We start from the raw sequence: 922,746 nt of genomic DNA on the forward strand, positions 1-922,746 counted from the left end.
CTTTCCCAGCTTTCCTGCCATTCCCCATGAAAAAGATGGCTGATGGAAGTGCCCAGACCACAACCCGGGCAGCCGCCCAAACCAATCATTTTAAAAAAACAAAAACCGGTGAAGCCCTCGCCGGGATGGATGATAGCGAGGTAAAGCAGGCCCGCGGCCCAGGCAATCAGTTCTATATTTATTTTGGGAAAATAGCGCTGCATGTGTATACAAGATAGCGTAATCCTGCCGCATTTACAATTTCTATTAAGATTAAACAACATGTGTGTGGTTGCGGCTTTCCCGAGGCCTACACTGTATTATATTTAGAAGAAATACTTTTTGTAATGAAATAAAATGCTAATTTTGTAGTGGAAAAATGATTCAAATGAAGGGGACGAAAAAGTCCCCTTCTTCTTTTTTGTATGGCAAACGAACAAGTGATAGCACCCATCCGGGAAATGCTGGATTCGCTCCTGGCGGACAAACCAGAGTATTTTGTGGTGGATATTAAGATCAAACCTACCAATAATATTAAGGTCTTTGTAGATGCAGATAATGGTGCTTCCATCGACAAGCTGGTGTCGCTGAACAGGCAATTATACCCGCTGCTGGAAGCGGCCGGATTGTTTCCGGCAGATGATTTCTCCCTGGAAGTATCTTCTCCCGGTTTGGATGAACCATTAAAGTCTCCGCGTCAGTTCCAAAAGAATGTGGGCAGAAAAGTGGAAGTGATGTTGCTGAACGGCACCGTCCTGGAAGGCAAACTGCTGAGCTTCAACGAAACGGAATTGGTGCTGGAAGAAACAGTAGGTAAGAAAAAGGAAATTAAGCAAACAAATATCAATTTATCCGAAATAAAGCACACAAAGGTGTGCATCGTGTTTTAAAAAATAATAACAGAACATGGCTAGTATTAACCTGATTGAGTCATTCACCGAGTTTAAGGAGGCGGAAAATATCGACCGCCCGACCCTAATGAAGGTGTTAGAGGATGTGTTTAAGACGCTGTTGCGTAAGAAATATGGCTCAGATGAGAACTTTGACGTGATTGTAAATACCGAAAAAGGTGACCTGGAGATCCTCCGTCGCCGTATGATCGTAGAAGATGGTACGGTAGAAGATGATAACGCCCAGATCGCATATTCGGAAGCTATCCTGGTAGAACCCGATTACCAGGTAGGTGAAGACCTGTACGAAGAGGTAGAGATCCTGGATTTCGGCCGTCGTGCTATCCTGGCAGCCAAACAAACGCTGACTGCCCGGATCGGTGACCTGAAAAAGAATATCCTGGTGAAGAAATATGGCGACCGCGTAGGTGAGATCGTGACAGGCGAGGTATACCAGGTATGGAAAAAGGAAGTTTTATTATTGGATGATGAAGGGAATGAGTTAATATTGCCTAAATCCGAGCAGATTCCAACAGATTATTTCAAAAAAGGCGAAAATGTGCGGGCGGTAGTGAAAAAAGTGGAAATGAAGAACAACTCTCCACTGATCATCCTCTCCAGAACACATCCTTCCTTCCTGGCGAAACTTCTCGAAATTGAAGTGCCGGAAATTTTCGATGGTCTTATCGTGATCAAAAAAATCGTAAGAGAACCCGGCGAAAGAGCCAAAGTGGCTGTGGAGTCTTATGACGACCGTATTGACCCCGTAGGTGCCTGCGTAGGTATGAAAGGTAGCCGTATCCACGGTATCGTTCGTGAGCTGCGCAATGAGAACATCGACATTATCAACTATACCGCGAACATACAACTGCTGATCCAACGTGCGCTGACACCAGCGAGGATTAGCCGCATGGACGTAGACAATGAAAATAAATATGCATCCGTTTATCTTAAACCAGACCAGGTATCACTGGCCATCGGTAAGAAAGGGGTGAATATAAAATTGGCCTGCGAATTGACGGGATTTGAGATAGATGTATTCCGTGATGAAGAACAGGAACAAACTGAGTTTGACATTGACCTGGGCGAATTCGCGGATGAAATTGAAGCATGGGTGATCGATGAATTAAAACGCATTGGTTGCGACACTGCCCGCAGTGTACTGGATCTGACTCCGGAAGAACTTGTACGCCGTTCCGACCTCGAAGAGGAAACCGTACATGAAGTGAGGAGAATTTTGCAGGAAGAATTTGAAAAAGAATAAAGCCGTCCGCTACCCCTTCCCAAGTGGTAGGCTTTTTTGATTGCAGAGATAATTGAGTTATTTGTTAAAATGTTAAAAGAATTACTCCGCCGGCTGGTGGGGATTAAACGGGAAGGACGCGAATACGATATGCCTGAAGTAACAAACAACACACCGCGATTGCTGGCTGCGGCCAAGGAATTCAATATTGGAAAGGAAACGCTCATCGATTTCCTGGCCAATAAGGGCTATGATATGGACGGATTCGGATCTCCTAACGCCCGTCTCACAGCCCAGATGTACAACTCCTTGCAGAATGAGTTTCAACAGGATAAGGCAAACAAGAAGAAAAGTGATCAGATAGCCTTACCCAAAGGAACCGTGCTGGATGCAGCCAAAAAGAAGGAGAAGGAAGAGGCAGAGCTCGCAGCGAAGAAGAAAGAGAAAGAAGATGCTGATACCGCTGCTGCTAAAAAGAAAGAAGAGGCTCCTGCCAAACCTGAGCCACAGCCGGAACCTGTAGTAGCACCTAAGGTGGTACCGCAACCGGAAGCAAAGGTGGAAAAACAGGAAGCGAAACCGGAACCCAAACCCGAACCGCAACCTGAACCAAAACCACAGCCGCCCGTACAGGAAGTAAAACCGGAACCTAAACCGGAACCTGCTCCTGCACCCAAAGCTGTTGTAGAGGAAACACCTAAAGCAGAAGAAGTAGTGAAACCTGAAGCCCCCAAGATCAATGGTCCCAAAATAATGGGTTCTATCGACCTGGACGCGCTGAATAAGGATAACCGCACTGCTAAAAAACCTGCTGCCAAAAAGAAAGACGACACTGAAACTGTTGAGGATAAACCAACTCCCGCACCACAGGAAGCTGTACCGGTTGCGGAAGTGAAAGCAACGCCTGCTCCTGAAGTGAAAGAAGTGCCTGTCGCTAAAAAAGAGGAACCGCCGGTAAAAGTGGAAAAACCCGCTGCGAAAGCAGAAGAGAAACCCGCTGAACAAGCTCCTCCTCCAGCGAAAGCACCGAGAGAAGAAAGAACAGAAAGGCCGGCTGCCAAAGTGGAAGCACCTCAGCCCCCCGTTCCTAATGAACCAACAGACGAATCAGGAGAAGACAACAGCAAAGCAGTGATCGAAAATATCCAGGCTAATAAACTCACTGGTCCCAAGGTGATCGGAAAGATTGACCTGCCGGTGCAGCAAGATCGCCGGGATAATAGTAAAGGGTTTAATAACTCTAAAGACGAAAAACGTAAGCGCAAGCGCATCGTTATAGAAAAGAAACCAGAACCCATCAAACCAGGTGAGTTCGCTAAAGAAGGCGGACAAAATGCACCAGGTGGCGGGCATCAGGGCAATCGCGAAAACCGCGGTCCCGGAGGACCTGGCACTCATCAGGGTGGAGGTCATCGCGGACCAGGAGGCCCGGGTGGAAATCGTGGACCCGGAGGTCATGGTGGAAACCGTGATAATCGTGGCCCAGGTGGTGGTCATGGTGGAAACCGCGGCCCAGGTGGTGGCGCACCAGGAGGTGGCAATCGTCCCCCAGGTGCTCCGGGTACCGGCAACAGCCGTCCCCTACAAGCCCGCCAACCCCGTCCGGGACAAGGTGGTTACGGACAAGGCGCTCCCCGCAGACCGGAAGACAAGGATAAAGAAATTGACAAGAACGAGATCCAGAATAAGATCAAGGAAACAATGGCCAAACTGGGCGGCAACTCCCGTGGCCGTTCTACCAAAGCAAAACGCCGTCACGACAAACGCCAGGAAATGGCCAGTCGCAGAGAAAGCTCTGCTAACGGAGAAGGTGCAAAATTACAGGTAACGGAATTCGTGTCTGTAAGTGAGCTGGCTAACCTGATGGACGTGAGCTTTGCAGAAGTGATCTCAAAATGTATGGGCCTCGGCATCATGGTATCTATCAACCAACGCCTCGATGCGGAAGTAATAGAACTGGTTGCCGGTGAGTTCGGATATGAAGTTGAGTTTATTGGAATTGAAGATGCAACGGACGATGATGATGAAGAAGTAGTAGATGATCCGGAAGATCTGCTTCCCCGTGCACCGATCGTTACCATCATGGGTCACGTTGACCATGGTAAAACCTCCCTGCTCGACTACATCCGCAGTGCGAATGTGGTAGCCGGTGAGGCTGGTGGTATCACCCAGCACATTGGTGCTTACCAGGTAACTACCGCCACCGGTAAAAAAGTAACCTTCCTCGATACCCCCGGTCACGAAGCGTTTACCGCGATGCGTGCCCGTGGTGCCAAAGTTGCGGACATTGCAGTAATTGTGGTTGCTGCGGACGATGCCATCATGCCTCAAACACGTGAAGCTATCTCCCACTCCCAGGCTGCAGGCCTCCCCATGGTCTTTGCGATCAACAAGGTCGATAAAGATGGCGCCAATCCGGAGAAGATCAAAGAACAACTGGCCGGCATGAACCTCCTGGTAGAAGACTGGGGCGGTAAATACCAAAGCCAGGAGATCTCCGCGAAAAGTGGTTTGAACATCGACATTCTATTGGAGAAAATATTGCTCGAAGCGGAATTGCTGGAACTGAAAGCCAACCCTGACCGGGAAGGTACAGGTACAGTGATCGAAGCCACCCTGGATAAAGGCCGCGGTTATGTAACAACCGTACTGGTATCCAGCGGTACCCTGAAACAGGGAGACACCATCGTTTCCGGCGCTCACTTTGGTAAGATCAAGGCCATGTTCAACGAACGCGGTCAGCGTGTTGAAAAAGCCGGTCCTTCCACCCCTGTTCAGTTGCTCGGTTTGAACGGAGCATCACAGGCCGGTGAGAAGTTCAAGGTTTATGAAGATGAATCTGAAGCGAAAGAAGTGGCCAACCGCAGAGCACAACTCGTGCGGGAACAAGGTATCCGTACCAAGAAACACATTACGCTTGATGAGATCGGACGCCGCCTTGCACTGGGTAACTTTAAACAACTGAACCTGATCCTGAAAGGGGACGTGGATGGTTCCGTAGAAGCGTTGAGCGATTCCCTGCAGAAACTGTCTACAGAAGAGATCGTGGTGAGCGTGGTGCTGAAAGGCGTGGGTCAGATCACAGAATCAGACGTATTGCTGGCTACTGCATCGGATGCATTGATCATCGGTTTCCAGGTACGCCCTTCTATGAATGCGGCAAAACTGGCTGAGAAAGAGAACATCGAGATCCGCACTTACTCCATCATCTACGATGCGATCGACGAGCTGAAGAGCGCCATGGAAGGTATGCTTGAGCCGAAGATCGAGAAGAAAGTGGTGTGCAACGTGGAGATCCGCGAAACTTACAAGTTCGACAAGGTGACCATCGCCGGTTGTTATGTGCTGGATGGTAAGCTGAACAGGAACACCCGTATCAACATCGTTCGCGATGGTATCGTGGTGCACACTGGCGAACTCCAGTCCCTCAAACGCTATAAAGATGATGTGAAAGAAGTGGTATCCGGTATGGAGTGCGGCTTGAGCATCAAGAACTATGCGGACCTGAAGGTGGGAGACATCGTGGAAGGTTTCGAAGAGGTGGAAGTTAAAAGAACACTCTAAAATCGTTTGGAATGGGCCGCTGGCCCACTCCAAAACCGAAATTTTTGTTAAATAGATTAGCCGTCTTTGTACGGCTAATTTTTTATTGGTTATTTTGGTATTACAGTAACGTTACTATGAAAAAAATTCTCGTATCCTCCTTAGGCGCTATGCTGCTTTTCCAGGTAGCAGTAGCACAACAGGGACAGAAAGTGGTAGCCGATAAGATCGTTGCCAAAGTGGGAGACAAGATCGTCCTTAAATCGGACATTGAATCTGCCCTCGTAGATATGCAACAGCAGGCGCTGGAAGGGCAACCTTTACCACCAAACGCTTCCTGCTCTGCTATTGAACAAATCATCGCACAAAAAATATTGGTTTTACAAGCTGAACGGGATAGTTTGCCGATCAGCGAAGCAGACGTGGATGGCCGTATCGAAAGCCAGATCCGTTGGGCAGAACAACGTTATGGAAGTCGTGAGAAAATGACGGAAGTAACGGGTTACACTATTTACCAGCTCCGTGAGCGTTTCCGTGATGCCATCAAGGAAAGTATGCTGGCAAAAGCCATGCGCGACAAGGTGGTGAACGCTGTGAAAGTAACGCCTACAGAAGTAAAGACCAGCTTTGAAAAGATCCCTGCAGACAGTCTTCCTTTCTATGAATCAGAACTGGAGATCGGTCAGCTGATGATCTTGCCGAAAGCCAGCCGTGAAATGGATAAATATGCCATAGACCGTTTGCTGGATTTCAAAAGCAAAGTAGAAAAGAAAGAAGGTGAATTCAGCACATACGCCAGCCTTTACTCTGAAGACCCCGGTGTAAAAGAGAATGGCGGTACTTATACCCTGAACAGGAACGATAAGAACTGGGACCCGGACTTCCTGGCCGCTTCTTTCCGTTTAAAGGAAGGGGATATGTCTTCTCCCGTTAAATCCCAATTCGGTTACCACCTGATCAAAATGATCAAACGTGCCGGGGATAACGTGGTAGTGCAGCACATCCTTATCAAGCCTAATATCGTAACAGCAGATATCACTGCTGCCATGAATAAACTGGATACTGTAAGAGCGAATATCATTTCCGGAAAAATGACCTTTGGTGAAGCCGTTGTAAAATACAGCGATGAGCCGATGGCTAAGTTTAACGGCGGTATGCTGCAGAATCCTCAAACAGGCAGCACTTACATTACAGTAGATCAGTTGAATGATCCATCCACCAAGGATATTGTAATGATGCTGGATTCCCTGAAACCAGGTGGCGTAAGCAAACCTATGCTGTTCGACGATGAGCAGGGCCGTAAAGGAATTCGCCTCGTATATCTGAAAACACGTACCCAGCCTCACAGAGAGAACCTGAAAGACGACTACTCCCGTATCCAGCAACGTACTTTGCAGGAGAAACAAGTAGTAGCGCTGAACAAATGGCTGATGGACAAGATCCCTACCTTCTATGTTCACGTGGAACCTGAGTACACCGAGTGTGCCAATGTTTCGAAGTGGACGGCAGGAGCGGTCGCGCAGAAGTAGATCATTCGCAACAACGATAAAGTAACACTATCCCGGATCCTCCCAGAGAGGTCCGGGATTTTTGTTTGAGGGAAGTATCAGCGGCTGAAAGGTGTAGGTTTTTGTAAAGAAGTGCCAGCCCCCTGAAAGGTTGGGTATTTTAAATAGAAGTACAAACACCCTTTCGGGGGTGTTTTAGAAAAAGGCAGAGCCCCTCATGATTTCGTTTTTTAGAAAAGATCTGCCCATTCCCGGAGATACATCCAACAGATCACCGCAGTTTTTAGAAGTACTCCCTTCCTGCTAAAAAATAAAATCCCCTAATCCAAGCCCCCGGCACGTTCCCGGGAGAACTGTGAAGCCTTTGCTAAAGAGAAGGAGGTTTAATAATTTAAGCGTAACTTTGCGTCTTCAATTTTACAGCATGAGTGACGCGATAAAGCATGAATGCGGTTTAGCATTCATAAGATTAAGAAAACCATTCAGTTACTACCAGCAAAAGCACGGAACGGTTTTCTACGGATTGAATAAGCTGTATCTCCTCATGGAAAAACAGCACAACCGTGGTCAGGACGGCGCAGGAGTAGCCGCAGTAAAATTGCACACGGAACCGGGCGTCCCCTTCATGCACAGGATCCGTAGTAGTGAACCCCAACCCATCGGCGACGTCTTCGCCAAGATCAGAGAAGAAATTGCAGAAATAGAAAAATACCAGCCGGAGATCACCAAATACCCCGGTCTCCTGAAAGGCCACATGCGCTTCCTGGGAGAACTGCTGTTAGGGCATCTCCGTTATGCTACACAAGGAAAGAATAACGTTGAGTTATGCCATCCCTTTGTTCGCTACAACACCATTCCCGCCCGCAACCTTACCATGGCAGGCAACTTCAACCTGGTGAATGTGGACGAACTCTTCAACTTTGTAAAAGTATCACCCGGCGAAACCCATAAGAACAGTGATCTCGCCGCCATGCTGGAAGTAGTACACCACTTCCTCGCCAAAGAAGATGAAGTACGCCAGAACGGCCTGGATGTTAAATCCATCCTCCAGCAGGCATTCTCCATGTTCGATGGTGGTTACCACGTCTGCGGCCTGATCGGTTCCGGCGATTCCTTTGTGATCCGCGACCCTCATGGTATCCGTCCTTCTTATTACTATATCAACGATGAAGTGATCGTAGCTGCTTCCGAAAGGGCCGCTATCCGTACTGCTTTTAACGTTGGGGAGAATGAGGTAATGGAACTGATGCCGGGTACTGCACTCATCGTGAAAGAGAACGGAGATTATTCTATTGAACAGATCATTCCTGCTAAAGAACGCCGCGCCTGTAGCTTTGAGCGCATCTACTTCTCCCGCGGGAACGACGAAAAGATCTATAAAGAACGTTCAGCACTCGGGTATCATTTATCCGAAACTGTGCTGAAAGCAATTGATAACGACCTGCGTAACACTATCTTCTCTTTCATTCCCAATACGGCAGAGGTAGCCTTTTATGGCCTGATCAAAGGCCTGGAAGATTACCTGAACCGCATCAAGGTAGAAAGGATCATGTCCTGGGGTAAGGATTTCGATGAAGAGAAGCTCCAGGAAATGGTGAACCGCAGGATCAGGATAGATAAGATTGCCATCAAGGATGTGAAGATGCGCACCTTCATTACAGAAGATGCCAGCAGGAATGAAATGGTGCAGCACGTGTACGATATCACGTATGGTACCGTTAAACCAGGCACGGATACCCTTGTTGTAATAGACGACTCTATTGTCAGAGGAACCACCCTGCGGGAAAGCATCATCAAAATGCTGGACCGCCTTGGCCCGAAAAGGATCATTATCATGAGCTCTGCCCCACAGATCCGTTATCCGGACTGTTACGGTATAGATATGAGTAAGATGGGTGAGTTTGTGGCCTTCCAGGCAGCCATCGCACTGATCAGGGAACAGGGCAAGGATTATATCCTGCAGGAAGCCTACGGTCTCTGTAAAGAACTGGAGCGTACCAATACCCTCCATGCACAGAATGTGGTGAAGAATGTCTACAAAGCGTTCACACCGGAAGAGATCTCTAAAAAGATTGCACAGATCATTACACCAGCCGGTATCTCTGCTAATGTGGAAGTGATCTACCAGAATATTGAAAGCTTGCATGCCAGCTGCCCCAATAACCTTGGGGACTGGTACTTCACCGGTAACTACCCTACTCCCGGTGGTAACCGCGTAGTGAATAAATCCTTTATGAACTACATGGAAGGCAAGAACGAAAGAGGTTACTAAGTGGTATGGGGAATATGTTGTCAATAATATATTCCCCGGCCAATTATGTTAATTTTATCTTAATTCCCGCCCCAAACTTCCCCTCCATAGCATTACACATTAACTTACAGTAAAAACCCGTATTTTCGATAAGTGTTTGTACTCAATGGTTTACAATGTGTATGAAAACATTGTTGCTTATCCGTCACGCAAAATCAAGCTGGAACGATCCGGACATGGATGATTTTGACCGCCCGCTTAACAAACGGGGAAAACTGAATGCTCCTGAAATGGCAACAAGGCTACTCACCAGGGGAACAGTTCCGGAATTGATCATTTCCAGCCCGGCCAAACGTGCCCGCGCTACTGCCCGTATCATGGCCAAGGAATGGAAATATCCAAAAGAGGCTATTTTACTGGAGGAGGAACTGTATCTCTGTTATGCCTCCACTTTCCTTAAAGTGATCACTAAAATTGATGACGATTTTAAAGCAGTGGCCATTTTTGCCCATAACCCCGGGATCACTGATTTTGCCAATTACCTCACGGAAGAGATCCGCATCGATAATGTTCCCACCACCGGCATCTTTGGTATAGAAGCCGAAACCGATCACTGGGAGGATTTTGACCGCGCAAAGAAACGTTTCCTTTTCTTCGATTATCCAAAGAGTGAAGGCCTCGTATAGTATTTGGGAATATTTAAGTAGCTTGGTGCACGATAGCTTATCAAAAGTATGGACGAAGAAAAATTAGCACGCAGGATTGATCGGTTCATGATCATTTATGTATTAGCAGGTTCTATGCTAATGCTGTTCCAGATCCTAGGATTTTACTTTAGCAGGCAAACGGAAACCGGCAGAACAATAGCCGGGAAGTGGCCTGGCATCCTGAATAAGGTTACCCAGGTAGTTTTTGCTGTGAACCTGATGAATGTTATTACCGTAGTGGTCTTTGCGTTCTTATTGATCGCATACAGGAAAACCATCCGCGTTGGCATTATCGGGTTACTGGCAACGGGTTTGTTTGTGTTCTATGTTTACCTGAGCCTGCGGGCAACGATCCTGTAGTTGATCAGGCATCGATGGGTACAGGGCGTTTGTATTCATCAATGGCCACAAAGGTGAATGTACCACTGATCGCTTTATACCTTTCTTCTGAATACATTTCCTCCACAAAAATTTCTACCGACACTTTAAGGCTGGTGTTCCCGGTGTGGATCACTTTACCGATCAGTTCCACAATGGTTCCGCCGGGAATGGGTTTATTAAAATCGATCTTGTCTGAAGACACGGTGACCATGCGTTTGCGGGAATAACGGGTAGCGGTGATAAAGGCTACTTCGTCCATCAGCTGCATGGCGGTACCGCCGAAAAGGGTATCGTAATGATTGGTGGTGTTGGGGAATACGGCTTTGAAAATGCGTGTTTCCGAGGATAATATCTTTTGTTCGTTGCTCATCTGTTTGATTTTACTTCTACGGTCCATTCAGGGCCGCTGGCTACCTTATGCTGCGCTGCAAAGTTGCCGTAATTAATGGCGAAGGAAAGGTTCATCAGGCTGTTCTGATAGGCCAGCGGTAAACCTTCTTTTACAGCAGCAAAGGTAGTGACATATGGCATAACCCCTGCAAACACCAGCTTTTTATTATGCAGGATGCGAATGTTTAGCTGATCGCTATATTTCAGGTTCAGTTTGGCCAGTGTGGCGGCGTCGATATTGGTCCATACGTTGCCGTATTGGATATCCAGGATAGGAATATTACCATAGATAGTGCCTTCCCTGAATTCAGCCTGCTGATAAGGAATGTTTACAACTGCATTGGGTAAGGCAGGGCCAACGGAATCAAAGGGGATCACGCCCGCTGCAAGCCTTGCTCCCGTATAGGCGTATACGTCACGGCCATGAAAGGTATAAGATGCTGAAGAGCCCGGCAGCCGGTTGCGCTTTTCATCTATCTCCCTCACCGCTTTGATACCCAGGTGTCTGGCGATCAGGGTAAGTGTTCCATTATCCGGCGTTACAAAATAATGCCCGCTGTTGGTTTGCAGCACAACTGATTTTCTTTCAGAGCCTACGCCGGGATCTACTACGGATACGAATACTGTGCCGGCGGGCCAGTAAGGAGCTGTTTGTTCCAGGCGGTATGCAGCTTCCCAGATGTTGTAAGCCGGAATTTCGTGGGTAAGGTCAAAGATCTTCAGATCGTTGGATACGCCGAAGGCTACTCCCTTCATGGCGGACACAGCGCCATCTTTCAGGCCGAAATCTGTTTGGAGAACAAGGGCTTTGGATTGAGCGGAAGTGGCGTTATAACATATCGTTAGCGCCAGCAGGAGTACATGCAATGGTTTCATGTAATAAAATTAAGGAAACTTTCAGATTGGGGCCATCCCCGGATTGCGGGATATGTTTAATCCATTTCCTTCCGCAACACCTGCAACGCATTATGCAATGTATTATAGATCGTTCGTTCAGTCAGCCCTGTTACTTCGGCCATCTCTTTGAATCCCCTTCCTTCATAAAACCTCATCTGCACCAATTGCATCTGCCGCCCGGATAATTGTTTCATAGCTACCTGGAGCTTTGCTTTCAGTCCTTCGTCTGTTTGGAGGGCAATGAGCATCTCTTCATAAGAGGACTGCGTTAACTCCATATGCACTGCTTCATCGAACAACACCACTTTGGCGCCATTGGAGGCTTTATAGAGGAGGCGTTTGAAGATGGTGATCACATATTGCTGGATGTTCTGTACTTCCTTCAGGCGTTCCCTGATCTTCCATAATTCCAGGAAAAGCTCATTGATACATCCCTGTACAAGGTCCACATCGCGGTAAAGGGCAACGCCCAGCCTGAAAAGGTCGTCATAGAAAAGATCAAAGCACTCGTAAAGGCCCTCACGGTCCCCTCCGGCAAGCAGGTGCCAATTCTTTTCAATTTTTGACGTACGAAGCTGGTTCATCGGGTGATGAATACTTAATTTTTGGTTGACATGGGTAAAGTAAAATATTTTTTTGAATTCATTGGTAAAAACGAAAGCTTTCTCACACTTGTATAGTATCAACCAATATAGTATATGCTGCATTCGCATTCTACCGCAGAAGAATTACTGCTGATCGATTCATTCCTCCACTACTGTAAAGGTACTCCGGAAGACGATGTACTATACTGGGAGCAGATGCTCCTGGAGCATCCGCAATTGTTACCTGAAGTGGAAAGAGCCCGCGAATTATACCTCACCATGCAAGGATATCCCCCTATTTCCCTGAAGACCGCAGCCCTTCAAAGATTGAAGGACAGTCTTGATGCCCAGGAAGTTACCACACCTGTACGCAGGCTTTCCTATAAATGGATCGCCGCCGCCAGTGTTGTGGCCATTGCCCTGGCTTCTTTCCTGGTGTTTAATAATAAGAAAGAAAAAAGCATCCATTATACACCACTTGCAGCAACAGGACTGCAAGACCGAACCCGCCTTACCCTCCCCGATGGCTCCTCCGTTCTCCTCAGCACTGCCAGCAGGTTGCAGTTGAGCGACAACTTCAATAAAGGAGACCGTTCTGTATACCTGGACGGGGAAGCTTACTTCGACGTAAGATCAAATGCCAGCCTTCCTTTTACCGTGATCACCAGCAAAACCGCTACCACTGTATTAGGTACAGCATTCAAAGTACGCAGTTACCCCGCAGACCACCATGCACAGATCATGCTGGCATCTGGTAAAGTGAGAGTGGAGGCGCAATCTAAAACGATGGAATTAACCCCGGGAGAGGAAGCGATCTGTGAAGATGGCGCAGGAATTAAAAAAACTAACTATCAGCCTGAGAATATGCAACGATGGATCCAGCGGAAAGTTGAGTTTGTAAACGCAGACCTGGATCAGATATCAAAGACCCTCGAAGAATACTATGGAGTAAAGGTGAAACTGGAGAAACGCCCCACCGGAAAGGCCGTAAGGTTCACCGGTGTATTTAACAACCAACAACTGAATGTAGTACTGGACGCAATCAGCTTTACCAATGAGTTCACTTACCGCCTCGAAAACAATGAGGTAGTGATCCGCTTTTAAGACAGGACGCAATTTTTGGTTACCTAAAACCTATATACATGACTAAAACGTTACCACGTTCATGTATGATGTTTGCTATGCTATTGCTATGGCAGACCATCACTACATTTGCCTATGGGCAGCAAAAAAAGTATTCTTTCAACTGGGAAAATGTAGCGCTTTCAAGTGTGTTCAAACAAATTGAACAGGCCGCGAATGTTCGTTTTTCCTACAATCCCTCCGGCATTAAAGAGAACACCTCTATTCATTTACGAATAGACAGTCAGCAACTGGATGCAGTTGTTGCACGGCTTTGCCAGGCCATTAATTCCAATTACAGGATCACAGATAACATTGTGATGATCCGCCCCACAAGTGGCCCCACGGAAGTAGCCACCCATCCGCTGCAAGGGAGAGTGGTCAATGAAAAAGGGGAAGCACTGCCAGGCGTAACCGTACACAACCTGCGTCTCAAAAAAGCAGTGCATACAGTAGACAATGGAACGTACACCATTGAAGCCAACCAGGGAGACCGCATTGAATTCACCATGATAGGTTTTGAATCCCTGGTTCGTATAGCGGGTGCTGAAGGCAGTGTATTAAATATCACCCTGAAAGAAAAAGTGACGGAACTGGGTGCTGTAGTGGTAACGGCCCTTGGTATCCGCAGAGAGGCACGTGCTTTAGGTTATGCACATGCAGAGGTTTCAGGTGACGATATGAAGAGAGCACGCGAAACAAATGTGATCAATTCACTGGCCGGTAAAGTACCAGGTCTGGTGATCAACAGCACGGCTGGTGGCCCCGCTGGTTCGTCCCGTGTGATCATTCGTGGTAATACAACCATCACCGGTAATAACCAACCGCTGTATGTAGTGGATGGTGTACCTATTGACAACTCTAACTATGGCCAGGTAGGCAGTGAAAAATATTCCAGTGGTTTTGATTTCGGAGATGCCATCTCTGCTATCAACCCGGATGATATTGAAACCATCAGTGTACTGAAAGGCCCTTCTGCTTCTGCATTGTATGGAAGCCGCGCAGGCCACGGTGTTATCCTTATCACCACTAAAAAAGGAACACTTAAAAAATCGCTTGGCATAGAACTGAACAGTACGGCCACAATGGAAAAACAACTGACCCGTTTTGATGATTACCAATACGAATACGGGCAGGGCACAGGTGGTACCATCCCTCGTGATAAAGACCAGGCAAGAACTACTTTGTTCAGCAACTTCGGCGCAAGGCTGGACCCTAATCTGCCGGTAACAGGGTTCGACGGGAAACTGCGCCCTTACGGACTGGTACGTAACAACATCGAAAACTTCTTCCGTACCGGTTCTACTTTTACAAACACCATTTCCCTTACAAGCTCAACTGATAACACGGCCTTTCGTCTGTCTTTGTCCGACCTGCGTAATAACGACATTGTTCCCAATAGCGACATGAACCGCAACACGGTTAACTTTTCCAGCAATTCAAAGTTCGGCAAGAAACTTACCGTGGATGCCAAAGTGATGTACATGCGGGAAAAAGTGAATAACCGCCCGGCTTTGGGAGACGATGCCGGTAACATTGGTAACTCTTTTGTAGGCCTGGCCAATAATGTAGACCAGGAAATCTTCTCTACCGGGTATAAAAATATAAACGGGGATTATGTGGACTGGGGAGGAGGAGAATACCGGCTTAATCCTTACTGGGTGATCAATGAAATGCAGAACACCACTAAAAAGGACCGTGTGATCGGCAACCTGGTGGCCAATTACCAGTTCAAAGACTGGATCGGCTTACAGGGAAGGTTCTCTACAGACTTCACTTATTTCAATTACCGTAAGTTCAGTCCTCCCAGTACACCGGGATCTATTACCGGAAGATATGAAGGAGTTGATCAGAAATACCAGACCACAGAAGCAGACCTCCTGCTTACCCTCCAAAAACAATTCACGCCAAAATGGTATGCTGCTGCAAGGTTAGGTACCAGCCTTTCCCAATATTCCAAACCGGGTACCCGCCTGCTGGCTACAGATATGCAGGTGAAAGATGTGATCAGCTTTAACAGCTTCAATGATAAAGTGGTGGAAGACCTGGAATCCCGCAAACGTATCAACTCATTCTATGGCTTGTTCAGCGTGGCATATAAGAACTGGGCTTATTTAGATGCCTCCGTTCGCAGAGATGCTGCATCTACTTTACCGAAGGATGTGAACTCTTATATCTACGGTTCATTATCAGGAAGTTTTGTATTCTCAGATGCACTGAACCTGAAAGGCAAAACCCTGAGTTATGGTAAACTGCGGGCATCTATTGCAGAAGTAGGAAATGATACAGATCCTTTCATGGATGGTTTGTATTACAGCCTTGCCCCATACCCTATTAATGGCCAGGCCCTTGGAGGCGTTGATGGTAAAATAATGCCTATTACAGATCTGAAACCCACACGTACCCGTTCTTTTGAAGTGGGAACGGAAATGAAGTTCCTGAATAATAACATCGGTCTTGATGTAACCTATTATTCACAGGACTCAAGAGATCAGATCAATTACCTGCCGGCGCCTACTTCTTCAGGATTTACACAACGCCTGATCAATGCAGGTGTGATCTCCAACAGCGGATGGGAAATAGCGCTTTCCGCCACCCCTGTTAATAAAGGAGATTTTAGATGGGATATCAGTGTGAATGCCGCACGTAACAAGAACGTAGTGAAATCACTGGCAAATGGTGTTCCATTCCTTACACTCTCTGATGCCCGCTGGCTGGGTGTTTCAGTTGTAGCACAACCTAATACGCCTTATGGTGCTATCCTCGGATATGATTATCAGTATGACGCAGGAGGGAATGTGATCCTGGATTCCATAACCCTTACCCCGCTTACTACAGATAACCGCCAGGTTTTAGGTAAAGGTACCTGGGACTGGACCGGTGGTATGACCACATCCCTCTCTTATAAGAATTTCACCTTCAACGCTATCCTGGATATTAAACAGGGCGCAGATCTCTTTTCCATGACCAATCTTTTTGCGGTGATCCGTGGTAGTCATAAAACCACCCTGGAAGGCCGTCAGGAATGGATCCATTCAGAGGAAGAAAGACTGGCTGCCAATAAAACGGCAATAGAATGGAAAGAGGAGGGGAAGGTAAGAGGATATGTTCCGCAGGGCGTTGTGCCTAACGGCATGGGGCCTGATGGTAAGCAGCAGTATGTGAAAAACACGGCGGCGGTAGATCCCGGTCAATACTGGTCGCTCTTCTATAGTGATAACAAGGGTATCACCACCCCTTTCCTATATGATGCATCCTACATTAAAATGCGCGAAATGTCTTTGATGTACAGTGTGCCATCCGGTCTTTTAAAACGGATCGGTATCAATGCTTTAACGGTGGCTATTGTTAGCCGTAATCCTTTCATCCTGCATAAAAATGTGCCGAATGTAGACCCTGATTCCAACTATAATAATGGTAACGGCCAGGGGCTGGAATATGGTTCCCTGCCTTCCCGCAGAAGCTGGGGTTTGAACCTGAATGCAAGGTTCTGATAAAAGATGCCCGATTGAACAACCAAAAATGAAAAGTATGAAACGTTATTATAATTCCCTGTTGTACTTATGCCTGGCTTTGGTGACAGGGTTGATGAGCTGCGATGATTTTGGGGACATGAACGTGAATCCCACAAAAAGCAGTAACATGGACCCTGCACTTCAGCTTGCGCTGATCCAGGCCCGGTTTTCCGGGGACCTCGAATCCAATGAACGCGTGGGCACTTTTAACTGCATGCCCATGGTGCAACAACTGGGCGGTGCATGGGCCTGCCAGTACGGAGGTTTTTATGTGAAGCAGCAGCAATACATGAGCATCCTCTGGGAGCTGAACTATCCTAATGATATCCTGAACATCGCAGATGCCGTGAACCGCTCCAAGGACGATCCGAAAAAACAAAACCTGCATAACATCTGCCGCATTATGAAGGTGTATGTTTTTGCCAGGTTAACGGACCTCTATGGAGATATTCCTTATTCAGAAGCATCCTCCGGTTACAGCAAAGGCATTGTACATCCTAAATACGATAAGCAGGCAGATATCTATGACGATTTCTTCAAAGAACTCACAGAAGCTTCTACTGCGCTGGACCCTGCTAAAGACCAGGTTGCACAGGACCAGTTCTATAAAGGAGATATCGCTGCCTGGAAGAAATTTGCGAACTCATTACATCTCCGTTTGGCCATGCGTTTGGTAAAACGGGATGAAACAAAAGCAAAGGCAGAAGTACAGAAAGCATTTGCCCGCGGCGTATTCAGCCGTAATGAAGATGTGTGTAAAATGACGCATGAGAATGTACAGAATAATTATGCGGATGTAAGAGGAAACGGCCTTTCTGCTTCCATCAACCAGGGAGAGTTGGTGCCTTACCGTTATAACCAGGTATTCATCAATGCACTTCGCAATACCAACGATCCACGCCTTGAGCATATGGCCAGGTATTACATTGATATTCCTTACAAGTTCATGGAACGGCTGGATGTTACCGAACAGGTAAGAGCAGTAGTGGGATATACCGGTTGCAATAATGGTGATTTTGTGTGGGACGACTGGAAGAGTACGTTTACCATTACGGTTCCCGGCCGCGGAGATTTTGAGATCGGCAACAACGGGCAAAAGATCCAGCTGGCTAATTTCCTCATTGCCAATAATGCGCCTTTCCTGCATCTTACTTATGCGGAAACAGAATTGTTACTGGCCGAAGCCTGTTTCCGCTGGGGGCTTAACCTCAATGGAGATTATACCACGCACTACAATAATGGTATTGAAGCAGGTATCCGTCAGCTGAGCTTTTATCCCGGCGGGCCTTCCATTGAAACAGGGAAGATCACACAGTATAAAGCAGATAACGTGTTAGCGCCCGGCAGGGAATTGCAGATGATCAATCACCAGCTTTGGGTAGTGCTGTTCATGAATGGTCCTGAAGCATATGCCAACTGGCGCAGGTCAGGCTTCCCGCAATTGACACCAGGGTATAAACCCGGCTATTCCAATATCAATACCATACCACGCCGTTTTGAATATCCGCTGTCTGAGAAAGAGCAGAATAAAGCGAATTATGATAAAGCCCTGCAGGATATGGGCGGAAATGATGATTGGACAGCCCGCGTATGGTGGGACAAGCAATAAGCATTCTATCACTTAACAACCATGAACATGCATAAGAAAATATACATACTGCTGGTGTCCCTCCTTGCATTGATGGCTTGCGACAAAGAAAGGATCAAAGATCCTGAATTTGGCGCCGGGGATTATCCGCGCATTTATGATATCAGGAACGTTTTTGTTTCACCTGTGCAGATCCTGGCACCAGGGCAGCCTGCCAATTATACCGGGCTGTTATATTCACCCGCAGGTAAAGTGAAAATATCCTGGAAAGTAAATGGTGAACAGAAATCTACAGATACAACATTTTCATTCACACCACCGGCTCCGGGAGAATATACTTTATTACTGGATGTAGAATATGGAGGATTGAAAAGCACCCGCTCGGCCAATATCCTAGTACCTCCCGCTACCTATACACTGAAGCCTTACAATAAAGTAGTGAATGCTTATCTCTCTGATGCGGGCACTGCCAAAAGTCTCAACTATGAGCAACTTACGCATGTAACCTTCCAGGCCGGCCGTGTTTCTTCAGATGGTACGGTAGATTTTGCCGCAGGAGAAACCAATCAAAGGATGGATGAAGTAGTGGCACGTGGGCATATAGCAGGTAAAGCAGTATTGCTGGGCCTTACGGGAAGGCTTTCAGCTGTTGACGGATGGGCTATTTACGAAGCCAATGATTTCGGGCAGGCCATTAAAGATCCGGCTACGCGTGCTGCTTTGGTAAATACCGTAAAGAATTATGTAACCGCTAAAAAACTGGATGGTGTGGATGTGATGATGAGTGATGTGAATTCAGGTGCTTATGCTGCCAACCAGGCTGCCATGGCTCCTTTTATCACTGAACTGAAAGCAGCCCTGCCGGCAAACGCCATTGTTACTGCAACAGTTGGCGCCGGATGGCAGCACTGGGATTATCCGAGCCTTGCTGCGGCTACATGGGTGAATGTAAGAGCTTTTGAAGATGGGATACATGTAGGGCCTGCAGCACCACGCGGACAGGCTTCCAGTTATGATTATATGGTGGCCGCCGCCAAGATCTGGACGGATTTTCATCTTCCCGCAGATAAACTGGTGATCGGCATTCCGGCTTTTGGTTTACGCTACAATGCCATAGATGCCAATGGTAATAATGAGGGATGGGCTTCTTACGATTATGTTCCCTACAGGACTATTTTGGGAATGGACCCCGCTGCAGCAGGCAAGGAGAAAGTGGACAAAAACTTTGGTATTTACTATAATGGCCAGCCGCTGGCAAAAAAGAAGGCAGACCAGATCAAACTGGCCGGCTTCAAAGGTGCTTACCTCTGGGCAGTGGATTTTGACAGTAATGATGATAAGTCCCTGTTGAAAGAAATATATAACGCATTGAAATAGTAGCTTTTTTGGTTAATTGAGCAATGGGTCGGCCGCGAGGCCGGCCTTTTTTTTGTATGAGTAAATTTCCCTAAATTAGACTACACCAAAACCAGCCGATATTTGCAACGAGCAGCAGTGTACCCCGATGAGCGCATTTTAATTGAGAAGATAAAAGCCGGCGATCCCCATGCAAAGCATTGGTTATATGACCAATATGCTGCGCCTGTTTATGGGCTTTTATTACAGTTGTTTCCGCGGAAGCAGGATGCGAACAACGCATTGGTAAGAACATTTGTTCATGTTTTCAAAAATATCGAAGAATATTATCATTCCGGCGGAATATCCTTATTTTCGTGGATAATGAAACAGGCGAGGGAAACTGCCGAAGCAGAAATTCCTTACGCCGGATTAACTGGTAATGATATAAGCATCCTGGCAAAAAGTGGTTTAATGCAATTTAGCAGCACGCTTGGCGTTGAATGCCGGGAAGTGTTCAATCAGTGTTACTGCATGGGACTCTCCAGATCAGTTGTGGCAGCCCGCCTGGGCTTATCTGAACAACAGGTGTTTCTCTTATTACAGCAGGCGATGATAGCATTCAGAAAATTTTCCAATAACAATTGAACGTACAGGAATACATAGACAATGGAATGGTTGAAAGCTACGTGCTGGGCCTTGCGACTCCCGAGGAGGCGAAGGAACTGGAGCGTTTGATCAAAGAGTACCCGGAGTTGCGCAAAGAGTTCAACGCCGTGGAACAAACCATTCAGAAATTATGGCTGGAAGATGCCGTACCTCCTCCCATGGAGTTACGTGAACGTTCCCTGCAACCACTCAGCTGGGCAGACACTGATCCCGGCGCTGGTAAAAAGCCTCCCAACTATACCTTCATCAATATCCAGCATAATCAAAGCAACTACATGACCGTCCATAAAATATGGAAATGGATCTTTGTAATTGCTTTCCTCCTTTTCAAATTTTGTTTATTCCTCGCTATTTATTTCTACTTCAAATACCGCCAGGTAGAGGACCGTCAGCAGGAAAGAGAAAAAGTAAGAAAGGAGTTGCAACAATCGTCTCCAAAATAGCATTATCGTATCTCTTCTTCCGCCCTTAAACAAAATCTTCTTTTGTGCTGTTTATTGAGGATAGTAGTACCGAGCAACATTACTAAACCTTCAATATTTGACTTATGGCACAACGTGTTGAACATGATTTTTTAGGTGAAAAAGAAATCCCTAAGGATGTCTATTATGGCATTCAAACCCTTCGTGCAATTGAGAATTTTCATATTACAGGCATCCAGTTGAAAAGCGAGCCCATATTTGTGCAGGCGCTGGGGTATGTGAAGAAAGCAGCAGCACAGGCCAATGCAGACCTTGGTGCATTGGATAAAGGCATTGCAGCCGCCATCGTAAAGGCCAGCGATCGTTTGATCCAGGGAGAATTCCTGGACCAGTTCCCTACAGACCTTATACAAGGGGGGGCAGGTACTTCCGTGAACATGAATGCAAATGAAGTGATCGCGAATGTAGCGCTGGAGATGATGGGAAAAGATAAAGGCAATTATGATTTCTGCCATCCCAATAATCATGTGAACTGTTCGCAATCCACGAATGATGCATACCCCACCGCATTCCGCATTGCCCTGATCAATAAGCTCACAGCCTATAGCGAAAGCCTGCGGGAGCTGGCAGATTCCTTTTATGCAAAAGGCCAGGAATTCAGCCAGGTATTGAAAATGGGACGTACCCAATTACAGGATGCCGTGCCCATGAGCATGGGCGATGAGTTCATAGCCTTTGCTACCAATCTGCGGGAAGAACTGTCCCGGATAGAAGATAGCAAACGCCTTATCTCTGAAGTGAATATGGGCGCCACTGCTATTGGTACCGGTGTGAATGCACCTAAAGGATATGCGGAACTGGTGATCAAATATCTCAATAAAGCAAGTGGTCTCAGTCTTTCCCTGGCTACTGACCTGATAGAGGCCACATATGATACAGGCGCTTATGTTCAATTATCAGGTGTGCTGAAACGTACGGCAGTGAAGGTTTCTAAGATCTGTAATGATCTTCGGTTGTTGTCTTCCGGGCCACGTTGCGGATTGAATGAGATCAACCTGCCGCCTATGCAACCCGGCTCTTCCATCATGCCTGGCAAAGTGAATCCCGTGATCCCGGAAGTGGTGAATCAAACGGCCTTCTATGTGATCGGGGCAGATCTTACTTTAACCCTGGCCGCAGAAGCAGGGCAATTACAACTGAATGTAATGGAACCCGTGATAGGCTTTTCACTGTTCACTTCCATCACTTATATGACCAATGCCTGCAATACTCTGCGCGAGAAGTGCGTGGTGGGTATAACGGCCAATGCCACACGTACGCAGGAAATGGTGATGCAGAGCATTGGCATCGTAACCCAACTAAACCCCATCATTGGTTATGAAAAATCTGCGGCCATTGCGAAAGAGGCATTGGAAACAGGAAAGTCTGTACATGATATTGCCGTGAAAGAAAAGAAACTGGTAACGCAGGAAAAATGGGATGAGATCTTCACATTCGAGAATCTCATCCGCCCTAAGTTTATCAATAGTTAGCTATGAAACCATACACCTACCTCGTCTTTGTTTTGTTTTCTTCATTACAGGTAGCCGCACAGCAGCAAAGCAAACTGCCCAATGTGGTGATCCTGGCAACCGGCGGCACTATTGCAGGTGCCGGTACATCCAGTGTGGGCACTGCTTACACAGCCGGTAAATTACCCATCGACGCATTGCTGAACGCATTACCGGAAGCCCGCAAGATTGCGAACCTTACCGGAGAACAGGTAGCTTCCGTAGGAAGCCAGGCCATGCATGACAGTGTTTGGCTGAAGCTGGCCAAAAGGATCAACGAGCTGGCAGCCAAACCGGAAGTAGATGGTATTGTGATCACACATGGTACAGATACAGAAGGGGAGACGGGATACTTTTTGCAGCTGACCGTTAAAACAGAAAAACCGGTAGTGCTGGCAGGCGCTATGCGTTCTGCCACGGCAATTTCTGCAGATGGCCCCATGAACCTATACAATGCGATCGTTACCGCATCAGATAAAAGATCATCGAACAGGGGTATTCTGGTATGTATGAACGACCAGATATTTTCCGCCCGGGAAGTGACTAAAACCAACACCACCAATGTGGCTACTTTCCAAAGTCCGAACACCGGCCCCCTGGGTACGGTGTTCGACGGGAAGGTGGAATATTACCACGGCATCCTGCGTAAACACACCGTTCAGACAGAATTTGATATCAGCCAGGTGAATTCTTTGCCGAAAGTAGATATCTTGTACGGCTATGCCAATATGAATCCTGTGCTGCTGGATGCGGTGGTGAATGATAAAGCACAGGGAGTTGTAATTGCCGGAGTGGGCAATGGTAACCTGTACCCGACTGTGGAAGCCCGTGTGAAAGATATTACCCGTAAAGGTGTGGTGGTTGTACGTTCTTCACGAACAGGCAGTGGAAGAGTTACATTGAATTCCGAAACTGATGACGCCGCGCTGGGAACAATTGTAGCTGATGATCTCAATCCGCAGAAAGCACGCATCCTTTTACAACTGGCATTGTTAAAAACCAAAGATCCGAAGAAGATCCAGGAGATGTTCTTCAGGTATTAATGGCGTTGCTTTCAATTATCGTATAAATAAAACACATGATCTGGCTTCAATTTGCAATCCTGTTGGGTGCCATTCTTATCGGCGCAAGAATGAAAGGCATAGGCCTTGGCGTAATGGGAATGATAGCACTTGCCCTCTACCTTTTTTTATTCCGTATGCGGCCGGCAGAGCCGCCCATTGATGTAATGCTGATCATCCTGGCGGTAGTAACTACTGCAGCAACCATGCAGGCTGCCGGAGGGATGGATTATATGGTACGCATCGCAGAAAAGATCCTGCGCAGCAAACCTTCCATGATCACTTTGATGGGGCCACTCGTAACTTACTGCTTTACACTTTTTGCAGGTACCTCTCATATCACTTATTCCCTCCTGCCGATCATTTCAGAAGTGGCCACCAAAAAAAGGATCCGTCCTGAACGGCCACTCAGTATCTCCGTAATAGCTGCACACCTGGGCATTACGTCCAGCCCCATTTCTGCTGCCACAGCAGCGATGATCACTATCCTGGCCGGGCAGATAGAAATGATACACATCCTGAAAATATGTATCCCTGCCTGCCTTATTGGTATCCTGGCAGGGGTGGCTGTTGTGTGGAAGAAAGGAAAGGAGCTGGAAAATGATCCCGTGTTCATTGAGAAAATGAAAGACCCTGAATTTGCCAAAGAACTGGATGCAGAGAATGCAGATAATAATAAACCATTGCCCAAGGGCGCCAAAACCTCTGTGATCATTTTTGGGGTTGCGGTATTATTGATTGTGCTGGTAGGTGCATTCCCGAACATGCTGCCGCATTTTGAACCCGGTAAGGCAAACCTTTCTGTGAATGCAAACGGCACCATTAAAATGGCCGCTGTGATTGAACTGGTGATGCTGGCTGCTGCTGCACTGATGTTGTTGCTTACAAAAACCACCACTACTGCTATCGCTAAAGCAAGTTTGTTTACGGCAGGCGCACAGGCTGTAGTATCTATTTTCGGCGTGGTGTGGATGAGTGCTACATTTATGGAAGCGAACGAAGCAGTGATAGAAGGAGGATTGGGAGATATGGTAAGAGCTGCCCCCTGGACATTCTCCATCGCATTGTTTGTACTGAGCATGTTGTTGTTCAGCCAGGCAGCTACCACCAAAGCTTTGATGCCGCTGGGAGTATTACTGGGCATTCCTCCCAGCAGCCTGGTGGCTATGTTCCCTGCCACGAACGGGGATTTTGTATTACCCGGCTATCCTACCCTGCTGGCTGCGATCAACTTTGACCGTACTGGCAGTACACATATCGGCAAGTATCTGATCAACCATAGTTTTATGATCCCCGGCTTAGTGAGTGTTTCTGTTTCCGTTGCTGCGGGATTTCTGCTAGCCAGTATATTCTGGTAGCAGGACCTTAAAAAAACCTTTCTTATGCGTTCCCTGATCATTGTTCTGTTATTTGTACCCATGGCTGTGATGGCACAGCGGCAGCAGGATACGGTAGCCAACGGGCAACCCATTATCCCGGTAAGCAAACAATCGTTGTTGTCTAACATAGATATGATCGCGAATATGCAGGTGGCTTTCAGGAATGAATTCAGTGAAGGCACTTATCAGCGTTCCCGTTTTACGCTGGAACAATTCAGGCTGGAGATCAAAGGGAAAGTGCATGAGAAGGTTTATTTCCGTTTCCGGGACAGGTATACACGCAATGTGGTGCCCCAGTCGATCGACAATATCAGCCGCTCTACGGATATGGCCTATCTCCGGTTCGATCCTACACCCAACTGGAAGATCTATGCCGGTAAAATGTCTGCAGACTGGGGTGGTTATGAGTTTGATGCGAACCCCATTGATATTTACGAGTACTCTGATATTGTTGAATATGCAGATAATTTCCTGGCCGGAGTGGGTGTTGGATATGTGTTGCCTGGCACGAAACATGAGTTCACGCTGCAATTACTGAATACACGTACGGCCAGTTTTTATGAGTTGTACGATACCATTCCCGGTATTAAGGAAGCGCGTTTCCCCTTTGCTGCCGTAGCTAACTGGCGCGGCAGTTTCTTTAACGGAAAGCTCAATACCATCTGGTCCTATTCCTTATTCCGCGAGGCAGAATATGAGTACATGAACTACTTCGCACTGGGTAACCAGCTCAACCTGGATAAGGTTAAACTGGAGTACGATTTCAAATTCAGCCAGGAGCAATTGGACAGGAAGGGGATCGTATCAGGATTCACAGAAAATATTGATATTAAAACGGCACAGAATGTACGCTACGTCAGCCATTGGGCAAAGGTGGATGTGCGTGTGTCTGATAAAGTGAATGTATTCTTTGTGGGTATGCTGGACGATGCTTTCTGGAAGAAACCCACTGAAAGCAGCCATACTAAACTGCGGCAGGCCTGGGGATATATTCCGGGGCTGGAAGTATATCCTGTTAAGAACTTCAACCTGAAAGTATTTGGCGCATTTATAGGCAGGGTATACAAATACACGGAAAGTGCCAGGCAGGACCTTGGGCAGCGCAATACAGATAATTACCGCATTTCAGTTGGGGTGATCAGTCCGCTGGTGATCCTGTAAGTCCTTATCTTTGCTACATGAGTTACACAGTTCCTGCACAGACACGTATTGGCCATGTGCATTTAAAGGTTTCAGACCTGCAACGTTCCCTGGATTTTTATTGTGGGTTACTGGGGTTTGAATTAATGGTGAAATACGGGGACCAGGCTGCCTTCATCTCTGCAGGAGGGTATCATCACCATATCGGATTGAACACCTGGCACAGCAAAGGAATGCCGCCGGCTCCGGAGAATGCGCCCGGTCTGTATCATACGGCTATCTTATATCCCACGCGTAAAGACCTTGCGGCGATCTATAAAAGATTAACCGATGCAAAAGTACCTTTCACGGGTTTTTCAGATCATGGTGTGTCTGAAGCATTGTACCTCAATGACCCTGACCAGAATGGTGTTGAGCTGTATTGGGACAAACCCCGGGACCAGTGGCCCAAAGATGAGAACGGGCAACTGACGATGTATACACATCGCCTGAACCTCAGCAATTTGTTGCAGGAGCTGGAAAGTTAACTTTTTTTGAAGGCCTCTACTTTATCTTCAATATTATCAATCGCCTCCTCAATGGAATGGGAATGTTTAAGGTCCAGGTGTTTGGGCGTTTCCAGGGCCAGTTTTGTATAGAACTGGCGGAGCGTATTTAGTTCTTCCTCTGATAAAGACTCCACATCAATCAAACGGTTACTGGCGGTTTTAGTGGCCGCGATCAGTTCGTTCAGTTTCAGCTGAATGGATTTGGAATCTTTATTCTGCGACTTCTGGATGATGAACACCATCAGGAAAGTGATGATGGTGGTACCGGTATTGATCACCAGCTGCCAGGTATCAGAATATTTAAAGATGGGGCCGGTTATGCCCCACACGATAATTGTTGAAAGGGCCAGTATAAAGGCCCAGGGGGTTCCGGTGGCGGACACTACTTTTTCTGATATCTTTTCAAAAACATGTACCTTTTTCTGGGCCATATATTTTAGTAATTAATATTCAGCAGGCGCAGTTTATTGTACAGGGTTTTCCTGTCGATGTTCAATAGTTGTGCTGCTTTGGTTTTGTTATACTTCACTTCCTTGAGCACATTGATGATCTTATTGTATTCCGCTTTTAACGCTACGGATTTCAGATCATTAGACTCAGGCATTTCAAGTTCTTCTTCGCCATTCTGGCTAAATGTTTCCTGTGGTGGCGCCATTGTTGTGCGGAAGGTACCTCCTCCTTTCATTTCCAATGGAAGGGCGGCCATGCTTATTTCTTTATTGGCAGGTGTTAAGAGGCTGGCGCGGCGGATCACGTTCTTCAGTTCACGGATATTCCCTGGCCAGTCGTATTGCCGGAAGCATTCCCATACTTCTTCGCTGAGCACTACAGGTGGCTTATTCAACTCTTTACTTACCTGGGTCATGAACGAGTCCACAAAAAACGGAAGGTCTTCCCTACGGGCACGTAAGGGAGGAATATGAATAGTGAATTCATTGAAACGGTGGAAAAGGTCTTCCCTGAACTTACCTTTTTGAACAGATTCAAAGAGGTTTTCGTTAGAAGCAACGATCAGGCGTACATCTATGGAAATTTCCTTCATGCTGCCTACGCGGCGGATCTGTTTTTCCTGGATCACCCTAAGCAATGCCACCTGGATATCGTATGTGAGGTTGGATATTTCATCCAGGAATAATGTTCCTCCATGGGCTTGTTCAAAAGCGCCTATTTTGGTGCCGATGGCCCCTGTAAAAGAACCTTTTTCATGACCAAAAAGCTCGCTGGCAGCGAGTTCACGTGAGAGGCTGCCACAATCCAGGGCTACAAATGGTTGCCCTTTCCGGCTGCTGTGCTCATGGATCAGATGGGCCACAGATTCTTTACCTGTACCTGTTTCACCAAAAATGATCACGCTGTAATCTGTTGGTGCAACAAGCGTGAGTTCGCGATACAATGCTTTGGAGGGCTCACTTTCTCCATAAACATAAGAGCCGGTTTTGTGCTGCTGGGTAGCAGGCAAATTATTTTCTTCGTGCGCATGCGGCGCAACGGCAATTTCACTGATGGCTACCGGTTTTTGAGACAGGGCCTTGTTTACAAGGTTCAGGATCTCATCCGGGTATAATGGTTTGGAAATATAATCATAAGCCCCGTTCTTCACCATTTCCACTGCGATCCTTACATCTGTATAACCGGTAATGATGATCACCACGGTTTGCGGGCTGATCTGGTGGATGTCATTCAACAGTTTGGCACCGTCAGTATCTTTCAGCCTGTAGTCACACAATATCAGATCATAAGGTTCCTCTTTGATCATTTTTAAAGCCTGAGCGCCGGTCATGGTACTATCTACCTTGAACCCATGTTTACTTAAAAACTTGCTCAGAAGGGTACAAATGTTTATTTCATCATCAATTATGAGGATACGTTTCATACTTATTATTTGGTATTGGACGGGTATTAAATTTACGACTAATTATGCACATGCTAACTTAAGCTAATCACTAACTTTCACGTCAGTAATGATCTCCTGCAATTTACCTACGTTAAAAGGTTTCGGCAAAAAGTGGGCCGCTCCTGCTGTTAGCGCTTTTTCTTTTTCTAATCCGTTGTCATAGGCACTGATAGTGATCACCTGCAGGGCAGGATATAATTTCTTGATCTGAGGCAGGGCTTCCAGCCCGGAGCCATCCGGGAGGTGTATGTCGAGGAACAGAACGTCAGTAGGATGACTTCTGAGGAATTGCCAGCCTTCCGACAAGGCATGAACATATTTTACTTTATATCCATACTTGCTGAGATTCAATTGCAGTAGGCGGCAGATATCCGGTTCATCATCAATGATCAGAATTGAATTTCCCATGATCTTTTGGTGTTGTGTATCTTTTTTAGGGACACTATTGGCATGTTTGGCAGGGATAAGTACGCGGTGTTCGCGGGCCGGGTGTATGATCGATAGACCAAAAACATTTCCGAATATCTTATTCCAGTATGTGTTTCTTCTGTGGCTCATGGTTACAGTCCCCTTCAGTTCAACAATAACAGTTGCAAACACTCTGCCGGAACAAAATACCTGCCTCAGCCGCTGAAGTGGGGATAAAATTCCACACTTTTCCCTGTTCCTGTTTCCCCAATCTGCGAAAATATCCATCATTTTTCCAGTTGTTAACCGCTTTGGCCTGGTGGTATAGTAATTGTCTTTTTACCTGTAGAAACAAAACTACCATCATATGAACTCACTACAATTGAAAGGAACATGGAACGAGGTCAAAGGTAAATTAAAACAGCAATATGCAGATCTCACGGATGATGATCTGTTGTACACAGAAGGGAAAGAAGACGAGCTGTTCGGTAAACTGCAAAAAAAGCTGGGCAAGTCCAAAGAAGAAGTGCAAAAATTAATTAAGGATTTATAGCCGGTGCGTCGGCTATACTTTTATCATAGCTGTTGTTTTAGTTATTGGCTGCTGTGAAGGTTTTATAATGTGAGCAGCATCATAACATTTATCAATAAAATGATAAAGTGTTTCATGTGGAAAGCGAAGCAATATAAAACCAGATAGCTTGCCTTGCCGTCCTGCATAATTCATGCAGGACGGCTTTTTTTATGTCTTCTTCCGGGCATAAAAAAGCCTTTGGTAAATACATACCAAAGGCCGATGGAGTTGCTCACTAAATGGAAGAACTGATTATTTATTCACCGCTTCAACATCTCTCATATGGCGGATCTGGTCATGCGCTGCTTTCAATGTTCTTTGCTGATCTGTGATCAGCGCACGCACATCTTCCGGTAAGTGGTCCTGTGCTAAAGCCTCGCGGTAGGATTTCTGCGCAGCATCTTCGCCATATTCGCAGGAGGCGAGGATAGCATGCCGGCTGTTTCCACCGAAGGATACTTTCACGTCCATCCAGGTGCGATAGATCTTACCTGCTATGGTACTGTCCCTTTCCCTTTCTTCTCCAAGGTTGCGGAGTTGTTTGTTTAATTCAGTGGTGAATTGTTTGCTGTCAGCAACCATTTTATCGAAGAGGATCTTCAGGTCACCATCATCCGTTTGTTTAATGGCTTTCTGATACCCCTCGATCCGGTCATTGTTGATTTTCACCAGGTCTTCCAATACTTCTGCTGTTTTTTCAGAATGTTGCATAACGGTTAATTTTTTGGATGATCAATAATAGCATAACTCCAAAAACACTGCCACCCGGAAACATGCGGTATTCCTTCAAACTATGACGATCATTTACCCCCTATGGGGGAAGAGCTTCCACAAAGTATCCCATGAAATACGCCACAGTTAAGGATACTGCCGTTTTTATGCATTGGCACAGTTTTTCCAATACAGATAGTGAACTTAAACTATAAAGCCATGAGTAATTTACTTTATCTGATCGCAGTGATCCTTATTATAGGCTGGTTACTTGGATTCTTTGTATACTCAGCAAGTGGTCTTATCCATGCATTACTGGTACTGGCTATTATTGCCATACTCATCAACATTATTCGTGGAAGGGCTGTTTAGGGAAGAAATTCTGATCCATAAAAAAGAGAAAGAGGAAGAAGAACATCGTTCTTTTTCCTCTTCTCATTTTAAACAAGAGGTAATGTAATGGTGAATAAGGTACCTTCTCCCAGTGCGCTTTCCACCTGGATGGTACCTTTGTGGTTGAGAATGATGTTCTGGGTAGAGGTTAGGCCCAGGCCCGTCCCTTTGGCTTTGGAGGTATAAAATGGATCAAAGAGTTTGCTTTTGTTCTCTTCAGGGATGCCGGTACCGTTATCACCGATGCGGATCAGTATTTTGCCCTGCCCCATCTGGGTGCTCACGGTGAGAATGCCGGTTCCGGGTGTCATGGCCTCAATAGCATTGATGAAGAGGTTCAGCAGGGCGATGTTCATTTTCTCTTCGTCTACCAGCAACGTTGCTTCTTCTTCCATATAATGTTCCAGCAAGCGGATGCCATTGAGTTGCAGGCGGTCTTCAGCAAGTGCCAGCGCTCTTTTTACCACGTCGTTGGCGGGATATTCCTGCATATTGAGTTCCAGCATGCGGGTAGATTGCAGTAGCTCCGTTACCAATACATTGATGCGGGTACAATTGCGTTCTATAATATCCAGGTAAAGGCTGCTGTCTTCCGGGGAAGGCTGTTCATCCTGCCGGTACTGGCCAACCGCCAATAGTATATTAGTAAGAGGATTCCTTACCTCGTGTGCAATTACACGGGCAATACGGCCGGTGATCACAAATTTCTCCTGGTTGCGTTTCTCCTGTTCCTCCCGTTTTTTATCTGAGATATCTTCTGCCACGCAGAGGAAAGTGCCCAGTTGTTCATCCAGTTTATTGGCATTGATAAGCATATCCAGCTTCTGGCCGTTCTTGCTTTTGAAGGCATACTCCTTATGAACGATGGCGCTATCTTCACAGATGTCCAGCAGGAATTGCAGGGCCTCTGTTTCATTCATGAACAGCTCCTTCAGGTTCATGGTAAGGAGTTCTTCCTTGGTATATTGCAGTTTCCGCATGGCGGTGGGATTGACTTCGATAACATTCTTATCGCAATCCGCCAGGATGATCAGGTCGTGGCTCTTTTCGAAGATGCCGAAATATTTTCTTTCATTCTCCGCAATAAGGCGCAGGTGTTTGAATTCAGTGATGCCGTAACGGATGGCCCTTTCGAGTTCCTGCCCGGTGATCTCCCCTTTTACCAGGTAATCCGTGGCGCCGGCCATCATTGCTTCATTATCTATAGCATAATCTCCCTTTCCTGTGAGCATGATCACGGGGGCCTCATAACCAATTTCATGAAAATGGCGGAGGGTGTCTATACCGGTGTACTGCCCCAGGCGGTAATCCACGAGATATAGTTCATGTTCTTTTTTCTCAATGGCGGCGATCCCCTTTTGATAAGTAGGCGCCCATTCCACTTCGTATTGGTCAGGGGCAGTGTCCTGCAGTAAACTGTTGACAAGGAAAAAATCATCCTCGTCATCGTCTATCATTAAAATGCGCTTACGTGTATTTTTCATCCAGTCAATTTATCAGCAATAAGCATGCTCTTTTTTTGAAAACGCGGTTTTTTATTGTTTGAGGGGCAGAATGATCACAAAGCTGGCTCCTTTTCCCGGATAACCGTAGGCATTGATAAAACCGTGATGTGCGTCTACTATCTTTTTACAGATGGCCAGGCCTATGCCGGTGCCTTTATATTCGCTGACGCCATGTAAACGTTGAAAAATGAGGAAGATCCGTTCTGCATAGGCCTGGTCAAAGCCGATCCCATTATCTTCTATGATGAACCGGCAGAACGTGGCATCCTGTTTATCTTCTTTCACAACGCCTGTTTCCCTGCCGGACAATAGTTCCTTTTTGATCCTGATCTCCAGGTCACGTGCGGGATCGGCAAATTTTATGGAATTGGACAGGAGGTTGAGGAATAGCTGGTGGAAAGCGGTATCGCTGCCTTCAATGTCGGGCAATTGATCATAATATACTGTTCCTTTTCGTTCCTGCAGGGCCAGTTCCAGGTCTCCGATCACATTCTGGAGGAGCAGGTTCATATCCACCGGTTTTACAATCTCCGTGGTGATCCTGCCTGCACGGGAAAAGGTGAGCAGGTCGTTAATGAGCACGCGCATCCTGGATACGGCCACTACCATACGGTCTATCAGCTGGGAAGCCTCTACGGGAAGTGCTGGTTTGAATTTTATCTGCAGGCGGTCTGAAAAGGTGGATATTTTACGCAGCGGTTCCTGGAGGTCGTGCGAAGCCACATAGGCAAACTGTTCCAGTTCCAGGTTACTTTTATTCAGGAGGTTGATGTTTTCCTGCAGTTCCCGCTGATAGTTCTTAAGGCGTGTTTCTACATGCAATTGCAGCCGGAACTCCCTGTTGAGGATAATGTAGGAATAGACGCCGATAAAAATGGCGAAGATGGAAATGATAAAAACTACAGGGATCCAGAGATTAGAGAAGAACTGGAAGAGGCGGGACCTTTCTGTTAGCTGGGCCTCTTCTATATCTGTCATATCCTGCACTTTCTTATCTATCAGGTCCATATAGGTTTCTCCTTCTCCTACCGAGATCCTGGCGCCGAGGGCAGCATCTTTTTGTTCCCCTGCGGTGAGCTGTTTGTACTTTATATCCAGCAATTGTTTTAAGGTATCCAGGTTCTTTTGCTGAACAGGGTCCGTCATGATCCTGCGCAGGGTCTGGTATTCCTGTTCAATTTTAATACTGCGCTGTTCCATGCTGGGATGGAGGAAGGTGGTCTGCTTGGTGAGGTTATACCCACGAATGGCTGCTTCGGCATCTTTCAGCTGTTTGGTGATCACCTCCAGCTTTTTGGATACCTCAATGGTATGATTCAGCTGATTAGCGTTATGCATAAGGTTTTTCGCTATCAGATATGATAATACCGTGGCTCCTACGATGATCGTAAATGCGATAAAGAAGCCGATCCTGATCTTTTTCTGTACGCTGATATGCATTTGATAAATTAAGATGGGCTTAACTAAGTTACTTAAAAACAAGTACTTATTGTGTTTCCCCCCTCGTGCAACAATTTCTACAGTTTGAAAAGGTATTTCTACATAACAAGATCAGGCTGACAAAACCAAGCATGGTGTAAGTGTGAACGCGCTTAAATATTACTATTGCTAACAGCAACTGGAACCACTTGTGGTTGTAATTCTTAAGTCTGTGCCTTTATCAGAACGCAAATGTGATACCGTTATTGGAATGTTGTTTGAAATATTTTCCCTGTAGTGCAGCAGTGCATATCTATTCTTTACATCTTATTAAAATTGTGAGTTATGAACAGCCTAACCAATCAGGATAATCCTGTAAAACCCGGCCAACCACAGCCGCAGCCACCAGGAAAAGAGGAAGAAAAGGGCAGACATGGGGAAGGTGGTGGGCAACCTAAACCTGAGATACCAGATATCCCGGAAGAAGTTCCCAAACGTGAAATAGACCGTAAGCCGAGTGACCCGCAATCTGTTCCTAATGGACCGGAGCAGGGCCCAAAAAAACAGATCCCGGATAAAGGAGAAAGCGAAGAGAACAACGACGTAGAAGAACAAGACCCGGACCTGTTAGTGGAGGATGACCGTGATACCGGTAATAAAGATCCGGAGAGTTTAGTAGACAGCAGGGATCGTTTCCCTTTTCCTAATAAAGAAACACCATATAAAAAGAACAAAAATGGCAACTAAGAAAACATCCCCCGCAAAAGCAAAAACCTCTTCCACACCAAAGAAGAATGGTAGCGCTAAAATGGAAAACTCAAAATTCCACCAATTATTCATGGACGAACTGAAAGACATTTACTGGGCTGAAAAACACCTGGTAAAAGCATTGCCTAAAATGCAGAAAGCCGCTACGTCTGAAGAACTGGCCAATGCGATCGGCGAACATCTCGCAGTGACCAAAGGGCAGGTAAGCCGCATTGAGGAAATATTTGAATTACTCGGTGCCAAGGCCGTAGCCAAGAAATGTGAAGCCATGGAAGGCCTGGTAATGGAAGCACAGGAACTGATGGAAGAAGAAGAGGAGTCCGCAGTACTGGATGCCGGTTTGATCATTGCAGCACAGAAAGTGGAACATTATGAAATTGCTACTTACGGAAGTCTCCGCACGTTAGCAAACATAATGGGCCATACAGAAGTGGCTCATCTGTTAGAACAAACGCTGGCGGAAGAAAAAGAAGCAGATGGGTTATTGACCCAGATCGCCGAATCAACCGTGAACGAAGAAGCGTTATCTGAGTAACGAGACTAAAAAGCATGCAGAAAGCAAATCGAAAAAAGGATATCAGACCGCCGCAGCATCAGAACAAACAGCCTGGCATTGAATCAAAGATGAAGCCGCTGCCGGTTGCAGAGAAAGAGATCGTTTCCGCCAGTGGCAGGTTACAGGGGAAAGTAGCTTTGATCACTGGCGGAGATAGTGGGATCGGGAAAGCGGTAGCGTTGGCATTTGCAGCGGAAGGCGCAGATATTGCGATCGCTTACCTGGATGAGGACAAGGATGCAAAAGATACTGCAAAGCAGGTAACTGAATATGGCCGTAAGGCGTTATTGATCGCGGGAGATATCGGTCGTGAAAAACATTGTGAGAAAATTGTTCGTCAAACTGTGAAGGAATTCGGGAAGATCGATATCCTCGTGAACAATGCTGCCGTACAGTATCCGCAAAAATCCATACAGGACATAACCGCAGAGCAGCTCCTGAAAACCTTTACGGTGAATATCTTCTCACATTTCTATTTAGCCAAAGCAGTTTTACCACATATGGCGCGCGGCAGCAGTATCATTAATACTACTTCCGTTACCGCTTATCGCGGTAGCGGCCATTTATTGGATTATTCTTCCACTAAAGGCGCTATCGTTAGCTTCACCCGCTCTTTATCTTCCATGCTGGCGGATAAAGGTATCAGGGTTAATGGTGTGGCCCCCGGGCCTATATGGACACCATTGATACCAGCTACCTTCAGAGCGAAAGATGTTGCGGAGTTTGGTTCGGACGTTCCCCTGAAAAGAGCGGGACAACCTGTGGAAGTTGCACCCTGTTATGTGTTCCTCGCTTCGGAGGATGCCAGTTATATAACCGGACAGATACTACATCCTAACGGAGGAGAAATAGTGAACGGGTAGATCATGTGTACGGCTGTTCCCTCCGGAGCGGCCGTTTTGAACGCCTTCTTGTTGAAAAACCAACATCAGGTTATCTGTTGGTTTGTTTTCCCACCTTATAATAAAAAACCGCCTCAGAACTTGTTCCGAGACGGTTTTTTATTACACTGTCCTATCTTCACAAACCACCAAAGATTGCTTGTTCATCGCGGTCTTCCACAGGGATCTTCTTCAGGAAGTCATCAAATCCCGCTTCATCATGCGAGCTGTACATGCCGTATGCATCCACCACATAGCCTTTATGACCTTCCTTGTCTTCCAGCAGGTACAGTACAGCACTGTCAGACGGGTCTGATTCACCTTCAAAACGATAGGTTTTGATGATCTTCAGGTCTTCCGGATCATAGATCTGATCCCCTTCTACAGGTTGCATCCTTCCGTGGTCGCTCATCTTAAATTCATTATCGTATCCCTTTGAATGAAGTTTGTTCATTATTTGGGAGAGTGTTGTCATTTCGCCTGGTTTATTAGGAGTTGGTGTTTCCATAAAAGTATTTTTTGTTCAGTAGTATAAATCCAAAAGCTATGCCACATCAAAGTGGCGCAATTATTGGATGGGTTTTATAAAATAATTAACATCTATTCCCCCCATAGTTATGCATATTTATTAAGCTAATTCCGTCCCGGTCCCGGGACGGTTTTTTTTGCTGGTATAATGATTGATACCCTATTGTTATAAAATCATTATACTATGAGAGCTGTATGGTCAGGTAGCATAGGCTTCGGCCTCGTAAACATCCCGGTTAAATTATACAGTGCTGTTCAGGAGAGTAATCTCGACCTGGATATGCTGGATAAAAAAGACCATTCCCGCATCCGCTTTCAGCGGATCAATGAAAAAACAGGGAAAGAAGTAGTGTGGGCAAATATTGTAAAGGGATACAACCTGAACGATGAATACATTGTTCTGGACGATAAGGATTTTGAGGATGCGAGCCCAAAGAAAAGCAAAATAATAGAGATCACCTCTTTTGTGGAAGCAGCGGAGATCGATGATGTGTATTTTGAATCACCTTACTTTATTGAGCCGGATAAAAGTGGCGGTAAGGCTTATGAATTGCTGTTACGTACATTGGAGAAAACAGGTAAGGCAGGCGTTAGTTTGTTTGTATTGCGTAACCACGAGAACCTGGCCATCGTTCGGCCCAAAGAGAACTACCTGATGCTGCACCGGTTACGTTTTGAGGAAGAAATCCGCAAACCGGAGATAAATCTTCCCACTAATGTAAAGATCTCCAAGAAAGAGCTGGACATGGCAGTGAAGCTGGTGAACGAATACACAGAAACGTTCGATATTTCCCAATACAAAGATGAGTATAAGAAAGAACTGATGAAGATCATCAAAGCCAAAGCTTCCGGTAAGAAGCCAACAGTGAAGAAACTGCGGGTGGCCCATACCAAGAGTACGGATATCTTTGAACAACTCAAAGCGAGCCTTGGCGGTAAAAAACGTGTATCATGAGCCTCGCGAAATATAAACAGAAAAGGAATTTCAAACAGACCTCAGAACCAGTTTCCGGTAAAGCAGAAGGCAAACACATCTTTGTTGTACAGCGGCATCATGCTACACGATTGCATTATGATTTCCGGCTGGAGATAGATGGAACACTGAAAAGCTGGGCGGTTCCCAAGGGCCCTTCTTTAAACCCTGCTGATAAACGGCTGGCGATGGAAGTGGAAGATCATCCTTACGATTATAAGGACTTTGAAGGACAGATACCAGCGAGGAATTATGGTGCAGGGTATGTATATATCTGGGATAAGGGAACTTTTGAACTATTGGATAAAAAAGGCAATGCCTTAAAGGAATGGAAGTCTGGTAATATGAAGGTAGTGCTGCATGGGAAGAAGTTAAAGGGAGAGTTTGCGATCGTGAAGATGAAGGGAGGAAGAGAAGAGAACGCATGGCTGCTGATCAAACATAAGGATAAGTATGCGGTGGATGGGGAGTATAACAGTGAGGATTATACGCCGAAACGGGTGATTGCGAAAAAGAAAGGGGCTGCAGAGAAGGAAGTGATAGCGGTTGCTAAGAAGGCTGCTGTGGGGAAAGCCGCTCCTAAAAAGGCTGCTACGCAGAAAGTAGCTCCCAGGAAAGCTGCGGTGAAAAAGGCGGCAGCAAAAACAGCCCCTGCTAAAAAAGCAGCCACCCCGGTAAAAAAAAAGCCCCGGCAACAAAGAGTAAAATAAAGGAATGGTACCATCCCATGCTCGCTACCCTGGTTGATGAACCTTTTGACAGGGCAGGGTGGATCTTTGAAACAAAATGGGATGGCTATCGCGCCATTGCGGCGGTGCAGAATGGAAAGGCGGAACTCTACTCGCGGAACCAACTTTCTTTCAATATAGTATATGCTCCTATTACAGCAGCCGTGGAGAAAATTCCTCATAATGTGGTGCTGGACGGAGAAGTAGTAATGCTGGGTGCTAATAACTACACGGATTTTCAGGCTTTACAGAATTATAAATCTACCAGGAAAGGAAAGCTCACCTACGAAGTATTTGATCTCCTGCACATGGATGGTCACGATCTGAAGGCATTAACATTACTGGAAAGGAAAACATTATTGCAGGAACTGGTGAAACAACTGGATGATCCTGTTGTTAAATATTCGGGGCATGTGGCGGAGAAGGGGACCCGACTTTTTGAGAAAGCAAAGGAGAAAGGATGGGAAGGCATCATCGCAAAGAACGGAGAGAGTGAATATATAGAAGGTGATCGTACGCTTAACTGGCTCAAGGTAAAGATACTGAACCGGCAGGAGGTGATCATTTGCGGATATACAGAGCCCAGGGGGAGCAGGAAGAAGATCGGGGCTTTGATACTGGGCGTGTATGAAAAGAACAAACTCCGGTATATCGGGCATTGCGGCGGCGGATTCAATGACCAGGGATTAAGTGATATGCATGCGTTGCTGCAGAAGTATATACAGGAAGGCTCTCCTTTTGCAGAAAGGATTAAAACAAATACGGCCGTTACCTGGCTAAAACCTGTATTAGTGTGTGAAGTGAAGTTTGCCGGCTGGACGGAAGACGGGCTATTGAGGCAACCGGTCTTTGTGGCGCTGCGGGAGGATAAGCCTGCTAAGAGCATTAAAGAAGAGCAACCTTTGGATGCAGATACCATAAAAGGAAAAACCATGGCTACCAAAACACTTGCAAAAGCTGCGAAAGGTGGAAATGCTGCAAAACAGACTTCCAGATCAGCAAAAACATCCGCAAAAAAAGAAAGCACTGCAAAGCGCTCATCGGGTACTGCTAAGGCATCCACATCAACCAAAGCAACTCCTGAAAATGAACGCACCTTACTCCTGAATAAAAGATCTGTTACCCTCACTAACCAGCAGAAGATCTACTGGCCACAGGAAAAGATCACAAAAGGGCAGCTGATAGACTATTATATATCAATAGCAGACTACCTCCTCCCCCACCTGAAAGACCGGCCTTTATCCTTGCACCGTTTCCCCAACGGCATTACAGGCATGAGCTTTTATCAGAAGGACATGGATGTGAAAACCATCCCATCCTGGTTGAAAACGGTTTCTTTCCTGGCCGAATCCACAGGGAAAGAAGTGGATTACCTGCTGTGCAATGATGCCGCCACACTCCTATATATGGTAAACCTGGGTTGCATAGAAGTAAACCCCTGGTTATCCCGCATCAGCAAACCTGAACATCCTGATAATATAGTGATAGACCTCGACCCGGAAGGCATTCCTTTCTCCGCCGTGGTAGAAACTGCGCAATGCGTGCATGAGATACTGGAGAAATATGGGATCAGTTCCTACTGTAAAACCTCCGGTTCCAGGGGCTTGCATATTTTCATTCCTACCGGCGCAAAATATGAATATGATACCTGCAGGCTCTTTGCAGAATTCATAGCAAGGGAAACCAATGCGCAATTACCCGGCATCACCAGCGTGATCCGTACAAAATCCCAAAGGAAGAAAAAAGTGTATGTGGATTTTTTGCAGAATAGCCGCGGGCAAACCATTGCAGCACCTTATTCCGCCAGGCCCAAACCAGGCGCTACCGTATCCACTCCACTGGATTGGAAAGAAGTGAATGAGAAACTGGATATGAAAGATTTTCATATAGGCAATACCGTAAGCCGTCTTAAAAAGAAAGGCGACCTCTGGGCCAATATCTACAAAAGCAAAAACGATTTGAAAGCAGTACTTAAAAACCAGGCAAAATGAACAAGTATTTCATAAAGGGCCTGTTGACAGGCACGTTTATTGGATTTATACTCACATCACCTAAGCGGGATTTGTGGCTGCAGCAATTGCAATGCAAGCTGAAACGTATTGCCCGCAAGGCTATTACTAACCAAAAATAACGCGTATGCCAGAAACAACTATTACCTCTCCACTAAAACTAACATGGGTATACGGCATCCTGATCGCTTTCGTGTGCATCGCCCTAACCATGATCTTTTACATGACACAGTGGGCCGCAGACCTGTGGACGGGTTACCTGGTTAGCGGCGTATTATTCCTTGGCGTACTCTTCTCCGTTATCCATGCCAATAAAGCCATGGGCGGCAAGGCTTCCATCGGAAGTTTATTAACAACAGGGGTGCTTACCGCCGCCATCGCTATTATCATGATCTCTACCGCTACGATCCTTTTCCACCTGGCCACAGAGCCGAACGTGGATAATTCAGTGAATATCCCTTCAGACGGAGGTCATTTGAGCGAATACAGCGTTACCAAAAGAGAAGGTTTCTGGATCTACCTGGTCACCAATGTTCTCTTCATGAATTTGGTACTGGGTTTCCTTGCCGCAGGGATCGGGGCCATGACCGTAAAGCGTAATCAGAAAACTACTGCGGCCAAATAATTCTTTCCCCCTACCTTTGCATGCATGTCCAAAGGTCAAATTCTTATTATTGATGACGAGGAGCAGTTGCGCAAACTGCTGGGGAGATTATTGTTGCTGGAAGGATATAATATCCTGGAGGCGGGAAACATTAAGGCTGCCGGTAAGCTGCTGGAGAAGGAAGAAGTGCAGGTGGTTTTGTCTGACGTTAAACTGCCGGACGGTAATGGCGTACAGTTTACAAGTGAACTAAAACACCAGTACCCGGAAACGGAAGTGATCGTGCTCACGGCGTATGGAAATATTGCGGATGGTGTGCAGGCTATTAAAAATGGGGCATTCGATTACCTGACCAAAGGGGATGATAATAACCGCATCCTTCCATTAGTGAGCAAGGCGATGGACAAAGCACAGCTGCAATTCCGCATCCGTTCGCTGGAGAATAAGATCGGGAGTAAATATGATTTCGGGAATATTATCGGGCAGTCTAAAGAAATAAAGGAAGCGGTTGCGGTAGCAGAGAAAGTGGCTGCCACAGATGTAACAGTGTTGCTGCTGGGGGAAACAGGTTCCGGTAAAGAAGTGTTTGCGCAGGCTATCCACCGTGCCAGCTCCCGTCGTTCGCAACCTTTTGTGGCAGTGAATTGCAGCGCATTTGGCAGAGAGATCCTGGAAAGTGAACTCTTTGGGCATAAAGCGGGTGCTTTTACCAGTGCGGTGAAAGACAAAAAAGGTTTCCTGGAAGAAGCCCATAATGGCACCATTTTCCTGGATGAGATCGGGGAGATGGCAATAGAGTTACAAGCGAAATTATTGCGTGTACTGGAAACGCAGGAATTCTATAAAGTGGGGGATTCAAAACCCATTAAGGTGAATATCCGCATTATTGCGGCTACCAACAGAGAGCTGGAAAAAGAAATAGAGGCCGGGCATTTCCGGGCAGACCTTTATTACCGGTTATCTGCCTTCCAGATCAAGTTACCTTCCCTGAATGAGCGTAGTAAAGATATTCCCCTGCTGGCGCAATTCTTCCTGCAACAGTTTGCACCTAAGAACGGTAAGAAGATCACGGGCATGACGGAGGCTTTTTCCAAAGCATTACAGCAGCATAACTGGAAAGGGAATATCCGTGAATTAAGGAACGTGATAGAACGGGCAGTGATCCTGGCGGATGCAACGGAGCTGGACACAGATTCTTTACCTTTTGAATTCCAGTTTGCGGGGCCTGCCGCCGTGAACCACTCTTCTCTTACCTTAGCCGACGTTGAGAAACAGCATATTATCCGGGTATTACAATTTGCCAAAGGAAATAAGACCAAAGCAGCAGAGTTAATGCAAATAGGCTTAACGACCCTGTATAATAAGATCAAAGAGTACAATATCTAATCTTCCCATTTTTGCATATACCCTTCAGTTTCTGCATGGTTGCCGCTAAAAAAGCAGCAACCTTTTTTAATGTTGTTTGTTAATTACCAATGAGTTAAGTGTAGATTAGCACATCTGGCACCCCAATGGCATATACCGGGAAAATTGAACAACATGTTACCGGATGCTAAAATCCCCTTACTGATCGCTCAACAGATCCCCGCTTTGTCGCCAGGCATGGAGCAAACGGGACCAGTAACGCAAACGATCAGAACTTTTACCGCTTACACAAAACAGCTGATCAACAAAGGACAGTTGCAGGAAGTAAAGAAATGTTTTTCTATGGCGGGTGTGTTGTACAGGAACGGCAGTACACTCTTAAAGAACGCCATCGAGGACGTGTTCCTCTACAGCATCTCTCCTTTCCTGGAAGCACAACAGTACATAAAGGAATCTCTGCCGCAATCCTTAAAACACCTGAGAAATCAACACTTAAAAAATACACTATGTTAATGCTCCTGCTCTTTTTAGCCGGTATTGTCAGCTTCTGGCTGATCTACAAGGCGGTCGACTTTTTTGAAAAGATTTAAACTGTACCCATATGATGAACGCATTATTTGTATTGTCCATCCTCGTTTTCCTATACATGATCTATGTATTGCTGAAGCCTGAAAAATTTTAAAGCAATAAAATGAATACAGAATTATTAGGCGTCATTGCCACGTACGTGCTGACGCTGATCATCGCCATACCATTGGGGAAGTATATCTCCAAAGTTTTCAAGGGGGAAAAGACCTGGCTGGATTTCCTGAACCCCGTGGAACGCTTTATCTACAGGATCTGCGGGATCAATCCCAAAGAGGAAATGAACTGGAAACAACACCTCAAGGCATTAGTTACCATCAATATGCTATGGTTCGTGTATGCTTTCTTCCTGCTTATCTTCCAGGATAAACTCCCCCTGAATCCGGATGGGAATCCTGGCCAGACGCCGGACCTTGCTTTCAACACAGCTATCAGTTTCCTGGTGAACTGCGATCTGCAACACTACTCCGGTGAATCAGGACTTACCTATCTCACGCAATTGTTCGTGATCACCTTCCTGCAATTCGTGAGTGCTGCTACAGGTATTGCTGCACTGGTTGTATTGTTCAAAGCATTCAGGGACAAAACCACTACCAAGCTGGGCAACTTCTGGGAATTCCTGGTAAAAACCAATACCCGTTTGTTGCTGCCGCTGTGTGTAGTGATCGCTTTGATCCTTTCCTTTAACGGAACACCTGCCAGTTATGCAGGTAAGGATACCATCGTAACTATGCAGGGAGATACCGTGGGCGTATCCCGTGGCCCTGCTGCCGGCATGATTGCCATTAAACATCTTGGTACCAATGGTGGTGGCTGGTTTGGTGCTAACTCTATCCATCCTTTGGAAAACCCGAGCTACCTCACTAATATGACGGAAGCCATTGCACAAATGATCATACCTATTGCGATGATCTTTGCATTAGGGTTCTTTATTAACCGCAGAAAGTTTTCTTATATCGTATTTGGGGTGATGACGGCAGGTTTCCTTTTACTACTGGTGCCCTCCATGCTCTATGAGATAAATGGTAACCCGGCTATCGCTAAAATGGGTGTTTCCCAATTGACGGGTGCCATGGAAGGAAAAGAAGTGCGGTTCGGCCCTGCTGCCACAGGTTACTGGAGTACGATCACCACAGTTATCTCTACAGGTTCTGTGAATGGTTTCCATGATAGTACCATGCCGCTTACAGGTATGATGGAAATGGTGGGTATGATGACAAATGCTTTCTATGGTGGTTGTGGAGTAGGTTTCCTTAACTACTTCATCTTCGTGATCATCGCGGTATTTATATCAGGATTGATGGTAGGCCGTACGCCTGAATTCATGGGCCATAAGGTGGAAGCGAAAGAAGTGAAGATAGCGGCACTGGTAGCATTGCTGCATCCTTTCCTTATCCTTTCAGGAACAGCTCTTTCTTCTTATATGATAGCCCATGACCCAACATTGCCCTGGTTAAATAACCCCGGTTATCACGGTTTCTCAGAGATGCTGTATGAATACACATCCGCTGCAGCCAACAACGGTTCCGGTTTTGAGGGGCTGGGAGACAATAATATTTTCTGGAACGTAACTACAGGTTTTGTGCTCATATTTTCCCGCTTCCTGCCTATCCTTGGCCCTGTGGCCATTGCAGGCATCCTGGCGCAGAAGAAATACATTCCTGAATCGGCGGGTACCTTAAAAACGGATACGGCCACTTTCGGGATCATGACCTTCGCGGTGATCATCATCCTGGCGGCATTGGCTTTCTTCCCTGCACTGGTGCTGGGGCCTATTGCTGAGCACTTCTCCCTGTATTAATGATAAAGCTGAAATCAACATGAAAGCAAAAGATAATAAACTCTTCCCCGCGGACCTCGTGAAAGAAAGCCTCAGGCAGTCTTTCGTGAAACTAAACCCACGGTTACTCATTAAAAATCCGGTGATGTTCACGGTAGAGATTGGTACCATCGTAATGCTGGTGGTTACACTCAATACCTTTTTCACCGGCGATCTTTCCCAGGGCAGCTTCGGCTATAACCTGACCATCTTCATCGTATTGTTACTGACAGTGCTCTTCGGCAACTTCGCAGAAGCGATTGCTGAAGCAAGAGGTAAAGCACAGGCGGAAAGCCTCCGTAAAACCAGGGAAGAAACTCCTGCCAAAAAGATCCTGGCTGTGGGCGAAATGTTCACGGATGAGATCAAAGTGGTATCCTCTTCCCTGCTGCGTAAAGGGGATCTGTTCGTTTGTGAAGCAGGCGATATCATTCCCTCAGATGGTGAGATCGTAAAAGGATTGGCCAGTATAGACGAATCTGCTATCACCGGGGAAAGTGCCCCTGTGATCAGGGAAGCCGGTGGCGACAAAAGCAGTGTGGTTGGCGGTACTAAAGTATTAAGCGACCGCATTGTGGTAAGGGTAAGTACAGAACCCGGTGAATCATTCCTTGATAAAATGATTGCACTGGTGGAAGGCGCTACCCGTCAGAAAACACCGAATGAAATTGCATTGACCATATTACTGGCCAGCTTTACGCTCGTGTTCATCATTGTATGTGTAACGCTGAAACCTTTTGCGGATTATGCGCAAACCCCTATCACCATCGCTGCGTTCATTTCTCTGTTTGTCTGTTTGATCCCCACTACTATCGGCGGCCTTTTATCAGCTATCGGTATCGCGGGTATGGACAGGGCTTTGAGGGCGAATGTGATCACCAAATCCGGTAAAGCGGTAGAAACAGCCGGGGACGTGGATGTGCTGTTACTGGATAAAACCGGTACCATCACCATCGGTAACCGTAAAGCCACGAACTTCTATGAAACCAATGGCTATTCCAAAGAAGAATTCATCCGCTTCAGCGCGTTCAGTTCACTGGCAGATGAAACACCAGAGGGTAAATCTATCCTGGAACTTGCGGGCAGAGAAGTGGTGAGCCAGTTATCCCTTAACGGGGCTTCCATGATAAAGTTTACGGCGGAAACCCGCAGCAGTGGTATTGACCTGCCGGATGGTACCCGTATCCGTAAAGGGGCTTACGATGCTATCCGCGATATGGCAGCGAAAGCAGGCAATGATTTCCCTGCAGAAACATTGGCACAGGTAAAACAGATCTCCAGTAATGGCGGTACACCACTGGTGGTGTCTGTAAATAATAAAGTGACCGGCGTGATCGAATTGCAGGATATCATTAAACCCGGTATCCAGGAACGTTTTGAACGCCTTCGCAAAATGGGTGTGAAAACCGTGATGGTAACAGGCGACAACCCGCTGACCGCAAAATATATTGCACAGAAAGCCGGTGTGGATGATTTTATCGCAGAGGCCAAACCGGAAGATAAAATGACCTATATCCGCAAAGAGCAACAGGAAGGAAGGCTGGTAGCCATGATGGGCGACGGTACAAATGATGCGCCCGCATTGGCTCAGGCAGATGTTGGCGTGGCCATGAACAGTGGTACACAGGCTGCAAAAGAAGCAGGTAACATGGTAGACCTTGATAATGATCCTACCAAACTGATTGAGATCGTAGAGATCGGTAAACAATTGCTGATGACAAGAGGTACATTAACCACCTTCTCTATTGCAAACGATGTGGCGAAATATTTTGCGATCGTGCCTGCCCTCTTCGTTCTTTCTATTCCAGCCCTGCAAAGCATCAATATCATGCAACTGCATAGCCCTGAAACGGCTATCCTGAGTGCGGTGATCTTTAATGCCATCATTATACCATTGCTGATACCATTGGCACTGAGAGGGGTGGCTTACAAACCAATAGGGGCCAGCGCATTGTTGCGCCGCAACCTGTTGATCTATGGCCTGGGTGGTGTGATCATCCCCTTCATTGGTATTAAGCTGATAGACCTGGTGGTTTCTTTATTCTATTAATTCTCACAATCATGAAAAGATATTTTTTGCCTGCTTTAAAACTGACTGCCGTACTGGTGGTACTCACTGCCGGAATTTATCCCCTGCTGATAGCAGGCGTATCTAAACTGGCACCCGGTAAAGGAGATGGGGTAACCGTTTCCAGGGGAGATACTGTAGTCGGCTACGCTAATGTGGGCCAGTTGTTTTCCGACGATAAATATTTCCAGGGCCGCCCATCTGCGGTAGGTTATAATGCCGCAGGTTCCGGTGGTTCCAACAAAGGCCCTTCCAATGCTGATTACCTGAAAGTAGTACAGGAAAGGATAGACACTTTCCTGGTACACAATCCGGGCGTTAAAAAATCTGAGATCCCTGTGGAGCTGGTTACAGCTTCCGGTAGTGGATTAGATCCTCACCTTTCTCCTGAGGGCGCCCTGGTTCAGGTAAAACGTATCGCTGCCTTGCGTGGCATTTCTGTTGAGAAGCTGAATGCGCTGGTGGCCGGGCAAACGAAAGGGCCTTTGTTAGGAATGTTCGGCCCTGCTACCGTGAATGTATTGAAACTGAATATCGCGCTGGACGATCTTAAATAAACGATTCCTATATAAACCTTGTGTGCGCTGGGCTAAAGTTCAGCGCACGCTTAAAAGTGCAAAAAAGCAACATGAAGAAGACAATTTTATTAGCAGCAGGTAGCATCCTGTATATGCATGTAATGGCACAGGAGCAACCTGTGAAGGAAGAACCGAAGCTCAATTTCTCCGGTTATGCGGAGGCATATTACTCTTTCGATCTCAATGAACCGGTCAATCATTTACGCCCCGGTTTCCTGTATAATCACAATCGTCATAATGAACTGAACATTAACCTGGCTTACCTGAAAGGCAGTTATACCAGCGACCGGGTACGCGCGAACCTTTCTATTATGGCAGGTACCTATGCCCAATATAACCTGGCTGCAGAATCAGAACTGATGCGCCATATCTATGAAGCGAATGTGGGCGTGCGTGTTGGAAAGAATGTATGGGTAGATGCAGGCATCATGCCTTCGCATATCGGTTTTGAGAGTGCTATCACCAAAGATAACATGACCCTCAGCCGCAGCCTTGGGGCAGAGAACTCTCCTTATTATGAAGCCGGTGCAAAGATCACCTGGACGCCGAATGAAAAATGGACATTGGCGGCTATGTACCTCAACGGCTGGCAAAGGATCAAACGCGTGGATGGTAATCAAACCCCTGGATTTGGTACACAGATCACGTTTAGACCAGGTAGTAAAGTAACACTGAACTGGAGCACTTTTGTGGGCAACGATAAGCCGGATTCCGTTCGCCAGATGCGTTATTTCAATGATGTTTACGGTATCTTTAATATCACGGATAAATTCAGCCTGATAGCAGGATTCGATTATGGCCTGGAACAAAAGGAGAAGGGCAAAAGTGATCTGAATAACTGGTATACACCTATACTGATCGCCAAATATGCCTTTACGGATAAGATAGCATTGGCAGGCCGGTATGAATATTACAACGATGAGAACGGTGTGATCATTGCCACGGGTACTCCCAATGGATTTAAGACCAGCGGGTATTCCCTGAACTTTGATGTGGCCCCTGTGAGCAATGTGTTGTTCCGACTGGAAGGAAAATTGTACAACAGCAAGGATGATATTTTCGTAAAGAACACGGAAGTTAAAAACAGCAACGTAGCGTTGACTGCCTCACTGGCAGTGTCATTTTAAACCATAAGCAAAAGCCATCTCCTGAGGCGCTTCCGAAAGGGAGCGCTGAGGTGGTTTAAACCAGTTTGCAAATGATGCAACGTTTTTTACACCTGGCCAATAAAGCAGGCCGGGGAGAATTCAAGATCTACATTGGTATGAGTGCCGGTGTGGGGAAGAGTTACCGGATGTTACAGGAAGCGCATACCCTTCTGCGAAAAGGTGTGAATGTACAGGTAGGGTTCATTGAAACGCATGGCCGGAAAGAAACGGAAGCTTTGGTAGAGGGCCTGCCCGTAATTCCACGGCGGCAGGTTTTCTATAAAGGCAAGATGCTGGAAGAAATGGACCTCAATGCCATTCTCCTGCTGGCGCCGGAATGGGTGATCGTGGATGAACTGGCACATACAAATATCCCGGGATCTAAGAATGAAAAACGCTGGCAGGATGTGATGGACCTGCTCAATGCAGGGATCAATGTGATCTCTGCGGTGAACATTCAGCACATGGAAAGTATCAATCACCAGGTGAAAATAATCACCGGGGTGGAAGTACAGGAAAGGGTGCCGGACAGTATGTTGCAGATCGCGGATGAAGTAGTGAACATTGACCTTACGGCGGATGAACTGATCACCCGCCTGAAAGAAGGAAAGATCTATGACCCCACTAAAGTGGAATCAGCCCTGAAGAATTTCTTTCAATCGGAAAAGATCCTGCAACTGCGGGAACTGGCTTTGAAAGAAGTAGCTTCGCAGGTAGAAAGGAAAGTGGAAATAGAAATACCGCGGGGGCAGCAAATGCGGCATGAGCGGTTCCTTGTTTGCATTTCCACGAATGATGAAGTGGCGAAAAAGGTGATCCGGAAGGCTGCAAGGCTGGCGGCTTATTATCACGGGGAATGGTACGTGCTGTATGTGCAAACACCCCGGGAAAGTGTGGGCCGAATTAAACTATCCGATCAGCGGCATCTTATTAATAACCTGAAACTGGCTACTGAACTGGGGGCAGAGGTGCTGAGGGTGCAGGATTCCAATATCTCCCATGCGATCATGCAAACGGCGGTAGAGAAAGATATTACTACCGTATGTATTGGTAAACCGCATATCAGCCTGTTTGGGATTATTTTACGGACCAATGTTTTTTCCCAGTTGTTGAAAACGTTATCCTCTAATGAAATCGACTTAGTTATATTATCATGAAGCGGTTAGGACTTAAATCAAAGATCACGGTAGGGGTTTTATTCCTCTTTCTCATGCTGATGCTGGTAAGCATACTGGGATACTATTATCTCAACCGCGTGAACCGGGATGCCCGTACCATCCTTCAGGATAACTATGAATCTGTGGAGTATGCCAAGAACATGCTGCAGGCCCTGGATGCGGAACCTGTGAATGAAGCTGTTTTCCTGGCCAACCTCAAAAAGCAACAACAGAATGTAACAGAACCAGGGGAAGCATTGGCTACGGCGAGAGCAGCACAACATTTTAAAACGGCCATCCCCGAAGCCCGAAAAGACCTGTATACGGTGATGGAACTGAACATGCGTGCCATCATCCGGAAAAATGAAAGCACAAAGGACGCGGCAGACAAAGCCATCCTTTACATTGCCATTATCAGTGGGGTCTGTTTTGTTCTGGGTATTACCTTCGTGTATAATTTCCCCGGTTATATTGCGAACCCTATTCATGAACTCACAGAAGGGATCAAAGGGATTGCACAGAAAAAATACGAGCAAAGGCTGCACTTCAAATCCATGGATGAGTTTGGAGAACTGGCTTCGGCCTTTAACAGCATGGCGGAAAAGCTGGATGAATATGAACACAGCAACCTGGCAAAGATAGTGTTTGAAAAGAAACGGGCAGAAGCGGTGATCAGTAGTTTGAAAGATGCCACCATTGGCGTAGATAATAAAGGCACCATCCTTTTTGCGAATGCGGAAGCACTGCAATTGCTCAACATGGTGGAAAAGGATGTGATCGGCTGGGCAGCTGCTGAAATAGCTAAAAGGAATGACCTGATGAAATACCTGCTGAACCAACTGGAAGGTGGTGGCCCCGTGAAGATTGTGGTGAATGGGAAGGAGAGCTTCTTTACCAGGGAAACGGCGGATATTCACTATGAAAATGCGAAGATCGGGTATATCATGATCCTGAAGAACATTACAACATTTAAAGAGCAGGACCTGGCCAAAACACATTTCATTGCTACCATCTCCCATGAATTAAAAACACCGCTGGCAGCAACAGACCTCAGTTTAAAATTGCTGGAAGATGAGCGTACCGGCCCTCTTTCCGGCGAGCAAAAAGAACTGATGGAGAGCATCCGGCAGGATAACCGCAGGATGATCCGCATGGTGAGTGATCTGCTTGATTTTTCGCGTGTAGAAAGCGGGAACATACAATTACAAATTCAACCAGTGCCTCCTGAGAATATTGTGCAGTATGCATTGGATACTGTGCAGAAACAGGCCTTTGGCAAACAGGTGAATATCCGTACCACTTTACCTCCCGGCTCCCCGATGATTGCGGCAGATGCAGAAAAGAGTGCCTGGGTACTGGTAAACCTCCTAACGAATGCCATCCGGTATTCTTCCATGGGAACCGAGGTGGAACTGGATGTGCTGCAAACGGAAACGGGTACACTGCATTTCAGTGTACGGGACCATGGAAAGGGTATTGACCCTGTTTTCCGTAGCAGGATCTTTGAACGTTTCTTCCAGGTGCCTGGATCTGATGATGCCAAAGGCAGCGGGCTGGGACTGGCCATTGCCAAGGAATTCATTGAAGCCCAGGGCGGTACCATTGGTGTGGAAAGTGAATTAGGGAAAGGAAGCCGTTTCTGGTTCTCTTTGCCTTTGGCTTAATTCTTCTTTATTTGCTCTGCTTCCCTTTTTAATACTTCCTGTGCATCCAGGTAGATCTTGATGGCGAGATTGATATCCGGTATTACGGTGTGCAGATAGGTTTTATTGCGGATGTTATGTTCTATTTCGAGAATGATCTTTGATAAGGGATCTATGCGTACGATCATAAAGCTACTGCGCAGCAGGCTTGCATGCTGAAGGGCATCTTCCCAATTTTCCAGCTGTGCGCTGTTCAGCAGGTTATCAAACATACCGGCCGTTCTTTCCAGGAAAGTGTTCAGGAGGTCCAGCATCGCATCCTGGTCATCGTCTACAATACCACGCAGATAAAGCAGGTCAATGAAGGGACGGTGTGTTTGCTGTTCATAATCCAGTGCCTCGAAATTGGCGAATCCGGGGTCCCTTTCTCCCAGTACTTCCAGGATCTTCTGGAAGAGCACATTGGGTATAAATGGTTTGGCGATATAATCATTCATACCGGCCAGCAGGCATCTTTCACGGTCTCCTTTTAAGGCGGAAGCCGTCATGGCAATAATGGGAATGCCAAGGCCCTGGTCCCTGATCTGGCGGGTGGCGCGGAGCCCATCCATAGTCGGCATCTGGATGTCCATCAGGATCAGGTCATATGTATTTCCTTCCAGCTTGTTCAGTACTTCTACGCCGTTCTCTGCAATTTCCACTTTGGCCCCTGCCTGTACTAATGTACGTTGGGCCACTTTCTGGTTGAGCAGGTTGTCTTCCGCCACGAGGATGGATTTTCCATAGAGGGGAGGCAGATGCAGGTCGCCTGTTTCGGAGGGGGCTGCTTTCTGTGGTACGGCAAAAAGATAATAAGGAATAGTGAAACGCACGAGGGTGCCGGCTCCTTCATTATTATGAATACTGATACCGCCATCCTGTAATTTGAGCAAGGCACGTGTTAATGCAAGGCCAAGACCTGCACCACCATATTTTCTATCGTTGCTTCCCTGGATCTGCGAGAAACTTTCGAATACTTCTTCATGTAAATGCTCAGGAATGCCCATGCCCGTATCGCGTAATTCAAAAGAGAAAGTAACCTTCTCTTCATCCTTTGCACTGATATGTGCGGCGAGGTGAATGCTGCCCTTTTCTGTGAAACGGATGGAGTTATCCAGCAGGCTTACGATTACGTCGTGTAAACGGCAAGGATCGCCGATCACGGTTTCCGGCATGGCCGGGTCTATATCTGCGTCCAGCGACAGACCTTTGTTTTCGGCTTCTTCCCTTTTGCTGTTCAGGGCTTTGCGGATCACATGTGCGGGGTTGAAATCTACACGGGCGAGTGTTAGCTTGCCCGAGTTGAGATGGGAGAAATCAAGGATCTTTTCCACGAGTACCAGCAGGTTATTGGCAGATTCCTTGATGTCTGTGATATATTCCTTTTGTTCCGGCTGTACCTCGGTTTGTTTTAAGAGATTGGTGATACCAATAATTCCGTTCAGCGGTGTTCTGATCTCATGGCTCATATTTGCCATAAACCTTTCCTGTGTCTTGCGGGCGTGTTCTGCTTTTTTCCTGGCGCTGATCAGCGCATGTTCATGTTCTATCCTGTCTGTAATATCTGTGGCAATTCCGCAAAGGCCGTATACTCTTTGGGTATGGTCCCTCAGCGGGAATTTGGTGATGAAGAAATAACGGGTTTCGTTGTTGATCTCCAGCATGTCTTCCATTTCCACAGGCCTTTCATGTAAAACCACTTCCTTGTCTGAAGGCGCGTACTTTTCCGGTTTCAGTTTGGACGGGAATTCTCTATCTGTTCTGCCAAGGATATGTTCTTTATTGATGCCGAACACTTCTTCAAACCTTTCATTGACCATCTGGTACCTGCCGTAAATGTCTTTGATAAAAATAACGGAAGGAGAATTACGTAGTACGGATTGAAATCTGAAATTGATGATATCGAGTTCCTTCTGCGTATTTTCCGCTTTCATCTGCATCATTTTCCTGGCGTGGATATCCTTCACAATACACTGGTATTGTTTCACCACCCCATGCTGGCGGAGTAATACCACCTGTTGCTCTACCCATTTTTTCTCTCCGTTCTTGTGGCGGATAGGGAATTCTATCGTTGAATCGTCCGGCCCTTCAAATGCCTGTGTTTCGTAGAAATTGCGTAATTCCTTTTGTTGCGGAGGGTCCAGCAACATGGTGTATTGTTTGCCCAGCAATTCTTCTGCGGAATACCCTGTAAGCTCGAGCGCTTTGCTGTTCACATAAGTAAAGAAGCCACCACGGTTGGTAGTGAACATGGTAGCACCGGCACCTTCTATCAACTGGCGGTATTTCTTTTCACTGCGGCGGAGTTCGTCTTCTGTTTCGCCGGCTTTATTGATCATTTTCACCAATTGGTAGATTCCCCATATGAGAAACCCTACAAAAAGGATACTTATGAGGAGGGAAAACAGGTAAGGACTGCGGTTTTGCAATTGATTGCCGAGGCGGTCTTCCAGCAGGGCATGTTCTTTTTGGAGCATGCTGGCGAGTAAACGGGAGGTAGCATCTGTATTGGACGCGGGCCTCCTGGTTTGCAGCATGGCGCCTGCCATTACAGGGGATTCCTGGTTGGCCTGTACGAGATAGTTGAAGAAAATGATCTTTTTTTCTATTTCTGCACGAAGGGAATCCAACTGTTTTTGCGCTGCCGTGTTATCCTTATATAACAGCATGAGATTGGCAAGCGGGGTACGGAGATGCGCTTCCATATAGTCCTCCCGGTAAAGGAAACCGGAATCGCCTGTAATAACGTAGGCCCTGACGGCGGATTCCATAGATTTTACCGTGTAGGCGATCTGTTCCAGCTGGCGGATCTTGTCATTCACGTGACGGACCCGTTCGTTATTGGTCATAGCCAGTTTGTCGGCAGACCAGGCGTGATAAACGAACCAGGCAACGGATATGATGGCAGCAACAAAAATGATAATGACGGGGCTGCTGATTTTTTTCATGCAAACAATTATTTTCAATCCCGCTACACGTAAGGCTTTTCAGGCTATCGGGGCTTAAAACAACTAACGTGTTTCGAACTACATGATTGACTTTGGTGTGATAACTACTAGCTTTACAATTTACTTAAAATAGGTGAATCGGCTTTGGGTAAATTACCATGAATTATTTTTGCAATATTTTAACCCTTTGGTTTATTTGCATTCCATTAAATTTGCCTGATATTCTTTTTGCCAAGCATTTAAACATATTATGAAAAAATTACTTTTTACACTGGGTTGTATCGCGGCTTCTACGGGTGTTTTTGCGCAGGATAATATGGCTGGCGCGGCCATGGGTAAGGCTCGCGAAAGGGCTACTTACTCCAGGGACTTCTTCATGATCCAGTTTTCTATTGATGGCTGGGCGCAGAAACCTGATAGTGTTAAAACGAAAGGATTATCGCGCGGCTTTAATGTGGCATTCATGTATGATGTTCCTTTTAAGAATTCCAAGTTCAGTGTAGCACCAGGTTTGGGGATCAGTACAAGCAGCATGTTCCTGGATGATCGCTACCTGGATATGTCCAACGGCAACTCTAACCTGGTAAAGTTCGCTCCGAATGCAGGTAAGTATAAAAAGTTTAAAGTAGCTACTACCTACCTGGAAATTCCACTGGAATTGCGGTACCGCCAGGTGGCAGATAATGCCAATACCGGCTTTAAAGCGTCTATCGGTGTAAAGGCCGGGATGCTGGTAAATGCGCATACTAAAGGAAAAAATACCCTGGGTGGCGAGAAGAACATCATCAAAGAACAGAACAGGCGTTTCTTTAATCCATGGCGTTTTGCTGCCACTGCCCGCGTAGGCTATGGCAACTTTGCCCTGTTTGGTTCTATGAACCTGAACCCCCTGTTCAAGGATAATGCGAATATGGAAGTAAGGCCATTTTCCGTTGGTATAGCCCTGAGTGGTTTATAAGAGAGAAATAACATACCTTTATATCAGAGGGGCTGATCTAACGTTGTTAGGTCAGCCCCTTTGTTATGATACTATATTAACGATTTTGCCCCGGGTAAAGGATGAACGAACGCGTAGCGAACCAGTCTTATAGGATTGATCTTTGAATCTCCTGTTAAAATATCATCATTCTCCCTTAAAAACAGGCTTCCTTTTTTCGAGAAAGGCCTGTACTCCTTCCACATTATCAGCCGTATTTCCGGCTATTTCCTGGCAGTAAGCCTCATAGTCCAATACAGCATCCAGGTCGTCCGTCATGCCCTTGGTGAGCATTTTCTTGAGGAGGGCGATGGCCTTCGTAGGGGCGTTTGCGTAAAATTCCGCTTCTGCCTGAACGGCGGCATCCAGTTCTTCCGGTTTCACTACCTTATTGATCAGGCCTAACTGCAAAGCTTCGGCTGCACTTAGTTTGGTGGCTTTTGTGGCCAGCTCGAACGCACGGTGATAGCCAACAGTGCGGGGCAGGAAGTAAGAAGAGCCGGAATCCAGTACGAGTGCAATGTTTATGAAGATCTCTATCAGGGAGGCGTTCTCTGAGGCAATGATCACATCACAAGCCAATGCCAGTGAACATCCTGCGCCGGCAGCCACACCATTGAGCCTGCAAATTACAGGCTTGGGCATATTGCGGATGGCACGGATAATGGGATTATAGCGTTTGTGCAGGGAATCTCCCAGGTTGCGGGGTTTGCCGGAGCTGTCCATAGCGGCTTTCAGGTCCTGCCCACTGGAAAAAGCTTTGCCGGCGCCGGTTAGCACTACAGCTCTTACTGCGGGATCTTTCTCTGCTTTTTTCAGGGCATCCTGCAATTCATAACTGAGCGGATCATTGAAGGCATTGTACACATCGGGCCGGTTGAGGGTGATGGTGGCAATGCCGTTTTGTATATCAAGAGTGAGTGAGGTCATGGTTTAGAGTGTTTCTGTTAACCAGTTAAAGAATTCCCGTTGCCATACAATGGCATTCTGTGCACTCAGCACCCAATGGTTTTCTTCAGGGAAATACAGGAGTTTGCTTTTGAGCCCTTTCAGCTGTGCCACCTGGAAAGCCTGTAATCCCTGTTCAATACCCACCCGGAAATCAATACCTCCCTGCACGATCATAATAGGCCTGTTCCAGTTATTCACAAGATTGCTGGGGTTAAATTCAGCGTAGCTTTTTTCGTTGTTCTTATCCCAGTAAGCACCGATATCCCAGTTGGCAAACCATAGTTCTTCTGTTGTGCCATACCAGCTGCGGAGATCAAAAAGACCATCATGTGCAATGAATGTTTTAAAACGGTCCTTGTGTACACCGGCCAGCATGTAAACGGAGTATCCTCCGTAACTGGCGCCCACGGCTCCAAGGCGGCTTTTGTCAACATAAGGCTCTTTGCTCATGTCGTCGATGGCAGCGAGGTAGTCACGGATGGCTTGTCCGCCCCAGTCTTTGCTGATATCTTCATTCCATTTCACGCCATGCCCCGGCATACCTCTGCGGTTAGGTGCTACCACAATATATCCCTGTGCAGCCATCAGCTGGAAGTTCCAGCGATAGGAATAGAATTGGGATACGGCAGATTGCGGGCCTCCCTGGCAATATAACAGGGTGGGATATTTTTTAGCGGGATCAAAATCGGGAGGATAGATGATCCAGGAAAGGAGGTCTTTTCCATCGCTTGCTTTCGTCCAGCGCTCCTGTACTTTGCTTAATTGGAGTGAGTTGTAGACATTATCGTTTACGGTGCTGAGTTGTTTCAGGGCGCCGCTTTTCAGATCTACGGTGTAAAGTTCGGCAGCATGGTTCATGTCTGCACGTGTTACGACCAGTGTGTTGCCATGCTGGCCAACAAAGCCATTGATATCAAACTGGCCTTTGGTGACCTGGCGGATCTCAGCTTTCTGCTCGCTGGTTTCAAACAACTGCTCTGTTCCTTTTATCACCGCCAGGAACTGGATCTTTTTGCCATCGTTACTGAAACGGGCGGAGGAAACTGTACCATCCCAATCTTTGGTTAAGTTGATGCGGGTTTTGGTAGCGGGATCATAACGGATGATATCATTCTTATCAGCCTCAAAACCATCGCGGGCCATGCTCAGCCAGAGTAACTTGCTGCCATCCGGGCTGAAAACAGGTTGTACATCATAACCGTTCAGGCCTTCTGAAAGGTTCTCCGTTTGGCCACTGGCAAGGGTATAACGATAGATATCTGTGTTGGTGCTGATGGCATAATCCTTACCGTGTTTCTTTTTAGACACGTAAATGATCTGTGTGCCGGTGGGGTCCCAGATAAAGTCCTCACCGCCACCAAAGGGCATTTGAGGGCAATCGAACAGTTCCCCTTTCATGATATCCTGCGGCTCTCCCACTTTGCCGGTGTGCACATCGTAGGTGGCGTAGAACACATGATTATATTTCCCGTCCTCCCAGGTATCCCAGTGGCGGTAGTTAAGGCTGGTATAGATCTGCGCATTGGATTTGGGGAGATCTTTATGAAAATCTTCCCCACTCACTTTTTCCAGTTTCACTTCATTGGAGAAAAGCAGGTGTGTACCTTTGGGAGAAATGCGGATATTCTGCATGCCGCCTTCCACATTTGTTCTCTGTACGGGATTTCCACCATCTTTATCCATTTCCCATAACTGCCCTTTATAGCTGTAAAGGATACGGCCGTTGGGAAGCACCTGTGCGCCGGATTCAGCACCAGGGCTGGTGGTGAGCTGTTTTGCCGTACCACCACCAAGGGGAATGCCATACAGGTTCCTCTCACTTTTATTTTCTTTAAGATCGTAGCGGGAAACGCCGTAAAGAACAGTACCGTCTGCGGTAACGGTTTCTCCACTTACTCTTCCCAGCTGCCAGAGCAGCTCAGGGCTCATTTTCTGTTGTGCCATGCTGTTTTGAATGAATAAAATACCTGCAAGCAGGAGAGACTTATGCATTGGTGTAGATTTTGTTATGACAGGGCATAAATGTAGGAAAAAATAGCTGAAGGCAGCCCTTGCTGTAAGCGGCGATGAATTCATTAACTTTGCACAAATCCTTATAATACTTTGATAGAAAAACAACAAGTAGTACAAAATGATGAACGTGCGGTACTGATAGGTCTTATTCACAAAGAGCAGACAGACACCGAAGTAAACGAATACCTGGATGAACTGGCCTTCCTGGCAGAAACAGCAGGTGCTGTGGCGGTAAAGCGCTTTACGCAAAGACTCCCGCATCCGGACAGGGCTACTTTCATCGGGAAAGGAAAGCTGGAGGAAGTGCGGCAATATGTATTAAATAAAGATGTAAGTCTTGTAATATTTGACGATGAGCTGAGCGGCTCCCAGATCTCCAATATCCAGAAGGAACTGAAGGTAAAAGTGATTGACCGGAGTGACCTGATCCTGGACATCTTTGCACATCGTGCCAGAACGGCCCAGGCAAGAACGCAGGTGGAACTGGCCCAATACCAATATATCCTGCCACGCCTCCGTGGTATGTGGACGCACCTTGAACGTCAGAAAGGGGGGATAGGCATGCGCGGACCGGGTGAAACGGAAATTGAAACGGACAGGCGTATTGTGAAGGACAAGATCTCCCTGCTGCGTAAACGGCTCGCGGAAATCGATAAACAATCCCTCACCCAGCGGAAAGAACGTGGTGAATACATCCGTGTAGCATTGGTAGGATATACCAACGTAGGCAAGAGTACCATCATGAACATGCTCAGCAAAAGTGAAGTGTTTGCAGAGAACAAATTGTTTGCCACCCTGGACACCACCACGCGGAAAGTAGTATTTGAACAAACACCTTTCCTCCTGAGTGATACGGTAGGGTTTATCCGTAAACTTCCCCATCACCTGGTGGAGAGTTTCAAATCCACCCTGGATGAGGTGCGTGAAAGTGATATCCTGCTGCATGTAGTAGATATTTCCCATCCTCAATATGAAGATCAGATCGAAGTGGTGAACCGTACCCTTGCAGACCTGAAGGTATTGGATAAACCCACTATCATGATCTTCAACAAAATGGACCTCTACGAAAAACAGACATTCGATGAATGGCTGGCGGATGATGTGAAAGATGATATCCTCTTCCAACTGAAGCAAAGCTGGCAGCAGCGCGCTAATGGGAATTGTGTGTTCATTGCTGCTATCGAGAAAAGGAATGTGGAAGAACTGCGGAAAACGATCCTTGAGAAAGTGATGGAGATGTATCGCCAGCGCTTCCCCTATAAATCAGAATATTTCTTTTAATGAGCAAACAGTATAACTGGTACAGGCTAACAGATGAAGTATCGGCGGATGAACAGGTTATTACGGTCCAGGAAGTGAATGGGAAGAAGATCTGCTTCTCCCGGTACCAGGGGCAGTTGTATGCGTTTGCGTATAAATGCCCGCATGCCGGAGGGATTATGGCAGATGGAAGGATGGATGGGCAGGGGAATGTGGTGTGTCCTTTGCACCGGTATAAGTTTAGTGTGCGGAATGGGTATAATAGCAGCGGCGAAGGTTTTTATCTGAAAACGTACCCGGTGGAGATGAGAGAGGATGGGGCTTATGTGGGACTGGAAAAGAGTTGGTTGGGGTGGTGAGCGCCGGTTTGATTGGCTGGACGATGGTTTGAACTGCTGAATGTATGGAATTGGATTTTTGAATGGGCAGGTGTGAATGAAGTTATTGGATGGGCTGGCGGCTTGATTGGTGAATGTTTGAATTAGCAGATTTATTATGCTGGTATTTCGAATGAAGCAGGCTTTGTGTAAATGAATTTTAAACAGGATATTTTTAAATAGGGACAGGCTGGCAGATTTATTTCTGCCAGCCTGTCCTTTTACTTGAGCTGTACGGCAATTTCTTCTTTTGTGTTTACAAAAGTTCTCTTCTGCACCTTACAAACAACAGGAGGCGTAGCCTCTCCCTGCGGGTCGAAACGGGAAATTGGTTGCAGGAAGGCTATTTCACCCGACTGCATATTTTCCTGTGTGCTGAATCCATGTAAGATCAGTTGTACGAACCTGAATTTTGAAAGGGATTGCCCTGTTGGGCTTTCCAGCAGCAGCTTGTTTGCTGATGGATCATAAGTAATGGCACGTTTGTAAAAGGCGCCTTTTTCATAAGCATAACTTTCTCCATCATCTTCATAATAAACGAATTTATTTTTCACTGCACCTTTGTAAACGTGCAGGAATAAAGTATCTGTGGGTTTATCCGCCGTTGTTTGGATCAGGGACTGCATGGGGATGATACTGCTTTCTTTCACAAATACCGGCAACTGCTGCATGGACAGGGTGAATATTTTTTCTTTACCACCACCTTCTATGCTATCGTTATAAAAATTATACCACTTACCCTGCGGGAAATATACCGGCGCATAGGTTTGTTTGCTTTCATATGGTGCAATGAGGAAGGAAGGCCCAAAGCAGTATTCATTTTGAAAGCGGGTATCATATACATTAGCATCATGTGTATTGTCTAATGCCAGCGTACGCATGATCGGCAATCCGGAAACGGATGCTTCATAAAAATTCGAATAGAGATAAGGCAGTAACTTATAACGCAGGTTGATATAATTGCGTGCTATCTCCAGCACTTCTTCTCCGAAAGCCCATGGCTCCGCGGATTTAGTATTAATGCCTGTGTGACTACGGAAATATGGAATGAAAGCACCGATCTGGATCCAACGTGCATACAGGCTGGGGGAACCATTTCCTGTGAAACCACCAATGTCCATACCGGAAAAAGGAACGCCGCTCAGGCCAAGACTGTTCATTAAGCGAACCCCCAATAACATGTGATCTTCTTCTGCACGATTGTCGCCAGTCCAGATAGCAGAGTAACGTTGCAGGCCTGCATAACCTGCGCGGGTAAGGATGAAAGGCCGTTTATCAGGCAAGGCTGCACGATAACCTTCATAGCTGGCGCGGATCATTTCCAATCCGTAAACATTGTGTGCCTGTTGATGGGTAACGGGGTTTCCTTCAAAATCGAAGATCACATTGTCCGGCATGTTCTGGCCCCAGGTGGCAATTTCATTCATATCATTCCATAATCCGGAAACACCGCTTTGGGCATAATGGTTAACCTGTTCTTTCCACCATGCCCTGCCTTTTGAACTGGTGAAGTCCGGAAAGTGGCACCAGCCGGGCCATACCTGGCCCGTGTAATTCTGGCCATCACTGTATTTGATAAATATATCTGATTGTAATCCACTTTCGTAGGCATGATATCCTTTTTCTACTTTAATACCCGGATCTACGATCACCGTGGTTTTGAAACCTAGTTTGTTTAGTTTTTCGTTCATACTTCCGGGATCGGGGAAGCGGGATTTGTTCCAGGTGAAAAGTTTGTAGGCATCCATATGATGAATGTCCAGCGTAATACCATCTGCGGGGATCTCTTTCTCCCGGAGAGTTTGGGCAATGCGCATCACCTCAGCCTCCGGGTAATAACTATAACGGTTCTGCTGATAACCAAGGCTCCATAGGGGTGGCAGCGTGATGCGGCCTGTTAGTTGTGTATAAGATGTAATGATATCTGCCACCCGCTGATGGAAAATGAAGTAGTAATTCATTTCACCACCATTGGCGTTGAAAGAAGAGAACCGGTTATTACTGGCGCCGAAGTTGAAATTGCTGCGGTAACTATTATCGAAAAAGATGCCGTAGTTAAGACCATGATGCACCCCGATATAAAAAGGGATGGTAGCATAGATCGGGTCCTGGTTTATGGTGTAACCAAATGCGTCTGTATTCCAGTTGGTGTAGGAGCTGCCTTTGCGATCGAGATTTCCTGTCTTTTCCCCAAGGCCGATAAAACGTTCTCCTTCCTGCATGGTTTTGTAAGTAGTAACTTCTTCGCCGATCCATGAAGTACCGAGCCCGGGTTCATCTTTGTTTATTGTTTTTCCGTCCGGCGTTATGAATCTGATGCCGAAAGGGTTTTTGCTCACTATGGCGGTGAGCGAATCCGTTTCCAGCTTTATTTCATCTGCGTTCTGCGAGATGCAGGGTTTAAAAACAAGGGGGCTGCTGATCACTGCATAGGAGAAATCTTTAGCCAGTGGTTGTTTGTCTATCCTTACGCGGATAACAGAAGGGCTGTAAGCAGTAATGATAGCAAAGCCGTTCTGTGTGGTGATCCTTATTTCCTGCGGCTGTATGTTTACGGCAGTTACTTTGCCGCTATGCTTTACCAACTGTGCATTTGTGGCCAGTGAAAAAGAACAAAGAAAAAAAACGATTCTAAATACCATGATCATCTTTTTATGACACAATAAGGATCCATCAGGGGGCATGTTATGTGCCCCCTGATGGATGGTTTGCTTTGATAAGCAAATCCTTAATAACCGGGATTCTGTGAAAGATTGGGGTTAACAGCCAGATCGTTTACTGGTATGGGGAACAGCAGGTTCTTAGGGTCATCAGCCGGTTTCAACTGCCAGAGGGCTAAATATTTGTTGAACCGGATGAGATCGTGCCTGCGCCATCCTTCCCAATAGAATTCGCGGCCACGTTCATCGAGCATCACATTCAGATCAACAGTTCCGAGTGGCGTAGCTTTACGTTTCACGCGAAGATCATTTACGATCAGCAATGCACCGGCCGGATCATTGGTGCGGAGCATGGCTTCTGCTTTCATTAACAGTACATCTGCATATCTCAGGAACACATAATCATTGTTTCCGTTGTTGCTGTTGGAGCCGCCGGGAGTGATCATATCCGGTGGATATTTTACTACACGGATGCCTTTCACTTCAAGGTCATTGCCGGATTCTGACAGGGCCAGCTCACGCGTAAAGATGAGGTTGTTGCCGTTACGGTCTTTCAGCGCGACGCCATCTTTGTTGTACTGCTGGCCTACAAGGAATCCGACATTTGTACCGGTGAGGTTTGTAACACCAGTGTAGGGGCCACCCCGGCGGGAGTCCACAGCTTCAAACTTATCATAGAAATCAGACACCGTTGCAAAACCGTTCCATCCACCGGGTGTTTGGTAGTAATGCAAAGTAGGTGCCCAATGGCAGAATGCGGCGTTACCAGGCCTTACAGTACTAAGGCCGGGGCCGTTTTCCTGCGTGAAGATATTTTCGGTAGACAGTACATTATTGTTCTGCGTAAAGTTGTCGAAGTAATTGGTGGCGAGGGTGTACCTGCCGCTGGAGATGATAGTATTGGCGAGGGTGATCACCTGCTGCATGTCTGCTGCTGCAAATGTGGGAGCTGCGGGATTTGCGAAGGCACCCTTTTGCAGGTAACATTTCATCAGCAATGTTCTTGCCGCATCTTTAGATGCTACAAACGCAGGTACAGTAGCAGAATGTTCCGGCAGGTCGTTGATGATGGCGGTAAGTTCAGAGATGATAAAATCTGATGCTGCAGCACCTTTCAATACTTTAGGAGCTATGAGGAGATTATCACCCGGTTCGCGGAAAGGTACCTGGCCCCATCCATCCAGTACAGAGTACATGGACAATGCACGGAGGAAACGGGCTTCCGCAGCCTGGCGCGCATTGGGGTTAAAGTTCAATACATTGGTGGCGCTGAACTGCAACAATAATAAGTTACTGAATGCGGCGCCGATGGTACCGTGTTCTGCATTCCAGGTATGTGTTTTCAGGGAACGCCATGCGCCATTATCGTCCCAGTCGCCACCACGTGTTGGGGCAACTGCTTCATCGGAAGGCATTTCCTGTAAAGCCCAGAAGTTAGATTGGTCCTGGTAAGGAAGTTGTAAGGCATCGTATGCGCTTTTCAGCAGAGAGGATACCTGTATCACAGAGTCCGCCTGGCGTTTGGTGATCGTGGAACCGAGTTTTTCATCCAGCTTGGTGCAGGAAGCAAAGCCATATCCTGCCAGTAATAAACAAGCAATTTTTTTATATAGATGCATGATCGTAGTTTTTAAAGTGATTAAAGGGAAAGATTGATACCGAAGATTACGTTCCTCGCAGTAGGGTATGGAGAATACTCAATACCGAAGGACGTAACACCGTTTACATTCTTATCTGTATTCACTTCAGGATCAAAGCCACTGTATTTAGTGATCACAAAAAGGTTTTGACCGGTGAGATAAAGCGAAACGTTTTTGAAGGATTTGCCAACATTACCCAGGGAATAACTGAGGGTAGCATTGGTGAGTTTCATGAAGTTGCCATTTTCCAGGTAGCGGGTGGAAGTGGTGATGGGGTTAGATCTGCTTTCTTTTAATGATAACAGTTCTAACGCCACGTTCCTGGAACCAAGGTTAGTGATCGGCAATACTGTATTGGCGGTGTTGTTATATACTTTGTGGCCGAAGGCGCCATTCATATTTACAGAAAGGAACCATTTCTTATAACCAAATTCTGTAGTGAGTCCCAGCATTTGTTTGGGATTGGGGTCGCCGGAATAGTAGAAAGAGTTGCCATTGTCTTCAAAAATACTGAGACCATCTTTATCCAGCCCTTTGAATTTGCGTACGTAAAATACGTTTAGTGGCTGGCCATTGGCGAAACGTTGTACCGTTGCACCACTCACACCTTGTCCGCTGATAGAGCCCGTGAGTACATTGGGTCCTGTATAGTTCTTCAATTCATTTTTAATGAAAGTGACATTTGCTCCCAGCATCCAGGAGAAATCCTTTCCACGTATAATTTCTCCTCTCAGTGCAACTTCTACACCCTTGTTGATCACTTCTCCCGGAAGGTTCACCCATGTATTGGATGCCGGAGCAGGTGCAATGGCAGGGAAGTTGAACAGGAGGTTGGAGGTGTTCTTGTTAAAGTAATCCACGTTACCGCTGAGCCTGTTATCCAGCAGGGAGAAGTCCACACCAATATTCAGTTGCTTGGAGCTTTCCCATTTCAGGTCGGGGTTGGCCACATTCATCAAACCGGCAGCACCAGCTGAACGGAGATCATATTGTTCCTGTGCCGCACCGGCAGGGAATTCCTGGTTACCCGTCTGGCCCCATCCTGCGCGTAAAGCAAGGTTCTGTACAAAGCTGTTGCCTTTCAGGAAATCTTCTTCACTTACATTCCATTTCGCGGCGAAGGAAGGGAAATAACCATAGCGGTTGTTCTTCCCGAATTTGTTGGAACCGTCAGCCCTTAAAGTAGCCGTGAGCAGATATTTCTCTTTCAGATTTACCGTTACCCTGCCGAAGATAGATTGCAGTTCAGAGCTGGGGTTTTCATAAGAAGACATAAATGTATTAGACTGTGCGGCATTTTGCAGGATGCTGGTATAAGGTACCGCGTCCGTTGAAAAACCACTTGCGCCCAGGTCTGCTCCTTTGAAATTGAAATCCTGGTATTCGTAACCTACAACTGCATTCAGGTTGAGTGTAGAAGAGATCTTTTTGTTGTAGCTAAGGGTGTGGGTAAATAATTTTGTGGTGAGTTCCGCATTGCCATAATAGGCGATCCCGAGGTCTTTAATTCCCTGGATGTTGATAAACGAAGCGATCTGCGCGCGGCGGATACCAGTCTGGCGATTCACAGAGAAGAGAAAACGGTATTCCAGGTCGTCCGTGATCTTATAGTAAGGAGAAATGCTACCGAGGATGTAAGAGATATCCGCTTTATCTTCCCATGCTTCAGACATGGCCAGCGGATTGATCGGAGAGTTATCTCCTTGCATGATATTCAGGGAGCCGTCTGGTTTTCTTAGGTTGCGGGTGGGGTTCCATTGTAAAGCCTGGCCAACCAGGCTTCCCAGGTAACCGGCGTTATTGGAAATAGGTGCCAGTTGTTCGGTGGTATGAGAAGCCATTACGTTGAAATCCAATCCTAATTTTTTAGACTCCAGGAATTTATATTGCCCGGTGATGTTACCGGTATATTTTTTCATACCTGTTTTGCGGATGATACCTTCCTGGTTCATGAGACCAAAAGAAGCGCGGTACTTGCCGGTTTCGTTTCCACCGCTAACACCCACATTGAAGTTTTGCGTGAGCCCTTTGCGCAGGATAGCATCCATGGCATCAGCACTTCCTCCTTCATCTCCTCCACTCAGGTTATATTGTTGCAGGGCTGCTTTGTATTGACCGGCGTCCAGCACTTTCAGTTTTTTCATGATACTGCTTATACCGACAGAATAACCGAAATCCAGTTTAGCCGGCCCCGTTTGTCCTTTTTTGGTAGTGATCATAATCACCCCGTTAGAACCGCGGGAACCATAAATGGCGGTAGCCGATGCATCTTTCAGTACTTCCATGGAAGCAATGTCGAAAGCGTTCACAAAGTTCAGCGGGTTAGCATCAGGTGAGGTACCTAAAGTGGTATTGACGCCTGGGCGGGCAATTCGTCCATCCAGGGGAACTCCGTCGATCACATAGAGCGGTTGGTTACCGGACCTTACAGAAGAGACACCACGTATGCGAACAGTGGTTGCAGCACCGGGGGCTCCACTGTTGTTCACCACCATGAGGCCGGCAACTTTACCCTGGATCAGTTGGTCCGGGGCATTGGTGATACCCCTGTTAAAGTCCTTTGCTTTAAGAGAGGCCACGGCACCGGTGAGGTCTTTCTTTCGTGCTATACCGTAACCTACTACCACTACATCTGCGAGGGTAGTATTATCCAGTTGAAGCGTAATGTCGAATTCGGTTTTTGTGCCGATGGGTACTTCCTGTTTCAGGTAACCGATAAAGGAAATGATGAGGGTTGTGGCTGAAGCAGGTACGGAGAGTTTAAAAGCGCCATTACCATCAGTTACGGTACCAGAGTTAGTGCCTTTTATCTGGATGTTGGCACCTGGAATGGCAGCGCCCTGGGCGTCCCGGATATTTCCGGTTAAGGCTTTTGTCTGGGCTAAAGCTCCTGTGGCAAGAAATAGGAGTGGGAAGAACAGAAGCGCTTTGAGTAGTCGCATTTTGGTCATAACGTAGTGTTTAAAAGAGTTACTAGGATGTGTACAGGAAACCCGGTGGAATTATGCTTTCTGTACGTGGAATGAATTTTTGGTTGAAATCAATTCAAAGTAAGGGGGTCTGTCTTCAGTGGCCAATTAGTATGGGCGGAGTATAGAAATTAAAGGGGGATCAAGATGGGTTGGCTCTCCTAATGATTTGATTATTAGCGCTTTGATAATATATATAAATTAGTGTAATATCGATGATTTAGATCTTAATTCCCATGATTTTCTCTTCAAATTCATCGTTTGGAAGGAGGGATTTGTTCCTGATCTTGGTTTTATAGGCATAAATGGTGTTCACCGAATATTCGAGGATCTGGGCTATTTTTTCATTTTCGCTGATACCGATGCGGATGAGGGCATAGATACGGAGGTCTGTATTGAGGAGTTCGTTGTCTTTTAGTTTCACCTGGTCTTCTTCTTTAAAGAAGGAGTTGAAATGGGCTACGAAATTGGGGAAGATCTTCAGGAAGATGCGGTCGAAGTTGCGGAACAGTTCATCCCTTTCCTGTTTAATATTAATGTTGTTGACCAGGAAGCGTATTTCCGAGTACTTATTATCTATGAGCTTGTGGTCTACCTGGTTTTTGAGTTTTTCGATCTTATCGATATAAGCGGAGGCGATCTGGAAGCAGTAGCCGATGTATTCTTCCTTTATCTTATTGGATTCCAGGAGTTTGTCGTTTATTTCCTGCTGGATCTGGTTGGCTTTGGTGATGGTATTCTGCGCCGCTTTGAGCTTTTGCACCTGTTTGTAGATGATGAAGGACATCACGATAGAAGCCAGCAGCAGGAAAGTGGCTACGGCGGAATAGATGAAAAGGCGGTCTTTCTGACTTTCGACGGTATTGAACCGTTCTCCTTCTATGATGGGGAGGATGGCGCTTACCTGTACTTTTCTTTGCCGGGCACCGTAAAAAGTAGCGTCTTCCACTGCTTTTTCAATATACCTGGAGGCATTTTTTATATCCCCGGTTTTGAAAAGAATGGAAGCGAGGTTAAAGGTGGCCGTAGTTTCTTTCACAGAGCCTTGGGCATCTGCCATAGCAGATTTTGCGAGCAGGTCGATGGCCTTTTCGTATTCATTTCTAATCACATATATGAAGCCCAGGTTGGCATTTACCCTGGCTTGCTCGTGGAAGGTGAGGTTGTTTTTAGCGATGATACGGTTGAAGTAATAGAGGGATGAGTCCAGGTTGCCTTGTTTATAGTATTTATATCCCAGGCAGTCCAGGCGTTGAAAATGATTTTCAGGATAGAGGGCAACGGCGGAATCAGTGTAGCGGGCCGCTTCTTTTAAGTAGATGGGGGAATAATGCTGATCGTTCACATAGTCTGCGAGGTCGTAGTAATAGCGGCGCATGAGGACGAAGAATTCTGCGCGCATGCTGTCTGGCAGGTGGTTTGTTTTGAGGGTGTCCATGATCTCTGCAGTTTCGCGGAACATGCCGGAAGAGAGTAAAATGAAGCCCAGTTTGATCTTCGCGTATTGGCTGCGATGGTTGTCCTGCATTTTGTTGGCGATATCCTGGAGCATTAGGGCATAGGAGAAAGCGGAATCGTAGTGAAAGGCTTTGTAGGCTTCGTAGAGTTGGAGGCAGGCGGAGTATTGTTCCGGCAGTTGTTTGGCTTGGGCCAGGGTGGTTTTTAGTTGTTTGAGGTGGGTGAGTTTGGTATTGTCGTATGTTTTGGATTGGGCGAGGATTTGGTTGAGTTGGCGGAGGAGGGAGTCTGTGCTTTCTGGAGCTTTGGTATTGTTGGTGCTTTCAGCGGCTTCGGTGTTTTCGGTGTTTTCGGGAGCTTCAGCATGTTCAGTACTTTCAGCGGCTTCGGTGCGTTCGGTGCTTTCAGCAATATAGGTACCGGCAGGGTTTTCAGCGGCGTAGCTACTTGCGGTGCTTTTAGCATTAGGGGTACCTGCATGGGCTTTTGCCCCGGCAGTTGCGAGTATGAGGAAAAGGTTAAGCAGAATCCACTTCATATTAAATCTGGCTGCTATAAAGATATCAGAATTGCGGGTGTTTAGAAAAAAAGTTGAATTAGATTTTGCAGAAATAAAAATTTGTCTATTTTTGCAATCCCAATTTGAAATGGGAAATTCCTCCTTAGCTCAGTTGGTTAGAGCATCTGACTGTTAATCAGAGGGTCGTTGGTTCAAGTCCAACAGGGGGAGCAGAAAGTATAAAGGCTTGCAGAAATGCAGGCCTTTTTTATTTTAGTTTGTTCGGCATTGAGGATAGTAGGAAATAAAGCCACCTCCTTTTTTTCAAGCGTGGATTTCCAGGAACTGGTTAAAGAGCTTTGCAACACCAGCTTGAACGAGTAATTGCTTGTTAGCCTCGATGAGGTGTAATACCTGGGATTTAATGCTCGGGTTTTGCTCCCAGAATGGTGCTTTTATCTTTAAAACGACTTCTAATAGATCTCCTTCGTAAAGATCGGCTTCCATTAATACATCTTTCTTTAACATCTCTAATACTAAAGGCATTAAGAACTTTATGCCTAATTGCTGACTAATGAGCGTTCTCATCTGCTCAGCCGTCAGATTACCTATGGGTATTCTTCTGTAGCGATAACAACGTTCAACAAGTCCTGTGGGAAACGCTATATCTTTCCAGTAATCATTTTCAAGTTGTTCAATTGATTTATTAAGTGTCATATTCATCTATAAAAGGTACTTCCTTCAGGCCAATTTTTCCAATTAGCATTTGCTCTTTGTTCAGTTTGTATAATGATACATCGCTTGTTGAGATAACCATTACTAGTTGTTGGAATATTTTTCGCTTCAATCGATTTTTCGCGGATGGCAAAGTTGGGATGATGCCATTCTCTTATTTGTCTTTATTACCGGCTAGTCAACCGGAATTTTTTCCGCAATCCAATTAGCAATTTTATCTGGATATTCTAATATGATGCCTTTAGCATAATAATGTTGCAGGATCTCCAATTATTTCTCAACTTTACCTAATCCTTATACCTCCAAAAACAAAGTTATGCTACACGCAGTAGATGCTCCAATGCCCCCCGAAGGCCCCAATAACTGGAGCAATGAAACAAAAGAAAAACATGCGGATACCATCCGCAAAATGAATGAGCACGAAAATGAACTGCTCAACATGCGCTTTTCCTGGTTTACCACCCTGCAAGGACTACTTTTCGCCAGTCTTGGTTTTGTATGGAAAGACAGCCCCCTGTTTGTGATGATCATCATCAGTATTATGGGGATCACTGTTGCACTTTCATTCCTGTCAGCCATCAAATTGACCCGCGCGGCATATAACAACCTTAGCCAGTGGTGGGATAAACATTTATCCGATTACGATGGCCCTCCACTGAAGGCCCTGCAGCTCAATAGTAAGATGACTTTCATCCGGTTCTTCCGTCCATGGCGGATAATGCCCTGGATCTTTATTTCGGCCTGGGCGATCCTGCTTATTTATAGGATAGCTGCATAGACCAGTACCACCATCCCCTTGCCGTAAGATCTGGCCGAAATAAGCGTCAGGTCCTGTCTGCCATTGAAGATAGGCACACCACTTCCAAGTATGGTAGGGTTGATAATGAGGTGATATTCATCAATGAGCCTTTCTTTGATCAATGCGGAAACAAAGCTTGCCCCTCCATAAACGATAATATCTTTCCCGCCTTGGGCTTTCAGTTTATTAACTTCTGTAACCAGGTCACCTTTAGCGAGTTCTGTGTTATTCCAGATAGATCTTTCAAGCTTTTGAGTAACAACTATTTTACGTGCATTGTTAATGTTCCTTGCAAAAGCAGACTGGGGGTTGGTTGTATTAACTGCCATATCAGCCCAGTGATCAATAAACCCTTCCTCCGCCATTTTCCTGCTGAGCAATACACAATCTATAGAAGCCGTCAAACTGGTATGGTATTCCTGCAGATCCTTATCCCAGGCCCAGTTCTCACCAAAGTCCCATACCATCCAGTCGGACGACTTGCCCTTGGCAGAGGAAACAAACCCATCTACTGAAAGCTGCATTTGTAATTTTAGTCTTTTCATTGTTTTTAAAACAAAGATATTGGCATATTCACACCCTTGAGAGGGCGTTTCCGACATTATAGCGGGCTGTTTATGCCATAAGAAGCAGGGTGTAATTTCTTAGACATAGTGTAAGTCACAGTTATCATCACAAATGCTACGACAGCATCTATTACGTCGAGAGGTTCAGCACACTTAATTTAGAGAAAAAGGCGAAGGCGATGTCAAAGAATATCCCTGCAAATACCCATTCCTTTAACCTCAGTAGCTAAAAGGACAACAATGCCTGAAAGCTTAGCCCCCAAGAATATAAATGAAGTTCGGAGAATGACCCAATGCATAGTGATTTCCCAAGCGATGGGATTTCTTGTTAATTCCAAAAAAGCCGCTGGTGCCAATCTATCATGAGGTTAATACTGCGCCTGTCCAATAGATTGCTTTTGTGGTCTTAAGTTCATGATTGCTTGTTTTAAATCAAAGGTGTTTAAAACAAGCAGGCGGGGGAGCGGTTTCCGATAAAGCGGACAGATTGAAAGATGACGTATACAATTACGAAGGCAGTTCATCTACGTAAATGCTTCATCTTTACTAAACTTCTTCTTATACACTACAGGCGATACCCCCGTGATCTTCTTAAACAAAGCCCTGAAAGCCTTCACATCCGTATACCCCACATGATACATCACCTCATTAATGCTCTTTCTGCTATTCTCTAATTGTTTCTTCGCCGCTTCTATCTTTACCCTTTGCACATATTCATTCACTGTATTCCCTGTTGCCTTTTTGAACCGCAACTCTAAACTTCTTCTCCCTATGCAAAGTTCCTTTGCTAACTGCTCAATGGATATCTTTTCCTGAAAGTGCTGCTCTATATACTCTTGTGCATTTTTTATCTCAGCATCCCCATGTCCCTTTTGCCCATTAAAGATGATAAATGGAGACTGGCTGTTCCGGCTCAGATCTATCTGGAACACCTTAGCCAAATGAACAGCAGTTTCCCGGCCGGCGTATTTTTCAACGAGGTAAATGATAAGATTGATGTAAGAATACCCGCCACCACTTGAATACAATCCCTGTTCATCAATGATGATCTTATCTGTGATCAGCTGTACAGAAGGAAACATGCCCCGGAATTCATCCATAACCATCCAATTGGTGGCGCAGCGCTTGCCGTTTAATAATCCGGTGGCAGCTAACAGGAAAGAGGCGATACAGAAACCCGCTACTTCTGCTCCGGCCTGATGTTGCTGAACGATCCAGGGGAACAGTTCTTTGTTCAGGGAAATAGTAGTGGGGAAATCTGTTAAAAAGGAAGAAGGAATAATGATGAGGTCTGTCTTTTTTACGTCATAGATCAGGCTATCCGTACTAATAGTGAAAGATCCGTTTTTTAAAGTAACTGCTTTCGTAACACCTACCAGCTGCATCTGAAAGAAAGTACTTTTCAGAAAGTCATTGGCGTCACAGAAAATATCATATATGCCATCAATGTGGCCAGGGCTTGCTCCCTGCGGGACCAGAACAGATACATGTACCATAGGCCAAAAGTAACTAAAATCACTTTCGCAATTCCCCCCTTTAAATTGCTGTTTTACACCCTTCCTGCTGTTAATCGATGGCCTAATTTTGGCGTTATTAATCGATCAAAAATGATGTTATGAGAAAGTTATTTGTATCCATAATGATGTCGCTGGATGGGTTTATTGAAGGACCGAACCAGGAACTGGACGAGTTCACCGATGATGACGAATTGTTCAACTATTTTCATTCCGTATTAGATTCAATAGACCTGATGATCTACGGGCGTAAGTCGTATGAACTCATGCTGTCCTATTGGCCAAAGGATAAAAGTACCTTTGCGGATAAGATGAATAGTAAGCCTAAGATGGTTTTTTCCCACACGCTGGAAAAAGCAGAATGGAATAATACGACGGTAGTAAAAGACGATATAGAAGGAACTATCAAAACATTGAAAGCACAACCCGGGAAAGATCTTGTACTTTTTGCCGGAGCGGAGATGTTATCTTCGCTCAGAAAGCTAAACCTTATTGATGAATACCGGATCATTGTTTATCCAATTGTATTGGGAAGCGGAACACCCTTATTTAAAGACATCACAGCAACACTCAAACTTAAACATATAGGCACAAAGACCTTTGCAGGCGGTGCCGTCTTGCTTTCCTATAAAACACGTTAACAAACTTGTTGATGCAAGATATATGTGTTTTTTGTAGTCTATGTTCTACGAGGCTGTATAGAATATTTTTGACCTAAAACCCACCTTGTGGATTGATTTACAAAATATTACATATTCTACTGTTGTTTGGGGGAAGGGTTGGACGCTTTAAAATCCTGCAAACACACCAAAATACGTATCTTTACCTCCGATTACAGCTATGTGAATGTTTATTTCGCCAGATATTTAATTCCCTTCGCTTACGATCAATAGTCCTCGTTTGTAATTCACCAGAAGAGAAAAAGAATCATTTAGCGCATTATTTTGTTTAAAAAACAATCAAACACATATGAATAACGAAATTGGGAGATATCAGCAATTGTGGAAAAAATACGTACCTGCTATCAAGATCCTGTTGAAAAAATCTTTGAATGAAGAGCAGCGTTTATCTCTCTCTAAAAGAGAATTTGAAGTTGCTGCCAACAAGGTAAAGTATAACTACCAGTTCACGTTAGAGATCGAGAAAGGCAAAGTGCAAAATGATATCAGGGATTCCGCTGTTGCCATCGATCTGATGCAGTTATTGAATGAGAACGGAGACGTACAGCGCTGGTTGGTAGATAAAAGCGTGAAAATGAACATGAGCAAAGGTTTTGAACTGAGCCTGAACGCTTCCATCCTGGAGCCAGTGGCTGCCGATCCTGAATAATCAATAAGATACTTTGAATATTATAGGCCACACCTTAAAGAGGTGCGGCCTTTTTTATGTGATTTATTTTATATTCGCATTACACTTCTGTATCTGACTGAGCATCTAATCGGGACCGTATTTTAATTACTCAAATTAAAACGGTATCGTATGTCAGAGAAAAAACCACAGTACAACATTAGCAAAAGCGCCTCGAAATTAAGCATGGAAGTAGTTGAAGCTATTTACAACGCGTTATTTGAGATGTTCAACAGCGCTTACCCGGTTAGCGAAGGACTAAAAAACTCTATTATCAGGCATTCCCAGGTGAAAGTATTTAAGCGAAAGCAGTATATGCTGGAGATCGGAAAGGTAAACCGCGACATCCATTTTGTTTTCAGCGGTACATTATGGGGTTATTATCTGAAAAATAATGGCGCTGAACGTATATCATGGTTTCTGAAAGAAAATGATATGGCTATTTCAGTTGTAAGTTTTCATGAACAGATCCCCAGTTATGAGGCTATTTACGTGTATAAGGAAGCGATCTGTATTTCCATGTCTTACGAAATGCTGGAGTGGAACTTTGATAATTTCCTGGAGTTTAATGTTATCGGCAGGAAATTGAAAATACCCTACCATGTGAAAGATAATATAAGAGTATACTCCTACCTCGTAGAGGATGCGACACAAAGATATAACCGCTTACTGAAAGACATTCCTGACATCTTTAGCCGCGTGCCTGCCAAGGCAGTAGCCTCTTTTTTAGATATTGCGCCAGAAACACTAAGTAAGATCAGAGCAGGAAAATATTGATATAGATCAAGTTCTCGTAAAAAAATTGATTTTAGTTTTGGGACCTTAATCCTAAAAGTATGAAAGACCTCAGCAGAAAGCTGTTCTGTTTAAGAGCACTACACGGCTACACGCAGGCATATGTAGCAAAACAAATAGGCGTTTCCACCACCATCTATGTAGGTATCGAAAAAGATGCTTCCGCCATACCCGTTAAGCGGTTAGGAAGCATTGCAGCATTGTATGATCTTACGTTGGAGAACTTATTTGCCTTTGACGAAAAAGACCTGATAGCTCTTCTCAAAGGCAAAATTCCCGCTATTTTGCAGGAAGAGTTTTTGCCGCAGTTGGTAGCGAAGCTGGATGCAATAAATAAATTGCTGTGCCAGCTTGTGCAACATGCGCTTTCCCAATTACGGAATAATGGGACAAAGCCTGACTAATGTTTCAACCCGGCTTTCCGCGCAATGGAATAGTATAAGGGAGGAATAAATTTACGCAGCCACCAAAGCAGCTTTTCATTGCGGGCAATGATCACATGCCTTTTCTTTCTCTCTATTGCCGTCAGTATCCTGGCAGCACATACCTCCACTGGTATGCCGTTCTGTTGTCCCTTATCCATCTGGTTGTGCAAACTACCGGTGCCGGTGAGCGCATGGAGGGAGATGGGTGTGTTCACACGGCCCGGACTAACAATGGTAATATGTAAACCGGGAATGGTATGCTCTACCTGCAAGGTTTCAAAATAACCATGCAGCGCATGTTTGGCGGCGGAATAGGCAGTGCGTAATGGAAATCCCATTAACCCGGCCATGCTGCTGACCACAATCACGTGGCCGGATTGCCTTTCCCGGAAATGGGGTAAGAGATGTTTCGTGAGGGATACGGGAGCGAAGAAATTTATTTCCATCAGCCTGCGGTCTACTTCCGGGGTAGTGTCTACCGCCAGGGAACGTTGTGTAACACCGGCATTGTTGATGAGGATGTCAATATGACCATAAGCACGAAGGGCTTCAGATGTAAGCGGTGCTAAAGGATCTTTTACGAGATCTGCAGGTAACACTACGCAATGTGTGGTGTAGGATAAGCATTGCTGCTGAACAGCCTGCAGGGCAGTTTCGTTCCTGGCGCTCAAGATCAGGCGGGCCTTCTCTTTAGCCAGCTGAAGGGCCAGTTCTGCACCCAATCCGGAAGAGGCGCCTGTTATCCAGATCACTTTATCTGCAAAATACTTCATGCCCATAAAGATAAGGAGCCGGCCGATACACCAGCCAACTCCTTTTTATTTTTGGGTAACAAAGATCTGCCTTAACTGATCGATCAATACACCATTCCCGCTTACACTGATACTATTGATCTTTTCAGCAATCTTCTCCACATATTCCATCTCCTTCAATTTGAACAGCATAGGATTATCTTCCATCAACTTGGCAGTGTTCAGCAAGCTACGGGTACTTGCAGTTTCCTCCCTTCTCATGATGATATTCGCCTGCGCTTTCTTTTCTGCTACCAACACCTGGTTCATGATATCCTTCATCTCACCTGGTAAGATGATATCCCTGATACCGATGGCTAATACTTCCACTCCCAATTCTGCTACGTCTACATTCAACCTGATATTGTCTTTCTTTTCCAACAACTCATCAAAGCTCAAAGCGGCAACATATTCCCTTAAAGCCAACTGAACGGTAATGTACAATTGACGTTCATATTCCTTATTCTGCAACAAGGCTTTGATGATATCGGTTACCCTGTACTGCACCCAGGCATTGATCCTTAATCCGGCTTTATCCTTCGTTAAGATCTCCTGCCCGTTGATCTCCAATTGTAACTGACGGGTATCTGTTTTAGCAATATGAACCGGGATATTGTTCTTCCACCACAAATAAGTTCCGCCGCTTAATGTTTGGGTGTATTTACCATCCACAAACAATAAAGCCTGTTCGTAGCTTTCAACGGTGTAGGAACGTACATAAGGCATCACATGTTTGCTCAGCAGGGTGGCTCTATCCAATGCTTCGGTGATATCGATCTTACTGATGTCCGCATGAACGAATTGGTATTCGATCAGGCTTTTCCAGTATGCATAACGCCCTGGTGTTAATACTTTCTTCAACAAACCATTCTCGTATTGCAATGCAATCTCGTTATCCTTTACTTCTACTACATGCAAGGCGGCTGCTAATGCAGGGTCCTGCAAATAGATGTTCAATTCCTGTGGAGGATTGAAAGGATCAAATTTGTTGGCATAGATCAGTTCTTCAGAGAAGCCGATCCAGTAAGTTCCTTCTGTTAACATCCTTTTGTACACATCACGCTTGAAAACCAATCCAATTTGGTATGCGTTAATGATCACTCTTTTCATTTCATATAGGTTTTAAAGTTTAAAAAGTCAGCTATGCTTTCCATTCAATTCACACGGAAGCGGATTTTAGTGATGTTGTACCTGTTAGTTGTGCAACTCTTAATAACAAGTAATAAGCACGCGTATCACATTTACACCCGTTTGCAGAGCGTTCACCGAATTTTTTCGGCAAGCCTCGCTGACTTTTTCAGTGGCCATTTTATAGAGTGGCCAGCTCCCTTAGATCCTCGTAAAAGGAGGAGCAGTTTTCAAGACTGCTTTTTGTTACTCTACCCGTTGAGTTACGGAGTTTACACTCCGATGGGATTCGAACCCACAACCCACAAATTATGGTGGTTACAAGAGCATTATCACAACAGCATACAGGCGGCAACCGCCGCTGCACTGTGGGGCTATACAGAAACCCTCACCCGGTTTGTGCATAATGGTTGTAACATTCTTTCACTGATGCTGCCATCAGTGTTTGGCGGACAAGACAGGAATCGAACCTGTACAGGCGGTGCTTCAAACCACTGCTCTACCATTGGAGCTACTTGTCCATAGAGGATAAAGAAAGATTCGAACTTTCAACCAGCGGCTTAACAAACCGGTGCTCTACCGTTGAGCTATTTATCCATTGTTGGCCCGGTGAGACTTGAACTCACAACACCCGGTTTAAAAGACCGGTACTCTAACCACTTGAGTTACGAACCAATGTATCAGGGTGTTTGCGGGGATCGAACCCTTATCTTCCGATCCACAATCGGACGTTCTGCCATTGAACTACAAACACCGTATTCAGATACCGGACTCAGATTCGAACTGAGAACATCACAGTCAAAGTGTGATATGTTAACCATTACACCATCCAGTAATTTGTAGCGACTGACAGGTTCGAACTGTCGACCCCTACGATATGAGCATAGTGCTCTTCCAACTGAGCTAAGTCGCTGTGGTGACTGACAGGTTCGAACCGCCGACCGCTACGATATCAGCGTAGTGCTCTTCCAACTGAGCTAAGTCACCATACAATAAAAAACCCGGCCGCACAACGACCGGGTTTTATTTTCCTGCTACATAAATTATTTATGTGTGGACATAAAAAGGTCGTATTGATCTTTGATCAATCATATGTTTAAGTGGTATGTTCCTAAATCTTTGTGGCATCTTCCTGAAAATTAAAAACCCCGCAATTGCTTGCGGGGCCTTAGTTATATCGAATTCGTCTTTTCAACTTATTCCGTGGCATAACATGCTCCGCAAACTTTATAGCCCCTCATGGTGCTATCTGTTTGTACCTGATTTGTATGTTTGATAAACCGTTGCATGTGTTTAATTATTTTTAACGATGCAAAGATGAAACTAATTTTCAGCAATCAAAAACTTTAATGACGAAACGCATTGATCATTATTTGAATCACATAAATATTCACTTCAACGCGTAAAAACGATATTTAAAACAACACCTCATTACTTCGAATCATTATTGAAATATATTGATCCCCAAAAACAGCATGGAGCAAAATGTAATTTTAATCACCGGCGCTAACAGGGGATTAGGCCTGGAAACAGCCCGTCAATTAGCAGCATTAGGGCACATTATTTTTCTTGGTGTAAGAAGTAAAGAGAAAGGAATGGATGCTATCCACAAAATAGAAAGCCTGCATCCCCTGATCCCTGTGATCATAGATCTGGAAGATGAAAATACTTTCAGCAATGCAGTAGATGGCATCACCAATACTTATGGAAGACTGGATGTATTAATTAATAATGCGGGTGTTATGCTGGAGGAGGATATTATGAAAGACTCCACGGATAATGTACCAGTTGAAATATTAAAGCGTTCTTTTGAAACGAATTTCTTTGGTACGGTTGCATTTACTAACCTGTTACTACCGCTCCTTATGAAGAGCAAAACACCGAGGATCGTGAATGTTTCTACTAATATGGGTTCCCTGTCCATGCGCTCAAACGGAGAGCCACTCCTGAAAACCTTTGCTTATAATACTACCAAAACAGCGCTCAACTCATACACGATCCACCTCGCCAATGCTTATGCAGGTACTTTTCTTAAAGTAAATTCTGCTTTCCCTGGTTGGGTAAAAACGGATATGGGTACAGAATGGGCTCCTATGGAAGTGTCAGAAGGGGCAGAAACCCTGGTTTGGCTGGCAACTTTGCCCAAAGAAGGCCCAAATGGCGGCTTTTTTCACAAAAAACAGCCTATTTCCTGGTAATTTTGACATCTTCCTGACACTTAAGCGTTTAAACAACAGTATCAAATAATAAATAATTTGTATCTTTGTAGACTGCAATAACATATCTGAAAAACCGTTTATTAACTAGTAAAAGCAATGTAGCGGATGAAAATAAGAGTTAGCAAAAAAAGATACATACTACCCTTCCTGTGCCTTACTTCACTGATGAGCCTGAAGGTTTCTTCCATAGGTAAAAAGAATACCGGTGTTGTAAAACATACTGTTGCAAAAGCAGTATCAGCCAATGCTATGTTGTATGATCAACTGGCTTTGGGAGCTTTGGGGCTTTCCCAACAGGCATATGAATATGCCCTGGCCGGATATGAGCGGCTGCTGGAGGAAGGTAAACTGAAGAACGATGATATCTTATCTATAGTAGATTTTAGCCTTCCCTCTTCTAAAAAACGCCTCTTTGTAATAGACCTTGCCTCCGGCAAACTGTTATTTAATTCACTGGTGTCTCACGGACGTAATTCCGGCAAGGACATGGCCACCAACTTCTCCAACTCCCAGGAAAGCTTTCAGAGCAGTCTTGGATTCTATGTTACCGGTAGTACTTATAGAGGTAAACATGGATATTCCTTAAAACTGGAAGGTGAGGAAGAAGGTATTAATTCCAATGCCATGTCAAGAGGCATTGTGATGCATGCTGCCAGCTATGTGGATGAAAAGCTGGCCCGCCTGCAAGGTTACATTGGCCGCAGCCTTGGCTGCCCTGCTGTTCCGGTGAAGCTGCATAAAAAGATCATCAGCAGGATACAGAACGGCAGCTGCCTGTTTATGTACAGTCCTGACCAGAATTATATCAGTGCTTCCAAAATGCTGCAACACGCGGCGTAACGGTTCATTTTAAACAGTTTGTCTATCTTACAGAGATAAACTGGCTACAATGAAACGCTGCATTTTCCTACTTCTTATATTTTTCGCCACTTCTGTACAGGCAGCGTATATCCGGATCAATCAACTCGGGTATCTTCCTGCGGGTATTAAAGTGGCTGTGTGGGGAAGCCTCACGGACGCAACGCTGCAATCATTTGAACTGCTGGACTCTGCTTCCGGCAAAGTAGTATTCAAGGCCGCCGCAGGAAAAGCATTCGGGAGTTATGGCCCTTTCAAACAATCTTACCGGCTGGACTTCTCTTCTTTTAAAACACCGGGTACTTATCAGCTGAGAACGGGCAATATTTCCTCCCCTTACTTTCGTATAGCCCGAAACGTGTACCAGGGTTCCGCTGATTTCTGCCTGCGTTATTTGCGCCAGCAACGTTGCGGCTTCAATCCTTTCCTCAAAGATTCCTGTCATACTTTTGACGGTTATACACTCTACGGCCCCATGCCGGATAGTACACATATCAATGCAATAGGCGGCTGGCACGATGCGAGTGATTATCTCCAATATTCTACCACCTCTGCAAATACTGCTTATCATTTACTGGCAGCCTACCGGGATTTTCCGAAAGTATTTGGTGATCAGCATGATGCCAATGGTCTGCCAGGCAAGAACAGCACAGCAGATGTATTGGATGAAGCACGCTGGGGACTGGATTGGTTACTGAGAATGCATCCACAGGATGATTGGCTCTTTAACCAGATCGCAGACGACAGGGACCATAAAGGCATGCGTATTCCGGGGCTGGACCCATTCTATGGAAGAGGTTTTGAAAGGCCGGTTTATTTTTGCTCAGGAGAACCACAGGTGCAGGGTGTGAAATATAACAAGATGAATAAAAGTACCGGTGTAGCTTCTACAGCCGGAAAATTCTCCAGTGCTTTCTCTTTGGCCTATTCCCTCTTTCAGAAAAATGACCCCGTTTATGCCAGCCAATTATTAAAACGTGCCAATACTGCTTATAGCTTAGGCGTGAAAAAGCCCGGTGTACAGCAGACCGCATCTGTATTGTCCCCTTACATCTATGCGGAAGATAATTGGACGGATGATATGGAGCTCGCAGCGGCACAGCTTTTTGCTGTTACAAAAAAACAGGCCTTCTTAAAAGAAGGGCAGGCGTATGCAGCGAAAGAAACGGTTACTCCCTGGCTGGGCAAAGACACGGCGAGCCATTATCAATGGTATCCGTTCATTAATATCGGGCATTACGAATTAGCGAAACATTCTAAAGGAACTGCAAAACAACAGCTTGTTCAATATTATAGGACCGGGGTGGAAAGGGTTTGGGAAAAGGCAAAAGAGAATGCCTTTTACCGTGGCGTGCCTTTCATCTGGTGCAGCAATAATCTGACCACTTCATTTGCCATCCAGTGTTACTGGTATCAACAACTCAGCGGGGACGCTTCTTTTGCTGCATTGGCACAGGCAAATTTTGACTGGCTCTTTGGTTGTAATCCCTGGGGAACCAGTATGGTATATGGTTTACCGGCAAACGGCGATACACCTGTAGACCCGCATTCTGCTTTTACCCATCTGAAGAATTACCCGATTGATGGGGGCTTAGTGGATGGCCCTGTATATGGTACTATTTATAACAGTCTTATTGGCATCCGCTTAGCAGATCCTGATGAGTATGCCGCTTTTCAAAGTAGCCTGGTTGTATACCATGACGATTACGGAGATTACAGTACCAACGAACCTACCATGGATGGTACGGCTTCATTGATCTACCTGCTGGCATTAAAAGAAAATGAAGGCAATTAAAAGCGGGGTCCTTTGCAAACCACTCCGGAGGAGCCGTAATGCTTTGCGCATATGCTGTTCTACGGTGTTCACGGAGATGCCGGAACGTTCCGCGATCTCTTTATTGCTGAGTTCTTCAGAGCGGCTTAATAAAAATACCTGGCGGCATTTTTCCGGTAATTGCTGAATGGCATCGGACACCTGGAGGGTTAATTCCTTATGGGAAAGATAGGATTCCACATCATTGCTGATAGCAGGAGGCCGGGTTTCCTGGTATACTTCGTATTTATGATGGATGAACTGGCGATGCAGGTAGTTCAGCACGCGGTTGCGCAACGCAGTGAAAATATAAGCCTTGAAAGAGGTGTGAATATCCAGTCGGTCTTTCCTTTCCAGTAACTCCAGGAAAACTTCCTGTACAAATTCGCGGGCAGTTTCTTTGTTACCGGTCTTTTCATATGCTTTCTTCAGTAACATCACGGCATAACGTTGGTATAAGGCGTCAAATGCAGCCTGATCGCCCTTTTTCCATGAGGAGAGCAACTCTACGTCCGTATGGTGTGTGTACTGTGGAATAGACCCTGAAATTTTGCGTAAGTTAAATGTAAGGAAATTTAAGCGCTAATTTTCCAAGGAAAATAGGATTTCATGAAAGAATAATATTTTTTTCAGGGGAGTAACGGTTTGTTTTTTATTGTTTGTCCTTGTATAATGACGGAGGTCTCAATTCCCACTTATGAGCTTGTTAGATGTTAAAGAACTATTAGAAAAATACAAATCCGGCACCTGTACGCCAGAGGAATTACAAGCTTTGGAAAGCTGGTACGAAACCTGGCAGCACCCGGAAGCGGAATCGCTGCAATGGCGGCCGGATGAGGAATTGGCACAGGAACTACTGCAGGATTTTACAGATTACCGCCGCAGAAAGGAAACCCTTTTCCGCAGCGGCTCCCGTCATATCTGGCTGCGTGTAGCGGCTGTTCTGGTCCCCATTGTTGGGATCGGCGTTTTATTGTGGTTCACCCGTCCTTCTGCAAAAGAGCAGGGTAGCGCCAGCCAGATGCTGGCAGTTTCTCCGGATGTGCCGGAAAGTAAACGTTTCATCCTGCTGCCGGATAGCAGTACTGTTGTATTGCGTGAAGGCAGCAGCCTCATATATCCTGCTTCATTTAATGGGAAAAGCAGGGAAGTAACACTCAAAGGAGAGGGTTATTTTGATATCCGGCACCAGCCGGGTAAACCATTTGTGATCCATTCCGGAAGATTGCTGACCACTGTACTGGGAACAGCCTTTAATATCAAAGCCTATCCGGACCAGTCTTCGGTTACAGTTACTGTTACACGGGGTAAAGTGAAAATAGAAGATGAGCAGAGCCGCGAATTGCTCGGCATACTTTTACCGGATCAGCAAATTGTTTACGAGAACAAAGTAGCGGCTACTAAAGTGGTGAAAGCGGAAGAAACCGTTGCATGGCTGAAAAAAGGCATGGACTTTAATTCTATACCATTCGAGGATATCGCTAAACAGATAGGCGAACAATACCAGGTACCCATACGATTTGCTAACCCTGCTCTCCGCCAGTGCAGGATCCGCGCCACTTTTGAAGGAACAGAATCACTTGACAAGGTCTTATACATTTTATGTACCGTTGGAAACGCTTCTTATATCGTGGAAGAAAACGAAGTGATCATCGACGGGAAGGGATGTACTGACAAATAGGGAAAATTCACTAATACCACTTTACCAAAATCTTTTTCCATGAGCTGGATCACGCGTCCGCCGTCTTAAACTTGTTTTTCAGACAAAAAAATTCCCCTCCGTACTGTGGAAGGTCCGGGAGGGGATTCGCTTAGAACATTAAACAGCCCTAAGGCTATTCTTCATCATTCTAAACAATTGCAAAATATGCAAAAATCAGCGGTTTTTGCTACAGGGCGACTTATGTCTGCACTGTCTCTAGCAGTTTATTCCTCGCAAATGCGTTTCTTTATGAGATTAAGCCTCTCCACCATCATTTGTATGCTGGTTAGCTTTCAGCTTCTTTGGGCAGTTTCCGGCAAAGGCCAGGCGCTCGAGGAGAAGAAGATCACCATGGAGGTTACCGACGCCACCTTGGAAAAAGCGTTAACGCAGGTCGAAAAGCTTTCCGGCTTTCGCATTGCTTTTGCCTCTGAACTCGTGGAACGTTCAGGGCGGGTATCCCTCCAATATGCCACCCGGAGTGTGGGCGCCACACTCAGCGCTTTACTCAAACCAGCCGGCCTGGGATATAAATTAACAGACAACACGATCATGATCGTAGCCCGCCATGAACAACCGGCTGAGCTTACCCCTTCAATGGTTGCGGATTCTGTTGTTACCCTCAAAGGAAAGGTGACGGATGAATCCGGCGTACCTATGCCGGGTGTTTCTGTAAGGATCCAGAACACTACTAAAGGAGTGTACACAGATGCGGACGGGGTTTTTACCCTTGCCGCCAATCGTGGACAGGTGGTGATCTTTAGTTCCATCGGAGCTATCCAGCAGGAAGTAGTGGTAGGAAAAGCAACAGTGATCAATGTAATACTGAAAAGTGATAACCGTAAACTGGACGATGTGGTGATCGTAGGGTATGGTACCCAAAAGAAAGCCAACTTAACCGGTGCTGTAACTTCTGTTGATATTAATAAAACATTGAACTCCAGGCCGATCTCTGATATAGGCCGTGGATTACAGGGAACCGTGCCCGGTTTAACCATCACTTCTGCAAGTGGAGATCTGGGCAGGAATCCTGCCATCCGTTTAAGGGGTATGGCGGGCTCACTGAATACGGGTGCTGCAGGTGCCCAACCTTTGATCCTGGTGGACAACGTAGAGATGCCCAATCTGCAAATGATCAACCCGCAGGATATTGAATCCATCTCCGTATTGAAAGATGCGGCATCCACCTCCATTTATGGTGCCCGCGCTGCCTGGGGTGTGATCCTGATCACTACCAAATCAGGTAAAACAGGCGCACCTGCCAGGGTAAATTATTCCAATAACTTTTCCTGGAGCCAGCCCACCACTATGCCTAAAATAGCAGGAGCCGCGGCCGGAGCAGAAGCTATGTTCGCAGCTTATTTAAGACAGGAGCCTAATAAAGCGTTCTTTGGCACACTCGGAATGGGCTTTGACAGAGAAGGCATTGAGAAAATGAAACAATGGGAAAAGGATTTTGGTGGTAAAGAGCTGGGAGATTCCATGGTAATGGGCCGCGATTTTGAGATCAAAAATGGTCTGCTCTATTTTTATCGTCCATGGGATGTTGGTAAAAAATACATGAAAGACTGGACCATGATGCAAAAACATGATCTGTCTTTCAGCGGAGGTGGAGAAAAAACAACCTACAACCTGAGTCTCGGATACCTTAATCAAAGTGGGGTATTGAAATTTAAAACGGATAAATTTCAAAGATATAATGCCACTTTATCTGTGAATTCCGCAGTAAAGGACTGGCTGGATGTAAGAGGAAAGATCATGATGAACCAGTCTAAGTTCGAAACACCGATGTCTTATTCCGGCGCACAGTTGGGTCCCTGGTATTATCTCTATCGCTGGCCGGTGATCTATCCTTATGGTACATATAAGGGTAAACCTTTCCGCAGTGCTTTAACAGAAGTGCAGCAGGCAAATATGGATGAAACAAAATCTACTTTCAACAGGGTACAAATAGGTGGTACACTTAAGCCATTGAAAGACCTGACCATTGATGTGGATTATACCTATTCTGCCACTAATACGCATTTCCGCACTGTTGGCGGACCTACGGCAGGTATTAACTTCTGGGCTAACCCTACGCAGTTGCAATACTTCGATAATTATCAGGATGTTTCCTGGGATCGTGTAAGGTATGTTTCTTCCTGGAATGACTGGAATACAGGCCGTGCTTTTGCCACTTACAAGAAAGATTTTTCTGATCATCATTTTAAAGTGATTGCAGGAATGGATGTGGATCTTTATAAATACACATCCCAAACTTCAGAAAGAAGGACCCTTATTGATCCGAACCTGGGAGAAATTCCACTCGCCACCGGAGATCAATTTGCCGGAGGGGGCCGTGATCAATGGGCGACCAACGGTTACTTTGCCCGTATCAACTATGATTATAAGAACAAGTTCCTGTTTGAGATCAATGGGCGTTATGACGGATCTTCCAGATTCCCCAAAAACGACCTGTATGGATTTTTCCCTTCAGCATCTGCAGGATATGTGATCACGGAGGAGAAGTTCATGGACTTTGCAAAACCAATATTGTCCTTCTTCAAACTCAGGGCTTCTTATGGGTCCTTAGGTAATCAGAATGTAGGAGATTACCAGTTTATACCTACTATGTCCACACCGCTTTCTGGCTGGTTGATAGGAAATACTAACCAGGTAACAGTAAGTACACCCCAACTGGTTTCCAGGAGCTTAACCTGGGAAACGGTGACCACTACTGATTTTGGCGTGGATGCCAGGTTCTTTAATAATGCGCTTGGAATCACATTTGACTGGTATAACAGAACCACCAGCAATATGCTCAGTGGAGGTGTTACTTTGCCGAGTTCTTTTGGTGGAAATACGCCTAAGCGGAATTTTGGGGAAATGCAAACCAAAGGATGGGAACTGGCTATCGATTATAACCATTCGTTTGATAATGGTCTGCGCTTTAATGTGCTGGCCACATTGACTGACTTCAAAGAAACGATCACCCATTATGCCGGCTCTAAATTGCTGGCCAATAACTACGAAGGTAAAACGATCGGCGAAATATGGGGTTATCAGACAGACCGCCTTTTCCAGGAAAGCGACTTCACCAAACAAAATGGTGTATGGGTGCCCAAGCAGGGTATCGCAGATCAGACCGTTCTTGGAGGAACCCAACCCTGGTTCTATTTCCAGCCGGGTGATGTAAAGTATGTAGACCGTAACGGAGACGGAAAAGTAACGCCCGGGGCTTCTTCATTGGATGATTTTGGAGATATGATGGTGATCGGTAACTCAACACCACGCTATCAGTATGGCATCCGCCTGGGTGCCGACTGGAAAGGGATTGATTTCAGCGTATTTATACAGGGAGTAGGGAAAAGAGAGTTATGGCCTTCCGGACCTTTATTCATTCCAGGTTTTGGAACGGATTCCTGGTATGATCATCATCTGGACTATTGGACGCCAACCAACACAGGTGCCTATTATCCACAACCTACTTTTACAGCAGGGTCTAATGTTACGCGCAACTTCCAGCGCCAGAGCCGTTATTTGCTAGACATGTCTTATACCCGTTTGAAAAACATTTCACTGGGTTATACGCTTCCTGTAAATCTTAGTAACAGAGCCCATATCAAACAGGCTCGTATTTATGTAAGTGGAGAAAACCTGTTCACATGGGATAATTTACAGATCCCGCTGGACCCGGAAATTGATTATACGCCGGAACAAACAGATCCTACCGCGTTTGGGCGTACCTATCCTTTCCGCAAGGAAATTTCATTTGGCCTTCAACTTACTTTCTAAAACACAAATCTGGATCTTATGAAATCGAAAATATATATCCTGGTATTGTTGGCATGGCTCGGCACAGGTTGCAGTAAGGAATTCCTTAACCGTCCACCACTTGACCTGGAGAGCGACGACATCTTCTGGACGAATGAAAAGAACCTGCGAACATACGCGTATGGCTTTTATACAACGTATTTTGTTGGTTATGGTACCGGTTTTGCTTTTGGTGATTATTTCTATCAGGGGCAATCATTAAATGATGACTTCGCGCCAACCAGCCCTCCACAATTCAACAAGATCATACCTGCGAGCGGCGGGGGCTGGGCTTTTACAAATGTGCGCAAAGCCAACATTATGCTGGAACGTGTGAAGGGCATGGCAAACCTGGATCCAGTTGCCCAGAAACATTGGATAGGGATCGCCCGTTTCTTCCGCGGCATGGCATACTATCGGTTGGTGAAAGCTTTCGGAGATGTTCCATGGTATAGTAGTGCTATTACAGATATTACTGATGATGACATATTATACAAACCCCGTGATCCACGTACACTGGTAATGGATAGCGTATTGCTCGACTTTAAATATGCTTCCGAAAATGTACGTGCGGCAGATGGAGAGAAAGGATTGAACGTTACCAAATGGATAGTGGAAGCATATATGTCCAGGGTATTCCTGTTTGAAGGTACCTGGCAAAAGTATCATCTTAATAATGCTGCAAAAGCGCAGGAATACCTATTGGCAGCAAAAGCGGCTGCAGATGATGTGATCACTAACGGAGGTTATTCTTTCAACCAAACGTACAGGGAATCTTTCAATAACCTGGACCTTTCCAAGAACACAGAGATCATCATGTATCGCCGTTATGCAACTGGTTTGCTGACGCATTCGCTAAACAGTTATGTAAATGGTGAAGGCCAGACCGGACCTAACAAAAACCTGATGGAAGCTTATCTGTGTACTGATGGAAGACCTATAGGTACTTCTGCTGTTTACCAGGGAGATAAAACCAATGAGAAAGTAAGAACTAACAGGGACCCACGTTTGCTGGATACCTTTAATCCGGAATTACGTCCTCCGGGTTCCAACAACCGGTATAATAAACTGGGCACATCTACTTCAGGATACTGCACCTGGAAATTCCTGAACGATGCTATCCGCGATCTGCCGGAAGGTTCTTCCAGCGTAAACCCCACACATGCTCCTGTGATCCGTTTGGGAGAAGTGCTGATCAACTATGCGGAAGCAGCTGCAGAAACAGGAGCTATCACACAGGCAGACCTGGATAAATCTATCAATAAACTCCGCTTACGCCCTTCCGGCACAGCTGCCAAACTGCCTAAGCTGGAAGTATCCGGCGGCCAGCCTGCCATTGCCGGTGTGGTATATACTGATCCTAAAAGAGATCCTGCCGTATCCGAAATGCTTTGGGAGATCCGCAGGGAACGCCGGGTGGAATTAACTATGGAAGGAATGCGCCTGGATGATCTGAGAAGATGGAAGAAACTGGCTTATGTAGACAACAGGGCCAACCCCGATCTTAACAGGGGCTGCTGGATCAACCGTGCCGAATGGGCCAAAGTACCTACAGGCAGCTGGCTGTCTAACGTTACACTGGAAGGCGGCGGACAGGAAGGTTATATTATCCCTGCTCCTAATCCGCTTACAGACCGCCTGTTTATAGAAGGAGATAAACTTTATACTAAATGGTACCTGGACCCGCTTCCACTGGACCAGATAAAATTGTATAAAGATAAAGGGGTAGATCTGCTCCAAAATCCGGACTGGGTGCAGTAACTTCCCGTAAAAATATTACGTATGCTGACAGTGTTGACCAACGGTATTTTTTTTACCGGAAAAGAGATCATAAAAGACAAAGCACTATTACTCGAGGATGGAACAATAAAAGGTTGGATCGATCCCGTCAGCATATCAACGGAAGCCCGCGTCATCAACCATGAAGGCCACTACATTGTACCAGGCCTGCTAGATCTGCAGATATACGGAGGAGGAGGTCATCTGTTTTCAGATGATCCCTCCTTTGCTGCTTTAACGGCTATGGCCACCGGTTTAATAAGGACGGGCACCACCGGTTTCCTCATTACCCTGGCGACTAACAGTATAACATTATTTGAAAGAGCGATAGATGTGGTGCGGGATAATCCACATCCCGCTGTCTTAGGACTCCACCTGGAAGGCCCTTACATCAATCCTGCAAAGAAAGGCGCGCATATTGAACAATACATCAAAAGGCCGGAACGTAAAGAAGTAGAAGCTTTATTGAAAAGAGCCCAGGGTGTTATAAAGATGATCACACTGGCACCGGAAATGTGTGATCCGGAGATCATCCGGTTATTATTGGATAAGGGAGTGATCATCTCCGCAGGGCACAGTAATGCCACTTATCAAGAAGGAACGGCGGGTTATATGAACGGTATCCAAAGCACTACACATCTTTTTAATGCCATGAGCCCTTTTCATCATAGGGACACAGGTTTGCCGGGTGCAGCTTACCAGGCGGATACAGCTTATGCCAGTATTATTCCGGATGGCATCCATGTTTCTTTTCCTGCTCTATCCATTAGTAAAAAGGTGATGGGGGATCGTTTGTTCCTCATCACAGATGCTGTGGAAGCCAGTACTGGCGCATATCCTCACGTACGCCAGAAGGACCGGTTCACTTTGCCGGATGGTACTTTATCCGGTTCTGCTATTACCCTCTTACAAGGTATTCATAACTGTGTGCAGTATGCAGGTATCCCGTTAGATGAAGCAGTACGGATGGCATCTACCTACCCGGCCCGGCTTTTTGGTACGCCACAGCGGGGAGAGATCACCATCGGGCAAAAAGCGGACCTTACGATATTCAATGAAGCGTTTGAACCACAACACGTTTATATTAACGGTGTGGTCTACGCATAAATTGATAACGGAGATGTATCTGAAAAGATGTCTGATCAGGTAGTTTGGGATGCGGCCTTCTATAAGCTGAATCCAATCTTTGCCTGTTCAACTGCATATAATAAATGGCGCCTATTTGCAGGCGGCGGTTTATCGTATAATCCAATCCTAATTGCAACCGAACATTTCCTGTACCGGTTATTTGTTTTTTATTAAACGGAACGTATTGAAGGTCGACAGGGTTGACAATGTTCTGCCTGTTTACTATAAAAGCAGTGTCCTTACCTGATGCGTAAAGCGTATACCTGTATTCAATACCGGTGGCTATTTCCCATCTGGAGAAAACATAGGCTGCCTGCACACCAGCTTTTCCATATGCTATTCCATTTAAAGTAAAATGTGTGAGTACACTGTCCGTTTTGCCCGGCATTCCCTGCCCTAATGGACCTCCACCACTTGAAAATGCGGCATAGTAGCGATGATCGTAAACCTTGTTGAATCCTGTTAGGTATTCAGCACCAATGTAGGGCCTGATGCGCCATTTTTCTCTCCACTGAAAAGTATATTCTATACTGGCGGCAGCTCCATAAGCATCTGCTACTGGAAGTATGGCAGCTATCTTCAGGCTGTAAGGAGATTGTTCTCTACGTTCCTCCCTATGTGAGCGGGGTGTTTTTGGAGTTGGTGTATGTTGTACTCCGGAGTCCTTTACCGGCATGAATAATTGCCTGGTGACCAGCGGATGTATGGTCCCTGTACTGTTGCCTGTGTAGCGGAGGCGTGTTTGTTGTTGATCGGAATGGTTTTTTTCTGGCGGATCGGTATTCCAGTAAACAGCACCTGTAGTTGATCGGGGATTGATTTGTCTTTTGCTGGCAGAAGAAGAGGATGGTTTCGATGCCTGTTTGATTGGTAATTGACCTTTTTTGAAAAGGAAGGGAGAATGAGCAATTGACAAATGCTGTGCTTTTGCAAATGGGGGAACAGCATGATCAGTGCCTGGTAATGATGCAGGCAGCGCCCCTATGGAATCTTGCTCTCTTGCAAAGGGGAAAACGATATAAGTAGTTCCTGGTAATGATGTCTGCAACGCTCTTATGGAATCTTGTTCTTTTGCGAAGGGAAAAACGATATGATCAGTGCCTGGTAATGATGTAGGCAGCGCCCCTATGGAGTCTTGCTCTCTTGTAAAGGGGAAAACGGTATGAGCAGTGCCTGATGGATGTTTTTCTTCTATGAAAAAAGATCCTTTTTCATTTACGGAAATGGGAGTATGATGTTTTTTTTCAGTAACTGTCAAATACGCAAAAGATCCCACGAGTATTATGGCTTCAAGAAGGATCGTCCACCAGCCGGAACCGGATGAACGTGGCCGATCGGGCAAGGTTTCTCCCCCATCCAGCATATTGTTCAATTGCCCCCATGCCTGCTGCTTCACCTGATCCGAAGAAACTTCCGGGTCTTGTGCTGCAGCCTGCCGCAACCAGTCTTCAATATTTTGATTGCGTTTGCTCATTGAGTGAATTGAATGTTTAAAAGGTTTTTCAATATTCTTTTCCCCTCCGAAACATGCCATTTGGAAGTGCCCGTACTAATACCCAGCATTTCCGAAATTTCTTTGTGTGCATAGCCTTCGACAATAAACAAGTTGATCACAACCCTGGTAGCAGGCGGCAAATGCTGTAGTACCTGCAGCAGATCCTTATAGGCCATAGGGTCTTTTGTGTGTAGCTCCGGCAGGTTCTCCGCTATTTCAGCTTTACGGATATTCAATTCTGATTCATGCTCCCTGTAATAGTCTGCAATAGCATGTGTAATGATCCTGCGCAACCATCCTTCAAAACTTCCGCTGCCTTTATATTGGTCAATTTTTTTAAAGGCACGCAGGAATCCATTGTTTAAAATACTGATAGCCGCATCCTGATCGCTAAAAGAGCGACGGATAACAGCTAACATCTGATCAAAGAAAAGCGCATATAGTTTTTCCTGGCACAGGCGGTCTCCCCTTTTACAACCTTCAATAAGCGTTGTAAGGGCCATGGGTTGATCTGCCTGATCATCCGGTTTAAAGCTATTTCTTCTTCTCTGATCCAAAAGTCTTAATGTATACAGACGCCTGGCAGAAGGAGAAAGGTTGGGTAAAGACAAAAAAAGTTTACTTTCTTGTTACAAGATAATTATAGTCGTTCAGCAGGGTTTCCAGGAAAGTGGCGGGTTCCATATCTGTTTCGATATGCAGCACCTGTTTGATCTTTTCAGACATACGGGTTGCCACGGCCCAGTCGTTATTGCGCATGGAAGTATCCAGTACACTTTTGATCTTGCTCAGGTCTTTATCAGACAGGCGCAGGATCTGGGAGAACCGGGGTACATAATCCACCTGGTCAATTTCCCGGAAAATGGTATCCTGTATGGTATGGCGCTGGCGGTTACGTACAATGATGGTGCCTGCGGCAATATCTCCCAGCCGCTGATTGTATGCTGAACGGAAAACAATGATTACAGGGATAATGGCAATGGCCAGGGAAATAAGGATGGTGAATGCAGAAGATTCTTCCACCATAGTGAGGATGATGGTCAGGGTGAATATGGGAGATTCCACCAGCCGGAACATCCAGCGCAGCAAGATCTGGCTAAGGGAGGGGGTATTTCCTATCAGGCTTACCACCTTGATGTCCATGGCCCGTTTGCCCAGGCTTTGCCCTTTCATGAGGATCTCGGAGATCAGGTAATACAGGGAAACAGGGATTATCATAAACAGGAACATCAGTACATCGGCTGTATTTGAATTGCTTACATTCCTGCTAATAAGCATTCCTACCAGTACCATATAGGCTATCCTGATCAGCAGATCGATCAAATAAGCTACCGAACGCCGGCCGAGGTCAGCTCCCTCGAACTCAAGGTCAATGTTAAATGCGGTAGGTATTTTGATAATAGGCATAAACAAATTTAAAATTTATTATATTTCCGCTTAAGTATTTTTATCTCCGGTATCGCATGAGAGAATCTTCATTTATTAAAAGGAACCTGCACCGCTGGAAAAAGATCCAGGAGGAACCCACGGAAGACCCCGATGAGATGGCGGAACGCTTTACCGGATTGCTGGACGACCTGGCCTACGCCAAAACATTTTATAGCCATAGTAAGGTTACCCATTACATTAATGGCCTGGCCGGGGGTATATTTCAACGTATTTACAGCAGCCACCAGGGAGAAAAGAACCGTTTCTCTAACTTCTTTTACTACCAGTTGCCGTTACTGATCCGCAAACACCATCGCCTTTTCCTGTTCACTTTCTGTTATTTCCTGCTCATATGTATTATCGGGGCCTTTTCTGCGGCCCACGATGAAACGTTTGTAAGAGGGGTGCTGGGAGATGAATATGTAAATATGACGGAACAAAACATTGCCAATGGTGATCCCTTTGGCGTATATAAAGATCAGAATCCCGGGTATATGTGGCTGCGTATTGCTTTTAATAATATCAGGGTGAGCATGTTCTGCTTTGTTTTCGGGATCGCCCTTTCCGCGGGAACTTTATGGGTATTGCTGCAAAACGGGATCATGCTGGGCTCCTTCCAGTACTTCTTCTTCTCAAAAGGACTGGGTTGGGCCTCGGTATTGGTAATATGGGTACACGGCACGCTGGAGATCTCTTCTATCATCATTGCCGGAACGGCAGGCATGATACTCGGCAATAGTATCCTTTTCCCGGGAACGCATACCAGAAAGGATTCACTTAAAAGAGGCGCCAAAGAAGGGCTGAAGATCATCGTGGCACTGATCCCTATATTTATGGTGGCGGCTTTCCTGGAAAGCTTTATTACACGCCATACTTCCATGCCTGTTGCTGTCAGTATCAGCATCCTGGCACTTTCGCTGGCTTTTATTGTGTGGTATTTTATTATTTATCCTATCAGGGTGCAAAAGCAGGGATACCGCCTGAACACAGCAGGAAAACTGATCAAACCGATGCAATTATGAGGAGGCTCTTGTACATATGGTTACTCCTTACTGTTTGCATTGGCGCGAAAGCGCAGGAAGCAGATACTACTTCAACAGCATCTACTTTAGAGGACAAGCTGCGGACGAAAAAACTACCCCATTCCCTGTGGGACGATCAAAAACCGGGAGAGTGGAATGATGCAGCAGAAGGAAGGCTTTCCAGGCAGGAACTATCCAAAGATAAAATGGAAGAAATGCGCAACATGAAAGCACTGCAATACGAACAGGCGTCCATCAAAAAGGATAGCTGGTGGCAGGATACGGGAGCCTGGGTACGTAAGCATAGGGAATTCTTCCGTACACTCTTATATATTTTGCTGGGAGTACTTTTACTGGCATGCATCCTTTTATTCATCCGTAAAAACGATATCCGGTTCTTCCGCCGTTCCCACCAGGAAATGGAAGAAGAAGGAACACTCACAACAGAAGGCCCGCAAAACTATGATGCATTGGCCCGTGCAGCTATTGCCGCAGGTTATTGGCGGGAGGCCGTGCGGATGCGTTACCTGCATTCGCTGCAATTACTGGAAGCAAAACAATTGATTGCGCCGGGCAAGGATAAAACAAATATGGATTATCTCCGGGAACTTACCAGTACTGCCTGGCATAAGCCCTTTGCTAAACTTACCCTGCACTATGAATATATATGGTATGGGCAGCAACCGCTGAATAACGGACAGTTTGCACAACTGGAGGAACAATTTTCAGCGTTTAAAACATCTTTAAGATAACAACCCGTGAGAGCAGCCATCATCATAACTATCTCTATCCTTACACTCGGTGTTATTTTCCTGCTGGCATTGGCGGGGATCAGTAACACAATAGTGGAGGAGGATAACAGGTTTTCACGGGAGCATATCACTTATAGCAGCAGGGATAAAAAGCCTTTTGGCAGTTATGTGCCGTATAAGCTGCTGGAAAATTTCTTCGATAATAATAAGGCGAAGGTCATCACCAAATCATTTGCACAGACCTACAGGAAAAATGAGCATTTCCGGGAAGCATCCAACGATATATACATTATTGTAGCAGGCCGGCTCTATGCCACAGAAGAGGATGTGAATGCCATGTACAATTATGTCAGTGCAGGCAACAGGTTGTTTATGGTGGTAGAAAAAACGGATTCATTGCTGGAGGCGGTATTTAACTTTTCTACTACCGCAGATACCACATTTAAACTACCTTATGATGTGGCCGTGCAATCTTTTGTAAATCCAGGATTTGCGCCGGATACTTTTTTCTCGGCAAAAGGCATCTCAATGCTGGATGCATTGGGTAAAACAGATACAGCTATCACTACCATATTGGGTACCAATGCGCAGCATGCTCCTAATTTCTTCCGCATCAATGTAGGTAACGGGCATTTGTTTGTGCTGCTGAACCCGATGACCTGGACGAATAATTTCCTGCTGGAGAAGAAGAACATCAAAGCGCTGGAGAACCAGATGGCTTATCTGCCGCAGTATCCACAGAATGTTTACTGGGATGAATATTACAAACAACTGCGTTACCGCCAGCAGGGGGATTTCTCCAACTGGCAGGTATTAATGCGGCATCCTGCGCTTAAATGGGCTTTGTGGCTGGCGGTGTTATTACTCCTGCTATATGTATTGTTCGAGGGTAAACGCAGGCAACGGCTCATTCCTCCAAAACCAGCACTGACCAATACCTCGCTGGAATTTGCAGAAACACTGGGGCGCTTGTATTACCTTCATCACGACAATAGTAACCTTGCCCGTAAAATGATCCAGCATCTGCTCGAATATATCCGGAATCATTATTACCTGAACACGAGCCAGTTGAATGATGAATTTGTGCTGCTGTTATCCCGTAAATCAGGCCATCCGCAGGAAGCAGTAGCAGAGATGTTCAGGCAGGTGCATGCCTTACGGTTGGCAGACAGTGTTTCAGATAACGAATTACAACATTTCTATAATAGCATCTATCAATTCTATTTAAAAGCGAACTAATGGAAGAAGTAAACACCTTTGAGCCGCGCACAGACCTTTCTGCTGTACATACAGCCATCGCAGCAGTAAAAGCAGAGATGGCAAAAGTGATCATAGGGCAGCAACAGATGATAGATCTGCTCGTTGCGGGATTGCTGGCAAACGGGCACATCCTCATTGAAGGTGTGCCCGGTGTGGCAAAAACCCTGGCGGCCAAATTACTCGCCAGCACAATAGATGCTAAATTCTCCCGTATCCAGTTTACGCCCGACCTCATGCCGGCGGATGTGTTGGGTACCTCTATCTTCAATCCGCAAAGCAAAGAGTTTGAATACAAGAAAGGCCCCATCTTCGGCAATATCATCCTGATAGACGAGATCAACCGGGCACCGGCTAAAACACAGGCGGCTTTGTTTGAAGTAATGGAAGAACGCCAGATCACCAACGACGGCGTACCTCATTTCCTCAATCAGCCTTTTATGGTGATCGCCACACAGAACCCGATTGAGCAGGAAGGTACTTACCGTTTGCCGGAAGCGCAGCTGGACCGTTTCTTATTTAAGATAGAAGTGAAGTATCCGCAGGTGGAAGAAGAGGTAGAAATATTAAAAGCGGCCAACCTGCAAAAAAGTGCGCATGTGCTGGACAAAGTGGAAAGTGTACTCACGGCCACTCAGGTGCAGGACCTGCAAACACAGGTGAGGCAGGTATTACTGGACGAAAAACTGCTGCAATATATTGCCACGCTGATGAATGAAACCCGTCATAATCCCAGCATTTACCTGGGCGCTTCCCCGCGTGCATCCATTGCCGTGATGAACTGCGCCAAAGCCATCGCCGTGATGAACGGACGTGATTTTGTAACACCGGATGATGTTGTATATGTATTGCCGCATATTTTACGGCATCGTATTATGCTCACCCCGGAAAGAGAAATGGAAGGTATTACACCTGATGATATTATTGGAGAGATCCTTAAAGCCGTTGCGGTACCACGTTAATATGGAAACGCCAGTAAGATTCTACTATTCGCTTTTCTTTCATACCCGCTTGTATCTATCGCTGGGTGCTGTAGTGGTATTATTTGTAGTGAGCTTTTTTGCGCCGGCTGTTTATCCCTTTGCGATCATTGCCTTGCTGGCATTGGCTGCATTGGTGCTGCTGGATTTTGTATTGCTCTATGCCGCGGGGCGCGCATTACAGGCAGACCGTAAAATGGCGGAACGTTTCAGTAACGGGGACCCCAATGAAGTAAGCATCATTATCCGCAATAACTATAATTTCCCGGTACGGATGGAAATACTGGATGAATTACCTTTCCAGTTCCAGGAACGTGATTTTGTACGATATGGTTTTCTGAGGAGTAAAGAGGAACAGGCGTTTAACTATCAATTACGTCCGGTGGAAAGAGGGGAATACCAGTTCGGGGCTACGCATGTTTTTGTGAAAACGCCATTCAGCCTGCTCAGGAGGCGTTTTACTTTTAACCATCCGCAAAATGTGAAGGTATATCCTTCTTATTTGCAATTGCGTAATTATGAATTATTCTCTTTCAAACATAAGCTCAACGAAATAGGTGTACACCGCAAACGAGCGATCGGGCATAGCATAGAGTTTGATCATATTAAGGAATACACGATGGGGGATGATGTGCGTACCTTAAACTGGAAAGCCACAGCCCGCCGCGGGAACCTGATGGTGAATAATTTCACGGAAGAAAGATCGCAGCAGGTGTATTGTGTGATCGACAAAGGGCGGAATATGAAAATGCCCTTTAACGGATTGAGCCTGTTGGATTATGCTATCAATTCCACGCTGGTGTTCAGCAATGTGGCATTGCATAAGGGAGATAAGGCCGGGCTGATCACTTTTACAGGGTTTCAAACGGAGGTCCTGGCAGCAGGAAATAAGAAAGTTCAGCTTAACAAGATACTGGATCAGTTATATGCGCAGACCACACAGTGGACGGAAAGTGATTATGAGAGACTGGGCGTTAATTTGCGGGCTTCTCTTTCGCAACGTTCCTTATTGATCCTCTTCACCAATTTTGAATCTGCTTCTGCCCTGCAACGCCAGTTACCTTACTTACGCCAGCTGGCTAAATATCATTTGCTGCTGGTGGTGTTCTTTGAGAACACAGAGATCAAAAAGCTCAATGAGCAAAAGGCAACTGCCGTAGAGGATATTTACATCCAGGTGATCGCCCAGAAGTTTGCACATGAGAAAAAACAGATCGTAAGAGAGCTGGCGCAATATGGTATTATGTCCTTACTCACTACACCCGAGCACCTAACGGTGGATGTGGTGAATAAGTACCTTGAGCTAAAATCCCGCATGCTTGCTTAGTTACAGCGGTTCTTCCTTTTCAAAATCTTTCGGGCCCTTGTTGCCCAGCTTAGTGAATTTGCGGATGTTATAAGTGATGTTCAGGCTGAGGTAGCGTACATTCTTCCGGTTATTGGAGAACTGCTCATAGTCTTTCGTTAACTCGTAGAAGTTCTTAACGGTAGACCCGAAGAGATTTTCTACAGTGAAGGATACATTCATTTTACGTTTGAATAAGTTCACCTGTCCGCGTAGACCACTATTGAAACGTGCTTCCTGTTTACCCTGAGCATAATAACGGGGGCCATTATACCTTCCATTCACGGAGATCGAGAATACGCGGATGCGGTAGGCTGCCCAGACGGTTAAGTTGGAAGTCCATCCTTCCACATGGGCAAATTTATCACTTACGGCATCTTTTCCTTCCTCTCCGCCATCCGTTGTGGTATTATAATAACGGATACCTCCACTGATATTCATGTTGATGGCACCTTTGTTGTTCTGTATGGCTTTAAAGAAGTGAGAGTTGAGGGTAAGGTAGAAGTTGCGGTCCTTCCTGCTGGCAAGGTTCACAAAAGTACTGGTGTTGATGATGGTGGTATCATTGATGTATTCCACTTTGGTATAACGGGAAATGATGTCACTGGCATCCTGTTGTTCCAGGCCGGCTTTAATTTGATGGCTCTTGATCTGCACAGTATATTCCATGCGGTAATCCTTTGTGAAAGAAGGCCGCAGATTGGGATTCCCGGTACGGATGTTGAAACTATCGGAAGTGTTCACAAAGGGATTCAACTGGTCCGGAGAGGGGCGGTCCATATTCCGGTTGAAATTGAATGTGAGCTGTTGTTGTTTGTAATCGTACTGGAAGTTGATACCCGGGGAGAAGTTCGTGTATTTGAAAGGTACGCGGCTTCTCAGGGAATCCAGCAGGGCCATCTGGTTAAAGAACTGGATCCCCGGATTGAAGCGGAGATTAGCCATATGATCTTTCCAGGGGCTATAATTGATACCGAGCGAACTACGGATCTCATATGTTTCATTGTTGAAACGGTTGCCGGCATATTGTTCTTCTGATTTGGAGCCAGTATATCCTAAGCGGCTGGTGAAGTTATAGCCGAGTTTCCTGCTGCGTTTCCCATAGGAGGCGCTTACAGCATAGTTCTGGTTGAAATCAGAATAATCTGTAGAAAGCCTGGGTGCAGGTAACATTTCAATATCGTTTACATTCTTGCGGGTGGCGAGGTTGAGGTTGCTACCTCCGCTCATTTCCATGCTGCTGCTCAGGTCGTAGTACTTACCGTCAGAGAGCGGCTGACGGAAATGGAAGTTGCCGCGCATGCTGAAATTGCCATTACGCCGTTTGTTCCTCTGCAGGGATGTGTCTTCCGTTAACAGGTAGAAATAATCATTATTCCCATATCCGCTGCCGTTGTTCTTTGTGAAGTTGAAACCTGCTTCCAGTTTCTTTTCCCGCTGTTCATATTCTTTTATATAGTTCCAGTCCGTTACTCCGCGGAACCCGTTCCTGCGGTTTATATTGTCCTGGGCCTTCTGCATAGTGGGTTTATGGGTATAATCACTATTGGTGCTGTTATTGGAACTGTTGCTGCCATCACCCGTCCAGCCAAGGGTTACTGAGCCCCGGAGCTTTTCTTTCTCCGTGATCTTCAGTTCGTAACGGCCATTGAGGTTATGGTTGAAATTATAAGAGGTACGGAAGTTTTTCTGGTCCAGGAAGGAAGTGTCGCCTCCCGGTACTTTCGGGAAATAGCTACGGTTGAGGTAAGAGCTGTCTGAATTATATACTCCGTTATTAAAATATGTTACCTGGAATGGCGCGAGGTTGAGATTGTAGCGCATTTTGGCGTTCAGGTTCCTTCTGCTGTCCATTCCCGCAGTAAAGGCGGCGGAATAACCCCTGAACTGGATCTTACGGGTAATGATATTGATATAGCGGATATTGGTACGGCCTTCTACCAACGCCTGTTCTGCTTCTACGGGGTCTGGTGGTACTTTCAGCACTTCTATCCTTTCGATCATGAAAGAGGGAAGGTTGTTGAGGTAGCTGTTGTAGTCCATACCGGTGAGGGCAATGGGTTTATCATCCACATAAAACTTCACCTTATCCTTTCCCTCCATGGTGATATTATTATTAGCATCTATGGTGATACCGGGTACATATTCCAGCAGTTCCATACCAGTACCGCCGGGCAGGAAGTTTTCGTCCGGCGTGAAAATGATACTGTCTTTGTTCATGGTGAACATCTTCTTCTGGCTCACGATGGTCACTTCTTTCAGGGTGCGGGTGCCGGTTTCCAGGAGAATGGTGCCCAGTTCCCAGAGTGTACGTTCTGCGTTCACCTTTACATTCACAAAGTAGGGCGCAAAGCCCATGGTGCCAATCCTTACGATATAACTACCATATACTACAGGTTTTATAATAAAAGCACCCCGTTCATCGGCAGCGGCGCCGGTGACTACGGTGGAATCGTCCTCATTGAGCAAGGCGATGGTAGCAAATGGAATGGGTTCCTTGTTGGAGGCCTGCAAAACTTTTCCTTTAACAGTACCGGTTTCGGTATCCTTATTAGAAGGGGGTTGTTGTGCTTTTACTTCGCTAGCTAACATACATCCGAGCAGGCAAAGGCTTCCGAAAATGGTTGCAATGCTGCCATTTGGCTTGATATTCATCTAAATGATAATATAGGTTGATGTCCGAAAATTACTACCCCGCATCCAGTAAATAGTAACAATTACACATAAGCGGGATAATCGGGATAAATGGTAGGGCTGTGTCTTTTTTTGCCTGATGGTCTCTTAGTTCTTCTGTTCGCGTACCTATATGACGTCAAACAGCCGTAAATCCTGTACAACAGTGGCAAGTTTTTTTTAATAGGAGGTAATTTTACGGGTATTTGGGGGAAGGGGCAGATCATTTCCTGATCAGCCGTTGATCGATGAGCTTCATCAGTTCATCGCGGTGATTTTTACTGACGGGGATCTTATGCGTACCGGAGGTGATCTCGTTGCCGGAGAAGGCCTGGATCTTATCTGCCGCCACAATATAGGATTTATGTACCCGGAGGAATTTTCCCGGGGGCAGTTGGTTTTCCGCAGATTTGATAGTGGCCAGGGTCATATATTTCCCCTTTGCCGTATGGATGGTGATATAATTCTGTGCGCCTTCTATAAAAAGTATTTCCGCATAAGCGATCTTTTCAAAGCCATGCCCTGTTTTAATAAAAAGGTGATCTGCGGGAGCCGGGGTATCCGTAAATAATGCCCTGGCACGGTTCACAGATTGCAGGAAGCGTTCCGGCGTAATGGGCTTAACGAGGTAATCCAGCACATTCAGCTCAAAACCTTCCAGGGCATAATTGGGATATGCCGTGGTGATGATCACCAGTGGCTTTACGGTAAGACTTTTAAGAAAATCAATCCCCCTGATCCGGGGCATCTGGATGTCCAGGAACATCAGGTCAATCTTCTCTGCCACCAGCACTTCATTAGCTTCCATGGCATTACTGCATTGTGCCACCAGCTGAAGAAAGCTGATATCTTTTACCAGCAGCTCCATACCCTCGCGGGCTAATGGTTCATCGTCTACTATGATGCAACGGATGTTCATGCAAGTTGTATACTGAGTAAAACTATGTATTTTTTCGGGCTGTCGTAGATCTTTAACTTATGCTGGTGCGGATAAAGGAGTTCCAGTCTTCTTTTTACATTGATCTGCCCGATCCCTCCGGCCTCCTGTTGAGCAGGCATTTCATCTTTGCTGTTTTCAATCCGGAATGCAAAGGTATTGTTTTGCTGTTCCAGCAGAATATGGATGTAATTCTCCGGCCCGGTGGACAGGTATTTGAAGGCATTCTCCACAAAGGCAATGAGTAATAGTGGCGCAATAGAGAAATCCTTTACGCTTTCCTTTACTTCATAATTGATCTGCACGGCATTGCCCTTGCGTAATTTCTCCAGTGCGATATAATCATTGAGGTAAGCGATCTCTTTCTCAATGGGAATTACCTCCGTATTACATTCATATAACTGGTAACGCATCATGTCTGAAAACTTAGCGAGTGTTTGCGCAGCTGTTTCAGGGTCTTTGCGGATCAGTACATAAATACTGTTGATGGCATTGAACAGAAAGTGAGGGTTCATCTGGGCACGCAGGAACCTTAGCTCATGCTGCATCTGGTGTTTCTCTGCCTGGTTGTTCCGCCTGTCTGCTACCACTTTGTCTTTAATGATCTTAACGGCGATCGCTCCAAAAGCTGCATAGGTATTTGCCATCAGCACATAAGAGAAAAATGAATGGGGTATGCGGGTAAAAATAGTGAAATGGATACCCGCAATGAATGATGTACAAACCAGTATATCCAACATGATGGCTAAAGCAAACTTCCAGTAGTTCCGTGGATGAAAATAACGGGGAACTATCCAATACATACCTAAGTACACACAAGCACCCTGCCCCATTATCCAGAACGAGATCGACAGGATGGCATTGCCCAGCGGCATATGATTCATTTTCATGGAAAACGTGATCCAGAAAAAGGCATAGGCGATCCAGAAAAGGATGTGATGGACTTTATATCTGTATAAGAGGTTCATGTAGCCAAACTACTGTGGTTACTGTAATGTAGCAATCTTTATTGATGAAATGCGGGAAGGAATGGATGAATATCCACGGCGCAGGCGCTTTCATCCAGCCGGCCTTTGGATGGCCAATTCCCTTTTTCCGATACCTCCGGCCCGGTTCCTTGCCCCGGCAGATGATTTTCTTGATAAATAATTGATAATCATTAAATTGAACCGTCCCGGCCGGCAGCTGAGGTGGTTTTTCTATGATAGGGAAATCATTGATATATAATATTTTGCCTGATTTTCAGTTATAGTACAAATCAAAATCCCGATCGCCCGTTCCTATGTTCCTAACGAAGAAGCATATATTATTTATTTCCACGCAGCTGCTATTGATCATATCTGGCAAGGCCCAGAACCTTATACCTAATCCGAGCTTTGAGGATGTGAATATTTGCACAGAGTTTAATGCACCCTGTTCGCCATCGGCCTGGGAAAGCGTAGCGCCGGAAAGCATGCGGCTGGATTATATGTACAATCCCGTTCCGGTAGCGGGGAATAATTTTATCAGGCTGGTATATGCTGCTCCGAACAGGAAACGCAATTATGCACAAACGCAATTGCTCTGCCCTTTGGAGAAAGGCCGCAAATACCGGATCACACTGGTGGCTGGAAAAGACGAGGAAGGCATTCCTGAACTGGACTTTCATTTTGATACTGCTTACATTTTCCGGGAGTTTGCCAATCCTTTGACGGAGTTGCAGGCTCATCTGAAAATGGAGGCCGGGGATGTGATCAGATCAGTAAAGGGCAGGATCAATTTTTATACTTTCCAGCGTGAGTTCACGGCAGCAGAAAGTTATGGTTATGTACTGATCGGCAACTTCCAGGAAGGACCATTCAGTTCAGAGAGGATTTATAATTATGTAGACAGTATCAGCATTGCACCTGTAGGAGAGCAGGGGCTACTTTGTGAAAATGCCGTAAAGATAAAGGAGCGTTTATATGAGCAGCACCGCCGCCATTTGATCCCTGCTGTTTTTTACCGGCGCTTGCAGGAAAGCCTGCAAAGGCCTGTGCTACCGGTAAAATGTATCACCATCCTTGTGAAAGACGAAAAGATCTTTACCGCCAGGGGAAGGGCATTAGAGCCGGAAGCCGCTGCCAGGTTGGATTCTGTGCTTCGGTTGTATGATCCCGGAGTGGGTATGAAAGTAACTATCACAGGGCATTCTGCTAAAGCAGGATCGTACAATTTCAATAAAGTAATGTCCCTGGAAACTGCAAGGAAAATAGCAGATATACTGGTGTACAGGAGCGGGTTTAATTATGATGATATCGCCATTGACGGGAAAGGCAATACCATGCCACGTTTCGATGCTTCCACAGAAGAAGGGCGGGAAGGAAATACATATGTAACACTGGAATGTTGTATTCCTCAGCTGGCGCCTGAGCCGGAGATAGCGCAAGCAGTGCCTCCTAAACCAGATACGCTGGTGATCCCGGATGTATTGTTCCGGTTCAATAGCAGTGAATTGAATGCAAAATTATATAGTTCGCTGGACAGCCTTATTCAGAAGATCCCAAGGGAAGAAGTGATACAGCTGCAACTGCTGGGGCATACAGATAATGTGGGGGCGGATGAATATAACCTGGACCTTTCCCGCAGGCGGGCTATGTCTGTAGCAGAATACCTGCGGAAAAAGGGATTGGAACAGGTCATAAGGCATGTGGCTGGTATGGGAGAAGCCTCACCTGTTACAGGAAATGATACACCTGAAGGCCGGAGGAAGAACCGGCGGGTGGAGATCATTATTTATAAAGGGGCGGATTAGTTTTCGAATTACCCAGGCAGGCAATTATAAAAAAAGGCCAGTCAACATTAGTTGGCTGGCCTTCAGCATTTTTAAACAGTTCAAACAGGAAGATTATTTTGCCAGGTAGGAGCGGAGCATCCAGGCCATTTTTTCATGCTGGCGGAGGAGCCCTGTAACGAAATCGCTGGAGCCAAGGTCTTTTTGCTTGTCGCTGAATTCAGTGATCAGTTCCCGGAGGCTACGGATGATGGTTTCATGATCATCCAGCAGGTTCTTGATCTGCTCAGATTGTTTGCTGGTATACTCAGGTTCCAGCAGGTTAGTGAGTTTCAGGAAATCTACCAGTCTGCCTGTGCTGTAATGTCCGATCATACGGATCCTTTCTGCTACTTCGTCAATGATCTCTGCCAGATCGCCATACTGTTTTTCAAAGAAAAGATGCATCTCAGAAAAATTGTCCCCTACTACATTCCAGTGGTAGTTGCGGGTTTTGGTATAGAGGATGTGTTCATCCGCTAACAATACCTGCAATTTGTCTGCTACTTCCTGTAAATGTTTCTCGGGTACGCCAATGTTTACTTTCATGGTTATAATGTTTTTTGGGTAAAAAATTTGACTCTTTATAATTCGATCAGGGCATAAACCTTATCATTCAGGTAACGCCCGCCGGGATGCATCGCTGAATAATCCAGGTTGATCCAGTATTCTCCCTTCATCTCATGATAATATAACTCTTTTACAGGGGGATTGTTGAATAAAAGCACAATTGCCTGCTTTAATACCTCAAAATCCTCTGCATTGCCACAATACAGTTCCGGATAGGCATGCCCCCTGATCAGCACGATCCTTGTTCTGGCTCCGATGGACTGCAAGCAGGAAGCTACCAGGATGGAGTGATCATCACAATCACCGCCCAGTCCATTCCTGATGGTTTCCATGGGGGTGGCAAAGTATTCATCCCGCTGGCTGTCGTTCACATATTTAAAATTCTTTCTAATATGAGACCAGAGGGAAAGGTACCGGACGATCTTCCCATACTTTGGCCAGTATTCATCGAAGTTAGCGACAGAATATTCAACGGAAAAATTGCGGACGGTGGAGTCCTGGTAATTGATCTTTTCCCGGATGCCCCTTACGGTCTTATCCACGTAGGTTTCCACTTTACGGGGATAGAAGCTCAGGATGTCCAGTTGCTTGTTATCCCGGGTACCCCAGTTGCCCTGTACCATACCCTGGTAGTCGTTCAGTACATTGGTGAACGAATAGCGGCCGGTGAGGGAATTGAATACCATTACCCCTGCCACCAGTACGAAAGCGGGAATGATCAGGGGCCTGAAGATCCATAAGAGGATGCGGGTGAATAAAAAAGCAATGAGGATGGAAAGGAACAGGTCTATATGCCATTGCCCGAGCTGAACTACCGGCATGAACCGGTTAATATATGGGGCCAGTGGCAGTAATGTCAATAGGCTCAGCAGGTTCAGCAGGAAATGCTGGAAAGTTGTGTATTTGCTCTGGTCAATGGGCATTGCGAATATTAGTACCGCAAAATTATGCCAATTATGCCGTACGGAACCTTAAACATTTATTAAAGAATCCGTACGGCTTACACATGTGCATCAGAGAAAATGGGGCAAAGCCTGTTTGAAAGAAGTGCTTTCCCGGATAGATTCAATTTTCTGCAATGCGTCCTTCTTCTGCTTGTCCATTTGAAGGTGTTGGTATATTCGGTTAAGTACGCCGTAATTCAGGAGTGAGAAAATTTTGAAGTCAAGTTTCTGGGCCATGTCCATGGCAGATTCGGCAGCGCGGATGGCTTTGTTGAAATCACTCTCCCTGTAATAGATGCCGGCTGCGATGATCTTTTGCAATGTTTCCAGGTGGCGGCCATTGAAGAAATCCGTATTATATTGTTTCAATATCCTTTCCACATGGGTATTGATCCTTTTAGCAGAAGTGATGTCTCCTGTATCCAGGTGGGCCTGTGCTTTCCAGCATAACATCATCAGGCGGAAAGGATCCGTTCTGTTGAAGAGGATGGAAGGATGTTCTTTAAACAAACGTTGCGTGAAGTTCAGCAACTGCTGAGGATCTCCCAGTAGCAGGAAGATGAAACAGATAGCACGGTACACCGCTTCTTCGCTAACTGTAAAAGGCTGCTTTTCCGGGAAACTCCAGCATTGTGCATAATGATAGATCTTTTCCCTGGCTGCTTCATTCATGATCCCGAACTTCAGGTATTCATAAATAAAGAGGAAGGCCTCATAAGGATTGATCCACATGGCCATAACGGTTTCATCTGCCATGCAGAGCTTTTTAATGCTCGCCAGTTCTACTTCACATTGTTCCGCATCCAGTTGCATTAAGGCCATTACAAAGAGGTTGCAGCGGATCTTCAGTTTGTCTTCCGGAGATTCAGCCATTCCCAGCAGGGTATTCAGCATCTTCCGTTTTTTGAAATGGATGAAATCGTCGCTGATGAAATTGCTGATGGGGTTCTTGCGGAAATAACCGGGAGGGAATATCCTCGAGAGCTGCGGTTGATGATTCCCTTCCTGCTGATAATGTAATACAACATATTCCAGCAGATGTGCTTTCCCCACAGTGTTGAGCGGCTGCTGGAATATGTATTGAATACCCTTCACCTGGTCGTTGGTGATGGCATAACGCAGTAACCATTTCAACACAGAGATCCGGAAAGGCGATTGCGGAAAATAATTTATCACCGTTTGCACCAGTTCTTCTGATAGTTCAGATCCGTGCTGTTGAATGAAATGCATAGCGGTAAAATATTCCAGCAGGAAATTATGGGCAAAGCGGACTTTTACATTGAACATGATCTCCTGGCTGAGATTTTCTTCTACCAGTATATTATCTGCAAGTAGTTCCTTGTAAGCGGGGAACAGGTCCGCATTTTGATTAAGCAATTTGCTTTTATCGGTGTAAAGGCCATCCCTGCCCATGTCCAGCAGCAACAGCAGTTTTTCGATGATCTTTATTTTAAAAGTGTTGTTGGGAGAATTAAAAACACGGTTGAGGATAAACTTAGAAATGATCTCGTAGAGGCTCAGGTTTTCATCTACAAACGACTGGTCAGGCGTACTGCTGAGCTGGCAGAACAATTGCAGGTAATATGGATGCCGCAGTTTTTGCAGGAAACTTTCCGAAAACAATCTTACCGTGGCAGGTTCATACTCACAATTATAAAGTACGGATTTTACCTCCTGTTCTGTTAGCAACGGAATATTCGTATTGGTTTCTTCATCCATTTCAGGCCCCAGGTACCAATAGCGGCGGAATGCAGGATATTGGGTGGATTGCTGGAATACATCTCCCCATGTGCCGGACCGGATGGAGAGGATCACTTTCACCCAGGGATGCTGGTCATTAGAGTACACAAAATCTTCCAGTTTGTTGTACAGCATCTTCAATTTATCGGCGCCCATGGCCAATTCATCGAAGCCGTCTATGATCAGCACCAGCCTGCCGCCTTTTTCATGTGTATTGGTGCTGAAATACTCCCGGAAGTTTTCACCATTACCAAGGTTTAGCTGGTTATCCAGCCAGGCGGATAGGGAAAAACCTTTTACCAGCAGGCTTCCGGCGGCATGTGCGTTGATGAACCAGCAGATATCCTGCTGGTATACAGGGTCCCTTCCAAACCAGAAATGCTCTGCTGCATGAACAAGCGCCATTGATTTACCCCAGCCTGCCGGTGCAATGAACACGGTGGCGGCATAGTCACTTTCCAGGAAGCGTTCAATATGAGAAAGGCAATACTGGCGGGGAACCGTATGATCAAAGGGAACGCCGCAACGGTTCTTGAGCGTAAGCAGCGTATAATGAGAAATGGCTGCGGCGCGTTTCTTTACATCGGCCCACCTGGAATGGTCTGTTTGTGCGGAGGGCCGCAGTGTTTTTTTATAATAATGTGCCTGAAAGTCTTCCCAATCTTTGAACCGGCAATATTGCGCGAGCGTGTTCAATGTATAGCGTGAGAAGCTATGTTGTGTAACCGCAAAACCGAATACCCTTTTGAGGGTAGTCTCACTAACAAGTTTGCCTGTTTGATTTAGGATGGCCTGCGCAAGGTGTTTGCATTGATTTGGTTGTAAGTTGTCTACCCCAAATTGCCGCAAGACCTCATTTTGTAACGTAATGATAAAATCGTAGGACAGGTCGATCATAAGGGAACAATTAATGGAACAAAAAGAATGAATTTGGATCGGGTACAATCGGGTAGATACGTAGAAAAATGAACATGTGGATTTAGGTTTTTAAAAATGGATAAACTGAATAGACTGCATTCTAATGAACGTTGATGTATTTGCGTTTAAAAATCAGTGACTTATAGTAATAAATTGCGGCATAATTTTTTTATATTTTTTTCTTCGTTATGAGTTAGGGAGAAAAACGTCATTCATTTATGTAGGATACCTAACTGCGTTCCCGGGAGTGAACTACTGGTGGTTTTTCATAAGGTTTTGACCCACTAATGACAGTAGACGCTAATTTCCACTATTAATAATCTTGTTCGTGTTCAATACACACATTGAACACGTTTTGTTTTGATTTTTTTAAAAATGAACAAAATGAACAGAATTGATTCATTTGAACAGAGTGGCTTTTCTGTGTTTGAATGAATAAGAATGGTACATCGTTTCCCCAATAACACCCATTAATTTCGTGCTATCGTGAATGTATTTCTGTACCAATAACCAAAACTATATCCTATCAAAAATGAAATGAACGGCCCCTGAGAAACTGTGAATGCTTTCAATCTAAATGATAGGCCTTAAAGAAACCATATCCTGCTTCATATGCAGGTCAATGCTTCTATTCATATAATTCAAAACTGCGATAGAAATATTTATAATAACCCAAACCCTTGTATATGAGGTTAAATGTTACTCCATGCAGCGTTATGCGCAAACTTATTGTCTTTACCGCAATCTGGCTCCTTTCCTGGCCTGTTGCAAATGCGTATGCTGCAAATACTGCTCCCCTTTCTCATATGCAATATTGGTGGTCCCCCACTACTGAAATTTCTGCTGTTACAACAGCAGAAAATTGGTATGGCCAATCACCATTATTACATAAACAGGAAAATGGATTTTTAACGCCTGCGGATATACGCAGTTTTTTTGCTGCAGGGCCTATTTCGAGCCCGGGCATCAGCGATCAGGATATTCTCAACCCCCTCCTCTGTTTAGGCTGTACTATCACGCAGCAAGGGCAATCCCATGACGGCAGCATTAATACGGCTTCGCATATTACTATTGGTATAGGCCTTGCTACACGTGCGGGTCAGCGGATCATTTTCCCCGGTACCTATGAGAATGGGGATAGTGTGGTATTGGATTTTGAAGTGCCCGGTGCTTTAAGTGCATCCGTTCTAAGCTCAATAAGATTGCAGGCTTTTAATGGCGGGTCCCTGGTAACCACTGTCAACATCAGTGACCTGGGAACCTTGCGTGTTTTAGGTACAGGCATTGGTACATCCGGAAAGATGCGGGCTGTAATGCCTATCGGCGGTACATTTGACAGGGTGGAAGTGACCATCGGTTCACTGGCAGGTTTGTTGAATGAGTTATATATATATGAAGTGACTGCTGTTGTGCCGGTAACTGTTTCTCCTTCTGCCAACCCCATTATTTCTCCAGCAGGGCAATCTGCTGTATTAACGGCATCGCACAGGCTGGGTGCTGCAACATTCCGTTGGTATGATGTTCCCAGTGGCGGTACCCCCTTATATACCGGTAATATTTTCACAACGCCGGTGCTTTTCCGCGGTGTGAAACAATATTATGTGGAAGCCACTACTACAGCAGATGGCAAAACCAGTTTCATCAGAACCGCCGCGAACGTAGATGTGGGAGGCGGCCCCGGTTTGTTGTGGACATTTGGTGATGAACAGCAAAGCCCCCGGAATTCCGGTGTTTGTGCGTTGTGTATCGTTACCGATCCGCAGAATGCCATAGACGCAGATACTACTACCTCTTCCATGTTATCTATGCCTGTAGGGCTTGCCAGCTCTGTTGGCCAGCTGATCAGGTTCCCCGGTATTTACCAGTCGGGCGACAGTATTGTGCTGGACCTTGAACTTCCCGGTCAGTTATACACCAAACAATTATTATCCGGTATCAGTATACAACCATACAACGGCGCAAGTGCTGCCGGTCCTGCTATTGCGCTGGACAATGATCTCGTTCGTTTACAGGTGTTAGGTATTGGTGTTGGCGGAACATCCAAGTTCCGTGTAGTAGTTCCTTCCTCCGTTACTTTCGATGGCGTGCAGGTGAACCTCAATGCACTGTTTGCAGAACTGGGTTTCCTGCGTGTATATGAAGCTGCTGCTATGATACCTGTAGCCGTAACGCCTTCACCTGCGGTTACACCTTATAATACATCTGTTAACCTGAATGCAGCTATCCGTTCTGCGGGTGCTACATTTAACTGGTATACACAACCAACAGGTGGTAGTGCTGTTGCTACCGGCGCCAGTTTCCCAACGCCGGCACTTACACGCAGCACTACTTATTATGTAGAAGCCGCTACTCCGGATGGCTTAACGAGCTTCAAACGTACTGTTGTACCTGTAAGAGTGGGTGGCAGCGATGGTCCATTATGGAGCCATGGGGATACACAGGAGAGCCCTAAGCTCAGTGGTGTCTGTGTTGGCTGTAGTGTACAGAACCCATTGCTGGCAGTGGATGGAGATACCACTACTGCTGCTACGGTGAACATTCCTTTGGGCGTGTTAAGTTCAGCAGGGCAATTGATCCGTTTCCCTGGTAATTACCAGGCAGGGGATAGTATTATCCTCGACCTTGGTATACCCGCGGGCCAGCTTTTATCTGCACAATTACTTTCCGGCATCCGCATTGAAACATTCAATGGTGCTACTTCTAATAATGATGCGGCTGCATTCAGTACTGCTTTGGGCAATGCACAATTACTGGGCATCCCCGTTGGCAGTACCGGTAAGTTCAAGGTAGCATTACCAGCTACGGCTGCATTTGATGCAGTACAGGTTTCGCTTGCACCAGTTGTGGGCGGCCTGGGCAATCTGCAGATCTATGAAGCTACTGCAATGGTACCTGTAACAGTTAACCCTGCCACACAAACCATACCTTATGGTACCAGTGCTACTATCAATGGAGCTAACCGTTTACCTTCTGCAACATTAAACTGGTATACAACGCCAACGGGCGGTACTGCTGTATTCAGCGGTCCATCGTTCGTTACCCCCAACCTTACGCGGCAGACTAAATATTATGTAGAAGCTGCCACACCCGATGGCAAAACAAGTTACGTTCGCTCACTGGCCACTGTTAATGTAGGTGGTGGCGCAGGGCCATTATGGACGTATGGGGACAGAGAGGAGAGCCCATTGATCACCGGCGTTTGTCTTGGCTGTAATGTTCAGGACCCTGCAAACGCAGTGGATGGTAATCCGAATACTTCCTCCCTGCTCAATATGACTGTAGGTGCATTGGGCGGTGTTTCCCAACTCATCCATTTCCCTGGTACTTACCAGGCAGGAGACAGTATAGCACTGGACCTTGAAGTGCCCAACCAATTGTTTAACGCACAGCTGCTGGCCGGTATCAATGTGCAAACCTATAATGGCAGTACCCCTAATGCAGATGCCATTACCCTGGACAATAATGCTGTTCGTTTACAGGCATTAGGCCTGGGAGTGGGCACAACCGGTAAATTCCGTATCACTATTCCTGTCAACAATACGTTTGATGGCGTAAAGATAGGTACCACGGCAGCGCTTGCCGGTTTAGGTAATTTGCGTGTATACGAAGCAGTTGCCTTTATGCCTGTAAATATTACACCTCCTGCTCCGGTAATTCCATCCGGTACTACTGCTACCATGACGGCAAGTGTAAGAGCACCGGGTGCAACTTATACCTGGTATGAAAGTCCGACAGGAGGTACTGCTGTAGGTACAACAGCCAGCTTTACCACACCCACATTAACCCGCAGTAAAAAATACTATGCAGAAGCTGCAACACCGGATGGTAAAACCAGCTTCGTGCGTACAGCTGCTCCTGTTACTGTAAGTGGCGGCCCTGGTCCATTGTGGACGTATGCAGACCAACAAACAAGCCCCATCATTGGTGGCATTTGCCTTGGTTGCAGCGTACAAAATCCCAACCTTGCTGTAGATGGTGATACCACTACCGCTTCCCAGGAAATGATCACAGTGGGTGTTGCCGGTTCCGTAGGGCAGCTCTTGAAATTCCCTGGTACTTACCAGGCGGGAGACAGCATTTCCTTTACATTGGGCGTACCCAATCAAATGCTGAGTGCACAACTGCTTTCCGGCATCAGGGTACAGACCTTTAATGGCACTACGCCTAATAATGATGCGATCACGCTGGATAATGACCTGATCAACCTGCAGGCCCTGGGTCTTGATCCAACCGGCAGCGTAGGAAAATTCCGTGTAACCATCCCTGTTAACAGCGGATTTGATGGGGCACAGGTAGATCTTACCGGGCTTGTTTCAGGATTAACCAATCTGAATATTTATGAAGCAGCGGCCTTTATACCGGTAACGGTTACACCGCCGCCGCCTGTTGTTGTGCCATTTGGCAACGATACAACGCTTACTGCTTCCATTCGCCTGCCAGGTGCTACTTTCAGCTGGTACGATACGCCAACAGGTGGTACACCACTGGCTACAGGTGCTACATTTAATACGCCTGTCCTTATAGGAGACAGAACATTCTATGTTGAAGCTTCCACACCGGATGGCCTGAAGAGTTATATCCGTACTGCCGTTCCTGTTACCGTGAGAGTTGGGCCTGGTAGTCCTGATCTCTCATGCGGCAGAGGTATTACTCAAACAAATGGCACAGTAGGTTTGCTTTGCTTACTCTGTGCTGTGAATACACCGGAACTGGCTGTGGATGATAATCCACAAACATCATCCAGGCTGCATGTGCCGGTTGGCCTGTTAGGCGGTGTGCAACAAACTCTCACCTTTGGCCATGAAAGTTCAGTAGGGGATAGTTTACGTATAGTGGTAGGATCTACCACAGGCCTGCTCAATCTCGCATTGTTGGGGAATGTTACTATCCGGCCACGTAATAATGGCGTTGAAAATGCGGCAGATGTAAGGCCTGTAAACAGTGGCCTGCTGAGCCTGCAATTACTGGATGGCGGCGCACGCCAGGTGATCTCATTTGTACCTTCACAGGTGTTTGATGAAGTAGAGTTCCGGATCACCGGTCTTGCTACTGCCGTTACGGAAGTGAACCTGTTCTACGTACAACAGATCACGCCAATGGCTAAAGTGGTTTCGGATACCGTTAATGTTTGCAGTGGTCAAACGGCTACACTGAATGCAAACTTCCCGGCCGGCGCTACTTTCAACTGGTATGATGCACCTTCCGGCGGGAATTTATTATTCACCGGCGCAAGTTATACTACACCTGCCATTACAGCTGATGCTGTATATTATGTAGCCGCTGTTTCCGGTACAGGTTGTGCAAGTGAAACACGCAAACCTGTATTTGTAAAAGTTGGCCTGGCCAGTGTTGCTGTTACTGCTAACAATATTACAATTCCACAAGGCGGCACGGCTACCTTTAATGTAAATACGCCTAACCCTGCATATACTTACAACTGGTATAGTGTACCAACAGGCGGAACACCATTAGCTACAGGCCCAAGCTTCACCACACCGGCATTGAATGTTACCACTACTTATTATGTGGAAGCTACCACCAGCACAGGTTGTGCCAGTGCCCAAAGGATTCCGGTGATTGCTACCGTGCAGGTCGTGAATCCTGATATACCCTGCGATGCTGCTACTGCACAGGTAAGTAATGTAAATGGTATCTGCCTGGGATGTTATGTAGATAATCAAAGCTCTGCCGTTGATGCAAGCACCACTACCTTCTCTACTATCCATGTGATAGCAGGCTTGTTAGGTGGTTATGCACAGCAAACACTCATCTTCCCGAACCCAAGTGACCTGGGAGACAGTGTGAGGCTGGTAATGTCCTTCCCTGCTTCACTGGCTGATGCTGCATTGCTGGGCAGTGTGCAGATTGCTACTTATAATGGCACGCAATATAATAATGACAGGGCTAACCTTACAGGTGGTGGTTTGCTTAATCTGCAACTGTTACCTGGTAATCAAACCGCTATTGTAACCTTTGCGCCGGCTGCTGTCTTCGACAGGGTGGAAGTTCGTATGAATGCTGGTTTGGCCACAGCACTCAGTGCTGCTAATATTCATTTCGCGCAACGTTTCATTCCTGTTCCGGATGTAACACCGGATACGGTGAATACCTGTGTGGGCAGTACGGCAACGATTGCTGTGGCGCCAAGGACTAATACCATTTTCCGCTGGTATAGCCAGGCAACAGGCGGTACACCATTATTTACCGGTACTACCTTCCAGTCAGGCCCTGTATCTACAGATACAGCCTTCTATGTGGAAGCGGTGAAAGCATCTATCAACTGTCCGAATCCGATCAGGACAAAAGCCGTTGTTAAGATCACCGGTGCCCCTGCTGCCCCAACACTGGATAATACATCTGTAAACACCTGCGCAGGTACCACAGCTACTATTAAGGCTACGGCTCCTGTGGGTGCTACCTTCCGCTGGTACGCGCAACAAACAGGAGGCACACCAATATTTACAGGCAATACATTTATAACACCTGCGCTGGATAGTTCTGTGATCTATTATGCAGAAACAATATCCAGTGGTGGTTGTGCAAGCGCTACCCGTACAGCGGTACAGGTAAATATTACAGCAAGGCCGGCCACTCCTGATATAACACCACCAAGCGCAGCTGTTTGTGCAGGCAGTGTTACCACACTTACTGCTACTTCCACTACACCGGGTGTTGTATTCAACTGGTATTCCAGCGCAGCCATGGATAACCTGTTATTTACAGGGGCTTCCTTCACCACACCAGCCTTAACTGCTACCACTTCTTACTTTGTAGTGGCAGTGAACGGACAGTGTGCAAGCGCTGCTGCGAAAATGGTGACAGTAACCGTGAATGCCGTTCCTGCCAAACCAACTGTTAGCATTAATCCTGCAAGCGGTTTGGTAGAGTATGGGCAAACAGCGGTATTGACTGCCAGCTCTGCTTCGCCAGGTGCAATAACCTATCGTTGGTTCCTGGATTCACTGGGCACTACGCCTATATTTACAGGAGCTGCATACACTACTCAGCCGTTAACTAATAACACCCGTTACTTTGTAGAAGCGGTGGGCGAAAGTGGTTGTGCAAGTATCGGCCGTACAGGCGTTACGGTATTGGTGAACAGGAATTTCAACCCGGGTTGTGATTTCGCGAATTCACAGTCCCATACTACCAACGGGCTTTGTGTACTGTGTGCAGTGAATAATCCGGATAATTCCGTGGACAACGATACCACCAATGTTACGAATATCAGCATACCGGTAGGTGTGGGCGGCAATGTTTCTTACTTTATGAACTTCGGCAGCCTTGCATCTGCAGGGGATACTGTTAAAGTAAGATTGTCCTTCCCAACCGGCCTGGTGGACCTGAGCCTGCTTTCTAATATCACCATCACTTCTTATAATGGTACTACTTCTAATAACGATACCAAGGCACTGGATGCAGCTGGCCTGAAACTGGTACTGCTTGGCGGTTCCGATCAACGCGCTGCATTGTTTGCACCAGGTGCTGCATATGACCGTATTGAAATAAGGATAACCGGTCTTGCTACCCTGCTGACCAGCGTGAACATTCAATACGCTAACCGTATCCTGGCTTCGCCAACGGTAACGGTAGATAATACAACAGTATGTGCCGGTGCCCAGGCTACTTTAACAGCCACTGCGTCTGACAGTACTACAGTAAGATGGTACACCGTACCAACAGGCGGTACACCTGTATTCACAGGTAAAGTATTTACCACACCTGTGCTGAATGCTACCACCACTTACTATGCAGAAAGTTTCCGTGCATCTACTAATTGTGCTAATCCGATCCGTACATCTGCTACCATACAGGTACTTACTGTACCACAGACCCCGCAGATCCTGTCAGGAGATACAGCGATCTGTGCCGGCAACAGTGCAATCCTGCGTGCCCGTGCAGTTGATCCAGCACATACTATCCGTTGGTTCCTCAGTTCAACAGGTGGTACGGCAGTTTCGCTGGATAGCCTGTTCGTAACAGGTGCGCTCACCACCACTACCGTATTCTATGCAGAAGCATATAATGGAAGTTGCGGTTCAGCAGTACGTGTACCTGTAACCGTTACAGTGGGCACGGCGCCAAATGATCCTGTACTGGAATCCGGTAATCTCACCATCTGTTCCGGTACCAGCGCAACATTGCGTGTAACTTCAGCCACCACAGGGATCACCATCAACTGGTACACTGTTCAATCTGGCGGTACACCGGTATCCACTGGTGCACAATTCACCACACCGGCATTGAGCACTACTACCATCTATTATGTGGAAGCTACCAGCACAGCCGGTGGTTGTGCAAATGGTGGCGGAAGGATACAGGCAGTAGTGAATGTGAATGCTACACCGGCAGTTCCGGTATTGGTGGATGCGGTTAGAATAACCTGCCGCAATCAGCCGGCTACGCTTTCCGTACAAAATCCTGTAGCAGGTATCACATATAACTGGTACAGTGCTGCAACAGGTGGTACCTTGTTATCTACCGGGGCTACTTATACAACAGGGCCATTAACCGATACCGCAACCTTCTTCGTGGAAGCAGTGGGTACCGGTAATTGTCCAAGTACCAGCCGCGCGGTTGCGAGTGTAAGTGTGGTATCCACATTGAACCCGCCAACTGTTGAATCTGCGAACGTTACTGTTTGCCGTGGTGCACAGGCTACCCTGAGGGTGCAAAATCCGCTGGGTGGTGTAACCTACAATTGGTACGATGCACCAGGTGGTAATAAACTGTTCACAGGAGCTGTGTTCTTAACAGGCGTACAGGTTACCGGCAGCAGTTACTATGTGGAAGCAGTAAGCAGTGGCGGATGTGCCAGTGCTACCATGACCCGTGTGGATGTTCAGGTAACTGATGCGCCAACCTTACCTGTAGTATTAGGTAATACAACAGTTTGCCAGGGAGATGCTATCAGTCTTTCCATACAAAACCCGGCAGCCGGCCTTACTTATAGCTGGTATGATGCTGCAGCAGGTGGTAACAGGCTGGCACAGGGAACAACCTTTGCACCAACAGGTGTAACTTCTTCTGTGACCTATTATGTAGAAGCCTCCAGCGGCGTATGCAGCAGTGCAGGCAGAACACCTGTAACCATCACCGTGAATCCTGCGCCGCCAACTGTAACAGTTGATGCAACAGCGAAAACAGTTTGTATCGGCAACACGGCAGACCTGCATGTAGTGAATCCACAACCGGGTCTTACTTACCGCTGGTATGATGCCGCAGTAGGTGGAACAATTGTTTCTTCTTCGCCAGACTTTATAACACCGGCACTCTCTGCCAATAAGGATTACTATGTGGCAGCTATCAATGGCAGCAACTGCGCCAGCGTTACCCGCACAAGAGTAAGTGTTACCGTAACGAATGGCCCCGCTGTTCCGGCAGCTCCGGCAGAAGTAACCGTTTGCCGCGGCAATCGCCCAACAGTGAGTGTGCAGAACGCGAACGCTAATCTGCAGTATCGTTGGTACGATGCGCCGATCGGAGGTACATTGCTCTTCACAGGCAATACTTACTCTACGGCAGATCCATTGAATGTAAAAGATACCGTGTACCTCGAAGCCAGCTTACCTGGTGGTACCTGCATCAGTAATGGACGTGCACAGGTAATATTAATTCCTGCAGATGCTCCGGGTAATCCTGTGCTGGTGAACAGTGGTGCAGTAACAGTTTGTACCGGTACAACGGCCACCTTCAATGTACAGAACCCAACGGCGAATGTAACCTACCGCTGGTATGATGCAGCAACCGGAGGTAATGTACTGCTGGCAAATGGTACGAGCTACACAACCGGTGTACTTACTGCGAACATGGACGTTTATGTGGAAGCACTGATTGGTGGAGGTTGCGCAAGTGCCGGCCGGGCAAAAGGTACAGCTACTGTATCTCCTGTTCCGGGTGCTCCGTTGGTAACAGCAGATGCGAATACGGTTTGTCCGGATAGCAGTGCAACACTGAGAGCTTCTTCTGCACAGCCAGGCCTGATATTCAGCTGGTATACTACAGCAACAGGCGGTACGGCAGTATTCACAGGGCCGGTATTCAGAACGCCTGGACTGACCACTGCTACTACTTATTATGCAGCAGCCGGCTTCAATGGTGGTTGTATGAGTACTACCCGTACACCGGTAACCATCAATATCTATGCAGCATTACCTGCACCAACTGTATCTGTGGCTTCGAAAACAGCTACATCCGTAACCTTCCAGTGGAATGCTGTTCCAGGTGCGTTGGGTTACAGGGTATCTGCAGATGGCGGTATTACATTCACACAACCAAGCTCCGGCCTCACCGGTACTACACATACGGTAACGAACCTGTTGCCGAACCAGACCGTGACCTTACAGGTAATGTCTATCGGTGCAACAGAATGTGCTAACAGCGCATGGTTCCAGGGAGGTGGCGGAACAGATAACCCTGCCGGTAATACCATCTTTGTACCAAATGCCTTCACGCCAAATGGTGACGGATTGAATGATGTGCTCCTTGTATATGGTACTACCATTGCAACTATGGAGATCAGGATCTACAACCAGTGGGGTCAGATGATCTTTGAATCGAAAGACAAAGGACGTGGATGGGATGGTACGATGAGTGGCAAAAAACAACCGGTGGGTGTATACAACTACATCCTGAGAGCTACACTGCAGGACGGCACAACCGTACAGAAACGGGGAACTATAACAATCGTCAGATAACCCAGACACCAGGCAAGCAATACATGCCGGAATGAAGTAACCCTTCATTCCGGCTTATTCCAAACTCGAAAAATTTTCTTCCTATGAAGAGTAAAATTTTAATAGCAGTGCTTTCATTGTGCACTTTATATGTAAAGCCCTCAATGGCACAGGTTGATCCGCATTTTGCACAGTATTATGCATACCCACTCTGGCTGAATCCTGCATTGGCAGGTGTGATAGATGGTGATTACAGGCTTACGGGCAACTATCGTAATCAGTGGGCTAATTTCGGCACGCCTTATTCTACTGCAGGCGTATCATTTGATGCGGCTACAGAAAAGAACGTGGGGCTTGGTATTACAGCCCTGAATATGTCTGCCGGGGAAGCAGGATATAACTACTTCAACGCCATGGCCACCGTTTCCTATAGTGGGGTAAAGATGGGTGCGAATGGAACTACAAGACTGGTGGCAGGTATCCAGGCCGGGGTGATCAATCGCCGTGTGGACCAGTCCAAATTCCAGTTGGGCAGCCAGTATAACCCCGTAATGGGATTTGATCCGAACATCCCATCCGGCGAAACATTACGCGCTACTTCTTCTACTGTATTTGATGCAAATGCAGGGATCATGTTATTTGATGGTAATCCCAATCACCGTTTCAACCCATTCATTGGTTTTTCCGGCGCACACCTTACCCAACCGGAAGATCCCTTTGTTGCTGAGAATAAAGAATCTAAATCATTACCCGTCCGTTATGTGGCACATGGCGGTTCCCGCATCCGTGTAACAGATATGGTGAACCTCACACCGCATGGACTGTACATGCGCCAGGGTAATGCAGAAGAAATTGTAGCAGGAGTGTATTCCCAGATCAGGGTGAATCCTGAGTTCGATCTTTTACTGGGGGCCAACTACCGGGTGAACGATGCGGTCTCTCCTTTTGCCGGTTTCAGCTATAAGAGCTTCACACTGGGCTTGAGCTATGATGCCAATACTTCCAACCTGAGAAGGTTAACCACCGGCAGCAATGCATTTGAACTTTCTTTATCCTTTATAGGCCGCAAACGTAGAATTATGCAGCCGGAATACTTTATCTGTCCGAGGTTATAATCGTAACACCAAAAGAGGAAATTATGAAAAGATTTACACTCATCCTGCTGTTGGTTTTAACAGGTCTTGTTAATCCTTTGCAGGCACAGACATATGTAACTGATTTCAAACGTACGGCGGATAATTATTTTGCACAGAAAGATTACTATTCCGCCGCGCAATATTACAGCAAAGCACTGGGCACTTTTACGGTAAAACCCGGAGAGTATAAACCTTACCTGCTGGAGAAAGGAGGGAAAAGCAAACAGAAAAGGCTGAAAGATTATGAGCAGGTAGTGTATCGCCTTGCTGAATCCTACAGGATGTATAATGATTTTGGTAATGCAGGCAAATGGTATGCAGAAGCCATCAACTTTGATCCTGTACAGTTCCCGCTGGTAAAGTATTGGTATGGGGTGTGCCTCAGGGCTAATGCAAAGACCGGCGAGGATTATGAAAATGCACTCGCGCAATTTCAACAGTTCAAACAATCCTATAAGGGAACGGATGAATATTCCAACAGGACCAATATCGAAATTCAAAGTTGTGAATTTGCGATAGAGGAAATGAAACATCCGCCAAGATATGAAGTAGTAAAAGTGGCAGGGAACATCAACCAGGGTGGTGCAAACTATGCCCCGGTACCGGTGAGCAATAACACATTCTACTTTACTTCTTCCCGCCCGGATTCCACATTACTTGTAAAGAAATCAAATCCTTTCATCAATACACTATACATCGCCAAGGGAGAGAATAGCAGTTTTGATAGCAATGAGAAATTATCCATACCCATGGAAAAGGGCACAGAACAAGGAGTTGCTGCTATTGCTCCCGATGGCAATACGTTGTATGTAACAAGATGGACAATCAAAGACGGCAATAAACAATCCGCCATCTACCGCAGCAACAAAGCCGGTAACGGGTGGACGGAACCACAGTTGCTGGATGCTACTATCAATGCTGCCGGTTACAGTGCAAAGGAACCTTTCGTTACTTCAGACGGTAAATATTTCCTCTTTGTATCAGACCGCCCCGGCGGCATGGGGAAATTTGACCTGTGGTATTGTACCATCAGCAGTGGCGGTACGCTAAGCGCAGCCAATAACATGGGTAATACCATCAACACCAAAGAAGAAGAAAGCGCGCCTTTTTATGATCCTAATAAACAGGTGCTCGTATTCAGCTCTAATGGCCGTGTTGGTTTTGGCGGGCAGGATTTTTTCAGCAGCAAGGGAAGTTTTGGTGGATGGACGGTGCCGGAGAACATGGGGTATCCTTTGAACTCCGCTAAAGATGATCAGTATTATGCCGCTTTGCAACCAAAGAATGCATTAAATAAAGGGTATATCAGTTCAGACAGGGAATCCATCTGCTGCCTGGAAATATTTGCGGTTAAACGCAAAGCCAAAATGGCCGGAGGTTTAGTGATGGATTGCGAAACAGGCAAACCGCTGGAAGGTGCAAAGATCACTTTGCTTGATAGTACGCAAAGGAATACACTCGAAACACAAACCACAGGTTATGGCGGTAATTATATGTTTGAACTGGAGATGAATAAAAAGTATAAAGTACTGATAGAAAAAGATAATTACTTCTCAAAGAATTTTTCCTTCAATACGGAACAACTCTCCATGGTGGACTCCATGATGAACCCTACTGTTTGTCTGAAACGATTTGAAATGAACAAACCGATTGTGATCAATGATATCTTCTATGATTACAATAAAGCCACATTGCGGCCGGAATCGAAACTGATCCTCGATTCGCTGTATTACCTGTTGCTGGATAATCCAAAGATGGAAATAGAACTTGGAGCACATACGGATAGTAAAGGAACAGATGCTTACAACCTTAAATTATCCAATGCGCGTGCTAAATCCTGTGTGGACTACCTGATCAGTAAAGGCATTCCACAGACCCGCGTAGTGAGTAAAGGTTATGGTGAATCAAGACCGGTAGCGCCGAACACATTGCCTAATGGTAAAGACAACCCGGATGGAAGGCAATTAAACCGCCGGACGGAGTTTAAAGTGTTACGGAATTAATTCAGATAACGCAGTAAGAAGTTCTGAGCGGGAATTCTTTCCCAATATGAACCATATCCTATCATATACAAGTAGTAGCCGGCATCCGCCGGCTACTACTATTTTGGATCGATCTAATGAAAAAGAAGGTAATAAAAAGGCTGCCCTGCATTGCAGAACAGCCCTCTCCATCTATCAACTAAAAAATAGTACGCTTATTTTCCGATCTTAGCTCTTGCAACGTTGCTATCAGCAGGAGGTGTAGCAGCGGTTACATAGTGAACTCTTGCAAAGTAGCTGTACTTCAGCAGAGAATCGTAGTTAAACTTAACAGAATCACCTGTTGCAGGTTTGATCTTCTTAACCGTAATGGTTTTGATCACAGCAGCATCATTAGTGGTGCTCTTCTCTGAACCCAGGTCTAAACCAACTTCCAGCGTTGGATTTTGCGTACGGAGCAAAGCAGTATCGCCTTTGATCACGCTGAATTTGTAAGTGATGTCTTTAGTGCTTTTGTTGATCTTAATGGTCAGATCAAAAGTACTGTCTGTTCTTTCCTGAATGGTCACTGTTCCACCTCCGATTTCAGTCGCCGTTCTCAGTGGGATTTCTTTTTTGCGTAATACTCTTGCAGGATCATCGTCAGAGCAGGATGCGAGGGAAATTCCAAAGATAGCAGTAGCGATAAGCCCCAGTGAAAGAGCTTTGTTTTTGTTAATAAGCATGGTTTCCGTTTTAAATTAGCTTGTTTTCAAATTAGGTTAAAGTGTATTCCCGTTTGTGGTACGCTTGTAAAACGGGCATCGTTTTAAAATGTTACAAACATTTTAACGATTTCTTTGCAAATACCCCTGTTAGTATAGGTGAAACCGGCTGTGATGGCTTGTTTCACTATGAAATAATTTTTTTATTTATCCTGTATACTCCTGAATAACAATCTCCGGCAACGATTGGTTTTAGGAATTATTGTTAAGGATGAAACCAATTCGTCCGGCATGCGGCAGGGATAAAACGGCGTTGTAATTTTTCGAATGGCCAAATCAATGAAACAATTACCTTTGTATCCTTCAATACAACGCATATGAAAATGTAATACCGTCGGCCTATTTGCGTGCTGACGATCTCCTCCCCGAACTATCGCGCTATAACCTGGTGCATTACACCTTATTCTATTTATTAAATATCAACATTACTACATGCGAACTATTACGCACGTTACGTCGCGCACATACAGGCTTTTTCAATTAATTAAGGAAGCGCTGAAAGGAGACGAAAAAGTTTATACAACCGGGAGTATCAACCGGGCATTAATATTACTGGCCATTCCCATGATGCTGGAAATGACCATGGAATCGTTATTCGCATTGGTGGATGCTTTCTTTGTGGGAAGATTAGGCAAGGCCGCTATTTCCACTGTAGGATTAACAGAATCTGTATTAAGCCTCATATATGCCATCGCCGTTGGGATCAGTATGGCTGCCACTGCCGTAGTGGCCAGGCGTATTGGAGAAAAAGATCCTGAAGGAGCTTCCAAAGCTGCGGTACAGGCACTTTACCTGTCACTGGGGTTTTCTGTGATCGTGAGCATTTGCGGCATTCTCTTTTCCAGGGAGATCCTGGGACTGATGGGAGCCGATGCAGAAATGATCCGTTCAGGACATACGTACACACAAATAGCCATGGGCTCTAACCTGGTGATCGTACTGCTTTTCCTGATCAACGGGATCTTCCGTGGTGCCGGTGAGGCCAGTATCGCTATGAGGAGTTTATGGCTGGCCAATATCCTGAACATCATCCTGTGTCCGCTGTTTATATATGGACTGGGGCCTGTTCCTGCATTTGGACTGGAAGGTGCTGCGATAGCCACAACAATTGGCCGTGGTACCGGCGTGGCTTATCAGTTATACCATTTATTCAGTGGTAAAAGAACTATCCAGGTGAGCTGGCGGCATATCCGTCCTGAATGGGAGACCATTGCGAAGATGATCAAACTGGCTTCCGGTGGTACCTTGCAATTCCTGATCGGTTCAGCCAGCTGGATCTTCCTGATCCGCATTATTTCCCAGTTTGGAGAAGATGCGCTGGCAGGTTATACTTTTGCCATCCGCATCATTGTGTTTGCTATCCTTCCTGCATGGGGCGTAGCAAATGCAGCTGCTACCCTGGTAGGGCAAAACCTGGGAGCAGGAGAACCAGAGCGGGCAGAGAAGAGCGTCTGGAAGGCGGCTTATTTAAATATGATCATACTGGGCTTCGTGTCCATTGTGTTCATCATCTTTGCACCCTGGATGCTGAGCTTCTTCTCTAAAGACCCGGCTGTACTGGCTTACGGAATAGAAGGGCTGCGACTGATCAGTCTCGGGTATATCTTTTATGCATTCGGGATGGTGATGGCACAATCTTTCAATGGGGCCGGAGATACCAGAACACCTACCATTATTAATTTAATAGGCTTCTGGGTGATACAGATACCCCTGGCCTGGTTCCTGGCCATTCCATTGAAATGGGGGCCTACAGGGGTTTTCTGGGCTATCTTCATTGCAGAGTCAATAATCGCTACCATGGCGGTGATCATATTCCGGAAGGGGAAATGGAAGAAAGTAAAGGTTTAGTAGCTAATTGCTTACATTTGCTGCGTTTTTCAACCTTTAATTAATTCATTACATGTCTCTTACCGTAGTTGGCACCATGGCTTTCGATGATATCGAAACGCCCTTTGGTAAATCGGATAAAATCGTAGGCGGATCAGCTTCTTATATTGCCTGGGCTGCATCAAACTTTGTACAACCAGTAAACCAGGTTTCTGTGATCGGGGGCGATTTCCCGCAGTCTGAACTGGATGCACTCACTAAAAGAGGGGTTGCATTAGATGGTGTACAGGTGAAGAAAGACGAAAAATCTTTCTACTGGGCTGGTAAATACCACCTGGATATGAACTCCCGTGATACACTGGTTACAGAGCTGAACGTACTGGCAGATTTTGAACCCGTTATCCCGGCCAGCTACCAGGGAAGCGAATTCCTGATCCTCGGTAATCTGAGCCCGCAGGTACAGATGAGCGTGATCAATCAGCTCAGCCCCCGTCCGAAACTGATTGTAATGGACACCATGAACTTCTGGATGGACATTGCCCTGGAGGACCTGTTGAAGACCATTAAATTGGTAGATGTACTGGTAGTGAATGACAGCGAAGCCCGTCAGCTGACCGGTGAGTTCTCCCTGGTGAAAGCGGCTAAGAAGATCCTGACCATGGGTCCCCGTTACCTGGTGATCAAGAAAGGTGAACATGGCGCATTGCTTTTCCATGAAAACCATGTGTTCTTTGCACCCGCTCTCCCATTGGAAGATGTATTTGACCCAACCGGTGCAGGGGATACTTTCGCCGGCGGTTTCATTGGCCACCTGGCTAAAACGAAGGACATTTCCTTCGAGAACATGAAGACGGCGATCATCGTTGGTTCAGCAATGGCTTCTTTCTGCGTGGAGAAATTTGGTGCTGCCCGTTTAAGGGAGATCTCCAAAGAAGATATCTCTGCAAGGCTGGAGCAATTCGTGGAACTGGTGAACTTTGATATTGACCTGGTATAGTGCCAGTATATTATTATAGAAAAAAGGACCGTCCTGTGAAGGACGGTCCTTTTTTAGTTATAGGAATATCGAACCTTGAGCCTATGTGAAGAGAAGGATAGTATAACCTTTACCCTATGTTGAGCCTATGTCAACCCTATGTGAAACCTATCTGAAGCTAAAGAATACGTTTACATATTCTAAACTTTCACCATGCAGCATGACAATCATTTAAAGATGTCGTTCAGCACTTTTGCGAGGCGGATACCCCCTTTTGTGAGCTGACCGTTGAGGTCATCCACGAAGATATAATTGTACCGGTAGCTGAGTTTTTCACCATCGGGGGTACGGTCGTACACTTTGTCAGAAAGCAGGTGAGATTCCCACATCCAGTCTGTAATTGCCCCCATTTGGTAGGCTTTTTTATTTTGTGTGGTAACTACACGATTTAGATTTTGGGCATATTCTGTGTAGCTATATTGTTGAAAGTCAATTAAATGTTCGTCCCATACCCGGTGGAGGTTGGTAGGGCGGTCAAACCATGTCACATTGACCTTATTTCCACCCTGATCTTCATCTCTACCCACATGCAGCGGTTGGTGGAGGTCTCCGATCATGTGTACGAGGAAGCTGAGGGCGAACCTTTTCCGGGCTTTGGGAGTGGCAGGATCTTTCAGTTCTTTGATCATGGCAAGGATGGAAGTATAGAGATTTTCTCCTTTAGCCTCACTAACCAATTTGTCGAATTCCTGGCGGGAACAGTGACCTGGAAAATCGAGGTAATGCCAGGGCGAGGTATGTTTGTACAGGTTGGTAGTATCTGATTTAATGAAGTCCGGCCAGTTGGAGATCATGGCAAGGGTTTCGTTACCTATGATGTTCCGGATGGCGAGTTGGGCTTTAGGGGTCAGGTGCCAGGAGGCGATCTCTCCTACTACCCTGTGGCCAACAGGGCCCCAGGCTTTAACGGGTTGGATGCCGGAGAGCAATAGCGTTGTTGTCAGAACGCTTAAAAGGAGCTTTTTCATGTTAAACTATTTGTCGAATTTTGATACCCGAATGTCGGATTGTAAAATGACTTTATTGTAAAATTTTAACAAGGTCTTTACCTGCTAAAAGCCGAAATTCGTGAACCCGATCACCAATCCGAAACAATTATGCCTTTTAAGCTCCAAGCACCATATAAACCAGCAGGCGACCAACCCAATGCGATCCGTTTACTTACAGAAGGGATACAGGACGGAGAGCGTTTCCAGACTTTGCTGGGGGTTACCGGTTCGGGTAAAACGTTCACTATGGCGAACGTTATACAGAATACCCAGAAGCCTACCCTGGTACTTACCCATAATAAAACCCTCGTTGCACAATTGTACGGAGAACTCCGCCAGTTCTTTCCGGACAATGCGGTAGAGTATTTTGTAAGTTACTACGATTATTATCAGCCGGAAGCGTATATGCCGGTGAGTGATACTTATATAGAAAAGGACCTTGCCATTAATGAAGAGTTGGATAAATTAAGGCTCCGTGCCACCTCCAACCTTTTATCCGGCAGAAGGGACATTATAGTGGTAGCCAGTGTATCCTGTATATATGGTATGGGTAACCCTACCGATTTTGAGAACGGGATCATCCGGATCCATAAAGGAATGACCATTGGCCGGAACACCTTATTACATGGGCTGGTGAATGCCCTCTATTCCAGGACCACCGGAGATTTCAACCGGAGTAATTTCCGGGTGCAGGGAGATACGGTGGATATCAATCTGCCTTACGTGGATTATGGATACCGCATTACTTTCTTTGGAGATGAGATAGAAGAGATCGAGAGCTTTGATGTGAGCAACGGAAAACGGATCATGACATTGGATACCGCAGCGATCTTCCCGGCCAATCTTTATATAGCACCTAAGGACATGATGGTGCAGATCCTCCATGAGATCCAGGATGAAATGCAGGCACAGGTGGAATATTTTAAAAAGAACGGCAAACTCATAGAAGCACAGCGTTTATCCGAACGCGTTAATTATGATGTGGAAATGATCCGGGAGCTGGGTTATTGCAGTGGTATTGAAAACTACTCCCGCTTCCTGGACAGGCGGAAGCCTGGTATGCGCCCATTCTGTTTACTGGATTATTTCCCGAAAGACTTCCTGCTGGTGATAGATGAAAGCCATGCCACCATTCCACAGGTAAGCGGGATGTATGGCGGAGACCGTTCCCGTAAACTCACGCTGGTGGATTATGGATTCCGTTTACCCTCTGCGCTGGACAACCGGCCGCTTAATTTCAATGAGTTTGAGAACCTGTTGAACCAGGTGGTTTTTGTAAGTGCCACACCGGGAGAATACGAACTAAAGCAAACAGAAGGTGTGGTGGTGGAACAGATCGTACGGCCGACAGGGTTATTAGATCCTCCCATTGAGATCCGGCCCAGTAAGAACCAGGTGGATGACCTGCTGGATGAAATAGATAAACGTATATTAAAAGGAGACCGGGTGCTGGTGACTACGCTGACCAAGAAAATGGCAGAGGAGATGGACAAGTACCTGCACCGTATTAATATTAAGAGCCGTTACATTCACTCAGAAGTGGATACATTGGAGCGGGTAGAGATCTTAAGGGACCTGCGCTTAGGTAATATAGATGTGGTAGTGGGAGTGAACCTGTTAAGGGAAGGGCTTGATCTGCCGGAGGTATCGTTGGTGGCTATACTGGATGCAGACAAGGAAGGTTTTCTGCGGGATGAACGCTCCCTTACGCAAACAGCGGGACGGGCAGCACGGAATGTGGATGGCCTGGTGATCTTCTATGCAGATAAGATCACAGATAGTATGCGCCGTACAATGGATGAAACAGACAGGAGGCGTCAACGCCAGCGGGAGCATAATGCCAAATATGGTATCACGCCTATGACTGTACTTAAAACCAAGGAGCAGATCATGGGATCTACTTCCGTACTGGAGATCAAGAACTTTGATGAGAATTCTCCTTATGCAGTGATGGATGCGATGGGGCTGGTAACAGAAGACCCGGCAGGATACAACAAGGATACTATTAAGAGCATTCCACAGATGGAAAAGGAGATCGGCAAGGTGCGGAAGAATATGGAAAAGGCGGCAAAAGACCTGGATTTTATGGAAGCGGCCAGGTTAAGGGACCAAATGTTTACGATGCAGAACGATCTGGAAAATATGAAGCGGAAATAGTTGCTCAAACAACAAACTCAACATAGAATTATTTATAATATAACTGAAAGGATAATGGTGTTTTTCAACAAACACTGTTATCCTTTTTAATATTTAAATCCTTTACAGTCAAATGTTTGAAGGCTTAGTGTAAGATTTACAGTGTAACATGCCCCCTGAAAAATTAGAATTTCGTAATTCTTTGTTAAAACTTTTGTAACTTAATCATTATCAAATTGTTAATACCCATTATCCTACCCCGTTACACTCCTTCATATTCCTAAAAACCGTTATAATATGTTTATTAATTATAATGTGATTGTATTCGGCGCCTCATATTTCGTCATTTTTTCGAATATTTCCATTTTTAGGGCCTTCTATTTGAACTTTTAAAGCATCTGCCTACTTTTATTTCGAAATTTAAAATGATACGCTATGAAGAAAATTTCGATTCAGGATTATCTGCCATTTATATTTTTAGCTGCGCTGGCAGTAATTGGCATTTTTTTACCTACAGCTCCAACATTTGCCGATGCCAGCAAGTATAATGCAGCAGATGTTGCCTGGGTTTTAGTGGCTACCACTTTGGTATTTTTGATGACCCCGGGTTTATCCTTCTTCTACGGAGGAATGGTAAACAAGAAGAATGTGATCTCCACTATGATGCAAAGCTTTATTGCAACCGGCCTCATCAGTATTATCTGGGTGGTTGTTGGTTTCAGCCTTGCATTCGGAACTTCTAAAGGAGGGATCATTGGTGACCCTACTACTTATTTCTTCTTTAATGGTGTAGGTTCAGGCGGACCATGGGGCACTATTCCCATTTTATTATTCGCTTTGTTCCAGCTGAAATTCGCTGTGATCACTCCTGCCCTTGTTGTGGGTGCGGTTGCTGAGCGGATCCGCTTCACATCTTATGTATTATTCATGGTACTGTTCAGCCTGTTGGTATATGCACCAATTGCACACTGGACCTGGCATGCAGACGGCATCCTCTTTAAATTGGGTGTACTTGACTTTGCCGGTGGTACTGTTGTACATATTTCTGCTGGTTGTGCTGCTCTTGCCGGTGCGCTGGTTTTAAGACGCCGTAAAGACCACATTGCTAAAAAAGAACTGCAACCTGCAAACATTCCTTTCGTATTGATCGGTACCGGTTTGCTGTGGTTTGGCTGGTTCGGCTTCAACGCAGGTTCTTCTCTTGCTGCTAACGGTTTGGCTGTAACAGCTTTCGCTGCTACCAATACAGCTGCCGCTGCTGCCGGTCTTTCCTGGATCTTCTTTGATGTGATCCGCGGTAGAAAACCATCTGTACTTGGATTCTGTATCGGTGCGGTTGTTGGTCTTGTTGCCATCACACCTGCTGCAGGATACGTTGGAGTACCACAAAGCCTCTTCATTGGTTTCATTGCTGCGATCGTTTCTAACATCGTTGTACATTATAAGAACAAATCTGCCATCGATGATACATTGGACGTATTCCCCTGCCATGGTGTAGGTGGTATGGTAGGTATGCTGATGACCGGCGTGTTTGCTTCCAAACTGATCAACCCTGCAGGTAACGACGGTTGGGCTTACGGTAACTTTGACCTGTTCTACAAACAAGTACTGGGCCTGTTGCTGGTAGTTACTTACAGCTTTGTTGTATCCTGGCTGATCTTCAAGTTCATCAACTTCATTCATCCGCTGCGCGTAACTGAACAGGAAGAAGAACTGGGTCTGGACGTTACACAACACAACGAGATCTATCACCCACAAAACCTGAGCATCAATGGTCAGGGTTCATTAGCCGAAGAACCTGTACAACACGGATAATATCACCTAGTTAATAATTGTTTGATCCGGATTAGTAAGTATTTGTTTATCACCACGGCGCCAGCCGTAAATGCGGGAAACCGCCGTGGTGATTAAACGATCCGGCTCCCTATTGCCTGCCAATTAGCAAATTTGTCCATACAACATCAGCACCTCAACAATAAAAGCGCCACACAAAACCCTTATCATTTTTATTAACCAAAAACTCTCGCCTAATGAGAAAAAGTTTATTTGCCCTTCTGGCTATGTTTATTGCTATGTCCGCTTCTGCCCAGGATTCTTTACGCTTGCTGCCAGTAGGATTTAAATTATCCGGATACGCTGATGTTTATTACAAGTATGGTTTTAATGAAAACAAAGGAGATAATAAGACGAGCTTTACCAACTCACACAACTCTTTTGAATTAGGTATGGTGTCTTTGAAACTGGAAAGCACTTTCAAGAATGTAGGATTGGTTGCGGACATCGGCTTTGGAAAAAGAGCAGAAGATTTCTCTTATAATGACGAAAAAACGCGCCTCGCGATAAAGCAATTATATATTTCATATGCACCAACTTCCTGGTTGAAGTTCACCATGGGTAGTTTTGCCACACACGTTGGTTACGAACTGGTGGATGCATATGCAAACAGAAATTACAGCATGTCCTACATGTTTTCCTATGGACCCTTTTTTCATACCGGTGCTAAAGCTGATCTGACCTTTGGAGAGCACAACCTGATGATCGGCGTTTTCAATCCAACAGATCTTAAAGCTGCATGGGATGGCCATGAAGGTATCAAGTACATTGGTGCACAATATGGTTTTGCTTCTGCCAGCGTACCTTTCAAAGCTTATCTGAACTACATCGGCGGACTGGATACTTTCCAAACGCGTAATGACCAGGTGGACCTGGTACTCAGTTACCAGGTAGCACCTAAGTTCGGAATCGGCTACAACGGTACTTACAGCACTTACAAGAACAAACCTGCTAAAACCGATGCTACCAACTGGTTTGGCTCTGCATTGTACCTGAACTATGATCCTTCTGAAAGCTTTGGTCTGAGCCTCCGTGGTGAATACTTCAGCGATAAAGATGGTCTGAAGGTTTATACTGATCCTACAGAATTCCCCGAAGGCGGCAGTGTGGTTTCCTTCACCTTATCCGGTAATTACAGGATAGGTGGTTTTACACTGATCCCTGAGGTTCGTTTGGACCAGGGTAACAAGGAAGGCATCTTCCACGATAAGGATGATGCGCCTAAAAAATCATCTGCAAGTGTATCACTGGCAGCGATTTACAAGTTCTAAATCTAAACACTGGCTCATATAAGAAGGTTTAACCAAACCATTATGCTTGTGGGGCCGGTTATCTTAACCGGCCCCCTATTTTGAAGCTCCTGTTTGCCTTGGGAAAAAATCCCTTTGGCAAACAGGAGTTTTTGTATCTTATCCCCCCTGAAAGAGGGTATAAGTATATGCTACAACGTTCCACATTGAAATTCCTGAAGGACCTCAGGCTGAACAACAATAAAGCCTGGTTTGATGATAATAAGGCCAATTATCAGCAGGCAAAGGAAGACTTCGAGAGCCTGGTACAACAGATCATAGATGGCCTGGCCCGTGTTGACCCGGGAATAGAAGGGTTGCAGGTAAAAGACTGCGTTTTCCGGATCTATAAAGATGTAAGGTTCTCTAAAGACAAAACGCCTTATAAAGCCAATATGGGCGCATCTTTTGCCAAAGGAGGCAAAAAGAGTCCGTATGCGGGATATTACTTCCACCTGGAGCCGGGTGGAAATAGCTTTGTTGGTGGCGGCCTCTGGATGCCGGAAGGGCCGATCATTAAAAAGATAAGACAAGAGATAGACTACAACTTCGCCGACTTTCAGCGCATAGTGGGGCAGAAAGAATTCATTCGCGTATTTGGTAAGGTAAATGGGGATTCGCTTAAAACAGCGCCACAGGGGTATCATGAAGATAATCCGGCTATTGCCTATATCAAATTGAAGAGCTTTATTGTCAGCAATCATGTAACGGATGAAGCAGCTACGCAACCTACTTTAGTGCGTGAGGTCCTGCGGACCTTTGCTGTCATGCAACCATTCATTCAATTCCTCAACAGCGCTCAGGACGAATAAGAAAACAACTGCCCTTCACTTGACTAGTTACCGGAATTCTTCCGGCAACTAGGGTTTTTCATTGTGCATGATGCTAACCCGCCTAACGTATTCAATCGTTGTGCAAAGTTGCATGCTGCCGGATGATAACAGTAAATCAATTCTTGTGTATCAAAAACTCAAACGGACGGGATTTACGGTTTTTCAAAAGGTTTTCTTTGTCTACTCTTGTTTGTGCAAAGCGCTGGTTATAAACGTTTGCTACTTCAATGATAGGGATAATGCCATCGAGTGTATCTTTCTGATCAACGATGTTCATGATACGAGACACCTGTGAGGAAAAATTTGTGCTCCACTCTTCTGTAAACTTGTGCATTAACAAAAGTTCACGGTTCGTGTTGGTTTTCATAGGAATAAGGGTGTTTAGTTTGATAGTTTAGTTGTCATCGAAAAAAACGATAAAGAATTTATTAGCATAGGATTGTAATATCAAAGTTGACGTATATCCTTCACATATCAATACTACTTCTGTGTAGTTTTTACCCTTACTTTTTTTACAGTTTTGTTTTATGTGATAAAACGCAGGCCAGTAGGCACTCTCTCAGTTGCTCTAAATAAAACAGATCATTCGTATAACCCACGTCGTGGTTTAACGGGGAAGTGAATTTACATTAAAAAAATCAAATTCCAAATAGTCAACTTTATAAATCATTGAGAATAAGAGAAGCATGGTAACGTTATGTGAGACATAAATAATTATTTATAATAAGCGGAGGAAAATCAATAGGGATAAGTGATTGAAGAACAAGAGAATAATCATTAATTAAAAAGGGACAACCTATGTTATAACATAGATCGCCCCTTCAAAAACAATTTTTTATAAACTCTTTATAGCCAGTTCTTTTTTGCTAAGTACTCCGCAATTTGTACAGCATTGGTCGCTGCACCCTTCCTTAAGTTGTCTGCAACTATCCAGAGATTTAACGTGTTATCCTGTGTTTCGTCCCTGCGGATACGACCTACAAATACATCATCCTTATCATGCGCATCTTTTGGCATGGGATACAGGCTTTTAGATGGATCATCTACAACGATCACTCCAGGTGCTGCAGCTAAGATGTTACGCACTTCAGCCAGATCGAAATCTTTTTCAAACTCAATGTTCACACTTTCGCTATGGCCGCCCATTACAGGGATACGAACAGTTGTAGCAGTAACCTTCACTTTATCATCTCCCATGATCTTGGTGGTTTCTTTCACCATTTTCATTTCTTCTTTTGTATAACCATTTTCCAGGAATACATCTATCTGCGGGATCACATTGAGGTCTATCTGGTAAGGATAAGCCATAACACCTTCAATACCTTTACGTTCGTTCATTAACTGATCTACTGCTTTTACACCTGTGCCTGTAACAGATTGATAAGTAGATACCACTACCCGTTGAATACCATACTTCTTATGTAAAGGCTCCAATACCAATACCATTTGAATGGTGGAACAGTTAGGATTAGCAATGATCTTATCTTCCGGTGTTAAGGCATGTGCATTCACTTCCGGCACCACCAGTTTTTTGGTTGGGTCCATCCGCCAGGCTGAAGAATTATCGATCACGGTGATACCTGCTGCTGCAAATTTAGGTGCCCACTCCAGGGAGGTGCTGCCACCGGCAGAGAAAATGGCTACGTTCGGTTTCATGGAAATAGCCGTATCTGCGGTCACAACCTTGTACGGCTTACCCTTATACATCACTTCCTTACCAACAGATTTCTCAGAAGCTACGGGTATCAATTCCGTTAAGGGGAAATTCCTTTCCGCCAATACTTGCAACATTTTGGTGCCTACCAGTCCGGTTGCACCTACTACGGCTACTTTCATTGTTAAACTTAATTTTTAAGAGAGCACAAAATTAATACAGAAAAGCAAGACTTTCCTTATATTCAATCAGTTTGTTAACTCATTAAATTCTTCTATTATGCAAGCCATTGTTTGTACGCTGCTGCTGGCGGCTTTTTTTATGCGTGATCCCATTCCTGCACAATATGACGTGCTGATCCACGAAATACTCGCAGATCCTTCTCCCACAGTGGGTTTACCGGATTATGAATTCATTGAATTAAAGAATGTTTCTGCCGTTGCGGTGAACCTGGGCGGCTGGGTGCTAAGGGACAGCAGCCAGGCCATTACCCTCCCTGCATTTATTTTGCAGCCGGATAGCCTGGTGGTGATCTGTTCCCGTACGGCGCTTCCTTTTTTCTCTCCGGCCATTGCAGCCGGTAGCTTTCTTTCCCTTGGAAACGAGGGTGAACGCTTATCCCTTTATGATAAAAGCGGGCGATTGATCCATACAGTGGATTATCATAAAGACTGGTATGCGGGCAGCATTAAAGAAAATGGCGGATGGAGCCTGGAAATGATCGATACCAGGTGGCCCTGCGCAGGAAGTGAAAACTGGAAAGCTTCCGTGGCTATGTTGGGCGGCACACCGGGAAAAAATAATGCTGTTGCAGGTACTATTAAAGAACCTCCCCTGCCGGAACTATTAAGGGTCACGGTTACTGACCCGCTGCATCTGCAACTACACTTTTCCGGGATAATAGATAGTTTGTCTGCCGTGCGGGCCCTTGATCACTTTAAAAGTGTTGCTGTGCAGTATAATATAGTGTTGGTTGAATTAAACGCGCCATTGGAAAAAGGGCAGATCTATTCACTGCAAACCAACCGCATTACGGATTGTAACAACCGGGAGATCTCTCAACCGGTGCCGGTTGCATATGCACTTCCGGAAAAGGCCGATAGCTTAGACCTGGTCATTAATGAAGTATTATTTGATCCGCCCGCAGGAGCAGCTGATTTTGCGGAGCTTTATAACCGCAGTAATAAAGCCATTGATCTGCAAAACCTTTACTTTGCCTCCCTTCGTCCGGATGGTGCTATCAAACAGCCTGTACAGCTGGCAAAAGGCCCTTTCTTATTATTACCGGGAGAATACCTGGCTTTTTCAACTGAGCTCCCGGCATTGTGCCGTTCCTATGCCTGCAAGGGTAAATTACAGGCCATCGGTTCTCTACCTACTTTACCGGATGATGAGGGTACCCTTCTATTAATGAAGGGGGATGGCAGGATCATTGATATACTTCATTATAACCGTGCCTGGCATTTGAGCATTTTACCCGGCACCAGGGGAATTTCCCTGGAAAGGGTACAGGCTGATGGACATACGCAGGATCCGGGAAACTGGCATTCAGCCGCTGCCACGGCTGGTTCTGCTACGCCGGGATATGCAAATTCCCAGCAAATAATTGCCGGTAACCCTGTTGAAGGCTTTCAGCTTGTTTCCCGCGTGTTCAGTCCGAATAACGACGGCTACCAGGACATTGCACAGCTGCAATGGGAGCTCCCCGTTCCGGGTTATGTGGCTGAGGTGATGGCATTTGATGCGGAAGGCCGTACTGTGAGGCACCTGGCAAGGAATCAGCTGTTGGGGAACAGGGGAAATATCAACTGGGACGGACTTTCGGATACCGGGGAGGTGGTAAGGCCGGGAATCTATGTTATCTTTGTACGGATTTTTAATATGCAAGGAAGGATAAACACCCTGAAACTCCCGCTGGTATTGGCCGGCACCCCATAAATCCGGGTATTTTCGGGAGAATTGAGAATTGTCAGCGTGATATCTATTGCTAATTTTTTATATTTGCCGTTCTTAAAAATGAATTCATGCAGTACAGAGAAATTGTTGCAGTCACCGGTTTAGGCGGTTTATTTCAATTGCTGGCCAGCAAACAGGATGGCGCTATTGTAAGATCGCTGGAAGACAAGAGCACACGCTTCGTTTCTTCCCGGGTACATAATTTTACCCCATTGGAGAGCATTGAAGTATTCACCACAGGCGATAACGTGAACCTGGCAGCTGTTTTCCAGGCTATGCAGGACAAGGAAGCGAAATTTCCGCTTGCAGATGCCAAAGCAGATAACCAGACGGTAAAAGCTTATTTTAAAAACGTGTTCCCTGAATTTGATGAGGACCGTGTTTATGTAAGTGATATGAAGAAGATGGTAAAATGGTATGCCATCCTCAAAACCAATGACCTGCTGAAGTTTGAAGAAGAAACGGAAGAAGTGGAAGCAGCGGAAGAGGCAGCTCCTGCAGAGGAAGCCAAACCAAAAGCAAAGGCCAAAAAGGAAGCGGTTGCTGAAGAAGCGCCGGCAGAAGAGAAAGCGGCTCCTAAAAAGAAAGCACCTGCTAAGAAAGCAGCGGCTGCTGATGCAGAGGGCGAAGAGAAAAAACCAAAAGCGGCAGCTAAAAAGAAGAAAACGGAAGAGTAATCCTCTCCCCGTCCAGTATAAAAGATCCAAATCCCCTTACCGGATTTGGATCTTTTTTTTGTGTGGCTATGTTTAGCTATTTTTATAAATAACGAATAACAGAAAGAATCATGCAAACTGCTCATATTTCCGCACCGCCCAGGCATTTCTTACCAGCTGATTTTACGGTAACAACATGGGATGCATTACAACCTTATTTTGAAGCGCTGCAAAACAGGCCGCTGCAAAGTGTTTCCGACCTGGAACAATGGCTGAAGGATATCAGCGAAGTGGAAGCTGTGATCAGCGAAGACGCTTGCTGGCGGCAGATCCGTATGACGCGCGATACAGCTAACAAAGCATATGAAGAGGCCTTCACTTATTTCTGTATGGAGATCCAGCCTAAGCTGCAACCTTATGCAGATGCGCTGAACCGCAAGCTCCTGGCCAGTGAATTCAAAGATCAGCTGGACCAGCAGTTGTATTTCACCTACCTCCGCAATGTGCAGAAACAGGTGAAACTTTTCCATGAAAAGAATGTGCCCATCCAGGCAGAACTCAGTGTGATGGCACAGCAGTATGGTGTGATCTCAGGGTCCATGACCATAGAGGTGAATGGACAGGAGTATACTTTGCAACAGGCAGCTAAGTTCCTCGAGAACCCTGACCGTGCGTTAAGAGAAGAAGTATTTACCAAAACGGCCGCCCGCCGTTTGAAAGATAAAGAAAAGCTGGACGAGCTCTATTCCACACTGGTGGGTAAACGGCACGAAATAGCATTGAATGCCGGTTTTGCGAATTACCGTGATTACAAGTTTGAAGAACTCGGGCGTTTTGAATATACCAAGGAAGATTGCTTCCAGTTCCATGCGGCTGTGAAAGAACACATCCTGCCATTGGTGAAACAATCCCTGGAAAGGCAAAAAACAAAACTGGGATTAGATGTACTGAAGCCATGGGACAGTGATGCAGAGCCATTGGGTACCAAACCGCTGGAGCCATTCAAAAGCGGGGAAGAAATGATCGGCAAATCCATTGAATGTTTTACACAACTGCGTCCTTTCTTTGGAGAGTGCCTGCAGGTGATGAAAGACCTGGGCCGCCTTGACCTGGATAGCCGTAAGAATAAAGCCCCTGGCGGATATAATTGTCCGCTTGCAGAAACCGGCGTGCCCTTCATTTTCATGAATGCAGCAGGGCAAATGAAAGACCTGACCACTATGGTACATGAAGGTGGGCATGCTATTCATTCTTTTCTGAGCCATCATCTTTCCCTCAGTGCCTTTAAGGAATACCCGATGGAGATTGCGGAAGTAGCCAGCATGAGCATGGAACTGTTCAGTATGGACCATTGGGATATTTTCTTCGATAACCCGGATGAATTGCGCCGTGCCAAATTGCAACAACTGGAACGGGCCATCACCATCTTCCCCTGGATAGCTATCATTGATAAATTCCAGCACTGGATCTATGAACATCCCCAACATACCGTGGCAGAACGTACAGCTGAATGGGTGAAGATCATGGATGAATTCTCTCCCGGTAATATTGACTGGAGCGGACATGAAACGTACCGCGCCAACAACTGGCAAAGGCAGCTGCACTTATTCGAAGTACCTTTCTATTATATTGAATACGGTATTGCACAATTAGGTGCTATTGCCATGTGGAAGCAATACAAAGAAAATCCGAAACAGGCCCTGGACAATTATGAGAAAGCACTGGGCCTTGGTTATACAAAAACATTGAGAGAGCTCTATACAGCTGCGGGGATCAAATTCGATTTCTCTCCGGCATACGTAAAAGAGCTGGCGGGTTTTGTGCAGCAGGAAATAGATAAGATCTTATGATAAAATGCATAACTATCATCCTATTGGTAGGTGTTAGTGCTCTTTCTGTTTCTGCACAGAAAGAGCCTGCCCTTGCCAGGTCAATGGATAGTGTATATGTAGTAGATCAGGCCGTGAGGAAGTTATTCAGCTCATCCCTGAACAGGGATTCCATGGCAAAAGCAAAGAATGTTCCTGTAGATGAAATATACACTGTACTGACTGCAGAAATGGTGCGTATCGATTCTGCCAATATACGTTTTATAGATTCTGTGATCAGGGTCTACGGTTATCCGGGAAAGAGCCTCGTAGGAGAGAATGCCAGTTATGCTGCCTGGAGTGTGATCCAGCATTCCAGCAGGATAGATGAATTTATGCCTTTGTTGAAAGCTGCGGCAGATAATGGCGAACTGGATTTCCCTTTCTATGCGATGACACTGGACCGGCAACTGATGTACAAACGCCAGGAACAGATCTATGGTACGCAGGGCAGTATGGTAACGCTTAAAAGTGGCGAAAAAGGAATGATCATCTGGCCCATTAAAGACCCGGAAGGGGTGGATGAACGCCGGAAAAAAGCTGGGTTCACTTCTACAGTTAAAGAGAACGCGGCCAGGATGCGCATCGACTATAAAGTATACAAACTATCTGACCTGAGCGAGCCGGTTAAAAAGCAGTAGTCTTTATTTACATTCTTTACATACCCCGCTTACCACTACCTCCACATTATGCAGTGCATAACCTTTGGGTAATGAAATAACCGGAACATCTGTTTCTTCCAGGCAGGATGTATTACCACACTCTTCGCAACGGAAGTGAACATGGTGATCGTGGTGTTCATGTTCTTTACATTCCGATCTGCAGATGGCATATCGTACGGAAGTATCTGTAGTAGGTATTTTATGTACGATCCCTTTATCCAGGAAGGTTTGCAGGGTACGGTAAATGGTAACCCTGTCAAACGACTTGCCACTCAGTTTTTCGAAATCCGCATGTTCCAGTGCACCGTTACTTTTCAAAAAGAGCTCCAGGATCTTTACACGCGTATCCGTAATACTCAGGTTACTGGAGCGCAACAACTGCACAATGAGTTCTTTGTGTTTTGCAGCCATGTGAATCAATTTATTCATGCATCAGCTGGTCAATTTCTTTGATCAGCTTCTCAATATCTTTATCTTTTGTTCCTTCATATAAACCCCTGATCTGGCCATCACCGTCTACCAGTGCAAACCACTGGGTGTGAATGAAGTCATCTTCACCGGTAAATTTTCCATCATCTACGAGGTAACTTTCGCGGGCCAGTTTGTACAGGTGCCTTTTATCACCCGTTAAAAAAAGCCAGTTCTTTACATCCGCGCCGTGTTTGTCAGCATACGCCTTTAACACGGGGATGGAATCGTAATCAGGATCAGATGTATGGGAGAGGATCAGGAAGTTTGGATTATCCTTATACTTTGCATACACTTTCTCCATATTCTTGTTCATCACGGGGCAGATATTCGTACAGGTAGTGAAGAAGTATTCTGCCACGTAGATCTTTCCTTTAACATTGTCCTGTGTGATGGTTTTTCCATCCTGGTTGGTCAACTTGAAACCCTGGACCGTGTGGCCGGGAGTGCCCAGCACCGGGAGCTTTTCCTTTCCGAAGAATTCACCGGTACCTTCTTTGATCATCAGTCCCGCAAACCCCATGAACCCTACGCTCAGCAACACAAAAAAGGAGATATAAAAGATCGCTTTCTTAGACATATCAATTCCGTCTTAAATCTAATATACAAAGGTAGCACAGTTTCACCAGATCACCATTTACTTGCCAACCAGTATGGCATCGTCCAGATTATAATATAATTCGTAAATATTTTTCTCATTGAGCCTTAACCTGCCCTGGAAACGAACATAGTCATCCGTTTCAAAAGCCGGTTTGCCGGATTTGAACTTGAGGGTCATGATAGTTTCAGGGCCTGCGCCTCCGCAAAAGAAGCAGGAGCTGTTGGGATTGGCGGAAAGAACATACATACCCCCTTTGGCATCTACGGGGATCACATAACCGCTGATGCTGATATTTTTTCCATGCATGGCTTTGATAGTACGGGAAAAAGAAGGGTACAACATAGGCATCTGCATCTTTTCATCCCATTTGCGGTCGAAGATCACATCGGAGAGCTGTTTCCAGGTAACTTTTTGCACGGCAGTATCTTCCGGATAGCTGACAGTGGACATGGGTAAGCTTTCTGTATTAGCCTGTTGCCTGAACCTCAGCACCTGGCCCAGGTAACTGTTCCCATGTTTGCAGAATTGCGAGATATTGGAACAGGAAACCAGCAGAAAAGCCATGGCAACCACTAATATTCTTTCTATTTTAAGCATTGGCCAGTGTTTTAGAGATATTTAACCGGAAAGCCCGGATGGCGGGGAAAAGTGCGGCAAGCAAACAGGCGGCCAGGATGGCCATACCTGTGATCATATCTGCCGGCGTGATCTTCCATGCGCCTGAGAAATTTAAATGATAATGTGAAAATACTTCCTGTTGCAGGAACCATCCGCATAACCGGCTCAGCAAAAAGCCGCCGAGGATACCTGTTATTCCTAATATCGCTGCTTCCGCTAATACCAGGCCCAGTAGTTTTCCTCTTCCGTAACCCATGCTGCGTAAGAGAGCCAGTTCATACCTGCGTTCATGCGTTCCCTGCACCAGCATTACAAAGATACTACAGGTTGCGAGTGCAGCCAACAGCCATCCCAGAATGCGTAACACGGCAGTACCTGAACCCATCAGTGATTGTAAGCGGTTTATTTCTATGGCGGGAACAGCAGCCTGCATATTGGTATTTTCATTTACCATGCGGGGCATTTGCAATTGCGCTAAAGGGCTTTTGAATTTGATGAGTACGGCGGTGATCTGTTGTTTGGCAGCTTCGTGCTCCTCGTGTTCTTCGTGCTCTTCATGTGGTTTTTCATGGATCTCCCAGACGCTTTGTAATGGCGTAAGGATCAATTGATCTACGGAAAGCCCTGTAGCCGGAAGGATGCCCGTTACTACATAACTATGCTCTTCATGTACATGCCCTTTTTCTCCAAGGCCATGTGTTCCGGCAAACTTACTGCCGATCTTCAGTTGGCTGCGTTGCGCTACAGTGGCTCCTATTACCACTTCCATGGCTTTGGAGAAGGTTTTGCCGGAAGCAGGCTGGAGCTTGTATTTTTGGAGATATGCCTCCGTTGTACCAATGATGCGGTAGCCCATATAGGAATCTCCGAGTGAAACGGGAATAGCGGATTCCACCAGGGGATGCTGCATAAAACGCTGTGCTTCTTCCAGGTAGATATTTCCCGTAGGGGCGTCGATGTTATATACGCTGGATAAGATCAGTTGCAAGGGACTGCCTTTAGCACCCAGCACCATATCCACACCATCGATCTGTTTCTCCAATTGTTCTTTCGCCTGGCGGCTGAGTGTGATCAGCAGCAATAATACCGCAGTACTGCAAGCCAGTAACAACCAGCACAGCACTGCATATAAAGGTTTGTGTAAGAGGTTCTTAAAAGCAATGCGCAGGATCATGACAGTGTAATATGGTTGGCAAAAAGTTGTTTCAGGCGGTTATCGTGCGTAACGATCAGCAATGCTGCTTTTTGCTCTGCAGCCTGTGCTGCCAGCAGCTTTGCAACGGCTATGCAATTATCATCATCCAAACTGGCAGTGGGTTCATCTGCCAGTAATAATTGCGGGGATTGTATCAGCGCACGTGTGATAGATGCACGCTGCTGCTCTCCCTGGCTGAGTTGCGTAGGTTTTTTATGCAGCAGGGACTGTATGCCCAGTTTTTGAGAGAGCTCCAGCAGCCTGGTGTGATCTTTTTTTGCAAGCAGCAGGTTTTCCTTTACAGACAATGCTGCAATAAAGTGAGACTGCTGATAAATGATGCCGATGTGTTTTCCCCGGAAAGCATCCATGGCTCCGGACTTTAAGGATTGTATGGCCGTTCCTGCCACCTGTACCTCTCCGCCGGAGGGTTTCAATAAACCCGCGAGGAGATGCAGCAGTGTAGTCTTTCCAACTCCCGAGCCCCCTGTGATCAACAATACATTTCCTTCCGCACATTCCATGTCCGGAAACCGCAGTGTGCGGCCATTGGGATATGCATAAGCAAGATTCCTGGTGTATAACATATTTCTTTAATTAAAAGCAACACAGTTGCATTCAGCTACTTACAAGTGGCTAAGATACCCATCCCATCTAATATTTTTACATAAAGTTATAGTTAATTGCAACAAAGTTGCAAAAGTATCTTAGTTTTGTTCTCCACAAAATCATTTTTGCGATGCGGATGAATCTTTTTTCTAAATGGAACCTCGATGCACTGGGCATCGGCGCTTCCCTTATCTGTGCAGTACACTGTGTGTTGTTACCGCTGCTGATTGCAGGCTTGCCGCTCCTGGGGCTGGAAATACTGGAAAACGAAAAACTGGAATATGCGCTGCTGGGCTTTTCTTTCCTTGTGGGCTATTCAGCTTTATTCAGAGGCTACCGGAAACATCACCGGCATGCAAAGCCGCTGATACTTTTCTCGTTTGGTTATGTGGCATTGCTGGCAGGGCACTTCCTGGCGCCGGAAAGTTGGGAACCTTTTGTGATCACTTTCGGCGCAGGACTAATTGTATGGGCACATCTGCAAAACCTGAAGGAATGTAAGAGCTGTAAGGTTTGTCAACATGAACCCTCAAACGATCAGTTATGAGAAAGAAACTTCCCGTTACTGTACTGAGTGGCTTTTTAGGGCCGGGCAAAACAACCTTGCTGAACCACATCCTGCATAACAAAGAGCACCTGCGTGTTGCCGTGATCGTGAATGATATGAGCGAAGTAAATATCGATGCGCAATTGGTACGTAATGAAAACGTGCTGCATCATACGGAGGAGAAACTGGTAGAGATGAGCAATGGCTGTATCTGCTGCACTTTGCGGGAAGATCTGTTGCAGGAGGTGCAACGCCTTGCAGCCGAAGGCCGCTTTGATTATCTGCTGATTGAATCCAGCGGTATCTCAGAACCATTGCCGGTTGCACAGACCTTTACTTACCAGGATGATCAGCTGGGCATTGACCTCAGCACATTCAGCACATTGGATACGCTGGTAACTGTAGTAGATGCCTTTAATTTTCACCGCGATTTTTCCAGCAGGGAAATGGTGCCGGATGATTCCCGCACAATTGTTAACCTGCTTACAGAGCAGATCGAATTTGCGAATGTGATCATTCTCAACAAATGCGATCTGGTTACAGCAGCAGAACGCGATGCCATGAAAGCTTTGCTCCGGAAACTCAATGCAGATGCAAGGATCATTGAAGCAGAAAGATCCGTTGTGCCTTTGCAGGAGATACTGCACACCCGGTTATTTGATTTTGAAACCACTTCCCGCAGTGCAGGCTGGATAGCAGAACTGGAAAGGGAACATATTCCTGAAACAGAAGAATATGGCATCAGCTCTTTTGTATACAGAAGCCGTGCTCCTTTTCATCCTGAACGCTTCTGGGATTACATTCAACATCAATGGCCTGCCGGTGTGATCCGCAGCAAAGGTTTATGCTGGATCGCTTCCAGGCCAGACATTGCTATTAACTGGAGCCAGGCAGGAGCATCTTTAATGGCAGATAGGGCCGGACTCTGGTGGTGCGCTATCCCAAAAGAAATGTGGCAGCTGGATACAGCTACAGCTGCATTCATTGAGCAACGATGGCATCCCGTTTTTGCAGACCGCCATAATGAATTAGTGATCATCGGGCAGGACCTTAGGAAAGATCTGATCATACAGGAACTGGATGCATGTTTATGCAATGACCTGGAAATCAAGGCCTGGATGTACGGAGAGCAGTTTAATGATCCATTTCCGAACCTTTAATTTAGACTAGACTAAAAATAAGTTTAGACAAATATGGATTTGAATTTTAAATTTGCCATATGACCTACAAGTTTATCCTAACTATATTGCTGTTCCAGGCAACTGAATTATTTGCACAAGGGCGTTTAAAAGGGACCATTACATCAGAAGATAAACCTGTGCCATTTGCAAGCATTGGTTTTAAAGACTTAAAGCAGGGAGTTGTTACAAACGAAGCAGGAGAATTTGATCTGAAAGGCGTTGCACCCGGCAGGCATATTTTACAGGTGAGCGCTGTAGGATATATTACGTATGTACAGCCTGTGCAGATCAAAGCTTCCGGCATCACGGAAACCACTATCCGTTTAACACCCACATCTTCCAATCTGAACGAAGTAGTAGTAAGTGGTACATTAAGAGCGGTATCCAAAATGGAAAGCCCTGTACCCGTAGAAGTATATTCTCCTGTATTCTTTAAAAGGAACCCCACTCCCAGCATTTTCGATGCACTACAGAATGTGAATGGCGTACGCCCGCAGCTGAACTGTAATGTGTGCAATACCGGGGACATTCATATCAATGGACTGGAAGGACCTTACACCATGGTGATGATTGACGGAATGCCTATTGTAAGTGCGTTATCCACTGTGTATGGTTTATCCGGTATTCCTAACAGCCTGGTAGAGAGAGTAGAGATCGTAAAAGGCCCCGCATCTACTTTGTATGGTTCTGAAGCAGTAGCCGGACTTATTAATATCATCACCAAATCCCCTGCTACCGCTCCCAAATTTACGGCCGACGTGATGGCTACCGGCTGGCAGGAATACAGCGTTGATCTTGGTTTACGTGTGAATGCAGGAAAGAAGGCACAGGCATTATTCGGGGTGAACTATTTTAACTATCAGCATCCTATTGATAAAAATGGCGATGGTTTCACAGATGTAACATTGCAGCACCGGATCTCTGTTTTTAACAAGTGGAACTTTTCCCGTAAGAACAACAGGGTAGCAACGATTGCAGCGCGTTATTTCTATGAAGACAGATGGGGAGGAGAAATGCGATGGAATAAACACTGGAGGGGAACGGACAGCGTGTATGGGGAAAGCATTTTTACCAGTCGTGCTGAGGTGATCGGGCAATATCAATTGCCTGCGAAGGAGCATCTGATGCTGCAGGGATCTTTCAATTATCATGATCAGAATTCTGTATACGGTAAAACCGTATTCCTGGCGCAGCAGACTATTTCTTTTGCGCAGCTTACCTGGGATAAGGAAGTGGGCAAACATAACCTGTTAGCAGGTTTGCCGCTGCGGTATACTTTTTATGATGATAATACGGTAGTGACGGCTTTGAAAGAAGGTGCCTCCTCAACAAATAAACCAGAGCGTACTTTTCTGCCAGGGCTGTTCTTACAGGATGAACTGAGGTTTAACAGCAGCCACACTTTATTGCTGGGTATGCGTTATGATCATAACTCTATTCATGGCAACATTTTCACACCACGCCTGGCTTATAAATGGACGCCCAACTATCGCAATGTATTGAGATTGAATGCGGGAACAGGTTACAGGGTGGTATCCATTTTCACGGAAGACCATGCGGCGCTGACGGGTGCAAGGGAAGTAGTGATCCAGTCTGCCCTGAAACCTGAACAAAGCTGGAATGCTAACCTGAACTATACGAAGAAGGTGCCGTTGAACAATGCTTTCCTGACCCTGGACGCCACGGCCTTTTATACTTACTTTTCCAACAAGATCCTCCCGAATTATGATAAACCGGATACCATCTTATATGATAACCTGAAGGGTTATGCTATTTCCAAAGGTTTTAGCCTGAATGCAGACCTGATGTTTAACTTCCCCCTGAAACTAATAGCGGGTGTAACGTTTGTGGATGTATATGAGAAGACTGGAACGGAAAAGGTACGGCCTAAGTTAACAGAAAAATTCTCCGGTACCTGGTCTGCTTCCTATTCTTTCCGCCGTTCCGGTATCAGTATCGATTATACAGGTAATATTTACGGGCCGATGTTATTGCCGCTGCAAAGTGAATATGATCCGCGCCCTGCTACTTCTCCTTACTGGAGCATTCAGAATATTCAGCTGACGAAGAAGTTTAAGAAAGGCTGGGAGATCTATGGTGGAGTGAAGAACCTGTTGAACTATACGCCGCCGAAGAATTCTATTGCACGTTCACATGATCCTTTTGACAAAAAGGTGGTCTATAACCCGGATGGTACGGTGATGCCTACAGCAGAGAATCCTGACAGGCTTACCTTTGACCCCAGTTATGTGTTTGCGCCCAACCAGGGGATCCGCGGATTCCTGGGTGTACGGTTCACTAAATTATAAGCTGAATCCTACTTTAATACCCAGGTGAATGCTGGGTAGAACATTCACCAGTTCCGTCTGGTCTGCATTAACGGAATTACCAACAAGGGTATAGTTGGTGTAGTTATATACTTTGCTGCGGATGCCTATGCCCAGGTAAGGATCGAGGATGAATTTGTCCCGCTTTACCTGGCGGCCCAGCAGTAACTGGATGCCATATACATTTTTATCACCTTCATTTTTATAGACCTGGCCATTGAGCAGCTGGTCTTCGTTGGGATAGAATACTTTCTTATAGAATAACACGGGTTCAAAGTAAGTACCCCTTGCGGTGTTCTCAGAGGTCTGGCGGAAAAGGTACCATTTCATACCGGCCCTGAATCCTAATCCACGGCCTTCCACATATTGTTCCGTACTCAGGCCGGGTTTTCTTTGGCCAACATCTATCCTTTTCATGAAAACATAATCCGGGTAATCCGTATAGATACCGGACACGCCTAGTTCCAGGCTGAGTTTTTCCGTCAGGTCCTGTTCCAGGTAGATGTCCAGCGAACTGATGATCGTAGTTGGATTTACTTTCAGGTACGTGCGTTTACGGAATTTCTTTTCGGTTTCCTGGGCGTTGCTTGATAGGCAGATAGCGGAGAACAGCAGAACAAAGGGTAATATTCTTTTCATAACAACTGTAAGTTGAAGTAGAAACAGACGGATAGATGAGCCGTTATCTACGGAAATTATTGTGTCAATAATCGTTCCACAATTAGGGGAAACCATTTGTGTTCCAGCACCTGTACCTTACGTGCCAGGCTTTCCGGGGTATCCTCTTCTGTAATGATACATTTTTCCTGGAGGATCACACCGCCATCGTCATATTTTTCATTCACATAGTGGATGGTGATACCACTTTCTTTTTCCCCGGCGGCCAATACTGCTTCATGCACAAAATGACCGTACATACCTTTTCCTCCGAATTTGGGTAAAAGGGCAGGATGTATATTAATGATACGGTTGGGGAAGGCGGTGACCAGGTTAGCAGGTACCTTCCATAAAAAACCGGCCAATACCACGAGGTCCGTCTTTGCCTCCTCCAGTAACTTAATGTAAGTGTCTCCCCGGAAGAATTGTTCTTTATCTATTAATATAGCGGGGATCTGTTCCCTTTCCGCTATCTTAAAGATACCGGCCTCAGCCTTGTTAGACAGGATGAGCGTGACTTTAGCCAGGCTGGAGCCCCTGAAATGGTCTATGATCTTTTGTGCATTACTGCCTGCCCCTGATGCGAATATGGCGATATTTTTCAAGCCCGGTTGTTTAATAAGCTGCAAAAATAGGCAGATAAGACTTTATGAATCAGGTCTTTTTTTATTAAATTTAGGGAGTGTGGGCTCCAAAGGGTCGCAAGTTGATGATTATCATTTAATGGGAATGACTAAAATCATGCGATCGCAACCTTTATTATTATAACTTGTTTATGGGTTATAAGGTGAGTAAGGCAATTTTCATTTCAACCGGCATTTCTCCCAATGCAAAAATAGTATCATAGTTATCGCGCGGACCGCTTCATTTTGGAAATATGATTTTTATCAGGAATTTATAACGTGATGTGAGGGCAGGCGGGGTAAGGTACTACTACAATCAGCTACAGCAAAGCATTTTCGCGGGCGCAGGCCTCGCGGATAATATATAAAAAGTGTTTTCAAAACAAGGGCAACTTTTTTTTAATTGTTGGTAAATTGTCAACATTCTGTCTTATTTTTGCGAGCACTTTTAAAGAAACCTTAGGTCAAATCTAAATAATAGGCTGTGTATCGTGTTTCCATTCGTTTGCGTAAGCAATTTGTGAGTGTTCTTATCCTATGCGTGGGACTTGTTAGTTCATTTTCCGCAGCTGGGGCAGCAGATCCTGGTGCAGGTAAGACGCTATTTCAGCAGAATTGTGCTTCTTGTCACGCCGTTCACAAGAAAGTAACCGGCCCTGCGCTGGCAGGAGTTGAAGATCGGTGGGCTGATAAGAAACTTCTTCACAGCTGGATCCGTAACTCTTCGGCAGTTATTGCCAGTGGCGACAAGTACGCCAATGATCTCTTCCTTCAATACAACAAACTTCAGATGACGCCGTTCCCGGCCCTGAAGGATGAAGATATTGATAACATCCTCGCTTATGTGAATTCAGTTCCCGCTCCTGGTGCAGGCGGATCTGCAAAAACAGATCCCGGAACTGCAGCAGCTTCTAAAGAAGATGGCGGTAACAGCCTCCTCTTTGGTATTATCACCCTGATCCTTGCTATTGTAGCGGTGATACTGATGCAGATCAACAGTAACCTGAACAAACTGGCTTCTGAAAAAGAAGGTCATGATAATCCTGAACCTGTTCCTTTCTATAAGAATAAAGCATACATCGCGCTTTGCATTATATTATTGTTCGTAGTCGGCGGTTATTTCACTATCCAGGGCGCTATTGGCCTGGGCCGTCAGCAGGACTATATGCCGGAGCAACCGATCTTCTACTCCCACAAAGTACACGCAGGCATCAACCAGATCAACTGTTTGTATTGCCACTCTTCCGCAGAAAAGAGCAAACATGCGATGATCCCATCTGAGAATGTTTGTATGAACTGTCACAAGGCTATCAGTGAGTATACTGGTCCGGACCTGTTCACTGCAGAAGGAAAGAAAGTAAATGGTACTGCAGAAATCCAGAAATTATACGACCACGTTGGCTGGGACGCAGCTGCCGGTAAATACACTAAACCAGGTCAGCCTATCGAATGGACTAAGATCCACAACCTGCCCGACCACGTTTACTTCAACCACTCTCAACACGTAAAAGCCGGCCAGGTACAATGTCAGACCTGCCACGGTGAGATCCAGAACATGGACGAAGTACATCAGTTCGCTGATCTTTCTATGGGATGGTGTATCAATTGCCACCGTACTACTAAGGTGCAGTTCGTGGAAAACAACTACTACAGCATTTTCGAAAAATTACATCAGGATATCAAAGACAAGAAGCTGAGCGGTGAAGATGTAACTGTAGAAATGCTGGGCGGTACCGAATGTCAAAAGTGCCACTATTAATATATAAGGAAGCTTATGGGGCTTGGCCCACTAGGCAAAGACGTAACTCAACTTTTTTAAATCGTAACTCGATATAATCACATGGAGCAAAAAAAGTATTGGAAAGGCTTGGAGGAGTTGCACAATACAGCTGGGCATCAGGAAACTGTGAAGAACGAATTCAGGGAAGACCTGCCGTTTGAAGAGAGTGAGAGCATGCTGAACGCTACTACCCCCCGCCGGGATTTCTTGAAATACCTCGGGTTTACCACGGCTGCTGCAACAATCGCGGCAAGTTGTGATATCCCTGTGAAGAAGGCCATCCCTTACGTGAATAAACCGCAGGATATTACGCCCGGTGTACCCAACTATTATGCTTCTGCCTATACTACTGACGGTGAATACGTTCCCTTAGTGGTTAAGACCCGCGAAGGCCGTCCGATCAAAATAGAAGGAAACGAAATGTCGTCTGTAACCGGTGGTGCTTCCACTGCCAGGGTGCAGGGAACAGTACTGGGCCTGTATGATGTTGCCCGTCTCCGTTATCCCGGTATCAATAAAGGACCTAAAGTTGAGGAGCTGGAGAAGAGGATTGCAGAGCTCACTTATGCTGAGCTGGACAAACAGGTGAGCGCAGCGATTGCCGGTAAACCTGTTGTTTTACTGTCTACCACTATCATCAGCCCTACCACTAAAAAACTGATCGGTGAGTTCCTGGCTAAATACCCCGGCTCCCGTCACGTTACCTACGATGCAGTTTCTTACTCCGGTATGTTGCAAGCGAATGAAGCTTCTTACGGAAAAAGAACACTGCCTTCTTACCATTTTGAAAATGCAAAAGTGATTGTAAGCCTGAATGCCGATTTCCTCGGTACCTGGCTGAATCCTTCTGAATACTCCCGTCAGTACGGTACTAACCGTAAGATCAATGCAAAGAACCCGGAAATGAGCAAACATTTCCATTTCGAAAGCATGATGAGCCTTACCGGTGCAAATGCTGATGAAAGGTTCACACACCGTCCTTCCGAAACCGGTGCCGTAGCATTAAACCTGCTGGCTGCATTGGGTGGATCAGTTACTGCTCCTGCACTGGCTGATGCTAAGCTGAAAGACGCTATCGCCAAAGCTGCCAAAGCTATCCAGGCGAATCCCGGTAAATCCCTCGTGGTATCCGGTTCCAACGACGTGAATGTACAGATCATTGTAAACGCTATCAATAACCTCGCAGGTTCTAACGGTACTACCATCGACTGGGCAGTGACCAGTAACTACCGCCAGGGTATTGACAGTGAGTTCACCCAACTGGTGAATGATATGAATGCCGGTAGTGTTGGCGCATTGCTGATCTACGGTGCAAACCCTGCTTACAGCTACTATGATGCGAAGAAATTTGCTGAAGGGTTAGCTAAAGTTCCGGTTTCTGTATCCTTCAACGAACGTTACGACGAAACAACAGAGCTCTGTAAATATATTGTTCCTGATCATCACTTCCTTGAAAGCTGGGGAGATGCAGAAGGCCGCACTGGTTACTATGGCTTTATTCAGCCAACCATTGCTCCGCTGTTCAAAACCCGCGCTTTCCAGTCATCTCTCCTGAACTGGAGTGGCAACACTACTGCATGGGAAGATTACCTGAAAGCAGAATGGATCGGTAAACTGGGTTCACAGGAAGCATGGGATAAAGCCCTGCAGGACGGTATCATTGAACCACAAGCTGGTGCCGCTTTAGCTGGTGCTACTTTTGCCGGTGATATTGCTGCTGCTGCTGCCAAGATCAGCAGTGCCAAAAAAGGCGGTAAGCTGGAGCTGGTACTGTATGAAAAAGTAGCGATAGGTAACGGTAGGGAAGCCAACAACCCATGGTTGCAGGAAATGCCTGATCCGATCACCCGTTCTACCTGGGATAACTACGCATGTATCTCCAACACCCTCGCAAAAACATTCTCTACTGAACTGGGCGATGATTATGAGATCAACGCAGAGAAACAAGTATTGAAGATCAAAGCGAATGGTGTAGAAAAAGAATTGCCTTTGCTGATCGTTCCGGGTATCCATCCTGATGTGATTGCGATTGCAGTTGGTTACGGCCGTGGAAAGAAAGAATTCATTGGTAAAGCTGCCGGCGAAGTTGGTCAGAATGCTTATCCTTTCGTTTCTTCTAACGGACAAACATTTGATTACTATTCCACAGAAGCAACAGCCGTTGCTGCTGGCAGAAAATATCCGATCGGTCTTACTCAAACGCATAACAGCTACGAAGGCCGCCCGATCGTAAAAGAAACTACCCTCGAAGAATTCATCAGGAATCCTAAAGAGGTGAATGAAGACCGCCACGAGCTGGACCATTATGGAAAAGACTTCCGTAAAGATGCCACGCTGTATCCTGAGCACAGTTATCCTGGTATCAAATGGGGTATGTCCATAGACCTGAACACCTGTTTTGGTTGCGGCGCCTGTGTGGTAGCTTGTACAGCTGAGAATAACGTGGGTGTGGTAGGTAAAGAACAAGTGGTATTGGCGCACGAAATGCACTGGCTGCGTATCGACCGTTATTTCAGTGGTGATGAAAACAATCCTGAAGTAGTGTTCCAGCCGATGCTTTGCCAACACTGTGATAACGCTCCATGTGAGAACGTTTGCCCGGTAGCTGCTACCAACCACAGTTCTGAAGGTATTAACCAAATGGCTTACAATCGTTGCATCGGTACACGTTACTGTGCTAACAACTGTCCTTATAAAGTTCGTCGCTTCAACTGGAGAGACTGGAACGGTGCGGACAGCATTGAAGGCAACCTGCACGATACCGGCGATATGAATGACGCGCTCACCCGTATGGTATTGAACCCGGATGTAGTTGTTCGTAGCCGTGGTACTATGGAAAAATGTTCTTTCTGCGTTCAGCGTTTACAGGATGCGAAACTGACTGCTAAGAAAGCTGGCCGCCCGATGAAAGACGGAGAAGCACGTACTGCTTGTCAACAGGCTTGTGCTGCTGATGCGATCGTATTCGGTAACATTAACGATAAAGAAAGCCGTATCTATAAAGTTCGTAATGAAGAGCAGGCAGACCGTTTGTACTATGTTCTGGAAGAAACACACGTACTGCCATCCATTAACTACCTCGCTAAGATCCGTAACAAGGATGCAGCACCGGTAGCTAAAGCAGAACATAAAGAAGAAAAAGCTCATCATTAAGTAACAGTTCCGGCAACGGAGCTGAGTCGAAAAAATAGAATTGGTAAAGAATCAGTTTTAAGTTTTGAAACAACGTAGCTCCATCTGAAAGGGTGGGGTGAGCAAAGCTCAAAATACTACTATGCATTTGAAGTACGAATCCACACTGAGAGAACCTTTAGTAGATGGGGTTAAGGATTATCACCAGGTAACGGAGGATATTATCGGGCCTATTGAAGCCAAGCCTGGCAAGCTGTGGTATGTCGGTTTAACTATTTCCGTTTTGCTGCTGCTGTTTGGGGTTTTCTCTGTAACCTGGGAAGTATACTGGGGAACAGGGGTTTGGAACCTGAACAAAACAATTGGATGGGGTTGGGATATCACCAACTTCGTTTGGTGGGTAGGTATCGGTCATGCCGGTACGCTGATCTCCGCGATCCTTTTGCTATTCCGCCAGGGTTGGCGTACAGGGGTTAACCGCGCGGCGGAAGCAATGACCATCTTTGCGGTAATGTGTGCGGGACAATTCCCGATCTGGCACATGGGTCGTGTTTGGATGGCCTTCTTTGTACTCCCTTACCCTAACACCCGTGGTCCTTTATGGGTGAACTTTAACTCACCACTCTTGTGGGACGTGTTTGCGATCTCTACGTACTTCACCGTTTCCCTGTTGTTCTGGTACTCAGGTCTTTTGCCTGACTTTGCAACTGTACGGGACAGAGCTAAAACTAAACTGCGTAAATATTTATATGGTATTGCTTCTTTTGGCTGGACGGGTTCCACCAAACACTGGCAACGCCACGAAGCATTATCCCTGGTGTTAGCCGGTTTGTCCACTCCGCTGGTACTTTCCGTACACACCATTGTATCCTTCGACTTTGCTACTTCAGTAATTCCGGGATGGCACACCACCATCTTCCCGCCTTACTTCGTTGCGGGTGCGATCTTCTCAGGATTTGCGATGGTACAGACACTGCTGATCATCACACGTAAGATCCTGGGCCTGGAAGATTACATTACGATGGGCCACATTGAGGCGATGAACAAAGTAATTGTACTGACGGGTTCTATCGTGGGTGTAGCTTACCTCACAGAATTATTCATGGCCTGGTATTCAGGTAGCCGGTATGAATTTGATACCTTCTATAAGTTCCGCGCCGCAGGTCCCCTGGGCTGGAGCTACTGGATCATGATGACCTGTAACGTACTGTCTCCGCAGGTGTTCTGGTTCAGGAAAATGAGAAGGAATATCATGGTTACCTTTATCATGTCTATCATTGTGAACATCGGTATGTGGTTTGAGCGTTTTGTGATCATCTGTACTTCACTGTACCGCGATTACCTTCCATCCAGCTGGGGCTACTATCGTCCATCCTGGCCTGAGGTTGGTTTCTACCTTGGAACGTTCGGCCTGTTCTTCACCTGTTACTTCCTCTTTGCTAAATACTTCCCGGTTATTGCAGTTGCTGAGATCAAGCACGTGCTGAAAACTTCCGGGCAGAACTATAAAGAGAAGATGGTGAAATACGAAACGGAAGACAATGATAAGTTTGCGCACGATCAGGCGCATCACTAATGAACTGAATTAGATTAACGGATTATAGAATATTATCCATATGGCTGTTAAAAAATTTGTTGTAGGCAGTTTTGATGATGAGGCGGTATTGTTTCCGGCGGTAAAGAAAGTTCGCTCTGCCGGGTACAAGATTCATGATGTGTATACGCCGTTCCCGGTGCATGGCCTGGACCATGCCATGGGCCTGAGAGAAACAAGCCTGCATACTGCCGGTTTCATTTATGGTATTACCGGTACAACTACCGCGTTATCATTTATGAGTTGGGTATTCACAACAGATTGGCCGATGAACATCGGTGGTAAACCTCACTTCCCTTTACCGGCATTCATACCTATCACTTTTGAGTTGACGGTATTGTTTGCAGCGGTAGGTATGGTGATGACCTTTATGTATCTCTGTCAGCTGGCACCTTTTGTAAAGAAACATGTGTTCCATCCCCGTCAGAGCGATGACCTGTTTGTGATGGTGATAGAGCTGACAGAAAAAACACGTGCAGAGGAAGTGAAAGCTTACCTGGACAGTGTTGGCGCGAAAGAGATCAATGAGCAAGAAGTAGAAGCCGGCTGGTGGCTGGGCCGTTTCGATAGAGAAGATAAGTTATTCAGTCAGCGTACCACACCTGTGAACGCGTAATCAAAAAGAAAGATCAGTTAGAAATAAATATTTTGATGAAAAGGACTTCCAACATACTGATTGTAGCTGCTTTAGCCGGTGGAGCCTTACTGGCCGCCTGTAATAAGGGAGCACATAATAGAAAGCCCGGTAAGATCTATGTGCCTGATATGTACGAATCCCGTGCATACGAGTTTTATAATGGTCGCCTGACCAGTCTGAAACCCGTGGATGGTACTGTAAAGAGAGGGTCGCTGCTTCCTTATCACCTGAAAGCAGAGGATACGGCGCAGGCGAACCTGGTTAAGAACCCGTTGGCGTTGGACGAAGCCGGTATCAAAGAAGGTAAACGCCTGTATGATATCTACTGCGGTGTTTGCCATGGTCAGAAACTGGATGGTAACGGACCACTTTATAAAGGTGGTGACGGTCCATACCCGGCTGCACCCGCTAACCTGCTCACCGGTAAAGTAATGGGTTACACAGAAGGACGTATCTTCCATGTGATCACTTTCGGTTACAATGTGATGGGTAGTTATGCCAGCCAGCTGGATATGGAGCAACGCTGGAAAGTGGTAGGTTATATCAAGCAGATGCAGAACGGTGGAAAAGCTCCCGCAGCAACACCTGCAGCAGCTCCTGCTGATTCAACCGCACCGGCAGCAACAGTAGTGGCAGCGAAATAATTTGTTTTAAACGCATTTCAACTTAGTATTTTAATATACAACAGTAATGAAGGACCAATTTGTAGTACCAGCAAGATTAAAAACGACCAGCTTTGTGCTTTTGGGCATTGGCTTGCTGACTTTTTTGATCGGATTATTTGTGTTCAATGATGAGCATGGAGCTACCCGCTTCTGGGCTGGCATTTTGCAGAACAGCACTTACTTTTTGCTGATCGCACTGGCCAGTACTTTCTTCATTGGCGTAACCACTCTGGCACATGGCGGCTGGCAGCTTGGTTTCAGGAGAGTTCCTGAAGCTATCTCCATGGCTGTTCCTGTATTAGGGGGTATCCTGCTTGTGGTGTTGGGTTTTCTGATCTTCGGTCACAAAGGTCATATTTACCATTGGCTGAACCCGCACGGCGACGAGATCCTGGAGAATAAATCTCCTTTCCTGAACGCTTCTTTCGTTTCTATTGCTTCCGTGATCACTATTGGTTTATGGTCTGCATTAACGATCAAGCTGCGTAAGATGTCTCTCGAAGAAGATACCTGGAGCATGGATGCGGAAGCAGGTAAACGCCTTCTCTGGAGGAATACAGTCTGGTGCGCGGGTTTCATTGTTGTATTTGCATTGTCTGTTGGTTCTACCACCCCCTGGATCTGGTTAATGAGCATTGATGCGCATTGGTTCTCTACTATGTACAGCTGGTATACATTTGCCAGTACTTTTGTATCCGGTATGTCCCTGATCGCATTGTTTGTAATATATCTTAAATCTAAAGGTCACCTGGTTTATGTAACAGATGAGCATTTACATGACCTGGGTAAATTCATGTTTGCGTTCAGCATTTTCTGGACTTACCTCTGGTTCTCCCAGTATATGCTGATCTGGTATGCTAACATGCCAGAGGAAACAGTATACTTCCAGCCACGCGTATGGGGTCCGTTCAGGCCTATTTTCTTCCTGAACCTGATCATCAACTTCGTTACGCCGTTGCTGGTATTTATGAAACGTGCTCCTAAACGTAACAATACTACGGTAGCTTTCATGGCTGGTGTGATCATCTTTGGTCACTGGCTGGATTTCTTCCAAATGGTAATGCCAGGTACAGTACACGAACTTAATTTCCCATGGTATGAATTAGGTCTTGGCCTCGGTTTTGTGGGCCTGATCATCTGGATCACCGGTAACCAACTGGCTAAAGCGCCACTGGCTCCGAAGAACCATCCTTACCTGAAAGAAAGTATCGTACACCACACCTGATGCGTGGCGTAGCACAAGAAGAATGAACGTATAGCATTAGATAACTTAATTATTATTCATAGCAATGTCAGGATTTTTAGCAGTTTTAGTAGTTGTTCTCATATTCGTCGTGATCTTCCAGATTGCGAAGGCTAGCGAATATGTGTCCATTCTGAAAGGTGAAAAGAAATCGCGCGAGCAATCCAACCGCATTAACGGTTTCCTGATGATCGTATTCCTGGTGTTGGGATTGATTGGGGTGTGGTGGTGTCATGATCTTTTCGAAGGCAGGATGTTGGGTGAATCTGCTTCCGTTCAGGGAGATGGGATTGATAGCCTGATCAGGGTAACTTTCATCATTACCATGATCGTGTTTGTGATCACACAGATATTACTGTTCTGGTTCGCATTCAAATTCCAGGAAAAAGATGGCCGTACCGCTTTCTATTTCCCGCACAATAATAAACTGGAATTGATCTGGACGGTGATCCCTGCGATTGTACTGACCATCCTGGTAGCTTTTGGTATCCGCCACTGGTTGCGTATCACTTCAGAAGCACCTAAAGATTCCATGATCGTGGAAGTAACCGGTAAACAGTTTAACTGGGTGGTCCGCTATCCTGGTAAAGACGGACAGTTAGGCCGCAAGAACTTTAAACTGATTGACAATGCGATAAACCCATTAGGTCAGGATTGGGCAGACAGCCTGAATACGGACGATGTGATTGCTCCGGACCTGCACGTAGTGGTAAATAAGAATGTAAAACTGATCATTGGTTCCCGCGATGTGGTGCACGACGTTGGTCTGCCTCACTTCCGTCTGAAAATGGACGCAGTACCCGGTATCCCAACCACACTCTGGTTTACGCCAAAGTATACTACTGCCGAAATGAGGAAGAAAACAGGGAATCCTGATTTCGTATATGAACTGTCCTGCGACCAGATGTGTGGTAGCGGTCACTACTCTATGAAAGCTAATATCATCGTGGAAACACAGGCAGAATATGATGCCTGGGTTGCATCGCAGCCTACACAGTTTGCACAGGCGCATCCGGCTCCGGCTGCTTCACCTGCACCAGCTGCGGCCGCAGATTCAACAAAAACGGTAGCACAGGCGCATTAATTTGTGAGGACTTTAGATTGATTTTTGAAGGAGTAAAAAATTAAAGAAATGGCCGGGAGCCTGCCCCGTTTACCGGCTGATCATAAACAGAACTTATTATGAGTAACGAAGCAACATTGCACAATCAGGATTTAATGCATCACGGTGTGGAGCATGGGCATGGTAATGGCCATGATGGTCACGACCATCATCATGAGGAAACATTCATCTCGAAGTATGTTTTCAGCATGGACCATAAGATGATTGCAAAGCAATTCCTCATTACGGGTATTATCTGGGCCATCATTGGTGCATTTTTCTCTGTATTGTTCCGTTTGCAACTGGGTTATCCTGATGCTACTTTCCCCTGGCTGGAAAGCATCCTGGGTCATTGGGCCGAAGGTGGCAGGATCACGCCTGAAGCGTATTATGCGCTGGTGACCATGCACGGTACCATCCTTGTATTCTTTGTATTAACAGCGGGCCTTAGCGGTACCTTCTCCAACCTGCTTATTCCATTGCAGGTAGGTGCGCGCGATATGGCTTCTCCGTTTATGAACATGCTCAGCTACTGGTTCTTCTTCCTGGCCAGCTGCCTGATGATGGCTTCCCTGTTTGTGCAAACTGGTCCTGCTTCCGGTGGATGGACGTCTTATCCTCCATTGAGTGCATTGGGCGATGCTTCTATAGGTTCTAAAATTGGTATGGACCTCTGGCTGATGAGTATGGCGATCTTCGTTGTATCATCCCTGTTAGGTTCCCTTAACTATATTTCCACTATCCTGAACATGCGTACGAAAGGCATGAGCATGACCAAGATGCCGCTTACTATCTGGGCGTTCTTCTTCACCGCTGTGCTTGGTGTATTGTCTTTCCCCGTGTTACTGAGTGGTTTCGTACTGTTGCTGTTCGACCGTCATGGTGGTACCAGCTTCTACCTGAGCGAGATCTTTGTAGCGGGTAAAGTATTACCTAATGAAGGTGGTTCTGCTATCCTCTATCAACACTTGTTCTGGTTCCTTGGTCACCCTGAGGTGTATATCATTATCCTCCCTGCGATGGGTATGGTATCTGAGATCCTGGCGGTGAATTCCCGGAAACCGATCTTCGGTTACCTGGCGATGGTGGGTTCTATCTTTGCGATCACTTTGCTGGCCTTCCTCGTATGGGCGCACCACATGTTCGTAACAGGGTTGAATCCGTTCTTAGGGGCCTTCTTCGTACTCTTAACATTACTGATTGCGGTACCTTCCGCCATCAAGGTGTTCAACTGGATCACTACCATCTGGCGCGGGAATATCAGGTTCACACCTGCTTCCCTGTTCTCTATCGGTTTTGTGAGCACGTTCATCTCTGGTGGTTTAACAGGTATCTGGTTAGGTAACTCCGCGATAGACATTCACCTGCATGATACGATGTTTGTAATTGCACACTTCCACATTGTAATGGGTGTGTCTGCATTCTTCGGTATGTTTGCCGGTATCTACCATTGGTTCCCTAAATTGTACGGCCGTTATATGAACCAAACACTGGGCTTTATCCACTTCTGGATCACGCTCGTAGGTGCTTACCTCATCTTCTGGCCAATGCACTACATGGGTATGGCAGGTATGCCACGCCGTTACTTCGATTACTCTAACTGGACGTCTTTCAACATGTTCGGCGGGCTGAATGAATTCATCAGCTTTGTGGTGATCATCGTGTTTGCTACACAACTGTTATTCGTTTTCAACTTCTTCTATAGCATATTCAAAGGCCGTAAGCTCACCACACCCAATCCGTGGCAAGCTACTACCCTTGAGTGGACCACTCCGATCAATCCCGGTCACGGTAACTGGCCTGGTGAAATTCCGGAAGTTCACCGTTGGGCTTATGATTACAGCAAGGATGGTAAGGACTTCATTCCTCAAACCGTTCCTGTATCACCTGACGAATCCAAGCACTAGTTGAAGGAATTTGCGAAGGAGATAAGAAATCGTGAAGAAATAAAATGTTGCAAGAAAATTCCATAAAGTTGTCGGTATCATACGCCATTGCGAGTAGAGTAAGGGATTACTTCATGATGATGAAATTCACACTCACATTCATGGTGGTATTCTCCTGTGTGGTTGCGTATTTACTGGCACCCGGTGTGAAATTTGAATTGCTGAAAGTTCTTTTATTATTTGCGGGCGGTATACTGGTATCCGGTTCTGCCAACACTATCAACCAGATACTGGAAAAAGACACAGACAAGCTGATGGCCCGTACGGCTACAAGGCCTATTCCGGCCGGCAGATTGTCTGTATCAGAAGCAAGTATTGTGGCATTGGTAACAGGCCTGGCAGGAATTGCCATCCTGGGGTTTGGTTTTAACTGGCTTGCAGCAGGTGTTAGTCTTGCTTCCCTGGTGTTATATGGTTTTGTATACACACCCTGGAAGAAATGGAATTCACTGGCAGTGCTGGTAGGTGCTATCCCTGGAGCTTTGCCTCCATTGATCGGCTGGGTGGCAGGAGCCAACAGTTTCTCTGAAGGGGGATGGGCTTTGTTTGCGATACAGTTCCTGTGGCAGTTTCCGCACTTCTGGGCAATAGCCTGGGTAGCGCATACTGATTATACAAGAGCTGGTTTCAAACTGATGCCAACAGACAGGGGGCCGGGTAAAGTGATTGCATTGCAATCCGCCATGTATGCCATGTTACTGATCCCTGCGGGCATAGCACCTTACCTGTTAAAGATAACAGGGCCTATTTCTGCAGTGGTGGCCATCCTGATCGGCGGTTTTTATTTATACCGTGCGATTGAGCTGTACCGGAAATGTGACGTGCCGTCTGCCCGCAAACTGATGTTTGGATCATACATTTACCTGGCAGTGATATTGCTGGGGTTGTTGTTTGATAAAGTAAATTTGTGAGGGAAATGATTACAATGAGCGCATCAAGAAATAAGATACATCCGCACAAGTATTCCATGTGGATCGCTATGGCCAGCATCACGATGATGTTCATAGGGTTCACCAGCGCTTACGTTGTGAAACGGGCACAGGCCAACTGGCAAAGTTTCAGCCTGCCTACTATCTTCTGGGTATCTACGGCATTGATCCTCACCAGTAGTCTGACCATTCACTTAGCCCTGCGCCAGTTCAAAGCGCGTAACATGAGCAGTTATAAACAACTGATCACGTTAACAGCCTTACTGGGCATCGCATTTGCTGTTTGCCAGGTGATCGGTTTTTCAGATATGAAGAGCCATGGCCTTACATTGGACAGTACGGTTTCTGCCTCGTTCATATATGTGATCGTTGGCGCGCACATCCTGCACGTGCTGGGTGGTGTGATCGTACTGCTGATACTGTTTGCAAGGGCTTACAGAACAAGGATCAGAACTTACAGCGCCGTGCCGATCGAAGTGGCTTCCACCTACTGGCATTTTGTAGACGGTCTGTGGATCTATCTGTTGATCTTTTTCAGCCTTGCGAGATAATTAAGATACTGTTTAGAAAAATAAAATTCATAATTCGTACAAATGGATAACGCAGTAACAGCGAAGAAAAAATGGTGGAGCGGTGGGCATTCGCCCTTCAGTGTGAGCTATGGCAAGTTGATGATGTGGTATTTCCTGATCTCGGATGCCTTTACGTTCGGCGCATTGCTGATCGCTTATGGTACCCAAAGATTCATGGCTCAAGCCTGGCCTGATCCTAACGTAGTGTTCAAGTCGTTCCCTTTCATGGGGCATACGGAGCTTCCGCTGGTATTTGTGAGCTTGATGACCTTCATCCTGATCATGAGTTCCGTTACCATGGTATTAGCGGTACATGCCGGTCATAATATGGACAAGAAAGCCGTGGCAAGATGGCTGATCCTGACCATCATCGGTGGTATCATGTTCCTGAGCTGCCAGGCCTGGGAGTGGACGCACTTACATCATGAAGGCGCATGGTGGGGCAGAAATCCTTTCATCAATCACGATGGTACTGCAGCACTTTCCACTAACTTTACTGACTTCTTCTTTACCATCACAGGGTTCCACGGTTTGCACGTAACATCTGGTGTGGTATTGAATATCATTGTACTGATCAATGTATTGAAAGGTACTTATGAACACCGCGGCCATTATGAAATGGTGGAGAAAGTAGGGCTGTACTGGCACTTTGTAGACCTGGTTTGGGTATTTGTATTCACCTGCTTCTACTTACTGTAAGAAGAGGGCTCGTAAAAAGAATTGAACTAATTAATATAAAAGAATTTACAGATCATGGCGCATACACATTCTGCAACCACAAACGGGAAAGATCCAGCCGTAAAGAAAATCTGGAAAGTGTTCTGGATCCTGTTAGTTATTACTTCTGTGGAAGTAGGTTTGGCATTCCTGCACCTGGAAACAGGTATCCCCAGCAAGCTGTGGCTGAACTCCGTGTTCATTCTCCTGACGCTGCTGAAAGCATTTTATATCGTTGCGGAGTTTATGCACTTACGTCACGAAGTAAAGAACCTGATCATGACGATCCTGTTCCCTTTACTCCTGTTCGTATGGTTCATTATTGCATTCCTGATGGACGGTGATTCCTGGAAGAAAATGCGGGTGAACCTTGCTCCTGGTACGCCAGCAGTAAAAGAAGCGCCGGCACATCAGCCAGCACATCATTAACAGAACGTAGTTCAAAATATCGCAAATGTAAAAGTGATTCCATCCACGTTGATAGAGCTCACTTTTACATTTTGCATTTATAAACCTTTTAAAATCTACCGTCATTTCTAAGAAAGCATTACTCGGTGTAGCGTTGGCCATTTTAGTGCCATTGGCAGGATACCTGATCGTAGATCATTATGGTAAGAATATCGTGCATGTTCCGCCTTTCCTGATCGCGGAAAGAGTGGACACGATCGTAAAAGATGGTAAAACCACTTATGATACGGTGTATCACCAGATCAGGGATTTTACCCTTACCAACCAGTTAGGGGAACAGGTACATATGAAAGACAGTGAAGGTAAGATCAGGATCGTGAGCTTCTTTTTTACCAGCTGCCCACAGATCTGCCCTACCCTTACCACCCATCTGAAAATGGTGCAGGAAGCTTTTAAAAAGAATGAAGAACTGGTGCAGATCCTTTCTTTAAGTGTAGACCCGGAAAGAGATACGGTGAAATCCCTGAAGAAGTATGCGGATAAATATACCATAGATCCCAAGAACTGGTGGTTACTGACCGGGGATAAAAAGGAGATCTATGACCTGGCGCGCCATGAGTTTTTCGTAAATGCCTTAGAAGGCAATGGCGGGCCGGATGATTTTATCCATACGGAGAAATTTGTTGTGATAGACAAGGACCGTTATATCCGTGGATACTACAACGGGCTGGATACAAATGATGTGCGCCGGATGGTGAACGATATTGCTGTTTTACATATTGCTAAAGACAAAAAGAAGCCAGGCCTTATAAAGCGGCTCTTCTCCTCTGGCAATTAAATAAGGATTATGAGCTTAAAGAATAAGAACCTGAATATACCCATTGCGATCGTATCCATTGTGATACCTGTGCTGGTAGCTGTGCTGTTCATTATACCAAAGCCGGATATTGAGGCTGGGTTTGATGTGAAGCTGATGCCTTTCTTTCATGCCGTATTGAATTCTGCAACGGCCGTATTATTGGTGGCGAGCCTGGTCTTTATCAAGAACGGGCGCCGCAGGGCACATAAGTGGGCGAACCTCTCAGCAGTAGCGCTTTCTGTCCTGTTCCTGCTGTCTTACGTAACGTATCATTTCCTGACGGAAAGCACGAAGTTTGGCGACATCGATCATAATGGTATAGTGGATGCTGCTGAGCTAGGTATGATAGGAGGGGTACGTTATGTATACTACTTCCTGCTGTTAACGCATATCCTGCTGGCGGTGATCATTGTGCCACTGGTACTTTTTACGCTGCTCCGCGCTTTCCAGGATGACAATGTGCGTCATCGCAGGATTGCACGCATCACCTGGCCCATTTGGTTCTATGTGGCTGTTACAGGCGTGATCGTATACATTATGATCTCTCCATACTATTCCTGACGGATATCAGTTCCTGAAGTATGGAAATACCTTAATTTAGTACCGTGAAAAAGCTGTTATTCCTTATAATGATCATTGCTTTATTACTGCCTTGCAGTGATCTGTTGGCACAATGTTCCCTGTGCACTAAAACGGCGCAGCAATTAGGAGAAGGGCCTGCAAAGGGTTTGAACAACGGCATCCTGATGCTGGCATTCACACCTTTGGCATTAATGGCCTTCCTGGGCTGGCGCTGGTGGCGTAGCCAAAGGGCAAACTAATGCAGCCCGCCTGACCGGCAAACTGATCCTTACTCTTCTTCTTTACTTTCAAATTCCGGGCAATCTAACCGAAGGTCCCCTGCTCTTAACGGCGTACGGATGAGGTGGCAATAGTGTTGCGTTTTGCCTTTCTGTTCATAGAACTGGCAATTAAAGCACATGCGTTGTGGTGTGATAATGAGTTGGTGGTTCAGGTCATGGATAAGGTCCATTAATTGCTCCAGCAGAACGGCTTGTTTTTCAGGTGGAATGGCATTCACTGATCCCTGCATGGGGTGTGCGAACTTTTCTACTTTCTTTGCAATAACCTTCCCTGCTTTTGTTAACAGGAGGGTATGACTGCGATTATCGTAAACATCTGCTTTCCTTTTCAAGAGGTCCTTCGCTTCCAAAGTTTTAATAGCATCACTGATCGTTGCTTTCGTCATGTTAAAATGCGATGCGAGGTGTGTAACTGTCTTTAGCTTTTCCGGATAATGCAGCAGGAAAGTTAATATCTGAACCTGTATGGGGCTGAGGCCGTGTTGTTTAGCTTCATGCCAGAGCAGCACGCGAAAGGCTTCCGAAAGTCTTTCCAGTGCCGCTACTACCTTGCTCGCAGTATTGTCTGCCTGATGTTCAGGATTAAAGGTAGATTCCTTTGTCATGTTTTTTTTCCGTATCTTTTTTTATGGTTTCTGTCTTAAAATTGGTGGGCTTTCGATGGAAGGCGTCGAAATTACGAAAGATTTATTCCGCCCTTTATAGCACATTCATGCTGTTTTCTTAACGATAATAAAACACACAAAATTGTTTGTGAGCTTGCAATTGCGGGGATTTTATCTAAGTTAAAATACGGCTAACAATCTGATCTCTGACTTGTTACCTATTATCAAGTATTATATTTACAGCATTTGAAAACAAAGTCTGCTTAACGGTAAAAACTCTGCAAATGAAATACTTTGCTTCTTTATTCCATCGCAAAGGCTTGCCTGTAGCGGATTGTACGCCATCAATACAGTACATGCATGTGCCTATAGAACGAGTGTTGTATATGGTGATGCGTGTATTTATTTTGGCTGTAAGCTGCAGTATTGTTGCAGTTGGCGGGCTGTTGCTTGTTCGTTTGATCAGTAATGTGTTGTATTTCAACGACTGGTCTGTTGCAGCAGTATCTCCGGTTTATCATAACCTGGATGTGACTGCGATAGTATTGCCAGTGGCGGGTGTTGCAGCAGGTGTGTTGTTGGTGCGTAAGTGGAAATTCCTTTCGCCGTTAAGTGGTGTGTTGAACATTGGTACTGGTATTCCTTTAGGACCGGAAGGTATTGCGATGAACTATAGTATGTATGCTGGTGAGCATCATGACCTGCTGTTAACAGCAGGTGTTGCAGCCGGTTTTGCTGCTATGTTTGGTACACCATTGGCAGCTATCATATTAGTGAGTGAACTGCTGTATAGGAAATTCATTTCAAAGAGGATCGGTTATATCAGTCTTGCTGCATTCGTTGGCGCTGCTATCCATATGTTATGGTTTGGTGTGGAACCATTCTTTGTTCTTCCTTTACTTACTATTCCATCCATAGCAGCTATTGGCCTGTATACACTGATAGGTGTAGTAACGGGATTACATTCAGCTATCCTTGTGTTTGGTGTACAACAGATCAGGTCATTTGCTAACGGCTGGGTATGGCCGGTTGTAAGTGCAGCAGCGGTAGGGTTTGCAGGATATCATGCACCGGAGATCTTAGGTAACGGGATAGAATACACTGCGATGATGTTGCAGGGCAAGGTAACGCTCTCCTTATTGATCTCACTGAGTATGATCAAATTTTTACTGATCATCTTTGTATTGGGAACCCGTACGTTTGGCGGAATGATATTACCACTGCTCTCTATCGGCAGTGCATTGGGTATATTGAGTGCATTACTATTACAAATGGCATTTCCGGGTACTCCTTTGAATCCTTCGCTGGCGGCGTTGGTGGGTATGGCGGCATTGTTTGCAGGTGTTACGCGTGGATGGATAACAGCTATTGTTTTTGCGCTGGAATGTACATGGCAGGGAGAAGGGATATTTCCGCTGCTGTTTGCCTGCACCATCTCCTGGATCATCTCCGGATGGATGATGAAAAAAGAAGCGCCCGTTCTGCAGGCGCCTCCTCTTCATTAATGTGATCCTTCTGAAACGAACTTCAAACCAATGATGGAACCGATCAGCATCACCAGGAAAAAGATGCGCCATAATGCAGCAGGTTCTTTGAAGAAGAGCATGCCTGCAATGGCAGTGCCTGCTGCTCCTATACCTGTCCATACAGCATAAGCGGTACCTATTGGCAAGCCATTATTAATAGCTTTATTCAGCAGGAAAAAACTTAGTGAGATGCAGATCACGAAACTAATGGAAGGCCATAGTTTAGAGAAGTTCTCAGAATACTTAAGTGAAATAGTAAAGCCGATCTCGAACAGACCGCCCAGGATTAAAAATAACCAAGCCATAACAAAATGATTTGTTTAGTAAAAAAAATATAAAGAGGAAATTAGTTTAGCTGCGTACAGTATCAGATGCCGTAGTTGAATACAGCATAAGTGAAAGAAAGGCGGAATACCCTGATAGAAGTAACCATTACTGTTGCTAATTGTTTAGGAGAGGCGAAGGTACGAAAAATACAGGAATGAGGGGTAGTGCTATTAAAGGATGCCCGTACAACATCAGGTGTATTGTTGCACTATCTTATACAGGTTAAATCCCGGGCCTTCCATGAGTTGCTGCACTTCTTTATAAAGGGCCTGTTTATCTACATCCTGCATGCGGCGGTGTTGGATCAGCTGATAGGCTTTTTCTGCCAGTAAGAGGGCTTTGCGTTGTTTATTTCCATGTACCTGGTCCCTGTGTTCATCCAATGCTTTGATCAGTTCAGGTATTCCCTGCTGCTGTGTAGCAATTGTTTTGATCACAGGTGTTTCCCATTCATCAGTTCTTTTGGTATGTGCCAGGAGGCGGAGGTTCTTTACGAATTCATCTGCTTTGGGGCGGTCTGCTTTATTAACGGCAAAGATGTTCGCTATCTCCATTAGTCCTGCTTTCATGGTTTGTATCTCATCGCCTGCCTCCGGTACTACTACCACCACGGTAGTATCTGCAATGCCCGCAATTTCTACCTCACTCTGCCCAACACCTACTGTTTCAATGAAGAGATAATCAAAACCGGCAGCTTTCACCAGGTCGCTCACTTCCAGGATCTTTGGGCTGAGGCCGCCAAGGGCACCACGGCTGGCCATAGAGCGGATAAATACATCCGGGCTGGAGAAGTGTTCGCTCATCCTGATCCTGTCTCCCAGTAAGGCACCGAAATTGAAAGGAGAAGAAGGATCTACCGCAATAATGGCTATACGTTTTTGCTGTTGAAGCAGGGCAGTAATGAGGGCATTCACGAGGGTGCTTTTGCCTGCACCGGGAGGGCCGGTTATGCCAACTACGCGCGTATGCCCTTCTGCGGGAAGTTCTTCCAGCAAACGGGTATATCCCGGCGCTTCATTCTCTACAAGTGAGATGCAGCGCGCCAATGTTTTGATATCGCCACCTGTGAGACGGCTGAGTAATTGCGCGTACATGAAACAAATGTATCGATGATTTTCCACATCTTTGCAACTATGAAAGTAACAGGTTTCACCTTTGTGAGGAATGCCATCAAGTACGATTACCCGGTAACAGAAGCGATCCGCTCCATCCTGCCATTATGCGATGAAGTGGTGGTAAGCGTGGGTAACTCTGACGATGGAACGCTGGAGCTTATTCAGTCCATTGGCTCCCCCAAGATCCGCATCTTTCATTCCGTATGGGACGATAACCTGAAAGAAGGCGGGCTCATTTTATCTGTGGAAACAAATAAGGCCCTGGACCATGTATCTCCTGATACAACCTGGGCTTTCTATATCCAGGCGGATGAGGTGGTGCATGAAGATGATTATCCCGCCATCCGCGCTGCCATGGAGCAGTATAAAGATGATAAAAGAGTAGAGGGCCTGTTATTCAACTACCGCCATTTTTACGGTAGCTATGATTATGTAGGGGATTCCCGTACCTGGTATAATAAAGAGATCCGCATTATCCGCAACGATAAACGGATCCGTTCTTATAAAGACGCACAGGGCTTCCGGCTGAACGACCGCAAGCTGAATGTGAAACCTGTGAAGGCCTGGATGCATCATTATGGCTGGGTGAAGAATCCTGAAGAACAGATCGCAAAGATCACGAACTCGGCAGGTTATTATCATGGCAATGAACAGGAGCACATGAACAAGGTGAAGAAAATATTGTCTGAGTTCAATTATGCAGAACTGGTAGATTCCCTGGAACGTTTTACCGGTAAACACCCTGCATTGATGGAAGAACGTATCCGGCAACGGAACTGGCAATTTGACCATGATATCAGCCAGAAGAACTTCAAGAATTTAAAAGGAAGGGTATTGTATTATGTGGAGAAGATCTTTGGTGTGCGTTTATTTGAGTATAAGAATTACAGATCAATATAACTCCCGGTAGATCTTCAAATAGGCTGCGGCTGCTTTATCCCAGGAAAATTGCGCTGCATGTTCACGTACGGCCTGTGCTTTTTGTGTATCCCTGAATTGCGCCAATCCTTCTTTCAATACTTCCTGCATATACCCCGGATCAAAATCATGGAAATAATAGGCGGCTTCACCTCCTACTTCCGGCAGGCTTGTTCTGTCCGACAGGAAAACGGGTTTACCGAAATGCATGGCTTCTATGGCAGGCAGGCCAAAACCTTCTGCCAGTGACGGAAAAACAAAGGCGGTACAATTCTTCAGGTACCAGTATTTTTCTTGTTCTGTGACGGGGCCGATGATCTTCACTTTATCCAGCACCCGGTGTTGCTGTGCTTCCACTAAGATCTTATCGCGATAGGCTTCGTTGATATTTCCGGCAATGATCAGTTCCAGTTCCTGGTCTTTTACAAGACAGGGCAATACATGAAAGTTCTTTTTGGGCAATACCGTGCCCATGGCAAATAAGAATGACCTGGAAGGCCTTTCACGGGGTGCATCAAAACCAGGGAATTCCTGTACCGTGGCCCCGTTATAGATCACGTGAAAAGGTTTGTTCCGGGTGTTCACATGGCGCAGTGTTTCGGCCATGGCAAACTGAGAGATGGCCACTAACTGATCTGCTTCATCCACGCTGCGTTGTACTGCAGCGAGGTATTTCTTTTCCTTCTCTTTGGATTTATGCTCGTGTAAAAAATTGAGATCGTGGATCGTTAAGATACGCGGCGTGCCTTTTTTAGGCCTGTAGGGAGAAGATTGATACGTGGTATGCCATACATCGATCTTCTCTTTATAACGGAAATAGAATTTATGTAAAGACCGTTGCCAGATGTATCCTGCATTCGTTCCGAAGTGCCGGCCCAGTTTAGGCGGCATGTAATACACCAACCGTTCGTTGGTCTGTGCCTGCTGCAGGATGGCTGCTCCCAGGTCCTGGCAGAAAGTATACAGGCCCGTGTTCGGGTATTTCATTCTTTCGCAATCGAAGAGGATGTTTGGCATTTAGTTTTTCTTTTCAGCAAAGAGCATGAAACAGTCGTTCTCCAGTTTAAAGGAGCTAAAGGTAAAGCCGAAAGTGGAAAGGTATTGCTGCAGGTGGTCCATATTACGCTGGTCGTTATCCAGGTTATGGATCTCCATGGCCATACGATCTACCTGTTGCCAGATCTCTTTCGGTGTTTCGTAAATGATGGGATATTCACTGCCTTCGCAATCCACTTTGATCAGGTCTGCTTTTTTAAGCTGATTGGTATCGAAGATCTCTTTCAGTGATATGCAGGGAACTTCTTCCGAGTAGGTATTCTCCTGTACGAAATCGTTGTATACGGAAGCTGTTACGGAGTTGCCGTGATCAGATTCCATGTATAAGGTGATATGTGATTGCGGTGTACCGGTTACTGCCCTGTGATGGACCTGCACATTTGATCTGAGCGCGGGGTTCATTTCCAGGTGTTTGGCAAATAGTTTCTGGTTGGCAGATACCGCATCGTAAGCATAAATAGCGGCACCGGGTTTTTGTGATAAGAGGAAAAGACTGAAATATCCTGCGTTACTGCCAATATCTATCACCACTGGTTTTTCCGGCAACTGGCCGGCAAGGCGGTCCATTACATATACATCATTGAGGAATATTTCTTTAAAAACGAGGTATAAGGATTTGGCAGGCGTGGTAAAAAGGATACTTCTCCTGCGGATGGTGAATTGCAGTTCTGCATATCCGTCCTTGAATTTACGGAGGAAATAAAGCGGCCAGTTACGGATATATTTTACCAGGTTGCTATACCGGGCGAGAGAACTATTTGCCATTTATCAGGATTGTTTAATTGTAACGAGATAGCTGCGCATGACGGCAGGCACCATTTTTTTCTTTACGGGATCATCTTCCCGGTATTCCATCAATACGGAAACGCCGGGTAATGAAAAAGGCGGCTGATCTATAAATACGCCGGAATTCATGCGCATACGGATATGCGGCCCCGTTACTTTATCCAGGTTGTATTCCACATCTTCCGTAATGGGAAGGTGTTCTGTAATGATGGCGTATTTAAAATTATCCAGCTTCTGCAAGATCCGGGAGATCTGGTTGTTCTTCAGGTGTTGTAATACCTGGCGGATGATCAGGAGGTCTGCTTTTGGAAGCGGTTCGCTGATAGCGTCCTTTACCAGGAACTGTGTTTTGGCGTTGGCATTCTTTTCCAGGTGGTGTGCAATCAGGTCCGGCACTACGTCCATACCCGTATATTGTACGTCTACCTGCTGTAGTACCTGGCGCATGATGGAAAAGTCCCCACAGCCAATTTCTGCCACGGAGCGGATGTTATGGCTGTTGATGAACCCGGTCATCATGTTGATATATTCTGCTGTTTTAGGATTGGCGGTACCTGAACCGGAATAGAACGTACCTTTTTCCCCTCCCCATACGTTTTCTTTATAGATGGATGAAAATACTTCCTGTACGCTCATACCCCGGTAGCGTCTGAAATGACGTTCCCGGTATTTGCGGTACAATTTTTTTAAGAAACTGCCGAGCTTACTTTTTTTGCGATCCATGCCGGCAAAGATATATTTTTTAAACCATCATACTATAGGGCTTATAGCAGTAAAGGATTTTAACCAAAAAATGTATTTTAGCATTATGACCAATTTTATTCCCATATTTCCATTAGGCATTGTAGTATACCCGGAAGAACAGTTGAACCTGCACATATTTGAACCCCGCTATAAGCAAATGATCAGGGAATGTATCGCAGAGAAAAAGCCCTTTGGCATTCCTGCGGTGATAGAGAAGAAAGTAAGCGAATTTGGCACTTTGGTGGAGGTGATCAGTGTAGAAAAACAATATGATAATGGTGAGTTAGATATCAAAACCCGGGGCATCCGTGTTTTCCGCATCCTGGAAGTGATCCGGGAATTGCCCAATAAATTATATGCGGGGGCTATTGTGAACTACCCTGAAAATGAGGAACGCAGCAATATACTGCTCCGTAAACAGGTATTGCTGGCGGTGCGGGAACTGCACCAGATCCTGCAGGTGAACAAATCCTTTTCCCGTTCGGACGAACAACTGAGGGCTTATGACCTGGCGCATCATGCGGGGCTTTCTTTGCAGGAGGAGTACGAAGTGCTGCACCTGTTCAAGGAACTGCAAAGGCTGGAGTACCTGAAACGCCACCTGCTGAAGGTGATCCCTTTAATGACAGAGATGGAAAGACTGAAAGACCGCGTGAAACTGAACGGCCACTTCCGGGATTTATCCGTAGATAATTTCTAACTTGGCGCCATGAATGGATGCGTTTTTTGCCTGGACCTGGGTAATTCCCGCCTGAAATGTGGTGTGATGTTAAATGGGGAATTACAACAGGAACTCTTTTTCTCAGAATCCAACCTGGTGCAGGATGTTCAGAAAGCACTGGAGCAATATCATCCCAAAGCGGCCATACTTTCTTCCGTGGTAGACCATCCGGAAGAGCTGGAGACCCTGCTGGCGGAGCAAACTTTCTTTCTCAGACTGAGCCATTCCACCCCATTACCCATCAAACTGGTCTATGAAAAGCCGGAAACATTGGGGGTAGACAGGATTGCGCTGGCTTGCGGGGCATGGGCCCTCTTTCCCGGCAGGCATAACCTTATTATCGGCACAGGCTCTGCCATTACCTATAATTTTTTGAACAGGTCAGGAGCGTTCCTGGGCGGAGGGATCAGCCCGGGAATAGACATGCGGTTCCGCGCCCTGCATACATTTACGGACAAATTGCCACTTATTAAGGCCAGTACGCAATACGCTTTTGTGGGTTTTAACACCCGGCAAAGTATTTTAAGCGGAGTTCAGGAGGGTGCATTGGCCGAAGTGGCCGGTATGATTGCATCTTACGGGAACAGGTACCGGAACTTTAACGTGCTTTTAACAGGGGGTAATTTGGATTTTTTTGCTTCCCGCCTTAAAAAGAAGATATTTGCAAGCCCGTATTTAATGTATAAAGGTTTAAATTCAATCGTAGAACTCAATGTATTGGACAAAAGCTAGCTTCTTTTGCCTGTTTGGCGTATGCGTACTTTCCGCAAGGAATGCCGCCGCACAGGATAATTCCCCCTACTCGCGCTTTGGTTTGGGAGAGCTTTCGCGCTCTCAAAATGCCGTCAATCTTGGTATGGGAGGTGTTGCGCAGGCTTATGCCGATGCCCAATCAGTCAACTTTCTCAATCCGGCCAGTTATGCTCACCTGCAGCTCGTTACATTTGATGTAGGGCTAAATGGTGGTGTACGCAGACTGAACAACGGAGAAAACAACTCCCGCGCCGGTTTTGGTACCCTGAGCTATCTTCAGTTGGGTTTGCCGCTGGGGAAAAAATGGGGTATGAACATAGGACTACGTCCTATGAGCCGTGTGAGTTACAATATCGCAGAAGGAGAACAGAAGATATTTTTCCCGGACGCCAATCCAGACACGGTGAACGTTATCCATCAATATGAAGGAAGCGGAGGCGTGTACCAGGCCTATATCGGTTCCGGTATTGGTTTTGGAGGTTTCAGTGTAGGGGTGAACTTTGGTTATCTCTTTGGGAACGTGAATAACAGCACCAAGGAACTGTACCCGGTCGCTTCCACTATCCTGCCCTCAAGGCATAACCGCCGCACCAGCTATGGCAGCTTCTTTTACAGCCTGGGTGTGCAGCAGACCATCGATCTGAGCAAGGACCTGGAATTGTCCATCGGCGCAAGCGGAAGTTTTGAACAAAAGCTCACAGCCCGCCGCGAAACCATGCGGGAAACATTATTCTACGATCCATCCTCTGATGAATATGATACACAGGATACCGTTGAGTACAGGAAAGGGGTGAATGGTGATATCATTTATCCGCAGCAGCTGGGTGGTGGTATCATGCTCACCAAACTGGATAAATTTGCCATTGGTGCTGATTTCAATACTTCCCAATGGAGCAAATACAGGAACTACGGCGCACCCGATTCTACCCAGAATAGCTGGAAACTGAGCGTGGGTGGTCAGTTTATTCCCAATGCCCAATCTTTTACAGGTTATTGGAATAAAGTAACTTACCGCCTGGGTGGTTTCTATGGCAAGGATTATATCAAACTCGGTAATAAAAGCATGAACGAGATGGGCTTTTCCATCGGTGCAGGTTTCCCGATCAGAAGGATCATGCCGGCATTCAACCAGTTCTCCATGATCAATGCCGCTTTTGAAGTAGGTACCCGCGGAGATGTGAACATAGCATTGAAGGAAACTTACTATAAACTTACGCTCGGCTTTACTTTGAGCGATCGTTGGTTTATTAAGACCAAATACGATTAATAGATAGACATGAAGCTGTTACTTTCCTACCTGGCTATTGTACTTGTTTTCTGTAGTTGTGAAAACGACATGAGTGCCGTGAGAGCATTCGACAAGAGCAAACTGGGTGTGGAACAGGCTTATGATATTGAAACAATTATGAGCCAAACGGCCCATGTAAAGGGGATCCTTACTTCTCCTTACATGGAAAGGCACATGGCCACCCCTCCTTATACAGAGTTCCCGCAGGGTCTGAAAGTTGTTTTTTACAGCGATTCCCTAACTATTACGAGTGTTCTTACTTCCAAATACGGTAAACTGATGGATGGGGAGAACGATGTTTACCTGCGCGACAGCGTGGTATTCCTTGACCTGCAGAAATTCCAGCGGCTGGATTGTAAAGACCTGAGATGGGATTCCAAAATGGCCAAATTTGTGACGGAAAGGTTTTGCCGGGTGTCCACCCCCCTGGATACTATCTATAGCATAGGGCTGGATGCTAACCAGGATATGTCTGAGATCAACTTCCATAATGTGAACGGGATCATCTCACCAAGGGATAGTATGATGGGCTTAGAATAAATACTAACAGAACTTACTATAACAAAAGAACCCGGTCATATGACCGGGTTCTTTTGCTTTAACCTATTTTTTAACCTAAAATTTCCTGCCCAAAAGTTTCAACAACCATGCCAAAGTATTATTTTTCAGGGCTTCCAAATGGCTCAATGAATATTTATTTTTGATACCTACAAAAACACATCATGGAATATAGAAGACTTGGTAAATCCGGATTACAGCTCAGCGTATTGTCTTTTGGCAGCTGGGTAACCTTTCACGGGCAGGTAGATGATTCATTGTCTGACCAGCTGATGGGTGTTGCTTATGACAATGGGATCAACTTTTTTGACAATGCTGAGATCTATGCGCTTGGGGAGTCTGAGAAGATGATGGGCCGCGTATTGAAGAAAAAGAACTGGGACCGTAGTTCCTATATTATTTCCAGTAAGGCTTATTTTGGCTGGAGAGGAGAGAAGAACAAACCCAATCAAACAGGCCTGAGCCGCAAGCACTTAGTAGAAGCATGCCACGAAGCATTGGAGCGTTTGCAACTGAGCTACCTGGATATTTTCTATTGCCACCGTCCGGACAGGAATGTTCCGATGGAAGAAGTGGTATGGACCATGAACATCCTGATCCAGCAGGGGAAGATCCTTTACTGGGGTACTTCCGAATGGGCGGCCTCCGAGATCATGGAAGCACATATGATTGCAAAGCAAAACAACCTCATTGGGCCTGTTGTGGAGCAACCGGAGTATAATTTGTTCAGAAGGGAGAAAGTAGAGCTGGAATATGCCCGGATCTACGAAACGGTGGGTTTAGGTAATACCATTTTCAGTCCGCTGGCTTCCGGTATCCTTACCGGTAAATACAATAATGGTATCCCTGAAGGCTCCCGTTTAGGTTTGCAGGGGTATGAATGGTTGAAGAACAGGAACTTGCTGGATGCTAACCTGGCAAGAGTGGCAAAACTGCAAAGCGTATCAGATAAACTGGGTACCAGCCTTGCTACACTTTCCATTGCCTGGGTGATTAAAAACCAGCATGTTACTTCAGCAATCCTGGGTGCCACCAAAGAGGCGCAACTGACGGAAAACCTGAAGGCACTGGAGGTCTACACACAATTAACGCCGGAACTGATGAAGGAAATTGATGCAATTATGGGCACTGCTCCTAATGCACCAACCCACTAGGGTGATGGGGGTGAATGGTGCTGGTTAAATCTATGTTAACAGCACATTTTTTAAGACGTTTACGAGATAAAACCTGCCTTTTACGGAAAGCTCTGACCGGATATGGAACGGCTGCCTATCTTTGTTAAGGTTTTTCATAGGATATGGTTAAAAATACTGAGGGCGGTTTTCTAACTGCCCTATTTTTTTGCCCTAAACCCCCGAATTCTCCCCCTTTAGTGTTATTTTCCCTTTATTAAACATTTATTGCATGGAAACAATTACATGGAACGACTTTGAAAAGGTGCGCATGCATGTAGGCACTATTATAAACGCGCAGGTATTTGAAAAAGCGCGTAACCCGGCCTATCAGCTGGAAGTGGATTTTGGCGCTGAGATTGGCGTGAAACGTTCTTCCGCACAGATCACCAGATTATATCAGCCGGAGGAACTCATTGGCCGGCAGGTAGTAGCGGTAATTAACTTCCCCGTGAAACAGATCGCCAACTTTTTCTCCGAATGCCTGGTATTAGGCGTGGTAGGGGATGAAAAGGAAATTGTGCTCCTGCAGCCGGATAGACCAGTGAAAAACGGCCATAGGATTGCATAGGGAATAATAATTTAATTTAAAATTAATAATAATGTGTCTGCAAAAAGCCCTTTTTCTATGCTTCACGAACAATTATGCTACGTTCACGGAAACAGGGTTGCAAGGCATAAAAACCACCCTATCTTTGGTTCAGGTTTTTCATAGGATATGGTTAAAATTATTACAACGGCGGTATTCTTACCGCCGTTTTGCATTTCTACAGCCTCCTGAGCCGCTCTCACAAACTTATCTTGCAGCCCATTTCAGGGCAAATAATCACTTCTGACAGAATCGTTTAAGGGTGTTTTTGGAACGTTTACCAGATAAAATATAGCGTTCGCTAGTTTGTAGATTAGGGTTATCTCTAAATTATGGAAATTCGTAACAGGTTTTTCAATAAAGATATGGTTAAAATTTTTCGGGGCTGTATTCTTGCAGCCCTGTTTTTTTGCCCCTATATCATTGAATAAACGACAAAGGCCACCGATCATTCGGTGGCCTTTGTCGTTTTAAAAGCTTTTATCAGTTCGTTCCCTGGAATAAACGGGGTAATGGCTTACCTAACAGGTTCTCATACACGAAACGATAGGATTCATTCCGGGAATGGGTTCCTTTGGCCCCTCCCCATCCATGACGCTCACCGGGATAAAGCATGAGTTCAAAGTGTTTGCCGAGGTCCTGGAGCTTATTTACCAGCTGAATGGTGTTCTGAAGGTGTACATTATCGTCCATGGTGCCATGTACGATGCGCAGCAGTCCTTTATATTTGTCGGCATGGGTCATCACATTGGTGAGCTTGTAACCTTCGGGATTGTCTTTGGGAGTATCCATGAAACGTTCGGTATAATGGCTGTCGTACAGCGCCCAGTCAGTTACAGAGAAGTTGGCCATTCCATGGGTGAACACTTCTGCGCCGTAAGTGAGTGCCATACAGGTCATATAACCCCCATAACTGCCTCCGGTCATGCAAACTTTTGAAGCATCCACACCGGGTTGGCTGATGAGCCATTTAGTGGCATCCATGTAATCTTCTATCTCATATTTACCAAGCTGGCGGTGAATGTAGTTCATGCCCACTTTGCCCAAATGCCCTGCGGCACGGTTATCTATTGCCACCTGTATGATCCCTTCCTTTGCATACCATTGTAATTGTGCGAGGTTGGGCCTCCAGGAATCATAGACTGTTCCTGCATCCGGACCACCATAGATACTGATCAGCACAGGATATTTTTTACCGGGTTGCATGTTCAGCGGCCAGATGATGGTGAGTGGCAATTCAAGTCCATCGCGGGTTTTGTAGGTCTTTAATTCCGGCATGGCCAGTTTGTAAGTATCATAAGCAGCGCCATGTGCATTACCCAGTTCACGTACCACTTTGCCCTTATCGTTTAATAAGGTCATTTTAGGCGGTGTGGTGAGGTTGCTGTAGGTGGTAATGAAATAGTCTCCGCCATTTGGTGATAAACGTACCTCGTGGGAGAATTCGCCGAAAGTGAGGCGTTGCGGTTCTCCTCCGTTGATACCTACTTTATAGAGATCGAAACGGGTGCTGGCTTCTTTGCGGGCAGTGAAGAAAACGGTTTGTTTCTTTTCATCTACCTGCAGCACATCCCTTACACGCCAGTTGCCATTGGTGAGTTGCTTTTTGAAGCTGCCATCCATATTATGGAGGTAGAGATGGTCCCAGCCGGATTTATCGCTTTTTACAATGAAACCTTTGTTGTTGGCCAGGAAATAGATATCCGTGAACCAGTCTACCCAGGTCTTTTGTTTTTCCTCGTACACTATTTTCTTGCTGCCATTTTGGGTATCTATCGCATAAATGATCAGGTCGTTCTGCTCACGGGGCATCCATTGTGCCCATAATGCAGAACCGTCCGGGGACCAGAAGGGGGTGCCGAAATACTGATCGTCCTTTTCATTGAAATCGGCCCAGGTGATATTGCCGCCGGTTACAGGAACGATGGCCAGCTTCACTTCAGGATTGGTATCTCCGGCTTTTGGATAACGGGTGTTTTCCAGGAAGCCGTGCTGGCCTGCTTCGCTATAAATGGGGAAAACAGGTACTTTGCTGTCGTCAAAACGCATGAAAGCAATCCTTCTGCTATCCGGGCTCCACCAGAAGGCACGGTAGCGGGAACTGCGGCCCAGGATCTCTTCATAATATACCCAGGAGGCCCAACCGTTATAGATCACATCGGAGCCATCAGAAGTATACTGGATCTCTTTTTTAGTGGCCACTTCAATAGCAAAGAGGTTGTTATTGCGTGTGAACGCTACGTATTTTTCATCAGGAGAAAGGGTAGGGTTCTTTTCCAGCTCGTCATTATTGGTAAGCCTGATCTCTTCTCCCCCGTTGGGTCTTTGTATATAGATATCGTTGTTCTTCACACTAACCGTGTTACCGGTAGCGGGTGGTTGCACGTAAGGAGCTGTTTTGCCGGTTTTGGCGTCTACAGAAAGCATCTGCCCTGCGCGGGATTCGATATAATGATCTTTGTCTGCCCAGCCGCGGATGAAAGGAAGGGTTTCTGTAATGCTCACCGGACGGGTAAAGATCTGGTCGAAAGTGAGTTCTTTTTTTTCCTGTGCCAGCGCTGGTTGTGCGGAAACTGTCAGTAAAGAAAGGCCGGTAAGCCATACCGGCAGCGATTTGTACATGCTTCTCATAATTTAAACAGGTTGAGGTACGGGGGATTTCGCCCCGGGGTGACGAAAATAAAGATCAAATATCAATTTGAGCAATGAAATGTACCAGCGGTAGGAGGCTTTAGGCTGAAACTACCGGCTATGGCGGTAAAACCTCCAGCTATGAACCCAAAGAAGGCAACCAGGAACTTCTGCAAACACAGTTCCGCAAATCAAAGTACATTCGATTTGGTTTTTCATAGGATATGGTCCGAAAACGAATAGGGCAGCGAGTTTATCTACTGCCCTATTTGTTTGATATGATTGATCACATTTCCGATAACGATAGCTGCTGCCATTAACCCGATATCCTTTAACAGGTTGGCCGGGGCCATGGGACTGTTCTTCATCAGGCCGGGTACATGGATGGCGAAGATGAAGATCAGCAGCATAAGGGCCAGCAGGTAACAGGCCAGTTTTGCTTTCTTGTTCAGAATAATGGCGATGCAGGCCAGCAGCATTCCAACGCCGGTAATAAAAACCCAGAAAGCGCCGCCAGGAATGGGAACCATGCCGGCCATGTCTTTTGCATGTACCATGTGGTTGACGCCAAAATAAGCCCATATTAATGCATAGAGAACAGTTGCCGCGCGGGTACGGATGTGAATCTTCATACGGGAAGTTTTAAGGTTTCAACAATAAAAAAACCGGATCCCTGGTGAAGGATCCGGTTACTAATATACTGAATACGTAGCGATTATGGGTTATTCTCCGGCCTCATTTGCGGGAAGAACAGTACATCCTGGATAGAAGGCTGATTCGTCATCAGCATCGTTAACCTGTCTATACCAATCCCGATACCGGAAGTAGGCGGCATACCATATTCCAGTGCGCGGAGGAAATCATAATCGATGTACATGGCTTCGTCATCTCCTCTTTCCATTAATTGCACCTGCTCCTCAAAACGCTGCCGCTGATCGATAGGATCATTCAGCTCAGAGTAGGCATTGGCAATTTCCTTTCCGTTACAGATCAGCTCAAAACGTTCCACCACGCCGGTTTTGCTGCGGTGTTTCTTGGTGAGCGGGCTCATTTCAACAGGGTAATCTATGATGAAAGTAGGTTGTACATAATGATGTTCGCACTTCTCCCCGAAGATCTCGTCGATGAGCTTTCCTTTACCGGAACTGGCTTCTACCTGGATGTGCAATTGCTTGCAAACATCGCGGAGCTGCGCTTCGTCCATGTCCGTAATATCAATACCCGTATGTTCTTTAATGGCATCGAACATGGTTACGCGGCGGTAGGGAGCTTTAAAATCTATCTCCTTGTCTCCTACCGTTACCTTTGAGCTGCCGTTCACATTGATGGCTACTTTTTCAAGCAGCGTTTCCGTGGTGCGCATCATCCATTCATAATCCTTGTAGGCGGCGTACATTTCCATTACGGTGAATTCCGGGTTATGGGTACGGTCCATTCCTTCGTTGCGGAAATCTTTCGCAAACTCATACACCCCTTCAAATCCGCCAACGATCAGTCTTTTCAGGTACAGTTCGTTTGCAATGCGGAGATATAATGGAATATCCAGCGCATTATGATGGGTGATAAAGGGACGGGCAGTAGCACCACCGGGGATAGCTTGCAGGATAGGTGTTTCCACTTCCAGGTAGCCCATTTCATTATAGAAATCGCGCATGGTTTGTACCAGGCGGGTACGTTTGATAAAGGCTTCCTTGATCTGGGGATTGATCACCAGGTCCGCATACCGCTGGCGGTATTTGAATTCAGGATCTGTTACACTGTCAAAGGACTCCCCTTCTTTTTCTTTTACCACCGGCAATGGGCGTAACGCTTTTGCCAGGATGGTGAGTTCTTTTACGTGAACGGAGGTTTCGCCTGTTTTGGTGATAAAGGCATACCCTTTCACGCCAATGAAATCTCCCAGGTCTGTGAGTTTCTTCCAAACCTGGTCGTAAAGGGATTTATCTTCACCGGGGCAGATATCGTCCCGTTTTATATATAATTGAATACGGCCTTTGCTATCCTGCAATACGGCAAAGTTTGCCTTCCCCATATCGCGGGTGCTCATGATGCGGCCGGCGAGGCAAACATCCTGGTATTGTTCTTTGGTTTCCTCAGAATAACCGGCTTTGATATCCACGGAATAAGCATTCACGGGATACTCCGGGGCCGGATACGGGTCGATGCCCAAGTTTACAAGTTCCTGCAGCTTTTCGCGGCGAATGATCTCCTGTTCTGAAAGCTGTTGTTGGCTAATTACGCTCATTTTCGTGTGTGATACTGGTTTTTAACGGGTTGCTGACAGCTGCCCGCTCCGAAATGGAGAGCAAAAATAATTTATTTCAGTGGTTTTGTACGAATTGCGTTGGAGGCCCCCTTCCGCCACCATATTTTAACAATTTTCTTTTATATATAACTGGGTTGATTGGTGCGGTTATTGCTAACTTTATGTAAAACCACCCGGCATGAAAACGATTATTGTACCGACTGATTTTTCCGAAACAGCTTATAACGCTGCGCGATATGCGATTGGTTTAGCCCAGCAGCTTGGGGTTTCTAAGATCATCCTCTATCACGCATATGAATTGATCGTTCCTATTCCGGACCTCCCCACGGCGGTGCCTATGGTAAATATGGAAGATCTGAGAGATGCCAGTATAGAGGGATTGCATAAAATGAGAAATGAACTGGCAGGGGAATTACCTGCTTCCATCAGCCTGCTTGTTAGGGCGGATAATCATTTACTGGCGGCTAACATAGACCAGGTATGTAAAGAAGAAGAGGTGGACCTTATTGTAATGGGTATCACAGGCGGCAGCCAGCTGGAAGAAATACTGGTAGGTTCCAATACGGTGGATGTAGTGAAGAATTCCAGTTATCCTGTTATTGTAGTGCCTACTTCGGCATCCTTTTCACCCATTAAAAAGATCGTATTTGCCTGCGACCTGCGCAAAGTGGCGAAAACCACCCGCAAGGAACCATTGCATAAATTACTGGATGCATTTACACCGGAGCTGCTGGTGCTGAACATACAGAAAGAAGGCAAAGAACATATGCATCCTGAAGAGAACCAGGAACTGGATAACATGCTGCATAATTATAACCCGCAGTATCATTTTGTAGATCATCCAAACGTGGCGGAAGGTATTACAGCGTTTGCCGAAAAACAGTCGGCAGACCTCTTGCTGATCATTCCTAAAAAACATGGGTTGTTCGACAGTATCTTTAAACGCAGTAATACTTCCCGGATCGCATTTCATACAAACGTCCCTTTACTATCCATACATGAATAATTTAAAATCTATGCTAAGAAAAACACTTTTATTACTGGCAGGTGTGTTAGTACTGCACACTGCAACGCAGGCACAAATATTGAAGAAGGCCTCTGGTCTTTTAAAATCAGGCGGTACTTCTACCGGTACAGGTTCTGTTACAGAGAATGAGGCTGGAATGGGTATTAAAGAGGCTTTGGAGAAAGGTGTGCAGGCGGGAATTGCTGCACTAAACAAACAAAATGGTTTCTTTGGAAATGAAGCGTATAAAGTTTTGTTACCGCCGGATGCATTGAAAGCGGAGAAAACATTGCGTGGTATTGGTTTAGGTGGTGAAGTGGACAAAGCGATCCTGCAGATCAACCGTGCGGCTGAACAGGCAGTAGGTTTTGCCTCTCCCATCTTTGTGAATGCTATCAAATCCATGACCATTACAGATGCCCTGAACCTGTTGAAAGGCGGGCAGCGTTCTGCTACTGATTTCTTCCAGAACAAAACTACGGAGTCGCTGAAGTCTGCGTTCTCTCCTGTTGTTGACAGTGCGCTGAACAATACGGCGGCTACGAAGTACTACAGCACTTTGGTGACAAAGTACAATGGCCTGCCTACTACATTCAATAAGATCAACCCGGACCTGAAAGGGTATGTGACAGAGAAAGCAGTGAAGGCTTTATTTGATCAGATCGCGAAGGAAGAGCTGGCGATCCGTCAGAATCCTGCAGCAAGGTCTACAGAGTTGTTGAAGAAGGTATTTGGGAATGTGAAGATCTAAGGAGATCATTATAAAAAGAACGGGCGTTTCATGGAGGTGAAGCGCCCGTTCTTATTTGGAAGTGATTTTTTTATCAGGATCTTACCCCCCGGCCAGCAACACCTGCCAGGCCTCATTCACTTTATTCTCCGCTAACAATTGCTTAGCATAGGTATGCAATTCCTTTTCCATTTCATCAGGGCTGATACTATAATACTGAATGATATTCTTCAAATGATCATCATGGAAAGTAGCGTCTATCACGGGGAATTCATGTACGTTCCCTAACTGCCCAAGGTTATTGCCGGTAAGGATAGTACTGTTCCTGATGCCCCAGGGCAATGCATCTACACCAATGCCTAATTTTAAATTTGGCTTGGCTACTTCAAATACGGCATTGCCGGAAGCGCGGCAATAATAATCTGCCCCCATCCTGGCAACGAGGTCTATGAGCTGCGGATCTATTTTTCCGTTTGCATCCAGTACATCATCATTGATATGGATCATCACCGGCTCACAGATCACGAGATTGCCCGCGCCGCCATGGTTACCGGTTTCGATCACTTGTTTCACCACACATTCCAATTGCACCGGACTTTCTTTCACACGGAAAGGCCTTATGATCTCTGAGGCGAGTGGTGTGAAACCTGCTTTCTCAAATTCGCTGGTGCCTTTCGGGTATTCACAGCTTGCCAGGGAGGCTTGCTGCACCATGGCATAGTTCACCACATTGATCACCACTTCTTTTGTAGCATAGATATTTTCCAGTGTATGTTTTACGGTGTTATCACGCACACGGCGGGAAGGCGAAAAGATCAGCGTGGGAGGATTAGAGCCGAATACATTGAAGAAACTAAAGGGAGAAAGGTTTGGCTGCCCTTCTTCATCAACTGTGCTCGCAAAACAAATAGGCCGCGGGGCAATTGCACCCAGCAGATAAGCATGCAGCTCTCCGGTTTTTATCTCACCTGGTACTACTTTCATACATTCTTTTTCTGAGAGAGGATAGAGAAGTCAGACGCTTCCGCTACGATGGTATTAACGAGGCGGCCCAATCCTTCTATTTCCATTTCCACTACGTCTCCGGCCTGCAGCCATTGTTCCTTGTAATTGGGATCGTTCAGTTTACCGGTGCCGTTGAGTTCCAGGAAACAACCGGTGCCAACGGTACCGCTGCCGATAATATCTCCTGGCAGGATATCTGCACCATAGGCACAACGTTCTACTATCTCTGCAAAGGTCCAGTCCATATCACCCATATTGCCTTCACTTACCTGTATACCATTCACCCAGCAACGCATTTTGAGATTATAGCTATTGCCGGTGTGGCCTTCTTTAGCCGGTACCAGGTAAGGTTCCAGTTCATCGGGGGTTACCAGCATGGGGCCTATTACAGTAGAGAAATCTTTGCCTTTGGCGGGGCCCAGGTTCAGTTTCATTTCTTCCATTTGCAGGAGGCGTGCGCTCATATCATTCATGATCATGTATCCGCCGATGTATTCATCCGCTTCGGCAGCAGAGATATTGCGGCCGCGTTTGCAGATCACGATGGCTGCTTCCAGCTCAAAGTCCAGGTTGCGGAAATGGTCAGGCATGCAGAGGATCTCCCCGGGGCCTTGTATGGCATTATGATTGGTGAAATAGAAGATGGGATATTGATCAAACTCGGGGATCATCTCTACTTTACGGTTCCGGCGGGCTGCAGCTACGTGCTGGCGGAAAGCATAACCATCCCTGCAGGAGGTTGGAAAGGGCACAGGGGCCAGCAATTGCGCAGATTCATAAGGAACGCCCCAGCTTGTGGCCCTTGGCATTTTGCCTGCTTTGAGCTGTGCATCCAGTTGAATAGCGAGGTCTATTACTTCTTCCCACATCTGCAGGAACATGTGCATGGTGGTGGGCAGATCAGGATGTAACTCCTGTACATTATACAACTGACCATTCACCAGCATGGCCAGCTGGTCTACTTCTTCCCGTAAATAGGTAACGAGTTTCATGTGTTGGTTTTGGTGTTTTAGTGCTCAAATATATAACTTTAAGGTATGCCTCGTTTACTATTCACGTTTATGCTGCTATTATGCGGCAGCGCTACAGTTGCACAGCCCCGCACAGATAAGTTCCTGGAGGAGCTGTTGTTACAACATGCCTCCCCCGCTTTAAAGCATATCCTGCAGTACCCGGATTCTTTCCGGGTGCAGTTGATCTATACGCAGATCAACCGGGATGCGCAAAACCAGCCCACGTTTAAACATTACTACTATCATGTGGATGCCAATACCTATTTCAATCCAGCCTCCACGGTTAAAATGCCACTGGCTTTCCTGGCGCTGGAAAAGCTGAACAGGCTGGGTATAGACCGGAATACGCCCATGATCACGGATAGTGCATATGGCGGACAGTCTGCCGTAAACAGTGATACTTCTGCTGAAAATGGCTTGCCTTCTATTGAACAATATATCAAAAAGGTGTTCCTGGTAAGTGATAATGATGCTTATAACCGTTTGTATGAATTCATCGGGCAGCAGGCTATCAATGAGGGCTTGTGGGCGAAAGGATATCCCCGCATGCGTATCACAAGAAGGTTTGTGCCTATGACGGAAGAGGAGAACAGGCACACAAACCCGGTACATTTTATCAGGGACGGGGTACATGTGTATGATCAGCCGGAGGCAGTGAGCACTGTGCAGTTCGACTTCTCCAAGCCTTTATTGATGGGGCGTGCGCATTATAATAAAGATGAAGAGCTGGTGAACCGGCCCATGGATTTTACGCGGCATAATAATGCGCCGTTGGAGGACTTACAACAGGTACTGCAATCTGTATTATTCCCTTCTTCCGTAGCCCCTTCTAAAAGGTTCAACCTCAGGCCGGATGATTATCGTTTCCTTTACCGGTATATGGGGGCTTTGCCTTTTGAGTCAAAACACCCTGCTTACGATACGAGTGAATTCTTTGACAGTTATACGAAGTTTTTCCGCTTCAAAGCCGGCCAGGGCAAGGTTCCGCCCTATATCCGGGTATTCAATAAAACGGGCTGGTCTTATGGTTTTTTAACGGATATCGCCTATTTCGCGGATTTTAAACACAAGACGGAATTCATGCTCAGCGGGAACATTTATGTAAACAGGGATGGTACATTGAACGATGATAAATACGAATATAAAGAAGAAGGTTATCCTTTCTTCAAAGAAGTGGGGGATATCGTTTACAATTATGAGCTAAAACGTAAACGTACCTACCCCCCTGATCTTCAGATATTTGAGGATGCTACTGCGGGGCTGGGAAAGCCAGCAGTGGCCATTACAAGGGGGGATACCACTAAACGGCGTATCGCATTGGTTTTCACGGGGCATGAATTTGCAGATGGTGGTAAACATATAGCAGATGTGTTGAAGAAACACAAAGTAAAAGCTTCATTCTTCCTTACCGGCACGTTTTATGAGACTACTAAGTTTGGGCCGCTCATTCAACGGTTAAAGAAAGAGGGGCATTACCTGGGGCCTCATTCAGGACGGCATCTTTTATATTGCGATTGGACCAAACGGGACAGTTTGCTTGTAACCCGCCGCCAGTTTGAAGAAGACCTGGCCTTTAATTACCGGGCTATGGAAAAACAGGGTATTCCGGCACCACATTATTTCCTGCCGCCATATGAATGGTATAATGATTCCATTGTGCAGTGGACGGGTAATATGGGCCTTCAATTGGTGAATTTTTCCCCGGGTACACGTAGTACAGCAGATTATACTTATCCAGAAATGGGCAAAAGTTACAGGGATAGTAAAACCATCCTTCAATCTGTGTTAGATTATGAGGATCAGCGCCCAGCGGGGCTTAACGGCTTCATTTTATTGCTTCATATAGGCACTGACCCACGCCGTATAGATAAATTTTATTTTCAATTGGATAAATTGATACGATATTTGCAGGGAAATGAGTACGAACTAGTTACCATATCCCGGTTACTGTCGGACCAATGAAAAAAATACCAACTTTTTGTTCCCTACTCCTGTTACTTATAATTAGATGCAATGGTTTAATTTAAAAATTGGGAGTCATGAAATTTGACAAGATTAAAAACAAAGGACAGGCAAGATTATTTGAGAGCCAATATCTGGAAGTACTCACCAAAACACATCCTCTTTTTATTTGGGGCATGTATCTGCCTGTGTTCGGCTATATGCTTTATTATAGCTACAATACATTAGGTTACGGGATCGGAAAAGTGGCATTGATCTTTTTAGGTGGAATATTTACCTGGTCTTTATTTGAATATGCGATACACCGTTACCTCTTTCATTATGTAACAGAGAATCCCAAATGGAGAAGGATCGTGTATGTATTACACGGGAATCACCATGAGTATCCAAGGGATAAGCAGCGCTTGTTCATGCCGCCGGTGCCCAGCCTGATCATAGCCTCTATACTCTTTGCCGTTATGTATTTCCTGATGGGGCAAATGGTATATATGTTCTTCCCGGGTTTCCTGATCGGCTACCTGATGTATGGCAGTATGCACTATGCTATCCATGCATGGCATCCGCCGTTCAAGTTCCTGAAGCCTTTATGGCGTAATCATCACCTGCATCATTATAAGAGTGATGATAAAGGGTTTGGCGTAAGCTCTTCTTTCTGGGACAGGGTGTTTGGTACTTACTTTGACGTGAATGAGAAAGAGGATAAAGAAAAGGCAAGGGCTTTAATGTTCGATAAGTAAATTAAAAGTGAAACGCCCGGATGTTACATCCGGGCGTTTTTTATTTAAGGCAATAGCCTTGCAGGCATTAAGATCCTTTTTGTTTGAAGTTCCTCTTCACCATTTCTCTTCTTCATCCGTTAAGCTCTCCGGCGGCTGTTTATAGAACTCCCTGCTCTTTATCTTTTCTATCTGCCGGTCTATGATCAGCCTTGCTACGGAGTGATATACATGCGGGTAACCTTCAGATGCGAGAATGGCTTTCACTTTCTTTTCTGATACATCTACCTGGTAGAGCAGGAGTACAAACTGCTGGAAATCCTTTTCCACCAGCACTTCCAGCCTTTCTGAAAGTAACTGCTCCAGTTCTTCCATACTAACGGATTCCGGAACACGGAGGCCGGTGTTTTCACGGATCCATATCCCGGTTTCCTGTAAATAACGGTCTTCCATTATTTTACCTGCTTGATCTTATAAGATGCGTTGGTAATGATCCTCACCGGCACTTTCAGGTCTTTTTTAAGTTGCTTCTTACGGTTGGCGAGGTAGATGTATTCTCCTTTCATTTCCGTGTTCTGCACGCAGATGCTGGGGAGCCCGCTTTCGCGGTTGACGAGGTAATTGCTGGTTTGGGTGCCTTCAATGGCAGCAGTGGCCTGGATCCCTTCTTCTACCATAAAGCTTTCCAGCTTATCGGTTTTGATGTTGCCGGTGCCATTGATCTTAGCGGTCTGGCTATCGAAGTGTATCAGGTTCCAGTAGAGGTCTATGCGGCCTTTGAGACCAGTGCGCAGCGGTACACTTTCTTCCCATTGGGTGCCATTCTTGATCCCGTGAACAGGGTATACTACCAGTAATTGTTCCAGCCAGGAGCGGAAAGCGTCTGTGCCGAACTGGTCTTTCAATAACTTTTTATAAGCGGCCTGTTCATCTGATTTGAGTTTGGAGAAAGCGGCGGAGGCTTTATCCAGCGCAGCATCCAGGTCTTCTACTTTATTGATGAAACCGGTGGATTGCAGCTCTACGGTGAAGGGCTGATTGAGCATGAGCTTCAATGCGCCTTGCAGGGGTTCAGCATCGTTGGCCACCTTGGCATCTACGAAGATGTTCTGGTTCTTGGCGTTGAAGTTGAACTTGATATCTGTATAGATAAAGGTGAGGATGAAAACGCCGGGAGTAGCTTCCCGGATCACAAATTCCATTTTGTTATTGTAATCGCGGGTGGTGCGCTGTACTACTTCGTTTACCGTAATATAGGTTTCACTGCGGCTTTGCTGCTCAAACGCAAAAGCATCTCCTTTTTTAAATTTGTAGTTCAGTTCCACATAATCCTGCGCGGAGAGTGAAAATGCGTAGCATAACAGCGCTACCAGTCCGGTAAGTTTCTTCATTTCCAGTTAAATTGATCAAACATATTTTTCAACCACCCCTAATCCGAACAGTGCAAAATCATACTTAACAGGATCTTCCGGGTCCAGCTCTCTAAGCCTTTCCGTTAGCTCGATAGCAGTGCTCCAGGTAGGATCTGCATTTCTGATCAATCCCAGTCGGGTGGCCACCCTGCTCACATGTACGTCCATAGGGCATACGAGTTGTGATGGCGATATATGGTGCCACATCCCAAAATCCACGCCGCTGGTATCTTTCCTTACCATCCAGCGTAAGAACATATTCAGCCTTTTGCAGGCGGAATTGCGTGCCGGAGTGGAAATGTGTTTGCGGGTGCGTTCAGGATGTTCCAGTGCAAAAAAGATCTTATGAAAGCCCGCGATCGCTTTTTCAACGTCTGTGTCTGTTTGGTCCAGATGCCCGCTGAAAGCAAATTCCAGGGAGGTTACGTTGCTGTAGTAATGTTGCAGGAACTCTACGAAATAGAGGAGGTCCAGCCCATTGAACGTGCGGTGTTTGAAGTTCATGAACCTCATACGGTCCCGCGCCTCGTGGTTGCGGATAAAATCATAAGGTGAATTATCAAAGAGCTCCATGAGTTCCGTGCACTTATTAATAATAGTAGTGCGGTTTCCCCATGCTAATATAGCGGCGAACAATCCGGAGATCTCTATGTCCTGCAGCTGGCTGTATCGGTGAGGAATACTGATAGGATCCTCTCCTATAAAGGCCGGCTGATTGTAATAAGCCGCTTTGGCGTCTAAATAATCTTTCAGTTGTTGGGACTTCATGGCTATGGTTATGGTATATGGACCCTCTCTTACCCAAGGGGGTGAGAGGCTATAGGTGTAATCCGCTAAAAATAAGGACTTTATCCCAGCTTTTCTAATATCCGTGGGAATCAGCCGATGGCCTGCTTCAGATCTTCTATCAGATCTTCCACATCTTCGATGCCTACGCTCAGGCGGATCAGGGAATCAACCAGTCCGTTTTTCACTCTTTCTTCCTTTGGAATAGCCGCATGCGTCATGCTGGCCGGATGGCCTATCAGTGATTCCACTCCTCCCAGCGATTCCGCCAGGGAAAAGAGTTTGGTGCCACTGAGCACTTTCAATGCCGCTTCCATGCTATCATCTTTGAGGGTGAAGGAGATCATACCACCAAACCCGCGCATCTGCTTTTTAGCCACTGCATGATTGGGATGGTCTTCAAACCCGCACCAGTACACTTTTCCCACTTTGGGATGCTGCCGCAAATATTTCGCTACGGCTTCCCCATTCTCACAATGCCTTTGCATACGGATATGCAGCGTTTTCAGTCCACGAAGCACCAGGAAGCAATCCTGTGGCCCGGGAACGGCTCCACAACTATTCTGAATGAAAGCGAGTTGCTGCGCCAGTGCATCGTCTTTTACGATCACGGCTCCATGTACCACATCACTGTGGCCTCCCAGGTATTTAGTAGCAGAGTGTACTACAATATCCGCACCAAGGTCTAAGGGGTTCTGCAAATAAGGGGAAGCGAAGGTGTTGTCTACCGCTAAAAGTACCTTTCTTTCTTTGGCGATCACCGCACAGGCTGCAATATCTATAATATTTAATAAAGGATTGGTAGGTGTTTCAATCCATATCATTTTCGTTTGGCTGTTCACGATAGGCAGCAGGTTCGCAGCGTCCTGCATATCAATGAAATGGAACTTAATTCCATAGCGCGCAAAAACTTTGGTGAAGATGCGGTAGGTACCTCCATAGAGGTCGTTGGAAGCAATCACTTCATCTCCCGGGTTCAGCAACTTTAAAACAGCATCTGTGGCTGCGAGCCCGCTGCCAAAAGACAATCCGTGTTTGCCGTTCTCTATGGCAGCCAATGCGTTCTGTAAGGCATGGCGGGTTGGGTTTTGGGTACGGGCATACTCATATCCTTTATGGTCTCCCGGTGCGGCCTGCACGTAAGTGGAGGTTTGGAAGATGGGGGTCATAATGGCCCCGGTAGATGGATCGGGTTCAACGCCTGCATGTATAAGTTTGGTGCCTAACTTCATGGTTTGCTATATTTTATGAGCGTATCAAAGATAATGAATTTGGAAATGGGGCCGTTTTGATGGATTGCGTAGTTATACTATAACACGTACGTAGTATTACTACATCCGCTGTAACCCAAATTCTACGCGGGTTTCGGACGATACAGCTGTTATCTGTTCGTTCACGAGGAATTTCGATGCGTTCACCAGAAACGGATATTACCTTATCGTTAATTCCCCTAATTTTACCGTAGGTTTTTCATAGGATATGGTTAAAAATTACTGAAGGCGGTATTCTTACCGCTTTTTTTATTGGTTAAACTGAAAAGGCAACGATCACTCGTTGCCTTTTCAGTTATATAAAATATTTACTTATTTCTTTGCTACGGGTTTCTTTGCCGGCACCGTTGCCGTTTCCGTCCAGCGGATAGGAAGACTTACCTGCGTTTTATCCCAACCCATTAAGAGGTTAGCGCCATAGGCCGCTTTTTCGAATACCATGCTGAATGCTTCCAGTTCTTCGTCGGCTGCACCAACCGGCACGTCTGTACGAACAATGTCCAGGCTGGGTTCATATTTATAAGAGCCCCAGATATCTGTTTGTTTATTCAGTATAATGGTCCATTTTGATTCTGTGGGAATGGCATACAGGGTATACCGGCCTTTGGGAATGAGTTTGCCTCCGATGGTCACAGGGCGGAAGAACTCTATCTCAGTGGCTTCGTTAGCACCTAAGCGCCATACTTTACCATATTCTACCAGGTTGCCGAAAATAGGGCGGCCTTTTTTCTGGGGGCGGCTGAAAACAGTACGGGCCACCAGGGTACCAGGTTCTCCTTTTACTTTACATACATAAGGAAACATAACGGGGTAGTAAGCCATATCCATTGGGCTGGGGTCTACCGGGGGCATTTTTTTCTCCTGTGCAAAGCCCAATTGGCTGAGGGCCAGGCATGCCACTACAACAGCTGCTTTTAACTTATTCATAAACTGCGGTTCTTTTATAGTTACTGATTGATCTGAATCTGAGAGCAAACCTACGCGCTTTTGAGAAAATCCTCAAAAGCGGGATACCTTACCCAATGGACGCATGGCAGGGGAAATCCCCCTATTACCTATTGTAAACCAGGTAGTCTTTCTTTCATGAAGGCCAGGGCATCCGGGAAAAAGGCCTGGTAACATTCCTCCAGTATATTATAATTATCCTCAAACACCCCAAAAGGCACTTCTACCGGCTGATCAAAATATTTAGCCCTTCTCACGATCCCTGAAAAGCTCTGGTAGATGCCATCCTTATGATGGTATTGGTAAAGCCAGTTGTGGTGGCGCATATGGGTAAATACCTGCTGGAAAAAGGGGGGTAATAAATAATGATGGGCCTGCAGGACCTGGTAGGTGGATTCCGCAAAGGTGCCCAGGGTCAATAAGTTAAAGTACCTGGGGTCATTGGCGAGGTAATGATCATAGACCACATCCATAAATACAGCACCATAGAGGCCGCAGGTAGGTTTAAAAATGTCTTTGGCCCTGCGGGTGGCTTCATGTTTATCCGTAAACTCATCCAGCTCCCGGTGGGCACGGATACCATTCTGGATGTCCGCAGGGAATGTGAGCACTTGTTTGCCCTTTACAAAATCGGCGATCATCTGGCCAACAGTGGTGGCCGGATCATGAAAAGATAAGTAAGCGTGGGCAAGATAATTCATGGGCTGTTGAACGGTAATAGAAAACGAATGAACGGTAAAAACCTGATAAACAGGCGCTTTCGGCTTACCGAAGATAGGATAATTAGTGATGGTGTTCGCAAATGGAACAAGGTGTCCGCTTTTGAAAAACGCGTTTTTCATCCTACCGATTGTCACCAGTATTCCGTTTTAACATACTCTTAACTCCTGCAGATGCAACATTTGCCTTTTCCGCTCAACACCTCTGTGGGATTGAATTTCAGGCGAATGAAAATCTATGTTTTGCGTATGCGTTATAACATGCATAACATTGGGTTAATGTACTACTGCCACTCTTAACTATTCCCTTGTCCGCCTATCAACCGCGTACTACTTTTACATCGTAATCAATTATTACAAATCACAATTAAACAAACCCAGATAAAAATTTTTCCGCCATGAAAAAAATTATCGCCATTCTAACCTTAGCCCTGGTAGTTACCAGCGCCACCTTTGCCAGAGATGGCAGGACCATCGACAACAAAAAAGTGATGGAATCTTTTAACAACCAGTTTGCCGGTGCGGCAGATGTTTCCTGGTATACCACGCCCGATAAGTATGTGGCTAAATTTACCATGAAGTCTTCTAAAGTAACTGCGCATTTTGACAGAGAAGGAAACCTGCTGGCTACTTCCCGTTACATTACAGACACTGAGTTACCTTTAAAAGTGATCAGCCGTTTGATGAAGAAGTTCCCTGATCAAAAGATCCAGAACATCGTGGAGTATGATGCAGAAGGCAACACTACTTACGTGATCACCCTGGAAAGCGAAACACACTGGACCGTGTTGAAAGCTGAACAATCAGGTAGCCTTACAACGCTTAAGAAACTTACCAAAGCATAGCGATTAATCGCAGCCCAATCTAGTTTTAGTTTTAGTGTTAATCAGTATGACCGTTCCGTATCCTACGGAACGGTTTTTTTATGGGGAAAACCCCGGCTCTTTGTCTTACATTTGCGGCCTGAACAGGTAAAAACAAATTTAGTTATGAATAAAGGGCCAATCTCTCAATTTATCCAGCATCACTACCGCCACTTCAATGCGGCGGCACTGGTAGATGCGGCCAAAGGATACGAAACGCATTTACTGGAAGGCGGTAAAATGATGGTGACCCTCGCAGGTGCCATGAGTACTGCTGAACTGGGTATTTCTTTCGCAGAAATGATCCGCGCAGGTAAGGTGGATATTATCTCCTGCACAGGTGCTAACCTGGAAGAGGATATCATGAACCTGGTAGCGCATACGCACTACAAACGTGTACCTAATTACCGTGACCTGAGCCCGCAGGATGAGTGGGAATTGCTGGAAGGCGGTTTTAACCGGGTTACAGATACCTGCATCCCTGAAGAAGAGGCTTTCCGCCGGATCCAGCAGCATATAGTGAAGATCTGGAAAGATGCGGAAGCGAAAGGCGAACGGTATTTCCCGCATGAATTTATGTACAAGCTGCTGCTGAGCGGTGTAATGAAAGAGCATTACGAGATAGATCCCAAGAACAGCTGGATGATCGCGGCTGCGGAGAAGAATATTCCTATCGTTGTACCAGGTTGGGAAGACAGTACCATGGGTAACATCTTTGCTTCATACTGCATCAAAGGAGAGCTGAAAGCTTCCACTATGAAGAGCGGTATTGAGTACATGGTGGAACTGAGTGACTGGTACCGTAAGAACTCTTCCGGTAAGGGCGTTGGTTTCTTCCAGATCGGTGGTGGTATTGCGGGTGATTTCCCGATCTGCGTGGTGCCGATGATGTACCAGGACCTGGAATGGCATGATGTGCCTTTCTGGAGCTATTTCTGCCAGATCTCTGACTCTACTACCTCTTATGGTTCTTATTCCGGGGCTGTGCCTAATGAGAAGATCACCTGGGGTAAACTGGATATTAATACACCTAAATTCATCGTAGAGTCTGATGCTACCATTGTGGCGCCGCTGATCTTTGCGTATATCCTGGGCTGGTAAGCCGCGGGATGGATATATAACTGGCCGCCCCGGGAAAACCGGGGCGGCTTTTTTTATGTTATAGGATCCCTATACCCTGAGCCTATGTCGAGCCTATGTCAAGAGAAGAGGTACCCTATGTCAAGCACGGAAGTCCTATACATTGAATTGCTCTTTCGCCTTAAAAAGCCCTTAAAAAAGGGAAAATTTTCGGCCTTGGAAACATTAAATCAGGGTTAAATCTTCGAAAAACGGCTGCTATACTCGTTTTAACAAATCTTTAGACGATTACATATTATTTAATTAAATATTCCTTTATATTTGCATTACCATTGACTTATGCATAACAATTAATGAAGTTCTTACAAATCCGGGCTTAAATTCTTTTGGCCGTATCAAAAAACGATGTACATTTGACCCGCGAAGTCAAAAAGTCAAAGGCTTCTTTTGTAATTCAGAAATGGGCGAACAGGATCAGAAAAGGGAAGTGATACTGGAAGCTGCACTGAAGCGTTTCAAACGCTTTGGACTGGCTAAGACCACCATGGAAGAAATTGCAAAAGATCTGGAGATCTCTAAAGGTTCTTTGTATTATTATTTTCCTGACAAAGATAGCATCTATGTGGGAGTGGTGGAAAGAATTGTTTCACAATGTTTTACAGACGTAAGCGGTTTTTTAGAAACAGCTGTTTCGGTGCAGGAGGTGATGGAACGATATCTTTCGGTGAAGGAAAGAATATTACTGGATTATCATTTTCTGTTTGGCATTCATGAATGGGTGAGCGATAAACCAAGCAGCCTGATGCGTCAGGTGGGGGAATTGGTTCACCAGTCGGAAATGCGGTTCTTATCCGCCTGGATCCGGAAAGGGATCGCAGATGGTGAGATAGCAGCAAAACATGATCCGGAAAGAACGGCTGATCTGTTAGTGCATGTGTTGTTTGGTTTGTGGGTTGTTTGGTGCAAGTGGCAGGCCGCGGGATACGAACTACAAAGTACTGATAATATCAAAGAATTTATGAGCCGTGAAGGCATGGTGCTTACCATCTTTTTCAACGGTTTAAAGTAGCCCATATAATCAAAGAAAATCTTCTTCCCCCCAATTGCTTAATGCATACATGTATGTAGAAACATGATTTAGCGGAATCGATTATTGACATATTTTATTTTAAAACTAAAAATTGTACGACAGATGAAAAAAATGATCGTTGTGGCTGTATTGGGCCTTATCGGAACTCAGTTTGCAAATGCACAGGTTAAAAAAGGTAACATTCTTTTAGGTGGTACTGTGGGTGTTGGTACTTCTTCTTTAAAAACAGAAGGTGTTGATGGTAAATCCTCTGCCACTAATTTCGAAATCAGCCCTAAAGTTGGTTATGCTGTAAACGACAAATGGGTAGTGGGTGTTTTTGCAAACACTGCTTTTAATAATGCTAAGAGCATTACCGATGTGAAAACTAAAAGCACCAGCATTGCTCCTGGTATCTTTGTACGTAACTACCATAACTTAGGTGAATCTAAATTTGCATTCTTCGGTGAAGCAAACGTTTCTTACGGTTTTGGTCAGACTAAAGTAGCTGATACTAAAACTGGGAAATATACAATTATTGACGCTAACGTTGTTCCAGGTATCGCTTACTTCGTGACTAAACGTTTCAATATTGAAGGCGTATTTGGTGGTATTAATTTCGCGAGCCGGAAAGATACTCCTCAGGCACCAGCTGGTCCTGAAACAACATCTACTTCTTTCGGCCTGGAATTCACTAAACAATTTAATTTAGGTGTTAACTGGTTGTTCTAATCTTAGCAATAACTAACAACTTTATAAGGGGCTGGCCGTGAGGCTGGCCCTTTTTTTTGTTCAAAAACAAGTGGTGGTATTAACAATAAACCTAATGCTGTTGGCTTTTTGGCAAAGTTTTAGCATAACTAAGGTGAATTAAATAGTGTGTTATGAAACAAGCATGGAAAATAAGTGGTGTGATGGGAGCGATATTGATTGTTGCTGTTAGTTGTGTTGCGCCGCGGATGCCGCCACACCCTCCAAAACCACCAAAGCCGCCGAGGCCTCCTCATGGCCCTTCTGCGATAACACCGCAGCAGGAGCTCACTGACCTAAGCATTGCTTATCCGCAAAAATAGCATCCTGACCATAGCATAGATAAGTGAAAATGAAAAAGGGCAGTTACACCATCGCGTAACTGCCCTTTTGTATTCAAGTCGTGGTATAATTACCTGCTCATGGAGATCAGGAACTCTTCGTTGTTCCTGGTGCCTCTCATATGTTGCAGCATAAAGTTCATGGTTTCTTCCGTGTTCATATCTGCCAGGTGATTGCGGAGGATATAAATGCGTGACAGCATTTCTTTTTCCAGCAGCAGGTCATCACGGCGGGTAGATGATGCGGTAACATCAATAGCCGGGAAGATACGACGGTTAGCCAGTCTGCGGTCCAGTGCCAATTCCATGTTACCGGTACCTTTAAACTCTTCAAAGATCACCTCGTCCATTTTAGAACCGGTATCGATCAATGCAGTAGCCAGGATGGTAAGGGAACCGCCGTTTTCGATCTTACGTGCAGCACCAAAGAATTGTTTTGGTTTCTGCATGGCGTTTGCTTCCACACCACCACTCAACACTTTACCGGAAGCGGGTGCTACGGTATTGTGCGCACGGGCCAAACGGGTAATGGAATCCAGCAGTATCACAACATCGTGGCCGCATTCTACCAGTCGTTTTGCTTTTTGCAATGCGATAGCGGAAACTTTCACGTGTTTTTCAGCAGGTTCATCGAAAGTAGAAGCAATCACTTCAGCTTTCACGCTACGTTCCATATCTGTTACCTCTTCCGGACGCTCATCGATGAGCACTACCATCAGGTAAATATCAGGGTGGTTAGTAGCGATAGCGTTGGCCACTTCTTTCAGCAACATGGTTTTACCTACCTTGGGTTGCGCCACGATGAGACCACGCTGGCCTTTACCGATTGGCGTGAACATATCCATGATACGGGTAGAATAGTTGTTGGAAGTTGTAGTGAGCGTGAGCTTTTCGAAAGGGAACAGCGGTGTGAGGTAATCGAAGGGAACGCGGTCGCGTACTTCTTCAGGAGATTTACCATTGATGCTTTCCACTTTCAGCAGTGCAAAATATTTCTCGCCTTCTTTCGGAGGACGAACTGCACCACGTACGGTATCGCCGGTTTTCAGACCAAACAGTTTGATCTGGGAAGGAGATACGTAAATATCATCAGGAGAACTGAGGTAGTTATAATCAGAAGAACGAAGGAAACCATAACCATCGGGCATCATTTCCAGTACACCTTCGCTGACAATTACGCCATCGAATTCAATATTGAAAACTTCTTGTTTCTTAGGATACTTGTGACCACCGCCACTACTGCTCTGCTGTTGTTTCGGAGCCGGCATGGTTGCTTCCTGTACGGTCACAAAATCATCTTCATTTTCTTCTTCCGGTAATACTATTTCTTCTTCTACTTCATCAGAAAGGGCAGGCAACACGATATCATCATCATCATCAAATGTGAGTGAAGGTATATCCAAATCTAAATCGAGCTTACGCTTGGGCGGGGTTGTGGGCTGTTCTTCTGATTTGGAAACTTTTTTCGGGGCTGCTGCTGGAGCTGGTGCTGGTTCGGCGTTTTTGCGTCCTCTTTTTGCTGCGGGTTTTTCTTCTGAGGCTGCTGGTTCTGCGGGAGCTGGGGTCGGTGCTGGTTCTTCTTTTTTCGATGCAGCCGCTTTTCGCTTTCGTCCCTTTTTCTCATCTCCGTTTCCCTGATCCTCTGATGCTATCACCGCCTGCTTATCAAGAATTTTATAAATTAATGACTGCTTGTCCAGTTTCTTCGAGTTCGGAATGTCCAGTTTTTCTGCAATATCAAGCAGCTCAGGAACGAGCATGTCGTTCAGTTGTAAGATGTCGTACATCATCTGCGTTTGTCAAATTTTAGAAGTGTCGAAAGGTGGGTACCACTGCATACCAACATACACCAATTAACAAATAATTGTTTTGAGTCAATAATAAAGTCTTGATCATTAAATTGATAGGGATCACTTGAGTTAAGGACTGCTGATGAAGATGGCAAAAACAGGACTTAATCAGACAGATTGTAAGTACAAGATTAAAACAAGTTTTACTATTATCCAAATAAATATTGATGACGGGCTATTAATGTATAGCAATTTTCAAAATACTTGTATCGCTGTACCAACAACCGTTTACCCTGATCATACAGCAAATGTGAGACCAGATAAATGAAAGTGTTTTATCGTTAAATGGGGCAGGAAAGCCCCCGATTTGCCCCTCTGACGATCAGAATAAAACACTATTTTTGCAACTCATTTTAAAATTTATCATTTATATGAGCCAACGCGTGAAGATCAAGCAGATCCTGCTTAGCGACAAAACAGACTATGAAGTAACGGTTAAAGGATGGGTACGTACCTTCCGTAATAACCAATTTATAGCTTTGAATGATGGCTCTACTAATAATAATCTCCAGATCGTAATTGAACTGGACACTGACCCTGCTTTGCAAAGAAGGCTCACTACCGGCGCTGCTATCAGCGTAACAGGCCAGGTGGTGGCATCCCTGGGTAAAGGTCAGAAAGTGGAAGTGAAAGCACGTGAACTGGAGGTCCTGGGGGATTGCGATGGTGAAAAGTATCCTTTGCAATTAAAGAACAGGCCCAGTTTGGAATACTTAAGGGAAATTGCACATCTGCGTTTCCGTACCAATACTTTCGGGGCCATTTTCCGTCTCCGTCATTCCCTGGCTTTTGCGGTACACAAGTTCTTCAATGAAAAAGGATTCGTTTACCTGCATACGCCCATCATCACTGCATCTGATGCAGAAGGTGCGGGCGAGATGTTCCGCGTAACCACGCTGGACCTTAAAAAGCCGCCTTTAACAGTGGATGGCGACATTGACTTTAAAGAAGATTTCTTTGGCCGTTCTACCAATCTTACCGTATCCGGGCAGCTGGAAGGTGAACTGGGGGCAATGGCTTTTGGTGATATCTATACTTTCGGGCCTACCTTCCGTGCGGAGAATTCTAACACAGCGCGCCACCTTGCTGAATTCTGGATGATTGAACCGGAGATGGCGTTCTATGATCTGAAGGATAACATGGACCTCGCAGAGGAATTCATCAAATACGTGATCCGTTACGCTTTGGAGAATAACCGGGAAGATCTTGAATTCCTGGCTTCTCGCCTGGTGGAAGAAGAGAAATCCAAACCTCAACAGGACCGTAGTGAAATGGGGCTGATCGAGAAGCTGGAATTTGTGTTGAACAATGAATTCATGCGCATCACTTATACTGAAGCAATTGATATCCTGAAGAACAGCAAACCTAATAAGAACAAGAAGTTCCAGTACCTCGTGGAAGAATGGGGCACTGATCTGCAAAGTGAACATGAGCGTTTCTTAGTAGAGAAACACTTTAAGAAACCAGTGATCCTTACTGATTATCCTGCGGCGATCAAATCGTTCTACATGAAGCAGAATGAAGATGGTAAAACGGTGAGGGCGATGGATATCCTGTTCCCTGGTATTGGGGAGATTGTGGGTGGTTCCCAGCGGGAAGAGAATTATGATAAGCTGGTGAAGCGTATGGAAGAACTGCATATTCCTGTGGAAGAGTTGAGCTGGTACCTGGATACGCGTAGATTTGGAACTGCGCCGCATGCCGGGTTTGGGCTTGGGTTTGAGCGGTTGGTGTTGTTTGTGAGCGGAATGACGAACATCCGGGATGTGATTCCTTTTCCGCGTACGCCTAAGAATGCTGAGTTTTAGCTTATTGTTTTTTATAGAGAGGAAGAGGTTGTCTTTTTTTAAGGCAACCTCTTTTTTTATGCTTATTTCCGCTGGTGGTCCTTTGGGGTGGAGCTGAGCGGTGGTGTTTTCCTTGTTCAGTTATGTACCAAATGATGCAGTGAGTGACACAACGGCGGCTGAATAGAGAACGATATGCCGGCTCAACATTCTCTTTTTTATGGAAACCTTTTTCTTCTGCATCTCTTCTTTGAGCAAAACACAAGTGTGTGTTTCTTATCTAATCCGGGCGGCGGGTTTCGTTCCCGTTGCTGTTCTTAAAACTTATTGTTATGGCTGAAATGAACACTGGTAACGATCAGGGCCGCAACCATGGCGGCCATCGCAGCAAGAAATTATCTACACGGGTAGATATGACACCTATGGTAGATCTGGGGTTTCTTTTGATCACTTTCTTTATGTTAACTACTACAATGGCTAAGCCTAAGGTGCTGAACCTTATTATGCCGGCGGACGGAGCGGGTGTACCTGTTGGGGAAAGTAAGGCATTGACCTTGCTGGTGGGTGAGAACAATGTTATATCATGGTATGATGGGCAGGGGGATGATCCTTTGCATCCGCCTGTGATCCATCAAAGTAGTTTTTCTCCTGCTAATGGTATTGGGGAGGTGATCCGTGCTAAGCAGAAAAAGGTGGCTGCTGCATTCGGGGATCCGGATGACCTGGTGATCCTGATCAAAGCTACCAAAGGCTCCAGCTACCGCAATATGGTAGACGCTTTGGATGAGATGAAGATCAACCGGGTGGCCCGTTACGCTTTGGTGGATATCACGGAGCAGGAAGTTAATATGCTGGATGCACTGCATCCCTGATTTCCTTATCTTTATTGTTCCAAAACAATAAGATATGGCTACTGTTAATTCCATCCCTTCTGTTGATCTGTCTGACTTCACCTCCGGCGATCCTGCACGCAAAGCTGCGTTTGTGGCAAAACTCGGGAAAGCTTATGAAGAGGTAGGTTTTGTGGCGGTAAAGAACCACGGTATTTCCGATGCGCTGATCGCTGATCTGTACAAGTATGTACAGGAGTTCTTTAAACTTCCTTCCGAAATAAAACACAGTTATGAAATACCTCAGCTGGCCGGCCAGCGCGGGTATACTTCTTTCGGAAAGGAGCATGCCAAAGGTTTTGATGCACCTGATCTGAAAGAGTTCTTCCAGTTCGGGCAGTCTGTGGAAGATAACGATCCCATTGCTGCGGAATATCCTGATAATGTACAGGTAAAGGAAGTGCCTGCTTTTACACCTACTTTTTTCCAGGCATACCGCGGTTTTGAAGGTTCGGGCAAAGCATTGTTACAGGCCATTGCGCTGTACCTTGGATTGGATGAACATTATTTTGACGACAAGATTCATAACGGTAATTCCATTCTCAGAGCTATACATTATCCTCCCATTACACAGGAACCCAAATCAGCTATCCGTGCAGAACAACATGAGGACATTAACCTGATCACCTTGCTGGTTGGTGCTTCCGCAGATGGTTTGCAGATACTGGACAAACAAGGCAACTGGGTGCCGGTAACTTCCTTGCCGGAACAGATAGTGGTGAATGTGGGAGATATGCTGCAAAGGTTAACCAATAACCGTCTTAAATCTACTACACATCGTGTGGTGAACCCGCCGCGTGAAATGTGGAACACTTCCCGTTTTTCCATTCCCTTTTTCCTGCATCCAAAATCCAATATGGACCTCAGTTGCCTGAGCAGTTGTGTGGATAAGGACCATCCGCTGGAATATGAACCGATCACTGCCGGCGAATATCTTGATGAGCGCCTGCGGGAGATTGGTTTGAAGAAGTAGTGAACAGGCTCAGTGCTTCATGTGATGAGATGCCCTGCCCGTTGAACAAACGGGAGAAGTAATCCTTCATGGCTGGCGTAAGCTTGAACTTTACGTTGTAAGGGAAGTTCATAAAATAGCTGTGTTGCCAGCCTACCATATCATGGAAGTTAATATAAATAGCATTATCTGCACGCTGGCGGCGGCTTGCCTTTTCTCCTAATTGTTTTTTCAATGTGAGTACGTGCGCGCCTTTGAGCTGAAGGTCTGTTTGATTATAGTGTACATAGATCTGTTTCGCAAAACGGATCTGCTCTACCCATTCCGCATGACCACGTTGGGGAACACAGGCAGCATTGATCACGAGGTTATCTACAAAAGGTGTTGAATTGATGCTGCTGATGTCGTGCTGCTGTACCATTTGTTCGAGGATAATATTTCCCATACTGTGGTAGAAGGTGGTCAGCTTTACACCGCTGATCCAGGGTTGGTCTTCCTGCCTTGCCTTTTGAAATTGCTGTAGCATTTGCAGGTACTGGCCGGCAGATAAACGGGCATTCAAACGTGCTATACGGAAGTTCTTGGAGGGCTTGTAAGTAGTGTTGATACTGGAATAATCGAACATCACCACATTCACATCATACTGCCTGCTCATTAACTGTGCCCTGTACACGTTGCTGGTAAAGATCTTCCCCATCCCTTCTGCGTACACAACAATGTCTTTTTTATGGGGGAGCAGTTCCATCGCTTCGTTGAGCGAGGGGGCCTGGTAAACTTTCCATTTACCTTCCAGTTTTTCCAGGAAGAAATATTTAAGGGAAGTGGTATCCAGGTACTCGTCTACAAAGCGGAGGCTGTCCGGATGGATGAAGCGGTTGCTGACAAAGACCAGGCAGGTATCTCCGGTGATCACGGGTTTCATAGCGGACCGTTCCAGTACAAACTGCGACCAGTATTCAGTGGTATTGTAATTGGCCAATTGTGCCTGGGCTTTTACTTGCAGAAGGAGCAGGAGTACTATTAAAAACCGCTTCATAAGCTTCGGATTATGCTATTATCATTAACGCCTAAACGAAGGGCTTTGTTCTTCGTTCTTGTGGTTTCCTTTTGTACATATGCAAGATTTATGCCCCAAAAAGCGGCAAATGTTGTACAAATGACTTGTAAATCAACAGAGTTGCCGATAACAGCTGAAAATTCCTTTATTTTACTTTAAATTCAGTTTTCCAATCATTGTTCCTATAGTGTTTTTACGCCACATCTCTTTTCTGAAGGCTGTTTTGTTGCACAGCGTCACTGCATTCGGGGGCCCGCAGGGTCACCTTGCTATGATGATGAAAACCTTTGTGCAGCAGCGAAAGGATGTAACGGAGAAGGAACTGATGGAATACAATGCTTTCTGCCAGTTGCTGCCCGGAGCGTCTTCTTCCCAGACGCTTACGCTTATTGGTTATAAAAGAGGGGGTGTGCCGCTGGCGGTACTCACTTTGCTGATCTGGATCACCCCGGCCTGTTTATTAATGGGGTCCCTCAGCTTCCTGCTGCAGTACATGGATAAAAGGGCGCTGCAGGTAGATATCTTTAAATACGTACAACCCATGGCGGTTGGATTTTTGGCGTATGGGAGCATTAAAGCTTACCAGATCAGTATCCGCAGCTGGGCTACGGTGGGGATCATGGCAGTGGCCATGCTCACAAGCTATTTCATTAAATCTCCCTGGACCTTTCCGGCCCTGATCATCCTGGGCGGGATCATTTCCAACTTTAGTGATAAACGTATCCCGGGCATACCGGAGAAGCCCAAAAAGATCCAGTGGATGAACCTCTGGCTTTTTGCACTGATCTTTTTGCTGGCGGGTTTCTTCTCAGAACTGGCGCGTTCGGAGAACTGGATCACCAGGAGGCCCTTTAACCTTTTTGAGAACTTCTACCGGTTCGGCAGCCTTGTTTTTGGCGGTGGGGACATCCTCATTGCGATGATGCTGGAACAATATGTAACACGGGCGAAATCCAAGTTCATGTCTGCCGAGGAGTTGCTAACAGGAGCAGGAATTATGCGTGCAATGCCGGGACCTACTTTTTCCGTATCTGCTTATGTGGGAGGTATGGCCATGCGTAGCCAGGGACCATTTGCACAGTTCCTGGGAGCTACTTTAGCGCCTATCGCTATTTTTCTGCCGAGCATGCTGCTGGTGCTTTTCTTTTTTCCTATCTGGAATAACCTGAAGAAACATGTGATGATCTACCGTGCGTTGGAAGGGATCAATGCAGTGGTGGTAGGTATTATGTGGGCAGCTACTTTTATACTTTTCTTTGCGGTACACTTTACCTGGTATAATATCCTCATTATGCTGGGTACGCTGAGCTTATTATATTTCACCAGGTTCCCTGCGCCTATCATTGTACTGGTGTGTATATTGATGGGATGGTGGTTCTCTTAACTTTTCTCTTAGCTCAGCGGCTCTTCCAGATAACGAGCAGTTCTTTCCTCCGGCGGTCTGTTACTTCCAATACCACTTTATTCCGCAGCACGATCTTAGTATCATCCGGGTCTACTTTCTGCAGATGAGATACCTGTACCATCTGGTGGTTATTGATCTGGTAGAAACGCATATTGGTGAACAGCTCAGTATAGTAGCGGAAAGATCGGGGGGAATTGAGTACGCGGCCATCCTCCAGGTAGAACACGGTTTTTTCGCTGAAGCCTTCAAAGTAACTCACCTCATCCACAGAAAGGGTAACCTCTTTTCCCTGGGAGCAGGGGATCACCATCTGACGCACTTCGCCGGCTGATTTGTTGAAATTGGCCAGCAGCACTTCGTAGCGGGGATGCGGATTTTTGTTTTCGATACGTTTGATAACAGTGCCCACTGCCTGTAGCAGACTTTCTTTATCGATGGGTTTTAAGATCAGTTCTACTTCGCTTAGGCGGATGGTGTGCAGGAAACGTTTTTCAAAAGCGGTAACAAAGATAGCCTCAAAGGAAGCATCGTAGGCTCCGGCAAGTACGTCGAATCCTGTGCCGTCGGGCATTTCCAGGTCAAGGAAAACCAGCTGGGGTTTGTGGTTCCTGATCTGTTCAATGCCTTCGCGGCAGTTGGCCGCTGTGCCCACAGCTTCTATCTGTGGACAATACTTGCCCAGCATGAGGGAGATAATATCCCTGCTATTCCTTTCGTCGTCTATTATTACAGCGCGGATCATATACTACTAAGTTGGCGCGGAAGATCTATAACTGAGGGATCAGTATCCTGATAATGGTTCCGCTGTCATTGGCCTGTTTAAGTGATTTATCGATGATCTCTATCTGGATGCCGGTGTTGTACATTTTATTGAGTAACTCGGCCCTGTTAAGACTTATCTCCATACCGGAGGACTGGTGATGCGAAGGCAGGGAACGTAAGGCCCTGGAGCGTTCTATTCCTATACCATTATCTTCTATCACACATTCCAGCATATCTGATGCTACCTGGTTAAAATGAATGGCGAGCAGGCCGGAGGCATGATCTTCATTGGTCATACCGTGTTTCACGGCATTCTCTACATAAGGTTGTAACAACATGGCGGGCACTTCCAGTTCTGCGGTGGCAATCACGGGGTCTACCACGATCTCATAGCTCATCTTATTCTCAAACCGCATCTTTTCGAGACCAAGATAGGTATTTAAATAAGTTATTTCATCTGAGAGGGTGATAAAGTTCCTGCGGGAGAAGTCCAGCGTTTTGCGAATGAGGTAGGAGAAGTCCGACAGATATTTCTGTGCATGTTCATAATCCCGCTGCATCACAAAAAGCTGAATGGAGTTGAGGCAGTTGAATATGAAGTGTGGATTGATCTGTGCACGAATGGCTTTCAGTTCTATCTCTGCAAGCTTTTTGCTGTATTCTACTTCCAGTTGCAGTTTGCGCTGCTCTTCCAGTTCCAGTTTCTTCCTTAATATTTCTGTTGTCTGTTCTTTTACAAGTTCTTCCAGCTGCTCATTCAGTTTGCGTTGCAGCTCTTTGTTCTTGTTGAGCTGTTTGATGAGCATCTCCTGTGTTTTTGTTTTTTCCTGGTGTGCTAATTTGTTGCGGTAGCTGAGGCCCGCAGCAAAGAAGAGGGCCTGTAACAATACGCCCAGCACCATGATGTTATAAGGAGATACTAATTCAGGAATGGGGGTGAAACCTACAGGTTGTGTATTGTTCACATAGGCCCATACAGACAATACCAGCAGGCTGATGGAGCCGAAAAGGAAAAAACGGATCAATGGATGATGGCGTGTTCTGCGGGCCAGCGCTACAAAAGAAATAGCGATGGGGATGATGGTGATGAAATACATCCAGGTATAGATAGTAGCAGAAGTCTGATAATCCCCGGAGGCAATGAGTGCTATGCATACGAGAATGAGAATGCCTGTTGCGATGGCGCCATAACGGTAACATTTTTCCATCAATGGGAAACGTTCGCGCAGGCTGAGGAACATGTTGCCGAAGAGCATGTACATGAAATAAAAACAGAACAGCATGGCCGGAATGTCCCAGTAATATTTGAACATGGGGCAGAAGTAGAAGAAGGACAGCTGGTAAGGTTTCGATTCCAGGCGTAGTGCGAAGAAGATGATCAGGCCGAGAATGTATCCTGCAAAGTAAAGCGAGGAACGATCCGGCAACTGGGTGTAATTGATAACGGTTACGCAGAGGAACACTAATAGCATACCCAGCAGTACCTGTATCACCAATACTTCGCTTTTATAATGATCTGCTTCCACATGCCGGAAACCTGCATAGTGAATGGGATCATATACTACGGGCATAAAAGCATTTTCCCGGTAGAAGCGATTAATGATATGGAAGTAATATGTTTTTGTTTCGCCGGCCCCTACATGCAGTGGGAAAGAGTAATGGCCCCATCTGTCCACATTCGCGCGGTCTATCATCATGCCGGTATGCATGGCCAGTTGCTGCCGGCCTTCGTTATCTGGTGCGTACCATTCAATATCGTCATGAAAGCCGGTAAAGAAATAAACGAGGGAATCAATTTCGCTGGTGTTCCTGATGGTGAGTTTCAGCCAGATATTATTTACCTCGTGCAGTACTTTTTTATGGGGATGAAAAAGGGGCGTATCATTTTTGAATGTCATGTTCTGCAGGTCCTTCACTTTATACTTTCCTGCAGGATCGTGAAACACGGAGACGTAGGAACGCACATCCTGTCCATTTACAGGAGCGTTAAAATTAATGGCAAGGGTATCTTGTGCAACTGCGGGTTGGGAGAAGTGCAGGGAGCAACAAAACAACAGGCATGTTAATAGTATCCGATTCACAAACTGTTGGTTAGGGTTTATATAAAGTGTCTATAAGCCGGGCCAGTTCACGGTCTTTATCAGTTACTACGTTTCCTGCACTGTGTGTGGACAGGAATATGTCCACTTTATTATACTCATTTATCCAATGCGGATGATGATCTAATTTCTCTGCAACAAGCGCTACTTTAGTCATGAAAGCAAAGGCTTCTTTGAAATCAGTGAACTGAAATGAGCGATTGAGCCGGTTTTCTTTTTCCTGCCACATAGAATTCATTTAAATGGATCATAACAGGGCTTGCGTGTGTTCAGGGTTACGTCCACATGATTATTAATAAAAGATCAAAATATCAGGTTGATCTTATTTTTGATATCCTTCATATCCAGTAATGACACCAGTTGCACGAGTTCCACCTTTCTGCATTCTTCTATCAGATTCTTTACGTCTGCTGCCTGGTAGTAATTTCCTTTGATAAGCCAGATGTAATCCACGTGTTTCAATTCTGGCAGCAGGAATTCTGCTTTGCAGTGATTATTATAAAAATAATGCGCTGCGGATTTGGTGGGTTCTTCGTACTCCAATACTGTAAAGTAATAGGCACGTTGTTGTTTATTGAGTTTGATCTCCAGGGAATTATTAACGCGGAAATCGTACCCGAGCTGTTGATTGATCTGCCAGCAAAGCTGATAGTCCCTTGCGGGGGACATGATCCCGGCCAGCCAGGTGTCCTCAAAAAAGTCCTCCACCAACTGTTCCTGGTCTAATTTGAGTTTTAGTACAGACATTCCTGTAAAGATATTTAAGTTTGCCCTGTTCTCAGGGTTTTTTCTTTTTCCTTTTAGGTTCACCTGCCGGGTCCCAGAAAACCGTCTTAAAATCCTGGATCTGGTTATCCACTACTTTGATGCCTTCATTTTCCAGTAATTCCTGCATGAGGGTAGGTGTGGCAAAATGGTGTGCACCGGTGAGCAGTCCCTTACTATTTACTACGCGGTGAGCGGGAATGGGAGGGTTTGCGCTGTCGGCCGCGTTCATGGCCCAGCCCACCATTCTTGCAGAAAGCCGGATCCCTGCCGATTCTGCAATAGCGCCATAACTGGTGGCACGGCCGCGGGGGATCTTACGTACGATGGCATGCACGGTATCCATGAAATTCGGTTCCTCCTTCGCTTTTTTAGCTTTCGTCGTTTTTTTGACGGCGGGCGGCAAGGAGACGGGCTTTTTTGTCGTCGGGGACTTTTTCATAATCATACGGGCAATGCAGGCAACCGTTTCCGCAGCAATAACCACGTTCTTTGTGGTACTTTTCCGTGAATACGAAGTATCCCTGCTCGTTATAGTAAAAATCAATGTTCTCCTGCAGCTGTTTCATCTTCCAGGTCCAGTTTTACCGCTTTCCATTCAATGGGAGCTGCGGGCAATACAAATTTAAGGAACCTGATAATTCTCCCGTCTGCCAGGTGCATTCCTTCATAAAAGGTCTGGATCCGCAATAATGGCGATACTTCTTCCTGTGCGTAAACATTTGGAATATCTTCCAGCAGGGTGCAGCCGGTGGCTTCAATTACCATGCGGGTGAAATGATATAGCTCGGGAGAATCTGTTTTTAAGTTGATGGTGCCGCCTGGTTGAATGATCTTTTGGTAATGGGCCAGGAATCGGGGATGGGTAAGGCGGTGGCGGGCCCGGGATTTTCTGAGGAAGGGGTCCGGAAAGGTGATCCAGATCTCTTCTACTTCACCGGGAAGGAAATAGTCCTCTATCTTATCTATTTGCGTACGGAGGAAGGCTACATTGGTGAGTTGCTCTTCCATGGCTATTTTGGCGCCTTTCCAGATGCGGTTGCCTTTGAGGTCTACCCCCATGAAATTCCTTCCGGGGTATAAACGGGCCAGGCCCAGTGTATAATCTCCTTTGCCACAAGCCAGCTCCAGCGTCAGGGGCTGGTTGTTCCCAAAATGGTCTTTCCATTTACCGGGCATTCCTTCCGGATAGATGAGCACATTCGGGAAAGTTTCTATCTCTGCGAATCGTTGAAGTTTCTTTTGTCCCATAGAAGGGGCAAAATTCGCTCATTTTTTCGCCTGATTCTAAAAAAATCCCCTTTTTTTAAAGTTTTTGCATAAAAAAAGCTCATAAGTGTTTAACTTATGAGCTTATTAAGCTGTAGGGGTAGGAGTTGAACCTACACGAGGCGGTTAGCCATAGCACAAATAAGATTAGTGGTCAACCCATTACGCTACGTTTATCCCGTTATCCCCACCCTCGAGACGAGAGGGCATGTCTGCCAGTTCCATCACCCCACAAAGTTGAGTTCTCGGCTGTGGTGTACTTCTTTTAAGCAACTTCAGCTTATCAGGAACAGTAAAATGTTACTAATTATGATGCAAATCTAAAGAGAAGGGGTATTTTTTGCAAATATTTTAAATAAAATTTTGGAAATTTCGAGATTTTTTAAATATTTGCATGTAAGTTAAAAACATTCAAAAACAATTTGTCAAAATGAGCCACAATTTGAATATTGACAAACTGGATCTCCAGATCATCAGCGAGATGATGTCCAACGCTGAAATCTCCTACGCGGACCTGGGGAAGAAACTCTTCGTTTCAGGGGGTACTATTCACGTACGGATGAAGAAACTACAGGAGCTGGGTATAGTTAAAGGTACAAGATTACACGTAGATTTAAAAATGATCGGGTATGATGTGATCGCTTTTATCGGGATCTTCCTGGAAAAAAGCTCACTGTACGACACTGTTGCCAAAGAACTCCGCAAAATGCCGGAGATTGTTCGCCTCAATTACACTACCGGCAGTTACAGCATGTTTGCTGAGATCATCTGCAAAGACATTACCAATCTCCGCCGTGTATTACACGACGAGCTTCAAAAGATCAAAGGGATCGAGCGCACCGAAACATTTATCTCATTAGAAGAAAGCTTTACCCGCACCATCAATGTGGTGGAATAAGAAATAAAAAAGGATGGCGGAACCCCCGCCATCCTCTTATCCTATTTAAAGCCAAGTCTTTTCTCCATTTCAGTGCTCAAGGCCGGCAGTTTTCTTCTTTCAATCAAAAAGCTGGTGAGCCGGGCAATATCCGCAAAGATGTAATGTTTGTCCAGCGCGCCTTTCAGGTAATCCCTGCCGGTGCTGCCACCTGTGCCGATCCGTGAACCGATCATCCGGTGTACCATACTCATATGCCTGTATCTCCAGGTGCTGAGTTGTTCATCTATTTCCAGCAAACTGTTCAACAACTGAAATGGTAACTGCAGGATGGGGTATCCCCTGTATAACATAATGAACAATGCGGCCCTGCAGGCCCTGGGGGAAAGCTGGCGTACAGCCTCGGGGGTATCTTTGGTAAAGATGGTATTGAACTGATCGCGATTACTTTGTTCTGCGGCCGCGAGACTGTTAATATAGATCTGCTGATAATCTTCCCAGAAAATGTGTTCCGTTGGGTTGCTGATATCGCTGACTGGTTTGTAATTCGTCCAGTTATGTGCTTCTTCGAAGAAGGGCATCCTTTCCAGCCATTGGTTGAGCAGGTCTATAATGGACTGTTGGTTTTCCGCTTGTTTGATCAGGTCTATCTGTGCCTGTTTTAATTGAGAAATGTAATATTCCTGCCCGAAGCGATGCTGGTATTTCAGTCCCAGCCTGGCTTCCAGTGCTTTAAACTGCCAGCTTTGAAAACCGGAGGCCGGGCGGAGCATGTCACGGAAATCGAGGAAGTCCATGGGCGTCATGGTTTCCATGATATCGATCTGGTGTACCAATAGCTTGAGAATGGTAATCATGCGGGATGTTCTGTGAACAACGGTTTGCAGCTCCGGGGAGTTATCGTTCACCGGTTTTTGCATGATCGCCGCTACTGAATCCACTTCAAAAAGCAATTGTTTAAACCATAGTTCATAGGCCTGGTGAATGATGATGAACAACATCTCATCATGTGCGTGGAGTTGTTGTTTATCGCTTTCCAGTTCCTGGGCATTCAGTATTTTTTCTAATTGCAAATAATCGCCGTAATGCACATCCGTTTTTGTCATGTGAAAATTAGTTGGGTGTAAATAAATAAGTTGGTTTTCGCTGATGTAGAACGGCGACGGTCAGGTTGGACTTTTGATGATGTTTTTCCAGATATTCATTGAGCAGGTAATTTATAAGCTGGGGATCCTGCCTCCATCAACAGGTAAGTTAATGCCGGTGATGTAAGCGGCTGCGGGAGAGGCGAGGAAAGCAACGGCGGCACCAAATTCTGCCGGATCGCCGAAACGCTGCATGGGAATTTCTGCTTTCCATTCATCCGCGATGGTTTGTACGGGAACACCCCTGGATTCGGCGGTTGCTTTAAAAAGACTTTTCAGGCGGTCTGTTGTCATGGCGCCGGGCAGTACATTATTGACGGTAATGCCAAAGGGGGCCAGTTCGCCGGCAAGGGTTTTGGCCCAATTGGCCACTGCGGCCCTGATAGTATTAGAAACGCCCAGGTTTTTAATGGGTGCTTTTACAGAAGTAGAGATGATCTGGATGATCCTTCCATATCCGCTGGCTTTCATGCCGGGCACTACAGCCTGGGCAAGTACCTGGTTGCAGACCACGTGCATTTCAAAGGCTTTCATAAAAGCGCCACCTTCCGCAGCAAGGATAGGTCCTCCGGAAGGGCCGCCACTGTTATTAACGAGGATGTTTACGATCTGCGCATCCGTGATAGCCTGGATGGTGGCCTGTACATTTTCCGGGTTGGAGAAGTCCACCACATAGTAATTGTGCTGCTGGCCCTGGCTTACATCTAAAGATGCTACGGCAGCTGTGAGGGAGGTTTCGTTTCGCGCGAGGAGGATGCAGGAGGCTCCAAGCAAGGCTAATTCCTTTGCTGATGCGAGTCCCAGGCCCTGAGAGCCGCCACTGACCACTGCAATTTTTCCGGCTAACGAAAGTTTCATAGGGTAAAGGTAAGCAATCACCCGCTGACAGACGTTTTGTAAATATTTTTCATTAGGTTTGCAATAAGCTTGAAGCACACACGGGCCTTCCGCACCGGAACGGCTGGTAATCAAACACTTTACGGATCTTATTTAAACTACAGCAATGGAATATAATACCGCACGTAACCATCTGATCATGCGCGAGTATGGAAGGAATATCCAGCGGATGATCGAATACATACTCACTATCCCCGACCGGGAAGTTCGCCAGCAGCAAGTGTCTGCTGTGATAGAACTGATGGGAACGCTGCAACCCCACTTACGCAACGTGGAAGATTTCAGGCATAAGCTCTGGGATCATCTTTTCCTCGTTTCCGATTTTAAACTGGATGTTGACTCCCCCTACCCGATCCCTACCAGGGAAACTTTGCACCGTAAGCCGGACAGGTTGCCTTATCCCAAAAAGTATCCACGTAACCGCCACTTCGGCAAAAACCTGGAACTGGTGATGGATAAAGCATTGAAGACAACAGATCCTGAAATGAAAGAAGGATTTACGCAGGTGATCGGCAATTACATGAAACTGGCTTACAGCAACTGGCACAAAGAAAGTGTGCATGACGATGCGATCAAGTCCGAACTCAGCAATATCACCGGTGGTGTATTACAATATCATCCCGGCGGAGCTGCTCCAAGCTCCAGCAGCAGCAACCTTGCAGGTGGCGGCGCCAATTACAATACACAGGCAGGAGAATACCGTGCCAGTGGTGGTTCCGGCAGCAGCAAACGCAAACAATTCCAGCAGAATAAGTTCAAAAGGAATGATGGCGGCGGTAACTCTGGCGGCGGAGGCGGAAAAAGTAACAAGCATAACAAATACAACAAAAACAGGAACAAGTGAGTAGCGTGTTCGAAGTACGAGGCGGAAACCGTCTGAAAGGAGATATTATACCGCAGGGAGCAAAGAACGAGGCATTACAGATCATCAGCGCGGTATTGTTAACAGCTGAAAAAGTAACCATCAACAACATTCCGGACATCCTGGATGTAAACTTACTGATAGAACTTTTAGGAGATATCGGGGTAAAGGTAAACCGCATTACCCGTGCCAGTTGCGAATTCCAGGCAGATGATATTGATTTTGATTACCTGGAAAGCGCAGAATTCAAAAAGAAATCCGGCCGCTTACGTGGGTCTGTGATGATGGCGGGCCCTTTGCTGGCAAGGTTCGGCAAAGCTTACATTCCAAAGCCGGGAGGTGATAAGATCGGCCGACGCAGGCTGGACACACATGTGATCGGCTTCGAAAAACTCGGCGCGAAATTCCACTACGATACGGACGATAACTACTTCCGCCTGGAAACATCCGGCGGATTGAAAGGTACTTATATGCTGCTGGATGAGCCTTCTGTTACAGGAACGGCCAACATTGTAATGGCAGCTGTACTGGCACATGGCACCACCACTATTTACAACGCAGCATGCGAACCTTACCTGCAGCAACTGAGCAAAATGCTGAACAGCATGGGAGCAAAGATCAGCGGTGTTGGTTCCAACATGCTGGTGATAGAAGGTGTAACAGTACTGAAAGGATGCACACATGCGATGCTGCCTGATATGATCGAGATCGGCTCGTTCATTGGGCTTGCAGCCATGACGCAAAGTGAGATAACGATCAAAAATGCGGGGGTGCAGCACTTGGGGATCATCCCTGAAAAGTTCCGCCTGCTGGGCATCCAGATGGATATCAAAGGAGATGATATTTATATTCCGCAACAGGATAGCTACGAAATTCAAACTTTTATAGACGGTTCTATTTTAACCATCTCAGATCATCCATGGCCTGGTTTTACACCGGACCTGCTGAGCATTGTGCTGGTAGTTGCCACACAGGCAAAGGGTAGTGTGATGATCCACCAGAAGATGTTTGAGAGCCGTTTGTTCTTTGTAGACAAACTCATTGACATGGGCGCGCAGATCATTCTCTGTGATCCGCATCGTGCAGCAGTGATAGGTTTGGGCCGCCAGCATAAACTGAGAGGCATTACAATGAGCAGCCCGGATATACGTGCAGGCGTTGCTTTGCTGATTGCAGCATTGAGTGCGGAAGGCAAAAGCACGATCCATAATATAGATCAGATAGATCGCGGATACCAGTATATTGACGAACGTCTGCGTAATTTGGGAGCCGATATCAAGCGCGTGTAAATCATGGGATCACACAAAATCATCATTGTTACGGCACCTTCCGGAGCCGGTAAAACAACTATTGTGAAAAAGCTGCTCAGTGAAATGCCGGAGCTGGCTTTTTCCATTTCTGCTGCTACCCGCGCGCCGCGTGGAGATGAAACCCATGGAAAGGACTATTACTTTTTAACGCAGGAAGATTTTCATCAGCGTATCGCCGAACATGCTTTTGCGGAATATGAAATGGTATATGCCGGGAAGTATTATGGTACACTGAAAAGTGAACTGGAAAGGATCTGGGCAGATGGAAAATATCCCCTGGTGGATATAGATGTGAAAGGCGCGCTTTCCATCCAGGAGAAATACCAGGGTACTGCCCTTACGATATTTATTCAACCCCCTTCCCTGGATGCACTGCGTGTTCGCCTCAGTGAAAGAGGAACGGAAACCCAGGCTTCTTTGGAAGAACGTCTCGGAAAAGCCCGGTACGAATTATCCTTTGCGCATCAATTTGACCACATTGTGGTCAATGAACACCTGGACAAGGCGTACGGGGAGGTAAAAGTGCTGGTAGAGAACTTTTTGGCTGATTAACCCGTTATAAAAAGGTGATGTTGCACGGCTCACCTAATTTCATATCTTTGTTTAGATGGATATTTATACGATTGCTTTACTGGTTTTAGTGATCCTCGTTGCCGGGTTTTTCGCCGGCATGGAAACAGCTTTTGCCAATGTGAACAGGCTGAGTATAGAACTCAAGCGGAAACAGGGCCGTTCTACCGGGAAGATCCTTTCCGGGTTTAATGAACATCCTGCACGTATCCTGGCTTCGAGCCTCATTGGACTGACCATTGCTGTTGTTGTTTACAGCATGCTGGTAGCTGGTTGGCTTGATTCTTTATGGGCTATGGCGTACACGAAAATGGAAATGGCCAGTTATGTGCCGTTTATGCTGTTCGTAGAAATCGTGGTGGCTACGCTGCTGATACTCTTTTTCGGCTTTTTTATACCCCGCAGCATCTTCCGCTCCAGGCCGGAAGCTTTACTGGGCTTTTTTGCCCATCCTATTTCCGTATTTTCCAAACCGCTGTATATAATTGGTAACATGCTGGAGTCCATTTCCGAATGGATCCTGAAATACCTTTTCAATGTGCGGATCACGGAAGGCAAGAGTTCTTTTGCGCGGGTGGACGTGGAGTATTTTATCCGCCAGAGCCAGCAGCATACAGGAGGAGATAACCAGGAGCTGAATACGGAGCTTTTTGAGAATGCCCTGAGCCTTGTGCATGTAAAGATCCGCGGTTGCCTGATCCCCCGCAAAGAGATAGAGGCGCTGGACATCAGCAGCACCATAGAACAGGCCAGGCGCAAGTTTATGGACACCAAATTGTCCAAAGTGATCATCTACGAAAATAATATTGACAATATTCTCGGATATGTGCACCAGCTGGATATGTTTAAAAATCCTAAGGATATCCGTTCTGTGATCCACCCGATCCTGGCGGTGCCTGAAACCATGAGTGCAATTGACCTGCTTGGTAAGTTTAATAAAGAGCGCCGCAGCATTGCCTGGGTGGTAGATGAATTTGGAGGAACAGCAGGTATTGTTACGATAGAAGACGTGCTGGAAGAGATCTTCGGCGATATCAAGGATGAACATGATGTGGAAGAATTCGTGGAAAAACAGATCGCGGAAAAGGAATACATCTTTTCAGGAAGGTTGGAACTGGATTACCTCAATGAGCAGTATGGCTTTGAGTTTCCTGAGGATGAAAGCGAAACGTTATCTGGTTATATCATCTCTCATTACGAAACTATTCCCCGGCTGAAAGAACGCATCATCATTGATGATTATGAGTTCGACATCCTCAATGTTACGGATACGCGGATTGAAATGGTGAAGATGAAAATCCTCAATTAGGCCATTCCGGCGCGAAAATTGCTATACATTTAAAGGTCAGGGTGCCTATATCCCCCAAAAGGGTGGAAAAGCGGCCAAAAACGTGAAAATACGGTGTTATTCCTTTAGCAGTTGGAAAACAACTCTTTAAAAATATACCGGGCGAAGAATTGCTTTTTAGTGTAATATATCGAGTGCTAAATCGTTTTTTATAAGAGTAGTACTAAATTGACACGAATTGAATTCTTTTACTACCTGATACGTAACACAATAATTTGATTTTTGTTAAAAGGTTGTAAAAAACTTTGTTGTAACATTGATAATACGATATTTCTTTCTATTTTTGTTTTAGAAATTTAAAAGCTCTGTATCGGTTATAACTTATATCTAATAGCTTGCCATTATGGATGAAGTTATTACTTAAGCAGTAGCGAAAAAGACATTCTCGAATTCAACTTTTTTGGGGTTAACAAACAATGGATGAAAGGCCGGCTCTTGATTCTTCTCGGGCTGGCTCTTTTTTTTGTCCCAACTCTTTCTTCTTTCCTCCCTCATTATTTTCTTTTACCTTACAGCGTTTTTACTGAGTACTATTCACTTGGCACATGTTATATTTGTGCTCCTGATCCATAATAGTGTATGTTAAAGAAGTTATTCTCGAGTAATGAGGACAAGGCAGAGATGTCGTTTTTTGATCACCTGGAAGAATTGCGCTGGCACCTGGTACGTTCAGCCTTCGCTATCGTGATCGTCAGTATCCTCGGTTTTATTTTTACGGACTGGATCCTCACGAATGTGATCTTCGGGCCTACGCAACCTAACTTCCCCACTTACAGCTGGATGTGCAAACTGAGCCATGCTTTGAATATGGGAGATAAGTTGTGCCTTGTGCCGCCGGAAATTAAATTCCAGAACACGAAGATGGCGGGTCAGATCACACTGCAATTCAAACTTGCATTTATACTGGGATTGATAGGCGCATTCCCTTACATTATTTATGAGTTCTGGCGTTTTATCCGACCGGCTCTGAAAGATAATGAGGCCAAGGGTTCCAAAGGAATCATCTTCTGGATCTCCTTACAGTTCCTCCTGGGTATTGCGTTCAGTTATTTCCTGATCGCACCTTTCATGATCAACTTCCTCGCCAGCTATACTGTTTCCTCTGTGATCAAAAATGACTTCTTCATTGATGATTACTTTGGATTGATGAGCCAGATCATCCTGGGTATGGGCTGCCTGTTCGAGATGCCCATCCTTGTATTCTTCCTCACTAAACTTGGATTGCTCACACCGGATTTCATGCGTACTTACCGTCGTCATGCGATTGTGGTGATCCTTATACTGGCAGCGATCATTACGCCGCCGGATGTATTAGACCAATTGCTGGTTTTCGTACCTTTGTATCTGCTGTATGAGATAAGTATTTTAATTTCGGCAAGAGCTTACAAAGCGAAAGAGAAGAAAGAAGCGGAAGAGTGGTCTTAATTTATTTATCGATAAACTGAATGTTATGGAACTAACTTTTAATCTTGCATTACCGGTGGCTATTGGAGGAGATCATGCGGGCTTTGCATATAAGGAAGAGGTGATCTCCTATCTTGAAGGGAAAGGTGTGCAGGTAAAAGATTTCGGCACAGACTCTCCCGATTCAGTGGATTATCCTGATTTTGCGCATCCGGTTGCAAGTGCAGTAGAAAGCGGCGCCTTTGCTTATGGCATCCTCATTTGCGGCAGCGCTAACGGGGTGGCCATTACAGCCAACAAACACCAGGGTATCCGCGCAGCCATCTGCTGGGGAGATGAACTGGCGCGCCTGGCCCGCAGTCATAATAACGCAAATATCCTCTGCATCCCTGCAAAGTTTGTAGATACCGCTACCGCAAAAGAAATGGTAGACATTTTCGGAGAAACCGCTTTTGAAGGTGGCCGTCACGAAAACAGGGTGAATAAGATCGCCTGCGCATAAGCATAGTATAAAGATCCTCATATGAAAAGGGTAATAGTCACCACTATTGCCCTTTTTTTTAGATGAGTGGTAAGGCCAACACCAACCACAAACCTTAATTTTAAAGGGCAAACCCCTTTTATGAAAATAAATCTCAATCGATGAAGAAGTTTACATTCATAGCCTGCCTGTTAGCTTCCGGAACTGTCGCCTGCGCACAGATGGCCAAACCTCCGGTGAAACCGGTTGCTGCTACCCCTTTTGCAAAAGGGATCACGGCAGCTGATCTGAAAAAACACCTTTATATCGTTGCCGGCGACGATATGGAAGGCCGCGAAACAGGTAAGCCGGGTCAATACAAAGCAGCGAAATATATCAGCGAACAATTCAAACGTGTTGGCCTGCAACCCGCTGGAGTGGATGGTTCATGGGAGCAGCCTTTCAGTCTTTTCCAGGATACCCTGGTTACCGGAAAGATCGTAGCCAATGGCAGAACACTAGAGTTCGGCAAGGATTTTTACACCGGTCTGCGCGAGAATAAAAACCAGACCTTAGCCCAAACAGGGGTTGTGTTTGCAGGATACGGTATCAGTAACGAGCAGATGAATAGTTACGACGGTTTGGATGTTACGGATAAGATCGTGTTGCTGGCAGAAGGAGAACCGGTAGATGCAGATGGGAAACCATTGTTCCCGAAAGGGCAGCTGAAAGATAAGCTCCGTGCAGCAGGGGGCAAAGGAGCTAAAGCAGTGTTCATTGTTTCTTCCAATGTTTCACAGATCGGGCGTGCAGGTTCCCGCATTCGTAAAACTGGCCTTTATTTCAATGATGAAATAACTACGATGGAGTACATTCCCAACTCCTATTTCATTTCCAGCGATATGGCTACCACGCTTCTCAGCACTCCTTATAAAGAGTTGCAGGAAAGTTTAAAGAAACCCAAACCTACTCCGGCCAGTGGCCAGATCACGGAACTGGTGTTTGAAAAGGAAGCCGTGGAAACCAAGTCGAGCAATGTACTGGGTATGCTGCCGGGTACAGATAAAAAAGATGAATACCTCTTCATTACAGCACATTACGATCACATTGGTGTGATCAATGGTAAGATACATAACGGTGCGGATGATGATGGTTCCGGAACGGTATCTGTGATTGCCATGGCGGAGGCTTTCATGAAAGCTAAAAAAGCTGGCAAAGGGCCACGCCGTACCATCATTTTCATGACCGTGGCAGGAGAAGAAAAAGGATTGCTGGGCTCCCGTTATTATACAGATCATCCCATCTATCCATTGGGCAATACTGTAGCCGATCTGAACATCGATATGATCGGCCGTATTGATCCGGAACATGCAAAGGATACAAATTACGTGTACATTATCGGGGATGATAAACTGAGCTCAGACCTCCGCCCGATCAGTGAAAAAGCAAATCTGCAAACAGGCCTGAAACTGGACTACAAATACAATGATCCCAATGATCCGAACCGTTTCTATTACCGTTCAGACCATTACATGTTTGCACAGAAAAAGATCCCGATCATTTTCTATTTCAACGGAGTGCATGCGGATTACCATGGCGCAGGGGATACGCCGGATAAGATCCATTACCCCATGCTGGCCAAACGAGCACAACTGGTGTTCTATACTGCCTGGGAAGTAGCCAACCGTGCAGACCGGATCAAGGTAGACAGGAATGAAAAATAGTTTAAGAACGCCGCTTTAACAGCGGCGTTTTTTTTGCCTGCTTTATGGAAAACAGCCGTAAATTGAATCATCAGCAGGAAATCAATATCATATGCTCAAAAGAATCCTCTCCCTATGCATGATGATGGCTGCCACCCTGGTTGCCAGCGCACAATCCACCAACCGGGACCTTGCCCAGGAAAAGATGAAAAAGGCCATTGAACTCATGGACAATGGTCAGATCGAACCTTCCATTGCTTTGCTGGAAGAAGCCATCAAACTGGATCCCGATGAACCTACCTATACTTACGAGATCGGTTACGCAAAATATCTCGGCAAAGATTACAAAGCTGCCATTAAGATCATGAAAGACATGATCAAAAAGAAAAACGGATTCCCCGGTGTGTACCAGTTGCTGGGGAACAGCTATGACCTGACGGGTGATCCGGAGAAAGCGATCGATACTTATGAAAAGGGATTGAAGGAGTTTCCCAATGCCGGCAACCTTTACCTGGAAATGGGGGTGATGCAGATGTCTGCCAAAAAGGATAACAACAAAGCGATCCAATATTTTGAAGCAGGGGTAAAGGCTGCCCCCAAACATTCATCCAACTATTACTGGCTGGGTAAACTGTTCTGCAACTCAGATTCGCAGGTATGGGGAATGCTGTATGGGGAGATCTTCATGAATATAGAAAGGGGAAGTAAACGGACGGAAGAAATGAGTAAACTGCTGTACCTGACCTATAAAAGCGGTATCCAGTTTAACGATACCGGCATGTTGGTGCGTTTCAGCCATCACAATATTATTCTGCTGGACCCCAAAGCTATGGAGAAGGACCCTGCCTTGCTGATGAAGAAACTGATGCCTTATGGTACTAAGGTATATGAGCTGGAGCTGACCCTGGCGGCAGCTGCTGAAAAACATATTGATCTTGCTTCGCTGCACCGCATCCGGGAGAATTTCCTGGAAGGGTATTACAAGAACGGCCATGCACTGAAATACCCGAACCTGCTGTTCGATTATCAGTTGAAAGTAAAACAGAACGGGCACCTGGAGGCGTATAATTATTGGCTGCTGAGCCGGGGAGATGGTGAGGAGTTTGCTAACTGGAAAGCGGCGAATGAAGGAAAATGGGGAGATTTTATCAGGTGGTTCCAGCAGAACCCGATGGAGGTGAGCGGAGAGAATGTGTTTTTTAGAGGGCAGTATTTGTAGATTTCGCGATCCGCCCCTCAAATCGTATTTTTACGGCCGGCAAATTTTTGATTTTGATGAAGGCAAACTATTTAGACGATTTGAATGCACCCCAGCGGGAAGCGGTAACAACCATTAAAGGACCTTTAATGATCATCGCGGGAGCAGGTTCAGGCAAAACGAAAGTACTGACTACAAGGATCGCTCACCTGATGAACAATGGGGTGGACGCTTTTAATATATTGTCGCTCACCTTTACCAACAAGGCAGCGAAGGAAATGAAGGAAAGGGTGGAAAAGATCCTGGGCGGCAGTGAAGCCCGTAATCTTTACATCGGTACCTTCCACTCTGTTTTTGCGCGCCTTTTACGCAGCGACGCGCCTAAACTGGGTTACCCCAGCGACTTCACTATCTACGATTCAGATGATGCCAAAAGCGTGGTGAAAACCATCGTGAATGAACTGAACCTGGATGATAAACATTACAAGCCCAATATGGTATACAACCGGATCTCCGCTGCCAAGAACAGCCTGGTGAGCCCGGAAGAATACCAGCATGATTATGCCATACAACAGGAAGACCAACGTTCCAGCCGTCCACTGATCGGCAAGATCTACGACATGTATGCGAAACGCTGTTTCAAGAATGGTGCGATGGACTTTGATGATCTGCTGTATAAAATGTACGTACTGCTGAAAGGTTTCCCGGAAGTACTCGCCAAATACCAGCATAAGTTCAAATACATCATGATCGATGAGTACCAGGATACCAACCCGGCTCAGTATGAGATCGTGAAATTACTGGGCGCAGTGCATGAAAATATCTGTGTGGTGGGAGACGATGCACAAAGTATCTATTCCTTCCGCGGTGCTACCATTCAGAACATCCTGCAATTTGAAAAGGATTATGATGATGTGAAAGTAGTGAAGCTGGAACAGAACTACCGCAGTACCAAATCTATCCTGAACGTTGCGAATGAGGTGATCTCAAAGAATAAAGGGCAGATTGAAAAGAACCTCTGGACGGATAACCATGAAGGAGAAAAGATCAAACTGATCCGCACCAATACAGATAATGATGAAGGAAAGGTAGTAGCAGATACCATTTCTGAGCAGAAACTCCGCAATCATTACGATAACAAAGATTTTTGCATCCTCTACCGCACGAATGCACAGAGCCGTTCCTTTGAGGAAAACCTCCGGCGCAGTGCCATTCCTTACAGGATCTATGGCGGCCTCTCTTTCTACCAAAGAAAAGAGATCAAGGATTTTATTGCGTACCTGCGGGTGATCATGAACAGTCGTGATGAAGAAGCGATCAAACGGATCATCAACTACCCGGTGCGTGGTATCGGCAAAACTACCATTGAAAAGGTGAGTATTTATGCGAATGATCAGAACATGACCTTCTGGGAAGTACTGGAACGTGCAAAGGAATTTGGTTTCAAAGGCGGTACACTGGAAGCGATAGACGGATTTGTGACCATGATCCAGAGCTTCCGGGTGATGCTGGAAAAACACAATGCTTACGAAGTAGCCGTTCAGGTTGGTAAATCCACCAATATCGTAAAAGAACTCTTCAACGATAAAACCACAGAAGGCCTTGCCCGTTACGAAAACATCCAGGAGTTATTGAACTCTATCAAGGAATTCACAGAAACACCTACGGAAGACGGGGAGTTGCTGGATGATAAAACACTCGGTATCTATCTGCAACAGATCACATTGTTAACGGATGCAGATAACGGAAAGGATGAAGACAGCAATGTGGTGAAACTGATGACGATCCACGCAGCAAAAGGTTTGGAGTTCCCGATCGTATTCACGGTGGGATTGGAAGAAAGCCTGTTTCCCAGCGGTATGTCCATCAACTCAAGGGAAGAACTGGAAGAAGAACGCCGTTTGTTCTATGTGGCGGTGACCCGTGCAAAAACACGTTTATTCCTTACTTATGCTAATAGCCGTTACCGTTTTGGCCAGCTACAGCAGAATGAGCCCAGCCGTTTCCTGGAAGAAATGCCGGAAGAATTCATTGATCGCAGTTATGCCGGCGGTGGTATGAGAAATACGGGTCCCATTGGTGGCGGTGGTGCTTCCTGGGGAAATATGTTCGATAAAAAGAAAGCACCTGCCGGCCCTGGCGCACCAGCATCGTCCGCATCTTCTTCAGCAAGGCCAACACCAAGGCCAGCTGCGCCTGCAGGTTATCATGTGCCCAGCGCTAATTTCACAGCAGATGACCCTGCTACCATGGAAGCGGGTATGGATGTGGAACATCAGAAATTTGGTTTCGGTAAGATCCTCAGCCTGGAAGGCGCTATCAACAACCGCATTGCAACAGTGATGTTCCCGAAAGGAGGAGGAGAAAAGAAGATCATGCTGAACTATGCCAAGCTGATGATTGTAAGGAATGGAGGCTGATATTCTGAAACTCCGCTACTACTGTGCTTACCAGGAGCGTTGCCATGCGGAAGTGAGAGAGAAATGCTGGGAACTTGGTTTGCGCGGCGAAGATATAGAAAACGCCATCGCACATCTGGTGGAAGATGGTTTCCTCAATGAAGAACGGTATGCCAAAGCATATGCCGGCGGGAAGTTTAGGATGCAGCAGTGGGGGCGTAAGAAGATCAGTATGATGCTGAAGCAGAAACAGATCTCCGATTACTGCATCCGCAAGGGTTTAGCAGAGATCAATGAAGAGGATTATATGCAAACCCTGCAGCAACTCGCAGAAAAGAAATACCATTCATTAAGGTCTGAGCAATATCTAAAGCGGCAATACAAAACGCTGCAATACCTCCTGCAAAGAGGTTTTGAACAGGAGCTGGCAAGGGCTGCCATTGAACAAATCGCAAAAAAAGGCGAATAAAGGAGGAATAATTTAAAACTTTCTAACCCTTACCGCCGTAATTTTGGGGTCGTTTTGTAGTAATTAATACTTTATGTCTGATTTAACGGTCTCTCTGATACAAGCTAATTTACACTGGGAAGATGTTGCTGCCAACCTGGCGATGTTTGACCAAAAGATCAATTCCATCCAGGAAAGAACGGAAGTGATCATTCTGCCGGAAATGTTCAGCACGGGTTTCAGCATGCAATCTGAAAGGCTGGCGCAAACAATGGATGGCAGTGCGGTACAGTGGATGAAGCAGAAAGCAAAAGAGAAGAACGTGATCATCACAGGCAGTCTTATTATTGAGGAAGGCGGACAATATTTTAACCGGCTGATCTGGATGCTGCCCAACGGAACATTTGGTACCTACAACAAACGCCACCTGTTCGGTTTTGCCGGAGAGCATGATCACTATACTGCCGGCGACAAACGCCTGATCGCCCAGGTAAAGGGCTGGAAGCTCAACCTGTCTGTTTGTTACGATCTGCGTTTCCCGGTATGGGCACGCAACTCCATCCTTGAAAACGGAGAGCCTGCTTACGATGTATTGATCAACGTGGCCAACTGGCCCGAAAGGCGTAATACTCCCTGGCGTGCTTTATTACAGGCCCGCGCTATTGAAAACCAGTGTTACGTAATAGGTTTGAACCGGGTGGGCAATGATGGCAACGACATCTATCATAGCGGGGATTCCAGTATTATAGATCCCATCGGCGAGATCATTTATCACAAAGCGCATGATGAGGATGTATTTACCTATACGCTTTCCCGTAGCCATCTTAATGAGCTGCGTGCGCGCTTCCCTTTCCTGAAGGATGCAGACCGGTTTATTATCCCTTAATTTAACCGGGGAACTTAGCTAACTTTGCGGGCTATGATCCGCTTTTTCACCAAGAATCAGTACAAGAACACCGTACTGGCCCTTTGGGCCCTTCTGGCTATTTTACAGGCCTGCTTTACAGAGTTGATGGACGATGAGGCGTATTACTGGGTGTACTCCAATCACCTGGCCTGGGGATATTTTGACCATCCCCCCATGGTAGCCCTGCTCATCAAAGGCGGATACTTTTTATTCCACAATGAACTGGGTGTGCGGCTGGGTATGGTACTTTTGAATGTACTCACCCTGCTGCTGATAGACAGGATGATCCCCCAGAAGAACAACATCGTTTTCTACCTGATCCTTGCCGGCATGGGCGCCATGCAGATCGGAGGGATCCTGGCAGTGCCGGATATTCCGCTGATCTTCTTTGCCACGCTCTATTTTTATATCTACCGTAATTTCCTGGAATCGCAAAGCTGGAAGAACACCTTCCTGCTGGGGCTAAGTATGGCATTGATGTTCTACAGCAAATACCATGGCGTACTACTGGTGTTCTTTACCCTGCTGTCCAATCTCTCTTTGCTGAAAGTATACCGTTACTATATTGCCGTGATCATTACCACGGTACTTTTCTTCCCGCATATTTACTGGCAGTATTTACACGACTTCCCTTCGCTGCAATATCATCTTGTAGAACGGAATGCATCTTCTTACGACATCAGTTACACACTTGATTATATCGTTGGGCAGGTGCTGATGTTCGGACCGCTCGTAGGGTGGTTGCTGTTATACAATGCTTTCCGCGCGCAGGTGCGAAATGGTTTTGAACGTGCTTTGAAGTTCAGCCTGGTGGGGGTGCTTGCGTTCTTCCTGCTGAGTACTTTGAAGGGGCGTGTGGAAGCAAACTGGACGGTGATGATCTTTGCGCCGCTGGTAATATTGGCGCACCAGGCTATTGTGCGGCAGGGGCTTTCTTTGCGGATACTGAAAAGCACCTGGGCGGTTTCTTTACTGATCGTGTTAGTAGCAAGGGTGTATATGGTTTGGGATTTTGTACCCGATGTGGAGATCAGGCCGGAGATCCATCATAACAGGGAATGGACGAATGCTGTGGCTGCGAAAGCGCAGGGCCGGCCTGTAGTTTTTCTGAACAGTTACCAGGAGCCTTCGAAATATATGTTCTACCAGGGTGGTGTGGCGTTTAGCCTTAACAGTGTGTATGCACGCAGGAGCCAGTATAACTATTGGCATATGGAAGAGGAATTATGGGGGAAGAATGTATTGCTGGTTTCCAATCACCGTCCTTACATTCCTGATCAGGATAGTATGGTGATGGCGCAACGGAAGTTATACTGCAGAACGGATACGCCGTATTATTCATATTCATTGATCCAGTTTGTGCCTGCTGTTGCTGCGTTTAAGGTGCAACCGGGAGAAGCGTTCACATTGAAGTTAGGGGTGAAGAATGGATATGAAAACAAAGTTCCTTTTGATAAAGATTATACGCCGTTTGTGGGATATGCATTGAAGGGAGAAGAAGAGTGGCGGAAAACGGTGCAGGGCACTTTATTGTTATCTGATGCTTTGCAGCAGGATAGCGTGGAAGTGTTGGTGAAAGCACCGGATGTAAAGGGAAAGTATGTTTTAAAGATAGCAGTGTCTGCCGTGCATGGGATGGACCCTACGCATAATAGCCAGGGGATTAAACTGGCGGTGGAATAAAAAGATAAAGCCTTCCTGATCGGGAAGGCTTTATCTTTTTAAAAAACTATTTAAAAGCATTCCATCCCTGTGCAGCCAGTTTATGTTTATTTCCGCTGCGGGTAATGATATGCGGCTCTTCCGTCAATTCTGTCATATAACCGATCACAGCAATTTCTTCATTCAGCGTGATCTTGTCATAGTCTTCCTGCTTCATGGTGAACAGCAGTTCATAATCCTCTCCTCCGCTGAGTGCGCAGGCAGTTGGGTCCAAGCCTAATTTCATGGCCAATTCGCGGGCCTGGTCGTGTACGGGTATTTTTTCCTCATACAATACACAACCCAGCTGGCTTTGTTTGCAGATATGCAGGATCTCAGAGCTTAAACCATCGCTTACATCCATCATGGCGGTAGGCATGATCTCTTTGCCGGCGAGGAAAGAAATGATATCATGACGGGCTTCCGGTTTCAGCTGGCGGCCAATTACGTAGGTCTGGTCTTCCAGATCAGGCTGGATTTTTGGATTCTCCAGGAAGATCTTCTTTTCTCTTTCAAGTAACGTGAGACCAAGATACGCAGCGCCGAGGTCTCCGGAAACGCAAAGCAAGTCTCCTTTTTGAGCAGTGGAGCGTTTCACGAACTTATCAGGGGCCACTTCGCCGATGGCGGTAACGCTGATCACAAAACCTTTCTGGGAGGAAGTGGTATCCCCTCCTATCAGGTCTACCCGGTATTTTTCGCAGGCGGCATATACCCCTTCGTAAAATTCGTTGAGGGCTTCCAGGGAGAAGCGGTTAGAAAAGGCCAGGCTCATGGTAATATGTGTGGGCGTGGCATTCATGGCATAGATGTCTGACAGGTTCACGATCACGGATTTATACCCCAGGTGTTTGAGAGGGGTATACATCAGGTCAAAGTGAATGCCTTCCACCAGCATATCCGTACTGATAACGGTTTGTTTGCCGAACAGGTCAATTACGGCAGCATCGTCCCCAACACCCAGCACGGTACTGGCATTGTACAATTCAATATTGCGGGTCAGGTAATCGATGAGGCCGAATTCCCCGAGGTCTTCTATTTCAGTTCTCTCTTCCATGTTATTGAATGCTGTTAATTTCTTTCAACAGGTCTGTATGTATATGGCCATTAGTGGCAAGGATCTGTTTTTGATAAGGTGAATAGGCATTGCCTTTAAAATCCGTTACTGTTCCTCCGGCCTCCTGTACAATGAGGTAACCGGCTGCGGAATCCCAAGCATTGAGTGAATGTTCCCAGAAACCATCAAAACGGCCACAGGCTACCCAGCAGAGGTCGATTGCGGCAGAACCGAGGCGGCGGACGGGTAAACCCAGCTTCACAAAGCGTTCCAGCACACTCATGGGGTTATTGACGGTATTTTCCCATTCATAGGGGAAACCGGTAACCAGGCAGGCATTGGCCACGCTCTTTTTCTGGGAAACGTGAATGAGCTTATCGTTCAGCGTAGCCCCAAACCCTTTCTGGGCAAAGAACAGTTCATTCATGATGGGGTTATATACAGCCCCAAGGATCATTTCGCCATCCTGTTCCACGCCAATGCTTACGCAGCAAAGGGGAATGCCGTGTGCAAAATTCACCGTCCCGTCTATGGGGTCAATGATCCATTTGATACTGGAGCCTTGTTTCAGCTCTCCAACTTCCTCACTGAGGATATGATGATCGGGGTAATCTTCGTGAATGGCAGCAATGATTGCCGCTTCCGCCTTTTTATCCGCTTCCGTTACGAGATTATTGATCGTATCTTTGTAGGAAATAGTGAAAGTACCGTTAAAATATTCTTTTAAAACTTTAGCACCTGCTTGTGTAGCTTTGAGTAACGTTGATTTTAACATGGCGCAAAGGTACGAAGCTCTGCCAACTTCCCGAGTTTTACATACGAATTAACTATTTTTGCATTTTAAAACTTGAATCGCGATTAATGGCCATTATTGGTAATCTAATTTCCAGATCCCTGCGTATAAGAAAGCAGTTTACGTTCAAACTAGGGACGCCACGTCAATACCAGTTGCAGGTGTTACGGCGGTTAGTGGAAAAAGCCAAACATACACAGTTCGGTGAACATTACGGTTATGAGCAGATCCTCAACAGCCCTAACTGGGTGAGCCAGTTCCGGCAGAAGGTACCTGTGCATAACTATAACAAGATGCATAGTGAGTGGTGGTACAAATGCCAGGAAGGGGTGGCCAACGTAAGCTGGCCTGAAAAGATCAAGTATTTTGCCCTGAGCTCCGGTACTTCTGAATCTGCCAGCAAGCATATCCCGGTTACAAAGGACATGCTGCGGACAGTGAAAAAAGTGGGCGTAAAGCAGCTGTACTCCATGGTGAACTTCAATGTTCCGCCTAAATCCTTTGAAAAAGGGATCCTGATGCTGGGGGGGACTACTTCCCTGTTCGAGAAAGGGGATTATTATGAAGGAGATATGAGCGGTATCCAGGCTAAAAATATCCCCAAATGGTTCCGCCGTTTTTACAAACCTGGAGGGAACATTTCCAAAAAACCTAATTGGGAGCAACGGATAAAACTGATCGTACGCAAAGCCCCGCAGTGGGATGTGGGTACGGTTTGCGGAGTACCTGCCTGGGTACAGATCGTACTGGAAGAGATCATCCGCTACCATAACGTTAAAAATATTCACGAAATATGGCCTAACCTGGCCATCTATATTCACGGTGGTGTAAGCTTTGAACCTTACCGGGAGAGTTTTCAGAAACTCCTGGGTAAACCTATTAACTTCATTGAGACCTATATGGCCTCTGAAGGTTCTTTCGGTTTCCAGGCCCGCCCCGGTGTTAAGGGGATCAAACTGGTCCTTAATGCCGGTATTTTCTATGAATTCATTCCATTCAACGAAGAGAACTTTGATGCGGACGGGGAAGTAAAACCCAATCCGAAATCTTATATGATCCATGAGGTGGTGGAAGATGTGGAATATGCTGTGATGTTATCTACCTGCGCAGGCGCATGGCGTTACCTGATCGGTGATGTGGTGAAATTCACTTCCGTAAAGGAACATGAGATCACGATCGTGGGCCGTACCAAACAGTTCCTCAGCCTGGCCGGGGAGCATATGAGCATCGATAATATGAACAAGGCGATCGATATCGTGCAAAAGAAACTGGGGATCAATATCCGTGAGTTCACGGTAGCGGGCCTCCCATATGAAAACCTCTTTGCACACCGCTGGTATATTGGAACGGATGCAGTAGATGTGGATGCCAATAAAGTGAGGGAGATCATAGACCAAACGATCTGCGAGGTGAATGATGACTATGCTGTGGAAAGGACCTCCGCACTGAAAGAAATATTTGTAGAAATATTACCCACCCAGGTATTTCTTGATTACCTGCGCTGTAAAGGAAAAGAAGGAGCCATGAATAAATTCCCGAGAGTGTTGAAAGGCGAGAAGCTGAAGGACTGGGAACAATTCCTGACCACTAAAGTTGCTGTGAAAGCATAACCAAGAAAGTTTACATGATTGCCTCTATCATTGCCGGATTAGGTTTGGGAATGTTTTTATCTGTATCGGTAGGGCCTGTTATTTTTGCTATCATCAAGTATAGCATCAGTAATGGATTCAGGGCTGGTATCAGTTTTGCGCTGGGTGTGTCCGGGAGTGATATCATGTTTGTATTGCTGGGTAATCTTGCCACATCTTTCATCAGCAACCTGGGTACCTACACTAAAACCATTGGTGTAAGTGGTGGTATCCTGCTGATCATGATGGGGATCTATGGATTGCTGTTCAAAAAAGTAAAGATCACTACGGGAGATGAACGTCCTGAAATGTTCAGTACGCGTGATTATGCAAAGATCTGGCTGGGTGGTTTCCTGATGAATACCCTCAATCCCGGCGTGATCATTTTCTGGCTGGGGGTTTGTGTGGCGAATGCGCCTACCACTGTTGGCCACCGTGTTACGATGTATGCTGTTTGCCTGGCTTTTGTACTGGCGGCAGATATCCTCAAAGTGTTCGTGTCTGATAAGATCAGGCATAAACTAACCTTAACCAATGTGATCTGGCTGAACCGTGTAGCGGGTGTATGTATGATCGTCTTTGGCCTGGTGCTGCTGTATAAGGTGCTGTTGGGCACAGGGCAGCTGACCCATTAAAATGTCAATTAACCAGAACCGTATAATTAATGCAGAAAGAAAAGAGAAGGCGTAATGCCTTCTCTTTTTATTTTAAGACTTAATTAGGTCTTACCAAAATACTGATGGGTGTTGCCCCGCCTGAAGCTATCCAGGTTTCAGAACCGGTAACAGTTCGTTCGTCACCATTTGAACTGGCTTTAATAATGAACTGGGCTATTACTTCTACTGCATATTCCCCGTCTGGTATGGTAGTGCCAAATGGGAGCGCTGTACCACCGAACCCACCAAAAACGGGGGAGGTATAAATTACGGTGCCGGTACTGATGTCCTTTACTTTCACGTAGAACTGACCTGGAGGAGCTGAATAGCCGGGTTTTACGGCAACGGTGAAATTGTTAAAAACGGTTGCCGAGTTGGCATTTTTTGCGAAGGGTAAAATTAACAGCGCGAGGCAGGCGCAAAGGATCATGATGCCAGATAGATAGCGACGTTTCATTTTATAGGATTTTGTGTTTAAGAAATGCGTGGGTTAAAAGGGTCTATTGGTTCACTGTGTTGTTCTTATATAAAAGGTAGTGATTTTAATCTTTAAAATAAAAAACCCGCAGACCTTTTTAGATCTGCGGGTTTCTATTAACACAATATATTTATCAAGCCAGGATGGTCCAGGTTTCATTACCTGCAATCAGCTTATCCAGATTGCCCGGGCCGCGTTTTGCGGTAGCTTCCTGTAATTGTTGCGCCATGATATCATCATACGTTGGTCTGAAGATCTGGTAGAATACACCAAAAGGACGTGGCAAATGTCCTTCAATGCGTGGATCGTCGAACATGCGTGTGAGGATCTGGGCTTTACCAAAATCATTTTCATCATGGATCCAGAGGTCTGAAGCACTGAATCCGCTACCTTCTTCCAGGCTTACTACTTCAGGGCGATGGCCGTTCAGGCGGATACCTTTATTTTTCTGTGCACCGAAGATCAGCGGCTGGCCATGTTCTACGAAGATGGCTTCATCCTGTTTGCTGGATTTTTCCGTGAACACTTCAAAAGCACCATCGTTAAAGATGTTACAGTTCTGATAGATCTCCAGGAAGGAAGCACCTTTATGAGCATGACTGCGTTTCAGCATTTCCTGCAGGTGTTTGGGATCACGGTCCATACTACGTGCAATAAAAGTTGCATCTGCTCCCATGGCCAGGGCCATTGGATTGAACGGATGGTCGATACTGCCGAAGGGGGTACTTTTGGTGACCTTATTGGTTTCTGAAGTAGGTGAGTATTGTCCTTTTGTAAGACCGTAGATCTGGTTGTTGAACAACATGATGTTCACATCAAAATTACGGCGCAATAAGTGGATGGTATGGTTACCGCCAATGGAAAGACCATCTCCGTCTCCGGTAACGATCCACACGCTCAGTTCAGGGCGGGTAGCTTTCAAACCGGAAGCAATAGCAGTAGCACGGCCATGGATGGAGTGCATGCCATAGGTATTCATATAATAAGGAAAACGGGATGAACACCCGATACCGGAAACGATCACAATATTCTCACGAGGTATACCTAAACCGGGCATGATGGTTTGTACCTGTTTCAATATGGAGTAATCCCCACAACCCGGGCACCAGCGTACTTCCTGGTCCGTTGTAAAATCCTTGGCCGTTAGTGGTTGCGGAGGGATAGTAGTTGTTGACATCTTATTATGGAAATTTTATAATCAAAGTTACGAATTCACGAGCTCTTCCCAATATTCTGCTGCGCGGCGTGTATGTGGAATAACGATGGTACCGCCTACGATATTGGCTACAGCAAAGATCTCATAGATCTCTGTGGTAGAAATGCCTTGCTCATGACATTTACCGAGATGATATTTGATACAATCGTCGCAACGGAGTACCATAGAAGCCACCAGGCCCAGCATTTCCTTGGTTTTGGTGCTGAGGGCGCCTTCCGCATAGGTATTGGTATCCAGGTTAAAGAGCCGGTTGATCACCAGGTTCTGCTTTCCCAGGATCACCTCATTCATTTTGGCCCTGTACTCGTCAAATTCCTTCACTAGCTCGCTCATAAGTGCATATTTATCAAAGGGTAGCGTTAAAGTTACAAAATAAATGGCTGCAAAGATAGGCATTAATCTACTGATACAGTAGGATAATCGTCATAAGGTGTTCTCTTCCCCGGCTGTGGCTACAAAATCCTTGATCCCCAGTACGATCTTGTCTGCCATCCTTTGGCGGAAAGCAGGGTCCAGGATCTTCATTTCGTCTTCCGGGTTGCTGAGGAACACGGTTTCCACCAGTACATTGGGATATTCTGTAGGGCTGTTCAGTGCAAAGTTGAAGCTGCCCACATTCCCGAATTCGTTCAAACCCAGTTCCAGCATGTGTTTATAGATGAACTGGCTGAGGGGGCGGAACCCGATGTGTTTGTAATAAGTGCTGGTACCCTTGATGCGGATAGGATCTGCGGAAGAATTCAGGTGAATGCTCACCAGCAGGTCCGGATCTTTATCCCGGTAAGAAAGGATGCGGTAGTTGTTTTCCACGTAAGAATCGTTCAGCCTGGTCATGAGTACCCTTGCTCCTTCCGCTCTCAGGGATAGCTGCAAAGCATTGGCCACCGCCAGGGCTATTTCCTTTTCATAAACGCCTGTTGGGCCCTGGGCGCCAAGATTGCTGCCACCATGGCCTGCATCCACTGCGATGGTAAGGTTCCCCAGGCCGGATTGAGCAGGTGGCCGTTTAACCTTTACCGTTAAGGTACTGCCGTTATAATAGATCTGGTAACCCCAGGATTGTTTGTGTTTCAATTCAATGGTCACGCGCAGGATATCATCTTCCACCTGTTCGTAATACACATTCTTTATCTCTTTTGAGCTTTCGAGCTGTGCGATCCAGTTGGTATTAACGGTGGCGCCAAAAACATCTACCACTATGCGGGAAGGGTCTAACTGCTGACTGCTGCGGTAAGGCAGTTTTTGTGTAAGGCCCACGGTCACATAATCAAACTTTTCATCTCCCCACACCCGCCAGGAATGGGTTAAAGAGGAAGGCGGAAAAGTACCGGCAGGCTGGAGCCTCACCATTTCCTGCGGGATATATGCAGAGAAGGTTTTGGATAATTTAACCCGGTAATCGCCATCCACTTTACCGGTGATATTGAGATAAATGGCCGTATCCAGGTAACCTACTTTGGCTCCGCCGAGGCGGTCTTCTCCCAATCCGTATTTCAGGAAAGGTGCATCCCCGGTGGTTTTCCCGATAAGTGGCTGCGTTTGCGGATCTATGAAATTAAAAACGTTGCCGGTGCTGCGGCGCACTTCTGTTTCCGTTGTTTTGAGGGTAACAGGAATGGTGCGTCCATTGATCAACGGATCGTTGCACTGTACTGTGTAAGTGCCCTGGTAGATCCCGGGCATGGTATTACCGATCAGTTCTGTTAAAAGGAAATTGTTGCCTACAGTTACGGTGCCGCCGGGTTGTGCTTTCACCTGGAATTTGATGAGATCGCCGGGCGCCACAGTGAGATTGCCTTCCGGGTAGGTACGGATGTAAGCAATGTTGGCGGAAGTAACAGGCTGCGGGGCCTGTGGGATATTGTAAGAGAAGTAAACTTTTCTAAGGATGGAATCGCCATTGGGGCCAACAGATTTTATTTCAAATTCATTGCTTCCCTCTTCCAGCTCCACTTCAATGGCAAAGGCACCGGTGGGATACACCTTTTGCACTTCGTCGTTTACATACACCCTGCATGTTTTACAGGTGCTGCCTACCAGGAACTGGCGTGTGGCGGTTACCGCGTTGTTTTGTTTGCCGGGCTGGGTAAGCCTGATAAAGCTTCTTTCCTGTGCCCATGCCTGTTGCATCAGCATCGTTGCCAATAACAGGATTCCTCCTAACCGTTTCTTCATACAGTCTAAAATTAATTATTTCATCCGTGATTTCCATTCCCAAAGCGGCAGAGGTTATTTAAAAGCACACAGGGAACAAAGGCGAGGCCCTTATTCCCTGTGGATTTTTATGCGTTGCTGAGCATCTTAAAAACTATACTTGTTATCGGCGATCAATTTGGCGGCAATCCTTCTGCGGGCTTCTTTGGTGTTGAAGGCTTCTGTTTTGGTGAAGCGTTTCAGGCCCAGCAGCATCATGCGTTGTTCATCTCCTTCTGCAAAACCATTGATGGCATCTTTACCGGATTTATTTACACGGTCTGCTGCATCTGTGAGATAAGTACGTACCATATCTATTTGCAGGGCTACTGCTTCTTCTCCGCGAAGCGCTGCGAGTTTGATCACACGGAGCAGTGCGCTTTCGCTGACAAAGGTTTCAATGGCCATGTCCGCAATGTTCATGAGTATTTCCTGCTCGGTATCTATCTTCATCATGAGTTTTTGCACAGCACCGCCGGCAGCCATGAGGATGGCCTTTTTCATGTTGAGGATGATCTTCTTTTCTTTTGCGAATGCGCCTTCATCTTCATTGCCAAAGTCCGGAATGCTCATGAGTTCTTTCATGACGTTCATGGCAGGCGTCATCAGGTCCAGTTTTCCTTTCATGGCACGTTTCAACGTCATGTCCAGTGTGAGGAGGCGGTTGATTTCGTTGGTGCCCTCAAAGATGCGGTTGATGCGGGAATCCCTGTAGGCTTTGGAGATCACGTATTCATCGCTGAACCCGTTACCACCATGTACCTGTACACCTTCATCCACAACATAGTCCAGTACTTCGGAGCCATTCACTTTGAGCATGGCACATTCCACGGCGTATTCCTCTGCGGCACCCAGCAGGGCTTCATTGAAAGCTTTGCCTTCTGCCAGCAGTTCCTGTTCTTTCTGATCGATCAGCTGTGCGGTGCGGTAGAGCGCAGATTCGCAAACCCACAGGCGGATGGCTGCTTCGGCGAGCTTATGTTTGATAGCGCCGAAATTAGCGATGGGTTGTTTGAACTGTTCGCGGGTATTGGCATATTGAATGGTGATGTTCAAACTGCCTTTGGCTCCACCCAGTGCGGCTGCGCAGAGTTTAAGGCGACCAATATTAAGGATGTTGAAAGCGATCAGGTGGCCTTTCCCAATTTCGCCGAGTACATTTTCCACAGGTACCTGTGCGTCCTGGAAATAGATCTGGCGGGTAGAGGAGCCTTTGATCCCCATTTTATGTTCTTCCGCGCCCAGTGTGAAACCGGGGGTATCTTTATCTACAATGAAGGCGGTGAATTTATCGCCGTCTATTTTTGCGAATACGGTGAACACATCTGCAAAACCGGAATTGGTGATCCAGCATTTTTGCCCGTTGATGAGATAAAACTTCCCGTCTGCACTCAATTTGGCGGTTGTTTTGGCGCTTAAGGCATCAGAGCCGGAATTGGGTTCTGTGAGCGCATAGGCCCCTTTCATTTCACCGGAGCCGAGTTTGGGAATGTATTTGTTCTTTTGGGCATCAGTGCCAAAGTAGAGGATGGGTAAGGAGCCAATGCCTGTATGTGCAGCCATGGCCACGGAGAAAGAGTGGCCGGCACCCAGGGCTTCATTGATGAGTGTGGCAGTGATGAAGTCTTTCCCCAGCCCGCCGTAGGATTCCGGGAATGCAGCTCCAAGGAGGCCTTGTTCTCCTGCTTTATCCAGCAGGGAAGGCATGAGGCCTTCTTCCAGTTTATCCAGCCTTTCCAGCACAGGCGTCACTTCTTTGGCCACGAATTGTTCGGCCATTTCCTTGATCATCAACTGTTCTTCAGAAAAATCTTCGGGAATAAAAACCTCGGAGGCCACTGACTCTTTAACGAGGAACTCTGCACCTTTCAGGGCTGCTTTACTGTTAACCACGGTATCCATCTTGCGTATTTTTAGTCTACTCGTAATTTACCGAGTTTATAGCAATTGGCAAATTCAATTACGAATTAACAATTACGAATTTCGAGTCGTAGATTTGTTAATTACCAAAAGGCCATGCAGGATTGAAACTCTCCATACCATATCTGCAAAGTACATTTTCCGGGATCGTTGCTGGTTCAGGGGAGGAGCTCCTGATCTGTTTTCATGGCTTTGGGGAAAGCGCATCGCATTTTAGTTGTATAGAACCTGCGCTGGGCAATAACTTTACGATTGTGGCGTTAGATATGCCCTTTCATGGGAATACCCTGTGGCAGGAGAACAGGAGCTTTGAGAAAAACGACCTGGAAGCGCTGATCGGAAAAATATTGGAAAGGTTTGGCAAACAAAGGTTCTCCCTTCTGGGTTATAGTATGGGTGGCAGACTGGCCATGTGTGCTGTGGAAAGGATGGCTTCCCGGATCGGGCACCTGGTACTGGTGGCACCGGACGGTCTGAAAAATAATCCCTGGCATATGTTTGCCACGCAAACAAGGATAGGCAACCGCGTTTTTGCATACAATACCCGGAATCCGGCTCTCTTCTTCAGACTGCTTACCTTGTGGCGCCGTTGGGGCCTGCTGAATGAAAGTGTGTACAAGTTTGCTTTTTACAGTATGGATAAGCTGGACAAGCGCCAGCTGGTATATAACGTTTGGACCAACATGCGGAGAATGATGCCTTCCAAGCGAAAATGTAAACGTCTATTGGCACAATATAATATTGACACAGTCTTATTCTTCGGAAGGTTCGACCGTGTGATACCTCCGGCTTTCGGAGCGCGTTTTGCAGACGGTTCTTTTCCCTGCAAGCTGGTAGTGCTTGAAAAAGGCCACCAGCTTTTATCAGAAGAACTGGGATTTATTATCAGTCAAAATATCAGGAGTAAGTAAGCATGAATGCTTTATTGATCGTCACCCTTGGCCTCGCTTTTTTATACGGAATCCTCATGCTGTCCTATTGTTACGGCTGGGCGCGTCTGCACACGTTTTATCCTTCCAGGCATGCTTATACTTTTAATACAAAAGTAACCGTGGTCATTCCTGCACGCGATGAAGAGAACAACCTGCCGCCCTTGCTGGAAGCCCTGCAGCAGCAAAGCTATCCGGCTAACCTGTTTGAAGTGATAGTAGTGGATGATTTTTCGGAAGATACCACTGCGGATGTAGTGCGGTACTTTCCGGCAGAGAATGTCCGGCTGGTGCGCATGAGCGATCACCTGGACAAAACACAACGGCTGAATTCCTATAAGAAGAAAGCGATAGAACTGGCGATCAAAGAAGCTACCGGCCATCTGATCGTAACAACCGATGCGGATTGTGTGATGGGGCCCAAGTGGCTGGAAACCATGGTGAAGTTCTATGAAACTTACCGCCCGCGTTTTATTGCTGCACCGGTGGCTTATCATGAAGAGGATAATTTCTTCAAGCGGTTACAGTCGCTGGACTTTATGACCATGCAGGGGATTACCGGAGCAGTGGCATATCTGCAAACAGGAACCATGTGTAATGGTGCTAACCTTGCGTATGAGAAAAGTGCCTTTGAGGAAGTAGGTGGTTTTATGGGAATAGATATGATCGCTTCAGGAGATGATATGCTGCTGATGTACAAGATCTATCATGCTTACCCGGATGGTGTGCGTTATCTGAAAAGCCGGGATGCCATTGTGCGCACCCTGCCCGTGGCAACCGTGAATGGCTTTATGAATCAGCGGATACGCTGGTCTTCCAAAGCAGATAAGTATGAGGATAAACGTGTAACGCGCACGCTGGTACTCGTATATATCTGGAATGTGATGCTGGTGCTGATGGGGGTGGTTACCATCTTCAATCATGAACTGCTGTATTGGTTTGCAGGTGTGCTGATCTATAAAGTAGTGATCGAAACTATCTTCCTGGTGCCGGTGGCCGGTTTCTTTCAAAAGCTTTCCCAGCTGGCCTGGTTTATTCCCGGGCAGCCATTTCATATTATCTATGTGGTAGTGGCAGGTTGGTTAGGTAAATTCGGATCGTATGAATGGAAGGGGCGCCAGGTGAAGTAGCGCCCCTCCGGAAACTATAATCTGGAGATCACCCAGTTTCCGCTAGCCGTTTCCGTTATATTCATCTTATAACGGGCAGTATCTTGAAAGCTCCAGTCCAGATTTGCTCTCATCCAGGCTTTCAGCACGCCGATGTAACGCCTGAGCTCATCATCCGTTTCTTCACCAAAGGATGGTACTGTTTCAGTTAATGCAATAAAGCGGCGTACTTCTTCATCATGCATGCGGGCTGTTTCCATTACAGCCTCTTCGAGGTCCAGTCCTCTTTCTTCTTTTAATACCACAACCAGGTTGTGCACATCGCCCTGGCGGCGTTCTTTTTCAAATGAGAACAGGTCGTTAGCCCAGCAAACCACATTGTTACAGGCAAGGGCCAGTTGCTGAACGGTGTCGTGTAAACGAACTTCATCCGGCAGATAGATGTTTTCCAGTACTTCTATCAGTTCAATGTCTGCAAAGAGGGCCCCGGTATAGGGTCTCTTTTCAATGTAATCCGCAACAGAAGGCGCGCGGTGTTGAATGCGGTTCTCCACTTCCCATAAACATGCATCCAGGTAATCGATCATACTTTTTACGAAACGTTTTTGCCAGGCAGCATTACTGGTCCTGCGCATACGTTTCCATAGATCGGCAAAACTGTTAGCCAGCGGCATGCCTTCCTCGGGAGCCACTACATGATTGTTCTGCAGGATCTGGGTAACGAATGAATGCACCATCTGGAGGTAATCCATTTTTCCGAACATGGATTCATCGTTCTTGTCGTCCAGCAGGAAAAGCCAGGTGTTGAATTCAGAGGCAATGCAGAGTTCATAACGCCCTGCAGTGGGGAATGCCCTGGAAGACAACATGGCAAACTTTGCCCGGCGGAATTTTTCCCGGGCTTTTTCTGATTTTACTAATTCAAAGCGGCTAACCCATTCTGCCGTATGTTTTTCGGCTTCAGTAGCGAAAGGGTTGAGCATAGAAGGGAACGGGCAGTAAATCTGCGGAAATTGGAGCGTTGACATACTTAAATGTTTAATGGTTAATATAAAATGGTTACAATCAATGACTTCTATATCCTGGAATGATGTCTGTGTCTAACTAAAATTTAAGCTATTTTATGAGGATACCGGCATGCATAATGACCGCAGGAGTTGAATTTCGTGTGATATGAATGCATGATTTTCAATGATATATAGTAACGAAAGTGTTATGCATAAATTGCCGGTATAAATGAAGAATATGCAGCATATATAACCTATTTAGAATAGGTGCGGGAAATAACCCGGGTTTCATTAACTTGTAGCCCTCATGGCCCGATCTGTTTCTTTTTCCCGGCAAGCATGGAAACGCCTTAAGCGTAACAAGGGAGCTATGGCCGGAATGACCGTGATCATCCTTGCATTGTTCACCGGCATTTTTGCTTATTTCCTTTCGCCGGACCATACGCCTTTTGCGAATGGGATGGTATTAGAGATCAGCGGGCAGAAGCCGGGTTTCAGTATTGAGATGCTGCACGTACAGAAAACGCAGCCTGTGGCAAAAAGGAGCTGGTTGCATTACCTGGTATATGGGCAGGAATCGGGTGTTACGCTGATCCCTGTGAGGAGCTGGGAGTTCAAACAAGATTCCATCCGGGTAGAAAAATATGTGGATGAGGAAACTACTTTCCCTGAAACCTTTGCGCTGAGCGAGGTATTGAATGCTCCGGTACAAGCTGTGCCTGCAGCCCAGATCATTGTGGGCCGGCAACATTTGAAGCAGCATCATTACTGGCTGGGCACTGATAAATTCGGGCGGGATATCCTCAGCCGCTTATTGGTGGGTACGCGTGTGAGTTTAAGCGTGGGCTGCATTGCCGTATTCATCTCTTTAACCATCGGTATTTTTTTAGGGGCCATTGCCGGATATTTCAGGGGAGCTGTAGATGAGGCGGTGATGTGGCTGATCAATGTGATCTGGAGTGTGCCCACGCTGTTGTTGGTTTTTGCGATCTCACTGGCATTGGGAAAAGGATTCTGGCAGGTGTTCATCGCTGTAGGATTAACGATGTGGGTGAGTGTGGCGAGGATCATCAGGGGCCAGGTGTTAGGACTGAGGGAATTGCAATTTGTGGAAGCTACGCGGGCATTGGGTTACGGGCATGTGCGCACGATCGTGAAACATATTTTACCCAATATTATGGGGCCGGTAATGGTAGTGGCAGCCAGTAATTTTGCTACGGCCATTGTGATAGAAGCAGGATTGAGCTTCCTGGGTGTAGGGGTACAACCGCCGCAACCTTCCTGGGGTTTAATGATCAAGGAAAACTATAATTTTATCATTACACATAACCCTTTGCTGGCCCTGGCACCGGGTGTTGCTATTATGTTACTGGTATTGGCCTTCAACCTGTTAGGTAATGGATTGCGGGATGCGATGGATGTAAAGGGGAAGATATAGTGTTAATTTTAAGGATATATTTGAAAAGCAATATTATTTATTTTAATTTTAATTTGTTTTAACCATACTACTATGCCCTACAAACCATATTTATTGATCCTTTGCGCGCTGGCTATTATGTCCGGCAGTTGCAAAAAAAAGAACGGTCCCGGCGGCACTGTTATACCACCCCCTGCTCCGGAAGCCGAATTAGTAGTTTCCGTTCCCAACATTAATCTGAACAGTGATGTAAATGCTGCACAGGGGCCTACCCTTACAGTGACCATGAAGATCACTTCTACGCCGCTCCCTGCACAAGGGGTAAATATTGTAGTGACTGTTCTGGACCCTGCAGGTGTGCCTATCCCGCAGAATGCGGTAACCACCATCACGGGAGATACGATCACTGTTACCATCATAGGCCTGCCCAGTTTGAAAGTAGCAGATGTTACGATCACGGTAACTTCCAAAGCAAAACCAACAAATACCAAAACGTATAAGTTTGGGGTGATGAACAAAACGCCTTAATTTATTCTTGAGATATTACAAGGGGCTTGTTATATGCAGGAAAGCATAGCACAAGCCTCTTTTCTTTTCGGCATAATTCCACTAGGTTTGTGCAAGGTTCGAATTAGAAATAGCCATGCGTATAGCCGTTAATGCTGTCCCGATGCTCCAGGATACACCTGCAGACACAGGGAATGTGATCACTGAAATGTTGTACCGGTTGTGCCGCCTGCACCCGGATGTTGAATTCCTGCTAATTACAGACTGTCCCTGGCAACCGACGGTAATACTGCCCCCCAATGCGCAGCATATTCTGCTGAAACCATGGACGGGCGGGCGTTTGGGCCAGTATGCCTGGCGCAGATGGCAGTGGAGGAAAGCTATCAGAAAGTATAAGGCAGACAGGGTATTGTGTATAGATGAAGTGCTTCCTGTACCTGTGGATATTCCTGCTTATCTAATGCTCACGCGGCAAACCGAAGTACTCGATCGTGCTTCCACCTCAAAATATATCCGCCAGTATACAGGTATCTTACTCTTCTCTGTTTTTATGCGGGAACAGGTGAATAAGCGTTTTGGTGGCCTGGATGCGAAGATCCATGAGTTACAGCCCGGCGTTTCTGAAACCTATATTCCATTGAACTGGGAGGAAAGAGAAGAGGTGAAAAGGGAGTATGCAGATGGGATGGAATATTATATTTCTGTTGCCAGTATTCATCCGGATAATAATATCAGACCTTTGCTGAAAGCTTTTTCCATGTTGAAGAAAAGGCTGCGTACCAGTATGAAGCTTGTGCTGGCGGGGCGTTTAACGCATGCGGGAGAAGAGATCGCGGAGTCGCTGCAAACCTATAAGTTCAGGGATGATGTGATCTGGGTGGAGAATCCCGAGGAAACAGAACTGGCGCGACTGATAGCAGGGGCTTATGGATTGGTGCATACCGCAGGTGCGGATGGGCTGGCAGTGCCGATCTACATGGCATTACGGTGCCAGGTACCCGCAGTTGCTTTATATGCAGGAGCTTCTCCGGAAGCTGGCGGGGATGCAGCTTTGAATGCAGTGCCGGATGATATTACAGACCTTTCCGAGAAACTGGGAGCTTTATATAAGGATGAAATGCTGCGCAGTAAGCTGCTGGCACATATTACAAGAGCAGAGAGCTGGGATGAGGGAGCTTTGCAGTTAGGGAGGATCATTACTACCTGAGGGCCTAAAAAACAAAAGCTTACTTTTGCAATCTCTAATCAAGAAAAGGTATGACAAAAGAATCTACTATACAGATCAAGGTGGCATTGGATGAACAAAAGGTGCCGGAAAAAATTGAATGGACGGCTTCAGACAGTACAGCCGACCGTATGAATAAAGCGAAAGCCATGATGGTGGCTTTTTGGGATGGGGCGGATAAAACCGCTTTACGTATAGATCTCTGGACGAAAGAAATGATGGTGGATGAAATGGCTGACTTCTTTTTTCAGACCATGATGACGATGGCCGATACTTATCAACGCGCCACGCCATGGGCTGATCAGGCCAATGATCTCCGTGCTTTTGCGCATGAATTCTACAAGAAATTCGAGGAAAAGCTTAAAAATCAGAACCAGTAATCTTAAATAACAGAACATGTCATTAGAATTAGATATCAACGGCGCTATCAAAACCGCCATGCTGGCTAAGGCAGAAGCTGAATTGCGTGCCCTGCGTGCTATTAAGGCTGCCATATTAGTAGCTAAAACAGCAGAAGGTGCCAGCGAACTCACAGAAGAGGATGAGCAGAAACTCCTGCAAAAACTCTCCAAACAACGTAAAGATTCCCTGGAAATATTCCGCCAACAGAACCGTGAAGACCTGGCGAAGAAAGAAGAAGAAGAACTGGCTGTGATTGCCCGTTACCTTCCGCAGCAAATGGATGAAGCGGCACTGCGTACTGCTTTAACTGAGATCATAGCAGCCGTGGGTGCCAGTTCACCAGCAGATATGGGTAAAGTAATGGGTGCTGCCACCAAACAACTGGCTGGCAAAGCTGAAGGCAAAATGATCTCCGCACTTGTAAAAGAACTCCTGACCAAATAATCCGCTTTTGGCCATAGACATACTTTTTGCCGTTATCCTGGCATTTGCCGTCTACAAAGGTTTTACCCGTGGCCTGATCGTTGCGGTGTTTTCCCTTGTGGCCTTTATATTGGGACTGGCTGCCGCGCTTAAATTATCCGCCGTACTGGCGGAATACCTGGCAGGGCATGGTATGCATGGCCGTTGGTGGCCGGTCTTGTGTTTTATTGGTATCTTTCTGGCAGTAGTGATCCTGGTACGTATTGGGGCCGCGGCCCTGGAAAAGGTGGTACAATGGTCTATGCTGGGCTGGATCAACCGTTTGGGAGGGATCATTTTATATGCGCTCGTGTATACTGTAATATATAGCGTACTATTGTGGCTGGCCAATCAATTGTATTGGCTAAGCCCGGAAACCAAGCTGCAATCTGTCGTATATCCTTATATAGAGCCGATCGGACCTAAGGTGATGGAACAAATGGGCAGGGTTATCCCGGTTTTCAGGGATGTATTTGCCGAATTGCAGGGATTTTTTGAAAAAGCTGCTAAAGAAATACCTTCAAATAGATAGGCATTAGGAATTATATGAATTAAGAAAAAGGATTATTTTAGCGCAAATATTGACTTCAAGCATAGGTAATGAATTACGAAATCAAAACACAGGGCAAATTTAAATTCATCGAAGAAGGAGAAGGAGAACCATTGATATTGTTGCATGGATTATTTGGCGCCCTCAGTAATTTCAGCGGCCTCCTGGAGTACTTCAAGCAGTATAACAAGGTGGTGATCCCTTTATTGCCGCTGTTTGACCTGAATATCCTGGAAACCTCCGTTAGCGGGCTGGCTAAATACGTTCACAAGTTCATAGAAACCCGTAACTATACTGATTATCACCTGATGGGCAACTCTCTTGGAGGGCATGTTGCGCTGGTGTATATCCTCAAACACCCTGAAAAAGTGAAGTCACTCATTCTCACCGGAAGCTCCGGTCTTTTTGAGAACGGCATGGGAGAAACCTATCCTAAACGCGGGGATTATGAATATATCCGTAAAAAAACGGAGCTTACTTTCTATGATCCTGCCATGGCTACCAAAGAACTGGTAGACGAGGTGTTTGAGATCACCAGCAACCGCCTGAAAGTGATCAAGATCATTACCCTGGCCAAATCCGCTATCCGGCATAACCTGGGCGAGGAGTTGACGACCATTACCACACCCACCCTCCTGATCTGGGGGAACAATGATACCGTTACACCGCCTATGGTGGGAGAAGAGTTTCATAAGCTCATCCCCAATTCAGAACTGCATTTTATCGATAAATGCGGCCATGCACCCATGATGGAAATGCCCGAAGAGTTCAATGTGATCATGCACGATTTCTTCAAGAGGCTTGCCAGTGGCGCTGTGAAGGTCAATGCCAGCTAACCGTTCATCCTTACTGTCATACCATTGCTCCGGGATTACTTAATTTTTAACAGGTAAGTTTCGCGGTATTGGAATATTCTTTGCTATTATTGTAGCTGAAACACGATCTATTATGTTGGCACAGGAATTAATATCCACCATAGTGCCGGTTTTGAATCCAATGGACACCGGGGCTAAAGCTTTACGCCTGATGAATGAATATCATCTGACGCAATTGCCTATGGTAGTGGATAACAAATACCTGCAGCTGGTGGAGGAAGAGGATATTATAGACTGGGAAGATCCGGACCAGTTGCTGGACACTACGGAAGCCAACCCTTTCAAACCTGCCATCCCTGAAGGGACCCATTTTTACGAAGCGCTTAAGTTATTCTACGATCATAAATTGTCTGTTTTGCCGGTGATCTCCAAAGAACAGGAGTACCTGGGCAGTATTACAAAAGACAATCTGCTGGCCATCCTTGCCCAATATAATGGTGTAAAGGAACCAGGCGGCCTCCTGGTACTGGAGGTAGACCCCCGGAATTACAGCCTGAGCGAGATTGCCCGTATTGCAGAAAGCAATGAGGTGACCCTGCTCAGCGTTAATACCATCACCAATTCCAATACCGGTAAACTGGAAGTGTTGCTTAAAACCAACCGCCAGGAATTACAGGGTATCCTGGCCACTTTCGAGCGCTTTAACTATACCATCAAGTATATGTTCAGCGAGGAGCTGGAAGAAGACCTGCTCAAAAAGAACTACGACCTGCTCATGAATTACATCAGCATGTGATCATTTTCATTTAAAGGAGAACGAACCTACAAGCCTGCATGCGCACTGTTCTAAACATTTCCGCCACATGGCTATTGCTTTTTTTTGCGTTGCCCGCAACAGGGCAGCAGCGGGATACAGTCGCTACCGCCACATTGCAGCCGCTTTCGCTGGATACTAATTACATCATCGTTCGCAACATCCTTGTTTCCGGCAATAAAAAAACACGTACTTCTATTGTATTGAGAGAGCTTAGCCTGAAACCGGGCGATACCGTGTATCTCAGTACATTGGCGGAAACGCTGGAGGCAAGCCGGAAACAATTATTGAATACTTCCCTCTTCCTCAATGCCACCGCCAATGTAAAGAACTGGGAAGGCAGGAGTGCTGACCTTGCTTTTGAAGTATGGGAGCGCTGGTACCTGTTTGCCTTTCCCATCTTTAAACTGGCAGACAGGAATTTTAACCAGTGGTGGGTAGAACAGAAACATAGCCTGAAAAGAGTGAACCTGGGTGTGAAAGCTTTCCAGGATAACCTTACGGGCAGGAACGACGATGTGTATGCAGATGTAACGGTGGGGTATACACAGAAATTCCTGCTGGGCTATAACCTTCCTTACATCGATAATAAGTTCCGTCATGGGATTGGTTTTGTAGTGTCCTACAGCCGCAACCGCGAGATCAATTATATTTCAGATGGTAATAAGCAGCAGTTCTTCCGGCAGGATGATTTCCTGCGGAAACAGTTCCTGCTGGGGCTTACCTATACTTACAGGAAAGCTATCAGCACCCGGCATCAGCTGGTGTTGAACTATTATAATGAATCTGTGAATGATTCCGTAGTGCTTAGGAATCCGGATTACCTGGGTAATGGCAGAAAAGATATGAACTACCTGGAACTGGCTTACCGCCTGCATTACATCCAGGCGGACAGTTGGCAGTATCCCTTAAAAGGCCTGCTGGTGAGTGGGGAGGTATCTAAAGTGGGTATAGGGCCTTTGAGCGGGCTGGATTATCTGAAATTCCGTGTAAAAGCCACTAAGTATTGGGAGCTGGCCCGTAAAACCTATGGTGCCCTGGGCATCCTCGGGCAGGCAAAATTCTCTTCAGATCAACCCTATATTGGCATGCGGGCTATGGGATACAGCGATGATTACCTCCGTGGCCTGGAATATTACGTGATAGACGGCACCAGTTATTTCATCTTCAAATCCACGCTGCGCCGGGAAGTGCTCAACTGGAAAGTAAAACTCCCTATTGTACCTAAAAAGTTCAGTAACCTGCCTATCCGCCTGCTTGTGAAAACATATGGGGATATGGGGTATGCCTATGCAAAACTCACTAAGAACGGCATATTGAATAACAAGATGTTATATACTGCCGGAGCGGGTTTGGACCTCGTGTCCTTCTACGATACCTGCATCCGCTTTGAATACAGCATTAACCAATTGGGCGAAAAAGGACTATTTTTACACGCTAAGCTGGATATGTAACCATTCTAATCGATACTTATAATGCATGTAGCCCTTTACAGTCGCGGATTCGTAAAAGAAGACCTGGAAGATATTCGTTTTCTGCTGGAGGAATTGAACCGTCAGGAGATCACACCTGTTATATTTGAACCCTTTTATAGAGAATTGAGGCCGCATGTACAGTTCTATCCTGAAACAGAGGTTTTTTCCCATGCGGAAGACCTGAACCAGCGGATCGAATTTTTGGTGAGCCTCGGCGGCGACGGTACTTTGCTGGACACGGTGAGCTTTATACGGGATAAAAACATACCCGTGATGGGAGTGAATTTCGGAAGGCTGGGTTTCCTGGCCAGCATTGGCAGGAACGAGATCCACGAAGTGGTGGATTCCCTCATCAGCCGCAATTACGTAGTAGATAAAAGAACGCTCATTCACCTGGACACCAGCATTCCTTTATTCGGGAATGTGCCTTATGCCCTGAATGAGTTCACGATCCATAAGAAAGATACCTCCGCGATGGTAAAGATCCATACCTATCTGAACGGGGAATTCTTAAATACTTACTGGGCGGACGGATTGATAGTAGCCACGCCAACCGGATCTACAGGTTATTCTCTGAGTTGTGGCGGCCCCATCGTTTTCCCGGAAGCCGCGAGTTTTGTGATCACCCCTGTGGCCCCTCACAATCTGAATGTGCGCCCCATTATTGTACCGGACAATAATATCATTTCCTTTGAAGTGGAAGGCCGCAGCGATCAGTTCCTCTGTACCCTGGATTCCAGGATGGAAGTGATAGATAACCGGGTACAGCTGGCGGTAAAGAAAGAAGATTTTTCTATCAGCCTGTTAAGACTAAACGAGGGAAACTTCCTTCACACCTTAAGGAACAAGCTGTTATGGGGGATCGATACCCGTAATGCCGGAAGAAAATAGCGCTCCATTACCCTTTTTTACCATACGAAAAACGTTTAATTTACGTTCTTACAGGATATTTATGCTGCACACGCGTATTCACACAAGGGTTTTACTGGTAGCGGTCTTTATGACGGCTGCCTCTTTAATAAATGGGGCTAAGGCCCAGCAGGAAGAAAGTTATGTTGGGGAGCTGGGCTTCACAGCCGGAGGGGCGCATTATTTTGGCGACCTCAATACCAGCGCTGCCATTAAGGCCACCAAACCTGCTGTGGGGATCTATTACCGCAAATATTTCAACGATTATGTAGGTGCCCGCGTGCATTTTCGCGCCATGCAGCTGGGATATTCAGATGTCTATAATACCAATGAATTTCAACGCCGCCGGAACCTGAGCTTTAACACCAACTTGTATGAGCTGGCGGTACAGGGAGATTTTAACTTCTTCCGTTTTGAGCCGGGCAGTGATGTATACCGGTTTTCGCCCTACCTCACTTTAGGGGCATCTGCCTTTCATTTCAACCCTTACGCTTATTACAATAGTCAGAAATATTTCCTGCAACCCATGAAAACAGAGGGACAGGGCAGTTCCCGTTTCCCGGACAGGAAACCTTACCAGCTGTTTTCTTATGCTTACCTGATAGGCGGCGGGGTGAAATATAACATCAATCGCAGGCTGAACCTGGGTTTGGAAGTGCTTTTCCGCTTTGCCCAAACAGATTACCTGGATGATGTGAGCACTACTTATGCCGGAATTGATCTTTTTCCCACCAAACCAGATGGCAGCAATACCCTGGCGGCGATTTTGCAGGACAGGTCTACAGCCACGGGTGCTCCAATTGGAGAAAGGGGGCGCCAGAGGGGTAACAGCCGGGATAAGGACCAGTTCGCTACCCTTGAATTAACATTAGGGATCCTCTTTACCAGTTACCGCTGTAAGTTCTAAAAGGCGCTACCAGCCAACATTCCCGTTAAAACTACGTTAAAACCGCCTCCTTCCCTTTGCAGGAAAGGGCATAAAGTTATTTTTGTATCTTTGCACACTTTTAGTAAAACTGTTTTAACACGCCTGAATAGTCATGAGCTTGAAGGATCAACTAGACCTGCAACGATTGCCGCGTCACATCGCCATCATTATGGATGGCAATGGGAGGTGGGCCAAAGAACGAGGGCAGGATCGACTTTACGGGCATCATCAGGGAGTGGAAAGTGTGCGGGATATTGTGGAGGGTTGTGCTGAATTAGGCATAGAATACCTTACCTTATACGCTTTTTCTACCGAAAACTGGGATCGGCCGGTGTATGAAGTGAACGGCATCATGGAGTTGCTCGTTACCACTATCCGTAAGGAGGTGGAAACACTTAATAAAAATAACATACGCCTGCACGTGATCGGTGATATGTCTATGCTGCCAGCTCACTGTCAAAGGGAGTTACAGGAAGCTATGGACATCACTGCTCCGAACAGAGGATTGAACCTGGTGATGGCATTGAGCTATAGCGCAAGGTGGGAGATCCTGCAGGCCGCACGTGCCATTGCGAAGGATGCACAGACGGGGAAGCTAAATCCTGACGAGCTTACCCCTGATGTTTGGGAAAAATACCTATGTACTGCTGGACTACCGGATCCTGAACTGATGATCCGAACCAGTGGCGAACACCGTATAAGCAATTTCTTATTGTATCAACTGGCCTACGCAGAACTGTATTTCACGAATACACGCTGGCCCGATTTCCGCAAAGAGAATCTGTACGAAGCCATTTTAAATTATCAAACCAGAGAACGTCGATTCGGCAAAACAAGCGAACAAATACAGCAGAATGAAGAAATTGTTTCCTAAAAGCCTACTGGCCGTAGTTTTATGTTGCAGCGCGGGAATGACTGTGCGCGCCCAGCAAAAGGATACCATCCCCGTACCGGCACAAAAACCAACGGAAGGATTAAATCCCTTTTCACTGGGTAACCCACAGCAATTTGAAATTGCCGACATTGCCGTAACCGGTACTGAATTCCTCGATAAGACCCTGCTGCTCTCTCTCTCCGGCCTTGCCGTTGGAGATAAGGTTGTACTGCCAGGTGACCATTTTGCTAAAGCCATCCAGAGCCTCTGGGGGCAACGCCTGTTTTCTAACATTGCTATTTACATTACAAAAATAGAAGGCAATAAACTGTGGCTGGAAATAGCCCTGGTGGAAAAAGCCCGTATGTCCAACTTTCAGTTCAAAGGTGTAAAGAAAGGAGATGCTGATGAACTCACTACCAAAGCCGGCCTCCGTAAAGGAAGCGTGGTAACGGAAGCACTTCAGCAAAACACCGTGAATGTGATCCATCGCTTTTATGCAGAAAAAGGTTTCCGTAATGTAACCACCCGCATGGAAGAAAGGAAAGATCCGCCACCAGCCATCAACTCTGCTACGGTGATCTTTCATATAGATAAGGGTAAGAAAGTAAAAGTGAACGACATCAACCTCGTAGGTAACTACAGTTTTGCAGACGCTACACTGAAAAAGAAAATGAAAGGCACAAAGGAAACCAGCCGTTTCACTTTGTACCCTGATATGGCCAATCAATGGTCAGACAGTATGGTGAAGTCTTCCAACTACTGGAAAGAAATGGGTTTCCTTTCTGCTACCCGTTCCCTTGCACAACTGGACCCTTACTTCCGTTTCAAACTTTTCTCTTCTGCCAAGTTCAACGAAACGAAGTATTCAGACGACAAAGAAAAACTGATCGCTTTCTATAACTCCAAAGGTCACCGCGATGCGCAGATCCTCAGGGATACTACTTATCCTTCCCTGAAAGGCAACCTCAACATTGAAGTGGAACTGGAAGAGGGTAAAAAATATTATTTCGGTAACATCACCTGGAGAGGTAACACCGTATATAGTGATACCGTGCTTTCCCGTGGTTTAGGGATCCGCAAAGGAGATGTGTATAACCTGGAGCTCTTAGGTAAACGTTTGGGAAATCCTCCCGGCCCTGAAGGCGGAGACATCGGAAGTTTGTATATGGACGATGGTTACCTGTTCTTCCAGGCAGATCCTGTAGAAGTGGGGATCCGTGAAGACACTATCGATTACGAGATCCGTTTGCAGGAAGGCCCGCAGGCTACGATCAAAGACATCCGCATTGCAGGTAACGAAAAAACAAATGAGCACGTGGTACGCCGTGAATTGCGTACACTGCCCGGCGATAAGTTCAGCCGCCAGAACCTGATCCGTTCTCAACGTGAAATTTCACAGCTCGGCTTCTTCAACCCTGAAACGATAGGTATCAACCCTGTTCCCAACATGCAGGAAGGTACAGTGGACATTGATTATAAAGTGGAAGAAAGAGCGAACGACCAGTTGGAACTTTCCGCAGGATGGGGTGGTTACATCGGGTTAACCGGTACCCTGGGGGTAACGTTCAATAACTTCTCCCTCCGTAACATCTTCAAGAAAGAAACATGGGACCCATTACCAAGTGGTGATGGTCAGAAACTGAGTGTGCGGATCTCTTCCAATGGTAAAGCATACCGTTCTTACAACTTCTCCTTTACAGAACCCTGGCTGGGTGGTAAAAAACGGAATCCTTTCTCCGTGAGCTTCTACAGCACTTACCAGAACCCGAATGCCTTCGCAGAATATTACAATCAGCCGGTAAGCAATCCTGGTGCATATTTCAGGGTTGTGGGCGGATCCGTTTCTTTGGGTAAACAATTGAAATGGCCGGATGACTGGTTCTCCCTGATGTACTCTGTGAACTATCAGCGTTATAAACTGAAGGACTTTAACTACTTTGGCCTGGAAGGATTTGATAATGGTGTTTCCAATAACCTTAGCTTCCGCCTCACTTTAGCGCGTTCTTCCGTGGATCAGCAGATCTTCCCGCGCAGTGGTTCCAGCTTCATGATCTTTGGCCAGTTTACGCCGCCTTATTCTTTGTTCAATCCTGACAAGGACTACACCAAAGAACCGATCAAGGATCAGTTTAAATTCATTGAATATCAGAAATATCGTATGAATGCTGAATGGTATGTTCCATTGAGCCGTCCACGCGGTGCTGACAATAAATCACTGGTACTGAAAGTAGCCGCTAAATTCGGTTACCTGGGTAAGTATAATAACCGTACCACCTTATCTCCGTTCGGCCGCTTTGAGCTGGGTGGCGATGGTTTGAGCAACTTTGCGGTATACGACAGGGACATCATCTCCCAACGCGGTTACCCGGTTTATTATACCTCCAATCCTAAATTAAACCCGGAAAGCACTGCGCCACCTGCTGGTTATTCAGGCTTTACCATGTTTAATAAATATGTAGTGGAACTGCGTTATCCCTTCAGTCTCAATCCAAGTTCTACCATTTTCGGCCTCCTTTTCATGGAAGCAGCGAACGGTTACCGGGACTTCAAGGAATATGATCCTTTCCGCCTGAGACGCTCTGTGGGCGTGGGTGCGAGGTTCTATCTCCCCATGTTCGGATTGCTTGGATTTGACTATGGCATAGGTTTGGATAGATTAAGGCCCGGAGGCGGTATGAAGGATGCTGCTAAATTTACCTTCATGTTAGGCTTTGAACCGGAATAAAATATTTATTATATATTGCAAAACTTGTGCGTTGAACGTACGTTAGATAGCAATAAGACTAATAAACCTTTTTCTCATGAAAAGATTATTCATCACTACGGCTTTAGTATTAGGAACTATATTTGGTGCCGCGGCGCAGAAATATTGTGTGATAGATACGAAATACATCCTGGAAAGCATTCCGGACTATAAGGAAGCACAAAAGAAACTGGATGGTGTAGCTGATCAGTGGCAGAAGGAAATAGACGCCAAGTTCCAGGAAGTGGACAAGATGTATAAGTCGTACCAGGCAGAACAGGTAATGCTTACAGAAGATCTGAAGCGTAAAAGAGAGGATGAGATCATCGCCCGGGAGAAAGATGCTAAGGACCTTCAAAAGAAACGTTTTGGCTACGAAGGCGATCTGTTTAAGAAAAGAGAGGAACTCGTAAAACCAATCCAGGATAAGATCTACAATGCTGTACAAAAGCTGGCTGCCAGCAGGATGTACGACTTTGTGCTGGACAAATCAGGCGGTGTTACCGTTATATTTTCCGATCCCAAGCTGGATAAAAGCGAAGAGATCCTCCGCGCATTGGGGGTGAAAAAATAATCCTTTACCATCTTTACCTATAACTTTTTAAATTTCTTTTAAACACAAGACAACAACATCATGAAGAAGTATGTAATTATTGCCTTTGTTGCATTCACCGGATTATTCAGTGTGAAGGCCAGCGCACAAGCCAAAATCGCGCATATCAACGCCCAAGCATTGATTGAGAGCATGCCAGAAACTAAAAAAGCACAAGCAGATATTGAAACATTTGCAGCCGGACTGGAAAAGGAAAGTGGTACGTTGGTGGCTGAATACAATAAAAAAATGGCTGATTTCGACAAATCATCCGCTACCGATAGCGAAACAATGAAACAAGTGAAGGTGAAAGAGATCCAGGACGCACAAAAACGCATCCAGGAGTACGAAACCCTCGCTCGTGAGAAGATCGGCAACAAACAGAACGAATTGCTGAAACCAGTATATGACAAAGCCCGTAAAGCGATCGAAGATGTAGCTAAAGAAAAAGGTTACGCTTATGTAATTGACAGCTCCAGCGGTTCTTTGCTCGTTTCTCCTACAGGAGACGATATCCTGGCTGCCGTGAAGACCAAACTGGGTGTTCCTAACACACCAGCTGCTCCGGCCGCTAAATAAGGCTTAATCTGATTTATTTTGGAAGGCCGACCCTTGCGGGTTGGCCTTTCCTGTTATATTATTTTACCCCCCTGGATGGGGTATAGGATAGTAGAACAAGTGATATACACGTGGTGAACACGTGATATAGCCTTGCTTTTGGTAAAATAGTACCATAGGATGCGCCATGGCTGTGGAAATTTTGGACTTTTCCGGCTCTGACTTTGTGATTCTAAATATTTTATCCTACCTTTGCCTTCCGTTTTAAACGGGGCTGATCACTTCGCCCGCCTGAAAGACGGGATGGGTAACAAGTTTTAAGTATAAAGGAAAATTAAAAAACAAGATGAAACGTACTTTTCAACCGCACAACAGACGCAGAAAGAGCGTACACGGTTTCAGAAAGAGAATGGAAACTGCCAACGGCCGTAAAGTATTGGCATCCCGCAGAGCGAAGGGCAGAAAGAAGCTGACCGTTTCTGACGAGCGCAAGCTGAAATAATCCGACATCAACTCATATTGCCATAAAAACTTATTCTTTTAACAAGGAGGAGAAGTTAAAAAGCAGGAAAATGATTGAAACGCTTTTTCGCAAAGGAAAAGCGTTTTCTATTTTCCCCTATCGGGTCATTTTCATGCCGGCTACCCTCACTTCGGATAAATATCCTGTTCAGGCCGGTTTTAGTGTATCGTCCCGCAAGTTCCCCCATGCCGTAGACCGTAACCGTATAAAACGGTTAGGCCGCGAATGCTACCGTCTCCAAAAACAGGGACTCTATGATGCCCTTGCCGGTAAATCCACCCAAATGGCTGTTTTTTTTATTTATACAGACAAAAAAATAGCTGATTTCCCTACCCTTCGCGATAAATTTTCGGTAATTTTAGAGAGATTGAAGAAATCCATCTGAGGTGTTGGCTGATGAAGAAATTACTAATTATATTAAGTTTCCCATTTATATTACTGATCAAAATATACCAGTGGTGCATAAGTCCATTCTTAGGCGCCCGCTGCCGGTATACACCCAGTTGCTCCCATTATGGCCTGGAGGCCTTTAAGAAACATGGGATCTTCAAGGGTGGCTGGCTCACTATCAAACGTATCCTGAGTTGCCATCCCTGGGGAGGCCATGGTTATGATCCGGTGCCATAACAGGATGCATTAAGAACCTTTTAAACTTTTTCTATGCGGCGGATATACAAAAAATTAGTGCTGTTCTCCTTATTGGGCCTCTGCCTTGTGTTTGCAGCTTTCCGTACCAGCGATAAATATTTCCTCATTGCCAAGAACCTGGACATTTTTGCCGCGTTCTACCGTGAGCTGAATACCTATTATGTGGAAGACCTTCCGCCTGAAAAGCTTATGCACAAAGGTATTGAAGCCATGCTGGAAGAAACGGACCCCTTCACGGATTTTGTACCGGAAGAGGAACTGGATGAATTGCGTTTTATGGCTACCGGTAAATACGGCGGGGTAGGAACCTCCATTTATACAGAAGGAGAATGGACCTCCATCACGGATGTGTATGAAGGAAGCCCCATGGCTAAAGCCGGTGTGAAAGCAGGAGACATCATTGTTTCCCTCAACGGCAAAAGTGCAAAGAACATGGAACAGGATGATATCAGTCTCATGCTGAAAGGTAATCCCGGTACTTCTTTGGATATCGTACTCCGTCATCCGCTCACGGGTGTGGAAAAGGCTTATAAGATCATCAGGGATGATATCAATGTGAAACCGGTAAGTTATTCCGGCGTGATCCGTAACGACATTGGCTATATTAAAATGAGCCAGTTTACAGAGAACAGCGGTTTACAGGTCCAGCAGGCATTTGAAAAACTGAAACAATCACAACCACAACTGAAAGGACTGATATTGGACCTCCGCGGAAACCCCGGTGGATTACTGGAAGAAGCAGTGACCTTATCCAATATCTTCATCGATAAAAATCAACTGATCGTTAGCACTAAAGGAAAGGTGAAAAGCTGGGACAGGGAATATAAAACCTCCCAGTCTGCCGTGGATGCACAGGTTCCACTGGTAGTACTCACCAGCCGTACATCTGCATCCGCCGCAGAAATTGTGGCAGGTGCCGTACAGGACCTGGACCGTGGTGTAGTAGTAGGCCAGCGTTCTTATGGAAAGGGACTGGTACAAACCACACGCCCACTGCCTTACAATGCAAAACTGAAAGTGACCACTGCCCGTTATTATACACCCAGCGGCCGTTGCATACAAGCCATCGATTATTCACACAAAACAGAAGATGGAGAAGCAGTGTATGTGGCGGATTCCCTGCGCCGTTCTTTTGTAACAGCAGGTGGCAGGCCTGTTAAAGATGGTGGTGGAATTGAACCGGATGCGAAAGTGGAAAGCATGGTACTGAGCCAGGTAGCGATCACTTTACTGCGCAAACAGTTCATCTTCGATTATGCTACCCGTTATTATTATGCCCATCCACAGGTGAAGCCGGCATCCCAGTTCTCACTCACGGATGCAGAGTTCAATGACTTTGAAAAATTCCTGGATGGGAAAGACTATAGTTACAAAACCCGTTCAGAAGAGGCCCTTGAAGGTTTTCGCACTACTGCAGAGCGGGAAAAATATTATGATGGCTTATCTAAAGAGTTTGATGCTTTGCAGCAGAAAATGAAGCACGATAAAAAGCAGGATATGCTGAAGAATAAAACAGAGATCCGTCAACTGCTGGAAGAAGAGATCATGAACCGTTACTATCCCCAACTGGGCAGGATAGAAAAGGGCTTGAGCTGGGATAAGGATGTGGATGAGGCGGTGAGCCTGTTGCATGCGCCGGCAAAGTACCAGGCTTTGTTGCAGAAGAAGAATTAGGAAGCCGGCCTGCTGTAGGCCGGGTGCGGAAACTATTCAAACAATGCAGGCCGCTTTTATAAATTTTGAATAAGTATTCGTACTTATTCATAAATGCAACCCATTGCAAAAAATATTAACAATTTAGCGGTGCCTTACCATTGCATAGCTAAATTGTTTTTCGTTTTTTTAGGGTATGTATGAATTAAGCCGCTTCCATCTTGCATTATTGATGGTAATAACCCTGGGCGCCTGCTCCGCCGGGAAAACTGTAACCACTGCTAAAACAAGCTCCGTCAATGTTCTTTGTTATAACATCCATGTGGCCAATCCTCCTTCTGTAAAAGGCAAGAAAGATATTCCCGCTATTGCAAAGGTGATCAGCGATGTACAGCCGGATATTGTACTGCTGCAGGAAGTAGATGTACATACCGCACGTTCCGGTAAAGATGTGCACCAGGCGGAAGAGCTGGCTAAAAGCAGTAAAATGGCTTACTTCTTTGCCAAAGGAATAGACTACGACGGAGGAGAATATGGCATTGCCATTCTCACGCATTATCCCATTATTGAAAAAAAGAGATATCCTTTAACAACCGTAGCAGGGACAAATGGTGAGCCACGCGTATTAGCTACTGTGTTATTACAACTTCCGGAAAATAAACGTTTGCTGGTAGCCTGTACTCACCTGGATGCACAAAGAGGTGATACCAACCGCCTGGTGCAGATCAAAGAGGTAACAGCGATATTAAAAGATCAGCCTTACCCGGTTATTCTGGCAGGAGATTTGAACGCTCCGGAGGGCAGCCCTGTTATTGATATACTGGATCAGCATTTTACCCGTAGTTGTAAGGACTGCGGATTTACCATCCCGGTGGAGAACCCACGCCGGTGTATTGATTTCATATCCTTTACACCAGGGAAATTTGAGGTGGAAAAACACCAGGTGATCCAGGAGAAATACGCATCGGACCATTTACCCGTGAACGCTGTTTTGCGTTTCAAATAGCAATCGTTTTATCTTTAAATAAATAAAATATACTTAGCATGACGGAAAATTCTCAAGGTAACTCACGGCGCGGTTTTATTACCAAACTGGCCAAAACCGTAGTGGGAGCCTCTTTACTTCCAAACATCATTACAGCGGCAGACCGGAAGAGAAGTCTGGAACAACTCTCCCGTCAGAATGATAAATACAGTGCTAACGATCAAATCCAGATAGCATTGATCGGAGCGGGTGGAATGGGAACGGCAGATGCAAATACCGCCATACAAGTACCCGGTGTGAAACTGATCGCTGCCTGCGATCTGTACGATGGCCGCCTGGCAGATGCTAAAAAGAAATGGGGCAGTGATATTTACACCACGCGTGATTACAAAGAGATCCTGGAACGCAAGGACATTGATGCCGTGATCATTGCCACGCCGGACAGCTGGCATAAAGATATTTCTGTTGCTGCCATGAACAAAGGCAAGAGCGTATACTGCGAAAAGCCAATGGTGCACGATGTTTCAGAAGGTGCAGCAGTAGTGGAAGCACAGAACCGCAACAAGGTGATCTATGAAGTGGGCAGCCAGGGTGTTAGCTCACTGGGTAATGAAAAAGCCCGCCAGTTGCTGAAAGACGGTGCTATCGGTCAACTGAACTATGCGGAAGGTTTCTGGGCGAGGATGTCTCCATTCGGAGCATGGCAATACCCCATCCCTGCGGACGCTTCTCCATCAACAGTAGGCTGGGATGCTTACCTGGCCAACAACACCAAACGCGCATTTGATCCATTACGTTTCTTCCGCTGGAGGAATTACCGGGATTATGGTACCGGCGTTTCCGGCGACCTTTTCGTACACTTGTTCTCCAGTCTCCATTTGGTAACGGGTTCCATAGGGCCGGAAAAGATCATGGCTACCGGTGGTTTGCGTTACTGGAAAGACGGAAGGGAAGTACCCGATGTAATGCTGGGTATGTTCGATTATCCTGAAACCAAGATCCATCCTGCATTTAACCTGAGCCTTCGTGTGAACTTTGTGGACGGAACAGGTGGAACCAACTATCTCCGCATGGTAGGTAGCGAAGGTTCCATGACGGTTGAGTGGGATAAAGTGACCCTTTACAGGAACAAAGCTTATGCGGCTTCTGACGATCCATTGCTGCAAACAAAAAACCAGAAAGATACCGGCAGGCAGTATGTATACGAGCGTAAGGATATGCTGGCACCGGAAAAAATGGAATACGTAGCAGAAGAAGGATACAAAGGCGCGCACTTTGATCACTTCTACAACCTGTTCAATGCTATGCGTACCAAAGGTAAAGTGAGCGAGGATGCACTGTTTGGCTTCCGCGCTGCTGCACCTGCCCTGTTGTGTAACGATAGTTATTTCCAGAACAAGATCATGCACTGGAACCCGGAAACTTTGAAAACTGTAAATAAATAATTTATGAAAAGATTAGCGCTCCCCGCATTCTGCATAGCTATGATAGGCTTTGCCTCCTGCGGAAATGCAGGAAAAACGGAAGAGAAAAAGGATTCACTGGCAATAGGCAGTGAAAATAAAACAGCTACGGAAGCTCCTGCCAATGTTTTAACCGATACTGAAAAAGCAGAAGGCTGGAAACTCCTGTTCAACGGCACCAACCTGGATGGCTGGAGAATGTACAAGAACAAGGAAAACAAAACCTGGTCTGCCCAGGATGGTACGATTCACTGCACAGGCAGCACCACGGATAAAAGTGATATGCGTGCAGACCTGCTCAGCAATGACCAGTTTGAGAACTTTGAACTGGTGGCTGACTGGAAAATAGCACCACAAGGGAACAGCGGTATCCTCTACCTGGTAACAGAAGAGTTTGAGGCACCTTATATGAGCGGCCCTGAATATCAACTGATAGACGATGAGAACTTCCCGGAGAAGCTGGAAGACTGGCAGAAGTCAGGTGCTAACTACGCTATGAACCCTCCTTCCAAACTGGCTGCAAAACCAATTGGCGAATGGAACCATACCCGTATTGTATTAAACAAGGGGCACCTGGAACATTGGCTGAATGGGGAGAAAGTGGTAGATACAGAGATGTGGACACCGGAATGGACGAAGAACAAAACAACCGGTAAATGGAAGGACTACAAAGGATATGGCGTTGCTAAGAAAGGTCATATCTGCGTACAGGACCATGGCAGTGAGATCTGGTTTAAGAATGTGAAGATCAAGGAACTGTAGTTGGTATAGATAAAATAGTAAAAGGGCAGCAGGGTTTAAACCCTGCTGCCCTTTTTAGCTACATAAAGTGAGTTCGCGAAGTGAAACCGCGAAATAGCATTAAAAGCGTTTGCTCACTGCATCCCAGTTCACTACGTTCCAGAAAGCGGCGAGGTATTCCGCACGGCGGTTCTGGTATTTGAGGTAGTAAGCATGTTCCCAAACGTCTACACCTAATATAGGCGTGCCCTTTACTTCGGCAACATCCATCAGGGGATTATCCTGGTTAGGCGTAGAGGAGATCTCCAGTTTGCCATCTTTCACCAGCAGCCATGCCCAACCGGATCCAAAGCGGGAAACACCGGCAGCATTGAATTTTTCCTTGAATGCATCAAAAGAACCGAAAGTACTGTTGATAGCATCTGCGAGTTTACCACTGGGTGTACCACCTTTGTTAGGTGCCAGGCTTTCCCAGAAAAAGCTGTGGTTCCAGTGACCACCACCGTTGTTACGCACAGCAGGGCTGATAGCGCCGGCTTTGGCAACCAGCTCTTCCAGCGATTTGTTCTCATTCTCAGTGCCGGCAACAGCTTTGTTGAGGTTGTCCACATAAGCCTGGTGGTGTTTGCCGTGATGTATTTCCATCGTTTGCTTGTCGAAATGCGGCTCAAGTGCATCAGAAGCATACGGCAAAGCAGGAAGTGTAAAAGCCATAATCCAATTTTTTTATGGGTTAAAAAATTATTTTCCCTTGTTAGAAGAACCAAATTTAATGCCTAATACGGTAATTGTCAAACCCTTTCTGGGAACCCCTGGAATGTAGGGTTGCAGCTTGTTAACGTCGATGGGATATATGCCTTTTTCTTTTATATTTACATAAAGGTGTTATAACGGTTGTTTAGCATTTAATTATATTCGTATAGTATTCATCGTTAGTTTTCACTATTGTTTGTTTAAAACATAAATATGCAGGACATGGGCACAGAACCACGCGACTCTCTAGATGCGCTGATATCGGAGAATGCGCAATTGCGGAGCCGGCTACAACATTTGGAAAAGATCATAGACAACATGCCGGCTATGCTTTATACGTCCAACAACGCCAAAAAGGCCGTTAACTGGTGTAATCGTAATTTAACAGAAACCCTTGGTTATTCCCTGGAAGAAATCCTTTCCCTTGGTACACAATTCTTTAAAGAGGTCACTCACCCTGATGATGCCAGCATCCTCACCATTTCGCAACAGTCTTTCCAGGAAAAGAAAGGCATGTTCGGAGGGATCATGCGGGTGCGTAAACGAGGAAAGGGAGAATGGTTTTGGGTAGTAGGCCTGGGCATTCCATTTACTTACGACAAGCTGGGAAATGTGGAAGACGTGATCTGCGTTTTCCTGGATTTCACCCACGCCATAGACACTGGCACCCAGATAAGCGAAGCTTTACGCGCTGTATTAAGACGAAGCAATGAAGACGTACTTAACAAACTTACCACCCGGGAAAAAGACATTTTCATCTTAGCTGGCCGCGGACACAACAATAAAGAAATAGCCGAAAAGCTCAATTTGAGCAGATACACTGTTGAAACCCACCGGAAAAACATCCGGTTAAAATTAAAGGTTAAAAATACCCCTGAACTTGTTGCCCTTGCAAAACAGATAGGTTTGCAATAATACCGTACAAATAAGTGTTTTTTAACATTGATAATCAATTTACATATTTCCAGATGTAATCTGTAATACCCTTCTACAACTGAAGTGTGATGCGGAAATGCGGTCAAAAAATACCCAAGCTTGGGTATTTTCAATCGTGTCAAACTCCACTAATTTAGTAGCCTGAATTATCACGGAGTTCATTTGGATAGTTTTTGAGGTAATACTTATCACTATGATAACCGAAGAAAATGCGTATGATATCCTGGCATTGGATCAAACTGCCACACCCGAAGAAATTGTTACCAGGTATCAAACATTAAAGGACAAGTACAAAAAAATTAAAGAAGAAGCCGATGATCTGAAAACCCAATTAGCCTATCAATTAAAGCAAATTGAGTTGGATGATGTATTTATCTACTTCAAGAAATGCCAAAAGATATAATAGATCTATTAGTATTTCATGCATTGTCGCGTGTTTAACCCACACGGATCATTCGTTGTTTGTTATTCTCCAAAAAAATCCACGCAAACCGGCCTTTTAAATCCGCGTGTTTGGAAACCCTGCTTGCCGTTCAATAACGATTACCCATAGTGGAGGATTTTGATTACATTTAGGTTCAAATCCTTTACACTATGGATAACCTTTTTTTGTATATTCTTATTGGGCTGGTCGTTATTACCCTGTTGTCTTCCTTTGTAACCGTACAACAGGGAACCATTGGTGTTACTACCATCTTCGGCAAGTATAACCGCATACTAATGCCGGGGCTTAACTTCAAAATACCCCTGATCGAAAAGGTATTTAAACGCATCTCTATTCAAAACCGTTCTGTGGAACTGGAATTCCAGGCTATTACGGTGGACCAGGCGAATGTTTATTTCAAAGCCATGTTGCTCTACTCCGTGCTGAACCAGGAGGAGGAAGTCATCAAAAACGTGGCCTTCAAATTTATGGATGAACGTAGTTTTATGCAGGCACTGATCCGTACCATCGAAGGTTCCATCCGTGGTTTTGTGGCTACCAAAAAACAGGCGGAAGTGCTGGCCCTTCGGAAAGACATTACGGAACACGTAAAAGAACAGATAGACGTTACGCTGGAAACATGGGGATTCCATCTGCAAGACCTTCAATTGAATGATATCACTTTTGATGATGCCATCATGCGCTCCATGGCCCAGGTGGTTGCATCCAATAACCTGAAAGCTGCTGCTGAGAACGAAGGGCAGGCTTTACTGATCACTAAAACCAAAGCGGCGGAAGCGGATGGTAATGCCATTAAGATTGCTGCGGAAGCAGAAAGGCAGGCGGCACAATTACGTGGCCGTGGTGTGGCACTTTTCCGTGAAGAGGTGGCCAAGGGTATGAGCATGGCTGCAAAAGAAATGCAGCAGGCTAACCTGGATACTTCTGTGATCCTGTTCTCTATGTGGGTGGAAGGCATCAAACATTTCTCTGAAAACTCCCGTGGCAACGTGATCTTCCTGGATGGTTCTTCAGAAGGCATGGATAAAACCATGAAGCAACTGATGAGTTTAAATCAGTTGATGGAAGTGAAACATGAAACGGCTCCGCCGAAGAAATAATTATTACTGTAAAAGAGAAGGACCGTTCTGGGAAGAGCGGTCCTTTTTTATTTTTATAAGAAAGACGCAGCGAACCGCTACTTCCTTCTCGCTGCAAAAAATTCCTTCACCATCTTCAAACTCTCTTCTCCATACAACCCGCTTTCCAGTTTCGTTTTTGGATGAAAGGGAGAACGTTCCCCGGCCACTCTCCTGTATCCGTTCTTCTCATCTTCCGCACCATATACGATCCTGCCGATCTTACTCCAGTAAAGGGCGCCGGCACACATGAAGCAAGGCTCCAGTGTTACATACAACGTGGCATCCATGAGGTATTTGCTGCCTAAATAATTGAATGCGGCAGTGAGTGCGATCATTTCTGCATGTGCTGTACAGTCATTCAGCATTTCCACCTGGTTGTACCCACGGCCAATGATCTGTTCATTCATCACTACTACTGCGCCAATAGGTACTTCTCGTTTCTCCTGTGCTTTCTTCGCTTCTTTCAAAGCCTGCTGCATGAAATATTCATCACTCATGAGATCATGTTTATAAATTCATCTTCGGAAAGTATTTTGATCGTGTTGATCTTCTTTGCCTTTTCCAGTTTACTTCCCGCATCTTCTCCTACGATGAGGTAATTCAGTTTGCTGCTTACGCCGCTTAACAACTTTCCGCCATGCTCTTCTACCTTGGCCTCTGCCTCACTGCGTTTGAGTTTATTTAATGTGCCGGTGAAGAGGAATGTCTGCCCGCTTAAGGTACCTTCAGCAGAAAGGGAACCTTTCGTGCTTTGCAGGTTCAGGCCCAGGCGTTCCAGTTCTTTCAGCATGTGAATGTTATCTGCATTAGCGAAGAACTGTTTAACGGAGCCAGCTACTTTAGGGCCGATATCTTCCAGCGCGAGTAATTGTTCCTCTGTGAAGTTCACCAGGTCCATGAGATGATCTACTGCTTTCGCTAAGGTTTTGGCAGTGGTTTCTCCTACATAACGGATACCAAGGCCAAAGATCAAACGGTGCAGCGGTTGCGTGCGGGAAGTATCTATAGCGGTTTGCAGGTTGGTGATGGACTTTGGCCCAAAACCATCCAGTTTGGCTATCTCTTCAAAGTTGAGGGTATAAATTCCCGGTACATCCTTTAACAGGCCCAGTCCATAGAACTTGCGCACCTGGCTTTCTCCCAGGCTACGGATGTCCATGGCATCTTTGCTTACGAAGTGGATCATACGTTCCACTACCTGTGCCTCGCAGTTGATGTTCACACAACGCCATACACTTTCTCCTTCCGGTTTAAAGAGGGCATCATTACATACAGGGCAATTGGCGGGGAACACAATATCTTTTTCACTGCCATCCCGCAGGTCTGCCATGGATTTTACGATATAAGGGATTACGTCTCCGGCTCTTTCCACCAGCACAGTATCTCCGATCTTCAGGTCTTTTTCCCGGATCACATCTTCATTGAATAAGCTCATGGAACCTACCATCACACCGCCGATGGGAACGGGATCTATTTTACCTACAGGAGAAACAGAACCGGTACGGCCTACCTGGAATTCCACGCTACGGAGTTTGCTGGTGGCCTGGCGTGCTTTGAATTTGTAGGCAATAGCCCAGCGGGGGTGATGGGTGGTCATGCCCATTTTATCCTGCAAAGCATAGTCATTCACTTTGATCACCATGCCATCTATTTCATAAGGCAGATCATCCCGCTCGGTTTCAAATTTTAGGCAATGATCTATCACGGCCTGTATGCCACGCACTATTTTCTTTTCTTTGGCAGGGCTGCGGAAACCCAGCTGCCACAACATATCCAGCGTGTTGCTGTGTGTGCGGATTGCTTCCGGTTCTTCCTTATCATCCAACATGGTATGATAGCTCATGTTGTATAAAAAGGCTTCCAGTCCGCGTTTAGCTACTTCATTCGGATCTACGATACGCAAAGAGCCGGATGCGGCATTGCGTGGATTGGCCAGTGGTGGCAGGTTTTCTGCGATACGCTGGTCGTTTAGTTTCTTAAAAGTGGTTTTATTGATCAGCACTTCGCCTCTTAGTTCAATCTGCTGGATCCCATATTTTGAGAATCCGGCAGACAAAGGGATAGAGCGGATCTGGCGGATGTTGACTGTTATCTCGTCTCCCTGTAATCCATCTCCGCGGGTAGCACCACGTACGAGCAGATCATTTTCATAGATCAGTGAAATACTGGCCCCATCGAACTTTGGTTCGATGCAATATTCCAGCTCCTCCAGTCCGCTTGCCTCACGGGCTTTGCGGTCCCAGTCGATCAGGTCATCTGCATCGTAGGAGTTTTCCAGGCTGAGCATGGGTACCAGGTGCTGTACGGTAGGGAATACTTTTGTAAGTCCCTGTGCCACACGTTGTGTGGGAGAATCCGGGGTTACCAGTTCAGGGTGTGCTGCTTCCAGCTTCTTCAACCGGGAGAACAACTGATCATACTCCTGGTCACTCAGCACGGGATCGTCCTGGATATAATAGCGCCAATCGCTGTGGCGGATAACATCCCGCAGGGCGGCAATGGTTTCTGTAATATCAGCATCGGACGCCTGGCTCAGGAGCGTTTTGCCAAGGCGGGCTAATTTGATCTCTGTTTCCTTGTTATACATGATAAGTCAAAAGTCTGCCGTAAATTTAAACTTTAGTTCTATAGTGCGAACGGCCCACCTTAAAATTCTGGTATGAAGCAAGTTATCTATGCCGCAACCCTTTTCATCTTTTTTACAGCCTGTGGCCAGCAGAAGGAAAAAGCAGACCTCATTATCCACCACGGCGTTATTTATACAGCAGATTCCCTTTTCAGTGTGGTAGAGGCCATGGCCATTAAAGGAGGAAAGATACTCGCCCGGGGTACCAATGAATTTATCCTCGGGCAATATGATACAGATTCCAGCATAGATATAAAAGGTGCAGCTGTGTACCCCGGCTTCAATGACGCACATGCGCATTTTGCAGGATATGGGCAATCGCTGCGGCAGGTAGACCTTGTTGGTACACAAAGCTGGGACGAAGTGATAGAAAGGGTAAAGGCTTTTGCATCAACAAATAAAACAGCCTGGATAGAAGGAAGGGGCTGGGACCAGAACGACTGGGCCCTCAAAACCTTTCCGAACAAATCCCGGCTGGACAGTTTATTCCCAACCACCCCGGTATTGCTGGAACGCATAGATGGCCATGCAGCCATAGCCAACCGGGCTGCATTAGATGTGGCAGGTGTAAAAGCAGGGCAGCGCTTAACCGGTGGAACTGTAGAAACCATACAGGGAAAGTTAACGGGTATCTTAATAGATAATGCGATCGGACTGGTGGGTTCAAAAATACCTGCTGCCTCCAAAGAAGAATTCACTTTGCGCCTGGTGGCCGCACAGGAAAAATGCATTGCGGCAGGCCTGACCAGTATCACCGATTGCGGGCTTTCTGTTGCAGACGTGGAAAGGATCGGGAAGTTGTATGAGGAAGGTAAACTGCAACTGCGTTTGAATATCATGTTAAGTGACCAGGATGATAATATCAATTGGCTGCTGAAAAAGGGCCCATTCATTAAGGAGCGTTACCAGGTGCGGAGCATCAAGTTCTATGGGGATGGGGCATTAGGTTCCCGCGGAGCCTGCCTGCTGCATGATTATGCAGATAAACCAGGATGGAAAGGATTCCTGCTGAAGGATGCAAAATACTTTGCATACAGGGCTGAGCAACTGGCCAATACAGACATCCAGATGTGTACACATGCCATCGGGGATTCCGCCAATCGTGAGGTACTGAAGATCTATGCGGCGGCATTAAAAGGGAAGAATACCAAACGCTGGCGGATAGAACATGCGCAGGTATTGGATTCTGCGGACTTTCACTGGTTCGGGGATTACAACATCGTACCATCTGTTCAACCCACACATGCTACGTCAGATATGTACTGGGCAGGAGAACGGTTGGGTGATAAACGGCTGCATTATGCTTATGCGTTTGAGGACCTGCTGAAACAAAATGGCTGGATACCATTGGGAACAGACTTTCCGGTAGAGGATATCAGTCCGCTGCGAACTTTCTATGCCGCCGTTGCAAGGAAGGATAGTAAAGGGTTCCCGGCCGGCGGTTTTCAAAAAGAAAATGCGCTGACAAGGGAAGAAGCCCTGAAAGGCATGACTATCTGGGCAGCACGCGCTTCTTTTGAAGAACATCAGAAAGGCAGCCTGGAACCCGGTAAGGTAGCAGATTTTGTGATCACCAGCCAGGACCTGATGAAAGTGCCCGAAGAAAAAATACTCAGTACACAGATCATCGCCACATATATTTACGGCAAAGCGTTGCATCAGTTATAAATTTGCTATATTTAATACATTCCACGACTAAGTAGTATGTACACCAAAAACATTAACACCCATCTAACCGAGATCAAAGATTATTTTAAAGCAGCTATCTCCATCGATTGTGTAATATTCGGCTTTGACGAGGATGAATTGAAAGTACTGCTCATTGAATCCGATCTCAAAGAATTCAAAGGAAAATGGTCATTGCTGGGAGACATCGTTCATCCTGATGAAGATCTGGAAACGGCTGCCTACCGGGTATTGCGTGAGCGTACAGGTTTGGAGGATGTGTATATGGAACAGGTGCAGGCTTTTGGTGGCCTCAATCGCCATCCTGCCGGAAGGGTGATCACCATAGCCTACTATTCACTGGTGAACATACAGCACGTAGAACTAAAGACCCATTCCAACGAACTGCACTGGCATGCGGTGAAAGATATCAAACACATGGCCTTTGATCATAAAGACATCCTGGCCACCTGTTACCAGCGCCTGCAACATAAAGTAATTGAGCAGCCGGTAGGCTTCAACCTGCTGCCCAAGAAGTTTTCCCTCCGTGAATTACAGAACCTCTATGAAGCCATCCTGGATGTGAAGCTGGACAGGCGCAACTTCCGCAAGAAGTTCTTTGCCATGGATTACCTGATAGACCTCAACGAAGAAGAACAGGAGGTAAGGCACCGCCCGGCCAAATTATATGGCTTCAACCAGGATAAGTACAACCAGCAACACAAGAAAAGTCTCGGGTTTTGATAGGATTTTAACCTCCCTCTAAAATAATTTCGTTGCGTCAAATGCTTTTCCCTATGCGTTTTGCAGGGTGGTATGCCCCTGCCATGGCCGATCCCCTATTCCTGCATATTTCGAGGAATTATGCGGGAAATTTGTTTTTTAACAAAATTTTAATTAAGATTGTGTAAGATATACACAGTGTGTATTCCTATTGATTTCACAGTAGCCAGACAACCAAAAATCTTAAAAGGACCAGAATCATTTTAAAATTCCAGAAGACCCGTTTTCGCTCGTCACAGTAGCCACTAAAGGTGGTTTCAAAAAATATTATATATCGCGTTTTATCGATTCCACGTTATGACCTGGCAGGATGGATGCATGTACATTTTTTCTGCTAAAGAGGCTGTTTACGAAGGTTTGGTCCTTTCTATGCAGCCTCTTTCGTTTTTATCCATTCCTAACCGATTGCGGTTGAACAATTTCCAAGGATTATCTCTTCTTGTTCAATTGATACTAATTCTCTGCTGCAACGTGCTACAGCCGCTATTTTCGTAACTTGCATTCCTTATGTCATATACACCACAACACAAGGTTCGCATTGTTACAGCAGCCGCTCTTTTTGATGGACACGATGCTGCCATCAATATCATGCGCCGGATCATGCAAAGTACGGGAGCAGAAGTGATCCACCTGGGCCATAACCGTTCTGCCGCAGAGATCGTTGACTGTGCCATCCAGGAAGATGCGCAGGGTATTGCCGTTACCTCTTATCAGGGAGGGCATATTGAGTTCTTCAAATACATGTACGACCTGTTGAAGGAAAAGAACTGTGGCCATATCCGCATTTTTGGTGGCGGTGGCGGTACCATCCTGCCTTCAGAAATTGAAGAGCTGCATGCTTATGGCATCACCCGGATCTATTCTCCGGATGATGGACGTAAGTTTGGTTTAGGTGGTATGATAGAAGATGTGGTGCGCCAGTGTGATTTTGAAACCGTGCAAAAAGGGGAATGGGACCTTGCCAAAATAAAACTTACGCAGAATGCTGCGCCTGAAATAGCCAAAGCCATCACTTACGCAGAGAACTTTGCCATGAATGGCCAACTGGCAGGGCTGAAAGCCCTGGCAGGAAAAACGCCTGTTCTTGGAATAACAGGTACCGGTGGTGCCGGTAAAAGTAGTGTAACGGATGAACTCGTTCGCCGCTTCTTGCATGAATATGAGAACAAAACCATCGCGGTTATTTCAGTAGACCCTTCCAAGAAAAAAACAGGCGGTGCTTTATTAGGAGACCGCATCCGGATGAACAGCATCCACCATCCCCGTGCGTACATGCGTTCCCTTGCCACCCGCGAAAGTGATAAGGCCATCAGCCTGCATATCCAGGAAGCAATAGATATCTGCAAAGCGGCAGCCTTTGACTTTATCATCCTGGAAACTTCCGGTATCGGGCAAAGTGATACCGCCATTGTGGACTATTGTGACGTGGCCTTATATATCATGACCCCGGAATATGGTGCTGCCTCTCAGCTGGAAAAGATCAACATGCTGGATTATGCAGACATGATCGCCATTAATAAATTTGATAAAGCCGGCGCACTGGATGCTTTGCATGATGTGCGCAAACAATATAAACGTAACAACGGATTATGGGATGCCAAAGATGAAGATCTGCCAGTGGTAGGTACCATTGCTTCCCAGTTCAACGACCCCGGTGTGAATCAATTATTCGGCAGGCTGATGCACCGCATCGTGGAAAAAACGGGCGTGCATTTCGGGGAAGACAAACCGGATAGGCCTGTGTATGAAACCTCTACCAAATCCCTGATCATTCCACCATCGCGGGTACGTTATCTCGCAGAGATCGGGGAAAGCATTGCAGCATATAGCAGCTGGGTAAATGAACAATGTGCTATTGCCACACAATGGTACCAGGTAGAAGGCGTGTTGAAAGTGCCGGGGCTTTCGCAGGTGGAAGAACTGGAAGAGATCAGCCGGCATTTGCAGTCTCAGCTGAATGCAGAATGTAAAGCCCTGATCACCGGCTGGCCTGCCTTGCAGGAGAAATATACAGCAGATCACTATGTCTTCCAGGTGAGGGACAAAGAGATCAAACTGCCTTTGTATACAGAAAGCCTTTCCCATTCCCGTATCCCTAAAATTTCTTTACCGCAGTATAAAGACTGGGGGGATATCCTCCGCTGGCAGTTGATGGAAAACCTGCCGGGAGAATTTCCTTATGCAGCAGGCGTGTTCCCGCTGAAACGGGAAGGAGAAGATCCAACGAGGATGTTTGCCGGAGAAGGTGGCCCGGAAAGAACGAACAAACGCTTCCATTACGTGTCTGTAGACCAGCCAGCCAAAAGGCTTTCCACGGCTTTTGACAGCGTAACATTATATGGAGAAGATCCTGCTTACCGCCCGGATATCTATGGAAAGATCGGTAACTCCGGCGTGAGCATTGCCACGGTGGATGATGCAAAGAAATTATACAGCGGCTTTGATCTCTGTGATCCCAAGACCTCTGTATCCATGACCATCAATGGACCCGCGCCAATCCTGCTGGCCTTCTTTATGAACGCCGCCATCGATCAGCAGTGCGAAAAATACATTGCAGAGAACGGATTAACCGATAAGGTGAATGCTATCATTAAAAAGAAATTCAAAGATCATCCGGTATACGCTGGTGCATTGCCGCATGGTAATAATGGACTGGGACTTCAGTTGCTGGGGATCTCAGGAAGCGATGTGCTGGAACCGGAAGTATATGAAAGGATAAAGGCACATGCATTAAGCACCGTGCGTGGTACCGTGCAGGCAGATATCCTGAAGGAAGATCAGGCACAGAACACCTGCATCTTCTCTACGGAATTTGCGCTGAAGCTGATGGGGGATGTGCAGGAATATTTCATTACACGTAAGGTGCGTAACTTCTATTCTGTGAGTATCTCCGGATACCATATTGCAGAAGCCGGCGCGAACCCCATTACACAGCTGGCATTTACGCTGGCCAATGGGTTCACTTACGTAGAGTATTACCTGAGCCGTGGCATGAACATCGATGATTTTGCACCGAACCTTTCCTTCTTCTTCAGTAATGGCATGGACCCTGAGTATGCCGTGATTGGCCGTGTTGCACGGAGGATCTGGGCAAAGGCCATCAAATATAAATACAAGGGGAACGACCGTTCGCAGAAACTGAAATATCATATTCAGACTTCCGGCCGCAGTTTACATGCACAGGAAATAGACTTCAATGATATCCGTACCACCTTGCAGGCATTGTATGCGATCTACGATAACTGTAACTCGTTGCATACAAATGCTTATGATGAAGCGATCACCACACCCACAGAAGAAAGTGTGCGCCGCGCAATGGCTATTCAGCTGATCATCAACAGAGAATTAGGCACCGCAAATAATGAAAACCCTAACCAGGGAAGTTTCTTTATCGAGGAACTAACAGACCTGGTGGAAGAAGCTGTGCTGGCTGAGTTTGAGCGGATCACGGAACGCGGTGGTGTGCTTGGAGCAATGGAAAGAATGTACCAGCGAAATAAGATCCAGGAAGAAAGCCTGTATTATGAATCACTGAAACATACCGGGGAGTTCCCGATCATTGGTGTGAATACCTTCCTGAATAAAAATGGTTCGCCTACAGTAATTCCAATGGAGGTGATCCGTTCCACCACAGATGAAAAAGAGTTCCAGATCAATACGCTGCTGTCTTTCAAAGAAAGGCATTCCTTTGATGCAGGAGAAAAGCTCAAACGCTTGCAGGAAGTGGCTGTGCAGAACGGGAACCTTTTCGAGGAGCTGATGGAAACAGTGAAGTATTGTTCGCTGGGAGAGATCACGAATGCCTTGTATGAAGTGGGCGGGCAGTATAGAAGGAATATGTAGGCTGTAGTGTGAGGTAGAACAACTGCCAGGGCTAAGTACACATGGTATAATGCCGGTCATATCAGATACAGTAACAAAAGCACCGTTCAACAAAGAACAAACGGATGAAGTGAGTGACACAACGGCGGCTGAATAAAGCGCAAAAGCTGGCTACATCAACATTCATATTATAAAAAGCCTGGGTATTCCAACACCCGGGCTTTTATATTATCTTTCCGGTATGCAACCGGCATCAACTTATCAACAACGCATCGACTTATTTAAGAAACAACTGGCACAAACGGAAGGTCACCTGAAGAACCTGAGCGTGGCGCGCCTTGTGTGTTTCATTGGTATATTATTTACAGGCTGGCAATACTTCAGTACCAACTTTGAACTGATCTGGATCATTTTTGTAGCCCTGCTTGTGACTGCTTTTGTAGCATCCCTTGTATTCTACCAGAAAGCAAAAGACCGCGAAGCCTTGCTGAGGGGCTTGCTAAGGCTGAACCAGAAAGAACTTCGTGTAGTCACTGAACAGGTCGCGGAGTTTGAGGACGGAGAGGAATTCATCAATGATCAGCATGATTTCTCAGGAGACCTGGATGTTTTTGGGCCTTCTTCTCTCTTTCAATACCTGAACAGAACAGGAACCTATTCCGGGAAACAGCACCTGGCCGCTACTTTACAAACACCATTAACAGCGCCTTCAAAGATAACAGCCGTGCAGGATGCCGTAAAAGTATTATCCGCAGAAATAGATTTCCGCCAGCACTTTACGGTACATGCAGCATTAGCGGATGAAGGAAAGGATGATGTACGGGGCATTCAACAATGGCTGGATGCGCCGATGCAATTCATTCATAAAAAAGCTTTGAACACCGCCAGTTGGGTAATGCCGGTATTCGTGCTATCGGCAATTGTGTATTATGCTGTGACTGGGAACTATGTTTATTTCCTGCTAAGCTTAATGGTGAACTGGTGCATCCTGCTGCTGAATGTAGCGAAAGTTACGGCCATGCATAACCTGCTCTCCAATAAAGAAAAGGTACTGAAGAAATTAGCGATGCTGCTGCAAATGATCAAACAGGCAGACTGGAAAGGATCTTCCCTGTTGCAGGAACAACAGCAAACTGCCGCAGAAGCTGATAAAGCCATGCATCAGCTGGCCAGGATCAGTAATCAACTGGACCAACGTCTCAATTTACTCGTGGGGGTGGTACTTAATTCTATCATGCTGTATGATCTGCATTGCGCATTTCGGCTGGAGCGCTGGAAGGAAAAGTATAAGAGTAAACTAAGCACATGGACGGGTGTGATCGCACAGCTGGAAACCACTAACAGCCTTGCTTCCTTTGCATATAATCATCCCAACTATACTTATCCGCAGATCACTGCCACGCAAGGTGTGAAAGGTACTGCCATAGGACATCCCCTGATCCCTGCCGCAGAGAGTGTAACGAATGACTGCAGCATCGGGCATGGGGAGCAGTTCTTAATTATTACGGGTTCCAACATGTCCGGTAAAAGTACTTTCCTGCGGAGTGTAGGGGTGAACTGGTTGCTGGCCATGACGGGTGCGCCGGTATGTGCAGCCAGTTTTTCCTGTAGCCCGCTGCGTATTATGACCTCCATGCGGATCAAAGATTCCATCGCGCGGCATACCTCCTACTTCCAGGCAGAATTGTTGCGCCTGCAGCATATTATTGAAGTATTAAAAACAGGGCAGCCGGTTTTCATTATCCTCGATGAAATACTCAAAGGCACCAACTCAGAAGATAAACTCTCCGGCTCCCAACAGCTGATCCGGCATTTCCTGCGTTACAGCTGTTTGGGTATGATTGCCACACATGACCTGGAACTGGGTGCCCTGGAAGCGGAAAACCCACAGCATATCCGGAATTATTGTTTCGAAAGCTCCCTGGAAAACGGGCAATTACATTTTGATTACCAGATGCGGCCCGGTATTGCCCGGAATAAGAATGCCACCTTCCTCATGAAACAGATGGGAATTATTTAATTGGTAGTTGCTAATAAAATTAGTACATTTACTAAAATTATTAGTGTCTATGACGCTCCCATTTTCCGACACACCACCAGAAAATCCATACTACAAAGGGAGAGGCGCCCAACTGAACCCAAAGAACAAGTTCCTGGCAGAGGAATACGCCAAAGAACATCCCGAAGCTATCGATGAATGGTGGCAGGCAGATGTGCCTACCCAGATCTTTGAGGAACATTCCAAAACCCTTGTGAATAAAGTGGACAGTCCTGATGTGGGCATGTGGTATTCCATGAACCCCTACCAGGGATGTGAGCATGGCTGTATCTATTGTTATGCGCGGAACTCCCATCAGTATTGGGGTTTCAGTGCAGGCCTGGATTTTGAAAGGAAGATCGTGGTCAAGAACAATGCGCCGGAGTTACTGCGTAAATTCCTGAACAACAAGAACTGGGTGCCTAAACCACTTTCGCTGTCCGGCAACACGGACTGTTACCAACCCATAGAACGCAAGATGTTCATCACCCGGCAATTGCTGGAAGTAGCCCTGGAATATAAACAGCCGATAGGCATCATCACCAAAAATTCCCTGGTGCTGAGAGATAAATACATCCTGCAGCAAATGGCGGAGCAGAAGCTGGTGTGCGTATACATCTCCCTCACTTCTTTACAGGAAGATCTGCGGCAGAAGATGGAACCCCGTACAGCCACTGCGGCCCAGCGGTTGAAGGTGATCAGGGAATTGTCTGAATTAGGGGTCCCGGTTGGAGTGATGACGGCGCCTATTATTCCCGGCTTAACAGATCATGAGATCCCGCGTTTGCTGGAGCAGGCTTCTGCAAATGGTGCTAAGTATGCGGGGTATACGGTAGTGCGTTTGAACGATGCCGTGAAGATCATCTTCAACGATTGGTTGTATAAGAATTTTCCGGACAGGGCAGATAAGGTGTGGCATCTGATCGAGAGCATGCATGGCGGGAAAGTGAATGATAGTGATTTTGGAAGAAGGATGCGTGGGGAAGGGAATATTGCAGAGTTGATCAAGCAGCAGTTTAAACTGCATACAAAGCGGCTGGGGATGAACCAGGAAAGGTTTGAGTTTAATACTTCGTTGTTTCAAAGGCCTACGAGCCAGTTGAGTTTGTTTTAGGGGGAATTGTTCTTACATTGCGGCTAAATATCAGTTACCTATGACGATCAAGACCCATCTAACAGCTGCATTGTTGCTATTAACCTGTTATGTTGCCAACGCCCAAAGCCCTACTACTGCTGATGGCATAATTTCAATCCGGGATGCACAGAACATCATATTAAAGAAGGCTACCAATACTTCAGGTCAGCTATACCTGGGATTTTATAATGCTGATAGCTCAAGACGGGGTTATTTGGGCTATGCATCGCCAGCTGGTGCCGGCAATTCTTTTTTTATCAGTAACGATGATGGAAGCCCAACAATAGTAAACCAACGATTATTCGTAAATGGTGTAACTGCAGATAATAATACGGCGTTACTGGTAAATGGCCATGCTACTGCCGTTGGCTTTATTGCCCGGCAACAGACAGGTATTCATGGTAACCGGGTATACTCCCTGGCAGATGGATTGGGCAGGGACAGATTTGCAATTGGTTTCAGAGATGTGGAGGGTGGAAGTAACACCGGCAGTAATTTTTCTATTTTCTCTTACAATGATAATGGTGATTTTGTAACTACTAATTTTACTATTAACAGGGCAACCGGCAATGTTGGAATCGGTACAACAGAACCGGGTGACTATAAGCTGGCTGTTGAGGGTACCATCGGTGCACGAAAAGTAAAAGTGACCACACAACAACCATGGGCCGATTTTGTATTTGACCCCGCTTATACGCTTCCTTCTTTAAAGCAGGTAGAAGCACATATCAGGGCGTATCGCCATTTGCCAGGCATTCCCTCTGCGAATGAAATAACAAAAAATGGATTGGACATAGGAGATATGCAGCAGAAGCAAATGCAAAAGATCGAAGAGCTTATGTTATATGTGATCGATCTCAATAAGAAGCTGGAGTTGCAGCAGCAAACAATACTGGAACAAGGAAAGGAGCTGGAGGAATTGAGAAAGAAAAAGCTTTAAAGCTTCGCGGAGTAATACTTACAAAAGACTATACCTGCGGGCACTGCTATGATACCATAATCCAATAACATAATAAAGCTGGCAATCACTTTACCTGGTGGGGTATCTGGAGCCATTCTTTTACCTGCGGGATATTAACTATCCCTGTCTGTTGCAAAAATACTTCGGCCTGTTTAAATTGATCACGTGTGATGGGCATCGAAGCTTCGGATTCCTGCTTTGCTGCGTTTTTTCAGTTTCCGCAGGATCTCCCTGCGTCTTTCTTTTTCATTCATACATCTAAAAAAACAGTATTTTAGCTATACCGGATTCTTAACACAAAGAAAATATCGATTTATTTAATAAGCGATATTGGTTCCGGATATTGCAGGACCATACCACGGGGTTCATATGATAGAGTCTGTTACTCAAATCTTTATTGATCTGATTGCTGAAAAGAAGGATGGGGACGCATACAAGTTTTTGTACAAGCAGTACCAGCCTGTGCTTTTGCAATTTGCCACGGCTTATCTAAAGGCGAAAGAGCCCGCGGAAGAGATCGTGAATGATGTGCTGTACAAGGTTTGGCAGAAGAAAGAAAACATTGCAGCCATCAGTAATCTCCGGGCTTTTCTCTTTACCGCCGTGAGAAATGCCTGCTTAAACCTCATGGTAAAATTAAAAGAAGAACAGTCCTTTTTATCTGGTATACCTGTACAAGACCTCACTGCCATTGACCCCGAAAGTATTGTTATTTCCACCGAACTCAGCGACTGCATCAGAAATGCCATCCAATCCCTTCCCCCAAGATGCCGGCAGATCTATGAAATGGTGCGCATAGAAGGGTTACGTAATAAAGATGTGGCCGAACTGCTCGATCTCTCCGTTAATACCATTGATGTACAACTGGCCATTGCCCTGAAAAAGCTGGTGCAGGCAGTAAGTACTTTCAACCGCCAGGGGCCTTCAAAAAAATATTGACCCGCACTTAGTAGAATCTCCTCTTTTTCTTGTCTTATCAGTAAAAGCAACCTAAATCAAATGAAAGATACCAACAGGATCTGGTTCTTGATGGGTAAAGAATTATCCCATTCCATCACATTAGAGGAGGAAGAAGAACTAAGAGCACTGCTGGCTTCTGAGCCTGAATTATGGTATTCCTACGAACTGATCCAGGCAGTTTACCAGATGGACGATGTTACACAGGAGTATGTGCAGGAGATCAAATCATTGCTGGATAACAGGATAGAGCCGGAAAGACTGAACTTAATATTATTAACAAAACTGGAAGAAACAGACCGGCAGGTACAGCCTGTGCCTCCTTCAAAATACAGGTCCTTATACCGTTTTGCTGCTGTTTTTGCGGGTATTGCCGTACTCTCCCTGGCAACATGGCTGATCTTTAAACCAGCTGTGGTAAAGGAACCGGCGATAGTAGCGATGCAGGAGATAGTGGCGCCTAAAGGGGCCAGGAAACATATTACACTGGCAGACGGTACAACGGTATGGCTGAATGCCGGTAGTAAACTGAGCTATCCCGCTGATTTTAGCCTTGCCAAACGGGAAGTATACCTGAGCGGAGAGGCTTATTTTAAAGTAGTCCACCACGACGAATACAATTTTATTGTTCATACCGCAGAAGCGGATATCAAAGACCTGGGTACCACCTTCAATGTCAAAGCCTATGAAGGAAGTTCGAAAACAGAAACCACATTAATAGAGGGCGCTCTTGAAGTATCCCTCCGGAAAGACCCGGCAAAGAAAATGCTGATGGTGCCCCGGGAAAAGCTGGTATTACAGCATAAGCAGCCAACATTAGCAAAAGAAGTAAAGGTTTTTGAAGTGTCTACCATTGTGCCGTTCGAGAAAACAAACGACATCGTTGAAACAGCATGGGTGGAGAATAAACTCATTTTCAGGAATGAACGCTTTGAAAGCCTCGCCCTGATGATGGAAAGAAGATATAATGTTTCGATCATTATTAAAGACAAGACCATTAAAGAATACCAGCTTACCGGCATCTTCAAGAATGAGAACCTGACGCAAGCGCTGAAACTCCTACAGGTTATCGCACCTTTTAAATTTAAAATTAATAATGAACAGGTTGTTATTTATAAGTAGAAGTGATTCAGGATAATAACACAGGCTTATAAACAGAAAAAGAGAGATGCGCTAACATCCCTCCTTCTTTCTCCTGAATTTTTATTGGAAGCTACGTTCGAAGGCATCTTCCAAAAAACAGTAAAAACTAAAAGTATGAAAAAAAATCTACTTATCGGATGGCTGTGCCATCTGGTTAATGTTAAGCAAATTGAAAAGACCATGCGACTTACGCTCATTGCTGTTTTTCTATTTTGCATGCAGTTGTCCGCCAAAGTATACTCTCAAAAGGACGTTAAACTCTCATTAGAAGCGAAGGATATCAGATTTTCAAAGGCGCTTGATAAAATTGAGACTGCTACAGGATGCCGTTTTTTCTACAATTCAAAAGAGGTTTCTCTCAATAAGCTGGTGTCCATCAGCACCAACGGTAACCAGAAATTAACAGATGTATTATCCCTCCTGCTGGGCCCCATGAACCTGAACTACCGGTTGTTATCGGACAGTGTGATTGCCATCACGGCCTCTCCTGACGCACGTTTTTCGCTTCTAAAGGGAACAGTAAAAGACAGTAAAGGTGTTGCTTTACCGGGTGTAACAATCGTGGTAAAAGGCACCAATAAAGGAACTTCTACCAATACAGAAGGACAGTTTGAACTGGATGTACCAGACAATGCCGTACTCGTGATCACCTATATCGGTTTCCAGAACCAGGAGCAACCCGTAAATGGAAGAACTTCGATAGATATTGTATTACAGGATGAGGCCAAGGGGCTGAACGAGATCATTGTGGTAGGTTATGGCACACAGAAGAAAGCATTCACCACAGCCGCTATTTCCACGGTAAAAAGTGACGACATTGCCCGGAACCCTGTAGCCAATATGAATAACAGTATCGCAGGCCGGGTTTCCGGTGTGCTGGCCTTCCAGAATAGTGGTGAACCGGGAGAAGATGCATCCCTGATCAGGGTAAGAGGTGTTGGAACAACCGGTAGCCGGAATGGACCATTAACGATAGTAGACGGCATTCCCCGTAACTTTTCCCAGATCTCCCCAAACGAAATTGAAACCATCACGGTGCTGAAGGATGCAGCAGCGATCGCTCCTTATGGCCTGGCAGGTGCAAATGGTGTGATCCTGATCACTTCCAAGAGAGGCAAACAGGGTAAGAGCCAGCTGAGCTTTGGTACCTGGTACGGGTTACAAAGTCCTACCCAATACCCGCATTACCTGGATGCTTACGGTTTTGCTTCTACTTTGAATGTGGCGAATAAAAACGCAGGACTTGCGCCCGCTTATACAGATGCACAATTGCAGAAGTACAGGGACCATTCCGATCCGGACCATTATCCCGATGTTGACTGGATGAAGGAAGTGATAGACTTTGAAGCACCCATGAACCAACAGAACCTTACCTTTTCCGGTGGTTCTGAAAAGATGCGTTTCTATAGTTCCCTGGCCCGCCTTTATCAGCAAGGCTCTGTGGATGTGATCAATTATACGAGGTATAACTTAGCCACTAACCTGGATGTGAACGCTACAAAATCCACCATTGTTTCCTTAGATATCAAAGGCACTTTTGAAGTAACCAAAAACCCTGGCTCACAAAGCGGAACAGGGATCTATACCTCCGTTACCAAAAACTCCCCTTTACTCAATACCCCGCTGAAATTCTCCAATGGTCTGCCAGGTAATGGCCTGTTGCCTTCCATTTATGAAAGCGGTTATAACAGGAAGAAGGAAAACATTTTCTTCTCCCAACTCTCCATCGAACAATTTGTGCCAGAAGTACCCGGCCTTTCATTCAAAGCTGTAGCAGCGTACGATAAGAACTATAATACTAACAAACAGTGGCAATTGCCCTACACCATTTATTCTTTAAATGCACAGGATCAATTCATCCCTACTAAAGCCGGTGTAGTTGCCCCCAGCTTAAGCCAGGCATTTGACGAAGCGATCAATACCACTTTACAGGGCTATATCACTTACAAGCACAATTTTGGTAAACATGGCCTCAATGCATTGGTGGTAGGTGAACTCCGCCAGGGCAATAATAACGCGTTTGATGCTTCCCGCCTGAACTACCAGGTAGCATTGGATGAACTGTCCCTGGGCAGCTCTTCCAAGAACGACCTGGACAACAGCGGTTCTTCTGCTTCTTATAAGCAACTGGGTTTTGTGTACAGGTTAGGGTATGACTTTAACCAAAAGTATATCGTGGAGTTTTCCGGCCGTTACGACGGGCACTATTATTTTGCTCCCGGTAAAAGGTTTGCTTTCTTCCCGGCGGTTTCTTTGGGATGGAGATTGTCTGAAGAAAAATTCATCAGGGATAATTACAAATGGATCGACAACCTGAAACTCCGTGGTTCTTACGGCGTGTCCGGTAACCTGGCAGGTTCTCCGTTCCAATACCTCAGCAGTTACGGCCTGAACAGCAGCTATGGCTTCGGTGGAACACAGTTCACACAGGTGCAGGGTGTTTTTGAAAGAAGTGAACCCAATCCTAACATCACCTGGGAAACAGCGAAGAAATCAGACATCGGCCTGGAAGCTTTGCTGTTCGGTGGTAAACTCGGATTTGAAGTAGACTTCTTTAAAGAAAGACGTTCGGACATGCTGGTAACACCAAATGCAGTGGTGCCGGTAGAATACGGAATCGGTATTTCGCAGGTGAATGCGGGTATCATGGATAACCAGGGTTTTGATTTCTCCATCAACTCTTCCAACACTTTCAAAAACGGACTGACCCTGAATGCGGGTTTCAATTTCTCCTATGCCAAAAACAAGCTGGTACAGACATTTGAAAACGCCTCTACCTTAAATGATCCGAACAGAAGACGTACGGGCAGACCATTGGATACACAGTTCGGTTTAAAGGCGATCGGCCTTTTCCAATCACAGGCAGAGATTGATGCAGCACCTCCCCAGTTCGGTAAACTGATCCCCGGCGATATCAGGTATGCAGATATCAATGGTGATAAAAAGATTGATGATAACGACCAGGTGGTGATCGGCGATCCTGCTTTCCCGCAAATGATCTTTGGCTTAACATATAATCTTGCCTGGAAGGGGGTTGACCTGAGCATGATGTGGCAGGGTGCAGCAAAGAGCAGTTTCCAGTTGACCAACGAAGCTTCACTGCCTTACTTCAATGGCGCCAAGATCTTTAAAGAACAACTGGATTACTGGACACCTGAAAACAGGGATGCCAAATATCCTGTGATCCTTCCTTCTCCCAATACCAATAGCCAGCAGGTTTCTTCTTTCTGGCAAAGGGACGGCGCTTACCTGAGATTGAAGAGTGCAGAACTGGGCTATACTATTCCTGCTCATCTTACCAACAGGTTAAGGATGTCTTCCGTACGGATCTATACTGCTGGTCAGAACCTGCTCACTTTCTCTGCTGAAAAATACCTTGATCCTGAGATCGGTGTGAGCAGCGCCAGTAAAAGGGCGCGTTACTACTTTCAGCAAAAAGTGTTCTCTTTTGGTATCAATGTAAACTTCTAATCCGATGAAAAAATTATCCTTCTTATATATTGTAGCGGGCGCATTGCTCTTCACTGCTTGTGACGAATCGCTTGACATTGAGCCAACAGATCAGCTCACGGATGCCTCTGTATGGAAAACACCTACGAATGCAGGTTTGTTCCTCAATGATATCTATAACAACCTGAACCCGGGGCCACAATCTACCGTGTTCACAAATGTACCTTCCGAGATCAGCAACGATCCTTTGGATAACTTCTCTGATAACAGCATCAGTGGCCCTATTGCAGGCATTCCTTCTTATGTGAACTTTGCACAGGGTTCCTACGGACCGTCTACACCTATTTTTACACCGCATTGGAAGAACATGTACACCAACATCCGGAAGTGTAATGTATTCATTCAAAATGTATCGGCTTCCAGCTTTGATGATGCCACGAAGAAAGGTTTCCTGGCGCAGGCGAGGTTCTTAAGGGCTTATTATTATAAATCCCTGATGGACCTGTATGGCGGTGTGCCTATTATTACCGTTCCTCTCAACAGGGAAGAACAGGGCGATGCCATCTTTAATCCAAGGAATACCTATGAAGAGTGTGTGGCCTTCATTCAGAAAGAGTGTGAAGAAGCTGCCGTGGACCTTCCTTTAACTGTTGCTGCAAAAGATGCAGGCCGTGCTACTAAAGGTGCTGCCTGGGCACTGAAAGGTGAGCAGGAATTGTATGCAGGCAAATGGCCCGAAGCTGCTGCCACTAACCTGAAGATCATGCAATCCGGTGCAGGGTACGATCTGTTTGGAGATTATGGCCAATTGTTCTTACCTGCCAACGAGAATAACAAAGAAGTGATCTTTGATATACAGTATGCTGCCAACATCAAAGGAGAGATCAAAGAAAAATACTGGAACCCCGTAAAAGTTTCCGATGGCGGCGGATGGGGTGCTGTGAATCCTACGCAGGACCTGGTAGATGAATATGAATTCCTGGATGGTAAAACAGAAGCCGAAGGATCTGCTTTATTCGATCCTGCCAATCCATACAAGAACAGGGATAAACGTTTTGAAGCAACGATCATTTATGATGGTGCTTCCTGGAAGAATGGTATCATCTATACCCGCCTGGGTGTTCCCAATAACAGCAATGAACTGGATGCTTCCGGCGCTGGTGGTAAAGGGCGTACCGGCTATTTCCTAAAGAAGATGGTAGACCCTGCTATTGTTCCCGGTGTTAGTGCCGGCGCTAATTCCATCATATGGCGGTATGCAGAGGTATTGCTGAATTATGCGGAAGCGCAGAATGAAGCAGTAGGCCCTGATCAATCTGTATACGATGCCATGAAGAAAGTGCGGGCCAGGGCAGGACTGCCTGAATTACCCGCAAACCTTACTCAGGCAGCAATGCGCATGAGGATAAGAAGGGAACGCAGGATAGAAATGGCTTTTGAAGGTAAACGTTTGTTTGATCTCTGGAGATGGAGAACGGCAGAACAGATCTTCAGCAAATCACTACGTGCCATGAAAATAACCGTGGTAGGCGGCAACCTGGTATATGAAAAAGTAAATGCAGGTGGTGGAAAGATAACATTCGATGCATCCAAGAACTACCTGATGCCGATACCACAAACAGTGATTGCACAGAACCCTAAAATAATACAGAACCCTAAATATTAACAATTATCAAGGAACCCTCTTTTTAACCCGTTCAAAAACTGAATTATGAAAAATTCTATGACATTACTATTGTCTGTAGGGATTGCATTGTTCGCATGCAAGAAACCTGCTGAGCTTAAAAAGGAAACACTGGATGGTGAGAAGTCCGTTGGGGCTTCCATACAATCTGTGCTTCCTTACAATTGGGGCAGTGTGGCGATTGGAGGAGGAGGATATGTTACAGGAATTGTTATTCATCCTACACAATCCAACAGGATGTACATCCGTACAGATGTTGGAGGCGCTTACAAATGGGATGGCACTAATCAGAAATGGGTGCAGATGCTGGATGGCCTGAGTACGATCAGGGTAGATGGGATGGCATTGGATGCCAACTCTCCTGACAGGGTTTACCTGGCATTGAACGATGGCGTTTACCGCTCAAACGATCTTGGTGTGAGCTGGACGAAATTGTTTTCTACCACCTATGATGGTAATGGTGATCTTCGCTGGATAGGGGAATGCCTCGCAGTAGACCCTGTTACCAGTACCGTGGTGTATGCCGGCACCCGTTCAGATGGGCTGTACCGAAGTACCAATACGGGAACCAGCTGGACAAAGATCACCAGTGTGCCCAATGGTACAAAAGGGGTACGTACCGTTGTAGTAGATTCCGCCACCACAGTGAGCGGCAGATCTGCGAAAGTGTACGTGGGTATTCCGGGCACAGGTATTTATGTGAGTACGGATGGCGGCACAACTTTCTCCGCCATGGCTGGTGCGCCCACCTCTCCTAACCGTATGCAGGTTGTGGGTGGCAAAGTGTATGTTACCCATTCAACCGGTGTTACTGTTTGGAATGGAACAACATGGACGGACATTACACCGGCAGGAGGCACTAACAAGAATTACTGCGGCTTGTCCATTGAAGCGTACGATCCATTGAAGATCGCTGTTTGTCAACGTTATGGTACTTTCAATAATCCATTGTACCGCTCTTCAGATGGTGGTGTTACCTGGCAACAAATGAATACTGCTTCGCTGCCTATCACTAAAACCCTGGAAGCTCCATGGTGGCCTAACAGCTGGTTTTCCAGTGCTACATCCAATATTGTATTTGATCCACTGCATCATGGTGATCTTTATTATGCGGATTGGTTTGGCGTGTGGTTTACTTCCAACGCCTGGGCCGCAGGATCAGTTGCTTGGGAAACACGTATAAAAGGAGACGAAGAAACAGTGGTATTAACAGTAGCGTCGCCTCCGGGTAGCGTATCATTGTATTCAGGTGTTGCGGATGTATTTGGTTTCCGCCATGATAATATCGCAACATATCCTGCAGCAAGGCTGTACAATATCAATGAAGGATTCAGCATTGCTTACTGCGAAAGTTCTCCTGCTAATATTGCTATCCTGGGTTCTTCCGGTAACGATGGAACTGGTACAATACTCGCTACATCTTCCAACAGCGGTACATCCTGGACAACACGTACACTTCCTTCCGGTGTGAAATTAGGACGCATTGCTATCTCATCTGCCAATCCTGATAACATGGTGTACATAGCCGGAGGTTCAGCAGGTGCAGTGTATTACAGCACGGACAGGGGAAGTTCCTGGACGGCGGCTACCGGTGCTCCAACCGGTTCGGTGAATGCCATTGATGTTTGGAGTAAAGACTTTTCCATCGCTGCGGATTGCGTAAACGGGAATGATTTTTACATTTATAAAACAGGTTACCTCTATGCATCTACAGACGGTGGTGCTACCTGGACGCAGAAGAATGCCACCGCTATTCCCAACAAAAATTCTTACCTGTTTGTGGCGGCCAGGCCGGGAACTGCGGGAGAAGTTTGGGTAAGCCTCGATGGTAATGGTCTTTACAAAACCACTAATGGTGGTACCACTTTCACAAAGGTGACTGCATTGAGCACTTCCACTGCATTTGCATTTGGTGCTCCGGCAACTGGAACAAGTACGCCCACTGTGTATAGTTATGGTACAGTATCCGGGATTAAAGGTCTGTACCGCTCAACAGACCTGGGTGTAAACTGGGATCAGATCAATGGTTCGCAAACATTCCCTGCCGGGGTAAAAGGGCTTGCAGGAGACAGGACGGTGTTTGGACGTATCTATGTTGGTACCGGTGGTCGTGGTGTATTATATGGTCAACCTTAATTAAAAGAATGAAACTACAAACTATCTTAATCGCTACAGCTTTCCTGGGTTCCTCATGGGGCCCGGGAAGGCCCGGCGAAAACGAGAAACCGAATATCATCCTCATTATGGCAGATGATATGGGTTATGGCGATCTTGGCTGTTACGGGCAGAAGATGATACAAACGCCAAACATCGATGCATTGGCAAAAGGTGGGTTACGTTTTACCACTTATTATGCAGGGAATACCGTTTGTGCGCCATCGAGAGAAGCCTTGCTCACCGGTATGCATACCGGGCATACTTCCATCCGGGGGAATTTTTTAACGGATGAAAAAGAAGACCCGGCCATGCCTTCAGAAAAAGTAACGGTTGCAGAACTGTTAAAAGGTGCAGGATATCATACGGCATTGATCGGAAAATGGGGGCTGGGCGGTGAAGGCCATAGCCCGGAAACACAGGGGTTTGATTACTCCTATGGTTACCTGGACCAGATACAGGCACATAACTATTTCCCGCCTTTCTTATATGAGAACGGGAAGAAGGTGATGCTGGACCAGAATGCAGATGGTAAAAAAGGAGCTTACAGTCATCATCTTTTTGTAGACAAAACGTTGCGGTTTTTAGAGAGCAGTGCAAAGGAACCTTTCTTCCTTTACCTGCCTTATACCATTCCACATGGGGAACATGTGATCCCCGATAATTCTGCTTATGCAGGAAAAGACTGGCCGGAACAGTTTAAGAACTATGCAGCCATGATCACGCAGCTGGACAGTGATATCGGACGGATCATGCAAATGCTGAAAGAGAAGGGATTGGATAAGAACACGCTGATCCTGTTCACAAGTGATAACGGAGCCAATCCGGGTTTTGCTAAATTCTTCCGCAGCAATGGCGTTTTCAGGGGGAATAAAACCAACCTTTACGAAGGTGGTATCCGTGAACCCCTGATCGCTTACTGGCCTGGTAAAATTAAGGCCGGTCAGGTTACAGGGCATGTTGCTGCCGGCTGGGATGTTTTGCCTACTATTTGTCAGGCTGCGGGCATTAAAGCACCTGCGGGAATTGATGGTGTTTCTTTTTATCCCGGTTTACTGGGTACAGGGAAACAGGTGATTCATCCTTATCTCTACTGGGAATATTACACCTACAATTACAACTGGAATAAACCGGATGCTACCATGCCCAGGAACTGGCTGGATAGCAGGGCACTGCGTTTCGATCATTGGAAAGCAGTTGTGAAAAGTACACCAACAGACCTGGCCGGAAAGATTGAATTATATGATCTGGCCAAAGATTCCACGGAAACAACAGACCTGGCTGCTACTCATCCTGAAGTGGTGAAACGCGTGAAGGAACTTATGCAGTCAGCAACTAAAGCGAATGCACCATATTTTCCATATAAGCACTAAAAACTCTTTATGCAAACAAAATACTTTATTCCTGTTTTAGCAGTATTAATGCTCACAGGTATTTACAGCAAAGCACCCGTTAAACTGCATAGTATTAAAACAGGCAATACCGCAGGTTTGAAAGACTTCATGCGGTATACACCAGACCGGCTTCCTTTTATCTGCGCACACCGTGGCGGCCCAAGAAAAGGTTTTCCGGAGAACTGTATTGAAACCTTTGAGAATACATTGGCACAAACACCTGCCATGCTGGAAATTGATCCACACTATACCAAAGATGGTAACATTGTGCTGATGCACGATGCTACATTGGACCGTACTTCTAACGGGCATGGGAAAATAGTGGATTACACATTGGCTGAACTTAAAAAGCTGCGTTTGAAAGATACTGAAGGTAATCTCACTTCGTTTCAGATCCCCACATTGGATGAAGCATTGCAATGGGCTAAAGGTAAAACCATCCTTGTGATAGACGCAAAGGATGTTCCTATTGAAGTACGGGCTAAGAAAATAGTAGAGAATGGTGCGCAGGCAAATGCGATCGTTATTTCTTATTCTCCGGAGGACACTAAGAAATGTTACAGCTATAATAAAGATATTCTCATGGAGATCATGATGGGTAAACCGGAGTTTATCACTACACATGATAACAGCGGAGTGCCCTGGGCAAATGTGATCGGTTTTGTAAGCCATGATATGCCTGCCGATAAAAGCATTTTTGAAGAAGTACATAAACGTGGTGCTTTGTGCATATTGGGAAGTTCCAGGAACATTGACCGCCAGTTTACTTCCGGGAAGATCAATGCAGAAGAGTTAAAGAATGGTTACCTGAGCCTGATCGGCCATGGTGCAGATGTAATTGAAGCAGACCTGGGGATTGAAGGTGGTGCTGCATTGAAAGACCTGCAAACAGCAAAATCTTCCAAGTCGAAATACTTTTCTAAATGACAAGAAGGGAGTGGAGCAAATTAATGTTAACAGGTCTGGCGGGTTTTGCGATACCTTTTACCGGTTTTTCGCAGCCGGGGGTAGTGATAGGATTGCAAACGTATAGCCTGAGAGACCGTTCGCTGGATGAAGCCATCAAAGCAATGGTACAGCTTAACATCAAGAGCTGTGAACTTTGGGAAGGGCATGTAGAGCCATTGGAATTGCAATGGAAAAGGAACAGCACACCGGAAGAAACATCGCGTAAAAAAGAATTGCTAACTGAATGGCGCAACAGTTTACAGATGTCGTATATTGAAAGTGTCCGCGGGAAGTTCAGTAAGGCAGGGATTAAGGTACAGGCCTACAGTGCTACCATTAAAGACAATATCTCCGAACATGATCTTGAACTGGCGTTTAGAATAGCGCAGGCCTTAGGCACAGATACCTTAACCACTTCCGGAACGGTGAGTGTGATGAAACGGGTAGATGTGTATGCACAACGGTACAAGATCAATGTAGGCATGCATAATCACGCACATGTTGATAAACCGAATGAGTTTGCCACACCGGATAGTTTTGAACGTGGTGCAAAAGGGCTGTCTGAATATATAAAGATCAATCTGGACATTGGTCATTTTACCGCCGCTAATTTTGATGCGGTGGCATTTATCAGAGAGCATCATCAACGCATTGTGTGTTTGCATCTGAAAGACCGGAAGAAAGATCAGGGCGCTAATTTACCATTCGGTTCAGGCGATACACCTATCAAAGAAGTGTTACGCCTTATCAGGGATAATAACTGGGCTATCCCTGCGAATATAGAATATGAATATAATGGTGCGGATACCGTGAAGGAACTGGAGAAATGTATCGCTTACTGTCAGCAAATAATTACAGCATGAAGAAAACTATCAGCCGCAGGAAATTTATCGGCAATGCCGCTACCCTCTCTGCCTTTTTAATTCTGCCCAGGCATGTATTGGGTGGTAAAGGTTTTATTGCACCGAGTGATCAGATCAACCTGGGTTTTATAGGAGCAGGCAGAAGGGCACTTTCATTGAGAGATTCTTTTATGCCAATAGAAGGTGTGAAGATCATAGCTTCCTGTGATGTATATACATCCAAACTGAATAGTTTCTGTAAAAATATCGGAACCTCCTGCGTGCCTTATCATAATTTTACAGAGCTGCTGCAACAAAAAAGCATCGATGCCGTAGTAATTGCCACACCTGATCATTGGCATGCTACCATGGCTGTGAAAGCTGCAGAGGCTGGGAAAGACATTTATTGTGAAAAGCCGCTTTCGCTAACAGTGGTAGAAGGAAGGAAAATGGCAGATGCAACAGCTAAACATAAACGTGTTTTCCAGACAGGCAGCATGCAGCGTTCTGCTCCTGAATTCAGGCAGGCGGTGGAACTGATCAGGAATGGACATATCGGCGAAGTGAAAACAATAAAAGTAAGTATCGGCGGACCGCCGGTGCCATATAACCTGCCTGCGGAAACGGTTCCCACAGATCTTGACTGGGACCTGTGGTTAGGACCTAATGAATTTGTGCATTATAATCATGAGCTAAATCCTGTGATCGGTGATCCCCTGTGGGGCAGATGGCGGGACTTTAAAGGCCTGGGTGGCGGAGATATCACAGACTGGGGTGCGCATATGTTTGATATTGTACAATGGGCATTGGATATGGACCATAGCGGCCCTGTGGAATTCATTCCTCCCGGTAACGATGTAAAACACCTGACCATGAAATATGCGAATGGTGTGATCATGACGCATGAAGATTTTGGTAAACCGCATGGTATCCAGTTTAATGGCACAGAAGGTGTGATAGAGATACAACGTAAAAAACTGGTGACTACACCGGATACATTAAAAGATAAAACCACTTTCGAAAAGCAGGTGTATCACAGTGATAACCATTACAAGGATTTTCTGAAGGCGATGAGAGATAGAAGCAAACCGGTATCTGATATTGAATCAGGGCACAGGAGTGCTTCCGTTGGCAACCTGGCCAACATTGCCTATGATCTGAAGGTGCCCTTGAAATGGGATCCTGTGAAGGAAAAGTTCCTGAATAATAAAGCAGCGGATAAGCAGCTTTTCAGGAAGATGAAGAAGCAGTGGGCAGTATAAGTAATTTAAGGGAGCATTACCGCCAGCATTATCACTGGCGGTAATTTTTTTGCTCCCGGGGTTAACATGGGATAGGGATAGTTTAATTCTCTTTGTATTCTGCAACTACGGAGGCAATTTTCAAATTCCCAGGTAGGAGGTTACCTTCGGCAGCCGTTTCGTAGTAGAAAAAAGCGGTCCATATATCATCTGGCTCAGCATTAATATATGCCCCTGAAAGATATAAAGAAGTGCTTCCATTAAATTGTGATGTAGCGTAAATGTTGTGTAACTCAGCATGGCTTGTAGTTCCAACCGGAATATCTACATAAAAGGAGAAAAGCGGATTTATTATAGTGGTGGTAACTTCCAGGATCTTCACCTGGAATAAATCTACTCCCGGTTTGCTGAATCTCAAATACACCTTAGTGAGTGGCAGAGCTGCAATGCTGCCGGTACCCATTATCCTTAAGTAACCACTGCTTTTGTGAACAGCAGCTGGTTTGAATGCTAAGAATAAATCGTTAGCGGCTAGTGGATGTGGGGCGATGGTGCGTAGTGTGCCTGTAGTCTCGTCTGTCCGATTTGAAAACTGTGCTTTGTTGGTTGCAATGACCATAAATTATTTTTTAAATAGTGAATGAATACAACAACCGGGGTTATACATGTATGGAGTTAACTACGGTGTTGAATACAAAGGAACTATTTAACTGCGCTGTAGATTTGCGTAGTGGAATTTATGATCCGGGGCGTGCTGCAATAATACCAAATGGAGTGATCACTAATTCTTTAAATGCTTTACCGGAAGGTAAGCCTTCGCTGCTTTTCGTCCAGCTGTTTGCGTAATTATCAGACTTATAAATACCATCCCATTGGCAGGCAATTAACCGCAGGCCGATATTCATTATCTGGAAAGTATATACTGCAGGTAAACCAGCATCTGCTTTTAACCAACTGGCTCCGGCATCACTCGTTTTCCATACTCTGCCGGGTCCTTCATAAGACATTACGAACACATACTTTCCATTGGTGGAGATGTTATGTACAGAAGCCCTGCGATAGATGAACTGCCAGTATTCTCCTTTATTCAATGAAAGGAATATGCCATCAGCACCGGCTACATAGATCTTGCCATCCATAGATGTAATGCCATTGATCTGCCGCCGTGGAAAAATATTCCGCCAGGTTTTGCCTTTATCTGTTGAAATGTAAATACCATTATTCGTTCCTGCAATGACCCTGTCTTCAAATGCATGGATACAACGAACAGTGGAATCCGTTAGTCCTGTGTTAGAAGCACGCCAGCTCCGGCCATTATCTTCAGAGATGAACATGCCATGTTTGAAACTGCCTAAGAAGATCTTGTTTTCAAAGATCTCCAGAGCATCGACTTTGATATTTTTAGGAAGACCCTGATTAGATGCCTGCCAGGTATTGAGTTCATCCCGGCTCACAAATACACCATGCGCCTGCGTACCTGCAAGCACTACACCTTTCGCATATGCAAGATCATTTACCACAGCTGCCTGTGGAAAACCTTCATCCATTCTTTTCCAGATGTTACCCGAATCTTTGGATAGGAATATTCTACCGTCCTGTGCTGATGCAATGTTGCATATGAGGCTAAAGAAGGCAATCACTAAAAATACTCTCGGCATGCCTAAGCTACATTTTTTACGAAAATATAAACTGTGCAGCGAATTAGGGAACCTAACAAGCTATTTTTTTCTGGTGCGGAACGTTACATATCTATTATGGTAATGAGTCTATAAGATATAATATATTTTGTATCTTTATAACTCTTATACCTGGAAAATATGCAAATCTCAGTTAAGTGCTTGTACCTCAGCGTACTATTATGTGTCGGGCACCACGTTACCTATGCAGAGGAGGATAAAAACATTGTGATCCGGGAACGGAAGGAGCGTTATGAGTTTGTGAAAGGAGATAACCGGAACCCTGTACTCGTGAAACAAAATTTCTCTACTACTTATCGTTGTGATGAATTCCGCGGAAGCATCCCCTATACTGAGTTCTACGATGTGAACAGCACGGTGGGTGAAGTAAAGGTATATGTGAATGGCGAACGTGTTAAATCCATCAAACCGGAACACCGCTATCATTCCATAGATGGCTTCTTTTTCTCTGATGCCAGGGTTTGCGGCTTCATGCTGCCACTGGAGAAGAAAGGCACCGAAAGCAGGGTGGAACTGGAGAAAACGATCCTTGATCCCCGTTATTTCACGAGTGTTTATTTTAATGAAGACTTCTTCATGGAAGGGAAAGAGGTAACCCTCATCGTTCCCCGCTGGATGCACCTGGAGATCAAAGAGCTGAATTTTGATGGTGCAGGCATCATTAAGAACGTAACGTTCGATGAAAAGAACCAGGCAGACGTATATACCTATACGATGAAGAACATGCCGGCGGCTGCACATGAATCTTATGCTCCCGGCCCCAGTTATGTGTATCCGCATCTGCTGGTATGCAGTCATTCTGCTGATGGGAATGAGGGTAAGATCACTTATTTCGGTAGCGTGAAAGACCTCTATGCCTGGTATAGCAGCCTGGTGAAGGAGATCGGGAACGAAAAGGAACTGGTGAAAGCAAAGGCGCTGGACATCACTAAGGATGCAAAGGATAACCTGGCGAAGATCAAAGCAGTATACACCTGGATGCAGGAAAATATCCGCTACATCGCGTTTGAAGATGGCATTGCGGGGTTCCGTCCTGCTAAAGCGCAGGAGGTGTTGGAAAAGAAATACGGGGATTGTAAAGGCATGGCCAATCTCACAAAAGAGATGCTGGTGGCTTTAGGCATAGATGCCCGTTTATGCTGGATCGGCACACGCCATATCGCTTATGATTATTCTACACCTACCCTGTCTGTAGACAATCACATGATCTGTGCTGTAATACTGGATGGCAAGCAGTACTTCCTGGATGCCACGGAAACATACATCGGCTTTGATCAATATGCAGAACGTATCCAGGGCAGGCAGGTGCTGATAGAAAACGGGGAACAGTTTTCACTCTCTAATATCCCTAAGCGCACATATGATCAGAATAAACAGATCGAGAAAAGGACCTTACGCATTGAAGGAAATAACCTGGTAGGTGTGGCTGGTCACCAGATCACAGGAGAAAGCACGGAAAGCATCCTGAGCGCAGCGCATAGCATCAAGAAAGAAAACATGAAAGAGGCGCTGCAGCAATATCTTACAGAAGATAACCGCCTGTATGGCATCTCCAATCTTACAACTTCCGACCTGCACGACTGGAGCACAGACCTTACCATGAACTATGATGTACTCCATAAGGATGCGGTGAATAGTTTTGGAGACGATATTTACGTAGACCTTGAGTTTCGGAAAGAATTCGACGATTCAGATATTGATACCACCAAACGTAAGAACGACTTCTGGCTGAATTACAAACGGCAGGTGGTACAGGAAACCACACTGGCCATTCCCGCAGGATTTAAAGTAAAATCATTGCCCCCGGCGCTTTCTATCGACAATACCAAATACACTTTTAAGGCCGCATATGTGCAGAAAGCAGATCAGATCGTATACCGGAAGGAGATCACGATCAAGGATACGCACATCCGCCGCATTGAATTCAGTAAATGGAACGACGATATCAAACAATTGAAACAGGCCTACCTGGAACAGATCACACTTACTAAAAAATAATTCCGCATGAAAAGCATGATGACCCTGTGTATGGGTATGCTGTTATTTGTAACTGGTGTAATGGCACAGGATAATGCCCCTGCCGCATGGGATGTAAAAGGAGAAGTTCGCTACAAGCGGCGCATCCTTGAAATAAAAGACCAGGTATGGGGCTGGGACCTGCCGGCCTTTAAAAAACGTGCGATACCGGATGAATATAAAAATGAATCTGCGGTGGTGCTGGCTAAACATGTGGACCTCCGCACGTTTGATGATGACCATGAGATCCACCGTACGGTGCGTGTGCTGCTGAAGATCAACGACAAGGCAGCATTGGAAGCGTATTCCGAATTCACCTTTAACCAGTATGAGCTGGAAAGCATGGGACAGGTGCTGGACCCCTTCGATAAATTCACCACTATGAACTATGTGGGTGTGCGGATCTATAAACCGGATGGCAAAATGCGGGAGATCTATTCGGACGAAGCAGTGGTAACGGAAGTGGACAGGCGCAGTAAAAAGGTGCGGAAGCTGGCCATTCCCGATCTGCAGGTGGGAGACCTGGTGGAATACTTTCTCCGGAGCGAAAGATATGTGAACCATCAGAATGCTTATACGGAAGAGCTGTTTGTACTCGGAGATGAGGAGCCGGTGATGGAATACTCTGTACATGTGGAAGCATGGAAGCGGGTATTTGCACTGGAATACCTGGCCATGAACGGAGCGCCCGATTTTAAAGAGGATATAGACGATCAGATGATGCGGCTGGACCTGCTGGTGAAGAACATCCCGCCGCAACCGGTTAAATTATGGATGAACCCCTTCCGCCAGATACCCATGATCCGCCTGCATCTTTGTATTGGGATCCGTCGTGAAATGCCGGGGCGCCGCAAGGAAGGGACCATTTACAGGAACCCTAATTCACTCAAGGTAAAAGGAGAAAGCAGGACGGAGCTGGGAAATGCGGTGAATATGGCAGGGAAGGCTACGTTGCCTTACCTGGATGAAGTGAACCGGCAGATCAAAGAGTACAAAAAGGAACATTCGAACGTAACAGACGAACAGCTGGCAGCCTATATATATTACCTGGTACGCTATATAGGATTGTACAGGGTGAAACCGGGTGATCCGATCTTTGTGGACCAGCGCCGTAACTATTCCCGCCTGAATGAACGGTACTTCCTGATCTATGTGAACTACCTGCTGGAGAAGAACAAGGTCCAGGCAGACTTTATTATGGTAACTCCCCGTTATGGTCCCTCACAGGAGCAGACCTTTGATACGGACGATTATAGCGTGGTGCTGAAAACAAAGGGTAATAAGCCCATGTTCATGAGCGGGGAAGGTATTTTCTCCAACGCATACTACGTTCCCAATCAGTTTGAAGGACAGAAAGCGCCTGTTGTAAAATGGGGAGATGCTTTTGCGGAGGAAGAGATCCCGCTCAGCCCGGCATCGGCCAATAAACAATCAGAGCATTATAAGATCAGTTTTGGCAAGAGCGACCTCCAGCAACTGGAAATTGAACGCAGCAGCGCTGTGACCGGTCATTTTAAACCAGACATCCAGCGGAACCTGCTCCTGTTTGAGGATTATTACGACGAGGAGCGCAAAGCGCTGGGGATCAAAGAATCTTTCATGGAAGAGTTTGCGGACAGTAAAAAGAACCGCTCGCTGGCAGAGGAGTATCGCAGTGCTTTCGATAAAGCGCGGAAAGAGGTGAAAGAGGCCTTCTTTTCAGAGATAAAGGAACAGTTTGACAAAGCCCCGGAATCACTTGATAATTATAAGGTGTTGAAAATGGGCCTGCGCCATACCGATCCTGAGGTGGCTTATACTACCAGCTTTAAAATGAACGGGTTCATGAAGAAGGCAGGTAATAATTATATCCTCGATGCAGGTAAACTGATTGGTTCGCAGATGAGTATCAAACCTTCCCAGCGGGAAAGGAAAGCAGATGTGCATATGCCATTTGCCCGGATGTTTGAATATTATATAGAACTCAACATCCCTGCAGGATATACCGTGGAGGGGGCAGATAAGCTGACGAGGAACATTGATAATGAATGGGGTAGTTTTATTGTGACCACAGATAGTAAGGATGGCAAACTGATCATTGAGGTGAAGAAGGTGTATAAGAGTGCCATAGTACCTGCAGCGAAATGGCCGCTGCTGCTGCAAATGATCGACTCGGCTGAGGAATTTCAGCAGCAGAAGGTGTTGTTAAAGAAGGCATAAACGAAATTTTTTGCAGAAAACAATTAATTAATAGAAAAAAAATTGTACAAGGAAAAAAATAATTTTATCTTTGTTTCATAAACAAACAAAAAACAGAATGTCCCGCAATTGTACATATCAAATTAAGGTCTCAAAACGCACGCTCAAGCAGGCGATGGGACTATTGCGGACTGGTTTATAACTGGAGTTAACAGATAAAAGTTATCAAAAAGATATAACAAGGGTCCTGCAGAAAAAGCTGGACCCTTTTTTTTGTGCTGATGGATAAAGATTTGAACAACAAGGTACTGTCAGGAGAGCGATGCGCGAAGCGTGCATCAACAGGGATCTGTATGCGATACAATCCCGGCGGAATAGGTATGTTATGATGTAAACGAAAAGTTTAACGTTATATTAAGGCCCGGTCCGCTGAAAAGCGCACCGGGCTTTTTGTTGTGGTATGGAAATTGACAAGAATGAACATCTATATATAAACATGGTAAGCGTCTGAAAAGGCGATTGCCCCAAAAACAAGAGGTATGAGAAACGTTGTACAATTCGTAAGAGAGGCCCTGATAAACAACTTTCGGGAACTGGACCAATGGTTCAAAGAGGATGCAGGTTTACTGCATTATAAACCCTCCGAGGAATCATGGAACATCCGCGAGGTATTGGAACACATTAGTCTTACCAACTATTTCCTGTTACTGACAATTAATAAAAGTACCCGGAGAGCGCTGGATAGGAAGCTTGACGGTCTCATTATAATGCCACCGCATGATTACGAGGAAAAATTCCGCCAGATCGAGATTGTGAGCAGCAAGTCGTTCGGCTGGGTAAATCCCGCACACCTGGAACCTACAGGAAACAAGGACCTGGATGAGGTGCGGTCCGTACTCAAGCAACAGTTTGCACAATGCATGTATAACCTGAGCCTGCTCAAGAACGGAGAAGGCAGACTGGTGAATACCATGATGACAGTAAACAACCTGGGTAAGCTGGATATCTATCAGTATATCTACTTCCTCACCAAACATATAGAAAGACATCAGGCACAAATGCGGGAATTGCGCGAACAATTTGAAGAAAGCGCCGTGATGATCTGAAACGTAAATACGCAAAAAGGTAAGAGTCAACCCTTGGCCCTCGCTTTTAGCGAGGGCTTTTTGTTTGCATTCGGTTAAACATTTTAAAACTTAAAACAATGAGGTCTAAACATAAAGACGAAAGACTGAGCCGCTTAGCGGCATTATCCCTGAACTACAACGTCAGGTTCGATGGCCAGTATGACGACCAGGGCAGTAAATTACTGCTTGCACTGCTGGCGAATACGAGGCCTGTAAGAAAAGACAAGATCAGGAAAAGGAAAAAAGATCAAACGTAGGAGAAACTTTGGCAAGGAATCTGCATTAACAGATATGCAGATTCCCTTAGCCGGCAAAAACGGACCCTGCGTTTTAACCAATAAACGCATTCCACTAATGGAAAATAAGCAATTACAAAATATACTTATCAACGCGAATCTAACGGATAGCTATTACTTCGATAGTAAAACATTCTATTGCGATTGCTTTGGTACACTGCCCAATATCAGTTCCATCTACCAGGTAGATTACCTGAAAGCGGCCAATGAGATCAAAACGGCTTTTGCTGATAAGATAGATGAGATCTATACCCATCGCACCTATGACCGTTCCCATAAAAAATATGAGCATTACAGGGTGATCGTTGTGATGAAAGAAACCGTGCTGGTTGAACTGGGTAGCGCTTACGCAGAGATCCTGCATGGCCCGGACAATATGGAACTGGTGGAAGCACTCACCCAATTCATGCTGCAGTTCAAACAAAGGCAGAAACGTAAAAGTCATGAGATCAACCTGGTGGTTAGAGCCGGTGGCGACCTGGCCCTGAAAAGCCTGGAGATCAAAAAAACAAAGCTGGCCCTGGAATTATTTTATGAGGATGACTTCCAGTATATCGACCAGTTGATCGTAAAACGGCTGAACACCCTTAAGGAAAAGGGATTGGTATTGCTGCACGGTAAACCGGGAACAGGGAAAACAACCTATCTCCGGCACCTGATCTGCAAGCTCCGGAAAAGAGTGATGTTCCTTTCACCTGCTGTGGCAGGTAACATCATGCAACCTGAATTCATTGAGCTGCTGATGGACCATCCGGATAGTATTCTGGTGATTGAAGACGCAGAGAACGTGTTAATGGACCGGCGGCTTTCAAACAACTCCTCTGTTTCTAACCTCCTGAACCTCTCCGATGGTTTACTGGCGGATTGCCTGAATGTACAGGTGATCTGTACTTTCAACAGCGCACTGTCTGAAATAGATAATGCATTATTGCGGAAAGGAAGGTTAATTGCGCAGTATGAGTTCAAACCCTTATCTGCGTATAAAGCTTCGCAGCTTTCGCAGCACCTGGGTTTTGATACGATCATCAAAAGGCCGATGAGCCTGGCGGAGATCACACATCAGCATGATCCCGCATTTGAAAAACAAATTGAACAGATCGGTTTTAGAACGGCTGTTCAGGTATAAAGAACATGAACTCCAGGTTTTATGCCTGGTAGTTATAATATGAATCATCAGAGCAGACTGCTATTTAGCAGTCTGCTCATTGTAAGTTAACAATATGGCTAAGTTAAAATTAACTGGAAAAGAGCTACGTAAAATAGGATACCCGGAAGGGCCGGTGATCAGTGTTGCGATCACTGTAATGGAACAACATTATAAACATCATTCATCTGCTGATGCATTGGCATTGCTTTCAAATATCCTGCAAGACCCGGCTGCATTCAGTTCTGATGAACAGCTTTCTAAAATTGCTGAGAAGTTGATAGTGCCCGTTTCTGAGGAGATTGCACTTTTGCCAGCACCGATGCACTATGCGGTGTATGGAAGCGAGTTCATTGAAGATGGTGCGATCCGCCAGATGGATTATGCCATGCGGCTGCCGGTTACAGCAGCCGGGGCTTTGATGCCGGATGCGCATCAGGGTTATGGATTACCGATCGGCGGTGTGCTGGCTGTACGAGGGGCTGTGATACCTTATGGGGTTGGAGTGGATATCGGATGCCGGATGTGTTTGAGTATCCTGGATATTCCATCCGCTGAATTGGAAAAGAAAGCTGCTGTGTTTAAAAGGGAGTTAATAGATGGAACGGTGTTCGGTGCGGGCGGTGCCTGGAAAACTATGCTGGAAGATGAGGTGTTGGAGGACCCGGCGTTTTCTGAGATCGGGTTGTTGCGGCATTTGCATGCGAAGGCGGTGGCGCAGCTAAGTACTTCCGGTTCCGGTAACCACTTTGTGGAATGGGGGCTTGTTGACGTTACTGATCTTCCTGGTGTTTCACCTGGACGATATCTGGGCTTGTTGTCCCACTCCGGTTCCCGCGGGCTTGGGGCACAGATTGCCGGGTATTATACCAAGCTGGCACAGGAGATCTGTTCTTTGCCGCGGGAGGTGCAGCACCTGGCGTGGCTGGATTTGTCTTCCGAGGAAGGGCAGGAATACTGGACGGCCATGAACCTTGCAGGGGATTATGCTTCCGCCTGTCATCATCAGATCCATAAACGTTTGATCAAAGCGGTTGGGGGTTCCCTGCTTGCACGGGTGGAGAACCATCACAACTTTGCGTGGAAGGAAATTCATAACGGCGAAGAGTTGATTGTGCATCGGAAAGGAGCTACGCCTGCGGGTTCCGGGGTGCTGGGAGTTATTCCGGGATCCATGACTGCGCCTGGATTTATTGTCCGGGGGCGTGGGGAGCCTGGTTCTCTTGACTCTGCTTCTCATGGAGCGGGGCGGCAGATGAGCCGGTCTAAGGCTACGCAGTCTTTTACTGCTTCCGGGTTAGCCAAGTTGCTGTCTGAGCATAAGGTGAAATTGATTGGTGGAGGATTGGATGAGGCGCCTGGGGCTTATAAGGATATTAATGCTGTGATGAATGCGCAGGATTCGCTTGTGGATGTGGTGGGGAAGTTTTATCCCAAGATCGTGCGGATGGCGGATGGTTCCGGACCCCGGGAGGATTGATTTCCCCCGCTGCAACAAGCATGTAAAATTTTTAACCGAAAAAACTGGGGCTGTGATCACATGAGGCTGTACGGGCAGTTTTCGCTTAAAAATTTTACATGCTTGTTTCCGCTCTGAGGAGTATAGGTGGCTTGGGAATAGTGGGCTTTGGGTATAGTTTGCCTATACAAATAGCCTATCTTGAGCCTATGTCAAGCCTATGTGAGGTATGCTCTTTGTATACTCTTCCTATGTTAAAGGGCCTCAGTTTTTTGACTGAGGCCCTTTCTTTTTTTATACTTCTTTATAACTTCTTTATACTCTGATGTATATTCTCTTTTTGTCCATCCATAATCCCAGTAGCCAGAATAATAGTACATGGAAGATGGCGAAGGCTACGGAGCCTCCATAATTTCCCAGTGTGGATTGGAAAACGTTGGTGTAGAGCCAGCCATAGAAATTCTGGTCGCCGATCTTTATCAGGCCGTAGATCCTTACGAGTACGCCGGACATTACATAAATGAACAATGGGTTCTTGCCGAAGACTTCGAAGAAGTAGGTGCCGCGTTTCCAGCCTTTTAGTTCTATTAAATAGATCAGCACAGTTAGTATGATGGTGGCGATGCCTACGGTGTAAAGGGTGTAGGAGCTGGTCCAGATCTTTTTGTTGATGGGGAATACGGTGCCCCATAACAGGCCAAGTGCTACCAGGGTCACTCCTATTGCTAACAGCTTGTAGAGCATGTTGGAGTTTTTACCTCTTTGCTGGATGAACCTGCCTATCAGGTAACCGAATACCACATTACCTATTGCAGGGAGCGTGCTTAGCAGTCCTTCCGGTTCAAATGGTACGCCTTCTCCTTTATACATATGGTCTTCGCCTATGATCAGTTTATCTATTTGTAATCCTATATGATCATTCAGGCTGTAGGGGTCCGGGCCTCCGTAATACCACATGATCCACCAATAGAGCAGTAATATGACGCTGGTGGCTATCAGGGCGCCTTTGGGTTTAAGGTAATGGATCAATAGTGCTGCGATGCCGTAGCATAATGCTATTCTTTGCAGTACACCGAAGATGCGGAGCTTGTCTATTGTTTTGAATACTACGCTTCCTTCAGCATCATATTTTATAAAGGGGAACCAGCTGAGGAGTATGCCTATTATAAAGATCAGTGCGGTGCGTTTGAATATTTTGCCCAGTACGGCTGCGTTGCTCATGGTTTCAAACTTCTTCATGGCAAAGCTCATGGCATTGCCTACGGCGAAGAGGAAGAAAGGGAATACGAGGTCTGTTGGCGTACAGCCATGCCATTGGGCGTGGGCTAAAGGTGGTAAAACGTAACTCCAGCTGCCGGGATTGTTCACCAGGATCATTCCGGCCACGGTGAGGCCGCGGAAGACATCCAGGGATAGGAAACGCTGATTTTGGTTCATATAGTAAGGTCGGGTTTATCTCTAAAGCTAATAAAAAATGAATTAGCTGTTAGGGATAAACCTGATTTTACTTCTCTATGGCTGGCTGTGAGTTTGCCGCGCAGCAGAGGGCGGAGTTTTTTTCTTTTGGAGGAAGAGGCTCTTTTGCTTTTTCATCCAATAGGGGCGGTGTTTTCCTTTTTGGGGAAAGGGCTCTTTTACCATTTTCATTCAATAAGGCGATATTTTCCCTTTTGAGAGAAACTCTTTTAGGAGTGTTCAAGCCTTTACTCACTCAATTCCAGCCAGCGCATACCTTTTTCATCCAGCAGGCGGATCACTTCTCCTATTCGCAGGGAGGCTTTTTCGATCTCGCCGTAGGGGATGTTGCCGTCTGCGAGTTTGGCGTCCAGTTCGGCTTTCTCTTTTTCGAGGGCGGCGATCTCTTTGTCGAGGGTTTCCAGCTCGTGCTTTTCTTTGAAGGAGAGCTTACGGGCGGGTGCTGGTGTTGCGGATGTTGTTGCTGGTGGCGGTGTTGCTGCTGCCGCAGCTGGTTTGGGTGGTTCGATGCTTTTGATCTTTTCCTGGTCCCTTTCCCATTCGCGGTATTGGGAATAGTTGCCGGGGAAGTCCCTTACCACACCATCTCCTTCAAATACAAAGAGGTGATCTACGAGTTTATCCATGAAGTAACGGTCGTGGCTCACGATGATGATGCAGCCCTGGTAGTTTTGCAGGAAGTCTTCCAGGATGTTCAGTGTCGGGAGGTCCAGGTCATTCGTGGGCTCATCCAGTACGAGGAAATTGGGATTGCGGAATAATATGGAGAGTAAGTGGAGGCGGCGTTTTTCTCCTCCGCTTAACTTAGATACATAAGTGTATTGTTTTTCCGGGGGGAAGAGGAACAGTTCCAGGAATTTGGCGGCGCTTACTTTTGTGCCGTCTGCCAGGGGGAAGTTTTCGGCGATGTTCTTTACGAACTCAATGATCCGCATATCTTCTTTGATCTGGAGGCCGGACTGGTTGTAGTTTCCAAATACAACGGTTTCTCCTACATTGATCTTTCCGGAATCGGCTTGTTCTGTTCCTAATAACATGTTCAGGAAAGTGGATTTACCTACGCCGTTCTTTCCTACCACACCAATACGTTCTCCTTTTTTGAAGGTATAATCGAAACCTTTGAGGATCTGGAGATCGCCGTAGGCTTTGTTCACTTTCTTGAGTTCCAATATTTTTCCGCCCAGGCGGGTCATTTTTACATTGAGTTCCAGCTGTTGCTGTTCGATGCGTTTGGCGGCCCTTTCCTGTACTTCATAGAACGCGTCCTGGCGGGATTTGGATTTGGTGGTGCGGGCTTTGGGTTGCTTGCGCATCCATTCCAGCTCCTTGCGGTAAGTATTACGGGCTTTTTCTGTGCTGGCCTTATCCATTTCCTCCCTGGCGGCCTTCTTTTCCAGGTAGTTAGCGTAATCTCCTTTGTAAGTATAGAGGATGCTATTGTCCAGTTCCAGGATCTCATTACAAACGTTGTCCAGGAAATAGCGGTCGTGCGTAACGAGGAGCAGGGTCACTTTTTCCTGATCGAGGTAGTTTTCCAGCCATTCTATCATGCTCACATCCAGATGGTTAGTAGGCTCGTCCATAATGAGGAGAGTGTGTTGGTGTTCAAAACCTATGTCTATCAACACTTTCGCAAGGGCTACCCTTTTTTGCTGGCCACCGGAGAGCTTGCCTACCGGCTGGTCCAGGTGGTGGATGTTCAGTTTGCCGAGGATCTGTTTCACTTTGGCATCAAAATGCCAGGCGTTGAGATCGTCCATTTTGGCGATGGCATCTGTGAGGGCGTCCATATCCGGCTCTGCGTCATCGTCTGTGAGGAGTTCGTATTCCTTGATGGCGTTGAGGATGGGATGAGAGTGATCAAAGATATTTTCGATGATGGATTTGTCCAGGTTGAAGTTATGGGTCTGTTCCAGCATAACTACCGTAACGCCTTTGTGGATCCATACTTTACCATCGTCATAAGTTTCTTTACCGGAAAGTATTCTGAGGAGCGTAGACTTGCCTGCGCCGTTGAGGGCTACCATGGCTATTTTATCACCTTCTTCAATATGAAAAGAAATATTCTCAAAAAGGGGGGTGATACCGTAAGATTTGGTCAACCCTTCCACCGTTACATAATGCATGGTGCGAAGTTAACCTGTTTTATGAAAAATGGGTTTTTTCAATTATTTTTTCGTATATTCATAAAGGAAAATGTTTTGCATGACCGTACACTATGAATACTGAAGATCGAGCTACAAAGATGAACCTTATTTGAATATCCAAAATTTTCTTAATAGATATAAAAGCTGAAACGTAATGCAGATTGCGTGTATGCTTCCTGTGATATTGATAGGCCGGGAATTGGAAGGAGGATGCACTTCATTCCATGAATTTGCCCCCTTTAGACACGGCCTTTATCCATGTATGGTATCCCCTTATTTCCGAAGGATAAGACGCCTCCCAAGACATCGGGAGGCGTTTGTTTTTTTGGGAGATAAGATGCTTCCCTGATATGAGGAGCGTTTTTTAGAATAAGATGTTTCTCTGACATTGGGGAGGCGTTTATTTTTTAGGATAAGATGCTTCCCTTACATCAGGAGGTATGCATACAAAAATAAAACGCCTCCCAATCGGGAGGCGTTTGTTTTGGTTAATAAAGTGCAGCGCTGTGGCGCTTAAGAAGGCATAGCATATCTCATGCCCGAATAAAATACAGCGCATTTGGCGCTAAAATCAGATCAGTTCACGTTTTCAACTTTTCTCATAACCTTGGAAATAGTCAGACAGGTTATGATCAGAATGATCATTGATGCTAAATGTGGTATAAGCCCCGCCATAGTGTATAAGTTTTAAAATCCCTCGATACTCTAATTTACGAAAAATTAGAGTAGGTGTTACACCATACATTCGTGGGATTTTTAGGGGAGAAACTACTGCTGTTAGATTCTGATTATGGACTATTCGTATGAGATGTGAGGTAAAATTATAATACAAATTGATGAAACGGTTAGTTATCCGAATTTGTTATGATAAACTTGTGTAATACCTTCTTTTAATGCAATACTGGCTTTCCATCCTAACTGGTGTAATTTGCTAACATCCATTAGTTTTCTGGGGGTGCCATCCGGTTTAGTGGTATCAAATCTTAATGTTCCTTTGTATCCAACAATATCCTGGATGAGCTTTGCAAGGTCTGCGATGCTGATATCTTCTCCCACACCGATGTTTACAAATCCCTGCTCATTATATTCCTGCATTAAAAAGTAGCAGGCGTCTGCCATATCATCCGCATGCAGGAATTCACGGAGAGGAGTACCCGTACCCCAGACTACAACTTCCGGTTCTTTATTAATGTGTGCGTCATGAAATTTGCGTAGCAATGCAGGGAGAACATGAGATTTTTGCAGGTCATAATTATCATTGGGGCCATATAGGTTAGTGGGCATTACAGAAATAAAATTGCAGCCATACTGTGAGCGGTATGCGTCACAGAGTTTGATGCCGGCAATTTTTGCAATGGCGTATGGCTCATTAGTTGGTTCGAGTATACCGGTAAGCAGGTATTCTTCTTTTAACGGCTGAGGTGCCAGTTTAGGGTAAATGCAGGAAGATCCGAGGAACAATAATTTTTTAACACCGTTCAGGTAAGCGTGATGGATCACATTGTTCTGGATCATGAGATTATCATACAGGAACTCTGCGCGGTATGTATTGTTAGCCATTATTCCACCCACTTTTGCGGCGGCGAGGAAAACGTAAGCCGGTTTTTCTTTTTCAAAGAGTGCGGCTACAGCAGCCTGGTCCCTCAGGTCTAGTTCCCCGGAAGTAGCGGTAAGGAAATTAGTGAAGCCGGCTTTTTCGAGCCTTCTTTTAATAGCAGAGCCTACCATGCCACGGTGGCCTGCAATATATATTTTATCATTTGCCTGCATGATCTTATTCAAATTGATTCAGCACTTTGTAACCAGCATCTTTGAGCAGTTTTTCACGTCGAAAGAGTTCAACATCAGCAGCCACCATTTCTTTTACAATGGTTTGCAGATCGTACCTGGGTTTCCAGCCGAGTTGCTTTTTTGCTTTGGATGGATCTCCGATCAGGAGTTCTACTTCTGTTGGTCTGAAATAGCGGGGGTCGATAGCTACTACTTCCTGCCCTGGCGTTAATTGATATAAAGGGTCTTTACTGCTTTTCACAATTCCTTTTTCATCTATCCCTGTTCCCTTAAATTCGAGGATAATACCGACCTCTGCAAAGCTCATACTGATAAAATCACGAACGGTATTGGTGATGCCGGTGGCAATAACATAATCCTGGGGCTGATCCTGTTGCAGCATGAGCCACATGGCTTCTACATAATCTTTGGCGTGTCCCCAGTCGCGTTTTGCATCCAGGTTTCCCATGAATAGTTTATCCTGCAGGCCCAATGCGATCTTAGCTACGCCGCGGGTGATCTTGCGGGTTACAAAGGTTTCTCCGCGGAGGGGACTTTCATGATTGAAGAGAATGCCATTGCAGGCGAACATTTTATATGCTTCCCTATAGTTCACGGTTATCCAGAAAGCGTACATTTTGGCTACTGCATAAGGTGAGCGGGGGTAGAAGGGTGTTTTTTCTGATTGGGGCACTTCCTGTACCAGGCCGTATAATTCAGAAGTAGATGCCTGATAGATCTTTGTTTTATTTGCGAGACCCAGTAAACGAACTGCTTCCAGGATACGCAAAGTACCTATGCCATCAACGTCTGCAGTATATTCCGGGGTTTCAAAGCTAACCTGTACATGGCTCATGGCGCCGAGATTGTAAATCTCGTCAGGCTGTACTTCCTGGATGATCCGGATCAGGTTGGTTGAGTCAGACAGGTCTCCATAATGCAAGGTCAGGTTTACATTTTTTTCGTGTGGATCCTGATACAGGTGGTCGATCCTGTCTGTATTAAAAAGAGAGGCACGGCGTTTGATGCCATGCACCTCATATCCTTTTTTTAGTAAGAATTCCGTTAAGTAGGCACCATCCTGCCCGGTAATACCAGTAATTAATGCTTTCATTTATTTGAATGGTTTAATCCCGTGCGAAAATAGCATTTAAAAGTCGTAATATAATTGACGGAATGTGCTACGCACGCCTACCTGGAAGATCAGTTCCTTATTCTTAAACACATCGTTCTTTTCCTGGCGGCCTGCCACGGATACTTCAAGGCGCAGGTTATACTTTGGGTTCAGGAGAAAAGCAACAGTGCCTTGCATATAGAGGAGGTTTGTTTTCAATCCCTGACCTATTTTATTGCCATATTCATAGGTCCGGGTTTCATATGATTTGAAAATGTCTTTGCCAAAATTTGTGCCTGTGGAATCAAGGCCGTACTGTGCCAGTTGTATCTGTCCACGCAAGAACCAACGTTTATACCGGTAGTCTGCTATATTCATCCATTCTACAAAATTGGCGCCAAGCGGATGTGCAAGGGGTTGATTATAATGGCTATAAGAAAGCAGGCTTGAGCGCTCAGAGTAAGTGAATGGCCGTGCTCCGTTTACTTCCGTCAGTACGTTTAATTCCGGGACTTTAAAAATATTATTGGAACGGAAGCCGAGTTGCCAGCCAAATTTATTACCCCACCAGCCTTTTCCGGAAGTCATTTCCTTCAGTTTAAATTCATCCAGGCTGAACTGACCGTATGCAGTGCTGTTGGGAGTGAAAGCATATTTCAGATTAAGACCCAGTAATGCATTATCTGGAGAGCCTGCTGCATATTCAACCGGGCGGAGAAAAGCGAGCGGGATCAGGTAATTCACGTCAAAACCACGTTTACCGGTAGAATCTGCATCCTGCCAGACAATATTTTCAAATAGGCCAATGGAGAGTTTATTGGTGGCATTCCAATCCAGGTAATGGAATACGCCCCATTTTTTACGAAATCCATTATCATTAGAAAAGCGGGGTTGTTTCAGGTCCATGAATTGTGCCCACATAACAGTATATTTCAGTCTTCCGGCTCCGGCTGTTACTTTTAGGAATGGATAATTGAAAGCATTATCCGAAAGCAGCATCGAGCGATAACCATCTCCGATGAAATTGCGGTCATATCCCAGTTGAAGGTTTATAAATTTACTTGGGGTATATGAGAGCAAAGCGGAGGTATAAGCATAATCAAAAACTGTTGCCTGTGAGTTGAACTTAACGTGCCCTTGCCCGGGTATAATGTCCTGTTGATATGTGTACTGCTTGAGATATTCAGGGAACTTACCCTGGTTTTCATACAGTTCCATCCTGAAGGTGAAATTTTTGCCCAACCGGCCACCCGCCATAACACCCCTGGTATTGAGCCAGATCGTTTTGTTGAGAGAGCTGTTCCCGATCAACATATCCGGTAAGAAACTGGCATAAAAACTGTAGTCTTCCTTATTATATTCAAGCAAATGCTCCTGGAATAGTTTGCGGTGGACCCAGCTTCTTTTCCGGGAACTGTCCACAGGCAACTGAAAGGTTCTTTCTTTGATGTAATCGCGCATGGAAGAATGATAGTTGCCGCTATCTGAAGTTGACTGATAAAAGCCCAGGGAATATTGCTGGCCAACGTTTTGGGCCTGCAGATTCACTGCACAGGCCAGACAGCATGTAATAAGGAAGATAAATTTTTTTTGCATGGATAAGTATTTGCTTGCCAGGTGGCAAATATAACCTACAATAATAATACCCAAATGAATATTTGGAATATACTTAATTTAATTTTGGTATATTTCCGACTTGTCAAGCCACTTATATTATAAAAACAAGTACTTTAAATTCTATCCATGGATAAAGTTTTATACGATAAAGAGGTCGCAAAAGAGTTCTATGAGGCTCGTTTTTCAAACGGCTATATGGATGATTGGGAAATCCAGAAGAAACAGCGGATCTTTAAATTACTGAAAGAACTACCACTTCCATCTACAGGCAGGCTGCTTGACTTCGGTTGTGGTAATGGTGTGTTCACAGATGTATTAAAACAGGCATTACCGGGCTGGGATGTGTTTGGAAGTGATATTAGTGAGGTAGCTATAAAACATGCAACAGAGCGGTACCCGGATCTGACATTCTATGTATCAGACGATAATAAAGTGAGCGAACATGTGAAAGATGGATTTGATTTTATCTTTTCTCATCATGTACTTGAACATGTTTATGATATCGAAAAGGCGGTAGCGGAAATAAATAGCCTGCTTCGCCCTCAGGCATATATGTTCCTGATATTCCCATGCGGGAATACCGGCAGCTTAGAACATACGGTGGCCAGTCTGAGAACAGATGGGATCAATAAGGATATGGAGAATGTGTTCTTCTATGAAGACCCTGGTCATGTAAGAAGATTAACTTCAGATCAAACCGCTTCTTTATTCGGGAAATTCGGATTTAAATTAACAAAGGAGTTTTACGCGAACCAATTTCATGGCGCTATAAAGATGATCTCACAAATGGCCCCGAACTATGTATTGAACTTTACAAACACAGCTACAGCGAAAGACGCACAGGCTAAAAATGAATTGCAGAAGATAAGAAGAAAGCTGATCTTTAAAAACCTGATCCAGCTGCCGGCGAACCTGTTCAATATCATGAAGAACAAAAAGCACAAAACAGCCAAGCACTATTTTATTCTTATAGTAGACGCTATACCAGCTATTTTTTCCTATCCTTTTTATGCATATCATAACTGGAAAAGTGAACAGGAATGGTTGAAGAACAAAGAGGCGAAGAATGGGAGTGAGATGTATTTATTCTTTAAACGATAGTTTCATCTGTAAACGAAGTAGCTATGTCTTTTGGAAAACTATTTAACCACCGGTTATTACTGGTGTACTTCATTAGTTCACTTTTATTTGTAACCTCCTGCAAAGGAAGTAACGAAATTGTATTAACGGAGAAGAACAAGTCTTCCTATAAGATCGTGCTGCCTGCTTCAGCTAGCAGCGATGAAACAAACGCAGCAAAAGTACTTCAGAAATACCTGCAGCAGATTTCAGGATGCCTTATTCCGATCGTAAGTGATGAAGTTCCTGCCATTGCGGAGGAGATATTGATCGGGAATTCAAAAAGATTGAAATCGCTCAATGCGGGCATTTCATTCTCACAATTCCAGGAAGACGGATTCCTGATCAGGACCATCAACAAGCGAATCGTCCTGGCAGGTGGATATCATAAGGGGAGTACTTATGCAGTATACACATTTCTTGAAGACTACCTTGGCTGCAGGAAATTTACACCTACTGAAACAGTGATACCGAAGTCCTCCCGCATTGTGATCTCCGCCATTAAACAACGGCTGGAAATACCCATCGTGCGGTTCCGCCTTGTGAATTTTTATGAAGATGAGAATGAGTGGTATGACTGGGCTAAGTTAACCAAAGTAGATACTAAAGATGATGAATGGGGCAGATGGGTCTATGAGTTTGATAAACTGCTTCCTCCGCAAACATATTTTGGTAGTCACCCGGAATATTTTGCATACAGAAGAAAAGAAAAGAAAAGAGTGCCGGACCAGCTGTGCATGACAGAACCTGCAGTGCAGAAGCTGGTGATCGATAAGATGAATACGATCTTTAAGGAGTACCCCAAAGCCAAATACTGGACCATTTGCCAAAATGAGAACCTGAACTATTGCGAGTGCGATAAATGCCTGCCATTAATCCAGGCGCAGGGAAGCCCGCAGGGTTCATTATTACAGTTTATCAATAAAATAGCATCCGCTTTCCCTAAAAAAGTGATTGCAACACATGCGTATCAATTTTCCCTTGAGCCTCCCCGGAGCTTAAAACCGGCGTCCAATGTAATTATCATTATCAGTTCCATAACAGCTAACCGGGGGAAATCTATCAAAACAGACACGGATGCAGGTACAGTAACATTCAGGAATGCATTGGAGGGCTGGCAAAAACTCACGAAGAATATCTATATCTGGGATTACATTGTACAGTTCACTAATTTTTTTGCTCCTTTCCCGAATCTTCACACCTTACAGCCTAACATTCAATATATGACCCAGAAAGGGGCCATTGGTTTCTTTGAGCAGGCAACGGGGTATGTTCCGGGAGATTTTTCCGAGTTAAAATCATACCTGGTCAGTAAGGTTCTCTGGAACCCGCAATGCGATGTTGCGAAACTCCGGAAGGAATTTCTGCAGCATTATTACGGAGCGGCATGGACCAAAATAGACCAGTATTTGAACACTATCGAGGAGAATAGTTTAAAAAGCAATACCAGGCTAGACTTGTTCGGGGATATGAAAGCGGCGGCTGTTACCTATCTTGCACCGGATAAGCTCCAGGCCTATCAGCAGCTTTTTGATGAAGCAGAAGGCCTGGTACGTCAGCAGCCTGGTATGCTGAAGAATGTGCAGAAAGCAAGATTGCCTGTATTATATGCTGTCCTTAAAACAGAACAACAGCGTAAATCACAAGCCCGGAGCCTCAGTAGTAATACGGCACAATCCTCAACGGAATCCGCATACCAGAAATTTGTAAATATCTGTAAGGAGAATAATATTGAATTACTTTCCGTAACCGGTGGCGATTACAGGTTGCAAACATTTGAAAAGGAGTGGAAAGCTAATAGATGATCAACCGGCTTACCCAAGGAAAAAATTTGTTTCTAATTGCTTTTTGATGGGGTACTCAAGGAATTTTCCCTTATAAGGGGTGTTTTTCACGAGGTGGAAGAAGATCCCTACGCTGTGAGTTGGCAGGATTGAAGACAATGTTTTTGCGATTAAAGGTGGGAAAGGATAAAAGTTACTTCCTTTAAAGCCCTGCAGCTTATAGAGATCCTCCTGAACGCCATTTAGAAAATTCAGAAAATCCTTCTTTGTATAACCTCTGACGTGTGCGGAATTATTTTGGATGCAGGTAGGTTGCCGGCCGAAGAGCAATAATATCCTGTTATGAAAAGAGGCTAGGTTTGGAACACCAACGATAAAAGACCCACCTACTTTCAGCACACGGGAAACCTCGTGAGTGATCCACCATATTTCTTTGCAGTGCTCCAGGATCTGGTTGGCCATTACAACATCTATACTTTCATTTTCAAAAGGGAGGCAATCCTTCTCAATGTTCAGCTTTACTGTATATATACCCAGTTTATTCAGTTTCTCAATATTAGGTTCGTAGCACTCAACACCGGTCAGTGTTGCTTCGGGGTGGATACTTTTGCCTATTAGCAGATCATTACCTGAACCTGCACCCAGGTCGAGAAGGGTTTTGGGGGAGGAAACGGTCTTCAAAAAAGTGCGGATACTCTGACGACCGTAGTTTAATCCTTTGTCAATCATTTTTTTCGTTTTTAGGGTGATGAGGTCATTATTTCTAAGATCGACATATATTAAGCCTTAATTAAATTACTGGTTGGAAGGTCCTTAAAGATTTTATTAGAAAGATCACTTTGTGGGAAAATAATGACCCAGATGGTAAGGAATATGATCTTAAAATCTGTCCATAAACTTTTATTGTGCTGATACCATTCTTCCAGTGCTCCTTTATATGGCGCAATAACCGTTTCATAAAAAGCATGCGGGTCCATGGAAGATTGAGAGATCATCTTTTCTTCGTCCCGAAAATATACGGAACCTATGCCGGTAATACCAGGTTTTGAATTGTAAACGATCTTTTGGAAATGTTCCGGATAAGCATTAAATGTACGGTCTACCAGAGGGCGGGGACCCACTACGCTCATATCTCCCAAAAGCACATTCATCAGTTGTGGAAGCTCGTTGATCTTAGTGATCCGGAGGAACTTCCCGATCTTTGTTACACGCGGATCATTTCTGAGCGTAATGGAACCTGTTCCGATATTGGGACTGTTCTTCAGCATTGTTGCAAACTTCCAGATATAGAAGTACCTGTTTTTGTAACCGATCCTTTTTTGTAAGTAGAGGATCTCTCCTTCTCCGGAGAACTTGAGGATAATACAAATAGGGATAAAGATGGGCAATAGGATGATGATTGCCAGAAGGGAGGAAATGATATCGAAGAGTCTTTTTAGAAAATTGTACATATACTATTGATTACATTCTTTGATCGAGGCTTTTACCGGTTTCAATATGGTGAAATGAAGGAAGGATCTCTTTCAGTTTTGCGATAATGTCTGATTTGCTAACCTTATCGTCCTTAAAGATCGCTTCAATGTTCTGCACTATTACATCCATTTCTTCCAATGGTAGCCTGGCTGCATTTTTGATTATTCCCAGTTGGCTGAAGCTATTGGTATCCAGCTCTTCTTCGTCTGTAAAAAATTCTTCGAATGTTTTCTCTCCGGATGTATCTGAAGTGAAGAAGTAAACAGGGTAGGTTTTGGAGCCGGCGTTCAGCTGTTGTGCCTTTTGGATGGCCTCCTGTTCTGACTGGCAGTGTTCCGGAGTAAAACCAAGCTTGTGCAGGTACTTTTCAGCGATCTCCGCAAAAGTTTTCATATTCTCCTCTCCCAGTTTGGGGAAGAAAATATCTCCATTCTCTCCTGTGATACAAGCCAGCAGGCAAAGCTGACCTGACTCCTGGGGAGAAACAAAGTATCTTTTAATATTACTGGGACTGGATAACGGCTGATTCTTCATTAATCTTTGCGTAAATCCAAATAACAGGCTGCCGTTAGAGAATGCCACGTTTGCAAACCGGGCGGTGGTGATCTTTATTTTGGAGGAATAGGCAAGGATAAGGTATTCCATGATCTTTTTACTGGCGCCCATTACATTTACGGGATTTGCCGCTTTGTCTGTAGACACGCAAAAGAAGTGCTCGGGTTTATGAATACATAAAAGGTCCAGCAGGCGTTTGGCTTTGATGATGTTATTGTGCAGCATGGCCTCAATGGAATAGGGGTCTTTTTCGCTTCTCACATGTTTATGTGCTGCGAAGTTAGCTACAATCTCAAAAGGCCCTTCATTGATCAGTATTTTTTCAAATACGGGATCTCCGAAATCAATCGGATATGTTTTTATTTCAAAATCAGCCGGCAGGTTAAAGGAACTTCTAATATCCCTTACTAATTCTGTGAGGCCGTTTTCATCATTATCAATTACGTACAGTCTTTTAGGATTATAATGAAGGGCAGCTTTAATAAAGGAGGAACCAATAGTTCCAGCACCTCCGATAACGAGCAATGATCTGTCCTGAATCCGTTCACGCAATAGCTTTCCGGAAAGGGCCAGATCTTTTTCGAATAAACTGCCTGCTCTTTCTACAATGGCTTCTTCAATAAATTTATTGAGCTCGAAATACATACAAGTATTTTTTATAAATGGTTTTAATGAATGGATCTTAACGTTTTCAGGAGGCCTTCCGTGCTAGATAATGGTAAAGGTTTGTCCAGAACGGAAAGCAGTTTTTTATTTGAAACAACATAGTCGGTTGTTAATTTCTGCAGCATTTCATTATTGACAGGCAAGCCCAATTTATCTCCGACATTCGCTATAAACCGTACCATACTTTTATTAATGTTCCAGATCTTAGTATGCTTTTGAAAGGACTGACTAATGAGGGCGATCAGCTCATTAGTAGACAAGCTTTGATCATCTGCTACGTTGTAGGTGCCCGACGGAATATTTTTTGCCAGTATTTCCTGTATAATATAGCATAAATTATCGATAGACAAAAATGAGCGCTGATTTTCAAACGCTCCGAATGGATAGGGGATGTTCTTTTTTACAACGGAAGCCAGGAGATTAAGGTTGCCTTTATTTCCGGGGCCATGGATCATGCAGGGCCTGAGTATATATAACTGTTTATTTCCGGGAAGTGTTTGTGCTCTCAGGTATTCTTCTGCTTTTAACTTGGATTGGCCGTAAGCGGTTTTAGGAGCAGGAACAGTATCTTCTGTTAGTGTTCCCTGTGGAAGATCGGCTACTGCCTTTACAGAACTAACATAGATAAATTTACCAGCGGAAGACAGGAGGAATTTATCGAACAGCTGTTTTGTGAGTTCGTAGTTTACTTTAAAATATTCAGAGGGATCTGATACATTTCTAAGATCGTGTGCTTTCCCGGCCAGGTGAACGATTGCATCAGCAGATGCATCATTGGTTTGCAGCAGTTCAGCAAAAGACAGATAGTTTGGGGTATTGGGCTGAGGAGACCTTCCAACAGTTATGATATCATAACTGGCGTGAGCGGACAGGTAGTTTTGCAGGTTTTGCCCTACAAATCCACTAGCGCCGGTGATCACAATTTTCATTCTCCTTCTTTTTTGATCAACGAAATATATTGCGTCATCATTTTCTCCGAAGAAAACATGGTAGCACGGGAAATAGCGTTCCTGGAGAATAGTTCATAGTTCTCTTTCTGTAATATTTCTTTAAGCGCCATGGCTATTTCTTCACTTTTCATGGGCTCTACCGTGATACCGGTTTCCCCGTGTTTACTGACATATTTTACGGCAGTATCCAGATTTGTATTGATAACAGGCAGTCCTCTGGACATAGCTTCGATCTGCACCAGGCCAAAAGCTTCAGACCCGTCAATAGAGGGTAATACAAAAACATCACAGCGATTATAAATATCCGCCAGTTCTTCATCCGTTACGTGCCCATAGAAAACAGTCCTGGATGGATCGTATTTTGAATGTGCATACTCCTTTATCTCTTCAAAGATCTCTCCACTTCCCACAAAGTTGATGCGGATATTGGAATTGAAGGATAATGCATCTATGAGGTACCTGAGGCCTTTGTATTCTCTGAAAGATCCTACAAAGAGTGCTTCGTAAATAGTTTTTTCAGGAAATATCCTTGGTGGGTGAGCGGTTATTTTAACACCATTATTGATCACCACTTTATTCTTGCAGGGGATAACAGTTTGCCGGGCATTTAGTTCATTCGTAAAAACAACCGTTTCACACCGTTTGAAAAATTGCTTATAGAAAAAATTCAAAACGCCTTTAGCGTGTTCCCAGCGGGTATCTTTTGGATCCGCGTGCATCACACAAATGATCCTCCGTTTTATCAGAAAGGAAAAGAAATAAAGGGGAACTTCCAGGTTGGGCAGAGGGCTATGGATGATTGTTACATCTGCAGCTTTGAATTTCTTCCAAAGCGCCACAGATCCCCTAAAAAGGGAGATGGGTTGGGCTTTATAATAGAAGGTGGGATCAATCACTGTTGAATCAGCATCCGTGTTCTCCCATTTTGTATCCGAGTTTTTGTCCCTTTTATAGAAAATTTTGTATTCCCTGATATCCTCTTGTTTTAAAGCATCCCCTATCTGTTCTGCCACTCTCTCCATTCCTCCAAATACCGGATATAGGTACTTTATTATATGTGTAACGGTCATGATTGCTGTTGGTTAATAATAAGCCAGGCTTTAAAGCGAGCTTTAAAAGTTAAAAATAGAGTAAAAATGCTTTTCGGGCAAGATTAAGTATTAGCAGCAATATCAAATGCTTTTAATATTTTCTCTCTGAATTGTTCTTTTGTAAATAGCCCGGCATGCCTGATGCCCTCCTGGGAGAATGAGCGATAGAGGTCTTTATCAGAAAGCAGCAGATCAATAGCTGCAGCAATGGCTTTTGGGTCATTGGGCATAACGTGCACTCCTGCTTTGCCGTCTGGGATGATCTCAGCCAGGCCTCCCATATTTGTTACAATCACCGGGATACCCATACTCATTGCTTCCAAAGCAGTAAGGCCAAAAGATTCTTCGGAAATGGAGGGGACTACCACCAGGTCCATTTGCTGCATGGTAAGATTTACGTTATTGGAGAATCCCATTAGTTTAACATTTGCATTCTCCAGGTTTTGTAATGTGCTCTGCTGCTCTCCTTCCCCATAAATTTCATAGCGGATGTTGTACCTGTCTTTTGTCTGAAGATGCTGATAGCTGTTCATGAAAACATCTATGCCTTTCATTTTTAATAAGGAAGAGAATGTTGCGAGGCGTATCTGTTGTTTTTCGGTAATATCTCTCGGGCCTGGGAGAAGGGAGGAAGGATTCTCGAAGAAATTGGGGATCACCAGGGTTTGATCCAGTTGCATAGAGTTCTTTACAAATTCTGACACACATAAGATAAGTAATGCTTTCTTGTATAAAAGGTGCATTACTTTTTGGATCACTCTGCTTTTCGATTCGGGGGAATGTGCATGGAAAATAAAATTGTAGTTCCAAAGGATTTTTAAGAAATAAGCATGTACGAGGGCTTTCTTGGTGGTAGCATAAACGAGCACCTGCTCTTTGCGGTGGGGCTTTAATCCTTTTCTAATGGCTGAAAGATTCCTGAAGAAATATAATGGGAATGAGATTATTTCTTTGAGTGAGAGGTTATAAGAAGACTTTCCTTTGGCGGCTATTTTTCCCGTTCCGGTGAGTGGTATGTATTTACGAATAAGGTCCGCTGCTTTTGCCTGGAATATAGAAGGTGTGTCAGTTGTAACGTCTGCAAGATAAAGTGTGTGAGAAGCATAAAGGATCTTCATTACTTCAAGCGTAATTTTTTGTCCTCCTCCGAATCTGGCTTTTGACGAATCTTCTAATACCAGAATTATTTTATCCATTGTCAGATGAAATTTTATTGAAAGATGGTTTTATATGGGATCACTTCTCCCACATTTTTACCTAATACAAAAAAGAAGAAATATGCGGTATAAAGTAATGTTATACCGGTAGCCATCATTGCTTTCCCATACTTGTTTTCGGGGATTAGTAAAAGCAGCGGAATAGCCAGGAGGCTAAATATACTAAAATAGAAACCTATCCGCTGTAATTCAGCAAGCCCCCTGGAAATAAACAGGAATACAACGTGTATAAAATAGAAATTGATCAGGATCTTGTTGCTGGCATCGGCTGCCAGCAGTTTAGGTTTATATTTTAGCAACAGAAAGAGTATGGTGATCTTATCTACGTTATTTAAAAATTTTACCAGGAGCGGTTCTTCGAGTGTACTCAGATAATGTTCTAGGAATTGCAAATACCCGGCATAATGGGGAGGCAACACAGCAGAGATGGGAGTGGTGAAAAGGCTTATACTTAAGATCCCTATATTGATCAGAACGGCAGCCAGAAGAACGATCAGCATCTGCCATGCACGTATATTAAGATTAACGATGAAATAAAATGGGAGCATTAGTAAGGCGCTAATGTGAAAAACCGAGATGATCAGGATGGTAAGAAGATAATGAAAGAATTGCCGGCTCTTCATATATCTGAGGCCAAAGTAGAAGTATAAGCCTAATGCAACAAACTGCCTGACAATATTAAAGGAGTTGGTATAGAAGCCAAGCGTAATGAAAAGCAGTATGGATAAGGGTATACTTACGGAGTATGCTTTAAATCCTTTGAAAAAGTAAAAGAAGGTTATGAAAGAACATAATAAGAAAAAAGCTGGGGATGGCAGGCCAAAGAAAGTAAGCAGGTTCCTGACCGGGGTATAAATATATTCAAATTGAATATCCCGCTGATCGGGATTGTCGTAAAACAGTTTGTATGTTGGATAGTCTGTACCTACATTATGCCTTAGTCCTGCAATCAGTAGCAAACCAACAAAAATGCCTGAGAAGATCAGAACACGATTACTTTTGCTGGTATCGGAACTGATCACGCAGAAAACCAGAATGATCAAATATGTGCATAGATAAAATATCACAATCTTTGAGGGATTTCATTGAATAAGCTAATCCACTTTTCTCCTACAATATTAATGTCATATCTCTTTATGTTTTTACGGGCCAGGTCTCCCATTTTTTTCCGTAATGGAACATCTGAGATCATTTTTTTAATACCTTCTGCCAACAGGGTAATATTTCCCGGTGGTATAATAAAGCCGTCTTCATTATTGCTGATAATGTCCCTTGGCCCGGTATCACAGTCAAAACTTATACAGGGTAGCCCACAGGCCATTGCTTCCAGTAATACCATGGGGAAAGCTTCAAAGCGGGACGACATCGTATATAGCCCTGCTTTGGTATATTCATCAATGATCTGCCTGGTGGGCTCCTGGAAGCTGATAGTATTAGCGAGGCCTTTTTGAGCTGCTAATGCCTGGTGTTCTGAGAGTAATGGTCCGTCCCCGATGATTTTCAATTGCCAATCCGGATGATCTTTAATGACCAGCGCCCAACTTTCAATAAGCATATCAAACCCTTTTTGTGCAGTATGCCGCCCTACAGATAAAACTACTTTATTATCCAAAGAGGCGTGAAGGTCCGGATAGAAAGAAAGTGAGTTAGGGATGCAATGAACATTTTTTATAAAGGAGGAATAATATGAACGATCATCTTCGGTTAGTACTACCAGGTGTTCCAGCTTTTTATATGCCACTTTCCGCAGTTTGTGGGTGAGGGAGGACATAGGGGCATTATGGGGGAAGTGTTCACATCCGATACGGGTAGTTTTTTTGCCCATAAAGAATGCCATATAAATATTAATATGCTTACCTGTGCCAATGAGTACATCGGCTTTAATGGAAGATAGTATAGAGGGTATCCTGGCGGTATTGAATATTTTTTTTCTGATAATTTTAAAGCGGGAAGCTTCTGTTGCATAATCTTCCATGCCATGGTGGAAGATCTCTATTCTTTCATTCAATGGATAAAAGGAAGAGCTTTCCCTGGAAGACAAGCTATGGATCTGCACATGATATCCTGCTTCAACAAAAAAGTTGGAAAGATTAACAACAACTCTTTCAGTTCCTGCACTTTTGGTGATGTCTGTTGTTAAGAAAGCGATCTTCACGTGTTTATTGTTTTATCCGTTCTTTAATCCCGGGGCCTTCACATATTTCCGTGATCTTAACGGGTTTTTAATTTTGGCATAGAAATGTTCAAACAACCGCATGTGAAGGTGCTTTATCTGAAATAGTTCTGAAGAGAGGTACCTGGTAATGCTGCTGGCATTTTTACTTTTGCTGAGTACGGCCATGGTCCATTGCCACATAAGCACTGCATCAAAATACCTGGGTTCGAAAACCTTCCTTTCTTTGTTGTTTTTTTTGAGCAGCATGAGATGTTCTTCTATTTGCGGGAGTGTAATAGGAGAATCGGCAAACTCTTTAGTAATGAACAAATGTTGAATTGCGATATTTTCCGGTGTGGGTGTAATGCCGAGCTTTTCAAGCTGATATTTTACAATGGTAATATCTCCCAGTTTGCGTTCGCTTTTCTTTCTATTGGTTACATTCTGGTCGTGGACCCTGTAATAAACCACATACTTCCGGCTGTTACGGATGGGATATTTTTCAGCGATCCTTACAAAGAGATCATAGTCTTCAGCAGGTTCAAATCCTGGTCTGTATGAAATTTCCCTTAGTACATCCGTGCGTATGATGGTAGCAGAATTGATGTAGCAGTTTGAAAAGAAAAGGTATGCGGGGAGAATACCGTCCCCAACAGGCAGTAAAATATCACTTAAAATCAGGGAAGAGGAGTTGATGAGTTTAGCGCGAGACCCGCTGACAGCAACTGCCGGATTCTGGCGGATCTGTTCGAGTTGATACGCAAGCCTGTCAGGAAACGCAATATCATCACAGTCGAGCGTAGCAAAATAAGTTCCCCTGGCTTCCCTGATGCCTCTGTTCCGTGTTTCAAAAAGCCCCATATTCCGGGGATTATGAAGGACCCTTATCCGTGGGTCCTGGAAACTTTCAACAATTTGCATACTGAGGTCTGTGGAGCCATCATTAATGATCAGCAGCTCAAAGTCCGAGAAACTTTGGGCCAGGACACTTTGAATGGCAGCGGAAATATAATTTCCTCCATTATAAACTGCCATGAAAACAGTTACCAAAGGAGCATTGGATGTGATGTTTTGCATTGCCATAATTCGCTACTTGCCTTTTGCCAGAAGATAGTTCACTACTTTTTTAGGTTTACTTACTTCCACTGATTGTTCCATGAATTTTCCGGTGAACAGGGTTTCCGGTTGATAATATTTATAATAAATACCTCGTTCCAGTTCCCAATAGCCATATTTAAGGATGTCTTTAGACGGTAACGGCTCCAGTTGCTGATGGAGAAGTGCTACTACTTCCTCATGGGTGGATGGTTTATAGAATCCATTCAATTGATCATAAAAGGCGTTGCCAAGCAATACAACCGGTTTGCCCCAGAAACTGGCTTCTATACCCATGGTAGAACTAAAAGCCACCGCAATATCGGCCGCATCTAGTAAGGAATAGGTATCCACCACTTCTTCCGCACGGATGACAGTCAGGTTTTTGAACCTTGCGCCAATTTCGTCCAGCTCTTTTACCTGGCTATTCTCAAGACCCTTGAGGTTGGGATGGACCCTGAGATAGAAATGAATATTTTTTTCGTGTTGGAAGCTTTCCATCAGTTTGAGGAGACCCACATTATCATTCGGATAAATTCTGCTGGAAAACCCGGCAATCCCTTCATATTCATCCATGGATGAATTATATAGTACGATGTTTTTCTTAGATCTGTCAAAACCTTCCGGGAGGCGGCCTCTTTCCTGATTTTCGGTGAACACTACCCAGGATTGGGTGATACGGCTCCTTCTGTCTGTAAAAAACCTTGAGCCTATCTCTTCTTTATCCGGGCCACCATCTCCCCAAAGTGTTTCTATCTCTTTAGCAATGGCTGTTAGCGAATGTGGTGTACTATTTTCGCAGAGGATATATTTGTTCATAGTGCCGCCTCTTTCATGGGCATAGAACTTAATATTCCGTTGTTCGCAGAGCCGCATGAAGGGGCGGATATCGAGGAAGCGGCCATTAAAAAGGACCACTTCGTCCGGTTGCACTTTATCCAGTATTTTTTTTCCGGCTTTATGTACCAGGAGGGCAGTTCTTAATCCCCGCTGAATATGTTCATTGAACAACAGGGTGTTCAATTTATGGTCCCTTTGTTCTGAGATCAGGGAAGAGGCTACGCCCAGACCAATATCTGAGCCTTCGTAAGAGAACTGTTTTAGTTCATCTATGGAAGCAAAACTTTTAGGAATGATGGTTTCATCCAGAACGATCTTGGGATAAGGGATGATATTTTTTTTAGGAATATCGATTAACTGGAAAGCTCTTTTCTTTTTATCCGCACAGTTCCTGCAGATCCATTCAACATGTGAAGGATTGGTGCAGCATGTCAATAAGTCACCTTTACAATGTGTAAAATAAACCTCATGCTTATTCTTTATTAAGTCCACCGCAATCTCCATTTCCGTTTCGATGTGCGGCGTTATATTCATCCCGTTATAAAATAACACTTTCATTGCTAGAACTTTATCACAATTTTCTAATTTGCAAAGGTAGGAATAACCGGGTAGTTAATAAAGGAGACCGGATTAATATTATTTAAGGGAGTTATATATTTAATTTATTCCTAAACTTACCTGTAAGCCCTTTCCTGTACACTACATAAACAATAAGGATGCCTATTAGCAAGGCCGAAGTAATAACGATCTTGGAAAAAATGGCAGTGTCCATGAGATAATAAGCTACCAAAAAGGCTATCGCATTAATGGCCAGCATAACCAGGCAGAATTTTGTAATATTCAGGTACTTGTTGAACAGATCCCGGTTTTCTTTATTCAATAATCCTGCAAAACCGAAGATCACATAAGAGACATATGTAGCAATAAGTGCTGCCATTACCCCCAAGTAAGGGATTAGAATAATAGAAATAACGAGGTTAACAGCGGCAGCGAGCATGGAGATCTTAGAGATGGCAAATGTTTGTTTCTTAATGGAAAGGGGATAAACAAAGAATGAATAGACGGACCAATACATATAGGCGGACATGATAATGATGGTAGCCGGATATGCCTTTTGTAATTCGGGGTTCCTGAAAAGGAACAGAAAAGCCTCCTTCATCCAGAGACAGGCAATAAATAATGTTCCGGTGATGAGCAGGGTGACTGAAATGATCAGTTTCCGTATGAGTACCCTGGCACTTTCAGTTTCACTTCTAAAACCTTCCTGCAATTGACGTGATAATGATTGAAAGATGCCACTGATCAATACATTACTATAGGCGGCCATATTATATCCCTGGCTGTAATAGCCGATCTGGGCAAGGGGTGTTTTTGAATATTCAAGCAACAACCTGTTTGAGGTGCCCAGCATATAGAGTGATAGCTGATGCGGAACCAATGGAAGGCCTACTTTTAAAGACTCCTTGATCACTGTATATTTTAACCTGAAGGAAGGGTACAGCTTTTCCTCAATAAATAACCTTTTGGCGTAATAGAGGTACATGATCAGGGTGCTAACCGGTAATACTATGATCCAGCCTAAGAAACCCAGCTTGAGGTATTTAATGGTAATAAGGTTCAATAAAACGGCTATGCAGCCCACAATTGTTGAACAAATAGCATATGGGAACGACTTCTCATGCAACACGTAATAATTGACAGCGATTGTTTCAATCGGGCATAAGATAAGGTTAAACCCCATCATTAAACAAACCCAGATCCAGTTGCTGCCGATCTTATCCAGCATTGTGAAATAAATAATGGCCGTAAAGATGAGGCTGCATATTACTCCGCCAAGGATCATGAGCCCGAATGAGCTTCTCCAGGTGGGGGCATAATTATCTCTTTGTTCAAAGAACGAATTCTGCAGCACGATATTCTGCCCCAGCGTAATAAGGATCTGCCAGACACTTAAATATGCTACCAGCAATCCATAAATGCCATAGTCATTCAGGGAGAGGTAAGGAGAAATAATCGGCATTACCAATAAATGAGCGAATACAGAAATCTTAGGTAGGATCGTGTATATTAATGTATCCTTTATTATTTTCTTTTTAGAAAATTTCATTTATTGATAATTACTTGTGCATTGTAAGTAGTGACTGCTATTTAGCCGGCTATTTTGATAATATACCGGAAAAGGTATGTTCAAATCGTTTAACGCCCTTAAGAAAGTTTTCAGTGAGTTTACTATTCCTTTGCACAGGAGGATAATACTGGCCGAACATGCTGGTAGCGAACTCTACCTGGAAAAGCAGCCTGTCATTTTTTTCCAGGGGTTTTCCTTTATGGAAGCCAATAGTATCAACTGCCAGGATCGTTCCTATTTTCCCGGTTATTTCTTTGAAGTTTTCTTTCGGGTAAACAGCCATTAATTCTTCATCCATTATCCTTCCATCCCTGCGAACAGCTTTTGGTTTTAATTTATGAGAACCTTCTATATAGCAGTGAGGACCATTATGTGTATCCACATCGGAAAGGTAAATGAAGAATTTCAGGAATTTGATCCTATCGAGGTCGAAGTGATAAAGTTGTGCTGCTTTTGAGAGATTGGTGCCCTTGTAATTAGCGGTACTCCACCACATTGCCACCAGATCAAGTACAGGCTTGGGGCCAAGGTATTGCTGAGCTACTGCTATCAGAGACTCGTCGACCAGGATGGATTGAATAGATTGGTTTTCAAACAGATCCTGATTTGTAAAATCATAGATAGGGCTAATGGGATTTTCCTTGTTATATTCAACCGGAACTTGCTCGCCCATCCTGGGAATACTTTTTTGATGTGTAGCGAATTCGACCAATTTATTAATGAGGTCCTGTTCTAATGGCACAGGAAATATATGATATCCTTTCTCCTGGATACTGTTACTGATTGACTCTATATCCTGTTTTGTAAGTTTCCCTAGTATACCTTGCACTTCAGTGAATTTATATTCACTTTTAAATAGGTTATCTACGGACGCGGCTACACCATTTACCTTTCCATTTGTAGTACAGAATAATTGCCTCATACTCATGTATGCACGATTTGGTGTTACTCCTTTCATTTTATAATAGAAGTATCCTAAGGAAAAATTAGCGAGATGAAAAAGATTTTTCGAGAATTTTATAAGAGCGCTCATATAATAAAATTGATCAAAAGGTTTAAAGATTAATTAAATATTGTATCAGATAACACCGGCTTCCAAGATTGAAATACTATAATTTTCCCAATGCAATAGTCCATTCCCTCCGGAAAAACTAAATTTAAAAATTGTATCGGAAGTATTCCTTCCCATCGTCAGAGGAAATTGGTATCTGTTTTTACCGTGCTTAACAAGCATTGAATGCTTTTCATAATTTAGGCTTAAATCCTGAATATTATCAGATGCAAAAATAACTATATATATGTAGCTGTTGTTTTGGACTGATGTCAAACTTAGCGTAAATGCTTTATCTAATTTGATGTCCACAGGAACATCTGTTGAATTTGAAGGACCAGCTTGTGATACTTTACAGCCTGAGTAGAAGTAGGGCAGATGCATATTTATTTCAGCCTTAATAGAGGCAGGGGGGGAAAAATCCAGGCGTTTTTTTATGACCTTTGCGGGGATACCCCCTACTATTGAATATGGCGGTACGTCTTTGGTTACAACAGAATTTGCACCTATAACAGATCCTTTTCCAATTGTTAATCCCTGCATTATTACAGCGTGTGTGCCAATCCAGCAATCGTCTTCAATAGAGATCTTTTTACTTCGGAGGCTGGAATATTCGTCATGCTCATTGACAAGTTTATCCTGCAGCCTGATCGGCAAATGCGGTTGAACGGAAAAGAAGTGGTTACCTGAAGAAACGAAGACGTATGGAGCAAATAACACATTTCTTCCTACGGAAATATCGCCTATCAATCTGCAGCCATCCTGAATAGAGCTTCCATCCTGGAGGATTATTGCGCAATCTTCCAGGGGTTCTATCAATATATTGTTTCCAATCCATACCTTTTCCCCAAGAAAAATCTGTGAGTTGGCTGAAAGGAATAATGATGAATTCTTACCTATACTATTTCCCGATGTAGCAACCAAAATTCCACCTTTAGAAAATATATCTGCACTTGGATGTATATCTATGCCAGGATAATTACGCATGTAAAGTAACAACTTATACAATAGAGATTGCGCCAGGTATATTTTTAAAAGCGAAATATATTTTTTCATACAAGGACTGTTTATTTATCTTATGTATTCATGCAGTTACTTTTCTAGAGTATTTAGATACCTCTTTCCGGTTGGTTTAATTTTTGCGATCCTTCCAATAATCTGTCTGTTTTATTGTTTAATGAGCTCCCAGCTTAAAGGTGTTCCGGATTTAATGCCCGACGCGGCTTTGGCTCCAATGATGTTTTTATAGAACCTTGTATGAAGGCCATTTGAGGGCCTTACACTTCTAACATGTTCAGCTGTGATAGTTTCTCCTTCAGCAATATCTTTAACAATATAGAGGGAGCGTTTGAAAACCATATTCTTTTTTTCCTTTTCGCTCAGTTCATAGCTTACCCTTCCGAGGCTTTTCCATGCTCTTTCAGATTCTTCCACGAGGGAGGCGAGTTCATGGGGTTCAATAGAGAATGCGCTATCTACACCACCATCTGCTCTTCTGATGGTAAAATGCTTTTCGATCACGCAGGCACCCAATGCAACAGATGCTATAGACACTCCTATACCCATAGTATGATCGGATAAACCTACATGAGTCCTGTAAAGCTCTCTCATATGAGGGATGGTAAGGATATTGGTATTCTCCGGCGTTGCGGGGTAGGTGCTGGTGCATTTCAATAACACCAGTTCTTTACAGCCGTTTTCCCTTAGTATGGAAACAGCTTCCTGGATATCTGCGATCGTAGCCACACCTGTGGACATTATTACCGGTTTGCCGGTTTTAGCTACTTTTTCGAGCAGCAGGTGATCCGTATTTTCGAAAGAAGCGATTTTATAACAAGGTACGTTCAGTGATTCGAGAAAATCTACGGCAGTGTGGTCAAAGGGGGAACTAAATGCCAGGAGCCCTCTTTTTGCAGCATGTTCGAATATAACAGGGTGCCAGTCCCAGGGCGTATATGCTTCTTTATAGAGATCATAAAGTTCACGACTGTTCCATAAGGAATCCCCATCTTTAATGGTATGGGCACCTCTGATGGTCATAGTATCTGCAGTATAGGTTTGCAGCTTAATAGCGTGTGCTCCTGCATCTGCGGCTGCATCAACGATTGCAAGTGCTCTGTCCAGAGATTGATTGTGGTTTCCAGACATTTCTGCTATGATAAAAGGCTTGTGTTCTTTGCCAATTGTAATTGGACCGATTTTTATATCCATGTAAACAGTTTGTTAGTTAATTGAACGAATAAGCATAAAGGCTTCCGCCAGTTTTTTTCCTACTACTACTCCCCAGCGTTTTGCATAAATCTCCAGCGCTTCCGGAGACCTGGGATGGGGGAATGCTCTTTTTTCGAATTCATATGATTCCATCCCTTTGATCTTTGCCTGTAATCCGTTTTCAGTGATCTCTACAAACAGGTTCGGAATAAAATGCTTCGGATCCGAAGATGCACGCCATTCTGTGCCAGAGGGCGTTTCAAAAGTTATGATGGTTTGTACTTTTTCATGCGCCATTGGCCTGCAAGCTGTGATCACTGCTTCAAAAGTACGCTGGTGATCAATGTTTACATCTCCGCCATGGTGTGTGAATATTACAGCTGGCTCAAAGTCGTTTTTCTCTTTTTCAATCACCTTTACAATATCCAGCAGGTCTACACTGTCGAAACGATTATCTGCAAAGTTATAGATACCTACAGAATTATATCCTATAGCCTGTTGGGCTGAAAGAATATTAGCACGGTGTGTGGCGAGTTCTTTCTCCCAGAGAGCCGGATCCCGTGTGTCTGCACGAGATGTGATGCCTTCCCCAAGGATGATTGTTCTAACTGTACAGTTAAATTCGTTTATGAGCCTGTGCATGGTAGCACCGGGCCCTAATAGTTCATCATCCGGGTGTGCTACTACCAGCAGGATCCTTTTATTTCTTAATGATTCTAACATCTGCTATAATTGAATCTTTTTTTAATGATGCCCTGGAGAATTCAAATCTGAACTGTTCATTCTCAATAAACGCATGGGGATAGCCTTCTGCATCGAGCATTCTGATATGATCAAACATTTCTTGCAGTTGCGTTAATGTTGCCATATTACTTTCTTCCGGTTTTCTCCTTTTAAATATTACGGGTTCGCCTGTTTGTGCAGCAGGTTGAAGCGTATCATTTACGATCTTAATGATCATTTCTTTCATCAATGCACTGGCCCTGATAAAGATCTCTTCAGCGGTGCCGAGGAGGCTCAGCTCTTTTTTAAGATAAACCGCACCGGTATCCAATCCCTTTTCTACTTTGATAGCGCTCAACATTGTTTTATCATGCCCCCGGACTATGAGGTTCTGCAGGGGGCTTCCGCCTCTTCCATAGGGAAGGTCCGTCATGTGAAATACTATACAGTTAAACTGTGTGTAAACGGGTGCCGGAATAATATCTGACCAATGCAGAAAAAAAATATAATCCGGCCTCATCTCCTTGAGCCACTCCGGGTCCAGTTCTTCTTTGGTATGAATAAAAACCGGGTTCAGCAACGAATCGAGTTGCTGCTCCATGTTTTTGTGAATATTATTGGAATTGGCAATTACTATCTTCATACGCTTAATTTGAATGTGTAAACGTTACAAGCCTGGCCATTGAAGTCCTGTTCCTCCTGCCTTTCAAAATTCAGTATTTCAAATACCTGTGCAGATGGCGTATTCTCTTTTTTAACAACTGCTTTCAGGTATTTTATATTATGCTCAATACCACCAAGATGGATAATGAGTGATCTGATAATAGTTAAGCCAAGCCCTTTTCCGCGAAATGCTTTATCTATTGAATAGTCGATAAGGGCTGTTCCACTGTTCTCTTCTAGATCAATGCGGATCTGGCCAACGGGTACCTGATCTTTTTCCATCAGGAAGATCTTTGTATCCTTTGCCTCCAGTTTTTTCTGAAACCATTGAATATGAACGTCGTAGGATACCGGATTGGAATTGAGAGAATTTTTCCGCACTTCTTCTTCATTGACCCAATTAAACAGTACATCTTTATCAGCAGTTGCTGCTGCTCTTAGTTGATAGTATTTTTCTTCTGCAAGCCGGCTGAAAAGACGGATAAACCTTTCTTTAGACCTGTTATCGAAGTATTTTGCCTGTAATTTGTGGCTAAGAAGCAGCTTTTGCTGATCATCAACAAAAATGTCTTTCCCGTCGAATGCCAGGCCTGTTTGCGTAAGGAAGGCATAAACATGCTTCTGGTTATCGGCTATCTGTACAAGGTACAATTCTCCGCCTACAGTAAGATATTCATATGAAATGGTGCTTGGTGGGCAAATAGCATATTTGCATGTTTGCATCAGTGCTGCGAGGTCCTCTTCAGAGAGGTTCTCCCGGATGTGTATATCCAACGAGCTTTTGGCGGCGTAGATAAGGAGTGCTTCTTTGTGAGAAAAGGCGCTTCCAAGAACAACAAAACAGGTTTGTTGTACCTTTTTTGATTCAAGCATTTTCAACACAGAGAGGGTCATATTATGGGTGTCGGCCCCTCCGAGGCATATCAGCACAGCTTCTTTCCTGTCTGCGTTGTTGTTTGCCGGTTTAAAAGCAGGTCTCAACAGAACATAATCCGTTCCAAGGTAGAAACAGGTAGAAGGCGTTGCCTGGTATGCAGATTTACAGATGCCTCCGGCATGGTTGATGATCACATCGGCCAGGAATGGGGACGTATGAATATCATCTATACAAACCAGCTTATTTCCGTTTGCTTTGATCACCTGTTGATAGGGGGGCATAAAGTGGTAACCATCGAGAACAATTATCTCGCTGCCATCCAGCTCTTTTACCCATGTCTGCGCTTCCTCTACAATATTGGTTGCAGGGGGAAGGATATGCAAATATTGGCAATACTGTTCTATCAGTTTTTGCAGGCTGTCAGAAGGGGATTGGATAAAGAAGTGGCATTCGAAATTTTCGCTGAGCATTTGTGCTAATGCGCAACTGCGAACCACATGGCCCAGGCCAATCTGACTACTCCCATCTGCCCTGAAAAATATTTTTGTTCTATCAGACATTATATGAACTTCCTGAATACGGGTTTAGTTGGTTCTCCTTTTAGGTATTTGTCATATCCACTGTCCAGCGCCTGTATGTATACTTTAAGCGATTCATCAAATGCAGCGGTAAAGAAAGCAATATCTTCAGCTGTATGTGAGAAAGTGGGTATAAATACGCCCTGGAACAGTACGCCATTTTTGATCATCTCCTGTAATACCAGTGTTCTAAGGCCGGGAGAGAGTTCTTTCTGGCGGTCTCTGAACAGAAACACGGGCATCCAGTTGCAGTCTGCTACCTGAATGTGATCTGAAAGATGATGTTTTGCAATAGCCTCCTTACATTTGGCGATGAGCGTGTCGCCCAGTTTGTGGGTATGGCCTATGACATCCTGCTGCTGGTACACATCGAGTGTAGCGATGGCTGCGCCAATATTGTGTGTTTCGCCGCCATGTGTGGTAGAGGTCAGGAATACTTTCTCTTTGCCGGTTGCTCTTATCCCCCCTAATTCCATTACCTCCTTAATACCGGTGAGTGCGCAGAATGAAAATCCGTTTGCGATGGATTTGCCCCAGGTTGCCATATCCGGCAGCACACCAAATTTGGTCATAGAGCCGGGGAATGCAGATTTATAGCCGGTGATCATTTCATCAGCTATATAGAGGGCACCATTCTTATGGGCGAGATCTATCGCTTTACGGAGATAGCCATCGGGCAGTCCGAAGTTCTTTTCCGGTTCGGATATTACACAGGCTATCTGACCCGGGTATTTTTCAAACAGTGCTGTGAGGGATGCGAGATCGTCTCCCTTATAGGTTACAGATAATGCACTTATTTCTTCGGGAACACCAAGGTCGCAGGCTGTTTTTCCAATGAACCAGTCATCGTAGGAATAAAAAGGATGATCGCCAGGGAATGCCACCAGTTTCCTGCCGGTATAGGCACGTGCAAGTTTAACAGCAGCTGTGGTTACAGTGGAGCCATTTTTGGCAAACTTGATCATATCATGCCCGGGAACTACGGCCAGGAACCTCTCTGCCATTTCCTTTTCTATATAAGAGGGCCGCTGGAAATTTACCCCTTTTTCTAATTCTTCCCTGACGCGTTGAAGTACAGGTTCATATGCATGACCCAGGGTAACAGAAGTAAGCCCCATGGAGCAGTCCAGGAACTTGTTGCCATCTACGTCCCAAACATGTGCGCCCTTGCCATGGCTGATCGCTGCAGGAGAGAGAAGGGGAAACTGGTCGTCTCCTTTAGAATATGTATGGGCCCCACCAGGGATCAGATCATGGATCTTTGCCCTGTATTCATCTGATCTTTGAAAGTTAGTTATCATTGCGCAGTGATTTAAAATATCCTTCGTTCCTTGAAATATTGTTATTCTTTTCCATTACCGCGGGATGTGTCAGCAGGTATTCAACATATTCTTCCATGGTGGCATTCATCCCCAGTTCTTTCACTAGTATTTTAATCATTTCAAAATCCGCGGGTTCGTCCACGGTCATCCTTATTCTTCCGAGATCAGCTCCTTCATTGAAATTGGCGGACCTGAAGGGTGCTTTGCCAAAAAAAGAAGAGTTTTTTCGGATATATGGTGTTACGTGTTCCCGGTCTGACGGGATAGTGGCGGATTGCCATGCTTCCTGCAGGGCTTTGAATGTAAACACCTCCACATCCTGGCCATCAGGATATTTTTCTTCGAGTGTATTGGAGGCGTAATCCAGTTTATTATCAATTGTAAATTGAATGACCTTATCTATCAGTGCGGGATCTATCAACGGGCAGTCTGAAGTTAACCTTACTACATATTCCGGCTGGTCTTGCCTGGTAGCCTGGTAAAATCTGTCGAGCACATCATCCATACTTCCCTGGAATACTTTTACTCCGAGAGCTTCAGCGATGTTTTTCACTTTGTGAATATCGTCCTCAAAGGTAGTGGCAACAATGAGCTTATCGATCTTTTTGGCTTGGAGGATCCGCCTTAAATGCATCTCAAGCAGGGAAACGCCTTTTGTTTCCTGCAAAATTTTGCCGGGGAATCTTGTTGATCCGATCCTTGCTTGTGTAACGGCGACTACTTGCATATTACCAGTTGGCAGGGTTTAAAAGTAATGTTTCAGATACTTCTATCTCATCGATCTGTGATCCTACACGCAGGCCATTGTTATTCTGAACGACGGACAGGTTGGCCTGAAATTGTTCCAATGAGTCTACACCGATCAATACCTTGTCGATATACTCATTAGAGAGGGCATACTGTAGTGCTAATTGTTGAACCGGTATGCCGGCAGTGACGGAAAGGTCCCTGAGTTTCAGGATGTATTTAGAAAGGGGCTTTAACTTTTCCGGCAATTCCTGCGGATCTTTGAAAAAGAGCCCTTGCAGAAAAACGGACCTCACGTGAATCTCCTTGCCTCTTTCCTTGGCTTCTTTCAGCAATGCACCCCTTTGAAAATTATTGTCCAGCAGATTGAAAGGCAATTGTACCAGGTCGATGTCATCATCTGCCAATACCTGCCTGAACTCATCATTTGTATAAATAGATACGCCTGTTTTGCGGATGAGGCCTTCTTTTTTAAAAGAGAGCAGCAGCTTTTTCAGTTCCGGGTGGCTTAAATAGTCACCGGCACTATGGAACATGTAGCTATATAATTCACTTATTTTCAGCGCGGCGGTTTTGAGCTGCAGGTATTCTCTCAGCTGAGTGCCTTCTTTATATTTAAATTTCGAAATGATATCAAAAGCATGATCGTGACCGGCATGGTATTCGCCAATGAGGCTTTCCGCAGTGCCGTAGGCTTCTGCGGTATCCAGGATGCGGATACCGTTTGCATGAGCAAGTTCCAGGATCTTAAATACCTGGTTCCTGCCGGGCATTCCCTGAGTATTATTTATGCCGTAGGGTAAACCGAACTGGACGGTACCCAGGATTATTTTATTTGTATGCTGCATATACATCCTTCTTCAACATCGTGACACTGCATTTGTTATAATAGTCATCAGTTGCATCGTATTCTTTGCTGCTATGATGAAAAGATCCTTTATGGACCAGTTGATATAACTGAGAGGCGGTAAAGATCTGGTCGTAATTCTGTTTAAAGCTGAATGCTTCAAACTGTGTGATATGTTCATAGTGGTTCCGGATGGCTTTTTCAGAGAAAAAGTCTACCGCTACGAGGGTACCTTTATCTGCCAATACGCGGTCTATCTCAGCAACTACTTTCAATAGCAGGTGCCTGTCTATCACATAAAAAACAAAACCTACTATTACGAGATCAAACTGGCCATCTTCAAACATCTGCATATTATCTGCTGTGCCTGTAAAAAGCTGCACATCAGGATAATGCATGGTGCCGTAATCTATGGCTTGCTGGGAAGGGTCAAGGCCAAAAACTTCTGCCTGCCGGAAGGTTTCTTTAATACCATTCAGCCGGTAGCCTGCTGAAGATCCGATCTCCAGTACTTTCTTCGGGGTTACATGATAGTTTTTGAGGGTATTCACCACCACATCATTTTCCGGAGAATAGGTTTCAAGCACAGATCTGTTCCTGCCAAACCATTGGTTGGCTTCATATTCCTGAAAGGCTTTTTTCTGTGATCCCAGCGGAGCGCTATGCATTGGCTAAAACGGTTTGGATAACGAAATCAAGGTCCTGATCAGTCAGCCCAGGATACATTGGTATACTGAGGCAGCCTTCGTAGTACTTTTCAGCAATTGGATAATCTCCTTTTTTATGACCGAGGGACTTGTAATACGGTAACGTGTGTACCGGGATGTAATGTACCTGGGCAAATATCTGGTTTTCTCTGAGCTTGTTATAAAGATTGGCGCGGTCGGGAGTTTTGATCACGTATAAATGATAGGCATGACCTTCTTTATAATTGGCTACGGAAGCATCCACTTTTGTTCCTTTAAAAGCCTTATCGTAATACTGTGCGATCTCCCTTCTCCTGGCCAGGCCTTTGTCTGCTTTATTCAGCTGGGAAATACCCAGGGCAGCCTGGAAATCGGTGAGCCGGTAATTATAGCCCAGTTCCTGCATTTCATAATACCAGCCGCCGTGATTTTCTTCCATTCGGGCGGGGTCTTTAGTGATGCCATGGGTTCTGAGCACCATTAATTTATCGTAGAGGGCTTTATTATTTGTGGTGATCATGCCACCTTCTCCGCAGGCAATGTGTTTTACCGGATGAAATGAGAAGATAGAAAGGTCAGCGAATTGGCCATTCCCGCACCTCTGGCGTTGCCCTTTGCTGTCTGTAAAGAACCCTCCGGGAGCATGGCATGCATCTTCAATGATCCACAAACCGTATTCATCTGCCAATTTCCGGAATGCTTCCAGATCTACGGCATATCCTGCAAAATCAACAGGTATGATGCCGGTATAAGTGCCTTTGGGGACAGATTCCAGCAGGGTTTTCACTTTTTGAAGGTCCAGTGTGGCTGAAACAGGATCAATATCAGCAAAAGTAACCTTACCGCCGCAGTATTTTATGCAATTGGCAGAAGCGGCGAATGTGATGGGAGAGGTGATCACATTGGAGGTTTCGTTCACGTCCAATGCAAGGGCACAAAGGTGGAGCGCTGCTGTACCATTTGAAACTGCTACGGCATATTTTGCACCTACATATGCTGCAAATGCTTTTTCAAACTCAGCTATTGTGGGTCCCTGGGTTAGAAAGTCTGCTTTAAGGGCTGTGATCACAGCGTCTACATCTTCCTGACTAATGTCTTGTTTTCCGTAAGGAATGTTTTTCATCTTTAATTAAATTGTAAAAGCTGGATCTACATGTTCTTTTATGAGTGTTCTGATCTCATCTACACTTACCCATTCATTATTTTCGCCGGAGTTATACCTAAAGCCCTGTACTACAGGAGTAGCATTAAATGTTTTTACAAAATCGTCCAGTTTAAAATTCAGACTTTGCGGTAAGATAGCGTAATACTTGCCAAGGTCGTAAGTAGAGAATGAGTCAGAGCTGGTGATCATTTCTTCGTGTACTTTTTCACCTGGGCGGATACCTACTATTTTTTGTTCACAGTTGGGGCCAATTGCGGTAGCTACATCTGTTATTTTATAAGAAGGGATCTTTGGTACAAATATTTCTCCTCCCCAGGCTGATTCCAAAGCATGCAATACCATATCCACACCGTCGGCCAGTGTAATATTGAACCGGGTCATGGTTGGGTCGGTTATTGGGAGGAAGCCTTCTTTTCTTTTATTCATGAAGAAGGGGATAACGGAACCATTTGATCCCATTACATTACCATAGCGTACCACGGAGAAGCGTATGGGGTTGGTACCTTTTATGTTATTGGCGGCAACAAATAGCTTGTCTGAAGCCAGTTTGGTTGCACCATACAAATTGATGGGAGCCGCGGCTTTGTCTGTTGATAAAGCTACAACACGCTCAACGTTTGTTTCCAGGCAGGCGTTAATGATATTTTCTGCTCCGATAATGTTGGTCTTGATACATTCCATCGGATTATATTCTGCAATGGGTACGTGTTTCATGGCTGCTGCGTGTACAACATAGTCGATGCCTTTTAATGCTCTTCTTATTCTGTCATAATCACGAACATCCCCAATAAAGAAGCGTACCTGCGGATAGCGGGACTCTGGAAAGTCCATTGCCATCTGAAATTGTTTTTGCTCGTCGCGGGAAAATATAACGAGGCGTTTGATGTTAGGCCAGCGTTCTAAAACTATTTTGGTAAAAGCTTTACCAAAAGACCCTGTACCTCCTGTAATGAGGATGCTTTTTCCATTTAAATCTAACATGTTATAAAACCCTTATGTTTTTAGGTGTTGCTAATTATAATCTATCATCAACAATAGACCTGTCCAAAATTGATTTTGTATCAAATATTACGGCACTTGGGCCATATTTTAACATTTTATAATCCATTGACCTGAATTCGTCGTGCGCAACGGCCAGGATAATGGCATCATATTTATCTGTTATCTGTTCTTTCAGACGGATGCCGTATTCCTGTTCTACCCTCTCTGCGGAAGCATGAGGATCATGGATATCAACCAGCAGGCCGAATTGTGTAAGTTCCGAATAAATATCGATCACCCTGGAATTACGTATATCCGGGCAGTTTTCTTTGAAGGTGATTCCAAGGATCAGCGCCCTTGCACCATCAATTTTATGCCCTTTTTTGATCATCAGCTTTATCACTTTGTTGGCGACAAAGATACCTATATTATCATTTACCCTCCTTCCTGAGAGGATCACCTGGGGATGATACCCAAGTGCTTCTGCTTTATGTACCAGGTAATAGGGGTCCACTCCTATGCAATGACCTCCTACGAGCCCTGGTTTATATTTAAGGAAGTTCCATTTGGTGCCCGCTGCTTCGAGCACATCCATTGTATCAATGTCCATTTTATCAAAGATCAGGGCCAGCTCGTTTATGAAACTGATATTGATATCCCTTTGTGCATTTTCGATGGCCTTGGAAGCTTCCGCTACCTTAATGCTTGGGGCCAGGTGTGTGCCGGCAGTAATGATACTTTCATACAGCTTATTCACTACCTGGGCAGCCTGGGGATTGGAACCGGAGGTCACCTTTTTGATCTTTGTAAGGGTATTTACTTTGTCTCCCGGATTGATCCTTTCGGGAGAATATCCGCAGAAGAAGTCCTGGTTTAGTTTCAGTCCTGAAATACCTTCCAGGATGGGTACGCACTCTTCTTCTGTGCAGCCGGGATAAACCGTGGATTCGTAAATAACAATATCGTTTTTCTTGAGCACTTTCCCCAGCATTGCCGTGGCTTTCCGAAGCGGGCCAAGGTTGGGTGCTTTGAACTGATCTATTGGGGTAGGAACGGTAACAATATAAATATTACAATTCCCAAGTAATGTTTCATCTGAGGAAAAGCTCAATCCGTTGTAGTTATCAGCAGGGGCCAGCACCAGTTTGAGTGCATCCAGGTTTGCTTCCCTGGTGTGATCTTCTCCTTTGATCAACTCGGATATTCGCTGTTCATCAATATCAAATCCAAGAACGGTGTATTTTTTCCCAAACTCAATAGCTAATGGCAAACCAACATAGCCTAATCCTATAACCGCAATTTTATATGGGGGATGCATGATATTCAATTGTTGAGATTAAGCCATAATTTCCCTATAGAATTTTCGAACAATCAACCAAATCAGAATAAAGAAGCCTGCGAGAAAGCCTCCAATAAATGCCCCTTTTAAAAAGCCCATCTTTTTGACAGGCAGCGGTAGTATTGGCTTATCGATAATTTGAATGATGGGTGTTTCCTGCGCCATAGACATTTTGGATATTTCCAGGTTCTTTACTACTTCCCCATACATGGTTTGCAGCACTACTTTGTCCCTGGTTTCTAATTCCAATCCTACGGTGGCCACTTTTCTGGCGGGATTCAGATTGAGGTCCTGCGAAGCGGCGGCGGCATATGTTTTTCTGTTCAAAAGCAATTCAAGTGAATCGGCTTTTAGCTGTAGCTTGTCAACATTGATTTTACTGCGTTTAGTTTTTGTTTCCACGTAAAAATCAGTTGCTTCTTTCACCAGCTTGTCTGTGAAGGCCTTTGCAAACAGCTCATCTGGTCCAATATAACTGACGGCAATAAAAGACAGTTTTTTATCCGGTTTGTTGACATTCAGGTTGTTTGTTATGATCTCCCGGTAAAGCATAAAAAGCACACTGTCCTGCGCAATAGAAAATGCTTCTCTTTGTTGCGCGAGCGGGAAAGTTATATTTTTAAGGAGGGGGTATTTATCCTTCCTTTTTAACCATACTTCAGATTGCATGTAATAGTCTGCCATGCTTTGCCCTTTGGTAAAGGGCGCCAGGAGTGTTTTTTCCACCATCAGGCGGGATTTCAGGAATTCTATGATGTTTTCCCCCGCAAATACTCCGCTGTTTCCGCCACCTCCAAGGTCTACACCAAACTGACTGGCCAATCCTGCATAAGCACCTAAAGGACTGGTTTTTCCTTCTTCCAGCACAAACGTGAGGTCAGCAACGTATTTTGGCTGTTTAAAATAAGCGTAAGTAAATCCCATGGCAGCTCCCAGTATTCCGAATAAAACAATCACCTTCCATTGTTTTATTAAATATACTATCCACTCCGTCAGCTTCTGTATAAGATCTTTTAAGGATATGTTGGTATTGTTGTTCAATCAGAATGCTTTTTAAAATTGTGTGACAAGGGAACTGCGTTATTTGATCTTATCCAATACGGTAACAATGATCAGTGCCAATGAGGCGATGCCGGTAGTAATACCTAAGGCTTCCTGTCCGGACAGGCCTCTGCTTTCTTTCTTAGCAGGAACGTATATCTCAGCACCAGGTTTTACTTTAGGATACCTGTTAAAGAACAACACTTTCCTGGTGCTTTTCACTTCTCCATTCGCATAAACTATATAACTTCTTCTTTTCAATGCTCCGTTGGTGAATCCTCCGGCGCCATTGATGTATTCTCTGAATCCTATATTATTATCGAACCTCACTTTTTTAGGGAAATATACTTCACCAAACAGTTGTACGGTTTGCAATTTCTTCGGGATCTTAATAATGTCGCCTTCTTCCAGCAACAGATCAAACTTAGATCCGGGTTGAGCCAGGATCTTTTGGAGGTTAATACCCAGTAATTGTTCTTTCCGGGATACGGCACTTTGCATTTTGGTGATGGCAGTGCTGTCTTCCATTTTATTATAATAGACCTGTAATTTGCTATCCAGGAAAGCACTATCTGAGGCATTTACAAAAGTTTTCCGTAAAAGCACAGCGCCTTCTGCATATGCTTCCGGTCTCAGGCCGCCGGCACGCTTCATCACATCAGAGATCTTCTCTCTTTTAGAATTAATGGTGTAAGCGCCGGGGTATACTACTTCTCCGTCGATTGAAACGGAAGCCTGTTCAGAATAAGTAGGTGATTTCCTTACCACTACTTCATCAAAAGGTTGCAAGGCATATCCGGTCATGGCGCTCATATCAGTTGAGAGGTCGAACTGGGCAACAATAGACGTAGTGCTATCGTTGGGGCTGTATGTTTTACCCCGGATGCGGCGTGAAACCTCTACTCTTTGAAGAGAGGCGGCATCCCTGAGGCCGCCTGCCATCAGTATGAGATCTTCCAGGTGCAGGCTATCCGCATAATTGAAATAACCGGGAGCATTCACCTGGCCGCTGATCTTTACCTGGTAGTCTTCCCTGAGGCCCAGTTTAGAATAGATCACAACACTATCTTCCCGTTGCAAAGCGATTGTTTGTTTGCCGGAAAGTGCGTCCTGCACATTAAAGCTGCTGCCTGAAGGGGTATAATCTTCTTTCAGGCGGAAGATCACTGCGCGTGAAAGAGAGGCCTCTTCTTTTACGCCGCCGGCTTTTTTGATGAGGTCTGCCACCGTCATATTTCCTTCCAGGGCGTATTCCCCTTCATGGAATACGGCACCGGTGATGGTGATACGGTTGGAGTAGCGGTTCAAAACAGAATCCACAAAGATCTTGTCTCCGGAGCGGAGTTTGAAAGTAGCGATCTGTTCTGCCGGGATGTTCACCACTTCCCGTTCTTTATTATTAATGCGTGTGGCACGGAGCATGTCTCTTAAAGACTTGTCTGTGTACCCGCCTGCGAAGTTCAGGATATCCTGCAGGGATTCATTGTCTTTTGCCTCAAAGATGGCAGGGCGTTTTATTTCTCCTACCAGTTCCACACGGGTTTTATAGGGGTTCACTTTCACAATATCCTGGTCCTGCAATACGATATTATTGGTAAGATCTCCATTGGTGAGGAAGTCATAGAGGTCGAAACGGGCTATGGGCGCACCGTTTCGGATCACCTGGATATCTCTGAAAGAGCCGTTTTCATTGGGGCCCCCGGAAACGTAAAGAGCATTGGCTACTGTAGCAAGTGAAGGGAGTGTATAAGAACCCGGGCGGTCAATTTCTCCTATTAATAATACTTTAATGCTCCGGATGGTACCGAGAGATATTTGTACGAATGTATTACCTGATTTTATACCACCATAGATGGTGCCCAGTTGTTTAGTGATGCGGGTAGTTGCTTCTTCCATGGTGAGACCGTTTACATATACAGGTCCCAGGTAGGGGATGCGCACATAACCTTCGGGGCTTACTTTTAATTTATGCTGTACTTCTGAGTAACCGTAAACATCAATCACCAATTCATCTCCTGCGGCTAAGCGATAATTGGGTGGGGTGGCCATGCGGAGATTGGGTTCGAAAGTAAGGTTCTTGTTGCTGAAAAGTTCTGCACCAAAGATCTTCATCCTTCTTTTTTCTTCCAGGCTCATGGGTTGAACGTCGCGGGCAGAGATGATGTTTTCGTTATCTACTGTGCGCTCAGTTTCCTCCAGTTTAGCATTTGTGGGTGTGCCGGTGGTAAATTCTTTCTCCAGGTTCAGCGCACGGATCCGGTCTTTCAGTTTTAATACCTGGTCTGCCGGGATCCCTTTTTGCTGTGCATAAGAATCGATCTGATCCAGGGAAACCTTATTCCGCTTCATTTCTGCAACGATCTGACGGACCTGTTCATCGGAAAGGTCGTCCACTTTCATTTGCTGCGCCTTTTGTAAAGAAGGCACCTGGGCAAATGAACACATACCAATTAGTAAGAAAAATTGAACCAATAATATTTTCTTCATGCAGTAGAAAGCTTTTCTCGGAATGTTAGGCCACCATCGTAACAAACTCCCTGCCACGCACGGGGTTTGCGTAAAATGATCGGCAAATTTATTAAAAATAACATATAAATGTTAGCCGATTGAAAATCAGGTGCATTATACGTACTTAAACTTTTTTTCCAAAAAGTAAATCCGGATGGGTGTTTTTATCGTAAATACCCCTACCGTCTTCAGCAAACATATCCGTGAACTAACATTTGTTTATATTAATATACATTAATACTTAAACGTTATACGCCCCCGGTTAACCAGTAAATGCAAGCCAATAGAAAACTCCCTTTTTGATGCTAGTACCTGATTATGAAATTGTTAATCATGTAGAATTTAGCTGTGCAACGAAAAATAATCGTGGAAATTGTTTGGAGTAACGTCTTTTTTTGTTTAAATTAGTATAACAAAACTTAAACAATATGTCATCCGCTGAATTTAACACCCTATTGCTCAGCAATGCTGACTTTCTGAAACCGTTTGCCATTACTTTAACCAAAGATCCCGAATCCGCGAAGGACCTTTACCAGGAAACTATGTTCAGAGCCTTATCCAACCAGGAGAAATACCTTGCCGGCACCAATATCCGGGCCTGGCTGTACACTATCATGCGGAATATCTTTATTAATAATTACCGGCGAAAATCAAAACAACACCTCTGCTTTGATAATTCTTCCAACGACTTTTTGTTGAACACCCAGCAGGTAATTATTGGTAACCAGGCAGAAAGCGGGTTACGGGTAAAGGACATCCAAACCTCCGTGCACCATTTGCCGGTTATATTTAAGAAACCGTTTGTGTTATACCTGGACGGATTTAAGTACTTCGAAATAGCAGATATCCTGGAAGAACCATTGGGCACCATCAAAAGCCGTATCCATTTTGCCCGTAAGATGTTGAAGGCCCAAGTTTCCCGTTATTAAGAATGTTATAGAGAAATGTAACCCGTTCCTCGTTTTAACCCGTACTCTCCTTTCTACCATCCCTGACCAACGTATGCCTTTTCCGGGTTTTCCGGCAAAAGGGCGAACTATGTAATTTTTTGAGCGGAATTAAAAAAACGGCTTTACTTTTATGGTCTAACCATTCCTTCCAAAATGTTACCACCCGTTATTTTGGTGAACGAGCAGGACGAACCTGTTGGCACCATGGAGAAGCTTGAGGCGCATCAGAAAGGTTTATTACATCGTGCATTTTCTGTTTTTGTGGTGAACAAAAACGGCGAGATGCTGCTGCAGCAAAGGGCGCAGGATAAATATCATTCCGGCGGGCTTTGGACCAATACCTGTTGCAGTCACCCCCTTCCGGGTGAAGATGACCTGGCTGCTGCGCATCGCAGGCTGATGGAGGAAATGGGTTTTGATTGTGAACTCCGGGAGGTCTTCAGTTTCACTTACCGGGCAGCGTTTGATAACGGGCTTACGGAACATGAGTTTGACCATGTGTTCTTTGGTACCTATGATGGCGCTGTGTTGCCGGATGCGGCAGAAGTGCAGGCTACCCGGTATCTGTCTTTGGATGCTATAAGGCAACTGCTTTTAACGGCGCCGGATACTTTTACGCCCTGGTTCCACCTGGCGTTCCCGAAGATTGCGGCGTTTATTGAGGAGCAGGGCTAGTGGTTCGTTTTTTGCTATTGTTCCTGTGCCATAACCATATCTACTATGTCAATTTCTACGCAAAAAGCCGTTCACCTCTCCGGCCTGAACGGTTTCCGGGCCTTAGCGGCTACGGGTGTGGTGATCTCCCACATCATCATCAGCGCTATTACTGAATTTGGATTGAACCCCCACATACTTGGTACGGAACCTAACGGAGAAGCCAAGGGTCTGCAATTGGCGGCCTATGGGGTGACCATTTTCTTTGTACTGAGCGGGTTCCTCATTACTTTCCTGCTGCTGAAGGAAAAGGAACTGCAGCCGGTGAATATCAAACATTTTTATGTGCGAAGGATCCTGCGGATCTGGCCCTTATATTACTTATACCTGGTGATCTGCCTGATCGTGATGTTTGCCCTGGCGATGCCCAGGGATTGGACTTCCCTGTCGTTCTACATCTTTATGGTGGCGAATGTTCCCCTGATCGTGAAAGGGATTAATATTCCTTTGCTGCTTGGGCACTACTGGAGCCTGGGCGTGGAAGAGCAGTTCTATGCTTTCTGGCCCTGGATCGCCAGACAGGAGAACTCCCGGTTGCTGAAATGGGCGGTGGGCTTAACTGGTGGGCTGATCCTGCTGAAAATGGTGTTCTGGTTGATGTCGATCAAATGGGGGATCGATACACCTTATGTTGCTTTGTCTATCACCCGGTTTCAATGTATGATGATCGGGGCGGTGGGGGCTATCTTCTTTTATATGAATAACGGGCGGCTCATTACCCTGGCCACTAACCTGTTCACGCAGATCGCCTGCTGGGGTGTAATACTCTTCATTATTGCGAACAGGTTCCATATTGCTTCTGTGCTGGACCATGAGATTGTGAGCGTGGTGACACTTTTTCTCATTATTGCACAGGTGACCCGTAAGAACAGGATCATCAACCTGGATAATCCGCTTTGTAATTTCCTGGGGAAGATCTCCTTCGGGATCTATGTGTACCATATGCTGGTGATCTTTGCGGTGACGAAGGTGTTGGCGTTGCTGCCTGTTGAGAATAGCTGGAAGTATGTATTGCTGACGGTGCTGGTAATGGGCGGGAGTGTGCTTGTGGCGTATGTTTCCTATCAATTCTTTGAAAAACGGTTCCTGCTGCTGAAGCATAATTACAGTGCAGTGAATAGTTCCGACACGGCGGAAAAAACGCCGGAGGTGGTAGTAAGTAAATGATGCATGTTATCCTCCTTTCCGGAAAGTTGCGGCTGCCTGTTTGATGTACAGTAACAGATCATAAGTGGAGGCATCTTTCATGAACTGGTAGCTGGGCGGGTGGTGCAGCATGAATTGTTTAAGACTGTCCCCTTCCAGGCCGGAATACCTGTTCACCAGCTCCGGTGTGAAGAACTGGGTCACGTATTTTTCCTGTTCATATTCCTGTAAGCGCCGTTTGAAGGTCATTTGTTGTTTGTTGTGCTTCAGCTTCAATGCCCTGTAGAATTGGTGAATGTTCAGGGCTATTCCGGGAAAGCCTAATATTACCACCTCCTGGAATTTGGGCCTGCGGAAGTTAAAGTTCTTCCCGTAGTTCTCGCGCAGGGCTATGGAGTCTGCCCTGTGGGTTTTTTTGACGATTTCCACACCGGCCAGTTGTACGATCTCGCCGGGTAAGTAAATAATTGCCGGTAAGGAAAGGGCGCGGAATGAAATGGGGATATGGCCCGGCGCTCTGAAAAAAAGTGTATCCAGCGGACCTGCGGAAATGTTGAAGTAGCCGTCCCCGTTAGATACGGTGTATACTTTGGATTGAATGTTCTGAATAAATACGCCTGCCAGGGGAAGGGAATCTTTGCCCATGATATTCCCCCGCACGGTTTGTGCTGAAGCGCTGAGCTGAAAGCAGCATAATGTTATCAAGAGAAGCCTGTACATAGGGTATGTACAAGATATTCCCTTTAGTTCTAAGGAAAAGTTAATACTTGTCTTTCTCCGCTTTGAGCGCACGGATCATTTCAGGATAACCCATGTTCCTGAGCAGGGCGTTGATGGTTTGGGCGATCCGTTTGGCCTTTGTTTCTTCCGTTTTGGCACTGTCTATCCATTTGGAGAAATAACGCTGGTGACCCGGAGAGAGGGTTTTGAAGAAGGCCATAGCTTTAGGATCGTCTTCCATACAGGCCATGAAATCCGCATTCATGATATACCCGGCCTTGTCTTCTTCCAACTGCACTTTAACGGAGGCGCCCTGGCGTTTGCCAATGCCTTTGCGCATAGTGGCGTTTACGGCGATAATAAAATCCCCTTCGCCCATAGGTACCAGTGCCACCTGTTCAATAGGGTAGCTATCCAGGAAGCCTTTTACACGGTAGGACTTTTTAGTATCCGGCTTGATCTTGTTGGCGATGGCGAAAGGTACTTCGATGATCGTCCAGCCGGTCTTTTCCCCCTGCTGGCCCAGTTTTTTCAGTATGGCGGTGAATTTGATCATATTTAACGACGGTAATAAGTGGTGGTATCCTGGCGGTAGGCGTAACCTACTTTGCCTTTACGTTTGTCGAACACCCTGTATTCCACAAAACTATCACCTCTTTTTGTATAAATGAGCTGGCCGGCGAGGTCTATGCTAAAATCTGAGCGGTTGATCTTTTGGGTGTAGATGGGGGTATGGGCGAAGTCTATCACCAGGGAATCCAGGTAGAGATAGGAGATGGTGAGGTTGGTAAAGCCGAGTTCGCGCATGCTTTGCATGGCGTTGCGGGTATAATCGCTATAATATTCAAATGATTGCATGTCCTGGGGGAAGAAGCCTTTTTCTTTCCGGTAGCGTTTAATGGCGTCGGAGAAAGTGATGCTGGGGTGGATCTTTTGCTTTTTCTTCTTTTTATTGAGGGGTGGAACGGTGATGTAAGTTCCTTCTAATGAGCCACAAGCGCTAAAAAGCATAATAGCGGTGAGGAAAAGTATGGGGAGCTTTTTCATGGGTGCAAATTTAGGGGTTTTTAACCCCGGCGTGTTATTTTTTCGTTAACAAGGTCATTTTCCATACGTTTACCAGCTAAAAACCGCCATTCGCAAAGTTGTATGAGTGGATGTGAAATGCGTTCCTATCTTTGCATCGGTTTTTCATAGGATATGGTTAAAAATACTTGAGGGCGCTTTTCTAAGCGCTCTTTTTTTATGCCTATATATCACTGCACTTGTAAGTTTTTAGTTAACAACATCAATACCTATACGTTTACCGGAAAAAAGCGACCGTTTACAAAAACGGTTTAGCAAATGTGGTTTGCGTTCCTATCTTTGCATTAGGTTTTTCATAGGATATGGTTAAAAATACTTGAGGGCGCTTTTCTAAGCGCTCTTTTTTTATGCCCTATAACACTGCGCTTGTAAATTTTCAGTTAACAACATCAATACCTATACGTTTACGGAGTAAAATACATCGTTGGCGAAATGCCGTGTGGTGTTGTGGTTTGCGTGCCTATCTTTGTATCAGGTTTTTCATAGGATATGGTTAAAAATACTTGAGGGCGCTTTTCTAAGCGCTCTTTTTTTATGCCTGTATATCACTGCGCTTGTAAATTTTCAGTTAACAACATCAATACCTATACGTTTACGGGATAAAACACGGCGTTGGCGAAATGCCGTGTGGTGTTGTGGTTTGCGTTCCTATCTTTGTATCAGGTTTTTCATAGGATATGGTTAAAAATACTTGAGGGCGCTTTTCTAAGCGCTCTTTTTTTATGCCTATAACACTGCACTTGTAAATTTTCAGTTAACAACATCAATACCTATACGTTTACGGAGAAAAATACATCGTTGACGAAAAGCCATGTTGTGTTGTGGTTTGCGTTCCTATCTTTGTATCAGGTTTTTCATAGGATATGGTTAAAAATACTGAGGGCGCTTTTCTAAGCGCCCTTTTCTTTTGACAGATCTCCTCCTTCTACTTTTATATTGCGGCATTGATCTCCAGTTGTTAGAAGGAATTTATTTGCAGGACTTAATAACCTGGCAGCCGTAATAAGAATATCTTTAGAATTGATACATCTGATGGCCGCATCTGCTTCAGTACCCTGGATACTTAAACCATTAATAGCCGCATCTTCCACATTATCAAGTATTATGGCCGGCCTTGCTTCCGGTAATTCATGTTCAAAACGTACATTCTGCAAAGTGAGGCCTTTTACATTACGGGCATACATGCCGTAAGCAGGAGGGCCTCCGGGGAGCTGGTCCCAAACCCCGAAGTATTCAGCAGCTATTTCCGGGACTACCTTTTTTGCCTGTTCTGCTGTGCCGCCACCGGCATATTTCACATGTACGTCTGAAAAGGAGATGTTCTCCAGGTAATGGGAACCCATGGCATTCAATGTGATACAGGAATTCTTCTCCCCTTCTTTAAAATTCAGCTCGAAATGGATATCCGGATGCGGAACGGGTTGTGCTACAACCGTGGCGCGTATGTTGGAAAAAGTCACATTCCTGATAAAAGCTCCTTCCCCTCCGCTGAATCCAATGCCAATTGGGCCGGTTACATTCCGCATGGTGATATTGGAGAAACTGAGATTTTCTATGCCTGCTTTTCCTGCGCTGATCTTAATGGCACAGCCATAGGTTTCATAGATCAGGCAATTAGTAATGGTGATGTTCTGGCTCTGGCCTCCTCCGAAACGAAAAATGGCCCAGCGGGTACTGAAGGAGCAATTGGTGATGGTCACAAATTTATTGCTGCCAAAAAGGGCGCAGGCATCATCCTGGCAGAGTACGTCACAGTTGATCATGTGTACGTATTCGCAACTGTTGAAATGGAAGCCATCGTTGTTCTTGTTGACGCGGTTGTAAATGTAGATGCCATCTATGTGAACATGTTTGCACTGGAGTATCCTTACGCAGTGGTAGGCGCTGGCAAGTAGCTTTGCATCTCTCAGGGTGAGATCTGTACACTGGTAAAATACAGCGAGGTGCGGGCGGTCGAAATTTCCGCCGATGCCTCTTTGCCCGGGGCCGGTATTATCTCCTTTACCATTGTAGAAGGCGAGGCCGTTGCCATCTATTGTGCCTTTTCCTTCTATGGATACATTGTTTGCGTTCGCAGCATAAAGGAATACAATGTTGCCATTGCTTTCCGGCACTCCTTTACCCGCGGTGTAATCCTCGCGTTTGGGGCTTCCGAGTAATTTGCCTCCGGCAGTTACATGCAGTGTAACGTTGGATTTTAGTTCCAGCGTGGAGCAGATAAAAACACCTGCCGGAATAATGACGGTGCCGCCATTTTGCTGGTGGCAGGTATCAATGGCTTTCTGAATAGCTTTGGTGTTCAGGGTTTTACCATCCCCGACAGCACCATAATCTTTGATGTTGAAGGTCGCTGTTTTTGCTTTGTCAGCAGCGCTGGCACTGGAGGTATTCAGTACACCTGCTCCTACGGCAGCTGTAGTAAATACGCCCAGCCATTTGCGGCGGGAGATCTCTTTCATAATGTGGAATTGTGTTTACAATTACGCTAAAAGATGGTTCATAAGCCGATAGTATTTTGTCCATTACTTGTATGATCCTGTGCGCGCCTGAGGATCTACGGTTTGGAAATTGTATTTTAGGAACTGTTTGTATGTAAATTCTATTTATGGCTCTTCCACGCAGGCATTTTCTCCGGAACATGGGAATCATGGCATCCGGCTTTCTTCTCAGTAAACTACCGGCTTCCGGGATTGGCGGGTTTCAATCTGCGCCGCATAATATTCCAGTTTCCAAGAACCTCGATCCTACATGGGTGCGTTCGCTGTATCAGCGAGGTAAAGCTACTACTTATACTAAAAGTCGCGGTGAATTAAAATACATCGGTATGCCGGTGGGCGGGATCGGATGTGGTACTTTGTATCTCGGGGGAGATGGGAAATTATGGCTCTGGGATATCTTCAATGAAAACCAGGAAGGAGTTGATCCCCGGCAGATCCCATGGCCGGAGGCCTTGCATGAAGGAGCGAAAGTGCGTTCCAGGGATGGGGCGAATTATATTGCGCCTACTGTGGCTGCTGATAAACGTGTGTTGGATCAGGGTTTTTCTGTGGAGTATATGCTGAATGGGAAGCCTGTTGTAAAACAATTAAGTGCAGAAGATTGGAAGGAAGTTCGTTTTGAAGCTACATATCCTGTGGCTACGGTTACTTACATCGAATTCCCATTAGAGATCACTATGAAAGCGTTCTCTCCTTTCATACCGCTGGATGCAGATAATTCCGGATTGCCGGCTACTATACTTTCTTTCCAGGTGAAAAATAAGGGTAAGGAAAACCTTGATGTGCAGTTTACCGGGCGTTTGGAAAACGGGGTGGGTATTGCTACAGGGCCACGTGAAGGAGGGAAGGTTGAAGAAGCGCGCAGGGCAAAATACACGTCTGTTGTTTATTCTTCCACAGTAGCGGCTCCTGCAAGGGATGCAGGCACTATTTGTTTTTCAGTGCTGGACCCCACGGCTGTTGCTGAACTTAACGCAGCTATTACCGGTAGCACAACTGGTTTCCTGAAATCCAGGATTAGCGTTCCTGCAGGCAGCACTTCTTCTCCATTGGATTTTATTATCTCCTGGCATTTTAAAAATACCGGCACACTGGAAAAACTGGTGGCGGATGCGGCTTCCGGGAATTACTATTCTTCGAAGTTCAAAGATGCGCTGGCGGTTACGCAATACATCGTTGATAATTTCGATCATCTTAGGGATACTACTTTCAAATGGCATCGCACCTGGTATGACAGTACCTTGCCCTGGTGGTTCATGGAGCGGACTTTTTTGAATATCTCCTGTTTGGCCACCACTACGGCACACCGTTTTGCGACCGGGCGTTTCTGGGCTTGGGAAGGTGTTGGCGCTTGTGAAGGTACCTGTACCCACGTTTGGCAATATGCGCAGGCCATGGGGCGGATCTTTCCTTCCATTGAGAAAGATCTGCGGGAGCGGGTGGACCTTGGAGTTGGGTTTGTTCCTGAAACAGGGATGATTTGGTTCCGGGCAGAGAATGCGAAACATCCTGCTATTGATGGTCAGGCGGGGACGGTGTTGCGTTTTTACAGGGAGCATACGATGTCTGCGGATTCCTCCTTTTTAAAGCGTAACTGGTCTTCTATTAAAAAGGCAATTACCTTCATTTTTAACCAGGATAAAAATGGAGATGGGATGGAAGATACGCCGCTGGAGAATACCCTCGATGCTGTATGGGATGGGGAGATTGCCTGGATCGTGGGATTATGCATTGCTGCTGTGCGTGCTGGCGAAGTAATGGCGATTGAAATGGGGGACGCTTCGTTCGCTGCTCTTTGTGCTAAGTATGTTGCTGCCGGCCGTAAAAACATGGAGACTTCACTCTTTAATGGAGAATATTTTATTCACAGGCCGGATGCCGTTCTTGGCCGTAAGAAACTAGGTTCTTATAATACCAGCCATATTGATCAGGTGTATGGGCAGGCCTGGGCTCACCAGGTTGGGCTGGGACGTATACTCGATAAGGCAAAGACGGTTTCTGCTTTGAAAGCGCTCTGGAAGTATAATTTCACGCCGGATGTAGGGCCTTATATTAAAACACATAAAGGTGGCAGGCCTTATGCGCTTGCCGGTGAGGGTGGGATGATCATGAACACGAATCCCCGCAATGAGGCGAAACCCTATGGGGAGAGTGAGACCTGGCAGCTGGGGTATTTTCATGAATGCATGAGTGGGTTTGAGCATCAGGTGGCGGCGCATATGATGGCTGAGGGTCTTACTGACGAGGCTATGATATTAACGCGTACTGTGCATGATCGATACCATGCCGCTAAGCGGAATCCTTTCAATGAGATTGAGTGTAGTGATCACTATGCCCGTGCGATGGCGAGTTATGGGACTTTTATTACGGCTTGTGGCTTTGAGTATCATGGGCCTTCCGGGTATATTGCTTTCGCTCCGCGGATTTCTGCCTCTGATTTTAAAGCTCCGTTTACGGGGGCTGAGGGTTGGGGGACTTATTCTCAGCAAAGTGGGAAGGCTTTTTCTGCAGAGATTTCTATGGGTTATGGGCATTTGGATCTTCAACGGATTGTGTTGGCTGTTGGGTTTGCTGCGCGAAAGGTTTCTGTTACTTTGGATGGGAAAGCTGTACCTGCTGCTTTTAAGTGGAAGGATGGTAAGATAGATATCGGCTTTACTGAGAGATGGACGGTTGAGGGGGTGTTGGGGGTTAAGGTGAGCTAGGAAGAATCAATTGCCAAAACAATGCTATTTTCTAAATGAATGACTTTTTATCAGGTCTTCTAAATAGGGGACTATATGTTCGTCCTCGGCAATTGCCTTCACAGCAAGGAGGCAAGCCTATGATACTATTTTATTTATAGACTTTCACTATAGCGACTGAAGTTTCCATCATCTATAAACTGAGGTGAACTTTTTTGTTGAATATTCAATTTTCCCTAAATTCGCTCCTTCAGAGAATTGAACCCTAAGCCCCATTATTCGATACAAACATATTTGTATTCTCGTTTTAAGTAACCAAAATCAACCTGATGAAAAACTTTGACCAAGAGGAGGCGTATCCTACATTGTTCAAAACCTTTCGTGAAATTCTACCCGTGCCCCTGATGCTTGTGCAGGACTTCACGCAACGATCCGTAGCTATTGAATTCAAAAAGAATGATGTGATCACTGACGGAGGACAGTTATCCGAATATAGCTATTTCATAATTAGCGGATTGGTGATGTGTTATACCGCGCGTGAAGGCACTAACCTGGTCAGATGGATCAGAAGTGAAAATGATTATGCTTATAGCATGGACATATTCAGATTGAGGTTGGGCTATGATCCCAATCTTGTCGGCAATATCCTTATTGCATTGGAGGATACACTGGTTATCCGGATCAGGCATGAAGATATTAGCTGGCTGCAGGATAATAGTGTAGAAATGGGGATCATTGTAAATAACTTCATGTTGGGCCATTCTACGCTGGAACAGCAGATTCCGGTGTTATATGCGTTGGCACCTTTGGAGAGGTATAAGGAGATGCAGGGGAAGGTGTCTTTTGAACTGGGGAGAGTGCCTGATATATACCTTGCATCTTATTTGAACCTTACGTTGACAGAGTTGAAGAACGTTAGGGAGAAGATAGCCTGAAGCTACAATTCTGCGAATTATTGATTTTTAACCCCCTATTAATTATAGTTATGAAGAAAGATTATAGTGAAGAGAATGTGCATGAATTCATGTTCAGGGTACTTGAATATTTTGGGTCATTAAGTGAAGAATTGAAGTCGGCTATCATAGATATGACAGACATCAAACGTTTCAGGAAGAATGAAGTGATGGCAGGATTGGGGACTGTTTGTGCAAATTGTTATTTTTCTTATTCAGGTTATGTAAAGGGATATAAAATGGTTGATGATAAACAGCTAGTGCAATGGTTTATGGGGCCAGGGAAAATAATTATCCGCCCTGAAAGTTTTCATACGCAAGCGCTTAGCAATGGTTGGATCAAAGCGATTGAAAAAGTTATTGCTGTTGAATTGACCTATGGAAATTTTACCTGGCTCGTAGACAAGTTTCCGGAGTTTAAAACGATCAATGACAAGGCTGTATTGTATTATTATACGCTGGCTGAGGAACGTGAGGAAATGAAAGGAAAAAACCCGGAAGTGAACTTGGAAAAATTGATCCGGGATAATCCTGGCATTCTTGAAATAGCGAGTGAAGAAGATATCGCTTCTTACCTGGGTATTGATCGGAAAACGCTTTTCAGGATCAAAAAAATGCGCTGATTTGGGGCAAATGCCCCATTTTTGAATATTCGATGTGATTTAGTTTTGCTAACTGAACAAAATCACCATCCACTATGAGAAAACTATACGCTAACCCCGTAATTAAGTTTGTAACTACCTTATTTCTTTTATTTTCCTGTAACAAAGTTGTGAAGGAACCTTTTGTTGAGCTTCCTTCCTATTTGCAGTTGCCTTCATCTGCTGATGTACGCCTTCACGCTTTAATAGATAGTACCTGGCAATATGAGCGTCATAGACCGGCCATTGGTTCAATAGTTTCCACCTATGGGTTAGTGAGATGGGATAAAAGTTTGATCGGCTACCGGGGGAAGACCCTGGTGGCCGTTATCCCACTCTCCCTTCCTTCAGAGACCGCTATCTCAGGCTTTATAGCTTTTGAAATGGATGAACGGGTGCGATTTAAATTCTATAATGCTTCCCTCAGTGGACGTAGCAGGTCCGTAACCAATGTTGTGAATGCATTGAATTTTAAAGTGTTTGGGACTGCGCTTGCACGAATTGATGATCCTTGTGCTATGAGTTTGCGGGAAGCAGAGGTTTTCAGGCAGGCCAGAAGTGCCGATCCCGGAAAGAAAATTCAGCTGAATGTGCGAACGATTGAGGTGACTACCTGTTATTCCTGGGTGAGTTGCATCGGAGATGGAGAAGGGAATTGTGTGAGCAATGTTACGCATCACAGCGATTGTATCACCAATGTTGTTTGGACACCGGATTGGTATTATGAAGAACCATGGGGTTTTTCGGCGGAGCAGGACCTTAGTGGGGATGGAGGTAGTGGAGGTGGGTATAGTAATATGCCTTGTGGGGAGGAAGTGTTAGATGAGGGAATGGAGGTGTTTGTGGTTTATGAACCGGAGAGGCCGATTGATGATGTGGTGGAGTATTTGAAATGTTTTACCACAGCTAGGCAGGCGAAGATTACTTTTTATGCAGAGCGACCTGTTCGCGGATCAGCTGTTAAATTTAGCAAATACGAGAAAGCTGGACACGCATTTATTACCATTGAGCAAAGCATCAATGACGATGTGACAAAGAGAACGTTAGGATTTTATCCAGAGGAAATAATAAATCCATTTTTTAAAACAAGTAGTGCCAGTGTATTAGGAGATAATTCTGATAATTTTTATGATGTAAAGCTATCAATCAACATAACAGGATTTCAGTTAGCTAAAGTTCTTAGTATAATTAAGGATTTTAATCCAGTGTATGACTTGCAGCGATATAACTGTACTAATTTTGTATTGGATGTATCCGATGCTGTTGGGTTGAGTATAAAAAGGACAATTGGATCATGGGGCATTGGTAGTGGATTGACGCCAACAAGTTTAGCCGAGGATTTAAAAGCAATTTCAGGTGCTGAAGTAGGAGTTGGAAAATCACCGATGAATAGCGGCAATTGCAAGTAATCATTAAATGAAAATTCTATGAGAAACTTAAAAATGGTAATATTAATAGAAGCTTTAATTATCTTTAATCCATGCTATTCTCAGGATAGTCATCAAAAGCGACAAGAGGTGATTATGGATTTTTTGAATTATATTAAAGAACCTAGCTGGAAATTTGATACATTGGTAAAAAAGTATCTTCTCTTTAGAAAGGATGAATCTCCAAAATTTTCCAAGAACGATAGAAAAATGATCATTTCTTTTGCAGTAGCATATCTTTCTACTGAAGTCCAAAATACTAAATTCAAAGAGTTAATTATTAAACCATATCTAGAAACAGATTCTAGTATGCAGAAGATGTTTATTAGGCGAGAAACAAAAGAAGCTGCATATATAGTTTATAATAAAGACAAGAGCTTTTTGAGATATTTTTTAATGGATAAGGATAAGATCGTATCCTTTGTGACATTAAAACAGGGAAGGGCATTCGTCCTCCTGAATTAGTTGTTACCAATCCCCCCAAACTTCACAACTCAACCCCAAACCTGCATTCCTCCAAGGTATGTTGCCTATCTATTCCTATACTCCCCGAAAACTAATAGAAATGGCAATATTAAAGTCAACAAAAAAACATTATTTCCAAGATGTCGAGAACAAGAGTACAACATCTACTAACAACTCGCATCACTTCTTCATCTCTCACTCAATGCTTACATACCTTTCTGAAAGCATTGATACACAAGATTCCCCGAGATCTAAGATGAATATATTAGATAGGAAAGCTAGAGTTCTTCTTACTTATCTGGGATTTTTTACTCGAAATAAATGAAGGAACAACATGGGTTAACTACTTGCATCCCTTCAAAGAGAAGGTTGGAGATACTACACCTAAATGACAGCAATGGAACCCGAACATACACCTGCATTAAGCCAGATATAAAGAAGGACCACCCTGTAGAAACAAGGCGGTTCGGAATTTAAAATGGCAAATATTCAAACACTATGGACTTTCACGAACGCCATAGCATTATGAACAATGGTGTTTAATGGCTTAATCACACCATTGCATTCCTGGAGAAAGGAGATTCGCAGAGCCAGGAAATGAGGATGAACATTGTTAGGAGGAAGATTTACAATTAGGGTAAGCGGAGCACCTGGTGTCCCTTCCAGTGGCAATGTTTCACTGGAGGTAGCGCAAGAAACATGCTGCCTGTTGACGAAATCAATGGAAGAGGCCGCCAGATGTACCATAAAATGGGTAGCAGACCTCGGCGCTTTTACCATTTTATGCTGGCCCTGGCCGGTGATCGTTACCTGCATTTTACCTGTATCCGTATTAATTGTTGCTGTATAAGGCACCAGCAACACTTTGCTCAGTGGAGCATCCTCATTGAACTCAAAACCTTCCATGAGAAATGTTTCAGCATCGGTGATATTCCGTTTGCCGTATTCATTCTGCTTGTCAGATTTGATCACCCTGCGGATCTCTCTTGTAAGATGCCCGCTCAGGCAAATGTCTTTGGCAAGCCGATGTGAGTGAGCAAATGCAAGGAAGATAAGTTGAGCTGCTTTTGAGGCATGCCCGAATTCCATCATGTTTGCCCTTTGGGTATTGTAACCGGGGCCTTTGATGATGTGCTTGGGATCAACATGTTTTTTTTGCTTTACGTAAAAGCTATTCCCTCTTTTATAGTAAACCTTATCACCCAGGGTACCGGTTATTTTTATTGGTCCTTCTTGTTTGGCCATGTTTTTAGTTTTTAAGATGAATAAATGTTTTATGTCAAGATTTTTTAAGAAACCAACACAGCGGGTGGTGGTCTATCCGAAAGATGTTGCAGAATTTACCGGTAAAGGTATTCGTGCTGCACAGAGAATGCTGGCTGTCATGCGAAAAGCTTTGGGCAAACACAAGAAGGCTATCATTACTGTGCGGGAGTTCTGCATGTATTGGAACATCCTGGAATCTGAATGGTGGGACAGAATGTCTAACCATAAATAGAAGCCGGAGGAGGTATTCCTCCGGCTTTCATTGGAGGGGATTGGTTATAAAACCAATTCCTGCGTCGCCACATTCCCCGGGAGGTCAATGGCCTGCACTTTGATGGTGCAGCCAGTGAGATCTGGAATCTCGGTTTGGGCAGCATAAAGCCAATAGTAGCTATTGGGATCTACTGTTGCCTTGCCTTGTTCCAGCACATCACCAGCCTGACTGAGAATGATCACTAATACGGACGCTACCTTAAAGTCGTCAACTGCATTGATGCGGATGAAACTGTTGGTTAAGCCGGTATATTGGCTGCGATCGATCTCTTTGATCTCTGGTGGTTTGATGGCATCTGTCAGTGCTACGTTGTAAGCGGATTGACCCAACTTAGCGGCTACCTTGTAGATAGCTTTTTGTGCCTCGTTGGCGTTTACTGCTTTAGCATACTGCGTAGCTGTAAGGAACCGGTCTCTAACGGCCAGTTGTTTTTCCGTTGGTGGAATATTACTGGTCCTTGGAGGTTTTCCCATGATGGTGTTTCCATGGCGTTGACTGAAAACAACCTGACTGCCGAAAGTTCCTGAAGCCCCGCGTGTGATTACGTTATCGTTTGATTTTGACATAACATTAAATTTTAGAATTGAAATTTTTGAACAGATTCAAGGTTTGCTCAATTGACCTTTCGTACTTCTGTTGAGGACGTCTGCTCAACATGTTGTACTTCGATATCGATAGGGCAAAGCTACCTGTGTTTCAAACTTGCGCAAAAGCGAGTGACGCGTTTTGACGCATTTGACGTAAATAATGGGCTAAGGTGCTGATAGTGATTAGGGTATCTAATTGATACTATGTTGACGTAAAAACACGGCAAAAGAAATATCAAACATGTGGCGAACACGTGGTAAAGAAATAGATATCCGTGAGAGCGATAAAATATTATTAGGACGAATACTTTATCCGGATTTGATGAAATTTCTTTGGCAAGTATTTAAATTCTGCTACATTCGATCCTTCTAAGAATTTAACCTCTAAGCACCCCGTTAACCGCTAAAATGTATGTTTAATAGATCTGGCAATTTTTAAATCAAATAAATAATAAAACTGTATGGAAAACATGAATCAGGAAGCCATTTATTCCCAGTTGCGCGAAGCTTTATGCAAAGACAAACCAGTTGCTGATGCTGATTGGAATGTATTCATTGAGATCACCAGGATCGATCAGTTTGAAGAGAACGAAGTGATCGTTGAACCCGGCCAATTATCCACCCACTCTTACTTTGTTATTAAGGGTTTGCTGATGTGTTATCGGCCTTTGGGATCAAAGAACGCTATTTTATGGTTTCGTGCAGAGAATGAATATGCCTTTACAGTTGATAAGCTGAACTTAGGGAAGGCATCAAGAGTTAATGAAGAGCGGCTCGTTGCGCTGGAAGATTCAATAGTAGTTAGTATTCGGCATGAAGACCTGGCGGAATTACAAATTAGCAATCAGAGAGTTTTGGATATGATGCACGACTTATTTATGAAAACGCTCTTTACGTTTGATAACCTGAGTAAACGTACCATGAATGATCCGGAGCATGATTATGAATGGGTGCAGCAACATGTCACTTTTGACCTTAACAGAGTTCCCCTTTCTTATCTATCTACCTATCTTTGCACAAGCGCCAAAAGAGTGGTAGAAATATATATTGAGCGATCCAGGAAGAATTCTTAGCCCTTATGGATCAATAGGAAACGGTACTGCGGAAGCTGATCTTAACCTTAGAGGCTGGTTAAATACGGATGACTCCTCACTCTGGCACAAACCAATTTGTTGGCGCTTCAAAAATGGCAGATCGACATCACTTTTCTTGCATGCCATAGACCTTCTTAATACTGCGGCATTTTCGCACGATAGATAAATCATAAAAAAGGGGGAAGCCGTTTTAATATTTATTTTTAGACGTTAGAACCCTTTATCATGGCCGTTTCACCCTATTTTAACTTAATGTATCTTAACAATTAGATAACTAGATTGTACTTTTTAAATCCATTTCTCTTTTAGAATTTCACATTAAACAAAATGATCAAAACTCTGAGCAATCAAAATTGATGAACCGTATTTTTTAGTCCCTCCTATTTAGCTTCTCCATCATTCCCTACCTATGTGTTGAGTAAGTAACATTTGGAAACTTAGCTACGATCATCTGAAATTATGAATGAGACCGATGTACAAAGCAAATGAAGATTATAATACTGTTTTTAAGGAAATATATAAGAAGTATTACAAAGACCTCTTCCTTATTGCTGTCAAATTTTTAAGAGACGAAGAAGATGCAAAAGATGCAGTGCAGGAATCCTTCGTTGCTTTATTACGAAAACCAGAAAGATTGCCTGAGATAGAAGATCTTCGGTTTTACTTGTTCACAGTTCTTCGAAATCAATGTCTGTCTGTATTGAAGAAAAGGAAAACAGCTGCGGCTAAGGAGGAAGACTTTCTTTATTATCAGAATACCGATAGTGTGGCACTGGAACTGGATATTTATGGAGCGCTTGATGATGAGGAAAGTAAGTATACAGTTGAATGGTTCTTTTCTTTCCTGACCCCTCAACGGAAAAGAGTAGTCGAACTGGTTTACCTGGAAGAAAGAACATACGTAGAGGCTGCTACTATTCTAGGTATTAAAAAGGAATCAATCAAAACACATCTGCGATTAGCAAAAATAAAATTAAAAGGACACCGGGCCAAATTGATAACCGGGCTACTGATATTCGTCAACTGTTTTAGTCCTTTTACATTATAATCATTATACACCAAAAACCATCTGATGCCTGCCCCGTTTTACGGGATAGCATAGCAGCATTTTTTATTGAAGACGGAATTTGATCACTCCAATTTGGGTGAGGTTATAACGTATTGCCTTAAAAGATTATTCAATGTAAATCTGAACCAACCACAACAAACAACTTTGACTATGATCAAGTATTACAATCTGGTAAGGCCATGGAGCCGATGGCTTTTTTTAATGATGTTTCTATTTTCCCTACAAAGTAAGGCGCTCACACAGGATAGTATCCAGGTTTCTATCAATGCTGTGAATAAGCCGATTGAGGTTGTGTTTAAGCAGATTGAGAATCAAACAGGGTATACGGTGTTTTACGGGAGGCCTACGCTGAATGGGGATGAACTTGTTACGCTTCAAACGCGGGCGAGCCTTTCCAGTGTTATGAATACGATTTTGAAGGGGAGGAATGTGAGTTGGGCATTAAAAGATAGAACTATTATTATTACAAAGAGAGTTGTTGTGGCGGAGACTGGTAATAATACAGTTGTTGATACTATTCCTAACGTTAATATTTCAGGAAGTATTGTTGATAAATCTGGAATACCTATTGTTGGGGCTACTGTTTCGTTGAAGGGTCAGACTATGGGGCAGGCTACTGACAATTTGGGTCAGTTCCGCTTTATAAATATACCTTCAAGCGCAACATTAATAGTTTCCTCTGTTGGGTATAAGATGAAGCAAGTACGATTAGGAGGGGAAACGGCATTTCGCATAACACTGGATTCTGCCATTACAGAAATTCAGAAAGTTGAGGTCGTATCTAATGGCTATCAAGTAATGTCAAAAGAGCGTGTTACAGGATCCTTTGTGAACATAGACAATGAATTGTTTAATAGACGTGTTGGTGCAACCGTGTTAGATAGAATTGCAGATCTAGTTCCTGGTCTTATTATTGCGAATGGAGGTAACTCTAATCCTTTGGACGATATTAAAATTAGAGGGACCAGTACTATAAGTGCCAGTAAGAGACCTTTGCTGGTTGTTGATAACTTTATTTTTGATGGGGATCCTAATTCTTTAAACCCTAATGATGTCGAGAGTATTACAGTGTTGCGAGATGCAGCTGCAGCATCAATATGGGGGGTTCGAGCTGGTAATGGAGTTATTGTAATTTCAATGAAGAAAGGGAAGCTAAACAGTAGACCTGTAGTTTCATTTAATAGCAACATTACTATTACTGAAAGACCTAATCTTTTTGACATTCCCGTTGTATCTTCGGCGCATGTGATTGCATTGGAGAAAAAACGTTTCCAAGCAGGGTTTTATGATCAGGCCTTGGCGGCTAATACATTTCCTGCCTTATCGCAAGTGGTCGAAATACTATCAAAAAGAAGAGCAGGTACAATTTCTTCCGCTGAGGCAGATGCAATGATTGAATCATATGCAAATCATGATATAAGGAATGATATCAATAGATATCTATTACAAACTCCGGTTTCCCAACAGCATGCGTTAAACATTTCAGGTGGAGGTGAATCATATCAGTATTATGGATCTATTGGATATGATCGCAATCGGCCACTTGATATCAATTCGACTAACGAGCGATTAACCATGCGGTTTAACAATATCTGGAGGCCATCAAGGAATTTGCAAATAAGAGCTGAAATAAATTGGGGACAGTCGAATGTTGAAAGAAAAAATTCCGTAGAAAATTATCAACTTCTATTAACCGCGCCATATCATCGTCTTTCTGATGAGCAAGGCAACGCTTTGGCAATTCCAAAGAAATATCGTCTACCTTATGTAGATACTGTAAAGTTTCCGGGCCAATTGGATTGGCATTATAAACCGATTGAGGAGGCAAGCAATGGTAACTACAATTTTCGTAACTATAACACGCGCATTAATTCAGGGCTTAGCTATACATTGATACCAGGGTTAAAAGCAGAAATTAATTATCAATGGCAAAAAAATTATTATGATGAGAAACGTATTTATAGCATAACAACCTTTTATACACGAGATTTAATAAATAGAGTTGTCACAAGTGCGGGTTCACAACCTAACTATCCATACCCACTCGGGGGGGTTTATGGAAGGAGTAATGGTGATCAAAAATCATGGAATGTTCGAGGATTGTTGAACTTTGATAGAGGATTTGGAATACATAATATTTCCGCGATTGTAGGTCTGGAGGCGAGTGAATTAGTTACAGAGGCATGGACGATGCCTGCTCAATACGGTTATAATCCTGAGACTAATACTTTTGGTGTCCCAAAATTTGGTAATTGGATAACAAGGCCTAATCAAACCACTGAAGCTATATCATATTCAGCAGCAAATCTACGAGGAACAATTAATAGATTTGGTTCATGTTTTGGCAATATTGCTTATGATTTTGATGGGAGGTATTTGATATATGGAAGCGGAAAGATTGATCAAAGCAATTTTTTCGGTGTAAAGGCAAACGATCGAAAGGTGCCGCTTTGGTCTGCAGGCGTTGCATGGAAAATATCCCAGGAATCTTTTTATAATCTAGATTTTCTGCCCAGCCTTAAATTTAAAGCGACTTTTGGATACAATGGGAATGTTAACGCGGGAATTTCTCCTTTGGCCACAGCAAACTACTTTAGCCTTAGCAGTGCTTTACAAGTGCCTTATGCTTCAATAAGCACCCCCCCAAATCCACAATTACGTTGGGAGAGAGTTAAAAATGTAAATTTTGGGATGGATTTCGAAAGTAAGCAACAACGTCTTTCTGGAAGTATAGAATTTTACCATAAACAAGGCATTGATTTAATCAGTAGAATTGATGCTGATCCAACGAGTGGTTTTACTAGCTATACAGGAAATAAATCGAGTCTACAAACAAGAGGGATTGATCTCAGCCTAACTAGTCGAAATATTTCCAGAGAATTTAAATGGTATACCACATTAATTCTTTCATATCAGAGGGAAAAAGTTACTGCTTATTCAGTTAAACCTCCAGATCAAGGCCTTGTTATTGGAAGTGTAATTGTTGGCAAACCATTAAATAATATTTATAGTTATAAGTGGGCTGGTCTAAATCCTCAAAATGGGGATTCCCGGTTTTACCTAAATAAAGATATTATGAGTTCAATTGATATGTATAAAGTAAAGCAAGCTGATTTAGTTTACGGTGGACAGCTTAACCCACCGATATTTGGAGCAGCTAGAAATGATTTCAGCTATAGAAGTTTGAATGTGTCGGTAAATATTACATATCAATTAGGGCATCACTTTAGAAGAAAGTCTTTTTCTGGGTATTTTGGAACAGCAACTGATTATGCATCATGGCAGCATAAAGATTATTTAGATGCATGGAAGGTACCTGGAGATGAGATGGTTACTAATGTCCCCGGATTTTTGGATACCTATTCGGATAATAGATATGCTTTATACAATAGTTCTGATATATTGCTGGAGAAGGGAGATGTTGTGAGGCTGCAGGACATTAAGATATCTTATGAAATAGGAAAGTCGGCGATAAGAAAGCTTTTTCTTTCAAATGTTTCTTTTTATTTGTACATGAATAATGTCGGGATTTTATGGAAAGCAAGTGTATTTAATCCGGATACAGAAGGTGGACTAAATATTTCACGTCCTAAGTCATTGGCTTTTGGAGTTAATATTGGTTTCTAGAAGACATGCATATTCTAAAAGTGAGGATTCATAGGAGACATGTGAGGAGGAAATTTCTATTTGATTTAGATTAAAGAATTTAACATGAGAAAATATATCTCTATTATCGCTCTGTTTTTTTTATTTTGCTGTAAGAAATCTGACTGGTTTGATATAAAATCAGACAGTTCTTTAACAGTTCCAACAACCTTAACAGATTTCCAATATCTTTTGGATGATTTTACCATTGTGAGCCAGAATACTCCAGGTTTGGGTGAGGTCGGATCTGATGATCACTATGCACCGGAGAATAGTGTTATGGTGCCGGCAGAGCAGAATGCTTATACATGGACAAATACACTTCCTAATTTGAAAGTTGACGATTGGAATAAGAGTTACGAGAAAATATTCAGATGCAATCTCGTGTTGGAGGGACTCAAAAAGATTATCCCTGCAAATTCTAATGAATTGATACAGTACAATATGATAAAGGGAAATGCACTGTTTCATCGAGCTAAAAACTACTTTGATTTAGCACAAGTATATGGGCAGCCTTATAAGGCATCAAGTTCAGCTTCGGATTTAGGTATTCCTTTGCGTGAGGGAATAGATATAACAGCGCCGGTAACGAGGGCATCCGTGAAAGACACTTATGAGAGAATTATTACAGATTTATTGACTGCAGTAGAATTGCTACCAAATATATCTCAACTTAAGTCAAGAGGCTCAAAAGCAAGTGTGTTTGGGCTATTAGCAAGAACTTATCTCATAATGGGTGTATATGATAAAGCTGGAGCTTCAGCGGATTCTTCGCTAAGTTTATATAATACATTGCTTGACTTTAATAAAATAGGAGCTACAGTTCCAAATTTGGGACGATTTAATGCAGAGACTATTTTTTATTCACAAACAACTACATTCTGGTTTTCAATTTGGATGTCTGCATATGTTTTTGTTGACCCTAGCTTGTATGCTTTGTACAACGAAAATGACCTTCGCAGAACACGCTTCTTTACGGTAAGCGGAGGTAATATTGTTTTTAAAGGAAACTATAATAATTCTACAGCAGGTTTCAGCGGTTTAGCAACCGATGAGCAGTATCTAATTAAAGCGGAATGCTATGCTAGAGCCAATAATGTAGCAGCTGCTATGAAAACCTTGAATGATTTACTCAGAACTAGATGGAATAGTAACGTTGTATATCCAGAGTTGACTGCAGGAAATGCCGAAGGAGCATTGAGAATAATATTAACAGAAAGAAGAAAGGAGTTGTTGTTTCGCACCTTGAGATGGATGGATTTGCGGCGATTAAATCTTGACGATCGGTTTAGAGTGACCTTTAGTCATAAGAAAAACGGAATTACTTATACTCTAGAACCAGATAGTCATAAATACACATTGCCAATACCAGATGATGTGATTACTTTCTCAAATATTCCTCAATCTCCAGGATGGGTAAAATGATCTTTGTTTAATCGGTCTTACTTTAAGAAATATTTAAGAACCAGGTAAAAGGTCAAAGTTGATTAAACTTTGACCTTTGTTTGTTATTTAGTGCCTATTGGGTTTCTATTATGAACGCGTTATTTCTTTTTAGTTCGTAGATCTGGATGATTATATCGTTTGTTAAAAGCTTCTTTTTGTTTATAGAATAAATCGGGAGTTGTGAAACTTCATTTTAGGTTCCAGTGAATTTTAATATTTATCAAATGATAGAATTACTTTTTTTTGTGATCTAATTGTTAATGATATGGGCCTCTTCTACTACCAAACTTTTTACTAAATAGTGTCCAATCATTCGCTCTCATATCCTTACTTTAATTCTCTAAATCATAACTCTTTTGTATACAGCATGGGGTGGATATTGATCTGTGAGGTCTGGACCCATATTAACATTTTCCAGAGAATAGCCGTAGATAAAAGAGAATTATCATTTAAGATAATAGTCATGCAATACTATAGATGATTTACTATAGTGTTATTCCCACTAGTCAGCGATCGGGTATGCAACAGACTGTGTGATAATTTTGATCTGAATTTGTTAAATATATTTTCAATTGCTCTTTTGCTACAGAGCGCAGCAGAATGTTTTAATCTTTTAGATATAGTTTCAGTTTGTTTAATATGTTATTTGAATAAAATGAATTGAGAGGGAAGATATATATAATTCAATTCACCCTTTTCTTGGAAAAGAAGCTCTTATAATAATAGAAGAGTCTGCTTAATTAATTTCGGATTAATTAAGAGACTTTGAGCTTCAAATAAAAATGGAATAATGAAAACAATAATAGGGTTATTCTGCTTGCTTGTAATACGTTTAAATGTTTCAGCACAGTTTGAAAGAGGATATCAAATTATGGGAAACGTAAAGGATTTACCAAATGGAATAAATTTCTATTTGATAGGCACTAAGGAAGATGGAGGTGCAGATACAATCGCCATTGTAAAAAGTAAAGATAATAAGTTTATTATAAAAGGAAAAATCGAGTTAGAGGCTCAAATGTATTTCGTAAAGATGGATACATCTAGTTTGAAACTACCGGGAAATAGGCAATCTTGGGTTAGGTTATTACTTGATAATTCAAAAATAGAATTAAACGGCCGATTAGAAGATTGGCCTGAAGTTGAAGTTAAGGGTTCACTCCCTACTGATGAATATAATAGATTTGTGAAAACTATTAGAGAAGCTAGGGAAAATGCAAACAATAGGATGATGAATGCTAATCGGGACAGCATTATAATTGCAGAGGCACAGGAGGAGTACAATAAGGAGTTTATTAAGGCATTAGAAAAGATTCCCAATTCTTTTGCAGTGCCACTGTTTATTCTGAATAATTCTGTCCTAAAATTAGATGCACTCAATTTTGCATATAATAAACTATCTAAAAAGCAGAAGGATAGTTTCTACGGAATAAAGCTAAGAGAAAGAATAGAACTAACAACACTTAGTCAAAACATCAGAATTGGAAATGAAATGCCGGATTTTCAAATTAAAAATAGTAAAGGTATATCTCAGTCAGTAAAACAGATTGTAGCTGGATCGAAGATCACATTGATTGATTTTTGGGCATCTTGGTGTTCGCCATGCAGAGATGATATTCCCAATTTAAAAAAAGTTTATGCGGCTTTTTCTGAGAATGGATTTAATATACTTAGCATATCAATTGATAAGAATTCTAAGGACTGGGAGAAAGCTTTGAATGAAGAAAAGATGCCTTGGATAAATGGTTTGGAGTTAAATGGAGTGTCAAAGAAACTCTTTGGGATAACAGCAATCCCAGCGCAAATCCTAATAAATAATAAGTTTCAGATTATAGCCATGGATTATGTTGGTGGGGGCTACATGCAAAGAACAAAGTACATTATTCAAGATAAAGGTAAAAAAGGATTGAGAGGGAATGATTTATATGAAGTGGTTGCAACGGAGTTAAAAGTAGTCAAATAGAACTTATTGGGATATCAGTACCCATAGAAATTTGGCCAATTGAAAGAAAAGGAGTTGCTTTCATTAAACGGTCGCGATATGAGAAAATCTAAATATAAAGAGACAGAGATCATCAATGCTTTGAATGAGCATGAAAGGGGTAAATCTATAAACGATATTTGTTGCGAGCTTGGTATTAGTAATGCAACTTTTTATTATTGGCGTCGACGTTATGAAGATCGGAGATTGAATCAGCTTAAGCGGATCAGGCAACTAGAGAACGAAAATTGTCGATTAAAAAGGATATATGCTAACTTGAGTCTGAAACATGCATTGTTAAAGGATTTGGTTTCAGAAAATATTTAAGGTCCATTATTGATAGAAACACATCATTCTTAGTCTTCATCTTGTTGTTAACAATTTTAACCTTGTGGAGCGATAAGGCAATACGAGTCAAAAATTATAGGTTAATGATTGTGTTCATGAGAACGATAAGAAGAAAAACACTTAGAATTAAATATTAATAGTATATGAATATGTATATAAAGAGTATTATACGATGACAAGGATTACTCAGCGACTGATTAGCAGAGTTAGGGACTTTACCTTAGTTGTACTATTGTTTAACATTTCAGCACGGATTTTTGCTCAAACCTGTAATGACCATATTAATGCTGATACTGCCTATAAGGAACTGGAGGAAAAGTTTCTTTATGAATTTCTCAAACCTAAGGATAGGATTTTTTCCTATATGTCAAAGAGTGATTCTATAATAGCAGAAGTTTCTATACGAGAAAAACTTTATAGTGATTACAGAGAGAAAGGTCTAAATCTATGGACGAAGTTTCCTCATGACATAAGAAGGTATGAATGGTTTAAGAAAACTTTGCTACACAATAGATGGGGAAATCGCTATTGGAAAAGCATAGAGAAAGGGGCTAGAAGCTTGGTAGAAGAAGCTGGTCAAGAAGGAGGATATTCTACACCGATCAGTTGGAATGAATTAAGACATTGGGAAAATGTATATCCACATATGCTTTCTGAATATAAGATGTATTGTGAGCGTTCAGGAAAAATGATAGAATATAACCAGGTTCTGGTTTCTATATTAGATTCTTTTCTAAAACTTTCATTAAATTCTGAGTATAGATATCACAAAAAATTGAATTTGCCGGAATTAAAGCGATTATTTCTTCCTCTGGGTGAGAAAATCCTAGGTTATGACGTAAAAAGGTATCCTAATCTAATGCCGTTGTATTTAGATTTGCAGAACGTTATGGATGCAGGTTTTATATCTAATTATAGGGCATATGGGCTAAATGAAGTTGATATGGACAATTTTTTCGTTTCTCTTCAAACTAATTCTTCTCCTAATGTTAGAGAATGGGCAGAACGAAGGAATAACATATTTTTACTAATGAATAATCGCGATTCTTTTCAGCTTAAGTCCGCTTCGATTGGTGGCCAAGAGGTTGATTTTGGAAAGATGCGTGGTAATGTTGTTCTTGTTGATTTTTGGGCAACATGGTGTTCGAGTTGTATAGAACGCATGCCAGAAATCAAGCGGATGTATGACAAATACAAGGAGGGGAAATTTATCGTAATATCGGCTTGTTTAAATGATGAAAGAGATTTAACACAGGTGAAGAACATTAAAAGCAAGATTGGTGCTGACTGGCTAACTCTCGCAATTGGAAAAGTTTCTCAGAAAGAATCATTAGGGTCAGTCATATGGGAAAAGTACAAATTTTTTGGCGTTCCTCAATTACTACTTTTTAATAAGAAAGGAAAACTGGTAATGATAAACGATTTATTGAGATCTGGTAATTTTGAACCAATTTTAAAGAAACTTCTTGAGGAATAAATTGATAGGCTTTCTTATTATAAGTTATTTTTTTGTAACGTAAAATTTGTGGAGAGGTATATCGAGTTATGTATGCTTGTAACGTATATATTATTGGACTATCGAGGTTTTTAAAGGTCAAGGGTATTAAAGTTATACTTTTTAATCCCCTGACCTTTTAATTTTGATAGATTTTAACTTAGTTCCTACATCTAATGCTTGAAATTGCATATTCGTTTGCAGGAGCACTGTTTAATGGAAATTGTGGTTGAACTGCATTTGGAGCTACGCAAGGGCTCAGGTCTTCTGTTACAAACACACAGCAAACTTTTCCATCACCAGGGCAAAGAGTACCAAATTCTTCTGGATCGATTAAAAATGCTTCATCAACACCTCCAAAGATGTGAGTTCCTGCTGGAGCAGCAGCTTGTGCAGCGGCACAATTATCCCCTGCTGCGAAGGAGCTGGGAGATGTAGCAGTGCAAAGAGTTTTGTATTGCAATGTAGCAGTTGGAATATAGCAATTGGGTAGAACTGCTCTTTTCTTAGACTCGAATGCACCTGCCTGAGCAGCAATTGTTAAACTTACTGCTAAAATAGCGATAATGGACGCAAAACCAATTTTTAAACGTTTCATAATTTTTAATTTTTAAGTTATAGAATAGTTAATCCATTTAAGGGCTGGATTTCCCTTTTGCAGCGCTGCAATTTTTTCTGAAATATGGAGATAATTTTTTTTGTTTAGAAATGATAGGTAATAATCTTTTTATCTAATAATACCGTTAAAGTATCATTTTTTAATAATGCGGACTTTAGGCTTCCATTTCTACCATCGGATATATAAAAGCTACCAGCATAAACTCCATTCACTATGTTATACGAATCGACAACTATTTTTTGCATAAAGTCTCTAAAGCTTTCATTGTCAGAACGTAATCCAGAAACAATGTAGATATATTGATCGTCGGTAAAAAGACTTTCATTTACAGTTATTCTTGCTTCAGAAGGGACCATCTTTGTTTTCCCATCTTTTGATATTTCTTTTGTTAGCTTAACTTCATTCGTTGACACGGTATCAATCGTATTCGCATTATATAGGAGATTTAGATTACTATCTAAGCAATAGAATTTATTCTTTAGGTACTCAACATATAATATACATCCTGTCTTCTTATGGTATTCCAGCATGCCATCTGAAGAAAGCCAGTCTGAATTATTTTGACTAGTCGCAATTTCGACTTCCTTAATAAGTTCTCCAGTTTCAACGTTAAGTTTTTGGAGCATTTGTTTTTTCATTGATGGATTAATCGTTTTGATAATGCAGGATCCTGGCGATATTTGGACTGATTTTGTAAATATTAAGCTTTTCAATTTAACCATTGTCAATTTTTGTCCGGGGAACTTTCCGTAGATGACACTTTTCATATTGTTAATATGCATATACAACCAAGGAGAGTCAATCTTTATGGAAAATGGAACCATTTTTTCCGCAGGTATTTCTAGGTTGACCATTAAAGTGTCTTTTGGATCTAATTTTTTATTAAGCATTAATATGGCATTGGGATTTTCGCCAATTAGGTAAATGGTATTGTCGGAAACCCCACTAATTTTGGTAAATGAATTATCAAATGTAGCAGTCTTAATTATTTGCAGGTCCTTTGATATGAAATTCCTTAAGAAGCCGTTTTTCTTGGAGTTGGGCATTGAAGTAGAGGCCACCAATATTCCTAAGATAGAAATGTCTATTACAAGGATCAAAATGATTCTATATGCTATTTTGTTTCGCATTTTTTTGTGCTTTATTATATTCTTTTCAGCATGTATCATTAAAGCTGGACTTTTGTCTCCAATATCCTTTCCTTTCGTAATAGGGCAGTTTGATAAATTTCTGAGAGAATAATTCCTATTAATGACAAAATGGTAAATCCACTATTGAAAATAAGGTGATCACCCCATGATAATTTAGCAAGTACTCCTCCGCAACTGCAAGGTAAATCATATGCATAGTTTAACATAAGCCATATATAGCCGGTGAATAGAAACATCAAACCAAAGGATAGATAAAGGCCTAACTTTCGTGTTTTTTTAAAAACTAATAGACTCGCTAGAATTATTTCTCCAACGGGAAGTGCAATGGCAATAAACCCAGCCAAGGATTGGATAAATGGAGATCTTCCAAGTTGAGTTTTGAAAGTTGAATAATCCATCATTTTATTTAAACCGGTGTATATCCATAGCACAATAAGGAGTGCCGCAATTAGTTCAATGATAATTTTCGATATTTTCATTGCAAACCACAGTTATGGGTTAAAGATTAATTTTACAATCAGAATAAGGGAAATCTCGGTGCGTAGTGGAATGATAGCATTTGTAGATAAATTGCGTATTGATATTAAGAAATGGTTACTTGATCTGTGTTATGGAATAGTTTAATTAATCTGTGATGCCTTACATTGTTCTTTAAGCTATAAAAGCATAAGGCCCTCGCATACATCAAATATCCCTCAACTCTCTCAATACCATGTAATCATTTCCGACAAAAAATAATGATCAATTCCGGTAAGCTAAGCTAGACTTATAAGCAGCCGGCGTAACCCCAAACTTCTTCTTAAAAGCCCTGATAAAATTCGTAGTCTCCGGATACCCTACCTTCTCAGCCACCTGGTTCACATCCTCTCCCTCCTCCAGCAGTAACTTCGCAAGCTCCATCTTACTCCCAATCACAAAATTGTGGATAGTACTATGAAACATCGTCTTAAAATTCATTTTCAGATTGGTATCAGCCATTCCAAACTTTTTACCAAGGCCGGAGATCGTGATCTTCTGCCCCAGGTTATTAATAATATAAGCTTTTACTTCTACCAGTGCCCGCTTATCCTTGCCACTCAGTTGGAATCCATTGATCTTTTTACCAGCTAATCCTTCCATGATATGTATGAGCAGCTGATTCGCGCTATAGATGATGTGCATGCGGCCGGCAGCTCCAGGGTCCTTGCAGCTGAGAATAGCCCGGATCCGCAGTAAAGCTTTTAAGGGCGTAACTGTACTATAAGTTTGCGCACATTCATAATTACCCGCTTCATTCAGGAAGGGATCATTTACAACATTGGGATAAGAACTCTTTAACTCTGTGAGGTACTCCCTGCCAACATTTAATTGGAACAGATGATATTCTCCCGGTGTCAATGCTTTCCCTGAGAGTAGTAGGGGCATAGAGACGAGTTTACATTCCCCTTCGAAGAGGCAAGGCTCTTTCAGCTGCTGATTGATGGTGCCTTTCAATCCAAAGAGGAACGGTATATATGCTGCATTCCCATCTAGTACCCGGAATTTTAGTTCCTCCTTAAGGTGCAGCACATGATAAAGCACAGTAAAATGATCAAACGTTACCTGTTGTGTAAGAATAACTCCAAAATCTCCTTTTATAGTAGTCGCCGTAGCAACTGGTATCTCATATTCTTTCATGGACGGTATTACCCCTGGAAGAATAGAAACATTCAGTAGTTCCGGATTTTCAATTAACATGTTCATGGGCAGCACAAGGTTAAAGTATGAACAATGGGGTTACGTAATCTTTCGGGTAAGTAAAGGATTATGGATATCTTGTAATCGCTGTATCCATGGAATAGTGCTCTCCTTCCTGCATATGAGATAGGATCTGCTGGCTCAGATAGAATAACATGGGATATTCAATTTGATGTTAAATGGTCAATGCTGGTTATGGGTTGCCACCTCCAAGGGAAAGGAGGGAATGTGTCTTAAGCTATGCCTTTAATAATTAATACCAGTCAATGATTTACAACTAATGGAATAACATGTAAAAATTGCATAATGTGGTAATTAGACTTTCCTTTTACTAATTAGGTTTTTTAAACAATAAGGGTAAGGGTAGTTCTTGTCTTAAAGCTGTGTCAAGTGCAAAATGCGAAGATAGCCATGAAATGCGGCCGCAGTGGCGGGTTTAAATTGTTAAATTCCGGTAAAAGGGGGGTATGATCTTAATATAATTACCTAATCCATCTTTCGGGCAGGCACTTCTTTAGGTATATGCATATTCTCAGTTTCCACATTCTGTCTTTGCTTCACCTCAATCCTCTCCCCCTCCATCGTACACTCAATCCCCTGCCTCAGCAACCCCTCAAAAAACTCCCTGAGATCATTCTTATCAAATTGCCCGGTGAACAATTTTCCCTTAGGAGGATGATATTGGAATGCGACCTTCTTCCCCGTCCACCTGGCTAATACTTTAAACACTTCCTCCAATGTTTCCTCCTTATAGATATAAACCCCCCGTTTCCAGCTAAGCATTGCTGAGGTATCAACAGTGGCTGTATCTATCCCATTCTTCGTAAAGGTTCCCATAACCCCGGGGTTTAAAACAAGCGATTTTTCTCCTGTTTGCAATCTTACCTTTCCTTCTACCAATGCAACCTGGGCATTTGCTTTACCGTAATTTTTCACATTGAACTCAGTACCAAGTACCAGCACGGTATCTTTCTGCACGATAACTGCAAACGGATGATGGGCATCTTTGGATACTTTAAAGTAAGCTTCCCCGGAAACGCTAACATGCCTGTGTTTATCATCATGGAAAGACAGGGGGAAGCGGAGGCAACTGGCAGAGTTGATGGTTATCTCTGTACTTTCTGAGAGGGTGATCTTTAGATCTTTGCCTTCCGGTACATAGAGCGTAGCTAGTTCGCCACTGGAGCTTTCAATCGGTAGATCATGTTTGCGGAGGTCCAGGGGGATGGAATCTCCAAGATAACTGAGATCAATCACTTTCCCGTTATCAAGGATGAGTTGAATATGACTGCTGCTGGATAAGTAAACTTCTTGCGGAATAGGGCTCCATCTAAATAATAAATACAAAAATGGAATGATAACAGCCGCTACCAGCATCATTCGTTTGTATCTGAAAACAAAACGTTTTTTAGAAACTACAGGTGGTGCCATTTTCTGCTCCGCCCATTCCTGGATCTCTTTATCCGCAAAAGCAGCATGCTTTTCTTCCCAGAGTTTATAAACCTCCGGAAATTCTGCTTTGGCTGCATCAAGTGCGGCTTGATCGGCAGGGGAAATGATCCCCGCAAGCTCCTCGGCAATGAGCTGGTCATAATGGGCTAATGGTACACGCATACAAACCTATAGTTGCAATAATCGGGGATTGGTGACAGGAAAGGGGAATGATTTATTCATCCCCCTTTAAATACCTGCGCACCTGCTGTGCTGTACGGCTGATTTTTTTCTTTACGGCGTCAAGTGAAATGTTCATCGCCAGGGCGATCTTTTTTTGCGGTACCCTGTATACAAAGAACAATACGAATGCTTTTCTGTTGGAAGGAGCGGAGATCCGGGCAAGAGCACGGTAAAGTTTATAACGCAGTTCTTTCTCATCCAGCGTTGTTGGATCGAAGCCATGTGCTTGGTCTATATCTATATCCTCTTTGTAATTGATAGCCTGCTTATACAACTTGAGGCCTCTTTCCACGTAGGCACAATGTTTTTTGATAGCCTGGAACAGGTAGTACTTCAATGATACGTCGATCTGGACCTTTCTGCGCCTGTCCCAGAGAGAAACAAATATATCATTGACGGCTTCTTCAGCGAGTTGCCTGTCACGAAGCCTGTAGTAGGCTTCCTTTTTTAGAAATGTACAGTACCTGTTGAATAGTTCCGTTAAGGCTAATTCATTTCCTGCTATTATTTCCTGTAACAGCGTTAGGTCGTCTAGTTTTGATATATCCATAAAAATGAGTTGCGTAGATTGTTTGGTGGTGAAGAAAAGACATAGCGAAATTGCAGAAAATAAACGAAGGGGGTTGAAAGATTTAAGTTAATTACAAGTTAAGGTAAAGGCAGTTTATGACAATACGTTATGAGGATTCCTTATGAGATTATTTTTATCTATTAAAACAAATTTATTTTGAATAAGCAGTCACCATTCAACAAAATATGCAACTACTTAAATAGACTGTGAATATAAAAGCTTCTCTAATTAGCCTAAACACAAACCAATTGGAGTACAAACAAGTTAGTGATCTTGTTTACAAAGAATTTTATTGTACTCCTAAAACCAGCCATCAAAGCGGTTCGTATTTAAACTACCGGACTATGGAAAAATTTTATGTAAGACTATTTGTTGCATACTGTATTTTATTTCACCCCGTTTCTGAAAGCAATGCACAATCAGAAACACCTGAGGTAAAACACCGGAAGGTAACGTTCTCTGCAAAAGGGATACCGCTCTACGAAGTGTTTAAATCATTTACCCGGCAAACCAAGGTGAACTTCTTTTATTCAAGTGATGACATCGACGCCGATGAAATCATTACGGAAGAATTCGAAAACATCTCTATCGACAAAGCCCTCCACAAGCTTTTCGATGGAAGAGGGCTAACCTGGGATTACGGTACCAACGCCGTATACTTCAAAAGAGATACAAAACCGCCTGAGCAGACGGCCATAACATGGAAACTCCCTGCCCGGAAAGTTACAGATACTATCCGTCCAAGGAAAATAGCAGGGCAGGTACTGAACAAAAGTGGTAACCCTGTTATAGGAGCAACAGTGGCTTTGAATGGTGGTATCCATGGCCAATGTACAAACGGACAAGGCCGCTTTAGTTTTGACGGGGTGCAGGGAGATGCTACTGTTACAGTTTCCTCTATCGGTTACTGGGGAAAGGTGGTGGGAATAACCGGGAAAACCACATACATCGAAATTGAACTGAAAGATTACGTGCATGAAATGAAACCGATAGACATTGTTTCCACAGGATACGAAACAGTTTCAAAAGATAGTAGCACGGGTTCTTTTGCTAAGGTAGACAGTAAGCTGTTCAACCAGCAGAGCGGTACATACGTTTTATCGCGGATACCATTTATAGCCAACAGCGTGGCCAAAATACCTGAACATTTGAATCCAACCGGCACAAAGTTGACGGTCCGTGGCCTTAGTACCTTTTCCGGACTCAAGGAACCACTGATCATCCTGGACAAATTCCCTTATTACGGTGACCCGGATAATATTAATCCGAATGATGTTGAAAGTATCACTGTTCTTAAAGATGCAGCTGCCACCTCCATATGGGGAGCAAGAGCAGGAAATGGTGTAATTGTAATAACAACTAAAAAGAGCGCTTACAAACAACCACTTACTGTTACTTTGAATGCTAACGTTACTATGGTGAATAAACCAGATCTGTTTTCGATCAGCGACATGCGCCCGGCAGATTATATCAGTATTGAGAGGGAATTATTCAACAGGGGCCATTATAATGGCAGATTTACAAATCCAACACGTTTTGCGCTTAACCCCGTAGTAAAAATATTCCTGGATGAAAGGGAAAAGAAGATCACCCCCACAGAAGCCAGCGCGCTCCTGGATAAATGGAGGAATGTGGATGTACGGCATGACTACAGCAAATACCTTTATAAGAATGCCCTTAACCAGCAGTATGCGGTAAATCTCAGCGGTGGCGGGGAAAAGCACGCCTACCTGCTTTCCCTGGGGATCGACAGGAATAAAAGCGCCCTGGATGAAAAATACAACCGCGCTACCCTGCAACTGGCACAGACTTTTGAAGTGATAAAGAACCTTGAGTTCAGCGCAAACATCTATCTGATAAAAAGCACGACAGTAAGCGGAGCGCCGGCATATGAGCTTTACAAAAGGTCGCAACTCCCCCTCTACACACAATTGAAAGATGCAGAAGGGAACGACCTTTCGTTAGGTACCTATAACAGTGCTTACCGGCAGGAGTTTCTTGATACTTTGGGAAGGGGCATGTTGATGGATTGGGGATACTATCCGCTGCAAAATTATCTGCATGAGCAAAAAACTACGGAAATGAGGCATGGAAATGCCCAACTGGGTCTCTCCTATAAATTAAATAATGGCCTGTCTTTTTCCGTTGAGTATAATTACCAGCAGCAGAAAACAGAGAGCAGCCAGCTGTTCGACAGGCAAAGCTTTTTCGCCAGGGACCTGGTCAACCGTTTTTCACAACTTAACTACGATAACAACACCGTTAAGTATATCGTTCCCAAAGGTGCTATACGGGATTTTACCAGTAATAACCTGGTAGCACAGGATGTTCGTGGCCAGATCAGTTTCGGCAGAAAATTTAGAAAGCATCGCTTCACGGGTATTACGGGGCTGCAGGTAAGTAAAGTTACCACGGATGCAGGAGCTTATAGGATCTTTGGAATAAACGAAGCCGGTACCTCCAATTCGGATATAGACTTTGCAAACACGTATCGCAATATCGCTTCGGGTAAAATGGAAGACATTCCGAACAAATCTATGTCTGATGGAACGGATATCCGCTATGTTTCTATTTACACCAATACCACTTATACCCTGAACGACAGGTACGGAATTTCCTTAAGCGGTCGTGGTGATATAATGAACGCCTTCGGTGTGAACACGCGTAATAAGTTGAAACCACTGTGGGCTTCCGGCCTGAGCTGGAAGATCTCTAATGAGGAATTTTATCAAAGTAAATGGTTGCCGTATCTGAAGGTCAGGCTCACCTATGGCAAAAGTGGTAATGTGGATGCCAATCGTATCGGGGAAGCAACCATCCGGTACCTGGGACAGAATCCACTGGTTAATTCCGGATATGCTACAATTGAAAATGCCTTTAACCCGGAATGGCGCTGGGAAGAAGTAACGATGCTGAATGCGGGTGTGGATTTCAAACTGAATAAAGATAAACTCACCGGCAGCGTTGAATTCTTCCGGAAGAACAGCAATGATCTGTATAACCAGGTTGCTGTAGAGTCTACTACCGGCATGGGAAGCATTATGCTGAACACAGGCAAAATGACCAGCTCCGGAATAGACGTTGATCTCAATGCAAACAACAGGATCGGGAAATTTATCATCACCACTAACCTGGTGTTGAATGTTTATAAAGACAGGATCATCGGTATCAAAAGTAAAGATAAACTCACAGCAGGAGAATTAACAGCAGGAACACCAACCGGCCGGGATGAATTTCCGGTGTATGCATTGTTCACCTATAAATCTGCAAAACTGGATCCCGTTACAGGAGAAGCCAGGGGATTCCTGAACGGGCAACCCAGTTCAAACTACCAGGCAATCCTGGACAGTACGCAGGTTGATGATCTGCTCTATATGGGAAATATGCTGCCGAAAGTATCCGGTTCATTGGGGAATACTATCAGCTGGAGAGGGTTCTCCATTACTGGGCGTTTCATTTATAAGTTTGGTTATGTTTTCCTGAGAAAGAGTATCGGGTACGAAGCCCTGGCTAATGGACTCACAGGGCACGGTAGTTATTATAAGAGATGGAAGAAGAAAGGGGATGAAGCCTATACAACTGTCCCCGCTTTGGTATTCCCTCCCAAAGATGGTCAGGACCTTTTCTATGGATCTTCCAGCGACCTGTCCACAAAGGGAGATCATATACGGTTGAAATATCTTAATCTGAGCTATGACCTGTACCAATATAAAATCGGCAATGCTGCTTTTAAGCACATTCAGTGCTACATTATATTAAATGACGTCGGGATCATCTGGAAAGCCAACAAAGAAGGCATCGATCCCGATTACCAGGGAATGCGTGTTCCAATGGGCATTACCCTGGGCACCCGGTTTACCTTTTGACAAACAAAATCCATTATAAGATGATTAAAAACCTGCCATTACTGGTACTGTATTTTGCTACCCTGCAGATCGGCTGTGGTAAATATACAGATGCAAAGCCCAGCGAAAAAGATAACATCCCTTCCACCCTGGAGGACCTGCAGTCAATCCTGGACAATGATCCGGAGTTGAATCAAAGAAGTCCAAAGGCCGCAGATCTAAGTGCGGATGATTATTTTCTGACAGATCTCAACCTGGAATCACTGAACGCATATGAAAGAAGAACTTATATCTGGAGTAAAAGGGAATTGTTCATGAAAGGGAACCACAACGATTGGGCCTACGCTTATAAGAATGTAAACTCGGCAAATGTAGCGCTCACATACCTTGATAAAATGAAGGGAACACAGGAAGACCTGAATAATGTAAAAGGACAGGCACTCTTTCACCGCGCAAATGCATTCTTACAAGTGACTTTTATCTGGACATTGGCATATGATGAACAGACTGCAGATACAGATCTGGGTATTCCGCTGAGACTGGATGCCGATCCCAATAAATCAACAAAAAGATCAACGTTGCGGCAAACATATGAGCAGATTATTAATGACCTGAAAACAGCGGCTGGACTATTGCCTTTAGTTCCACGGGGAATTACACGTCCATCCAAACCTGCTGCATATGCATTACTGGCACGGGCGTATATGGCCATGAGGAATTACAAAGAAATGGGGAAGTATGCCATCCTGAGCCTGCATTACAAGAATTCATTAAAGGACTACAACACATTAGACACAAACTCTTTTATTTTATTTCCCTTTGCACCCAGGTTCAGTAACGATGCAGAAATCATTTTCGGATCAAATATCGTGCATACCCCGGCATTAAACTATGCCACGGCAAAGATCGATTCTTCCCTTTATAAATCCTTTAGTCAAAATGACCTCAGGAAGAAGGTCCTGTTCAGTGACAATAGTAATGCAACCTTTGGTTTCAAAGGAAACTACTCCGGTACTATCAATTTGTTCAGCGGGATAGCAACAAATGAAACATATCTTATGCAGGCGGAATACTTCGCAAGAATGGATCTTATTGATTCTGCCATGTTTGTATTGAACAAATTGCTAGAGAAACGTTTTGTTGTGAATACATTCATTCCTTTAAAAGCCGGTAATGCCCGGGAGGCATTATATTATATACATGAAGAACGCCGGAAGGAACTTATGATGAGAGGCCTGAGGTGGATGGATGTGAAACGCCTGAATAAGGAAGGCGCCAATATCAGGTTGAAACGGATCGTTAACGGGCAACTGTACGAACTGCTTCCGGATGATCCCAGGTATGCCTTACCCATACCTGAGGATGTGATTGAAATGACCGGTATAGAACAGAACCGGGAATAGCCTATATGCCATTTTAAAGAATACCGAATGAAAAAGCAAATAAGGATAGAAGAGATCAATCGTATAGTAGCAGAAGCCATTAAGAATTTAAGACTGCATCGCCGCCGGATAAAAGGAAAAGTAGGATGGCATCAATACCTGGGAGAAGGGAAAATTGGAACGATAGCAACGGCACAGGCACTATTAATTTTTCAGTATTATAAAGAAGAGATCAACGACCGCCTGAGGATAATTAATACTTTATTAAGCAGCCAGCTCAAATCAGATGATCCCGCTAAAGATGGAGGATGGGAATATGTAACCAACTTCCCTGGTATAGCCACAGTAGAAGCTACCTGCTGGGCATTACTGGCACTGTATGAAGAATACCGCGATGACCCTGTGGCACTTGCAGGATTGAACTGGCTGTTGAGAAATATCAATAGCGGCGACACGGATGAAGGCTGGGGAATTTTGCCTGGTGATATATCCCGGGTATATACCACCTGCCTCGTACTCAAAACACTGAAGGTCTACGGGAAAGAAAATACCTCCGCCTATGAAAGAGGACTTAACTGGCTGCTCGGCATCCAGAATTTGGATAAAGGATTTGGAAGCCAGGCCGGTGCCGCTTCCAACATTGTAAATACTTCACGTGTAATTATCACCCTCGCTGCAAACGGGCATGATAGTAACGCCATAAGATCTGCTGTGGAATGGTTGAAAGAACGTACCCGGAGTTTGCAGCAAACAAAAGCGAATATTGAACCGGAATACAGGGAATGCATTGATTTCCGCGGCCGGAAAATGTATTTTCATCACATGCCCCTGCAGAATGTTTTGGCAGCACTCATCTTGTCCGGCAGCACTAAGTGTGATACTGTGTTCGATGGCGTGAACAGCCTGATAACAGATAATAACTATTACTACTGGCAGCACCCCAATTTCAAAGATGGGAAACGAAAACCCTTATGGGCCATCTTTGATACGCTGGTGGTATGTAAGGCATTGCGGGAAACACCTTACAGCTGGTCTGCTTTAGGTGTGATCAATTATGAAGGCAACAGCATGACCTATACGGATGTAGCCAGGCCCTTCAGTTGGGAACGTTTTAAGAAGCGGTTTATTTTTGACCTGTGGGGAAAGATCTTTATCGGGATCTGTGTGCTCATGATCGCTTACCGGGTATTGGATAAGTACCCGGCATTAGGTACAACCGCGTATTTCTCTTTAATAATTATTCCACTGTTTATAGAACTGTTAGGGTATTATCTGACGGAGACAATTAAGGATAAACGCAGGATAGAACTTTAATAAGCAGCGGTTGTACCCTTGTACAGGATACAACCGCTGTAATTTTACGGCTTCGTGGTGTAGGTAAGACTAATCACCGCATCTGTTGCGTTGATGTAATCATTTGACCCGAAGCCCTGATCAGCCAGGTAGGCAGCCAGTTGCTGTGTTGGCGTTCCTGAATAATAGTAAAGCCTGTCCTCCTCTATCCTCAGGATACAGCAATCGGCATTCATGTCCATGCACTCCCAGCTGAAAGCAGCTTCTTCCCAGCGAATAGCAGATTCATAATAGATCTCAGCGCCGTTGGCAGGAATAAAATGGAAGCTCACCATAGATCTGGTTGGGGCGTTGTAGGAACTTAATGCAATGGCTGCGATCACAGCCCAAAGCCCTAAAAGGTACTTTTTCATACATGTGTTTTTTAATGTTAAAAGATGATCTATTTGCGGGGATTCATTAAGATCGCGGTGAAGGAGAGGATGGTAAAGAAGATGTTAAAGATCAGATGCTGTGTCCATGTCATTTTTTCCAGTACACCTCCGCAGGTGCAAGGGCGTTGAGGTGTGAATATGATCATATATCCTATGTAGAGCGTAAAAACCAACATCAGCGCAAAAGTGCTGTATAAACCAAGTCTCCTGGTACGTGGGATCAATAAAAGCAGGGATACGGTTAATTCAACAGCAGGCAGCAGAAAAGCGATGTATGTGGCTATGCCTCCTATTAATGGTGTCTCTTTTAATGCTTTTGAAAAAAGATTGAATGTAAATATTTTGCTCAGTGCTGTATAGACAAACAGGAATATAAATATGGCTGAGATAGCTTCAGTTATTTTATTCCTCTTTTTCATATGTATGTATCAAAATAGTGCTCCCTTAAAAGAGCTGCGACATATTCCTGATCGGATAATATCCCTTTATTAGGCTCGTCCACCATCACATGGAGGGACCTATATGTGCCTTTCTCAAACCTGCCATAATGAAAACCGGGAGACAGGTCCAGCAGGCAAAACTCTTCTGGACGGATATGCCTCATTTGACCGCGTGAACTGAAATTTACCGTGTTCTCAATACTGTAGTACAGGGAATACATTTTTTCCATGGAGAGTACATACAACGAAAGTGGCTGATGAATAAAAAAATTATTGACCCAAAGGCTATACCCCTGCTCACGAACGGTTTGATGAATGAGGGTACAGGCGTCATCGATGGTTACATTCCTGGTATGGTTTGATAAACTGATATCGGCATATTCACGGGGTATGTCTGTTGTTCGGATAGCGTTCGGAAAATGCTGTGTACTTAAATGGAATAACATAGCTAATGGTCTTTTTAGTTAATAACAAACATGCGTGTAATATCCGGCATTACTAAACGCCTCAATAATGCCGGCTTTGTTGAATTGTATCAGCTTTTTTTCAATTCGTGGAATGACAATTTCTTCTGGTGGTTCCTTACATGCAGGGCATAATGATCCCCTTCCTATTCTTCATATGGATAATGGCTAGTTTGAACGGGTTAAATTGGGAGGGGTAAACAGTACTCTTGTTATTAAGACGCAGAAAAAGGGGAAGCAGGGTGTAATCCCAGCATTTTCATTTTCTTGATTTTTTGTATGTAGTTGGTTTTAAGCTATTTGTGGGAGAACTGAACTTAAAAAGCGATATCAAAATAATGTTCCCGTAACAGGGCCGCTACGTAATCCTGGTTTTTAAGGATGGACCTGTGCTGATCATCCACGGTTAAATGAAGGGACCTATAGGTGCCTGCTGAAAAGATCCCGTAATGGTAACAAGGTGCCAGTTCCAGGATGCAAAATTCTTCCGGTGCCAATACAGTCACTTTATCAAAGCTCAGGAATTTGGCCGTATTCTCCACGCTATAATACAGGGTGTAGATCGGGTCGTCCGGAATCACATGGAGTATCAGTGGTTTATGAATGAAGAAGGTGTTCACCCAGAGGCTGTAACCACGCTCTTCTGTGGTTTGATGAATAAGGGTGCAACAACTTGCAATGGTTACATCTGCCGTGTGCCCTGATAATTTAATGCCTAAATGTTCTTCCGGGATAACGGATGAATGGATGGAATCGGGGAAGTTCTGTTGACTTAACTGGAATAACATGGCTTACAGGGTGAATGTTTGGGATTAATCTAACGGGTATACGAAATTGCGAAATGACACTGCAATATTATTGCAGTCATCAGCAAAAAAAATCCGGCTTCTTAGCAGAGCCGGACCTTTGACATTACTTATAAACGGGATCTCCCTGTTTCTCAGGGTCTCCCTTCATCTCTACGGCATTAAACTCCGGCAGGCCAAAATGCGCGTCCACTTCCACGAACTTCGGTCTTCCCCAGAAAGCGCCCATCTTTACACTGCACTTCACAAAATACACTTTGCCGGGCTGTACGTCCAGTGTGAGTTCTTCTTTTGTTTCTGTCTGCGCCCAGATAGTGAGTGGCCCGGGTTTGAGGATTTTTACGGAATACTTGCTGCCATTCCACATACGGCAATCCGCGGAATCTCCTACGTTCAGGTTGTAATGCACCAGTACGCCGGTTCCTCCTTTTGGCCTGTAAACACATACTACGGCATAATTTGCATCAGGTGCTACAATGGCAGTGAGCGATGAATCAAAAGCACTGCTGGAAATGGGTGTGTAACCTGCAATGTTTTCTGCATAATACACATCAGCTCTCAGGCGGTAACAGGTGCTTTTAGAATCGGGCGCCTTGAGTTCTGTGATCAGAATAATGTTAGCTCCTTTCTTACGTGCTTTTTCTTTGGCTTGTTCAATGGTGCGGTCATAACCACATTTGATCTTGAACCCGCCATCGAGCACTTTGATGTCTCCCATTTCTTTGGCGCCTTCCGGCAGGATTTCACCGGTTTTGAGGATGAGTACTTCGGCTGTATCATTGAGTGCCTGGGCAAAGGCATTTGTGCAAAAGCTAAAAACGCACAATAAGGTAAAGAGCCCCTTAAGTGAGAATTGCATAGGTATTAGTATTTACCTGCAATATAAGGGGTATCTGCCTCGTAGCAAAGTATTGCCATGAACAAGATAACCAGTGCTTTAGGCCTTTCTGAGTTCCAGTTTATGCAGGTACCAGGCGAAATATATCAATAACCCGAGCACCGTTAGGGGTTCTATTACCCCTATCACAGGATACCCTGTATTCAGCTTTGCGAGGAATGCAGAGAACAGGTTAATGCTGAAAGCCACATAGATCCATTCTTTTATTTTTACCGGCACCTGCGGAAAAAGTAACACCATGGCCCCTATGATCTTAGCCGTGGTAAGCTCTATCCTGAAATATTCCGGGAATCCCATCTTCGCAAATTCTGCTGCATGGGTGCCGGAATAATAAGCACTGAACAGCATAAAGAAGCTGATGGCGCAGGTGAGTGACCAGTAGATGATCTTTTCTCTTTTCATGTCAGTTGAATTTGAAAGTGCTTAACAGGTAAATGATAGCGAATAACACCAGCTGGGTAATGTGGAAGGTGTTCAGGTTTTTGCGAATGCCGGAGAGAGCGGGTGTTTCCTGTAGCAGGAGCTTATTGAGCTTCGCATTTTGCCGCCGGCCGAAGATAATGGCATTGAGGATCACCAGCAGCACCATTCCCATTTTGATCCTGAACCAAAGGAAGGTATCAAAAACACCGCGGGTGGCAATCATCATTCCCACACCGGATAACAGGATGAGTGCAGTGCCGGCAATGATCAGTACAGGTAATTTGTTGGAGACCCTTCTTACCAGGATGCCCTCCTGCGGGTTATGGGCATATAGTGCCCAGAATTTCCTGGTGAGTACAAAATCCGCTACCGTAACACCGGCCATCAGGCTGATGCCGATGATATGGAGCCATAAAGAAGTGTTAAAAAGCATGTGGCTATGTTTTATTTATACATAGGACAGGCTACTTGCTTTTTCTGTGACGGTGAGATCAGGTTTTTTTGAAATGCTTCAGTTTATCAGGATTGATCTGTAAGTAAATATTCCTGATCTGGTCTCCTTCCAGTTCAAAGGAAATAAGGCTGAAGGGCGCTCCGCCGGAGTAGGAGATGATAGAGGGCAATCCGTTTGCCACGATGATCTCCCTTTCCAGCCCGTTGATATAATCCAGTTTAGATACGGCACTAAGCAGTAGTTTACTGACGTTTTCCCTTCCGTAGATGGGTTTGGGCGGAGCAGCCAGGCGCTGGTTATTGGTAGAGAACAATCTTCCCCCGCCATCAGCAAACAATACGATATCTTCTTTCAGGGTATGGATCAGCTCTTCCATACTGCCTTCGGAAATAGCCTGTAAAAATTTATGCAGGATCTTTTCATGCACTTTCAGATCTACCTCAAAACGTTTGGTGTCTTTGCCGAGATTGTCTTTTGCCCGCTTCATGATCTGGCGGCAGTTGTCTTCTGTTTTTTCGAACATCTCCGCCAGCTCATAATAGTCATAAGCGAACACTTCCTTTAGTAGGAAAATGGCTCTTTCCTGGGGAGTAAGCTTTTCTAACAGGATCAGGAACCCTATGGACAGCGCATGGTAAGATTCAACCTTCGGGTTTTCGTAGTTCAGCAATGGTTCCGGGAGCCATAAACCAATATACTCCTCCCTCCTTTGCCTGGCGCTGTGGAGGTAATTAATGGACTTATTGGTCACGATCTTTACAAGATAGGCCTTTGTATGGCGGACGTCGATGGTGTCAGTTTCCATCCATTTCAGGAAGGTGTCCTGCACCAGGTCTTCTGCCGCATCTACATTACCCAGCATATTGTAGGCAATGGAGAAGAGCAGCGCTTTATATTCCAGGAAAGTGGCGGTTTTGTCTCTCATATAATATAAGACAATTTACCCCTTTAGTTTGTGACAGCCTATATTTGATACTGCGGTTCCTCCAGTTTCTTGGAGATATGCCCGGAATGTAATGTCGGACTATCCGGGGCGGTGAATTTCTGCCTGATCTTTCGCTCTATCCTTGCCAGGCATTGAAAGGGGATGGTTAATATCCTTAATCCGTTTAGAATATACTTTACCCCAAGGTCTCTATACACCCACTTGATCAGATCCCATTTGTTGGTTGAATTTCGGTTCATGATTTTGATTTTTAGATTACTTTCTGCATTACACTTGCGCCATTCTTATTAATAGTAAACTGCTTCGATAGTTCTGTATATTGTTTTGCCAGCTCTACCCGCCTGAAGGCTTCGGTAATATTATGGTGATACCTTTCATCGATGGTGAGAATGCCTGGTAAACCAAAATCCTCGTGGCAGCACATTTGGATGATGATGATCTCCATAACTAATATGAGCTTTTTAATTTCCCCCATCGTAATAGAGATGTCGCCGAGAGGAGTATAGTCGATTTTCTTTTCTTTCAGGATGCAGATCTTTTCTATGATTGATCTCTGTTGTTCCAGTACAGCGATCCAATACGACACTTCTTTTTTAGGGATCTTACATTCCGGATATTTACCAGCCAGGATGTTTGAGAATAGCTGAGGAAGGGGACATCTTTCCTGTTCTGATTCGCCGAAAATGGCGTGGAGGTCAACTAATAATAGTCTGAAGTAATCTTCTGCCAGTTTGTAGAAGTGTGCGGATAGTTTGCCATCCTGTTCTCTGAAGAATTTCCAATTATCGAAATCTTGTTTGCAATTATTAGCAATGTGTAACAGTGATCCGAAGTGCGATAAGAAGTCAAGCATAAAATTAGTTTTTGAGTTTTAGATAATAATAGCCATAGATATACCACTTCCCGTTTAAAACAGGAAAATACCTTATGGACCGGGCAATAGTATGGCTATACTCAGGCTTGAAACCGGAGTTTAACTGAAATGCATACTATGCCGGGATTTGATCAGGATAAATGTGCTACGCAGGTAGCATCATCTGTACTGTCAGCGATAGGCATCTTTTTTTTGATGTGCTGAGTGAAATGTGTTCTCCTTTCTTTGCATTGCTTTTTGTGTTTAGACATGGTTCAGGTTTTTGCTTTAAAATAAGACGGTGAATATTATCATTATGACTACTGAATATAAGACCGAAAAGTTTCAATAAAAGGGTAAGGAAATTTGCAGTAAAAATTTGTCTTAACATAGTGTTTACAATTCAGTAGGATATGGTGGAATCGCGGAGAATATATGTTCGTATATGCGATCAGGTAATATTCGGAGGTGACATTTTTTTTGTAAAAAAAATGTTATTTATGCCTGAATATATATAGTTCTCTGAGCGGTAGTTACACAGGGTCACTATATTCCAGTCCGAGATTCCTGGATAGTTGCTTGAATCGCAGCATTACCTCCAGGCGGTTGAATGCCTCTGCGATGGTATGGTTATCCACGTCTTCAATAATGGCGATTACGGGCAGGTGTTTACCCAGTACCATAAACATATTTTTAATAACGTTCTCCATATCATAAAGAAGCTTCTGGAGGCTCCACATGGAAATCAGTTCTGGTACGGGCGCGTCTTTATCTGTATGTACAATTTGGGTGTCCCTTGTTATTTTGATCATATTAATAGTAGTATCATGCCGGGAAAGCATGTTTCGCCACTTTGCAATGTCTGTTGATGTAATAGCATTTTCTTCATATTCTTTTGCTTCCTGCCTGGAAAAGATCCTCCAGAAAGTGCATTTGTCACTTTGAGATCTGTTCAGGCCTTTATGCATATCCATTAAAAACAAACGGTGGTAGTCATTTGCCATGGAGTTGAAATGCATAGAGAGTTCACTTTTGATGTTTACAAGGGATACCCAGTTGCGAAATTCCTGTTTGCAGTTTCTAACAATGTCCAACAGGTTGCTGAGGTCCAGCATAATATCTTCTTTCATAGCGATATAAATTTAAAGGGTGCCCACTTAGTATGGGGCATTTATGAAATGAGAGGGAAGGCGATTGAAAAAGGAGCAGGGTCAATAATAATAATAGGATGACTTGCTGTTCAGGTCACAGATATGGTATGCCGGGCATTGTTGGGCAGAACGGATCGTTTTAAATAAATTCTTTTTCATCACTTAGTATGATTGTTTTTTGATTGTTTGGGGGGAATTCTACAGTAGTTTTTAACAACTCGTTCACAATATATCCTGTAAATCATCCACCAGCTTATGTTAGGTTTTATAGAAAACTATTTGCTTCGTGTATATTCAACGATAACTGCTACAACATTTCACATACCATAGATGGAATTTAACAGTGTATAGGGTGTATTGATGGGAAAAATATTTTCGTTTATACGATAAGGTAGGACTGCTAATAGATTAACCTCTAATTAACATTATTAATGTCACCATACTATAGTATATACAACACTATATGTTAGATCCGCTTGAACGCATCCGCAATGGTATGGTTGGCTCTTTCCTCAACGGTAGGGATACTGATGATAGGGTACTCCAGGATACGGCAGATCTCTAGTACGATTACTTCCATCTTCATCAGCACCTCCTCTATTTCATCACGACTAATGAAAACCTGGCAGGTTTCTTCGTCATTGACGTAATAGACCTTCCTGTCCCGCAGTAACTTGATCTTTTCAATGGTCTGGTAACTGGTCAGGAGTAGCTCCCGCCAGCGGATGATATCTGAGAGACTGATCTTGTTCCTCCCATATTTACCTCTTTCCAGGCGGTTGAAAACCTGCCAGAAAGTGATCTTGATGTTTTTGGAGAGACTGAGCATGGTGTTCATATCTACCAACAGGAGGCGGAAGTAGTCATTGGCAATGGTATCAAAATGAACAGAAAGCGTCGCATCCTTCACGTTGAAGAAAGTCCAATTAGCATAATCCTGCTTGCACTTGGAAGTTACCTCCAGTAAGATCCCAAGGTCCAGGGTGATGGTTGCGCTCATAGTGGAATGTTGTGGTGAATGATGGCCCTTTGTCTTAATCTTCACGGTGTCCCCGCATATTCTAAGACTTATTTTTGAGGTAGGAAGGGGTAATCGGAGCCGAAATTTAAGTATTAATACGCACAAGCCTTACTGACAGGGCATTAGAGGGTTAGAGGAGCTGCCGGGCATAGAGATTTTTCTATCTGTTAGGCGGTTTTTTGGAAATCTTTTAAGGAGGTATTGGGAAATTTGGATAGGTGCGAAATAGTGCTGGGTACTAACCCAATTAATAGGTTTTGCGCTGATGGACGAGTAGCTCATTCATATATTATGATCTTTAGGCAGGATCATTAACCTGGGTATCCTTACATGGCCTGGTTGCCGGAGTATATATAACACGGCGTCCACGATATTGCCTACATCCAATGGTTCATGAATATTCATACTTTCTTTTGGATGTACTTCCCAGTTATTATGTAGTTCCGTCATCACCAGGCCGGGTTCTATGCAGGATACCTGGATATTTGTACCTGCCAGTTCCATGCGTAATGCTTCAGACAATGCTTCCAGCGCAAATTTACTGGCGGCGTACGCACCTGCGGTGGGCCTTACTTTGGTGCCGAGTACGCTGGAGATATTAATGATATGACCTGAGCCCTGTTGCCGGAAACGTTTCAGTATTTTATAGGTAAGCCTGAAAGTAGCTTCCACATTAAGCCGTAACATGGCTGTCATCCTTTCTAAGTTGATGGTTTCAATGGGACCGGTTTCTAACATACCTGCGCAGTTGAACAGGTAATCCAAACGGCCATATTTTTGGAAGATATGATCTTCTAATTTATCCTGGAAATCTTCGGTGCTGAGATCGCCAGGGAATACTTCTACTTGTGCATCATCGAGCAGCCTGTCTTTCCGGCGTGCGGTAACGATCAGCTGATAACCTTCTGTTTGCAGTGCTTTTGCAATGGCATAACCTATTCCGCTGCTGGCGCCGGTTATGAGTGCTGTTTTTTGCATGGTGTTTATTTTATATCATACCCCGAAGTGGTCACTAATATACTTGAACAATCGTTAAAATTTCTCCAAAAAGAACCGATCGTTATGGTATTAGCGCACCAGCGAATAAGTTTACCCCTGATGCTCAGGAACACCCTTGAGGTCCATCCATACAGTAGTGCTATTTACATGCGCATATGCGGGTGTGACAAGTTATAGGGGGAGTTGCGGCTTATTGAAAATAGTGCTGCGATTGAGAAGGAAGCGCATTATCTGAAATGAAAAAACCGGAACTGCTGAAGTTGTTTTTCAGAAATTCCGGTTTATCTGGTAGCCTCGCCAGGAATCGAACCTGGATCATCAGCTTCGGAGACTAATGTACTATCCATTGTACGACGAGGCCAAATCCTTAAAAGGTCTGCAAAGCTAAGTTAATTAATAGGAAATTACAAAGTCCCGATATTGCTTTTAAAGATCCGTACAGCAATGGCCAGCAGGATCACCCCGAAAAACTTCCTTATCACCATCAGCCCCGCTTTCCCGAGGATCCGCTCAATCCTGTTGAGGGACTTCAATACCACAAAAATGATCAACAGGTTCACCAGGATGCCCGCCAGGATGTTATAATCCCCGAAATCTGCCTTGAGGGACATGATAGTAGTGAGTGTACCAGAACCTGCAATCAGCGGAAAAGCAATAGGAACAAGACTTCCTGTTTTGGTATCGTTATCGCTTTTAAAGAATTCAATGCCCAGGATCATTTCCAGCCCGATGATGAAGATCACAATAGAACCCGCCACGGCAAAGGATTGCAAGTCTACGCTCATCAGTTTCAGGAAGGCTTCTCCTATCAGCAGGAACACCACCATCAGCACGCCGGAAGCTACTGTGGCTTTCCAGGCGCTGATCTCCCCGAGCTTTTCTTTCAGGGACAGCAGGATGGGAATAGAGCCAAGGATATCGATCACAGCAAAGAGTGTGAAGCCTACGGTGATCATCTGGTCGATACTGAACATATCTTGAATTTTTGCAAAAGTAGGGTATTCTTTACCCGGGATGATGGTTAGCTAAGCTAAAATATCTAATTTGTTGCGGATTAGAACGGAACCTTCCAATAAATCAAAGGCATGCAAGAAGATATCATTATCCAGATCAGCACAAAGATCAAGGAAAAGCGCAAGGCCAAAGGCATCACCGTGCAGGAGCTGGCAGACAAGGCAGAAGTGAGCAAGGGCCTCATCTCTCAGATTGAAAATAACCGTACAGTACCCTCCCTGTTGGTACTGATCAATATTATCCGGGCCCTCAACCTGGATATGAATGAGTTCTTTAACGACATCAATCAGCAGACCCAAACCGCCAGGGTACTGATCAAAAGGAAGGAGGAATACCAGTCCTTCGAAAAGGAGAATGCCAAAGGTTTCCTGTACAAACGTGTGCTCACCCGCAATATCAAGGGCGGCCCCACGGATTTTGTGCTGCTGGAGCTGAAACAGGGCGCCAAACGTAACCAGATCGTGAAAACGGATGCTTATGAATATAAGTATGTGATCAAAGGCACGGTGGAATACCTCATTAATAATGAAAAGCACACCCTCGAAACAGGCGATTCCATCTTTTTCGATGGCCGCCTGGGCCATAAACCGTCCAATGTTGGAACGGATGATGCACTGCTGCTGGTAGTTTACTTCTTCCAGGATACAGAGAAATAGCAAATTTAGCCTGGTTAACCCCAATTCATAAAAAATTAACAGCCCTTGAATTGAATATTTGTTTACTTTTACTACTCAATCTATTAGTATTTATAAACAAATATTCATGTCAATATCCACCCGATCCTTTACTGTAAATGGCAAAACCTATACTCCGCCGGCTTCTCCGGTGGTGGTGATCTGCCTGGATGGCTCTGCCGACGAATACCTGGATGCTACCATGGCACATGACAGGATGCCGAACCTCAAAAAAATGACGCTGGCCGGTTACCGGGGCATGGTGAGAGGGGCTTTGCCTTCCTTTACCAATGTAAATAACTCCTCTATCGTAACAGGCGTTACCCCGGCAGTGCATGGCATTTGTGGGAATTTCTTCTATGATACGAACCGCAAGGAAGAGGTGATGATGAACTCCTCTGAATACCTCCGTGCTGAAACCATCCTTGCCGCCGCAGCCAATGCCGGCCGCAAAGTAGCTGTGGTTACTGCAAAAGAAAAACTGCGGGATATCCTCAGTCATAAAATGACGGGCATCGCTTTCTCCGCAGAAAAAGCCAACCAGGCGCAGGAAGCTACGCATGGTATTGGCAATGTTGAAACAACTTTGAACCTTAAAACCCCTGCTATCTATAGTGCAGATGCCAGTCTTTTTGTATTACGGGCCGGTGTGGCATTGATAGAACAGGGCCTGGGAGATTTCCTGTATCTCTCCCTCACAGATTATATGCAGCATACCTATGCTCCTGAAGATGAGCCATCACTGGCATTCTACGAAGCCATCGATCATGAACTGGGCCGCTTGCTGGCATTGGGTGCAGTGATTGGTGCTACGGCCGATCATGGCATGAATGCTAAACAAAAAGCAGATGGCTCTCCCAATGTGCTTTTTATAGAAACCATGCTCACGGAACAGTTCGGTAACGGTTTCCGGGTGATCTGCCCTATTACAGATCCCTATGTGAAACACCATGGTGCGCTGGGTTCTTATGTGGCAGTGCATTTGCCGGAAGGGGTTGATGAAACCGCTGTCAGCGATTGGTTGCAGGGGCAGCCGGGCATTACGGAAGTACATAACAAAGCACGCGCCGTGCATTTGCTGGAACAGCCGGAAGATCGTATCGGGGACCTGATCGTTCTCAGCGCAAGGGATGTAGTGGTAGGCCGTACACCGGCACATCATGATCTCAGTGCATTGGATAGCGGGCTGCGTTCTCATGGTGGCCGTTATGAAGAAATGGTGCCACTGCTGATCTCGCATCCGCTGACGGCTGCTTACAGGAGCAAAGCCCTTGGCGATCCGCGCAACTTTGATGTTTTTGATTTCACCGTGAATGGAACTCACCATAATTAGTCTTTATGCTTGTATTAGATGAGGTCACTTCTTTAACCGGCTATATTGCCGGTACACCATTACAGTCCGATGTATTGCTGGAAGTAAAAAGCCCTTACGATGGACGTTTAGTGGGCACCGTTACTTTGGGTAATCGCAAAGATACTGAGGCTGCTATTGCAGCGGGTCTGAAAGGCGGCCCCCTATTAACCAGGTATGATCGTTTTGCTGTGCTGGATAAAGCACGCCAACTGCTGGAGGAGCGAAAAGAGGAATTTGCACAGCTGATCATGTCTGAATCGGGGCTTTGCCTCCGTGAAACCCGCTACGAGGTAGGGCGCGCAAGAGATGTATTACACTTTGCGGCTATTGAAGCCCTGAAGGACGATGGGCAGGTTTTCTCCTGTGATATTTCTCCGCAAGGTAAAGCCCGTAAGATCTTTACGCTGCGGGAACCTTTATCCCTTGCGGTGGCCATTACGCCTTTTAATCATCCGCTGAACCAGGTGGCGCATAAGATTGCACCTGCCATTGCTACCGGTACCCCGGTGATCTTAAAACCTTCAGAGAAAACTCCCCTCACGGCTATACGTTTAGTGGAATTGCTGTATGAAGCAGGGCTGCCGCATCATATGCTGAGTGTGTTACTGGGCCCTACGGCCGAAGTAGCGGAAGTATTGGTGCAGGACCCTCGCGTAGAGTTAGTGTCTTTTACAGGAAGTGTGGCAGTAGGGAAACATATTGCTAAACAGGCAGGGTACAAAAAAGTGATCCTGGAATTGGGGGGCAATGATCCATTGATCATTCTTGAAGATGCTGATATGGACCTGGCGGTTACATTAGCTGCGGAAGGATCTTACAGGAATTCCGGACAGCGTTGTACAGCCGTGAAGCGTATCCTTGTGCAGGAGAGTATCCACGATGAGTTTGTAAAACGTTTCGTGGAGAAAACGAAAGAATATATCTGCGGGGATCCTGCGGATGCTGCTACCCGTGTGGGTACTGTTATTGATGAACCTGCTGCTGTTTACCTGGAAGATGTGGTGAAGAAAGCGGTTGCACAGGGGGCTAAAGTATTATATGGTGGCCGTCGTAAAGGGGCATCGCTGGAACCTACGGTGATCGTGGATGTTCCAAGGGATGCACAGATGGTGGTACAGGAATCTTTTGGGCCGCTGGCACCGATCATGAAAGTGAAGGACCTGGAGGATGCGATAGCCTTGGCGAATGGGACGGCTTATGGGCTTTCTTCCGGTATCGTTACAAGAGATATGGAGAAAGCGATCTATGCAGTGAAGCATTTGCGTATGGGAACGGTGAATATTAATGAAGTACCAGGGTATAGGATTGAGAATTCTCCCTTTGGAGGGGTGAAGGATTCCGGGCTGGGGATTAAAGAGGGCGTGATTGAAGCGATGAAGTGTTTTACCTATGTAAAGACGTTTTCGATGCCTTGGTAGTTGGTACTCTTTATTGTATAATTTACAGCACAGCCTCCCGTTCCAACGGGAGGCTCTTTGTTTTTTAAAAGGTGAAAACGCTCTGCCGCGGATGGTTTTTATCTTCCTAAAACAAAAAGCCCCCGATGAACATCAGGGGCCTATTACATGATAGCTATGTTATATGGAAATATTTTCTTCCTGTAAGATCTCTCCGATTGCTTTCACCAGTGCTGCTACATCTTCCGGGAAGATCTGCCCGATGTTACCTATGCGGAAAGCATTGGTTTTGCTGAGCTTGCCGGGATAGATCACAAAATTCCTGTCACTCAGTTTGCGGTAGAATGTTTCGAAGTTGAACGCCGGATGCTCCGGGTATAAAAAGGAGGTGATGATATGGCCCTGGATCTCGGGCTTTAAATATTGTTTAAAACCTAAGGCCGCCATGCCATTATCCAGGATAGATTTATTGGTGCGGTAACGTTTTTCCCTGGCCGCTATTCCTCCTTCTTCTTCCAATTCTTTTAATGCCTGGCGAAATGCCATCATGCTCAGTGTAGGAGGCGTGAACCTGAACTGGCCACTGGTTTCCAATCCATACCATTGATCATACAGATCAAGACTGAGACTGCGTGCCTGGCCTTTTGCTTTTTGCAAAGCTTCCCGCTGCGCGATCGCGAAAGCAAAACCGGGAATGCCTTCTATGCATTTATTGGAAGAAGAAACCAGGAACTGGATGTTGCAGGCTTTGATATCTAATGCTACACCGCCGAAACTACTCATAGCATCCACGATAAATGTTTTGCCATTCGCCGCACATAAAGCACCGATCTCTTTGATAGGATTGAACAGGCCTGTTGTAGTTTCACTATGAATGCAGGCTACATGTGTTACCTCCGGATGTGCAGTTAAAAATGCAGCTACCATTGCAGGATCTGTGATCTCATCTTCTTCAAACCGCAATACCGTATGCGGTAGTTTGTGGATGACGGCCATCTTAACGATCCGTTCGCCATAAGCTCCATTACTCAGTACCAATAAATGATCGCCTGGTCCAATGATACTGCTGATCACACTTTCCACTCCAAAAGTACCGGAGCCTTGTACGATCACCGTTTCATAACCTTCCTCTTTGGATACCTGGCCGAGTTGTAATAAAGCATTCCGGATGTACCGGATGGTAGCAATAAATGCTTCGTCCCGGGAACCCATATCTTCCAGGGCTGCCTCCTTTACTGTGCGGGACGTGGATAATGGCCCCGGTGTAAATAATAATTTCTTCATGTATGCTATTGATGTAAAGTAATATTCTTCATGTTCACGGGTGGTTCAGGACCTGCACCCGGGGATTGAAATAGTTTGCTGATCCCGTATTTGCGGTTGAAAAATACCAGGGAAAGCAGGAGCAATGCCAGGCAGGTAAAGCACATCACATAACTGAACTGCATTAATACCCTGCTCCAGCGAAGATCTTTCATGAAAAATTCCCGGTATAATAATAAGCCTACGCTACCAAGATAACCCGTAGCATCGCAGCCGTATACAAAGAACCCCGCATTCGCCTTCATTTTAAATAAGCCTATCAGCCTTTCGAATATGGCTATCTGTATGGGAATGTACGCTAAGAATAAACCAGTGCCTAACAATAACATCCACATAAATGGACTGATCCATGCTTGGTAAAACAAAAAAGTACTCAAACCGGACATGAGTATGCCAAAGATGATCAAACCCTGTGTAGCCCAGAATCCGCGGATATTACTGCGGATAAGTGACAGGGGTGCTACACAGCAGACTACGATCAGGGTACTGAGTAATTCCGTTTGCGAGAATACCGCTTTATTCCAATGTGTGCCGGAAATATCGTTCCATATTTCTACGGAAAAGTTATCCCGGAAATCGCGCAGGGTGGTGAGCAAACAATAGCTCAGCAGGATGCACAGCAGGCCGGGGCCGTATTTCCGGATAACAGTACGTTTATCTTCAGCATTCATGGGCTGCCGCTCTGCCCTTAATAATTTATCGGTATCGTTTGGCGCGGGTATTACAGAAAGCATCCAGACAAAAAAGCAGAACAGGGGCAAAAATACAAGCCCGATGGTGAAGGGCATCCAGAATTCAGAGATAAAAGGGAAAAGATCATGGATCTCCATATAGACTGTTTTCAAAACACCGGAAGCTGCAATGATGCTGATACTGAGCCCCATGCCCAGTATTTCCGTGAACCGGCGGCCTTCCAGGAAACTGAAGATCACACCCCAGACCATGCCTAAGGGCAGGCCATTGAGAAAAAGGAAGAAAAAGTTATAGGGATAAGGTACCAGGCCAAAACCCAGCAGGGAGACTTCTGCAAAAAGGATCAGGGCAATGATCAGCCGGATACGCCGGGATGGCTGCAATTCGGAGATCACTTTTATACCGATGAACTTGGACAACATATATCCCATCACCTGTGCAATGATCAGTACGCTTTTGTAGCCGATACCAAACAATTCCAGGTTTGCATACAAACCCGTATTGAAAGGTTTACGGAATGCATACATACAGAAATAGGTGCCAAACGAAGCGAGTAAGCACCAAACAATAAAGAAGATTCCAGAGGAATCCTGTAGCCGTTTCTTAAACATGACCGATTTTCAATGTTTAGTATTACAATAGCTGGCCGGTAGACATTGTTTAATATTTGTAAATTATGAAAATTCCTTAACTTACAAGGGATAAGCAGAAGTTTTTTTCTTGAAAATCCCATAAACCCTTTATTATGGCCGATTTTAATTTCTCCAAACGAAGATCGACAGTTTAGAATTAGTAAAAAACCGCCCCGTGTTAAGTAATTATTATTTTAATATTTCTATACTGTTAATTTAGTATTGCTTAACATTTAGGTCATATAGACTGAACAACTTTACATCGCTAAATCGCTTAATCCTACTACTATGCAACACAGTTTTCAACCTAACTTGCGGGCAGCATTCCTCATGCTGGCCCTGCTGCTCACTTGCACAGCCTCGTGGGCACAACAAATGATCTCCGGAAAGGTCCAGTCCGAAGATCTGCAACCGGTGCCCGGCGCCTCTGTGAAAGTAAAAGGTACCGGTACTGGTACGGTTACAGACGGACAGGGGGCCTTTTCTATCAAAGCTGCCAATGGCGCAGTACTCCAGGTTTCTTTCATTGGTTTCCTCAGCCAGGAGATCAAAGTGGACGGACAATCTTCTATTATCATCACCCTGCAAACAGACAAAAAGAATTTAGGCGAAGTAGTAGTAACAGCGCTCGGCATTAAAAAAGATAAAAAGGCCCTGGGGTATTCTGTGCAGGAAGTAAAGGGGGCAGACCTTATTAAAGCCCGCGAACCTAATCCTATCAATGGTTTGGTAGGTAAGGTAGCTGGTCTTACTGTAGGCGCTTCCCCGGAATTGCTCGCTTCTCCGCAACTCCTGCTGCGTGGTAGTAAGATCGGGTTGTTTGTAGTGGATGGTGTGCCCATCAACTCAGATACCTGGAACATTTCCCCGGATGACATTGAAAGTTATACCGTACTGAAAGGAGCTACCGCTTCTGCTTTGTACGGTTCCCGCGGTTTGAACGGCGCTATTATGATCACTACCAAAAGAGGCTCTAAAGATAAAAGGGGCTTTTCCGTAGAGTTTAATTCCAGCACTATGTTCGACAAAGGTTTCCTGGCAATTCCTAAAACACAGAATGATTACGGCCCTGGCGACCATGGTAAATATGCATTCAAAGATGGCCGTGGCGGCGGAACAAATGATGGGGACTATGATGTATGGGGCCCTAAGTTTGAAGGCCAGCCCATTCCGCAGTATGATAGTCCGGTTGACCCCGTTACAGGTGTGCGTACCCCTACTCCCTGGCTGGCACGCGGAAAGGATAACCTGAACAGGTTCCTGCAAACAGGTGTGCTCAGCACGAACAACCTTTCTGTTTCTGCAAGAGGAGAGAATTATGATCTGCGTTTCTCCCTTTCGCACTCCCAACAAAAAAGCATTATCCCCAACAGTAAATTAAGCATCACCAACTTTAATATCTCTGCGGGTTACGACCTGTCTAAGAGATTACGTTTAGATGGTTACCTGAATTATAACCGCCAGTACACACCCAATTTCCCGGATGTGGCCTACGGCCCCAACAGCCTTATCTATAACATCACTATCTGGACAGGTGCAGACTGGGATGTAGATGCCATGCGTAATTACTGGCAGCCCGGTAAAGAAGGTATCCAGTCCATCTTCGCAGAATACCAACGTTATACCAATCCCTGGTTCCAGGTAATGGAATGGAAGCGTGGCCACTATAAAACAGATATCAACGGGTATATGAAGCTGACTTACAAGATTTCTGACAACCTGGATGTGCTGGCCCGTTCACAGGTGACCTCCTATGATATGCTGCGGAATGAAAAATTGCCTTACTCTGCACACCCCTATGGAAGAGAAGCCGGTTTGGGCGATTACAGGGAAGATAAACGTTCCATGTTTGAGAACAACACAGATGTGCTGCTCACTTATCACGACGAGATTGCTAAAAACATCAGCCTGAAAGCTTCGGTTGGTGCTAACGCCCGTTCTTTCACCTATAATTCCAGCTTCACCACTACAGATTATCTGAACGTACCAGGCTGGTATGCATTTGCCAATACATTGAACCCGCTGAAGGCCAGCAACTTTAGATCAGACATGCTGGTATTGAGCGGATATGGTTATGCGGACCTTTCTTTCTCCAAATACGCTACTTTATCTTTAACCGGCCGTTATGATAAATTGTCTACGCTTCCCAAAGGCAATGATGTTTATTTCTATCCATCCGTTTCCCTTAGTACGGTGGTATCTGATTACGTGAAACTGCCTGAGTGGATAGATATGTTGAAGTTCAGAGGTTCTTATGCCAACGTAAAAGGTGGTTTGACGATGCCTACAATTGGAGCTACGCCACAGGCTACTTTCCCGCTGGGTTATGGTACAGAATACCAGTCCTCTTATGATGGCCCTTCTTTTGAAAACTCTGCCGGATACGATGTACGCCCTATATATGATTCCAAAGTAGGCGCCATCTATTCCAGGACAATTGCCAACCCTGACCTGAAACCTTTCTCCAGTACAGCTTATGAAACTGGGATGGACCTGCGTTTGTTCCGTAATCGTGTAGGTTTGGACGTTACTTATTTTGTTACGAAGGATGGCCCGCGCATCTATAATTTCCCGATCACAGATGCAACCGGTGCAGAAAAGTACCTGGTGAATGGTGTGGTAACCCGCAAGAAAGGCTGGGAATTATCCCTCACCGGTTCTCCACTGCGCAATACGAGTGGCTTGAACTGGGATGTGATGGTGAACTGGTCTGCTTTCAAAGAACGTTATGTGGATTTCTATCCTGGTGTAAATACACTGAACACTTTCTATAAAGCAGGAGACAGGGTAGATGGTATCTATGGGCAGGCTTTTGTAAGAACACCGGATGGCAAACTGATCAACGATGGCAGCGGCAGGCCTATCAAATCTCCCGTGAACCAGTTCCTGGGATACGCTAACCCTGACTGGGTATGGGCAGTGAACAATACATTCCGTTATAAGTCTTTTTCTTTCAACTTCCAGTTCGATGGCCGTGTAGGTGGCCGCATGAACAATTACATCCAGCAGCAAACCTTCCGTGGCGGCCGTCATATCAGTACGGTACAGGGTAAAATGGGAGAAGCGCGTTACCAGGATTATAAAGGTGTGAAATCATGGGTAGGAGATGGTGTGGTTATCAACAACGGCGCTGCTATTCAGTATGATAACGATGGTAAAGTGACCAACTACAAAGACCTGCAATACGCTCCCAACACCACCAAAACCTTCCTGCAAGACTATATCAGCTTCTACTACAATACCATGGAGGCGAACATGATCAGCAAAACGTTCATGAAACTGCGGGAAGTGGTGATCGGTTATACTGTACCACAAAGCATTCTGAGCCGGTCTTTCATCCGTCAGGCCAACATATCCCTGGTGGGCAGGAACCTGTTGTATTTCGCAAAATATAAAGATGTGGATATTGACCAGTATGCCGGCGACCAGAGTGGTTCCGGTCTGCAATCTCCCAGCACCCGCCGTTATGGGGTGAATCTCAATGTTACCTTCTAAATCATACTATCATGAAAGCGATCAAAATATTAGCCTTCGTTGCAGTACTTGGCCTTGGCGCTACAGGTTGCAGCAAGCAGTTCTCGGAATATGAAATGAATAACAACAAGCCGCTGCAAGTTCCTCCCGGCCTGGTGTTAACAGGGATCCTCAGCAGTGTGAACATCAATTCTCCCTGGAGTGATGTAATGCGCTGGAACCAGTTCGATGCCTGTAACTACAACTACTATGGTAACCAACGTTACGATTGGGGTGGGGCTAAATCCAACGATTACTATACCCTTGCCAATGTGCTGAAAATGGAATCAGAGGCCAAACGTTTGGGTGGTGCTACGGTGAACCCTTATGCAGCATTGGGTAAATTCTTTAAAGCATTCCTCTTTTACCGTATGACGGTAATGGTAGGTGATCTGCCCATGACGGAGGCTTTGAAAGGAAAAGATAACCTCTATCCTGTGTATGATGATCAGAAGGCGATCTTCCTCCAGGTACTGAAATGGCTGGATGAGGCCAACACCGATCTTACACAGCTCATCGTGAACCCGGATAAAAGTAATACCAGTGTAGGCCAGATCTTATCCAACGATTTCTACTTTGGCAATAACCTGGAAAACTGGCAGCGTACGGTGAATACTTTGCGTTTGCGTGTATTGATCAGCCTGAGTATGAAAACAGCAGATGCGGAATTGAAGGTGGGCCAGCAGTTTGCAGATGTAGTGAACAACCCCGCTAAGTATCCTTTGATGACGGGCATACAGCAGAACATGCAGTATACCTACAACAATATCAACAAGTATCCTATCAACCCGGATAACCTGGGTAACGATGCTACACGGTATAATATGTCTGCCACCTACCTGAACAAACTGGTGAGCCTGAACGACCCGCGTGCTTACATTACTGCGGAACCCGCCACACAGCAATTGAAGAACGGTAAAACACCTGCTGATATTACAGCGTATGTAGGTGCGCCTTCTGGCGAAAGCCTGGATGATATGTCGTCTAAAATGGCAGATGTGGTGAATGCGGCTTATTCGCTCAGAAGCAGGAGCCGTTATTATTCAGGGTATTCACCGGAGCCACAGGTGTATATCGGATATGCTGAAATGTGTTTCAACATCGCAGAAGCGATCAATCGTAACTGGATCACAGGGAATGCGGAAGACTGGTATAAGAAAGGTATCCGTGCATCATTGTCTTTCTACGGTATACCGGTTGATGTGCCGGGCAATGTGACCAAAGTGTATGCAGGCACTAACTATACTATCCCCTTCAATTTTGAAGGCGTGTATTATCAGCAGCCATCCGTTAAGTATGCAGGAAATAATGCTACCGGCCTGACGCAGATCTTAACGCAAAAGTACCTGGCGTTTTTCCAGGGTTCGGACTTTGAAGCTTACCTCAACTGGAGAAGAACAGGTGTGCCGGTTTTCAGTGTGGGTGCAGGGACTGGGAATAATGGGGTGATACCCATGCGGTTTAAGTATCCTGACAGTCATCGTGCTTCTAATGAAAAGAATTGGAAGGATGCAGTGCAGAAACAGTTTAATTCTGCGGTAGATGATATTAATGCGAAGATGTGGATGATAAAGTGATCTTAATCTTAAAAAGGCTGCTCTTCCCGGGGCGGCCTTTTTTATTACAAATTCAACCCTTTCACCTCAAACCCCTCCTCATTTACCCTCAAATGGGCCACCCGGCCATATTCTACCCTGATCCCATAAGAATCTTCCAGGGCCGTATTGGTGGCGTAAGCTAAAATGGAACGGATCACACCGCCGTGGGTAACGATAACGGTATCTTCTTCTGTTTTTAGTATTTCCTGGAAAGCGGCCACACTGCGTTCGTAGAGAGCGGCGTAACTTTCGCCATTGGGCATGGGGTTGTAGAGGTAATCTGCCATCCAGGTCTTGGGAGTGGTGATGGCAATGTCCGTCCAGGTTTGCATTTCCCAGTCACCGAAATTCACTTCGCGTAAACGTTCATCGGTTGCAAAGGGAGTGCCGAAAAGGAATTCGGCCAGTTTGCTGCATCGTTGCAGGGGGCTGGCGAAAACGGTAAAGTCTTTTGCCGGTAAGATGTTCTGCACACGGGCAGCCTCTGTATGAAAAGTGCTGGCCAGGTCCAGGTCTGTAAATCCGTAGCAGGTGCCGTAAATCACGTCAGGCGTAGTATGCCTTATTAAAAATATATCCCTCATTCCGGCGCAAAGATACTATAATTCTATTACGCATGCTGGAGGTCCAGTGTTCTGAACTTGTGTTGTAATTCAGCGGGAATGGGAAATATTTCAGGGTGGAAAAGATGAGAAAGCACGGTAATGCCATCTGTTAAGGTGCTGGCGCTGGGTTGGGTGAAGAGATCGTAATCGGCCAGGAATACATGGTTATTACGTACGGCTTGTAATTGGTCCCAACCGGGTACCTGGGTTACTAGATGTAATTCCTGCGCGGAACGTTCTGTGAGAAAACCACAGGGAGCTATCACCAGTACTTCGGGATCATAGCGGAGGATCTTTTCCCAGGGGGTAACGATGGAGTCGCCGGCGGGATTGGATAACATGTCTACCCCACCTGCATAAGCAACCTGGTAAGGGATCCAGTGGCCGCAGTTATACACAGGGGCCATCCATTCCATGATCATCACACGGCGTAAGGGAGCACGGTGTGCCCGTAAAGTATCTACCGTAAGGTCTAAACGTTCCTGCAAACGTGCGAGGTAACGGTAAGCGGCTTCTTCTTCTCCCAATGCTTTTCCTATGGTGATGGCACAATTGAAAACATCCTGTAGGTTATTGGGGCTGAGGCTCACCAGCTCGGGGAGTTTCGGTAATTTATAAACGGCCTGCTGCGTGCAATGTGTATCTATCTGGCATACTTCGCAAACATCCTGTGTAAAGATCACATCCGGCGCAATAACTCCCAGAACAGCATCATCCACATAATACAAACTCTTGCCCTGTGCTTTGGAGGCAGAAAAGATGCGGTCTATTTCCTCACTGCTGTAAGTATTTCCTTCCAGTACGTAGCGTACTACCCGTTGTTTTTCCGCCAGCGCAACCGGCGGGCATTCAAACGTAACGCCATGCAACAGGTGTTGCAGGCCCATATCATAGATCATTTGTGTTGCGGCGGGGAGGAAGGAGCAGGCGACCATGTTGGTAGTTTTATATAAAGGGGCCGGCTATGCAGCCAGCCCCTTTGTAAAATTATCTGGGAATAGACAGTGCTGGTATTTTGTTCTGCATCAACTCGAATAAACCGAAGAAGATAGCACTGAACACCAGGTTACTCAGTATGGTATTCTTTACTAACGGCAACCCTTGTATGTAACATTTCACAAGGCCTTGTGCATCTTTTGTGAAGGGAAGACCGGTTGTCATGTCAATATTATAGGCTGTGGTCCATGTACCAAAGTCAGCCAGCAACCAGAATACAATGGCGGCGACCACACTGGCAGCGACCACGCTGGTGATCCGCACTTTTTTGATGATGAGCTGCCCGGTTAATACCATGGCGGCAAAGCCCAGGTACGTCCAGATCCATCCTTCGTACAATATACCGGTGGCATATGCTTTATAGATGGTTTGGCTCATGATCACATCACCGAGGAAGAGGGTGAGCAGTGGGAACACATAACTTTTCCATTTGTCTGCAAAGTAAGCACCGCCAAATAAGGCCATGGCCCCTACAGGAGAAAAATTGGAGAAGGGCGTGATCTCACCTGCTGCGGTGATCCGCAGTACACCTGCTACTACGATGAATAACAGCAATACAAAAAAGCGGGGCTGTAAGTTTTTAATTGACATGACGGGTATAGTATTTAAATATTACAAACTGAATGATATTCCGGCCTGCATGTTAAAGCCCTGCACGGAGTATCCGTAAATTTCCCAATATTTTTTGTTATTGGTGATATTATTTGCATTAAAGAATAAACGGCCATTGTCAGAGAAGCGGTATTCTGCATACATATCCCAGATGGTATAAGCTTTCAGCTCAACATTCTGAGAAGGGTTTGGCCATGGTGGGAAGTACAGGTCGTTCCTGGTACCTACCTGGCGGATATTGGTGCTTACGAATACTTTCGGCAATACCTGGTAAGCAATGTTCAAACCACCACTGTGATTAGGACGGCGTACGAGGTTATTGTAGGTAGTATCTTTTGTACCGGCCCTGGTAGTTACCTGGCCTTCCACATAGGCGTAGAATACTTTAACATCCAGGCCTTTTGCAGGGTGTACGGCCAGTTCCACTTCTATTCCTTTATCGTTCTGTTTGTTAAAGTTCATGTACTTGTTACCGATATAGGCGATCACGTCTTTAATGTCGCGCTTGAAGCCTACTACGCGCAGGTCCAGTTTATCTTTTATGAGGAAGGTCTGGAAGCCGGCTTCATAGCTGGTAGCTTTTTCTGCTTTCAGGTTCTCATCTCCATAAGAAGCATACAGGGCAGTTAAAGTAGGTGCTTTGAACCCGGAAGAAACGTTCACGAACAGTTTCAGCTTATCTGCCACCAGGTAAGAAGGGTTGAGGCTGTAAGTGAAGTTATTGCCGAACTTGGAATGCAGGGTATAACGGCCGCCTGCTTCAAAGCTAAAGCCATGCAGGTTTTTGATGAACACAGACACATAAGGGCTGGTATTGAATTGTGTGCGTGCGCTGAATTTGTTGACAAGGAAATTAACGGTGTCTATCAGTTCTGCTTTACGATATTCAACTCCTGCCAGTACCTGGAACCATTCATTGATGCTATAGTGGCCATACACATCCGCGAAATAAGAACGGCCATCTAATGGAAGTACGCCCCACTGGCTTTCGTCTACCCGTGTTACTTTCTGGTAGCCGAAATTGGCGCGAACTTCTCCTTTACCGTTCAGGTCGTAGATACCACGGATGCCGGTATGGATAAGGTCTGATTTGTTGGTGTTCTTCAGGGCATCCACAAATGGGCCACCGTCGTAAGAGCTTTTGTAATCAGAGTATACGAAGAAGGGTTGCAGTTTCAGATGTTCTGTAGCCTGGATGCCCAGGTTCACCATTACTGCATTCTGTTTGTAACCATCCCTGTCGAATTGCGGATTGGTCACCGTATCGTGAGGGGCGGCTTCGGAGATACCATCTGTTTCAAAATGGGTGAAGCTCACGTTATAGTCAACGTTCTCCTGGTGCCCGCGAAGGCCAACTGTTCCTTTCAGGCTGCGGTTGCTGCCCCAGGTAAGGTTGCCGAAACCGCTGATGGGTTTTGCACCGCCTTTTTTAGTGATGATATTGATCACACCCGCAATGGCGTCTGCGCCATACAGGGTGGATTGTGTACCGCGCAGGATCTCTATCCTTTCGATGAGGTCTACCGGCATAAAACGAAGGTCGATAGCATTCCCGGTAAGGCCGGTAGCATCTGCAGCCGGGATACCATCTAAGAGGATAGTGGTATATTGAGAAGTGGCGCCACGGAAATACAGTTCTTTGTTTTTACCGGGGTTGGAACCTACACCGTTGATCACGATGCCGGCTTGTTCGTTCAGTACATCACTTACAGAGCGGCCGATGTTCCTTTCAATTTGTTCACGGCCAATAACAGTGAGCACCTTACCGGTTTCACTTTGTTTTTTGGCGAATTTGGTAGCAGTAACTACTACGGTGTTAAGTTGCGACACGCGCGAAGAATCCTGCGCGAAGCCTGCATGGCCCATTGCCAGCAAGGCAATTGCGATTGGTGTGTAGATGTTTTTTTTCATGTAATTGTTTTAATTACACGCATGGGAGATACTGAAAAGTATAGAAGCCATCTCGAACAGGCAATTACACCCTCCGCTTTTCACCCGAAAGCGCGGACTGATAAAATAGGTATACGGCAGGTCTTCTGGCTTTCCTGCTTCCCGGATTGACCTTCCCTCCCGTTACGGGAAGTGGTTGAAAGAGTCCGGAAAACATTCCTTATGGAGAAAGATAAGGATGCAGGATCACAGCTACGGGGATAGCTCCGGAATTGAACCGGATTCCCTATTAATGCCTGATAGAAGAAAGGTATCTTCTAAGGGGCAACCGTTTACCGGGGGCAAACCTACGATATTTTGTAATATCTTGTAGATATGAGTATTAAACCAAAGCTCGGCCCTTTTGACCTGACGATGATAGTGGTGGGATTAGTGATTGGCATGGGCATCTTCAAAACCCCTGTAAGCGTGGCCCGGGAAACCGGCACGCCTTCATTGTTCTATGCGGTATGGGCATTGGCAGGTCTTGTTTCCTTATGCGGGGCCCTTACTTATGCGGAGATCGGTTCCCGTTATCCTGTTGCGGGAGGCTTTTATAAAGTATGCTCCTATGGTTATCATCCTGCTTATTCTTTTATGATCAACTGGACGCTGGTTATATCCAATGCCGCTTCCATTGCAGCCGTTTGTATTGTGGGGGCGGAATACATCGGGCCGGTACTTTTACCGGAAGCCGTTCAGCATGAAGGAGGGCGGAAAGCCATTGCCATAGGAGCTGTGCTGTTCCTGTATGTGATCAATATGATGGGCATCCGTATGAGTGCCAATTGGCAGAATATCCTTACAGTGGTGAAGATCGGGATGGTATTACTGCTTTGCTTAACCGTGTTTAGCAATCATGTGGCTCCGCCCGCTACGGTTACCACTACTGCCAGTCATGGCTGGTTCTACATCTTCGGCGCTGCGCTGGTACCCGTATTCTTTACCTATGGCGGTTACCAGCAAACCATTAACTTTGGAAGTGATGTGCGGGAGCCGGCCAAAAATACGCCCAGGGCCATTTTCATTGGTATCAGCATTATCCTTTTCTTATACCTGACGGTGAACTATGCTTATGTGAAGGTGATCGGCTTTGAGCAGCTGAAAACAACAGATGCCCTGGCTGCCCGCATGGCGGAGGTGTTTTTTGGAGAGAACGGATTTAAGATCACCTCTATTTTATTGTTCTTATCCGTGCTGGGGTATTCTAATGTGAACCTCATTTCCAATCCCCGCATGTATTACGCTATGGCGGAAGACGGGGTATTACCTTCGATCTTTAAAAGGGTGAACAGCAAAACGCAGGTGCAGGAAGTGGCCCTTACCACCTTTACGGTAATGATCATAGGACTGTTGTATTTCCTGAGCAATTTTGATAAGATCATCCAGTACGTAATGCTGTTTGATTCCATCGGCCTGGCCTCTGCGGCAGCCACTATATTTATCCTGAGGAAGAAAACGGTGCACCTGGACAATACAGGTATCTATAAAATGCGTTTATACCCCTGGCTGCCCATATTTTTTATCGGCACCTATCTCTTTGTAACAGTCAATATCTTTATAAGCGACTGGCAGCAGGCCCTTAGTGGAATGTTCTGGTTCGTAGCGGGCCTGCCGATCTACTTTTTTATGAAAAGGGCCGTACGCCGGACCGTCACAGAAAAGTGAAGTTTTAAGACATACATCTGCCTTTGCAGTGATAGTTATGTACTTTGCGTCTTTTTTGGATAGTGCAAAGGGAATACAACCGACTATGGATCTATCGTTTATTATCAATGAATTGGGGGAAGACAGAGAGCAATATTTCAATGCCATTGCTCCTCCAATTATGCAAAGCAGCAATTTTGCGTTCGAGACAGTCGCAGCTATGAGAGACCTGCTGCTGGATGAGTACAAGGGTTTCCTGTACTCCCGGGGGCATAATCCAACCATTGACATCCTTCGGCAGAAACTGGCTGCATTGGATGGAGCAGAAGATGCGCTTGTATTTGGAAGCGGCGCCGCAGCTATTTTTACGGGGGTACTTTCTGTTGTACAACAGGGAGACCATGTGATCTGTGTACGGGACCCTTACAATTGGGCCCGGCAACTGTTTGAGATCATCCTGCCGAAATTTGGGGTGGAAACCACTTTTGTGGACGGAACCGATATCGCCAATTTTGAAAAGGCGCTCCGGCCCAATACCCGTCTCATTTACCTGGAATCTCCCAACTCCTTTACATTTGAGTTACAGGATATAAAGGCCGTAGCCCAATTGGCCCGCAGCCGGAATATCACCACCATGATAGATAATAGTTACTGTACACCCTTGTACCAGCAACCACATCTGATGGGGATAGACCTCTGCCTGCAATCTGCTACCAAGTTCATCAGTGGCCATAGTGATACCATGGCGGGGGTACTTACCGGTTCCCAGGAAAAGATCCGGCGGATCTTTGTATCTGAATACCTGAATATCGGCAGCGGTATTGCCCCTTTTAATGCCTGGCTTTTACTGAGAGGATTGCGTACCCTGGAGATCAGGCTGCAACGCAGTGCGGATAGTACCCGGCAGGTATTGGCATGGCTGAAGGAACATCCCCTGATCCATAAGGTGTTCTTTCCTTTGGACCCGGATTTTCCACAATTTGAACTGGCTAACAGCCAGATGAAAGGGGCAGCGGGATTGCTGACCATTCAATTGAAAGTGGAACGCCGGGAGCAGGTGGAACTGTTCTGTAATTCCCTGAAACATTTTCTCATGGCTGTTTCCTGGGGAGGGCATGAGTCTCTGGCATTTCCGGCCTGTGCTTCGCTGGAGGCGGATAGTTTTGATCCCGGGGAGCCTAAACATAAGATGGTGCGGTTGTATATAGGACTGGAAGACCCCGCTTACCTGATCAAAGACCTGGAGCAGGCTTTAAGTAAGATCTAAATAAAAAAGCCGGTAAGTGTTGCTTACCGGCTTTTTTATGATGCAGTAGGATCAACCAGGCATCCGGCTGATATATTTATCCATTTCTTTAATCTGACTTTTGATCTGCTCGGTAGTAGGTTTCTGCTCTTTTGCACGGCGGAAATACTCCTTGGCTGCTTTAAAATCCCGGCGGCTCATGGAAATAGAGCAGAGCTGCAATAAAGCGGCGGCGGTATTTTCTTTGTCTGGCAGGCCCAGCTTAAGGGCTTTACGCAGGTTTTCGCTGGCTGTTTTAGTATCGTTCTTCTGAGAAGCGATGATGCCCAGTTGGAAATACTGCATGCCTTCATGTTCCCTGGTAGGACTGCCGGACTTGATACTGGCCCTTACGGCGGATTCCGCTTTGTCCAGGTCTTCATTTTGCATAGCCAGGTTACTTTGCATCAGGTAATACCCGGAACGGATGGGTTTGTACAGCAGTTTCGGGAACTGGATGCTGTTCAGGATGCGCATGGCCCCATCCACATCTCCTGCTTCCACAGCTTCCTGCACCAGGCGCATAGGCCCGAACAGGAAATGCGTAACGATACATACAACGGCTATTACCAATACAATAGCAGCTTCCCACCAGCCAAAAGCAAGGCCCAGCGCAATACCCCCTATTAAAAGCAGGATGCCCAGGGGTAAACGATATTTGATAAAAATATTAAATGCTTTCATAATTCTTTCAACGAGGGGCAAAGATACAATAACTAAAAAGGAAAAAGCAGGACAAAATTGCCCTGCTTTTTCCTTTTTAAGCCGGTTTCCCGTTAATTATTTCCTTGTAAAAGAATATACGATATAAGCGGTTTTGCCTTCGTATGTAACCGGTGCGCGCCATACCATGGAGGTATTATTAACAGAAGTTAATTCCACGCGGTACCCGTCTGAGATGTTCTTGGCTTTTACCCCTTCCAGCAATTCCTTGAACTGGATCATCACCACGCCGCCCTGGTTGAGGGTAGACCATACAATGTTCTGGGAAACAGGGGTACAGCCATCCGCAGAAGAAGTGGTGGAGTAACTGCCGTATTTATTGGATGGCAGGTTCCAGTCACTGCCTTCCAGGCATTTGGGTGGAATATTGGAAAAAACAGTGGTCACCTTCGCTGTGGAGGGCAAACCGTCATAACTTACATTGTTCAGCGTCCATTTCCCTTTTGCATCTTTGCCCATACTGGCGGCAGTTGGGGTACCCTGTTGTGTTGCACAGGCACTCAGCAGCAGGGAGGCTGCTCCAAATACTGTAAAGAAGCGGATCAATTGCTTTGTCATTTTTTAGGATGTTTTGATGCATAGGTAACAAAAAACCGGCCAAAAGTGTTGTAAAAAAAATAGGGGCACACGCGTGGTGTGCCCTTTTGGCTTTTTTGGGGCTACGAACAAATGATTTTGGGGCTAATTACTATATGAATAAAAAACAGTGGACCTGGCCAATACGTTATTATCCGGGTTGCGGGAAGTGCTTTCTTTTTTTATGGGATAGCCTTTTGCATCGTATTCATATCTATTTTCCGTGGTCCATTCAATATTTCCCCATCCATCATAATGAATTTCTTTTTCAACACACCTTGGCATTGCCTGTTTGCGCTGTATGATGGCCTGTAAAGGATCAGGGTGATCACTGTAACGGACATACTCGATTGTTCCCTGGAGGTCCGGGCCTACGTAGGTACTTATCTTATGAACATTCCCTTTTGCATCATAGTCGTACATTCTTTCCTGCTCTAATTTCCATTGACCATTTTCCAGGTGCCAGGTTTGTTCCTGATCCAGTTTGCCATTCCGGTAGGTGTAGGTTACATAGTTGGTTACACCATTGGTGGCATCGCTGATCTCCATTTTTTTGAGGGTATCCCCTGCATAGAAGTATTCAGAGAACTCTGCATTGTAATGACTTATTTTATGCAGGCGCTTGTTCTTATATGTATAATCCTGGTAAGCGGTATCGCCATAACCACGGTAATAGAAAAATTTGATCACCTGGCCTTGGGCATCATATTGGAATTTATCCACCCTGCTGTTATCCGCTGCCGCCACTCTTAGCAATAACCGCTGGTTAGCTGACTGTAAGGGTTTTGGGTCCTTCCTGCAAGAAATGATCATGGCGACGCATAGCACTGCCCTAAGGGGTTTGTTAAAAAGCATGTCTTTCAATTTCCGTTGTTACAAAATTGCAACAGTTGGAAGTAGCATACAATCACATATCGATGTGGTTTACAACGAACGTGTGAGGATGAGTGGTTGGAACTAGATGAGATATTTAAAGTTTGTTCTTACACCAGTTTGTCTCTAAACGCTTTAGCTACCGCTTCGGACTTTGAGTTAACATGTAATTTCTCGTAGATCTTTTTAATGTGTGAGCGTACGGTATCAATAGAAATAAAGATCTCTCCCGCGATCATTTTATAACTATAACCATTCACCAGTAATTGCAGCACTTCTTTTTCGCGCTCTGAAAGATGATAGGTGTCATTCTTATCAGAAGGCTGGCGGGCAAAGAGGTGTAATACCTGCCGGGCTATAGAAGAGGTCATGGGGGCACCGCCTTCATATACTTCGTGTATGTATTCCAGTAATTTATCGGGAGAGGTTTTTTTCAGGAGGTATCCGTCTGCACCGGCTTTGATAGCATCAAAAACATGCTGGTTATCATCAAACACCGTGAGCATGAGAATGGGAAGGTCCGGGTATTGGGAACGAATGATCCGCAGGCCCTGGATGCCATTGGTGCCCGGCATATCGATATCCATTAATATTACGTCTGGAAGCAGCTCTTGTGTTTGTTGCAGAATATGGTCGCAGTTCTTGAATGCGCCGCATACTATAAAATCGTTTGCTCCGTCGATCAGTAATGTTAAGTTCTCTCGCAGTTTGGTGTTATCCTCATATAACACAATTCGAATCATGGTAATGGAATGTTAGGTAAAGGTAACATGCCTGTTCGGTTCTGCCAACCACATGCTTATGTGGTTGGGAACATAAGCGTGATCACGGTGCCTTTTCCGGGTTGTGACTGGATATTAAGATGGCCTTTCATACGTTGCGCTCTGCGCTGCATATTCATCAATCCATCTCCTTCATTTGCATCATTCACATCAAAGCCTACGCCGTTATCCTGCACACGTAGTACCAGTTTGCCTTTGCGTAACTGAATGCGGATGTCTGCAAAGGTACATTGGGCATATTTGGCAATATTGGTGATGGCTTCTTTATAGATCATGAAGAAGTCGTGGCGGCTTTCCAGTTGTAACCTGCGGTTGAAGATCTTATCATCGATGGAGAACGTGAATGTGATCTGCCGGCCTTCCAGTACACCTGTTGTGAATTCGCGCATCCTGGCAATCACTCTTTGCAGGTTATCGTTCATGGGGTTGATGCTCCAAACAATATCGTCCATGCTTTCCATCATACGGGTGGTGCTGTCGCCGATCTTCACCAGGAATTCCTGTGTTTTGCTGAGGTCTTCCAGGGCCGCATTCCTCCTGGCCATGGCGCTCATGATATTGATGGAGGTGAGCGTGGAACCCATATCATCATGCAGGTCCCTTGCAATACGGCGCCGTACTTTTTCGGTGGACATGATACGGTTTACCCGGATGCGGTGAATGAGATAAATGATACCCCCGATGAGTAAAATGATCAGGCCGTAAAACCACCCTTTCTGCCAGATGGGAGAAGCCAGTACAATACGGATGGAAGTGATGTGCTGGCTTTGCATACCTTCCCCGTTCTCACAATATACCTGGAAGGTATAAGTGCCGGGAGCAAGATTGGTATAGGTTACATACCTGCGGTTACCTGCTTTGATCCAGCCATTGTCTATCCCTTCTAAACGGTAAGAATAACTGAGGTTATCCTGTTCGAGGTACGCGAGGGAAATATAACCAATGGTGAAGTTACAGTCCTGGTACCGCAGTCTTATTTCGGGATCTGCGTTCTCCATCATCGGCTGATAGGGCGTTACCAGGTCCCCATCTGTTTTAAAATAATGGATGCGCACATCAGGAGGAGGAACAGGGTCTTGCAGGCTATCCGGTTGAAAGAAGATAATGTTTTTGGTGCTGCCTAAAACAATGCGGCCATCCCGCAGTTTGTAACTGGCGGGAGATTCAAAGGTCTCATCTGCAATGCCGTATTTCCTGCCGTAGTGTACTACTTTTCGTTTGGTGAGATGGGCCTTGCCTGCGCTGAAATTAGTGGTGAACAGGATGTTCTGATCATTGAGAGGTTGCACATTTGTAATGGCGCCAACGGGTAATCCATCTTCCTGTGTAATAGCGGAGAGTACTTTATCTTTTTTAGTATCCAGCAAAACAATGCCGCCTGCGGCGATCAGGAGCTTGTGATCGCTGATGGGGAAGATATTGCGGATATCGCTGGCGGGTAAGAGATGTGTGCGTTCATCTGCCGCATAACGTTGCACTACATGGCCCGCGGTATCCATTTTCAACAGGCCATTGTACATGGTACCTACCCAGATGAAATTGTCCTCGTCTGCATAAATATCCTGGATATGGTTCCAGAGATAACGGCCCTGCGTATAAAAGCTATCTGTGAAAGTGCGGATGTTGTTATGTTGATAATCCCATTTTGCTACAATACCTCTTTGTGTTCCCAGCCATACCTTTCCCTGTTTGTCCAGCGTCATGCAACGGATGGAGCGGTTATCCAGTTCCTTCATTACACGGTATTCCACTTTCCATGTTTGGGGATCTACGATCCATAGATTAGCATGTTGTGCGCCGATCAGTACTTTTCCATCCGGCAGCGGCAATATGCAAAAGGCCATGTTGATGGTAGTATTGGAGGGATGGAACAGGCGCTTTTTTAATTGGGTGATGGAGCTGTCGAATACCAGCACGCCATATCCCCAGCTGCTGACCCATACATCTCCGTTAGGATGTTGCCAGATATCTGTGGCTTCCAGCAAAGGGGGCGAGTGTTTATAACTATCCGGCCAGTAGATCACCGTGTGGAATTGCTGTTTGGCATAATTGAAGATGAACAGGCCATTGCTGGTGCCTATCCAGAGGTTCTGCATATTGTCTTCTGCGAGGGTGAACATTTCTGAATAGTCCAGGCCGTTGCGGGCGAACTGGTTGCGTTCGAATATTTCCAGTTGCCGGCCATCCGGGCTGAATCGTAATAAGCGGTCTCCTGCCGACCAGATATTTCCCCGGCTATCTTCTGCCAGCTGGGACATGTGACCCTGGTCTTTATGCTGTTCCGCTAACGTACCGGTTTGCAGATCATAATGATAGAAGCGGGGCCTTTCTGCATTCCGGGGCCAGGTATTAATGAACAGGCCACGTTTTGAACTGCCGAATAAGCGGGCAACATTTACCTGGAGGGCTGGGATATTCAGGAGCGGAATGTTACGGGGATTGTTCTGTGGGGTATAACAGATCTTCTGTGCATAGTCCAGCATACAGACGCCGATATTGGTACCCAGCCAATAGTTATGCGTAGCGGGATCTTCTGCTACGTTAACGATATTGAAACCCGTGGGGGCAAAGAATTTAGAGAAGGGTACAAAGGCCAGTGTTTTTTCTTCATACAAAAAAGTACCGTGGTCCGTTGTGCAGAGCCAGGTATTACCGCGGCTGTCTATAAAGAACTGGGTGGCCTGGAAGTTCTTTTCAATATGCTGGTGCAGCACCAGTATTTTGCGTGCCTTGCCTGTTACATAATTATAGGTGACTATGCAGGAGTTATAAGCGATCCAGAGGGTATTATCCTTTCCTTCCAGGATGCGCTGCACCTTTTCGTGATAGATATCCGGTATGCCATCAAAGGGGAAGTATTCAAATTGTTTGCCATCATAGCGCTGAAGCCCTCCTTCCGTACCTATCCACATAAAACCTTTGGTGTCCTGGAAAATGGCCGTCACATAATTGCTGCGCAAGCCGTCTTCCACATTGAGGCGGGAGAAGAGATAAGATTGGGATTGGGGCTTTGCAGCCAGTTGAAAAAGCAGGAACAATACAGTGAGTAGCAGCTGCCTTTCCTTGCGGATCATGTACATAGATTAATGCTCTGCTCAAAAATAATTGCTTAATTCCATTAATTCAGCAATTGAGGCATTAAAAAAGACATTTCACATCTTTATGTGGTTGGCTTTAGATCAAAGCCTTCTACCTTTGCTGCAAGGAAACTAATTGCGAAGTAAACAACCCCGGAGTAAGCCCCAAATTGCCTGGTCCGATAAATAGCAATACCCGTGCATGCTGCCGCCAGCATGGTAATGGCGTACACGCTATGTTTACTGAAACTGAGATTTTTTAGATTGACAAACCTCCCCGCTACACGCAAGCGGAGGTGCGGATGCAGGGCACTTTTTTTCCGTGTTCTGCTTCCCGCATCATATAAAAACGCCTTATAGGAATATGCTGCTAATATAACGGGCGCAAGCTTCAGCTTGTGCCTTTTCCTTTTTATTTCGGTGAGATTCGTTATTTTACATGAAGTGACAGCGATTCCACATTCCAATAAAAGACCCAAGCTCACCCATGCCGGATGCCTATGAACAGGGTGAAGATCTGACCGGTCCCTGGCAACTTGTACTCCAGGGAGATGCAAGAGCATATGCGGGCATCCATGGTCGGTTACATCCGGTATTATACCGGTATGCACTCGCCATGCTTGGTAATGAAGATGTTGCACAGGATGCGGTGCAGGAAGTGTTCATTCGTATATGGTATAAAAAAGAAACCATTGGCCTGCTACAGAACGTGCGGGCTTTTTTCTTCACCGCCCTCCGGCGCCAGGCACTCAATCAGTTACGTGGTTTGCGTTCCCTTCAGATCTTACCCCCCAGCGAGCCCGACATTGCATTTTCGCCGGAAGACATCCTGATAGAACAGGAGCATGAAGCAGAACGGCAGTCGAAGATCAGCCAGTACCTCAATCAGTTACCCCCGCGGCAGAAAGAAGTGATCTACTTACGCTTTTATGAAGAGCTTCCTTATACAGAGATCGCGGAGATCATGAAAGTGAATTACCAGTCCGTGATCAATTTAGCCCATAAGGCCCTTACCCAACTCAGGGGAATGATGGGGCATATCCCTTTGTGGTGGCTGTTCTTGTATTTTTTTTGAAAAAAGTTACCTAAAAAGGAGTATCCCGGTACCTGTTTGCGTGTCTTCTAATAAAACACGCTATGGAAGATCCATCCGTACCGCAAGATCCAGGCAGTTCTCCTATTCGCTTCCGGCGTAAAGCAGTACCGGAAGAAAAAACAAAAGAAAGCTGGCAGCAGATTGAAACGGCTATTTCCCGGAAAAGGTCCGGGATGGTGAGGCGTATTGTTATAAGGGCCCTGGCGGCGGCAGTATTGTTGCCATTAATGGGGTATGCAGCCTATAATATCTATTGTACGATCGTATCCAATAGCACCAGGAGTTATCATACTGCCTACGGGGAGATCAAACAAGTGGTACTTCCGGATAGCTCGATCGTCTACCTTAATGCGAACTCCACACTGCGTATACCCATGGAGTGGGACCCTGCGGAAAGCCGTAGTGTATGGCTGGATGGAGAGGCTTATTTTGAGATCACCAAAAAGCCCGGTGCGGGGAATGCACAGTTCATTGTACATACAGCGGAAATTGACGTAGCGGTATTGGGTACAAAGTTCAATGTGAATATGTTAGGAGCGCGTACCACCGTTTCCCTGAAAGAAGGAAAGGTACAGCTGACAGCCAGCGATAAGGTGTTTATGATGAAACCGGGAGATGAAGTGCAGGTAGAAAAACATCAATCGAAGCTCCGGGAAGCAGTGAATACAGAGTTGATAGCAGACTGGCGTAATCACCGTTATCATTTTGAAAATACTTCTATTGCAGAGATATCATCCATCATCTTAACAAAATTTGGCTATGAAGTGGTGATCTTAAACGACGAGATCAACCACAAAAAGATCAGCGGGGATCTTTATGCAGAAGATATCACGCAACTTTCGCGGGCACTGTCCATCACTATGAACATCCAAATTGATACAAAGGACAACCAGCTGGTATTTAAGAATAAAGAGTAACCTAACAATAATTTAAAAACAGCCTCTAAATCGGGTATTACTGACAGCTTGTAATAAAGACTGAAGGCCCAAAGTGTATCTACCAAAATCGTTTACCCACAACAACTAACATTCCATATTATGAAAGCTAAACTATTGTTGCGAAGCGCCTTACTGGTTGCGGTATCAACAGCCACTTCGAGCTGGGCTGTAGCAGGCCCCTGGCAGGAACTGGCTGTTATCCGCCAACCGGAATTCTGGCAGCAACCCACGTCTGAAAAAGCCAGGGAGAAAACACTGGTACAGTTACTAAAAGAGATCCACAAGGAGTACAAGATTGATTTGCTGTATGAAGCAAAAAAGTTACCCAATGTAAAAGTGAATTTTTCCACGGAAGGATTCAGCAATGTAGAGGAAATGCTCAAAGCCCTGCTAACGCCGCATGGTTTGCAGGCCCAATCTGTTCAGCCCAATACCTGGGCCATCGTTCCGTTACCGGAAGATAAAGCTCCCCGCCCAAAGTCATCCGGCCCCGCAAAGCAGGACACTAACGGCAATGAGTCAACGAACACCATGCCCATGATGAAACTCAATGGCGCTTCTGCCATGATGATCAGCGGGGTAGCAGCAGACACAGTACGTAAAGTGAAAGTAACCGGCCGCATTACAGATGGAGAGAATGGAACACCTTTACCCGGTGTATCTGTTCAGATCAAAGGGGAAACGCGGGGCGCCCAGGCTGATGGAGAGGGTAAATATTCACTGGATGTTTCCACAGGTAAAACACTGGTATTTTCCCTGCTGGGTTATGAAGGAAAAGAAGTGACCGTTACCGGCGACCGTTCCATTGATGTAACCCTGGATGTAAGCAACCGCGCATTGAATGAAGTAGTGGTAGTGGGTTACGGTACACAACGCAAAAGCCTGGTGACCGGTGCCATCTCTTCTGTGAGAGCCGCAGATATTGCTTCCGTTTCTTCCAGCAGGATTGAACAGGCATTACAGGGACGTACAGCAGGTGTGACCGTATTACCGGTTTCCGGTTCTCCCGGCAGCGGCATGCGCGTACGGATCCGTGGTACAGGTTCCAACGGTTCTTCAGAACCCTTGTATATTATTGATGGTATGCGTGCCGGTGGCATTGAATACCTCGATCCTTCTGAAATATCCTCCATGGAGGTTTTGAAGGACGCAGCTTCCGCAGCGATCTATGGAGCGGAAGGAGCAAACGGTGTAGTGATCATTACCACAAAATCAGGACCAAAAGATGGTTCCACCAGGGTTGATTACAGCATGCAGTACGGCCGGCAATCCATTAAGAACCCGATGAAGATGATGAACGCAGAGCAATACACCCAGTACGTTAAAGATGCCGGAACACCCGGCACCATTCCTGATCCGGCAGCCTGGAAAGGGAAACAAGGTACGGAGTGGTTTGAAGAAATAGCACAAACAGCTCCGCTGCAAAGGCATGCACTCACCGTCAGCGGAGGCTCCGAAAAATCCTCTTACCTCATTGGCGGAACGCTGTTCCGGCAGGATGGTGTAATTGGTGGTGACCGTGCACGTTTTGATCGTTACACCGTAAGGATCAATACAGACCACAAGGTAAAACCCTGGTTAACCATCGGTAACCGTCTTTCCTATTCCTACCATAAAAGAAATGGTGTAACGGAAGATGATGAATTCGGCGCCGTGATCAGTAATGCCATTCTGTTAGATCCCCTGATGCCGACTGTATATACAGGGCCATTAAGTACAAGGGCACAGAATGCATTGAACGGCGGTTTCAACCTGGTGAAAGATCCGAATGGCCGTTATTATGGAGTGTCTGATTACGTGTTTGGCGAAGCAGGCAACCCCCTGGCACAAATGGCGATCACCCGGAACGCTACTGCACAGCATAAAATAGTGGGTAGCTTATATGTAGATGCAGAACTGCTGAAAGGATTAAAAGCAACTTCCCGCTTTGGACTGGATGCTGCATTCCTGCGCAACCATGGCTGGAACCCCACGTTCTGGTTCTCTGCGGAAAGGATGAACACCGTAGCCGGTTCCTTTGACAAGAATGAAAACTGGTATAACTGGCAGTGGGAAAATTATCTTACCTATAACAAAAAAGTGGGCCAGCACGATTTCACGGTGATGGCAGGCATGAGTTCCCTCAAACGTGGGTACGATCGCCTGGAAGGTACTGCCTCCGGGATGTTCAAGGAAAGAGACAATTTCAGCTATCCTGATTTTATGCCGGACGACCAGGACCGTATTGCCGGTACACAAACCTCTACCACCATGGTTTCTTACTATGGCCGTTTGCTGTACGACTACAAAGGCAAATATCTTTTCAATGCTACCCTCAGAAGAGATGGTTCTTCTCTTTTACCACCTGAGAATACATGGGGCACTTTCCCTTCCCTCTCTGCAGGATGGATTGTTTCCAATGAAGCTTTCTTCCCAAATATCCCGCTTAACTACCTGAAATTGAGGGCCAGCTGGGGCAGGAATGGCAGTATCGCCAATATCAATATCGGCGACTGGCAGGCACTCATCACTACACAGAATATCAGTTACCCGGATGTGAATGATAATTTCTTTGTAGGAGCGGAACCCGCTAACCTGGAGAACAGGCACCTGAAATGGGAAGCCAGTGAACAGTTTGATGTGGGAGCAGATATGGGCTTCTTTGATAACCGCCTGAGCTTTACCGTCGATTATTATAATAAGATAACAAGAGGTTTGTTAACTCCCGGCAGTGCTCCCAATGTAGTAGGTAACGTGCTCCGCATTGTGAATGGCGGCACGGTTTCCAATAAGGGTATTGAACTGGAACTGAGTTACCGCAACGATCAGAAACATGCGTTCACCTATGAGATCGGCGCTAACATGACGACGATCAAAAATGAGGTGACCAGCTCCAATGAATTCGTGGACCGTATTGCAGGATCTGGTGTTGGTGTGGGTTGGACGGCCTCCTGGTTTGAAAAGGGATTACCGATCTGGTATTTCCGCGGGTATAAAACAGCCGGCATTTTCCAGAACCAGAAACAGGTGGATGATTATCTCGCAAAGACCACCATGACCGTAAATCCTAAACCCGGCGATCCTATCATCGTAGATACGGATGGTGATGGCGTGATCTCTAACAGCGATCATACCAATATCGGTAGCCCGCATCCGGATGTGATCTTTGGCGGCCGTGTAAATCTAGCCTTCAAAGGATTTGACCTGCTGGTATTTGTGCAGGGCCAGATCGGCAATGAAGTGCTGATGGGCTTCAACCGGGTAGACAGGCCAACCGGTAACCGTCCTGCCTTCTTCTATACAGATCGCTGGACAGGTGAGGGTAGTACCAATACCTGGTTTGCGCCTAATACCAGCAGCGAGTTTGTATATAACAGCGACCTCATGTTATTCGATGGTTCGTATACCCGCATCCGCCAGTTACAGATAGGGTATACTTTGCCGGCGTCTTTACTGAAACGCGCGAAGATCCGCAATGCCAGGATCTATGCCTCGCTGGATAATTACTTCACTTTCACCAGATACAAAGGAATGGATCCTGAAGCGGGTAGTGAGGATAATAACAGCTTAGGGATAGACAGAGGGGTATATCCTATTCCCCGTACCGCATTGGTGGGCCTTTCATTTAGTTTCTAACCAGCAAACCCAGTACAATGAAGCATTCAATTATCCGATATACATTCCTTAGCCTCACTGCCTTGTTCTTAGGCAGTGGATGTGCAAAAAATTTCCTGGACCAGGAAATACCGGGCCGGTCTCCGGAAGAAGAATTTTATGCAACAGATGCAGATGCCGCCGCAGCTACATTTGCCGCATATGATTTCCTGCAGGCAGATTATAACTGGGGATGGGCCAGCGTATTGTTAGTGAAAACCTTCCCCTCAGATGAAAGTAATGCAGGAGGGAGTGGTCCTGCTGATCAGCCTTCTTACCAGGCGTTGGACAATTTCACTTTTGAATCACAAAATGAAGCGGTGTTATTTACCTGGAGGGTCTGTTACTTCGGCGCTTACCGCTGCAACCAGGTGATCAACCGCGTGAAAGGAGGAACCGATCTGCAAAAACGCCTCATAGCAGAGTGTAAAGTATTACGCGCACATTTCTATTTTGACCTCGTAGGCTTATGGGGAGATGTACCTTTGATCCTCAAAGACCTTACCTCCGCTGAATACAGCAAAATACCCCGTGCTAAAAAAGCAGATGTGTATGCCCAGATGGAAAAAGACCTGAAGGAAGCGATCCCTTTACTGCCTGCTAAATCTGCCTACCCTGCCAGTGAACGTTTCAGGGTCAGCAAAGGAACAGCACAGGCATTACTGGGTAAAGTTTACCTCTATCAGCAAAAGTGGGCAGATGCTGCCGCTGCTTTTAATGATGTGATCACTTCTCATGAATACGACCTGGAAGCTGATTTTGCGAAAGTATTTTCCAATGCCGGAGAATTTGGTGTAGAAAGTATTTTTGAAGTACCGTTCTCTTCCCGCAAAGGATTCGACTGGGGCAATTTCCCCTGGGCTACTTTCCGCCTCATAGAAAGCAATATCCATGTGCAACTGCAGGGACCCCGCAGTGATTTTTATACCAAAGCACCGAATGATTCCTTACAGGCAGGCTGGGGTTTTAATTTGCCCAAACCCAAATTGTACAATGCTTATATAGCGGCAGGAGATGTAAAAAGGAGACAAAATACGGTGATGTCTGTTGGTGAACTCGTAGCTAACGGTGGTGCCTGGACGGCTCCTACAGCCTGGGATTATGAAGGGTTCTTCCAGCGTAAATACGGATCTTTTGAAGGAGAGACCCGTTCAGACGGAGGTGCTGTGCCTGATCTGAACTACGGCAATAATATCCGCCTGATCCGTTATGCGGATGTTTTACTCATGGCCGCCGAGGCTTATTACCGGGCAGGTAACGAAGGCCGTGCAAGGGAAGAGCTCAAGAAGGTACGGGTACGTGCCGGCCTGGGAGAAATAACTGCTACCGGCGATGCCCTGTTCAATGCTATTGTGAATGAACGATTCCTGGAACTGGCATTTGAGGGTTTCCGTTATATGGACCTTGTACGCTGGGGAAAAGCAGAAGCAGAGCTGGGACCCTTGGGTTATAAGGCTAATAAACATGAATTGTTACCCATCCCCAATGAAGATGTGCGCATCGGCAATATTGAACAGAATAAAGGATACAACTAAGTATTTTTTGATAAAAGCGATATATCAAAAGTAGATGTTAGGAAAAAGGGCCGCCTGTTTAGGCAGCCCTTTTGTATTAGGGTGTTAAGGTATTTGGTGGTCTTTGATCCTACTTAGCTTTCTTTTAGAAGAAAGGAAGGAAAGGGCTGATGATGAACATATTCATCATCCGTATTAACAGTTTGAAGGAAAAGCAATTGTGGATTTTGCTCTTCTACTGCGGCCTTGTCCGTTTCCGGCTTTGCAACCGGTTGTAGGGATGTGCCGTTAAGCATCTCCCCATAGCCGGTGATCAGCCATCGCAGATTCAGCTCTTCAAAATGTTTCCCGATATCTTCCAGTATATCCACACTGGGCTTTGCTCCCGGCACCCGGAACAACCGGGCTACTTTTTCACAACTATTGTATTCAAGGGTCCTGGTGAAGGCAGTTGTAGTGAGCCCCTTGAACTGTAAAAAACTTTTCAGTCTCTTGGCGATTGGTTCCATAACTCTATTTGTAGACTTACAAATTGAAGAGTCTAAATCCATCCTGAGAGGGTGAAGAGGAGTTCTATATTTTTTTTCTTTTTTGGTTCACCCTTCGAAATCAGAAAAGCACTCTTATGTATTGTATAACATTTTTCGCGCAGGCCGGCCTTTCATCGTCCAGCCCCAAAGCACCAAAATCACCTTGCAGCCTTCTATAAGGCCGCATTTGTTAATTTTTCTGAATCATTACTCCGGGAATCATAGATGGATTGTTTAATTATTGGGTTGATATGTGTTGTAGTACCGGATCCAAATAAGTCTCATGTCTAATGTATGCATATACCGGAGGGTGAATTCTTTCACCCTCTTTTTTATGACAGCATAGGCAAAAGAGCTATAACTTATTGAATACTATATACTTTTTGAGTAACCTAACCCCCGATCTAGAAAACTTGAGTAAAACTGAACCCCGAGCCCTCTGATAGCAGAGGGCTTTTTTGTATATACAAGTGTAAAAGGAATAGCCTATGTGAACCCTATGTGAAGCCTATCTGAGGTATACAAGTGTAAATAAAAAACCGTTCCAGATGGGATCTGAAACGGCCTCTTTTTATGGTTGATCAAAGGATCTGATTGTTATCTGTTAAATGTATAACAACAATGACAAACGCAGACCATGTGAGAGATATATTTGTTGGGATAAAGTATGAATATTTATTATGTAACTGGAATTTGTTAAAAGTGATGGATAATATTATGATTTGATGGATGATCTTATCGCGGAATTGCAAACATATTGGCTTTTTTGTACTTTGAGAGGCGTATCCGATAAGCACGTCTATATTATTTATGCATTACTCTACCACGTTCCGAATATTGTCCGGCATCAGTGTTGTGCTGGTTGCTGGAATATTGACCATTGGTTGCGGGAAACGCAAGCCCGTTGACTACAGCACAGAAGTAAAACCCATCCTTAATAAACATTGTATCAGTTGCCATGGTGGTGTAAAGCAAAATGGCGGCTTTAGTGTGTTGTTCCGGGAAGAAGCTTTGGGCAATACAAAAAGCGGTCATCCTGCCATTATTCCCGGCGATGCCAAACGTAGTGAATTTATTCGTCGCCTGCACAGCAGAGATCCCAAGGAAAGAATGCCATATAAGTCGGCTCCCCTCAAAAAAGAAGAGATTGAAATACTCACCCGCTGGGTAGAGGAAGGAGCGCAATGGGGAGAACACTGGGCCTATATTCCTCCAGAGAAGCCTAAGGATACAGCTGCGAACATCGACTTCTATATTAACGGCAAACTGGAAGAAGAGGGTTTAAAGCCAGCTCCCCAGGCTGATAAACTCACCCTGTTGCGCAGGGTAAGTCTCGACCTTACAGGTTTGCCTCCCACCACTGCCATGCAGCAATCTTTTATGGCAGACAGCAGTGAAAGAAGTTACGAAAAAGTAGTGGACAGTTTGCTGGCCTCTCCTCATTACGGAGAACGCTGGGCAGCCATGTGGCTGGACCTTGCCCGTTTTGCAGATTCCAAAGGATATGAAAAAGATGCACAACGCCAGATCTGGCGATACAGGGATTGGGTGATCGATGCATTTAACAACGACATGCCTTATGATCAGTTCACGATTGAACAACTCGGGGGCGATCTTTTGCCGGATGCAACAGAATCACAGATAACGGCTACCGCCTTCCACCGTAACACTATGAATAATGACGAAGGCGGAACACAGGATGAAGAATTCCGTACTGCCGCTATCATTGATCGCGTGAATACTACGATGGAAGTTTTCCAGGGTACTACTATTGCCTGTGTGCAATGCCATAGTCACCCTTATGATCCGTTCCGTTTTGAGGATTATTATAAACTGATGGCCTTCCTCAACAATACGAGGGATGAAGATACCCCGGGAGAGTATCCCACACTGCGGTTCTATGACAGCATAGGAAGGAAACAGGTGGATACGGTGATCGGCTGGATCAGCAAACATGGTAACAAAGCAGAAGAAAAAGAAATGCAAGCATTCCTGCGTACACTGGAACCTAAGATCCATGCGCATGATTGTGATGAGTTCATCAACGGTAACCTGGCAGATACCAAATATTTAGGGATCAGGAATGGCGGCAGCTGCCGTTTGAAGAATGTGCCTTTGAATGGCCGTACACATTTATATATGTATTACTGGACGGGTAATAAAGGCAGTTCCATAGAGATCCGGATTGATAGTTTAAATGGGCCGGTTATTGCCAGGCAACCTCTTCCGGACCCCCAGGGGGCCAAAGTAGCGGACATTCCCATTCCGGCTATTGAAGGAAGGCATCACCTTTATTTTATTTTTAAGAACAGTACTATCAAACCGGACCAAACAGTGTGCAGTGTGGAATGGATGGCTTTACGCGGAGACCTTCCGGGAAAAAGCGCTCCGGGGTATAAGCAAATGGAAAATGCTTACTGGAAAGTAGTGAATAGTCATCCTGAAAGTGTGCCGGTGATGGTGGAAAATCCGAAAGAGATGTTCCGCGAAACATATACTTTCGAAAGAGGTAACTGGTTAGTGAAAGGTGTGCTGGTACAACCTGATGTACCTAAAGTATTGAACCCTTTCCCTGCCAATGCACAACGCAACAGGCTTGGGCTTGGCCAATGGATGGCCAGCAAACAGAATCCGCTCACGGCGCGTGTAATGGTGAATCGTTTATGGGAACAATTGTTTGGAACAGGCATCGTGGAAACACAGGAAGATTTTGGTACACAGGGTTTCCTGCCTTCGCATCCTGCTTTGTTGGACCATCTTGCCTACCAGTTTATGAATAAACATCGATGGCGGATGAAGGCCTTGTTAAAAGAAATGGTGATGTCTGCTGCCTACCGTCGTGATTCCCGCAGCTCAGCTGAGTTGCAGCAAAAAGATCCGGCCAACAGATGGCTGGCACATGGCCCGCGATTCCGTTTAACAGCTGAGCAGGTGCGTGACCAGGTATTGGCTGTAAGCGGATTGCTGAGTGAAAAAATGCATGGCCCGAGTGTGATGCCGTACCAGCCGGAAGGGATCTGGCAGGCAGTATATAATGGCCAGCGTTGGAAGCTCAGTGAAGATGGTGACCAATATAGAAGAGGGGTGTATACTTATATCAGGAGAACCAGTCCTTACCCTTCCATTGTTACTTTCGATGGTTCCAGCAGAGAGGTATGTTTACAACGCAGGATTCGTACCAATACTCCTTTGCAGGCATTGGTAACGTTGAATGATCCGGTGTTTGTAGAGGCTGCACGTAATCTTGCACTCTGGATGAGGTCTTCCGGAGGCAAAGATCAGAAGGCATGGATCAGTGAGGGATACAAACTGGCGATGTATAAAGAGATCACACCTGCTAAATTGGCCATTCTATCTAAACTATACACACAGGCTTTCGATAAGTTTAAGAATGACCCGGCGGCGGCAGCTTCCTTAGCAAATTGCAAGGATGATATGCCGGCGGTGGGAGAACTGGCTGCATTAACTGTAGTGGCCAATGCGATCATGAACCTGGATGAATTTTTATCAAAATCTTAATTGTCTCCATATGTCTGAGAAATTGATCAGGGAAGCAAATGAAAGAGCGGCGAAATATTTTTCGCGCCGTCATTTTTTGCAGGATTTTGCTGCTGGTATTGGTGCTACGGCTTTGGGTTCTTTAATAGGAGGATGTAATATCTTTTCTTCTTCCGGGAACGCCGCAGGAGCAGGCATGCCACAAAGCCTGAATCCGCTGGACCCTAAAGCGCCGCAGTTTCCTGCAAGGGCTAAGAATGTGATCTATCTGCATATGGCAGGCGCACCTTCGCAACTGGAAATGTTTGATTATAAACCAGACCTGCAAAAGCTGCATAACCAGCTTTGCCCGCAATCTTTATTGCAGGGAAAGAAATTTGCGTTCATTCGCGGCGTACCTAAAATGCTGGGCCCGCAGGCGAAATTTCAGCAGCATGGGGAATCCCGCCAATGGGTATCTGATTACATGCCACATTTTTCCACGATGGTGGATGAGGTGAGCTTTCTGAAAGGGGTACATACAGATCAGTTCAATCATGGCCCTGCGCAGTTATTCATGCATACGGGCAGCGCACGTTTGGGAAGGCCCAGCATTGGTGCCTGGGTAACTTATGGTTTGGGATCAGAGAACAGTAACCTGCCAGGGTTTGTGGTACTGACCTCTGGTGGTAAAACACCTGATGCCGGTAAAAGTGTATGGGGCAGTGGTTTCCTTCCTTCTGTTTACCAGGGTGTGCAATGCCGTTCCAAAGGAGATCCGGTATTATATATCACAGATCCTGAAGGTATGGACCGCGACATGCGTTACCAATCCATACAGGCGATCAATGAAGTGAACAAGCTGGAGTATGAAACATTTGCAGATGCAGAAACATTGTCCCGCATCTCTCAATATGAATTGGCCTACAAGATGCAGATCTCTGTGCCGGGGGTAATGGATATCAGTGATGAACCGGAATACATTCAACAGTTGTACGGAACAAAACCAGGGCAGGAATCCTTTGCCAACAACTGTTTGCTGGCTCGTAAGCTGGTAGAGAAAGGGGTCCGTTTTGTGCAGTTGTTCGACTGGGGATGGGATGCACATGGTACAGGAGAAGATACTGCCATTGACCTGGGCATGCGTAATAAATGCACAGAGATCGATAAACCGATCACCGCCTTGCTAATGGATCTGAAACAACGTGGGTTGTTAGATGAAACGCTGGTGGTATGGGGTGGAGAATTTGGCCGTACGCCAATGCAGGAAAACCGTGAAGGTAAAGAAATGCCTTTCCTCGGCCGTGATCACCATGCGGAAGCATTTACGATGTGGATGGCAGGCGGCGGTATCCGTAAAGGATATACCTGGGGTGAAACAGATGAGATCGGTTTCAGTGTAGTGAAAGGAAAAGTAGCGGTGCATGATATTCATGCCACTATGCTGCAACAGCTGGGTTTTGACCACGAAAAATTAATTTATAATTTCCAGGGCCGTCCATTCAGATTAACGGATGTAGAAGGGCACGTTATACATGAAATACTAGGTTGATCTATGCATCTCGACAGAAGGAATTTCCTTAAACAATCCGCCATGCTTGGCACCGTTTCTCTTTTACCCGCATTTGCAAAAGCAGCGCACGCGGCGCCTGGTTTCAAATTGCTTATAATGGCTACCAACTGGGGTTTCCCCGGTACTATCGACGACTTCTGCAAAAAGGCAAAAGATGCAGGGTACGATGGTATTGAAGTATGGTGGCCCAATGATGCGAAAGCGGCAGACGACCTTTTTGCTGCTTTGAAAAAGCATGAGCTGGAAGTAGGTTTTTTATGTGGCGGCAGCGGTTCTGATTATACGAAACATGCCGAACAGTTTGAAGCAGCTATCAATGCAGCTACGAGCCAGAAGATAAAACGCCCTGTGTATATCAATTGCCATTCCGGTAAGGATTACTTTTCTTTTGAACAGAACTGTAAACTGATAGACATGACCACGCGTGTTTCACAACTCTCCGGTATCCCGGTGTATCATGAAACACATCGTTCACGCATGTTGTTTGCAGCACATGTGGCACGCCGGTTTATAGAAGCGATGCCTGCGTTACGTTTAACGCTGGACATTTCCCACTGGTGTAATGTACATGAATCCCTTTTGCAGGACCAGGCAGAAACAGTAGCGATCGCTTTATCCCGCGCAGGACATATCCATGCGCGCATAGGCCATCCTGAAGGGCCACAGGTGAATGATCCCCGTGCTCCGGAATGGGAAGGTGTTGTAAAAGCTCACTTTGCCTGGTGGGATGAAATTGTAAAACATAAACAGGCTACCGGGGAAGTACTCACTATACTTACTGAATTCGGTCCTCCTGACTATATGCCCACGTTGCCCTATACCCGTCAGCCGGTGGCCAATCAATGGGATATCAATGTGCATATGATGAAACTTTTAAAATCGCGATACGGCAAGTGATCAATTTATTACAGTCTGCTCCACAGGGGAGCTGGAGTTTATTTATAGGCCGCTTTCACCCGCTGCTGGTACATCTTCCAATAGGGATCCTGATCGTAGCTTTTATCCTGGAATGGATGAGCCGCCATCGCCGCCTGGCTTTTGTGGGAGCTTCCGTATTACCGATACTGATCTTTGGTGCAGCATCTGCCATCGCAGCCTGTATTGCAGGTTACCTCTTATCGCTTTCCGGGGGATATGAAGAACGTGCTTTGGACCTGCATATGTGGATGGGGATAGGCGTTGCCGTTATTGCCACTTTACTTTGCGTTTTAAGGAGATATGCCATTTTCAGGAAGAGCTGGTTATGGGTTTCTTCAGGGATGATCATCCTGCTTTCAGTGGCAGGGCACCTCGGTGGCAATCTCACACACGGAGAAGATTATCTCTCTGCTGCCATGCCATTCGGTCAACGTGCTGCGGCTGCAACGGGCATTGCCAATATTGAAGAGGCCAAAGTATATGACGACCTGATCAAACCGATATTAGAGCAGAAATGTATGAGCTGCCATAATGTTGGTAAGCTGAAAGGAGGACTGAGACTGGATAGCATGACGCATATCCTGAAAGGCGGAGAGAATGGGCCGGTGCTGAAAGACAGCATGCCGGAGCTGAGCGAAATGTATAAACGACTGGTACTTTCTGATAATGATGATAAACGTATGCCACCTAAAGGCAAACCACAGCTGAGCCCTAACCAGGTGGAATTAATTTATTGGTGGATCGCACAAGGTGCATCTGCTACTGCGAAAGTAAAAGAACTTCGTAAATCTCCGAGGATAGAGTTGGTGCTGGAATCCCTGCAACCTTCTTCAGGCCCGGGAAATCATCCCTTCATACCAAAAGAAGAAGTCAGCAAAGCGGCTGCTTCCAAAGATGTAGATACCTTAGAGGCTTTAGGCCTGAAAGTGATGCCTGTAGCGGCAGGTAATGGATTTGTGATGGTGAACGCCGTGAATGCATCTGCCTTTGATAATAAACAGGCAGCGTTATTATTGCCCCTGAAATCACAGATCGTATGGCTGAAATTATCCAATACACAGGTAGGTGATTCTGCGATGAAGATCATTGCGCAATTGCCTGAACTGACGCGTTTGCAATTGGAGAACACGGCTATTACAGATGCGGGTTTACAGGAACTGGCTGCCTGTAAACAACTAAAATACCTGAACCTTGTAGGAACGAAAGTAAGCGATAAAGGCCTGCTGGCTTTACAGAAAATTAAAGGCTTGCAGGAGTTGTTTGTGTATAAGACAGCTGTAACGGCGGCGGTGTTTAAAGCATTCCCGGATACAAAAATAGATACGGGAGGTTATAAGATGCCAGTGCTGGAAACGGATACGATGGTGTTTAGGAAAGCGAAGTGATGTGTTCTTTAAATAATTGATGCCGGTGTTGGAAAAAGGATACGATGGTGTTCAGGAAAACGAAGTGATATATTTTTTAAATAATTGATCCAGCGGTTCGATGCTCTCCTGTGTGGAAGGTATTGCAGCCGCTTTTTCTTTGCAGAACGCGATCGTATCTTTGAGCCATGCATGCAGCAAAGGCACTACAGGTACGATCGTTTTCTCCGAAGCAGATTGTTTTATCTCCAGTAAACGTTCCACTTCATTCTGCCATGCCTGATCTCCTACGAGGGTACGCAGTAAACGAAATTCCATGGGTGGAAGTACTTCGTTCTCTATGATCCAGAGGCAGGCCAGGATGGACCGCAGGGCATAGAAATATCTTTTCAGTTTCACCTCATTACCGCTGAGATCATTTTCAAAAGTACTGAGGGCTATATTCAGATAATGATGGCAACCAGGCCGGCTGGCAAAATAGACCGGCATCAGGTACTCCATGTCTTTCAGGAAAGCAGGGTCTGCTTTATAACAGATCGGAGATTGCAGCCATTCATATAAAGGAGGGTTGGATTTGAGGAAAAGCTGCAGCGCTTTACGGATATCCCATCCGCTAACGTCCAGTACTTCATTTACCGGAAGTTCTATCACATCGCGGCGGTCGCGGATGCTCAGGTAATGTTGTACAGGGGCTGCGTAAATAAAACGCACATCATAGTCACTATCCGTTCCGGGAAATCCCCAGGCCCGGCTACCGGATTCGCAGGCGTATAAGATCTTCACGCCATGTTCCTGTTCGATCCGGTTCAATTGTTCTTTGATGATATCTTCCATAGTCAGATTTATAACGCGCCCATACCTGTTACAGTATGAGCGCTATAAATTTAACTATATTGTTTGTTTTGCGGGCGATTATTCCACTTGCGGTTTGCATTATGGTGCTGTTTCTTCTTTGCCTGTACCTGTTGGGAGGAAGACTGGCGCAGGTTCACACCTTGCGCTGGTTTTACAGGCACGGGGGACTGACTCATCGGGTAAGGATGGTCTGTTATCACCGGAATGCTCTGTGCAATCAGTTTGGTGATATCCTTCAGGTAGGCCCTTTCTTCGTCATCACAGAAAGAAATGGCAATACCACTGGCACCGGCACGGCCTGTTCGTCCAATACGGTGAACATAGGTTTCCGGTACATTAGGGATCTCGAAATTGAATACATACGCGAGGTTATCTACATCAATACCCCTTGCTGCGATATCGGTAGCAACGAGGATGCGGATCTTTCCTGCTTTAAAGTCTGTAAGTGCCCGCTGACGGGAGTTTTGAGACTTATCGCCATGAATGGCGTTGGCGGAGATATTCACTTTGTTCAGTTCTTTCGCCACTCTGTCTGCCCCGTGTTTGGTCCTGGTAAATACCAAAGCGCTGTTGATGTCCGGGTTTTTCAGCAGATGGATCAGTAGAGAACGTTTCGAGTTCTTATCTACAAAATACATGCGCTGCTCTACCTTTTCAGCCGTGGAAGAAACCGGTGTTACCGATACTCTTACAGGGTTGGTGAGGATGGAGTTGGCCAGGTGGGCGATTTCATCCGGCATGGTAGCAGAGAAGAACAGGGTCTGGCGTTTCTCTGGTAATTTGGTGATCACTCTCTTTACATCATGAATAAAACCCATGTCCAGCATGCGGTCTGCTTCATCCAATACAAACTGGTGAATGTAACGGAGATTGATATGCCCTTGCTGCCAGAGGTCCAGTAAACGGCCCGGGGTAGCGATCAGGATATCTGGTCCATTCCTCAGGGCTTGCACCTGTGGGCCTGCGGAAACACCACCAAAGATCACGAGGTGTTTAAGACCGGTATGGGCACCATATTCTGAGAAGTTCTCAGCTATCTGGATAGCGAGTTCGCGCGTAGGCGTTAAGATCAATGTTTTAATATGCCTGCTGGGCGTTTGCTCCGTTTGCTTTTGTTTGTATAACAATTGCAGGATAGGGATAGCAAATGCTGCGGTTTTACCGGTACCTGTTTGTGAACAGGCCAGGAGGTCTTTTTGCCCTAATACCACCGGAATGGCCTGGGACTGGATAGGCGTAGGCGTAGTATAGCCTTGTGTTTCAAGCGCGCGCAAAATAGGCGCGATGAGACCTAAATTCTCGAATGACAATATGTTTTATTTTAAGTTTAAAATGATGCTAACAACCCTGACCTTATAAGAAGAGAAGGATGGCTAGATTGTATATCCACACATCATTTTAAGTGAACCAAATTGCGGAGGGAATTACCTTATCAGCAAGGAGGGGATATAAAAATATGACGCAAAGGTACACCTAATTGGTTAAACGAGCAAAACCCACCGTTTTTGGTGGGTTTTGTAACTGTTAAAGTATTTTAACAGATCAGTTAAAGTTCGTTGAAGTAGCCAGTTCCTGCCAGGTGTTCATATCATCTTCCAGTGCGCCGATCTTCAGTTTAGCAAACTGGTAGGCATCAGGGCCGAGGAATAAATGCAGGGGCGGATTTTCTGCTTTGCTCACTTCGATCAGCACATCGATGCCTTTTTCCGGATCACCCGCCTGCTGGCCATTGATACCATGCTGGTGTTGTGCCTGTGATTCCCGTACATCCTTATAAGCATCTATCGGGTTAGCCGGTACTGCCAGGGAAGTGGATGCGAGGAAGTTAGTGCGGAAGTAACCAGGGCCAACGATCACCACTTTTACGCCAAATGCTTTTACCTCTGCTGCCAGTGATTCCGTTAAACCATCCAGTGCAAATTTGGTAGCGCAATAACTGCCGAAGCCGGGGAAGTTACCAGTAAAACCAGCGATGGAAGAGATGTTGAAGATAAAACCGCTGTTCTTTTCGCGGAAGTGCGGCATCACGTGGCGGATCACATTTAATACACCAAATACATTCACATCAAAGTTGCTGCGCACTTCTTTGTCTGATAATTCTTCCAGGCTGCCTATCAGGCCATAACCTGCATTGTTCACTACTACATCTATACCTCCTAATGTTTGGATCGTTTGCTGAACGGATTGCTGTACGCTGGCTTCATCAGCAACGTCAGACTGAATAGGCAGAAAGTTTTCATGCTCACCTACGGCACTTTTCAGGGCATCCAGTTTACGGGAAGTACCAGCAACTTTCTGACCGGCGGCGAGTAATTTTTTTACGAGTATCAGGCCAAATCCTTGTGAGGCGCCTGTAACATACCATACTTTTTGTTGTTCCATTGTAGTGTTTGTTTTGATAGAACAAAGCTACACCGGGTAGGAACCATGGCTGTTAATGATATCAAATCAAAAATTGCAAAAATCAAACGCTGCGGAAAGAGCGCGGGGTAAGCTGGGTCTTTTTCTTGAAAAAGTTGTTAAAGTGGGCAGGTTCCTGGAATCCCAGGCAGTAACCGATCTCAGATACATTCCAGTCTGTATGCATTAATAAGGCCTTGGCTTCCTGAACGATCCTTTCTGCTATGAGTTCGGAAGTGGATTTGCCGGTAGTGTCTTTCAGGGCCTTGTTTAAATGGTTCACGTGAACGGAGAGCTGGGATGCAAAGTCAGTCGCAGAGCGGAAATTTACCTGTTGCACCGGGGATTCTATCGGGAACTGTCTTTCCAGGAGGTCTGTAAACAGGGAAGAGATCCGGGTGGATGCATTGGAATGGGAAGGAGACACCTCAATAGGCTGCATTTTCAATCCCATGTGGATCAACTCCATTACATAATTCCGGCAGAGGTCCAGTTTATATTGATAGTCGGAGGCCATTTCGGCCAGCATCTTTTCAAAGATCTCTCTAACGGGGCCTACCTGCGCATCGGGTAAATATACAATGGGCTGGCCACCGGGTTTGAAGATGGGGTATTCCTGAAGTTTCATGGTGGTGAACTGGTGAAAGAAGGCCTCCGTAAAAATGCAGAATAAACCGGACTGCTCTTCAGACAAGGGTTCACATTGATAGGGTACCTGTGGGTTGGCAAAAAAGAGGCCGTGTGTTTCCACGTCCATGGTCTTATCTGCGTAATAGTAACGGTTCCGGCCACTGACCAGGGCTATTTTGTAAAAATCCTTACGGCTGTATGGAAGCTGCCTGGCATGATGGCCCAGGAACTCTTCCGAATTGAACACATTGAAATGCCCGTTCTCCCTTCCAAGATTAGCAGGCATCCTCAACTCCTTGGCACGATAAAATTCTTCCAGTGACTGTATCTTTTCCATGTAACAAAATTACGGATTGCCGGGTATTTTGACCTTTTTTCGTTAATTTTTAACAGTGCGGGTGATATCCGGGCCATTTTGGATACTATAATTAAAACCCAAGTTCAATGGAAGACATTACAGCATTATACAGGGATACCTTCCCGGATGTAGCGAGGGTAATAAAGCAACTGGGAGGAGACCTTGAAATGGCCAAAGACCTGTTCCATGACGCCATGATCATTTACATGGAGAAAGCACCTTCGGAGATCAGGGTATCTGCCAAAGCATACCTGATCGGCATTACCCGCATCCTCTGGATGAAGCAGCAGAAACTGAGGGTCCGGGAGCAGGCCATCTTTTTAGAAGATTTTCATGTGCCGGAAGCAGAGCAACCGCTGTTTGACTATTTACGCGCAGCCGGTGAAAAGTGCATGCAGCTCTTACAGGCATTCTATTACGAGCAAATGGACCTCCGGGAAATGGCGGATACTTTTCACTATAGCAATGTTCGTTCCGTAACCGTGCAGAAACATAAGTGCCTGCAGAAAGTTCGTGCCACCGTTAAAAATGCCATGCTTTATGAAGGAGCGCTTAACTGAAACAGAAGCATACCTGCTTGGCAACATGCCGGAACCGGAAAGATTGCTTTTTGAAGCAAAGATGCTGGCGGACCCTGCATTGCAGGAGGCAGTGCAACATCAGCGCAGGGCATTTCAGATGATCCGCTGGTACGGCCGCGATCTGCAAAGGGAAAGATTGTCTGCCATCTACGATGCGCTGGACGAGGAGTTCCATCTAACCATCACTTCCATATTTAAGTAACATGACCATTATACCAACAGTAATTGACGGCGCCACGCGTGGCGCGTATGATATTTACAGCCTGCTCCTCAAGGAAAGGATCATTTTCCTGGGCACTGCTATTGATGAACATGTAGCCAACCTGATAGTGGCCCAATTGCTTTACCTCGATAGTGAAAATCATTATCCGATCCGCTTGTATATTAATTGCCCTGGTGGCGGGGTGTATGCCGGATTAGCCATCTACGATACCATGAAAATGTGTAAGTCTCCCATCGCTACGGTTTCTGTTGGGTTTACCGGGAGTATGGGCACATTTTTACTGAGCAGTGGTACAAAAGGACAACGGTACGCACTTTCACATGCCACAGTACATATGCATCCTTCAGGTGGTGGAGCCAGAGGGTATACGGAAGATGTGCGCATTGCTTACCAGGAGCAGGAGCGTTTGCAGAACCAGATCTTTTACCTGATGGGGCGTAGTTCCAATCATGAAAGGGAAGAAATTGAAGAGATGTTTCGCAGGGATAAGTTTATGAATGCAGTGGAGGCGAAGGAATATGGGTTGGTAGATGAAGTGTTGGGGGATGTGAGTGATCTGCCTTTACGTTTGAACTAAGGATGATCATGAATGAACTGAAAAGCCCTTCTCTCAGACCAGTAATGTTTTCCCGTAAAAGTCACAAACCCAACATGCCCGCCGGTTTCCGGAGTTTCCAGGTATAAGTAGGGATTGTTACCTGCTTCCTTGTAGGGGAAACTTCCTTTTCCTAAAAAAGGATCGTCCAGTGCATTGATCAGTAAAGTGGGGATACGGATATTTTCCAGGAATTGTTTGGAGCTGTTCCTGGCCCAGTATTCTTCTGCATCCTTGAATCCATGCATGGGAGCGGTATACCGGTCATCAAACTGTTTGAAATTTTTGATAACGCCGAAGTTGTCCAGCGATATTTCGTTGGGATATTGTTTTGCCTTGGTTTCCAGTTTCAGCCCCAGTGAGCGGATGAAACGTTTCATGTAGATGAAGTTGTGCCTTTTCTCCAGTTCAATGGAACTGTCTTTCAGATCGCAGGGAACGGAGATGGCCACAACTGATCTTATAATAGGAGGAATCGCTTCGCCTCTTTCACCCACATACTTGAGTGTTACATTTCCGCCCAGGGAAAAGCCTACGAGGTGAATGCGTTTGTAATTGCCGGAGGCTTCCAGGTGTTCTATGACTGTTTGAAGATCGCCGGTTTCGCCACTGTGATAAAAACGCAGGGCCTTATTACTTTCTCCGCTGCAGCCCCTGAAGTTCATAGACACCGTATCATATCCTCCTTCATTGAAGATATGTACCATGCCCGTGATGTATTGCCGTTGGGAATTACCTTCCAGGCCGTGAAGGATCACTACCAGCTGATCGCTGCCCACTTTGCTGAAATCAAGGTCCAGGAAATCGTTATCCTGCGTGGAGATACGGGTACGGGTATAATTAGCCGGTTTGATCTTTCTGAAAAGGGAAGGAAAGATCGTGAGCAGGTGGCGGTTCCTTAACAGGATGGGCGCCTTGTAATCTGGTGCTTTTAAAACCGGCATATTACAAAGGTAGTAATATCTTAATTCACCGGTGCTTTCACCATGGTAAACATCCACTTCACCGGATTCTGCCAGTTAACAGGGGTAAAACTTCCTACAGGCGCTTTCACACGGATGGTATTCCATCCCTTTTGTAATTTCACCGGCGTGGGGCTGCGATATTCGTAACCCTCATCCACTAAGGGGATTTCCCCGTCTCCTTTTTCCCCACCACGTTTCCATACAGGCGGAGGAACCAGTTTCCCATTTACCCATACGGCGCTTTTTTTATTATCCCAGGCATCTTTGGGTGGGGAATCTGTAGCGGGGGACCGGGAGAAATTATTAAACCCTATCCAGAAATTTTCCATTTTATCTGCATCGCTCCATATTTTAGTGGTGGCATACCATGTTGTGTTCTCTTTTGGATCAGCAATCCAGCCATCTATATTTGGTGCCCACCAGTGACGTAATACGATGGTTCCCCCTATGGCTTCCAGTGCGGGTTTCATTTTTGAAATGTCGAATTCCTTCCGGAGATCTCCTCCATTTTCAAAAGGGCCGTAAAGCTGCCAGGTAATATTGCTCTGCTTAACATATGGAAAAGGAAGGTTTGAAAAATATCGCTGCTGATGGGTGAGTAAACGTTTTTCAAATGCTGCGAATGCAGTGGCGCTTGCAGAACCAGGGAGGCCGATCCTGGTTGTCCATTGCGCTGATCCGCCGCCTGTCCATATCCTTTCACCGAAAGTAAGGATGTCAGGATATACAGGATTCATCCGGAACATGTCCATTTCATGGGTTATATTCCTGTCGTGCCACAGGCAAAGTGTGCCGCCTTTCATGGATGCATTCTCCTTCGGTTGGTTTCCGATCATGCGAAAATAAAGGGTCACCACACTTTCCAGCGGATCAAAGTGGTTGATGTATAAATGTCTTGAATCAATATAAGTACGACCTGTATCTGTGCCTGTTTTATACATCCATAACTGGCGAAGGGTTTTAGTTCCCAGGTTTCCACCAGGGTCCCAGCCGATGGTTTGCTTACCTAATGCATGTATGTACGCAATCATTTCGGGCAGGAACTGTTTATTGGTAATATGTACTTCATCTCCACCAATATGCAGGTAAGGCACATCATATGTTTCGCAGAATTCTTTCAGGATATTCTTTACCATAGCCATACCGGAATCGGTTTGCATATCCGTTTTCATGGCTCTTTTGAAAGCAGCGCTGTGACCGGGCATGTCTATTTCCGGGATCAGTGTAATGTGCAGGTCCCTGCAATAGGCGATGAGTTCTTTCAGGTCAGCTTCTGTATAGAACTTCCCTTTGTGGCGCGTCATGCTCTCCGGTGCTGTGAGCTCAGGATATTTCCTGCTGGCCAGCCGCCAGGCTATGTCTTCTGTAAAATGAAAATGGAAGATATTGTATTTATAACGGGCAATGATTGCGATCTGCTGTTTTAATGTAGCCATGGATTGATAGTTCCTGCCTACATCCACCATATAACCTCTCCATGAAAAAGCGGGCCAGTCCTTTATCCGGCAGTACTGTACTATCCCATTTGACGGGACCAGCTGGAGTAATGTTTGCGTTGCATAGAAAAGCCCCTGTTCATCACCGGCAGTTATGGCGATGCCTTCTTTTGCAATCTGCAGCGTGTATCCTTCTTTAGGGAGACTGTCCGCGTACAAGATCTGCAAATAAGGGCCTGTTATTTTAGGTTTGGTTATCCGGAGTGCATAGCCTTGTTCCTTTAACAATGACTGTAACCGGGAGGCTTCTTTAGAAAAGCCCTCATGCAGCACCAGCATTTCTTTGCAGGTATGCATATTAAAACTTCCTTTTTGAAGACTTAGCTGCCGGGGTTGCGGAATGAGTGCAGGCTGGGCATAAGTAAGCCCGCTTAAACAGCACAATAAGAGTAGCGAGTAGTAACGTTTCATTTTTTTAGTTGGATGGGCACAAAGATGATCTTGCGGTAATTATCCTGTTCATACAGGATACCTACTTTGTTCCTGCCGATTTGAACAAGATCAGAATAGGCGGTATGATCTCCTTTTGTACCTGGTTCACTTTTGTCTATAAGATAGCTTTTTTTCCATGTTTTTCCTTCATCTGTACTGATTCGCAAGGTGAGACTATCCCTCCTCCTGGTAGTGGCATCATTACAAAACACCAGCATGTTCTTCCCCAGGCTGAGAATGGAACCCTGGCAAACAGGGTCAGGCAGCTGATGATCAAAGTAAGTAGTATCCCAATGCTTTCCTCCGTTTTTGCTGATCGCTACTATCCTGGCCCTCACGCCGCCGTGTTGGTTCCGGATGTTCATCATGAGTTTGCCGCCAGGCAATTCTGCGGCCATGGATTCATTGCCGCCGGGTATGTTCACATCTTCGCTGAGCTGAAAAGTTTTACCATGATCATCTGAATAATAGCCATGAGCGCGGCCGTCGAGGTAACGGTCCTGCGGGGCGCCAGCTGTATGATTGGCGGCTACATAAAGTCTGCCGCTTTTAAGCTGGATAGCATGGCCGGGGGTATTGGCATAAGTGCGCCAGTCTTCCTTAAAATTATAAGGAGGGTTAGAAGGCCGGTGTGTTTGTGCGGTGATGTTCACGCTTTCGGACCAGGTGGCGCCACCATCTGTGGAAGTTTTATACCACACTTCGCGTAAACCGTTTCCTTTTCTTACTTCCCCTTCGTGTTTATTCCCGGTATTGTAAAAAAGAAAGATCCTTCCCTTTGGCCATGCCGGATCTTTCAGGTCAACAACAGGTGCAGGATTGCCGGCCTGGAGATCATGATAGTCCACAATAGTCTGAAGGGCGGTCCATGTTTTTCCTTTGTCTTTACTGCGTTTCATTACAATATTAATATCCCCGAAATCAGCTGAACCATTCACACGGCCTTCGCAGAAAGCCAGCAGGTCTCCATTGGGTAAACCTATGATAGCGGGAATACGGTAACTTTTATGTCCATCTTCTCCGGATATAAATACAGGTTGCTGAGCAAATGCAGTGGCCTGGCAGATCAATGTTATGATCAAGAGATATTTTCTCATCATGGATTATTTTTCAGATAAGCGTTTAATAATTGCAGGCAGTACCATTCTTGCCTGGGTAAATGAAAGGGCCCTTTGTAGAGGTTGCCTTTGGCGGTTTGTGCCAGGCTGCCATCCCGGTGAAGATAACCAAACCATTCACCGTTCTCTTTATCATGGAAATGCGCATAGGCGTAATCGTGTACCATCTTATGCCATTGTGCGTATCTATCATTTCCGGTAAGTGTGTAAGCCAGCAGGGTAGCAATGATCACTTCGTTATGCGGCCACCAGAATTTCATATCCTGCCAGTATTCCTGTACCGGTTTATTGTACACATCCTTAAAATATAGAAAACCACCAAACTCTTTATCCCATCCACGTTCCCACATATAATCCAGCATCTGGCAACCTAATTCGATAAGGTGTGGATCGTTGCCCCTGTATTGCGCTTCATGCAGAATGAACCAGGCCCCTTCAATAGCATGCCCGGGATTTAAAGTGCGGCCATCTATATGATCTATAATACTGCCGTCCGGTGCTACTGTTTCCATTACACAACGGATATCATGTTTTACAAAGTACGTTTCAATCTCATGGATCCATTGATCTATCCATTGATCACAACGGCTATCGCCAATTGTGCTACGTACCTGTTGAGCCGTATTGATCATGATCATGGGGATGCCTATGGCCCTTCCCGGCCGTATGTCTGTATACTTGGCGGGTAATAATCCGGGAGTGGTGGCATAGGTAATACATTTGCTGAACAGTTCCCTGGAGAATGCCGCTATTTCTTCATCCCCGATTGCTTTGGCATATGCTGCTGTGGCGATAGTAGCGAAGGTTTCAGAAAAAAAGTAGCGGCGTTTGCGGATAGGTTTTCCATCACGTGTTACATGAAAGAACATTTGCCCATCTGCATCAAAACAATATTTCCGGAGAAAATCTATACCGGCTTTGGCTCCCGCCAGCCAGGTCTTTTCCGGGGCTACTGTATTGTATAAAGTAGACAGCATCCAGGCAGCTCTTCCCTGTATCCACACTGCTTTATCATCATCTATCAGCGAACCGTCCTTATCCCTCATCAGTAAATAACCGCCGAACTCTTCATCGATGCTTCGCGGAAACCAGAATGGAATGGTATCCTGTAATAATTGTTGTTGATAAAAATCCCGGAGTGTACCAAGATCTTTTATAGAATAACTCATGGACCTTAATGATTTTTAAACACTGTTAAACCAGTGATGGATTTTGTATGGCCACCTATCAGGCTGAAAATGTAACCGAATCCCGCACAGCTTGCAAGGCCTGTTAATGCATAAAGCAATAGGTTGACCTGGGTATACCTGTAAATGAGGAATTGGCAGATCCCGCTGGCTATTAATCCGGCAGCTGCACCAAAGGCATTGGCACGTTTGGTGAAAATGCCCAGCACAAATAGTCCTGCGATACCTCCGGTAAATAAACCAAGGATGGTATTGAATTGGTCCCAGAGGGAAACAATGCCTGTTCCTGCCATCACCAGGGCTATTACAGTTCCGAAGATCCCTACCAGCAAAGTAGCTGCCCGGGCAGTATTGAGGTAGTTCTTTTCGCTTTTCCCGGGAAAGAACTTGCGGTAGAAGTCGTTCACAAATACAGTGGAAACTGCATTCACACTTCCATTGAGGCTTCCCATGGCAGCAGCAAAAATAGCAGTGATCACTAACCCGGAAATACCATCCGGCAGTTCATTTACAATGTACCAGGGGAAGATCGTATCCTGAGTATCCAGTGCAATGTTCACTTTCTCCGGGTGGTTCTGATAGAAGAGATATAACAGCGTACCCAGTGAAAAGAAGATAATGGTAGAAGGCAGCACCATCCAGGCACCAAGTTTCAGGCTGTTGGCGGCTGTTTTCTCATCTTTTGTAGTAAGGTAACGTTGCACAACAGTTTGATCTGTTCCGTAAACTGTGAGGTTCAATGCCAGCCCACCGATCAGTACTACCCATAAGGTAGGGGAAGACAGGTCGAAGTTAAAGTCCAGCAGTTTTAATTTATCGTTGGTAACAACACTGTTCCATGCAGACCTTCCATCTGTTCCCAGGTGCATCGGCAACAGGATCAAAGAAAGCAAAGCGCCGCCCAGCAGTATTATTACTTGTACCACTTCCGTCCAGATCACAGCTTCCACGCCACCCAGTACAGTATAAAAGATGCTGACAATGCCCATGATGAGGATACAGGTGGTAACAGGAATGCCGGTAACAACAGATAACGCGATGCTGGGCAGTAACAATACTATTCCCATCCTGCCCAGTTGTAATAAAATGAAGAGGATAGATGCGAGGAACCGGGAAACATAGCTGAAACGTTTTTCAAGGTATTCATAAGCAGATGTTACATTCAGCCTGCGGTAGAATGGAATGAAGAAACGGATCACCAACGGCATTACCATGATGATGGTCATCAGGAGAATAAAATACGTCCAGTTAGTGGCGTATGTTTTTGCAGGGATGCCAATGAAGGTGATGGCGCTGAGCTTGGCTCCAAAAATACTGAGGCCGGTAGCCCAGCCGGGAACCTTTTGTCCGCCACGGAAGTAATCATCAGTTGAATCCTGGTGGCGGGAGGTCCAGACACCGATCCCTACCATTAACAGCAGGTATAATACAAGGATGGTATAATCCGTCCAGGAAAAGAACTGCCTGCGGTCGATAGTTCCTTTGAGGATACTGGTACTGCGTACGCCAGGTTTGATCTCTCCGCCGGGAATGTAAATATCTGTTCCCCATTTCACGGCCGTAGTGGTAACCGGTGTTTCGTAAGGCAGTTCGCCGATCTTTGTCCAGGTGTTGGTAACGGTGTTAAAGAGGTATATGTCTCTGCTGAAACCCTTATGTTTTTCCAGCAGGGCAATTTTTTCTGTTTGTAATTGCTGTTTTATTTCAACTGAAGCAGCACTGCTTATTTTGGCATTGAATGTTTCTATCTGTGTAAACACATCTCCTTTATCACCTCCTATCAGCAGAACATAGGTGGCGCCTGTGGCAATACCTGTACCAGCAGATAACGCAGGTGCTGATATATTGGATAGTTTTTTCCACTGCCGGTGTTTGAGATCGAACTGATAAGCACTGTTATGCAGTGTACTGATCCCTGCGGGTGTTTTTGTTCTCCCCCCAAAAACATAGATGCAGGGATATTCTCCATTAGATTGTGCAACCATAACGCTATGAGAAACGGCTAAGGGCAGATCAGGTAATTTGTTCCAGGAGGTGCCGTTCACAAGGTCCAAAGAAAAGAATACCGATAAAGTGCTATCGGCAGTTTCTCCACCCGCCACATACACAGTGTTTCCCTGCAAAGCAGCAGAAGCGTTAGTAAGGGGAATAGGCAGTTCCGGCATGTTCTTCACTTTCAGCGTTTGCGATGCGGCATCCCATTGCAGCAGGAGAACACTTTTAAGCGGCCCTGTTTCATTTTCTCCTCCAATACATAGTATGCCGGAAGTGGTAGACACGCTGGCAGCATAAGCGATATGGAATGGCAGTTTGAAGGAACTTTTCATCCATTGGTTATCCTTTTGCATCAGGTATACATCATCATAGTATTTTTTATGCCCGCCCTGCCATGGCATATTGTCCGGAAAATTAGCACCACCGGCCAACAGCAGCAGGTTCTGATGGACACCTGCCACAATACCAGCAAGACCAGGCTGTTGTTGAGAGCCCTGGGCAGGAGGCAGCTGGGTGGGAACAGACCAGGTGATATGATTGTTTGCCTGTTCCTGTGCCCGAAGCCCGGATATGGAAAACATGGAAAGGAATGTGAGAATGATGAAATAAGTAGATCGCATTAGATGGTTTTATCAGCTATTGACTGTAGCCGGAAATTTGGAACAATAGGCAGAGAAGTTTAGGGAAGCTACGTCTTTCACAAATGCTTCAAACCGTTCTCTGCTCATATTGCTGACCGGTTTACGGAACTCTCCGCAATCCAGGCCCGCTACTTTCATATAAGCTTTACCGGTAGCAATGCCGCCATATTTCCCCAACAGGCGGATCATGTCTATGGATTGCTGTTGCAGCGCGCGGGCCTTCTCCATTTCTCCGTTATTATATGCGTCTATTAACTGGTTATAGAGGGGGGCTGCATAATTGAAAGTACTACCTACCGCTCCTTTTGCCCCAACACTTAATGCAGGCAACATATTTTCATCCCTTCCCCATAACATATCATACTGTTCATTTTCAAAATGGAGGCAGGAGAGGAAATCCATGAAATCTTCATGAGTGAATTTCACTCCTGCAAAGTTCGGGCATTTACCGTGTATTTGTTGCAGGAGGTCTATCATATTAAATCCAACACCGGTGAGTACAGGAATATGATAATAATAGAAAGGCATATCCGGTACTACCGAGGCAATTTCCATACACATATCCGCCAGTACTTTTACGTTAGCGGGTTTGAAATAAAAGGGAGAGGTGAAAGCAACGGCATATAAGCCACTTTCCCTTGCATGAATGGCCAGCTCCATACATTCCCTTACACTGGTGCCGCCCAGGAGGGAGATCACTTTAAAGGCCGGGTCGTTTTTTGTAACATCAGCCCAGGACTTTGCTACTGCTCTTTTTTCCTGGTTGGTTAGAGAAACGCCCTCTCCGGTAGAGCCACAAATGAAAGCGCCGGTAATGCCATTGTTCTTTAATAATGCATAATAAGCAGGTATTACTGCCAGGTTAAGGCTTCCATCTTTATGCATGGGTGTAAACGGTGCCGCTATCAGGCCAGTCATCTTTTCGATCTTCATTATTGTTGATTTAGTACTTTAGAAAATATCCGGTGACAGGAATATCTCCGGCTATATTTAGAATGCGCTGACATACTTAGTATCCGAACGTTTGTTTTAACAGGGGATCGGAGTTCAGCATGCCAAGAGAGATTGGTAATAATAGTTTGTAAGAAGAAGCAACACTGAGATAAGCAGGATTTACATTGTTATACACATAGGTGTCTCCTGCTCTGCGTAATGCCCACCAGCGTTTTCCTTCGCCGATGAATTCCCGCAGGTATTCATCCAGGATGGCATTCATATTAGCATCTGTTGTGCTATTTACATAAGGTGTATAACCAGGCCCGTAAGCACGCTCCCTGATCAGGTTAATCTCTGCTACGGGACTGCCACCCAGTTTTGTGTTGGCTTCTGCCAGTAATAACAACACATCTGCATAACGATATACCGGTACATCTGTATCCATGAGCTGCGTTCCTGCATCCACCCTGCCCAGGAATTTTGTGAGCATCACCGCGGCAATAGGAAAACCTGCCTGGTTACGGTACATGATCCGGAAAGAGGGCCGGATCCTCCTATCTGCCGGGTTGTTGAGCTTGGTGATCATGGCATTGCTCATACCTACGCGGCTGGCACCTCCTACTAAAGGATAAGCTGCTGAAACTGATTGCTGCTGAGGTGTACCTGCATCCAGTAACAAAGTACCGGCCTGTGTGGTGTTCACCAGGAAGCTGCCGTAGGTGCCAACTGTAGCCTGGTCCTTTTCATAACTGATGGCAAAAATGATCTCTTTGTTATTGGCTTCTTTGGTTTGATCAAAAACATCCTGGTAGTTTGCTTGCAGGCCAAGTACAGGAAGGGCTTTGACTTCTTCGAGCGCAGTTTTCGCTGTATTGAGATCTGCATTGCCACCGGCCATGTGTGTGGCGGACCAGAGGAATACATCCCCCTTCAGGATCAGTGTAGCCGGCCTGTTCCAGGTTACTCTTTTGCCGGAAGCAATGGTGTTGGCGGCACCAAACAATGTGAGGGACTGTTCAATATCCGCCTTGATCTGTTTCATCACCTCTTCTTTGGGCGCGCGTGCTTTATAGAGATCCTTAAGATTGCCTACAGTGGATACAGGTTCCCTAGTCAGCGGAACTTCACCCCATGTTCTCAACATGGTGTAATACACGTAAGCACGCAGCCCATACATTTCAGCCAGATAGCCACTGCGTTTTGCTGCATCCACAGTGGAAAGCGGGAAGAGTTTTATAACAGTATTGATCCTGTCTACCAGGCTGTAAAAGCCACTCCAGTTAGCAGCTGGTGCATTAGCCTGGCTGAGGTTATGGCTCCAGTATTGTTTGAGGCCGCCGTCTTCTGATTCTGTGTAAAGGCCATCCGCCCATAGATCAGAGCGCATTTCTCCAAACACAAAAAAGTTGGATTGCTGGGAACGAAAGGAGGTGTAAACGCCGTAATACAATGTCATGGCCACATTGGGATCTGTTAGTACACTGCCCTGGTCCAGCGTGGTTTGCGGTCTTACTTCTTCCAGCTGCTTTTTACAGGAGGCAGCCCCGGTACCGAGTAACAGCAGAAGGAGATATCTTTTCAGTATTAACTTGTTCATGATAGTAGATTAGAAGTTTACAGATGCGCCAAAGGTTAGCGTTTTCGGAAGTGGGAAGCGGCCGGCATCGTTGCCACCTACTTCAGGGAATGTGCCACTGTATTTAGTGAAGTACACCAGGTTAGAACCTGTAACGGATACTTTTAAACCTTTGATCTTATTGTTGGTGGCATTTTTTAACATACCTGCCGGTAATGTGTAGGCCAGTGTAAGTTCACGTACAGCGAGATAGTTTCCTTTTTCCCAGAAATTAGCGGGTGCAGTAGTACTGCCGCCTGCATCCATAAAATAATTACGGCCATAGTTAGCCCAATAATAACGTGGAAGCGTGCCATTCGGATTGTCCGGGGCCCAGGTGCTCTTAATATCAGCCGGCCCGTTTTGAGAACCTTGTACCTGCGACATACCCCGCAGATAGGTTTGGTTCAGGATAATAAAGCCGAGTGAATAATCGAACTGTGCAAACAGGTTAAATCCTTTCCATGCAGCGGCTAATGAAAAGCCACCTTGTACAGTAGGTTTTACTCTTCCTACAAAAACATAATCGCGGGTGTCCAACGTATCATTGCCATCCACATCTCTCCAGCGTGCATCCCCCAATAGTTTAATGCGCTTGTTGGTATACGGGAGGAAAGTGTTCCAGAGGTTAGCTTTTTTATTGATCTCTTCCTGCGTTTTGTAGATACCATCATAGATGGGTGCATAGATCTCATCTTCCAGGCCGATGCGGTACCCTTCCTGTAAACCACCCACCTGGATGAGTTGCTTACTGCCCGGGTCCCAGATCTGGATGGTGCTTTGGCGATTCCTTTCCAACCCGTTATCAGGCAGTTTTTTAGCAAAGTTCTTTACATGGAAGAAGTTGGCCGCAATATCCAGGCTAAGGCCATCTGCAGTTTGCGGTCTGAGTACATTGGCTTTAATTTCAAGTTCAATGCCTTTGTTCTGCAACTGGCCCAGGTTAGTAGTGTAAGCCGTAAAACCCGTCCAGGCAGGAATATTAAGCGTAGTGATCTTGTCGAATATATTCCGGATAAAATAATCTCCTATCAATGTGATGCGGTTGTTAAATAATCCTACATCCAGGCCAAAGTTCAGGGAGTTGGCTCTTTCCCATTTCAGGCCTGAATTGAAGATACTGCCGGTAGCAAATCCCGGGTTACCATTGTAAATCCCGGTGCTGCCGTAAACAGGAACTGTGGCAAAATCACCCAGTGGATCAATGCTGCCATTGGAACCATAACTGATACGGGGTTTAAGTGTAGAAATATATTTACTGATACCGGAATGCTGGAAGAAAGACTCGTTGTGCAGATTCCATCCTGCGGAAATACCAGAAAAGAACCCATAGCGGTTATCCGTTAGTTTGGAAGTACCGTCGTATCGAATATTTACATTCAGGAGATATCTGTTATCATAGCTGTAATTGATCCTGCCAATGGCAGAAGCGAGCCTTTGCCAGCTGGTGAATCCTGAACTGGGGATACCCACTGCCGCAGTAGAAGCAGATAACCAGGGAATATAATCTGTAGCTGCGTTATTGGCACTTGCCGCATATGAATACTGGCGGGAATCAAAGAATTCTCCACCCGCCATGGCAGAGATATCATGTTTAGAAAAGCTTTTTGCGTATTGCAGGAAGCCATTGTAGGAGTATTGCTGCAATTTTATATTCTGAAAGGACGCATTCCGGGTATTTATTGCTGCGCCACCTGTGCCGTTGATGTATGCTTTATTGAATGATTCAGACAGGAAGTCCCTGATAAATCCGGAAGCTGTGCCCAATATTTTGAGGTCAGGGGTAAGACTATATTCCAGGTTGATGGCACCGGAGAAACGTTGTTCTTTTTGCTTGTTACTGAATTTGTCCTGAAAGTATTTAGGATTTCCTAATGTGCCACCATCCACGCCAGGCAATTGTGCATTGGTGATATCATGTGTTAATCTTACAGTAGGCGCAATAGCTCCGAAACGCTGTATCAGTCCACCAGTGATACCTCCGTCATTATCAGCGGTAAGATAAGAGGGTTGTGTTTTTACACTGTAGCCGGATAAGTTCAGGGCGATCTTAAAATCTTTGCTTACGTTCAAGCCTCCGTTGAAATTGAGGTTCATCCTGCTGAGCTGAGATCCGATCACCATGCCTACATCATTAATACCGCCAAGGCCCAGTGCAAAGTTTCCCTGGTCGTTGCCACCTGAAAAATTTACATAATGTTCCTGTAAGGTACTTTCCTGCAGGATCAGGTCCTCTAATTCTTTTTGTGAAATGGAACGATACAGGATGCTATCCATTTGCCCTGCCACGAAGGGATTTTTGTCTACCAGCAAATTCCATTTAGGATCATTGATCAGGCTACGGTTCGTGTTGTTCACCTGTTGCGTGGAGTATTTACCATCCGGTGCAGCCCAGCCGGAATTGAGGCCCCAACCCCATGCACCCGTCAATTGATTTTTTGTATTGGTTTGTTCAGCCGTGAGGTTGTCTGCCACAGCTGCTTCGTACCTGCTGGCGAGGCCACGCCTGTTCCATATGATGTAATCTTCCGCCGATAATAGTTCCATTGGATTCCTTCGGATGAAGTTTTTAGCTGCACGGTAGCTGTATGTTACCTGTGAGCGGCCTTTCTTTCCTTTTTTAGTGGTAACGAGGATCACTCCATTGGAGGCACGTGCGCCATAAATAGCAGCAGACGCGGCATCTTTCAGCACATCAATACTTTCTACATCTTCTGTATTGATGCCAAATAGAGAGGGAACAATTACACCATCCAGTACAATGAGTGGTGAGCCGGAACCATTGTAGTTGGTACCTCCACGAAATACAATAGTAGGTGTAGCACCGGGTTGCCCGGTATTTTGCTGTACGCGCAAACCGGGAGCGGTTCCTTGCAGTGCACTGCCAAGATTGGTACGGGGAACAGATTTCAACACATTTTCATCTACTCTTGAAACAGAGGAGGTTAGTGTACTACGGCTTTGCTGGCCATAACCTACCACTACTACTTCATTCAGCTTAGCGACATCCGGTTGCAAAAGGATGTTGAATGAGGAAACATTTCCTACAGGTACTTCCTGTGGGAGAAAACCCGTAAAGCGGATCACCAGTATGTCGGCAGGAGCAGCTTCTATGATAAACTCGCCGTTGGCATTGGCCTGTGTTCCTTTGTTGGTTCCCTTTACAATAACAGTTACGCCGGGAAGTGGTTGTTTGTCTTCAGAACCGGTCACTTTCCCGGAGATCTTTTTAACCTGGCCCCAGGAGGTAGCCGAGAGAAGAAAGCCAATAAGCAGAAGCCATACTTTCTTGTTTACTGATTTCATGATAATGGAATTTTGGTTGAAATTTCGATGATAAGGCGTATTATGTATAACATAATAAAGTTAAAGACATTGGGGTTTCATTTCCAAATAAAATATTTATCTGGCGGTAAGTGATTGAAAATCATATAAATGAATAAATCAGTGAGAGCCGGACAGCGAAAAAATCCCCTATTTTTCTCTATTTTTGAATTAAGTATAACATAATATGAGCCTGACAGAGATTAAAGACAGTTTGAAATCGATAGATACCAGCACGCTGGTAGATAAAGTGGAAGCGAACCTTGTAGAGCTGCTACAGATAAAGAAATTGAAGGTGGGGGATTCCATTCCAACAGAAATGGAGCTGGCTGAAACATTGGGTGTAAGCAGAACAGTGGTGCGGGAAGCTATACTCCGGTTGCGAATGATGGGATTGATCGATTCCAAAAAGAAAAAGGGTGCCGTGATCACCAGTCCGGATATTTTTGGCATCGTAGGTAAAAGCATGAATCCTCATATCCTGGACCAGGCTACGTTACGGGAGATCTTTGAGATCCGCCTGGTATTGGAAATAGGCATGGCGGACCTGATCTTCCACCGTATAAAAAAAGCGGATATAAAGGAGTTGAAACGTATTGTGAGCAAGGAGCCGCCTGCTACTGACCATCATCTTTTCAACATAGATCATGAAATTGCTTTTCATGGTAAGTTGTATGAGATAGCAGGTAATACGGCTTTAAAGAAATTCCAGAAAATGTTGTTGCCGGTATTTGATTATGTGCATAAAAGCGGGTTGTTAAAGAAACAGCCTAAGCTAAAAACATTTGTATCGCATAAAGGGCTGGTGGATATCCTGGAGAAAGGTACACCGGAAGATTTCCGGAATGGCATGCGCAAACACCTGGAAAATCATTTCGCACGATTATTTGAATAATAAAAAGGGCTGCATCATTTTAAATGCAGCCCTTTTGGGTATTAAGCTTTTTTCTTTCTTTCAATATTGGGCAGGAAGCCTGTTAATAATCCTATTAACGGAAGGTATGCACATACCTGGTATACATAATTGATACTGGTACGGTCTGCTAATTGTCCAAGCAGTGCAGATCCCACACCTGCCATACCAAAGGCAAATCCGAAGAACAAACCGGCAATCATACCTACTTTCCCCGGCACCAGTTCCTGTGCATATACAAGGATGGCGGAGAATGCAGAAGAAAGGATCACACCGATAAACACACTAAGGATGGCCGTCCAGAAAAGATTAGCGTGTGGCATTAATAATGCAAAAGGTGCAACGCCGAGGATGGAGATCCAGATCACATACTTTCTGCCGATGCGGTCTCCCACAGGCCCTCCGATGAAGGTCCCGGCTGCAATGGCAAACAGGAAGATGAACAGGTATACCTGTGCGCTTTGCACGGATACGTTGAATTTATCGATCAGGTAGAAAGTATAATAGCTGGTAAGGCTCGCCATGTAGAAGTATTTGGAGAAGATCAGGATCATGAGGATGAACAGCGCAAAGATCACTCTGCCTTTCGATAATTTGATGGTTTCTACCTGTAGCTTTGCTTTCTTAGGTTTGATGCGATGGGTATTGTTGAGGTACCATTTACTGATACGGAGCATTACTACAATGGCTATCAGCGCTACAATGGAAAACCAGGCAATGTGCGTTTGCCCCAGGGGCACAATGATTGCAGCAGCCAATAGTGGGCCGAGGGAACTACCTGTGTTGCCACCCACCTGGAATAAAGATTGTGCCATGCCATGCTGGCCGCCGGAAGCCATGTAAGCCAGGCGGGATGCTTCAGGATGAAAAACCGCTGAGCCGATCCCGATCAATGCTACGGAAACCAATACCATGGGGAAGCTGTGCACAAAAGCAAGGCATAATAGTCCCATCAGTGTGAAAGTCATACCAATGGCCAGTGAATAGGGCTGCGGCCTTTTGTCTGTATACATCCCAACCAGTGGCTGCAGAATAGATGCAGAGAGTTGGAAGGTTAAGGTGATCAACCCCACCTGCGAGAAGCTTAGATGCAGGGAATCCTTTACCATTGGGTAAATGGCAGGAATGATAGATTGAATAGTGTCGTTCAGCAGATGTGTAAAGCTAAGGGCCAGCAATACCGAGAATACAGTTTTTTCGGCCAGGTTCTGCGCCACCTTTTTCTCTTCGCCTTCAAGTACAGTTTCCATTGTTGTCAGATCATCTGATATTTAGAATTCAAAAAAAAATATCATTTCGCATGGGTGCTGATGCGGGTTGCCCACAGGAGCGCTTGCGCGGAGTCTTTGTCTATAATGCTTTGCAGGAGTGACTTGTGGAGGTCCTGCGATTCCAGGAAAGGTTTGGTATCTGCATACCTTTCACGGAAAGATTGTTTCAGGTGCGTAGCGATGGTTTTATAGAGATCTACCATGATCTCATTCTTGGATGCTACGGCTATACTGGTATGGAAGTCGATGTCTGCCTGCATACAGGCGTCCACGTTCTGTGCTTTTGCATGTTCGCCCCTTTTTTTGAGGAAGGCCTTCATTTGCGTGATGTCGTCTTTCGTGCGGTGGAGGGCTGCTTTCTCAGCAATCTTTACTTCCAGTAACAGCCGTACTTCATTGAGGTCCTGGAAGTGGGCCCGGTGAAAACGTTGGGCCAGGGGTTCTCCCATGGCCTGGTGAGAAATGATGAAAGTGCCCAGGCCCTGTTGCACTCTTACTAATCCGGCATTAACCAGCAGCCTTACTGCTTCACGGATAGTGGAGCGGCCTACACCAAACTGGGCCATGAGATCAGGTTCCGTGGGGAGTTGCTGGCCAATGGCATATTTGCCTGAGCAGATCTGCTGTTGCAGGTGGCCGGCTACTTCGTCCGCCAGGTTTTTGCGTTTTACGTATGTTATGGGTGTAGTCATCATATCATCAGATGTTTGCAAAGCTACATTTTTTTCTGAAAGTTTGTATGTGTTAATTAATTCGAAAAGGGGGGATATCTTAATCAGATATTGCATATTTTTGTAGTCCTTTAGTTATCAATTAAAATTTTGACCAATGGCATTACCTAAATTCATGATTGCAGATGATCCCGTTACAGATCCGGATAATGAATACATCTTCCATACGGAGAAACCGCGGTTCTTTGCCAAACGTGTAGAAGAAGACGAAGAGATGGCATATATCGATATCGTGGAAGAAATTGATAACGTGGAAGAATACTTTCATGGAGAGCCGGAAAAGAAACAGGCGTTATTAGATGAATTGGAGGACTGGTATTACTCTTACATGGAGTGGCTGGAAGAAGATGAGGATGACGACGATGATGATGACGAGGAATAAAATTCTCTTTATACATTGATGAAAATACCTGGTGAATGGATTACCGTTCACCAGGTATTTTATTGTTAAGGAAATTATCCATGAGTGTTAATACCTCATCGAAATTTGTTTCCAGTGCCCAGTGCCCACCATCGATAATATGGATTTCTGCATCGGGCAGGTCTCTCTTGTAACAGGGAGGTTCATTTATGCTAAAGAAAACATCATATTTTCCCCATATCACTATGGCTGGAGGTTGGTGTGTACGGAAATATTCCTGGTAGACCGGGAACATTTTGAAATTATCCTCAAAATCACAATTCAACTCAAACTGCATTTCAGCATTCCCCGGCCGCTTTATTATGTCCCAGTCCAGCATCCATAATTCAGGGCTGACGGCAGGTAATAATTCTTCAGGCAGGCCCCAGGTGTATTGGCCTTTTACCCCTTCTTCACTGATAAACGCAGAAAGTTTTTTCTTCTTTTCAGCAGTGGGATTTTTCCAATATGCTTTATATTCATCCCATTCCGGGCCAATGCCTTCATCATATGCATTGCCGTTCTGCACAATGATCCCTTTTATCTTTTCAGGATGGTTGACGCACATTCGCTGACCGATGTGGGCACCATAGTCGTGGAGATAGATGGTAAAGGACTTCAGGTTTATTGCGTCCGTAAATTTATCCATGTACGCTGCTACATTCCTGAAAGTATATTCAAAGAATTCTCTATCGGGGAATTCACTAAACCCGAATCCTGGATAGTCAGGGGCAACGAGGTAAAATCTGTCACCCAGGGCGGTCATCAGGTTCTTAAACATGACGGATGAAGTGGGGAACCCGTGCAACAGTAATAATGCTGGGTTCTTTCTGTCACCGGCTTCCCGATAGAAAATATCAATGCCGTCAACTTTAATTGTTTTATTTAAAATCTGCCTTGGCATGTTTCCGTTGTTTGTTGCGCTATATGGTTAGTTGAAATGGCGCAAACCTCCGGTTTCACAGAAGTTTGCGCCCAGGTATCATCACAATGGTTCTTCTTTACTGCTTATTTTTTGCGGGTGGATCTTTTTGCCGTAGCTTTTTTAGTGGTTGCTTTCTTTGCGGTGGCACGTTTGGCAGCAGCCTTTTTAGGTGCAGCCTTCTTCGCAGCCGCTTTCTTGCCGGTAGCTCTTTTAGCTGTAGCTTTCTTGGCCGTAGCTTTCTTCGCGGTTGCTTTCTTACCTGTAGCTCTCTTTGCCGTAGCTTTCTTACCCGTTGCTTTTTTACCAGTAGCTTTCTTCGCTGCAGCCTTCTTCGGAACCTTCGCTCCTTCTTCCCTGGCTTCAGATAATCCGATCGCGATAGCCTGTTTACGGCTGGTTACTTTCGGGCCTTTCTTACTGCCACTCCTCAACTTTCCTTCATGCATTTCATGCATGGCCCTTTCCACCTTGTCTCCTGCTTTTTTTGAATACTTTGCCATGATACTTTTTTTAATGGGTTTATAAATAAGTACATTTAAAACATCCAGCAAATTATACTCCACTTCATTTTTCTTAGTTTTCATGGTTGTTAATGTTTAAGTGTAGAAATATTACCCCAATAGTTTGAGAAATGCCCCCAATACGGAATTCACATAGTACAGCTGTACTTCCTTGGCCGTACCGTTTCCTCCCTGCATTTTGCCGGAAGCGATCACCTTATCTTTCTGCACGATCGCATAATAAGCAAACACCTGCTGATTTGATTCCGGGACCGGCGTAGCATATCCTGTAAGACTAATACCCCAGTGGCTGGAAAACAGCTGCGTAACATGTACGGCCATTTCAGCCGCTACTTTCCCATCTACACAGTTGCAACGGGCGGCATGGATGGGTTCAATATGTAATTGTCTTGCTTTCTGGCCAAGATTATAGGTGGTTATACCACCTTGAAAGAAATGAATGGCATCGTCTGCTCCGGAGAGGGCAAACTGCAACAATCCTGCAGTAACACTTTCCGCCACAGCAACGGTTTGTTGATGCTGCAACAGGTAGTCTTTGATCTGCCTGATCTTTTCGTCGTTAAATTCCATGGTGGGCACAATTCCCCATAATAGGCTAAAATATTGTGCCAAAGGGTTTGCTTAGTTGCAATGGCCCAGCGCGAGATAGATAATAATGAAGACCACCACCGTACCAAGACAACCACCGCCTAATTTTTTTGCGCCGTATCCGGCAATCAATGCTCTGATAAATTTGTTCATGGGTTACAGTTTGTACCCTAATGTACTGAATTTTTGCGCAGGTTAAAAATAAACCCGGCCATCAGCATCCTGCCTGGTTGCGATGGCATCAGGTAATCTGTGTGATTGGTGATATTATCTGCGGTGAGGCGGAGGGTTAATATATCGCGGAGCAATGTTTTCTGAATAGAGGCATTGAGAAGCGTGTATCCTTTCACAAATACATCGTATTGATCTATGTATCCGTTATTGTCAATATCCAGGAAGCCATACTTGCCTCTGTATCCTGCACGCAGGGAAGCAGTGATGCCCCAGGGCTTATAATCATAATACGCCTGTACATTGAACATGTGCTTACTTCTGTTGGGCAATCCGAAATAATCACTGGCACGGGCAGGGCGGATACCTTCAGGGGTCCTTACAGTTGTATGGCCAATGTTATCAATAATAGCCCTGTTTTTAGCTATGAGGTACTGATATCCTGCACTCAGCACTAAACGTTTCAGCGGGCTGTATTTGAAACCTGCTTCCACCCCCGTGGTATAGATATCTTTCAGGTTGAAATAAGAAAAGATCTGCTGTCCGTTTTTACTGATCCCCACCTGTTCTGTGTTGATGAGGTTGTCGATCTTGTTATAGAAGCCATTAATGTCCAGCTCGGCTGTTTTGGCAAAAGAGAATCTGGCGCCGAAATTGAGGGAAGTGGAAGTTTCCGGTTGCAGATCACGTATGCCTGTTGCATTGACCCATACCTGTTGCACGAGCCCTGCTTTTTGCAGTTCTTCTATCTTCTCTTCAAAATTATTAGCTCCGATCACGGTATATCCTTGTGTGATATTGGTGAACACCTGGTACATCTGCGCATAGGTGGGAGATTTAAACCCCTTGCCCAAAGAAGTTTTGATCTTTACCCAGGCAGCAGGAGACCAGGTGGCACCAAGACTTGGATTCAACTTCCCGCCATACAAATTATTTCCATCGTACCGTAACCCGGCAATGAAACTATAGACAGGCCCGGGATTATAATTCAGTTGCGCATAACCGAAGTAATTATACATGCTATAGATCATTTGCTGATGATCTCCGCCCAGCCCTCCGGTAAAAGAGAGTTTTTCAGGGAGCAGGTCTTTCGCTGCCTGTAGCTCCAGCCTGTTGATCACCTGAGAGAAAACATTCCGCTGTAGTTCCTTTCCCGTTTCAACGATATGTACGGCTTGTTCTGTTTTATAATGCGTGATATAGTAACGGCCCAATAAGCGCCAGCCGTTATTTAAATTGGTATTGAGCGAAAGGGCGGTGTTGAAATCCTTTTCGTCCAGCAGATCGGAAAAAGGCTGGGCGCCATAGGAACGGTCCATTACGGAATGCCTGTCTGCCAGTCTGCTGCTGAGATAGAGGGAACTTTTATCACTTAGTTTATAATGTCCGCGGCCTTGCAGGTTGATGCTGTGATAAGGGGGGGATGTCTGTCCTTCTTTTAAATATTCGGTATTAACGTTGAAGCCATCTGTTCTATAATAATTACCGGAGATGTTCACGGAGCCACGGGTAAAAGGAGCTTCTCCCTGAAGGGTGGCATCCATTGTATTATAAGTACCATAGAACAAACTGGCGGTAGCCTGCGGATCTATAACGGTTTGTTTGGTGATGATATTGATCACGCCTCCCATGGCTTCACTTCCATATAAACTACTGGCAGCACCTTTGATCACTTCTATCCTTTCTATATCTGATACGCTGATGCGGGAGAGATCAAAGTTACCATTGAAACGACCTGTCATGGGCTGGCCGTTGATAAGTATAAGGATATATTCAGAGCTGAAGCCCTGCATTTGTATACCCAGGCTACGATTCCCTGATCCCAGGTCATTTACCATAGCCATGCCCGTTTGCTCCCGTAACACCTCATCCAGCCTGCGGCTGCCCATCATCCGGATAGTTCTTTTATCAATGATGGTGATAGGATTTGCTACTTTTTTAATGTCTATCACATCATCCTGCTTTTTGTAGAGCTGATGGGTGATGTTAACTGTTTCTAAAGACCTTATATTGGTGTCTTGCGCTTGTGCAGTACCAACAGTAAATAACAGTATCAAGATCTTTTTCATGGGGAACAAAGTTCCGCTTTCCACCACACCTGCTACGGAGAAAGACTTACCTGAGAAGGAGAAGCAGCCCCTCAGATGCGGAAAAAAATTTACCATATCCGGAAACATTTTATCCGCAGATATCCTATGGCAAAGGGTTCTGTAATACCACCCTTTCAATTGTAATCTGCGTGCAATATTTTCCAGTGGGAATGACATAATATTGCCGTATAGCAAAATCAAAGACCTTGTGTGCCCTTGTTTCCAATGATATAAAATGCGCTTTTGACATAAGCGGTTCCGGTAACCTGAGAGAGCGGCGAAAAGCGCTGACAGAGAATGGCCATTCCGGTTCTGTTTATGAGATGCTGAGTCCGGATGGTATTAACCTGGGATATTATAATATTAAGTCAAGCCAGGAAGGAGAAGTAGTGTTTAAGAACATGAACCCTTTTCTGCAGATCAGTTATACACTGAGCGGGAATAAAAGTTACACCACTGGCAGCGAGCTTACCAAACTGGCTTCTTTTCAGAAACATCAGTATAATTACCTTTTCTTCCCTGAGCAGGAGATCCATCTCAACTGGCAGGCAGATGAACAGCTGGAGATCTTTGAATTGGGTGTAACGCCGGAGCTGGTATTTAATTTCCTGCCGGAAGAACATCCGTTGTTTCCTGTTTTTATAAAAAGCATTGCCAACAATACACCTGCCCTGCTGAGCGAAGTGAACCTTCCTTTGGCCTCCAATATCAGCGCCATCCTGTATGATATGCTCAATTGCCCACTGGACGGGCGTTACAAGCAATTATACCTTAAAGCCAAAACTACAGAACTGCTGGCTATCCAATTATCCCAATACGAACAGATCAGCGGGATGGCCAAAAGTGATACGCGCGCATTGAAGAAAGAAGACATAGAGCGGATGCATATGGCGCGGGATATTATTATCAAGAACATCAACAGCCCTTGTACATTAATAGACCTGAGCCACCAGGTGGGAACAAACGACGCCTACCTGAAGAGTCATTTTAAACAGGTATTCGGTACTACCGTATACGGCTATCTGCAGAATATCAAGATGACGCATGCGCGGGAATTACTGTCGCAGGGAAAAGCCGTATCTGAAGTGGCTTATTTATCAGGTTACAAACATACTGCCCATTTCACGAGGGCTTTTAAGAAACATTTCGGTTTTTCTCCGGGTATTATGAAAAGGTAAAGTTGCCGGCCACTCTACCGTTCCCTCATTATTTAGCCAACCAGTATATAAATACAAGCCAAAGCAGCCCCTTTATTAAAAAGAAGAGAAATCCCCAGAAGCCGATGCGCTTCAGCCATTTCATTAACTTTTGCTTAGTGGTGGTTGTTTCCATTATTCACTAATTACCTGGTAAATTTTAAAGTCGCTGGTCATAGGAGCAGGCCTGCCTTCTGCTTTTGCCTTGGCAATTTCTTCAAACCCACGTTTATGCCCGCTGATGAATGCTTCTGATTTCATCCAGTCTTTAAACGATTGTTCCGTTTCCCAATAGCTCACGATCAGGTAAGCATCTCCCTCTTTGGCAGGACGTAGCACATGCATGTTGATAAAGCCTGGCATGGTATCTATAGCATGCGCACGGGTAGCGAAAAGTTGTTCAAACCGCTCCTGGAAATCGGTGTTGCATTGGATGTAGTTAATGGCTACGAAATTCTTGTTCATAAAAAAATGTGATTTAATTATGACAAAAGTATAACTGTCACACCAATGTCATGCGCCTATCCGGGAATAACAGTTACCCCAAACGGAATAATGGTGAAATTCCGTGGAAGGTTGCTATTTCTCCCAAAGTGGTGAACGCGCCTCTGCAATTTTGCAGCATGAAATACACGGTTGTATTAAGTGCTGTTATCCTTTTGATGGCAGCCTGCAGCAAAGATAAGACTTCACCCGATCTCACAGATAGCAAGAGTGTGACGGTGCTGGACATGCCGGGAGACCTTGGTGCTTCCATGGGAGATAATGTGGATGGTAAAGAAAAACGTCCTTTCTATAGCATCACTTTCCACTTTTCCGATAAGCAGACCCGCATGATCAAAACCACGGCAGATTCGCTGCAATACCTCAAAAATGCAGACTGGGACCTTGCCTTCACCAAAGAATATAATTCCTATGTAGTTACCAATAACGGAACAATAGCCGGAACGCCGGGGTATGGCGGCCCGGGTGTTGGCAGGATGATGATCATAGAGAAACCATATGACCAGGTATTGGAAGCTCCCGGAGATGCCGAGTTTGTACAGAAAGGCATCGCCGGTGTTGGCTGGGACAGTGGTAACGGTTATGGCTGGTATTTTTATTCTCTCAGCAATCACATCTGTGTACCGGTGCGCAACAGAACATTCATTGTAAAAACAGCTGCCGGCAAATTCGCCAAACTTGCTTTATTAAATATCTACAAAGGTAATCCGCCTGTTGTAACAGACCTTTTCTGGCCTGCTCCCTACCTCACGTTTAAATACTTTGTGCAGGAAGATGGCAGCCGAAATTTGAGAACCAATTAATTCGTGCATATATGAACTTCAAAGTGTTACTCGTTACCTGCTTTGTATTTACAGCCTGCTCAAAAAGCAAAACGGAAGATAAGCCCGATGAAGGCAGTTCCTTACGTACAGGAGTTTACAGGGTAGAGAACCTCGTAGCGGATACTACAGCCACTTCTGCAGGCAATGCCGTTTCCATGTATTACAGCCTCGAGGAAAATAAAGTGATCCCTGAATCCCAAAGGCAAACAGGCAGATGGGATATTGTATTCTATGGGATCTATAATAGCAGTGTATATCCTAATAACGGCGCATCCATTGGTTCCCCCTCTTTTGGCGGCCCCGGCAATGCGAGGATCTATGTGGTGGTAGACAGGAAGTTTGACGCACAGTTCTATGATACCATCAACTTCAAACCAAAAAATCTCCCTATCCCCCGGGCACTTTTCAATGCTGCATTTGATGCGGTGAAAACGGCAGACGACAGCAAATTAGGGATCCGTGATATAGGACTGGACCATTTCCAGGGAGAAACAGACGGCTGGGGGTATTATGATTTTTACGGCGCGCTCTTCCCGGGCAATGCAAAGAAATCGCATATCGTATACACCATGCCGCGCGTGATGATCGTGAAAACGCATAAAGGGCACTATGCTTAAGTAATGATCGAAAATATTTATAAAGACAATCCTGAAGACCCTACAAGAGACAACAAACCAGGATTCGTAACATTTAAATACGCTATCCAGATGGATGGCAGCAAAAACTTAGATATCAAATAACATGAACAGAATTTTAAAGGTGATGATGCTCCTTGCGATAGCAGGGTGCACCAAAACGGATACTATTGCTCCGCCGGCAGAAGCTGATAACAGGATTACGGAGTATAAGATCGTGAATGTTCAGGGCGATCCCATCTATGGCACTATCCACGATGCCGACTCCAGCATCACGGTTTACCTGCCTTTTTATAAACAACTGGTAGTATTGGAACCGGAGATCAAAGTAAGTACCGGCGCTACCGTGCAACCGGGTACCGGCACTTTGATAGAAGATCTTTTGGATGTTTTCCAGAAAGGACGGGATATTAAATATGCCGTTACCGGTAAAAGCGGGAAGAGGAAAACCTACACACTGAAGATCAATGTGCAGCAACCCTCATTGACCCTGAAAGAAGTAAGCACCAGCGCAACGGATATCAAAGTATACGATATTAAAATGAGCGTTGATTTCTCCGGCATGAACCTGGCCCTGAGGGGAACCGGTTTCCAGGAAAACCTCAGCCTGATGAAAATAGTCCTGGTAGATGAAACCGGGAAAGAATATCCGCCTTTTGTAAAGTCTGCCACCAATACGAATGATCTGAACCTGGTAGGTATTTCACTGGTAAATTATAAATCATCTCCCGATCCCTTACTAACAGCATTGCCTGCCACAGGATTGTACAAGATCCGAGTGTATTCTTACGCCAAAGTTGTTACCACCACATTCCCCATCCGTATCAATAAACTGCCATAGATCATGTATAGAATTATATCCTGCATTTTAGTACTGGCGGCATTTATTTCCTGTAAGAAAGAAACGGAATATGCCCCTTATCCATATAACAATATTGAGTTACTAAGCATCACTGCCGGAGGAGATGAAAAGATCAATGCTTCTTTTAATAAAGACAGCATCATCATTTACTGGCCATCTTATCTCCCTAAACCCGCTAGGATCACACCACAGATCGCCATATCAGAAAATGCTACCATTACACCGGCTTCCGGAACAGAAGTAGCTTTTGCAACCGGAACTAAATTCACGGTGAAAGCTCAAAACGGTGCCGTGAAGGATTATTTCCTGAAAGTGGTGTATAACCAACCGGATATACAAGTGTTTGAAGGTACTTATGCCACTACCAAAGGAGGAACGATCACGGTGAATACTGGTCGTGAAATACGTTACCTGGCCCGCGATGTGAACCTCACCCGTTTTTATATCGTAGATAATGCCAACAAAGAAACACAGATCCCCATTGAGTTTGCAGATCAGGCAGACGGCACGCCCATTATGCGGATAAAGGTCCCCAATACGGACGATGTAAAGATCGGCGCTTACAAAATAAAGATCGTCAGTGAAGAGCGCACGTTCATTTCCCCCAATGCCATCTTCGGCGTGTTGTACCCTGCAAGTGCAAAACCTGTTGTGAATGAGATCAAAGCACCGGTTACTGTAAAGCAGGGTGAAACGATCACGTTCAATGGTACCGGCTTCTTTGATATGAAAGAGGCAAGGGTATATGCCTACGATGCGAACTGGAATGAAATTGAAGTAGCTACGCTGGCACTGGTGAGTTCTACTGCTACCTCTGCTACTTACCGCATCCCCACTACATTCAAAGCAGGTACTTATCAGCTGGGAGGTTATGATGCAGATGGCATTGGTATTCAATTGCGGATAACAGACTTCATCGGATTCTGGAACTGGAACAAACAAACGAAAGTATATGTAAATGTGGACGGTGCTACATCGTTTACTGTTACACCATAATAAATGCATTACAGCACATCCAAAACCCTTATTGTTTATTATTAATCCAATATTACTATGACACAAATTAAAACCCTTTCGCGCTTAGCGCTGTTGTTAACCACTGCCTCCACTTTGTTCGTTGCCTCCTGCTCCAAGAACAAAGATGTGGATGCAATAACCCTTCGTGATCAAACCCTGTCCGTAACCATCCCGGACGGAACTAGTCAGAGCATTACAGGCCCCGGCGTAACTTCCGGAACTATCAGCCGTTCCGGTAGCGTGTATACCGTAACAAACTTTAAACAAGCCTATTCAACAGGCCCCGGCCAACCAGCAGATGGTAATCTCTACTGGCGCTTTACAGTGAACGAAGCTGGTACCCCTGCTAACTTCAATATTAAGTTCACTGGCATTGCTACAGGAGATATTACCTCTAACGATTCCATCCGTTTCATTAATAAAGCTTTTGCTTCTGTGGTATATGCAGACTGGGCAACGGCATCAAACCCCGCCAGTTCTCCAGCAGGTTCTAACGTGATCGGTATGGACCAGGTAACAGGTACAGGTATTCCTCCAGCCGTTGCGGCATATGCAAATGGAGCCGGCTGGTATATTTACAATTGGAGTGGCGGTCATACCGTTACCCCAGTTTCCGGCAGAGTACTTTTATGGAAGAGCGGTACCACCATCTATAAATTTGATATTCAGTCTATTTATCTCAATGGTGTTACCGGCGGTTCTTTCCCTTATTACAATTTCAGATACGAGGAGCTGATCCCGTAAACCATTAAAAGATGCTGCTGTAAAAAAGAAAGGTTGCTCTCCGAGAGCAACCTTTCTTTATCCTAATCTCACTGAAGTCATGGTTAGCGATCCCGCCACCGCCTTATCATTAAATATCTCTACTTCGTCTTTTGCTCCCTTTAATCCAAGCGTGTACATCAATGGATAATAATGGTCCGGGGTAGGGATAGCCAGTCTTATATCCTTACTAATGGTTTCATATTTTATCAGCGAGGTATGATCGCCATTATAGATGAGTTGTTTGAATTTCGAATTGATATCTAATGCCCAGTCATATCCATACCCGGGTTTATCCAACTTATCCCATGCTATCATACCCAGGTTGTGGACCATGTTGCCGCTTCCGATGATCAATATGCCTTTCTTCCGTAGCTCATATAATTCTTTTGCCAGGTTATAATGATATTCCGGGCCTTTGGAATAATCGATGCTTAATTGCAATACGGGGATGTTGGCTTTGGGATACATGTGACGAATGATCGTCCAGGTACCGTGGTCTAATCCCCAGTCGTGTGCCATTTCCACTTTGGTGGAATGAATGAGGGATGCTGTTTCTTTTGCAATAGCAGGGCTTCCGGGTGCAGGATATTGTACAGCAAAGAGTTCGGGGGGGAAACCGCCGAAGTCGTGGATGGTTTCCGGGAAATCCATGGCCGTGATCTTTGTTCCTTTGCTCAGCCAGTGAGCAGAAACTACCAATACCGCTGCCGGTGTTGGAATAGTTTCAGCCATTTTTACCCAGTGCTGTGTGAAGCTGTTGTGCTCAATACCATTCATGGGAGAGCCATGGCCGATGAACAACACCGGCATCAGTGTGCCATTTTCTGATAAATTATCCGTGAACTTATTGAATGCGGCGAGGCCGCTTAATGCTATCATTTTAAGAAAGTCTTTTCGTTCCATTATAATTGCTGGAGGAATGATTTGATGTTTACCGGTTTGCGGCCGAGTAATTTTTCCAGGTCATCTCCGGCATAGCTCAATGCGCCGGTGGAGAAAGTAACCCCAATCCCTGCGCTTACAATGATCTGCTCCTGTGGTAAGCCAGCTTTGGCTAAGATCTCTTTGAATTCCTGCACGGTAACGTCCTGGTATTTGATGTCCAGGATATCCGCCATTTCGGCTAAAGTGAAAGAAGGAGAAGAAGTGATCTCGTAGATCTGGTTACGGTGTTTCTCCGGTGCGGATAATACTTTCGCCAGGGCTTCTGCCATTTCACTGCGCAAAGCAAGATTTATTTTGGCGCTGTTGCTGGGATAGGTCCAGGTACCTGTTTCTATAGCATTTCCTAAGAACCAGGGCATATATTCCAAGTAAAAAGTATTCCTGAAAATGGTATATGCCATACCGGATGCGATCAGCAGTTTTTCTGTTTCTGCGTGATCAGGAGCCAGCGGACCGGGAGAACCTGCTGCCTGAACATGGCTGGTGTAAATAATATGCTGCACACCGGCTGCTTTGGCTGCATCGATCACATTAGCATGCTGTTCCACCCTGTTTCCGAAAGTACTGGTAGATACCAGGAGCAGTACTTCAATTCCTTTTAAAGCAGTTTGCAAAGCGGCTTTATCGTTATAGTCGCCAATCCTTATTTCAACAGGGAGATCTTTGCCTTTCTCCGCTGACCTAACCAGGCCGGCTACTTTCGCGGCGGGGTTTTCTTTGAGTAATGCATTAATGGTTAATTGTCCGAGATGTCCGTTTGCGCCGGTAATGAGTATCATAGTTTATTTCTTTTAAGTTGAATATCAGGAAAAAAGCCGACTGACCTCAGAAGGTCTGCGGTAGCGTAGAGTGCTTCTCCGTCATCACCGGAGATATTAATAACACGTTGCTCCGGGGAAAGGTTGGAGAATTCCACCACTTTGGAATGAGGAAGCAGGGTTTGCAATGTTTCCAGGGAGCCGTTGCTGAGTACGATCTTTTGCACGGCCACTGCCCTGATCTTTTCTGCCATTTCTTCTGCCTGGGCCGCCAGTACAATAATGTCTGCTTCCCAACTTGCTTCAATAGGGCAATCCATGAGTTCCCCTTCTTTACATTCCCATCCAAACAGCAGTATGCGATACCTGCCTTTGGACAGTGTTTGTGCAAGTGGCGTTTTGCCAATGATCGCTATGGTGGTTGTGGTGGTCATGCTTTGCAAAGGTACGCATGCCTCATGCTCCGATCCATTGATCCCAGATAAGAAATTTTACTTTTTGTGCAGCAGTTGTTTGCGGATGCGGCTCAGGGTTTCCGGGGTAAGGCCGATATAAGTGGCAATAATATGCTGGGGTACGCGGTTGACGATATCAGGATAAGTTTTGGTGAAGCGGATATATTTTTCTTCCGTGGAATCACTCAGTACGCCCGTGATCCTTCTTTGCATGGCCACTAAATTATTCTGCATCAGGATCCTTAAATAACGTTCCATCTTGGGTACTTTGGCCACCATTTCCTCAAAGGTGCTATTGCTTAACATGAGGGCTTCTGTATCTTCTAATGCAGTGATATTATATAAAGAGCGTTCATTGGTAAGAAAGCTGTACATGTCTGAGATCCACCAGTTCTCCGGGGCAAATTGCACTGTGTGCTCTCCACCGTTATCGTCCGTATAATGTGTGCGGAGTAAACCTTTTTCAACAAAGAGGATGTATTTACAGGCCTCACCTGCCTGTAGTACGTATTGTTTTTTTCGGATCTTTTTGGGTACGAAGCAGGTTTTGATCACTTCCTGTTCTTCAGCAGAGAGCGATACTTTCCGGTTAATATTATCCAGCAATACTTCGTACATAATTGCTAAGATAGGAATAATATGGCGGGCACCGTTAGATGCCCGCCATAGATTTTACCAACCTTCGTTCTGAGGATATTTGGGTCCTGTAGTCACCGCATCTATTTGCGTTTGCGGGATCGGGCGCAGCAGGTGTTTGGGACTGATGAAATTTGCACGGCTGTCCGGCGTATGCAAATTCAGCCTTTTCTGTAACTGACCTGTTCTGATGAGGTCCAGCCACCTGGTGTTTTCACCTGCCAGCTCGCGGGAACGTTCATCCAGGATGAAGTCGAGGTTCACATCAGCCACCGTAATGGTCATGGCTGCTTTATTGCCTGTAGGGAATGCGGCCCTTTCACGTACGGCATTCAGATAAGGTACGGCATCTCCGGGCCGGCCATCCATTAATGCGGCTTCTGCTGCCACTAGATATGTTTCCGCTAAACGGTATGCGATCACGGGCCTGATGGAAGGAGCGTTCATATCAGAGCGTTTGGTGTCCACAAACTTCGTTAGTGCAGGAGAAAGCCGCGGATTATATAAACGGGAAGGGATCAGTGTATAAGGTGCAGCTGCGATCTGGGCTGCCGTTCTGTTCCCCTGCGGCATGTAAATAGCTGTATCGCCCAGTTTGAATTTAGGCCCATTGGGAACTGCGCCAGCCGGAGCACCCGGAGGTAAGGTAGCAGGCCATTTTGGAATACTGGCCGCGTTGTTACAATACCAAACGGTCTGAAAGGATTTGTCGAACCGGGTATCATTCACTCTTTCTTTAAATACGGTATCTATCAGCCATAAGGTAGGGATCGTACGGATATACGGACGGCCATCATGAATATTACGGGCCATGCCATCTACTTTTTCATACAAGGGAGAAAAGAGATGCACCAGCATATTATCCGGCGTACGGTTATCCTGTTTGGGTGATCCGTTGTAAGCCAGGCTGGAAGTATGTTGTACAGACCACAATACTTCCATGTTCGCTTCATTACCTTCTGCAAAAACATTCCCGAAATCAGGCAGCATCGCCAGGCCTAAACCAGGAGCCGTATTGATCAGGTCTACAGCAGTGTTGTATGCATCCTTGTAATCAGTGGCTACTTTGGATTTTCCACCTGCACGGGCTAAATAGACTTTTGCCAGCACATGTTTTGCAGCGGCGGCATTAGCCCTTCCGGGATCCAGGCCTTTTGTGGTAGGCGCCGGTTGCAGATCAGGGATCGCTTCTTTCAGGTCTTTGATGATGGCATTGAATACATCAGCCTGCGGATGCCTTGTAGCAGCAGTGAGCGCTTTGTCCTGGAATTTATCCAGCAGGGTTACATCTCCCCAGAATTGTACCAGCACAAAATTGTAGTTAGCACGCAGGAACTTGGCTTCTGCAATGAGGCGTTTCTTTGTTTCTGCAGGGATTTCTGCCACATCCGGCGCAAAGTCGATCACGGCATTGCAGGTATTGATATAGGTGTAACAGTTCTTCCATAACGCTTCCACCTTTCCATCATTGGTTTGGTAGGTAGGGGCATACAGGAACATATTACTGTTACCGTCATTTCCTTTCATGAATTCATCCGTGGCAACTGTGGCCATGGAGAAGTAATCTTCGCAACCCCAGATAGTTCTTGTACCTGCATAAGAAGCATCCAGCGCTGCATTAACACCCTGAACGGATTTATAGAAATCCGGCGTGAGTACCGAGTTGGGTTTCTCATCCAGCATCTTTGAACAGCTGGAAAGGAGTACACATAATATGATGATCTTTTTCATAACAAAGCAATTGAAAGATTATAAAGTAAGGTTGATACCAAATACCATAGACCATGTAGCCGGGGTATCCGCATTGATGTTCCCTGCAGATTCAGGATCTACACCATGGAATTTATTACGGTATTCAGAGAACAGGATGAAAGGGTCCTGCGCTGTTGCATATACACGAACAGAACGGGCTCTCAGTCTTTGTACAAAAGAAGAAGGCAGATTGTAACCCAGGCTCATGCTCCTTATTTTCAGGAAGCTGCCATCAATATAACCCAGCGTGGAATTGTACTGCGTTTGGGTGGAACTATTATTAGGTTTAGGGTAATAGGTTTCTCCGTTTGTTGGTGTCCAATAGTTCACATTCAGGTTGTTGTAATTGCCCTGGAAGGTATTGGAAAAGCCACCACCATATAATTTACTGTTCAGCATACCACCCATGCGTGCAAATACTACTACGGTGAGGTCCAATCCTTTATAGGAAAAGCGGTTAGTCATACCGCCTTCCCATTTTGGCTGGTTGGAACCAATGATCGTTCTGTCTGCTGTACTGAAAGCTGTATCACCATTTACATCCCGCACGCGAATATTACCGATCACGGAAGTAGGGCCTGTTACTTTTTGCTTATGGGCCAGGGCTGTGAGGGAATCCTCTTTTGTATTCTGCCAGATGCCAATACGATCATAGTCATAATAAACACCGATAGGCTGACCCACAAACCAACCGTTATTGATATCCTGCTGGATACCATCATACAGCTCCGTGATCTTTCCGCGGTTGATATAGAAATTCAGATTGGAAGTCCAGGTGAAATCATTGGCCCCTTTACCCTGGATATTCACCGTGGATAGCTGCACTTCAATACCCTTGTTCTCTGTTTTACCTACATTCACCAGTACATCGCTGGGAATGCCTGTGGTGAATGGTAGTTTCTGTGGCAGCAGCAGGTTATTGGTGTATTGTTTATATACTTCCACACTACCCGTGATGCGGTTATTGAAGAATCCGAAGTCAAGTCCTGCGTTGATGGTAGAAGTGTATTCCCAGGTAAGTTTAGAGTTAGATGCAGAATTGAAATAAACGCCGGTTACGTTAGTTGATCCATAGTTATAAGTAACCGCTGCCAGCGAGCCCAGTGTCTGATAAGGATCGATGGCGGTATTACCCACACGTCCGATACTTGCACGGAGCTTTAAATTGGATACATTGGCGGCGGACTTCAGGAAGTTTTCACGGTTGATATTCCAGCCAATAGCGGCGGAAGGGAAACCCTGGTATTTATTACCCGGAGCAAGACGGGAACTACCATCTGTACGCATGGTTAAAGTGAGCAGGTAACGATCGTCGAAATTATAGTTCAACCGGCCCATATAGGAAATGATGTTCCATTTATTCGCTGATCCGCTACCAGCAAGGTTCAAACCATACTGGCTGTTGAAGTATTGCAGATTGTCAGATAAGAGGGAATTATTATTGTACTTGTTAGTCTGATTGTTTGATTGCTGCACACTGTACAATCCGGTGAGATTGAAACGGTGTTTATGGAAAGTCTTATCATATGTGAGCAGGTGTTCCAGCGTATAGTTGGAACTCAGCACATATTCATTACTACTGGTGTTCAGATTGCCCTGGTTATTGGTAGTTTTCGCAGAATAGAAAGTACCATAGGTATCGTTTTTGATCTCCGCGCCACCATTAAAGCGGTATTTCAAACCAGGCAGGATGTTTACATCCAGATAAACGGTGGTAAAAGTACCTGTACGTTTCCTTTTTTCTACTGAGGCGCCGGGAACAAAGTTGGCGAGTGGGTTCCAGATCTGTTTGGCACTTCCTGCAACGAAAGCGTTGATAACAGCACCAGTGCTGTCGTAGGCGGCAGCCATAGGACTTGCTCTTAATGCCTGGCCCATGGGATTGGCACTTTCGCCATCCGTGGTAGAATAGTTGTTCAGTGAACTTACACCTATTTTAAAGATCTTATTGATCTGGTGATCCACACTGGCTTTCACGGTGAACCTTTCAAAGGACTGGCCAAAGTAGATACCAGTTTCTTTAAAGTATCCGCCGGAGGCGCTGAACTGCGTTCTTTCATTACCACCTGAAATGCCGATCTGGTGATTGGTCATCAAACCAGTGCGGTAAATGAGGTCCTGCCAGTCTGTATTTCTGCCGGCAGCAAGGCCCGCCCTTTCTTCTGCATCAAAAGCATCCAGCAGGATCTGGGGATCTTCCGGCGTTTTATATTTAACGTTATCACTGTTATGGTAAGCCCATTTTTTAAGACCGGCATATTGTTGGGAATTCATCAGGTCATATTTGCCGGCGGGTTTTACGAAACCGCCATAACCGCTGTAAGTGATCTGTGCCTGGCCGCTGCGGCCACGTTTGGTAGAAACAAGGATCACCCCGTTGGCGCCTCTTGAGCCATAAATAGCAGTGGCAGATGCATCTTTTAATACTTCTACAGAAGTAACGTCATCCGGGTTCAGGTCGTTAATATCCCCATTATAGGGAATACCATCTACAACAAAAAGCGGCGAGTTGGTAGCCTTGAGTGATCTGCTGCCCCTGATGAGGATAACAGGTTTGGCACCGGGTTTACTGTTACCGCCATTTTTCTGAATGTCAATACCAGCACCCTGGCCTTTTAGGGCAGAACTCAGGTTGGAAGAAGGTACATCCCTTAAGGCCTGTGAGTTGATGGAAGCAATGGAACCCGTTACATCCGATCTTTTCTGGGAGCCATATCCTACTACCACTACTTCATTCAATTCACCTTTGTTGGTGGCCAGCAGTACCGTTACATTATTCATGTCTGCAGCTGCCACGTTTAGCTCACGTGTGATGAAACCTGTGTAAGTGATCCTGAGTGTACCGTTTGCAGGAGCTTTCAGTTCAAAATTGCCATTGGCATCAGTAGCTGTGCCACTGGTGGTACCTTTGATCCCAATGTTGGCGCCCGGCAATGGGTCCCCGGTCTGCGAAGCCACTTTTCCTTTTACCGTCACCAGTTTCTCCTGTGCAAATACTGCAGTGGAAGAAAACAGCAGGCATAACATAGTTAGTTTAAATAGTAGTCTGCCGGGTGGAATGGCCGGCATAACTGAAATGATCCAGTTTCTCATAACGTTTGATTTTAATAATGAAGGAGGGAAAATGAATAAATTAATGGGTTTGCTCAGTACTGCGCATGAGGAGCAGCACAAGCAGGCAATAGCTTATGTTTTCATAAAAGTGGAATTAAATTAACTTTTCTGTCTTGATGCAAACGTTTGCAAAAACCTGGTTAAAAAGGAGCGCTTTCGCACTCTGGTAATTGTAAACAGGCTACCACCGGTATTTTAACCGATGGAAAACTTACTTAAAGTTGCTCATTTTTATTATACCGGAATGGACCGATTTTAACAGATGCAGGTGTTTTTTTAACACTTCTTATTTTCCTGTTTCAGCGTGGGGGGCATCTACGGGTTTGGATTCAGGCGAACCCCATTGCCTCAGGTAAATAGATAGGAATACAATAGCGGCAACAGACAGGAACTCGCTTTGCCAGTTCTGGAATGATTCAAACCAGAACTTTGAGTTACCCAGGTATTCACCCATGGATGCCGGTGATTTATGGAGAGCGGTTTGTTCTATATTATAATGTGCCCTGCTGCCGATAAAATGCAGTACAAAGGAAAAGAGGAATAAAAGGAAAAATGCGATCGAAAGAGAATTACGGTAGATCTGCAACCACCATCCCCCTTTGTTAACAGCCCACGGAGCATCCGGCCCTGGTTTAGGTTCCCTGTCCACTTCTTCTTTTTTGTCCAGGGCTTTTGATTCAGCAGAGCCTTTTTGTCTTAACCAAACAGTCAGCAGTACATACATGCCCATTTGAAGGAATTCACTTTCCCAATTCTCGAAAGTTGCTTCCAGGAAGTGGGGGCTGATGAGGTAAGCCGCAAAACTTACAGCTGCCATTCCTTTTTCTTCCAGCTCCGCATTGAATTGTTTATGACCCGTAAATGCCTGTGCGCACCATGTAATAAGCAACATGCTTATAAAAACGATGGTTAATCCGTTTCGGTAAAAGAATTTCATTTTAAACGAAGTATAAAAACAATGCCATCTTCTACCGCTGTTTAAAAGGCATATGTTTTGACAGGGTATAATTAAAACAGGAACCATGATAAAGCGAGACGGACATCTTACCAGCCTGTGGCAGGACACAAAACAACCATATACAACACAACCGTTTGCCGAAAGGGACGAATGGGATGTAATTGTTGTTGGTGGAGGTATAACGGGTATCAGCACAGCGTTACGTTTGCAGGAAGCAGGGAAACGCTGTCTTATTATAGAAGCCGAGAACCTTTGCTTTGGCACAACGGGGGGAACTACAGCGCATATCAATACATTGCTGGATACGCCTTATACAACCATTGCGCAGAACTTTGGGGATGATAATGCCAGATTGGTGGCGAATGCTGCAAAGGAAGCCGTGGAAAATATTAAAACTAACATCCGTACATACAACATAAACTGTGGATTTTCTGAAGCGGATGCGTACTTATTTGCACAGGATAATTCCCAGGAAAAGGAATTGGAGCAAATCCTGGCGGCCACCAAAGCAGCAGGAATATCTGCTGCATTCATAGATAATATTCCCGTTCCCATCTCATTTACAAAAGCCATCAGGGTGAAAGGGCAGGCTAAGTTCCAGCCGCTGGATTACGTAATGGGCCTGGCGGAAGCGTATGAAAAATTGGGTGGTGCCATCCTTCAGCATTGCAGGGTAACTGGTGTGGAGAATAATGAATTGGTAGAAGTAGAAACCACGCAGGGTATTTTTAAAGCACGCGATCTGATCTATGCTACACATATCCCTCCCGGCGTGAACCTTGTACATCTCCGTTGCCTTCCTTACCGTAGTTATGCGATGGCTGTTCTGCTGAGTGACAGAAAATACCCGGAAGACCTGAGTTATGATATGTACGATCCTTATCATTATTACCGCACACAGGTGGTGGATGGGCAACCATACCTGATCGCAGGTGGTAAAGATCATAGAACGGGAGATGCGGAGAATACGGAGCAGTATCTTCTGCAACTGGAGGCCACTATCCGTAAACATTTTGCAGTAGCGGAGATTAAGTATAAATGGTCTTCCCAGTATTATGAATCTTCAGACGGGCTGCCATATATAGGTTCCCTGCCGGGGCAGGCTGAGCATATTTATGTAGCTACAGGTTTTGGCGGTAATGGTATCACCTATAGCCATGTAGCGGCAGCTATCCTGGAGAAACTGATCCTGAACGATGGCTCTCCTTATATTCCATTGTTCGATCCTAATCGTTTGAAGCCGGTAGCCGGATTTAAGAATTTCATGAAACATAATCTCACGGTGGTGAAAGACCTGGTATCAGGACTGTTTCCTGCTGATAAGCTGGAATCTTTATCTGGTATAGCCCACGGAGAAGGGCGTATTGTGGATTATGAAGATGATAAAGTGGCGATCTATAAAGATGAAGCGGGAAACATTCATGCTTTACATTCCTTGTGTACCCACCTGAAGTGTGAAGTGCAATGGAACGGTGCAGAGCGTTCATGGGATTGCCCCTGCCATGGAGCGCGGTACGATATTGATGGAAATGTATTGAACGGCCCGGCAGATAAAGGGCTTGAAAAACGTTGATCATGCCATCCACGGTTATCAAAAGGTTCACTTATGATAGCAAAAAGGCCAGGCTGTATGTGACTTTCCTGTCTGGCAAGGTGTATGCATACCTCAACGTGCCGGAAAGCGTGTATGAAGAAATGAAAGCGGCGCTCTCTAAGGGAAAATACTTAAATGAGTATGTTAAAGGGAAGTATGAATTTAAAGCTGTTTAAGCAACGCCTTGTAATTCTTCGTCTATACGGGTGATCAGTTCCCGCCTTTCTTCTCCCCATGCATCCATGGCGTCAATAATTGGCAGGATGCTCTGGCCAAGGTCTGTGAGGTAGTATTCCACTTTAAGGGGTATTTCATCATACACCTTTTTGGAGACCATGCAATATTCTTCCAGTTCCCGCAGCTGCATATTGATCACGCGGGGGCTGGCATGGCTGATATACCTGTGCATTTCACTGGGTCTTCTGTATCCGCGGTTGATAGCATCTAAAATGCAGGGTTTCCATTTGCCGCCCAATACTTTGATCGCTATTTCAATACCACATTCCGGGTTTTCCGGGATTTTTTTCACGTACATAAAGGGAAGATTTAGAAGATAAAGGTAAAGATCATCGTTTTATTAACCATGCCGCAGGATAGGGAATTATTTGTCCCTACCTTCTGGCATTGATGTTGCGGCAATTAGTTGCAATAAATCTTGTCTTATGAATAATACAAATCAACCCAAACCCCAGGACTATTTATCCGACCCCCATCTTAGCCCTGCAGTAAAAGAATTCTTAAAACCCCTGAATGCAGGAGGCCCTCCGGTAGAAAGCCTGCCTGTGCCGGATGCCCGGAAAGTGCTGGTGGATGTACAGGCAGCTGTAAAAGTGGATGTTTCCGGAATTGATGTGTCCGAAAAGACCATTACGACAGACGGGTTTACCATCAAACTACACATTGTACGGCCGGAAGGAGCTTCCGAAAAACTGCCGGTGTTTATATTCATTCACGGTGGCGGTTGGGTACTTGGGGATTTTCCTACCCACAAAAGACTGGTGCGTGACCTGGTAGTGGAATCAGGTTATGTTGCTGTATTTGTTAATTATACGCCTTCGCCGGATGCTAAATACCCACAGGCGGTCAATGAGATCTTTGCCGTTACAAAGTGGGTGGCTGAAAACGGAGATGAAATAAATGTGGATGGTAAAAACCTGGCTGTGGTAGGAAATAGTGTGGGAGGAAATATGACAGCCGTGACCACGCTGAAAGCAAAAGAGCATGGCGGACCTGCCATTAAATTACAGGTACTGTTATGGCCGATCGTAGATGCCGGGTTCAATACGGAATCTTATCGTCTCTATGGTGAACAGCGTTTCCTGACCACTTCCCTGATGAAATGGATGTATGATCAGTATACAAAAGATCCTTCACAGCGGAAAGAAATATATGCCTCTCCGTTACAGGCTACTGTGGAACAATTAAAAGGATTACCTCCTGCATTGATCCAGGTAGCGGAGAATGATATTTTACGGGACGAAGGAGAAGCTTATGGCCGTAAACTGGATGAAGCCGGTGTAACGGTAACTACTATCCGTTATAATGGTGTGATCCACGACTGGGGAATGTTGAACGGGATGGCTGAAATCCCCGCCACCCGTTCCCTGGTATTACACGCCGCCGCAGAACTGAAGAAATATTTAGGATAAAGGACATTTGCGGGATGTTTTGAATCTCTCTGCGTTCCGCAAATATATTTGCATAGCATTTACTTATTTTGCCATATGCAGCAAAAATCTTATTTTCATTATACTATTTGAATATTACGTAACCATAAATCCGAACAAACACCAAGTCTATTTGAACCCCGCCTAAGCAGCGATCTTAACAACTAAGCAAGAATTAATACAGGTATTGCGTTTGCCCTATCCGGCAGGACGATACTGTTATGCTCCTGTTTAGTATTCCTTATGAAAAATTATCTCACCAATTCGTATCAGCTGCTTAAAATCTACTACCATGAAGAACATTGCATTTGCAGTGCTGTTACTGTTGTTCAGCAGTATCGCCTCTGCACAGCTTAAGGTCGGGTCCAATCCAAGCCAGATCAACAAATCATCCATTCTTGAACTGGAATCAGAAAGACAGGGTCTGCTGCTTCCCAGGATACCCGGAGCAAATCTTACCACTGCACCCCTCAACACTGCCCCGGACGGGATGATCATTTATGTAACGGATTCCACAAGCCTGTTTATCAGAAAGAATAATTTATGGCAGCGCATGTCTGCAGACAGTGTTGGCAACAGTAATAACTGGAACACAAAAGGCAATGCCGGGTTGGATTCCGCCATTAATTTCCTGGGTACGCTCAATCAGCAACCCCTTATCTTCAAAACCAATAACGCAGAACGTTTACGCGTAACCGGTAGCGGTAGTTTAACCGTAGCGCCCGGTACCATTGGTAATGGTACTAACCAGGTACAGGTATTAGTGATAGACCCTGCCACAGGTACTTTATTGCAAAGGACCATGGCTGCATCTGCTTTCAGCAATGCGATCGTTTCACTCAACGGGCTGCGGGATTCTGTGCAGACCTTTAGGGTAGACAGTGCCGTTACGGTAGATGTTGCCATTAACTCTGCGGCTGGTGTACATACTTTTAACGTTCCCACACAGAATGGGAACGGCACCACTTCCCGGGGTTTATTATCACTGAGTGATTGGACGCGTTTTGATTCTGCTGCACGCTTCCGCATCCTCAAAACAGGTTTTGCCACACTCACCAATGCAAATGGTATCAGTATCGCCAGTGATTCTATTAAACTGCATCCTGCTGATGCTACTAATCCCGGTGGTGTATCTACTGTTACACAAACATTCGGCGGAGCCAAGAATTTCAGGGATTCACTAACAGTGGGTCTTGCACAGGGAACTGCAGCGAACTCTACCTTCCAGGTGAATGGTTCCATGGCTACCAATATTACCAATACGGCAGCTAATTATACAGCTACGGCAGGAGACAATACCATCCTGGCAAATGCCTCCACCGGAGCCATTACCATTACCCTACCCAGCCCCAGCGGATTGAACGGAAGGATGTATACGATCAAAAAGATCGGTACCGGGGGGATTGATAATGCTGTTACCATCAGCCCCACTTCCGGGAGTATAGATGGCGGAACTAATTATATTATCTATAACGACTGGACCTTTGTAACCCTGCAAACAGACGGAACCAACTGGTATGTGATAAAGAAATAAGTCATGATCATAAATAGAGCATGCTACCTCTTTTTCATGTGGATGCTGCTGTTGCTGGGACCAGTTGCGCAAGCCCAATTGAAATTAGGTTCTAATCCGGCTATCATCAATAAATCTTCTGTACTTGAACTGGAAAGCAATGTACAGGGATTGCTATTGCCCCGTATCCCGGATACTTCTGCTGTTACGCTTACCACGGCTCCTAATGGCATGATCATTTTCTTTACGCCGGATAATAGTTTGATGGTCCGTAAAAATGGTTTCTGGCGAAGGGTGATCGATTCGGCCAATTTATCTTTTAATGGCTGGGCTTTAGGAGGTAATGCTGTTCCCGGCATAAGGAACTTTGGTACCACCAGCAATTTTGATCTGCCCCTGATCACCAATAACCTGGAAAGGATGCGCGTAACGAATGCAGGGAATGTTGGAATAGGTGTTAACGCTCCTGCTACAAAATTGCATGTGCAGGGAACCAATCCCTTAACACTCATTGGCGTGCAGGAAGGAACGAGTACCTCAGCAGATAGTTTGCTAACCGTTACCAGTGGCTTGGTGAGAAAGATCCCTATCTTATCTTTCAATGGTTGGGCTTTAGGTGGAAATGCGGTACTCAGTGCCCAGAACTTTGGCACCACCAGTAATTTTGACCTGCCGGTGATCACCAATAACCTGGAACGATTACGTGTTACAAATGCAGGGAATGTGGGGATAGGCACTACTGCTCCTGCCACAAAACTACATGTACAGGGTGCGAATCCACTTACACTTACCGGTGTGCAGAATGGTACCAGCACCTCTGCCGATAGTCTTTTAACTATCACGAGTGGCCTGGTAAGAAAACTGCCAATAAATTCATTCTGGCGTACTACCGGGAATAGTGGTACCAGTGGTGCAACTAATTTCCTTGGTACAACGGATAATATCAGCCTGCGGTTCCGTACCAATAATGTGGAGCGTATGTATATAGACAGTGCAAGAGGATTGATCGGCATCGGTACCAGTGCGTTTGATGCCACCTATCCTGAAAAGGTATTGATAGATGCCGGCGTTACCAGTTCTGTAAATGCCCTATACCTCAAAGGCTCTGTTAACAATTACTTCCAGGTGAATATCAGGAACCTGGGCACCGGTTCGCAATCCAGTTCGGACTATGTGGCTACTGCTGATAACGGAACGGAAACTACCAATTTCATGAATATGGGGATCAATGGTTCCCAGTATGTGTATCAGTCCGGCAACCCTATTGAAACAGGTAAAGCCAATGATACATATGTGCTGGGTTCAGGTAATGACCTCTACATCGTGAATAACAATACGGCTAAAGATATGATCTTCCTGACGGGAGGTACTGCCACAACAAATGAAGCGATGCGGATCATGGCCAGCCGGAGAGTGGGTGTTGGAACCAATGCGCCTTCTACTCAATTGCATATTAAAACGGGTACAGCCAATGATGGTGGTTTGAGAATGGAGAACCTTACCAGTGCTTCTACGATCACAAGTAGTGCAGGGTATCTGGGGGTTGATGTAAATGGGAAGGTGGTGAGAACGAATACCCAGCCAGTTATTTATAGTGGAGGGGGAGGTACTTCCGGAACTGGCGCAGCAGCAACTTCCGATGTTGTTACGAAAGTATGGATAGGCGATGTTGCTAATACAGGAGCAGGTTTAACAACGATTACTTTTCCTTCGAACGTGGTGTTTGCGAATATCTTGAATATACAGGTAACTGCAAAGGCAACTGTTGCAGTGGATGGAACAACTGCTCCAATTGCAACCGTAACTGCCAGCACGTTAACAAGTGCAACTGTGCGGGTAATGGAAAGTGCTCTTGTTATTGTTGGCGGACAGGGCCTTGAACTACATACAATCACCTCCACAAGAATCTATATCCGTGTTGAAGGCAATTAAAATATCACTCCTCTTTTTGCTCGCAGCGTATTCCGCGCACGCGCAAACCGGCGTGTCCATTCCAGCCAACGCAGATATTATGGCCCATAAAACAGACACTATCGCCATCTTCAGCGATGTACAAAATCACGGCCGCTTCGGTTCTATGAAAGGCGCAGTGGTGATGTTCTTTGGGCAAAAATGGAAGAATGACGAAACCTCACTTTTAACCGATGAACATGATTACAATGATACGGTAGCCGGTTACGGTGGTAATTTCCGTTTCATGCAGCAGGGTTCATCTCCGCAATACATCTATGGTGCATACAATGCCAGTACCCGCAGTGGCCCGAGCTTTCCGAATATAAGTATCAACAATCCCTTTGGTGTGTTCCTTGACGATCTCAGCGATCTGAAGGTCCGCAATACCCTGAATTTCGAAAACGGGCACCTTCATCTGAATGGCTGGAACCTTGTAGTAGGTGATCTTTCTCCCGGTATCATTTCAGGATATTCGGATAAACGGTTTATTGTAACGGGTGCTAATGTGGGCGGTGGCTTTTTATACAGGGAACATATTACCCCACAGGATAAACAGGTGATATTTCCAATAGGTACTAAAGAAGGGAGTTATAGCCCGCTCGCATTGCAGAACCTGGAATTCACTTCAGAGGATTTCCGGGCACGTGTGTTCGACAATGTGTACAGGAATGCAACATCCGGCAGTATCCTCTCCGGCAACAATGTTTTAAAAACATGGAACCTCGCCAATAACGCCAATAGCAGTAATGTATTCGTATGGTTGCAGCACGAAGCAAAGGACGAAGGCCCTGCATTTACCCTGCTCCGGGAATTCAGTTTCATTTCCCTGTACAGGAACCCCGGCGGCTGGGATACCATTCCTCCAGGCACAGTGGAAAATCCGGGAAAGTTAACTGCCGGCCCGCTCAGCCTGAGTTCCTATACCAACACCAGAACTTTTCCCGGCGGCTTAGGGACCAATGTTTACTTTACTAAATCCGCGCTTTTTATTCCCAGGGCTATCAGCAGCCTTGGCTTTAACGCATTCCGTGTAAGCCTGCGTATGGTGGAAACCAACTGGGCAGCATCCAGGGAAGTGAACATCCTGCAATATGAACTGCAGCGCAGAAGGGAAAACGAAGACAGTTTCTATACCGTAAAGGTGCTTTCTCCTAAAACTCCCCGGGGCACAGTGAACACGGGCGTGCAATATTACACAGTGCCGGACGATAATTTCTATGATAACTGGACCTATTACCGCCTGAAGATCCTGGGACTCGATGGCCTGATCACTTATTCAGAGATAAGGAAAGTGCCCTGGTTCTACGAGATCAAAGTATCTCCCAACCCTAACAACGGTCTTTTCTACGTAAGCTTATACGGTTTGCATAAAGCGGTGAGGATGGAAATGTATGATATTGCCGGCAGGCTGCACAATACACGGATATTGACGGACAACAATACACGTATACAAATGAGCAGACTCCCGGCAGGGAGTTATGTACTGGTGTTCTACGATATGGAAGATAAAAGTAAACTGCTGGACAGGAAACAGATCATCATTCTGAAATAACGCCTATCTCTTCAACTGCAACACCGAAGGCTTCGGTTTCTTCAGCCCTGCCTTCAGCATGCTACCGATCAGTTCTTCCAGGAGTAGTAAAGCATCATAGATGCTGACACTCATCAGCACCCGCCGTTGCGCGAGTGCCAGGTTGCCATCTGTAGACAGTAACTTCCATAACTTTTGCAGTTCTGATTCCGTGTTAGTGGAATCCAGTAAGGTATCCGTGAGCAGGCCTCCCTGCAAACCTGCCAGTAAGATCTGGGAGATCATATCACGGGCTTCCTGTAATTTATCGGTGCAATAGCTATAATCATTCCGGAGCAAATGCTCCAGTGATTGCAGTACTTTCAGGCATATGCTTGTTCTCATTTCCCCTTTGCGTACCAGCACCTTTTCGTACGTGAGGGGATGAATGTTTTTTTCTACAGAGGTCAGTTCGGCTCTCAGTACCTGCAACTGGCTTTCCTTATCGGAGAAACCACCTTCCTTATATACTTTGATAGCATTGTCCAGCAACTGCTTCAACGCTTTGTCTGTATCGTAATCCTTTTTACTGAATTTTTCAGACACATTGTTGAAGGATACCAGGAGTTGGGCGAACTGTTGTTTGTCATTAAAATAAAATCGCTGCATAACACTGGTTTATTCAAATTCCACCAATAATTCCTCTTTGCCGGTTTCTTCATTTTTAACCGTTTTTACAAAAAGTCCTTCTTCCATGATCTTGGCTTTTATGGTAAACACGGTGGTGTCGCTGCTCCCGCTCTTCACAAGATTAGTTTCAGGGTTAACGAGTAAATTTTCCATTTTGCTTGCAGAGACCATAGTGTTTTCTTTGATCTTCTGGATGACTTCGTTGAGCATGGTCTGGAATAATTCATTGTTGGGGTACTGTGCTCTGTAAGCACTCTGCAGGCCGTATTCGTTTATCTTGGCATTGAAGATCTCTGCAAGTGCCAGCAGTGCAATGTTATCCGGTTTGGCAGGGTCCTGGCTTGTGACCAGCTGCTGGTAGAACCTGGGCAATGCAGGATGGTCCATTACATTTACAGCGGGTGGTTGCGGAGAACCGTCCGGTAGCCGCGCTACTTTTTTGTTCTTGCCTTGCAACCTTGTGATATTTTGTGGTGGCTTGGACAAGGCGGTTTCGTAATAAACGGGTTTAGTGAAAACTTCATTATTGATACCGGTATAGTCGGTTTCAACATTGCTGCTTTTGATCAGAAGGGTTTGGATAGCGGAGTTCACTTTCCCGGCAACATACTTTTTGAATTCCTCCTCCTGCATATTGAATAACATGGTGGTGGAGAATTTAGCAGAAGAGATCAGCACGGGAATAGTGAGTTCCATCTCTGGTATTTTGAAACGTGGAACAGAAAAATGCTTAAGCACTTCATCTTTTGAATAAGCGATGGCGAGGTCTTTGGATACTTTGTCTGCATGGTCTCTTGCCCTTGTGATCTCAGAGAAGATAAAGCCTACATAGTCTGCCAGTGTAATATTAGACATATCGGTGATTGTTACAGGAATAATAAAATGGTATCTGAATGCTGCACAGCATCCAGATACCAGTATGTACTTATGCGGAAAGCATCCCGAGGATCTTCTCCAGTCCGGCAGGCATTTCGTCCTGCACTGCTTTTACATTTACGTTGAGCGCGAACTCTTTTTTCACTTCAACGCCGGTAACGGACTTACGTTGATAAGAGGCCGATGCCTTAAAGCTTACAGGGCCCCAGCCAACTGCTAATTCCGCTTTGATGCCCAGCTCGTCAGACACGCTGGAAGTTTCAACGGAGTTCAGCTTTGCGTTGAAGTCGATCACTACGTGTTCGATCCGCAGGCTTGGGATCGGCAGCATCGCCAGCAGGGGAACTTTTAAGTAAGTCTTTTTGTTGATGGGAGAGCCATCATCTTTTACATCTACTCTTTCATGTGTAAAATCCACCATAACCAGTTCTTTCTTACCCATGTCGCTTGTTATAAAGCCAACTGAGTTGATAAAGTTAATGGTGGCCAGGGAGCTTTGTACCTGTGCATCCACGCAAGCCTGCAAGGGTGCGCCGATCATTTTTTTGAAGTCGATGTTGTTCAGTTCAGAAACGAGGCCCGCAGGATTTGGACCAGCTTTGGATACCATACCTCTGCCTGCGGTTACAGCTTTGGATAGTTTTTGGGTAGTGGCGGCTGCAAGTTCTGCAGCAGCTTCAACACTTGGAACGGGAGAAGCGACAGTAGTTCTCCGCGCTACTTTTGGCCGTGGGGTGCGGCTTTTAGGATTAATCTTTGCCATTGTTTGGACATTTAAGTATGAGAAAAAAAAGATGGGTTTTATGGATTGGGAATATTGATCTGTTGAATTAATTCCGGGGGAAGTTCGTCCTGCACTGCTTTCATCTCTAAGGTAAAATGGAAAGAGGCCCTGGTTTTTTCTTTGCCGGACTGACGTTGATAACCTGCGGACATTTTCATACTAGAGCCTGTGGACCTTGCATTAGGGGCGGTTTTTTCAATACCGGTCAGTTTAACATTGAAATTGATATTCACTTCTGCTATACGCAAACAACTAACAGGCACTAAGGATACCAGGGGCACTTTGAGTTCTATCTTTTTCCCTTCCCGGTAATGAGAAAAGTCTACCGTGGCCACCTGTGCATAATCGGTGAAACTTAACTTTTTGACAAGTTCCACCGCAGCCAGTGCAGATGCGGTTTGTGCATCCATCATAGCCTGCAGGGGGCCTGCTATCATACGCTGAAGGGTCATCTGGTCCAGCGAAGGCTGAGACGCTGATGCTTCTTTCTTTTGGGGCATACATAAAAGTTTACTTGCCTGAATGGGAGACCATTCATGCATGTTGAATCTAATAAGTCTTTTAGGAGTGTGCTGCTATTATATGGTAACGGGGCATCGGGGTATTAAACAGTTCAAAGCAAATCACAATAATATATCGATGCTTTATAAATTGAAAAACAATATTATAAAACAATTAGGAATCAGGCAAATAAATTTTCTATGTCACAATTCCCCCGAAGATTGCCTCTTTAGCCCCCCATGAAGTTTAATGAATCCCTTTAAGTTTGTAATTCAATCGGAACCATTATGATATTACAGAACAAACATGCCGTGATATATGGCGGTGGTGGTGTAATCGGCAGCGCCGTAGCACTTGCATTTGCAAAAGAAGGTGCAAAGGTTTTCCTCACAGGAAGAACATTACCAGCACTCGAAGCCGCCGCTAAGAAAATAAAAGATGCGGGAGGTGATGCAGAAGTAGCTGTGGTAGATGCATTGAACCAGCAATCCATAGAAGATCACCTGGCTGCCGTGTATGCAAAAACAGGCAGTATCGATATTCACTTTAATGCAATAGGTGTAGTGCATTTGCAGGGTATTCCTTTAGTAGAGATGTCTACGGAGGATTTTTATCATCCCGTCCATACTTATGTGACCACTAATTTTTTAACTACCACAGCAGTGGCACGTTATATGATAAAGAACAGGTCTGGCGTGATCCTTACCATTACCACTCCCGGCGGATTATTAGCAAATGGGGTTGCCGGCGGTTTCGGAGTTTCCAATGCAGCTGTGGAAAGCCTTACCCGTAATCTTGCCGGAGAGCTGGGCGCTTACAACATCCGCGCTATTGCACTGCGATCAGATGCCATCCCTGAAACAGTGGACAATGGATCTCATGCCATAGAAGTATTTGGGCACCGTGCGGAATTAATGGGCACCACATTGAAAGAATTGACACCACACATGGGAGAGGGTGCCATACTAAAACGGCCACCTACTTTGGAAGACCTGGGAAATACAGCAGCATTCCTGGCTTCTGATAAAGCGAAAGCGATCACGGCTACCATTGCAAATATCACCTGTGGCTCAATTGTAGGGTAAATAACGATAGTCATCGCCCAATACTATTCGTCATCGGTAGCACGGGCTAAACCATATTTTACGCTATTTTGCACCAGGTCAAGAATACACGCTTATGAAGGTCTTTTATGCTGTATTAGCGAACTCGCTCGTTGCTTCCGTTACCAATACATTCGTCTGGTTTGCCGTTACTTTCTGGATCTTCCTGCAAACGAAATCTGTATTGGCCACTTCCGTGATGGCGGGTATTTATTTTGGAACAGTAGCCCTTTCCGGTTTCTTTCTCGGATCACTGGTAGACAGGTACCGGAAGAAAACAGCCATGCTCATTTCCAGTATTGGCTCGCTCACTTTGTATACTATTGCTTTTTTATTATATCTCCTGGCACCGGCTGGCGCTTTTACCAAAGATTCCAGTGTATTGTTATGGGTATTTGTTTTGCTAACGTTATTCGGGGCTATCATCGGAAATATCCGGTCGATAGCCCTTTCTACTGCTGTTACTTTCCTCATTCCCGAAGAAAACCGTGATAAAGCAAACGGCCTGGTAGGCAGCACAACCGGTACGGCCTTCCTCATATCTTCCATCATGAGCGGTATGGCTGTTGGTTTCCTGGGAATGTTCTGGACGCTTGTAGTAGCAGTGGGATTAATGCTGCTGGCCATCCTGCATTTATGGACCATTCCCATGAAGGAGAATGAGATCGTTCACACCGTACACGAAGAACCCCAAACAGTGGACGTTAAAGGAACCATCAAAGTCATCAAACTTATTCCCGGTCTTTTTGGTCTCATCTTTTTCAATTGCTTCAATAATTTCCTCGGTGGTGTATTTATGTCGTTGATGGATGCATATGGCCTCTCACTTGTATCCGTTCAGGTATGGGGAGTACTCTGGGGAGTACTGAGCTTAGGTTTTATTATCGGTGGCCTGGTGGTAGCAAAAAGAGGTTTGGGAAAATCCCCCCTGAAAGTACTTTTCCAATGTAATATGCTGATGTGGTTTATCTGCATCTTCTTCACCATACATGCCAACATTATCCTGCTGGCAGTGGGCATGTTTGTATACCTGTGCCTGATCCCCGTGGTGGAAGCTGCGGAGCAAACCATCATCCAAAAAGCCATTCCGCCTGAAAGGCAGGGCAGGGTGTTTGGTTTCGCCCAAAGTATTGAACAGGCAGCATCTCCCATCACTGCTTTTATGATCGGCCCGGTTGCACAATACATTTTCATTCCGTTTATGACCACGGGCGCGGGAGTTGAGCTTATAGGAGATTGGTTTGGTACCGGTATGGCCAGGGGGCTTGCCCTGTTGTTCTCCGTTACAGGGATCATCGGTTTCATCGTCACCATCCTGGCTATGCAAACCCGCTCCTATAAAAACCTGCTGGCTTTGAAATAGATCATTCTGCTTTTAAACTATGAACAGGATTGGCCACCACAGCTTTGATGGTTTGGTAACTGATGGTGAGTAAAGTGATCAGTAATGTAGCGATACCCGCTGTCAGGAATATACCCGGGCCAATGGGGGTACGGTATGCAAAGCCCTGTAACCAATGGTTCATCGCCCACCAGGATACTGGTAAGGCTATTATAATGGCAATAAATACCAGTTTCAGGAAATCCTTAGATAACATCAGGTACAGGTTGTTGGCGGTTGCACCCACTATTTTCCGGATGCCTATTTCTTTCTGCCGCCTGTGCGCTGTAAAAGCAGCCAATCCAAAAAGCCCGAGGCAGGAAATGAGGATAGCCAGTCCTGCAAAATACCGGGAGAGGATGGATACTCTTTTTTCCGAAGTATACATTCGCTGGAAAGTGTCATCCATGAAGCTATAGTTGAAAGTAAAATCGGGATTGAACTGTTTGTATATTTTTTCTATCCCAGCAATGGTTTCTTTTTCCTTTCCTGCTGTAATGCGTGCAACTATCCTGCGGGAATTAGTGTTGAGCTGTATAAACAATGGCTTTAGCGGTTCATGTAACGATTCGTAATGGAAATCTTTCACCACGCCAATGATCGTTCTGTTCTCTCCCCAAAGTTTTATTGTTTTGCCAATAGGATCTTTCATACCCATGAACCGGATCCCTGTTTCATTAAAGATAATAGCATTGCTGTCTGAACCGAATTGCGGGGAAAAGCTGCGCCCTTCTTTCATTTCAAATCCAAGTGTTTCGATCATATCATAATTGGCCCCAACATTTTCGAACTCGGTTCTGTCTTCAGGGTCCTTACCTTCCCAGATCACACCGGAAGTACCACCATCATGGCCGGTTAAACTATGGCCTATACTGGAGGCTATCGTTACACCGGGAACTTTCCGCACTTCGGAAAGAAAGGTTTGTAAATTTTCGCTGTTATTCAGTTTTCCATCCTTGTTAAAACTAAGCACGTTCTCTTTATTATATCCCAGCGGCCTGGATTGTACATATGCGATCTGCTTGTATACTACCAGCACAGATACGATCAGTATAACCGACAGGGAAAACTGGAATACCACCAATCCTTTCCTTACCAGTATTTCCCCTGTGGAATTCCTGAGTTTCCCTTTCAGGATAACAGCAGGATTAAAACCTGAAAGATAAAAAGCGGGATAGCTGCCGGCAATAAGTCCTGTGAGTAAAGCAATACCTAAACTGGAGAGGATAAGCCGTGTATCTGGCACAAGCGTTAATTGTTTACCTGTGATAGCATTAAAAGACGGCAGGCAGAAAAATACCAGTACAAAGGCCAGGAGGAATGCAAAGAAGGTCATCAGCATGGATTGCCCCAGGTACTGCATCACCAGCGATCTCCTGTTGGCGCCCATCACTTTTTTAACGCCCACTTCTTTCAGCCGCTGTGCTGCTTTAGCTGTTGAAAGGTTCATGAAATTGATGCAGGCGATGATAAGGATAAAAATAGCGATCAGGGAGAACATCCGTACGTAATCTATCCGTCCGCCTTTCAATACGCCGTTTTCATATTCACCATATAAATAGACCTCAGCGTATCTTTTAAGGAAGGGTGTTCTGTGTTTAGCTTCGTTATTGGTTTTGGCCATAATGAACGCAGGGAGTTTTTGATCCACGCTGGCCGGGCTCATTCCCGGCTTTAATAATACATAGGTGCGCGGCCCGGTGTTAAACCAGCTGTCAATAGAGCTGTTCTGGTCCTTCAGAATATCCGTGGAGAGCACACAATCAAACTGCTCAGATGCATTTACCGGCGGCCTCCTGAAAATAGCAGACACGGTGTATTGTTTGTCGTGCTGGTAGATAAGCGTTTTCCCGATCACACCTTCTGTGGTGTTAAAGAGTTTATGGGCCAGTTCATCAGAGATGGCGATTGAATTTTTGTCCGGCAATACCTGTTGCTTGTTCCCCTGTAGGATTTCGTAGCTGAAAACATGGAAGAAATCCTTGCTCACATACCTTCGCGCACTTCGTATTTCGCTGGTACCGTCCACTGAAAGAGAGATATCGTCTGCTTCACTTGTTGTGGTGGCATATTCAACTTCCGGCATCTCTGCAGCCATTGCCGCTGCGGTAGGAAAAGAGGAAGAAGGGGCCGTCCAGATCCCATCTGCCTTTTTGCGATGCTCCATGTACTTATATAGCCGGCTGTCGTTTTGATTGAATTTGTCAACACTCAATTCATCACTTACCCAGAGATAGATAAATAGCACACAGGCTAAACCGGTGGAAAGGCCGAGGAGGTTTAGCAGGGTGAACTGGCGGTCCTTCTTTAAGCTGCGCCAGGCGATCTTGATGTTGTTTTTCAGCATAAGGGGGAAATTAGTGCAAAAGCAACTGCTAATTCAGTACCATACTTTAAAGACCTTGATAACCAATATATAATGGTTGCGCTTTATCGCCAAATTGTCCGTTTTCGATACATGATACGTTCAGATGTGAACATGACGCATACAGCCCCTTTTTTGGCGGGATAGGCCCCTTTATGAGCCCTTGAATAAAAGTACATTGCATTAAAATATTCAGACCATGGGAACAACAACAGTAAGCACCAGGATGATCGGCATTTTAGCCATGTATGATCTGCAAACACCTTTTTTGAACAGTGTGCTGGAAGGCATTTCGGATGAAGATGCGCATAAGCGCCTGCACCCAAAAGCAAATCACGTTGCCTGGCTGGCGGGCACACTTGTACAGCAGCGTTATGACCTCGCCGGGTTATTAGGTGGAAGTGAACACCGTCAGGCCGCTAACGATCTTTTTAAAGATAACCAGGGTATAAAGGATGGCGTTACTTACCCTTCGCTCGAATCTTTCAAAAAGGACTGGGCATTCATTTCTCCTGTTACCAGGCAAGTGCTCGTAAACGTAACAGACGAAAAGCTGAACAGCCTGTTTGAAGTACCGGGCATGAGTTTCCCTTTCTTCGACTTTATTACTTTCACCAGTTACCGGGAAGCAAATTGCATTGGCCAGATCGCATTATTGCGTAGATTACTGGGATACGAAGCAATGAAATACATGTAAGGGGAATGGAAGTAAACGAATTCATGCAAAAACTGGAGCATCCTCTTAAAGCAGAGGTAGAAGCGCTCCGTAAGATCATCAGGGAGGCAGATCCTAAAATTGCCGAACGCGTTAAATGGAATGCGCCCAGCTATTATTATAAATTAGACATGGCTGCCTTTAACCTGCGGCAAACAAAGTTTGTACAGCTCATCCTCATCTTTCCGAAAGGATTGATCAAAGATACTTCCGGGTTGCTCCTGGGAGATTGGAAAGACAGAAGGGAAGCTCGTTTTGCAAATATGGAAGAGGTGCGCGCAAAAGCGCCGGCATTAAAAAAAGTAGTGCGGGAATGGGTGAAGCTGGTGGAGCAAACGTGCTAATGTAACAAGCACGCTGGCTCCTCCGGCTTATTCCTGCATAAACATCCGGTCACATTAATTCAACTCCTTCAGCCATTCCTGTGCAAATGCCCTGGCTGCATTGACTGTTTCTTTACCACTTCTGAAACAAAGTTTCCACTCATAACTTTTGGCTTCCAGCTGAGGATCTGCAAATATTTTATGATCGCCTTTTTGCACGAGCTGTGTATTAAAGTCGATATCGGACGTAAGGTCCAGGAAGGCGTTTAACCGTACTTTCAGTAATGATTTTACAGTGGCCGGGTTTTCTTTTTCAAAAGTTTGTAATGCCGCCTTATATTCTTCCGGTGTCATCTCATTCATGGAAGTAATACTTACCATGTACATATCATGACTGGGATGTTTGGGGTCCTGCATCGCGGCCTGTTTTTCTTTCAGCAGGTTAATGGAGGCTTTAAAGATATCCCGTGTTTCGGGTGTTGCCTTTGTTGCATCCTTTTCCGCTTCTGCAATATCCACTTTGAGTTTTGCAAGCTCAGCCTTTAACGCTTCTTCTTTATTTACAGGAGCTTTAGGTCTTACAGCCTCTCTGCTGGAAGCATATTGTTTAATAAAGGCCGGAGAGGCCGTGTATTTTTTTATATACGCGCCAATGGCCCTAACTGTTTCGGCCCGTTTCTCCGGAGCCAGTTTCTTCAATGCAGCAGAAGAGGGGAAATCAAGTTTACCATCTGCCAGGTCACTGAAAATATATTCCTGTGCTTCTTTTTCCGGAATATTGAGCGGCTGGAAAGGATCTGACACTATCATGGCGGTTATAAATACCGCGAAAAGTAACTTTGCCATACGTAAAAGTACCCCAGGCTTAAAACCACAAAAAGCAATATCGGATGTAATGATGCTTTTGTTGCCTGAAATGCAGGCAGGTGTAGATGAAGTGTTTATTTATACAACAAAAACCTCCATTTGTAGATTGACCCCGCAATTGACTGCGCCTAACTTTGCAGGCACAATAAAACAATATCCAATGTCTACCGCAGAATTCGACACTTTGTTAGTAAACAGTAGTGACTTCCTGTATCCATATGCGCTCAAGCTTACACGGGATCACGATGAAGGGAAAGACCTCTACCAGGAAACTATTTGTAAAGCCTTATCCAACAGGGATAAGTACAAGGCTGGTACCAATATCAAAGCCTGGTTGTACATCATTATGCGCAATACCTTCATCAACGGCTACCGCCGCAAGTATAAAATGATGCTGCATATTGAATACGGTCTCGATCATGTGGACCATCACCCCACAGAAAAAGATGTAAGCCTGTTCGTAAAGGATATCCAGCAAGCCATCGGGCAATTGCCGGTGACGCTGAGAAGGCCTTTCATGTTGTATTATGAAGGATACAAGTACCAGGAAATTGTTAAGATCCTCGCTGAGCCGCTGGGTACTATTAAGAGTAAGATCTTCGGAGCCAGGAGAATGTTGAGGGCAAGTGTGAAAAGGTATTGATCACTTTTTTATTCACTCCTGCACCTGGCTCATATAGCTATCTCCAATAGGCAGTTCAATATCGGCAAGCCGCAAAACGCCATCGTAGCTTCGGCGTAACGCACCGGTATCCGCTGTAAGGAAGGAAAGCCCATCAATGCCGGCGCCATCCCATAGGGTGTATCCCAACCGATACACCTTGTTTAGTCTTATTAAACCCTTCACATAGGGTCATCCTTTACCACTCGTTCAGGGATCCTATACCTGGGGGATTTTAATTTCCCTAAACTCACTTCCCATGGATATTAAAGAAATTATAATCTGTCATGGGAGCATCGGTGAAACCAAGGTTCCGGCCGATTGTCGTGATCTGCCCCCTGTGGTAGGTGCCATGGTTCACAACATGCATGATATATTCAAAATTGGCGAAGTCTGATTGGAACCAGGGACTCACTACCATTGTTTTTTCATCGATCTGCTCTGCAGACATGCTGTCCAGGAAAGCCACAAACTCTTCAGATTGCGCTACGATAGCGGAAAACACTTCTTCCAGGGTTTTGCTTTCCTCCCAATTGATATTAGGGGTTTCGTCCCTTCTGATAATAGATAACCAGTATTGTTGCGCCTGCAGGATATGGAAGAGGGTTTTTCTCACACTGGGAAAGCTGGAAGGCACTTCCTGTTCCAATACACTTTCTTCTTTGGTCCTGAGCCAGTTAACCAGGGTAGTATTAGCCCAGGCATTGTACCGGATATAGTTCTTTGTTAAATAAACGATAGATGTTTCGGTTGCTTGGGCGATAGTTGCAGTGTGTTCCATAATGTTGTAGTTTTTAATTGTAATACAAAGTAAATGGGGGTTAGTGACAGGAGTATGTCAGTAGCTTTTAAAGAATTTGAGATTTTTTTTCAGATCGGGGAATAATTTACCTAAAATTGTTCCGGGATGCCGCTGATAACTGACAAACACCTGTTAATAAAACTGAAGGAGGGCGACGAGCAAGCTTTCCGGGAATTATATGTGCGGCATCACCGGCAGGTATTGGCTTTCGCGATCCATTTAACCCATTCCGCCGTAGATGCGGAAGATATCCTGCAGGACACTTTTCTCCGGATCTGGACCAACCGTTCCCAATTACCTGATATTGAACGCTTCGACAGCTACATTTTTATGATAGCCCGCAACCGTACCCTGGACCATTTACGTAAAGTAGCCCTTCAGCAAAGGCTGATAGACCAGGTATGGGCCAACATCTCCGATATCTCCGAAGAAAACCCGGCCATAGAACTGGATGCCCGGGAAAGCAAACACCTGGTCCACCAGGCGCTGGAGGCCCTGTCTCCTCAGAAACAGACCGTTTTCCAGCTAAGCCGGCAACAAGGGCTGAGCCATGAAGAGATTGCCCAACAGTTGGGCCTCTCCAAAAGCCGGGTAAAGAACCTGCTGGTAGAAACCCTCAAACACCTTCGGGTATTTTTAGCCAGGCATTCCAGCCTGCTGACAATATTTTTCTAAAAATTCCGGTCCTTCCCTTCCTCCCGTACGTCTTTATTTAAACGCAGCTTCCATATGCCGTACGATCCGTCAAGAATAACATACCTGCTTCAACGCTATACAGATAAATCCTGTACCAGGGAAGAACTGGAAGAATTGTTTGCTGTGATCGCGGCGGCAGAGAACGATGAAACCCTGCACCAGTTCATGGAAGCCGAGTTTCACCGTTTCAACGGGGAGGAATCATTCCCCCAGGTAGATACGGAAAGCGTTTATGCCAGCATTGTTAAAAAGGAACCAAGGCGGATCTTTACCCTCCCAAGAGTAGCTGCCGCCGCAGCAGTTTTATTATTAGCCACCTGGTGGTTCACACAAACAAACAGAACAACTACCGTCCCGGAAATAACAGCAGAAAAGAAACCCATCCTCCCTGGCAGCGACAAAGCCACTCTTACTTTAGCAGATGGTTCCACCGTAACGCTGGACAGTGCAGGCAACCAGGTGATCAGCCGCGGCGATACAAAGATCTCCCAACAGAACGGACAATTATTATATAGCAGCGCAGGAAAAACAGCAGAAGGTTACAATAAATTATCTACTCCCCGCGGTGGTCAGTTCCGTGTAGTATTGCCGGACGGTACCAAAGTATGGCTGAATTCCGCCTCCTCTCTCCGCTACCCTATGGCCTTTACGGGAAAAGAAAGGATTGTGGAGCTGGAAGGGCAGGGATATTTTGAAGTGGCGCAGAACGCAGAACAGCCTTTTAAAGTAAAGGCGAATGAGATGGAAGTACAGGTACTCGGCACCCATTTCGATATCATGGCCTATGCAGATGAAAACACCGTGAACACCACTTTGCTGGAAGGGGCCGTACAGGTAAAAGAAGGAAATACAGCCCGTTTGCTGAAGCCCGGCCAGCAGGCCATTTTGAAGAGCCATGCTTTCACCGTACAGGAAGCCGATGTAAAGAAAGTGACCGCCTGGAAGAATGGACTTTTTGTATTCAACGACATGGCCCTGCCGGCTATCTTAAGAGAAGTGGCCCGCTGGTACGATGTAGAGATCGTATATGAAACAACACCCGGTACAGAACTCTATGGAGGCGGTATTGCCAGGAAGCTTAACCTGGAAAATGTGCTCACCCTGCTGGAAGGGAGCGGATTCAACCATTTCAGGGTAGAAGGAAGAAAAGTGATCGTATTACCATAAAACAAAAAAACACGTTATCGTCAACCAAAAATAAAAAACCGGATTCCGATTGCAGTCGGGACCCGGTGTACATCTGGCATTTTAATAAATCTCTGTAGGATCAATCAAAATTATTACCAAACACCACAAAAGTATGCAATTCAGTTGTAATGCAATAGCCCGCCATTCATGCGGGCTGTCAACCAAAATTTTCAGGGTTATGAAACTAACCACATTCCTGCTGCTGATCACCTGTCTGCATGTCTCTGCCGCCGGTTACTCCCAAAAAGTAACCATGACGGTGAAAGATATGCCACTACGGAAGGTTTTCGCAGAAGTGATCACGCAAACCGGCGTTTCCATTGTGTATTCGGAAAAAGTATTGTCCAACACCCGCCCGGTTACCCTCAATGTAAAGGACGTAACCGTGCAACAGTTGCTGGAACTTTGCCTGAAAGACCAACAGGTAATGTACGCACTGGAAGGCAACAGTTTCGTGATCAAGAAATTACCGGCCGCAGGCATTGAAACAGCCGCGCCCAAAGCAGCAGATACTACTATTACACAAACCGGGAAAATTACGGCTTCAGACAATTCCCCACTCCCAGGTGCTACTATTTTAATAAAAGGAACAGCAAGAGGTACCCAATCAAATGAGCAAGGCCTCTTTATGTTAAAAGATGTCCGACCCGGTGCAATCCTCACCATCAGCAGTATCGGTTTTGTTACCAGGGAAGTTAGTGCAACCGGCCAGCCACTGAGCCTGGTGTTGCAGGAAGACACCAGGAACTTCAACGAGATCGTAGTGGTAGGATACAGTGACAGAAGGAAGAGTGAACTTACAAGCTCCGTAACTACCGTTTCTTCAGAAAAACTGAAAGATGTAACCACGAATGATGTGGGCTCCATGTTGCAGGGAAAGGTAGCGGGCTTGCAGGTAGTAAATAGTTCCGGTGTACCAGGCAGCGTTTCAGAGATCAGGCTGAGGGGTGTTTCTTCTGTGAACGCATCTCAAACACCCCTCTATGTGGTAGACGGTATCATTGGTGGCAATTTCGATCCGAACGATGTGGAAAGCATTTCCGTTTTGAAGGATGCCGGCGCTACTGCTATGTATGGTTCACAGGCCAATGCCGGTGTGATCATTGTTACCACTAAAAAAGGCCGTGGTGATAAAGTAAGGTTCGAAGCGAGAGCTGTAACAGGTTTCCGCCAGCCGGACTTTGGCAAGATAGATATGATGAATGGTGCGCAATTATACGAACGCCACAAAGAATTATACCGTGACTATATTCCCGGTACTACCAATAGCTCACACAAGATAGATCTGCTCAAATTCTACAGTGAACGCCCAAGGGAACTGAGGGATCAGAATTACAACTGGCTCACTACCATGTTTCCCACAGCACCGGTGCAGAACTATTTCATTTCCGCCAGTGGCGCCAATGAAAAGAATGAATATTACACAAGTATCTCCTATTATAATGAGAAGGGTACTTTCCTGAATACGAATTTCCAACGGATCAATCTGCGCGGTAATTCCACGCATCACTTCTCTAAAAAAGTAAGCGTTACCAATAACATCAACCTCAGCGCCGCGAGCGGTAAGAGCTTCAATTATGAAGATGTGTTCTATGCTTACCTGAACATGCCATGGGATAACCCATACGATGCAAATGGCCAGCCGGTATATGTGGATGGTAATACTACTTCCAAATGGTGGTCAAGGGATAAAACGAACCCGGTGCATACGATCCGGAATTCCAATCATCCTTATAAGAGCTTTAATGTCAACTATGACCTGAACCTGAATATCCAGATCACAGACTGGCTCTCCTTTTCCAGTACCAACCGCGGCGCGGTGAACTATAACAAGTCAACGGATTTCTATTCTCCGGTGGTGGCTGGTTTATATCATGGAACCGGTTTCCTGAATGAACTGGGTACACTGAATTATGGTGTGATCTCTACGGACCTCCTGAAATTCAATTTCCGCAAAGGTGATCATTCTATCAGCGGCCTCGCAGGGGTGGCTATTGAGAATAGCAAAACAGAGATAGTAGGTGCATCCGGTAAAGGATTGCCCACCGGCCTCTCTGTTTTGAATGTGGTATCCAATAATCAATTGGTTACCGGCCGTAACGATCAGGGCATCCTGCAATCCCTTATTTCACAGGTGAACTACGGCTTCCGCGATAAATATTTCCTCACGGCTTCTTACCGGGTAGATGGTTCTTCGGCCTTTCCTTCCAGTAAAAGGTACGGTTCCTTCCCCGCTGTGTCAGCAGCCTGGATGATGAGCAAGGAATCCTTCCTGCAAGGAGTGGAGTGGCTGGATGAATTAAAGCTCCGTGGCAGCTACGGCGTAACGGGCACACAGGATATCGGATCTTCCCGTTACCTGGGATTGTATTCATTGAGCAGTCAGTATAATGGTGGCACCGCGGCAGTTCCTTTACAATTGCCCAGCCCGGACCTCACCTGGGAAAGTAAGCACCAGCTGAATGCCGGTATCGATGTGGGATTATTCAAACGCGTGAACTTCACCGTAGATGTATATAATAACGTGACGAAGAACCTGCTGTTACAGGTATCCCAGCCACTCTCCGTTGGTTTTGAACAACGTTGGGAGAATGCGGGCGAGATCGTAAATAATGGTGTTGAATTCGGTATTAGCAGCGTGAATATTAAAACGAAGGATTTTGAGTGGAGCACAGATTTCAACATCAACTTCAATTCTAACAAATTACAGAAACTACCCAGCGACATCATCCGCACACAGCCTACCTGGAGCATTTCACAGATCTACCGCAATGGTGGCAACCTCTATGAATTCTATATGCCTAAATGGTTGGGTGTAGATAAAGAAACAGGTGCGCCCCAATGGGAAGTGCTGGAAAAAGATGCAGACGGAAAAGTAGTGTCCCGCGAAGTAACGAACGATTATGCCAGCGCCACTTACCAGGAAGTAGGATCTGCGCTGCCTAAATTCCAGGGCGGTATCACCTCTCAATGGAAGTATAAGAACTTTAGCCTGAGCGTGAATGGTTATTTCATTTCAGGTAATAAAGTGTTCTCTAACTCTTTGCGTTTTGTAATGAACGATGGCATGGAGCCTTACTACAACCAGATCGTATTGCCTTCTGGTTATAAAACCTGGACCAAACCAGGAGACATTGCCACAGAGCCAAGTCCGCAGAATGCAGCCAACGCTACGGAAACATCCACGCGTTACCTGAAAGATGGCAGTTTCTTATCTATCAGAAATATTTCACTGTCCTATACTTTGCCAAAAACATGGATCAGCCCGCTCCGTTTGGATGGGGTTACACTTTCATTAACGGCGGATAATGTTTACACGTTCACGAAGTTCCTGGGGCAGGACCCTGCCACCACGATCTCTTCCGGCAGTTATGTGATGCCCGGCCTGTCCGACTTCAAGTATCCCAATAATCGCCAGTACCTGTTAAACGTTAACATCCGGTTTTAGGAAAAAATTATAAGATCATGAAAACAAGATTCATTTTACAACTACTTATTATACCGCTGTTAATGACCGGCTGCCTGAAAGATGTGGATCCCAGCGATTCCCTCACCACTGGTACTTTAACAGGGACCAAAGAAGGATTGCAGCAGGGGCTGAATGGTGCCTATGCTTTGTTCAAAGACCATGTGTCTTTCAACGGAACGGTAGACGGGAATAACATGTATCTGCGCCAGTATTTCCAGATGAGTGATTTTGCAGGAGATGATATTGTATGTGGCCAAACCACCACGGACCCGCTGTTTTACAGTTTCTCCGGGGACCATACCGCTACACAAACCAACAGCCGCTACTTCTGGTATATCTCTTATAAGATCATCAATGATGTAAATACCGTACTGGAGTCCGCAGAGAAGATCGCGAACCCGGATGAAAGCATCAAACAGCTGATCGGGGAATGTTATTTCTTAAGGGCCTTCTGTCATTTTAACCTCGTAAGGTTATATGCCAAACCCTACACACACGATCCGGCAGCTGCAGGCATTATCTTACGCACTTCTGTAAGTGATCCGGGACAAAAAGCAAGGGCCACTGTTGCGGAAGTATATAACTCCGTTGTAGCGGATGCAGAAAAGGGTGCAGGGCTGATGGCCCAGCCCCGGGGTGTACAGTTTGCTTCCAAAGAAGCTGCATGGGCTTTGCTTTCCAGGGCATACCTCTACAAAGAGGCGAACGACAGTACTATTTATTATGCAGACAAAGTGATCGGCTCTAATCGTTTTACATTAGAGACCGCCGCAAGTTTTCCTTCCCTGTTTGCGAATGCGCTCACCGGCAAAGAAACCATCTTCTGTGTGGCTTTTACCGCCGCGGATGATTATGGAAAGGCGGGTTCCATTGCTTCCATGTTGTATTCAGATGGTAACTCCGGATGGGGAGAAGAATATGCTTCCCAATCATTACGTGATACCATGTCCGGCCATATGGAAGACGTAAGATGGTCTTACATCAAACCCCTGAAAGTGGGAAATGTGATCCAGAAGAAGAATGGCATTGATATCTATTACATCAGCAAATTCTCCTTCCAGGGAGGAAGCCCTACGCTGAGTTCTCCTATTATGTTCCGCCTTGCGGAAATGTACCTGAACAAAGCAGAGGCGATGGCGAAATCCAATAATGCTGCCGGCGCACTGGCGGCTGTGGATGTGATCCGCCAGAACCGTGGTTTGGAAAATTCATTATATAACGGAGTACTGCCTGCCGGTAAAACTGCACTGCAAACCGTATTGAAAGAAAGACGTATAGAACTGGCCTTTGAAGGACACCGCAATTATGATGTGTACCGTAATAAACAGGACCTGAACAGAACATACTGGGGGTATCATTTACCGGGGTTGAAGGAATCAGATATCAACCTGGCCGTAAATCCCACCAACTACGCCAATATGATCACAAAATGGGATAATAACCGCATCATCTATTACATTCCGATAGATGAGATACAGACCAACAAACTCTGTGGACAGAATCCCTGATTGCTAACTTTAATGCCGCATTATCATGAAGATCATTAAATATATTCTCCTGCTGCCACTGATAGCCGGTTGTAAAAAGGACGAAGTAAAACCGGAAGCAGATATTTTTTATACCGTTGACATAGCAGATAAAACGGTAACCTTCACCAACGAAACCAGTGGTGCCGTTTCCTACCGCTGGGAATTCGGGGATGGGGCTACTTCCACAGAACAAAGCCCTGTACACACGTACCCTGAAAAAGGTAAATATGTGCCCACTTTATATGCCACCACTAAAGATGGCCGCGTATCTGAAGGCTCCACAGTGATCTACATTGCCAAAACATCGCCCGTGAAACTGAATGATAATTCACTGGCAGACTGGGATAACGTATCGCAATACGTACTTACTTCCGGTGCCGGTGAAAAATTCTTCCGCAAAGCGAAGTTCGATTACGATGCATCCTATGTATATGTATACCTGGAAGTGAACAGTACAGAAGCCAACGGAGATATCTACGACTTTTACCTGGATACAGATAATAGCACCACTACGGGTTTGCTGACCAGTATTCCCGATGGCGGATACGATGTACTGCTGGAAGGAAATATCCTTGGGGACTGGCTGGATGCCTTCAACCACAAAGGAGCACAAAACGCCTTCTCTTTTGAACCCAGTGGTGCAACAGAACATTTCCAGGTAGGTACTAAAGTACAGAGCGGCGGTGTGCTGAAGTTTGAAATGCGTATCGTTCGTTCCAAGATCAAAAATTTAGCTGCTACCACCGCCTTCCGTGTAGGTATCATGGCCACAAAAAGCGACTGGTCTGCCGGATTAGGCCAGATACCTGATGCCGGGCAACCCTCTCTCCTGATCAACTTTGAATAACATTATAACCGGGGCATTATGGCCCCGGTTATTTTTTTGCTATTTTGTACAGATATGACCACTACCTTAAAACCGGAAGGAAGATTATTATCCTTAGACGTCATGCGGGGCATGATCATGATCTTCCTCGCTGCCGAAAGCGCCAATCTCTACCACGCTATAGAAGACTTACAACCAGGTGTACTGATAGATCAGTTCTTTCACCATCCCTGGCATGGCCTGCGTTTCTGGGACCTGATACAACCTGCCTTTATGTTCATGGCCGGCACGGCGATGTACATAGCCGTAGAACGTAAAAGGAGCAAGGGTGTATCCGAACGGGATAATTTTAAACACATTGCCATACGGAGCCTGAAGTTATTCCTCCTGGGCACCGGCCTGCATTGTATTTATGCGGGCAAACTGGTATGGGAACTCTGGAACGTGCTCACACAATTATCCTTTACCACACTGGTGGCTTATTTCCTGATCAGGAGATCCTTCACTGTACAGATAGGTGCCGCATTGTTCATGATCATCCTCAATGATGTACTCTACAGGACCATCCTGATGCCGGGTTTTGATCAGCCATTTGTACAGGGGCATAATTTCGGGGCTTATATGGATACGTTGTTCATGGGTAAGATCAATAACGGAGGGTGGGTAACGATCAACTGCATTCCCACCGCTGCGCATACCATTTTAGGGGTAACCGCAGGAAAGCTATTAATGAGTTCCCGGTCTTCCGCGTTTAAAATAAAAACCCTCATCATATCCGGCCTGATTGCCTTAGCGCTTGGTTATGCGGTTGACCTGAGTGGTATTTCCCCTATTATCAAACGCATCAGCACCGGCGGATTTGTTTTAACCTCCCTGGGTTATGTTACCCTCATCCTTGCAGCCCTGTATTGGTGGATAGATATAAAAGACCATAAGAAATATACCTGGATTGCCGTGGTAGTGGGCATGAATTCCATTTTCATCTACATCTTCTTTGAAACCGTAGGGTATCAATGGGTTAATGGGGCCGTGGGTATTTTTGTGAAAGGAGGTTTGGGCTTTTTAAGCATCCCCGAAAACTGGCAGACCCTTGGTTCGGCAATAGCCGTACTGCTGTTAGAATGGTATCTTTGTTACTGGCTGTATCAGAAAAAGATCTTTTTTAAGTTGTAACTTTACGGGGTAACCAATATCCCTATATTCATGACCTATCAGCCAATTGAGCCAACGGGCGCAGCCTATTCGCAGGCTTATGCAGTAAGCAGTCCAAAACGATTTGTATTTGTAAGCGGCCAGGTGCCGGAAGACGAACGGGGTTATATTCCCGATAATTTCCGGGACCAGTGCAGGCTTACCTGGCAGAACATTGAGGCCCGCCTGAAAAATGCCGGCATGACGCTGGAAAACATTGTAAAGATCACCATCTTCCTGGCCAGCCGCCAGTTCCGAGAAGAGAATTTCGAGATCAGGAATGAAGTGCTGGGCGATCATCAACCCGCTATGACCATTGTGATCGCCGGGATCTATGATGATCAGTGGTTATTGGAGATAGAGGTAGTAGCCGCAGATTAACTACACTAATAAGAACTCCCCTGTTATCTTCTCCTGCCCGTTGATGATAACAGACATCTCATGCTTTCCCGCATAGAACGTTCGTGTAGTGATCAGGATAAATTTCTGCTTCCTGAGGATCTCCGCCTGCTCACCCGGCCCGTATGGTTTCTCGCTGATCTTAAACACTTTTTTGGACAAATGCCCATTGGCCTTCCTGTAATAGATCGCATATTCCAGCCGCACGGTTTGTGTAGTCGTGTTATTGTTACGGATCGAAAATGAGAATGCCAGGGCATCACCTATCTTCACTTTCGGTGTGAGTATTTTAAAGTTACTGAGTTGTATATTGCCCCCATCCAATCCATAGTACTGCAATATCTCTGCATGTCCCTGCTTCAGTAAAGTACGGCAGCCATGTTTGATAATAGCATCCGTTTCCTTCCCGATCCCTTTCCATTTTTTAGCAATGTTCAACACCAGCTGGGGATGATCTTTTGAAATATCATTGAGGTTGTTCGCTACACTGCGCCTAACCCATTCCGAAGGATCATTCTTCAGGTTTTCCAATAAGGCCAGCACAGGCAATGGATCTTTCTTTAATGCAGGAACAGCCATCGCCCAGGGTAATTTAGGGCGCATCCCTTCACTGCTCAACCGCCTTACTTTATGATTTTTGTGTAGGGACCATTTCGTCATCTGCTGCATCATCTTCTCTCCATACTTTAAGAGGAAAGGCCTTACTGCAAATTCACAACTTACAAACTGTGTAACCTGCTCCAGTGCCTTAACTGAATGCTGGTAATGTTCCAGGCCATACACCTCTATATAATCAGGCAGGATCATAAAGGCCAGGCTGTCTTCCCCGAAATCGTTTTCCCGCAGGGAGCTGATGATCTTTCCTAAAAGCTGGGTGGTAGCAGCATAATCTTCCGGAAAGAAAGAATGAAGCACCGTAGTAGTGTGCCTCATTCTTTCTTTTAATTCCTTCAGCTCAAAATCTTTCGTGAAGATGCGCTTGAGGAATTCCTTTTTAGAAAAGGAAGGAATATGTTGTATAAGTATAGTTGAAAATCCTTCGTAGAATTCTTTGGAGTAAATTTCTTTCAGTAAACTGGCCATGCGTAAATTTATAACTTCTGCCGCAGGATCACAAAATCACCCGGTTTGATCAACTCCACCGGGCCATTCCCCGTATTAAAAGTTAATGTCTGCGTATCACCGGGTTGCATAACCGGGAGGTTAAGTGTCTGATCCCCATGTTTTACTTTATATCCCTTCAGCGTATAAGCAGGGAAATCTGCTCTCGACTTAATCCTTACGGTTAGTTTACCGCCCAGGTTACTGACTATTTCTATTAATGCCGGAGAGAATTCTTTCTGTATGATGTTATAGGATTCCCGTAATTGCCTGTCTGGCGTAACAATACCCCAGGACCTGTATCCATCCGGATTGGTCTGTGGGTACCGGCTGAGATAATCGTTATACGTCCAGATGGAAGCGCCCACTACATAATCTGCTTTCCGGAAAACGGCGATAGCATCCTGCAGGTATTTGATCCTGTCCTGTTCCGTTTTGTTGACGGTGGCCATGATGCCAAATTCACTGATGTATACCGGTTTGGAAGGATATAGTTCATGAATGCGCGCCACCCATTCTGCATGTTTGGCATATACATTCGCACTCACGAAATCAACATATTGAGAGGCCTCATCTTCCGGTTTTTTAATGTAATCCCTGAAAACAATATTACTTGCAAAAGTGATCAGCCGGGTAGCATCCAGCTCTCTCGCAAACTGGGCCATGTCTCTTACCCATGCCTGTCCTTCCGCACGGTGAGAATAGAATTCATTACCTAATGAATACGCGATCACGGAAGGATGATTCCAATCCCTTTCCACCATTTCTTTCATTTGAGACCTGAACTTTTCCCGGATCAGGGGATCGGCCATTTGTTTCGGGGAGAGTTGCCAGTTGCCGGCTTCTGTAATGATCAGCATACCATGTTTATCAGCCCAGTCCAGCAGATCTTTGGAAACGGCATGATGTGCAATGCGCGATAGCTCCATGCCGGAGGATTTGATCAGGGTAAGGTCTTGCTGCAATACATGGTTTGGATCAAGCGATCCCTGGCCCGGATAATCAGCTGGCCGGTTACAACCGCCCATTTTTACCGTCTGCCCGTTCAATAGCAACTGCGCATTCTTTACTTCAATTTTCCGGATCCCGAAATTACTTCTTACCGTATCTTCTCCGCTTATTACTTCTGCCATATACAGATACGGATTATCGTGGCTCCATAGCTGTACATCTTTTGCAGGAAGGGTAACCTGTAAGCCTCCATTTACCGGTTTAAAGCTGGCAGGTAATTTTTGCCCGCCGCTATAGAGGTTAATGAAGGCGCCATCCGTGCGGATAAAGATCCGTGCAGTACCCTTTTTCAGATCGGGTTCTGCTTCTATTTTCAGATGGTGTACGTATGTGGAAGGCCTGATCTGCAAAGCAACAGGTTTGGTGATCCCACCGTAATTGATCCAGGGGTACAACTGTGCGCCGGGAGCATTATAGTTTGAATCCCTTGTTCTGGAACCGGGAATAGTAGTGCTATCCCATGAATTATCTACTTTGATGGAAAGGGTATTCTTTTGCCGGAGATGTTGTGTTACATCTATAGTGAAAGGGGTATACCCTCCTTCATGACCACCCACTTTATGTCCGTTCAGCCAGATCTCGCATTTATAAAACACTGCATCAAAATTGATGAAAGCTTTATAGCCTGGTTTCAGCGGTTGTGCATCAAATTTCCTGAAATACCAGGCATTACCGGTATAGAAGAAGAACCGTTTATCAACAGAATAAGAATGCGGTACTGTTACTTTATCCAGCTTGTTATCCGGAAATGTTGGTGCTGTCCATCCATCCTGTTCCCCGATTTTCTGTGGGTCCAGGGCAAAGGACCAGTCGCCGTTTAGCGACTGTGCATATGTAGAGACAGTCCACATGATCACAACCGCCAAAAGAATAATTCGCTTCATTATCATCGTTTAAAAAACTTACAATCCAACTTCTTCTATTGTTTGAAAAACTTGCAATCTAACTTCTCTGCTCCCGTTTGATAGGAAGCAATGTACAAGCCTGCTGTGCGGTCTTTAATTCTCACTGTATAGTTAGACCTTCCTTTCTCTGCAGTGATTGCCTGCGCGTGTACGATCTTCCCGCTTCCAATGTTAACGATCTGGAGGAAGCCCTGCATCTTTTCCTTTGCCTGGATGATCACCTGCAAAGTCTGCCGGTCACTCTGCGGTATTACTTGTAAGGAAGCAGATGAAACAGCCCTTGCAGGCTCAGCAGCAACAGCCAGCCCGCTATGCATCAAAGCAGCACTTGTGTCCGGCGCTAACGCAATTCCCCTGATAAGTGTATTAGTTGGCGTAGTAGCTAACAGGGTAACCGGCATACCTGCAAAACTGGCATTATACCCTGTAGTGTCTAAAACGGCAACAATCTCACTATTCTTACGGGTTGCATATAATACAACATGCCCATCGGATTGTTCGCCTGTAAGCCCCCTGTAAGTATCCGCAATACTACCGATCTTTCCATTCAATACCCAACTCCCTGATACCAATGAGTATTTGGACAATGCATTAGTCCCTTCCTCGGCCACATACATCACATCTAAACCCGCCACTGAAGTACTAAGGTCTGCAAAGTAAATGCCATAAGGACTTCCCGAAGCAGTGGCAAATCCCGGAAGGTTCGTTAATATCTGCCCTGCTGTTTTCGGAAGGCCCGTTCCTATTTTCGCGATGCGGTAATTGGTGGCAGTGGTAGAAGTATATAACTGGTTGTCGAAGATCTGCAGGCAGCGGCCTGTTTGGGTAGCCAGGGCAACGGAAGCAGCGGAGCCAAGTGTAGTATATCTGATCCCATTGTTCCCGCCGGTTGTCCAGATATCTGTGCCATTACTTGTTACGGCAGACCTTACCACCACACCGCTGAAAGTATTCAAACTGGTGGTAGTATTAATTGTGCCTGCGGCATTGACAATTCCAATAACCCTGTTCAGGGTGGAAGTACTTACACTGGCCAGTCCCGGAGCGGCATCATAACCTGCGAGTGCAAGAAAACGTCCATCAGGAGAACGGCTGAGGTATCCTTCTGTATGATTTGTTGCAGATACGGCCAATGTGAGTTTTTTATTGAGGCCAATAGCGGCGACCGGCATGGGGATACTTCTCACCAGCACACCGGCGGGCGTATATTCATCGAGGAAAACAGGATGCGCATTCCCTGTCACCAAAGCAGCCGTGCCATCTCCGATCCTCGTTACCACAATATTTCCCGCAATGAAGGGTGGAAAATCCAGCAAAGGTTCTACATGCAGCACATTCGAATTGCCGCCGCTGCCAACAGGTACAAAAGCAGTATCCGTGGTCAGCAGTAATTTATCGCAGCGGGCAAAGTTCTGCGAGCTGTCAAATATTTTGATCGTAACATTTCCTTTCGGGAGATAGAACGTACCGCCGTTCTGCCAGGCGTAGCCATTGATGCCATGCGTACCAAATTCTCCGGCTACTAATTGCCCGTTCACAAACACTTTGAATTTCCTGGTGCCGGGGCCGATAGCAAAATCCCTGGCCCTCACCCATAACTTATAAGTACCTGCGGAATCTATGCGGATAGTGGTAGTAGCAGTAAGTTCACTGCTATCCCTTCCCGCCACGCGGGATGTGAAACCCTTCAGTACGGTGGCATTTTCATCGAATTCTTTTGTCCAGTTCTTCGGGTCTTTAAAATCTTCTGCTTCTATCCAGAGATCATGACCTGTTGATTGAACAGGAAGTTTCAGAGAATCCAGGTAAGCGATGAAAGCAGTTTTACGTGTGTTGTAATTGGCAGGAGATATTTCATAGCAACGCAGGTAATCAAAGAACACAGCACCAGAATCTGTAGCATTGGGTTTGGTGGCAATACCGGATAACCAGAGATAGAGATCATGTGTGGGCAAGGCCCTTGTGTCTATCGTTTTAACCAGTGTGCCGTTATAGAAGTAGTTGAGATAGTCCGGCGTATATTCAAAACCGAAGGTATTGTAGGAGGTAGTAAGGTTTTCCGTAACCGTTCTGTAATCCCTGTTGGCATTGCCTTGTATGGGATACCACTGGATAGTGCCATAGGTGTAATAATTAGCCGCGTAATCAGGATAGTGCTCAAAGCAATCTATTTCTATCCTGTTCATCGTCTGGCTGCTACCGGCATTGGGATCATCGAAACCACTCAGCCAGGAAGTCCAGAAGGCCTCATGCCATCCGTAACCGCCGTCTATTTTTACACTTACTTCGTAGTATCCATACCTGCGGGGAGTTTTGGTGATGATACCACCGCCGGTGAATTCCTTCCCCATGAAAGATTCTTTTTTCAGATCGATCCTGATCTTTCCACTGTCCTGCGCTACATTCTCAGATCGCTGATAACTGGTGCCGCTGGACCCGATGCGGTATTTCCACATCGTGGTATCAAGCGTGGAGGTATTGAATTCATCTGACCAGGTGAGTGTATAACCTGAAGGAGCCTGCGCCTGGCTTTGCAATGCAAAAAGGAGGAACAGCGCGATTGCGTGTACAGTTTTTCTCATGGAAGTTCATAATGTGGTTAATTAAATTTGAAGATTTAATTCCTTTATACACCACATATGCCAGCCGAAATAGCCATGGGAGCATTCCCATTCTGTGGGAACATTCCCATTATACGCTGTACAGCACTTCTTCCGGAGCTTTGGCGATAGCATGCTCCAGTGCAAAACGGATCAGTACCAGGGTACCATCCACTTCGCCGTTTGTAAGCACATCTTCTTTGGATACGGAGATACTGCCAGGCACATCTTCATTCATAATATGCACCCTTTCCGTAGTGAGGTCGCTATGGGGAGTTGGGCTAACGCCTGCTTTCTGGTCCATGATCAGTTTGGCGGCAGTTCTGCCGATACCGTTATCCCGGATGCTGCAGATCAGTTGGGTGGCCGTGCAGGAGAATTGAATATGGATCTCTCCATGCCGGTTGCTGTTCATGATGCCATGATACAAGGAGTTCTCTACGTAATGATATAATAACAAAGGAGGAATCCTGATCTCATTAACGGGTACGTCTTCAGCTACCTGCAGATCGTAACTGAATTTGCCGGTAAACCTGATATGCTCCATGCCCAGGTATTGTTCCAGCATCAGCACTTCCTCCGCAACACTCACCGTGGTTACATTTGCTTGTTGAATGATCAGCCGCATGAAGCGGGAGAACCGCGCCACGTATTTCAACGCAATGGATTTATCTCCCTGGTTGATGTAGTACTGCATGTGATTGAGCGAATTGAAAATGAAGTGCGGGTTCATTTGTGCCTGCAATACTTTCATTTGCAGTTTCCGGTTCATCAGGGCAATCTCTTCGTGTTGCCGGGTGATGATACTATTGCGTTGGATCAGCTGGTCGTTCAATCTTTTCTTTGTTCTGTAACGATTGTATAACAGGATGGTGATGATCACAATTACCAATGCGCCGCCGATGGAAATGTTGCGCATCATTTTCTGATGTTCCACCTGTAATGCCGTTTCAATTAGCCGCTGGGATACGAGTTCCCTTTCCTTCGTCAGGAGTTCTATATCTGCGCTCTGCTGTGCTGTTTCGTTCGTACCCGGTCCGTCCATAATGATCCGGCCTATTTCACTTCCCAGGTATTTGGCCAGCAGGGAATCCGTTTTCCGCTTGCAGGCAAAGCTCTGGAAGTATTCATTCACAACAGGTCCCCAGTCGCTGTTCTTAGAAAAGATCCCTGCAAAACCGGGGCGCTCCGTTACCAGGATGTGCTGGCGTTTCACTTTGATCCCCTTCTGCAAGGCCACTACATAAATGGTGAGTGGAATATACCCGAAACCATTCTGCCTGCCGGCTATCTTCCGCAATACTTCATAATCATCGTATTCGCTGTAGATGGTAAAGTTCCGGCGTGCCTGCAGTTTTTTGAGATCATCTTCCATGGTGGTATGCGCCATGGTATAACCCTGTAACATTTGAAGATGATCAAAAAAAAGCTGGGGAGTAGTGTAGAGGGGTAATTCATTACTGGTAACAAGGATGTTGAGGTCTGGCATGTAAGGAGGGGTGAAATTCACTTCATGCCTGCGCTCCGGGGTAATGGAGAAAAAAGACCAGCCAAACACCCCCGGTGCTGTATGGTCCTTTACTTTACGGTATATGCTTTCGAAGCTGCCCGCATTTTCCCATTTGATACGGAGATCGTAATTGTATTTCTGTTTTACATATTGCACAAAGGACTCCATCAGCTCAAATTCCACGCCCTGTAACTGTCCTTTGCTGCCCGCGTAAATGAATGGGTCTATATCATACCAGTAGGCCGTGATGGTACCTTTGCCTGCTTTTTGCACCTGCGCCCAGCTATCAGCTTCGTTAATGCCATCCGCAAAAACCGGAGAGCAGGTAAAGAGCAGAATAATTATTGTACGCAGCAGCCTCATCATATACAGTAAAAATACTGAATAGCAGGAGATTTAGCCTGCCCGGTTTAATGTTTTTGGGTCCCGGATTAATGAAAGCGCCCTCCGGCTTAACGGATTCAGGCCCTTTTATCCAGCCTGGAAGGCGCAACTCCGTAGGCTTTTTTGAAGGCAAAGGAGAAATGGGAGAGGTCTTTGAACCCTACTTCCAGGTATACATCAGAAGAGCGCCAGCCTTTTTCCTTGATCAGGTGGTAGGCATCATCCAACCTTTTTTGCTGTAACCAGCGGTTAGGGGAAGTATGGAAGATCTTCTCAAAATCCCTTTTGAAAGAGGCCAGGCTCCTGCCCGTGAGGTAGGCAAACCGGCTGATATCCACATTGAACTTATAGTGTTCATTCATATAAGCCTCCAGGTCAATTTTCCCGGGAGCACTGAAATCAAACAGCACATCCTGCAAAACGGGATTCGTTTCCAGGAGGATCATGATCGCTTCTTTTACCTTTAAGCCCATGAGGATGGGACTGCCTTCCATATAAGGTTTGAGAGAGTCTATGAAGTTTTTAAAGAGCGGGTTCGGTTTCAGCAGCAGGGCATTTTCTCCTGTGTACGTTTTTTTCATTTTCAGACCGTGCTCTTCACTGACCGCATGCAGGGTTTCCTGGTCCAGGAATACGGAAATAGACCGGAACTCTTCGCCCGGAGGAGGTTTTTTCAGGAATCGCGCCAATTGGTTCTTTCTGAAAAAGAAGTAATCTCCCGGGTTGATATTGTATGTTTTGCCGCTTACCATTATTTCCAGCGTGCCGGACAACTGGTACCCGAACACATGTCCGGGTACAAACTGTTCGCCTTCCCTGTTCTTTTCAGTATAACAGGAGTATAGAATAGGTGGTCTGTTATCTTTTTCCTGCGTGGGCATATGCATTCAAAGTTAATTGTTTTTAGCGTTGGTGAGTGTTTTGCCCATCTCTGTATCCAGGAAGTTCACTGCTTCATCATGGTCTGTAGAAAGGCTCACCGGTAACCACTTTTCCATTTCTGCATCCCTGTCTGCATTTGCTTTTTTAAGCAAGCCGATAGCTTCGCTGCCCAAAACCAGGTGTACAGGCGGAGTGGGATCATCTGCCAGGTTGATCATGGCTTTTGCTGCTTTTGCAGGATCACCCATCGGCACAAAATCTCCTTTTCTGATGTATTCTGTTATCCAGTCTACCGTGGTTTCATACCCTTCTACTTTTTCTGCATAGGTCATGGAGTCGCCGGCCCAGTCTGTTCTGAATCCGCCGGGTTCTACAGAAGTAACGTAAATACCTAATGGTGCTACTTCTTTTGCCAGTGCTTCAGAAAAACCACTTACGCCGAATTTTGCGGCCTGGTAAATAGAAACGCCGACATTACCGGTACGTCCGCCAATGGAGCTGATCTGTAAAATACGTCCTGAACGCTGTTTGCGCATGTAAGGTAAAACCGCGCGGGTCACCTCAATGGGGGCGTAGAGGTTCGTTTCGAGCTGACTGCGTACCTGCTCATCCGTGAAAGCTTCTGTAGCGCCTGTGATGCCAAAGCCTGCATTGTTAACCAGCACATCTATCTTTCCAAAATGCGCAACAGCGTCTGCTACTGCCTGGTGTATTTGTTTTTGCCGGGTCACATCCAGCTGGAGTGCGAGGAGTTGTGCAGGATATTTTTCCCGGAGGTCTTTTAATTGCTCAGGTTTCCTGGCGGTTGCGGCTACCATGTCGCCTTTTGCCAGTACTGCTTCTGTAAGGCTGCGTCCCAGCCCTCTTGAACTACCTGTGATAAACCAGATCTTTGCCATGTTTTTATGTTTTATAACACAAAGGTCGGGCGATTACCGGTAGTGGGTTTTGCTGTAGAGCTCAGATTTGTTTGTTAAAAGGCTCATGTTTTGCTTTCAGGCGTTTCGCAATAAACGGTACTAAAAAAGCGCATAACAGTCCTGCCACAAAATGCATCGGAATGTCCATTACCCGGAACGCCGGAGGAACAGCAGACCCGTCTTTTAAAGTGGGATGCCCCATTACACTTAATATAGTTACGATAACAGCACCTGTTTTAAAGAGCCATTCTCTTTTACGTAATAACCAATAAACCAGTGAACCCGCCAGTATTGTTGAAAACGACATTACCAGTATAGGCATCACGCCAATGATCTCAGCCCAGGGATTACCATTTTTTGCCGTATTGATGTAGAACCATACCAGGTTGATGATGGCTGCTATGCTGGCGGTAATAAGCCAGGCTTTCAGGATCGTTTTCATATGAAGGATTTAGAATGGTCTTTTGCAAAATCGTAAATGCTTCTTCCGGGTTTTCCTAAAATTTCTGCAACGTTATCAGAGAACAGTTTTTCCGCAGCACCAGACCGTTGGCCCATATCAACAAGCAGGTTCATCTGAACGGCCCATTCCGGGAAACCTGCTTTTTCCATACGTGCTTTTCCTTCTTCCGGTGTTTGGGGAATATAGGTGACTGTTTCGCCAATGGCATCGCTGATGGCGGCAGCAACCTCATAATAACTGACAGGTGCAGGCCCCGAGAGCGGGATGATCTTATTGATATACTTTTTGGGATCAGTGAGTAATGTAAAGGCCACTTCTCCAATATCCCTGGTGTCTGTAAATGCTTTTTTCCCGTCACCTGCAACAGCATAGATCTTCCTTTCCTGCCGCACATTGTTGGCCAGGTTGCCCAGCCAGTTCTGCATGAAGGTCTGCGGTTGTAAACTGTTCCAGTTCATACCGGAATTGCGGAGATATTCTTCTATCTGCCAGTGTACCTGTCCCGTTCTGTCTTTTGATGTGGGCGATGCACCGGGAGTGGAAAGCTTTACAATATGTTCCACACCTGCATCTTTAGCAGTATCAATGAACCTGCGTTGTACATCAAACATATCTGCTGTTACAGCGGTATTGAGGAACAGCTTTTTTGTTCCGGCCGGTATATTATTTTCCACCCAGTTTATATGGGGTAGTATAACTGATCTTGAAAGATCGCTTGTGACAGCATTACAGGGAATACCAGCTGCCGAAAAGAATTTTATTATTTCACTGCCTGTTTTGCCTGTGGCACTTAATATGGTGAACATAGTAATATATTATTTAGTCGACTAAGTATATAGATAAAAAAACTTACTTCAAATTGATGAGTACCTGTTGCAGCAATTCCCGCAGCGTATTTTCCTGTTTTTCCGTTAAACCTTTTGTGGTAAGTGATTCCATTGTTTTCCAGACCCTGGCGATCTTGGTCAATGCTTCTTTTCCTTTGGGAGTGAGGTATATCCTGGATGTTCTTTTGTCGTTGGCATCTTTCTCTTTTTTAATCATCCCGGATGTTTCCATCCTCTCTATCATACTTGCGATGGTGCCATGCTGGATGCATAACTTTTCTACCAGTGAAGAGACTGTCTGCCCATCTTCTATGCTCAGGTGATAAAGTAAAGCATCCTGCCCGGAATGGATCTCCGCTTCGGCTAACAAGGCATTGCTTTTGTTCCTCCGCAGCTTGCAGATCTGGATCAGCAGATTGCCGATAGCGTTATTTTGGGCAGGCTGTTTGGTCATAGAACACAAATATAGGGAAATATATTTAGTCGCCTAAGTATTTTTTATTTCTCCACTTCAAACTCCGTCCGCCGGTTTTCCCGATGCTGTATTTCCGTGCAGGAAACGCCGTCCGTACAGTCATTCACCGGTTTTTCTTCTCCATAACCTCTCGCCGTCATCCTGTTCCGGGCAATACCTTTTGCCACCAGGTAATTCACTGCGGCCTGTGCTCTCCTTTGAGACAATGCAAGATTGTATGCCTTTTTGCCTCTTGCATCCGTATGCGCATTGAGTTGAATGCGGATCTCCGGTCTTTCTTTCAGCCTGAGCGCTAATTCATCCAGGTCCCTGGCAGCATCTTTTTTAATACTGGCTTTATCGAAATCATAATAGATGATCAGGCGGATAGGTTCTTCTACGGGAAGAGGATTGGGTAATGTGGTAACCGGTTTCTCTTTTTCTTTTTCCTTTTCAGGAACTACGGCTACCGGTGCTTTTACTTTTTGCTCGTAACTGTAAATATCATCACTGCCTTTGCCTCCCGGCCGGTTAGAAGTAAAATATCCTCCGGAAAAATAAAGATCATCTGCCGGGCTGTTCATGGGGGTACCGAGGTTTACAGGTTGCCCGTTCTCTATTCTGTATATATCCAGTCCGCCCATACCAATGTGCCCATCTGAAGAAAAATAAAAAATGCCGTTTTCATCTATATACGGACTCCTTTCCTGCCCGGTAGTATTGACCCCATCACCCATTTTAACAGCTTCTCCCCAATTATTATCACCTGTTCGTTCACAATAATAAATATCGGTACCACCCGTTGTACCCGGCATGTCTGAAACAAAATACAAGCGTTTGCCGTCCGGTGTAATGAACGGATCACCTACTGAATAGGCTAATGCATTATTATAACGGAAGGGAACAGGTGTACTCCATGCGCTGGTATCCGTTGCCCTGCTCACGGAAAACGTTTCTATATAGATGCCATAGGCACTGTCTTTTGCAAGGAACTTCCGGGGCTTCTTCGCAAAATGGGTTTGGGTGAAGAACATTTCCAGTCCATCTTTACGGATGCTGGGCATGCCGCTATGATAAGCTTTCCCAAGGTTCACAGGCGTAGCGTTGTTACCCGTATACAGTTGCAGATAGTTGTTGGCGGTCCATCCATACTGATCTGTACGCACAGGATTGCCATTGGAGAATTTGAGGAAATGTTTTTTGCGGAATGCCGCCGGCTTGTCTGAAACCCAATATAACTGGTCACCTTCTTTCAATGCGCCCATATCAGTGTATGCACTGTTTAGCTGAGCCGTATTGATTATAACTATTGGTTGTGGAGATTGCATCCACCATGCAGCAGAATCACAGGAAACCAGCAGCCTGTTAAGTTCGGCTGCTGGTACGGGGTTTCCATTCATCGTAAGACAGCGGGAGAATTGTTCCTTTGCCGTTGCGTATTTGCCATTTTGTTGTAACGCTAATCCATAGTAATAAATATCAGGTGCCGTTGCTTCCGGTAATATTGCCAGGCGGCCATACCATTTTTCAGCAGCAGGATAATCCCGCAATTGCCTGTAAGCATTGGCGGCTGCACGGGCATTTGCAGCAGTTGCACGTTTGTTATAAGCCTTTTCATACAACGAGGCGGCTGCTGCATAATGATATACTTCCTGCTGGGAAGCTGCTCTGCGGGTAATGTACTGTCCTGCTGAAGCGGTATATACAAGCAGGAAGCCGGATATGATGATGAATAACTTCATGTGTTTGCTCCGTTTAATGGATCAGAAGTAACGCGGTGTAAGCATTCTTGCTTTCCGGGGGGTGAAGAAATAACCAAGGGATATTTCATGCGAACCATAATTATAATCTCCTAATTGATTCAGAGGGATATCATAACCATAGCCGATCCTTAATTTCTGTGCCACATAGATCTCCGCCAGCATTACAAACGCCGCTGGTTTTTTCAGCGCAGGGTCCAGGTCTTTTTTCTTGATCACATTAAAAGCTGTTCTGTAGGAAGCGCCTATCCATATCTTTTCTGCAATAAGCAGGAATGCATTCAGGTCAAGACTGCCCGGCCCCGCAAAATCTTCCTTCCACATAAAAGAAGGTTTCAATAGGAAACTCTCTGAAAGGGGGACCAGTCCGCCTGCTGTGAGATAGGCATGCATCTTTTTCTCCGGGAAATAATGCTCCGGATCTTTATTAGGATGCATATAATGCACCAGGATGTTATCTACGGAAAGCCCTGCATAGATGCGGTCGTTACTATAATAGATCCCGGCGCGCGCATCCGGCAGGAGGATAGACCTGCGCTGATTGAGCAGTACAGGGTCTGCCACATCGTTGGGATCCAGCTTGCTGCCATTCAGTTGATAGTTTACAATACCTGCACCAATGCCCAATGCTAACCGGCCTCCTTTATCCGGATCACCAACAGGGATACGGTAGGCATAGTTTAAATATGCCATGGTATTTGATTCTGCGCCTATTTTGTCGCTCATCAGCTGAAGCGCCAGGCCTACTCTTTCATTGTTCGCAGTAGCATCAGCTGCGAAAGAAATGGTTTGCGGCGCGCCGTCCAATCCTGTCCATTGATTACGGTAGAAGGCAGAGAGATTGAGCTGTTCGCGGTATCCTGCATAGGCGGGATTGATATAGATGCCGTTGAACATATACTGACTGAACTGTGCATCCTGCTGCGCTGTAGCAGACAAACACAGGAGTAAGGAACTTGCAAGCGTGATAAAATATGCTTTCATGTGCTTTGCTTTATAAGTGATGCGATCACCTGTTGATCATAAGATATCCTTTCAGGTCGTGATTTTTCCCTTGCCTGTCTGTTAACCGGAGGATATAGAAATAAGTGCCTTCTGCTAATCCATTGCCTGTCCAGTCATTAGTATAGTTGCGTTTCTCATAAACATGATTACCCCAGCGGTTGATGATCGTTAACTGGTTCTGTGTATAGAGTTCCAGGCCTTTGATCACAAAGCGGTCGTTGAATCCGTCTCCGTTTGGTGTGATCACATTCGGTATTTTCAATCCTACTATTTCTTTGGGTGCTGCGGCAGTATTATTAGCCGGTACATTATCTGTCTGGCTCGAAGCAATGGTCACAGTGTTTTGTATAACGCCCAATTGCGTAGGTTTCACGGTAATAGTGAGTGTATTGGATGTGTTCGGCGGCAGTGCAGGAATATTCCAGGTAACTGTGCTGTTGCCTGTTACGGTGCCTGCACTCGCATTGGTACTTACCAGTTCTACTGTGACCGGTAGTACATCCGTTACCACTACGTTCGTAGCTGTACCCGGACCATTATTGCTGGCCGTTATAGTATAATTGAATGGATCTCCAATACCCGTTGGTGCGTTATCTGCTACTACGGTTACTGATACATCAGCCACCGGTACGGTTACCCTGATGCTGAAAGTGATGCTCACCGTACAGTTGCCACCACCGGTATAACTATAAGTAAGCGTATGTGTACCCGCACCTGCTGTTGCCGGATTAAAGTAGAACCGGCCAGCTTCAGTTACCACACCTGTTCCGCTAAAATTGCCACCGGTAGTATTACCCGTTAGTTCACGCCTTGCATCAGTAGTGGTCATATCCGCCGTGCTACTGGTAACCTGTAATGTTGGTTTTGCAAACACAGTAACGGTGAGGGATGCACGGGGGCTTTCACAACCACCCGCGTTTGTCTGCGAAGCCCAGTATGTGCTAACACCTGCTGTAGTAGTTGATGGTATAACAGGTGATGCCAAGGCTAATCCTCCAGTTCCTATATTGTACCATTTGATGTTTGTACCCGTAGCTGTTAGGGCTGTGGCTACATCTCCCTGGCAGTAGGTAATATTCGCAACAACGGGTGCAGCCGGAGTTGCAGGTTGTGCATTGATGACTACCTGTGTTGCAGTAGAAGTACAACCCGCCGCATTCCTCGCAGTTACCTGGTACGTCCCTGGAGCTACATTGGTGAATGTTGGCCCTGGGAGGTAATCTGTTCCGTTAATAGCGTATGTTAAGCCAGCTACAGCAGTCACAGTAATTGTACCTGTTACCACAGCACATGTTGGTTGTGTAGGAATAGCGGCAGGTGCAGCCGGAGTTGCAGGTTGTGCATTGATGACTACCTGTGTGGCAGTAGAAGTACAACCCGCCGCATTCCTCGCAGTTACCTGATACGTCCCTGGAGCTACATTGGTGAATGTTGGCCCTGGGAGGTAATCTGTTCCGTTAATAGCGTATGTTAAGCCAGCTACAGTAGTCACAGTAATTGTACCTGTGGCCACAACACATGTTGGTTGTGTAGGAGTAGCAGTAGGTGCAGCAGGAGTTGCAGGTTGTGCATTGATGACTACCTGTGTGGCAGTAGAAGTACAACCCGCCGCATTCCTCGCAGTCACCTGATACGTACCGGGAGCTACATTGGTGAATGTTGGCCCTGGGAGGTAATCTGTTCCGTTAATAGCGTATGTTAGACCAGCTACGGTAGTCACAGTAATTGTACCCGTTGCCACAGCACACGTTGGTTGTGTAGGAATAGCGGCAGGTGCAGCCGGAGGAGGTGTTACGGTGATCTCAATAGCCGTGCTTGTAGAAGAACATCCCGAATTTACTACCCGCCTGAACCATGCAGTAGCACTTAAAGCAGCCGGTGTATAGTCCTGTGTATTATTAACGCCGGCAGCAGCTGCAAATCCTGCACTACTACTGGTTGTACTGGATTCCCATAGATATACAAAAGCCCCGGTACCACCGGTAGGAATACTTCCTGTCAACACAGCAGGTACCGCTCCCGGACAGATCTGCTGTGCAGCACTGATGGTATTATTCGTTACAGCACTACCTACCGTGACAGTGCTTGTCTTAATATTATTACATCCTGCTCCTGAAGGTGCTGCATCACATTCTGCCAAAGCATCTGTTGGAACAGCATTATCCGGGTTTGTGGCATCAGGGTCTGTGATATCAGCCGTCCGCGTAATATCAGCGGATGTACTGATCGAACTTCCTGTAACCGTTCCTGTTATCGTAAACACAATCGTACCACCATTGCTCATGCTTAGATCTGCATGATATACACCGGCTGCATTCACTACCCCGCTTAATGTAACTGTTCCATTTGTAACGGCATTGGTTACAGTCGCTCCCGTGAAAGTCGGGGGAAAGCGGAAATTAAAGGGTGCATTCGCAACAGTACTCGGCCCATTGTTCTGCACTTCCACTTCATAACTGGCGGACGTACCTGCACAGAAAGCAGCAGCGGAAGGTGTGATACGTACCACTTCAAGGTCCGCCTGCCCCACTACAAGGTTCACTGTATTCAATAAAGGTGGGCTGCTGATATAGCTCCAGCTATCCATCCCATTATCATTCCCAAAGTTCAGGTTCCAGATATGACCGTTGATAGCGCTGCTTTGCCCGTCCAGGTTACGTTTGGGAGAAGACGGTGTTCCAATGTTGGGGATATTGGTATCATCCCAATACAGCATATTATTCGGTGCACCCGGTCCGTTTATGCGTGTTACAATAATACCTGTTGGATTCCTTTCCACATCCAGCAAAGGAAAATGTACCTCTCCGCTGAAGAGTTCAATGTGGATACTACCCGGCAGGAAAGTTGTGCCACCGGGTACGGGATTTCCTTCTCCATCCAATGCATCCCAGGCTACAGTATTATTACCGATCACCGCAGAACCCGTCAGCAAGCGATCAGCCAAGTCTGTGAAGATGCCATTCTGGTTAACATCCAGGCTGATCCTGTAAGCTCCTGCTGCAGTAGAGTTAAAAGTAAAATTACCTCCAAGCGGAGCCGTGCCTGATTGATTAGGCGTACCTTCTATTCCCGTAAAAGTAAAATTGCTCAGCGTTGGAACAACCGGTGTAGCGAGCAGCCATGTTGTTTGTCCGCCAACGGTAGGAGCTGAAGCAGGAAGATCACTATTAGGAGTAGAGAAAAATAATTTATAGGTGACGTTTGTTGCATCGTCCGGCATAGTAGGATCATGCACAGGAATAGTGCCCGCAGTGGTACCAATACCTGCAATGCTATGATAACTTGCATCGCCGGACGCATTTCTGAATCCTTTGTTATTCACAAAGAAATCAAAAGCAACACCCTGCATACCATTTGCATTTACGGTGTATTGATAACCATCGCGCGTGAGGATATTAAAAATACCGTTGAAGGAACCAAAATTAGCACCCACACTGGAAGTGATGCCGGCAAACATATTCAGATATGCCCGCCCGTTTATAAATGCAGTATTACCTGCATTCCGTACACTCACATCAAAAGCTGCAATATACCAGCTGTTAGGATTCTGCGTCCATGGATTGTTTGCAGGAACAATTGGAGCAGTACCTCCCGCCACCGCCGGATTAGTGGGATTAAAAGTAATCTCCCAAACACCCGCCTGCCCTGCACCTACGTTAACGATGTAGGGGTTGTAGCCCGGGTCCACACCATTGGTCGTTAAACGGGGGCCAAGGGTTTCTTCTGTTCTGTCTGCTATAAATCCAATGGTAGTACTATTCCCTGAAGTACCTGTACTGCCATCAGGAGCGCGCCAGGTAATAGTTCCGGCACCAATACCCTGGGCACTGGAGCCCAAATAGATCCTTTCGCCCACATTAGCATAGACCTTAATAATACCAAGATAAGGGAAGGGGAACTGATCAGTGACAACTGTACTGCTTCGCCAGAAAGCACGGGAGCCTCCGTTGGCAGATAATTCTTTACTGCCTTCGGCGTGAATCTTTGGAGCGCAGCAAACTAACAGTGCAGTGTATACGAATACGCGCAAGGATACATGCATAATATGTACTGCTTGTGTAGACTGGGGGGCCAGACAACAGGTTTACCGTTTTGCACGAGGGAATAAACAGGGTTAAACGCTCTCAGATGCGCTTATACTGCAAAGTAGGGTAGGCTATGAATTCGATTGCTTGAAAGAATTGGAACAGGGAATCAACTATATGCTAATTTAAAATAAATTATCTGGATTTATTAAATATCATGATATATATTATTTGTAGCAATTTGTGTATTCCATTGCTGTGGTGTTATTTAGGAAGCCGTAAAACATGTCGCACCATATACTTTGATGCTTTTTTACCGAATCGTGTTCAGATCATTTGTTCGCTACGGGTTCGCCACGTGTTTTACCAAGGTTTACCTCGCCTATAGGCTAAAATAATATCGGCTCCCTTTACCAAAAGTAAAAGGAGCCGATGGGGCTATGGAGTTGTAGGGTAAACTTTAGAAATAGAAAGTGGCAGATGCGTTCAATACACCGCCGGTTGAGGTGCTTTCTTTTTTAACTACCCCATCCACAATGATCTGTACTTTCATGTTAGCGGAAGCATTGGCAGGGTTGCCCAAGGCTCCAAAAGAAACCGCGGCTGTACTCGCCGGCATATTAAACTCCTGGCTTTCCCAGGTGCCTACACTCAGGTTGGAGATGGTGGTGTTCTCTCCACTTGCCGCTATATATATCACCGTGTGAATAGTAGAGCCGGAAGAAACCTCTGCCCTGTATTTAATTCTATGACCTGTTGGTTTTGGATCGTCGCCTTTTCCTGAACATCCTGCAAAAGCCAGCATGCATAATAATGCGGGGAATAACAAAAGCCTCAATGATAATTTCATGATTTGATGATTTACGTTAAATGGTGATTCGGTTTAAGTCTCTGCGATGTAAAGGTACTTCTACTTACAGCTGCCGGTCAATCCTGATAACAGGGATTTATTTCTACTGGTTTTTCAGTATATTTTTACTTTATTCGCGTAATTATCAATTGTTAAGTACCTTGTTTCCATGACCCGCTTCCTACTGATTATTTGTTTCTTCGTTTGCCTGGCGCCGTTATGCACCGCCCAATTGCCTTTATTAAAGAAAGGATATGTAGATAGTATTGAACAGGTGTTACAAAAGGAGAAGAACGACAGCCTAAAGTCCAAACTTCACTTTATACTGGTTTACAGCTATCTCGCTAAAGGTGATACTGTAAAAGTATTACATCACCTTATGGAAGGCCGGAAGTTTGGCCGGAAATACCCGCTTATGTTCGCTCAGTCCTATGCGCATGAAGGGTACTATTATATTAATAAAGACATCCCCAGAAGCCAGGCTGCCTATATGAAAGCGGACTCCATCCTCATCGGGCAAACATCAAAAGACGCCTACCGGGTCCGTTCAAATGCATGGCAGAACTATGCCGTGATGCAGCAGATACAGGATGATGATGCGGGTTACGTGGAAATTGTTTTGAATAAAGCTATACCACTGGCCAAACTGTCGGAAGACAGTTCGCTGCTGGGTTCTGAATACGGAAACGTAGCCGTGGCATTCACCAATACGGAGCAGTATGAAAAAGCGGAAGAGTATTTCAATGAAGCGCTTGCCATATTAAAACCCTCTGCCAAAGAGCCTACCCGGTTGCTGATGGTATACTACCGGGCAGGGGAGAACTATATCAACTTAGGAAAATATCCGGAAGCCAAAAAAGTACTGGATGAGATGAAGGTGCTGCTTGAACCATACCCCGAACTTGAGCTGAATGCAGGATATTATCTTGTAGAGGGGCTCTATCGCCACAAGATGAAACAGTATGATTCGGCACTCGTGAGCTATGATAAAGGGATTGCATCAGCAGGGGGGGTGAACGGAAAATACAGGATAGATGAACTGGAGATCCTGAAAACAGAAACCCTGATAGAACAAAAAAAATTCGAAAAAGCAAAAGAGTTGTTACTGCGCCTGGCAAAAGACGAAGACCTGATGTCTACAGACCTTAACCGCTTAAAGGTTTATGAAGGGCTGGCTGCTTCCTACTCAGGACTGGGCAACTATTCCCAGGCCAATGCTTTATTGAAGCAATACAGCGAACTAAACGACAGCCTGCATAGGACCAGGATGAAGCGGGACATCAATGCATTGGAAGTAAAATATAAGAACGCAGAAAGTCAGAAAGAGATCATATCACTGAAAGCAAAGAACGAACAAACTGCGCTCTCTTCAAAGAACGCCTGGCTCCTCACCACCTTGCTTGCCTCAGTAAGTATCTTCCTGCTGGTAGTGATCATATTCGCCCTGCTATATTACCGGAGTCAGAAAAAGCTGGCCGCCAGACAGCTACAGGAGATCGAACAACAAAAAGAGCTGGAAATAGCTAAGGCCATGCTGGACGGGGAAGAAAGCGAACGCCGCAGATTAGCGCGCGACCTCCATGATGGATTAGGCGGTATGCTGGCCGGTGTAAAAATGAACCTCTCCGGAACTGCCAATATCACGCAGGACGAAAAGTTATTCCAGGTTATTCACCAGCTGGATAACTCCGTAAGCGAATTAAGAAGGATCGCCCGCAATATGATGCCGGAATCCCTGCTGAACTTTGGATTGGAAACTGCGCTGAAAGACATGTGTGAATTAAACTTTGCACCCGGATTAGAGATCCATTTTCAATCATTGGGCGTGCAGCCAAACCTGCCGGAAAAAACACAGATCATTATTTACCGCATTGCACAGGAACTGTTGGCCAACGCCATCAAACACTCCGGCGCTAACAGGATCATGCTGCAATGCAGCCAGAATGAAAATATCTTTTACCTGTCCATTGAAGACAATGGAAAAGGTTTCGATCCAAAAGCAGACAGGCAAAAAGGGCTGGGCTGGGATAATATCAGGAACCGCATTGAATTCCTGAAAGGTAAAATTGAAATAGACTCCGTGATTGGAGAAGGCACCACCATTAATATCGAGTTAAATGTCAGCGAATAATTTAGTTATTGTAGATGATCATCCTATCGTGATACAAGGATTGTCTGCCTTATTACAGGGAGAAAACGATCTGCATATAGCGGGGACCTTCACAACCGGGAATGCCTTCCTCGCTTTCCTGAAAGGAGCGCCTCAGGTAGATATTGTTCTACTCGATATCACGTTACCGGATATAAGCGGCGTAGAGGTATGTAAAGAAATAAAGCGGCTGTCTCCGGAAACCAAAGTGCTGATCATCAGCAATCACAGCGAACGCAGCATTATTATGCAAATGCTGCAACAAGGTGCCAGCGGGTACCTGCTGAAGAATGCTTCATCAGAAGAACTCGTGAAATGTGTACATGATGTGCTCGCCGGAAGGATTGCCCTCAGTGCAGAAGTAACCGCTATCATGACGCGTCCTTTGCAGAATGAATTAAAGAACATTCCTCATTTAACCAAAAGAGAGATACAGGTATTAGGCATGATCGCGGAAGGAAGAACATCTGCCAGTATCGCAGAAGAACTTTGCGTGAGCCAGTTCACGGTAGAAACTCACCGCCGCAACCTGATGCAGAAGTTTGATGCGAATAATACGGCTGCGCTTATCAAGATGGCGTCCGAGCATAAGTTGTTGTAATGTTATAGTGGTGTGTTTAGTGGTGACAGCGCTGTTGTTACATTATTACCATTGATAGCCTGAAGATATAATCTGTACAGGGCCGGATTTTCAGGAATACTTAAAGTAATATAAGGCCCGGTTCCCAGGCTTTTTAAGAAAACGAGGCGCCCTTTTCCATCGCCTTTTACAAGATGCCATTCAAATTTTATACGTTCCCTTTCATTTGTAAGCGCCCATTCATGATGGCGGTAAACAAGCGCGTGATAAGTTAAACGGGCGTTTACATAAGTCGCTTGTGCTGGCCTTAAGATTTTTATCCGGGGTAGTTCAGCTGCGGGAACAGTGCCACCTAATTCATAAAAAGCAGGTTTAAAACGGCCCCAATGATCTTTAAGACCGTCAAAGGTCACATGGTCCCTGCTTTCCTGGTCCTGCCAGTTAGTGATAAACACCGGCCGCCCGGTATATTGTCCCTTCACATATTGAGCAACTGATAACTGGTTGAAAAAATAGGGTTGAGAGATATTGTGCAGTTGTTGCAACTGTAGGGAATCATCATTTGCAATGATGCCGAATGCATCCGCTTCCGGCAGGGCTGTATGCATGAAGTGCAGGGTGGCAGCAATATTTTCTGCCAGCCGTACATCTACCGTTACAGGCCTTCCGGGGTCAATCTGTTTGATCGCTGCTACAAGCCCTTGTAGCCATTTGATATAGGCATCCTGTTGATATAACAGAGCGGGTTTGTAATATAGCCGTGCGAGCTGCTGGAAATTGGGATTCCCGATATTCCAGGCTATTATATCGGGGTTATTTTTTAGTTCGCTGATCCTTTGTAGAATAGCTGCTTCCAATCCTGACAACTTTTTGCGATCGCTCTCCATATCTGTTATGTCAGGTACCCAGAAGCCATATTGTATACGCATCCCTTTTTTTCGCGCAATATTCAGGATGTTACGATCATATACCCCAGGTCCATAGCGGAGGATGGTATTAATCCCCAGCGATTTCATTTCCTCAATATCACTGGTGATCTCCCGGCTGGTAAGCGTATGCAGGTTCCGGAACCATTGTTCTCCTTTATGATAACCAACACCCTTGATGGTATCCGGCATTTTCAGGGTAGAAGAGGCTGTGCGCTTTATCTCAGGGAGCAAAGCATATTGTTCCTCATCTGTCTTCCAGAATGAGAGCAGTTGAGGTTGCTGAACCTTCCAATTCAATAGCGTGTCAATACCAGGGCGGAGAACATTTTTGTCATAAGCGCTGTTAAACAATACTGCGGCATGAATTTCCCTGAAATCCTGCCGGATAGCGTTGAATGCCTCTTTCAGCCACTGTTCCTGGTTACCTGCATTCACAAGTGAGCCCATCTCAGACACCATAACCGGCAGACCTGATTGAAAAACCGGCAATTGATGAAAAGGCGTATATAGTGATTTAAAGGAAAGCCATTTTGTATCTTCTCTTTGCGGGCCATAATTAAGCATGTTAACGCCTATCCAGTCAACATACGCATATCCGGGAAAGTAAGCTGCTGCTGCTGAAGGGCTCCAGGGATTCCATACCCATATAACATTGTTCACATCATTCCGTGTAAAGAATTGATGAACATATTTCCAGGCAGCTTTAAATTCTTCAGGAGTATTGTTCCCGCTTGGAGACCAGGGGTAAGCAGGGTTATCCGCCTCATGCGCAAAACGGAGGTACAGGGGCCTGTGTAACGCCTTAACCTGGTTGGCAAACTGCAGGAGGTAATCATCAAACATCCCTGCGCTTATCTGTGAAAAGATCTTCTGTTCCCGTGCAGGTGCTTTGAACAGAGAAGCCCATGGCTCCCAGGTGATCATTGGCAGGGAGCCATTTTTATAAATGTTCTTTATTAAAGTATCCGGTAAATAACAATGAGGCGCATTTCCCCAGGGTATATATAACGATACGATGTTAAAATGCGCATTGTATTGCTGCTGGAAATGTTTCACCCCTTGCATGGAAGTAAGTCCATCGCTTGTATCAGGACTAAATATCCCATTATAGAATACTGGTTTCCGGGTGGTCTGATCATGTGCTTTAAAGGAAGGTTCCGTATCGGAATTCAGCAAGAAAAAAGTGATGCATCCTGCGGCAATGAGCAGCGGCAGGCCCAGTTTGCGAAAGCCGGCATAAAGGTGAAGATGCCTGAAGAGCCAGAATTTCTTTTTTAATAGCAAGGGGTATATAAGTATTGTTTTTATCCAGTCATGCCGTTGCAGCCTGCCCGGCTTGTAACTGGCTATGATATTGAAGAGCATGATACCGCAATTGACCGATGCAATGGCAGCCATTATGAGGGTGTATGGGTTCCAGTCATAATAAAGTCCATATAGGATAGCTGAAAGGGATGCGAGCAGAACAAGGATGTTTGGGATGTTCAGTTTCCAGTTATCCGGTGCTGAATCATCTTTAGGTGTTGGGATATAGGGTACCTTTTTGCGGATGATCGTATAAAAGAGCGCCAGTATATAGATCCACCAGGTTCCGATGAATAACAGGCCGCCTGCAACATGGAACCCCCTTTCTTCCTCTTCCATTACCCATCGTTGTACAAAATGGCGGATCAGCACAATGGATGCAACCACTGGCAACCCTAATAGTACAAAATCCAGGATGTCCAAATGGAAAGGAATGATACCAAAGAACAAAGACAGGACGGGGATCAGGAAATTGATCAGCAAAACAACACCGGAAAAGTAATGAAAGGGAATTGTAAAGTAATGTAAGCGTTGCCGCCAGGTAAAATGCCGGAAGAGAGCAGGATAAGCTGTGACCAGCAGTTCAAATGTTCCCCTGGCCCATTTCAGTTGTTGCGCATAATAAGCAGACATGCTGGTTGGAACGAGGCCCCGGGCCAGTACCGCAGGTACATAAACAGATCTCCACTTTTTAGCGTGCAGCTGCATGGCAGTATGCATGTCCTCTGCCAGGCCGCTTGCATGACCTCCGATAGAATCCAGGGCTGCTCTGCGGAAAGTACAATTGGCCCCGATTGCCATAACAGTACCATAACTATTCATAGTGGCCATAATAGGCCCATAGAACTGAAAGGTCTGTTGTGCTGCACCTTTTGCCACCAAGCTTGCTCCCCGGTTGCTGTATGATTGTACGATCTGTACAAAACCTACAGTGGGATCATTGAAATGAGATACGATAGGATCCAGGAAATCCGGTGAAGGAACATGGTCCGGGTCCAGTATCACACAAAGTTCGCCGGTAGCATATTGTAATGCATTATTGATGTTGCCGGCCTTGGCATCCTTCCTGTTATTGCGCGTAACATGCCGTACACCCAGCCTTGCGCAAACTTCTATAAGATAGGGATCGTTGGCTTCATCGCAGAGATAGGATGTATGCGGATACCTGATGGCCTGTATAGCTGTCAGGGTCTCAACAATCATTTCATAAGGCTCTCCTGGACAGAAGGTAGTAAAGATATCTACCGTAAAAGGATATTGCTGTTTAGGAACAGAAGGAATGAAAATGGAAAAATAGTGATACCATTCATGGAGTATGCGTAAACAGGTGAATGTAATGCCAGCCATTAATATCCAGTAAAAAGGAGCATACCCTATCTGCGCACGATTGAACAAACAACAAAGCATATAACCCATACTGGCAGTGCCGAGCAGGATCATCAGCCGCAATGTAAGTTGCTCTGAGAAAGATGGTGGAGAAACTTGATCTAATGGTTTCTTCATTGTTCAACTACATAAAAAGGTATGTTCGCCGAAGCAAAATATCCCCGGGCATCGGAAAAAGTAGCAAATATCCTGTACGGACCTTCTTTTTCCGGTGTACGGAAAAGCACTTTATATCCTTTCAAAGTAAGGAGCAGGCTATCATGCCCTGAGGGCTTTTTTGTGTTAGGTTCATACCAGTTCCTGGCATACCAGTCTTCTTTCAGGATTTCCCAATGTATCCGGGCCGTATCATCAGGGATCTGTTGCAGGAATACTTCAGCAGTGTGTTCAGTTTTTGAATTCAGTATGATATTATCCTTTGCCTGCTTCCCGTCCAGCATCATGTCCTTTATTTGTGGTGCTTTGTGTGCAGGCCATTTGCCTGTCCAGAGGTATTGCATCACATTCACCGTTTCTGACGTATAACCGGTGACGTCGAAGAGATTGAACCATGTATGCGTGACTTCCTGTTTGTGGCCCCAGAGAAAAACAAAAGCTCCAAGGAATCGCGGGTCTTTTACAGGCATTGAATGTTCATAAAGGCGAAGGTATTGTTCTGCCTTTACAGTACTGTTATATTCTATTGGTGCTCTCCATGCTGTAAGATCTGCTTCCCAGGGTCCTTTAACTCCCCATTCTGTTATCAGGAAAGGGCCATTCCAAAACCAGGAGAATTGGTTGAGGTCCTTTTGCAGGCTATACAAAGAACCGAAAGTATTGAGCGAGATCAGGTCCAGGTCTGGGACCTTCATGCATAAATTGAAAATACACCTCCGCTCAAAATTTATCAGTGCAGTGGTTACAGGATGGTCAGGATCTTCTTCATGGATCATTTTCAGCAAATTCCTGTAGGCTTTGTAAAAATTGTTAAACCTGGGTTTATAGGGAAAATCCACTTCGTTGCCCAGGCACCACATCAATAACGCCGGATGCGTACTATACTTTTTCACAATGGAACGAAAGGCGTTCAGCTGAGCAGTTACCTTCGACCTGTCATTATAATAAGATAATATACCGCTGACGGGCATCGGCAGGCCTGCAATCACTGCAATGTTATTAGCATAGGCCTCATCCAGGACCTGTTTTAAGTTGACAGTATCCCAGACGCGGATCGTATTGCCACCGGAAAGCTGCAGCCGGTGCAGATTTTCGAAACCTGCGGCTCCTTTTATTAAATATGGCCTGTTATTACGGTATAGCACATATTTTCCGCCTTCATGGCTGATAAAAACTTTCCTGTTATAGCTGGGGCTGCCGGAAGACCGGCAACTTGTGAAAATACAGGGAACAACAATAACCACCATCCAGATAACTGATCTGAAAAATGCAGGATATAGCATAAAAAGTTTTTCCCGGGATATGGGCATGATTTTCTATCAATTAGCTAAATATAACTAATAATTATTTGAATTATTCCGGTGTAGCTCATCATATTTCCCGGATATGTATCTTTGTTAAACGGACCATAAACCATACCTATGAAAAAACATTACCTGTTCCTATGTCTGCTGTTCCTCACATCAGGAGCCTATTCCCAACTTATTCCCTACAGAGTGCATACGAAATGGGGTTTTGCGGATATGACCGGCAAACTTGTAATACCCGCCAGATATGATAATGTTTGGAGGTTCCGGGGTAAGAGCGCAGTCGTAAAACTGAACAAAAAGTACGGGCTGATAGACAGTACGGGAAAACTCCTGCTGCCAGTGATCTATGATGATATCGATCCCAGGGAGTTGAAGAAGAAAACCTGGTATATACTAAAGACCAGCAGCAAATATGGCCTGGCAAACACAGCGGGCAAACTGGTGCTGCCGGTGAAATATGATGAGCTAAGCTTTGAAATGCAGAACTCTTATGCTATGGCGGTTGCAAGAACCGTTTTCGTTAAAGTAACGCCGGACGATGTTGTACAGGAAGGCACAAAATCTGACTGGCAGGCCTTTGAAAAGATGGGAATATCAATGATCGGAAGGGAACCTGAAAAAGATTTCATGATGCCCTATACCCTGAACAACAAAAAGGGATACCTGGTCCGGGGAAGAGGGGCTAAACCGGATTCCATTCCGGCCATTTACGATGAGATCGACGAGATCAATATCTATGATAATATACTGCGCGTAAAAAAGGATGGCCTTTGGGGCGTTATCGGGCCCAGGAATAATATTGTATTCCCTTTTCTATATGAAGAGATGGGATCTGCCAGCCCGGGTATGAATCTGTATTCGGGTAAAAAAGGAGGTAAGTCCGGCATCCTGAAACCCAATGGTGAAGTGCTGGTGCCTTTTGAGTACGACCGGTTTTATTTTTCCAATGATGAGTTCTGGTGTATATCTTATCAGAATGGGAGGAAAGGAATTATTATACTGGATGGCAATACGCCTGTCTTTATCCCGGCCAGGTATAAGAATGTATCAGGCAATCCTGTGGAGATATATGAATACCAGGGCCGGAAGGTCCGGTTCTTTGAGGTAGAAACGGAACAAGGGTATGGATATGTGAGGGAAGATGGGGTAGATTATTTTAAGGACGGTAAATAAAGAAAGGCGCCGGATGGCGCCATTTTTTTGCAATTTTCATCTTCGCTTCATCTTCCGGTTTTAGCTTTGTGATATAAATCATATTGATAAACCTAAAAATCGGAATTATGAAAACAAGAGGATTAATGCTTATCGCCCTTTTAATTTCCGGCGCTGCATTTGCACAAAACACTACAGTAAAAACAGAACAGACTACCAGCGTAACGGTGAAAGCCCGTTCAGGCAACGAAGAGGCAACGGCGAAAGGGAATGCTACGGTGAAATCTGATGCTGCTGTTCACAATGACGCTGAAACGATCAGCCAAAGTACAATTGCCCTGGAAAAGGACATCTCCGGAACAACATTCGACATGAAAGACGCAGCAGATCAAAAGATGAATGCTGTTGTTGAAACAGGTAAACAATCAACGGCGTCCATGGCACAGGGGATAAAAAACACCCTGAACTCCTCAGCTGGGATCAGTGGAGGTTTGATGAAAACAACAAGCCTGAAGATCGCTCCTGTAAAGATCAATAGTCAAATAATCAGCAGAACAGGGCTGTTTATCAGGTAATTTTAATAAGAATAACCGATTTTTGCGTTGGAAAGCGCAAAAATCGGTTACTATTGTAACAATGCTGAAAATACTCGCTATATTCTTTACATTGGTCCTGATGAAGCCACTGGCCGGCTTTGCAAGAGAGCATGTATCTACTGATACGGTACCGGCGCTTAAGAAGCCTGTTACAGAACAGCCGGATGTAAAGAAGCCCCTTGAGGAACTGCCGGACGTAAAAAAGCTTGATGTAATTAAAGAAGTGCCAAAGTCGCGCCGGAAAATGAAACCAATTGCTGTTCCAGCACCCATACCTGTTAAACCGATCAGGATCATCAAGCCTAAGATCATCAGGAAGGTAATTTAAAAGCTCTGATATGAGGTATATATTGCTCTTATCCATTACATGGTTATGCGGCCTGCCTGCGTTCGCACAAACGGACAGCACGGAGGCGAATGATAAAAGAACAACGCTTACACTGGGCGCTACCTATTCTAATAATGCTAATTATTACGGGCAGAAGGCAGAGGAGAAAATGCCTTTTGTTGCAGCCAGCGGTACATTGAAATTTCGCAGCGGGATCTATTTCTCCGGAACAGGATATAAATTACTGAACGATTCAGGTTCTATTGTTTCCGCCGGCAGCGCAGGGGCTGGCGTAGCTTTTAACCTGGGCAAAAAATGGACGGCAGACCTTGGTTACAGCCATACCTTCTTTCCTGAAAATTCTCCCTTTTTACAGGCGGCCAACCCGGACAATATAAGTGCATCCCTGAATTATGAATACTGGATGACCACAGGTGTGAACGTGGATTTCGCTTTTGGGCAGCAACAGGATATTTTTGTTACGCTGAGCACGGAAAAGCTTATTGGTCTCGGGCACCTTTTTAGCCCGAAAGACCTGATCACAATAACACCATCAATAGAGGTGGTAGGAGGTACGCAACGTTTTTACGAAACTTATATCACAGCAAAGAACCTGAGGGATAGCCTGCTGGGCATACTGTTGCCACCACTGGGAAATGACCCGGAACCCACTTCTACCACCACTTCTACCACAAGTTTCGACCTGTTGTCTTATAACCTGAAAGTACCACTGGCCTACAATAGAGCACATTACATGATAGAAGTGGCCTACCAGCTTTCCGTACTGGGGAAAAAGGCTGCATCAGGAGCAGGAACATCCAATTCATTTCTTAATTTTAGTGTCTACTACCAGTTCTGATAATATGAAAGTATTGATCGTAGAAGATGAAAGGTCCATGGCTGCTGAAATGGAAAGCTTCCTTAAAAAAGCCTACCTGTGCGACCTTGCTTACACGGCAAAGCAAGGATTGGAAAAGATGGAAGAGAACCAGTATGATTTTATCCTGCTGGACCTTGGATTGCCTGATAAGGATGGCTTACACCTGCTGCAGGAAGCAAAAAAGAATTGCCCGGACGCTTCTTATATCATACTAACCGCCAGGGGCCATTTGGAAGACAGGGTGAAAGGGCTGGACCTCGGAGCGGACGATTATCTTCCCAAGCCATTCTCCCTCCTGGAGCTGCAGTCCAGGATGCAGGCCGTTGCCAGAAGGAAATTCGGATTCAATGACGCCGTAGTTGCCATAGGTGCATTCAGGGTAGACCTCAATAAAAGGACCGTTGTTTTCGGGAAAGAGGAAGTTGAATTGTCCCGTAAAGAGTTCGACCTTCTGAGTTACCTGCTATTGCATAAGAACAGGCCTCTTACCAGGATGCAACTGAGCGAACATATCTGGGGCAATTTTTCGGATGATGATTATGACTCTAATTACATTGACGTACATATTAAGAACATCCGGAAGAAGTTATCTGCCTATTCTTCCGTAGAATGGCTCCAGACTATCAGGAGCGTGGGCTATAAAATAAAAACGGAGGGGTGAAGCTATTTACCAAACTAACACTGTTCATCACGCTTTCAAAAACGGCGATCGTTTTACTGTTTATTTTGCTATTGCCTTTTCTGGTAGACCGTATCGCTTCTCAATACAACGATTACTACCTGAAAGAACAAAAAAAGAAGGTGCTGAACGTTATCAGGAAAAATGGCGTGGAAATTTATTTACAAGGAGAAAATTCCTATGGCAGCTATACTATGCTCAAAGAAGAGTACATCTCCCTGGAGCCCGCCGGTAAGATCATCCTGCCTGATACAATCGCCACCGTTCGCCGTGTAGTGGAAGAAGATACACTTACTTACCGGGTATTGAGCCACGTTTTCTTTTATGACAGCAGCAGGTATATACTTGAAATCGGAAAAACCACAGCCAGCATTGGGCAGTATAACCGCCCCCTGCAAAAAATGGCCCTCTACGTTTTGGCAGGATTGATCATCTTTACGATACTGATAGACCTGGTATTTACCCGTTTGATCCTTCGTCCTTTGGGTGTGATCATTAAAACAAAGCTGGTAGACAGGAAATTTCCTTTTAAAGAATACATCCCGCCTATTCAAACATCCACATCCGATTTTAAATACCTGGACGATTCACTCATTGAACTGATAGGCAGGGTCAAAGACGCTTTTGAAAAAGAAAGGGAATTCACATCCAATGCATCACATGAATTGATGACCCCGCTCAGCATACTTCAGAATAAAATGGAGAACCTGATAATGGAGCCGGAGCTGGATGAAGAATTGCACCAGAAGATCATGGGCATGATGAAAACCCTGAACCGGCTTAAAAAGATCGTTAGTTCTCTGTTGTTTATCTCACGGATAGAAAATGACCAGTTTGCGAAATCAGATGTTTTCTCTATCCACACTTTAATAGGTGAGATTATGGAAGAGCTGGGGCATCGATTGGAAGATAAACGCCTTTCTTTCAGCAACCAGCTTGCGGAGAATGTGAAATTGCAGGGATTGAACCATGATCTGATCTTTCAACTCTTCTATAATCTGCTGAATAATGCAATCAGGTATAACAGGCAGGATGGGCAGATCACTATCACCGGGCAAATAACAGGCGATGTTTATAAAGTGATCGTTACGGATACAGGGATAGGTATATCCCCGCAGGAGATCGGCACTATCTTTAACCGGTTTAAAAAAGTGGTCAGAACGGAGAATGAAGGATATGGATTGGGCCTTTCCATTGTAAAAACAATTGCAGAGTATCATCATCTGCAGCTGGAAGCACATTCCGAGCCAGGTAAGGGAACCGCGTTTGTTGTGATCTTTCCGGGAAGCATGCTGGTGAATAATTAAAGCAAAATTTATTGTTATTTTTAAAGTATGATCATCAGACTCCTCATACTTTGCATCATCATCTTCTGTTCCTGTTCCTCAACAAAGCCAGTTGCAACACAGGTCGCCCCGCCGCCGGTCCTGAAAGCCAGGGCGGAATTCAGGGCAGCCTGGGTGGCTACAGTGGCTAATATCAACTGGCCCAGCAAACCCGGCCTCAGTACTGCAGAACAACAGGCCGAAGCCATACGCCTGATAGATTCCCTGAAAGATCTTCATTTCAATGCCATTGTTTTCCAGGTCCGCCCCCAGGCAGATGCTTTATATAAAAGTGACCTTGAGCCATGGTCCTATTACCTCACCGGCACCCAGGGAAAAGCTCCTGACCCTTTCTATGATCCGCTGGACTTTTGGATCACCGCAGCGCACGATCGTGGCCTGGAATTACATGTATGGCTGAACCCATACCGTGCACACCATATAACAGGCGGCCCGGTAACAGAAAGTTCCGTGGTAAAGAAAATGCCCAACCTGGTGGTGAAACTGAAAGAAGGCTACTGGTGGATGGACCCTGCACTGAAAGGAACGCAGGACCATGGTGTAGCCGTAGTGATGGACCTTGTGAAAAGATATGATATAGACGGCGTACATTTTGACGATTACTTCTACCCATATCCCTCTTACAATGGCAATGCGGATTTCCCGGACAGCACCAGCTGGAAAGAATACCAAAAGAAAGGCGGGACGCTTTCCCGCGGAGATTGGCGAAGAGAGGCTGTGAATGTTTTCATTGAACGTTTGTATAAAGAAATTAAAGCAACAAAACCCTTTGTGAAATTTGGTCTCAGTCCATTTGGTATGTACCGCCCCGGCCAACCTGTTCCCATTCCCACCGGTTTTGATCAGTATGCGGAATTATATGCGGATGCAAAGCTATGGTTGAACAAAGGATGGATAGACTACTTCTCCCCGCAATTATACTGGACGATCAGATCTGCCTACAGCTATCCTATATTGCTGCGCTGGTGGGAAGATGAGAACATCTTACATCGCCATCTCTGGCCGGGTATCAGTTTAGGCACAGACACCAGCGCAAGGAATACTGACGAAACACTCAACAAGATCATGATCACAAGAGGCATGATCCCGCAAAGCCCCGGCGTGGTGCACTGGCACATCTCTTCCATTACCCGCAGTCCGAATATGGCCAAAGCATTGATCAGCGGCCCCTATAAAGAGGATGCCCTGGTGCCTTCCAGTCCCTGGCTGGATGCGAGTCCGCCCATTATGCCGGATGTGCAAACCGCAGTGGAAGCAGACAGTTTGATCCGGATCACCTGGTCTCATACCAATGCGGCAGATGTTTTCAGGTGGGTAGTATATTACCAGTATGGCAACCAGTGGAATTACCAGATCTTCAATCGTCATGATCGTTTTGCAATATTGAAGGTAAAGGAAAACGGAAGGAGCCTGAGCCATGTGGCCGTCACCGCAGTAGACCGTACGGGTAATGAAAGCATGCGAAAAGACATACAGGTGCAACTTACTGTTGCAGGCATCGTTCCCCGTTCCGGCTGGAACGCTGTAGAAGCCAAACCATACAAATCACATAAACCTGTGAAGATCACCATTCATCACGAAGGCTCCCGCTCTAACATAAATGATGATGCTGCAAAACATCTCAGGAATGTGCAGATCTGGGGCATGGGGAAAGACAGGAACTGGAGTGATATTCCCTATCATTTCCTGATAGCCCTTGACGGAACAATTTACGAAGGAAGAAATGTAAATACTGCCGGCGAAACTGCTACAGAATATGATCCTTCCGGGCATTTGCTGATCTGTTGTATCGGGAACTTCCAGGAGCAGGAAGTACCATCCGCACAGCTGGATGCCCTGGTCCGCCTGATCGCTTATGTGAGCAAAAAGTACCGGGTTCCTTATGAAACCATCGCTTCGCACAGGGATTATTCCAAACAAACAACCTGCCCCGGTAAAAACTTATATGCTTACCTGGAGAATGGGTATATCAAATCCCAGGTGAAGGCCTTGTTACTCTGATAATGAAAGCCCCGTGAATGAACTCCACGGGGCAATGATAATGATCGATGGCTTTCTTTGTAAGCCAACCATTATAGTTGTTAGCTGACGTAGTATACCACTTCATGTGCTTCCCATAAGGCCGGCACCTCCATTTTACGCACCAGCTTTTCCAAAGCTGATACTGGTATGACCGCTTCCCTGTTTTTATTCTGAGGGTGCAGTTTTGCATAAGGGACTTCAACATATATGATCTGTACTTCGGCTTTATAGGTAAGGAAAAGATCGATCAGCTGACTCCGCATCTGGCGTGTGATATTCGTAGCATTCCACACAAAGTTTTTTTTGTTGCGCAGATATTCCTTTGCCTTTTCCCTGGCTGCCTGAATAGCATGCCCGTTCCCGGTTTTGTCTGTCGCCGCCGTCCCTTGTTCCTGCCTGATATCATCCAGTGAGATCACTGGTATGTCTGAAAAATGCTTCCTGATATAAGTATCCTTACCGGCACCTGGTAATCCGCTCATCAATATCACCCTTGGTTCCGGATGATCAAAAGGTACATAATCCGGATAAGCATCATTCTTTTGCAGATAATGCAGGCGGGCATGGCCGGAAGCAAAAGGCCGGGAAGTACCCCAGCAGCCATGTTCCTTACAGAATTCTGCAAAGCAATCAACACGGTAAAGCAGGTCTGCTTTATCATGGCAGGTCCTGCCCAGTACATCAGCCCTTGCGAGCAATGCCAGCCATGCCGTATTCACTTCCAGGCTGGCCGTGATAATTGTTTTCAGCGGATCACGTTTTTCCAGCAGCCACAGCGGTAAACTATGATGCTTAACAAGTCCGAAGATCTGTTCACGAATAGAAAAAGGAGTAGGTATATCCCGATAGAGGATTACCCTGGCTGTTTGAGCTCCTTTACGTGCATGTCCTTTTGAAGTGATCCTGCTATCTTCTTCCATAACCGTTGTACTGCGTTTCTCTACATCATGCAATAGAGCTGACGCCCAGAGGATCTCTTTATCCTGTGGTGAAAGATGCTGGTAAACCGGATCGCCTTCCAGCTCTGCCAGTACGATCCGTGTATGTACATCTACATTACCTTCTGCATGATGTATACTATCCTGTGGAATTTCTTTCATTACCTGTACCCAATCGAATTGCTCCTCCAGATATTCCCATGATTTATTAGTGCTAATGGTCCACATGATCACCTCCTTCGTAATTTAAACGTGCCCGTTTCCAGTTGCGTGTCCAATGTTCGTCTGTTTGCACGTGTCCTTTTCTTACATATTTGAATACATTCAGCGCAAAGTCTTCCTGCGCATAACCATTTTTGTTACGGGTAACAATTCCTTCTCTGATCGTTGGCAGCCCACTCCCTGCGTTATAAGGATCAAAATTCCCGCGGCTGGCAGCGATCTCCTTTACCTCCTTTTCAAACACTGCCTTTTCAGCGGGAGGACTGAAAAGGCTGATCTCAGGCACCACTGGTAATTCAAGCATTGCCGCATAGAACTTCGTTTCTTCCCAGCTTAACCATCTTCCGTTTTCCCGCACCGCAAATACAAAAAAGTGATGATGCAGCTGCCTGTATTCGATGGAATGGACGGCATACAAATTCTCCAGGAAAACTTCCAACGTCCCCAGGTCGTTTTTGATACTCTGCCAGAAACGCCGGAGGCTTTCCGTCCATGGCGAAACAGTAGGGGCTGCATGAGAACGCGCAAATACCCCGTATCTGGACAAACAATTGTTTTCTCCGTCCAGCTTTTCCGTATGCACCAGCTGCGGGATCTTTTTAAGATGGTCCCAATAATCATGCTGGATCCTGTCGTCACTGGTAGTGCCTGGAGAGAAAGGGTAATGATATGTACGGCCGTATTTTTGTGAAATAGCCATGTAATTAATTATTTAATCAACAATAAATTCCCGTACGGCGGCAAGAGATGCCGCTGCAGTATACAGTTTTAATATGTTGATCCGATTACATGACCCAAAGGATTGCAGTTTTTGCGAATTGATGCAAAGGTAAATAATTTATTCACTTATATTGTTGTATGAATAAGCTGCGCTACTTTTTATTGCTACTTCCTTTTTTTGCAGGAAGTTGGGGAAACAGTAAACCCCAAAGCTGGAAGCTGATCTGGGAAGATCAGTTCAACGGCCCTGAACTGGACACCACTAAATGGACGAAGATCCCTCCAAATAAAGCTGATTGGGGCCGCCATATGTCCTCAGACCCGCAATGTTATGCACTAAAAGACGGGCATTTATTTCTGAGAGGGATCAACAATCCTGACACCCTCAAAGACCCACGACCTTTCTTAACTGGCGGTATCTACAGCAAGGGGAAATTCGCTTTTCAATACGGAAAGATAGAGATCCGTGCTAAGTTAGAATGTGCCCAGGGTGCCTGGCCTGCCATGTGGATGCTGGCAGAACATGATAAATACGGAAAGTACCCCAGGAACGGAGAGATAGACATCATGGAACATTTGAACTACGACAGCATCATTTATCAAACCACCCATTCCTGGTATACACTGGAACTCAAACAAAAGAATAATCCCCCGCATGGCGGAACCGCAGGATTGAATATCAAAGACTTCAACACCTTTGGCCTGGAATGGTATCCTGATAAGCTTGTATTCACCCTCAACGGAAAAGAAACCTTCCGCTATCCGCGTGTAAAGGACGTAGACCCATCGCAATGGCCTTATGATCAACCCTTTTATATCATGATAGATCAACAGCTCGGAGGTAACTGGGTAGGAAAAGTAGACCCGGCACAATTACCCGTTCAGATGATCGTAGATTGGGTGAAGGTGTATCAGTGATCTTTAAGTCCTGTACATCACTCCGCAACGGATGATGAAAGATCAGCAGCGACCCGCCTGGGCTAACGGTAGCTATCCTGTGATCTATCAAGATAATCATTTATGAGCTCAATTTTTCTGCATTTCAGCATTTACAAACTGCAATAATTGTTCCCGCCCACCTTTGATAATGAAGGTTTTTAATGTAAGGTTTTTTGTTTCACCCGGGTTAAGGTCAACAGCAGGGTCTGCATGCTGGCAGCTACGTTCAGGATTGGTCCACAAGTTACCTGTTTCCTTCGTATAGGTGGCTGCAATCCATTTCTTATCATGAGAAAGGGTGGCAATAAAAGGCTTATCCGCTTTCCGGGATTTATAATAACGTTTAATACCGTCTTCAGTACGATTGGAAGAAACTGGCCAGGTGTAGGAAACTAAATACCGGCAGGGTATCCATTGCCGCAAAGGCATTGTGAGCCGTTCAGGCGTTTCGGATGCCAGGAGATCAAAACCGTTCGTATGATGAACATATGTCCGCTCTAACAAGGTGTCTGAGAAAAGGGAGTATAGTTTAACACAGGTTACAGCCTGGAGGTTCTGATAAGTGAGGTTAGAATGGTTGGAGAGCGTATAAGTATAACGCAGGCCATCTGCTTCAAGACGGGCGGTCGCGGTCATCTTTATTTTTCCCTCCAGCTCCGTTTCATAGATAAGCGAATTCCCCTGCACACGCCATACGGGCAAAGATCTTTTATTTCTGTCACCATTGGTAACAAGATAAAGATGTTCAACCTTATTACTTGTTTTATTTAACCCTGTCACATGTTCGGGAAATTCGATCTCAATCCCACGATCATTAGTGGATTGCCCTGGTAATAGGATTTTTAGTAAAGGGAAATCTTTTTGAACAACCATTACTTTTACCCCTGTTGGTAGTGTAACAGACTGCGCAACAGCCGTAATGTTTGTGGTCAGAAGCAGTAGGAGTATGCAGCGCTTTTGATTCATTTTTCTGCTGTTTAATAGATGAATGATATAGATGTTAATGATCCTGCCGGATAAGCTTCCCATTCTTGAAAATACTTCTTTGTATAATGTATGTGCTATAGCTATTTGTATTATACTCCGTTATTACAGTCGAATCATCAGAATATTGCTCAGTCCTCAATTTCCTGTATATAGAATCAGCACCTTCACGGGGAGCCTTTACTAATACATGTCTTGTTTGGACATCATTGGTATCATTGGCTTTATAAATGTCCACTAGTGCAAAGGCTGTATCATGTATGGTTGAATTGCTGAGCTTCCAGTTATACACGGGCTGTTTTTCAAGATCAGACATCACACTGGTAAAAAACGTATCTTCAAATATTTCCTTGTATACCTTAAGTTTATTTTTATCTATTTTTTCAGCATGATCGTATAGTATGGTAGTATCGTTTAATTCTATTTCTGTTATAGTTAAATAAGAACTATGGCAGTCCCATTCATTTTTATATTGAGCAAGGATTTCAATACTTTGGCAGTCTTCGATGTTAAACAGGTATTTTATTTTGTTTCCCTGGTGGAATATAGTTAGTGCAGGAGACATGGTTCTATACCCTTTTTTTAAGGTATAGGGGTACTGATTACTTAGTGCTACCTGCTGAATGGCATTTTCCAACCGTTCAACCCGGCCACTTGTCTCGTACCGGAACAACCCCGGAGTTTCCTGGGATTGAGGCCCGGGCCCGGAGAAATTCCTATAGGCATAAATAAAGCCGAAAAGATAAAGTACAAATCCAATGAGGATAATTCCGGCAATAACTGCGAGGGATATTAAGAATGCCTTCATAATGGCCAGAGGGTTTAGGATCTTTATTTTTCTACTTTTGGTGCTTGTAACTATTTAAGCACTTTGTCCACCCAGATCTTTGTTTCAGCTACCAATAAAGACATCACATCTTTTTTTCCTGCCTTAAACGAATGGTCTGCTCCTTCAAGCTTCACCAGCGTAGCCTTCTTCAAAGAGGAGCATACTGTTTCGATCAGCTCCCAGGTGGCCAGTGTATCTTTACTCCCTTGCAGAAAAAGCATAGGGATCTTCAGTTCTTTCAGATGATCTGCCCGATCAATAGAGGGTTTACCGGAAGCATGAAGTGGGAACCCATAGAAAACAATGCCGCTTACAGCACTCTCCAGATGAGTTGCCAGGTATTGCGAACTCATGCGTCCTCCAAAAGATTTGCCGGAAACAAATAGAGGTAGTTTAGGATGCAGTTCCTGTGCTTTTTTGATAGCCGCTTCTATTGTTGCGTGGGCAACAGCCGGTGCATCCGGCCGACCTTTTTTATTTTCGGCAAAAGGAAAATTAAACCGCAAGGTGGCTATGCCCACTTTGGAAAGCGCATCCGCCAATGTTTCCATAAACACATGGTCCATACCGGCCCCTGCTCCATGTGCGAGGGTGAAGATGCACTTCGGTTTATCCGGTGTGATATATTTTGCAGAAACCTTACCTATAGAAGGCGAAACGTTTAGTTTGAGGGATTTTGTACTCATGGTTACCCTGATATTTTATTATACGCTATATGCAAATATTCTTTCAACGATTCGAAGGTTTTCTCAGAGGGGCTTACAACGCAGATCCAGTACATGGAACCATATGTAGGGTGTGGTAATAGTACATCTTCCTGTGTAAAGTCAATCCCAATGTTCAGGGTGTGCTTCCACACCTTTCTTTTCAGTAAGCCCGCCAAACAGTGGTGTAAAGGTATCCTTGTCCACACCAATATTTAACCGATAGGACCCTTCCCTGTTCAGGTTTGAAAAAGTATCATATTCATTATCCTTTGTTACAATGGTTGCAAAGGGGAGTTTATCGTTCTTTTCGTACATGAAAAAGAAATCCCCGCCTGCTTCAAGGATATTCACCTGCTCAAAATTCTGAGAAATGTACGTCTTTATGGCTTCTATTGTCATATGGCCCTCAAGGTACAAAATTACTCCCAAGGCCCGATATAACTGTAACCTTGAAAGGGATACTTCTTCGGCTTCATGCCAAATATACTGCTTGTAAAGTGCAGAAATCTTATTTTAGTAGTATGGAGAAAGAATCTGATAAAAAAGAACGATTATCGGCCGTCTGTCAAGGCATTACAGCCAATTACCCACGATTGATGAATGCCTTGGAAGCAGGTACAACGAATGAACGCTTCCTTTCCATGACACTCTGGGGCCATTACGAGTCATTTGCGCTGAAGGCTTTTTTTATTGATGAGGACGTCGCAAAGGCCAAAAGATATTTTTACAATTGTGGCCTGCGGGATGTTTTTCTCACTGCCAGGTACGATGAAAAGATACTTGACTTCGGAATCAATCATTTGTCCTATGCATTATTAAGCGACAATGAGACCCTCATCAGAGAATATGCAAACCTTCGCCATAGCAACTATGAGGCAATGATACAAAATGGAAGAAGCACTCCCATGTTTGCACTCCAGTGCCTGATCAAAGAGGATTGGAGTGAATTTGAACGGGCAATGGCAATTATCAACACTAAGACCATCCGAAAGTTAGGAATGGCACTGGATGCGGAATTCTATACCGCGCTGGCTGAAAAGAACAAGGAGAAAATTCAACAGGTGATCGAAGAATTGGTATCACCTAAAGTGCATAAGAAAAGGAATGTACATCATATACTGAAAAACGAATTCATTTCACATCCCGCTATCGGATATGCAAAGCTCGCCTGGTTAAAAGGCATTGAAGTGGAAATTAGAAGCCCTTTAATACCCCGGGAGCTTTTAGAGGTTGCTCCATTGGCGGTGTATGAAGAGATTGACTTGAATGAAACACTTAGTTAATTTTAAGAACAACATGCACCATGAACAAAAATACCTGGGATAGCTGGACAGGAAATAGGGAATGGATCCTCGATATTGCTAAAAGGAGGCAATGGGATATCCTTGAAGACTTAGCTATACAGCCCGTAGTGAGCGAAGTTGAAGTTGACAAAGCAATTAGAAATTTAGAAATTAAATTACCAACTGATTTTATTGAGGTACTCACTAATTATTCCGGAGGGGTAAGTTTTTTATTTCAAATTGAAGGAACCGGTCCTGAAGGAAAATATCGGCAAATTTTTTCAGCTTGAAGACCCTGCTGAAGACTATAACAAAGTATGGCATAACAAGACGCCAATTATCAGCGTCGCAACTGGTGACTTAATTGCCTTCGATACTTCCGTAGGAACAAGCGAATTTCCTGTCGTCTATCTTAGCCAAGATAGTGGCGACTTTCATGGTAAACGGCTTGGACATAACTTTATAGACTTCATTACAAGATGGAGCAACATTGGTTGCTTTGGACCAGAGGACTGACAATTTGAGCCATTCCACAGCAACAAGCAAAATATATTGGAATTGGAGGGGGATAAAGTAAATGGCTGGAAAAATTGGTTAACGAACTATTGAAAATTAAAGCCTGAACTTATGAGGAGTATTTTATTGGTTTGGATGATATTCACAGTATCGTGCCTGCAAAAAGCACCAGATAAAAGGGCCAGCGCTGTAAAAAAGGATGAAACTGCTTTGCTATGGACAGATTACCGTATTGGAGAACTGCCACCAGAAGGGTATTATGATGCAATAGATAGCGTGGTTAAAAAGTGGAATATCAATTATAAAAGAGTGGAAGGAGGTTGCGAAGCAACTGTAAAAGATAAGGAAAAGCACGAAGCAGGAAATGCCGGATATTTCCAGGAGTTGGAAAAACAATATGGAAAACACTGGAGAGAGCAATTTAATAAAGAGGTAAGAGAATTGGACAGCATTTTGAAGTCAAAGAAGGTACACTTGGTAGAATAGCGCTCCCTGCTCTGAAGTAATCCCCGGAGAAAGCATTATAGACTTTCCGCATTCATCTTTATATGCCGCAATACTCTGCCGTGAATTTCGTGAATAATATAATTACTCCATAGCCTCCAGTAAATGGCGGGACGAATATTATGATAATACCACGTTGTACCCTCGAGTAACGTATGTCCATTAGGCAATGCAGTCAATTTGAACTGCCCGCATTTAGAAACAAAATAATCATGTAGATGTGGTGCATCAACATTCCAGAAGGTAAGTTCTTTCATAGGGGCCGGCTGCTCCAGCACATCAAATTTAAGTAACCGCGGGGCATCCCATACCGTAATAGGTTCAACAAAGCTACCCGTGGTGAAGTTGCAATGCCTGATGGCGCCTACGCCTGATCCTTCTATTTTCGCATTGATGGGATAAGCAATACCTGTTTTGAAAAGTAGCTCCGTGGGCTCGTTGAGTTGCGGGAATTCAACCACATTCTTCCATACCGTTTGAGGATCGGCATTTATTTCGATGGAGGTTACCACTGCATTCAATTCTGGCGGCGAGTTCCTTTCTATAAATGAAATTAATGGAATGCTGCCTATCAGTATTACCATTATAGTGGGAGCTTTCCCTGGTAGCTTAGTTATCATCCAATAGCCAAACAGGCTTCCTGTTAACGACAGCGCAATTCCTATCGGGGCCGACATTAAAATGCATATTAAACCCTCCATGCCCAAAGCGAGAAGCCCTGTGGCGTAAATTAAAAGTGCTAACAGGCCCAGCTTCAGGAAAGAGCCAAAGCTTGTAGGCTTCTTGCTGCCATAACCATATAGCACCGTTGTGCCAAACCCGATAAAAAGAGGAAGGAAAATAAACAGCGCAATGCCATAATCTGTAAACTTATAAAACATCACTGCTGTCAGTAGCCAGGAAATGACGGTGGTTACACCAATGGCTAGCCATTTGCGCGGCTGGTGGTTCACAGGTGGGATATTTTCTTCTGGTAACTGTTCCATAGGTTAAATATAGCAAATTCAAAATACGGAAGGCGCTGGTTTTACCAGCGCCTTCCGTATTTTTTCGTAGCCCGGACAAGAATCGAACTTGTATCTAAAGTTTAGGAAACTTCTATTCTATCCATTGAACTACCGGGCCAAATCCCCTTCCGGGGAGCGCAAAAATAAGTGTTTTTACCAAATTTCCTTAAATATTATGCATAGATCCGCTCAATCTCGTTCCGGTACTTCTCCAGTATCACTTTCCGCTTCAATTTCAGGGTAGGTGTCATTTCCCCGCCATCCACCGTCCATTCATGCGGCATCAGCTCAAATTTCTTTACCTGTTCAATATGGTTGAAGAACTGGTTATACTTCTCCACTGCCTGTTTAAAAAGCTCCCGGACCTGCGGATTCTTCAAGCCCTCTTCATGGCTCGGGAAAGGTATTTTCTGCTTCCTGGCCCAGTCCTCCAGGTTATGGAAATTAGGCACTATCAAGGCCCCTGTGAATTTACGATCGGCACCCACCACCATGATCTGCTCAATGAATGGGCTTTCTTTGAATTTATTCTCAATGGGTTGGGGCGCCACAAATTTACCCCCGGAGGTTTTGAACAACTCCTTTTTCCGGTCGGTGATCTTCAGGAATTTGTTCTGCACCAGCACCCCAATATCCCCTGTATGGAACCATCCGTCCTGGATGGCATCGGCAGTCAGGTCCGGCCGTTTGTAATACCCGATGGTCACATTGGGGCCTTTGCAGAGGATCTCCCCATCGTCGGCCATTTTCACTTCCACATTGCTGATAACGGGTCCCACGGTTCCGAACATCCGGTCTTCCTCGTTAAAGCGGTTCACACTGATCACGGGAGAGGTTTCGGTAAGTCCGTAACCTTCCAGGATGGCTATTTGTGCAGCCGTGAATATTTTGAGCAGGCGGATCTGGCAAGCCGCCGCACCTGTAACAATGCATTTTATATTACCTCCGAGTGCCTCCCGCCATTTACTGAAAATGAGTTTATTGGCAATGGAAAGCTTGAGATTATACCAGGGGCCCAGGTTCTTATTGACCTCGTATTGTTTCCCCAGGTCTACGGCCCAATAGAAGAGCGCGCGTTTGATACCGGTCAGTTCCAGCCCTTTAGCCATGATCTTTTCATACACTTTCTCCAGCAAACGGGGTACTGTGGTGAAAATACTGGGCTTTACTTCTTTTAAATTATCTGATATGGTTTCCATGCTTTCCGCATAATATACGGAAACCCCTGCCTGCAGGTAGAGGTAGGTAACCATCCTTTCAAAGATGTGGTTTAAGGGGAGGAAGCTTAGCGCACGGGCTTCTTCATTTACAGGAAGGTATGGCATACAGGCTGTTACATTACTCATGATGTTCTCATGGCTGAGCATACAGCCCTTTGGAGTGCCTGTGGTGCCGGAAGTATAAATGATGGTGGCGAGATTTTGTGGAGTGATGCTGTCCATAATAGAAGAAATACGGGCATCGTCTTCCGGTTTGGCCAGGGCCACAATATCCGTCCAGTGTTTAACCCCATGAATGCGCTCAAAAGAAAAGATCTCCCGGAGGGAGGGAAGTTTATCACGAACGGCTTGTACTTTCTCATACATATCCGCATCCTGCACAAAGAGGAACCGCGTTTCCGCATCATTCAGAATATATTCCAGTTCAGGAATGCTGATGGTAGGGTAGATGGGAACCAGCACCGCGCCGATCTGCTGACAGGCCAGGTCCGTGAGTATCCATTCCGGCCGGTTAGCACTAATGATGGAGATCTTATCCTGTTTTTCCACGATAAGCTCCTTATCGCCAATGCCCAGTTGCAAAAGACCGGAACTGAAACGGCGTGCCACGTCTGCTACTTCTGAGGTGCTGTATTTTTTCCACTCACCGTTCACTTTTGCGGCGAGCATGTCCTGCTTGGAATAGTGCTGCATTTGATATGTTACCACATCAAATAATCGGGTAGGTTGGTGCATGATTGAAGTATTGAAGTACTAGCCTTTCTGTTGTTTCTGCTGTAATTTTTCGTATTCACTGGTGGCATCGCCAAAAGTATCTCTGTGATAAGCGTTATAATAGGCGAATGCAAGCCCCAGGCCCCAGCCTATCATTGGCCATACCGGCCAGGGAAGACCATTATGATCATCTGTGATCAGCCAGATGACCCAGAGGAAACCATTGATGATCAGATAGGTCATCAGGTGGGTGCGGAACCCCGCCCTGGCTTTTGCTATGCGCCAGAGGCGTTGATCTCTTTGTTCGTTTGTTTCCATATGAAGAAAGTTGTTATTAAATATAACCAAAAATCAGGGCAGATGCAAATCTGCCCTGACCCTTCTTACTTAGTAACAATCTCAAAATGGATATTGACTATAGAATTGATAAGTTTATCCTGGAGGGATTTATCGGCCCGGTAGGTCATGCCCCACTGGGTACGGTCTATATTGAAATTGGCTTCCGCTTTTATCTCCCCTTTCCGCATAACAATCTTGGCAGGGAAAGTGATGTTTTTGGTCACATTTTTCATGGTCAGGTTACCCTTGATCATGTGGGTCGCATCTTTCAGGAGTACCTCTTTATCATCTTTAGAGGGATGATAAGTACTCACCTCCGTGATCTCAAATTTTGCGGTAGGGAAATTAGCGGCATCAAAGAAGTTTTCGCCTCTCAGCTCATCTTCCAGTTTTCGTTTATTGTCCGGCGTAGCAGCAAGGTCCAGGTTAGCGAGACTATTGATATTGATCGTGAACTGCCCGCCGGTTAAAGTACTGTCTTTGGTAAATAACTGCCCTTCCGTAAAACGGAAAGAACCTTTATGTTCACCGGTAGGTTTGGTACCCACCCAGTACAATATGCTGGCAGTGGTATCCAGGTGATGGCCATGGCCATCTTCCGGTTTCACGGACTGGGCTTCCGTAACCTCCGCTTTATCTGCTTTCGGTACCTGCTGGCAGGCCCCGATGATCAATGAAAGAAAAAGAAGACGAGCAATGATGTGCATATTATTGCGATTTGTTTAGTCCACATAAGTTCTGTTCCCCACCCATACAAATCTCTTCACAATGAATTCCGGATTCGTGAAACTGGCATTCCCTGCTGGGTTTCCTCCTGTTACATGGAAATCCGAGAAGGCAGCATGCTGGTTCACCCAGATGAATCCTGTAAAGTTGAAAGATACCGGTGTGAACGCACTGTTCATGGCATCGGCAATCTTTTCTTTTACCGTATCATCTGTTGTGTAAGCACCACAGGTAATGGCGCCGTGAGAAATAGCCATCTGGCGGGCCAGTTGTATAGAATGATCTGTATCTTTTGTTTTCACCAGTAATACTACCGGGCCGAATAATTCTTTCTCAAAAATACCGGTATCAGCAGAGCTCACTTCCAGTACCGTAGGAGAAAAGGTCCTGGCGCCGGTAAATTCTTCATTGGCAACCGGGGCTCCGCTGAGTAATACTTTCCCGCCAATGTGCTGTGCATCTTTCACCCGTTGCACGGTGTCGTCATTCTGAACGGCGCCAAGTGTGCCTGCTCCCATTTTAGGATTATTCACCAGGGCTACGATAGCATCTTTGAATTTGGTAGCTACTTCATTAAAGCTCAGTTTGCCGTTAGGTGTATTCACACCGGATTCAGGAATGAAGAAATTCTGCGGGGCAGTACACATCTGGCCGGAATAAAGGCTCACGGAAAAGGCCAGGTTGTTCAGCACGGCGTCTATATCTTTTACCGAATCCAGGATCACAGAGTTCACACCTGCTTTTTCTGTAAATACGGTTTTGTTCTTCAATGATTCCACGTAATTGCCGAAGCTGCTGCCACCGGTATAATCGATCAGTGCAATTTCAGGGTGTTCACACAGTTCTTTGGTGACCAGGTGTTCACTGCTGTCTGCTGCAAGCTGGCAGGTATAAGGGTCCTGTCCGTTTTCTTCCAGTACCTGCTGTATAGCCGCTACCACAATGGCAATCGGCAATACTGCTTTAGGATGTGGTTTAACAATAACAGCATTACCTGTGATAAGGTCTGCATACATACCCGGCAGGGAATTCCATACCGGGAAAGTGCTGCAGCCGATCACCAGGCCTAGGCCCCTGGGAATGGCTTTGAACGTCTTTTCCAGTTTGATGCTGATCTTACCCATGGGCTTTTCCCAGGTCTGTTGTTCCGGGAAATGCTGCAATTGCTGATATCCCATGGCAATTGCTTCCAGGGCACGGTCGTTGGCATGCGGGCCACTGGCCTGGAAGCTCATCATAAAGCTCTGGCCTGTAGTATGCATGGTAGCGTGTGCAATGGTAAAGAAATGGTCCTTGATCTTTTCCAACGTTTCGGTAAGGATGCTGGCCCTGTCTGCCACAGATAACTGCGCCCAGCGGGAGCCGGCACGTTTACCTGCTTTTACCAGTTCATCAACAGCAATAACAGGATAAGTAATGCCAAGCGGTTCCCTTGTATAGGGAGAAACTTCTTCACCTGCCCATCCTTCTGTAACTTTTTGTTTTAAAAGGGAAAAGGGTTTGTTCAGCATATCCTTAAATGTGGCCTCTCCCTGTGGAGGAGCTTCTTCACCATATGCTTTGGGGTGTTCAGGATACTGTGCGTAAAAAGTGCGTTCGTGGTTCGCTTTTACGGCGTTGTCAATAATGTTTTGGTGTTTTGCGATCAGCATAATCCTATAGTTTAGATTCGTGTTGTAGTATTGAAACGGCACACTATGCTGGTTCTCCCGATATGGTCGGGGGCTGGTTTACAGGATGGTCATCTTTTACTTAATAGTAGCCAGTCTGCCGGTATTGTAAAATTCTTCGTCCCTCAGCTTCAATGGATGATTCCGCTGAAAAGCAGAAAAGGAATCGTATTCTGCTTTATGGAGGTTGGTCCATGCTTTATATTCTGCCTGGTTGGAAACAGGGCCGAAAAGCCATTGATTATACGCCTCGAACATACCCTCCTTTAGTAACTTGCGTTGAAAATCAAACAGTGCGTATGGATATCTTACACCGTAAAAATTATACCAATCTAATAAGAACCTCGTACGTAACATGATCAGCGATTCCGGCTCAATACCGGTGGCAATCACACTCACCTGTTTCGCCATCACGCTTTTAAAACTATCCATGAAACCTGTCTCTGCCTCCTTGCTGCCTTTTTTACTTTTCTTATCTGATGTTTCCACCGGCACACTGTTGAAGATAGCCGGGTCATCGAATAATTTTTTATAACATTCCAGCACAATTTCCCTTACTTCAGCTGTACGGGTGGTAAAGCTTTCAAGGTTGATGAAAGTTTCCCCGTAGAGGATAGCCCAGATGGGTTCTTTCGTCCACAGGTAACTGCGGGCGGCATGATAATAATTACCGGGGAAGTTGGGATCTGTTTCGATGCCCTTCACCCATTGACGGAGTGCGCCGTCGAAATTCTTCATGTTCTGCAGCAGGTCGCCATAATCATTATACAGCTCTCCGCTTTTGGGGAATTTCTTCAATCCCCTGACATATAATTTCTCTGCTCCTTTCCAGTCTTGCTTAGCCTGGTATATATTACCGGCTATCTGAAAGAGGTGGATGTCTGCATCTTTCTTATCTACCAATGGAGACACTACGGTATATGCCCTGTTGTAATCACCTTTCAGGTAATAGGCAAAAGCGAGGTCCTGTTTCAATTGAATATCGTCTGGCGCAGACTGGATTGCCTGGTTGAGTACCAGGATAGCATTGGCATAATCGCCGCTCCGCAGGAAGTTGCGGGCAGTGGTTTGCAGTTCACTATTGTCCTGTGCGGCTGCCCACTGAAAGGTAAGCATTCCCGCCAGCACAAGGGTCCATCTTTTAGCAGCCTTTTGCCATTCCATCATTCAATGCGTTTTATGTAAATGTAAGAAAAAAGCGTTGACCCCGGAGCAAGGCGGGGTCAACGTTTCAGATCATTATCAGATCAGATGTGTTAACAGCCCGTCCCTGAGCTTAGGTTCAAACCAGGTGGATTTGGGAGGCATTACATTACCACTGTCTGCAATATCAAAAAGTTGCTGAATGGTTACGGGGTAAAGGGCAAAAGCTACCTGCATCTCGCCACTGTCCACTCTCTTCACCAGCTCACCCAGTCCGCGGATACCGCCTACAAAGTCGATCCTTTTGTCTGTACGGGGATCACGGATACCCAGGTGTTTGTCCAGGATATTGTTCTGCAGGATGGTCACATCCAGGATCCCGATGGGGTCTGCTGAGTAAGTTCCTTCCCTAGCAACGAGGTGGTACCAGGTATGGTCAAGGTACATGGTGATCTCATGCAGCATGGCAGGTTTTTGCTCATGATGGCCAACAGCTTCCACGGTAAAATCATATTCCAGGCGGGATAGGAAGTCCTCTTTGCTATGCCCGTTCAGGTCTTTCACCAGGCGGTTATAATCCAGGATCGCTAGTTCGCTGGCCGGGAAGATGGTGGTCAGGAAGTAGTTCAGATTAGCATCGCTGTTAATGTCTTCGCCGGAGGCTTTTTGTACCAATGCGGCTGAAGCTGCACGGTGATGGCCATCCGCGATATAAGTGGCGGGTACTTTTTCTGCAAAAAGACGGGTGATCTCGTCTCCCACAGAAGCTTCATTCACTACCCAGATGGTGTGGCTGATGCCATCTTCTGCCGTGAAATCATATACCGGCCGCTGGTTTTGCTGCCAGTGGCTGATTAGGGTATTTAGTTCCGGCACATCATTATAGGCCAGGAACACGTTCCCTGTCTGGGCGCGGGTGGTGGTGATATGATTGATACGGTCCAGTTCTTTATCCGGCCGGGTGAATTCATGCTTTTTAATGATGCCTTTATTATAGTCATCAATAGAGGAAGCACATACCAGCCCTGTTTGGGAGCGCCCGTCCATCACCAGTTTATAGATATAATAACATGGCTGTTCTTCGTGGAATAAAGTGCCGGATGTTTGCAGGTTCTGAAGATTTTCAGCTGCTTTTGCATATACCGCCTCACTGTGAATGTCTGTTCCTTCCGGCAGATCTATTTCAGATTTGGAAACATGGTAGAAGGAATTGGGATTTCCTGCTGCCGCTTCCGCTGCTTCTTTAGAATTTAATACATCATAAGGCCTTGCGGCTACCTCTTTTGCCAACGCCGGTTGCGGACGTAATGCCCGGAAAGGTTTGATAATTGCCATGATCTTGAGTTTTCTGTTAAGAGCGGTAAAAATAAGAAAAGCAGGGTAGGAATCAGAGGAGGAAATAAAAAAGGGCCGACTTTTTGGCCGGCCCTTCATATATAATATTTTCTTATGCGGTTATGCCTTCTTCAGTGAGAAGAACTTCATGGCTTCCACCATGGCTTCCACACTTTCAAGGGGCAGTGCATTGTAAAGGGATGCGCGGAAACCGCCAGACAGGCGATGGCCTTTGATGCCAACGATATCTTCTTTCTTGGCGAATTTGAGGAATTCCTCTTCCAGCTCAGGTTTGTCGATGGTAAAGGTCACATTCATTTTGCTGCGGTCTTCTTTGGCAACATTACCACGGAAAAGCGGGTTGTGATCTATCTCATCATATAACAATGCGGCTTTTTTGTTATTGATCTTCTCAATAGCAGCCACACCACCCTGGCCTTTCAGCCATCTGAGCGTAAGCATGGAGATATATACGGCAAACACCGGAGGGGTGTTGAGCAGCGAGCCGTTGTCAATATGTAACTTATAATCCATGATAGTGGGGACCTTGCGGGTGATCTTGCCCAATATGCTTTTGCGGACAGCTACCATAGTGGCACCTGCTGCACCCATGTTCTTCTGCACGCCGGCATAGATCAATGCATAACGGTTAAAGTCCATCTGGCGGCTAAGGATATCACTGCTCATATCAGCTATCAGTGGCACGTCCGTTTCCGGAGTGGTATGCCATTGTGTACCATAAATGGTATTGTTGGTAGTGATATGCAGGTATTTGGCCTGGGATGGAACCGTGTACTGCTTGGGGATGTGATTATAATTACTGTCTTTGGAGCTGGCGATGACATCTACATAACCAAACTGTTTAGCTTCTTTGATAGCTTTATTAGACCATACGCCGGTGTCGATGTAAGCAGCTGTTTCCCCGCTTTCCAGCAAGTTCATCGGAACCTGCATGAACTGGGTAGTAGCACCTCCGTGTAAGAACAGCACTTCGTAGTCGTCCTCCAGCTGCATGAGCTCTTTGGCAAGACTGCGCGCCTCTTCCATCACGGCTACAAATGGCTCCGTGCGATGTCCTATTTCAAGGATTGACATCCCGCTACCGTCAAAGTCGATCAGCGCTTTGCTGGCTTTGTACAGCACTTCGTTTGGTAATACAGAAGGACCTGCATTAAAATTGTGCACCTTCATGTTGCGATCTAAATTGTATACGTTTTCTTGTTCCACTTGTCTATGGTTTTTCGAAGGAATTGGTAAAAAATCGCGGTTGAAATCAAAACCGGAGGATGGGTAGGAAAAGGTTAAAAAAGATAGAGGCTCAAAGATAATATTTCTTTTGTTAATCTTGATGTTCCCTGTTAAATATTTTACCATGCCGCCAGAGACTGTCCAGCTGACGTATGGCGGCTTTATCCGGTAATGATATTGTTAATGCATGCAGGGGTGGCTGGCCCGCATCCACCCATGCAGTATACCAGCAGGCAGCAACTGTTGCCACAGCAGCCCGCATTCTGCGTTCCACCATATCTCCCAACAAACGGTGATATGCTTTCGTATAGGCGGTTGAGTAATTACGCACCAGTATCCCTTTCCGTAACTCATAAGCATACCGCTGATCTGCCGGGAAACGTTTACTCAGCTTTTGTTCCAGCCGTAATACCGTATCTGCAGCCAATGCGCTGGCCGTGATCACCTGCCATATAAGTTCCCGGGGGTTCTTTATATAACCTGCAGGCCCCGCCCAGAGATCAAAGGACTGGTCCGCCAGCAATTCCGGAATGCGGGATTCCCACAACCCATGGATCCCATGCTGGCCGGTGAATTGCCCATTATGGTTGGAGCAGGCATGTAACGGCACGTGAGCATCTCCCATATAATGCCCTAGTTCCGCTGCCAGCTTGAGTATCCGGGTGCCATTCCTGGCCTGGAAGGCAGATGTTAACTGTGCCATCATTCTCTCAAGATGCCAGGGTAAAACACCATACCGCTGCAATGTATCCGCAGTGAATTTTGCCTGGGCCTCCGGCCAGGAGCGGGGAACAGCAGAAAAAGGAGGTAATCCGTAATGGTCTGCATCCAGGTAGTGACGGGCCCCTTCCGCCGCCAGCAGATACCTGCGTTTATCAGGAGCCGTGGATTGCTGAACGATGTATTCAATATGTGGCTTGAAGAGCACCATCATTTCCGGTGGAAGGGAAAAAACGGCGAGACGGTTGATGCGCTCATGCGCAAAGAAACCCCATGCCTTGGCAGGATGGGTGGAAATTAACAAACAAGCCATCAGCAAAAGGATGGCGCGGAACAATGGATACATATGATGAATATCCGAAGAAAAATGTAACTAAAACAGGAACTGAGATATTGTTAGGTTTACTTCACTTCACTTTGCCTGTGACTAACAGTTTCTGTAATATGCGTCACCCCTCCTGAAACGGCAAACTTCATAGCTTCTCCCGCAGAGATATTCGTCAGGGGCCGTACTTTCTCCTCCTTTACAATAAATACCTTGCCCGTAATGGCATAAGCATGAGGCACATATACTGCCATATATCCCTGTAAACCAAGACTGTTCACATTCTCCTGTGTAATGAAACCCATTTCCCACACATCTTCCCCGTATACATTCACCAGTACGGGGTGGTCAAATTTCTTCTTCTCCCCAACAAAAGCATCAAAAACATCCTTTACGGAAGAATAGATATACTTAATAAATGGAGTACGTTCCAGGATATGGTCAAACATATCGATCAGCCTGCCCACAATGAAGGAAGAACTGATATAACCCACAAAAACAACCAGGATCAACACAATGGCAAATCCTACTCCTTTGTATTTCAATATGTTAAGCGGATGGTCCAGCGGCAGCAGGTCACGCGGTAATATATTATCTATGGTTACAAAACCCCAGTATAACGTAAATGCCGTGACCCCGATAGGTGCCAATATCAGTAAACCCTGGAAAAAATAGCGCAATATCCGGGATAATAACAACCTGAACCTCAATTTTGGAGACATGTGATATGGTATTGAAAGAGCAAAGGTACAGCATCCCACCCTCAAAAGCCCCAAAAACCGCCGAAAAGCTCAAAGGGTAAAAATAACTGATGGAAACTTTGGTAGTTTAAAAAGTTTCCATAGTTTTGTGCGTGTATTTAAGAAATTCAGGGTTTTAACAAAAATGGAAGTACAAGAGAGAATATTAGATACTGCATTCAACCTTTTCAGGCAATACGGAACCCGTTCCATTACCATGGACGAAATTGCCCAGAAAATGGGGATCTCCAAGAAAACGCTGTATGCGCATTTTGCGGATAAGAGCGATCTGGTGGTGAATGTAATGAGCCGGCACCTGAAATTGATGGAGGAGCAGTGCCTGGCCGGTAAGGAACAATCCAAGGACGCCATCGAGGAACTGTTCCTGGTGATGAAAATGCTGGATGATAAATTACGTAATATGAACCCGGTAGCTATGATGGACCTTCAGAAGTTCCATGCAAAAGCCTACCAGATCTTTGAACAGCATAAAGATGTATTCATGTTGCAGATGGTCCGCCAGAACCTGGAAAGAGGTATCCGCGAAGAGCTGTACCGCCCCGACCTCGATCTGGAGATCCTCAGCCGCTTCCGCACGGCTTCAGCCATGTTCTGCTTTCAGCCGGATATGTTCGCAATGAGCGGTTTCGACATGACGCGTGTACAAAGAGTACTGCTGGAAAATTTCCTGTTTGGGGTAGTCACACTCAAAGGATATAAGCAGATCGAAGAATACAAATCCAAAGATTACCCGAAATAAACACACAGAACTATGCAGTTTAAATGGAAGCTCATCGCTTTAACAGGTATGATGATGCAATTATTAACCTACGCTAATGCCCAGCAACCTGCCGTTATCCCGGAAGGTCAGGTGAGGTTCACTGTCAAAGAAGCAGTGGACTACGCGCTGGTGAATCAATATGCGGTTCGGAATGCCAAATTGGATGAATTGCGTCAGCTTGCGATCAACAAAGAAGTAAGTGGCCGCGCATTACCACAGGTTTCAGGCTCCGGTACTTTTCAGGACAACCCGATCATTCAGAAACAACTGATCGATGCGTCCAACTTTGATCCCTCTGTACCAAAAGGTACCCTTGTGGCCTTTTCTTTTGGCCTGAAATACAATGCTGTAGGCAATGTAGATGTAAATCAGGTATTATTTGATCCAAGTGTGCTCGTTGCCTTGCAGGCCCGCAAAACATTGGAAGACCTGGCAAGAAAAGGTGTAAAGAAATCTGAGATCGACGTGAAAACCGAGGTCTATAAGGCTTATTACAACGTACTGGCTGCAGACAAAGCACAGAAGATCCTGGAAGAAAGTGTACTCCGCATGGAAAAAACACTGAACGAAACGAGAGAAACATATAAGAACGGTCTCGTTGAAAAATTGGATGTAGACAGGCTCGTGGTACAATACAATAACCTTAAGTCAGAAGTGGTCCGTATCCGCAATGTTCGTGAGGTGGGTATCGCCGCGTTGAAATTCCAGATGGGCATGCCCATGAAACAACAGCTGGAATTAACCGATACGCTCAGCAATGAAGCACTCACAGCTGGTATAGAGGATCAGAAGGGGTTCACTTATAATAACAGGATCGAATATCAATTGGCAGAAGTTCAAAAGAAAGCCAACGAATATAACCTGAAGAGATACCGTATGGAAGGATTGCCCTCTTTGAATGCATTTGGACAAGGTGGTGTTTCCCGGGCAAGTAATACTTTTAACTATTTCGAGCAACAACTCTGGTACGGATATGTATCATGGGGGCTCAACCTTAAGATTCCCATTTTTAGCGGAATGCAAAGGAAACGGAGGGTAGATCAGGCCTTTATCGAGGTGAAAAGATCGGATCTTCAGCTCGAAAATGCCCGTAATTCAATAGATCTGGAGCAAACTTCATCTTCTACGAACCTGCGTAATAATATTACCACGCTGGAAAACCAGGAAGAGAATATGGCCCTGGCCAATGAAGTATATAAAACAACAAATATCAAATATAAAGAGGGGGTAGGTTCCAGCCTTGAAATGATCACTGCTGAAACAGCTCTCCTTGAATCACAGAACAACTACTTCAATGCATTGTTCAATGTGATCATCTCCAGGATCGATTACCTGAAAGCATACGGAAAACTTTAATCAAACTACAATCTGCCTAAAAATCTATAATACCATGACTAAAAGATATTTTGTACTCCCCCTGATCACAGTGATCCTGGCTGCTTGCGGTGGCGGTGGCGGTAACAAAGCTGAAGAGTTGCAAAAGCTGAAACAAGAGAAGTCAGCGCTGGATGCAAAGATCTCTGCCCTTGAAAAAGAACTGAAAACAGGCGATTCATCTGTTAAGATGAAAACTGTTACTGTTGCAGCTCTTGAGAACACTACTTTTGAACACTATATAGATATCCAGGGTAGTGTAGATGCTAAGGAAAATGTAGATGCTACTGCACAGGTCCCCGGCACCATAAGGGCTATTTATGTGAAAGAAGGTCAGGCTGTATCAAAAGGCCAGGCACTTGCACAGGTAGATGATCAGGTGCTTCGTTCCAGCCTCGCAGAATTGCAAACACGGCTGGACCTCGCTAAAGTACTGTATGAAAAACAAGAAAACCTCTGGAAACAACAGATCGGTTCCGAAGTACAATTCCTGACAGCAAAGAACCAGAAAGAAGCGCTGGAAAGGAATCTGGCCACCATGAAAGATCAACTCGCACAAGCCCGTATCGTTGCTCCTATCAGCGGTACAGTAGATGCGGTGATCGCTAAAGTAGGGGATAACGCAGCCCCGGGGGTGCCGGCTTTTCGTATCGTAAATGGCAATAACCTGAGAGTAGTAGCTAACGTAGCTGAATCCTTTGCCGGCAAAGTTAAAACAGGCGCCGAAGTACTGCTCACCTTCCCCGATATCAATAAAGAACAACGTACCCGCATCGGTTTTGCCAGCAAAACAATTGATCCGGTGAGCCGTTCAATCAGAGTGGAAGTTCCTTTGAAAAGTACTGCTGATCTGAATCCTAACATGATCGCACAACTGCGTATCATTGATTACAAAGCACCCAGTGCTGTTGTTGTGCCCGTGAGCGTGATCCAGTATTCACTGGGAAAACCTTATGTGCTTACTGTAAAAGGCAGCGGGGATAAATTACAGGCAGTGCGTAACAATATAGAGATCGGCCGTACTTATAACGATAAAGCAGAGATCAAATCTGGTCTGCAGGCTGGAGACAGGATCATTACTTCCGGTTTCCAGGGCGTGAACGACAATGACTTTGTGAAACTGTAATTGTGTAGTGCTATCCACTTTAAAAAAATTACCCGATGAAGGACTTAGAAAAAGAATTTAAACCCACCAGCTGGGCCATTGATAATAAGGTGAGCATTTATGTGGTCACCATTATCCTCGCGCTGTGGGGTATAACATCCTATAACAGCCTGCCCAAGGAACAGTTTCCTGAGGTAGTGTTCCCGCAATTTTATATAAGCACCGTTTACTTTGGTACTTCTCCGGAGGATATGGAAACCCTCGTGACCAAACCATTGGAGAAAAAGCTGAAAGCGATCTCTGGCGTAAAGAAGATATCCAGTTCTTCTGTACAGGACTACTCTGCTATCAACATTGAATTTGATGCGGGAGAAGATATAGAAGCGGCACGGCAGCAGGTACGTGAAAAAGTAGATGAAGCTAAACCGGATCTGCCCACAAATCTTTCCACAGACGGCCAGGAACCACAGATCATCAAAATAGATGTGAGTCAGATCCCCATCATGAATGTGAATATGAGTGGTGATTTTGACCTGCAGACCCTTAAAAGATATGCAGATGAAATGCAGGACCGGATCGAATCGCTCAATGAGATCACACGTGTGGATATTGTTGGTGCTCTGGACAGGGAGATCCAGATCAACCTGGATAAATTTAAAATGGATGCTGCCAGAGTGAGCTTTGATGATGTGATGTTCGCAGTGAATGCTGAAAATAAAACTGTTTCCGGCGGTGTTGTTGCCATGGACGGGCAAAAACGTTCATTGAGTGTGAAAGGGGAATATAAGGACCCCACAAAGATTAAGGACATTGTTATTCGTAGCCAGTCCGGATCAGTGGTGTACCTCCGTGATATCGCAGAAGTAAAGGATGGATTTGAAGAACAGGAAAGTTATGCCCGCCTCAATGGGAAGAGTGTAATTACCCTGAACGTAATTAAGCGTAGCGGCCAGAACCTGATCAATGCATCAGACAAGATCGCCGAAATTGTAAAAGAGATGGAGGCCAACTACTTACCGAAAGGTTTGGAAGTGACCATCACGGCAGATCAGTCAGACGCTACCCGTGTAACTTTGCACGACCTGATCAATACTATTATTATTGGTTTCATACTGGTAACAGTGGTGCTTATGTTCTTCATGGGAGCAGTGAATGCCCTCTTCGTAGCATTATCAGTACCGATCTCCATGTTCATCGCCTTTATCGTCATGTCTTTCACAGGCTTTACACTCAACATGATGGTGCTGTTCTCCTTCCTGCTGGCGTTGGGAATTGTGGTGGATGATGCTATCGTGGTGATTGAGAACGTACACAGGATCTTCAATGAACGAAAGGACCTTGGCATTGTGCATGCCGCCAAAATAGCAGCCGGTGAAGTGTTCCTGCCAGTATTCTCCGGTACGCTCACTGTACTTGCACCATTTGTTCCCTTGTTATTCTGGCCGGGTATCATTGGTAAGTTCATGTTCTTCCTGCCGATCACGCTTATAATCACATTGGTCGCTTCTCTGGTGGTGGCTTATATCATCAACCCGGTATTTGCGGTGGATTTCATGGATCGTCATGAAGGAGAGAATCATCCTAAACCAAAATTCAATAAGAAGTTTGCTATAGTCTCCATTTCATTCGGTGTAGCTGCATTGATGGGTTATGGCGGAAGTATGGGTGCCGGTAACCTGATCGTTTGTCTTTACCTGCTCATCCTGCTGGAACGTTTCTGGCTGGGAGGGGTTGCGCGTAAATTCCAGCATAATCTCTGGCCACGTGTGCAGAACAGCTACCGCCGCGTATTGCAATGGTGCATTATCGGATGGCGTCCTGTTTGGATCCTGGTTGCTACTTTTGGCCTGTTGGTTTTCAGTATTATACTTACCGGCATCCGCAACCCTAAAGTGGTATTCTTTCCAACATCGGACCCTAACTTCATATATGCTTATATAGAATTACCGATCGGTACGGATCAGATTGTAACAGATTCTATTACTAATATTGTAGAACAACGCATTACCAAAGTTGTAGGAGCGCAAAACCCACTGGTGAAATCTATTATCTCCAACGTTGCTGTGGGAGCGGGAGATCCAAGCCAGATGGACCTTTCAATAAGCCCTAATAAAGGCAAGGTAACAGTAGCCTTCGTGGAGTTTGCTAAACGTAATGGCCTGTCTACTGTAGACTACCTGGATAAGATCCGCGGTGTCGTGAAAGGTATTCCCGGAGCGGATATTACTGTTGAACAGGAACAAGGCGGCCCCCCAACAGGTAAACCTATCAACATTGAGATCACTGGTGATGAGTTCGAGCTGTTGGCAACAACTTCAGACCGCTTAAAACGTTATCTGGATAGTTTGCAGATTGGTGGTGTGGAAGAGTTGAAAAGCGATTTCCAAAGTAATAAGCCAGAGATAATTGTTTCTATCGATCGTGAAAGAGCGAACAGAGAAGGTATCTCTACAGAACAGATCGGTAAAACATTGCGAACTGCACTTTTTGGTACAGAAGTTTCCAAGTTCCGCGATCCGGAGGATGATTATCCTATTGTGATTCGGCTCAAAGAAGATCAGCGTAATAATATCAACACCCTCATGAACCTGAATCTCACCTATCGTGACATGAACATGGGAGGCCAGATCCGTCAGGTACCGCTGAGTGCCGTGGCTGATATCCGCTACTCTAATACCTATGCTGGTATCAAACATATAGACGAGAAAAGGGTAGTAACGCTGTATTCCAACATACTCACCGGTTTTAATGCCAATGAAGTGGTTGCGACAATCAATAGTGCCGTATTGGATTTCAATCCGCCGGATGGTATCACCGTGAAAATGACAGGTGAACAGGAAGATCAGATGGAAACCATGAACTTCTTGGTAGGAGCTATGTTCACCGCATTCGGTATTATTCTTATGATCATGGTAACACAGTTCAACTCAGTTGGCCGCCCAATGATCATCCTCTCGGAAATTGTATTCAGTATCATTGGTGTGTTCTTAGGTTTTGCCATATTTGGTATGGATATCTCCATCGTAATGACTGGTGTAGGTATCATGGCCCTGGCCGGTATCGTGGTACGGAATGGTATCGTACTCGTAGAATTCATCGACTTGCTGGTACAACAAGGTGTGCCTGTTGCGGAAGCAGTAGTAGAAGGCGGTAGAACACGGATGACCCCCGTTATCCTCACCGCCATCGCTGCGATCTTAGGTCTGATCCCTCTCGCAGTTGGTCTGAACATCGACTTCTGGAAACTCTTCGATGAAGGAAATCCGCACCTGTTCTTTGGAGGTGATAACGTTGCCTTCTGGGGCCCGCTGGCCTGGACAATGGTATTCGGCCTCATCTTCGCCACCTTCCTTACATTGATCCTGGCACCTGTAATGTATTACATGAACAAGCGCAGCATCGACGTACTGGATCATTATGGATGGCCACGTGGTTTGAAATACGTGCCGTTCCTGGTGCTGATCCTGAAAATGCTTTCTAAAAGAGAAACTATCAGGAGGCTGCACAACCTGGAGTATGAATCTCCTCGTCCTTACAATTTCTTCAACGGCCATGCCGACGAAAAAGATAAAGAGCAGGCTAAATCCGCCAAAGGAGTAGTAATGCATTAAGAGACTGTTTTTCTATAGTAATAATCAGAGCAAACAGTGTAACAGTTGTAGGTTAACAAATGCCGTCCCGATTCATCGGGACGGTTTTCTTTTTAGGATTATTTCCATTACATTTCGAAATGATGAAAAAGACACTCCTTCCCCTGGTCCTTTCATTTTGCGCCATTAGCGCAACTTATGCTCAGGACAATGCCCGTTATACGGATGCTACCAGCTTTATGCTCATTGGTAAAGGGCTGCCCACCAACAAGCCTTATGTGCGGCTGGACAGCATTCAAACACGCGAACTCACGCCGGCTGTTAAATATCTAAGCACCAACAGCGCCGGTATTGCTGTTTTGTTTGAAACGAACTCCAAATACATTAAAGTGAAATGGACCGTGAACAAAGTGGCATACCATTCCAATATGACACCTATTGTACATAGCGGGCTGGACCTTTATGGAAAAAAAGATGGTAAATGGGTATGGGCAGGTGTAGGCCGCCCGGTGAACCAGGTAGAGGCAGAATCAGTGATCGTTAACAACATGGATGCTACTACAAAACAATTCATGCTCTATGCACCTACTTATAATGAGCTGACCTCCCTGCAGATCGGAGTAGAGCCGGAAGCTACAATAGGCGTACCATCCAAGCCAGGTATCGATACCACTAAAAGAGTAGTGATGTATGGCTCCAGCATTATGCAGGGCGCATCTGCATCCAGGCCTGGTATGGCATATCCTGCCATCATTGCACGCCACAGTGGTTGGGATGTAGTGAACCTGGGTTTCAGCGGAGCAGGCAAAATGGAATTCCCCGTTGCAGAAATACTCGTTACCATGAAAGCGTCTGTTTTTGTGCTGGACTGTATGCCTAACCCTACACTGGATGAAATAAAAGAACGCGGTTACCCATTCATCAAACACCTGTTGACCAAACGCCCGGAAGTACCCGTGCTGCTGGTGGAATCAGCTATTTATGAAAGTGGCAACTTTGATCAGCGCATAGCAGAAACGGTAAGAAAAAAGAATGCATTGCTCACAGAGATCTATACCAAATTAAAACAGGAAGGATTCAAGCAGTTGCATTATTTATCCGCTAAAGGCCTCATCGGTGAAGACCATGAAGGTGCTACGGATGGCGTGCATCTCAACGATATCGGTTTCCAGCGGCAAGCGGAAAAAGTATTGCCTGTTGTGCAGCAACTGGTGAAAAAATCCAGCGGAAGCAAGTGAGCAATTTCGTAACTTGCTCACTATAAAAAGCACAATAACCTATGCTTAAAAATCATGAGATAGACTATCGCATTCACGGTGAGGAAATGCAGATAGTAGAAATAGAACTGGACCCTCAGGAAAGCTGCGTGGCTGAAAGCGGCAGCTTTATGATGATGAACCAGGAAATAAAAATGGAAACATTGTTTGGCGATGGCTCCGGCCAGCAACAAGGCTTTCTGGGTAAACTGATGTCTGCCGGCAAACGCCTCATTACCGGTGAAAGCCTTTTCATCACTGCTTTTACCAATATGGGTCAGGGCAAAAAAAGCGTAAGCTTTGCCGCTCCATACCCGGGTAAGATCATTCCCATGAACCTGAGCCTGCTTGGTGGAAAAGTAATCTGCCAGAAAGATGCGTTCCTCTGCGCAGCCCGTGGGGTGAATGTAGGCATCGAGTTTCAGCGCAGGCTTGGTACCGGTATCTTTGGTGGTGAAGGCTTCATTATGCAGAAACTGGAAGGAGATGGTTTGGCGTTTGTACATGCAGGTGGCCTTGTGATCGAGCGGGAACTGCAACCAGGCGAAGTGTTGAAGGTTGACACAGGTTGTGTAGTAGCTTACACACAACAAGTAGATTTTGATGTAGAATTTATTCGGGGTATCAGGAATATGGTGTTCGGCGGAGAAGGTTTATTCTTTGCCGTACTGAGAGGTCCGGGTAAAGTATGGTTGCAAAGTTTGCCGATCAGCCGGTTGGCAAGCAGGGTTTTGGCCTATGGAACCGGGGCAAGGAAAGAAGAAGGCAGCATCCTGGGTGGATTAGGCAATCTGCTCGACGGAGATGGTCGTTAATAATAAAGGTATTGATAACCAATAATTTATTTAAGGTCCGCGGAGAATATGCATTATTCTCCGCGGTCTGTTTTCTAAAGGAGCGGATTAATTTTATAAAAAAAGGTCTCCATTTATCCATTTTTTGCAAATTATTAACGAACAGAATGGTAGTATTGTCTTAATATTGCGCGGAGGCTTAACCAATACACCAGATTTTTAGTATATTAGAGTTCTAAACGGCGGCTGGCACTGTGTGGGTGCTACAACAGTAAGAAACTGGCGCATGTTTTGATCGATTATCCTGGTGCTATGAATATGAAGTATGAATAAGAGTTGCTTACTCATGTAAAGTTCAGGTGAATCCAAAGCAAGTTTAACTTTTTCCCAGGTCTAATTTAACGGTAGCCCTGAAAGCATTCCACAAACGAGTTGTGAATGGTTAACCAAACTACCTAAAATTCCTGTCGAGATGGCTGAAAGGAATAATTTTGAAAAATCCCGCTAAAAAATTGTAATGCAAGCGGCACTCAATTATCTTTGCTATTCCGAGAAATGTAATTAGAGTAACACAGTATTAAAACGGAAGCCGGTATTTATTGAAAAGAAAGACAAACCCGACGTTATGTAATGCGGGAACAAAAACCACCGGCACCTTGTAATAGTATAAAAAACCTAAACAAGTAGGTGAATTTCATTTTTATGAAATCATTGAAAATTGCTTCAAACACGCTTAATTAAGTAAGATGAATTTTGAGAGAAACGAACGCCCCCGAAAGTATTCTCCTGGCTACAACAGAGATCCACAAGAACCCAACCAAGACCAGGAAGGCGGTGATTCCAAGAAACCCGAATTTGGCAAAGACGGAGACAGACCTTATACTCCCCGTAGTGAAGGCGGTTATTCATCCCGTGAAGGTGGCTACACTCCCCGCAGGGAAGGTGGTTACACGCCTCGCGGAGAAGGTGGATACACCCCTCGTCCTCCAGCCGGTGATGGCGCCAACTTTAACCGTGAAGGAACATTTAACCGTGAAGGCGGCGGCAGCTACGGACCTCGTAATGAAGGTGGTGGTTATCGTGATCGCGACGGTGGCGGCTATAATCGCGACCAGGGCGGTGGAGGCTACAACCGTGATGGTGGTGGCGGATACGACCGCGGTGGCGGTGGCGGATATGATCGTGGTGGTGGTTACGACCGCGGTGGCGGTGGTGGCTATGATCGCGGCGGTGGTGGCGGAGGCTACAACCGCGGTGGCGGTGGTGGTTACGATCGCGGCGGTGGCGGCGGTTATGATCGTGGCGGTGGTGGCGGTGGCTACAATCGCGGCGGTGGCGGCGGAGGTTATGATCGCGGCGGCGGTGGCGGAGGCTACAACCGTGGCGGTGGTGGCGGAGGCTATGATCGCGGCGGCGGTGGCGGTGGTTACAATCGCGGCGGTGGCGGCGGAGGTTACAACCGTGGCGGTGGCGGCGGTGGTTTCAACCGTGGCGGCGGTGGTGGCGGTGGCTACCAGGGCCGTAGCTCAGGAGGTCCAAGGAACTTCAACAAACCTCCTCGTCCAGACAATAAAATATACTTTATCGCACTCCTGCCAACAGCTGAAGTAGGTAAAGAAATCATAAAGATCAAACAGGACTATGCTGAACAGTATGGACCAATGTACGCGCTGAAAGTATTACCGCACATCACACTGCAGGTACCTTTCACTGCCGATCCAAGCCTGGAAAGATCTTTCTGCGAAGAACTTACGGAATTTGCCAAAACACAAGCGCCTTTTGAAGTAACGCTCAATGGCTTTGGTACCTTCCCTAACAAACAAAACCGCGTACTCTTCATCAACGTTGAGAAAAGCGAAACCATGAGCGCCATGCACCGTCAACTGATCAACTTCCTGCGTAAGGAATTTGGTTTCAGTACCATGCTTGCACGCACAGGCTTCACACCTCACGTAACAGTTGCCTTTAAAGACCTGGAAGACGCACAGTTCGAAAAGTCATGGCCTGAGTACGAAAACAAAGAATACAAAGCTTCCTTTAAAGTAAATAACCTCTACTTCCTGCGCCACAACGGCAAATCCTGGGAAGTATTGCAGAAATGCAAGCTCGGAGGAGCATAAGAAGGAACCAGTAAAATATAAGATTCCGGATCGCTGCAAAGTGGTCCGGAATTTTTTTATTACAGAAACAGAAATTAAAACTCAATCTTATACCCCGCATAGGGAAACCTCCCCAACTGGTACATCGTGTTTACCCGCTGCTCATAATAATAATATTCCTTACTCAGCACATTTTTCCTGTTCAACACATTGTCCACCGCAACAAAAAACGAATGGGTAGACCCCACCCGGTTCAACCGGTAACTTACCTTCAGGTCAACACGACTATAATCTTTTAACCGCTCTGCATAATAACCATCCGATGCTATCACTACCTTCCCGCTCTTCCGCGAAGCTTCTTCATCCACTGGCAGCACCCGTTTATTTCCCGCCTGTATAATACGCGCATCCACCGCAAGAACGTTTTCTTTTTTACCTGCACGCAGTTCTGAACCCACAGCCAGGTTTACAATGTAATTACCGTTGAAGGTAGTGTTGTACCATTTACCATTGGATGCCTTGTATTTGGAATCATACAAGGTTGTAGTAAGCAGAAAATAATAATGTTTGTGGAGGAACCTTTCCAGGGTTAACTCCACACCGTAATTGCGGCCCCTGCCTTTACTCACCAAAGTATCCGGCACAAAATCATTATACGATAAGCCCTGGTTCAACCCCGAATAAAAATCCGGACTGCTGGGAATTGGCGCGTGAAAGATAGACTGATAATAAGTTTCCGCTTTCAAACGAAACCAGGAAGAGAAGTTGTTTTCATATCCCGCTACATAATGATGACTGCCGGTAAAAGCAATGTGTTTATTAGCGGGTGTATATGTTTGAGAGCTGCGGTTTTGGTTGCGGTTGATGTACATGTTCACAGGCTGCATTTGATGATGCAGTCCATAACCAGCCGTGATGCGTTGTTTGGAAGTGAAACGCCATTCCGCTGAAATCCTGGGCTCCAGGGCCTGCTGACTATTGTAGAACAGATGCTGATAATGAAGGCCTGTATGGAAAGTTAAAGACGGAACAGGGCTGAACTGCCAATGCGCAAAACCCTGTAACAGGTTCATGGGTACACGATCGTCCAGTTTAAGGATGTGTATCATGGAAGTATCGTTCGATAGTGTTTGCAGGAAATAATGGTATTGCCGGGAACTGAAGTTGATACCGGTTTTTAAGAGATGTTTTGAATTGAACTTATGTGTGAGATTATAACCGAAGGAAACACCTCTTTCCTTAAACTTCCCATCTGAATCTTTGGCAACACTTTTATCTTCAAAATGAAGGTTCCTGTCAGAAACAATATAACTGCCGGAAATAGCACTGAGTACCTGTCCGAATGTTTTTGCGGAAAAATAATGATCATACCGCATGCCCAGCACCCCCATGTCTGAACTGAAATAACTGCTCCCACCGGTAACGCGGTTCGCTATCTGCCGGTTATCTGTAAAAGGGTCCCGGAAGCGGATCTTGCTTTTACCACCAATACCAAAGAGTACAAATCCACCATTGTTCCCGTCCGGTACATGTATTTTAAAAGTAAGGTCCTGGAATTGCGGAACACCGTCTATCGTAATATCCAGCCCGAGTTTTTGCAGGAAGTTGAAACTCAGGAAACGATAACCTGCTATGTAAGTAGCGCCTCTTTTTTTATCCACGGGGCCTTCTGCGTTGAATTCGAGCCCGCTTAAACCCAGTTGGGCATTGAACTCATTTTTTTCGCGGTTCCCTTTACGCAGGCGGATGTCGAATACCGAAGCATTTTTGTTACCATATTCTGCGGGGAAGGCACTGGTCAGAAAATCAGAATTGGCCAGCAGGTTATTGTTCAATACACCGAAGATGCCGCCGGAAGTATTGATGTACGTGTAGTGGTTAGGGTTAGGGATATCAATGCCTTCCAGTCGCCATAACACGCCGAAAGGATTATTACCTCTTACAATGATGTCGTTATTCTGATCGCTGAGGTTTACAACGCCGGCATAATTTGCGGCCATACGGCTGGGGTCTGTACGGGTGCCGGCAAAACGGTTCGCTTCTTCAACAGATAAGATGCGGGTGCTCACCACCGCCAGGGGATTAATACTTCTTGTTTTATCCGTTTTGCGTGATGCGGTTACCTGCACTTCTTTTGATTCATAGATGTTTTCTTCCAGTAATACAGGCAACACGGTTTGCCGCCCTGAGATAACCAGCACCTGGTTGATCCGTACCGGTTTGTAACCAATAGAACTCGCTACCAGGTCATATCTGCCGAGGGGCACCTGCGGTATCAGAAAACGGCCCTGTTCATCTGTTACACTGCCTTTGCCGGATAAGTTGGAGAGTTGTACCGTAACGCCGGGCACCGGCATGTGTATGTTTTTATCCAATACCACGCCATGTACTGTTTGAGTGAGTGTATGATCAGCCGTGCTTAAAACAATCTGGGAAGAGATTTCCTTGTAATCCATACCGCTTCCCAGCAGGGCTTCATCCAGCACCATTGAAAGCGGTTGTTCCGTCATATTTATACTGAGTGTGGCGGTAGGGAGGTATTGCCGTACATAAGAGAACGGCACCTGGTAACGTTGATGCAGCTGTACCAGCACTTCTTCAATGGTAACATCATTCACCTGGATGCTCACGCGCTTTTTTAACCATTGCGCGTGTCCGCAAAAAGGAATGATCAGCAGCAGGATGAAACAAAGCCTTTGCAGCATGGGGTTGCTGGTATATAGATTTTATCGGCTGACCTTATACACGCCTTTCGATTCTTCTTTGATAGTGATGTGCATTGTTTCAGACAGTACTTCCAACACACGGGGCAGGGAAGGATTATCATTTCCGGTCAAAGAGTATTTGATGTTCAGCAGGCTGGAATCTGTTACGATGAACTTCACATCGAAATATTCTTCCAGTGTACTGAGTGTTTGAAACAGGGGTACATTATCGAAAACCAGCCGGTTCTCTTTCCAGGCCATAAAATTAGGATCGGAATTCTGTATCTGTTTAGGTTCTTTGTTGGACTGCAAAATAGCGGTATGGCCGGCTGTGAGCACCAATGCTTCCTTAGGGCCTTGTTTACCGGAGAAGGCAACTTTACCGGTTACCACATTCAGCTGAATGGTTTTGTTTTCGTAAGCTTTTATCACGAAGGAGGTTCCGAGCACCTGTGTTTGCGAAGCGCCTGCCGTAACAATAAAAGGGTTGGAGGCATCCGGTTTTACATCAAAGAAGGCTTCCCCTTCCAGCTGCACAAGGCGGTGATTGGCTGCAAATCCTTTCTTATAGCTGATCTGGCTGTTGCGGTTCAGGAATACTTTACTGCCATCCGGGAGCGTCACCTCTTTTTTACCGGCATCGGCAGTGATAACAGTAGTGCCGCCCTGGTTCACCATGGTGAAAACAAGGCTGGCGGCAGCTACGATAATAATGGCCGCGGCAGCCAGTTTCCACCAGTTATTTTGTTTGGATGATCTCACTACTTTAAGAGGAGCAGGTGTATCCATTTGATGACTGAACCTTTGCCAGTTTGTTTCAAGATCTGGTTCCGGCGCATCGTCAAATGCATCGGCCGTAAGGTCCCAGGTTTGTTTCATGGCGGTATAGTATTCCCGGTTGGCAACATCTTCCTGTAGCCAGGCCTGTAACGTTGCCTGCTCCTTTGTGGAGATGTCGCCGGCTATTTCACGGGCAATCAGTGCGTCTATGTGATCGTTGTTGATCATGCTGATATTCAATTACGAATTTCGAATGTTGTTTGCTGCTGGAGGTTGATAAAAAATGGTGAATTCATTCCAGGTATTCCTTCAATGAAACGCGCAGCTTTTTCAGTGCCGTCATCATTTGGTTCTCCACCGTTTTGACCGAGATCTGCAATGTTTCGGCAATTTCTTTATAGCTCATTTCTTCATAGCGGCTCAGCACAAAGATCTCCCTGCACTTTTCAGGTAACAGATCGATAGCCTGCTGGATCCGCAGTTTTGTTTCTTTCAGATGTATCACCGGCGCCTGCACTTGTGCTTCTTCATGAGTTGGACTGATCTCCTGGTGAGTACCACCGCGCCGTTTGTTCTTATCTATGTGATCAAGTGCCATATTCACCGCTGCACGATGCAGGTACGCTTTAAAATAAACATCCTTCAACTGGTCCCGGCGATTCCATATTTTAATAAATACTTCCTGCGCCAGATCTTCCGCTGTGGCCATATCCGGCACCAGGCGGTATATTGCTTTGCAGACCAATGGGAAATAGGTTTTGAAGAGCGCCTCCATGAACTGGCGCTCGTCTTCCTGCAAAAGATTTTGTAACCGGGCATTTTCGGGCATGGTGCAAAAATAACCATTACTCTGATTTACAGCGTGGCCATTCATGCCTAATGCGACGGGTGACAGTATTCCGATAGCTTCCATGTAAAAATGTATTCCTATAACTTGGTAACCTTTCCTGATCCTGAGACCTTTACGTTAAAATCTGCTGGTGATCCTTTGTATCTTACATTTCCACTGCCACTGATCCGGCCCCACAATCTATCCACGGCCCAGATCCTTTGCTCACCTGAGCCATTGGTTTCCACATTGGCGTTATTAGCTTTCAGTAATTCAGCCCTTACATCCCCACTGCCATTGATCTCAGAATAGTAATCCCTTGATAAGCCTTCCAGGTCAATATTCCCGGAACCGTTCACCAATACCCTCACTTCATTGGCATCCACTTTCAGGCGCGCATCATTACTGCCGTTCACTTCATAGAGGAAGAGCGGGGTTCTGATGGTGTCAGTTCCTGTAAGGGAGCCGGAGCCGGAAAAAATGATCCTGCGGTATTTTTCACTTTGTACATATATATGAATGGGTCTGAAACTCTTCAGATTCACGCCGTTACGGATCTTCACACGAAGGTTGGTGCCGTTTACGGAAGTTTCAATCACCCGCATTACATTGTCTTCTGCTTCAATGCGGAGGGGTAAGGGACTGCCTTGCTTTACATGTATTTCAAGCGGCCCCTCAATGGTCAGGTCCTCAAACCTGTCCACCGGCCTTTCTTCTGTGATCACGCGGCCCGAGCCATGAACATTTTCACGGGCACAGCCAGAAAGGATCAATCCAAAAATTGCCAGGAGGCAGAGTAAAAGGCTCACGCTGAGCCCGCTGTAAGTGATCAGGTATTCCTGTTTGCCTGTCAGTTTCATATTGGTATTCATTTTAGGGGGTAAGTCACAATGATGACTTCCTTAATATAACGGCCAATGGAAACCCTACCCCTAGAATACCTGCAAAAAAATAAGCCGGCCTTACTTTAAGTAAGACCGGCTTGATTAACCCCTATGAAAACCAATTATTGTGCTAATTTGATTTCGCCGAGATCGGTAGCTTTACCATCTTCCACTTTCACATCTGTAATAGTTGCGTCCTTAAATGGTTCTTTTGCGTCAACAATTACAGTGTAAGTTCCGGCTTTTGCACTCGTAAAGGAGAATGCACCCTGTGCTACAGCTGTTTTCAAAGTATCTGTTCCGGAAATGGCCCATGCTTCAGTAGCTCCTTCAGCTGGAACAACTTTACCGGAAATAGAACCGCCTTCAAATGAAGTAAAGGCGAATGCGCCGAATGTTACGGCCGCAAGTGCTAACAGGCTTAATTTAGTCCTTTTCATAGCATACAATTTTTAAAAGGTTTAATTAATAAAGAAATGGTTCAAGTAAAGGTTGTTCTCGATAGTATCCTCTTTTTAGATGAATGATTGTATGTGAATCGGTTTCGTATGAAATTTTGCAATTACCATGCCATAACCCTCAAATTCTTTTCTTTAACATTTCTTTAAAGAACCTTTAACATCGAGGGTTTGCGGGCATTACTCATTTAAGTAATTTCGTGTGTGCATTCCTGTTACTATGCTCAAATGCAGTCTGGTAAAGCTTAGTGACCACAAGACTTTTTCCTGCGGAGCATTACTCAACACAAATATTTTGCCAAACATAACAGCAGTAAGGCTTTGAGACCCATCAAAGCTATAAGGGGCAAAGCTTTCAGGATATTTTATTAAAAGTCTACAGGGTTTGTGTACTTTTGCGGAAGGGATAGCACTCGAAAGTTAGCAGCCGATTCCCTAAATTTACGGTCTTATAGACTCATATATATCTAATATAAAGAATACGTCAATGTCCAATAAAGCGATTCAACAGGTTGAAGATGTAGTGATCAAGTTTGCTGGTGATAGTGGAGACGGGATGCAATTAACTGGTACTCAGTTCTCTAACAATACCGCCCTTATCGGGAACGATCTTAGCACTTTCCCGGATTTCCCGGCTGAAATACGTGCTCCGCAAGGCACCCTGCCTGGTGTGAGTGGTTTCCAGCTTCACTTTTCCTCTAACCGTATATTTACGCCCGGAGATACCTGCGATGTACTGGTGGCCATGAACGCCGCCGCATTGAAAGCCAATCTCAAAGGGCTCAAAAAAGGTGGTATCATTATCGCCAATACAGATGGTTTCGATTCCAAGAACCTCCGCCTGGCTAACTTCCCGGATGGAGTGAACCCATTGGAAGACGGCTCTCTCGTGAATTACCAGTTACATACCATGGATGTTACCAAAATGACCCGCGAGGCACTGAAGGACATCAACATGGGTATGAAGGAAAAAGACCGCGCCAAGAACATGTTCGTACTCGGATTCCTTTACTGGCTCTATGATCGCGACATGCAAAGTACCATCAACTTCCTCACAGAGAAGTTTGGCAAAAAGCCCGAAATCCTGGAAAGTAACATCCGCTCTTTGCAGGCGGGATATAACTTTGCCGATACCGTGGAAGCCTTCTCCACCCGTTATAAAGTGGAAAAAGCCAGGATGGAACCTGGTACCTACAGGAGCATTACAGGAAATACTGCTTTGTCTTACGGACTGATCGCTGCTTCCCAGAAGGCGGACCTGCCTATTTTCCTGGGTACTTATCCTATTACACCTGCCTCAGACATCCTGCATGAACTGAGCCGGTATAAAAATTTCGGGATCCGTACTTTCCAGGCGGAAGATGAAATTGCCGGTATTGCTTCTGCTATTGGTGCATCCTATGGTGGCCACATGGGAGTGACCACTACTTCCGGCCCCGGTATGGCATTAAAAGGAGAGGCCATGGGCCTTGCCGTAATGCTGGAAATTCCATTGCTGATCATTGATATTCAACGTGGAGGCCCTTCTACCGGTCTGCCTACCAAAACAGAACAATCAGATCTGCTGCAGGCTTATTACGGTCGTAATGGCGAATGCCCCATGCCCATCATTTCCGCATCCACGCCGTCCGATTGTTTTGATGGTATCTATGAAGCTTTCCGCATTGCAGTAAATCATATGACGCCTGTGATCTTCCTCAGCGACGGGTATATTGCCAACGGCGCAGAGCCCTGGAAATTCCCTAAGAGCGATGATCTCAAGCCCATTACCGTTAAATACAAGAAGGGCCTGGAAGAAGGAGAAGAACAGTTCTTCCCTTACCAGCGGGATGAAAACCTTGTGCGCCCATGGGCTGTTCCCGGAACCCCTGGCCTGGAACACCGGATCGGTGGATTGGAAAAGCAGAATATCACCGGTAACGTAAGTTATGATCCTGAAAATCACCAGCTAATGGTGAAGATCCGCCAGGAGAAGGTAGATAAGATCGCAGATCACATTCCGTTACAGAAAATAGAAGTGGGCCCTGAAAAAGGAAAGGTACTGGTACTCGGATGGGGTTCCACTTTTGGTACTATCAAAAGTGCCGTGTTGGAATTACTGGCAGAAGGCCACCAGGTGGCACATGCACACCTCCGCCACATGCGTCCTTTCCCCAAAAATCTCGAAGAAATACTGCATAGCTATGATCATGTATTGATCCCCGAGATCAATAATGGCCAGCTTATAAAGATCATCCGCGATCAATTCCTGATCCCTGCCCAGGGTTATAATAAGATAATGGGCGTTCCCATCACAAAAGGTGAGCTGGTAACAAGGATCCGCGAAATGCTCTAGCATTCACAATGAATCAGTTACGAAGCGCGTTATAGAGATGACGCGTTTCGTAATAGATTTTCGTATATTGCTATACGTATTATATTGATCCAAGGCCATGTACAAGACCCACAAGCAATACAGGCTAAAAAGGATTTTTCTTGTATTGATATGCGGGATAATTCCTTACCTGGCAGCCCTCAAGGCAGCAGGACAATCTCATACTTACGAGATAAGGTATGCCAACAACACTATCGGCCTCCTCGATGTAAAACAGGAAACCAACGGCCCCACCCGCAAGATCCATATCAAAAGCCGTGTTCAAATGAAACTCTTCTCGCGGATGGATACAGACATCTCTGCTGAATATCACAATAATATATTAATAAGGGCCAAAGCCTCCCGCGTAAGCAAAGGGGCAGACAGCAAAGAAACTTCCACAGAAAGAACAGAGAAAGGATATAATGTGGTCCGTAAAGGAGAACCCGGCACTATCAACAGGGATATCACCTATTCCGTAAGCGAATTATATTTCACGGAACCGAAGGACCTTAAAGAAGTTTATTCGGAAACACATGGCGTGTTCCTCCCGATCAAACAACTGGCGGATAAACGGTATGAAGTAGTGATGCCTGATGACAGGCGTATTTATTATCGCTATGAGAAAGGGAAGTTAATGGAGGTGGAAGTAAATCATCAGTTTGGCAAAGCGTATTTCCGTTTACTGCAGGCAAAATAAAGCCAGCGCAGAGCAAACTCCGCGCCGGCAAAGAAAATCCTTATACCACCTTCTCAATGATCTGCCCTGTCTTCTTATCCTTCAGTATCAGCTTCGCCGTTCCAAAGTGCGTCATCTCTTCCTTGATCAGGTAATATTGCTCATTATAATCCGTTAGTGTTTTCTCTTTCGCTAAACCTTCCTTCCCGCGCCATATATCCAGCTTCACCGGTTCCCATAATTTGGATTTTGCAGACCTGTAGGCAGCATCCAGCACCGCATTCACCACATATCCATCATAGAATGTTTCACGCGGTGCTTTCCCGGCTTCTACAGCATTGAACATATCTGCGAACATATGGTTATATCCCAGCTCATTCAGTTCATCACCCACAGGGAACAACCAGCCGGTATTACTTTCTGCTTTCTCCGCAACGTAATCAGCTCCCTTGCCGGTTGTGAACATATCAAACCCCGTACGCAAAAAGCTATTCAGCCATATTGTACCCTCAGAACCCATCACTTCATCCCGGAGATCAAGCCCGCCGCGGAAGGTCCAGCTCACTTCAAACTGACCGATAGCGCCGTTCTCATATTTCACAAGGCCGATAGCATGATCTTCCGCATCAATGGGCTTCACCTGTGTATCCGCCCAGCACATCACTTCAACAGGTTTAATATCTTTCCCGATAAAGTTGCGTGCTATTTCCACGCAATGGCAACCCAGGTCGAGGATACAACCTCCGCCTGCCTGCTCCTTATCCCAGAACCATTCGCTGTGCGGGCCGGGATGTGTTTCACGGGATTTAGCCCAGAGTATTCTGCCCAGCGCCCCTTCCTGTACACTCTTTAAAGCCTTCAGGAATTTGGGGGTATAACACAGGTCTTCCAGGTAACCGTTGAAGATGCCTGCTTTTTCTACCGCTTCCATCATACGTTTTGCTTCTTCCGCATTACGCCCTAATGGTTTGGTACACATCACTGCTTTCTTCGCTTTACAGCAGGCCATTACAGCAGCTTCATGGAGGTTGTTGGGCAGGGAGATACAAACCATATCCACATCAGGATGATTGATCGCTTCTTCCATATTGGTGGTCCAGTGGCTGCAGTTATAATCCACTGCAAATTTCTTAGCGCTTTCTTCGCGGCGGGAGTAGATGCTCACGATCGTATCCCTGCTTCTTTGTCCAATTAAAGAATCCGCATAGAATCTTCCGATGAATCCGGACCCAAGCATTGCAATTTTCGCCATAATTAATTTTTATATTTTAGACTGGTTTTTTATCGTGGAATGCTAACGCGAAATAAATGATCACAGCTGCTGCGATGTATACAGGTACCATCCAGATGCTCTGCCATTCGCGCACACCATTCGCTACATAATAATCTGCTACGATCCCTGAGAACCAGGTACCTATCACCATACCAAGACCATAAGTAGCAAAAGTGAATAATCCCTGTGCGGCGCTTTTGATCTTTTCACCTGCCCTGTTATCCGTATACATATAACCGGTTACAAAGAAGAAATCATAACATACACCATGCAGGATGATGCCGGTGTATAACATCCATAAGTTCGGACCGCTATTGCCATAAGCGAAAAGGATATAACGCAGTACCCAGGCTGCCATGCCCACCAGCAACATTTTCTTCACCCCAAGCCGGCGGAGTAATAAAGGAATGGCAAGGATAAAGATAGCTTCGGAAGCCTGGCCATAGATCATTTTCCCGGCAGCATTTTCCATCCCTGCCTCATGTAAGTAGAGATTGGTAAAACCGTAGTAGAAGCTTAAAGGAATGCAGATCAGGATAGCGGAGATAAAGAACACGAGGTAAGACCTGTTCTTGAACAGCACAAAAGCCTCAGTTCCCAATACCTGGGAAGCCGAAACATCCTCTTTACCTTTAGGGGGAACATTGGGTAGCGTAAAACTGAAGAGGCCTAACAGAAGGGACCCTCCTGCTGCAATATAAAAGGTATAAGTAGTTGTTTCGAGTGCCATGTACCCAATTAGCAAACCGGCAATAATCCATCCTACAGTACCAAACATCCTCACTGCAGGGAATTGTTTGCCGGGATCGCTCATCTGATGAAAGGCCACACTATTGCTGAGCGCAATGGTGGGCATATATAACAGCGAGTAGAATAATACGATGCTGATGAAGAGGTAGATATTAGTGGTAAGCGTCAGGAGGAATAACGCCAATGCGCCTGCTACATGCAGCACACCCATGAGCTTCTGTGCGGAAAAATACCGGTCCGCCACCATCCCTACTAAAAAGGGAGAGATCATAGTAGCAATAGCTAATGCAGTATAGGCATAACTGGCCTCGCTGCCGCTGGATTGGAGGTTCTTAACCATGTATGTGCCCACGGTTACATACCATGCACACCATACAAAGTATTGGAGGAACATCATGAAGGATAGTTGCAGTCTTATTTTATTATTCACGTGGGAGGGTTTTAGCTCTCTCCAAAATAATAAAAAAACGCTAGGAAACTAACTGTTTGTAATACTTACAGATAGGCCGCAACCCACATTCCCCGCATTTCGGACTCCTCGCCAAACAAACATACCGCCCATGAAGGATCAGCCAGTGATGCGCAATATGCACCTTCTCCCGGGGTATATACTTGAGAAGTTGCTGCTCTGTTTGTAAAGGAGTTTTGGCATTAGTGGTCAATCCCAACCTTGCGGATACACGAAACACGTGCGTATCCACTGCCATATTGGGTTGATGATGCACAACGCTGGTGATCACATTCGCCGTTTTACGGCCAACGCCGGGTAATTTAACCAATTCGGGCACCGTTTCAGGTATCTCACCGTTAAATTCGTCCATCACCATATTGGCCATGCCAATGAGGTGTTTTGTTTTATTGTTGGGATAGCTGATACTTTTGATCAGTGGGAACAGATCATCAAAAGTAGCTTTGCTCAGGGAAGGAATATCCGGATACTGCTCAAAGATGGCAGGGGTGGTCATATTCACCCGCTTATCTGTGCATTGGGCAGACAGGATAACCGCTACCAGTAATTGGTAGGTATTATCATACAGCAGTTCGGTTTCTGCGTCCGGGGCATGTTTCTCAAAATAGTCGATTACAAACTGGAATCGTTCTTTCTTCGTCATGCCTGCAAAATACAAAAACTATACCTCGCGTTTTTGTGCGTGGTCAAAAATTGCGATGAGGGTAGACTGACGAGGGGCGAGCTTAACAGTATTCAGCGCCTGTAAGGTCAAAAGATGCAATTTCTTTTCTTCACGTAATAATTCTTGATTCACTTGCATAGGTGCAGTTTGCCCTTCCGGGTCGGTTACAACATAGTTAGGAGTAGAAAAAGGGAGTGTAAAATTGCTCATGCGATAGATTGTTAGTTTAAATAGAATACTACCAATACAGAAGGCTGTATAAGATATAACAGTTACATAACGGATAATGACGGGTTAGTATTGTTAATTTAGCCCATTTTTTTAGAAAATGCAAGTTTTTAACAAAGCCTTAAGAGGATAATGGGGCTTGGGAACCAATAAATTAGTCGATTTTGGCCTTGGGCTCGGGGATAATGAACAGATCCTCATCCTCTTTTTTCATCCGGTACTGCTCCCGGGCAAATTTCTCCAGTTTTTCGGGGCTGGACAATAATTCGAACTGGTCCTGGCGTGCCCTGTCTATTTCCTGCTTGTAAAACGCCTTTTGATCCTCCAGTTTGCTCTCTTCAGAACTTAAGGTGAATTGGGTGAAAACGTTGTTCCGGTCCACAAAAAGTAACCAGACCACAAAAAGCACCCCGCCTACAATGAACTTATTGCGCAGGATGGCAGGTACTTTTTTAAAACGCTTCAACATATCCATATTCACAAAGGCTGATTTGGTATCCGGGTACTGGAAGACCAGCACCCGGAAAGATTTGTATTGACCACTAATTGTTAACGTAGTGATACTAAAAATTACTTCTTACCAAATTTAATTGAATTTTTCGGATAATAAGCACTGGTATCCAGCAGTTCTTCTATCCTCAAAAGTTGGTTGTACTTAGCCATACGGTCTGTACGGCTGGCAGAACCGGTTTTGATCTGACCGCAGTTCAGGGCTACTGCAAGGTCTGCAATCGTTGTGTCCTCAGTTTCTCCGGAACGGTGGCTCATAATGGAAGTATAACCAGCCTTTTGTGCCATGGAAACCGCATTGATGGTTTCAGTGATAGTACCGATCTGGTTCACTTTTACCAGGATGCTGTTCGCAATGTTCTGATCAATACCTTGTTTCAGGCGTTTTACATTGGTTACGAACAGGTCGTCACCCACCAGCTGTACATTAGCGCCGATAGATTCAGTCAGTTTTTTCCAGCCGTTCCAATCATCTTCAGCCATACCATCTTCTATGGAAACGATGGGGTATTTCTTGGACCACTCTGTCCAGTAAGCTACCAGTTCATCACTGCTGATGATCTTCTGGGTGCTCTTATAGAACTTGTAAGTGTTGTCTTTATCGTTGTACATCTCGCTGCTTGCAGCATCCAGGGCAATGCCGATCTGGGAACCTGGTTTGTAACCAGCTGCTTCGATAGCCTGCAGTACAGTTTCGATCGCTTCTTCGTTGCTTTGGATCTCAGGTGCAAAACCTCCTTCATCCCCAACGTTAGTGCTGTAACCTTTCTTTTTCAGTACAGATTTCAGGTGGTGGAAAATTTCCACGCCCCAACGGAGACCTTCAGAGAAAGTGTCCGCACCAACCGGCACGATCATGAATTCCTGGAAGTCGATCTTGTTATCAGCATGCGCACCGCCGTTCACGATGTTCATTAAAGGTAAAGGTAAGGTGGTAGCGTTTACGCCACCCAGGTAACGGTACAGGGGTAAGCTAAATGCTTCTGCTGCTGCTTTCGCAACTGCCATACTAACCGCCAAAGTTGCGTTGGCACCCAGTTTGGCTTTATTTTCAGTACCATCCAGATCAATCAGCACCTTATCAACACCAGCCTGGTCGCTGATATCCCAGCCAATCAGTTCGTCAGCGATCACTTCATTAACATTCGTCACAGCTTTGATCACACCTTTGCCTAAGTACACGCCTTTATCATTATCGCGGAGTTCAACAGCTTCGTGTTTGCCGGTAGAAGCTCCGGATGGAACGGCGGCCCTTCCTACATGGCCATCTTCTGTAGTTACATCAACCTCAACCGTTGGATTTCCACGGCTATCTAAAATCTGTCTGGCGTGGATCTCTGAAATGATACTCATGGGTAAAATTTTTATGTTTTTATTCTTAAAAAATACCAACTCACGGCAAATGGCGTCTCCCCATTTACACGGCACCACTAATTTGTCAACTCCTTAAACACATCTTCCAGGCTTTGCGAATTGCTCTGCAAAGAAAGGATGTTCCGGTTATTAATCAAAGAGAATTGAAGCAGGTTTTTGCGGACGGTTTCTGCATCCGTAGTGTATAATCGCCAGATATGACCCTCAGCAGCCACTGCACGGGATACGCCGGGTAATTGTTCCAGCTCTTCCACCGCAACAGCTTCCCCAAAAGTAACCTGAATATAACCCTGCGAACCCTGCTGCAGGGAACTCAGCGGCCCGTCTGCTATAATGCTGCCCTTATTAATAATGATCACCCTGCTGCACATTGCTTCCACTTCCTGCATAATATGGGTGGATAACATCACCGTTTTATTCTCCCCGAGGTTCCTGATCAGGTTCCGGATCTCCGCTAACTGGTTGGGGTCCAGCCCGGAAGTGGGTTCATCCAGGATCAGGATCTCCGGATCATGCAAAAGCGCCTGCGCCAGGCCCACACGTTGTTTGTAACCTTTAGACAGGGCTCCTATCTTTTTATGCTTTTCCGGGCTAAGCCCCGTCAGGCCTATCATTTCTGTGATGCGGGCACCAGCGGTTTTTCCCAGCTTGTGCATGCCCGCCATGAACTCCAGGAACTCCCGGATATACATGTCCGGGTAAAGGGGATTGGCTTCCGGGAGGTAACCCACGCGCTTCCTCACTTCCATAGGCGCTTTCACAACATCAAAACCGCAAACGCTTACCTGTCCTTCACTGGGAGGGAGGTAACCGGTAATGATCTTCATGGTAGTGGATTTTCCGGCGCCATTAGGACCTAAAAAGCCCACAATCTCCCCTTTCTGCAACTCAAAAGAGATGCCGTCCACTGCTTTTTGCTGGCCATACAGCTTACTAAGTTCTGTTACAAGGATGGACATGGATAGTTTTTGCGTTGGCTAAAGTAAGTGAAAAAAAATAGTTAACCGTTAATTCCAGTGCCCCCGGAATGCAAATTTTCGAACACGCAGGCTCGCGGAATAATGGACATGTGATCAAAAGCCCCTGCAGTTAACGGATTTCAATTTTAATGCGAGCCCTACGCAGCCCTAAAATTTGCCATATGTGGAAAAATGTGTAATTTTACGTCTTCAATAATTACTGCAATGTAGTACACACATAATCTTCTCTTTTTACTCTGGTTGTTCATAATACAACTGCACGAGTTCTTAGTGTGCTTCTTTTTTCCAACAATCAATTTACCCTTTACACACACAAGCAATGACAAACTTTCTTAGGAAAGCGTTGGGCATTTTCGTTGAATTTGATCCCGATGCTTCACAAACTGGCAAGCCCGGAGGGGATTCCCTTGCCCAAAAATTCCCGCTGAGCGGCCCTAAAACCGTCACCGCGAATATCACGGCCGAAGAACTCGACAAATTTGAGTTACACTTCTCCCGGTTATTTGAAAGCAGCAATCTGCCCGGACCCGATTATTTCGAGTTCTGGAAAATGATGGAAACGCTGGAAGCACACGTGCCAAACGAAAAAGCACGTATAGGGGCGGTTTTTGCCACCCTTAGCATCCAGGGCCTCACAAAGGATAAACTGCTGGAAACCGCTACCCTGTATAAAGGCATGGTGGAAAAAGACCGGGATGAATTCGACAAAGCCGCTGATGATAAAGCGAAACAGGAGATCCAGGGAAGGGTACAGCAAATTACTGACCTGGAAAAAAAGATCGCTGAACACTCGCAGCAGATCCAGCAGCTCACGCTGGAAATTACCAGCGCCCAAAACAGTATGAAAGAACTGAAAGGCCAGGTATCCGAACAGGAACAAAAGATCGCCAGCAGCCGGAAAGGTTATGATGTAGCCTGCCAGGCCATGATCACTAAAATTCAGTCAGACATTCAAACCATTCAAACAACCCTTTAATTATGGACACTCAATTCTTCCCTGCTGAATCAGGCCAGAAACTGAAATCCTACTGGAACCGCCCTGGTGGCAAATTCGGTATCGTTATCGGACTCGGCTTACTGGTTCTCATCGGTTACTATGTGATCCCCATCCTCACAAACGTGGTATGGAACACACTCAACTTCGGCATCGCATTGGTATGCCTTGGTTTATTCCTCTATGCAGTAACACACCGCAAACTGCGCCTGAGCTTATTCTATCTCTATGAATGGCTCATGAAGAAACTCGTAGGAGTGGTGATCGAACTGGACCCCTTCCTCATCGCCGAAGATTATATCGGCGATATGGAAGAACAACGCGAAAAACTCTACAAGCAATCCATCGAAGTGGATGCACAGAAAGAGAAGATCGACATGAAGATCGACGAAAAGGAAAAAGATATGGCACAACTGATGAGCCGCGCAAAAGCCGCACAGAGCAATAACATGCTGCCTGAGCTGGGAAATGCTACGCGCCACATCGCCCGGATCAAAGAATATATCACCCAGCTCACACCCATCCGCGATAACCTTGCACGTATTGGTGACTACCTCACCAAAGTACACAAGAACAGCGGATACATGATCGAAGACGCACGTAATGAACTGGAACTGAAAAAAGATCTCTACAAATCTGTTTCCTCCGGTAACAAAGCCCTCAGCTCTGCGCTGAAAATATTCAACGGCGATCCCGAAAAGAAACTGATGGTGGAACAATCCATGGAGTTCCTCAAAGAAGATATTGCCACCAAGTTGAGCAGTATGAAAAAAGCCATCAGCTACTCTACAGACTTCATGCGCTCTATCGACCTCGATAACGCAACATACGAACTGCAAGGACTCACCATGCTGGAATCCTTCAATCCGGACACAGAATTCAAACTGGACGTGAAGAAGTGGGAGCCGGACACCACACCACGTACACCAGGCCAGGTACCAAAAGATAATTATAACGATCTCTTGAGCTAATAACCATCAGCATAAATGCATGGATAGCCATACGTATGCACCGTATACTAACGTTTATGAATAAACGAAATATATTCTTAAACCTATAAACATTAATAAAAATGGCAATTAAAGTAAAACCAGGCGGTAAAGTACTGGGTATCGTTCTCCTCCTCGGAGCAATCTATGCAGGTAAAGTATTATGGTGGGACAAGCGCCCCCAGGAAGCAAAAGCTGCTGCCGAAATTGGTAAAGTTGCTTTACCGGATGCTCCTGAAGCTTCTTTAAGCGGCAACGCGGCAAAACTGCCACTCCCCGGAGCAGAAGAATCTGCAAATGGCGGAACCAGGATCAGCTGGAAGATCATGGCCTGGAACTCCCAGTTCCCATTGATGTATGCCAACGGTGGCCCGAAAACCACCAAAGGCTCCCTGGTAGATAAAGCAAACCTGCAGATCGAAGTGGTCCGCCAGGACGATTGTAATAAATCCATTGCAGACGTAGTGAAGTTTGCACAGGACTATAGATCAAACCCTAACACCCCCGGCGTGTTCGCTTCCTTCATGGGAGACGGTATGCCCATGTTCTTCGCCGCACTGGCCAAAGAACTGGAACCCCTGGGGCCTGAATACCAACCCATCGCTTTCTACACCATGGGTAAAAGTTATGGTGAAGACAAACTGATGGGCCCCGCAGAATGGAAGATAGATCCTAAGAACGCATTGGGTAAAACAGTATCCTGCGTAATGAGGGACGGTGATATGAACATCCTCGTGAAATGGGCCGGGGATAATGGCCTGCGCGTAAACCCGGATGAAACCACTTATGATCGCAACGCCATCAACCTGATCGCTGCGAACGATTTCCTCGATGCCGCCAATAAATACATTGCCGGTTACACAGAAGGCCGCAAGCTCGTAGTGAATGGCAGGAAGATTGCCAAAGACACCACAGTTGGTGTAGACGGTGTTGCCACCTGGACGCCGGGCGACGTAAACATTGCCCAAAAGAAAGGAGGGTTGATCAATATCGCCACTACAAGAGAGTACGCTTCCCAGATGCCGAACATCTCCATCACCATTAAGAAGTTCGCCAATGACCACCGTACGGACATTGAGAACCTGATCATGGCACTCGCACAAGCCGGAGACCAGGTACGTTCTTTCACAGATGCCAAGCAATTTGCGGCAGACATTTCTGCGAAAGTATACAACGAACAGAATGGTGCATACTGGCTGAAATACTATAACGGTGTGGAAGAAAAAGACGCGCAGGGCATCAACCTTGCACTGGGGGGCTCTATGGCCTTCAACTTAGCAGACGCTGCCAACATGTTTGGCCTTGGCGATGATAAGCTGGACCGTTACAAGATCGTATACGGCACCTTCGGTGACATCCTCGTAAAGATGTATCCTGAACTGGTACCAACATACCCTGTATACAACAAGGTGGTAGATAAATCCTTCCTGGCTTCCGTAGTGAGCAATCACCCGGAACTGCTCACTGGTACTGCCATCAAAGAGCAATACGCTCCTGAGATCACTAAGGAAGTATCTTCCAAATCCGTACAGGTACAGTTTGAAACCGGCAGTGCCGTGATCAGATCTGAATCTTACGCCATCCTGGACGAGATCCTGAAAAGCGCCGTGGTAGCAGAAGGGCTGAAACTTGGTATCTATGGTCACACAGATAACGTAGGTAACGAAGCCGCTAACCTCAAGCTCTCCAACGAACGTGCAGCATCTGTAAAAACGTACCTCTTAAGCAAAGGTTTAGCTGCTGCCCGCCTGGAATCCAAAGGTTTTGGTGCATCCAAACCATTGGTGGACAACGGAACTGCTGAAGGCCGCGCACAAAACCGCCGCGTACAGATCGTATTGGGTAACTAATCTTCATATCGAAGGTCAGCACTTGCAAAAGTGCCGGCCTTCGTAATCACAATAAGGCATGGATAAAATAAAAGCATTTTTTGAACCGCTCCGTATACTGGACAAACGTGCCATGATGTTGCTCATGATCGCAGAAGTGATCATGGCAGTATTGATCTGGCAGTTGAGTGGGGGTGGCCTGATACCAACGCCTGCAAAGGTGTTCACAGCTATCGGCACCATTTTTACCTATCCGGATTTCATAGATAACCTCTTTGCAAGTCTTACGCTCACCATTAAGGGAATGTTCTTCTCCATAGTGATCGCACTGTTCATCAGTTATCTGTCTATCGTGCCCGTGTTTCAGCCTGTAGCACGTTTCATCGTAAAGTGCCGGTACCTGACATTGACCGGTCTCATCTTCCTGTTCACACTGCTTACCAGCAACGGTCATCAGTTAAAGCTGAGCCTGCTGATCTTTGGTATCGTTCCCTTTTTCGTTACCTCTTTGCTGTCTGTGATAGCGAACATCAACAAACAGGAATTTGAACTATGCACCACCTTAAGGATGAACAAATGGCAGCAGTTATGGGAAGTGATCATTGTGGGCCGCCTCGATCAGGTATTTGAAGTAATGCGCCAGAACTTTGCCATCGCATGGCTGATGATCACATCTGTAGAAGGTTTGAGCATGAGCGAAGGCGGTTTGGGCGTAATGCTCATCAAAGCAAATAAATATGTGCAGCTGGATATCGTGTTCGCCACACTCGTGATCATCTTTGCATTAGGTATCTTTTTTGACTTTATACTGGGCCTTTTCCGGCACTGGTTATTTCCTTACACTAAACTGGAAACCCGCTGATGAACACATACTCAAAGAACAAAGTATTGCTGAGCGCCGAGAACATCCACCTGCAATACGGAGAGAAAAAGATCCTGCGCGATATCAATTTCAACATCAGGGACATTCAGCGCGAAGGTGTGGAACAAGGCCAGGTAGTAGCTTTGATAGGAAGGAGCGGGATTGGTAAAACACAGCTGTTTAAAACCCTTTCGGGCTTGATCAAACCAACGGAAGGCATGGTAAGGATCGGCGAAGACCAGCATCCCGTGAAAGCAGGCGAGGTAGGTATCGTACCGCAGAATTACATTCTTTTCAATCACCGCACCATTTACCAGAACCTCAGGATAGGCCTGGATAACGGGGAAGTGAAGCTCACCGAAGATGAAAAGCGCCGCATTATAGCGGATTACGCAAACACCTTTGAACTCACGGAGCATCTTAAAAAGTATCCTGCACAGCTCAGCGGTGGCCAGCGTCAGCGTGTAAGCATCATCCAGCAGGTACTTACCGGCAACAAGTTCATTTTATTGGATGAGCCCTTCTCCGGTCTGGACATCCTGATGGTGGATCGCGTGATCAAACTGCTGTTAAAGGTTTCAACGCTGAGTGAGCAAAACACCCTCATCATCGTGAGCCATGATATCGAAAACGCTACGGCTGTTGCGGACACTGTTTGGGTGCTGGGCAACGGGGACGGCAAACCCGGGGCTACCATAAAAAAAGAATACGACCTGTGCGAGATGGGTCTGGCCTGGAAGCCGGAGATCCGCACAGATCGTAAGTTTGTCGAATTGATCGACGAAATTAAGCAACAGTTGTAGGTCTAAAAAACTTGAAGAATGGCCACAGGAGACCTATTAGCCTGTGGTCATTTTTATTTTAAAGGAAATAAATGCATTTGGTAACCAGCTCTTGTTCAATGCTCAGCCGCCGTTGTGTCACTCACTTCAGCGTTTGGTTCTTTGGTCGGCTCTTTTTCTCGTAACATTCTACGGTATAGGATCCTAAAAATTAATGCGTTTAAATACAAGACTTCATTACTAGCTTTTCCTGCGGCATGGGATTCTTTAATTCATTTGTTCTTCTTCTCTGACAAAACCGCCCTTCTTCTGACCGCAAAATGCCTTTTTATTTTCTTATTACAAAATTCCTGTAAAACCACATGATCCTCAAAAGGGAAAACTTTCCGTCACCCCTTACCCTAAAACAAAAACTCCGCCCTCTGCTGCGCGGCAAGGTCTCCGCTAGTACGTAACAACCGGCTCCAAATCCTTCGCCTGCTCAATCATCTGCGTCAACTCATTCAAAGTAGGCACCCTGCCACTCAAATTCTTCACCGCATTCACCTCTGTAACCCTTGCATGCAAATTCTCCGGCACCCGGTTCCTCAACTCTTTCACCGTATCAACCCCCGCAGCCTCCAATAACTCCGCAAACTGATCCCCGATGCCATTGATCCGCATCAGATCAGCATGGTTCACCCAGGTAAGGATCAAAGACTCCGGAATCCCCGTTGTCTCCGTCAATTTCAACCTGCCCGTACGGGTAGCCCCATCCTCTAATAATTTAGCTACGGTATTAATACCAATACCTAACAGCTTACTTGCATAATTAGGCCCAATGCCCTGGATCTCATGTATCGGATAACTCATCGTTGATTCAGTTTGTTTTGTAGATCGGAAATTAAGGAAAACCCGGAACCTTTAGTTTAAAAATATGTTAATTCACTGATTGACACCGTATTTTTAACGCTGAAGACACATAACTATTACATTTGTAGGATGAAAAGAACGATCGCATTCTTGCTCTTGCTGCCCCAACTCCTGCAGGCACAAGGGTTGGCGGAAAAGCATTATCCCAAAGGATATTTCAGGAATCCGCTGAACATACCAATAGAACTGGCCGGCAATTTCGGGGAACTCCGCCCCAACCACTTCCACTCCGGATTAGACCTCAAAACACAACAACGGGAAAACCTCCCCGTACACGCAGCCGCAGATGGCTACGTAAGCAGAGTAGGCGTTTCCCATCTTGGCTTCGGGAATGTATTATACATCACTCACCCCAATGGCTACACTACCGTCTACGCACACCTCAACAGGTTCTACCCGCTGGTGGAAGAATACGTGAAAAGAAAGCAATACGAGCAGGAAAGCTGGGCGTCAGACATTGTGCTGCCCCCGAACCTTTTCCCTGTTAAAAAAGGCGAATTCGTAGCCTGGAGTGGAAATACAGGAGGTTCTGCCGGTCCGCACCTGCACTTCGAGATCCGCGATACCCAAACCGAAAAACCCCTCAATCCCATGCTTTTCGGTTTCAGCATTCCGGATACCCGTGCCCCGGAGATCCAAAGGATCGTTATCTATGATCGGAATAAAAGCCTGTATGAACAATCCCCCATAGTTGTTCCCGTAAAGAACACAAAAGAAGGATATGTTGCCACCCGCCCCCTCGTGAAAGTAGCCACAGATAAGGTGGGCCTTGGCCTCAGCGCGCTGGACAGGCAAAGCAATTCCGCCAATCCCAACGGCATCTACGAAGCCATGATCATCCAAAATGGCCAGGTAGACTGCGGTTTTCAGCTCGATAATATCGGTTACGACGAAACCCGCTACCTCAATGCCCATATTGATTATAAGATGAAAAAAGGCGGCGGCCCATACGTACAGCTGTTGTTTGCGCTCCCCGGAAATGATCTCGATATCTACCAGGACGTATCCGGCAACGGTATTATCAATCTCTCCGATAAACAACCCCATCCCTTAACCATTCGCGTAACAGACGCTTACGGAAACGCCAGCAATGTGCAGATCACTTTGCAGCAGGAAGGGAACTCCACTGCAGAACCCGTTTGTGCCAATAAGATGTACGCAGATTCAAGGAATATATTTGAAAATAATCAGGTAGAATTTTATCTTGAGGAGGGATCTTTATATGATGAAATCTGTTTCCGGTATCTCGAAATTCCCAACGCCACAGCCTATTCCAGCACTTATCGCCTGCACACGGCACTGGTGCCTGTTCATTATAGCTTTGGACTAAGGATCAAACCAAACCGCCCGGTTTCCGCAGCACTGCAAAATAAAATGATAATCGTGCGTAAAGGTTTGGGAGAAAGCGTTTCAGCTACTACCTTTGAGGACGGATGGTATAAAGGAACGTTCCGCGATCTCGGAGATTTTTATCTTACCACAGATACGGAAGCACCAAGGATCGCAGCCCTCGGCGGTATCAAACAGGGTGCGAACCTTTCCAAAGCCGGCAGGATAGCGTTCTCCATGAACGATGCCAGCGGCATCAAATCTTACCGTGCAGAATTAGATGGCAAGTGGATAATGTTTTCCCGCCGCAGCAATGTTTTATCGTATACCTTTGATGAACATTGCCAGCCCGGAAATCATACTTTGACCCTGACGGTAACGGATATCGCCAACAACGAATCGACTTACACATTGACCTTTAAACGATAATAAAAAATGACACATCTTAAAGAAGGGGATATAGCACCTTCATTCACAGCCATTGATCAGCACGGTCAAAGCGTATCGCTTGCTGATTTTAAAGGAAAGAAAGTGATCCTGTACTTCTATCCGCACGATATGACCCCAGGCTGCACTACCCAGGCCTGTAATCTGCGGGATCACCACAGCCGCCTACTCAGCAAAGGCTACGTAGTACTGGGCGTGAGCGAAGATGACGAAAAAAGCCACAAGAAATTCGCAGACGAATACGATCTGCCTTTCTCATTATTAGTGGACGAAAGCCACGCCATCCTCAACGACTATGGCGTTTGGGGCGAAAAAGAATTCATGGGCCGCACCTTCGATGGCACCCACCGCACCACTTTCCTCATAGATGAAGAAGGAGTGATCGCACACATCATCCACAAACCAAACAATGGCGACCATGCCGCAGAAATAATCGAACTCTGGGAAGGCGATGGCGCTGAATTCAAAACAGAACCCGCTGAAGAAGCTACCGCTCCCGCAGAAGCTGCAGACCAGATCTCTCCCGTAGAAAAAGCTGTTCGCGCCTTTACGCCAAAACCACACCCGGTTCCAAAAGTAGAAGAGGAAGCAGCAGAACCTACTGCCGCCGCCGCTCCCGCTCCGAAGCCCAAAGCTAAACGTGTGGCTAAACCTAAAGCAAAACCAGCTGCTCCTGCTGCTAAAGTAGAAGAATCACCAGCCGCTGCCCCTAAAGCAAAAGCCAAACCCGCAGCTAAGAAAGCTGCCGCTAAACCTGCTGCTAAAAAGGCCGCTGCTAAACCAGCCGCTAAAAAAGCTGCTGCAAAACCCGCAGCCAAAAAAGCCGCCGCTAAAACTGCTCCAAAAGCAAAAGCTAAACCAGCCGCTAAAAAAGCAGTCCCTAAAGCAAAAGCTAAAACAGCTCCAAAGAAAGCCGCTCCTAAAAAAGCAGTAGCGAAAAAGGCAGCACCAAAAGCAAAAGCTAAAGTAGCACCCAAGAAAGCAACTCCTAAAAAGGCAGCAGCTAAGAAAGCCGCACCTAAAAAAGCAGTAGCGAAAAAGATAGCACCAAAAGCAAAAGCTAAGGTAGCACCAAAGAAAGCCGCTCCAAAAAAGGCAGCAGCTAAAAAGGCCGCACCTAAAAAAGCAGTAGCAAAGAAAGCAGCCCCTAAAGCAAAAGCTAAGGTAGCAGCCAAGAAAGCCGCTCCTAAAAAAGCCGTTCCAAAAGCAAAAGCCAAAGCAGCTCCAAAGAAAGCCGCCGCTAAAAAAGGGAAAAAGAAATAATCCTGACCCTTCTTAATATTAAAAGGCCGTATCACCCCTGATGCGGCCTTTTTTACGCCCATTAAGGCACAAATCAACAAATGGGATATGACTAAATCATAACTACCGCTTAAGCGGCTTAAGGCACAAAACATCATTTTCATATCTCTCTGCAGCAATAGCCATTGCGAATAACTGCTCCAACTCTTCCGGAGTCAGGCCCTCTTTAGTCATCAGCTTAGTGATAGCAGCCCTTATTTCATCATAATCAACCGGAGAACTAATCTCATATTCCATATACATGCTTTTAGTTAACCCACTGCTAATTAATGACTTTAATAGCCATTACCCCGTTAAACCCTTGTTATCTCCAACAGGGAAAATACCCGGCTCTTTCCTATAGATATCTCATATCTAAGATTCGCTTGACATAGGCTTAAGATAGGTATTGTTATATACCATGTTTGTCTTATCTTAGCAATATGGCAGTATCTGAACATAACGTCATCACCAAAGGAGCCTCTGGCACCTTCGGCAAACAGATCGTCTTCCGCCAGCGGAACGGCAAAACCGTGATGTGCAAGCCCCCCTGCAAGTACCCTCCCAAAACCGCCACCCAGGTAGCGAACCAGGAGCGCTTCAAAAGGGCCAACGATTTCGCTAAAGCTGCCATCAAAGACCCCGAAAAGAAAGCCTACTACCAATCCATTGCCAAACCCCACCAAACAGCCTTCAACGCCGCTTTCCAGGACGCTTACAACAAACCCGAAGTAACCGTCACCATAAAAGATCAAACCGTGATCGTTAAAACAAAAGGTAAACACCGCGTAGAAAAAGTAACCATAGGAACTGCGAAAGCAATACAAAAGAACACCCACTGGGAATCACCCCTGAAAGAAAAGACCTTCACCGTACAGGTACATGACGTCGCCGGTAACATCTGCACCATCGTCATGAAAACATGAATGAGTGAGATCTTATTATAGCCAGCCTTAGCCTACCACGCAGCCCCCACGTTGCATGTGGTTATATTATTAATATAAAAGAAAGGACAAGCACCCTACCTAAAAAACCACCAGCGGAAATAAGCGTAAAAAAAATTCGACCGAAAACTGTTCCCTCCTGCCTCTTATAACCGCTGGGCTAGTTTTTTCGGTCGAATTTTTTTTACGCTTATTGGGAGCGGCGGGAGCAAAAGGAATAAAAAGGAATAAAAAAAGGCCGCCTCGCAATGAGACGGCCAGTAAAAGTATTTATGGAGAGAATTATCTCTTTTGACGCTGCTTCTTGAAAGTATTACCAGTTTTAAACTTATTACCCTCAGGTGAACCCACACGGTCCATAGCACAACGGAAACCAACGGTATTAGTCGCCATATCCTCCTGCATGAAACGACGTGAACCGGGAGACAACCAATAAGCCCTGTCATTCCAGCTGCCACCCTTGATCACACGGGATTTATCGTTTACGAGAGAAGTAACGCCATAACCATACTCAACAAGAGAGAGAGAGTCACCATCAAGATAGTTGATCACATCCCCTTTCTGATAGTTCAAACGGCTGGCACTTTCTTCATCGGTCACATCACGCATCTTCAGCATACCCAGGCTATCCTTCTCAAACTCCTTTTCACCATTTTGATAAACAGTCTGGAATTTGTTACCACGGAAGTAGTTGAAGTCATCACCATCAATGGTGGTCAATGGCCTGTAAACGTCATTCACCCACTCACTCACGTTACCGGACATATTGTAGATCCCGAAAGTATTAGGGAAGTAAGAAAGAACCGGAGCAGGAATGGAAGCCTTATCGTTCAGCCCCCCAGCCATACCCATGTTATCACCGGAACCGCGTTTGAAGTTCGCCAGGAACTGACCCTGCCAGTTACCGCGGCGGATATCCCTCAAACCACTGTTGTTAGTACCCCAGGAATAGATCTGTTTGTTCATGATCAGCTCTTCCCCACGTTTTCCTTCTTTCTTAGAAGGATTCGGGTTCTGGCCGATATATCCAAGTGCTGCATATTCCCACTCAGCTTCTGTTGGGAGCCGGTAGTTAGGCAACATGATACCATCTTCGAATTGAGCACCACGTGGAGAACCATCCGGATTGGCAAATTGCTTCTTCGCCGATTTGGACATTTTACCAGGAGTCCCTTCGTACAGACCAGCCATGTAAGCTTTACTGTCGAATGTATTATCATCAGCCTGGTTCATGATATCAGCTTTGGAGAGGAGACCTGCATCCATCAGCAGCTTTTCATTCACACGGTTGGAGCGCCATTTGGCATAGTCGGTAGCTTGTTTCCAGCTAACACCTACAACCGGGTAGTTATTATAAGCAGGGTGGCGGAAATAGTACTCCACCAGCGGCTCATTATAGGCCAACTCGCTACGCCATACCAGGGTATCCGGCAAAGCATTGCGGTAAACGTCCGGGAAAGATTCGTAGTACATGCGGTTTAACCAGTACAGGTACTCACGATAGTTGATGTTGGAAACTTCATTCTCGTCGATATAGAAGGAAGAAACCGTGATACGGCGGGGAATGTTGTTCCAGTCACCCATTACGTCCTGTTCAGTGGCACCCATGGCGAATGTACCGCCCTGAACAAACACTAAACCAGGCCCGGTGAACTGGTCCTTTGCTTTAGCAACGGAAAAACCACCCATTTTTGGGTCGTTATAAGCCCAGCCGGTGGCGGAAGATGATTCTTTTTTCTTTCCAAAAAGACCACCATTCTTACAGGCCGACATCGACATTAGTACGCCGGTGCCGAGGATCAAGGATAAGGAGGTTAATCTGCGCATGCGAAAACAGCTTTTATCAATTCAATTTAGGTGTTCAAATATAGTAAACGCAAATGTAATCTTTTTTATTTTATGGCAAAAAAAATTAATCTATAACATTGTGCGTTTAATAGCTATCCGGGAAACCTCGCCCTAATCTGTTGGTTGTGAAATATCCCGGGATAATATTAGGTTTGTGATAAATATAAAACCCTGCCATATTTTATGTTTTGCCGCCGCTCCGTTCTTTGTGCTTTTATTTGCCTGCTTTGCTGGCAGGGCAAGGTTTTCAGCCAAAGGACCTATGCTTCCCGTTCCGTTCTGGCAGATGGCAACTGGTACAAATTGTCTGTAAAAGAGCCCGGCGTCTATAAAATAGACATCCCCTTACTCAATACCATGGGCATTTCCACCACTAATCTCGCTTCCTCCCAGATCCGGTTGTTTGGCAACGGTGGCCGGATGCTTCCGGAAGATAATGCCCTACCCCGGCCGGACGATCTCCTCCAAAATGCGCTTTCCGTAATAGATGGGGGTGACGGTTTATTAAACGGTAGCGACTACGTTTTATTTTACGCGCCCGGCCCGCATTCCTGGCAAAATAACCAGCATATGCAGAACCTTTATGCAGATTCTGCTTGTTATTTCCTGAACATCGCGCCTGGCGGGCTTCGCATTACTACAGATAATGCCAGCCCGGTTCCCAATATGCAAATTAATTCTTTTGATTTCCGGGCTTTTTATGAAAAAGACCTGGTAAATCTGCTCTCCAGCGGAAAGATCTGGCTGGGAGAAGAGTTTAACAACGTTACACCGGAACGGAATTTCACTATTCCGTTGCCTGCCGGTGGTTTAACGGATATCAATGTACATTTTCGCGGCACAGCCAGAACTACCAGCGGTTCCCGCTTTGAAGTATCTATGAATGGCGCGCAGCTGGGCAGTCTTTCTGCTACCCCGGTTTCAGGGAACATCTTCGACACATATGCAACTGTTGCCGATGGTACTTTCAACGCCAGCGGCCCTGCTAATTTTAATATAAAGTACATTGGCAATGCGAGCGCAAAAGGCTGGCTGGATTATATCGAGATCTTTGGAAGAGCTGCGCTCAGCTTACCAACCGAAGGTACCCTTCATTTCCGCGATTCCCGCAGCCTGGGAAGGATAGGAGCGTTCTCTGTTAACGGAGCAAATGCACAAACGCAGGTATGGGATATCACAGATCCCATCAAACCCATTTCCATCGCCACCACTTTGAATGGCACCACTTTACGTTTTACAAGGGATGCCACCACACTGAAAGAATACATCGCATTTTCAACTACGTCAAAACCCGCTTACATTGGCCCTGTGCCGAATCAAAACCTCCACGGCGGCGGTCCCGCAGAAATGCTGATCATTACCGCCGGCAGTTTGCGGTCAGAAGCGGAACGTTTGGCTGCCTATCATCAGGCCAGGGTAGTGAATGTGGAAGAGATCTATAACGAATTCAGTTCGGGTATCGCAGACCCTACTGCCATCAGGGATTTTGTGAAGATGCAGTACGACCGTTACGGCATTAAATACCTGCTGCTTTTTGGCCGTGCTTCCTTTGATTACAAGGACCGCATTCCCAATAATACCAATATCGTACCTACTTGGCAAAGCCTGGTTTCCTTTCATGGCATCAATTCCTACATGTCAGACGATTACTTCGGTTTCCTGGACAATACAGACGATATTGCCGGAAATCCCTTGCTGGACGTAGCGATCGGGCGATTACCCGTAAGGAATATCACCGAGGCCACCCATGTAGTGGATAAGATACTAAGCTATCATTCCCCCAAAGGTTTCGGGGCATGGCGCAATGAAATGACCTTTGTGGCAGATGATGAAGATGATAACCTCCACCTGGAAGACGCAGAAAAAGTAAGTAATATCATTGCGCAGGAGCAGCCACAATACAACATCAGCAAGATCTACCTGGATGCTTTCCCGCAGGTTGCCGATGCAGGTGGAAGCCGCTACCCTGCTGCAAACGAAGCCATCAATAATAAGATGTTCAACGGCACGCTTGTTTGGAATTACACCGGCCATGGAAGTTTTTCCCGCCTTGCGGAAGAAGCCGTTCTTGAAGAATCTTCTCCCAATAACTGGAACAACGCCAACCGTCTCCCTTTGATGGTTACCGCCACCTGCGATTTCGCCCCCTTCGACAATCCCAATTTCAATTCATTGGGAGAGCAATTATTAAACAGGAAAGAAGGAGGTGCCATTGCCCTGATGACCACTACCCGCGCAGTGTTTGCCTTCTCCAACCTGGTGATGAACTCCAATTATTTCCGCCTTGCATTTCAACCAGGCGCAGGTAATAAAATGCCCACACTGGGAGAAGGAGCTATGTTCGCCAAAAATGAAACCTACGCCAACTTCGGCGATATCATTAATAACAGGAAGTTCCAGTTGCTCGGTGATCCTGCACTCAGCCTTGCTTTCCCCAAATGGAAAGTATACACGGATTCCATTAACGCACAACCCGTTAGCAGTACGGATACCCTCAAAGCACTGGGAAAATATACCTTCAAAGGAAGCGTAAGAGATGGCGCAGGCCTTATCAGAACAGGATATAACGGTACTATTGTGATCACCGTTCTTGATAAACCCGCCGGCAGAAGTACCAGGGGCAACGATCCCACCAGCCGTGCTGTAGTATATGAGCAGCAGGACCGGATCCTTTATAAAGGGGCCCAGCGCGTCAGCAATGGCAGGTTCAGCTTTACTTTTGTTGTACCAAAAGATATTGCACAAACAGGTGGTGACGGAAAGATCAGTTATTATACCTCCAATGAAACAGAAGATGGTAGCGGCTTTTATAGCGGCATCGCTGTAAATGGTACCGCTATGGGAATACCCGCAGATAATAAAGGCCCGGTGATCAAAGCCTGGATGGACAGCGAAGCATTCAAAGACGGAGGCATTACCAGCGAAAACCCGCTGTTACTATTGCATTTACAGGATGAAAACGGTATCAATGCCACAGGGAACGGCATTGGCCACGATATTATCGCTATTTTAGACGACAGCACCCGTTATTACGTGATGAACGACTTCTACGAAGCCATCCCGGGAGATTTCAGGGAAGGAAAAGTACGTTTCCCACTGGCAGGCCTGCCTCCCGGAAAACATACCCTCACCATCCGCGCCTGGGATACATATAATAATTCTTCGACCATTAACATCCATTTTACGGTTGTGCCCAAAGCCACGCTGGCAGTAGAAAATGTAAGTAATTACCCGAATCCTTTCCGCCAGCAGACCCGGTTTGTGTTTTCTCATAATCAACAAGAGGCTGATCTTGATGTGGTTATCCGTATATTTGCTGCCACCGGTCAAATCGTACGCACTATCAGGAGCACAATAAATGGACAAACGGCCCGTTATGATGGCGTTCCATGGAATGGAACTGCAGATTCGGGAGTAAAAGTAACCCCTGGCATCTACTTTTATCAAATCGCAGTGAAGAACAGATCGGGTAACGAAAAAGTGTTTGGTGGAAAGCTAATAATATTATAATTTACACATTATTAAAACAGTATATTTGATGTGTAGATATAATGTGTTGCCGTCCCTTTACTTGAATATTATAAATTAGACATTATTTTTACATTTAGCTAACTAAACTAAGTATTGCATGTTTTCTAGGATAACAACTGCTGTGGTTTGCATTTCTTCCCTATTCCTGGCTCAGAGCGCTGTTGCTCAGATCAATACAGACGACAGGGATGGGAGAGTAAATGCCATCAATACGGCCGTTCCTTTTTTACGCATTTCCCCAGATGCAAGAAGTGGTGCAATGGGTGATGTGGGAATAGCCCTCTCACCAGACGCCAATTCTGTTTACTGGAATCTTTCCAAACTTCCATTCGCTCCTAAAAAGGCCGCTGTGGCCGTTACATATACCCCCTGGCTGAAAGAGCTGGTTAGTGATGTATTCCTCGCTCATCTGAGTGGTTACACCCAGATAGATGAATTTTCTTCCATTGGAGGTTCCTTACGTTATTTTTCTCTCGGTGACATTGAATTCAGGGATCTGGCCGGTGCCAACCAGGGAAATTTCCGTCCAAGGGAATTTGCCATAGACGCAGGTTATGCCCGCCGTTTAAGCAATCATTTCTCCCTGGCCGTTGCACTTCGTTACATTCACTCCAGCCTGGCTTCCGGCCTCACGCCAGAAAACCAGCCCATCCGTCCGGGTCGCGCAGCAGCAGCAGACCTTTCAGGATTCTATACCAAGGATTTTGAGAAAGACGATGGTCTTAAGAACACATTCAATTTCGGCTTTGCCATCACTAATATCGGTACCAAGATCTCTTACACGCAATCTGCACAGAAAGATTTCCTTCCCACTAACCTGGGCCTCGGTACTTCTTACACTTTCGGATTGGATGAATACAACAAGATCAGCCTGGCATTGGATATCAACAAACTCCTGGTACCCAGTCCAAAATCAGACAGTACCTATCCTAACAAAGGTGTGCTGGAAGGAATGTTCTCCTCTTTTGGTGATGCCCCCGGCGGATTTAAAGAAGAACTGCATGAGCTGATGTATTCCCTGGGTGCGGAATATTGGTACAACAACCAGTTTGCCGTAAGAGCAGGATACTACAATGAACATAAGACCAAGGGCAACCGCAAGTACTTCACTGCAGGCCTTGGTGTGAAATATGATATTTTCGGGCTTAATTTCTCCTACCTTGTACCCTCTGGTACAGGGATACAGAGAAATCCGCTGTCTAACACCCTCCGCTTCACCCTCACATTTGACCTGTCGCGCGATGACCGGGATGAAACGAATTAGATTAGTATCTTTGCCATAACAGAATATAGATCTTAATAAATCCTCCGTTGCTAAGGAGGATTTATTATTTTAGCCTGTTCCCGCTGAGAAGGGATCACAACTTTAACATTATGACCAAATTAAGGATTGGATTAGGGGTGGATTTTCACCAATTGGTACCGGATCGTGACTTCTGGCTGGGTGGCATCTTAGTGCCACATCATAAAGGAGCGTTGGGCCACAGCGATGCAGACGTTTTATTACATGCTATCTGCGATGCCCTGTTGGGTGCAGCCAGCCTTGGAGATATCGGCGTACATTTTCCCGATACGGATCAGGCTTACAAGAACATAGACAGTAAAATACTGCTGAGCCGCTGCCGCGAACTGATTGCAGAAAAAGGATATTTTGTGGTGAATGTAGATGCTTCACTGTGTTTACAGGCGCCCAAGATCAAACCCTATGTACCGCAAATGCAGGAAGTGATCGCACAGCTGTTGGGCGTTACCACTGAAGAAATATCCATCAAAGCTACCACCACGGAGAAATTAGGATTCGTAGGAAGGGAAGAAGGTGTGGTGGCTTATGCAACTGTACTGCTGGAAAAACAATAACCGTTAACTTTGTTCAAATGCATAGTATTCAAGTAAAGATCATCAACCGTTCAGAGAATCCGCTTCCTACATATGCTACGGCTGATGCAGCAGGGATGGACCTGCGTGCAAACCTGGAAGCCCCCATCACCATGCAGCCGCTGGAACGTACACTTGTTCCCACCGGCCTGTATATGGAACTGCCTTCAGGGTATGAAGCACAGATCCGTCCACGCAGCGGCCTCGCTATCAAACAAGGCCTCACACTGCTGAACACTCCCGGCACGATTGATGCAGACTATAGAGGAGAGATCAAGATCATTATGATCAATCTTTCTAATGAACCACAAACCATCCAGCATGGAGACCGTATCGCACAAATGGTGGTAGCACCCTTTCTGCAGGCTAAGCTGGAAGAAGTGAAAGAATTAACCGATACAGAAAGAGGAACGGGTGGTTTCGGCCACACCGGAAAATCCTGATAATGCGCATAGTCGTAATCGCTATAACAGTTGCAGTCGGCCTTTTAGCCGCAGCATGTGGAAGTCAGAAAAAAGTGACGATCACAGTGAATAGCGCTGTGCAACAACAACTGCAGCAGGAAGTACTGGCGCAACGGGCAGACAGCCTGTTCTTTGCTGCTCAGCGCTCCAAAATGCTCGGCGATTATAAAACTGCCATTACGCAGTATTCAGACTACATCCGTTACAACCGCAACAACGCCACCGTATATTATGAGCTCAGCCGCCTCTTCACGGAAGTACGCAATCCCTCCTATGCATTAGGTTTTGCACGCCGTGCCGCAGCTATGGACACTACCAATAAATGGTTCCAGATGTCCCTCGCAGATGCATTCACCATGAATGAGATGTTCGACAGTGCTGCATATATATACGACCGCCTTGTACGCCAAAGCCCCCTGGACGATGATCTGCTCTACAATAAAGGCATGTCCCTCTCCAAAGCAAAACGTTACTCAGAAGCATTGCAGGTGTTCGACAGCCTGGAAAGCAGGGTGGGCGTAGTGGAAGAACTGGCTTATCAGAAACAACGCATCTTCCTCAGGCTGGATATGGTAGACAATGCGGCTAACGAGATCCGTAAGCTCATTGATCAACAACCCGGTGAACTGCGCTACTGGGTAATGCTCGCAGATACTTACGAAGCCAGCGAACGCATCCCTGAAGCCAAAGCCGTGTATGATACTATCCTCAAACAGGACCCTTATCATCCCCGTGCATTGATCGCTATGGCTAATTATGAGAAGAAGAATGGGAATGAACCACAATACCGCGCACATCTTATCAAGGCATTCAGCAACCCGGATTATAGTATAGACGAAAAAGTATCCTTCGTATATCCTTACCTGCAAATGCTGGAAACAGATACCTCCAAAAGAGAAGAAGGGATACTGCTCACACGCTTAATTGTAGAATCACATCCCAACGATCCCAAAGCATATGCCCTCAGAGCAGATATGTTCTCCCAGGCAGACCAGCCGGATAGTGCATTGGTGAATTATAACAGATCTATCCAACTGGACTCTACCCGTTTCAGCGTATGGTACCAGCTGATGTGGTTATATTCCCGCCAGGATCGCTCTGATTCATTATTGCGTGTAAGCAACCACGTTATAGAACAGTTCCCGAAAGAATTCATGGGATATTACTTTAACGGACTGGCCAACTATTTCAAACAACGATACGATGCGGCTATCACATCCCTCAATACCGCGCTGACCATTGGCGGAGAAAAGCGGTTCGTGGCAGACGTATATGCTTTATTGGGAGATGCCTATCATGCTACGGGCCTGCATGCCCGCAGCGACAGTAGCTATGATGTTGTACTCACCATGCGGCCCAGAGATCATATCGTAATGAATAACTACAGTTTTTATCTCTCCATTAGAGGAGAAAGACTGGATAAAGCAGAACAGCTGAGCCGCCGTTCCCTGGAACTGAAGCCGGATAGTCCTACTTATATGGACACCTACGCCTGGATCTTATTCAGGCTTGGTAAATACCAGCTGGCAAAAGAATGGATAGAGAAAGCCCTGCAAAATCCGGAAGCACAGCAGGACCCGGATGTATTGGAACACTATGGAGATATCCTTTTCAACCTGAACGAAAAAGATAAAGCCGTACAATACTGGCAGCTGGCCAAAGCAAAAGGTGCTAATTCCATCGGCCTCGCCAGGAAAATAGCAGAGAAGCGTTACATCAAAAGTGTTGATCGTTGAGATCGAAAAAATTATACACGTAAATGAAGCAGAAAGCAGTACTACAGATTGTTGCATGTTTGGTCAGCCTGGCATTGTTCTCCTGCCGATCTACCAAAATAACGCGCGCCACTTTCCCGTCAGACACAACGGCCAGGAGTACTGATTCCCTCAGTAAGGAAAAAGAACTGGCACTGGCAAAAACGATCCTGGACAAGATCAAGGCCAACCGCATCCAATACAGATCATTTTCTGCCGAACTGAAAATGGATTATGAAGATGATAAAGGCAAGAAAATGAATAACCTGGGTGTGAACATCCGCATGCAGTACGACAGTGTGATCTGGGTCCGCGTGGCTGGCCCGCTCAATGTAGAAGGCGCCCGCATCCTCATTACAAAAGACAGCATCAAGATCGTCAACAAGCTTGAAGGCACGGTTACCTTACGCAGCGCCGCCGAAGGCCAGGAACTCCTCAAACTTAAAATGGATTTCGCCACCCTGCAGGACCTGATCATCGGTAATGCCGTTTTTCTCTCTGATTCCATTTCCAACATTGTTACCACACAATCCGTCATATCATTTGCCTCCTCGCAACCCGGCCTTACCAGTCTCTTCAACATTTTTGCAGACGATTACATCCTGCAGCAATGTAAGATCACCGAACCGGATGCAGGCCGTACAGGGGAACTCACCTATGGTGATTATAAAGTAGTGGATGGCCGGAAGATAGCCTTCCAGCGCAAGATCTATGTAGAGGATAAGAATGTGGTGAAGGTGGCGCTGGACTTTAAGAAGATGGTATTCGACCAGCAGGAAAGCTTTCCGTTTCCTATCTCCCCCCGTTATACCCGGCAATAAAACAATTTCGTAGTATATTTATCGTTATAATCACTAATCATCAAAATGGTGCAATTGAAAAAGTTTATCCCTGTTTTATTGTTGGCTTTGGCCCTCATGCCGGCTGTGCTGCAAGCGCAAAGCAACCAACCTACGCGGGAAGAACTGGAGCGGCGGAAAAGGGAGTTGCAGAAAGAGATGGACGATGCCCAAAAACTGCTGAGCGAAACTAAAAAGACCAGCAAGGAAAGTTTGGCGCAACTACGTGCATTGCGTAATAAGATAGATGTGCGTACCCGTTTGATCCGTAATATCAATGAAGAGATCAACTTCATTAACGGAGATATCAACGCTGCACTGCGTGATGTAAAAACGCTGGAGAAAGACTTGGACACCCTCAAGCAACAATATGCCCAGCTGATCGTTGCCGCTTACAAGAACCGAAGTTCCTATGCTATGCTGAACTTCGTTTTCTCGGCAGACAGCTTCAACGAAGCCATTAAAAGGTATCAATACCTCAAACAATACCGCGATTTCCGCCGTCGCCAGGCCGATAATATCCTGGTAACGCAGGAACAGCTCAAAACTAAAGTGAAGAACCTGGAAGACCAGCGCGTAAAACGTTCCTCTACCCTCAAAACAGAAGAAGAACAACGCCTCACCCTGGAAAAGGACAGGAAGGAAAAGGATGAGGTAGTATCCAAGCTCAAGGGCCGTGAAAAAGAATTATTGGAAGACATCAACGAAAGGAAGAAAGCCCAGAAAAAAGTACAGGACGCTATCCGCCTCGTAATCCGGAAAGAAATTGAAGATGCCCGCCGTAAAGCGGAAGCAGAAGAACTGGCCCGCAAAAAAGCCGCCGATGCAGAAAGGAAACGCAGGGAAGATGAACGCAAACGCGCTATTGCAGCCGCCAATGAAGCCGCCAAAGCTAATGCAGCCAATAATAATCCAACAGTAGCCACCCCACCACCGCCTCCGCCACCGGCAGAAAAACCCGTAGTGGCAGAAAATAAACCATCCCGTGTACTGAACGTGCTGGAAGCATCCCCGGAAGCTGCTGCATTATCCGATAACTTCGCCGCCAACAGGGGAAAACTCCCATGGCCTGTGGAATCCGGTCTCATCATCGGCTATTTCGGTAAACAGAAGAATGCGGATATGGAGCGGATCACGGAAGAAAATGACGGTATGATCTTCGGCACCCGGAAAGGGGGCACCGTAAAAGCGGTATTTGATGGCGAAGTAAGAAAAGTATTCTCCATCCCCGGCGCGGGCTTCGTAGTAATGATCCTGCACGGTCAGTATTATACCAACTACGTAGGGTTGCAAACGCCTGCCGTAAAAATGGGCCAGAAAGTAAGAACTGGTCAATCTATTGGCACTGCACGTAACAATGAGGATGATTCAATGGGTGTAATAGAAGTGCAGGTGTTCAAAGGAGGAGCCTTACAAAATGCGAATCAATGGTTTAAACCAAGATAGAATTAAAAAGGGCAGCGATCACCGCTGCCCTTTTTGTTTATATGATTTTCATCTTTTTGACGAGTTCATGGAAGTAGGTTGCCCCCCAGATATCCAATACCCTTGGATCAGGTATAAAACGCCTGATGTCAGCTTTTACCATATCAAAGTTAACAGCATCAATTTTAGCCTTTAATAATTCCCGCAGCTCATTTTCCGTTATGGTTTCTTTCTCCCAACTGCCGCTGTCTTTTGCTCTCAAAAGAAAGTGCTCCAGGTGCAAGGGATGCCCCTTTTGAATATACCATTCCATATCAAACCAGTCGCGACCCTTTACATTGTTTTTCCATTTGCGGAATAATAAGGCATGCATTTTTCCGGCAAAGAGGTTAGGTATGGTGAAGCATTTTACAAAAAATGAGAAAGGCTTTGTTAGTAATTTTTCTTCTGTTTGAAAACCCAGGGGAGGATGTGTGTCAACTTCAACCTTAATGATGATATTGGGTTTTTGCCCTAGTTCGATTGGGCCTATAACGTTTTCCAGCACCAATTCTTTCCAGATAGTTTCTGATTTTAAAAATGCAGATTCAATATTGTTCGGATTCACTTTTTGTTTTTCTCTCACAGAAACCATCATGCCTGCTGCTTCAAATTCAATAAGTATAGCTTGCAGGTATTTATCCAATGAAAAGTCCGGATCAACTTTCAGAAGTGAAAAGTCAAGGTCTTCAGAATATCGGTTGAGACCATAAAATATTCGCAGAGCCGTGCCACCATAAAAAGCGGCTTTCTCAAAGAATCCGGCACGCTGCAGCCCGGCGAGCGCAATCTCCTGCATGATCTCGCGCAACGCAGATAATGCTTCAGCCTTATTTGCAGGCTTATAGCTGTCTAACCATTCTTTTATCATAAGTTGTGAATTGTTTTAATAACGTGGGCAAGGCTTTCTTCTTTGGGTGAATCTTTAATCCATTCATCCATCATCGTGAGATTCATTTCTTTTAAACCATATTCATTCATCCGCAGGTCATCGAACAGATAATGCATAGCATCTCTTTTGCTGCGTATTTGCAATTTCTTTGTAGTAACAATTTTATCGAATAATGCCTTTTCCGGACAGGCCATCAATACACGTTGATTCGTTGATACTTCAACCTGCCGGATACCAAAACTGTAATAGGGAAATGGTAAATGGGCATAACTGAACCTGCCAATTAGCGTAAGAAATTCCCGCGAGGTTTTGAGTGTTACCGAAGTTATTTCATATACGCGCTCTGGTATCAGTTCATAATAGGATAGTGCACTGTCTGTTGAAACATAACTGGGGCCCAGTAAATGATTAGCCAATAGGAATGGTTCAGGTTTCTTACGAATACCCAATGCATTGCCTGTTACATATAATCCTTTCTTTACGGGCATGAGTATCCCCTCTTCCACAAGAGAGTTGATCTTATCATTAGGCCGCTTATATTCCTTTAATATTGACACCAATAATTGATGCGTTAAAGGTTGCTCTGCATATGATCTGATGGCGTGCAAAATATCCATAATGCATTGTTTTTTTATGAATGAATAATCGGAAATAATCGATTATCTACTCACAAAAATACAATTTTATCACTAAAATTGTATAAAAAAAGCCAGATAATCGGTTTTTTCCGATTATCTGGCTATAAAATTACAGGTATAATAGCCTATTTCGTTACCAGCGTTTGCTGCAACACATCCTCATACAAAGCCTCATACTGCGGAATGATATTGTCTATATGAAACCGCGAAGCCTGTTTAAGGGCACCAGCCCTCAAATGTGCCAGTAAAGCCGGGTCTTTTAAAATATTGATAGCATGCGCAGCCATGGTATTTACATCGCCTACTGCACTGCTATACCCGGTTTCCCCTTCAATATTGATCTCCGGTAAACCACCCGCGTTGGAAGACAACACCGGCACCTGTGATGCCATCGCCTCCAGCGCAGCCAGGCCAAAGCTTTCATATTCAGAAGGAAGGATGAACAGGTCACTGATCGACATTACGTCTTCCAGTTGTTCCTGCTTACCAACAAAGCGAACATCATCGCAGATCCCCAGCTCGCGGCACATGCATTCGATCATAGGCCTGTCCGGCCCATCACCCACCAGCAATAGTTTAGCAGGCATCACATCCCTTACCTGTTTAAAGACCTTCACTACATCTGGTACCCGCTTCACTTTACGGAAGTTGGAAACATGAAGTAAGATCTTTTCGCCGTTAGGGGCAATAGCCTGGCGGAAATGTGGTAATTCCTTACGGGCAAAACGGGCAATATCCACGAAGTTGTAGATCACTGAAATATCCTTTTCGATAGGAAAGAACTTAAAGGTTTCGTCCCGCAGGTTATTGGATACTGCCGTGATGGCACTGGATTCGTTGATAGAGAAGGTCACTACCGGAGCATAGGTTTTATCCTTGCCTACCAGGGTAATGTCTGTACCATGCAATGTGGTGATGAATGGTATATGGATGCCTTGTTTTGCTACGATCTGCTGCGCCATATACGCAGTAGAGGCGTGAGGAATAGCGTAATGTACATGTAACAGGTCCAGCTTCTGATTCAGGATAACATCCACCATCGTACTGCTTAAAGCACTTTCATAAGGTGGAAAATCAAAAAGCGGATAAGTAGGAACCTGTACTTCGTGGTAATAGATATTGGCATGAAACCCATTCAATCGCACGGGCTGCTGGTAAGTGATAAAATGTACCATATGCCCCTTGTCTGCGAGTGCTTTTCCTAATTCGGTTGCCAACACACCGCTACCCCCATAAGTAGGGTAGCAAACGATTCCTATGCGCATCCCTGATGTGGATTTTGTGAGTTGCAAAGGTAAGTAAATATAAATTCACGACAGAATGACCTCTGTCATGCCAGCTTCATTTGGGGTTGAGTGGTGAATTAGTTAGTTTTATCGGAAATCTGGATCGCTATATGAAAAAGCCAATTTTAGCCTTAATAGCCTGCTGCATAGCTCAGCTTTCCTGGGCTCAACAGGAGGATTCCCTTACCATTCGCCGCTTCGCAGACGAGGTGCTCACGAATGGTACCGCCTACGAAAACCTGCGCGTTCTAACCAAAACCATCGGCGGCCGGTTGGCCGGTTCACCACAGATGGTGAAGGCGGAAAAATGGGGTGAAGCCGCGCTGAAGGCTGCCGGGGCAGATAATGTCTACTTCCAGGAATGCAAAGTGCCGCATTGGGTAAGAGGAGAAAAAGAGCAGGCCCGGATCATTAGCATGCGCCGCGATTTTGTTCCTCCGCTGAATATCCTTGCCCTGGGTAACTCTGTAGGCACTGGTACAAAAGGTGTTACAGCCCCTGTTATTGAGGTAAGGTCCTTTGAAGAGCTGGAGCAGAAAAAAGACCAGGTCAAAGGAAAGATCGTTTTTTATAACTACCCATTTAACAAAAAATTCATCAAAACTTTTTATGCCTATGGCGATGCCGTACGTTTCCGGGGCCAGGGCCCCAGCCGTGCATCCAAATATGGCGCACTGGCAGTGATCGTACGTTCCATGAGCCACAGCACGGATAATAATCCCCATACAGGCAGTACCCGTTATAACGATTCCTTCCCCAAAATAGCAGCAGTAGCCATTGGCCTCAAAGATGCAGAAGTGCTCAGCAAAAGGATTGCCAACGATCCCGGCATGAAGGTCTTTTTGCGTACCACCTGCCAGATGCTGCCCGATACTATTGGCCATAACGTAATAGGAGAGCTGCGCGGCAGCGAATTCCCGAATGAATACATCACTGTAGGCGGCCACCTGGATTCATGGGATGTTTGCGAAGGTGCGCATGACGATGGTACCGGATGTGTACAGTCCATTGAAATATTAAGATCATTCAAAGCAACAGGCATCCGCCCCAAACGCACCATCAGGGTAGTGCTGTTTGCCAATGAAGAGAACGGTTTACGCGGCGGCGCCAAATATGCAGAAGAGGCAAAAGCAAAGAACGAAAAACACATCTTTGCCCTCGAAAGCGATGCAGGAGGCTTTACACCAAGAGGTTTCACTACTTCCATGGAACCCGATAAGCTCCGTAAGGTCCAGGGTTGGTCTGGTTTATTCCTCCCTTATGGCATATATGATTTTTCAGAACCAGGCGGCGGAGCAGACATCACCCCCATTCATAATCAACTGGGCACGCCAATGGCTGAACTTTCTCCCGACTCCCAACGTTATTTTGATATTCATCACGCTGTTTCTGATAACTTTGAGGCGGTGAATAAAAGAGAATTAGACCTGGGAGCAATAGGAATGGGCGCATTGGTATACCTCATTGATAAATACGGTTTATAAGGATCATTATGAAAAGATTTGTATTCATTACGGTAACGATCATCCTGGTGATCCTGGCCGCTATCTTTTTCTATCGCTACTACTTTGTTTTTGGCCGCGGTACCAAGTCCGGAGAGCTGAACTTCTTTGTGCAGAAAGGATATATCTGGAAAACATACGAGGGTAAGCTCATTCAGACCGGTTTCAAACCACAGAACCTGGGTGGCGTACAATCCAATGAATTCCAGTTTTCCGTAGCAAATGAAAAAGTAGCCCAGCAACTCATGAGCGCAAGCGGTAAATTATTGGAACTGCATTATAAGGAATACCTGGGGGCATTGCCCTGGAGAGGGTACAGTGCTTTTATTGTAGACAGTGTTATCTCTGTTACAGATCCAAACACCATGAAAAAAGTACCTTTCTGATAAAAAAAAGAGCGTCCCGGTCAGGACGCTCTTTTTTACTGCGCATACAGCAGAAATATCGCCGGTCTTTTATGGAAATCAACCCCTTCCTGTTTCTTCCACTGTCCCACACTTTGCGTACGGATATATTCCGTAGGCCCTGTAAGGTCCACTGCCACACAGAAGAGCGTTTCATTCTTACAGTTCGCCAGCACATCCTTGATGATGGGATTGTTCCGATAAGGTGCTTCAATGAATAATTGCGTTTGTTTATCCCGTGCAGAAACAGTTTCCAGTTCCCTGAGAGCTGCTGCACGCTCCGGAGGTTTCACCGGAAGATAACCCACAAACCGGAAGTTCTGCCCATTCATGCCGGAGGCCATCAGGGCCAGCAGCATGGAATTAGGCCCTACCAGGGGAATCACGGTAGCGCCTACACTATGTGCCACCTGCACGATCAGCTGACCCGGATCAGCAATCGCGGGGCAACCCGCTTCACTGATCACACCAATGGAACGCCCTTCCTGCAATAGTTTCCGGGCAAGGGAAAGGTCTGGCGCCTGGTTTTCATTCATCAGGTGCAGTTGCAAAGAATCAATATCTATCGTTCTGTCCAGCGCTTTCATGAACCGGCGGGCAGTACGTTCATTCTCCACAAAGAAGATCTTCAACTGCTGAATAGTGCTGGTGATATAGGCTGGTAGTGTAAAAAGCGCGTCTGCACTCAATACGGTTGGAATAAGATATACTTTACCGGGCTGGGGCATCAGGTAGTTTTTGTTGTTGTAAATGAATAGTAGCGGCAATCACAGCATAACAGGGTGCTAATACCCAGCCAAGGACGGGAATGAACATCAGCAGGTAAAATACCAGTCCGTTTCCAATGGCCATGCCTTTATGCTGGCCAATATAGCGGATACTCTGCCCCATCGTCCATTGGCGGCGCTCAAAGCTATAATCCATCATGGAGAAACCGAAATAATAACATTCCACAATTAATGCGATCAATGGCGTTAACCATCCCAGGATAGGAATAAATGCGAGTATCGCAATAACAAGCATAAAAACCGTCTGGTATAAAAGGTTCCGGAAAGATAAACGGATACCGCGTGCCACATCTTTTAGTAATTGGGGAAAGCTGAAAGGGAAATCCTTCTTTTGAATGATCGACTCCGTTTTTTCAGAGAGGTACGCAAAGATAGGAGACCCAACGATCAGGAAAAGATATTTGAAGAAGGAAAAATACATGAGCAGAAAAACCATCCGCACTGCAAAGCCCACCAGCAGGAACAGGAAGTTCACCCATCCGTTCTGCAGTTCTTCTATCCAGGTTTTAAGTGTCAGCAGGTTTAATACATAATCAATGAACACGCCGGAATAATCCCACACAAAATAAATACCAGTTACAAACAGGATGCAATAGATAATGCCTGGAATGATGATCCACTTCCATAAACGGTGCTGTGTAATAAACTGATGCGCTTTGCCGTATGATTGCACTGCGCCTAGTACTTCTCTTAATGAAAACAACGGTCTGGTTTTAGTATGACAGTAATCAGGTACGCAGGAGTAAACTTGGAACAACGAATGTAACGCATCTAAATTAATAATATTTTGCAGCATGGTTAAACTGAATGCTTCATTTTATGAAGACAATAACGTTTTAAGGGTAGCTAAACGCTTACTGGGAAAGTTGCTGGTAACAGAAATGGATGGTGTGCGCACCTCCGGCAGGATCGTTGAAACCGAGGCCTATGCAGGGGCTACAGACAGAGCATCCCATGCCTGGAACAACCGCCGCACCGCCAGAACCGAGGTAGCATATGCTCCCGGAGGGGTAGCATATGTTTATTTATGTTATGGGATCCATCACCTGTTCAATGTGGTCACTAATCTGAAGGATGTGCCACATGTGGTGCTGGTACGTGCCCTGGAACCCATTGAAGGAATTGATCATATGCTGGCACGCTGTGGCAAAATAAAGCTGGATACCACGCTCACCGCAGGGCCGGGAAGTTTATCCAAAGCATTGGGCATCACCACTGCGCTTACAGGAGAAAGTTTATTAGGTAATAAGCTGTGGATCGAAGATGCGCCCAATCTGCCAGGATCAGCTATTGAAACCGGTACGCGTGTAGGAGTGGCTTATGCGATGGAAGATACCTACCTGCCTTACAGGTATTCCATTAAGGGAAATAAATGGGTGAGCAAAGGAAAGGGGTTAAAAAAATAATGGCCGGAATTGATCCGGCCACCCATAATCATGTATATACGCTAGGCTATTAAAACTTGGGACAAAGTGTTCCGTTCTTTTTGTTGTCGTTTTTAGTGCGTACATAGATCACAGAGATCTCTGTACCACCGCGATAGTTAGAAGCGGGTTTCAACGTAGAAACGTTCAGGTCGTAGCTCAGCCCCACTTTGAAGCTGTTAAATTCCAGCCCGATGTAAGGATTGATCGCATCTTTCAGGCGGAACCAGGCTCCCAGGTAAAAAATGGTAGGAGCATCTTCCATATCATTCAGCATAAAGCCGTAAGCTGCGCCCATAGTGGTTTCCACAGCCTGGTTCTGACGCATGTAATGCGCGCTGAAGTGTACGCGGTTACTGCCATTCACAGGAAAAGATCCACCACCATGTATGGTATAACGATAGCTGAGGCGGTTATTATCCTGGTCCAGGAATGTTTCAGTAGGTTGCGTAAAATGGTAATAAGATGCGCCGAGATAAATATTGGAGGACTCTCCCACGAGGCCACTGTACAACAAACCTACATTGTAATCCATATAAGAGATAGAAGGATTGGTAATGGTTTCTCCGCTGGGCAGAGAAGGATCATAACCATTATCATTGATCTGTTGCTCGAAAATTAATTTGCTCTGGTCTACTCTCTTCTGGGAGAAAGCAGCCTGAAGACCAATGCCCAGCGTATGATTCCCTTCTACATCCAAACCCTTGTGATAAGCAGTGCTGATGGCCACATAGTTGGAATTCAATGCGCCGGCGCCTGTTTTATCATAAAGCGCAAGGATACCCACGCCCCAGGTATCTGTATAAGAAATAGTATTTTTTAAAATGCCGAAATCCGCTGCCAGGGTACCTGTAATGTATGGGGATGCAATGCTGCGCCATTGTGAACGATAGTTACCTGAGAGACGAAGATCACCTGAAAAGTAGCCGGTGAATGCTGGGTTTAATGTAAGCGGAGACGCGAAAAATTGCGTAAAATGCGGGTCCTGCGCTTTAGCAGAACTGACGGCATAAAAAGCTATGGTTAATAGGAGTACAAATTTCTTCATTTCGCCAACGGTTAAAATATATAGGGACACTATACGATGTGAAGGTAAAGAACATATTTCATATTTCAAATTAAATCTATATAACATAAATTCTTCGTCATAATAGATTTAAAATGAATACTTAAGGGAAAATGCCGGTCTGCGCTGATTCGGTCGATTATGATATAACGTTACAGGTCCGATATTATTGGCACTGCTGTTAATTAAAACGTTCTAATGACCGTATTTGTTACTGTTGCAGCTTGGTCCCGAAAGCAAGGTCCCCTGCGTCTCCGAGCCCGGGAACGATATATCCTTTTGCAGTGAGTTCATCGTCAATGTCTCCCGCCCAGATGCTGATATTCGCATCTGCATTACGTTGCACGTATTCAATGCCAATAGTGCAGGCAATGGCGGTAACAATATGAATATGACTGGGTTTTCCAAAGCTCATCAGGTGATCGATGGTTTTAACGAGAGAGGCGCCTGTTGCCAGCATAGGATCAGAGAGGATGAGTACCTTATCATCCAGGGGAGGGCAGGATACGTATTCCAGGCTGATCTCAAAAGAGCCGTCCCGGTTATGTTTGCGGTAAGCGGAAATATAGGCGTGGTCTGCTTTATCGAAGTAATTCACCAATCCCTGGTGCATGGCCAGTCCCGCACGCAGGATGGTGCCCAGTACGGGCTGATGTTTGATAACACCGCAGTTGGCTGTACCCAGCGGAGTTTCTACCTCCTTATCTGTGTACATGAGTGTTTTGCTGATCTCGTAGGCAGTTACTTCTCCCAGCCTTTCCAGGTTACGGCGGAAGCGCATCCGGTCTGCCTGTACCACTTCATCCCTGATCTCACTCATCCAGTCGCCTACCAGCGAATTGATATCACTCAGATTTATTATCATATTCCAGCCCTTTTTTACCGGGCCAAAATAGCACTTTTTCGTTTACGATGCTTGAATAAGATAAGTTTCTGGCTGCCGGACGGTCAAGAGATCAGCAGGATTTCTAACCAGTCTGGCAGCCAGTACTTTGGTGGATTTTACTTACCTGGTAGCCACAGCCTCCTGGAGCAATTGCGCCTTTTTCAGCAATTGAACGTATTCCGCCCTATACCCTTCAGGATCTTTACCCCTTGCACCATTTGCCAACATCAAGGCAGATTCGTAAGTAGAAGATCCTTTATAAGGGCTGCTCCTCAATAACATCCCGAATTGCGCCACAGATGCAGCAAGCCTGAAATCTTCCGGAGCATTTTCTATACTCTTAGCCCCCGGCAGCAACACTTTCTCCAGTAATTTGCTCTTCTCTCCATCCGGTTCTTTGTACCGCATTTTCACTGTCAGCAACTCATTGCTGGATGATCTATACGATACGGGAGCAGGGTTCTGGTATTTCAGCGGGTCCACGGAACCTTCCCTGGCACCCACCGGCACTAATTCATACAAAGCAGTCACCGTATGCCCCGAACCCATATCACCTGCATCTTTTTTGTCGTCATTAAAATCCTCGTCATTCAGCAAACGGTTCTCGTAGCCCACTAAACGGTACGACTGCACGAATTTGGGATTGAACTCCACCTGCAGTTTCACATCCTTCGCAATAGTGAAGAGTGTACCGCCGAACTCCGTAACAAATGTCCGGCGGGCCTCTTCAAAATTGTCTATATAAGCATAGTTCCCGTTTCCTTTATCCGCAAGGGTTTCAAGGCGGTTATCTTTATAATTGCCCATGCCGAATCCAAGCACAGACAATGAAATACCTTTCTCCTTTTCTCTTTCGATCAGGTCCTGCAGATCTTCTTCACTGGAGAGCCCTACATTGAAATCTCCGTCAGTAGCCAGGATCACCCGGTTATTTCCTTTTTTGATGAAATGATCTGCGGCGGTTCTATAGGCGAGTTTAATACCTGCGCCACCTGCTGTAGACCCTCCTGCACTGAGGTTTTCCAATGCATCAATGATCTTGGTCTTCTCTTTCCCGGAAGTGGAAGGTAATACCAGTCCTGCTGCGCCTGCATATACCACAATCGCTACACGGTCTTCTTCCCTTAACTGCTGTACCAATGCTTTAAATGCTTGTTTCACCAGCGGCAGCCTGTTTGGAGGATACATGGAACCGGAAACATCCAGCAGGAATACCAGGTTGGAAGCGGGTAGTTTGTCGGTAGGGATCTTTTTCCCCTGTAAGCCAATGCGCACCAGCTGATGCTCCTTATTCCAGGGGCAGATAGCAAGGTCCGCATATATGGCTACAGGATCATTATTCACAGGTGCAGGGTAATTATAGTCGAAATAATTGATCAGTTCTTCAATGCGTACGGCATTGGGTTTGAGCAGCTGGCCACCATTCAGGTTTGTTCTCACAAGCGAATAACTGGCCCTGTCTACATCTGCAGAAAACGTACTCAACGGGCTTTTGGTGGTATTCAGGAAGCCATTTTCACGGATACCTTTAAATTCATTGGTGTTTTGGTCTTCCATGCGGGGAGCATAGCTATAATTGGCTACAGCTCCGGTTACGGTTTTTTTTTGCACCGAACCCAACCCCACCACTACTACTTCCTGCAATGCCTGCTGGCTTTGGCTCAGGTGTATCACGTACATAGAATCTTTAGCCGTGAATTGCTTCTCAAGGGATTGATACCCCACATACTGCACCACAAGGGTAAAAGCCCCTTTGGGCCGGGTAAAAGTGAAACCCCCGTCAGGAGTGGTGGTAGTGCCAAATTTGGTGCCTTTTATAAATATGCTAACACCCGGCAATGGCTGATTATTCGCCTTGTCCATCACAAATCCCCTGGAGGTTTGCCCGATGGCAGCAACGGAAATAATGGTGCACAGGATCAGAAAACAATACTTTTTCATAATAATGAGGTTTGATTCCGGGATTATGATGCAGGGAAGGGTAGGTATTCCATAAACTTTATCTTTGCAAAAATTTTAAGCATGGTTTATAACGTTATCGGGTTAATGTCAGGCAGTTCGCTGGACGGGTTGGATATAGCATTTGTGGAATTGAGCGAGGTACGCGGCCAATGGTCGTATACTATCCATGTGGCAGAATGCCTGGCTTACAGTCCCCAATGGTTGGCAGACCTGAAAGGGGCGGTAACGTTAAATGCCCGGGATTATCAACTGCTGCACAGCGCCTATGGCCATTATACCGGCCAGCAGGTAAAAGATTTCATCCAAAGGAACAACCTGGAGCACAGGGTGCATTTTATAGCCTCTCATGGGCACACCACTTTTCATATGCCGGAACAACGCATGACGGCCCAGTTGGGAGACGGGGCAGCTATTGCAGCAGTGACCGGTTTGCCGGTGATCAGTGATCTCAGGGCTATGGACGTAGCTTTGGGAGGCCAGGGTGCTCCCATTGTACCGATGGGCGAAAAATTATTATTCCCCGGATACGATTATTGGCTTAACCTCGGAGGCATTGCCAATCTCTCTGCAAAAAATGGCGAAACATTCCATGCCTTTGATGTATGCCCCGCCAACCGGGTACTGGATGCACTGGCTGCTGCATTGGGTAAAACATATGATGAGAACGGAACACTTGCATCCGGCGGAGTAATAGATAAATCATTGCTGGATGCCTTGAACAGCCAGCCTTATTATAGCCAGGCTTTCCCTAAATCCCTCGCGAATGATTTTGGTACGGACGTACTCCTGCCTTTGATCCATAAACATACATTATCCGTTCAGGGTAAACTCCGCACTTATGTAGCCCATATTGCCACACAGATCAGGCAATCGCTGGAAGCCGTTTCCCGGGAAGGCACTAATGATAAGAAATTACTCGTAACAGGTGGTGGTGCTTTCAACCAGTTCCTGATCAACTGCATCCGGGAAGAATTAACACCACTCGGTGTTTCCGTAATGGTGCCGGATGCACAGACCGCTGCATTCAAAGAAGCATTGGTAATGGCACTGATCGGCGCTTTGCGCTGGCAGCAAAAGACCAATGTGCTTAGCTCTGTTACAGGGGCTGCACGGGATAGTGTGAATGGTACTTTGTGGTTGGGAGAAGGTTAAACCATCACATCCGTAAAGGAAAAAGTATCCCCGTTAAATAATCCTTTATCGCTGAGTTTTAAATGAGGGATCACCAGCAGGGCCATGAAAGACAAGGTCATGAAAGGTGCATCCAATGTACTGCCCAGCTTTTTGGCAGCTGCATCCAGTTCGCTGTAACGTTGGGCAGTGCTGTATCCGTCTTCTGCACTCATCAGCCCTGCTACAGGCAATGGCAATACCTGCGTGCTTCCATCAGTTGTTACGCAAACGCCGCCTTCGTAACGGATCAGTTCATTCACTGCAGCAGCAATGCTTTGATCGTCCACACCCACTACAATGATATTATGACTGTCGTGCGCCACGGTAGAAGCAATGGCACCTTTTTTCAATCCGAAGTTTTTGATGAAGCCTGTTGCTGCAGGGGCATCATAATAACGGTTGATCACTGCTATCTTCAACACGTCCTGCGCTGCATCACTTACCAGTAAACCGTTCCGGGGTGTCAGTACGGCATGGATGCAATTGGTGATCAGTTGCCCTTCCAGCGCTTCTATCACCTGCACCCGGGTTTCCTTGTTTGCAGGTATATGGAAGTCTGCAGCCGTTTTAGGCTGGCAGCTGAATTGATTCACGCGTGCAATAGGAACTGCAGGAATGAGGGTTTTTCCTTGTTGTGCTACAGCCACACCATTGATATAAGTTTCCAGTATATTAAACAGCTGCAGGTTGTCCACGATAATGAAGTCCGCCGGATCATTGATCTGCAGCAGTCCTACAGGCATGTTGTAATGTTTTACAGGATTGATACATGCAGCCTGAAGAATGTTATACAGCTCGTAACCCTTTGCCAGTGAACGTTTCACCAATTCATTGATGTGCCCGTCCACCAGGTTGTCCGGATGTTTATCGTCACTGCAGAACATTACATTTTGCGGATGGGATTGTATCAGGGAAGAGAGGGCTTCATAATTCCTGGCGGCACTGCCTTCCCGGATGAGGATGTGCATGCCGTACTGCAGTTTATCCAAAGCTTCTTCCAGTGTGAAACATTCATGGTCTGTACTGATCCCTGCAGCAATGTACTTTGCTGCATCTTCTCCCCTGAGTCCCGGAGCATGGCCATCCACGGGTTTCCCATGTTTTTTGGCGGCAGCTATTTTGGCCATCACTTCAGGGTCCTTATACAGCACGCCGGGGTAATTCATCATTTCAGAGAGGTAATAGATATCCGGGCGTTGCAGTAACTGGTTTACATCTTCCGCATTCACAGCAGCACCGGCAGTTTCAAAGATAGTGGCCGGAACACAGGAAGGAGCGCCGAAACAGAATTTGAAGGGTACCTGCTTTGCATTGTCCAGCATATATTCCACACCCTTTACACCTAGTACATTTGCAATTTCGTGAGGGTCTGAAATAGTAGCCACGGTGCCATGAGGGACCGCCAGCCGCGCAAATTCCGAAGGAACAAGCATGGAACTTTCAACATGTACATGCGCATCGATAAAGCCGGGCAATATATACTGTTGGGGTACAGCTGTATCAGTAGGAACAATATTCCGGATGATGCCATCTTCTATAGTAATAACCGCCGGGAATGTCCTTCTGCCGGGGATGTCCACCAAATGGCCGGCTACCTGCATTTGTTTCATGGGTATAAAACTCGGAAAAACCGTTAAATAATCCTTAAAAGCTTTTTGCTATCTTCATTTGAGATACATTTGTAGGCAATAAATCTAAAACTCCTCTATTATGAAACAGTTCCGGATGTTGACCCTGTCTATGCTTCTGGTAGGTGCTGCGGTTGTCGCAAAAGCACAGACATTGGATGAAGTGGTGAACAAACATATTACCGCCATGGGTGGCGCAGCAAAATTAAAAGCCCTCAATTCACAGATCGCAGAAGGAAGCATGTCTATCCAGGGAATGGACTTCCCGTTGAAAGTGATCAACCTGAATCAAAAAGCCATGCGTATCGAATTTGAAGCGATGGGTACTAAAAATGTACAGGTGATCACGTCAAAAGGTGGATGGATGTTCCTGCCCGTTCAGCAACAGCAGGCTCCTGTAGATTCTGATCCTGCAGACCTCGCAGATGCACAGCGCGATCTGGACCTTACCGGTGAACTGGTGGATTACAAAGCAAAAGGGCATACCGCAGAACTGATCGGCAAAGAAACAATCGACGGAAAGGAATTATACAAGATCAAGCTCACCCGTAAAGATGCTTCCATCTCCAATTATTTTGTAGATCCAAGCAACTGGTATGTAACTAAAAGAACAACCAATAAATCCATACAGGGGCAGGAAATTGAAATAGTAGAGAACTTCTCTGACTTCAAAAAATCCGGCGATGGCTATGTGTATGCCGCTGCAGTAGAACAATTACCAATGGGCATGAAGATCAACTATACGAAAGTAGAGATCAATACCCCGGTAGATGAAAAGGTATTTGAAAAACCAGCTGCCCAATAAGCAGCTGTGCAGATATTAAAAAGCCGCCTCGTAAGAAGCGGCTTTTTTTATTGATAACGTTCCAGCATTTTCTTTGCTTCTGCTTTTAAAGCGTCCGCCAGGTGTTTGGGTTCCAGCACTTTTACCCTTGCCCCGTTACTCAGCAGCAGTATCATCAGCTCCTGGTTCACCACCAGTTTTAAACCTACGCGGCATTCCTTTTCATCATCTTTCAGGATCGTCTGGGAAGGATGGATGGGTTGTGTTTTCACATATTTGCCCTGGTGCGGCGTGTAGGATAATACAATGTCTTCCGGTTCTCCTTCTGTAACAGTGATACCTATCGCATGCTGGAAGTAACTCGCATCATCAAAGTTCTTTTCATCAAAATGTTTATCGGTAGGCCAGAACTTCACAATGCGGTCAAGAGAGAAAGTAAGCACGGTACCACCTTTGGCCTTCTGGCTTTTGCCGATCAGGTAAAAGCGGTGGTTGTATTCCCTTAAGTGATAAGGTTCTACCCAATGTTCTTTAGGCTCCGTACGGTCAAAGCTCTGATAAGCAATGCGGATCACTTCCAGGTTTTTGATAGCATCTACGATCTCAGGAATATGTTCTGCACCCTGGTACTGGCTGCCGCGGCTGAATTTGATCAGGCCCCTGTTTTCCAGTTGCTGCCGGTTCATTTTGAGGCTCGCCGCAATCTTCAGGATGGCATCCTCAAAACGCTGTATCACCGGCAGGCTGCGGAATTGCTCCAGGATACCTATCGCTACTTCCAGCCCCTGCAGATCTGCTTCATCAATAGGACTATTACTGATGGAGAAATTTTCATCTTCATATTGATATACCCTTGAACTGCGGTTGTATATGATCGGTGCGAAATAATTAAGCTCCGCATCGTTGCGCATATCCTCTATATCCTTCTGGATAGTACGTACAGCGATGGACTTATCCATCTTGTCAGATACAAAAGTAACGAGGTCGTCCAGGCTGGGTTTAGGCAGGCGTTTATTGCGTAAACGTTCATCTATCCATCGATAACGGGAAAGGGCATCTTTATTCTTAGGCATGCATTCCGGGTTTTTTCGGAGGTAAAAGTATAACAATTTCGGTACGCACATCCCTTGCGCACAGCCCTAATATTTTTGTATCGTTATTAAACCAGTCAAAAACGATCATTCATGAAAAAGCTATCCTTACATACTACACAGGTCCAGGAAGCAACTGCCATCAAAGTAGGCCAGATCATCCTTGACGACTCTCATTACCTCACCTGCTGGGGTTACCTGGAAACCGAAACCGGCTGGCGCAAATGCGATTTTGTGACCAGTTATGACGTTCTGAATACCATGATCAGGGCTATTGAAGACAAAAGCGAAGCCGTTCAGATGGCCATTGTACAAAAGCTGGAAACCATGCAGCAGGTACCTGAGATCATTGATTTTGAAGCCCAGCTGGGCGAACCCGTATTATTCGATAACCTGCTCTTTCACCTGGCCCGCCCCGAATTTGTACAGGAAGAGGAATGGATGGAATATGCCAATAACAGCTGTTACTTTATCCGCAAGGCAGAACATTGCTCCAAAACTGAGGCTTATAACCGCAGTGTGGACAAATGCATGCATGCCCTTGTAAAGAACTACGAACTCTACCTGGGTTACCTGGAACTGGAATTTGATGAGCCCAGCGCCCGCCAACAGGCTGATCTTGAGGACGATATGAAGTATAGCCTGGCCTATTACGCCTGGAAACAGGGTGGGAATGCCCATTAAGGTTTTATAGCCCCCAAACCGGCCGCATCCATTAAGCAATTGTTAACTTATTCTGAAAATCCAGCCTTAGAACCCAGCACCATAAAGATTCTAAGAAAAAAATCCTTAAAGTCTATAATATTTGTAGGAAATCAGTATTTTTGAATCTATTAAAAGGTGTATTATGAGTTTAAGGCTAGGGGACATTGCTCCCAATTTTAAGGCGAAATCGACAGTAGGAGAGATAGATCTGTACGAATACCTGGGTGATGGCTGGGGCGTGTTATTCTCACATCCTGCTGATTTTACACCCGTTTGTACAACTGAACTCGGCAAAACAGCCTTATTGAATGGTGAATTTGCCAAACGTAACGTGAAAGTGCTGGCCCTGAGTGTAGATCCACTGGATAAACACAAGAACTGGATCAGCGACATCAACGAAACACAAGGTTGCGAGGTGGCTTTCCCCATCATCGCAGATGAAGATAGAACGGTTTCCAACCTGTATGACATGATCCACCCGAATGCCTCAGAAACATTCACTGTGCGTTCACTGTTCATCATTGGCCCTGATAAGAAAGTAAAGCTCATGATCACTTACCCTGCTTCTACCGGAAGGAATTTCACAGAAGTATTACGCGTGATCGATTCCCTGCAGCTGACTGCTAACTACAGTGTAGCTACACCCGCAGACTGGAAAGAGGGAGAAGATGTGATTGTTGTACCTGCTGTGAAAACGGAAGATATTCCGGCTAAGTTCCCGAAAGGTCACAAGATCATTAAACCTTATCTCAGAACAACGCCGCAGCCTAACAAGTAATAAACGGTTGTTTATGAAAAAACTGGTTCGCATCATATTACAATGGTTACAACCTTCTGTAAAGGAGGTCAAAATATTAAAGGAAGAAAAAGACCGGCAACACAAGTGGTTGCATGGATATTATTCCTGATCGTTTTTTTTAATGGTTGGTTTTTGATTTTACGAAACGGGGATTTTTCCCCGTTTTTATTTTTTATACCAACATGTAAAAAAAATGCCGCAAACCCGGAGGTCTGCAGCATTGCATATAGGTTAGATGTAAGTACCTTATTTCAAATTGATACGTTCTTCCACCATCCCGTTAAACCCGCCATCACCCACATTTTGCATGGTCAATGAACTGGCATTCGTTACCCTTCCATTGATGGTCATCAACCGGTCGTCCGTTGTACGGCCACCTGCACCGGTATTGATAAAGGCCAGTGCTTTAAGTAACCCGTTTTCTTCAACATCTCCAAAGTCACGCAGCACATCATCCGTTGAAGAGATATCTACGGGGAAACCTGCATAATACTCGCCCTCGTTGTTGGCATTCACGCTGGTGAACTGGCTCATGTATACAGTGAACTTATCAATGCCAATACCAAAGAAGCCAACCGGTTTGCCATAAGTAGTAGCAGACCCCACTATTTTCACCGTCATTTGATTCGGATATGCTTTCAGGCTATTGATCGTTAATTCACTGGCAGAGGCGGTATTGCCGCTTACTATAAACACTACATTTTTGATAGTGCCCAGGTTGCCTTTTTTGCTGAACTTGTACGTGTTGCCGGCAGTGGAATAATCCACATCTGCATACGTGAGCAGCCTGCCGCCGCTGCCTGTTCTTTGTTTGCCATCCGCACCCAGTAAAGGAATAGAAGCCAGTATGGGGGCTTTGTTGGTTTGAAGCAGGGTATTGAATGTTTCTTTATACATCACCTGGCCGGTAAGGCTGGCAGGTGCGATCAGGTTAGCCAGGTATTCAAAAGTAGCCACATAACCACCTCCATTGTACCGGAGGTCCACCACCAGGTTGTTTACCCCTGCTGCTGAAAAATCCTGGAATGCTTTATCCAGTCCGGGTTGTACATTGGATAACTGGGAAAAGCGGGCCAGGTTTAAATAGCCGGTAATGTTAGTACCATTGGCAGGTAATACTTTATAGATCACAGGATCGTTCGTATAAGTGCCTTTGGTAAGGTTGGCGGTGAAAGTGCCCACAGCCGGAGCTGCTTTTTGCAGGCTGAGGCTCATACTACCGCCTGCATCCAGTGTGCTGTTGAGTGTAGAAGTATTTGTACTTACAGGAGCACCATTCATGGTAATGATCCTGCATCCTCTTGTAATGCCGGCTGTTGCTGCGGAAGAACCTTTTTCCACATAACGCACATATACATATTTAAGGCCGGTGCTGGCGTCTGTAACAACTACCAGCCCTAATCCAAAATCATTCCCCTGGCCATCCAGGTCTACTGTTCCTTTGATGCCCTGGGCCGCATTCCCTTTTTCAATAAAAGAATATTTTGGGCGATTGGCGCCTGTGTACTCGTAAGGTTTTGTGGTCTTCGGATTGATCTTATACTGGGAGATCTGGTACAGCTCATTCTGCAAGCTGGTCAGTTCATCTGCATCGGCGAAACTGCGTGGATTAAAGGTATTGTAATCCGGCAGTGCATCATACCAGAGATAAGTTTCCTTTGCGTATAAATATAAAGAATCAAGGCTCAATTGAAGACGTGTACCCGTAGGTGGATTGGGTGTTGGGGTATCTTTTTTGGAATCCTTTTTACAGGCTGATGAAGCAGCCACTACCATCACACAGAGGGCGGCAATCCGGAGCTTTCTCATATATTTTAAACGGTTTACTTTGAAAAGTTACGTTAAATCAGTCAAAATTATCATGAAGTCTGGACGAGTGCCTTAAAAGAAACGATGAACCGGCTATTGTATTGTTTAGACCGCCTTCGTTTTCAATAGTTTAACACCGGTAATATTTACGTAAAATCAACCCGGGCGGTTGCTTTTGGGGATGGTATAGCGCTGCAGGGTTGCAGCGCCGGGGGATATTATTTCTTATGTTTCCGCAATTGTTGCAAAACTGCGTGCATATCTTTTGGCAACGGGGCTTCCAGGGTGATTAACTCCCCTTTTTCATCCGTAAACTTCAGCTGAAAAGCGTGTAAGGCGAGCCGGCTCAGCAATGGTCTTTCCTCTTCCGTATTCTTGCCCAGTTTGAACTTCTTTTTAATGTCGGAGAGCAGTACCGGTTTTTTAATGCCGTACAGTTCATCAACAACAATAGGATGGCCCAGGTATTTCATGTGTACCCTGATCTGGTGGGTGCGGCCTGTATGGATCCGCATCTTCACCAGGCTGAACAACCCGAATGCCTCCTGTACCTCATAGTCCGTTAAGGAAGGCCTGCCTTTGGCATTGGTCACCATCTTTCCCTTTTGCACAGGATGATCCATGATAGGGGCGTTCACACTGCCTTTAGGTTCTGTCAGTTCCCCATTCACCAATCCCAGGTAATACTTCTCCACATCCCTTGATTCAAAAAGTTTAGAGAGGTATTTATGAGATGCTTCGTGTTTGGCAAAAAGGATTATTCCGCTGGTATCCCTGTCCAGCCGGTGTACTGTAAAGATCTGGCCGTAATGTTTTTTGAGAAGGGTGGAAACAGCTTCGAGCTCATTATCATGCCTGTCCGGAATACTTAACAGGCCGGAGGGTTTATTGATCGCTACGAAATCTTCATTCTCGAATATAACCAGGGAATCTATGCGCATGAGAGAAAGATCATGAACGGGGAACGCACGCTCCCCGTTCTATGTTTATTATTTAAAGTGTTTGAGTAAGATCACTTCTTTTTCAGACAGGAAGCGCCATTTGCCACGGTTCACATTTTTTTTGGTCAATCCGGCATACATAACTCTGTCCAGCTTTTCCACCTGGTAGCCCAGGTGTTCAAAGATACGGCGCACGATACGGTTTTTACCGCTGTGGATCTCGATGCCGATCTGTTTCTTATCCTTGGTGTCCACAAACGCGAGGGCATCTACAAGTGCCAGTCCATCTTCCAGCGTAACGCCTGCGATGATCTGGTCAAAGTCTGCCTTGGTCAGTGGTTTATCCAGTTCTACGTGATAGATCTTTTTGATGTTGTGTTTGGGGTGCGCCAGTTTTTGTGCCAGTTCACCATCATTCGTCAGTAATAAAAGACCGGAGGTATTACGGTCCAGGCGGCCTACGGGGAACAGTCTTTCTTCTGCAGCATCTGTTACCAGTTCCATAACGGTCTGGCGTCCTTCCGGATCATCTGTAGTGGTGATGTAACCTTTCGGTTTGTTCAGCAACACGTACACGAGGTTCTTTTGGATGAAGATGCGTTTGTCCTTCAGGGTTACCACATCTTTGGCGGTTACCTTGAATGCGGGTTCTTCTATCTTTTGGCCGTTTACGGTTACGAGGCCTTCTTTGATAAAATCAACGGCTTTACGGCGGCTGCAGATACCGCAGTGGGAGATGTATTTGTTCAGGGGCATTTCATTGCCGCCTTCTTCATCTGCTGCATTATTTTCTAAAGCAACGCGTTTGCGGGTGCTTTTTTCTTTTTCAGGAGCCGCATTGCGGGGAGTTCTTTTAGGACTGCTTTCGCCGTCGCCGAATTCTTTTTTCGGACGGGATTCGCCGTCTTCTTTGGAAAAGCTTCTTTTGGGTTTGTCTTCGTCTTTGCTGAAGCTTCTTTTTGGCCTGTCGTCATCTTTGCTGAAACGGCCTTTGGGCTTATTGTCGCCAAAGCTCCTCTTCGGTTTATCATCATCTCTGCTGAAGCGTCCTTTGGGCTTATCGTCACCGAAACTTCTTTTGGGCCTGTCGTCATCTTTGCTGAAGCGGCCTTTGGGTTTATCGTCACCGAAACTCCTTTTGGGCCTGTCGTCATCTTTGCTGAAGCGTCCTTTGGGTTTATCGTCACCAAAACTCCTCTTCGGTTTATCATCATCTCTGCTGAAGCGTCCTTTTGGCTTATCGTCACCAAAACTCCTCTTCGGCCTGTCATCGTCTTTGCTAAACCGTGGTTTATCTCCGAAACTCCTTTTCGGTTTATCATCATCTTTGCTGAAACGGCTCTTTGGTCTGTCGTTACCAAACCTGTCAGTTCCACCAGTTCTTTTCGGTGCGTCGCTATCTTTACGGAAACGTCCCTGATCACCATCTCCGAAACTTCTCTTCGGCTTTTCGCTCCTGTCGTTTTCGCGGTAGCTTTTAAAGGAGCCTTTCTCCTCTCCATCGCGCTTGGGGCGGCGATCGGAAGATGGCCTGTCTGTAGGTTTGCTGCGTGAATTTTCTTTGAAAGGTGTGAACCCCTTTTTAGCGGGTCTGCTTTTTTTCATGCTGTATAATTATAGTTGCTGCATTCCTGCAGTAAAATGTTTCTATGCTTTATTAGCCAGTTGCCCGCATGCCGCATCAATATCTTTCCCGCGGCTCCTGCGCAAACGAGCGTTCACTTTATGTTTGCCGAGATACTCCATAAACGCTTCCGTAGCTTCCTCAGAAGGTTTCTGGAACCTGGCGCCATCGATCTGATTGTATTCGATGATGTTGATCAGGTCCACCGGCACCTGGCGATAGATCTTGATCAGCTCTTCCGCATCCTTCACGGTATCATTGAAATCCTTGAAAAGGATATATTCGAAAGAGATCTCGTTCCCTGTGGCTTTATAGAAGTAGTTCAACTCCTCCACCAACACTTTCAGGTTATTGGTTTCATTGATCGGCATGATCTGCGTACGTTTCTGATCATTCGCTGCGTGGAGCGATAATGCCAGGTTAAAACGCACTTTATCTTCCCCTAACTGGTGGATCATTTTGGCCACCCCTGCGGTGGAAACCGTGATCCGTTTAGGACTCATGGCCAGGCCTTCCGGAGAAGTGATCCTTTCAATGGCATGGAGTACGTTCTTATAATTCAGCAAAGGCTCGCCCATACCCATGAAAACGATATTGGTCAGCTTTTTACCGGAAGATTCAATGGCTTGTTTGTTGATCAGGGCCACCTGGTCGAATATTTCATCAAAATCCAGGTTCCTTTTGCGGTCCATAAACCCTGTGGCGCAGAATTTACAGCTCAGGCTGCAACCCACCTGGGAAGATACACAGGCAGTCTGCCGGGTAGAGGTAGGGATCAGTACCCCTTCCACAAAATGGCCATCATGCAGTTTGAACCTGCTTTTGATGGTGCCGTCTGAGCTATGCTGGGTGGTATCTACCTTGATAGCCGGGAAAGTGAAGTTTTCTTCCAGGGAAGCGCGCAGCGGCTTACTCAGGTTGGACATTGACTCAAAGTCCCGGGCCTGTTTCAGCCACAGCCATTCGTACACTTGTTTGGCCCGAAAGGGCTTTTCGCCCATGTTCGCAAATACCTCTTGTATCTGTGGCAGGCTCAAATGCCTAATGTTCTGCTTCCTCGTCATCCCGCAAAGGTACGTCCATATTTCGGATTTGGGATTGCCGGGTTGAAGGTAATCCCGATTAGTTGCGATAAATTCGCAACTTTAACACTAACCGTTACATGCAAGCAGCTTATATAGTAGATGCCGTAAGAACTCCCATAGCCCGCTATGGTGGCGCATTGAGCACTATCCGTCCGGATGATATGCTGGCCCTGATGCTTCGTTCCCTCATGGCCAGGAATCCTTCCGTAGACCCGGCTTCCGTAGAAGACGTAATAGCCGGGGCCGCCAACCAGGCAGGAGAGGATAACCGTGATGTAGCCCGCATGGCTGTATTACTGTCTGGCTTGCCCATATCTGTGGCCGGAAATACCGTAAATAGGCTCTGTGCCTCAGGCCTGCAGGCCATTATGGATGCTTCCCGCGCTGTAATGTGCGGTGAGGGTGAAGTTTACCTGGCCGGAGGAGTGGAAAGCATGACCCGCGCGCCTTTGGTGATGCCTAAACCGGATGCTGCCTTTAGCCGCAAAACGGAAATGTATGATTCTACCATCGGCTGGCGCTTTACCAATAAGAAACTGGCTGACCTCTATTATCCCTTTTCCATGGGGGAAACAGCAGAAAATGTAGCCCGGGAATGGAAGATCAGCCGGGAAGATCAGGATTTTTTTGCCTTTGAAAGCCAACGGAAATACAAAGAAGCCCACCTGGCCGGCCGCTGGAACGATGAGATCATTCCCGTGGAGATCACGCCAAATAAAGAAGATAAGGTGATCTTCTCCAAAGATGAGCCACCACGTGAAACATACCTGGAAAAACTGGCTGCCCTGCGCCCGGCTTTTGTGAAAGACGGAACCGTTACGGCAGGTAACTCTGCCGGCATCAACGATGGCGCCTCTGCTGTGATGGTAGTTTCAGAAAGTGCGCTGAAACGTTTCAACCTGCAACCTATTGCCATGATCAAATCCATGGCGGTAGCCGGAGTAGATCCTGCTTTTATGGGTATAGGCCCTGTTCCTTCTTCCCAAAAAGCCCTCCGGCGTGCTGGGTTAAAAGCCAGCGACCTGGATATCATTGAATTGAACGAGGCATTTGCTTCCCAGTCATTAGCCTGTATCCGGGACCTTGGATTGGACCCTCAGAAGATCAACTTCAATGGCGGATCCATTGCCATTGGCCATCCGCTGGGTTGTAGCGGGGCACGCATTACTACTACGCTCATGCATGAAATGAAACGCCGTTCCGGAGTGAGATATGGATTGGCCACCATGTGTGTAGGTGTTGGCCAGGGTGCCGCGATCGTTTTTGAAAAAATGTAAATTGAAAAAGTCCAACTACATTATAGGCTTCACCCTGGCCATTACAGGCGCTTTCCTGTTTTCCGCCAAGGCCATTTACGTGAAGCTTGTTTACCGCACGGAAGCTATAGACGCCATCTCCATGCTGGCGCTCAGGATGTTGTTCTCGATCCCTTTTTACATTATCACGGCTTGGGTACTGTCCCGCCGGGAGGGAAATGTAAAACTCACACTGCGCCAGTGGGGCTTTATTGCCTTGCTGGGTTTCATGGGGTATTATATCAGTAGTTTATTGGATTTCATGGGCCTGGCCTATATTTCAGCGGGCCTGGAAAGATTGATCCTTTTCCTTTACCCCACTTTTGCTTTACTCATGGGGGCTTTGGCATTCAGGCAGAAAGTTAGCCGCACACAAGGGCTGGCATTGCTTTTAGCTTACATGGGAATGATGGTGGCCTTTGTAGCAGATATACAATTGCAGGCAGGGAATGATGTGATCGTTGGCAGTTTGCTGATCCTGGGTTGCGCGATAACCTATGCTTTTTATATCGTAGGCGGAGGCCAGATCATTCCCAAAGTAGGTTCCATGAAATTCACGGCGTATGCCCTGATATTTGCATCAGCAGGCATTTTTACGCAATACTTCGTAACACATGGCACAGCAGTGCGGCATTTTTCCGGCCATACTTACTGGCTCTGTTTTCAAATGGCGATCGTTTCTACCGTGTTACCCACTTTTATGATGAGTGAAGGTATCCGCAGGATCGGTTCCGGGAATACAGCTATCATAACCAGTATCGGGCCGGTATCTACTATTTTACTCGCGTATATTTTCCTGGATGAGCCGGTTACATGGCTGCAATTGGCCGGTACGGCATTAGTATTGGCAGGAGTACTGATGATCAGCAAAAAAAACGAGCGGTAGACATTACATCCCACCGCCCGTTCATGGCAAGCAAAAAAAGGTTACAAACAAATCTGCTTCTCCGTCATCATCTTCCGGAGATTGATCAGGCCATATCGCATACGGCCCAATGCAGTATTGATGCTCACTTGCGTGAGGTCAGCAATCTCTTTAAAACTCAGTTCCGCATAGTGGCGAAGGATGATCACTTCCCTTTGTTCTTCCGGTAACAGGTCCAGCATACGCCGAACGCTGTCATGGCTTTGACGGGTCATCATCACTTCTTCCGCACTGGGCTCACTAAATCCAAGCACATTAAAAATGTCCTTGTCGTCACTGGTTTTTATCAGCGGTGTTCGTTTGATTTTTCTGAAGTGGTCCACACACAGGTTATGCGCGATCCGCATGGCCCATGGCAGGAATTTACCTTTCTCCGTATAGCGATCGCCACGAATAGTGTCGATAATTTTTATGAAGGTATCCTGGAAGATATCCTCAGCTAAAAATGCATCTTTAACGAGCAATACGATGGAGGTGTAAAGTTTGTCTTTATGACGGTATACCAGTTCTTCCAGGGCTGTAGAATGCCCTTTCTTAAACAGTGTGATCAGTTGTTCGTCATTCAATTTGTACATTACTTGCATAAACATCTACCAATAGCGGTTAGTAAATAATACGGACTTTGTAGCCAGTAGGTTGTTTGATAGAGTAGAGTTTATGCGATAATGTGCTGTTTTTAGTTATGAATGCTGGCCGGGCGGTTAGGTATAAGTATACCGGTTATTGCAAATATAAAGGAATAGTTCAATAAAACAACCCGCCATGAAAAATTGGTATTAAAGATGTACGTAGAACGGGGCCTTCCGGATTTGGGTGTCCGTTTCAGCTTCCGAATCCTTAAATTTGTAACCTTATGTGCGCAAAAGTAAAAACGAAGGAAGTAACCGTTGAACGTGAACCAGTTAGCTCGCCGGACCATATCTTTATCAAGGGTGCCCGGGTGCATAATCTTAAGAATGTCAGCGTTTCAATACCCAGAAATAAACTGGTAGTGGTAACCGGGGTCAGCGGCTCCGGAAAATCCAGCCTTACCATGGACACCCTTTATGCCGAGGGGCAAAGACGGTATGCGGAAAGCCTCAGCGCCTACGCCCGCCAGTTCCTCATGCGGATGAACAAACCGGATGTAGATTACATCAAAGGGATCTGCCCCGCCATTGCCATCGAACAAAAGGTGATCACCAGGACCCCCCGCTCCACAGTAGGTTCCATGACGGAACTGTACGACTACCTCCGCCTGCTCTTTTCCCGTGCAGGCAGGACCTATTCCCCCGTTTCCGGGGAACTGGTGAAAAAGCATGAGGTAGCGGATGTGGTGGATTATATCTCCAAACTAAAGAACGGCAGCAAGGTCCAGATCCTGGTACCCTTCCGCCAGCACGCCAACCGTAAAGTGCCGGAAGAACTGAACATCCTCATGCAGAAAGGTTTTTCCCGCCTGTATACCAATGGGGAACTGGTGAGGATCGAGGAACTCCAGGAACAGAAAAACCCTAAGATCGCTGCTTCCACCTATGTGCTGATAGACCGTATTGTTGTGAAGGATTTTGAGGAAGACGACAAACACCGCATTGCAGATTCTATCCAAACCGCTTTCTACGAAGGTGAAGGAGATTGCCACCTGGAAGTGGATGGAAAAATGAAACAACATTTCTCCAACCGCTTTGAACTGGATGGTATCCAATTCGAAGAACCCGTTCCGAATTTATTCTCTTTCAATAATCCATTCGGTGCATGCCCCAGCTGTGAAGGCTTTGGGCAGGTATTAGGAATTGATGCAGACCTTGTAATGCCGGATAAACGCCTCAGTGTTTTTGAAGGCGCTATTGCTCCATGGCGTGGAGAAAAAATGGGTGAATACAAGGATGCCCTTGTGAAAGCCGCCCGTAAGTTCAGCTTTCCCATACACAAACCCATTTCAGACCTCACAGATGAACAGGTGCAATTACTGTGGGATGGTAATGAACACTTCTCCGGTATCCATGAGTTCTTCAAAATGGTAGAGCAGAACCTCTACAAAGTGCAATACCGTGTAATGCAGGCCCGCTACCGTGGCCGCACAGTTTGCCCTACCTGCAAAGGTGCCCGTTTACGCAAAGAAGCATTGTACGTAAAAGTAGGAGAAGCCAGTATTGCAGACCTGGTAGATATGCCAGTGGAAAAACTGAAGATCTGGTTTGATAAACTGGAACTGAATGAATACCAGCAACAGGTATCCAAACGGATCCTGATAGAAGTGAATCACCGCATCAAAACTTTACTTGATGTTGGTCTTGGTTACCTCACCCTCAACCGTGTGGCCAATACACTGAGTGGAGGAGAAAGCCAGCGTATCCAACTGACCCGTACCTTAGGCAGTAACCTCACCAATTCATTATACATCCTGGATGAGCCCAGTATTGGCTTGCATGCCAGGGATACACACCGCCTCATCAAAGTATTACACGAACTCCGCGACCTTGGCAATACAGTAGTGGTAGTGGAGCATGATGAACAACTGATGGAACAGGCGGATTACATTATTGACATGGGCCCGCTGGCCAGTCACCTTGGTGGTGAAGTGATCTTCGAAGGCACTTATCCTGAAATATTAAAGGACGGCAAAAGCCTCACCGGCAAATATCTCAGCGGTCACTACAGGATTGAACCGCCGGCAGTTATCCGTAAATGGAAACGTTCCATTACACTGGAAGGATGCCGCCAGCACAACCTGAAGAACATCGATGTGCAATTTCCGTTGGGCATACTGTGCGTAGTAACCGGCGTATCCGGTTCAGGAAAAACTACGCTGGTAAAGCAGATCCTCTATCCTGCACTCATGAAGCTGAAAGGGGAATTTACAGACCGTGTGGGTAATCACCGGCTCATGAAAGGAGACCTGGAAGCAGTTACTCAGATAGAAATGATCGACCAGAACCCGATCGGTAAATCATCCCGCTCCAATCCTGTTACTTATATCAAAGCATACGATGAGATCCGTGATCTCTTTGCAAAACAGCCATTGAGTAAGATGCGCGGCTTCCAGCCTAAACATTTTTCTTTCAACGTAGATGGCGGAAGATGTGATACCTGCAAAGGAGAAGGTGAAGTGATCGTAGAAATGCAGTTCCTGGCAGATGTTCACCTTACCTGTGAAACCTGCGGTGGCAAACGTTTCAAGGATGAAGTGCTGGAAGTACATTACAAAGGCAAAAGCATCTACGACATCCTGGAGCTGGGAGTAGATGAAGCACTGGAATTCTTCAAAGAAGAGAAAGATGTAGTGAACAGGATCCGCCCTTTAAGTGATGTGGGATTGGGTTATGTAAAACTGGGCCAGTCTTCGGACACATTGAGCGGCGGGGAAGCACAACGGGTAAAACTGGCTTCTTTCCTCGGTAAAGGGAAAGCACAAGGCCACATTCTTTTCATCTTCGATGAACCCACCACCGGTTTGCACTTCCATGATATCAAAAAATTGCTGAACTCTTTCAATGCCCTGATCGATCAGGGGCATTCTGTTTTGGTGATAGAACACAACCTGGATGTGATCCGCTCTGCGGATTGGGCGATAGACCTTGGGCCGGAAGGAGGTGAAGGTGGGGGTAGCTTGTTGTATGCAGGTGTACCGGAAGGGTTGAAGAAAGTTAAGGAGAGTTATACAGGGAAATTCTTATAAAGCAAAAGGCCCGCTGTTTCTAAGCGGGCCTTTTGCTTTATAAATTAATCCCACCATAAATATAACGCCGCGCTGTTTTTCATTTCATCACCCAGCGCCTCAACCGTTTCCGTGCCCTGATCAACGATATCCGGACAGAAATCATATACATCCTGTGCAAAAGCATTAAAATCAGGAAGGGCCCCAACAAATTTTGCTTCTACCCAATCCTGTGCAGCACCAACAATTTCAAATGGATATTTGCTGTGCCATTGCTGTAATTTTTCGATTACATCGGCGTTTTCAATATCATAGTTAATGCCATCAGTTGCCATAAACCTTAGGATATCGAATTGATCATTTGATTTTATAACTCCTATTTTGTCTGGGCTATGCCCAAAGTTGGCTTCGCAGACAAAAATAAAGTAGCCATGCTCCCTGAGTTTATCTTTTAAGCTATAAACTCCTTCCTTTGCATCTTTCCCGGCATATTCAAACTGCAGGCCATCAGCTTGCAAAGCTGGCGGGAGATCTTCTCTTTTGGCGTCAGACATCTCAAGATTAGGTGCTAACGTAGCAAATTCTCCTGAACTTATTTTTTTTAGTTCGTCAATAATAAAACTCTCAAATGTATTCATGATTTTTTTTTGGCGTACCGGGAATTGCTTCTAAAATAAACATAAATTAGATATTATGAGAACGGAAACAGAGCTCCTCCATGAAATAACTACCTGGGCTGGGAAGAATGAAGCCATCCGCGCCATCCTCCTCACCAGCTCCCGCGCCAATGGCAAAGCAGACCTCTTATCTGACTACGATATAGAGTTCGTAGTTAATGATCTCCCGGAATTCCTCAAAGATGATTCCTGGCTAAAAACCTTCGGCCATCCGGTATCTGTGGTTGTTGAAAATGAAGAAGCTTTTGATGGAGAAAATGCCATGCGCATGGTGTTCTACGATGATTACATCAAGGTCGATTTCAAACTTTACGCCATAGGTAAATTCATAGAACAGGTCAATAAGCCGGAGTTGCAGGAAGATTGGGACGTAGGTTACAAAATACTGATCGATAAAGACGGCCTCACCAAAGGGATGAAACCCCCTACAGCAAAATCCGTCACCATCGTAAAACCAACAGAGGAAGAATTCCAGTTTTTTATCAATGATGCCTGGTTCTGCATGCCCTACATCGCCAAATGCCTCTGGAGAGACCAGCTGTTCTATGCAAAACATGTAGGAGATAGTATCATGCGCTTCGAAGATTTTCAGAAGATCATTGAATGGTATATTGGCATGCAGCATAACTGGCAACTCAATCCCAACAAATACGGCCGGCTCTTCAAACAATACCTGGAACCCGATCTCTGGAAAAGGATAGAGGCTACCTTTACCGGAGCAGATATAGAAGATAACTGGAAAGCTTTATTTGCTTATGCGGAAGTAGTAAGGGAATTGGGCAAAGCTATTGCAGAAAAACTACATTACACTTACCCGCAGGAACTGGATGAAAAAATATCCGCTTATCTCCATAAGATAAAACACCTGGATAAAAACGCAACGGATATAAAATGAAAATACTCATCTTCGGCGCATCAGGTGCAGGTTCTACCACACAGGGAAAAGATCTTTCTGCTGTATTGAACATTCCCTATTTTGATACTGATCATTATTTCTGGGAAACATCTTTTACTGTAAAAAGAGATCCCGTCACCAGGAATAGTATGCTGAAAGCTGATCTTGCAAAGCAGGAAAGTTTCATAGTAGGAGGTTCCCTGGTAAGCTGGGGAGATGAATGGACAAGTATTTTCGATCGTGCTATATTTCTATACCTTCCACCGGATATCAGGCTGGAAAGATTGAGGAAGAGAGAGTTCGAAAGATATGGAGACGTTATTTACACAGATCCCGAAAGAACGAAATTATACGAAGAATTCATGGACTGGGCTGCCAGTTATGATACAGATACACCGAGAAGAAGCCTCGCCGTACATGAAGCATGGATGAAGAAACTAACATGCCCCGTGCTCACTATTAAAGAAGACCTTTCCGTAGAAAGCAGGCGGGAGAGGATTCAGGTATTTATTAGAAAAAATTAAGCCGGTAGCATATAACCTACCGGCTTAATTTTCTTTAATTCAATCCTTCAATAGATACATTACCCGGACCTCCAATTAAGAGGAGTGTATTCCAGAACCCAAATAATACACCCGTATCGTAACCATTACTATAATAAATCTCCCTGCGTGATATTACGCCGTTATAACTATCGAGAAGATAACGGGTGCTCGCATTCTCACCATATATACGCCAGTAAATGCCATCAAAACGAAATTCCCAATCACAATCAGGACCAGGATAGTTGCCGATTTCATAATAACCATAGTGCCTGATACCACGTGCCCATTTAACAGAGGCGGTACCGGGGAAACTTACAAGAGGGCATGCCATAGCACTAACATCGCCTTTCTTGGCTTGATGCAAAGCAACGATCTCCTTGGTCTCCTCTTTAGACAGTTGGTTTATTTGTTTATTGAACTTGGTAGCTGCTTCTTCCTGTAACTGCGTCAGACCTTGTTTTGTTTTCCGGAGCTGTAAACCGATGGTTACTTCTTGCGCAGCACTCACACGACCGTTATTATCAGCAGCTATTTTCTTTGCTAATTGCAAAGAATCCTTTTGCAGGCGGATAGCAAAATATTCTTCCAGCTCTTTTTCGTTCAGTGATGCATAGATCGCTAAAGTAGCCGCATCGCCTGATGGATCGCTAGGCAGATTCATTTTCTCCCATAGGTCCGTTAAAGAAACCTTTTCTTTAGGTGTTTCAACAGCTGTACCCGTTTTATCTTTCTGGCATGCAGCAATAGTGATAGTAAGCCCAAGCGCCATGCCGGACGTTAATTTTAACCAATTTTTCATGATAGATTTTTTAAAGAATAAACATTGCGTAAATGACATGATCCTGTACTAAGCCTTGCAGGAATGGCTTTGGACAGTCCCCCCACCGGAAGGAAACGGCATGCAGCCTCCTGTCCGCTTTCAGCGGTAATAATTGAAGAAAGTAAAGGGAAAGTAACAAAAGGGGTTTAAAGGATTAAGAATTATGGTTTATCGATGCGCATCATTAGAAGGAGATCTTTTGGTAATCCTGCCGGTAATTCTTAGGTTGGCAATTCTTAAATTTTTTAAACTGCCGGTAAAAGAAAGGAAGGCTTTCAAACCCTGAAGCATAGCATACTTCACTCACCTGTTTATCTGTTTCTATTAATAGTTTGCATGCCCTGTTGATTTTATATTCATTCAGAAATTCAAAAAAGGGTTTCTTCATCGTTTTACTGAAGAAGCGGGAAAAGTATTCCTCCGTCATGTTCAGCTTGGATGAAATATCTGCTAACGATATCTGTTGTTTATAATTCGTTTGAATAAATTTATACACTGCATTGATGCGTTCCTTATCATTAAGATTAAGGTCAACCATAAACTCCTGCTCACACAGATAACGAAACTCCGTGTTGAGGGACAGCTCTTGTAATATCTGCAGGAGTATCATCAGCCTTTCAAAAGAAGAGGCATTCACCAGGTCAATGAACTTCGGTTTTAGCCTGCTGGCAACATGGGTATCTATTTTAATCCCCTTGCTCATAGCAGCTAATAACTTGCGCACCGTTTCAAACTCAATGCTCTGCATCCAGGTTTTATCAAGGAATTCCTCTTTCAGATAAATAACAATAGCGATCACCTGCTGTGATGGATCTGCTGTATGGTTCCATGCATGAGGCAGGTTAGAACCCAGTAGTACAAGATCATCTTCATAAAAGTTCTCTATCGTATTTCCCACATAACGCACACCCTTTCCATTCAGTATATAAGTGATCTCCAGCTCCGGATGGTAATGCCAGGGATAATCGAACACTTCACTCGTATTCTGGAACTCCACTTTGAACAGATTGGATTCAGATGGAATCGGTTTGTATCGCGGTTTCATGGGTTGAATATATACAAAACCGTTCGGATTTTTAAGCATAGAAGGCCTATAAGCACGGAATAGGGTACTAATTAGTGCAAATAGGATAGCTGTCTGCGTAAACAGCAAAAAACTCCAAAATAGGATACAGATTCAGCAAGATGGTATAGTCTCCAGGAGAGGCTAACGAATACTTTTGTACAGCAACCAAGGTCTGCATACGCAATTTTCTTCCTGTTTTGACCCGCCACTATTATATCAATCAAAACTATTCTTATGAATTTACGCGCAATTAAATTCGTAAAAGCCGTCAGGTCATTACTACCGCTTTTGCTGCTCCTGCATACTGCAGGCGTTTTTGCCCAAACGCGGATAACTGTTACAGGGAAGATCACAGCCAGCGGTTCCCCTTTACCATATGTATCCGTGTCCATTCAGGGAACATCACAGGGAGCTACTACAAATGAACAGGGTATCTTCACCCTTAACGCCCAGATTGGCCAGACCTTGATCATTTCTCATATGGGATTTGGCAGGAAAGAAGTGAAGATCACTAACCAGGAGCCACTGAACATCACGCTGGAATCTACCGCGCAGGACATCCTGAACGATGTGGTGGTAGTAGGTTATGGTACAAAAAAGAAGACATCCGTTACTGCGGCCATATCAACACTGAAAGGTGCTGAAGTGGCTTCACTGCCCATTTCCAACCTGAGTAATGGCTTAGGTGGAAGGGTTGCCGGAGTTGTAGTAAAACAGGGCTCAGGCGAGCCCGGGAAAGATGGCTCCAGTATTTTCATCAGGGGGATCGCATCCACAGGAGCCACACAACCCCTCATCATCGTAGATGGTATTCCACGGAGCTTTCAGCAATTGGACCCTAATTCCATTGAAACCTTTTCCATACTGAAAGATGCTGCCGCGGTAGCGCCTTATGGTGTTGCCGGTGCAAACGGTGTTATTCTCGTAACCACTAAAAAAGGTAAAACAGGTATCCCCACACTTACCTACAATGGGTATGTAGGATTTCAGAATCCCGTTAAACTACCTGATTACGTTAACTCTTATCAGTATGCCACATTAAGGAATGCGGCAGCTGTTAATGAAGGATTGCCCAAACCCTACTCCGATGCCGATCTGCAAAAATTCCAGGACGGCTCAGATCCGGATGCATATCCCACATTTAAAAACATCTGGAAAGATCTTACTAACCGGAATGCGAAACTAACCAATCACAATGTTGAAATTTCCGGTGGTACAGAGAACGTAAAGTACTATGCTGCCCTCGGATACCAGTTTCAGGAAGGTATGTGGCCTGCTACCAATACCCGCAGGTTTAATATGACACTCAACCTTGATGCAAAAGTTACCAGTACCACCAATGTTTCTTTCAACCTCAATGGACGGTATCAGAAAGACCAATATCCTTCTATCGGTACCGGCCGCATCTTTGAGCTGATAGGTTACCTGCATCCTTTATATGGCCCGCTTAAATTCAGTAACGGCATGTACGGTACTTTTGTAACCGGAAGCCTCTTCAACAGCGGATACCAGAAGATCAATACTACAGCTATCTATTCCCAGATTTCTGTTGAACAGCAATTACCTTTTCTGCCCGGCCTGAAAGCAAAGGGAACCATTGCATTTGACCCTACTTATGCAATGAATAAAACCTGGGCTAAACCGGTTCAGCGCGCAAGCCTCGATAAGTCCCAGACACCCTATGTGATCAAAGACGGTATCTTCGGCCCAACAAAAGCTTCCCTGAGCCAAAGTTATGCAAACGACTACCAGCTGACTTATCAGTTTGGCCTGAACTACGACAGGTCTTTCGGAAAACACGGCCTGAGCCTGCTGGGATTATTTGAAGCCAAGAGCAACGATTATCTCAGTTTAGGTGCCAGCAGAAGGAACTATAATTTATCGATCGATGAGATCAGCCTCGGAAGCGCCAGCCAGGCAGATATGAGCACATCCGGAACATCCAGCGCTGCCAGGCAGATGGGTTTGGTATACCGGATTGCATATGACTACAACAGAAAATACCTGCTGGAAGCTAGTGGCCGGTATGATGGTAGTTATTATTTCTCTCCTGATAACAGGTTCGGATTCTTCCCTGCATTTTCTGTAGGATGGCGTTTGTCTGAAGAACACTTTATCAAAGACAATTACAATTGGATCAATAACCTGAAGATCAGGGCTTCTTATGGAGAAGTAGGCGCATTGGCTGGAAGCCCTTTCCAGTTCATGAGCACTTATAGCGTACTGGGAACAAACTATGTGTTGGGAGGTAATGCCGTACAGGGTATCCGTGAAAGAGCAGAACCTAACCCTAATATTACCTGGGAACGCGCCAAAAAAACAGATGTTGGTTTAGAAGTGAATTTATGGAAAGGCCTGCTGAATGTTGAAGCGGATTACTTCTATGAAAAACGCTCTAACATGCTGGTGAACCCGGATGTAATTGTACCTGCTGAATATGGCATAGGATTAAGCCAGGTGAATGCAGGTGTAATGGAAAACCGTGGTTTCGATCTTTCTGTCAGCTCTGTATATGATGTATCAAAAGATCTGCATCTTTCTTTGGGCGCTAATTTAACCTATGCAAAGAACAAAGTACTGCAGGTATTTGAATCCGCTACTACCTATAACAATCCTAACCGCCGTATAACAGGAAAACCCCTGGGCACGCAGTTCGGCTTCCACGCGCTGGGTTATTTCCAACAAAGTGATTTTGATGGATCGGGAGCATTGAAATCCGGTATTGCCACACAACCATGGGGAGCTGTGAAGCCCGGAGATATCCGGTATGAGGATATCAATAAAGATGGTAAGATCAATGATGCTGATCTCACTGTGATAGGAGACCCCAATGCTGCACCCAGGATCATCTATGGTATTGCTCCGGGTATAAAGTATAAAACTATTTCCCTCGATCTGTTGTTCCAGGGAGCTGCCAAAACCAATTGGTATTATCACGGCTCTTCTATCATGCCATTCTGGGAAACCATGCTTCCCTATGTACACAACTTTGATTACTGGACACCGGAAAATCCAAATGCTGCCAACCCGAGGCTGACTTCTTCACCTACCGTGAACAATTCACAGCGCTCGTCTTTCTGGATGGCCAATGCCGCTTATCTGCGTCTGAAAAGCGCTACCCTTTCCTATAACCTACCTGCTAATGTACTCAGCAAAATAAAAATGCAGAACATCAGGATCTATTTATCCGGGCAGAACATTTTTACCTGGACGAAGCTGATCAATTACGACCCGGAGATAGGCAGGAACGATTCAGGGCATCCGGATAGTGCCTGGGGATACCCCAATCAAAAGACCCTTTCTGTAGGTGCAAACATTACTTTCTAATCCAATAAAAAAGCTGATATGAAACGTCAACTTTTAGTTATAACATTAATGGCATTCACCTTTTTCTCCTGTAAGAAATTTCTGGAAGTAAATCCAAGAGATCAGGTGTCTGATGGAACGCTTTGGGAGAATACAGCCAATGCAGACCTTTTCCTGAATGATATCTACGCATCTGTTCCCAGCACAGATGTCAGTGATCCCTGGGAGAATTATTCCGATAATTCCATGAACGGACAGGCAGGAAGGATAAGCACTAATATCTATGGCCCTTCCATTTATACACCCAGTAATGCACCCGGCTTTTGGGGCCAATACACCAATATCAGAAAGGCAAACCTGTTTATTGCTAAAGCAACTGCTTCCAAATTACCGGAAGCATGGAAAAAAACAAGAATTGCTGAAGCACGGTTCCTGCGCGCCTATTTCTATTCTCTCTTATGGACTTACCATGGCGGTGTGCCCATTATCAAGGAAGTGCTGAACCTCAAAGAACAGGGTGAAGAAGTTTTCAGAGCACGTAATACAGCCCAGGAAACATTTAACTTCATTACCACCGAACTGAATGAGATCGCACCTGACCTTGATGTAACGGCAGAGTCCGGAAGAGCAACCAGGGGCGCTGCACTCACACTAAAAGGTTCCTGCGAGTTATTTAATGCAGGTGCTTTACACAATCCCACAAATGATAAAGCAAAATGGGAGCTGGCTGCCACTACATTTAAAAAAGTGATAGACCAGAATACTTATAAACTCTTTGCTGATTACAATACGCTCTTCTTTGAAGAGAACAATAATAATGTGGAAGTGATCTTCAGCCGGCAACATCTCGGCGGTACCAGTCTGGCTAATTCCCGGGATGGACAGATAGGCCCGCGTTTTGTAAGGGGAGCATTAACAGGTTGGGGGCATGTGAACCCTACACAGGATGTTGTGGATGAGTACGCCATGGCCAACGGCCTGCCTATTACTGATCCCGCATCAGGTTATGACCCCCAGAAACCTTATGAGAACAGGGAGAAAAGGTTTTACCAGTCTATTGTATACGATGGTTCTACCTGGCTGGGTGATGTGATGATCATGAAACAGGGTGTTGGAAGTTTGAATGCCACAGACCTGAATAACAGCAGCATTTCCACCAGGACCGGTTATTATATCCGCAAGGGCATCAACCCCAAATATGCAACCGCTTCCAATAACCTGAACAGCGCGAACTGGATCATTTTCCGGTATGCGGAAGTATTGCTGAGTTATGCGGAAGCAAGAAATGAAGCTACCGGTCCTGATCAGTCTGTATACGATGCCATCAATGCTATCAGGAAAAGATCGGAACTACCGGACCTTACGCCCGGTATGAACCAAAACCAGCTGCGTATAGCTATCCAAAGGGAAAGAAGGGTAGAGTTGGCCTTTGAAGACAAACGGCTGCCAGACCTGCTGCGTTTAAAATTAGCAGAAGTGATCCTGAATAATCCCGTACATGCTATAAAGATTGAAATGGTGAATAACGTATGGGTATACACTATCGTACCTGCTGGTGGAGGTAATCGCGCTTTCTTCCCCAATAAGAATTATTTCCTGCCCATTCCGCAATCAGCAATGGACAAGAACAGCAAACTGGTTCAGAATCCGAATTATTTATAAGTGCGGGCATGTTTTATTATATTTAAGAAGCCTAATTATATGAAACATTGGACGAGAATAGCAATCATAGTAAGCATCATCAGTAATGCTGCTATTGCACAGACAACGGTAAACGTGGACTTTTCAAAAGAACTCGGCCCTATGAAAATAGAGCAGATGGCTTTAGGCCAGGGAGGCCTTTCTGAAGAGCCGATGTTAAGTAAACGTATTCCTGAGATCAGGGCATTGCACCCTGCCATCATCCGGCTTTTTGTGACGGATTATTATGATGTGCTGCCTGAAAAAGGGAAATACCACTTTACAACGCTGGACAGTATGATCACTAACATACTGCAGACCGGTGCCAAACCCTTCATGAGCTTTTGCCTGAAACCAAGGACATTCTTCCCGGTCATAGATCAGGATATAGTAGAGCCGAACGATTACCAGGGCTGGGAACAGTTTGTATATGACGTGGTACGACATTATGTAGATAAGGGAACCGGAATAAAATATTGGGAAGTAGGAAATGAAGTAGATATAGGAGAAGACGGCGGCACACCCTACCGGTTTAAACCGGAAAGTTATGCACGTTATTATAAACATACTGTAAGTGCCATATTACGCGCGGACCCCACTGCAAAAGTAGGGGGGCCCGCATTGGCGAATTATAGATCACCGATCCTGCCTGAACTGCTCCGTGTTTGTTCAGCAGAAAAACTGCCATTACATTTTGTGTCCTGGCATAATTATAACAACAGCCCAACCTTCATCAGAAGCCAGATAGAATATGTAAAGGAAATGCTGAAAGGCCACCCTGATCTGCATCCGGAAACCATTATGAACGAATGGAACATGCACCTGTTCAACCCCCCGCTGGATCCAAAGTTTCAGCCATGTTTTATCACAGAAACTATCTGGCAGATGAAAGATGCAGGATTGGACTGGTCTTGTTACTACCAGATCAAAGATTGGTACGTGAACTATGAAACCTTTGCAAAGATCTTCTCTGCACATGGCGCTGCTTTTATGAGCCGCTGGTGGAACCGTCAGGCACAATTCAGTGGACTCATAGATTACCAGGACCATGTACGCCCTGCCTACTTTTCTTTCAAATTATTATCCCGTTTGGCAGGGCTGCAATTAGAACTGAATACGAACAGCAAAACAGTACACGGCTTTGCCACACATGACCCAAAGTTGCAGATGCACAATATGCTGTTATGGAATTTCTCGGAACAGGCTGTAAAAGTAAAAGTGCAATTGAAAGCGCTTCCCAAAGATATGCAGGTACGCCATATTGTACTCGATGCGGAAGGAGGAGGAGATGATGAAAACCAGCGCCTGCGCCCTGATCCTTTCGAGAAAATTAAAAAGGGCGATCAGTTGGTAGAAGTAACGTTAAAACCATGGGCAGTACACTACTGGTCGTTCGAATAGATATAAAATATGATTGTAGACATTCACACGCATGTTTTCCGGCCTGATACAGATTTTGGCCCAAAGTTACTGGCCGATATGAAGCGCTGTAATATAGATCCAACTATCTGGAGGGGACTGGGTGAAAAACATCTGGAGAGCACAAAGGCTGCGGATGTGGCCATTGTGTTCGGTTTGCAGGCATCAGCAACAGACTGGAATATTCCTAATGATATAGTGGCAGCGCATGTAGCGCTTGCGCCACATCGTTTGTTGTTCTTTGCATCTATAGATCCTGCATTACCTGATTTTATGGAAGAGCTGGAAAAATGCCACCGGCAGGATGGTGCGGTAGGCGTGAAAATGTCCCCCTTATATCAGGATGTACATCCCGGCGATCCAAGATGTTATCAGATCTACCGCTATTGCGAAAAGCATGGTTTGCCGATCCTCTTTCATGCCGGTACTTCATTTGTAAGCGGCACACCGCTGGATTATTCCCGCCCTGTGCATTTTGATAAAGTAGCAGTGGATTTCCCGGAACTCAGAATGGTGCTGGCACATCTGGGCCATCCCTGGGAAGGAGAAACCATTGCTGTTATCCGCAGGCATGCAAATGTATATGCAGATCTGTCTGCATTATATTACAGGCCATGGCAGTTCTATAATTCCATGCAATTGCTGGTGGAATACCGCACGCATGAAAAAGTATTGTTCGGATCTGACTTTCCGTTCACTACCACCGCAGATTCAATAAACGGTGTGCGCAACATAAATCACATACTGGCCAACAGCGGCCTTCCATCCATCCCCCAAGAAGTAACGGAGGGTATCATACACCGGAACACACTGGAGTTATTAGGTTTACCTGATCCTGGAAAATGAAACAAAGTATGCAGGCATTACAAATGAAAGGGTTGAATACACTGGTGAAAACAGAAGTACCCGTTCCTGTTCCGGGAGCCGGAGATGTATTGATACAAACATTGGCCGCAACAATCTGCACTTCAGATCTGCACGATCTGAAAAGCAATCCTTTCGGCATCACCTATCCAAGAATACTTGGGCATGAAGCCGTTGGAATAATCGTAGCCTGTGGCCGGGAAGTAAGGAATTTATCGCTCGGTACCCGCGTAGCGGTACATCCTGTTGTTCCCTGCGGTAAATGTGAGGAGTGTAAAAGAGGATTGGCACATATCTGTTCCAATATGGGGCATCTTGGATATGACAGAGATGGAAGTTTCGCAGAATACTTTACACAAAGAGCGGATAGGGTGATCCCTTTACCTGAAAATGTATTAAATGCTACAGGCACATTACTGGAACCGGTGGCAGTTTGTTTACAGGCCATAGCCCGCGCAGGTGATATAAAAGGGCGCACTGTATTAATTGCAGGAGATGGCCCTTTTGGAAATATCATCGCCCGCCTGGCCAAAAGAGCAGGTGCAGCACGTGTGATCGTAACAGGTAAAGTGCCGTTCCGTTTGCAAAGCATCCCGGATGTTGAAATACCGGATGCTGATCCGGTGAGATGTGTGGACGTGGCTATATTAGCCGTTAGCTCACAGGATGCGCTGGCCACTTGTATGAAAGCCCTTCGCCCTCGTGGCAGACTGGTTGTTTTCAGTGCACTGAAAGACCCCGTGGCAATTGATCTGTTCGCACTTCATTTATCTGAATTAGAGATCGTAGGCGCCTGTAATGATGAAGACCGGATGGAAGAAGCATTGGAATGCCTGCAGGACGAAACATTAAACTTAGCAGACATCATCACACACCAGGTACACTTTGAAAACTGGGAGGAAGCATTTTCTCTTGTTCGGTATAAGCACGATAAAGCATTAAAAGTAGCTATCATTTTTAACTGATCGCATGAAAATAACAAACGTAGAAGCATTTATACTGCAATCGCCATTTGAGATCCGTTCTCCTGAAGGCAGTGATGAAGCAAGAGGTGTAAAACATTGCCTGCTACTGAAAGTAAGCACAGATGAAGGTATTACAGGATGGTCTGATGTGGAAACATCTCCGCATGTAGGAGAAGCAGTTGTTAATGCACCGGAAAGCGGAGCAGGTGTATTTGAAGGATTACGATCGCTTGTGATAGGAGAAGATCCTTTCGATGTGGAAAGATTATGGGATAAGATCTACCGGGGCACTATTTATTTCGGAAGAAGAGGTGTGGCCATGCAGGTGTTATCCGGATTTGATATTGCCTGTCATGATATTATCGGAAAAGCCATCGGTCACCCTATCCACAAGGTCCTCGGCGGCGCAAGACGGGATAGGGTGAGAGCTTATGCCTCCACGCTTTTCCGCCCAACCATAGAAGCTATTAAAGATGCCTGCGCATTTTACCTGCAACGTGGCTTTACCGCTGTGAAGTTTGGCTGGGGTGTTTTCGGGCAGGACCGTAAACAGGATATAAAACTGGTGGCCGCAGCAAGAGAAGCGTTGGGGCCTGACGTGGAACTAATGGTAGATGCCGGCTGGATGGTGAACCGCAGTGCATACGATGCCATTGAACTTTGCAGAGCACTGGAACCCTACAATATTTTCTGGCTGGAAGATTTCCTGCATCCGGAATGTTACGAGGGGTATGCAAAAACCAAAGCCGCAGGCGTAAGAACAAGACTGGCAGCAGGGGAGCAGGAAGCTACTGCATGGGGGTTCAGGGAACTGATCAACAAAGGTGGAATAGATGTGATCCAGCCGGACCTTACCCGTTGCGGCGGATTCACGCAGGCAAGGAAGATCATCTGGGAAGCAGAATATGCAGGCATTGATGTATGCCCGCATGCATGGTTAACAGACCTCCTCACTGCAGGAAGCCTTCATTTAAATGCCGTACTGCCAAGATCACTTTTCCTGGAATACAATGTCAGCGAAAATCCCATGCTCACGGAAATAATCAGGAACCCGGTACAAATGGATAAGGATGGGTACATCGCAGTGCCCAATGGGCCTGGATTAGGAATAGATATAGACGAGAAAGCAGTTAAACGCTTTTGTGTAAACCTGTAAAACATGAGATCAATTCTTGAACATATACTCTCTCCCTCCCAAGCTGCCATATGGTGGCTGGGGCAGGCAGGTTACGTCATCCGGGCTTTGGAACTAACCGTAGTGATAGACCCCTATCTCTCAGACTCCGCAGCAAATGGGGCACAGGAATTTTCGCGTTTGTATCCTGCACCTGTCCAACCGGAAGATCTCATGGCTGATATTTACATCGTCACACATGATCACCTCGATCATCTCGATCCGGGTACACTTTCCGAATATCAATACAAACTGGATACCTGGTTTGTAGCGCCATCGCTGGCTGCAAAAAAGCTGATAAGCCTCGGTATTCCTGAAAGCCGTATAACAGTCATCAATGTGGGAGAAAGTAAAACCATCCAGGGCCTTGAGATCAACGGCATCTTTGCGCTCCCTACCGGTCCGGATGTTTTAGACACTACTGGGTATCATATGAAATTTGCCAATGGCAGGAATGTGTATCATACCAGCGATACGCAGTTTCATCCGCTCTTAGTAGCTGCAGCACCTCAGAAGCCTGAAGTGATGATGGTACCGGTGAATGGAAAATGGGGCAACCCCGGTCCTGAGCAGGCTGCGGAACTATCATACGCGCTGCAGCCAAAATTTGTGATGCCTAACCACTATGATATGATGGCGTTAAATGCAGAGAACCCGGAAGTTTTCAAATGGTTCTGCACTAAAATGAATATGCAGGAACAATGTATTATTCCTGAACGAATGCAACCCTTTGTATGGAGCTAAAAACAACAACAATGAAACTTAACGACGAAGAGAAATTTGCCTGGATAAGAGAACACCTGTATGTTCCACTTGTTTGTGATGTACTGGATAGCCTTGGTTATAGGAATCAGGCCATGCACCAGCGTTTGCGGCCTCTGGATGCAGATAATTGCATCATTATCGGAAGAGCAAGAACGCTGCGTTGGATGGAAACAGATTATGTGGAAGCCGATGCTTACACCACAGAAATAGAAGCGGTGGATTCTCTCAGTAAAGGAGATGTAGTAGTGCATTCTACTGACTTCGGTTCTACCAATGCACCATGGGGTGAATTAATGAGCACCATCGCCAAACGCAACGGTGCCGTAGGATGTATCTGCGACAGCATGATAAGGGATTGCCGCAAGATCATGGACATGAACTTCCCCGTGTTCTATGGCGGTATCCGCCCGCTGGATAGTTTGGGAAGAGGGCGTGTGATGGCTTATGATGTTCCTGTGCGCTGTGGGGATGTGGTGGTGCATCCGGGAGAATTGATCTTCTCCGATTTTGATGGTATTGTAGTAATACCCCGCGAAGTAGAAGATAAAGCATTGCAACTCGCTTTCGAAAAAGGATCTAAAGAAGATCAATCCAGGAGAGACCTGTTGAACGGGGATTCCTTAAGAACAGTATATAACAGATACGGCGTATTATGATGAATATACTTTGCGTAGCAGCACATCCTGATGATATTGAAATACTCTGCGCCGGAACATTGGTCCGTTACGCACAGGAGGGCCATAAAATAACTTTCGCCGTTTTCACCAGCGGGAACATGGGCGATACGTTCATACCACCGGAAGAACTCGGGAAGATAAGAGAAAAGGAAACCCGCGAAGCTGCTGCTATCATTGGCGCAAAATTGATCTGGGGAGGTGTGATGGATGAACATGTTTTCCCGGATCAGCAACAAAGGCATCTGATGATAGACATCCTCAGGGAAGCTGATCCCGATGTGATCTTCACCCATTCTCCCAACGACTATCATCCGGATCATCGTTATGTAAGTCAACTCGTATTTGATTCTTATTTCCAGAAGGGTCTGCCATTTATCCCAAACCAATCGAAACCTGCCTGCCGTTTCGGCCAGGCACAGCTGTATTACATGGATAACCTCGGCGGCATCGGGTTTATACCATCTGAGTACGTGGATATCAGCAAGGTGTTCAGCATAAAACAACAGATGCTCGCCTGCCATAAAAGCCAGGTACAGGCCATGCAGCAACTGGCAGATACAAACCTCGCTGAAATGGTAGAAGTACAAGCCCGTTTTCGTGGGCTGGCCGCAGGATGCCGTTATGCAGAAGGGTTTACAAGATTGGATGCATATCAGCGGGGATTAACCAAAAGGGTCCTCCCATAAACAACAGCATGGAAAAATTTCATCTCTCATTAATAGATATTTTGATCATCACCGCAGAAACATTGCTGGTAGTGGTTATTGGTTTACTGGCTGCCAGAAAGGTGAAGCGTACCACACAGGGATATTTCCTTGCATCGGGCAACATGCCCTGGTACCTGATCGGTGCTGCATTTGTATCCACCAGTGTTTCCAGTGAACAGATCGTAGGAACAATAGGGGCAGCCTATAAAGGTGGTATGGGTATTGCAAACTGGGAATGGTGGAGCCTGCCTACCTATCTGTTGATGATGATCTTTTTTATTCCGCTCTACCTGCGTAATAAGATCATGACGGTGCCGGAATTACTGAACCGCAGATTTGGCCCGGCTTGTGGTGGTATTTACAGCATCGTGATCCTCATAGGATATATTTTTGTTTTCCTTCCGCCAGTGATCTATGGCGGCAGTATCACCCTCAGTGAATTAACAGGCTGGCCGCAGCATTATGTAATGGCAGGCATTATATTAGTTACTGCCAGTTACACGCTGGCAGGAGGCTTGAGTTCAGTGATGTGGACAGATGCCATTCAATGCATCATGCTCATAGGCGGTGGCGTGATATTTTACTTTGTAGCATTGGATAAGATACCCGGTGGCTGGGATGCCATGGTAGCTGCTGCTCCGGACAGGTTTCATCTCTATCAGCCACCATCTGATCCGGAAGCCCCTTTCTTAAGTTTGATCCTCGCTTCTTTTGGTGTATTCCTCTTTTATCAGTCTTCCAACCAGGTAATGATCCAGCGCATCCTTTCAGCCCGTAGCAAATGGGACGGAATGATGGGCCTTATTTTCTCCGGGTTCATCAATATCGTACGGCCACTGGTGACCTGTTTATTGGGATTGATCGTTTATCACTGGCTGGATGTGATGCACCAGGGACCTTCTCTTTTACCCGATGACCAGGACCGTGCATTCCCTGTAGCATTACAGCTCTTTGCGCCTTCAGGACTGAGAGGCATTATATTAGGCGGTTTTTTTGCTGCCGTGATGGCCAGTGTGAGTGCCCTTTCAAATAGTGTGGCCACCATTTTTTCATTGGATGTATACCGCCGTTTCTGGAGAAAAAATGCGGGAGACAGGGAGCTGATCATTACAGGCCAGCTCTCAGGAGGGGCTGCTTTATTGATCTCTTCCCTGGTAGCACCATTGGTAGGTACGGTGGGCCTGTTCAAATATTTTCAGACAGGCGTAACATATATCGCCACACCTTTTATTGCTGTGTTACTGATGGGCATCTTCTGGAAAAGGGCCAGTTATGGCGGAGCTATTGCAGGATTGATAGGAGGTGTGATCATTCAGATCTTACTGGCTGTTGCACTATTTGCCATGAACATTAATCTCCACTGGCTTTATGCAGGAGCCATTGCACAGGTGCTCACCATGTTACTGATAGCGGTGGTATCTGTTTATACAACAGCCCCGCAACCGGAACAGGTGAAACCTTATATCTGGAATATTAGCTGGCTGCGTACCCTGGGAGACGGAGAAGTTAAACGTCCCTGGTATCAAAGCCTGAAGCTCTGGCTGGCATTGTATGCGCTGGCCTGGTGTTATATTTATTGGAGGTTCTGGTAAAATATTATCTCAGCCTGTCCAGGGACTTGATCAGCTTCTCATCTTTATAGATACCTCTTGCAGCAAGGAACAGCGCCACCAGTGTAACCACCGGTAAAAATGCCGCCGGCAGGTAAGTGGCAGAAATAATGGTAGAACCATCATTCATCAGCTTGTCCGCCAATTGCCCCACTTTTACATATTGCAGTATGATAGCCCCTATTGCCAGCAGGATATTGATCACTGTCAGGCGGAATTGCAGTTTCCTGTTCTTATACAGGAAAATGGTGATCAGGGAAAGCAGGATGCTCACCATCACAATAATAAATATCAGATAGCTGGAGAGCGCATTGAAATATTCTTCACTGGCGGTAACCCCTTTCATCAATTTAGCTTTCCACAGGTTAAAATAACCCATACCCGCGCTTGAAAGTGCGGCGAGTAATAAAAAAAGGCTCTGGATGCGTTGTATCATGATATTTGTGATATGTTAACAGCGTAAAAGTAAATAATTATTGCGAACCTACACGAACGTAATAGAAACCGTTCCTCTTATAGTTCGTATATTGCAGCCCCAACAACAATCTTAAATGGCTAAAAAACTGAATAAGCAGGATGCCCTGGATTATCATGCTATGGGCCGCCCCGGTAAGATAGAAGTAATACCTACGAAGGACACAAAGACCCAGTGGGACCTTTCCCTGGCTTACTCCCCGGGAGTAGCGGAGCCATGTAAGGAAATTGCCCGCGATGTGGAGAATGTATATAAGTATACCGCAAAAGGTAACCTCGTAGCCGTAATCAGCAATGGTACGGCTGTTTTAGGTTTAGGCAATATCGGTCCCGAAGCCGGGAAACCTGTAATGGAAGGAAAGGGTGTACTCTTCAAGATCTTTGCAGACATCGATGTATTTGATATTGAATTAAATACAACAGATGTGGATGAATTTGTGCGGGTGGTAAAAGCCATGGAACCTACTTTCGGCGGCATCAACCTGGAGGATATCAAAAGCCCGGAATGTTTTGCCATAGAAGAAAGGCTCCGCAAAGAACTGAAGATCCCTATCATGCACGATGACCAGCATGGTACGGCCATCATTTCCAGCGCTGCTTTGCTGAACGCCCTGGAACTGGTTAAAAAGAAAATAGAGAAAGTAAAGTTCGTGATCAACGGAGCCGGCGCTGCTGCTATGGCCTGCGTGCGTTTATATGTTTCCCTTGGTGCAAAACCGGAGAACTTCATCATGTTTGATAAAGATGGGGTGCTGAACAAACAACGTACAGACCTGGACGACATGAAACTGGTTTTCGCCACCGGCTCAAAAGTTACCAACCTCACTGAAGCCCTCAAGGGCGCAGATGTTTTTGTTGGTTTGTCTGTAGGGAATGTGGTAACACCTGAAATGGTGAAGAGCATGGCCAAACACCCCATCGTATTTGCCATGGCTAATCCTGATCCTGAGATCACATGGGATGCTGCTATCTCTGCCCGTAACGATGTGATCATGGCCACCGGCCGCTCTGATTATCCTAACCAGGTGAACAACGTATTGGGCTTCCCTTATATCTTCCGTGGTGCGCTGGATGTAAGGGCTACCCAGATCAACGAGGAGATGAAACTGGCTGCTGTACATGCTTTAGCCGATCTTGCCAAATCTCCTGTGCCGGATATTGTGAATATGGCATATAACGAACGGAACCTGGTTTTCGGACCTAATTATATTATTCCCAAACCACTGGACCCACGTTTGCTCAGTACCGTAGCGCCTGCAGTAGCAAAAGCTGCAATGGACAGCGGTGTGGCACATGCGCCTATCACAGACTGGGATGCTTACAGGGAAGTATTGAATGGCCGCCTTGGCCTGGATAATCAGCTGTTCCGCGTGATCGGATCGAAAGCCCGCAAAGACCCACGCCGTGTGGTATTTGCGGAAGCAGATAATATCAAGATCCTCAAAGCTGCACAGGTGGTGAACGACGAAGATATCGCCATTCCCATCCTGCTCGGAAATGAAAAGAAGATCCGCAGCCTGATGCACGAGAATAGTATTGAAATTGACGATGTGGTGATCATAGATCCGAAAAGTGAGGAAATGGCTGATAAACGCCATCACTTCGGGGAGCTGTTCTTTGAAAAACGCAAACGCAAAGGCTTTAACCTTTACGAAGCCAAAAAGATCATGCGCGAGCGTAACTATTTTGGTTGTATGATGGTGGAAACAGGAGAAGCGGATGCGCTGATCTCCGGTTTAACACGTAAATACCCTGATACCATCAAACCTGCCCTGCAGGTGATTGGTATGGAAGAAGGAGCGAAACGTGTAGCCGGCATGTATATCATCAATACTAAACGCGGCCCGCTCTTCCTGGCGGATACCACCGTAAACCTCAATCCCACAGTGGAAGAGCTGGCAGATATCACTTTGCTTGTTGCAAAAGAAGTGCGCCAGTTCAATATCACTCCCCGTATAGCCATGGTCTCTTATTCCAACTTCGGTTCCAGCGCCACGCCGGAAGCCCAGTTAATGAGCCAGGCCCGTGAGCTCGTGAAAAAGAAAGATCCCACTTTAATAGTGGATGGTGAGATCCAGGCTGCCATGGCTTTCAACAAAGAGATCTTAAAAGACAACTACCCGTTCTCCGAACTGATAGACCAGGATGTGAACGTACTCATCTTCCCCAACCTGGCCGCAGGTAACGTTGCTTACAACCTGCTCCAGGAAGTAGCCGGCTTCGATGCTATCGGGCCTATCCTGCTGGGAATGAAAAAACCCGTGCACATCCTGCAGCTGGGTTCCACGGTAAGGCAGATCGTGAACGTAGTGCTGATAGCAGTAGTGGATGCACAAACGAAATGCTACAAAGCAGAGGAAGGGAAGAACGGAAAGAAAAAGAAATAAATGATAGAAGCCGGTCTGTAAGACCGGCTTTTCTTAACTTCGGGGATCATGCAATCCATCTCCCGCAAAAAAATATTCTTCCCGCTCAACCCGGCTTTCAGAAAATACCTGAAGCTGTACGAACGGGAAGTGCCATTGCCCATTTCTTACGAGGAGCTGAAATACTATGATAACGGCATCCCCGTATACGATAAACAGGGCAAGGATACCCTCTGGGAGTCTGTGTTCTACCCGCAGAGCATGACACCTTCCATCCACGCGGGCCTCAAACGCATCTACTCCATCCTCAAGGCAGGAGGGGACCAGACGGCGGAAGAACACTTGCACATCGAAAGGATCGACTATTGCACTTTCGGTAATTCCCATCCCTTCCGCATTAAGATCGTCAACAACTTCAACGAGGTGTACGATTATTTTTATATTAAAATTGCGGACGCCTCCCGTATTTACGGCCTGGAGCTGGAACATATTTTGTCCCCTTTCTGGATGAACTTCCTTGTAGATGGCAATACATTGGTGGAAGAACACATTGCCGGCGTACCCGGCGATCAGTTTGCGAAAGATTACATGAACCGCCCGGAATTTAATCCCAAAAGGATCGCCAAAGAATTTGTGAAGTTCAACGAACGCTGTTTTGTACGGTTACTGGGGGATATGCGTTCCTATAATTTCATCTTCGATATTACGCCAGACTTTGATGATGTGCAGTTCCGCATACGTGCCATCGACTTCGACCAGCAATTCTATGAAGGAAAGAAAACCCTCTATATGCCGCAGTTCTTCAAGGAAAACAGGGTGTTTGTAGAGCTGGCCATGAAACACCTCAATGCAGAGGTGGTGAAACAATACCAGCAGGAAGAACGTTCCCTCATTGCCCGCCGTATTAAAGTACAGCGCCACCGGATCAAAGATCTCCGGGATGTGATCATGACGGACCGGGTTTCTTTCCCTGAAAAGATCGCCCGCCTGGGAGAAGAACTGGCACAACATTATCATGATCCCGTATTTGCCAAAAGCAAAACCATGGGAGAGATCATAGAAAGAAGCCTGAAACGTCTGCTGGTAGATAGCCTGCGTTAGATATGTTAAATCCGTTATCTTTGAAAAGTTATGGAGTTTAAATTGTTTTACCATTTTGGCAGGTTCCTGCTGATGCTCAAAGGAATGTTCACCCGGCCGGAGAACATGCGGATGTACTGGAAAGAATTGATGCATCAATGTGTAGAGATCGGCGTAGGGTCGGTAGGGATAGTATTTATTATCTCTCTCTTCCTGGGTGCTGTAACCACCGTGCAAACGGCTTACCAGCTTACCAGCGGGCTTATTCCCAAATCCACTATTGCACAGATCGTACGGGATACCATGATCATAGAACTGGCCCCCACCATGGTTTGTATCGTATTAGGCGGGGTAGTGGGTTCCAAGATTGCGTCTGAGCTGGGAAATATGCGGATCTCTGAACAGATAGATGCACAGGAGATCATGGGCATCAACACAAAGGCTTACCTGATCTTCCCCAAGATCCTGGCCTCTCTTATTACCATTCCTGCCCTCGTGATCATAGCAGCTTTCCTGGGTATCTGGGGAGGTTTGCAGGCTGGTAAACTAAGCGGCATTATCTCTCATGAAGAATTTATGCAGGGCCTCCGCGCTTCGTTCGATGGATACAATGTGTTCTTTGCCCTGAGTAAATCTTATACCTATGCCTTTATAATATCCAGCATCCCGGCTTATTATGGATATAATGTTACCGGTGGCGCATTGGAAATAGGCCGCGCCAGTACTACTTCCGTAGTAGTGAGCTGTATCCTGATCCTGTTCGCCGATTACATCCTGGCAGCTATCCTGCTTTAAAATTCAAACTGGAAGAAGAGATATGATAGAAGTGATCAATATTCGCAAAAGCTTTGGAGATAAAACAATCCTTCAGGACGTTTCCGTTAATATGGAACCGGGAAAAACCAACCTGATCATTGGCGCCAGCGGTAGCGGAAAAACAGTATTGATGAAATGTATGGTAGGCCTGATCGAAGTGGACAGTGGAAAGATCAAGTACGATGGCCAGGACTTTACCGCCATGGACGATAAAGAAAAGAAACCCATCCGCCAGGAAATAGGCATGCTGTTCCAGGGTTCTGCCCTTTTTGACAGTATGACCGTGGAACAGAACATCATGTTCCCGCTGGACATGTTCTCCAAAGAAAAATATAAGGTCCGGATGAAGAGGGTGCAGGAATGCCTGGACAGGGTAAACCTGAAAGATGCCAATAAAAAGTTCCCCGCCGAAATAAGCGGCGGGATGAAAAAGCGGGTAGGGATTGCCCGTGCTATTGTACTGAACCCCAAATACCTCTTTGTGGATGAGCCCAACTCCGGTCTCGATCCCCAGACTTCCCTCGTGATCGACAAGCTCATCAAGGATATTACCGTAGAATATAACATTACCACCGTGGTGAATACCCATGATATGAACACCGTAATGGAAAGCGGCGACCATATTATATATATGCATCAGGGCCTCAAACAGTGGGAAGGTAGCAATGAAGATATTATCTTCGCGGACGATCAGAAACTGAACGATTTCATCTTCGCCTCCGAATTCTTCCAGGATATCAAGGAGATGCGCAAAACGGAAATGTTCAGGGACAAGGGCTGGAGGACTAAAAAGGATGGGGAAAACTCCTCCCGGACTTAATCCTTTTGTTTTTAACCTTTATCCGTTATTTTTGCCCCACCTTAGAATCAAAGGATCAATAAAACAATTAAATAAATCAAGCGCGATGAGTGTTTTAGTTAATAAGGATAGTAAAGTGATTGTGCAGGGATTTACCGGTACTGAAGGTACTTTCCATGCCACTCAAATGATTGAGTACGGTACCAATGTAGTAGGTGGCGTAACGCCCGGTAAAGCTGGCAAAAGCCATCTGGATCGTCCTGTATTCAATACAGTGGCCGATGCCGTAAAAGAAACCGGGGCAAATGTATCCATCATTTTCGTTCCTCCGGCATTTGCCGCAGACGCTATCATGGAAGCCGCTGATGCAGGTGTTGCACTGGTAATTTGTATTACCGAAGGCATTCCTGTACAGGACATGGTAAAAGCTAAAAATTACCTCGTAAACCATAAAACCCGCCTGATCGGGCCAAACTGCCCTGGTGTGATCACTGCAGACGAAGCAAAAGTGGGTATCATGCCCGGTTTTATCTTCAAAAAAGGCCGTGTAGGTATCGTTTCCAAATCCGGTACCCTCACTTACGAAGCTGCTGACCAGGTTGTGAAAGCTGGTCTCGGTGTTTCTACAGCTATCGGTATCGGCGGAGACCCTATCATTGGTACACCTACCAAAGAAGCCGTGGAACTGCTGATGAATGATCCTGAAACAGATGCCATCATCATGATCGGTGAGATCGGTGGTAGCATGGAAGCAGAAGCTGCTTACTGGATCAAGGAAAATCCCCGCAAACCTGTTGTAGGTTTCATCGCTGGCCAGACTGCCCCTCCCGGCCGCCGTATGGGTCACGCCGGTGCTATCGTTGGTGGTGCTGATGATACTGCCGCTGCAAAAATGAAGATCATGCGCGAATGTGGCGTTCACGTGGTAGACAGCCCTGCTGATATCGGAAAGAAAATGGCAGAAGTACTGAAAAAATAAGGTACTGCTGATAAAATAACGATCCCCGTTACCATTGGTGACGGGGATTTTTTATAGACTACTTTTGTGCCGGTGAATTACGATTATATAATAATAGGACAAGGTATTGCAGGTACCATGCTCAGCTGGTTCCTCCGGAAAGCAGGGCAACAGGTACTGGTATATGATGATGCCCTGCCCAACAGTGCTTCGCGGGTAGCCGCAGGGATCATCAATCCTGTTTCCGGCAGAAAGTTTGAAACCGCCTGGCGCTACGACACCATCTTCCCCTTTGCTGAAAACACCTACCATGAAATGGAAGCCACATTGGGCATAACCTGTTTTCATGAACGGCTGATCCATAATATCTGGCCCTCAGCGCAGATGGAGGAAGCATTTAAGGAAGCTATGAAAACCAGCCCCTATTTATTAGGACCGGCATTCGTAAAAGGCGCAAATATTCAATTAAATACACTGCTCCCTGCATGGCGCAAACGGCTCAACGTAAAGGAAGAACATTTTCATGCCGCTGCAATAAACATCACTGCAACCGGCATTGAATATAAAGGCATCAATGCCAAAGCCGTTATCTTCTGCGAAGGAGCACAAAGTCCCGCCAATCCTTACTGGAGAAAGCTCAAGTTCCTTCCCAATAAAGGAGAAGCACTGATCATAAAAGCCCCGGAGCTCAAAACCAGCAACATTATAAAGAAAGGAAACCTCACAATAGTGCCTATGGGAGAAGATCTTTACTGGGCAGGGGCTACTTTTTCCTGGGATTATACAGATGCCTTGCCCAGTGAAACCGCAAAAGCCACATTGGAAGCCAGCCTGCAAACCATCCCCCACGAAATCATAGACCACATCGCAGCCATTCGTCCATCCGGGCCAGACAGGCGGCCACTGGTAGGAATGCATCCCCATCAGCCACACATCGGTATTTTCAATGGAATGGGTTCCAAAGGCTGCTCCCTGGCTCCCTGGGCTGCCGATCAATTCGTAAAACACCTCCTGGAAGCTGCACCATTACAGCAGGAAATAGATATTAAACGGTATTTTAATGCTTTACGGTAGATTTTCAGGCGTTCATATCTTATCTTTGACCTCCTTATTAAATAGAATAGTATAATGTACAGATCGCACACATGTGGTGAATTGCGCATAGAACATGTAAGCCAGCCGGTTAAGCTGGCTGGATGGGTGCAAACCGTTCGCAAGTTTGGAAGTATTACATTCGTAGACTTACGTGATCGTTATGGTATCACGCAGTTGTTATTCCCGGAAGCACTGAACCCTCAGCTGCAAAATCAACCCCTGGGCCGTGAATTCGTGCTCCAGGTAAGTGGTACCGTTACTGAGCGTTCCAGCAAAAATAAAAATATCCCTACCGGCGATATCGAGATCACCGTATCGGATTTTCAAATACTCAACGGTTCCAAAACCCCGCCCTTCACCATTCAGGATGATACGGACGGTGGTGATGAACTGCGTATGAAATACCGCTACCTGGACCTCAGAAGGAACCTGGTAAAACAAAACCTGACCCTCCGCTACCGCGTGAACCGTTCCGTACGGAACTTCCTGGACAGCCGCGGCTTCATGGATATAGAAACACCTTACCTCATTAAATCCACCCCGGAAGGTGCGCGCGATTTTGTGGTGCCCAGCCGTATGAACGATAACCAGTTCTACGCCTTACCCCAATCCCCGCAAACTTTCAAACAACTGCTGATGGTGAGCGGTTACGACCGCTACTACCAGATCGTAAAATGTTTCCGGGATGAAGATCTGCGCGCAGACCGCCAGCCGGAGTTCACACAGATCGACTGTGAAATGAGCTTCGTGGACCAGGAGGATATCCTGCAGAACTTCGAGGAAATGACCAAACACGTTTTCCAGGAGATCAAAGGGATCACTTTTAACGAACCCTTCCCCCGCATGACCTGGGACGATGCCATGAAATATTACGGCAACGATAAACCGGATATCCGTTTTGAAATGAAACTGGTAGACCTCGGTGAAACCGCCCGTGGCAATGGTTTCAAGGTATTTGACGAAGCAGAGCTGGTAGTAGGGATCAATGCTGGCGGTTGCAGTGAATACACCCGCAAGCAACTGGATGAACTGACCGATTGGGTAAAACGTCCCCAGATCGGCATGACCGGCCTTATCTATATAAGGTATAATACAGATGGTACGCTGAAAAGCTCCGTAGATAAATTCTTTAACGAACAAGCCCTGCAACTGTTTGCAGATCAGTGCCAGGCTAAACCAGGCGACCTGATCCTCATCCTGGCCGGTAAAGAAGAACGCACCCGCAAAGCCATGAGCGAACTTCGCCTGGAAATGGGTGAGCGTCTTGGTTTCCGTGATAAGGATGTATACAAACCTCTCTGGGTTATTGACTTCCCGCTGTTTGAATACGCAGAAGAAGATAACCGCTGGGTAGCCCGTCACCATCCATTCACAGCTCCCAAACCAGAACACATTCACCTGATGGACGACCTGAGCCAATATGCAAAGATCAAGGCCAACGCTTATGATATTGTATTAAATGGCACAGAGATCGGTGGAGGTTCTATCCGGATCTTCCAGAGGGACCTGCAGGAAAAAATGTTTGCCGCATTGGGTATGTCCAAAGAAGAAGCCAGCCATAAATTTGGTTTCCTGCTGGGGGCCTTTGAATATGGTGCACCGCCACATGGTGGTATTGCCTTTGGATTTGACCGTTTCTGCTCTCTCCTGGGTGGCAGCGAAACCATCCGCGACTTCATCGCTTTCCCGAAAAATAACTCCGGAAGGGACGTAATGCTGGATGCGCCAAGTGAGATTGACCAGGTGCAACTGGACGAGTTAAAACTTTCTCTCCTGAAATAATAGAGTGATTATCAAATATTTAGGCGCTGCGGTGAAGGATCACCGCAGCGTTTTTTCATTAAGATCGGTGTTAAATTATGACGGATTAACATATCAAAAACAATTCATGTATCCGAAATGACCTAATTTTACACCGTGTTAGTGAAATCCCTGTGCCGATTGGTCCACTTAAAGAAACAGCATGCTTTTAAGACAAGTGATGCTTTCCGGTCTCCTTGCTTCCAGCCTGGTATCGGTAGCACAAAAAGCCCCCAAAAAGTACCTGAAGGAGTATGAACCCGTGGCAGTTAACCTGATGAGAGAAACCGGTATACCGGCAAGTGTAATTTTAGGTGTTGCAATGTTGGAGTCCGGCGCGGGCACCAGCAGAAATGCCAAACTCCTGCGCAACCATTTTGGGATCGTAGGAAGGAACAACCTCGCAAAGCGGGGAGAAACGTATCGTTCAAAGTATCGTGAATATCAGACAGACACCGCCTCATACCGGCATTTTGTGAAATTGATCCAGAAACGTAAATGGTATCCCGGCATAAAAGGCAATGAAGATTATAACGTATGGATCGCCAAACTGAACGCCTCCGGTTATTCTACCGCAGAGCATGTTTGGGTAAACCGGGTAACGGCTATGATTAAACGTTATAAATTATATGAGCTGGATGATGAATTAAATCTTGCAAAACAATAGCTTTGCAAAGTTTTACGTTACGAGAACGTATACACGCAGCTGTTAAAATATGTCATCCGGAAATAAACATCCCTATCCTTTCATGATCGTCCTGGGCACGCTATGTTGCCTGGGGGTATTATCATTGATCAATAATTCTTTTTCTTTCGGCAATCATAATACCCGCCCGCTGGACATCCTGGCGGACCTGAAAAAGGAAGAGCAGGCTCCGGAACCTGAAACAGCAAACATCCCGGCTACTGTCAAAAAAGACTCCACAACCGTTGCCGCCACTATGGCGCCGCCAATAGACTATGCCACCTATCCCGGTATCATAGAATACGGTGACCGTAACTCCGGCATGCGTTCTTTCGTGAATGCCCTCAAAGCCCTCAGGGCAGGGCAGCGAAAGAAAGTACGCATCGCTTATTTCGGAGATTCCATGATAGAGGGAGACCTTATCACGCAAGACCTGAGAGACAGTCTCCAGCATTATTTCGGGGGAGAGGGTGTTGGTTTTGTACCAGCAACCTCTGTTGTATCCGGCTTCCGTACCTCCATCCGGCACAGCTTTTCCGGGAACTGGATGGATTATCATTTTAAGAATATCCCCCCAAAGGGCACAGAACTGGGTATCTCCGGTCACGTGTTCTTACCTGCCGCACAAAGTTGGGTAAGGTACCAGCCGGCTGACAAAGAAACATTTGAAGAAGTAAGTTTATTATATGGCTCTGGAGGAGGAGAGGTAATGATCAACAATAAACCCCTCCGCCTGGATGGTAAGAACAGTCTTAACGCTAAATCATTTATTTCAGACTCCACCCAAAACTCCCTTACCCTGCAATTCAAAACCAGCACCCTGTTCTATGGTGCCTGTTTTGAAAGCCCCGCCGGCGTGTTCCTGGATAACTATTCCTTCCGTGGCATCAGTGGTATTGAACTCGGAAAGCTGAGCAAAAACATGTGGATGCAGATGCAGTCTGTTCGCCCATATGATCTTATTGTGCTGCATTACGGTGCCAATGTGTTATTCCTCCCGGAGAATACAAAATTCGACTGGTACGAAAGACCTATGGTGAAAGTAGTGGATTCCCTGCGCCAGCTCTTCCCCAACACTTCTTTCCTCATCGTAGGTACAGCAGATAAAGCATACAAAAAGAAAGGTAAATACGTGACCGCCCCCGGTGTAAAAGCATTGATGAAGATCCAGCATAATTTTGCAGAATCAAGAGGCATGGCTTACTGGAACCTCTTTTCCGCTATGGGTGGAGAAGGAGCCATGGCACGCTGGGTAGAAGGAGATACCACTTACGCCAATAAAGATTATACCCACTTCAACTTCCGCGGAGCGTCCAAAATAGGCGGTCTGTTATATAAAGCGATCATGGATGAATATAAGCAGGAGCAGTTGTAGGATCTTAGTATGCATCCTCATAACCTGCAGCGCCAGCGCGCAGCAGAAATTTTTGTATAACGACACCTGCCTGTATCCTTTCTTTGCATACCTGCAGGATAAAGGAACAGCAAAGGTATTCCACCTCGGCGACTCTCATGTACAAGCCGGTTTTCTGCCCAACGCAGTAGCAGCCGGCCTTAAAAAGAAATTCGGAGATGCCGGCACCGGTTGGGTATTCCCTTACAACCTGGCAGGTACCAACGGCCCTGATAATTACAGATGGAGCAGTAATATAAGATGGAGTGCAGACAGGATCGTAGACCGTAACATTTCTGCATGGCCCGGCCCCGGAGGGATAGCGATTGCAGGAAATAATCCTGTACTCACCTACACTGGCCAGAACATCACAGAAGTAAAAGCCTTCTTCAAAGAAGGCACCGCAGAAATAAACGATGGAGAGCTGACACAAGAGGATGCCGGTTTTGGCAAGGCCGCTTTAATCCGCTTCCATGGCCCGCAAACCACTTTCAGCTTAAGATGGCCTTCACAAACTGTTCGTTTTTATGGAGCCATCGTATACAGTGGTGATCCCGGTATCTTGTACAATAGTATTGGCATCAACGGCGCACAGTTCATGCATTACAACCAGGACGCTGCCACCATCCCAACACAGATGGCTATCCTGGAACCGCAGCTGGTGATCATTTCCCTGGGTACCAATGAAGCTTTCGGCGGCGTTTCCGCAACACAGCTTCGCCAGGAGATGGACAAAACAGTAACAGCCATCAGAGAAAATGCACCAGAAGCAACCATTCTCTTCACCACCCCGCCATCAGGTATGATGAAGAAGAGGCAGGTGCCTTATAAAAAGAAAGGAAAAACACGGTACCGCATTTCTTACGTCAGTAATTCACAGGTAGCAGTGATCAGGGCAGAGATGATCCGGTTCTGTAAAGACAATGATATCGCCTGGTGGGATTTTCACGAAGTGATGAAGGCAGATAAGAATTTTGCCCGCGGCTGGAGCCAGGACCATGTACATTTTAACGCATTCGGATATACCCGGCAGGGCAACTTATTGTATGATGCCATCATAGCCAGCTGGGAGAAATGGCAGCAAAAATAGAACCTATGTCCTTTTTTGAGAACCTGATAGCCCAGGTACTGTACAACCCGGAAGAACCCATTCTGTTCAACAGCGCATTCTTCCTCTTTTTCTTCGCCGCTTTCCTATGCTGCTATCAGTTGGTTAGGAAGAACGAAAGGGGCAGGGTATGGGTGTTCACTTTATTCTCTCTATACTTCTTTTATAAAGCCTGCGGCGCATACGTAGGCCTGGTAATACTTTCCGCTATTGTAGACTTCTATCTCAGCAACCGCATTCACGCGGAAAAAGAAGAACGCACCCGTAAAACCTTACTCTGGTTCAGCATCCTCATCAATATCGGCATGCTGTTCTATTTTAAGTACACAGACTTCTTCATCAATATGATTAATGGTGTCAGCAACGGCCACATCAGTCCGCTGAACCTATTGCTTCCCATTGGCATTTCTTTTTACACCTTCGAGAATCTCAGCTATACCATAGATGTATACAGAAAGGAGATAAAACCTGTGGATAATTTCATGGACTATCTTTTCTTCCTTTCCTTCTTCCCCAAGCTAATGATGGGGCCCATTGTGCGGGCAGCAGATTTCATTCCCCAGATCAAACAGCCCTACAATATAAACCAGGAGGATGTGGGCAAAGGCATGTTCCTCATACTGGGCGGCCTTTTCAAAAAAGTAGTGATCTCAGATCTCATCTACCAGAACTATGTACAATACATCTTTGACGATCCCTCCCGTTATACCGGTATAGAATGTTTGTTTGGTGTTTATGCCTATGCACTGGTGATCTACTGTGATTTCTCCGGGTATTCAGATATGGCCATTGGTATTGCCCGCTGGATGGGATTCAAAATACCACCTAACTTCGATAAACCTTATAAAAGCAGCTCCATCACTGAATTCTGGCGGCGCTGGCATATCTCTTTGTCTTCCTGGTTGCGGGATTACATCTATATACCATTAGGTGGTAACCGCAAAGGAAAGGTCCGCCAATACGTAAACCTTATGCTCACCATGCTGATCGGTGGTTTCTGGCATGGCGCCAGCTGGAACTTTATTTTCTGGGGAGGTGTACACGGTGGAGCATTGGGATTGGACAAACTATGGAGCCAGTGGAACAAAAAGATCGCCTGGTTCAAAGCCACGCCTGTAAGGGCCAGGCTCTGGAAAATAGGTGGTGTGTTATTCACTTTCCATTTAGTTTGTTTCTGCTGGATCTTCTTTAAAGCGGCTACCTTCGGCGGCGCCTGGGACCTTATCCACCAGGTAACCTTTAACTTCCAGGGGCATTTATTCTTCCAGCTGATGGGAGCATACCCACAGGTGTTCCTGTTAATGGCTATTGGTTATATACTGCATTTCCTGCCGGATGTGGCAGAGCAAAAACTGGAATTCCGCCTCGGGAAACTGCCAGTGTGGGGAAGTGTAGCCGTGCTGGTACTCTTTATCTGGTTCCTTGCACAGGTAAAATCCCTGGAACCCATGATCCCCATCTATTTGCAATTTTAATGTGTATAATAATTTATTCTCATGCGTATGCGTAATCCTGATAATAAGTAACTAACTTTGCGTCCTTAACTTTTGTCATTCAAAGTAAATCTTATGCGTACTGTTACACTGAGGAGAGTCGTGATCACCGGAATGGGAGCTATCACACCGATCGGTAATGATGTAAATACGTTCTGGAATAACATGAAAGCCGGAATGAGTGGCTCGGGCCCTATCACAAAGTTCGACCCCACAGAATTCAAGACTAAATTTGCCAATGAGTTAAAGGGACTGGATATTGATGCCTTCATTGAAAAGAAGGAAGCGCGTAAGATGGATACCTTTACGCAATACGCTATGGTTGTTGCGAAGGAAGCTATTGAAAATTCAGGAGTAGACCTCAACACGGTAGACCGTACTAAGTTTGGTGTGATCTGGGCTTCTGGTAACGGTGGTATGCAAACCTTCGAGGACCAGATCATCGAGTTTGCACAAGCCAACTTTGTTCCTAAGTTCAACCCCTTCTTTATTCCTCGCCTTATTTCTGATATCGCTGCAGGGCAGATCGCTATCAAATATGGCCTGATGGGTATTAACTATTGTACCGTATCCGCCTGTGCCTCTTCAAACAGTGCACTGGTAGATGCCTTCAATTATATTCGTCTTGGTAAAGCCAACATGATCGTTGCCGGAGGTTCTGAAGGACCGATCACCCGTGCAGGCATTGCAGGTTTCAATGCCCTCAAGGCATTGTCTACCCGGAATGAAGATCCCATGCATGCTTCCCGTCCTTTTGACGTAGAGCGCGATGGATTTGTAATGGGCGAAGGCGCAGGCGCACTGATCCTTGAAGATTATGAGCATGCCATGAAACGTGGTGCCACTATCTACGGAGAAATGGTAGGCGGTGCCATGAGCTGTGATGCATATCACCTCACAGCCACACATCCTGAAGGATTAGGCGCACAGCTGGGTATGAAAGAAGCCCTGGATGATGCAGGACTTTCTATCACAGATGTAGATTACATCAATGCCCACGCTACTTCCACACCGCTGGGTGATGTAAGTGAACTGAAAGCCATCAAAGCTTTATTCGGCGACCACGCAAAGAACATCAATATCAGTGCAACTAAATCCATGACAGGTCACCTGTTGGGAGCAGCTGGTGCTATTGAAGCCATTGCCTGTGTGAAAGCCATCCAGGACGATATTGTTCCGCCAACAATCAATACCACGGTATTAGGAGAAGGCATTCCCGAAGATCTGAACCTCACACTCGGCCAGGCGCAAAAACGCGTGATCAATGTAGCGCTCAGTAATACTTTCGGTTTCGGTGGCCACAACGCTATTGCAGCTTTCGCGAAGTTTAAAGGATAGTTTTTCTTAGATATTATAGACCGGGCCGGAGTTTTTCGGCCCGGTTTTTTTATGTAGCCAACATCAGTTCATTACTCAGCCGCCGTTGTGTCACTCACTTCAACGGCCGTTTTTCAAATGAGCTTCCCCTAGTTATACCCATTGATAAGATTTACCACTACCTGCGCGATGATATCCTTTTCATCAGGCTTGCTTTCAGCGATCATCAATGTAAGTGCAACAAGAGCATTGTCCGCAATTCGTTTGGTGCCATCGTGCCGATAAAGGATATTGTTCTTCTCCAGGAACCATACAAACAGGAAAGCCGCGATCCGTTTGTTACCATCAGAGAAAGAATGGTTTTTAACAACAAAGTATAGTAAATGTGCAGCTTTCTCCTCAATGCTGGGATAAAGATCATGCCCTCCGAAGGATTGGTAGATCGTGGCTATGGAACTTTGAAAAGATTCATCTTTTTCATTACCGAATAGGCTACTCCCGCCAAATTTATCCTTTAACCCTTGTATCGCTTTCATGGCTTCCGCATAAGTGGCAACAAAAAGTTGTTGGTTATGAGTAGCCTCTATTGTCAGATTTCGATGATCATATTTATCTAAAACATCAAGTGCATAGGTATAATCGGTAATGACTTTTAGTAGGCCAGTGGTTTCATCAGATGATAATTCCTGATTGCCGACAACATTGCCCATTATACGCACTGCCTGTTTAAGTGCATTGAATTGCTGGCGTTGCTCATGTAGGCGTTTTTCATTCAGAGCATAGCCTATGGTCAGGTATTCTTTAAGTACCTTGTTGGCCCATATTCGGAATTTTGTTGCGTTTTTCGAATTCACCCGATAACCGAGGGATAAAATAAGATCCAGATTGTAGTACTTCGTCTTGTATTTTTTGCCATCAGAAGCAGTATGTTCCATTTTGGAACATACTGAGCTTTCTTCTAACTCATTGGTTTTGAATATATTTGATAAATGTTTGGTAATCGCGGGACGTTGAATGCCAAATAATTCTGCAATTTGTTTTTGTGTTAGCCAGATGGTGCCTTTTTCCAGTTTGACATCAATTGTGGTTTCCCCATCAGGTGTCTGATAAATAATGATCTGATTGTTTTCCATATCGTTCCTCTTATCATTATAAAAATAACACATCAGCAATTGGCAGATGGTTAAAAGTTGGCAAAGCAGGCAGAAGAAGCTCGTGATCTTCTTCTAATACACCCTCTCCCCCCCCCAATCCCTAAACCACTGATCCTCAATATCATCCCTTCATTCCTCCTTCTTTATTTTTCATTCATTCCTGAAATGCGTAGTTTAGTATTTTGAATTTCGTGTTCGGGAACTATATGGCAAAGCAAAAGCAAAAAACGGCAGAAAAACCCGCTCCAGTGGCTAATAACGAGGAAATGATCGAAGTGTACGGCGCAAGGGAGCATAATCTTAAGAACCTGGATATCCAGATCCCCAAGAACAGTCTGGTGGTGATCACGGGTATCAGCGGCAGCGGTAAGTCTTCCCTCGCATTCGATACCATTTATGCAGAAGGACAGCGCCGCTACATGGAAAGCTTCTCTGCATATGCCCGCCAGTTCATCGGCGATATGGAGAGGCCGGATGTGGACAAGATCACAGGGCTCTCTCCCGTTATTTCTATCGAGCAGAAAACAACTAACAAAAATCCCCGCTCCACAGTAGGGACTATCACAGAGATCTATGATTTCCTCCGCTTGCTCTACGCACGCGCAGGAGAAGCATTCTCCTATAATACCGGCAAACGCATGACGCGTTTCTCCGAAGAAGAGATCATGGCACACATTTTCTCTAACTTCCCCAAAAAGAAACTCGTGATCCTGGCCCCCATTATCCGCGGCCGTAAAGGGCATTACCGGGAATTGTTTGAGCAGCTCCGCAAACAGGGTTATCTCAAAGTACGGGTAGATGGAGAAATACTGGAACTGAAAGAACGTATGCAGGTGGACCGTTACAAGATCCACGACATTGAACTTGTGGTAGACCGTATACAGGTGCAGGACGATGCCCGCGTACGCATCAGCCAGAGTGTGCAAAAAGCACTCACCTTAGGCAAAGGTCTCATGTTCATCATGGAACATGATTCCAATAAAGTAAAACAATACAGCCGGCAACTGATGTGTGAGGAAACAGGTATCTCTTACGAAGAACCTTCTCCCAACACGTTTTCCTTCAATTCTCCATATGGTGCATGCCCCCGCTGTAAAGGTCTTGGTACCATTTACCAGATCAATATGGACGAAGTGCTGCCTGATCGCAGTAAGTCCATCAACGATGGTGCGCTGGCACCGTTGGGGGAAGCAAGGGATACTTTTACTTTCAAACAGGTACAGCAACTCGCTAAAAAATATAAGTTCTCTTTAACCACACCCATCGAAAAGATCCCTGAAAAAGCGTTGAACGTATTGCTCTTCGGTGATGAAAACGGTAAGCTGGAAGTGGATATGGATTTTGATGAAAACGGCAACGGCACAGAAACACTGTCCACTGAATTTGAAGGGGTGGTGAATATGGTGCGCCGTTATTTCAACGATACTTCCTCAGATGCCATACGCAACTGGGCAGAAGGTTTCATGCAACTCAGCAGTTGCCCTGAATGCGAAGGCACCCGCCTGAAAAAGGAAAGCCTCATGTTCAAGGTAGATGGTAAGAACATTGCAGAACTGGGCGCCCTCAACCTCAGCCACCTGGCAGAATGGTTTGCTACAGTGGAAACACGCCTCAGTAATAAACAAAACGTTATTGCAAAAGACGTATTGAAAGAAATTCGTGAACGCCTGGGATTCTTGCTGGATGTAGGTTTAACCTATCTTACCCTGAGCCGCCCCACCCGTTCCCTGAGTGGAGGAGAATCACAACGTATCCGCCTTGCCACACAGATCGGCTCTCAACTGATGGGCATCACCTATATTTTGGATGAGCCCAGCATCGGTTTGCACCAGAGAGATAACATGCGCCTGATAGATGCCATGCGCAATCTGAAAGCCATGGGCAACACCGTGATCGTAGTGGAACATGATAAAGATATTATGCTGCATGCAGATCACCTGGTGGATATTGGCCCAGGTGCCGGTATTCACGGAGGTAAGATCGTGGCACAGGGTACACCGGCTGAGATCCTGAAACTGGATACCGCCACGGCAGGATACCTGAATGGTATCCGCGAAATACCTGTTCCCAAAGAGCGCCGCAAAGGAAATGGAAAATTCCTGGAGCTGAAAGGGGCCACCGGCAATAACCTCAAGAACGTCAGCGTTAAATTGCCCCTGGGTACCTTCATTTGTGTAACGGGTGTTTCCGGTAGCGGAAAATCCACCCTCATCAATGAAACATTATATCCCATTCTTTCCAAACATGCCTACGATTCCAAAATGGTACCGATGCCCTACAAGAGCATCAAGGGCCTGGAGGAACTGGATAAAGTGATAGAGATAGATCAAAGCCCTATCGGCCGCACGCCCAGAAGCAACCCGGCTACCTATTGCGGCTTCTTTACAGAGATCCGTCAGTTATTCACCGCCATCCCGGAAGCAAAGATCAGGGGTTACAATGCAGGCCGATTCTCCTTCAACGTAAAAGGAGGCCGCTGCGATGTTTGTGAAGGAGCAGGTGTAAGGGTGATAGAAATGAACTTCCTGCCGGATGTATATGTACATTGCGAAAAATGTAATGGCCGCCGGTACAACAGGGAAACCCTGGAGATCAGGTACAAAGGCAAATCCATTTCCGATGTATTGGATATGACGGTTGAAGAAGCAGTAGACTTCTTCCAGGCAGTGCCCTATCTTTACCGCAGAATTAAAACCCTCCAGGATGTAGGCTTAGGATATATCACCCTCGGCCAGTCTGCTGTAACCCTCTCCGGTGGAGAGGCACAACGGGTAAAAGTGGCCACGGAACTGTCTAAGAAAGATACCGGCAAAACCATTTACATATTGGATGAACCCACCACGGGATTACACTTCCAGGATATCCAGCTCTTGCTGAATGTGCTGAATAAACTGGTGGACAGAGGAAATACCGTACTGGTCATAGAACATAACCTGGATGTAGTAAAAGTGGCGGATTATGTGATAGACCTTGGTCCGGAAGGAGGAGAAGGCGGCGGTACCATCCTGGCAGCAGGAACACCCGAAGAAGTAAGTAAAAACAAAGAAAGCCACACGGCGAGGTTTTTAATAAAAGAATTGAAATAGGCATTGCCTGTTAAAATAAAGAAGCCATGCTGCCCGGTTTTTGCAAAAAACGCACACGGCCGGATTTTTGCTGAAAAAAGGCATTCGCCAACACAAAGGGATTTATGAAGTATATTTTGCTGATAGCCTGCATCCTCACCCTCTTCGTCGCCTGCAGCGACGATACAAAAGTCTGTGATGTAGATACACGCACAGAAGTGCGGGTACGCTTCCGCGTGAAACGTCCCGGATTCCAGGAAAAGGATACCGTGGCAACAAACCTTATCTTACTTGCAGTAGGTAAGGATAGTATCTACGCGAGACAAAAAGGCCTCAGCGGTATGCAGTTCTCCCTGGACCGTTTGTCAGACCAGGCCAGTTATTACTTCCAGCCGGATGCGGATTCAGTTGGTAAAGCAGCTACCATTACCTTCTATTATAAACGCCAGCCCAAATTTGTCTCCGCAGGATGCGGGATTATTATGACCTATGCCATTGATTCTGTGAAATATGTCCAGCCGGATAGAGTGGCCATCAAAGCATTGGTCGTTAATCAACACATTGTAACAACAGGAAATGAAACGAATCTTAGCATCACTATTTTTTAGTATCCTGCTGGCTGCTGGTGCAGTAGCGCAATCCAAAAAGAAGGATTCGCTGCCCGTTGTAACAGTTCCTGTACCTGCCGGCATCCGCGTGGGAGTAGATATTTCCCGTTTCGCCCTGAAGTATTTTCAACCCTATCGTACAGATGTGACGGTAAACCTGGACGCGAGGTATAACGACAGGCTCTATATTGCTTCAGACCTCAGTTTTAACAGTGTATACCACCTGGACCAGAATTATAAATATATCAGCAATGGCATGTCCGGTACCATTGGTATCAATTATAACCTGCTGAAAAAGACCGTTCCCAAAGAGAATTTCATTGTTTATGGGGGCATACGCTATGGATTGGCCGTATTCACCTACAAGATCCCGGAATACCGTATCTATAACGTCTATTGGGGAAATATCCGGGGCAGTGTGCCCGAAAGCACAAAGCTGGCCCACTGGGTAGAATTGACCGTAGGGATGAAGGTAGAAGTGCTGAAAAATTTATATCTTGGCTGGAGCCTGCACGAACGTATCCTGGTGAACGGTGCTTTGGCCAAACAGGACTTTCCACCACTCGTGATACCCGGCTTTGGAAAAGGATACAAAAGAAGTGCATTTGATTTCCAATACAGCATTGCATACCTGGTCCCTATATGGAAGGTGAAACAGGCCGTAAAACTGTAAAGGCTTTTATTTTAATTAGCTTAAAGACACACACTTTCCAGGAACAATAAGACCCGGAAAGCGATTGATTACCTACAACTGAGCCCCCTAAGTTTGGCTATGAACCTTATCGCTCCAATATCCATGAAGCTTATGGGCCTGTTTCCGCGCAGGCTGAAAAACATTTTTTCATTCCTGCAAAATGCCGGTACAGAAGATGTAACGGATGAAGATGAAAAACGGCGCATCATCCTGGTGAATACCATCAGTATGGCCATCTGTGCATTGCTGATCCTTATTACACCTGTGTTCTATGCTTTGTCAGATAAACCGGATATCATCATCTATCCCGTTATACTGGATTTCATTATCACCTTTTCCGTAATACTCTTAAATCTTAAGAAGAAATACCTGGCTGCCAGTTTCACCGTATATGTGATCCAGTGTGCCTCTATCATGTACTTCGGTATCTTATTGAGTAACGTGGTGGCATTGGAGGCCATGATCATCTTCCTGATCACTATCATTTACCTGATCTTCAAAGAGGAAAGATACCGCCGTATCTGCCTTGCCATTGCCATTGGCACCCTGGCCATGATGGAGACCAGTTACTACTTTAATCTCTTTCCTCCCATCCCCTTAAGCTATAATACCACTTTCATCATGCATGCCCTGGTGATCAGCGGCATCCTTGTACTCATCATTATCGTCAGCAAACCTTATATAAAAAGTAACGATACCAATAAGGCGCTGAAACTGGCTAACCATTTTAAGAAAGTATTTGTACACCAGGTAACACATGAAATAAGAACGCCCTTAAATGCTATTTACGGAGTAGCCCAGTTATTAAAGCGGCAGATCATGCTGAACGATCAGTTCAGGAGCCTGGAAACGTTGGTAGACCAGCAATTGGACGCGATCAATAATACCCGGAGCATTATCAACAATGTGTTGGATATGGCACAGATCGAATCCGGGGTGATCAGTAAATCAGAGAAAGAACATTTCCTGCTTAAACCCTTCTTTTATAAAATTGCCGAAGTGAATAAAGTGATGGGGAGAACAAGGAACATCCGTATCAAACTCAGCATAGAAAAAATGCCCGATGTATTGTACGATGATATCCTCAACCTTCACCAGGTCTCCACCAATCTGTTAGCCAATGCATTGAAGTATGCAGACAGGAATTCTGTGGTAGAACTCAGGATCACCGGTATGGGCAGTAAATGGAGCTTGCAGGTAATTAACCAGGGGCCCGTGATCACGCCGGAAAAACAGGAGCTGATCTTTAATCCCTTCGTCACCGATAAAAGCAAATACATAGAAGGCACAGGTCTTGGATTATACATCGTAAGTGGAAAAGTAAAATCAATGGGTGGAGACATTTCCCTGAGCAGTGATGCCGCCGGAACAGTATTCACTGTATCATTGCCACTTATGGAAGGAAATATGGAACTGATCAAAGAAGAGAAAGACGAGGAGGAAATGTGGGACGATCTGGGGCATATCAATGTAGTGCTGGCAGAAGATAATGAACTAAGCGCGCAACTCTTGTCCAGGATGCTCACACAGATCGGCTGTAACACTACCTGGGTAAAGAACGGCCTGGAACTTATTCAGCAGGTAGGAAAACATATTCCGGATATTATCATCATGGATTATCACATGGAGGTGATGGACGGGGAACAAACTTTGTATCACCTTAAGCAGGTGCCCGCGTATAAAAATATCCCAGTAATTATCTCCACCGGTGACGCTTATGCAGAAACACGCGATGCATTTTTAAAAGCAGGCGCGGATGCATTTATTGAAAAGCCAATCAACTATAGCTCTTTAATAAAGGTCCTGAAAATGCATCTGCATCATAACAGTCAAGAGTTACTGGAATAAAGGATATGTGTCTTTAGCTTACTTTCTCTGCATAGCGGGATTGTATGCAACGCGCTGCATGATCGTGGACCAACAGCATTGCAGGATCGTAAAACCCTTTAGCTTACCTTCTCCGCAGTTTGCAGTTGTGTTTCTTCCCAGATAGAATCCATCCGTTTAAAACGTTTGGTATACACCTGCCACATCCAGCTGGCCTGCACACTCCTGTCGAGGTCAGAGAGGTGGATGCGCAGTTTGCTCACGCGTACCGGATCACTGGCAGAGAGCTGCTCACATTTCTTTTCTATCTGCGCAGCCACGTCCATGAATTCCATCAGCAGATCACGTACGATCGCTGCTGAACTGTAAATGATGTCCTGCAGGCTCATGTCAGGATTATTCAGTGCGAAAGACATCAGCAGGTTAGAATCTGAATCGTTATCGATCACTTCCTTTTCAAAAGAGAACAGGTCATTCATCAAACATCCGATCAGGGCCGCAGCTTTGTGTAGTCTTTTCATCCGCTGTACTACCTTGATCTTGGCTAACCATTGCCAGTCGAGGAACACACCTGTGCTGTATTCCACCAGCATCACAATATGCGGCATACCGGATGTATGGTTCCGCATTTCAATGTACTTGTCTACTGTAGGAATAAATCCTAACCCTTCCACATTGCAATCCTTATGTGTTACTGCAATGTGATAGGAGTACAGTTTCAGGAACTGGGAAAACCATTCCGGTGGGGAGGTTTGCTGAATGTCCTTCAGGATCTCAGCATTGGCCAGTTCCAGCGGATGCGCATTGTCTACCGTTTCCAGTGTTTCATCAATACAGGCCATCCGGTAGATCAGGTGTTTGGCATTGAGTTGTTGCCGGGATGTTAAGTTGCGAAAGATCTCGCGGCCCATGGTGTCGTTCAGGTAATAATCAATGGCGTTGTTCTTCACCATGGCAGCCATTCTTTCAAAAGTAGCCGTAGGAAAAACATACAATACGCAACTGATGTAATGTTTGGCATTTTCCATCCAGATGCCATAATGTTCCCCGAACTGCCTGGCCTGTTGCGTCAACTCAGCGCTCTGTGGATGTGGATTGAACTTTTTGCAATAGGTGTCCAGCCTGAAATCTCCATAATTGAAAAGGTCCTGGAGGGAGAAAGTGGTGGTTTTGAGCAATTGTGCGTACTCGTTTTGCACCCTTGCCAACGTGTCTCGTGTGGTTGTTTTCACATGATGATTGAACATAACTTTTAATTTGAAATGAGGAAATTGAAGGTTAACGGCATGTTAACCGCTTAAAAGTTACGTATTGGGTATCAATGTTTAAGCCCCTGTGAGCAAAGATTATGAGGGGAAGTTTAGATAAGTGTTTGTTTAAATATAAAAGTAGTTTCGTATAGGCGAGTTATAACCAGGGAATGCTTGACATAGGCTCGACATAGGCTCAGGGTATACCATAAGAAAAGGGGTGTACCGACTGGTACACCCCTGTAATTTAAAATAACTAAGTTCTTTTAATAACGGCTGCCGCCACGTTCTTCTCCGCCGCCACGGTCAAAACCACCGCCGCTGCTTCCGCCACGATCGTAACCGCCTCCGCCGCTGCTTCCACGGTCAAAACCGCCTCCGCCGCCACGATCTCCACCGCGGTCAAAACCGCCTCCGCCGCTGCCGCCACGGTCATAACCGCCGCCGCCACCACGATCATATCCTCCGCCACTGCCGCCACGATCTCCTCCACGGAAACCGCCACCGCCTCCACCGCCACGGAATCCACCGCCACCTCCGCCACCGCGGAAACCTCCACCGCCTCCGCCGCCACGGAAACCACCTCCACCGCCACGGCCACCACCAAATCCGCCACCACGGGGTTGTTTCTTCTCAATTCCCCACAGGTAACCTTCACGGTGCCTGATCACGCTCCGCACGTTTGGTCCAAATTTACCCCAGGCAAAACCTGAGCCAATTGGCTTATTGCGAAGATCGCCGATGTAATAATTATAAGGAAGCTGCGCTGCAAACGCTGCTAACTCTTCGTCGTTGGAATATTTGGCTTCTTCACGGGTGATCAGCCCATCTTCCCTGTTCCAGATATCGTTCACTACAATCTCGTGTACCACGTCTATACTGGATTTCCGCATATCTGTTCCATATTCATGGAGGTGTTGCAGGAACTCAGCCAGGTTCTCGGATTGTTTCACGATCACGGCAGGGTCAGTACATACATAGAATACACTGCCCCAGTTACCGTCTTTGTCAACATCCAGTACCCAGTAATTACCATATCCGTCTCCTGCTACACGAACAGGGTTAGGGATCAGGTTCAACATTTCAAAGTCTTTCGTTCCATCAAAAGTGATGGCATCCAGTCCATAGAACAAGAACCCGCTGCTGAATTGCAGCAACTCCCTGATATCATCTGGGATATGCCTCGTACGGAGGTGTTTTGCAATGGTCTCGATCTCTTTATCAGATAATCCCGGCATTAATTCTACACTATACTCTTCTTTCTTATAGGTGTGATACTTTACGTCCAGCATTAATTTTAGCTGTTCAAGTGGCGTCATGTTGACTGGTATTTTATTGTTGTGATCTAACCATTTCTATATGAGGAATATTATCCTCGAGATACATTTCACTAAACTGGGAAAACCCAAGTGACTCGTAAAACTTTTGTAAATATAATTGTGCCCCAATTTTAATGGGCACCTTCCCCCAATTCTCTTCCACTGCTTTAATGGACCTTTCCATCAGTAACCTTCCGCTGCCGGTACCACGTGCAAATGGTGCAGTCACCACCCTGCCTATGGAAGCCATGTCAAACTTGATCCCTGGCTCAAACAACCTTGTATAGGCAGCCAGCCCCTCGTCCGTAAAGCCCAGCAAATGTAACGCTTTCTGATCCGCATTGTCCATATCCTGGTAAGGACAATTTTGCTCCACGATAAAAACCTCGTTCCGCAGCCGCAATATCTGGTATAATTCTTCCAGACTGAGCGCATTAAAGGCTTTAAGATACCACCTGATCTCCATGTCTGTGCTATTTTTATAACAGGCCTCGAAAACTTTATCAAAAATTTACAAGGCACCTGGTTTGATTTGTGAAAGATGATCCCGACATTGTTCCCCGGAAACCAATTTAAGAGCATGCTTCCTTTTCTGTCACTGGAGCACATTACTGTGCGAAACCTGGATAAGACACTTTTCCGGGACCTTACCTGGCACATCCATACCGGTGAGCAATGGGCTATTACCGGAAATAGCGGTTCAGGTAAAACCAGTCTTTTGCACACAATTCTGGGCAAAAATAACGTCCAGAACGGCACTATTCGTCATTATTTTTACGAAAAGTACCGTGAAACGCATGAAGTGAGCGATCCTTACTTCAATTTTCGCCGCTTAATAGCCATGGTAGGGCATCATCACAACTTCCGCAATTTATCGCATACCACAGATTTTTATTACCAGCAGCGTTTTAACAGCATGGACTCCTCAGATGCCCCCACCGTAGCGGAATACCTGGAAGGAGGGGCGGAAGATCCTTTGCTGGAGCCGCTGAACATCAAAGGCTTACTAAATAAAGAACTTATTAAACTCTCCAACGGAGAAACCCGGAGGGTAATGATCGCACATGCCCTGCTTCAGAAACCGGCCCTGCTCATGCTGGACAACCCTTTTATAGGACTCGATGTGCAATCCCGCCAGGCCTTCCACCGGATCGTAGACCATGTGGTGGCCTCCGGAACAACCGTAGTGCTTGTTACCACACCCACTGAAATTCCTGAAAGCATCACCCATGTAATGCACCTGGAAGAGGGGCGTATAGCCGGCACGTTTAGTCGGGAAGCGTATTTGGCACAGCGTAACAGTGTAAAGGAAGCTCCGGCACTGAAGATTGATCCTCAATTGTTGGCTAAGCTCACCATGGATGCATTACCCGCATCATTCCAACATATAGTTCAGATGGAAAACGTCCATGTAAAATACGGAGAAAACACGATTCTTGACGGAATAAACTGGACGGTTCGCCCAAATGAGAAATGGGCACTGCTCGGGCCCAATGGTTCGGGCAAATCTACCCTCCTCAGTCTCATTAACGCAGATAATCCCCAATCATACGCAAACAAGATTGTACTGTTCGACCGGAAAAGGGGCAGCGGGGAAAGTATCTGGGATATTAAAAGGAAGATAGGTTTCGTTTCTCCCGAACTGCATCAGTATTTTTTATCAGACGCCACCTGCCTACAGGTGACCGGCTCCGGTTTTTTTGATACCATTGGCTACCTTCGCTCCTGCACACCGGAACAATTAGAGAAAGCAAAAGGCTGGATGCAGGTACTGGAAATTGATCAGTATGCCGGCGCCTCCTTTAAACAGGTGCCGGAAAGTGTGCAGCGCCTGGTACTGCTGGCACGTGCATTGGTCAAAAATCCCCCGCTCCTCATCTTTGACGAACCCTGCCAGGGATTGGACGCACATCAGAAAGAACATTTTAAGAAAGTGATAGAGGCCCTTTGTGCGCACATTCCCGTAACCATGATCTACGTCACGCATTACGAGGAAGAGTTACCCGAAAGTGTGAGTTGTTTTTTGAGGATACGCAATGGCAAAATGATTTAATTCCGATACCTTTAATCCATTCAAAAACCTACACTATGTACCCGAACACCCGGCATCTGACCCTTGCCTGCCTTTTGTTGTGTGCCGCCATGGCAGCCACCATAACGGCTTGCAGCACCAAAGCAAAAGAAATGAACCCCGCGTTTGCCAAGTATATTGAAGCATTCACCACGGGCATTATTTCAAAGCAAAGTGCCATCCGCATTCAACTGGCGGGGGATGTAAATGTAACGCATACACAAAATGAACCCCTTAAAGAAGAGATATTCTCTTTCTCTCCCTCCATTAAAGGAAAGGCATATTGGGTAGATGCCACCACTGTAGAGTTCAGGCCGGACCAGAACCTTACGCCGGGTAAAACCTATAAAGGCACTTTCAAACTGGGTAAGGTAATGACCGTTCCCAGTGAACTGAAAACCTTTGAATTTGATTTCCAGGTGATCAAACCTTCTTTTGATGTGGAAATGTTCGGGTTAAAATCTGCTAATAACAGCGCAGAGAAAATGACCTTCTCGGGCGTAGTTCGCACAGCAGACCAGGAAGATGTACAGGCTATCGAAAAGCTCATCTCCGTAAAATATGATGGACCCACCACCAATATCTCCTGGCAACATGATGTAGCTAACCGCACTTACAAGTTCACGATCGGAAATATCGTTCGTAAGTCTGTAGCCGCTAAAATGGAGATCAGCTGGAATGGTAAACCCATCAACTCGGATGTGGCAGACAGCAAGAGTATTGAAATACCTGCCATCGGGGACTTTAAAGTACTGGATATAAAACCCATGTACGACCCGGAAGAATATGTGGTGGTCCAGTTCTCCAGCCCTATTAATATGGGCCAGAGCCTGGATGGGCTTATTGGTATCAGTGGTGTGAGCGATCTGCGCTATACCGTAGAAGGCAGTGAGGTGAAAGTATTTGCACCGGACAGGCTGGAGGGTAATTATACCGTAGTAGTAAATGAAGGGATCCTCAGCACTTTCGACGAAAAATTAAATAAAGGATTCACCGGCAACGTGAACTTCGAAAACCGCCTGCCCTCTGTGTCCATCCCTGGTAAAGGAGTGATCATGCCACAGAGCGGTAAACTGGTAATGCCTTTTGACGCAGTAGGTTTGAAAGCAGTGGATGTGGTAGTGATCAGGATCTACGAAAACAATATCCCGCAATACCTGCAAAGGAACAGCCTGGACGGTGACCAGGAATTACGGCGTGTAGCCCGCCCTGTTGCAGAGAAAACCATTTACCTGGACCAGGATAAATCCATCAACCTGCATAAACGCACCCGCTTCAACCTTGATCTGGAACAACTGATCAAAACAGAGCCGGGAGCTATTTACCGTGTAACCATTGGGTTCAGGAAAGATTATGCATTATACTCTTGTAAAGGAATGGTGAAAAAGGATTCGGATGAAGAGGAGGAAAGTGAAGAGGACTATGAATACTACGGCGAGCAGCTGGATGAGGATGATTCCTTCTGGCGCCGTTACGAAAGCTATTATCCTTATGGATACAGGTGGTCTGAAAGAGAAAACCCCTGCCACAACTCTTACTACAACAAAGAAAAATGGGCTTCTCGCAATATCATTTCTTCCAACATCGGCCTGATTGCCAAACGGGGGAATGATAACAGCATGGTAGTGGCCGTAACGAATATCATAGATGCCAAACCATTGTCCGGCGTAGAGCTGGAATTGCTCGATTACCAGCAACAGGTGATCTTCAGCACCAAGAGCGACGGTGATGGTTTCGCGAAATTCGATCTGAAGCGCAAACCATACCTCCTGGTAGCCAAGCGGGATAATGAACGCGGTTACCTGAAACTGGATGATGGTAGTTCCCTGCCCCTGGGCCGTTTTGATGTGAAAGGAGAAGAAGTGCAACAGGGCATGAAAGGTTTCCTCTATGGAGAACGTGGCGTTTGGCGCCCCGGCGATTCCATCTTCCTCACCTTTATGCTGGAAGATAAAGAAGGTAAGCTGCCAGCTAACCACCCTGTGATCTTAGAATTATACAACCCGAAAGGCCAGCTGTACAAACGTATCAATCAGCACGAATCCCTCAATGGTTTCTATAATTTCCATACACTCACTGACCCTGAAGCGCCAACAGGCAGCTGGCAGGCAAAAGTGAAAGTGGGTGGGGCTGTGTTCAGCCGGAGCGTTCGGATAGAAACCGTAAAACCCAATCGCCTGAAAGTAAAACTGGACTTCGGTACCAAGCAGGCACTGATCAAAGATGAAAGCCCGAAAGGAACACTCTCCGCTGCATGGCTCTTTGGTGCTACTGCACAAAGCCTGAAAGCGAAAGTAGATGTATCTCTCAGTTCATCATCCACCGCCTTCCCCAAATTCGACGGGTATCATTTTGATGATCCTACAGAGAAGTTCAGTGCAGAGAATAAAACCATTTTTGATGGCGCTTTAAATGAAGACGGTGTAGCCACTGTTGCAGCAAATATCCCGGTAGGCGAACGTGCTCCCGGCGTATTGAAAGCAAATTTCGAAATAAAGGTATTTGAACCCGGTGGAGATTTCAGCATCGATCACTTCTCCATGCCTTATCATGTATTTGATTCTTATGTGGGCGTAAGCGCACCGGAAGGAGATCGCCTTACAGGGATGCTGGTAACAGATAAATCCCACCAGGTGAATATTGTGAACGTGGATGCAAATGGTACACTCATCAAAGGTACCCGCCAGGTGCAGGTACAATTGTATAAGATCAGGTGGCGTTGGTGGTGGGATGAAAATTCCAATGAGATCAGCAACTTCACGGAAGATAATTATAACCAGCTCTTACAGGAGAAAACAGTGACCGTAGTAAATGGTAAAGGAACCTGGCCCTTCATGATCCGTTATCCTGAATGGGGCCGTTACCTCATCCGTGTGAAAGACCTGGAAAGCGGGCATATCACAGGGCAGTCTGTTTATGTAGACTGGCCAAACTATGCAGAACGGCTGCAAAAAGAAAATCCCGCAGAAGCTGCGATGCTCGTGTTCACTTCCAACAAAACAAAATATACAGTAGGAGAAGATGTAGTGCTCACCATTCCCAGCAGTGAAGGCGGCAGAGGATTGATCAGCATTGAATCCGGTAGCAAGGTGATTAAAACTGACTGGATAGGAACAGAGAAAGGGCAGACCGTTTACAAGTTCAAAGCAGAGAAAGAAATGGCGCCGAACATATACGTGAACGTGAGCCTTCTGCAACCACATGCCCAAACGGCCAACGACCTTCCCATCAGGATGTACGGTACAGTGCCCATCCTGGTAGAAGATCCCAATACCATCCTCAAACCGGTGATCAATATACCCGCCACTTTACGTCCTGAAGCAGATGCATCTATTACCGTATCTGAAGCCAGCGGTAAAGCCATGACCTATACGATCGCCATTGTAGATGAAGGATTGCTGGACCTCACCCGTTTCAAAACACCCGATCCGCATAGTGCATTTTATGCAAGGGAAGCATTGGGTGTAAAAACCTGGGACCTCTTCGATTATGTGATAGGAGCCTGGGGTGCCGACCTGGAACGTATCCTGAGCATTGGTGGTGACGAGGGATTGAACAAAGGGGCGAGTGCCGCTAAGGCCAATCGCTTTAAACCCGTCGTGAAATTCATGGGGCCTTTCTCTTTAAAGAAAGGAGATAAACAAACACATCAATTTAAATTACCTCCTTACATAGGATCTGTAAAAGCCATGGTAGTAGCCGGGCAGGAAGGTGCTTACGGTTTTGCTGACAAAGCGGTAGCCGTGAAGAAACCATTGATGCTCCTGGCCACAGTGCCCAGGGTATTAGGCCCCGGGGAAACCATCCAATTGCCGGTAACAGTATTTGGCCTGGAACCACATGTACGGCAGGCCAACGTTACCCTCGCATCCAATGCTTATTTTGAGGTAGTGGGAGAAACCACAAAACAGGTAAGCTTTCCCAAACCGGGCGAGCAGCTGGTTTATTTTGACGTGAAGATCCGCTCACAGGTAGGTATCGGTAAATTCAAAATTGTAGCTACCAGCGGAAAAGAAAGAGCAGAGGAAAACGTGGAACTGGATGTACGTAATCCAAATCCTTACATGACCAATGTACTGGAACAACAGGTAGAAGCCGGTGCTTCCTGGAACACTGCTTTCTCTCCTGTAGGAATGGCCGGTACGAATACAGGCGTGCTGGAAGTATCTACCATTCCTGCCATGAACCTCGGCAAACGCCTGGATTACCTGATCCAGTATCCGCACGGATGTGTGGAACAAACCACCTCTTCCGTTTTCCCGCAACTCTCCCTGGCACAGGTAATGGATGTTAGCGAGCAGCAGGCTGCTACATTGGACAGAAACATCAAACATGGCATTAACCGCCTGAAAGGATTCCAGTCAACCGATGGTGGATTGAGTTACTGGCCCGGAGGTAGTACTTCCGATGAATGGGGTACCAGTTACGCTGGTCACTTTATGCTGGAAGCACAGGAGAAAGGATATGCATTGCCACCGGGTTTCCTGGACCAGTGGAAGAAATACCAGCGCAATAAAGCCGTGAGCTGGGCGCCGAGCAGTTATAATTTCTATGGAGGAGACATCGTGCAGGCCTATCGTTTATACTTACTGGCACTGGCTAAAACACCAGAACTGGGTGCGATGAACAGGCTGAAGGAATTCCAGTATCTATCCATCCCTGCTAAATGGAGGCTGGCCGCAGCATACAAACTGGCAGGCCAGGCTGAAGCCGCTGCCGCATTGATAAAAGGCCTGAGCACCAATGTACAGCCCTACACCCAAATGGGCGGAACATTTGGTTCTGACCTGCGCGATAAAGCCATGATCCTGGAAACACTAACGCTCATGGGCCAACGTGCACAGGCCAACGACCTGATGCGCCAGGTGGCACAGCAGTTAGGTAAAGAAACATGGTACAGCACACAAACCACGGCTTACGCATTGATCGCCATATCAAAATATTGTGGTGTAAATAAAGCGGGTGGTAAAATGACTTACAGCTATCGCCTAAATGCTGCCAATGGTAATATCAGCAGCCCTTCTTATGTTTCACAGGTACCGGTTACGTTCAATGGTGCCAACGGAAATGTAAGTGTACAGAATAAAGGTTCGAATGTATTGTACGCACGCCTCATCTTAAGAGGTCAGCCGGAAGCAGGTCAGAACCCTTATGCAGACAATAACCCGGAAGTGTTGAACATGAAGGTGCTTTACACCAATCGCAGTGGTCAGTTACTGAACCCCGATAACCTGAAACAGGGTACTGACTTTGTAGCTACCGTTACCATGACCAATCCCGGCAAACGCGGTTACTATGAGCAGATGGCTTTAACGCAGGTATTCCCTTCCGGTTGGGAGATCATCAATACCCGCCTGATGGGTAACGACAGCACCATGCGTTCTTCTCCTTTCACTTATCGTGATGTGCGGGACGACAGGGTGTATACTTATTTCAATTTAGAAGAAAACAAAACAGTTACCTACCAGGTACTGCTGAACGCAGCTTATCTAGGAAGGTATTATCTCCCGGCAGCTGCAGTGGAAGCAATGTATGATAATACCATTCATGCATTTGCTCCGGGCAAATGGGTAGAGGTAACAAAATAAAATATAATGGGCGGCAGCGTACATCGCTGCCGCCTTTCTATCATTATTATGTGGCAACGGATCAAACACTGGGCGGTTAAAAGAAAACTGAGGCTGAGCATCATCGCGGTGTTGTTGGTGTTGTATTATTTCATCCTTCCTAAAAAGCTCTTTACTGCACCTACTTCATTTGTGATTGAAGACAGTAAAGGAGAACTTATGAACGCCGCTATTGCTACGGATGGCCAATGGCGTTTTCCCGCAGATAAACTGGTGCCGGATAAATTTGCAAAATGTATTGTAACCTACGAGGATAAACGTTTTTATTATCACTGGGGCCTTGACCCTGTAGCTATGAGCCGCGCCATCAAACAGAACCTCACAGGCGGTAAAGTAGTAAGTGGTGCCAGCACCATCACCATGCAGGTGATCCGTTTGTCCCGCAACAAACCCCGTACTTTATGGCAGAAATTGGTAGAAACCGTTCTGGCTACCCGTCTTGAATTTGCTTATTCCAAAAAAGAAATACTGGGCCTTTATGCAGGTAATGCCCCTTACGGCGGAAACGTTGTAGGGCTGGAAGCAGCATCCTGGCGTTACTTTGGCCGTAAGCCGGATCAGCTATCCTGGGCGGAAACAGCTACCCTGGCTGTTTTGCCAAATAGCCCCGCATTGATCCATCCCGGCCGTAACCGCCAGATATTGATGGATAAACGAAATGCTTTGCTGGCAAAGCTCTGGCGCAATGGAACAATAGACAGTGCCACCTGTGCATTGTCTTCCGTAGAACCTTTACCGGATAAACCACATGTGCTGCCGCAGCTGGCACCGCATTTATTAGATCGCTTCAGATTGGATTATACACGACAACACCTAACTGGTTCCACCCGTGTGAAAACTTCCCTGGATGGCGACCTGCAAAGGAATGTAAACGAGATCCTCTACCGCCATCATATACAGCTCAAAGCAAATGGTATTAACAATGCTGCTGCTTTGGTGCTGGATGTGGAAACGGGCCATGCACTTTCTTATGTGGGAAATGTATACAACCCTGATAATCCTGAATTGGAGAGTTATGTGGATATCATCCATGCCCCCCGAAGCCCTGGCAGTACCTTAAAACCTTTACTCTATACAGGTTTGCTCAGCGATGGATTAATGTTGCCCAATACCTTGTTGCCGGATGTACCCACGCAGATTGCAGGATACACCCCCATGAATTTCGACAGGGAATATGATGGTGCGGTTCCTGCTTCAAAAGCACTGGCACGTTCGCTTAATATTCCAGCTGTACGCATGTTGCAGCAATACCGCGCAGAACGTTTCCTGGTATTGCTGAAGAACCTGGGTATTTCCACCATGAACAAACCCGCAGGGCATTATGGTCTCTCCATGATCCTGGGTGGTGGGGAAACTACGCTCTGGGAACTGAGTGGCGTATATGCCAGCATGGCACGCACGCTGCTGCACATGGAACAGTACAATGGAAAATATGATGCGGATGATTACCATGCACCCGGTTACCGGATAGACGAAACCATCAAATCAAAACATTCTCCCACCAAACATGGCGTACTGGATGCCGGAGCCATCTGGTATGCATTCCAGGCGATGGAAGAAGTGATGCGCCCCGGAGAAGAATTTATCTGGGAACATTTCTCCTCCTCTAAAAGAATAGCCTGGAAAACAGGTACCAGCTTTGGTTTCAGAGATGGTTGGGCAATTGGTGTTACACCGCAGCATGTGGTGGCAGTATGGGTAGGTAATGCAGATGGAGAAGGAAGACCCGGACTAACAGGGGTATCTACAGCAGCACCTATTATGTTCGATATCTTCCGTGTGCTCAATACCGTTAGTTCCTTTGATGCACCCACAGGTAAATTACAGAAGATCGTTGTTTGCCACCTGAGCGGTCACAGGGCAGGAGAGTTCTGCACAGAGAAAGATACCCTCGCCGTTCCCGCAGCCGGCCTTCGCTCTGCTGTTTGCCCTTATCATCAATTGATCCACCTGGACGCAACAGGGCAATACCGGGTAACGGCAGATTGCGAATCACCACAGTTGATGCAGCATAAGCCATGGTTTGTATTACCACCTGCTATGGAACATTTTTATAAAAGCAGTCACAGTTATATACCATTGCCTCCCTATAAACCCGGGTGTAATATGGCAGAACAGGGAAGGTCTATGGAGCTGATCTATCCCCGCCCGCAGGCCAGGATCTTTGTTCCCGTAGAAATTGACGGAACATTGGGGCAGACCATTTTTAAAGCTACACACCGCAACCAGTCCGCACATATCTTCTGGCATATCGATAATGAGTTTGTAGGAACAACCAGCGATTTTCACCAGGTGCAGCTGAGGCCGAAGCCGGGAAAACATATACTTACACTGGTAGATGATGAAGGGGAACAGATCCAGCAGGAGTTTGAGATCTTAGACAAAGAGCGCAAAACCAATTAGTATCCGTATTTCTCCTTCCACAAAGCTTTCAGGTATTTCCGCAATTCATCTTCCCTTGCATTCTTTCCCGGATCATAGAATTTCATACCACTTAAGAGGTCCGGCAGGTATTCCTGCTGAGAGAAGTTGTTCTCGTAACTATGGGAATACTGGTATCCCTTTCCGTACCCCTGTTGCTTCATAAGTTTCGTGGGGGCATTCCGTATATGCAGGGGAACCGGCAGATCTCCTGTTTGCGAAACCGCAGCCTGTGCTGCACCAATAGCTGCATAGGAAGCATTGCTTTTGGGAGAAGAAGCCAGGTAGGTAGCACATTGGGAAAGGATGATCCTTCCTTCCGGATTACCGATCAGGTTCACAGCCGTGAAGCAACTGGTGGCTAATAACAACGCGTTGGGATTGGCATTGCCGATATCTTCAGACGCCAGGATCACCATCCTGCGTGCAATGAACTTCACATCTTCCCCGCCTTCCAGCATACGTGCCAGCCAATACACAGCAGCATTGGGATCGCTGCCACGGATGGATTTAATAAATGCGGAAATGATATCGTAATGCTGTTCTCCGGCTTTATCATAAATGGCTACCCGTTGCTGGGCAATGTCCATTACTTTTTCGTTCGTGATCACAATCGGACTTTCATCCTGCAAAGTATCCACTACCAGTTCAAAGAGGTTCAGCAGTTTCCTGGCATCCCCGCCGGCTATATTATAGAGTGCTTCTGATTCCTGGATCTCAATGGTTTTCGAAGCCAGCCATTCATCTTTCTGCATGGCCTGCGCCAGCAGCTGTTTCAGTTCCGGTTCTCCCAGGGGCCTTAAAACATATACCTGGCAACGGGAGAGCAAAGCCGCATTCACTTCAAAGGAAGGATTTTCCGTAGTAGCGCCGATCAGGGTAATGATCCCTTTTTCTACCGCACCCAGCAAAGCATCCTGCTGTGATTTATTGAAACGGTGGATCTCATCAATGAACAGTACCGCATGCTGATGTTTGGCCAGATCTATCACTTCCCGGATATCTTTTACCCCGGAAGAAATAGCGCTGAGCGTATAAAAAGGTACCTGGAGGGTGTGTGCAATAATATTGGCGATGGTGGTTTTACCAACGCCGGGAGGCCCCCAAAGGATCATGGAAGGTACTTTGCCTTGTGCAATGGCCTTTTGAAGGATGCTGCCTTTCCCGGTAAGATGCTCCTGGCCTACCAGGTCGTCCAGCGATGCAGGCCTCAATCGTTCTGCCAGTGGTGCTCGCATGGTTTATATATCTAATGTTGTTTCTTCTTCTTCTCTTGCCACTTGTTCCTTCTTCCATTTTCTGAGGAAAATAAGGGACAACACAGCATTTGCTGCAATTGCCAGGCCATGAATGCCTATCAGTCCGAATACAACTTTCCGGATGGCAGATATCATACCCGGAGGTGGTTTTTCTGCTCCCTGCATGCTGTTGGCATCCACCATTTTGATGAAGTCTGCCTCAGAAATAGCCATCATGGCACCTACACTGAAAAAGATATAAATGCTGTAAAGGAAACTGAGCACGCTCAGTATAATGATAAAGGTGTAAAAATTACTGCTGATCGCTACTTCCGGGTCTTTTACCGCCTTTTGCAAATGAAGGCAAAGGATGTTATGGATGAATACAATGCCAATAGTGAACATGGTAGCCACCATGGCAGACATATTGGGTACGATCAGCAACGCCATCAAAGCCATCAGTACAAAAAAGCCCACCACAAACAGGTTGCCATAGGTGAGAAAACGAAAAAAGCCGAATGAAAAAGACATAACAACAAACATTTTATCTCTGCAAACCTACGAATTATCTCCCCGATGATCCGTAAATGCTAAATCTTCAATAAATTTAAGCCTCTAAACCTGATCTTTTATGCATACAAACCATTCCACGGGGAGTTGGATGATAGCTGGTATGATAGTGGCTGCCTGTGCCGCAGGCTGTAACACAGCACCAAAATCAACCACCGCTGCTAAAACCCCCGCATTTGATACCGCTTCTTTAGACCGTAGCGTGAAGCCCTGCGATGACTTCGACGCTTTCTCCAACGGCAACTGGAAGAAGACCAATGTAATACCCGGCACCGAGAGCCGCTGGGGCGCTTTTAATATCCTCGACAAGGAGAATAAAGAAGTGAGGATCAAGGGGATCATTGCAGATATTTCCAGCCGCACTGGTTTGGCTAAAGGTACCGAAGAGCAGCAGATAGCAGATTATTATGCCTCTTTTATGGATACCGTTACCATCGAGAAACGAGGCATCAGCCCCCTGAAACCTTATCTTGATAAGATTGAGGGAGTGAAGACCCTGGCAGATTATGCAAAAGTTACCGGCGCTCTCCAGCAGATTGGCGTAACCACCTGGGCCGGTTTTGGCGTAGATGCTGATGCAAGGAACAGTAAAGTGAATGTAGTATATGGTGGGCAGGACGGATTGAGCCTGGGAGAAAGGAGCTATTATGAAAGAAATGACTCCAGCACCAAAAACGTACGGGACGAGTTTGTTGGGCACGTCAACAAAATGTTCTCCCTGGCCGGTTTTACAGATAAAGACCCGGGTCAGACCATCCTGGCATTCGAAACCGCACTGGCCAAACTGCAACTCACCAATGTAGAATTGCGCGATCCCGTTAAAACATACAACAAAGTAGGTTATAACGAACTCGCCAAACTGGCACCGGATTTCGACTGGAATGCCTTCACAAAGGAGCAGGGTATCACTACAGATTCTGTTGTGTTGCAAAACAAAGAATACATCACCAACGGCAACAAATTGCTGAAGGCCACACCGATAGAAACATTGAAAACATATACCCGTTTCCATTTGCTCAGCACTTTTGCCGGCTTCTTGCCGAAAAGTTTTGATGATGAGGACTTCCGCTTTTTCGCTACTGTAATGACAGGCCGTAAAACACAACGTCCTCGTTTAGACAGAGCGAACCGTTCTACAGATAATACACTGGGTATGCCTTTGGGTAAGTTGTTCGTAAAACAATACTTCCCTGAAACCAGCAAACAGAAAGTATCTGAGATGATCGAGAACGTACGTAAGGTATATGGTGAAAGAATAGACAAACTCACCTGGATGAGCCCTGCCACCAAAGAAATGGCACATAAAAAGCTCGCCGCCTTTACTTATAAGATCGGTTATCCTGATACCTGGAAGGATTACTCCTCCATCGATATCCAAAAAGATAAACTGCTGGAGAACACCGTAAGCGCAGCTTTATACCGCACAGCAGAACGCAACAAAAAGATCGGTAAACCGGTGGACAGAACAGAATGGCTCATGACCCCGCAAACCGTAAATGCATACTACAACCCGCTGAACAACGAAGTAGTATTCCCCGCAGGTATCCTGCAACCACCGTTCTTCAATCCTGATGCAGATGATGCTATCAACTATGGCGGAATCATTGCCGTGATCGGCCACGAGTTCACCCATGGTTTCGACGACCAGGGTTCTCAGTTTGATGCAGAAGGAAACCTGAAGAATTGGTGGACGGATGCAGATCGCAAAAACTTCGATTCTTTATCTAAGAAATACATCGATTATTTCAGCACACTGGAAGCCCTCCCGGGTTTCAATGTAAATGGTGCATTAACGATCGGAGAGAACATTGCAGACCTGGGTGGTTTAACACTCGCCTATTATGCATTGGTGAAATCCCTCGAAGGCAAATCAGAACCTGCACCGATAGATGGCTATAGCTGGAAACAACGTTTCTTCCTGGGCTGGGCACAGGTTTGGCATGCTAACATCACAGATGCTGCCCTGCGCAACCAGATCCAGACAGATCCGCACAGTCCTGCTCATTTCAGGATCAACGGCCCTTTACCACACCTGGAGGAATTCTCCGGCGCATGGAGTTGTGGCCCGGATAGTAAAATGGCACTGCCTGCCGATAAGCGGGTAGTGATCTGGTAAATAGATTTTTCAAAAGCGGCGCAGATCATCATCTGCGCCGCTTTTTTTTGTGGGGTACCCGATCAAATAGTATTAGCAACCGGCAAATAACAGGTAATCCGTGTCAGTAGCTTTTGTGATCTTGTACAAAATTTCCACAGTATGAACCTTCCACATTATCGAAAGGCCGCATTCCTGGCCTGTAGCCTGTTCATCAGCAGTTTAGCCGTACATGCCCAGCAACCGGATCAGCTTTGGGGAAAGAATGCCGAAGCCGGAAAAAGTGAAAAAGCAAAATGGTTCACCGAAGCGAAGTTCGGCATGTTCCTGCACTGGGGCCCCTATGCACATTTTGCAGGAGATATCCGGGGGAAACGCTACTACGGTATCACGGAATGGATCATGCACCGCGATAAAACTCCCGCCGCCGAATACGCCAAACTCGCCGCTCGTTTCAACCCCACAGAATTCGATGCAGAAGAGTGGGTGGATATTGCAAAAGCATCCGGCGTAAAATACATCGTACTCACTTCCAAACACCACGATGGCTTTGCCATGTTCGATTCCAAAGTATCGGATTTTGATATCGTGGATGCCACACCTTATAAGAAAGATCCCATCAAAGCCTTAGCGGCAGCATGCAAAAAAGCAGGCATCAAACTCGGCTTCTATTATTCACAGTTCCAGGACTGGCACGAACCAAACGGTGGCGGTAACAGCTGGGATTTTGATCCAAAAACAAAAGATTACAGCTCGTACTACAAGAATAAATCCCTGCCGCAGATCACAGAACTGCTCAGCAATTACGGAGAGCTGGGCATCATCTGGTTTGATACACCCGGCAATATGAGCAAAGAAGAATCTTCTGCCTTCCTGGAAAAAGTACATCAGCTGCAACCCAATTGTTTGGTGAGCAGTCGTGTAGGAAATGGCCTCGGCGATTTTAAAGATTTTGGTGATGGGGAAGTACCTGCCGGCATCGTAAAAGGTGCATGGGAAGCTATTTTTACACATAACGACAGCTGGGGGTATTCCGCCTTTGACCAGAACTTCAAAACACCTAAAGAGATGATCCGCTTGCTGGCGGAAGTAGCATCCAAAGGTGGGAACCTGATGATGAATGTTGGCCCCATGGGAAACGGAAAGCTCCCTGCCATGTCCGAACAATATTTCCGTGCCACAGGTGCATGGTTAAAGCGGAATGGGGAAGGCATCTATCAAACCTCTTATGCTCCCATTCCTGCCCAGCCCTGGGGAGTAATGACACACAAACCCGGTAAACTATACCTGCATGTATTTAACCGTCCGCATAATGGAAAGCTCCTGGTGCCCGGTTTTACTGGTACAGCAAAGAAAGCCACCATGCTGGCAAACGGCCAGGCAGTGAGCCTGCAGCAAAAAGGGAAAGATGTATGGCTGAACTTACCCGCCACCTTACCGGATGAACGTAATACCGTAATTGCCATTGACTATACAGGTAAACTAGAAGAACAAACAACAGCGCCCATAACGGTTAGTGCTCAATTCGAACGCACGGAGCTATTAGCTTCCGGTGCAACGTTAAAAGGCAATGCACAAACAAAAAGCCTCACGCATAGTTATTATTTCGGGGACTGGAAACATGCCAATTGCATCGTGAACCAGAAAGATCCCGCAGATGTAGCCAGCTACCAATTGCGGATCACCGATCCCGGGGATTATAAAGTGGTATTACAATATGCAGCAGACACTGCCAACGAACGCCGCGAAGGAGTACTGGAATTAACACCTGCCGGGAAAACCAAACAAACCTATCCCTTCCAGGTATTATTCACAGGAAAACATGATACCCATAAACCACTTTTGTTTATCGATCAGGCTGTAGCCGTGATCAATGTGCCGGAGCCAGGGGAATGGAATTTACAGGTACAACCCGTGAAAGAAGGCAATGAATTATTCCGCCTGCAGAAGATCCTCATTGAGCCGGTGAATTAATTACTTTTTGCTGTGAGAAGGTTGCATCATCAACGTGAGCAAGCCCAGGAAAATGTAAATGATCCCTGAGATGTATGCTTCCAGTTTAAGATAGTAAGAATTGCCTTTGAGGTATTTACCCATGCGGCCAGCCAGCAGTGCATAGAAGCCGTCCGTCATAAATGCCAGTAAAGTAAATAAGAGACCAAAGAACAATACCTGCCCCGTCACATTCCCTGTGGCGGGGTTTATAAATTGTGGGAGGAAGGCGAAGAAGAAAAGCGCGCATTTAGGATTCAGGACATTCACCACCATGCCCTGCCAGAAAATGGCCTGCATGCTTTGCTGCACTTTCAGCTGTTTTTTCTCTTCCGTTTGTTGTTTGCCGAAGATCTTTTTCAGTCCCAGGTAAATGAGGTATCCTGCTCCGGCATATTTCAGCAGGGCAAAAGCCATGGCAGAGGCCATGAGGATGGCGGAAACACCCAGGGAAGCTGCAAAAGCATGCACCAAAGTACCGGCCTGGATACCGCAAACAGAGATCAGCCCAGCTTTGGTACCTTGTTCCGTACTGCGGGTGATGATATAAAGAACAGCAGGTCCCGGAATGATCAGGAGGATCAGGGCGGCTGTAATGAAAGCGAGGATAGTGGAGACTTCAGGCATATAGTGGTATTTCATTAAATTTAGTGAAAATTGCTGTTTTAGAGAGATATATTGATTTCTGATCATCTCAGTTAGGAGGGTGTTATCTTTTTTTAACTTCCTTTTGGTAAATTGTAAATAATTCCTATTTTTGCAACCCCGCAATAGAGGGAGAGATGCCTGAGTGGCCGAAAGGAACGGTTTGCTAAACCGTCGTACGGGTTAAACTGTACCGAGGGTTCGAATCCCTCTCTCTCCGCAGAAACGGGAATAGTTTTATCGGCTATGAACGTTAAAAGTTCGGGAAGTGGCGCAGGCCGGTAGCGCACCTGGTTTGGGACCAGGGGGTCGCAGGTTCGAATCCTGTCTTCCCGACCAAATAGATCGCTTTGTTCGCTAAGAAATTAGCCTACAAAGCGATTTTTCTTTTTTGGAATTTAAGCCTGTATCGTGTAAAATCTCTCCCATGGCATAACTATAGCAATTTCAAAAATTTAATTCAGCAGGAAGCCTCGTAAGATATTTTTCTTACGAGGCTTTTTTATAGGTTTTTATATCAGTTTATATCAAAGAATATCAATTGTCCCGTGAGCACATCGTTTGGTAGCCGTGAGCAGTATTTTGCTCATGGAATCTGCTTTAGTGACTGTAACCAGTTGATTGCAAACATGAAGTTTGATACATTTTATATCATTTATCTGGTGTCCTTCAGGCTGTTTCCGTGAGGAATAAATCTGTTCACCATTAAATGATTTTAAATGCACAAGCAAACACTTTCGACGTGCATTTTTTAACACGCAAAAGCCGTTCAACCAAAGGCATGTGTGACATCTTTGCCCGTATTACTATGAATGGTCAGCCAAAAGAATCGGCTATCAAAGCTGAAATCTCAGCTAAGGACTGGAATCGAAAAAAGGGGCAGCCTAAATCCACAACGCCTGAATTAAAAAAGTTGGAGGAGCACCTCGATACGATCAAAGCAAGAATGTTTACCCATTATCATGGCCTGGAGAATAAGGGGCGCCGTTTAATGTAGGAGATGTAAAAAATGCATACTTAGGTATAGAAGCGGAACCAGAAAAGACCGACGAAGAAGAACCTGAAACGGAAATTGAACGAATTTCTTTCAAGGAGGTTTTTAATAGACACTCCAATATCATATAATTCTTCATATTTATCTGCCCTCGTCTTCATATCCGCTTTAAACAGATTTTAATAGTTCTTCGGCGTGAGCCCTTAAAAGGGAATGCCGTGTGCTATACAGCAGTAAGCCACCGCTACATATATGTATAAATTTCGTCTAAGATTTTTATAACGAAAGGTAATTAATCCTTTGTTATCACTTGCTTCCGATGAGTCATACCCCAGCCGATCATGGCATCGATAACATTCGTAATATCCTTACCCGACGCTGTTAATTTGTATTCAATCAGAACCGGGGTTGTGTTATGCACCTTGCGCTCGACCAAACTATTAAGCTCCAGTTCTTTCAATTCTTTCGATAACATACGGGGCGTAATCTTTTCAATTCTATCCAACAGGTCTTTAAATCTGTTCTCGCCACGTAAGAGCGACGCCAAGATAGGCAGTTTCCACTTGCCGTTAATTACGTTTAAAGTATCCATTAGTGCCAAAATGTATCCTTTAGGGCACTGCTGTTTTTTATCTGTCCCAATTAATTCTTTGAAAGTACTCATATAGGGAGCTATATTTCTTACTATACAAAAGTATACTAATATTTCTTGATAACAAAGTATACTTAGTATATTGATAACTGTAGTTTTGCGTCTATAAAAGATAAGAATCATGATTTTAATTACTGGCGCAACGGGTCAATTCGGGGCTCAAGCCATTGACCACTTATTAAGTAAAGGAATAAACCCTTCTGAAATCTCAGCTTTAGTCAGGGATACCGCCAAAGCGGAGGCATTACAAGTAAAAGGAGTAGATATAAGAGTTGGCGATTACACGGATCACAGTTCGTTAGTACAGGCTTTCAGAGATGCGGATAAACTTTTATTGGTTTCGAGTAATGACCGGCAGGCCATTGAAAACAGGACTGCTCAACACATCAATGTGATCAAAGCGGCAAAAGAAGCTGAAGTGAAGCATATCATATATACGTCTTTTGTAAGAAAACCACATTTTGAAGATTCGGCCATAGCGGCGTTTCAGAATTCACATGTACAGTCAGAAGCCTTTCTAAAAGAAAGCGGTATTCCGTATACGATCCTGCAAAATGGAATCTATCTGGAAATGATCCCCATCTTTGCAGGCAACAAGGTTACCGAGACCGGAACCATCTTATTCCCCGCTGCTGATGGTAAAGCCAGCTATGTACTGCGTACAGAGCTGGCAGAAGCTGCAGCCCATGTACTTTCTACTAAAGGTCACGAAAATAAGACCTATACGCTTACCAATACCACTTCTGTTTCGTTTCATGATATTGCTGCTGAACTGTCTGATGTGATGGGCAAAGATGTTAACTACCAATCACCTTCAGCCGAAGAATTCCAGTCGGTAATGAAGCAATTTGGGGTGCCTGATTTATATATTGGTATGTTTACTATGTGGGCTTTAGGGGTAGCACAAGGCACCATGGATGTAGAAGATGAAACGCTAACACAATTTTTAGGAAGAAAGCCAACCTCAATGAAAACATTCATCACTCAGGTGTACGCATAAGATCATTATATATGCCGCCAGTTGCGTATAGATACATTTTGCTATATTTTGATTAAATTTGTGCTGAAAAAGTTCTTTACTTAATCGGTTTGAAGGCATTATATTTTTGGATCAAATGTGATCAAATTGGTATAAAAATATTGTAAGCTTCCTGTGCAGGAATGGCTATGAGCAAAGCAGTGAGCAAATCGATTTTCCTTTAGAATTGAGGCTGGGCGGGCATGTTTGCGTCTTGTTTTTTTGGGATTCTTAATCGTTAGTATTATCCATGCCTTGATAAGAGGACTGCTGGATAGAATCATATTTAAGTAAGCCAACGCATGCCGTTACTTATAGATAATTGATTAAATTATCAGGGTAAATATTTTATACGACACAAAATATATTTCAATGAAGAGATTAGCCTCAAGCTATCCTGAGGACGCGTATGAAATGGTTCGCAATAATGAATTGGATTTGGGTGAGTTTTTAGCGCTTATACTTTTTGATGATCTTTATTTCAAGAAGATATGCGAAAAGCTTGAAGGCTACCATAAGTATATGTATAAGAACGCGCTTCCGCTGATTACAGACTTTTGTATTCCAAGAGCAGAGTATGACGGTAAGAATGGGCTGGTGAAATTAGAATATACTGCTGTTTTTAAGCCCTCTGAAGAAGATGATGATGGCTATGACGATGAAATTCAAGAGGAAGGATCTAAGGAAATGGAGTTTCACACCAATATCAGCTTCACTATTGATACAGTCTCGCAACAGGTTGTTTTTTGGTTCCCACTTTTCTCATAGCAGCGCCATTTGATAATACCCTTTAATTTTTGATTTTTAATAAATCTGCAATATACGGGTCATGTGAAGGATACTGTTGTAAGTGATCCCAGGAGAATTTTTGTTGTGTTCATAATTGTAAGATTTTATGACACAAAGTTCTTCCAGCCTCAGGGCATTCATTTGAACATTTAAGGGTAAGACTTATACATTTCTCTGAAAGCTAATCATGATTGGTCATCTGCCAGTACAGGCGAAGCTTGCCATCAGGTTCCTTTTTCCAGATATTAATACTCTTCCCGGTAACTAACCCGGAATTCCCTCCTGCCCGCCAGTTCACACAATAATAACCATTGACCAGAACATAGTCTCCAGCCGGCAGTATCCGCGAGATATTGATCCGTACTGTGTCAATGCCAACATTGGGGTCTTCATGTATTACATAGTATTGATGAATGCTATCTTTTCCAATGACCATTGGCATATAGTAAGGCATGTAAATAGCATCATCTGTATAGTACTCCGAAAAGGCCGCTCCATTTCGATCTTTGACTAATTGAGCGATCGCTGCGTTATTGGTATTGATGGTCCTGGCCAGGGCACTGTCCGCAGGTTTTATGGGGGTGATCTGTAAAGGAGTGGGAGGAGGAGACAACAACGGCAGCGCTGCATGATCAAAACCTGCTGCTGCTCCCCAGATCTCTGAAACAAGTGTCAACTCCTGTTTTTTGCCGATCCGCCAGATATGCACATACTTACCTGCATAGCGAAAAGGTTGTTGCCCTGGTTGTGTAAAATCATGCGTATAAGTACCGGATTCCAGAAGATAGCCGTCAGCGGCCTTAATGGAATAGATAGTTCGCTGGTAACGGTTACCGCTGGTTGCCTTCAGCCATTGTTGGAAATATTGGGTAATGGCAGCCCGGTTAAAGAGCGTGGGATGATGCTCGGGCATACTTACCGCGTCAGCAGCATAATAGCGCATCATGGCTGACACATCTCCTTTTTCCAATGCTTTTGCAAATTGCTGGTTGAGTGCTTCTATTCGTTCTCGTGGGTCAGCTGCCCTGGCTGGGGAAAGGAAGCAAATGAACAGGGCCGGGAAAAGCCATTTGGATAGATACATATGGGAGTCAATAAGGGTTAAGACTAAAATACTGAAATTATGTAAACATTCCCCACAATTATATAATAACAGGCACTCCGTCTAAACCTACTTTTGGGGTAAGAATGAAACTAAGCAGAACCATACAGCTAAAAGCAGTTTTCCTACTGGCAGTATTCACCCTGAATACAATGGTTGGTTTTGCCTGTGCGGTTGGCCTGGACCTGGGCTTTAATTCTAAACACCATCATCACGAGGAAGGAACAACCCTTCATCATCATCAGGATAATGAAAACTGCTGCAATGATGAAGCTGTCCAATTCTCCCAATTAGATAAACTACTTGCACAAGTTGTTAATACAGGGATCGAAACTCCGGTGGTACTGATCCATTTCCTATACCAGCCAGAGATATCTCTTCTTACGCAGCCCAGAACGCATATAAGCCCCTCTAAAAAACCATATGTATCCACCGCTCGTGGGATACGTGTGTCCATTCAGTCCTTCCAGATTTGATTTTTGTTATCAGCAACCTGCATTTTATTGATCACAAAAATTAAATCTTATTACAATGAAAACATTCCTTTTCGCCGCACTGCTATTTTCAACTAAAGCAGACGCGCAATTATCCAATCTGCTCACCTCATATTACAACATCAAAAATGCTTTGGTTACCAGCAATGGTAACACCGCAGCTGCCCAGGCAGATGAATTTGTAAAGGCCCTCAAAGCCATAGATAAAAAATCCCTCTCAGAAGCAGACAGGAAAGCTTTTGAACCGTTACAGGAAAAGCTGGCCTTTGATGCAGAACATATTGCTGAAACAAAAGACATCGGCCATCAAAGGGATCATTTTGAATCCTTCTCTGAAAACTTCTATAAACTGGCGAAAGCGGTAAAACTCTCTGATAAGCCTATTTATCAAAGCTATTGCCCCATGAAAAAAGCATATTGGCTGAGTAATGAGGCAACTATCAAAAACCCCTATTATGGCAGCCAGATGTTGACCTGTGGCAAAATAAGTGATACCATAAAGTAATAGAATAGCAGCTATACAGGAAACTGTATAGCTGCTCCCATCAATCCGCTCATTAATGAAGAATATTATAATTACAGCTTTGCTTGTTTTAATAACAAGCATTGTTGCCGCGCAGCAAACTGTCCGTTACGACCTTTACGTGGCTGATACAATTGTGAACTTTTCCGGCAAACCCAAACGCGCTATTGCAGTGAATGGCCAGATCCCCATGCCCACACTCACTTTCACAGAAGGTGATACGGCCGAGATCTATGTGCATAATAACCTGGATGAGGAAACATCCCTGCACTGGCACGGCTTGTTCCTTCCCAACAGGATGGATGGTGTACCCAATCTTACCCAGATGGGCATCAAGCCTCATACAACCTACCTGTACAAATTCCCTATTGTTCAAACGGGCACTCATTGGTATCATAGCCATTCAGGTCTCCAGGAACAAATAGGGATGTATGGTGCCTTTATCATGAAGAAAAAGAAAGAATGGGATATTCCTTCCATACCTATCGTACTAAGCGAATGGACAGACATGAAACCACATGAGGTGCAACGCAGCCTGCATGCGGCTACCGACTGGTTTGCCATAAAGAAAGGTACCACCCAGAGTTATACAGAAGCCATAAGGGAAGGCCACTTTAAAACCAAGGTGATCAATGAATGGAAACGCATGAACGCCATGGACGTAAGTGATGTGTATTATAATAAGTTCCTGATCAACGGAGAAAACGAACATGAACATACACAGTTCAAAGCAGGTGATAAGGTAAGGCTGCGTATTGCCAATGGCGGAGCCTCTTCCTATTTCTGGCTTACATACGCCGGCGGTAAAATAACTGTAGTAGCTACAGACGGCAACGATGTGGAACCAGTGGAAGTAGACCGGCTGATCATAGCAGTATCCGAAACCTACGATGTAGTGGTGACCATCCCGGAGAACAAAAGTTATGAATTCCTGGTAACGCCGGAAGACAGGACGGGATCTGCTTCCCTATGGTTGGGCAACGGAGAAAAAGTACCCGCAAAGAAACTGCCAAAGCTGAAATATTTCGCAGGCATGAAGATGATGAACGATATGATGGACATGAAAGGAGACCTGGTATCCATGGAAGGCATGGAAATGCATAACCAGATCATGGATATGAACACCGTGATGTATCCTGAAATGGCAGAAACACCAGATATCGTAACACTCAATTATACCATGTTGCGAGATCCCAAAAAAACCACCCTGCCTCCCGGCCCCGTAAAAGAATTACACTTCACGCTCACCGGGAACATGAACCGCTACGTTTGGAGCCTCGATAATAAAGTGGTCTCTGAAACCGACAGGATCCTCATTAAAAAAGGAGAGAACATCCGGCTAATCTTGTACAACAACAGCATGATGCGCCACCCCATGCACTTACATGGTCACGATTTCAGGGTAATAAACGGGCAAGGCGATTATGCCCCTATGAAAAATGTACTGGACATGATGCCCATGGAAAGGGATACTATCGAGTTCGCAGCCACAGAACCGGGGGGAGACTGGTTCTTCCATTGCCATATATTATACCACATGATGAGCGGCATGGGCAGGATCTTCCGTTACGACAACAACCTGCCCAACCCCGAAATTCCCAATCCCAAACTGGCACAACGCAAGCTATTTGCGGACGACCGGATGGTACATATTATGGGAAGGATTGGGATAGAAAGCAACGGAAGCGATGGGGAGATCATGCTGGCCAATACGAGGTACCGCCTGCAAACCGAATGGCGGGTCGGTTTGCAGAAACATCACGGTTATGAAAGCGAAAGCCATTTTGGACGGTACTTCGGAAAAATGCAATGGCTATTCCCATACGTTGGCTGGGATTTCCGCAATCGCACAATAGAAGACCCATTTGAGAAAAATATCTTCGGGCAGCTACTGACGCCCAGGAAGAACTTATTCGGGCAAACGAATACCAAAAATTTCCGCCAGGTAGTACATGCCGGTATTGAATTTACGCTCCCCATGTTAGTGATCCTGGACGGCTCTGTTGATAGCGAAGGCAAGCTGCGGCTTCAATTGAGGCGGGAAGATATCCCGGTCTCCAAACGCCTGCGTTTCAACTTCTCTGCCAATACAGATAAGGAGTATATGTTCGGGTTCCGGTATATCATCAGCAAATACTTCAACCTTTCCACCCACTTTGATAGTGATATGGGCCTGGGGGCCGGAATAACATTAGTGTATTAAAACCAACCAGGGATATTGGCTGGTGCTGGAAAGCACCACCAGTATCCCATTTTTACCGGAGCGTATAAGTCAGTAACACAATGCCGCTTGGAAACGGCACACACCTTTGCAATTTCAATTGCTGGAACCCTTCCAGGTTGCTGAAAGGAGATTCGCCCTGCCCGATAGCAACAGGATTAACGAACAGGTGTATTTCATCTATCAACTGCTCTTTGAGTAAAGACGCCACAAACGAAACACCTCCATAAACTACCATATCACCACCCGGCTGACTTTTTAGTTTGCTGATCTCCTCTACCAGGTCTCCCGTCGCTATCTCTGTATTATCCCATTCAGACTTCTTCAGCGTTTTTGTGAATACGATCTTTTTCGAGGTAACAATCTTTACTGCGAATTCATGCATGGGGTCATCCGGTTTTTTAAATGTCTCCTGCCAATAGGGGATATAGTCTATCGCTAATTTTCTACCGATAAGAATGGTGTCGGCGGACGCGAATATTCCTGTCACGTACGAATAAATTTCCTCCAGCGCCCAGGTCACCCATTTTTGTTCATCGTTAGGCCCCGCTGAAGCAAAACCGTCCAAAGATACCTGCATTTGCAGCTTCAACTTTCTCATATGTTAGCGTTTGCTTACAAATATATATGTAAGCATTCACTTTCACAACTTTTTCTTATAAAAGCCCCTCCACATACTTCTTAAAGCATTCCAGTATAGCTGTACAGAAAAGCTCCTGGTCCTTCGCCGGCTGGCCCTTCTCCGGTTCAAAAGTTTCCGTGATGGTAGTCCCGGTTTCAGTTTGTGTGAAAATGTTGGTGGCGGTCCGGCCATCTGTAAGCGTATAGCTGATTTCACGGTGATGGTCTACCACATCATAAACACCTGTAAAATCAAAACCGCCACTGCCATCTTTGGCCTCCATCACATAAAGGAAGCTACCACCAACCCGCAGGTCATTTTCCACCCGGGAGGTATGCCAGTCCTCGGAAGGCTGGTTCCAGTTTAGAATGTGGGAAGGCTCCGTCCAGTATTTCCAGACTTCGGCTAAGGGAGCATGCACGAGAATATTCACAGTTATGTTTTCCATACGGTGAAATTACCGTACAGACTGCATGTACATAGGGGGAGAATGTCGCATTTTTAGGGGGAATTTATGCCAAAATCTCCAGCCAGCGGCAAAGAACGGATGGCCATATTACAGCTGCCGCGAGGGGTGATCTTTAATAAGAAAGAGGGCATTGCCCTCTTTCTCAATATATAATGAATCCCTTTTCGATCGAATTGATCTTCCTGAATTTTAAGCGGAACACGCCGATCCCGTTACTGCTGCCGGCAGGATTACTATTCCCTTCAATTGTTTCAATAAAACCATCACTCACCGCTGTTACGATGCCGGTATGCCCAAGTCCGCCGCCATGGTCTTTAATGAAGATGCTGCCAGGTTTGATTAATGAAGGATTATTAATGGCCTGTGCCTTGATAACCTTTTTGCCCTGCGTTTTATTCCAATGTGCCAGGCAACCGGCTGTTTTAAAAACGGGGTTAGCGATACCCAGTTGATCGGCTGCTTCTCTGAAGCACCAGTACACAAATGCCGCACACCAGAAACTTCCCAATGGGGTGTTGGTGCTTTGCAGATAGGCATCCACTTCTTTACCTCTGTTGCTGCCCGGTGGATTTTCCATTACACCTATCTGGCTTGCTGCCACTTCAATAGCTTTTGCAAGCAGATCACTGGGGGCTGTTTCCTGTACCGGCACTACATTGTCGAACAGGATCTCCCAGGTGATAGATCCTATTTTGCCATCGGTTACCAGCGGATTGCCGAACCTGTCACGATGTAAGGCCTGGAACTGTTTTACGGCAGCTGTGGTTTTAGGGCCAAATGTGCCAGTGGCTTCAAAATTGCCGATACCTAATGCGAGTAAACGTTGCTGAATAGCTTTTACGATGGCCCGGTCTGTTTCGCCGGCTTTAATGATCCTTTGGGGGAATTCCATAAATGTTTGATTTCGGGGTTGGAAAATAATTATAGGTCTGGGAACTAACGTCTTACCAAAGATATTAATTAGAAACCGTAATCCCTATCATCACCCCGAAATTACCATCTGTCTGTACCCAGTTCTTTTCCGGCAGATAGGTTCTGGAAACAAAGCCATCCAGGTATAGGGCATTTATGCAACCCATACTTTTGAAGTATGCTGCAAAGTCATAAAAATTAATGGGCTCTTTGGACATCGCAAAGAGCAGCTTGTTCCCAGGCAGGATGCCTACGCCATTGCGTACATTCAGATTAGCAGAGCCTTTTTTGAAAGCGGTATGAATAGCGCCATTGATCAATAACATTGGGCCCGATTGTGTAGCAAGCTTAATCCGATCGGATTCTTTAAAATCGCTTGTCGGGCAGATCCCGGCTTTGTTGGCAGTTGTGATATAGAATACGCCGTTAGGCATAAGGTAAAAATTACCGCTGCCTGATGAGATATTCAGGGGAGATACAATCTTCCGGTCCTGGATAAAAAGCCCAAGCGGCGAATTATCCATTTTATACATGCCGCCGTTAGTGGCGAATACGAGTTTTTGCTGTTTGCGACCCAGGTAATCTTTAAGGTTTTGGATGCTTCCTAACAGCTGTCCCCTTTCATCTTTCCAGTAAAGCCGGATCTCCTGAGTGGCAGGATCTGCGGTATAGCTGATGATATTATCAGGCGTAAACCACCAGGCAAGCAGGGTAAATACAAGATGTTTCATCATTGAACTATTTTTAATAGCGAAGCTGTGCGCATCCATTTTACATCCCGCCGGCTGCTGAAGAAAAAGTACTTAAAGTCCGGTGAAAAATAAGAACAATATTCATAGGTGCTGGTATTGAACAATGTCCCCATACTGCGCACTTCTGACCATTGGCCGTTTGCATCTTTCCGGGCCAGGTAAAGGTCTCCTTCTCCAAGCCCTTCTTTCCGGTCTACGGAAGTATAGATCATAAAATCTTCCTGTTGCGATAAACAGGGATCATGATCAGAATAAGGGGTATTGATCTTAGGGCCAAGGTTTTCCGGCTGGCTGTATTTCCCCTCAACAAGTTTGCTGATATAAAGATCCTCCAGTCCATATCCCCCCGTCCGTGATGAGGCAAAATAGAGATGGCCGCCTGGAGAGAAGGATACATAATACTCCGTACTGTCTGTATTAACCGCCAGCAGATTTTCCGGTGCAGACCATCGCCCATCTGCTAAGGGTTTAACGAACCAGATATCAAAATCCCGCAGGGTGTCCGAGGCTGTTCTGGGAAGGTCTGATATGAAATAAAGATATCCATCAGGCCCGAAGGCAGGGTCTGCCATCGAATAGACGGTATCGTTAAATCCCGCCCTGATGGCTTTCGTCCATTGCTTACCGTCATAATGGGATACATAAATAGTCCATTTCCTGTTCACCGACCGGGTGAAATAAAACGACTGGCCATCGGGAGAGAAGGCCGCATTAAAATCAATGGAATCTGCTCCTGAGCTAACAATGCCTGGCAGAAAGGAAACGATGGAATCTTCAGGAGGCGGAGCTGGATAGTGGATAGATAGGTCCCGCGGGCCTTTGCAAAACGGGATGATCAATAGTAATACCAGAACTTTCTTCATGAGAAGCAGGGTTTATGCTCCCTAAATTACATCAATTAAACCTTTTATCTGTCAGGGAACGAAGGAATGCCAGCAGATCGTTTTTTTCTTCCTCACTTAAGCCCAGTGGTTGGGCCAGTATTGTATCCCTGTCCTTTGCTTTCGTAACGAATTTATCAGGTTCATTATAAAAATCAATTACTTCCCGCAACGTTTTAAACATGCCGTTATGCATGTAAGGCGCAGTGATCGCAACGTTGCGAAGGCCGGGTGTTTTGAATTTTCCCGTTTCTATTTTATCTCCTGATATAGCAGCCCGCCCACTATCATTTAATTCTTTACCATTGAAAAGGCCAATATTCCTGAATTCATTTGTTGTAAGGTCTGGCCCGAAATGGCATTTAACACATTTCCCTTTTCCGTTGAAAAGCTGGAATCCTCTCTTCGCCGCATCGCTTACTGCCTTGGGATCATCCGAGAACTTCCAGTTGTCAAAAGGGCTATTACTCGTTTCCAATGTACGCTCAAAAGCCGCGATGGCGATCGCAAGGTTAGTACTGTTGGGAGGAGCATTAAATATATTCCTGAAATACTGCCGGTATCCCGCATCTGCATTCAGCCTTTGTACTGCTTCTGCAATGGACAAGTCCATTTCATCGGGATTCACAATGGGAGCCAGCGCTTGTTCTTCCAGGCTTTTGGCTCTGCCATCCCAAAAGAAAACACGTTGAGAGGATATGTTCATGGCAGTAGGTGTGTTCCTTATGCCACGCTTGTTTCTGACACCTAAACTAACCGCAGAGGTATCTGCAAAAGCAAAGGCTGGTTTATGGCAACTGGCGCAACTGATGGTCCTGTCCCTTGAAAGGATGGGGTCTGAAAATAACATTTCGCCCAAGGCTGCTTTGTTAGCAGGTTCCTTGCTATTAAAGGAAACCTGCGTAACAAAAAGCACCGTAGTAATAAAGATGATGGTTGTTTTCATCAGAACTATTTTACCCTTCCCATAACAAGCCTGCTCATGCCTGCTCTTCTATTGCTGCAGGTGTCATTCACAGGTTGGAACCGCAGGGAATCGGTCCCGCTGAAATAGTTGATCTTATATACACCTTGCGCACCATCACAGGCGTTATCCGTAAAAGTGAGTATATCACCTTCCAGCGTATATTTACCGGTAACAAATGGTTTCTTATTCACATAACCTTCAAACGTATTGTCCTTTTTAAAGACCAAACCGGTTACATTTCCATTTGGAGCGGGAGCGGATTCCCATCTTCCTGTAAGTTTGTTTTCCCCTATGAACAATAGGGATACGAGAGCAATCAGTACTGTTTTCATGTGTTTATTTTTTTCTTGACCATACAGAGATCACCACCAATACAAAAGTGCCGATCATCAGAAGGAGCCTGATGTTAAAAGCCTGGATCACTTTTATCTTTATCTGCTGCACATTAGCAGGCAGGTTATTCAGGTCCCAGCTTTGTATAAGCCTGTTAAGTGGGTGATTTACATTGAGGGTGAATGCGATGTCCCCTACTGCAACAAAAAAGGCAGACAACATCAGCCAGAAGGAGGGAGACCGCCATTCTTTAAAGAGCAGGATGGTGCTGATCATAAGGGAACTTAAAAGGAGCGGGCCAAATACAGGCATCCTCGCGCCCATGAAATTATCTATCTGTTGCCAGTATTCCGCAAAGCTGCGGTCGCTTAGTTTCACCATAGCCGGGTTGCCTCCCATGGCCGTAAAAAATCCAATACCTCCGGAAAGGCCGGATAAGAAAATGGTGATGCTGAGGCTTAACTCAATCCATTTGCTATTCATTATTTGGGGGTTTTATTTACAGTATTTAAGGATCAATGCTTTGTCAACTCCTTTCCGCTTTGCTTTTTTAGCCAGATAGGAGAGCAGAGGCCTAAGCACAGAAAAGAACCCACTTGGATATGAGTTTCCCATATCCATGATCAAAGCAGCTGCTATCAGGCTTTTAGGCATTCCTTTTTTATCGGTCCGCCCATCTGTTGCCAGTCCATAGGCAATCCGCAACGCATGTTCCATTCCTTCATGCCCCGGGCTGAACTTTATATGGAAAGTGATCTCCTCTGTACCTGGATTGAAAAAATTATGTACTTCTCCGATGGGTACCGTATATTCTTCTCCCGGTTCCAGGTAGATCTCTTCATGACGCAGCCGTAATCCCAGGATGCCTTTTACGGCAATGAACGTTTCTGTGAATGCCGTATGGTAATGTGGCGGGTTCCCGCCTCCGGGCAATAATGTCAGTTCTCCCAGTGAGAATTCGTGGCCGGTTTCTGCTGATGTTTTAAGGAACGTGACGGTGTCCTTGTAAATGGGGTTAATGATCGTTCGTTGCATAGTTCTCGTTTGTTTTTTTGGGGTGTACCAAACCTGCGGGCAGACAGCGCCCTGTTATCTTTTACGCCGTCTGCCGTGCAGGCGTGGTTTTCTATACCTAACCTTCCATGCACAAAATTACCGGTGGAACAAGCCCTGTACAATGGTATATTTATACCATCCCCATATCCCCAGGTTTGGGGATTGCCGGGGAAAAACAATGGGGATAGTTTTGTTTTTTCCGGAAGGACCTACTTATTTATAAAACTTCAACCGCGACCCCATGCATACCCCACTTTCTCTCGCAAGGAGAACAAACAACATTATTGCATATGTGACAAACCCTGCTCGTTTGGAGCAGGAAGACATTCATGAGGAGATCATGCATACCCTTCAGAACCTTCAGAAGATCTTCCCCAGCTGGGTGATCTGTACCTGCAGGTTCATGCACCAGGGCTTTTTCTATGTAAGCGATAACGCCCGCGAGCTGCTTGGTGTGGACACGGCATCGCTGGCAAACGCTTTGGAGGTAGAGGCATATTTCAGCCGCATGCACCATGCAGATATCGAAGATTATAGCAGAGGCCTCCAGGTTGTAAGTGAAATATACCAGGAGGAAGATCCGGAGGAGCGCCATAAACTTCGTTTCGTATTTAACTACCGGATGCGTCACCCGGACGGCAGATATATTCATCTGCATGATGAAAAGGCCATGCTTCGCATCAGGGATAATTTGAGCCTCTACTATATGTTGCTTCGTGATATCAGTCACGAAACACCTTTTACAGGCGTTAAAATGACCTGTTATAAGGAAGGGAAAAAGCTGAGCGGATTTAACGCATCTGCCGAAGCAGCCAGCCAGCTTTCTCCAAGAGAGCATGAACTATTGCCGCTGATGAAACAGGGGTTTTCTACCAAAGAGATCGCAGGAATACTGGGTATCAGCCACAACACAGTTCGCAACATGAGGCAGAAGTTGTTTCAGAAGTTCCAGGTGAACAATGCCATTGAGCTCCTGAACAGATCTGCTGTTATGGATGCCCAAGGCTTCCCTTCAACTTAAAATCCGGATGCCCGCATTGCCACAATGCAAATGCAATTACATCCGTATACCTTTCCGCTGCGATCACTTTATCCTCCGTACGGTGCCCGGCCCTGTAATTAACAGACAGCAACACTGGTTTACCGGATGTGGATGACTGTTGCAATGCTGCAGCAAACTTAGCCGTTTCCCATGCTGCGACCCGAGGATCGTTCATGCCCACTGTAGTAAGAACAGCGGGGTACGCCACTCCTTTTTTAACATGATGGTAACTATCCATTTCCAATAGCCCCAGGTATTCTGTACTGTCTTTGATTGTACCAAATTCTCTTGCATTATTAGGGCCATTGGGAGCCAGTTCAGCGCGTAGCATATTATTCAATCCCACTTCACTGATACCAGCTGCAAAAAGGTCCGGCCGTTCTGTAATTGCACGCCCAACCGTGATGCCACCAGCGCTGGCGCCATGTGCAGCTATCCGTTTAGAAGAAGTATATTTTTTATCAATAAGATACTCCGTGCAGGAGATAAGATCTTTCCATGTATTAGGTTTGGTGTTCTTAAATCCTGCCTGTCGCCAGGTATTCCCTTTTTCTCCCCCGCCACGTACATGCGCAATGGCTACCACCATACCTTTATTGACCATGGCAATGAAGGCGGGATGAAAGAAAGGACGTGTACTGATGCCATAACTCCCATATCCACTGACCAGGCAGGGGGCTGTGCCGTTTTTCCTTACATCTTTCCTGTAAAATATGGAGAGCGGTATCAGAACACCATCATGCCCTTCAGCGTTTACTTCTTCCACTATAATATCTTCACTGCCGGGAATAGGAGTGCCTGTTTCAAAACTGCTCCTGCTCAAACGAACCTGCTCATCTATGTCAAATTTGGTTGGAGGCATCACCCAGGAGGAGATCTCTACAATGCAATCGTTCCTGAGTGGATTGGTAAGTGTTACATTGATGGTGCCTTTTAGGGGAAGGGGAATAGCAGATAGTTTTCCGCTGGCTATATCATATCGCCGCAAAGTATTGTTTACACCATCCGAATAAGTGAGCAGCAGATGATCTTTGCTCATGCTTACCTTTTCCAGCGGTTGTGTGTTTTCCGGTATGATCACTTTTGCATGCTGCACATCAGGGATTGTAACACTTGTTTGCATTACCCTGAAATTATCTGCGTTCTGATGGGATAGGAAAAAGATCTGATCTCCTTTGAGGTGGATACTTTTAATGCCATCTTCGATCTTTGTAACCTGTTTCCAGTGTATCTGCGATTTGAACATTTCAGATACAGGCGCAATGAATGATTTAAATTCATCCAGCACAGAGCCCGCATAAGCGATCATATACCTGTTATCATCCGAAATATCCATCCACAGTATATCCCGTGGCTCAAGGTCTATACCCGGAGCGGTGGCTTTTGAGAAGATCTCCCGGTCCCTGCTTTCATCTGTTCCTATGGTGTGATAGAACACTTTTGTGTGAAGCAGCATATTACTGTCATTCACATTATCGCTGATATTCCTGGTGTAGAGGAACCCCTTATTATCATTCGTCCAGCGGGATATGCCGAACCAGGATGGATACAGCACTTCGGGAAAGAGTTTTTGCGTCTCCACTTCAATGATCCGGATTGCAGATAATTCTTTTCCATTCTCACATAAACCGAAGGCCAGTTTCTTCCCATCATCCGATGGAAGGAAGAACGTAACCTCTATACTTTTTCCCATGGAGAAGGTACCCGGATCAACCAGGAGCTTTTCTGTTCCATTTCGGCCATCCCGGTAACAGATCACAGGTACGGGTAATTCCGGGTTTTCCTTTTTGTAAAAGAAGCGGTTGCTCCTTTCATAGATCTCTGCATTACTCGTTAATCTGCCGGGTCTGGACAGGTTATACAATTGCAATATCTCTTCCCGCAATGCAGCTCTTCCTGTTATGCTATCCAGCCATTGATGCGTGAGCGCACCCTGCGCTTTAAACCATTGCTGTGTTTCCGCATGGCCCATATCTTCCAGCCAGCGGTAAGGATCTGCGATCGTTGTACCGAAATAATTATCAGTTACTGCTACCTGTTTGGTAGCGGGGTATTTGTATTGGGCACTAACAACAGCGCAGGGAAGCACCCAGGCTACTACAATAAAAAAACGTTTCATCATACCCAAAACTACTATGGGTACAAAGTGTGATCAATAGTAGATTAGTACCATCAGCTTTCCCGCTTTTCATGCAGCAGCATATTCACTGCATGATCAAGAGATCCTGCCCGTTGTACTTCACCGGCATTTACAAAATAGATCTCGTCTGCATTCTCAATTGTATTTAACCGGTGTGCAATGATCACACGGGTAGTTTCTGCAGGCAGGTTCTTTAGGATGTTTTCCAGTAATTGTTCTGTTACTGTATCAATGTTGGCAGTAGCTTCATCCAGTATCAGTAGTTCTGGTTTCCGCAGGATGGCACGGATAAAAACAATCAGTTGTTTCTGTCCGAGGCTGATGGCATCGCCACTGGCCAGCACTGGTGTTTCCAACCCATTTTCAAAACGGGATAACAGGCTGTCCAGGTTGGATTCCCCTAACACGGCAATCAGTTGCTCATTAGAATGATCTTTATATTGTTCATTGCCATAAAGGATATTATCGCGAATGGTGCCACTGAAGAGGAAAGGCTCCTGCAGAATGAAACCTATCTTCGCACTGCGTTCTGAAGGTTCATAGGTACGGAGGTCTTTTCCATGCAGTAATACAGTACCCTGCGTAGGATCATATAACCTGGCCATTAAAGAGGCCGTAGTAGTTTTACCGCCACCGGTAGGTCCTACGAATGCATAAGTTTTACCGCGTTCCAGTTGAAGATTTACATGATGCAGCACGGCCTTTCCATCCGGGTAAGCAAAATGTACATCCTGGAAGGATAGTACAGCGCCATTGCCGGTAATGCTTTTAGCAGCAGGCAGTGTTTCCAGGTTGGATTCCATGGAAAGTATTTCCGCTATCCTGTCCCAGCCAGCCAGCGCTACCTGGAAGTTGGCCCATAAGGCCGCCAGCTGACGGATAGGGTTGTAGAAATTGGTCACATAAGCAAGGAAGCTGATCAGCAGCCCCACAGTGAAGTCTCCTGCTGATATCATATAAATACCATAGACCAGTACGGTCATTTGCGCAATATGTGCAGAGAACCCAAACACCGGCATAAAGATATTATTAGCCAAACCTGCCCCAATGGCTGTTTTATAGTTCTTAACGTTCGCTTCTTCAAATCGTTTCCTGAAATAGTCGCGGCGGTTGAAAGCAATGATCACCTTGAAATTATTCAGGCTTTCCTGTATCTCGGAACTCAGGCCACCGGTGCTTTTCATATTATCTGCGTTCCTGCGTCTTACCCAGGGAGAGATCAGCCGGGTAAAAACCAAAAGTAGTAATGCTGGTACTAAAGACGCAGCACCTAAACGGAAATTGATAGACAGCAGGAAGATACCTGCACCCACCATCATAAAGATACTGCTGGAAAACTGTATCAGCGACTGCGAGAAGAACTGGTTCACTTTTTCCGTATCGTTATTGATGCGGGAAATTAGATCGCCGGTTTTATTCTGGTTAAAGAAAGCCACAGGCAGTTCCTGCAATTTTCCGAAAACGGCGTTGCGCAGATTGTATAACATGCGCTGGCCAATACTGCCCATCAATCTGCCCTGCAGGTAATTGGCGCCGAATGCGATGAGGTACATCACCAGCAAGATGCCACAGATCACCAGTACCCCGGAGTATTGTTTGTTCTGAATGTAATGGTCGATCGTATACCCTGCGAGTACGGGGCCTGAAAGGTTTAGCACTGAACTCACCATCACAGCCAGGAATGCACGCAGCAGGTTTTTCTGCTCTGCACCCAGGAACTGGTAAAGCTTTTTCAACGCTGCCCACGACTTAGGTTTCTTCGAAGGGTCGTTGTTTGGTTTATTCAGGTTGTAATTCATAATGGCTTGTACTGCGTTGTGATTGATAGATCTGCACATATTCAGGGCAGGTTTGCATCAGTTCGGGATGTGTGCCTTTAGCCACCAGTTCTCCTTCCATCAGCAATATGATCTGATCATACTGCTCTACATCCGCGATCTTTTGTGTAACAGAAAGCAACGTGATCCCGGGGTAATTACGTGCTACATTTTCCAGGATATGTTGTTCTGTGTTTTTATCCACCCTGGCCGTGAAATCGTCCAGCAATAATATTTTCGGTTGAATGGCCAGTGCCCGTGCCAGCATAATGCGTTGCTTCTGTCCACCGGAAAGACTGGTACCCCGTTCAGAAACGATCGTGTTCAATTGTTCAGGAAGGGATAGTACAAAATTTTTCAGTGCGGCTGTTTCGATCGCCTTATCCATCGCTTCTTCCGTAACGTTTTCATTAAACGCGATGTTCTCCCGCAGGCTGATATTGAAAATGATGCTGTCCTGGAATACCAGCCCTACCTGCTGATGTAATGTTTCTTTCTTGTATTCGTTGATATCCCTGCCGTCATAAGTGATCCTGCCGGAACCTGGTTTCACCAGGTTGGTGAGCAGATACAGTAATTGTGTTTTACCGGCTGCAGTAGGACCAATGATCGCCGTTCTTGATCCGGCCTTGATGGAAAAGGAAACATCTTTCAGCACAAACTTTTGCCCATACTGAAGAGAAATGTTCTCCAGGGCAATATCTCCTTTGAGTGTATCTGTAAGCGTACCCGGTTCAACAGGGTCTGGTGTGGACAGTATACTTTGTATACGTTGATAAGAAGCGCCCGCCTGTGCAATCACATTGCTCATGAAACCAATTAATATGATCGGGAAAATGAGCATGGATAAATAACCGTTAAATGCAGCAAGGTCACCCAGGCTCATAGTACCCGTGATCACAAAGTGACCACCCAGTGCCAGGATAGACAGGGTAGCCATACTCGCTGAAAACCAGATCACCGGTATCAGTAACGAAAACAGGCGCATAATGGAAAGACCTATGTTTCGTGCATCCTTGCTCGCTACCATGAATTTGTCGTACTCCGGCTGCTGTGCATTCAATACCCTTATGAGCGCTGCTCCCAGTATACTTTCTGTGATCACCCTGTTCAGCCAGTCTATTGCTTCACGCCCTTTCATATACAGGCCCCTTACTTTTTTCAGGATCAGGTAAAATGCCGTACCGATCATGGGAATGATCATCAATACAACCAGTGCCAGTGCCCAGTCTATCGTAAACAACAATATACTGGCACCAATGATAATGAACAGGGAAGAAGCGATGGACACAATGGCCATCGATACGAACATCTTGATGGAATCTATATCTGCCGTGAAGTTCGTCAGCAAACGGGAAGGATTGGTTTCCTGTATGTAGGCATAACTCTGCCGGGAGATCCGTTCACTCAGCCGGGTACGCAGGTCCCTGGCTACCAGCTCTGAAGCATAGGTTTGCACCAGGCTTTGCAGCCAGGCAAAGATGAACACAAAGATCCCTGTCAGCGAGAATTGAATGATGATCGTTCTCAGCGTCAGCTGCCCTTTTTCTATAGCATCTATGCCATGAGAAATGATCTTTGGGATCACCAGGTTCAGACCATTGCTGAGTATGGCCAATAGAATAAGGAGTATGATCAGCTTTTTATATGGCTTCACAAGCCCCATCAGCCCGGGAGGCTTTTTGTGGGCATGGTCTTTTCCGTTAGCTTTTTTCATTTGATCGGACGGTTGTATGGACGAAGGGGGAAAAAAATGGGTTTAAAGTTCGTGAATTTTTACGGAAAAAGGCAGTAAAATGACGTACAGGCTTGGTAAAATGACCAGTCCCATTAGTAAATCTTATCTTTAGCCCCGATGAAATTAGCCATTACAGACCCAAAAACCGGTGGCGACCTCCTGTTGCTGACAGATGAACAGGATTTTGACCGCCTTTTTTATACGCGCGACCGGCTGAAGAAGTATTTCACGATAGCCTGGAACTGCGGTGAAAAACAAACCGTTACCATAGACGGTGAAGAACACGATTTTAAGTCCCATACCATCATGCCCCTGATGTTCGACCAGTCCTTTTACTTTGAACGGGCGGCAGATATCATAGCCTGGCAGTTTAACCGTGAATTCTATTGCATTGTTGACCATGATGCAGAAGTAAGCTGTGTAGGGTTTTTATTCGGCATGGCCAATCCGTTATTTATACACCTGGATGAAGAGGCGCAGTATAAAATGCAGTTGCTGCTGGATATTTTCAAAGAAGAATTGAGAACGAAGGATAATATACAAGGTGAAATGCTGATGGTATTGCTAAAAAGACTGATCATTATGATCACAAAATGGGCAAGATCAGAGCATATCCCTGATCCCAGGTTACATGACGAGCGGCTGGACCTGTTCCGGAAGTTTAACTTACTGGTGGAGGGGAGCTTCCGCTCAGAGCATTCCGTGAATTACTATGCCCAATGTTTGAATAAGTCTCCTAAAACATTAGCCAATGTTTTTGCGTTATACAATCAGCAAACCCCATTACAGGTGATCCAGGGAAGGATCATCATAGAAGCTAAACGGTTATTATACTATACCAAAAAGTCCGTGAAGCAGATCACCTACGAGCTGGGTTTCGAAGATCCGGCCTATTTCAGCAACTTTTTCAGGAAACATACGGCTTTATCCCCCCTCGAATTCAGGAACAAGGATGGGAACGGGAAATAATTACAATACTCCGGGAAGTATCCACATTTTTCAAGACCCTTTCCCATCGCACCTTTGTATTGTTGATGCAGCATAAAAACATCAGCACCTGAAAAATGAAAAACATATTAAAGAACGGCATTTTCGCCACCCTGACTATCTTATTCTCTATTCTTGCTTCTGCAACTATCACTAAAGCACAAGCCGTAAAAAATGTAGTATTGGTACATGGAGCATTTGCCGATGGCTCCGGATGGAAACCCCTTTATAATGTACTGGTCAAAAAAGGGTACAATGTAACCATCGTACAGAATCCATTAAGTTCCCTCGAAGATGATGTGGCCGCAACGAACCTGGTATTGGATAAGCAGGATGGACCGGTTATACTGGTAGGCCATTCATGGGGCGGTGCTGTAATTACCGAAGCCGGCAATCACCCTAAAGTGGCAGGCCTGGTTTATGTAGCCGCTTTTCAGCCTGACAAAGGTGAAACTGCATTACAGTGGTTGCAAACAGCCCCTCCGGCTCCTGAAAATGGCGTACTGGCCCCAGACGATAAAGGCATTGTTTACTATGATAAAGCTAAGTACCATGCAGGTTTCTGTGCAGATATCCCTAAAGCAGATGCTGATTTTATGTATGCCTCCCAGGGTGCTTTTTATGCAAAAGGTTTTGCTACCCCTATTACTAAAGCCGCCTGGAAAGACAAACCTACCTATGGTATAATAGCTACGGAAGATAAAAGTATCGCCCCTGAAATTCAACGTAACATGTACAAAAGGTCCAATACAAAGGTAACAGAGGTAAAGGGCAGCCATGTGATCTATATATCCCAACCGGCCGCAGTGGCGAAAGTAGTAATAGCAGCCGCCACTAATAGCAAGTAAATTCATTGCCAGATTCTTCCCGCAAAAATATTATCTTGTTGCTCCTTGCCAAAGGGGCAACATTGATAATTAAATAGAGTTCATATGCGTAAAGAAATCCTTGTAGTGAGCATGAGTTGCTTAACCCTCCTGGGTTCGGCAGCGTCAGTACTGGCAGAGGGCAGATCGGTATCTGTTACAGCACAAAACCCTGCAGATTCCAAAGACCTCATAGGGCGTTGGGACATCACAATCGATCAGGATGGAAAACCAGCTCCCTCCTGGCTGGAAGTAAAACTTTCAGGCAACCGCACCCTGGTGGGTTATTTTGTAGGTGTTTCCGGAAGTGCCCGTCCTGTAGCGAAAGTGAATTTTGATAACGGTAAGTTCAGTTTCGCCATTCCGCCACAATGGGAAGGCGGTAACCAGGATTTTGTGATCGAAGGAGCATTAGCCGGCGCAGGCATCGAAGGTACCATTACTACCAGCGAAGGAAAGAAATACAACTGGAAAGGAGTGAAAGCCCCCTATCTGAAAAGAACTGCCGCACCGGTTTGGGGTAAAGCCATTAACTTATTCAATGGAAAAGACCTCGCAGGTTGGAAAGCATTGGGTAAGAATCAATGGGAAGTAAAGAATGGTGTACTCACCAGTCCTCATTCAGGCGCTAACCTCATCTCTGAGCAAACCTTTAACGACTTTAAATTACACGTAGAGTTCAGGTACCAGAAAGGAAGCAACAGCGGTGTTTATTTAAGAGGCCGTCATGAAGTGCAGATAGAAGATAGTCCTGCTGATGCACATCCTTCCAGCGTATTGTTCAGTGGCGTATACGGTTTCCTGGCCCCCAGCGAAATTGCAGCACTCGGTCCTGACAAATGGCAGAGCTATGATATCACCCTTATTGGCCGGATGGTAACGATTGTGGTGAATGGAAAAACCGTTATCAGTAACCAGGAGATCCCAGGGATTACAGGTGGAGCATTGGATAGCAACGAAGGAGAACCCGGACCTATCTACATACAGGGAGATCACGGTCCTATTGAATTCAGGAAGATAGTGATCACACCCGCTAAATAATAAAAAGCCCCCGGGAATTGATATACCCCGAAAAGTGTCTAACTTTTTGGGGCACTCCAAAATCTCCCGGGGCTTTTTTATTAACGTACAAGTACATTATACCGGACCACCGTGACCCTGTTGGCATAATAGGCCTTAGCAATTTCTTTAATAGCATTCACCCTTTGTTTCTCCAGTTCTATTTCCTGGTTTTCCCTTTTCTCCACTTTTGAAGAGATCTGTGCGATCAACTGTTTTACTTCCGGGTAACAGCTGGAAGATGGATCTATCTGCGCTAATGCTCCCTGCGCTTCTTCATAATTATTGGTAGCTATAGCAGACTTTGCCCGCGTGATATTTTTGGCACATAAAAGCGTCTGGTATTTTTTATATACTTCCAGGGATTTCTTCTGTGCTTCCTGGTAACAATTGCCTGCAGCATCAGGGATGGATTGAAGGATACTTAAGGATTGCTCATAATCGTTCTTCGATGCCAGGGTGCCTGCCTGCTGGATCATAGACCCACACTTTTCAGCATAGTAATTCAGGACCTTATTTTTGGTAGCTGCGATAAATTGTTTGTATGATTCGTCTGCCACTTTGATCTGGCTGAAAGCATTACTGATAGCCTGCGACTTATTGCTGCCGCTACCTTTTATCTTTTTTGAAAAGGTATTGAAAACAACATTCGTGCTTAACTGCTTTACAAACAGCGAGAGTTCCAGGGTAGTAATGTTCAGGTTCTGCATACCACCTTCCACAACACCGGATTCTTCAATGGTTATAACCGGGTAGATCACCAGGTCGTTCGTTTGGCCAATAGCGGCTTCATTGGAATTGTTTACGATCTGTGTGATCTTGGATTCCAGTTTCTGGATCTGTGCCAGGGTAAGATCGCCGGAAGGTTCCGGCATGATGGTCCATAGCGTAAGGCTGGGACTCTGGGATTGCGCCTGGTGCGAACTTAACTGGGAGAAAAATGCAATCAGCAAAGCCGCTTTTATAAATATTTTCATAGGTGCATGTTAGTTAAGCGTGATATAAAGGGTACTGCCCTTTATTTCTTTACTGGGCGTAAGCCCAACCGATCTAAGGTAGTTGGAAAGTTGCAGCGCATACCTGGTGGTACTCACGCTGTTCCCGTTCTTATCCCTTAAAGGGATTTTAACCTCATCAAAGATGATCTTTGAGCTGGTTACTCCCTGTATATGATAATTACTATTCACCGTATTGTTGGAAACCCATTCTTCCAAAAGGTCTGACAAAGCGGTTTTATCTGTTCCTATCGGAGAGGTCATATTAACAGCAGCACCTTCGGCAAAGGAAATGTCAATTAACAGAGAACGGCCTTTCTTTTCAATTTCAGTGAACTTGGCATTCATCGTTTCCGTGAATTCATCAATGCATTTTTCCACTGCCTTAGAAGCCAGCCGTCCGATATCGTCTGTAAAGAATTTGCCTGAACTGCCTACTTTATTGGAGAGGGAATTGCCCGTAGATACTTCATAGGAGGAGAGAATAACATTCACGCTGGAACCGGAATTGTCCTTTTTACCATCTACTTCAGTGATCACATATATATCGCAGCCGGACATTTCAATGATCTTGGTTTTTATATCCGTTTGATTATCCGAGTTGAAGAGCTGGTTATCCTTCGCTGCTTTTAGTTTGCCTATAAAGTCAACAGTGGTATATCCTTTGTTATCAAAACCTTCTTTTACTTTCGTTATCGCTATCCGCCTGTTCACATCTTCATCCAGCACAGTTCTGATGTCTTCTCCTTCTTTCGTGAATGGTATCACCATGATCCTGGGTTGCGTCTGTGCAACTCCCAGGGAAGTAATAAACGAAAGGAAAAAAACTGCCAGTGTTTTTTGCATATACTATTCGTTTATGATTTCGCATTTCAATTTAGCATTCCCTTCCATCTTTTTGGCAATGTCTGCACCACCTTCCGTTACTGTGCAGATGGAGAAGTTTTCATCCTCAACCTTCGATACCACTATCTTTCCGATCTGCTTTTTCCTGGTGAGCTTTTTACCGTCCACTACCAATTCCGTTGCTTCATACACTTTAAACTGATTGCTTTCTGATACGCCGGTACCACTACCGCCGGATATCAATACTTTGACTGCTTCACCTGCACCACTTTTCTCTTCAATAGATGCAATGGAAGCCACGATCTTAAAGTTATCCTTGATGAATTTTTCGATCTGTGGTTTAATTTCTTTCAACGCATCCTCAAAGGCAGTTTTACCTTTTGAAGTAGCGCTAAAGCTATTGGAAGCCATGATCTCTCCCGTGGCTACATCTACCACTCTTGTATTGAATGCTATTTCAGCAATGTTGGAAGTGGTCATGCCCACAACCGGGATGCTCACCTGCTTGGTTTCAGCTTTTGCTTTTGAAATATTTCCAAGCACAACATATTGCGCACCGAGGGATTTGGATTGTTCAATTACCTGGCCATCTATGAAGTCTTCATCTTTCTGCAGGTTCTTTTCAGACTTTAACTGGTCCATTTTCTCCCGTTCAACCAATGAGAACCTTTTGGTTTTCAGAAAGGCATCGGCAACGGCATCCTGGATAGCAGTATTATACTCAGAAGAATTATTGCTCCGGGAATAACCATAGCTATCTTTTTGAGCGGAACTTTTGAATGGAACGATGCCGATAAGTGTCTTATTCTGGGCATAGGAAGTGCTGCAGATGGTGAATAATGTTACCATCAGGGTAATAGGCTTTATCATATGGGTTGCTAAATTATCTAGTTAATCGTTTTTTAGGTATAAGGGATTCAAATTTCAGCACTAAGATATGATAAATATTTTAATTGTATATATGTTTTATCGCACTGGATAAGGCCCTTCGGAAAACCCTTCCGCATGATACCCTTTTGCCCCGATGATCTTTGCCAGGGGGCTTCTTATTCCATCGCCGGACCTTAGTTGTTCCAGGATATACCTGAAATCGTACTTCGGCTGCCAACCCAGTTCCTTTCTTGCTTTATCATTCACATATACCCTGTCTATACCCGGGAAGAACTTCCAGCCATATTGTGCATATACTGCTGCATAATCAGGGAACAAACCTGCCAGTACTTTTGGGGCATCGGTCCGTAATGCCGCCAGGTGTTCCGGTAAAAAAGGAGTTGTGGCACTGATGATATATTTCCCGAAACCGATCTGCTGGGCACATTCCGCTGCCAGCAGGTGTGCACTCACGGCATCTTCAATATCCACACGGCGGGAGAGGTATTCATTGGCTTTGAGATTTTCATCCGTGTAAGTATCCCGTGCATCTTTATGATCATCTTCTTCCGGAAAGAACCGGGATGTTCTCAAAACAATACAGGCCAGCCCCTGGTTCCTGTGGAATAACTGGCAAAGGTCTTCTGCCGCTGCTTTTGTTACGCCGTAGATATTTTTGGGAACAGGTGTAACTGCTTCCGTTATCCATGCTGCCGGATCTCCGGCGGGAGGTACCAGTGCATCGCCAAAAACACTGGTGGTGCTGGTGAAGATAAAACGTTGCACACGCGCTGTAATGGAGGCTTCCAGCAGGTTGAGCGTACCTGTTATGTTAGTATCAATAAAATCCTGCCTGCTATGGGTGCCAACATGGGGTTTATGCAAAGTGGCCGCATGAAATACCGTTTGTATACCTTCCATGCAACGGTTCACAAAAGCAGGATCGGCAATGGAACCAACATGTGTGGTGAATGGGGAAGGGAGTATATCTATACTCACTACTTCGTATTGCAGATCTCTTAATGTGCGGACCAGCGCTTCGCCCAAATGCCCTGCGCTTCCGGTGACTAAAACTTTCATAAAGCAAAATTAACCACGTTTCAGGGGAATTTTAGGACATTTGTCCCATTTACGGTATGATCAGGAAAAATCTGCAACTACTTCAGTTAACAGAAGCGATGGAAGGTAAAACCACCCTGCGTAGTATCAATGCAGGGCAGCGGTTCATTCACCAGGATGAGCAGTTAACTCATGTGTACATCATTAAGACCGGCATCGCCAAATGTTTTATTACAGAGGAGAACGATAAAGATTATATCCTTGAATTTTTGGGTGAAGGCGAGGTATTGGGTGAAATTGAAGCCATCAGAAAGCAGAAGACCATCTGTTCAGTAGAAGCTGTTACGCCACTCACGGTTCATGCCATGAGCCATACGGAGTTCCTGCATAGCATCTATACTATGCCTGATCTTAACCAGGTTATGCTGGAACTCCTGGCCACCCGCGTCGCCAATTCATCTATCAAAAGTGCCAGGCAGCAATTGTATGCTTTGTCTGAAATACTCCCACAGTTATTGGCTATGCTGGATGCACAGCATATTACTTTCACCAAGCAGGACCTGGCGGGGTATATGGGCATTTCAGTCAGAAGCCTGAACAGGTTGTTGCAGGAGTTATAAAGGATGATTGGTGCGCGATACCCAATTGGGCACATCGTATTTGCTCTGCCGGAGTAACATGTTCAATTGTGCTGTATGATGCTGTATCCCACAATTCATCCGGGCAGGCCAGCAATGCATTTTCCAACATATCTATAGAGGCGCCGAATTGTTGCCATAGTGCTTCTTTCATGATCTTGATCCCAGGTATTGTTTTAAAACTATGGCATGGTTATGTTCGGGGTCTTTTGTGGCAAAGATCAGGGTGATCTTCTTTTTATCCTTGTGCCGTTCGAGAAAATCCCCCACTGCTGTATTCTGCTTCAACTCTGCCAGGTACTTTTTCTCAAAATCTGTCCACGACATATCGTTTTGATGGAACGAAGTCCTTAACGGGCCGGAAGGGGCCAGGTCTTTTGCCCATTCATCTATAGCCGCTTTTTCTTTTGTAAAACCACGGGGCCATAACCTGTCCACCAGTATCCTGAAGCCATCAGTTTTCGATGGTTCTTCATAGATGCGTTTTATTTTAATGTCTGGCTGCATAAGTACTGTTTAAGTTACGATATTTAGTTATTACTTTTAGCCCCGGGTATCAAGCATGCATGAACAAACGGACATAGAGCGGGAATGGCTGATAAAACTCTCCAGGGGCGATGGATCTGTTTTTCGTGAACTTTTCGACCATTATCACCCATTCGTTTATTCTTTCGCATTACGTATGACGGAATCAGATCCGATTGCCAAAGATGTAGTGCAGGATGTATTTGTGAAGATCTGGGTCAACCGGGAATCCCTCCATGCCATTGAAAACCTCCCCGCTTACCTCAACCGCATGACCCGCAACCTTGTATTGAACGGCATGAAACGCAGGGCCCATGAGGAAAGCCTGATCCGTGACCTGTTCCCCGCCGGCAACGAACGCAATTCTACCGAAGATGCTACCCTGGCGAAAGAGTTGGAAGCCCTGCTGCATCGTGCCATTGACCATCTCCCGGGTCAGCAGCAAAAGGTCTACAGGCTGGGCCGCATGAAAGGTCTGAAACATGAAGATATCGCAGAACAGCTGCAGATCTCCAGGGAAACTGTTAAGAAACACATGATGGCGGCCGTTCGCAGTGTAAAGGACTACTTGCAGGAACATGGCGGCCCTATTGGATTGCTGGCCATTTGCCTCCTGAAATTGTACCGCTGAATTTTTTTTCTTCCCCACTACCCCTTCCTTCCTTTTCGTTTGTCAATACAGTAAACAGGCCTGAATAATATGCAAAACGAAAGATGGGATTATCTGCTCGGACGTTTTTATGATAAAACCTGCACGCCGCAAGAGCGTGAGGAATTAATGGAGGCCCTGAGGAACGCCATTCCCGGCGAACCCAATGATATGCTGCTGGATGATCTGATGGCTAAACATACCGTGGATGTTACACTGGAGCCGGCAGACGCGGAAGAGATCTATCAACGGATCAAACCAACTATTCCCGTTAAGAGAAATATGCGCTGGTGGGCTGCTGCTGCTATTTTGCTGATAGCCGGCAGTGCCGTTTATTTCCTGTTACCGGAGAAACAACAACCTGCGCAAACAGCAAAGATCGATGTGGCGCCGGGTACGAATAAAGCCATCCTTACATTAGCGGATGGTTCACAGGTTGCGCTGGATAGTACAGGCAGCCAGGTGCTGTTGCAGGGGAAAACTGCTATCAGCCAACAGGGAGGAGAACTGGTATATAATGCAAAAGAAGAGCTGGAGCCGGTATACAATACCCTCTCCACGCCAAAAGGAGGGCAGTTTAAGATCACGCTGCCGGATAATTCTGTTGTATGGCTGAATGCGGCTTCTTCCATCCGTTTCCCCACTGTTTTCATAGGAAACGAAAGAAGCGTGGAAGTAAGGGGGGAAGCCTATTTCGAAGTGAGCCACGATGCTGCTAAACCTTTTAAGGTGAGGCTCTATGATAATACAGAAGTGAAGGTACTGGGCACACACTTCAACGTAAATGCCTACCAGGATGAGGAAAGTATCCAAACCAGCCTGCTGGAGGGTAAGGTGGAAGTAACACAGGGAATGGAAAAAGTAACGCTCAGGCCAGGCCAGCAGGCGAGAGGCATCATAGTGAGAGACCTGAGTACAATGGAAAAAACACAGGTGATCGCCTGGAAGAATGGTGTCTTCCATTTTGAACAGAAAGACCTGGCAGAAGTAATGCGCCAGCTTTCACGCTGGTATAATGTAGACGTAATATATAAAGGAGCCATACCACGCAGGACCTTTGGCGGGGAGCTGTCGCGCAGCCTATACCTCTCTGATATCGTGGAAGTAATGCAGGTGATGAAAGTAAACGTGAGGATCGAGGAAGGAAACAAGCTGGTCGTAATGCCGTAACAACCAAAAGGAATTTATCAGAAAAAAGCCGCCCCGGGTGCAACCGGAGCGGCAGGTCGTCTGGTCAATAGAATAGAAAAAGTCTGGGTAAGACTACTTATTAATCAACCATTCAACAGTACGAAAGTATGCAAATTAATGTGCTTTGTAAAGGCCATCCTATGCCGCGGCGTATAGGACCAAAATCAACCATGGAAACGAGTGATAGCCATAGTTTCCTGATTAAAACACTGCGAATAATGCGTTTGACCGCTTTCTTCCTCATCGTTTTCTGCCTGCAGGTGTCCGCTAATAAAGGCACGGCGCAGACTGTTACTTTGTCTGGCCAGGACCTGCCGCTGGCGCAGGTTTTCTCAGAAATAAAAAGACAAACAGGTTACCTGGTGTTTTACGATATGGAAGCCGTGAAAGCAGTAGCGCCTATCTCCGTATCTGCAAAGAACCTTCCGCTGAAGCTCTTCCTCATAGAGGCACTTAAGAACAGTAAGCTCGCATGGTCCATCAAAAACGGAAATGTGATCATCAGCCAGTTGGACCAACCTGTAATTGAAGCAGCAGCTCCTGTTCCGGTGGAAGTTACCGGATTGGTAATGGGAACAGATGGTGTTTATTTGCCGGGAGCCTTTATTAAAGTGAAAGGAACGAATAACGGAACAGCCAGCGATGGCAATGGTAAATTCTCCATCACAGCCAATGTAGGCGAAACATTGGTGATCACTTTTATTGGTTTTCAATCGAAAGAAGTGGTTGTACCGGCTTCCAGGGTTTTGCGGATCGTGCTGGAGAAGTATGTCAGTAAATTAGATGAGGCTGTAGTACAGGCTTATGGTACCACCTCTCAAAGAGCGAATACAGGAAACATTGCTAAAGTATCCGGTAAAGAACTGAATGAAGCACCCGTATCTGATCCCCTGGCGGCATTGCAGGGGCGTGTAGCAGGTTTAGTGATCACACAAACAACCGGTGTACCTGGTTCTGCTTTCAAAGTTCAACTCCGTGGCCGCACACAGATAGATCAAACCAATGGTGCCTCAGATGAACCATTGTTCATCATTGATGGAGTACCTATGGCTACAGGTAATAATAAGATCAATATGGTAACCAGCTCTATCAGCGGTGGTGGTCTTTCTGGTCTTAGCCCTTTCTACAGTGTGAACATGACGGACATAGAAAGTATTGAAGTACTGAAAGATGCAGATGCTACCGCCATTTATGGAAGCCGTGGTGCAAATGGTGTGATCATGATCACCACCAGAAGGGCCAAAGCAGGAGCTACCCGTTTTAATCTTAAAGCAGAAACTGGTGGCAGCCGTGTGAAGTTACCCAACCTATTGAGCACAAAAGATTATGTGGCCATGCGTAAAGAGGCATTCAGAAACGATAATAAGGCAATGACCAATGCTACTGCATATGATCTTTTACTCTGGGACACTACCCGTGATAATAACCTGACCAAACAATTGATCGGTGGCACAGCCTCCATGACGAACGTTCAGGCATCCTTATCCGGAGGAAACAATCTTGTTCAGTTCCTGGTAGGTGGAGGATATTTCAGGGAAACAGATGTATATCCCGGAACATTCCCCAACTCAAGAGCTTCCGCTAATTTCAATATCACTTCCCGTTCTGAGGACCAAAAATTCACGGCTACTTTCAGTGGTAATTTCTCTTCTGCCCTCAATACCGCTACCGCCACAGACCTAGCCAGCAAACTCATTCTCCCGCCCAATTATCAGTTATACGATTCAGTTGGTGGATTAATGTGGAATGAAAAAGGTATAGTGTCTGATAACCCGCTCGCGTATACTTTACAAAAGTATACAGGGAAAACAGATAACCTGAATGCCAACGTTAATCTGTCCTATAATATCTGGAAAGGATTGTACATCAGAAGTAATATTGGCTATAACCAGGTAAAAATAGATGAACTGGCAATTACCCCTAAAACGTCGATAAATCCTACTACAGCAGACCTCACAGGCAGGGCCAGGTTCGGCAACAATAGTTTCAAAAGCTGGATCGTAGAGCCGCAGATCGATTATAATACTTACATTGGAAAAGGATCATTGAATGTATTGGGTGGTGCAACTTTTCAAAGTCAGCGCAATAACGGATATAGCTTCGGGATCAACGGATATACAAGCGATGAATTCATTGGCTCATTGGTAGGTATCCCTGCTACAGCCTTTGTGAATCCCACCAGTATCCTCAATGAATATAAATATCAGGCATTCTTTGGCCGGCTTACTTATAATTACAACAATAAGTACTTAGTAAATTTTTCTGGAAGAAGAGATGGTTCCAGCCGTTTTGGGCCTAATTTCCGCTTCTCCAACTTTGGTGCGGTAGGTGCTGCATGGCTCTTCACCAACGAAGAATTCATGAAAGCATATCCAGCCATCAGCTATGGTAAATTGAGAGGAAGTTATGGAATAACAGGGAACGACAAGATCGGGGACTATAAATACATCGATTCATATACCTCTTATATTTATTATCCTACTTATAAAGATTCAGCGGCCTTTACACCCACCAGCCTGTTTAAACCAGACCTGCACTGGGAAAAGAACCTGAAGCTGGAAGTAGCGCTGGAACTAGGTTTCCTGGAGGATCGTATCCTCTTCACAACAGCATGGTACCGGAACCATTCCAGCGACCCGCTGGTTGATTATCCTTTGCCCCTCACTACCGGTTTTAGCAGCATCACTGCCAACCTTCAGGGTGTGTTATTGGAAAACAGTGGTTTTGAATTTACGCTGAATACCACCAACATTAAAAGCAAAGATTTCAACTGGACGACCAATTTTAACTTCACTGTTCCGAAGAATAAATTGCTGCGCTTCCCTAATCTGAGCCAGACGAGTTATGCTTCAAGATATGTAATAGGGCAACCGCTTAACCTCATTTTCGTGAGTAAGAACCTTGGTGTGGATCCTCAAACGGGATTGTATACCGTGGAAGATCTGAACAAGAACGGCACCTATCAGGTATCGGCAGTAAATGGCGATCTGCAGCCGCTCTTTAATACAGATCCGAAATATTTCGGAGGTATGCAGAATAATTTCAGCTATAAAGGTTTTCAACTGGGGGTTTTCCTGCAGTTCAGCAGTCAGATGGGCAGGAACTGGTTGGCTTCTCTTACTACTGCTAACTTTGCCTCTGTACCTGTTGGTGGTTTACAGAATGTGCCCTATATAGCACTCAACCGCTGGCAGAAACCTGGTGATGTAACACCTTATCAGAAATTCACAACCAATGGTACGATCCCTGCAAATGGTTTAACTGGATGGACTTCCGCCAATTCCTCTAATGCAACTTATTCGGACGCTACCTATCTGAGATTAAAAACAGTATCCATGTCCTATGATCTTCCAGGCAATTGGTTGAAGAAGATCAAAATGCAGAGTGTGAGGGTATATGCGCATGCGCAGAACTTGTTCACTTTCGCCAGGAACAAGGATAGCGATCCGGAAACCACCTTCATGTTCAGGATCCCGCCACTAAAAACTATCACGGCCGGTATACAAGTGAATATCTAAATTGATCAATTGAAAGAAATGAAACGATATAAAATATTAATTGCAGGGGCATTGATGCTAACGACTGTTGCGGCCTGCAACAAATTTGTAGAGGTACCCTTACCCATCACCCAACTGAATACATCTGCTGTATTTGCAGATGATGGAAAGGCGAACTCCGCAGCACGTGGTATTTATGCCAGTACACAGTTCGCTTTGGGAACGGGGCCTTTTTCCGGAGGATTGACCACTAATCTTGGTATAGCATCTGATGAGTTCGTAAAGCTTACCTACTCTGCAGATGAACAGCAATTCTTCGAATTCAAATTAACCAATACAAACGGAAACGTTAGTAGTGTATTGTGGGGGCCATTGTACAATATGATCTACCAAACTAATGTTTTACTGGAAAATGTAGAAAAATCGCCCGGTGTTACACCCCGAACTAAAGATCAATTATTGGGTGAAGGTCACTTCCTCAGAGCATTGAACTATTTCTACCTGGTGAATTGTTTTGACTCTGTGCCCTTGTTGCTTACATCGGATTACCGCGTTAATGCATTGGCACCCCGGAGTGCGCCAGAAAAAGTATGGAAACAGATAGAAGAGGACCTTTTGTTTGCACAGGAAAAAACAGGCGAAGCTTATACAAAAGAAGGTATTCGCATCCGCGCCAATAAATGGTCAGCCACTGCATTGCTGGCAAGAGTCTATCTGTACAGGAAAAACTGGGCAGAAGCAGAAAAACAAGCCAGCGCAGTGATTAACGTAGGCCCTTATAAACTGGATTCCCTGAACGGGATCTCCTTACTCACTTCTCCTGAAGCGATCTGGCAGATAGCCCCTGCCGGTGCAAACCTCTATGTTTATGAGGCCAGCAAGTTAACCGGCAATGCTACTCCCACCACCAATGTGCCATTTCGTTTAAGTACCTGGCTGCTGGCTTCTTTTGAAGCTGGCGACCAACGCAGGATCAAATGGACAAAAACCGGCGCAGACGGATTTCCCGGAGTGCAGAAATACAAAGTATTCGGCAACACACAGGCAGGTGCAAAAGCAGAAGGTTCCATTATGCTGCGATTGGCAGAACAATATCTCATCCGCGCAGAAGCCAGAGCACAGCAGGATAAACTTGCAGAGGCCATTACAGACATTGATTCCATTCGTTACCGCGCCGGTTTGCCATTGATCAAAAATACCAACCCTGGTATCAGCAAAGCAGACCTGCTGCAAGCCATTTACAAAGAGCGGTTTACAGAATTATTTGGAGAACTCGGCCATCGCTGGTTGGATGTTAAACGTACCGGCCAGGCAGACGCTATTTATAACGCACACAAAACAGGCTGGAACACTACTAACCTCATCCTCCCTATCCCACTGGGCGAAAGGCAAAAAAATCCCAATCTCAGCCAAAATCCCGGTTACGAATAAGCAAAAAAAGAAAACAATGAAACAATTCATCATCATCATATCTCTCCTGACGCCATTCATGAGTTTCGGGCAACAAAAGGAATACCACCTGAAAGGGCATATCAGCAACTGGAAAGGACAGGATTCCATAGCCCTCATCTATGTAAAAGATAACCAGATAGCGATCGACACGATCATTGTAACAGACGGCCGCTTTGAGATCAAAAAGGATTTCAAAGAACCGATATCGATCGGCCTCCGTTCCATGCGCCCAATGAAAAAGAATGAGATCGCTGATAACAAACGTTTCTATTTGGAACCAGGTTTAATTTTACTGGAAGGAACAGATTCTGTTAAAACCAGCATCCTTAAAGCCCACCGGGTGAATGTAGATAACCAGGAACTGGAAAATGCTACCTCGCCGATCCTGAAAAGACTGGGAGCATTGAGGACAACCGCTATGGCTACGCCAAAGGAAAAACGGGAAGAACCAGCGTTCAAAGAACTGGAAAAAGAGTACGCCGCCTTGCAGGATTCTGTTAAACAGGTAAACATCCGTTTCGTAAAGGAACATCCGAAGTCATTCATTTCCCTGGTAGCGATTAATCAACTCGCCGGGGCCACAATGAATTATTCAGTAACCGCACCCCTCTTTGAAAAGCTCGACCCATCCCTGAAACAATTTCCTACAGGTAAAGAACTGGCGGGAAGACTGGAAGTAGCGAAGAAAACGAAAATAGGTACTGTGATGCCTTCCTTTACTTCACTGGATACTGCGCGCAATGAACTCCATCTGAATGATGTAGTGAGCAAAGGAAAAGTAACCCTGGTAGATTTCTGGGCCAGCTGGTGTGCTCCCTGCCGTGCAGAAAATCCAAACGTGGTGAAAGCCTTCAATTCTTTCCATTCTAAAGGTTTTGAGATCATCAGCGTATCCCTGGATGATAATGCACAACGCTGGAAAGATGCGATCGTGAAAGACGGCATGCCCTGGTACCACGTATCCGGCTTAAAGAAATGGGAGGAACCTGTAGCTGTATTTTTTGGCATCAATGCAGTGCCGGATAATTTCCTGCTGGACGCCAAAGGAAGGGTAGTGGCACGTGGCCTCAAAGGAGAAGCCCTGTATAAGAAGATAGAAGAGATGACCCGCTAAGCAATAATATCTGAATGGAAACCGCTGGTTCTAAGGAGCCGGCGGTTTTTATGTTGATGGGAAGAATATTAAATAAAGAAGCCGCCTTTTATTGCAGAGGCGGCTTCTTTTTAATTAACCTTGTTTTCTCACATATTTCGTAAGGATCACAATCACCTGCCCTTCTATCTTACCTTCGATCTGTTCTGTATTCTCTTCTACTAATTTAATGTTCTTCACCACAGTGCCCATCTTAGCATTAAGGGTAGAACCCTTCACATCCAGTGATTTAGTTAAAATGACGGTATCGCCTGTTAGCAGTTGATTGCCATTCGCATCTTTATGAAGGTCTACTGTGCCATCATTTTCATGGTCCCCGGTAGCTTTAGCCCAAGCCAGTATTTCATCTGCGAGGTACATCATATCCAGGTTCTCCATAGCCCAGCTTTCCTGTTTTAAACGGTTCAGCATCCGCCAGGATACCACCTGTACACCCGGCACCTCACTCCACATGGTTTCTGATAGAACACGCCAGTGATTACTGTCTAATTCTTCCTTCTTGTCTATTTGCGCCAGGCATTTCGAACAGATCAGGATGCTGTTGTCTGGATTATTGCTCGTTTCGGGTGGTACCTCATACGTTTTAAGCGTGGTTTCGCTTTGACAAAGCTGACATTTGTTACTCATCATATTACTTTAAAAATGTCCGCTAAGGTAAGCATATCATTCCAATGGTCCACATAGGCTTGACATAGGCTTAGGATAGGGCATTCGTATACTTAAAGGGCGTTTTGCGACAAGTTAATCAGCAGTCAGACTTTTAGCCGGATTAGCCAAAGCTGCCTTAATGGAAAGGAAACTGATGGTAAGTATAGCAATGGACACAGCTATTAGCCCTGAAACCAGGAAAACCATCCAGCTTATAGTAGTCCGGTAAGCAAAATCATCCAGCCATTTACTCATGGCGTACCATGATACAGGAACAGCGATCAGGATAGCAATAAGTACCAGGCGGATGAAGTCTTTCGTAAGCAGGCTGATGATACTGCTCACACTGGCCCCTAACACCTTCCGCACACCTATTTCACGGGTTCGTACCTGTGCAGTATAAGCAGTAAGCCCCAGTAACCCCAGGCAGGATATTAGAATAGCAATGGCAGCAAATGAATTGAAGAGCATGCTTCTCCCCTCTTCTGCCTTATAAATATCATTGAATACCTGGTCCATAAAAGAATACTGAAAATCTATGCCAGGATTATGTTTATCCCATATTGCCCTGGCGGCAGCTACCGCTTTTGCAGCATCTTTACCGGTTGTTCTAACAAATATTGAATTGTTCAGCTGAGGTTTGGAATAAAATACAGCCGGTTGTATCTCTTTTTTTAAGGAGGCAAAATGGAAATCCTTCACTACACCTATAATCGTTCCTTCCACTTCCCACAATTTAAATCGTTTCCCCAAAGGATCTTTGATCCCTGTTTGTTTCACGGCAGTTTCGTTCAGGATGTAGTGATTGGAATCAGCAGGGGTGCCGGAGAAATTACGGCCTTCCAGTAATTGCAGCTTAAAGAAAGGAATAAATTCTTTGTCGACGCTTAAAGGATACATCATTAAAGTCTGGTCTGCCCCTTTCCCATCCCATGAATTGCTGCCACTTTGTGCGCCCAGCATGGCAATATATCCGTTTGCCTGTGTTACACCTGATACACCCGGTGCATTCATTAATTGGTTCCTGATGGCCTCTGCATGTTCATTGGCATCGCGGAGCCAGAAGGAGAACACATGTGTTTTATCATAACCCAGGTCTTTCGTCTGGATATATTTTAATTGCTGACCGATAATAATAGTGCCCGTGATCAATGCTACTGAAATAGTGAATTGGCTTACCACCAGTACCTTGCGGAAGGTAACTCCCCTGATGCCGGAAGATACTTTCCCTTTCAACGCCCTGATAGGATCAAAAGAAGATAGCAGCATAGCAGGATAAATACTGGAGGCTGCCAATGTTCCCAGCCCTGCTAATAATATCACCATCCAGATATGATAGTCCGCAAAATTGATAACCATTTCCTTTCCTGATATTTTGTTGAACAATGGCAGCGATACATAGATCAATATCAGGCTCAGTAATAGGGAAAAGAGGAAGAGGATGGCTGTTTCTATAATGAACTGGAAAAATAACTGAATGCGCATAGCGCCAAAGATCTTTCGCATGCTCACTTCCTTGAAACGAAGCATGGATCGGGAGGTGGACAGGTTCACATAATTAATGCAGGCAATGATCAGGATCAGCAATGCAATAATAGTGAAAGTACGCACCGTGCTTATGCCGCCATTAGTACCATCTGCCTGGTACAAATGCATATTCTCTATTTTCTGCAACAGGTATTTAATGTCCGTGTCTTTAGGCCGGTTGGCAAGATGTATGGAGCGGAGTTTATCTGAAAGTGTATTGGTATTTGTGCCGGGTTCCAAGAGCAGATAAGTAAAGAAATTATATTCATCCCATTCCTCGTTGATGCTTCCTTTCCTGGTTGCGTATTTGAATTTGTTGATCAGTTCTATGGGAAAGAACATATCTCCCTGGATGCTCGAATTCAGCGGAAAATCTTTGATGACACCACTCACAGTATAGCTTTCTTTATTATCTCCCAGGATCACTTTGCCGATGGGATCTGCATCGCCAAAATAACGTTTGGCTGTTTTTTGTGTAAGCACCACGGTATGATCATCGGTAAAAGGACGCTTACTGTTTCCGGCAATCAGCTTAAAATCGAATATTGAAAAGAAGGAGGGATCAACAAGGAAAGTATTTTCTTCAATGAATACCTTTTCTCCGGCTCTGTAATTGGCATGGAAATAGTTATTTGTGATGCGTGCGAATGCTTTCACTTCCGGCAACTGTGTTTTACCAGATAGGGCAATGGGTGCATTGGTCACCGTCCAGATCTGTACACTGCTGCCGGTACCCACACGGTTCTGCAAACGGTAGATCTGATCAGCCTGCTGATGGAATTTATCAAAGCTCAATTCGTCCTGCACCCATAGCAGGATCATAATGCCAATAGCTAAGCCGGCCGTTAATCCTGTAATATTAACCAGCGAATAGAATTTATTCTTCAGCAGATTGCGCCAGGCTGTTTTGAAATAATTTGCGAACATACCTTTCCCGTTGAGTGACGAAGGTACCGAACAAGAAAAGGGCCAGCAAATAAAGGCTTGATTATCAATAGTAAATAATTCGGAACTGTTCGTTTTTGATACACACAGCGTCCGCTTCTGTACTTACCTGTTTTCTGTTCATAGTAAAGCTAAAGTGTTCCGTGCCAATTAATAAGTTTCCGGAAGGAACTGTGAAGAGGAAGATATTGTCGCCGGCTTTTACAAAATACAAGGTATAGGTGTTGGTGCAGCAGGTGTACTGCCAATGTAGGTGCGTTCTTTAGCACCTATCGTGGAACCAGGTAGTAACAGTATGGAGAAGCGGGCTTCACCTTTTTTTATTAAACATCCTGCTATTAATGGCTTGTAAAATTGATTTTCACCATCTGCGGCCATTTCTTGATGAAGTGCCTCAGGTAACATTGATCAGGGGGCCTTCATCTTGTGCTTTGAGTGTACCAAACGGGCTGACAGGTAATCCCTGTTCCCGCAGGAGACCTTCAAACTCTTCAATACCTTCCGGTGCAACTGCCACCAATAATCCACCACTTGTCTGCGGGTCGGCGAGTACATATTTCTGTGTATCAGAAACTGCTCCTATTTTCTGGCCATAGCTGCTCCAATTCCGTTGTGTACCACCGGGGAAACAATTCCTTTCCAGGTAATAAGGGAGGGACGCGATCATTGGTACTTTATCAAATTCAATAGTGGCAGATAAACCACTGCCTTCGCACATTTCAGCCAGATGCCCCAGTAGACCGAAGCCGGTAACGTCTGTCATGGCTTTTACACTGTCCAGTGCTGCAAATACTGCCCCCGCTTTATTAAGGGTTGTCATGCTTTTTACAGCCAGTGCTGCATCTTCCGGAAGCAACAGTCCTCTTTTTTGTGCTGTGGAAAGTATGCCTACTCCCAGGGCTTTGGTTAGATAAAGCCTGCATCCTGCTGTGGCAGTTGAATTCTGTTTTAGTTGGGGAATGTTTACGATGCCGTTTACTGCCAAGCCAAACACGGGTTCCGGGCAATCGATGCTATGGCCTCCCGCCAGTGTGATACCGGCTTCTGCACAAATGGCCCTGGACCCTTCCAGCACTCTTTGGGCAGTTTCGGGAGGCAGCTTTTCGATAGGCCAGCCGAGTATAGCTATGGCCAGTACTGGTTTCCCGCCCATCGCATACACATCGCTGATTGCATTTGCAGAAGCGATCCTGCCAAAGTCAAAAGCATCATCCACAATGGGCATAAAGAAATCTGTAGTGGAAATAAGTGCGGAGCCATTGCCGAGGTCCAATACTGCTGCATCGTCCCTTTTATCATTGCCTACCAGCAAACGTGGATCGGCAGGCATGGCTACTGTGCTATGAAGGATCTTATCAAGGATGGCAGGGCTGATCTTGCAGCCGCAGCCTGCTCCATGGGAATATTGTGTGAGCCTTATTTCTTCGTTCATATGATTGTTGCTTCTGTATGTACAAAATCCAGGACCTTTCCTGCATTTTTTATGAAATCATTATTTTCAAGTTCTATCGGGAATACCTGGCTGGCGTGCCTTCTGGATAAGCCGGTACGATAAGTCTTATCATAATAGACCAGCACGAGTTCTATGAATTCACTCATACGCCCTTCCCGGATGGCGGCTACTGCATTTTTTGTTTGTTCAGGTCCCAGGCGTTTATGGATACGTTCCGTACATTCTACCAGGAAATCTTTGTCCAATACGCCGTATTCCTGTACCAGCGTTTGTACCCTTTGTGCATCAGGGACCTTTAGGTCGATCAGTATGGCAGCTTCCATCTGGTTCCATAAAGGTTTTGGGATAAAGCGTTTTCCTATGGTCAGGCTTTCGTCTTCTATCCATATTTTTCGTTGCTTATCCAGTTTTGCCAATTGATCTGCCAGGTTGTTTTCAAATTGTTCCTGTGTAGGTTGTACCAGTTTATTCATTGTGCCATAAGAAGAACCCTGGTGCTGTGCAATTTCTTCCAGGTCTATCATTTGTTCTCCAAGGGCCTGCATCTGATGGAGGATCTTTGTTTTGCCGGAACCGGTCTTTCCGCCTAATACTACAAGCGGATACTTTGCTTCAAATTGTTCCAGCGCCCATCTGCGATAACTTTTATACCCGCCTTTTACCAGGTATACTTCAAAACCATAGAGGTCCAGTGCCCAAGCCATAGCACCACTGCGCATGCCACCACGCCAGCAATGGAGCGCTATTTTTTTTCCGGGAGCTATTTCAAGGGCTTGCCTTACAAAGCCAGACCACTTATTACCTGTGAGGTCAAATCCCAGCAGAATAGCAGCTTCCTTTCCCTGTTGTTTATATGTGGTACCTACTTCCACCCGTTCTTCATTACTGAATATGGGAAGATTAAATGCACCAGGCATATGCCCATGTTCAAATTCTGCGGGTGTGCGTACATCTGCCAGCGGAATATTTCCCTGCCATGCAATAAGATCTTTTATGGTAACCGCACGTATCATGCGTGAATATTAATTAAAAATTATTGAATAGTTCCTTTCACCCTATACCCGCAAACCTTAAATCCTGCTTTCAGTAAAGTGGCCTTTGAACGATGATTGCTGATATTACACCGGGCAGCAGGTACCCTTTTCAAAAGGTAAGCTTCTTTCTTTAATTCCTGTACGATCAGGCTGCCCAAGCCCTGCTGCCGGTAAGGCTCTTTTACCTGCATATAGATATCTATGTACGGCATATTGTAACTCCATACAAAGCCTCCGCTGGCTACTATTTCACCATTCCTTTCCAGTACATAAGTGCTGTCGTCATCTCCCATTTCATCCTTTTCCTCCCTTTTGCGGAATGTGACGCCGGGTATAGTAAGCGTACTGGTATGATCTTCTTCAAACAAGACAGCTTCTGCCTGTATGTTAGAGCTGAAAGCATATAACATGGAAGTTAACAGGGGATCATTCGTTTGACATTCAATGAGCGTAGCGCCACATGCTGCATGAAAATAGGGAAAGACCAGGTGTGCAGATTTTCTATAGGTAGGAAGGAGATAAAATTCAAAGATCGTATCCCTGTCTTCCCTTTTGTTTGTTCCCCAAACGGCACCGTAACCTATCTCTACTCCATCCGATGTAAAGAGGTAGGTATCCGCCCAGCCAAAATCATGGCACTTGTTGCAGACGAATTGAAAATTGCTTTCGTGCAGGAATAAATCCCTAAGCGGCTGAATGGCTTCGAGGCTGCATTTGATCACCTGTGTTTCCATATGAAATCAAGTTAAGCTTTTTATTATATTAGCAGCATGGAACAGCTGATCATATCTGCGGTAACCGCTATCTTCAATGGCGCCGATGAGCGTAACTGGCTCAAAGTACAACAGGCCATGACGGAAAATGTATACCTGGACTATTCCTCTGGGCCTTCCGGGAGAAGCGATGAAAAGGATCTAAGCTTCTTTTTCAAACAGGCTTTCAATCAGTTTAATTTCTTCCGTATACATTGTTTTCTTCCGCTTGCCGAAGTACAACGTGTTCTCCATTACGTTAGTACCCTGCCATACCTCTTTCACTTTTCCTGCCTTCAATTCATTACGGCATAAGAAATCCGGGATGATGGCAAACCCTTTTCCTTCACTCAGGCAGCGCACAATCGAACATTTGTTAGGCACAATATAATTAGGCTTGAAATCAGGGTGTGTGTTGAAGTTCATATGCCAGAACTTCCGGAGGTTCTCTACATCCCCCGCAGAACTATACCAGATCTGCTGTTTTAACCACTGTGCTGCTTCCGCGAATTTCTTTGCTTTGATCAGCTTCTCAAACTCTTTACTATCCTGCTTTGCACCGCCTACCAGGATGATGCGTTCCTTGGAGAAAGCTTTGTATTCCAGGTTCTGCTGGTTACCTTTTTGCGGTGTAATAATGAGGTCCAGCAAACCTTTATCCAGGTCTTCCTGCATCTCCGTATATTCTCCGAATTTGATGATCACGTTAAATGGAAGTGTGGAAATGTATTGCTCCAGTGTGAACTGAAATGTTTCCAGGCACATCCCCACACTGATCGTAGATTTATTGGTTTCCGAACTCTTATGGAAATGCTCTTCTGCCAGTTCCAGTTTGTTCACTGCCTCCAGGATATAATTATATAACACCTTCGCCCGCTCTGTAGGTACCATTTTACGGGCCGCCCTGTCGAACAGCTTATATCCCACATAAGATTCCAGGGAGTTCAAATGCAGGCTCACACCGGGTTGAGAGATATATAAGGCTCTCGCGGAAACTGTAAGGGAGCCGGTTTCATAGATCGTTTTAAAGGTTCTGAACCACTCAAGACTAATCTGCATATCATCAGTTTTATGATACAAAGGTACTATTTTACTTATTATGATAATAATTGAAGAGGGACTAGTTTTGCAGATGTAAAATCAAAAACATCATGCAACAAGGAAATATGGCAGCGGTGCTTCCAGCTCCGGCGCCAGCAAAAAAAGGCCTGCCTCCTGCGCTGTGGGCCTTAACGATCAGTGCTTTTGCTATAGGAACAACAGAGTTTGTAGCTGTGGGTATATTGCCCACCATTGCGCAGAGCCTCCAGGTGAGTGTGTCTTCTGCCGGATTTTTAGTGAGCATCTACGCTTTGGGTGTAGCCATCGGAGGCCCCATCCTTACAGCCTTCACCAGCAATTTGCCCAAGAAACCTTTACTGGTTTCCCTGATGGCCTTATTTGTATTAGGGCATATCCTTTCAGCCATAGCCCCTACTTTCACCTTTTTACTCATTGCCCGTTTTATTTCAGGTTTTGCACATGCGGTATTCTTTGGCGTGGGAGCTACTATTGCAGCCACATTGGTGGCGCCGGATAAAAAGGCTACCGCTATCGCCATCATGTTTGCCGGGTTAACGATTGCCATTATTGTAGGAGTTCCCCTGGGAACCTTTATAGGACAACACTTCGGCTGGCGTGCCACTTTCATTGGTGTAGCCCTTTTGGGAATTATTGGATGCCTGGCCACCATGTTACTATTACCGAATAATCTCAAAAACGGGCAACCATTAAAACTGAAAGATCAGCTGAAAGTATTGGGGAATAGCCATATCCTTTTAGTATTAGCGATCACGGCATTTGGCTATGGCGGTACTTTTGTAGCCTTCACTTACCTGGCCCCGCTGTTGGAAAAGATCACCGGATTTTCGTCATCTTCTGTCAGCCTGTTATTATTGGTGTATGGTGTAGCCATTGCCTTAGGGAACGTGGTAGGAGGAAAGCTCTCTAATACCAATCCCGCAAAAGCATTGATAAGGATGTTCGCTTTACAGGTGATCGTATTATTGATCTTTTCCTTCACCGCCTGGTTCAAAGTAGCCGCTGTGATCACTTTATTCTTTATGGGAGGTTTATCATTCTCCACCGTGCCAGGTTTGCAATTATACATTGTGCAACTAGCAGAAAAGTATTTACCCGGCACAGAGGATGTGGCGTCTTCCTTAAACATATCCGCTTTTAACCTGGGTGTTGCTTTAGGCGCATATGTGGGAGGAGTTGTAGTGGATGCCGCAGGACTTGGTTTGCAGGCTACGCCATGGGTAGGCGCATTGATCGTTTTATTGGGAGGAGTGCTCACAGTGGTGAGTTATAAAAAATTAGCCTAATTTCAATCCCCAAATGACCCATTCATCAGATACGATCAGGACCGTTAACGTGACCCGCTACGTCACACCACTTCGCGAAGGAGGCTCATTGCCTGCTATCGCAGAAGCAGACGATGGTTTTTTATATGTGCTCAAATTCCGTGGTGCAGGCCAGGGGATCAAAGCCCTCATTGCTGAATTGATCGGAGGAGAAACAGCCAGAGCGCTGGGCCTCAAAGTACCGGAACTTGTTTTTGCCAACCTGGATGCTGCATTTGGCCGTACGGAACCGGATGAAGAGATCCAGGACCTGAACAAAGCCAGCGTGGGGCTTAATCTCGCGTTACATTATCTCTCCGGCGCCATCACATTTGATCCCACTGCATCTACTGTAGATCCTGCATTGGCTTCAAAGATCGTATGGCTGGATTGCTTCCTCACGAATGTGGACCGCACACCCAGGAATACCAATATGCTCATGTGGAACAGGGAGCTTTGGTTGATAGATCATGGCGCGGCATTATATTTTCATCATTCCTGGTCTAACTGGGAAGAACAATCCAAAAGGCCTTTTGTGCAGGTGAAGGACCATGTATTATTACCATGGGCCACAGAACTGGATGTTGCAGATGCAGCATGCAGGGCTGTCTTAACAAAAGAACGTATTCACGCAATCGTATCGCTGATCCCGGACGAATGGCTGTTGGCCAATGAACAGGTAACTTCTGCTGAAGAAGGCAGGAAGGTATATGAACAGTTCCTGGAATCCCGTATCGCATCCTCTGAAATATTTGTAAAAGAAGCACAACATGCAAGAGCAGCACTTATTTGAGTACGCCGTTATAAGGATCGTGCCAAGAGTGGAACGGGAAGAATTCCTCAATGTTGGTGTGATCCTCTACTGCAAGAAGTTAAACTTCTTACAGGCCATGTTTGCTTTGAATGAAGAAAAGCTGCGTGCTTTTTGTAGCGACATAGACCTTGCCGAAGTGAAAACATATATCCAGTCCTTTGAAAATATCAGCAAAGGTGGAAAGGATGCCGGGCCTATTGGTAAATTAGACCCAGCCTCCCGTTTCCGCTGGCTCACTGCTACACGCAGTACTATTCTTCAATCTTCTAAAATTCATCCCGGCTTTTGTGAGGACCCGCTGGAAACGCTAACACGTTTACATACTCAGTTGGTATTGTGAGCGAGCCGCAGGTATTTCCCTGTGAGTGATCCTTCCGCCTGCAAAATATCCCGTGGTGTTCCTTCGAAAATGATCTGACCGCCTTTGTGACCACCTTCAGGTCCGATGTCTATGATCCAGTCTGCATTTCGGATCACATCCAGGTTATGTTCTATCACTATCACGGTGTTGCCGCTATCCACCAGCCTGTTCATGATGAGCAGCAGATGTTCAATATCAGACATGTGCAGGCCGGTAGTGGGTTCGTCCATAACATACAAACTTCCTTTCTTATGTAATTCACTGGCCAGTTTTAACCGCTGGCATTCTCCGCCGGATAAAGTACTGAGTGGTTGACCGAGTGTGAGATAGTCAAGCCCTACATCGTGAATGGCCCGCAATTTTGTCTGGAGTTCTTTTTTCTTAAAATAAGTAAGCGTTTCCGCGATCGTCATTTCCAGTACATCACTGATGGACTTCCCATTCAGTTTATATTGCAATACTTCGTCCTGGAAACGTTTCCCGCCACATACTTCGCAGGGCGTAGTGATAGTTTCCATAAAAGCAAGGTCTGTTACGATCACACCTAACCCGTTACAATTTTTGCAGGCTCCTTTTGAATTGTAGCTGAACATGGAGGGGCTCACTTTATTTGCCGCACCAAACAGTTGGCGGATGGCATCCATGATCCCTGTGTAAGTACCTGCATTGGAGCGTACATTTGCACCTACCGCAGATTGATCTATTACAATAGCTTCCGGATGTTGCTGAAGGAAGAGTTCATTGATCAGGGTGCTTTTACCGGATCCTGCCACACCTGTTACAGCTGTGAGCACTCCTTCCGGAATATCCACCGATACATCTTTCAAATTATGTAATGAACTCTTTTCAATATGGATCTTGCCTTTCGCGGAACGGAAAGCCGGCTTGATGGGCAAAGCATGTTTGAGGTACCGCCCTGTTAAAGTATCGGCCTGTAAAAGCCCTTCATAACTTCCTTCATAAACGATATGTCCTCCATTGGTACCAGCCTCCGGCCCTACATCTACAATATGGTCCGCAATTTTGATCACGTCCGGATCATGCTCCACTACAATCACTGTATTGCCTTTATCCCGCAACTGTTGCAAAAGATCATTGAGCCGGTGTACATCCCGGGGATGTAAGCCCACACTGGGTTCGTCGAAGATATACAACATATCGGTAAGGCTGCTGCTCAGATGCCGCACCATTTTAACCCTTTGGGATTCTCCGCCGGAGAGGGTGGTGGTTTCCCTGTCGAGGCTCACATAATCCAGTCCTATATCCACCAGGGCCTGTAACCTTTCCTGTAATCCTGTAACAATAGGTGTAACACCGGGGTCGCTGATCGCAGCGATCACTTTGATCAGTTCATCCACCTGCATCGCCGTTATATCTGCAATGTTGTACCCATCTATCATGCAGGCTAAGATGGTTGGGTTGTAACGTGCACCATCGCAGGCAGTGCAGGTTACCGTAGTCATGTAAGGTTCAACTCTTTTTTTGGTAGAATCCGCCATGGCGCCATCTTTTTTGATATAGAGCCGATCGAATTTATCGATCAGTCCTTCATAGGTTAGTGATAGTTCACCACCGATATCAACTTTCGCCGGTTCGCCGTAGAGCAATTTTTGCCATTCTTCGGGACTGTAATCATTGAGCTTTTTGTCGTTATCAAAGTACCCGGAGAGCGCATATACTTTCCAGTACCAGGTGCCTACAGCAAAAGTGGGAAAGGTAATGGCACCTTCGTTGAGGGACTTTGTTTTGTCCAGGAACAATTTGAGGTTCAGGCCCACTTTTCTGCCGATACCCTGGCATTCCGGGCACATGCCACCGGGGTCATTAAAAGAGAAAATATGTGCCGGGCCTGTAGCGGGTTGCCCTGTTCTTGAAAATAACACGCGCAGTAAAGGATTGATATCTGTAATAGTCCCCAATGTGGAGCGGGAATTGCCGCCCAGCCTTTTTTGGTCCACTACAATAGCTGTAGAAAGATGTTTGATGTCATCTACCGCAGGCCGGCTGTATTTGGGCAGGAAGTTACGGATGAAGGCAGTAAAGGTTTCATAGAGTTGCCGCTGCGCTTCATTGGCAATGGTATCAAAAACGATCGAGGATTTACCGGAGCCTGAAACACCGGTGAAAATAGTGATCTGTTGCTTTGGAATGCGCAGCGATACATTTTTCAGGTTGTTTTCCCTGGCACCTTCAATGATGATGTGGTTTGAATGCATGGTCCAAAGTTGCGGAAAGATGCAACCTGCCCGGCCATCCGAAACGGATTTTAAACCATGCGAAAAGGATTAAAGCTAACGGCTGTAGGTTTCTACCCAGGTCCTGAATTCGCTTTCCACTAATACGAGATTGGCCGGTACTGCGAGGCCCAGGTCGTGCCCTGCACCAGCAATGGTCACCAGCTTGTGGGTGTAGCCAAGTTGTGATAAATGGTTCTTTAGCAATTCGGCCTGGCTGTAAGGAACTGTCATATCTACTGTTCCATGTATTAGCAGGCTGGGAATATTTTTAGCCTGTTTAAGCGGACTGGCCGCTGCGAATTTAGGATCTACCGGCTGGCCTGGTACATAAGTAGCGCCGGCCAGGGCATTTATTACTCCGCCAAGGCCAATACTTGCGGCATAGTTCAGCATGGCCGGGTCTGAAACATCTGTGGGTCCTGCTAAAGAAATGATGCCGCTGATCCTGTTATCTGCATCATATTTATAGCCGTAGAGTAAAGCCATATGTGCTCCTGCACTGGCACCGCTGATAATGATCCTGGTGCTGCGGATATTCCATTCCCCCGATTTGGAGGCACAATAAGTAACTGCTTTGTGTACATCCTCCATTAACTGCTCATAATGCACCGTGGCATTCACAAACCGGTAGCTCATGGACATACTCGCAAAACCCCTCGTCAGCAAAAGGTCCTGGAACCCATGCATATCTTCTTTATTACCTGCTATCCATGCCCCACCATGGATAAGGATCACAAAAGGCGTGGCAGCAGTTCTGTTCTTTGGAAGATAAACATCCATTTTGTTGCGGGCATCTGCACCATAGGAGATGTTTAGCATTTTGGCTTCTTCCGTTGAGGGAGGAGGAGCCGGGGTTTCACTTTTTGTGCAGGCGGAGGATACAAACAACCATCCTGCCAGGATGAGGGTAATGTACTTCATAGACATAAATGTAGAAAAATCATGCCAACTGTCGTAAATTTAAAGGACTGAAAAATCCATCATCATGAAACACCTGCTTTTTCTACTGCTGATCGCTACCGCAGCATGTAATAATGCCGCTAAACAACCCGAAAAGGAAGCACCGAAACTAAAGGAAGAAAATATCACCTACACGGGAGATGGTGTGCAAATGAATGGCTTCCTGGTGTATGAGGACAAAGATTCCATCCGCCCGGCCGTACTGGTGGTGCACGAATGGGATGGCCTCAATGATTATGCAAGGTTCCGGGCAAGAGAACTGGCCAAACTGGGTTATGTAGCCCTGGCAGTGGATATTTACGGAAATGGTAAAACTGCTCCCAATCAGGACAGTGCCTTATCCTATTCCTTGCCATTCTATGAAAATCCATCCATGGCACAGCGGCGCATAGATGCAGCCATTGCTAAAGTGAAAACATACCCGCAGGTGGATACCAATAATATTGCTGCAGTGGGATATTGTTTTGGAGGAGGCATGCTGCTGAATAGCGTTCGCCTGGGCACTCCCCTGAAAGCGATCGTGAGCTTTCATGGAACCCTGGTAGGCACACCTGCTAATAAAGACCTTTTGAAGGCAGACATACTGGTTTGCCAGGGAGGAGATGATCCTTTCGTAACACCGGAAGAAGTTGCGAAGTTCAGGAAACAAATGGACTCCATCGGCGCAAGGTATACTTTCAAAGTATATGATAGTGCAAGGCATGGGTTCACAAACCCTGCGCATACTAACCATGAAGAACCCGTGTTGTACAATGCAAAAGCAGACAGTGCTTCCTGGAAAGATATGATCAGCTTCTTTCAACAGACGATAACGAATAAATAACAGCCATGTGAAAAATAATTTCGCAACTTTTGCTTCAGTCGCTTATGCTTACTGAAAATATGTGATTTGCTTATAAGTCTTTACTGGATTGTGATAGTCCGGGATGTCAGTACCTTCTCTCATTTGGGAGAAGGTATTTTTGTTTTAGCTTTGGAGAAATGTACAAATACTGCTTCCCCCTCCTGCTTATTTCCATTTCTGTAAAATGCCAGCACCTGGCTGGTTTCGCTGATAGTATCAGAACGGCATATCATATCCCCGCACTGGGTTACGCTATCCTGTCTGCAGACAGTGTATATGAAATACAGATGCTGGGAAATAAGCGAGGCAACATTCCCGCAACGCCAGAAGATAAGTTTCGCATAGGTTCCAATACAAAAGCCATTACCGGTTTTATTGCTGCATTGCTGGTAAAGGAAGGCAAGATCAGGTGGAATACGAAAGTGAGTACGCTTTTGCCAACAGCTAACCCAGCCTACCGGAACATTACACTACAACAATTACTCAGCTTCAGGGCACCGCTTGTTCCCTATACTTACACCAATGAAGAACCTGCCGGCTTTGCAGGCAATGAAGATGAACAGCGTATACAGTTTGCCAACTGGTTATTAGAACAACCTCCCGTTGCTTCAAAACAAGGATTGAGCTATACCAATGCAGGTTATGTGGTAGCAGGGGCCATGCTGGAAAAAGCTTCCGGTAAAACATACAAGCAACTCGTAAAGGACCTTGGGAATAAACTGGGTATCCGGTTTGGCTTTGGCAACCCTAATGAAACGGACAGTACGCAAACCTGGGGGCATGATGCCCAACTGGTTCCCGAGCCGCCGCAGCACAATTATAAGCTGGAGTGGTTGCTGGTCGCAGGTAACATCAATATCAGCCTGCCGGACTATGTGAAATTCATCCAATTACAATTGAAAGGATTAAAGGGAGAAACAAAAGTACTGCCGCAGAGGGAATTCCATTTCCTCCTGCACGGCCTGCCCACATTTTCCATTGGCTGGTTTTGGGAAAAGAATGAAGCAGGGGACCTGGTGATCAGGAATACCGGTAACCCCGGCACTTTTATCACACAGGTTTATATTCAGAAAGGTAAAGCCTTCATTTTCTTCACTAATTGCCAAACGAAAGAAACTTACACGGCACTCGATAGACTATTTGAAGCGGCAAAAGAAGCAGTATATTAGCATAATTCCCGTTTAAAATGAAAACTATGACGAGTAGCAATAACATGCTGTCCCGCCGCAACTGGCTGGGCTTTATCACTACTGCATCTATCTTTGCCACAGGTACAAAAGTATTCGGTGCCCCTGCTCCAAAGGCCGCTGCCAGTTCCGGCATCTATAACATACGTGATTTTGGCGCACAGGGGGATGGTGTAACCCTGGATACCAAAGCCATCCAGTCTGCCATCAATACCTGCGCACAGGCACAGGGCGGAATGGTACTTATTCCAGCAGGCATATTTGTTACCGGTACCCTTGAATTAAAAAGTAATGTTACCCTGCATATCGCTGCACAGGGGAAAATACTGGGTACAGGAGACGGCAAACAATATTATGCTGCCGAAGCGATACCCACAACCGGGGAGTGGACAATGGGAGATGGTAATGTGGGGCTGATCTTTGCTGCCAATGCAGAGAATATAAGCATCGAAGGTAAAGGTACCATTGATGGGCAGGGGGTATTATTTAAAAGTGCCGTAAAAGGAGAAGTTCCGCCCGCCGGTATCAGTGGAAATAAGCGACCACATCATCTTCTTTTCTATAAATGCAAAAATCTCTCCGTCAAAGACATCTTTCTTACCAATAGTGCTTATCATTCTGTGCGTGTTTGTGTTTGCAAAGAGGTGAAACTGGACGGCATACGGATTCATAGCCGTGTGATCCATAATAATGATGGATTCCACTTTATTAGTAGTGAACATGTACATGTCAGCAATTGTGATGTAAAATGCCAGGATGATGCCTGCGCGCTTTTCGGCAGTAACAAATATGTGACCATCACCAATTGTTCCTTCAGTACAAGATGGTCTGTTTTTCGCTTTGGTGGCGGATATTCGGAGAATATAACAGTGTCCGGCTGTCTCATATATGAAACATATGGCTGCCCCATTAAAATGAGATGCGATCATTTATCTCATTTCGAAAACATCTCCTTTTCCAATATCATCATGCAGGGAGTTACAGGGCCTGTTTCCATTGGCCTTGGCCCGCAACGTCCCCAACCGGGAGAGGTATTGCCGAAGCCGGGTATTGTGAAGAATATTTCCTTCAACCATATCCGTGCAACAGTTGTGAAACCTTTGCCCTTAACAGAATCTCTGCAGGATAGTAAATACAATGCCGGGGAAATGTTTTCCTGCATTATCCTTAATGGTATGGATGAAGGATTCCTGGAGAACATTTCTTTTGATGATGTGCATATTACTTTCCCCGGTGGCGGCACTGCAGAACAAGCTGCTGTTCGGGATGTACCCAAAGTGGCCAGCGAATATTATGTGATAGGCGTGCCACCGGCCCATGGAATTTTTGCCCGCAACGTCAAAGGGTTGACCATGAATAATGTAAGGCTGCAGACACAAACACCCGATCTTCGTCCGGCTATGGTATTGGACCATGTGAAAGATGCTGCGTTGAATGGCTGCAGTATAACCGGAGTTGATGAAGTTGTAAGATGCATAGATGTACAGGATGTATTATTTCAGGCTCCCCGGGTATTAAGCCCTTCAAAAATATTCATGCAGGTAGAAGGAATGGCTAACAGGAATATTAAAATAGAGGGCGGTGACCTGTCCAAAGTAACCACTCCTTTGGCTGGTGCATGGAAAGAAATTGTTAAATTGAGGGACTAAAACCACCGCCCATGGCTTTTAATGAAAAAATGGCCGACAGCGTACGCGAAATGATCGCTGCTGTAGAAGGAAATGTGGAAGAAAAAAGGATGTTCAGCGGCCTCTGCTTTATGGTGAACGATAAAATGTGCGTGGCTGTCAGGGAAAGCAGTATCATGGTAAGATTAGATCCTGTGATGTTTGAAGAAATAGCTGGCAAAGAAGGCGTGGAGCCCATGGTACATAACGGAAGGGAGATGAAAGGATATTTCTTTGTGGATGAAGACGTGTTGAAAACTAAAAAACAATTAGCCTACTGGGTGAATTTAGCCCTGGATTTTAATAAGTTTGCAAAATCTTCGAAAAAGAAGAAATGACCTATGAAATATTTGATGCTCCTGGCGGTACTTTGTTTGGCTGCCTGCAACAGTACGTTGCCTCCTGCTGCGGAAGACAGTACTATCCTTGCTAAAGACACTGCGCTTGTAATACCGGCAAATGAAGAAAAAGAGTATGTAACAGACCCTGTAGATACTTTTACCCATGTTGTTTTCGATGATTTTAAAGCAACATTGGCACCTTTGGTGGCAAGTGCGGGTGAAGAACCGAATGAAGGAACTGAACCGGATACGGTCACTTTGGAAGCTGGTCCCGGTGAAAACATGGAAGGGATAAAGATCTATATCAGATCAGATAAATTGTCAGATATTAAAGTAGAAGAACGGCTGGAAACGCATATGGCTATTGCTACGGAAGAGGGGTTCTATGAACTGGATAACTGGAAACATGGCCATACAACATGGGAGGAACTATTGAAGGACAACGACAGCACTTTTGTGACAAGATTCTACAGTCCGGAAGATTATCGTATTTTCCCGGAAGTTACACTGGAAGAAGTGAAAGCTGCGGTGAAAGAACAAGGTGGAGAAGAATGGCTCAAACACCTCAAAGAGGCAAAAACAGTGAAGGACGATGCATTTGAAATATTAGGGGATAAGTATCTGCTGCGTGTTTCCGGCAAACGTAAAAGTGACGGGGTGATAGTTACTAAAATAATTATAGTTTATTTGACATCCGGATGTTAAAAAGGATATTAAAACGAATAGGATGGGCGTTGCTTACGCTGTTTATACTGGTGAACATCTTCGCCGCTTTTCATGCGTATAAGTTTACCCATTTCACAGATACCAAAGCACCCAAAACAGATCCCCGCAAACTGTCGTTCGCCGGTAAAATGAAAACGATCTGTTTCGGCGTAGATAACCCACGCCCCGTTAATAAAAGAACACCGGCGCAGCCCTTTGAAACAATTCAGCTGCAAAGCCATGAACGGATAGAATGCTGGTATATTAAAACCCCTCAGCCCAAAGGGACCGTGATCATCTTTCATGGTTACAGTGGGCAGAAGTCTTCCATGCTGGATAAGTCCGATGAATTCCTGGGCATGGGTTACAACACCCTGCTGGTGGATTTTATGGGTTCGGGAGGTTCCGGAGGAGATCAAACCACGATTGGGTATAAAGAAGCAAAAGATGTAAAGGTGGCATATGATCACCTGCAAAGAACAGGAGAGCAAAACATTTACCTCTTCGGCACTTCACAAGGGGCAGCGGCAGTACTAAAAGCCATGCATGATTACCCTATCAGCCCTAAAGCTATTATTATTGAATGCCCTTTCGCAACATTGTACCAGGCCGCTGCTGCTCGTTTCAGAGCTGTAGGTGTGCCCGTTTTTCCACTCACCAGCTTCCTTGTATTCTGGGGTGGTGTGGAAAACGGATTCTGGGGTTTTGCACATAAACCCGTAGAATATGCCCGGTCCGTAAAAGTGCCTGCGCTCTTGTTTTATGGAGAAGAAGATGAACGCGTGACCAGGCAGGAAATAGATGATGTGTTCAAAAACCTCGGAGGCAAAAAACAACTGGTGACCTTCAAAGAAGCAGGGCATGTAAATTACCTCAGGCGATACCGCAATGAATGGCATACAGCCACCAGTCGCTTTTTAATGACCAACTAAATTGGAGCGCAGGGATTTGTCTTTCACTACAAAGGATAGAAACCGAGAAGACGACGAACATTTATAATCGAAAATTCGGTTTTGCGCCTGTGAGGCAGCAAAACCGATTTCTTGTAAGAAGCTAAATTGGAGAGTGCTTACTAATTACTAGTTAAAATGGAGGTAAGAGTTAAATTGGAATAATATCTTATTGTAAACGCAAATATGAACGCTTTTTAACACGGAGTCCGGTCAAATTCAAAATTTTTTTGCAGGAAAGAGAAGTTTTTTTACACTGTTTTGGGATAACCGGGAAGGTTCATGCGGAATTTAGCAGGGGTGATATGATATCTTTTCTTAAACATCTTGCTCAGATGTTCTCCATCTGCGAAGCCTGTCATATGTGCGATCTGGTTCACAGACAGCTTGGGATCTTTCAATGCTTCTTCCACATGCAGGAACTTCTGGTCCATGATATATTCAGCGGGGCTGCGTTTCATGATATCCTTGAACCAGATCCGGAAGGTGGTTTCATTGACAAACACCAGTTTGGCAATTTCCGGAACAGATTTGGGGTTACTATAAGCTGTATCTATATACTGCACGGCAATGGAGATGGCCTCATGGTATTGCCGGGTTTTGGTAACCGGCAGCTTTTCCCTTTCGCTGAGCCGAAGGTAATACCCTATCAGCAACAGGCTCGTATAGGCCTCATATAATTTCTTCAGTGCTTCCCCCTGTAATGTAGAGGTTCGGAGCAGTTCAATGATATGATAATCGTTGGCATTCAGGTCTATGGGCTCTATCCGTTGCCCCTGCATTTCACTTTCCCGCTTTTTATCATAAACCGCCTGGAACTGAGGATGTTCCGACTTAAATTTATCCAGGTAGGCGTTGGAAAAGGAGAAGTAAACGGCTTTATAGTGTTTCGGTGCAAAGGTGGCTTCGTTCTTTATATCCGGTGGTACAAAATAAACGCCCAGTTTGCCTTCTTCCAGTACCAGCGGGATGGGGACAATTCCTTGCAGGATACAGGGAATGGTTTTTTCCAGCCCGGCATACAAAGCTATCAGGGGTAATTTGGTGACGGGATAAAGAAAGGTTTGTTTGGTGATCACAAAGTCCAGCCAGCCTGCTACCCAGTTCAGTTCTGTGGATTGCCCGGCTATTTTGTCCGCAATTTCCTGGGTTACATAGTACCCGAACTCTCCGCTGGTCACTTCTACAGCCGCTTCTTTCACTTCATGCTCCGGTGTTCTTAATTCCTCAGGCAGGGTATTCGAAATGGTGAACTTCGCTCCCGGGGGAGTGGCGAATTTCATGATGGCTGCGCTTTCTGGGGATTGGCCAGGTTCAAATTGTTGGTCCATTAGCTGGGTAGAGCGTGATTTTTATAAAAGCCTGCTGAATAACGTCACGTAATTTAGTGAATTTTTAGGTACCGGATACTGATGGGCTAAAACCCTGCAGTTCCAGTAAATACTTCCGCCCTGCCCCATTCACTAACCCTGCTACCCATTTGATATGGAGGTTGGTATACTTTACCTTACAATACAGCCAAATGCCCACTGGCAGTAATAAAGCAGCCATGCTGACCAGTAATTCCTTATCCATCCGCCAGCCTGTAAAAGCAAACCCGATCACCACATATAGGCTGTAGAGCGGTAATGCCAGTAACCGGATCCTGAGGGACCGGATCATCAACGACTGCAATAATGCCGCAGTTTGCAGCAGCCCGGTTTTCTTTTGCGTACCCCTGAGGTTCTTCCAATGTTCCTGTTGCTGGAGGACCTGCAATTGCCACATGTTACCCGCCATCCCCACTGCATTGAACAATACCAGTAAACCAGCCATGATCACCAGCGGGAGATCGGAGAGATGCCCCAGGGCAAAATACACCGTTACGATATTGGAAAATACCAGGGCCAGTAATTGCTTCACCCGGGAACGGCGTAAAGCGTTCAATACCGTTCTTGCCTGATCGTATTCAATGGTATCCAGGCAACGCTGCTGTACCTGCAATAGTTTATCAAACTGTAGTAATGTGTTCCTCATAAAATTTCTTTTTTGAATTCTTCAATTTCCTGCATAAACCTGGTGGCCTTTTCAATAGACTTCCCGCCATCTTCCCAGATCAAAGCCTTTACCCATTTAGAGCCTGCATTCTTTGCAGAAATATTCCTGTATAACCATACGGAAATAAAAATAGAAAGGAGTGTTACCAGCGATTGAATGATCCAATAAGACCAGCCGGCACCTGCAAGCAGGGGGATCTTAATATAAAAGACCGTCCATAAAGGCAATTGCAGGAAAATGATCTTGAATGTACGGATCACGGAGATATGCAGCCAGGTCAATTGTTCCTGTGTGATGGAAATGGCGTTGCTGAAATTGATGCGCCTGATCACACGTATCTGTTTTGCATATTCCACCATCGCGTAAGTGTTGATGATCACCAGCAGCACAGCTGAAATGGCAAAGAACGGTTCCCGCCAGGTGTAATACAAAAGGAATAACAGGAAGGCGTTCCAGGGAAAGCCGAATAGGATGGCAAAGCGCTTGAACCGTATTAGTGCATTGAAGGAGCGGTGTACTTGCTGTCCTTCTATCTTCTCCAATACTTTTATATTCAGCTCAAGGGATTGCGCTAATTTTTCGTCATATGCCTGCCAGATATTTTCCAGTTCGTCTGCTTTCATAATAGCAAGGATTATTGATTTGAAAATCTTTGACGCAGTTTTTCTTTCATCCGGCTGATCTTAGTTCCAACATTGGATTCAGATATACCCAGGATCTCTGCGATCTCTTTATGATTCTTTTTTTCTAAATAGAGGAGTATCAATGCCCTGTCCAGCTCATTGAATTCATTGATGAATTGCTGCATCTGCCGGATGTTCTCTTCCAGTTCACTGCCTTCTTCTTTCATCGCTAATACCTGTTCGGACAGCTCTACGGTTTTGCCGGCAGTTTGTTCTTTCCTGTAAAAAGAGATGGCTGTATTCAACGCTATGCGGTACATCCAGGTAGAAAACCTATGATCTGCCTGGAAGCTTTCGCCGGAACGCCAGAGTTGGTAGATGATCTCCTGCGCAAGGTCCTCCCGGTCGTATTGATTACGACAATAAGAATTGCATATCTTGTATATGATTCGCTTATTCTCCTGGATCAAGGCTAAGAAGGCAGTTTTATCCGGCTGTTTCTTCATAAATCGGTGATAAAGCTTTCATCTATTATTCGCGGAGATAGCAGAAAAATCACAATCCTGGAAAAATAATTATGTTTGCATTGAAAATCAATGAAATATGATTTCGGCTTTAGTAGATCATATCCGCAGATACGTATCCCTGGATGAACAGGAAGCGGCTTTATTGGAGGAATACATAGAAGTAAAAGAGATGAAGAAAAAGGCATTCCTGTTGAAAGAAGGGGAGGTCTGCAAGGCTAATTATTTTCTGATCAAAGGTTGCTGCCGTTCTTATTTCATCACGGAAAAAGATGCGGAACACGTTCATCTCTTTGCCATTGAAAACTGGTGGATCACTGATTATGCCAGCCTGGAAAAGAAAATCCCGTCTATGTTCAATATTCAAACACTGGAGCCCTCCACGCTGGCGATACTCCACAGGGATAAACAGGATGAACTATTCGCTGCCATTCCGCAACTGGAGCGTTATTTCAGGAGTGTGCTGGAAACAGCCCTTGCTGCTGCACACATGCGTATCAAGTATATTTACTCCCAATCCGGCTATGAACGGTACCATCACTTTAGTACTTCCTTCCCGGATTTTGTACAGCGTATCCCGCAATACATGCTGGCATCCTACTTGGGCTTCACGCCTGAATTCCTGAGCAAGATCAGGGCCGGCAAAATTTCTTAAACTAGTTCAATTGTTTGCGTGATGAAGATATTGGAGCTTTGTGTTCAATAAAAACAAAGCAAAATGTCTAAAAGGATTCGCATTAAAGAAGTTGAACCTGCTATCTATAAAGCCATGATGGCGCTGGAGAATTATATGGCCACCACAAAGATCGAAAAACTGCATAAAGATCTGATCAAGGTCCGTGCTTCCCAGATCAACGGCTGTACTTATTGCATGGATATACATTCCCGCGAAGCACGCCAGCACGGGGAAACGGAACAACGCCTTTACGTGCTCACCAATTGGAGGGAGACAGATCTGTTTTCAGAAGAAGAACAGGCTATCCTTGCCATGACGGAAGAGGTCACCTTACTTCCACAAGGTGTGTCTGACGAAACATATGAACGTGCTGCGAAATTATTTGATGAACAATATCTCGCACAGTTGATCATGGCCATCATTGCTATCAATGCATGGAACAGGATCGGGGTAAGCACGCATATGATCCCCAATGAATAAGATCGGCAGAAGCAATCAGGGCTTGCGGTACCAGTAATGCGTGATCAGTACAATAGGAATACCCACGCAAAGCATATGGATGCCCCAGCCCATTGCTGCACCTTCCCAGCTGAACTTCAACTTAGGTGCCAGCGTAAAGCGCAGTACCACCAGGTTCATCATGAGCCAGACAAAAAGCCCGTAAGCACAACCCACCAGCCATTTGCTCTGTTGTAATAACTTCACACGCGGGTAGGCTGTAAAGAAGATCAGCCCCCAGATGTATGCCACAGCAAAATGCAGGAACACTCCCAGGGCAATGATCTCTCCACCACCACTATAAGCGTTTTTGCCAAGTATGGCACTGGAAATGTATTTGAATACTTTGTCCGGAGTAACACCGGACCTTGCAAATGAATTGATCACCGCGGCTGCGCCATCCAGCATGCCTGTGGTTAATCCGATGAATACAGTTGCCGGCAACGGCCGCTGTACTTTCAAGACAGGGATCATAAATAAAGTGTTGTTAGCTGAAAAGAAATTAAGTGCGGATGACGGTTACAATATAACTAATTCGGTTAATATTACAATTTCCCTGCAAGAAAAGAAATATTTCCTTGAAAAATTAATTTTTCGGTGTAGTTTTGTGTTATGAAAGCGCAATCTTCTTCCAATCTTATCCAGGATACACAGGTAGCAGCTGCCATGATGAACCCTTTGCGTATCCGGATCCTGGAACATCTCCGGGAACCAAATTCCGCAGCAGGCCTGGCGCGCATCCTGGATATGCCCCGGCAGCAGTTGAACTATCACCTGCGCGAACTGGAAAAAAATGAATTGATTGAACTGGTGGAAGAAAGAAGAAAAGGGAATATGACGGAACGCGTTGTAAGAGCTACTTCCAAATCTTATATGGTGGTGCTGAATACGGCGAAGATCAATCCGGAAGAAGTGCAGGATAAATTTTCTGCCGCTTACCTGTTATCTGCTGCCACACAACTGATACAGGAAGTGGCTGTTTTACAGACCGGCGCACAGAAAGCAAAAAAGAAGCTGCCCACGTTTACATTGCAAACAGCTGTTAAGTTTGCCAGTCCTGAGAAATTGCACGCTTTCACAGAAGAGCTGGCTAAAGCAATCGCCAAACTGGCGGTGAAGTATCAGAACGAAGAAGATCCTAATGGACGGTCTTACCAGTTCCATCTATTTTCTCATCCAACACTTAAAAAGCAAACACATGAAAAAAGGTAGGAGCACAGAGATGAGCCGTGAAATAGCGGCGCCGGTTGAAGCTGTCTGGAAAGCATTAACAGAGGGAGAAGAATTGCAACGTTGGTTTCCGTTGGAAGCAGTGGTATCTGCCGAAGATGTTAAACTGACCTGGGGCAGCGGAATAGACTGGAATATGGAAATAGAAGAACAGCAAGAAAATGAATACCTGCGTTGGGGATATGATAAAGAACATCATCATCTTGTTGGTCAGAAGGAACGACGCCTGGCAGTGGAATTTTTCCTGGAAGCAAAGAAAGGTAATACCATGTTGCGCATCGTACATTCTGGTTTCGGCGAAGAAAAAAGCTGGGACGACCTCTACGATGGCGTAAGGCGTGGATGGCAAACAGAATCACTGAGCCTGAAACATTACCTGGAAAATCATGCAGGGACAAACAGGGTAGTAGCGCTGGCTGAGATCACGTCTAAGAAAAGCGAGCAGGAACTATGGGATCTCCTCATGGCTGGAGGTATCTCTGTAAAGGATGATCAGTATACTTATACTACTCCTCTTGGCGATCTTTATCAGGGCAACCTGTTATACGATAATCCTCCGCAGGACCTCTGCGGCACATTGCAACATTTGAACAATGCCATGCTGCGTATCAGTATTGAAAGGTTCTACCCGGGAGCAGATAATACCATTTGGGTATGGATCGGTGCATACGGGATACCGGAGAAAGAGATAAAGGAAGTGCAGCAGAAATGGCAGGAAAAGTTACATCAACTAATACCATAAATCATGGCAAACATTGAACATGTGCAGTACATCAAAGCACCTGCGGCAAAAGTATATGAGGTTATTACCACTGAGAAAGGCCTGGGTGCTACATGGACTACCCAACTGATCGTGCAACCTGAAGTAGGGTTCATCAATCAGTTTGATTTTGATGATAACTATGCTACTAAAATGAAAGTAGTGGAACTGGCAGAGAATGAAAAAGTAGTATGGGAATGCATCGAAGCTGATTCTGAACCTGCATGGGTAGGTACGTCTGTTTCATTTGAACTAACAGAAAAAAATGGCAGAACCGCTGTGCTATTCCGCCATCTTAACTGGAAAGAAGTATCTGAATGTTTTCGTTTTTGCAATTATAATTGGGCCATGTTCTTATTCAGCCTGAAAACCTATTGCGAAACAGGTACCGGAATGCCTTATCAACTCAGGGTTTTTTAGCAGGGTGGTATAATTTGATCACCCGCATGATCTTATCAAAGATGGCTGTATTCTCATATACTCCTCTGAAATCCATTGAATGCGGGCCATAAGCAAATACGGGGACCATGATGCCGCTGTGATCTCCTGTGCTGAATGCACCATCCACATACCCTCTTTCAATATTACCATCCAGTAAACTGAGGCCACCCGTTTCATGATCTGCTGTAACGATCACGAGTGTTTCGCCATTGGTGTCAGCAAACTGAAGGGCTTCACCGATTGCTTTATCGAAGTCCAGCATTTCGCTGGTGAGGTAAGGAACGGAATTGTTGTGCCCACCAAGGTCTATCTGGGCGCCTTCTTCCATGATGAAGAAACCATTTTTGTTTGTAGATAATGTGTGCATGGATTTTCGCAAAGCGCGACTGAGGAAATTACCACGGCCCTGATAAATGCTCCGTTTAGCACTATCGTTTAGCACAATAAATTGCTGACTGGTAATGGTTTCCAGGGCGCTGAGATCAGTATGGTAACTGTAACCCTTGTTTTTTAATTGTTCGCTGATACCGGTAAAATGTTGTGCGCCTGCGCCGATCAGAATGCTAACGGGGCTTTTCAGCATGCCTAATGCGATGCTATCCATCTGATAGCGTTCTTTGTTGTGGCCAAAGAATGCCCCAGGTGTGGCATCTGTGATATCGCCCGAGCTGATGATGGCGCTTTTCATACCTAATGGTGCAATGAGGTCCGGGATAGCCGGTAAGCTGGTACCGGTAGCATCTACTCCCACATGCCGGTTATTGGTTTTTTTTCCGGAAGCCATGGCGGTAGCACCTGCTGCGGAATCCGTGATATAGCTGTCTTCTGAAGTGGTTTTGGAGAAACCGATATTAAGCAGTTGCAATAAGTTCAGTTGTCCGAAGTTGCCGGTATATCCTGCGTAGATCTGTGCAAGTCCCATACCATCTCCTATCAGCAGTATCACATTCTTTACCGGGGATCTTTTATCATTGTTGCGGTAAGTTGGTGTATACAGCTGATAAGCTTCCCTGCCCTGGTATTGTGCGCTGGTACGTTTCTCCAGGTAATCTGCAAGGGAATCCACCTTGTCCGTATTCAGGTAATCCACACCCAGGTTGATCATGGTCTTCCAGGTATTGATATTATCCGGTGTAGCCCAGAAGCGGAACTTCTTTCCCAGGGCATGTACCTTTTTGATCACTTCCTGGATCGGCTGTTTTTCTTCTTTTACGATAGCACCTTTGCCGTTCCACTGTGTGTAGTTCCTGAAGTTATCGCTGATCATCCATACTCTGCGGAGTTGTGCGGGAGTGTAAGTGGCGGTAGGTATTCCGTCGAATAGGATATAGGGAGGATATTGTTCCCATAAGGTTGGATCGGGGCGGCTTCCGCTGATAACTATTTTTACCTGCGGGTGGGCGGTGATCTCCGGGAATGTGCTTAGTATCTGGATCAATGTGCGCATGGTAGGTTCTCCCGCTGTTTTGAAATCTATGAGCAGTTGAAGCTGGCGGGGAGGAGTGGCAAAAATCCCTTTGTTTGCACGGATCATATTTTGCAGCGGTTGCAGGTATAATGCCTGCAGGGTGCGGCTGCTGTCTATGTCTTTCTGGTTATGTGCCACATACAACTGGCCGTTCCGTTCGTAAACGTCTGCTTCTATAGAACCGAAGTTCCGTGCAAATGCGTTGCTAAACGGTTTAGCCTGCTCATAGTCGTTATGGGAGTGAGCATTGGAGGTAGTGTATTGTGCCAGGGCGGGAGAGCATAGGCCCAGGAGGCAAATGAGTGTATAGATATAACGATGCATGGTTTAAAAGTAAAGAACTCCTGGTAAAGGGGGGAGTTCTGTATGAGATATTTTGGTTAAGGATAAAAGAGAGGCCCCGGGGTTTGTTTTCAGATATCCCATAAAAAAGGATACCGGGCATTGGCCCGGTATCCTTTAAGAACTTTGCAAGCTGGTTGCAGGGGTTACATAGCGGCGAGTTGCACTTTTTGTTGCAATTCGATCACGCTATCGCGGAAGCTGTTATCTGTATCCATCAGGTCTTTTACGGTTTGGCAGGAGTGGATCACTGTGGTGTGATCGCGGCCGCCAAAATGTTCGCCGATGGTCTTTAATGAATTCTTGGTAAAACTTTTCGCCAGGTACATGGTGATCTGACGGGCCTGTACGATTTCGCGTTTGCGGGTCTTTTGCAGGAGCTTGTCGTAAGGAACATCGAAGTACTCGCAGACCATTTTCTGGATGCTTTCGATGGTGATCTCTTTGGAAGAGGTTTTCACGAAAGACTTCAGTACGCGTTTGGCCAGTTCCAGGTCTATATCTTTCCTGTTCAGGGAAGATTGTGCCAGGAGGGAGATCAGCGCGCCTTCCAGTTCCCGTACATTGCTTTGTATATTATAGGCAACATACTTCACTACTTCTTTCGGCATTTCCAATCCATCGTTCCGCATTTTCATCTCCAGGATCTCCATCCTTGTTTCAAAGTCGGGGATCTGCATATCTGCACTCAGGCCCCAGCGGAAACGGCTCAGCAATCTTTCCTGTAAGCCATCCAGGTCTTTGGGTGGTTTATCAGAGGTAAGGATCAGTTGTTTACCGCTTTGGTGAATGTGGTTGAAGATAGCAAAAAAGGCATCCTGGGATTTCTCTGCGCGGGCAAAGAACTGGATATCATCCACGATCAATACATCTATCAGTTGATAGAAATGGATAAAGTCGTTAATGATATTATTCTTGGAATGATCAATGAACTGGTTGATGAACTTTTCTGCACTTACATACAGAACAGCTTTGTTGGGGCTTTGCCTTTTCACTTCATTACCGATGGCCTGGGCAAGGTGGGTTTTTCCCAAACCAACGCCGCCATAAATAACAAGTGGATTAAAGGAAGTACCGCCGGGTTTATCAGATACCGTTTTGCCGGCCCTGCGTGCCACGCGGTTGCAGTCTCCTTCAATGAAGGACTCAAAGGTATAATTATGATTTAACTGGGAGTCTATCTGCACACGTTTGATACCCGGGATAACAAATGGGTTCTTCACCGGATTTTGTATCGTCAACGGGAAATCAACTTCGCTGTCTTTCTGATGTTTGGTAAACTGCGTAGGCATATTCACCGTTTTAGGATGTTGGTGTGGTGTACCGTTTTCTACTACTATCCTATACTCCAGTCTTGCTTCCTTGCCAAGTTCCCGTTTGATGGTTTTGCCCAGCAAACCTACGTAGTGTTCTTCCAGGTATTCATAAAAGAACTGGCTGGGAACCTGTATGGTTAAAACGTTGTTCTCGAGTTGTACGGCTTTGATTGGTTCAAACCATGTTTTGAATGGTTGCCATTCCACGATATCCCTGATTATATTCAGACACTTCTCCCAAACTTGTTCGCAAGTTTTGTTCATTTAGATAAAAAAAATTAATCGTGTTTATAATTTGGGTGTTTCTCGAATATAAACTCTTCAATACGGGCAGTTGAAGAATTTTTGACAGGATGACGAATATCTGTAGAAAATGTTGAAAAAAAAAATAAATCTGCCCTTGTTTTATTTATAACAATTACAGAATGTTCGCCTCTGTTTATTCGAATATTTTTTGGCTAAAACACCCATTTAGCCTACTATTCCGCTACTAAGAAAAGAGTTAAACCGTACAAGCATGATTAACAAGTAATTTGTAAATCTGTTTGCTGGATTGTATAAAAACACCAGCATAACAGGTAAAATAACATTGCTTACGTCCAGTGCTAAGAGCGTTATCCCAATGGGTACTTTGTAGCGGTGGTGGATCTTACTTTTTTGGTAACAGCATCAAGTGTATTCTCAAATTCTATGCAAATTTAAGATATGGGTCGCAAAGATATAGAATAACTTGTGTAAAAGTAATTCAGTGCCGCTATATTGAAAAACTTATCTTTGGCGCAATTGACATTTTAAATTTGTTTTTATGAGTTTTGAAATAACCGGAAAGCTGGTTGTGAAGTACAATACCGTACAGCGCAGTGAATCATTCAAGACAAGGGAGTTCGTGATTGAGAAATCTGATGACATTAATGGGAGGGTGATCACCAATTATATCAAGTTTCAGTCTGTGCAGGATCGTACCAGCATCATAGACCGTCACAATGAAGGTGAAATGGTTAAAGTTTATTTTAATATAAAGGGCACGCGCTGGGAGAAAGACGGTAAAGTGAATTATATCACTAACCTGGATGCATGGCGCATGGAAAGTATGATGCAGGCGCAACCGGGTGCCGACCATCAGCCTAACTACAACACCAGCCAGGAAGCTCCTTCCGGTGCAGGTGGTGCTGACAGTGGAGATGATCTGCCGTTCTAAGTAAACAGTTATATATTATATTAATAAAGGCTCCCGGTTCAGTACCGGGAGCCTTTATTATTTATAACCTATCTTTGCCCTGTTTTAGGATAAATACCTAACCGCAGTATGGTACAACAACTTTCGCTGAAGCTCCTCCCGCAGGATGCAGGTAATACACGCACGGTAGCTAAACAAGCTGCTAATGTCCTTGGCCTCAAACCTGGCGCCATTACAGGCTATAATCTTCTCAAACGTTCTATAGACGCACGCTCCAAACAAGTATATTATGTACTTACACTGGAGGTATATATAAATGAACCCTTCCATCAGCGAACTTCTCCTGTATTCAATTATGATCCTCTTTCGCCCGATGCCAAACGTGTGATCGTGATCGGAGCAGGGCCGGCAGGCTTATTCGCTGCATTACGATTAATAGAGCTGGGGCTGAAACCTGTTGTACTGGAAAGAGGCAAAGATGTGCGGGCCCGCAGAAGGGACCTCGCTGCTTTGAATAAAACCGGCATCGTAAACCCTGAATCCAACTATTGTTTTGGAGAAGGGGGGGCTGGTACTTACTCCGATGGTAAGTTATATACCCGTTCCAACAAAAGGGGCAACATCAACAGGATCCTCCACGTCTTTCAACAGTTCGGCGCACAGGAGGATATCCTTACAGATGCACATCCTCACATCGGCACCAATAAACTCCCGCATATTATTACTGCCATGCGGGAACAGATCATGGCCAGTGGCGGAGAAGTACATTTTGAACAAAAGGTAACAGGCCTGCAGGTCCGGGATGGTGCCATTACAGGTGTGAAAACATCCGATGGGGAAATATGGAATGCCGGGCATGTGATACTGGCTACAGGCCATTCTGCCCGTGATATATTTGAGATACTATATGAGCAGAAAATTTTAATAGAGGCGAAACCCTTTGCCCTGGGCGTTCGTGTGGAACATCCCCAAACACTTATTGATAGTGCGCAGTATCATTGTCCCCTTCGCGGCGATTTTCTGCCACCTGCCAGTTACAGTCTTGTTGAACAGGTAGCAGGCCGCGGCGTATTTTCTTTCTGCATGTGCCCTGGTGGCATAATTGCCCCTGCTGCCACATCTCCGGGAGAATTGGTAGTGAACGGATGGTCACCTTCCAAGCGTAATAACCCTTATGCCAACTCAGGCATGGTGGTAACGGTGGATGAATCCGACTTTGCACCCTTTGCCGCAAATGGCCCCCTCGCTGCCATGTATTACCAGCAGTCTGTAGAACAGGCTGCCTATAAAGCTGGCGGCGGAAAGTTTGTAGCCCCCGCTCAACGCATGACGGATTTTGTAAAAGGTATAGTTTCCACCACCCTGCCGGAAAACTCTTATATTCCGGGCGTGAAGAGCGTGGACCTCAGAGAAGTATTACCGGCAGCAGTACATACCAGGTTGGGCGAAGCTTTCAAAGCCTTCGGCAAAAAGATCAGAGGGTATTATACGGAAGATGCCATACTGGTAGCTACTGAATCCCGTACTTCTTCTCCTGTGCGTATTCCAAGGGATGCCACATCATTGATGCATCCGCAGATAACAGGATTATACCCCTGCGGCGAAGGAGCCGGTTATGCGGGTGGAATTGTTTCTGCGGCTATGGACGGAGAAAGAGTGGCGGAGGCCATCGCCCTCCAGGCTTAAATCCGGGTTTTGTCCATCGAATCATCCTGTTGGTGTATTATTAGGAAAATCTTATATAAATTCCTTGGCATCCATCTGCTTATAACGTAATTTCAACAACGTTAATTACTCCTTATGAACTTATTGGAACTTGAGCATCTAAAGAAGTACTACGCCACCCACAAAGCCGTAGACGATATCAGCTTCTCTATACCCAAAGGCAGCATCTTTGGATTGTTAGGCCCAAACGGAGCTGGCAAAACCACACTGTTACGCATGATCACCGGGATCTTTTATCCGGATGCAGGAAACATCATTTTTGATGGCAAACCCTTTGACCCGAATAAGGATGTGATGCATATAGGATACATGCCGGAAGAAAGAGGCCTGTATAAAAAGATGAAAGTAGGAGAGCAGGTGTTATACCTTGCGCAGCTAAAAGGACTGAGCAAAAAGGAGGCAACAGAAAAGATCGGGTACTGGTTTGAGAAATTCCAGATCTCCACCTGGTATAATAAAAAGGTAGAAGAGCTCAGTAAAGGGATGCAGCAAAAGGTACAGTTCATCTCTACCATTATGCATCATCCCAAACTCCTCATCCTGGACGAACCTTTCTCTGGTCTTGATCCCATCAACTCCAAACTCATCCAGGACGAAATATTCGAGATGGCAAAGAATGGTACCACCATCATATTTTCCACACACCGGATGGAACAGGTGGAAGAGATCTGCAACCATATTGTATTGGTGAACAAAGGCCATAAAATACTGGATGGCACTGTAAAGCAGATCAAACAGGACTTCAAGCAACACCTTTTCCATGTTGGATTAGAGCAGCAACCCAATCCCGCCCAGATGGCTACCCACCACTTCACGATCATTAAGCAGCATGATAAGGCCTATACCGTAAAACTGAATGAATACAGCAAAACGAATGATATCCTGGCCCATTTCATTCATCACGACATCCAGGTGAATTCATTTGAAGAGATCCTGCCCAGCATCAATGAAGTATTTATCTCCCAAGTAAAGCACACAGAAGCGAATTAAATAATCCTCCCATATGAACAAAATCTGGATCATAATAAAAAGAGAATATCTCACAAGGGTGCGTAAAAAATCCTTTGTGATCACTACCCTCCTGGTACCTTTCCTGTTCCTGGGCATGATCCTTCTTCCTGTTATCATGATGCAGGCAGATGATAATGAACGGATAGCTGTGGTAGATGACAGCAAATTCTTTAATGGAAAAATAGCAGATGACGGTGGTGTACATTATAAGTTTGTAGACGCTAAGATCGATACGCTCAAAAATAATTATGCGGATTACGGTTATACCGGTGTGCTGCATATCCCTGCTATGGACATCAATCGCCCGGGTAATATTAATTATTACAGCAAGGGGCAGATGAATGTGATGATGAAGGGCAGTATGGAGCGTAAGCTGAAGAATGTGATAGAGGACATTCGCATGGAGAAGGCCGGCATTGATAAAACAAAACTGGAGGATATCCGTGCCAACGTGGATATTGTGAACCTCACGGGCAAAGATGAAAAGAAAGGCAGTGCAGGGCTGGCTTTAGCTGTAGGCTACGGCTCGGGTTTCCTGATCTATATGATCCTGCTGATCTTTGGTATGGGTGTGATGCGTGGTGTGATGGAAGAGAAAACAACCCGTGTGGCAGAGGTAATGATCTCCAGTGTAAAACCTTTTCAGCTGATGATGGGTAAAATAGTGGGGATTGCCGGTGTAGGCCTTACCCAGTTCCTGATCTGGATAGCGCTGATCATAGGTCTTTACCTGCTGGTACCTTTCTTCGTTAGCCCTGAAACCTTGCAGGCTGCTTCCCAGGGAGGGGCTATGGGAGGGCAATCCAATGCTGCTACGGTAGAAATGATAGAGAAGATGAATTTTGTAAGGGATAATGTGAACTGGTTTATGGTGATCTTCTGTTTCCTTTTCTATTTCCTGGGAGGTTATCTTTTCTATGCTGCTTTATTTGCAGCAGTGGGCAGTCTTGTGAATGAAGATCCAAATGATGCACAATCGCTCATTTTCCCTGTTACTTTACCGGTGATCATTTCCATCTTTATGATGTTTGCGGCGGTGCGTAAACCCAATGGGCTGATCGCTACATGGGGAAGTATTATACCGTTCACTTCTCCTGTAGTAATGATGGCGCGGGTGCCTTATGGTGTGCCGGGAACAGTACCTTACTGGCAGTTGCTGTTATCCATGCTGTTGCTGGTGGGAGGGATTATCGGTACTACCTGGCTGGCGGCCAAGATCTACCGTACAGGTATCCTGTTGTATGGTAAAAAGGTAACGCTGAAAGAAGTAGGAAAATGGTTGGTACGAAAATGATCTATACCAGAAAGCCGGGGCATATCGCTCCGGCTTTTTTTATGCGATGAATTATTGTTTGATCAGCTGTTGTTTTACTATGTGGCCGCCGTTGTGTCACTCACTTGTACGGTTTGTTCACTATTGGGCAGGTTGCTTTTTAGGTTGAGGTACGCATATTATCCTGTTATTGATCAGGTTGGTTTTTTAGCTTGAACTCCGCTTATTCCTTCAGCCATTGGTCAAGCTGTTTTTTGCTAAGTTGAATTCCTCTCATGTATCTTGCTATTCGCCCATGCGCTTCCGCACTAAATTAAATTCCTCCCATATTTCATGGAGTACGTCTGCGGCAGGTTTGATCTCCTTTATCAGGGCAGCTACCTGGCCTATTTCCAGTTCTCCTTCTTCCAGCAAACCTTCAAACATTCCTTTCTTTGCTCTGCCGCGGCCCAGCAATATGGTGAGCTCTTCTGCGGAAGCGCCTTCCATTTCAGCTTTGCGGACGGCTTCAAAGAAGGCATTCTTCAGGAGGCGCACGGGGGCTAATTTTTTCAATGATAAGAGAGTATCGCCTTCGCCGGATTTTACGATGGCTTCCTTGAAATGACGATGGGAAGAGGCTTCCGGCGTGGCAACAAATCTGCTGCCTACCTGTACACCAGAGGCTCCTAATGCAAAAGCTGCGGCCATGGCTCTTCCTGAGCTGATGCCGCCTGCTGCGATCACAGGAATGTTTACAGCATCTGCTACAGCCGGGATCAGCACAAGGGAAGTAGTTTCTTCACGGCCATTATGCCCTCCGGCTTCAAAGCCTTCTGCTACAACTGCATCCACGCCAGCTTCCTGGCTCTTCAGTGCAAATTTGGAACTGGATACTACATGCACTACCTGGATGCCGTGTTCTTTGAGTGTGGAGGTCCAGGTTTTAGGATTGCCTGCGGAAGTGAAAACAATCTTCACGCCCTCTTCTATAATGATCTGAATATGTTTATCGATGTCCGGGTAAAGGAGGGGTACGTTTACGCCGAAAGGTTGTTGGGTAGCCTGTTTGCATTTTTGGATGTGTTCTCTCAGTACATCCGGGTACATACTTCCTGAACCGATGAGGCCAAGCCCCCCGGCATTGGAAACGGCACTGGCTAAACGCCAGCCGCTGGCCCATATCATGCCGGCCTGGATGATAGGGTATTGGATATTAAAGAGCCTGGTAATGTTATTACTGAATGCCATGCGGCAATTTAAGATAAATGGCGCAAAACGGTGAAAACCATCCTGCCGCTGAAGTGAGTGACACAACGGCGGCTGAGCGATAGAAAAAAGCGGACCCCCTTATAATTTATGTGAAAGATCTTAACCCAGATCGATCTCCGTATTGTCCCCGATATTAAGGCTTTGGCTCAGCCCGCGGATATTGGCATCACTGCCTATCAGGGAAGATTTCAGTACCACTTCATATAAGTTACTGAAAGAGCCGATGATAGAATCTTTCACGATGGAGTAGCTCACTACCGTGTTATCTCCAATGGCCACATTCGGTCCGATGATGCTGTTCTTGATATTACAGCCTTCGCCGATGCTTACGGGAGGAATGATGATGGTATTCTCGTAAGGTAATACCGGGTTGGTGGCCAGTTTGTATTTCTTGAGAAGGATAGCATTGGTTTCCAGCAGGGTTTCTTTACGCCCGCAATCGAACCAGTTGTTCACTTTGAATGCATTGAACTGTACACCGTGCTGGATCATACATTCCAGGGCATCGGTGAGTTGAAATTCATCGTGAGAGCGCAGTTGTTTTTGCACATTGTCTTCCAGGCACTGGTACATCTGTTCTGTTTCACGGATCTTGTACATACCTACCAGGGCCAGGTTGGATTTGGGGATCTGGGGTTTCTCTATCACCCTGCTGATGGTGCCGGACTCATGGAGTTCTGCCACACCAAAATTACGGGGATCGTCTACCTTTTTTACGCCCAGCAGGGAATGAGGGGCATTGATCACTTCCTTAAAATCACATTCCACGATAGTATCTCCCAGTACGATCAGTACCTCGTCGTTCTTTACTACTTCACGGGTGAGGAGAATAGCGTGGCCGGTACCTTCACGGGAATTCTGCTGCACAAAATGCATGGTGAGGTCCGGGTATTTCTTCTCTACATAATGCTGGATCTTTTCCCCGAGATAGCCTACTACAAACACAAATTCACGAATACCTGCTTCTACCAGCTGATCTACGATAATGCTCAGGATGGTTCTGCCGGCCAAAGGGATCAATGCCTTGGGCTGAGTATATGTATGTGGTCGCAGCTTGGTGCCTGCACCTGCTACTGGAATGATTGCCTTCATGTATTGGGTTTAGAAATGGTTCACTGCGCGAATAAACCGTATTCACATTACTATTCGCGGGCAAATTACGTAATCAATTATTAATAATGAATTAGGTTTTACGATTATCCTACCTGTATTAAAAATAAAATAAATATATCCAGAGGCTTCTTTTCTTTAATTCCTAATTCTTATTTAATAAGAAGATGTTTAATTTTGCGTCTTAAATTTTCCTTCACCATGCAAAGAGACCAGCAGATATTTGATATCATTGGCCAGGAACTGGAAAGGCAGCGCCATGGCATTGAACTGATAGCTTCGGAGAACTTTACCAGCTTGCAGGTTATGCAGGCCATGGGTAATGTTATGACCAATAAATACGCGGAAGGTTACCCCGGGCGCCGTTATTACGGTGGCTGCGAGGTAGTGGACCTGAGCGAACAACTGGCCATTGACCGTGCTAAGCAGATCTTTGGCGTTGAATATGTGAATGTTCAACCGCACTCCGGTGCACAGGCCAATGCAGCAGTATTGCTGGCTATCCTCCAGGCGGGCGACAAGATCCTGGGGCTTGATCTGAGCATGGGCGGGCACCTTACCCACGGTTCTGCCGTAAACTTCTCCGGGAAATTGTATCAACCCTTCTTTTATGGTGTGAACAAAGAAACCGGCCTGGTAGAATACGATAAAATGGAAGAGGTGGCTTTACAGGAAAAGCCAAAGGTGATCATTTGCGGTGCTTCCGCATACAGCCGCGATTGGGATTATGCCCGTATCCGTGCTATCGCTGATAAAGTAGGCGCTTTTGTAATGGCAGATATCGCGCATCCTGCCGGTATGATCGCCAAAGGATTGTTGAACTCTCCGTTTGCACATTGCCATTTTGTAACCACTACTACGCATAAGACCCTCCGTGGTCCCCGTGGTGGTATGATCATGATGGGTAAGGATTTTGAAAATCCATTCGGCCTGAAAACACCAAAAGGTGAAGTGCGCCTGATGAGCAACCTGCTGGATATGGCTGTTTTCCCTGGTATCCAGGGTGGTCCGCTGGAGCATGTGATTGCAGCAAAGGCCGTTTCCTTCTTCGAGATCCTGTCTAACGACTATGATGTATATGCCCGCCAGATGGTACGTAATGCACAGGCTTTATCCCGTGCATACCTCGAGAAAGGTTACCAGATCGTTTCCGGTGGTACAGATAACCACTTATTACTGATAGATCTGCGCAACAAGAACATCTCCGGAAAAAAAGCAGAGCAGGTGCTGGTGCAGGCTGATCTTACCGTGAACAAGAACATGGTGCCTTTCGATGATAAATCACCTTTCGTTACTTCTGGTATCCGTGTTGGCGTACCTGCTGTTACTACCCGTGGTTTGAAAGAAGAGCATATGCCATTGATCGTTGATTGGATGGATAAGCTGCTGATGGATGCAGATAACGAAGGTACTATCAAAAAGGTGCGTGGTGAAGTGAATGAGTTTATGAAACAATTCCCGCTGTATCCTGAAATGGGTTAAGCGCGTCTGATCTTATAAATTGGCGAAGGCTGCTCCTGGTGGGGCAGCCTTCTTTTTTTAGTAATACTAAATAAATGATCTATTGTTATCCTATACGAATGGCGAAGGAATGTAAAACAAGTACCCTATGTCAGGAGTTTATAAATACTAAAGCACCTGTTATTGAAAGTACCGGTAGCTCTTGTATTGATTTATTTTCATAGGAGAGAGAAATTATATGTTTTCAAACAATAAAGAGGCTGCCCCGGGGAAAAGGCAGCCTTTTTGGGTTACTCTTCCAATTTTTCCTTTACTCTTTCTGCCACCTTTTTGAGGTTCAGCAAGCCTGTTCCCACTTTAACAAAGGAAATGGTAACTTTTACTTTACCATCTGCTTCGCTGGCAGTTACATCAGCTACAAAATAGTCGGCTTTTGCACCGGTGGTACGTGTAGCGGTAAAGCCCTTCTTCTGCATTTCCTGCGTGATGAATTTCTCTGCTAATAAAATTGTTTTAGTGGCCTGCAATGCCTCTTCGGTATTTTTATGCTTTGTAGTTGCTTCAATAACGATGGGTTCTTTTGCAGTGGCCAGAAAGAGAAAGAGCGCAATCAGTGTTTTCATGTTATCAATTGAATGTAAAGGTGTCGGCGTAAGCAGTGGTGGTAATGGTTTTATTTACCACAGTTTGTGCTGCACCATTAATAACAGGTTCCAATTTAAAAGTAAAACTATGGCCGGCAGTGCCGCTGAAGCCACCTGCAGAAATGGAAACAGTATATAATGGCAGGGTTTCGATCACTACCTGTCCGGCCATTAGCTGTGCTTTAGAAATAGTGATCACCTTTTGATTGTTTTGCAATATACCATTTACTTTGAATAATGTGGTGGCAGTTGCCTGAATATCACTTCCTGTCACTGTTAAGCTGAAATCATCCGCAGCCTGGAGCCCGGTAGTGGTCAATGTAAATTTCATGGTTTTGTTGCCAGGCTGGCCTGGGCCGGGACCCGGATTATCCTTACTTTTGGAACAGCTGAACAGCGCAATAGTTAATGAGAGGGTTAACCCAATTAACAAATAGCTTCTTAATGATCTCATAAAAAATTAAATTTAACAATGAAGATTACTGCAAAGCTAGAGCAGCCCTGCATCCGTGACAATGACCGCAACCAGTCATTTTATATATAGCTGTTTTCAGGTATTTCCGGACACTGCTTTTTATTGTAAACTTGACATGTGAATGAGAAAGATTTTCTACTTATATCTGAGTTTACTACTGCCTTTGTTGGGAAAAGCGCAGCATAACCCCACCAAAGGTTACAGGGATAGCCTGACCTATCTGCTAACCCAACCTGCAACAGATAGTAATAAAGCGCGGATAAGTTTTCTTTTATCTGATGAATGGTCTTATACGGATACGCTCAAAGCAAAACAGTTCCTGGAACAAGGCAGGGTATTGGCCAACGGAAACCGTTACCTGCTGGCCTTATATCATTTTTATCTTGCCCAGCTTCTTTTTGAAACAGATAAGCCGCAGGCGGAAAAAATGTATCTCCGGTCAGATTCCCTATTGCGTGTTTTTAAAACACCCGAAGCTTATTATTTCAGGGCAAGGGCGTGGCATAATTACGGGGCCTTGCGTGAGCAGGCTGATGACTCAGAAACAATGCTGGCCGTTTTGATCGATAAAACCATTCCTCTTTCCATACAATCCGGCGACAAAAATTACCTGGCACGGAATTACTCAGATGTTGGAATGGTCTTTATGAACCAGTGGCAGTATGATAAGGCAGCCCCCTATTTTGAAAAGGCCATCAGCATTTTGAACCAAAGCACAGCGCTTAAATCCAACGATGTGTCCGTTTACATCAATGCCATCAGGAACTTTGTGTTTATGGACAGCTTTATCATCGCAAAAAAACTGATAGACAAAGCAAAGCCCATGATAACACCGGGGTCTGAAGCTGAAATAGACTTCCTGATCAATGAAGGGATGTACTATAAAGACATGAAGCAATATCAACTGTCGCTCAACAGTCTGCAACATGCTTTAACCGTAGCAGATGAACTGAATAAGCCTTACCTCAGGGAAAGTGTGATGTTTCAGCAGTACAGGACTTTCTCGGACATGGGTAAATATGAACAGGCAAAAGATATATTGTTGCGGATTGTAAATACCGGGGTGTATAATTCCAGTATGAACAGGTTAATGCATGCTTATGAACTGGCAGGGACCTTTGCCAGATTAGGTGATATGAGCGCTGCTTATAAATGGCAAAAGGAATATGGCGTTTTGCTGGATAGCATCAGCAAAAGCGAGAATGCTGAAAACATTAATGCCCTGGAAGCAAAATTCAGGAATGCGGAAAATGAGAAAAAGATAGTAGAATTAAATGCTGTTAACGAAAAAGCGAACCTCACTGCAAAGAGTAACCGGTTAATGAGCACCTTATTAGGATCTGCCAGTTTGTTCTTATTGATCCTGCTGGTATTGGGGTATTACTTTTATCGTAATAATAAAAGATCGGCTGCGCAGCAGGAGCAGATAAAAATTACACGGGCTATGCTGGATGGCCAGGAAGCAGAGCGTACAAGGGTAGCGCGGGACCTGCATGATGGATTAGGAGGAATGCTGGCTGCTGTAAAGATCAACCTGTCAGATGTTGCGCAGGAGGGGCAAAAGGAACTGCATGGCATCATCCATCAATTAGATCAATCCGTAAGCGAGCTGCGCCGCATTGCTCATAACATGATGCCTGAAATGTTGCTGAGATTAGGGCTTGAAGCCTCGCTGAGAGACCTGTGCGGGTCCCTGATGTCTGAAAACCTGGCGATTGATTTTCAGTATCTTGGTGTGGATAGTCCTATTGCTGCACAGGAGCAGGTCACCATTTACCGTATTATACAGGAGTTGCTGGCGAATGTGGTAAAACATGCAGATGCCAGGAACGTGCTGCTACAATGCTCCCGGCAGGAAGGCGTGTTTTTTATTACAATTGAAGATGATGGCAAAGGTATGCAGGAAGAAGGGCAGGGTATGGGATTAAGCAATATCAAAAGCCGCGTAGCTTATTTGAACGGGAAAATGGAGATCCTGTCTAAAGGGCATCAGCAGGGCACCGCTATAAATATAGAACTACATGTTACAGCATAGAACAACACTCGCAATAGTTGACGACCACCCGGTGGTGATAGAAGGCCTGGCTAAACTTTTATCAAAGAAGGCTGCTTATGAAATTGCAGGTGGTTTTACCAGCGGGCAGGATTTCCTGGCCTTTTTTGAAAAAACACCTGTTAAAATAGTGTTGCTGGATATCATTCTACCGGATATGAATGGCATAGACCTGTGTAAGGAGATAAAAAGAATGTCTCCTGATACAGTAGTACTGGCGCTGAGTAATCATGAAGAGCGGGGCGCTGTCATGAAAATGCTGGAAAACGGAGCCAGTGGCTACCTGCTTAAGAATGCTGCTGTTGAGGAATTGATGGACTGTATCAATGGCGCATTGAACGGGCAGATCATGTTCAGCAAAGCGGTAAAGGAAATTATTGCCAGACCTCAGCTGGATGCAGAAAAAGCGCCTGTGAAACTTACTGTGCGGGAAAAGGAGATATTAGGATTGATCGCTTCGGGGATCACTACACCCCGTATTGCAGAAATGCTTTTCCTGAGCAAGTTCACCGTGGAGAACCACAGGAAGAACTTATTACATAAGCTCAATGCCAAAAATGTAGCGGAGCTGATCAACTCCGCTACACGGCAGGGTTTGATCTGATATTATTTTTTTACAGTTAATTCTAACGATTGCTGATTACGGAACACTTCTATTTTTACCTCCTGTTTCCAGGCATGTTCCTGGTAGAAAGAAATAAAATCTTTCGCATTCCGGACCTTAGCATTTTCAATTTTCAGCACTACATCTCCTGTTCTAAATCCATTCTTTGCGGCTTCACTTGTGGCTGGAACTTTTATAAAATAGGCTCCCTGTTCATCCGGTAATCCTGTAGCGGAGCGTTCACCCAACCCGTCGATATTTTTCACGGTGGCGCCTCTCCAGGTGAGGGTAGTATTGGTGCCGGATTTTTGTGAATAGAGTTCTTTAGGTAATGGAACCGGCGCTGCTTTAGCCTGCAACCTTTTGATGCGTACGCCAAATTCATTCATTGGAAAGTTCTTAAACCCTACTGCTAATGCTTTGCTGCCGGGCTTTACGCGGTAGTCTCCTTTTGCAAAATCAACGAATTGCGGATTACCGGCAACGGAATGTGCATCTGTTCCATTTGCCTGTGCCGCTGCCAGTGCAGCGGCATCCGGGAAGAGATTATAGTCAACTTCTTTACCCCATACATCTATTCTTATCGGTTTGTAGGAAGTGGTAACGATATTATGAGTGAACACATCCCCGCTGTTCTTAAACCATACATGCGGATGGAAGGAGTTGTTGATCATGATATTATTCTCCACGATCCGGAAAAAACCTTCCCGCAATTTGAGCCCGCCGTTCAGGCAAACATTATTATAGATGCGGTAATTGGATGAACCATCATCCAGGTCAATATCCCAACCATGGTCACAACGGAAACGGTTATGGCGGATAACAGTTTGGGTGATGGCATCCAGGGTTACCAGGCCAATGTTAGCAGTGGTGGCACTATCCATCACACGGCGGTTAGGATGCCAGAAACGGTCCCTGCCCCATGAGTTGAAAGCGCCATGGTCCCCTGTTTCCAATACAGTGTTATATACATCGTTGTGTTCAATGATATGCCCGCCCCAGGTACCTTCGTTTACATTGATACCGGCACGAGGTACATTATGGATGGTATTCCAGGCTACTTTGATATTCATGGCCATGGAAATGTGTACGCCGGCAGATTGTTTTTCCACTTCGCCGATGTATTGGATGAGATTATCCTTGGCGTCACATTGTTTGGGATAATTATCATTCAGCGGCCCCTGCTCAAAATCCATTGTAGTGAAAGGCACAAAAGTATTGTACTCAAAAGCCGGGGAGCGTACGGCATCAGGGCTGCCAACAAAGGCAATGCCGCTGGCGCCTGCTTTGTAGATATGGCAGCTGTCTATATTTACATGCCGGTTATAATTGTTCACAAAAACGGCGTTACCACCTACTTCATTGAAAACACAGTTGCTTACATAACAGAATTCCGCGCCTTCGATCAGTAATGCGCCTCCACGGTAAATGGCCCAGTCGCTGCGTAAGAGGGGTTCTTTTGTTTCCATGAAGGTCCTGGCATTACCGGCGAATTGCAGGTTGTTCAGGATGATCTGTTTCACAGGAGCTTTTGCAGATCCTTTGATCGCGATCAGATCTTTCAGTACGGCATACTGCACAGTGGCAGGCAAATTACCGGCCTGTGGCATATAATATAAGTAATGCTCTTTTGCATCAAAGTACCATTCGCGTGCAGTGTCTAACTCTTCCAGTACATTCTCCACGAAACGGTTCTGAGGATGTAAACCCATCTGCCGGTTGTTTTGCCAGCCCCCTTCTAAAATGGCTTCTCCTTTATCATCTACGCCTGTTACTTTATAATGATAACCTCCCCATTCTGCACGGTGTAAAGCGTGTACGGTGGCACCAGCAGGTTGCTTCCAGGTTTTGATCCTTTCAGGGGAGATAGCATCTGCTGCAACACCATGATAGAAACGGGCATTGGGATCGTAATTGGGATAACGTGCCAATACCTGCTGCTGCCCGTTGATAAATAAACGGTCCATGATGGTAACAGCAGCAGGAACAGGACTCCTGTATATTCCTCTCTGCCAGTTTTGCCATGTTGTTTTCAAGGGCTGTGCACCACTGAGAATAGCCGTTTCGCCTGGATAACCCATAATAAAAAGCACGCCCTGCATTGAGGCATTGTCTTCCGGCGTAAGTACCAATGTGCTGTCCAGGTAATAAGTGCCTCCGCGCAGGATCACCTGGATACTGGCATCTTTATTTTGAGAACGAAGTGCCCGCCAGAGTTCCTGGGCACGATGCAGACTGGCTACCGGCTTCTCTTTGGTGCCGGAATTCTCATTGGTACCGGAGGGGGATACATAGATACGTTGTGTTTGGCCGAATGCCGGCAAAGCTATCATAACGCTGTAGAGTAGGATCCATTTTAACATAATTCTAAGTTAACGGCTTATTTATCAATCAGATGATAGTAATTGAACTATTTCTTGCTGAAAAATATCCCGCTCAATATTTGGAGAATTGAAAAATACCTGTACTTTTACAGTGTACTAGTTTAGTAGTACACTAAAACATGAAGCAATGATATCCCTACAACAACTTCATTTTCATTACCGAAAGGCGCAGCCTGTGCTGAAGGATGTTAACCTGAGCCTACAGCCCGGCCGGATCTATGGTTTGCTGGGAAAAAATGGTGCAGGCAAGAGCAGTTTACTGTATCAGTTCTGTGGTCTTTTGTTCCCTATTTCAGGGCAATGCAGGGTAATGGGCTATGAGCCGGCCAAAAGGCAACCTGCTTTTTTGCAGCAGGTATATCTGTTACCGGAATCTTTCCATCTGCCGGACATGAACATTGCGCAGTATCTCCGGCTCTTTGCTCCTTTTTATCCCTCCTTTGACCATGAGGCATTTAAACGGCACATAGTTGCTTTTGAGATCCCTGATGGGCAAAGCCTCCAGGCGCTTAGTCATGGTGAGCAGAAAAAAGTGCTGATCAGTTTTGCGTTAGCTACCCGCGCCAAAGTATTGTTAATGGATGAACCTACCAATGGTTTGGATATTCCCTCCAAGCGCCAGTTCAGGAAAGTGATTGCCGGTTGCCTTGAACCGGATCAGTGTATGATCATCAGTACGCACCAGGTAAAAGACCTGGATAGCCTGATAGATGAGGTGCTGATCCTGGAAGATCACGGCATCCTGTTGCAGGAATCTGTTGCCCGCATCACAGAAAAACTCTCCTTCCGCCAGGTAATGAGCTTGGAAGAATCAGAGGCGCCTATTTATAGTGAAGGTTCTTTGAAAGGTTATGTGGTAGTGGCCGTGAACCGCCAGGCAGAACATTCCCGGCTGGATATGGAAATGTTCTTCAATGCGGTAATGGTGGAAAAAGAAAAGATCGTATCCCTGTTCCAACAATAAAAATATTCTGTATGCAATTCTCTTTTGCCCGTTTCTCTTACTTGTTCAAATTGCAGATGGCGGCAAACCGTAAGCTGTATCTGCTGGGTATGGCCGCTATGGCAGGTATGATGCTGTGTTATATGTTCTTAGGCGTTTTCACTTTTGAAAACGGACTGACATTCGAAACGCAGATCGATTTTATATCAATTGCCCTGATCCTGTCCGGCAGCTTCTTTGCTTCTCTTATCTTTAAACAGTATGGGGATAAGGATAAACGGATCCAGTCCATCCTGCTACCGGTTTCTAATACAGAACGGCTGGCAGTTGCTGGCCTGTTCACTTTTCTTCTTTTTCCACTTGTTTTCATCCTGCTTTACTTTATCTGTTTGACCATTGCCAATTCGGTAGATGTACATGTATTAGGTAATATGAATGATATCTATATGCTGAATGGGATAGAAGGCAGGTATATGTTTATGATTTTCTTTCTTGTGCAGTCTGTATCCTTATTGGGTGCTATCTGGTTCAGGCGGTTCACTTTTGTGAAAACGGCTGTATTGGCATGTTTGGTGATCATTTTCTTTTCTTCGGTCAATGAGCTGATCAATAAGATGGTATTAGATGATCCGGAAGGGAAGGCGGCGGCTTATTATGCTGCGGAGAATAAAGATCCGAAGCTTCCTCCTGTTCGCTTTGAATTGGTTGGCTCGCCACCCTATCAGAGCCTGCGTTTTTACGGCAAGACCAATTATGGTTACTATGTAGAAAAGACGGCCTATTGGGTTTCACTACCAGTTAGCCAGACGATCGGTTTTACCATATTCCTTGGCCTCATTCCGTTTTTCTTTTTCTATGTGGTGGGTGTAAAACTCCGGGAGCAACAATTATAAAACAGATCAATCATGGAATTCAATAATACACAGGCCATCTACCTGCAGATTGCAGATTACGTTTGCGACCAGGTGCAATTGCAGCATTGGCCGCCAGAAGGGAAGGTACCTTCTGTCCGTGAGCTGGCAGTGAGCCTGGAAGTAAATCCCAATACCATTATGCGGTCTTACGAGTACTTACAGCAGCAAGGTATTATCTATACCCGCCGGGGCTTAGGATACTATGTAAGTGAGGATGCGCTCCGCAAGGTGATTGCATTACGTAAAGAACAATTCCTGCAGGAAGAGTTGCCGCAGTTCTTCCGCAAGATGTTCCTGCTGGGCATTGAGCTGGATGAGCTGAAGGCCCGCTTTGAGAAATTCAAAACCCGCCAGGCTAAAGCCTGAACATTTATTTAAAAGATCTTCGCATGAAAAAAAGTAATAAGCTCCTTATCGTTCTGTGCTGCTTTATAATTATTACGCTGGTGTTCTTTAATATGTTACTCAATGTGCAATTAAAGGCAGGTAATTTCCGGAATGATTTTAAGGACATTCCTCCTGTGGTTGTTACTTTACAACCATTTAACCACGTTGTATACGATGGCAGGTTATATATGAGCCATTCCCGTACCAGCCAGAGCTGGACGGACCGTAGCATGTACCTTAGCATTGGCGAGAAGGAAAAATATAAGCTGGAAATGCCTTCGAATATTACATCGCTGCTGAAATACAGTTACCAGGGAGATACCTTGTTCATTAGTTTTAATGAGAAAGGTGAAAAAATAGGCCGTCGTGATTATGTGCCGGAATCAGGCGTGCCATTACATCTCTTTGCGCCTGGTTTGACCTCCGTTTCCTCCCTGAGCGGTGCAATTATTTTTAGCGGTATTGACCAGAAAGGGCCACTGGCATTGCACCTGAGCCAATCCATGAACTTCACGCTACATAGCCTGCATTTACCCATATTAAACCTGCATATCGACACAAATGCGCAGGTAAGGATCATAGACAATAGCTATGTGGATTCGCTGGCACTTACTATGAGCAAGAACACGGTACTCACTATTAACACACCTGATAATATTAAAAGCTTACAGCCTGTGCAGTTAGATGCATCCGCGAGGATCAGTATGGAAGGAAAGGCTAACGATATGAAAACGTACCTACAAAAAACGCAATAATTCTAGTCTCTAAAGATGCATACCGTTCCGATCTTCATCGGAACGGTTTTTTATTTTCAGAATTGGGTAGCGAGGTAAGCCATTGTGCCGCTTCCTATCTCCAATGCATTTTCATCAATGTCAAATATGGGGGTATGTACACCGGCTGTGATGCCGCGTGCTTTATTGCCGGTGCCTAACCTGAAGAAACAGGCAGGGATCACCTGGGAATAGAAGGAAAAATCTTCTGCACCCATTCGCAGTTCTGTATCCACTACATTTTCCACGCCCATGTATTCTTCTGCCAGGGTGCGTGCAGTAGCGGTAACGGCTTCGTTGTTATAGAGCGTAGGATATCCTACGAGGATATCGATCTCTATTTCAGCTCCCATAGCGTGTACCAGTTCCGTAGCCTGTTTGCGGATCAACTCATGGGCTTTGAAGCGCCATGTTTCATCCATTGCCCGGAAGGTACCCATCAGTTTAACTTCGCTGGGGATCACATTGGTGGTGAATCCGCCATTGAAAGCACAGATGGACAATACGGAGGGAGAGAAAGGATCATTATTCCTGCTGATGATCTGTTGCAGGCTCACCACCAGGTTGGAAGCAATGAGGATGGTATCTGCTGTGAGATGTGGTGCAGCGGCGTGGCCGCCTTTACCTTTCACCGTGATATAGATCTCATCTGCACTGGCCATGTATTTCCCTGCGCGGAATCCCAGTTTGCCGGTTTCCATGGCAGGCAGTACATGTAAACCCAGGATAGCCTGTGGTTTAGGGTTTTCCAGGGCGCCATCTTTGATCATAAGGCTGGCACCGCCAGGATGTTTTTCTTCCCCTGGCTGGAATAATATTTTCACGGTACCCTCAAATTCATCTTTCAGCTGTTGTAATATACGTGCGGCGCCGAGTACTACTGTTGTATGCACATCGTGGCCACAGGCATGCATTACGCCGGGATTCTTTGATTTATAGGGTACATCGTTTGCTTCTTCAATGGGCAGTGCATCAATATCGCCTCTTAAAGCAATGATCTTTTTGGAAGGGTTCTTTCCTTCGATCAGGGCTACCACTCCTGTTCCGGCTATGCCTGCTGTGTAAGGGATGCCATATTCATCCAGTTTGGCCTGGATGAACTTAGATGTTTCATATTCCTGGAAAGACAGTTCGGGATGGGAGTGAAGGTGATGCCTGCAGGCTATCAGGTCAGGCGCATATTGCCTGGCCAGCGATTGTATCCGATTCTTCATTCTAATTCTTTTTCCGGTGACACGTTGATGATAGCCGGTACTACAAATACGCCTCCTGAAAACTGGGTAGATAATTTATCCCTTAGTTCGGATGCTTCTTCACGGGATTTGAAATCCCCTATGCGTACTTTGAAATAGGGTGCCTGGAAGTCCAGGTAAGTGCGGTATTCAGGGAACAGCTGCATCACTTTGGCTTTGGCCTCATTGGCATCGTTCCGTTTGTTGCTGGAAAATACCTGTACGCGGAACCCGGGTTGGTTTCGGATGGCGAGGGTATTAATATAGATCTGTTTTTTGATCAGCACGTCTATGCGGCTGTCCTTTGATACTTTAATGCTTCCTGCATTGGCGCTATCCTGTGCCCGTACGGTAACCGCGGCGAGCATCAAAAGAAATAAACAGCCTGTTCTATAGAGCATATATAAATCGTTTGTTTTAATGTGCCTGTTTCATGATCTCCACACTGGCGCTGGCCCCGATACGGGTGGCGCCGGCAGTTATCAGTTCCTGCGCAAAGGCAAAGGTACGAATCCCTCCCGAAGCCTTTATTTGAATATTCGCAGGTAAATGTTTACGCATTAATGCCACGGCTTCCACACTGGCCCCTTTTTCAGCATACCCGGTGGACGTTTTAACGAAGTCCACCCCGTATTTTGCATATAATTCGCAGCATCTAATGATCTCTTCCTCCAATAATATGCCACTTTCAATAATCACCTTGATCACTTTCTGCTTATTACGGACCAGGGGCATAATAGTGCCGATCTCTTTTTCCACGTAACCCCAGTCCCCATTACGGATAGCCAGGATATTGGCCACCATATCCAGCTCGTCTGCTTCGTCAATAATAGATAATACGCTTTCGGCCACTTTTGCCTCAATGGCGGAATAACCGAAAGGAAAACCTATTACGGTGGCCACTTTGGTGGTGGTGTTGCCTACGAATGTTTTAGCGAGTTTAACGAAAGGAGGGGGAACGCAAACAGCTGCAAAATCGTATTCTACAGCTTCCATGCAGAGTTTTTTAATGTCCTCCAGGGTGGTAGTAGGTTTCAATACCGTATGGTCTATGTAGCGGTTTAATTTCATAGCGGGTTTTTCTTAAAACATAACGGAGTTACACAGATGACCTGGGTAACTCCGTATGCAATTATTGAAATATCGTGCAATTATTGCATGGTAAATTAAGCGTCTTTACCGTGGCAGGCTTTGTACTTTTTACCGCTACCGCATGGGCAAGGATCGTTACGGCCTACTTTAGGTCCAACACGTACCGGTTCCGGACGGTGTTGTTCTTCTGCGGGTGCATACTCCTGTTCACGGCGCTGCGGCTGTCCGCCGCCACCATTTTCAAACTCCTGGTGTGAAGCGCGCATGCGGCTCATATCGGTTTTTTGCTCATGGCCTTCAGTGATCTCATCTTCTCCCTGGCTGCCGGGGATACCAGCTTTACAAAGGAAGGCTACGATCTCTTTACTGTTTTCGGCGCTCATTTGTTTGAACAACTGGAAGGCTTCGAACTTGTAGATCAGCAAGGGATCTTTTTGTTCGTATACGGCACTTTGTACTGATTGTTTCAGATCATCCATCGCACGGAGGTGTTCCTTCCAGGCGTCGTCTATCAATGCCAGTGTAATGCTGCGTTCCAGGGCTGCTACGGTTTCGCGGCCTTGTGTTTCCACTACTTTCTTCAGTGGTGCCAGCACGTTGATGCCTTTTTTACCATCTGTGAACGGAATGGAGATATTTTCGATGTGCTGGCCTTGTTCCTCGTAGATCTTTTTGATCACGGGGAGGGTGCCATGCATCACTTCTGTTGTTCTGCGGTGATAGTTGCTGGTAGCTTCTGAGTAGAGCTTCTCAGCAATTTCCTGAACATTGCCTTTAGCCAGTTCGTCCTGTGTAATGGAGGTATCTACTGCAAAGTTCAGGATCACATCCAGCTTAAATGTTTCGTAGTCGCCGGTTTCACGATGGGTGTTCACCAGGTTCTCTGCTACTTCATAGAAAGCATTATCGATGTCGATGGACAATCTTTCTCCTAAAAGGGCGTGGTTACGTTTGGAATAGATCACGGTACGTTGCTTGTTCATCACGTCATCATATTCCAGGAGGCGTTTCCGGATGCCGAAGTTATTTTCTTCTACCTTCTTCTGTGCTCTTTCAATAGAACGGGTGATCATGCTGTGCTGGATCACTTCTCCTTCTTTATAGCCCATTCTGTCCATCAGCGAAGCGATACGGTCTGAACCGAACATACGCATCAGGTCATCTTCCAGTGATACAAAGAATTGAGAAGTACCGGGATCTCCCTGGCGGCCTGCACGACCACGTAACTGACGGTCAACACGACGGCTTTCGTGACGTTCTGTACCAATGATGGCCAAACCGCCGGCTTCTTTTACACCAGGCCCGAGCTTAATGTCTGTACCACGACCGGCCATGTTGGTAGCGATGGTCACAGCTCCGGCCAAACCAGCTTCTGCAACGATCTGTGCTTCCCGTGCGTGCTGTTTGGCGTTCAATACATTGTGAGGGATCTTTTCGAAGGTGAGCATTTTACCCAGCAGCTCAGATACTTCCACGGAGGTAGTACCTACGAGTACGGGGCGTCCTGCATTTTGTAAACCTTTGATCTCTTCTATAACAGCTTTGTATTTGTCTCTTTTGGTCTTATACACGAGGTCTTCCGCATCTTTACGTGTAATGGGGAGGTTGGTGGGGATGGTCACTACATCCAGTTTGTAGATCTCCCAGAACTCGCCGGCTTCTGTTGTAGCAGTACCGGTCATACCGGCCAGCTTGTGATACATCCGGAAGTAGTTCTGCAGGGTGATGGTAGCGAAGGTTTGTGTAGCGGCTTCCACCTTTACATTTTCCTTGGCTTCGATGGCCTGGTGCAAACCGTCTGAATAACGGCGGCCATCCAGGATACGGCCTGTCTGTTCATCTACGATCTTCACTTTTCCGTCCATTACCACATACTCTACGTCTTTATCAAATAAAGTGTAGGCTTTCAGTAATTGTTGTACGGAGTGGATACGTTCAGATTTGATGGCGAAGTCCTGCAACAGCTGATCTTTCCTTTGCAGTCTTTCTTCTGCGGAGAGTTCCAGCTTTTCCAGTTCTGCTATTTCAGAGCCAACATCAGGCATGAGGAAGAAGTTTGGATCTTCTCCGGCACCGGTGATGAGGGCAATCCCTTTTTCGGTAAGGTCTACACTGTTGTTCTTTTCTTCAATGTGGAAGTAGAGTCCTTCATCCACTTTGGGCATTTCCCGTTGTTGGTCCGCGATATAATAGTTCTCTGCTTTTTGTTGCAGCACTTTGATACCGGGCTCACTTAAATATTTGATGGTTGCGCTGTTCTTGGGAAGACCGCGCCAGGCACGCATCAGGGCAAGACCACCGGTCTTAGGATCGTCTTTACCTTCAGCGATGAGTTTCTTAGCTTCTATCAGGCTGGCATTCACCACTTTCCTTTGTTCTTCCACCAGGCGTTGGATGCGTGGTTTCAAAGCATGGAATTCCTGTTCATCCCCACGGGGGATAGGACCGGAAATGATCAATGGGGTACGCGCATCGTCAATTAATACGCTATCCACCTCATCCACCATGGCAAAATGGTGTTTGCGTTGCACCATTTCCTCAGGGCTGTGTACCATGTTATCGCGGAGGTAGTCAAAACCGAATTCGTTATTGGTACCGTAGGTGATATCTGCCTGGTAGGCCGCGCGGCGTTCAGCAGAATGTGGCTGGTGTTTATCTATACAATCAACGGTGATACCGAGGAACTCAAAGAGGGGGCCGTTCCACTCAGAGTCACGGCGGGCGAGGTAATCGTTCACGGTAACAATGTGAACACCTTCACCGGCGAGGGCATTCAGGTAAGCGGGGAGGGTAGAAACGAGGGTTTTACCTTCACCTGTGGCCATTTCGGCAATTTTACCGGAGTGCAGTACATTACCACCTATCAGCTGTACATCATAGTGTACCATGTTCCAGGTCACTTCAGTTCCGCCGGCAATCCAGGCGTTTTTCCAGGTCACTTTGTCACCTTCAATGGTCACATAGTCCTTTTTTACAGCCAGCTGGCGGTCGAGGTCAGTGGCTTTGGCAGTGATGGCACCGTTGGCCTCTTTCAGGCGGCGGGCAGTTTCTTTTACAACGGCAAACGCTTCAGGAAGGATTTGTTTGAGGACCTCTTCGATCTTTTTATCTCTTTCCTTGATCAGTTTATCTATTTCGCTATAGGTGATATCTTTTGTATTTACATCCTCCTCACTTTCAGCAGCAGCTTTTTTAGCGGCAATCTCTTTATCCGTTTCGGCCAGGTGAGCTTTAATACGGGCGCGGAAATCCTGCGTTTTTGCGCGCAGTTCATCAATGTTAAGCTGGGAAAGTCTATCGTACTCCTCGTTGATCTGCTTCACTACGGGAACGATCAGTTTGATATCCCGATCAGACTTGTTTCCACCAAAAAGCTTTGTTAAAAAACCTAGCATGTTAAAAATTTCGATTTCGTATAAAAAAATATAACCTCACACAGGTAGGCCTGTATAGGGAAAATATAGACAAATATTAAGCCCGGACAAAGGGTTGTGCCAAGGTGGCAGTAATATATTCCTTTTTTCCGAGGCTCGTAAAATTAGGGATTTTTAGGGGAAAACCTCGAAAAATGAGGTCGGGATGCGGTTTTATAGCAGTTTAAACGGAAAAATAACAAAGGCCGCCCAAAAGGGCAGCCTCGTTCACAGGGTTTCATCTAATCTAGATCGTAAATGGTTGGTTCGGGATCTTACAAAAAAGAGTAACATCTATATATTATCACCTTGTGCGATATTCCATGTCTATTATTTTTCCAAAACCGGTATAAGATTTATACAGCTGGAAGGGTTCGTTGCGGGGCGGCATTGTGTAAACCCTCAATTTCCCGTTGTTGCCTGAAGGGCCGGCGGGATCATAAGATCCCACAATAAGGCCGTTTGTAATGTCTTTATACTTGGTAGCGCCTAAATTGAGCACTTTCAGTTTGCTGATCACTTCCGTTCCCAGGTCTGCCATCAGGTGATGGGTATTATAGTTGATGTCATATTCATATATCTTACTGCCCACAGCGTATAATACATAGCCCAGTTCATGGCCCACTGCAAAATGCTGTGCATGGGCAATATCTCCGGTACTTTGATCTATTTTGGTGAACTGGTTCTGGCGGAATACGCTGGGGTATCCGTCAACAGCCATACGGAACAGGTAATATACTGGCTGCCCCGGATCTTTAAGGATAGTGAAGATATCGTTAAGGTTAAAAGTGGCGTTCTGCATGTATACCAGGTCTTTTCCTGTTTTATAACTGAGCAGCGCATTGGAAGGGGTGGGGATGGAATCCACACCTGCGTCTTTAGAGCCATCCAGCCTTACAAACCATCTTCTTTCCACATCATAGAATACCATCCAGTTAGAGAGCGAGCTATTGGCCTTACCGATGAAGGGGGCGAGTTTAACAGGCGTATTTACACCCGCCATTTTATTTTGCGGAAGACCATATCCCAGCCCGGAAACAGGATATTGCACATATAACTGATCATCTGACATCATGCAATACGTGCCGTAGGCAACATCCATCAGCCTTGGTGCAAAACCAGCGGGTGGCGGGCCCAGCATTTCATAACGGATAGCCCCTGTGGTTTGCCAGGTAAAATCATCGGCACTTAATTTATTTGCGCCATCGTCTGTCAGAAAATAGAGGGCGGTTTTGGCTTTGAAGGGATCATTCATCAGTTTGATGGCACGGGGTCCTTTTTGAGATGCAAGGCCCGAGTTCGTAAATGTCAGCAGGTCTGTGATCAGGGTTTCTCCGATCGGTGCCGGTAATACACTTACCATATCTATCCTTGCCATACCATTCACATTACTTAATACCAGCCAGCCTTCATAGACTTTAGATTGTATGGTAAGCCTGAATTCAGTTTTGTATTGTACGCCGGTGGAGTTATCTCTCACCCGTAACCACGCTTTGTATTTCCCTACTTTGGCTGTGACCTCATATTCCAGGTCCCTTGTAGTAGCGATCAGCTTATTATTGTTTTCGCTGATGTCGTCGAGGAAAAAAATGATCCATTCATATGAATACCTGCCAGTGTCAGCTTTATCCAATAAGAAGTCCAGCCTGGGTTTGATACGTAGTGTATCCTTGAACGTCATGGTGTATTGAGGGGCGATATTACTGATGGCAATATCGTTGATCTCTTTATAGGTATAATTTCCGAGATCTTTGTAACAGCCTGCTATAAGCGTGGCTGCTAAAATGAAAAATATTTTCTTCATAGTTAATTTTTAAAAATGATCAGAGTCCGTCTCCCATTTTCATTACGGAGCCATCTTCTTCATACACGATCCTGCCTGCTGCGGCTTCATCTGCGAGATAGTTTTTCATGAAGTTGCCGTAATATTTTACCGTACCTACAGAGATGGTATTGTTCAGGGTAGCTACCGGAATATCCAGCAACTGGCAGAGCAGTACGTACTTTTTCCGTGAATAGGGCCCCAGGTAACCATCCAGCCAGTATTTAGGCCTTGCCAGGGCATCGTCTACAAGAATGGTGTGAACAGTAGCACTGATGTATTTTTTGGTATCCGGAACATAGAGTTGGGGCAGATCTGTTTTGAAATTTTCATTTTCCAGTAACTGAATGCAGAGGGCAAATGTTTTCACCTGCATATCCCGGTGTTTCAGGAATTTTACGGGTAACAGTACCGATGCTTTTCCCGCCGGTACAATAGCCGTTGTGGGGAATGCTTCATAGTGGATACCTGCCTTTGCTGCATTGGCGGAAGTATCGATCACTTTGATGCTGAACTGCCTGTCTTTTGGAACAGTATCTCCTTTCACCCTGATAGAGAGCGCGAAAATGCTGTCTGTTTTTTCAGGATGATAAGCAAAGGTGAGAACGGATGTATCTACCCGTACATAAACACCTGCTGTGGGTTCGTTGTATACTTCAAAATAAATGCCGGCGGTACCACTGTAAAGCGGGATCTCAGACCGTTGACAGGAAGCTGTTAAAAAGAGCAGGATATAAAGAATGATTTTTTTCATCACTGTTAGTTTTGGTTGTGTTAATCTCTGTAGCGGATCTCATCGTCCGGTAGTGGCGGGCAGTATTTACCTGCCGTCATAGCTACATTTGCCGTGCTGCTGTTACCGGATGGAATGGAAGTTGTGTTCAGGCGTTTGTAGTAAAAGAAGAGTTGTCCTTCTCCATAAAACTCCCGTTTATATTCATTCCTTATTTCCGTAGCAATCACTGCGGTGAGCGGTACGTCTAACAATCCGCGGTTCTTTCGAACGGTGTTGAGATATCCGAAAGCCAGTGTTTTATCTGTTTCTGTTTCTGCCGCGATGTAATACATTTCGCTGATACGGATCAATGGAATGATATTGCGGTAGAGGGAATCTTTATGCTCTATATCGGAGAACTTAAAGAAGCAGCGGTAGTCTTTGATACCGTTACCGGGAATAGCCCATATAGCCACATTATTCCGATAATCTGCCGTGTTATTATTTTCGTAAGTGGCAGTTAATCTTGCCGGCAATGGTGCTAAGATATTCCGGGCTTCCAGAACTGGATCGAAGTAATTCTTTTGTTTATCTGCCAGTTTAATATCATGCAGGCCAAAGAGTATTTCTGTGTGGAAGATGCGATTGGGGTTGATCTTATTGGTGAGGATGTAATCTTTGTTGATCCAGGGGAACCTTCCTTCCTGTGCGGCAATCACTGTTTTAGCATTTTCCAGTGCAGCTGCTTTGTTCCTGCGGTATAGGTGTACCCTTGCCTTCATGGCAATGGCGGCATAGTAGTTCATACGCAGGGTACGGAAGCGCCAGAACTGAGAACCGCCATCCGGGTTCCCGGAGAACATGGGGCCGCCTGTTATGATGGGGTCTTTGCGCAGATACAATTCAGCGGAATCAAGGTCTTTCAGTACTTTATCTATCACTATATTGGCGGGCAATAATTCCTGGAATTTAGAGGTGAAATCGTCTACATAAGGAATGCTTTTTTTGAGTGAATCCACTGCGTAAATGGGGCCAAAGAGACGTAATATATCAAAATGGAGGAAAGCACGGAGGGCAAAGGATTCGCCTTTTACATTACTATAGTTGTCTGCATTGCTGAAGATATGTTTATGGTCATCGATCACAGCGAGGATCTTATTCACATTGGCAATCCTTGTATAGTTGCCGCGCCAGGCCATCGCGATCCTGGCTTTGGCAGAGTCATGCGTGAAGTTGTAGTTATTGATGGCCTGGAGCCTGTGATCTGATAAGATGTTGTATTGCTGCCCCAATACCTCTATCATTTCCATGCTCATCTGGCCGCCATAAGTATCTTTCAGGTTCATGTCCAGGTAAACGGAATTCAATGCATTGTAGAAACCCTGTTCGGTATCAAATAGTTTCTGTTCGGATACCTTATCCCGCGGTTGCACACTCAGCCATTTTTTGCAGGAGGTGGCGGAGAACAATGCTGCCAGCAGGATGGTATAAAGAAGATGTTTTTTCATTTTTTTTAGATTGTTGATTAGAACCCTACAGATAAGGAGAAAGACAGCATATTCGCGAACGGGTAATCAATACCTCTTTCCCGTTTGATGGAGGAAATGCGGAAGATGTCGTTCATATAACCAGTGATCTTTACATAAGAGAGGTGCCATTTTTGTACAAGGCGGTTAGGAAATTCATAACCCAGATTGATGGATTCGCCGGCAAAGGTATTTTCTTCCTGCACAAAACGGGAGCTGATGTTTGTCTGGTCCAGCAGGCTGATACTTTTGAAGCGGGCACGGTCTCCTGCTTTTTTCCAGCGGTCATACAAAGCGCGTTTATCCTGGTTTATCTTCAATCCTTCCATATTAATATTCTCTACTTTATTGTATAAGGCGGTATTGAACTCGTCTCCCCCCATCCGGTAACGGATATAACCGCCGAGGTTGAATCCTTTGTAATAAAGCGTTGTGCCTAACACGCCATCCAGATCAGGACGGGAATCTCCTACCACTACTTCGTCTGCATAATCATATTGAAAGGTGAGTGTGCCATCTTTTTTCACAAACACTTCTCTTCCGCTACCGGGATCGATGCCCTGTGATCTGACGGCCCATAAAGCAGTAGGACTGCCCATATCATAATACCGGTCCAGGTTTTTGGATTGATTTAATTTGTTCATCACATCCAGTTTGTTGCCGATGTTTTCATAATGTGCCCTTTCCTGCTTACCGCTTACACTGATGCTCCAGTTGATGCCCTGTTTGGGTAAATAGATGGGAGAGAAGGATACGATGAAGTTGAAACCCTTGCTGTTTTGTGCGCCGATGTTAGTAGTATAGATGGAAGAGCCTACAGATGCAGGGAGGCTGATCACGGCCACCAACGGGTCAGCATTCTGCAATACATAATCGAAATTGAAACGTAAACGTTCTTTTACCACACCGTCTATGCCGATGGTTTTCTTGATCGTTTTTTGCCAGTCCAGGTCCGGGTTTCCAAAGGAAGCAATGTTGGCACCTATTCCAAAATAGTTCTGATTGGCGGTATTGTAATTGAAGGTGGTGAAAGACTGGTAGGCGATGCCGTTTTCATTACCCGGGTTACCAATGCTGGCCCTGAGTTTAAGCAGGTTGAAAACATCTTTGCTGAAGAAGTCTTCTTCGTGCAGATTCCAGGCAACACCTAATGACCAGGTATTGGTGAAGAGTTTATTCACGCCGTAATTGGAAGCTCCATCCAGGCGGTAACTGTAGTCCAGCAGAAAACGGTTATCGTAGCTGTAACCACCCTGCAGGAAAAAACTGGTGCTGCGTGCGGTGGCTTCGTTGGAAATAGGTTTGCTGTTGGGAGAATAGGAAGCGGCGAATGCGGGCGAGGTGATGTAATCCGGGAAGCCTACGGCGGAATAACCTTTCCCCGTTTTCTGATCATCACTGAAAGACCAGCCTGCCACCGCGTTCACCAGGTGTTTTTCTGCGAATACACGACCAAAAGTAAAACTTAGATCCCCATCCAGGCGAAGGGCCTCTTTACTATCGTTGTTATAAGAACCTCTTTCCAGCAAGGGGGTAAGGATGTATTTGGAATGCAGCGCAGAGATGAATACTTCCTGTTCCTCCGTAGTGCGGTTCACCCCAAATCTTGCCCGGAAACGAAGATCATAGCGGATGGCCCATTCTGCCTGAAAGTTGTTGATCACGTTGAAGTTCCTCGTTACATTGCTGTTGGGCAACATAGCATCCCATAAAGGGTTGTTCACGATATAATTAAGGGTACCTGTTCTGGTGTAGGCTGTTTCCAGGATCCTTGGGATGCTGCCATCGGGATTCCTTTTCCTGTAATAGGGATTTGCGCGGGAAAAGTTGGAGAATAATCCATAGGGGGATTCGTTGGCTGTAAAGAAACCGAGGGAAAGATTATTTTGGAAAGAGAGTTTCCCTTTACGGTAGAGCAGTTTGATATTACCACCTCCCACATCGCGGGAAGAACCTTTCATTACCCCGTTGACCTTTTTATAGTTAACGCCAACGCCATACCGCATCTGGTTGTCGCCGCCTTCCAGGTAAAGGGAATGACTGTTGCTGAAACCTTTTCTCAAGGGCTCGTTCATCCAGTAAGTATTCACGCCACGTTTTACTTCTGCGAGTTTTTCATTGTAGAGGTTATCCAGCGCTACCTGTGCATCGTAATAATAACGGAATTGATTTTCCAGCGTATATCTTCCGGAAAGCCTTTCGAATTCCAGCTTTTCAGCGGCGTTCATCAGGTTATAATCACGGAGATCAGGTATGGAGAATTGATTGTCGTTAGTATAGGTAACCCTTAGTTCACCGGCTTTCGGTTTTTTAGTTTCAATTACAATTACACCGTTGGCGGCACGGGAACCATAGATGGCAGTAGAGGCGGCATCCTTTAACAGGGTGAGGTTCTCTACGCGGTTAATGTCCAGGTCCATAATGGTCTGCAGGGGAACGGGGAAACCATCTAATATAAATAATGGGAGGTTGAGATCTGCGCCCAGCTGCTCTTTCAGGCCCAGGATATTTGTTCTGCCCTGTATTTCCATATCCGGCATTACGTTGGGATTGGAACCAAAGCGGTTGTTTTCAAATACACTAAAAGCGGGGTCCAGACTGCGTAAGCTCTGGATCACATTCTGGTTACCTACTGTTTTTAACTGCTGACCGGAATAGGTGGCAGCTGAACCGGTGAAGCTTTCTTTCGGGCGTTCAAAGATGCCGGTCACTACTACTTCCTGTATTTTGGAGATATCTTCTTCCAGTGTTATTTTCATACTGCTGCGGCCATTGATGGCTACTTCTTTTTGTTTGTAACCCATGAAACTAAACACCAGTGTGCCATTTTCAGGTGCAGTAATTTCAAACTGGCCGGCTGTATTGGTGACGGTTCCGGTGGTTTGCCCTTTTACCCGAACGTTCACGCCCTGCATCATTTGAAGGTCTCCCTTGTTATCGCGGAGCACTACATTTCCTACAACACGGATGTTCTTCTGTTGTACCACTACAGGAACTGCTGCGGGTAGCGTGCCTTTTTTCACCACGAGCTGGTTGCCGACTACGCGGTATTCGGAACCTTTAGGGAAGAGGGCATTCAATACATCTTTAAGCGATCTGTTGTCTGCATTGAGTGTGATAGTGGAAGAGCGGTCAAGTTGTGCGCCATCATACACAAAGTTGAGGTTGGTTTGTTTCTCGAGATCTTCCAGTACATGGGAAATGGGTGTTTTTTTTGCATGAACGGATACTTTTCGGCTCAGCGCAAAAGTGTCCTGCGCATGTACTGGCACTGTGCCCAAAGTGAGGGCCAGCAACAGTTGACAGGAAACTCTCCGCCACCGGTGGTTGGTTGATTTGTAGATTTGTGATGTCATAGCAAACGATAGTTTAGAAAATAAGTAGCAAATAGATCCTGTGCAGGTATAGTCGTCTATCCCGTTAACCTCTCTTTAGATTCAGCATATATGTTTAGCGGATGAAAATAGTATCTCCCCTTTTTTCGTAATGATAATCATACAAAGCGCTCAGCGTCTGCAACACTTCATCCAGTGTGCGTTTGCTGAAATTGGCATTCAGGTTCAGCTGTGCACGGTCCTTATTTTCCATGATCACTTTTACCTGGTAATGTTCGGAGAGTATTGCGCATACTTCATCCATTGGTGTATCTATAAAACGCAGTTCACCGGTGCGCCATGATACTTCGTTATAGTCAGTCCTGTCCTTTAATTGTACGGCAGTATCGCCGGTTACGTAAGTGGCGCCTTTACCGGCTGTTACCAGTTTTGGCGAATTAGAACCTGCAGTGCCAAAGTTCACGGCGCCTGTTACCACAAATAATTTTACGTTCTCCTGCAAAATGGCCAGGTTAAAGGAGGTGCCCAGTACTTTTACTTCCGCGCCGCCGGTATAGGCTACAAAAGGTTCGGAAGGATCAGATACCACATCGAAAAAAGCTTCCCCATATTCCAGTTGTACTTTGCGGTGATTGTATTTGATCCGGGAATGTTTATTTAATACGATCCTGCTGCCATCTTCCAGCATCACAGAGTCAATGGCGATGGTGGTGGTTTTAGCAAGGTATTGGGTAGACGGGTGATGGGCCATCCAGTACCATGTGCCGGTTACAGCTATAATAACAGCTGCTGCTGCGGCTATTTTCAGCCAGCGGAGCGGGTATGCTTTTGTTTGCGGGAGCCGTGCCCTGAACCTTGCGGTGGCAGCTTTTACATCTACTTCAGTAAAAACAGCGGCTTCGGGGGATAATTCCCAGATCTGCCGGTATTGATCAAAATATGTTCTGTTCTGTGGGGCCTTTTCCAGCCAGGCATTCAATTCAGCCAGCACAGCAGCGTCTTCCGGCGACTGCAGGTGATTGATGATAAGCTGTTCTACATTGATCGGTTCCATGCGATTTTGATTGTGCGCTATAATCTGAAGACAAACGAATAAAGAGATACCCCCAAAAAGGAGGCAAAGATTATATTTTTTCCGGCGGAGATACTACCAGTGTTCAAAAAAGCGCACCTTATATTACCCGAGAACAAAAAGGAGCATTTTATTCCGGGCGGCGGCGGAGAAGGAAGTTTGCGGGTCCATCAGGGTTTCCCGTAATTGCCGCAGGGCAATGGTCATCTGGTTTTCCACGGTTTTCACGGAAATGCCCAGTTCTTCGGCGATGGCTCCATTCTTCAGCCCTTCATAGCGGCTGAGCTTGAAGATCTGCTTGCATTTGGGGGGAAGTTGTTCAATGGCTTCGTAGATACGGTACCGAAGCTCCTGTTCTTCCACGAAAGTGGACACATAACTTTCTTCCGTGGTAAGGAGGATCTGTTCATGGTGGCGGCGGAGCATCTGTTCCCGCTGGAGGTGATTGAGGCAACGGTTTGCCACAGCTTTGCAGAGATAATTCTTCAGGGCGGCAGGGTGTTCCAGTTCCAGTTTGTTTTCCCAGATATGGAGGAAAACGTCCTGGATGATCTCTTCGGCAATGGTCTTTTCCTGCAGGTATTTACGGGCAATGCTGTACAGGAGCGGGAAGAAGGTTTGGTAAACTTCGGCAAATGTTTTAACATTCCGGGCCTGAAGGGCACGGAGGACCTCTTCTGTATGTAGATGGCCGTTCATCAAAAAAAACTGCTAATTTACCGGGTCTTATCTGCCGGATCAGTGAAATGTTAAGTTAACAGGCCGTTACCCGTCACAAAAAGATAAAAATATGTAAATACTTTTTATAAATTTAAAGGTTTTAAGCGAGCCATTGAATTTTAGCAAAATCACGTCTATGAAACAGATACAGCCTAGGAGTCTTTTTATCGCCAGTTGTCTGGCCCTGCTGGTCACGTCCCTGTCTTTTGGGATCCGTGCCGGTATACTGGGTACGCTTGGCAAGGAATTTCATTTAGATGGCCAGGAGTTGGCGATCATTACCGGTACTGCTTTCTGGGGTTTCCCACTGGCGGTTATTATCGGCGGGTTTATTGTGGATGCCATCGGAATGAAGAACCTCCTGGTGGCAGCATTTGTTCTGCATCTGCTGGGGATCATCCTCACGGTGAGTACACCTTATTTTTCTTCTGGTTTCTGGCCTCTTTTCATTTCCACTTTATTTATCGGAATGGCGAATGGTACGGTGGAAGCAGCCTGTAATCCACTGGTTGCCACTATTTTCCCGGAAAACAAAACTACAAAGCTCAATCACTTTCACCTCTGGTTCCCCGGAGGTATCGTTATCGGTACCTTGCTGGTAACCCTTTTCAACCAGATAGGCCTTAACTGGCAATGGCAGGTTGCCAGCATGATCATCCCTACGCTGATCTATGGGTATTTGTTCCTGCGTTTGGACTTCCCTGTTACAGAACGTGTAGCAGCGGGCGTTTCCAACAGCCAGATGTATCGTTCAGTGGCCAGCCCTTTATTCATCTTTATGCTGATCTGCATGTTTGGTACAGCTATTACAGAACTGTTCACCAACCAATGGATCGAGATATTGTTAAAGAATGTAACAGAGCATGGTATCCTCATCCTGGCATTAACTGCAGGAGTGCAGGTCTTTGGCCGTGCGGTGGCTGGTCCTGTAGTTCATAAGATCTCTCCCACAGGAGTGTTGCTGGTGTCTGCTATCCTTTCCGCCATCGGATTATTCCTGATGGGCAGCGTTTCCGGTTACATGCTGATCGTGGCTGCTGTTATCTTCGGAATGGGTATTACTTACTTCTGGCCTACCATGCTTGGTTTTGTATCTGAGAACATTCCTGAATCAGGTGCATTGGGTATGAACCTGATGGGCGGAGCAGGTATGTTTGCGGTATCCATCTATACTTATTTTATGGGCGGTTTTTACGATAACATTATTAGTAAGAACTTACCAGCCGGTGGTACATTAGATACTTTCCGTTCTGCAGCAGCGGGTACACCTGAGGCTGCAGCTTTTACCCAGGCACAGGCCGTAGCCGGTCCGGAGATCATCAATGTTACATTGATCATCCCTGTTATACTGGTGGTGGCATTCGGTGCTCTTTTCTTTTATATGAAGGGAAAGAATAAACAAACTTTACAAACAGCCTAATAAATCATATTATAATGAACAGGAAACTCAGAATGGGCATGATCGGAGGCGGAAAAGACGCCTTCATTGGAGCTATCCATCGTCTTGCGGCTAATATGGACGGATTGATTGAACTGAAAGCGGGAGCATTGAGCATTAACCCTGAAATAGCACAGGATTCAGGGCGTTCCCTCTTCCTTGAAGAAGACCGCATTTATACTGACTTTAAAACAATGCTGGAAAAAGAAGCGGCACAGCCTGCAGATAAAAGGCTGGACTTCATTACCATCGTTACACCCAACTTTGCACACTTTGAGCCTGCTATGATGGCGTTGGACAAAGGTTTCCACGTAGTGGTAGAAAAACCTATCACCTTTACGCTGGATGAAGCAAAACAGCTGAAAGCCAAAGTAGAACAAACAGGGCTCACCCTGTTGCTTACACATACTTATACCGGGTACCCAATGGTTAAACAAGCCCGTGCCATGGTGAAAAATGGTGCCTTGGGTAAGATCCGCAAAGTATGGGTGGAATATCCACAGGGCTGGCTGAGTAAACTCAGCGAAAGAGAAGGTAATGCACAGGCGGCCTGGCGTACAGATCCCAAACGTTCCGGCAAAAGCGGTTGTTTCGGCGATATCGGTACCCACGCGGCTAACCTGGCAGAGTACATTTCCGGCCAAAAAATCGATAAATTGTGTGCCGATCTGAATATTATGGTGGAAGGCCGTATGCTGGATGACGATGGTGCCGTGCTGTTACGTTTTGATGGTGGCGCAGCCGGTGTGCTGATGGCCTCACAGGTAGCAGCAGGAGAAGAGAATGCTTTGAAGATCCGCGTGTATGGCGAAAAAGGCGGCCTGGAATGGGCACAGCATGAACCCAATACTTTATTGGTGAAATGGCTGGACAAACCTACAGAGATCTATCGCGCAGGAGCCGGTAATCCTCACCTGGACAGCTTTGCCACACATAACTGCCGTACGCCGGGTGGGCATCCGGAAGGATACCTGGAAGCATTTGCGAACCTTTACCGCAACTTTGCTTTAACCCTGCAGGCTAAAATAGATGGCGTTCCGCCAACCATGGGTGCGCTGGATTTCCCCAGTGTGGACGATGGTATCCGCGGTATGGCATTTATTGATATGGTGGTAAAATCATCTGCCAGCCAGGAGAAATGGACGAAGTTCGAGATCTAGGAATGGAGCAGGATCATGTTTCCGTCCGGCAAGGATCAGTTCTTTGCAGGCATAAAAAGGAAATGAATTTTTTAAATCAGATAAGGAAGAGTTTATGAGAACGATCAAAGGGCCAGGCATATTTCTGGCGCAGTTCCTGGACGATAAAGCCCCCTTCAACTCGTTGGAGAGCATTTGCAAATGGTCTGCCGGCCTTGGTTTTAAAGGTGTGCAGATCCCAACCTGGGATAGCCGGGTAATTGATCTGCAGAAAGCAGCAGAAAGCAAAACGTATGCAGATGAAATAAAAGGCATCGTGCAGGCTGCAGGTATGGAGATCACAGAGCTGTCCACCCACCTGCAAGGTCAGCTGGTGGCGGTACATCCTGCTTACAATGAATTGTTCGACGGTTTTGCGCCGGAAGCGTTAAGGGGTAATCCCAAAGCACGTACGGAATGGGCCGTGAACCAACTGAAATATGCTGCAAAAGCCAGCCGTAATTTAGGCCTGGACGCACATGCCACTTTCAGTGGCGCATTATTGTGGCATACAGTATATCCCTGGCCACAACGCCCTGCGGGTTTAGTGGAAACAGGGTTTAAGGAACTGGCCAACCGCTGGTTGCCTATTTTGAATGAGATGGACGCCAATGGCGTAGACCTTTGTTATGAAGTACATCCCGGAGAAGACCTCCACGATGGAGCCAGTTATGAACAATTCCTGGCGGCTACCGGTAACCATCAGCGTGCTTGCCTGTTATATGATCCAAGCCATTTTGTACTGCAATGCCTCGATTACCTGTCTTATATAGATATCTACCACGAGAAAATAAAGATGTTCCATGTGAAGGATGCGGAATTTAATCCTACAGGCCGTTCCGGTGTTTACGGAGGTTACCAGGGTTGGATAGACCGTCCCGGCAGATTCCGTTCTCTTGGAGATGGACAGGTGGATTTCAAGGCAGTGTTCAGTAAACTGACACAATACAATTATTCAGGATGGGCAGTGATGGAATGGGAATGTTGCATGAAACATCCTGAAGATGGTGCCCGTGAAGGTGCGCCTTTTATTAAAGATCACATCATCCGCGTAACGGAAAAAGCCTTTGATGACTTTGCCGGAACGGGAGCAGATGAGCATCTGAACAGAAGAGTATTAGGTCTTTAAAAACATAAGTGAGCTAAAACGATTTATAAAAACAATAAACAAGCAAAACGATGAAAAAACTCATATGGGCGCCGGCTATGATCTGCGCAGTGATGTTTGCACTGGCTGCATGTGGTGGCGGCGGTGAAGAAAAGAAAACTGAAGAGAAAAAAGAAGAAGCAACTGCACCTGCTGCAGATAACTCCATGGTAGTGGCTGTTGCCGGGAAAGGTAAAGAATTGATCGCTGGCCAGGATTGCGCTACCTGCCACAAAGAAACCGAAAAAGTGATCGGGCCTTCTTTCAAAGAAATAGCTGCAAAATACCCTGCTACAGATGCTAACATCGCTACACTGGCAGACAAGATCATCAAAGGTGGTTCCGGCAACTGGGGCGAAATTCCAATGGCTCCCCACGCTGGTGTTCCCAAAGAAGATGCGGTGGAAATGGTGAAGTATATCCTTTCCGTTAAATAACCAGTTTACAAAAGACATTTAAACCCGTTCGTTTTATGAAACGTTTTATCTCTTCCGCATTAATATTAGGTGTGCTGGCGGCTTCAACAAGCGCTTATGCACAAAGCACACCTTCGCTGAGCAAAAAAGAAAAGAAGGAAGGCTGGGTATTGCTGTTCGATGGCAAAACCACAGCAGGCTGGAAAGGCTTTAAAAAAGATGAAGTGCCCACTTCCTGGAAAATAGAAGATGGCGCGCTCTTCCTGGATACCGATGCTAAAAAAGCAGGTGCTACAGGTGGAGACATCATCACTGCCGGTGAGTACGAAAATTATGAACTGCAGATCGACTGGAAGATCTCCGAAGGAGGTAACAGCGGTATCATCTTTGGTGTACAGGACGACGCTAAATATGGTGCTACTTATTCTACCGGCCCTGAAATGCAGGTACTGGACGATGATAAACATGCGGATGGTAAGATCCATAAACACAACTCAGGCGATCTGTACGACCTGATCGCTGCTCCTGCCCGTTACACTAAACCGGTTGGTCAATGGAACACTGCTAAGATCATTAAAAAAGACGGCAAGCTTACCCTGATCCTGAATGGTAAAGTAACTGCTGAAACTACCATGGGTACTGAAGAGTGGACGAAACTGATCGCAGGCAGCAAATTCAAGACCTGGAATGGTTTCGGTGCCTTCTCCAAAGGCCACATTGCGCTGCAGGACCATGGTAACAAAGTTTGGTACAAAAACATCAAGCTCCGCCAACTTTAATATATGCATCTGAAAAAATATTTGCTGCTATTACTGGCCCTGTTTACAATGAGTGCGGGTTATGCTTTTAAGAAAGCAAAACCACGCTTACTGGTATTCTCTAAAACAGCCGGCTTCAGGCATGATGCCATTCCTGTGGGTAAGCTCGCTATGCTCCAATTAGGTGCAGAGAACGGTTTTGATGTAGATACTACGGAAGATGCTTCCGTGTTCAACACCAAAAATCTGAAAAGATATAAAGCCGTTGTTTTTCTGAGCACTACAGGAAACATCCTGAATGATGAGCAACAGGCAGCTATGGAATCCTATATCAAAAAAGGTGGCGGGTTCGTAGGTATTCATGCTGCTACGGATACGGAATACGACTGGCCATGGTACAACCAGCTGGTAGGCGCGTATTTCCTCAGTCATCCTAACCAGCAAACGGCTACTTTGAAAGTGGTGGACCGTACGCATCCTGCTACCAAACACCTGGATTCCAACTGGGTCCGCAGGGATGAATGGTATAATTTCAAAAGTATTGTACCAGGCTTACACGTGCTGATCAAAATTGATGAAACTTCTTACACGGGCGGCAAAAATGGCGATGATCATCCCATGAGCTGGTACCGCGAATTTGATGGCGGCCGTACGTTCTACACGGAACTGGGGCATACCAAAGAATCCTATAAAGAAGAAGCATTTCTGAAACATGTGTTGGGTGGAATTGAGTATGTAATAGGGAAGAAGAAATGAAGATCACGATACTATATAGTATAACAGAGACGCAATATTGCGTCTCTGTTAAGTTTTAAGAATCCACGTTTACTTTACAAACGCTATAAATAATGAGACATTTTTTTATCATTTTAATCCTCGCCGCAATGGGCATTGGTGCTGTGAGTTGCAGCAAAACCCGCCCGGGTGTTCCAAAGGTGCTGGTGTTCACAAAAACAACCGGCTTCCGCCATGCCTCTATACCTGCCGGTATTAAAGCTATTCAACAATTAGGCAAGGAGAATGGTTTTGAAGTGGATACTACGGAAAACGCAGAGCGCTTTACTGAAGATTCTTTGCAGCAATATGCAGCCGTTATCTTTCTGAATACAACAGGGGATGTGCTCAACACCCGCCAGGAGGCTGATTTTGAAAGGTACATCCAGGCCGGCGGTGGTTATGTGGGCATCCACTCTGCTACGGATACGGAATACGACTGGCCATGGTATGGTAAACTGGCAGGCGCTTATTTTGAAAGCCATCCTCCGGGAACAGCCAAAGCCAAACTCATCATTAAGAATAAAAGCCATGCAGCCACTAAACATCTGCAGGATACCTGGGAGCATACGGACGAGTGGTATAATTTTAAAAATGTCAACAAAGAAACCAATGTGCTGATAGCGGTGGATGAGAAATCATACACCGGCGGCAAAATGGGGGATGATCATCCGATCAGCTGGTACCATAATTATGATGGTGGCCGCGCTTTCTATACTGAATTGGGGCATACAGAAGAATCCTATGCAGAATCTGCTTACCTGCAACACATCCTGGGTGGTATCCAGTATGCCATGGGTAAAAACCAGGTGCTGGATTATTCTAAAGCTACTACGCAACGTTTGCCTGATGAAGATCGTTTCACCAAACAGGTGCTGAACAGCGGTAACTTCTTTGAACCTACGGAAATGGCGATCCTGCCTAACCTGGATATATTGGTGGTACAACGCCGTGGTGAAATATTGTTCTATAACAATACCACCAAAGCATTGTCCCAGGTAGGTTTCCTGAATGTATATCACAAAACAGATGTGCCGAAAGTAAATGCAGAAGAAGGTTTGATGGGGATTGCGGCAGATCCTGAATTTGCGAAGAACAATTACATCTATCTTTTCTATTCACCGGTAGACACTTCGGTGAACAGGCTGAGCCGTTTTGTTTTCAAGGATAATAAAGTAGTTCCTGAAAGCGAAAAGGTGATCCTGCAATTCTACTCCCAACGCAATATCTGCTGTCATACCGGCGGTTCCATTACTTTTGGCCCCGATGGTTTGCTCTATCTGTCTACAGGAGATAATACCACACCATTCGACGAACCGAACCAGGCTTATACAAGCAAAGGGTTTGGTCCGCAGGACGACAGGCCCGGTCACTTACAATATGATGGCCGCAGAACATCTTCCAATACCAACGACCTGCGCGGAAAGATCCTGCGCATCCGTGTGAAGGAAGACGGTTCTTACGAAATTCCGGAAGGCAACCTCTTCAAAGCCAGCGATAAAACAAAAGCAGAGATCTACGCCATGGGTACACGTAACCCGTACCGCATCTCTGTAGACCGTAAAACCGGTTACCTGTACTGGGGTGAAGTAGGGCCTGATGCAAGTAAAGATGATTCCACCCGTGGCCCGCAAGGTTATGATGAAGTGAACCAGGCGAAGAAAGCCGGTTACTATGGATATCCTTTATTCATTGCAGACAACAAACCTTACCGTGCGTTTGATTATGAAACCGGCGTATCAGGCGCTTACTTCAATCCTGAAAAGCCGATCAATAATTCCCGCAACAATACAGGTTTACAGGAACTGCCTCCTGCACAGAAAGCATTCATCTGGTACCCTTACGGCAAATCTGAAGAATTCCCGCTGGTAGGAACAGGTGGCCGTAATGCAGAAGCAGGGCCGGTCTATTACTCAGAATTCTATCCCAAGGAAACACGTTTCCCGGATTACTATAATGGCAAACTCTTTATTTACGACTGGATCCGTGGTTGGATCATGGCAGTTACCATGGATAAAGATGGTAACTATGTGAAGATGGAAAGGTTCATGCAGGGTACCAAGTTCAATGCGCCGATAGATATGGAAATGGGGCCTGATGGCCGTTTGTACGTGCTGGAATATGGCAACGGATGGTTCAGCAAAAATGCAGACGCTGCTTTATCCCGCATCGATTTCAACGGTGGCAACCGCGCTCCGAAAACCGGGTTATCTGTTAGCAAGCTCACAGGCGGTTTACCATTCAAAGTGAAGATCACGGCAGATGGTGCAACAGACCCTGACGGCGATGAGATATCCTTCTTATGGAATTTCGGCAACGGCAACAAGAAAGAAACCAAGGAACCTTTTGTTGAGCAAACATTCACTACAGCAGGGGAGTACCCTGTGTTTGTAGATGTAACAGACAGCAAAGGAGCTACTACCCGTAGTAAAATGATCAGTGTGTATGCCGGTAACGAAACACCGGAAGTGAATATTGATATCGCGGGTAACAAGATGTTCTACTTCCCGGGTAAACCTGTTCGTTATACTGTGAATGTAACAGATAAAGAAGACGGCAGTACGGCAGCCGGCAACCTGGATGCAGCAAACCTTTATGTGAAGGCATTGTACATGGAAGGGCGTGATAAAGCAGGTATGCCACAGGGGCACCAGATAGTTTCAGGTGCTATTGCAGGTAAGAACATCATGGAAACTTCTGATTGTAAGACCTGTCATAAACCGAATGAGAAATCCATCGGGCCAAGCTTTATGGAAGTGGCTGCGAAATATAAAGACGATCCTAAATCACCTGAATATCTTGCAGAGAAGATCATCAAAGGTGGTGGCGGTGTTTGGGGTGAAACAGCCATGTCTGCCCACCCGGGTATTTCCAACAGCGAAGCGAAACAGATCGTGGAGTATATTTTCTCCCTGGCCGGCGGTAATAAACAGGAACCCTCTTTACCTGCAACGGGTAGTGTATCTCCCACTGTGGGTGGTGAGCTGAAAGACCGTGGTATCTTTTACCTGATAGCCAGCTATACAGATAAAGGTGGCGCAGGTATCAGGCCTATCACGGGGACTGCGAATGTGGAACTGCGTAATCCCAAGATCCAGGCAGAAAATTACAAGCAGGCAGACGGTGCGGCTACTGTTGAGTTCGGCGGTGTAAAAGTGCTGATCCCAACGGTGAGTTCCTGGGCTGCTTATAAGGACCTGGACCTTGCGGAGGTGAATGGTATTGAGCTGACCTATTTTGTACAGGAAACGCCTCAGCATGGTTATGTGGTAGCTGCGCACCTGGATAGCCCTACGGGCGAAAAGTTAGGAGAGGTAACCATCGGGCCTGGCGCGGTGAAAGAAACTGCCACTACAGCTACGATCACTTTCCCCACCTGGACGGGTAATCAGAAGCATACCTTGTACCTGGTGTTCAAAGCAGTAGATGCTGCTGAAAAGACACCGGTAGGTATTGATTTCCTGCGTTTGATAGCAAAGTAAAACGGAGCTTATAAACAAAAAAGGCTGCCCTCTCAGGGCAGCCTTTTTTAGTATTAGTAAATAAGTTTGAACGAAGGAGTGTAAAAGGAATGGCGAACGAGTACCCTATGTGAAGGAATGCAAAAGGTTTAGATGGGCTAAACATTTTATTATCAGCCGATCTTCATCATCTTTTTCCTCATTTTCTTGGCTTTTTTCTGGCTGGCATGTACAAAATTCACCAACAGTACGATGATCAGGATAAAAAGACCAAAAAATTCCCGGGTATCTTCAATCCAGGGCGTGGAGGCTTTCATGGCACCGGCAATATTTTCTGCATGGTGCTCTGTTGCCCAGTCCAGTACCCCGTCTTTGGTGAAAAACAGATAGATGGCGTAGCCCAGGTAGGCCAGGATGCCGAAGAGGTACCAGCCTTTATAATAGCTGCCGGTGGCGGCTAAACCGCAGAAAACAGCTCCGTAAAGGTAGATAGGCATCCAGATGTAGGGGTCCGGGTCGTTCCACTGCAGCGCAGCGAATAAGATAAACAGCACACAAAAAACAACATTGAATATTTTCATGATTGGACGAGTGAAAATGAGTCAGGTAAATTGATTAAACTTACGGAAAATCCGCAATACATCCATCAGGATAGGCTTGTAAAAGTTTTTTCTGAAAAAGTCGCATTTAAGTTTGTGGTTGTTAAATTAATGTTATAATTTACAATCAATAATAGCGACAAAATCACATTCGAACCTTTGCACAGAGTAACTACACAACGGTGAATACCAAGTTATTTTTGTCTTTATAAATTCCACCATATGAATAGGGCACATGCAGAGGGCATGTGCCAATTTTAGGGTAAATTGGAAACCGTCTGTTTTAAACTTCTCATGCAAAATCGTTTTTCCAAAGGGAATGTTAAAATTTTGACACTTAGGGGTGAGCGGTGAACGATTTTTAATCCTTATATTGCATAAAGATTCAGTTTGAAACTAACCCTTAACAAAGATATTGGGCATTTGCCCTGAAGAATATCCTGGTTACTAATCAGGTTTTAGAATGGCGGAAGGAGAGGCACTAGTTGCCTCTCTTTTATTTTAAGCCAGGCCCCATCCCCCGAAAATTATTATTTTAGCCCCATGGGATACGCATATGAGCAGCACAAAGTCTCCTCGGACCTATATCAGACCATTCTCAACCATGCATCAGAAAAGGGGAAAAAGTGGCTGGAGGAGCGTTTAGGAGCCTGGAAAGAGCAGGGTACCCTGCAACAGTTCAATCTCGCCTTTACGGCGGCCCCCCGTTTCTTAGGGCGGGATGAGGTAAATACCACAGATCCAAGGCTGGAAGGATATACACTGGACCGTTTATTCCGTTCCTGGTGGTTATTACAGCTGCCTGTTACGGATCAGCAGCAATACGTGCAAACGATAGAGAACCTGTTCAATTCTGCTGAAATGAATGAGCAGGTAGCCTTGTACGGGGCCTTGCCTTTACTGGCATTTCCGGAGGCCTGGAAACTGCGTACGGCAGAAGGGATCCGGTCCAATATAGGGGTGGTTTTGGAAGCTATTATGCTCCATAATCCTTACCCTGCAAAGTACCTGGACGAAGCTGCCTGGAACCAGCTGGTACTCAAGGCCTTTTTTACAGAAAAACCCGTGCATAAGATAGAAGGGCTGGATGAACGGGCAAACCCAACACTGGCAAGGATCCTATGTGATTATGCACATGAAAGGAGGGCTGCCGGAAGAACTGTGCATCCCATGTTATGGCGGCTGATAGGGCCTTTCATCAATGAAACTAATTTCCCTGATATTGAAAGGACCTGGTATTCAGAACATCATGCAGAGCGGGAAGCCGCTGCTCTGGCCTGTTCTATGAGTACATACGGTCCTGCGCAGACACTGCTGGACAGTCGTTCCGAAGTAAAAGCAGATATTGCAGCCGGAAAACTGAGTTGGGAAACCGTTGCCGGTCGTGTAAATGGCTAATTAATGCTATATGCATGAGCGCTTTTTTTATTAATTTAACAACAATTGTAATTTGTAAATCATATGTGTTGTAGTGCTGAACTGACGGAAAAAGACCTGGTACCCCAATCTATAAATCCTGCCTACCTGGAAGCCATCAAAGGCATGCGTTTTTTTGATCCGCATGTACATATGACTTCCCGTACAACGGACGATTACCAGGCCATGGCTGATGCAGGGGTAGTTGCTTTGATAGAACCCGCTTTCTGGTTAGGCCAGCCAAGGACTGGGGTGGATACTTTCCGGGATTATTATAGCAGCCTTGTTGGCTGGGAGCGTTTCCGCTCTTCCCAATTCGGGATCAAACATTATTGCACGATCGGATTGAACTCCAAAGAAGCAAATAATGAAAAACTGAGTGAGCAGGTGATGGAGATCTTACCGCTCTTCATTTATAAAGAAGGAGTGGTAGGTATCGGGGAGATAGGATTTGATGATCAAACCGCGCTGGAAGAAAAATACTATCGTGCACAACTGCAGCTGGCAAAGGATGCAGGGCTGCCGGTACAGATCCATACGCCACACAGGGATAAAAAGCAAGGTACACAGCGCAGTATGGACATTGCAATTGAAATGGGCCTTGATCCTTACATGGTGATCGTAGACCATAATAATGAAGAAACGGTGAAAGAAGTACTGGACAGGGGTTTCTGGGCAGCCTTCACCATTTACCCTTTTACGAAAATGGGAAATGAAAGGATGGTAGAGATCGTGAAGCAATATGGAACAGAACGTATCATGGTAAATTCTGCTGCAGACTGGGGTATCAGCGATCCGCTGGCAGTGCCTAAAACAGCGGCATTGATGCTGGAACGCGGAATAGATAAAGCAGCGATAGAATTAGTCACTTACCGTAATGCCATCACGGCATTTGCACAAAGCGGCCAGATCAACGAAGCTGATTTTGAAAATGTTATCCCTGTTGACCAAAGCCTGAAATATAATGGCAGCACTGTTCTTCGGGGCGGCCAGCAACCAAGGCCTAATAAACAATCTACCATTATCCGGTAGGCAGCATATTTGAATTACCATTGTTTTTTTGAATAAACCTATCTGAAAAACGTGAACTATATCTTCAGCAAACTGATCGGCTATTTGCGACTGATGCGGCCCGCGAACATACTAACAGCTATAACAGATATACTGGCCGGGATTGCTATTTCAGGATTTTTGGCAACAGGGTTGGGGGATGTGCAAGCCATCCTGCAGGTTACCTGTATGGCCATTGCTACCATCGGTCTTTATGGTGGTGGCGTAGTTTTTAATGATGTTTTTGATGCCGCGCTGGACAGGGTGGAACGTCCTGAAAGGCCTATTCCCAGTGGGATTATTTCCCGTACTGAAGGGGTGGTCTTAGGGAGTTACCTGTTATTACTGGGAGTGCTGGCAGCTTTCACTGTAGGGGAATTATCCGGTTTCCTGGCTATAGGTATTGCGGTGGCGGCGCTGGTATATAATAAATGGGGCAAACACCATAACCTGCTGGGGCCGGTGAACATGGGGCTTTGCAGAGGATTGAACCTGCTGCTGGGCATGAGCATTATTCCGCATGCACTTGAAAAGTACGGCTGGCTGGCAGTTTTGCCCGTATTGTATATTGCTGCCATCACCATGATCAGCAGGGATGAGGTACATGGCGGCAAAAAACGAACATTGATGTATGCCGCACTGGGATACGGCATTGTATATACGACCATTTTTGTGCTGGGGGGGCTGAACCATAAATTCTTTGAAGTGATCCCCTTCCTGCTGGTATTTATCTGGATGATCATGCGGCCTTTACTGGCTGCCATGAAAGAACCTACCGGCCCCAATATCGGAAAGGCAGTACGGGGCGGTATTATTGGATTAATTGCCATGAATGCTGCATGGGTGGCTGCTTTTGCTCCTTTCCCCTATGCGCTGGCCGTATTGGCCTTCCTCCCGCTCTCTTTTTTGCTCTCCAAAGCCTTTGCTGTTACCTGACCGTTGATAATAAATCTGCAAGGGATATTTCCCCTTTTTTGTACATTTAATGGTTAAAAATATTACCAGGAAAAGGAAGGGAAAGAATAGCTATGTCGTACATTCAGCAGTCATTTAGTGTTCAGTTTGAATACAAGGTCTTCTTCACAGAAAAGATCTTTGATACCGCAAATACAGATTTTGCAAACTTCCTGGAATCACGTGCAGAGAAAGGCATCCGGAAGAAGTTATTATTTATTGTAGACGATGGTGTAACCAAACATCATGATTACCTGCAGGATCAGATCACCGCTTATTTTGAAAATATAGATGGTTTTGAACTGATCCAGGATATTATAGTAGTGCCTGGTGGAGAAGCCTCTAAAAACGATCTGCAATTATTTTACTGGCTGGTGAATACACTGGACCAGCATGCTATAGACCGTCATTCCTATGTAGTAGGTATTGGCGGAGGTTCTGTACTGGACCTGGTGGGTTATGTTGCAGCCGTGAGCCATCGCGGGGTTAAACATATCCGTATCCCTACTACTGTTCTTTCCCAGAACGATTCCGGTGTAGGTGTGAAGAATGGGATCAATTATCACGGTAAGAAAAACTTCCTTGGAACTTTTGCACCACCTGCCGCCGTATTTAATGATGCCACTTTTCTTGCCACTTTGGACGAAAGGGATTGGCGTTCAGGCATGGTAGAGGCCGTTAAAGTAGCATTGATAAAAGATGCCGGGTTCTTTGACTGGATGGAATCCCATGCAGGTTTACTAACGCAGGCAGATCCTGCAAGTTTGCAATACCTGATCCGCCGTTGTGCGGAATTACATATGGCACATATTGGTGGTGCAGGTGATCCGTTTGAAAGTGGTTCTTCCCGTCCTTTGGATTTTGGTCACTGGAGTGCGCACAAACTGGAGCAACTCACTGATTTTGAATTGCGCCATGGTGAAGCTGTTTCTATCGGCATTGCGCTGGATAGCGTGTATTCCTGGTTAACAGGAATGCTGGATGCGGATTCGCTGGACCGTATCATCAAATTACTAAAAGAGCTGAGGCTTCCTTTATACCATCCGTTGCTGGAAATTGAAGATGATCAATCTGCTATTGTTGCCGGGCTGGAAGAGTTCAGAGAACATCTTGGCGGTCAATTGACCATTTCGCTCCTTCGTGCCATCGGCAAAGGACAGGAAGTGCATTCGATTGACCTGGCGATTTTGCGCAAGGCGGTAAATATGCTGCGCGATAAATGGTGATATCCCTTATCTTAGTTTGACGGAAAATATATAAGATCATGCAAACTCCATACGGACACCTCACGTATTGTACAAACATTCATGCAGGTGAAAACTGGGGAGAACATTTTTCTCAATTAAAAACGCACATCCCTGCTGTAAAAGCCAAGGTGTCTCCTAATGCTCCATTCGGAATAGGCCTTCGGCTGAGTAACCTCGCTAGTCTTGAACTGTCCAAAGAACCAACGCTGAAAGAATTCCAGGAATGGCTGAAAGCGGAAGACTGTTACGTATTTACGATGAACGGCTTCCCTTACGGCGGCTTTCATCATGAAGTGGTAAAAGACCAGGTGCATACGCCGGATTGGACAACCGCAGAACGTGTAGCTTATACCATCCGGTTATTCCGTATCCTGGCAGCATTACTGCCTGCAGGAATGGAAGGCGGTATTTCTACTTCTCCTTTATCTTATAAATACTGGCTGCGTTGCCAGGAAGAACATCAGTCGGTAATGGAAAGCGCTACGCTGAACATGTTGCTGGTGGTAGAACAACTCATTAAAACACATCATGGCGGCGGGCCTTTGATGCACCTGGATGTAGAGCCGGAACCAGATGGCATGCTGGAAAATTCAAAAGAATATATTGATTGGTATTTCCAGCATTTGTTACCTGCCGGTGTGATCATGTTCAGCGATAAGTTTGGCATGACGGAAGAAGAAGCGATTGCGGCGATCAAACAACATGTGCAGTTATGCTATGATGTTTGCCACTTTGCCGTGTCTTATGAAGATCCGCTGGTGGTATTGGAGCGTTTGCATTATTTCGGATTGAAAACCGGTAAGGTACAGATCAGCGCGGCTTTGAAAGGCATCTTAGGAAAAGACGGAGGCCGGCAGGCTACCATTGCTGCGTTCTCAGAATTTAATGAACCTGTCTATTTACACCAGGTAATTGCCCGTACCACGGATAATAAAAAGATCCATTACCCGGATATGCCGCAGGCACTGGCAGATGCAGCGAATCCTGAAGTAGAGGAATGGCGCGCACATTATCATGTGCCGGTATTTGTGCAGGACTTTGGCGTGTTAACTTCCACGCGTGATGATATCAGTCGTGTTTTAGCACGGCAGATAACGAAACCTTTCAGTTTTCACCTGGAAGTGGAGACCTATACCTGGGAAGTATTGCCGGCTGGCTTAAAGCAGGAAATGGGCACGTCTATTGCAAGAGAAATGAAGTGGGTCTTACAACAGTTAGAATTATCCTGAACCGGAGAATATTGTTATGAAAAAAACGGTGGTTATTGATGTAGTTGGATTGTCTTCTTCCCTAATCGGAGCGCATACGCCCTTTCTGGCGGCGTTTGCAAAAAAATATCATCATACTTCTATCCAACCTATGCTGCCGGCAGTGACCACTGCTGTACAATCTACTTATGTAACCGGCGTATGGCCCAGTGAGCATGGAATTGTAGGGAATGGCTGGTACGATAGGACAGATGCTGAAATAAAATTTTGGAAACAATCCAATAAACTGGTACATGGGGAGAAGGTCTGGGAGCGTGCAAGGCAATTACATCCCGGTTTTACCTGTTCTAAAATGTTCTGGTGGTACAATATGTATTCCAGTGCCGACTTCTCCGTTACACCCCGTCCGCAATATTTATCAGATGGCCGTAAGATGCCGGATTGTTATGCACACCCTTCTTCCCTGCGGGATGAGCTGCAAAAGGAGCTGGGGCAATTCCCGCTTTTCCAGTTCTGGGGCCCTGGTGCGGATATCCGTTCTACGCAATGGATCGCAGATGCTTCCATGCTTACGGATAAATGGCATGATCCAAACCTTACACTGATCTATTTACCACATCTTGATTATTGTTTACAGAAATACGGACATAACTACACGAAGATTGCGCCTGAACTACAGGCCATTGATAAAGTATGTCAGCAGCTGGTAACCTATTATGAAAGCAAAGGCTGCGAGATCGTCCTTTTATCAGAATACGGTATTACGGATGTGGACCATCCTATTCATCTGAACCGTCTTTTCAGGGAACATGGTTTGCTGGCTATCCGCGAGGAAAGAGGACTGGAACTGCTGGATGCAGGAGCGTCCAAAGCCTTTGTGGTGGCAGATCATCAGATAGCACACGTATATGTGAACGATCCTTCCTGTTATAAAAAAGTACGGGAACTGGTAGAAAATGTACCGGGCGTTGAGCTGGTACTGGACAGGGAGGGAAAACGCAAACATCATCTGCATCATGAACGTAGCGGGGAATTTGTGCTGGTGGCCGATGCTAAAAGCTGGTTCACTTATTATTACTGGCAGGATGATGCAAAAGCGCCTGATTTTGCCCGTATTGTAGATATACACCGTAAGCCGGGATACGATCCCGTAGAAATGTTCCTGAACCCTGCTGATCCTTTTGTAAAGATGAAAGTGATCGGGAAAGTATTAAAGAAGAAATTAGGTTTCCGTTACCTGATGAATGTGATCCCGCTGGATGCTACGCTGATCAAAGGCTCGCATGGAAGGATAACAGCGGATGCAAAAGATCACCCGGTACTGATCAGTACACAGCCCACTAAAACAGGGGTGATTGCCACTGATGTTCACGATATTATTTTGCAGCATCTGGGTTTGCTGTAAAATAGGACATCCCGAAGAGTCGGGATGTCGGTTGAAAAACAGTGAACAATGAAATAGTCGCTGACTATTTCAGAATCTTTATCTTAACACTGCGATAGTTCACAGCATTGCCATGATCTTGCAGGAGAATATGTCCTTTGGGTGCCAAACCGAAGTTCGGGATTTTCTCAAATTTGCTACGGGCAACCAGTGCTTTGAAAATGTTGTCCCCTCTAACGTAACTTACTACTTTATGGCCATTCAGCCAGTGTTCCACGCGATTATCAGGATAAACCACTACGCGGCCGTGATTCCATTCGCCAATCTTTTTGTGAGAATTGCCGAATTTATAAGCCGGGATCAGGTCGTACAAAGATCCTAATTTACGATTACCTGCGGCGCCCAGTTTAGCATCCGGATGTTTATCGTCGTCCAGTACCTGGAATTCCAGGCCGATGGCAGAGCCGGTGTTGTTCTCTGATTCTGTTACAAAATACTTCACGCCGCTGTTGGCACCTTCGGTGAGCTGGAAATCAAATTCCAGGTCAAAAGCCGCAAACTCTTCATCCGTTACAATGTCTCCACCATTGGTAGATTCTTTTCCGTCGGAAGGAGCAACACTCAGTACGCCATCTTTGATCTCCCATCCTTTAGCAGGGAAGGCAGGTTTGTGTGCGCCTCTCCAACCTTTGGTGGTAGAACCGTCCCACAGTAAGCGGATGCCCTGGCGTTTCTCCTGTTCGGACAGTGTGTTTGGAATATTATTCACCACATAAACGTCGTCATATGGAGAATATTGAGATGCTGCAGGATTTTCGATAATGCGGATGTTCTTCCAGCGGATCGTTTTACCTACATCTTCCTGTTTTTTGCCGATGCCATGGACCTGTAAGGCAATGAAACCCGAAGGTAATTCCGGATCGATTACATGTGCGGCAGGAACACCATTAATAAAGGTGCGTATTTCAGGACCGCGGCATTCGATACGGTATTTATTCCAGGTATTTGCTTTATAGGCTTTTTGTGCAACCGGGTTCAGATCCAGGGGATATAACCAGCCGCGGCGGCCTTCTTCATACACGCCACCACTCCAGCGGCGTTCAGAAGGATCTACTTCCATCTGGTATCCAAAAACCCGGCCATTCTGATAGTCTGATTTACTTTGACTGCGAAACTGGATCCCGGAATTAAAATCCTTATCCAGTTTATATTCCACTTCAAAAATAAAATCACCATAATTCTTTTCTGTTGCCAGGAATGAATTTGGTTCAGCGATCACGGTGGTGCCGATGATCTCTCCGTTCTTAACTTCGTACGTAGCTTTGCCATTCAGCTGCTTCCAGCCTTTCAGGTCTTTGCCGTTAAAGAGGTTCTGCCATTTGCCATTCTGCGCGAAAGAGGCTGACATCCATAGTAATCCGCAACCTAACAGGATATACTTTTTCATGGAATTTTTTGTTTGTATCAGAAAAGCTGCCGAAATGCAATCCGGGCCTTTGCATTGCCGCTTTTAGTTATTTAAATTGACCGGTTTGCTCACGGTACCCGAAACGTGGCTCCAAAGGCATAAGAGCCCTGGACAGCAGCCAAGATAGAAAATTCCCAACAATATTTGCAATCGAATGCAAGAATCTTATTTTCCTGCTGTTCCTGTCAAAAAAGTGTCAGTACCGGTGAATGTTCATCTAAAATTCATTGGTATAAGCGCTCTTTGCATGATTTCCGGCACCAAGATAATAGAAATCTTATTATTTACACCTTAAAATACTGACCAGAATCAGGAGAAATATCTCCGGCGGAATTTCTGATTTATACCCTCATTACTTACCTTTGCAGCCGAAAATGGGGGGATATTGTTCTCCTATATAAATCTTTTAAAATATATGTCTGGACAGCTTAAAGAAGTTCGTAACCGTATTAAATCCATCCAGTCTACCCAGCAGATCACTAAAGCCATGAAAATGGTGAGTGCTGCCAAGTTGCGCCGTGCGCAGGATGCCATTGTTCAAATGCGTCCTTATGCCGTAAAGCTGCAGGAAATGCTCCAGAACATTGTGAGCAGTTCTGAAGGGGATATTGATCTGGCACTGGCGGCTAACCGCCAGGTAGAAAAAGTACTGCTGGTGGCTATTACATCAGACAGGGGATTGTGCGGGGCTTACAACTCCAATGTTATTAAGCTGACCAAACAGGCTATCCGTGAGAAATATGCCGCCCAATATGCCAAGGGCCAGGTAGAGATCCTGCCGATCGGTAAAAAGGCCTGGGAGCATTTTACCAAGAATGGCTATAAAGTGAATGATAAGTACTGGCAATTATTTTCGCATCTCACTTTTGAGAATGTGAAAGCAGCTGCGGCCGTGGCGATGGAAGGTTTCATCAGCGGAGAGTACGATGCGGTGGACATTATTTACAGCGAATTCAAGAATGCCGCTACCCAGCGGTTCAAAATAGAGCAGTTCCTGCCTATCGCCAAAGTGGAAACAACAGAAGGCACCAGTACCCAGAAAGCGGATTATATCTTTGAACCTGAGAAAGATACGCTGATCGCTGAGTTGATGCCAAAGATCCTGAACACCCAGTTCTTTAAAGCGGTACTGGATGGTCACGCTTCTGAACATGGCGCCCGGATGACGGCCATGGATAAAGCCACTGAAAATGCAGGCGAACTCTTACGCAGCCTGAAGATCGAATACAACCGTGCCCGCCAGGCGGCCATTACCACAGAGCTGACAGAGATTGTGAGTGGTGCCGCAGCTTTGATGGGTTGATCTTATACACAAGTAATCAACAGCACAATATTTATATTTCTGAAAAAATGTCAAAGGTCTTATTTTCGGCCTTTGACATTTTTGTTTCAATTATACAGCCATGGAAATTTCTCAGCTCATTCCGCATGTAGAAGCATTGATCTTTGCCGCAGACAGGCCTTTACCGGCCGCAGACATCCTGGAGCTGCTTAACAATGCCCTGGCGTTCCTGGAAGACCGTGCCACGCAGGAGCAGGTAGATGGGGCTATTGAGGCCATCCAGGAGAAATACAACTCTGAATTCTATGCATTCTGTGTACGGGAGAGTGGTGGTGGGTTTCAGTTCCTGACAAAGAAGGATTATTACCAGACGGTAGCGCAGCTGAACGGGGAGAAATTCCTCAAACGCTTATCTACGGCCGCTTTGGAAACACTTGCTATTATTGCTTATAAACAACCCATCTCCAAAGGGGAAATTGAACATATCCGCGGGGTAAGTACGGATTATTCCATCACTAAATTGCTGGAGAAAGAACTGATCGTTATCTCTGGGCGTAGTGAGGATTTACCCGGAAAACCACTGTTATACTCTACATCCAAAGCGTTCATGGATTATTTCGGGCTGAATTCCCCGAAGGACCTGCCGCAGCTGAAGGAACTGTTCGAAGAAGATTTTGTGGCGCCTACGCAATTGACAATTGAAGGCGGTGCCGAGGAATTGACAGTGGATGAAGAAGAACTGCTGGATGAAAACGGGCAATTAATTGTTCTGGAGAATGGGGAGTTGACGGAGACCACCACTGTGATGATGGAAGATGATTTTACCGGGGAGGTTTCTGAGGAGTTGGATAGATCTTCGGTGATAGAGGGAGAAGTGGAGACAGAGGAAGAGGAAGGGATTGAAGCAGAAGAAAGTGAAGAAGTGGAAACTGAAGAAGAAGATAATGAGAATACTCCTGCGATGGAGGCATCTTCGAATGAGGATGAAGGTGAAGAGGTTGAATCTGAGGAAGAGACTGATGATGATGAAAGTGAAGACGAAGATGAGGAAGAAGAGGACGAGGACAATGAAGACGAAGAGGAAGACGAAGATGAGGACGAGGAAGAAGATGAAGAAGGTGATGACGAAGAAGATGATGATGAGGACGACGACGAGGAGGATGAAGAAGACGAGGAAGAGGATGATGAGGAAGACGAAGATGACGATGACGATGAGTCCGACGAGGAAGATGAAGAAAAAGAAGATGACGAAGAAGCAGAGATCGAAGGCGCAGATGATAGATTGAATGACGAAGAAGATAATGAAGAATCTGAAGACGACGATAAAAAGTAACTGTCATTAAAGCATAAAAAAAGGGTCCTGATGTTGAATCAGGACCCTTTGTACTTTTACCCAATAAACACTTAATAACATCGCACGGCAAAAACAGCAGCAGGCACATTTTGAGAAGGATGTTCCACTTCAATCACCAACTTCCCTGTAGTAACAGGCTGCGCCAGCTTCACCTTGTTATAAGTCTGATAATTATTCGTTTGCTCTGCCAACACATTCCCCGCTTCATCTTTGATCTTATACTTCTGTACACAGAAAGGCATCGCGCTCTCAGGGTGAGACATCAGCACAGATTCCATCGGATGATCATAATCCGTATCAAAGAAGAGGTCTATTTCGCTGATGGTCTTTGCTTCGTTCCAACTAATCGTTAACTGAGGCTGTGGATCATTCCAGTCTGCTACCCAGGCATTGGGCTGCGTAGTAGGCCTGTCCACTCCATTGCGGATATTGGTTGCCTGGAACACTTTCAGGCCCTCCGGGTATTGCAGATCGATATTATGCCCTTCCGGCCTGCGTTGCGGACACCAGAATTCAAACGCATCCATACCGATATCTTCCGGCGGCGTTTGTTTACCATAGTTAGATACTGCTTTGTTGATGGTATTGAAAACAGAAAGGATACCGGATACCCTCTTTTCGGAGAAGTGTAATTCAACCAGCGGATTTTTAAGGAAGGTAATGAACGCATAGGCATTATCTTCCATCACTGCATCAAAGTGCAGCTGCATACAATTCCTGCCAGGCTGTACGGTTAAAGTTTTTGAAGCCACTGTTACATCCGGCGTATGATTACCTGTTTTGCTACTCACACGCAGCTCTACAGTTAACTCCGTTGCTTCATTTGCGTCCACATGAAAAACGAAAGGAGCGATCTTTCCTTTTTGCAGGGGCAACATTTGTGCAGAAGAGATGGTCAGTGGTTTACGGACAGGTGTGCCGGGGAATTTGCTAAATACCAGTTCGCTGGAAGCTCTAATGCTGGCTGATTGTACAAGGTCTTCTTTATCTGCAAACTGCAAACCTGGAATATATTGCCCGGTTTTTAAGAGGCGTTGTTGTAAAGCATTAATATGCCCTTTAGTGAAAACATCTGCCGGTAAAATGTTCAGCTCTTTGCAAAGCGCTGCGGCAACAGCAACGGCTTGTGTAACATATGCTGCAGTAGCCATTACACGGGTAGAGCCAAAAGCTACGTGGGAAGCACTGATGATACGGCCACCCAGGAACAGGTTGGTAATGTTTTTACTGTAGAGGCAGCGGTAAGGGATCTGGTAAATACCTTTACTATGCCATTGATTACAGCCTGGTTTCTCACTGAACACGCCATCCGCGGGATGCAGATCGATAGACCATCCGCCGAAGGCTACAGCATCTTCATGTACACGTTGTTCCACCACATCCTGCTGATGCATCATGTAATCGCCTTCAAAACGACGGCTTTCTCTTTTCCCGGGGATCATGCCCACCCATTCTAAGGTGAGGTTTTCCGCTTCAGGGAAGTTACCGGAGTTTTTAATGTAGTTCCACACGCCGTACACTACCTTCCATAATTCCCATTTGATGTTCTCTGTATCATGTACGGTATCCAGCCTGCCACCGTATTCAATCCACCAGAGCTTGCAGCCAAATTCCCTGGCATTAAAAGATTTGAACTTTGGGATCTGCGTAATATCCGTTAATGCAAATGCAGGGGGAACGTAGTTGACAGGTTTGCCCGTGTCCTTACTATAGAAATACAGGCTATGACCTAACAGTTCTCCATATTCTTTAGTAGGCGCAAACTTCTCTCCAAATTCTTCCGTGGTTTCAGCACCCATACGGAAAGCGGCACCCGATAGGAACCCTACGATGCCATCGCCGGAGGCATCACAGAACAGGGGAGCAGATAACACGTATTCTGTCTGGTTCTGACTGCAAAATGCTTTTACAGAGCTGATGGTGTTGGCATCTTTTTTATCAACTTCATACACGGTGGTGTTCAGTAACAGGGTGATGTTCTGTTCGCGGGTCACTTTATCCAGTAACACAGTGTCAAAGATCACCGGGTTGCCTTCCGGATTGCGCCAGGTGTTTTCTACCAGCAGTTCATCCACAATACCTCCTTCTCTTGCCCAGCGGTTATTGTTACCCATGTGTGAGGTGGCACCCAGGATCCATAACCTTACTTCGCTGCTGGAGTTTCCTCCAAGCACGGGCCTGTCCTGCACGAGCACAACTTTTAATCCCTGCCTTGCGGCTGTAATGGCACCACAAACACCAGAAAGCCCGCCACCTATGATCACCAGGTCAACATTGATCTTTTTTCCGGGGAAGGACCGCTTATCGGTTGCTTCAGACTGTATCATTCTATTTAGTTAAAAAGGGTTTGCTTATTTATTACCTAATGTTACTTTTTCGCTTTTCTGCACCTGTCCTTCTTTATCGTATAACGACAAATAGAACGTTACTGCTTCTTTTACCGGTACCGTGAATTCAAACGGATATGTTGTGTCATCTACGGTTGTGTTGTTATAGTGCAGGCTCACTTTGCTCCATTTCGTATCATCATCTTCCAGGTAGATGTATAACCGTTTATCGTAACTGCCGAGTTTGAATAACATGGCCTGGGCATGGCCCGTTTCCAGCTTAGCGTAGTCTTTGCTTTTGTCGTTCGTAACCGCTAAGATCTTTTGCTGGAAGGTATTGGGCACTGGTGTATCCGGAATAACGATGGTATTGATACCATTCGCAGGAACAGTAATGGAGAAAGTGTTCTTTTGCACATTCACCAGATCTTTGTTGATGGTTACTTTGGCAGTAACCGGCTGATTGGATTGATTGGTGAATGCGAGTAATAATTTATTGTTTGTTCTGCCGGCGATATAGTTCAATTCTGTATTGTCTATTTGCAGGAGATGGGAGGGCATCCACAGTTGTACGTCTTTCTCTTCATTGAACGTTCCTTTCTTTACGCCATACATCTTGCTTTGCAGATAGGCATATCCTTCAATGTATTCTGCCGGGAAACTGATCTTTCCTTTACTGCGTACGAATACATCTGTTACCAGGTAATCCAGTAACATAGAGGCCATCGGGAGGATGTGGTTGTAATGGAAAGAATTTACACTTTGCTCTTTATGTTTATGCAGCGGAAAATCTACTTTCTCGTATGCAGTTGTTCTTTCTGTATTGATGTGGTATCCGGGAAAATTCCGGTACCTGCCGATTACAGCTGCTTTAGCTACATTGACCAGGAAAGTATCTTTTGCATAATAACCGAGGCGTAACATACAGGGGGCATAGTTGGCCATGAAAATGGCACGGTGCCCTGTGGAAGTACCAGAAGATTCAGGTGTTAATCCTATTTCCGAAAGCCGCCATGCGGGGGCTTGTTCTTCCGGGTAATACATCTGCTGGTGGCCTTTCGATTTGAGGTACCAGTACATGGGCGCTTTGCCTCCTTTATTCACGGTGATCATGCTATCCGGTATGGCAGGTACCATCCATGTGAACATGGTATAGTTGCGTGCACCTTCCACGGCGGCGTTTAAATAAGCAGTATCGTTGGTGAGTTCGTATAACTGGGATAATTCTATCCACCTGTCTGTGAACGCAGGCCAGAAGAAAAAGCTGCCGGAGAAAGGATCGTTAAAAGATGTTTGTGGCTGATGGGCTCTTTGCTTCAGGTACTGGTTCGCTTTCGTTACAGCTGTTTGCAGGTAATCCTTATCGCCGGTGGCTTTGTAGAGATGCATGGCATTGATCCAGTTATCGCCTTTTTCTTTTACATCCAGGTTGCGTATACGATCGTTCTTAAATTCCTTTTGCATCATCAGCAGGTAGAAAGTATTTTCTCTGCCGAATACATTGTAGAGGGCCGTTAATTCAGATAAGGGGGCAACAGGGCCTTTCAATTTGCGGGAGGGGCTTTGGACCTTTTGCGTACTGTCTAAACTGAAAAGGAATTTCTCTCTTGACAACATGAATTCCATTAGGGGATAAGCGCGTTGCTCAAACATCGTTTTATCATCCCTTACTAATGCCAGTTCCAGGGGATTGAGGCTGGAAACGTTCTTTACTGCGCCGGGTACATCTGTAGAATAAGCGCATCCTTTCAGGCTGTCTATAAACCATGCATAATCTGTCATGGCATAAGCCACCATATTGTCCAGCGCTGTGTTCAGAGAGGCAATGTCGTTCCGGCGGTAATCTTTAAAACCAAAGATGCTCTGTGCTATTTGCTGGTAGGCATGGTTAATGGGTTGTGGTGTTACTACCAGTTGTAAAGAGAAGGAGAATTGATCTCCCTGTTTCATGGATGATAAGTAACCACCAGGAATAGGGGCATATACACTGGGTTGCAGGGCTTTTGCTTCATTCACCAGCGATATGCCGAACTGGCTGTTAGGCAGCATGGGTAAAGGCTGGAAAGGAATATGTTCCGGCGATGCCATTACGCCGATGGTGTTTTTGCCATCGTATACCATGGTTGTGGGTAAGGTAGCCATGAAAGCCGGTGTGAGATATGCCGCATCGGGAATCCTTTTTTCCTGCCAGATAAGCGGTTGCCAGATAGCAGCAGCTTTTTCAGGAGAAAAAGAGGGCGCACCGGTATAGCCAATGCTGTAGTAACCAGCTTTCAGTGGCGAAAAGGTATAGCGTAAAACGGGGAAGGGTTTAATATTGATCAGCAGGTATGCTTTCAGCTCAAAGTTTGCATTAGCCGGGAAGTGAAAGAAAAGTGTGTCGCCTTTTTGTTCCAGTTGGTTTGCTGTAATGGTTGTTGACTGGCCTGCGTGAAAGATATTGGCAGTGCGCCATTCGCTTTTGCTGCGCAGGATCTTGTCGTCAAAACCATCTCCGGCCATTGATACATTGATCTTCTTTTGCTGAAAGTCTGCTTTGGTACTGTCTGTAACTTTCCAGGTAAGTACATTGTATTCTACTTTCTTTATACCGGCAGGTTTTAATGCCATGGCAGGGTCAACGGCATTGTATAAGATCGTGAAAGTGGGGGTGAATGAATAATTTTTTACTTCAATGCGCTGTTTGTCTGCAGACAAGCGTATCTGTGCCTGTGTGCCCGTTCCAATGAGACTGAAAAAGAGAAGTGATAATGAATAAACTCCGTTCTTCATAAAGTGTTTTCAAATTTAAGACCCTGCCTGTTCTACGCTTACGATCCGTTTGCTTAAATCAGGTGGGAACATTCCCAAATTGCGGGAACATTCCCATCAACTGTTGCGGCTTCCGTTTATAAATTGAGCACGCCTTCCTTTACACTTCCATCCGGTGTTTTTACATGCACCTTTATTTCCACTTTCTCTTTTGGCGTAAGTGGGTGATGGCTCCATTCGTAAGGCGTGGTGTTCTTAATTTCTTCCAGGTTGTTGATCAATACGGTTACTACAGTGCCGGCTGCAGGAATATTTTCCAGGAAGCCATATACTGAGTCCCATCCAAAGGGAGACCTGATCCTGAAAGCATAGAATTTTCCCAGCGGTACTCCCAGATCATATACCTGCATACCCTCTTTTAGCGGCATTGCTTTTTGTGCAGCCTGTTTAGCTGCCAGCGGGAAGGAAAGCGCTGTAAAACCGGTCGCATGCAGTTTTACATGCAGTGCCCTTCCCTCCATTTTTGCTATGGCACGCGCAGCATCAGGCTGTGCGTAATAAGTGGCATTGGTATGATCTTTTACAGGAACTTCTTTGCTGAGGTCTATTTTGCAGGATAATTCCTGGTGCGCTTCATTCATTAGTAGGATCCAGAAGCGGTCGTCAGAAATACCGGTGATATAATTCACTTCTGGTCTATCTACCTGTACCAGGTCTTTCTTCATCCAGAGGCTGACTGTTTTATCGTCCAGGATACTACCTTTTCCACCGCCGAAGATCCTGTTGTTGAACCATACAAAACCATCCTGTTTGCCATAAGGGAAATGTACTTTTCCGTTGGAACGCTGCATAGCTTCCGTGATCAGGAAGTCCAGCGTGAAGGCCAGGTGTGGCGGAATATGATGGTAATAGATAGAACTTACATCGGGCCCTTTATAGGGGAAGTCCGGTTGCATGGGAATGTCTGTAAAACCCGTGGCGTAATAGCCGGGGTAGTTTGCAAATCTTCCTATTACAGCATTACGGGCGTAGGTCTCAAATATTTTTCGTTTGTCGAGATCGAACAAACGTAAGAGATGTGGTGCCCAGCTGCTCATGTATACATGGCGTACAAGCGTACCCGGGTTGAAGAAAGTATAAGGTTGTTCAAATCCAAGGCCAACAGGAGATACGAGGGCCTGCGGTACTTTTTTCTCCGGGGCATCGTTTGGCTGCCGGGGGAAACCAAGCCGGTATTTTTCTCCTCCTTTCCACCACATCGTGGTGTTCCCTTCATATTCATTTCCGGGATGGATGGTCTGTAACTGATCTTCCACGGCAGGATACGTGCGTACGCCGATCAGGGTCTGAAAGGCTGCCACAGCTGCTGCGTTTAAGAAGGTGGTATCCCGGGTAACATCGTAAAGGTCTGTAAGGTCCCACCAGTTAGCATAAAAGGAAGTGTTGTAAAAAGGCTGTTTGCTCAGCGGAACAGTTTTGGTGCCGTATACTTCATCCCGGAGGAAAGCGGCAGCTTTTTCTTTGGCAGATTGCAACCATTTATTGTCTTTGGTTAAACGATACGCCGCGAGGTCCTGTGAGAAATCGGGTACTATCACGGAATACCCTTTGGCAGGCCTGATCTTGTTATCCGGCAGCGCAATTTTTTTCAACCAGGGGTTAGCGTTGTTTAGTAACTGATCCAACCCTTCGTAGTAAGCGGTGGTGAACTGCGAGTTATAAGGGCTCAGCGTTGTTTTTTTGGTTGATCTGAAACCGCTGCGGGATAAAGTATATTCAATAGCAGGTAGTGCGCGTTTGATGTAGAGGTCTTCATCCCTGCCAAGTATAGCAGCAGAGATCACTGCCAGCGGAGAGGATTGTACTACAGTAGGGGCTCCTTTCGGTTCTGCTTCTATATCGTAGAATCCTTTCAGTGTGGCATCCCAACCGGCAGCATTGTCGTTTTTGATCAGGTCGATGATATTGAAAGCGGCATTAGTGAGGGAAGTATTAGCCTGGCCACGGTAATCCTTTACTCTAAAGATACTGTCGGAGATATATTCCAGTGCATCATTCCAATTGGCTGTTACGGCGCCGATGATGAAAGTGCGTTTCACTGTTTGAGCCGCTGCTATTTTTGAATCGTCCAATCCCAGCATAGGAGAGAGGGCAACAGGCTGCACTTCGTTCCGTTCGTTCTTAATACTGAAACCGATCTTCGAACGGTTGGATACGCCCCAGTCCAATGGATAATCAGCAGCGGCGCGGGTGATAAAGGTGGTAAGGATCCCCTGTTCACTTTTCATTTCCATCATGGCCAATGGTTGTGGCATGAGAGCCGAAGGCAGCATTACCGGCTGTTCCGGAATACGCTGGTATTGGAACATGGGCGGAAGCTGGATCTGTGTTACTTTATCTCTGGATACTCCCTGGAAAGCGGCAACAGCCAGGCTGTAATACGCAGTTTGTTTGGCTGTGTATTGCAGCGTGAGGGTAAGATGATGTGCCGCTAGTTGCCAGGTGCCCTGCATGGTTTGACCATCTTCTGCACGATAACTTACTTCCAGCGTATGATCATTGATCTTTTTTACGGAAGAGGGAATGAATGCGGTGAGCTTTCCCGCGAGGAAGGGATTCTTCAGGTTATCCGGTTCAAGGATAGTGTAGGATTTCCCTTTGCTGGTGAAGCTGCTGAAACCGATAGAACCATTCCAGGAGGGGAAGAAATTACCGAAGCCGATCTGCGGGGCCTCTGAACTGATCAGCAGGATCCTGTTCTCTTCATTGCCTGCGTCGATGCTATTCCATTTCCCATATTGTTTCAGATCTGTGCGGGATGCGATCCGTTCATTGTCTGCTTTGAAAAATTGCAAACGCATGTACTCATTGCTGATGGCAGCCAGTACAGGAGCATCGCTCCTGATCTTTGCGGGACTGATGGTAACGGGAAGGTTTGCGGGGGTAGCTTTCACGGCTACCTGTTCTGTTTTGAACTTTTGCAGGCGGGCTAATGGCTGTTCGTTTGGATTGAAAGATTCGGTTGTCAGCAGCACCGCATCACATCTGCCAAAGTTCCCTCTTGAATCCTGCAAACGGATCACATTTTCGCCGGTATCCATTTTGGCGGCGCCGGCTTTTTCCCAGTAATAACTATCCTTTCCGTGTTTACCTGATTCCTCCATGGCCTGTTCATTCACGGCTACGCGGAATAAACGGGTGCCGGGATTATTGGCAGGATAATCTATGGAGCGTACCCATACGGTATAATTACCTGCTGTTTTTACACGGATCACGGCAATTGCATCTGCTGCTTTTACCTTTCCGCCCAATACGCGCAGGATGTTGTTGTTGGAAATGTTCACACCGCCTATGGGCTTTTCAGCCATCCAACCTCCTTTGAAATTGAAATCCTCTGCTTCTATAAAATAGCTCTGCTGGGCATGGAGGGCTGTTCCGCTTATTAAGCAGGATGCCATAAAGAGCAAGGTGTGTTTGTAATAAGGTTTCATCTTTTACTCATGTTTTGTTTCCAGCACCTTTATTCCATAGGGTGGGATTTTTACAGGGGTGGTTGCGTCTTTTATCTGAATAGTTGTTTCCAGTTGCTCATCATCATTATTCAACAGGATGAAGAATAATTTCTTTTGCTGCCGGTTAATGGCGCAGTAGTAATCAAGATATGGACTGGTGGTTTTAAGCAAACCATCTTCCAGTAAAAGTTCCGCCGTTACGCCATTTACTTTTCCGGGCGCAAAGCCGTAGGATTGATGGGGGCCTACTTTGGGTGTGATAAAACCTCTCGGGAATTTTACCTGCCCGCCGGAACGCATTTCCGCTTCAGCCAGCAGGTAATCCGTGATCCATCCTATCTGCCACCAGGCATGATGCGGATAGGGGCCTGCGCCTTTATTCATTACATCCCAGTAATAGGAAGCTACGCTGGTTTCTTTATCCACAAAAGCATCTCTGCCTAATGCAGCAGCACGGGCCATTTGCAGGAAAAGGGAGTCGCGGGTGATGGCGAACATCCTTACAAACATGCCGGCATGACTGGCTAAGAGTATAGGGCCACGATGATTCGCAGAACCTAATGTGCCGCCATGTTCAAAACTTAAACCTGCCTGGCTGATCTCCCAATCCTGGCGTTTCACGCCATTCACTATTTTTTCCTGTGTGGTAGGAATGGGATGCGTGTAAATAGAAGTCGTGTATAAACGGGCGGTTTGAATAGCTGCCTGTAAGTATTGCTTTTCTTTTGTTACGTCGTAAAGTTCCAGCAAGGCCTGTGCGCTTTGGGCTGTGGCAAAATCGGGAACAAAACGGGTGTCGCCGCAAACGCCAAGAAAATGACCTTTTTCAACGGCATTCTTTATATACCAGTCAGCGCCTTTTTTTGCAGCATCGAGGTATTTTTTGTTGCGGAGTATTTTGTATGCTATGAGCAGGCCGTAGAAAGTAGGACGGAGGTCTTCCACTTCTTTGAACATCGGGGCCTGCGTAGCATGATCATATGCTACCTGCCATTGCCCGTTGCTGTTCATCCATCCTAATAACTTGTCTGCTGCGAGTTGTAAAGTGTGTTTTAATGCGGTGTCCTTAGGCTGGAATAACAATACATTCCCCGCGTCCATCAATATGTAGTAGGTAGTTCCGATGGGTTCTATATAAGGCCCCCATTCTTCTGTGAACCGTTTGCTTTTAGACAGGTAATATTGTCCGGCGGCGGCGCCGTAGAAGAATCCTGCATTGAGGTCCTGTTGCTGTAGCTTGAAATTCCTTGCATAGGGGAGGCGGTCTTTTTTCAATGCGGGATCATTGGTGATATTGGCCAGCATCCACATGGCGCCGTAATCGGAATTTTTCATGGCGTCTTTCTCAGAGCCGTATACGCCACCCAGGTAAGCTTGTGCGCCAATGGTGAGGCCTTTGTACCCTTCTGTTCTCCAAAGAGAGGTTTTGGCATCCACCAGGTATTTGTGCATGGACAGGATCCGGCTGGTGAGTGACTGGGATGTTTTTTTCAGTGCAAGGAAATCAGCAAAACGATACACATCGTTTACGGCATGTTTATAAACGGTGTACCAGTCAGCATATTGAATAGTATATCTGAAGGAGAAAGAAACGGTATCGCCTTTTTGCATCAGGGAACCTTTCTCTCCCAATACGGGATGATAGGCGGTAGGCGTGAGCAGGGCTTTCCTGTTCATTAAAGAAAGTCCTAACTGCCAGGTGGATTGTGTTTTGGTATCTTTCTCCCAGGGATCCCTTCCTGTACCGGGATCGGGGATCACGGCGAGGGTGACATTATTCTTTGCAGAGATGAAGGGGGAGAGTGTAGCCGCTGTTCTTTCCCTTACGATCACTGGTTTATCCGGGATGCCCTGCATATAAACATTCGCTTTGATGAAGTCATGTTCCAGTGCATTGCTTTGGAAGTACCCGGGAATGCCGGCCCAGGCCAGTTCTTTTTCCATGATAGTGGCTACGGTAGGCGTAGCCAGTGAAAAGTAACCGGTTTGTTTGGCCGTTAGGGTGATCTTTACCCGTATGTCTGATGGGTATTGGGGATCTATATACCATGCGGCTGTGATGTCTGCCTGCCGGGAATGATTATTGAAAACAATGCTGTTACCGGACCTTGCAGCATCTGAGGGATAGAAATGTACAGCCTGCCCTGCAGTGTTCATGGGTACAGGTTGTATCAATGCTTTCCAGAGGGGAATGATGTAATGGTATTGCTGTTCCGGGAAGCTGTTGTTGAATGTAGAATCCGGCAGCTTTTCCGTATACAGCAAAGTGTATTCACCACTCGGGGCTGGTAATGCTACCCAGGTGTTTTTATTTTTAACGGAGAGCTGGTTAATTTTCCAGCCCTCTGTATTTTTCGTCCATTGTAATTGCAGGGCATTACTTTTCAGGGACACCTGGGCCGAAGCGGAGGCTCCCATCAACATACCTGCAAAGAACAAACATCTCATCATAATTTCACTTTTCCCGCTGCCCTTAAAGGGATCAGGGAAGTTAAGAGTATAACAGTGGCAATACCGGCAACCAGCGATGCGCTTCCTGCAGAGAAGAAGCACAGGATATAGAGCAGTATTGCAATGAAACAAAGGGAGAAAGCAATCACTTTCAACCCGAACTTATTCTGCTTCCTTATTTCAAAAGCTTCTTCTGCACTTACTTCTACCGGCGCCGCTTTACGCTGCGCTTTCAAAGCTTTCAGATGAAGGTATTCTGCACTGGCGTTCTGACCTTTGTAGTAAGCATAGATCTCATACAGGGCCAGTATAAGGAATGGCAGGCCAACACCCAGCAGCATTTCATTCGCGCGGCTTAGTTTATAATCTGCAAGGAAAGGCAGCATTATTTTAAATACCAGGTTGGCAGCCAGGCTGATACCGGTTACATATAATGTTACCTTTCCGGTGAGGCGTTTGGAGAATAAAGCCCAAAGCGGCGGAGCCAGTAAAGGCCCGCCAGTAATGGCGCCAATGCTCAACGTAAATTCAACGATCCCTCCGATGTAGGGAACTATCAAAGCCACCACGATCATACCCAATCCAAAGAACCAGGAGGAGATCCGGGCTACGCTCATCAGCTTTTTATCAGAAGCTTTCGGGTTGATGGAACCCTTGTAGATATCATTCGTAAATACGGCAGATACCACATTCAAAGCGGTATTAGCAGATGCGGAAGTAGAGAAATACATTCCTGTTAAGATCAGCCCCATCAGCCCTGCGGGCAATACATGCTGGCAGATCATCAGGTAAGCATTCTCTGTATCCAGGCCCTGTAAACCGGGATTAATGGCTTTGTATACCATCGGGGGCAACATCCACAACACCGGGCTGATAATATAAAGACCGGCAAAAAGGTATGCCACTTTGGAAGCCGACTTTGGTGTATCCACACTGGTGTAACGTTGCACAAAGGTCCAGTTACCACCGATATAGAAGATGTGGTATAAAGCAAATGCGAGGATAAATCCCCAGGTGTATTCGCCATTCACTACATCAAAAAAGCCCTGAGGAGAGAATTTAATAAAATGTTCCACACCACCTGCTGCATCAAATGCTAAGGGAATGATAATGAGGATGGCGGCTGTGAGGATCACAAACTGCAGGATGTCCGTTACCATCACTGCCCATAATCCACCAACAGCAGTATAGGCAATCATGAATAATCCCAATACCACTGTACTGGGCATCAGTGGAAATCCAAGGGATGAACTGACGAGCCTTGCAACAGAGTATAATACTGATCCTTTGATCAGCAGTGATACGATCATGAAAATGTAGATGTAACTTTTTTGTACCGCTTCTCCCAAACGTTCCCGGATAAATTCAGCGGCAGTGAGGTTGCCGGTGGCTTTCCATTTAGGGGCCAGGTATAAACCTGTTACCAATCCGCCGATACACATGGTCCATTGAATGGTGATGGCTACCCAGCCATATTTATAAGCAATGGAACCCCAGGCTACAAAAGTGCCGGCGGAGAAGAAGCTCATGAATAAAGATAAACCCCCGATGAACCAGGGCACGGCTTCTCCTGCGGCAAAGAAAGATTTTAGATTGCGGCCGGTCCTCGAAAACGAGAAACCGACCAGCATGATAAAGATGGAAAATACTACAATAACAGATGTATCAATCACTGCATTCATGGCGTAATAGTTAATGTCACTTCTCTCGTTGTCCTTTGTTCGCCATTATAACGTACGGAGGATCCTTCAAATACAACTTTATAGGTGCCGGGTTGTGTAAATACATACCCATATTCTGGTAAAACCGTGCTGATGTTCTTCAGTGCTGTGCCTACATCCTGTTTAATATAGGTAGGATCAAATCCTTTGCTGATGGCCCAGTCTTCATTATCATCTGCAGTAGCGGTACTGCTTGGCATAAGCAATTGGGCAGCGGAGAGGCTCCATACAAAAGCGGTGTTTTTGAAATTCACCTGCTGCCAGCCTCCGGTGGACATTACAGCCATAGGTGTTACTGTTCCATCCGGCGCAATGTTATTGGCGCTGAAGGTACGGATCACCCATCTGTTCTGCCCTTGTGCTTTTTTGTAATCTGTATACCTGAATGCTACATAGATCAGCGAAGAGGGTTTTTGTGCATTAACATAAGGCTTCAGGCTGATAATGCCGGATGAAACGCTGTCTTTACCTGTAGAGAATGTTGCTTTGCTGCTAATGTCCGTCCAGGTGGCGGCTTTTACAGAAGGTGTATCTGCTTTGCCGTTGAAGTCGTTGGATACCAGCACTTGCAGGTTCTGATAGATGAGCCCAAACTGCACCAGGCTTTTAAATTCTATCTGCAGATCATTGTCTGCACTATCCCGTTTCCGGAATTCGTATTTATGTCCCTGTTCGCCGGAATAGAACATCAGGTTATCAGGGTTTCCGCTGATCCTGAATTTCACAGAATCCCCTGCTTTATAGGTAAGCGAGGATGTGGATACTTCAAAGTTGGGTGCACTTACTTTTTCTTTTGCACAGGCGGCGAAGACGCCAATTGAGATAAGGCTATATATGATCTTACGCATGTTGTTACCAGTTTGGATTTTGAGTGACCAGGTGATTAACGGTGATCTCTGTGTTGGGAATAGGGAATACTAAGTTCCTGGCAGTAATGTTCTTGGCTGCGTTAGCGCCGTATCTGAATCCTGAGGGTGCGTTGGTGGAGATATCCACCGCCAGTGATTGCATTTTTGAAAGATAAAGTCCCCAGCGGATCAGGTCGTGTTTGCGTAAACCTTCAAACGCTAATTCCCTGGCACGTTCGTCCTGCAGGTATGTAAGGAAATCTGCCTTATCTAAGCCGGCTGGCGCGTCCACTGTGGCATCAGGGGTGTTGATGGGTTTGCCATAACCTCTCCGGCGTACTTTGTTGACAGCATCGTAAGCTGCTGCCGTGGGGGCTCCACTCACCTGCGTTTCTGCTTCTGCTTTCATCAGCAACACATCTGAATAACGGATCACCGGGAAATTGGTAGAGTTGTAGTTCCTGTTCTTTGGTGTTACTGTTTCATATTCCCTGCGCCATTTACCAACGGTGCGGTCATAGATCTGTACAGCCGTGTAAGGCGTTTTAGTAGTAACACCTGTAGTAGTGTTCGTTACATATTTATAGGGAGCTATTGCCCAATCCCTTCTGAGGTCAGTAGCTGCATAGAGATTGAACATGCGGGCAGTTATCTTCAAAGGCCCGGTGGAATACCCTATTTTATCATCTGTACATTCTACACCATTTTCTATACCTACGGCTCCGGCCAGTTGTGTATTGCCCAACTGGTTCCCATACATGCCTATTTCCCAGATGCACTCCTGCAGGTCATATTTGTTTTCAGAGTGATTGATGAAGATGCGGCTGTAATCAGGATTGAGATTATGTTTGCCTGAATTGATCACTTTGTCTGCATAGATCAGGGCATCGTTATATCTGGCCACATCTTTCAAAGGTTCGCCCGCCATGGTGAGGTACACTCTTGCCAGTACAGCTTCTACCGCAGTTTTAGTTACTCTTTCATTGTAGTTGTAACTGCTGATATCGCTTACCAGGGTGTCTGCCCCTTTCATGTCATTCACGATGGAAGCATACACATCTGCTACAGAAGCACGGGGGAGATATTTTTCCAGCGGGTTATTGGTAGATTTCAGTTTTAAGGGAACACCTCCAAAGTTATCTACGAGTACGAAGTAGAAATAAGCCCGGAGGAACAATGCTTCTCCTTTAATGGCTTTCCTTCTTGTTTCATCCATCTTTGGCTTGTCTACATTCTCCAGTAAGATGTTGGCCCTGTCAATACCCTGGTAGGCTACTTCCCAGAGTTTACCCACATCCAGCTGACCTGCATCAAAGTCCATTACTTTGAGGTTGGTGATGGTAATGTTCTTATAGAAGAATTCATCGCTGATGGAAAGGAAGCTAAACAGACCGCGGGAATACATTCGCCCGAAATTGTCTACCAACCTGTTGTATACACCATTCAGGGCCCTGTCCAGGTCTGCTTCTGTGTTATAATAATTATCCGGTGTTACAAAGTCTTCCGGTTTTGTTTCGAGGAACTTGTTACAGGCACTCAGCATGGAACCGGCCAGTACAAATAATATGAGGATGCGTTTCATAATAAACAGCATTTAAAATTAAAAAGTGAGATCAAGACCGAACGTAATGGTTCTGGTGTTTGGATAAGCGGACCAGTCGAAACCCGGTGTTAAAGCACTGGGCCTTACAGATACTTCCGGATCGGGACCGGAATAGTTCGTCCAGGTAAGCAGGTTCTGCGCGGATGCATACAACCGGAGGGCTTTAATATGTGCCCTTGATACCAGTTTAGATGGCATGTTATAACCCAACGCTACTGTTTTTAAACGCAGGTAAGAACCATCTTCAATCGTACGGGAAGAATATACCAACGGACCCTGTCCGCCTATTTTATACAGCTCGTTCGTTTGGTTCTCCGGTGTCCAGCGTTTTTCTACGGATTTGAACATGTTCAAATAAGACCTTACCACATCGCCACCTTCAAACTCAATGCGGTTCGCATTTAAGATATCGTTGCCATAACTCCACTGGAAGAATACGTTCAGATCGAAGGCGCCATAGGTGAAGTTGTTGGAGAAACCGCCTGTATGGATCGGGTTAGGATTACCAATGATGGTGAGGTCACTGTTATCTACCTGTCCGTCCTGGTTGATATCCTTGAACTTGATGTAGCCGGGTTGAACAGTTGTTCTGGGCTGTCCGTTATTAGGTACCCTGTCTTTCAATACATAGGTGCCATTCGCCTGCTGGTTAAAATCACTGTACTGGTACACACCATCAAACAGGAAGCCATAGAACAGTGCAATAGGGTGTCCCGGAATAGCGATGTAAGGGTACGCGTTGTTGAAGTTACCCCAGGTGATCCTGCTGGCTAAGCTGGGTTCACCTTCATTCAGCTGCAATACTTTATTGCGGTTGAATGAGATGTTGAAGTTGGTGGACCAGCTGAATTTCTTGTTTTGAACATTGATGGTGTTGAGGGTGAATTCAACCCCTTCATTAGATACCCTGCCCACATTGCGGTAACCATTGGCATAACCTGTAGTGGGAGCGAGGGTGGCTAAGAGTAAGAGATCGCGGGTGTTCTTTTTATAATAATCAGTAGAGAGGGTGATGCGGTTGTTTAAGAAACCGAGGTCCAATCCAATATCCGTTTGTTCAGTGGTTTCCCATTTCAGGTCTTTATTACCCAGGTTATTGGGGATAATGCCCTGTACCGGGGAATCCCCGAATGAATAGCCAGAATAGGGATAAAGTTGCTGGGAAGATAAATAGGCAAAGTCAGTTACCCTGTTATTACCGGTTAAACCATAACCGATACGTAGTTTGGCATCAGAGAGCACTGCAATGTTCTTCATGAATGATTCGTCTATGATCCGCCATGCAAAAGCACCGGAGGGGAAATAGGCCCACCTGTTCTCAGCTGAGAATTTGGAGGAACCATCCGCACGGAAACTTACAGTGAACAGGTAACGGGATTTATAATCATAATTAATACGGCCAAGGAAAGACATCAGCGCATTAGAGGATTTCTCTGTTGGTGATGTACTCATAATTCCTTCATCCAGTCCGCTCATACCCAGTGATTCATTAGGTACCATGTTGGAAGTGAAACCGTAATTATAATAGTTCACCTTTTGCATGGTGATACCGCCGAGGATATTCAGGTTATGTTGTTTGTTGAACCTGCGTGAGTAAGTAAGTGTGTTCTCATTCAGCAGGTTGGTCATTTCTTCATTTCTAACAGAACCGTTCACACCGAGCGTGCTGCTCTTTGGATTACCGAGGCGGGTATTAGAGTTATTGAACACTTCTCTCCTGATGGCGCTTTTGATCAACCCACCGGAGATCTTTAACAGGAAGTATTTTGCCGGTTTGATCTCAATATCCGCATTGGAAGAAAAGGTATTATTGAAAACGGGATTGTATTCGTTCTTCGTAGATATGATGGGGTTGATGCGGTATTCTGCGAGAGGATCCACATTCGGATCAAAAGGCAGGTCCAGCAAATTTTCATCATTGGTAGAATCCCCGGTAACAGGCCTGTATCCCCATACACTGTACATCAAACTGGTAGTAGGGCCGGAAGGAGAACCGGTGGTGCTGGTGGAATTAGAGATGGTACCATTTGTTTTAGTGGAGGAATAGTTCACATTTAACCTGGCCCTCACTTTGTCTGATACGATCTGGTCCAATGATATCCTTCCCTGGTAACGTTTAAAGGCGCTGTTGATAATGATACCGTCCTGCCCGAGGACGTTTCCGGAAAAGGAATATTTCGTTTTATCCGTACCACCTCTTACAGACAGGCTGTGGTTTTGCATAAAAGCATCACGAAAAACCTGGTCCTGCCAGTCTATGCCTTTTATGTTCTTGTAGTCTTCCAGTTTCCTGCCATTAGAGAGGTAAACAGGTGTATAAAGACCGGGATTCTGCTCAATGGAATATTTCACAAATTCATACGGGCTCAGCATTTCCTGTTTTTTCAGGTTTTGCGATACGCCCATCCAGGTTTGGTATTTCACAACAGGTGCGCCGATCTTTCCTTTTTTGGTGGTGATCAGGATAACGCCGTTTGCGCCTCTTGCACCATAGATGGCAGTTGCGGATGCATCTTTCAGCACCTGCATGGATTCAATCTCTTCCGGGTTGATCACATTGTTTACGGGATTCTCTATCGGAAAACCATCTATTACAAAGAGGGGAGAGTTACTCTGCGTTACAGAATTATTCCCGCGGATCACTATCTGCAGTGGAGATCCGGGTTGTCCGTCGAAAGAAGAAACCTGTACACCAGCAACGCGACCAGCAAGGGCTTGTTCAAATGAAGGCACCGGTGCTTTTTCCAGGTCGCTCATTTTTACATCTCCCACAGAACCGGTGAGGTCTTTTCTTTTTACGGTACCATAACCGATCACCACCACATCGTTAAGCCCTTTGATGGAAGTTTCCATTTTGGTGTTGTAAACGGATGCAGCGGCAGAGATCTTTACTTCTTTGGTTGTAAAACCTACATAAGAAAATACAAGGATGGCGCCGGTGGAATTCTCCACCCTGATGTTATAAACGCCTTCCGCATTGGTGAGCGCTTTGGCGGTAGCACCTTTTACCAAAACGGTTACACCTTCCAGGGGCAGCCCTTCGGTGTCAGTTATTTTACCTGTGATCAGTTTTGTTGCTGCGGGCGTTTGGGCCGTGGCGCCCATTGCCAATAGTAAAAAGCAAAGCAACAGTTTCAAACGTGTAATATTCATACAACCAACGTGTTTAAAGATTTTGATAAATCAAGTAGTAAAGGGACAGAGAGGGATGGGGGAGAAACGACGAATGAGCATGGTTGGGTACAAAAATAGACGGAATAGGCAAAGGAAAGCCAATTGTGAGCAACAGCTTTTTCATACGTGCGAATTTGTTGTTTCCAAAGATTATAAAAACAGGTATCCAAGGCGCATGAAAACAACTATTTCTTGATTGGGAACATTCCCATTTTGTGGGAATGTTCCCAAGATGAAGATTATTTCGTTCCTTTACCACATGAAAAGACATCAGGTAACCATCATAGATATTGCGCGGGAACTGAACCTTTCAAAATCTACTGTTTCCAGGGCGCTCACGGGGCATCCCAGTGTGAATGCTGCAACACGGCAGGCGGTGTTGGAGTTTGCGGAGAAAATGGATTACCAGCGGAATATGCTGGCCATTAGTCTTATCACCAAAAAAACGAACACCATCGGCATTATTGTGCCGGAGTTCCATAGTTCTTATTTTCCCAAAGCTATCATTGGTGCGCAGGAAGTAGCAAGCAAAGCAGGATACAATACGGTGATCTGTCAATCCAACGAAACATACGAAACGGAAGTGGCGAATACGAAAGTGATGCTGGCCAACCAGGTGGACGGCATCCTGGTGTCCATCACCAAGGAAACGAGGAACTTCGATCACCTGAAGATCTTTCAGCGCAAGGGCATCCCCATTGTATTCTTTAACAGGGTATGTGATGAAATGGATGTGCCGAAGGTGATCGTGGATGATTATGATGGCGCTTTCCGTGCAGTGAGTCACCTGATAGAAAGAGGGCGTAAACGTATTGCTCACCTGGCGGGGCCCTCTTCCCTGAAGATCAGTGAAAAAAGACTGAACGGGTATACGGCGGCGTTACGCAAGAACAATATCGAATTTGATGAAGAGCTGGTGATCTCGTACGACCTGAATGTAGATAAAGTAAAGATCTATGTGAATCACCTGCTGAATATGGATAATCCGCCTGACGCCATTTTTGCGGTGAATGATCCTACGGCCATTGAAGCTATCCAGGTGATCAGGAAGAGAGGGCTGAATGTGCCCAAGGATATTGCGGTAGTGGGTTTCAGTAATGATTTTGCATCCGGACTGATAGAACCTGCCTTAACCACTGTTTCCCAACCTGTGAAAGAGATCGGGCAAACAGCGGCGCAGTTATTAATTGATCAGATCAACCGGGATGTAGCGGATTGGAAAACCATTATCCGGGTATTGAAAACAGAGTTGATCGTAAGGCGGTCCAGTTAAACTTGTTATATTTATTGTATAATCCTTTAAAAATTAACCCATATGCAATTATCTCTATACCGAAGGCTTGTTGGCCTGGTTCTCCTGTTGTTTATTTCTTTGAGTGATGCCCTGGGGCAGACTACTTTTCAGGGGATGGTGCAGATCTTCGGGAATGAAGAGGGAGCCGCTCTTGTAACTTCCAAACAATGGACCCCTATTACCAAAACGCTCTATACTTATATTCGGGATTTGTTTCCCGCGCCAGTTGTATCAGGTACCGTAAGAGAGTATTTTATCGTGATCCGGAAGGCGGATGATGTATATAATTGCGCTATTGCCGGGCCTCATTTCCGTTTTTGGTTTGAGCAACTTGGAAAAGCCGGACATGAGTTTACGCCCAGTTTAGATTGGGGAAGTGTAAATGCAGGAACTGTCCAATGGATAAAGATCCCCAATAATATTGATCAGGTTTATGCAGTAGCCAGCCGTGATGGAACGGGCACGCCTAATTATCAGGATTATTATTTTCGATTGGATGCAAGGATGCCGGATGGTTGCCAGGAGCGTGCAATGAAAGTATATTCAATTTTTGTGGCGGCTATTGATAAAGTAGGAGGCGCTTCAGCACCTATTTCGTTAAATAATGATCCGGTTGCGGCAGAAATACCCAGATTTGTGACTGGAGGAGTTGGAGGAACTATTGTTACTTATCAGGGAAATGTGGGAGTAGGTACTAATACACCACAATCAAAATTGGCTATAAACGGCACTATCACTGCAACGAAAGTAAGAGTGACCCAAACGGGTTGGTCTGATTTCGTCTTTAAAGAGAATTACCCATTACGTTCTTTAGCAGAAGTTGAATCCTTCATCAAAACAAACCAGCATCTCCCGGATATTCCTTCTGAAAAGGAAGTAACAGCCAACGGTAATGATCTGGGAGAAATGGATAAGAAGTTGTTACAGAAAATAGAGGAGTTAACGCTTTATCTCATTGATCTCAAAAAAGAGAACGAGGCCATGAAATTGAGGCTTGAAAAGCTGGAGAAGAAATAAGGCAAAAGCCGGAAGTATTGCTTCCGGCTTTTTTTACAAACCAGCGATCACTTCAGCAAAGATTCCACTCAGCACTTTGTCTGCTTTACCGGCTACGGCCAATATCTCGGCAAGGGATACCGGTACTAAGTTATCCGGGTCACATTCATCCGTTACAACGGACACGCATGCGCAGGGTAAACCTACCTGGTTGGCCACGATCACTTCGGGCACGGTGCTCATGCCTACTACATCTCCTCCTATCATTCTCAGGAAACGATATTCTGCACGGGTTTCCAGGTTAGGGCCGGTTACGGCTACGTATACACCTTTATGCATTGTATGACCTGCGGCGGCTTGTAGTTTTTCTCCGAGTTCCAGATCGTATGGCCTGCTCATATCAGGAAAGCGGGGGCCGAAATCCGGGGAGTTTAAACCACGCAGCGGATTTTCCGGTTGCAGGTTGATGTGATCGTTCAGCAGCACTAGATCTCCTTTTTTGAAAGCGGGATTCATACCTCCTGCGGCATTGCTGAGGAGTAGTTTTTCCACGCCGAGGGCTTTCATGATGCGGATGGGGAAAGTGATCTGCTGCATGTTGTAACCTTCGTAATAATGGAAGCGGCCCTGCATGGCAATTACAGCGGTTTTACCAATGTACCCGAAGATCAGGTGGCCTTTATGTGATTCAACGGTAGATTCCGGGAAATGGGGGATCTGGCCGTATGGGATGCTTTTATGGACCTCTATTTTGGAAATGAGTTCTCCCAGGCCGGTGCCTAAAACGATGCCAGCCTTTGCTGCGCCAAAACCCTGTTGCCGGAGGTAGGCGGTGGTTTCTGAAAGTTGTTGCTGTAATGTCATGCTGCAAATTAGCATAAAAACAAACGGCGCCAAAGATGGCGCCGTTCGGTAAATGTTTATAAGGTGTCCGTTATTTCAGGATGGTACCGTCGTTATTGATGTATACGCTATTCACGAATAAGGTGGAACCTGTTTCGTTGTTATTGGCTTTTGCGGGGAAAGCGATCCTGAATTCTTTTACAACAGGATCAGGGAAGTCAGGGTATTTACCTTTAACAAAATTAAGCCAATCTTTAAAACCATTGCTCGAGAACCACAGTACGCCATCTATATAAGCATGTACTACATTGGCGGCGTCTATAGAGATGCTGATGTTCTTTTCACCGCCATTAGCGATAGCCAGTTCTGCTTTCCTTCCTTTTACAGGAGTGATCAACGGTTGTGGGTCCGGAAGCATCGCACCTGCTGCACTGAACTTTGAAGAGCTGGCATTATTAGGGGTAAAGGTTTCGTACCTGATCTGGTAGTTATCCGTGGTAGCCGGATTTACAGTTGGCCAGATCTCCCACCTGATCTCCCGCATATAAGGAATGGTGGGATTGGCGCTGGGTTGCACAAAGTACACGCTGATGGTAATTGCCTGGCCGGCCCTGAAGAATGTTTTCCATCCGAATTTTGTATTGATGGAGAAAGGGATCTTTAGTTGGGCAAGGTCCAGCGTACGGCGGATGTTCGGGCCACTGGTAGCATTGGCTGTAAGTTCTACCCTGGCTTTGTTGATATCGTTGTCTGTAATATTTACCTGGGTGGTATTACTTTGCGACCATCCGTTACCGTTAAAAGTGAATGCGCTCTGGAACTCATCAAAAAAGTAACGGGTCACTTTCATGGTAGTACTACGGGAGGCAGATGCTTTACCATCTTTGGCAGTAGCCGTTACCGTGTATTCACCTACTTTAGAGGGGGCTATCCACAGGTTTTCATAAAGGTCCTGTGTTCTCCATCCATCAAAAGTACCTCCGGTGGCGGACCATGAATAACTCAGATTTTTAAGGTCACCCCGGGTACCTGCCCATACGGGAACTTTTTCCCCAAAGTAAAATTCTTCTCCTGCTTTGCTTAATGTTTCAATCTCTACCTTGTCCTTTTTACAGGAGAGGGCGAAGAGGGAAAGTGAAAACATAAGAACTGCACCATATATCTTTCTCATAACAATAGCATTAGTTATTTATTATTCTCAATTATTTGTCTTGTAGGCTGACGGAGCCACCTGTTCATGATATGAATGACACCATTCGTTGCCAGTAAGTTTGGCGTACGTGGTCTCAGCTCAGTCCATCCGGAGGGCGCGCCTATATAGTTATTGAGGAATAGATATCCTTCACGTGTTGCCTGCAGATAAATATGCACTTTGGCAGAATCGTTTGTTGAACTGATGGCAAAGGTATTTACCCAATGTGGGGTAGAGTTCAGGTTGGCATATTCATGGCGGCCTTTCATAACATGGTAGCGTAAAAGATCAGCTACCAGCTGTACAGGGTACTGCGTAAAATCAGTACCTCTTACCTGTTTGCCGAAGTCGGGATTGGAAGGGTCCGTTATGGTTACCGGGTTCAGTACAAAGAAGCTGTTGCCATCTTCCAGGTTGGAAAGCGCAGTGTTGGTGAGCAGCAGGAAAGTGTTTCCTGTACTGGTATACATTTGCTTTACATCTTTGAAGTTTGCATCCTTATCCACATAATCAATGGCACTGAGCATGCTGGAAAACAATTCTGGTTTCGACTTCATGAAGTCGTACACGTTCGAATTCACTTTGGTATCGTAAATGGACGCGTTGTAATCATATCCGTCCTGCAGTTTGTCGCAGGAAGCGAACGTGAGGCAGCCCAGCACTGCCAATGGTAATATATATTGCTTAATACTTTTCATAATGATCATTTAATGTTCGTTCACAATGGCTGTTTATCTTATTCATCATATGGAGGATTCTGATCTCCTCTTAATTTAGAATTAGCATTAAATGCATCGGAGTTGATAGGATATAAGATCCTGCCCATACCATTCGGAACAGATGCGGTATTATCAAAAGGAGTAGCGCCAACCCGTGCAGAGAGGATGGGATTCATTGTTTCCCGCAGATAGGCGTACCCGTTGTTGCTAAAGTCATACATCTTATCAATACGGCAGAGGTCGAACCACCTTTTACCTTCACCCAGGAACTCATATTGCCTTTCTTTCAGTATCGCGCGTTCTATACCTTTCATCACATCTCCTGTAAAGTCTGCCAGCTGCGCCTGAACAGGATAACCGCAACGGCTCCTTATCTGGTTCAGGATGTTCAGTGCTTCCTGGTAGCGGCCTTTATGGGTGAGGGCTTCTGCTTTCAGCAATTGCACATCTGCGAAACGGTAAACAGGGATCTTTGCTTTACACATGGCGTTGGACTCAAATACAAAAGGCCCGGCCTGACCGCTGGCCCAGGGGTAGTATTTACCGAACTCTGCAACAGCCAGGCTGTAAACAGTAGCGCTAAAGAACTTGATCGTGTCAAAACATGTCCAGAAACGGCCATCGATAGGAATGCCATTTACATCCGTTCTGTCCCTTAATTCCTGGAAGATCTTTGGGGTGATCATGTATTGGTTGGTGTTGGAACCAGACCCCAATTTCTGGCAGATACCAACTCCTCCACCTCTTTCCGTATCATCCCAATAAATATTGAAAATGGTTTCAGTAGAAGTTTCAGGGTTTAAGAAGATATTTTTCCATTGCAGCGGCGTAGTTACCCAGGTACATTTACTTTCCAGGATAGCTTTTTCAGCAGCGATCAGGGCGTTGTCATAATCCTGGAACCACATGTAAACATCTGTTTGTAATGCATATACAGCTGCTTTCTGCATGTAATACCTGGAAGGTCCGCTGGTATTGCTGCCGATGGTTTCCAGTGCTTTGGCAATATCATCGAGGATCTGTTTTTTAACTGCATCGATATCTGATCTTGCGAACTCAGTTTCCTGTGTCAGTGATTCAATCGGCTCCGTGATGATGGGTACACGGCCCCATACACGTAAACCATAGAAGTACATAAGCGCGCGTAATCCATAACATTGCCCCAGGTTATCCTTATAGCGGACAACCCCCTGATCCAGGTTCTTATCGATCATGCCGGGGAAATATTTGATACCGTAATTGCAGAGGGAAATGGTAGTGTATAAAGCAGTCCACCTCGTTACACCATTGATATCCGCATCGTTGGCTGATAATATATTATTCAGCAGTTTGGTCTGCGCATTTCCTGTACCGGCGGTTTTAACGTTATCTGAACGAACTTCACCCCAGTCGAACCAGTTGGTGTTTAAAGTGGATTGCAGTTGATTATAGATACCTGCCATCCAGGCTTTTGCATCATTCTGATCTCTCCAGAAAGTTTCCGGTGTGATGGACGATACTGGCTGCTCTTCCAGGTATTTATTACACTTCAGATTTGTGAGGGCCATCACCAAACCCACAAACAGCAGCACTGATATTTTAACTCTTTTCATGATCGTTTAATTAAAATGTAACATTAACACCCATACCTAATTCACGTTTGCGTGGGAACTTTCCGGGATCTTCTCCTGGTTTAAGAACGCTACGCTGACTTACCTCAGGATCGAAACCTGTATAATCCGTCCAGGTCAGCAGGCCGTTTCCGTATACGAATACATTCGCATATTGCAGGCGTGCTCTTTTGATAATATGTTTAGGCAGTTCATAACCCAGTCTTACAGTTTGTAAGCGCACAAAAGAACCATCTTCCAGGAACTGGCTGTTTCCTCTGCGGAAGTTATCAGCAGTTTTGTCTCCACCTAAATAAGAATCTGTGATCTGACCGGGATATTTCCACATGTTGCGGATAAAGTGAGGTTCCGGTGTGGTATTACTGTTAGAGAAGGATGCAAGGTTCCTCCGGTTCTCATTATAAATGCTGCCACCAAAGTTTCCATATATATTCATGGAGAGGGAAATGCCTTTATATCTGAATGTATTGCTCCAACCTAAGCTCCACCTGGGTTGACCATAACCGATGATCTTCCTGTCTTCATTTCCGATGTTCCCGTTCAGTTCACCTTTACTATCAGGTTGGTTCGCCCAGATCACATCGCCGCCTTTGGAAACAAAACCATTGGTGGTCAATTGTTTTACATCGCCTGTATAAGCCTTGCCATCAGGAGTTTGATATCCTGTGAGGATAGGCTTCATGTTTTTCTGAATGATCACGTTACCATGCGCATCTTTCTGGAATTGAGGGGTCAGGCGGGTCCTGTAATCGGGTGTGTAAGCATTTGATTCATCATACTGATAGATACCGAGGTATTCATATCCGTAGAAGTTACCAGCTTCCATACCTTGTCCTACATACCAGATCCCATCTACATAGTCACCACCTGGAAGGCTGGTGATCTTGTTCCTGATCTTTGTATAGTTGATGGAGGTCATCCAGCTGAAGTTCTTTGTGCTGATGGGGTATGCAGTTAAGGATAATTCTATACCCTTGTTTTCGATAGTACCGGCGTTGGTCCTGGCTTTACCGGGATAACCAACTTCCAGCGGCAATGGTGCGTCATAGAGCAGGTCAGAAGTTTTTTTCACAAAATAGTCTGCTACGAAAACGAGGCGGCCATTGAAAAAGGTGAGGTCAATACCGATATCTGATTGTGCGGTTTCTTCCCATTTCAGGAGGCTGTTACCTAACCTGTCGTTTGTACGAACACCGCTGGTATCATGATAAAAGTACTGGCCGAATACAAATTGCTGTACCGCGTCAAAATCCCCGATCGCCTGGTTACCTGTGATCCCCCAGCTGGCGCGGATCTTACCATCTGTTAAAGCACCACCTTTAAAGTGGCTCATGAAATTCTCATCACTGAACCTCCATCCCACAGAAACAGAAGGGAAATTACCCCATCTCATATCACTACCGAACCTGGAAGAACCGTCTCTTCTCATGGTAGCGGCGAACAGGTATTTGCCTTTGTAATCATAGGAAAGCCTTCCATAGAAACCCACTAAAGAGTTTAATGTACCGGTTGAATAGATATCTGTTAAAGTAAACTCGCCGGCTGCATTCAGGGTTTCTACAGCCTCTGTTACGAAAAGGCGGCCTGCAAGGTTTACTTCTTCCTGGTTATTCTTTTCAACGTTAGTACCTACCATGGCTGCAAGGTTATGCACCTTGTTGAAGTTCTTCTGGTAGCTAAGGTAAAGGTTACCCTGTGTTCTAACGGGCAGGGCTGTATTATCACTCCCTGTGCTGGCCTGGGGATTACCGGTATCCAGCAGTTTGGAGTTAAAGGTAGTCCTGCGGGTGAGTTCCACATCTGCAGATACGTCTGCGTGCAGTCTCAGTGGTGTGGCTAATTGGAAATCAAACCCCTGATACAGTACGCCTTTGTAGATCTTGGACAGGTCTTTGCGCAGGTACGCTTCTGCTATCGGGTTCCGGCGTCCACCGTTGTTATAGATGAAACTACCGTCCGGTAAGTATAATGCCATGCCGGGAGGGCGTTGCAGGGCTTGCCTGATCACGTTCCCTTCATTGATATTATTCTTGTCCATAAAGCTGAAGTTCAGGCGGGTGGACATGTTGAACCACTTGCTTGGCTTATAGTCTATATTATTACGGAGTGTGAGGCGTTTAGCATAACTTCTCAGCACAATTCCCTGGTCATCCAGGTATTGAAGGCTACTGAAGAAGTTGAGGTTTTTGTTACCACCACTGATACCGAGGTCTATCTGGTTCCTTACTGCGGTTTGTGTGATGAGCTTCTGGTAATCGTTATCCGCATTCCTGGCAAAGGAAGTGGAATCGTCTGGTTTAGGGTCCAGGCCAATATTACCTCTGCGGTCGAACATTTGCCTTTCCAGGCGGTTAGCCTGCGGCACCCTGTTAGAGAGTTTGCTGTAACTTCTCAGGTAGTTCAGGTCTATTTTGGGTTTACCATCATCACCGCGTTTAGTGGTGATAATAATAACACCGTTGGCAGAACGGGAACCATAGATGGCTGCAGACGCGGCATCTTTCAGGATCTCAATAGACTGAATGTCGTTTGGATTGATCGCATTGATGTTATCCATGGTTACACCATCCACAATATAAAGTGGCCTTACACCACCATCAGAGAGCGTGGAGAGACCACGAACAGTGATGTCCTGATCTTCCCCCGGCGCACCGGAATTACTCATTACACGTACACCAGGTGCAGCACCCTGTATCGCATCGAAAATAGATACGGGTTGTTTTTCTTCAATTGCTTTGGCGGAGATGGAACTGATAGCACCGGTTACATCTCTTTTCTTTTGCGTACCATATCCTACCACCACTACATCGTTGAGGGTGGATACGTTTTCCAGCAGTGTTACATCAATGGTTGTACGCGGACCAACGGTTTCTTCCTTTGTGGTAAAACCGGTAAAGGAGAAAACGAGTACATCTGTTTTTTCCGCTTGAATGGAAAAACGCCCCAGGTCGCTGGTGGCTACTCCTTTTTTGGTGCCTTTGACCATTACGGTCACTCCGGGAAGGGAATTTCCTGTTGCATCTTTTACCGTTCCTTCCACTTTTACAGCTTGTGCAAACGTTACCATACTACACAATAAAAAAAGAAAGAAGAGGCAGAAGGGTAAAAGCCATTTCCTGGCGTGGGAAATGCAGGCTGATACGCTTGTTTGTTGTTTCATAATGGGAATCATTTAAAAATTTAATATGCACCCGGAACCCTGGGTGGGCACATACAGAGAATTGACGATCGCGTTTGATTGATTTCCGTATATCCGTTGCTGGATACGTATAGAGACCTTTTAAATTCTGATTGCTACAGGAGAAGTACTAACAGTTGTTTTTTTGTTGAATAAAAGTGTTGGTTGTGGAAAGTAATAAATCATTCATGACGTGTTTTTTAAAGTAAAAGAAATAGCAGGCCGATCTTTATGTTGTCAGCAGAATACCATTTGCATACTATATAACCTTGACAAATGATGCAAACGATTGCATAGATATTCAAAAAAAAGGATTTGTAACTGTCCTATAAAGGAGCAACACACCTGGAAAAAAGTAATTTTTTGGATTGTTTGAATCTCAATTGCCCTGGTTTAATTCAAATAAAAGTCAGTTTCATAACATGCTATAGGACTTAAAAACGGTTCTTAGTTCGCATCTTATTTCATGATTGTGGAAACTTGCCTATTCAATTATAAATTTCCTGTTTTTAGGCAAGATTAACTAGTTTCATTTTCCCTATTCCTTATACTTTTTTGACCTAAAAATGTGCATTTGCCGCATTAGCAGGGGATTGTGTACAATTCACACAGTGCTGGGGCAAATAAAAAGCCCGTTGTGCATGAATAGCACAACGGGCTTTTTATTTTCAGGCAAGATTATTTTATTTCTTTGATCTTAATGTTTTTCCAGCGCACTTTGATGCCGCCGCCGGAGTGGATCTGTAAAGCAACCTGGCCTTCTTTGGCACCGATCTTTTCATCATCGAGTGTGATCATTTCCACACCATTAAGGTAAGTGGTTACGTTGTTGCCTTTCACCACCACCTTCATGGTATTCCATTCACCCATTTTCAGGTTCTTATCCTTTTCTGCTGCGGGTTTGATCAACCAGCCACGGCCATAGGATTCATAGATACCGCCGGTATTGGAACCGGGAGGTGCTACTTCAGCCTGCCAGCCGGATATTTTGGTGCCTTCCAGTGAAGAGTGGAAGAATACGCCGCTATTACCATTGGCTTCCTGTTTAAAATCAACGGTAAGTTCAAAATCCTTGAAAGTTTTATCTGTGGCGAGGTAACCGTATTCTTTATCTGGACCGCTTTCGCAGATCAGTTCACCTTTTTCAACATACCATTTTTCTGTTCCGTGGATCTTCCATCCATCGAGGTTTTTACCATTGAACAGTTTTTGCTGCTTTTGTGCAAAGGCGGTGCTGACAGATAATAAGGTCAGCACAGCGAGTGTCAAGATTCTTCTTTTCATACAACTGTAGCGTTTTTTAATGGCTTGTAAGATAAATAAAAACGCCGCAATTTTTTGGTTGCGGCGTTTGAAAATATGTATAACGAAATAATTATCTCGCAACGTTCACGGCCCTGCGTTCACGGATCACCGTTACTTTGATCTGGCCGGGATATTGCATTTCGTTTTGGATCTTATTGGCAATTTCAAAACTGAGGCGGTCTGCATCACCATCCGTTACTTTTTCGCTTTCCACGATCACGCGCAGTTCGCGGCCTGCCTGGATAGCGTATGCTTTTTCAACACCATCGTATGCCATGGCCAGGTTCTCGAGGTCTTTGATACGTTGCAGGTAACTCTGCATGATCTCACGACGGGCACCAGGGCGTGCGCCACTGATAGCATCACAAGCCTGAACGATAGGAGAGATCACATAGGCCATTTCCATTTCATCGTGGTGTGCGCCGATAGCGTTCACGATGGCAGGATGTTCACCATATTTCTCTGCAAGCTTGGCACCTAATAATGCATGGCTCAGTTCAGTTTCTTCATCAGGCACTTTACCAATGTCGTGCAGGAGACCTGCGCGTTTGGCCAGTTTGGGGTTCAGCCCCAGCTCTGCTGCCATCACGGCGCAAAGGTTGGCGGTTTCTTTGGAGTGCATCAGCAGGTTCTGACCATAAGAAGAACGGAAGCGCATTTTACCTACCATGCGTACGAGTTCTTTATGTAAACCATGGATGCCGAGTTCTATTACCGTACGTTCACCGATCTCCATTACCTGTTCTTCCAGCTGACGTTTGGTCTTTTCCACTACTTCCTCAATGCGGGCAGGGTGGATACGGCCATCCTGAACGAGCCGTTGCAGGCTGAGGCGTGCAATTTCACGGCGGAGTGGGTCGAAGGAAGACAGTACGATAGCTTCAGGGGTATCGTCTACAATGAGGTCAACTCCGGTAGCAGCTTCGATGGCACGGATGTTACGGCCTTCCCTTCCAATGATCTGGCCTTTTATTTCATCACTTTCCAGGTTGAATACGGTAATGGCATTCTCGATGGTCTGTTCTGCGGCAGTACGCTGAATAGATTGTATGATGATCTTTTTGGCTTCTTTGTTGGCTTTTGTTTTAGCATCCTCGATGATCTCCTGGATGTGGCTGAGCGCTTGTGAGCGGGCTTCTTCCTTGAGGCTTTCCACCAGTTGGTGTTTGGCTTCTTCCGCAGTGAGGGCTGCTACTTTTTCGAGGCGGCGGATATGCTCTTCCTGGTGTTTTTCCAGTTCGGAGCGTTTGATGTTCACGAGCTCGATCTGACGGCCTAAATTTTCCTTAATTACTTCATTTTCAGCAACTTGCTTTGTTATTTGTTCGTTTTTAAGGTTGAGGCTCTGTTCTTTTTGTTTGATGCGGTTTTCAGATTCTGCAATCTTCTGGGTACGCTGCATGGCTTCTTTGTCATGCTCCGACTTCATCTGAAGGTATTTCTCCTTGGCTTCCAGCAATTTATCTTTCTTAAGATTTTCGGCGGTGAGTTGTCCTTCTGAAATGATCCTCCTGGCCTGTTCTTCAGCTTCCTGGACTTTCTTCTGGGTATTTTTAGCAAAGATCACTTTCCCAAGCAGTATACCTATAACCAGAGCGGCGGCGCCCACTATTATAGCGATTGTCTCCATATTTCAATTAGATTTAAAAGTATTTATAATTAACGTCCCTGGCCCATTTCAGCGAATTGGGCGAAAGCCGACCCGCGAAAATAACAAAAAAAAGGCAGGAAAGTACCAGAGAGGTTGTGATAATGAATTATTTAGGAATTAAAGATGCACTGGTAACAGCTATTTCAGGTGTTCATCCAATAGATTGTCAAGGTGTTGCAGCTTTTCCCGGAGGAAAGGAGCTACTTCTGCCTGGGCTTGTCCTCCAAGCGTGGCAGGGTGGGTGGCGTACATGATGAGGGCCATGGCAATATAATCCTGGATATCTTTTCCGGCATAGGCGGCTTTGAACTCAATGATCTTGTCGTTCACTTCCTTCATGACCCTTCTTACGGCTTCTTCTTCTTCCGTGCGGATCTTGATGCGGTAAGTACGGTCGGCTACTACTATATTAACGGGTATGAGTGTTTCCATTGTTAGTGACGTGTTGGTGTACTTTACAAATGTAATAAAAGCAAACGGTGTGGAAAGATTGATAACAGGATTTTCATATTGATAAAGGCCCGCGCAAATATGTGCATATATTTACGTGCTAAAAATTATTACTTACTAAACCAGAAATTTGTGACGCGATCGGGAAATAACCGCAGGGCGAAGAAAGTTGTGCCAACTTCCAGCGCCAGTAACCTGTTTGATGATTATGAACAGGTAGCCAATCTACATGCTGTTTTGTTTACAGTAAAAGAGAATTTTGTAAAGGCGGGCATTACAAAGGCCCAGTTAACCCGTTTGAAGAATGTGCTGGGTGTTGACTACTTTACCCTGAGTAGCATGCTGGCCATTACGGAACGTACCATTCACATGAAAAAGGAGGAAGAAACATTCAGCCATATTATCAGCGACCGGCTGATGGCCATTGCGGAGCTGTATAGTTATGGCTACAAGGTTTTTGGCGATCGGGAACGTTTTAACACCTGGATGAAATTGCCGAACAGGTATTTCCATGGCAGGACCCCGATTGAGTTAATGGATACGCAAGGGGGAGCAAGAGAGGTAAGGCATGAAATTCAACGCTTTGAGGTAGGCACATTCTGAAAATAACTATATTCAAGTATGCTTTTATATAGACTTAGCACAAAAGAATGGCAGGATGACCTCAATGGCGAAAGCGGCAGACTGGTGGACAACTTTTGGACGAACGCAGGGAATCCCTGCATATATGTACATAGTTCTGTGGCAAATTGCCTGATGGAAAACCGGATGTATTATACCATGGGGGAACTGAACCCCGAAATGGTAATGGTAGAATATGAGGTGCCGGAGGGTAGTTTGCAGGTATTTGAGGAAGAACAATTGCCGGAAGATTGGCGGAACGACAGGAAACCATCTATTGCCAGGAATTTCGGAACGCTGCGGTTACAGGCAAGGGAAACATTGCTGATGGCCTTCCCTTCTGTGATCATGACAGGGCAACTGGTGTATCTCATTAACCCCATACACCCTCTTATGAAAGAAGTGAGGATCACCCGCATTTTTAAACCGCTGCATTAAGAATTCAACAGGGCAATACAGCGGTCAATTTCCTTGATATAATCATTGATCTTCCCCCGGACTTCCTTGCGGAAGGCATCTTCGTCTTCTGATAAGTTGGCGCCCTGGGTAACAGTGGCTATCCGGGTGAGCTTTAATTTCTCATCCAGGGAGGCAATATTTTCCTGCTGCCGGTTCAGTTCATTTTGCTGCTGGACAAGCTGCTCGCGCAGCATAACATTGTCTGCCTGCGATTGCTGAAGTTTTTTGAACAGCTGCTGCAGCTTGTCTTCTATGTTTTGTATGTACTGTTCCAGTTCCATTATTTGCGGATCTCCGCCTGTAATTGTGTTTCGAAAGCTTTGATGAGTTTATTCATGAGGGCGTCCGTTTCCTGGTCAGTCAGCGTTTTCTGTTTGTCCTGGAACGTGAAGCTCACAGCATATGATTTTTTACCTGCGCCGAGTTTTTCACTTTCAAAAACGTCGAACAGGTTGATATGTTGCAGCAGGGTGGTTTTCACCGAGCGGGCAGTTGTTTCTACGGCCGCAAAGTTCACCTGTTTATCCAATACCAAAGCCAGGTCCCTGCGAACGGCAGGGAATTTGGCGATCTCTTCGTAGAAGGTATCTTTTGTTTGCAGTTGTTGCAGGATAGTACCCCAGTGGAAATCCGCATACCATACTGCCTGTTTGATATCAAATTCCTTCAGTTTCTGTGTATTTACACCGCCTAAAACGGCTACCACTTTACCATTCACCGCGATCTCAAATGCAGGTTCCAGGCCATGGACAGTGGCTGTTGCCATTTCCGCACCCTGTAATCCCAGCACTTGCAGGATGTTTTGTACATATCCTTTAAGGTAATAGAAATCTACGGGCTGTGCTTTGTGCATCCAGGTTTCCGGTAATTTCTGACCGGTGAGGTAGAGGCTCAGGTGCTCTGTTTCAGGATAATCGCCTACGGCTTCTTTACGGTAGGTTTTACCGAATTCAAAGAACAGCAGATCGTCGTTCCGCCTGTTCAGGTTGTAGGCGATCCGCTCCAGGCCTGTTTCCAGCATGGATGGGCGCATGGTGTCCAGGTCGGCACTGAGGCTATTGATCATCTTCACCAGGGTATCCTGGTCGAGGTGTTTATAATATTGACTGTTGGTGATGGAGTTGGTGAAGATCTCTGAAAATCCATTGCCGGCCAGGTATTCCGCCAGTTTTTCCTTCACCCGCTCTTTGTCTGGCTGACTCTGGCGGGAAGGCACCATGTTAATGAATTCGGGGATGGGAATATTATCCAGCCCGTCTATCCGCATCACTTCTTCCACGATATCTGCGGGAATAGTAATATCCGGTTTATGCAGGGGAACGGATACACGCAGGCCATGGTCCGTTTCTGATTGTATGGTAAAACCAAGGCTGCAGAGGATATTCTTCACCTTTTCAGGTGCATAGGTATGACCGCTGAGCTTGTTAATGTACTGATAAGTGACATCGATGCTGGCTTGTTCTGAAGGAAGGGGGTAAACATCTGCTACTTCAGAGGCAGGGGCACCATGTGCCAGTTCGCCGATCAGGGCTACTGCACGTTCCAGGGCAAATGGCGCAAGGCCAATATCCACGCCTTTTTCGAAACGAACGGCTGCGTCTGTACGAAGTCCGTGGCGTACGGATGTTTTGCGGATGCCGGTTGCGCTGAAATGGGCGCTTTCCAGGAAAATGTTACTGGTGCTGTCTTTCACGCCGGAACTTGCGCCTCCGAAAACACCTGCAATACAAAGCGGGGTATTTTCGCCATCGCAGATCATGAGATCACCTTCATCCAGTTTACGTTCTTTGCCGTCTAAGCTCAGGAAAGGCGTGCCGGTAGGGAGGTTCTGGATCACCACTTTACCGCCTTTTATCTCTGCAGCATCAAATGCATGGAGGGGCTGGCCGGTTTCGTGGAGCACGTAGTTAGTGATGTCTACTATATTATTGATAGGGCGAACGCCGATAGCCTGCAACCGGTGTTGCATCCAGGCTGGCGATGGACCTACTTTTACGCCGGTAATGGTTTGGCCGCAATAACGGGGACAGGCTTCGTTGTTCTTCACTTCAACGCCTATCTGTAAAGCGGTAGCTGCTTTAGTGGCTGCGCTGATGCCAGGGCGGCGAACATGGTAGATCTGTGTATTTTCCTGGTTGTTGAGGAATGCACAAACGTCCCGCGCTACACCGATATGGCTCATGGCATCCATATGGTTAGGGGTCAGGCCTATTTCGAAAACCCAGTCCTGGGCGGGATGGAAGAGTTCAGCAGCTGTTAAACCAGCCTGCAGGGAAGGGTCCAGTACCAGGATGCCATCGTGGCCCGTTCCCAGGCCAATTTCATCTTCTGCACAGATCATTCCGTTGCTTTCTTCTCCCCGGATCTTAGCCTTTTTCATGGTCATGGGTTCTCCGGAAGAAGGGTAAATGGTAGTACCAATGGGCGCTACGATCACTTTTTGCCCTACAGCCACATTGGGTGCTCCGCAGACAATGCTGAGGGGCTCTCCGTTACCTATATTTACTTTGGTGAGGCGTAATTTATCTGCATTGGGGTGTTTTTCCACACTGAGCACTTCTCCCACAACAAGGCCCTCAAGGCTGCCCTTCACGCTTTCAAAGCGCTCAAGGCTCTCTACTTCGAGACCTACAGCTGTGAGGATCACAGAAAGTTCATCCGGTGTGGGTTTTACCGGTAAATAATCACATAACCAATTGTACGAAATTGTCATTTGCTAATCCTTGCCGGCACCTATAGTACCGTTTTAATTTTGTGAAAATCAATTATTTCCATCACATTTGCAGCCCCCAAGCGGTTGCAAATGTGCCGCGTAAAGTTAACAACTTCTGTTGTACGATAAGGGGGAAATTTACCAAATAAAATGGTGGAAATCTTTTTACACAAAATGTGTGAATAAGACAGACCTTTGCTATGGATTTTCTGTCATTTTGGTGGATAACCGGGTACGAAAAGGTGGATAACTACCGTTTTGTTGTTGTATAACGTGTGCATTGTGCACGTATAAATTTTGTTCCGGAAGAAAAAGGTTTTAATAGAAATTGCGGTTACCTTAGTTTTTCCGGCTTGAAAAAATTTACAATTTGTTAAAGATGGGTGAATGAGATCAGATGCAAAATAGTTGTAAATGTATAAAGGCATAGGGTCATCCAGTAACCATGATTTATTTCTTAACCTTATTAACGCACTAAATATAAATGGATCTCAATCTCAAGAAAGACCGAAATACACGTCGCAAGCCGGGTATTGACATTTCCACGATGGTCTATGGCAAAATCCCTCCCCAGGCCAAAGAATTAGAAGAAGCTGTATTGGGTGCCCTCATGTTAGAAAAGGGTGCTTTTGATACGGTCATCGAGATCCTGAAACCGGAATGTTTTTACGTAGATGCCCACCAGAAGATCTTTGCATGTATGCAAAGGCTGGCGGCGAAGTCTGTGCCTGTGGATATCCTCACGGTGGTGGAAGAGCTGAAATCTTCTGCAGACCTGGAGGCAGTGGGTGGCCCTTTCTTTGTTACCCGGCTGACCAATATGGTAGTTTCTTCGGCTAATATTGAGGCGCATGCGCGTATCGTATTGCAGAAATTCATTCAGCGGGAGCTGATCCGCATTTCCGGAGAGATCATCAGCGAATCCTATGAGGATACGGCTGATGTGTTCGATCTGCTGGACCAGGCAGAATCCAAACTGTTTGAAATCACTAATAATCACCTCCGTAAGAACTATGATTCCATCGACCGCGTGTTGGTGAATACCCTCAAGCGTATTGAGGACTTGCGGAATAAAGGGGACGATATCACAGGGGTACCTTCAGGATTCCCCACATTGGATAAGATCACCTATGGCTTCCAGCCTTCTGACCTTATCATCATCGCGGCCCGTCCATCTGTGGGTAAAACGGCGTTCGCGCTGAACCTTGCCCGGAATGCGGCTTTGCATCCCAAGTTCCCGAAAGGGGCTGTGGTGTTTTCGCTTGAGATGTCCAGCGGGCAGCTCGTTCAAAGGATCCTGGCTGCCGAGGCAGAGATCAAACTGGAAAAGATCACCCGGGGTAAACTGGAGGAGCATGAGATGCGGAAACTGATGACCCACGGTATTGAAAGACTGGCTAAAGCGCCCATCTTCATAGATGATACCCCCGGTCTGAACATCTTTGAATTACGTGCCAAATGCCGCAGGCTGGTACATAACCACGGAGTAGGGATCATCATCATCGACTACCTTCAATTGATGAGTGGTGGCGGTGCGGAAGGTAAGAACTCCAACCGGGAACAGGAGATCAGTAAGATCTCCCGCGACCTGAAAGGGCTCGCAAAAGAGTTGATGGTGCCGGTCATTGCACTTTCGCAGTTGAGCCGGGATGTGGAGAAACGGAAAGATGGTAACAAAATGCCGCAGTTGAGTGACCTCCGGGAATCCGGTGCAATTGAGCAGGATGCGGACATGGTAATGTTCCTCTACCGCCCTGAGTATTATGAGATCACTACCAACGAAATGGGAGAATCCAACAAAGGGGAAACACACGTAAGGATCGCGAAACACAGGAATGGTCAGTTGGATACCGTGAAGCTCAGAGCCGTACTGGAATACCAGCGTTTTGAAGATGACGGCCCTGTTGACGGCCCGCCAAGCACAGGCGGCAACTCCTTTGCAGGCATGAAGAACCGCGGCGCAGGCGGAGAACATGACGAGGCTAAGATCTTCATTCAGAAAGGATCGAAGATGAATGATATGGATTTTGATGACGACGCATTCGGAGATGCTCCGTTCTAAACGGAACATTTTTAAATAACGGGAGCCGGCATCATAACGATGACCGGCTTTTTTATGACCTGATTTTTATGACCCAAACCCAAAGCATTTACGGAAAACATGAAAAAGCTGTATACAAAGTACAAACCCCACTATAAAGACAATTTTCATTTAGCCTACCCGGTTGTTATCTCACAATTAGGGCATACCCTGGTTGGATTAAGTGACAGCATCATTATCGGCCATACAGGTAAAGTGCCCCTGGCTGCGGTGGCTCTGGGAACAGGCTTGTTCACCATTTTTATGGTAACAGGTATTGGCATTTCCTATGGTCTTACTCCATTGATCGCCCAAGAGAACGGACGTGGCAACCGCAGTATCTGCGGGCGTTTGCTGGCACATAGTTTTGTGATCAATATGATCACGGGTATTGTGCTCTTTGGTTTGATATTGCTCACGGCGCATAACCTGTTCCGCATGGACCAGTCGCCGGACGTAGCTGCGCAGGCGAATATTTTTCTGCAATACCTCGCATATTCTTTTATCCCGCTGATGGTATTCCTGACGTTCAAGCAATTTGCGGAAGGGCTGGGCTTTACCAAGCAAGCCATGAACATCAGTATCCTCGGGAACCTTCTGAACATTGGTTTGGGCATTACCCTGGTGTATGGTTTTAACATGGGGATTGCGGGCGTAGGTATTGCCACTTTCACGGACCGTTTGCTGATGGGCATCACCATGGCCTGGTATGTATTACGTTCCCCGCGATTTAAAGAATACCTGCAAACCTTTAACCTGCGGGAGATCCAGGCGGCTACGCTGAAGAAGATAGCGGGCATGGGTGTTCCCGTGGCCTTACAGTATGTTTTTGAAGTGAGTGCTTTCAGTGGTGCCGCGATCATGGTGGGCTGGATAGGATCTGCAGAACTGGCGGCACACCAGATTGCGCTGAGCCTGGCCGCCATGACCTATATGATGGCGAGCGGGATTTCAGCCGCGGCGGGCATTCGCAGTGGGAACAACTTAGGCAGGGGCAACTTTATGGAGCTGCGCAGATCTGCCATTGCCAGTTACCACATGGTATTGGTGCTGATGGGTTGTGCTGCAGTATTCTTTATGGTGTTCAAACAAATACTGCCTTCCTTTTATATACAGGACCCTGCTGTGATACATATCGCATCCGGCCTGCTGGTGATCGCCGCTTTCTTCCAGTTATTTGATGGTACACAAGTAGTGGGATTGGGTGTGTTAAGAGGTTTGGGAGATGTGAAAGCCCCTACCATTATTACCATGCTGGCCTACTGGGGATTAGGCATTCCCGTGGGGTATGTATTAGGCATCAAACTGAATTACGGCGTGTATGGGGTTTGGTGGGGATTGCTGCTGGGTTTGCTGGTAGCCTCAGTTTTACTCTTCTTCCGTTTTCAATCCATCACCCGCAGATTGGAACAACAACAGGAAAAGGTATAATTTTACAGGATGGAGTTACCGGTATTTTACGCGAAAGATCTTTCCTCCGGCCAGGGGTTTTATACGATGGATGAACCAACATCCAAGTATTGCATCCAGGTATTGCGCAATGAAAAAGGAGATAAAGTATTACTGGCAGATGGCAGGGGCACCCGCTATGAAGCGGTGATCACAGATGATCACCGGAAAAAATGCGTGCTGCAGATCAGCGGGGAAACAGCCATGCCTGTACCGGTACCTCATTTGCGTATAGCCATTGCTTTTACGAAGAATACTTCCCGGATGGAATGGTTCCTGGAAAAAGCCGTAGAGATCGGTATTGCCGGGATCATTCCTTTGCTTACACAACGAACAGAAAAAGAGAAATTTAAGGCAGAGCGCCTGGAAAATATCCTGGTGTCCGCCATGCTGCAATCCAAACAATGGTATCTGCCGGTGTTGACGGAACCTATGCCTTTTGACAAAGCATTAGGTGCTGCGGGGCAAAAGCTGATCGCTCATTGCCTGCCGGATGAAAAGAAACATTTGCTGGATGTAATGTTACCGGGAAAGGATACGCTGTTATTGATAGGTCCGGAAGGTGATTTTACGCCTGAGGAGATCACATCTGCATTGGAAAAGGGGTGTTTACCGGTATCGTTGGGGGATACCCGTTTAAGGACAGAAACGGCCGGGGTAGTGGGTGGTACGTTGATGGCTGCAGCCAACAGGGCAGGTGCTAAATTATCCTAAGGGCCGGGTATGCTGAATCTGTCTTATAGGATAGGATCGCCCTTCCTTTATATTGTTAAAATACTATCAGCACTACTGACATCTGCTGACACTTTTTTTGAATTTTATCCGCTGTAACGCAATGCCATCAGGCATCTTCCTTCAATCCTTCAGTGATCCTTCAGTGGTGCTCAGTGCCAGCAAGGCTTTGAGGGTGTTTCACTGAAGGATCGCTGAAGGATCACTGAAGGATGGTAGAAGGATGGCCCTTTTTATTTCTTTTCTTCCTGGTTTAATTTTGGCTCCCTCAGTTCCACAGGCGGCTGCGTTTTCTTCCTCATCCTCATATTCAGTAATTCTACTGCAAAAGAGAAGGCCATGGCAAAGTATACATAGTTCTTCAGGTGAAGATCATGTACGGCTTCAGGGTTCCATCCTTCCATCAGCAGGATACCACCTACCATGATGAGGAAGGAGAGGGCCAGCATTTTAAGGGTGGGATGTTTGTGGATGAAATTACTGATCCTGGGGGCGAAGGAGAACATAATGAACATAGCGATCACTACGGCTACGATCATGATCTCAATATGTTTGGCCAGCCCTACGGCTGTGATGATACTGTCGAACGAAAACACCATGTCTATAATGATGATCTGGCCTACCACATTGGCAAGGGTGGCTGTGCCTCCTTTGGCTTTGGGGCCGGCTTCATCTTCTCCTTCCAGTTTATGGTGAATTTCCAGTGTAGTTTTAACGAGCAGGAACAAACCACCCGCAAGCATGATGAGGTCGCGGAGGCTGATACCTTTATCGCCAATATGGAACAGCGGGTTTACAGCTCTCACGATGTAACCGATAAACAAAAGGAGTATTACGCGAACGGCTATACCGGTGAACATCCAGATGCGCCTGGCCTGGTTCCTTTTGTGTTCAGGCAAGCGGTTCATAACAATGGAAACAAAGATAACGTTGTCTATCCCCAGTACTACTTCCATTAAGGTTAAGGTGAAGAGGCTGATGAGAGAATCAACGGTTAATAATTCCTGCATGATATATGTTTATGATTGAGTTAAACCCTGGCAGATCTTTTTCACGATGGAAGGGCCTTCATAGATGAAACCGGTATATACCTGTACCAAAGAAGCACCTGCATCCAGTTTTTCCTGCGCGTCTGCTGCGGTGAAAATACCTCCCACGGCAATAATAGGAATTTTTCCACCGGAATGCTGGTGAATATAACGGATCACTTCTGTGGCCTTTTGTTTTACGGGTAAACCACTGAGGCCGCCGGCACCGATCTTTTGCAGCGTGGTGTCATCTGTTTGCAGATCTTCACGGCTGATGGTGGTATTGGTGGCAACAATGCCAGCCAGCCCGGTTTCCTGTACTATTTCTATAATATCGTCCAGCTGCTCCGTAGTAAGGTCCGGCGCAATTTTCAGGAGGATGGGTTTGGGATTTTTCTTTTGTGCATTCAGCGTTTGCAGGTGATGCAGCAGTTGCTTAAGTGGTTCTTTCTCCTGTAATGCTCTCAGGCCGGGAGTATTGGGAGAGCTTACATTCACAACAAAATAGTCTACCCCGTCGAAGAGCGCATGGAAACATTTTTCGTAATCGCTTACGGCTTCTTCGTTGGGGGTTAATTTATTCTTACCGATGTTACCACCTATAATAATATTGGAGCGGCGTTTTAATAATCTCCTGGCGGCAGAGGGCGCCCCTTCATTATTAAAGCCCATGCGGTTGATCAGCGCTTTGTCTTCCGGCAGGCGGAATAACCTTGGCTGATCGTTGCCGGGTTGCGGAAGTGGGGTAACGGTACCTATTTCCACAAAACCAAAGCCCAGGTGTGCCAGTTCGTCTATGAACCGGGCATCCTTATCAAATCCTGCGGCGAGGCCTACAGGGTTTTTAAAGGTCAATCCCCAAAGGGTGCGTTCCAGCCCGCTGTTTTTGGGCTGGCAGAATGCGTCCAGCACATTTTTGCCAAAGGGCAGTGCATTGATCACTTTAAGTCCCCGCATTACTCCGTAGTGTATACTTTCCGGGGGGAAATTGAAAAGTATTTTTCTGATAAAGCCGTACATGTGGGGCAAAGATATAAAATCGGGGAGAATCGCTATTTGGTTAATCAGCGGTAGCCACATATTTTTGCCCACGTTATAATATGTTGGAGCTCCATACTTTCGAAAGGATATTTAAAGAGCACCATACTCATTGCCTGGCATTCGCCACCCATTACATTGGCGACCCCTATGAGGCAGAAGAGGTAGTGCAGCTTGTTTTTTCCCAGCTTTGGGAAAAGCGGGCAAGCATTGCCATACAGGGTTCCGAGCGGTCTTACCTCTTTTCCGCTATCCGGAATACGGCTATCAGCCAATGGCGAAAGCAGCATGTACGGTCCGAAAGGGAAAATTCCTTTGGCCAGATGCAGGAAACGGAGGTGCATCTTTCCCTTCAGGCAAGGGAACTGGAAAACAAACTGGAGGCAGCACTGGAAAAGTTGCCGGAGCGTTGCCGGGAAGTTTTTGTGCTTAGCCGGAAACAGCAACTGAAGTATGCCGAGATTGCCAGCGTGATGAATATTTCTGTTAAAACTGTTGAAAATCAAATGGGTAAGGCCCTCAAGATCCTCCACCAGGAACTGAAGGAGTACCTGAATCTTTTTTTATAATAGGGGTATGACGTAATTAGAGGCGTCCTCTTCCCGAAACTGATAACATTACAACTGTTCATGGGCATTTTGCAACCTGATGAGGCTATATATTCCTTGCTATGCAAGTATCTGCTGAATGAAGCGGATGCTGTAGAGCGCCAATGGGTGGAAACCTGGCGGAAGGAAGACCCTGCGAATGAAGAGATACTTTCTTCGATCCGCAGGATGCTGGATGCATTGCGCCCCGTGGGGAATATTCCCGGGCTGGATACCGAATCCAGCTGGCAACGGTTGAAAACCACCATCGGGGTGGAAGGACCACGGGTGCGTAAAATGCATTGGGGGTTGAAAGTGGCGGCAGTGCTGGTATTGGCACTTGGCATCGGGCTGTTTTTCCTAAAACCGGCAAAAGAGCAGGTATTCGCCGGTGCACAACAGGCAGAATTGAAAGATGGCAGCCGGGTAAACATGGAAAGCAATGCAGAGATGCATCTCGTAAAAGGATTCGGTAAAGCGGAACGCCGGGTACATTTTACCGGCAAAGCCCATTTTGATATTGCACAGAATGCCGAACATCCTTTTGTGATTGTATTGGGGCATACGGAAATAAAAGTACTGGGCACCCGTTTTATGGTTGACTTCAAACCGCAGGACAGTTCCCTGGTGGTACTGGTGAACAGCGGAAAGATCATGGTAACGGACCTGGATAAAAAGGACAGCGTGATATTGACCCCGGGAATGCTCTTACGCCGCGATCAGCAAAAAGAGCCATTCGCAGTGGCAGAAAATGTGCAGGACCTCAACAGGCGGCAACTGGTGTTTAGTAACGTACCTTTGGAGAAAGTGATCAGGACCATTGAGGTGGTGTATGGGGTGGAAGTGGAAATAGTGGATGCTGCCCTTCTGGAAAAAGTGGTGACGGCAAACTTTGAAAACGAGCCTATCGATAATGTTCTGGCAACCATTGCTTTTATTACTAACACAGCGGTTGAGAAAACCGCACAGGGCTATTCCATTAAGTAAAACCTAACTTAAAAAAACTACTATAACATGTCATTGGCCAGGAAAATCCTGCTGGGATTCCTATTTGTCGTTATCCCTATGCAGGTTTTGGCGTGGAATTGGCGCACAAAAATTTCTTTAAGGCTCAATAACCAACCCCTGTCTACCGCATGTGAGATCATAGAAAAGGAATATGGCATTCACTTTTCGTACAGCCGGGATGTTGTTAAGATGAACCGGCTTGTATCCCTCAGCGCAAAGGAGATGCCGCTCCGCCGTGTATTAGATCTTCTCTTTACAGAAAACGGCATTCAATATAAACGTATCGGCGATCAGCTGGTGCTTACCGTAAAGCAAAGCAATACACGCACTATCAGTGGTTTTGTGGAAGATGCACAAACGGGAGAAAAACTGATCGGCGCTACGGTATACTTCCCCAAATTGCAGGTAGGTACTACCACCAATCAATACGGATTTTACAGTCTTACTACAGCAAAGGATACCATGAGCTTAATGGTTACCTATGTTAGTTATTCCCCCATGAGCATTCCGCTGAAGGATGATGTGAACAAACAGATGAACATCAAACTTTCTCCCATCAATACTTTGCAGGAAGTGGAAATAACAGATCAGCATGTTCCTCCCTTGCAGGAACAAACGCAGATGAGTAAAGTGGGGATGCCGGTTGCGCAGGTAAAAGCCATGCCGCGCATGTTGGGAGAAACAGATGTGCTGCGTACCATTCAGGCTATGCCAGGAGTGGGCGGAGGGATGGAAGGAACCAGTGGTATCCATGTGCGCGGCGGAAGTCCTGATCAGAACCTGATCCTGTTAGATGGTACACCCGTATATAATTCCACGCATCTCTTCGGTTTGTTCTCTGTATTTAATCCGGACATCATTAAGAACGTGGATCTCTACAAAGGAGCATTCCCTGCACGTTATGGCGGCAGGTTATCTTCCGTGGTGGATATTTCCATGAAAGATGGTGACATGCATGGTTATCATGGAGAGTTTTCGCTGGGATTAATTGCTTCCCGGGTGATGATCGAAGGCCCTATCTTCAAAGGCAAAACTTCTTTTATCATAACAGGCCGCCGTACATATGCAGACCTGCTGGCACAGGATGCGGCGATAGAAGCATTGAAGCTGGGGGATGGTGAATTCTGGGCTTATTTTTTTGATGCCAACGTTAAGATCAATCATATCTTTTCTCCGAAAGACCGGCTCTTTTTAAGTGGCTATGGCGGCAGAGATAATATGCGGGTGAAGCGTGATAAAGGATTTGATTCATTGAATGGCGCCGCCAAACAGTATCATGAAAGAATGAACTTTGGGCTGGGATGGGGCAACCAGGCTTATTCCCTTCGCTGGAACCATATCTATAACCCCAGGTTATTTTCCAACGTTACCATAAACTATTCGCAGTTCTTATTTGATACGGATTACGAATACAAGTTTGAAGCACAGAATGCGATCATGGAGTCAGATAGTATGTACGGGCGTTACTTCTCCAAAGTGCAGAACGCAGGTGCTAAGATCGATTTTGAATTCCGCCCCAATCCTTTACACACCCTGCGTTTTGGAGCGCAGGCCACCTGGCACATCTTTCAGCCCGGTATTACCCGCTTTACGAACGTTTCAGATTCAACACGGCTCACGGACACGGCTTATAATAACACCACCAACAAAGGCGTGGAGCTTTCTTTGTATTGGGAAGATGATTTTAAATTAGCAGATTCCATGTACCTCAACCTGGGTACACATGCTTCTGCTTTTCTCGTTTCCGGCAGATCTTATATATCCGTACAGCCCAGGCTGGGCTTCCGTTACCTGCTGCCACGCAAGTGGGCCTTCAAGTTGTCTTATACCAGCATGACGCAATATATTCACCTGCTCACCAATAACGCCACCTTTCTGCCAACAGACCTGTGGGTAGCGGCAACTAAAAAAGTGCCTCCTATGTTCTCCAACCAGTTCGCCCTTGGTTTAGCGAAAACATCCAACGATAATATGTTCGAAATGTCCATGGAGCTGTACGCGAAAACGATGCAGAACGTGATAGAATACCAGGAAACGGCAGACAATTTTCAATCTGCTACCAATAGCTGGGAAGACAATGTGGTGGTGGGCCGCGGCTGGAGTTATGGTTCAGAGTTCCTGTTACAGAAAAAGAAGGGGAAGTTGAAAGGATGGATCGGCTATACGCTGGCATGGTCTGAACGGGCATTTCCCAATGTGAATAATGGTGCCGTATTCCCTTATAAATATGATCGCCGGCACGACCTGGAAGTAGTGCTCACACAACAACTGGGAAAAAGATGGGAGTTGTCCGCACAATGGGAATTTGCTACAGGGGCTCCTTTAACATTGCCTTCCGGCAGTTATGAAAGGATCACAGATCCATCGCCGCATTTGCCACCTTCTACGGTAGAACCAAGAGATGTAGATGTTATAGGGAACCGCAATATGCTGCGCATGGAAAACACACACCGGTTGGATATTGGTGCTACGCATACCAAAGAGCGGAAGGGTGTTCGTTACATCCTGAACATTAGTCTTTATAATGTATACAACCAGAAGAACCCTTTCTTTTATTCTTATAAAAGGAATGAAGAAACACTCAAACGGGAACTGACGAAGTTTAGCATTTTGCCCATTTTGCCCAGTATTTCTTACGCCATAAAGTTTTGATATGAAAAGATGGATGTTGTTATTGATGGTAGCTGCAACGGCTTGTGAGAAGGTAGTAGAGATGGAAGTTCCCTATGATGGGGACAGGATTGTGGTGAATTCATTTATTCAGCCGGATAGTGCTGTGTACATTCGTGTTACACGTTCACAACCGCCAGGAGGAACGGTATTCCCTGAAATTCCGGATGCAGATATCAGCCTGATGGCGGGTAGTACAAAACTTCCTTTGCAATGGCAGGTGATCAATGGGAAAGGATATTTTGTATCGCAAACACCTGCGCCGAAAAATGTGGAATACAATATTAAAGTGAGTGCAGCCGGATTGGATACTGTTACGGCCAAAGATACATTACCAAGGCAACCATTGATCAGTCAGCCTTTTGGGCAGGCAGGCGGTAACCGGGTGAAGTTTGTATTGAAAGATCTGCCCGGATGGGATGCTTATCAATTCCGTTTATACAAAGGCGTTATGTCTGCTTCTAACCAGGTAGTGCTGAGTGAACGTTTGCTGTACCGTTTCGATCCTTCTTACAATAATAATTTTACAGACCTGATCGCGGAGAATTACCGGGAGGTGAATTTTATTGCAGATCAACGTTTTGACGGCAACGAAATTACGGTGGTGATGCAAACGAAGAATGTGAATATAAAAGGAGAGTACCTCATCCTGGAGGTAACCGGCCTTACGCAGGATGCCTTCAAATATTACAAAACACTGGAACTCCAAACCACGAATGACGGTAACCCGCTGGTAGATCTGAACAAGGTGCATAGTAATGTAAGCAAAGGGTATGGGATATTAGCAGGGGTGAATGCAGCCCGATTGCAGCTGGAGATCAAATAAGGCTCAATTGCCTGCAGCGATAAATGAAACCCTTTTGCAGCTGGAGATCAAATAATCTGGTCTGTACAACTTCTTTGCTATGGGCTCAGGTTCAGATAAGGCTCAAATTCCTTAAATTTGGAAAGAGCAAAACCCGATAACCATGCAGGAAGCATACATAGTGGCAGGATTTAGGACCGCCGTAACGAAGTCAAAGAGAGGAGGTTTCCGTTTCTACAGACCGGATGATCTGGCAGTGGATGTGATCAAAGGCTTACTGGCCACCATTCCGCAACTGGATCCCGGGCGGGTGGACGACCTGATCGTAGGAAATGCTGTTCCGGAAGCGGAACAGGGCTTGCAGATCGGCAGGATGATCTCCGTACGTGCATTGGGAATAGAAGTGCCGGGCATGACGGTGAACCGCTATTGTGCATCAGGACTGGAAACCATTGCCATTGCTACTGCCAAGATCCAAACAGGGCAGGCAGAATGTATTGTGGCAGGAGGTACGGAAAGTATGAGCCTGGTACCTACCGTAGGTTGGAAAACCGTTCCGGCTTACAGCGTAACCAGCACCACGCCCGATTATTATCTCAGTATGGGCCTTACCGCAGAAGCGGTAGCGAAAGAATTCAACGTGAGCCGGGAAGACCAGGACCAGTTTTCTTACCAATCTCACCAGCGTGCTATCAACGCCATCCAGAACGGATATTTCAAACAAGGCATATTGCCCATCAGTGTGGAAGAAGTATTTGTGAATGAGAAGGGCAAAAAACAAAGCAAAACTTATACGGTGGATACAGATGAGGGCCCTCGTGCAGACACATCGCCGGCAGCGCTTGCTAAGTTAAAACCGGTTTTTGCCGCCGGGGGATCCGTTACAGCAGGGAACTCTTCCCAAACCAGCGATGGTGCAGCATTTGTAATAGTGATGAGTGAAAGGATGGTAAAGGAGCTGAACCTCCAACCTATTGGCCGTCTTGTTGCCTGTGCCTCTGCCGGTGTGCATCCCAGGATCATGGGGATCGGCCCTGTTGCCGCAGTGCCTAAGGCCCTGAAATTAGCAGGCAAAACATTGAACGACATAGACCTGGTAGAATTAAATGAAGCCTTTGCTTCCCAGTCCCTGGCTGTGATCCGGGAATTGGGCATGGACCCTGAAAAGGTGAATATTAATGGAGGGGCTATTGCCCTGGGGCATCCTTTGGGATGTACCGGCGCCAAGCTCAGCATCCAGATCATGAATGATATGCAGCGTCTCAAAAAGAAATACGGGATCGTTACAGCCTGTGTGGGAGGTGGCCAGGGGATTGCGGGGGTGATTGAAAACCTTATGTAGATAACAGGTGGATCACAACCTCATGTGATCAGGTAGTTCCAGCCTAGTCAGGGTTTGTCAAAAAACCTTACGTAATCAGGTAGTTCCAGCCCTGACAAGGTTTGTCAAAAAACTCATGTGATCAGGTAGTTATAAGCCTCCCAGGTATCGAAAACCTGGTACAATTCAGCTAGTTATCAACTTTATACCTTTAATCAGCCGCCGTTGTGTCACTCAATCGGCGGCTTTTTCTTTGATGGGCTTCTGCTTCAGGATCAATTGAGTAAAATAGTTTATTCGTTAAATCATATAAAATAATATGATTGAATTAAACTTTTTGTTAATTTGCTTTCTGAAAAACCGTAGATGCCTAACTATGCCCGGAATAATTGTGTGAATCAATCAGAAAGGCAACGGCTCACAATTTAACTGATCATCGTATAACCGTATCCCAAATGGACCGTAGAGATTTCTTAACACTTGCCCCTTCCCGCAAAAGAACTACAACAGTTAGCGGATCGAGAACCGATACCGGGCTCAATGCTTATACAGGAGCATGGGGAACCGCACAGGTTGTGCATTTGCTGAAAAGGGCCATGTTCGGCGCCGCGCCACTGGATGTAAGACATTTTGAAGGCATGTCTATGGACGCAGCCGTTGATGCTTTACTGACCACCAATATCATCCCACTTACACCTCCCGTAAATAACTATAACACTGGCGGCTACACGGACCCTACCGGCGTAGCTCCGGGAGCACCATGGGTAACAGCTCCGGATGGAGATGAAGACCTTAACCGCAAACGCCACGGTTCTTACAAAGCCTGGTGGACAGGGAAGATGCTCAACCAGGAAAGGAACATCCACGAAAAGATGGTACTCTTCTGGCATAACCACTTTGCAACAGAAACAAACACCATCGCCGATGCCCGTTTTAGCTATGGTTACAATGTTGCTTTGCGCACGCATGCCCTGGGCAATTTTAAAAACCTGACGAAAGCCATTACGCTGGACCCAGGTATGCTGGTATATCTGAACGGTTACCTCAATGAGAAAACGGCTGCGGATGAAAACTATGCACGGGAACTGCTGGAACTCTTCACCTGTGGTAAAGGACCTGATTCTTTGTACCAGGAAGAAGATGTACGCGCTGCAGCACACGTACTCACAGGTTACAAAGTAGATAAGGTGACCTGCACTTCTTACTTCGATCCTACTAAACATGATATCACCAATAAACAATTCTCCAGCTGGTTCTCCAATAAAGTGATCTCGGGTAAAACCGGTTCTGCCGGTACAACGGAACTGGACGATATGCTGGGTATTATTTTCCTGCAGCATGAAGTAGCGAAGTTCATCTGCCGCAAATTCTATCAGTTCTTCATTTATTATGAAATAGATGCGGGTGCAGAAGCGAATGTGATAGAACCACTGGCTAATATTTTCCGTGCGGGTAATTATGAAATTAAGCCATTGCTGTCTGCATTATTCAAGAGCGAGCATTTTTACGATCCTTTAAATATGAGCTGCCTCATCAAGAGCCCGGTAGATTTTACCGTAGGGCTTTGCAGGGAGTTTGGTGTGAAATTCGCGCCGGCAGCTAATTATGCACAGGCCTATCAGCAATGGGCCGCATTACAAGGTGCAGCCAGCACGCAACAACAGAATATCGGAGATCCTCCGGGTGTTTCCGGCTGGGAAGCATATTACCTGGCACCGCAGTTCCATGAGCTGTGGATCAATACAGATACGCTGCCTAAGCGTAATATGATGGTGGATGCTTTGATCACTACAGGCTATAATGGGCTTGCTATTGACCCCATCGTATTTGCAGACCAGATGCCTAATCCCTCAGACCCTGTTGCCCTGGTGAAAGATTCGCTGGACGTATTATACCGCATGGGTGTTTCAGACAAAACAAAGAGTTTCCTGAAGAACAGCTTCCTGCTGTTGGGGCAGGACCAGGATTATTACTGGACGCAGGCATGGACTGCTTACAAAGCAGACCCTTCCAATACGATGAATAAGAATACTGTGCTGAAGCACCTCAATGAATTGTACAAATACATCATGAACCTGTCTGAATATCATTTAGCCTGATCACGTTGAAAACCTATTTATGAAACGTAGAGATTTCCTCAAATATACCGCTCCTGCTGCCATCCTGCCGTCGTTTATCAACGGGTTTTCCGTTCAGGCATTCGGCGCATCTCCTTTACTGTCTGCTCTGGAAGGAGCTGCTACCAATAATGATCACGTACTGGTAATGATCCAGTTAAACGGAGGTAACGATGGTTTGAACATGGTGATCCCATTGGATCAGTATGGAAAATACCAGGCTGCCCGTGCTAACATCGCTATTCCTGAAGGCAGGGTACTGAAACTGGCCGGCCAGACGAAAACCGGTATCCATCCTGCCATGACCGGGATACAGCAAATGTATAATGATGGGCATGTAAGTATCCTGCATAGTGTGGGATATCCTTCTCCCAACTTCTCTCACTTCCGTGCTACAGATATCTGGCTGACAGGTTCTGATGCCAATACCGTATTACCCACAGGCTGGGGCGGAAGATACCTGCAAACAGAATATCCTGATTATCCTGTTGGATATCCTAATGCAGATATGCCGGACCCGCTGGCTATCCAGATCGGTTCTGTAGTGTCTCCTGCATTCCAGGGCCCAACAGTGAACATGGGGATGGCCATTACCAGCGCCACAGATTTCTATGGCCTGCTGGACGATGAACCAGATCCGATCCCCAATACAAGGGCTGGTAAGGAATTGAAATACATCCGCCTCATACAGGAGCACAGTAATAAATTTGCGACCTCTATCAAAGCGGCAGCAGCAAAGGTTACACAACAAGGGCCTTACCCTGCCAACAACCATCTTGCCGCACAATTGAAGATCGTTGCACGCCTGGTAGCCGGAGGTTTAAAGACCCGGCTCTACATGGTGAGCATCGGCGGTTTTGATACACACGCCAATCAAACCAATGCAGGGGATACCACTACCGGTGCCCATGCTAATTTGTTAGGCCAGATCTCTTCTGCCGTGAAAGCCTTTACAGATGACCTGAAAGGGCTGAAAAAATCTCAACGCGTAGTAGGCATGACCTTCTCTGAATTCGGCCGCCGTGTAAAATCCAATGGTAGTATGGGTACGGACCATGGTGCTTCTGCCCCCATGATCGTATTCGGAGATTACGTGAATCAACAGGTGCTGGGTAATACACCCACCATGCCGGATGCAGCTTCTGCAATAGATAATATTCCCATGCAGTACGATTTCCGTTCTGTATATGCTTCTATCCTGGAACAATGGTTCTGCGTAAAACCCTCAGACCTCAATCAGATCATGTTGCAGAACTACCAAAGCCTTCCGCTGGTAAATGGATTGGCTTGCGGAGTAGTGACGGGTGTGCCTGATGTAGATGAGAATAAGACCCTGATCTCCAACTATCCCAATCCTTTCAGTACTAAAACCGTTATTTCCTACACAACTGCCGGCGGGCATACCATGGTGCAGATCTTTGATACGATGGGCCGCCTGGTCCGTAAGCTGGTGGACAGTGTACATGCGGCAGGGGATTATACCATTACTTTCAATGGGGAAGGCCTCCCGAATGGTATGTATTATGCCCGTTTCCAGAATGGAAGGGTACAACAGGTGAGGACCATGGCCAAGGTGAGATAAGGTTGTTTCCTGGGCTATTTCCCGCTATAAGACCATTGCTGCTGCAACAATGTTGCAATCTGGCGTTTTTATGTATCTTTGTCATCAATGGTGAAAAAGCTGGCATATAAAATTGGAGCCATTTTCCTGCTGGGGGTGTTCTGTTTATACATTACCCCCAGGGATTTTGTGCATCAGTTTGCCGGCCACGAGGATACGATAGATGAACAATGCAGCCCCCTGCAAACGGAAGGGCTGATGTTTTCCGTGCAACACCAGCACTGCGAATGGTTACACTGGGCTGTAGAAGCTTACCTGGAACCACACAGCGCCTGCTTACCATCTGTTTCCCATCAATTTGAAGTACTGTTAGCGGCACTGCCAGCCAACAGTTTCACATACCCTCCTTATTACTTCTCTCTTCGCGCACCACCACAGGCTTAACGCGGCCCCACATTTTACATCATTCTGTTTTTTACAGGTGGCTCTATACGAGCTGCCATGATCTTTTCGCATACATGAAAATGATAAGGAAATTCGCGCTGACAGGGGCGTTGCTGCAATTGTTATTTATTGCCGGCGCCAGTGCTCAATGTACCATCCGCCTGAGTGGTACTATTACGGATAGTGAAACCAAACTGGCACTATCCGGCGCCACGATAGTGGTAAAAGAAACCGGGCTTTCTGTAAGGAGTAACGATAAAGGATTCTATTCGCTGGATGGTTTATGTCCCGGTATTTATAATATCCGTATCAGTCATATCGGCTGTGCGCCGGTAGAGATTGAATGGAATGTAAGTGCTGATCAACGCAGGAATATTACCCTTCCGCATAGCATCACCCAATTGCAGGAAGTAGCTGTAACCGGCCATGCTGCAAAAGAAGTGACCACCGCACCGGTGGAATCACTCAGTGGCAAAGAGTTGGATAAAACCCGAGGACTTACACTCGGAGAGGCTTTAAAGAAAGTGAACGGGGTTACGAGCATGACCACCGGCCCTAATGTTTCCAAACCGGTGATCAATGGTTTGCATAGCAACCGCGTACTGGTACTGAATAATGGCATCCGCCAGGAAGGCCAGCAATGGGGTACAGAGCATGCACCGGAAGTAGATCCTTTCCTCGCCAATAAGATAGTGGTGATCAAAGGTGCCAGCGCATTACGTTATGGCGGAGACGCTATTGGCGGAGTGGTATTGGTGGAACCTAAACCTTTACCGGTAACACCCGGCATGAAAGGAGAAGTAGACCTCGTTGGTTTTTCCAATAACAGGCTGGGTGCTGTTTCTGCCACACTGGAACAACAGGTACCTAAAGTACCGGGCCTCAGCTGGCGTTTACAGGGAACTTTGCGTAAAGGTGGTAATACCCGTACACCTGATTACTGGCTGGATAACACAGGTGTGGAAGAATATAATTTCTCCGCCGCACTGGGTTGGAAGAAACAAAACTACGGAGCAGAGATCTTCTATAGCCAGTTTAATACCAACCTGGGTGTGTTTGAAGGTTCGCACATCGGCAACCGTACAGACCTGGAAGAAGTGATCAAACAGCAAAGACCTTTCCCGGAATTTACAGAAGGTTTTAGTTATGATATCAACAGGCCTTATCAACATGTAGAACATGAGTTGTTCAAGGTAAAAGCATACCTGAATACCGGCAAGGCCGGAAAACTCAACCTTGTAGTAGCACGCCAGTTCAACTTCAGGAATGAGCTGGACAGGAGTTCGGCATTGTCTGTAAACCAGATGAACCTGAACCTCACCACTTATACGGGAGAACTGGTATGGGATCACAATAGTTGGAAAGGCTTGCGGGGTACTATCGGTACTTCTGCCATGTACCAGGAGAACAGTTACAAAAGCAGGCTCTTCATCCCCAACTATCAAAGCATGCAATGGGGTGCTTTCTGGATGGAGAAATGGGAGAGCAATAATAACAAATGGTTGCTGGAAGGTGGTGTACGCTACGATCATAAAGATTATTACAACATAGACGATAATGCGAAAGAGATCAACTACCCGGAACAGGAGTATGGCAGCTTCTCCGGATCGTTGGGAGCGCAATACCGGCTGAACGATCATTTGCATATTTCCGTTAACGCAGCGCGTGCATGGCGTGCAGCAGGTGTGAATGAATTGTATGCATCCGGTTTGCATCATGGTGCAGCAGTGATAGAACAGGGAGACCCTTTCCTGAAAGGGGAAAGCGCCAGCAAGTTCAATGCTACCCTGCATTACGACCTCGGTGAAAAACTGGAAGCAGATGTGAACTTCTATTACAACTACATCCACAATTTCATTTTCCAGCAGCCGACGGATAGTGTGGTGGTAACTATACGCGGCGCATTTCCTTACACTTATTACCGGCAGGCAGATGCCAGCATGAAAGGAATGGATGCGCAACTCAGGTGGCAATTCCTTCCTAAATGGCAGATACTCACTAAAGCTTCGCTGTTGCGCGCTTACAACGAATCTGCCAATGACTGGATGATCGGTATGCCCAGCGACCGTTTCGAACATGAGCTTACTTTCTTTCCCGGCAACTTAAAACGCCTGAAGGATAATTATGTGTCTGTGAGTATAAACAATGTGCTGAAGCAAACACGCATACCTGCCAATCTGAAAGATCCCAATGATCCACGCGGGCAGGACCTGATGGCACCTCCGGGCGCTTACAACCTGTTGGGCCTGGAAGCAGGATCTACCGTGCATTTCGGCAGGCAGCCCATCTCTGTGATCATAGGGGCCACCAATGTGCTGAATACCCGGTACAGGGAATACCTGAACTTCTTCCGGTATTTCGCAGATGAACCCGGAACGAACATTTATCTGAAACTAAAGGTGCCACTCAACTTCGGAAAGAAAGCATCGTAACAACATTTTAAAATCACACAACATTCAATAGTATGAAAAAGAATTTCGCCAGACTGTTCCTGTTTGCTGCTTTATTTACACTGGTATTTGCAGCCTGCAAAAAGGAGAAGAATGATACACCTACAGAAAATGCCAATGAAGAGATCACCACACTGAAACTTACTTTCACCAATGCAGCGAATGCAGCAGATGTAGTGACCGCTACCTGGAAAGACCTGGATGGTATTGCCGGTAATCCTCCTGTAATAGACAAGATCAACCTGAAAGTAAACACTACTTACAACGTAACCACAGAACTGTTAGATGAACGCAAGAACCCTGCAGATAATGTAACAGCAGAGATTGAAGAAGAGGGAGATGAGCACAGGGTGTTCCATCTTTTCTATACAACAGCCACTGCTGCTGTGAAAGATTCCCTCAGTACTGTGGCAACTGTAACACCACTGGATAAAGACAGTAAGAACCTGCCCATTGGCCTGAAGATCTCTATGGCTACGAAGGCTGCGGCGTTCACCGGTTTCCTGAATGTTGTGGTGCGTCACCAGCCGGGTGCTAAAGATGGTACTTATGCACCAGGCAGTACAGATGTGTTAACGATATTCCCCGTGGAAATTAAATAAGACAGGCTTAAGACTGATAGATTGGAAAGGAAAGAAGAAAGCCGTCCCTCATTTGCGGGGACGGCTTCTTTGTTTTCCGGGTTTTACAGGTTTAATGATTTGCGGGGACTGCTTTTATGCGCTGAGTTATACCGTGTCTAATCATTTATCACTTCCAATCCTTCCTGATCTCCTACTACTAACACTTTAAACGGCTTGTTCCCTACGGGAATGCTGCTTATTTCTTTCAGATCAGGTAAAGAGAACATTTTCACAGCACCTGCTGCCTGGTCTGTTATATACACGCATTTGCGGGATACTGCGAAGTAAGGCTTCTCAGCAGGTGTAGCGGCAGCAGGTATAACCGCAGTGATCTTACCTTCTTTTTTCAATTGTGCCGTAACGGCGTCAAAAACTTTCAAAGTACCGTCTATGAGTAATACATAGAGGTTTTTACCGTCCGTATCCAGCATGTATTGATGAATATTACTGTTATCATTTTTCAGCACCAGTGTTATCTTTTTTGCAGCGGGATCAATTTTGTACAACCCTAATGCTGCTGTATACCCAAAGAAATGAGGTAAGGCTTTACTGCCTAATACCGTACCTAACCAGGCAGTGCCAAAATCAGCAGGATAAGGGATCAGGGATTGCGTGCCGTTCTGTTGTACCATGAGTATACCATCCGGGCAACCAAAGGCTGCCAGCTTACCATTCCCGGCATCTCCATGTATTCCTTTCGTGGCAATTGTACCTTCATGTAAAGTAGTGCCATAGCGATCGATGATCTTCACTTTTTCAGGAAGTGTACCGCTTACGGAACCATCCTTCTGCGTAACAGCCAGTGTGTGATCATCAAAGATCACCATAGCGCCATGATGTGGTGCAGCTACTGGTAATACACGTCCACTGCCGCCTTCCAGCTCATTGTCTTTAAAAATACTGATGCTGCCGGTGCCATCATTGAAAATAGCATTCAGGCCATCATGTGCATAATAATGCGTGGGTCCTGCTTCCGTGAATTTTTGCACAGCCATTTCTATAAGATGCACATGCAGGTGGCCGGCATGTTTTTCAATACCGGAGTTGAGGAACTCAACCGTATTGGCCGCTCTGCTGATCACTGTGGCAAACTGGCCGGTGCTGGTAGCATACAATGTGGGTTGTGCTGCTTTGATAGGGAACACGGTTGTCTTTTTTGTAAGTGGTTCCAGTATAGTGATCTGTGCTTTGTCTACATCAGATACCACCAGCCGGAGGTAAGCCGCTTCTGCCTGTTCCGGTTTGGGTGCTGGTTTGTCATCTTTCTTACAACTGGCAACAAAAAGGCCCGCCAGTAGAGCCGGGAGAAGGATCTTCTTCATATAGTTTTAGGTTTATTATGCGTGCAACAATGTTGCAAATATAATAAACTGCAACTTTGTTGCAAATGAATATTTTGAATAATTAGAGGTATTACCGTTCATAATTTAAATGGCTTGTAAAGGGGTTCCTGCGTTATTGATTACAAAAAAATGTGGTAAATTATCCCAGTGGAAAAGATATATTTGCCGGTTGTTGATATTCATTCCCGTAGCGGGATCAAGATATTTAAGATAATCTGGCATACTGCTCAGATTTTGGATGAAAAGCAAAAAAGGGCCGTTTTCACGGCCCTTAGCTGATGGAGGGTAAATATCTTAATATTAATGTGAATGCTCTGTCGGGTGAGGACCAGGGCGCTTATTATGCTTGTGATCAACATCCGGCAGGGCCGCCGTATCTTCATCGTAATAAACGAAGAAGTAGAGATAGATCGCGCGGGAGATGCGCATCAGCCAGGGCTGGATCAATACCAGCAGAACGCCGTTAATCCCCAGCCAGTAGAAGATACTATCATCCCACCAGGACATGCCAAAGATCAGGGCATACAGAATAAGTGTAAACACAGAAAAAGCCACACCGAGTGCATAACTCACGTATCCCGTACCAAACCAGAAACCGGTTTCCAGTTCATAATGCTGACCGCATACGGGGCAGTTATCGTACATGTTAAAGATCTTTGAAAGCCGCCAGTGGAAGGGGTTCTTTGTTTTGAACATATCACCTCTCCTGCAATGGGGGCATTTCATTTTTAACAGGCTCAGTATATAACCGGGTCGTTTTTTCGTCATGCCGCAAATTTACACAAATCAGGCGGGTTGTGCCGGTTCGAGTGTTTTTCTTTCCCCGATCTGCTGGCGCCACATGGCGTAATACAATCCTTTCTCTGCCAGCAGATCATGATGCGCGCCGGTTTCCACGATCCTGCCTTTTTCCAGTACATAGATACGGTCTGCATGCATGATAGTAGATAAGCGGTGAGCGATCATCACGGTAATATGTTCCCGGCTGGACGTTACATTCCTTACGGTTTGTGTGATCTCTTCTTCCGTGATAGAATCCAGTGCGGAAGTAGCTTCGTCAAATACCAGCAAACGCGGGTGCCTTAATAAAGCGCGGGCAATGGATAAACGTTGTTTTTCTCCACCGGATATTTTGATACCACCTTCACCGATCACGGTATCTATGCCATTTTCTGCTCTTGCCAGCAGGCTGTAGCAGGCGGCACGTTGCAGGGCACTCATGAGTTCTTCTTCTGTTGCACGCGGATTCACAAAGAGCAGGTTCTCCCGGATAGTGCCGGAGAACAGTTGCGTATCCTGTGTTACAAAACCTATCTGGTGACGGAGTTCTTCTATGTCGATACTGGAAGCATCCAGCCCATTATAAAGGATCCTGCCTTCTCCCGGATGATAGAGGCCTACGAGCAATTTCACCAGCGTGGTTTTACCGCTTCCCGAAGGGCCTACAAAAGCAATGGTTTCACCCAGCTTTACAGAGAAATTGATATCGTCCAGCGCTTTGTTGAGTGCCGTGAGGTGTTTAAAACCAGTATGCTCGAAGGTAAGCTCACGTATATCAGATAATTTCTTTGGGTGGGCAGGTGTGGCTTCTACAGGACTGTTCAGGATCCGTTCAAAATTCCCGAGGGAAACTTCTGCTTCGCGGTAGGCGAGAATGATATTCCCTAACTCCTGCAACGGGCCAAAGAGGAAGAATGAATAAAGCTGTAAGGTGAAGATCTGCCCAACGGTTGCCGTATCGCGGTAAGCCAGGTACAGCAGGATGAAGAGGATGGACGAACGCAGCAGGTTTACAAAAGTACCCTGTACAAAAGAGATACTGCGGATGCTACGCACTTTCTTCAGTTCCAGCAGCAGGATCTTCATGGTGTTGGTATTCAGCCGGCGGATCTCCTGGTGTGTGAGGCCAAGGCTTTTTACCAGTTCAATGTTCCGGAGGGATTCCGTGGTAGCGCCTGCCAGTACAGTTGTTTCTTTCACAATGTTCTTCTGGATACCCTTGATCTTTTTACTGAGGATGTTCATGAGCCAGCCCAGGATCACGGAACCTCCCAGGTACACAAATACGAGGGACCAGTGAACGCTGTAAGCAAAGACCATTACAAACACCACACCTATAAGGGTGGTGAACAGGATATTGATGAACTGGGAAATGAACTTCTCACTGTCTAACCGCACTTTTTGCAGTACAGCAAGGGTTTCCCCGGAGCGTTGGTCTTCAAAGTCCTGGTAGGGAAGGCGCATGGAGTGCTTCAACCCATCCGTATACATCTGTGCACCCAGTTTCTGGGTTACCACACTTACAAAATAGTCCTGGAAAGCCTTGGCGATCCTGGAAACCATGGCTACCCCGATGGAGGCCAGCAACAGTAACAGTACACCTATAAGGTATTCATTCAGGGAACGGCCGCCCGCATGGGGGATATTTGCAAACCTGTCTATGATCTTTCCGAAGATCCAGGGGTCCATCAGGGAGAAGACCTGGTTTACGGTAGCTAACAGTAATGCAAATACTATCAGCCATTTAAAGCCTTTCAGATATTTGAGCAACAATTTCATGGAGGCAAAGTTAGGGTAAAAACCCGCTGCAATAGTGTTTAAACATCGATTTTAAACTGTACTTATCACGGTATTTACATCAAAAAACCGTAATTTAATAGTAGCAGCCGGATGGTAATTTTTCCGCATGTTATGAGCCTTAAAAATTGATACTTCCTTCCCGATCGGCAATACGGACCCAAACCGGTGTACCACTCACACCCTAAACTTCTGCCGTATGAAAATGTATGATGAAAAACACATTAAAAACATTGTGCTCATTGGCGCTGCCAAGAGCGGAAAAACCACGCTGGCTGAGGACATGTTGTTCGAAGCCGGCATTATCAGTAAAAGGGGCACCGTTGAAGAAAGGAACACCGTGTCCGACTACCACGAAGTGGAGCATGAAAGGGGAAACTCTGTATATGCTACCCTGGCGCATACGGAGTGGCGGGATTATAAGATCAATATCATAGACACGCCGGGGTCTGAGGATTTTGTGGGGGAGGTCATTTCTTCCATCCGGGTTTGCGATACGGCGGTTTTGCTGCTGCATGCGTATAACGGGGTGGAAGTTGGAACAGAGCTGATCTGGGATTATATCGACCAGTACAATAAACCTACTATCCTCGCTATCAATCACCTGGACCATGAAAATGCCAACTATACCCAAACCCTGGAACAGGCGCGGGCATTTTTTGGCTCAGCAGTAACGGTGATGCAATACCCCATCAACCAGGGACCGGGATTCAATGCCATCATCGATCTGTTGAAAATGACGATGTACCGTTTTCCGGCTGGTGGCGGTAAACCGGAAAAATTACCTATTCCGCCGGAAGAACAGGAACAGGCGGATAAATTGCATAATGAACTGGTGGAGAAAGCCGCTGAAAATGATGATGCCCTCATGGAACTGTTCTTCGATAAAGGGAGCCTTGATGAAGATGAACTGCGGCAGGGATTGAAAATAGGGATGATGAAACACCAGGTGTTCCCGGTGTTTTGCCTTTGTGCCCGCAGTAATATGGGCAGCGGCCGCATGATGGGCTTCATAGATAATGTAGCCCCTTCCGCCGTGGAAATGCCAGCAGAGCAAACAGAAGAAGGAAAAGAAATTCCCTGCGACCCTGCAGGCCCCACCTGTTTGTTCATTTTCAAAACTTTACTGGAGCCGCATATCGGTAAACTTTCTTTCTTTAAAGTAATGAGCGGAGAACTGAAAGCAGGGCAGGAGCTGTACAACGAAAAAGGCAATGTTTCTGAAAGACTGAACCAGTTATTCATTGCAGATGGAAAGAACCGCCAGCCCGTTGAACGCCTGCGTTCCGGGGATATCGGCTGCACACTTAAACTGAAAAATACCTTTACTAATCATACACTCAACGATAAGAACTTCAACGCGCAGGTAGATCCTATTCACTTCCCCGCTCCCAAAGTGCGGGTGGCCATTGTAGCAAAGAACAAAGGCGATGATGAAAAGCTCAGTGAAGTGCTGGGTGAAATACACATGGAAGATCCTACGCTTGAAATTGAATACAATCGTGAATTGAACCAGGTGATCCTCCACGGCCAGGGCGATCTGCATCTGCTCGTTACCAAATGGCGGCTGGAGAATATCTATAACATGCCGGTTGACTATCTGCCTGCGCGGATCCCCTATCGTGAAACCATTCAGAAACCTGCCATGAGCTCTTACCGGCATAAGAAACAATCCGGTGGTGCAGGGCAGTTTGGAGAAGTGTTTATGAAGATAGAACCTTATTATGAAGGCATGCCGGCATTCAAGGAATACACTGTTCGCGAAACGGAAGAGATTGCATTGAACTGGGGCGGAAAACTGGTATTCAATAATTGTATTGTGGGCGGAGCCATTGATACACGTTTCCTTCCATCTATCCTGAAAGGCGTGATGGAAAAAATGCAGGAGGGGCCGCTTACCGGTTCTTATGTTCGGGATATCCGTGTGAGTGTATATGATGGTAAGATGCATCCGGTAGATAGCAATGATATCTCTTTCAAGATAGCTGGCATGATGGCTTTCCGGGAAGCCTTCCACCAGGCGGCGCCGCAGTTGCTGGAACCGGTGTATGACCTGGAAGCTTCTGCTCCGGGAGCGATGATGGGAGATATTATGAGTGAATTGCAAAGCCACCGCAGCATTATTACCGGCATGGATAGCGGTAATGCCAGCCAGGTGATCAAAGCGCGGACGCCACAGGCTGAGCTGGATAAATTATATGCTTCACTGCGGAATGTTACCCAGGGGAAGGCTAAAGTGAAAGCGGTTTTTGCGGAGTATGCGCCTGTGCCTGCTGATGTGCAGAAGAAGCTGAGTGAGGATTATAAGAAAACGGAGGCGCAGAATGGGCAGCATTGATGGGGTAAAATATTCTTCGGCGGTTATTGATCATTAAACGGTTGAAGGGATTTGGGTTTATCTTGAATGAGACTTCAGATCTGTTGGCGATGATCGAAGAAAATTATGGCGTCTTGTAATGTGATGAATGAAAAAGTGGAAGTAAAGATGATTGACGAAAAAATAAAAGAGATGGAAATATAAAGAACATGCTCTAAATGGCTTTATGCTTGAACGGCTGTCCGCTGACGGCAGATCGTAATTGCACATTGATGAGGCGTTGACAAATTATAAAAACTAATATTTGAACTTATAGCTGCAGCTTATAAGCGATAAGTTCACCTTAAACTCCTCATCTTCTTGTCGGATTTAAAATAAATAACGTAGTTAGGGAATTTTCTATATTTGCAGGAGTATTGATTATGCGTTCTTTTCTGCTAAAAATATTTATACTGGTTGTGAGCTGTTGTTTTTTTACAGCGGCCATTGAAACTGATATAGGGAATTATCATCAAACCTTTTTTGATGACTACGACACTTATATACCGGCAGAGAAGCAGACATTGCAGCAGGTAACAGTAAAGCAGGTATTGCCGCAAAATGCTGAGATACTGTTCATTCCCCCCCTTACCACGCTTAACTTTTCGCCACTATTTAGTAAACATTGTTACTGCAAGTCGATCTACCCCCGACTACCATTAGGAAAACGTAAAATTTTCCTATTTAATTCCTCCTTTTTAATTTGATGTAGCCCACGTTTTACAAACTCCAATTGCAGTGAGATACTTGAAGGTACTCCTGAATATTATTGTATGTCTTCATCAAATTAATTATGAAACGTTTTACGCTCATCGTGTTAATTATATGCTATACCTTTTCATTATTGGCTCAACAGCAAAGTACAGTTACCATTAAAGACGACGAAACAAAAGAGCCGCTGCCAGGTGTTACTGTGCTTATTAAAGGAACTGCTCTTACTTTGATTTCAGATAGCCTTGGTATTGTAAGTTTTGTCAGTATTCCAGCAGGTAAACGTGCCATTATTTTTAGTTATATCGGATATGAGACCAAAGAACAAATCTTCAGCTTTCCGATTGAAAAGCCAATAGAAATATTGCTGGAACCAGCAGAAAGCCACCTGGCGGAAGTTCAGGTGACTGCTACCCGCAGTAGCAGAAGCATCAATGATATTCCCACCCGCATTGAAACCATCACTGCCGGCGAATTACATGAAAAAGCAGTGATGCAGCCGGGTAATATCCGCATGTTGTTAACAGAAAGCACTGGTATTCAAACGCAGCAAACCTCTGCCGTATCCGGCAGTGCCAGTATCCGCATCCAAGGGCTGGATGGCAGATATACATTAATGCTGAAAGATGGGTTTCCCCTTTACGGCGGGTTTTCCGGTGGATTGAGTATTTTACAGATCCCCCCTCTTGACCTAAAACGAGTGGAGGTAATCAAGGGTTCATCCTCCACGCTCTACGGCGGGGGAGCCATTGCCGGACTGGTTAACCTGGTTACCAAAGAACCTATGGTCAAACGGGAATTATCCTTCCTGACTAATGTGAATCAGACCGGGGCACTTGACCTGAATGCTTACTACGGACAGAAATTTAATAAGATAGGCATAACCCTGTTTGCCACCCGTAACTCGCAGGCAGCGTATAATAACAATCACGATGATTTTTCAGATATTCCCCGGTTTACCCGCTATACTCTTAATCCTAAGTTCTTTTATTATCCCAACACTTCCACTACGGTAAGCCTGGGCCTAAATACCAGTTTTGAAAACCGCTTGGGCGGTGATATGCAGGTAATCAAAGGTCATGCAAACAATACCCATAGTTATTTTGAAAGGAACAAAACAGACCGATATGCCACGCAGTTCAAGCTGGAGAAAACGTTTGTGGATAGATCAGTATTGACATTAAAGAATAGCATCGGCTATTTTTCCCGCACCATTGAATTACCCGATTTTGTTTTTGCAGGCAAACAACATGCTTCTTTTTCTGAAGCCAGTTTCCTGCTGCCTAAAGACAAAACTGAATGGGTAGCCGGGTTAAGCCTTGTAACCGATAAATTCCGGCAAACCAGTATTACGCAATACCCGTTGGATTATAAGCTGGTAACCGGCGGCATCTTTGTACAAAGTAACTGGAAGCCTACCGAAAAATTTGTGCTGGAAACAGGCTTGCGTACAGATTACACCAACCAGCATGATGTATTTGTATTGCCGCGCATATCAGCCATGTACAAGTTCAACACGCATTTCACCAGCCGCGTTGGTGGTGGCCTGGGTTATAAAGCACCCAATATTTTTTCGGAGGAAGCAGAAGAGAAGAGTTTCCGCGATATCCAGCCTCTTGTATTGTCTGCAACCAGGCCCGAACGTTCTACTGGGTTTAACGTGGATATTAACTACAAGGGCAGATTTGAAGATGTAGTCAGCATCAGCATCAACCAGTTATTCTTTTATACCCGGCTTAAAAGTCCCTTACTGCTCGATACACTGCCGCTGGCCAATGGTAATTATACCTTTTACAATGCAGACGGGTATTTGAATGCCAGGGGCTTTGAAACAAATATCCGGTTAGGCTATGAAGAATGGTCGTTGTACCTCGGTTACACCTATACCGATGCCCAAAGGGACTTCAAGCATGATGTATCTGTTAATCCACTCACGGCCAAACACCGCATCAACTGTAATGTGATGTATGAGGCGGAAGATAAGTGGCGTATTGCCTATGAACTGTTTTACACCGGACGTCAACAACTTACAAACGGGGAAGGAGTGCGGGATTATTGGGTAATGGGAATATCCGGTGAAAGGAAGTTTAAATATTTCAGTGTGTTCCTGAACTTTGAGAACCTGCTGGATACCCGGCAGTCCCGGTGGGAACCGATGTACACAGGCTCTATTCAGCACCCCGATTTCCGGGAGATCTATACACCGATAGATGGCTTTATCTTTAATGGAGGATTTAGGATTACTTTATAAACCGGTTGTTTCATGAAATATTTGACACGCACCGTCTGGATATTGTCCTTCATTAGCTTGCTGACCGATGTGGCCAGTGAAATGCTGTATCCCATCATGCCCATTTATTTAAAAAGCATTGGTTTTTCCATATTGCTGATTGGCATATTGGAAGGGGTTGCTGAAGCAACAGCAGGTTTAAGCAAAGGGTATTTTGGGAAGCTGTCTGACCATTCCCGCAAACGGGCACCTTTTGTACAGTTAGGCTATGTGCTAAGCGCCGTTTCCAAACCCATGATGGCAGTATTGGTTTACCCGGTATGGATATTCTTTGCCCGAACCATTGATCGGTTGGGCAAAGGCATTCGTACAGGAGCCAGGGATGCTCTGCTGTCTGATGAAGCTTCACCGGCTACCAAAGGCCGGGTATTCGGTTTTCACCGCTCAATGGATACACTCGGAGCTGTGGCCGGGCCTGCACTGGCACTATTATTTCTCTATTTTTATCCCGGGCAGTACAGGACATTATTCCTGGTGGCGTTTGTGCCCGGACTACTGGCTATTGGACTATCCTTTTACCTCAAAGACAGGAAAACAGTAGTAAAGGAAAACAAAACACCGGTTGGCTTCTTTTCATTCCTGCGCTACTGGAAAAGCAGTCCCGCTGTTTATAGAAAAGTAGTTGTAGGGTTATTAGTGTTCACGCTCAGTAACAGTTCAGATGTATTTCTACTGCTGAAAGTAAAACAGGCAGGATTAAGTGATACAGCTACTATTGGAGTGTACATTTTTTACAACTTAGTATATGCTTTAGCCGCCTTCCCATTGGGAATGTTGGCAGACAGGATGGGATTGAAGAAAATATTTGTCAGCGGATTATTGCTGTTTATAATAGTGTACACCGGGATGACAATTACAGGAAGCTGGTATTGGTATGGCTTTTTGTTTTTCCTATATGGGTTGTATGCTGCGGCGACAGAAGGTATATCGAAGGCATGGATAAGCAGTATCACTCACAAAGCAGATACAGCTACTGCCATAGGCACTTACACAGGTTTTCAAAGTGTCTGCACTATGCTCGCAAGCTCCTTTACTGGCTGGATTTGGTTTCAGTTTGGAGCAGGTAACGCATTTTTGATTACTGCGATAATAGCAATATTTGTATTCTTCTATTTTTTGTTGACTATTCCAGAGCCAGTAGTTGACGATGTAAGGTCAACTAATAGCTAACGGTCTTATTTTGTAATATCAAATTGTGCGTTTTACAAATAAATACATTTTTGTTCCCAGCATTCGTGCTTTTATGGGACTTCGTTGCGATGCAGTCCGTTCATTGTTCAGTTTTCTATCCTCACATAACCAGCTTGCAAAAAATAAAAATTATTGCTTTTAACTTAGAATACACAAGGATGCTGAATAGCGATCAGTTGCTGATCACTAAAATAATTCCTTGCCAGCTGTCCTGAACCAGAAAAATTTATTCTATTAACACTGATACTGCCCCCAACTTTCCCTATCCAGCTTTCTGAATTCAATTGCTTCTGCAATTTGGGCTGTATCTATTTCTTCTACTCCTGCAAGGTCTGCTATGGTGCGGCTGACTTTCAGGATACGATTATACGCGCGGGCAGAAAGGTGCAGGTGTTTCATGGCCCTGTCTAAAAGCGTTCGGGCTTTTGGGAGTAATCTGCAATAAAGATGTAATTGCTTGTTATTCATTTGGGCGTTGCAGAAGATAACATAACGTTCATTTTTAAACCGCTGTGCCTGAATGTTGCGTGCTGCAATAACCCGTTCACGTATGACGGCGCTTGCTTCAGTAAGTTTATCATCTTCGATCATAAGCGATGGCGGTACCGGTGTTACTTCAATATGCAGATCAATACGATCCATTAAGGGGCCGGATATTTTGTTGAGATATTTCTGTACTGCACCGGGAGGGCAGCAACAATGTTTAAGTGGGTGATTGAAGTACCCACAGGGGCAAGGATTCATTGACGCCACCAGCATAAAGCTCGAAGGGAAATCAACGGTGAAGTTGATGCGGGAGATGGTTACTTTTCTCTCTTCCATAGGCTGCCTTAATACCTCTAACGCAGTGCTTTTAAATTCCGGTAATTCATCTAAAAAGAGTACGCCGTTTTGTGCTAAGGATATTTCTCCTGGCTGTGGTGTTGAACCTCCTCCTACCAAAGCAACATCGCTGATGGTATGATGTGGGCAACGGAATGGCCTGGTTGTAATTACCTGGCCTGCTTTTCCTACAACGGAATGGATCTTTGTTGTTTCTAATGCTTCCTGTAAAGTGAGTGGTGGAAGGATGGTTGGAAGCCGTTGTGCGATCATTGTTTTGCCTACGCCGGGTGCACCAACCATTAGTATATTATGTCCTCCTGCTGCGGCAATTTCCATTCCGCGCTTTACAAAGTACTGGCCTTTTACTTCTGCGAAGTCTAGGTCAAAAGTTTGTTGGGGAGCGTAATGTATCGGAGGGATAGGATGTAGTTTTTCTTCTCCTTTAAGAAAAGAGATTATTTCATTGATGTGTTGAACAGCATAGACTTCTAAACCATCTACCATAGCCGCTTCTGCTGCATTCTGTGCCGGAAGGATAATGCCTTTGAATCCCTCTTTCTTAGCCTGCAACGCCATGGGCAAAGCGCCACGTATCGGCCTCAGTGTTCCATCCAGCGATAGCTCTCCCATGATCACAAATTGTGTGGTATCATACACAGGCGTAAGTTGTTTGGATGCAGCGAGTATACCCACTGCAATAGGCAGATCATAAGCGGCCCCCACTTTACGGATGTCTGCAGGCGCCATGTTCACGATCGTGCGGAGGCGCGGCATTTTGTAGCCGATATTTTTGATAACAGTTTCAATGCGGTATTCACTTTCCTTTACCGCATTATCTGGCAGGCCCACGAGATAGAACTGTGTACCCTGGCCAACATTCACTTCTATGGTGATGGTAATGGCTTCCACGCCCTGAACGGCGCTGCCGAATATTTTAATTAACATGGGACAAACAATGGTTATCTTTCGAAGATAAAGTATTTTACTATATTTTATGAAAACGACTATCCTTATTAGTGTACTCTTATTGGCAGCTTGTTCCGATAGAACAATCGTTATTAATGATCTGTCAAAACCAGTGGAACGGATGGTAATATCAGAAAGGGAAGACCCTTTTAACTATCGCTTGTTGATCAGGGGAGAAACAGATGGCAGTTATAAAGTAAACAGGATAGATCTTCCCAAAGGTAGCGTGGATACCAGTTTTCTGATAGACTGGTATGCAGACACACTGGTGATTAAATATGAACCAGTCACCGCTAAGCATGGGCACTTAAGGATCAGGTATAATTTTTAATCGGAATTCCAGCTATTTTATCAGTTAACAATTTCAGTATGCACTAACCTGGCTGTTTTCGGCGCCAGCCAGATAATGTTCAGCTTTTGCCTGAATGCGATCAAGGGGTCATCGAAGGTCATTGCCTTCGTGTATATATTTGTTACTTCTTCTATCGTGAAGGTTTTGGTATCCGTGTCTTCAAATCTAAGCAGGACCGGCTGGATAATACAGGTGTTATCCGTTATAGCATTCTCTGAACAGAATTTCTCCCAATATTCGGAAAGTGGCGTAAGGCCGATACGTGCGATGGCTATCCTATGCATTATTTCAGGCTTCAGGGAGTCTGGTGTTCCCTGAGAGAACATGGTTTTTAATACCTTCCCGCCGGGCGATAATAGAATAGCTACAGTATACATATCCACTGCGGAATCCTGGCTGGTAAATATGGGACAGATCATTCCGGACAAGCCATCCGAGAACGCTTTTGGAAGTTTCTGAGCATTTGATCGTATACAGATCATCAGCCCAAAGCAGAGAAAAAATATAATTTTCATTTTGCTAACCTATTTCATATTCGCCAGCAACTCAATCACCTTTTCCCTTTTCAATATCAGATACCCTATCTTTTCTTTCGCAATACCATCTTTCAATTCATAGGTAAAACGCAGATCATCGTCCACCACATCTGACTGGAAGTATTTGAAGATGATCTGGTCTTCTGTCCGCAGCTCTTCCGCAATCTCATACAGGTGTGTGGAGAGAATGAACAAGCATTGGTGATTCTGCAACAGGCCATTGATCACGGCGAGGGAGCAGTTCTTTGCATCTTCCACATTGGTACCTTTGAACATTTCGTCTATCAGGATGAGCCAGTTCTTTTTATCGCTGATCTTGATAATGGTGTTCTTGATCCGTTGCACTTCATTGAAGAAATAACTTTCTCCTTTGAAAATATTGTCCTTCACATCAATGTTGCTGAGGATGCCGTGGAAGAAGGTGAGCTGCATCTGCTCTGCGGGAACGCCCATACCCAGGTGCGCGAGGAACACGGCTATACCTACTGCTTTGATGAAAGTTGTTTTGCCGGCCATGTTTGCACCTGTCAGGAAAATAAAATGACGGTGCGGGTCCATGGCTACGTCATAAGCAACGGGCTGTGGCAGGATGAGGTGGTATAACTTTTTTATTTCGATATGCGGCTTGGGTTCTTCCAGGAATTTAGGGAAGGTGAGATTGAAGTTACGGATAGCTACGGCCATACTGTGATAAGCATCCAGGCGGGTGTAGAGTTCCGTGAGTTCCCACAATACCTTTTTATGCCTGCGGCGGATCAGGCGGTCGTGGCGGAGGATCTCCACGTAGTTTAACCTGCCGTTGTCGCTCAGGGCAACAATATCGTCGAATTCTTTGTGGCTGAGGAGTACGCGGGCCCTTTCCAGGATCAGGCGCAGGGTGGTGGGTGCTGCGGCAGCATCGAAAGTATTGACCAGCATTCTGAAGCCGTTGATGAGGTTCAATAACTGGTCGAAGGAGAATTTGATGAACCCGAAATCAGGCGCGTAAATGGTTTTTGTAATAAAGGCATTGAGGTATAAGGAAACACCGTCTGAACTGGAGATAGGTTCTATTTCTGCATTCAGGTAATTCTCCACTACTACGATGGTGCCGTTGCTGATCATCGGCGGCCAGGCCGTTTCATTGTCCAGCAGGAACTGTAACATCTGCTGGCGGTTATGAATGGCAGTAAGGTCTTTCAGGGGTGTACTGAACAGGGTGCGCAGGTATTCCCGGCCTCCGGATGTGGTGGTGAAATCCATTTTATGGAACAGGGAGTATTCATCTTCCCGGTTAAAGATCGATAGGTCGAGGTAGGTTGTTTTATCCAGCTCCATTCGCAGAATTTTTAGTGAATTTACAGTGAAACATGTTAACGAGGTAGATGCAGGAATGATAAATTTCCATAAAGTATGAAAGGCCGCAACCATGGAGGGCTGCGGCCTTACTGCTGATATTATTTCTACGAAGGAACGCCTGTGGAGGGCGTTGTTTTCTTATGCATTGAACAACAACCGCTGTCCCGGCTGGTTCTCATTGAACTGCCCGTTCTCATAAGCAAGGTGCCCGCTCACGATGGTATGGGTGACAGCCGCAGGGAAGGTATGGCCTTCAAAGGGGCTCCAGCCGCATTTATAGTAGATATTCTCTTTTGTAACGGTAGTGGATTGATTGAGGTCAACGATCACGCAATCTGCATGATATCCTTCACGGATGTAACCTCTTTCTTTGATGCGGAAGCAAATGGCGGGTGCATGGCTCATCTTTTCCACCATCTTTTCGATCGTGAAGCGGCCGGCTTTCACCTGTTCGAGCATCATGAGTAAGCTGTGTTGCACCAGGGGTACGCCGGAAGGGGCTTGCAGGTAGGTTTGCTGTTTTTCGTCCCAGGTATGCGGTGCATGGTCTGTGGCAATGATATCCAGCTTGTTATCCAGCATGCCCTGCCAGAGTGCTTCGCGGTGATGCGGGGCTTTGATGGCAGGGTTGCATTTGATGAGGTTGCCGTATTTCGTATAGTCATCTGCGGTAAACCAGAGATGGTGCACGCATACTTCTGCGGTGATGCGTTTTTCTGCCAGGGGAAGCATATTGCTGAAGAGCTGTAGTTCCTTTTCTGTAGAGATATGCAGGATGTGCAGCCTTGAGTTATGTTTCTGAGCGAACTGGATGGCAACCAGAGAGGATTCGAAACAGGCTTCTTCGTTGCGGATCAGGGGATGATCTGCAGCGGAAAGGCGATCTCCTTTTTCCTGTTTGTATTTCTCCATATTGGCGCGGATGATCTTTTCATCTTCACAGTGTGTGGCAATGAGCAGTTCTGTTTCAGAGAAGATCTTTTCCAGGGTGAGGTAATTATCCACCAGCATGTTGCCGGTAGAGGAACCCATGAATATTTTTATACCGCAAACCCTGTCTTTCTTTGCATTGGCTTTCAGTACTTCTTCTGCATTGTCGTTCGCAACGCCCATGAAAAAAGAGTAGTTGGCCAGCGATCCTTTGGCGGCAATGTTGTATTTATCTTCCAGTAGTTCCTGTGTGAGGGCGGCGGGTTTTGTGTTGGGCATTTCCATGAAGCTGGTGGTGCCGCCTGCTACGGCTGCGCGGGCTTCCGACTGAATAGTAGCCTTTTCGGTGAGGCCTGGTTCGCGGAAGTGTACCTGGTCGTCTATTACGCCGGGCAGCAGGTGTTTTCCTTCTCCGTTGATCTCTTTGCCTTCCACACCACTTATCTGCGGCGCTATCTTCTCAATGCGGCCATTGCGGATCAGTACATCCTGAACCGTTGTGCTGCCTTCATTGACAACTGATATATTTCTGATGATGATATTTTGCATGGGGCAAAGTTATCCAAAACGGATTAGCCCTGCAAATGAATGGAGAACACGATCATGCGTGAGTTCAACTGATCTATTACATTGGAATAGCGCAGGTTTTTATCCAGCACGTGTACATTGTTAAGGCCGTTGCTGATCTTGAATTCGGGGGTGAAGATGAAGCTTTCGAAGTAGAATTCGAATCCTGCGCCGAGTTCAAAACCGTAGGTGGTCTTGTTGATCTTTACGAGGTCTTCCGCGCGGCGGGTGGCTTTATTGGAGGCCAGGTCCTGGTCTATTTTTATGCCGGCTATCGTGTACACGCGCATGTTATTAATGCGGTCTGATTTGAATTTGAGTTGTATGGGAAAGCTTACTACGATGGATTCCACTTTTTTCTCGGTTTCCCGGAGCGGGTAGTTCTCTTTGTAGTATAAGTTCTTATTGGCGAAAAGGAGCTGGGGGTTCACGCGCAGGTCGAAACGATGATTGAGCCTGAGATTGGCCAGCAGGCCGAGGTTGAAGCCAACCGTTTTCAGGGGTTCTGCCACCATAATAGAATCCTGTTTCAGGAACAGGTCTGAATGGGTGAGCCGGAAGTTGGATTGATTGGCGGCTAACGTAATCCCGAAATAATAGGGTTTACGGTCATGTTCCTCCATATTCAAATTCTGTTGTGCTTTGGCCGGCAGGGCACTCAACAAGAGCAGAAAAGCACCCGCTATCGGGTAGCGCAATAAATGGAACATATGCCGAATGTTAGCGTTTTGCATGTAACAGCCTGAAACCCAATTTTCTGTAAAATGTCAATCATCACCTGGCCCTGTGGAAATGCTTTCACAGAACTGGGCAGATATGAGTAAGCTGCTTTATTCCGGGCGATCCATTTCCCGATCGTAGGTGTAATATAACGAAAATAAAAGTTATATAATTGCTTAATAGGTGTTTTAGTAGGGTTTGAGAACTCCAGGATGACCATTTTGCCCCCCGGCTTTAAAACCCGGTACATTTCTGCCAGTCCTTTTTCCAGGTCCTCAAAGTTCCGCACGCCAAAAGCGGCGGTTATGGCATCAAACGTTGTATCGGGGAAACTTATTGTTTCGCTGTCTCCGGCCTGGAGGGTGATCTTATCACTTAAACCGGCTTTGGCAACTTTTTCCCGGCCAAAGGCGAGCATGCCTTCAGAGATATCTATGCCGATCACTTTATCAGGTTGGAGCATGCGTTGTGCCATGATGGCAACGTCTCCGGTGCCGGTGGCTACATCCAGGATCATTTTGGGCTGAAGGGGAACGAGGAGTTTCAGTGCTTTTTTACGCCATCCCACGTCGATCCCCAGGCTCATGAAGTGGTTCATGAAGTCGTACCTCCCGGCAATATCATTGAACATGTGGGCTATCTGCTCCTTCTTGCTTAAATTTGAGCCTTCAAAAGGAACCGTTTTCTGTAGATCTTTGCTCGCCATAGGGCGCAAAGTTAATAGAATTATAGTTGAGGGGCCGCAAATGGAAAAATTATGGTGATCAAATCAGCAGAATACCTTATCAGTAGTCCGGACTGGGAAAAATGTCCGGCGGCGGATAAGCCGGAATATGCATTTATCGGGCGTTCGAATGTGGGGAAGTCCAGCCTGATCAATATGCTGATGAATCAGCAAAAGCTGGCCAAAACTTCCGGCACACCGGGCAAAACGCAGCTGATCAACCATTTCCTGATCAATAAGAGTTGGTATATAGTGGACCTGCCGGGTTATGGTTTTGCGAAAGTTTCGCAGAGCCAGCGCCGGAACTGGGAGCAGATGATAGAGAATTATTTACGCAAGCGCCCTAACCTGGTGAATGTATTTGTGTTGATAGACAGCCGGCATACGCCGCAGAAGCTGGACCTTGATTTTGTGAATCAGTTAGGTAAGTGGGAGATCCCTTTTCAATTGGTATTCACTAAGGCAGATAAAACTACGCAGCTGGAAACCAGCCGGAATGTGAAGGCATTTTTGAACAAGATGCGGGAAACCTGGCAGTTCCTCCCGGCGCATCATGTAACGTCCACCGTCAAAAAAATGGGCCGGGATAATATCCTGGCGTTTATAGATGAGATGAACGCGCGGTTCCAGGGAATCGCATAAAACAGTAAGGCGTAAAAGGCTGGGGCCCTTTTTTACGCGGTGATCAGTTCACGATCTTATTCGCGCAACTGCTGCTGGCAAAGGCCTCCGGTTTGGCTTTGAAGGCAAAGCCCATACCCAGGATATAGCCCATTGCTTCGCGGAGCGCCAGGTTGCTTTTGAACTGTGGATTGGTGTTGATGTCTGCATGTACTTCCATGTCCACATCATACTCCGTAAACAGATCGCAGAGCTCATAAGCGATCTCAATACTTTTCGCTACTTCTACCAGCATCCTTTCTTTGATGGAATAGACATCTTTTGTTCTTTCGTTGTGAATGAACATAAAGCCACCGTGTCCCTCGCGGAGGAATACAATAACTGTAGCAAATTCCGTGTCGGCGCCCTTTACCTGGGAATCGGTACCTATGCATACCTTTAAGCGGTAGGAATTGCCCGTCTCCCGGACAATTGCCTGACGCACCTCCTCCTTGATAGGTAAATGAATAGGATCGCCATTGAACCTTCTCCATTTCATGGGTTGAGAGTTTAGAAAATGAATACTATCCGGAATGCCTGTCTGTTGAGTCCTGGGCCGATATGGGATAACAGGATGTATTATGTATTAACCGAATATACGAAAAATAACTGCAGTGAGGATTAAGGCAGTTTTAAGTTTTGAGGTTTGGGGAAATTGTGTGGATTAGTATTGACCCGTGCTGAGCAATACCAATGTGCAGGCTTCCTGTGCTTTCACGCCATGTTCTGCAGCTAACCTGATCAGTTCCGTATTCTCTGTACCGGGATTGAAGATGATGCGCTTAGGTTGCAGGCTGAAGATGTAATCGTAGTATTCCTGCTGCAAAGTAGGGTTGAGATATAACGTTACCGTATCAACGCCGGTTACGTTCGGATGTTCTGTAACGATGGGGGTATCACCAATCCGGCCAGCCCGTTTTCCGATAGCGATCACAGGATGCCCGTTTGCGCGGAGGCGCGAAACAGCCAGGAAGCTATACCGTTGTGGATTTTCCGAAGCGCCGATCACTACTGTCAGTTTTGGTGTACTCATACTGTAAAAATACGGAATGCTTTTATATATTTAGTGCTATGAAATTCTTACTGCTGCTATTATTGGCCGGTTCTCCGAAGAAGGACAGTATTCCATTGCTGTTGGCGGACCCTACCATCTTCACCTGGAAAGGAACGCATTATGCATTTGGCACCAACGCCAATGATGGTTTTCATGCATTTGTATCGAAAGACCTTGTGCATTGGGCGGATAGCGGTTTGGCATTGACCAAAGGGGCATCCTTTGGGGATAAAGGTTTCTGGGCACCGCAGGTGTTCCACCACCACAATAAATTCTATATGGCTTATACGGCTAACGAAGAGATCGCGATCGCAGAGAGTGATCATCCGGCAGGGCCGTATAAACAGAAAGAACTTCGTTCCATTCCGGCGGACAAAAAACAGATAGATCCTTTTGTTTTTTTCGATGAAGGGAAGATCTATATGTACCATGTGCGGCTGGATAGCGGCAACCGCATTTTTGTAGGTGAGCTGAATAAAGACCTGAGTGGTTTTATTCCTGGTACCCTGAAGAAATGTATGCAGGCAGGAGAGGGATGGGAAAACACGGCGAATGCTCCCTGGCCGGTGATGGAAGGACCTACGGTGATCAAAAAGGATAAGCAGTATTATATGTTCTACTCCTGTAATGATTTCAGGAATATTGATTACGCGGTGGGTGTAGCAGTAAGTAACTCACCGGTGGGGCCATGGAAAAGATATGAAGGCAATCCCATCATCAGCAGAAAGAATACAGGACAAAATGGTTCCGGGCATGGAGATGTGTTGCTTGTTGGTAATAAATGGTATTATGTTTTTCATGTGCATTATAACGAACAGCGTACCGGGCCACGTAAGACTTATATCGTGGAACTAAAGTGGGGTAAAGGTTTCCCGGCAATGATACCTGCTACGCAGCGGGCGTTATTTAATGACCTTTAACAGCGTGCTATAAAACCAGTTCTCTTCCGACTTAATAAATGCATTGAGCGCAGCATCTGTCTGATGGGCGAACTTCTGGATGTTCTGCATGGTTTCACGGAAGGCTTTCACGTGTTTATCTTTAGGATCACCTTCTACTTTATTTAACTGTAGTAATACTTTGAGAACGGGATCGAGTTCCCGTTTCTTTCTTTCGCGTGCAATGGCGGTACCTACTCTCCAGATATCTTTTTCTGCAATGAAGAATTCTTTACGTTCACCGGGTACCAGCACTTTTTCCACGATGCCCCAGTTCATCAATTCACGCACATTCATATTCGCATTCCCGCGGGAGATGTCCAATCCCTCCATGATCTCTTCGGCACTGAGTGGTTCCGGTGCAATGAGAAGCAAGGCATGGATCTGTGCCATGGTACGGTTAACACCCCATTGCGCACCCAATAATCCCCAGGATTGAATGAATTGTGCTTTTGCTTCTGACAACTTCATATCCCAAATCTAAAGTAAGTTTCCGAACTTTCAAAAGTTAGTGAAATGTTAGGAGGGGGAGTGAAGGCCGATGCGGTTGCCTTCGGAGTCTTTGAAAATAGCAATAAAGCCAAGATTTAGTTCTTCGGATACGGGATGTTTTTCTTTTTCAATACATCCGCCGGCAGCAGGAACGCGGGCCAGCACTTCTGCCAGGTCGTTTCCGCAATAGAGATATACCAGGCAACCCCGCTGGCTGGGAATATGATCAGGCCCCTGAACAATGGCACCACCTACTCCGCCGGTTTCAGCATCGTAAGGGAGAAGGCCAAGGCGATCCGATCCGAAATTCATTTCAGTGATTTCAGCGTGAAGGATATGGCTGTAGAAATTCCTCGCTCTGTCGAAATTGCTAACGGGTATCTCAAACCAATTGATGGCATTCTTTGAAAATTGCATTGCGATTCATATTGGGGGACAATATTTAAATTTAATGAAATAAGAGGACAATTTTTGCGATTTTTCGAATTTTTGGGAGATGTAGTGTGCTTTTGAAGCAAGGAATGGTGCGTTTTTGTGCAAATCTTATCTGATATTTTCTTAATAGTTGTATAATCCTTGCTTTATCCTTGCTTCATCCTTGTGCAAACCTGCTCCAGATAAGGAGATGAAGCAACAATGAAGCAAGGAAGAAGCCAGGATAAAGCATATACAGCATAAAAAAAGGCTGCCTCCGTAAAAGAGGCAGCCTTTTAAAATTATAATGATGGTTTACACCAGCATGGTAACAGGATTTTCCATCAAAGTTTTGAAGGTTACGAGGAAACGTGCTCCCACAGCTCCATCAACGGTGCGGTGGTCACAGCTCATGGTCACTTTCATTACATTGGTGGCTTTGAACTGGCCATTTTCCACGATCACGGTTTCCTTGATAGCACCTACCGCAAGGATAGCAGAATCAGGAGGGTTGATGATGGCGGTGAAATGTTCGATACCCATCATACCCAGGTTGGACACGGTGAAAGTGTTGCCGGAGTAATCATTGGGTTGCAGTTTCTTATTCTTAGCCTTATCGTTCAGTACTTTAGTTTCAGCGGCGATCTGGGAGAAGCTCTTCTGATCAGCGAAGCGGATCACAGGAACGATCAGCCCTTCTTCCACGGCAACGGCAGAACCGATGTGGATGTGGTGGTTATGGCGGATGGTGTCGCCTAACCAGCTGCTGTTTACATCAGGGTGTTGACGTAAAGCCATGGCAGCGGCTTTGATGACCATATCGTTGAACGATACTTTCACCGGGGATATTTTGTTGATGGCTTCGCGGGACTTCATCGCCTCGTCCATGTTGATTTCCATGGTGAGGTAGAAATGCGGGGCCTGGAACTTGCTTTCTGCGAGGCGGCGGGCAATAGCCTTCCGCATTTGTGATACTGGGGTATCTGTATGGCTTTCCTGGCCAACAGGAGCAAAGGCAGCAACCTGGGCCGGGGCAGCAGCGGCAGTGCTGGAAGGCGCTGCGGCAGGGGCCGTTTTAGATGGAACGAAACTGTCCACATCTTTCTTGATGATCCGTCCGCCATCTCCGGAACCGGTTACCTGGCGGATGTCTATCCCTTTATCTTCTGCCAGCTTTTTAGCGAGCGGAGAGGCTTTTACGCGGCCATCGGTACTGCCGTTTGAAGCAGCAGGGGCTTCTGCCTGGGCAGGAGCTGTTGTTGCGGCAGCGGTTTCAGCAGGAGCAGCAGCTTTTGGAGCAGCGCCGCCTGATTTTTCAGCATTCAGGATGGGAGATATATCAGTTCCTTTTTTTCCTACGATAGCGATGATACCATTCACTTTGGCCACTTGTCCTTCCGGAACGCCAATGTGCAGCAGGGTACCGTCTGCATAGCCGATCACTTCCATGGTAGCCTTATCGGTTTCCACTTCTGCGAGCACATCGTCGCTTTTTACGGTATCGCCTTCTTTTTTGTTCCAGGCAACGATCTTACCTTCTGTCATGGTATCGCTGAGCAGTGGCATCCGGATCACGGTAGCATTTTTCAATGCGGCTTCTACGGCTCCGTTGTCTACTGCGGCGGGTGCTGCTTCTGCTTTGGGAGCAGGTGCAGGTGCTGCGGCATCTGCCTTGGGAGCATCTGCTTTAGGAGCAGCGGCTGCAGGAGCGTCTCCACCCAGCAGGGGTTTGTAATCTTCACCGGGTTTGCCTACAATGGCGATGATGCCATTTACTTTGGCGGCCTGCCCTTTCTCTACACCAATATATAATAATGTGCCATCAGCGTAAGCCATCACTTCCATGGTAGCCTTATCGGTTTCCACTTCTGCGATCACATCGTCTGACTTTACGGTATCTCCTACCTTCTTATGCCATTCCGCAATCACCCCTTCTGTCATCGTATCACTTAAAAGGGGCATTCTGATAACTTCTGCCATAGTCTTTCTTCGAAATTTTGCCCAAACCTACAAGTTTTTGCGCAGAAACGCAAAGCCTGTAAGCACAGGGAGTTTAAAAAATATTCATTTCCCTTGCGGGATAACGGTTTAAAAATCAAGTTCCATGTTCAGCCTGTCTTTCAACTCTTTCACCAGCGGGTATTTTTCAATCATCCGGGCAAACTGTTCCCGGCTGGAAAGTGCCACGGGGCCGGTGTCTTCGTTCTGCTGCTGGCTCTCATCCAACTGTAACGTAAGGATGAGAGTATTGTTTTTGAACTTCTTTTTGAAGAATTCTGATATTTCCAGCTTTTCTTCTTCCATGAAGCGGAACTGTACGATGTTCCTGCTCACGATGCCAATTTCCTGCTGGTTGATCAGGATCACCTGTGCCAGCTGGAGATTGCTCACTACCGTCATTTTGTTAGCCTGGCGGAAGCGGTCTATGAATTCCTCCCAATATACAACCAGTGCGCCTGCCGTCAAAGGGATGGCTGTATTTTCTAAGCTCTCCTGTTGTTGTTTGGCTGCCAGGGCTTCTTTCATGGCAGAAAGGCCGGTAAGCTTTGTCTGGGGGGCAGTAGGTTTGGGGAGTGTTGGTGCTGCCGTTCTTTGAGTTGGAGCGGCCGTATTGTTGGGTGGCGGTGTATAAGCTGACGGTGCTGACGGTGTATAAGCTGTGCTGGTATTAGTGGCGGCAGCGGCAGTTCCCGTATTGCTGCCGGAAGTGTTATTTCCGGTTGCCCCTTTCTCCACCTCTATTGTTAAACGGGGAGCTTCAGGCGTGATAGTCTTTGTAGTAGCGGGTTTGCCGTAAATTGGCTGTGGCAGCGGTGCCCTCAGCCTTTGCGGTGCTCCTTCAGGAATCAGGTTTTTTTTTACCACCTCCCCGGTCTGATCATTGCTTACCAGGGTCACTGCCTGTTGCAGGTAACATAACCTGATAAGGGCCATTTCCACATGTAATCTTTTATTCCGCGCCATGCGGTAGCCGATCTCTGTTTCATTGAGCAGGTGTAAGGCCGTTACAATATAAGCAGCGCTGATGCGGCCGCTCATTTGTTTATACCGGTCTTTCAGATTGGTACTCACTTCCATGAGGTGCAGCACCTTATCGTCCTTACACACCAGCAGGTTCCGGAGAAATTCAGCCCAGCCGCCGAGGAAGTTATCCCCTTCAAATCCTTTCTGGAGGATCTCATCGAAAATGAGCAGGGCGCCGGCTATATCCTGCACCAGCACACACTCCATCACTTTAAAGAAATAATCGTAATCGAGTATGTTGAGGTGTTCGAGGGTATTCTGGTAGGTCAGCTGCCCGCCTGTGAAACTCACGATCTTGTCCAGCGTACTGAGGGAATCCCTCATACAACCGTCTGTTTTCTGGGCAATGAGGTGAAGGGCATCTCCTTCTGCGGTCATGTGCTCTTTCTGCACAATTTCCTGCAGGTGGTTCACCGTGTCCTGGATGGTGATCCGTTTAAAATCGAAGATCTGGCACCGGCTCAGGATGGTAGGCAGGATCTTGTGCTTTTCCGTGGTGGCCAGGATGAATATTGCGTAGGAAGGTGGTTCTTCCAGTGTTTTCAGGAATGCGTTGAAGGCGGATGAGCTGAGCATGTGTACCTCATCTATGATATAGATCTTGTACTTGCCGGCCTGTGGCGCAAAACGTACCTGGTCCACCAGGGTACGGATATCGTCTACCGAGTTATTGGAGGCGGCATCCAGCTCATGGATATTAAAAGAACTGCCTTCGTTGAAAGTGCGGCAGGAGTCGCAGGTATCGCAGGCTTCCCCTTCAGCGGTGAGATTTTCACAGTTGATGGTTTTGGCCAGGATCCGGGCACAGGTGGTTTTACCTACTCCCCGCGGTCCGCAAAACAGGAAGGCATGCGCCAGCTGGTTATTGCGGATGGCATTTTTAAGTGTTGTTGTTATATGGGCTTGCCCAACTACCGTAGAGAAGTTCTGCGGACGGTATTTACGGGCGGATACTATAAAATTTTCCATGATGGGATTCGCTCCTTTCCAGGGATCGAAAGTAAAGTAAAAAATAAAAAGTAAAAAGTGAAAAGAATCAAACCCGCTCTGGTGGCTGTTTCTTTAGTTTCTGGCCAGCAGCGACGCCGTGAATTCAAGGTAATCTTTTTTACGCAGTTCAGTAACATCGGTGTAATTGCTGACAGCACGGTGGGTAAGGCGGTACAGGCGTACGATCTCCTCCTGGTGGATAGCGTTTTCCTGCAGGTAGGTATAGTTGGTTTCCAGGAAGCGGCGGGTATCTTCCACAAAGGTATTGTCCAGTTCTGCCGGGATATCCGCTATTTCCAGCATGTTCTCCAGCAGGGGCTTCAGTACCTTTTCTTCTTTTTTAACAGCCTTCAGCTGGTCCAGCAGGGCATGCAGGCGCTGGTCTTCCATATTATACAGGACCTGCACCTGGCGGATCACCATGGTGGCCTGGGATTCCATCTCCCGGGTTTTGCGCTGATGGAGCAGCACGTTATTATATAAACCCCTGAAGGTTTGAGCGGTTTCGCGGCTTTTTTGCTCTGCCATGTACAAATGGTACTGGTAAAGGTCTTTCTCGTATTGCTGCAGCCAGGCGCTTTGTTCTTCAATTTCCTTTTCCAGGGAAATGGCCAGTGTACGGGCGGCGCTCCTTTCATACTTCCGGTTATCGAACTCAAAGTGCCGGGTATCGATATGTTTATCTGCGATGGCCACCAGCAGGGCATGATCGATCTTGTTCTGGAAGAAGCGTTTGATCTTTGTGGTGATGGTAATATTATAAAGGTCTTTGGTTTCTCCTTTGAAGGGGATGCCTTCTGTGATCCCTTTGATATCGCGGAAGGGCCTGTTCTTATAAAAGCCTGCAAAGATCTCCGGGAAACGGTAGCGGGTATGCAGCAGGGAAATGTCTTTGATAAAACCGGATGCAGATTCCAGCTTTTTAGCAGGCGGCTTTCCCGGAAAACGTTCCGCATAAAGGTTTTGGGTGATGCTTTCCTGTAGCTCCGATGCATCGTTGAACAATACCCAGGGGCTGGTGGTGTCTATTTCCACCTGTACATTGGCCGCCAGGATGCGTGCTTCCCTTTCTGCATCGGAAGGATGAGAGGCCCATTGGTCTTTATATTGTACGCGGCTGGAGATCGTCCGGGCCAGGTACTCATCAGATATTTCCGGCAGTCCTTCTACAATACGGAGCCGGTGATGGTTTGAAATATAATGCAGCAGGGCTGTTTGTGCCGAGTAGATGTTCTCAAAACAGCTATCTCTTTCTGCGGCTTCTGATAGGTGTTTGCTGCAATAGGCGTAGCAGTGATTGCTCAAAGCTAGCCTGCGGATGGAATTGACCGCCGGCTGGCTGCCGGCCACAGCTACTGAAACAGCATCTGCATGGAACTCCATTTCCCGGGAAAGGCCCATGTACAGCCGGTGGATCTGCTGGTACAGCATGCCCAGTACTGTTTGAATGAATTGCATCAGCAGGAGCGTAACGTGCGGGATCACGTTATAGATATTGATGGTATGGGCAATATCCGCCCATCTTTCCAGCAGTTTGCTTCCTCCGGAATGGCGCTGGTAGAGCATTTTGTAAATGCTTTTGTGGATGGCGTATACATAACTTCCCAGTTTGGTGCTGCGCTGGGAGAAATGGCCCAGTTCATGGGCTATCACCATTTTAAATTCGCTGAGGTGTACGGTATTTACCAGTCCCAGGCCTATTTCCAGGTTTTTGCGTACAGGCCAGAACATGCTCAGGAAACTGGAATTATAGAACACCGCGGCGTTTACCTCCGGGTTGATGTACACCTTTTTGGGCATGGAGGTTTGCATGTCTTTCGTTAGCCGGCGGATAAAGGCAAAGAGGCGGGGATGTTCTTCTTCGTGTATTTGTACCCGGTAGTGGGCTTCGTCTTTATAAGGAGTGAAGATAAATTTAACGAGAAAAAAAAGGAGCAGGCCTCCCCATAAGATAATGATGGCTGCGATAAAGTAAAAGAAAAAGGAGTAAACACCAAGGCCCTTCATTGTATGGATCAGGCTGATGCCGCCCCAGATAAAGGTTCCGGCGAGTGCAAGCGTACCCAGCATCAACAGCAGGTACACGAGGAAAAATACAAAAAGGCCAGCGATCACTTTAATGACCTGCGTGGTATAGCCTCTGGTTGGTTGGGTTAGCGTAACGGGTATTTCCGCCGGATTCGGCGGGTAATGTAAAAGTTTGCTCATAGGCCGGGACATTCTGAATAACGAGCACCCAATATACACTAATCCACTTTCCGGGATATACCCCGTATATGCTATGTTCCAGGGAGATATAAAAAAGCTCGCTGACCCCGGCAGGTATTTTAAGCTGGTGGAGATATCCTTCCTCTTAATTCAGTATCGGATGCCTTTTGAAAGGCTGCTCCCGGTTGAACAGGTAGCGATAGGTAACGAGCCTCCTGCTTATACCGGCTCCCAGGCTTTCTGCGATATTGATCATTTTAGGATTGAAGTCCCCTATCCACTGCATTTCATATTCTTCATAACCTAGCTTATGCTGGATGATCTTTGCGCCTTCCATGATCATAAAGGCATCCACCCCTTTCCCCTGGAATTCAGGCACCACGCCAAATACCAGGCCGGTGAACTTCTTACAGGCACCTGTCATGCGCAGCCACAGGAACTGCAATTTCTGCAAAAGGCCGAATTTGCCGTTCATGTGTTTGAAATATTGGTTCAGGTCAGGGAGGTTGAGCCAGCAGGCAATCGGTTCATCCTTATAATAGGCAAACCACACGATCTTTTCATCCATGGCAGGTTTCATCTTTTTAAAGATCAGGTAGGCCTGTTCTTTGGTGATGTCTTTCCCGCCACCATGGCTGGCCCAGGCTTTATTGTAAATGATACTGAAATCTGTGGCAAACTTTTGCAGTTGGTCCTTTCTGATATGCCGGGCGGAATAGTTCGGATCTTTAGCTAGCCTGTCGTGCCGCTCGTAAAATTTCTCCTGCACCTGGTCTTTCACTTTCATGGCAAAGCAGGATTGGTTAAAGAATAGCTGGAAGCCGTACGCTTCAAACAATTGCTGGTAATAGGGCGGGTTGTAGTTCATGCCATAGGGAGGGTTTACAAATCCTTCCACCTGTAAGCCCCACCAGCGGTCGCGGTCTCCGAAATTTATAGGGCCATCCATGGCTCCCATCCCTTTTTCTGCAAGCCAGCCCTTCGCCGTATCGAAAAGAAGATTGGCAGCCTCCTGGTTATTGATGCAGTCAAAAAAACCGATGCCGCCTACAGGCTGTTCGTCTCCTTTCGTTTTATATTTCTTATTTACAAAAGCCGCGATACGCCCAATGAGCTGGCCTTTGCTGTCTTTTAAGATCCACCTGATGGCTTCCCCGAAACGGAATGATTTATTGGCAGCAGGATCAAACACGTCATTGATATCCTTATCAAGTGGCCTGATCCAGCCTGCATACGATCTGTTCAATACAACGTGTACATCCAGGAATTGCCGGGCTGTTTGTTCGTTATTTACAAGAATTAATTCCATCTGGTGCATTTGTGCAAAAATAAAAGTTAATACGAGACCGTTATAAGTGTCTAAAAAAAAGGATCGTGAGCTATATACACATTTATCCCGTTAAAATTATCTCTCATCACAATTAACATTTTGTTTCGAATTCCCCGTATATTTTTATGGAAAAGAGGATGAATTGCATCCAGTAGGGCAGCTAGTTTAATATACCAGAGGATTGTTAATCGTATTACGCAATTTCACACTTGTTCTATATCACACACTCATTGACCTATGTTTAGAAAAAAATGGTGGCTACTCGCCGCGCTACTCGTTGTTTGCCTTGTTGTAGTTTACTACGTATTTGCCAATAAACCCGTTGGCATAGACATCACTGCGGAGGTAAAGAAAGGTAATTTCAAGGATATTGTTGTGAGCCCGGGAGAACTAATGGCCGAAAATACCGTCTACATTCAAGCCCCTAGCGGGTTACAGTCCAATCAGATCTATGAAGAGATTAAGATCCAGGACATGGCTGCGGAAGGTATCACGGTAAAAGAAGGGGATTATATCGCCACCCTGGACCCCGCTATTGTTAATAAAAAGATCGGGGATGTGCAGCTGGAGCTGGACAGGGCTATCACTACCCTCTCTCAGACCTCCCTTGATACTACCCTTCAGATGCGGGAATCGAGGGATGCCATCACCAATCTCAAATTCCAGATGGACCAGAAAAGGCTGGCGCTGGAACTGAGTAAATATGAACCACCGGCCACGATCAAACAGGCGGAACTGGACCTGGAGAAAGCACAGCGGGACCTTAACCAGCTGGGTGAAAAATACAAGATCCAGCAACGCCAGGCTGCCGCGAAAATGGACCAGGCCGGCCGGGAAGTAAAACGTAAGCAGGAGCAGGTAGCCAACCTGGTAGAGCTGCGTGATAAATTCAGGATCACTGCGCCCAAGAACGGGCTGCTGGTATATATCATAGATTACAGTGTAGGCGGAAAGAAAAAAGCAGGTTCGGCCATCCGCTCCTGGGACCCGCGCCTGGCTATGCTGCCGGACCTTTCCAGCATGATGTCTAAAACCTATATCAACGAGGTGGATATCAGTAAGATCAAAAAAGACCAGAAAGTTACCATGGGCCTGGATGCCTTCCCTGCTGTAAAGCTGAGCGGCATTGTTACCTCTGTGGCCAATATTGGCGAGAACCGCCCCGGCTCCAATGCCAAGGTATTTGAAGTATTGATCAAGCTCGAAAAAGTGGACTCCATCCTGAAACCGGGGATGACCACTTCCAATAACATCCTCATCAACGAAGTGCCCAATAAGATCATCATTCCACTGGAATCAGTATTCAGCGAAAAGGTGGGAGACAAAACGCACAATTTTGTTTACCAGCGCAGGGGCAATAGCATTGAGAAAAGAGAAGTGAAACTGGGCAAGAGCAACGACGAAGAAGTGATCGTAGAAAAAGGCCTCGAAGCAGGAGATAAAGTGATGATGGCAGAACCTGCATCCGCAAAGGATAGTAAAATCATTCTCCTTAAATAACCCGAAAACCAGCTACATGCAAAAAATATGGGGAGCCCGTAACATGAACAATCTCAGCATTGCGCTGGATTCACTTGTTGCGAACAGGCTGCGGTCGTTTCTCACCGCATTGGGCATCATCTTCGGCGTAGGTGCCGTGATAGCTATGCTGGCTATCGGAAGAGGAGCCAAAGAAGAGATCATGAACCAGATGAAACTGGTAGGTGTGAATAACATTGTGATCAAACCGGCGGAGGTTAAAAAGGAAGAGGAAGAAGGTGCGAAGAAGAACAAACCACAGGAGAGTGATGATAAAACAAAATTCTCGAAGGGCCTTAGCCTGCAGGATGCGCATAGTATTCAGAAAATGCTGAGCACCGTAGATGCCATCAGCCCGGAAATGTTCATTGAGCATGATGTTATCTACAACGGAAAAAGTAAACGGTTGAAAATGGTAGGTGTGGAGCCTGCCTTCTTTTCACTGAATAACATCGGCCTTTCCCAGGGAAAGATGTTCAATGAAACACAGCTTACAGGAGGTGAAGGCGTATGTATCATCGGCGCCGGCGTGAAAAGGAAATTCTTTATCTCGGAAGACCCTATCGGTAAAACGCTGAAATGTGGCGCGCAATGGCTGAAGGTGATAGGTGTAACGGATGAAAAGCTGATCAGCAGCGCCACCAAGGAAAACCTGGGCATCCGTGATTACAACATGGACATTTATGTGCCTATTCAAACCACGCTGGTGAGATATAAAAATCCTGCTATCCGCATCGAGCACCGGGGCTGGTTTGAAGATGATGGCGGAAATAATAACAATGATGGCGGCAGTTCCAATGCTATGCATCAGCTGGACCAGCTGATCGTGAAGGTACATCAGCCGGAACAGCTGACGGAATCTGCCGGTATCATCAGCCGCATGCTGAAACGCAGGCATAGTGATGTAATGGATTTTGAAGTGACCATCCCGGAACAATTACTGAAGCAGCAGCAGAAAACAAAAGATGTATTCAATATCGTACTCAGTGCCATTGCAGGGATCTCCCTGCTGGTAGGAGGGATTGGTATTATGAACATCATGCTGGCATCTGTGCTGGAACGTACGAAAGAGATAGGTATCCGTATGGCATTGGGTGCGCAGAAGAGAGATATTGTGATGCAGTTCCTGTTCGAAGCAGTACTGATCAGTCTTTGCGGAGGTGTGATCGGTATCCTGCTGGGCGTGCTCGGCGCTTACATTGTAGATAAAGTGGCCGATATTAAAACCATCATTTCCGCTATTTCCATCTTATTATCTTTTGTACTGGCCTCTTCTGTAGGATTGATCTTTGGGATCTCTCCGGCACGGAAAGCGGCTAACCAGAACCCAATTGAATGTTTACGCCATGCTTAAATTAAAGTTCGTTCTAGCCTGCATCCTGTGCAGTGCTTCTATTTCTATATGTTCTGCGCAGCAATCCCTTGTATTGAATGATGTGATAGGCATTGCGCAGAAAAGTTCCCCTTCCTATTACCGGGCGCAAAGCAGGGCTTTGAATTCGATGTATGCCTACCGTTATTTCAGATCCGGCCAGATGCCGCAACTGGTATTAGGTATAGATAACTATAGCAGCTTTTTGGGTGAAACCGTAGAAGTGCAGCAACCGAACGGTCCCAGTGAATTCCGCCGCCGTTCTACTTCCGTTACCTCACTGGGCCTCGGTTTGCGGCAACAGGTTCCCTGGACGGGTGGTACGTTTTCCTTTCGTTCTGATCTTACCCGGAACGATCAGTTCTCTCCGGAAAGCAAGAAATCATTCCTGGCCACACCTTTTTCTATCAGGTATGATCAGCCTTCTATCATGTACAATGCTTACCGCTGGGCACAAAAGATCTCTCCGGTATTGTATGAAGAAAGTAAACGCCAGTACATTGAAGACCTGGAAAGGGTAGCGCTGGATGCTTCTGATTATTTCTTCAGGGCTTTGGGTGCACAGGTACAGGTGAAGATCCTGCAGCTGAATGTGGAGAATACAGACACGCTGTATAAAATTTCCAAAGGGCGTTACGACCTTGGTAAAATTGCAGAGAATGAATTGCTGCAGATTGAGCTGAGCTTACTCAATGCCCGCAACAATCTTGATCAGGCAATCATTTCCAAAGAGGTTGCTTACCAGGAGCTGAAACGTTTTTTGAATATGCCGAAAGATGCAGAGATCGATCTCGTTGCACCAAATACAATTCCGTTATTTGATGTGCCCCTGGATAAAGCCGTGTCGGAATCAAGTACCAACCGCCAGGCGGTATTGAGTTTCAGGCGCAGAAGACTGGAAGCGGAACAAAGTGTGGCGCAGGCAAGGGGAAGTAATGGGTATGAATTTAACCTGAGTGCCACACTGGGCCGTTCCAATAATGATATCCTGCTGCGGTCTGCTTATTCAGGTGGGGATGTACAACAAAATCTGTCAGTAGGCGTTTCTATTCCTATCATGGACTGGGGCCGTGCCCGTAACAGGGTCCGCCAGGCTAAGGCCAACCGTGATCTTGCAGAGATAGATATCCAGCAGGACGAAAGGATCTTTGAACAGGAGATCTACCTGCAAACCCAGCAGTTCAATATCCAGAAAAGATTAGTGGCGAGTGCTGCCAAAGCAGATACCATTGCGCAACTGCGGTATGAGATCACCAAGCAGCGTTATCTCATTGGCAAGATCTCTATCACAGACCTGAACCTTGCGCAGCAGGAGAAGGACCAGAACAGCCGCGGATACATCAATGCGCTGCTTTCTTTCTGGAATGCCTATTATACAGTACGCAGGTTAACGCTGTATGATTTTGAAAGGAATGAAAAGATAAAGTACGAGTATAACGAAAAGTAATTTTCTCCAGGTGTGATCAGTGCCGGGTTTCGCAGGAAATCCGGCATTATTTTTTCTATACAGGACGTATGAGTCAAAGATGGATAGTTCCTGTTATGTGCGGCTTTATGGTCGTAATCCTTGCCGTGAGCGCTTATAGAGATCGCAGGGCAGTATCTAAAGTGCTTCGTGAAAACGAACGCTTAATCAACGAGAACAGGGACCTGCAGAACAGGTTAACCCTGAGCAGCCGCACGGCGCAGCAGATTGCGGACCGGAAAGACATGCAGCACCAGGTGGAAGGAAAGTTTGTGGACAGGCGGGAGTATTTCCGCAAGAACTGGAAACAGTATATCTCTGTGAACACGGGGGATTATAAGACCGGGTTCCTGGGAGGTATTAAAAACCTTCAGATCACGGTGCGGAACCAAACAGAATATCCGCTGGACAATGCGGTGGTGAAAGTGGAATACCTCCGGGGCAATGGGAATGTGTTCAAAACAGAGAATTATACGGTGCATAATATCCCCGAGAAGGGGGCACAGTCTGTTCAGGCTTCCAATAGCCGGAAGGGGGTGAAGGTGAATATCAAACTGGTGAGTGTAACCAGCCAGCCTTTGAATTTCTGCTGGTCCGTGGATAAGAAGGCGGCGGTGAATGATCCGGACCCCTGGGCTTGTGTACCCACAAAGTGAGTAGAATGCTGCCATTTTTGCTGAATTTGGAGTGCAAAGTGGCAGTGGGTGGGGGTAACTACGCTTTTGATACGCTTTTGATATGCTTTTGATACGGGATTGGTACGGGATTGATACGCTTTTGCCCCGGTATTTAATGGCATAATACGGCTTTTTTCGAGAGAGGGCTGATGTAGTCAAAAATTAGAAACTAAAGGATGCTTTTTTTGACTGACTTGATAAATTTTTGTACCCAATGCGGAAGGTTTTCGGCAGTAAACATAATTTTTCCATTCTCCCAGTAAAAAACCTTCTCTGGAATACTCATTTCACTATCTGCTGGAATTGCATTATCATATAAGGTTACGGTATCAAATTCCTTAAAATATTTACAGAGGTTAGCATATCCGGCCATATAATTATAGTTGATAGCTTCTTCTGATACCTTATGACCACCTGCTTTTACTCTTATTGATACGCGCTGGATACATTCTTCTACTGAATTCATACCCATAAATACAAGATGTATCTTGTAGCCTGCAGCTTTAAATGCTCTCATGGAGTATAAGGGATCTTCGGCGCTGAAGTTGGTTTCAAAAGCAAAATTCCCATTTGCGGCTATGGCCTTTTCTTTAGCCGATTTGAAAATGCCCTCATTAACAAAATTCTCAAGCGAGTCACTGCCGGTTTCAGGATATTTTGCCTTGAGTTCAGCCATATGCTTATCTCCATCAAATACCTCGAAATCAGTCGTGGTCAATTCTGCTGAAAAAAGACTTTTTCCTGCCCCGTTGGGACCTGCAACGATATACAAGTGAGGCATGGTGCTATTTTAACCGGCGTAACACAGTCTCGCTGGAGGTGTCGCGACTTTGGCAAATGAGGAATTTTCTGCCATCAGGGTATTCATGTATAAATTCATTGGGCCGTTTGCATCTCTGGTCTTTGTATACAATCGGAATGTTCTTGCTGGCATGGCTTCGCAGTGTTCTTTTCAGCACTGATTTGAGGCGTGCTTCAAGATTGGGGGCAGCTACTGTATGAATTACTTTCCTGGCCATAACTGTTATCTTAGAACTATTGCAAAAGTAACAATTATTCCGCAATAACAGTTCCAGACCCTTTGGCCGGCGCAGTAAATTGGAATTATGTTACTTTTGCAATTTTCCTCTACCGTTTACTTTTCAATTCCACTTTCCCGATCTCAGACCCATCATCTTTCAGCATCACCAGCTTCAGGTCTTTTTGCGTAGCATGCACTTTGATCAGGGTACGGTTGCCATCTTTGGGCCCGCCACCGATCACGATCGGGTAGGAGTGTTGCCCCGGAACAGGCTGATGGATCCCAAACCTGTGGGTATGCCCGGCCAGGAAAAGGTCTATTTTATTGGCTTCAAAGATCGGCCCGAAGTGTTTCCTGCATTCCATCGGCCCATGCCAGTCACCGGAATAATAGTGAGGGATATGCATCATCACTACCCGGAACTTCGCCTTTTTGAAAGCAGGGGTTTTCACAATCTCCTTTAACCGCTCCGCCTGTTCAATCCGGTATTGGTCAAAATTCACGATGCCGGCATATACGGGATGCGTATCTTCTTTATCCTCCCCGGTATCCAGCACGGTAAAATGCACGGGGCCCCAGGTTTGCGCAAAAGCATAGTTCCCGTCAAAGTAATTCCCCAGCTCCCGGCGGAATTTACCGCGGGTTTCATGGTTGCCCCGGGTGAAAATGAAGGGTTTGCCGGAGGCGAAAGAATCCCCTGCAGGGATCAGCAGGTGGTCGATGATCTGCTGCTCATCTTCCTGGTAATCAAATACATCTCCGTTAAAGAATACAAAATCATAAGGGTCTTTATTCAGGCCCATCAGGTGCGGAATGCTTTTCGGGCGATCGTGAATATCGTTCATCACCAGCCAGGAAACCTCTTTGGGATTGGCTTCCGGGGTTTTGAAACTGAAGGTATCGGAGCTGATGGTTTCCCCGTAGGTGAGTTTATACGGCTGGAACTCCGTGATCTCTTTGGATTTGATCTGGTAGTAATAGGTGGTATTGGGCTTGAGCTTCTCCAGCCGGATGCGGTGGATCCGGTCGTAAGCATCTACCAGCCCTTCTTTGGAATTGTTGGCGGTAGTACCTAAAGCAGGGGTTTCCCCAAATTCCACCCAGCTGTAGCATTGTTTGTTGCTCAGCCACATAATGGTCATGCCGGTAGGGGCGGGGTTTTGCAGGTAAGGAGGGCAAAGGAATTTGTGTTCCCCTGCCAGCGGCGCTTCTACAAAACTGGCAGCAGCTTTGGCAACAGGGGCGAGGCCTACGGCGCTCAGGATCCCTGCTTTGGTGATGGAGCCGAGAAAGTCCCGGCGGTCTAATGCTTGCTTATCGTTCATGCTAAAGAGTTTGGAGGACGCAAGTTAATCAGCGGGACTTACATATTATAACTAATTGATTAGACTTAACAATTTGGCTAAAACTGACGAAAATCACCCCAAAACCTGCCGGCATAATTTTGGGTTTTAGGCATCAATGATTACCTTTGCGCGAATTTTGCGTAAGCACACAATTACTTGCATTCTATAAACTTCTAAGAAATATGCCTAACACAGGTAAGATCAAACAAATCATCGGTCCCGTTGTGGACGTGCATTTTGAAGGAACATTGCCAGAAATTTATAACGCCCTTGAACTGACCAGGGACAATGGCCAGAAAGTGGTGCTGGAGGTTCAGCAACACCTGGGAGAGGACAGTGTTCGTACAGTAGCGATGGACTCTACAGATGGCCTGGTTCGCGGTATGGCCGTAACTGACAAAGGTTTCCCCATCAAAATGCCTACAGGTGACGCCATTAAAGGCCGTTTGTTCAATGTGGTAGGTGAAGCGATTGATGGTCTGGGCCAGCTGGACACTACCAATGGTGCTCCTATTCACCGTCAGCCTCCCCGTTTTGAGGACCTGGCTACCGATACAGAAGTGCTGTTCACCGGTATCAAGGTAATTGACCTGATCGAGCCTTATGCAAAAGGTGGTAAGATCGGTTTGTTTGGTGGTGCGGGTGTAGGTAAAACCGTATTGATCCAGGAGCTGATCAACAACATCGCGAAAGGTCACGATGGTTTGTCTGTATTTGCAGGTGTGGGTGAGCGTACACGTGAAGGGAATGACCTGATGCGTGAGATGATCGAGGCAGGCATTGTGAAATATGGCGAAAAATTCAAAGAATCCATGGAGCATGGCGGATGGGACCTGGCTTCAGTTGATATGAACGAACTGAAGAACTCCCAATCCACCTTTATCTTTGGCCAGATGAACGAACCTCCGGGTGCGCGTGCGCGTGTTGCCTTGTCTGGTTTGACCATGGCTGAATATTTCCGGGATGGGGATGGCACTGCCGGCGGCGGTAAGGACATCCTGTTCTTCGTAGATAACATCTTCCGTTTCACGCAGGCAGGTTCTGAAGTATCCGCGCTGTTAGGCCGTATGCCTTCAGCGGTAGGTTACCAGCCAACCCTGGCTACTGAGATGGGTCTGATGCAAGAGCGTATCACTTCTACCAAAAACGGTTCAATTACCTCCGTACAGGCGGTATATGTACCTGCGGATGACTTGACTGACCCGGCTCCTGCAACTACCTTCTCCCACCTGGACGCTACTACCGTACTTTCCCGTAAGATCTCCGATAAAGGTATCTATCCGGCTGTGGACCCACTGGATTCTACCAGCCGCATCCTGAGCCCTTCAATCGTTGGTGAATCTCACTACAACTGCGCACAAAGGGTTAAAATGATCCTGCAACGCTATAAAGAACTGCAGGATATCATCGCCATCCTTGGTATGGATGAGTTGAGCGACGAGGATAAACTGACGGTATCACGCGCACGCCGTGTGGAACGTTTCCTGAGCCAGCCTTTCCACGTGGCAGAGCAGTTCACTGGTCTGAAAGGTGTACTGGTTCCGATCGAAGAAACCATCCGTGGTTTTAACATGATCATGGACGGTGAGGTGGATGAATATCCTGAAGCAGCTTTCAACCTGGTAGGATCTATCGACGATGCTATCGAAAAAGGTAAGAAACTGCTGGCAGCTGCTACCAAGTAAGGTTCACTCAAAAACTAGAAACATGTTATTGGAAATATTAACACCGGAAAAAAAGCTGTACACAGGTGAAGTATATGGCATCCAGCTGCCGGGAGTAGATGGTTCTTTTGAGGTATTGGACCGTCACGCTCCGTTGATCGCTGCCCTGGGTAAGGGTAAGATGAAGGTGCTGAAAGATAAGAGCCAGGCTTCGCATTACACGATAGACGGCGGCTTTGTAGAGGTGTTGAATAATAAGGCGACCGTGCTGGTTGAAGGCGCTGTTGCGGTTTAAAACGCTGTTTAAGAAGCATATTATATTGAACGTCCTCCGGTGATCCCGGAGGACGTTCTGTTTTTAGGCAAAGAGGTTCCCCTGCGGGGGCTTTTTTTAAGGGAAGGTCCTCTGCAGAAGGAGGTTTTTAAAAAGCAACAGGCACGGCAGTTTTTAAAGAATAACGCCCCGGCATTAGGAGTTTTACCCCCTCCCTCAAAATAAAAAAAGCCACCCCAGGGCAGCTTTGGTATATACGCTCACAGCTTTCTCAATTCAATGTAGGATCTATCGGGAAATTAGCCATCATAGCAAAATTATTCCCCATCCGCCGCAAGGCCTGCCGCCAGATCTCCTGCTCATCTTCCAGGAACAGGATAGGCGTATTTACCGAGGATAAGATCCAGCTCTTTTCATTCATCTCACCTTCCAGCTGACCACTGCTCCAGCCGGAATAACCTACAAAGAATTTGATCTTCTGAAGGTCCAGCTGCTGGGAATTCACCAGGTTCACCACCGCATCAAAATCACCTCCCCAGAAAATACCGGGAAATACTTCAAATCCTCCCTCTATGAGATCAGGCATCTGGTGAATAAAATGAATAGTATCCATCTGAACGGGCCCACCGAGATAAACGGGGATGTTGGGGACAAAGACATTGGAGATAAGATCGTCCAGCTTCTGGTCAAACTGCTTGTTCACCACAAAGCCGAAACTCCCTTCCTCCTGATGTTCGCAGAGCAGGATCACTGTTCTGGCGAAATTCGGATCTTTCAGAAAGGGGTCCGCGATCAACAATATGCCTGGCGCAAGTGTATCCATACCTATTTCCTTAAGCTCTAACCAAATTTAACCAACAAAATGCAAACCGGGCGTTATTTTTTAGGTAAGAAAGGGGTAAAAAAGTAAAAGGGACCTAGACAGATCCCTTACCATTTTATCAACCAAAATCTAAATCGCTTATGGAACGAATCCACATCGATGTATGTAGAAAGTTTATTAGCTTGTTTGTATGTTATCTTACGTAACAAATTTGGTACCAGATAACGATGCAAAGTTATGGAAACTGGCAGCAATTACAGTAATAATTCCCCGTTAAAATTACGTTAAAGTAATGTTTTTTATCAGGTGTTAGGCCGGATAAGGCTTTCAGGGGTTTAATTTTGTATCATGGTTGCTATAGCAATTAGTTTGAAAGGGGTGGATTTTGCCTATATTTATCGTTTATTTGAAGCTAACATGTTGCCACTTAGAAAGATATTTCCTGTCATAATTGCGCTGATCACACTGTCCCTGTTGGGGATCATCTACATTCAGTACAGTTGGATCAACAGTGCCGCCCACATTAAGAAAGAAGAGAAAGAACAGAAAATGTCCGAGGCCGTGGACCAGGTGGCCAAAGAAATGATGGAGAGACTATCCGTTCCCATCAACCACAGCCGCATTCAATTACAGCGTTTCAAACAGGAAGGCTCTTCCAGCGGTCTGAACCTGCCTCCCATTACTAACAACGACCGGCTTTTCCGTACTAACGAGCCGGTAAGCGTACTCTTCGATCCCAAGGAAGTAACGGACCTGCTGAAGAAATCCATGAAAGACAGGAAGCTGGATACCGTGTTTGAATTCGGCATCGTGGAGAATGGATACTATCAGCTGGTATCTCCCGGTTTCACGGAACGCCTGGCCAAAAGCAGCGAGGACTCTGCATTGTACCATCAGTTCATTGCCTCCCTGGCTTATAATGCCATTACGCCGGAATCCGGACAGCTATACGTTTTTGTGCCCTCTGCCAGTTTCAAAGTGTTTAAATACATGGGCTGGATGATCTCCGGCGGGATCCTGTTCACGGCGATCATTGTTACCGCCTTCGCCCTGACCATCCGTACCATGCTGGGCCAGAAAAAACTCTCTGAGATCAAAGGGGATTTCATCAACAACATGACGCATGAGCTGAAAACCCCGCTGGCCACCATTTCCCTGGCTATTGATGCTATCGGGAATGAAAAAGTAATGGATAACAAAGACAAGATCCGTTACTTCTCCGGCATCATCAAAGAAGAGAATAAACGCATGAACAAACAGGTGGAATCCATCCTGCAATCTGCATTACTGGAGAAAGATGAACTTTCGCTCAACCTGCAACCCATAGATGTGCATCAGCTTATTTCCAGTACGGTAGAGAACCTGCAGTTACAACTGGATGGAAAGAATGGAAAAGTACATTTGCAGCTGAACGCACATCAGCCTATTATCAAAGCAGATGAAGTACACTTTTCCAACCTCATCTTCAACCTGCTGGATAACGCTATCAAATACTCGAAGGACAACCTGGAAGTAAGGATATCTACCACCAATACACGAAAGAACCTCGTGATCTCCATCGCGGATAATGGTATAGGAATGAGCAGGGATACGGTGAACAGGATCTTCGAGAAATTCTACCGCGCACATACAGGTAATGTACATAACGTAAAGGGCTTCGGACTTGGACTGAGCTATGTGAAAGCGATCGTGGATGCACACAAGGGTAAGATCAGAGTAGAAAGTATACTGGGAAAGGGAAGCCGCTTTACATTGGAGTTTCCACAGGACTAAAAAACCAGCTATCTTTGTAAGAGTAAAAGAAACAATGCTGTCAGAAAAAGAATTGTCAAGATATAAGCATCCCATTGCCGTACCTGGTATGGGTATCAATATGCAGGAGAAATTAAAAACTGCCCGTATCCTGGTGATCGGCGCAGGAGGGCTGGGCAGCCCGGTGATGCAATACCTCAGCGCAGCGGGCGTTGGCGTGATCGGTATCGCAGACTATGGTGTGATCCTGGAAGAAGACCTGCACCGCCAGCCTTTGTATAACATGCAGGACCTTCGCAAACACAAAGCAAAGATGGCCGCCAGCAGATTATTCTCCCTCAATCCCTGGAACAAACATTACCCTTTCCTCTTACAGGTAAAACCTGAAAACGCTAAACAGATCTTTGAAGGTTTCGATCTGATCGTGGATTGTTCGCAGCACCGAGCCACACACCAGATCGTGAATGATGCCTGCCTGCAAACGGATAAACCTTTTGTAGTGGCAGAAGTGCATAACTGGATCGCCTGGTGGGGAGGTTTTAATATGATGCAGGATAGCGGAGAGCGTTCTGCTTCTTACCGTTGCGGCGAAATGCTGGTGGATGATTTCAGGAATTTTGATGCCGGTGCCCTGGGTTCTACGCATGGGGCTACAGCATTACTGATCGTGAATGAGATCATCAAATACCTGGCAGGTGTTCCCGGTCTTGCAGGCAAGATCCAGACCTTCAATTACCTGCACCAGAAATTTGAGCTGAACGACCTGTATCCGGACCGTGCCGCTGTTGCGGCAGTGAAAGAGAGAGGTTTGTTCACGGCAGACGAGTATGGGCTTGAAATTGTGCCGGATGTGGAAGATTAAGCATGTCTCCTACCATCATATACATCATTGCGGGTTACATCCTGTTGATGATACTGGCTTACCTCATACAGGAGCGGTTTATTTTTAAACCGGAAAAGCTGCGGCCTGATTTTGAGTTCAGGTACGATCAGCCTTTTGAGGAATTGTTCTTTGAAGTAGCACCCGGCGTGCGTATCAATGGATTACATTTTAAAGTTGGAAAACCGAAAGGTATCCTCCTGTACTTCCATGGTAACTCCCGCAGTATTAAAGGCTGGGGGAAATATGCAAAAGATTTTACGCGTTACGGGTATGATGTACTGATGGTAGACTACCGGGGCTTTGGGAAAAGTACGGGCAAACGAACAGAAACAGATCTGCTCAACGATTCACAGTTTGTATACGATACACTCCGTGCCCGGCATCCTGAAGATCATATCCTTGTATATGGCCGCAGTATCGGAAGCGGTTTTGCCACCAGGCTGGCCAGTGATAATACACCGCGCTACCTGATCCTGGATGCGCCGTACTACAGTTTTGCCCGGGTGGTGAAAAGGTTCTTACCCATCCTGCCCTTGCGCTGGGTTTTAAGGTATCACCTGAGAACAGACCTCTGGATCAAAAAAGTAAAATGCCACACATACATTATACATGGCACGAAAGACATGCTGATCCCTATCCGCCACAGCGAGCATTTGCAAAAGCTGAACCCGCGCAGGATCACACTCATCAGAATAGAAGGCGGAAGGCATAACAATCTGCCATCATTCCCTGAATATCACGCATTTATCAGGGACATCCTGCAGGAATAAAGAAAGGGCATATGGATAAACTGAACATGAAGAAGTACTTTAAGAAATTCGCGATATGGGCCATCGGCCTGTATCTCGTGGGAGGTATTGCTTTGTATTTCGTGCAGGATAAATTGCTCTTTCATCCTGAAGTGCTGCCGGCTAACTATCAGTATAAATTCGATATCCCTTTCCAGGAAATACTCATTCCTGTTAATAAGAAAGTGAAACTCAGCGCGGTGCTGTTCAAAACTTCCGGCCGTGCCAGGGGCATGGTGCTGTATTTTCACGGCAATGCGAAAAATATCAACAGGTATGCGCAGCTGATGCCCAATTTTACCCGCAATGGTTATGATGTGCTGATATTGGATTACCGGGAGTTCGGGAAAAGTACGGGGGAATTAACGGAAGCCGCTTTGTATGAGGATGCCTTGCTGATGTACAAGGTAGCCCGTGCCCGTTTTGCGCCCTGGCAGATTGTGTTGTACGGGAGATCTATTGGAACTGGGATTGCCGCACAGCTGGCTTCTGTAAGGGATTGCAAAAGGCTGATCCTGGAAACGCCCTATTATAACCTGGAGGATGTGGCCTCTTCTTCCGCGCCTATTTACCCGGTGGGGATGATGCTGGACTATAAATTGCCTACTAATGAATTCCTTCCCAAGGTCACCGCGCCCATTACCATTTTTCATGGTACCAATGATAACACGGTGCCCTATGGGTCCGGGAAAAAACTGGAGGAATTTTTTAAGAAAGGGGATGAATTTGTTACCATCAAAGGCGGGCGGCATAATAACCTGAACGACTATCCGCTGTTCCACGCCAAGCTGGATTCTGTGTTAAAGCAGTAGGGTTTAAATTCACTCCGCAGACTTCAGCTTCACTTCTTTCCCTCCCACTTTCAATTCATGCTCCACCCCTAATTTCAGTGCAAAATTTTGTTCCTGGTGGCCTACCGGGAAATTAAAGCAAACCGGGTAATCAAACTCCTTCACCAGGTTGTTGATGATCTCGTATTCCGTTTGGCCGAAAGGGGTATCCATTTCCCGGGCATCCGTGAAAGAACCGATCACCAGCCCGGCGAGCTTATCCAGCCAGCCGGCCCTTTTAAGGTTATACATCATGCGGTCCACGTTATAACGGTATTCACCGATATCTTCCAGCACCAGGATCTTCCCTTTTGTATCCACCTGGCTTTTGGAACCGGAGATATTGGCCAGCAGGGAAAGATTGCCACCTACCAGGGGGCCTTTTGCCTTGCCTTCCCGGTTCATTGCGTGAGGACTGCAGGAATATTGACTACGTTTGCCCATGAGCGTTTCCCGGAGGCTGTTCACATAAATATTGTCCCGGGTGGAGAGGGTAATGCCGCTGCACATGGTGGAATGAACGCTGGCAATGTTGTAACGCTGGTACAGGTGTGCATGGAGCGCAGTGATATCACTGTAGCCACAAAGCCATTTGGGGTGTTTGCGGAAACGGGAAAAATTCAGGCGGTCCAGGATACAGATCATACCATATCCGCCGCGTCCGAATATGATGGCTTTCATTTCTTTATCGTCCATCATATCCTGTAATTCTTCCAGCCGTAATTCATCCGGCGCGGAGAAATTGTGGAAGCTGGTACCTACGGTAATGCCCAGGTGTACCCTGAATCCCCAGGATTCAATAACACTGGCGGCGTACTCGGCGGCGAAGAGTTCCATTTTACTACTGGGGCAGGTGATACCTATCAGGTCGCCTTTTTTCAGATAGGGGGGAATTTTGATCATTCTAATGCGCTTTAGTTTACCTTTGCTGATTCAGGAAGGTTGTATAGATTAACATACTACCCGGTCAAAGTAAAGATAATTCCCGGAAGGATATAAGCAATATGAAACATTTTAACAGATACCTGGTTACAGCCGCCTTACCATACGCAAATGGTCCCGTTCATATCGGGCACCTGGCGGGATGTTATCTCCCGGCTGACATTTACGTCCGGTATTTAAGGGCTAAGAAAACAGACGTAAAATTCGTCTGCGGTACGGATGAACATGGCGTTCCCATTACCATCAAAGCCATGCAGGAGAACGTAAATCCACAGGACATTGTAGACAAATACCACGCAGTTATCAAGGAAAGTTTTGATGCCATGGGCATCTCTTTCGATATATTTTCCCGTACCTCCAACCAGGTACATCACCAGACCGCCGCTGACTTCTTTTCAAAAATGTATAACGACGGCCTTTTTGAAGAAAAGGAATCCGAACAATACTTCGATGAAATAAAACAGGTGTTCCTGGCAGACCGCTATATTATCGGAACCTGCCCTAATTGCGGTAACGATAAAGCATATGGCGACCAGTGTGAACGCTGCGGTACTTCCCTCAGCCCGGATGAACTGATCAATCCACGTTCCGCACTCAGCGATGCCGTACCCGTGAAAAGGAAAACCAAACACTGGTACATGCCCCTCCAAAATTATGAACCCTGGCTGAAAGAATACATCATTGAAGGGCATAAGGAATGGAAAAATAACGTATATGGCCAGTGTAAAAGCTGGCTGGACAGTGGCCTGCAAAGCAGGGCCATGACGAGAGACAGTAACTGGGGGATCAAAGTGCCATTGAAAGATGCAGAAGGAAAAGTACTGTATGTATGGTTTGATGCACCGATCGGTTATATTTCTGCCACCAAAGAACTCACAGATCAATGGGCAGATTACTGGTGTAAAGAAGATACCCGCCTGATCCATTTCATTGGTAAGGATAACATTGTATTTCACTGTATCATTTTCCCTGCGATGCTCAGGGCGCATGGCGGATTTGTGGTGCCGGACAATGTACCTGCCAACGAGTTCCTGAACATTGAAGGAGAAAAAGTATCCACTTCCCGCAACTGGGCTGTATGGGTACATGATTATATCAGGGATTTCCCTGATCAGCAGGATATCCTGCGCTACGTGCTTTGCACTACTGCACCGGAAACAAAGGACAACGACTTTACCTGGAAAGATTTCCAGGACCGCAATAACAATGAGCTGGTAGCTAACTTCGGCAACTTTGTGAACCGCACCATGGTGCTGATGCACAAACTCTGCGGCGGAAAAGTACCCGCTATGCATGCCAGCGTAAAAGATGCAGCAGACGATGCCATCTATGCAATGCTGCAGGAAGCGAAAGTTAAGATCTCCGATTCCATCGAGAACTTCCGTTTCCGCGACGCACTGAATGAAGTGATGAACGTGGCGCGGGAAGGGAACCGTTATTTACAGGAAAAACAACCCTGGATCCTGGCAAAAACGCCTGAGCTACAGGCAGCCAACCAGGAAAAGATCGATAACTGCCTGCACGTTTGCCTGCAGTTAACCGCTAACCTGGCGATCTTCATCAATCCTTTCCTGCCTTTCACATCGCAGAAGATCTGCCATATGCTGAAAGTGGTGGACAGGATACTGGAATGGGAAAATGCCGGCAGCATGAAACTGGTGAGTGTGGGATATTCCCTGCGTGCCCCTGAATTGCTGTTTAAGAAGGTGGAAGATGACCAGGTGAAAGCACAGGTAGATAAATTGCATGCAGGGTTAAAGCAGTCTGCTGCTGCACAGGCACAGCCTGCTCCGGTTGCAGCACCTGTTCCTGAGAAAAAACCTGAAATCCAATACGATGATTTTGCGAAGCTGGAACTGAAAGTAGGAACGATCATCGCAGCGGAAAAAGTAGCAAAAGCAGATAAATTACTGAAACTCACCATAGACCTGGGTACAGAACAACGTACCGTAGTGTCTGGCATTGCCATGCATTATACACCGGAGGCAATAGTTGGTAAACAGGTAACGCTGGTAGCTAACCTGGCCCCGCGGAAGATGAAAGGTATTGAAAGCCAGGGGATGATCCTCATGGCGGAAGATAAGGACGGGCGTTTGGTTTTTGTGAACCCTGCGGATGCCGTGGCGCCGGGGAGTGGCGTGAGTTGATCTTAATTATTTGAAAATATAAAGCGCACTGTTTTGTACCAGTGCGCTTTTTTTATGTATAAACCAGCATTCCTTCCACTGTACCTACGCAAAAAATGCTAAATTCAGGGATCAAAAGCTGGAAAACATGCAAAGAAGGATCAATAAAATAGCTGTGCTCGGTTCCGGTGTGATGGGCTCCCGGATTGCCTGTCACTTTGCCGGAATAGGTGTAAAAGTATTGTTGCTGGATATAGCGCCGAAAGAACCCAACGACGCTGAAAAGGCCAAAGGATTAACGGTAGAGCACCCGGCCGTAAAGAACCGGATTGTGAATGATGCGTTGCAGGCAGCCATCAAATCCAATCCTTCCCCGCTTTTTACCAAATCTGCCGCCCACCTCATCACTACCGGTAACTTTACCGATAACATGAAAGGCATTGCCGATTGTGACTGGGTGATAGAAGTAGTGGTAGAGAACCTGGACATCAAAAAGAAAGTATTCGAACAGGTGGAACAATTCCGGAAACCCGGTACCCTGATCACTTCCAATACATCCGGCATTCCCATTCACCTGATGGCGGAAGGCCGGAGCGAAGATTTTAAGAAACACTTCTGCGGTACACACTTCTTCAACCCTCCGCGCTACCTGCGTTTGCTGGAGATCATACCCACTCCCCATACAGATCCCGCCATCGTAGATTTCCTGTTACATTATGGCGACCTCTATCTCGGAAAGACCACCGTACTCTGTAAAGACACACCCGCTTTCATCGCCAACCGCGTTGGCGTATTTTCCATCATGGCCATTTTCCACATCATGCAGGAAATGGGATTGGGAATAGATGAAGTAGATGCGCTGACCGGCCCCGTGATAGGAAGACCTAAATCCGCTACTTTCCGCACAGCGGATGTGGTAGGCATAGATACCCTTGTGAAGGTAGCCAAAGGAGTGGCGGATAATTGTCCGAATGACGAAGCGCGCAAGATCATGGAGATCCCGCCATTCCTGCAAAAAGTGGTGGAGAACAACTGGCTGGGCGATAAAACGGGGCAGGGCTTCTACAAAAAAACAAAAGGAGAAGGTGGTAAGGAGATCCTTACGCTGAACCTCCAGACCATGGAATACGGTCCCAAACAAAAAGCGAAGTTTGCCAGCATAGAAGCAGCCAAACCTATTGAGGACCTGAAGCAACGGATCAAAGTACTGGCAGGTGCATCAGATAAAGCCGGGCAATTCTACCAGCTTTTCCATGCCTACCTGTTTTCCTATATCTCCAACCGCGTCCCTGAAATAGCAGACGATCTCTACAAAGTGGATGATGCCATGAAAGCTGGTTTCGGCTGGGAGATAGGCGCATTTGAAACCTGGGACCTGCTGGGAGTAGAAGCAGGTGCCAAAAACGTAACAGATAAAGGACTGACAGTGGCACCCTGGGTAGGAGAGATGCTGGCAGCCGGTGTGAAGCAGTTCTACAAAATAGAGAACGGTAAAAAATATTATTACGACCTGGCCTCCAAAGGCTACAAGCAAATTCCCGGCTCGGATAGTTTCATCATCCTTGAAAACTATGCGGGTAACGTTGTGTGGAAGAACAGCGCCTGCAATCTCTACGACCTGGGCGATGGTATCCTGAACATTGAATGGAAAACGAAAATGAATTCCATTGGCGGAGAAGTGCTGGAAGGATTACATAAAGCCATCGACCGCGCGGAAAAAGACTTCCGCGGACTCGTGATCGGTAACGACGGTACTAATTTCTCTGCAGGTGCCAATGTGGGCATGATCTTCATGCTGGCGGCAGAGCAGGAATATGATGAACTGGATATGGCCATCCGCCTCTTCCAGAAAAGCACCATGCGCATCCGCTATTCTTCCATTCCCGTGGTTGTTGCGCCACACGGCCTTACCTTAGGCGGTGGCTGCGAAATGAGCATGCATGCAGATAAAGTGCAGGCAGCTGCCGAAACCTATATTGGCCTTGTGGAATTGGGCGTAGGCCTGATCCCCGGCGGCGGTGGCACCAAAGAAATGACCCTCCGCGCTTCAGACGAATACAAGGAAGGATTGGTAGAAAACGTTGTACTCCAGGATAAGTTCCTGCTCATAGGGCAGGCAAAGGTGGCCACTTCTGCACAGGAAGCAATAGAGCTGGGTATTTTAAGGCAGGGGATTGACAGTGTGAGCCTGAACCTGAGCCGTGTTATTGCAGATGCCAAGGAAAAAGCGATAGAACTGGCAGATGCTGGTTATACCCGCCCCGTTGAAAGAACAGATGTCAAAGTACTGGGCCGTTCGGCCCTGGGTGCTATGCTGGCTGGTATCAACGGTATGAAGACCGGGAACTACATCTCCGATTACGATGTAAAGATTGCCCAGAAGCTGGCTTATGTGATGTGCGGCGGAGATTTAACAGAAGCTTCACTTGTAAGCGAACAATACTTGCTGGACCTGGAAAGAGAGGCTTTTCTGAGCCTTTGCGGAGAGCGCAAAACCCTTGAAAGATTGCAAAGTATGCTCAAAACAGGCAAACCACTCAGGAATTAGTTATATATTGCATTAATTATAATATAAACCAAATTGGAAAATACGCAAATCCTGTCCCTGCACCAGATCTACAAGAACTATGGCCCTATTCAGGCATTAAAAGGAGTTTCCTTTGATGTGCCTGCGGGTAGTGTTTTTGGCATCCTGGGGCCTAACGGCAGTGGCAAAACCACTTTATTAGGCATCATCATGGATGTTCTGAAAGCCAACTCCGGTACCTACAGCTGGTTTGGACAATCCACCCATCACGATCAGCGCAAGCGGATCGGCAGTTTGTTAGAAACTCCTAACTTCTACCACTATTATTCAGCAGTACGTAATCTTCAGATCACGGCGGCTATTAAAGGCCGTGGTGCAGATGATATTGAACGTGTGCTGAGGATCGCCAACCTCTGGGAAAGAAAGGATTCCAAGTTCAGCACCTTTTCCCTGGGTATGAAACAAAGACTGGCCATTGCCAATGCTTTGCTGGGAAAACCGGAAGTACTGCTGCTGGATGAACCTACCAATGGCCTGGACCCTGCAGGTATTGCAGAGATCAGGGACCTGATCCGCCAGTTGGGAACACAGGGTACTACCGTGATCATGGCGAGCCACATGCTGGACGAAGTTGAAAAGGTATGTAACCACGTAGCGATCTTAAAGAAAGGAGATCTGCTCACTACCGGGCATGTGGATGAAGTACTGGCCAACGAAGACATGGTGGAGTTAGGTGCAGCAGACCTTACCAGGCTGGAGGATGTATTGAATGCATTGCCGGGTGTTAAATCCATCCGCCGCTATAACGGTACCTTCCAGGTAATGTTTACAGAAAGCAAAACAGCAGAGCAGATCAACCAGATCTGTTTTGAGCAGGGCATCACCCTGAATTACCTGGCCACTAAACGGAAGAGCCTGGAAGCGCGCTTCATGGAATTAACCAATAACTGATCACGATCATGATACAACTGTTGAATATAGAGTGGATGAAGGTAAAGGCCTACCGCACCTTCTGGATACTCACCATCTTATTTTTCGTTGGAGTACCGCTGTTAAATATTGCGATTGAGAGCTTCGTTTCTCAAACCAAGGAAGTGAGCTTATTACTGGGCTCCCCTTTTGCTTTTCCGAGAGTATGGGATACTACTGCATGGGTAGCCAGCATGGTAACACCTGTAATGGGCATTATGCTGATCATCTTCCTGACCAATGAGAATAACTTCCGCACTGTCCGGCAAAACATCATTGATGGCTGGAGCCGGGACCAGTATATTGCTGCAAAATTTGGTGTGCTGATCACCACTACGCTCTTTATTACATTGCTGATAGTAGTGACGGCACTTATCTTTGGGTTGAAGAACGGAACAGGAGATGCTTCAGAAAATATGATCTATATCTTCTACGCGTTTGTACAAAGCTTAGCTTACCTCTCACTGGCTTTCTTCCTGGGTGTTTATATGAAAAGGGCCGGTATCGCTATTGGCATTTATATAATGTATGCATATGTGGGTGAATTTGTGATTGCCGGGATCCTGGATTATAAAGTAGTACGCCATATGGGAGCATTTCTGCCATTGGAAAGTACGGACAGGCTGATACCGGGTTTATCCAATTTTGCACGCAAGCTGGCTCAGCAAGGTCATACCCCGCCATCTGATACACAATACGTACTCATTGCCCTGTTCTACATCGCGCTGTTCAACTTCCTTTCCTGGAGGAAAATTAAGAAAGCAGATCTCTAGAGAAGGAATTGTAAATTTGCTGATAAAAGTAAAAAGGTGAAGAAGGAGAAGCTTATACTGGTCACTAATGACGACGGCATAACGTCGCCGGGCATACGTACATTGATCGAAGCCGTGCAGCCGCTTGGTAAAGTAGTAGTGGTAGCGCCGGACAGCCCGCAATCGGGCAAAGGGCATGCGATTACACTGGGATTTCCTTTACGCCTGAGTGAAGTGAAGATCTTTGACGGAATTGAAGCATGGACCTGTTCCGGTACGCCGGTGGATTGTGTGAAGCTGGCAAGGGACAAGATCCTTGACCGTACGCCGGACCTTTGTGTAAGCGGCATCAACCATGGCGCTAATCACTCTATCAACATCATTTATTCCGGTACAATGTCTGCGGCTATGGAAGCAGCTATAGAAGGTATTCCGTCTGTAGGGTTTTCTTACCTTAATTATTCTTACGATGCAGATATGAGCACCTGCAAACAGGTAGCAGAAATAGTAACGAAGAAGATGCTGGGAACAGTACTGCCACCGCATACCCTGTTCAATGTGAATATCCCGGATGTGGACGCCAACCAATACAAAGGCATCCGCATGAGCCGTCAGGCAAATGCCAAATGGGTAGAGGAGTTTGATGAACGCCGTGACCCTACCGGTAAAAAGTATTACTGGCTCACAGGCGAATTCAAGAACCAGGATACAGGGGAAGATACAGATGTATGGGCATTGGAAAACGGTTACACGTCTATTGTACCGGTGCAGTTTGATCTGACTGATTACCGACTCAAGAAAAAACTGGAAGCTGAATGGAGCTTCTGATGCAATAATCCTATGAACATGTTAAAACAAGACAAACTATCGCTGGGTATTCTGCTGGGCTTACTGACCCCCGCGGTAGCCTTTTTCATATACTATTTAGCGGTCTTCCTGCCCCGGGACCTTGGAATAGGTGAGTTCCTCGTTATGCTGAAGAACAACAAACACCTGATCCCAAAGGTGATCAGCATCTGCCTGCTGGCAAATGGTATCGTCTTCTACCTGTATACCCGTGTACGCCTTGACCTCACAGCAAGGGGTATTTTCCTGATCACATTGTTATACGCAATCGTTATCTTGCTGCTTAAAATAATTTAGTGAAGTACTACATCATAGCTGGCGAAGCCTCCGGAGACCTGCATGGAAGCAACCTTATCAAACAGATCAAACAGTTGGATACAACTGCTGATATCCGTTGCTGGGGAGGTGATATGATGGAACAGGCAGGCGCCACTGTAGTAAAACATTACCGCGACCTGGCCTTCATGGGCTTTATTGAAGTGGTGATGAACCTGCGCACTATTTTTAAGAACCTCGACATCTGTAAGAAAGATATCCTGGCCTATCAGCCGGATGTACTCGTATTAATAGATTATCCCGGCTTTAACCTCCGTATTGCCGAATGGGCAAAACAGCAGGGCCTCAAAGTGGTATATTACATCAGTCCGCAGGTCTGGGCCTGGAAAGAAGGCCGCGTGAAAAAGATCAGGGAAACTGTGGACAAAATGCTGGTGATCCTGCCATTTGAAAAAGACTTCTACCGTAAATGGGATTTTGAAGTGGAATATGTGGGGCACCCTTTGATAGAAGTAGTGAAAGCTGCGAAGGAGGCTCCTTCTTCACCCCGTTTCTCAGATAAACCCGTGATTGCTTTATTGCCCGGCAGCCGTAAACAGGAAGTGAAAGAAAAGCTGCCTGTAATGCTGTCTATGGCGCGGTATTTTCCGGAATACCAGTTTATCATGGCACAGGCGCCCAGCCTGGAAGATAGTTTTATCAAAGGATTTACCAGCGCCTACCCGAATGTATCCGTGGTAAAAGGGCAAACCTATCCGCTTTTGTTGCAAGCCTCTGCTGCATTGGTAACATCCGGTACGGCTACTTTGGAAACTGCTTTGTTCGGCGTGCCGGAAGTGGTTTGTTATAAAGGCAGCCCCGTATCTTATTTCTTCGCCAAATACCTGATCAAAGTAAAATACATCTCCCTCGTGAACCTGATCATGGATAAGCCTGTTGTGAAAGAGCTGATCCAGCATGATCTCACGGAAGAAAATCTCCTGAAAGAATTAACGCTTTTGCTGAAAGACGAAGCCCGCCAGCAGCAAATGAAAGCGGATTACTCCGTGCTGTGGACCCTCCTGGGTGATGGCACTGCTTCCCGCAAGGCTGCGGAGGCAATTGTAGGCTTTGTGCGGTAATAACTACTTCCCGCAGTTTACCGCCTGATCAATTTAATAATAATGATAATGATCGCGATCAGGAACATAATGATCGAGATCCTGTTCATGCCATGCATGAGTTTGGTGTTGGTGTTCGCCACCTGGGACTTGTCCCGCTTGCGGATGTAGAGATATTCCAATATCTGGCGCCAGATGCTTTTCATTACTGCAAAGATCGTTAAATTTAAGATTATGGGGAGATTACTATGGGGCCTGTTACTGGTGGTCCTGCCAATACCGGCATTGGCACAAAAGAAGACAGCACTGAACACCGGATGGGAATTCCGTCGTTTGGACGAGAACGTATGGAGAACAGCCAAAGTGCCGGGAACGGTGCATACAGACCTGCTTTTCCACAAACTGATCCCCGATCCTTTCCAGGGCGCCAATGAAAAAGGCGTACAATGGATAGATAAAAAGGATTGGGAATACCGTTGCAATTTCTCCGCACCCACGGCTGATATGGCCTCACTTGAATTTACCGGGCTGGACACTTACGCAGACATCTACCTGAACAATGTGCTGATCGGAAAAGCCATGAACATGTTCGTGGGAAAGGAATTGCCCATAAAAAAATACTTAAAGCCGGGCAACAATCAGCTGCGCATCTTATTTCACAGTCCCATTGCGCAGGATATGCCAAAGTTTTTGCAGGACAGGCTGGTCTATCCCGCAGGCAACGATGCCAGTGACATTCCATTAAGTGTGCATGCCCGTAAAGCACCTTACCATTACGGATGGGACTGGGGGCCACGCCTTGTGACCAGCGGCATCTGGCGGCCCATCTATCTCAAAACCTGGAACAAAGTAAACCTCCGGGATGCCTGGATCCGCCAGCAGCAGCTCACAGATGAACAGGCAACATTGGATGCCACGCTTACACTGGATGTTCAACAGGAAGGAATTTATACACTGCTGGTGAAAGGAGATTTTGAAACGAAACAACTCAGTAAAAAACTGGCAGCCGGTAAACAGCAGGTGACCATTCCTTTTGTGATAGAAAAACCACAACGCTGGTGGCCTAACGGATTAGGCGCACAGAAATTATATCCTGTATCCATAGCAGTGATGAGTGGAAAAGATACGCTGCAAACAAAACAGCAACGTATTGGTTTACGTACCATAGAAGTAGTGAACGAAGCAGATAACATGGGCACCAGTTTCTTCGTGAAAGTGAACGGGCATCCCGTTTTCATGAAGGGGGCCAATTATATTCCTTCCGATAATTTCCTTCCGCGCGTAACGCCGGAGCGGTATGTTCAGCTCTTTAAGGATATGAAGGAAGCGAACTTTAACATGGTACGTGTATGGGGTGGCGGGATCTATGAAAACGATCAGTTCTATGATCTCGCAGATGAACAGGGCATACTGGTGTGGCAGGATTTTATGTTTGCCTGCACTTTCTATCCTTCAGATAAAAACTTCCTCCAACAGGTAAAAGAAGAAACGCATTATAATATCACCCGCTTGCGTAATCATCCTTCATTGGCACTCTGGTGCGGCAATAATGAAATTGCCGTAGCCATCAAGAACTGGGGTTGGAAAGATGGGTATGCTTACTCCGATGCCCAATGGATGGAATTACTGAAAGGATATGATACCTTATTTGGAAAACTGTTACGGGATGAAGTGAAAACACTGGACCCGGGGCGTTTTTATTTCCCTTCTTCACCCATCAGCAACTGGGGAAAAGCCGAAGATTTCCGCCATGGCGATAATCACTACTGGGGCGTATGGCATGGGATGGAATGGTTTGAAGCATTTAACACCCATGTGCCGCGGTTTATGAGTGAATATGGTTTTCAGTCTTTCCCGGATATCCATACCGTTCGCAAATACGCAGATCCTTCGCAGTGGGATATCAATTCCTACGTAATGCAATCCCACCAGAAAAGCTTTACACGGGGCAATGCAGCTATTAAAACGTATATGGACCACTACTATAAAGAGCCGAAGGACTTCCCTTCCTTCCTTTATCTCAGCCAGGTATTACAGGCAGAAGGGATGAAAACAGGCATGGAAGCACACCGCAGGGCTATGCCCTTCTGTATGGGCTCTTTATACTGGCAGCTCAATGATTGCTGGCCGGGCGCCTCCTGGAGCGGGATCGATTATTACGGACGCTGGAAGGCCATGCATTACTTTGTGAAGAAGGCATACGAACCGGTACTGATCAGTACGGTGAAAGAAGAAGGAAAGATCAGGACCTATGTGGTAAATGATGGGTTGGAAGATGCCTCCCTGCAGCTGGAACTCCAACTGATGGACCTGGAAGGTAAAGTGATCTGGCAGAAAAGCAGCCCGGTTAAAATAAAAGCCAATTCCAGCGCAGTGGAACACAGCATTGACATAGCAGATCTCCTGAAGGGAGCAGACAGCTCAAGGGTAATATTGTATACTAAACTGTTAACTAACCACAAGTTCCTTACAGAGAATGTGTTTTACTTTGTTCCGGCTAAACAAATGCCCTTGCCCAAAGCAGTGATCACTACAGATGTCACTGAAAACAACGGGGTGATCAGTATAAGATTGAACACAACGGGGCAACTGGCAAGGAATGTTTGCCTGATGCTGGAAAAGGATGATACCGCGCATTTCTCAGATAATTATTTTGATCTGTTACCAACAGGCGAAAAGACGGTCCAGGTAAGAACAACATTAACGGCGGCTACAGTAAGAGAACAATTACGCATCATGCACCTGGGCAATGCGTGTAAAGAATAAACAGTGAAACAATGAAGAAAACTTTCTTAACAGGCTGCCTTCTCCTGGCAGGCCTTATTTCCCAGGCTCAGCATGAGCCGTATGTAAAAGAAACAGATCCCGCCGTTCTGGAAAAACTGGACCAGTGGCAGGACTGGAAGTTCGGATTAATGATGCACTGGGGCACTTATTCCCAATGGGGCATCGTGGAATCCTGGAGCCTTTGCCCTGAAGATGAAGGCTGGACGCAGCGTAAACCAGCCGGTATTCCCTATTACGAATACAAACAAAAGTATGAGGCCCTGCCCAATACTTTCAACCCGGTGAGCTTTGATCCTGCCAAATGGGCCGCAGCAGCTAAAAGAGCGGGGATGAAGTACATGGTGTTCACTACCAAACACCACGATGGTTTCAACATGTTTGATACTAAACAATCAGATTACAAGATCACTGCACCCAATGTTCCCTTCAGCAAAGATCCCCGCGCAGATGTAACAAAGGAAACATTTAATGCATTCCGCAAGGAAGGTATTCACATCGGTGCTTATTTCTCTAAACCGGACTGGCATGTGAATTCCTACTGGTGGTCTTACTTCCCGCCAAAAGACCGTAATCCCAGTTATGAGATCAGCAAGTACCCGGAGCTTTGGAAACAGTTCAGTGATTTCACTTACAAGCAGATCGAAGAGCTGATGACGGGTTATGGTAAAGTAGAGATCCTTTGGTTAGATGGGGGGTGGGTCCGGCCGTTGAGCATGCAAACAAAAGAATCCCTCTCCTGGAGCAAAACACCTCCGCAGGACCAGGATATCAATATGCCGGCAATTGCCAGCATGGCACGTAAACACCAGCCCGGCCTTATTGTAGTAGACCGTAGTGTGCATGGGCCTTATGAGAACTATCGCACACCGGAACAATCTATTCCTGAAAAGCCGCTGGATTATCCATGGGAAACCTGCATGACCATGGGCGGCTCCTGGTCTTATGTTCCCAATGATCAATACAAACGTGTGAACGTGCTCATCCATAACCTCGTGGATATTGTGGCAAAGGGAGGTAACTACCTGCTGAATATCGGCCCCGGCCCGGATGGCAAATGGCATGATGAAGCATACAGGAAACTGGATAGCATCGGCCAGTGGATGAATGTGAATGGCGATGCTATTTACGGTACACGTTCCGTGGCTCCTTATAAAGACGGGAAAGTATGTTTCACCCAAAAGAAAGACGGAACGCTGTACGCGATCTATCTGCTGGATGAAAATGAAAGCCTGCCCGCTGTGATCCGCTTTGGTGGTGTTACTTTGAAAAAAGGTACTAAGATGGAATTGCTGGGTGGAAAAGGAAAAGTGAGCTGGAAAGAAGTGGATGGAATGATAGAGGTGAAGATGCCTTCGGTACCGCTGAAACATGCGGCGGTTATTAAGATAAAAGTATAAGAAAAGAAAATCATAGCCCTTAGGATTGCATACATGATAGAGCATTCCCATTAGGTACCGAACAAAAGAGGGTGTATCAACCTGATACACCCTCTTTTGTTATTTTTTGTGCTGTAAATCTTTTAGTTGCTGCTGCACTGCTTCCAGTTTCTTATTCTGATCAATGATGTACAAGGTAAGCTCTTCTATTTTCTGCAGCAGTTTTGCCTGATTCTCTCCCAGATCAATTCCCTGTTCACTCACTTCTTTGGCAGAGGGCATATCTGGAAGATGTTTGTTCTCTTTGATAAAGGATTCCAGCTCTTGCAGCGAGGGCAATTTATATAAGGGTTCGAAAACAAAATCCGGCCAGTTGTTCTGTGCTTTCACTTTTACCTTCGTAGCTATCATATTCCCTGCCACTGCGAGTTTGTAACCTGCGGTGTTATTGGTGCCAATGGCTACCTGGTTTGAGGCATTAATGAATATGCCGGGGTTGTCTCCATATACCAAAGCGCCATGAGAACTGGCAGCGGGGGCCACCTGTATATAAAGGCCATTGCCAAACCGGTCTACATTAGTACCCATTTTTGCGCTGTACGAATGCGTGAGGCTGGCATGATTAATGAATTCGATGAAATTACTTCCGTTGCCTCCCTGCCCTAAATGCAATTTCTCAAAATTATACACACCAGGGAAGGTTAATACATTGTTTTCATTGTTAATGAACTGTTCGCCGATCTGTAAAGCTGTTTGTGGGTTATTTGTTCCGATACCAACATTGCCGGAAGCCGGGTAATTATTCTGGGCCAACAAGGGCTGGGAACAACACAAAATGGTCGCCGCGAAAAAGAGCTGTTTCATAGTATTGGGTTTTTCTTAAAGATAAAAAGGCGCTTCAAAACAAAGCGCCTTTTCTTTTTTATTTATCTTTTCCCTGATTTCTTCACCCAATCTCCGAAGTTCAATGATACCCCGGTTTGAAAAGATACCGGCTGGAAGTAATCATTCACATCGTAACCACTATAGGTTTCATCATTCATCGGCACAGAGAACATCAGCTGTGCATGGAATTTAACGTAACGGTATCCTACGCGAACTGTAAAGGCCGGCTCAAAGAATGGCACTGCCTTATCGCCCAGGCGCAAAAAATTATCGCGGCGTTGTGTATCGTTTTCGAAAGCTTTTGTTCCCATTGTTTGATTATAGAATTTAACAATGGAAAAGCGTGGAGTGAAAGCCGCTTCCACTACTTTATGCGATAGGCCAAAGCTGGGTTGTACAAAGAACTTGTGGAACTGAGTACGCAACTGGTAATCAAGTTTGGAAGTGCCGGAGGGAGCTGAGCTGTAAGCACCTTCCAGTGTTTTGAAAGCACCATTTCCGTAACCTGCATACACGTCAAATACGGCGCGCTGTTTGGTGTCCAGGGCTTTGAAGAAGCCCACACCGCCTTCAAGAAGGCCTCCGCGTGTGTTCTTGTCTACAAACAGATCATCATTGTTATCATTGTCATCATTGTCGAACCAGAAAGCGCGTGAAACATATTGCCCGTTCACCATGATGGCAATATTGTCAGAAACAGCGTAAGCTGCCTGCCAGTTGGAAAGGGAAAGGTTGGCTTTGAATTCGTTCTTTTCTTTCAGTAATGGAGCATTCACCTGATTGGGAACATAAATATCCCTGTTACATGAAATAATAGCCAGCATAGGGATGGCCATCAGAAAGTGTTTAATTTTCATAAAGCTGTAGGTTTTATAGATGGTCAAATCATAGAGGATTCCCGTTGTATCAATTCAACCTCGAACACGAAATTTTTTGTGACCTTGATCTTCTCGTCGTAGTTAATTAGCTGCACCAGCGTTTCTACTGCTTTTTCTCCCATTTTATACCCTGATTGCTCAATAGTGGTAAGAGAGGGGCTGATGATACGGGAAGAAAGGTCGTTGGAGTAGCCCACTACTTTTACCTGTTCCGGTACTTTGATGCCTACTTTACGCGCTTCCTGGATGAAGGCTACGGCGGAGGTATCGTTGGCAGAGAACATCCCGTCGGGGATATTTCCGCTGGCAAAGATCTGCCGGGCAGCTTCACCCGCTGCATCCAGTGTAAGGTTATGTACGTGGATGAGGGATTCGTCGTAAGGGATCTTGTACCTGGCGAGCGCGGCCTTATAGCCGGCCAGCCTTTGCTGGTAAAGGTTGCAGGTCAGAACCCCGGAGAAATGAGCGATGCGTTTGCATCCTTGTTTGATCAGGTGTTCGGTGGCCAGGAAACCTCCTTTAAAATCGTCACCGGTAATGCTGTACCCTGGAAAATCCGTAGGTACGCGGTCATAGAATACCAGTGGAATATTGTTTTTGATAAATGGAGAAAAATGGTCAAAGTTGATAGTGAACATAGAAGATACTGCCAGCAAGCCATCCACCCGCAGGGAGAAGAAGGTATGCACCAGTTCTTTTTCCATGGCCACTGTTTCGTCTGACTGCCCGATCACGATGCTGAAACCATATTTATGGGCTTCGTGCTGGATGCCGCTGATGGCCGTACTCTGAAAGTACATGCTGGTACGCGGAACGATCAGGCCTATAATGTTAGAGCGTTTTTTACGAAGACTGGAGGCTATCCAATTGGGCACATATCCCATTTCCGTAGCCATTCCCTGCACTTTAGACCTGGTTTCCTCATTGATCAGCGGGTTATTCTGCAATGCTCTCGAAACAGTAGAGGCGCTCAGGTTAAGGGCCTGGGCTATGTCGTAGATGGTAATTTTATTTGTATTCTGACGATCTTTCAATTTTGGCCGTGGATTTAGGGACGATATTAAGAAATTTTATTCATAGGCGCTACTTTTGCAGGCAAATGAAACATCGCATCAAGAGAACTTACCGGATTGCCCGGTATGTGATCTACCGGGAAACGCTGGTGGATAAAAAGGATATCGCGTGGTCTTTCCTGGGGGCTTTCCTGGGTGTAGGGCTGATCGGCTTTTTGAATCAATATTACCTGCCGGTAAGGGATAACCTCTTTGTGTTGGGTTCTTTCGGAGCATCTGCGGTGCTGATCTACGGGCATACCCAAAGTCCGCTGGCCCAGCCCCGGAACCTGATAGGAGGGCATATACTGAGTGCTGTTACGGGGGTGAGTATCTGTATGCTGATACCCTGGCCGGAATATGAATGGCTGGCAGGGGCTTTGGCGGTTTCCTGCTCCATTGTGGTGATGCAGGTGACCAAAACGGTACATCCGCCGGGAGGGGCTACGGCTTTACTGGCAGTGGCGGGGAGTGCCAAGATCCGGGCTTTGGGTTTTCTGTATGTGCTGAGCCCTGTAGCATCCGGGGTGTTTATCCTGCTGTTGATCGCTTTTATTGTTAATAACATTCCGGGGCACAGGAGTTACCCGGCAAACGGGAAATGGTTCTGATCTGAGCCTATGTGAGGAGAACACTGACCCTATGTTGAGCCTATGTCAAGCATTCCTTGCCATAACCTTCCTATAACCTTTCTATAACAAAGAAGCCGCCTGGGATACCCGGGCGGCTTCTTTTTATTCCTGGTGTCTGATGGTTATTTAGGGTCCAGGGCTACGCTGATACGTTCAGCGAGGTCCTGCAGGTGATAACGGCTCAGATTGTCTGCTGCGCCGGCAGCTGCGTTACGGATCTCTGTACGCAATGGTACGAGGGTTGCACGGGCAACGCTGGTAACGTCTGTTTTAGTTGGGTTCGGGAACATAGATGCAAAGGCAGCAGGCAGGCCAGCCGGTACTTCCGGAGCTTTCAGGAGGTTCGTGAGGCTGGTGATGTATGCTTTTTGCAGGTTCCTTCTGTAGATGTCTATTGGTTTACGGGTATAGATCTCGCTGAAAATACCTTTTTTCAGGTCGTTCATGTATTCCGTAACGGTATAGGTGTTGTTTTCTACGGCTTCAGCATTCAGCATTTTCAGGAGCGTGTTGGTGCTCAGTAAACGGCTGAGGGCAGATTCCTGCATAGACTG

General features: G+C 45.7%; 775 protein-coding genes, 11 tRNA genes, 1 pseudogene and 1 riboswitch (2 of these 788 running past the window's edge). Of the genes and pseudogenes, 418 read left to right on the forward strand and 369 right to left on the reverse strand.

What is annotated here, in order from left to right:
• Nucleotides 1-203, reverse strand: the 5' portion of a protein-coding gene (locus BUR42_RS21810) for a DUF2752 domain-containing protein (RefSeq protein ID WP_074241720.1). It extends 94 nt beyond the left edge of the window; 203 of the gene's 297 nt are visible here — the first part of the coding sequence; it begins with the start codon at nucleotides 201-203; the stop codon falls past the left edge of the window.
• 201 nt (nucleotides 204-404) lie between these two features.
• On the opposite strand from BUR42_RS21810, the gene BUR42_RS21815 reads away from it, so the two are divergent.
• The 7 genes from BUR42_RS21815 (at nucleotide 405) to BUR42_RS21845 (ending at nucleotide 10,481) form a co-directional block, all read left to right on the forward strand.
• The gene (locus BUR42_RS21815; protein WP_074241721.1) at nucleotides 405-869 is read left to right on the forward strand and encodes a ribosome maturation factor RimP; all 465 of its coding nucleotides are present in this window, start codon (nucleotides 405-407) and stop codon (nucleotides 867-869) included.
• A gap of 16 nt (nucleotides 870-885) precedes the next feature.
• Nucleotides 886-2,133: a transcription termination factor NusA gene (nusA, locus tag BUR42_RS21820; protein WP_074241722.1), complete on the forward strand. Its 1,248-nt coding sequence runs from the start codon at nucleotides 886-888 to the stop codon at nucleotides 2,131-2,133.
• A 69-nt stretch (nucleotides 2,134-2,202) separates the two neighbouring features.
• Nucleotides 2,203-5,676: a translation initiation factor IF-2 gene (gene infB, locus BUR42_RS30095; RefSeq protein WP_262488011.1), complete on the forward strand. Its 3,474-nt coding sequence runs from the start codon at nucleotides 2,203-2,205 to the stop codon at nucleotides 5,674-5,676.
• A gap of 116 nt (nucleotides 5,677-5,792) precedes the next feature.
• Nucleotides 5,793-7,184, forward strand: a complete 1,392-nt coding sequence (locus BUR42_RS21830; protein WP_074241723.1) for a peptidylprolyl isomerase — start codon at nucleotides 5,793-5,795, stop codon at nucleotides 7,182-7,184.
• Nucleotides 7,185-7,587: 403 nt separating this feature from the next.
• Nucleotides 7,588-9,435, forward strand: a complete 1,848-nt coding sequence (locus BUR42_RS21835; RefSeq protein WP_074241724.1) for an amidophosphoribosyltransferase — start codon at nucleotides 7,588-7,590, stop codon at nucleotides 9,433-9,435.
• A 161-nt stretch (nucleotides 9,436-9,596) separates the two neighbouring features.
• Nucleotides 9,597-10,100 carry a SixA phosphatase family protein gene (locus BUR42_RS21840; RefSeq protein ID WP_074241725.1) on the forward strand — a complete coding sequence of 168 codons (504 nt, stop codon included), beginning with the start codon at nucleotides 9,597-9,599 and terminating at the stop codon, nucleotides 10,098-10,100.
• Nucleotides 10,101-10,148: 48 nt separating this feature from the next.
• Complete coding sequence (locus BUR42_RS21845) at nucleotides 10,149-10,481, forward strand: hypothetical protein (RefSeq protein WP_074241726.1); 333 nt, start codon at nucleotides 10,149-10,151, stop codon at nucleotides 10,479-10,481.
• Between the two features lie 4 nt (nucleotides 10,482-10,485).
• Here BUR42_RS21845 and BUR42_RS21850 read toward each other — a convergent pair whose 3' ends face one another.
• The 3 genes from BUR42_RS21850 to BUR42_RS21860 are packed head-to-tail and all read right to left on the reverse strand — an operon-like array spanning nucleotide 10,486 to nucleotide 12,373.
• On the reverse strand, nucleotides 10,486-10,872 hold the full coding sequence (locus tag BUR42_RS21850) for an acyl-CoA thioesterase (RefSeq protein ID WP_074243136.1): 387 nt from the start codon (nucleotides 10,870-10,872) through the stop codon (nucleotides 10,486-10,488).
• Complete coding sequence (locus tag BUR42_RS21855; protein WP_074241727.1) at nucleotides 10,869-11,768, reverse strand: SAM hydrolase/SAM-dependent halogenase family protein; 900 nt, start codon at nucleotides 11,766-11,768, stop codon at nucleotides 10,869-10,871. The genes BUR42_RS21850 and BUR42_RS21855 overlap by 4 nt, the downstream gene beginning before the upstream one ends.
• Nucleotides 11,769-11,824: 56 nt before the next feature.
• Nucleotides 11,825-12,373, reverse strand: coding sequence for an RNA polymerase sigma factor (locus tag BUR42_RS21860; RefSeq protein WP_074241728.1), 549 nt, complete (start codon nucleotides 12,371-12,373; stop codon nucleotides 11,825-11,827).
• A gap of 114 nt (nucleotides 12,374-12,487) precedes the next feature.
• Between BUR42_RS21860 and BUR42_RS21865 the strand changes: the two genes are divergently transcribed.
• The 11 genes from BUR42_RS21865 to BUR42_RS21915 all read left to right on the forward strand — a co-directional run bounded on the left by BUR42_RS21865 (nucleotide 12,488) and on the right by BUR42_RS21915 (nucleotide 26,681).
• Nucleotides 12,488-13,477 carry a FecR family protein gene (locus BUR42_RS21865; RefSeq protein ID WP_074241729.1) on the forward strand — a complete coding sequence of 330 codons (990 nt, stop codon included), beginning with the start codon at nucleotides 12,488-12,490 and terminating at the stop codon, nucleotides 13,475-13,477.
• A 38-nt stretch (nucleotides 13,478-13,515) separates the two neighbouring features.
• Nucleotides 13,516-16,989 (forward strand): SusC/RagA family TonB-linked outer membrane protein, encoded by a 3,474-nt coding sequence (locus tag BUR42_RS21870; protein ID WP_084185753.1) that lies wholly within the window; start codon nucleotides 13,516-13,518, stop codon nucleotides 16,987-16,989.
• 37 nt (nucleotides 16,990-17,026) lie between these two features.
• A complete protein-coding gene (locus tag BUR42_RS21875) occupies nucleotides 17,027-18,619 on the forward strand; it encodes a SusD/RagB family nutrient-binding outer membrane lipoprotein (RefSeq protein WP_159442325.1) in 1,593 nt (530 codons plus the stop codon).
• Between the two features lie 27 nt (nucleotides 18,620-18,646).
• The gene (locus BUR42_RS21880; protein ID WP_159442326.1) at nucleotides 18,647-19,975 is read left to right on the forward strand and encodes a glycosyl hydrolase family 18 protein; all 1,329 of its coding nucleotides are present in this window, start codon (nucleotides 18,647-18,649) and stop codon (nucleotides 19,973-19,975) included.
• Nucleotides 19,976-20,077: 102 nt separating this feature from the next.
• Nucleotides 20,078-20,581 carry an RNA polymerase sigma factor gene (locus BUR42_RS21885; RefSeq protein WP_143197546.1) on the forward strand — a complete coding sequence of 168 codons (504 nt, stop codon included), beginning with the start codon at nucleotides 20,078-20,080 and terminating at the stop codon, nucleotides 20,579-20,581.
• Complete coding sequence (locus BUR42_RS21890; RefSeq protein ID WP_074241733.1) at nucleotides 20,578-21,045, forward strand: hypothetical protein; 468 nt, start codon at nucleotides 20,578-20,580, stop codon at nucleotides 21,043-21,045. Before BUR42_RS21885 ends, BUR42_RS21890 begins: the two co-directional genes overlap by 4 nt.
• A 104-nt stretch (nucleotides 21,046-21,149) precedes the next feature.
• A complete protein-coding gene (gene aspA / locus BUR42_RS21895; RefSeq protein WP_074241734.1) occupies nucleotides 21,150-22,556 on the forward strand; it encodes an aspartate ammonia-lyase in 1,407 nt (468 codons plus the stop codon).
• A 2-nt stretch (nucleotides 22,557-22,558) separates the two neighbouring features.
• Complete coding sequence (locus BUR42_RS21900) at nucleotides 22,559-23,617, forward strand: type II asparaginase (protein ID WP_074241735.1); 1,059 nt, start codon at nucleotides 22,559-22,561, stop codon at nucleotides 23,615-23,617.
• 35 nt (nucleotides 23,618-23,652) lie between these two features.
• Nucleotides 23,653-24,993, forward strand: coding sequence for an anaerobic C4-dicarboxylate transporter family protein (locus BUR42_RS21905; RefSeq protein WP_074241736.1), 1,341 nt, complete (start codon nucleotides 23,653-23,655; stop codon nucleotides 24,991-24,993).
• A gap of 24 nt (nucleotides 24,994-25,017) precedes the next feature.
• Complete coding sequence (locus tag BUR42_RS21910; protein ID WP_074241737.1) at nucleotides 25,018-26,175, forward strand: porin; 1,158 nt, start codon at nucleotides 25,018-25,020, stop codon at nucleotides 26,173-26,175.
• A gap of 17 nt (nucleotides 26,176-26,192) precedes the next feature.
• Entirely contained in the window at nucleotides 26,193-26,681 is a 489-nt protein-coding gene (locus tag BUR42_RS21915; RefSeq protein WP_074241738.1) for a VOC family protein, read from the forward strand.
• On the opposite strand, the gene BUR42_RS21920 is transcribed toward BUR42_RS21915, so the two are convergent.
• The 3 genes from BUR42_RS21920 to BUR42_RS21930 form a co-directional block, all read right to left on the reverse strand.
• Nucleotides 26,678-27,133, reverse strand: a complete 456-nt coding sequence (locus tag BUR42_RS21920) for a low affinity iron permease family protein (protein ID WP_074241739.1) — start codon at nucleotides 27,131-27,133, stop codon at nucleotides 26,678-26,680. The two genes, BUR42_RS21915 and BUR42_RS21920, sit on opposite strands and share 4 nt — an antisense overlap.
• 5 nt (nucleotides 27,134-27,138) lie before the next feature.
• Nucleotides 27,139-28,575, reverse strand: coding sequence for a sigma-54-dependent transcriptional regulator (locus BUR42_RS21925; RefSeq protein WP_074241740.1), 1,437 nt, complete (start codon nucleotides 28,573-28,575; stop codon nucleotides 27,139-27,141).
• A gap of 63 nt (nucleotides 28,576-28,638) precedes the next feature.
• Nucleotides 28,639-29,004 (reverse strand): response regulator, encoded by a 366-nt coding sequence (locus BUR42_RS21930; RefSeq protein ID WP_074243138.1) that lies wholly within the window; start codon nucleotides 29,002-29,004, stop codon nucleotides 28,639-28,641.
• A gap of 367 nt (nucleotides 29,005-29,371) precedes the next feature.
• On the opposite strand from BUR42_RS21930, the gene BUR42_RS21940 reads away from it, so the two are divergent.
• Nucleotides 29,372-29,557, forward strand: coding sequence for a CsbD family protein (locus BUR42_RS21940; RefSeq protein ID WP_074241742.1), 186 nt, complete (start codon nucleotides 29,372-29,374; stop codon nucleotides 29,555-29,557).
• A 273-nt stretch (nucleotides 29,558-29,830) separates the two neighbouring features.
• Here the strand turns inward: BUR42_RS21940 and BUR42_RS21945 are convergent, their stop codons facing one another.
• Nucleotides 29,831-30,289 (reverse strand): ferritin-like domain-containing protein, encoded by a 459-nt coding sequence (locus BUR42_RS21945; protein WP_074241743.1) that lies wholly within the window; start codon nucleotides 30,287-30,289, stop codon nucleotides 29,831-29,833.
• A 219-nt stretch (nucleotides 30,290-30,508) separates the two neighbouring features.
• On the opposite strand from BUR42_RS21945, the gene BUR42_RS29630 reads away from it, so the two are divergent.
• Nucleotides 30,509-30,661 (forward strand): lmo0937 family membrane protein, encoded by a 153-nt coding sequence (locus BUR42_RS29630; RefSeq protein WP_143197547.1) that lies wholly within the window; start codon nucleotides 30,509-30,511, stop codon nucleotides 30,659-30,661.
• Between the two features lie 68 nt (nucleotides 30,662-30,729).
• On the opposite strand, the gene BUR42_RS21950 is transcribed toward BUR42_RS29630, so the two are convergent.
• Nucleotides 30,730-32,166, reverse strand: coding sequence for a hybrid sensor histidine kinase/response regulator (locus tag BUR42_RS21950; protein ID WP_074241744.1), 1,437 nt, complete (start codon nucleotides 32,164-32,166; stop codon nucleotides 30,730-30,732).
• A gap of 51 nt (nucleotides 32,167-32,217) precedes the next feature.
• The gene (locus BUR42_RS21955; protein WP_074241745.1) at nucleotides 32,218-33,627 is read right to left on the reverse strand and encodes a sensor histidine kinase; all 1,410 of its coding nucleotides are present in this window, start codon (nucleotides 33,625-33,627) and stop codon (nucleotides 32,218-32,220) included.
• A gap of 324 nt (nucleotides 33,628-33,951) precedes the next feature.
• On the opposite strand from BUR42_RS21955, the gene BUR42_RS21960 reads away from it, so the two are divergent.
• The 3 genes from BUR42_RS21960 to BUR42_RS21970 are packed head-to-tail and all read left to right on the forward strand — an operon-like array spanning nucleotide 33,952 to nucleotide 35,793.
• The gene (locus BUR42_RS21960) at nucleotides 33,952-34,353 is read left to right on the forward strand and encodes a hypothetical protein (RefSeq protein WP_074241746.1); all 402 of its coding nucleotides are present in this window, start codon (nucleotides 33,952-33,954) and stop codon (nucleotides 34,351-34,353) included.
• On the forward strand, nucleotides 34,343-34,909 hold the full coding sequence (locus BUR42_RS21965; protein WP_074241747.1) for a YciE/YciF ferroxidase family protein: 567 nt from the start codon (nucleotides 34,343-34,345) through the stop codon (nucleotides 34,907-34,909). Before BUR42_RS21960 ends, BUR42_RS21965 begins: the two co-directional genes overlap by 11 nt.
• Nucleotides 34,910-34,923: 14 nt before the next feature.
• Nucleotides 34,924-35,793 carry an SDR family oxidoreductase gene (locus BUR42_RS21970; RefSeq protein WP_074241748.1) on the forward strand — a complete coding sequence of 290 codons (870 nt, stop codon included), beginning with the start codon at nucleotides 34,924-34,926 and terminating at the stop codon, nucleotides 35,791-35,793.
• Nucleotides 35,794-35,950: 157 nt separating this feature from the next.
• On the opposite strand, the gene BUR42_RS21975 is transcribed toward BUR42_RS21970, so the two are convergent.
• A complete protein-coding gene (locus BUR42_RS21975; protein WP_074241749.1) occupies nucleotides 35,951-36,319 on the reverse strand; it encodes a hypothetical protein in 369 nt (122 codons plus the stop codon).
• A 204-nt stretch (nucleotides 36,320-36,523) separates the two neighbouring features.
• On the opposite strand from BUR42_RS21975, the gene ku reads away from it, so the two are divergent.
• The 13 genes from ku (at nucleotide 36,524) to BUR42_RS22035 (ending at nucleotide 51,037) form a co-directional block, all read left to right on the forward strand.
• Nucleotides 36,524-37,294, forward strand: coding sequence for a non-homologous end joining protein Ku (gene ku, locus BUR42_RS21980; RefSeq protein WP_074241750.1), 771 nt, complete (start codon nucleotides 36,524-36,526; stop codon nucleotides 37,292-37,294).
• Nucleotides 37,291-38,022 (forward strand): DNA polymerase ligase N-terminal domain-containing protein, encoded by a 732-nt coding sequence (locus BUR42_RS30130; protein WP_084185754.1) that lies wholly within the window; start codon nucleotides 37,291-37,293, stop codon nucleotides 38,020-38,022. Before ku ends, BUR42_RS30130 begins: the two co-directional genes overlap by 4 nt.
• A gap of 17 nt (nucleotides 38,023-38,039) precedes the next feature.
• On the forward strand, nucleotides 38,040-40,031 hold the full coding sequence (gene ligD / locus BUR42_RS21985) for a DNA ligase D (RefSeq protein WP_084185755.1): 1,992 nt from the start codon (nucleotides 38,040-38,042) through the stop codon (nucleotides 40,029-40,031).
• 145 nt (nucleotides 40,032-40,176) lie between these two features.
• A complete protein-coding gene (locus BUR42_RS21990; protein WP_074241751.1) occupies nucleotides 40,177-40,674 on the forward strand; it encodes a DUF4199 domain-containing protein in 498 nt (165 codons plus the stop codon).
• Between the two features lie 24 nt (nucleotides 40,675-40,698).
• The gene (locus BUR42_RS21995) at nucleotides 40,699-42,039 is read left to right on the forward strand and encodes a sigma-54-dependent transcriptional regulator (protein ID WP_074241752.1); all 1,341 of its coding nucleotides are present in this window, start codon (nucleotides 40,699-40,701) and stop codon (nucleotides 42,037-42,039) included.
• Between the two features lie 153 nt (nucleotides 42,040-42,192).
• A complete protein-coding gene (locus BUR42_RS22000; protein WP_074241753.1) occupies nucleotides 42,193-42,531 on the forward strand; it encodes a DUF7674 family protein in 339 nt (112 codons plus the stop codon).
• Nucleotides 42,532-42,622: 91 nt separating this feature from the next.
• Nucleotides 42,623-42,700, forward strand: coding sequence for a potassium-transporting ATPase subunit F (locus tag BUR42_RS30190; protein WP_371731047.1), 78 nt, complete (start codon nucleotides 42,623-42,625; stop codon nucleotides 42,698-42,700).
• Between the two features lie 9 nt (nucleotides 42,701-42,709).
• A complete protein-coding gene (gene kdpA, locus BUR42_RS22010) occupies nucleotides 42,710-44,404 on the forward strand; it encodes a potassium-transporting ATPase subunit KdpA (RefSeq protein ID WP_074241755.1) in 1,695 nt (564 codons plus the stop codon).
• A 19-nt stretch (nucleotides 44,405-44,423) separates the two neighbouring features.
• On the forward strand, nucleotides 44,424-46,472 hold the full coding sequence (gene kdpB, locus BUR42_RS22015) for a potassium-transporting ATPase subunit KdpB (RefSeq protein WP_074243139.1): 2,049 nt from the start codon (nucleotides 44,424-44,426) through the stop codon (nucleotides 46,470-46,472).
• 11 nt (nucleotides 46,473-46,483) lie between these two features.
• Nucleotides 46,484-47,047, forward strand: coding sequence for a K(+)-transporting ATPase subunit C (locus tag BUR42_RS22020; protein ID WP_074241756.1), 564 nt, complete (start codon nucleotides 46,484-46,486; stop codon nucleotides 47,045-47,047).
• A 71-nt stretch (nucleotides 47,048-47,118) separates the two neighbouring features.
• Nucleotides 47,119-48,195: a porin gene (locus tag BUR42_RS22025; RefSeq protein ID WP_074243140.1), complete on the forward strand. Its 1,077-nt coding sequence runs from the start codon at nucleotides 47,119-47,121 to the stop codon at nucleotides 48,193-48,195.
• 71 nt (nucleotides 48,196-48,266) lie between these two features.
• Nucleotides 48,267-49,373 (forward strand): universal stress protein, encoded by a 1,107-nt coding sequence (locus tag BUR42_RS22030; protein WP_074241757.1) that lies wholly within the window; start codon nucleotides 48,267-48,269, stop codon nucleotides 49,371-49,373.
• Nucleotides 49,370-51,037 carry an ATP-binding protein gene (locus tag BUR42_RS22035; RefSeq protein WP_074241758.1) on the forward strand — a complete coding sequence of 556 codons (1,668 nt, stop codon included), beginning with the start codon at nucleotides 49,370-49,372 and terminating at the stop codon, nucleotides 51,035-51,037. Before BUR42_RS22030 ends, BUR42_RS22035 begins: the two co-directional genes overlap by 4 nt.
• On the opposite strand, the gene BUR42_RS22040 is transcribed toward BUR42_RS22035, so the two are convergent.
• The gene (locus tag BUR42_RS22040; protein WP_074241759.1) at nucleotides 51,034-54,003 is read right to left on the reverse strand and encodes a PAS domain S-box protein; all 2,970 of its coding nucleotides are present in this window, start codon (nucleotides 54,001-54,003) and stop codon (nucleotides 51,034-51,036) included. The two genes, BUR42_RS22035 and BUR42_RS22040, sit on opposite strands and share 4 nt — an antisense overlap.
• Before the next feature lie 250 nt (nucleotides 54,004-54,253).
• Between BUR42_RS22040 and BUR42_RS22045 the strand changes: the two genes are divergently transcribed.
• Nucleotides 54,254-54,961 carry a porin family protein gene (locus BUR42_RS22045; protein WP_074241760.1) on the forward strand — a complete coding sequence of 236 codons (708 nt, stop codon included), beginning with the start codon at nucleotides 54,254-54,256 and terminating at the stop codon, nucleotides 54,959-54,961.
• A gap of 165 nt (nucleotides 54,962-55,126) precedes the next feature.
• Here BUR42_RS22045 and BUR42_RS22050 read toward each other — a convergent pair whose 3' ends face one another.
• Together BUR42_RS22050 and BUR42_RS22055 are read right to left on the reverse strand one after the other, a co-directional pair.
• Complete coding sequence (locus BUR42_RS22050; protein WP_074241761.1) at nucleotides 55,127-55,909, reverse strand: enoyl-CoA hydratase-related protein; 783 nt, start codon at nucleotides 55,907-55,909, stop codon at nucleotides 55,127-55,129.
• A 3-nt stretch (nucleotides 55,910-55,912) separates the two neighbouring features.
• Nucleotides 55,913-57,922, reverse strand: coding sequence for a S9 family peptidase (locus tag BUR42_RS22055; RefSeq protein ID WP_074241762.1), 2,010 nt, complete (start codon nucleotides 57,920-57,922; stop codon nucleotides 55,913-55,915).
• A gap of 111 nt (nucleotides 57,923-58,033) precedes the next feature.
• On the opposite strand from BUR42_RS22055, the gene hflX reads away from it, so the two are divergent.
• A complete protein-coding gene (gene hflX, locus BUR42_RS22060; protein WP_074241763.1) occupies nucleotides 58,034-59,224 on the forward strand; it encodes a GTPase HflX in 1,191 nt (396 codons plus the stop codon).
• Entirely contained in the window at nucleotides 59,224-59,562 is a 339-nt protein-coding gene (locus tag BUR42_RS22065; protein ID WP_074241764.1) for a Rieske (2Fe-2S) protein, read from the forward strand. The genes hflX and BUR42_RS22065 overlap by 1 nt, the downstream gene beginning before the upstream one ends.
• A gap of 239 nt (nucleotides 59,563-59,801) precedes the next feature.
• Here BUR42_RS22065 and BUR42_RS22070 read toward each other — a convergent pair whose 3' ends face one another.
• The 4 genes from BUR42_RS22070 to BUR42_RS22085 form a co-directional block, all read right to left on the reverse strand.
• The gene (locus BUR42_RS22070; protein ID WP_074243141.1) at nucleotides 59,802-62,222 is read right to left on the reverse strand and encodes a glycoside hydrolase family 31 protein; all 2,421 of its coding nucleotides are present in this window, start codon (nucleotides 62,220-62,222) and stop codon (nucleotides 59,802-59,804) included.
• An 86-nt stretch (nucleotides 62,223-62,308) separates the two neighbouring features.
• Complete coding sequence (locus BUR42_RS22075; protein WP_074241765.1) at nucleotides 62,309-63,859, reverse strand: RagB/SusD family nutrient uptake outer membrane protein; 1,551 nt, start codon at nucleotides 63,857-63,859, stop codon at nucleotides 62,309-62,311.
• 20 nt (nucleotides 63,860-63,879) lie between these two features.
• Nucleotides 63,880-66,831: a SusC/RagA family TonB-linked outer membrane protein gene (locus tag BUR42_RS22080; protein WP_074241766.1), complete on the reverse strand. Its 2,952-nt coding sequence runs from the start codon at nucleotides 66,829-66,831 to the stop codon at nucleotides 63,880-63,882.
• A gap of 238 nt (nucleotides 66,832-67,069) precedes the next feature.
• Nucleotides 67,070-68,845, reverse strand: a complete 1,776-nt coding sequence (locus BUR42_RS22085; RefSeq protein ID WP_084185757.1) for a DUF6377 domain-containing protein — start codon at nucleotides 68,843-68,845, stop codon at nucleotides 67,070-67,072.
• A 118-nt stretch (nucleotides 68,846-68,963) separates the two neighbouring features.
• Between BUR42_RS22085 and BUR42_RS22090 the strand changes: the two genes are divergently transcribed.
• Nucleotides 68,964-69,037 (forward strand) — tRNA-Asn (locus BUR42_RS22090).
• Nucleotides 69,038-69,130: 93 nt separating this feature from the next.
• Here BUR42_RS22090 and BUR42_RS22095 read toward each other — a convergent pair.
• Nucleotides 69,131-69,529, reverse strand: a complete 399-nt coding sequence (locus BUR42_RS22095) for a contact-dependent growth inhibition system immunity protein (RefSeq protein WP_074241767.1) — start codon at nucleotides 69,527-69,529, stop codon at nucleotides 69,131-69,133.
• Between the two features lie 328 nt (nucleotides 69,530-69,857).
• Between BUR42_RS22095 and BUR42_RS22100 the strand changes: the two genes are divergently transcribed.
• Entirely contained in the window at nucleotides 69,858-70,319 is a 462-nt protein-coding gene (locus BUR42_RS22100) for a RipA family octameric membrane protein (RefSeq protein WP_074241768.1), read from the forward strand.
• On the opposite strand, the gene BUR42_RS22105 is transcribed toward BUR42_RS22100, so the two are convergent.
• Both BUR42_RS22105 and BUR42_RS22115 read right to left on the reverse strand, forming a co-directional pair.
• Complete coding sequence (locus BUR42_RS22105) at nucleotides 70,301-70,885, reverse strand: dihydrofolate reductase family protein (RefSeq protein WP_074241769.1); 585 nt, start codon at nucleotides 70,883-70,885, stop codon at nucleotides 70,301-70,303. The two genes, BUR42_RS22100 and BUR42_RS22105, sit on opposite strands and share 19 nt — an antisense overlap.
• Nucleotides 70,886-71,430: 545 nt before the next feature.
• Nucleotides 71,431-72,402, reverse strand: coding sequence for a GlxA family transcriptional regulator (locus tag BUR42_RS22115; RefSeq protein ID WP_074241770.1), 972 nt, complete (start codon nucleotides 72,400-72,402; stop codon nucleotides 71,431-71,433).
• Between the two features lie 119 nt (nucleotides 72,403-72,521).
• On the opposite strand from BUR42_RS22115, the gene BUR42_RS22120 reads away from it, so the two are divergent.
• The 4 genes from BUR42_RS22120 (at nucleotide 72,522) to BUR42_RS22135 (ending at nucleotide 74,966) form a co-directional block, all read left to right on the forward strand.
• The gene (locus BUR42_RS22120) at nucleotides 72,522-73,061 is read left to right on the forward strand and encodes a dihydrofolate reductase family protein (RefSeq protein ID WP_074241771.1); all 540 of its coding nucleotides are present in this window, start codon (nucleotides 72,522-72,524) and stop codon (nucleotides 73,059-73,061) included.
• A 328-nt stretch (nucleotides 73,062-73,389) separates the two neighbouring features.
• Complete coding sequence (locus tag BUR42_RS22125; RefSeq protein WP_074241772.1) at nucleotides 73,390-73,749, forward strand: hypothetical protein; 360 nt, start codon at nucleotides 73,390-73,392, stop codon at nucleotides 73,747-73,749.
• A gap of 150 nt (nucleotides 73,750-73,899) precedes the next feature.
• Nucleotides 73,900-74,544, forward strand: coding sequence for a Crp/Fnr family transcriptional regulator (locus tag BUR42_RS22130; protein WP_074241773.1), 645 nt, complete (start codon nucleotides 73,900-73,902; stop codon nucleotides 74,542-74,544).
• A gap of 59 nt (nucleotides 74,545-74,603) precedes the next feature.
• Complete coding sequence (locus tag BUR42_RS22135; RefSeq protein ID WP_074241774.1) at nucleotides 74,604-74,966, forward strand: helix-turn-helix transcriptional regulator; 363 nt, start codon at nucleotides 74,604-74,606, stop codon at nucleotides 74,964-74,966.
• Here BUR42_RS22135 and BUR42_RS22140 read toward each other — a convergent pair.
• From BUR42_RS22140 to BUR42_RS22175, 8 genes are all read right to left on the reverse strand, one after another.
• Entirely contained in the window at nucleotides 74,963-75,760 is a 798-nt protein-coding gene (locus tag BUR42_RS22140; RefSeq protein WP_074241775.1) for an SDR family oxidoreductase, read from the reverse strand. The two genes, BUR42_RS22135 and BUR42_RS22140, sit on opposite strands and share 4 nt — an antisense overlap.
• Before the next feature lie 45 nt (nucleotides 75,761-75,805).
• Nucleotides 75,806-76,888, reverse strand: a complete 1,083-nt coding sequence (locus tag BUR42_RS22145) for a slipin family protein (RefSeq protein ID WP_074241776.1) — start codon at nucleotides 76,886-76,888, stop codon at nucleotides 75,806-75,808.
• A 464-nt stretch (nucleotides 76,889-77,352) separates the two neighbouring features.
• Nucleotides 77,353-77,427, reverse strand: a tRNA-Phe gene (locus tag BUR42_RS22150).
• A 4-nt stretch (nucleotides 77,428-77,431) separates the two neighbouring features.
• Nucleotides 77,432-77,503: transfer RNA gene (locus BUR42_RS22155), tRNA-Asn, on the reverse strand.
• 4 nt (nucleotides 77,504-77,507) lie between these two features.
• A tRNA-Lys gene (locus BUR42_RS22160) sits at nucleotides 77,508-77,581 on the reverse strand.
• 8 nt (nucleotides 77,582-77,589) lie between these two features.
• A tRNA-His gene (locus BUR42_RS22165) sits at nucleotides 77,590-77,661 on the reverse strand.
• A gap of 85 nt (nucleotides 77,662-77,746) precedes the next feature.
• A tRNA-Met gene (locus BUR42_RS22170) sits at nucleotides 77,747-77,819 on the reverse strand.
• Between the two features lies 1 nt (nucleotide 77,820).
• A tRNA-Ile gene (locus BUR42_RS22175) sits at nucleotides 77,821-77,893 on the reverse strand.
• A gap of 488 nt (nucleotides 77,894-78,381) precedes the next feature.
• Between BUR42_RS22175 and BUR42_RS22180 the strand changes: the two genes are divergently transcribed.
• The 3 genes from BUR42_RS22180 (at nucleotide 78,382) to BUR42_RS22190 (ending at nucleotide 81,778) form a co-directional block, all read left to right on the forward strand.
• Nucleotides 78,382-79,104: an SDR family oxidoreductase gene (locus BUR42_RS22180; RefSeq protein WP_074243143.1), complete on the forward strand. Its 723-nt coding sequence runs from the start codon at nucleotides 78,382-78,384 to the stop codon at nucleotides 79,102-79,104.
• 126 nt (nucleotides 79,105-79,230) lie between these two features.
• Nucleotides 79,231-79,965, forward strand: a complete 735-nt coding sequence (locus BUR42_RS22185; protein WP_074241777.1) for a murein L,D-transpeptidase catalytic domain family protein — start codon at nucleotides 79,231-79,233, stop codon at nucleotides 79,963-79,965.
• A gap of 49 nt (nucleotides 79,966-80,014) precedes the next feature.
• Nucleotides 80,015-81,778, forward strand: a complete 1,764-nt coding sequence (locus BUR42_RS22190; protein ID WP_074241778.1) for a glycoside hydrolase family 9 protein — start codon at nucleotides 80,015-80,017, stop codon at nucleotides 81,776-81,778.
• Here the strand turns inward: BUR42_RS22190 and BUR42_RS22195 are convergent.
• Complete coding sequence (locus BUR42_RS22195) at nucleotides 81,755-82,300, reverse strand: RNA polymerase sigma-70 factor (protein ID WP_074241779.1); 546 nt, start codon at nucleotides 82,298-82,300, stop codon at nucleotides 81,755-81,757. The two genes, BUR42_RS22190 and BUR42_RS22195, sit on opposite strands and share 24 nt — an antisense overlap.
• Before the next feature lie 193 nt (nucleotides 82,301-82,493).
• On the opposite strand from BUR42_RS22195, the gene BUR42_RS22200 reads away from it, so the two are divergent.
• From BUR42_RS22200 to nagA, 4 genes are all read left to right on the forward strand, one after another.
• Nucleotides 82,494-83,477 carry a FecR family protein gene (locus tag BUR42_RS22200; RefSeq protein WP_074241780.1) on the forward strand — a complete coding sequence of 328 codons (984 nt, stop codon included), beginning with the start codon at nucleotides 82,494-82,496 and terminating at the stop codon, nucleotides 83,475-83,477.
• A 270-nt stretch (nucleotides 83,478-83,747) separates the two neighbouring features.
• Entirely contained in the window at nucleotides 83,748-87,272 is a 3,525-nt protein-coding gene (locus BUR42_RS22205) for a TonB-dependent receptor (RefSeq protein ID WP_200798350.1), read from the forward strand.
• 18 nt (nucleotides 87,273-87,290) lie between these two features.
• Nucleotides 87,291-89,051 (forward strand): RagB/SusD family nutrient uptake outer membrane protein, encoded by a 1,761-nt coding sequence (locus BUR42_RS22210; protein WP_074241781.1) that lies wholly within the window; start codon nucleotides 87,291-87,293, stop codon nucleotides 89,049-89,051.
• 21 nt (nucleotides 89,052-89,072) lie between these two features.
• The gene (nagA, locus tag BUR42_RS22215; RefSeq protein WP_074241782.1) at nucleotides 89,073-90,176 is read left to right on the forward strand and encodes an N-acetylglucosamine-6-phosphate deacetylase; all 1,104 of its coding nucleotides are present in this window, start codon (nucleotides 89,073-89,075) and stop codon (nucleotides 90,174-90,176) included.
• Here nagA and BUR42_RS22220 read toward each other — a convergent pair.
• The 3 genes from BUR42_RS22220 to BUR42_RS22230 form a co-directional block, all read right to left on the reverse strand.
• Complete coding sequence (locus BUR42_RS22220) at nucleotides 90,154-91,671, reverse strand: autotransporter outer membrane beta-barrel domain-containing protein (RefSeq protein WP_074241783.1); 1,518 nt, start codon at nucleotides 91,669-91,671, stop codon at nucleotides 90,154-90,156. The two genes, nagA and BUR42_RS22220, sit on opposite strands and share 23 nt — an antisense overlap.
• Nucleotides 91,668-92,249, reverse strand: a complete 582-nt coding sequence (locus BUR42_RS22225) for an RNA polymerase sigma factor (protein WP_143197549.1) — start codon at nucleotides 92,247-92,249, stop codon at nucleotides 91,668-91,670. Before BUR42_RS22225 ends, BUR42_RS22220 begins: the two co-directional genes overlap by 4 nt.
• Nucleotides 92,250-92,310: 61 nt before the next feature.
• Nucleotides 92,311-93,099: an RDD family protein gene (locus BUR42_RS22230; RefSeq protein WP_074241785.1), complete on the reverse strand. Its 789-nt coding sequence runs from the start codon at nucleotides 93,097-93,099 to the stop codon at nucleotides 92,311-92,313.
• Between the two features lie 56 nt (nucleotides 93,100-93,155).
• Here BUR42_RS22230 and BUR42_RS22235 point away from each other — a divergent pair, with 56 nt between their 5' ends.
• Genes BUR42_RS22235 through BUR42_RS22255 form a run of 5 tightly spaced genes read left to right on the forward strand, consistent with a single transcriptional unit; the run spans nucleotide 93,156 to nucleotide 98,458 of the window.
• A complete protein-coding gene (locus BUR42_RS22235; RefSeq protein WP_074241786.1) occupies nucleotides 93,156-94,142 on the forward strand; it encodes a stage II sporulation protein M in 987 nt (328 codons plus the stop codon).
• A complete protein-coding gene (locus BUR42_RS22240; protein WP_084185760.1) occupies nucleotides 94,139-94,894 on the forward strand; it encodes a DUF4129 domain-containing protein in 756 nt (251 codons plus the stop codon). Before BUR42_RS22235 ends, BUR42_RS22240 begins: the two co-directional genes overlap by 4 nt.
• Nucleotides 94,895-94,900: 6 nt before the next feature.
• Entirely contained in the window at nucleotides 94,901-96,133 is a 1,233-nt protein-coding gene (locus BUR42_RS22245) for a DUF4350 domain-containing protein (RefSeq protein WP_074241788.1), read from the forward strand.
• Complete coding sequence (locus tag BUR42_RS22250; protein WP_074241789.1) at nucleotides 96,133-97,113, forward strand: AAA family ATPase; 981 nt, start codon at nucleotides 96,133-96,135, stop codon at nucleotides 97,111-97,113. The genes BUR42_RS22245 and BUR42_RS22250 overlap by 1 nt, the downstream gene beginning before the upstream one ends.
• A 1-nt stretch (nucleotide 97,114) precedes the next feature.
• Entirely contained in the window at nucleotides 97,115-98,458 is a 1,344-nt protein-coding gene (locus BUR42_RS22255; protein ID WP_074241790.1) for a DUF58 domain-containing protein, read from the forward strand.
• Here the strand turns inward: BUR42_RS22255 and BUR42_RS22260 are convergent, their stop codons facing one another.
• The 3 genes from BUR42_RS22260 to BUR42_RS22270 form a co-directional block, all read right to left on the reverse strand.
• Entirely contained in the window at nucleotides 98,459-101,131 is a 2,673-nt protein-coding gene (locus BUR42_RS22260; RefSeq protein WP_074241791.1) for an outer membrane beta-barrel protein, read from the reverse strand.
• Nucleotides 101,132-101,372: 241 nt separating this feature from the next.
• On the reverse strand, nucleotides 101,373-102,068 hold the full coding sequence (locus tag BUR42_RS22265) for a LytR/AlgR family response regulator transcription factor (protein WP_074241792.1): 696 nt from the start codon (nucleotides 102,066-102,068) through the stop codon (nucleotides 101,373-101,375).
• Nucleotides 102,065-103,054, reverse strand: a complete 990-nt coding sequence (locus BUR42_RS22270) for a sensor histidine kinase (RefSeq protein ID WP_074241793.1) — start codon at nucleotides 103,052-103,054, stop codon at nucleotides 102,065-102,067. Before BUR42_RS22270 ends, BUR42_RS22265 begins: the two co-directional genes overlap by 4 nt.
• A 416-nt stretch (nucleotides 103,055-103,470) precedes the next feature.
• On the opposite strand from BUR42_RS22270, the gene BUR42_RS22275 reads away from it, so the two are divergent.
• Complete coding sequence (locus tag BUR42_RS22275) at nucleotides 103,471-104,859, forward strand: OmpA family protein (RefSeq protein WP_159442328.1); 1,389 nt, start codon at nucleotides 103,471-103,473, stop codon at nucleotides 104,857-104,859.
• Nucleotides 104,860-104,952: 93 nt separating this feature from the next.
• Here BUR42_RS22275 and BUR42_RS22280 read toward each other — a convergent pair whose 3' ends face one another.
• The 3 genes from BUR42_RS22280 to BUR42_RS22290 form a co-directional block, all read right to left on the reverse strand.
• Entirely contained in the window at nucleotides 104,953-105,426 is a 474-nt protein-coding gene (locus BUR42_RS22280; RefSeq protein ID WP_074241795.1) for a Dps family protein, read from the reverse strand.
• A 35-nt stretch (nucleotides 105,427-105,461) separates the two neighbouring features.
• Nucleotides 105,462-106,370 carry a transglutaminase domain-containing protein gene (locus tag BUR42_RS22285; RefSeq protein ID WP_074241796.1) on the reverse strand — a complete coding sequence of 303 codons (909 nt, stop codon included), beginning with the start codon at nucleotides 106,368-106,370 and terminating at the stop codon, nucleotides 105,462-105,464.
• Nucleotides 106,371-106,460: 90 nt separating this feature from the next.
• Nucleotides 106,461-109,028: an NACHT domain-containing protein gene (locus tag BUR42_RS22290; RefSeq protein WP_074241797.1), complete on the reverse strand. Its 2,568-nt coding sequence runs from the start codon at nucleotides 109,026-109,028 to the stop codon at nucleotides 106,461-106,463.
• Between the two features lie 737 nt (nucleotides 109,029-109,765).
• Here BUR42_RS22290 and BUR42_RS22295 point away from each other — a divergent pair.
• The 3 genes from BUR42_RS22295 (at nucleotide 109,766) to BUR42_RS22305 (ending at nucleotide 122,864) form a co-directional block, all read left to right on the forward strand.
• On the forward strand, nucleotides 109,766-119,746 hold the full coding sequence (locus BUR42_RS22295; protein WP_074241798.1) for an Ig-like domain-containing protein: 9,981 nt from the start codon (nucleotides 109,766-109,768) through the stop codon (nucleotides 119,744-119,746).
• A gap of 83 nt (nucleotides 119,747-119,829) precedes the next feature.
• On the forward strand, nucleotides 119,830-120,840 hold the full coding sequence (locus tag BUR42_RS22300) for a PorP/SprF family type IX secretion system membrane protein (protein WP_074241799.1): 1,011 nt from the start codon (nucleotides 119,830-119,832) through the stop codon (nucleotides 120,838-120,840).
• A gap of 23 nt (nucleotides 120,841-120,863) precedes the next feature.
• Complete coding sequence (locus BUR42_RS22305) at nucleotides 120,864-122,864, forward strand: OmpA family protein (RefSeq protein WP_074241800.1); 2,001 nt, start codon at nucleotides 120,864-120,866, stop codon at nucleotides 122,862-122,864.
• Nucleotides 122,865-123,058: 194 nt separating this feature from the next.
• Here BUR42_RS22305 and BUR42_RS22310 read toward each other — a convergent pair whose 3' ends face one another.
• Complete coding sequence (locus BUR42_RS22310) at nucleotides 123,059-123,568, reverse strand: hypothetical protein (RefSeq protein WP_074241801.1); 510 nt, start codon at nucleotides 123,566-123,568, stop codon at nucleotides 123,059-123,061.
• 471 nt (nucleotides 123,569-124,039) lie between these two features.
• Between BUR42_RS22310 and BUR42_RS22315 the strand changes: the two genes are divergently transcribed.
• Both BUR42_RS22315 and BUR42_RS22320 read left to right on the forward strand, forming a co-directional pair.
• The gene (locus BUR42_RS22315) at nucleotides 124,040-125,455 is read left to right on the forward strand and encodes an MATE family efflux transporter (RefSeq protein ID WP_074241802.1); all 1,416 of its coding nucleotides are present in this window, start codon (nucleotides 124,040-124,042) and stop codon (nucleotides 125,453-125,455) included.
• Nucleotides 125,456-125,507: 52 nt separating this feature from the next.
• On the forward strand, nucleotides 125,508-126,431 hold the full coding sequence (locus BUR42_RS22320; RefSeq protein ID WP_074241803.1) for a PfkB family carbohydrate kinase: 924 nt from the start codon (nucleotides 125,508-125,510) through the stop codon (nucleotides 126,429-126,431).
• 206 nt (nucleotides 126,432-126,637) lie between these two features.
• On the opposite strand, the gene BUR42_RS22325 is transcribed toward BUR42_RS22320, so the two are convergent.
• Entirely contained in the window at nucleotides 126,638-127,438 is an 801-nt protein-coding gene (locus tag BUR42_RS22325; protein ID WP_074241804.1) for a S1/P1 nuclease, read from the reverse strand.
• Nucleotides 127,439-127,567: 129 nt separating this feature from the next.
• On the opposite strand from BUR42_RS22325, the gene uvrB reads away from it, so the two are divergent.
• The 4 genes from uvrB to BUR42_RS22345 all read left to right on the forward strand — a co-directional run bounded on the left by uvrB (nucleotide 127,568) and on the right by BUR42_RS22345 (nucleotide 133,529).
• Nucleotides 127,568-129,616 carry an excinuclease ABC subunit UvrB gene (gene uvrB, locus BUR42_RS22330; protein ID WP_074241805.1) on the forward strand — a complete coding sequence of 683 codons (2,049 nt, stop codon included), beginning with the start codon at nucleotides 127,568-127,570 and terminating at the stop codon, nucleotides 129,614-129,616.
• A gap of 414 nt (nucleotides 129,617-130,030) precedes the next feature.
• Complete coding sequence (locus BUR42_RS22335; protein ID WP_074241806.1) at nucleotides 130,031-131,410, forward strand: ammonium transporter; 1,380 nt, start codon at nucleotides 130,031-130,033, stop codon at nucleotides 131,408-131,410.
• Between the two features lie 215 nt (nucleotides 131,411-131,625).
• The gene (locus BUR42_RS22340) at nucleotides 131,626-132,699 is read left to right on the forward strand and encodes a porin (protein ID WP_074241807.1); all 1,074 of its coding nucleotides are present in this window, start codon (nucleotides 131,626-131,628) and stop codon (nucleotides 132,697-132,699) included.
• A 131-nt stretch (nucleotides 132,700-132,830) separates the two neighbouring features.
• Nucleotides 132,831-133,529: a DUF2461 domain-containing protein gene (locus BUR42_RS22345; RefSeq protein ID WP_234979777.1), complete on the forward strand. Its 699-nt coding sequence runs from the start codon at nucleotides 132,831-132,833 to the stop codon at nucleotides 133,527-133,529.
• A gap of 136 nt (nucleotides 133,530-133,665) precedes the next feature.
• On the opposite strand, the gene BUR42_RS29635 is transcribed toward BUR42_RS22345, so the two are convergent.
• Complete coding sequence (locus BUR42_RS29635; protein WP_143197550.1) at nucleotides 133,666-133,917, reverse strand: hypothetical protein; 252 nt, start codon at nucleotides 133,915-133,917, stop codon at nucleotides 133,666-133,668.
• A 479-nt stretch (nucleotides 133,918-134,396) separates the two neighbouring features.
• Nucleotides 134,397-135,386, reverse strand: a complete 990-nt coding sequence (locus tag BUR42_RS22350) for an aspartate-semialdehyde dehydrogenase (protein WP_074241809.1) — start codon at nucleotides 135,384-135,386, stop codon at nucleotides 134,397-134,399.
• A 97-nt stretch (nucleotides 135,387-135,483) separates the two neighbouring features.
• Between BUR42_RS22350 and BUR42_RS22355 the strand changes: the two genes are divergently transcribed.
• The 4 genes from BUR42_RS22355 (at nucleotide 135,484) to BUR42_RS22370 (ending at nucleotide 140,325) form a co-directional block, all read left to right on the forward strand.
• Nucleotides 135,484-137,142: a lamin tail domain-containing protein gene (locus BUR42_RS22355; protein WP_074241810.1), complete on the forward strand. Its 1,659-nt coding sequence runs from the start codon at nucleotides 135,484-135,486 to the stop codon at nucleotides 137,140-137,142.
• Between the two features lie 86 nt (nucleotides 137,143-137,228).
• On the forward strand, nucleotides 137,229-137,837 hold the full coding sequence (locus tag BUR42_RS22360; RefSeq protein ID WP_074241811.1) for a DUF5606 family protein: 609 nt from the start codon (nucleotides 137,229-137,231) through the stop codon (nucleotides 137,835-137,837).
• Nucleotides 137,838-137,947: 110 nt separating this feature from the next.
• On the forward strand, nucleotides 137,948-139,666 hold the full coding sequence (locus BUR42_RS22365) for a M3 family oligoendopeptidase (RefSeq protein WP_074241812.1): 1,719 nt from the start codon (nucleotides 137,948-137,950) through the stop codon (nucleotides 139,664-139,666).
• The gene (locus BUR42_RS22370; RefSeq protein ID WP_074241813.1) at nucleotides 139,663-140,325 is read left to right on the forward strand and encodes a DUF6624 domain-containing protein; all 663 of its coding nucleotides are present in this window, start codon (nucleotides 139,663-139,665) and stop codon (nucleotides 140,323-140,325) included. Before BUR42_RS22365 ends, BUR42_RS22370 begins: the two co-directional genes overlap by 4 nt.
• Nucleotides 140,326-140,328: 3 nt before the next feature.
• Here BUR42_RS22370 and BUR42_RS22375 read toward each other — a convergent pair whose 3' ends face one another.
• Genes BUR42_RS22375 through BUR42_RS22395 form a run of 5 tightly spaced genes read right to left on the reverse strand, consistent with a single transcriptional unit; the run spans nucleotide 140,329 to nucleotide 143,815 of the window.
• Entirely contained in the window at nucleotides 140,329-140,757 is a 429-nt protein-coding gene (locus BUR42_RS22375; protein WP_074243145.1) for a Fur family transcriptional regulator, read from the reverse strand.
• Nucleotides 140,758-140,767: 10 nt separating this feature from the next.
• Nucleotides 140,768-141,394 carry an SCO family protein gene (locus BUR42_RS22380; protein ID WP_074241814.1) on the reverse strand — a complete coding sequence of 209 codons (627 nt, stop codon included), beginning with the start codon at nucleotides 141,392-141,394 and terminating at the stop codon, nucleotides 140,768-140,770.
• A gap of 57 nt (nucleotides 141,395-141,451) precedes the next feature.
• The gene (locus tag BUR42_RS22385; protein ID WP_074241815.1) at nucleotides 141,452-142,012 is read right to left on the reverse strand and encodes a hypothetical protein; all 561 of its coding nucleotides are present in this window, start codon (nucleotides 142,010-142,012) and stop codon (nucleotides 141,452-141,454) included.
• Nucleotides 142,005-143,207: an ABC transporter permease gene (locus BUR42_RS22390; protein WP_074241816.1), complete on the reverse strand. Its 1,203-nt coding sequence runs from the start codon at nucleotides 143,205-143,207 to the stop codon at nucleotides 142,005-142,007. The genes BUR42_RS22385 and BUR42_RS22390 overlap by 8 nt, the downstream gene beginning before the upstream one ends.
• The gene (locus BUR42_RS22395) at nucleotides 143,204-143,815 is read right to left on the reverse strand and encodes an ABC transporter ATP-binding protein (RefSeq protein ID WP_074241817.1); all 612 of its coding nucleotides are present in this window, start codon (nucleotides 143,813-143,815) and stop codon (nucleotides 143,204-143,206) included. The genes BUR42_RS22390 and BUR42_RS22395 overlap by 4 nt, the downstream gene beginning before the upstream one ends.
• Before the next feature lie 152 nt (nucleotides 143,816-143,967).
• Between BUR42_RS22395 and BUR42_RS22400 the strand changes: the two genes are divergently transcribed.
• Genes BUR42_RS22400 through BUR42_RS22410 form a run of 3 tightly spaced genes read left to right on the forward strand, consistent with a single transcriptional unit; the run spans nucleotide 143,968 to nucleotide 147,874 of the window.
• A complete protein-coding gene (locus BUR42_RS22400; protein ID WP_084185761.1) occupies nucleotides 143,968-144,384 on the forward strand; it encodes a MerC domain-containing protein in 417 nt (138 codons plus the stop codon).
• Entirely contained in the window at nucleotides 144,381-145,544 is a 1,164-nt protein-coding gene (locus BUR42_RS22405; RefSeq protein WP_074241818.1) for a GTP-binding protein, read from the forward strand. The genes BUR42_RS22400 and BUR42_RS22405 overlap by 4 nt, the downstream gene beginning before the upstream one ends.
• A gap of 59 nt (nucleotides 145,545-145,603) precedes the next feature.
• On the forward strand, nucleotides 145,604-147,874 hold the full coding sequence (locus BUR42_RS22410; RefSeq protein WP_074241819.1) for a TonB-dependent receptor: 2,271 nt from the start codon (nucleotides 145,604-145,606) through the stop codon (nucleotides 147,872-147,874).
• On the opposite strand, the gene BUR42_RS22415 is transcribed toward BUR42_RS22410, so the two are convergent.
• A complete protein-coding gene (locus tag BUR42_RS22415; RefSeq protein ID WP_074241820.1) occupies nucleotides 147,869-148,531 on the reverse strand; it encodes a hypothetical protein in 663 nt (220 codons plus the stop codon). The two genes, BUR42_RS22410 and BUR42_RS22415, sit on opposite strands and share 6 nt — an antisense overlap.
• A 56-nt stretch (nucleotides 148,532-148,587) precedes the next feature.
• Nucleotides 148,588-149,154: a phosphoribosylglycinamide formyltransferase gene (gene purN, locus BUR42_RS22420; RefSeq protein WP_074241821.1), complete on the reverse strand. Its 567-nt coding sequence runs from the start codon at nucleotides 149,152-149,154 to the stop codon at nucleotides 148,588-148,590.
• A gap of 502 nt (nucleotides 149,155-149,656) precedes the next feature.
• Between purN and BUR42_RS22425 the strand changes: the two genes are divergently transcribed.
• From BUR42_RS22425 to BUR42_RS22495, 15 genes are all read left to right on the forward strand, one after another.
• Nucleotides 149,657-150,931: a c-type cytochrome gene (locus tag BUR42_RS22425; protein WP_234979778.1), complete on the forward strand. Its 1,275-nt coding sequence runs from the start codon at nucleotides 149,657-149,659 to the stop codon at nucleotides 150,929-150,931.
• Nucleotides 150,932-151,012: 81 nt separating this feature from the next.
• Nucleotides 151,013-154,105, forward strand: a complete 3,093-nt coding sequence (locus BUR42_RS22430) for a TAT-variant-translocated molybdopterin oxidoreductase (RefSeq protein WP_074241823.1) — start codon at nucleotides 151,013-151,015, stop codon at nucleotides 154,103-154,105.
• A gap of 121 nt (nucleotides 154,106-154,226) precedes the next feature.
• Nucleotides 154,227-155,660 (forward strand): NrfD/PsrC family molybdoenzyme membrane anchor subunit, encoded by a 1,434-nt coding sequence (gene nrfD, locus BUR42_RS22435; RefSeq protein WP_074243147.1) that lies wholly within the window; start codon nucleotides 154,227-154,229, stop codon nucleotides 155,658-155,660.
• Nucleotides 155,661-155,700: 40 nt separating this feature from the next.
• Nucleotides 155,701-156,294, forward strand: coding sequence for a DUF3341 domain-containing protein (locus tag BUR42_RS22440; RefSeq protein ID WP_074241824.1), 594 nt, complete (start codon nucleotides 155,701-155,703; stop codon nucleotides 156,292-156,294).
• A gap of 35 nt (nucleotides 156,295-156,329) precedes the next feature.
• Nucleotides 156,330-156,959, forward strand: a complete 630-nt coding sequence (locus BUR42_RS22445; RefSeq protein ID WP_074241825.1) for a c-type cytochrome — start codon at nucleotides 156,330-156,332, stop codon at nucleotides 156,957-156,959.
• Nucleotides 156,960-157,005: 46 nt separating this feature from the next.
• A complete protein-coding gene (locus BUR42_RS22450) occupies nucleotides 157,006-158,205 on the forward strand; it encodes a quinol:cytochrome C oxidoreductase (RefSeq protein ID WP_074241826.1) in 1,200 nt (399 codons plus the stop codon).
• 64 nt (nucleotides 158,206-158,269) lie between these two features.
• Complete coding sequence (locus tag BUR42_RS22455; protein ID WP_074241827.1) at nucleotides 158,270-159,307, forward strand: cytochrome c oxidase subunit II; 1,038 nt, start codon at nucleotides 158,270-158,272, stop codon at nucleotides 159,305-159,307.
• A gap of 98 nt (nucleotides 159,308-159,405) precedes the next feature.
• Nucleotides 159,406-161,232, forward strand: a complete 1,827-nt coding sequence (locus BUR42_RS22460) for a cytochrome c oxidase subunit I (RefSeq protein WP_074241828.1) — start codon at nucleotides 159,406-159,408, stop codon at nucleotides 161,230-161,232.
• A 68-nt stretch (nucleotides 161,233-161,300) separates the two neighbouring features.
• Nucleotides 161,301-162,182, forward strand: coding sequence for a heme o synthase (gene cyoE, locus BUR42_RS22465; protein ID WP_234979780.1), 882 nt, complete (start codon nucleotides 161,301-161,303; stop codon nucleotides 162,180-162,182).
• 14 nt (nucleotides 162,183-162,196) lie between these two features.
• Entirely contained in the window at nucleotides 162,197-162,751 is a 555-nt protein-coding gene (locus tag BUR42_RS22470) for a cytochrome c oxidase subunit 3 (protein ID WP_234979781.1), read from the forward strand.
• A 42-nt stretch (nucleotides 162,752-162,793) separates the two neighbouring features.
• The gene (locus tag BUR42_RS22475; RefSeq protein WP_074241831.1) at nucleotides 162,794-163,471 is read left to right on the forward strand and encodes a cytochrome c oxidase subunit 3; all 678 of its coding nucleotides are present in this window, start codon (nucleotides 162,794-162,796) and stop codon (nucleotides 163,469-163,471) included.
• Nucleotides 163,472-163,525: 54 nt separating this feature from the next.
• The gene (locus BUR42_RS22480; RefSeq protein ID WP_074241832.1) at nucleotides 163,526-163,918 is read left to right on the forward strand and encodes a cytochrome C oxidase subunit IV family protein; all 393 of its coding nucleotides are present in this window, start codon (nucleotides 163,526-163,528) and stop codon (nucleotides 163,916-163,918) included.
• 133 nt (nucleotides 163,919-164,051) lie between these two features.
• On the forward strand, nucleotides 164,052-164,735 hold the full coding sequence (locus BUR42_RS22485; protein WP_159442329.1) for an SCO family protein: 684 nt from the start codon (nucleotides 164,052-164,054) through the stop codon (nucleotides 164,733-164,735).
• A 9-nt stretch (nucleotides 164,736-164,744) separates the two neighbouring features.
• Entirely contained in the window at nucleotides 164,745-165,317 is a 573-nt protein-coding gene (locus tag BUR42_RS22490; RefSeq protein WP_074241834.1) for a DUF420 domain-containing protein, read from the forward strand.
• A 44-nt stretch (nucleotides 165,318-165,361) separates the two neighbouring features.
• On the forward strand, nucleotides 165,362-165,577 hold the full coding sequence (locus BUR42_RS22495; protein ID WP_234979782.1) for a hypothetical protein: 216 nt from the start codon (nucleotides 165,362-165,364) through the stop codon (nucleotides 165,575-165,577).
• Between the two features lie 29 nt (nucleotides 165,578-165,606).
• Here the strand turns inward: BUR42_RS22495 and BUR42_RS22500 are convergent, their stop codons facing one another.
• On the reverse strand, nucleotides 165,607-166,224 hold the full coding sequence (locus BUR42_RS22500; protein WP_074241836.1) for a MarR family winged helix-turn-helix transcriptional regulator: 618 nt from the start codon (nucleotides 166,222-166,224) through the stop codon (nucleotides 165,607-165,609).
• Nucleotides 166,225-166,508: 284 nt separating this feature from the next.
• Here BUR42_RS22500 and BUR42_RS22505 point away from each other — a divergent pair, with 284 nt between their 5' ends.
• Nucleotides 166,509-167,729, forward strand: coding sequence for a chloride channel protein (locus tag BUR42_RS22505; protein ID WP_084185764.1), 1,221 nt, complete (start codon nucleotides 166,509-166,511; stop codon nucleotides 167,727-167,729).
• Here the strand turns inward: BUR42_RS22505 and BUR42_RS22510 are convergent.
• Together BUR42_RS22510 and meaB are read right to left on the reverse strand one after the other, a co-directional pair.
• Nucleotides 167,726-168,055: a DMT family transporter gene (locus BUR42_RS22510; protein ID WP_074241838.1), complete on the reverse strand. Its 330-nt coding sequence runs from the start codon at nucleotides 168,053-168,055 to the stop codon at nucleotides 167,726-167,728. The genes BUR42_RS22505 and BUR42_RS22510 overlap by 4 nt on opposite strands.
• A 213-nt stretch (nucleotides 168,056-168,268) precedes the next feature.
• Entirely contained in the window at nucleotides 168,269-169,171 is a 903-nt protein-coding gene (gene meaB / locus BUR42_RS22515) for a methylmalonyl Co-A mutase-associated GTPase MeaB (RefSeq protein ID WP_074241839.1), read from the reverse strand.
• Between the two features lie 15 nt (nucleotides 169,172-169,186).
• Here meaB and BUR42_RS22520 point away from each other — a divergent pair, with 15 nt between their 5' ends.
• On the forward strand, nucleotides 169,187-170,092 hold the full coding sequence (locus tag BUR42_RS22520) for a glycosyltransferase family protein (RefSeq protein ID WP_234979783.1): 906 nt from the start codon (nucleotides 169,187-169,189) through the stop codon (nucleotides 170,090-170,092).
• On the opposite strand, the gene BUR42_RS22525 is transcribed toward BUR42_RS22520, so the two are convergent.
• Genes BUR42_RS22525 through BUR42_RS22535 form a run of 3 tightly spaced genes read right to left on the reverse strand, consistent with a single transcriptional unit; the run spans nucleotide 170,084 to nucleotide 172,675 of the window.
• On the reverse strand, nucleotides 170,084-171,127 hold the full coding sequence (locus BUR42_RS22525; RefSeq protein WP_074241840.1) for a glycosyltransferase family 4 protein: 1,044 nt from the start codon (nucleotides 171,125-171,127) through the stop codon (nucleotides 170,084-170,086). The two genes, BUR42_RS22520 and BUR42_RS22525, sit on opposite strands and share 9 nt — an antisense overlap.
• The gene (locus BUR42_RS22530; RefSeq protein ID WP_074241841.1) at nucleotides 171,128-171,931 is read right to left on the reverse strand and encodes an FkbM family methyltransferase; all 804 of its coding nucleotides are present in this window, start codon (nucleotides 171,929-171,931) and stop codon (nucleotides 171,128-171,130) included.
• Nucleotides 171,932-171,934: 3 nt separating this feature from the next.
• A complete protein-coding gene (locus BUR42_RS22535; RefSeq protein WP_074241842.1) occupies nucleotides 171,935-172,675 on the reverse strand; it encodes a class I SAM-dependent methyltransferase in 741 nt (246 codons plus the stop codon).
• A gap of 85 nt (nucleotides 172,676-172,760) precedes the next feature.
• Here BUR42_RS22535 and BUR42_RS22540 point away from each other — a divergent pair, with 85 nt between their 5' ends.
• From BUR42_RS22540 to BUR42_RS22565, 6 genes are all read left to right on the forward strand, one after another.
• Nucleotides 172,761-173,396, forward strand: a complete 636-nt coding sequence (locus BUR42_RS22540) for an LON peptidase substrate-binding domain-containing protein (protein WP_074243149.1) — start codon at nucleotides 172,761-172,763, stop codon at nucleotides 173,394-173,396.
• A gap of 9 nt (nucleotides 173,397-173,405) precedes the next feature.
• On the forward strand, nucleotides 173,406-174,149 hold the full coding sequence (locus BUR42_RS22545) for a type III pantothenate kinase (RefSeq protein ID WP_074241843.1): 744 nt from the start codon (nucleotides 173,406-173,408) through the stop codon (nucleotides 174,147-174,149).
• Nucleotides 174,130-175,437 (forward strand): BamG family beta-barrel-assembly machinery protein, encoded by a 1,308-nt coding sequence (locus tag BUR42_RS22550; protein WP_143197551.1) that lies wholly within the window; start codon nucleotides 174,130-174,132, stop codon nucleotides 175,435-175,437. Before BUR42_RS22545 ends, BUR42_RS22550 begins: the two co-directional genes overlap by 20 nt.
• Nucleotides 175,438-175,446: 9 nt before the next feature.
• Complete coding sequence (gene lptC / locus BUR42_RS22555; RefSeq protein WP_084185765.1) at nucleotides 175,447-175,998, forward strand: LPS export ABC transporter periplasmic protein LptC; 552 nt, start codon at nucleotides 175,447-175,449, stop codon at nucleotides 175,996-175,998.
• Between the two features lie 182 nt (nucleotides 175,999-176,180).
• Complete coding sequence (locus BUR42_RS22560; RefSeq protein ID WP_074241846.1) at nucleotides 176,181-177,170, forward strand: potassium channel beta subunit family protein; 990 nt, start codon at nucleotides 176,181-176,183, stop codon at nucleotides 177,168-177,170.
• Between the two features lie 250 nt (nucleotides 177,171-177,420).
• Entirely contained in the window at nucleotides 177,421-177,759 is a 339-nt protein-coding gene (locus BUR42_RS22565) for a tRNA-binding protein (RefSeq protein ID WP_074241847.1), read from the forward strand.
• Between the two features lie 501 nt (nucleotides 177,760-178,260).
• Here the strand turns inward: BUR42_RS22565 and BUR42_RS22575 are convergent.
• The 3 genes from BUR42_RS22575 to lysS all read right to left on the reverse strand — a co-directional run bounded on the left by BUR42_RS22575 (nucleotide 178,261) and on the right by lysS (nucleotide 182,653).
• On the reverse strand, nucleotides 178,261-180,399 hold the full coding sequence (locus BUR42_RS22575) for a S9 family peptidase (RefSeq protein ID WP_074241849.1): 2,139 nt from the start codon (nucleotides 180,397-180,399) through the stop codon (nucleotides 178,261-178,263).
• A gap of 266 nt (nucleotides 180,400-180,665) precedes the next feature.
• A complete protein-coding gene (locus BUR42_RS22580) occupies nucleotides 180,666-181,040 on the reverse strand; it encodes a DoxX family protein (RefSeq protein WP_074241850.1) in 375 nt (124 codons plus the stop codon).
• Nucleotides 181,041-181,123: 83 nt separating this feature from the next.
• Nucleotides 181,124-182,653 (reverse strand): lysine--tRNA ligase, encoded by a 1,530-nt coding sequence (gene lysS / locus BUR42_RS22585; protein ID WP_074241851.1) that lies wholly within the window; start codon nucleotides 182,651-182,653, stop codon nucleotides 181,124-181,126.
• Nucleotides 182,654-182,852: 199 nt separating this feature from the next.
• Between lysS and BUR42_RS22590 the strand changes: the two genes are divergently transcribed.
• Both BUR42_RS22590 and BUR42_RS22595 read left to right on the forward strand, forming a co-directional pair.
• The gene (locus BUR42_RS22590; protein WP_074241852.1) at nucleotides 182,853-183,680 is read left to right on the forward strand and encodes a universal stress protein; all 828 of its coding nucleotides are present in this window, start codon (nucleotides 182,853-182,855) and stop codon (nucleotides 183,678-183,680) included.
• Nucleotides 183,681-183,690: 10 nt separating this feature from the next.
• Nucleotides 183,691-184,431 (forward strand): DUF4197 domain-containing protein, encoded by a 741-nt coding sequence (locus BUR42_RS22595; protein ID WP_074243150.1) that lies wholly within the window; start codon nucleotides 183,691-183,693, stop codon nucleotides 184,429-184,431.
• A gap of 81 nt (nucleotides 184,432-184,512) precedes the next feature.
• Here BUR42_RS22595 and BUR42_RS22600 read toward each other — a convergent pair whose 3' ends face one another.
• Together BUR42_RS22600 and BUR42_RS22605 are read right to left on the reverse strand one after the other, a co-directional pair.
• Entirely contained in the window at nucleotides 184,513-185,394 is an 882-nt protein-coding gene (locus BUR42_RS22600) for a flavin reductase family protein (RefSeq protein ID WP_074241853.1), read from the reverse strand.
• Nucleotides 185,391-186,407, reverse strand: a complete 1,017-nt coding sequence (locus BUR42_RS22605; RefSeq protein WP_074241854.1) for a fumarylacetoacetate hydrolase family protein — start codon at nucleotides 186,405-186,407, stop codon at nucleotides 185,391-185,393. Before BUR42_RS22605 ends, BUR42_RS22600 begins: the two co-directional genes overlap by 4 nt.
• Nucleotides 186,408-186,452: 45 nt before the next feature.
• Here BUR42_RS22605 and BUR42_RS29895 point away from each other — a divergent pair, with 45 nt between their 5' ends.
• Nucleotides 186,453-188,390, forward strand: coding sequence for a serine hydrolase (locus BUR42_RS29895; protein WP_200798351.1), 1,938 nt, complete (start codon nucleotides 186,453-186,455; stop codon nucleotides 188,388-188,390).
• Between the two features lie 77 nt (nucleotides 188,391-188,467).
• Nucleotides 188,468-189,127, forward strand: a complete 660-nt coding sequence (locus BUR42_RS22615; RefSeq protein WP_074241856.1) for a sterol desaturase family protein — start codon at nucleotides 188,468-188,470, stop codon at nucleotides 189,125-189,127.
• Between the two features lie 96 nt (nucleotides 189,128-189,223).
• Here BUR42_RS22615 and BUR42_RS22620 read toward each other — a convergent pair whose 3' ends face one another.
• The 6 genes from BUR42_RS22620 to BUR42_RS22645 form a co-directional block, all read right to left on the reverse strand.
• The gene (locus BUR42_RS22620) at nucleotides 189,224-189,559 is read right to left on the reverse strand and encodes a hypothetical protein (RefSeq protein WP_074241857.1); all 336 of its coding nucleotides are present in this window, start codon (nucleotides 189,557-189,559) and stop codon (nucleotides 189,224-189,226) included.
• A complete protein-coding gene (locus BUR42_RS22625) occupies nucleotides 189,559-190,497 on the reverse strand; it encodes a DUF6263 family protein (RefSeq protein ID WP_074241858.1) in 939 nt (312 codons plus the stop codon). The genes BUR42_RS22620 and BUR42_RS22625 overlap by 1 nt, the downstream gene beginning before the upstream one ends.
• Before the next feature lie 15 nt (nucleotides 190,498-190,512).
• Entirely contained in the window at nucleotides 190,513-191,286 is a 774-nt protein-coding gene (locus BUR42_RS22630) for a TIGR02757 family protein (protein WP_074241859.1), read from the reverse strand.
• 110 nt (nucleotides 191,287-191,396) lie between these two features.
• Nucleotides 191,397-192,536 carry a cystathionine gamma-synthase gene (locus tag BUR42_RS22635; protein ID WP_074241860.1) on the reverse strand — a complete coding sequence of 380 codons (1,140 nt, stop codon included), beginning with the start codon at nucleotides 192,534-192,536 and terminating at the stop codon, nucleotides 191,397-191,399.
• A 351-nt stretch (nucleotides 192,537-192,887) separates the two neighbouring features.
• A complete protein-coding gene (locus BUR42_RS22640; RefSeq protein ID WP_074243151.1) occupies nucleotides 192,888-193,502 on the reverse strand; it encodes a DUF2911 domain-containing protein in 615 nt (204 codons plus the stop codon).
• Nucleotides 193,503-193,630: 128 nt separating this feature from the next.
• On the reverse strand, nucleotides 193,631-194,362 hold the full coding sequence (locus BUR42_RS22645) for an acyl carrier protein phosphodiesterase (protein WP_084185766.1): 732 nt from the start codon (nucleotides 194,360-194,362) through the stop codon (nucleotides 193,631-193,633).
• A 275-nt stretch (nucleotides 194,363-194,637) separates the two neighbouring features.
• On the opposite strand from BUR42_RS22645, the gene BUR42_RS22650 reads away from it, so the two are divergent.
• From BUR42_RS22650 to BUR42_RS22665, 4 genes are all read left to right on the forward strand, one after another.
• Entirely contained in the window at nucleotides 194,638-195,084 is a 447-nt protein-coding gene (locus BUR42_RS22650) for a PepSY-like domain-containing protein (RefSeq protein ID WP_074241861.1), read from the forward strand.
• Nucleotides 195,085-195,228: 144 nt separating this feature from the next.
• On the forward strand, nucleotides 195,229-196,203 hold the full coding sequence (locus BUR42_RS22655) for a deoxyhypusine synthase family protein (RefSeq protein WP_074241862.1): 975 nt from the start codon (nucleotides 195,229-195,231) through the stop codon (nucleotides 196,201-196,203).
• A 439-nt stretch (nucleotides 196,204-196,642) separates the two neighbouring features.
• The gene (locus BUR42_RS22660) at nucleotides 196,643-197,251 is read left to right on the forward strand and encodes a TetR/AcrR family transcriptional regulator (RefSeq protein WP_074241863.1); all 609 of its coding nucleotides are present in this window, start codon (nucleotides 196,643-196,645) and stop codon (nucleotides 197,249-197,251) included.
• A 123-nt stretch (nucleotides 197,252-197,374) separates the two neighbouring features.
• Nucleotides 197,375-197,983 (forward strand): outer membrane beta-barrel protein, encoded by a 609-nt coding sequence (locus tag BUR42_RS22665; protein WP_074241864.1) that lies wholly within the window; start codon nucleotides 197,375-197,377, stop codon nucleotides 197,981-197,983.
• A gap of 430 nt (nucleotides 197,984-198,413) precedes the next feature.
• Here the strand turns inward: BUR42_RS22665 and rho are convergent, their stop codons facing one another.
• Nucleotides 198,414-200,129 carry a transcription termination factor Rho gene (gene rho / locus BUR42_RS22670; protein ID WP_074241865.1) on the reverse strand — a complete coding sequence of 572 codons (1,716 nt, stop codon included), beginning with the start codon at nucleotides 200,127-200,129 and terminating at the stop codon, nucleotides 198,414-198,416.
• Between the two features lie 434 nt (nucleotides 200,130-200,563).
• Between rho and asnS the strand changes: the two genes are divergently transcribed.
• From asnS to BUR42_RS22690, 3 genes are all read left to right on the forward strand, one after another.
• Nucleotides 200,564-202,000 (forward strand): asparagine--tRNA ligase, encoded by a 1,437-nt coding sequence (gene asnS / locus BUR42_RS22680; protein ID WP_074241867.1) that lies wholly within the window; start codon nucleotides 200,564-200,566, stop codon nucleotides 201,998-202,000.
• A 311-nt stretch (nucleotides 202,001-202,311) separates the two neighbouring features.
• Entirely contained in the window at nucleotides 202,312-202,851 is a 540-nt protein-coding gene (locus tag BUR42_RS22685) for an ExbD/TolR family protein (protein WP_074241868.1), read from the forward strand.
• Between the two features lie 34 nt (nucleotides 202,852-202,885).
• On the forward strand, nucleotides 202,886-203,842 hold the full coding sequence (locus tag BUR42_RS22690) for an isopenicillin N synthase family dioxygenase (protein ID WP_074241869.1): 957 nt from the start codon (nucleotides 202,886-202,888) through the stop codon (nucleotides 203,840-203,842).
• Here BUR42_RS22690 and BUR42_RS22695 read toward each other — a convergent pair.
• Complete coding sequence (locus tag BUR42_RS22695) at nucleotides 203,787-204,857, reverse strand: alpha/beta hydrolase (RefSeq protein WP_074241870.1); 1,071 nt, start codon at nucleotides 204,855-204,857, stop codon at nucleotides 203,787-203,789. The two genes, BUR42_RS22690 and BUR42_RS22695, sit on opposite strands and share 56 nt — an antisense overlap.
• Before the next feature lie 208 nt (nucleotides 204,858-205,065).
• On the opposite strand from BUR42_RS22695, the gene chrA reads away from it, so the two are divergent.
• Nucleotides 205,066-206,262: a chromate efflux transporter gene (gene chrA, locus BUR42_RS22700; RefSeq protein ID WP_074241871.1), complete on the forward strand. Its 1,197-nt coding sequence runs from the start codon at nucleotides 205,066-205,068 to the stop codon at nucleotides 206,260-206,262.
• 13 nt (nucleotides 206,263-206,275) lie between these two features.
• On the opposite strand, the gene BUR42_RS22705 is transcribed toward chrA, so the two are convergent.
• From BUR42_RS22705 to trmB, 7 genes are all read right to left on the reverse strand, one after another.
• Complete coding sequence (locus BUR42_RS22705; RefSeq protein ID WP_074241872.1) at nucleotides 206,276-207,025, reverse strand: LytR/AlgR family response regulator transcription factor; 750 nt, start codon at nucleotides 207,023-207,025, stop codon at nucleotides 206,276-206,278.
• A 25-nt stretch (nucleotides 207,026-207,050) separates the two neighbouring features.
• On the reverse strand, nucleotides 207,051-209,126 hold the full coding sequence (locus BUR42_RS22710) for a histidine kinase (RefSeq protein ID WP_084185767.1): 2,076 nt from the start codon (nucleotides 209,124-209,126) through the stop codon (nucleotides 207,051-207,053).
• 10 nt (nucleotides 209,127-209,136) lie between these two features.
• Nucleotides 209,137-209,373 (reverse strand): 4a-hydroxytetrahydrobiopterin dehydratase, encoded by a 237-nt coding sequence (locus tag BUR42_RS22715; RefSeq protein ID WP_074241874.1) that lies wholly within the window; start codon nucleotides 209,371-209,373, stop codon nucleotides 209,137-209,139.
• Nucleotides 209,374-209,447: 74 nt separating this feature from the next.
• Nucleotides 209,448-209,891 (reverse strand): IPExxxVDY family protein, encoded by a 444-nt coding sequence (locus BUR42_RS22720; protein WP_074241875.1) that lies wholly within the window; start codon nucleotides 209,889-209,891, stop codon nucleotides 209,448-209,450.
• Nucleotides 209,892-209,922: 31 nt separating this feature from the next.
• Nucleotides 209,923-210,255 (reverse strand): MGMT family protein, encoded by a 333-nt coding sequence (locus BUR42_RS22725; RefSeq protein ID WP_074241876.1) that lies wholly within the window; start codon nucleotides 210,253-210,255, stop codon nucleotides 209,923-209,925.
• 25 nt (nucleotides 210,256-210,280) lie between these two features.
• Nucleotides 210,281-210,478, reverse strand: coding sequence for a C1orf53 family protein (locus tag BUR42_RS22730; RefSeq protein ID WP_074241877.1), 198 nt, complete (start codon nucleotides 210,476-210,478; stop codon nucleotides 210,281-210,283).
• On the reverse strand, nucleotides 210,453-211,160 hold the full coding sequence (gene trmB, locus BUR42_RS22735) for a tRNA (guanosine(46)-N7)-methyltransferase TrmB (protein ID WP_074241878.1): 708 nt from the start codon (nucleotides 211,158-211,160) through the stop codon (nucleotides 210,453-210,455). The genes BUR42_RS22730 and trmB overlap by 26 nt, the downstream gene beginning before the upstream one ends.
• 448 nt (nucleotides 211,161-211,608) lie before the next feature.
• Here trmB and BUR42_RS22740 point away from each other — a divergent pair, with 448 nt between their 5' ends.
• Nucleotides 211,609-212,076: an Lrp/AsnC ligand binding domain-containing protein gene (locus BUR42_RS22740; protein WP_074241879.1), complete on the forward strand. Its 468-nt coding sequence runs from the start codon at nucleotides 211,609-211,611 to the stop codon at nucleotides 212,074-212,076.
• 41 nt (nucleotides 212,077-212,117) lie between these two features.
• On the opposite strand, the gene BUR42_RS22745 is transcribed toward BUR42_RS22740, so the two are convergent.
• On the reverse strand, nucleotides 212,118-213,161 hold the full coding sequence (locus tag BUR42_RS22745) for a tryptophan 2,3-dioxygenase (protein WP_074241880.1): 1,044 nt from the start codon (nucleotides 213,159-213,161) through the stop codon (nucleotides 212,118-212,120).
• Nucleotides 213,162-213,272: 111 nt separating this feature from the next.
• Nucleotides 213,273-214,058: an SDR family oxidoreductase gene (locus BUR42_RS22750; protein WP_074243153.1), complete on the reverse strand. Its 786-nt coding sequence runs from the start codon at nucleotides 214,056-214,058 to the stop codon at nucleotides 213,273-213,275.
• 145 nt (nucleotides 214,059-214,203) lie between these two features.
• Here BUR42_RS22750 and BUR42_RS22755 point away from each other — a divergent pair, with 145 nt between their 5' ends.
• From BUR42_RS22755 to BUR42_RS22810, 12 genes are all read left to right on the forward strand, one after another.
• Entirely contained in the window at nucleotides 214,204-214,941 is a 738-nt protein-coding gene (locus tag BUR42_RS22755) for a DUF4290 domain-containing protein (RefSeq protein WP_074241881.1), read from the forward strand.
• 5 nt (nucleotides 214,942-214,946) lie between these two features.
• On the forward strand, nucleotides 214,947-216,248 hold the full coding sequence (gene murA, locus BUR42_RS22760; protein ID WP_234979785.1) for a UDP-N-acetylglucosamine 1-carboxyvinyltransferase: 1,302 nt from the start codon (nucleotides 214,947-214,949) through the stop codon (nucleotides 216,246-216,248).
• 3 nt (nucleotides 216,249-216,251) lie between these two features.
• The gene (gene gmk / locus BUR42_RS22765) at nucleotides 216,252-216,821 is read left to right on the forward strand and encodes a guanylate kinase (protein WP_074241883.1); all 570 of its coding nucleotides are present in this window, start codon (nucleotides 216,252-216,254) and stop codon (nucleotides 216,819-216,821) included.
• Nucleotides 216,822-216,876: 55 nt separating this feature from the next.
• Entirely contained in the window at nucleotides 216,877-218,148 is a 1,272-nt protein-coding gene (locus BUR42_RS22770; protein ID WP_074241884.1) for a hemolysin family protein, read from the forward strand.
• 618 nt (nucleotides 218,149-218,766) lie between these two features.
• On the forward strand, nucleotides 218,767-219,612 hold the full coding sequence (gene tatC / locus BUR42_RS22775; RefSeq protein ID WP_074241885.1) for a twin-arginine translocase subunit TatC: 846 nt from the start codon (nucleotides 218,767-218,769) through the stop codon (nucleotides 219,610-219,612).
• A 25-nt stretch (nucleotides 219,613-219,637) separates the two neighbouring features.
• Nucleotides 219,638-220,093, forward strand: a complete 456-nt coding sequence (gene rpiB / locus BUR42_RS22780) for a ribose 5-phosphate isomerase B (protein WP_074241886.1) — start codon at nucleotides 219,638-219,640, stop codon at nucleotides 220,091-220,093.
• Nucleotides 220,094-220,233: 140 nt separating this feature from the next.
• Complete coding sequence (locus BUR42_RS22785; RefSeq protein WP_074241887.1) at nucleotides 220,234-221,775, forward strand: M28 family peptidase; 1,542 nt, start codon at nucleotides 220,234-220,236, stop codon at nucleotides 221,773-221,775.
• Nucleotides 221,776-221,866: 91 nt separating this feature from the next.
• Nucleotides 221,867-222,973, forward strand: coding sequence for a tetratricopeptide repeat protein (locus BUR42_RS22790; RefSeq protein WP_074241888.1), 1,107 nt, complete (start codon nucleotides 221,867-221,869; stop codon nucleotides 222,971-222,973).
• Nucleotides 222,974-223,029: 56 nt separating this feature from the next.
• Nucleotides 223,030-225,372 carry an ATP-dependent helicase gene (locus tag BUR42_RS22795; RefSeq protein ID WP_074241889.1) on the forward strand — a complete coding sequence of 781 codons (2,343 nt, stop codon included), beginning with the start codon at nucleotides 223,030-223,032 and terminating at the stop codon, nucleotides 225,370-225,372.
• The gene (locus BUR42_RS22800; protein WP_074241890.1) at nucleotides 225,362-225,820 is read left to right on the forward strand and encodes a regulatory protein RecX; all 459 of its coding nucleotides are present in this window, start codon (nucleotides 225,362-225,364) and stop codon (nucleotides 225,818-225,820) included. The genes BUR42_RS22795 and BUR42_RS22800 overlap by 11 nt, the downstream gene beginning before the upstream one ends.
• Before the next feature lie 73 nt (nucleotides 225,821-225,893).
• Complete coding sequence (locus BUR42_RS22805; protein ID WP_074241891.1) at nucleotides 225,894-226,685, forward strand: amidohydrolase; 792 nt, start codon at nucleotides 225,894-225,896, stop codon at nucleotides 226,683-226,685.
• A gap of 33 nt (nucleotides 226,686-226,718) precedes the next feature.
• Nucleotides 226,719-228,389: an ArnT family glycosyltransferase gene (locus BUR42_RS22810; RefSeq protein WP_074241892.1), complete on the forward strand. Its 1,671-nt coding sequence runs from the start codon at nucleotides 226,719-226,721 to the stop codon at nucleotides 228,387-228,389.
• Between the two features lie 46 nt (nucleotides 228,390-228,435).
• Here BUR42_RS22810 and thiL read toward each other — a convergent pair whose 3' ends face one another.
• Together thiL and BUR42_RS22820 are read right to left on the reverse strand one after the other, a co-directional pair.
• Nucleotides 228,436-229,464: a thiamine-phosphate kinase gene (thiL, locus tag BUR42_RS22815; protein WP_074241893.1), complete on the reverse strand. Its 1,029-nt coding sequence runs from the start codon at nucleotides 229,462-229,464 to the stop codon at nucleotides 228,436-228,438.
• A 1-nt stretch (nucleotide 229,465) separates the two neighbouring features.
• Nucleotides 229,466-230,239: an inositol monophosphatase family protein gene (locus tag BUR42_RS22820; protein WP_074241894.1), complete on the reverse strand. Its 774-nt coding sequence runs from the start codon at nucleotides 230,237-230,239 to the stop codon at nucleotides 229,466-229,468.
• An 86-nt stretch (nucleotides 230,240-230,325) separates the two neighbouring features.
• Between BUR42_RS22820 and BUR42_RS22825 the strand changes: the two genes are divergently transcribed.
• On the forward strand, nucleotides 230,326-231,867 hold the full coding sequence (locus BUR42_RS22825; protein WP_074241895.1) for a GH3 family acyl-acid amido synthetase: 1,542 nt from the start codon (nucleotides 230,326-230,328) through the stop codon (nucleotides 231,865-231,867).
• Between the two features lie 14 nt (nucleotides 231,868-231,881).
• A complete protein-coding gene (locus tag BUR42_RS22830; RefSeq protein WP_074241896.1) occupies nucleotides 231,882-232,520 on the forward strand; it encodes a LysE family translocator in 639 nt (212 codons plus the stop codon).
• A 79-nt stretch (nucleotides 232,521-232,599) separates the two neighbouring features.
• On the opposite strand, the gene BUR42_RS22835 is transcribed toward BUR42_RS22830, so the two are convergent.
• The 5 genes from BUR42_RS22835 to BUR42_RS22855 form a co-directional block, all read right to left on the reverse strand.
• A complete protein-coding gene (locus tag BUR42_RS22835; protein ID WP_074241897.1) occupies nucleotides 232,600-232,998 on the reverse strand; it encodes a hypothetical protein in 399 nt (132 codons plus the stop codon).
• A 154-nt stretch (nucleotides 232,999-233,152) separates the two neighbouring features.
• On the reverse strand, nucleotides 233,153-234,196 hold the full coding sequence (locus BUR42_RS22840; protein ID WP_074241898.1) for a 2-oxoacid:ferredoxin oxidoreductase subunit beta: 1,044 nt from the start codon (nucleotides 234,194-234,196) through the stop codon (nucleotides 233,153-233,155).
• Between the two features lie 27 nt (nucleotides 234,197-234,223).
• Nucleotides 234,224-234,568: a carboxymuconolactone decarboxylase family protein gene (locus BUR42_RS22845; protein WP_074243154.1), complete on the reverse strand. Its 345-nt coding sequence runs from the start codon at nucleotides 234,566-234,568 to the stop codon at nucleotides 234,224-234,226.
• Between the two features lie 90 nt (nucleotides 234,569-234,658).
• Entirely contained in the window at nucleotides 234,659-236,410 is a 1,752-nt protein-coding gene (locus tag BUR42_RS22850; protein WP_074241899.1) for an N-acetylmuramoyl-L-alanine amidase, read from the reverse strand.
• A 126-nt stretch (nucleotides 236,411-236,536) separates the two neighbouring features.
• Nucleotides 236,537-238,330, reverse strand: a complete 1,794-nt coding sequence (locus BUR42_RS22855) for an acyl-CoA dehydrogenase family protein (protein WP_074241900.1) — start codon at nucleotides 238,328-238,330, stop codon at nucleotides 236,537-236,539.
• 122 nt (nucleotides 238,331-238,452) lie between these two features.
• Here BUR42_RS22855 and BUR42_RS22860 point away from each other — a divergent pair, with 122 nt between their 5' ends.
• Together BUR42_RS22860 and BUR42_RS22865 are read left to right on the forward strand one after the other, a co-directional pair.
• Nucleotides 238,453-239,259: an alpha/beta fold hydrolase gene (locus BUR42_RS22860; protein WP_074241901.1), complete on the forward strand. Its 807-nt coding sequence runs from the start codon at nucleotides 238,453-238,455 to the stop codon at nucleotides 239,257-239,259.
• Nucleotides 239,260-239,261: 2 nt separating this feature from the next.
• Nucleotides 239,262-240,407, forward strand: coding sequence for a glycosyltransferase (locus BUR42_RS22865; RefSeq protein WP_074241902.1), 1,146 nt, complete (start codon nucleotides 239,262-239,264; stop codon nucleotides 240,405-240,407).
• A 14-nt stretch (nucleotides 240,408-240,421) separates the two neighbouring features.
• On the opposite strand, the gene BUR42_RS22870 is transcribed toward BUR42_RS22865, so the two are convergent.
• The gene (locus BUR42_RS22870) at nucleotides 240,422-241,414 is read right to left on the reverse strand and encodes a terpene synthase family protein (protein WP_074241903.1); all 993 of its coding nucleotides are present in this window, start codon (nucleotides 241,412-241,414) and stop codon (nucleotides 240,422-240,424) included.
• 286 nt (nucleotides 241,415-241,700) lie between these two features.
• Here BUR42_RS22870 and BUR42_RS22875 point away from each other — a divergent pair, with 286 nt between their 5' ends.
• The 22 genes from BUR42_RS22875 (at nucleotide 241,701) to BUR42_RS22980 (ending at nucleotide 261,701) form a co-directional block, all read left to right on the forward strand.
• Complete coding sequence (locus BUR42_RS22875; protein WP_074241904.1) at nucleotides 241,701-242,831, forward strand: ABC transporter permease; 1,131 nt, start codon at nucleotides 241,701-241,703, stop codon at nucleotides 242,829-242,831.
• A 72-nt stretch (nucleotides 242,832-242,903) separates the two neighbouring features.
• Nucleotides 242,904-243,338, forward strand: a complete 435-nt coding sequence (locus BUR42_RS22880) for a hypothetical protein (protein ID WP_143197553.1) — start codon at nucleotides 242,904-242,906, stop codon at nucleotides 243,336-243,338.
• A gap of 115 nt (nucleotides 243,339-243,453) precedes the next feature.
• Complete coding sequence (locus BUR42_RS22885; RefSeq protein WP_074241906.1) at nucleotides 243,454-244,524, forward strand: glycosyltransferase; 1,071 nt, start codon at nucleotides 243,454-243,456, stop codon at nucleotides 244,522-244,524.
• Between the two features lie 50 nt (nucleotides 244,525-244,574).
• Nucleotides 244,575-244,922 carry a gliding motility protein GldC gene (gene gldC, locus BUR42_RS22890; RefSeq protein WP_074241907.1) on the forward strand — a complete coding sequence of 116 codons (348 nt, stop codon included), beginning with the start codon at nucleotides 244,575-244,577 and terminating at the stop codon, nucleotides 244,920-244,922.
• A 16-nt stretch (nucleotides 244,923-244,938) separates the two neighbouring features.
• Nucleotides 244,939-245,388 carry a GatB/YqeY domain-containing protein gene (locus BUR42_RS22895; RefSeq protein WP_074241908.1) on the forward strand — a complete coding sequence of 150 codons (450 nt, stop codon included), beginning with the start codon at nucleotides 244,939-244,941 and terminating at the stop codon, nucleotides 245,386-245,388.
• 7 nt (nucleotides 245,389-245,395) lie between these two features.
• Nucleotides 245,396-245,938, forward strand: a complete 543-nt coding sequence (locus BUR42_RS22900; RefSeq protein WP_074241909.1) for a CvpA family protein — start codon at nucleotides 245,396-245,398, stop codon at nucleotides 245,936-245,938.
• Nucleotides 245,939-246,006: 68 nt separating this feature from the next.
• Nucleotides 246,007-246,792: an alpha/beta fold hydrolase gene (locus tag BUR42_RS22905; protein ID WP_074241910.1), complete on the forward strand. Its 786-nt coding sequence runs from the start codon at nucleotides 246,007-246,009 to the stop codon at nucleotides 246,790-246,792.
• Nucleotides 246,793-246,904: 112 nt separating this feature from the next.
• Nucleotides 246,905-247,567 carry a CBS domain-containing protein gene (locus BUR42_RS22910; protein ID WP_074241911.1) on the forward strand — a complete coding sequence of 221 codons (663 nt, stop codon included), beginning with the start codon at nucleotides 246,905-246,907 and terminating at the stop codon, nucleotides 247,565-247,567.
• Between the two features lie 38 nt (nucleotides 247,568-247,605).
• Nucleotides 247,606-249,039 (forward strand): POTRA domain-containing protein, encoded by a 1,434-nt coding sequence (locus tag BUR42_RS22915; RefSeq protein WP_084185769.1) that lies wholly within the window; start codon nucleotides 247,606-247,608, stop codon nucleotides 249,037-249,039.
• A gap of 21 nt (nucleotides 249,040-249,060) precedes the next feature.
• Complete coding sequence (locus BUR42_RS22920) at nucleotides 249,061-249,951, forward strand: NAD kinase (protein ID WP_074241913.1); 891 nt, start codon at nucleotides 249,061-249,063, stop codon at nucleotides 249,949-249,951.
• Between the two features lie 61 nt (nucleotides 249,952-250,012).
• Nucleotides 250,013-250,876, forward strand: a complete 864-nt coding sequence (gene porG, locus BUR42_RS22925) for a type IX secretion system protein PorG (protein WP_074241914.1) — start codon at nucleotides 250,013-250,015, stop codon at nucleotides 250,874-250,876.
• A gap of 133 nt (nucleotides 250,877-251,009) precedes the next feature.
• The gene (locus tag BUR42_RS22930; protein ID WP_074241915.1) at nucleotides 251,010-251,771 is read left to right on the forward strand and encodes an isoprenyl transferase; all 762 of its coding nucleotides are present in this window, start codon (nucleotides 251,010-251,012) and stop codon (nucleotides 251,769-251,771) included.
• Nucleotides 251,752-254,499, forward strand: a complete 2,748-nt coding sequence (locus tag BUR42_RS22935) for a BamA/OMP85 family outer membrane protein (RefSeq protein ID WP_074241916.1) — start codon at nucleotides 251,752-251,754, stop codon at nucleotides 254,497-254,499. Before BUR42_RS22930 ends, BUR42_RS22935 begins: the two co-directional genes overlap by 20 nt.
• A gap of 76 nt (nucleotides 254,500-254,575) precedes the next feature.
• Nucleotides 254,576-255,091 (forward strand): OmpH/Skp family outer membrane protein, encoded by a 516-nt coding sequence (locus BUR42_RS22940; protein ID WP_074241917.1) that lies wholly within the window; start codon nucleotides 254,576-254,578, stop codon nucleotides 255,089-255,091.
• Between the two features lie 60 nt (nucleotides 255,092-255,151).
• Nucleotides 255,152-255,688 carry an OmpH/Skp family outer membrane protein gene (locus BUR42_RS22945; protein ID WP_074241918.1) on the forward strand — a complete coding sequence of 179 codons (537 nt, stop codon included), beginning with the start codon at nucleotides 255,152-255,154 and terminating at the stop codon, nucleotides 255,686-255,688.
• 325 nt (nucleotides 255,689-256,013) lie between these two features.
• On the forward strand, nucleotides 256,014-256,169 hold the full coding sequence (rpmH, locus tag BUR42_RS22950; protein WP_012788729.1) for a 50S ribosomal protein L34: 156 nt from the start codon (nucleotides 256,014-256,016) through the stop codon (nucleotides 256,167-256,169).
• A gap of 22 nt (nucleotides 256,170-256,191) precedes the next feature.
• On the forward strand, nucleotides 256,192-256,575 hold the full coding sequence (locus BUR42_RS22955) for a ribonuclease P protein component (RefSeq protein ID WP_262488019.1): 384 nt from the start codon (nucleotides 256,192-256,194) through the stop codon (nucleotides 256,573-256,575).
• A gap of 11 nt (nucleotides 256,576-256,586) precedes the next feature.
• On the forward strand, nucleotides 256,587-256,817 hold the full coding sequence (gene yidD / locus BUR42_RS22960) for a membrane protein insertion efficiency factor YidD (RefSeq protein ID WP_200798352.1): 231 nt from the start codon (nucleotides 256,587-256,589) through the stop codon (nucleotides 256,815-256,817).
• A gap of 33 nt (nucleotides 256,818-256,850) precedes the next feature.
• On the forward strand, nucleotides 256,851-258,512 hold the full coding sequence (locus BUR42_RS22965) for a S41 family peptidase (protein WP_074241921.1): 1,662 nt from the start codon (nucleotides 256,851-256,853) through the stop codon (nucleotides 258,510-258,512).
• 175 nt (nucleotides 258,513-258,687) lie between these two features.
• Nucleotides 258,688-259,497 (forward strand): endonuclease/exonuclease/phosphatase family protein, encoded by an 810-nt coding sequence (locus BUR42_RS22970; protein WP_084185770.1) that lies wholly within the window; start codon nucleotides 258,688-258,690, stop codon nucleotides 259,495-259,497.
• 38 nt (nucleotides 259,498-259,535) lie between these two features.
• Nucleotides 259,536-260,921 (forward strand): Gfo/Idh/MocA family protein, encoded by a 1,386-nt coding sequence (locus tag BUR42_RS22975; RefSeq protein ID WP_074241922.1) that lies wholly within the window; start codon nucleotides 259,536-259,538, stop codon nucleotides 260,919-260,921.
• A gap of 3 nt (nucleotides 260,922-260,924) precedes the next feature.
• On the forward strand, nucleotides 260,925-261,701 hold the full coding sequence (locus BUR42_RS22980; protein WP_074241923.1) for a 3-keto-disaccharide hydrolase: 777 nt from the start codon (nucleotides 260,925-260,927) through the stop codon (nucleotides 261,699-261,701).
• 99 nt (nucleotides 261,702-261,800) lie between these two features.
• Here the strand turns inward: BUR42_RS22980 and BUR42_RS22985 are convergent, their stop codons facing one another.
• A complete protein-coding gene (locus BUR42_RS22985) occupies nucleotides 261,801-262,394 on the reverse strand; it encodes a superoxide dismutase (RefSeq protein WP_074241924.1) in 594 nt (197 codons plus the stop codon).
• A gap of 261 nt (nucleotides 262,395-262,655) precedes the next feature.
• Between BUR42_RS22985 and BUR42_RS22990 the strand changes: the two genes are divergently transcribed.
• The 3 genes from BUR42_RS22990 (at nucleotide 262,656) to BUR42_RS23000 (ending at nucleotide 264,914) form a co-directional block, all read left to right on the forward strand.
• Nucleotides 262,656-263,348, forward strand: a complete 693-nt coding sequence (locus tag BUR42_RS22990) for a LuxR C-terminal-related transcriptional regulator (protein ID WP_159442330.1) — start codon at nucleotides 262,656-262,658, stop codon at nucleotides 263,346-263,348.
• A 214-nt stretch (nucleotides 263,349-263,562) separates the two neighbouring features.
• Nucleotides 263,563-263,772, forward strand: a complete 210-nt coding sequence (locus tag BUR42_RS22995) for a hypothetical protein (protein ID WP_074241926.1) — start codon at nucleotides 263,563-263,565, stop codon at nucleotides 263,770-263,772.
• Nucleotides 263,773-263,963: 191 nt separating this feature from the next.
• Nucleotides 263,964-264,914: an SPFH domain-containing protein gene (locus BUR42_RS23000; protein ID WP_074241927.1), complete on the forward strand. Its 951-nt coding sequence runs from the start codon at nucleotides 263,964-263,966 to the stop codon at nucleotides 264,912-264,914.
• Between the two features lie 77 nt (nucleotides 264,915-264,991).
• On the opposite strand, the gene BUR42_RS23005 is transcribed toward BUR42_RS23000, so the two are convergent.
• Complete coding sequence (locus BUR42_RS23005) at nucleotides 264,992-265,432, reverse strand: nucleoside deaminase (RefSeq protein ID WP_074241928.1); 441 nt, start codon at nucleotides 265,430-265,432, stop codon at nucleotides 264,992-264,994.
• Entirely contained in the window at nucleotides 265,429-267,522 is a 2,094-nt protein-coding gene (ligA, locus tag BUR42_RS23010; RefSeq protein ID WP_074241929.1) for an NAD-dependent DNA ligase LigA, read from the reverse strand. Before ligA ends, BUR42_RS23005 begins: the two co-directional genes overlap by 4 nt.
• A gap of 72 nt (nucleotides 267,523-267,594) precedes the next feature.
• Between ligA and BUR42_RS23015 the strand changes: the two genes are divergently transcribed.
• The 15 genes from BUR42_RS23015 (at nucleotide 267,595) to BUR42_RS23085 (ending at nucleotide 291,799) form a co-directional block, all read left to right on the forward strand.
• The gene (locus BUR42_RS23015; protein ID WP_074241930.1) at nucleotides 267,595-269,229 is read left to right on the forward strand and encodes an amidohydrolase; all 1,635 of its coding nucleotides are present in this window, start codon (nucleotides 267,595-267,597) and stop codon (nucleotides 269,227-269,229) included.
• A gap of 36 nt (nucleotides 269,230-269,265) precedes the next feature.
• Complete coding sequence (locus BUR42_RS23020) at nucleotides 269,266-269,970, forward strand: NrtR DNA-binding winged helix domain-containing protein (RefSeq protein ID WP_074241931.1); 705 nt, start codon at nucleotides 269,266-269,268, stop codon at nucleotides 269,968-269,970.
• Between the two features lie 546 nt (nucleotides 269,971-270,516).
• Nucleotides 270,517-273,852: a methylmalonyl-CoA mutase family protein gene (locus BUR42_RS23025; protein ID WP_074241932.1), complete on the forward strand. Its 3,336-nt coding sequence runs from the start codon at nucleotides 270,517-270,519 to the stop codon at nucleotides 273,850-273,852.
• A gap of 220 nt (nucleotides 273,853-274,072) precedes the next feature.
• Nucleotides 274,073-275,851: a MutS-related protein gene (locus BUR42_RS23030; RefSeq protein WP_074241933.1), complete on the forward strand. Its 1,779-nt coding sequence runs from the start codon at nucleotides 274,073-274,075 to the stop codon at nucleotides 275,849-275,851.
• Nucleotides 275,852-275,900: 49 nt separating this feature from the next.
• Nucleotides 275,901-276,983, forward strand: a complete 1,083-nt coding sequence (locus BUR42_RS23035) for a PA0069 family radical SAM protein (RefSeq protein ID WP_074241934.1) — start codon at nucleotides 275,901-275,903, stop codon at nucleotides 276,981-276,983.
• A gap of 40 nt (nucleotides 276,984-277,023) precedes the next feature.
• Nucleotides 277,024-277,944 carry a hypothetical protein gene (locus tag BUR42_RS23040; protein ID WP_074241935.1) on the forward strand — a complete coding sequence of 307 codons (921 nt, stop codon included), beginning with the start codon at nucleotides 277,024-277,026 and terminating at the stop codon, nucleotides 277,942-277,944.
• A gap of 390 nt (nucleotides 277,945-278,334) precedes the next feature.
• Nucleotides 278,335-278,904 (forward strand): RNA polymerase sigma-70 factor, encoded by a 570-nt coding sequence (locus BUR42_RS23045; RefSeq protein ID WP_074241936.1) that lies wholly within the window; start codon nucleotides 278,335-278,337, stop codon nucleotides 278,902-278,904.
• 60 nt (nucleotides 278,905-278,964) lie between these two features.
• On the forward strand, nucleotides 278,965-280,044 hold the full coding sequence (locus BUR42_RS23050) for a FecR family protein (protein WP_074241937.1): 1,080 nt from the start codon (nucleotides 278,965-278,967) through the stop codon (nucleotides 280,042-280,044).
• A 135-nt stretch (nucleotides 280,045-280,179) separates the two neighbouring features.
• The gene (locus BUR42_RS23055; protein ID WP_074243156.1) at nucleotides 280,180-283,536 is read left to right on the forward strand and encodes a SusC/RagA family TonB-linked outer membrane protein; all 3,357 of its coding nucleotides are present in this window, start codon (nucleotides 280,180-280,182) and stop codon (nucleotides 283,534-283,536) included.
• Nucleotides 283,537-283,540: 4 nt separating this feature from the next.
• Nucleotides 283,541-285,181 (forward strand): RagB/SusD family nutrient uptake outer membrane protein, encoded by a 1,641-nt coding sequence (locus BUR42_RS23060; RefSeq protein ID WP_074241938.1) that lies wholly within the window; start codon nucleotides 283,541-283,543, stop codon nucleotides 285,179-285,181.
• A 45-nt stretch (nucleotides 285,182-285,226) separates the two neighbouring features.
• The gene (locus BUR42_RS23065; RefSeq protein ID WP_074241939.1) at nucleotides 285,227-287,335 is read left to right on the forward strand and encodes a WD40/YVTN/BNR-like repeat-containing protein; all 2,109 of its coding nucleotides are present in this window, start codon (nucleotides 285,227-285,229) and stop codon (nucleotides 287,333-287,335) included.
• A gap of 8 nt (nucleotides 287,336-287,343) precedes the next feature.
• Entirely contained in the window at nucleotides 287,344-288,726 is a 1,383-nt protein-coding gene (locus BUR42_RS23070) for an arylsulfatase (protein WP_074241940.1), read from the forward strand.
• A 9-nt stretch (nucleotides 288,727-288,735) separates the two neighbouring features.
• On the forward strand, nucleotides 288,736-289,674 hold the full coding sequence (locus BUR42_RS23075) for a glycerophosphodiester phosphodiesterase family protein (RefSeq protein ID WP_074241941.1): 939 nt from the start codon (nucleotides 288,736-288,738) through the stop codon (nucleotides 289,672-289,674).
• Nucleotides 289,671-290,558 carry a sugar phosphate isomerase/epimerase family protein gene (locus BUR42_RS23080; protein WP_074241942.1) on the forward strand — a complete coding sequence of 296 codons (888 nt, stop codon included), beginning with the start codon at nucleotides 289,671-289,673 and terminating at the stop codon, nucleotides 290,556-290,558. Before BUR42_RS23075 ends, BUR42_RS23080 begins: the two co-directional genes overlap by 4 nt.
• Entirely contained in the window at nucleotides 290,555-291,799 is a 1,245-nt protein-coding gene (locus BUR42_RS23085) for a Gfo/Idh/MocA family protein (protein WP_074241943.1), read from the forward strand. Before BUR42_RS23080 ends, BUR42_RS23085 begins: the two co-directional genes overlap by 4 nt.
• A gap of 82 nt (nucleotides 291,800-291,881) precedes the next feature.
• Here the strand turns inward: BUR42_RS23085 and BUR42_RS23090 are convergent, their stop codons facing one another.
• On the reverse strand, nucleotides 291,882-292,397 hold the full coding sequence (locus BUR42_RS23090; protein WP_143197554.1) for a hypothetical protein: 516 nt from the start codon (nucleotides 292,395-292,397) through the stop codon (nucleotides 291,882-291,884).
• 118 nt (nucleotides 292,398-292,515) lie between these two features.
• Nucleotides 292,516-293,436, reverse strand: a complete 921-nt coding sequence (locus BUR42_RS23095) for a beta propeller repeat protein (RefSeq protein WP_074241945.1) — start codon at nucleotides 293,434-293,436, stop codon at nucleotides 292,516-292,518.
• A 159-nt stretch (nucleotides 293,437-293,595) separates the two neighbouring features.
• On the opposite strand from BUR42_RS23095, the gene BUR42_RS23100 reads away from it, so the two are divergent.
• From BUR42_RS23100 to BUR42_RS23125, 6 genes are all read left to right on the forward strand, one after another.
• Entirely contained in the window at nucleotides 293,596-295,473 is a 1,878-nt protein-coding gene (locus tag BUR42_RS23100; protein WP_074241946.1) for a transglutaminase-like domain-containing protein, read from the forward strand.
• 6 nt (nucleotides 295,474-295,479) lie between these two features.
• On the forward strand, nucleotides 295,480-297,690 hold the full coding sequence (locus BUR42_RS23105; protein WP_074241947.1) for a DUF3857 domain-containing protein: 2,211 nt from the start codon (nucleotides 295,480-295,482) through the stop codon (nucleotides 297,688-297,690).
• A 518-nt stretch (nucleotides 297,691-298,208) separates the two neighbouring features.
• Complete coding sequence (locus BUR42_RS23110) at nucleotides 298,209-298,775, forward strand: DinB family protein (protein WP_074241948.1); 567 nt, start codon at nucleotides 298,209-298,211, stop codon at nucleotides 298,773-298,775.
• Nucleotides 298,776-298,873: 98 nt separating this feature from the next.
• Nucleotides 298,874-299,053, forward strand: a complete 180-nt coding sequence (locus BUR42_RS23115; protein ID WP_074241949.1) for a hypothetical protein — start codon at nucleotides 298,874-298,876, stop codon at nucleotides 299,051-299,053.
• Between the two features lie 97 nt (nucleotides 299,054-299,150).
• A complete protein-coding gene (locus BUR42_RS23120; RefSeq protein ID WP_074243157.1) occupies nucleotides 299,151-300,218 on the forward strand; it encodes an AAA family ATPase in 1,068 nt (355 codons plus the stop codon).
• Between the two features lie 94 nt (nucleotides 300,219-300,312).
• Nucleotides 300,313-301,716 (forward strand): RtcB family protein, encoded by a 1,404-nt coding sequence (locus BUR42_RS23125; protein WP_074241950.1) that lies wholly within the window; start codon nucleotides 300,313-300,315, stop codon nucleotides 301,714-301,716.
• A 294-nt stretch (nucleotides 301,717-302,010) separates the two neighbouring features.
• Here BUR42_RS23125 and BUR42_RS23130 read toward each other — a convergent pair whose 3' ends face one another.
• The 5 genes from BUR42_RS23130 to BUR42_RS23150 form a co-directional block, all read right to left on the reverse strand.
• Nucleotides 302,011-303,132 carry an acyltransferase family protein gene (locus BUR42_RS23130; protein WP_074241951.1) on the reverse strand — a complete coding sequence of 374 codons (1,122 nt, stop codon included), beginning with the start codon at nucleotides 303,130-303,132 and terminating at the stop codon, nucleotides 302,011-302,013.
• 266 nt (nucleotides 303,133-303,398) lie between these two features.
• Entirely contained in the window at nucleotides 303,399-305,297 is a 1,899-nt protein-coding gene (locus BUR42_RS23135) for an ABC-F family ATP-binding cassette domain-containing protein (RefSeq protein ID WP_074241952.1), read from the reverse strand.
• 870 nt (nucleotides 305,298-306,167) lie between these two features.
• A complete protein-coding gene (gene fcl / locus BUR42_RS23140; RefSeq protein WP_449506082.1) occupies nucleotides 306,168-307,100 on the reverse strand; it encodes a GDP-L-fucose synthase in 933 nt (310 codons plus the stop codon).
• The gene (gene gmd, locus BUR42_RS23145) at nucleotides 307,093-308,202 is read right to left on the reverse strand and encodes a GDP-mannose 4,6-dehydratase (protein WP_074241954.1); all 1,110 of its coding nucleotides are present in this window, start codon (nucleotides 308,200-308,202) and stop codon (nucleotides 307,093-307,095) included. Before gmd ends, fcl begins: the two co-directional genes overlap by 8 nt.
• Before the next feature lie 36 nt (nucleotides 308,203-308,238).
• Nucleotides 308,239-309,798 carry a hypothetical protein gene (locus BUR42_RS23150; RefSeq protein WP_074241955.1) on the reverse strand — a complete coding sequence of 520 codons (1,560 nt, stop codon included), beginning with the start codon at nucleotides 309,796-309,798 and terminating at the stop codon, nucleotides 308,239-308,241.
• A gap of 147 nt (nucleotides 309,799-309,945) precedes the next feature.
• Here BUR42_RS23150 and BUR42_RS23155 point away from each other — a divergent pair, with 147 nt between their 5' ends.
• Together BUR42_RS23155 and BUR42_RS23160 are read left to right on the forward strand one after the other, a co-directional pair.
• The gene (locus BUR42_RS23155) at nucleotides 309,946-310,920 is read left to right on the forward strand and encodes a class I SAM-dependent methyltransferase (RefSeq protein WP_074241956.1); all 975 of its coding nucleotides are present in this window, start codon (nucleotides 309,946-309,948) and stop codon (nucleotides 310,918-310,920) included.
• A 23-nt stretch (nucleotides 310,921-310,943) separates the two neighbouring features.
• On the forward strand, nucleotides 310,944-312,743 hold the full coding sequence (locus BUR42_RS23160) for a DUF4838 domain-containing protein (protein WP_074241957.1): 1,800 nt from the start codon (nucleotides 310,944-310,946) through the stop codon (nucleotides 312,741-312,743).
• A gap of 9 nt (nucleotides 312,744-312,752) precedes the next feature.
• On the opposite strand, the gene BUR42_RS23165 is transcribed toward BUR42_RS23160, so the two are convergent.
• The 26 genes and pseudogenes from BUR42_RS23165 to BUR42_RS23290 form a co-directional block, all read right to left on the reverse strand.
• Entirely contained in the window at nucleotides 312,753-313,451 is a 699-nt protein-coding gene (locus tag BUR42_RS23165) for a class I SAM-dependent methyltransferase (protein WP_074241958.1), read from the reverse strand.
• 50 nt (nucleotides 313,452-313,501) lie between these two features.
• Complete coding sequence (locus BUR42_RS23170) at nucleotides 313,502-314,173, reverse strand: sugar transferase (protein WP_074241959.1); 672 nt, start codon at nucleotides 314,171-314,173, stop codon at nucleotides 313,502-313,504.
• A gap of 10 nt (nucleotides 314,174-314,183) precedes the next feature.
• The gene (locus BUR42_RS23175) at nucleotides 314,184-315,395 is read right to left on the reverse strand and encodes a polysaccharide biosynthesis protein (RefSeq protein ID WP_074241960.1); all 1,212 of its coding nucleotides are present in this window, start codon (nucleotides 315,393-315,395) and stop codon (nucleotides 314,184-314,186) included.
• 23 nt (nucleotides 315,396-315,418) lie between these two features.
• The gene (locus tag BUR42_RS23180; protein ID WP_074241961.1) at nucleotides 315,419-316,345 is read right to left on the reverse strand and encodes an NAD-dependent epimerase/dehydratase family protein; all 927 of its coding nucleotides are present in this window, start codon (nucleotides 316,343-316,345) and stop codon (nucleotides 315,419-315,421) included.
• A complete protein-coding gene (locus tag BUR42_RS23185; RefSeq protein ID WP_084185772.1) occupies nucleotides 316,342-317,436 on the reverse strand; it encodes a glycosyltransferase in 1,095 nt (364 codons plus the stop codon). Before BUR42_RS23185 ends, BUR42_RS23180 begins: the two co-directional genes overlap by 4 nt.
• 83 nt (nucleotides 317,437-317,519) lie before the next feature.
• Nucleotides 317,520-318,653 (reverse strand): glycosyltransferase family 4 protein, encoded by a 1,134-nt coding sequence (locus BUR42_RS23190; RefSeq protein WP_074241963.1) that lies wholly within the window; start codon nucleotides 318,651-318,653, stop codon nucleotides 317,520-317,522.
• Nucleotides 318,654-318,667: 14 nt separating this feature from the next.
• A complete protein-coding gene (locus tag BUR42_RS23195) occupies nucleotides 318,668-319,717 on the reverse strand; it encodes an EpsG family protein (protein ID WP_074241964.1) in 1,050 nt (349 codons plus the stop codon).
• Between the two features lie 20 nt (nucleotides 319,718-319,737).
• On the reverse strand, nucleotides 319,738-320,829 hold the full coding sequence (locus BUR42_RS23200) for a glycosyltransferase family 4 protein (RefSeq protein ID WP_074241965.1): 1,092 nt from the start codon (nucleotides 320,827-320,829) through the stop codon (nucleotides 319,738-319,740).
• Nucleotides 320,830-320,841: 12 nt separating this feature from the next.
• Nucleotides 320,842-321,906 carry a glycosyltransferase family 2 protein gene (locus tag BUR42_RS23205; protein WP_074241966.1) on the reverse strand — a complete coding sequence of 355 codons (1,065 nt, stop codon included), beginning with the start codon at nucleotides 321,904-321,906 and terminating at the stop codon, nucleotides 320,842-320,844.
• Between the two features lie 12 nt (nucleotides 321,907-321,918).
• Complete coding sequence (locus BUR42_RS23210) at nucleotides 321,919-323,322, reverse strand: capsular polysaccharide export protein, LipB/KpsS family (protein ID WP_074241967.1); 1,404 nt, start codon at nucleotides 323,320-323,322, stop codon at nucleotides 321,919-321,921.
• Between the two features lie 91 nt (nucleotides 323,323-323,413).
• Nucleotides 323,414-324,871 carry an oligosaccharide flippase family protein gene (locus tag BUR42_RS23215; protein ID WP_074241968.1) on the reverse strand — a complete coding sequence of 486 codons (1,458 nt, stop codon included), beginning with the start codon at nucleotides 324,869-324,871 and terminating at the stop codon, nucleotides 323,414-323,416.
• A 49-nt stretch (nucleotides 324,872-324,920) separates the two neighbouring features.
• Complete coding sequence (locus BUR42_RS23220; protein WP_074241969.1) at nucleotides 324,921-325,925, reverse strand: phytanoyl-CoA dioxygenase family protein; 1,005 nt, start codon at nucleotides 325,923-325,925, stop codon at nucleotides 324,921-324,923.
• A 444-nt stretch (nucleotides 325,926-326,369) separates the two neighbouring features.
• Nucleotides 326,370-326,525, reverse strand: a pseudogene (locus tag BUR42_RS30045) (DapH/DapD/GlmU-related protein); the annotation flags it as partial.
• Nucleotides 326,526-327,110: 585 nt separating this feature from the next.
• On the reverse strand, nucleotides 327,111-328,154 hold the full coding sequence (gene pseI, locus BUR42_RS23230) for a pseudaminic acid synthase (protein WP_074241971.1): 1,044 nt from the start codon (nucleotides 328,152-328,154) through the stop codon (nucleotides 327,111-327,113).
• A gap of 12 nt (nucleotides 328,155-328,166) precedes the next feature.
• Nucleotides 328,167-328,877, reverse strand: coding sequence for a PIG-L deacetylase family protein (locus BUR42_RS23235; protein ID WP_074241972.1), 711 nt, complete (start codon nucleotides 328,875-328,877; stop codon nucleotides 328,167-328,169).
• A complete protein-coding gene (locus BUR42_RS23240; RefSeq protein WP_074241973.1) occupies nucleotides 328,855-329,520 on the reverse strand; it encodes a formyl transferase in 666 nt (221 codons plus the stop codon). The genes BUR42_RS23235 and BUR42_RS23240 overlap by 23 nt, the downstream gene beginning before the upstream one ends.
• Nucleotides 329,517-330,977 (reverse strand): UDP-2,4-diacetamido-2,4,6-trideoxy-beta-L-altropyranose hydrolase, encoded by a 1,461-nt coding sequence (gene pseG / locus BUR42_RS23245; protein ID WP_074241974.1) that lies wholly within the window; start codon nucleotides 330,975-330,977, stop codon nucleotides 329,517-329,519. Before pseG ends, BUR42_RS23240 begins: the two co-directional genes overlap by 4 nt.
• Entirely contained in the window at nucleotides 330,977-332,296 is a 1,320-nt protein-coding gene (locus BUR42_RS23250; RefSeq protein WP_074241975.1) for a glutamate-1-semialdehyde 2,1-aminomutase, read from the reverse strand. The genes pseG and BUR42_RS23250 overlap by 1 nt, the downstream gene beginning before the upstream one ends.
• Nucleotides 332,286-333,044 carry a cytidylyltransferase domain-containing protein gene (locus tag BUR42_RS23255; protein WP_074241976.1) on the reverse strand — a complete coding sequence of 253 codons (759 nt, stop codon included), beginning with the start codon at nucleotides 333,042-333,044 and terminating at the stop codon, nucleotides 332,286-332,288. The genes BUR42_RS23250 and BUR42_RS23255 overlap by 11 nt, the downstream gene beginning before the upstream one ends.
• A 1-nt stretch (nucleotide 333,045) precedes the next feature.
• Entirely contained in the window at nucleotides 333,046-333,918 is an 873-nt protein-coding gene (locus tag BUR42_RS23260; protein ID WP_084185775.1) for an aldo/keto reductase, read from the reverse strand.
• Nucleotides 333,896-334,579 (reverse strand): class I SAM-dependent methyltransferase, encoded by a 684-nt coding sequence (locus tag BUR42_RS23265; protein WP_074241977.1) that lies wholly within the window; start codon nucleotides 334,577-334,579, stop codon nucleotides 333,896-333,898. The genes BUR42_RS23260 and BUR42_RS23265 overlap by 23 nt, the downstream gene beginning before the upstream one ends.
• On the reverse strand, nucleotides 334,572-335,720 hold the full coding sequence (gene pseC / locus BUR42_RS23270) for a UDP-4-amino-4,6-dideoxy-N-acetyl-beta-L-altrosamine transaminase (RefSeq protein WP_074241978.1): 1,149 nt from the start codon (nucleotides 335,718-335,720) through the stop codon (nucleotides 334,572-334,574). The genes BUR42_RS23265 and pseC overlap by 8 nt, the downstream gene beginning before the upstream one ends.
• Nucleotides 335,721-335,726: 6 nt before the next feature.
• Nucleotides 335,727-336,743 (reverse strand): UDP-N-acetylglucosamine 4,6-dehydratase (inverting), encoded by a 1,017-nt coding sequence (gene pseB, locus BUR42_RS23275; RefSeq protein WP_074241979.1) that lies wholly within the window; start codon nucleotides 336,741-336,743, stop codon nucleotides 335,727-335,729.
• 34 nt (nucleotides 336,744-336,777) lie between these two features.
• On the reverse strand, nucleotides 336,778-338,061 hold the full coding sequence (locus tag BUR42_RS23280) for a nucleotide sugar dehydrogenase (RefSeq protein ID WP_074241980.1): 1,284 nt from the start codon (nucleotides 338,059-338,061) through the stop codon (nucleotides 336,778-336,780).
• 18 nt (nucleotides 338,062-338,079) lie between these two features.
• Nucleotides 338,080-339,123: a Wzz/FepE/Etk N-terminal domain-containing protein gene (locus tag BUR42_RS23285; RefSeq protein WP_074241981.1), complete on the reverse strand. Its 1,044-nt coding sequence runs from the start codon at nucleotides 339,121-339,123 to the stop codon at nucleotides 338,080-338,082.
• 39 nt (nucleotides 339,124-339,162) lie between these two features.
• On the reverse strand, nucleotides 339,163-341,568 hold the full coding sequence (locus tag BUR42_RS23290; RefSeq protein WP_159442332.1) for an SLBB domain-containing protein: 2,406 nt from the start codon (nucleotides 341,566-341,568) through the stop codon (nucleotides 339,163-339,165).
• A gap of 491 nt (nucleotides 341,569-342,059) precedes the next feature.
• On the opposite strand from BUR42_RS23290, the gene BUR42_RS23295 reads away from it, so the two are divergent.
• The 3 genes from BUR42_RS23295 (at nucleotide 342,060) to BUR42_RS23305 (ending at nucleotide 344,462) form a co-directional block, all read left to right on the forward strand.
• The gene (locus BUR42_RS23295) at nucleotides 342,060-342,560 is read left to right on the forward strand and encodes an RNA polymerase sigma factor (protein ID WP_074241983.1); all 501 of its coding nucleotides are present in this window, start codon (nucleotides 342,060-342,062) and stop codon (nucleotides 342,558-342,560) included.
• Nucleotides 342,561-342,734: 174 nt separating this feature from the next.
• A complete protein-coding gene (gene idi, locus BUR42_RS23300; protein ID WP_074241984.1) occupies nucleotides 342,735-343,256 on the forward strand; it encodes an isopentenyl-diphosphate Delta-isomerase in 522 nt (173 codons plus the stop codon).
• A 45-nt stretch (nucleotides 343,257-343,301) separates the two neighbouring features.
• Entirely contained in the window at nucleotides 343,302-344,462 is a 1,161-nt protein-coding gene (locus BUR42_RS23305; protein WP_074241985.1) for an acyltransferase family protein, read from the forward strand.
• Between the two features lie 6 nt (nucleotides 344,463-344,468).
• Here BUR42_RS23305 and BUR42_RS23310 read toward each other — a convergent pair whose 3' ends face one another.
• The 4 genes from BUR42_RS23310 to BUR42_RS23325 form a co-directional block, all read right to left on the reverse strand.
• Nucleotides 344,469-345,161, reverse strand: a complete 693-nt coding sequence (locus tag BUR42_RS23310; RefSeq protein ID WP_074241986.1) for a carboxypeptidase regulatory-like domain-containing protein — start codon at nucleotides 345,159-345,161, stop codon at nucleotides 344,469-344,471.
• A gap of 40 nt (nucleotides 345,162-345,201) precedes the next feature.
• Nucleotides 345,202-345,717, reverse strand: a complete 516-nt coding sequence (locus BUR42_RS23315; RefSeq protein WP_074241987.1) for a YdeI/OmpD-associated family protein — start codon at nucleotides 345,715-345,717, stop codon at nucleotides 345,202-345,204.
• A 2-nt stretch (nucleotides 345,718-345,719) separates the two neighbouring features.
• Entirely contained in the window at nucleotides 345,720-346,208 is a 489-nt protein-coding gene (locus BUR42_RS23320) for a hypothetical protein (protein WP_074241988.1), read from the reverse strand.
• A 929-nt stretch (nucleotides 346,209-347,137) separates the two neighbouring features.
• On the reverse strand, nucleotides 347,138-348,706 hold the full coding sequence (locus tag BUR42_RS23325; RefSeq protein ID WP_074241989.1) for a glycoside hydrolase family 28 protein: 1,569 nt from the start codon (nucleotides 348,704-348,706) through the stop codon (nucleotides 347,138-347,140).
• 146 nt (nucleotides 348,707-348,852) lie between these two features.
• On the opposite strand from BUR42_RS23325, the gene BUR42_RS23330 reads away from it, so the two are divergent.
• The 5 genes from BUR42_RS23330 to BUR42_RS23350 all read left to right on the forward strand — a co-directional run bounded on the left by BUR42_RS23330 (nucleotide 348,853) and on the right by BUR42_RS23350 (nucleotide 354,915).
• The gene (locus BUR42_RS23330; RefSeq protein WP_074241990.1) at nucleotides 348,853-351,450 is read left to right on the forward strand and encodes a GH116 family glycosyl-hydrolase; all 2,598 of its coding nucleotides are present in this window, start codon (nucleotides 348,853-348,855) and stop codon (nucleotides 351,448-351,450) included.
• A 308-nt stretch (nucleotides 351,451-351,758) separates the two neighbouring features.
• Nucleotides 351,759-352,364, forward strand: a complete 606-nt coding sequence (locus tag BUR42_RS23335) for a cyclic nucleotide-binding domain-containing protein (RefSeq protein ID WP_074241991.1) — start codon at nucleotides 351,759-351,761, stop codon at nucleotides 352,362-352,364.
• Nucleotides 352,365-352,414: 50 nt separating this feature from the next.
• Entirely contained in the window at nucleotides 352,415-353,005 is a 591-nt protein-coding gene (locus BUR42_RS23340) for a Crp/Fnr family transcriptional regulator (RefSeq protein WP_074241992.1), read from the forward strand.
• A gap of 74 nt (nucleotides 353,006-353,079) precedes the next feature.
• Nucleotides 353,080-354,432 carry a hypothetical protein gene (locus BUR42_RS23345; RefSeq protein WP_074241993.1) on the forward strand — a complete coding sequence of 451 codons (1,353 nt, stop codon included), beginning with the start codon at nucleotides 353,080-353,082 and terminating at the stop codon, nucleotides 354,430-354,432.
• A gap of 18 nt (nucleotides 354,433-354,450) precedes the next feature.
• A complete protein-coding gene (locus BUR42_RS23350) occupies nucleotides 354,451-354,915 on the forward strand; it encodes a hypothetical protein (RefSeq protein WP_074241994.1) in 465 nt (154 codons plus the stop codon).
• Between the two features lie 489 nt (nucleotides 354,916-355,404).
• Here the strand turns inward: BUR42_RS23350 and BUR42_RS23355 are convergent, their stop codons facing one another.
• Nucleotides 355,405-356,160 (reverse strand): hypothetical protein, encoded by a 756-nt coding sequence (locus BUR42_RS23355; RefSeq protein WP_074241995.1) that lies wholly within the window; start codon nucleotides 356,158-356,160, stop codon nucleotides 355,405-355,407.
• A gap of 31 nt (nucleotides 356,161-356,191) precedes the next feature.
• Here BUR42_RS23355 and BUR42_RS23360 point away from each other — a divergent pair, with 31 nt between their 5' ends.
• Nucleotides 356,192-356,413 carry a hypothetical protein gene (locus BUR42_RS23360; RefSeq protein ID WP_074243159.1) on the forward strand — a complete coding sequence of 74 codons (222 nt, stop codon included), beginning with the start codon at nucleotides 356,192-356,194 and terminating at the stop codon, nucleotides 356,411-356,413.
• A gap of 44 nt (nucleotides 356,414-356,457) precedes the next feature.
• Here the strand turns inward: BUR42_RS23360 and BUR42_RS23365 are convergent, their stop codons facing one another.
• Nucleotides 356,458-357,021 carry a hypothetical protein gene (locus BUR42_RS23365; RefSeq protein ID WP_074241996.1) on the reverse strand — a complete coding sequence of 188 codons (564 nt, stop codon included), beginning with the start codon at nucleotides 357,019-357,021 and terminating at the stop codon, nucleotides 356,458-356,460.
• A gap of 482 nt (nucleotides 357,022-357,503) precedes the next feature.
• Here BUR42_RS23365 and BUR42_RS23370 point away from each other — a divergent pair, with 482 nt between their 5' ends.
• The 7 genes from BUR42_RS23370 (at nucleotide 357,504) to BUR42_RS23400 (ending at nucleotide 368,099) form a co-directional block, all read left to right on the forward strand.
• Entirely contained in the window at nucleotides 357,504-358,115 is a 612-nt protein-coding gene (locus BUR42_RS23370) for a cyclic nucleotide-binding domain-containing protein (RefSeq protein ID WP_074241997.1), read from the forward strand.
• Between the two features lie 484 nt (nucleotides 358,116-358,599).
• Nucleotides 358,600-359,184 (forward strand): RNA polymerase sigma factor, encoded by a 585-nt coding sequence (locus BUR42_RS23375; RefSeq protein WP_074241998.1) that lies wholly within the window; start codon nucleotides 358,600-358,602, stop codon nucleotides 359,182-359,184.
• Between the two features lie 423 nt (nucleotides 359,185-359,607).
• Nucleotides 359,608-362,832 (forward strand): SusC/RagA family TonB-linked outer membrane protein, encoded by a 3,225-nt coding sequence (locus BUR42_RS23380; protein WP_159442333.1) that lies wholly within the window; start codon nucleotides 359,608-359,610, stop codon nucleotides 362,830-362,832.
• Nucleotides 362,833-362,916: 84 nt separating this feature from the next.
• On the forward strand, nucleotides 362,917-364,275 hold the full coding sequence (locus tag BUR42_RS23385) for a RagB/SusD family nutrient uptake outer membrane protein (RefSeq protein WP_074242000.1): 1,359 nt from the start codon (nucleotides 362,917-362,919) through the stop codon (nucleotides 364,273-364,275).
• 811 nt (nucleotides 364,276-365,086) lie between these two features.
• Nucleotides 365,087-366,256 carry an AhpC/TSA family protein gene (locus BUR42_RS23390; protein WP_074242001.1) on the forward strand — a complete coding sequence of 390 codons (1,170 nt, stop codon included), beginning with the start codon at nucleotides 365,087-365,089 and terminating at the stop codon, nucleotides 366,254-366,256.
• Nucleotides 366,257-366,334: 78 nt separating this feature from the next.
• The gene (locus tag BUR42_RS23395; protein ID WP_074243160.1) at nucleotides 366,335-366,601 is read left to right on the forward strand and encodes a transposase; all 267 of its coding nucleotides are present in this window, start codon (nucleotides 366,335-366,337) and stop codon (nucleotides 366,599-366,601) included.
• 193 nt (nucleotides 366,602-366,794) lie between these two features.
• Nucleotides 366,795-368,099 carry a TlpA family protein disulfide reductase gene (locus BUR42_RS23400; protein ID WP_074242002.1) on the forward strand — a complete coding sequence of 435 codons (1,305 nt, stop codon included), beginning with the start codon at nucleotides 366,795-366,797 and terminating at the stop codon, nucleotides 368,097-368,099.
• Between the two features lie 178 nt (nucleotides 368,100-368,277).
• Here the strand turns inward: BUR42_RS23400 and BUR42_RS29640 are convergent, their stop codons facing one another.
• The 6 genes from BUR42_RS29640 to BUR42_RS23430 form a co-directional block, all read right to left on the reverse strand.
• The gene (locus BUR42_RS29640) at nucleotides 368,278-368,715 is read right to left on the reverse strand and encodes a hypothetical protein (RefSeq protein ID WP_143197556.1); all 438 of its coding nucleotides are present in this window, start codon (nucleotides 368,713-368,715) and stop codon (nucleotides 368,278-368,280) included.
• 104 nt (nucleotides 368,716-368,819) lie between these two features.
• Nucleotides 368,820-369,905 carry a hypothetical protein gene (locus tag BUR42_RS23410; RefSeq protein ID WP_074242004.1) on the reverse strand — a complete coding sequence of 362 codons (1,086 nt, stop codon included), beginning with the start codon at nucleotides 369,903-369,905 and terminating at the stop codon, nucleotides 368,820-368,822.
• Nucleotides 369,905-370,366 (reverse strand): MauE/DoxX family redox-associated membrane protein, encoded by a 462-nt coding sequence (locus tag BUR42_RS23415; protein ID WP_074242005.1) that lies wholly within the window; start codon nucleotides 370,364-370,366, stop codon nucleotides 369,905-369,907. Before BUR42_RS23415 ends, BUR42_RS23410 begins: the two co-directional genes overlap by 1 nt.
• Before the next feature lie 262 nt (nucleotides 370,367-370,628).
• The gene (locus tag BUR42_RS23420; RefSeq protein WP_074242006.1) at nucleotides 370,629-371,609 is read right to left on the reverse strand and encodes a helix-turn-helix transcriptional regulator; all 981 of its coding nucleotides are present in this window, start codon (nucleotides 371,607-371,609) and stop codon (nucleotides 370,629-370,631) included.
• A 480-nt stretch (nucleotides 371,610-372,089) separates the two neighbouring features.
• A complete protein-coding gene (locus BUR42_RS23425; RefSeq protein ID WP_074242007.1) occupies nucleotides 372,090-373,217 on the reverse strand; it encodes a FecR family protein in 1,128 nt (375 codons plus the stop codon).
• Nucleotides 373,218-373,269: 52 nt separating this feature from the next.
• Nucleotides 373,270-373,827: an RNA polymerase sigma factor gene (locus BUR42_RS23430; RefSeq protein WP_074242008.1), complete on the reverse strand. Its 558-nt coding sequence runs from the start codon at nucleotides 373,825-373,827 to the stop codon at nucleotides 373,270-373,272.
• Between the two features lie 365 nt (nucleotides 373,828-374,192).
• Here BUR42_RS23430 and BUR42_RS23435 point away from each other — a divergent pair, with 365 nt between their 5' ends.
• Genes BUR42_RS23435 through BUR42_RS23445 form a run of 3 tightly spaced genes read left to right on the forward strand, consistent with a single transcriptional unit; the run spans nucleotide 374,193 to nucleotide 380,389 of the window.
• Nucleotides 374,193-377,714, forward strand: a complete 3,522-nt coding sequence (locus BUR42_RS23435) for a SusC/RagA family TonB-linked outer membrane protein (protein ID WP_074242009.1) — start codon at nucleotides 374,193-374,195, stop codon at nucleotides 377,712-377,714.
• Between the two features lie 20 nt (nucleotides 377,715-377,734).
• Nucleotides 377,735-379,096: a RagB/SusD family nutrient uptake outer membrane protein gene (locus BUR42_RS23440; RefSeq protein ID WP_143197557.1), complete on the forward strand. Its 1,362-nt coding sequence runs from the start codon at nucleotides 377,735-377,737 to the stop codon at nucleotides 379,094-379,096.
• Between the two features lie 27 nt (nucleotides 379,097-379,123).
• Nucleotides 379,124-380,389, forward strand: a complete 1,266-nt coding sequence (locus BUR42_RS23445; protein WP_074242011.1) for a prenyltransferase/squalene oxidase repeat-containing protein — start codon at nucleotides 379,124-379,126, stop codon at nucleotides 380,387-380,389.
• Nucleotides 380,390-380,433: 44 nt separating this feature from the next.
• Here the strand turns inward: BUR42_RS23445 and BUR42_RS23450 are convergent, their stop codons facing one another.
• From BUR42_RS23450 to BUR42_RS23515, 15 genes are all read right to left on the reverse strand, one after another.
• Nucleotides 380,434-380,781 carry a hypothetical protein gene (locus BUR42_RS23450; protein ID WP_074242012.1) on the reverse strand — a complete coding sequence of 116 codons (348 nt, stop codon included), beginning with the start codon at nucleotides 380,779-380,781 and terminating at the stop codon, nucleotides 380,434-380,436.
• 29 nt (nucleotides 380,782-380,810) lie between these two features.
• Complete coding sequence (locus BUR42_RS23455; RefSeq protein ID WP_074242013.1) at nucleotides 380,811-381,221, reverse strand: MauE/DoxX family redox-associated membrane protein; 411 nt, start codon at nucleotides 381,219-381,221, stop codon at nucleotides 380,811-380,813.
• The gene (locus BUR42_RS29645) at nucleotides 381,218-381,688 is read right to left on the reverse strand and encodes a hypothetical protein (RefSeq protein WP_143197558.1); all 471 of its coding nucleotides are present in this window, start codon (nucleotides 381,686-381,688) and stop codon (nucleotides 381,218-381,220) included. The genes BUR42_RS23455 and BUR42_RS29645 overlap by 4 nt, the downstream gene beginning before the upstream one ends.
• Nucleotides 381,689-382,023: 335 nt before the next feature.
• A complete protein-coding gene (locus BUR42_RS23465) occupies nucleotides 382,024-382,494 on the reverse strand; it encodes a hypothetical protein (RefSeq protein ID WP_074242015.1) in 471 nt (156 codons plus the stop codon).
• Between the two features lie 124 nt (nucleotides 382,495-382,618).
• Nucleotides 382,619-383,371, reverse strand: a complete 753-nt coding sequence (locus tag BUR42_RS23470) for a hypothetical protein (RefSeq protein ID WP_074242016.1) — start codon at nucleotides 383,369-383,371, stop codon at nucleotides 382,619-382,621.
• A 78-nt stretch (nucleotides 383,372-383,449) separates the two neighbouring features.
• Nucleotides 383,450-383,812 (reverse strand): DoxX family protein, encoded by a 363-nt coding sequence (locus tag BUR42_RS23475; protein ID WP_074242017.1) that lies wholly within the window; start codon nucleotides 383,810-383,812, stop codon nucleotides 383,450-383,452.
• Nucleotide 383,813: 1 nt separating this feature from the next.
• On the reverse strand, nucleotides 383,814-384,266 hold the full coding sequence (locus BUR42_RS23480) for a hypothetical protein (RefSeq protein ID WP_074242018.1): 453 nt from the start codon (nucleotides 384,264-384,266) through the stop codon (nucleotides 383,814-383,816).
• A 58-nt stretch (nucleotides 384,267-384,324) separates the two neighbouring features.
• Nucleotides 384,325-385,212: a sigma-70 family RNA polymerase sigma factor gene (locus BUR42_RS23485; protein WP_074242019.1), complete on the reverse strand. Its 888-nt coding sequence runs from the start codon at nucleotides 385,210-385,212 to the stop codon at nucleotides 384,325-384,327.
• A 38-nt stretch (nucleotides 385,213-385,250) separates the two neighbouring features.
• A complete protein-coding gene (locus BUR42_RS29650) occupies nucleotides 385,251-385,472 on the reverse strand; it encodes a hypothetical protein (protein ID WP_143197559.1) in 222 nt (73 codons plus the stop codon).
• Between the two features lie 11 nt (nucleotides 385,473-385,483).
• A complete protein-coding gene (locus BUR42_RS23490) occupies nucleotides 385,484-386,086 on the reverse strand; it encodes a hypothetical protein (RefSeq protein WP_074242020.1) in 603 nt (200 codons plus the stop codon).
• A gap of 533 nt (nucleotides 386,087-386,619) precedes the next feature.
• On the reverse strand, nucleotides 386,620-387,216 hold the full coding sequence (locus BUR42_RS23495; RefSeq protein WP_074242021.1) for a hypothetical protein: 597 nt from the start codon (nucleotides 387,214-387,216) through the stop codon (nucleotides 386,620-386,622).
• Between the two features lie 487 nt (nucleotides 387,217-387,703).
• Nucleotides 387,704-388,237, reverse strand: coding sequence for a hypothetical protein (locus tag BUR42_RS23500; protein ID WP_074242022.1), 534 nt, complete (start codon nucleotides 388,235-388,237; stop codon nucleotides 387,704-387,706).
• 303 nt (nucleotides 388,238-388,540) lie between these two features.
• Nucleotides 388,541-389,236 (reverse strand): SDR family oxidoreductase, encoded by a 696-nt coding sequence (locus BUR42_RS23505; protein ID WP_074242023.1) that lies wholly within the window; start codon nucleotides 389,234-389,236, stop codon nucleotides 388,541-388,543.
• A gap of 307 nt (nucleotides 389,237-389,543) precedes the next feature.
• A tRNA-Arg gene (locus BUR42_RS23510) sits at nucleotides 389,544-389,618 on the reverse strand.
• A gap of 43 nt (nucleotides 389,619-389,661) precedes the next feature.
• The gene (locus BUR42_RS23515; RefSeq protein ID WP_074242024.1) at nucleotides 389,662-390,231 is read right to left on the reverse strand and encodes a MarC family protein; all 570 of its coding nucleotides are present in this window, start codon (nucleotides 390,229-390,231) and stop codon (nucleotides 389,662-389,664) included.
• A gap of 111 nt (nucleotides 390,232-390,342) precedes the next feature.
• Here BUR42_RS23515 and BUR42_RS23520 point away from each other — a divergent pair, with 111 nt between their 5' ends.
• From BUR42_RS23520 to phnY, 3 genes are all read left to right on the forward strand, one after another.
• Complete coding sequence (locus tag BUR42_RS23520; RefSeq protein WP_074242025.1) at nucleotides 390,343-390,927, forward strand: helix-turn-helix domain-containing protein; 585 nt, start codon at nucleotides 390,343-390,345, stop codon at nucleotides 390,925-390,927.
• A gap of 106 nt (nucleotides 390,928-391,033) precedes the next feature.
• The gene (phnA, locus tag BUR42_RS23525) at nucleotides 391,034-392,278 is read left to right on the forward strand and encodes a phosphonoacetate hydrolase (RefSeq protein WP_084185779.1); all 1,245 of its coding nucleotides are present in this window, start codon (nucleotides 391,034-391,036) and stop codon (nucleotides 392,276-392,278) included.
• A gap of 5 nt (nucleotides 392,279-392,283) precedes the next feature.
• Nucleotides 392,284-393,717, forward strand: a complete 1,434-nt coding sequence (gene phnY, locus BUR42_RS23530) for a phosphonoacetaldehyde dehydrogenase (RefSeq protein WP_074242026.1) — start codon at nucleotides 392,284-392,286, stop codon at nucleotides 393,715-393,717.
• 159 nt (nucleotides 393,718-393,876) lie between these two features.
• Here phnY and BUR42_RS23535 read toward each other — a convergent pair whose 3' ends face one another.
• Entirely contained in the window at nucleotides 393,877-394,980 is a 1,104-nt protein-coding gene (locus tag BUR42_RS23535) for a 2-aminoethylphosphonate--pyruvate transaminase (RefSeq protein WP_074242027.1), read from the reverse strand.
• Nucleotides 394,981-394,985: 5 nt separating this feature from the next.
• Nucleotides 394,986-396,239: a DUF5690 family protein gene (locus BUR42_RS23540; protein ID WP_200798355.1), complete on the reverse strand. Its 1,254-nt coding sequence runs from the start codon at nucleotides 396,237-396,239 to the stop codon at nucleotides 394,986-394,988.
• A 393-nt stretch (nucleotides 396,240-396,632) separates the two neighbouring features.
• Here BUR42_RS23540 and BUR42_RS23545 point away from each other — a divergent pair, with 393 nt between their 5' ends.
• Both BUR42_RS23545 and BUR42_RS23550 read left to right on the forward strand, forming a co-directional pair.
• Nucleotides 396,633-399,839: a SusC/RagA family TonB-linked outer membrane protein gene (locus BUR42_RS23545; RefSeq protein WP_143197560.1), complete on the forward strand. Its 3,207-nt coding sequence runs from the start codon at nucleotides 396,633-396,635 to the stop codon at nucleotides 399,837-399,839.
• Nucleotides 399,840-399,850: 11 nt separating this feature from the next.
• Complete coding sequence (locus BUR42_RS23550; protein ID WP_074242029.1) at nucleotides 399,851-401,434, forward strand: SusD/RagB family nutrient-binding outer membrane lipoprotein; 1,584 nt, start codon at nucleotides 399,851-399,853, stop codon at nucleotides 401,432-401,434.
• Between the two features lie 44 nt (nucleotides 401,435-401,478).
• Here the strand turns inward: BUR42_RS23550 and cobC are convergent, their stop codons facing one another.
• Genes cobC through BUR42_RS23570 form a run of 4 tightly spaced genes read right to left on the reverse strand, consistent with a single transcriptional unit; the run spans nucleotide 401,479 to nucleotide 405,579 of the window.
• Nucleotides 401,479-402,039, reverse strand: coding sequence for an alpha-ribazole phosphatase family protein (cobC, locus tag BUR42_RS23555; RefSeq protein ID WP_074242030.1), 561 nt, complete (start codon nucleotides 402,037-402,039; stop codon nucleotides 401,479-401,481).
• 26 nt (nucleotides 402,040-402,065) lie between these two features.
• The gene (locus BUR42_RS23560) at nucleotides 402,066-402,995 is read right to left on the reverse strand and encodes an ABC transporter substrate-binding protein (RefSeq protein ID WP_074242031.1); all 930 of its coding nucleotides are present in this window, start codon (nucleotides 402,993-402,995) and stop codon (nucleotides 402,066-402,068) included.
• A 52-nt stretch (nucleotides 402,996-403,047) separates the two neighbouring features.
• On the reverse strand, nucleotides 403,048-403,647 hold the full coding sequence (locus BUR42_RS23565) for a DUF6580 family putative transport protein (protein ID WP_084185780.1): 600 nt from the start codon (nucleotides 403,645-403,647) through the stop codon (nucleotides 403,048-403,050).
• Nucleotides 403,648-403,668: 21 nt separating this feature from the next.
• On the reverse strand, nucleotides 403,669-405,579 hold the full coding sequence (locus BUR42_RS23570; protein ID WP_084185781.1) for a TonB-dependent receptor plug domain-containing protein: 1,911 nt from the start codon (nucleotides 405,577-405,579) through the stop codon (nucleotides 403,669-403,671).
• A 98-nt stretch (nucleotides 405,580-405,677) separates the two neighbouring features.
• Nucleotides 405,678-405,906, reverse strand: a riboswitch (cobalamin riboswitch).
• Nucleotides 405,907-405,933: 27 nt separating this feature from the next.
• Between BUR42_RS23570 and BUR42_RS23575 the strand changes: the two genes are divergently transcribed.
• On the forward strand, nucleotides 405,934-407,265 hold the full coding sequence (locus tag BUR42_RS23575) for an APC family permease (RefSeq protein ID WP_074242032.1): 1,332 nt from the start codon (nucleotides 405,934-405,936) through the stop codon (nucleotides 407,263-407,265).
• Between the two features lie 85 nt (nucleotides 407,266-407,350).
• Nucleotides 407,351-408,511 carry a trans-sulfuration enzyme family protein gene (locus BUR42_RS23580; RefSeq protein WP_074242033.1) on the forward strand — a complete coding sequence of 387 codons (1,161 nt, stop codon included), beginning with the start codon at nucleotides 407,351-407,353 and terminating at the stop codon, nucleotides 408,509-408,511.
• A gap of 51 nt (nucleotides 408,512-408,562) precedes the next feature.
• On the opposite strand, the gene BUR42_RS23585 is transcribed toward BUR42_RS23580, so the two are convergent.
• The 5 genes from BUR42_RS23585 to BUR42_RS23605 all read right to left on the reverse strand — a co-directional run bounded on the left by BUR42_RS23585 (nucleotide 408,563) and on the right by BUR42_RS23605 (nucleotide 414,557).
• Nucleotides 408,563-409,213: a tetratricopeptide repeat protein gene (locus BUR42_RS23585; protein ID WP_074242034.1), complete on the reverse strand. Its 651-nt coding sequence runs from the start codon at nucleotides 409,211-409,213 to the stop codon at nucleotides 408,563-408,565.
• Between the two features lie 96 nt (nucleotides 409,214-409,309).
• On the reverse strand, nucleotides 409,310-409,810 hold the full coding sequence (locus BUR42_RS23590) for a lipocalin family protein (protein WP_074242035.1): 501 nt from the start codon (nucleotides 409,808-409,810) through the stop codon (nucleotides 409,310-409,312).
• A 123-nt stretch (nucleotides 409,811-409,933) separates the two neighbouring features.
• Complete coding sequence (locus tag BUR42_RS23595) at nucleotides 409,934-410,641, reverse strand: hypothetical protein (RefSeq protein ID WP_074242036.1); 708 nt, start codon at nucleotides 410,639-410,641, stop codon at nucleotides 409,934-409,936.
• A 170-nt stretch (nucleotides 410,642-410,811) separates the two neighbouring features.
• Nucleotides 410,812-411,444, reverse strand: coding sequence for a response regulator (locus BUR42_RS23600; RefSeq protein WP_074242037.1), 633 nt, complete (start codon nucleotides 411,442-411,444; stop codon nucleotides 410,812-410,814).
• 56 nt (nucleotides 411,445-411,500) lie between these two features.
• Nucleotides 411,501-414,557, reverse strand: a complete 3,057-nt coding sequence (locus BUR42_RS23605) for a sensor histidine kinase (protein WP_159442334.1) — start codon at nucleotides 414,555-414,557, stop codon at nucleotides 411,501-411,503.
• 490 nt (nucleotides 414,558-415,047) lie between these two features.
• Here BUR42_RS23605 and BUR42_RS23615 point away from each other — a divergent pair, with 490 nt between their 5' ends.
• The 4 genes from BUR42_RS23615 (at nucleotide 415,048) to BUR42_RS23630 (ending at nucleotide 421,762) form a co-directional block, all read left to right on the forward strand.
• Nucleotides 415,048-415,635 carry an RNA polymerase sigma factor gene (locus BUR42_RS23615; protein ID WP_074242040.1) on the forward strand — a complete coding sequence of 196 codons (588 nt, stop codon included), beginning with the start codon at nucleotides 415,048-415,050 and terminating at the stop codon, nucleotides 415,633-415,635.
• A gap of 62 nt (nucleotides 415,636-415,697) precedes the next feature.
• On the forward strand, nucleotides 415,698-416,573 hold the full coding sequence (locus BUR42_RS23620; RefSeq protein WP_074242041.1) for a FecR family protein: 876 nt from the start codon (nucleotides 415,698-415,700) through the stop codon (nucleotides 416,571-416,573).
• A gap of 120 nt (nucleotides 416,574-416,693) precedes the next feature.
• Nucleotides 416,694-420,209, forward strand: a complete 3,516-nt coding sequence (locus BUR42_RS23625; protein ID WP_200798356.1) for a SusC/RagA family TonB-linked outer membrane protein — start codon at nucleotides 416,694-416,696, stop codon at nucleotides 420,207-420,209.
• 17 nt (nucleotides 420,210-420,226) lie between these two features.
• Nucleotides 420,227-421,762 carry a RagB/SusD family nutrient uptake outer membrane protein gene (locus BUR42_RS23630; protein ID WP_074242042.1) on the forward strand — a complete coding sequence of 512 codons (1,536 nt, stop codon included), beginning with the start codon at nucleotides 420,227-420,229 and terminating at the stop codon, nucleotides 421,760-421,762.
• A 113-nt stretch (nucleotides 421,763-421,875) separates the two neighbouring features.
• On the opposite strand, the gene BUR42_RS23635 is transcribed toward BUR42_RS23630, so the two are convergent.
• Nucleotides 421,876-422,250: a hypothetical protein gene (locus tag BUR42_RS23635; RefSeq protein WP_074242043.1), complete on the reverse strand. Its 375-nt coding sequence runs from the start codon at nucleotides 422,248-422,250 to the stop codon at nucleotides 421,876-421,878.
• Nucleotides 422,251-423,081: 831 nt separating this feature from the next.
• On the opposite strand from BUR42_RS23635, the gene BUR42_RS23640 reads away from it, so the two are divergent.
• The 4 genes from BUR42_RS23640 to BUR42_RS23655 are packed head-to-tail and all read left to right on the forward strand — an operon-like array spanning nucleotide 423,082 to nucleotide 429,624.
• Nucleotides 423,082-425,790, forward strand: a complete 2,709-nt coding sequence (locus BUR42_RS23640; RefSeq protein WP_074242044.1) for a DUF1553 domain-containing protein — start codon at nucleotides 423,082-423,084, stop codon at nucleotides 425,788-425,790.
• 10 nt (nucleotides 425,791-425,800) lie between these two features.
• Nucleotides 425,801-427,300, forward strand: a complete 1,500-nt coding sequence (locus BUR42_RS23645) for a DUF1501 domain-containing protein (RefSeq protein WP_074242045.1) — start codon at nucleotides 425,801-425,803, stop codon at nucleotides 427,298-427,300.
• Between the two features lie 3 nt (nucleotides 427,301-427,303).
• A complete protein-coding gene (locus tag BUR42_RS23650) occupies nucleotides 427,304-428,218 on the forward strand; it encodes a sugar phosphate isomerase/epimerase family protein (RefSeq protein WP_074242046.1) in 915 nt (304 codons plus the stop codon).
• Complete coding sequence (locus BUR42_RS23655; RefSeq protein WP_159442335.1) at nucleotides 428,215-429,624, forward strand: c-type cytochrome domain-containing protein; 1,410 nt, start codon at nucleotides 428,215-428,217, stop codon at nucleotides 429,622-429,624. The genes BUR42_RS23650 and BUR42_RS23655 overlap by 4 nt, the downstream gene beginning before the upstream one ends.
• A gap of 51 nt (nucleotides 429,625-429,675) precedes the next feature.
• Here the strand turns inward: BUR42_RS23655 and BUR42_RS23660 are convergent, their stop codons facing one another.
• The 4 genes from BUR42_RS23660 to BUR42_RS23675 form a co-directional block, all read right to left on the reverse strand.
• Nucleotides 429,676-430,437 carry a nucleotidyltransferase domain-containing protein gene (locus tag BUR42_RS23660; RefSeq protein WP_074242047.1) on the reverse strand — a complete coding sequence of 254 codons (762 nt, stop codon included), beginning with the start codon at nucleotides 430,435-430,437 and terminating at the stop codon, nucleotides 429,676-429,678.
• A gap of 50 nt (nucleotides 430,438-430,487) precedes the next feature.
• Nucleotides 430,488-431,768, reverse strand: coding sequence for a DEAD/DEAH box helicase (locus BUR42_RS23665; protein ID WP_074242048.1), 1,281 nt, complete (start codon nucleotides 431,766-431,768; stop codon nucleotides 430,488-430,490).
• 232 nt (nucleotides 431,769-432,000) lie between these two features.
• Nucleotides 432,001-432,840, reverse strand: coding sequence for an SDR family NAD(P)-dependent oxidoreductase (locus BUR42_RS23670; protein WP_074242049.1), 840 nt, complete (start codon nucleotides 432,838-432,840; stop codon nucleotides 432,001-432,003).
• Between the two features lie 82 nt (nucleotides 432,841-432,922).
• A complete protein-coding gene (locus BUR42_RS23675; protein ID WP_074242050.1) occupies nucleotides 432,923-433,825 on the reverse strand; it encodes a helix-turn-helix domain-containing protein in 903 nt (300 codons plus the stop codon).
• A gap of 107 nt (nucleotides 433,826-433,932) precedes the next feature.
• Here BUR42_RS23675 and BUR42_RS23680 point away from each other — a divergent pair, with 107 nt between their 5' ends.
• Genes BUR42_RS23680 through BUR42_RS23690 form a run of 3 tightly spaced genes read left to right on the forward strand, consistent with a single transcriptional unit; the run spans nucleotide 433,933 to nucleotide 435,227 of the window.
• The gene (locus BUR42_RS23680) at nucleotides 433,933-434,406 is read left to right on the forward strand and encodes an RNA polymerase sigma factor (RefSeq protein ID WP_074242051.1); all 474 of its coding nucleotides are present in this window, start codon (nucleotides 433,933-433,935) and stop codon (nucleotides 434,404-434,406) included.
• Nucleotides 434,387-434,629 (forward strand): hypothetical protein, encoded by a 243-nt coding sequence (locus tag BUR42_RS23685; protein WP_074242052.1) that lies wholly within the window; start codon nucleotides 434,387-434,389, stop codon nucleotides 434,627-434,629. Before BUR42_RS23680 ends, BUR42_RS23685 begins: the two co-directional genes overlap by 20 nt.
• Nucleotide 434,630: 1 nt before the next feature.
• Complete coding sequence (locus tag BUR42_RS23690) at nucleotides 434,631-435,227, forward strand: ClpP family protease (protein ID WP_074242053.1); 597 nt, start codon at nucleotides 434,631-434,633, stop codon at nucleotides 435,225-435,227.
• Here BUR42_RS23690 and BUR42_RS23695 read toward each other — a convergent pair.
• The 8 genes from BUR42_RS23695 to BUR42_RS23730 form a co-directional block, all read right to left on the reverse strand.
• Nucleotides 435,224-436,189, reverse strand: a complete 966-nt coding sequence (locus tag BUR42_RS23695; protein WP_074242054.1) for a YheT family hydrolase — start codon at nucleotides 436,187-436,189, stop codon at nucleotides 435,224-435,226. The genes BUR42_RS23690 and BUR42_RS23695 overlap by 4 nt on opposite strands.
• A 20-nt stretch (nucleotides 436,190-436,209) precedes the next feature.
• On the reverse strand, nucleotides 436,210-438,117 hold the full coding sequence (locus tag BUR42_RS23700; RefSeq protein WP_084185783.1) for a beta-N-acetylhexosaminidase: 1,908 nt from the start codon (nucleotides 438,115-438,117) through the stop codon (nucleotides 436,210-436,212).
• The gene (locus BUR42_RS23705) at nucleotides 438,114-439,235 is read right to left on the reverse strand and encodes a sialidase family protein (RefSeq protein WP_074242055.1); all 1,122 of its coding nucleotides are present in this window, start codon (nucleotides 439,233-439,235) and stop codon (nucleotides 438,114-438,116) included. Before BUR42_RS23705 ends, BUR42_RS23700 begins: the two co-directional genes overlap by 4 nt.
• Complete coding sequence (locus tag BUR42_RS23710) at nucleotides 439,235-440,425, reverse strand: AGE family epimerase/isomerase (RefSeq protein ID WP_074242056.1); 1,191 nt, start codon at nucleotides 440,423-440,425, stop codon at nucleotides 439,235-439,237. The genes BUR42_RS23705 and BUR42_RS23710 overlap by 1 nt, the downstream gene beginning before the upstream one ends.
• Before the next feature lie 5 nt (nucleotides 440,426-440,430).
• Entirely contained in the window at nucleotides 440,431-443,058 is a 2,628-nt protein-coding gene (locus BUR42_RS23715; RefSeq protein ID WP_200798357.1) for a sodium:solute symporter family protein, read from the reverse strand.
• A gap of 12 nt (nucleotides 443,059-443,070) precedes the next feature.
• The gene (locus BUR42_RS23720) at nucleotides 443,071-444,012 is read right to left on the reverse strand and encodes a dihydrodipicolinate synthase family protein (RefSeq protein WP_074242058.1); all 942 of its coding nucleotides are present in this window, start codon (nucleotides 444,010-444,012) and stop codon (nucleotides 443,071-443,073) included.
• Between the two features lie 76 nt (nucleotides 444,013-444,088).
• Nucleotides 444,089-445,612: a RagB/SusD family nutrient uptake outer membrane protein gene (locus tag BUR42_RS23725; RefSeq protein ID WP_074242059.1), complete on the reverse strand. Its 1,524-nt coding sequence runs from the start codon at nucleotides 445,610-445,612 to the stop codon at nucleotides 444,089-444,091.
• Between the two features lie 9 nt (nucleotides 445,613-445,621).
• Entirely contained in the window at nucleotides 445,622-448,936 is a 3,315-nt protein-coding gene (locus tag BUR42_RS23730; protein ID WP_074242060.1) for a SusC/RagA family TonB-linked outer membrane protein, read from the reverse strand.
• A 205-nt stretch (nucleotides 448,937-449,141) separates the two neighbouring features.
• On the opposite strand from BUR42_RS23730, the gene BUR42_RS23735 reads away from it, so the two are divergent.
• Nucleotides 449,142-449,849 (forward strand): FadR/GntR family transcriptional regulator, encoded by a 708-nt coding sequence (locus tag BUR42_RS23735; protein ID WP_074242061.1) that lies wholly within the window; start codon nucleotides 449,142-449,144, stop codon nucleotides 449,847-449,849.
• A gap of 41 nt (nucleotides 449,850-449,890) precedes the next feature.
• Here BUR42_RS23735 and BUR42_RS23740 read toward each other — a convergent pair whose 3' ends face one another.
• Both BUR42_RS23740 and BUR42_RS23745 read right to left on the reverse strand, forming a co-directional pair.
• The gene (locus BUR42_RS23740; RefSeq protein WP_074242062.1) at nucleotides 449,891-451,117 is read right to left on the reverse strand and encodes an MFS transporter; all 1,227 of its coding nucleotides are present in this window, start codon (nucleotides 451,115-451,117) and stop codon (nucleotides 449,891-449,893) included.
• 41 nt (nucleotides 451,118-451,158) lie between these two features.
• Complete coding sequence (locus tag BUR42_RS23745) at nucleotides 451,159-451,833, reverse strand: FadR/GntR family transcriptional regulator (protein ID WP_084185900.1); 675 nt, start codon at nucleotides 451,831-451,833, stop codon at nucleotides 451,159-451,161.
• 133 nt (nucleotides 451,834-451,966) lie between these two features.
• On the opposite strand from BUR42_RS23745, the gene BUR42_RS23750 reads away from it, so the two are divergent.
• On the forward strand, nucleotides 451,967-452,251 hold the full coding sequence (locus BUR42_RS23750; RefSeq protein WP_074242063.1) for a hypothetical protein: 285 nt from the start codon (nucleotides 451,967-451,969) through the stop codon (nucleotides 452,249-452,251).
• Between the two features lie 40 nt (nucleotides 452,252-452,291).
• On the opposite strand, the gene BUR42_RS23755 is transcribed toward BUR42_RS23750, so the two are convergent.
• The 4 genes from BUR42_RS23755 to BUR42_RS23770 all read right to left on the reverse strand — a co-directional run bounded on the left by BUR42_RS23755 (nucleotide 452,292) and on the right by BUR42_RS23770 (nucleotide 456,639).
• On the reverse strand, nucleotides 452,292-453,173 hold the full coding sequence (locus tag BUR42_RS23755; protein ID WP_074242064.1) for an alpha/beta fold hydrolase: 882 nt from the start codon (nucleotides 453,171-453,173) through the stop codon (nucleotides 452,292-452,294).
• Nucleotides 453,174-453,277: 104 nt separating this feature from the next.
• The gene (locus tag BUR42_RS30050; protein WP_234979788.1) at nucleotides 453,278-453,778 is read right to left on the reverse strand and encodes a DUF6496 domain-containing protein; all 501 of its coding nucleotides are present in this window, start codon (nucleotides 453,776-453,778) and stop codon (nucleotides 453,278-453,280) included.
• Between the two features lie 27 nt (nucleotides 453,779-453,805).
• Complete coding sequence (locus BUR42_RS23765; protein WP_074242065.1) at nucleotides 453,806-454,285, reverse strand: CinA family protein; 480 nt, start codon at nucleotides 454,283-454,285, stop codon at nucleotides 453,806-453,808.
• A gap of 188 nt (nucleotides 454,286-454,473) precedes the next feature.
• A complete protein-coding gene (locus tag BUR42_RS23770; protein ID WP_159442336.1) occupies nucleotides 454,474-456,639 on the reverse strand; it encodes a TonB-dependent receptor plug domain-containing protein in 2,166 nt (721 codons plus the stop codon).
• Nucleotides 456,640-456,770: 131 nt separating this feature from the next.
• Between BUR42_RS23770 and BUR42_RS23775 the strand changes: the two genes are divergently transcribed.
• Entirely contained in the window at nucleotides 456,771-457,742 is a 972-nt protein-coding gene (locus BUR42_RS23775) for a helix-turn-helix transcriptional regulator (RefSeq protein WP_074242067.1), read from the forward strand.
• 153 nt (nucleotides 457,743-457,895) lie between these two features.
• Here the strand turns inward: BUR42_RS23775 and BUR42_RS23785 are convergent, their stop codons facing one another.
• Nucleotides 457,896-458,225 carry an antibiotic biosynthesis monooxygenase family protein gene (locus BUR42_RS23785; protein WP_074242069.1) on the reverse strand — a complete coding sequence of 110 codons (330 nt, stop codon included), beginning with the start codon at nucleotides 458,223-458,225 and terminating at the stop codon, nucleotides 457,896-457,898.
• A gap of 158 nt (nucleotides 458,226-458,383) precedes the next feature.
• On the opposite strand from BUR42_RS23785, the gene BUR42_RS23790 reads away from it, so the two are divergent.
• The 5 genes from BUR42_RS23790 (at nucleotide 458,384) to BUR42_RS23810 (ending at nucleotide 462,346) form a co-directional block, all read left to right on the forward strand.
• Nucleotides 458,384-459,067: an HmuY family protein gene (locus BUR42_RS23790; protein ID WP_074243173.1), complete on the forward strand. Its 684-nt coding sequence runs from the start codon at nucleotides 458,384-458,386 to the stop codon at nucleotides 459,065-459,067.
• 11 nt (nucleotides 459,068-459,078) lie between these two features.
• Nucleotides 459,079-459,705: a hypothetical protein gene (locus tag BUR42_RS23795; RefSeq protein ID WP_074242070.1), complete on the forward strand. Its 627-nt coding sequence runs from the start codon at nucleotides 459,079-459,081 to the stop codon at nucleotides 459,703-459,705.
• Between the two features lie 124 nt (nucleotides 459,706-459,829).
• Complete coding sequence (locus BUR42_RS23800) at nucleotides 459,830-460,564, forward strand: hypothetical protein (protein WP_143197561.1); 735 nt, start codon at nucleotides 459,830-459,832, stop codon at nucleotides 460,562-460,564.
• 3 nt (nucleotides 460,565-460,567) lie between these two features.
• Complete coding sequence (locus BUR42_RS23805; protein WP_074242072.1) at nucleotides 460,568-461,581, forward strand: hypothetical protein; 1,014 nt, start codon at nucleotides 460,568-460,570, stop codon at nucleotides 461,579-461,581.
• A gap of 57 nt (nucleotides 461,582-461,638) precedes the next feature.
• Nucleotides 461,639-462,346 (forward strand): hypothetical protein, encoded by a 708-nt coding sequence (locus BUR42_RS23810; RefSeq protein WP_074242073.1) that lies wholly within the window; start codon nucleotides 461,639-461,641, stop codon nucleotides 462,344-462,346.
• Nucleotides 462,347-462,403: 57 nt separating this feature from the next.
• On the opposite strand, the gene ygiD is transcribed toward BUR42_RS23810, so the two are convergent.
• The 7 genes from ygiD to BUR42_RS23845 all read right to left on the reverse strand — a co-directional run bounded on the left by ygiD (nucleotide 462,404) and on the right by BUR42_RS23845 (nucleotide 470,964).
• The gene (gene ygiD / locus BUR42_RS23815; RefSeq protein ID WP_234979789.1) at nucleotides 462,404-463,246 is read right to left on the reverse strand and encodes a 4,5-DOPA-extradiol-dioxygenase; all 843 of its coding nucleotides are present in this window, start codon (nucleotides 463,244-463,246) and stop codon (nucleotides 462,404-462,406) included.
• A 23-nt stretch (nucleotides 463,247-463,269) separates the two neighbouring features.
• Nucleotides 463,270-464,091, reverse strand: coding sequence for an SDR family oxidoreductase (locus BUR42_RS23820; protein WP_074242075.1), 822 nt, complete (start codon nucleotides 464,089-464,091; stop codon nucleotides 463,270-463,272).
• Entirely contained in the window at nucleotides 464,088-464,504 is a 417-nt protein-coding gene (locus BUR42_RS23825) for an NAD(P)-binding domain-containing protein (protein WP_074242076.1), read from the reverse strand. Before BUR42_RS23825 ends, BUR42_RS23820 begins: the two co-directional genes overlap by 4 nt.
• Nucleotides 464,505-464,561: 57 nt before the next feature.
• On the reverse strand, nucleotides 464,562-465,143 hold the full coding sequence (locus BUR42_RS23830; protein WP_074242077.1) for a Crp/Fnr family transcriptional regulator: 582 nt from the start codon (nucleotides 465,141-465,143) through the stop codon (nucleotides 464,562-464,564).
• Nucleotides 465,144-465,197: 54 nt separating this feature from the next.
• On the reverse strand, nucleotides 465,198-466,892 hold the full coding sequence (locus tag BUR42_RS23835; RefSeq protein WP_074242078.1) for a RagB/SusD family nutrient uptake outer membrane protein: 1,695 nt from the start codon (nucleotides 466,890-466,892) through the stop codon (nucleotides 465,198-465,200).
• A gap of 18 nt (nucleotides 466,893-466,910) precedes the next feature.
• Nucleotides 466,911-470,006, reverse strand: a complete 3,096-nt coding sequence (locus tag BUR42_RS23840) for a SusC/RagA family TonB-linked outer membrane protein (RefSeq protein ID WP_074242079.1) — start codon at nucleotides 470,004-470,006, stop codon at nucleotides 466,911-466,913.
• A 307-nt stretch (nucleotides 470,007-470,313) separates the two neighbouring features.
• Nucleotides 470,314-470,964, reverse strand: a complete 651-nt coding sequence (locus tag BUR42_RS23845) for a DUF6766 family protein (protein ID WP_074242080.1) — start codon at nucleotides 470,962-470,964, stop codon at nucleotides 470,314-470,316.
• A gap of 85 nt (nucleotides 470,965-471,049) precedes the next feature.
• On the opposite strand from BUR42_RS23845, the gene BUR42_RS23850 reads away from it, so the two are divergent.
• Both BUR42_RS23850 and BUR42_RS23855 read left to right on the forward strand, forming a co-directional pair.
• A complete protein-coding gene (locus BUR42_RS23850) occupies nucleotides 471,050-472,558 on the forward strand; it encodes an FAD-dependent oxidoreductase (RefSeq protein WP_074242081.1) in 1,509 nt (502 codons plus the stop codon).
• A 2-nt stretch (nucleotides 472,559-472,560) separates the two neighbouring features.
• Nucleotides 472,561-472,755 carry a KTSC domain-containing protein gene (locus BUR42_RS23855; protein WP_074243175.1) on the forward strand — a complete coding sequence of 65 codons (195 nt, stop codon included), beginning with the start codon at nucleotides 472,561-472,563 and terminating at the stop codon, nucleotides 472,753-472,755.
• Here the strand turns inward: BUR42_RS23855 and BUR42_RS23860 are convergent.
• Entirely contained in the window at nucleotides 472,752-473,114 is a 363-nt protein-coding gene (locus BUR42_RS23860) for a winged helix-turn-helix transcriptional regulator (protein ID WP_074242082.1), read from the reverse strand. The genes BUR42_RS23855 and BUR42_RS23860 overlap by 4 nt on opposite strands.
• A gap of 127 nt (nucleotides 473,115-473,241) precedes the next feature.
• On the opposite strand from BUR42_RS23860, the gene BUR42_RS23865 reads away from it, so the two are divergent.
• The 4 genes from BUR42_RS23865 (at nucleotide 473,242) to BUR42_RS23880 (ending at nucleotide 479,264) form a co-directional block, all read left to right on the forward strand.
• Entirely contained in the window at nucleotides 473,242-474,228 is a 987-nt protein-coding gene (locus BUR42_RS23865; RefSeq protein ID WP_074242083.1) for an alpha/beta hydrolase, read from the forward strand.
• Between the two features lie 310 nt (nucleotides 474,229-474,538).
• Nucleotides 474,539-475,780 carry a hypothetical protein gene (locus tag BUR42_RS23870; protein WP_074242084.1) on the forward strand — a complete coding sequence of 414 codons (1,242 nt, stop codon included), beginning with the start codon at nucleotides 474,539-474,541 and terminating at the stop codon, nucleotides 475,778-475,780.
• Between the two features lie 3 nt (nucleotides 475,781-475,783).
• On the forward strand, nucleotides 475,784-477,691 hold the full coding sequence (locus BUR42_RS23875) for a hypothetical protein (RefSeq protein ID WP_143197562.1): 1,908 nt from the start codon (nucleotides 475,784-475,786) through the stop codon (nucleotides 477,689-477,691).
• 16 nt (nucleotides 477,692-477,707) lie between these two features.
• Complete coding sequence (locus BUR42_RS23880) at nucleotides 477,708-479,264, forward strand: T9SS type A sorting domain-containing protein (RefSeq protein WP_143197563.1); 1,557 nt, start codon at nucleotides 477,708-477,710, stop codon at nucleotides 479,262-479,264.
• 3 nt (nucleotides 479,265-479,267) lie between these two features.
• Here BUR42_RS23880 and BUR42_RS23885 read toward each other — a convergent pair whose 3' ends face one another.
• The 4 genes from BUR42_RS23885 to BUR42_RS23900 form a co-directional block, all read right to left on the reverse strand.
• Complete coding sequence (locus BUR42_RS23885) at nucleotides 479,268-479,891, reverse strand: hypothetical protein (protein ID WP_074242087.1); 624 nt, start codon at nucleotides 479,889-479,891, stop codon at nucleotides 479,268-479,270.
• A 9-nt stretch (nucleotides 479,892-479,900) separates the two neighbouring features.
• The gene (locus tag BUR42_RS23890; RefSeq protein ID WP_074242088.1) at nucleotides 479,901-480,767 is read right to left on the reverse strand and encodes a hypothetical protein; all 867 of its coding nucleotides are present in this window, start codon (nucleotides 480,765-480,767) and stop codon (nucleotides 479,901-479,903) included.
• A 70-nt stretch (nucleotides 480,768-480,837) separates the two neighbouring features.
• On the reverse strand, nucleotides 480,838-481,551 hold the full coding sequence (locus BUR42_RS23895; protein WP_084185786.1) for a DUF2589 domain-containing protein: 714 nt from the start codon (nucleotides 481,549-481,551) through the stop codon (nucleotides 480,838-480,840).
• 38 nt (nucleotides 481,552-481,589) lie between these two features.
• Entirely contained in the window at nucleotides 481,590-482,072 is a 483-nt protein-coding gene (locus BUR42_RS23900) for a DUF2589 domain-containing protein (protein WP_074242089.1), read from the reverse strand.
• Nucleotides 482,073-482,360: 288 nt separating this feature from the next.
• Here BUR42_RS23900 and BUR42_RS23905 point away from each other — a divergent pair, with 288 nt between their 5' ends.
• Entirely contained in the window at nucleotides 482,361-483,158 is a 798-nt protein-coding gene (locus BUR42_RS23905) for an SDR family NAD(P)-dependent oxidoreductase (RefSeq protein ID WP_074242090.1), read from the forward strand.
• Nucleotides 483,159-483,252: 94 nt separating this feature from the next.
• Entirely contained in the window at nucleotides 483,253-484,539 is a 1,287-nt protein-coding gene (locus BUR42_RS23910) for an MFS transporter (RefSeq protein ID WP_074242091.1), read from the forward strand.
• A gap of 1 nt (nucleotide 484,540) precedes the next feature.
• Here the strand turns inward: BUR42_RS23910 and BUR42_RS23915 are convergent, their stop codons facing one another.
• Nucleotides 484,541-486,904 carry an ABC transporter permease gene (locus tag BUR42_RS23915; RefSeq protein WP_074242092.1) on the reverse strand — a complete coding sequence of 788 codons (2,364 nt, stop codon included), beginning with the start codon at nucleotides 486,902-486,904 and terminating at the stop codon, nucleotides 484,541-484,543.
• 217 nt (nucleotides 486,905-487,121) lie between these two features.
• On the opposite strand from BUR42_RS23915, the gene BUR42_RS23920 reads away from it, so the two are divergent.
• Both BUR42_RS23920 and BUR42_RS23925 read left to right on the forward strand, forming a co-directional pair.
• On the forward strand, nucleotides 487,122-487,619 hold the full coding sequence (locus BUR42_RS23920; protein ID WP_074242093.1) for a hypothetical protein: 498 nt from the start codon (nucleotides 487,122-487,124) through the stop codon (nucleotides 487,617-487,619).
• Between the two features lie 5 nt (nucleotides 487,620-487,624).
• Nucleotides 487,625-487,981 (forward strand): DUF1801 domain-containing protein, encoded by a 357-nt coding sequence (locus BUR42_RS23925; RefSeq protein ID WP_074242094.1) that lies wholly within the window; start codon nucleotides 487,625-487,627, stop codon nucleotides 487,979-487,981.
• Nucleotides 487,982-488,035: 54 nt separating this feature from the next.
• On the opposite strand, the gene BUR42_RS23930 is transcribed toward BUR42_RS23925, so the two are convergent.
• A complete protein-coding gene (locus BUR42_RS23930) occupies nucleotides 488,036-488,806 on the reverse strand; it encodes a hypothetical protein (protein ID WP_074242095.1) in 771 nt (256 codons plus the stop codon).
• Between the two features lie 181 nt (nucleotides 488,807-488,987).
• On the opposite strand from BUR42_RS23930, the gene BUR42_RS23935 reads away from it, so the two are divergent.
• Nucleotides 488,988-489,470: an RNA polymerase sigma factor gene (locus BUR42_RS23935; RefSeq protein WP_074242096.1), complete on the forward strand. Its 483-nt coding sequence runs from the start codon at nucleotides 488,988-488,990 to the stop codon at nucleotides 489,468-489,470.
• Nucleotides 489,471-489,482: 12 nt separating this feature from the next.
• Here BUR42_RS23935 and BUR42_RS29820 read toward each other — a convergent pair whose 3' ends face one another.
• Nucleotides 489,483-489,638, reverse strand: a complete 156-nt coding sequence (locus BUR42_RS29820; protein WP_159442337.1) for a hypothetical protein — start codon at nucleotides 489,636-489,638, stop codon at nucleotides 489,483-489,485.
• Between the two features lie 100 nt (nucleotides 489,639-489,738).
• Nucleotides 489,739-490,269 (reverse strand): DinB family protein, encoded by a 531-nt coding sequence (locus BUR42_RS23940; protein ID WP_074242097.1) that lies wholly within the window; start codon nucleotides 490,267-490,269, stop codon nucleotides 489,739-489,741.
• Nucleotides 490,270-490,395: 126 nt separating this feature from the next.
• Between BUR42_RS23940 and BUR42_RS23945 the strand changes: the two genes are divergently transcribed.
• The 7 genes from BUR42_RS23945 to BUR42_RS23975 all read left to right on the forward strand — a co-directional run bounded on the left by BUR42_RS23945 (nucleotide 490,396) and on the right by BUR42_RS23975 (nucleotide 499,570).
• Nucleotides 490,396-490,965, forward strand: coding sequence for an RNA polymerase sigma factor (locus BUR42_RS23945; RefSeq protein WP_074242098.1), 570 nt, complete (start codon nucleotides 490,396-490,398; stop codon nucleotides 490,963-490,965).
• Nucleotides 490,966-491,019: 54 nt separating this feature from the next.
• Nucleotides 491,020-492,153, forward strand: a complete 1,134-nt coding sequence (locus BUR42_RS23950) for a FecR family protein (protein WP_074242099.1) — start codon at nucleotides 491,020-491,022, stop codon at nucleotides 492,151-492,153.
• A gap of 199 nt (nucleotides 492,154-492,352) precedes the next feature.
• Complete coding sequence (locus BUR42_RS23955; RefSeq protein WP_074242100.1) at nucleotides 492,353-495,622, forward strand: TonB-dependent receptor; 3,270 nt, start codon at nucleotides 492,353-492,355, stop codon at nucleotides 495,620-495,622.
• 17 nt (nucleotides 495,623-495,639) lie between these two features.
• Nucleotides 495,640-497,151, forward strand: a complete 1,512-nt coding sequence (locus BUR42_RS23960; RefSeq protein ID WP_074242101.1) for a RagB/SusD family nutrient uptake outer membrane protein — start codon at nucleotides 495,640-495,642, stop codon at nucleotides 497,149-497,151.
• 25 nt (nucleotides 497,152-497,176) lie between these two features.
• Nucleotides 497,177-498,019, forward strand: a complete 843-nt coding sequence (locus BUR42_RS23965) for a PKD domain-containing protein (protein WP_074242102.1) — start codon at nucleotides 497,177-497,179, stop codon at nucleotides 498,017-498,019.
• Between the two features lie 54 nt (nucleotides 498,020-498,073).
• Complete coding sequence (locus BUR42_RS23970) at nucleotides 498,074-499,171, forward strand: acyltransferase family protein (protein WP_074242103.1); 1,098 nt, start codon at nucleotides 498,074-498,076, stop codon at nucleotides 499,169-499,171.
• 30 nt (nucleotides 499,172-499,201) lie between these two features.
• The gene (locus BUR42_RS23975; protein ID WP_074242104.1) at nucleotides 499,202-499,570 is read left to right on the forward strand and encodes a RidA family protein; all 369 of its coding nucleotides are present in this window, start codon (nucleotides 499,202-499,204) and stop codon (nucleotides 499,568-499,570) included.
• Here BUR42_RS23975 and BUR42_RS23980 read toward each other — a convergent pair whose 3' ends face one another.
• The 13 genes from BUR42_RS23980 to BUR42_RS24040 form a co-directional block, all read right to left on the reverse strand.
• Nucleotides 499,571-500,671, reverse strand: a complete 1,101-nt coding sequence (locus BUR42_RS23980) for a DNA alkylation repair protein (RefSeq protein ID WP_074242105.1) — start codon at nucleotides 500,669-500,671, stop codon at nucleotides 499,571-499,573.
• Nucleotides 500,672-500,679: 8 nt separating this feature from the next.
• Nucleotides 500,680-502,584, reverse strand: coding sequence for a glycoside hydrolase family 2 protein (locus BUR42_RS23985; RefSeq protein ID WP_159442338.1), 1,905 nt, complete (start codon nucleotides 502,582-502,584; stop codon nucleotides 500,680-500,682).
• 35 nt (nucleotides 502,585-502,619) lie between these two features.
• Complete coding sequence (locus BUR42_RS23990) at nucleotides 502,620-505,187, reverse strand: glycoside hydrolase family 16 protein (RefSeq protein ID WP_074242107.1); 2,568 nt, start codon at nucleotides 505,185-505,187, stop codon at nucleotides 502,620-502,622.
• Nucleotides 505,188-505,296: 109 nt separating this feature from the next.
• Nucleotides 505,297-507,081 carry a histidine kinase gene (locus tag BUR42_RS23995; protein ID WP_074242108.1) on the reverse strand — a complete coding sequence of 595 codons (1,785 nt, stop codon included), beginning with the start codon at nucleotides 507,079-507,081 and terminating at the stop codon, nucleotides 505,297-505,299.
• 95 nt (nucleotides 507,082-507,176) lie between these two features.
• Nucleotides 507,177-507,980 (reverse strand): helix-turn-helix domain-containing protein, encoded by an 804-nt coding sequence (locus BUR42_RS24000; RefSeq protein ID WP_074242109.1) that lies wholly within the window; start codon nucleotides 507,978-507,980, stop codon nucleotides 507,177-507,179.
• A 12-nt stretch (nucleotides 507,981-507,992) separates the two neighbouring features.
• On the reverse strand, nucleotides 507,993-508,880 hold the full coding sequence (locus BUR42_RS24005; RefSeq protein WP_074242110.1) for an oxidoreductase: 888 nt from the start codon (nucleotides 508,878-508,880) through the stop codon (nucleotides 507,993-507,995).
• 61 nt (nucleotides 508,881-508,941) lie between these two features.
• Nucleotides 508,942-509,343: a hypothetical protein gene (locus tag BUR42_RS24010; RefSeq protein WP_074242111.1), complete on the reverse strand. Its 402-nt coding sequence runs from the start codon at nucleotides 509,341-509,343 to the stop codon at nucleotides 508,942-508,944.
• Nucleotides 509,340-510,170: an NmrA family NAD(P)-binding protein gene (locus tag BUR42_RS24015; RefSeq protein ID WP_074242112.1), complete on the reverse strand. Its 831-nt coding sequence runs from the start codon at nucleotides 510,168-510,170 to the stop codon at nucleotides 509,340-509,342. Before BUR42_RS24015 ends, BUR42_RS24010 begins: the two co-directional genes overlap by 4 nt.
• Before the next feature lie 43 nt (nucleotides 510,171-510,213).
• Nucleotides 510,214-510,645 carry a MarR family winged helix-turn-helix transcriptional regulator gene (locus tag BUR42_RS24020; protein WP_074242113.1) on the reverse strand — a complete coding sequence of 144 codons (432 nt, stop codon included), beginning with the start codon at nucleotides 510,643-510,645 and terminating at the stop codon, nucleotides 510,214-510,216.
• Between the two features lie 44 nt (nucleotides 510,646-510,689).
• Entirely contained in the window at nucleotides 510,690-512,387 is a 1,698-nt protein-coding gene (locus BUR42_RS24025) for an OmpA family protein (RefSeq protein ID WP_084185788.1), read from the reverse strand.
• A 21-nt stretch (nucleotides 512,388-512,408) separates the two neighbouring features.
• Nucleotides 512,409-513,389 carry a PorP/SprF family type IX secretion system membrane protein gene (locus tag BUR42_RS24030; protein WP_074242115.1) on the reverse strand — a complete coding sequence of 327 codons (981 nt, stop codon included), beginning with the start codon at nucleotides 513,387-513,389 and terminating at the stop codon, nucleotides 512,409-512,411.
• Nucleotides 513,390-513,414: 25 nt separating this feature from the next.
• Entirely contained in the window at nucleotides 513,415-517,452 is a 4,038-nt protein-coding gene (locus BUR42_RS24035) for a T9SS type B sorting domain-containing protein (protein WP_074242116.1), read from the reverse strand.
• A 443-nt stretch (nucleotides 517,453-517,895) separates the two neighbouring features.
• Nucleotides 517,896-518,285, reverse strand: coding sequence for a hypothetical protein (locus BUR42_RS24040; protein ID WP_074242117.1), 390 nt, complete (start codon nucleotides 518,283-518,285; stop codon nucleotides 517,896-517,898).
• A 169-nt stretch (nucleotides 518,286-518,454) separates the two neighbouring features.
• Here BUR42_RS24040 and BUR42_RS24045 point away from each other — a divergent pair, with 169 nt between their 5' ends.
• Both BUR42_RS24045 and BUR42_RS24050 read left to right on the forward strand, forming a co-directional pair.
• Nucleotides 518,455-520,416, forward strand: coding sequence for a tetratricopeptide repeat-containing sensor histidine kinase (locus BUR42_RS24045; RefSeq protein WP_084185790.1), 1,962 nt, complete (start codon nucleotides 518,455-518,457; stop codon nucleotides 520,414-520,416).
• A complete protein-coding gene (locus BUR42_RS24050; protein ID WP_074242119.1) occupies nucleotides 520,403-521,035 on the forward strand; it encodes a response regulator in 633 nt (210 codons plus the stop codon). Before BUR42_RS24045 ends, BUR42_RS24050 begins: the two co-directional genes overlap by 14 nt.
• A gap of 2 nt (nucleotides 521,036-521,037) precedes the next feature.
• Here the strand turns inward: BUR42_RS24050 and BUR42_RS24055 are convergent, their stop codons facing one another.
• Both BUR42_RS24055 and BUR42_RS24060 read right to left on the reverse strand, forming a co-directional pair.
• Nucleotides 521,038-524,751, reverse strand: a complete 3,714-nt coding sequence (locus BUR42_RS24055) for a glycosyltransferase family 2 protein (RefSeq protein ID WP_074242120.1) — start codon at nucleotides 524,749-524,751, stop codon at nucleotides 521,038-521,040.
• Complete coding sequence (locus BUR42_RS24060) at nucleotides 524,748-526,073, reverse strand: glycoside hydrolase family 2 TIM barrel-domain containing protein (protein WP_234979790.1); 1,326 nt, start codon at nucleotides 526,071-526,073, stop codon at nucleotides 524,748-524,750. The genes BUR42_RS24055 and BUR42_RS24060 overlap by 4 nt, the downstream gene beginning before the upstream one ends.
• Before the next feature lie 138 nt (nucleotides 526,074-526,211).
• Between BUR42_RS24060 and BUR42_RS24065 the strand changes: the two genes are divergently transcribed.
• From BUR42_RS24065 to BUR42_RS24095, 7 genes are all read left to right on the forward strand, one after another.
• On the forward strand, nucleotides 526,212-527,273 hold the full coding sequence (locus BUR42_RS24065) for a WG repeat-containing protein (RefSeq protein ID WP_074242121.1): 1,062 nt from the start codon (nucleotides 526,212-526,214) through the stop codon (nucleotides 527,271-527,273).
• A 107-nt stretch (nucleotides 527,274-527,380) separates the two neighbouring features.
• Nucleotides 527,381-527,827: a hypothetical protein gene (locus BUR42_RS24070; protein ID WP_143197564.1), complete on the forward strand. Its 447-nt coding sequence runs from the start codon at nucleotides 527,381-527,383 to the stop codon at nucleotides 527,825-527,827.
• Nucleotides 527,828-527,888: 61 nt separating this feature from the next.
• Nucleotides 527,889-528,176 carry a hypothetical protein gene (locus BUR42_RS24075; protein WP_074242123.1) on the forward strand — a complete coding sequence of 96 codons (288 nt, stop codon included), beginning with the start codon at nucleotides 527,889-527,891 and terminating at the stop codon, nucleotides 528,174-528,176.
• A 10-nt stretch (nucleotides 528,177-528,186) separates the two neighbouring features.
• A complete protein-coding gene (locus tag BUR42_RS24080) occupies nucleotides 528,187-529,035 on the forward strand; it encodes a hypothetical protein (RefSeq protein WP_074242124.1) in 849 nt (282 codons plus the stop codon).
• A 4-nt stretch (nucleotides 529,036-529,039) separates the two neighbouring features.
• Entirely contained in the window at nucleotides 529,040-529,717 is a 678-nt protein-coding gene (locus tag BUR42_RS24085; protein WP_074242125.1) for a response regulator transcription factor, read from the forward strand.
• Nucleotides 529,714-531,042 carry a sensor histidine kinase gene (locus BUR42_RS24090; RefSeq protein WP_074242126.1) on the forward strand — a complete coding sequence of 443 codons (1,329 nt, stop codon included), beginning with the start codon at nucleotides 529,714-529,716 and terminating at the stop codon, nucleotides 531,040-531,042. Before BUR42_RS24085 ends, BUR42_RS24090 begins: the two co-directional genes overlap by 4 nt.
• Before the next feature lie 27 nt (nucleotides 531,043-531,069).
• On the forward strand, nucleotides 531,070-533,082 hold the full coding sequence (locus tag BUR42_RS24095) for a family 10 glycosylhydrolase (protein ID WP_074242127.1): 2,013 nt from the start codon (nucleotides 531,070-531,072) through the stop codon (nucleotides 533,080-533,082).
• Nucleotides 533,083-533,162: 80 nt separating this feature from the next.
• Here the strand turns inward: BUR42_RS24095 and BUR42_RS24100 are convergent, their stop codons facing one another.
• Both BUR42_RS24100 and BUR42_RS24105 read right to left on the reverse strand, forming a co-directional pair.
• Nucleotides 533,163-534,269 (reverse strand): AAA family ATPase, encoded by a 1,107-nt coding sequence (locus BUR42_RS24100; protein ID WP_200798398.1) that lies wholly within the window; start codon nucleotides 534,267-534,269, stop codon nucleotides 533,163-533,165.
• On the reverse strand, nucleotides 534,256-534,963 hold the full coding sequence (locus BUR42_RS24105; RefSeq protein ID WP_074242128.1) for an RNA ligase family protein: 708 nt from the start codon (nucleotides 534,961-534,963) through the stop codon (nucleotides 534,256-534,258). The genes BUR42_RS24100 and BUR42_RS24105 overlap by 14 nt, the downstream gene beginning before the upstream one ends.
• A 158-nt stretch (nucleotides 534,964-535,121) precedes the next feature.
• Between BUR42_RS24105 and BUR42_RS24110 the strand changes: the two genes are divergently transcribed.
• Nucleotides 535,122-535,901 (forward strand): glycoside hydrolase family 16 protein, encoded by a 780-nt coding sequence (locus BUR42_RS24110; protein ID WP_074242129.1) that lies wholly within the window; start codon nucleotides 535,122-535,124, stop codon nucleotides 535,899-535,901.
• A 108-nt stretch (nucleotides 535,902-536,009) separates the two neighbouring features.
• Here BUR42_RS24110 and BUR42_RS24115 read toward each other — a convergent pair whose 3' ends face one another.
• From BUR42_RS24115 to BUR42_RS24130, 5 genes are read right to left on the reverse strand one after another with little or no spacing between them, the layout of a single operon-like run.
• Nucleotides 536,010-536,888 (reverse strand): hypothetical protein, encoded by an 879-nt coding sequence (locus tag BUR42_RS24115; RefSeq protein ID WP_143197565.1) that lies wholly within the window; start codon nucleotides 536,886-536,888, stop codon nucleotides 536,010-536,012.
• Nucleotides 536,889-536,922: 34 nt separating this feature from the next.
• The gene (locus BUR42_RS24120) at nucleotides 536,923-537,714 is read right to left on the reverse strand and encodes a hypothetical protein (RefSeq protein ID WP_074242131.1); all 792 of its coding nucleotides are present in this window, start codon (nucleotides 537,712-537,714) and stop codon (nucleotides 536,923-536,925) included.
• A 50-nt stretch (nucleotides 537,715-537,764) separates the two neighbouring features.
• Nucleotides 537,765-538,421, reverse strand: coding sequence for an alpha/beta hydrolase family protein (locus BUR42_RS24125; RefSeq protein ID WP_074242132.1), 657 nt, complete (start codon nucleotides 538,419-538,421; stop codon nucleotides 537,765-537,767).
• 2 nt (nucleotides 538,422-538,423) lie between these two features.
• Nucleotides 538,424-538,516 carry a hypothetical protein gene (locus BUR42_RS30195; RefSeq protein WP_394333663.1) on the reverse strand — a complete coding sequence of 31 codons (93 nt, stop codon included), beginning with the start codon at nucleotides 538,514-538,516 and terminating at the stop codon, nucleotides 538,424-538,426.
• Nucleotides 538,517-538,562: 46 nt separating this feature from the next.
• The gene (locus BUR42_RS24130) at nucleotides 538,563-538,841 is read right to left on the reverse strand and encodes a DUF6194 family protein (RefSeq protein WP_084185792.1); all 279 of its coding nucleotides are present in this window, start codon (nucleotides 538,839-538,841) and stop codon (nucleotides 538,563-538,565) included.
• A 122-nt stretch (nucleotides 538,842-538,963) separates the two neighbouring features.
• Between BUR42_RS24130 and BUR42_RS24135 the strand changes: the two genes are divergently transcribed.
• The 3 genes from BUR42_RS24135 (at nucleotide 538,964) to BUR42_RS24150 (ending at nucleotide 540,727) form a co-directional block, all read left to right on the forward strand.
• Nucleotides 538,964-539,725, forward strand: a complete 762-nt coding sequence (locus BUR42_RS24135; protein ID WP_074242133.1) for an Imm49 family immunity protein — start codon at nucleotides 538,964-538,966, stop codon at nucleotides 539,723-539,725.
• Nucleotides 539,726-539,745: 20 nt separating this feature from the next.
• Nucleotides 539,746-540,015, forward strand: coding sequence for a hypothetical protein (locus BUR42_RS24140; RefSeq protein ID WP_074242134.1), 270 nt, complete (start codon nucleotides 539,746-539,748; stop codon nucleotides 540,013-540,015).
• 337 nt (nucleotides 540,016-540,352) lie between these two features.
• Entirely contained in the window at nucleotides 540,353-540,727 is a 375-nt protein-coding gene (locus tag BUR42_RS24150) for an FEKKY domain-containing protein (RefSeq protein WP_143197566.1), read from the forward strand.
• A gap of 35 nt (nucleotides 540,728-540,762) precedes the next feature.
• Here BUR42_RS24150 and BUR42_RS24155 read toward each other — a convergent pair whose 3' ends face one another.
• The 11 genes from BUR42_RS24155 to BUR42_RS24205 form a co-directional block, all read right to left on the reverse strand.
• Complete coding sequence (locus BUR42_RS24155) at nucleotides 540,763-541,731, reverse strand: SRPBCC family protein (protein ID WP_084185793.1); 969 nt, start codon at nucleotides 541,729-541,731, stop codon at nucleotides 540,763-540,765.
• A gap of 67 nt (nucleotides 541,732-541,798) precedes the next feature.
• Nucleotides 541,799-541,870 (reverse strand) — tRNA-Arg (locus BUR42_RS24160).
• A 55-nt stretch (nucleotides 541,871-541,925) separates the two neighbouring features.
• Nucleotides 541,926-543,707, reverse strand: a complete 1,782-nt coding sequence (locus BUR42_RS24165) for an AMP-dependent synthetase/ligase (RefSeq protein WP_074242137.1) — start codon at nucleotides 543,705-543,707, stop codon at nucleotides 541,926-541,928.
• A gap of 18 nt (nucleotides 543,708-543,725) precedes the next feature.
• A complete protein-coding gene (locus BUR42_RS24170; protein ID WP_074242138.1) occupies nucleotides 543,726-544,004 on the reverse strand; it encodes a 2TM domain-containing protein in 279 nt (92 codons plus the stop codon).
• 65 nt (nucleotides 544,005-544,069) lie between these two features.
• Nucleotides 544,070-544,732, reverse strand: coding sequence for a YceI family protein (locus BUR42_RS24175; RefSeq protein WP_084185794.1), 663 nt, complete (start codon nucleotides 544,730-544,732; stop codon nucleotides 544,070-544,072).
• 15 nt (nucleotides 544,733-544,747) lie between these two features.
• Nucleotides 544,748-546,403 (reverse strand): phenylacetic acid degradation protein PaaN, encoded by a 1,656-nt coding sequence (paaN, locus tag BUR42_RS24180; protein WP_074242140.1) that lies wholly within the window; start codon nucleotides 546,401-546,403, stop codon nucleotides 544,748-544,750.
• 96 nt (nucleotides 546,404-546,499) lie between these two features.
• Complete coding sequence (locus BUR42_RS24185) at nucleotides 546,500-547,588, reverse strand: tetratricopeptide repeat protein (protein WP_074242141.1); 1,089 nt, start codon at nucleotides 547,586-547,588, stop codon at nucleotides 546,500-546,502.
• A 75-nt stretch (nucleotides 547,589-547,663) separates the two neighbouring features.
• Nucleotides 547,664-548,899, reverse strand: coding sequence for a DUF1015 domain-containing protein (locus tag BUR42_RS24190; RefSeq protein WP_074242142.1), 1,236 nt, complete (start codon nucleotides 548,897-548,899; stop codon nucleotides 547,664-547,666).
• Between the two features lie 120 nt (nucleotides 548,900-549,019).
• Complete coding sequence (gene serC, locus BUR42_RS24195) at nucleotides 549,020-550,090, reverse strand: 3-phosphoserine/phosphohydroxythreonine transaminase (RefSeq protein WP_074243185.1); 1,071 nt, start codon at nucleotides 550,088-550,090, stop codon at nucleotides 549,020-549,022.
• Nucleotides 550,091-550,238: 148 nt separating this feature from the next.
• Nucleotides 550,239-551,213 carry a zinc dependent phospholipase C family protein gene (locus tag BUR42_RS24200; RefSeq protein ID WP_074242143.1) on the reverse strand — a complete coding sequence of 325 codons (975 nt, stop codon included), beginning with the start codon at nucleotides 551,211-551,213 and terminating at the stop codon, nucleotides 550,239-550,241.
• Nucleotides 551,214-551,269: 56 nt separating this feature from the next.
• Nucleotides 551,270-551,914: a DUF502 domain-containing protein gene (locus tag BUR42_RS24205; protein WP_074242144.1), complete on the reverse strand. Its 645-nt coding sequence runs from the start codon at nucleotides 551,912-551,914 to the stop codon at nucleotides 551,270-551,272.
• 163 nt (nucleotides 551,915-552,077) lie between these two features.
• Here BUR42_RS24205 and BUR42_RS24210 point away from each other — a divergent pair, with 163 nt between their 5' ends.
• The 7 genes from BUR42_RS24210 to BUR42_RS30100 all read left to right on the forward strand — a co-directional run bounded on the left by BUR42_RS24210 (nucleotide 552,078) and on the right by BUR42_RS30100 (nucleotide 562,952).
• Nucleotides 552,078-552,692 carry a TetR/AcrR family transcriptional regulator gene (locus tag BUR42_RS24210; RefSeq protein WP_074242145.1) on the forward strand — a complete coding sequence of 205 codons (615 nt, stop codon included), beginning with the start codon at nucleotides 552,078-552,080 and terminating at the stop codon, nucleotides 552,690-552,692.
• Nucleotides 552,693-552,704: 12 nt separating this feature from the next.
• A complete protein-coding gene (locus BUR42_RS24215; protein WP_074242146.1) occupies nucleotides 552,705-554,069 on the forward strand; it encodes a TolC family protein in 1,365 nt (454 codons plus the stop codon).
• A 34-nt stretch (nucleotides 554,070-554,103) separates the two neighbouring features.
• Complete coding sequence (locus BUR42_RS24220) at nucleotides 554,104-555,213, forward strand: efflux RND transporter periplasmic adaptor subunit (protein ID WP_074242147.1); 1,110 nt, start codon at nucleotides 554,104-554,106, stop codon at nucleotides 555,211-555,213.
• Between the two features lie 35 nt (nucleotides 555,214-555,248).
• Nucleotides 555,249-558,803, forward strand: coding sequence for an efflux RND transporter permease subunit (locus BUR42_RS24225; RefSeq protein ID WP_084185795.1), 3,555 nt, complete (start codon nucleotides 555,249-555,251; stop codon nucleotides 558,801-558,803).
• A gap of 122 nt (nucleotides 558,804-558,925) precedes the next feature.
• Entirely contained in the window at nucleotides 558,926-560,020 is a 1,095-nt protein-coding gene (locus tag BUR42_RS24230; RefSeq protein ID WP_074243186.1) for an SGNH/GDSL hydrolase family protein, read from the forward strand.
• A 41-nt stretch (nucleotides 560,021-560,061) separates the two neighbouring features.
• Entirely contained in the window at nucleotides 560,062-560,853 is a 792-nt protein-coding gene (locus BUR42_RS24235) for a TIGR00266 family protein (protein WP_074242148.1), read from the forward strand.
• Nucleotides 560,854-561,578: 725 nt separating this feature from the next.
• Nucleotides 561,579-562,952 carry a 2'-5' RNA ligase family protein gene (locus BUR42_RS30100; RefSeq protein WP_262488012.1) on the forward strand — a complete coding sequence of 458 codons (1,374 nt, stop codon included), beginning with the start codon at nucleotides 561,579-561,581 and terminating at the stop codon, nucleotides 562,950-562,952.
• Between the two features lie 74 nt (nucleotides 562,953-563,026).
• Here the strand turns inward: BUR42_RS30100 and BUR42_RS24245 are convergent, their stop codons facing one another.
• The 5 genes from BUR42_RS24245 to BUR42_RS24265 all read right to left on the reverse strand — a co-directional run bounded on the left by BUR42_RS24245 (nucleotide 563,027) and on the right by BUR42_RS24265 (nucleotide 568,569).
• On the reverse strand, nucleotides 563,027-565,636 hold the full coding sequence (locus BUR42_RS24245) for a TonB-dependent receptor (RefSeq protein ID WP_074242149.1): 2,610 nt from the start codon (nucleotides 565,634-565,636) through the stop codon (nucleotides 563,027-563,029).
• A 21-nt stretch (nucleotides 565,637-565,657) separates the two neighbouring features.
• A complete protein-coding gene (locus tag BUR42_RS24250) occupies nucleotides 565,658-566,644 on the reverse strand; it encodes a FecR family protein (protein ID WP_074242150.1) in 987 nt (328 codons plus the stop codon).
• A gap of 64 nt (nucleotides 566,645-566,708) precedes the next feature.
• Nucleotides 566,709-567,329 (reverse strand): RNA polymerase sigma factor, encoded by a 621-nt coding sequence (locus BUR42_RS24255; protein ID WP_084185797.1) that lies wholly within the window; start codon nucleotides 567,327-567,329, stop codon nucleotides 566,709-566,711.
• 14 nt (nucleotides 567,330-567,343) lie between these two features.
• Nucleotides 567,344-568,105 carry a head GIN domain-containing protein gene (locus tag BUR42_RS24260; RefSeq protein ID WP_159442339.1) on the reverse strand — a complete coding sequence of 254 codons (762 nt, stop codon included), beginning with the start codon at nucleotides 568,103-568,105 and terminating at the stop codon, nucleotides 567,344-567,346.
• Between the two features lie 146 nt (nucleotides 568,106-568,251).
• Nucleotides 568,252-568,569 (reverse strand): carboxypeptidase-like regulatory domain-containing protein, encoded by a 318-nt coding sequence (locus BUR42_RS24265; protein ID WP_074242153.1) that lies wholly within the window; start codon nucleotides 568,567-568,569, stop codon nucleotides 568,252-568,254.
• 505 nt (nucleotides 568,570-569,074) lie between these two features.
• Between BUR42_RS24265 and BUR42_RS24270 the strand changes: the two genes are divergently transcribed.
• Nucleotides 569,075-570,922: a 2-oxoacid:acceptor oxidoreductase subunit alpha gene (locus tag BUR42_RS24270; RefSeq protein WP_074242154.1), complete on the forward strand. Its 1,848-nt coding sequence runs from the start codon at nucleotides 569,075-569,077 to the stop codon at nucleotides 570,920-570,922.
• Between the two features lie 97 nt (nucleotides 570,923-571,019).
• Nucleotides 571,020-571,640 (forward strand): DUF6134 family protein, encoded by a 621-nt coding sequence (locus BUR42_RS24275; RefSeq protein ID WP_074242155.1) that lies wholly within the window; start codon nucleotides 571,020-571,022, stop codon nucleotides 571,638-571,640.
• 40 nt (nucleotides 571,641-571,680) lie between these two features.
• Here BUR42_RS24275 and BUR42_RS24280 read toward each other — a convergent pair whose 3' ends face one another.
• The 7 genes from BUR42_RS24280 to gldA all read right to left on the reverse strand — a co-directional run bounded on the left by BUR42_RS24280 (nucleotide 571,681) and on the right by gldA (nucleotide 577,846).
• Nucleotides 571,681-572,871, reverse strand: a complete 1,191-nt coding sequence (locus BUR42_RS24280) for a Gfo/Idh/MocA family protein (protein ID WP_074242156.1) — start codon at nucleotides 572,869-572,871, stop codon at nucleotides 571,681-571,683.
• A 16-nt stretch (nucleotides 572,872-572,887) separates the two neighbouring features.
• Nucleotides 572,888-574,072: a nucleoside permease gene (locus BUR42_RS24285; RefSeq protein WP_074242157.1), complete on the reverse strand. Its 1,185-nt coding sequence runs from the start codon at nucleotides 574,070-574,072 to the stop codon at nucleotides 572,888-572,890.
• Between the two features lie 40 nt (nucleotides 574,073-574,112).
• On the reverse strand, nucleotides 574,113-574,754 hold the full coding sequence (nth, locus tag BUR42_RS24290) for an endonuclease III (protein WP_074242158.1): 642 nt from the start codon (nucleotides 574,752-574,754) through the stop codon (nucleotides 574,113-574,115).
• 18 nt (nucleotides 574,755-574,772) lie between these two features.
• A complete protein-coding gene (locus tag BUR42_RS24295; protein ID WP_074242159.1) occupies nucleotides 574,773-574,985 on the reverse strand; it encodes a hypothetical protein in 213 nt (70 codons plus the stop codon).
• 172 nt (nucleotides 574,986-575,157) lie between these two features.
• Nucleotides 575,158-575,523, reverse strand: coding sequence for an FtsB family cell division protein (locus BUR42_RS24300; protein ID WP_234979791.1), 366 nt, complete (start codon nucleotides 575,521-575,523; stop codon nucleotides 575,158-575,160).
• Between the two features lie 50 nt (nucleotides 575,524-575,573).
• Entirely contained in the window at nucleotides 575,574-576,866 is a 1,293-nt protein-coding gene (eno, locus tag BUR42_RS24305; protein WP_074243191.1) for a phosphopyruvate hydratase, read from the reverse strand.
• Between the two features lie 77 nt (nucleotides 576,867-576,943).
• Nucleotides 576,944-577,846 (reverse strand): gliding motility-associated ABC transporter ATP-binding subunit GldA, encoded by a 903-nt coding sequence (gene gldA / locus BUR42_RS24310; RefSeq protein WP_074242160.1) that lies wholly within the window; start codon nucleotides 577,844-577,846, stop codon nucleotides 576,944-576,946.
• A 340-nt stretch (nucleotides 577,847-578,186) separates the two neighbouring features.
• Here gldA and BUR42_RS24315 point away from each other — a divergent pair, with 340 nt between their 5' ends.
• The 5 genes from BUR42_RS24315 to BUR42_RS24335 all read left to right on the forward strand — a co-directional run bounded on the left by BUR42_RS24315 (nucleotide 578,187) and on the right by BUR42_RS24335 (nucleotide 583,344).
• On the forward strand, nucleotides 578,187-578,843 hold the full coding sequence (locus BUR42_RS24315) for a kinetochore Spc7 family protein (RefSeq protein WP_074242161.1): 657 nt from the start codon (nucleotides 578,187-578,189) through the stop codon (nucleotides 578,841-578,843).
• A gap of 2 nt (nucleotides 578,844-578,845) precedes the next feature.
• Nucleotides 578,846-579,832, forward strand: a complete 987-nt coding sequence (locus BUR42_RS24320) for a hypothetical protein (RefSeq protein WP_074242162.1) — start codon at nucleotides 578,846-578,848, stop codon at nucleotides 579,830-579,832.
• 101 nt (nucleotides 579,833-579,933) lie between these two features.
• Entirely contained in the window at nucleotides 579,934-581,700 is a 1,767-nt protein-coding gene (locus BUR42_RS24325) for an OmpA family protein (RefSeq protein WP_074242163.1), read from the forward strand.
• A 58-nt stretch (nucleotides 581,701-581,758) separates the two neighbouring features.
• On the forward strand, nucleotides 581,759-582,541 hold the full coding sequence (locus tag BUR42_RS24330) for an ABC transporter permease (protein ID WP_074242164.1): 783 nt from the start codon (nucleotides 581,759-581,761) through the stop codon (nucleotides 582,539-582,541).
• A complete protein-coding gene (locus BUR42_RS24335) occupies nucleotides 582,541-583,344 on the forward strand; it encodes an ABC transporter ATP-binding protein (RefSeq protein WP_074242165.1) in 804 nt (267 codons plus the stop codon). The genes BUR42_RS24330 and BUR42_RS24335 overlap by 1 nt, the downstream gene beginning before the upstream one ends.
• A 423-nt stretch (nucleotides 583,345-583,767) precedes the next feature.
• On the opposite strand, the gene BUR42_RS24340 is transcribed toward BUR42_RS24335, so the two are convergent.
• Complete coding sequence (locus BUR42_RS24340; RefSeq protein WP_074242166.1) at nucleotides 583,768-584,175, reverse strand: DUF4332 domain-containing protein; 408 nt, start codon at nucleotides 584,173-584,175, stop codon at nucleotides 583,768-583,770.
• Between the two features lie 129 nt (nucleotides 584,176-584,304).
• On the opposite strand from BUR42_RS24340, the gene BUR42_RS24345 reads away from it, so the two are divergent.
• Both BUR42_RS24345 and bcp read left to right on the forward strand, forming a co-directional pair.
• Nucleotides 584,305-585,993 (forward strand): peptidoglycan DD-metalloendopeptidase family protein, encoded by a 1,689-nt coding sequence (locus BUR42_RS24345; protein WP_074242167.1) that lies wholly within the window; start codon nucleotides 584,305-584,307, stop codon nucleotides 585,991-585,993.
• 6 nt (nucleotides 585,994-585,999) lie between these two features.
• Nucleotides 586,000-587,274, forward strand: a complete 1,275-nt coding sequence (gene bcp, locus BUR42_RS24350; RefSeq protein WP_074242168.1) for a thioredoxin-dependent thiol peroxidase — start codon at nucleotides 586,000-586,002, stop codon at nucleotides 587,272-587,274.
• A gap of 102 nt (nucleotides 587,275-587,376) precedes the next feature.
• Here bcp and BUR42_RS29825 read toward each other — a convergent pair whose 3' ends face one another.
• The gene (locus tag BUR42_RS29825) at nucleotides 587,377-587,550 is read right to left on the reverse strand and encodes a hypothetical protein (protein WP_159442341.1); all 174 of its coding nucleotides are present in this window, start codon (nucleotides 587,548-587,550) and stop codon (nucleotides 587,377-587,379) included.
• A 185-nt stretch (nucleotides 587,551-587,735) separates the two neighbouring features.
• On the opposite strand from BUR42_RS29825, the gene BUR42_RS24360 reads away from it, so the two are divergent.
• Nucleotides 587,736-588,218 carry a hypothetical protein gene (locus BUR42_RS24360; RefSeq protein ID WP_074242170.1) on the forward strand — a complete coding sequence of 161 codons (483 nt, stop codon included), beginning with the start codon at nucleotides 587,736-587,738 and terminating at the stop codon, nucleotides 588,216-588,218.
• A gap of 300 nt (nucleotides 588,219-588,518) precedes the next feature.
• Here BUR42_RS24360 and BUR42_RS24365 read toward each other — a convergent pair whose 3' ends face one another.
• Nucleotides 588,519-590,063, reverse strand: coding sequence for an SUMF1/EgtB/PvdO family nonheme iron enzyme (locus BUR42_RS24365; RefSeq protein WP_074242171.1), 1,545 nt, complete (start codon nucleotides 590,061-590,063; stop codon nucleotides 588,519-588,521).
• Nucleotides 590,064-590,267: 204 nt separating this feature from the next.
• Between BUR42_RS24365 and porU the strand changes: the two genes are divergently transcribed.
• The 7 genes from porU to BUR42_RS24400 all read left to right on the forward strand — a co-directional run bounded on the left by porU (nucleotide 590,268) and on the right by BUR42_RS24400 (nucleotide 599,993).
• Nucleotides 590,268-593,594, forward strand: coding sequence for a type IX secretion system sortase PorU (gene porU / locus BUR42_RS24370; protein ID WP_074242172.1), 3,327 nt, complete (start codon nucleotides 590,268-590,270; stop codon nucleotides 593,592-593,594).
• A gap of 118 nt (nucleotides 593,595-593,712) precedes the next feature.
• Complete coding sequence (porV, locus tag BUR42_RS24375; RefSeq protein WP_074242173.1) at nucleotides 593,713-594,879, forward strand: type IX secretion system outer membrane channel protein PorV; 1,167 nt, start codon at nucleotides 593,713-593,715, stop codon at nucleotides 594,877-594,879.
• 110 nt (nucleotides 594,880-594,989) lie between these two features.
• Nucleotides 594,990-595,472 (forward strand): 2-C-methyl-D-erythritol 2,4-cyclodiphosphate synthase, encoded by a 483-nt coding sequence (ispF, locus tag BUR42_RS24380; RefSeq protein ID WP_074242174.1) that lies wholly within the window; start codon nucleotides 594,990-594,992, stop codon nucleotides 595,470-595,472.
• Between the two features lie 17 nt (nucleotides 595,473-595,489).
• The gene (gene dut / locus BUR42_RS24385; RefSeq protein WP_074242175.1) at nucleotides 595,490-595,933 is read left to right on the forward strand and encodes a dUTP diphosphatase; all 444 of its coding nucleotides are present in this window, start codon (nucleotides 595,490-595,492) and stop codon (nucleotides 595,931-595,933) included.
• A gap of 2 nt (nucleotides 595,934-595,935) precedes the next feature.
• A complete protein-coding gene (locus BUR42_RS24390; RefSeq protein WP_143197567.1) occupies nucleotides 595,936-597,690 on the forward strand; it encodes a tetratricopeptide repeat protein in 1,755 nt (584 codons plus the stop codon).
• A gap of 23 nt (nucleotides 597,691-597,713) precedes the next feature.
• Nucleotides 597,714-598,529: a lipoprotein insertase outer membrane protein LolB1 gene (locus BUR42_RS24395; protein WP_074242177.1), complete on the forward strand. Its 816-nt coding sequence runs from the start codon at nucleotides 597,714-597,716 to the stop codon at nucleotides 598,527-598,529.
• Nucleotides 598,530-598,583: 54 nt separating this feature from the next.
• Nucleotides 598,584-599,993: a murein hydrolase activator EnvC family protein gene (locus BUR42_RS24400; protein WP_159442342.1), complete on the forward strand. Its 1,410-nt coding sequence runs from the start codon at nucleotides 598,584-598,586 to the stop codon at nucleotides 599,991-599,993.
• Nucleotides 599,994-600,030: 37 nt separating this feature from the next.
• Here the strand turns inward: BUR42_RS24400 and BUR42_RS24405 are convergent, their stop codons facing one another.
• The 3 genes from BUR42_RS24405 to bshA form a co-directional block, all read right to left on the reverse strand.
• Complete coding sequence (locus tag BUR42_RS24405) at nucleotides 600,031-600,882, reverse strand: nucleotidyl transferase AbiEii/AbiGii toxin family protein (RefSeq protein WP_074242179.1); 852 nt, start codon at nucleotides 600,880-600,882, stop codon at nucleotides 600,031-600,033.
• Complete coding sequence (locus BUR42_RS24410) at nucleotides 600,879-601,520, reverse strand: type IV toxin-antitoxin system AbiEi family antitoxin domain-containing protein (RefSeq protein ID WP_074242180.1); 642 nt, start codon at nucleotides 601,518-601,520, stop codon at nucleotides 600,879-600,881. Before BUR42_RS24410 ends, BUR42_RS24405 begins: the two co-directional genes overlap by 4 nt.
• A gap of 146 nt (nucleotides 601,521-601,666) precedes the next feature.
• Complete coding sequence (gene bshA / locus BUR42_RS24415) at nucleotides 601,667-602,806, reverse strand: N-acetyl-alpha-D-glucosaminyl L-malate synthase BshA (RefSeq protein WP_074242181.1); 1,140 nt, start codon at nucleotides 602,804-602,806, stop codon at nucleotides 601,667-601,669.
• Between the two features lie 131 nt (nucleotides 602,807-602,937).
• Between bshA and BUR42_RS24420 the strand changes: the two genes are divergently transcribed.
• Entirely contained in the window at nucleotides 602,938-604,311 is a 1,374-nt protein-coding gene (locus BUR42_RS24420; RefSeq protein WP_074242182.1) for a M20/M25/M40 family metallo-hydrolase, read from the forward strand.
• Between the two features lie 8 nt (nucleotides 604,312-604,319).
• On the forward strand, nucleotides 604,320-604,715 hold the full coding sequence (locus BUR42_RS24425) for a hypothetical protein (RefSeq protein WP_074242183.1): 396 nt from the start codon (nucleotides 604,320-604,322) through the stop codon (nucleotides 604,713-604,715).
• A 35-nt stretch (nucleotides 604,716-604,750) separates the two neighbouring features.
• Here BUR42_RS24425 and BUR42_RS24430 read toward each other — a convergent pair whose 3' ends face one another.
• Both BUR42_RS24430 and BUR42_RS24435 read right to left on the reverse strand, forming a co-directional pair.
• Nucleotides 604,751-605,461 carry an SAM-dependent methyltransferase gene (locus tag BUR42_RS24430; protein WP_074242184.1) on the reverse strand — a complete coding sequence of 237 codons (711 nt, stop codon included), beginning with the start codon at nucleotides 605,459-605,461 and terminating at the stop codon, nucleotides 604,751-604,753.
• Nucleotides 605,445-606,224, reverse strand: a complete 780-nt coding sequence (locus BUR42_RS24435) for an EI24 domain-containing protein (protein WP_074243193.1) — start codon at nucleotides 606,222-606,224, stop codon at nucleotides 605,445-605,447. The genes BUR42_RS24430 and BUR42_RS24435 overlap by 17 nt, the downstream gene beginning before the upstream one ends.
• Before the next feature lie 91 nt (nucleotides 606,225-606,315).
• On the opposite strand from BUR42_RS24435, the gene BUR42_RS24440 reads away from it, so the two are divergent.
• A complete protein-coding gene (locus BUR42_RS24440) occupies nucleotides 606,316-606,927 on the forward strand; it encodes a DNA-3-methyladenine glycosylase (protein ID WP_074242185.1) in 612 nt (203 codons plus the stop codon).
• Between the two features lie 49 nt (nucleotides 606,928-606,976).
• Here BUR42_RS24440 and BUR42_RS24445 read toward each other — a convergent pair whose 3' ends face one another.
• The 3 genes from BUR42_RS24445 to BUR42_RS24455 form a co-directional block, all read right to left on the reverse strand.
• Nucleotides 606,977-607,993, reverse strand: coding sequence for a PorP/SprF family type IX secretion system membrane protein (locus BUR42_RS24445; RefSeq protein ID WP_074242186.1), 1,017 nt, complete (start codon nucleotides 607,991-607,993; stop codon nucleotides 606,977-606,979).
• Between the two features lie 229 nt (nucleotides 607,994-608,222).
• Nucleotides 608,223-608,876: a uracil phosphoribosyltransferase gene (gene upp, locus BUR42_RS24450; RefSeq protein ID WP_074242187.1), complete on the reverse strand. Its 654-nt coding sequence runs from the start codon at nucleotides 608,874-608,876 to the stop codon at nucleotides 608,223-608,225.
• Between the two features lie 141 nt (nucleotides 608,877-609,017).
• A complete protein-coding gene (locus BUR42_RS24455; RefSeq protein WP_074242188.1) occupies nucleotides 609,018-610,838 on the reverse strand; it encodes a vWA domain-containing protein in 1,821 nt (606 codons plus the stop codon).
• 81 nt (nucleotides 610,839-610,919) lie between these two features.
• Between BUR42_RS24455 and BUR42_RS24460 the strand changes: the two genes are divergently transcribed.
• A complete protein-coding gene (locus BUR42_RS24460) occupies nucleotides 610,920-612,011 on the forward strand; it encodes an anhydro-N-acetylmuramic acid kinase (protein ID WP_084185800.1) in 1,092 nt (363 codons plus the stop codon).
• Here the strand turns inward: BUR42_RS24460 and ade are convergent.
• Nucleotides 612,008-613,642, reverse strand: a complete 1,635-nt coding sequence (gene ade, locus BUR42_RS24465) for an adenine deaminase (protein WP_200798358.1) — start codon at nucleotides 613,640-613,642, stop codon at nucleotides 612,008-612,010. The two genes, BUR42_RS24460 and ade, sit on opposite strands and share 4 nt — an antisense overlap.
• 100 nt (nucleotides 613,643-613,742) lie before the next feature.
• Between ade and BUR42_RS24470 the strand changes: the two genes are divergently transcribed.
• A complete protein-coding gene (locus BUR42_RS24470) occupies nucleotides 613,743-614,465 on the forward strand; it encodes a LolA-like protein (RefSeq protein ID WP_074242190.1) in 723 nt (240 codons plus the stop codon).
• Between the two features lie 47 nt (nucleotides 614,466-614,512).
• Here the strand turns inward: BUR42_RS24470 and BUR42_RS24475 are convergent, their stop codons facing one another.
• Nucleotides 614,513-615,517, reverse strand: coding sequence for a helix-turn-helix transcriptional regulator (locus tag BUR42_RS24475; RefSeq protein ID WP_074242191.1), 1,005 nt, complete (start codon nucleotides 615,515-615,517; stop codon nucleotides 614,513-614,515).
• A 111-nt stretch (nucleotides 615,518-615,628) separates the two neighbouring features.
• Between BUR42_RS24475 and BUR42_RS24480 the strand changes: the two genes are divergently transcribed.
• Together BUR42_RS24480 and BUR42_RS24485 are read left to right on the forward strand one after the other, a co-directional pair.
• Nucleotides 615,629-616,219 (forward strand): hypothetical protein, encoded by a 591-nt coding sequence (locus BUR42_RS24480; protein ID WP_074242192.1) that lies wholly within the window; start codon nucleotides 615,629-615,631, stop codon nucleotides 616,217-616,219.
• 163 nt (nucleotides 616,220-616,382) lie between these two features.
• Nucleotides 616,383-617,018 carry a peroxiredoxin gene (locus tag BUR42_RS24485; RefSeq protein ID WP_074242193.1) on the forward strand — a complete coding sequence of 212 codons (636 nt, stop codon included), beginning with the start codon at nucleotides 616,383-616,385 and terminating at the stop codon, nucleotides 617,016-617,018.
• Between the two features lie 267 nt (nucleotides 617,019-617,285).
• On the opposite strand, the gene BUR42_RS24490 is transcribed toward BUR42_RS24485, so the two are convergent.
• From BUR42_RS24490 to rlmN, 4 genes are all read right to left on the reverse strand, one after another.
• Complete coding sequence (locus BUR42_RS24490) at nucleotides 617,286-618,848, reverse strand: S41 family peptidase (RefSeq protein ID WP_074242194.1); 1,563 nt, start codon at nucleotides 618,846-618,848, stop codon at nucleotides 617,286-617,288.
• A gap of 218 nt (nucleotides 618,849-619,066) precedes the next feature.
• Nucleotides 619,067-619,789, reverse strand: coding sequence for an RluA family pseudouridine synthase (locus BUR42_RS24495; RefSeq protein WP_074242195.1), 723 nt, complete (start codon nucleotides 619,787-619,789; stop codon nucleotides 619,067-619,069).
• Between the two features lie 48 nt (nucleotides 619,790-619,837).
• Nucleotides 619,838-621,394 (reverse strand): pseudouridine synthase, encoded by a 1,557-nt coding sequence (locus BUR42_RS30055; protein WP_074242196.1) that lies wholly within the window; start codon nucleotides 621,392-621,394, stop codon nucleotides 619,838-619,840.
• A gap of 42 nt (nucleotides 621,395-621,436) precedes the next feature.
• Nucleotides 621,437-622,477 (reverse strand): dual-specificity RNA methyltransferase RlmN, encoded by a 1,041-nt coding sequence (rlmN, locus tag BUR42_RS24505; RefSeq protein ID WP_074242197.1) that lies wholly within the window; start codon nucleotides 622,475-622,477, stop codon nucleotides 621,437-621,439.
• A gap of 98 nt (nucleotides 622,478-622,575) precedes the next feature.
• Between rlmN and BUR42_RS24510 the strand changes: the two genes are divergently transcribed.
• Both BUR42_RS24510 and BUR42_RS24515 read left to right on the forward strand, forming a co-directional pair.
• On the forward strand, nucleotides 622,576-623,775 hold the full coding sequence (locus tag BUR42_RS24510) for a thiolase family protein (protein WP_074242198.1): 1,200 nt from the start codon (nucleotides 622,576-622,578) through the stop codon (nucleotides 623,773-623,775).
• Nucleotide 623,776: 1 nt separating this feature from the next.
• Complete coding sequence (locus BUR42_RS24515) at nucleotides 623,777-624,679, forward strand: DMT family transporter (protein WP_143197568.1); 903 nt, start codon at nucleotides 623,777-623,779, stop codon at nucleotides 624,677-624,679.
• A gap of 41 nt (nucleotides 624,680-624,720) precedes the next feature.
• Here the strand turns inward: BUR42_RS24515 and BUR42_RS24520 are convergent, their stop codons facing one another.
• Nucleotides 624,721-625,302, reverse strand: a complete 582-nt coding sequence (locus BUR42_RS24520; RefSeq protein WP_074243196.1) for an RNA polymerase sigma factor — start codon at nucleotides 625,300-625,302, stop codon at nucleotides 624,721-624,723.
• 269 nt (nucleotides 625,303-625,571) lie between these two features.
• Here BUR42_RS24520 and uvrA (BUR42_RS24525) point away from each other — a divergent pair, with 269 nt between their 5' ends.
• Nucleotides 625,572-628,376: an excinuclease ABC subunit UvrA gene (uvrA, locus tag BUR42_RS24525; RefSeq protein WP_084185803.1), complete on the forward strand. Its 2,805-nt coding sequence runs from the start codon at nucleotides 625,572-625,574 to the stop codon at nucleotides 628,374-628,376.
• A gap of 44 nt (nucleotides 628,377-628,420) precedes the next feature.
• Here the strand turns inward: uvrA (BUR42_RS24525) and BUR42_RS24530 are convergent, their stop codons facing one another.
• Nucleotides 628,421-628,993, reverse strand: a complete 573-nt coding sequence (locus BUR42_RS24530; protein WP_084185804.1) for a DUF4253 domain-containing protein — start codon at nucleotides 628,991-628,993, stop codon at nucleotides 628,421-628,423.
• 55 nt (nucleotides 628,994-629,048) lie between these two features.
• Between BUR42_RS24530 and BUR42_RS24535 the strand changes: the two genes are divergently transcribed.
• Both BUR42_RS24535 and BUR42_RS24540 read left to right on the forward strand, forming a co-directional pair.
• On the forward strand, nucleotides 629,049-629,927 hold the full coding sequence (locus tag BUR42_RS24535) for an aminoglycoside 6-adenylyltransferase (protein ID WP_074242201.1): 879 nt from the start codon (nucleotides 629,049-629,051) through the stop codon (nucleotides 629,925-629,927).
• Nucleotides 629,924-630,451, forward strand: coding sequence for a P-loop NTPase family protein (locus tag BUR42_RS24540; RefSeq protein WP_074242202.1), 528 nt, complete (start codon nucleotides 629,924-629,926; stop codon nucleotides 630,449-630,451). Before BUR42_RS24535 ends, BUR42_RS24540 begins: the two co-directional genes overlap by 4 nt.
• Nucleotides 630,452-630,485: 34 nt before the next feature.
• On the opposite strand, the gene BUR42_RS24545 is transcribed toward BUR42_RS24540, so the two are convergent.
• Complete coding sequence (locus BUR42_RS24545; protein WP_074242203.1) at nucleotides 630,486-631,271, reverse strand: hypothetical protein; 786 nt, start codon at nucleotides 631,269-631,271, stop codon at nucleotides 630,486-630,488.
• 205 nt (nucleotides 631,272-631,476) lie between these two features.
• On the reverse strand, nucleotides 631,477-632,337 hold the full coding sequence (locus BUR42_RS24550; protein ID WP_074243199.1) for an AraC family transcriptional regulator: 861 nt from the start codon (nucleotides 632,335-632,337) through the stop codon (nucleotides 631,477-631,479).
• A gap of 255 nt (nucleotides 632,338-632,592) precedes the next feature.
• Between BUR42_RS24550 and BUR42_RS24555 the strand changes: the two genes are divergently transcribed.
• Genes BUR42_RS24555 through BUR42_RS24600 form a run of 10 tightly spaced genes read left to right on the forward strand, consistent with a single transcriptional unit; the run spans nucleotide 632,593 to nucleotide 645,507 of the window.
• Nucleotides 632,593-635,685 (forward strand): SusC/RagA family TonB-linked outer membrane protein, encoded by a 3,093-nt coding sequence (locus BUR42_RS24555; protein WP_074242204.1) that lies wholly within the window; start codon nucleotides 632,593-632,595, stop codon nucleotides 635,683-635,685.
• An 18-nt stretch (nucleotides 635,686-635,703) separates the two neighbouring features.
• Nucleotides 635,704-637,326, forward strand: coding sequence for a RagB/SusD family nutrient uptake outer membrane protein (locus BUR42_RS24560; protein WP_074242205.1), 1,623 nt, complete (start codon nucleotides 635,704-635,706; stop codon nucleotides 637,324-637,326).
• 39 nt (nucleotides 637,327-637,365) lie between these two features.
• Nucleotides 637,366-638,745, forward strand: a complete 1,380-nt coding sequence (locus BUR42_RS24565) for a GH39 family glycosyl hydrolase (protein WP_074242206.1) — start codon at nucleotides 637,366-637,368, stop codon at nucleotides 638,743-638,745.
• A 9-nt stretch (nucleotides 638,746-638,754) separates the two neighbouring features.
• Nucleotides 638,755-639,609 carry an amidohydrolase family protein gene (locus BUR42_RS24570; RefSeq protein ID WP_074242207.1) on the forward strand — a complete coding sequence of 285 codons (855 nt, stop codon included), beginning with the start codon at nucleotides 638,755-638,757 and terminating at the stop codon, nucleotides 639,607-639,609.
• Between the two features lie 8 nt (nucleotides 639,610-639,617).
• Entirely contained in the window at nucleotides 639,618-640,592 is a 975-nt protein-coding gene (locus BUR42_RS24575) for a zinc-dependent alcohol dehydrogenase (RefSeq protein ID WP_159442343.1), read from the forward strand.
• 4 nt (nucleotides 640,593-640,596) lie between these two features.
• Nucleotides 640,597-641,748 carry a mandelate racemase/muconate lactonizing enzyme family protein gene (locus BUR42_RS24580; RefSeq protein ID WP_074242209.1) on the forward strand — a complete coding sequence of 384 codons (1,152 nt, stop codon included), beginning with the start codon at nucleotides 640,597-640,599 and terminating at the stop codon, nucleotides 641,746-641,748.
• 3 nt (nucleotides 641,749-641,751) lie between these two features.
• A complete protein-coding gene (locus BUR42_RS24585; RefSeq protein WP_074242210.1) occupies nucleotides 641,752-642,510 on the forward strand; it encodes an MBL fold metallo-hydrolase in 759 nt (252 codons plus the stop codon).
• An 11-nt stretch (nucleotides 642,511-642,521) separates the two neighbouring features.
• On the forward strand, nucleotides 642,522-643,187 hold the full coding sequence (locus BUR42_RS24590) for an RraA family protein (RefSeq protein ID WP_074242211.1): 666 nt from the start codon (nucleotides 642,522-642,524) through the stop codon (nucleotides 643,185-643,187).
• Nucleotides 643,184-643,894: a PIG-L deacetylase family protein gene (locus BUR42_RS24595; protein ID WP_084185806.1), complete on the forward strand. Its 711-nt coding sequence runs from the start codon at nucleotides 643,184-643,186 to the stop codon at nucleotides 643,892-643,894. The genes BUR42_RS24590 and BUR42_RS24595 overlap by 4 nt, the downstream gene beginning before the upstream one ends.
• An 8-nt stretch (nucleotides 643,895-643,902) precedes the next feature.
• Entirely contained in the window at nucleotides 643,903-645,507 is a 1,605-nt protein-coding gene (locus BUR42_RS24600; protein ID WP_159442344.1) for an SLC5 family protein, read from the forward strand.
• Nucleotides 645,508-645,511: 4 nt separating this feature from the next.
• On the opposite strand, the gene BUR42_RS24605 is transcribed toward BUR42_RS24600, so the two are convergent.
• A complete protein-coding gene (locus BUR42_RS24605) occupies nucleotides 645,512-645,961 on the reverse strand; it encodes a DUF4293 domain-containing protein (RefSeq protein ID WP_074242214.1) in 450 nt (149 codons plus the stop codon).
• A gap of 115 nt (nucleotides 645,962-646,076) precedes the next feature.
• Between BUR42_RS24605 and BUR42_RS30225 the strand changes: the two genes are divergently transcribed.
• The 12 genes from BUR42_RS30225 (at nucleotide 646,077) to fabF (ending at nucleotide 660,930) form a co-directional block, all read left to right on the forward strand.
• On the forward strand, nucleotides 646,077-648,386 hold the full coding sequence (locus tag BUR42_RS30225; RefSeq protein ID WP_074242215.1) for an NADP-dependent malic enzyme: 2,310 nt from the start codon (nucleotides 646,077-646,079) through the stop codon (nucleotides 648,384-648,386).
• 48 nt (nucleotides 648,387-648,434) lie between these two features.
• The gene (locus BUR42_RS24615; RefSeq protein WP_074242216.1) at nucleotides 648,435-649,466 is read left to right on the forward strand and encodes a hypothetical protein; all 1,032 of its coding nucleotides are present in this window, start codon (nucleotides 648,435-648,437) and stop codon (nucleotides 649,464-649,466) included.
• Between the two features lie 30 nt (nucleotides 649,467-649,496).
• Entirely contained in the window at nucleotides 649,497-650,240 is a 744-nt protein-coding gene (locus BUR42_RS24620; protein ID WP_074242217.1) for an MlaE family ABC transporter permease, read from the forward strand.
• A gap of 22 nt (nucleotides 650,241-650,262) precedes the next feature.
• The gene (locus BUR42_RS24625) at nucleotides 650,263-651,081 is read left to right on the forward strand and encodes an ABC transporter ATP-binding protein (protein WP_074242218.1); all 819 of its coding nucleotides are present in this window, start codon (nucleotides 650,263-650,265) and stop codon (nucleotides 651,079-651,081) included.
• An 85-nt stretch (nucleotides 651,082-651,166) separates the two neighbouring features.
• The gene (sucD, locus tag BUR42_RS24630; RefSeq protein WP_074242219.1) at nucleotides 651,167-652,039 is read left to right on the forward strand and encodes a succinate--CoA ligase subunit alpha; all 873 of its coding nucleotides are present in this window, start codon (nucleotides 651,167-651,169) and stop codon (nucleotides 652,037-652,039) included.
• 72 nt (nucleotides 652,040-652,111) lie between these two features.
• A complete protein-coding gene (locus BUR42_RS24635; protein ID WP_074243200.1) occupies nucleotides 652,112-653,092 on the forward strand; it encodes an NAD(P)/FAD-dependent oxidoreductase in 981 nt (326 codons plus the stop codon).
• 54 nt (nucleotides 653,093-653,146) lie between these two features.
• Entirely contained in the window at nucleotides 653,147-654,895 is a 1,749-nt protein-coding gene (gene aspS / locus BUR42_RS24640) for an aspartate--tRNA ligase (RefSeq protein WP_074242220.1), read from the forward strand.
• 181 nt (nucleotides 654,896-655,076) lie between these two features.
• Nucleotides 655,077-655,580 carry a glucosaminidase domain-containing protein gene (locus BUR42_RS24645; protein WP_074242221.1) on the forward strand — a complete coding sequence of 168 codons (504 nt, stop codon included), beginning with the start codon at nucleotides 655,077-655,079 and terminating at the stop codon, nucleotides 655,578-655,580.
• A 49-nt stretch (nucleotides 655,581-655,629) separates the two neighbouring features.
• Complete coding sequence (locus tag BUR42_RS24650) at nucleotides 655,630-656,973, forward strand: SGNH/GDSL hydrolase family protein (protein ID WP_074242222.1); 1,344 nt, start codon at nucleotides 655,630-655,632, stop codon at nucleotides 656,971-656,973.
• Entirely contained in the window at nucleotides 656,948-658,081 is a 1,134-nt protein-coding gene (locus tag BUR42_RS24655) for a GDSL-type esterase/lipase family protein (protein WP_074242223.1), read from the forward strand. Before BUR42_RS24650 ends, BUR42_RS24655 begins: the two co-directional genes overlap by 26 nt.
• 5 nt (nucleotides 658,082-658,086) lie before the next feature.
• Nucleotides 658,087-659,574, forward strand: coding sequence for an MBOAT family O-acyltransferase (locus tag BUR42_RS24660; protein ID WP_074243201.1), 1,488 nt, complete (start codon nucleotides 658,087-658,089; stop codon nucleotides 659,572-659,574).
• A gap of 93 nt (nucleotides 659,575-659,667) precedes the next feature.
• Nucleotides 659,668-660,930, forward strand: a complete 1,263-nt coding sequence (gene fabF / locus BUR42_RS24665; protein WP_074242224.1) for a beta-ketoacyl-ACP synthase II — start codon at nucleotides 659,668-659,670, stop codon at nucleotides 660,928-660,930.
• Between the two features lie 128 nt (nucleotides 660,931-661,058).
• Here fabF and rhuM read toward each other — a convergent pair whose 3' ends face one another.
• A complete protein-coding gene (gene rhuM, locus BUR42_RS24670; RefSeq protein ID WP_074243202.1) occupies nucleotides 661,059-662,042 on the reverse strand; it encodes a virulence RhuM family protein/type II toxin-antitoxin system death-on-curing family toxin in 984 nt (327 codons plus the stop codon).
• 227 nt (nucleotides 662,043-662,269) lie between these two features.
• Between rhuM and uvrA (BUR42_RS24675) the strand changes: the two genes are divergently transcribed.
• The 4 genes from uvrA (BUR42_RS24675) to BUR42_RS24690 all read left to right on the forward strand — a co-directional run bounded on the left by uvrA (BUR42_RS24675) (nucleotide 662,270) and on the right by BUR42_RS24690 (nucleotide 668,278).
• Nucleotides 662,270-665,149 carry an excinuclease ABC subunit UvrA gene (uvrA, locus tag BUR42_RS24675; RefSeq protein ID WP_074242225.1) on the forward strand — a complete coding sequence of 960 codons (2,880 nt, stop codon included), beginning with the start codon at nucleotides 662,270-662,272 and terminating at the stop codon, nucleotides 665,147-665,149.
• Nucleotides 665,150-665,253: 104 nt separating this feature from the next.
• Nucleotides 665,254-665,736 carry a DUF6452 family protein gene (locus BUR42_RS24680; RefSeq protein WP_074242226.1) on the forward strand — a complete coding sequence of 161 codons (483 nt, stop codon included), beginning with the start codon at nucleotides 665,254-665,256 and terminating at the stop codon, nucleotides 665,734-665,736.
• On the forward strand, nucleotides 665,705-666,409 hold the full coding sequence (locus BUR42_RS24685) for a DUF6048 family protein (RefSeq protein WP_074242227.1): 705 nt from the start codon (nucleotides 665,705-665,707) through the stop codon (nucleotides 666,407-666,409). The genes BUR42_RS24680 and BUR42_RS24685 overlap by 32 nt, the downstream gene beginning before the upstream one ends.
• A 99-nt stretch (nucleotides 666,410-666,508) precedes the next feature.
• Nucleotides 666,509-668,278, forward strand: a complete 1,770-nt coding sequence (locus tag BUR42_RS24690; RefSeq protein WP_084185809.1) for a hybrid sensor histidine kinase/response regulator — start codon at nucleotides 666,509-666,511, stop codon at nucleotides 668,276-668,278.
• A gap of 98 nt (nucleotides 668,279-668,376) precedes the next feature.
• On the opposite strand, the gene BUR42_RS24695 is transcribed toward BUR42_RS24690, so the two are convergent.
• The 3 genes from BUR42_RS24695 to BUR42_RS24705 all read right to left on the reverse strand — a co-directional run bounded on the left by BUR42_RS24695 (nucleotide 668,377) and on the right by BUR42_RS24705 (nucleotide 671,292).
• Nucleotides 668,377-669,504 carry a terpene synthase family protein gene (locus BUR42_RS24695; protein ID WP_074242229.1) on the reverse strand — a complete coding sequence of 376 codons (1,128 nt, stop codon included), beginning with the start codon at nucleotides 669,502-669,504 and terminating at the stop codon, nucleotides 668,377-668,379.
• Between the two features lie 269 nt (nucleotides 669,505-669,773).
• On the reverse strand, nucleotides 669,774-670,826 hold the full coding sequence (locus BUR42_RS24700; protein WP_200798359.1) for an SMI1/KNR4 family protein: 1,053 nt from the start codon (nucleotides 670,824-670,826) through the stop codon (nucleotides 669,774-669,776).
• Between the two features lie 13 nt (nucleotides 670,827-670,839).
• Nucleotides 670,840-671,292: a GNAT family N-acetyltransferase gene (locus BUR42_RS24705; protein ID WP_074242231.1), complete on the reverse strand. Its 453-nt coding sequence runs from the start codon at nucleotides 671,290-671,292 to the stop codon at nucleotides 670,840-670,842.
• Nucleotides 671,293-671,406: 114 nt separating this feature from the next.
• Between BUR42_RS24705 and BUR42_RS24710 the strand changes: the two genes are divergently transcribed.
• From BUR42_RS24710 to pbpC, 3 genes are read left to right on the forward strand one after another with little or no spacing between them, the layout of a single operon-like run.
• A complete protein-coding gene (locus BUR42_RS24710) occupies nucleotides 671,407-672,879 on the forward strand; it encodes an ATP-binding cassette domain-containing protein (protein WP_074243203.1) in 1,473 nt (490 codons plus the stop codon).
• A gap of 35 nt (nucleotides 672,880-672,914) precedes the next feature.
• Nucleotides 672,915-678,485: an alpha-2-macroglobulin family protein gene (locus BUR42_RS24715; protein ID WP_074242232.1), complete on the forward strand. Its 5,571-nt coding sequence runs from the start codon at nucleotides 672,915-672,917 to the stop codon at nucleotides 678,483-678,485.
• 6 nt (nucleotides 678,486-678,491) lie between these two features.
• On the forward strand, nucleotides 678,492-680,927 hold the full coding sequence (gene pbpC, locus BUR42_RS24720) for a penicillin-binding protein 1C (RefSeq protein WP_234979793.1): 2,436 nt from the start codon (nucleotides 678,492-678,494) through the stop codon (nucleotides 680,925-680,927).
• Here the strand turns inward: pbpC and BUR42_RS24725 are convergent.
• Both BUR42_RS24725 and BUR42_RS24730 read right to left on the reverse strand, forming a co-directional pair.
• Nucleotides 680,924-682,183 (reverse strand): replication-associated recombination protein A, encoded by a 1,260-nt coding sequence (locus tag BUR42_RS24725; protein ID WP_074242234.1) that lies wholly within the window; start codon nucleotides 682,181-682,183, stop codon nucleotides 680,924-680,926. The genes pbpC and BUR42_RS24725 overlap by 4 nt on opposite strands.
• Before the next feature lie 3 nt (nucleotides 682,184-682,186).
• Nucleotides 682,187-682,714: a hypothetical protein gene (locus BUR42_RS24730; RefSeq protein ID WP_074242235.1), complete on the reverse strand. Its 528-nt coding sequence runs from the start codon at nucleotides 682,712-682,714 to the stop codon at nucleotides 682,187-682,189.
• 100 nt (nucleotides 682,715-682,814) lie between these two features.
• Here BUR42_RS24730 and BUR42_RS24735 point away from each other — a divergent pair, with 100 nt between their 5' ends.
• Together BUR42_RS24735 and BUR42_RS24740 are read left to right on the forward strand one after the other, a co-directional pair.
• The gene (locus BUR42_RS24735; protein WP_074242236.1) at nucleotides 682,815-684,869 is read left to right on the forward strand and encodes a M13 family metallopeptidase; all 2,055 of its coding nucleotides are present in this window, start codon (nucleotides 682,815-682,817) and stop codon (nucleotides 684,867-684,869) included.
• 141 nt (nucleotides 684,870-685,010) lie between these two features.
• Nucleotides 685,011-686,822, forward strand: coding sequence for an alpha-L-fucosidase (locus tag BUR42_RS24740; protein WP_074242237.1), 1,812 nt, complete (start codon nucleotides 685,011-685,013; stop codon nucleotides 686,820-686,822).
• On the opposite strand, the gene BUR42_RS24745 is transcribed toward BUR42_RS24740, so the two are convergent.
• Nucleotides 686,823-687,467 (reverse strand): LysE family translocator, encoded by a 645-nt coding sequence (locus BUR42_RS24745; protein WP_074243204.1) that lies wholly within the window; start codon nucleotides 687,465-687,467, stop codon nucleotides 686,823-686,825.
• A 149-nt stretch (nucleotides 687,468-687,616) separates the two neighbouring features.
• On the opposite strand from BUR42_RS24745, the gene BUR42_RS24750 reads away from it, so the two are divergent.
• The 3 genes from BUR42_RS24750 (at nucleotide 687,617) to BUR42_RS24760 (ending at nucleotide 688,482) form a co-directional block, all read left to right on the forward strand.
• A tRNA-Ser gene (locus tag BUR42_RS24750) sits at nucleotides 687,617-687,705 on the forward strand.
• Nucleotides 687,706-687,747: 42 nt separating this feature from the next.
• Nucleotides 687,748-687,824: transfer RNA gene (locus BUR42_RS24755), tRNA-Pro, on the forward strand.
• Between the two features lie 370 nt (nucleotides 687,825-688,194).
• Complete coding sequence (locus tag BUR42_RS24760) at nucleotides 688,195-688,482, forward strand: Arm DNA-binding domain-containing protein (RefSeq protein ID WP_084185810.1); 288 nt, start codon at nucleotides 688,195-688,197, stop codon at nucleotides 688,480-688,482.
• A 289-nt stretch (nucleotides 688,483-688,771) separates the two neighbouring features.
• Here the strand turns inward: BUR42_RS24760 and BUR42_RS24765 are convergent, their stop codons facing one another.
• A complete protein-coding gene (locus tag BUR42_RS24765) occupies nucleotides 688,772-689,143 on the reverse strand; it encodes a winged helix-turn-helix transcriptional regulator (RefSeq protein WP_074242239.1) in 372 nt (123 codons plus the stop codon).
• A gap of 109 nt (nucleotides 689,144-689,252) precedes the next feature.
• Here BUR42_RS24765 and BUR42_RS24770 point away from each other — a divergent pair, with 109 nt between their 5' ends.
• Together BUR42_RS24770 and BUR42_RS24775 are read left to right on the forward strand one after the other, a co-directional pair.
• Nucleotides 689,253-690,131: an SDR family oxidoreductase gene (locus tag BUR42_RS24770; RefSeq protein ID WP_074242240.1), complete on the forward strand. Its 879-nt coding sequence runs from the start codon at nucleotides 689,253-689,255 to the stop codon at nucleotides 690,129-690,131.
• A gap of 390 nt (nucleotides 690,132-690,521) precedes the next feature.
• Nucleotides 690,522-690,917: a hypothetical protein gene (locus BUR42_RS24775; protein WP_074242241.1), complete on the forward strand. Its 396-nt coding sequence runs from the start codon at nucleotides 690,522-690,524 to the stop codon at nucleotides 690,915-690,917.
• Nucleotides 690,918-691,119: 202 nt separating this feature from the next.
• On the opposite strand, the gene BUR42_RS24780 is transcribed toward BUR42_RS24775, so the two are convergent.
• On the reverse strand, nucleotides 691,120-692,022 hold the full coding sequence (locus tag BUR42_RS24780) for a YybH family protein (protein WP_074242242.1): 903 nt from the start codon (nucleotides 692,020-692,022) through the stop codon (nucleotides 691,120-691,122).
• A gap of 104 nt (nucleotides 692,023-692,126) precedes the next feature.
• On the opposite strand from BUR42_RS24780, the gene BUR42_RS24785 reads away from it, so the two are divergent.
• The 3 genes from BUR42_RS24785 to BUR42_RS24795 are packed head-to-tail and all read left to right on the forward strand — an operon-like array spanning nucleotide 692,127 to nucleotide 695,260.
• Nucleotides 692,127-692,516 (forward strand): hypothetical protein, encoded by a 390-nt coding sequence (locus BUR42_RS24785; protein ID WP_074242243.1) that lies wholly within the window; start codon nucleotides 692,127-692,129, stop codon nucleotides 692,514-692,516.
• Between the two features lie 55 nt (nucleotides 692,517-692,571).
• Nucleotides 692,572-693,039, forward strand: a complete 468-nt coding sequence (locus tag BUR42_RS24790; RefSeq protein ID WP_074242244.1) for a DUF3347 domain-containing protein — start codon at nucleotides 692,572-692,574, stop codon at nucleotides 693,037-693,039.
• Between the two features lie 55 nt (nucleotides 693,040-693,094).
• Entirely contained in the window at nucleotides 693,095-695,260 is a 2,166-nt protein-coding gene (locus BUR42_RS24795) for a multicopper oxidase domain-containing protein (RefSeq protein ID WP_074242245.1), read from the forward strand.
• Nucleotides 695,261-695,312: 52 nt separating this feature from the next.
• Here the strand turns inward: BUR42_RS24795 and BUR42_RS24800 are convergent, their stop codons facing one another.
• From BUR42_RS24800 to BUR42_RS24840, 9 genes are all read right to left on the reverse strand, one after another.
• Nucleotides 695,313-695,879, reverse strand: a complete 567-nt coding sequence (locus tag BUR42_RS24800) for a dihydrofolate reductase family protein (protein ID WP_074242246.1) — start codon at nucleotides 695,877-695,879, stop codon at nucleotides 695,313-695,315.
• A 55-nt stretch (nucleotides 695,880-695,934) separates the two neighbouring features.
• Entirely contained in the window at nucleotides 695,935-696,348 is a 414-nt protein-coding gene (locus tag BUR42_RS24805) for an SRPBCC domain-containing protein (protein WP_074242247.1), read from the reverse strand.
• A 163-nt stretch (nucleotides 696,349-696,511) separates the two neighbouring features.
• Nucleotides 696,512-697,261 (reverse strand): CHAP domain-containing protein, encoded by a 750-nt coding sequence (locus BUR42_RS24810; protein ID WP_074242248.1) that lies wholly within the window; start codon nucleotides 697,259-697,261, stop codon nucleotides 696,512-696,514.
• 64 nt (nucleotides 697,262-697,325) lie between these two features.
• Nucleotides 697,326-698,015, reverse strand: coding sequence for a phosphodiester glycosidase family protein (locus tag BUR42_RS24815; RefSeq protein WP_074242249.1), 690 nt, complete (start codon nucleotides 698,013-698,015; stop codon nucleotides 697,326-697,328).
• Nucleotides 698,012-698,896 carry a TolB-like translocation protein gene (locus tag BUR42_RS24820; protein WP_074242250.1) on the reverse strand — a complete coding sequence of 295 codons (885 nt, stop codon included), beginning with the start codon at nucleotides 698,894-698,896 and terminating at the stop codon, nucleotides 698,012-698,014. The genes BUR42_RS24815 and BUR42_RS24820 overlap by 4 nt, the downstream gene beginning before the upstream one ends.
• A gap of 31 nt (nucleotides 698,897-698,927) precedes the next feature.
• Nucleotides 698,928-699,860, reverse strand: a complete 933-nt coding sequence (locus BUR42_RS24825) for a cytochrome-c peroxidase (protein ID WP_074242251.1) — start codon at nucleotides 699,858-699,860, stop codon at nucleotides 698,928-698,930.
• A 5-nt stretch (nucleotides 699,861-699,865) separates the two neighbouring features.
• A complete protein-coding gene (locus BUR42_RS24830) occupies nucleotides 699,866-700,213 on the reverse strand; it encodes a hypothetical protein (protein ID WP_074242252.1) in 348 nt (115 codons plus the stop codon).
• 4 nt (nucleotides 700,214-700,217) lie between these two features.
• On the reverse strand, nucleotides 700,218-700,697 hold the full coding sequence (locus tag BUR42_RS24835) for a DUF1772 domain-containing protein (RefSeq protein ID WP_074242253.1): 480 nt from the start codon (nucleotides 700,695-700,697) through the stop codon (nucleotides 700,218-700,220).
• A gap of 12 nt (nucleotides 700,698-700,709) precedes the next feature.
• Nucleotides 700,710-701,249 (reverse strand): cupin domain-containing protein, encoded by a 540-nt coding sequence (locus tag BUR42_RS24840; protein WP_074242254.1) that lies wholly within the window; start codon nucleotides 701,247-701,249, stop codon nucleotides 700,710-700,712.
• A 262-nt stretch (nucleotides 701,250-701,511) separates the two neighbouring features.
• On the opposite strand from BUR42_RS24840, the gene BUR42_RS24845 reads away from it, so the two are divergent.
• Nucleotides 701,512-702,291, forward strand: a complete 780-nt coding sequence (locus BUR42_RS24845; protein WP_084185812.1) for a helix-turn-helix transcriptional regulator — start codon at nucleotides 701,512-701,514, stop codon at nucleotides 702,289-702,291.
• On the opposite strand, the gene BUR42_RS24850 is transcribed toward BUR42_RS24845, so the two are convergent.
• From BUR42_RS24850 to BUR42_RS24860, 3 genes are read right to left on the reverse strand one after another with little or no spacing between them, the layout of a single operon-like run.
• The gene (locus BUR42_RS24850; protein WP_074242256.1) at nucleotides 702,260-704,434 is read right to left on the reverse strand and encodes a prolyl oligopeptidase family serine peptidase; all 2,175 of its coding nucleotides are present in this window, start codon (nucleotides 704,432-704,434) and stop codon (nucleotides 702,260-702,262) included. The genes BUR42_RS24845 and BUR42_RS24850 overlap by 32 nt on opposite strands.
• 50 nt (nucleotides 704,435-704,484) lie before the next feature.
• Entirely contained in the window at nucleotides 704,485-706,290 is a 1,806-nt protein-coding gene (locus BUR42_RS24855) for an ABC transporter ATP-binding protein (protein WP_234979795.1), read from the reverse strand.
• Nucleotides 706,232-707,986 (reverse strand): ABC transporter ATP-binding protein, encoded by a 1,755-nt coding sequence (locus BUR42_RS24860; protein ID WP_074242258.1) that lies wholly within the window; start codon nucleotides 707,984-707,986, stop codon nucleotides 706,232-706,234. Before BUR42_RS24860 ends, BUR42_RS24855 begins: the two co-directional genes overlap by 59 nt.
• A gap of 138 nt (nucleotides 707,987-708,124) precedes the next feature.
• Between BUR42_RS24860 and BUR42_RS24865 the strand changes: the two genes are divergently transcribed.
• The 3 genes from BUR42_RS24865 to BUR42_RS24875 all read left to right on the forward strand — a co-directional run bounded on the left by BUR42_RS24865 (nucleotide 708,125) and on the right by BUR42_RS24875 (nucleotide 710,901).
• Complete coding sequence (locus BUR42_RS24865; protein WP_074242259.1) at nucleotides 708,125-708,976, forward strand: helix-turn-helix domain-containing protein; 852 nt, start codon at nucleotides 708,125-708,127, stop codon at nucleotides 708,974-708,976.
• 95 nt (nucleotides 708,977-709,071) lie between these two features.
• Nucleotides 709,072-709,842: an alpha/beta hydrolase gene (locus tag BUR42_RS24870; RefSeq protein WP_074242260.1), complete on the forward strand. Its 771-nt coding sequence runs from the start codon at nucleotides 709,072-709,074 to the stop codon at nucleotides 709,840-709,842.
• A gap of 84 nt (nucleotides 709,843-709,926) precedes the next feature.
• The gene (locus BUR42_RS24875) at nucleotides 709,927-710,901 is read left to right on the forward strand and encodes a 3-keto-disaccharide hydrolase (RefSeq protein WP_074242261.1); all 975 of its coding nucleotides are present in this window, start codon (nucleotides 709,927-709,929) and stop codon (nucleotides 710,899-710,901) included.
• An 80-nt stretch (nucleotides 710,902-710,981) separates the two neighbouring features.
• Here BUR42_RS24875 and BUR42_RS24880 read toward each other — a convergent pair whose 3' ends face one another.
• The 4 genes from BUR42_RS24880 to BUR42_RS24895 all read right to left on the reverse strand — a co-directional run bounded on the left by BUR42_RS24880 (nucleotide 710,982) and on the right by BUR42_RS24895 (nucleotide 714,710).
• Entirely contained in the window at nucleotides 710,982-711,896 is a 915-nt protein-coding gene (locus BUR42_RS24880; RefSeq protein WP_074242262.1) for a hypothetical protein, read from the reverse strand.
• A gap of 9 nt (nucleotides 711,897-711,905) precedes the next feature.
• On the reverse strand, nucleotides 711,906-712,760 hold the full coding sequence (locus BUR42_RS24885; RefSeq protein WP_074242263.1) for a DUF6175 family protein: 855 nt from the start codon (nucleotides 712,758-712,760) through the stop codon (nucleotides 711,906-711,908).
• Nucleotides 712,761-712,763: 3 nt separating this feature from the next.
• Nucleotides 712,764-713,630 carry a CsgG/HfaB family protein gene (locus BUR42_RS24890; RefSeq protein WP_074242264.1) on the reverse strand — a complete coding sequence of 289 codons (867 nt, stop codon included), beginning with the start codon at nucleotides 713,628-713,630 and terminating at the stop codon, nucleotides 712,764-712,766.
• A 96-nt stretch (nucleotides 713,631-713,726) separates the two neighbouring features.
• Nucleotides 713,727-714,710: an NAD-dependent epimerase/dehydratase family protein gene (locus tag BUR42_RS24895; protein WP_074242265.1), complete on the reverse strand. Its 984-nt coding sequence runs from the start codon at nucleotides 714,708-714,710 to the stop codon at nucleotides 713,727-713,729.
• 56 nt (nucleotides 714,711-714,766) lie between these two features.
• On the opposite strand from BUR42_RS24895, the gene BUR42_RS24900 reads away from it, so the two are divergent.
• Nucleotides 714,767-715,309 (forward strand): Crp/Fnr family transcriptional regulator, encoded by a 543-nt coding sequence (locus BUR42_RS24900; RefSeq protein WP_074242266.1) that lies wholly within the window; start codon nucleotides 714,767-714,769, stop codon nucleotides 715,307-715,309.
• A gap of 168 nt (nucleotides 715,310-715,477) precedes the next feature.
• Here the strand turns inward: BUR42_RS24900 and BUR42_RS24910 are convergent, their stop codons facing one another.
• Nucleotides 715,478-715,834 (reverse strand): DUF488 domain-containing protein, encoded by a 357-nt coding sequence (locus BUR42_RS24910; protein ID WP_074242268.1) that lies wholly within the window; start codon nucleotides 715,832-715,834, stop codon nucleotides 715,478-715,480.
• A 55-nt stretch (nucleotides 715,835-715,889) separates the two neighbouring features.
• Here BUR42_RS24910 and BUR42_RS24915 point away from each other — a divergent pair, with 55 nt between their 5' ends.
• The 5 genes from BUR42_RS24915 (at nucleotide 715,890) to BUR42_RS24935 (ending at nucleotide 723,755) form a co-directional block, all read left to right on the forward strand.
• Entirely contained in the window at nucleotides 715,890-716,483 is a 594-nt protein-coding gene (locus tag BUR42_RS24915) for an RNA polymerase sigma factor (protein ID WP_074242269.1), read from the forward strand.
• A gap of 69 nt (nucleotides 716,484-716,552) precedes the next feature.
• Nucleotides 716,553-717,671 carry a FecR family protein gene (locus BUR42_RS24920; RefSeq protein WP_074242270.1) on the forward strand — a complete coding sequence of 373 codons (1,119 nt, stop codon included), beginning with the start codon at nucleotides 716,553-716,555 and terminating at the stop codon, nucleotides 717,669-717,671.
• A 239-nt stretch (nucleotides 717,672-717,910) separates the two neighbouring features.
• A complete protein-coding gene (locus BUR42_RS24925) occupies nucleotides 717,911-721,210 on the forward strand; it encodes a SusC/RagA family TonB-linked outer membrane protein (RefSeq protein WP_159442345.1) in 3,300 nt (1,099 codons plus the stop codon).
• Between the two features lie 18 nt (nucleotides 721,211-721,228).
• Nucleotides 721,229-722,620, forward strand: a complete 1,392-nt coding sequence (locus BUR42_RS24930; protein ID WP_074242271.1) for a RagB/SusD family nutrient uptake outer membrane protein — start codon at nucleotides 721,229-721,231, stop codon at nucleotides 722,618-722,620.
• 16 nt (nucleotides 722,621-722,636) lie between these two features.
• A complete protein-coding gene (locus tag BUR42_RS24935) occupies nucleotides 722,637-723,755 on the forward strand; it encodes a TlpA disulfide reductase family protein (RefSeq protein WP_074242272.1) in 1,119 nt (372 codons plus the stop codon).
• Nucleotides 723,756-723,869: 114 nt separating this feature from the next.
• Here BUR42_RS24935 and BUR42_RS24940 read toward each other — a convergent pair whose 3' ends face one another.
• The 6 genes from BUR42_RS24940 to BUR42_RS24965 form a co-directional block, all read right to left on the reverse strand.
• The gene (locus tag BUR42_RS24940) at nucleotides 723,870-724,421 is read right to left on the reverse strand and encodes a PhnA domain-containing protein (protein ID WP_234979797.1); all 552 of its coding nucleotides are present in this window, start codon (nucleotides 724,419-724,421) and stop codon (nucleotides 723,870-723,872) included.
• 114 nt (nucleotides 724,422-724,535) lie between these two features.
• The gene (locus tag BUR42_RS24945) at nucleotides 724,536-726,896 is read right to left on the reverse strand and encodes an ABC transporter permease (RefSeq protein WP_074242274.1); all 2,361 of its coding nucleotides are present in this window, start codon (nucleotides 726,894-726,896) and stop codon (nucleotides 724,536-724,538) included.
• Nucleotides 726,897-727,308: 412 nt separating this feature from the next.
• The gene (selD, locus tag BUR42_RS24950) at nucleotides 727,309-728,346 is read right to left on the reverse strand and encodes a selenide, water dikinase SelD (protein WP_074242275.1); all 1,038 of its coding nucleotides are present in this window, start codon (nucleotides 728,344-728,346) and stop codon (nucleotides 727,309-727,311) included.
• A complete protein-coding gene (gene mnmH, locus BUR42_RS24955) occupies nucleotides 728,343-729,380 on the reverse strand; it encodes a tRNA 2-selenouridine(34) synthase MnmH (RefSeq protein ID WP_074242276.1) in 1,038 nt (345 codons plus the stop codon). Before mnmH ends, selD begins: the two co-directional genes overlap by 4 nt.
• Nucleotides 729,381-729,400: 20 nt before the next feature.
• Nucleotides 729,401-730,135, reverse strand: a complete 735-nt coding sequence (locus tag BUR42_RS24960) for a GNAT family N-acetyltransferase (protein WP_074242277.1) — start codon at nucleotides 730,133-730,135, stop codon at nucleotides 729,401-729,403.
• 180 nt (nucleotides 730,136-730,315) lie between these two features.
• Nucleotides 730,316-731,212 (reverse strand): LysR family transcriptional regulator, encoded by an 897-nt coding sequence (locus BUR42_RS24965; protein ID WP_074242278.1) that lies wholly within the window; start codon nucleotides 731,210-731,212, stop codon nucleotides 730,316-730,318.
• 92 nt (nucleotides 731,213-731,304) lie between these two features.
• Here BUR42_RS24965 and BUR42_RS24970 point away from each other — a divergent pair, with 92 nt between their 5' ends.
• Genes BUR42_RS24970 through BUR42_RS24980 form a run of 3 tightly spaced genes read left to right on the forward strand, consistent with a single transcriptional unit; the run spans nucleotide 731,305 to nucleotide 733,691 of the window.
• Nucleotides 731,305-732,519, forward strand: coding sequence for an MFS transporter (locus BUR42_RS24970; protein WP_084185814.1), 1,215 nt, complete (start codon nucleotides 731,305-731,307; stop codon nucleotides 732,517-732,519).
• A gap of 13 nt (nucleotides 732,520-732,532) precedes the next feature.
• Nucleotides 732,533-733,330, forward strand: a complete 798-nt coding sequence (locus BUR42_RS24975) for a HipA family kinase (RefSeq protein ID WP_074242279.1) — start codon at nucleotides 732,533-732,535, stop codon at nucleotides 733,328-733,330.
• Nucleotides 733,308-733,691: a DUF3037 domain-containing protein gene (locus BUR42_RS24980; RefSeq protein WP_074242280.1), complete on the forward strand. Its 384-nt coding sequence runs from the start codon at nucleotides 733,308-733,310 to the stop codon at nucleotides 733,689-733,691. The genes BUR42_RS24975 and BUR42_RS24980 overlap by 23 nt, the downstream gene beginning before the upstream one ends.
• On the opposite strand, the gene BUR42_RS24985 is transcribed toward BUR42_RS24980, so the two are convergent.
• Together BUR42_RS24985 and BUR42_RS24990 are read right to left on the reverse strand one after the other, a co-directional pair.
• Nucleotides 733,676-735,928 carry an ATP-binding cassette domain-containing protein gene (locus tag BUR42_RS24985; RefSeq protein WP_074242281.1) on the reverse strand — a complete coding sequence of 751 codons (2,253 nt, stop codon included), beginning with the start codon at nucleotides 735,926-735,928 and terminating at the stop codon, nucleotides 733,676-733,678. The genes BUR42_RS24980 and BUR42_RS24985 overlap by 16 nt on opposite strands.
• Nucleotides 735,929-736,003: 75 nt before the next feature.
• Complete coding sequence (locus BUR42_RS24990) at nucleotides 736,004-736,870, reverse strand: alpha/beta hydrolase (protein ID WP_159442346.1); 867 nt, start codon at nucleotides 736,868-736,870, stop codon at nucleotides 736,004-736,006.
• A gap of 64 nt (nucleotides 736,871-736,934) precedes the next feature.
• On the opposite strand from BUR42_RS24990, the gene BUR42_RS24995 reads away from it, so the two are divergent.
• The 6 genes from BUR42_RS24995 (at nucleotide 736,935) to BUR42_RS25020 (ending at nucleotide 742,585) form a co-directional block, all read left to right on the forward strand.
• On the forward strand, nucleotides 736,935-737,732 hold the full coding sequence (locus BUR42_RS24995; protein WP_074242283.1) for a dienelactone hydrolase family protein: 798 nt from the start codon (nucleotides 736,935-736,937) through the stop codon (nucleotides 737,730-737,732).
• 158 nt (nucleotides 737,733-737,890) lie between these two features.
• Complete coding sequence (locus BUR42_RS25000; RefSeq protein WP_074242284.1) at nucleotides 737,891-738,922, forward strand: serine hydrolase domain-containing protein; 1,032 nt, start codon at nucleotides 737,891-737,893, stop codon at nucleotides 738,920-738,922.
• Nucleotides 738,923-738,948: 26 nt separating this feature from the next.
• Nucleotides 738,949-740,589: a glycoside hydrolase family 28 protein gene (locus BUR42_RS25005; RefSeq protein ID WP_143197569.1), complete on the forward strand. Its 1,641-nt coding sequence runs from the start codon at nucleotides 738,949-738,951 to the stop codon at nucleotides 740,587-740,589.
• Nucleotides 740,590-740,600: 11 nt separating this feature from the next.
• Nucleotides 740,601-740,945 (forward strand): TfoX/Sxy family protein, encoded by a 345-nt coding sequence (locus BUR42_RS25010; protein WP_074242286.1) that lies wholly within the window; start codon nucleotides 740,601-740,603, stop codon nucleotides 740,943-740,945.
• A gap of 3 nt (nucleotides 740,946-740,948) precedes the next feature.
• Nucleotides 740,949-741,653, forward strand: a complete 705-nt coding sequence (locus tag BUR42_RS25015; RefSeq protein WP_074242287.1) for a hypothetical protein — start codon at nucleotides 740,949-740,951, stop codon at nucleotides 741,651-741,653.
• Nucleotides 741,647-742,585 carry an alpha/beta hydrolase gene (locus tag BUR42_RS25020; protein WP_074242288.1) on the forward strand — a complete coding sequence of 313 codons (939 nt, stop codon included), beginning with the start codon at nucleotides 741,647-741,649 and terminating at the stop codon, nucleotides 742,583-742,585. Before BUR42_RS25015 ends, BUR42_RS25020 begins: the two co-directional genes overlap by 7 nt.
• Nucleotides 742,586-742,854: 269 nt before the next feature.
• On the opposite strand, the gene BUR42_RS25025 is transcribed toward BUR42_RS25020, so the two are convergent.
• From BUR42_RS25025 to BUR42_RS25040, 4 genes are all read right to left on the reverse strand, one after another.
• Entirely contained in the window at nucleotides 742,855-743,886 is a 1,032-nt protein-coding gene (locus BUR42_RS25025) for a helix-turn-helix transcriptional regulator (protein ID WP_159442347.1), read from the reverse strand.
• 112 nt (nucleotides 743,887-743,998) lie between these two features.
• A complete protein-coding gene (locus tag BUR42_RS25030; protein ID WP_074242290.1) occupies nucleotides 743,999-744,619 on the reverse strand; it encodes a hypothetical protein in 621 nt (206 codons plus the stop codon).
• Nucleotides 744,616-745,263: a hypothetical protein gene (locus BUR42_RS25035; RefSeq protein ID WP_074242291.1), complete on the reverse strand. Its 648-nt coding sequence runs from the start codon at nucleotides 745,261-745,263 to the stop codon at nucleotides 744,616-744,618. The genes BUR42_RS25030 and BUR42_RS25035 overlap by 4 nt, the downstream gene beginning before the upstream one ends.
• Before the next feature lie 11 nt (nucleotides 745,264-745,274).
• Nucleotides 745,275-745,769 carry an RNA polymerase sigma factor gene (locus BUR42_RS25040; RefSeq protein ID WP_074242292.1) on the reverse strand — a complete coding sequence of 165 codons (495 nt, stop codon included), beginning with the start codon at nucleotides 745,767-745,769 and terminating at the stop codon, nucleotides 745,275-745,277.
• A 97-nt stretch (nucleotides 745,770-745,866) separates the two neighbouring features.
• Between BUR42_RS25040 and BUR42_RS25045 the strand changes: the two genes are divergently transcribed.
• Complete coding sequence (locus BUR42_RS25045; protein WP_074242293.1) at nucleotides 745,867-746,442, forward strand: Crp/Fnr family transcriptional regulator; 576 nt, start codon at nucleotides 745,867-745,869, stop codon at nucleotides 746,440-746,442.
• 63 nt (nucleotides 746,443-746,505) lie between these two features.
• A complete protein-coding gene (locus BUR42_RS25050) occupies nucleotides 746,506-746,943 on the forward strand; it encodes a carboxymuconolactone decarboxylase family protein (RefSeq protein ID WP_074242294.1) in 438 nt (145 codons plus the stop codon).
• Between the two features lie 15 nt (nucleotides 746,944-746,958).
• Here the strand turns inward: BUR42_RS25050 and BUR42_RS25055 are convergent, their stop codons facing one another.
• A complete protein-coding gene (locus tag BUR42_RS25055) occupies nucleotides 746,959-747,435 on the reverse strand; it encodes a hypothetical protein (protein WP_143197570.1) in 477 nt (158 codons plus the stop codon).
• A gap of 138 nt (nucleotides 747,436-747,573) precedes the next feature.
• On the opposite strand from BUR42_RS25055, the gene BUR42_RS25065 reads away from it, so the two are divergent.
• Genes BUR42_RS25065 through BUR42_RS25075 form a run of 3 tightly spaced genes read left to right on the forward strand, consistent with a single transcriptional unit; the run spans nucleotide 747,574 to nucleotide 749,371 of the window.
• The gene (locus BUR42_RS25065) at nucleotides 747,574-748,173 is read left to right on the forward strand and encodes a winged helix-turn-helix domain-containing protein (RefSeq protein ID WP_074242297.1); all 600 of its coding nucleotides are present in this window, start codon (nucleotides 747,574-747,576) and stop codon (nucleotides 748,171-748,173) included.
• On the forward strand, nucleotides 748,160-748,933 hold the full coding sequence (locus BUR42_RS25070; RefSeq protein ID WP_074242298.1) for an SRPBCC family protein: 774 nt from the start codon (nucleotides 748,160-748,162) through the stop codon (nucleotides 748,931-748,933). The genes BUR42_RS25065 and BUR42_RS25070 overlap by 14 nt, the downstream gene beginning before the upstream one ends.
• Before the next feature lie 3 nt (nucleotides 748,934-748,936).
• Nucleotides 748,937-749,371, forward strand: coding sequence for an SRPBCC family protein (locus BUR42_RS25075; RefSeq protein WP_074242299.1), 435 nt, complete (start codon nucleotides 748,937-748,939; stop codon nucleotides 749,369-749,371).
• Here BUR42_RS25075 and BUR42_RS25080 read toward each other — a convergent pair.
• Nucleotides 749,358-751,184 (reverse strand): alkaline phosphatase, encoded by a 1,827-nt coding sequence (locus tag BUR42_RS25080; RefSeq protein ID WP_074242300.1) that lies wholly within the window; start codon nucleotides 751,182-751,184, stop codon nucleotides 749,358-749,360. The two genes, BUR42_RS25075 and BUR42_RS25080, sit on opposite strands and share 14 nt — an antisense overlap.
• Before the next feature lie 164 nt (nucleotides 751,185-751,348).
• Nucleotides 751,349-752,782 (reverse strand): chromosomal replication initiator protein DnaA, encoded by a 1,434-nt coding sequence (gene dnaA, locus BUR42_RS25085; RefSeq protein ID WP_074242301.1) that lies wholly within the window; start codon nucleotides 752,780-752,782, stop codon nucleotides 751,349-751,351.
• A 541-nt stretch (nucleotides 752,783-753,323) separates the two neighbouring features.
• Here dnaA and BUR42_RS25090 point away from each other — a divergent pair.
• The 4 genes from BUR42_RS25090 to BUR42_RS25105 all read left to right on the forward strand — a co-directional run bounded on the left by BUR42_RS25090 (nucleotide 753,324) and on the right by BUR42_RS25105 (nucleotide 757,725).
• Complete coding sequence (locus BUR42_RS25090) at nucleotides 753,324-753,716, forward strand: DUF3127 domain-containing protein (RefSeq protein ID WP_074242302.1); 393 nt, start codon at nucleotides 753,324-753,326, stop codon at nucleotides 753,714-753,716.
• A 108-nt stretch (nucleotides 753,717-753,824) separates the two neighbouring features.
• A complete protein-coding gene (locus BUR42_RS25095; protein WP_074242303.1) occupies nucleotides 753,825-755,381 on the forward strand; it encodes an NAD(P)/FAD-dependent oxidoreductase in 1,557 nt (518 codons plus the stop codon).
• Between the two features lie 114 nt (nucleotides 755,382-755,495).
• Nucleotides 755,496-756,410 carry an ABC transporter ATP-binding protein gene (locus BUR42_RS25100; protein ID WP_074242304.1) on the forward strand — a complete coding sequence of 305 codons (915 nt, stop codon included), beginning with the start codon at nucleotides 755,496-755,498 and terminating at the stop codon, nucleotides 756,408-756,410.
• A 13-nt stretch (nucleotides 756,411-756,423) separates the two neighbouring features.
• Nucleotides 756,424-757,725: an ABC transporter permease gene (locus BUR42_RS25105; protein ID WP_074242305.1), complete on the forward strand. Its 1,302-nt coding sequence runs from the start codon at nucleotides 756,424-756,426 to the stop codon at nucleotides 757,723-757,725.
• Between the two features lie 264 nt (nucleotides 757,726-757,989).
• Here the strand turns inward: BUR42_RS25105 and BUR42_RS25110 are convergent, their stop codons facing one another.
• On the reverse strand, nucleotides 757,990-758,934 hold the full coding sequence (locus tag BUR42_RS25110) for an NAD(P)H-dependent flavin oxidoreductase (protein WP_074242306.1): 945 nt from the start codon (nucleotides 758,932-758,934) through the stop codon (nucleotides 757,990-757,992).
• A gap of 120 nt (nucleotides 758,935-759,054) precedes the next feature.
• On the reverse strand, nucleotides 759,055-760,047 hold the full coding sequence (locus tag BUR42_RS25115; RefSeq protein ID WP_074242307.1) for a sugar phosphate nucleotidyltransferase: 993 nt from the start codon (nucleotides 760,045-760,047) through the stop codon (nucleotides 759,055-759,057).
• Nucleotides 760,048-760,266: 219 nt separating this feature from the next.
• On the opposite strand from BUR42_RS25115, the gene BUR42_RS25120 reads away from it, so the two are divergent.
• Entirely contained in the window at nucleotides 760,267-761,547 is a 1,281-nt protein-coding gene (locus BUR42_RS25120) for a serine hydroxymethyltransferase (RefSeq protein ID WP_074242308.1), read from the forward strand.
• Between the two features lie 269 nt (nucleotides 761,548-761,816).
• Here BUR42_RS25120 and BUR42_RS25125 read toward each other — a convergent pair whose 3' ends face one another.
• Entirely contained in the window at nucleotides 761,817-762,149 is a 333-nt protein-coding gene (locus BUR42_RS25125) for a hypothetical protein (protein ID WP_074242309.1), read from the reverse strand.
• Nucleotides 762,150-762,153: 4 nt separating this feature from the next.
• Nucleotides 762,154-762,501 (reverse strand): hypothetical protein, encoded by a 348-nt coding sequence (locus BUR42_RS25130; protein ID WP_143197571.1) that lies wholly within the window; start codon nucleotides 762,499-762,501, stop codon nucleotides 762,154-762,156.
• A 265-nt stretch (nucleotides 762,502-762,766) separates the two neighbouring features.
• Between BUR42_RS25130 and BUR42_RS25135 the strand changes: the two genes are divergently transcribed.
• Both BUR42_RS25135 and BUR42_RS25140 read left to right on the forward strand, forming a co-directional pair.
• The gene (locus BUR42_RS25135) at nucleotides 762,767-764,680 is read left to right on the forward strand and encodes a sensor histidine kinase (protein ID WP_084185816.1); all 1,914 of its coding nucleotides are present in this window, start codon (nucleotides 762,767-762,769) and stop codon (nucleotides 764,678-764,680) included.
• A complete protein-coding gene (locus BUR42_RS25140; protein WP_074242311.1) occupies nucleotides 764,667-765,302 on the forward strand; it encodes a response regulator in 636 nt (211 codons plus the stop codon). The genes BUR42_RS25135 and BUR42_RS25140 overlap by 14 nt, the downstream gene beginning before the upstream one ends.
• 2 nt (nucleotides 765,303-765,304) lie before the next feature.
• Here BUR42_RS25140 and BUR42_RS25145 read toward each other — a convergent pair whose 3' ends face one another.
• A complete protein-coding gene (locus tag BUR42_RS25145) occupies nucleotides 765,305-767,665 on the reverse strand; it encodes a PDZ domain-containing protein (protein WP_074242312.1) in 2,361 nt (786 codons plus the stop codon).
• Nucleotides 767,666-767,813: 148 nt separating this feature from the next.
• Here BUR42_RS25145 and BUR42_RS25150 point away from each other — a divergent pair, with 148 nt between their 5' ends.
• Genes BUR42_RS25150 through BUR42_RS25165 form a run of 4 tightly spaced genes read left to right on the forward strand, consistent with a single transcriptional unit; the run spans nucleotide 767,814 to nucleotide 770,685 of the window.
• Nucleotides 767,814-768,650, forward strand: a complete 837-nt coding sequence (locus tag BUR42_RS25150) for an ABC transporter ATP-binding protein (protein ID WP_074242313.1) — start codon at nucleotides 767,814-767,816, stop codon at nucleotides 768,648-768,650.
• Nucleotides 768,651-768,661: 11 nt separating this feature from the next.
• Nucleotides 768,662-769,522: a hypothetical protein gene (locus BUR42_RS25155; RefSeq protein ID WP_074242314.1), complete on the forward strand. Its 861-nt coding sequence runs from the start codon at nucleotides 768,662-768,664 to the stop codon at nucleotides 769,520-769,522.
• 12 nt (nucleotides 769,523-769,534) lie between these two features.
• The gene (locus BUR42_RS25160) at nucleotides 769,535-769,909 is read left to right on the forward strand and encodes a GntR family transcriptional regulator (protein ID WP_074242315.1); all 375 of its coding nucleotides are present in this window, start codon (nucleotides 769,535-769,537) and stop codon (nucleotides 769,907-769,909) included.
• Between the two features lie 23 nt (nucleotides 769,910-769,932).
• On the forward strand, nucleotides 769,933-770,685 hold the full coding sequence (locus BUR42_RS25165) for a hypothetical protein (RefSeq protein WP_074242316.1): 753 nt from the start codon (nucleotides 769,933-769,935) through the stop codon (nucleotides 770,683-770,685).
• Between the two features lie 56 nt (nucleotides 770,686-770,741).
• Here BUR42_RS25165 and BUR42_RS25170 read toward each other — a convergent pair whose 3' ends face one another.
• From BUR42_RS25170 to BUR42_RS25215, 10 genes are all read right to left on the reverse strand, one after another.
• A complete protein-coding gene (locus BUR42_RS25170) occupies nucleotides 770,742-771,917 on the reverse strand; it encodes a M20 metallopeptidase family protein (protein ID WP_074242317.1) in 1,176 nt (391 codons plus the stop codon).
• A complete protein-coding gene (locus tag BUR42_RS25175) occupies nucleotides 771,914-772,336 on the reverse strand; it encodes an SPOR domain-containing protein (protein WP_074242318.1) in 423 nt (140 codons plus the stop codon). Before BUR42_RS25175 ends, BUR42_RS25170 begins: the two co-directional genes overlap by 4 nt.
• 16 nt (nucleotides 772,337-772,352) lie before the next feature.
• The gene (gene deoC, locus BUR42_RS25180) at nucleotides 772,353-773,006 is read right to left on the reverse strand and encodes a deoxyribose-phosphate aldolase (RefSeq protein ID WP_074242319.1); all 654 of its coding nucleotides are present in this window, start codon (nucleotides 773,004-773,006) and stop codon (nucleotides 772,353-772,355) included.
• Between the two features lie 95 nt (nucleotides 773,007-773,101).
• Nucleotides 773,102-776,422 (reverse strand): preprotein translocase subunit SecA, encoded by a 3,321-nt coding sequence (gene secA, locus BUR42_RS25185; protein ID WP_074242320.1) that lies wholly within the window; start codon nucleotides 776,420-776,422, stop codon nucleotides 773,102-773,104.
• Between the two features lie 322 nt (nucleotides 776,423-776,744).
• Entirely contained in the window at nucleotides 776,745-778,244 is a 1,500-nt protein-coding gene (locus tag BUR42_RS25190; protein WP_074242321.1) for a PKD-like family lipoprotein, read from the reverse strand.
• Between the two features lie 19 nt (nucleotides 778,245-778,263).
• Nucleotides 778,264-779,016, reverse strand: a complete 753-nt coding sequence (locus BUR42_RS25195; RefSeq protein WP_074242322.1) for a DUF4843 domain-containing protein — start codon at nucleotides 779,014-779,016, stop codon at nucleotides 778,264-778,266.
• Nucleotides 779,017-779,036: 20 nt separating this feature from the next.
• Nucleotides 779,037-780,485 carry a RagB/SusD family nutrient uptake outer membrane protein gene (locus BUR42_RS25200; protein WP_074242323.1) on the reverse strand — a complete coding sequence of 483 codons (1,449 nt, stop codon included), beginning with the start codon at nucleotides 780,483-780,485 and terminating at the stop codon, nucleotides 779,037-779,039.
• A gap of 17 nt (nucleotides 780,486-780,502) precedes the next feature.
• Nucleotides 780,503-783,859 carry a SusC/RagA family TonB-linked outer membrane protein gene (locus tag BUR42_RS25205; protein ID WP_074242324.1) on the reverse strand — a complete coding sequence of 1,119 codons (3,357 nt, stop codon included), beginning with the start codon at nucleotides 783,857-783,859 and terminating at the stop codon, nucleotides 780,503-780,505.
• Nucleotides 783,860-783,953: 94 nt separating this feature from the next.
• Complete coding sequence (locus BUR42_RS25210) at nucleotides 783,954-784,892, reverse strand: FecR family protein (protein ID WP_074242325.1); 939 nt, start codon at nucleotides 784,890-784,892, stop codon at nucleotides 783,954-783,956.
• A 123-nt stretch (nucleotides 784,893-785,015) separates the two neighbouring features.
• Nucleotides 785,016-785,609, reverse strand: coding sequence for an RNA polymerase sigma-70 factor (locus BUR42_RS25215; protein ID WP_074242326.1), 594 nt, complete (start codon nucleotides 785,607-785,609; stop codon nucleotides 785,016-785,018).
• 157 nt (nucleotides 785,610-785,766) lie between these two features.
• Between BUR42_RS25215 and BUR42_RS25220 the strand changes: the two genes are divergently transcribed.
• The 7 genes from BUR42_RS25220 (at nucleotide 785,767) to BUR42_RS25250 (ending at nucleotide 794,823) form a co-directional block, all read left to right on the forward strand.
• Nucleotides 785,767-787,050 carry an MFS transporter gene (locus BUR42_RS25220; RefSeq protein WP_074242327.1) on the forward strand — a complete coding sequence of 428 codons (1,284 nt, stop codon included), beginning with the start codon at nucleotides 785,767-785,769 and terminating at the stop codon, nucleotides 787,048-787,050.
• 14 nt (nucleotides 787,051-787,064) lie between these two features.
• Complete coding sequence (locus tag BUR42_RS25225) at nucleotides 787,065-788,228, forward strand: Gfo/Idh/MocA family protein (protein ID WP_074242328.1); 1,164 nt, start codon at nucleotides 787,065-787,067, stop codon at nucleotides 788,226-788,228.
• A 94-nt stretch (nucleotides 788,229-788,322) separates the two neighbouring features.
• A complete protein-coding gene (locus BUR42_RS25230) occupies nucleotides 788,323-789,375 on the forward strand; it encodes a sugar phosphate isomerase/epimerase family protein (protein WP_074242329.1) in 1,053 nt (350 codons plus the stop codon).
• 50 nt (nucleotides 789,376-789,425) lie between these two features.
• Complete coding sequence (locus BUR42_RS25235; RefSeq protein WP_074242330.1) at nucleotides 789,426-789,830, forward strand: c-type cytochrome; 405 nt, start codon at nucleotides 789,426-789,428, stop codon at nucleotides 789,828-789,830.
• 35 nt (nucleotides 789,831-789,865) lie between these two features.
• Nucleotides 789,866-790,588 carry a 3-keto-disaccharide hydrolase gene (locus BUR42_RS25240; protein WP_074242331.1) on the forward strand — a complete coding sequence of 241 codons (723 nt, stop codon included), beginning with the start codon at nucleotides 789,866-789,868 and terminating at the stop codon, nucleotides 790,586-790,588.
• Between the two features lie 3 nt (nucleotides 790,589-790,591).
• Nucleotides 790,592-791,323: a ThuA domain-containing protein gene (locus tag BUR42_RS25245; RefSeq protein ID WP_074242332.1), complete on the forward strand. Its 732-nt coding sequence runs from the start codon at nucleotides 790,592-790,594 to the stop codon at nucleotides 791,321-791,323.
• A 92-nt stretch (nucleotides 791,324-791,415) separates the two neighbouring features.
• The gene (locus BUR42_RS25250; RefSeq protein ID WP_074242333.1) at nucleotides 791,416-794,823 is read left to right on the forward strand and encodes a ThuA domain-containing protein; all 3,408 of its coding nucleotides are present in this window, start codon (nucleotides 791,416-791,418) and stop codon (nucleotides 794,821-794,823) included.
• 152 nt (nucleotides 794,824-794,975) lie between these two features.
• Here BUR42_RS25250 and BUR42_RS25255 read toward each other — a convergent pair whose 3' ends face one another.
• Nucleotides 794,976-795,383: a transmembrane 220 family protein gene (locus BUR42_RS25255; RefSeq protein ID WP_074242334.1), complete on the reverse strand. Its 408-nt coding sequence runs from the start codon at nucleotides 795,381-795,383 to the stop codon at nucleotides 794,976-794,978.
• A gap of 561 nt (nucleotides 795,384-795,944) precedes the next feature.
• On the opposite strand from BUR42_RS25255, the gene BUR42_RS25260 reads away from it, so the two are divergent.
• The 6 genes from BUR42_RS25260 to BUR42_RS25285 all read left to right on the forward strand — a co-directional run bounded on the left by BUR42_RS25260 (nucleotide 795,945) and on the right by BUR42_RS25285 (nucleotide 802,681).
• A complete protein-coding gene (locus BUR42_RS25260) occupies nucleotides 795,945-796,799 on the forward strand; it encodes an EboA domain-containing protein (RefSeq protein ID WP_074242335.1) in 855 nt (284 codons plus the stop codon).
• Nucleotides 796,800-796,862: 63 nt separating this feature from the next.
• Nucleotides 796,863-797,849 (forward strand): TatD family hydrolase, encoded by a 987-nt coding sequence (locus BUR42_RS25265; RefSeq protein ID WP_074242336.1) that lies wholly within the window; start codon nucleotides 796,863-796,865, stop codon nucleotides 797,847-797,849.
• Nucleotides 797,850-797,900: 51 nt separating this feature from the next.
• The gene (gene eboC / locus BUR42_RS25270; protein WP_234979801.1) at nucleotides 797,901-798,803 is read left to right on the forward strand and encodes a UbiA-like protein EboC; all 903 of its coding nucleotides are present in this window, start codon (nucleotides 797,901-797,903) and stop codon (nucleotides 798,801-798,803) included.
• 92 nt (nucleotides 798,804-798,895) lie between these two features.
• A complete protein-coding gene (locus BUR42_RS25275) occupies nucleotides 798,896-800,047 on the forward strand; it encodes a 3-dehydroquinate synthase (RefSeq protein ID WP_074242338.1) in 1,152 nt (383 codons plus the stop codon).
• Between the two features lie 38 nt (nucleotides 800,048-800,085).
• Complete coding sequence (eboE, locus tag BUR42_RS25280) at nucleotides 800,086-801,297, forward strand: metabolite traffic protein EboE (protein ID WP_074242339.1); 1,212 nt, start codon at nucleotides 800,086-800,088, stop codon at nucleotides 801,295-801,297.
• A gap of 16 nt (nucleotides 801,298-801,313) precedes the next feature.
• Nucleotides 801,314-802,681 carry an alkaline phosphatase family protein gene (locus tag BUR42_RS25285; protein WP_074242340.1) on the forward strand — a complete coding sequence of 456 codons (1,368 nt, stop codon included), beginning with the start codon at nucleotides 801,314-801,316 and terminating at the stop codon, nucleotides 802,679-802,681.
• 64 nt (nucleotides 802,682-802,745) lie between these two features.
• On the opposite strand, the gene BUR42_RS25290 is transcribed toward BUR42_RS25285, so the two are convergent.
• On the reverse strand, nucleotides 802,746-804,107 hold the full coding sequence (locus BUR42_RS25290; RefSeq protein ID WP_074242341.1) for a 3-keto-disaccharide hydrolase: 1,362 nt from the start codon (nucleotides 804,105-804,107) through the stop codon (nucleotides 802,746-802,748).
• A gap of 436 nt (nucleotides 804,108-804,543) precedes the next feature.
• Between BUR42_RS25290 and atpG the strand changes: the two genes are divergently transcribed.
• Entirely contained in the window at nucleotides 804,544-805,431 is an 888-nt protein-coding gene (atpG, locus tag BUR42_RS25295) for an ATP synthase F1 subunit gamma (protein ID WP_074242342.1), read from the forward strand.
• A gap of 100 nt (nucleotides 805,432-805,531) precedes the next feature.
• Nucleotides 805,532-806,743 carry an SMC-Scp complex subunit ScpB gene (gene scpB, locus BUR42_RS25300; protein ID WP_074242343.1) on the forward strand — a complete coding sequence of 404 codons (1,212 nt, stop codon included), beginning with the start codon at nucleotides 805,532-805,534 and terminating at the stop codon, nucleotides 806,741-806,743.
• A gap of 71 nt (nucleotides 806,744-806,814) precedes the next feature.
• On the opposite strand, the gene BUR42_RS25305 is transcribed toward scpB, so the two are convergent.
• The 8 genes from BUR42_RS25305 to BUR42_RS25340 all read right to left on the reverse strand — a co-directional run bounded on the left by BUR42_RS25305 (nucleotide 806,815) and on the right by BUR42_RS25340 (nucleotide 825,130).
• Nucleotides 806,815-809,091 (reverse strand): FAD-dependent oxidoreductase, encoded by a 2,277-nt coding sequence (locus BUR42_RS25305; RefSeq protein WP_074242344.1) that lies wholly within the window; start codon nucleotides 809,089-809,091, stop codon nucleotides 806,815-806,817.
• Nucleotides 809,092-809,115: 24 nt separating this feature from the next.
• Nucleotides 809,116-811,863, reverse strand: coding sequence for a hypothetical protein (locus BUR42_RS25310; RefSeq protein ID WP_074242345.1), 2,748 nt, complete (start codon nucleotides 811,861-811,863; stop codon nucleotides 809,116-809,118).
• Nucleotides 811,864-811,979: 116 nt separating this feature from the next.
• Complete coding sequence (locus BUR42_RS25315; RefSeq protein ID WP_143197572.1) at nucleotides 811,980-815,300, reverse strand: hypothetical protein; 3,321 nt, start codon at nucleotides 815,298-815,300, stop codon at nucleotides 811,980-811,982.
• 36 nt (nucleotides 815,301-815,336) lie between these two features.
• A complete protein-coding gene (locus BUR42_RS25320) occupies nucleotides 815,337-817,805 on the reverse strand; it encodes a glycerophosphoryl diester phosphodiesterase (protein WP_200798360.1) in 2,469 nt (822 codons plus the stop codon).
• Entirely contained in the window at nucleotides 817,802-819,487 is a 1,686-nt protein-coding gene (locus BUR42_RS25325) for a sodium:solute symporter family protein (RefSeq protein ID WP_074242348.1), read from the reverse strand. The genes BUR42_RS25320 and BUR42_RS25325 overlap by 4 nt, the downstream gene beginning before the upstream one ends.
• Nucleotides 819,484-820,374, reverse strand: a complete 891-nt coding sequence (locus BUR42_RS25330) for a DUF5017 domain-containing protein (protein ID WP_074242349.1) — start codon at nucleotides 820,372-820,374, stop codon at nucleotides 819,484-819,486. Before BUR42_RS25330 ends, BUR42_RS25325 begins: the two co-directional genes overlap by 4 nt.
• Nucleotides 820,375-820,378: 4 nt before the next feature.
• Entirely contained in the window at nucleotides 820,379-821,956 is a 1,578-nt protein-coding gene (locus tag BUR42_RS25335; RefSeq protein ID WP_074243208.1) for a RagB/SusD family nutrient uptake outer membrane protein, read from the reverse strand.
• 18 nt (nucleotides 821,957-821,974) lie between these two features.
• Nucleotides 821,975-825,130, reverse strand: coding sequence for a SusC/RagA family TonB-linked outer membrane protein (locus tag BUR42_RS25340; RefSeq protein WP_200798361.1), 3,156 nt, complete (start codon nucleotides 825,128-825,130; stop codon nucleotides 821,975-821,977).
• A 280-nt stretch (nucleotides 825,131-825,410) separates the two neighbouring features.
• On the opposite strand from BUR42_RS25340, the gene BUR42_RS25350 reads away from it, so the two are divergent.
• Entirely contained in the window at nucleotides 825,411-826,424 is a 1,014-nt protein-coding gene (locus BUR42_RS25350; RefSeq protein ID WP_074242352.1) for a LacI family DNA-binding transcriptional regulator, read from the forward strand.
• A 42-nt stretch (nucleotides 826,425-826,466) separates the two neighbouring features.
• The gene (locus tag BUR42_RS25355) at nucleotides 826,467-827,462 is read left to right on the forward strand and encodes a hypothetical protein (protein WP_143197573.1); all 996 of its coding nucleotides are present in this window, start codon (nucleotides 826,467-826,469) and stop codon (nucleotides 827,460-827,462) included.
• Between the two features lie 33 nt (nucleotides 827,463-827,495).
• Here BUR42_RS25355 and BUR42_RS25360 read toward each other — a convergent pair whose 3' ends face one another.
• The 8 genes from BUR42_RS25360 to BUR42_RS25395 form a co-directional block, all read right to left on the reverse strand.
• Nucleotides 827,496-828,305: a purine-nucleoside phosphorylase gene (locus tag BUR42_RS25360; RefSeq protein ID WP_074242354.1), complete on the reverse strand. Its 810-nt coding sequence runs from the start codon at nucleotides 828,303-828,305 to the stop codon at nucleotides 827,496-827,498.
• A gap of 70 nt (nucleotides 828,306-828,375) precedes the next feature.
• Nucleotides 828,376-829,455: a PKD domain-containing protein gene (locus tag BUR42_RS25365; RefSeq protein WP_143197574.1), complete on the reverse strand. Its 1,080-nt coding sequence runs from the start codon at nucleotides 829,453-829,455 to the stop codon at nucleotides 828,376-828,378.
• Between the two features lie 14 nt (nucleotides 829,456-829,469).
• Nucleotides 829,470-830,174: a fasciclin domain-containing protein gene (locus tag BUR42_RS25370; RefSeq protein ID WP_159442348.1), complete on the reverse strand. Its 705-nt coding sequence runs from the start codon at nucleotides 830,172-830,174 to the stop codon at nucleotides 829,470-829,472.
• A gap of 38 nt (nucleotides 830,175-830,212) precedes the next feature.
• Nucleotides 830,213-831,787, reverse strand: a complete 1,575-nt coding sequence (locus tag BUR42_RS25375) for a RagB/SusD family nutrient uptake outer membrane protein (RefSeq protein WP_074242357.1) — start codon at nucleotides 831,785-831,787, stop codon at nucleotides 830,213-830,215.
• Nucleotides 831,788-831,797: 10 nt separating this feature from the next.
• Complete coding sequence (locus BUR42_RS25380; protein ID WP_074243209.1) at nucleotides 831,798-834,965, reverse strand: SusC/RagA family TonB-linked outer membrane protein; 3,168 nt, start codon at nucleotides 834,963-834,965, stop codon at nucleotides 831,798-831,800.
• A gap of 696 nt (nucleotides 834,966-835,661) precedes the next feature.
• A complete protein-coding gene (locus BUR42_RS25385) occupies nucleotides 835,662-836,267 on the reverse strand; it encodes a 3-keto-disaccharide hydrolase (RefSeq protein WP_074242358.1) in 606 nt (201 codons plus the stop codon).
• Between the two features lie 91 nt (nucleotides 836,268-836,358).
• Complete coding sequence (gene rny, locus BUR42_RS25390; protein WP_074242359.1) at nucleotides 836,359-837,918, reverse strand: ribonuclease Y; 1,560 nt, start codon at nucleotides 837,916-837,918, stop codon at nucleotides 836,359-836,361.
• 159 nt (nucleotides 837,919-838,077) lie between these two features.
• Complete coding sequence (locus tag BUR42_RS25395; protein ID WP_074242360.1) at nucleotides 838,078-838,371, reverse strand: cell division protein ZapA; 294 nt, start codon at nucleotides 838,369-838,371, stop codon at nucleotides 838,078-838,080.
• Between the two features lie 150 nt (nucleotides 838,372-838,521).
• On the opposite strand from BUR42_RS25395, the gene parS reads away from it, so the two are divergent.
• Both parS and BUR42_RS25405 read left to right on the forward strand, forming a co-directional pair.
• The gene (gene parS / locus BUR42_RS25400; protein WP_159442349.1) at nucleotides 838,522-838,992 is read left to right on the forward strand and encodes a type II RES/Xre toxin-antitoxin system antitoxin; all 471 of its coding nucleotides are present in this window, start codon (nucleotides 838,522-838,524) and stop codon (nucleotides 838,990-838,992) included.
• Between the two features lie 18 nt (nucleotides 838,993-839,010).
• Nucleotides 839,011-839,448, forward strand: a complete 438-nt coding sequence (locus BUR42_RS25405) for an RES family NAD+ phosphorylase (RefSeq protein WP_074242362.1) — start codon at nucleotides 839,011-839,013, stop codon at nucleotides 839,446-839,448.
• On the opposite strand, the gene BUR42_RS25410 is transcribed toward BUR42_RS25405, so the two are convergent.
• Together BUR42_RS25410 and pheT are read right to left on the reverse strand one after the other, a co-directional pair.
• Complete coding sequence (locus BUR42_RS25410; RefSeq protein ID WP_074242363.1) at nucleotides 839,445-839,750, reverse strand: hypothetical protein; 306 nt, start codon at nucleotides 839,748-839,750, stop codon at nucleotides 839,445-839,447. The genes BUR42_RS25405 and BUR42_RS25410 overlap by 4 nt on opposite strands.
• A complete protein-coding gene (pheT, locus tag BUR42_RS25415; RefSeq protein ID WP_074242364.1) occupies nucleotides 839,750-842,182 on the reverse strand; it encodes a phenylalanine--tRNA ligase subunit beta in 2,433 nt (810 codons plus the stop codon). The genes BUR42_RS25410 and pheT overlap by 1 nt, the downstream gene beginning before the upstream one ends.
• Before the next feature lie 484 nt (nucleotides 842,183-842,666).
• On the opposite strand from pheT, the gene dnaB reads away from it, so the two are divergent.
• From dnaB to BUR42_RS25430, 3 genes are all read left to right on the forward strand, one after another.
• A complete protein-coding gene (gene dnaB, locus BUR42_RS25420; protein WP_074242365.1) occupies nucleotides 842,667-844,244 on the forward strand; it encodes a replicative DNA helicase in 1,578 nt (525 codons plus the stop codon).
• Between the two features lie 99 nt (nucleotides 844,245-844,343).
• Complete coding sequence (locus tag BUR42_RS25425; RefSeq protein WP_074242366.1) at nucleotides 844,344-845,693, forward strand: MATE family efflux transporter; 1,350 nt, start codon at nucleotides 844,344-844,346, stop codon at nucleotides 845,691-845,693.
• Nucleotides 845,694-845,702: 9 nt separating this feature from the next.
• Entirely contained in the window at nucleotides 845,703-846,425 is a 723-nt protein-coding gene (locus tag BUR42_RS25430) for an RsmE family RNA methyltransferase (protein ID WP_074242367.1), read from the forward strand.
• A 251-nt stretch (nucleotides 846,426-846,676) separates the two neighbouring features.
• Here the strand turns inward: BUR42_RS25430 and BUR42_RS25435 are convergent, their stop codons facing one another.
• Both BUR42_RS25435 and BUR42_RS25440 read right to left on the reverse strand, forming a co-directional pair.
• Complete coding sequence (locus BUR42_RS25435) at nucleotides 846,677-847,453, reverse strand: TerC family protein (RefSeq protein WP_074242368.1); 777 nt, start codon at nucleotides 847,451-847,453, stop codon at nucleotides 846,677-846,679.
• Nucleotides 847,454-847,462: 9 nt separating this feature from the next.
• Nucleotides 847,463-848,551, reverse strand: coding sequence for a quinone-dependent dihydroorotate dehydrogenase (locus BUR42_RS25440; RefSeq protein ID WP_317044488.1), 1,089 nt, complete (start codon nucleotides 848,549-848,551; stop codon nucleotides 847,463-847,465).
• A 20-nt stretch (nucleotides 848,552-848,571) separates the two neighbouring features.
• Between BUR42_RS25440 and BUR42_RS25445 the strand changes: the two genes are divergently transcribed.
• The 10 genes from BUR42_RS25445 to BUR42_RS25490 all read left to right on the forward strand — a co-directional run bounded on the left by BUR42_RS25445 (nucleotide 848,572) and on the right by BUR42_RS25490 (nucleotide 862,074).
• Complete coding sequence (locus BUR42_RS25445) at nucleotides 848,572-849,078, forward strand: RNA polymerase sigma-70 factor (protein ID WP_074242370.1); 507 nt, start codon at nucleotides 848,572-848,574, stop codon at nucleotides 849,076-849,078.
• A gap of 60 nt (nucleotides 849,079-849,138) precedes the next feature.
• Nucleotides 849,139-850,083 (forward strand): FecR family protein, encoded by a 945-nt coding sequence (locus BUR42_RS25450; RefSeq protein WP_074242371.1) that lies wholly within the window; start codon nucleotides 849,139-849,141, stop codon nucleotides 850,081-850,083.
• A gap of 87 nt (nucleotides 850,084-850,170) precedes the next feature.
• Entirely contained in the window at nucleotides 850,171-852,756 is a 2,586-nt protein-coding gene (locus BUR42_RS25455; protein ID WP_159442350.1) for a TonB-dependent receptor, read from the forward strand.
• 1 nt (nucleotide 852,757) lies between these two features.
• Nucleotides 852,758-853,600 carry a DUF4249 domain-containing protein gene (locus BUR42_RS25460; protein ID WP_074242373.1) on the forward strand — a complete coding sequence of 281 codons (843 nt, stop codon included), beginning with the start codon at nucleotides 852,758-852,760 and terminating at the stop codon, nucleotides 853,598-853,600.
• A 142-nt stretch (nucleotides 853,601-853,742) separates the two neighbouring features.
• Nucleotides 853,743-854,921, forward strand: a complete 1,179-nt coding sequence (locus tag BUR42_RS25465; RefSeq protein WP_074242374.1) for a thiolase family protein — start codon at nucleotides 853,743-853,745, stop codon at nucleotides 854,919-854,921.
• Between the two features lie 434 nt (nucleotides 854,922-855,355).
• Nucleotides 855,356-856,999: a DUF1800 domain-containing protein gene (locus tag BUR42_RS25470; protein WP_074242375.1), complete on the forward strand. Its 1,644-nt coding sequence runs from the start codon at nucleotides 855,356-855,358 to the stop codon at nucleotides 856,997-856,999.
• Between the two features lie 19 nt (nucleotides 857,000-857,018).
• Nucleotides 857,019-858,599 carry a DUF1501 domain-containing protein gene (locus BUR42_RS25475; protein ID WP_074242376.1) on the forward strand — a complete coding sequence of 527 codons (1,581 nt, stop codon included), beginning with the start codon at nucleotides 857,019-857,021 and terminating at the stop codon, nucleotides 858,597-858,599.
• A gap of 87 nt (nucleotides 858,600-858,686) precedes the next feature.
• Nucleotides 858,687-859,022, forward strand: coding sequence for a hypothetical protein (locus BUR42_RS25480; RefSeq protein ID WP_074242377.1), 336 nt, complete (start codon nucleotides 858,687-858,689; stop codon nucleotides 859,020-859,022).
• Between the two features lie 80 nt (nucleotides 859,023-859,102).
• On the forward strand, nucleotides 859,103-861,454 hold the full coding sequence (locus BUR42_RS25485; protein WP_159442351.1) for a TonB-dependent receptor: 2,352 nt from the start codon (nucleotides 859,103-859,105) through the stop codon (nucleotides 861,452-861,454).
• 32 nt (nucleotides 861,455-861,486) lie between these two features.
• Entirely contained in the window at nucleotides 861,487-862,074 is a 588-nt protein-coding gene (locus BUR42_RS25490) for a hypothetical protein (RefSeq protein WP_074242379.1), read from the forward strand.
• 137 nt (nucleotides 862,075-862,211) lie between these two features.
• Here BUR42_RS25490 and BUR42_RS25495 read toward each other — a convergent pair whose 3' ends face one another.
• From BUR42_RS25495 to BUR42_RS25505, 3 genes are all read right to left on the reverse strand, one after another.
• On the reverse strand, nucleotides 862,212-863,417 hold the full coding sequence (locus tag BUR42_RS25495; protein WP_074242380.1) for a YncE family protein: 1,206 nt from the start codon (nucleotides 863,415-863,417) through the stop codon (nucleotides 862,212-862,214).
• A gap of 321 nt (nucleotides 863,418-863,738) precedes the next feature.
• A complete protein-coding gene (locus BUR42_RS25500; protein WP_074242381.1) occupies nucleotides 863,739-864,206 on the reverse strand; it encodes a DUF983 domain-containing protein in 468 nt (155 codons plus the stop codon).
• Between the two features lie 18 nt (nucleotides 864,207-864,224).
• Complete coding sequence (locus BUR42_RS25505) at nucleotides 864,225-865,997, reverse strand: ABC transporter ATP-binding protein (RefSeq protein ID WP_074242382.1); 1,773 nt, start codon at nucleotides 865,995-865,997, stop codon at nucleotides 864,225-864,227.
• Between the two features lie 217 nt (nucleotides 865,998-866,214).
• Between BUR42_RS25505 and BUR42_RS25510 the strand changes: the two genes are divergently transcribed.
• The 3 genes from BUR42_RS25510 (at nucleotide 866,215) to BUR42_RS25525 (ending at nucleotide 872,542) form a co-directional block, all read left to right on the forward strand.
• Nucleotides 866,215-868,353, forward strand: a complete 2,139-nt coding sequence (locus tag BUR42_RS25510; protein WP_074242383.1) for an elongation factor G — start codon at nucleotides 866,215-866,217, stop codon at nucleotides 868,351-868,353.
• A gap of 811 nt (nucleotides 868,354-869,164) precedes the next feature.
• Nucleotides 869,165-871,333, forward strand: coding sequence for a TonB-dependent receptor (locus BUR42_RS25520; protein WP_074242385.1), 2,169 nt, complete (start codon nucleotides 869,165-869,167; stop codon nucleotides 871,331-871,333).
• Between the two features lie 12 nt (nucleotides 871,334-871,345).
• Complete coding sequence (locus tag BUR42_RS25525) at nucleotides 871,346-872,542, forward strand: MFS transporter (protein WP_074242386.1); 1,197 nt, start codon at nucleotides 871,346-871,348, stop codon at nucleotides 872,540-872,542.
• Between the two features lie 255 nt (nucleotides 872,543-872,797).
• Here BUR42_RS25525 and BUR42_RS25530 read toward each other — a convergent pair whose 3' ends face one another.
• On the reverse strand, nucleotides 872,798-874,333 hold the full coding sequence (locus BUR42_RS25530; protein ID WP_074242387.1) for a YifB family Mg chelatase-like AAA ATPase: 1,536 nt from the start codon (nucleotides 874,331-874,333) through the stop codon (nucleotides 872,798-872,800).
• A 49-nt stretch (nucleotides 874,334-874,382) separates the two neighbouring features.
• On the opposite strand from BUR42_RS25530, the gene BUR42_RS25535 reads away from it, so the two are divergent.
• A complete protein-coding gene (locus tag BUR42_RS25535) occupies nucleotides 874,383-874,685 on the forward strand; it encodes a hypothetical protein (protein WP_143197575.1) in 303 nt (100 codons plus the stop codon).
• Between the two features lie 20 nt (nucleotides 874,686-874,705).
• Here the strand turns inward: BUR42_RS25535 and BUR42_RS25540 are convergent, their stop codons facing one another.
• The 5 genes from BUR42_RS25540 to ubiE all read right to left on the reverse strand — a co-directional run bounded on the left by BUR42_RS25540 (nucleotide 874,706) and on the right by ubiE (nucleotide 879,503).
• On the reverse strand, nucleotides 874,706-875,221 hold the full coding sequence (locus BUR42_RS25540; RefSeq protein ID WP_143197576.1) for a hypothetical protein: 516 nt from the start codon (nucleotides 875,219-875,221) through the stop codon (nucleotides 874,706-874,708).
• 9 nt (nucleotides 875,222-875,230) lie between these two features.
• On the reverse strand, nucleotides 875,231-876,559 hold the full coding sequence (locus BUR42_RS25545) for a MutS-related protein (RefSeq protein WP_074242390.1): 1,329 nt from the start codon (nucleotides 876,557-876,559) through the stop codon (nucleotides 875,231-875,233).
• Between the two features lie 159 nt (nucleotides 876,560-876,718).
• Nucleotides 876,719-878,059, reverse strand: a complete 1,341-nt coding sequence (locus BUR42_RS25550) for a dihydroorotase (protein ID WP_074242391.1) — start codon at nucleotides 878,057-878,059, stop codon at nucleotides 876,719-876,721.
• A gap of 23 nt (nucleotides 878,060-878,082) precedes the next feature.
• Nucleotides 878,083-878,787 (reverse strand): type IX secretion/gliding motility protein PorT/SprT, encoded by a 705-nt coding sequence (porT, locus tag BUR42_RS25555; RefSeq protein ID WP_074242392.1) that lies wholly within the window; start codon nucleotides 878,785-878,787, stop codon nucleotides 878,083-878,085.
• A complete protein-coding gene (gene ubiE / locus BUR42_RS25560) occupies nucleotides 878,760-879,503 on the reverse strand; it encodes a bifunctional demethylmenaquinone methyltransferase/2-methoxy-6-polyprenyl-1,4-benzoquinol methylase UbiE (RefSeq protein ID WP_074242393.1) in 744 nt (247 codons plus the stop codon). Before ubiE ends, porT begins: the two co-directional genes overlap by 28 nt.
• Before the next feature lie 51 nt (nucleotides 879,504-879,554).
• Here ubiE and yihA point away from each other — a divergent pair, with 51 nt between their 5' ends.
• Nucleotides 879,555-880,163 carry a ribosome biogenesis GTP-binding protein YihA/YsxC gene (gene yihA / locus BUR42_RS25565; RefSeq protein WP_074242394.1) on the forward strand — a complete coding sequence of 203 codons (609 nt, stop codon included), beginning with the start codon at nucleotides 879,555-879,557 and terminating at the stop codon, nucleotides 880,161-880,163.
• 43 nt (nucleotides 880,164-880,206) lie between these two features.
• Here the strand turns inward: yihA and BUR42_RS25570 are convergent, their stop codons facing one another.
• Nucleotides 880,207-880,680, reverse strand: a complete 474-nt coding sequence (locus tag BUR42_RS25570; RefSeq protein ID WP_074242395.1) for a ribonuclease H-like YkuK family protein — start codon at nucleotides 880,678-880,680, stop codon at nucleotides 880,207-880,209.
• A gap of 165 nt (nucleotides 880,681-880,845) precedes the next feature.
• Entirely contained in the window at nucleotides 880,846-881,214 is a 369-nt protein-coding gene (locus BUR42_RS25575) for a CoA-binding protein (RefSeq protein ID WP_074242396.1), read from the reverse strand.
• Between the two features lie 38 nt (nucleotides 881,215-881,252).
• On the opposite strand from BUR42_RS25575, the gene BUR42_RS25580 reads away from it, so the two are divergent.
• Nucleotides 881,253-882,155 carry a glycoside hydrolase family 43 protein gene (locus BUR42_RS25580; RefSeq protein WP_074242397.1) on the forward strand — a complete coding sequence of 301 codons (903 nt, stop codon included), beginning with the start codon at nucleotides 881,253-881,255 and terminating at the stop codon, nucleotides 882,153-882,155.
• On the opposite strand, the gene BUR42_RS25585 is transcribed toward BUR42_RS25580, so the two are convergent.
• From BUR42_RS25585 to BUR42_RS25610, 6 genes are all read right to left on the reverse strand, one after another.
• A complete protein-coding gene (locus tag BUR42_RS25585) occupies nucleotides 882,138-882,644 on the reverse strand; it encodes a GbsR/MarR family transcriptional regulator (RefSeq protein ID WP_074242398.1) in 507 nt (168 codons plus the stop codon). The genes BUR42_RS25580 and BUR42_RS25585 overlap by 18 nt on opposite strands.
• Before the next feature lie 48 nt (nucleotides 882,645-882,692).
• Complete coding sequence (locus BUR42_RS25590; RefSeq protein ID WP_074242399.1) at nucleotides 882,693-883,082, reverse strand: VOC family protein; 390 nt, start codon at nucleotides 883,080-883,082, stop codon at nucleotides 882,693-882,695.
• A 312-nt stretch (nucleotides 883,083-883,394) separates the two neighbouring features.
• Nucleotides 883,395-885,059: a pyruvate dehydrogenase complex dihydrolipoamide acetyltransferase gene (locus BUR42_RS25595; RefSeq protein WP_074242400.1), complete on the reverse strand. Its 1,665-nt coding sequence runs from the start codon at nucleotides 885,057-885,059 to the stop codon at nucleotides 883,395-883,397.
• A gap of 108 nt (nucleotides 885,060-885,167) precedes the next feature.
• Nucleotides 885,168-887,072 (reverse strand): DNA polymerase III subunit gamma/tau, encoded by a 1,905-nt coding sequence (locus tag BUR42_RS25600; RefSeq protein ID WP_074242401.1) that lies wholly within the window; start codon nucleotides 887,070-887,072, stop codon nucleotides 885,168-885,170.
• Between the two features lie 93 nt (nucleotides 887,073-887,165).
• Nucleotides 887,166-889,301, reverse strand: coding sequence for a M48 family metallopeptidase (locus BUR42_RS25605; RefSeq protein ID WP_074242402.1), 2,136 nt, complete (start codon nucleotides 889,299-889,301; stop codon nucleotides 887,166-887,168).
• A gap of 145 nt (nucleotides 889,302-889,446) precedes the next feature.
• Nucleotides 889,447-890,610: a hypothetical protein gene (locus BUR42_RS25610; RefSeq protein ID WP_074243211.1), complete on the reverse strand. Its 1,164-nt coding sequence runs from the start codon at nucleotides 890,608-890,610 to the stop codon at nucleotides 889,447-889,449.
• A 258-nt stretch (nucleotides 890,611-890,868) separates the two neighbouring features.
• Here BUR42_RS25610 and BUR42_RS25615 point away from each other — a divergent pair, with 258 nt between their 5' ends.
• The 4 genes from BUR42_RS25615 to BUR42_RS25630 all read left to right on the forward strand — a co-directional run bounded on the left by BUR42_RS25615 (nucleotide 890,869) and on the right by BUR42_RS25630 (nucleotide 895,642).
• Complete coding sequence (locus BUR42_RS25615; RefSeq protein ID WP_074242403.1) at nucleotides 890,869-892,131, forward strand: efflux RND transporter periplasmic adaptor subunit; 1,263 nt, start codon at nucleotides 890,869-890,871, stop codon at nucleotides 892,129-892,131.
• Between the two features lie 16 nt (nucleotides 892,132-892,147).
• Nucleotides 892,148-893,503: an ABC transporter permease gene (locus tag BUR42_RS25620; protein ID WP_074242404.1), complete on the forward strand. Its 1,356-nt coding sequence runs from the start codon at nucleotides 892,148-892,150 to the stop codon at nucleotides 893,501-893,503.
• Complete coding sequence (locus BUR42_RS25625; RefSeq protein ID WP_074242405.1) at nucleotides 893,496-894,968, forward strand: TolC family protein; 1,473 nt, start codon at nucleotides 893,496-893,498, stop codon at nucleotides 894,966-894,968. Before BUR42_RS25620 ends, BUR42_RS25625 begins: the two co-directional genes overlap by 8 nt.
• A 107-nt stretch (nucleotides 894,969-895,075) precedes the next feature.
• Nucleotides 895,076-895,642: a hypothetical protein gene (locus BUR42_RS25630; protein ID WP_143197577.1), complete on the forward strand. Its 567-nt coding sequence runs from the start codon at nucleotides 895,076-895,078 to the stop codon at nucleotides 895,640-895,642.
• A gap of 190 nt (nucleotides 895,643-895,832) precedes the next feature.
• On the opposite strand, the gene BUR42_RS25635 is transcribed toward BUR42_RS25630, so the two are convergent.
• The 3 genes from BUR42_RS25635 to BUR42_RS25645 all read right to left on the reverse strand — a co-directional run bounded on the left by BUR42_RS25635 (nucleotide 895,833) and on the right by BUR42_RS25645 (nucleotide 898,009).
• Nucleotides 895,833-896,444 carry an ATPase gene (locus BUR42_RS25635; protein ID WP_074242407.1) on the reverse strand — a complete coding sequence of 204 codons (612 nt, stop codon included), beginning with the start codon at nucleotides 896,442-896,444 and terminating at the stop codon, nucleotides 895,833-895,835.
• A 4-nt stretch (nucleotides 896,445-896,448) separates the two neighbouring features.
• A complete protein-coding gene (locus BUR42_RS25640; RefSeq protein WP_074242408.1) occupies nucleotides 896,449-896,682 on the reverse strand; it encodes a hypothetical protein in 234 nt (77 codons plus the stop codon).
• Nucleotides 896,683-896,791: 109 nt separating this feature from the next.
• Nucleotides 896,792-898,009, reverse strand: a complete 1,218-nt coding sequence (locus BUR42_RS25645) for a purple acid phosphatase family protein (protein WP_074242409.1) — start codon at nucleotides 898,007-898,009, stop codon at nucleotides 896,792-896,794.
• A 203-nt stretch (nucleotides 898,010-898,212) separates the two neighbouring features.
• Between BUR42_RS25645 and atpD the strand changes: the two genes are divergently transcribed.
• Together atpD and atpC are read left to right on the forward strand one after the other, a co-directional pair.
• Nucleotides 898,213-899,715, forward strand: a complete 1,503-nt coding sequence (atpD, locus tag BUR42_RS25650; protein WP_074242410.1) for a F0F1 ATP synthase subunit beta — start codon at nucleotides 898,213-898,215, stop codon at nucleotides 899,713-899,715.
• A 22-nt stretch (nucleotides 899,716-899,737) separates the two neighbouring features.
• Entirely contained in the window at nucleotides 899,738-899,989 is a 252-nt protein-coding gene (gene atpC / locus BUR42_RS25655) for an ATP synthase F1 subunit epsilon (protein WP_074242411.1), read from the forward strand.
• A gap of 250 nt (nucleotides 899,990-900,239) precedes the next feature.
• On the opposite strand, the gene BUR42_RS25660 is transcribed toward atpC, so the two are convergent.
• Nucleotides 900,240-900,791, reverse strand: coding sequence for a YqgE/AlgH family protein (locus BUR42_RS25660; RefSeq protein WP_074242412.1), 552 nt, complete (start codon nucleotides 900,789-900,791; stop codon nucleotides 900,240-900,242).
• 348 nt (nucleotides 900,792-901,139) lie between these two features.
• Here BUR42_RS25660 and BUR42_RS25665 point away from each other — a divergent pair, with 348 nt between their 5' ends.
• The 4 genes from BUR42_RS25665 to BUR42_RS25680 are packed head-to-tail and all read left to right on the forward strand — an operon-like array spanning nucleotide 901,140 to nucleotide 905,026.
• Nucleotides 901,140-902,564, forward strand: coding sequence for a sensor histidine kinase (locus BUR42_RS25665; RefSeq protein WP_234979807.1), 1,425 nt, complete (start codon nucleotides 901,140-901,142; stop codon nucleotides 902,562-902,564).
• 34 nt (nucleotides 902,565-902,598) lie between these two features.
• On the forward strand, nucleotides 902,599-903,405 hold the full coding sequence (locus BUR42_RS25670) for a HesA/MoeB/ThiF family protein (protein ID WP_074242413.1): 807 nt from the start codon (nucleotides 902,599-902,601) through the stop codon (nucleotides 903,403-903,405).
• Between the two features lie 2 nt (nucleotides 903,406-903,407).
• Nucleotides 903,408-904,196, forward strand: coding sequence for an alpha/beta hydrolase (locus BUR42_RS25675; RefSeq protein WP_074242414.1), 789 nt, complete (start codon nucleotides 903,408-903,410; stop codon nucleotides 904,194-904,196).
• An 11-nt stretch (nucleotides 904,197-904,207) separates the two neighbouring features.
• Nucleotides 904,208-905,026 (forward strand): alpha/beta hydrolase, encoded by an 819-nt coding sequence (locus BUR42_RS25680; protein ID WP_084185819.1) that lies wholly within the window; start codon nucleotides 904,208-904,210, stop codon nucleotides 905,024-905,026.
• A 9-nt stretch (nucleotides 905,027-905,035) separates the two neighbouring features.
• On the opposite strand, the gene BUR42_RS25685 is transcribed toward BUR42_RS25680, so the two are convergent.
• Nucleotides 905,036-905,947 (reverse strand): S66 peptidase family protein, encoded by a 912-nt coding sequence (locus BUR42_RS25685; protein ID WP_074242415.1) that lies wholly within the window; start codon nucleotides 905,945-905,947, stop codon nucleotides 905,036-905,038.
• 101 nt (nucleotides 905,948-906,048) lie between these two features.
• On the opposite strand from BUR42_RS25685, the gene metG reads away from it, so the two are divergent.
• Nucleotides 906,049-908,133 carry a methionine--tRNA ligase gene (metG, locus tag BUR42_RS25690; RefSeq protein ID WP_074242416.1) on the forward strand — a complete coding sequence of 695 codons (2,085 nt, stop codon included), beginning with the start codon at nucleotides 906,049-906,051 and terminating at the stop codon, nucleotides 908,131-908,133.
• 111 nt (nucleotides 908,134-908,244) lie between these two features.
• Here metG and BUR42_RS30210 read toward each other — a convergent pair whose 3' ends face one another.
• Nucleotides 908,245-908,319 (reverse strand): PEP-CTERM sorting domain-containing protein, encoded by a 75-nt coding sequence (locus BUR42_RS30210; RefSeq protein ID WP_394333669.1) that lies wholly within the window; start codon nucleotides 908,317-908,319, stop codon nucleotides 908,245-908,247.
• On the opposite strand from BUR42_RS30210, the gene BUR42_RS25695 reads away from it, so the two are divergent.
• The 6 genes from BUR42_RS25695 to lpxB are packed head-to-tail and all read left to right on the forward strand — an operon-like array spanning nucleotide 908,288 to nucleotide 914,603.
• Nucleotides 908,288-910,660, forward strand: a complete 2,373-nt coding sequence (locus BUR42_RS25695) for a 3-hydroxyacyl-CoA dehydrogenase/enoyl-CoA hydratase family protein (protein WP_394333670.1) — start codon at nucleotides 908,288-908,290, stop codon at nucleotides 910,658-910,660. The two genes, BUR42_RS30210 and BUR42_RS25695, sit on opposite strands and share 32 nt — an antisense overlap.
• Nucleotides 910,661-910,693: 33 nt before the next feature.
• On the forward strand, nucleotides 910,694-911,590 hold the full coding sequence (locus BUR42_RS25700) for an ABC transporter ATP-binding protein (RefSeq protein ID WP_074242418.1): 897 nt from the start codon (nucleotides 910,694-910,696) through the stop codon (nucleotides 911,588-911,590).
• A gap of 8 nt (nucleotides 911,591-911,598) precedes the next feature.
• Entirely contained in the window at nucleotides 911,599-912,381 is a 783-nt protein-coding gene (locus BUR42_RS25705) for an ABC transporter permease subunit (protein WP_074242419.1), read from the forward strand.
• A gap of 36 nt (nucleotides 912,382-912,417) precedes the next feature.
• Nucleotides 912,418-913,188: a 5'/3'-nucleotidase SurE gene (gene surE, locus BUR42_RS25710; RefSeq protein WP_074242420.1), complete on the forward strand. Its 771-nt coding sequence runs from the start codon at nucleotides 912,418-912,420 to the stop codon at nucleotides 913,186-913,188.
• Nucleotides 913,189-913,206: 18 nt separating this feature from the next.
• Entirely contained in the window at nucleotides 913,207-913,503 is a 297-nt protein-coding gene (locus tag BUR42_RS25715) for a hypothetical protein (RefSeq protein WP_143197578.1), read from the forward strand.
• Nucleotides 913,503-914,603, forward strand: coding sequence for a lipid-A-disaccharide synthase (gene lpxB, locus BUR42_RS25720; RefSeq protein WP_074242422.1), 1,101 nt, complete (start codon nucleotides 913,503-913,505; stop codon nucleotides 914,601-914,603). The genes BUR42_RS25715 and lpxB overlap by 1 nt, the downstream gene beginning before the upstream one ends.
• A gap of 17 nt (nucleotides 914,604-914,620) precedes the next feature.
• On the opposite strand, the gene BUR42_RS29910 is transcribed toward lpxB, so the two are convergent.
• Entirely contained in the window at nucleotides 914,621-914,788 is a 168-nt protein-coding gene (locus BUR42_RS29910; protein ID WP_200798362.1) for a DUF6728 family protein, read from the reverse strand.
• A gap of 28 nt (nucleotides 914,789-914,816) precedes the next feature.
• On the opposite strand from BUR42_RS29910, the gene BUR42_RS25725 reads away from it, so the two are divergent.
• Nucleotides 914,817-917,348: a beta-mannosidase gene (locus tag BUR42_RS25725; protein ID WP_084185820.1), complete on the forward strand. Its 2,532-nt coding sequence runs from the start codon at nucleotides 914,817-914,819 to the stop codon at nucleotides 917,346-917,348.
• An 11-nt stretch (nucleotides 917,349-917,359) separates the two neighbouring features.
• Nucleotides 917,360-918,766 carry an alpha-L-fucosidase gene (locus BUR42_RS25730; RefSeq protein ID WP_074242423.1) on the forward strand — a complete coding sequence of 469 codons (1,407 nt, stop codon included), beginning with the start codon at nucleotides 917,360-917,362 and terminating at the stop codon, nucleotides 918,764-918,766.
• Nucleotides 918,767-918,865: 99 nt separating this feature from the next.
• On the opposite strand, the gene BUR42_RS25735 is transcribed toward BUR42_RS25730, so the two are convergent.
• The 3 genes from BUR42_RS25735 to BUR42_RS25745 form a co-directional block, all read right to left on the reverse strand.
• Nucleotides 918,866-919,609, reverse strand: coding sequence for a hypothetical protein (locus BUR42_RS25735; protein WP_143197579.1), 744 nt, complete (start codon nucleotides 919,607-919,609; stop codon nucleotides 918,866-918,868).
• Between the two features lie 62 nt (nucleotides 919,610-919,671).
• Complete coding sequence (locus BUR42_RS25740; protein ID WP_143197580.1) at nucleotides 919,672-920,487, reverse strand: hypothetical protein; 816 nt, start codon at nucleotides 920,485-920,487, stop codon at nucleotides 919,672-919,674.
• Between the two features lie 23 nt (nucleotides 920,488-920,510).
• Nucleotides 920,511-921,542, reverse strand: coding sequence for a LacI family DNA-binding transcriptional regulator (locus BUR42_RS25745; protein WP_074242426.1), 1,032 nt, complete (start codon nucleotides 921,540-921,542; stop codon nucleotides 920,511-920,513).
• Between the two features lie 65 nt (nucleotides 921,543-921,607).
• Between BUR42_RS25745 and BUR42_RS25750 the strand changes: the two genes are divergently transcribed.
• On the forward strand, nucleotides 921,608-922,171 hold the full coding sequence (locus BUR42_RS25750; protein WP_074242427.1) for an HPP family protein: 564 nt from the start codon (nucleotides 921,608-921,610) through the stop codon (nucleotides 922,169-922,171).
• Nucleotides 922,172-922,314: 143 nt separating this feature from the next.
• On the opposite strand, the gene BUR42_RS25755 is transcribed toward BUR42_RS25750, so the two are convergent.
• Nucleotides 922,315-922,746 carry the 3' portion of a zinc-dependent metalloprotease gene (locus BUR42_RS25755; RefSeq protein ID WP_143197581.1) on the reverse strand. 2,130 nt of this gene lie beyond the right edge of the window, so only the last 432 of its 2,562 coding nucleotides appear in the window; its start codon lies off the right edge, out of view; it ends in the stop codon at nucleotides 922,315-922,317.

Origin of the sequence: Chitinophaga niabensis, from assembly GCF_900129465.1 — a bacterium.
Lineage (GTDB): Bacteria > Bacteroidota > Bacteroidia > Chitinophagales > Chitinophagaceae > Chitinophaga > Chitinophaga niabensis.

Bases quoted from the DNA above. Each gene is read 5' to 3' on its own strand.
- BUR42_RS25440 (WP_317044488.1), bottom strand. From the start codon at position 848,551: ATGTGGCTACCGCTGATTAACCAAATAGCGATTCTCCCCGATTTTATA.
- BUR42_RS23220 (WP_074241969.1), bottom strand. From the start codon at position 325,925: ATGAGCGCTCTTATAAAATTCTCGAAAAATCTTTTTCATCTCGCTAAT.
- BUR42_RS22220 (WP_074241783.1), bottom strand. From the start codon at position 91,671: ATGAGCAAACGCAATCAAAATATTGAAGACTGGTTGCGGCAGGCTGCA.
- BUR42_RS22385 (WP_074241815.1), bottom strand. From the start codon at position 142,012: ATGCTTAAAATAGAAAGAATATTAGTGGTTGCCATGGCTTTTCTGCTG.
- BUR42_RS22055 (WP_074241762.1), bottom strand. From the start codon at position 57,922: ATGCATAAGTCTCTCCTGCTTGCAGGTATTTTATTCATTCAAAACAGC.
- BUR42_RS25015 (WP_074242287.1), top strand. From the start codon at position 740,949: ATGAAATATTTGATGCTCCTGGCGGTACTTTGTTTGGCTGCCTGCAAC.
- BUR42_RS21835 (WP_074241724.1), top strand. From the start codon at position 7,588: ATGAGTGACGCGATAAAGCATGAATGCGGTTTAGCATTCATAAGATTA.
- BUR42_RS30100 (WP_262488012.1), top strand. From the start codon at position 561,579: ATGAATTTTGAGAGAAACGAACGCCCCCGAAAGTATTCTCCTGGCTAC.
- uvrB (WP_074241805.1), top strand. From the start codon at position 127,568: ATGCCTTTTAAGCTCCAAGCACCATATAAACCAGCAGGCGACCAACCC.
- bcp (WP_074242168.1), top strand. From the start codon at position 586,000: ATGACACATCTTAAAGAAGGGGATATAGCACCTTCATTCACAGCCATT.
- BUR42_RS22755 (WP_074241881.1), top strand. From the start codon at position 214,204: ATGGAATATAATACCGCACGTAACCATCTGATCATGCGCGAGTATGGA.
- BUR42_RS22730 (WP_074241877.1), bottom strand. From the start codon at position 210,478: ATGAAACAGCTGCAGGAGAACATTGATTTTTACTATAACGAGCAGGGA.
- BUR42_RS23820 (WP_074242075.1), bottom strand. From the start codon at position 464,091: ATGATACTCATTACCGGCGCAAACGGACATCTCGGACAATTAACCATT.
- BUR42_RS25735 (WP_143197579.1), bottom strand. From the start codon at position 919,609: ATGAAACAGCTCTTTTTCGCGGCGACCATTTTGTGTTGTTCCCAGCCC.
- BUR42_RS23670 (WP_074242049.1), bottom strand. From the start codon at position 432,840: ATGGAACAACAAAAAGTATGGTATGTTACAGGCGCCTCACAAGGATTT.
- BUR42_RS25620 (WP_074242404.1), top strand. From the start codon at position 892,148: ATGCAAAAAATATGGGGAGCCCGTAACATGAACAATCTCAGCATTGCG.
- BUR42_RS24245 (WP_074242149.1), bottom strand. From the start codon at position 565,636: ATGCTGCAAAGGCTTTGTTTCATCCTGCTGCTGATCATTCCTTTTTGC.
- BUR42_RS24005 (WP_074242110.1), bottom strand. From the start codon at position 508,880: ATGGCAAAGATCTGGTTTATCACAGGTAGTTCAAGAGGGCTGGGACGC.
- BUR42_RS22605 (WP_074241854.1), bottom strand. From the start codon at position 186,407: ATGAAACTCGTTACCTATTTACGGGAAGAAGTAGACCAGCTGGCCATG.
- BUR42_RS25215 (WP_074242326.1), bottom strand. From the start codon at position 785,609: ATGAACGGCCATCTACATACAGAAGAGGTCCTCCGTGCCCTTCAGGCC.
- BUR42_RS22280 (WP_074241795.1), bottom strand. From the start codon at position 105,426: ATGAAAGTAAACATTGGCGTACCCGAGAAACATTTACAGGAAGTAGCA.
- BUR42_RS24740 (WP_074242237.1), top strand. From the start codon at position 685,011: ATGAACCTTCCACATTATCGAAAGGCCGCATTCCTGGCCTGTAGCCTG.
- BUR42_RS25600 (WP_074242401.1), bottom strand. From the start codon at position 887,072: ATGGAAAATTTTATAGTATCCGCCCGTAAATACCGTCCGCAGAACTTC.
- BUR42_RS24660 (WP_074243201.1), top strand. From the start codon at position 658,087: ATGTCCTTTTTTGAGAACCTGATAGCCCAGGTACTGTACAACCCGGAA.
- ligA (WP_074241929.1), bottom strand. From the start codon at position 267,522: ATGTATAACAAGGAAACAGAGATCAAATTAGCCCGCCTTGGCAAAACG.
- BUR42_RS22990 (WP_159442330.1), top strand. From the start codon at position 262,656: ATGGGCACAGAACCACGCGACTCTCTAGATGCGCTGATATCGGAGAAT.
- BUR42_RS24915 (WP_074242269.1), top strand. From the start codon at position 715,890: ATGCATGAACAAACGGACATAGAGCGGGAATGGCTGATAAAACTCTCC.
- BUR42_RS23765 (WP_074242065.1), bottom strand. From the start codon at position 454,285: ATGGAATTTAACGACGAAAAGATCAGGCAGATCAAAGACTACCTGTTG.
- BUR42_RS21875 (WP_159442325.1), top strand. From the start codon at position 17,027: ATGAAACGTTATTATAATTCCCTGTTGTACTTATGCCTGGCTTTGGTG.
- metG (WP_074242416.1), top strand. From the start codon at position 906,049: ATGAAACATTTTAACAGATACCTGGTTACAGCCGCCTTACCATACGCA.
- BUR42_RS23395 (WP_074243160.1), top strand. From the start codon at position 366,335: ATGAGAAAATCTAAATATAAAGAGACAGAGATCATCAATGCTTTGAAT.
- BUR42_RS25685 (WP_074242415.1), bottom strand. From the start codon at position 905,947: ATGATCAAAATTCCCCCCTATCTGAAAAAAGGCGACCTGATAGGTATC.
- BUR42_RS23915 (WP_074242092.1), bottom strand. From the start codon at position 486,904: ATGCTGAAAAACAACATCAAGATCGCCTGGCGCAGCTTAAAGAAGGAC.
- BUR42_RS23470 (WP_074242016.1), bottom strand. From the start codon at position 383,371: ATGCAATTCTCACTTAAGGGGCTCTTTACCTTATTGTGCGTTTTTAGC.
- BUR42_RS25150 (WP_074242313.1), top strand. From the start codon at position 767,814: ATGATATCCCTACAACAACTTCATTTTCATTACCGAAAGGCGCAGCCT.
- BUR42_RS22725 (WP_074241876.1), bottom strand. From the start codon at position 210,255: ATGGATACCGTGCATGCCATCGTACGTAAGATCCCCCGCGGCCGTGCC.
- BUR42_RS24050 (WP_074242119.1), top strand. From the start codon at position 520,403: ATGTCAGCGAATAATTTAGTTATTGTAGATGATCATCCTATCGTGATA.
- BUR42_RS24940 (WP_234979797.1), bottom strand. From the start codon at position 724,421: ATGAGTAACAAATGTCAGCTTTGTCAAAGCGAAACCACGCTTAAAACG.
- BUR42_RS23740 (WP_074242062.1), bottom strand. From the start codon at position 451,117: ATGGAAACTGTACTTGAAGGCGAAGAGAAAAAGGTGGCGCAGAACCTG.
- BUR42_RS24780 (WP_074242242.1), bottom strand. From the start codon at position 692,022: ATGTATCTATCCAAATGGCTTTTCCCGGCCCTGTTCATTTGCTTCCTT.
- BUR42_RS25750 (WP_074242427.1), top strand. From the start codon at position 921,608: ATGAAACATCGCATCAAGAGAACTTACCGGATTGCCCGGTATGTGATC.
- BUR42_RS24595 (WP_084185806.1), top strand. From the start codon at position 643,184: ATGATGAATATACTTTGCGTAGCAGCACATCCTGATGATATTGAAATA.
- BUR42_RS24015 (WP_074242112.1), bottom strand. From the start codon at position 510,170: ATGTTCACCATATTAAGTGCCACAGGCAAAACAGGCAGTGAAATAATA.
- BUR42_RS24510 (WP_074242198.1), top strand. From the start codon at position 622,576: ATGCAAGCAGCTTATATAGTAGATGCCGTAAGAACTCCCATAGCCCGC.
- rny (WP_074242359.1), bottom strand. From the start codon at position 837,918: ATGGAGACAATCGCTATAATAGTGGGCGCCGCCGCTCTGGTTATAGGT.
- BUR42_RS24845 (WP_084185812.1), top strand. From the start codon at position 701,512: ATGCATACCCCACTTTCTCTCGCAAGGAGAACAAACAACATTATTGCA.
- lysS (WP_074241851.1), bottom strand. From the start codon at position 182,653: ATGAGCGTAATTAGCCAACAACAGCTTTCAGAACAGGAGATCATTCGC.
- BUR42_RS22695 (WP_074241870.1), bottom strand. From the start codon at position 204,857: ATGAAGCGGTTTTTAATAGTACTCCTGCTCCTTCTGCAAGTAAAAGCC.
- BUR42_RS25625 (WP_074242405.1), top strand. From the start codon at position 893,496: ATGCTTAAATTAAAGTTCGTTCTAGCCTGCATCCTGTGCAGTGCTTCT.
- BUR42_RS24390 (WP_143197567.1), top strand. From the start codon at position 595,936: ATGCGCATAGTCGTAATCGCTATAACAGTTGCAGTCGGCCTTTTAGCC.
- BUR42_RS25540 (WP_143197576.1), bottom strand. From the start codon at position 875,221: ATGAAAATTATATTTTTTCTCTGCTTTGGGCTGATGATCTGTATACGA.
- BUR42_RS23090 (WP_143197554.1), bottom strand. From the start codon at position 292,397: ATGGTCATTGCAACCAACAAAGCACAGTTTTCAAATCGGACAGACGAG.
- BUR42_RS24025 (WP_084185788.1), bottom strand. From the start codon at position 512,387: ATGAAGTTATTCATCATCATATCCGGCTTCCTGCTTGTATATACCGCT.
- BUR42_RS25175 (WP_074242318.1), bottom strand. From the start codon at position 772,336: ATGCTCTATAGAACAGGCTGTTTATTTCTTTTGATGCTCGCCGCGGTT.
- BUR42_RS24970 (WP_084185814.1), top strand. From the start codon at position 731,305: ATGCAACAAGGAAATATGGCAGCGGTGCTTCCAGCTCCGGCGCCAGCA.
- BUR42_RS25715 (WP_143197578.1), top strand. From the start codon at position 913,207: ATGTTAAAACAAGACAAACTATCGCTGGGTATTCTGCTGGGCTTACTG.
- BUR42_RS23030 (WP_074241933.1), top strand. From the start codon at position 274,073: ATGCAACCGGCATCAACTTATCAACAACGCATCGACTTATTTAAGAAA.
- BUR42_RS24910 (WP_074242268.1), bottom strand. From the start codon at position 715,834: ATGCAGCCAGACATTAAAATAAAACGCATCTATGAAGAACCATCGAAA.
- upp (WP_074242187.1), bottom strand. From the start codon at position 608,876: ATGATAATAAATCTGAGTGATATCAATTCGCTGGTAGGCGACTGGATG.
- BUR42_RS23315 (WP_074241987.1), bottom strand. From the start codon at position 345,717: ATGATCAAATTCACCGCCATACTGAAAAAACTGGGCCAGCAGGGGGAA.
- BUR42_RS25340 (WP_200798361.1), bottom strand. From the start codon at position 825,130: ATGAATATTACACGTTTGAAACTGTTGCTTTGCTTTTTACTATTGGCA.
- BUR42_RS23425 (WP_074242007.1), bottom strand. From the start codon at position 373,217: ATGCGTGTACCATTAGCCCATTATGACCAGCTCATTGCCGAGGAGCTT.
- BUR42_RS23890 (WP_074242088.1), bottom strand. From the start codon at position 480,767: ATGTCTAATATTACACTGGCAGACTATGTAGGCTTTATCTTCTCTGAG.
- BUR42_RS25140 (WP_074242311.1), top strand. From the start codon at position 764,667: ATGTTACAGCATAGAACAACACTCGCAATAGTTGACGACCACCCGGTG.
- BUR42_RS24125 (WP_074242132.1), bottom strand. From the start codon at position 538,421: ATGAGTACAAAATCCCTCAAACTAAACGTTTCGCCTTCTATAGGTAAG.
- BUR42_RS23695 (WP_074242054.1), bottom strand. From the start codon at position 436,189: ATGCCGGTTTTAAAAGCACCAGATTACAAGGCGCCCATCCTGTTAAGG.
- BUR42_RS22905 (WP_074241910.1), top strand. From the start codon at position 246,007: ATGAATTACGAAATCAAAACACAGGGCAAATTTAAATTCATCGAAGAA.
- BUR42_RS23605 (WP_159442334.1), bottom strand. From the start codon at position 414,557: ATGATCCGCAAGGAAAGGCAGCTGCTACTCACTGTATTGTTCCTGCTT.
- BUR42_RS24760 (WP_084185810.1), top strand. From the start codon at position 688,195: ATGATTTTAAATGCACAAGCAAACACTTTCGACGTGCATTTTTTAACA.
- BUR42_RS22685 (WP_074241868.1), top strand. From the start codon at position 202,312: ATGGCTGAAATGAACACTGGTAACGATCAGGGCCGCAACCATGGCGGC.
- BUR42_RS24580 (WP_074242209.1), top strand. From the start codon at position 640,597: ATGAAAATAACAAACGTAGAAGCATTTATACTGCAATCGCCATTTGAG.
- BUR42_RS22210 (WP_074241781.1), top strand. From the start codon at position 87,291: ATGAAATCGAAAATATATATCCTGGTATTGTTGGCATGGCTCGGCACA.
- BUR42_RS24105 (WP_074242128.1), bottom strand. From the start codon at position 534,963: ATGGCTATTTCACAAAAATACGGCCGTACATATCATTACCCTTTCTCT.
- BUR42_RS23170 (WP_074241959.1), bottom strand. From the start codon at position 314,173: ATGTACAATTTTCTAAAAAGACTCTTCGATATCATTTCCTCCCTTCTG.
- BUR42_RS22590 (WP_074241852.1), top strand. From the start codon at position 182,853: ATGAAAACGATTATTGTACCGACTGATTTTTCCGAAACAGCTTATAAC.
- BUR42_RS25630 (WP_143197577.1), top strand. From the start codon at position 895,076: ATGGTCGTAATCCTTGCCGTGAGCGCTTATAGAGATCGCAGGGCAGTA.
- BUR42_RS23535 (WP_074242027.1), bottom strand. From the start codon at position 394,980: ATGAAGAAATTATTATTTACACCGGGGCCATTATCCACGTCCCGCACA.
- BUR42_RS24430 (WP_074242184.1), bottom strand. From the start codon at position 605,461: ATGCCCCAGCCCGGTAAAGTATATCTTATTCCAACCGTATTGAGTGCA.
- BUR42_RS24255 (WP_084185797.1), bottom strand. From the start codon at position 567,329: ATGGAAGCTATCGGAATACTGTCACCCGTCGCATTAGGCATGAATGGC.
- BUR42_RS22100 (WP_074241768.1), top strand. From the start codon at position 69,858: ATGCTACACGCAGTAGATGCTCCAATGCCCCCCGAAGGCCCCAATAAC.
- BUR42_RS24490 (WP_074242194.1), bottom strand. From the start codon at position 618,848: ATGAGAAAGCTCCGGATTGCCGCCCTCTGTGTGATGGTAGTGGCTGCT.
- BUR42_RS23585 (WP_074242034.1), bottom strand. From the start codon at position 409,213: ATGAAAGCATTTAATATTTTTATCAAATATCGTTTACCCCTGGGCATC.
- BUR42_RS23800 (WP_143197561.1), top strand. From the start codon at position 459,830: ATGAACAGAATTTTAAAGGTGATGATGCTCCTTGCGATAGCAGGGTGC.
- BUR42_RS22885 (WP_074241906.1), top strand. From the start codon at position 243,454: ATGCGTATAGCCGTTAATGCTGTCCCGATGCTCCAGGATACACCTGCA.
- BUR42_RS24085 (WP_074242125.1), top strand. From the start codon at position 529,040: ATGAAAGTATTGATCGTAGAAGATGAAAGGTCCATGGCTGCTGAAATG.
- tatC (WP_074241885.1), top strand. From the start codon at position 218,767: ATGTTAAAGAAGTTATTCTCGAGTAATGAGGACAAGGCAGAGATGTCG.
- BUR42_RS23750 (WP_074242063.1), top strand. From the start codon at position 451,967: ATGGCATTACCTAAATTCATGATTGCAGATGATCCCGTTACAGATCCG.
- BUR42_RS24340 (WP_074242166.1), bottom strand. From the start codon at position 584,175: ATGAGTTATCCGATACATGAGATCCAGGGCATTGGGCCTAATTATGCA.
- BUR42_RS22310 (WP_074241801.1), bottom strand. From the start codon at position 123,568: ATGCTTATTAACAAAAACAAAGCTCTTTCACTGGGGCTTATCGCTACT.
- BUR42_RS30225 (WP_074242215.1), top strand. From the start codon at position 646,077: ATGGCTAAAAAACTGAATAAGCAGGATGCCCTGGATTATCATGCTATG.
- BUR42_RS21845 (WP_074241726.1), top strand. From the start codon at position 10,149: ATGGACGAAGAAAAATTAGCACGCAGGATTGATCGGTTCATGATCATT.
- BUR42_RS23085 (WP_074241943.1), top strand. From the start codon at position 290,555: ATGAAGAAAACTATCAGCCGCAGGAAATTTATCGGCAATGCCGCTACC.
- BUR42_RS24100 (WP_200798398.1), bottom strand. From the start codon at position 534,269: ATGTGGACCATTAGCACTAATAAATCATGGGAATATCTGGAGGAGCAA.
- BUR42_RS25520 (WP_074242385.1), top strand. From the start codon at position 869,165: ATGAAACGTTTTACGCTCATCGTGTTAATTATATGCTATACCTTTTCA.
- BUR42_RS23345 (WP_074241993.1), top strand. From the start codon at position 353,080: ATGAGAAAACTATACGCTAACCCCGTAATTAAGTTTGTAACTACCTTA.
- BUR42_RS23565 (WP_084185780.1), bottom strand. From the start codon at position 403,647: ATGTCAATTAAAAACTTACAGCCCCGCTTTTTTGTATTGCTGTTATTC.
- serC (WP_074243185.1), bottom strand. From the start codon at position 550,090: ATGAAGGTGCACAATTTTAATGCAGGTCCTTCTGTATTACCAAACGAA.
- BUR42_RS22400 (WP_084185761.1), top strand. From the start codon at position 143,968: ATGCGGATGAATCTTTTTTCTAAATGGAACCTCGATGCACTGGGCATC.
- BUR42_RS21855 (WP_074241727.1), bottom strand. From the start codon at position 11,768: ATGAAACCATTGCATGTACTCCTGCTGGCGCTAACGATATGTTATAAC.
- BUR42_RS24530 (WP_084185804.1), bottom strand. From the start codon at position 628,993: ATGAATACATTTGAGAGTTTTATTATTGACGAACTAAAAAAAATAAGT.
- BUR42_RS22875 (WP_074241904.1), top strand. From the start codon at position 241,701: ATGGCCCGATCTGTTTCTTTTTCCCGGCAAGCATGGAAACGCCTTAAG.
- BUR42_RS22620 (WP_074241857.1), bottom strand. From the start codon at position 189,559: ATGGAAGACCGTTATTTACAGGAAACCGGGATATGGATCCGTGAAAAC.
- BUR42_RS25005 (WP_143197569.1), top strand. From the start codon at position 738,949: ATGACGAGTAGCAATAACATGCTGTCCCGCCGCAACTGGCTGGGCTTT.
- BUR42_RS24275 (WP_074242155.1), top strand. From the start codon at position 571,020: ATGTACAAGACCCACAAGCAATACAGGCTAAAAAGGATTTTTCTTGTA.
- BUR42_RS23745 (WP_084185900.1), bottom strand. From the start codon at position 451,833: ATGATGACTACACCCATAACATACGTAAAACGCAAAAACCTGGCGGAC.
- BUR42_RS25320 (WP_200798360.1), bottom strand. From the start codon at position 817,805: ATGATGAGATGTTTGTTCTTTGCAGGTATGTTGATGGGAGCCTCCGCT.
- BUR42_RS22855 (WP_074241900.1), bottom strand. From the start codon at position 238,330: ATGGATACCGTGGTTAACAGTAAAGCAGCCCTGAAAGGTGCAGAGTTC.
- BUR42_RS24475 (WP_074242191.1), bottom strand. From the start codon at position 615,517: ATGCCTAAGAATAAAGATGCCCTTTCCCGTTATCGATGGATAGATGAA.
- BUR42_RS21925 (WP_074241740.1), bottom strand. From the start codon at position 28,575: ATGAAACGTATCCTCATAATTGATGATGAAATAAACATTTGTACCCTT.
- BUR42_RS22690 (WP_074241869.1), top strand. From the start codon at position 202,886: ATGGCTACTGTTAATTCCATCCCTTCTGTTGATCTGTCTGACTTCACC.
- BUR42_RS25305 (WP_074242344.1), bottom strand. From the start codon at position 809,091: ATGATACAGTCTGAAGCAACCGATAAGCGGTCCTTCCCCGGAAAAAAG.
- BUR42_RS22720 (WP_074241875.1), bottom strand. From the start codon at position 209,891: ATGTCTGTACTAAAACTCAAATTAGACCAGGAACAGTTGGTGGAGGAC.
- BUR42_RS24770 (WP_074242240.1), top strand. From the start codon at position 689,253: ATGATTTTAATTACTGGCGCAACGGGTCAATTCGGGGCTCAAGCCATT.
- BUR42_RS25335 (WP_074243208.1), bottom strand. From the start codon at position 821,956: ATGAAACGCATCCTCATATTATTTGTACTGGCCGGTTCCATGCTGAGT.
- BUR42_RS24365 (WP_074242171.1), bottom strand. From the start codon at position 590,063: ATGCGCAGATTAACCTCCTTATCCTTGATCCTCGGCACCGGCGTACTA.
- BUR42_RS22340 (WP_074241807.1), top strand. From the start codon at position 131,626: ATGAGAAAAAGTTTATTTGCCCTTCTGGCTATGTTTATTGCTATGTCC.
- BUR42_RS24800 (WP_074242246.1), bottom strand. From the start codon at position 695,879: ATGAGAAAGTTGAAGCTGCAAATGCAGGTATCTTTGGACGGTTTTGCT.
- BUR42_RS25590 (WP_074242399.1), bottom strand. From the start codon at position 883,082: ATGCAATTTTCAAAGAATGCCATCAATTGGTTTGAGATACCCGTTAGC.
- BUR42_RS21915 (WP_074241738.1), top strand. From the start codon at position 26,193: ATGAGTTACACAGTTCCTGCACAGACACGTATTGGCCATGTGCATTTA.
- BUR42_RS25250 (WP_074242333.1), top strand. From the start codon at position 791,416: ATGAGACATTTTTTTATCATTTTAATCCTCGCCGCAATGGGCATTGGT.
- BUR42_RS25145 (WP_074242312.1), bottom strand. From the start codon at position 767,665: ATGTTAAAATGGATCCTACTCTACAGCGTTATGATAGCTTTGCCGGCA.
- BUR42_RS24980 (WP_074242280.1), top strand. From the start codon at position 733,308: ATGCAAGAGCAGCACTTATTTGAGTACGCCGTTATAAGGATCGTGCCA.
- uvrA (WP_074242225.1), top strand. From the start codon at position 662,270: ATGGCAAAGCAAAAGCAAAAAACGGCAGAAAAACCCGCTCCAGTGGCT.
- BUR42_RS22445 (WP_074241825.1), top strand. From the start codon at position 156,330: ATGAAAAGGACTTCCAACATACTGATTGTAGCTGCTTTAGCCGGTGGA.
- rhuM (WP_074243202.1), bottom strand. From the start codon at position 662,042: ATGGAAAACAATCAGATCATTATTTATCAGACACCTGATGGGGAAACC.
- BUR42_RS23675 (WP_074242050.1), bottom strand. From the start codon at position 433,825: ATGGAAAAGATACAGTCACTGGAAGAATTTTATCGTGCCAAGGAGTTG.
- BUR42_RS22375 (WP_074243145.1), bottom strand. From the start codon at position 140,757: ATGGCTGCAAAACACAAAGAACTCATTGTGCAGTTGTTGCGCTCCAGT.
- BUR42_RS21840 (WP_074241725.1), top strand. From the start codon at position 9,597: ATGAAAACATTGTTGCTTATCCGTCACGCAAAATCAAGCTGGAACGAT.
- atpG (WP_074242342.1), top strand. From the start codon at position 804,544: ATGTCTGGACAGCTTAAAGAAGTTCGTAACCGTATTAAATCCATCCAG.
- BUR42_RS22840 (WP_074241898.1), bottom strand. From the start codon at position 234,196: ATGTCAACAACTACTATCCCTCCGCAACCACTAACGGCCAAGGATTTT.
- ispF (WP_074242174.1), top strand. From the start codon at position 594,990: ATGACCAAATTAAGGATTGGATTAGGGGTGGATTTTCACCAATTGGTA.
- BUR42_RS22075 (WP_074241765.1), bottom strand. From the start codon at position 63,859: ATGCATCTATATAAAAAAATTGCTTGTTTATTACTGGCAGGATATGGC.
- BUR42_RS24830 (WP_074242252.1), bottom strand. From the start codon at position 700,213: ATGAAAACAGTACTGATTGCTCTCGTATCCCTATTGTTCATAGGGGAA.
- eno (WP_074243191.1), bottom strand. From the start codon at position 576,866: ATGAGTATCATTTCAGAGATCCACGCCAGACAGATTTTAGATAGCCGT.
- BUR42_RS25265 (WP_074242336.1), top strand. From the start codon at position 796,863: ATGTGTTGTAGTGCTGAACTGACGGAAAAAGACCTGGTACCCCAATCT.
- BUR42_RS23430 (WP_074242008.1), bottom strand. From the start codon at position 373,827: ATGGATATATCAAAACTAGACGACCTAACGCTGTTACAGGAAATAATA.
- BUR42_RS24705 (WP_074242231.1), bottom strand. From the start codon at position 671,292: ATGGAGATCAGGTGGTATCTTAAAGCCTTTAATGCGCTCAGTCTGGAA.
- BUR42_RS25155 (WP_074242314.1), top strand. From the start codon at position 768,662: ATGCAATTCTCTTTTGCCCGTTTCTCTTACTTGTTCAAATTGCAGATG.
- BUR42_RS23040 (WP_074241935.1), top strand. From the start codon at position 277,024: ATGACGATCAAGACCCATCTAACAGCTGCATTGTTGCTATTAACCTGT.
- BUR42_RS23790 (WP_074243173.1), top strand. From the start codon at position 458,384: ATGAAATACACGGTTGTATTAAGTGCTGTTATCCTTTTGATGGCAGCC.
- BUR42_RS24055 (WP_074242120.1), bottom strand. From the start codon at position 524,751: ATGAAGAAACCATTAGATCAAGTTTCTCCACCATCTTTCTCAGAGCAA.
- BUR42_RS23520 (WP_074242025.1), top strand. From the start codon at position 390,343: ATGCAAGAAGATATCATTATCCAGATCAGCACAAAGATCAAGGAAAAG.
- porU (WP_074242172.1), top strand. From the start codon at position 590,268: ATGTTTTGCCGCCGCTCCGTTCTTTGTGCTTTTATTTGCCTGCTTTGC.
- BUR42_RS21930 (WP_074243138.1), bottom strand. From the start codon at position 29,004: ATGGGAAATTCAATTCTGATCATTGATGATGAACCGGATATCTGCCGC.
- BUR42_RS22235 (WP_074241786.1), top strand. From the start codon at position 93,156: ATGAGAGAATCTTCATTTATTAAAAGGAACCTGCACCGCTGGAAAAAG.
- BUR42_RS25435 (WP_074242368.1), bottom strand. From the start codon at position 847,453: ATGCAGGAATTATTAACCGTTGATTCTCTCATCAGCCTCTTCACCTTA.
- BUR42_RS25170 (WP_074242317.1), bottom strand. From the start codon at position 771,917: ATGAAGAATCGGATACAATCGCTGGCCAGGCAATATGCGCCTGACCTG.
- BUR42_RS23390 (WP_074242001.1), top strand. From the start codon at position 365,087: ATGAAAACAATAATAGGGTTATTCTGCTTGCTTGTAATACGTTTAAAT.
- BUR42_RS23835 (WP_074242078.1), bottom strand. From the start codon at position 466,892: ATGAAAAAGATCATCATATTATGTGTACTCCTTTCCAGCTGTTCAAAG.
- BUR42_RS24785 (WP_074242243.1), top strand. From the start codon at position 692,127: ATGAAACTAAGCAGAACCATACAGCTAAAAGCAGTTTTCCTACTGGCA.
- BUR42_RS22575 (WP_074241849.1), bottom strand. From the start codon at position 180,399: ATGTACAAATCGCTGCCGGTATGGCTTACCGGCCTTTCTTTACTGACA.
- BUR42_RS25595 (WP_074242400.1), bottom strand. From the start codon at position 885,059: ATGGCAGAAGTTATCAGAATGCCCCTTTTAAGTGATACGATGACAGAA.
- BUR42_RS22070 (WP_074243141.1), bottom strand. From the start codon at position 62,222: ATGGTATTTAGAATCGTTTTTTTTCTTTGTTCTTTTTCACTGGCCACA.
- BUR42_RS21815 (WP_074241721.1), top strand. From the start codon at position 405: ATGGCAAACGAACAAGTGATAGCACCCATCCGGGAAATGCTGGATTCG.
- BUR42_RS22045 (WP_074241760.1), top strand. From the start codon at position 54,254: ATGAAAAAATTACTTTTTACACTGGGTTGTATCGCGGCTTCTACGGGT.
- ubiE (WP_074242393.1), bottom strand. From the start codon at position 879,503: ATGGCGAGCAAAGATCTACAGAAAACGGTTCCTTTTGAAGGCTCAAAT.
- BUR42_RS24695 (WP_074242229.1), bottom strand. From the start codon at position 669,504: ATGTTCAATCATCATGTGAAAACAACCACACGAGACACGTTGGCAAGG.
- BUR42_RS23265 (WP_074241977.1), bottom strand. From the start codon at position 334,579: ATGCATAGCGCTCCGCTGGGATCACAGAAAAAAGCCTTTCAGGAATAT.
- BUR42_RS25505 (WP_074242382.1), bottom strand. From the start codon at position 865,997: ATGAAATTGTTGCTCAAATATCTGAAAGGCTTTAAATGGCTGATAGTA.
- BUR42_RS23895 (WP_084185786.1), bottom strand. From the start codon at position 481,551: ATGGCAAAGATTAATCCTAAAAGCCGCACCCCACGGCCAAAAGTAGCG.
- BUR42_RS21950 (WP_074241744.1), bottom strand. From the start codon at position 32,166: ATGAAAAATACACGTAAGCGCATTTTAATGATAGACGATGACGAGGAT.
- BUR42_RS22240 (WP_084185760.1), top strand. From the start codon at position 94,139: ATGAGGAGGCTCTTGTACATATGGTTACTCCTTACTGTTTGCATTGGC.
- BUR42_RS24990 (WP_159442346.1), bottom strand. From the start codon at position 736,870: ATGAAGTACATTACCCTCATCCTGGCAGGATGGTTGTTTGTATCCTCC.
- BUR42_RS30050 (WP_234979788.1), bottom strand. From the start codon at position 453,778: ATGAAAACTAAGAAAAATGAAGTGGAGTATAATTTGCTGGATGTTTTA.
- BUR42_RS24745 (WP_074243204.1), bottom strand. From the start codon at position 687,467: ATGCCTGAAGTCTCCACTATCCTCGCTTTCATTACAGCCGCCCTGATC.
- pseI (WP_074241971.1), bottom strand. From the start codon at position 328,154: ATGGATATAAAAATCGGTCCAATTACAATTGGCAAAGAACACAAGCCT.
- BUR42_RS24040 (WP_074242117.1), bottom strand. From the start codon at position 518,285: ATGAAATTATCATTGAGGCTTTTGTTATTCCCCGCATTATTATGCATG.
- BUR42_RS23910 (WP_074242091.1), top strand. From the start codon at position 483,253: ATGAAGGTCTTTTATGCTGTATTAGCGAACTCGCTCGTTGCTTCCGTT.
- BUR42_RS24020 (WP_074242113.1), bottom strand. From the start codon at position 510,645: ATGACCAAACAGCCTGCCCAAAATAACGCTATCGGCAATCTGCTGATC.
- BUR42_RS24710 (WP_074243203.1), top strand. From the start codon at position 671,407: ATGCTTCCTTTTCTGTCACTGGAGCACATTACTGTGCGAAACCTGGAT.
- BUR42_RS23290 (WP_159442332.1), bottom strand. From the start codon at position 341,568: ATGTGTTCATTTGCCCAGGTGCCTTCTTTACAAAAGGCGCAGCAAATG.
- BUR42_RS25030 (WP_074242290.1), bottom strand. From the start codon at position 744,619: ATGAGGAACACATTACTACAGTTTGATAAACTATTGCAGGTACAGCAG.
- BUR42_RS23295 (WP_074241983.1), top strand. From the start codon at position 342,060: ATGTCATCCGCTGAATTTAACACCCTATTGCTCAGCAATGCTGACTTT.
- BUR42_RS22145 (WP_074241776.1), bottom strand. From the start codon at position 76,888: ATGAAAAGAGTGATCATTAACGCATACCAAATTGGATTGGTTTTCAAG.
- BUR42_RS22930 (WP_074241915.1), top strand. From the start codon at position 251,010: ATGAGCTTGAAGGATCAACTAGACCTGCAACGATTGCCGCGTCACATC.
- BUR42_RS23485 (WP_074242019.1), bottom strand. From the start codon at position 385,212: ATGAGAGACAAAACCGCCACTTTCCTGGAATATAAAGCGCTGCTCTTC.
- BUR42_RS23240 (WP_074241973.1), bottom strand. From the start codon at position 329,520: ATGAAGATAGTAATTGCCAATTCCAATAATATTCACAAAAACATGGAG.
- BUR42_RS23705 (WP_074242055.1), bottom strand. From the start codon at position 439,235: ATGAGAAAATATCTCTTGATCATAACATTGATCTGCCAGGCCACTGCA.
- BUR42_RS23660 (WP_074242047.1), bottom strand. From the start codon at position 430,437: ATGGAAGATATCATCAAAGAACAATTGAACCGGATCGAACAGGAACAT.
- BUR42_RS22020 (WP_074241756.1), top strand. From the start codon at position 46,484: ATGAAAAGATATTTTTTGCCTGCTTTAAAACTGACTGCCGTACTGGTG.
- BUR42_RS22480 (WP_074241832.1), top strand. From the start codon at position 163,526: ATGGCGCATACACATTCTGCAACCACAAACGGGAAAGATCCAGCCGTA.
- BUR42_RS22200 (WP_074241780.1), top strand. From the start codon at position 82,494: ATGAGCTTGTTAGATGTTAAAGAACTATTAGAAAAATACAAATCCGGC.
- nusA (WP_074241722.1), top strand. From the start codon at position 886: ATGGCTAGTATTAACCTGATTGAGTCATTCACCGAGTTTAAGGAGGCG.
- BUR42_RS25645 (WP_074242409.1), bottom strand. From the start codon at position 898,009: ATGAACGATAAGCAAGCATTAGACCGCCGGGACTTTCTCGGCTCCATC.
- BUR42_RS23180 (WP_074241961.1), bottom strand. From the start codon at position 316,345: ATGAAAATTGTGATCACCGGCGCTAGTGGATTTGTAGGGCAAAACCTG.
- BUR42_RS22895 (WP_074241908.1), top strand. From the start codon at position 244,939: ATGTCATTAGAATTAGATATCAACGGCGCTATCAAAACCGCCATGCTG.
- BUR42_RS21990 (WP_074241751.1), top strand. From the start codon at position 40,177: ATGCCAGAAACAACTATTACCTCTCCACTAAAACTAACATGGGTATAC.
- BUR42_RS30055 (WP_074242196.1), bottom strand. From the start codon at position 621,394: ATGAAAAAAAGCAGACCCGCTAAAAAGGGGTTCACACCTTTCAAAGAA.
- BUR42_RS24075 (WP_074242123.1), top strand. From the start codon at position 527,889: ATGCTGAAAATACTCGCTATATTCTTTACATTGGTCCTGATGAAGCCA.
- BUR42_RS23250 (WP_074241975.1), bottom strand. From the start codon at position 332,296: ATGATAACTAACTTTCAAAGATCAGATGAATACAGGGCAAAGATCCAT.
- BUR42_RS30130 (WP_084185754.1), top strand. From the start codon at position 37,291: ATGAGCCTCGCGAAATATAAACAGAAAAGGAATTTCAAACAGACCTCA.
- BUR42_RS22790 (WP_074241888.1), top strand. From the start codon at position 221,867: ATGCTCAAAAGAATCCTCTCCCTATGCATGATGATGGCTGCCACCCTG.
- BUR42_RS22450 (WP_074241826.1), top strand. From the start codon at position 157,006: ATGAAGGACCAATTTGTAGTACCAGCAAGATTAAAAACGACCAGCTTT.
- BUR42_RS22510 (WP_074241838.1), bottom strand. From the start codon at position 168,055: ATGGCTTGGTTATTTTTAATCCTGGGCGGTCTGTTCGAGATCGGCTTT.
- BUR42_RS22565 (WP_074241847.1), top strand. From the start codon at position 177,421: ATGGAAACAATTACATGGAACGACTTTGAAAAGGTGCGCATGCATGTA.
- BUR42_RS24795 (WP_074242245.1), top strand. From the start codon at position 693,095: ATGAAGAATATTATAATTACAGCTTTGCTTGTTTTAATAACAAGCATT.
- BUR42_RS24875 (WP_074242261.1), top strand. From the start codon at position 709,927: ATGCGTAAAGAAATCCTTGTAGTGAGCATGAGTTGCTTAACCCTCCTG.
- BUR42_RS25615 (WP_074242403.1), top strand. From the start codon at position 890,869: ATGTTTAGAAAAAAATGGTGGCTACTCGCCGCGCTACTCGTTGTTTGC.
- BUR42_RS24110 (WP_074242129.1), top strand. From the start codon at position 535,122: ATGAATAAGCTGCGCTACTTTTTATTGCTACTTCCTTTTTTTGCAGGA.
- aspS (WP_074242220.1), top strand. From the start codon at position 653,147: ATGTACAGATCGCACACATGTGGTGAATTGCGCATAGAACATGTAAGC.
- scpB (WP_074242343.1), top strand. From the start codon at position 805,532: ATGGAAATTTCTCAGCTCATTCCGCATGTAGAAGCATTGATCTTTGCC.
- BUR42_RS23415 (WP_074242005.1), bottom strand. From the start codon at position 370,366: ATGAAAATATCGAAAATTATCATTGAACTAATTGCGGCACTCCTTATT.
- BUR42_RS24000 (WP_074242109.1), bottom strand. From the start codon at position 507,980: ATGCCCACGCAGGAAAAAGATAACAGACCACCTATTCTATACTCCTGT.
- BUR42_RS24170 (WP_074242138.1), bottom strand. From the start codon at position 544,004: ATGGAAACAAACGAACAAAGAGATCAACGCCTCTGGCGCATAGCAAAA.
- BUR42_RS23600 (WP_074242037.1), bottom strand. From the start codon at position 411,444: ATGATTCGAATTGTGTTATATGAGGATAACACCAAACTGCGAGAGAAC.
- BUR42_RS24230 (WP_074243186.1), top strand. From the start codon at position 558,926: ATGAAAAAGACACTCCTTCCCCTGGTCCTTTCATTTTGCGCCATTAGC.
- BUR42_RS23100 (WP_074241946.1), top strand. From the start codon at position 293,596: ATGCAAATCTCAGTTAAGTGCTTGTACCTCAGCGTACTATTATGTGTC.
- thiL (WP_074241893.1), bottom strand. From the start codon at position 229,464: ATGGAAGAGAGAACTGAAATAGAAGACCTCGGGGAATTCGGCCTCATC.
- BUR42_RS23385 (WP_074242000.1), top strand. From the start codon at position 362,917: ATGAGAAAATATATCTCTATTATCGCTCTGTTTTTTTTATTTTGCTGT.
- BUR42_RS24185 (WP_074242141.1), bottom strand. From the start codon at position 547,588: ATGATGGAATGGCAAAAGGCTGCTAAAAGATGGACCCTTGTGCTGGCG.
- BUR42_RS21870 (WP_084185753.1), top strand. From the start codon at position 13,516: ATGACTAAAACGTTACCACGTTCATGTATGATGTTTGCTATGCTATTG.
- BUR42_RS25205 (WP_074242324.1), bottom strand. From the start codon at position 783,859: ATGACATCACAAATCTACAAATCAACCAACCACCGGTGGCGGAGAGTT.
- BUR42_RS24260 (WP_159442339.1), bottom strand. From the start codon at position 568,105: ATGAAACTGACAGGCAAACAGGAATACCTGATCACTTACAGCGGGCTC.
- BUR42_RS22740 (WP_074241879.1), top strand. From the start codon at position 211,609: ATGAGCCACAATTTGAATATTGACAAACTGGATCTCCAGATCATCAGC.
- BUR42_RS24480 (WP_074242192.1), top strand. From the start codon at position 615,629: ATGAAAAAGCTATCCTTACATACTACACAGGTCCAGGAAGCAACTGCC.
- BUR42_RS23495 (WP_074242021.1), bottom strand. From the start codon at position 387,216: ATGAAAGAAGATATTATGCTGGACCTCAGCAACCTGTTGGACATTGTT.
- BUR42_RS25255 (WP_074242334.1), bottom strand. From the start codon at position 795,383: ATGAAAATATTCAATGTTGTTTTTTGTGTGCTGTTTATCTTATTCGCT.
- BUR42_RS24065 (WP_074242121.1), top strand. From the start codon at position 526,212: ATGAAAAAACATTACCTGTTCCTATGTCTGCTGTTCCTCACATCAGGA.
- BUR42_RS24985 (WP_074242281.1), bottom strand. From the start codon at position 735,928: ATGCATTCAAACCACATCATCATTGAAGGTGCCAGGGAAAACAACCTG.
- BUR42_RS24860 (WP_074242258.1), bottom strand. From the start codon at position 707,986: ATGAAAAAAGCTAACGGAAAAGACCATGCCCACAAAAAGCCTCCCGGG.
- BUR42_RS24345 (WP_074242167.1), top strand. From the start codon at position 584,305: ATGAAAAGAACGATCGCATTCTTGCTCTTGCTGCCCCAACTCCTGCAG.
- BUR42_RS24445 (WP_074242186.1), bottom strand. From the start codon at position 607,993: ATGAAGAAATTTGTACTCCTATTAACCATAGCTTTTTATGCCGTCAGT.
- BUR42_RS23595 (WP_074242036.1), bottom strand. From the start codon at position 410,641: ATGATCATTTCTTGCAGGAAGGACCCAAAACCCTTACAGTCAGCTAAC.
- BUR42_RS23380 (WP_159442333.1), top strand. From the start codon at position 359,608: ATGAATACGATTTTGAAGGGGAGGAATGTGAGTTGGGCATTAAAAGAT.
- uvrA (WP_084185803.1), top strand. From the start codon at position 625,572: ATGTGCGCAAAAGTAAAAACGAAGGAAGTAACCGTTGAACGTGAACCA.
- BUR42_RS23025 (WP_074241932.1), top strand. From the start codon at position 270,517: ATGTCATATACACCACAACACAAGGTTCGCATTGTTACAGCAGCCGCT.
- dut (WP_074242175.1), top strand. From the start codon at position 595,490: ATGCATAGTATTCAAGTAAAGATCATCAACCGTTCAGAGAATCCGCTT.
- sucD (WP_074242219.1), top strand. From the start codon at position 651,167: ATGAGTGTTTTAGTTAATAAGGATAGTAAAGTGATTGTGCAGGGATTT.
- BUR42_RS25200 (WP_074242323.1), bottom strand. From the start codon at position 780,485: ATGAAAAAACATCTTCTTTATACCATCCTGCTGGCAGCATTGTTCTCC.
- BUR42_RS23960 (WP_074242101.1), top strand. From the start codon at position 495,640: ATGAAAACAAGATTCATTTTACAACTACTTATTATACCGCTGTTAATG.
- BUR42_RS23995 (WP_074242108.1), bottom strand. From the start codon at position 507,081: ATGATGAGGCTGCTGCGTACAATAATTATTCTGCTCTTTACCTGCTCT.
- BUR42_RS22325 (WP_074241804.1), bottom strand. From the start codon at position 127,438: ATGAAAAAGCTCCTTTTAAGCGTTCTGACAACAACGCTATTGCTCTCC.
- ygiD (WP_234979789.1), bottom strand. From the start codon at position 463,246: ATGATAGCATTAAGCGGCCTCGCCGCATTCAATAAGTTCACGGATAAT.
- BUR42_RS25235 (WP_074242330.1), top strand. From the start codon at position 789,426: ATGAAAAAACTCATATGGGCGCCGGCTATGATCTGCGCAGTGATGTTT.
- BUR42_RS24995 (WP_074242283.1), top strand. From the start codon at position 736,935: ATGAAACACCTGCTTTTTCTACTGCTGATCGCTACCGCAGCATGTAAT.
- BUR42_RS22190 (WP_074241778.1), top strand. From the start codon at position 80,015: ATGAAACGCTGCATTTTCCTACTTCTTATATTTTTCGCCACTTCTGTA.
- BUR42_RS25525 (WP_074242386.1), top strand. From the start codon at position 871,346: ATGAAATATTTGACACGCACCGTCTGGATATTGTCCTTCATTAGCTTG.
- BUR42_RS25575 (WP_074242396.1), bottom strand. From the start codon at position 881,214: ATGAGTACACCAAAACTGACAGTAGTGATCGGCGCTTCGGAAAATCCA.
- BUR42_RS22865 (WP_074241902.1), top strand. From the start codon at position 239,262: ATGAATGCTTTATTGATCGTCACCCTTGGCCTCGCTTTTTTATACGGA.
- BUR42_RS25380 (WP_074243209.1), bottom strand. From the start codon at position 834,965: ATGAAACAACAAACAAGCGTATCAGCCTGCATTTCCCACGCCAGGAAA.
- BUR42_RS22770 (WP_074241884.1), top strand. From the start codon at position 216,877: ATGGATATTTATACGATTGCTTTACTGGTTTTAGTGATCCTCGTTGCC.
- BUR42_RS22115 (WP_074241770.1), bottom strand. From the start codon at position 72,402: ATGGTACATGTATCTGTTCTGGTCCCGCAGGGAGCAAGCCCTGGCCAC.
- BUR42_RS22940 (WP_074241917.1), top strand. From the start codon at position 254,576: ATGAAAAGATTATTCATCACTACGGCTTTAGTATTAGGAACTATATTT.
- BUR42_RS25410 (WP_074242363.1), bottom strand. From the start codon at position 839,750: ATGGAACTGGAACAGTACATACAAAACATAGAAGACAAGCTGCAGCAG.
- BUR42_RS24935 (WP_074242272.1), top strand. From the start codon at position 722,637: ATGAAACAATTCATCATCATCATATCTCTCCTGACGCCATTCATGAGT.
- BUR42_RS25500 (WP_074242381.1), bottom strand. From the start codon at position 864,206: ATGACGAAAAAACGACCCGGTTATATACTGAGCCTGTTAAAAATGAAA.
- BUR42_RS23110 (WP_074241948.1), top strand. From the start codon at position 298,209: ATGAGAAACGTTGTACAATTCGTAAGAGAGGCCCTGATAAACAACTTT.
- BUR42_RS22830 (WP_074241896.1), top strand. From the start codon at position 231,882: ATGATTGCCTCTATCATTGCCGGATTAGGTTTGGGAATGTTTTTATCT.
- BUR42_RS24700 (WP_200798359.1), bottom strand. From the start codon at position 670,826: ATGACGCCACTTGAACAGCTAAAATTAATGCTGGACGTAAAGTATCAC.
- BUR42_RS24855 (WP_234979795.1), bottom strand. From the start codon at position 706,290: ATGTGCAGATCTATCAATCACAACGCAGTACAAGCCATTATGAATTAC.
- BUR42_RS23830 (WP_074242077.1), bottom strand. From the start codon at position 465,143: ATGTACGAAGTATTGCTGGATAATATTAACCGGAAAGTATCGCTCTCT.
- aspA (WP_074241734.1), top strand. From the start codon at position 21,150: ATGGCACAACGTGTTGAACATGATTTTTTAGGTGAAAAAGAAATCCCT.
- BUR42_RS23805 (WP_074242072.1), top strand. From the start codon at position 460,568: ATGTATAGAATTATATCCTGCATTTTAGTACTGGCGGCATTTATTTCC.
- BUR42_RS23645 (WP_074242045.1), top strand. From the start codon at position 425,801: ATGTCTGAGAAATTGATCAGGGAAGCAAATGAAAGAGCGGCGAAATAT.
- pseB (WP_074241979.1), bottom strand. From the start codon at position 336,743: ATGTTAGATTTAAATGGAAAAAGCATCCTCATTACAGGAGGTACAGGG.
- BUR42_RS24215 (WP_074242146.1), top strand. From the start codon at position 552,705: ATGCAGTTTAAATGGAAGCTCATCGCTTTAACAGGTATGATGATGCAA.
- BUR42_RS25125 (WP_074242309.1), bottom strand. From the start codon at position 762,149: ATGAAAACACTGATTGCGCTCTTTCTCTTTCTGGCCACTGCAAAAGAA.
- BUR42_RS22205 (WP_200798350.1), top strand. From the start codon at position 83,748: ATGAGATTAAGCCTCTCCACCATCATTTGTATGCTGGTTAGCTTTCAG.
- BUR42_RS25585 (WP_074242398.1), bottom strand. From the start codon at position 882,644: ATGAAGTTGTCAGAAGCAAAAGCACAATTCATTCAATCCTGGGGATTA.
- BUR42_RS24405 (WP_074242179.1), bottom strand. From the start codon at position 600,882: ATGATAAAAGAATGGTTAGACAGCTATAAGCCTGCAAATAAGGCTGAA.
- BUR42_RS22705 (WP_074241872.1), bottom strand. From the start codon at position 207,025: ATGATCCGCGCTGTAATAATAGACGACGAAAGGAATAGCAGGGATATT.
- BUR42_RS24335 (WP_074242165.1), top strand. From the start codon at position 582,541: ATGAACACATACTCAAAGAACAAAGTATTGCTGAGCGCCGAGAACATC.
- eboE (WP_074242339.1), top strand. From the start codon at position 800,086: ATGCAAACTCCATACGGACACCTCACGTATTGTACAAACATTCATGCA.
- BUR42_RS22460 (WP_074241828.1), top strand. From the start codon at position 159,406: ATGAGTAACGAAGCAACATTGCACAATCAGGATTTAATGCATCACGGT.
- BUR42_RS25580 (WP_074242397.1), top strand. From the start codon at position 881,253: ATGAAATTCTTACTGCTGCTATTATTGGCCGGTTCTCCGAAGAAGGAC.
- BUR42_RS24395 (WP_074242177.1), top strand. From the start codon at position 597,714: ATGAAGCAGAAAGCAGTACTACAGATTGTTGCATGTTTGGTCAGCCTG.
- atpC (WP_074242411.1), top strand. From the start codon at position 899,738: ATGTTATTGGAAATATTAACACCGGAAAAAAAGCTGTACACAGGTGAA.
- BUR42_RS24930 (WP_074242271.1), top strand. From the start codon at position 721,229: ATGAAACGATATAAAATATTAATTGCAGGGGCATTGATGCTAACGACT.
- BUR42_RS23400 (WP_074242002.1), top strand. From the start codon at position 366,795: ATGACAAGGATTACTCAGCGACTGATTAGCAGAGTTAGGGACTTTACC.
- BUR42_RS23015 (WP_074241930.1), top strand. From the start codon at position 267,595: ATGAAGCAAGTTATCTATGCCGCAACCCTTTTCATCTTTTTTACAGCC.
- BUR42_RS23070 (WP_074241940.1), top strand. From the start codon at position 287,344: ATGAAACTACAAACTATCTTAATCGCTACAGCTTTCCTGGGTTCCTCA.
- BUR42_RS22305 (WP_074241800.1), top strand. From the start codon at position 120,864: ATGAAAAGATTTACACTCATCCTGCTGTTGGTTTTAACAGGTCTTGTT.
- BUR42_RS25635 (WP_074242407.1), bottom strand. From the start codon at position 896,444: ATGCCTCACTTGTATATCGTTGCAGGTCCCAACGGGGCAGGAAAAAGT.
- BUR42_RS22000 (WP_074241753.1), top strand. From the start codon at position 42,193: ATGTTACCGGATGCTAAAATCCCCTTACTGATCGCTCAACAGATCCCC.
- BUR42_RS23065 (WP_074241939.1), top strand. From the start codon at position 285,227: ATGAAAAATTCTATGACATTACTATTGTCTGTAGGGATTGCATTGTTC.
- BUR42_RS23725 (WP_074242059.1), bottom strand. From the start codon at position 445,612: ATGAACAAGTTAATACTGAAAAGATATCTCCTTCTGCTGTTACTCGGT.
- BUR42_RS24140 (WP_074242134.1), top strand. From the start codon at position 539,746: ATGAACAAAAATACCTGGGATAGCTGGACAGGAAATAGGGAATGGATC.
- BUR42_RS24045 (WP_084185790.1), top strand. From the start codon at position 518,455: ATGACCCGCTTCCTACTGATTATTTGTTTCTTCGTTTGCCTGGCGCCG.
- BUR42_RS24685 (WP_074242227.1), top strand. From the start codon at position 665,705: ATGAAACGAATCTTAGCATCACTATTTTTTAGTATCCTGCTGGCTGCT.
- BUR42_RS22405 (WP_074241818.1), top strand. From the start codon at position 144,381: ATGAGAAAGAAACTTCCCGTTACTGTACTGAGTGGCTTTTTAGGGCCG.
- BUR42_RS25100 (WP_074242304.1), top strand. From the start codon at position 755,496: ATGAACTTATTGGAACTTGAGCATCTAAAGAAGTACTACGCCACCCAC.
- BUR42_RS25230 (WP_074242329.1), top strand. From the start codon at position 788,323: ATGAGAACGATCAAAGGGCCAGGCATATTTCTGGCGCAGTTCCTGGAC.
- BUR42_RS21865 (WP_074241729.1), top strand. From the start codon at position 12,488: ATGCTGCATTCGCATTCTACCGCAGAAGAATTACTGCTGATCGATTCA.
- BUR42_RS25040 (WP_074242292.1), bottom strand. From the start codon at position 745,769: ATGAAGAAACAGCCGGATAAAACTGCCTTCTTAGCCTTGATCCAGGAG.
- BUR42_RS24565 (WP_074242206.1), top strand. From the start codon at position 637,366: ATGAAACATTGGACGAGAATAGCAATCATAGTAAGCATCATCAGTAAT.
- BUR42_RS22120 (WP_074241771.1), top strand. From the start codon at position 72,522: ATGAGAAAGTTATTTGTATCCATAATGATGTCGCTGGATGGGTTTATT.
- phnA (WP_084185779.1), top strand. From the start codon at position 391,034: ATGTCAATATCCACCCGATCCTTTACTGTAAATGGCAAAACCTATACT.
- BUR42_RS23455 (WP_074242013.1), bottom strand. From the start codon at position 381,221: ATGAAAAAGAGGAATAAAATAACTGAAGCTATCTCAGCCATATTTATA.
- BUR42_RS21975 (WP_074241749.1), bottom strand. From the start codon at position 36,319: ATGGAAACACCAACTCCTAATAAACCAGGCGAAATGACAACACTCTCC.
- BUR42_RS25080 (WP_074242300.1), bottom strand. From the start codon at position 751,184: ATGCATCGTTATATCTATACACTCATTTGCCTCCTGGGCCTATGCTCT.
- BUR42_RS25450 (WP_074242371.1), top strand. From the start codon at position 849,139: ATGGGCATTTTGCAACCTGATGAGGCTATATATTCCTTGCTATGCAAG.
- BUR42_RS23365 (WP_074241996.1), bottom strand. From the start codon at position 357,021: ATGTCAAAATCAAACGATAACGTAATCACACGCGGGGCTTCAGGAACT.
- BUR42_RS25285 (WP_074242340.1), top strand. From the start codon at position 801,314: ATGAAAAAAACGGTGGTTATTGATGTAGTTGGATTGTCTTCTTCCCTA.
- BUR42_RS25480 (WP_074242377.1), top strand. From the start codon at position 858,687: ATGGTGAAAAAGCTGGCATATAAAATTGGAGCCATTTTCCTGCTGGGG.
- BUR42_RS21995 (WP_074241752.1), top strand. From the start codon at position 40,699: ATGTCCAAAGGTCAAATTCTTATTATTGATGACGAGGAGCAGTTGCGC.
- BUR42_RS23160 (WP_074241957.1), top strand. From the start codon at position 310,944: ATGTCTTTTGGAAAACTATTTAACCACCGGTTATTACTGGTGTACTTC.
- rpmH (WP_012788729.1), top strand. From the start codon at position 256,014: ATGAAACGTACTTTTCAACCGCACAACAGACGCAGAAAGAGCGTACAC.
- BUR42_RS22350 (WP_074241809.1), bottom strand. From the start codon at position 135,386: ATGAAAGTAGCCGTAGTAGGTGCAACCGGACTGGTAGGCACCAAAATG.
- BUR42_RS23330 (WP_074241990.1), top strand. From the start codon at position 348,853: ATGGCTCTTCCACGCAGGCATTTTCTCCGGAACATGGGAATCATGGCA.
- BUR42_RS25370 (WP_159442348.1), bottom strand. From the start codon at position 830,174: ATGAAAAGTATTAAGCAATATATATTACCATTGGCAGTGCTGGGCTGC.
- BUR42_RS30190 (WP_371731047.1), top strand. From the start codon at position 42,623: ATGAACGCATTATTTGTATTGTCCATCCTCGTTTTCCTATACATGATC.
- BUR42_RS22065 (WP_074241764.1), top strand. From the start codon at position 59,224: ATGAGCAAACAGTATAACTGGTACAGGCTAACAGATGAAGTATCGGCG.
- BUR42_RS24965 (WP_074242278.1), bottom strand. From the start codon at position 731,212: ATGCAGATTAGTCTTGAGTGGTTCAGAACCTTTAAAACGATCTATGAA.
- BUR42_RS25445 (WP_074242370.1), top strand. From the start codon at position 848,572: ATGTTGGAGCTCCATACTTTCGAAAGGATATTTAAAGAGCACCATACT.
- cobC (WP_074242030.1), bottom strand. From the start codon at position 402,039: ATGAGGGATATATTTTTAATAAGGCATACTACGCCTGACGTGATTTAC.
- BUR42_RS24730 (WP_074242235.1), bottom strand. From the start codon at position 682,714: ATGTCTTTTTCATTCGGCTTTTTTCGTTTTCTCACCTATGGCAACCTG.
- BUR42_RS22550 (WP_143197551.1), top strand. From the start codon at position 174,130: ATGTATTGGACAAAAGCTAGCTTCTTTTGCCTGTTTGGCGTATGCGTA.
- BUR42_RS21850 (WP_074243136.1), bottom strand. From the start codon at position 10,872: ATGAGCAACGAACAAAAGATATTATCCTCGGAAACACGCATTTTCAAA.
- BUR42_RS24205 (WP_074242144.1), bottom strand. From the start codon at position 551,914: ATGTCTCCAAAATTGAGGTTCAGGTTGTTATTATCCCGGATATTGCGC.
- BUR42_RS24550 (WP_074243199.1), bottom strand. From the start codon at position 632,337: ATGAAACCGCGATACAAACCGATTCCATCTGAATCCAATCTGTTCAAA.
- BUR42_RS22390 (WP_074241816.1), bottom strand. From the start codon at position 143,207: ATGATCCTGCGCATTGCTTTTAAGAACCTCTTACACAAACCTTTATAT.
- nth (WP_074242158.1), bottom strand. From the start codon at position 574,754: ATGACGAAGAAAGAACGATTCCAGTTTGTAATCGACTATTTTGAGAAA.
- BUR42_RS22655 (WP_074241862.1), top strand. From the start codon at position 195,229: ATGAATAAAGGGCCAATCTCTCAATTTATCCAGCATCACTACCGCCAC.
- porV (WP_074242173.1), top strand. From the start codon at position 593,713: ATGTTTTCTAGGATAACAACTGCTGTGGTTTGCATTTCTTCCCTATTC.
- BUR42_RS25240 (WP_074242331.1), top strand. From the start codon at position 789,866: ATGAAACGTTTTATCTCTTCCGCATTAATATTAGGTGTGCTGGCGGCT.
- BUR42_RS23620 (WP_074242041.1), top strand. From the start codon at position 415,698: ATGGAAGATCCATCCGTACCGCAAGATCCAGGCAGTTCTCCTATTCGC.
- BUR42_RS24870 (WP_074242260.1), top strand. From the start codon at position 709,072: ATGAAAAACATATTAAAGAACGGCATTTTCGCCACCCTGACTATCTTA.
- BUR42_RS29910 (WP_200798362.1), bottom strand. From the start codon at position 914,788: ATGAAAAGCATCTGGCGCCAGATATTGGAATATCTCTACATCCGCAAG.
- BUR42_RS23625 (WP_200798356.1), top strand. From the start codon at position 416,694: ATGAAAGCTAAACTATTGTTGCGAAGCGCCTTACTGGTTGCGGTATCA.
- trmB (WP_074241878.1), bottom strand. From the start codon at position 211,160: ATGGGACAAAAGAAACTTCAACGATTCGCAGAGATAGAAACTTTCCCG.
- BUR42_RS24200 (WP_074242143.1), bottom strand. From the start codon at position 551,213: ATGTATCCATTGTTCCGCGCCATCCTTTTGCTGATGGCTTGTTTGTTA.
- BUR42_RS24320 (WP_074242162.1), top strand. From the start codon at position 578,846: ATGGACACTCAATTCTTCCCTGCTGAATCAGGCCAGAAACTGAAATCC.
- BUR42_RS23955 (WP_074242100.1), top strand. From the start codon at position 492,353: ATGAAACTAACCACATTCCTGCTGCTGATCACCTGTCTGCATGTCTCT.
- BUR42_RS23860 (WP_074242082.1), bottom strand. From the start codon at position 473,114: ATGTACGTGAAAAAAATCCCGGAAAACCCGGAATGTGGTATTGAAATA.
- BUR42_RS23690 (WP_074242053.1), top strand. From the start codon at position 434,631: ATGACCATTATACCAACAGTAATTGACGGCGCCACGCGTGGCGCGTAT.
- BUR42_RS24960 (WP_074242277.1), bottom strand. From the start codon at position 730,135: ATGGAAACACAGGTGATCAAATGCAGCCTCGAAGCCATTCAGCCGCTT.
- BUR42_RS25225 (WP_074242328.1), top strand. From the start codon at position 787,065: ATGAACAGGAAACTCAGAATGGGCATGATCGGAGGCGGAAAAGACGCC.
- BUR42_RS24975 (WP_074242279.1), top strand. From the start codon at position 732,533: ATGACCCATTCATCAGATACGATCAGGACCGTTAACGTGACCCGCTAC.
- BUR42_RS25355 (WP_143197573.1), top strand. From the start codon at position 826,467: ATGCAATTATCTCTATACCGAAGGCTTGTTGGCCTGGTTCTCCTGTTG.
- BUR42_RS25680 (WP_084185819.1), top strand. From the start codon at position 904,208: ATGGATAAACTGAACATGAAGAAGTACTTTAAGAAATTCGCGATATGG.
- BUR42_RS22265 (WP_074241792.1), bottom strand. From the start codon at position 102,068: ATGAACATCCGTTGCATCATAGTAGACGATGAACCATTAGCCCGCGAG.
- BUR42_RS25045 (WP_074242293.1), top strand. From the start codon at position 745,867: ATGATTTCGGCTTTAGTAGATCATATCCGCAGATACGTATCCCTGGAT.
- BUR42_RS23990 (WP_074242107.1), bottom strand. From the start codon at position 505,187: ATGAGAAAAACTGTACACGCAATCGCGCTGTTCCTCCTTTTTGCATTG.
- BUR42_RS25385 (WP_074242358.1), bottom strand. From the start codon at position 836,267: ATGAAAAGAAGAATCTTGACACTCGCTGTGCTGACCTTATTATCTGTC.
- BUR42_RS23075 (WP_074241941.1), top strand. From the start codon at position 288,736: ATGCAAACAAAATACTTTATTCCTGTTTTAGCAGTATTAATGCTCACA.
- BUR42_RS25275 (WP_074242338.1), top strand. From the start codon at position 798,896: ATGTCGTACATTCAGCAGTCATTTAGTGTTCAGTTTGAATACAAGGTC.
- BUR42_RS25000 (WP_074242284.1), top strand. From the start codon at position 737,891: ATGTACAAATACTGCTTCCCCCTCCTGCTTATTTCCATTTCTGTAAAA.
- BUR42_RS22785 (WP_074241887.1), top strand. From the start codon at position 220,234: ATGAAGAAGTTTACATTCATAGCCTGCCTGTTAGCTTCCGGAACTGTC.
- BUR42_RS24115 (WP_143197565.1), bottom strand. From the start codon at position 536,888: ATGAATCAAAAGCGCTGCATACTCCTACTGCTTCTGACCACAAACATT.
- BUR42_RS25165 (WP_074242316.1), top strand. From the start codon at position 769,933: ATGAAAAAAAGTAATAAGCTCCTTATCGTTCTGTGCTGCTTTATAATT.
- BUR42_RS22140 (WP_074241775.1), bottom strand. From the start codon at position 75,760: ATGAAGTATTTTGCAGATAAAGTGATCTGGATAACAGGCGCCTCTTCC.
- BUR42_RS23730 (WP_074242060.1), bottom strand. From the start codon at position 448,936: ATGAAATCAGTAAACAAGAAAGTATGGCTTCTGCTTATTGGCTTTCTT.
- BUR42_RS24790 (WP_074242244.1), top strand. From the start codon at position 692,572: ATGAAAACATTCCTTTTCGCCGCACTGCTATTTTCAACTAAAGCAGAC.
- BUR42_RS22935 (WP_074241916.1), top strand. From the start codon at position 251,752: ATGAAGAAATTGTTTCCTAAAAGCCTACTGGCCGTAGTTTTATGTTGC.
- BUR42_RS23020 (WP_074241931.1), top strand. From the start codon at position 269,266: ATGTACACCAAAAACATTAACACCCATCTAACCGAGATCAAAGATTAT.
- BUR42_RS23980 (WP_074242105.1), bottom strand. From the start codon at position 500,671: ATGGCCAGTTTACTGAAAGAAATTTACTCCAAAGAATTCTACGAAGGA.
- BUR42_RS23925 (WP_074242094.1), top strand. From the start codon at position 487,625: ATGGAAGTAAACGAATTCATGCAAAAACTGGAGCATCCTCTTAAAGCA.
- BUR42_RS24895 (WP_074242265.1), bottom strand. From the start codon at position 714,710: ATGAAAGTTTTAGTCACCGGAAGCGCAGGGCATTTGGGCGAAGCGCTG.
- BUR42_RS24210 (WP_074242145.1), top strand. From the start codon at position 552,078: ATGGAAGTACAAGAGAGAATATTAGATACTGCATTCAACCTTTTCAGG.
- ku (WP_074241750.1), top strand. From the start codon at position 36,524: ATGAGAGCTGTATGGTCAGGTAGCATAGGCTTCGGCCTCGTAAACATC.
- BUR42_RS23630 (WP_074242042.1), top strand. From the start codon at position 420,227: ATGAAGCATTCAATTATCCGATATACATTCCTTAGCCTCACTGCCTTG.
- BUR42_RS23490 (WP_074242020.1), bottom strand. From the start codon at position 386,086: ATGCTTGACTTCTTATCGCACTTCGGATCACTGTTACACATTGCTAAT.
- BUR42_RS24885 (WP_074242263.1), bottom strand. From the start codon at position 712,760: ATGCAAAAAACACTGGCAGTTTTTTTCCTTTCGTTTATTACTTCCCTG.
- BUR42_RS22715 (WP_074241874.1), bottom strand. From the start codon at position 209,373: ATGTGGCAGGAAAAAGAAAACCGGCTCAATCGCTCATTTCAGTTCACT.
- BUR42_RS22985 (WP_074241924.1), bottom strand. From the start codon at position 262,394: ATGGCTTTTACACTTCCTGCTTTGCCGTATGCTTCTGATGCACTTGAG.
- BUR42_RS22475 (WP_074241831.1), top strand. From the start codon at position 162,794: ATGGATAACGCAGTAACAGCGAAGAAAAAATGGTGGAGCGGTGGGCAT.
- BUR42_RS22105 (WP_074241769.1), bottom strand. From the start codon at position 70,885: ATGAAAAGACTAAAATTACAAATGCAGCTTTCAGTAGATGGGTTTGTT.
- BUR42_RS24840 (WP_074242254.1), bottom strand. From the start codon at position 701,249: ATGCAACGAACGATCATTAACCCCATTTACAAGGACACCGTCACGTTC.
- BUR42_RS25190 (WP_074242321.1), bottom strand. From the start codon at position 778,244: ATGAAGAAAATATTTTTCATTTTAGCAGCCACGCTTATAGCAGGCTGT.
- BUR42_RS24615 (WP_074242216.1), top strand. From the start codon at position 648,435: ATGCAATCCATCTCCCGCAAAAAAATATTCTTCCCGCTCAACCCGGCT.
- BUR42_RS22810 (WP_074241892.1), top strand. From the start codon at position 226,719: ATGATCCGCTTTTTCACCAAGAATCAGTACAAGAACACCGTACTGGCC.
- BUR42_RS24485 (WP_074242193.1), top strand. From the start codon at position 616,383: ATGAGTTTAAGGCTAGGGGACATTGCTCCCAATTTTAAGGCGAAATCG.
- BUR42_RS22665 (WP_074241864.1), top strand. From the start codon at position 197,375: ATGAAAAAAATGATCGTTGTGGCTGTATTGGGCCTTATCGGAACTCAG.
- BUR42_RS24945 (WP_074242274.1), bottom strand. From the start codon at position 726,896: ATGTTCGCAAATTATTTCAAAACAGCCTGGCGCAATCTGCTGAAGAAT.
- BUR42_RS22355 (WP_074241810.1), top strand. From the start codon at position 135,484: ATGCAAGCCATTGTTTGTACGCTGCTGCTGGCGGCTTTTTTTATGCGT.
- BUR42_RS24460 (WP_084185800.1), top strand. From the start codon at position 610,920: ATGGTTTATAACGTTATCGGGTTAATGTCAGGCAGTTCGCTGGACGGG.
- gldA (WP_074242160.1), bottom strand. From the start codon at position 577,846: ATGTCCATCCTTGTAACAGAACTTAGTAAGCTGTATGGCCAGCAAAAA.
- BUR42_RS22965 (WP_074241921.1), top strand. From the start codon at position 256,851: ATGCGGCGGATATACAAAAAATTAGTGCTGTTCTCCTTATTGGGCCTC.
- BUR42_RS24130 (WP_084185792.1), bottom strand. From the start codon at position 538,841: ATGACAATAGAAGCCATAAAGACGTACATTTCTCAGAATTTTGAGCAG.
- BUR42_RS23945 (WP_074242098.1), top strand. From the start codon at position 490,396: ATGCCGCTGATAACTGACAAACACCTGTTAATAAAACTGAAGGAGGGC.
- BUR42_RS22505 (WP_084185764.1), top strand. From the start codon at position 166,509: ATGAAATACTTTGCTTCTTTATTCCATCGCAAAGGCTTGCCTGTAGCG.
- BUR42_RS24030 (WP_074242115.1), bottom strand. From the start codon at position 513,389: ATGAAAGCATATTTTATCACGCTTGCAAGTTCCTTACTCCTGTGTTTG.
- BUR42_RS23235 (WP_074241972.1), bottom strand. From the start codon at position 328,877: ATGTTAGAATCATTAAGAAATAAAAGGATCCTGCTGGTAGTAGCACAC.
- BUR42_RS24095 (WP_074242127.1), top strand. From the start codon at position 531,070: ATGATCATCAGACTCCTCATACTTTGCATCATCATCTTCTGTTCCTGT.
- BUR42_RS23540 (WP_200798355.1), bottom strand. From the start codon at position 396,239: ATGTATGCATTCCGTAAACCTTTCAATACGGGTTTGTATGCAAACCTG.
- BUR42_RS23635 (WP_074242043.1), bottom strand. From the start codon at position 422,250: ATGGAACCAATCGCCAAGAGACTGAAAAGTTTTTTACAGTTCAAGGGG.
- BUR42_RS22270 (WP_074241793.1), bottom strand. From the start codon at position 103,054: ATGAACCTCTTATACAGATATAAAGTCCATCACATCCTTTTCTGGATC.
- BUR42_RS23905 (WP_074242090.1), top strand. From the start codon at position 482,361: ATGATATTACAGAACAAACATGCCGTGATATATGGCGGTGGTGGTGTA.
- BUR42_RS22365 (WP_074241812.1), top strand. From the start codon at position 137,948: ATGCAAACTGCTCATATTTCCGCACCGCCCAGGCATTTCTTACCAGCT.
- BUR42_RS24360 (WP_074242170.1), top strand. From the start codon at position 587,736: ATGGCAGTATCTGAACATAACGTCATCACCAAAGGAGCCTCTGGCACC.
- BUR42_RS23175 (WP_074241960.1), bottom strand. From the start codon at position 315,395: ATGTATTTCGAGCTCAATAAATTTATTGAAGAAGCCATTGTAGAAAGA.
- mnmH (WP_074242276.1), bottom strand. From the start codon at position 729,380: ATGATACGTGCGGTTACCATAAAAGATCTTATTGCATGGCAGGGAAAT.
- BUR42_RS24545 (WP_074242203.1), bottom strand. From the start codon at position 631,271: ATGAAAAATTGGTTAAAATTAACGTCCGGCATGGCGCTTGGGCTTACT.
- BUR42_RS25135 (WP_084185816.1), top strand. From the start codon at position 762,767: ATGAGAAAGATTTTCTACTTATATCTGAGTTTACTACTGCCTTTGTTG.
- BUR42_RS25105 (WP_074242305.1), top strand. From the start codon at position 756,424: ATGAACAAAATCTGGATCATAATAAAAAGAGAATATCTCACAAGGGTG.
- BUR42_RS22560 (WP_074241846.1), top strand. From the start codon at position 176,181: ATGGAATATAGAAGACTTGGTAAATCCGGATTACAGCTCAGCGTATTG.
- BUR42_RS25160 (WP_074242315.1), top strand. From the start codon at position 769,535: ATGGAATTCAATAATACACAGGCCATCTACCTGCAGATTGCAGATTAC.
- BUR42_RS24625 (WP_074242218.1), top strand. From the start codon at position 650,263: ATGATAGAAGTGATCAATATTCGCAAAAGCTTTGGAGATAAAACAATC.
- BUR42_RS23930 (WP_074242095.1), bottom strand. From the start codon at position 488,806: ATGGCAAAGTTACTTTTCGCGGTATTTATAACCGCCATGATAGTGTCA.
- BUR42_RS24080 (WP_074242124.1), top strand. From the start codon at position 528,187: ATGAGGTATATATTGCTCTTATCCATTACATGGTTATGCGGCCTGCCT.
- BUR42_RS22580 (WP_074241850.1), bottom strand. From the start codon at position 181,040: ATGAAGATTCACATCCGTACCCGCGCGGCAACTGTTCTCTATGCATTA.
- ligD (WP_084185755.1), top strand. From the start codon at position 38,040: ATGCTCGCTACCCTGGTTGATGAACCTTTTGACAGGGCAGGGTGGATC.
- yidD (WP_200798352.1), top strand. From the start codon at position 256,587: ATGAAGAAATTACTAATTATATTAAGTTTCCCATTTATATTACTGATC.
- BUR42_RS23590 (WP_074242035.1), bottom strand. From the start codon at position 409,810: ATGACAAAGCAATTGATCCGCTTCTTTACAGTATTTGGAGCAGCCTCC.
- BUR42_RS23185 (WP_084185772.1), bottom strand. From the start codon at position 317,436: ATGACCGTTACACATATAATAAAGTACCTATATCCGGTATTTGGAGGA.
- BUR42_RS25110 (WP_074242306.1), bottom strand. From the start codon at position 758,934: ATGGCATTCAGTAATAACATTACCAGGCTCTTTAATATCCAATACCCT.
- BUR42_RS24900 (WP_074242266.1), top strand. From the start codon at position 714,767: ATGATCAGGAAAAATCTGCAACTACTTCAGTTAACAGAAGCGATGGAA.
- porG (WP_074241914.1), top strand. From the start codon at position 250,013: ATGCTGCACACGCGTATTCACACAAGGGTTTTACTGGTAGCGGTCTTT.
- BUR42_RS24330 (WP_074242164.1), top strand. From the start codon at position 581,759: ATGGATAAAATAAAAGCATTTTTTGAACCGCTCCGTATACTGGACAAA.
- bshA (WP_074242181.1), bottom strand. From the start codon at position 602,806: ATGCGCATAGGAATCGTTTGCTACCCTACTTATGGGGGTAGCGGTGTG.
- pseG (WP_074241974.1), bottom strand. From the start codon at position 330,977: ATGTCTGATAGAACAAAAATATTTTTCAGGGCAGATGGGAGTAGTCAG.
- BUR42_RS24715 (WP_074242232.1), top strand. From the start codon at position 672,915: ATGTACCCGAACACCCGGCATCTGACCCTTGCCTGCCTTTTGTTGTGT.
- BUR42_RS25510 (WP_074242383.1), top strand. From the start codon at position 866,215: ATGAAAATGTATGATGAAAAACACATTAAAAACATTGTGCTCATTGGC.
- BUR42_RS25425 (WP_074242366.1), top strand. From the start codon at position 844,344: ATGAAAAAGCTGTATACAAAGTACAAACCCCACTATAAAGACAATTTT.
- BUR42_RS23810 (WP_074242073.1), top strand. From the start codon at position 461,639: ATGACACAAATTAAAACCCTTTCGCGCTTAGCGCTGTTGTTAACCACT.
- BUR42_RS23060 (WP_074241938.1), top strand. From the start codon at position 283,541: ATGAAAAAATTATCCTTCTTATATATTGTAGCGGGCGCATTGCTCTTC.
- BUR42_RS22915 (WP_084185769.1), top strand. From the start codon at position 247,606: ATGCGCACTGTTCTAAACATTTCCGCCACATGGCTATTGCTTTTTTTT.
- BUR42_RS23440 (WP_143197557.1), top strand. From the start codon at position 377,735: ATGATTAAAAACCTGCCATTACTGGTACTGTATTTTGCTACCCTGCAG.
- BUR42_RS23920 (WP_074242093.1), top strand. From the start codon at position 487,122: ATGGGAACAACAACAGTAAGCACCAGGATGATCGGCATTTTAGCCATG.
- BUR42_RS25430 (WP_074242367.1), top strand. From the start codon at position 845,703: ATGGAGTTACCGGTATTTTACGCGAAAGATCTTTCCTCCGGCCAGGGG.
- BUR42_RS23080 (WP_074241942.1), top strand. From the start codon at position 289,671: ATGACAAGAAGGGAGTGGAGCAAATTAATGTTAACAGGTCTGGCGGGT.
- BUR42_RS24175 (WP_084185794.1), bottom strand. From the start codon at position 544,732: ATGCACATCATTGCTCGTCTTCTTTTTCTTTCATTGATCATCGGGGCC.
- BUR42_RS23755 (WP_074242064.1), bottom strand. From the start codon at position 453,173: ATGCCAAGGCAGATTTTAAATAAAACAATTAAAGTTGACGGCATTGAT.
- BUR42_RS24220 (WP_074242147.1), top strand. From the start codon at position 554,104: ATGACTAAAAGATATTTTGTACTCCCCCTGATCACAGTGATCCTGGCT.
- BUR42_RS23450 (WP_074242012.1), bottom strand. From the start codon at position 380,781: ATGAAAAAGTACCTTTTAGGGCTTTGGGCTGTGATCGCAGCCATTGCA.
- BUR42_RS23900 (WP_074242089.1), bottom strand. From the start codon at position 482,072: ATGCCCCAAAAGAAAGAAGCATCAGCGTCTCAGCCTTCGCTGGACCAG.
- BUR42_RS22625 (WP_074241858.1), bottom strand. From the start codon at position 190,497: ATGAAGAAACTTACCGGACTGGTAGCGCTGTTATGCTACGCATTTTCA.
- BUR42_RS24520 (WP_074243196.1), bottom strand. From the start codon at position 625,302: ATGCAAGTAATGTACAAATTGAATGACGAACAACTGATCACACTGTTT.
- yihA (WP_074242394.1), top strand. From the start codon at position 879,555: ATGGTGATCAAATCAGCAGAATACCTTATCAGTAGTCCGGACTGGGAA.
- BUR42_RS24315 (WP_074242161.1), top strand. From the start codon at position 578,187: ATGACAAACTTTCTTAGGAAAGCGTTGGGCATTTTCGTTGAATTTGAT.
- BUR42_RS23320 (WP_074241988.1), bottom strand. From the start codon at position 346,208: ATGAAAAAGCTCCCCATACTTTTCCTCACCGCTATTATGCTTTTTAGC.
- BUR42_RS23350 (WP_074241994.1), top strand. From the start codon at position 354,451: ATGAGAAACTTAAAAATGGTAATATTAATAGAAGCTTTAATTATCTTT.
- BUR42_RS24680 (WP_074242226.1), top strand. From the start codon at position 665,254: ATGAAGTATATTTTGCTGATAGCCTGCATCCTCACCCTCTTCGTCGCC.
- BUR42_RS24120 (WP_074242131.1), bottom strand. From the start codon at position 537,714: ATGAAGGCATTCTTAATATCCCTCGCAGTTATTGCCGGAATTATCCTC.
- BUR42_RS22615 (WP_074241856.1), top strand. From the start codon at position 188,468: ATGAAATTTGACAAGATTAAAAACAAAGGACAGGCAAGATTATTTGAG.
- BUR42_RS23515 (WP_074242024.1), bottom strand. From the start codon at position 390,231: ATGTTCAGTATCGACCAGATGATCACCGTAGGCTTCACACTCTTTGCT.
- BUR42_RS23500 (WP_074242022.1), bottom strand. From the start codon at position 388,237: ATGAGCGCAACCATCACCCTGGACCTTGGGATCTTACTGGAGGTAACT.
- BUR42_RS25605 (WP_074242402.1), bottom strand. From the start codon at position 889,301: ATGAGCAAACTTTTACATTACCCGCCGAATCCGGCGGAAATACCCGTT.
- BUR42_RS29635 (WP_143197550.1), bottom strand. From the start codon at position 133,917: ATGAAAACCAACACGAACCGTGAACTTTTGTTAATGCACAAGTTTACA.
- BUR42_RS22525 (WP_074241840.1), bottom strand. From the start codon at position 171,127: ATGCCAAACATCCTCTTCGATTGCGAAAGAATGAAATACCCGAACACG.
- BUR42_RS25365 (WP_143197574.1), bottom strand. From the start codon at position 829,455: ATGAGAAAGATATATGGTGCAGTTCTTATGTTTTCACTTTCCCTCTTC.
- BUR42_RS23255 (WP_074241976.1), bottom strand. From the start codon at position 333,044: ATGCAAGTAGTCGCCGTTACACAAGCAAGGATCGGATCAACAAGATTC.
- BUR42_RS25470 (WP_074242375.1), top strand. From the start codon at position 855,356: ATGGACCGTAGAGATTTCTTAACACTTGCCCCTTCCCGCAAAAGAACT.
- BUR42_RS24805 (WP_074242247.1), bottom strand. From the start codon at position 696,348: ATGGAAAACATAACTGTGAATATTCTCGTGCATGCTCCCTTAGCCGAA.
- BUR42_RS22440 (WP_074241824.1), top strand. From the start codon at position 155,701: ATGGCTGTTAAAAAATTTGTTGTAGGCAGTTTTGATGATGAGGCGGTA.
- BUR42_RS23305 (WP_074241985.1), top strand. From the start codon at position 343,302: ATGTCAATTTCTACGCAAAAAGCCGTTCACCTCTCCGGCCTGAACGGT.
- selD (WP_074242275.1), bottom strand. From the start codon at position 728,346: ATGAACGAAGAAATAAGGCTCACACAATATTCCCATGGAGCAGGCTGC.
- BUR42_RS25075 (WP_074242299.1), top strand. From the start codon at position 748,937: ATGGCAAACATTGAACATGTGCAGTACATCAAAGCACCTGCGGCAAAA.
- BUR42_RS25490 (WP_074242379.1), top strand. From the start codon at position 861,487: ATGAAAAAGAATTTCGCCAGACTGTTCCTGTTTGCTGCTTTATTTACA.
- BUR42_RS22645 (WP_084185766.1), bottom strand. From the start codon at position 194,362: ATGAAAAACGCGTTTTTCAAAAGCGGACACCTTGTTCCATTTGCGAAC.
- BUR42_RS23950 (WP_074242099.1), top strand. From the start codon at position 491,020: ATGCCGTACGATCCGTCAAGAATAACATACCTGCTTCAACGCTATACA.
- BUR42_RS23965 (WP_074242102.1), top strand. From the start codon at position 497,177: ATGAAGATCATTAAATATATTCTCCTGCTGCCACTGATAGCCGGTTGT.
- BUR42_RS22660 (WP_074241863.1), top strand. From the start codon at position 196,643: ATGGGCGAACAGGATCAGAAAAGGGAAGTGATACTGGAAGCTGCACTG.
- BUR42_RS25640 (WP_074242408.1), bottom strand. From the start codon at position 896,682: ATGGCCAGGAAAGTAATTCATACAGTAGCTGCCCCCAATCTTGAAGCA.
- BUR42_RS24775 (WP_074242241.1), top strand. From the start codon at position 690,522: ATGAAGAGATTAGCCTCAAGCTATCCTGAGGACGCGTATGAAATGGTT.
- BUR42_RS25260 (WP_074242335.1), top strand. From the start codon at position 795,945: ATGGGATACGCATATGAGCAGCACAAAGTCTCCTCGGACCTATATCAG.
- BUR42_RS22470 (WP_234979781.1), top strand. From the start codon at position 162,197: ATGAGCGCATCAAGAAATAAGATACATCCGCACAAGTATTCCATGTGG.
- BUR42_RS24225 (WP_084185795.1), top strand. From the start codon at position 555,249: ATGAAGGACTTAGAAAAAGAATTTAAACCCACCAGCTGGGCCATTGAT.
- BUR42_RS24865 (WP_074242259.1), top strand. From the start codon at position 708,125: ATGAAATTAGCCATTACAGACCCAAAAACCGGTGGCGACCTCCTGTTG.
- BUR42_RS21965 (WP_074241747.1), top strand. From the start codon at position 34,343: ATGGCAACTAAGAAAACATCCCCCGCAAAAGCAAAAACCTCTTCCACA.
- BUR42_RS22455 (WP_074241827.1), top strand. From the start codon at position 158,270: ATGTCAGGATTTTTAGCAGTTTTAGTAGTTGTTCTCATATTCGTCGTG.
- BUR42_RS25530 (WP_074242387.1), bottom strand. From the start codon at position 874,333: ATGTTAATTAAAATATTCGGCAGCGCCGTTCAGGGCGTGGAAGCCATT.
- BUR42_RS22750 (WP_074243153.1), bottom strand. From the start codon at position 214,058: ATGAAACTTTCGTTAGCCGGAAAAATTGCAGTGGTCAGTGGCGGCTCT.
- BUR42_RS25670 (WP_074242413.1), top strand. From the start codon at position 902,599: ATGCTGTCAGAAAAAGAATTGTCAAGATATAAGCATCCCATTGCCGTA.
- BUR42_RS21860 (WP_074241728.1), bottom strand. From the start codon at position 12,373: ATGAACCAGCTTCGTACGTCAAAAATTGAAAAGAATTGGCACCTGCTT.
- BUR42_RS23325 (WP_074241989.1), bottom strand. From the start codon at position 348,706: ATGAAAGAGATCTCCCGCCGCAAATGGCTGGGCGTATTTACTACAGCT.
- BUR42_RS25195 (WP_074242322.1), bottom strand. From the start codon at position 779,016: ATGAAAAAAATCATTCTTTATATCCTGCTCTTTTTAACAGCTTCCTGT.
- BUR42_RS24570 (WP_074242207.1), top strand. From the start codon at position 638,755: ATGATTGTAGACATTCACACGCATGTTTTCCGGCCTGATACAGATTTT.
- gmk (WP_074241883.1), top strand. From the start codon at position 216,252: ATGGGATCACACAAAATCATCATTGTTACGGCACCTTCCGGAGCCGGT.
- BUR42_RS25220 (WP_074242327.1), top strand. From the start codon at position 785,767: ATGAAACAGATACAGCCTAGGAGTCTTTTTATCGCCAGTTGTCTGGCC.
- BUR42_RS22185 (WP_074241777.1), top strand. From the start codon at position 79,231: ATGAAAATAAGAGTTAGCAAAAAAAGATACATACTACCCTTCCTGTGC.
- BUR42_RS23935 (WP_074242096.1), top strand. From the start codon at position 488,988: ATGTCTACCGCAGAATTCGACACTTTGTTAGTAAACAGTAGTGACTTC.
- BUR42_RS24420 (WP_074242182.1), top strand. From the start codon at position 602,938: ATGAAAAAGCCAATTTTAGCCTTAATAGCCTGCTGCATAGCTCAGCTT.
- BUR42_RS24815 (WP_074242249.1), bottom strand. From the start codon at position 698,015: ATGATGAAACATCTTGTATTTACCCTGCTTGCCTGGTGGTTTACGCCT.
- BUR42_RS24190 (WP_074242142.1), bottom strand. From the start codon at position 548,899: ATGGCAATTATCAAACCTTTCCGGGCATTACGTCCGCAACCGGCGTTG.
- BUR42_RS24070 (WP_143197564.1), top strand. From the start codon at position 527,381: ATGAAAACAAGAGGATTAATGCTTATCGCCCTTTTAATTTCCGGCGCT.
- BUR42_RS23370 (WP_074241997.1), top strand. From the start codon at position 357,504: ATGGAAAACATGAATCAGGAAGCCATTTATTCCCAGTTGCGCGAAGCT.
- BUR42_RS23885 (WP_074242087.1), bottom strand. From the start codon at position 479,891: ATGCAGCGATTTTATTTTAATGACAAACAACAGTTCGCCCAACTCCTG.
- BUR42_RS21900 (WP_074241735.1), top strand. From the start codon at position 22,559: ATGAAACCATACACCTACCTCGTCTTTGTTTTGTTTTCTTCATTACAG.
- BUR42_RS22880 (WP_143197553.1), top strand. From the start codon at position 242,904: ATGCCCTACAAACCATATTTATTGATCCTTTGCGCGCTGGCTATTATG.
- BUR42_RS22095 (WP_074241767.1), bottom strand. From the start codon at position 69,529: ATGAATATGACACTTAATAAATCAATTGAACAACTTGAAAATGATTAC.
- BUR42_RS23120 (WP_074243157.1), top strand. From the start codon at position 299,151: ATGGAAAATAAGCAATTACAAAATATACTTATCAACGCGAATCTAACG.
- BUR42_RS22600 (WP_074241853.1), bottom strand. From the start codon at position 185,394: ATGAAAGTAGTACCAGGTGAGATAAAAACCGGAGAGCTGCATGCTTAT.
- BUR42_RS22825 (WP_074241895.1), top strand. From the start codon at position 230,326: ATGGCCATTATTGGTAATCTAATTTCCAGATCCCTGCGTATAAGAAAG.
- BUR42_RS22745 (WP_074241880.1), bottom strand. From the start codon at position 213,161: ATGACAAAAACGGATGTGCATTACGGCGATTATTTGCAATTAGAAAAA.
- BUR42_RS22370 (WP_074241813.1), top strand. From the start codon at position 139,663: ATGATAAAATGCATAACTATCATCCTATTGGTAGGTGTTAGTGCTCTT.
- BUR42_RS23260 (WP_084185775.1), bottom strand. From the start codon at position 333,918: ATGTATATGCAGCATACAAATAAAATAATCCTGGGTACCGTCCAGTTC.
- BUR42_RS23115 (WP_074241949.1), top strand. From the start codon at position 298,874: ATGAGGTCTAAACATAAAGACGAAAGACTGAGCCGCTTAGCGGCATTA.
- BUR42_RS23000 (WP_074241927.1), top strand. From the start codon at position 263,964: ATGGATAACCTTTTTTTGTATATTCTTATTGGGCTGGTCGTTATTACC.
- BUR42_RS24925 (WP_159442345.1), top strand. From the start codon at position 717,911: ATGCGTTTGACCGCTTTCTTCCTCATCGTTTTCTGCCTGCAGGTGTCC.
- BUR42_RS23410 (WP_074242004.1), bottom strand. From the start codon at position 369,905: ATGATACATGCTGAAAAGAATATAATAAAGCACAAAAAAATGCGAAAC.
- BUR42_RS23825 (WP_074242076.1), bottom strand. From the start codon at position 464,504: ATGACCACCACAACCACCATAGCGATCATTGGCAAAACGCCACTTGCA.
- BUR42_RS23050 (WP_074241937.1), top strand. From the start codon at position 278,965: ATGAAAGATACCAACAGGATCTGGTTCTTGATGGGTAAAGAATTATCC.
- BUR42_RS22795 (WP_074241889.1), top strand. From the start codon at position 223,030: ATGAAGGCAAACTATTTAGACGATTTGAATGCACCCCAGCGGGAAGCG.
- fabF (WP_074242224.1), top strand. From the start codon at position 659,668: ATGCGTACTGTTACACTGAGGAGAGTCGTGATCACCGGAATGGGAGCT.
- BUR42_RS25020 (WP_074242288.1), top strand. From the start codon at position 741,647: ATGTTAAAAAGGATATTAAAACGAATAGGATGGGCGTTGCTTACGCTG.
- BUR42_RS29650 (WP_143197559.1), bottom strand. From the start codon at position 385,472: ATGAACCGAAATTCAACCAACAAATGGGATCTGATCAAGTGGGTGTAT.
- BUR42_RS23190 (WP_074241963.1), bottom strand. From the start codon at position 318,653: ATGGATAAAATAATTCTGGTATTAGAAGATTCGTCAAAAGCCAGATTC.
- BUR42_RS25050 (WP_074242294.1), top strand. From the start codon at position 746,506: ATGTCTAAAAGGATTCGCATTAAAGAAGTTGAACCTGCTATCTATAAA.
- BUR42_RS22085 (WP_084185757.1), bottom strand. From the start codon at position 68,845: ATGAAGTGGATTCTGCTTAACCTTTTCCTCATACTCGCAACTGCCGGG.
- BUR42_RS23700 (WP_084185783.1), bottom strand. From the start codon at position 438,117: ATGAAACGTTACTACTCGCTACTCTTATTGTGCTGTTTAAGCGGGCTT.
- pbpC (WP_234979793.1), top strand. From the start codon at position 678,492: ATGGGCGGCAGCGTACATCGCTGCCGCCTTTCTATCATTATTATGTGG.
- BUR42_RS21960 (WP_074241746.1), top strand. From the start codon at position 33,952: ATGAACAGCCTAACCAATCAGGATAATCCTGTAAAACCCGGCCAACCA.
- deoC (WP_074242319.1), bottom strand. From the start codon at position 773,006: ATGAAATTAAACCGCTACATAGACCATACGGTATTGAAACCTACTACC.
- gmd (WP_074241954.1), bottom strand. From the start codon at position 308,202: ATGAAAGCATTAATTACTGGTATTACCGGGCAGGATGGTGCCTACTTA.
- BUR42_RS25210 (WP_074242325.1), bottom strand. From the start codon at position 784,892: ATGGAACCGATCAATGTAGAACAGCTTATCATCAATCACCTGCAGTCG.
- BUR42_RS22040 (WP_074241759.1), bottom strand. From the start codon at position 54,003: ATGAAAAAAATCAGCAGCCCCGTCATTATCATTTTTGTTGCTGCCATC.
- BUR42_RS25535 (WP_143197575.1), top strand. From the start codon at position 874,383: ATGAAAACGACTATCCTTATTAGTGTACTCTTATTGGCAGCTTGTTCC.
- BUR42_RS25325 (WP_074242348.1), bottom strand. From the start codon at position 819,487: ATGAATGCAGTGATTGATACATCTGTTATTGTAGTATTTTCCATCTTT.
- BUR42_RS25330 (WP_074242349.1), bottom strand. From the start codon at position 820,374: ATGCGTAAGATCATATATAGCCTTATCTCAATTGGCGTCTTCGCCGCC.
- BUR42_RS25570 (WP_074242395.1), bottom strand. From the start codon at position 880,680: ATGAAATGGAGAAGGTTCAATGGCGATCCTATTCATTTACCTATCAAG.
- BUR42_RS22410 (WP_074241819.1), top strand. From the start codon at position 145,604: ATGACCTACAAGTTTATCCTAACTATATTGCTGTTCCAGGCAACTGAA.
- BUR42_RS24560 (WP_074242205.1), top strand. From the start codon at position 635,704: ATGAAACGTCAACTTTTAGTTATAACATTAATGGCATTCACCTTTTTC.
- BUR42_RS29825 (WP_159442341.1), bottom strand. From the start codon at position 587,550: ATGGAATATGAGATTAGTTCTCCGGTTGATTATGATGAAATAAGGGCT.
- BUR42_RS23135 (WP_074241952.1), bottom strand. From the start codon at position 305,297: ATGCATTATGTAACGGTGGAAGGGTTGACCAAATCTTACGGTATCACC.
- BUR42_RS22295 (WP_074241798.1), top strand. From the start codon at position 109,766: ATGCGCAAACTTATTGTCTTTACCGCAATCTGGCTCCTTTCCTGGCCT.
- BUR42_RS22490 (WP_074241834.1), top strand. From the start codon at position 164,745: ATGAGCTTAAAGAATAAGAACCTGAATATACCCATTGCGATCGTATCC.
- BUR42_RS22820 (WP_074241894.1), bottom strand. From the start codon at position 230,239: ATGTTAAAATCAACGTTACTCAAAGCTACACAAGCAGGTGCTAAAGTT.
- BUR42_RS22850 (WP_074241899.1), bottom strand. From the start codon at position 236,410: ATGAAGAAACGGTTAGGAGGAATCCTGTTATTGGCAACGATGCTGATG.
- BUR42_RS23680 (WP_074242051.1), top strand. From the start codon at position 433,933: ATGGAAGACATTACAGCATTATACAGGGATACCTTCCCGGATGTAGCG.
- BUR42_RS25065 (WP_074242297.1), top strand. From the start codon at position 747,574: ATGAAAGCGCAATCTTCTTCCAATCTTATCCAGGATACACAGGTAGCA.
- rlmN (WP_074242197.1), bottom strand. From the start codon at position 622,477: ATGACGAGGAAGCAGAACATTAGGCATTTGAGCCTGCCACAGATACAA.
- BUR42_RS29630 (WP_143197547.1), top strand. From the start codon at position 30,509: ATGAGTAATTTACTTTATCTGATCGCAGTGATCCTTATTATAGGCTGG.
- gldC (WP_074241907.1), top strand. From the start codon at position 244,575: ATGACAAAAGAATCTACTATACAGATCAAGGTGGCATTGGATGAACAA.
- BUR42_RS23850 (WP_074242081.1), top strand. From the start codon at position 471,050: ATGATAAAGCGAGACGGACATCTTACCAGCCTGTGGCAGGACACAAAA.
- BUR42_RS23650 (WP_074242046.1), top strand. From the start codon at position 427,304: ATGCATCTCGACAGAAGGAATTTCCTTAAACAATCCGCCATGCTTGGC.
- BUR42_RS22430 (WP_074241823.1), top strand. From the start codon at position 151,013: ATGGAGCAAAAAAAGTATTGGAAAGGCTTGGAGGAGTTGCACAATACA.
- phnY (WP_074242026.1), top strand. From the start codon at position 392,284: ATGCTTGTATTAGATGAGGTCACTTCTTTAACCGGCTATATTGCCGGT.
- BUR42_RS25290 (WP_074242341.1), bottom strand. From the start codon at position 804,107: ATGAAAAAGTATATCCTGTTAGGTTGCGGATTACTATGGATGTCAGCC.
- BUR42_RS25095 (WP_074242303.1), top strand. From the start codon at position 753,825: ATGGTACAACAACTTTCGCTGAAGCTCCTCCCGCAGGATGCAGGTAAT.
- nagA (WP_074241782.1), top strand. From the start codon at position 89,073: ATGCTGACAGTGTTGACCAACGGTATTTTTTTTACCGGAAAAGAGATC.
- BUR42_RS23720 (WP_074242058.1), bottom strand. From the start codon at position 444,012: ATGAAGATCGAAAAGATGACTGGCCTGATAGCGGCACCGTTTACACCC.
- BUR42_RS24820 (WP_074242250.1), bottom strand. From the start codon at position 698,896: ATGAAGAAAGTTCTGGTATTACTATTGATCATCCCGTTTTGCAAAGGC.
- BUR42_RS25610 (WP_074243211.1), bottom strand. From the start codon at position 890,610: ATGGAATTAATTCTTGTAAATAACGAACAAACAGCCCGGCAATTCCTG.
- BUR42_RS22640 (WP_074243151.1), bottom strand. From the start codon at position 193,502: ATGAATAAGTTAAAAGCAGCTGTTGTAGTGGCATGCCTGGCCCTCAGC.
- BUR42_RS21905 (WP_074241736.1), top strand. From the start codon at position 23,653: ATGATCTGGCTTCAATTTGCAATCCTGTTGGGTGCCATTCTTATCGGC.
- paaN (WP_074242140.1), bottom strand. From the start codon at position 546,403: ATGCTGATCGCAAAACACCAAAACATTATTGACAACGCCGTAAAAGCG.
- BUR42_RS21940 (WP_074241742.1), top strand. From the start codon at position 29,372: ATGAACTCACTACAATTGAAAGGAACATGGAACGAGGTCAAAGGTAAA.
- BUR42_RS23435 (WP_074242009.1), top strand. From the start codon at position 374,193: ATGGAAAAATTTTATGTAAGACTATTTGTTGCATACTGTATTTTATTT.
- BUR42_RS23340 (WP_074241992.1), top strand. From the start codon at position 352,415: ATGAAGAAAGATTATAGTGAAGAGAATGTGCATGAATTCATGTTCAGG.
- BUR42_RS22805 (WP_074241891.1), top strand. From the start codon at position 225,894: ATGTCTGATTTAACGGTCTCTCTGATACAAGCTAATTTACACTGGGAA.
- BUR42_RS21910 (WP_074241737.1), top strand. From the start codon at position 25,018: ATGCGTTCCCTGATCATTGTTCTGTTATTTGTACCCATGGCTGTGATG.
- BUR42_RS23940 (WP_074242097.1), bottom strand. From the start codon at position 490,269: ATGGAACACACTGCAACTATCGCCCAAGCAACCGAAACATCTATCGTT.
- kdpA (WP_074241755.1), top strand. From the start codon at position 42,710: ATGAATACAGAATTATTAGGCGTCATTGCCACGTACGTGCTGACGCTG.
- BUR42_RS22395 (WP_074241817.1), bottom strand. From the start codon at position 143,815: ATGTTATACACCAGGAATCTTGCTTATGCATATCCCAATGGCCGCACA.
- BUR42_RS22135 (WP_074241774.1), top strand. From the start codon at position 74,604: ATGAAAGACCTCAGCAGAAAGCTGTTCTGTTTAAGAGCACTACACGGC.
- BUR42_RS21970 (WP_074241748.1), top strand. From the start codon at position 34,924: ATGCAGAAAGCAAATCGAAAAAAGGATATCAGACCGCCGCAGCATCAG.
- BUR42_RS25360 (WP_074242354.1), bottom strand. From the start codon at position 828,305: ATGACATTACAGCAACAACTTTCAGAAACCACCGCCTACCTCCGGCAA.
- BUR42_RS22595 (WP_074243150.1), top strand. From the start codon at position 183,691: ATGCTAAGAAAAACACTTTTATTACTGGCAGGTGTGTTAGTACTGCAC.
- BUR42_RS22320 (WP_074241803.1), top strand. From the start codon at position 125,508: ATGTCTCTTACCGTAGTTGGCACCATGGCTTTCGATGATATCGAAACG.
- BUR42_RS23550 (WP_074242029.1), top strand. From the start codon at position 399,851: ATGAAAGCGATCAAAATATTAGCCTTCGTTGCAGTACTTGGCCTTGGC.
- meaB (WP_074241839.1), bottom strand. From the start codon at position 169,171: ATGTACGCGCAATTACTCAGCCGTCTCACAGGTGGCGATATCAAAACA.
- kdpB (WP_074243139.1), top strand. From the start codon at position 44,424: ATGAAAGCAAAAGATAATAAACTCTTCCCCGCGGACCTCGTGAAAGAA.
- BUR42_RS22255 (WP_074241790.1), top strand. From the start codon at position 97,115: ATGGAAACGCCAGTAAGATTCTACTATTCGCTTTTCTTTCATACCCGC.
- BUR42_RS24605 (WP_074242214.1), bottom strand. From the start codon at position 645,961: ATGATACAACGCATCCAGAGCCTTTTTTTATTACTCGCCGCACTTTCA.
- BUR42_RS23095 (WP_074241945.1), bottom strand. From the start codon at position 293,436: ATGCCGAGAGTATTTTTAGTGATTGCCTTCTTTAGCCTCATATGCAAC.
- BUR42_RS22980 (WP_074241923.1), top strand. From the start codon at position 260,925: ATGAAAAGATTAGCGCTCCCCGCATTCTGCATAGCTATGATAGGCTTT.
- BUR42_RS23505 (WP_074242023.1), bottom strand. From the start codon at position 389,236: ATGCAAAAAACAGCACTCATAACCGGCGCCAGCAGCGGAATAGGTTAT.
- BUR42_RS21945 (WP_074241743.1), bottom strand. From the start codon at position 30,289: ATGCAACATTCTGAAAAAACAGCAGAAGTATTGGAAGACCTGGTGAAA.
- BUR42_RS22845 (WP_074243154.1), bottom strand. From the start codon at position 234,568: ATGAGCGAGCTAGTGAAGGAATTTGACGAGTACAGGGCCAAAATGAAT.
- BUR42_RS29895 (WP_200798351.1), top strand. From the start codon at position 186,453: ATGCCTCGTTTACTATTCACGTTTATGCTGCTATTATGCGGCAGCGCT.
- BUR42_RS22635 (WP_074241860.1), bottom strand. From the start codon at position 192,536: ATGAAGTTAGGCACCAAACTTATACATGCAGGCGTTGAACCCGATCCA.
- BUR42_RS25310 (WP_074242345.1), bottom strand. From the start codon at position 811,863: ATGAAGAACGGAGTTTATTCATTATCACTTCTCTTTTTCAGTCTCATT.
- BUR42_RS23360 (WP_074243159.1), top strand. From the start codon at position 356,192: ATGTCAAGATTTTTTAAGAAACCAACACAGCGGGTGGTGGTCTATCCG.
- BUR42_RS22800 (WP_074241890.1), top strand. From the start codon at position 225,362: ATGGAGGCTGATATTCTGAAACTCCGCTACTACTGTGCTTACCAGGAG.
- BUR42_RS23575 (WP_074242032.1), top strand. From the start codon at position 405,934: ATGAGTATTAAACCAAAGCTCGGCCCTTTTGACCTGACGATGATAGTG.
- BUR42_RS22285 (WP_074241796.1), bottom strand. From the start codon at position 106,370: ATGCCCATTGACCAGAGCAAATACACAACTTTCCAGCATTTCCTGCTG.
- BUR42_RS23875 (WP_143197562.1), top strand. From the start codon at position 475,784: ATGATCATAAATAGAGCATGCTACCTCTTTTTCATGTGGATGCTGCTG.
- BUR42_RS24155 (WP_084185793.1), bottom strand. From the start codon at position 541,731: ATGGAACAGTTACCAGAAGAAAATATCCCACCTGTGAACCACCAGCCG.
- BUR42_RS23055 (WP_074243156.1), top strand. From the start codon at position 280,180: ATGAAAAAAAATCTACTTATCGGATGGCTGTGCCATCTGGTTAATGTT.
- BUR42_RS25730 (WP_074242423.1), top strand. From the start codon at position 917,360: ATGAAGAAAACTTTCTTAACAGGCTGCCTTCTCCTGGCAGGCCTTATT.
- BUR42_RS24325 (WP_074242163.1), top strand. From the start codon at position 579,934: ATGGCAATTAAAGTAAAACCAGGCGGTAAAGTACTGGGTATCGTTCTC.
- BUR42_RS25245 (WP_074242332.1), top strand. From the start codon at position 790,592: ATGCATCTGAAAAAATATTTGCTGCTATTACTGGCCCTGTTTACAATG.
- BUR42_RS23150 (WP_074241955.1), bottom strand. From the start codon at position 309,798: ATGCAAAAAAAATTTATCTTCCTTATTACATGCTGTCTGGCCTGTGCA.
- infB (WP_262488011.1), top strand. From the start codon at position 2,203: ATGTTAAAAGAATTACTCCGCCGGCTGGTGGGGATTAAACGGGAAGGA.
- dnaB (WP_074242365.1), top strand. From the start codon at position 842,667: ATGGATCTCAATCTCAAGAAAGACCGAAATACACGTCGCAAGCCGGGT.
- BUR42_RS22535 (WP_074241842.1), bottom strand. From the start codon at position 172,675: ATGGATCGCAAAAAAAGTAAGCTCGGCAGTTTCTTAAAAAAATTGTAC.
- porT (WP_074242392.1), bottom strand. From the start codon at position 878,787: ATGTTCCATTTATTGCGCTACCCGATAGCGGGTGCTTTTCTGCTCTTG.
- BUR42_RS23465 (WP_074242015.1), bottom strand. From the start codon at position 382,494: ATGTTATTCCAGTTAAGTCAACAGAACTTCCCCGATTCCATCCATTCA.
- BUR42_RS24555 (WP_074242204.1), top strand. From the start codon at position 632,593: ATGAATTTACGCGCAATTAAATTCGTAAAAGCCGTCAGGTCATTACTA.
- BUR42_RS24810 (WP_074242248.1), bottom strand. From the start codon at position 697,261: ATGGAATTCCCCCAAAGGATCATTAAAGCCGGCGAAACAGACCGGGCC.
- BUR42_RS24735 (WP_074242236.1), top strand. From the start codon at position 682,815: ATGCATACAAACCATTCCACGGGGAGTTGGATGATAGCTGGTATGATA.
- BUR42_RS23870 (WP_074242084.1), top strand. From the start codon at position 474,539: ATGAAGAACATTGCATTTGCAGTGCTGTTACTGTTGTTCAGCAGTATC.
- BUR42_RS22290 (WP_074241797.1), bottom strand. From the start codon at position 109,028: ATGATCGACCTGTCCTACGATTTTATCATTACGTTACAAAATGAGGTC.
- BUR42_RS24880 (WP_074242262.1), bottom strand. From the start codon at position 711,896: ATGAAAATATTTATAAAAGCGGCTTTGCTGATTGCATTTTTCTCCCAG.
- BUR42_RS21920 (WP_074241739.1), bottom strand. From the start codon at position 27,133: ATGGCCCAGAAAAAGGTACATGTTTTTGAAAAGATATCAGAAAAAGTA.
- BUR42_RS22975 (WP_074241922.1), top strand. From the start codon at position 259,536: ATGACGGAAAATTCTCAAGGTAACTCACGGCGCGGTTTTATTACCAAA.
- BUR42_RS24890 (WP_074242264.1), bottom strand. From the start codon at position 713,630: ATGATAAAGCCTATTACCCTGATGGTAACATTATTCACCATCTGCAGC.
- BUR42_RS23105 (WP_074241947.1), top strand. From the start codon at position 295,480: ATGAAAAGCATGATGACCCTGTGTATGGGTATGCTGTTATTTGTAACT.
- BUR42_RS25025 (WP_159442347.1), bottom strand. From the start codon at position 743,886: ATGAAATTCGCCACTCCCCCGGGAGCGAAGTTCACCATTTCGAATACC.
- BUR42_RS25495 (WP_074242380.1), bottom strand. From the start codon at position 863,417: ATGAAGAAGATCCTTCTCCCGGCTCTACTGGCGGGCCTTTTTGTTGCC.
- BUR42_RS23865 (WP_074242083.1), top strand. From the start codon at position 473,242: ATGAATAATACAAATCAACCCAAACCCCAGGACTATTTATCCGACCCC.
- BUR42_RS23785 (WP_074242069.1), bottom strand. From the start codon at position 458,225: ATGAACAAGAATTTCGTAGCCATTAACTACATCCAATGCAACACCGAT.
- BUR42_RS24470 (WP_074242190.1), top strand. From the start codon at position 613,743: ATGAAACAGTTCCGGATGTTGACCCTGTCTATGCTTCTGGTAGGTGCT.
- BUR42_RS24540 (WP_074242202.1), top strand. From the start codon at position 629,924: ATGAAAATACTCATCTTCGGCGCATCAGGTGCAGGTTCTACCACACAG.
- BUR42_RS23845 (WP_074242080.1), bottom strand. From the start codon at position 470,964: ATGAAATTCTTTTACCGAAACGGATTAACCATCGTTTTTATAAGCATG.
- BUR42_RS25315 (WP_143197572.1), bottom strand. From the start codon at position 815,300: ATGGCATCCTGCTTAATAAGCGGAACAGCCCTCCATGCCCAGCAGAGC.
- BUR42_RS25545 (WP_074242390.1), bottom strand. From the start codon at position 876,559: ATGGAGCTGGATAAAACAACCTACCTCGACCTATCGATCTTTAACCGG.
- BUR42_RS24495 (WP_074242195.1), bottom strand. From the start codon at position 619,789: ATGCGCATAGATTCCCTGGTTATATTCGAGAATGAAGATTTCGTAGCG.
- nrfD (WP_074243147.1), top strand. From the start codon at position 154,227: ATGCATTTGAAGTACGAATCCACACTGAGAGAACCTTTAGTAGATGGG.
- BUR42_RS23155 (WP_074241956.1), top strand. From the start codon at position 309,946: ATGGATAAAGTTTTATACGATAAAGAGGTCGCAAAAGAGTTCTATGAG.
- rpiB (WP_074241886.1), top strand. From the start codon at position 219,638: ATGGAACTAACTTTTAATCTTGCATTACCGGTGGCTATTGGAGGAGAT.
- BUR42_RS22540 (WP_074243149.1), top strand. From the start codon at position 172,761: ATGACCAATTTTATTCCCATATTTCCATTAGGCATTGTAGTATACCCG.
- BUR42_RS23710 (WP_074242056.1), bottom strand. From the start codon at position 440,425: ATGAGTTATTCTATAAAAGATCTTGGTACACTCCGGGATTTTTATCAA.
- BUR42_RS24165 (WP_074242137.1), bottom strand. From the start codon at position 543,707: ATGCACCAACCTACCCGATTATTTGATGTGGTAACATATCAAATGCAG.
- BUR42_RS24295 (WP_074242159.1), bottom strand. From the start codon at position 574,985: ATGAGCAATTTTACACTCCCTTTTTCTACTCCTAACTATGTTGTAACC.
- BUR42_RS23215 (WP_074241968.1), bottom strand. From the start codon at position 324,871: ATGAAATTTTCTAAAAAGAAAATAATAAAGGATACATTAATATACACG.
- BUR42_RS23475 (WP_074242017.1), bottom strand. From the start codon at position 383,812: ATGAAAAGAGAAAAGATCATCTACTGGTCACTCACCTGCGCCATCAGC.
- BUR42_RS23615 (WP_074242040.1), top strand. From the start codon at position 415,048: ATGCCGGATGCCTATGAACAGGGTGAAGATCTGACCGGTCCCTGGCAA.
- BUR42_RS24060 (WP_234979790.1), bottom strand. From the start codon at position 526,073: ATGCTATATCCTGCATTTTTCAGATCAGTTATCTGGATGGTGGTTATT.
- BUR42_RS22130 (WP_074241773.1), top strand. From the start codon at position 73,900: ATGTCAGAGAAAAAACCACAGTACAACATTAGCAAAAGCGCCTCGAAA.
- BUR42_RS24250 (WP_074242150.1), bottom strand. From the start codon at position 566,644: ATGATCAACAACGATCACATAGACGCACTGATTGCCCGTGAAATAGCC.
- BUR42_RS24270 (WP_074242154.1), top strand. From the start codon at position 569,075: ATGTCCAATAAAGCGATTCAACAGGTTGAAGATGTAGTGATCAAGTTT.
- BUR42_RS24920 (WP_074242270.1), top strand. From the start codon at position 716,553: ATGCAAAACGAAAGATGGGATTATCTGCTCGGACGTTTTTATGATAAA.
- BUR42_RS24425 (WP_074242183.1), top strand. From the start codon at position 604,320: ATGAAAAGATTTGTATTCATTACGGTAACGATCATCCTGGTGATCCTG.
- BUR42_RS22650 (WP_074241861.1), top strand. From the start codon at position 194,638: ATGAAAAAAATTATCGCCATTCTAACCTTAGCCCTGGTAGTTACCAGC.
- BUR42_RS22050 (WP_074241761.1), bottom strand. From the start codon at position 55,909: ATGACCTCACTCACTCTTGATATACAAAACGGCATTGCCACCATCACC.
- BUR42_RS23125 (WP_074241950.1), top strand. From the start codon at position 300,313: ATGGCTAAGTTAAAATTAACTGGAAAAGAGCTACGTAAAATAGGATAC.
- BUR42_RS23035 (WP_074241934.1), top strand. From the start codon at position 275,901: ATGACGCTCCCATTTTCCGACACACCACCAGAAAATCCATACTACAAA.
- BUR42_RS25465 (WP_074242374.1), top strand. From the start codon at position 853,743: ATGCAGGAAGCATACATAGTGGCAGGATTTAGGACCGCCGTAACGAAG.
- BUR42_RS24825 (WP_074242251.1), bottom strand. From the start codon at position 699,860: ATGAAAACAACCATCATCTTTATTACTACGGTGCTTTTTGTTACGCAG.
- BUR42_RS23970 (WP_074242103.1), top strand. From the start codon at position 498,074: ATGACCACTACCTTAAAACCGGAAGGAAGATTATTATCCTTAGACGTC.
- BUR42_RS22530 (WP_074241841.1), bottom strand. From the start codon at position 171,931: ATGGCAAATAGTTCTCTCGCCCGGTATAGCAACCTGGTAAAATATATC.
- BUR42_RS29645 (WP_143197558.1), bottom strand. From the start codon at position 381,688: ATGTTATTCCATTTAAGTACACAGCATTTTCCGAACGCTATCCGAACA.
- BUR42_RS24690 (WP_084185809.1), top strand. From the start codon at position 666,509: ATGAACCTTATCGCTCCAATATCCATGAAGCTTATGGGCCTGTTTCCG.
- BUR42_RS24725 (WP_074242234.1), bottom strand. From the start codon at position 682,183: ATGCGAGCACCACTGGCAGAACGATTGAGGCCTGCATCGCTGGACGAC.
- pheT (WP_074242364.1), bottom strand. From the start codon at position 842,182: ATGACAATTTCGTACAATTGGTTATGTGATTATTTACCGGTAAAACCC.
- BUR42_RS23715 (WP_200798357.1), bottom strand. From the start codon at position 443,058: ATGCGATCTACTTATTTCATCATTCTCACATTCCTTTCCATGTTTTCC.
- BUR42_RS24650 (WP_074242222.1), top strand. From the start codon at position 655,630: ATGTCATCCGGAAATAAACATCCCTATCCTTTCATGATCGTCCTGGGC.
- BUR42_RS22945 (WP_074241918.1), top strand. From the start codon at position 255,152: ATGAAGAAGTATGTAATTATTGCCTTTGTTGCATTCACCGGATTATTC.
- BUR42_RS24280 (WP_074242156.1), bottom strand. From the start codon at position 572,871: ATGGCGAAAATTGCAATGCTTGGGTCCGGATTCATCGGAAGATTCTAT.
- BUR42_RS23310 (WP_074241986.1), bottom strand. From the start codon at position 345,161: ATGTACAGGCTTCTCTTGATAACATTATGCTGCTTTCAGCTCAGCGCT.
- BUR42_RS23335 (WP_074241991.1), top strand. From the start codon at position 351,759: ATGAAAAACTTTGACCAAGAGGAGGCGTATCCTACATTGTTCAAAACC.
- BUR42_RS25350 (WP_074242352.1), top strand. From the start codon at position 825,411: ATGAAAAGACATCAGGTAACCATCATAGATATTGCGCGGGAACTGAAC.
- BUR42_RS25550 (WP_074242391.1), bottom strand. From the start codon at position 878,059: ATGCAAAATATCATCATCAGAAATATATCAGTTGTCAATGAAGGCAGC.
- BUR42_RS22250 (WP_074241789.1), top strand. From the start codon at position 96,133: ATGGAAGAAGTAAACACCTTTGAGCCGCGCACAGACCTTTCTGCTGTA.
- BUR42_RS24235 (WP_074242148.1), top strand. From the start codon at position 560,062: ATGCTTAAAAATCATGAGATAGACTATCGCATTCACGGTGAGGAAATG.
- BUR42_RS25115 (WP_074242307.1), bottom strand. From the start codon at position 760,047: ATGAAGGCAATCATTCCAGTAGCAGGTGCAGGCACCAAGCTGCGACCA.
- BUR42_RS25070 (WP_074242298.1), top strand. From the start codon at position 748,160: ATGAAAAAAGGTAGGAGCACAGAGATGAGCCGTGAAATAGCGGCGCCG.
- BUR42_RS22520 (WP_234979783.1), top strand. From the start codon at position 169,187: ATGATTTTCCACATCTTTGCAACTATGAAAGTAACAGGTTTCACCTTT.
- BUR42_RS24590 (WP_074242211.1), top strand. From the start codon at position 642,522: ATGAAACTTAACGACGAAGAGAAATTTGCCTGGATAAGAGAACACCTG.
- BUR42_RS22315 (WP_074241802.1), top strand. From the start codon at position 124,040: ATGCGAACTATTACGCACGTTACGTCGCGCACATACAGGCTTTTTCAA.
- asnS (WP_074241867.1), top strand. From the start codon at position 200,564: ATGAGCCAACGCGTGAAGATCAAGCAGATCCTGCTTAGCGACAAAACA.
- BUR42_RS23770 (WP_159442336.1), bottom strand. From the start codon at position 456,639: ATGGTAAATTTTTTTCCGCATCTGAGGGGCTGCTTCTCCTTCTCAGGT.
- BUR42_RS22080 (WP_074241766.1), bottom strand. From the start codon at position 66,831: ATGACCAAAATGCGACTACTCAAAGCGCTTCTGTTCTTCCCACTCCTA.
- BUR42_RS22335 (WP_074241806.1), top strand. From the start codon at position 130,031: ATGAAGAAAATTTCGATTCAGGATTATCTGCCATTTATATTTTTAGCT.
- BUR42_RS24410 (WP_074242180.1), bottom strand. From the start codon at position 601,520: ATGGATATTTTGCACGCCATCAGATCATATGCAGAGCAACCTTTAACG.
- BUR42_RS24835 (WP_074242253.1), bottom strand. From the start codon at position 700,697: ATGAATAGCAAATGGATTGAGTTAAGCCTCAGCATCACCATTTTCTTA.
- BUR42_RS22125 (WP_074241772.1), top strand. From the start codon at position 73,390: ATGAATAACGAAATTGGGAGATATCAGCAATTGTGGAAAAAATACGTA.
- BUR42_RS25035 (WP_074242291.1), bottom strand. From the start codon at position 745,263: ATGAAAGCAGACGAACTGGAAAATATCTGGCAGGCATATGACGAAAAA.
- BUR42_RS22230 (WP_074241785.1), bottom strand. From the start codon at position 93,099: ATGCCTATTATCAAAATACCTACCGCATTTAACATTGACCTTGAGTTC.
- rho (WP_074241865.1), bottom strand. From the start codon at position 200,129: ATGTACGACATCTTACAACTGAACGACATGCTCGTTCCTGAGCTGCTT.
- BUR42_RS21955 (WP_074241745.1), bottom strand. From the start codon at position 33,627: ATGCATATCAGCGTACAGAAAAAGATCAGGATCGGCTTCTTTATCGCA.
- BUR42_RS25460 (WP_074242373.1), top strand. From the start codon at position 852,758: ATGAAAAGATGGATGTTGTTATTGATGGTAGCTGCAACGGCTTGTGAG.
- BUR42_RS24600 (WP_159442344.1), top strand. From the start codon at position 643,903: ATGGAAAAATTTCATCTCTCATTAATAGATATTTTGATCATCACCGCA.
- BUR42_RS21830 (WP_074241723.1), top strand. From the start codon at position 5,793: ATGAAAAAAATTCTCGTATCCTCCTTAGGCGCTATGCTGCTTTTCCAG.
- BUR42_RS24265 (WP_074242153.1), bottom strand. From the start codon at position 568,569: ATGAAAAGGACTAAATTAAGCCTGTTAGCACTTGCGGCCGTAACATTC.
- BUR42_RS23205 (WP_074241966.1), bottom strand. From the start codon at position 321,906: ATGCAAAACATCACATCCAATGCTCCTTTGGTAACTGTTTTCATGGCA.
- BUR42_RS25485 (WP_159442351.1), top strand. From the start codon at position 859,103: ATGATAAGGAAATTCGCGCTGACAGGGGCGTTGCTGCAATTGTTATTT.
- BUR42_RS24575 (WP_159442343.1), top strand. From the start codon at position 639,618: ATGCAGGCATTACAAATGAAAGGGTTGAATACACTGGTGAAAACAGAA.
- BUR42_RS25120 (WP_074242308.1), top strand. From the start codon at position 760,267: ATGCAAAGAGACCAGCAGATATTTGATATCATTGGCCAGGAACTGGAA.
- BUR42_RS22300 (WP_074241799.1), top strand. From the start codon at position 119,830: ATGAAGAGTAAAATTTTAATAGCAGTGCTTTCATTGTGCACTTTATAT.
- BUR42_RS25405 (WP_074242362.1), top strand. From the start codon at position 839,011: ATGCTTTTATATAGACTTAGCACAAAAGAATGGCAGGATGACCTCAAT.
- BUR42_RS23480 (WP_074242018.1), bottom strand. From the start codon at position 384,266: ATGCTTTTTAACACTTCTTTATGGCTCCATATCATCGGCATCAGCCTG.
- BUR42_RS25740 (WP_143197580.1), bottom strand. From the start codon at position 920,487: ATGAAAATTAAACACTTTCTGATGGCCATCCCTATGCTGGCTATTATT.
- BUR42_RS25725 (WP_084185820.1), top strand. From the start codon at position 914,817: ATGGGGAGATTACTATGGGGCCTGTTACTGGTGGTCCTGCCAATACCG.
- BUR42_RS22415 (WP_074241820.1), bottom strand. From the start codon at position 148,531: ATGAAAAGAATATTACCCTTTGTTCTGCTGTTCTCCGCTATCTGCCTA.
- BUR42_RS22920 (WP_074241913.1), top strand. From the start codon at position 249,061: ATGCATGTAGCCCTTTACAGTCGCGGATTCGTAAAAGAAGACCTGGAA.
- BUR42_RS22180 (WP_074243143.1), top strand. From the start codon at position 78,382: ATGGAGCAAAATGTAATTTTAATCACCGGCGCTAACAGGGGATTAGGC.
- BUR42_RS23280 (WP_074241980.1), bottom strand. From the start codon at position 338,061: ATGCATCCCCCATATAAAATTGCGGTTATAGGATTAGGCTATGTTGGT.
- BUR42_RS24035 (WP_074242116.1), bottom strand. From the start codon at position 517,452: ATGCATGTATCCTTGCGCGTATTCGTATACACTGCACTGTTAGTTTGC.
- BUR42_RS22910 (WP_074241911.1), top strand. From the start codon at position 246,905: ATGTTGGCACAGGAATTAATATCCACCATAGTGCCGGTTTTGAATCCA.
- BUR42_RS22995 (WP_074241926.1), top strand. From the start codon at position 263,563: ATGATAACCGAAGAAAATGCGTATGATATCCTGGCATTGGATCAAACT.
- BUR42_RS29640 (WP_143197556.1), bottom strand. From the start codon at position 368,715: ATGAAACGTTTAAAAATTGGTTTTGCGTCCATTATCGCTATTTTAGCA.
- BUR42_RS25705 (WP_074242419.1), top strand. From the start codon at position 911,599: ATGATACAACTGTTGAATATAGAGTGGATGAAGGTAAAGGCCTACCGC.
- BUR42_RS22380 (WP_074241814.1), bottom strand. From the start codon at position 141,394: ATGTCTAAGAAAGCGATCTTTTATATCTCCTTTTTTGTGTTGCTGAGC.
- lptC (WP_084185765.1), top strand. From the start codon at position 175,447: ATGAAGCTGTTACTTTCCTACCTGGCTATTGTACTTGTTTTCTGTAGT.
- BUR42_RS24850 (WP_074242256.1), bottom strand. From the start codon at position 704,434: ATGATGAAACGTTTTTTTATTGTAGTAGCCTGGGTGCTTCCCTGCGCT.
- BUR42_RS24135 (WP_074242133.1), top strand. From the start codon at position 538,964: ATGGAGAAAGAATCTGATAAAAAAGAACGATTATCGGCCGTCTGTCAA.
- BUR42_RS23560 (WP_074242031.1), bottom strand. From the start codon at position 402,995: ATGGTCGCCTGCTCCTTCCTCCCCGCCGCAACACAAATGATCTATGAT.
- BUR42_RS22030 (WP_074241757.1), top strand. From the start codon at position 48,267: ATGATGCAACGTTTTTTACACCTGGCCAATAAAGCAGGCCGGGGAGAA.
- BUR42_RS23985 (WP_159442338.1), bottom strand. From the start codon at position 502,584: ATGAAGCGAATTATTCTTTTGGCGGTTGTGATCATGTGGACTGTCTCT.
- BUR42_RS23570 (WP_084185781.1), bottom strand. From the start codon at position 405,579: ATGAAAAAAAACATCTACACACCAATCGCAATTGCCTTGCTGGCAATG.
- BUR42_RS24620 (WP_074242217.1), top strand. From the start codon at position 649,497: ATGGAGTTTAAATTGTTTTACCATTTTGGCAGGTTCCTGCTGATGCTC.
- dnaA (WP_074242301.1), bottom strand. From the start codon at position 752,782: ATGAACAAAACTTGCGAACAAGTTTGGGAGAAGTGTCTGAATATAATC.
- BUR42_RS25055 (WP_143197570.1), bottom strand. From the start codon at position 747,435: ATGATCCCTGTCTTGAAAGTACAGCGGCCGTTGCCGGCAACTGTATTC.
- BUR42_RS22360 (WP_074241811.1), top strand. From the start codon at position 137,229: ATGCAGTACAGAGAAATTGTTGCAGTCACCGGTTTAGGCGGTTTATTT.
- BUR42_RS24535 (WP_074242201.1), top strand. From the start codon at position 629,049: ATGAGAACGGAAACAGAGCTCCTCCATGAAATAACTACCTGGGCTGGG.
- BUR42_RS23545 (WP_143197560.1), top strand. From the start codon at position 396,633: ATGCAACACAGTTTTCAACCTAACTTGCGGGCAGCATTCCTCATGCTG.
- BUR42_RS25665 (WP_234979807.1), top strand. From the start codon at position 901,140: ATGGTTGCTATAGCAATTAGTTTGAAAGGGGTGGATTTTGCCTATATT.
- BUR42_RS23375 (WP_074241998.1), top strand. From the start codon at position 358,600: ATGAGACCGATGTACAAAGCAAATGAAGATTATAATACTGTTTTTAAG.
- BUR42_RS24455 (WP_074242188.1), bottom strand. From the start codon at position 610,838: ATGAAAAAGTATTGTTTTCTGATCCTGTGCACCATTATTTCCGTTGCT.
- BUR42_RS25660 (WP_074242412.1), bottom strand. From the start codon at position 900,791: ATGGATACACTTGCGCCAGGCATATTGTTGATCGCGGACCCCTTTCTG.
- BUR42_RS24645 (WP_074242221.1), top strand. From the start codon at position 655,077: ATGCTTTTAAGACAAGTGATGCTTTCCGGTCTCCTTGCTTCCAGCCTG.
- BUR42_RS30195 (WP_394333663.1), bottom strand. From the start codon at position 538,516: ATGTACTGGATCTGCGTTGTAAGCCCCTCTGAGAAAACCTTCGAATCG.
- BUR42_RS24585 (WP_074242210.1), top strand. From the start codon at position 641,752: ATGAGATCAATTCTTGAACATATACTCTCTCCCTCCCAAGCTGCCATA.
- BUR42_RS24010 (WP_074242111.1), bottom strand. From the start codon at position 509,343: ATGAAAACGATCCTGAAAGCCTGGCTTATTACCGCCAGCATAGCAGCC.
- BUR42_RS24440 (WP_074242185.1), top strand. From the start codon at position 606,316: ATGGTTAAACTGAATGCTTCATTTTATGAAGACAATAACGTTTTAAGG.
- BUR42_RS21880 (WP_159442326.1), top strand. From the start codon at position 18,647: ATGCATAAGAAAATATACATACTGCTGGTGTCCCTCCTTGCATTGATG.
- BUR42_RS22545 (WP_074241843.1), top strand. From the start codon at position 173,406: ATGAATGGATGCGTTTTTTGCCTGGACCTGGGTAATTCCCGCCTGAAA.
- BUR42_RS22835 (WP_074241897.1), bottom strand. From the start codon at position 232,998: ATGAAACGTCGCTATCTATCTGGCATCATGATCCTTTGCGCCTGCCTC.
- BUR42_RS23855 (WP_074243175.1), top strand. From the start codon at position 472,561: ATGCCATCCACGGTTATCAAAAGGTTCACTTATGATAGCAAAAAGGCC.
- BUR42_RS23130 (WP_074241951.1), bottom strand. From the start codon at position 303,132: ATGAACCAAAATCAGCGTTTCCTATCCCTGGATGTCTTCCGCGGCCTC.
- BUR42_RS23580 (WP_074242033.1), top strand. From the start codon at position 407,351: ATGGATCTATCGTTTATTATCAATGAATTGGGGGAAGACAGAGAGCAA.
- BUR42_RS23165 (WP_074241958.1), bottom strand. From the start codon at position 313,451: ATGATTGACAAAGGATTAAACTACGGTCGTCAGAGTATCCGCACTTTT.
- atpD (WP_074242410.1), top strand. From the start codon at position 898,213: ATGCCTAACACAGGTAAGATCAAACAAATCATCGGTCCCGTTGTGGAC.
- secA (WP_074242320.1), bottom strand. From the start codon at position 776,422: ATGCTAGGTTTTTTAACAAAGCTTTTTGGTGGAAACAAGTCTGATCGG.
- pseC (WP_074241978.1), bottom strand. From the start codon at position 335,720: ATGAAAAACATTCCTTACGGAAAACAAGACATTAGTCAGGAAGATGTA.
- BUR42_RS23975 (WP_074242104.1), top strand. From the start codon at position 499,202: ATGACCTATCAGCCAATTGAGCCAACGGGCGCAGCCTATTCGCAGGCT.
- BUR42_RS22035 (WP_074241758.1), top strand. From the start codon at position 49,370: ATGAAGCGGTTAGGACTTAAATCAAAGATCACGGTAGGGGTTTTATTC.
- BUR42_RS22630 (WP_074241859.1), bottom strand. From the start codon at position 191,286: ATGAAGTCCCAACAACTGAAAGATTATTTAGACGCCAAAGCGGCTTAT.
- BUR42_RS25375 (WP_074242357.1), bottom strand. From the start codon at position 831,787: ATGAAAAGAGTTAAAATATCAGTGCTGCTGTTTGTGGGTTTGGTGATG.
- BUR42_RS22025 (WP_074243140.1), top strand. From the start codon at position 47,119: ATGAAGAAGACAATTTTATTAGCAGCAGGTAGCATCCTGTATATGCAT.
- BUR42_RS25090 (WP_074242302.1), top strand. From the start codon at position 753,324: ATGAGTTTTGAAATAACCGGAAAGCTGGTTGTGAAGTACAATACCGTA.
- BUR42_RS23640 (WP_074242044.1), top strand. From the start codon at position 423,082: ATGCATTACTCTACCACGTTCCGAATATTGTCCGGCATCAGTGTTGTG.
- BUR42_RS25475 (WP_074242376.1), top strand. From the start codon at position 857,019: ATGAAACGTAGAGATTTCCTCAAATATACCGCTCCTGCTGCCATCCTG.
- BUR42_RS24765 (WP_074242239.1), bottom strand. From the start codon at position 689,143: ATGAGTACTTTCAAAGAATTAATTGGGACAGATAAAAAACAGCAGTGC.
- BUR42_RS23005 (WP_074241928.1), bottom strand. From the start codon at position 265,432: ATGAGTGATGAATATTTCATGCAGCAGGCTTTGAAAGAAGCGAAGAAA.
- BUR42_RS25395 (WP_074242360.1), bottom strand. From the start codon at position 838,371: ATGGAAACACTCATACCCGTTAATATAGTAGTAGCCGACCGTACTTAC.
- BUR42_RS23210 (WP_074241967.1), bottom strand. From the start codon at position 323,322: ATGAAAGTGTTATTTTATAACGGGATGAATATAACGCCGCACATCGAA.
- BUR42_RS23445 (WP_074242011.1), top strand. From the start codon at position 379,124: ATGAAAAAGCAAATAAGGATAGAAGAGATCAATCGTATAGTAGCAGAA.
- BUR42_RS22260 (WP_074241791.1), bottom strand. From the start codon at position 101,131: ATGAATATCAAGCCAAATGGCAGCATTGCAACCATTTTCGGAAGCCTT.
- BUR42_RS25130 (WP_143197571.1), bottom strand. From the start codon at position 762,501: ATGAAATTTACATTGACCACTACCGGGCTCCAGGCTGCGGATGATTTC.
- BUR42_RS22500 (WP_074241836.1), bottom strand. From the start codon at position 166,224: ATGACAAAGGAATCTACCTTTAATCCTGAACATCAGGCAGACAATACT.
- BUR42_RS23840 (WP_074242079.1), bottom strand. From the start codon at position 470,006: ATGAGAAACTGGATCATTTCAGTTATGCCGGCCATTCCACCCGGCAGA.
- BUR42_RS23685 (WP_074242052.1), top strand. From the start codon at position 434,387: ATGAAGGAGCGCTTAACTGAAACAGAAGCATACCTGCTTGGCAACATG.
- BUR42_RS23355 (WP_074241995.1), bottom strand. From the start codon at position 356,160: ATGGCCAAACAAGAAGGACCAATAAAAATAACCGGTACCCTGGGTGAT.
- ade (WP_200798358.1), bottom strand. From the start codon at position 613,642: ATGAAACAAATGCAGGTAGCCGGCCATTTGGTGGACATCCCCGGCAGA.
- BUR42_RS25675 (WP_074242414.1), top strand. From the start codon at position 903,408: ATGTCTCCTACCATCATATACATCATTGCGGGTTACATCCTGTTGATG.
- BUR42_RS23045 (WP_074241936.1), top strand. From the start codon at position 278,335: ATGATAGAGTCTGTTACTCAAATCTTTATTGATCTGATTGCTGAAAAG.
- BUR42_RS22970 (WP_084185770.1), top strand. From the start codon at position 258,688: ATGTATGAATTAAGCCGCTTCCATCTTGCATTATTGATGGTAATAACC.
- BUR42_RS23795 (WP_074242070.1), top strand. From the start codon at position 459,079: ATGAACTTCAAAGTGTTACTCGTTACCTGCTTTGTATTTACAGCCTGC.
- BUR42_RS25010 (WP_074242286.1), top strand. From the start codon at position 740,601: ATGGCTTTTAATGAAAAAATGGCCGACAGCGTACGCGAAATGATCGCT.
- BUR42_RS24150 (WP_143197566.1), top strand. From the start codon at position 540,353: ATGAGGAGTATTTTATTGGTTTGGATGATATTCACAGTATCGTGCCTG.
- BUR42_RS22870 (WP_074241903.1), bottom strand. From the start codon at position 241,414: ATGTCAACGCTCCAATTTCCGCAGATTTACTGCCCGTTCCCTTCTATG.
- BUR42_RS24655 (WP_074242223.1), top strand. From the start codon at position 656,948: ATGAATATAAGCAGGAGCAGTTGTAGGATCTTAGTATGCATCCTCATA.
- BUR42_RS23420 (WP_074242006.1), bottom strand. From the start codon at position 371,609: ATGAACATGTTAATTGAAAATCCGGAACTACTGAATGTTTCTATTCTT.
- idi (WP_074241984.1), top strand. From the start codon at position 342,735: ATGTTACCACCCGTTATTTTGGTGAACGAGCAGGACGAACCTGTTGGC.
- BUR42_RS23735 (WP_074242061.1), top strand. From the start codon at position 449,142: ATGAGCCTGACAGAGATTAAAGACAGTTTGAAATCGATAGATACCAGC.